The sequence below is a fragment of the Streptomyces sp. CB02923 genome (assembly GCF_001905005.1).
GTDB lineage: Bacteria > Actinomycetota > Actinomycetes > Streptomycetales > Streptomycetaceae > Streptomyces.
Map to the genome: position 1 here is coordinate 234,146 of NZ_LWKZ01000001.1, position 922,746 is coordinate 1,156,891.

Annotated in this window: 800 protein-coding genes, 4 tRNA genes, 6 pseudogenes, 1 CRISPR repeat array and 2 riboswitches (1 of these 813 running past the window's edge); of the genes and pseudogenes, 384 read left to right on the forward strand and 426 right to left on the reverse strand. The window is 71.8% G+C overall.

All coding sequences use genetic code 11. The features are described from left to right. The first annotated feature begins 76 nt into the window (after nt 1-76). From A6A06_RS00930 to A6A06_RS00940, 3 genes are all read left to right on the forward strand, one after another. The gene (locus A6A06_RS00930) at nt 77-1,312 is read left to right on the forward strand and encodes a sensor histidine kinase (protein ID WP_443333704.1); all 1,236 of its coding nucleotides are present in this window, start codon (nt 77-79) and stop codon (nt 1,310-1,312) included. Beyond that, nucleotides 1,309-2,004 carry a response regulator gene (locus tag A6A06_RS00935; RefSeq protein WP_073757801.1) on the forward strand — a complete coding sequence of 232 codons (696 nt, stop codon included), beginning with the start codon at nt 1,309-1,311 and terminating at the stop codon, nt 2,002-2,004. Before A6A06_RS00930 ends, A6A06_RS00935 begins: the two co-directional genes overlap by 4 nt. A 275-nt stretch (nt 2,005-2,279) precedes the next feature. Continuing rightward, on the forward strand, nt 2,280-4,316 hold the full coding sequence (locus A6A06_RS00940) for a glycoside hydrolase family 18 chitinase (protein ID WP_079193801.1): 2,037 nt from the start codon (nt 2,280-2,282) through the stop codon (nt 4,314-4,316). A gap of 157 nt (nt 4,317-4,473) precedes the next feature. On the opposite strand, the gene A6A06_RS00945 is transcribed toward A6A06_RS00940, so the two are convergent. From A6A06_RS00945 to A6A06_RS01070, 26 genes are all read right to left on the reverse strand, one after another. Continuing rightward, on the reverse strand, nt 4,474-4,806 hold the full coding sequence (locus A6A06_RS00945; protein WP_073757806.1) for a DUF6234 family protein: 333 nt from the start codon (nt 4,804-4,806) through the stop codon (nt 4,474-4,476). Between the two features lie 61 nt (nt 4,807-4,867). Next, nucleotides 4,868-5,317 carry a DUF2550 domain-containing protein gene (locus tag A6A06_RS00950; RefSeq protein WP_073757808.1) on the reverse strand — a complete coding sequence of 150 codons (450 nt, stop codon included), beginning with the start codon at nt 5,315-5,317 and terminating at the stop codon, nt 4,868-4,870. A 149-nt stretch (nt 5,318-5,466) separates the two neighbouring features. Beyond that, entirely contained in the window at nt 5,467-5,850 is a 384-nt protein-coding gene (locus tag A6A06_RS00955; RefSeq protein WP_073757810.1) for a F0F1 ATP synthase subunit epsilon, read from the reverse strand. Nucleotides 5,851-5,958: 108 nt separating this feature from the next. Then, nucleotides 5,959-7,401, reverse strand: a complete 1,443-nt coding sequence (atpD, locus tag A6A06_RS00960; protein ID WP_073757812.1) for a F0F1 ATP synthase subunit beta — start codon at nt 7,399-7,401, stop codon at nt 5,959-5,961. Nucleotides 7,402-7,406: 5 nt separating this feature from the next. After that, nucleotides 7,407-8,327, reverse strand: coding sequence for a F0F1 ATP synthase subunit gamma (locus tag A6A06_RS00965; RefSeq protein ID WP_073757814.1), 921 nt, complete (start codon nt 8,325-8,327; stop codon nt 7,407-7,409). A 20-nt stretch (nt 8,328-8,347) separates the two neighbouring features. Continuing rightward, nucleotides 8,348-9,940, reverse strand: a complete 1,593-nt coding sequence (atpA, locus tag A6A06_RS00970) for a F0F1 ATP synthase subunit alpha (RefSeq protein ID WP_073757816.1) — start codon at nt 9,938-9,940, stop codon at nt 8,348-8,350. A gap of 151 nt (nt 9,941-10,091) precedes the next feature. After that, nucleotides 10,092-10,907: a F0F1 ATP synthase subunit delta gene (locus A6A06_RS00975; protein ID WP_073757818.1), complete on the reverse strand. Its 816-nt coding sequence runs from the start codon at nt 10,905-10,907 to the stop codon at nt 10,092-10,094. Then, nucleotides 10,904-11,452: a F0F1 ATP synthase subunit B gene (locus tag A6A06_RS00980; RefSeq protein ID WP_443333712.1), complete on the reverse strand. Its 549-nt coding sequence runs from the start codon at nt 11,450-11,452 to the stop codon at nt 10,904-10,906. The genes A6A06_RS00975 and A6A06_RS00980 overlap by 4 nt, the downstream gene beginning before the upstream one ends. A gap of 62 nt (nt 11,453-11,514) precedes the next feature. Continuing rightward, complete coding sequence (gene atpE / locus A6A06_RS00985; RefSeq protein WP_030022192.1) at nt 11,515-11,754, reverse strand: ATP synthase F0 subunit C; 240 nt, start codon at nt 11,752-11,754, stop codon at nt 11,515-11,517. An 80-nt stretch (nt 11,755-11,834) separates the two neighbouring features. Next, nucleotides 11,835-12,632 carry a F0F1 ATP synthase subunit A gene (gene atpB, locus A6A06_RS00990; protein ID WP_073757822.1) on the reverse strand — a complete coding sequence of 266 codons (798 nt, stop codon included), beginning with the start codon at nt 12,630-12,632 and terminating at the stop codon, nt 11,835-11,837. A 279-nt stretch (nt 12,633-12,911) separates the two neighbouring features. Further along, nucleotides 12,912-13,349 (reverse strand): hypothetical protein, encoded by a 438-nt coding sequence (locus tag A6A06_RS00995; RefSeq protein ID WP_073757824.1) that lies wholly within the window; start codon nt 13,347-13,349, stop codon nt 12,912-12,914. 290 nt (nt 13,350-13,639) lie between these two features. Beyond that, on the reverse strand, nt 13,640-14,998 hold the full coding sequence (locus tag A6A06_RS01000; RefSeq protein ID WP_199930619.1) for an MraY family glycosyltransferase: 1,359 nt from the start codon (nt 14,996-14,998) through the stop codon (nt 13,640-13,642). A gap of 99 nt (nt 14,999-15,097) precedes the next feature. After that, on the reverse strand, nt 15,098-16,435 hold the full coding sequence (gene glyA, locus A6A06_RS01005; RefSeq protein ID WP_073757826.1) for a serine hydroxymethyltransferase: 1,338 nt from the start codon (nt 16,433-16,435) through the stop codon (nt 15,098-15,100). 674 nt (nt 16,436-17,109) lie between these two features. Then, nucleotides 17,110-17,772 (reverse strand): arsenate reductase/protein-tyrosine-phosphatase family protein, encoded by a 663-nt coding sequence (locus A6A06_RS01010; RefSeq protein WP_073757828.1) that lies wholly within the window; start codon nt 17,770-17,772, stop codon nt 17,110-17,112. Further along, nucleotides 17,769-18,416 (reverse strand): L-threonylcarbamoyladenylate synthase, encoded by a 648-nt coding sequence (locus A6A06_RS01015; RefSeq protein ID WP_073757830.1) that lies wholly within the window; start codon nt 18,414-18,416, stop codon nt 17,769-17,771. Before A6A06_RS01015 ends, A6A06_RS01010 begins: the two co-directional genes overlap by 4 nt. 53 nt (nt 18,417-18,469) lie before the next feature. Beyond that, nucleotides 18,470-19,309, reverse strand: coding sequence for a peptide chain release factor N(5)-glutamine methyltransferase (gene prmC / locus A6A06_RS01020; protein ID WP_073759599.1), 840 nt, complete (start codon nt 19,307-19,309; stop codon nt 18,470-18,472). A gap of 91 nt (nt 19,310-19,400) precedes the next feature. Next, on the reverse strand, nt 19,401-20,480 hold the full coding sequence (gene prfA, locus A6A06_RS01025) for a peptide chain release factor 1 (RefSeq protein WP_073757832.1): 1,080 nt from the start codon (nt 20,478-20,480) through the stop codon (nt 19,401-19,403). Between the two features lie 175 nt (nt 20,481-20,655). Beyond that, nucleotides 20,656-20,880 carry a 50S ribosomal protein L31 gene (rpmE, locus tag A6A06_RS01030; protein WP_073757834.1) on the reverse strand — a complete coding sequence of 75 codons (225 nt, stop codon included), beginning with the start codon at nt 20,878-20,880 and terminating at the stop codon, nt 20,656-20,658. A 173-nt stretch (nt 20,881-21,053) separates the two neighbouring features. Next, nucleotides 21,054-22,178, reverse strand: coding sequence for an LCP family protein (locus A6A06_RS01035; protein WP_073757836.1), 1,125 nt, complete (start codon nt 22,176-22,178; stop codon nt 21,054-21,056). A gap of 374 nt (nt 22,179-22,552) precedes the next feature. Further along, the gene (gene rho, locus A6A06_RS01040; protein WP_073757838.1) at nt 22,553-24,622 is read right to left on the reverse strand and encodes a transcription termination factor Rho; all 2,070 of its coding nucleotides are present in this window, start codon (nt 24,620-24,622) and stop codon (nt 22,553-22,555) included. A 360-nt stretch (nt 24,623-24,982) separates the two neighbouring features. Beyond that, nucleotides 24,983-25,900, reverse strand: coding sequence for a homoserine kinase (thrB, locus tag A6A06_RS01045; RefSeq protein WP_073757841.1), 918 nt, complete (start codon nt 25,898-25,900; stop codon nt 24,983-24,985). Nucleotides 25,901-26,279: 379 nt separating this feature from the next. Further along, a complete protein-coding gene (gene thrC, locus A6A06_RS01050; RefSeq protein WP_073757844.1) occupies nt 26,280-27,356 on the reverse strand; it encodes a threonine synthase in 1,077 nt (358 codons plus the stop codon). An 8-nt stretch (nt 27,357-27,364) separates the two neighbouring features. Further along, nucleotides 27,365-28,693, reverse strand: a complete 1,329-nt coding sequence (locus A6A06_RS01055) for a homoserine dehydrogenase (protein ID WP_073757846.1) — start codon at nt 28,691-28,693, stop codon at nt 27,365-27,367. A gap of 202 nt (nt 28,694-28,895) precedes the next feature. Further along, complete coding sequence (gene lysA / locus A6A06_RS01060) at nt 28,896-30,287, reverse strand: diaminopimelate decarboxylase (protein WP_073759601.1); 1,392 nt, start codon at nt 30,285-30,287, stop codon at nt 28,896-28,898. Between the two features lie 63 nt (nt 30,288-30,350). Then, the gene (gene nrtL, locus A6A06_RS01065) at nt 30,351-31,436 is read right to left on the reverse strand and encodes an ArgS-related anticodon-binding protein NrtL (RefSeq protein ID WP_073757848.1); all 1,086 of its coding nucleotides are present in this window, start codon (nt 31,434-31,436) and stop codon (nt 30,351-30,353) included. Between the two features lie 96 nt (nt 31,437-31,532). Then, a complete protein-coding gene (locus tag A6A06_RS01070) occupies nt 31,533-31,997 on the reverse strand; it encodes a response regulator (protein ID WP_242440510.1) in 465 nt (154 codons plus the stop codon). 189 nt (nt 31,998-32,186) lie between these two features. On the opposite strand from A6A06_RS01070, the gene A6A06_RS01075 reads away from it, so the two are divergent. Continuing rightward, nucleotides 32,187-32,258, forward strand: a tRNA-Arg gene (locus A6A06_RS01075). Between the two features lie 211 nt (nt 32,259-32,469). Here the strand turns inward: A6A06_RS01075 and A6A06_RS01080 are convergent. Together A6A06_RS01080 and A6A06_RS01085 are read right to left on the reverse strand one after the other, a co-directional pair. Further along, nucleotides 32,470-33,846 carry a tyrosine-type recombinase/integrase gene (locus A6A06_RS01080; RefSeq protein ID WP_073757852.1) on the reverse strand — a complete coding sequence of 459 codons (1,377 nt, stop codon included), beginning with the start codon at nt 33,844-33,846 and terminating at the stop codon, nt 32,470-32,472. Beyond that, nucleotides 33,843-34,016 (reverse strand): helix-turn-helix transcriptional regulator, encoded by a 174-nt coding sequence (locus tag A6A06_RS01085; RefSeq protein ID WP_073757854.1) that lies wholly within the window; start codon nt 34,014-34,016, stop codon nt 33,843-33,845. Before A6A06_RS01085 ends, A6A06_RS01080 begins: the two co-directional genes overlap by 4 nt. An 814-nt stretch (nt 34,017-34,830) precedes the next feature. Here A6A06_RS01085 and A6A06_RS01090 point away from each other — a divergent pair. Further along, complete coding sequence (locus A6A06_RS01090; RefSeq protein ID WP_073757856.1) at nt 34,831-35,103, forward strand: PqqD family protein; 273 nt, start codon at nt 34,831-34,833, stop codon at nt 35,101-35,103. Nucleotides 35,104-35,475: 372 nt separating this feature from the next. On the opposite strand, the gene A6A06_RS01095 is transcribed toward A6A06_RS01090, so the two are convergent. After that, nucleotides 35,476-36,873 (reverse strand): transcriptional regulator, encoded by a 1,398-nt coding sequence (locus A6A06_RS01095; protein ID WP_242440511.1) that lies wholly within the window; start codon nt 36,871-36,873, stop codon nt 35,476-35,478. A 260-nt stretch (nt 36,874-37,133) separates the two neighbouring features. Here A6A06_RS01095 and A6A06_RS01100 point away from each other — a divergent pair, with 260 nt between their 5' ends. From A6A06_RS01100 to A6A06_RS01125, 7 genes are all read left to right on the forward strand, one after another. Further along, the gene (locus A6A06_RS01100; protein ID WP_073757860.1) at nt 37,134-38,369 is read left to right on the forward strand and encodes a hypothetical protein; all 1,236 of its coding nucleotides are present in this window, start codon (nt 37,134-37,136) and stop codon (nt 38,367-38,369) included. 123 nt (nt 38,370-38,492) lie between these two features. Continuing rightward, nucleotides 38,493-39,815 carry a UDP-glucose dehydrogenase family protein gene (locus A6A06_RS01105; RefSeq protein WP_073757862.1) on the forward strand — a complete coding sequence of 441 codons (1,323 nt, stop codon included), beginning with the start codon at nt 38,493-38,495 and terminating at the stop codon, nt 39,813-39,815. A gap of 44 nt (nt 39,816-39,859) precedes the next feature. Continuing rightward, entirely contained in the window at nt 39,860-40,213 is a 354-nt protein-coding gene (locus tag A6A06_RS01110) for a hypothetical protein (RefSeq protein ID WP_242440512.1), read from the forward strand. Nucleotides 40,214-40,304: 91 nt separating this feature from the next. After that, complete coding sequence (locus A6A06_RS01115; protein ID WP_073757864.1) at nt 40,305-40,718, forward strand: NUDIX domain-containing protein; 414 nt, start codon at nt 40,305-40,307, stop codon at nt 40,716-40,718. A 145-nt stretch (nt 40,719-40,863) separates the two neighbouring features. Next, a complete protein-coding gene (locus A6A06_RS43435) occupies nt 40,864-40,995 on the forward strand; it encodes a hypothetical protein (protein ID WP_274535864.1) in 132 nt (43 codons plus the stop codon). Between the two features lie 58 nt (nt 40,996-41,053). Beyond that, the gene (locus A6A06_RS01120) at nt 41,054-41,497 is read left to right on the forward strand and encodes an NUDIX hydrolase (protein ID WP_073757866.1); all 444 of its coding nucleotides are present in this window, start codon (nt 41,054-41,056) and stop codon (nt 41,495-41,497) included. 278 nt (nt 41,498-41,775) lie between these two features. Beyond that, on the forward strand, nt 41,776-42,840 hold the full coding sequence (locus A6A06_RS01125; protein ID WP_073757868.1) for an NAD-dependent epimerase/dehydratase family protein: 1,065 nt from the start codon (nt 41,776-41,778) through the stop codon (nt 42,838-42,840). Here A6A06_RS01125 and A6A06_RS01130 read toward each other — a convergent pair. Continuing rightward, complete coding sequence (locus tag A6A06_RS01130) at nt 42,814-43,830, reverse strand: hypothetical protein (RefSeq protein WP_242440513.1); 1,017 nt, start codon at nt 43,828-43,830, stop codon at nt 42,814-42,816. The genes A6A06_RS01125 and A6A06_RS01130 overlap by 27 nt on opposite strands. 663 nt (nt 43,831-44,493) lie before the next feature. Here A6A06_RS01130 and A6A06_RS01135 point away from each other — a divergent pair. The 33 genes from A6A06_RS01135 to A6A06_RS01285 all read left to right on the forward strand — a co-directional run bounded on the left by A6A06_RS01135 (nt 44,494) and on the right by A6A06_RS01285 (nt 73,411). Next, nucleotides 44,494-45,282, forward strand: a complete 789-nt coding sequence (locus A6A06_RS01135) for a DUF6415 family natural product biosynthesis protein (protein ID WP_073757872.1) — start codon at nt 44,494-44,496, stop codon at nt 45,280-45,282. Beyond that, a complete protein-coding gene (locus A6A06_RS42485; RefSeq protein ID WP_242440514.1) occupies nt 45,279-45,851 on the forward strand; it encodes an ATP-binding protein in 573 nt (190 codons plus the stop codon). The genes A6A06_RS01135 and A6A06_RS42485 overlap by 4 nt, the downstream gene beginning before the upstream one ends. A gap of 170 nt (nt 45,852-46,021) precedes the next feature. Further along, the gene (locus A6A06_RS01145; RefSeq protein ID WP_199930620.1) at nt 46,022-46,507 is read left to right on the forward strand and encodes a DUF6302 family protein; all 486 of its coding nucleotides are present in this window, start codon (nt 46,022-46,024) and stop codon (nt 46,505-46,507) included. 197 nt (nt 46,508-46,704) lie between these two features. Next, a complete protein-coding gene (locus A6A06_RS01150) occupies nt 46,705-47,172 on the forward strand; it encodes an ATP-binding protein (protein WP_242440515.1) in 468 nt (155 codons plus the stop codon). After that, nucleotides 47,169-47,933, forward strand: coding sequence for a hypothetical protein (locus tag A6A06_RS01155; protein ID WP_073757876.1), 765 nt, complete (start codon nt 47,169-47,171; stop codon nt 47,931-47,933). The genes A6A06_RS01150 and A6A06_RS01155 overlap by 4 nt, the downstream gene beginning before the upstream one ends. Before the next feature lie 104 nt (nt 47,934-48,037). Beyond that, nucleotides 48,038-48,505 carry a hypothetical protein gene (locus A6A06_RS01160; protein ID WP_073757878.1) on the forward strand — a complete coding sequence of 156 codons (468 nt, stop codon included), beginning with the start codon at nt 48,038-48,040 and terminating at the stop codon, nt 48,503-48,505. Nucleotides 48,506-48,880: 375 nt separating this feature from the next. Further along, the gene (locus A6A06_RS01165) at nt 48,881-50,179 is read left to right on the forward strand and encodes an ATP-binding protein (RefSeq protein WP_338015848.1); all 1,299 of its coding nucleotides are present in this window, start codon (nt 48,881-48,883) and stop codon (nt 50,177-50,179) included. A 3-nt stretch (nt 50,180-50,182) separates the two neighbouring features. Beyond that, nucleotides 50,183-50,581, forward strand: coding sequence for a roadblock/LC7 domain-containing protein (locus tag A6A06_RS01170; protein WP_079193720.1), 399 nt, complete (start codon nt 50,183-50,185; stop codon nt 50,579-50,581). Next, nucleotides 50,578-50,967: a DUF742 domain-containing protein gene (locus A6A06_RS01175; RefSeq protein ID WP_073757884.1), complete on the forward strand. Its 390-nt coding sequence runs from the start codon at nt 50,578-50,580 to the stop codon at nt 50,965-50,967. The genes A6A06_RS01170 and A6A06_RS01175 overlap by 4 nt, the downstream gene beginning before the upstream one ends. Then, nucleotides 50,945-51,562 (forward strand): GTP-binding protein, encoded by a 618-nt coding sequence (locus A6A06_RS01180; RefSeq protein WP_242440516.1) that lies wholly within the window; start codon nt 50,945-50,947, stop codon nt 51,560-51,562. The genes A6A06_RS01175 and A6A06_RS01180 overlap by 23 nt, the downstream gene beginning before the upstream one ends. Next, complete coding sequence (locus A6A06_RS01185) at nt 51,555-52,844, forward strand: cytochrome P450 (protein WP_079193721.1); 1,290 nt, start codon at nt 51,555-51,557, stop codon at nt 52,842-52,844. The genes A6A06_RS01180 and A6A06_RS01185 overlap by 8 nt, the downstream gene beginning before the upstream one ends. Then, complete coding sequence (locus A6A06_RS01190) at nt 52,835-54,127, forward strand: cytochrome P450 (RefSeq protein WP_079193722.1); 1,293 nt, start codon at nt 52,835-52,837, stop codon at nt 54,125-54,127. Before A6A06_RS01185 ends, A6A06_RS01190 begins: the two co-directional genes overlap by 10 nt. 2 nt (nt 54,128-54,129) lie before the next feature. Next, nucleotides 54,130-54,747 carry a hypothetical protein gene (locus tag A6A06_RS01195; RefSeq protein WP_073757886.1) on the forward strand — a complete coding sequence of 206 codons (618 nt, stop codon included), beginning with the start codon at nt 54,130-54,132 and terminating at the stop codon, nt 54,745-54,747. Between the two features lie 877 nt (nt 54,748-55,624). Next, the gene (locus tag A6A06_RS01200; protein ID WP_073757888.1) at nt 55,625-56,185 is read left to right on the forward strand and encodes a hypothetical protein; all 561 of its coding nucleotides are present in this window, start codon (nt 55,625-55,627) and stop codon (nt 56,183-56,185) included. Next, nucleotides 56,182-56,352: a hypothetical protein gene (locus A6A06_RS41330; RefSeq protein WP_199930623.1), complete on the forward strand. Its 171-nt coding sequence runs from the start codon at nt 56,182-56,184 to the stop codon at nt 56,350-56,352. Before A6A06_RS01200 ends, A6A06_RS41330 begins: the two co-directional genes overlap by 4 nt. A 134-nt stretch (nt 56,353-56,486) precedes the next feature. Then, nucleotides 56,487-56,939 carry a hypothetical protein gene (locus tag A6A06_RS01205; protein ID WP_073757890.1) on the forward strand — a complete coding sequence of 151 codons (453 nt, stop codon included), beginning with the start codon at nt 56,487-56,489 and terminating at the stop codon, nt 56,937-56,939. A gap of 204 nt (nt 56,940-57,143) precedes the next feature. Continuing rightward, entirely contained in the window at nt 57,144-59,477 is a 2,334-nt protein-coding gene (locus A6A06_RS01210) for a DEAD/DEAH box helicase (RefSeq protein WP_079193723.1), read from the forward strand. Nucleotides 59,478-59,563: 86 nt separating this feature from the next. Then, the gene (locus tag A6A06_RS01215; RefSeq protein WP_073757893.1) at nt 59,564-60,526 is read left to right on the forward strand and encodes a hypothetical protein; all 963 of its coding nucleotides are present in this window, start codon (nt 59,564-59,566) and stop codon (nt 60,524-60,526) included. Nucleotides 60,527-60,668: 142 nt separating this feature from the next. Further along, a complete protein-coding gene (locus A6A06_RS01220; protein WP_073757894.1) occupies nt 60,669-60,911 on the forward strand; it encodes a hypothetical protein in 243 nt (80 codons plus the stop codon). Next, nucleotides 60,883-61,407, forward strand: coding sequence for a DUF6879 family protein (locus tag A6A06_RS01225; RefSeq protein ID WP_073757896.1), 525 nt, complete (start codon nt 60,883-60,885; stop codon nt 61,405-61,407). Before A6A06_RS01220 ends, A6A06_RS01225 begins: the two co-directional genes overlap by 29 nt. A gap of 25 nt (nt 61,408-61,432) precedes the next feature. After that, nucleotides 61,433-62,281, forward strand: coding sequence for a helix-turn-helix domain-containing protein (locus A6A06_RS01230; protein WP_073757898.1), 849 nt, complete (start codon nt 61,433-61,435; stop codon nt 62,279-62,281). Between the two features lie 62 nt (nt 62,282-62,343). Continuing rightward, nucleotides 62,344-62,745: a DUF6415 family natural product biosynthesis protein gene (locus A6A06_RS01235; RefSeq protein WP_073757900.1), complete on the forward strand. Its 402-nt coding sequence runs from the start codon at nt 62,344-62,346 to the stop codon at nt 62,743-62,745. Continuing rightward, the gene (locus tag A6A06_RS41335) at nt 62,742-62,912 is read left to right on the forward strand and encodes a hypothetical protein (protein WP_199930624.1); all 171 of its coding nucleotides are present in this window, start codon (nt 62,742-62,744) and stop codon (nt 62,910-62,912) included. Before A6A06_RS01235 ends, A6A06_RS41335 begins: the two co-directional genes overlap by 4 nt. Nucleotides 62,913-62,980: 68 nt before the next feature. Next, on the forward strand, nt 62,981-64,552 hold the full coding sequence (locus A6A06_RS01240) for an asparagine synthase (RefSeq protein WP_073757902.1): 1,572 nt from the start codon (nt 62,981-62,983) through the stop codon (nt 64,550-64,552). 33 nt (nt 64,553-64,585) lie between these two features. Further along, complete coding sequence (locus A6A06_RS01245; protein ID WP_242440580.1) at nt 64,586-65,140, forward strand: GNAT family N-acetyltransferase; 555 nt, start codon at nt 64,586-64,588, stop codon at nt 65,138-65,140. Next, nucleotides 65,137-65,445 (forward strand): DUF6087 family protein, encoded by a 309-nt coding sequence (locus tag A6A06_RS01250; RefSeq protein ID WP_079193724.1) that lies wholly within the window; start codon nt 65,137-65,139, stop codon nt 65,443-65,445. The genes A6A06_RS01245 and A6A06_RS01250 overlap by 4 nt, the downstream gene beginning before the upstream one ends. Before the next feature lie 48 nt (nt 65,446-65,493). Then, the gene (locus A6A06_RS01255) at nt 65,494-65,772 is read left to right on the forward strand and encodes a hypothetical protein (protein ID WP_073757906.1); all 279 of its coding nucleotides are present in this window, start codon (nt 65,494-65,496) and stop codon (nt 65,770-65,772) included. Continuing rightward, entirely contained in the window at nt 65,769-67,775 is a 2,007-nt protein-coding gene (locus A6A06_RS01260) for an ABC transporter ATP-binding protein (protein ID WP_079193725.1), read from the forward strand. The genes A6A06_RS01255 and A6A06_RS01260 overlap by 4 nt, the downstream gene beginning before the upstream one ends. A gap of 195 nt (nt 67,776-67,970) precedes the next feature. Then, entirely contained in the window at nt 67,971-68,510 is a 540-nt protein-coding gene (locus tag A6A06_RS43855; protein ID WP_199930625.1) for an endonuclease domain-containing protein, read from the forward strand. Between the two features lie 121 nt (nt 68,511-68,631). Beyond that, nucleotides 68,632-69,000 (forward strand): hypothetical protein, encoded by a 369-nt coding sequence (locus A6A06_RS01270; RefSeq protein ID WP_073757910.1) that lies wholly within the window; start codon nt 68,632-68,634, stop codon nt 68,998-69,000. A 309-nt stretch (nt 69,001-69,309) separates the two neighbouring features. Continuing rightward, nucleotides 69,310-71,325, forward strand: coding sequence for a hypothetical protein (locus A6A06_RS01275; protein WP_199930626.1), 2,016 nt, complete (start codon nt 69,310-69,312; stop codon nt 71,323-71,325). 84 nt (nt 71,326-71,409) lie between these two features. Next, nucleotides 71,410-72,012: a hypothetical protein gene (locus A6A06_RS01280; protein WP_073757914.1), complete on the forward strand. Its 603-nt coding sequence runs from the start codon at nt 71,410-71,412 to the stop codon at nt 72,010-72,012. Between the two features lie 277 nt (nt 72,013-72,289). After that, entirely contained in the window at nt 72,290-73,411 is a 1,122-nt protein-coding gene (locus tag A6A06_RS01285) for a hypothetical protein (protein ID WP_073757916.1), read from the forward strand. 71 nt (nt 73,412-73,482) lie between these two features. Here A6A06_RS01285 and A6A06_RS01290 read toward each other — a convergent pair whose 3' ends face one another. From A6A06_RS01290 to A6A06_RS01300, 3 genes are all read right to left on the reverse strand, one after another. Next, on the reverse strand, nt 73,483-75,231 hold the full coding sequence (locus tag A6A06_RS01290; protein WP_199930627.1) for a hypothetical protein: 1,749 nt from the start codon (nt 75,229-75,231) through the stop codon (nt 73,483-73,485). Nucleotides 75,232-75,343: 112 nt separating this feature from the next. Next, complete coding sequence (locus tag A6A06_RS01295; RefSeq protein ID WP_073759619.1) at nt 75,344-75,967, reverse strand: ScbR family autoregulator-binding transcription factor; 624 nt, start codon at nt 75,965-75,967, stop codon at nt 75,344-75,346. A gap of 286 nt (nt 75,968-76,253) precedes the next feature. Further along, on the reverse strand, nt 76,254-77,615 hold the full coding sequence (locus tag A6A06_RS01300; RefSeq protein WP_073757920.1) for a helix-turn-helix transcriptional regulator: 1,362 nt from the start codon (nt 77,613-77,615) through the stop codon (nt 76,254-76,256). 996 nt (nt 77,616-78,611) lie between these two features. Here A6A06_RS01300 and A6A06_RS01305 point away from each other — a divergent pair. From A6A06_RS01305 to A6A06_RS01350, 10 genes are all read left to right on the forward strand, one after another. Next, entirely contained in the window at nt 78,612-79,508 is an 897-nt protein-coding gene (locus A6A06_RS01305) for a helix-turn-helix domain-containing protein (protein ID WP_073757922.1), read from the forward strand. Between the two features lie 2 nt (nt 79,509-79,510). Continuing rightward, complete coding sequence (locus A6A06_RS01310; RefSeq protein ID WP_073757924.1) at nt 79,511-80,218, forward strand: zinc finger domain-containing protein; 708 nt, start codon at nt 79,511-79,513, stop codon at nt 80,216-80,218. A gap of 152 nt (nt 80,219-80,370) precedes the next feature. Further along, a complete protein-coding gene (locus A6A06_RS01315; RefSeq protein ID WP_073757926.1) occupies nt 80,371-81,018 on the forward strand; it encodes a WhiB family transcriptional regulator in 648 nt (215 codons plus the stop codon). Beyond that, the gene (locus A6A06_RS01320) at nt 81,015-82,574 is read left to right on the forward strand and encodes a hypothetical protein (RefSeq protein ID WP_073757928.1); all 1,560 of its coding nucleotides are present in this window, start codon (nt 81,015-81,017) and stop codon (nt 82,572-82,574) included. The genes A6A06_RS01315 and A6A06_RS01320 overlap by 4 nt, the downstream gene beginning before the upstream one ends. Beyond that, nucleotides 82,571-82,762: a hypothetical protein gene (locus A6A06_RS42490; RefSeq protein ID WP_073757930.1), complete on the forward strand. Its 192-nt coding sequence runs from the start codon at nt 82,571-82,573 to the stop codon at nt 82,760-82,762. The genes A6A06_RS01320 and A6A06_RS42490 overlap by 4 nt, the downstream gene beginning before the upstream one ends. 87 nt (nt 82,763-82,849) lie before the next feature. Continuing rightward, nucleotides 82,850-83,083 carry a hypothetical protein gene (locus tag A6A06_RS01330; RefSeq protein ID WP_073757932.1) on the forward strand — a complete coding sequence of 78 codons (234 nt, stop codon included), beginning with the start codon at nt 82,850-82,852 and terminating at the stop codon, nt 83,081-83,083. A 203-nt stretch (nt 83,084-83,286) separates the two neighbouring features. Continuing rightward, a complete protein-coding gene (locus tag A6A06_RS01335; RefSeq protein WP_242440517.1) occupies nt 83,287-83,712 on the forward strand; it encodes a plasmid mobilization protein in 426 nt (141 codons plus the stop codon). Nucleotides 83,713-84,068: 356 nt separating this feature from the next. Beyond that, nucleotides 84,069-85,787 (forward strand): relaxase/mobilization nuclease domain-containing protein, encoded by a 1,719-nt coding sequence (locus A6A06_RS01340; RefSeq protein ID WP_073757936.1) that lies wholly within the window; start codon nt 84,069-84,071, stop codon nt 85,785-85,787. Nucleotides 85,788-85,870: 83 nt separating this feature from the next. Next, nucleotides 85,871-86,317, forward strand: a complete 447-nt coding sequence (locus tag A6A06_RS01345; RefSeq protein ID WP_073757938.1) for a hypothetical protein — start codon at nt 85,871-85,873, stop codon at nt 86,315-86,317. Nucleotides 86,318-86,396: 79 nt separating this feature from the next. Beyond that, nucleotides 86,397-87,083: a hypothetical protein gene (locus A6A06_RS01350; RefSeq protein WP_073757940.1), complete on the forward strand. Its 687-nt coding sequence runs from the start codon at nt 86,397-86,399 to the stop codon at nt 87,081-87,083. A gap of 147 nt (nt 87,084-87,230) precedes the next feature. Here A6A06_RS01350 and A6A06_RS01355 read toward each other — a convergent pair whose 3' ends face one another. The 4 genes from A6A06_RS01355 to A6A06_RS01370 form a co-directional block, all read right to left on the reverse strand. Further along, entirely contained in the window at nt 87,231-87,599 is a 369-nt protein-coding gene (locus tag A6A06_RS01355; protein WP_073757942.1) for a hypothetical protein, read from the reverse strand. A gap of 571 nt (nt 87,600-88,170) precedes the next feature. After that, nucleotides 88,171-88,992: a DUF317 domain-containing protein gene (locus A6A06_RS01360; protein ID WP_073757944.1), complete on the reverse strand. Its 822-nt coding sequence runs from the start codon at nt 88,990-88,992 to the stop codon at nt 88,171-88,173. A 3-nt stretch (nt 88,993-88,995) separates the two neighbouring features. Then, nucleotides 88,996-89,298 carry a hypothetical protein gene (locus tag A6A06_RS01365; protein WP_073759622.1) on the reverse strand — a complete coding sequence of 101 codons (303 nt, stop codon included), beginning with the start codon at nt 89,296-89,298 and terminating at the stop codon, nt 88,996-88,998. 109 nt (nt 89,299-89,407) lie between these two features. Beyond that, nucleotides 89,408-89,779, reverse strand: a complete 372-nt coding sequence (locus A6A06_RS01370; RefSeq protein WP_073757946.1) for a DUF317 domain-containing protein — start codon at nt 89,777-89,779, stop codon at nt 89,408-89,410. A gap of 668 nt (nt 89,780-90,447) precedes the next feature. On the opposite strand from A6A06_RS01370, the gene A6A06_RS01375 reads away from it, so the two are divergent. From A6A06_RS01375 to A6A06_RS01385, 3 genes are all read left to right on the forward strand, one after another. Continuing rightward, on the forward strand, nt 90,448-90,852 hold the full coding sequence (locus A6A06_RS01375; RefSeq protein WP_073757948.1) for a hypothetical protein: 405 nt from the start codon (nt 90,448-90,450) through the stop codon (nt 90,850-90,852). Between the two features lie 404 nt (nt 90,853-91,256). Further along, on the forward strand, nt 91,257-97,544 hold the full coding sequence (locus tag A6A06_RS01380; protein ID WP_073757950.1) for a type I polyketide synthase: 6,288 nt from the start codon (nt 91,257-91,259) through the stop codon (nt 97,542-97,544). Nucleotides 97,545-97,576: 32 nt separating this feature from the next. After that, nucleotides 97,577-98,629, forward strand: a complete 1,053-nt coding sequence (locus tag A6A06_RS01385) for an NADP-dependent oxidoreductase (RefSeq protein ID WP_073757952.1) — start codon at nt 97,577-97,579, stop codon at nt 98,627-98,629. A 496-nt stretch (nt 98,630-99,125) separates the two neighbouring features. On the opposite strand, the gene A6A06_RS01390 is transcribed toward A6A06_RS01385, so the two are convergent. The 17 genes from A6A06_RS01390 to A6A06_RS01470 form a co-directional block, all read right to left on the reverse strand. After that, entirely contained in the window at nt 99,126-100,148 is a 1,023-nt protein-coding gene (locus A6A06_RS01390) for an MSCRAMM family protein (RefSeq protein WP_242440518.1), read from the reverse strand. A 134-nt stretch (nt 100,149-100,282) separates the two neighbouring features. Beyond that, nucleotides 100,283-100,774 carry a hypothetical protein gene (locus A6A06_RS01395; protein WP_199930628.1) on the reverse strand — a complete coding sequence of 164 codons (492 nt, stop codon included), beginning with the start codon at nt 100,772-100,774 and terminating at the stop codon, nt 100,283-100,285. Between the two features lie 32 nt (nt 100,775-100,806). Then, nucleotides 100,807-101,679 (reverse strand): DUF317 domain-containing protein, encoded by an 873-nt coding sequence (locus A6A06_RS01400; protein WP_073757954.1) that lies wholly within the window; start codon nt 101,677-101,679, stop codon nt 100,807-100,809. Continuing rightward, complete coding sequence (locus tag A6A06_RS01405; protein ID WP_079193727.1) at nt 101,676-102,905, reverse strand: ATP-grasp domain-containing protein; 1,230 nt, start codon at nt 102,903-102,905, stop codon at nt 101,676-101,678. The genes A6A06_RS01400 and A6A06_RS01405 overlap by 4 nt, the downstream gene beginning before the upstream one ends. A gap of 41 nt (nt 102,906-102,946) precedes the next feature. Next, nucleotides 102,947-103,249: a hypothetical protein gene (locus A6A06_RS01410; RefSeq protein ID WP_073757958.1), complete on the reverse strand. Its 303-nt coding sequence runs from the start codon at nt 103,247-103,249 to the stop codon at nt 102,947-102,949. A gap of 37 nt (nt 103,250-103,286) precedes the next feature. Then, nucleotides 103,287-104,522 (reverse strand): MFS transporter, encoded by a 1,236-nt coding sequence (locus A6A06_RS01415; protein WP_073757960.1) that lies wholly within the window; start codon nt 104,520-104,522, stop codon nt 103,287-103,289. Continuing rightward, a complete protein-coding gene (locus A6A06_RS01420; protein WP_079193728.1) occupies nt 104,519-105,031 on the reverse strand; it encodes a hypothetical protein in 513 nt (170 codons plus the stop codon). The genes A6A06_RS01415 and A6A06_RS01420 overlap by 4 nt, the downstream gene beginning before the upstream one ends. Further along, nucleotides 105,028-105,870, reverse strand: a complete 843-nt coding sequence (locus A6A06_RS01425) for a winged helix-turn-helix transcriptional regulator (RefSeq protein WP_073757962.1) — start codon at nt 105,868-105,870, stop codon at nt 105,028-105,030. Before A6A06_RS01425 ends, A6A06_RS01420 begins: the two co-directional genes overlap by 4 nt. Before the next feature lie 37 nt (nt 105,871-105,907). Then, the gene (locus A6A06_RS01430) at nt 105,908-106,327 is read right to left on the reverse strand and encodes a hypothetical protein (RefSeq protein ID WP_073757964.1); all 420 of its coding nucleotides are present in this window, start codon (nt 106,325-106,327) and stop codon (nt 105,908-105,910) included. 10 nt (nt 106,328-106,337) lie between these two features. Beyond that, the gene (locus A6A06_RS01435) at nt 106,338-106,781 is read right to left on the reverse strand and encodes a hypothetical protein (RefSeq protein ID WP_073757966.1); all 444 of its coding nucleotides are present in this window, start codon (nt 106,779-106,781) and stop codon (nt 106,338-106,340) included. Next, nucleotides 106,778-107,245 carry a hypothetical protein gene (locus A6A06_RS01440; RefSeq protein ID WP_199930629.1) on the reverse strand — a complete coding sequence of 156 codons (468 nt, stop codon included), beginning with the start codon at nt 107,243-107,245 and terminating at the stop codon, nt 106,778-106,780. Before A6A06_RS01440 ends, A6A06_RS01435 begins: the two co-directional genes overlap by 4 nt. 71 nt (nt 107,246-107,316) lie before the next feature. Beyond that, nucleotides 107,317-107,664 carry an SH3 domain-containing protein gene (locus A6A06_RS01445; protein WP_073757970.1) on the reverse strand — a complete coding sequence of 116 codons (348 nt, stop codon included), beginning with the start codon at nt 107,662-107,664 and terminating at the stop codon, nt 107,317-107,319. 310 nt (nt 107,665-107,974) lie between these two features. Continuing rightward, nucleotides 107,975-108,727, reverse strand: a complete 753-nt coding sequence (locus tag A6A06_RS01450) for a hypothetical protein (protein ID WP_443333713.1) — start codon at nt 108,725-108,727, stop codon at nt 107,975-107,977. Between the two features lie 16 nt (nt 108,728-108,743). Further along, a complete protein-coding gene (locus A6A06_RS01455) occupies nt 108,744-109,445 on the reverse strand; it encodes a hypothetical protein (protein WP_073757974.1) in 702 nt (233 codons plus the stop codon). Nucleotides 109,446-109,463: 18 nt separating this feature from the next. Next, a complete protein-coding gene (locus tag A6A06_RS01460; RefSeq protein WP_073757976.1) occupies nt 109,464-109,949 on the reverse strand; it encodes a hypothetical protein in 486 nt (161 codons plus the stop codon). After that, nucleotides 109,946-110,503 carry a DUF4913 domain-containing protein gene (locus A6A06_RS01465; RefSeq protein WP_073759631.1) on the reverse strand — a complete coding sequence of 186 codons (558 nt, stop codon included), beginning with the start codon at nt 110,501-110,503 and terminating at the stop codon, nt 109,946-109,948. Before A6A06_RS01465 ends, A6A06_RS01460 begins: the two co-directional genes overlap by 4 nt. A 248-nt stretch (nt 110,504-110,751) precedes the next feature. Further along, nucleotides 110,752-111,507 carry a DNA-methyltransferase gene (locus A6A06_RS01470; RefSeq protein ID WP_073757978.1) on the reverse strand — a complete coding sequence of 252 codons (756 nt, stop codon included), beginning with the start codon at nt 111,505-111,507 and terminating at the stop codon, nt 110,752-110,754. A 490-nt stretch (nt 111,508-111,997) separates the two neighbouring features. Between A6A06_RS01470 and A6A06_RS01475 the strand changes: the two genes are divergently transcribed. The 45 genes from A6A06_RS01475 to A6A06_RS01695 all read left to right on the forward strand — a co-directional run bounded on the left by A6A06_RS01475 (nt 111,998) and on the right by A6A06_RS01695 (nt 155,037). Beyond that, on the forward strand, nt 111,998-113,119 hold the full coding sequence (locus tag A6A06_RS01475; protein WP_073757980.1) for a C40 family peptidase: 1,122 nt from the start codon (nt 111,998-112,000) through the stop codon (nt 113,117-113,119). A 365-nt stretch (nt 113,120-113,484) separates the two neighbouring features. After that, on the forward strand, nt 113,485-113,802 hold the full coding sequence (locus tag A6A06_RS01480; protein ID WP_073759633.1) for a DUF6112 family protein: 318 nt from the start codon (nt 113,485-113,487) through the stop codon (nt 113,800-113,802). Continuing rightward, the gene (locus A6A06_RS01485) at nt 113,802-114,470 is read left to right on the forward strand and encodes a hypothetical protein (RefSeq protein WP_073757982.1); all 669 of its coding nucleotides are present in this window, start codon (nt 113,802-113,804) and stop codon (nt 114,468-114,470) included. The genes A6A06_RS01480 and A6A06_RS01485 overlap by 1 nt, the downstream gene beginning before the upstream one ends. A 19-nt stretch (nt 114,471-114,489) precedes the next feature. Continuing rightward, a complete protein-coding gene (locus A6A06_RS01490; protein ID WP_073757984.1) occupies nt 114,490-115,857 on the forward strand; it encodes an SCO6881 family protein in 1,368 nt (455 codons plus the stop codon). 71 nt (nt 115,858-115,928) lie between these two features. Then, the gene (locus A6A06_RS01495; protein ID WP_073759635.1) at nt 115,929-117,401 is read left to right on the forward strand and encodes an SCO6880 family protein; all 1,473 of its coding nucleotides are present in this window, start codon (nt 115,929-115,931) and stop codon (nt 117,399-117,401) included. A gap of 258 nt (nt 117,402-117,659) precedes the next feature. Continuing rightward, a complete protein-coding gene (locus tag A6A06_RS01500) occupies nt 117,660-117,974 on the forward strand; it encodes a hypothetical protein (protein WP_073757986.1) in 315 nt (104 codons plus the stop codon). Nucleotides 117,975-118,029: 55 nt separating this feature from the next. Next, nucleotides 118,030-118,482, forward strand: a complete 453-nt coding sequence (locus A6A06_RS01505; RefSeq protein WP_073757988.1) for a DUF6238 family protein — start codon at nt 118,030-118,032, stop codon at nt 118,480-118,482. Between the two features lie 22 nt (nt 118,483-118,504). Continuing rightward, nucleotides 118,505-120,085: a VirB4 family type IV secretion system protein gene (locus A6A06_RS01510; RefSeq protein WP_079193729.1), complete on the forward strand. Its 1,581-nt coding sequence runs from the start codon at nt 118,505-118,507 to the stop codon at nt 120,083-120,085. Between the two features lie 55 nt (nt 120,086-120,140). Then, a complete protein-coding gene (locus A6A06_RS01515; protein WP_073757990.1) occupies nt 120,141-120,593 on the forward strand; it encodes an XF1762 family protein in 453 nt (150 codons plus the stop codon). Between the two features lie 136 nt (nt 120,594-120,729). Beyond that, nucleotides 120,730-121,521 carry a hypothetical protein gene (locus A6A06_RS01520; protein ID WP_073757992.1) on the forward strand — a complete coding sequence of 264 codons (792 nt, stop codon included), beginning with the start codon at nt 120,730-120,732 and terminating at the stop codon, nt 121,519-121,521. A 189-nt stretch (nt 121,522-121,710) separates the two neighbouring features. Next, a complete protein-coding gene (locus tag A6A06_RS01525; protein WP_242440519.1) occupies nt 121,711-122,148 on the forward strand; it encodes a hypothetical protein in 438 nt (145 codons plus the stop codon). Nucleotides 122,149-122,191: 43 nt separating this feature from the next. Further along, nucleotides 122,192-122,932 (forward strand): glycosyltransferase family 2 protein, encoded by a 741-nt coding sequence (locus A6A06_RS01530; protein WP_073759637.1) that lies wholly within the window; start codon nt 122,192-122,194, stop codon nt 122,930-122,932. Then, entirely contained in the window at nt 122,925-124,043 is a 1,119-nt protein-coding gene (locus tag A6A06_RS01535) for a hypothetical protein (RefSeq protein WP_073757996.1), read from the forward strand. Before A6A06_RS01530 ends, A6A06_RS01535 begins: the two co-directional genes overlap by 8 nt. A gap of 32 nt (nt 124,044-124,075) precedes the next feature. Continuing rightward, the gene (locus A6A06_RS01540; protein ID WP_073757998.1) at nt 124,076-124,519 is read left to right on the forward strand and encodes a hypothetical protein; all 444 of its coding nucleotides are present in this window, start codon (nt 124,076-124,078) and stop codon (nt 124,517-124,519) included. Further along, on the forward strand, nt 124,516-124,860 hold the full coding sequence (locus A6A06_RS01545; RefSeq protein WP_073758000.1) for a hypothetical protein: 345 nt from the start codon (nt 124,516-124,518) through the stop codon (nt 124,858-124,860). Before A6A06_RS01540 ends, A6A06_RS01545 begins: the two co-directional genes overlap by 4 nt. A gap of 90 nt (nt 124,861-124,950) precedes the next feature. Continuing rightward, nucleotides 124,951-126,057, forward strand: a complete 1,107-nt coding sequence (locus A6A06_RS01550; protein ID WP_073758002.1) for a hypothetical protein — start codon at nt 124,951-124,953, stop codon at nt 126,055-126,057. A gap of 174 nt (nt 126,058-126,231) precedes the next feature. Further along, nucleotides 126,232-126,729 carry a hypothetical protein gene (locus A6A06_RS01555; protein WP_199930631.1) on the forward strand — a complete coding sequence of 166 codons (498 nt, stop codon included), beginning with the start codon at nt 126,232-126,234 and terminating at the stop codon, nt 126,727-126,729. Between the two features lie 101 nt (nt 126,730-126,830). Next, a complete protein-coding gene (locus A6A06_RS01560) occupies nt 126,831-127,268 on the forward strand; it encodes a hypothetical protein (RefSeq protein ID WP_073758004.1) in 438 nt (145 codons plus the stop codon). Next, complete coding sequence (locus A6A06_RS01565; RefSeq protein WP_073758006.1) at nt 127,265-128,050, forward strand: hypothetical protein; 786 nt, start codon at nt 127,265-127,267, stop codon at nt 128,048-128,050. Before A6A06_RS01560 ends, A6A06_RS01565 begins: the two co-directional genes overlap by 4 nt. Beyond that, on the forward strand, nt 128,047-128,904 hold the full coding sequence (locus A6A06_RS01570; RefSeq protein ID WP_073758008.1) for a relaxase/mobilization nuclease: 858 nt from the start codon (nt 128,047-128,049) through the stop codon (nt 128,902-128,904). The genes A6A06_RS01565 and A6A06_RS01570 overlap by 4 nt, the downstream gene beginning before the upstream one ends. A 13-nt stretch (nt 128,905-128,917) precedes the next feature. Beyond that, nucleotides 128,918-129,613, forward strand: coding sequence for a hypothetical protein (locus A6A06_RS01575; protein WP_073758010.1), 696 nt, complete (start codon nt 128,918-128,920; stop codon nt 129,611-129,613). 23 nt (nt 129,614-129,636) lie between these two features. Continuing rightward, a complete protein-coding gene (locus A6A06_RS01580; protein ID WP_073759641.1) occupies nt 129,637-130,395 on the forward strand; it encodes a hypothetical protein in 759 nt (252 codons plus the stop codon). Further along, a complete protein-coding gene (locus tag A6A06_RS01585) occupies nt 130,392-131,048 on the forward strand; it encodes a hypothetical protein (RefSeq protein ID WP_073758012.1) in 657 nt (218 codons plus the stop codon). Before A6A06_RS01580 ends, A6A06_RS01585 begins: the two co-directional genes overlap by 4 nt. A 14-nt stretch (nt 131,049-131,062) precedes the next feature. Continuing rightward, entirely contained in the window at nt 131,063-131,470 is a 408-nt protein-coding gene (locus A6A06_RS01590; RefSeq protein ID WP_073758014.1) for a hypothetical protein, read from the forward strand. A gap of 129 nt (nt 131,471-131,599) precedes the next feature. After that, on the forward strand, nt 131,600-131,725 hold the full coding sequence (locus tag A6A06_RS43440) for a hypothetical protein (RefSeq protein ID WP_274535865.1): 126 nt from the start codon (nt 131,600-131,602) through the stop codon (nt 131,723-131,725). A 21-nt stretch (nt 131,726-131,746) separates the two neighbouring features. Continuing rightward, nucleotides 131,747-132,130, forward strand: coding sequence for a hypothetical protein (locus A6A06_RS01595; protein ID WP_073758016.1), 384 nt, complete (start codon nt 131,747-131,749; stop codon nt 132,128-132,130). Further along, complete coding sequence (locus tag A6A06_RS01600; RefSeq protein ID WP_073758018.1) at nt 132,127-132,927, forward strand: DUF317 domain-containing protein; 801 nt, start codon at nt 132,127-132,129, stop codon at nt 132,925-132,927. The genes A6A06_RS01595 and A6A06_RS01600 overlap by 4 nt, the downstream gene beginning before the upstream one ends. A gap of 16 nt (nt 132,928-132,943) precedes the next feature. After that, a complete protein-coding gene (locus tag A6A06_RS01605) occupies nt 132,944-133,300 on the forward strand; it encodes a hypothetical protein (protein ID WP_073758020.1) in 357 nt (118 codons plus the stop codon). Continuing rightward, nucleotides 133,291-134,115 (forward strand): DUF317 domain-containing protein, encoded by an 825-nt coding sequence (locus A6A06_RS01610; RefSeq protein WP_073758022.1) that lies wholly within the window; start codon nt 133,291-133,293, stop codon nt 134,113-134,115. Before A6A06_RS01605 ends, A6A06_RS01610 begins: the two co-directional genes overlap by 10 nt. A gap of 262 nt (nt 134,116-134,377) precedes the next feature. After that, the gene (locus A6A06_RS41340) at nt 134,378-134,698 is read left to right on the forward strand and encodes a hypothetical protein (protein WP_199930632.1); all 321 of its coding nucleotides are present in this window, start codon (nt 134,378-134,380) and stop codon (nt 134,696-134,698) included. 749 nt (nt 134,699-135,447) lie between these two features. Continuing rightward, nucleotides 135,448-137,235 carry a type IV secretory system conjugative DNA transfer family protein gene (locus A6A06_RS01620; protein WP_073758026.1) on the forward strand — a complete coding sequence of 596 codons (1,788 nt, stop codon included), beginning with the start codon at nt 135,448-135,450 and terminating at the stop codon, nt 137,233-137,235. Nucleotides 137,236-137,305: 70 nt separating this feature from the next. Further along, nucleotides 137,306-137,917, forward strand: coding sequence for a hypothetical protein (locus A6A06_RS01625; protein WP_073758028.1), 612 nt, complete (start codon nt 137,306-137,308; stop codon nt 137,915-137,917). A gap of 80 nt (nt 137,918-137,997) precedes the next feature. Next, entirely contained in the window at nt 137,998-138,594 is a 597-nt protein-coding gene (locus A6A06_RS01630; RefSeq protein ID WP_073758030.1) for a hypothetical protein, read from the forward strand. Nucleotides 138,595-138,649: 55 nt separating this feature from the next. After that, nucleotides 138,650-139,450 carry a hypothetical protein gene (locus tag A6A06_RS01635; protein WP_073758032.1) on the forward strand — a complete coding sequence of 267 codons (801 nt, stop codon included), beginning with the start codon at nt 138,650-138,652 and terminating at the stop codon, nt 139,448-139,450. Nucleotides 139,451-139,570: 120 nt separating this feature from the next. Further along, a complete protein-coding gene (locus tag A6A06_RS41345; protein ID WP_073758034.1) occupies nt 139,571-140,437 on the forward strand; it encodes a hypothetical protein in 867 nt (288 codons plus the stop codon). A 103-nt stretch (nt 140,438-140,540) separates the two neighbouring features. Beyond that, nucleotides 140,541-140,987: a hypothetical protein gene (locus A6A06_RS01645; RefSeq protein ID WP_073758036.1), complete on the forward strand. Its 447-nt coding sequence runs from the start codon at nt 140,541-140,543 to the stop codon at nt 140,985-140,987. Nucleotides 140,988-141,104: 117 nt separating this feature from the next. After that, complete coding sequence (locus A6A06_RS01650) at nt 141,105-141,389, forward strand: hypothetical protein (RefSeq protein ID WP_242440521.1); 285 nt, start codon at nt 141,105-141,107, stop codon at nt 141,387-141,389. After that, nucleotides 141,386-142,603, forward strand: coding sequence for a DNA cytosine methyltransferase (locus tag A6A06_RS01655; protein ID WP_073758038.1), 1,218 nt, complete (start codon nt 141,386-141,388; stop codon nt 142,601-142,603). Before A6A06_RS01650 ends, A6A06_RS01655 begins: the two co-directional genes overlap by 4 nt. Next, the gene (locus tag A6A06_RS01660) at nt 142,603-143,715 is read left to right on the forward strand and encodes a DnaB-like helicase N-terminal domain-containing protein (protein ID WP_073758040.1); all 1,113 of its coding nucleotides are present in this window, start codon (nt 142,603-142,605) and stop codon (nt 143,713-143,715) included. The genes A6A06_RS01655 and A6A06_RS01660 overlap by 1 nt, the downstream gene beginning before the upstream one ends. Before the next feature lie 1,162 nt (nt 143,716-144,877). Beyond that, nucleotides 144,878-146,413, forward strand: coding sequence for a type I-E CRISPR-associated protein Cse1/CasA (gene casA / locus A6A06_RS01670; RefSeq protein WP_073758045.1), 1,536 nt, complete (start codon nt 144,878-144,880; stop codon nt 146,411-146,413). Between the two features lie 49 nt (nt 146,414-146,462). Further along, the gene (casB, locus tag A6A06_RS01675; RefSeq protein WP_073758047.1) at nt 146,463-147,077 is read left to right on the forward strand and encodes a type I-E CRISPR-associated protein Cse2/CasB; all 615 of its coding nucleotides are present in this window, start codon (nt 146,463-146,465) and stop codon (nt 147,075-147,077) included. Continuing rightward, complete coding sequence (gene cas7e, locus A6A06_RS01680; RefSeq protein WP_073758049.1) at nt 147,074-148,237, forward strand: type I-E CRISPR-associated protein Cas7/Cse4/CasC; 1,164 nt, start codon at nt 147,074-147,076, stop codon at nt 148,235-148,237. The genes casB and cas7e overlap by 4 nt, the downstream gene beginning before the upstream one ends. After that, a complete protein-coding gene (gene cas5e / locus A6A06_RS01685; RefSeq protein WP_073758051.1) occupies nt 148,234-148,968 on the forward strand; it encodes a type I-E CRISPR-associated protein Cas5/CasD in 735 nt (244 codons plus the stop codon). The genes cas7e and cas5e overlap by 4 nt, the downstream gene beginning before the upstream one ends. 38 nt (nt 148,969-149,006) lie before the next feature. After that, nucleotides 149,007-149,705 (forward strand): type I-E CRISPR-associated protein Cas6/Cse3/CasE, encoded by a 699-nt coding sequence (cas6e, locus tag A6A06_RS01690; protein ID WP_073758053.1) that lies wholly within the window; start codon nt 149,007-149,009, stop codon nt 149,703-149,705. A gap of 88 nt (nt 149,706-149,793) precedes the next feature. Beyond that, nucleotides 149,794-150,678: a CRISPR direct-repeat array (repeat unit 29 nt; unit sequence GTCCGACCCGCACGCGCAGGTATCGACCG). A 1,590-nt stretch (nt 150,679-152,268) separates the two neighbouring features. Beyond that, nucleotides 152,269-155,037, forward strand: coding sequence for a CRISPR-associated helicase/endonuclease Cas3 (locus A6A06_RS01695; RefSeq protein ID WP_073758055.1), 2,769 nt, complete (start codon nt 152,269-152,271; stop codon nt 155,035-155,037). Nucleotides 155,038-155,323: 286 nt separating this feature from the next. Here the strand turns inward: A6A06_RS01695 and A6A06_RS41350 are convergent, their stop codons facing one another. Next, on the reverse strand, nt 155,324-155,497 hold the full coding sequence (locus A6A06_RS41350) for a hypothetical protein (protein WP_199930633.1): 174 nt from the start codon (nt 155,495-155,497) through the stop codon (nt 155,324-155,326). A gap of 280 nt (nt 155,498-155,777) precedes the next feature. Continuing rightward, complete coding sequence (locus A6A06_RS01700; RefSeq protein ID WP_073758057.1) at nt 155,778-156,668, reverse strand: DUF5655 domain-containing protein; 891 nt, start codon at nt 156,666-156,668, stop codon at nt 155,778-155,780. A 195-nt stretch (nt 156,669-156,863) separates the two neighbouring features. Between A6A06_RS01700 and A6A06_RS41355 the strand changes: the two genes are divergently transcribed. Continuing rightward, nucleotides 156,864-156,927, forward strand: a tRNA-Arg gene (locus A6A06_RS41355). 137 nt (nt 156,928-157,064) lie between these two features. On the opposite strand, the gene A6A06_RS01705 is transcribed toward A6A06_RS41355, so the two are convergent. Next, entirely contained in the window at nt 157,065-158,087 is a 1,023-nt protein-coding gene (locus A6A06_RS01705; RefSeq protein WP_079193731.1) for a tyrosine-type recombinase/integrase, read from the reverse strand. Nucleotides 158,088-158,626: 539 nt separating this feature from the next. Between A6A06_RS01705 and A6A06_RS41360 the strand changes: the two are divergent. The 5 genes and pseudogenes from A6A06_RS41360 to A6A06_RS01740 all read left to right on the forward strand — a co-directional run. After that, a pseudogene (locus tag A6A06_RS41360) lies at nt 158,627-159,414 on the forward strand (IS5 family transposase); the annotation flags it as partial. A 410-nt stretch (nt 159,415-159,824) separates the two neighbouring features. Further along, nucleotides 159,825-160,439, forward strand: a complete 615-nt coding sequence (locus A6A06_RS41365; RefSeq protein ID WP_199930634.1) for a hypothetical protein — start codon at nt 159,825-159,827, stop codon at nt 160,437-160,439. Between the two features lie 908 nt (nt 160,440-161,347). Beyond that, a complete protein-coding gene (locus A6A06_RS01730; RefSeq protein WP_073758065.1) occupies nt 161,348-161,620 on the forward strand; it encodes a hypothetical protein in 273 nt (90 codons plus the stop codon). A gap of 727 nt (nt 161,621-162,347) precedes the next feature. Then, the gene (locus A6A06_RS01735; RefSeq protein WP_199930635.1) at nt 162,348-162,617 is read left to right on the forward strand and encodes a hypothetical protein; all 270 of its coding nucleotides are present in this window, start codon (nt 162,348-162,350) and stop codon (nt 162,615-162,617) included. Between the two features lie 393 nt (nt 162,618-163,010). Next, nucleotides 163,011-163,937 carry a hypothetical protein gene (locus A6A06_RS01740; RefSeq protein WP_073758069.1) on the forward strand — a complete coding sequence of 309 codons (927 nt, stop codon included), beginning with the start codon at nt 163,011-163,013 and terminating at the stop codon, nt 163,935-163,937. Nucleotides 163,938-163,962: 25 nt separating this feature from the next. Here the strand turns inward: A6A06_RS01740 and A6A06_RS01745 are convergent, their stop codons facing one another. The 9 genes from A6A06_RS01745 to A6A06_RS01785 are packed head-to-tail and all read right to left on the reverse strand — an operon-like array spanning nt 163,963 to nt 171,566. Beyond that, a complete protein-coding gene (locus tag A6A06_RS01745; RefSeq protein ID WP_073758071.1) occupies nt 163,963-164,391 on the reverse strand; it encodes an NUDIX hydrolase in 429 nt (142 codons plus the stop codon). Between the two features lie 12 nt (nt 164,392-164,403). Then, nucleotides 164,404-165,171, reverse strand: coding sequence for an ABC transporter permease (locus A6A06_RS01750; protein WP_073758073.1), 768 nt, complete (start codon nt 165,169-165,171; stop codon nt 164,404-164,406). Beyond that, nucleotides 165,168-166,079: an ABC transporter ATP-binding protein gene (locus tag A6A06_RS01755; RefSeq protein ID WP_073758075.1), complete on the reverse strand. Its 912-nt coding sequence runs from the start codon at nt 166,077-166,079 to the stop codon at nt 165,168-165,170. The genes A6A06_RS01750 and A6A06_RS01755 overlap by 4 nt, the downstream gene beginning before the upstream one ends. Then, nucleotides 166,079-166,528 carry a type II toxin-antitoxin system RatA family toxin gene (locus tag A6A06_RS41370; RefSeq protein WP_073758077.1) on the reverse strand — a complete coding sequence of 150 codons (450 nt, stop codon included), beginning with the start codon at nt 166,526-166,528 and terminating at the stop codon, nt 166,079-166,081. Before A6A06_RS41370 ends, A6A06_RS01755 begins: the two co-directional genes overlap by 1 nt. A gap of 17 nt (nt 166,529-166,545) precedes the next feature. Then, nucleotides 166,546-167,772, reverse strand: a complete 1,227-nt coding sequence (locus A6A06_RS01765; RefSeq protein WP_073758079.1) for an aspartate aminotransferase family protein — start codon at nt 167,770-167,772, stop codon at nt 166,546-166,548. Further along, nucleotides 167,772-169,004, reverse strand: coding sequence for an acyl-CoA dehydrogenase family protein (locus A6A06_RS01770; RefSeq protein WP_073758081.1), 1,233 nt, complete (start codon nt 169,002-169,004; stop codon nt 167,772-167,774). The genes A6A06_RS01765 and A6A06_RS01770 overlap by 1 nt, the downstream gene beginning before the upstream one ends. After that, nucleotides 169,001-170,026, reverse strand: coding sequence for an NAD-dependent epimerase/dehydratase family protein (locus A6A06_RS41375; RefSeq protein WP_199930636.1), 1,026 nt, complete (start codon nt 170,024-170,026; stop codon nt 169,001-169,003). The genes A6A06_RS01770 and A6A06_RS41375 overlap by 4 nt, the downstream gene beginning before the upstream one ends. After that, complete coding sequence (locus A6A06_RS41380) at nt 170,023-170,544, reverse strand: hypothetical protein (protein WP_199930637.1); 522 nt, start codon at nt 170,542-170,544, stop codon at nt 170,023-170,025. The genes A6A06_RS41375 and A6A06_RS41380 overlap by 4 nt, the downstream gene beginning before the upstream one ends. After that, nucleotides 170,541-171,566 carry a hypothetical protein gene (locus A6A06_RS01785; protein WP_073759644.1) on the reverse strand — a complete coding sequence of 342 codons (1,026 nt, stop codon included), beginning with the start codon at nt 171,564-171,566 and terminating at the stop codon, nt 170,541-170,543. Before A6A06_RS01785 ends, A6A06_RS41380 begins: the two co-directional genes overlap by 4 nt. 727 nt (nt 171,567-172,293) lie before the next feature. On the opposite strand from A6A06_RS01785, the gene idi reads away from it, so the two are divergent. The 9 genes from idi to A6A06_RS01830 are packed head-to-tail and all read left to right on the forward strand — an operon-like array spanning nt 172,294 to nt 179,065. Beyond that, a complete protein-coding gene (idi, locus tag A6A06_RS01790; RefSeq protein ID WP_073758085.1) occupies nt 172,294-172,860 on the forward strand; it encodes an isopentenyl-diphosphate Delta-isomerase in 567 nt (188 codons plus the stop codon). Between the two features lie 43 nt (nt 172,861-172,903). Then, nucleotides 172,904-173,602, forward strand: coding sequence for a hypothetical protein (locus A6A06_RS01795; RefSeq protein ID WP_242440522.1), 699 nt, complete (start codon nt 172,904-172,906; stop codon nt 173,600-173,602). A gap of 58 nt (nt 173,603-173,660) precedes the next feature. Continuing rightward, complete coding sequence (locus A6A06_RS01800; RefSeq protein WP_073759648.1) at nt 173,661-174,719, forward strand: polyprenyl synthetase family protein; 1,059 nt, start codon at nt 173,661-173,663, stop codon at nt 174,717-174,719. Then, the gene (uppS, locus tag A6A06_RS01805; protein WP_073758087.1) at nt 174,716-175,462 is read left to right on the forward strand and encodes a polyprenyl diphosphate synthase; all 747 of its coding nucleotides are present in this window, start codon (nt 174,716-174,718) and stop codon (nt 175,460-175,462) included. The genes A6A06_RS01800 and uppS (A6A06_RS01805) overlap by 4 nt, the downstream gene beginning before the upstream one ends. 22 nt (nt 175,463-175,484) lie before the next feature. After that, the gene (locus A6A06_RS01810; RefSeq protein WP_079193807.1) at nt 175,485-176,357 is read left to right on the forward strand and encodes a hypothetical protein; all 873 of its coding nucleotides are present in this window, start codon (nt 175,485-175,487) and stop codon (nt 176,355-176,357) included. Continuing rightward, the gene (locus A6A06_RS01815; protein WP_079193734.1) at nt 176,354-177,064 is read left to right on the forward strand and encodes a hypothetical protein; all 711 of its coding nucleotides are present in this window, start codon (nt 176,354-176,356) and stop codon (nt 177,062-177,064) included. The genes A6A06_RS01810 and A6A06_RS01815 overlap by 4 nt, the downstream gene beginning before the upstream one ends. Continuing rightward, nucleotides 177,061-177,762 (forward strand): polyprenyl diphosphate synthase, encoded by a 702-nt coding sequence (gene uppS, locus A6A06_RS01820; RefSeq protein ID WP_073758091.1) that lies wholly within the window; start codon nt 177,061-177,063, stop codon nt 177,760-177,762. Before A6A06_RS01815 ends, uppS (A6A06_RS01820) begins: the two co-directional genes overlap by 4 nt. 6 nt (nt 177,763-177,768) lie before the next feature. Then, entirely contained in the window at nt 177,769-178,476 is a 708-nt protein-coding gene (locus tag A6A06_RS01825) for a hypothetical protein (RefSeq protein ID WP_073758093.1), read from the forward strand. Further along, nucleotides 178,463-179,065, forward strand: coding sequence for a hypothetical protein (locus tag A6A06_RS01830; protein ID WP_073758095.1), 603 nt, complete (start codon nt 178,463-178,465; stop codon nt 179,063-179,065). Before A6A06_RS01825 ends, A6A06_RS01830 begins: the two co-directional genes overlap by 14 nt. Nucleotides 179,066-179,173: 108 nt before the next feature. Here A6A06_RS01830 and A6A06_RS01835 read toward each other — a convergent pair whose 3' ends face one another. The 11 genes from A6A06_RS01835 to A6A06_RS01880 form a co-directional block, all read right to left on the reverse strand. Then, nucleotides 179,174-179,656, reverse strand: a complete 483-nt coding sequence (locus A6A06_RS01835; protein ID WP_073758097.1) for a hypothetical protein — start codon at nt 179,654-179,656, stop codon at nt 179,174-179,176. Between the two features lie 125 nt (nt 179,657-179,781). After that, the gene (locus A6A06_RS01840) at nt 179,782-181,245 is read right to left on the reverse strand and encodes an FAD/NAD(P)-binding protein (protein WP_073758099.1); all 1,464 of its coding nucleotides are present in this window, start codon (nt 181,243-181,245) and stop codon (nt 179,782-179,784) included. After that, nucleotides 181,242-182,582: a sulfate adenylyltransferase subunit 1 gene (locus A6A06_RS01845; protein ID WP_073758101.1), complete on the reverse strand. Its 1,341-nt coding sequence runs from the start codon at nt 182,580-182,582 to the stop codon at nt 181,242-181,244. The genes A6A06_RS01840 and A6A06_RS01845 overlap by 4 nt, the downstream gene beginning before the upstream one ends. Beyond that, nucleotides 182,582-183,508, reverse strand: a complete 927-nt coding sequence (gene cysD, locus A6A06_RS01850) for a sulfate adenylyltransferase subunit CysD (protein WP_073758103.1) — start codon at nt 183,506-183,508, stop codon at nt 182,582-182,584. Before cysD ends, A6A06_RS01845 begins: the two co-directional genes overlap by 1 nt. Nucleotides 183,509-183,512: 4 nt before the next feature. Beyond that, the gene (locus A6A06_RS01855) at nt 183,513-184,583 is read right to left on the reverse strand and encodes a sulfotransferase family protein (protein WP_073758105.1); all 1,071 of its coding nucleotides are present in this window, start codon (nt 184,581-184,583) and stop codon (nt 183,513-183,515) included. Nucleotides 184,584-184,717: 134 nt separating this feature from the next. Beyond that, a complete protein-coding gene (locus A6A06_RS01860) occupies nt 184,718-185,668 on the reverse strand; it encodes a BTAD domain-containing putative transcriptional regulator (RefSeq protein ID WP_079193735.1) in 951 nt (316 codons plus the stop codon). A gap of 74 nt (nt 185,669-185,742) precedes the next feature. Then, nucleotides 185,743-188,985: a type 2 lanthipeptide synthetase LanM family protein gene (locus A6A06_RS01865; RefSeq protein ID WP_073758107.1), complete on the reverse strand. Its 3,243-nt coding sequence runs from the start codon at nt 188,983-188,985 to the stop codon at nt 185,743-185,745. A gap of 189 nt (nt 188,986-189,174) precedes the next feature. Then, nucleotides 189,175-189,339 (reverse strand): hypothetical protein, encoded by a 165-nt coding sequence (locus A6A06_RS41385; RefSeq protein WP_199930638.1) that lies wholly within the window; start codon nt 189,337-189,339, stop codon nt 189,175-189,177. Nucleotides 189,340-189,527: 188 nt separating this feature from the next. Then, nucleotides 189,528-192,050 carry an ABC transporter permease gene (locus tag A6A06_RS01870; RefSeq protein WP_073758109.1) on the reverse strand — a complete coding sequence of 841 codons (2,523 nt, stop codon included), beginning with the start codon at nt 192,048-192,050 and terminating at the stop codon, nt 189,528-189,530. 65 nt (nt 192,051-192,115) lie between these two features. After that, the gene (locus A6A06_RS01875) at nt 192,116-192,922 is read right to left on the reverse strand and encodes an ABC transporter ATP-binding protein (protein WP_073758111.1); all 807 of its coding nucleotides are present in this window, start codon (nt 192,920-192,922) and stop codon (nt 192,116-192,118) included. A gap of 283 nt (nt 192,923-193,205) precedes the next feature. Continuing rightward, entirely contained in the window at nt 193,206-193,982 is a 777-nt protein-coding gene (locus A6A06_RS01880; RefSeq protein WP_073759654.1) for an isoprenyl transferase, read from the reverse strand. A gap of 262 nt (nt 193,983-194,244) precedes the next feature. On the opposite strand from A6A06_RS01880, the gene A6A06_RS01885 reads away from it, so the two are divergent. The 5 genes from A6A06_RS01885 (at nt 194,245) to A6A06_RS01905 (ending at nt 198,998) form a co-directional block, all read left to right on the forward strand. Then, nucleotides 194,245-194,916 (forward strand): response regulator, encoded by a 672-nt coding sequence (locus A6A06_RS01885; RefSeq protein ID WP_443333714.1) that lies wholly within the window; start codon nt 194,245-194,247, stop codon nt 194,914-194,916. A gap of 92 nt (nt 194,917-195,008) precedes the next feature. After that, nucleotides 195,009-196,178 (forward strand): sensor histidine kinase, encoded by a 1,170-nt coding sequence (locus A6A06_RS01890; RefSeq protein ID WP_073758113.1) that lies wholly within the window; start codon nt 195,009-195,011, stop codon nt 196,176-196,178. Nucleotides 196,179-196,252: 74 nt separating this feature from the next. Next, nucleotides 196,253-196,450 (forward strand): hypothetical protein, encoded by a 198-nt coding sequence (locus A6A06_RS01895; RefSeq protein ID WP_206780359.1) that lies wholly within the window; start codon nt 196,253-196,255, stop codon nt 196,448-196,450. A 2-nt stretch (nt 196,451-196,452) separates the two neighbouring features. Continuing rightward, nucleotides 196,453-197,370, forward strand: coding sequence for an ABC transporter ATP-binding protein (locus A6A06_RS01900; protein ID WP_073758117.1), 918 nt, complete (start codon nt 196,453-196,455; stop codon nt 197,368-197,370). Continuing rightward, a complete protein-coding gene (locus A6A06_RS01905) occupies nt 197,367-198,998 on the forward strand; it encodes an ABC transporter permease (RefSeq protein WP_073758119.1) in 1,632 nt (543 codons plus the stop codon). The genes A6A06_RS01900 and A6A06_RS01905 overlap by 4 nt, the downstream gene beginning before the upstream one ends. A 28-nt stretch (nt 198,999-199,026) precedes the next feature. On the opposite strand, the gene A6A06_RS01910 is transcribed toward A6A06_RS01905, so the two are convergent. Both A6A06_RS01910 and A6A06_RS01915 read right to left on the reverse strand, forming a co-directional pair. After that, a complete protein-coding gene (locus tag A6A06_RS01910) occupies nt 199,027-199,506 on the reverse strand; it encodes an MSMEG_6728 family protein (protein WP_073758121.1) in 480 nt (159 codons plus the stop codon). A gap of 70 nt (nt 199,507-199,576) precedes the next feature. Then, nucleotides 199,577-210,271, reverse strand: coding sequence for a non-ribosomal peptide synthetase (locus tag A6A06_RS01915; RefSeq protein WP_073758123.1), 10,695 nt, complete (start codon nt 210,269-210,271; stop codon nt 199,577-199,579). 108 nt (nt 210,272-210,379) lie between these two features. On the opposite strand from A6A06_RS01915, the gene A6A06_RS01920 reads away from it, so the two are divergent. Next, a complete protein-coding gene (locus A6A06_RS01920) occupies nt 210,380-211,105 on the forward strand; it encodes a 4'-phosphopantetheinyl transferase family protein (protein WP_073758125.1) in 726 nt (241 codons plus the stop codon). A gap of 10 nt (nt 211,106-211,115) precedes the next feature. Here A6A06_RS01920 and A6A06_RS01925 read toward each other — a convergent pair whose 3' ends face one another. The 10 genes from A6A06_RS01925 to A6A06_RS01970 form a co-directional block, all read right to left on the reverse strand. After that, nucleotides 211,116-212,678 (reverse strand): amino acid adenylation domain-containing protein, encoded by a 1,563-nt coding sequence (locus tag A6A06_RS01925; protein ID WP_073759658.1) that lies wholly within the window; start codon nt 212,676-212,678, stop codon nt 211,116-211,118. Between the two features lie 79 nt (nt 212,679-212,757). Further along, on the reverse strand, nt 212,758-214,029 hold the full coding sequence (locus tag A6A06_RS01930) for an MFS transporter (RefSeq protein WP_073759663.1): 1,272 nt from the start codon (nt 214,027-214,029) through the stop codon (nt 212,758-212,760). After that, nucleotides 214,026-215,186, reverse strand: a complete 1,161-nt coding sequence (locus tag A6A06_RS01935) for an HAD-IIIC family phosphatase (protein WP_079193736.1) — start codon at nt 215,184-215,186, stop codon at nt 214,026-214,028. Before A6A06_RS01935 ends, A6A06_RS01930 begins: the two co-directional genes overlap by 4 nt. Then, the gene (locus tag A6A06_RS01940) at nt 215,183-216,187 is read right to left on the reverse strand and encodes a 3-oxoacyl-[acyl-carrier-protein] synthase III C-terminal domain-containing protein (RefSeq protein WP_073758127.1); all 1,005 of its coding nucleotides are present in this window, start codon (nt 216,185-216,187) and stop codon (nt 215,183-215,185) included. The genes A6A06_RS01935 and A6A06_RS01940 overlap by 4 nt, the downstream gene beginning before the upstream one ends. Further along, nucleotides 216,184-217,296: an acyl-CoA dehydrogenase family protein gene (locus A6A06_RS01945; RefSeq protein WP_073758129.1), complete on the reverse strand. Its 1,113-nt coding sequence runs from the start codon at nt 217,294-217,296 to the stop codon at nt 216,184-216,186. Before A6A06_RS01945 ends, A6A06_RS01940 begins: the two co-directional genes overlap by 4 nt. Further along, nucleotides 217,293-217,592, reverse strand: a complete 300-nt coding sequence (locus tag A6A06_RS01950; RefSeq protein WP_073758131.1) for an acyl carrier protein — start codon at nt 217,590-217,592, stop codon at nt 217,293-217,295. Before A6A06_RS01950 ends, A6A06_RS01945 begins: the two co-directional genes overlap by 4 nt. Further along, nucleotides 217,589-218,497, reverse strand: a complete 909-nt coding sequence (locus A6A06_RS01955) for a 3-hydroxyacyl-CoA dehydrogenase family protein (protein ID WP_242440524.1) — start codon at nt 218,495-218,497, stop codon at nt 217,589-217,591. The genes A6A06_RS01950 and A6A06_RS01955 overlap by 4 nt, the downstream gene beginning before the upstream one ends. A gap of 3 nt (nt 218,498-218,500) precedes the next feature. Next, entirely contained in the window at nt 218,501-222,013 is a 3,513-nt protein-coding gene (locus A6A06_RS01960) for a thioester reductase domain-containing protein (protein WP_073758133.1), read from the reverse strand. Continuing rightward, nucleotides 222,010-222,393 (reverse strand): acyl carrier protein, encoded by a 384-nt coding sequence (locus A6A06_RS01965; protein WP_073758135.1) that lies wholly within the window; start codon nt 222,391-222,393, stop codon nt 222,010-222,012. Before A6A06_RS01965 ends, A6A06_RS01960 begins: the two co-directional genes overlap by 4 nt. 25 nt (nt 222,394-222,418) lie before the next feature. Then, the gene (locus A6A06_RS01970; protein WP_073758137.1) at nt 222,419-223,252 is read right to left on the reverse strand and encodes a sugar phosphate isomerase/epimerase family protein; all 834 of its coding nucleotides are present in this window, start codon (nt 223,250-223,252) and stop codon (nt 222,419-222,421) included. A gap of 998 nt (nt 223,253-224,250) precedes the next feature. On the opposite strand from A6A06_RS01970, the gene A6A06_RS01975 reads away from it, so the two are divergent. Further along, nucleotides 224,251-225,063 (forward strand): phytanoyl-CoA dioxygenase family protein, encoded by an 813-nt coding sequence (locus A6A06_RS01975; RefSeq protein WP_073758139.1) that lies wholly within the window; start codon nt 224,251-224,253, stop codon nt 225,061-225,063. Between the two features lie 45 nt (nt 225,064-225,108). Here the strand turns inward: A6A06_RS01975 and A6A06_RS01980 are convergent, their stop codons facing one another. Both A6A06_RS01980 and A6A06_RS01985 read right to left on the reverse strand, forming a co-directional pair. Beyond that, nucleotides 225,109-226,410, reverse strand: a complete 1,302-nt coding sequence (locus tag A6A06_RS01980) for a condensation domain-containing protein (protein ID WP_073758141.1) — start codon at nt 226,408-226,410, stop codon at nt 225,109-225,111. After that, a complete protein-coding gene (locus A6A06_RS01985; RefSeq protein WP_073758143.1) occupies nt 226,407-226,661 on the reverse strand; it encodes an acyl carrier protein in 255 nt (84 codons plus the stop codon). The genes A6A06_RS01980 and A6A06_RS01985 overlap by 4 nt, the downstream gene beginning before the upstream one ends. A 176-nt stretch (nt 226,662-226,837) precedes the next feature. On the opposite strand from A6A06_RS01985, the gene A6A06_RS01990 reads away from it, so the two are divergent. Beyond that, nucleotides 226,838-228,364 (forward strand): amino acid adenylation domain-containing protein, encoded by a 1,527-nt coding sequence (locus A6A06_RS01990; protein WP_073758145.1) that lies wholly within the window; start codon nt 226,838-226,840, stop codon nt 228,362-228,364. Between the two features lie 40 nt (nt 228,365-228,404). On the opposite strand, the gene sbnA is transcribed toward A6A06_RS01990, so the two are convergent. From sbnA to A6A06_RS02025, 7 genes are all read right to left on the reverse strand, one after another. Next, nucleotides 228,405-229,466: a 2,3-diaminopropionate biosynthesis protein SbnA gene (sbnA, locus tag A6A06_RS01995; protein WP_079193809.1), complete on the reverse strand. Its 1,062-nt coding sequence runs from the start codon at nt 229,464-229,466 to the stop codon at nt 228,405-228,407. A gap of 15 nt (nt 229,467-229,481) precedes the next feature. After that, nucleotides 229,482-230,522: a 2,3-diaminopropionate biosynthesis protein SbnB gene (gene sbnB, locus A6A06_RS02000; RefSeq protein WP_073758149.1), complete on the reverse strand. Its 1,041-nt coding sequence runs from the start codon at nt 230,520-230,522 to the stop codon at nt 229,482-229,484. Nucleotides 230,523-230,587: 65 nt separating this feature from the next. Further along, the gene (locus A6A06_RS02005; RefSeq protein ID WP_073758151.1) at nt 230,588-231,655 is read right to left on the reverse strand and encodes a TauD/TfdA family dioxygenase; all 1,068 of its coding nucleotides are present in this window, start codon (nt 231,653-231,655) and stop codon (nt 230,588-230,590) included. Next, complete coding sequence (locus tag A6A06_RS02010) at nt 231,652-234,174, reverse strand: amino acid adenylation domain-containing protein (protein ID WP_073758153.1); 2,523 nt, start codon at nt 234,172-234,174, stop codon at nt 231,652-231,654. Before A6A06_RS02010 ends, A6A06_RS02005 begins: the two co-directional genes overlap by 4 nt. A gap of 88 nt (nt 234,175-234,262) precedes the next feature. Next, a complete protein-coding gene (locus tag A6A06_RS02015) occupies nt 234,263-234,481 on the reverse strand; it encodes an MbtH family protein (protein ID WP_073758155.1) in 219 nt (72 codons plus the stop codon). Between the two features lie 71 nt (nt 234,482-234,552). After that, a complete protein-coding gene (locus tag A6A06_RS02020; RefSeq protein WP_073758157.1) occupies nt 234,553-247,812 on the reverse strand; it encodes a non-ribosomal peptide synthetase in 13,260 nt (4,419 codons plus the stop codon). Nucleotides 247,813-248,563: 751 nt separating this feature from the next. Continuing rightward, on the reverse strand, nt 248,564-270,610 hold the full coding sequence (locus A6A06_RS02025; RefSeq protein WP_073758160.1) for a non-ribosomal peptide synthetase: 22,047 nt from the start codon (nt 270,608-270,610) through the stop codon (nt 248,564-248,566). 1,207 nt (nt 270,611-271,817) lie between these two features. On the opposite strand from A6A06_RS02025, the gene A6A06_RS02030 reads away from it, so the two are divergent. After that, a complete protein-coding gene (locus A6A06_RS02030) occupies nt 271,818-273,050 on the forward strand; it encodes a cytochrome P450 (protein ID WP_073758162.1) in 1,233 nt (410 codons plus the stop codon). Between the two features lie 34 nt (nt 273,051-273,084). On the opposite strand, the gene A6A06_RS02035 is transcribed toward A6A06_RS02030, so the two are convergent. The 4 genes from A6A06_RS02035 to A6A06_RS02050 form a co-directional block, all read right to left on the reverse strand. Next, on the reverse strand, nt 273,085-274,011 hold the full coding sequence (locus A6A06_RS02035; RefSeq protein WP_199930639.1) for a hypothetical protein: 927 nt from the start codon (nt 274,009-274,011) through the stop codon (nt 273,085-273,087). A gap of 32 nt (nt 274,012-274,043) precedes the next feature. After that, complete coding sequence (locus A6A06_RS02040; RefSeq protein WP_242440525.1) at nt 274,044-274,691, reverse strand: class F sortase; 648 nt, start codon at nt 274,689-274,691, stop codon at nt 274,044-274,046. Nucleotides 274,692-274,791: 100 nt separating this feature from the next. After that, nucleotides 274,792-275,487 (reverse strand): hypothetical protein, encoded by a 696-nt coding sequence (locus tag A6A06_RS02045; RefSeq protein ID WP_073758166.1) that lies wholly within the window; start codon nt 275,485-275,487, stop codon nt 274,792-274,794. Nucleotides 275,488-275,822: 335 nt separating this feature from the next. Next, nucleotides 275,823-277,061, reverse strand: coding sequence for a cytochrome P450 (locus tag A6A06_RS02050; protein ID WP_199930701.1), 1,239 nt, complete (start codon nt 277,059-277,061; stop codon nt 275,823-275,825). 819 nt (nt 277,062-277,880) lie between these two features. Between A6A06_RS02050 and A6A06_RS02055 the strand changes: the two genes are divergently transcribed. The 4 genes from A6A06_RS02055 to A6A06_RS02070 all read left to right on the forward strand — a co-directional run bounded on the left by A6A06_RS02055 (nt 277,881) and on the right by A6A06_RS02070 (nt 282,290). Continuing rightward, the gene (locus A6A06_RS02055; RefSeq protein ID WP_242440526.1) at nt 277,881-279,410 is read left to right on the forward strand and encodes an FtsW/RodA/SpoVE family cell cycle protein; all 1,530 of its coding nucleotides are present in this window, start codon (nt 277,881-277,883) and stop codon (nt 279,408-279,410) included. Further along, nucleotides 279,407-280,861 (forward strand): penicillin-binding transpeptidase domain-containing protein, encoded by a 1,455-nt coding sequence (locus A6A06_RS02060; RefSeq protein WP_073758170.1) that lies wholly within the window; start codon nt 279,407-279,409, stop codon nt 280,859-280,861. Before A6A06_RS02055 ends, A6A06_RS02060 begins: the two co-directional genes overlap by 4 nt. 37 nt (nt 280,862-280,898) lie before the next feature. Next, the gene (locus A6A06_RS02065; protein WP_242440527.1) at nt 280,899-281,378 is read left to right on the forward strand and encodes an HD domain-containing protein; all 480 of its coding nucleotides are present in this window, start codon (nt 280,899-280,901) and stop codon (nt 281,376-281,378) included. Nucleotides 281,379-281,453: 75 nt separating this feature from the next. Further along, nucleotides 281,454-282,290 carry an ABC transporter ATP-binding protein gene (locus A6A06_RS02070; protein ID WP_073758172.1) on the forward strand — a complete coding sequence of 279 codons (837 nt, stop codon included), beginning with the start codon at nt 281,454-281,456 and terminating at the stop codon, nt 282,288-282,290. A gap of 58 nt (nt 282,291-282,348) precedes the next feature. Here A6A06_RS02070 and A6A06_RS02075 read toward each other — a convergent pair whose 3' ends face one another. Further along, nucleotides 282,349-283,524: a ferritin-like domain-containing protein gene (locus A6A06_RS02075; protein WP_073758174.1), complete on the reverse strand. Its 1,176-nt coding sequence runs from the start codon at nt 283,522-283,524 to the stop codon at nt 282,349-282,351. A gap of 170 nt (nt 283,525-283,694) precedes the next feature. On the opposite strand from A6A06_RS02075, the gene A6A06_RS02080 reads away from it, so the two are divergent. The 6 genes and pseudogenes from A6A06_RS02080 (at nt 283,695) to A6A06_RS02105 (ending at nt 290,559) form a co-directional block, all read left to right on the forward strand. Next, on the forward strand, nt 283,695-284,642 hold the full coding sequence (locus tag A6A06_RS02080; RefSeq protein ID WP_073758176.1) for an AurF N-oxygenase family protein: 948 nt from the start codon (nt 283,695-283,697) through the stop codon (nt 284,640-284,642). Between the two features lie 177 nt (nt 284,643-284,819). After that, nucleotides 284,820-285,560: a TetR/AcrR family transcriptional regulator gene (locus A6A06_RS02085; RefSeq protein WP_073758178.1), complete on the forward strand. Its 741-nt coding sequence runs from the start codon at nt 284,820-284,822 to the stop codon at nt 285,558-285,560. A gap of 135 nt (nt 285,561-285,695) precedes the next feature. Continuing rightward, nucleotides 285,696-285,959, forward strand: coding sequence for a hypothetical protein (locus A6A06_RS02090; protein ID WP_073758180.1), 264 nt, complete (start codon nt 285,696-285,698; stop codon nt 285,957-285,959). Between the two features lie 380 nt (nt 285,960-286,339). Further along, nucleotides 286,340-287,356: pseudogene (locus A6A06_RS02095) on the forward strand (chitinase); the annotation flags it as partial. Nucleotides 287,357-287,547: 191 nt separating this feature from the next. Beyond that, nucleotides 287,548-288,897 (forward strand): C40 family peptidase, encoded by a 1,350-nt coding sequence (locus A6A06_RS02100; protein WP_079193737.1) that lies wholly within the window; start codon nt 287,548-287,550, stop codon nt 288,895-288,897. A 162-nt stretch (nt 288,898-289,059) separates the two neighbouring features. Continuing rightward, nucleotides 289,060-290,559 (forward strand): alpha/beta hydrolase, encoded by a 1,500-nt coding sequence (locus A6A06_RS02105; protein WP_079193811.1) that lies wholly within the window; start codon nt 289,060-289,062, stop codon nt 290,557-290,559. Here A6A06_RS02105 and A6A06_RS02110 read toward each other — a convergent pair. From A6A06_RS02110 to A6A06_RS02130, 5 genes are read right to left on the reverse strand one after another with little or no spacing between them, the layout of a single operon-like run. Then, nucleotides 290,556-291,806, reverse strand: a complete 1,251-nt coding sequence (locus A6A06_RS02110) for a styrene monooxygenase/indole monooxygenase family protein (protein WP_073758186.1) — start codon at nt 291,804-291,806, stop codon at nt 290,556-290,558. The two genes, A6A06_RS02105 and A6A06_RS02110, sit on opposite strands and share 4 nt — an antisense overlap. 40 nt (nt 291,807-291,846) lie before the next feature. Continuing rightward, the gene (locus A6A06_RS02115; protein WP_073758188.1) at nt 291,847-292,506 is read right to left on the reverse strand and encodes a GTP-binding protein; all 660 of its coding nucleotides are present in this window, start codon (nt 292,504-292,506) and stop codon (nt 291,847-291,849) included. 4 nt (nt 292,507-292,510) lie between these two features. Then, nucleotides 292,511-292,912 (reverse strand): DUF742 domain-containing protein, encoded by a 402-nt coding sequence (locus A6A06_RS02120; RefSeq protein WP_073758190.1) that lies wholly within the window; start codon nt 292,910-292,912, stop codon nt 292,511-292,513. Continuing rightward, on the reverse strand, nt 292,909-293,409 hold the full coding sequence (locus A6A06_RS02125) for a roadblock/LC7 domain-containing protein (protein WP_073758192.1): 501 nt from the start codon (nt 293,407-293,409) through the stop codon (nt 292,909-292,911). Before A6A06_RS02125 ends, A6A06_RS02120 begins: the two co-directional genes overlap by 4 nt. Continuing rightward, complete coding sequence (locus tag A6A06_RS02130) at nt 293,406-296,240, reverse strand: sensor histidine kinase (RefSeq protein WP_199930640.1); 2,835 nt, start codon at nt 296,238-296,240, stop codon at nt 293,406-293,408. Before A6A06_RS02130 ends, A6A06_RS02125 begins: the two co-directional genes overlap by 4 nt. A 461-nt stretch (nt 296,241-296,701) precedes the next feature. Between A6A06_RS02130 and A6A06_RS02135 the strand changes: the two genes are divergently transcribed. From A6A06_RS02135 to A6A06_RS02145, 3 genes are all read left to right on the forward strand, one after another. After that, nucleotides 296,702-297,547 (forward strand): protein phosphatase 2C domain-containing protein, encoded by an 846-nt coding sequence (locus tag A6A06_RS02135; protein WP_073758196.1) that lies wholly within the window; start codon nt 296,702-296,704, stop codon nt 297,545-297,547. Nucleotides 297,548-297,754: 207 nt separating this feature from the next. Next, on the forward strand, nt 297,755-298,465 hold the full coding sequence (locus A6A06_RS02140; RefSeq protein WP_073758198.1) for a TetR/AcrR family transcriptional regulator: 711 nt from the start codon (nt 297,755-297,757) through the stop codon (nt 298,463-298,465). Between the two features lie 37 nt (nt 298,466-298,502). Beyond that, the gene (locus A6A06_RS02145) at nt 298,503-299,879 is read left to right on the forward strand and encodes a cytochrome P450 family protein (protein WP_079193738.1); all 1,377 of its coding nucleotides are present in this window, start codon (nt 298,503-298,505) and stop codon (nt 299,877-299,879) included. A gap of 241 nt (nt 299,880-300,120) precedes the next feature. Here the strand turns inward: A6A06_RS02145 and A6A06_RS02150 are convergent, their stop codons facing one another. After that, entirely contained in the window at nt 300,121-300,612 is a 492-nt protein-coding gene (locus tag A6A06_RS02150) for a MarR family winged helix-turn-helix transcriptional regulator (protein ID WP_073759677.1), read from the reverse strand. A 363-nt stretch (nt 300,613-300,975) separates the two neighbouring features. On the opposite strand from A6A06_RS02150, the gene A6A06_RS02155 reads away from it, so the two are divergent. After that, nucleotides 300,976-301,830 carry a lysozyme gene (locus A6A06_RS02155; protein ID WP_073758200.1) on the forward strand — a complete coding sequence of 285 codons (855 nt, stop codon included), beginning with the start codon at nt 300,976-300,978 and terminating at the stop codon, nt 301,828-301,830. Nucleotides 301,831-301,885: 55 nt separating this feature from the next. Here the strand turns inward: A6A06_RS02155 and A6A06_RS02160 are convergent, their stop codons facing one another. The 4 genes from A6A06_RS02160 to A6A06_RS02175 all read right to left on the reverse strand — a co-directional run bounded on the left by A6A06_RS02160 (nt 301,886) and on the right by A6A06_RS02175 (nt 306,785). Continuing rightward, the gene (locus A6A06_RS02160; protein ID WP_073759679.1) at nt 301,886-302,440 is read right to left on the reverse strand and encodes a Uma2 family endonuclease; all 555 of its coding nucleotides are present in this window, start codon (nt 302,438-302,440) and stop codon (nt 301,886-301,888) included. 170 nt (nt 302,441-302,610) lie between these two features. Then, complete coding sequence (lon, locus tag A6A06_RS02165; protein ID WP_073758202.1) at nt 302,611-305,019, reverse strand: endopeptidase La; 2,409 nt, start codon at nt 305,017-305,019, stop codon at nt 302,611-302,613. Between the two features lie 400 nt (nt 305,020-305,419). Then, nucleotides 305,420-305,809 (reverse strand): VOC family protein, encoded by a 390-nt coding sequence (locus tag A6A06_RS02170; protein ID WP_073758204.1) that lies wholly within the window; start codon nt 305,807-305,809, stop codon nt 305,420-305,422. 100 nt (nt 305,810-305,909) lie between these two features. Continuing rightward, nucleotides 305,910-306,785 carry a rhomboid-like protein gene (locus A6A06_RS02175; RefSeq protein ID WP_242440528.1) on the reverse strand — a complete coding sequence of 292 codons (876 nt, stop codon included), beginning with the start codon at nt 306,783-306,785 and terminating at the stop codon, nt 305,910-305,912. Nucleotides 306,786-307,001: 216 nt separating this feature from the next. Here A6A06_RS02175 and A6A06_RS02180 point away from each other — a divergent pair, with 216 nt between their 5' ends. The 4 genes from A6A06_RS02180 to A6A06_RS02195 all read left to right on the forward strand — a co-directional run bounded on the left by A6A06_RS02180 (nt 307,002) and on the right by A6A06_RS02195 (nt 313,834). Then, nucleotides 307,002-307,736, forward strand: coding sequence for a spermidine synthase (locus tag A6A06_RS02180; RefSeq protein WP_073758206.1), 735 nt, complete (start codon nt 307,002-307,004; stop codon nt 307,734-307,736). Nucleotides 307,737-307,814: 78 nt separating this feature from the next. Then, nucleotides 307,815-308,555 (forward strand): response regulator transcription factor, encoded by a 741-nt coding sequence (locus A6A06_RS02185; protein ID WP_073758208.1) that lies wholly within the window; start codon nt 307,815-307,817, stop codon nt 308,553-308,555. Then, entirely contained in the window at nt 308,552-309,769 is a 1,218-nt protein-coding gene (locus tag A6A06_RS02190; RefSeq protein WP_242440529.1) for a HAMP domain-containing sensor histidine kinase, read from the forward strand. The genes A6A06_RS02185 and A6A06_RS02190 overlap by 4 nt, the downstream gene beginning before the upstream one ends. A gap of 237 nt (nt 309,770-310,006) precedes the next feature. Further along, complete coding sequence (locus A6A06_RS02195) at nt 310,007-313,834, forward strand: multifunctional oxoglutarate decarboxylase/oxoglutarate dehydrogenase thiamine pyrophosphate-binding subunit/dihydrolipoyllysine-residue succinyltransferase subunit (RefSeq protein ID WP_073758210.1); 3,828 nt, start codon at nt 310,007-310,009, stop codon at nt 313,832-313,834. Nucleotides 313,835-313,921: 87 nt separating this feature from the next. Here the strand turns inward: A6A06_RS02195 and fxsT are convergent, their stop codons facing one another. The 7 genes from fxsT to A6A06_RS02230 all read right to left on the reverse strand — a co-directional run bounded on the left by fxsT (nt 313,922) and on the right by A6A06_RS02230 (nt 325,903). Continuing rightward, nucleotides 313,922-316,927 (reverse strand): FxSxx-COOH system tetratricopeptide repeat protein, encoded by a 3,006-nt coding sequence (gene fxsT, locus A6A06_RS02200; protein ID WP_073758212.1) that lies wholly within the window; start codon nt 316,925-316,927, stop codon nt 313,922-313,924. A gap of 158 nt (nt 316,928-317,085) precedes the next feature. Continuing rightward, on the reverse strand, nt 317,086-318,240 hold the full coding sequence (locus tag A6A06_RS02205) for an FxsB family cyclophane-forming radical SAM/SPASM peptide maturase (RefSeq protein ID WP_242440530.1): 1,155 nt from the start codon (nt 318,238-318,240) through the stop codon (nt 317,086-317,088). A gap of 169 nt (nt 318,241-318,409) precedes the next feature. Beyond that, a complete protein-coding gene (locus A6A06_RS02210) occupies nt 318,410-318,655 on the reverse strand; it encodes a YxD-tail cyclophane-containing RiPP peptide (RefSeq protein WP_073758214.1) in 246 nt (81 codons plus the stop codon). An 81-nt stretch (nt 318,656-318,736) separates the two neighbouring features. Then, the gene (locus A6A06_RS02215) at nt 318,737-322,048 is read right to left on the reverse strand and encodes an SAV_2336 N-terminal domain-related protein (protein WP_079193740.1); all 3,312 of its coding nucleotides are present in this window, start codon (nt 322,046-322,048) and stop codon (nt 318,737-318,739) included. A gap of 6 nt (nt 322,049-322,054) precedes the next feature. Then, nucleotides 322,055-323,113, reverse strand: a complete 1,059-nt coding sequence (locus A6A06_RS02220) for an AAA family ATPase (protein WP_073758216.1) — start codon at nt 323,111-323,113, stop codon at nt 322,055-322,057. Nucleotides 323,114-323,300: 187 nt separating this feature from the next. Then, nucleotides 323,301-325,502, reverse strand: coding sequence for a VMAP-C domain-containing protein (locus A6A06_RS02225; RefSeq protein ID WP_073758218.1), 2,202 nt, complete (start codon nt 325,500-325,502; stop codon nt 323,301-323,303). Continuing rightward, nucleotides 325,502-325,903, reverse strand: coding sequence for a CU044_2847 family protein (locus tag A6A06_RS02230; protein WP_073758220.1), 402 nt, complete (start codon nt 325,901-325,903; stop codon nt 325,502-325,504). The genes A6A06_RS02225 and A6A06_RS02230 overlap by 1 nt, the downstream gene beginning before the upstream one ends. Nucleotides 325,904-326,054: 151 nt before the next feature. Between A6A06_RS02230 and A6A06_RS02235 the strand changes: the two genes are divergently transcribed. The 4 genes from A6A06_RS02235 (at nt 326,055) to A6A06_RS02250 (ending at nt 330,225) form a co-directional block, all read left to right on the forward strand. Next, nucleotides 326,055-326,234 (forward strand): DUF6104 family protein, encoded by a 180-nt coding sequence (locus tag A6A06_RS02235; RefSeq protein ID WP_030017204.1) that lies wholly within the window; start codon nt 326,055-326,057, stop codon nt 326,232-326,234. Between the two features lie 815 nt (nt 326,235-327,049). Continuing rightward, entirely contained in the window at nt 327,050-327,961 is a 912-nt protein-coding gene (locus A6A06_RS02240; protein WP_073758222.1) for a DUF4097 family beta strand repeat-containing protein, read from the forward strand. Nucleotides 327,962-327,966: 5 nt separating this feature from the next. Continuing rightward, nucleotides 327,967-329,136: a PadR family transcriptional regulator gene (locus tag A6A06_RS02245; RefSeq protein ID WP_073758224.1), complete on the forward strand. Its 1,170-nt coding sequence runs from the start codon at nt 327,967-327,969 to the stop codon at nt 329,134-329,136. A gap of 204 nt (nt 329,137-329,340) precedes the next feature. Continuing rightward, nucleotides 329,341-330,225 (forward strand): SCO6745 family protein, encoded by an 885-nt coding sequence (locus tag A6A06_RS02250; RefSeq protein WP_073758226.1) that lies wholly within the window; start codon nt 329,341-329,343, stop codon nt 330,223-330,225. An 81-nt stretch (nt 330,226-330,306) separates the two neighbouring features. Here the strand turns inward: A6A06_RS02250 and A6A06_RS02255 are convergent, their stop codons facing one another. The 3 genes from A6A06_RS02255 to A6A06_RS02265 all read right to left on the reverse strand — a co-directional run bounded on the left by A6A06_RS02255 (nt 330,307) and on the right by A6A06_RS02265 (nt 332,070). Further along, nucleotides 330,307-330,876, reverse strand: coding sequence for a Clp protease N-terminal domain-containing protein (locus A6A06_RS02255; protein WP_073758228.1), 570 nt, complete (start codon nt 330,874-330,876; stop codon nt 330,307-330,309). Next, a complete protein-coding gene (locus tag A6A06_RS02260; protein WP_003984558.1) occupies nt 330,876-331,085 on the reverse strand; it encodes a hypothetical protein in 210 nt (69 codons plus the stop codon). Before A6A06_RS02260 ends, A6A06_RS02255 begins: the two co-directional genes overlap by 1 nt. Before the next feature lie 226 nt (nt 331,086-331,311). Beyond that, nucleotides 331,312-332,070, reverse strand: coding sequence for a TetR/AcrR family transcriptional regulator (locus A6A06_RS02265; RefSeq protein WP_199930641.1), 759 nt, complete (start codon nt 332,068-332,070; stop codon nt 331,312-331,314). A 136-nt stretch (nt 332,071-332,206) separates the two neighbouring features. Here A6A06_RS02265 and A6A06_RS02270 point away from each other — a divergent pair, with 136 nt between their 5' ends. Then, nucleotides 332,207-332,488: a hypothetical protein gene (locus tag A6A06_RS02270; protein WP_073758230.1), complete on the forward strand. Its 282-nt coding sequence runs from the start codon at nt 332,207-332,209 to the stop codon at nt 332,486-332,488. 19 nt (nt 332,489-332,507) lie between these two features. Here A6A06_RS02270 and A6A06_RS02275 read toward each other — a convergent pair whose 3' ends face one another. Continuing rightward, entirely contained in the window at nt 332,508-333,119 is a 612-nt protein-coding gene (locus A6A06_RS02275) for a short chain dehydrogenase (protein WP_073758232.1), read from the reverse strand. A gap of 144 nt (nt 333,120-333,263) precedes the next feature. Here A6A06_RS02275 and A6A06_RS02280 point away from each other — a divergent pair, with 144 nt between their 5' ends. Next, nucleotides 333,264-334,271, forward strand: coding sequence for a LysR substrate-binding domain-containing protein (locus A6A06_RS02280; RefSeq protein ID WP_079193741.1), 1,008 nt, complete (start codon nt 333,264-333,266; stop codon nt 334,269-334,271). Here the strand turns inward: A6A06_RS02280 and A6A06_RS02285 are convergent. The 3 genes from A6A06_RS02285 to A6A06_RS02295 form a co-directional block, all read right to left on the reverse strand. Further along, entirely contained in the window at nt 334,231-334,860 is a 630-nt protein-coding gene (locus A6A06_RS02285) for a HutD/Ves family protein (protein WP_073758234.1), read from the reverse strand. The two genes, A6A06_RS02280 and A6A06_RS02285, sit on opposite strands and share 41 nt — an antisense overlap. Before the next feature lie 66 nt (nt 334,861-334,926). Further along, entirely contained in the window at nt 334,927-335,889 is a 963-nt protein-coding gene (locus A6A06_RS02290) for a zinc-binding dehydrogenase (protein WP_073758236.1), read from the reverse strand. Between the two features lie 125 nt (nt 335,890-336,014). Continuing rightward, nucleotides 336,015-337,274 carry an NAD(P)-dependent malic enzyme gene (locus tag A6A06_RS02295; RefSeq protein WP_073758238.1) on the reverse strand — a complete coding sequence of 420 codons (1,260 nt, stop codon included), beginning with the start codon at nt 337,272-337,274 and terminating at the stop codon, nt 336,015-336,017. Between the two features lie 526 nt (nt 337,275-337,800). Between A6A06_RS02295 and A6A06_RS02300 the strand changes: the two genes are divergently transcribed. From A6A06_RS02300 to A6A06_RS02310, 3 genes are all read left to right on the forward strand, one after another. After that, nucleotides 337,801-338,775: an ABC transporter substrate-binding protein gene (locus tag A6A06_RS02300; RefSeq protein WP_073758240.1), complete on the forward strand. Its 975-nt coding sequence runs from the start codon at nt 337,801-337,803 to the stop codon at nt 338,773-338,775. Nucleotides 338,776-338,861: 86 nt separating this feature from the next. After that, nucleotides 338,862-339,809: an amino acid ABC transporter permease gene (locus A6A06_RS02305; protein ID WP_073758242.1), complete on the forward strand. Its 948-nt coding sequence runs from the start codon at nt 338,862-338,864 to the stop codon at nt 339,807-339,809. Nucleotides 339,810-339,826: 17 nt separating this feature from the next. After that, the gene (locus A6A06_RS02310) at nt 339,827-340,579 is read left to right on the forward strand and encodes an amino acid ABC transporter ATP-binding protein (protein ID WP_079193814.1); all 753 of its coding nucleotides are present in this window, start codon (nt 339,827-339,829) and stop codon (nt 340,577-340,579) included. Between the two features lie 114 nt (nt 340,580-340,693). Here A6A06_RS02310 and A6A06_RS02315 read toward each other — a convergent pair whose 3' ends face one another. Beyond that, complete coding sequence (locus tag A6A06_RS02315; RefSeq protein ID WP_073758246.1) at nt 340,694-341,455, reverse strand: class I SAM-dependent methyltransferase; 762 nt, start codon at nt 341,453-341,455, stop codon at nt 340,694-340,696. A gap of 79 nt (nt 341,456-341,534) precedes the next feature. On the opposite strand from A6A06_RS02315, the gene A6A06_RS02320 reads away from it, so the two are divergent. Next, nucleotides 341,535-342,164 (forward strand): CGNR zinc finger domain-containing protein, encoded by a 630-nt coding sequence (locus A6A06_RS02320; RefSeq protein WP_073758248.1) that lies wholly within the window; start codon nt 341,535-341,537, stop codon nt 342,162-342,164. Here the strand turns inward: A6A06_RS02320 and sodX are convergent. Then, nucleotides 342,068-342,532 carry a nickel-type superoxide dismutase maturation protease gene (gene sodX, locus A6A06_RS02325; protein WP_073759691.1) on the reverse strand — a complete coding sequence of 155 codons (465 nt, stop codon included), beginning with the start codon at nt 342,530-342,532 and terminating at the stop codon, nt 342,068-342,070. The genes A6A06_RS02320 and sodX overlap by 97 nt on opposite strands. A 187-nt stretch (nt 342,533-342,719) precedes the next feature. On the opposite strand from sodX, the gene sodN reads away from it, so the two are divergent. From sodN to A6A06_RS02360, 7 genes are all read left to right on the forward strand, one after another. Further along, nucleotides 342,720-343,115 carry a superoxide dismutase, Ni gene (gene sodN, locus A6A06_RS02330; RefSeq protein ID WP_073758250.1) on the forward strand — a complete coding sequence of 132 codons (396 nt, stop codon included), beginning with the start codon at nt 342,720-342,722 and terminating at the stop codon, nt 343,113-343,115. 187 nt (nt 343,116-343,302) lie between these two features. Beyond that, nucleotides 343,303-343,902 carry a chemotaxis protein CheB gene (locus A6A06_RS02335; protein WP_073758252.1) on the forward strand — a complete coding sequence of 200 codons (600 nt, stop codon included), beginning with the start codon at nt 343,303-343,305 and terminating at the stop codon, nt 343,900-343,902. Beyond that, nucleotides 343,902-345,770: a CheR family methyltransferase gene (locus A6A06_RS02340; protein WP_073758254.1), complete on the forward strand. Its 1,869-nt coding sequence runs from the start codon at nt 343,902-343,904 to the stop codon at nt 345,768-345,770. Before A6A06_RS02335 ends, A6A06_RS02340 begins: the two co-directional genes overlap by 1 nt. 27 nt (nt 345,771-345,797) lie before the next feature. Then, nucleotides 345,798-346,655, forward strand: a complete 858-nt coding sequence (locus A6A06_RS02345) for a GAF domain-containing protein (protein WP_073758256.1) — start codon at nt 345,798-345,800, stop codon at nt 346,653-346,655. 23 nt (nt 346,656-346,678) lie between these two features. Further along, complete coding sequence (locus tag A6A06_RS02350; RefSeq protein WP_073758258.1) at nt 346,679-347,410, forward strand: GAF and ANTAR domain-containing protein; 732 nt, start codon at nt 346,679-346,681, stop codon at nt 347,408-347,410. Nucleotides 347,411-347,559: 149 nt separating this feature from the next. Then, nucleotides 347,560-348,909 (forward strand): hypothetical protein, encoded by a 1,350-nt coding sequence (locus A6A06_RS02355; protein ID WP_079193742.1) that lies wholly within the window; start codon nt 347,560-347,562, stop codon nt 348,907-348,909. Further along, entirely contained in the window at nt 348,906-349,493 is a 588-nt protein-coding gene (locus tag A6A06_RS02360) for a hypothetical protein (protein WP_073758260.1), read from the forward strand. The genes A6A06_RS02355 and A6A06_RS02360 overlap by 4 nt, the downstream gene beginning before the upstream one ends. On the opposite strand, the gene A6A06_RS02365 is transcribed toward A6A06_RS02360, so the two are convergent. Beyond that, nucleotides 349,412-351,838, reverse strand: a complete 2,427-nt coding sequence (locus A6A06_RS02365; RefSeq protein WP_242440531.1) for a tetratricopeptide repeat protein — start codon at nt 351,836-351,838, stop codon at nt 349,412-349,414. The two genes, A6A06_RS02360 and A6A06_RS02365, sit on opposite strands and share 82 nt — an antisense overlap. Nucleotides 351,839-352,064: 226 nt before the next feature. Between A6A06_RS02365 and A6A06_RS02370 the strand changes: the two genes are divergently transcribed. Further along, a complete protein-coding gene (locus A6A06_RS02370) occupies nt 352,065-355,250 on the forward strand; it encodes an AfsR/SARP family transcriptional regulator (protein ID WP_073758262.1) in 3,186 nt (1,061 codons plus the stop codon). A gap of 353 nt (nt 355,251-355,603) precedes the next feature. Here A6A06_RS02370 and A6A06_RS02375 read toward each other — a convergent pair whose 3' ends face one another. Beyond that, nucleotides 355,604-356,563, reverse strand: a complete 960-nt coding sequence (locus tag A6A06_RS02375; RefSeq protein ID WP_242440532.1) for a LysR family transcriptional regulator — start codon at nt 356,561-356,563, stop codon at nt 355,604-355,606. 220 nt (nt 356,564-356,783) lie between these two features. On the opposite strand from A6A06_RS02375, the gene snpA reads away from it, so the two are divergent. Continuing rightward, nucleotides 356,784-357,431: a snapalysin gene (gene snpA / locus A6A06_RS02380; RefSeq protein WP_073758264.1), complete on the forward strand. Its 648-nt coding sequence runs from the start codon at nt 356,784-356,786 to the stop codon at nt 357,429-357,431. A gap of 180 nt (nt 357,432-357,611) precedes the next feature. Here snpA and A6A06_RS02385 read toward each other — a convergent pair whose 3' ends face one another. The 5 genes from A6A06_RS02385 to A6A06_RS02405 all read right to left on the reverse strand — a co-directional run bounded on the left by A6A06_RS02385 (nt 357,612) and on the right by A6A06_RS02405 (nt 360,561). Beyond that, nucleotides 357,612-358,157 carry a hypothetical protein gene (locus A6A06_RS02385; RefSeq protein WP_242440533.1) on the reverse strand — a complete coding sequence of 182 codons (546 nt, stop codon included), beginning with the start codon at nt 358,155-358,157 and terminating at the stop codon, nt 357,612-357,614. A 23-nt stretch (nt 358,158-358,180) separates the two neighbouring features. Then, a complete protein-coding gene (locus tag A6A06_RS02390; RefSeq protein ID WP_073758266.1) occupies nt 358,181-358,927 on the reverse strand; it encodes a GAF and ANTAR domain-containing protein in 747 nt (248 codons plus the stop codon). 238 nt (nt 358,928-359,165) lie between these two features. Beyond that, entirely contained in the window at nt 359,166-359,525 is a 360-nt protein-coding gene (locus A6A06_RS02395) for an STAS domain-containing protein (protein WP_073758267.1), read from the reverse strand. Between the two features lie 212 nt (nt 359,526-359,737). After that, entirely contained in the window at nt 359,738-360,112 is a 375-nt protein-coding gene (crcB, locus tag A6A06_RS02400) for a fluoride efflux transporter CrcB (RefSeq protein WP_073758268.1), read from the reverse strand. Next, nucleotides 360,109-360,561, reverse strand: a complete 453-nt coding sequence (locus A6A06_RS02405) for a fluoride efflux transporter FluC (protein WP_073758270.1) — start codon at nt 360,559-360,561, stop codon at nt 360,109-360,111. Before A6A06_RS02405 ends, crcB begins: the two co-directional genes overlap by 4 nt. 217 nt (nt 360,562-360,778) lie before the next feature. Between A6A06_RS02405 and A6A06_RS02410 the strand changes: the two genes are divergently transcribed. The 3 genes from A6A06_RS02410 (at nt 360,779) to A6A06_RS02420 (ending at nt 364,095) form a co-directional block, all read left to right on the forward strand. Further along, the gene (locus A6A06_RS02410; RefSeq protein ID WP_073758272.1) at nt 360,779-361,546 is read left to right on the forward strand and encodes a FadR/GntR family transcriptional regulator; all 768 of its coding nucleotides are present in this window, start codon (nt 360,779-360,781) and stop codon (nt 361,544-361,546) included. Further along, complete coding sequence (locus A6A06_RS02415) at nt 361,539-362,828, forward strand: CynX/NimT family MFS transporter (RefSeq protein WP_079193745.1); 1,290 nt, start codon at nt 361,539-361,541, stop codon at nt 362,826-362,828. The genes A6A06_RS02410 and A6A06_RS02415 overlap by 8 nt, the downstream gene beginning before the upstream one ends. 136 nt (nt 362,829-362,964) lie before the next feature. Further along, on the forward strand, nt 362,965-364,095 hold the full coding sequence (locus tag A6A06_RS02420; protein WP_073759703.1) for a magnesium and cobalt transport protein CorA: 1,131 nt from the start codon (nt 362,965-362,967) through the stop codon (nt 364,093-364,095). 22 nt (nt 364,096-364,117) lie between these two features. Here A6A06_RS02420 and A6A06_RS02425 read toward each other — a convergent pair whose 3' ends face one another. Further along, complete coding sequence (locus A6A06_RS02425) at nt 364,118-365,491, reverse strand: FAD-dependent monooxygenase (protein ID WP_073758274.1); 1,374 nt, start codon at nt 365,489-365,491, stop codon at nt 364,118-364,120. Nucleotides 365,492-365,567: 76 nt separating this feature from the next. Between A6A06_RS02425 and A6A06_RS02430 the strand changes: the two genes are divergently transcribed. Beyond that, the gene (locus A6A06_RS02430) at nt 365,568-366,152 is read left to right on the forward strand and encodes a TetR/AcrR family transcriptional regulator (protein WP_073758276.1); all 585 of its coding nucleotides are present in this window, start codon (nt 365,568-365,570) and stop codon (nt 366,150-366,152) included. A 64-nt stretch (nt 366,153-366,216) separates the two neighbouring features. Here the strand turns inward: A6A06_RS02430 and A6A06_RS02435 are convergent, their stop codons facing one another. Beyond that, the gene (locus A6A06_RS02435) at nt 366,217-367,815 is read right to left on the reverse strand and encodes an MFS transporter (protein ID WP_073758278.1); all 1,599 of its coding nucleotides are present in this window, start codon (nt 367,813-367,815) and stop codon (nt 366,217-366,219) included. A 126-nt stretch (nt 367,816-367,941) separates the two neighbouring features. Here A6A06_RS02435 and A6A06_RS02440 point away from each other — a divergent pair, with 126 nt between their 5' ends. From A6A06_RS02440 to A6A06_RS02455, 4 genes are all read left to right on the forward strand, one after another. Next, the gene (locus tag A6A06_RS02440) at nt 367,942-369,018 is read left to right on the forward strand and encodes a helix-turn-helix transcriptional regulator (protein ID WP_079193747.1); all 1,077 of its coding nucleotides are present in this window, start codon (nt 367,942-367,944) and stop codon (nt 369,016-369,018) included. Between the two features lie 84 nt (nt 369,019-369,102). Next, entirely contained in the window at nt 369,103-371,379 is a 2,277-nt protein-coding gene (locus A6A06_RS02445; protein ID WP_073758280.1) for a heavy metal translocating P-type ATPase, read from the forward strand. 334 nt (nt 371,380-371,713) lie between these two features. Further along, complete coding sequence (locus tag A6A06_RS02450) at nt 371,714-372,652, forward strand: beta-ketoacyl-ACP synthase III (RefSeq protein ID WP_073758282.1); 939 nt, start codon at nt 371,714-371,716, stop codon at nt 372,650-372,652. 151 nt (nt 372,653-372,803) lie between these two features. Beyond that, entirely contained in the window at nt 372,804-373,232 is a 429-nt protein-coding gene (locus tag A6A06_RS02455; RefSeq protein WP_073758284.1) for a VOC family protein, read from the forward strand. Nucleotides 373,233-373,299: 67 nt separating this feature from the next. On the opposite strand, the gene A6A06_RS02460 is transcribed toward A6A06_RS02455, so the two are convergent. Then, the gene (locus A6A06_RS02460) at nt 373,300-374,211 is read right to left on the reverse strand and encodes a glutaminase (protein WP_073759705.1); all 912 of its coding nucleotides are present in this window, start codon (nt 374,209-374,211) and stop codon (nt 373,300-373,302) included. Between the two features lie 10 nt (nt 374,212-374,221). Then, complete coding sequence (locus A6A06_RS02465) at nt 374,222-374,947, reverse strand: helix-turn-helix domain-containing protein (protein ID WP_073759707.1); 726 nt, start codon at nt 374,945-374,947, stop codon at nt 374,222-374,224. A 171-nt stretch (nt 374,948-375,118) separates the two neighbouring features. On the opposite strand from A6A06_RS02465, the gene A6A06_RS02470 reads away from it, so the two are divergent. The 3 genes from A6A06_RS02470 to A6A06_RS02480 all read left to right on the forward strand — a co-directional run bounded on the left by A6A06_RS02470 (nt 375,119) and on the right by A6A06_RS02480 (nt 377,053). Then, nucleotides 375,119-375,352 (forward strand): hypothetical protein, encoded by a 234-nt coding sequence (locus tag A6A06_RS02470; RefSeq protein ID WP_073758286.1) that lies wholly within the window; start codon nt 375,119-375,121, stop codon nt 375,350-375,352. Nucleotides 375,353-375,494: 142 nt separating this feature from the next. Further along, complete coding sequence (locus tag A6A06_RS02475) at nt 375,495-376,088, forward strand: peptidoglycan recognition protein family protein (RefSeq protein WP_073758288.1); 594 nt, start codon at nt 375,495-375,497, stop codon at nt 376,086-376,088. A 41-nt stretch (nt 376,089-376,129) separates the two neighbouring features. Next, entirely contained in the window at nt 376,130-377,053 is a 924-nt protein-coding gene (locus tag A6A06_RS02480) for a 1-aminocyclopropane-1-carboxylate deaminase/D-cysteine desulfhydrase (RefSeq protein ID WP_073758290.1), read from the forward strand. A 101-nt stretch (nt 377,054-377,154) separates the two neighbouring features. Here A6A06_RS02480 and A6A06_RS02485 read toward each other — a convergent pair whose 3' ends face one another. Then, nucleotides 377,155-378,759 (reverse strand): Na+/H+ antiporter, encoded by a 1,605-nt coding sequence (locus A6A06_RS02485; protein ID WP_073758292.1) that lies wholly within the window; start codon nt 378,757-378,759, stop codon nt 377,155-377,157. Nucleotides 378,760-378,835: 76 nt separating this feature from the next. On the opposite strand from A6A06_RS02485, the gene A6A06_RS02490 reads away from it, so the two are divergent. From A6A06_RS02490 to A6A06_RS02505, 4 genes are all read left to right on the forward strand, one after another. Then, nucleotides 378,836-379,096, forward strand: a complete 261-nt coding sequence (locus A6A06_RS02490; protein WP_073758295.1) for a UBP-type zinc finger domain-containing protein — start codon at nt 378,836-378,838, stop codon at nt 379,094-379,096. Nucleotides 379,097-379,280: 184 nt separating this feature from the next. Then, nucleotides 379,281-379,769: a GNAT family N-acetyltransferase gene (locus A6A06_RS02495; protein ID WP_073758297.1), complete on the forward strand. Its 489-nt coding sequence runs from the start codon at nt 379,281-379,283 to the stop codon at nt 379,767-379,769. A 269-nt stretch (nt 379,770-380,038) separates the two neighbouring features. After that, nucleotides 380,039-380,452 (forward strand): anti-sigma factor, encoded by a 414-nt coding sequence (locus A6A06_RS02500; protein ID WP_003985353.1) that lies wholly within the window; start codon nt 380,039-380,041, stop codon nt 380,450-380,452. A 43-nt stretch (nt 380,453-380,495) separates the two neighbouring features. Then, nucleotides 380,496-381,428 (forward strand): RNA polymerase sigma factor SigF, encoded by a 933-nt coding sequence (locus A6A06_RS02505; RefSeq protein WP_073758299.1) that lies wholly within the window; start codon nt 380,496-380,498, stop codon nt 381,426-381,428. A gap of 247 nt (nt 381,429-381,675) precedes the next feature. Here the strand turns inward: A6A06_RS02505 and A6A06_RS02510 are convergent. Further along, nucleotides 381,676-382,098 (reverse strand): annotated as a pseudogene (locus A6A06_RS02510) (hypothetical protein); the annotation flags it as partial. A 298-nt stretch (nt 382,099-382,396) separates the two neighbouring features. On the opposite strand from A6A06_RS02510, the gene A6A06_RS02515 reads away from it, so the two are divergent. Together A6A06_RS02515 and A6A06_RS02520 are read left to right on the forward strand one after the other, a co-directional pair. Further along, a complete protein-coding gene (locus A6A06_RS02515) occupies nt 382,397-383,365 on the forward strand; it encodes a diacylglycerol/lipid kinase family protein (protein ID WP_073758301.1) in 969 nt (322 codons plus the stop codon). 321 nt (nt 383,366-383,686) lie between these two features. Next, a complete protein-coding gene (locus A6A06_RS02520) occupies nt 383,687-383,944 on the forward strand; it encodes a WhiB family transcriptional regulator (protein ID WP_003983230.1) in 258 nt (85 codons plus the stop codon). Nucleotides 383,945-384,335: 391 nt separating this feature from the next. On the opposite strand, the gene A6A06_RS02525 is transcribed toward A6A06_RS02520, so the two are convergent. Next, nucleotides 384,336-385,805 carry a sensor histidine kinase gene (locus A6A06_RS02525; RefSeq protein ID WP_073758303.1) on the reverse strand — a complete coding sequence of 490 codons (1,470 nt, stop codon included), beginning with the start codon at nt 385,803-385,805 and terminating at the stop codon, nt 384,336-384,338. 397 nt (nt 385,806-386,202) lie between these two features. Continuing rightward, complete coding sequence (locus tag A6A06_RS02530; RefSeq protein WP_073758305.1) at nt 386,203-387,312, reverse strand: SIS domain-containing protein; 1,110 nt, start codon at nt 387,310-387,312, stop codon at nt 386,203-386,205. Nucleotides 387,313-387,589: 277 nt separating this feature from the next. On the opposite strand from A6A06_RS02530, the gene nagB reads away from it, so the two are divergent. Then, nucleotides 387,590-388,372 (forward strand): glucosamine-6-phosphate deaminase, encoded by a 783-nt coding sequence (nagB, locus tag A6A06_RS02535; protein WP_073758307.1) that lies wholly within the window; start codon nt 387,590-387,592, stop codon nt 388,370-388,372. 173 nt (nt 388,373-388,545) lie between these two features. Here the strand turns inward: nagB and A6A06_RS02540 are convergent, their stop codons facing one another. From A6A06_RS02540 to A6A06_RS02555, 4 genes are all read right to left on the reverse strand, one after another. Then, nucleotides 388,546-390,072 carry a glycoside hydrolase family 3 protein gene (locus tag A6A06_RS02540; protein ID WP_073758309.1) on the reverse strand — a complete coding sequence of 509 codons (1,527 nt, stop codon included), beginning with the start codon at nt 390,070-390,072 and terminating at the stop codon, nt 388,546-388,548. A gap of 8 nt (nt 390,073-390,080) precedes the next feature. Then, entirely contained in the window at nt 390,081-390,911 is an 831-nt protein-coding gene (locus A6A06_RS02545; RefSeq protein ID WP_073758311.1) for a carbohydrate ABC transporter permease, read from the reverse strand. Then, nucleotides 390,908-391,891 carry a carbohydrate ABC transporter permease gene (locus tag A6A06_RS02550; RefSeq protein ID WP_073758313.1) on the reverse strand — a complete coding sequence of 328 codons (984 nt, stop codon included), beginning with the start codon at nt 391,889-391,891 and terminating at the stop codon, nt 390,908-390,910. Before A6A06_RS02550 ends, A6A06_RS02545 begins: the two co-directional genes overlap by 4 nt. A 146-nt stretch (nt 391,892-392,037) precedes the next feature. After that, entirely contained in the window at nt 392,038-393,309 is a 1,272-nt protein-coding gene (locus A6A06_RS02555; RefSeq protein ID WP_073758315.1) for an extracellular solute-binding protein, read from the reverse strand. 306 nt (nt 393,310-393,615) lie between these two features. On the opposite strand from A6A06_RS02555, the gene A6A06_RS02560 reads away from it, so the two are divergent. The 5 genes from A6A06_RS02560 to mctP all read left to right on the forward strand — a co-directional run bounded on the left by A6A06_RS02560 (nt 393,616) and on the right by mctP (nt 398,933). Then, the gene (locus A6A06_RS02560) at nt 393,616-394,374 is read left to right on the forward strand and encodes a GntR family transcriptional regulator (protein WP_073758317.1); all 759 of its coding nucleotides are present in this window, start codon (nt 393,616-393,618) and stop codon (nt 394,372-394,374) included. A 153-nt stretch (nt 394,375-394,527) separates the two neighbouring features. Next, the gene (locus A6A06_RS02565; protein ID WP_073758319.1) at nt 394,528-396,684 is read left to right on the forward strand and encodes a carbon starvation CstA family protein; all 2,157 of its coding nucleotides are present in this window, start codon (nt 394,528-394,530) and stop codon (nt 396,682-396,684) included. Continuing rightward, nucleotides 396,681-396,878: a CstA-like transporter-associated (seleno)protein gene (locus tag A6A06_RS02570; protein ID WP_073758321.1), complete on the forward strand. Its 198-nt coding sequence runs from the start codon at nt 396,681-396,683 to the stop codon at nt 396,876-396,878. The genes A6A06_RS02565 and A6A06_RS02570 overlap by 4 nt, the downstream gene beginning before the upstream one ends. 148 nt (nt 396,879-397,026) lie before the next feature. Beyond that, nucleotides 397,027-397,302: a DUF3311 domain-containing protein gene (locus tag A6A06_RS02575; RefSeq protein ID WP_073758323.1), complete on the forward strand. Its 276-nt coding sequence runs from the start codon at nt 397,027-397,029 to the stop codon at nt 397,300-397,302. Beyond that, nucleotides 397,299-398,933 carry a monocarboxylate uptake permease MctP gene (gene mctP, locus A6A06_RS02580; protein ID WP_073758325.1) on the forward strand — a complete coding sequence of 545 codons (1,635 nt, stop codon included), beginning with the start codon at nt 397,299-397,301 and terminating at the stop codon, nt 398,931-398,933. Before A6A06_RS02575 ends, mctP begins: the two co-directional genes overlap by 4 nt. A gap of 75 nt (nt 398,934-399,008) precedes the next feature. On the opposite strand, the gene A6A06_RS02585 is transcribed toward mctP, so the two are convergent. The 4 genes from A6A06_RS02585 to A6A06_RS02600 all read right to left on the reverse strand — a co-directional run bounded on the left by A6A06_RS02585 (nt 399,009) and on the right by A6A06_RS02600 (nt 402,514). Beyond that, nucleotides 399,009-399,428, reverse strand: a complete 420-nt coding sequence (locus A6A06_RS02585; protein WP_073758327.1) for a PIN domain nuclease — start codon at nt 399,426-399,428, stop codon at nt 399,009-399,011. Continuing rightward, a complete protein-coding gene (locus A6A06_RS02590; protein WP_073758329.1) occupies nt 399,419-399,625 on the reverse strand; it encodes a type II toxin-antitoxin system VapB family antitoxin in 207 nt (68 codons plus the stop codon). The genes A6A06_RS02585 and A6A06_RS02590 overlap by 10 nt, the downstream gene beginning before the upstream one ends. Before the next feature lie 95 nt (nt 399,626-399,720). Beyond that, on the reverse strand, nt 399,721-401,082 hold the full coding sequence (locus tag A6A06_RS02595) for a TolB family protein (protein ID WP_079193748.1): 1,362 nt from the start codon (nt 401,080-401,082) through the stop codon (nt 399,721-399,723). 85 nt (nt 401,083-401,167) lie between these two features. Beyond that, nucleotides 401,168-402,514, reverse strand: a complete 1,347-nt coding sequence (locus tag A6A06_RS02600; protein ID WP_199930642.1) for a TolB family protein — start codon at nt 402,512-402,514, stop codon at nt 401,168-401,170. Nucleotides 402,515-402,810: 296 nt separating this feature from the next. Then, nucleotides 402,811-402,975: riboswitch (cobalamin riboswitch) on the forward strand. Nucleotides 402,976-403,132: 157 nt separating this feature from the next. Here A6A06_RS02600 and A6A06_RS02605 point away from each other — a divergent pair. The 3 genes from A6A06_RS02605 (at nt 403,133) to A6A06_RS02615 (ending at nt 408,701) form a co-directional block, all read left to right on the forward strand. Next, a complete protein-coding gene (locus A6A06_RS02605) occupies nt 403,133-405,586 on the forward strand; it encodes a ribonucleoside-diphosphate reductase subunit alpha (protein WP_073758331.1) in 2,454 nt (817 codons plus the stop codon). Next, nucleotides 405,586-406,650, forward strand: coding sequence for a ribonucleotide-diphosphate reductase subunit beta (locus A6A06_RS02610; protein WP_073758333.1), 1,065 nt, complete (start codon nt 405,586-405,588; stop codon nt 406,648-406,650). The genes A6A06_RS02605 and A6A06_RS02610 overlap by 1 nt, the downstream gene beginning before the upstream one ends. 152 nt (nt 406,651-406,802) lie before the next feature. After that, entirely contained in the window at nt 406,803-408,701 is a 1,899-nt protein-coding gene (locus A6A06_RS02615; protein WP_073758335.1) for a transglycosylase domain-containing protein, read from the forward strand. Nucleotides 408,702-408,724: 23 nt separating this feature from the next. Here the strand turns inward: A6A06_RS02615 and def are convergent, their stop codons facing one another. The 4 genes from def to A6A06_RS02635 form a co-directional block, all read right to left on the reverse strand. Then, complete coding sequence (gene def / locus A6A06_RS02620; RefSeq protein WP_073758337.1) at nt 408,725-409,366, reverse strand: peptide deformylase; 642 nt, start codon at nt 409,364-409,366, stop codon at nt 408,725-408,727. Nucleotides 409,367-409,555: 189 nt separating this feature from the next. Then, nucleotides 409,556-410,542, reverse strand: a complete 987-nt coding sequence (locus tag A6A06_RS02625) for a tetratricopeptide repeat protein (protein WP_031001132.1) — start codon at nt 410,540-410,542, stop codon at nt 409,556-409,558. A 524-nt stretch (nt 410,543-411,066) separates the two neighbouring features. Then, nucleotides 411,067-411,474, reverse strand: coding sequence for a mycothiol system anti-sigma-R factor (gene rsrA / locus A6A06_RS02630; protein ID WP_073758339.1), 408 nt, complete (start codon nt 411,472-411,474; stop codon nt 411,067-411,069). Further along, nucleotides 411,471-412,169, reverse strand: a complete 699-nt coding sequence (locus tag A6A06_RS02635; RefSeq protein WP_199930704.1) for a sigma-70 family RNA polymerase sigma factor — start codon at nt 412,167-412,169, stop codon at nt 411,471-411,473. Before A6A06_RS02635 ends, rsrA begins: the two co-directional genes overlap by 4 nt. A gap of 345 nt (nt 412,170-412,514) precedes the next feature. Here A6A06_RS02635 and A6A06_RS02640 point away from each other — a divergent pair, with 345 nt between their 5' ends. Continuing rightward, nucleotides 412,515-413,108, forward strand: coding sequence for a helix-turn-helix domain-containing protein (locus tag A6A06_RS02640; protein ID WP_073758343.1), 594 nt, complete (start codon nt 412,515-412,517; stop codon nt 413,106-413,108). Nucleotides 413,109-413,284: 176 nt separating this feature from the next. On the opposite strand, the gene A6A06_RS02645 is transcribed toward A6A06_RS02640, so the two are convergent. The 8 genes from A6A06_RS02645 to A6A06_RS02680 all read right to left on the reverse strand — a co-directional run bounded on the left by A6A06_RS02645 (nt 413,285) and on the right by A6A06_RS02680 (nt 417,791). After that, nucleotides 413,285-413,911: an alpha/beta hydrolase family protein gene (locus A6A06_RS02645; RefSeq protein WP_199930643.1), complete on the reverse strand. Its 627-nt coding sequence runs from the start codon at nt 413,909-413,911 to the stop codon at nt 413,285-413,287. Nucleotides 413,912-414,032: 121 nt separating this feature from the next. Then, nucleotides 414,033-414,851 (reverse strand): SOS response-associated peptidase, encoded by an 819-nt coding sequence (locus A6A06_RS02650; protein ID WP_073758347.1) that lies wholly within the window; start codon nt 414,849-414,851, stop codon nt 414,033-414,035. A gap of 35 nt (nt 414,852-414,886) precedes the next feature. Next, complete coding sequence (locus A6A06_RS41390) at nt 414,887-415,036, reverse strand: hypothetical protein (protein ID WP_199930644.1); 150 nt, start codon at nt 415,034-415,036, stop codon at nt 414,887-414,889. Nucleotides 415,037-415,265: 229 nt separating this feature from the next. Continuing rightward, nucleotides 415,266-415,751 (reverse strand): hypothetical protein, encoded by a 486-nt coding sequence (locus tag A6A06_RS02660; protein ID WP_073758351.1) that lies wholly within the window; start codon nt 415,749-415,751, stop codon nt 415,266-415,268. Between the two features lie 79 nt (nt 415,752-415,830). Continuing rightward, on the reverse strand, nt 415,831-416,061 hold the full coding sequence (locus A6A06_RS02665; protein WP_073758353.1) for a DUF397 domain-containing protein: 231 nt from the start codon (nt 416,059-416,061) through the stop codon (nt 415,831-415,833). A 37-nt stretch (nt 416,062-416,098) separates the two neighbouring features. Next, nucleotides 416,099-416,275, reverse strand: coding sequence for a hypothetical protein (locus tag A6A06_RS41395; RefSeq protein WP_199930645.1), 177 nt, complete (start codon nt 416,273-416,275; stop codon nt 416,099-416,101). A gap of 170 nt (nt 416,276-416,445) precedes the next feature. After that, nucleotides 416,446-417,276, reverse strand: coding sequence for a helix-turn-helix domain-containing protein (locus A6A06_RS02675; protein WP_073758357.1), 831 nt, complete (start codon nt 417,274-417,276; stop codon nt 416,446-416,448). Further along, nucleotides 417,273-417,791: a DUF6879 family protein gene (locus A6A06_RS02680; RefSeq protein WP_073758359.1), complete on the reverse strand. Its 519-nt coding sequence runs from the start codon at nt 417,789-417,791 to the stop codon at nt 417,273-417,275. The genes A6A06_RS02675 and A6A06_RS02680 overlap by 4 nt, the downstream gene beginning before the upstream one ends. 516 nt (nt 417,792-418,307) lie before the next feature. Here A6A06_RS02680 and A6A06_RS02690 point away from each other — a divergent pair. The 4 genes from A6A06_RS02690 (at nt 418,308) to A6A06_RS02705 (ending at nt 422,093) form a co-directional block, all read left to right on the forward strand. Then, complete coding sequence (locus A6A06_RS02690; protein ID WP_073758363.1) at nt 418,308-419,021, forward strand: M50 family metallopeptidase; 714 nt, start codon at nt 418,308-418,310, stop codon at nt 419,019-419,021. A 269-nt stretch (nt 419,022-419,290) separates the two neighbouring features. Next, nucleotides 419,291-420,658, forward strand: a complete 1,368-nt coding sequence (aroA, locus tag A6A06_RS02695; protein WP_073758365.1) for a 3-phosphoshikimate 1-carboxyvinyltransferase — start codon at nt 419,291-419,293, stop codon at nt 420,656-420,658. Between the two features lie 13 nt (nt 420,659-420,671). Then, on the forward strand, nt 420,672-421,679 hold the full coding sequence (rsgA, locus tag A6A06_RS02700) for a ribosome small subunit-dependent GTPase A (protein WP_073758367.1): 1,008 nt from the start codon (nt 420,672-420,674) through the stop codon (nt 421,677-421,679). A gap of 90 nt (nt 421,680-421,769) precedes the next feature. Next, nucleotides 421,770-422,093 carry a DMT family transporter gene (locus A6A06_RS02705; RefSeq protein WP_073759713.1) on the forward strand — a complete coding sequence of 108 codons (324 nt, stop codon included), beginning with the start codon at nt 421,770-421,772 and terminating at the stop codon, nt 422,091-422,093. Nucleotides 422,094-422,146: 53 nt separating this feature from the next. On the opposite strand, the gene A6A06_RS02710 is transcribed toward A6A06_RS02705, so the two are convergent. Beyond that, entirely contained in the window at nt 422,147-422,797 is a 651-nt protein-coding gene (locus A6A06_RS02710; RefSeq protein ID WP_073758369.1) for a TetR/AcrR family transcriptional regulator, read from the reverse strand. 141 nt (nt 422,798-422,938) lie between these two features. Here A6A06_RS02710 and hisN point away from each other — a divergent pair, with 141 nt between their 5' ends. Both hisN and A6A06_RS02720 read left to right on the forward strand, forming a co-directional pair. Beyond that, nucleotides 422,939-423,742, forward strand: coding sequence for a histidinol-phosphatase (hisN, locus tag A6A06_RS02715; RefSeq protein WP_073758371.1), 804 nt, complete (start codon nt 422,939-422,941; stop codon nt 423,740-423,742). Between the two features lie 188 nt (nt 423,743-423,930). Next, the gene (locus A6A06_RS02720) at nt 423,931-424,341 is read left to right on the forward strand and encodes a CBS domain-containing protein (protein WP_073758373.1); all 411 of its coding nucleotides are present in this window, start codon (nt 423,931-423,933) and stop codon (nt 424,339-424,341) included. A gap of 233 nt (nt 424,342-424,574) precedes the next feature. On the opposite strand, the gene A6A06_RS02725 is transcribed toward A6A06_RS02720, so the two are convergent. Beyond that, complete coding sequence (locus A6A06_RS02725; RefSeq protein ID WP_073758375.1) at nt 424,575-426,038, reverse strand: catalase; 1,464 nt, start codon at nt 426,036-426,038, stop codon at nt 424,575-424,577. 157 nt (nt 426,039-426,195) lie between these two features. On the opposite strand from A6A06_RS02725, the gene A6A06_RS02730 reads away from it, so the two are divergent. After that, nucleotides 426,196-426,615, forward strand: a complete 420-nt coding sequence (locus A6A06_RS02730; protein ID WP_073758377.1) for a Fur family transcriptional regulator — start codon at nt 426,196-426,198, stop codon at nt 426,613-426,615. Between the two features lie 146 nt (nt 426,616-426,761). Here A6A06_RS02730 and A6A06_RS02735 read toward each other — a convergent pair. The 4 genes from A6A06_RS02735 to A6A06_RS02750 form a co-directional block, all read right to left on the reverse strand. Beyond that, nucleotides 426,762-426,835 (reverse strand) — tRNA-Met (locus tag A6A06_RS02735). 221 nt (nt 426,836-427,056) lie between these two features. Further along, nucleotides 427,057-428,919: a tetratricopeptide repeat protein gene (locus tag A6A06_RS02740; protein WP_199930647.1), complete on the reverse strand. Its 1,863-nt coding sequence runs from the start codon at nt 428,917-428,919 to the stop codon at nt 427,057-427,059. A 206-nt stretch (nt 428,920-429,125) separates the two neighbouring features. Continuing rightward, nucleotides 429,126-429,199 (reverse strand) — tRNA-Met (locus A6A06_RS02745). Between the two features lie 67 nt (nt 429,200-429,266). After that, nucleotides 429,267-432,191, reverse strand: a complete 2,925-nt coding sequence (locus A6A06_RS02750; RefSeq protein ID WP_079193816.1) for a UPF0182 family membrane protein — start codon at nt 432,189-432,191, stop codon at nt 429,267-429,269. Between the two features lie 136 nt (nt 432,192-432,327). Here A6A06_RS02750 and A6A06_RS02755 point away from each other — a divergent pair, with 136 nt between their 5' ends. Next, nucleotides 432,328-432,882: a PPA1309 family protein gene (locus A6A06_RS02755; protein WP_073758381.1), complete on the forward strand. Its 555-nt coding sequence runs from the start codon at nt 432,328-432,330 to the stop codon at nt 432,880-432,882. Nucleotides 432,883-433,020: 138 nt separating this feature from the next. Here A6A06_RS02755 and A6A06_RS02760 read toward each other — a convergent pair whose 3' ends face one another. From A6A06_RS02760 to A6A06_RS02775, 4 genes are all read right to left on the reverse strand, one after another. Further along, nucleotides 433,021-434,115, reverse strand: coding sequence for a YlbL family protein (locus A6A06_RS02760; RefSeq protein WP_073759717.1), 1,095 nt, complete (start codon nt 434,113-434,115; stop codon nt 433,021-433,023). A 152-nt stretch (nt 434,116-434,267) separates the two neighbouring features. Continuing rightward, nucleotides 434,268-434,447, reverse strand: a complete 180-nt coding sequence (locus A6A06_RS02765; RefSeq protein WP_030662384.1) for a hypothetical protein — start codon at nt 434,445-434,447, stop codon at nt 434,268-434,270. A gap of 161 nt (nt 434,448-434,608) precedes the next feature. Continuing rightward, nucleotides 434,609-435,070, reverse strand: a complete 462-nt coding sequence (locus A6A06_RS02770) for a molybdenum cofactor biosynthesis protein MoaE (RefSeq protein ID WP_073758383.1) — start codon at nt 435,068-435,070, stop codon at nt 434,609-434,611. Between the two features lie 208 nt (nt 435,071-435,278). After that, on the reverse strand, nt 435,279-436,430 hold the full coding sequence (locus A6A06_RS02775; RefSeq protein ID WP_073758385.1) for an SDR family oxidoreductase: 1,152 nt from the start codon (nt 436,428-436,430) through the stop codon (nt 435,279-435,281). Between the two features lie 192 nt (nt 436,431-436,622). Between A6A06_RS02775 and A6A06_RS02780 the strand changes: the two genes are divergently transcribed. Together A6A06_RS02780 and A6A06_RS02785 are read left to right on the forward strand one after the other, a co-directional pair. Continuing rightward, complete coding sequence (locus A6A06_RS02780; protein WP_073758387.1) at nt 436,623-438,128, forward strand: zinc-dependent metalloprotease; 1,506 nt, start codon at nt 436,623-436,625, stop codon at nt 438,126-438,128. Beyond that, nucleotides 438,125-438,652: an NUDIX hydrolase gene (locus A6A06_RS02785; RefSeq protein WP_073758389.1), complete on the forward strand. Its 528-nt coding sequence runs from the start codon at nt 438,125-438,127 to the stop codon at nt 438,650-438,652. The genes A6A06_RS02780 and A6A06_RS02785 overlap by 4 nt, the downstream gene beginning before the upstream one ends. Before the next feature lie 149 nt (nt 438,653-438,801). On the opposite strand, the gene A6A06_RS02790 is transcribed toward A6A06_RS02785, so the two are convergent. The 4 genes from A6A06_RS02790 to A6A06_RS02805 all read right to left on the reverse strand — a co-directional run bounded on the left by A6A06_RS02790 (nt 438,802) and on the right by A6A06_RS02805 (nt 442,749). Next, nucleotides 438,802-439,560 carry an AIM24 family protein gene (locus tag A6A06_RS02790; RefSeq protein WP_073758391.1) on the reverse strand — a complete coding sequence of 253 codons (759 nt, stop codon included), beginning with the start codon at nt 439,558-439,560 and terminating at the stop codon, nt 438,802-438,804. A gap of 21 nt (nt 439,561-439,581) precedes the next feature. Continuing rightward, nucleotides 439,582-440,265: an AIM24 family protein gene (locus A6A06_RS02795; protein WP_073758393.1), complete on the reverse strand. Its 684-nt coding sequence runs from the start codon at nt 440,263-440,265 to the stop codon at nt 439,582-439,584. Nucleotides 440,266-440,276: 11 nt separating this feature from the next. Then, nucleotides 440,277-442,034 carry a TerD family protein gene (locus A6A06_RS02800; RefSeq protein WP_073758395.1) on the reverse strand — a complete coding sequence of 586 codons (1,758 nt, stop codon included), beginning with the start codon at nt 442,032-442,034 and terminating at the stop codon, nt 440,277-440,279. 115 nt (nt 442,035-442,149) lie between these two features. Next, nucleotides 442,150-442,749 (reverse strand): M48 metallopeptidase family protein, encoded by a 600-nt coding sequence (locus A6A06_RS02805; RefSeq protein WP_073758397.1) that lies wholly within the window; start codon nt 442,747-442,749, stop codon nt 442,150-442,152. 189 nt (nt 442,750-442,938) lie between these two features. Between A6A06_RS02805 and A6A06_RS02810 the strand changes: the two genes are divergently transcribed. Together A6A06_RS02810 and A6A06_RS02815 are read left to right on the forward strand one after the other, a co-directional pair. Then, nucleotides 442,939-444,084 carry a TOMM precursor leader peptide-binding protein gene (locus A6A06_RS02810; RefSeq protein ID WP_199930648.1) on the forward strand — a complete coding sequence of 382 codons (1,146 nt, stop codon included), beginning with the start codon at nt 442,939-442,941 and terminating at the stop codon, nt 444,082-444,084. A 34-nt stretch (nt 444,085-444,118) separates the two neighbouring features. Further along, nucleotides 444,119-445,519: an ABC1 kinase family protein gene (locus A6A06_RS02815; protein WP_073758399.1), complete on the forward strand. Its 1,401-nt coding sequence runs from the start codon at nt 444,119-444,121 to the stop codon at nt 445,517-445,519. A gap of 207 nt (nt 445,520-445,726) precedes the next feature. Here the strand turns inward: A6A06_RS02815 and A6A06_RS02820 are convergent, their stop codons facing one another. The 5 genes from A6A06_RS02820 to A6A06_RS02840 all read right to left on the reverse strand — a co-directional run bounded on the left by A6A06_RS02820 (nt 445,727) and on the right by A6A06_RS02840 (nt 449,643). After that, nucleotides 445,727-445,927 carry a hypothetical protein gene (locus A6A06_RS02820; RefSeq protein WP_073758401.1) on the reverse strand — a complete coding sequence of 67 codons (201 nt, stop codon included), beginning with the start codon at nt 445,925-445,927 and terminating at the stop codon, nt 445,727-445,729. A gap of 161 nt (nt 445,928-446,088) precedes the next feature. Further along, a complete protein-coding gene (locus tag A6A06_RS02825; RefSeq protein WP_073758403.1) occupies nt 446,089-446,421 on the reverse strand; it encodes a hypothetical protein in 333 nt (110 codons plus the stop codon). Continuing rightward, nucleotides 446,418-446,771, reverse strand: a complete 354-nt coding sequence (locus A6A06_RS02830) for a WhiB family transcriptional regulator (RefSeq protein ID WP_003984433.1) — start codon at nt 446,769-446,771, stop codon at nt 446,418-446,420. The genes A6A06_RS02825 and A6A06_RS02830 overlap by 4 nt, the downstream gene beginning before the upstream one ends. Nucleotides 446,772-446,891: 120 nt before the next feature. Then, a complete protein-coding gene (locus A6A06_RS02835; RefSeq protein WP_073758405.1) occupies nt 446,892-447,224 on the reverse strand; it encodes a hypothetical protein in 333 nt (110 codons plus the stop codon). 142 nt (nt 447,225-447,366) lie between these two features. After that, on the reverse strand, nt 447,367-449,643 hold the full coding sequence (locus A6A06_RS02840) for an ATP-dependent DNA helicase UvrD2 (protein ID WP_079193750.1): 2,277 nt from the start codon (nt 449,641-449,643) through the stop codon (nt 447,367-447,369). A gap of 231 nt (nt 449,644-449,874) precedes the next feature. Here A6A06_RS02840 and A6A06_RS02845 point away from each other — a divergent pair, with 231 nt between their 5' ends. Beyond that, nucleotides 449,875-450,129, forward strand: coding sequence for a mycoredoxin (locus A6A06_RS02845; RefSeq protein ID WP_073758409.1), 255 nt, complete (start codon nt 449,875-449,877; stop codon nt 450,127-450,129). Between the two features lie 82 nt (nt 450,130-450,211). Here A6A06_RS02845 and A6A06_RS02850 read toward each other — a convergent pair whose 3' ends face one another. After that, nucleotides 450,212-451,315 carry a helix-turn-helix domain-containing protein gene (locus tag A6A06_RS02850; protein ID WP_073758411.1) on the reverse strand — a complete coding sequence of 368 codons (1,104 nt, stop codon included), beginning with the start codon at nt 451,313-451,315 and terminating at the stop codon, nt 450,212-450,214. Nucleotides 451,316-451,429: 114 nt separating this feature from the next. Next, a complete protein-coding gene (locus A6A06_RS02855; RefSeq protein ID WP_073758413.1) occupies nt 451,430-452,212 on the reverse strand; it encodes a helix-turn-helix domain-containing protein in 783 nt (260 codons plus the stop codon). A 130-nt stretch (nt 452,213-452,342) separates the two neighbouring features. On the opposite strand from A6A06_RS02855, the gene A6A06_RS02860 reads away from it, so the two are divergent. Next, the gene (locus tag A6A06_RS02860; RefSeq protein ID WP_199930649.1) at nt 452,343-452,516 is read left to right on the forward strand and encodes a hypothetical protein; all 174 of its coding nucleotides are present in this window, start codon (nt 452,343-452,345) and stop codon (nt 452,514-452,516) included. Nucleotides 452,517-452,648: 132 nt separating this feature from the next. On the opposite strand, the gene nudC is transcribed toward A6A06_RS02860, so the two are convergent. The 5 genes from nudC to A6A06_RS02885 form a co-directional block, all read right to left on the reverse strand. Next, nucleotides 452,649-453,584, reverse strand: a complete 936-nt coding sequence (gene nudC / locus A6A06_RS02865; RefSeq protein WP_073758417.1) for an NAD(+) diphosphatase — start codon at nt 453,582-453,584, stop codon at nt 452,649-452,651. Between the two features lie 457 nt (nt 453,585-454,041). Next, a complete protein-coding gene (locus A6A06_RS02870; protein WP_073758419.1) occupies nt 454,042-455,442 on the reverse strand; it encodes a dipeptidase in 1,401 nt (466 codons plus the stop codon). Between the two features lie 56 nt (nt 455,443-455,498). Further along, nucleotides 455,499-459,380 carry an ATP-dependent DNA helicase gene (locus A6A06_RS02875; protein ID WP_073758421.1) on the reverse strand — a complete coding sequence of 1,294 codons (3,882 nt, stop codon included), beginning with the start codon at nt 459,378-459,380 and terminating at the stop codon, nt 455,499-455,501. 102 nt (nt 459,381-459,482) lie between these two features. Beyond that, the gene (locus tag A6A06_RS02880) at nt 459,483-463,085 is read right to left on the reverse strand and encodes an ATP-dependent helicase (protein WP_199930706.1); all 3,603 of its coding nucleotides are present in this window, start codon (nt 463,083-463,085) and stop codon (nt 459,483-459,485) included. A gap of 561 nt (nt 463,086-463,646) precedes the next feature. Beyond that, nucleotides 463,647-464,141: an MGMT family protein gene (locus A6A06_RS02885; RefSeq protein ID WP_079193751.1), complete on the reverse strand. Its 495-nt coding sequence runs from the start codon at nt 464,139-464,141 to the stop codon at nt 463,647-463,649. Nucleotides 464,142-464,824: 683 nt separating this feature from the next. Here A6A06_RS02885 and A6A06_RS02890 point away from each other — a divergent pair. Then, nucleotides 464,825-467,359: a lysylphosphatidylglycerol synthase transmembrane domain-containing protein gene (locus A6A06_RS02890; protein ID WP_242440582.1), complete on the forward strand. Its 2,535-nt coding sequence runs from the start codon at nt 464,825-464,827 to the stop codon at nt 467,357-467,359. Nucleotides 467,360-467,491: 132 nt separating this feature from the next. Here A6A06_RS02890 and moeZ read toward each other — a convergent pair whose 3' ends face one another. The 12 genes from moeZ to A6A06_RS02960 form a co-directional block, all read right to left on the reverse strand. Continuing rightward, entirely contained in the window at nt 467,492-468,670 is a 1,179-nt protein-coding gene (moeZ, locus tag A6A06_RS02895) for an adenylyltransferase/sulfurtransferase MoeZ (protein ID WP_073758427.1), read from the reverse strand. Nucleotides 468,671-468,769: 99 nt separating this feature from the next. Further along, nucleotides 468,770-469,576 carry a spherulation-specific family 4 protein gene (locus tag A6A06_RS02900; protein WP_073758429.1) on the reverse strand — a complete coding sequence of 269 codons (807 nt, stop codon included), beginning with the start codon at nt 469,574-469,576 and terminating at the stop codon, nt 468,770-468,772. Then, on the reverse strand, nt 469,564-470,541 hold the full coding sequence (locus tag A6A06_RS02905; RefSeq protein WP_073758431.1) for an NAD-dependent epimerase/dehydratase family protein: 978 nt from the start codon (nt 470,539-470,541) through the stop codon (nt 469,564-469,566). Before A6A06_RS02905 ends, A6A06_RS02900 begins: the two co-directional genes overlap by 13 nt. Before the next feature lie 327 nt (nt 470,542-470,868). Next, a complete protein-coding gene (locus A6A06_RS02915; RefSeq protein ID WP_242440537.1) occupies nt 470,869-471,996 on the reverse strand; it encodes a hypothetical protein in 1,128 nt (375 codons plus the stop codon). A 314-nt stretch (nt 471,997-472,310) separates the two neighbouring features. Next, nucleotides 472,311-474,287 carry a glycosyltransferase gene (locus tag A6A06_RS02925; protein WP_079193818.1) on the reverse strand — a complete coding sequence of 659 codons (1,977 nt, stop codon included), beginning with the start codon at nt 474,285-474,287 and terminating at the stop codon, nt 472,311-472,313. Between the two features lie 189 nt (nt 474,288-474,476). Beyond that, nucleotides 474,477-476,072: a dipeptide ABC transporter ATP-binding protein gene (locus A6A06_RS02930; protein WP_242440538.1), complete on the reverse strand. Its 1,596-nt coding sequence runs from the start codon at nt 476,070-476,072 to the stop codon at nt 474,477-474,479. Between the two features lie 215 nt (nt 476,073-476,287). Continuing rightward, on the reverse strand, nt 476,288-477,277 hold the full coding sequence (locus A6A06_RS02940) for an ABC transporter permease (RefSeq protein ID WP_073758435.1): 990 nt from the start codon (nt 477,275-477,277) through the stop codon (nt 476,288-476,290). After that, nucleotides 477,274-478,272: an ABC transporter permease gene (locus A6A06_RS02945; RefSeq protein ID WP_073758437.1), complete on the reverse strand. Its 999-nt coding sequence runs from the start codon at nt 478,270-478,272 to the stop codon at nt 477,274-477,276. The genes A6A06_RS02940 and A6A06_RS02945 overlap by 4 nt, the downstream gene beginning before the upstream one ends. Continuing rightward, the gene (locus A6A06_RS02950; protein WP_073758439.1) at nt 478,269-480,005 is read right to left on the reverse strand and encodes an ABC transporter substrate-binding protein; all 1,737 of its coding nucleotides are present in this window, start codon (nt 480,003-480,005) and stop codon (nt 478,269-478,271) included. Before A6A06_RS02950 ends, A6A06_RS02945 begins: the two co-directional genes overlap by 4 nt. 211 nt (nt 480,006-480,216) lie before the next feature. Further along, nucleotides 480,217-480,312 (reverse strand): Ms4533A family Cys-rich leader peptide, encoded by a 96-nt coding sequence (locus tag A6A06_RS43685; protein ID WP_338015837.1) that lies wholly within the window; start codon nt 480,310-480,312, stop codon nt 480,217-480,219. 253 nt (nt 480,313-480,565) lie between these two features. Further along, nucleotides 480,566-481,855 (reverse strand): DUF3152 domain-containing protein, encoded by a 1,290-nt coding sequence (locus tag A6A06_RS02955; RefSeq protein ID WP_073759727.1) that lies wholly within the window; start codon nt 481,853-481,855, stop codon nt 480,566-480,568. 527 nt (nt 481,856-482,382) lie between these two features. Continuing rightward, a complete protein-coding gene (locus A6A06_RS02960) occupies nt 482,383-483,435 on the reverse strand; it encodes an alpha/beta fold hydrolase (RefSeq protein ID WP_073758441.1) in 1,053 nt (350 codons plus the stop codon). Between the two features lie 175 nt (nt 483,436-483,610). Here A6A06_RS02960 and A6A06_RS02965 point away from each other — a divergent pair, with 175 nt between their 5' ends. From A6A06_RS02965 to A6A06_RS02980, 4 genes are all read left to right on the forward strand, one after another. After that, a complete protein-coding gene (locus A6A06_RS02965) occupies nt 483,611-483,829 on the forward strand; it encodes a hypothetical protein (protein ID WP_073758443.1) in 219 nt (72 codons plus the stop codon). Nucleotides 483,830-483,977: 148 nt separating this feature from the next. Further along, complete coding sequence (locus A6A06_RS02970) at nt 483,978-484,619, forward strand: TetR/AcrR family transcriptional regulator (protein ID WP_073758445.1); 642 nt, start codon at nt 483,978-483,980, stop codon at nt 484,617-484,619. 188 nt (nt 484,620-484,807) lie between these two features. Continuing rightward, on the forward strand, nt 484,808-485,035 hold the full coding sequence (locus tag A6A06_RS02975) for a DUF3107 domain-containing protein (protein WP_199930650.1): 228 nt from the start codon (nt 484,808-484,810) through the stop codon (nt 485,033-485,035). 202 nt (nt 485,036-485,237) lie between these two features. Continuing rightward, a complete protein-coding gene (locus tag A6A06_RS02980; RefSeq protein ID WP_073758447.1) occupies nt 485,238-485,510 on the forward strand; it encodes a hypothetical protein in 273 nt (90 codons plus the stop codon). 263 nt (nt 485,511-485,773) lie between these two features. On the opposite strand, the gene A6A06_RS02985 is transcribed toward A6A06_RS02980, so the two are convergent. Next, nucleotides 485,774-486,529 (reverse strand): ferritin-like fold-containing protein, encoded by a 756-nt coding sequence (locus tag A6A06_RS02985; protein ID WP_073758449.1) that lies wholly within the window; start codon nt 486,527-486,529, stop codon nt 485,774-485,776. Nucleotides 486,530-486,993: 464 nt separating this feature from the next. On the opposite strand from A6A06_RS02985, the gene A6A06_RS02990 reads away from it, so the two are divergent. Then, on the forward strand, nt 486,994-489,540 hold the full coding sequence (locus A6A06_RS02990; RefSeq protein ID WP_073758451.1) for a DEAD/DEAH box helicase: 2,547 nt from the start codon (nt 486,994-486,996) through the stop codon (nt 489,538-489,540). A gap of 103 nt (nt 489,541-489,643) precedes the next feature. Beyond that, on the forward strand, nt 489,644-490,501 hold the full coding sequence (locus tag A6A06_RS02995) for an alpha/beta fold hydrolase (RefSeq protein ID WP_073758453.1): 858 nt from the start codon (nt 489,644-489,646) through the stop codon (nt 490,499-490,501). Nucleotides 490,502-490,610: 109 nt separating this feature from the next. On the opposite strand, the gene A6A06_RS03000 is transcribed toward A6A06_RS02995, so the two are convergent. Then, the gene (locus A6A06_RS03000) at nt 490,611-491,552 is read right to left on the reverse strand and encodes an NYN domain-containing protein (RefSeq protein ID WP_073758455.1); all 942 of its coding nucleotides are present in this window, start codon (nt 491,550-491,552) and stop codon (nt 490,611-490,613) included. A 212-nt stretch (nt 491,553-491,764) separates the two neighbouring features. Between A6A06_RS03000 and A6A06_RS41400 the strand changes: the two genes are divergently transcribed. Next, on the forward strand, nt 491,765-491,917 hold the full coding sequence (locus A6A06_RS41400; RefSeq protein WP_003985759.1) for a hypothetical protein: 153 nt from the start codon (nt 491,765-491,767) through the stop codon (nt 491,915-491,917). A gap of 219 nt (nt 491,918-492,136) precedes the next feature. Here A6A06_RS41400 and A6A06_RS03005 read toward each other — a convergent pair whose 3' ends face one another. The 3 genes from A6A06_RS03005 to A6A06_RS03015 all read right to left on the reverse strand — a co-directional run bounded on the left by A6A06_RS03005 (nt 492,137) and on the right by A6A06_RS03015 (nt 494,659). Beyond that, the gene (locus A6A06_RS03005; protein ID WP_073758457.1) at nt 492,137-492,742 is read right to left on the reverse strand and encodes a MarC family protein; all 606 of its coding nucleotides are present in this window, start codon (nt 492,740-492,742) and stop codon (nt 492,137-492,139) included. 241 nt (nt 492,743-492,983) lie between these two features. After that, nucleotides 492,984-493,838, reverse strand: coding sequence for a PHP domain-containing protein (locus A6A06_RS03010; protein WP_073758459.1), 855 nt, complete (start codon nt 493,836-493,838; stop codon nt 492,984-492,986). A gap of 182 nt (nt 493,839-494,020) precedes the next feature. After that, entirely contained in the window at nt 494,021-494,659 is a 639-nt protein-coding gene (locus A6A06_RS03015) for a DUF6758 family protein (protein ID WP_073758461.1), read from the reverse strand. A gap of 180 nt (nt 494,660-494,839) precedes the next feature. Here A6A06_RS03015 and A6A06_RS03020 point away from each other — a divergent pair, with 180 nt between their 5' ends. After that, nucleotides 494,840-496,102 carry an MFS transporter gene (locus tag A6A06_RS03020; protein ID WP_073758463.1) on the forward strand — a complete coding sequence of 421 codons (1,263 nt, stop codon included), beginning with the start codon at nt 494,840-494,842 and terminating at the stop codon, nt 496,100-496,102. Between the two features lie 59 nt (nt 496,103-496,161). Here A6A06_RS03020 and A6A06_RS03025 read toward each other — a convergent pair whose 3' ends face one another. Further along, the gene (locus A6A06_RS03025; RefSeq protein ID WP_073758465.1) at nt 496,162-496,758 is read right to left on the reverse strand and encodes a suppressor of fused domain protein; all 597 of its coding nucleotides are present in this window, start codon (nt 496,756-496,758) and stop codon (nt 496,162-496,164) included. Between the two features lie 519 nt (nt 496,759-497,277). Here A6A06_RS03025 and A6A06_RS03030 point away from each other — a divergent pair. Further along, complete coding sequence (locus A6A06_RS03030; RefSeq protein WP_073758467.1) at nt 497,278-498,411, forward strand: magnesium and cobalt transport protein CorA; 1,134 nt, start codon at nt 497,278-497,280, stop codon at nt 498,409-498,411. A gap of 74 nt (nt 498,412-498,485) precedes the next feature. Then, nucleotides 498,486-499,055, forward strand: a complete 570-nt coding sequence (locus A6A06_RS03035; protein WP_073758469.1) for a hypothetical protein — start codon at nt 498,486-498,488, stop codon at nt 499,053-499,055. 109 nt (nt 499,056-499,164) lie between these two features. On the opposite strand, the gene A6A06_RS03040 is transcribed toward A6A06_RS03035, so the two are convergent. Beyond that, nucleotides 499,165-499,959, reverse strand: coding sequence for a hypothetical protein (locus A6A06_RS03040; protein ID WP_073758471.1), 795 nt, complete (start codon nt 499,957-499,959; stop codon nt 499,165-499,167). A 280-nt stretch (nt 499,960-500,239) separates the two neighbouring features. On the opposite strand from A6A06_RS03040, the gene A6A06_RS03045 reads away from it, so the two are divergent. The 3 genes from A6A06_RS03045 (at nt 500,240) to A6A06_RS03055 (ending at nt 503,410) form a co-directional block, all read left to right on the forward strand. Further along, entirely contained in the window at nt 500,240-501,538 is a 1,299-nt protein-coding gene (locus A6A06_RS03045) for a magnesium transporter MgtE N-terminal domain-containing protein (protein ID WP_073758473.1), read from the forward strand. Continuing rightward, nucleotides 501,528-502,118: a DUF1003 domain-containing protein gene (locus tag A6A06_RS03050; RefSeq protein WP_073758475.1), complete on the forward strand. Its 591-nt coding sequence runs from the start codon at nt 501,528-501,530 to the stop codon at nt 502,116-502,118. Before A6A06_RS03045 ends, A6A06_RS03050 begins: the two co-directional genes overlap by 11 nt. Before the next feature lie 131 nt (nt 502,119-502,249). Further along, nucleotides 502,250-503,410 carry an Mrp/NBP35 family ATP-binding protein gene (locus A6A06_RS03055; protein ID WP_073758477.1) on the forward strand — a complete coding sequence of 387 codons (1,161 nt, stop codon included), beginning with the start codon at nt 502,250-502,252 and terminating at the stop codon, nt 503,408-503,410. A 116-nt stretch (nt 503,411-503,526) separates the two neighbouring features. On the opposite strand, the gene A6A06_RS03060 is transcribed toward A6A06_RS03055, so the two are convergent. From A6A06_RS03060 to sigE, 5 genes are all read right to left on the reverse strand, one after another. Continuing rightward, nucleotides 503,527-504,264: a hypothetical protein gene (locus A6A06_RS03060; RefSeq protein ID WP_073758479.1), complete on the reverse strand. Its 738-nt coding sequence runs from the start codon at nt 504,262-504,264 to the stop codon at nt 503,527-503,529. A gap of 127 nt (nt 504,265-504,391) precedes the next feature. Continuing rightward, nucleotides 504,392-504,901, reverse strand: a complete 510-nt coding sequence (locus tag A6A06_RS03065) for a sec-independent translocase (RefSeq protein WP_073758481.1) — start codon at nt 504,899-504,901, stop codon at nt 504,392-504,394. Between the two features lie 145 nt (nt 504,902-505,046). Further along, nucleotides 505,047-507,179 carry a trypsin-like peptidase domain-containing protein gene (locus tag A6A06_RS03070; protein ID WP_073758483.1) on the reverse strand — a complete coding sequence of 711 codons (2,133 nt, stop codon included), beginning with the start codon at nt 507,177-507,179 and terminating at the stop codon, nt 505,047-505,049. Between the two features lie 125 nt (nt 507,180-507,304). Beyond that, nucleotides 507,305-508,324, reverse strand: coding sequence for an anti-sigma factor family protein (locus A6A06_RS03075; RefSeq protein ID WP_073758485.1), 1,020 nt, complete (start codon nt 508,322-508,324; stop codon nt 507,305-507,307). Beyond that, the gene (sigE, locus tag A6A06_RS03080; RefSeq protein WP_073758488.1) at nt 508,321-509,010 is read right to left on the reverse strand and encodes an RNA polymerase sigma factor SigE; all 690 of its coding nucleotides are present in this window, start codon (nt 509,008-509,010) and stop codon (nt 508,321-508,323) included. Before sigE ends, A6A06_RS03075 begins: the two co-directional genes overlap by 4 nt. 276 nt (nt 509,011-509,286) lie before the next feature. On the opposite strand from sigE, the gene A6A06_RS03085 reads away from it, so the two are divergent. After that, on the forward strand, nt 509,287-509,970 hold the full coding sequence (locus A6A06_RS03085; RefSeq protein ID WP_073758491.1) for an O-methyltransferase: 684 nt from the start codon (nt 509,287-509,289) through the stop codon (nt 509,968-509,970). A gap of 190 nt (nt 509,971-510,160) precedes the next feature. Here the strand turns inward: A6A06_RS03085 and A6A06_RS03090 are convergent, their stop codons facing one another. Beyond that, a complete protein-coding gene (locus tag A6A06_RS03090) occupies nt 510,161-510,328 on the reverse strand; it encodes a DUF3117 domain-containing protein (RefSeq protein WP_003985072.1) in 168 nt (55 codons plus the stop codon). A 314-nt stretch (nt 510,329-510,642) separates the two neighbouring features. Here A6A06_RS03090 and A6A06_RS03095 point away from each other — a divergent pair, with 314 nt between their 5' ends. Beyond that, on the forward strand, nt 510,643-511,443 hold the full coding sequence (locus tag A6A06_RS03095) for an enoyl-CoA hydratase/isomerase family protein (RefSeq protein WP_073759731.1): 801 nt from the start codon (nt 510,643-510,645) through the stop codon (nt 511,441-511,443). Between the two features lie 46 nt (nt 511,444-511,489). On the opposite strand, the gene A6A06_RS03100 is transcribed toward A6A06_RS03095, so the two are convergent. Then, nucleotides 511,490-512,098, reverse strand: coding sequence for a DNA-3-methyladenine glycosylase I (locus A6A06_RS03100; RefSeq protein WP_073758496.1), 609 nt, complete (start codon nt 512,096-512,098; stop codon nt 511,490-511,492). Beyond that, nucleotides 512,095-512,544: a DivIVA domain-containing protein gene (locus A6A06_RS03105; RefSeq protein WP_073759733.1), complete on the reverse strand. Its 450-nt coding sequence runs from the start codon at nt 512,542-512,544 to the stop codon at nt 512,095-512,097. The genes A6A06_RS03100 and A6A06_RS03105 overlap by 4 nt, the downstream gene beginning before the upstream one ends. 90 nt (nt 512,545-512,634) lie before the next feature. Between A6A06_RS03105 and folP the strand changes: the two genes are divergently transcribed. Further along, nucleotides 512,635-513,495, forward strand: a complete 861-nt coding sequence (gene folP, locus A6A06_RS03110; protein ID WP_073758498.1) for a dihydropteroate synthase — start codon at nt 512,635-512,637, stop codon at nt 513,493-513,495. 19 nt (nt 513,496-513,514) lie between these two features. Here folP and A6A06_RS03115 read toward each other — a convergent pair whose 3' ends face one another. Both A6A06_RS03115 and dapE read right to left on the reverse strand, forming a co-directional pair. Further along, nucleotides 513,515-514,267 (reverse strand): TIGR00730 family Rossman fold protein, encoded by a 753-nt coding sequence (locus A6A06_RS03115; RefSeq protein ID WP_073758500.1) that lies wholly within the window; start codon nt 514,265-514,267, stop codon nt 513,515-513,517. A 113-nt stretch (nt 514,268-514,380) separates the two neighbouring features. Continuing rightward, a complete protein-coding gene (gene dapE / locus A6A06_RS03120; protein WP_073758502.1) occupies nt 514,381-515,472 on the reverse strand; it encodes a succinyl-diaminopimelate desuccinylase in 1,092 nt (363 codons plus the stop codon). A 41-nt stretch (nt 515,473-515,513) separates the two neighbouring features. Here dapE and A6A06_RS03125 point away from each other — a divergent pair, with 41 nt between their 5' ends. After that, the gene (locus tag A6A06_RS03125) at nt 515,514-516,533 is read left to right on the forward strand and encodes a heavy metal transporter (protein WP_073758504.1); all 1,020 of its coding nucleotides are present in this window, start codon (nt 515,514-515,516) and stop codon (nt 516,531-516,533) included. Between the two features lie 471 nt (nt 516,534-517,004). Continuing rightward, on the forward strand, nt 517,005-517,574 hold the full coding sequence (locus tag A6A06_RS03130) for a hypothetical protein (RefSeq protein WP_073758506.1): 570 nt from the start codon (nt 517,005-517,007) through the stop codon (nt 517,572-517,574). A 94-nt stretch (nt 517,575-517,668) separates the two neighbouring features. On the opposite strand, the gene dapC is transcribed toward A6A06_RS03130, so the two are convergent. After that, nucleotides 517,669-518,766: a succinyldiaminopimelate transaminase gene (gene dapC / locus A6A06_RS03135; protein WP_073758508.1), complete on the reverse strand. Its 1,098-nt coding sequence runs from the start codon at nt 518,764-518,766 to the stop codon at nt 517,669-517,671. Between the two features lie 132 nt (nt 518,767-518,898). Then, nucleotides 518,899-519,219 (reverse strand): ferredoxin, encoded by a 321-nt coding sequence (gene fdxA, locus A6A06_RS03140; protein ID WP_030573070.1) that lies wholly within the window; start codon nt 519,217-519,219, stop codon nt 518,899-518,901. A 139-nt stretch (nt 519,220-519,358) separates the two neighbouring features. On the opposite strand from fdxA, the gene A6A06_RS03145 reads away from it, so the two are divergent. Together A6A06_RS03145 and A6A06_RS03150 are read left to right on the forward strand one after the other, a co-directional pair. Next, nucleotides 519,359-520,369, forward strand: coding sequence for a GNAT family N-acetyltransferase (locus A6A06_RS03145; RefSeq protein ID WP_073758510.1), 1,011 nt, complete (start codon nt 519,359-519,361; stop codon nt 520,367-520,369). Nucleotides 520,370-520,386: 17 nt separating this feature from the next. Then, the gene (locus A6A06_RS03150; protein ID WP_073758512.1) at nt 520,387-521,247 is read left to right on the forward strand and encodes a transglutaminase-like domain-containing protein; all 861 of its coding nucleotides are present in this window, start codon (nt 520,387-520,389) and stop codon (nt 521,245-521,247) included. Here the strand turns inward: A6A06_RS03150 and A6A06_RS03155 are convergent. From A6A06_RS03155 to A6A06_RS03185, 7 genes are all read right to left on the reverse strand, one after another. After that, entirely contained in the window at nt 521,214-522,398 is a 1,185-nt protein-coding gene (locus tag A6A06_RS03155; protein WP_242440539.1) for a PP2C family protein-serine/threonine phosphatase, read from the reverse strand. The genes A6A06_RS03150 and A6A06_RS03155 overlap by 34 nt on opposite strands. A 106-nt stretch (nt 522,399-522,504) precedes the next feature. Continuing rightward, nucleotides 522,505-523,116, reverse strand: a complete 612-nt coding sequence (locus tag A6A06_RS03160; RefSeq protein ID WP_073759735.1) for a response regulator transcription factor — start codon at nt 523,114-523,116, stop codon at nt 522,505-522,507. Between the two features lie 151 nt (nt 523,117-523,267). Beyond that, complete coding sequence (locus A6A06_RS03165; protein ID WP_073759737.1) at nt 523,268-523,459, reverse strand: hypothetical protein; 192 nt, start codon at nt 523,457-523,459, stop codon at nt 523,268-523,270. 197 nt (nt 523,460-523,656) lie between these two features. Further along, entirely contained in the window at nt 523,657-524,892 is a 1,236-nt protein-coding gene (locus tag A6A06_RS03170; protein ID WP_073758516.1) for a sensor histidine kinase, read from the reverse strand. Further along, on the reverse strand, nt 524,889-525,626 hold the full coding sequence (locus tag A6A06_RS03175; protein ID WP_073758518.1) for an ABC transporter permease: 738 nt from the start codon (nt 525,624-525,626) through the stop codon (nt 524,889-524,891). Before A6A06_RS03175 ends, A6A06_RS03170 begins: the two co-directional genes overlap by 4 nt. Next, entirely contained in the window at nt 525,623-526,582 is a 960-nt protein-coding gene (locus tag A6A06_RS03180) for an ABC transporter ATP-binding protein (RefSeq protein ID WP_073758520.1), read from the reverse strand. Before A6A06_RS03180 ends, A6A06_RS03175 begins: the two co-directional genes overlap by 4 nt. Before the next feature lie 187 nt (nt 526,583-526,769). Further along, on the reverse strand, nt 526,770-527,630 hold the full coding sequence (locus A6A06_RS03185; protein WP_073758522.1) for a helix-turn-helix transcriptional regulator: 861 nt from the start codon (nt 527,628-527,630) through the stop codon (nt 526,770-526,772). Nucleotides 527,631-527,717: 87 nt separating this feature from the next. Between A6A06_RS03185 and A6A06_RS03190 the strand changes: the two genes are divergently transcribed. Beyond that, nucleotides 527,718-528,509, forward strand: a complete 792-nt coding sequence (locus A6A06_RS03190; RefSeq protein ID WP_242440540.1) for an SDR family NAD(P)-dependent oxidoreductase — start codon at nt 527,718-527,720, stop codon at nt 528,507-528,509. Between the two features lie 49 nt (nt 528,510-528,558). On the opposite strand, the gene A6A06_RS03195 is transcribed toward A6A06_RS03190, so the two are convergent. The 5 genes from A6A06_RS03195 to A6A06_RS03215 all read right to left on the reverse strand — a co-directional run bounded on the left by A6A06_RS03195 (nt 528,559) and on the right by A6A06_RS03215 (nt 534,301). Then, nucleotides 528,559-529,824 (reverse strand): serine hydrolase domain-containing protein, encoded by a 1,266-nt coding sequence (locus A6A06_RS03195; RefSeq protein WP_079193754.1) that lies wholly within the window; start codon nt 529,822-529,824, stop codon nt 528,559-528,561. Between the two features lie 277 nt (nt 529,825-530,101). Then, nucleotides 530,102-532,294, reverse strand: a complete 2,193-nt coding sequence (locus A6A06_RS03200; RefSeq protein ID WP_073758526.1) for a hypothetical protein — start codon at nt 532,292-532,294, stop codon at nt 530,102-530,104. Nucleotides 532,295-532,458: 164 nt separating this feature from the next. Then, the gene (locus A6A06_RS03205; RefSeq protein ID WP_073758528.1) at nt 532,459-533,019 is read right to left on the reverse strand and encodes a DUF6113 family protein; all 561 of its coding nucleotides are present in this window, start codon (nt 533,017-533,019) and stop codon (nt 532,459-532,461) included. After that, complete coding sequence (mshB, locus tag A6A06_RS03210) at nt 533,016-533,954, reverse strand: N-acetyl-1-D-myo-inositol-2-amino-2-deoxy-alpha-D-glucopyranoside deacetylase (RefSeq protein WP_073758530.1); 939 nt, start codon at nt 533,952-533,954, stop codon at nt 533,016-533,018. The genes A6A06_RS03205 and mshB overlap by 4 nt, the downstream gene beginning before the upstream one ends. A gap of 152 nt (nt 533,955-534,106) precedes the next feature. Then, nucleotides 534,107-534,301 (reverse strand): hypothetical protein, encoded by a 195-nt coding sequence (locus A6A06_RS03215; RefSeq protein WP_030020272.1) that lies wholly within the window; start codon nt 534,299-534,301, stop codon nt 534,107-534,109. A gap of 233 nt (nt 534,302-534,534) precedes the next feature. Between A6A06_RS03215 and A6A06_RS03220 the strand changes: the two genes are divergently transcribed. After that, on the forward strand, nt 534,535-536,712 hold the full coding sequence (locus A6A06_RS03220) for a S9 family peptidase (RefSeq protein ID WP_073758532.1): 2,178 nt from the start codon (nt 534,535-534,537) through the stop codon (nt 536,710-536,712). A gap of 16 nt (nt 536,713-536,728) precedes the next feature. Here A6A06_RS03220 and A6A06_RS03225 read toward each other — a convergent pair whose 3' ends face one another. After that, on the reverse strand, nt 536,729-537,718 hold the full coding sequence (locus A6A06_RS03225; protein ID WP_073759741.1) for a hypothetical protein: 990 nt from the start codon (nt 537,716-537,718) through the stop codon (nt 536,729-536,731). A gap of 445 nt (nt 537,719-538,163) precedes the next feature. On the opposite strand from A6A06_RS03225, the gene A6A06_RS03230 reads away from it, so the two are divergent. The 6 genes from A6A06_RS03230 to A6A06_RS03255 all read left to right on the forward strand — a co-directional run bounded on the left by A6A06_RS03230 (nt 538,164) and on the right by A6A06_RS03255 (nt 545,514). Further along, complete coding sequence (locus A6A06_RS03230) at nt 538,164-539,195, forward strand: ABC transporter permease (protein WP_073758534.1); 1,032 nt, start codon at nt 538,164-538,166, stop codon at nt 539,193-539,195. Nucleotides 539,196-539,284: 89 nt separating this feature from the next. Continuing rightward, nucleotides 539,285-541,087 carry an ABC transporter substrate-binding protein gene (locus A6A06_RS03235; RefSeq protein WP_073758536.1) on the forward strand — a complete coding sequence of 601 codons (1,803 nt, stop codon included), beginning with the start codon at nt 539,285-539,287 and terminating at the stop codon, nt 541,085-541,087. A gap of 129 nt (nt 541,088-541,216) precedes the next feature. Continuing rightward, nucleotides 541,217-542,194: an ABC transporter permease gene (locus A6A06_RS03240; protein WP_073758538.1), complete on the forward strand. Its 978-nt coding sequence runs from the start codon at nt 541,217-541,219 to the stop codon at nt 542,192-542,194. Between the two features lie 8 nt (nt 542,195-542,202). Beyond that, a complete protein-coding gene (locus tag A6A06_RS03245; RefSeq protein WP_073758540.1) occupies nt 542,203-543,264 on the forward strand; it encodes an ABC transporter ATP-binding protein in 1,062 nt (353 codons plus the stop codon). Nucleotides 543,265-543,274: 10 nt separating this feature from the next. Further along, complete coding sequence (locus A6A06_RS03250; RefSeq protein WP_073758542.1) at nt 543,275-544,429, forward strand: ABC transporter ATP-binding protein; 1,155 nt, start codon at nt 543,275-543,277, stop codon at nt 544,427-544,429. A gap of 95 nt (nt 544,430-544,524) precedes the next feature. Continuing rightward, nucleotides 544,525-545,514 (forward strand): phospholipase, encoded by a 990-nt coding sequence (locus A6A06_RS03255; RefSeq protein WP_079193756.1) that lies wholly within the window; start codon nt 544,525-544,527, stop codon nt 545,512-545,514. Between the two features lie 61 nt (nt 545,515-545,575). Here A6A06_RS03255 and A6A06_RS03260 read toward each other — a convergent pair whose 3' ends face one another. The 6 genes from A6A06_RS03260 to A6A06_RS03285 form a co-directional block, all read right to left on the reverse strand. Continuing rightward, nucleotides 545,576-546,628, reverse strand: a complete 1,053-nt coding sequence (locus A6A06_RS03260; RefSeq protein WP_199930652.1) for an ABC transporter ATP-binding protein — start codon at nt 546,626-546,628, stop codon at nt 545,576-545,578. Next, nucleotides 546,625-547,659: an ABC transporter ATP-binding protein gene (locus A6A06_RS03265; protein ID WP_073758546.1), complete on the reverse strand. Its 1,035-nt coding sequence runs from the start codon at nt 547,657-547,659 to the stop codon at nt 546,625-546,627. The genes A6A06_RS03260 and A6A06_RS03265 overlap by 4 nt, the downstream gene beginning before the upstream one ends. Nucleotides 547,660-547,670: 11 nt before the next feature. Continuing rightward, nucleotides 547,671-548,678 carry an ABC transporter permease gene (locus A6A06_RS03270; RefSeq protein ID WP_073758548.1) on the reverse strand — a complete coding sequence of 336 codons (1,008 nt, stop codon included), beginning with the start codon at nt 548,676-548,678 and terminating at the stop codon, nt 547,671-547,673. Then, nucleotides 548,671-549,594, reverse strand: coding sequence for an ABC transporter permease (locus tag A6A06_RS03275; protein WP_073758550.1), 924 nt, complete (start codon nt 549,592-549,594; stop codon nt 548,671-548,673). Before A6A06_RS03275 ends, A6A06_RS03270 begins: the two co-directional genes overlap by 8 nt. Nucleotides 549,595-549,611: 17 nt before the next feature. Further along, nucleotides 549,612-551,234: a peptide ABC transporter substrate-binding protein gene (locus A6A06_RS03280; RefSeq protein ID WP_073758552.1), complete on the reverse strand. Its 1,623-nt coding sequence runs from the start codon at nt 551,232-551,234 to the stop codon at nt 549,612-549,614. 334 nt (nt 551,235-551,568) lie between these two features. Further along, nucleotides 551,569-552,882, reverse strand: coding sequence for an MDR family MFS transporter (locus tag A6A06_RS03285; RefSeq protein ID WP_073758554.1), 1,314 nt, complete (start codon nt 552,880-552,882; stop codon nt 551,569-551,571). 290 nt (nt 552,883-553,172) lie between these two features. Between A6A06_RS03285 and A6A06_RS03290 the strand changes: the two genes are divergently transcribed. From A6A06_RS03290 to A6A06_RS03310, 5 genes are all read left to right on the forward strand, one after another. Continuing rightward, a complete protein-coding gene (locus A6A06_RS03290) occupies nt 553,173-553,973 on the forward strand; it encodes a phytanoyl-CoA dioxygenase family protein (protein WP_079193757.1) in 801 nt (266 codons plus the stop codon). Between the two features lie 52 nt (nt 553,974-554,025). Further along, nucleotides 554,026-555,087 carry a PLP-dependent cysteine synthase family protein gene (locus tag A6A06_RS03295; protein ID WP_073758556.1) on the forward strand — a complete coding sequence of 354 codons (1,062 nt, stop codon included), beginning with the start codon at nt 554,026-554,028 and terminating at the stop codon, nt 555,085-555,087. 99 nt (nt 555,088-555,186) lie between these two features. Next, the gene (locus A6A06_RS03300; protein ID WP_073758558.1) at nt 555,187-556,407 is read left to right on the forward strand and encodes an ATP-grasp domain-containing protein; all 1,221 of its coding nucleotides are present in this window, start codon (nt 555,187-555,189) and stop codon (nt 556,405-556,407) included. 30 nt (nt 556,408-556,437) lie between these two features. Continuing rightward, nucleotides 556,438-557,457, forward strand: a complete 1,020-nt coding sequence (locus A6A06_RS03305) for an ATP-grasp domain-containing protein (RefSeq protein WP_073758560.1) — start codon at nt 556,438-556,440, stop codon at nt 557,455-557,457. Continuing rightward, nucleotides 557,454-558,818 (forward strand): hypothetical protein, encoded by a 1,365-nt coding sequence (locus A6A06_RS03310; protein ID WP_073758562.1) that lies wholly within the window; start codon nt 557,454-557,456, stop codon nt 558,816-558,818. The genes A6A06_RS03305 and A6A06_RS03310 overlap by 4 nt, the downstream gene beginning before the upstream one ends. Before the next feature lie 131 nt (nt 558,819-558,949). Here A6A06_RS03310 and A6A06_RS42505 read toward each other — a convergent pair whose 3' ends face one another. The 3 genes from A6A06_RS42505 to A6A06_RS03325 all read right to left on the reverse strand — a co-directional run bounded on the left by A6A06_RS42505 (nt 558,950) and on the right by A6A06_RS03325 (nt 560,774). Then, nucleotides 558,950-559,627, reverse strand: a complete 678-nt coding sequence (locus A6A06_RS42505; RefSeq protein ID WP_073758564.1) for a hypothetical protein — start codon at nt 559,625-559,627, stop codon at nt 558,950-558,952. 72 nt (nt 559,628-559,699) lie between these two features. Further along, entirely contained in the window at nt 559,700-559,900 is a 201-nt protein-coding gene (locus A6A06_RS03320) for a DUF397 domain-containing protein (RefSeq protein WP_073758566.1), read from the reverse strand. Between the two features lie 10 nt (nt 559,901-559,910). Beyond that, complete coding sequence (locus A6A06_RS03325) at nt 559,911-560,774, reverse strand: helix-turn-helix domain-containing protein (RefSeq protein WP_073758568.1); 864 nt, start codon at nt 560,772-560,774, stop codon at nt 559,911-559,913. Between the two features lie 134 nt (nt 560,775-560,908). On the opposite strand from A6A06_RS03325, the gene A6A06_RS03330 reads away from it, so the two are divergent. Continuing rightward, nucleotides 560,909-561,310 (forward strand): ATP-binding protein, encoded by a 402-nt coding sequence (locus A6A06_RS03330; protein ID WP_073758570.1) that lies wholly within the window; start codon nt 560,909-560,911, stop codon nt 561,308-561,310. A 100-nt stretch (nt 561,311-561,410) separates the two neighbouring features. Here A6A06_RS03330 and A6A06_RS03335 read toward each other — a convergent pair whose 3' ends face one another. The 7 genes from A6A06_RS03335 to A6A06_RS03365 all read right to left on the reverse strand — a co-directional run bounded on the left by A6A06_RS03335 (nt 561,411) and on the right by A6A06_RS03365 (nt 572,299). Next, on the reverse strand, nt 561,411-562,463 hold the full coding sequence (locus tag A6A06_RS03335) for an ABC transporter ATP-binding protein (RefSeq protein ID WP_073758572.1): 1,053 nt from the start codon (nt 562,461-562,463) through the stop codon (nt 561,411-561,413). Beyond that, complete coding sequence (locus tag A6A06_RS03340) at nt 562,456-563,493, reverse strand: ABC transporter ATP-binding protein (protein WP_073758574.1); 1,038 nt, start codon at nt 563,491-563,493, stop codon at nt 562,456-562,458. Before A6A06_RS03340 ends, A6A06_RS03335 begins: the two co-directional genes overlap by 8 nt. A gap of 11 nt (nt 563,494-563,504) precedes the next feature. Further along, complete coding sequence (locus A6A06_RS03345; protein WP_073758576.1) at nt 563,505-564,497, reverse strand: ABC transporter permease; 993 nt, start codon at nt 564,495-564,497, stop codon at nt 563,505-563,507. After that, nucleotides 564,490-565,416 (reverse strand): ABC transporter permease, encoded by a 927-nt coding sequence (locus A6A06_RS03350; RefSeq protein ID WP_073758578.1) that lies wholly within the window; start codon nt 565,414-565,416, stop codon nt 564,490-564,492. The genes A6A06_RS03345 and A6A06_RS03350 overlap by 8 nt, the downstream gene beginning before the upstream one ends. 95 nt (nt 565,417-565,511) lie before the next feature. Beyond that, on the reverse strand, nt 565,512-567,137 hold the full coding sequence (locus A6A06_RS03355; protein WP_073758580.1) for a peptide ABC transporter substrate-binding protein: 1,626 nt from the start codon (nt 567,135-567,137) through the stop codon (nt 565,512-565,514). Between the two features lie 491 nt (nt 567,138-567,628). Beyond that, nucleotides 567,629-569,533 (reverse strand): translational GTPase TypA, encoded by a 1,905-nt coding sequence (typA, locus tag A6A06_RS03360; protein WP_073758582.1) that lies wholly within the window; start codon nt 569,531-569,533, stop codon nt 567,629-567,631. A gap of 324 nt (nt 569,534-569,857) precedes the next feature. Continuing rightward, nucleotides 569,858-572,299 (reverse strand): ABC transporter substrate-binding protein, encoded by a 2,442-nt coding sequence (locus tag A6A06_RS03365; RefSeq protein WP_073758584.1) that lies wholly within the window; start codon nt 572,297-572,299, stop codon nt 569,858-569,860. Nucleotides 572,300-572,799: 500 nt separating this feature from the next. Between A6A06_RS03365 and A6A06_RS03370 the strand changes: the two genes are divergently transcribed. From A6A06_RS03370 to A6A06_RS03390, 5 genes are all read left to right on the forward strand, one after another. Further along, nucleotides 572,800-573,132 carry a hypothetical protein gene (locus A6A06_RS03370; protein WP_073758586.1) on the forward strand — a complete coding sequence of 111 codons (333 nt, stop codon included), beginning with the start codon at nt 572,800-572,802 and terminating at the stop codon, nt 573,130-573,132. 69 nt (nt 573,133-573,201) lie between these two features. After that, entirely contained in the window at nt 573,202-574,062 is an 861-nt protein-coding gene (locus A6A06_RS03375) for a hypothetical protein (protein ID WP_073758588.1), read from the forward strand. Between the two features lie 15 nt (nt 574,063-574,077). Beyond that, the gene (locus A6A06_RS03380) at nt 574,078-576,072 is read left to right on the forward strand and encodes a fumarate reductase/succinate dehydrogenase flavoprotein subunit (RefSeq protein WP_073758590.1); all 1,995 of its coding nucleotides are present in this window, start codon (nt 574,078-574,080) and stop codon (nt 576,070-576,072) included. After that, a complete protein-coding gene (locus A6A06_RS03385) occupies nt 576,069-576,851 on the forward strand; it encodes a succinate dehydrogenase/fumarate reductase iron-sulfur subunit (protein ID WP_073758592.1) in 783 nt (260 codons plus the stop codon). Before A6A06_RS03380 ends, A6A06_RS03385 begins: the two co-directional genes overlap by 4 nt. A gap of 205 nt (nt 576,852-577,056) precedes the next feature. Next, entirely contained in the window at nt 577,057-577,593 is a 537-nt protein-coding gene (locus A6A06_RS03390; protein ID WP_079193758.1) for an excalibur calcium-binding domain-containing protein, read from the forward strand. Nucleotides 577,594-577,618: 25 nt separating this feature from the next. Here the strand turns inward: A6A06_RS03390 and A6A06_RS03395 are convergent, their stop codons facing one another. From A6A06_RS03395 to A6A06_RS03420, 6 genes are all read right to left on the reverse strand, one after another. After that, nucleotides 577,619-580,360 carry a SpoIIE family protein phosphatase gene (locus tag A6A06_RS03395; protein ID WP_242440585.1) on the reverse strand — a complete coding sequence of 914 codons (2,742 nt, stop codon included), beginning with the start codon at nt 580,358-580,360 and terminating at the stop codon, nt 577,619-577,621. Nucleotides 580,361-580,638: 278 nt separating this feature from the next. Then, nucleotides 580,639-581,028, reverse strand: coding sequence for an ATP-binding protein (locus A6A06_RS03400; RefSeq protein WP_079193759.1), 390 nt, complete (start codon nt 581,026-581,028; stop codon nt 580,639-580,641). A 380-nt stretch (nt 581,029-581,408) separates the two neighbouring features. After that, entirely contained in the window at nt 581,409-581,822 is a 414-nt protein-coding gene (locus A6A06_RS03405; protein ID WP_199930654.1) for a (deoxy)nucleoside triphosphate pyrophosphohydrolase, read from the reverse strand. 38 nt (nt 581,823-581,860) lie between these two features. Next, nucleotides 581,861-582,040, reverse strand: coding sequence for an SPOR domain-containing protein (locus A6A06_RS03410; protein ID WP_073758598.1), 180 nt, complete (start codon nt 582,038-582,040; stop codon nt 581,861-581,863). A 286-nt stretch (nt 582,041-582,326) separates the two neighbouring features. Beyond that, the gene (locus A6A06_RS03415) at nt 582,327-584,021 is read right to left on the reverse strand and encodes an APC family permease (protein ID WP_073758600.1); all 1,695 of its coding nucleotides are present in this window, start codon (nt 584,019-584,021) and stop codon (nt 582,327-582,329) included. Between the two features lie 619 nt (nt 584,022-584,640). After that, nucleotides 584,641-585,393: a GntR family transcriptional regulator gene (locus A6A06_RS03420; RefSeq protein ID WP_073758602.1), complete on the reverse strand. Its 753-nt coding sequence runs from the start codon at nt 585,391-585,393 to the stop codon at nt 584,641-584,643. Nucleotides 585,394-585,704: 311 nt separating this feature from the next. On the opposite strand from A6A06_RS03420, the gene A6A06_RS03425 reads away from it, so the two are divergent. Beyond that, entirely contained in the window at nt 585,705-586,427 is a 723-nt protein-coding gene (locus A6A06_RS03425) for a PIG-L deacetylase family protein (protein WP_073759751.1), read from the forward strand. Nucleotides 586,428-586,438: 11 nt separating this feature from the next. Here the strand turns inward: A6A06_RS03425 and A6A06_RS03430 are convergent, their stop codons facing one another. Together A6A06_RS03430 and A6A06_RS03435 are read right to left on the reverse strand one after the other, a co-directional pair. Continuing rightward, nucleotides 586,439-587,404, reverse strand: a complete 966-nt coding sequence (locus A6A06_RS03430; protein WP_073758604.1) for an alpha/beta fold hydrolase — start codon at nt 587,402-587,404, stop codon at nt 586,439-586,441. Nucleotides 587,405-587,566: 162 nt separating this feature from the next. Continuing rightward, nucleotides 587,567-588,028 carry a hypothetical protein gene (locus A6A06_RS03435; protein ID WP_199930655.1) on the reverse strand — a complete coding sequence of 154 codons (462 nt, stop codon included), beginning with the start codon at nt 588,026-588,028 and terminating at the stop codon, nt 587,567-587,569. Nucleotides 588,029-588,199: 171 nt separating this feature from the next. On the opposite strand from A6A06_RS03435, the gene A6A06_RS03440 reads away from it, so the two are divergent. Beyond that, nucleotides 588,200-588,781, forward strand: coding sequence for a Uma2 family endonuclease (locus A6A06_RS03440; RefSeq protein WP_073758605.1), 582 nt, complete (start codon nt 588,200-588,202; stop codon nt 588,779-588,781). A gap of 238 nt (nt 588,782-589,019) precedes the next feature. Here the strand turns inward: A6A06_RS03440 and A6A06_RS41415 are convergent, their stop codons facing one another. The 8 genes from A6A06_RS41415 to A6A06_RS03480 form a co-directional block, all read right to left on the reverse strand. Further along, nucleotides 589,020-589,424 (reverse strand): hypothetical protein, encoded by a 405-nt coding sequence (locus tag A6A06_RS41415; RefSeq protein WP_199930729.1) that lies wholly within the window; start codon nt 589,422-589,424, stop codon nt 589,020-589,022. Between the two features lie 1,314 nt (nt 589,425-590,738). Next, nucleotides 590,739-591,077, reverse strand: a complete 339-nt coding sequence (locus tag A6A06_RS03450) for a hypothetical protein (protein ID WP_073759755.1) — start codon at nt 591,075-591,077, stop codon at nt 590,739-590,741. 835 nt (nt 591,078-591,912) lie between these two features. Next, entirely contained in the window at nt 591,913-593,334 is a 1,422-nt protein-coding gene (locus A6A06_RS03455; RefSeq protein ID WP_242440541.1) for an N-6 DNA methylase, read from the reverse strand. Beyond that, nucleotides 593,316-593,501 carry a hypothetical protein gene (locus A6A06_RS03460; protein WP_052577077.1) on the reverse strand — a complete coding sequence of 62 codons (186 nt, stop codon included), beginning with the start codon at nt 593,499-593,501 and terminating at the stop codon, nt 593,316-593,318. Before A6A06_RS03460 ends, A6A06_RS03455 begins: the two co-directional genes overlap by 19 nt. Before the next feature lie 219 nt (nt 593,502-593,720). Continuing rightward, nucleotides 593,721-597,041, reverse strand: a complete 3,321-nt coding sequence (locus tag A6A06_RS03465; protein ID WP_073758609.1) for a type I restriction endonuclease subunit R — start codon at nt 597,039-597,041, stop codon at nt 593,721-593,723. After that, complete coding sequence (locus tag A6A06_RS03470) at nt 597,038-598,240, reverse strand: restriction endonuclease subunit S (protein ID WP_073758611.1); 1,203 nt, start codon at nt 598,238-598,240, stop codon at nt 597,038-597,040. The genes A6A06_RS03465 and A6A06_RS03470 overlap by 4 nt, the downstream gene beginning before the upstream one ends. Further along, nucleotides 598,237-599,868, reverse strand: coding sequence for a class I SAM-dependent DNA methyltransferase (locus A6A06_RS03475; RefSeq protein ID WP_073758613.1), 1,632 nt, complete (start codon nt 599,866-599,868; stop codon nt 598,237-598,239). Before A6A06_RS03475 ends, A6A06_RS03470 begins: the two co-directional genes overlap by 4 nt. Nucleotides 599,869-599,885: 17 nt before the next feature. Next, the gene (locus A6A06_RS03480; RefSeq protein ID WP_073758615.1) at nt 599,886-602,051 is read right to left on the reverse strand and encodes a hypothetical protein; all 2,166 of its coding nucleotides are present in this window, start codon (nt 602,049-602,051) and stop codon (nt 599,886-599,888) included. Nucleotides 602,052-602,402: 351 nt separating this feature from the next. On the opposite strand from A6A06_RS03480, the gene A6A06_RS03485 reads away from it, so the two are divergent. Together A6A06_RS03485 and A6A06_RS42510 are read left to right on the forward strand one after the other, a co-directional pair. Beyond that, complete coding sequence (locus A6A06_RS03485; protein WP_073758617.1) at nt 602,403-604,151, forward strand: DUF6119 family protein; 1,749 nt, start codon at nt 602,403-602,405, stop codon at nt 604,149-604,151. A gap of 655 nt (nt 604,152-604,806) precedes the next feature. Next, nucleotides 604,807-606,198, forward strand: a complete 1,392-nt coding sequence (locus A6A06_RS42510; RefSeq protein ID WP_242440542.1) for a hypothetical protein — start codon at nt 604,807-604,809, stop codon at nt 606,196-606,198. 163 nt (nt 606,199-606,361) lie between these two features. On the opposite strand, the gene A6A06_RS03495 is transcribed toward A6A06_RS42510, so the two are convergent. The 3 genes from A6A06_RS03495 to ychF all read right to left on the reverse strand — a co-directional run bounded on the left by A6A06_RS03495 (nt 606,362) and on the right by ychF (nt 608,459). Continuing rightward, entirely contained in the window at nt 606,362-606,775 is a 414-nt protein-coding gene (locus tag A6A06_RS03495) for a PIN domain-containing protein (protein ID WP_037661709.1), read from the reverse strand. Then, the gene (locus A6A06_RS03500) at nt 606,757-607,041 is read right to left on the reverse strand and encodes a hypothetical protein (protein WP_073758619.1); all 285 of its coding nucleotides are present in this window, start codon (nt 607,039-607,041) and stop codon (nt 606,757-606,759) included. The genes A6A06_RS03495 and A6A06_RS03500 overlap by 19 nt, the downstream gene beginning before the upstream one ends. 329 nt (nt 607,042-607,370) lie before the next feature. Beyond that, the gene (gene ychF / locus A6A06_RS03505) at nt 607,371-608,459 is read right to left on the reverse strand and encodes a redox-regulated ATPase YchF (protein WP_073758621.1); all 1,089 of its coding nucleotides are present in this window, start codon (nt 608,457-608,459) and stop codon (nt 607,371-607,373) included. 269 nt (nt 608,460-608,728) lie between these two features. Between ychF and A6A06_RS41420 the strand changes: the two genes are divergently transcribed. Continuing rightward, nucleotides 608,729-609,664, forward strand: a complete 936-nt coding sequence (locus A6A06_RS41420; RefSeq protein ID WP_199930657.1) for a DUF6542 domain-containing protein — start codon at nt 608,729-608,731, stop codon at nt 609,662-609,664. On the opposite strand, the gene ppgK is transcribed toward A6A06_RS41420, so the two are convergent. Beyond that, nucleotides 609,630-610,499 carry a polyphosphate--glucose phosphotransferase gene (ppgK, locus tag A6A06_RS03515; protein ID WP_073758625.1) on the reverse strand — a complete coding sequence of 290 codons (870 nt, stop codon included), beginning with the start codon at nt 610,497-610,499 and terminating at the stop codon, nt 609,630-609,632. The genes A6A06_RS41420 and ppgK overlap by 35 nt on opposite strands. A gap of 127 nt (nt 610,500-610,626) precedes the next feature. Next, entirely contained in the window at nt 610,627-611,670 is a 1,044-nt protein-coding gene (locus tag A6A06_RS03520; RefSeq protein ID WP_073758627.1) for a 4-hydroxy-3-methylbut-2-enyl diphosphate reductase, read from the reverse strand. 234 nt (nt 611,671-611,904) lie between these two features. Between A6A06_RS03520 and A6A06_RS03525 the strand changes: the two genes are divergently transcribed. The 4 genes from A6A06_RS03525 (at nt 611,905) to A6A06_RS03540 (ending at nt 615,963) form a co-directional block, all read left to right on the forward strand. Next, nucleotides 611,905-613,335, forward strand: coding sequence for an APC family permease (locus A6A06_RS03525; protein WP_199930658.1), 1,431 nt, complete (start codon nt 611,905-611,907; stop codon nt 613,333-613,335). Between the two features lie 248 nt (nt 613,336-613,583). Then, the gene (gene xseA, locus A6A06_RS03530; protein ID WP_073758629.1) at nt 613,584-614,873 is read left to right on the forward strand and encodes an exodeoxyribonuclease VII large subunit; all 1,290 of its coding nucleotides are present in this window, start codon (nt 613,584-613,586) and stop codon (nt 614,871-614,873) included. A 10-nt stretch (nt 614,874-614,883) separates the two neighbouring features. Next, nucleotides 614,884-615,168 (forward strand): exodeoxyribonuclease VII small subunit, encoded by a 285-nt coding sequence (locus A6A06_RS03535; protein WP_242440543.1) that lies wholly within the window; start codon nt 614,884-614,886, stop codon nt 615,166-615,168. Between the two features lie 201 nt (nt 615,169-615,369). Continuing rightward, nucleotides 615,370-615,963: a malonic semialdehyde reductase gene (locus tag A6A06_RS03540; protein WP_073758631.1), complete on the forward strand. Its 594-nt coding sequence runs from the start codon at nt 615,370-615,372 to the stop codon at nt 615,961-615,963. 277 nt (nt 615,964-616,240) lie between these two features. On the opposite strand, the gene A6A06_RS03545 is transcribed toward A6A06_RS03540, so the two are convergent. Continuing rightward, nucleotides 616,241-616,777 (reverse strand): DUF4245 domain-containing protein, encoded by a 537-nt coding sequence (locus A6A06_RS03545; protein ID WP_073758633.1) that lies wholly within the window; start codon nt 616,775-616,777, stop codon nt 616,241-616,243. A 210-nt stretch (nt 616,778-616,987) separates the two neighbouring features. Here A6A06_RS03545 and glpX point away from each other — a divergent pair, with 210 nt between their 5' ends. Then, nucleotides 616,988-618,019 (forward strand): class II fructose-bisphosphatase, encoded by a 1,032-nt coding sequence (gene glpX / locus A6A06_RS03550; RefSeq protein ID WP_073758635.1) that lies wholly within the window; start codon nt 616,988-616,990, stop codon nt 618,017-618,019. 118 nt (nt 618,020-618,137) lie between these two features. On the opposite strand, the gene A6A06_RS03555 is transcribed toward glpX, so the two are convergent. Both A6A06_RS03555 and A6A06_RS03560 read right to left on the reverse strand, forming a co-directional pair. Continuing rightward, on the reverse strand, nt 618,138-618,497 hold the full coding sequence (locus tag A6A06_RS03555) for a WhiB family transcriptional regulator (protein WP_073758637.1): 360 nt from the start codon (nt 618,495-618,497) through the stop codon (nt 618,138-618,140). A gap of 288 nt (nt 618,498-618,785) precedes the next feature. Further along, nucleotides 618,786-619,571, reverse strand: a complete 786-nt coding sequence (locus A6A06_RS03560; protein ID WP_199930659.1) for a DUF1707 SHOCT-like domain-containing protein — start codon at nt 619,569-619,571, stop codon at nt 618,786-618,788. Between the two features lie 170 nt (nt 619,572-619,741). Here A6A06_RS03560 and A6A06_RS03565 point away from each other — a divergent pair, with 170 nt between their 5' ends. The 6 genes from A6A06_RS03565 (at nt 619,742) to A6A06_RS03590 (ending at nt 628,673) form a co-directional block, all read left to right on the forward strand. Next, complete coding sequence (locus tag A6A06_RS03565) at nt 619,742-621,436, forward strand: fumarate hydratase (RefSeq protein ID WP_073758639.1); 1,695 nt, start codon at nt 619,742-619,744, stop codon at nt 621,434-621,436. Between the two features lie 128 nt (nt 621,437-621,564). After that, the gene (locus A6A06_RS03570) at nt 621,565-622,977 is read left to right on the forward strand and encodes a class II fumarate hydratase (RefSeq protein WP_073758641.1); all 1,413 of its coding nucleotides are present in this window, start codon (nt 621,565-621,567) and stop codon (nt 622,975-622,977) included. A gap of 56 nt (nt 622,978-623,033) precedes the next feature. Further along, a complete protein-coding gene (fomD, locus tag A6A06_RS03575) occupies nt 623,034-623,753 on the forward strand; it encodes a cytidylyl-2-hydroxypropylphosphonate hydrolase (protein ID WP_073758644.1) in 720 nt (239 codons plus the stop codon). Nucleotides 623,754-624,031: 278 nt separating this feature from the next. Further along, on the forward strand, nt 624,032-624,715 hold the full coding sequence (locus A6A06_RS03580; protein ID WP_073758646.1) for a class I SAM-dependent DNA methyltransferase: 684 nt from the start codon (nt 624,032-624,034) through the stop codon (nt 624,713-624,715). 47 nt (nt 624,716-624,762) lie between these two features. Then, the gene (locus tag A6A06_RS03585) at nt 624,763-627,036 is read left to right on the forward strand and encodes a SpoIIE family protein phosphatase (protein WP_073758648.1); all 2,274 of its coding nucleotides are present in this window, start codon (nt 624,763-624,765) and stop codon (nt 627,034-627,036) included. A 173-nt stretch (nt 627,037-627,209) separates the two neighbouring features. Next, nucleotides 627,210-628,673, forward strand: coding sequence for a catalase (locus A6A06_RS03590; RefSeq protein ID WP_073758650.1), 1,464 nt, complete (start codon nt 627,210-627,212; stop codon nt 628,671-628,673). Nucleotides 628,674-628,751: 78 nt separating this feature from the next. On the opposite strand, the gene A6A06_RS03595 is transcribed toward A6A06_RS03590, so the two are convergent. Continuing rightward, a complete protein-coding gene (locus A6A06_RS03595; RefSeq protein ID WP_073758652.1) occupies nt 628,752-631,001 on the reverse strand; it encodes a transglycosylase domain-containing protein in 2,250 nt (749 codons plus the stop codon). Between the two features lie 290 nt (nt 631,002-631,291). Here A6A06_RS03595 and A6A06_RS03600 point away from each other — a divergent pair, with 290 nt between their 5' ends. The 8 genes from A6A06_RS03600 (at nt 631,292) to A6A06_RS03635 (ending at nt 642,194) form a co-directional block, all read left to right on the forward strand. Further along, nucleotides 631,292-632,269: an SPFH domain-containing protein gene (locus A6A06_RS03600; RefSeq protein ID WP_073758654.1), complete on the forward strand. Its 978-nt coding sequence runs from the start codon at nt 631,292-631,294 to the stop codon at nt 632,267-632,269. Next, a complete protein-coding gene (locus A6A06_RS03605; protein ID WP_073758656.1) occupies nt 632,266-632,604 on the forward strand; it encodes a hypothetical protein in 339 nt (112 codons plus the stop codon). Before A6A06_RS03600 ends, A6A06_RS03605 begins: the two co-directional genes overlap by 4 nt. A gap of 218 nt (nt 632,605-632,822) precedes the next feature. Further along, on the forward strand, nt 632,823-633,509 hold the full coding sequence (locus A6A06_RS03610) for an ABC transporter ATP-binding protein (protein ID WP_073758658.1): 687 nt from the start codon (nt 632,823-632,825) through the stop codon (nt 633,507-633,509). Then, nucleotides 633,506-635,926, forward strand: coding sequence for an ABC transporter permease (locus A6A06_RS03615; protein ID WP_079193761.1), 2,421 nt, complete (start codon nt 633,506-633,508; stop codon nt 635,924-635,926). Before A6A06_RS03610 ends, A6A06_RS03615 begins: the two co-directional genes overlap by 4 nt. A 106-nt stretch (nt 635,927-636,032) precedes the next feature. Then, nucleotides 636,033-636,557 carry a PadR family transcriptional regulator gene (locus A6A06_RS03620; RefSeq protein ID WP_073758660.1) on the forward strand — a complete coding sequence of 175 codons (525 nt, stop codon included), beginning with the start codon at nt 636,033-636,035 and terminating at the stop codon, nt 636,555-636,557. Beyond that, complete coding sequence (locus A6A06_RS03625) at nt 636,554-637,243, forward strand: ABC transporter ATP-binding protein (RefSeq protein WP_073758662.1); 690 nt, start codon at nt 636,554-636,556, stop codon at nt 637,241-637,243. Before A6A06_RS03620 ends, A6A06_RS03625 begins: the two co-directional genes overlap by 4 nt. A gap of 64 nt (nt 637,244-637,307) precedes the next feature. After that, a complete protein-coding gene (locus A6A06_RS03630) occupies nt 637,308-639,749 on the forward strand; it encodes an ABC transporter permease (RefSeq protein ID WP_079193762.1) in 2,442 nt (813 codons plus the stop codon). A 60-nt stretch (nt 639,750-639,809) separates the two neighbouring features. Beyond that, complete coding sequence (locus tag A6A06_RS03635) at nt 639,810-642,194, forward strand: FtsX-like permease family protein (protein WP_073759771.1); 2,385 nt, start codon at nt 639,810-639,812, stop codon at nt 642,192-642,194. A gap of 101 nt (nt 642,195-642,295) precedes the next feature. Here A6A06_RS03635 and A6A06_RS03640 read toward each other — a convergent pair whose 3' ends face one another. Continuing rightward, nucleotides 642,296-643,252, reverse strand: coding sequence for a LysR substrate-binding domain-containing protein (locus tag A6A06_RS03640; protein WP_073758664.1), 957 nt, complete (start codon nt 643,250-643,252; stop codon nt 642,296-642,298). 582 nt (nt 643,253-643,834) lie between these two features. Beyond that, a complete protein-coding gene (locus A6A06_RS03645) occupies nt 643,835-644,188 on the reverse strand; it encodes a histone-like nucleoid-structuring protein Lsr2 (protein WP_073758666.1) in 354 nt (117 codons plus the stop codon). 336 nt (nt 644,189-644,524) lie between these two features. On the opposite strand from A6A06_RS03645, the gene A6A06_RS03650 reads away from it, so the two are divergent. From A6A06_RS03650 to A6A06_RS03660, 3 genes are all read left to right on the forward strand, one after another. Further along, the gene (locus A6A06_RS03650; protein WP_073758668.1) at nt 644,525-645,079 is read left to right on the forward strand and encodes a peroxiredoxin; all 555 of its coding nucleotides are present in this window, start codon (nt 644,525-644,527) and stop codon (nt 645,077-645,079) included. A gap of 32 nt (nt 645,080-645,111) precedes the next feature. After that, complete coding sequence (locus A6A06_RS03655; protein WP_073758671.1) at nt 645,112-645,645, forward strand: alkyl hydroperoxide reductase; 534 nt, start codon at nt 645,112-645,114, stop codon at nt 645,643-645,645. 91 nt (nt 645,646-645,736) lie between these two features. Beyond that, on the forward strand, nt 645,737-647,452 hold the full coding sequence (locus tag A6A06_RS03660) for an alpha/beta hydrolase (protein WP_073758673.1): 1,716 nt from the start codon (nt 645,737-645,739) through the stop codon (nt 647,450-647,452). A gap of 139 nt (nt 647,453-647,591) precedes the next feature. On the opposite strand, the gene A6A06_RS03665 is transcribed toward A6A06_RS03660, so the two are convergent. The 4 genes from A6A06_RS03665 to A6A06_RS03680 form a co-directional block, all read right to left on the reverse strand. Then, a complete protein-coding gene (locus A6A06_RS03665) occupies nt 647,592-649,115 on the reverse strand; it encodes an AI-2E family transporter (protein WP_073758675.1) in 1,524 nt (507 codons plus the stop codon). Between the two features lie 150 nt (nt 649,116-649,265). Further along, complete coding sequence (locus A6A06_RS03670) at nt 649,266-649,967, reverse strand: transglycosylase SLT domain-containing protein (protein WP_079193763.1); 702 nt, start codon at nt 649,965-649,967, stop codon at nt 649,266-649,268. 404 nt (nt 649,968-650,371) lie between these two features. Then, nucleotides 650,372-651,694, reverse strand: coding sequence for a PhoH family protein (locus A6A06_RS03675; protein ID WP_073758679.1), 1,323 nt, complete (start codon nt 651,692-651,694; stop codon nt 650,372-650,374). A 370-nt stretch (nt 651,695-652,064) separates the two neighbouring features. Beyond that, entirely contained in the window at nt 652,065-652,862 is a 798-nt protein-coding gene (locus A6A06_RS03680) for an isoprenyl transferase (protein WP_073758681.1), read from the reverse strand. Between the two features lie 123 nt (nt 652,863-652,985). On the opposite strand from A6A06_RS03680, the gene mgrA reads away from it, so the two are divergent. After that, complete coding sequence (gene mgrA, locus A6A06_RS03685) at nt 652,986-654,023, forward strand: L-glyceraldehyde 3-phosphate reductase (protein ID WP_073758683.1); 1,038 nt, start codon at nt 652,986-652,988, stop codon at nt 654,021-654,023. Nucleotides 654,024-654,261: 238 nt separating this feature from the next. Here the strand turns inward: mgrA and A6A06_RS03690 are convergent, their stop codons facing one another. Beyond that, nucleotides 654,262-655,017 carry a prepilin peptidase gene (locus tag A6A06_RS03690; RefSeq protein WP_199930660.1) on the reverse strand — a complete coding sequence of 252 codons (756 nt, stop codon included), beginning with the start codon at nt 655,015-655,017 and terminating at the stop codon, nt 654,262-654,264. A 32-nt stretch (nt 655,018-655,049) separates the two neighbouring features. Here A6A06_RS03690 and A6A06_RS03695 point away from each other — a divergent pair, with 32 nt between their 5' ends. Continuing rightward, nucleotides 655,050-655,460: a DUF192 domain-containing protein gene (locus A6A06_RS03695; RefSeq protein ID WP_073758685.1), complete on the forward strand. Its 411-nt coding sequence runs from the start codon at nt 655,050-655,052 to the stop codon at nt 655,458-655,460. Between the two features lie 393 nt (nt 655,461-655,853). Here the strand turns inward: A6A06_RS03695 and A6A06_RS03700 are convergent, their stop codons facing one another. The 18 genes from A6A06_RS03700 to A6A06_RS03775 all read right to left on the reverse strand — a co-directional run bounded on the left by A6A06_RS03700 (nt 655,854) and on the right by A6A06_RS03775 (nt 670,043). After that, nucleotides 655,854-656,042: a DUF397 domain-containing protein gene (locus A6A06_RS03700; protein WP_073758687.1), complete on the reverse strand. Its 189-nt coding sequence runs from the start codon at nt 656,040-656,042 to the stop codon at nt 655,854-655,856. Between the two features lie 4 nt (nt 656,043-656,046). After that, nucleotides 656,047-656,235 carry a DUF397 domain-containing protein gene (locus A6A06_RS03705; RefSeq protein WP_073758689.1) on the reverse strand — a complete coding sequence of 63 codons (189 nt, stop codon included), beginning with the start codon at nt 656,233-656,235 and terminating at the stop codon, nt 656,047-656,049. An 86-nt stretch (nt 656,236-656,321) separates the two neighbouring features. Continuing rightward, nucleotides 656,322-656,495 (reverse strand): Scr1 family TA system antitoxin-like transcriptional regulator, encoded by a 174-nt coding sequence (locus A6A06_RS43860; protein WP_443333705.1) that lies wholly within the window; start codon nt 656,493-656,495, stop codon nt 656,322-656,324. A 28-nt stretch (nt 656,496-656,523) separates the two neighbouring features. Continuing rightward, entirely contained in the window at nt 656,524-657,774 is a 1,251-nt protein-coding gene (locus A6A06_RS03710; RefSeq protein ID WP_073758691.1) for a Cmx/CmrA family chloramphenicol efflux MFS transporter, read from the reverse strand. A gap of 166 nt (nt 657,775-657,940) precedes the next feature. Next, on the reverse strand, nt 657,941-658,522 hold the full coding sequence (locus A6A06_RS03715) for a TetR/AcrR family transcriptional regulator (RefSeq protein WP_073758693.1): 582 nt from the start codon (nt 658,520-658,522) through the stop codon (nt 657,941-657,943). A gap of 49 nt (nt 658,523-658,571) precedes the next feature. Next, a complete protein-coding gene (locus A6A06_RS03720; protein WP_199930661.1) occupies nt 658,572-659,759 on the reverse strand; it encodes a HoxN/HupN/NixA family nickel/cobalt transporter in 1,188 nt (395 codons plus the stop codon). 190 nt (nt 659,760-659,949) lie between these two features. After that, nucleotides 659,950-660,579, reverse strand: a complete 630-nt coding sequence (locus A6A06_RS03725; protein ID WP_073758695.1) for an OmpA family protein — start codon at nt 660,577-660,579, stop codon at nt 659,950-659,952. 3 nt (nt 660,580-660,582) lie between these two features. Continuing rightward, a complete protein-coding gene (locus tag A6A06_RS03730) occupies nt 660,583-661,155 on the reverse strand; it encodes a hypothetical protein (protein WP_073758697.1) in 573 nt (190 codons plus the stop codon). A gap of 32 nt (nt 661,156-661,187) precedes the next feature. Continuing rightward, nucleotides 661,188-661,907, reverse strand: a complete 720-nt coding sequence (locus tag A6A06_RS03735; RefSeq protein ID WP_073759774.1) for a pilus assembly protein TadG-related protein — start codon at nt 661,905-661,907, stop codon at nt 661,188-661,190. Beyond that, nucleotides 661,904-662,068, reverse strand: coding sequence for a Flp family type IVb pilin (locus A6A06_RS41425; RefSeq protein ID WP_199930713.1), 165 nt, complete (start codon nt 662,066-662,068; stop codon nt 661,904-661,906). Before A6A06_RS41425 ends, A6A06_RS03735 begins: the two co-directional genes overlap by 4 nt. Before the next feature lie 576 nt (nt 662,069-662,644). Continuing rightward, the gene (locus A6A06_RS03745; RefSeq protein WP_073758701.1) at nt 662,645-663,547 is read right to left on the reverse strand and encodes a DUF5936 domain-containing protein; all 903 of its coding nucleotides are present in this window, start codon (nt 663,545-663,547) and stop codon (nt 662,645-662,647) included. Between the two features lie 54 nt (nt 663,548-663,601). Beyond that, nucleotides 663,602-664,543, reverse strand: a complete 942-nt coding sequence (locus A6A06_RS03750) for a type II secretion system F family protein (protein ID WP_073758703.1) — start codon at nt 664,541-664,543, stop codon at nt 663,602-663,604. Nucleotides 664,544-664,574: 31 nt separating this feature from the next. Next, the gene (locus tag A6A06_RS03755; protein ID WP_073758705.1) at nt 664,575-665,912 is read right to left on the reverse strand and encodes a CpaF family protein; all 1,338 of its coding nucleotides are present in this window, start codon (nt 665,910-665,912) and stop codon (nt 664,575-664,577) included. Further along, on the reverse strand, nt 665,909-666,370 hold the full coding sequence (locus tag A6A06_RS03760) for a TadE family protein (protein ID WP_242440545.1): 462 nt from the start codon (nt 666,368-666,370) through the stop codon (nt 665,909-665,911). Before A6A06_RS03760 ends, A6A06_RS03755 begins: the two co-directional genes overlap by 4 nt. After that, nucleotides 666,367-666,747, reverse strand: a complete 381-nt coding sequence (locus A6A06_RS42515; RefSeq protein WP_079193764.1) for a TadE/TadG family type IV pilus assembly protein — start codon at nt 666,745-666,747, stop codon at nt 666,367-666,369. Before A6A06_RS42515 ends, A6A06_RS03760 begins: the two co-directional genes overlap by 4 nt. Nucleotides 666,748-666,750: 3 nt before the next feature. Then, entirely contained in the window at nt 666,751-668,103 is a 1,353-nt protein-coding gene (locus A6A06_RS03765; protein ID WP_079193765.1) for an AAA family ATPase, read from the reverse strand. Between the two features lie 13 nt (nt 668,104-668,116). Further along, on the reverse strand, nt 668,117-668,839 hold the full coding sequence (cpaB, locus tag A6A06_RS03770; protein ID WP_199930662.1) for a Flp pilus assembly protein CpaB: 723 nt from the start codon (nt 668,837-668,839) through the stop codon (nt 668,117-668,119). Nucleotides 668,840-669,017: 178 nt separating this feature from the next. Next, nucleotides 669,018-670,043: a hypothetical protein gene (locus A6A06_RS03775; protein WP_073758709.1), complete on the reverse strand. Its 1,026-nt coding sequence runs from the start codon at nt 670,041-670,043 to the stop codon at nt 669,018-669,020. 346 nt (nt 670,044-670,389) lie between these two features. Between A6A06_RS03775 and A6A06_RS03780 the strand changes: the two genes are divergently transcribed. Beyond that, entirely contained in the window at nt 670,390-671,475 is a 1,086-nt protein-coding gene (locus A6A06_RS03780) for a chitinase (RefSeq protein WP_073758710.1), read from the forward strand. 113 nt (nt 671,476-671,588) lie between these two features. On the opposite strand, the gene A6A06_RS03785 is transcribed toward A6A06_RS03780, so the two are convergent. Then, nucleotides 671,589-672,491 (reverse strand): S1 family peptidase, encoded by a 903-nt coding sequence (locus A6A06_RS03785; RefSeq protein ID WP_073758711.1) that lies wholly within the window; start codon nt 672,489-672,491, stop codon nt 671,589-671,591. Between the two features lie 203 nt (nt 672,492-672,694). On the opposite strand from A6A06_RS03785, the gene A6A06_RS03790 reads away from it, so the two are divergent. The 6 genes from A6A06_RS03790 to A6A06_RS03815 all read left to right on the forward strand — a co-directional run bounded on the left by A6A06_RS03790 (nt 672,695) and on the right by A6A06_RS03815 (nt 678,313). Then, complete coding sequence (locus tag A6A06_RS03790; protein ID WP_199930663.1) at nt 672,695-674,047, forward strand: M14 family metallopeptidase; 1,353 nt, start codon at nt 672,695-672,697, stop codon at nt 674,045-674,047. Between the two features lie 181 nt (nt 674,048-674,228). Next, nucleotides 674,229-674,903 (forward strand): hypothetical protein, encoded by a 675-nt coding sequence (locus tag A6A06_RS03795; protein WP_073758714.1) that lies wholly within the window; start codon nt 674,229-674,231, stop codon nt 674,901-674,903. Between the two features lie 136 nt (nt 674,904-675,039). Beyond that, nucleotides 675,040-675,942: a LysR family transcriptional regulator gene (locus A6A06_RS03800; protein WP_073758716.1), complete on the forward strand. Its 903-nt coding sequence runs from the start codon at nt 675,040-675,042 to the stop codon at nt 675,940-675,942. A 133-nt stretch (nt 675,943-676,075) separates the two neighbouring features. Next, nucleotides 676,076-676,573, forward strand: coding sequence for a SigE family RNA polymerase sigma factor (locus A6A06_RS03805; protein ID WP_073759776.1), 498 nt, complete (start codon nt 676,076-676,078; stop codon nt 676,571-676,573). Beyond that, nucleotides 676,566-676,979 carry a hypothetical protein gene (locus tag A6A06_RS03810; RefSeq protein WP_073758718.1) on the forward strand — a complete coding sequence of 138 codons (414 nt, stop codon included), beginning with the start codon at nt 676,566-676,568 and terminating at the stop codon, nt 676,977-676,979. The genes A6A06_RS03805 and A6A06_RS03810 overlap by 8 nt, the downstream gene beginning before the upstream one ends. Before the next feature lie 74 nt (nt 676,980-677,053). After that, nucleotides 677,054-678,313: a mannosyltransferase family protein gene (locus tag A6A06_RS03815; protein WP_073758720.1), complete on the forward strand. Its 1,260-nt coding sequence runs from the start codon at nt 677,054-677,056 to the stop codon at nt 678,311-678,313. Between the two features lie 20 nt (nt 678,314-678,333). Here the strand turns inward: A6A06_RS03815 and A6A06_RS03820 are convergent, their stop codons facing one another. The 4 genes from A6A06_RS03820 to A6A06_RS03835 all read right to left on the reverse strand — a co-directional run bounded on the left by A6A06_RS03820 (nt 678,334) and on the right by A6A06_RS03835 (nt 682,188). Next, complete coding sequence (locus tag A6A06_RS03820) at nt 678,334-679,812, reverse strand: GntP family permease (protein ID WP_073758722.1); 1,479 nt, start codon at nt 679,810-679,812, stop codon at nt 678,334-678,336. Between the two features lie 125 nt (nt 679,813-679,937). Then, on the reverse strand, nt 679,938-680,348 hold the full coding sequence (locus A6A06_RS03825) for a RidA family protein (protein WP_073758724.1): 411 nt from the start codon (nt 680,346-680,348) through the stop codon (nt 679,938-679,940). Further along, entirely contained in the window at nt 680,345-681,127 is a 783-nt protein-coding gene (locus tag A6A06_RS03830) for an IclR family transcriptional regulator (protein ID WP_073758726.1), read from the reverse strand. Before A6A06_RS03830 ends, A6A06_RS03825 begins: the two co-directional genes overlap by 4 nt. Next, complete coding sequence (locus A6A06_RS03835) at nt 681,124-682,188, reverse strand: sugar kinase (protein WP_242440591.1); 1,065 nt, start codon at nt 682,186-682,188, stop codon at nt 681,124-681,126. Before A6A06_RS03835 ends, A6A06_RS03830 begins: the two co-directional genes overlap by 4 nt. 285 nt (nt 682,189-682,473) lie before the next feature. On the opposite strand from A6A06_RS03835, the gene A6A06_RS03840 reads away from it, so the two are divergent. Both A6A06_RS03840 and A6A06_RS03845 read left to right on the forward strand, forming a co-directional pair. After that, the gene (locus A6A06_RS03840; RefSeq protein ID WP_073758728.1) at nt 682,474-683,814 is read left to right on the forward strand and encodes an amino acid deaminase; all 1,341 of its coding nucleotides are present in this window, start codon (nt 682,474-682,476) and stop codon (nt 683,812-683,814) included. 353 nt (nt 683,815-684,167) lie between these two features. Further along, on the forward strand, nt 684,168-685,784 hold the full coding sequence (locus tag A6A06_RS03845; protein WP_073758730.1) for an N-acyl-D-amino-acid deacylase family protein: 1,617 nt from the start codon (nt 684,168-684,170) through the stop codon (nt 685,782-685,784). On the opposite strand, the gene A6A06_RS03850 is transcribed toward A6A06_RS03845, so the two are convergent. Next, on the reverse strand, nt 685,720-687,537 hold the full coding sequence (locus A6A06_RS03850; protein ID WP_073758732.1) for a P-loop NTPase fold protein: 1,818 nt from the start codon (nt 687,535-687,537) through the stop codon (nt 685,720-685,722). The two genes, A6A06_RS03845 and A6A06_RS03850, sit on opposite strands and share 65 nt — an antisense overlap. A 198-nt stretch (nt 687,538-687,735) precedes the next feature. On the opposite strand from A6A06_RS03850, the gene A6A06_RS03855 reads away from it, so the two are divergent. Further along, the gene (locus A6A06_RS03855) at nt 687,736-688,947 is read left to right on the forward strand and encodes a pyridoxal phosphate-dependent aminotransferase (protein ID WP_073758734.1); all 1,212 of its coding nucleotides are present in this window, start codon (nt 687,736-687,738) and stop codon (nt 688,945-688,947) included. Between the two features lie 102 nt (nt 688,948-689,049). Then, nucleotides 689,050-689,481 (forward strand): SCO4983 family protein, encoded by a 432-nt coding sequence (locus A6A06_RS03860; protein WP_073758736.1) that lies wholly within the window; start codon nt 689,050-689,052, stop codon nt 689,479-689,481. Between the two features lie 126 nt (nt 689,482-689,607). Here A6A06_RS03860 and A6A06_RS03865 read toward each other — a convergent pair whose 3' ends face one another. Then, entirely contained in the window at nt 689,608-691,431 is a 1,824-nt protein-coding gene (locus tag A6A06_RS03865; RefSeq protein ID WP_073758738.1) for a phosphoenolpyruvate carboxykinase (GTP), read from the reverse strand. A 243-nt stretch (nt 691,432-691,674) separates the two neighbouring features. On the opposite strand from A6A06_RS03865, the gene trhA reads away from it, so the two are divergent. Next, nucleotides 691,675-692,403, forward strand: a complete 729-nt coding sequence (trhA, locus tag A6A06_RS03870; protein ID WP_073758740.1) for a PAQR family membrane homeostasis protein TrhA — start codon at nt 691,675-691,677, stop codon at nt 692,401-692,403. Between the two features lie 407 nt (nt 692,404-692,810). After that, on the forward strand, nt 692,811-693,443 hold the full coding sequence (locus tag A6A06_RS03875; protein ID WP_073758742.1) for a TetR/AcrR family transcriptional regulator: 633 nt from the start codon (nt 692,811-692,813) through the stop codon (nt 693,441-693,443). 14 nt (nt 693,444-693,457) lie between these two features. On the opposite strand, the gene A6A06_RS03880 is transcribed toward A6A06_RS03875, so the two are convergent. The 3 genes from A6A06_RS03880 to A6A06_RS03890 all read right to left on the reverse strand — a co-directional run bounded on the left by A6A06_RS03880 (nt 693,458) and on the right by A6A06_RS03890 (nt 697,282). Continuing rightward, the gene (locus A6A06_RS03880) at nt 693,458-693,910 is read right to left on the reverse strand and encodes a MerR family transcriptional regulator (protein ID WP_073758744.1); all 453 of its coding nucleotides are present in this window, start codon (nt 693,908-693,910) and stop codon (nt 693,458-693,460) included. A gap of 120 nt (nt 693,911-694,030) precedes the next feature. Next, the gene (locus tag A6A06_RS03885; RefSeq protein WP_073758746.1) at nt 694,031-695,065 is read right to left on the reverse strand and encodes an MDR family NADP-dependent oxidoreductase; all 1,035 of its coding nucleotides are present in this window, start codon (nt 695,063-695,065) and stop codon (nt 694,031-694,033) included. 177 nt (nt 695,066-695,242) lie between these two features. Continuing rightward, on the reverse strand, nt 695,243-697,282 hold the full coding sequence (locus tag A6A06_RS03890) for a thioredoxin domain-containing protein (protein ID WP_073758748.1): 2,040 nt from the start codon (nt 697,280-697,282) through the stop codon (nt 695,243-695,245). Between the two features lie 368 nt (nt 697,283-697,650). Here A6A06_RS03890 and A6A06_RS03895 point away from each other — a divergent pair, with 368 nt between their 5' ends. After that, nucleotides 697,651-698,187 carry a Uma2 family endonuclease gene (locus tag A6A06_RS03895; protein ID WP_242440546.1) on the forward strand — a complete coding sequence of 179 codons (537 nt, stop codon included), beginning with the start codon at nt 697,651-697,653 and terminating at the stop codon, nt 698,185-698,187. A gap of 108 nt (nt 698,188-698,295) precedes the next feature. On the opposite strand, the gene A6A06_RS03900 is transcribed toward A6A06_RS03895, so the two are convergent. Both A6A06_RS03900 and A6A06_RS03905 read right to left on the reverse strand, forming a co-directional pair. Further along, nucleotides 698,296-698,613, reverse strand: coding sequence for a helix-turn-helix domain-containing protein (locus A6A06_RS03900; protein ID WP_073758750.1), 318 nt, complete (start codon nt 698,611-698,613; stop codon nt 698,296-698,298). Continuing rightward, nucleotides 698,610-698,972 carry a type II toxin-antitoxin system RelE/ParE family toxin gene (locus A6A06_RS03905; RefSeq protein WP_073759778.1) on the reverse strand — a complete coding sequence of 121 codons (363 nt, stop codon included), beginning with the start codon at nt 698,970-698,972 and terminating at the stop codon, nt 698,610-698,612. The genes A6A06_RS03900 and A6A06_RS03905 overlap by 4 nt, the downstream gene beginning before the upstream one ends. Nucleotides 698,973-699,381: 409 nt before the next feature. Between A6A06_RS03905 and A6A06_RS03910 the strand changes: the two genes are divergently transcribed. Continuing rightward, nucleotides 699,382-702,669, forward strand: coding sequence for a tetratricopeptide repeat protein (locus tag A6A06_RS03910; protein WP_073759779.1), 3,288 nt, complete (start codon nt 699,382-699,384; stop codon nt 702,667-702,669). Between the two features lie 347 nt (nt 702,670-703,016). On the opposite strand, the gene A6A06_RS03915 is transcribed toward A6A06_RS03910, so the two are convergent. Next, on the reverse strand, nt 703,017-703,301 hold the full coding sequence (locus A6A06_RS03915) for a hypothetical protein (RefSeq protein WP_443333715.1): 285 nt from the start codon (nt 703,299-703,301) through the stop codon (nt 703,017-703,019). A gap of 7 nt (nt 703,302-703,308) precedes the next feature. Next, complete coding sequence (gene mca, locus A6A06_RS03920; RefSeq protein ID WP_073758754.1) at nt 703,309-704,181, reverse strand: mycothiol conjugate amidase Mca; 873 nt, start codon at nt 704,179-704,181, stop codon at nt 703,309-703,311. A gap of 95 nt (nt 704,182-704,276) precedes the next feature. Here mca and A6A06_RS03925 point away from each other — a divergent pair, with 95 nt between their 5' ends. Together A6A06_RS03925 and greA are read left to right on the forward strand one after the other, a co-directional pair. Continuing rightward, nucleotides 704,277-704,681, forward strand: coding sequence for a DUF4307 domain-containing protein (locus A6A06_RS03925; protein ID WP_073758756.1), 405 nt, complete (start codon nt 704,277-704,279; stop codon nt 704,679-704,681). A 365-nt stretch (nt 704,682-705,046) separates the two neighbouring features. After that, a complete protein-coding gene (greA, locus tag A6A06_RS03930; RefSeq protein ID WP_073758758.1) occupies nt 705,047-705,544 on the forward strand; it encodes a transcription elongation factor GreA in 498 nt (165 codons plus the stop codon). 221 nt (nt 705,545-705,765) lie between these two features. Here the strand turns inward: greA and A6A06_RS03935 are convergent, their stop codons facing one another. From A6A06_RS03935 to ilvA, 3 genes are all read right to left on the reverse strand, one after another. Next, complete coding sequence (locus A6A06_RS03935) at nt 705,766-706,626, reverse strand: ABC transporter permease (protein ID WP_073758760.1); 861 nt, start codon at nt 706,624-706,626, stop codon at nt 705,766-705,768. After that, the gene (locus A6A06_RS03940) at nt 706,623-707,678 is read right to left on the reverse strand and encodes an ATP-binding cassette domain-containing protein (protein WP_073758762.1); all 1,056 of its coding nucleotides are present in this window, start codon (nt 707,676-707,678) and stop codon (nt 706,623-706,625) included. Before A6A06_RS03940 ends, A6A06_RS03935 begins: the two co-directional genes overlap by 4 nt. Before the next feature lie 317 nt (nt 707,679-707,995). Beyond that, entirely contained in the window at nt 707,996-709,213 is a 1,218-nt protein-coding gene (ilvA, locus tag A6A06_RS03945; protein WP_073758764.1) for a threonine ammonia-lyase, read from the reverse strand. Between the two features lie 345 nt (nt 709,214-709,558). Between ilvA and A6A06_RS03950 the strand changes: the two genes are divergently transcribed. The 3 genes and pseudogenes from A6A06_RS03950 to A6A06_RS03960 all read left to right on the forward strand — a co-directional run bounded on the left by A6A06_RS03950 (nt 709,559) and on the right by A6A06_RS03960 (nt 711,164). Next, nucleotides 709,559-710,059, forward strand: a complete 501-nt coding sequence (locus A6A06_RS03950) for a MarR family winged helix-turn-helix transcriptional regulator (RefSeq protein WP_073758766.1) — start codon at nt 709,559-709,561, stop codon at nt 710,057-710,059. A gap of 191 nt (nt 710,060-710,250) precedes the next feature. Next, nucleotides 710,251-710,742 (forward strand): annotated as a pseudogene (locus tag A6A06_RS03955) (sigma factor-like helix-turn-helix DNA-binding protein); the annotation flags it as partial. 170 nt (nt 710,743-710,912) lie between these two features. After that, nucleotides 710,913-711,164 carry a hypothetical protein gene (locus A6A06_RS03960; RefSeq protein WP_073758769.1) on the forward strand — a complete coding sequence of 84 codons (252 nt, stop codon included), beginning with the start codon at nt 710,913-710,915 and terminating at the stop codon, nt 711,162-711,164. Nucleotides 711,165-711,192: 28 nt separating this feature from the next. On the opposite strand, the gene A6A06_RS03965 is transcribed toward A6A06_RS03960, so the two are convergent. Continuing rightward, the gene (locus A6A06_RS03965; protein ID WP_073758771.1) at nt 711,193-712,353 is read right to left on the reverse strand and encodes a cystathionine gamma-synthase; all 1,161 of its coding nucleotides are present in this window, start codon (nt 712,351-712,353) and stop codon (nt 711,193-711,195) included. Nucleotides 712,354-712,529: 176 nt separating this feature from the next. On the opposite strand from A6A06_RS03965, the gene A6A06_RS03970 reads away from it, so the two are divergent. The 5 genes from A6A06_RS03970 (at nt 712,530) to A6A06_RS03990 (ending at nt 716,852) form a co-directional block, all read left to right on the forward strand. Continuing rightward, nucleotides 712,530-713,636, forward strand: a complete 1,107-nt coding sequence (locus tag A6A06_RS03970) for a hypothetical protein (protein WP_073758773.1) — start codon at nt 712,530-712,532, stop codon at nt 713,634-713,636. Between the two features lie 106 nt (nt 713,637-713,742). Further along, entirely contained in the window at nt 713,743-714,408 is a 666-nt protein-coding gene (msrA, locus tag A6A06_RS03975) for a peptide-methionine (S)-S-oxide reductase MsrA (RefSeq protein WP_073758775.1), read from the forward strand. Nucleotides 714,409-714,515: 107 nt separating this feature from the next. Beyond that, a complete protein-coding gene (gene mgt / locus A6A06_RS03980; RefSeq protein ID WP_073758777.1) occupies nt 714,516-715,745 on the forward strand; it encodes a macrolide-inactivating glycosyltransferase in 1,230 nt (409 codons plus the stop codon). A gap of 108 nt (nt 715,746-715,853) precedes the next feature. Beyond that, nucleotides 715,854-716,270 (forward strand): hypothetical protein, encoded by a 417-nt coding sequence (locus tag A6A06_RS03985; RefSeq protein ID WP_073758779.1) that lies wholly within the window; start codon nt 715,854-715,856, stop codon nt 716,268-716,270. Between the two features lie 147 nt (nt 716,271-716,417). Beyond that, entirely contained in the window at nt 716,418-716,852 is a 435-nt protein-coding gene (locus A6A06_RS03990; RefSeq protein WP_073758781.1) for an acyl-CoA thioesterase, read from the forward strand. A gap of 32 nt (nt 716,853-716,884) precedes the next feature. Here the strand turns inward: A6A06_RS03990 and A6A06_RS03995 are convergent, their stop codons facing one another. From A6A06_RS03995 to A6A06_RS04005, 3 genes are all read right to left on the reverse strand, one after another. Further along, nucleotides 716,885-718,150, reverse strand: coding sequence for a DUF2786 domain-containing protein (locus tag A6A06_RS03995; RefSeq protein WP_079193767.1), 1,266 nt, complete (start codon nt 718,148-718,150; stop codon nt 716,885-716,887). A gap of 95 nt (nt 718,151-718,245) precedes the next feature. Then, nucleotides 718,246-719,490: a L,D-transpeptidase gene (locus A6A06_RS04000; protein WP_079193768.1), complete on the reverse strand. Its 1,245-nt coding sequence runs from the start codon at nt 719,488-719,490 to the stop codon at nt 718,246-718,248. 271 nt (nt 719,491-719,761) lie between these two features. Beyond that, on the reverse strand, nt 719,762-720,154 hold the full coding sequence (locus tag A6A06_RS04005) for a hypothetical protein (protein ID WP_073759782.1): 393 nt from the start codon (nt 720,152-720,154) through the stop codon (nt 719,762-719,764). 115 nt (nt 720,155-720,269) lie between these two features. Between A6A06_RS04005 and A6A06_RS04010 the strand changes: the two genes are divergently transcribed. Continuing rightward, on the forward strand, nt 720,270-720,599 hold the full coding sequence (locus A6A06_RS04010) for a hypothetical protein (protein WP_073759781.1): 330 nt from the start codon (nt 720,270-720,272) through the stop codon (nt 720,597-720,599). 228 nt (nt 720,600-720,827) lie between these two features. Here A6A06_RS04010 and hutH read toward each other — a convergent pair whose 3' ends face one another. The 5 genes from hutH to A6A06_RS04035 all read right to left on the reverse strand — a co-directional run bounded on the left by hutH (nt 720,828) and on the right by A6A06_RS04035 (nt 727,303). Beyond that, nucleotides 720,828-722,366 carry a histidine ammonia-lyase gene (gene hutH / locus A6A06_RS04015; protein WP_073758785.1) on the reverse strand — a complete coding sequence of 513 codons (1,539 nt, stop codon included), beginning with the start codon at nt 722,364-722,366 and terminating at the stop codon, nt 720,828-720,830. Between the two features lie 129 nt (nt 722,367-722,495). Then, complete coding sequence (locus tag A6A06_RS04020) at nt 722,496-723,584, reverse strand: GGDEF domain-containing protein (RefSeq protein WP_073759783.1); 1,089 nt, start codon at nt 723,582-723,584, stop codon at nt 722,496-722,498. 206 nt (nt 723,585-723,790) lie between these two features. Continuing rightward, nucleotides 723,791-724,585: an enoyl-CoA hydratase/isomerase family protein gene (locus tag A6A06_RS04025; protein WP_073758787.1), complete on the reverse strand. Its 795-nt coding sequence runs from the start codon at nt 724,583-724,585 to the stop codon at nt 723,791-723,793. Between the two features lie 72 nt (nt 724,586-724,657). Continuing rightward, a complete protein-coding gene (locus tag A6A06_RS04030) occupies nt 724,658-725,839 on the reverse strand; it encodes an adenylate/guanylate cyclase domain-containing protein (protein WP_073758789.1) in 1,182 nt (393 codons plus the stop codon). A gap of 450 nt (nt 725,840-726,289) precedes the next feature. Further along, the gene (locus A6A06_RS04035; RefSeq protein WP_242440547.1) at nt 726,290-727,303 is read right to left on the reverse strand and encodes a biotin--[acetyl-CoA-carboxylase] ligase; all 1,014 of its coding nucleotides are present in this window, start codon (nt 727,301-727,303) and stop codon (nt 726,290-726,292) included. Between the two features lie 163 nt (nt 727,304-727,466). Here A6A06_RS04035 and A6A06_RS04040 point away from each other — a divergent pair, with 163 nt between their 5' ends. From A6A06_RS04040 to A6A06_RS04085, 11 genes are all read left to right on the forward strand, one after another. Beyond that, nucleotides 727,467-729,056, forward strand: coding sequence for an acyl-CoA carboxylase subunit beta (locus A6A06_RS04040; RefSeq protein ID WP_073758791.1), 1,590 nt, complete (start codon nt 727,467-727,469; stop codon nt 729,054-729,056). Between the two features lie 70 nt (nt 729,057-729,126). Beyond that, nucleotides 729,127-729,342, forward strand: a complete 216-nt coding sequence (locus A6A06_RS04045) for an acyl-CoA carboxylase subunit epsilon (protein WP_073759785.1) — start codon at nt 729,127-729,129, stop codon at nt 729,340-729,342. Nucleotides 729,343-729,435: 93 nt separating this feature from the next. Continuing rightward, complete coding sequence (gene mmpB, locus A6A06_RS43445) at nt 729,436-729,567, forward strand: morphogenic membrane protein MmpB (protein ID WP_003981923.1); 132 nt, start codon at nt 729,436-729,438, stop codon at nt 729,565-729,567. Between the two features lie 238 nt (nt 729,568-729,805). Continuing rightward, the gene (locus tag A6A06_RS04050) at nt 729,806-731,275 is read left to right on the forward strand and encodes a peptidoglycan D,D-transpeptidase FtsI family protein (RefSeq protein ID WP_073758793.1); all 1,470 of its coding nucleotides are present in this window, start codon (nt 729,806-729,808) and stop codon (nt 731,273-731,275) included. Nucleotides 731,276-731,362: 87 nt separating this feature from the next. Then, nucleotides 731,363-731,980, forward strand: coding sequence for a Maf family protein (locus A6A06_RS04055; protein ID WP_073759786.1), 618 nt, complete (start codon nt 731,363-731,365; stop codon nt 731,978-731,980). A gap of 306 nt (nt 731,981-732,286) precedes the next feature. Further along, complete coding sequence (locus A6A06_RS04060) at nt 732,287-732,784, forward strand: hypothetical protein (protein ID WP_242440548.1); 498 nt, start codon at nt 732,287-732,289, stop codon at nt 732,782-732,784. 191 nt (nt 732,785-732,975) lie between these two features. Continuing rightward, a complete protein-coding gene (locus tag A6A06_RS04065; RefSeq protein ID WP_073759788.1) occupies nt 732,976-734,595 on the forward strand; it encodes a hypothetical protein in 1,620 nt (539 codons plus the stop codon). Continuing rightward, entirely contained in the window at nt 734,592-735,341 is a 750-nt protein-coding gene (locus A6A06_RS04070) for an ABC transporter ATP-binding protein (RefSeq protein WP_242440549.1), read from the forward strand. The genes A6A06_RS04065 and A6A06_RS04070 overlap by 4 nt, the downstream gene beginning before the upstream one ends. After that, nucleotides 735,338-736,555: an ABC transporter permease gene (locus A6A06_RS04075; RefSeq protein WP_073758797.1), complete on the forward strand. Its 1,218-nt coding sequence runs from the start codon at nt 735,338-735,340 to the stop codon at nt 736,553-736,555. The genes A6A06_RS04070 and A6A06_RS04075 overlap by 4 nt, the downstream gene beginning before the upstream one ends. Beyond that, entirely contained in the window at nt 736,552-737,649 is a 1,098-nt protein-coding gene (locus A6A06_RS04080; protein ID WP_199930665.1) for a hypothetical protein, read from the forward strand. Before A6A06_RS04075 ends, A6A06_RS04080 begins: the two co-directional genes overlap by 4 nt. 191 nt (nt 737,650-737,840) lie before the next feature. Further along, nucleotides 737,841-738,128 carry an antibiotic biosynthesis monooxygenase gene (locus tag A6A06_RS04085; RefSeq protein ID WP_073758800.1) on the forward strand — a complete coding sequence of 96 codons (288 nt, stop codon included), beginning with the start codon at nt 737,841-737,843 and terminating at the stop codon, nt 738,126-738,128. A gap of 19 nt (nt 738,129-738,147) precedes the next feature. Here A6A06_RS04085 and A6A06_RS04090 read toward each other — a convergent pair whose 3' ends face one another. Further along, nucleotides 738,148-738,357, reverse strand: coding sequence for a DUF2180 family protein (locus tag A6A06_RS04090; RefSeq protein ID WP_073758802.1), 210 nt, complete (start codon nt 738,355-738,357; stop codon nt 738,148-738,150). Between the two features lie 218 nt (nt 738,358-738,575). Beyond that, nucleotides 738,576-739,430, reverse strand: coding sequence for a helix-turn-helix domain-containing protein (locus A6A06_RS04095; protein WP_073758804.1), 855 nt, complete (start codon nt 739,428-739,430; stop codon nt 738,576-738,578). Nucleotides 739,431-739,694: 264 nt separating this feature from the next. Here A6A06_RS04095 and A6A06_RS04100 point away from each other — a divergent pair, with 264 nt between their 5' ends. After that, the gene (locus A6A06_RS04100; protein WP_073758806.1) at nt 739,695-740,423 is read left to right on the forward strand and encodes an IclR family transcriptional regulator; all 729 of its coding nucleotides are present in this window, start codon (nt 739,695-739,697) and stop codon (nt 740,421-740,423) included. Between the two features lie 108 nt (nt 740,424-740,531). Next, entirely contained in the window at nt 740,532-741,368 is an 837-nt protein-coding gene (locus tag A6A06_RS04105) for an MOSC domain-containing protein (protein WP_073758808.1), read from the forward strand. Here the strand turns inward: A6A06_RS04105 and A6A06_RS04110 are convergent. Beyond that, nucleotides 741,340-741,792, reverse strand: a complete 453-nt coding sequence (locus tag A6A06_RS04110; RefSeq protein WP_443333706.1) for a hypothetical protein — start codon at nt 741,790-741,792, stop codon at nt 741,340-741,342. The two genes, A6A06_RS04105 and A6A06_RS04110, sit on opposite strands and share 29 nt — an antisense overlap. A gap of 494 nt (nt 741,793-742,286) precedes the next feature. Between A6A06_RS04110 and A6A06_RS04115 the strand changes: the two genes are divergently transcribed. The 4 genes from A6A06_RS04115 to A6A06_RS04130 all read left to right on the forward strand — a co-directional run bounded on the left by A6A06_RS04115 (nt 742,287) and on the right by A6A06_RS04130 (nt 747,292). After that, nucleotides 742,287-744,056, forward strand: coding sequence for an acetyl/propionyl/methylcrotonyl-CoA carboxylase subunit alpha (locus tag A6A06_RS04115; RefSeq protein ID WP_073758812.1), 1,770 nt, complete (start codon nt 742,287-742,289; stop codon nt 744,054-744,056). Between the two features lie 108 nt (nt 744,057-744,164). After that, entirely contained in the window at nt 744,165-744,503 is a 339-nt protein-coding gene (locus A6A06_RS04120; protein WP_073758875.1) for a hypothetical protein, read from the forward strand. A 117-nt stretch (nt 744,504-744,620) separates the two neighbouring features. Continuing rightward, nucleotides 744,621-745,493, forward strand: a complete 873-nt coding sequence (locus tag A6A06_RS04125; protein ID WP_073758877.1) for an NmrA family NAD(P)-binding protein — start codon at nt 744,621-744,623, stop codon at nt 745,491-745,493. A gap of 122 nt (nt 745,494-745,615) precedes the next feature. Beyond that, nucleotides 745,616-747,292 carry a carbamoyltransferase N-terminal domain-containing protein gene (locus A6A06_RS04130; protein WP_073758879.1) on the forward strand — a complete coding sequence of 559 codons (1,677 nt, stop codon included), beginning with the start codon at nt 745,616-745,618 and terminating at the stop codon, nt 747,290-747,292. 41 nt (nt 747,293-747,333) lie between these two features. Here A6A06_RS04130 and A6A06_RS04135 read toward each other — a convergent pair whose 3' ends face one another. Then, nucleotides 747,334-748,515, reverse strand: a complete 1,182-nt coding sequence (locus A6A06_RS04135; RefSeq protein WP_073758881.1) for an alpha/beta hydrolase — start codon at nt 748,513-748,515, stop codon at nt 747,334-747,336. Nucleotides 748,516-748,849: 334 nt separating this feature from the next. Between A6A06_RS04135 and A6A06_RS04140 the strand changes: the two genes are divergently transcribed. Further along, nucleotides 748,850-749,404, forward strand: a complete 555-nt coding sequence (locus A6A06_RS04140) for a TetR/AcrR family transcriptional regulator (RefSeq protein ID WP_199930666.1) — start codon at nt 748,850-748,852, stop codon at nt 749,402-749,404. A 100-nt stretch (nt 749,405-749,504) separates the two neighbouring features. Here the strand turns inward: A6A06_RS04140 and A6A06_RS04145 are convergent, their stop codons facing one another. Continuing rightward, entirely contained in the window at nt 749,505-750,485 is a 981-nt protein-coding gene (locus A6A06_RS04145) for a DeoR/GlpR family DNA-binding transcription regulator (RefSeq protein WP_073758885.1), read from the reverse strand. Nucleotides 750,486-750,768: 283 nt separating this feature from the next. Next, a complete protein-coding gene (locus A6A06_RS04150; protein ID WP_073758887.1) occupies nt 750,769-752,214 on the reverse strand; it encodes an NAD(P)H-quinone dehydrogenase in 1,446 nt (481 codons plus the stop codon). 96 nt (nt 752,215-752,310) lie between these two features. On the opposite strand from A6A06_RS04150, the gene A6A06_RS04155 reads away from it, so the two are divergent. The 4 genes from A6A06_RS04155 (at nt 752,311) to A6A06_RS04170 (ending at nt 757,093) form a co-directional block, all read left to right on the forward strand. Continuing rightward, entirely contained in the window at nt 752,311-752,748 is a 438-nt protein-coding gene (locus A6A06_RS04155; RefSeq protein WP_030017478.1) for a gamma-glutamylcyclotransferase, read from the forward strand. Nucleotides 752,749-752,872: 124 nt separating this feature from the next. Next, the gene (locus A6A06_RS04160; protein ID WP_073758889.1) at nt 752,873-753,694 is read left to right on the forward strand and encodes a purine-nucleoside phosphorylase; all 822 of its coding nucleotides are present in this window, start codon (nt 752,873-752,875) and stop codon (nt 753,692-753,694) included. 189 nt (nt 753,695-753,883) lie between these two features. Continuing rightward, a complete protein-coding gene (locus A6A06_RS04165; RefSeq protein WP_073758891.1) occupies nt 753,884-755,557 on the forward strand; it encodes a phospho-sugar mutase in 1,674 nt (557 codons plus the stop codon). Nucleotides 755,558-755,758: 201 nt separating this feature from the next. After that, the gene (locus A6A06_RS04170; RefSeq protein ID WP_073758893.1) at nt 755,759-757,093 is read left to right on the forward strand and encodes a hypothetical protein; all 1,335 of its coding nucleotides are present in this window, start codon (nt 755,759-755,761) and stop codon (nt 757,091-757,093) included. Nucleotides 757,094-757,161: 68 nt separating this feature from the next. On the opposite strand, the gene A6A06_RS04175 is transcribed toward A6A06_RS04170, so the two are convergent. From A6A06_RS04175 to A6A06_RS04190, 4 genes are all read right to left on the reverse strand, one after another. After that, nucleotides 757,162-757,797 (reverse strand): PH domain-containing protein, encoded by a 636-nt coding sequence (locus A6A06_RS04175; protein ID WP_073758895.1) that lies wholly within the window; start codon nt 757,795-757,797, stop codon nt 757,162-757,164. Nucleotides 757,798-757,878: 81 nt separating this feature from the next. Continuing rightward, on the reverse strand, nt 757,879-758,526 hold the full coding sequence (locus tag A6A06_RS04180) for a class F sortase (RefSeq protein ID WP_073759790.1): 648 nt from the start codon (nt 758,524-758,526) through the stop codon (nt 757,879-757,881). Next, nucleotides 758,523-759,644 (reverse strand): hypothetical protein, encoded by a 1,122-nt coding sequence (locus A6A06_RS04185; protein WP_073758897.1) that lies wholly within the window; start codon nt 759,642-759,644, stop codon nt 758,523-758,525. The genes A6A06_RS04180 and A6A06_RS04185 overlap by 4 nt, the downstream gene beginning before the upstream one ends. Nucleotides 759,645-759,950: 306 nt before the next feature. Then, complete coding sequence (locus A6A06_RS04190; RefSeq protein ID WP_073758899.1) at nt 759,951-760,598, reverse strand: hypothetical protein; 648 nt, start codon at nt 760,596-760,598, stop codon at nt 759,951-759,953. A 286-nt stretch (nt 760,599-760,884) separates the two neighbouring features. Between A6A06_RS04190 and deoC the strand changes: the two genes are divergently transcribed. From deoC to A6A06_RS04205, 3 genes are read left to right on the forward strand one after another with little or no spacing between them, the layout of a single operon-like run. Next, on the forward strand, nt 760,885-761,880 hold the full coding sequence (deoC, locus tag A6A06_RS04195; protein WP_199930715.1) for a deoxyribose-phosphate aldolase: 996 nt from the start codon (nt 760,885-760,887) through the stop codon (nt 761,878-761,880). A 4-nt stretch (nt 761,881-761,884) separates the two neighbouring features. Continuing rightward, nucleotides 761,885-763,321: an aldehyde dehydrogenase family protein gene (locus A6A06_RS04200; RefSeq protein WP_073758903.1), complete on the forward strand. Its 1,437-nt coding sequence runs from the start codon at nt 761,885-761,887 to the stop codon at nt 763,319-763,321. Continuing rightward, the gene (locus tag A6A06_RS04205; RefSeq protein WP_073758905.1) at nt 763,314-764,216 is read left to right on the forward strand and encodes an aldehyde dehydrogenase family protein; all 903 of its coding nucleotides are present in this window, start codon (nt 763,314-763,316) and stop codon (nt 764,214-764,216) included. The genes A6A06_RS04200 and A6A06_RS04205 overlap by 8 nt, the downstream gene beginning before the upstream one ends. 103 nt (nt 764,217-764,319) lie before the next feature. Here A6A06_RS04205 and A6A06_RS04210 read toward each other — a convergent pair whose 3' ends face one another. Beyond that, nucleotides 764,320-764,718, reverse strand: a complete 399-nt coding sequence (locus A6A06_RS04210; RefSeq protein WP_073758908.1) for a hypothetical protein — start codon at nt 764,716-764,718, stop codon at nt 764,320-764,322. A gap of 139 nt (nt 764,719-764,857) precedes the next feature. On the opposite strand from A6A06_RS04210, the gene A6A06_RS04215 reads away from it, so the two are divergent. Further along, nucleotides 764,858-765,550: a uridine kinase family protein gene (locus A6A06_RS04215; RefSeq protein WP_073758910.1), complete on the forward strand. Its 693-nt coding sequence runs from the start codon at nt 764,858-764,860 to the stop codon at nt 765,548-765,550. 206 nt (nt 765,551-765,756) lie between these two features. Here A6A06_RS04215 and A6A06_RS04220 read toward each other — a convergent pair whose 3' ends face one another. Then, nucleotides 765,757-766,557: a SigE family RNA polymerase sigma factor gene (locus A6A06_RS04220; RefSeq protein WP_073758912.1), complete on the reverse strand. Its 801-nt coding sequence runs from the start codon at nt 766,555-766,557 to the stop codon at nt 765,757-765,759. 181 nt (nt 766,558-766,738) lie between these two features. On the opposite strand from A6A06_RS04220, the gene afsQ1 reads away from it, so the two are divergent. Genes afsQ1 through A6A06_RS04235 form a run of 3 tightly spaced genes read left to right on the forward strand, consistent with a single transcriptional unit; the run spans nt 766,739 to nt 769,802 of the window. Next, the gene (afsQ1, locus tag A6A06_RS04225) at nt 766,739-767,416 is read left to right on the forward strand and encodes a two-component system response regulator AfsQ1 (RefSeq protein ID WP_004571966.1); all 678 of its coding nucleotides are present in this window, start codon (nt 766,739-766,741) and stop codon (nt 767,414-767,416) included. Then, nucleotides 767,314-769,146 carry an ATP-binding protein gene (locus A6A06_RS04230; protein ID WP_443333707.1) on the forward strand — a complete coding sequence of 611 codons (1,833 nt, stop codon included), beginning with the start codon at nt 767,314-767,316 and terminating at the stop codon, nt 769,144-769,146. Before afsQ1 ends, A6A06_RS04230 begins: the two co-directional genes overlap by 103 nt. Continuing rightward, complete coding sequence (locus tag A6A06_RS04235) at nt 769,143-769,802, forward strand: hypothetical protein (protein WP_242440551.1); 660 nt, start codon at nt 769,143-769,145, stop codon at nt 769,800-769,802. Before A6A06_RS04230 ends, A6A06_RS04235 begins: the two co-directional genes overlap by 4 nt. 65 nt (nt 769,803-769,867) lie before the next feature. Here A6A06_RS04235 and A6A06_RS04240 read toward each other — a convergent pair whose 3' ends face one another. Further along, complete coding sequence (locus A6A06_RS04240) at nt 769,868-770,212, reverse strand: DUF4333 domain-containing protein (RefSeq protein WP_073758914.1); 345 nt, start codon at nt 770,210-770,212, stop codon at nt 769,868-769,870. Nucleotides 770,213-770,577: 365 nt separating this feature from the next. On the opposite strand from A6A06_RS04240, the gene A6A06_RS04245 reads away from it, so the two are divergent. Beyond that, nucleotides 770,578-771,063, forward strand: coding sequence for a VanZ family protein (locus tag A6A06_RS04245; protein ID WP_073758916.1), 486 nt, complete (start codon nt 770,578-770,580; stop codon nt 771,061-771,063). 49 nt (nt 771,064-771,112) lie between these two features. Continuing rightward, nucleotides 771,113-771,319 (forward strand): PspC domain-containing protein, encoded by a 207-nt coding sequence (locus tag A6A06_RS04250; protein ID WP_073758918.1) that lies wholly within the window; start codon nt 771,113-771,115, stop codon nt 771,317-771,319. Nucleotides 771,320-771,469: 150 nt separating this feature from the next. Here A6A06_RS04250 and A6A06_RS04255 read toward each other — a convergent pair whose 3' ends face one another. Together A6A06_RS04255 and A6A06_RS04260 are read right to left on the reverse strand one after the other, a co-directional pair. Then, entirely contained in the window at nt 771,470-771,739 is a 270-nt protein-coding gene (locus A6A06_RS04255; protein WP_073758920.1) for a hypothetical protein, read from the reverse strand. Nucleotides 771,740-771,877: 138 nt separating this feature from the next. Further along, on the reverse strand, nt 771,878-773,038 hold the full coding sequence (locus A6A06_RS04260; RefSeq protein ID WP_073758922.1) for an adenosine deaminase: 1,161 nt from the start codon (nt 773,036-773,038) through the stop codon (nt 771,878-771,880). A 103-nt stretch (nt 773,039-773,141) separates the two neighbouring features. Between A6A06_RS04260 and A6A06_RS04265 the strand changes: the two genes are divergently transcribed. Next, nucleotides 773,142-773,909: an alpha/beta hydrolase gene (locus A6A06_RS04265; RefSeq protein WP_073758924.1), complete on the forward strand. Its 768-nt coding sequence runs from the start codon at nt 773,142-773,144 to the stop codon at nt 773,907-773,909. A 65-nt stretch (nt 773,910-773,974) separates the two neighbouring features. Beyond that, entirely contained in the window at nt 773,975-774,385 is a 411-nt protein-coding gene (locus A6A06_RS04270; protein ID WP_073758927.1) for a VOC family protein, read from the forward strand. A 29-nt stretch (nt 774,386-774,414) separates the two neighbouring features. Here the strand turns inward: A6A06_RS04270 and A6A06_RS04275 are convergent, their stop codons facing one another. Beyond that, nucleotides 774,415-775,365 (reverse strand): LysR family transcriptional regulator, encoded by a 951-nt coding sequence (locus A6A06_RS04275; protein WP_199930717.1) that lies wholly within the window; start codon nt 775,363-775,365, stop codon nt 774,415-774,417. A 119-nt stretch (nt 775,366-775,484) separates the two neighbouring features. On the opposite strand from A6A06_RS04275, the gene A6A06_RS04280 reads away from it, so the two are divergent. Further along, complete coding sequence (locus tag A6A06_RS04280; protein WP_073758931.1) at nt 775,485-776,819, forward strand: MFS transporter; 1,335 nt, start codon at nt 775,485-775,487, stop codon at nt 776,817-776,819. Between the two features lie 78 nt (nt 776,820-776,897). Here the strand turns inward: A6A06_RS04280 and A6A06_RS04285 are convergent, their stop codons facing one another. The 14 genes from A6A06_RS04285 to A6A06_RS04350 form a co-directional block, all read right to left on the reverse strand. Further along, a complete protein-coding gene (locus tag A6A06_RS04285) occupies nt 776,898-777,485 on the reverse strand; it encodes a Uma2 family endonuclease (protein ID WP_073758933.1) in 588 nt (195 codons plus the stop codon). A 93-nt stretch (nt 777,486-777,578) separates the two neighbouring features. Further along, nucleotides 777,579-777,920 (reverse strand): DUF3140 domain-containing protein, encoded by a 342-nt coding sequence (locus A6A06_RS04290; RefSeq protein ID WP_073758935.1) that lies wholly within the window; start codon nt 777,918-777,920, stop codon nt 777,579-777,581. A 4-nt stretch (nt 777,921-777,924) separates the two neighbouring features. Further along, nucleotides 777,925-778,149, reverse strand: coding sequence for a DUF2945 domain-containing protein (locus A6A06_RS04295; protein WP_073758937.1), 225 nt, complete (start codon nt 778,147-778,149; stop codon nt 777,925-777,927). Between the two features lie 112 nt (nt 778,150-778,261). Then, on the reverse strand, nt 778,262-779,539 hold the full coding sequence (locus tag A6A06_RS04300; protein ID WP_073758939.1) for a thymidine phosphorylase: 1,278 nt from the start codon (nt 779,537-779,539) through the stop codon (nt 778,262-778,264). A 167-nt stretch (nt 779,540-779,706) separates the two neighbouring features. Beyond that, entirely contained in the window at nt 779,707-780,114 is a 408-nt protein-coding gene (locus A6A06_RS04305) for a cytidine deaminase (RefSeq protein ID WP_073758941.1), read from the reverse strand. A gap of 14 nt (nt 780,115-780,128) precedes the next feature. Beyond that, on the reverse strand, nt 780,129-781,412 hold the full coding sequence (locus A6A06_RS04310) for an ABC transporter permease (RefSeq protein WP_073758943.1): 1,284 nt from the start codon (nt 781,410-781,412) through the stop codon (nt 780,129-780,131). Further along, a complete protein-coding gene (locus A6A06_RS04315; protein WP_073758945.1) occupies nt 781,409-782,539 on the reverse strand; it encodes an ABC transporter permease in 1,131 nt (376 codons plus the stop codon). The genes A6A06_RS04310 and A6A06_RS04315 overlap by 4 nt, the downstream gene beginning before the upstream one ends. Further along, nucleotides 782,536-784,137: an ABC transporter ATP-binding protein gene (locus A6A06_RS04320; protein WP_079193825.1), complete on the reverse strand. Its 1,602-nt coding sequence runs from the start codon at nt 784,135-784,137 to the stop codon at nt 782,536-782,538. Before A6A06_RS04320 ends, A6A06_RS04315 begins: the two co-directional genes overlap by 4 nt. Nucleotides 784,138-784,359: 222 nt before the next feature. Then, nucleotides 784,360-785,391 (reverse strand): BMP family lipoprotein, encoded by a 1,032-nt coding sequence (locus A6A06_RS04325; protein ID WP_073758947.1) that lies wholly within the window; start codon nt 785,389-785,391, stop codon nt 784,360-784,362. Nucleotides 785,392-786,234: 843 nt separating this feature from the next. Further along, nucleotides 786,235-787,458, reverse strand: coding sequence for an amidohydrolase (locus A6A06_RS04330; RefSeq protein ID WP_073758949.1), 1,224 nt, complete (start codon nt 787,456-787,458; stop codon nt 786,235-786,237). Nucleotides 787,459-787,631: 173 nt separating this feature from the next. After that, a complete protein-coding gene (locus tag A6A06_RS04335) occupies nt 787,632-788,795 on the reverse strand; it encodes a hypothetical protein (protein WP_443333716.1) in 1,164 nt (387 codons plus the stop codon). Between the two features lie 141 nt (nt 788,796-788,936). Further along, nucleotides 788,937-789,869 (reverse strand): N-acetylneuraminate synthase family protein, encoded by a 933-nt coding sequence (locus A6A06_RS04340; RefSeq protein WP_073758953.1) that lies wholly within the window; start codon nt 789,867-789,869, stop codon nt 788,937-788,939. A gap of 21 nt (nt 789,870-789,890) precedes the next feature. Then, nucleotides 789,891-791,132 (reverse strand): acylneuraminate cytidylyltransferase, encoded by a 1,242-nt coding sequence (locus tag A6A06_RS04345; RefSeq protein WP_073758955.1) that lies wholly within the window; start codon nt 791,130-791,132, stop codon nt 789,891-789,893. Between the two features lie 53 nt (nt 791,133-791,185). Further along, entirely contained in the window at nt 791,186-792,514 is a 1,329-nt protein-coding gene (locus A6A06_RS04350) for a DUF6716 putative glycosyltransferase (RefSeq protein WP_073758957.1), read from the reverse strand. Between the two features lie 187 nt (nt 792,515-792,701). Between A6A06_RS04350 and A6A06_RS04355 the strand changes: the two genes are divergently transcribed. Genes A6A06_RS04355 through A6A06_RS04365 form a run of 3 tightly spaced genes read left to right on the forward strand, consistent with a single transcriptional unit; the run spans nt 792,702 to nt 796,272 of the window. Then, the gene (locus tag A6A06_RS04355; RefSeq protein ID WP_073758959.1) at nt 792,702-793,679 is read left to right on the forward strand and encodes a glycosyltransferase family 2 protein; all 978 of its coding nucleotides are present in this window, start codon (nt 792,702-792,704) and stop codon (nt 793,677-793,679) included. Then, nucleotides 793,679-795,061 carry a polysialyltransferase family glycosyltransferase gene (locus A6A06_RS04360; RefSeq protein ID WP_073758961.1) on the forward strand — a complete coding sequence of 461 codons (1,383 nt, stop codon included), beginning with the start codon at nt 793,679-793,681 and terminating at the stop codon, nt 795,059-795,061. The genes A6A06_RS04355 and A6A06_RS04360 overlap by 1 nt, the downstream gene beginning before the upstream one ends. Then, nucleotides 795,058-796,272, forward strand: coding sequence for an acyltransferase family protein (locus tag A6A06_RS04365; RefSeq protein WP_073758963.1), 1,215 nt, complete (start codon nt 795,058-795,060; stop codon nt 796,270-796,272). Before A6A06_RS04360 ends, A6A06_RS04365 begins: the two co-directional genes overlap by 4 nt. Before the next feature lie 78 nt (nt 796,273-796,350). Here the strand turns inward: A6A06_RS04365 and A6A06_RS04370 are convergent, their stop codons facing one another. Next, nucleotides 796,351-797,013 (reverse strand): TetR/AcrR family transcriptional regulator C-terminal domain-containing protein, encoded by a 663-nt coding sequence (locus A6A06_RS04370; protein WP_073758965.1) that lies wholly within the window; start codon nt 797,011-797,013, stop codon nt 796,351-796,353. A 67-nt stretch (nt 797,014-797,080) separates the two neighbouring features. On the opposite strand from A6A06_RS04370, the gene A6A06_RS04375 reads away from it, so the two are divergent. Continuing rightward, complete coding sequence (locus A6A06_RS04375; protein WP_073758967.1) at nt 797,081-798,598, forward strand: FAD-dependent monooxygenase; 1,518 nt, start codon at nt 797,081-797,083, stop codon at nt 798,596-798,598. On the opposite strand, the gene A6A06_RS04380 is transcribed toward A6A06_RS04375, so the two are convergent. Continuing rightward, nucleotides 798,579-799,790 carry an MFS transporter gene (locus A6A06_RS04380; RefSeq protein WP_073758969.1) on the reverse strand — a complete coding sequence of 404 codons (1,212 nt, stop codon included), beginning with the start codon at nt 799,788-799,790 and terminating at the stop codon, nt 798,579-798,581. The two genes, A6A06_RS04375 and A6A06_RS04380, sit on opposite strands and share 20 nt — an antisense overlap. A 54-nt stretch (nt 799,791-799,844) precedes the next feature. Between A6A06_RS04380 and A6A06_RS04385 the strand changes: the two genes are divergently transcribed. Next, nucleotides 799,845-800,672, forward strand: coding sequence for an AraC family transcriptional regulator (locus A6A06_RS04385; RefSeq protein ID WP_073758971.1), 828 nt, complete (start codon nt 799,845-799,847; stop codon nt 800,670-800,672). Here A6A06_RS04385 and A6A06_RS04390 read toward each other — a convergent pair. Both A6A06_RS04390 and A6A06_RS04395 read right to left on the reverse strand, forming a co-directional pair. Then, nucleotides 800,608-802,005, reverse strand: a complete 1,398-nt coding sequence (locus A6A06_RS04390) for a GntT/GntP/DsdX family permease (RefSeq protein WP_073758973.1) — start codon at nt 802,003-802,005, stop codon at nt 800,608-800,610. The genes A6A06_RS04385 and A6A06_RS04390 overlap by 65 nt on opposite strands. 84 nt (nt 802,006-802,089) lie before the next feature. Next, on the reverse strand, nt 802,090-802,617 hold the full coding sequence (locus A6A06_RS04395) for a gluconokinase (RefSeq protein WP_073758975.1): 528 nt from the start codon (nt 802,615-802,617) through the stop codon (nt 802,090-802,092). Between the two features lie 135 nt (nt 802,618-802,752). Here A6A06_RS04395 and A6A06_RS04400 point away from each other — a divergent pair, with 135 nt between their 5' ends. Next, nucleotides 802,753-803,460, forward strand: coding sequence for a FadR/GntR family transcriptional regulator (locus tag A6A06_RS04400; protein WP_073758977.1), 708 nt, complete (start codon nt 802,753-802,755; stop codon nt 803,458-803,460). 125 nt (nt 803,461-803,585) lie between these two features. On the opposite strand, the gene A6A06_RS04405 is transcribed toward A6A06_RS04400, so the two are convergent. Further along, on the reverse strand, nt 803,586-805,322 hold the full coding sequence (locus tag A6A06_RS04405) for an alpha-keto acid decarboxylase family protein (RefSeq protein WP_073758979.1): 1,737 nt from the start codon (nt 805,320-805,322) through the stop codon (nt 803,586-803,588). A 94-nt stretch (nt 805,323-805,416) separates the two neighbouring features. On the opposite strand from A6A06_RS04405, the gene A6A06_RS04410 reads away from it, so the two are divergent. After that, entirely contained in the window at nt 805,417-805,908 is a 492-nt protein-coding gene (locus A6A06_RS04410) for a MarR family winged helix-turn-helix transcriptional regulator (protein ID WP_073758981.1), read from the forward strand. 16 nt (nt 805,909-805,924) lie between these two features. Here the strand turns inward: A6A06_RS04410 and A6A06_RS04415 are convergent, their stop codons facing one another. Next, a complete protein-coding gene (locus A6A06_RS04415; RefSeq protein ID WP_073758983.1) occupies nt 805,925-806,134 on the reverse strand; it encodes a hypothetical protein in 210 nt (69 codons plus the stop codon). Nucleotides 806,135-806,397: 263 nt separating this feature from the next. Between A6A06_RS04415 and A6A06_RS04420 the strand changes: the two genes are divergently transcribed. After that, on the forward strand, nt 806,398-807,273 hold the full coding sequence (locus A6A06_RS04420) for a L,D-transpeptidase family protein (RefSeq protein WP_242440553.1): 876 nt from the start codon (nt 806,398-806,400) through the stop codon (nt 807,271-807,273). A 265-nt stretch (nt 807,274-807,538) separates the two neighbouring features. Here the strand turns inward: A6A06_RS04420 and A6A06_RS04425 are convergent, their stop codons facing one another. The 3 genes from A6A06_RS04425 to A6A06_RS04435 all read right to left on the reverse strand — a co-directional run bounded on the left by A6A06_RS04425 (nt 807,539) and on the right by A6A06_RS04435 (nt 811,429). Continuing rightward, a complete protein-coding gene (locus A6A06_RS04425) occupies nt 807,539-808,666 on the reverse strand; it encodes a hypothetical protein (RefSeq protein ID WP_073758987.1) in 1,128 nt (375 codons plus the stop codon). Further along, nucleotides 808,666-809,361, reverse strand: coding sequence for an RNA polymerase sigma factor (locus A6A06_RS04430; protein WP_079193773.1), 696 nt, complete (start codon nt 809,359-809,361; stop codon nt 808,666-808,668). The genes A6A06_RS04425 and A6A06_RS04430 overlap by 1 nt, the downstream gene beginning before the upstream one ends. A gap of 442 nt (nt 809,362-809,803) precedes the next feature. Next, nucleotides 809,804-811,429: a beta-N-acetylhexosaminidase gene (locus tag A6A06_RS04435; RefSeq protein WP_073758991.1), complete on the reverse strand. Its 1,626-nt coding sequence runs from the start codon at nt 811,427-811,429 to the stop codon at nt 809,804-809,806. 246 nt (nt 811,430-811,675) lie between these two features. Between A6A06_RS04435 and A6A06_RS04440 the strand changes: the two genes are divergently transcribed. The 5 genes from A6A06_RS04440 to A6A06_RS04460 all read left to right on the forward strand — a co-directional run bounded on the left by A6A06_RS04440 (nt 811,676) and on the right by A6A06_RS04460 (nt 815,986). Further along, complete coding sequence (locus A6A06_RS04440) at nt 811,676-812,278, forward strand: 2-oxo-4-hydroxy-4-carboxy-5-ureidoimidazoline decarboxylase (RefSeq protein ID WP_079193774.1); 603 nt, start codon at nt 811,676-811,678, stop codon at nt 812,276-812,278. A gap of 282 nt (nt 812,279-812,560) precedes the next feature. Further along, on the forward strand, nt 812,561-812,941 hold the full coding sequence (gene sdhC / locus A6A06_RS04445; RefSeq protein WP_003985924.1) for a succinate dehydrogenase, cytochrome b556 subunit: 381 nt from the start codon (nt 812,561-812,563) through the stop codon (nt 812,939-812,941). 9 nt (nt 812,942-812,950) lie between these two features. Continuing rightward, on the forward strand, nt 812,951-813,433 hold the full coding sequence (locus tag A6A06_RS04450; RefSeq protein ID WP_031002750.1) for a succinate dehydrogenase hydrophobic membrane anchor subunit: 483 nt from the start codon (nt 812,951-812,953) through the stop codon (nt 813,431-813,433). A 25-nt stretch (nt 813,434-813,458) separates the two neighbouring features. Then, nucleotides 813,459-815,213, forward strand: coding sequence for a succinate dehydrogenase flavoprotein subunit (gene sdhA, locus A6A06_RS04455; protein WP_073758993.1), 1,755 nt, complete (start codon nt 813,459-813,461; stop codon nt 815,211-815,213). Further along, nucleotides 815,213-815,986, forward strand: a complete 774-nt coding sequence (locus A6A06_RS04460) for a succinate dehydrogenase iron-sulfur subunit (protein WP_073758995.1) — start codon at nt 815,213-815,215, stop codon at nt 815,984-815,986. Before sdhA ends, A6A06_RS04460 begins: the two co-directional genes overlap by 1 nt. A gap of 38 nt (nt 815,987-816,024) precedes the next feature. Here the strand turns inward: A6A06_RS04460 and A6A06_RS04465 are convergent, their stop codons facing one another. After that, nucleotides 816,025-816,879, reverse strand: coding sequence for a hypothetical protein (locus A6A06_RS04465; RefSeq protein ID WP_073758997.1), 855 nt, complete (start codon nt 816,877-816,879; stop codon nt 816,025-816,027). Between the two features lie 188 nt (nt 816,880-817,067). Further along, nucleotides 817,068-817,493 carry a MerR family DNA-binding transcriptional regulator gene (locus A6A06_RS04470; RefSeq protein ID WP_073758999.1) on the reverse strand — a complete coding sequence of 142 codons (426 nt, stop codon included), beginning with the start codon at nt 817,491-817,493 and terminating at the stop codon, nt 817,068-817,070. Nucleotides 817,494-817,592: 99 nt separating this feature from the next. Between A6A06_RS04470 and A6A06_RS04475 the strand changes: the two genes are divergently transcribed. Together A6A06_RS04475 and A6A06_RS04480 are read left to right on the forward strand one after the other, a co-directional pair. Next, entirely contained in the window at nt 817,593-818,429 is an 837-nt protein-coding gene (locus tag A6A06_RS04475) for an alpha/beta fold hydrolase (protein WP_079193826.1), read from the forward strand. Between the two features lie 267 nt (nt 818,430-818,696). After that, complete coding sequence (locus A6A06_RS04480; RefSeq protein ID WP_073759001.1) at nt 818,697-819,512, forward strand: TetR/AcrR family transcriptional regulator; 816 nt, start codon at nt 818,697-818,699, stop codon at nt 819,510-819,512. Nucleotides 819,513-819,552: 40 nt separating this feature from the next. Here the strand turns inward: A6A06_RS04480 and A6A06_RS04485 are convergent, their stop codons facing one another. The 4 genes from A6A06_RS04485 to A6A06_RS04500 all read right to left on the reverse strand — a co-directional run bounded on the left by A6A06_RS04485 (nt 819,553) and on the right by A6A06_RS04500 (nt 823,311). Beyond that, nucleotides 819,553-820,056, reverse strand: coding sequence for an FBP domain-containing protein (locus A6A06_RS04485; protein WP_073759003.1), 504 nt, complete (start codon nt 820,054-820,056; stop codon nt 819,553-819,555). Nucleotides 820,057-820,122: 66 nt separating this feature from the next. Next, nucleotides 820,123-821,310 carry a S8 family serine peptidase gene (locus A6A06_RS04490; RefSeq protein WP_073759005.1) on the reverse strand — a complete coding sequence of 396 codons (1,188 nt, stop codon included), beginning with the start codon at nt 821,308-821,310 and terminating at the stop codon, nt 820,123-820,125. 167 nt (nt 821,311-821,477) lie between these two features. Next, complete coding sequence (locus A6A06_RS04495; protein WP_073759008.1) at nt 821,478-822,950, reverse strand: WXG100 family type VII secretion target; 1,473 nt, start codon at nt 822,948-822,950, stop codon at nt 821,478-821,480. A gap of 49 nt (nt 822,951-822,999) precedes the next feature. After that, nucleotides 823,000-823,311 carry a hypothetical protein gene (locus A6A06_RS04500; RefSeq protein ID WP_073759010.1) on the reverse strand — a complete coding sequence of 104 codons (312 nt, stop codon included), beginning with the start codon at nt 823,309-823,311 and terminating at the stop codon, nt 823,000-823,002. Between the two features lie 911 nt (nt 823,312-824,222). Here A6A06_RS04500 and A6A06_RS41430 point away from each other — a divergent pair. After that, nucleotides 824,223-824,399, forward strand: a complete 177-nt coding sequence (locus A6A06_RS41430) for a hypothetical protein (RefSeq protein ID WP_199930667.1) — start codon at nt 824,223-824,225, stop codon at nt 824,397-824,399. 147 nt (nt 824,400-824,546) lie between these two features. Here the strand turns inward: A6A06_RS41430 and A6A06_RS04510 are convergent, their stop codons facing one another. Then, nucleotides 824,547-824,813 (reverse strand): SCO4848 family membrane protein, encoded by a 267-nt coding sequence (locus tag A6A06_RS04510; protein WP_073759798.1) that lies wholly within the window; start codon nt 824,811-824,813, stop codon nt 824,547-824,549. On the opposite strand from A6A06_RS04510, the gene A6A06_RS04515 reads away from it, so the two are divergent. After that, the gene (locus A6A06_RS04515) at nt 824,812-826,251 is read left to right on the forward strand and encodes a D-alanyl-D-alanine carboxypeptidase family protein (protein ID WP_242440555.1); all 1,440 of its coding nucleotides are present in this window, start codon (nt 824,812-824,814) and stop codon (nt 826,249-826,251) included. The two genes, A6A06_RS04510 and A6A06_RS04515, sit on opposite strands and share 2 nt — an antisense overlap. A gap of 390 nt (nt 826,252-826,641) precedes the next feature. On the opposite strand, the gene A6A06_RS04520 is transcribed toward A6A06_RS04515, so the two are convergent. The 4 genes and pseudogenes from A6A06_RS04520 to A6A06_RS04535 all read right to left on the reverse strand — a co-directional run. After that, nucleotides 826,642-827,685 carry a YihY/virulence factor BrkB family protein gene (locus A6A06_RS04520; RefSeq protein WP_073759014.1) on the reverse strand — a complete coding sequence of 348 codons (1,044 nt, stop codon included), beginning with the start codon at nt 827,683-827,685 and terminating at the stop codon, nt 826,642-826,644. 9 nt (nt 827,686-827,694) lie between these two features. Continuing rightward, the gene (locus A6A06_RS04525; protein WP_242440595.1) at nt 827,695-828,189 is read right to left on the reverse strand and encodes a GtrA family protein; all 495 of its coding nucleotides are present in this window, start codon (nt 828,187-828,189) and stop codon (nt 827,695-827,697) included. A gap of 167 nt (nt 828,190-828,356) precedes the next feature. Then, nucleotides 828,357-829,286, reverse strand: coding sequence for a decaprenyl-phosphate phosphoribosyltransferase (locus tag A6A06_RS04530; RefSeq protein ID WP_073759800.1), 930 nt, complete (start codon nt 829,284-829,286; stop codon nt 828,357-828,359). Between the two features lie 233 nt (nt 829,287-829,519). After that, a pseudogene (locus A6A06_RS04535) lies at nt 829,520-830,008 on the reverse strand (phosphatase PAP2 family protein); the annotation flags it as partial. Between the two features lie 254 nt (nt 830,009-830,262). Here A6A06_RS04535 and A6A06_RS04540 point away from each other — a divergent pair. Beyond that, nucleotides 830,263-831,633 carry an FAD-binding oxidoreductase gene (locus tag A6A06_RS04540; protein WP_073759018.1) on the forward strand — a complete coding sequence of 457 codons (1,371 nt, stop codon included), beginning with the start codon at nt 830,263-830,265 and terminating at the stop codon, nt 831,631-831,633. A 49-nt stretch (nt 831,634-831,682) separates the two neighbouring features. Beyond that, nucleotides 831,683-832,438, forward strand: a complete 756-nt coding sequence (locus A6A06_RS04545; RefSeq protein ID WP_073759020.1) for a decaprenylphospho-beta-D-erythro-pentofuranosid-2-ulose 2-reductase — start codon at nt 831,683-831,685, stop codon at nt 832,436-832,438. A gap of 93 nt (nt 832,439-832,531) precedes the next feature. On the opposite strand, the gene A6A06_RS04550 is transcribed toward A6A06_RS04545, so the two are convergent. Both A6A06_RS04550 and trpS read right to left on the reverse strand, forming a co-directional pair. Then, the gene (locus tag A6A06_RS04550) at nt 832,532-833,113 is read right to left on the reverse strand and encodes a 2'-5' RNA ligase family protein (protein ID WP_073759022.1); all 582 of its coding nucleotides are present in this window, start codon (nt 833,111-833,113) and stop codon (nt 832,532-832,534) included. A 151-nt stretch (nt 833,114-833,264) separates the two neighbouring features. Next, the gene (trpS, locus tag A6A06_RS04555) at nt 833,265-834,275 is read right to left on the reverse strand and encodes a tryptophan--tRNA ligase (protein ID WP_073759803.1); all 1,011 of its coding nucleotides are present in this window, start codon (nt 834,273-834,275) and stop codon (nt 833,265-833,267) included. 248 nt (nt 834,276-834,523) lie between these two features. Here trpS and A6A06_RS04560 point away from each other — a divergent pair, with 248 nt between their 5' ends. After that, nucleotides 834,524-835,936: a cytochrome P450 family protein gene (locus tag A6A06_RS04560; RefSeq protein WP_242440556.1), complete on the forward strand. Its 1,413-nt coding sequence runs from the start codon at nt 834,524-834,526 to the stop codon at nt 835,934-835,936. On the opposite strand, the gene glyA (A6A06_RS04565) is transcribed toward A6A06_RS04560, so the two are convergent. Further along, complete coding sequence (gene glyA, locus A6A06_RS04565; protein ID WP_073759024.1) at nt 835,900-837,177, reverse strand: serine hydroxymethyltransferase; 1,278 nt, start codon at nt 837,175-837,177, stop codon at nt 835,900-835,902. The two genes, A6A06_RS04560 and glyA (A6A06_RS04565), sit on opposite strands and share 37 nt — an antisense overlap. Nucleotides 837,178-837,457: 280 nt before the next feature. Between glyA (A6A06_RS04565) and rocD the strand changes: the two genes are divergently transcribed. After that, a complete protein-coding gene (rocD, locus tag A6A06_RS04570; protein ID WP_073759026.1) occupies nt 837,458-838,675 on the forward strand; it encodes an ornithine--oxo-acid transaminase in 1,218 nt (405 codons plus the stop codon). A gap of 76 nt (nt 838,676-838,751) precedes the next feature. Here rocD and A6A06_RS04575 read toward each other — a convergent pair whose 3' ends face one another. Then, nucleotides 838,752-839,936, reverse strand: coding sequence for a glutathionylspermidine synthase family protein (locus A6A06_RS04575; RefSeq protein WP_073759806.1), 1,185 nt, complete (start codon nt 839,934-839,936; stop codon nt 838,752-838,754). A gap of 106 nt (nt 839,937-840,042) precedes the next feature. Then, nucleotides 840,043-840,444: a hypothetical protein gene (locus A6A06_RS04580; RefSeq protein ID WP_073759029.1), complete on the reverse strand. Its 402-nt coding sequence runs from the start codon at nt 840,442-840,444 to the stop codon at nt 840,043-840,045. A 126-nt stretch (nt 840,445-840,570) separates the two neighbouring features. Between A6A06_RS04580 and A6A06_RS04585 the strand changes: the two are divergent. Continuing rightward, nucleotides 840,571-841,416: pseudogene (locus A6A06_RS04585) on the forward strand (hypothetical protein); the annotation flags it as partial. Nucleotides 841,417-841,557: 141 nt separating this feature from the next. Here A6A06_RS04585 and pdxR read toward each other — a convergent pair. Further along, nucleotides 841,558-842,991: a MocR-like pyridoxine biosynthesis transcription factor PdxR gene (gene pdxR / locus A6A06_RS04590; RefSeq protein WP_073759031.1), complete on the reverse strand. Its 1,434-nt coding sequence runs from the start codon at nt 842,989-842,991 to the stop codon at nt 841,558-841,560. 47 nt (nt 842,992-843,038) lie between these two features. On the opposite strand from pdxR, the gene A6A06_RS04595 reads away from it, so the two are divergent. From A6A06_RS04595 to A6A06_RS04605, 3 genes are read left to right on the forward strand one after another with little or no spacing between them, the layout of a single operon-like run. Continuing rightward, on the forward strand, nt 843,039-843,509 hold the full coding sequence (locus A6A06_RS04595; RefSeq protein WP_073759033.1) for a carboxymuconolactone decarboxylase family protein: 471 nt from the start codon (nt 843,039-843,041) through the stop codon (nt 843,507-843,509). Further along, entirely contained in the window at nt 843,509-843,973 is a 465-nt protein-coding gene (locus A6A06_RS04600) for a carboxymuconolactone decarboxylase family protein (RefSeq protein WP_073759035.1), read from the forward strand. The genes A6A06_RS04595 and A6A06_RS04600 overlap by 1 nt, the downstream gene beginning before the upstream one ends. Continuing rightward, nucleotides 843,970-844,713 (forward strand): isocitrate lyase/PEP mutase family protein, encoded by a 744-nt coding sequence (locus A6A06_RS04605; protein WP_073759037.1) that lies wholly within the window; start codon nt 843,970-843,972, stop codon nt 844,711-844,713. Before A6A06_RS04600 ends, A6A06_RS04605 begins: the two co-directional genes overlap by 4 nt. 96 nt (nt 844,714-844,809) lie before the next feature. On the opposite strand, the gene A6A06_RS04610 is transcribed toward A6A06_RS04605, so the two are convergent. After that, nucleotides 844,810-845,562 carry a Clp protease N-terminal domain-containing protein gene (locus tag A6A06_RS04610; RefSeq protein ID WP_073759039.1) on the reverse strand — a complete coding sequence of 251 codons (753 nt, stop codon included), beginning with the start codon at nt 845,560-845,562 and terminating at the stop codon, nt 844,810-844,812. An 87-nt stretch (nt 845,563-845,649) separates the two neighbouring features. On the opposite strand from A6A06_RS04610, the gene A6A06_RS04615 reads away from it, so the two are divergent. Both A6A06_RS04615 and A6A06_RS04620 read left to right on the forward strand, forming a co-directional pair. Then, a complete protein-coding gene (locus A6A06_RS04615) occupies nt 845,650-846,285 on the forward strand; it encodes a TetR/AcrR family transcriptional regulator (RefSeq protein WP_073759041.1) in 636 nt (211 codons plus the stop codon). Nucleotides 846,286-846,371: 86 nt separating this feature from the next. Beyond that, complete coding sequence (locus A6A06_RS04620) at nt 846,372-847,205, forward strand: YqeB family protein (protein WP_199930669.1); 834 nt, start codon at nt 846,372-846,374, stop codon at nt 847,203-847,205. A gap of 42 nt (nt 847,206-847,247) precedes the next feature. On the opposite strand, the gene A6A06_RS04625 is transcribed toward A6A06_RS04620, so the two are convergent. Then, complete coding sequence (locus tag A6A06_RS04625) at nt 847,248-847,550, reverse strand: helix-turn-helix transcriptional regulator (RefSeq protein WP_073759043.1); 303 nt, start codon at nt 847,548-847,550, stop codon at nt 847,248-847,250. Between the two features lie 66 nt (nt 847,551-847,616). Between A6A06_RS04625 and map the strand changes: the two genes are divergently transcribed. Further along, entirely contained in the window at nt 847,617-848,387 is a 771-nt protein-coding gene (gene map, locus A6A06_RS04630) for a type I methionyl aminopeptidase (RefSeq protein ID WP_073759045.1), read from the forward strand. Nucleotides 848,388-848,877: 490 nt separating this feature from the next. On the opposite strand, the gene A6A06_RS04640 is transcribed toward map, so the two are convergent. Next, nucleotides 848,878-849,255, reverse strand: coding sequence for a hypothetical protein (locus tag A6A06_RS04640; RefSeq protein WP_242440558.1), 378 nt, complete (start codon nt 849,253-849,255; stop codon nt 848,878-848,880). Nucleotides 849,256-849,363: 108 nt separating this feature from the next. Here A6A06_RS04640 and A6A06_RS04645 point away from each other — a divergent pair, with 108 nt between their 5' ends. The 5 genes from A6A06_RS04645 (at nt 849,364) to A6A06_RS04665 (ending at nt 851,208) form a co-directional block, all read left to right on the forward strand. Further along, nucleotides 849,364-850,191, forward strand: a complete 828-nt coding sequence (locus tag A6A06_RS04645; RefSeq protein WP_242440559.1) for a helix-turn-helix domain-containing protein — start codon at nt 849,364-849,366, stop codon at nt 850,189-850,191. Beyond that, the gene (locus A6A06_RS04650; RefSeq protein WP_073759051.1) at nt 850,188-850,388 is read left to right on the forward strand and encodes a DUF397 domain-containing protein; all 201 of its coding nucleotides are present in this window, start codon (nt 850,188-850,190) and stop codon (nt 850,386-850,388) included. The genes A6A06_RS04645 and A6A06_RS04650 overlap by 4 nt, the downstream gene beginning before the upstream one ends. Before the next feature lie 41 nt (nt 850,389-850,429). Beyond that, entirely contained in the window at nt 850,430-850,630 is a 201-nt protein-coding gene (locus tag A6A06_RS04655; RefSeq protein WP_073759053.1) for a DUF397 domain-containing protein, read from the forward strand. Nucleotides 850,631-850,769: 139 nt separating this feature from the next. Then, nucleotides 850,770-850,970, forward strand: a complete 201-nt coding sequence (locus A6A06_RS04660) for a DUF397 domain-containing protein (protein WP_073759055.1) — start codon at nt 850,770-850,772, stop codon at nt 850,968-850,970. Nucleotides 850,971-851,007: 37 nt separating this feature from the next. Further along, on the forward strand, nt 851,008-851,208 hold the full coding sequence (locus A6A06_RS04665) for a DUF397 domain-containing protein (protein WP_073759057.1): 201 nt from the start codon (nt 851,008-851,010) through the stop codon (nt 851,206-851,208). Between the two features lie 51 nt (nt 851,209-851,259). Here the strand turns inward: A6A06_RS04665 and A6A06_RS04670 are convergent, their stop codons facing one another. Together A6A06_RS04670 and A6A06_RS04675 are read right to left on the reverse strand one after the other, a co-directional pair. Then, nucleotides 851,260-852,423: a trypsin-like serine peptidase gene (locus A6A06_RS04670; protein WP_199930670.1), complete on the reverse strand. Its 1,164-nt coding sequence runs from the start codon at nt 852,421-852,423 to the stop codon at nt 851,260-851,262. Between the two features lie 265 nt (nt 852,424-852,688). Further along, entirely contained in the window at nt 852,689-853,387 is a 699-nt protein-coding gene (locus A6A06_RS04675; RefSeq protein WP_073759061.1) for a response regulator, read from the reverse strand. 199 nt (nt 853,388-853,586) lie between these two features. On the opposite strand from A6A06_RS04675, the gene A6A06_RS04680 reads away from it, so the two are divergent. Beyond that, complete coding sequence (locus A6A06_RS04680; RefSeq protein ID WP_073759063.1) at nt 853,587-854,378, forward strand: MerR family transcriptional regulator; 792 nt, start codon at nt 853,587-853,589, stop codon at nt 854,376-854,378. Between the two features lie 67 nt (nt 854,379-854,445). On the opposite strand, the gene A6A06_RS04685 is transcribed toward A6A06_RS04680, so the two are convergent. From A6A06_RS04685 to A6A06_RS04720, 8 genes are all read right to left on the reverse strand, one after another. Beyond that, complete coding sequence (locus A6A06_RS04685) at nt 854,446-856,116, reverse strand: sensor histidine kinase (protein WP_073759065.1); 1,671 nt, start codon at nt 856,114-856,116, stop codon at nt 854,446-854,448. Between the two features lie 112 nt (nt 856,117-856,228). Beyond that, complete coding sequence (locus A6A06_RS04690; protein ID WP_073759067.1) at nt 856,229-857,215, reverse strand: ABC transporter substrate-binding protein; 987 nt, start codon at nt 857,213-857,215, stop codon at nt 856,229-856,231. A gap of 2 nt (nt 857,216-857,217) precedes the next feature. Further along, entirely contained in the window at nt 857,218-859,209 is a 1,992-nt protein-coding gene (locus A6A06_RS04695; protein WP_073759069.1) for an ABC transporter permease, read from the reverse strand. Continuing rightward, entirely contained in the window at nt 859,206-859,460 is a 255-nt protein-coding gene (locus A6A06_RS04700) for a hypothetical protein (protein WP_073759071.1), read from the reverse strand. Before A6A06_RS04700 ends, A6A06_RS04695 begins: the two co-directional genes overlap by 4 nt. Further along, nucleotides 859,460-860,584 (reverse strand): quaternary amine ABC transporter ATP-binding protein, encoded by a 1,125-nt coding sequence (locus tag A6A06_RS04705; RefSeq protein ID WP_073759073.1) that lies wholly within the window; start codon nt 860,582-860,584, stop codon nt 859,460-859,462. The genes A6A06_RS04700 and A6A06_RS04705 overlap by 1 nt, the downstream gene beginning before the upstream one ends. Then, nucleotides 860,584-862,125: a GMC family oxidoreductase gene (locus A6A06_RS04710; RefSeq protein WP_073759075.1), complete on the reverse strand. Its 1,542-nt coding sequence runs from the start codon at nt 862,123-862,125 to the stop codon at nt 860,584-860,586. Before A6A06_RS04710 ends, A6A06_RS04705 begins: the two co-directional genes overlap by 1 nt. A 58-nt stretch (nt 862,126-862,183) precedes the next feature. Continuing rightward, nucleotides 862,184-863,692 carry an aldehyde dehydrogenase family protein gene (locus tag A6A06_RS04715; RefSeq protein ID WP_073759077.1) on the reverse strand — a complete coding sequence of 503 codons (1,509 nt, stop codon included), beginning with the start codon at nt 863,690-863,692 and terminating at the stop codon, nt 862,184-862,186. Between the two features lie 249 nt (nt 863,693-863,941). Continuing rightward, nucleotides 863,942-864,907, reverse strand: a complete 966-nt coding sequence (locus A6A06_RS04720; RefSeq protein ID WP_073759079.1) for an AraC family transcriptional regulator — start codon at nt 864,905-864,907, stop codon at nt 863,942-863,944. A 140-nt stretch (nt 864,908-865,047) separates the two neighbouring features. On the opposite strand from A6A06_RS04720, the gene A6A06_RS04725 reads away from it, so the two are divergent. Continuing rightward, nucleotides 865,048-865,566: an anthrone oxygenase family protein gene (locus A6A06_RS04725; RefSeq protein ID WP_073759081.1), complete on the forward strand. Its 519-nt coding sequence runs from the start codon at nt 865,048-865,050 to the stop codon at nt 865,564-865,566. A gap of 17 nt (nt 865,567-865,583) precedes the next feature. Here the strand turns inward: A6A06_RS04725 and A6A06_RS04730 are convergent, their stop codons facing one another. The 8 genes from A6A06_RS04730 to A6A06_RS04765 form a co-directional block, all read right to left on the reverse strand. Further along, entirely contained in the window at nt 865,584-866,558 is a 975-nt protein-coding gene (locus A6A06_RS04730) for a hypothetical protein (RefSeq protein WP_073759083.1), read from the reverse strand. Nucleotides 866,559-866,560: 2 nt separating this feature from the next. Continuing rightward, nucleotides 866,561-866,938, reverse strand: coding sequence for a hypothetical protein (locus A6A06_RS04735; RefSeq protein ID WP_073759085.1), 378 nt, complete (start codon nt 866,936-866,938; stop codon nt 866,561-866,563). Nucleotides 866,939-867,025: 87 nt separating this feature from the next. Further along, a complete protein-coding gene (locus A6A06_RS04740) occupies nt 867,026-868,879 on the reverse strand; it encodes a hypothetical protein (RefSeq protein WP_073759087.1) in 1,854 nt (617 codons plus the stop codon). A 217-nt stretch (nt 868,880-869,096) separates the two neighbouring features. Further along, nucleotides 869,097-870,086: a malate dehydrogenase gene (locus tag A6A06_RS04745; RefSeq protein WP_073759089.1), complete on the reverse strand. Its 990-nt coding sequence runs from the start codon at nt 870,084-870,086 to the stop codon at nt 869,097-869,099. A 411-nt stretch (nt 870,087-870,497) separates the two neighbouring features. Further along, nucleotides 870,498-871,946 carry a helix-turn-helix domain-containing protein gene (locus A6A06_RS04750; RefSeq protein ID WP_073759091.1) on the reverse strand — a complete coding sequence of 483 codons (1,449 nt, stop codon included), beginning with the start codon at nt 871,944-871,946 and terminating at the stop codon, nt 870,498-870,500. Between the two features lie 273 nt (nt 871,947-872,219). Further along, the gene (locus A6A06_RS04755; protein ID WP_073759093.1) at nt 872,220-873,440 is read right to left on the reverse strand and encodes an NADP-dependent isocitrate dehydrogenase; all 1,221 of its coding nucleotides are present in this window, start codon (nt 873,438-873,440) and stop codon (nt 872,220-872,222) included. Nucleotides 873,441-873,720: 280 nt separating this feature from the next. Beyond that, entirely contained in the window at nt 873,721-874,149 is a 429-nt protein-coding gene (locus A6A06_RS04760) for a DUF3017 domain-containing protein (protein ID WP_073759095.1), read from the reverse strand. 50 nt (nt 874,150-874,199) lie between these two features. Next, on the reverse strand, nt 874,200-875,054 hold the full coding sequence (locus A6A06_RS04765; RefSeq protein ID WP_073759097.1) for a bifunctional methylenetetrahydrofolate dehydrogenase/methenyltetrahydrofolate cyclohydrolase: 855 nt from the start codon (nt 875,052-875,054) through the stop codon (nt 874,200-874,202). 278 nt (nt 875,055-875,332) lie between these two features. Here A6A06_RS04765 and A6A06_RS04770 point away from each other — a divergent pair, with 278 nt between their 5' ends. Together A6A06_RS04770 and A6A06_RS04775 are read left to right on the forward strand one after the other, a co-directional pair. Beyond that, nucleotides 875,333-876,139: an RDD family protein gene (locus tag A6A06_RS04770; protein ID WP_073759099.1), complete on the forward strand. Its 807-nt coding sequence runs from the start codon at nt 875,333-875,335 to the stop codon at nt 876,137-876,139. Nucleotides 876,140-876,296: 157 nt separating this feature from the next. Further along, the gene (locus tag A6A06_RS04775; RefSeq protein WP_073759101.1) at nt 876,297-876,917 is read left to right on the forward strand and encodes a hypothetical protein; all 621 of its coding nucleotides are present in this window, start codon (nt 876,297-876,299) and stop codon (nt 876,915-876,917) included. Nucleotides 876,918-877,141: 224 nt separating this feature from the next. Here A6A06_RS04775 and purH read toward each other — a convergent pair whose 3' ends face one another. Beyond that, nucleotides 877,142-878,725, reverse strand: coding sequence for a bifunctional phosphoribosylaminoimidazolecarboxamide formyltransferase/IMP cyclohydrolase (purH, locus tag A6A06_RS04780; RefSeq protein WP_073759103.1), 1,584 nt, complete (start codon nt 878,723-878,725; stop codon nt 877,142-877,144). Next, nucleotides 878,722-879,375: a phosphoribosylglycinamide formyltransferase gene (purN, locus tag A6A06_RS04785; protein WP_073759105.1), complete on the reverse strand. Its 654-nt coding sequence runs from the start codon at nt 879,373-879,375 to the stop codon at nt 878,722-878,724. The genes purH and purN overlap by 4 nt, the downstream gene beginning before the upstream one ends. Before the next feature lie 269 nt (nt 879,376-879,644). On the opposite strand from purN, the gene A6A06_RS04790 reads away from it, so the two are divergent. Next, nucleotides 879,645-880,763: a hypothetical protein gene (locus tag A6A06_RS04790; protein ID WP_242440560.1), complete on the forward strand. Its 1,119-nt coding sequence runs from the start codon at nt 879,645-879,647 to the stop codon at nt 880,761-880,763. Nucleotides 880,764-880,828: 65 nt separating this feature from the next. Here A6A06_RS04790 and A6A06_RS04795 read toward each other — a convergent pair whose 3' ends face one another. Then, complete coding sequence (locus A6A06_RS04795; protein ID WP_199930671.1) at nt 880,829-882,745, reverse strand: cell division protein PerM; 1,917 nt, start codon at nt 882,743-882,745, stop codon at nt 880,829-880,831. A 185-nt stretch (nt 882,746-882,930) separates the two neighbouring features. On the opposite strand from A6A06_RS04795, the gene A6A06_RS40655 reads away from it, so the two are divergent. After that, the gene (locus tag A6A06_RS40655; RefSeq protein ID WP_079193777.1) at nt 882,931-883,950 is read left to right on the forward strand and encodes a hypothetical protein; all 1,020 of its coding nucleotides are present in this window, start codon (nt 882,931-882,933) and stop codon (nt 883,948-883,950) included. A 189-nt stretch (nt 883,951-884,139) separates the two neighbouring features. Here A6A06_RS40655 and sucD read toward each other — a convergent pair whose 3' ends face one another. The 7 genes from sucD to A6A06_RS04835 form a co-directional block, all read right to left on the reverse strand. Next, entirely contained in the window at nt 884,140-885,024 is an 885-nt protein-coding gene (sucD, locus tag A6A06_RS04805; protein WP_073759111.1) for a succinate--CoA ligase subunit alpha, read from the reverse strand. Between the two features lie 23 nt (nt 885,025-885,047). Continuing rightward, a complete protein-coding gene (gene sucC, locus A6A06_RS04810; protein WP_073759113.1) occupies nt 885,048-886,229 on the reverse strand; it encodes an ADP-forming succinate--CoA ligase subunit beta in 1,182 nt (393 codons plus the stop codon). A 418-nt stretch (nt 886,230-886,647) separates the two neighbouring features. After that, entirely contained in the window at nt 886,648-887,229 is a 582-nt protein-coding gene (locus A6A06_RS04815; RefSeq protein ID WP_073759115.1) for a hypothetical protein, read from the reverse strand. A 140-nt stretch (nt 887,230-887,369) separates the two neighbouring features. Continuing rightward, entirely contained in the window at nt 887,370-888,260 is an 891-nt protein-coding gene (locus A6A06_RS41435; RefSeq protein WP_199930672.1) for a hypothetical protein, read from the reverse strand. A gap of 350 nt (nt 888,261-888,610) precedes the next feature. Further along, on the reverse strand, nt 888,611-889,771 hold the full coding sequence (locus tag A6A06_RS04825; protein ID WP_073759119.1) for a VWA domain-containing protein: 1,161 nt from the start codon (nt 889,769-889,771) through the stop codon (nt 888,611-888,613). Continuing rightward, nucleotides 889,768-892,614, reverse strand: a complete 2,847-nt coding sequence (locus tag A6A06_RS04830; protein WP_242440561.1) for a DUF5682 family protein — start codon at nt 892,612-892,614, stop codon at nt 889,768-889,770. Before A6A06_RS04830 ends, A6A06_RS04825 begins: the two co-directional genes overlap by 4 nt. Next, nucleotides 892,611-893,816: an ATP-binding protein gene (locus A6A06_RS04835; RefSeq protein WP_242440562.1), complete on the reverse strand. Its 1,206-nt coding sequence runs from the start codon at nt 893,814-893,816 to the stop codon at nt 892,611-892,613. Before A6A06_RS04835 ends, A6A06_RS04830 begins: the two co-directional genes overlap by 4 nt. 201 nt (nt 893,817-894,017) lie before the next feature. Here A6A06_RS04835 and A6A06_RS04840 point away from each other — a divergent pair, with 201 nt between their 5' ends. Continuing rightward, nucleotides 894,018-895,391, forward strand: a complete 1,374-nt coding sequence (locus A6A06_RS04840) for an SWIM zinc finger family protein (protein WP_073759121.1) — start codon at nt 894,018-894,020, stop codon at nt 895,389-895,391. A gap of 172 nt (nt 895,392-895,563) precedes the next feature. Next, the gene (locus A6A06_RS04845; RefSeq protein ID WP_073759123.1) at nt 895,564-897,381 is read left to right on the forward strand and encodes a DUF5691 domain-containing protein; all 1,818 of its coding nucleotides are present in this window, start codon (nt 895,564-895,566) and stop codon (nt 897,379-897,381) included. A gap of 119 nt (nt 897,382-897,500) precedes the next feature. On the opposite strand, the gene A6A06_RS04850 is transcribed toward A6A06_RS04845, so the two are convergent. Continuing rightward, nucleotides 897,501-897,911: a cobalamin B12-binding domain-containing protein gene (locus A6A06_RS04850; RefSeq protein ID WP_073759125.1), complete on the reverse strand. Its 411-nt coding sequence runs from the start codon at nt 897,909-897,911 to the stop codon at nt 897,501-897,503. Between the two features lie 426 nt (nt 897,912-898,337). On the opposite strand from A6A06_RS04850, the gene A6A06_RS04855 reads away from it, so the two are divergent. After that, nucleotides 898,338-899,315 (forward strand): esterase/lipase family protein, encoded by a 978-nt coding sequence (locus A6A06_RS04855; protein WP_073759127.1) that lies wholly within the window; start codon nt 898,338-898,340, stop codon nt 899,313-899,315. Between the two features lie 266 nt (nt 899,316-899,581). Next, complete coding sequence (locus A6A06_RS04860) at nt 899,582-901,387, forward strand: M23 family metallopeptidase (RefSeq protein WP_073759816.1); 1,806 nt, start codon at nt 899,582-899,584, stop codon at nt 901,385-901,387. Between the two features lie 163 nt (nt 901,388-901,550). On the opposite strand, the gene pcrA is transcribed toward A6A06_RS04860, so the two are convergent. Then, the gene (pcrA, locus tag A6A06_RS04865; RefSeq protein WP_073759129.1) at nt 901,551-904,028 is read right to left on the reverse strand and encodes a DNA helicase PcrA; all 2,478 of its coding nucleotides are present in this window, start codon (nt 904,026-904,028) and stop codon (nt 901,551-901,553) included. A gap of 320 nt (nt 904,029-904,348) precedes the next feature. Beyond that, nucleotides 904,349-904,548, forward strand: a riboswitch (cyclic di-AMP (ydaO/yuaA leader). 8 nt (nt 904,549-904,556) lie between these two features. Between pcrA and A6A06_RS04870 the strand changes: the two genes are divergently transcribed. Then, a complete protein-coding gene (locus A6A06_RS04870) occupies nt 904,557-905,741 on the forward strand; it encodes a C40 family peptidase (RefSeq protein WP_073759131.1) in 1,185 nt (394 codons plus the stop codon). A 134-nt stretch (nt 905,742-905,875) separates the two neighbouring features. Here A6A06_RS04870 and A6A06_RS04875 read toward each other — a convergent pair whose 3' ends face one another. Next, entirely contained in the window at nt 905,876-906,229 is a 354-nt protein-coding gene (locus tag A6A06_RS04875; RefSeq protein WP_073759133.1) for a hypothetical protein, read from the reverse strand. Between the two features lie 416 nt (nt 906,230-906,645). On the opposite strand from A6A06_RS04875, the gene A6A06_RS43450 reads away from it, so the two are divergent. Then, complete coding sequence (locus A6A06_RS43450) at nt 906,646-907,494, forward strand: GNAT family N-acetyltransferase (RefSeq protein ID WP_199930673.1); 849 nt, start codon at nt 906,646-906,648, stop codon at nt 907,492-907,494. 39 nt (nt 907,495-907,533) lie between these two features. Here the strand turns inward: A6A06_RS43450 and A6A06_RS04885 are convergent, their stop codons facing one another. Next, nucleotides 907,534-908,658 carry an alpha/beta hydrolase gene (locus A6A06_RS04885; protein WP_073759137.1) on the reverse strand — a complete coding sequence of 375 codons (1,125 nt, stop codon included), beginning with the start codon at nt 908,656-908,658 and terminating at the stop codon, nt 907,534-907,536. Between the two features lie 438 nt (nt 908,659-909,096). Here A6A06_RS04885 and A6A06_RS04890 point away from each other — a divergent pair, with 438 nt between their 5' ends. Continuing rightward, nucleotides 909,097-910,386, forward strand: coding sequence for a serine hydrolase domain-containing protein (locus A6A06_RS04890; RefSeq protein ID WP_073759139.1), 1,290 nt, complete (start codon nt 909,097-909,099; stop codon nt 910,384-910,386). Nucleotides 910,387-910,466: 80 nt separating this feature from the next. Here the strand turns inward: A6A06_RS04890 and A6A06_RS41440 are convergent, their stop codons facing one another. The 4 genes from A6A06_RS41440 to A6A06_RS04905 form a co-directional block, all read right to left on the reverse strand. Beyond that, a complete protein-coding gene (locus tag A6A06_RS41440) occupies nt 910,467-910,640 on the reverse strand; it encodes a hypothetical protein (RefSeq protein ID WP_199930674.1) in 174 nt (57 codons plus the stop codon). Nucleotides 910,641-910,757: 117 nt separating this feature from the next. Then, complete coding sequence (locus A6A06_RS04895; RefSeq protein WP_073759141.1) at nt 910,758-911,087, reverse strand: hypothetical protein; 330 nt, start codon at nt 911,085-911,087, stop codon at nt 910,758-910,760. Between the two features lie 51 nt (nt 911,088-911,138). Next, nucleotides 911,139-912,263: a hypothetical protein gene (locus tag A6A06_RS04900; protein ID WP_073759143.1), complete on the reverse strand. Its 1,125-nt coding sequence runs from the start codon at nt 912,261-912,263 to the stop codon at nt 911,139-911,141. 307 nt (nt 912,264-912,570) lie between these two features. Then, on the reverse strand, nt 912,571-913,359 hold the full coding sequence (locus A6A06_RS04905) for a helix-turn-helix domain-containing protein (RefSeq protein ID WP_073759145.1): 789 nt from the start codon (nt 913,357-913,359) through the stop codon (nt 912,571-912,573). A 119-nt stretch (nt 913,360-913,478) separates the two neighbouring features. Here A6A06_RS04905 and A6A06_RS04910 point away from each other — a divergent pair, with 119 nt between their 5' ends. The 3 genes from A6A06_RS04910 (at nt 913,479) to A6A06_RS04920 (ending at nt 915,906) form a co-directional block, all read left to right on the forward strand. After that, entirely contained in the window at nt 913,479-913,898 is a 420-nt protein-coding gene (locus tag A6A06_RS04910) for an ATP-binding protein (RefSeq protein WP_073759147.1), read from the forward strand. A gap of 42 nt (nt 913,899-913,940) precedes the next feature. Then, nucleotides 913,941-914,519 carry a TetR/AcrR family transcriptional regulator gene (locus A6A06_RS04915; RefSeq protein ID WP_073759149.1) on the forward strand — a complete coding sequence of 193 codons (579 nt, stop codon included), beginning with the start codon at nt 913,941-913,943 and terminating at the stop codon, nt 914,517-914,519. Between the two features lie 100 nt (nt 914,520-914,619). Next, the gene (locus A6A06_RS04920; protein WP_073759151.1) at nt 914,620-915,906 is read left to right on the forward strand and encodes an MFS transporter; all 1,287 of its coding nucleotides are present in this window, start codon (nt 914,620-914,622) and stop codon (nt 915,904-915,906) included. Here the strand turns inward: A6A06_RS04920 and A6A06_RS04925 are convergent. From A6A06_RS04925 to A6A06_RS04945, 5 genes are all read right to left on the reverse strand, one after another. Beyond that, nucleotides 915,884-916,588, reverse strand: coding sequence for a LuxR C-terminal-related transcriptional regulator (locus A6A06_RS04925; protein WP_073759153.1), 705 nt, complete (start codon nt 916,586-916,588; stop codon nt 915,884-915,886). The genes A6A06_RS04920 and A6A06_RS04925 overlap by 23 nt on opposite strands. A gap of 66 nt (nt 916,589-916,654) precedes the next feature. Continuing rightward, nucleotides 916,655-917,977, reverse strand: coding sequence for an ATP-binding protein (locus tag A6A06_RS04930; RefSeq protein ID WP_073759155.1), 1,323 nt, complete (start codon nt 917,975-917,977; stop codon nt 916,655-916,657). Between the two features lie 185 nt (nt 917,978-918,162). Then, complete coding sequence (locus tag A6A06_RS04935) at nt 918,163-920,025, reverse strand: serine/threonine-protein kinase (protein ID WP_242440597.1); 1,863 nt, start codon at nt 920,023-920,025, stop codon at nt 918,163-918,165. A 354-nt stretch (nt 920,026-920,379) separates the two neighbouring features. Beyond that, the gene (locus A6A06_RS04940; protein ID WP_073759157.1) at nt 920,380-921,600 is read right to left on the reverse strand and encodes a winged helix DNA-binding domain-containing protein; all 1,221 of its coding nucleotides are present in this window, start codon (nt 921,598-921,600) and stop codon (nt 920,380-920,382) included. A 74-nt stretch (nt 921,601-921,674) separates the two neighbouring features. Then, nucleotides 921,675-922,100, reverse strand: coding sequence for a VOC family protein (locus A6A06_RS04945; RefSeq protein ID WP_073759159.1), 426 nt, complete (start codon nt 922,098-922,100; stop codon nt 921,675-921,677). A 111-nt stretch (nt 922,101-922,211) separates the two neighbouring features. On the opposite strand from A6A06_RS04945, the gene A6A06_RS04950 reads away from it, so the two are divergent. Then, nucleotides 922,212-922,746 carry the start of a helix-turn-helix transcriptional regulator gene (locus A6A06_RS04950; protein WP_073759161.1) on the forward strand. Its footprint extends 647 nt past the window's final position, so only the first 535 of its 1,182 coding nucleotides appear in the window; the start codon lies at nt 922,212-922,214; its stop codon lies beyond the right edge, outside the window.

Consider the following 922,746-nt stretch of genomic DNA (forward strand, 5'->3'; position numbering starts at 1 on the left):
TCGATGTAGCGCGCGACGGAACGGGTTCGTCCGGGGCGTGGAGGCAGCGGGCCGCGCCGCCGTGTTTGATGGAGGAGTGACCGCGAGACCCTTCGCCGCCCCGGGACGCCCGCACCGCCACGACGTGTACATGGCGGTCGGCGGGCTGCTCGGCGGTCTGCTGCTGTCGGGGCTCGGGCTGCACAGCAGCCCGCCGCTGCTGGGCCTGCCCCCCTGGCTCGGCCTGGTGGCGCTGACCGTCATGTCCGGCACCGAGCTGCTGCGCCGGACCGCCCCGCGGGCCGCGCTGGGCCTGGCGACCGTCGCACTCGCGCTGGACGTGTGCAGCGGCGGGCTGATCGCCACGATCGTGATGTTCACCGACATCGTCTACGCCGCGGTACTGTACGGACCCCCGGGCACCGCCCGGCGCGTGCCGGTCATCAGCGTCCTGCTCACCGTCGTCGCCACCATCGTCCCGGTGGCGATCCTGCACGACCCGCAGGCCCTGCTGCTCGGCGTCGGCGTCGGCGTGATCACCGTCAGTCCCGCCTGGACCGGAATCATCATCCGCGAACACCGCAACGCCACCCGGGCCGCCCGGCTGGAGGCCGAACAGACCGCGCTGCTGGCCGAGATGGACCGTACGCAGGCCATCATCGCCGAACGCGCCCGGATGGCCCGCGAACTGCACGACATGGTCGCCAACCACCTCTCGGCCATCGCGATCCACTCCACGGCCGCGCAGGCCATAGACGACCCCGGCGCCACCCGGGAGGCGCTCGGCGTCATCCGCGAGAACAGCGTCCAGGGCCTCGCCGAGATGCGGCGCCTGATCGGACTGCTGCGGGACGCCAAGGACCCCGGCGGGACGGCGGAGGCCCAGGCCACACCGACCCTGGACGGGCTCGACGCCCTCCTCTCGCAGGCCCGCGCCAACGGGGCGAGCAGCGGGCTGACGTTCGTCCTGGAGGACACCCGGGCGGACGGCGGGGGCGCGCGGCTGCCCGCGCCGGTGGAGCTGGCCGCGTACCGCATCGTGCAGGAGTCCCTGACCAACGCCCTCAAGCACGCCGCGCCCGGCGAGGTCGAGGTCCGTATCGGCCACGACCGCGGCGGCCCGCTCGCCGTCCGCGTCACCAGCCCCTTCGGCGACCGGCCCGGCCCGCGCGCGCCCGGCTCCGGAGCGGGCCTGATCGGCATGCGGGAGCGGATCGAACTGCTCGGCGGCCGGTTCGAGGCCGGGCCCGAGGACGGCGGCGAGCACGCCGACGGCAAGGTATGGCGGGTGCGGGCCTCCCTGCCCGCCCGCGAGGAGGAAGAACGACGATGACAGCTGCCACCGGCCGCCCGGTCCGGGTGCTGATCGCCGAGGACCAGTCCGCCGTACGGGCCGGACTCGTGCTGATCCTGCGCTCCGCCCCCGACATCGAGGTGGCCGGGGAGGCGGCGGACGGCGAGGAGGCGGTCCGGCTGGCCCGCGAACTCCGCCCCGACGTGGTCCTCATGGACATACAGATGCCCAAGCTGGACGGCGTCTCGGCGACCCGCGCGGTCGTCGCCGAAGAGCTGGCCGACGTCCTGGTGCTGACCACCTTCGACCTCGACGAGTACGTCTTCGGGGCGCTGCGCGCAGGCGCCGCGGGCTTCCTGCTCAAGGACAGCGAGGCGGCGGCGCTGCTGGACGCGGTGCGCACGGTGGCCGCCGGGGAGGGGCTGATCGCCCCGGCGGTGACCCGGCGGCTGATCGCGGAGTTCGCCAACCCCCGTACCGTACGGCGGCCCGCCGGTGCCGCGGCCCCGGACCCGGCCGTGCTGGACGTGCTGACCCGCCGCGAACGCGAGGTGCTGGGCTGTCTGGGCCGGGGCCTGTCGAACGCCGGCATCGCGGACCATCTGGAGATGGCGGAGGCGACCGTGAAGACGCACGTCAGCCGGCTGCTGGGGAAACTGGAACTGCGCAGCCGGGTACAAGCGGCGGTACTGGCGCAGGAATTGGGTGTCAACGGCGGCCCGGAAGGGTAACGGCCGTCGCGGTCCCGCCGGATGCGGCGGAGGATGCCACCCACTTTGGTCCAGACCTCTTGACCGCAGGTCTGGACCTTTTTACGCTCCCTTCACATCTTTGCGGTGAGCGCGCCCCACAGCGCTCACCGGGCGGCGCAGGTTCTCCCCCACCTCCACCCCCTTACCTGGGAGCATCCGTGACACCCGGAACCTTGACACGCACCACCCACGCCCGACGAAGAGCCCTAGCGGCCCTCACCGCACTCCTCCTGCCCGTGGCCGCGCTGATCGGCCTGGCCGGCGCCTCCCCCGCGCACGCCGCCGAGTCGGCGACCGCCGCGTACACCAAGGTCTCCGACTGGGGTACCGGCTTCCAGGGGCAGTGGACGGTGAAGAACACCGGCACCACCACCATCAACGGCTGGACCGTCGAGTGGGACTTCCCCTCCGGCACCACCGTCGGCTCCGCCTGGGACGCGCAGGTCAGCGGCTCGGCCGGGCACTACACCGCCAAGAACCTCAGCTGGAACGGCACCATCTCCCCCGGCGCCTCGGTCAGCTTCGGCTTCATCGGCACCGGCTCCGGCGGCGGCGACGTGACCGGCTGCAAGCTCAACGGCGGCCCCTGCGACGGGGCCCAGCCCGGCGACACCCCGCCGTCCGCGCCCGGCAAGCCGGTGGCCGGTGACATCACCGACACCTCCGTACGGCTGACCTGGACCGCCGCCACCGACGACAAGGGCGTCAAGAACTACGACATCCTCCGCGACGGCACCAAGGTCGCCACCGTCGAGAAGCTCGCCTACACCGACACCGGCCTGACCAAGGACACCTCGTACTCCTACACGGTCGTCGCCCGCGACACCGCCGACCAGACCGGCCCGGCCAGCGAAGCCACCACCGTCCGCACCACCGGCGGCGGACAGCCCGGTGACAACCCGCCGTCCGCGCCCGGCAAGCCGGCGGCCGGCGACATCACCGACACCTCCGTACGGCTGACCTGGACCGCCGCCACCGACGACAAGGGCGTCAAGAACTACGACGTGCTGCGTGACGGCACGAAGGTCGCCACGGTCGAGAAGCTGGCCTACACCGACACCGGTCTCACCAAGGGCACCGACTACACCTACACCGTCGTCGCCCGCGACACCGCCGACCAGACCGGCCCCGCCAGCGCAGCCACCACCGTCCGCACCACCGGCGGCGGCGGACAGCCCGTGGACGCGGTCAAGCTGGGCTACTTCACCGAGTGGGGCGTCTACGACCGCAACTACCACGTGAAGAACCTGGTCAGCTCCGGCTCCGCGAGCAAGCTGACGCACATCAACTACGCGTTCGGCAACGTCCAGGGCGGCCGCTGCACCGTCGGCGACGCCTACGCGGCCACCGACAAGGCGTACACCGCCGACCAGAGCGTGGACGGCGTCGCCGACACCTGGGACCAGCCGCTGCGCGGCAACTTCAACCAGCTCAAGAAGCTCAAGGCGAAGTACCCGAACATCAAGATCCTGTGGTCCTTCGGCGGCTGGACCTGGTCCGGCGGCTTCACCGACGCCGTCAAGAACCCGGCGGCCTTCGCCGACTCCTGCTACCAGCTGGTCAACGACGCGCGCTGGGCCGGTCTCTTCGACGGCATCGACCTGGACTGGGAGTACCCCAACGCCTGCGGCCTGACCTGCGACACCAGCGGCCCGGCAGTCTTCAGCACCATGATGAAGGCGTTCCGCGACAAGTTCGGCAAGCAGCTGGTCACCGCCGCGATCACCGCCGACGGCTCGGACGGCGGCAAGATCGACGCGGCCGACTACGGCGGCGGCGCTCAGTCCGCCGACTGGTACAACGTCATGACGTACGACTTCTTCGGCGGCTGGGACAAGACCGGCCCCACCGCTCCCCACTCGCCCCTGACGTCCTGGGCCGGCATTCCGAAGCAGGGCTTCAACACCGACGCGGCCCTGCAGAAGCTCAAGGGCAAGGGCGTGCCCGCGAAGAAGCTGCTGATCGGCATCGGCTTCTACGGGCGCGGCTGGACCGGCGTCACCCAGGACGCCCCCGGCGGCACCGCCACCGGCCCGGCCCCCGGCCGGTACGAGGCGGGCATCGAGGACTACAAGAACCTCAAGACGAGCTGCCCGTCCACCGGCACCGTCGCCGGCACCGCCTACGCCCGCTGCGGCACCAACTGGTGGAGCTACGACACCCCGGCGACCATCGCCGGAAAGATGAACTACGCCAAGCAGCAGGGGCTGGGCGGCGCGTTCTTCTGGGAGTTCAGCGGTGACACGACCAACGGCGAACTGATGACCGCCATCGACAGCGGCCTGAAGTAACCCCCGGCACTTCCCCCGGACCGGCCGGGGAGGCGGCGTCGCCCCCGCCTCCCCGGCCTACGGCCGGTTCAGCCGGAAAACCACCGCACCCCGATCGGGCCGGTGGCCCGCTGCACACCCGGCCCCGGCCACGGTTTCGCGAGCCGCACCGGCAGCCTCAGCAGTTCGCGGCATGGCGGACGCACCCGGGCGGAGTGTGGCTCCGCTCCCACTCATGCTGTCCGATCATCAGTACCCCGCCGGCCAGAAGAGCCACCAGCAGATGGGCGACCGCCGTCCAGCGGGCCCGGAAGACACCGGTGAGAGCCGTCATGACCAGCGCGGCGACCAGCAGCACCGTCACCCGCCCGCTGTGCGCGAGGGCAGCCGCGTCGACCCGGTCCTGCCTGCCCTGGGCCGCCCATACCTCCAGACCGAGGCCGAACATCCAGTCCAGCACGAGCCACGCGGTCTCCAGCACAAACAGCGGAATCGCCAGAGCGAGATCCACCCGCAGGCTCGCCGGCCGCGACCAGGGGCGCCGGGGCTTCGTTCGTCCGGGCCTCTCCTGCCTAAGCCACATTCACTCTCTGGCCCGGAGGCGCCGCCTCCAGCCACGCCAGGAAGCCCGTCAGGGCGTCCTCGCTCATCGCCAGCTCCAGCCTCGTACCGCGGTGGCGGCAGGCGAGCACGACGGAGTCGGAGAGCAGGGCCAGTTCTTCCTCGCCCTGGGGGGTACGGCGTTCCCGTACCTCGATGGCGAAGCGTTCCAGTTGACGGCGGGGGCGGGGCGCGTAGGAGAAGACGCGGAACCACTCCACCCGGTCGCCGTTGTAGCGGGCGACGCCGTAGATCCAGCCTTTGCCGCTGGGCTCGGCCTCGTCGTCGGGCACGTTCCAGCGCAGGCTGCAGTCGAACGTGCCGCCGGAGCGCTGGATGAGCCGTCGCCGTAGTCCGAAGACGAAGAGCCCCAGCAGCACCAGTACGACGACCGCGCCGCTCACAAGCAGAGCGAGGACCATCCGAACCGACCTCCTCGCCTCGATGGGGGGACCCACGCGCCGGTTCGGGCGCGAGGGGGAAAACGCACCTGCATTGCCTCAGCCGCGGACCGCCCTGGAGGATTCCAGCGCAGCCCGCGGCTGAGGGACGAACTCGTCGGTGGTGGGCTTCAGTGGACGCCCGTCACCGCACGCAGCCGGACATCGGCGCGGCGCTCGGCGGCCGCGTCGGCCTCCGACTTCGCCCGCTCCAAGGCCCGCTCCGCGCGCTGGACATCGATCTCGTCGGACAGCTCGGCGATCTCCGCGAGCAGAGACAGCTTGTTGTCGGCGAACGAGATGAAGCCGCCGTGCACGGCGGCGACGACGGTGCCGTCCCCGTCCTCGCCGGTCGTACGAATCGTCACCGGACCGGACTCCAGCACGCCGAGCAGCGGCTGGTGCCCCGGCATGACGCCGATGTCGCCCGACGAGGTGCGCGCGACGACCAGGCTGGCCTCGCCCGACCAGACCTGACGGTCGGCGGCGACCAACTCGACGTGCAGCTCAGCCACGATGGCTCCTCGGGTCTCCACCTGCCGGGTACGGCAGATGTTGGGTCAAATACTAGTGGTCGTACGGACCGGGGGCGGCCAGGGCCGCCCCCGGGGCGCGGCCGGGCCTCAGGAGACGCCCAGCTCCTTGGCGTTCGCCTTCAGGTCCTCAAGGCCACCGCACATGAAGAACGCCTGCTCGGGGAAGTGGTCGTACTCACCGTCGGCGATGGCGTTGAACGCCGCGATGGACTCGTCCAGCGGCACGTCCGAGCCGTCGACACCGGTGAACTGCTTCGCCACGTGGGTGTTCTGCGACAGGAAGCGCTCGATGCGGCGGGCGCGGTGGACGGTGAGCTTGTCCTCCTCGCCCAGCTCGTCGATACCGAGGATCGCGATGATGTCCTGCAGGTCCTTGTACTTCTGCAGGATCGTCTTGACCCGCGAAGCACAGCTGTAGTGGTCCTGCGAGATGTAACGCGGGTCCAGGATGCGGGACGTCGAGTCCAGCGGGTCCACCGCCGGGTAGATGCCCTTCTCCGAGATCGGACGCGACAGAACGGTCGTCGCGTCCAGGTGGGCGAAGGTGGTGGCCGGCGCCGGGTCGGTCAGGTCGTCCGCGGGGACGTAGATCGCCTGCATCGAGGTGATCGAGTGACCACGGGTCGAGGTGATGCGCTCCTGGAGGAGGCCCATCTCGTCCGCCAGGTTCGGCTGGTAACCCACCGCGGACGGCATGCGGCCGAGCAGGGTGGACACCTCGGAACCCGCCTGGGTGTACCGGAAGATGTTGTCGATGAAGAAGAGGACGTCCTGCTTCTGGACGTCACGGAAGTACTCCGCCATCGTCAGACCGGCCAGCGCGACCCGCAGACGGGTGCCCGGGGGCTCGTCCATCTGGCCGAAGACCAGCGCGGTCTTGTCGATGACGCCGGAGTCCGACATCTCCTCGATGAGGTCGTTGCCCTCACGGGTGCGCTCGCCGACACCGGCGAACACCGACACACCGTCGTGGTTGTTGGCCACGCGGTAGATCATTTCCTGGATGAGGACGGTCTTGCCGACGCCCGCACCGCCGAACAGACCGATCTTGCCGCCCTTGACGTACGGGGTCAGCAGGTCGATGACCTTGACGCCGGTCTCGAACATCTCGGTCTTGGACTCCAGCTGGTCGAAGCTGGGGGCCTTGCGGTGGATCGGCCAGCGCTCGTTGACCTCGACCGTGGACGGGTCCACGTTCAGGACCTCGCCGAGGGTGTTGAACACCTTGCCCTTGGTGACGTCACCGACGGGCACGGTGATGCCCGCGCCGGTGTCGGTCACCGAGGCCTGGCGGACCAGGCCGTCGGTGGGCTGCATCGAGATCGCGCGGACCACGCCGTCACCCAGGTGCTGGGCGACCTCGAGGGTCAGCGTCTTGAGCTTGCCCTCTTCGGCCGGGTCGGCGACCTCGACGTGCAGAGCGTTGTAGATGTCCGGCATCGCGTCGACGGGGAACTCCACGTCGACGACCGGGCCGATGACCCGCGCGACGCGGCCCGTCGCCGTGGCCGTCTCAACAGTGGTGGTCATAGTTGTCAGTCACTCCCCGCGGTCGCGTCGGCCAGTGCGCTCGCGCCACCGACGATCTCGCTGATTTCCTGGGTGATTTCGGCCTGGCGGGCCGCGTTGGCAAGCCGCGAGAGCGACTTGATGAGTTCTTCCGCGTTGTCGGTCGCCGACTTCATCGCGCGCCGCGTGGCGGCGTGCTTGGAGGCGGCGGCCTGCAGCAGCGCGTTGTAGATGCGCGACTCGACGTACCGCGGCAGCAGGGCGTCCAGGACGTCCTCCGCCGACGGCTCGAAGTCGAACAGCGGCAGGATCTCGCCCTTGGACGACGCCTGCGCCTCCTCGGCCGTCTCTTCGAGGCTGAGCGGCAGCAGCCGGTTGCCCACCGGCGTCTGCGTCATCATCGAGACGAACTCGGTGTAGACGATGTGCAGCTCGTCCACGCCGCCCTCGGCCGTGTCCTGCTGGACGGCGGCGATCAGCGGCCCGGCGACGGCCTTGGCGTCCGCGTACGTCGGGCTGTCGGTGAAGCCGGTCCACGAGTCCGTGACCTTGCGCTCACGGAACCCGTAGTACGAGACACCCTTGCGGCCGACGATGTAGGTGTCGACCTCCTTGCCCTCGGCCTTGAGCCGCTCGGTGAGCTGCTCGGCGGCCTTGATGGCGTTGGAGGAGTAGCCGCCGGCCAGACCGCGGTCGCTCGTGATGAGCAGCACCGCGGCCCGCGTGGGGCTGTCCGCCTCGGTCGTCAGGGCGTGCTTGGTGTTCGATCCGGTGGCAACCGCCGTCACCGCACGGGTCAGCTCACTCGCGTACGGCGTCGATGCCGCCACCTGGCGCTGCGCCTTGACGATGCGCGAGGCGGCGATCATCTCCATCGCCTTGGTGATCTTCTTGGTCGCGGTGACGGAGCGGATGCGACGCTTGTAGACCCGGAGCTTGGCTCCCATGGATCAGGTCCCTTCCGTCGTCACTTGCTGGTGCTGACCGGAGCGTCCTCACCGAGAAGCTTGCCGTCCGAGGTCTCGAACTGCTGCTTGAAGGTGGCGACGGTGTCGGTGAGTGCCTGGATGGTGTCGTCGGACATCTTGCCGCCCTCGACGATGCTGGTGAGCAGCTCCTTCTTCTCGCGGCCCATCCAGTCCAGCAGCTCGCGCTCGAAGCGGCGGATGTCCTCCACCGGGACGTCGTCCATCTTGCCGGTGGTACCGGCCCAGACGGAGACGACCTGCTCCTCGACGGGCATCGGCTGGTACTGGCCCTGCTTGAGCAGCTCGGTCATGCGCTGACCACGGGCGAGCTGGGCCTTGGAGGCCGCGTCCAGGTCGGAACCGAAGGCGGCGAACGCCTCCAGCTCACGGAACTGGGCGAGGTCCACGCGGAGCCGGCCGGAGACCTGCTTCATGGCCTTGTGCTGGGCGGAGCCACCGACGCGGGAGACGGAGATACCGACGTTCAGCGCCGGGCGCTGGCCCGCGTTGAACAGGTCGGACTCCAGGAAGCACTGGCCGTCGGTGATGGAGATGACGTTGGTCGGGATGAACGCCGACACGTCGTTCGCCTTGGTCTCGACGATCGGCAGACCGGTCATCGAACCGGCACCGAGCTCGTCGGAGAGCTTCGCGCAGCGCTCCAGCAGGCGGGAGTGCAGGTAGAAGACGTCACCCGGGTACGCCTCACGGCCCGGCGGGCGGCGCAGCAGCAGGGACACGGCACGGTAGGCGTCGGCCTGCTTCGAGAGGTCGTCGAAGATGATCAGGACGTGCTTGCCCTGGTACATCCAGTGCTGACCGATGGCCGAGCCGGTGTAGGGCGCCAGGTACTTGAAGCCGGCCGGGTCGGACGCCGGGGCGGCGACGATGGTCGTGTACTCCAGGGCACCGGCCTCCTCCAGCGCGCCGCGCACGGACGCGATGGTGGAGCCCTTCTGGCCGATGGCGACGTAGATGCAGCGGACCTGCTTCTTCGGGTCGCCGGAGCGCCAGTTGTCACGCTGGTTGATGATCGTGTCGACGGCCAGGGCGGTCTTGCCCGTCTGGCGGTCGCCGATGATCAGCTGACGCTGGCCGCGGCCGATCGGGACCATCGAGTCGACGGCCTTGTAGCCGGTCTGCATCGGCTCGTGGACCGACTTGCGGACCATGACGCCCGGAGCCTGGAGCTCCAGGGCGCGGCGGCCCTCGGACTCGATCTCGCCGAGGCCGTCGACCGGGTTGCCCAGCGGGTCGACGACGCGGCCGAGGTAGCCCTCGCCCACGGCGACCGAGAGCACCTCACCGGTGCGGCGCACCGGCTGGCCCTCCTCGATACCGCTGAACTCGCCGAGGACAACCGCACCGATCTCGCGCTCTTCCAGGTTCAGCGCAAGACCGAGCGTGCCGTCCTCGAACTTCAGCAGCTCGTTCGCCATCGCCGAGGGAAGACCCTCGACCTTCGCGATGCCGTCTCCGGCCTCGCTGACCGTCCCGACCTCCTCGCGCGAGGCCGCGTCCGGCTTGTACGCCTGGACGAAGTTCTCCAGCGCGTCCCGGATCTCCTCCGGCCGGATCGTGAGCTCCGCCATCTGGGTTCCCTGCTCTCCTTGTTGGGCCCGTCGTCGTTTACGGGGGTCGTGTACGCCCCCCGCCGCAGGCAGGGGCGGTTGCCCCCGTGATGTCACTGCGTCCACGGCCCAACTCGGGCCGCCGTACTACTTCTTGAGTTGGTGGGGTGGGTCAGCCGGCCATCCGCCGGGACGCCTCTTCGAGGCGTGCGGCGATGCTGCCGTTGATGACCTCGTCGCCGATCCGGACCTGCACTCCGCCGAGGACCTCCGGGTCCACGTCGAGGTTCAGGTGGACCTGCCGTCCGTACACCGACGCCAGGGCCGCGCCGAGGCGCTGCCGCTGGGTGTCGCTGAGCGGCACCGCGGAGGTGACCACCGCGACCATCCGGTCCCGGCGCGCCGCGGCCAGCTTGGACAGGGCGTCCAGCCCTGCTTCCAGGCTACGGCCCCGCGGCTGTGCGACAAGCCGGACCACGATCCGCTCGGTGACCGGGTTGACCCGGCCGCCCAGCAGCGAGCGCAGCAGCTCGGCCTTGGCCGGGCCCTGCGCGGTGCGGTCGGTCAGCGCGGCCCGCAGGCCGGTCGACGAGGCGACGATCCGGCCGAACCGGAACAGCTCGTCCTCGACGTCGTCGAGGGCGCCCGCCCGCTGGGCCGCGATGAGGTCGGCGCCGTACGCCAGCTCCTCCGCCGCGTCCGCCAGGTCACGCGAGCGCGACCAGCGGGAGCGGACCATGCCGGAGAGCAGGTCGACGGTCTCGCCGCCGACCTGACCGCCGAGCAGACGCCCGGCCAGCTCGGCCTTGGCCTCGCCGGCCTGCGCCGGGTCGGTGAGGACCCGACGCAGCGACACCTCGCGGTCGAGCAGAGCGGTGACGGCAGCAAGCTCCTCGGCGAGCTTCGCGGCGTCGACGGCGGTGTTGTCCGTCAGCGCGTCGAGCTGCTCGCGTGCGGAGGCGAGTGCCTCGCGGCTCGCTCCATTCATCGGCCGGCCTCTGCCTTCGTCGGGTCCGACGCCGCCTTGGCCTCGAGCTCGTCGAGGAAGCGGTCGATGGTCCGGCTCTGGCGGGCGTGGTCCTCAAGGGACTCACCGACCAGCTTGCCCGCCAGCTCCGTGGCCAGCTTGCCCACGTCCTGGCGCAGCGACTGCGCGGCCTGCTTGCGGTCCGCCTCGATCTGCGCGTGGCCGGCCGCGATGATCTCCTCGCGCTGCCGCTGGCCCTCGGCACGCATCTCGGCGATCAGCGTCGCTCCCTGCTCCTGCGCCTCCTGGCGCAGCCGGGCGGCCTCGTGGCGCGCGTCGGCGAGCTGGGACCGGTAGTCCTCCAGGACCTGCTGGGCTTCGGCCTGGGCGGCCTCCGCCTTCTCGATACCGCCTTCGATCTTCGCGTGGCGCTCGTCCAGAACCTTGTTGATGTTCGGGAGGAGCTTCTTCGCGAGGAAGCCGAAGACGATGAAGAAAGCGACCAGGCCGATGACCAGCTCTGGAATCGGCGGGACGAGGGGGTTCTCAGGAACCTCCGCCGCCATGTTCACCAGGGCGCTCACATCAATGCCTTCCGTCTAAGTGGCGTCGTCTGTGCGTTCCGTGATTAGGACGGGTACGCGTAGCCCATGACGATGCCGATGAGGGCGAGCGCCTCGCAGAAGGCGAAGCCCATGATCTGGTTGGTGCGGATCAGGCCGGCGGCCTCGGGCTGACGGGCCAGGGCCTGGGTGCCGTTACCGAAGATGATGCCGACGCCGACGCCGGGGCCGATGGCGGCGAGGCCGTAGCCGATCGAAGCGACGTTGCCAGTGAGGCCGGCGGCGAGTTCGAGAGTCGCGGACATGCCGTGTCTTCCTTCTCTTTCATGGACCGGTGGGGGTTGGCCACCGGACGTCTGGTGGGACTGCTGGGGTACCTGGGGGCTCAGTGGTGCTCGGCGAGCGCGCCCTGGATGTAGTTACAGGCCAGGAGCACGAAGATGTACGCCTGGATGGCCTGGATGAAGAGCTCGAAAGCCGTCATCACGATGGTCATGACGAACGAGACGCCCGCGTAGGCGATGCCGATGCCGTTCAGCAGGTACCAGCTGGCGACGGTGAACATCAGGATGAGCATGTGGCCCGCGAACATGTTCGCGAACAGTCGGACCGCATGCGTGAACGGCCGGATGATCAGGTGCTGCAGCAGTTCCAGGAACATGATCAGCGGGAGGACCCAGCCGAGCGACTTGTCGTAGCCGGAGAGGTTCTTCAGACCGCCGACGAAGCCCTGACGCTTGAAGGTCAGCACGAGCCAGGTGATGTAGACCACCAGGGCCAGACCCATGGGGAACGCGATGACCGACGTCACCGGGAACTGGGCGACCGGGATGATCGACCACAAGTTCATGATCCACACGAAGAAGAACAGCGCGACCATGAAGGGGACGAACTTCTCGCCCTCCTTCTTCCCGAGCGCGTCGTAGACGAGCCCGCGGCGCACGAAGTCGTAACCCGCCTCACCGATCATCTGCAGCTTGCCGGGCACCACCTTGGCGCGGCCGAAGGCGGCCCAGAAGAACGCCACGATGATCACCGTGCTGACCAGGGCCAGCAGCATCGGCTTGTTGAACTCGTAGCCACCGATGGTGAAAAGGGGCTCGAAGACGAACGAATGAAGGCCCGGGGCCTCGAAGCCACACCCCGGGATGAAGAGGTGGCACTCCGTGTCGAGGGCGAGCATCGTTTCAGCACTCACCGCGAGCTCCTTCAGCGTGGCGCATGGGTACGGCAACCTCGTTGTGTCGGCGCGGCATTGAGCCACGGTGCGGCACTGGACTGGTCTTACGGATTGGGGGGCGGCTGATCGGCGCGGGGCCGGATCGGGTCACAGGCATCGGCCGGACGCGCAACCGGTTCCCTGACTCGGGACCGGGAAGCTCGGCCGCCTGCGCCGACTGCGCCGCAGTTGGCACCGGACGATAGCAGGCTCTCGCGTGGGCTTTTATTCCGGCCCTACGGCTCACGTCCGCGACCCCGTGGTTTCCGCCTTCTTGGACTCGGCGGATTCGGGATTCACGTAGAGAACCTTTGCCTTCATATAGCTGCGGGCCTGGAAGGAGATCCACACCAGGACCGTGGCGAGCAGGGTGAAGGCGAACGCCCTGACGTTGAAGAGCGTGGTGTCCTTGAAGACGATCATGAAGACCGCGACCGCCAGGATCTGCACGGCGTACAGCAGCAGTCCCATCATCTGGAACAGATCCGGGAGGCGCTTCGCGGTCTGCTGGAGGACCACCAGGCCCGACCCCATCAGCAGCAACACCAGCACCGTACCGATGAGCGCACCGACCGCCCCCTGCCCGCCCGCGACCACAGCACTGATCACGACGCCCACGGCGCCGGTGGCAAGCGAGGGCACGGAGACATTGGCAAGTAGGCGGGCGTCAGTGGACTGCATGGCGGCGCTCCGGCAAGAAAATGGGGGTGGTGTCGTCAGGGACGAGCGTAGACCCGGCCTGAGGGAGAACCTGAGGCCGAAAGACCGTCGCACTACGGCCCTTCGGCTCTGTCGCCGGGTTTCGTGAACGGTATCACAAACTATTTGATGAGGTCTTTACCTGCTCGGTGTGCTACCCGTCACACGTGAGCAGTAATCCGCGCGTTGGAGCGCGACACGATGGCACTCTGTCTGCTATGTGACCCATTGGGCGTATTTTCGAGTGCCGCTCGTACGAGCGAAAACTCGCCTCAGCGATGACTTCCGGCCTTCCGGCGGTCCGTGAACCGCGACCGGTCACCGATCGCGGTGGCCCCGTTGATGCCCGCCGGCACCGGCTGCCGCGCCGGGTCCCCCTCGCCGTCCAACGGCCCGGCCTCCCCGACCGCCGCGCTCTCCTCGGCGGCCGCCGCCACGGCCGCGGCCTGCACACTGCGCCGGTACCGCGGCGGAACCATCCACTCCATCCAGCGCGGTGCCCGCGGCGTGAAGCGCGGCAGCAGCAGGAGGACCAGCCCGATCGCGCTCAGCAGCACGATGCCCATCACGACCCACACGCTCGCGTTGTTGACCGAATACGCCACGGCGCCGAACGCGATCAGCGCGGACCAGAAGTACATGATCAGGACAGCCCGGCTGTGCGAGTGGCCGATTTCCAGCAGCCGGTGGTGCAGGTGGCCGCGGTCGGCGGCGAACGGCGACTGGCCGTTCCACGTACGGCGCACGATGGCCAGCACCAGGTCGGCGACCGGCACCGCGATGATCGTCAGCGGCAGCAGCAGCGGGATGTAGACCGGCACCATCGCGTGGGTGGCCTCGCGGACGCTGCCCGCCTTCAGGTTGAGCAGGTCCGGGTCGACCTGGCCGGTCACCGAGACCGCGCCGGCCGCCATGACCAGCCCGATCAGCATCGAACCCGAGTCGCCCATGAAGATCCGCGCCGGGTGCATGTTGTGCGGCAGGAAGCCCAGGCACATGCCCATCAGGACGACCGAGAACAGCGTCGCCGGGGCGGCCGCCTCGATGCCGTACCCGAACCACATGCGGTACGCGTACATGAAGAAGGCCGCGGCGGCGATGCACACCATGCCGGAGGCCAACCCGTCCAGGCCGTCCACGAAGTTGACGGCGTTGATGGTGATGACGACCAGAGCGACCGTCAGAAGCGTGCCCTGCCAGGGGCTCAGCGAGACGGTCCCGATGCCCGGCACCGGGATCCACAGGATCGTCAGGCCCTGAAGGACCATCACGCCCGCGGCGATCATCTGGCCGCCCAGCTTGACGAGCGCGTCCACGCCCCACTTGTCGTCCAGTACGCCCAGCACCCAGATCAGCGCGGCGCCCGACAGCAGCGCGCGCGGCTCGTTGGAGTGCTCGAAGACGGACTCCAGGTTGGTGAGGTGGGCGGCGACCAGCAGACCCGCGCACAGCCCGCCGAACATGGCGATGCCGCCGAGGCGCGGAGTGGGTTCGCGGTGCACGTCGCGCGCGCGGATCTCCGGCATCGCGCCGGCCGCGATGGCGAATTTCCTTACCGGCCCGGTCAGGAGGTAAGTGACCGCGGCCGTGACGCACAGCGTCAGCAGGTATTCACGCACGGGCTGCCCCATTGGTATCGCTGGCCATCACAGCCACACACCATATGCGTGTCCGCCCCCTATCCGTGAACGTAAGGGAAGACAGCCCCGCCCCGCGAACGGTTCCCGGACTCAGGCCGGATCGGGATATGGGGGAAAGCGCCGTACCAATGCCGCGGTCGCCGCGCGGGTCCCCGGCTCCTCCCGGACGGCCGCCGCGATCAGCGCGCCGACGCGCACCGCCTCGTCCTCGCCCATGCCCTGGGTGGTCAGCGCGGCGGCCCCCAGCCGCAGCCCGGGACGCCGCCCGGACGGGTCCTCGGCGCACGGCAGGGCACAGGTGTCCAGCACGATGCCCGCCGCCGCGCAACGCCCCCGCGCCGTACGGGCGTCCGCGCCGAGCGGCGCCGGGTCGGCGGTGATCAGGTGGGTGTCCGTGCCGCCGGTGGTGACCGGCAGGCCCTCCGCGGCCAGCGAGGCGGCCAGCGCCCGCGCGTTGGCGACGACCTGCCGGGCGTAGGCGGCGAAGGCGTCGGTGGCGGCCTCGCCGAAGGCGACGGCCTTGGCGGCGACCGCGTTCATCTGGGCGCCGCCCTGCGTGAAGGGGAAGACGGCCCGGTCGACGCGCTCGGCCAGCTCGGCCCCGCACAGGATCATGCCGCCGCGGGGGCCGCGCAGCACCTTGTGGGTGGTGGCGCACACCACGTCCGCGTACGGGACCGGGCTGGGCGCCAGGCCCGCGGCGACCAGCCCGATGGGGTGCGCGGCGTCCGCGATGAGATACGCGCCCACCTCGTCGGCGATCTCCCGGAAGACGGCGTAGTCCAGATGCCGCGGATAGCAGATCGAGCCGCAGACGATGGCCTTGGGCCGGTGGTGGCGGGCCAGCTCGCGCACCTCGTCGTAGTCCAGCAGCCCGGTGTGCGGATCGACGCCGTAGCCCGCGAAGTCGAACCAGCGGCCGGAGAAGTTGGCCGGGGAGCCGTGGGTCAGGTGCCCGCCGTGCGGCAGCGCCATGGCCAGGACGGTGTCACCCGGGCGCAGCAGGGCGGCGTAGGCGGCCAGTACGGCCGAGGAGCCGGAGTGCGGCTGGACGTTGGCGTGCTCGGCGCCGAACAGGGCCTTGGCGCGCTCCACGGCGAGCCGCTCGGCGAGGTCCACGACCTCGCACCCGCCGTGGTGCCGGGCGCCCGGGTATCCCTCGGCGTACTTGTTGGCCAGGGGGGAGCCGAGGGCGGCCAGCACGGCCCGGGAGGAGAAGTTCTCGGCGGCGACGAGCTGCAGCCCGTCGCCCTGCCGGGCCGCCTCGGCGAGCAGCACCCCGGCGATCTCGGGGTCTTCCCGCAGCAACCCGGCGAAGTCGGGCGACCAGGCGGGCGGCCGGTACCGGCCCTCCCCCGCCCGCTGCCCGGCCGCCTCCCCCCGGGCAGCCGTGATGTCGCTCCGGGATGACGCGGTGGTGGCGGGCATGGCTGGCTCCGGGCCTCGTACGGGAACGTGGTCCCAATGTAGGCGCGGTACGGCAATCGAGCGCGGCGGATGTGCCGGGCGGGGGTCGGGGGCGGGCGAGAGCCGAGCCGGGGGCGGGGCGAGGACCAGGCCGAGGCGGGGCGAGAGCCAAGGCAGGGGGCGGGGCGAGGGCCAGGCCGAGGCGGGGCGAGAGCCGAGCCGGGGGCGGGGCTGGGCCGGGCCGGGCTGGGCTGGGCTGAGCTGAGCTGAGCCAAGGTCAGCCCAAGCCGACCCGGGCCCCGCTGCGCGCCTACAGGGCGAATCGAACGTGATCGTCCCCCCGGCGGGGGCTTACCCAGGGGCGGCCGGAGCGAAGCGTCCGGGCCGGTGGCACGGCGGGCCTCCGCGGCCCTTCAGAACGGCGTTCGCGGAGCCCGCCGCCCAGAGGTCAAGCGCGGGCCGGGGGCCAGGCGAAGGCCGGGGCCAAGACCGGCCCACGCCGAGCCGACCCCCGCTGCGCGCCTACAGGGCGAATCGAACGTGATCGTCCCCCCGGCGGGGGCTTACCCAGGGGTGGCGGGGGCGAAGCGTGCGGGCCGGTGGCACGGCGGGCCTCCGCGGCCCTTCAGAGCGGCGCACGGCGGGGCTCCGCGGCCCTTCTGAGCGGCGTTCGCGGGGCCCGCCGCCCCAGGGGGTCAGGCGCGGGCCGGAACTCCCGTCAGCGCCGTCACGACGGGGTCCAGCGCCTGGTTGATCTCGTCGCCGATGGAGCGGAAGAACGTGATGGGCGCGCCGTACGGGTCGTAGACCTCGTCCGCCTCCGGAGTCGGCGCCAGCAGCCAGCCGCGCAGCGCGGCGGCGGCGCCGACCAGGGCGCGGGCGCGCTCGACCAGCCCGCCGCCGGGCAGCGCCGGGTCGGGCTCGGGCAGCGTCGCCGGGTCTATGGCCCGTACCAGCCGGTTGAACTCCTTCAGCGTGAAGGTGCGCAGTCCCGCCGAGTGGCCCATGGAGATGACCTGGGCCCGGTGGTCGCGGGTGGCGGTCAGGACGAGGTCGGCCCGGATGACGTGCTCGTCCAGCAGTTCCCGGCCGGTGAAGTCGGCCGGATCGGCCCCGTAGTCGGCCAGGACCGTGGCGGCGTGGGTCTCCATGGGCGCGCCTTCGTGGCCCCAGGTGCCGGCGCTCTCCACGACCAGGCCGCCGCGGTCCTCGCCCAGCCGCAGGTCGAGGGCGTGCCGGTGCAGCCGCTCGGTGATGGGCGAGCGGCAGACGTTGCCGGTGCTGACGTGGAGGATGCGGAACGTGCGGTAGCTGTCCTCGCCGGGTCCCGCTATGCCACGCCCGAGGGGCGCAATCAATTCGCCACCTCGAGCCCGGGTACCACCTTGCGCAGCTCCTCCGCGCTGATCGCGCCCGCGCGCAGCAGCACCGGCACCTCGCGGGTGACGTCCACGATGGAGGACGGTACGGCGGCGGGGGTCGGGCCGCCGTCCAGGTAGACGGAGACGGAGTCGCCGAGCATCTCCTGGGCCGCGTCGCAGTCCTGCGGCGACGGGTGCCCGGTGAGGTTGGCGCTGGAGACGGCCATCGGGCCGAACTCGGTGAGCAGCTCGATGGCGACCGGGTGCAGCGGCATGCGGACCGCGACCGTGCCGCGGGTCTCCCCCAGGTCCCAGGTCAGCGACGGCTGGTGGGTGGCGACCAGGGTCAGCGCGCCGGGCCAGAAGGCGTCGACCAGCTCCCAGGCCTGCTCGGAGAAGTCCGTGACGAGCCCGTGGAGGGTGTTCGGGGAGCCGACGAGCACCGGGGAGGGCATGCCTCGTCCGCGGCCCTTGGCCTCCAGCAGGTCTCCGACGGCCTCGGCACTGAACGCGTCCGCGCCGATGCCGTAGACGGTGTCGGTCGGCAGCACGACCAGCTCGCCGCGGCGGACGGCCGATGCGGCTTCGCGCAGACCGGTCGCGCGGTCGGTCGCGTCGCTGCAGTCGTATCGCCGTGCCATTTAACGGACCTCCTCGTGCGGAACGTACAGATGACTCGTGGGGGCCGGGCTCGTCATGGCGTCGCCCTGCGCGCGGTGGCGAATCGGGGCCGGTTGTTCAGGTCGGGGTGGTCGGCCGCGTCGGCCCAGCCCCGCTCCTCGGTGAAGATCCACGGAACCTGGCCGCCCTGGGTGTCGGCGTGCTCGATGACCACGACGCCGCCGGGCCGCAGCAGGCGGTGCGCGGTCCGCTCGATGCCGCGGATGGTGTCCAGGCCGTCCTGGCCCGAGAACAGCGCGAGTTCGGGGTCGTGGTCGCGCGCCTCGGGTGCGACGTACTCCCACTCGGTCAGCGGGATGTACGGCGGGTTGGAGATGACCAGGTCGACCTGGCCGTCCAGTTCGGGGAGCGCGGTCAGCGCGTCGCCCTGCTGGAGAACGACGCGGGACCCCTCGACGTTCTTGCGTGCCCACTGCATGGCCTCGTCCGACAGCTCCACGGCGTGCACCCGGGAGCGCGGCACCTCCTGGGCCAGGGCGAGCGCGATGGCTCCGGAGCCCGAGCACAGGTCGACGATGAGCGGTTCGACGACGTCCATGGCCCGTACGGCGTCTATCGCCCAGCCGACGACCGATTCGGTCTCCGGGCGGGGTACGAAGACGCCGGGCCCGACGTGCAGCTCCAGGTACCGGAAGAAGGCGCGCCCGGTGATGTGCTGGAGCGGCTCGCGGGCCTCCCGGCGGGCGACGGCCTCCCAGTAGCGGGCGTCGAAGTCCGCGTCGGGGACCCGGTGCAGTTCGCCGCGCTTGACGCCGTGGACGTGCGCGGCGAGTTCCTCGGCGTCGAAACGCGGTGAGGGTACGCCGGCGTCGGCCAGCCGCTGGGTGGCCTGGGCCACCTCGGCGAGCAGCACGGTGCGGGGGTTGGGCCCGCGGCGGGGCCGCTGGGGGTCGTGACCCCCGGAAGGCGACGGCACGCTGTTCCTCCGGCTCGGTTCTACGGGCTTACTGGGCGGCCGCGAGCTTGGCGGCCGAGTCGGCGTCCACACACGCCTGGATGACCGGGTCGAGCTCGCCGTCGAGGACCTGGTCCAGGTTGTACGCCTTGAAGCCGACCCGGTGGTCCGAGATGCGGTTCTCCGGGAAGTTGTACGTCCGGATGCGCTCGGAGCGGTCGACGGTGCGGACCTGGCTGCGCCGGGCGTCCGACGCCTCCTTCTCGGCTTCTTCCTGGGCGGCGGCCAGCAGCCGCGAGCGCAGGATGCGCAGGGCCTGCTCCTTGTTCTGGAGCTGGCTCTTCTCGTTCTGGCAGGAGACGACGATGCCGGTGGGCAGGTGGGTGATGCGTACGGCGGAGTCGGTGGTGTTGACCGACTGGCCGCCGGGGCCCGACGAGCGGTAGACGTCGATGCGCAGGTCGTTCGGGCCGATCTCGACCTCGACCTCCTCGGCCTCGGGCGTGACGAGCACACCGGCCGCCGAGGTGTGGATGCGGCCCTGGGACTCGGTGGCGGGCACCCGCTGGACGCGGTGCACGCCGCCCTCGTACTTCAGGCGGGCCCACACGCCCTGGCCGGGCTCGGTGGCACCGTTGCCGCCCTTGGTCTTCACGGCGACCTGGACGTCCTTGTAGCCGCCGAGGTCGGACTCGTTGGCGTCGAGGATCTCGGTCTTCCAGCCGACGCGCTCGGCGTAGCGCAGGTACATGCGCAGCAGGTCGCCGGCGAACAGCGCGGACTCCTCGCCGCCCTCGCCCGCCTTGACCTCCAGGATGACGTCTTTGTCGTCGCTGGGGTCGCGCGGGACGAGCAGCAGCCGCAGTTTCTCGGTCAGCTCCTCGCGGCGTGCTTCGAGGTCCTTGACCTCGTCGGCGAAGTCCGGGTCGTCGGCGGCCAGTTCGCGGGCCGTGTCGATGTCGTCGCCGGTCTGCTTCCAGGAGCGGTAGGCCGTGATGATCGGGGTCAGTTCGAAATAGCGCTTGTTGAGCCGCTTGGCCTCGCGCTGGTCGGCGTGGACCGCGGGGTCGGCCAGTCGCTTCTCAAGGTCGGCGTGCTCGCCGATCAGTTCCTCGACCGCCTCGAACATCGTGGGGGTTCCTCACCTGGCTGAGTCTTCCGAGATCCGGGGGTTCCCGGTTGCCGGCACCTGTGCGGCGTGGGCCGCGGCCCCGGGACCTCCGGCGGGGTCCTTGGCCTGGACGACAAAACGCCGGTCCGCCGCCCCTTCGCGGGGCGGGACGGAACCGGCGCCTTGCTGGTCGCTACTTCTTGGCCGAGGCAGCGGCCTTGCCGAAGCGGGCCTCGAAGCGGGCCACGCGGCCACCGGTGTCGAGGATCTTCTGCTTGCCCGTGTAGAACGGGTGGCACTCGGAGCAGATGTCGGCACGGATGGTGCCGCCGGCCACGGTGCTACGGGTGGTGAACGACGCGCCACAGGTGCAGCTGACCTGGGTCTCGACGTACTCCGGGTGGATGTCGCGCTTCAAGGGATTCTCCTAGGTTCGGGAGGGCTCCGGGTCGTTCCGCGGATTGCGTCACGTGAACCGGGGCCGACGGTCCAGTCTGCCAGGACTGACCTCATCTCCCCAAACCGGGGTGGTCCGGAAAGTATTCCCGGGGGTTCCGCGGCCGTGGGAAACGAGCTGAGGGAACGGTTCGGCTACTTTACGTAGCTGTCGGTTCCGCCCTTGTCACCTGCGGAATCCTTGATCGCTTCCTTCGGGATGTCCTGGTCCTGGCGCAGCGCGTCCCAGACCTGCCGGGACTGCTTCTCCAGCGGCAGCACGCGGGAAGGATTCTTCGGGTCGTAGGTGACCGGCAGGGTGACCATGTCGATCTGGTCCGACCCGATACCGCCCATCTCCTTGGCGAGCCCCATCAGCGCGTTGACCGAGTTCAGGTCGCTGTCGGTGGTGATGGCCTTGGTGGCGGTGTCGGCGATGCCGTAGAGCTTCGTCGGGTCGGACAGCAGCCCGATGCTCTTGACCTGCTTCATCAGTGCCTTGACGAACGTCTGCTGGAGCTGGATGCGGCCCAGGTCGCTGCCGTCGCCGCCGGGCACGCCGTGCCGGGTCCGTACGAGGCCGAGGGCGTCCTCACCGTTGAGGGTGTGCTTGCCGGGCTCCAGGTTCAGGTGGCTCTTGTTGTCGTTGATGGCCTTGGTGGTGGTGATGTCCACGCCGCCGAGGGCGTCGATGAGCTTCTTGAAGCCGGTGAAGTCGACCTCGACGAAGTGGTCCATGCGGATGCCGCTCATCGACTCGACGGTCTTGACCGCGCAGGCCGGACCGCCGACCTCGAAGGCGGTGTTGAACATGGCCTTGCGCTGGCCCGGTATCTCCTTGCCGTCCTTGGTGCAGTCGGGGCGCTGGACCAGCGTGTCGCGCGGAATGCTGACCACGCTGGCCTTCTTGTGGCCCTTGAAGACGTGCACGATCATCGCGGTGTCGGAGCGGGCGCCGCCCTCGTCGGTGCCGTACGCGCCGTTCTTGCCCGCCCGGGAGTCCGAGCCCATGACGAGGATGTCCATCGACCCGTCGTCGTTGTTCTTGGGCCGGTCGTTGCCCAGGGCGGCGTTGATGTCGACGCCCTTCAGGTTGCCGTTGAGTTTGAAGTAGACGTAGCCGAGTCCCGCGCCACCGAGCAGTACGCAGCTGACCAGCGCGCACACGGTGATCGTCAGGGCGCGGCGGCGCCGGGTCGGGCCCTTGCGCCGGCGGCCCGTGGCACGTATGCCGCGGGAACGGCTCTTGGCCGCGTTCGCGGCGCTGCTGTCGTCCGCCATCTGCTCCTCAGTCCTCGTTCTCTCGGCTGCCCCTCGCCGCCACCGTTCAGCCACGGTTTGTTGCGCCTTGAAAGACGGAGGGCAGACCGGAAGGGTTGCACAACGGGATTGAGAGCCATTCTTAGAAACCGGCCCCTCGCGGCTCCGGCACACGTCGGCTTACGCCCCGGTGACCAGGACTTTCGTCCGGAGTCAGAAAGCGGAGTGATGACCTCCGTGGACCGGGTGCGTGTGCGCAAGGCAACAATCTGCGGGTTTCTGCGGGCAGCGAGAAGCCCTCCCGGTCACCGAAGTGACCGGAAGGGCTCTGCCGTGCGGCTACGGCCGTGTCCTGCGCCGGTACGAGCGCGGGCGACCGCTACGGGGTACGGGCGTCAGTCGTTGCCGTTGCCGTTGCCCATGCCGGGGGTCGTCTTCTGGATCTGGAGCAGGAACTCCGCGTTGGACTTCGTCTGCTTCATCTTGTCCAGCAGCAGCTCGATGGCCTGCTGCTGGTCCAGGGCGTGCAGCACCCGGCGCAGCTTCCAGACGACGGCCAGCTCGTCGCTGCCCATCAGGATCTCTTCCTTGCGGGTGCTGGACGCGTCCACGTCCACCGCCGGGAAGATGCGCTTGTCCGAGAGCTTCCGGTCGAGCTTGAGCTCCATGTTGCCGGTGCCCTTGAACTCCTCGAAGATCACCTCGTCCATCCGCGAGCCGGTCTCGACCAGCGCGGTGGCCAGGATGGTCAGCGAGCCGCCGTCCTCGATGTTGCGCGCGGCACCGAAGAACTTCTTCGGCGGGTACAGCGCGGTCGAGTCGACACCACCGGACAGGATGCGGCCCGACGCCGGGGCGGCGAGGTTGTACGCACGGCCCAGACGCGTGATGGAGTCCAGCAGGACGACCACGTCGTGACCCAGCTCCACCAGGCGCTTGGCACGCTCGATGGCGAGTTCGGCGACGGTGGTGTGGTCCTCGGCCGGGCGGTCGAAGGTCGAGGAGATGACCTCGCCCTTGACCGACCGCTGCATGTCGGTGACCTCTTCGGGACGCTCGTCGACCAGGACGACCATCAGGTGGCACTCGGGGCTGTTGCGGGTGATCGAGTTGGCGATCGCCTGCATGATCATGGTCTTGCCGGTCTTCGGCGGGGCCACGATCAGACCGCGCTGGCCCTTGCCGATCGGCGCGACCAGGTCGATGATCCGCGGCGTCAGCGCGCCCGGCTCGCCTTCCAGGCGCAGTCGCTCCTGCGGGTAAAGGGGCGTCAGCTTGCCGAACTCGGCGCGGCCGCGGCCCTGTTCGGGCGAGACGCTGTTGACGGTGTCCAAGCGCACCAGCGCGTTGAACTTCTCGCGCCGCTCGCCCTCGCGGGGCTGGCGGACCGCGCCGGTGACGTGGTCGCCCTTGCGCAGGCCGTTCTTGCGGACCTGGGCGAGCGAGACGTACACGTCGTTCGGGCCGGGCAGGTAGCCGGAGGTCCGGATGAACGCGTAGTTGTCGAGGATGTCGAGGATGCCCGCGACGGGGATCAGCACGTCGTCGTCGGAGACCTGCGGCTCGTTGCCGAAGTCCTCACGGCCGCGGCGGCCGCGGCGGTCCCGGTAACGGCCGCGGCGCCCGCGGCGCCCGCCCTCGAAGTCGTCCCCGTCCTCGTCGGCCCGGCGGTTGTCACGGTTGTCGCGGTTGTCGCGCTGCTGGCGGTTGCCGCCCTGCTGGTTGCCGTCACCGCCGTCGTTGTTCTTGTTGCGGCGGTCGCGCTGGCCGCGCTCACCGCGCTCGCCACGGCCCTGGCGGTCGCCCCCCTGGCGGTCGCCCTTCTGGCCGCGGTCCTGGCGGTCCCCGCGGTCCTGGCGGTCGCCCTTGCCCTGGCGGCCCTCGGCGTTGTCCGCCGCGGCCTCGGCCTTGGCGTCCTCGCGCGGTGCCGTACGGGTGTCGGCCTTCGCCTCGGCCTTGCCCTCGGACTTCGCCTCACCGGCGCCGTCGGGGCTGCCCGCGGCGGCGGTGGCGCGGCGCCGGCGGCGCTCGCCGGCCGGCTGCTCGTCGCTGGGCTGGCCCGGGATGTCGATCTGCTGCTGGGCGGCGCCCTTGTCGGCGGCGGCCTTGCCGTCCGCCTTGCCCGCGGCCTTGGCGTCGCCGTCCTCGCCCGTACGGGCCTTGGAGGTCGCCCGGCGCTTGGGCTTGGTCTCGGTCTCTGCGGGCGCGTCGCCCTTGGCAGCGGCGCCGGAACCGGAGCCGGCGGCCTGCTTCTCCTTGATGACCTCGATCAGCTGGCTCTTGCGCATCCGCGCGGTGCCCTTGATACCGAGGCTGGAGGCGACCTGCTGCAGCTCTGCCAGGACCATGCCGTCCAGGCCGGTGCCGGAACGGCGGCGCCGCGCAGGCGCGGCGGGAGCGTCCGTGGCGGGCGCGGTGGCACTGCCATCGGTGCGTACGCCCATCAGATCGGTGGTGTCGCTCACGAAGGGTCCTTCCCTGGAGCGGGCGTCGGCCTGTCTGGCTCGGCGACCGGTTGTGCTGTCCGGCTGCGGTCCCGTCGTGCGGACCTGGCCGGGGCGGTGGTCCCGCCGGAAATGGCGGAAAGATCAGTGCATGGTTCCGGCGCGAAGAGATGTCTGTGACTCATGTCCGTCACGCCGATTCCGGAGCGTGCTCGCTTCTGCTCAGGCAACTGCTCCAAGCAGTTTGGGAGGCTCCCGGAAGAAAAGTGGTCCCGATGGGGGACACGGAGTACCGCGCCGCTGAGGCGTCACGTACTCACTTGAGGTTAACACTACCGGATCCAACAAACATTCCCCCTCTCGAAGACCGGCAATCGTCGATCACCCGGCGAGCGGCAGCACCGAGGTACCCGCCGCGTCGAGGGCCAGCCGGTTGGCTGCCCACCCCTCGCCCGCGAGGCCGGCGACCTTGTCGGCCGCGTCCTCCTGGACCAGCGCGAGCACCGTGGGGCCCGCGCCGGAGATGACCGCGGGGACGCCGTCCGCCCGCAGTCGGTTCACCAGGGCCACGCTCCCGGGCATCGCGGGAGCACGGTACTCCTGGTGAAGTCGGTCCTCGGTCGCGGCCAGCAGCAGCTCGGGGCGCCTGGTCAGGGCCTCGACGAGCAGTGCGGCGCGGCCGGCGTTGGCCGCGGCGTCCACGTGCGGGACGGTCCGCGGCAGCAGGCCCCGCGCGGTCTCGGTGAGCACCGGCTTGCCCGGTACGAAGACCACCGGAACGATGGAATCGGCGGGATCCAGCCGGATCGCGCGCGCCGATCCGGTATCGGTCCAGGCCAGGGTGAAGCCGCCGAGCAGACAGGCGGCGACGTTGTCCGGATGGCCCTCGATCTCGGTGGCCAGTTCCAGCAGTGCCGCGTCGTCCAGCTTCTGTTCGGCGCCTATGGTCACCGCGCGGGCGGCCATGATGCCGGCACAGATCGCGGCGGAGGAGGAGCCCATGCCGCGGCCGTGCGGGATGCGGTTGGCGCACACGATCTCCAGGCCGCGCGGCTGCCCGCCGAGCAGGTCGAAGGCGGCGCGCAGGGACCGTACGAGCAGGTGGCTCTCGTCGCGCGGCAGGGTCTCGGCGCCCTCGCCCGCGATGTCGACGTGCAGGCCGGAATCGGCCACCCGCACCACGACGTCGTCGTACAGGCCCAGGGACAGCCCGAAGGCGTCGAAGCCGGGACCGAGATTGGCGCTGGTCGCGGGGGTGCGCACCCGGACGGCGGCGGCGCGGAACGCTGGACCGGCCATCGCTCGATGACTCTCCTTGATGTGATGCTGCGGCACTGCCCCGGAGCGCCGCGGCACCAGGGTGCCCGGCCGGCTCATGGGGACCGTTCTGACCTGCCCTGCACACCACTGCGACATGCCGTGGGGAGGGGAGTTGGCTGCCAGCCTATCGAAGGAAGGTTCTGTGGCGACATAGGGCGCACAGGAGGCGCACGATGCGTGTCGCGCGCTGCCCGCGGCTCTCGGCCGCCTTTGCAGCCTTTGCAGGGTTTGCTCCATCCGAGGTTACGGGGTTCCTGCGGTCCCGGTAACCCCTATTTCGGGGGATGTCGCGCGCCGGTGCGGGCGGTGCGCCCGGCCGTTCCGCACGGCCGGGCGCACCTCCCTTCCGGAAGGCGGGTTACGCCAGGCCGAGGCGCTCGGCCGCGGCGTCCGCGTCGACCGGGACGGTGACCGGCTGCGGGGCGCCCGCGACGGCCCAGTCCGGGTCCTTCAGGCCGTTGCCGGTGACCGTGCAGACGATGCGCTGGCCCGGGTCGACCTTGCCCTCGTCGGCCGCCTTGAGCAGTCCGGCCACCGAGGCGGCCGAGGCGGGCTCCACGAAGACGCCCTCCTGGGAGGCCAGCAGCCGGTAGGCGGCCAGGATCTGACGGTCCGTCACCTCGTCGATGGCGCCGCCGGACTCGTCCCGGGCACGCTCCGCGAACTGCCAGGAGGCGGGGTTGCCGATACGGATGGCCGTCGCGATCGTGTGCGGATCCTTGACAACTTCGCCACGTACGATCGGCGCGCTGCCGGACGCCTGGAAGCCCCACATGCGCGGGGTGCGCGAGGCGAGGCCGTCGGCCGCGTACTCCTGGTACCCCTTCCAGTACGCGGTGATGTTGCCCGCGTTGCCGACCGGCAGCACATGGATGTCCGGCGCGTCGTCCAGCATGTCGACGATCTCGAAGGCGGCGGTCTTCTGCCCCTCGATCCGTACCGGGTTGACGGAGTTCACAAGTGCGACGGGGTACTTCTCGGAGAGGCCGCGGGCCAGCGTCAGACAGTCGTCGAAATTCCCGTCGACCTGGAGGATCTTCGCGCCGTGCACCAGCGCCTGGCCCATCTTGCCCAGCGCGATCTTGCCCTGCGGGACGAGGACGGCGCAGACCATCCCGGCCCGTACGGCGTAGGCGGCGGCCGAGGCCGAGGTGTTGCCGGTGGAGGCGCAGATGACCGCCTTGGCGCCCTCCTCCTTGGCCCGGGTGATGGCCATCGTCATCCCCCGGTCCTTGAAGGAGCCGGTGGGGTTGGCGCCCTCTACCTTGAGATGCACCTCACAGCCCGTGCGCTCGGAGAGCACCTGGGCGGGCACCAGCGGCGTACCGCCCTCGCGCAGCGTGACGACCTCGGTCGACGCGCCGACCGGCAGCCGGTCGCGGTACTCCTCGATGATTCCGCGCCACTGACGGCTCGCGGTGGAAATGGCAGACATGGGTTCCTTTACTCCCCTTCGACCCGCATGATGCTGGCGACGCCCCGGACCGTGTCCAGGTCGCGCAGCGCGCCGACGGTCGACGACAGGGCGGCGTCGGCCGCCCGGTGCGTGACGACGACGAGGGACGCCTCTCCCCCGTTCTCGGCTTCACCGGAGCGGGCGGCACCCCCGTCCTTGCTCTGCTGGCGGACCGTGTCGATGGACACACCGTGTTCGGCGAAGACCATGGCGACCTGGGCGAGGACACCGGGCTTGTCGGCCACGTCCAGGCTGATGTGGTAGCGGGTGACGACGTCACCCATGGGGCCGACCGGCAGCTGTGTGTAGGCCGACTCGCCGGGGCCGGTGGTTCCGGCCAGCTTGTTGCGGCAGACCGCCACCAGGTCGCCGAGGACCGCGGAGGCGGTCGGCGAGCCGCCGGCGCCGGGGCCGTAGAACATCAGCTGGCCGGCGGCCTCGGACTCGACGAAGACCGCGTTGTACGCCTCGCGCACGGAGGCCAGCGGGTGCGTCAGCGGAATCATCGCGGGGTGCACGCGCGCGGTGACCGAAGCGCCGTCGGCCGCCCGCTCGCAGATCGCGAGCAGCTTGACCGTGCAGCCCATGCGCTTGGCGGAGGCGATGTCGGAGGCGGTGACCTCGGTCAGCCCCTCGCGGTGCACGTCGTCGATGGTCACCCGGGTGTGGAAGGCGATTCCGGCCAGGATCGCGGCCTTGGCGGCGGCGTCGAAGCCCTCCACGTCCGCGGTCGGGTCGGCCTCCGCGTACCCCAGGGCCGTCGCCTCGTCCAGCGCCTCGGAGTAGCCCGCCCCGGTGCTGTCCATCTTGTCCAGGATGAAGTTCGTCGTGCCGTTGACGATGCCGAGCACCCGGTTGACCTTGTCACCGGCCAGCGACTCGCGCAGCGGCCGGACCAGCGGGATCGCGCCGGCCACGGCGGCCTCGTAGTACAGGTCGGCGCCGTTGGCCTCGGCGGCGGCGTGCAGCGCGGCACCGTCCGCCGCCACGAGCGCCTTGTTGGCCGAAACGACGCTCGCGCCGTGCTCGAACGCGGTGGTGATCAGCGTACGGGCGGGCTCGATGCCGCCGATGACCTCGACGACCACGTCGACGTCATCGCGTTTGACCAGCTCCGTGGCGTCGGTGGTGATCAGCTCGGCGGGCACCCCCGCGCGCACCCGGTCCGGGCGGCGTACGGCGATTCCGGCCAGCTCGACCGGCGCGCCGATGCGGGCCGTGAGGTCGTCGGCGTGCGTCGTCATGATGCGCGCCACCTCTGAGCCGACCACTCCACAGCCCAGCAGCGCCACCTTCAGCGGACGCGTACGCATCATTCGACCTCTTTCGCTTTCCTTCTCGGTCTGCACCAGTCTCACGCACCGGACCGGGAATTCCGGCCCCGGTCCGGATGCCGAGACATCTGTTCCACCATTGTCGGTCACCCGGCGGGTTCCCCTGTCACCGGCCGCCCGCGCGGGGCCGGCCCGGTCCTCCGGCCCTGCGGTCCCGCTGAGCCCTGCGGTGCTGCGCCCGTCGTCACCCGACGTCGAGACGCAGCAGGTCCTCCTCCGTCTCGCGCCGGACGATGACCCGGCCCGCTCCCGCGCGCACCGCGACCACCGGCGGGCGCAGCGCGTGGTTGTAGTTGCTCGCCATCGACCGGCAGTACGCGCCGGTCGCGGGCACGGCGAGCAGGTCACCGGGGGCCACGTCGGCGGGCAGGAACGCGTCCCGCACGACGATGTCGCCGCTCTCGCAGTGCTTGCCGACCACCCGCGAGAGCATCGGCGGGGCGTCCGAGGCCCGCGAGACCAGCGCCACGCTGTACTCGGCGTCGTACAGCGCCGTACGGATGTTGTCCGACATACCGCCGTCGACGGAGACGTACGTACGCAGGCCGTCCAGCTCCTTGACCGTGCCGACCTCGTAAAGGGTAAAGGCGGTCGGCCCGACGATGGCGCGGCCCGGCTCCACGGACAGGCGCGGCACGGCCAGCCCCGCCGCCGCGCACTCCCGGGTCACGATGTCGCCCAGCGCCTTGGCGATCTCGTGCGGCTCGCGCGGGTCGTCGTCGGAGGTGTACGCGATGCCGAGCCCGCCGCCGAGGTCGATCTCCGGCAGCTCGACGCCGTGCTCGTCACGTACCTCGGTGAGCAGCTGCACCACGCGCCGCGCGGACACCTCGAAGCCCGCCATGTCGAAGATCTGCGAACCGATGTGCGAGTGGATTCCGGTCAGCTCCAGGCCGTCCAGCTTCAGCACCCGCCGCACGGCCTCGGCGGCCTGCCCGCCGGCCAGCGCGATGCCGAACTTCTGGTCCTCGTGCGCGGTGGCGATGAACTCGTGCGTATGGGCCTCCACGCCCACCGTCACCCGGATCTGCACCCGCTGCCGCTTGCCCAGCCGGTCCGCGATGTGCGCCACCCGCACGATCTCCTGGAAGGAGTCCAGGACGATCCGCCCGACGCCCGCCTCGACGGCCCGGGTGATCTCCTCGGTGCTCTTGTTGTTGCCGTGCAGCGCGATCCGCTCGGCCGGCATCCCCGCCGCGAGCGCGGTGGCCAGCTCGCCCCCGCTGCACACGTCCAGGTTCAGGCCCTCCTCCGCCAGCCAGCGCACGACCGCCCGCGACAGGAAGGCCTTGCCCGCGTAGAAGACGTCCGCCTCCTCGCCGAACGCCTCCTTCCAGGCCCGGCACCGGCTCCGGAAGTCGTCCTCGTCCAGGAAGTACGCGGGCGTCCCGAACTCTTCGGCGAGCGCGGACACATCGATCCCGCCGACGGTGACCACCCCGTCGGCGTTGCGCTCGACCGTACGGGCCCACACCCGCGGGTCGAGGCTGTTCAGATCGGCGGGCGGCGCGGCGTAGTGCCCCTCGGGCAGCACGTCACCGTGACGGGGGCCTGCGGGGTGGGCGGAGCGGCTCATGGCGTGGAGGTTCCCCTCGGGTACGGGTACGGCGTCGCCGTGCACAGGGCGCCGCCGGATGGATCACAGACGTTCGGGCGTGGAGATGCCGAGCAGGTGCAGGCCGTTGGCGAGCACCGTTCCGGCGGCTTCGGCGAGTGCCAGCCGGGCGCGGTGCACGGCCGAGGGTTTCTCCTCCCCGACCGGCAGCGGCGGACACACGTCATGACATCGCAGCCAGGCGTCGGCGGTCACTTCCAGATGCCGGGCGACCCGGTCGGGCGCCCGGTGCCGCGCGGCGGCCTCGACCACACCGGGATACTCGGCGACCGCGGCCCAGACCTCCCGGACCGCACGCCCGTCCCCCATGTCCCCCGGTTCCGCCGCGAACCCCAGGTCCCGGGCATTGCGCGTCATCGCACACGTACGCGCATACGCGTACTGCACCCGGAACCGCCCGTTGCTCTCCCGCTGCACGGGCCGCTCGGGCAGCCGCACGGCATCCTGCTGAGCCACCCGGAGCAGAACCCAGCGGGCCTCGTCGGGGCCCAGGCGGGCGGTCAGGGTGCGCCAGTCTTGATGGGGGGAGTGGGGGTGGGATTCCACCGGGTGGGGGGCGACCTCCTCGGTACGGCCCCGGGCCACCGCCGAGTGCGGAGAGCTCCCCTCTCCCCTCGGCTCGGCCTTTGCCGTGATTCCCCCCGCGGGCAGAATCCGCTCCAACGCCTCCGCCACGACCGCAGCCCGCACCCCGGCCGCAGCCCGCAGCCCCACCGGCCCGCAGCCCCGCCCCGGTTCCTGCCCGTCGCCGCGCCCGGCGGTGTTTCCGTACTCCCGCCCCTGCGCCAGCACACTCCATACGAGCCCGGCGCGGGCGGCGCCCGTCAACGTCACATTCAGGAAACCGGCCCCGGCGATCTCCACACCGGCGATCCCGGACACACCCGCCAACCGCTCACGCAGCATCGCGGCCACCTCACGCGAAGGGCGGCCGGCCTCCTTGGCGACCTGCAACGCGACACTGCACGCCAGATCGGCCGCTCCGCCGCCCCCGCCTCGCGCGGGCACCCGCACGACAACCCGCTCCGGAACGGTCACGGAGAGTTCTCCGTCCTCCACAGCGCCGCGCACGGAGCGCAGGACGGCGCGGGAGAGCTCAGCGGGGGTCACGCCCCCAGCGTATGGGAGGAACGGTCCCTCACCGCCACCAGGTTTCACCCATCGGACACCCCGGCGGCCGCTCACCCTCCGCCACGGCCCGGCCCCTCACCCCGCAGGACGGACGACGGACTCCGCATCCCCTTCGGCGTCGGCATCGGCGTCCGCATCGGCCAGCCCCTCGCCGCCCGGCTCCCCGCCACGGCTCATCAGCCGCCGCACCATACGCACAAGATCCATGGGCTCGAACGGCTTCGCCAGGAACGCGTCCACCCCCAGCGCCTGACCGCTCTCCACCTCCACGTGGGTGCAGGCGGAGACGACGGCGAGAGGAATCCCCCGCGTCCGCGGATCGGCCCGGAGCCGGGCCGCCGTCTGCAGCCCGTCGAGCCGGGGCATCACCACATCGAGCGTCACCACGTCCGGCGCGACCCGATGCACGATGTCCAGGCACTCGGCACCATCGGCCGCGGTCACGACCTCGAAGCCCTCAAGCTCGAGGTTGACCCTGATCAACTGCCGGATGACCTTGTTGTCGTCGACCACAAGGACCCGGCCGGACAAGCCAGGCACACCTTGAGACTAGGCGCGCGCCTCCGGCTGCGTCCGGGTTTTCCCCACTTCCGCCCCGTGCGAGGGACCTTTCCCCGACCCCCCTGCCCCCCACCCCCACATGCGCTACACCCCCCTCCTCCAACCCGTTCATGAACACCCCGTCAGAGCTGGTAGTGTTCTACCCGTCGCCGCGAGAGCAGCCGACACGCCCCCGTAGCTCAGGGGATAGAGCAACGGCCTCCGGAGCCGTGTGCGCAGGTTCGAATCCTGCCGGGGGCACCGCAGTTCAGGTGCCTAGAAGGCCCCTTGATCAGGCGTTACGTCAGGTCAAGGGGCCTGCAGCTATCTGCAGCCAAGTGCCAGCGAATGCACCCGTAGGACAACCCTTGCGGGACATACGCGGGATCGGACATTGACCGACCATTGGGACTAGTCGGCACAACAGAAGCACCCCGAGGTGTTCACCTCGGGGTGCTTAGTGTGATGATCGTCACGCGTATTCGAGCAACAACTTCTCGATCCGCTGGTTCGCGACGAGGTGCCTGCCGTGGAGGCACTTGGCGTAGCGGGCGAGCAAAACCTCGACCGTGTTTCCTGCCCGCTCCGCAACTTCGGTCGGGTCCACACCGGCGTTGAGCCATGTTGAGAGCGCCGAATGGCGGAGGTCGTACGGGCAGTCGGCCAGAGGACTGTTCACGAGGTCCGGTGGGAGCGCGAACTCCCTGGCCTCGCCCCACACGCGTGAGTAGGTCGAAGATCCGACCAGTCCGCCACGCTCATTGAAGAACAGCCGACCGTCGTCTGCAGTACCGAAGGTGTCGATACTGTCCCGCCACATGGCCACCAGGACGGGAGGCAGTGGAGTAGGCCGGACCTCCCCCTGAGCCCGATTCTTCAGCCCGCGGTCGTCGTGCACCTCACCGCTCTTCGTCCACTTCTTCCCCGCCGTGGGCCGCGTTCGGTGCAGGTTCGCCAGCCCCCACCCCTCCGCCGGCAGGTGGCAATCCTGAATGGCGACGCCAACCGCTTCCGCCGGCCGCATCCCCGCGTAGTACATGCCGCCGAACATTCCGACGAGGCGACGCCCTCGGGCCCGGTTATAGCCGCCCACATACGAGACAGCTCCCAGCAGATTGGACGCCTGCTGCGGATTCGCGACCACGCGAGGGTCGACGGGAATGACTCTGGGTGGCCTCTTAACGGAAACGGCGTGAACGGGGTTCTCCTCGAACTCTCCCAGTTCGGTCGCGTAATTGAGCGCGTTAACGAGCACCTTACGCTTCCGCTTGAACGTTTCGCTGCCCGCAGCCTCCCCGTTGAGTTTGAGCTTGAGAGCCTCAAGCACTCCCCGCATCACGGCGGGCTTATTCAGATCGGCGAGCGGTGGCGAATGCTTCACCAGCCAGTCGATCACAGACCTGGCCTCGGGCGGGATGCTGCGCTCGTCCGGGCCGGGCAGCACGAATGCCCAGTCGCGCAGCGCCCTCTGCATGGCCGCATCCGACGGCCGACCGGCATGCATTGGGGCGAGCGCCTTGGTGACCCCGCTCAGCGCCTCATTGATCTCATCGCGGTAATTTGGCGCAGAGTGCGGCCACTTCATGCGCAGGTACTTCAACGCGAAGGCATACCAGGTAAGAAGAGGCCCCTGTTCCTCCATTGAAGGAGGAAGACCAGAGACGGTATCGAACTGCTCCCCGTTGTCCTGCGCCATGAGGAGCTGAGCACGCAGCTTGTCAGCGAGTCCTTTAGTACGGCGCGACCGCGAGATCTCGCGCCCCGCTACCGTCCAACGGACCTCGTAGGTATCCCTTCCTTGCCGGGACTTCGGCCTGACGCCCCATATTCGAACGTCGGTCGTCTTCAAGCTGCCGCTTCCTCTCTCTCCTCCAGCCAACGCGTAAGAGCACTTCGCCATACGCGCAGCTCGCCATTCGGGAGCTTGAGAACAGTGGGACCGGTTCCCAGCTCCCGCCATCGGTAGAAGGTCCGGCGAGAAACACCATTCAGTTCCGCCAGCACTTCCGGCACCGTCATAAGCCTGTCATTCTTGTCTGCCCTCTGCACGAGTTACGCACCAGAAGGCATGGCACACGCACACCAGCCGCTAAGGTGCGGATCAGTCACGAACACACCCGTCCGGCGCGCGCGACTAATTCGGGCTTTGTGTGGCATATGCGGGTTCCTTGCAGAGTGACTGTCGCCGCACGACGGAGCCGTCTGGCGCTTACCGTTCACGCCATGTGCGGGCTAGGTATACGTGTCCGGGCCTCACTGAAGGAGACGCCGCACACAGACCTATCCGCACCGAAGCCACCGCCAAGTGTCGGCGCGAACAGCATCAATACTCCGCACGATCGCCGGTTTGGCTAACCGGCGATCGTCGGCTATGTTGCGTTCCTCCCGTTCCGGAACGCATCCTCTTTCTCTGTCAGTCAGTACGCGTTCGAGCACCCGAGCGGGCTGAGACAGTCACCCGAACAAACCGGAGAGCGCGGGTCGACAGAACAGACTCCTCACATGTCGCCCGGCGAGCTGCTGGCAAGCCCTGTATCTCCGGGGGTGTTGTACGTTCGCTTAGCGCCGGGAGAAGTTCCAGTCCTTTGCGGTTCTTCCTCGTCTGCCGTGAGCGAAGGCCGGATGACGGCTCACTCGATGCGGCCGGGAAGCGAGAATGTAGGACGCCGGAGCCCCAACTGTCGCGTTGTCGTCAGCCGTCACCCCATCGTGGGGGCGGACCACCACAGCGACGTCGCACGACCACCGTCGAAGACGAGGTGTGGCTGCGGCAGCATGTCGCCCGGGCGGCATCGTGGCAGGAGGTGGGCGGCTGTGTGAGGGCGCCCACCCCGTGCTCACCGATGAGGGCGGCGCGATCCTCGGCGAGCGGACCGGCCGCTGGGCCTACCTGACGCCGACCGCGTCGGCCACGGTGATGCTGCTGCTCGCCTCGACCAGCCAGGAGGAGGCCGCCGGCCAGTACGCCGAGCGGTACGGCACCGGCGTGCAGCAGGCCGCCGCCGACGTCCGTACGGTCGCCGATACGCTGGCCGCGCGGGGCCTTGCCCACACCGGCCAGGAACCGGTCCGGACGCACCGCCGCTGGTGGGGGTGGCGGCCGTGACCAGTGTGGAGGCGTACTCCACCGTCCGCACCGGCACCCTGCCCGAGCGCCTGGCCGCCACAGCCGGGCTCACACTCGCCCTGGTTCTGCTGCGGCTGCCGTTCCGGTACACCGCCCGCGCCCGGCACCGCGGACGCCTGCCCGGGCTCGCCGCGCTGCCCACTGCGGCGGGTCGCCCCCCGCCCCGTTCGTCCTGTCCATCCGTCCTCCCGTGTGGGGCTTCAGTGCCACTGCCGACGGTAGCGAAGCCGCGCCGACCCACACACCGCACACGGAAGCTGGCCAGCGATGCAGCTCCAAGGCGGGCGGGGCGCCGGCATACGGCTCCGAAAAGCGATCGGTCCTCGTGTCCGGGCCGCACCCTTGTCCCGTTCAGCGCGCGGTGGTGACCGCGTCTTCCAGGCGCTCGCGCAGGGCGCTGATGTCGCTGCTGCTCGCGTGTGGCTCGGTTTCCTCGTGGAGTTCGCTGAGCCGGTCGGCGATACGGGTACTGTGCAGGCCCTCGGCGATGGTGAGGGCGGTGGCGGCCTCCTGGCAGGCTCCGGCCAGTTCTCCGACGGCCAGGTGGGTACGAGCGAGGCCGATGTGGTCGAACGCTCGGCTGCGTACGCGGCCGGCGGGCCGCAGCCGCAGGGCGTTTGTCAGCAGGGTCAGAGACTGCTCGGCGCGGTGGGTGCGCTGGTGACCGGAGGTCTGCTTGGCGGCGATCTGGTGGGCGATGCCGAGGGTGGCCGACAGTTCCGCCTCGTCGAAGAAGGCGGTGTGCGGCGGCTCGTCACCGGGGCGGATGCGGGTGAAGGCGTCCTCGGCCTCCTGGGCCGCCCGCTGGCTCTCCTCCAGATCGCCGCACATGGCGCTGAAGCGGGAGTGCAGCGCAGCGAGGACCGCGCGGGTGCCGGGGCTGGCGTGCCGGCGTGCTCCGTACTGGGCCAGGGCGATGAGTTCGAGGGCGTCCTCGACGTGCCCCAGGTGGGACATCTGGCGGGCCATGCACTGGAGGATGTGCGCGCCGAGCTGCCGGTCTCCGCCTTCGCTGGCGGCGTGCACTGCGGTGACGAAGAGCCGCTGTGCGCTGACGTGTGCTCCGGCGTCGAAGGACATCCATCCGGCGACACTGCCCAGGTCGGCGACGGCCCGGAAGAGGCGGCGCCCGGTGGCTTCGGTGTAGGAGGCGGTGGCGAGCAGGTCGTTGATCTCGCTCATCTGTGCCACGACGGCCCGGCGGGAGAGCACCCCGCCGTGCCGGTTGTCCGCGTCCCGGAAGGCGGCGGTCAGCGCCTCGATCGATGCGATCTGCGCGGTGCCCAGCGTGCCGGTGCGCGGCGCATTCGGCAGGGCGGCGGGTTTCGCGGACGGCCAGCGCCGAAGCGGCTCCAGGAGGGCGTCGGCGGCCTGGATCTGTGTGGCGTCGTGGCTGGTGCGGGTGTGCGGCAGCATCAGGTCACTCCGGGTCAGGTGAGCGATGGCGGCGATGGTGGCGGTGTGCTGCCACGGCAGGTCGGTGCCGAGGCCGGTCGGCGGTAGCGGTCCCGGCAGCCCCACGTCCGCCGGGGTGAGCGGCAGGGCCAGACGGGCACCGAGCACCTGGGCGATGAGCTGCGGCACGGGCTGGCGCGGGCACTCCCCGCCGCGCCAGCGCCGTACCCGGCTCTCGTCCGGATTGATGTCCCGGTGCCCTGTGGCTCGCGCCCCCGCGGTCACCGCCTGTGCGAGCTGGGCGTTGGTGAGCTGGGCCCGTTCCATGAAGTGGCTCAAGAGTGTGTTGGGCAAGTTCCCGGCCATCCTCGGGCCCTTCCGTGGGGTTACCGCCGAACCTTCCGAGCGTAAGGGGTGCGGCCCCCAGCAGGAACAACGCCGGTTCATTCGCCGGTCCTTCGCCGATTCTCTCGCCGGGGCGGCGCCGCGGCATCAGCCTGCGTTCGCCGCGCTTCACCGGCTTCGCCCGGCCAGGTGGCTGTGGTGCCGTGGTGATGATGCCCCGGAGCCGCGGCCCCGGAGCCTGGCGTACGGATCACAGCGAGAGGCCCCCCATGGAACTTCCGTTCATCGTGGTCGATCAGCTCACCCCGCAGCAGGAACGCGACTGGCACGCCTACTTCGGCACCCCCGGCGCCGACCGGCCCCGCGACATCGAAGAAGGCATCTGGCGGCGCACCCAGGAGTCGGCCACAGCCCCGCAATCCGGCTGGCAGCCCGGCGACGCACGGCGCCGCATGGTGCACTACCGCTACCGCTACGGCCTCGCCACCACCACCGGCGCCCCGGCCCTGGCACTGCGGCAGCTGTACCTGTACCACCACGCCGCCGCCCCGGCCGAGGAGATCGGCGCGCACTGGGAGGCGGTCCGTGCCGCCCTGCGCGAAGGCGGCTGGAAGCCTGAAGGCGGCGCGTGGGTGCGCGGCGATCTGCACGTCACCCCGACCCTGCACTCTGCCCCGCACCCCGAAGACCTGCGCGCCGGCCGCACCCTGCCGCACGGATACGCCTGTCTGGACGTACAGGTCACCTCGTCCGGGTACGTGCCGCCCCCGGCGACCCGCCGTCGTCCCTGGGACGTCCTGGCCAGCGGCGTCCGCCGGAAAGCGGCCCCCGGCACCTTCCGGCGCATCCCGGACCTCGCCCCGCTCGCCGACTACCTGCCCTTCCAGGTGGAAATCGGCTGCGGCACCAGCTGGGAGGCCGGCATCCCCGCGCTGCACCGGCTGCACGAGGTCTACCGGGTCACCACCCGCGAGGACGACGCCCCCGGCACCCGGGACTTCGTGCTGCGCCCCCAGAATGACCCGCTGCTGCGCGAAATCCTCACCGCGCCGGAAGAGAAGGTCGAGGAATGCGTGGAGCTGTACCGCGCGTGCTTCCTGGCCCGCCCCACTCCGGCGCTGTACGCGCTCAAGGAGCTGCACGACGCGGGGCTGATGGCGGGCCCGGTGATCACGAACAATTTCGATGTGCTGCCCGCCCGCGTCGGACTGCGCGAGTGCTTCATGCGCCGCTACGACCAGACCGTCCCCGACGTGGAGTTCGTGGACGGCGCCAAGGCGCTGCTGGTGGTCGGCCTGCACGCCGACCGGCGCCAGGTCGCCGCCCGCGCCCGCGAGCGGGGTATGCAGGTGGTCCACTGCGATCCCGAGGGCTTCTGGCACGACGGGGTCTTCCACCCCTACCCCCTGGAGGGTCCGCAGGACGGCGACCTGGTGTGCACCGCACCGGCAGGTGAGGCACTGCCCGACCTCGCCCAGCACCTGCTGGAGAAGATCGCGGCCTGAGGTCACGTCAACGGCGCGACCTGCGGAATGTCCGCCCGGCCGGTCAACGGCGCTAGCGTGCGAGCCCGTTGACCGGCCCGGCCCCGCACCGGGGCCGGACGGACTTTCGAAGGAGCACCCCGAATGCGCGTATCCGTCATCGGCTGCGGCCACCTGGGCATCCCGCACGCCGCAGGCATGGCAGAGATCGGCCACGAGGTGATCGGCGTGGACACCGACCAGGCAAAGATCGACACCCTCAACCGCGGCGAAAGCCCCATCTACGAGGCGGAGCTGCCCGAACTGCTCACGCGGCACACCGCCAGCGGACGGCTGCGCTTCACCACCAGCCTCGCCGAGGCCGCTCAGGCCGCCGACGTGCACTTCCTCGCCGTCGGCACGCCCATCGACGCGGACGGCCGCGGCTACGACATGGGCCAGGTCTTCGGCGCCGCCCGTGCTCTCGCCCCGCACCTGACCCGGCCCACGGTCATCATCGGCAAGTCGACCGTCACCCCCGGCACCACCGCCAAGCTCGCCGGCCTGCTGGCCCGGCACGCGCCCGCCGGCCGCGACGTCGAGGTGGTGTGGAACCCGGAGTTCCTGCGCGAGGGCCACGCGGTCGCCGACACCCTGCGCCCCGACCGGATCGTCGCCGGTGTCCCCTCCCACCGCGCCGAGGACGTCATCCGCGAACTCTACGCACCCATCGACGCGCCGCTGGTGGTGTGCGACCCGCCCACCGCCGAAATGATCAAAGGGGCGGCCAACACCTTCCTCGGCCTGAAGATCTCCTTCATCAACGCCGTGGCCGACATGTGCGCCGCCTCCGGCGCGGACGTGGCCACCGTCGCCGCCACCATCGGCATGGACCCGCGCATCGGGGTCGGCGGTATGAGCCCCGGCATCGGCTACGGCGGCGGCTGCCTGCCCAAGGATATCCGCGCCTTCACCGCCGCGGCCCGCCAGCTCGGCGCCGATGATGCCGCCGGCCTGCTGCGCGCCGCCGAGATCATCAACGAGCACCGCCCCGCCGCAGCCCTCGACCTGATCGCCCAGGCCCTCGACGGGCGTCTGGCCGGCCGTGACGTCACCGTCTGGGGTGCCGCCTTCAAGCCCGGCACCAACGACGTCCGAGAATCCCCCGCCCTGGCCGTCGCCCGGCTGCTCCAGGACCGCGGCGCCCGCATCACCGTGCACGACCCGCATGCCGTCCCCACCGCCCTGGCCCGCCACCCTGAGCTGGAGTACACCAACGATCTCGCCGCCTCCGTCAAGGGCGCCGACGCCGTCGTCCTGGCGACCGAGTGGCCCCACTACCGCGACGCCGACCCGGCCGCACTGCGCGACCTGCCCGCCGAACCCTTGATCGTCGACCTGCGCACCGCCCTCGACCCCCACCGCTGGACGGCCGCCGGCTGGTGCGTACACCAGCTCGGCCGCCCCGCGGTGCGCACACCCCACTAGATCGCCGGGCACCGGACGGCCGCCCGCCTTCCCGAAGGAGTCTCATGACCACGCACAAGCTCCTGGACGTCCTCGACCTCGACACCATCGAACGTCTCGCGGCCGTGTGCCGGCAGGCAGGCAGCGACCTGCCCGACGGGGAGCTGAAGGCCCTCCAGGTCGGCAAGGTCGGCGAAGAAGGCGGCGAGGCCATGCACCAGCTGCACGGCCTCAAAGGGCTCACCACCTGCGACTGCAAGCAGCACTCCTGGGACGGCGTGATGAACGACCTCGGCGGCGCCGTTCTCGCCTCGCTCATCGCCATGGTCTACATCGAACCCGACAGCTGGCGCACCACCCTGACAGAGGTCCTGCACCGCCGCACCCGGCGCGGCCGAGAACACACCGCCACCGCATAACACCGCGACACCTGGGGCGTGGCAGCCGCATTGCCGGGCGCCCGCGCCCCAGGCGCCTACCGTGGACCCACCGGCGAGCCAAGGAGTGCCCATGGGTGTGGCGGCAGCGATCCGCAACAGCGACGGCGCCTACCTGCTGCACCTGCGCGACGACATCCCCGGCATCTGCTGGCCCGGCCACTGGAGCTTCCTCGGCGGCCAGATGGAGGCCGACGAGACCCCTCACGAGGCCATCACGCGCGAGCTTCAGGAAGAAGCCGGCCTCAACCTCCCCGACCTGCATTCTCTGGCCACGGTGCAACAGGGCAACGGCCGACCCGACATCGAGGTCTTCACCGCCTCCTGGAACGGAGACGCCACCCGCATCGAGGTGACCGAGGGCATCATGCTCGCCTGGTTCCACCCCCGGATACTGCCGCGTCTGCGCGTCCCACCCTGGTGCGTCGAAGCCATCCACCTCCACCACGCCACCCCACAGCAGACAAACCCACCCGTTCCTCCATGAACCAGGCAGACGGCGGTCCGACCGGCGTTGCCTCCGTGGTCGTCGCCCAGGACGCAGCAGGCCGCGTCGCCCTGCTCGGCGCCCGCCGCAGGGGCGGCGAGGCCCCGAGGCTGGCGCCCACCACCGCTTCGAGACGGACCCCGAGGTGCCCGCATGCGAGGTGGCGCTCTACCGGAGTGCCACCTCCACCCTCGAACGCCTGGGCGTACAGGTCCTCACCATCGACACCAACGTCCTCACCCCCAGGAGGCAGCCGCCCGGATCGCCAGCGCCCTAGCCCCGCCAGCCGCTAGCGTCGAGACGACCACAACGGCCCCGACGAGCACGGTGACCCCATGCCCACAGCAACCCCCGTCATCGACACCCACGTGATCCTGCGCGACGGCGACAAGATCCTCCTGTCCCAACGCGGCAGCCCCTACGGCTACGGCCGCTGGCACCTGCCCTCGGGCAAGCTCGACACCGGCGAATCCCTCCCCGTCGGCGCAGCCCGCGAGGCGCACGAGGGAACCGGCATCACCGTCGACCCGGCCCACCTGCGGCACGTCCACACCGTCCACCACCAGCAGAGTCCCGGCGACGAGCGCATCGGCTTCTTCTTCCTGGCAACCCGATGGGAGGGCGAACCCACCAACCGCGAACCCGACAAGTGCCTCGACCTGCGCTTCTTCGACGTACACGACCTGCCCGAAGACATCATCGAATACCCCGCCGCCGGCCTGTACGGCTACCTGACGAACCCCACTCCACTCACCCTGCACGGCTGGCCGCAGCACTGAACCACACAGACGACGGGCCGACTCGCGATGCCTGCGTAGTAGCCGTCCAGAACCCGGCAGGCTGCGCCCCTGCTGAGCGCCAACTCCCCCGGCACGGCGCTGGATACCTCTTCCTGTCCTCCGGGCACCGCGGGGACGCGGCGAGCCCCGAGGCGTGCGCCCGCCGAGAGCTACAGGCAGAAGCCGCAGCCGGCCTGCACCTGATTGTCACCCCTTTCTTCGACGAGCTGGCCTTCGGAAGTTGGCGAGCCTGACCGTCGGTCGGGCACGATCCGTCCATGAGGATTCTCGTTATGGGCGGCACGTGGTTTCTGGGCCGGGCAGTTGTCGAGGAGGCGTTGCGGCGCGGTTGGGAAGTGAGCACATTCAACCGCGGGCGTTCGGGGCAGGACGTGCCGGGCGTACGGCCGGTACGCGGGGATCGCACCGCGGCAGAGGACTTGGCCGAGCTGGCCTCGCACGGCCCTTGGGACGCGGTGGTGGACACGTCGTCGGCGGCACTGCCTCCCAAAGACGTGCTGACCGGGGCGCGGGCACTGAAGGCGGCGGCGGAGCGGTACGTGTACGTGTCGACCGTCAATGCCTACCGGGGCTGGCCCGGTGATCCGCTGACTGAGGCGTCGGAGCTGCTGGACGGACCGCCCGACGCAGATGCAGATTACGGCCGCTTGCCGGAGGACTGGACCGGCCCTGACTGGTACTACGGGCGGCAGAAAGCGGGGGCCGAGCGCGCGGTGCTGGAGGCGTTCGGCGAGAAGTGTTCGGTGCTGCTGCGGCCCGGCGTCATCCTGGGGCCAGGAGAGTATGTGGGGCGCCTGCCGTGGTGGCTGCGCCGGGCCGAGCGGGGCGGCCGTGTCCTTGCGCCCGGCCTGCCAGGCAAGTCGATCCAGCCGGTGGACGTGCGGGATGTCGCCGTATTCGCCCTGGATCAAGCCGCGGCGCCGGTGGGCGGGGCGTACAACGTCGTCGCCCCGATCGGCCGGGAGACGATGGGCGGCTTCCTCAACGCGTGTCTGGAGGTGACGGGCCACCGGGGCGAGCTGTCGTGGGTGCCGGATGCCTTCCTCGTCAAGGCCGGTGTCGAGCAGTGGACGGAGCTGCCGCTTTGGCGTACGCACGCGGGGGTGTGGAACATCGCCTCCGACGGGGCGCAGGCGGCCGGTCTGGTGTGCCGGCCGCTGGCTGAGACGGTCGAGGCGACGTGGCGGTGGCTGCGTGACGGCGGTCTGCCGGTGGCCCACCCGCGGGCGGACGAGCACGGTATCGCGGCGCGGAAGGAAGAGCGTCTTCTTGAGGAGTTCGCCGAGCGCGTCGCGTCAGGGTTCGAGGGCGAGAGGCTCTGATCCGCGGAAGTTGCGGGAGACGGAGCTGGCGGAGAATTCCTCGATGCGCTCGCCGAGTTCGGTGGCCTTGGCGGCAGTGCGGAACACCGGGCGGGTGAGCTGGGCGCGGGCTGCGGCCAGGCGTTCCAGAACGCCTGCGCCGCGCCAGTCGCGGGGCACATCGAAGACCGGGGCCAGAGCGTCACAGGCGCCGTCGAGTTCTTGGCGCAGGAGGCGGGCGCGGGCCAGGTCGGTGGCGGCCTGTGAGGAGATGAGCAGCGGTCGGGAGCCGGCGTCACGCTGATCGAGGAGGTGCAGGGCCTGGGTGGCGGCTTCTTCGGCTCCGGTGGCGTCGCCGATGAGCAGGTAGGTGGTGGCGTTGCTCATGGCCAGGCGTTCGGAGCTGAAGCCGAATTCTCCGCCGATGTCGTCGTGCAGGTCGTCGCGGTTGCTGTGGGGGATGTCGAGGGAGTCGCGTATGGCCTGGACGGCTTGTTCGTGATCGCCGAGGTGGGCGTGGGTGCGGGCTTCGATGACGGCGAGGCGGGAGCAAGCGGTGGCGCCCAGCCCTCCGAAGCCTTGGGCAGTACGTACCAGGGTGAGGGCGGCGGCGGGGCGTCCACTCCAGTAGGCGAGGAAGGCGAGGGCTCCGTGGGCGTACGCCTGGAGCGGCCCGTGTTCGATGACCTGTCCGTAGAGGATCGCTGTCCGGGAGTGCTGGACGGCCGGCTGCAGGGCGCCGAGGTCGAAGCAGACAGCGGAGAGCATGGCCGCGGCCTGGCCGGCGGTGAGGTAGAGGTGTTCACGCTGGCGGGGGACCTGGGTGCGGTCGAGCTTTTCCTGGGTGTCGAGGAGGAGTTCCTTGGCCGTGCGGTATACCTCGGGCGGAGAGGTGCTGTTGTAGGTGCGGGCGATATCGAGGATGGTGTCGCGCAGCCGGTCGAGGGTTATGTCGGGCACCGTGAGGGAGGCGGCGTCCTCCGCGTGGGCGGCAGCGTCGCGAGCAGTCATGGTCAGTTCGCTTTCGTCGATCGCGGGTAAAGCCCGCGTGGTGTCGTCCGGGGCGGGCTGGAATAAGGCGTGTGCCGGGCACCCGTACATGTGCTCCAAGATCCACGGAGCGGGTTGCTGCGGCAGCGTTTGGACCTTTCCCGACGTCCAGCGTCGGAAGGTGATTTCCGAGACGGTCGCCGTAGCGATGCTGCGGTCGCCTCGCGTGTCGGCGACCTTCCGTGCGGCCTTTTGGTAGTCCTGCACGAAGGTCCCGTAGGTCTGGTGGGCCTCATCCACCAGACGCTTGAGCAAAGTCGGGGCGGGTTGAGGGGCCACGCAAGCTCCTTTCAACGTCGACGGGCTCTGAGGTGCAGGCCCGCCGCCTCCGTCACTTTTCCCTACTGCGGCGTACGCGCAACCGTTTTGCGCGTGGTGATACCCGAGTGACACGCCCGTGTCACTACGGCCCGCTGGCGATCGGCGAAGTGACACCTCCGCGAGATGGCGGTGTCGCCTCCCTGGCGAGATTCTGTCTACCCGCTCTCCGATCTTCAGCGGCGGGCGGCTGGCGTGCACCGACCACCGACCTGTGCCTGCGAGCGCTCGGCCTGACCCACTTCGCCGTGCCCGCGGGCCTCGTCCTACTCGTGATCCGTAAGCACCTGACCTTGGAGACCACCGATGGCACCCCCTTCGTCCGCACTCGCGCCGGTCTCTCCGCTGCCGTTCGCCCCGGAGCAGCAGGGCCGTTACTTCCTCGGTGCCGGCAACCCGGCGCGCCTGGCTCCGGATCATCCCGCCGACATGGTGCTCGGTACGTCACACCTGGTCGACACCGTGCTGAGCGAGCAAAACCCGCTGCCGGAGGGCGAACAGGTCACGTACCTGACCGCGCGGCTGCACGAGTACCTGCCGCATCTCGCTCAGGTACTGGCCGACGCGCCTACTCCGGGCGCGGGCCCGGCAACACACCAACGGCTGCGAGCCATCGACCGGGCCCGCGCTCAGGCAGGTGCCGAGATCGTCGCCGATCCGCTCGGGGTTCGCATCCAACTGGTACGCCTGGCCCAGGTTGGTCAGGAGGTACTGTCCCTTCTGCTCGGCGACGGTGACGTGGACGGCGCACCCGCCGGGTTTTCCTCGCGCCTGGTCCACGAGAGCGTGAAAGTCACACGTGAGTGGCGCATTCCTGGGACCTACCCCCACCCGGAATCGCTCGTCATGGTCACCGCCGCCCTGACGGACTCGATCCGCGGCATGTGTTCCTGCATCACAGGGCTGCTGTCTCATCCGGAACGCGATGGAGCCGCACACACCGGTGTCCGAGGGGCGGCCGTGGCCGCCATCGAAGCCACTCGCGCGGACCCCGGGTGCGGGCTGGTCAGCGCCACTGCCCATGCGGTCTGCCTCGCATCTTGTGCGCAGCCGCTCCTGGAGTACATCGAACGTACGCACCAGGACAGCAGGTGACCCAGGTGATTTCCGCGAGAGCACTCAAGAAGTTCCGGCATCTGCCTTGTACCAGCCTGCAAACCGGGCGGCGCCGTCGTTGGGAACACGTGGAGCGGATCTACCGGCGTCTGGACCACCTGCCAGTGGTGCGCCGCGCTACCCGCCACGAGACCCTGCTGAAGGCCGAGTTCACCATCCAGACGCGGATGCCTGACGTGCCTCCTTCCCACAAGGACAGCAAGCAGGTCAGCGCCATGAGGCACCGAACCCGCGAGGCGCTCGTCGGCCGCGGCCTGCCCTACATCGCAGACGATGCTGAGCTGGTCGTCTCGGAATTGGTCACCAACGCGGTGATGCACAGCGGGGGGCGCAAGATCACAGTGGCCCTCACCCTCCGTGATGGCTGTCTGCGGATCACCGTGGGCGACGGCACCCCGGGGAACACGGCACTTCCAACGCCGCCTGAGGACGCCGACGAACACGGCCGCGGCCTCTTCCTCGTCCAATCCATCGCCGCCGGACAAAAGGGCGCGTGGGGCATCAGCGGCAACGGCGCCACCACCTGGTGCGACTTGGCGGTGGGCTGATGATGAGGCTCATATCGAGGCGTCGAGGCCCGTGGCCGCGAGCCCTGCGAACGAACCGCGCAGCGCCTCGCCCTCGGCTGGGCCGAGCCCGCCGCCCGCTTCCTGGGGCACTGCGGAGCGCACGGCGCCGGATGGGGCGAAACGGGCCCCCGCGGGTGATGGTCGTACCGGTGACACAGGCTCTGGACTACACCTATTTCCGGGACAGGCTGGCCGACCCGGCGCTTCTGCGCCGCAGCCTGGCCTTGCACGTCCACACGGGTGCGACGCTGGCAGTCCCAGTCGGCGGTGCCCGCCGCGGCGGCTACACCTCCTCCTGCTGCCTGCGCTGCGGCCTGCTGATCCGCGATGTCCTCAAGGGCCGTCCGGGCTTCCCCAACGCACGGCTGAACTGGTCCCTGTATCCGAACACCCGCCACGTCGTGCGGTGGGGTGCCGATCCGCCGCCCCAAGAGGACGACACCATGCACGGCCGCCACTACGGCTACAGCGAGGCCGCCATCGCCGCCTATGTGGCCGGGCCGCCGGATGAACCCGGCGCCGGCGACATCGCCGGATCGCTCTGTGCCAGCCGCGGCAGTACGCCGGCGGGGGAAGACGCGTTGGGGACGGCACAGCCTCGTCTCGGGGCCGGTCGTCAGAACGCGACGCCGTAGCGCTCGGCGTGTCGATTCCGGCGCGCCCTTTCGACCGGTCCCTCGTCGAAGTGTGCTCCCTCTCCCCCGACGGCGAGCGGATCCTTCGCGAGCAGGATGGTTTCTGCAGCCCGAGCGGCCGTCCGAGCCCCCCAGAGGACGTGATGACAACGACTGCCACACGGCGGCGTCGCGCCCCCCATCGTGACGCCGAACTAATGAAGGAGCAGTTCACCATCCAGCAGCGGCTTCCCCACGAGAAGCCCTCCACTGAGGACAGCGCGCAGGTCAGCGCCATGAGGCGCCGGGCCCGCGAATGCCTGATCGGTCGCGGTCTGAGGCACCTCGCAGACGAAGCCGAGTTGGTCGTTTCCGAACTGGTCACCAACGCCGTCGTGCACAGCGGAGGCTGCGAGATCACAGTGATCCTCGCCCTTCGCGGTGGCTTCTTGCGGATTGTCGTGCGCGACGGAGTCCCGGGATACAAGCCGGTTCCCGCTTCGTCCGGTGACGCCGACGAGCACGGCCTCGGCCTGGCCCTCGTGCAGTCGATCGCCCACGGGCGAGGCGGCTCGTGGGGCACCAGCGATGTCGGCGCCGCGACCTGGTGCGAACTGGCGGGCGCCGATGCCTGTTCTAGATCCGCACCCCACCTCCCCCTTCTATCCAGGAAGCCGACCACATGACCACGGACATCCCCGCGCCGCCCGGTGTGGCGAGCCCGGCACACATGCTCGCGCGCCAGACCGTCGTCAGGGCACTGGAGGCTGCCGGCGCCACGGTGGAGCCCCACGTCACCGGGGCACCTGCCCTGGAGGTAACGGCGCATCTGAGGTACTCGGCGCTGCCCTTCGCCAGCGTGAATCTGGTGGCTCTCCGCAAGGAGCAGGCCGCCGAGATTCTGCGTCAGGCGCTGCTGCGGCGCGGCGTCGTCGCGCACATCATCGCCCTGGACGGCCCGGACGGTGCCTGGCGCACCGCGGTCCGTCCGAGCAGCGTGGAGGACGCCGATCGCCTGGCCGCCGTCGTCGTGGAGCAACTGCCGCCGGTGTACGCCGCCGCGCACCGTCTGCGCACCGCACTTCGCGCCGCCGGCCTGCAGCAGCCCAGTGTGACGGTCGACGGCTTGCAGGTCTTGCGCGGCGATCAGTGGGTCGAGGTCCCGGCCGGACGGGTGGTGCTGGGCCGTATCCAGACAGACCCGGCCCGTCGGCTGCTGGCACACCTGGAAAGGGGGTCCAAAGCCGCTTCGGGGGACGAAGACCAGCTCGACCTGCCGCAGCGCTTCTTGCGGGTCGCGGACTTCGCGACGGGGGTTCGGCTCAGCGTGACGCTGGACGCGCCGTGCGGGCACTGCGGCCAGGCGACCGGGCTGGATCTCGGCGATCTGGAACCTGCTCAGGCTCTGCGGCTCGCTGATGCTGTGGCCGCGCACCTGCCCCGATGAGCGGGCCCCACGGCCTGCCAGCGATAAACCGCCTTTCTCACACCACTCACCTTGCCCGCGGCCCGGCTGGCCGGCCCGCGGCCCCCTGTACCGGAGAGACCTTCATGTCAGCCTCAGCCACGACTCGGCCCTGGTTCGTCCGCTTCGACGAGCGGGTCGCGGCAGCGCACCGCAAGCCGGAGTTACCCCCCGCCACGGTCCAGCTCGGCCTCGGTATAGGGCTGCAGGCGCTTGAGGATCTGCTCGCCGGCCATCACCGTGTCGGGCCCGTACTGTGCTGCGTCACCCACCAGCAGGTGCTGGTGCCCGTTTTGGCGCAGACCGCGGACCGGTGGCACGCGCCGCAGTCGGTATGCAGCCGGCTGATGCGCTGCGCGAATGCTGCCGCCGGATCCCGCTGCCACCGGCTGTGGCTGTCCCCCGACCGGGACAGCGGCCCCACCACCGACAGCGGAGCCTTGCACCACGCCTACCTCTCCCGGCGCCAGCGTCCTGCCGGGCGGGCCCGGGTGCCGTGGGGCTCGCCCCGGCCGCTGGAGACCCCGGCGGCGGGTGGCTCCTATGCCTGCTGACGCCCACCGTGTGCCGAGGATGCGGCTTCATGAGCGCGGTGCCGACCGTCTGCGGCGCGCACGGCCCGCCGGCCGGCCGCCGGGGCGGAAGGGGAGGCCCCGGGCCCTGCGGCCGCCCCTGTTGTCGCCGGTCCGGGGCGGGTTCGCCCCGGTGGCCTTCGCTGCACCCGCCCGCCCGACTTTCGCCGTGAGGAACCGATGACGATCCACGTCCCTTCCCCGCAGTCCCATGGGCATGTCCCGCGTCACCAGTGGCCGTCGAGTCCGCTGTTTCGGGTGGGGCTCGCCGTGGCGCTGGCTTTGCTGGTGGTGGGTGGAGCTGCGCTGCTGGTCTTGAAGACGGGCGATGCGGTCAGTGGGATGTGGTGCTTGAGCGTGGTCCTCGTGGTGGTGACTGCGACAGGAGAGGCCCGGGTCGGCCGGGCTCACCACTGCCGCCAGGTGACTGCCGAGCGGGACCAGCTGCGGGCCCAGGCGCAGCGGTTGACGGTGGAGGTGCTGCCGCTGGTCCAGCAGCAGTTCGACAAGGACGCATCGGCCACCACCGTCCTGGCACAGCTCGACGACCTGAACGGGCTGCCGGGCGATCCGGCGCTGCGGGAGCTGACCGGAGCCGTGGTCCATGCCCTCTACGAGGAGCGGCGCCGGCGCAAGGCGTTCAACTCGGTGATGCGCACGTACGCGCAGCGTCTGCACGCCGCGGTCACCGACCAGCTCGCGGACATCGACAGGCGCAAGGGCCCGTACTGGGTATCGGACGGCCCGTCGGTGTCGCGGGAGGCGGTCCGGGCTGATCTCGACGCGCTGGACATGCGGGCCTCGGCCATGGGGCGGCTGTCCCAGAGCGTGCTCGTGCTCACCGGGGCTCGTCTCATCGGACGGCCGTACGAGCAGCCGATCCAGGTGATGCAGGTCCTGCGCGCCGCCGTGGGACAGACCCCCGACTTCCAGCGGGTGAATCTGCAGGTGCCGGACAACGTGGGCAAGGTCAGCAGCCAGACGGTCAACACGGTCATCCTCGTGATGTCGCAACTCATCCACAACGGGCTGCGGTTCAGTCCGCCGCCCTCCCCGGTCGTGGTCGGCGTCGAGCAGGTCCAGATGGGGCTGGTGCTTCTCGTCGTCGACAGCGGTCTGGGAATGGACCCGGAGATGCTGGAGCGGGCACGGCGCACGGTCGACTGGACGTGCCCGCTGGACTTCGCGGACCTGTCCGGCAACCGGCTGGGCCTGGCTGTGGCACGCATCTGCGCCGAGCGCTACCGGCTCACGATCTCGCTGGGACTGTCGGATAGCGGTGGCATCCGCGCCAGCGTGTTCCTTCCCTGGCAGCTGCTCGCCGCCCCTGTCGCGGACACGCCGCCGCGCGCGCCCCGGCAGCCTGCCGCGCCACCGCCCGCTGCGCCGGCCCGGGCGCCGCACACGCCGGCCGGTGCGCTTCCCGCAGCCGATCCCCGCCCCGCTGCTCATCCCTCACCTGCGTCGTCACAGCATCCGCTGCCCACCCGCGTTCCCCGGGCGACACTGCCGCGGCCTGCCGCACCGTCCGCCCCGGGTGCCGCGCCCGTGCCGCCGGACCTGGCTCTCGCCCGGCACATGGGGTCCTTCCACCGCGCCACCCGTCCCACGCCGCCTTCCCCGCCCGCCCCTTCGACCGACGCTTCGGAGCGCTGAATCGTGAGCAAAGACCTGACCTGGCTGATGACGAGCCTGATCGAGCAGACCCCGGGTGTCGTGGAGGCGCTGCTGCTGTCCGCCGACGGCCTCAAGGTGACCTGCGACGGACAGCTGGACACCGATGCCGCGGACCAGATGGCGGCGGTCTGCAGCGGCCTGGTTGCTCTGGGGGAGGGCTTTGAAGCTCACTGCGCCGCCGGCCGCCTGCGCTCTTTGACCGTCGCCCTGAGCGACCGGCAGGTGGTGGTCATGGAGGCGGGTGACGGCACGATCCTGGCGGTCCTGGCGGACGCCGAAGCCGACACCGGGGCGATCGGGGCCGCGATGGTGCAGCTGATCGAACGGGTCAGGAGGCACCTGAACATCCCCGTCCGCACCGCACCGACGCCGACGCCATGAGCCAGGCCCCCGACCCACGGGACGTGCCGGACCGTTCGTTCGTGGCCCTGGCCGGACGAACCAGCAGCGACCACGCCCTCGATGCGTCCTCGCTCATCCGCACCGAGCACAGGGACGTGGCCGGCCTGCAGATCGAAGACGCCCAGATCATCAAGCTGTGCTGGGACCAGGCGCTGGCGGTCGTGGAGATCGCCGCGCTCCTGCGCCGCCCGCTGGGCTTCGCCACGGTCGTCCTCTCGCGCCTGATCGACCAGCACCGGGTCTCCGTACACCATTCCCCCGCCTCTCCTCCCGCACAAAGCAGCACCGCCCCCGACTTCTTCGACAGTTCGCAGGGGCAGGAACTGCTGGAAAGGGTCCTTGGTGGTCTCCAACGACTCCGCTAACACCCCCATAGGCCGGGCCGAGCCCACCGCGGTCAAACTGGCAGTCGCCGGCAGCTTCGGCGTCGGCAAGACCACCTTCATCGGGTCGGTCAGCGAGATCACGCCGCTGTCCACCGAAGCGGAAATGACCCGCGCCAGCATCGGCGTGGACGACCTGAGCGCCACCCCGCACAAGCGCACCACCACCGTGGCCTTCGACTACGGCCGCCGCACGCTGGATACGGACACGGTCCTGCACCTGTTCGGCGTGCCCGGACAGCAGCGCTTCGAGGAGTTGTGGAGCCGTTTGTTCCGCGGCGCGCTGGGCGCGGTGGTCCTGGTGGACACCCGCCGCTTCGATGCCTCCTTTCCCGCCCTGGACCGCGTGGAGGAGGCCCAGATGCCGTTCGTCGTGGCCCACAACGTGTGGCACGACGAAGACGCCCGCCACAGCCCGGAGAAGATCCGCCAGCACCTGACGCTGCAGGAGCAGGTGCCGGTGATGGCGTGTGACGCCCGGCAGCGCGACTCCGTACGCCAGGTCCTGATCACCCTGGTCCGCTACGCCGGCCGCCACTACGCGGCCCGCGGCCGTCAGGAGGCGGGCCGTGCCTGACACCTTCGCAGCCATTGCCGCAATCACCGTCCCGGCCAGCCACGAGCGCGCGCCGCTGCTGGGCGACGGCCGCTACCAGCACGATGCCGGCGGCGTCTTCCGTGAGCTGTATAAGGCGCACGGGCCGGTCGCCCCCGTCCTGCTGCCCGGCCGCGTCCCCGCCTGGCTCACCCTGGACCACCAGACCCTGCGGCGCGTCACCGAGGACACAGCGACCTTCGCCCGCAACACGCTGCGCTGGCGGCTCGGCCCGCTGCTGCCCCCCGACTGGCCCCTGTGGCCGATGCTCGGCGGCGGGCAGGCCCACGACTGCCTCCTGTACGCCGAGGGCGAGGCGCACCGGCAGCGCGCCGGCGCCCTGAGCGCGGCGCTGGACGCGGTGGACCGCGACGAGTTCGCCGCGCGCTGCCAGCACATCAGCGAGCACCTGCTGGCCCACGTCGCTCCCACGGGCGCCGCCGAGCTGATGGCCGACTACGCCCTCAAGGTGCCGGTCCTGGCGATGAGCGGGGCCCTGGGCGTGCCGGACGAGGACAGCCGCGATCTGCCCGCGGACTTCGCCGCGATGCTCTCCAGCGGCCCGGAGGCGATCGGCGGGCGGCAGCGGGCACGGAAGGTGGTCGAACGGCTGATCGCCCGGGTCCGCCGCCGGCCGGGCGCGGACGTCGCCTCCCGGCTGGCAGAACACCCCCTCGCGCTGAACGACCAGCAGCTCGCCGAGGACCTGCTCGTCACCTACATCGCAGGCCACATCACCACCGCCTACCTGATCGGTAACACGGCGCGGCTGATGCTGACCGGCGACCGCTTCACCGACACCCTGCGCCGCGGACGCCTGTCGGTCAGCGACGCGATGCACGAGGTCCGGTGGTCCGACACCCCCACCCAGGTCTTCGCCGGCCGGATCACCAGCCGCGTCACCGAGCTGGGCAACTACCGCATCCCGGCGGGCGACCTGGTGCTGCTCGGCCTGGCCGCCGCCAACACCGACCCCACCCTCCATGCGGACCCGGCCGCGGGAGTACGCGACTGCCGCGCCTACCTGTCCTACTCCCACGGGCCCCACAGCTGCCCCCGGCCCGCCCGCGACCTGTCCGAGGTAATGGCCAGCACCGCCATCGAGGTGCTGCTCGACGCCCTGCCCGGCCTGTCCCTGGCCTGCCACGACAGCGAGCTGCGCTGGGCCCCCACCATCTGGATGCGCGGCCTGCTGGCCCTGCCCGTCCAGTTCACCCCCACCTCCCTCAGCCTCGGCCACCCGAAAGGTCTCCCATGGATGTGAACACCCGCCTGCCGCGCACGCACGATGTCCCGCTGAGCCTGGACCGGCCGGTGCACCGCCTCTCCCCCGACAGCGCCGACATCCACCACGACGCCACCGTCATGCGTGACGCCGGGCCCGTCGTCCCGGTCACCCTGCCCGGGGACGTCCCGGTCTGGGCCGTCACCCAGGACGCCGTCGCCCGTACCGTCCTGCGGGCACCCGACGTCTTCAGCTCCGACCGCCGCAACTGGCGGGCACTGCGGGCAGGGGGCATACCGGCCGACTGGCCGCTGATGGGCCTGGCCGCCCCCCAGGGCCGCAGCCTGATCACCGTCGACCGGCCCGACCACAGCTACCTGCGCGGCCCGCTGGCCACGGTCTTCACCGAAAAACGCGTCCGCGCCCTGACACCGCTCATCGAGGAAGTCACCGACCGGCTCCTGGACCAACTGGCCACCGCCGCGCACGCATCCGCCGACGGCACGGCCGACTTCCGCAAGCAGGTGGCCTGGCCCCTGCCGATGACCATCATCTGCCACCTGCTGGGCGTCCCGGAAGCCGATCACGCCATGCTGCGCGAGCGGTTCGAGGTGCTCTTCGACGACACCCAGGACCCCACGGACGCCGTGGCCGGCCTCAGCGCCTACCTCCACCGCCACCTGGAGCGGATGCGGCACACGCCGGGGGACGATCTGACCAGCGCGCTGCTCAACCTGTCCGGCGGCAAGCGGCTCACCGACCCGGAGTTGGTCGCCGCGCTCCAGGTCCTCATCGTCGCCGGACACGAGACCACGGTCCATCTGCTGGTCAATGCCGTGCGCGCGCTCACCGCCCACCGCGAGCAGCTCGCCCTCCTGCGCACCGGCGAGGTCCCCTGGTCGCGCGCGGTGGAGGAGGTGCTGCGCTGGGATCCGCCGACCGCAAATTTTCTGCTGCGCTTCGCCACCCGCCCGGCGACGCTCGGCGATACCGCCATCCAGGCCGGTGATCCGGTGATGATCTCCTACATCGCCATGGGCCGCGACCCCGAACGCTACGGCCCCACCGCCGCCCAGTTCGACGTCCGCAATGTCCGCGGCCACACCTCGTTCGGGCACGGCATCCACGTCTGCCTCGGCGCCCCGCTCGCCCGCCTGGAAGGCCGCATCGTCCTGCAGCGCCTGTTCAAACGGTGGCCCGACCTCACCGTGACCGGCTCACCCCGCCGCTCCCCCACCGTGCTCATGAACTCCTACGCCAACCTGTCCGTCCGTCTGGCACCGGCCGACGACCGGCCGGCCGACACCCGCACGGAGGCGTGACGATGCCCCGCACCTTCCCCGGCACCGCAGCAGCGGCGACCAGCCGGCCCCGGCGGCCGGAGTACGTCATCCGTCCGGCGGAGTACGCCGATCACCGGGCCGTGGCGCAGGTCGTCGCACGTGCAACGCACTGGATGGACCACCGGCCCCGAGCCGCCACGCCCGGCGACTGCCCGCTGCTGTCGATGCTCGGCACGGTCGACCGGGGACACCCGCTGACCTGGCTGCTGCTGGACGGCACCACCATCCGCAGCTGCGCCCTGGTGATCAAGAGTCCGATGCGCGATGAGCGCGGGCGGGACATGCCGGGCAGGGCGCTGTGGATCGACGACCTGTACGAGGACCGCGACGGACCGGACTGCGACGGGTACGGGCCGCGTCTGGCGGGCTGGCTCGTCGACTACGGCGCACACGAGCGCGAGCACGTGCAGTGGCTAGCCACAGACACCGCCGATCAGGCAGTGGCCGAAGACCTCGGCGACCGCTACGGCCTCGAAGTCCTGCGCAGCACCCCCATGTCGGCCTTCCTGCTGCGCCGCCGCACCCGGCGGCTGCCCCGAATGACCGACACCGTCCACGCCCAGCTTCCGCCGTGCGTCCGAAGACGAAGACGGCCCTGACGAAACGACTTCCGCAGGCGGTGAGGCCAACCACCGTCGCGCGGGCGGGCACGGCTCCGTGCCCCGGCGGCCGTCCCCCCGTGACGGCCGCCACCCTCCCGATGGCCGCCTGCTCCCGAGCCGGGCGTGCCCTTCGGGAGGCAGCGGCCCTGCCCCGCCTCGTGTGGGCGATGGCGGGCAGGGCCGCGCCGCAGCCTTCCCGGCCGACGACGCCCGGGAAGGCACCCGGCCGCTCCGCCGTGGGGACGGGCTGGCCGGGTCGGCGCCGGGCCCGGGTGGGGCTTCCCGGCGCTGCGGCACACGAGCCGGCCCCGACAGGGCTGACAAGGGGCACCCCTGACCGGGGCCGGCTCTCCCCTCTTCCCTTTCCGCTTTTGAGGAGTACGCGATGCCGGGCCACCTCACCACCAGCGTCACCGGCACCGGCCAGCGCACCCTCCCCAGCTTCCTGGGCGAGCGAGAGCAGCGTCCCAGGACGGGCGCGGGCCGCGTGCACCCGCGCCGGGTACGGCCGGCGTGCCGACCGTACCCACCGCCGATCCTGGTTCGTGCCGTCCCCGCCTGTGCTGAACGACGGGGAAGAGCCGGAAAAGGCGCCGTGCGGCTGCTACCTGAACACAGCCGGGAGCAGCCAGGCCGAGAAGGGCACGCTCGGCCCGTCGGCTCACCAGGGCTCATCACCCTGGCGAGCCACCACGGCCCCCACAACTTCTCCCGATGGCCGCTGCCCACCGGCGCCCCGCCGTCCGGGAGACACAGTGACGCGGCACAACACCGTCCCTGGGCCCCCACCGTCCCGGGGAGCGGGATCGCGCGGCCCCTGCCCCACCGCCTTCAACAGCCATCCACACCCTCGTTGCCGAAACGGACTGCCACGATGAAACTGCGCGAAGCGCCCCCGTCGGAGCGCCGGACCCGCGTCACCGCGCCGGACGGCGCGCGGAGCCCGTGGCGGTTCAGCCCGGGCCCGGCGGCCGTCGCCCCAGACCGGCAGGCCCTGGACCTGCTGGCCAACGGCGCCGGAGACGAGGGCCTTGTCGCGCAGGGGCTGTGTCCCAACAAGCAGGTGGCCCGGTTCACCATCTCGGCCCTGGGCGTGGCGCTGTCCGGCGGGCAGCACATATCGCGCCCGCGCCTGATCCACCTGGCGGTTGTACGGGAGCTGTGCACCGTCCCTCCGGCCGTGGCCGCCACCATCCCGCTCGCACAGCGCTGCCTGCTCACGGCTCTGGCCGCGGGGTTGGCGCTCCGGCAGTTCGCGGTCGCCTCCGCCCTCACCATGGCCGAGGCGCAGGAGCTGCGGGTGCTGATGCGCGCCTCGCTGCGCGCCCGCAGCGACGAGCACGCCGTCTTCCGCGGCCACCAGGTCCGCGTACTGCCCCGCCAGGAGGACCTGATCGTGGAGCCCTTCCCGGCGCAGGCGGGGCAGGCGGCATGACCACCCGCCTCCCGGACCCCACACCGCAGGCCCTGCGGGCGGCGCAGCGGCTGCGGACGCTGCTGGGCCCGCCGCCGGCTTCGTCACCGGCCGTGGCGGCTGCCGTCCGTCCAGGCCAGGACAGCGCTCCCGACAGCCCCCACCCGCGTAACGGCCGCCCCGCCTGAGCCTCCGCCCCTTGCCCGTACCACCTGCACCACCTCTGGAGAACGCCCGTGATGTCCCGAACCGCCGAGCACGCCCTGAGCAAGAACAAGACCGTCTGCCTGCCCGTCCGGCCGGAATGAAGGAGGAGCCTGCCATGCCCGCAGCGGTGCTCCCCGAACCGCCCGTGCCCGCTCCGGACGGCTCCGGCCTGTCCGCCGACTCCCGCGCCCTGTACGCCTGGCGCACCCGCATCAACCAAGCCGCCCGAGCCCGGCACCCCACCGTTTTCCGCGTGGCCCTCTACGCCCTGACCCGCCCGGGCGGTGACCCCGCGCACGACCTGGCCGCCGCGCAGAACCTGGCCGCACAGTTCCACTTCGACGTCGCCGACCGGGTCTTCGACGACCAGGGAGACAGTGCCCCGCGGCTGCGGCCCGGCTGGTTCCGGCTGCGCACCATGCTGGCCGATCCCGCTGGCGGGGTGCACGGCATCGTCGCCGCCTCCCGCACGGCCGTCAGCCGCGACCGGCTCTACCTCACCGAGCTGGCCTGGCTCGCCGACCACGGGTCCGGATTGTGGCTCGTCCGTAAAGAGACCGACCTGTAGCGAGCGCCGTATACCTCCGAGCGAACCGCGCCGGGGCAGTCAGCGAGCAGCCACCCCGATCGCCGGGTGCCCTGCCCAGCCGTCGCCGCCTCCCGTGCGTACAACCGGCGTCGAGTCCGTCGCGAAACCTCTCCTCTCTCCGCGTTTGCGCCGCCCGGCCGGTGGCGGCTTCACCCCCTCATCAATGACGTAAGGAACAGCTGCATGGCGTCTTCTTCTCACCTGCCCGTGCCCGCGCTGTGGCCTCATCAGCGCGAAGCCGTCACCGCGGTCACGGACACGCTGTCCCGGGCCGAGCGCACCACCGCGGTGATGGCCTGCGGAACGGGCAAGACCCGGGTGGGCATCGAGGCCGCGCAGGACATCGCGCCTGCCGGCCGGGTGCTGACGGTGGTGCCCAGCATCGAGCTGGTCGGGCAGACCCTCCACGCGTGGCGTCAAGCCTACGGCGACGGGCTGGGCCGCACCGTGGCCCTGTGCTCCGACCCGGGCGTGATGGACCAGCGCGGCCAGGACCTGCGCGCCGAACACGCCGCCGTGACCACCAGCCCAGCGGACCTCGCACACCTGGCCGCGGGGCCGGGCCGGGTGACGGTGGTCAGCACCTACGCCGGTATGCGCGTCCTGCAGGAGGCGCACGCTTCCTACGACTTGAGCCCCTGGAGCCTGGGGATCGTGGACGAGGCGCACCGCACCGCGGGAGCGGCCGGTAAAGCCTGGGGGCAGGTCCACGACGACGTGGCGCTGCCCGCCGGCCGGCGGCTGTACCTGACGGCCACTCCCCGGATCGTCGGCACCCGCGGAGGATCCGGCCTCGGCGACTTCGCTGTGAGCATGGACGACCCCAAAATCTATGGGCCCCGGAGCTACACGCTGTCCTTCGCCCGCGCCTCGGCGCTGGGGCTGCTGGCGAAGTACCAGGTCGTCGTCGCCGTCATCACCAGTGACGAGGTCCGTGCCCTGGCCGCCTCACAGCAGCACTACCAGGTGGGGCGCTCCGCCGTCGCGGTGGACATGCTGGCCCGCCAGATCGCCGTGCTGCGGGCGGCCGAGCAGCACGGCATCCGCCGGCTGATCACCTACCACGGCCGGGTCGCGGACGCCGACTGGTTCGCCAAGACGCTGCCCGCCGTGGCCCCCCTGCTGGCGGCGGACGGCGCCGCGGCCCCTTCGGTGTGGGCGGGGCACGTGCGCGGCGGCCAGAGCGTGGCGGACCGCCGCAAGGTCCTCGACCGGCTGCGCGGGGACGAGGAGGGCCTGGTCGTCGTGTCCAACGCGCGGGTACTGACGGAGGGCGTCGACGCGCCGGCGGTCGACGGGATCGCCTTCCTCGACCCCCGCGAATCGACGATCGACATCATCCAGGCGCTGGGCCGGGCCATGCGCCTGGGAGGCCGCAAGGACAAGGTCGCCTCCATCATCGTCCCCGTCCTGCTCGGCCCCGACGAGGACCCGGTGGAGGCTCTGGAGTCGTCGGCCTACCACCAGGTGTGGCGTATCGCCCGGGCGCTTCGCGCGCACGACGAGGCCCTCGGTGACCAGCTCGACAGCGCCCGCCTGCAACTCGGTGCCGGTGCCGGCCCCGAGCGCGGAAGCGCCGCTTCCGTGACTCACCTGCCGGACTGGCTGCGGATCACCGGAGTTGAAGTGCCGGCGCACTTCGCCACCGCCATCACCACCCACGCCGTGCGCGGCAGCACTCAGTCGTGGGAGGAGTTCTACGGTGCCGCCACCGCCTACCGGCAGCAGCACGGTGACCTGCGGGTCGCCCTGCCCTACACCACCACCCCCGGCGGACTGAAGCTCGGCGAGTGGATCGCGCGGCAGCGCGCGACCGAGAGCAAGGGCAACCTGCTGCCCGGCCGCAAGGAGCGCCTCGATGCCCTCGGCATGGCCTGGTCCCCCAAGGCCGAAGACTGGCAGCACGCCTTCACCGCGGCCGAGACCTATTACCGGGAGCACGGCCACCTGCTCGTCCCGAGGGGGCATGTCGTGCCCAGCGCGGACGGAGACGCGCCGGTGAAACTCGGAGCCTTCATCAGGGCCCTGCGGACGGGGCTCGTCCACCTCGACGACGAGCGCCTGGCCGCCCTGGAGGGCATCGGCATGGTGTGGAGCGTGCACGACGACTCCTGGCAGCGGCACATGGCTGCCGCGCGCGCCTACCGCGAGCGGCACGGCGACCTGCTCGTCCCCATTGACTTCACCGCCGACGGCAATCCCCCTCTGCCGCTGGGCCAGTGGCTCCGCGTGCTGCGCAACTCCAAAGACAAGCAGTCTCCCGCGCGGATCCGCGAGCTGGACGCCCTCGGCATGGTCTGGTCCGTCCACGACTACAAGTGGCAGCGCGGCTTCGAAGCCGCCCGCGAGTACTACGAGACCCACGGCGACCTGCGCGTACCGGCCAAGTACACGGCGAAGGGCCCTGACCCGGTCAGCCTCGGCAGGTGGATCCACAAGCAGCGCCAGAACCTGCGGGACGCCAAGCTCAGCCGCGAGCGCGTCACCGCGCTGACCAACATCGGCATGCGCTGGTGACCGTCGGCCCGACACACCCGGCACGTCGCAGGCACACCGCCCGCTCGCACACCTCATGGCCAGCTCCCTACATTTCAGGAGGACCAATGGCAGCAGAGTTCCGGTTCGGCACCTATAACCTTTTCAACCTGGGCATTCCCCGCACAGCCGAAGCAAAGGAGCGGTATGGTCGACTCGTCGAGACGGTGAGCGAAGCTTTCCGCGACCGCCGGGGGGCGTTGGCGGTCCAGGAGATCACCGGAGACAGGCGGATTGACGCCAGCCAAGTCCTTCGTATGTTCGCCGACGACACCGGCTTGGTGGCGCAAGCGTCCCGGCCGCGGGGGCGCCGCATCATCCCCGCCTTGGCCAGCCAGCATCCGGGCACGTGCGACAGTGTCCGCTTCCACGTTGCCCTGCTGTGGACCCCTGATGTGGAAGCCGTACCCCGCACGCTGCGCCGCTACGACGGCGGAGTGGATCTTTGGCACGGCATGGTGACGGTGATGCTTGATGCCGGCGGACCGAGGCCCACCAAGTGGGGCGCGTATCACGCGAATCCCTTTTCCCCGGTCCGTCGACTCGAAGAGGCGCGTCGCGTCCTGTCCGCCTTCCAGAACGAAGACGAGCAGGGAGCGATCGGGGCCGACTGGAACAGTCTGGACGCCTCCCGGCGAGCCGACGGTTCCCGCTACGACGAAGACCGATACGCCGGCCAGCGGCACCGCAAACTGCGGTTCCAGGTCGACTTCGACCCGGCACACCCTGATGCACCACCGGTGGCGAACCGGGATGCGGCCGTCTTCCTCAGCCAGGAACCCGGCGGTCTGCACGATATTGCTCCGCTGCTGGACGTCCCCTGGGAGGCAACCTGCGGCCACTGGCCCGACGAGCAGGGTCGCCTCGACCCGTTCGGCCCCGGCCGCATCGATACCGTCCGCGCCACGCTCCGCCTGGCCCGTACCGCCTATGCTCACACCACTCACCACGGGCCGGATGCAGAAGCCGCCAGCGATCACTTGCTTGTCACCACCGACTACGACCTCAGCCTTCTGCCAGCGACTCAGTGATGGAGAGCGAAGTACTCTCCCTGGAGGAGGCGTCCTTAAGGCCCAGGAGGCGCCCCGTCGTCGGACCGCCTCGTGGCGCAGCTCCCGCCAATTCCCCTGATCAGAGCAGGGCATATAGCGCGCAAGGGCATGGGAGGCAGTAATGGCACTACGGTTCATCGGTATCGACCCCGACACAGGCGGCGGGAACTGCCCAGCGCTGTGGGTGGACGCGGAACGGCGGGAGATCATCGTGCAGGGCTGGGTCGCCGACGAGGCGACGCTCCAGGAGTGCGCGCAACGCAGCCCCCGGCCCGAGGACGAGGCCGTGGTCCGTATCCCCGCCCGTATGGCGGCCCAGCTCAGAAAGGCGTGCGATGTCGCAGACGGTACCGAGCTTCGCTGAACTGCTCGACTCCGCCCGGCACTCGGCCGTGCACCTGGAGATGCGCGATGTGTACGCCGTCGAGGAGGAGAAGACGGCGGTGGACGCCTGGCGGCGTGACGGCACGGTGCCGGCGGCCGATTCGGAGTTCTGGCGGGAGTGGGTGGAGCTGGTGACGCGGACCGTTAAGCGCGGGGTCACGATGCGCCGGGCCCGCATCGTCTCGGAGCCGGTGAGCGAGTACATCCGCTTCGAGCACGCGATCACCCCGGTCAATGTGGCGGCCGGCGAACAGGTGCGGTGGCTGCCCCGCGCGCACGCCTGCGGCCTCGCGCTGCCGGGCAGTGACTTCTGGCTCATCGACGAGAAGGCCGTGGGCTTCAACGTGTTCTCCGGCGACGGCCAGGCCACCGACCCCCAGTACACCGAGGACACCTCGGTGGCCCGGCTGTGCGCGCAGGCGTTCGCTGCCGTGTGGGAACGGGCGGTGCCGCACGACCAGTACCAACTGACCTGACCGCTGAGCGACTGGAACGCCGCACGTGTCCGCTTCCCCGTCCCCGGCCGCGCAGGAGGCCCGGCGCGCGCTGGGGCTGCGCCTGCGGGAGGTGCGGCGTGCCGGCGGCCTGACCGCCAGTGAGGTGGCGGCGCGGTGCGGCTGGCACAAGTCGAAGGCGTCGCGGCTGGAGAATGCCCGGACGCCGCCATCGGACGCGGACATCCGGGCCTGGTGCGCGGTGTGCGGGGCGCCGGACCAGGCGGAGGACCTGATCGCGGCGGCGCGTACGGCGGAGTCGATGTACGTGGAGTGGCGCCGGCTGCACCGCGGCGGCATCCGGCCCTACCAGGAGGCGGCCGTGCCTCTGTATGAGCGCACCCGGCTGTTTCGGGTGTACTGCTCGAACGTGGTCCCCGGCCTGCTGCAGACCCGCGCGTACGCCGCCGCGCTGCTCTCGGCGATCAACCGGTTCCAGGGCACCCCCGACGACGCCGGCGAGGCCGCCGCCGCGCGGCTGGCCCGCTCCCGCGTCATCCGCGAAGGCCGCCACCGCTTCCTGCTCCTGGTCGAGGAAGCTGCCCTGCGCTACCGCCTCACCGGCCCGGGGCCGATGCTCGACCAGCTCGATTTCCTGCTCGAAGCCATGTCGTATCCGGCCGTCTCCCTGGGTGTGATCCCCGTGAGCGGACGGCGCGCGTTGTGGCCGGTCGAAACGTTCATGATCTTCGATGAGGAGCGGGCCCAGGTCGAGACCCTCTCCGCCGAAATCAACATCACCTCCCCCAGCGAGGTCGGCGTGTATCTCAAGGCGTTCGACGCACTGCAACGGATGGCCCTCTACGGGGACCCGGCCCGCCGCCTGGTGATCTCCGCGCGTGCCACGTTCGAGTGAAGGCGTGCAACTTCGTAGAACTTCCTTGAGGCTCAACCCGGGCCGCTCGTAGCGTCGTTGGCATGAACGAGGTTGCCGCGCCGCCCGCGCAGCAGATCCCGGCCGAGGAAGCCGATGCCCTGCCGGTCGACGTGGTCTGCATCGAGGCGACCTGCGCTCGCGCCTTTCGCCCTCGGCGGCTGTCGGCCGGCCCCGGCCTGGCGGAACCGGCGCGGGCGCTGCGCGGCCACCTCGCGCTGCTCCTCCCGGCCGATCCGGACTCGCTGCCGCCGCTGGCCCGAGGCGCCGCCCGGGACGCCGCCGAGCTGCTGGCCCTGCCCGAGAGCACCGATGCGCTGACGGCCCGCTCCCGGACCCGGGCGCTGGCGCAGTTGTGCCTGATCCTCCTCGAACCGCACCGCCCTCCGGCCGATCCTGCTACGGATACGGACCGGTGTTCTCACCTTGACCAGGGAGGTTCATGAACGACTTCATCCCGCCTTCGCGGAAGCTGCACCGCATGTCGCGGGCGGACAAGCTGTTCACCACCAAGGCCGTGCGCCGGGTCCAGGCGCCGTGGGAGTGCCACGAGTACAAGAAGGTGGCGGGCTCCTCCGACGCGGCGAAGACCTACGACACGACCGCCCAATGACCCTTCTCTCGCCGGGGCCCGGCCCGCGTGGCCGCGCCCCGGCCCTGTGGACCTTTCCGGGAGACTGCATGATCAAGCTGCGGCTGGCCCCGTACTCCGGCGGGGACTGGCAGTGGGACGGCGCCCGCTACACCACCGCCGGCGGGGAGAGCGAGGTGGCGCCCGTCCTCCACCCGCTCGTGGAGCAGGCCGCCGTCAGCGACGGCCGCCGCACGCTGATCATGGTCCGGGAAAAGATCGCGGGGCACCCGGCGCCGGAGGCCGCGGTGCGGCAGGTACCGGAGGCCGGGTACGACCAGGCGCGCCGGGCGGCCGGGCGGTGGCCGGCGGACTGGGTGCTGACCGAGTGGACGCAGGACGAGCCGGTGCAGGTCACCGCGGGCCCCTGTCGCACCACCCCGCTCTACCTGGCCGCCGACGGCGCCACGTTGCACGGCTCGTGGGAGATGGGCGACCTCGCCAGATGGGCGGGCGGGCTGAACCCGCGGGAGACGGCCCGGCTGCTGCTCTACCGCCCCCGCTACAGCTCCGAGACCGCCTTCACCGGCATTCACCGCCTGACCGAGCGGGCCACCGCCCACTTCGGCGGCGCCCTGTTCCTGCGCTACCCCGAGCCCGCCCTGCACAGCGGACCGCGGGAACTCGCCGAGGACGCCGACGTACTGGGGGCGTTCGTCGAGGCGATGGACGGTGCCTGGGACCTGCGGCCCCTCGGCGCAGTGACCACGGCCCTGCATCTGACCGGCGGCGTCGACAGCGGCGTCCTTGCGACCCGCGCCGCCGAACGCTTCCCGGGCCGCTTTCCCACCGCGGCCCTGCTCATCGGCGGGCCCGGCCGCGCCCAGCAGATCCGCCGCCGCCAGCAGATACGCGAAGCGGTCCGTTTCGCCGACCCGGACCTGCTGCGGGACGCGATGGTCGCGGCACCGCTGCACCGCGACTGCGCCCGCGTCAACGCAGAACTCGTCAGCCCCTACGACGAACCCCTGTACCACCCGTTCCGCAAGCTCACCGAGGCCCTGGCCGCCGCGGGCACCCACGCCGTCGTCACGGGGCTTGGCGGGGACGAGATGGTGGCCCTCTCCCAGGAGGAGTACCCCCACCGGCCCATGGGCGAGCTGACCGACGCCGCCCGTCTTCCCTGGGTCGGTGAACACGCCCGCAGCGCGGCCGAGTTCGCCGACATCGGGATCGCCCCACCGGCCATGGTCAACAGCATGACGCTGCTGTCCCTGGAGACCACCGCACCGCTGCTGCTGCGGGCCGGCATCTGGCCGGTGCACCCGTTCGCCGATCCCGTCATGGTCCAGCTCGGCGAGTGGCTGCCGCTCAACTGGCGCCGGCTCAAGCAGCTCCAGCGCCGCCGCCTGGCCGCCCTCGACCTGGGCCGGGAGGTGGTCCAGCCGAAACTGCGGGAGTCCTTCGCCGAAGTCGTCCAGCACACCCTGACCGTCCACGCCCGTCCCCTGTTCGCCCGGATGCTGCGCGACGGCTCCCCGCTGTTCGACAACAAGCTCGTCAACCCCGACGGGCTGCGCCGCGCCGTCGACCGGCTCCGCGACGGTGCCTACCGCGAGGACGGCGACGCGCAACTGCTGGAAGTGACCACCTTGCACCTGGCCGCCGAAGCCTTCCTCTGACCCGCCCTGCCCGCTGGAGAGTTTGTGTTCGCCATGCGCCCGGCCACCGCCGCCGACGCCCCCGCCCTCACCACCATGATCCTCAACCGCTCCCGGTGGCTGGAGGAACGCGGCCTGCCGACCTGGCGCGAGTCCGCCGACACCATCGCCCAGCAGGCCGGGGACGGTGACATGTGGGTGCTGGAACACGCGCAGGCCGCCCGCCTGGCCGGCTGCACCACCGTGCAGACCGCCGCCCCGCCGTGGGGCTGGACGCCACAGGAACTGGCCGAACCGGCCCACTACCTGTACACCACGTGCACGGACCCGGCCTACCGCGCCCACCGGCCCGGCACCCTCATCGCCTGGTGGGCCGTCCAGCACGCCGCCACAGCGGACCAGCGGTGGGTGCGGCGCGGCTGCTTCTACCCGGCCCTGGTGCGCTACTACCAGCAGCAGCACTTCCAGCTCGTCCACGAAGTGCAGCGCACCACGAAACGGGTCTACCTCCTGGCCCACCCCGCCGTCCCGATCCACCCCGAAGCGATCCCCGAACCGCTGCTGCGCACCGACTTCCAGCACCTCCTGACCGCGGGACGCACCCGGTGAGCGACGCCCGTGAACCGCCGGAAGAATCCCTGGAACAGCTCGCCGCCCGCCAGGCGAAGGCCCACCGGGACCTGGCGGGCCAACTGCGCGTCCTCGTGCTCGCGCCGGGCCCGCAGCGGGCCGCGCACCTGCACCCGAAGGCGCCACGGCTGGTCCTGCGCCACGACGGCTACCAGTGGACGCCACTCATGACCGCCACCGACTACGCCGCCGCGCAGCAGCTCCTCCACGGCCCGCCGCCCATCCCGCCTCCCGCCGGCCCGGCCCGCACGGGCAGCCGGGGAAGACACCGCAAACCCGACTGAGCGGCACAGCCCCGCGTCTTGTCCCGGACCTTGACAAGAAGGACCACCGTGGAATACACCACCCGCGACCAGTGGCACCGCCGCTACGCCGACGGCCGCGGCTTCCGTCCGCTGGCCGAGCCGAAGCGTCGCTTCCGCGCCGACCACTTACCCACCCAGCCCGGCCCCCGAGCCCTGGCCGACCGCGAAGTCAAGGCAGTGTCCGGCGCCTGGGGCGAGGTGGAGGAATACGAAACCGACCGCATGACCGTGCTGGTGCTGCGCCACCCGCGACCGGCCCGTGCACGCGAGACCAGCAGGGTTCAGCCGCAGGAGGGCACCGCATGAAGTGGCCACGCCTGCATGCACCGAAGGCCCAGTCGGCCGACGACACCGACATGGGGGTAACGGAGTCCGAGCGGCTGCTGTTCGGCGGCCGGCTGCGCCTGGACCTGGCCTGGCTGCGGCACGAAGACGCCTTACTCGACCTGACCCTGCGCGGCATGGTCGTACGCCTGCCCCACCTCCTGGCCCTGACCGCCCGCCTGGCCCGCCAGGCCAACGCCCGCGCCCTGCGCCAGGTCCTCGGGGCGGAGGTGGGCCGCGGTGCCGTCCAGGCCGCCAGCATGATCGCCATCAACCACGTCCTCGCCGCGCTCCTGTCCCCCGGCCCGACGACGCAGCGGCTCAGCGCCGCGCTGCCCGCGCTGGTGGCGGTCGCGGTGTGCAGCGTGATCGGCGCCGGCCTGCACGCGGTGTCCACCGCCGGCACCGGACGGCTGGAGCCCGCGGTGGAACGCGTGGCCACCGAGATCTACCTGACCGCCGCCGCCAAGGTGGAGATGGCCGCCTTCGAAGACCCCGACTACCACCGCCGCGCGGAATCCGCCCGCTTCGGCGCCTCCTCCGCCCGCCGCATGATCCAGTACAGCACCTCGGTGATCCACGCCCTGATGTCGCTGCTCGCCTCCATCGGCGTGCTGACCGTGCTGCACCCGGCACTGCTGCCGATGATCGTGATGATGACGCTGCCCTCCGCCTGGGCCACCCTCGTCATCGCCCGGCGCCGCTACACGTCCTTCAAGGTCTGGACACAGCACGCCCGCGCCGGCCGCCTGATCTCCGAGCTGCTGACCTCCACCCACGCCGCGGCCGAGATCCGGCTGCACGGCATCGCCGCCTTCCTGCTGCACCACTTCCGCAGCATGTCCGAGACCGCCGAAGAGGAGCAGGCACGCCTCGCCCGCCTCGCCGCCCGCACCGGGATCCTCGCCTCGGTCCTGACCGGCATCGCGTACGCGGCGACGTTTAGCATCCTGGGCCTGCTGCTGTGGACCGGCGCCATGCCGCTCGCGGTGGGCGGCACCGCCATCATCGCCATCCGCACCGCCACCAGCTCCCTGTCCGGCCTCGTCCACCAGATCAACTACTTGAACGAGGAGAGCTTGTTCGTGGGCGACCTGGAGCACATCCAGGACGAGGCCGGCCGGCGCGCCATCCCCGCCACCGGCCGTCCCGTACCCGAGCACGTCGACGGGGTCCGCTTCGAGAAGGTGTCCTTCACCTACCCGGGCAAGGACAACAAGCCCGCCCTCGACGGCGTGGACCTGCACATTCCCGCCGGGGCGACCGTGGCGCTGGTCGGGGAGAACGGCTCCGGCAAGACCACCGCCGCCAAGCTCCTCGCCGGCCTCTACCTTCCCGACGAGGGCCAGGTCCTGGTCGCCGGCGTACCCACGAGCGAGATCGACCGGCACGCCTGGTTCTCCCGCATCGCCAACGTCAGCCAGGACTTCTACCACTGGCCGCTGACCGCCCGCATGAACGTCGCGATCGGCCGCACCGACGCGGACCCGACCGAAGAGCGGCTCACCGCCGGGGCCCGGCACGCAGACTCCGAGGACCTGATCGAGGACCTGCCGCGCGGCTGGGGCACCCTGCTGGCCCGCGGCTACCAGGACGGCCACAGCCTCTCCGGCGGCCAGTGGCAAAAACTCGGGATCGCCCGCGCCCACTTCCGGGCCGGGCAGCTCCTCGTGGTGGACGAGCCGACCGCCGCGCTCGACGCCAAGGCCGAACAACGAACTTTCGCCAACATCCGGGCCCTCGCCGCCGGCGGGCAGACCGTCGTGCTCATCACCCACCGCCTGCACTCCGTACGCTCCGCCGACCTCATCTACCTCATGGAAGACGGCCGGGTCGCCGAGTCCGGCACGTTCACCGAGCTGATGAACCCGGCCACGGCCCCGGACGGCAGGTTCCGGATCATGTACGGGGTCCAGCGCGCGCAGTTCGTCACCGACGATGATGAGCAGCCTTGGCCCCTTCAGAAGGGGCCAACGGTCACATGAGGTGCCGGCCAAACCGTCTGCGTCCGGTGAAAGGGGCAGCCCCGCCCGGAGGCCGGGCGGGGCTGGGACCGAGAGCAGCCAGCAGCTCGGATGGATGGATACCGCTCACGCTACGGCAGCCAAGGTAGCGGGGCCGTCGTGCCTGCAGCCCTCTGGATCGACAGGGCTGTCAGTGCTCCGCGCTACGTTCTGTCTATGGCACGTAAACGGAAGTTATGTGAAGTCGACGCTGACTTCTGGTGTGAGCTATGCCCCGGCCCTATCGACTTCGACGAACCTGGCAGCACGAAGAGACACTGCTCTGGCTGTGCTCCTGCCCACCGGCAAGCCAGAAGTAAGGGACTTACCGTCGAACAAGTCAACGCGATCCTTCGGGTCCAGGAGGACATGTGCCCCATATGCGGCGAAGGTCCTGGGGACGACGGTGCCGAAGGCGTGTCCTGGTGGCAGATCGATCACGACCACAAGTGCAAGTGCTGTACTACTGGTTGCCGACGGTGTGTACGTGGCCTTCTGTGCAAGCCATGCAACCTGCACCGCGTTGCTTGGTACGAAAGGCTGGGTGAAGACCGGCAGACGTGGCCGCTTCTGAACGCGTACTTGTCTGACCCGCCTGCTCGGCAACCGGCTGCGCGCCAGATCGAGCCGGGTGACGTCGGTTACGTACGGGCGAGGGAAGGCGGCTTCGCAGGCAGCACCTACGCTTTCCGCACGAAGCTGATGGATCTTCTGTAATCCCGACTCTGCACGCTCTGTTCGGCGATGGCTGGTGTCAGTACCGCTCCGGCGCTGGAGGTTTCCTCCGCGGCACCAGTACGGAGGCAAGGCACTCCCTTCGCGCACCTAGCTCCACATTATGAGCACGTCCGATCAGCACCACCGCGTCCGTATATCCGCCGCACCCGAGCAGCCCGCCGTCATCGAGATCGACGGCCACGGTGTCGCCTCCTCGGTGGAGGCGTACCGGATCACGCAGACCGTGGACGAGGGGCTCGAAGTCGCGCTGTACGTGGCCACGGACTGGAACGGCGTGCGGTTCGAGAGCCTGGCGGATGTGGTGGTCGAGCCGGCGGACGTGCGGCCCGTCGTGGCCGGATTCCTGGACGCGGTGGACTGGCGCAAGCTCGACGAGGCCGTACTCGACCGTGATGATCTCGGCGGCGCGCCGGGGGAGCTGACGTGCGGGATGCTGGCACAGCTTCGGGAGTGGGCGCTGAGTGCTTGATCTGCGCGGCCTCGCCCGGTTCGCCGAGCGGCACCCGGTGCCGGACAAGAGGTGCTAGTGCTCCGCCCAAGTGCACTTGTTGGAAAGCGGGGAAGCACCGTCGACTCTTTTAGAGACTTCACGCCGCAACCGTGGCTAAACGTGCCAAGGGTCACGTCCGGTATACCAACTTCGGGTCAGATTGCCCCAATTCACAGCCTTGAGCAGAGCCTGACGCCCCCATAGATGTTGGTCGCGCGATATCCCGACCACCGTCGCCTGGCTCAAGGGGAACGCGGATGAGCCCGGCGGCCAGAAGGAGAAACACTCTTGTCTGGTTTATCAAGAAGAAAGCGCATTCTGCCCAAGCTCGCCGTCGCCACGGTGGCCGTCATGCTCCTCGGGGGAGGCGGCATCGCCGCCGCCGACAGCAGCGGTGCAACACTCGGGTGGGATTATTCGCCGGCCTCCCGCCCCGCGGCAGGCCCCGAGGCCCTGGCCAAGGCCAACAACCACCGGCCCGAGTCCGGGAAGAACCTCAAGGCCGCACCGGGCGTCAAGGGCGCGAACGGGATGTGGCAGGTCAACAGCACCGCGCCCACTCTGTCCAACACCGTCACGGATGGTGATGGCGACACCGCAAACCTGACCTTCGAGGTCTACTCCACCGACGCCAACGGCAACCCCAAGGAACAAGTCAAGCTCACCAACCCCGACACCGGTAAGCCCGCCGCCTACGGCGTCGTGGTGTCCAGCTTCGTCACCTCCGGCGGCACCGCGAAGGTCACCCTGCACTACGGCGACCTGAAGGCGAACACCACCTACGCCTTCCGCACCTCTGCCTACGACGGCGGCCTGTACGAGACCAACTGGTCAGCATGGGCGAAGTTCAAAACCCGCGGCCGGACCGTGGACATCAAGCTCCCGGAGCCGAACAAGAGCGCCCCGGCGGTGGACCTGGACAAGTACCAGGAGCCGCAGATCGGGAGACGTAACCGGCCCGAGGAGGTCGCACGCGCCGCGAAGGTCGCCGGCAAGGGCAGCGAGACCTGCACCGACCACGGCCAGAAGATCACCTGCATCAAAGTTGGGAAACCGTCCGACTTGAGCGCCAAGGAGAAGCAGGACGTCGCGGACAAGCTCCGTGCGGGCAGTGGCGATCTGGTGCCGTGGTGCAACGGCACAGGCGTCTCGGTGGGCAAGGACTACCTCAAGCGGGACAGCGCCTGTCTGAAGTGGGCCACGCCGATCGTGTTCAAGTACTTGGTCAAGGGTCCGGACGGAAAGATCTACAACCCGGCGGACGCGCACTTTGCCTCGGCCATCGAGATCAAGCTCAACCCAGTGTCCCGGAAATTCACCCAGCGGTTCGCGCTGGTGCCGATGGACCCGTTCATCGTGCAGCGCGGCACCATCGGTATGCCGGGACCGTTCACCATGATCCCGACGTTCAAGTGCTCTGCGGAGTGCACCACCGCCGCCCCGGTGTGGGACGGGTCCCCTACGTGGCAGCCGAAGGGCGACATCCACGCCGCGTACGCCACCTTCAACCACGAGTGGACCGGCGGCACCGCCACCAAGGTCTCCAGCCTTCAGCTGGACTGGACCATCGCTGGGACCGTCCAGGGTGGCGGCCAAGAGATCGAGAACGACCCGCAGTGGCTGGGCAACTCCACCCCAGACTTCGATATCCGCTGCGACGCCGTCGCCTCTGCCACCAGCCCGGGCTGCGTGTTCTCGGCCTATAAGCCGACCTGGGTGATGAACTTCGCCAAGACGCCGGCCGCCGTCGCGCACGCCTGGCTGATCCAGTCGAAGCTTCCCAGCCACCCCGGCTCCAAGGCAGCGGACAAACCGATCAAGTACCTGCCTGCGTCCGTGCGGGATTCGAACCTGAACCGGGAGGTCATCTGCCCGAGCGGCTGGGCCAAGAACTACGGCAGTCCAGACACCACCCCGATCGACACGAGCGACACCGTCAGCTGTGACGAGTTCGCCTACGCCGCCTCCTACAACTCGGGCGGTATGCCGGCCACCCTGGGCGGCATGAACGAGGTCGACACCGGAAACGACTGCGTGCAGACCTACGCCTCACGCGTCGCGCCGGGCGACTGGAGGCTGTACGACGACACCCGTACCGCCGCTCCGACGTGGAAGGAAGTCTGCGGACGCTCGTCGATGTCGAACTACCAGAACACCCAGTCGATGCAGCCGTTCTCCGGAACGTTCTCCTCGCCATCGAAGTACCGTCTGCTGGACAAGGACCCGTACTGGGTGGCCTTCCCTGAGTTCGCGCACTGTGACGCGTCCAAGGCGGCGGTGTCGTGCACCGTTCCGAAACCGTGAACGGCTGGTAGGACACGGCACAGGCTGGGGCGGGGCGGCTACACTCTCCCGCCCCAGTCGCACCCTTAAAACCAGGAGAAGACATTGAGCGACGGCATCACGTGGCTGGCCGACGCCTGGCGCGGAGAAGCCCCCATCCTCTTCGTCACCTTCGCACGCGGCATCAGCCCACACGACCTCGTTGTCCGGCTCGGTGCCCGCCCCGGAGACGTACTCGACCCGATCACCTTCGCCGAGGCCGAGCGGCTGACGTTCAACGACCGCGAATCAGCCCGCGTAGCCCGCTTCGGTGAAAGCGCGGGCTGGTCATACGCGGTGGAACAGGGATGGCCCTCCAAGGCTTGGTGGGCTCACCCCGAGGTCTCCGCAGGCGGGATAGAAGTCCTGCATCTGACCCCGAAGCCGGACGACCCGCCCCGGGAATGCTGGTACTACCGCGACGGCCAGACCGTCGGCCGCTTCGACATCGGCGACACCCCAGACGAGGGCCTGGCGTTCCTGCTGCCGGCGTTCGAGGAAGCCGGACTCCTCGATGAGGACGCGAGCGAGGAGTTCGACTCGTTGCGCGCGACCCTGACCGCCTTGCAACAGCAGTTCGGGCTGTCACTGCCACGCCAGGCAATCCTCAACGGCCAGCTGCCCGCAGCGGTGACAGCGACCGTGCCGCCAGAAAATCTGGGGGACTGACGAGCGCGCCATGAGCAGAAGGTGCCAGGTGCGTCCGCTGGCAACCCCGGATGTACGGAGCTGCCCTGCTACAGCTGGTCGCGCAGCAGGCCGCCAAACGTCTGCTCAGCCACCCCGCGCACTGCCCGAGGCCGGAGCGCATCGTGACGCTACGTTCGCGCACCTAAGCACCGGATTGCGAGCACGTTCGAAGAGCACCGTCGCGTCCGCATCAGAGAGGCGAGTCGGTGCGGCATGATGCGATGGCCAGGTGGGTCAACGAGTATCGGAGCGGTAGATGGGCGGCTGCGAGGCAGGCTCCACCGACGCGTGGGGTGACGCCATAGCCCGCGCCAACGACGTGGTGGCTCCACATCACTTCGGGGGGCATGAGGAGAACTGGGATTTCGTTGCGATCCGCGACATCGTCGCGATGGTTCTCTACGCCCTGCACGCCGGTGACGAGCGACCGGTGCCGCACGTGCCGTGGGATGCGGTGCTGTGGCATTTGGGCAACGACGGCCGCGTGGTCACCTTGGTCGAGGGGGCGCTGCCCCACCTGGCTCCCGGATCGCTGGCTGTTCCAGCTGATGAGCGCATCGCCAAATGCTGGCAGTGGCTGAACAAGACCTGGGATCCGCAAGCGCCGATTCGGTCCCAGTTGCAAGGGGGCGTCGAAACCGGGCCGCGCTGGGATGGCCTGAGTCGGGGAATCGGCAGAACCCTCCCGGACCCGGCCGTCGAGGTCTGTACCAGCTGGGCCGCCACAGCGGTGGAGACCGCTCTTAACGCGGAGCGCGGCGGATACCGCCTCTTCCAACGCGTGCGTGTTGCCGAGGGCGCCTTCAGGAACCAGTACGGATACGTACGACAGCTAGGCTGGGTGTTCGACGACGATGCGCAGCGGGCCGCCGACGGCCCCCCGGCCTGGTACCTCGTGGACCTTGACGAGGCCGACGCCCCGCAGCGCTTCGAGGCCCGATGCCTGACCCCTGGCACCGACGTCAGGCGGTGGCCCGAGCGAGTCCCTGGCCCCCAGAAATCCAGTCCGCCGACGCGCCGGGGTGAGGACGAGGCGACCCGAGCCAGCTCTTGCGCCGAGCACCTCGCCGAAGTACTGGGCCGCGCCAGCAACCCGGAAGCCGTTCCCGACCGCCTGCGACAGGCGATCGCCAGCGCGCACAGCCATCACCACCAGGAAGAAGATCACCAGGCCCGACCACGGCCCCACCGCGTCACCTGGCAGGTGATCTCGCACTGGTACCAGGTGACGGAGACCTACTCCCCCACCGCCGTACTGCGCCTGTGGGAGGTCGTCACCAAGACCCACCTGCACGACGACGGGCCCGTCCACCACCTCGCCGCGGACGAGGCAGCCGCGCAAGCCCTGATCGCCCGCTACGCTTCCGCGCCTCGCTGATGTCCTTTACGGGCCCTGCTGCTGAGCTGCGAGCCCCGACGTCGCCAGCCAGCAGCACTGGCCGGGCCGCGTCACTCGGCATCGGCAGGCTGCTCCGCCACAGGTGAGATCCACATGGTCATGTGCGGCGCCCAGCCGACGGACGGCGGGCCGCGTCGAACCGGCCGACGCTGCAGCACCCCGGCCACGTCACGCAGCGGCGAGACGGGCGCGGGCGCGGCCAGCAGGTTCAGCGCCGGCAGGTAGGGCGCGAAGACGCTGCTGATCTCGCTGGCCACCTCGGCATCGGTCATCGGCCGCCCGTCTTCCCCAAGGGGGTGCAGCGCGATGCGCGCCGTCGCAGCGGCGGCCTCCTGGGCGGTATCGCCGCTGAGCACCAACTGCCAGTCGTGACAGGTGCGTAGGTGGGGGCCACGGGTGTGGTAGTCGAGGAGCCGGAGTTCCGGCCGGTGTTCGGGGCCGGCCTCCAGGAACGCCAGCAGGCCGCCGCTATAGCTCAGGTCGGCGTTGAGGTGGATCAGCGTGGCGGCCGGCACGGGCAACCGGTGCGGCAGCTCGCACGGGGGTGCGGGGAGGTCGGCCATGGGAATGTGGGTCATCGCCAGGGCGTGCCTGCCGCCGGAGCGCCAGGCGCCCAGCGCCGCGATGACGGTGGCATCCGCGACCGCCTCCACCGACGTGGGGACGCGGAACTTGGTGACCAGCTCGGCCGCGACCCGGGCCACCGGCATCCAGCACCACTGGGGCCAGCTCCCGAACGTGCGCGCCCGCAGTTCCTCCAACGCGTCGAAGACGCCGGGGTAGGCATCCTCACAGGACGCCTCCAGTTGCTGCAGTGGCTGCGCGGCAGAGCGATACAGCCGCGGCAGCCAGCGCGATGCGGCCGGCAGCTCGGTGTCCCGGTCGGGGGCGAACGCCTCGTCCAGGCCCGGCAGCGTGGTGGTGCGGGTCAGGCTGGACAGCTCTCCCACCACCTCGGGGTGGTCTTCGCGCGCCTTCGCCTCGACCTTCGCGGCGGCCTGTACGACAGCGTCGGCAACAGCTCGCGCATCGGTGGCCGTGCCGTACCGCACACCCCGGTGTCGCACCTTCTCCGCGGCCAGCGCCCGGCCGGTGACCGGATCGGCACGCAGCTCGCGTGTGGGCACGATGTTCTCGGACAAGGCGTACCAGGCGGCGACGATGGCGCGCAGGGCCGGCGCGTGCGCCGTCCCGGTCACGCCACCCGGCCCGCTCGCGTACAGGCGCTGGTCGATCACCGGTACGAAGTGCACGGCAAGGCCGTACTCGTGCAGCAGCGGGATCGCCCGCAGCAGGTCCTCCGCCCCAGGCTCACTCCCTGTGCTGGTGGCGGATCCCGCCCGTTGCGCCGCCGCACGGTGGTCGGACCACCACGTCAGGTGTACGCCTTCGGCGGAGTCCCCCGGCAGCGGTCCCCAGGTTGCAGCCGTGACGACTGCCCCGGGCTGCGTGACCGACACGGGCTGCGCGAACACGATCATGCCGCTGGGTGCCGGCAGGACAGCGGGCAGCAGCGGCAGCGCGACCGGTTGGTCAGCCACCGTGCGCACCGCCTCGACGACGGGCGCCTCCAGGGCGAACAGCCGGGCATCGGATACCCGCCGAGCCTCCGCGCCGACCAAGCGCTCGGCCTGCTCCTCCACACGAAGCCCACGCCACTGTGCCGGCATCGCGAACTGCTCGCCCTCGCGCAGCATGGCCATCGTCATCGTGTACGCGTACGGCCCTCGGAGATAGCGCAGCAGCCCCAACCGCAACTCCGCAGCCCGGGCCACCAGCTCAGGTCCTGTTGTTCCCACGGACCGGACCTTAGTCGACCCGATCCAAATCTGGCCGATACCCTGATCTGGCCACGAGACGCAAGTCGTTGGGAGAGCGGGGCCCGTGGTCCCTTCAGGAGGCGCCCTGTTCTCAGGCAGCTTGGTCGCAGCGCGCGGTGAAGATCAGACGCGGCTTGACGGCTGGAGTCGCGATCCCTGGCAGGAGGTAGCGCCAAAGGGTGGTCACTCGATAGTGCAAGTCGGCTCGGCCAACGGATATGTCGGAGACAAGCTGCGCGCCGGAGTAGGAACTGACCAGCAGCCAGGCCAATTCCTTCTCGTCCACCCCTGGCAGTAGTTGCCCACCTATTTTGGCGGCCCGCAGTTGCTCGGCGAACGTGTCTATCCAGTAACGGTAAGCGGAGTCGTCTTGAACCCCCCAGGCTCCTTGTTCGATGGCGAGACGGACCCCCGCGCGTAGTTGCGAGTTGCTCTGCAGCTCGCTCGCGAGGTACAGGGTGATGTCGATGAGTCGTTGCAAGCCGTCTTCGCCCGGCGGCATTTCCAGTCCATCGCCCTGCTCAATCATCACAGCGTGAGCGAGGTCACTCTTAGACGCGAAGTGGAAGTACATCGCTCCCGCCGTGACCTCCGCACGCCTCATGATCTTGCTGATACTCGCTCCAGAGTAACCGTACTCGTCGAATAGCTCGGATGCTGCCCGGAGTATGGCTTCCCGTGTCTTGACCGCCCGTTCCTGCACTGTGCCGCTCATCCCTTCGACGAATACGTGGTGGTACGAAAATGCCGAACCCGCGCCGCGCCGGAGAGGCAGAGAAAAGTTGATCACCGCAAGGTCTCTTTCCCGCTGCCGTACAGATCGCGGTCGCGCTCCGAGCCCATGCGAGCTATGGCGAGGTAAGCCAGCGGTTCAAGAAGGCACGTAGCGGAAGGCTGCGCCGGGACGGATCGCAGCGACATGCCGGGCCGCTCTCCGGTTCGATGGGCCGCTAGGCGACCTCCTCGTCGAACCGGAGGCCGCAGCCACTGGTTGGTCATGTTCAGGCATACGGCAGCAAATTGTCCTGCTCGTACAGGTCGCGCCACACCTCACGCAGCAGGAGGATCCGCTGCTGCAGTTGTGGGAGCAGTTTCTGGATTTGCTCGATGGCTGCGTCCGGGGTGGCTGGCAGGGCGCAGCGCGTGAGCAGTTTCACTTCGTCACGCGCCTCGGGAAGGAGGGCTGCCTGCGGCATGCGGGCGATCACCGCATTCGCATCAACCTCGGTCACCGCCCATTCGCCCGACGCCTCTTCGATCGCCCAGATGACCGAGTGGTTGCTCGGCGACAGCGTCAGACGATTGCCCGGACCTATCAGGCTGCTGAGGACAGGCAGCGAAATCCCCTCCTCTCCCGCCAGGGCCGCTGCCTCCTCTGCTGTATGCAAGATGAGACGAGCAGTGAGCGAATGTGCGTGGCGCTGACGTGCTGCATCGGCCCGCCCCTCATTCGTCCGAGCCCGGGGCGGTGCAGCTTGGGTTCTTTCCGCAACTGAGGTCGCGGCCCAGGCGTTTCGGGCGCCTCCGAGGGCGTCGTGCTCGTCGTCAGCGCGGTCGTTCTCGACCCAGGTGATCACGACGAACCGGCAGTTGGGCATGCTCGCTGGGTACACCACGTGGCTGACGACCTCGACAGTCTCCCAACCCAGGGCCGGCACGTTCATGCGGAAGACGTGGCCGTCGCGGGTCTCGCCCAGCTCGTTCTCGGTCTCCCAGATGTGCCGCACATCAGGGTCCTTTTTGACGTCCTCGATCAGCTGGCGAAGCTCGGCGTCATTCTCGTTGGTGGCTTCCGCGAACTTCAGCATTTTCACGTAGGCCGCGGCATGCTGATGCCAGTCATGATATTGGGCCCGGGCTTCGGAGCGGGTCAGTGCCCAGCGTATGAGGTTGGCGCCGGGCTCCATGACCCACGGCCACCACTCTGCCATGGCCGTGTTGAAGCTGATGATGTTCCAGTAGCGGTCGCAGAGGTACGTCGGGCTGGGCATCTGCTGGTCGATAAGCAACCGCAGTGCACGCCGCAACTCGGGGCGGCCCTCGGCGCTCGACGTGGTGAGGGACGTGCCGACGTTATACAACAACAATGCGTGGCGTTCGTCACGGTCCATTGCGAACAAAGTAGCCAGCGAGTCGCACTGGGGTTGGGTGAATCGTGGCGGAGTGGCACCTCGTTCGATCTTCCGGTATGTGCGCACCCCCATTCCCAGGGACTTAGCGGCCAGCGCTTGCGTGACGCCAGCGGCCTTACGCCACCTTCGCAGTAGGGCGCCGAATCCCATGAACTGTCCGGCAAGCTGCCCGGCGCCCTGTTCCGAAGATGCCTGGGTGGCGCCGTCGGGGTCCGGTTCCTTCGCGGCCATGACCCTTCCTCATTCCTTCGTCTTGCCTCTGGAGACGCCTGCTTTCGGGCATGAAAAAAGAGGGTCAGCTCACAATGGCCAGCCCCCGCCCTGTCATCTCCGCCCTAGACCATACGCAATATTGAGGCGATCTTGGACATCTGTGCGACGGACCACAGGCAGGCAAGAACAACCTGCATATCCGCGAACAATCCTTGGAGATCTGGTGCGTTCGCGCGCGAAACGGACACCCTTGTCCCGCATTTCAAGATCAAATCGAGTAAGCGGCAAATGTGTGCCGCTTTTCGATCCCACTCGGGTTGCCGGTCCAGACCACGCTCACCAGCGTTCACCGGAAGGTCACCGGAATATCCGATTCCCCTTACGCTGCGGGCGACTTGCGCCCCGACGGGCCACCGGCAACCTCGCAGCACACGGAGAGCTTATACGGGCAAAATCGGGCAAACGATCTCCGTTGACGACTCCTCGCCGCTTGGCTTGAATCATTGCGATCGTTCGTTTTCTACGGAACGAAGCATCGGACTCGGGAGGGCGTGGTGAAGACCATCTTCGACGGCTCGGCGCAGCTCTGCGGCTGCCCGCGTCTTACTGGTCACCCTCTGCAACCAGTACAGAGATTAAGAACCAACTCTGGATCTTGACGCGGGTGCGTGCGTATGTTCGTCGTCGTCCGGGCCGCTGCCCGGGCAGGACGAACGCGAGGAGCGCGGCAGGCACCAGCCAAACGTACAGATCCGTATACAGCGGCGGCGCCCGAGAGCGGGAACTCCCGGACGCCGAACGCCGAACGGCACAACCCGCCCCGGGAAGGGCGGAGATTGCCCACCTTCACCACGCTGATCCCTTACCACCGGGCGCTTCAGCGTGGGAATACTGCAGAGGAGATTGTCGCATGCCCCCTGCCCTGCGCGAAAGGCCCGACGGCCTGGCCTGCGCGGCAGCCACCTACGCCTCGGCGGCGAACCGCCAGTCACGCCTCGTGGGCGGGAGCGGCCCATGAGCAGCGATGCCCGCGAGTGGGTGTGGGAGCACAGCTCCAGCCGGGGAACCGCGCGCCTGGTCCTGCTGTCGATCGCGGACCGGGTGGCCGACGAGCAGTGCATCGCCTGGGCCTCCTTGACCAGCCTGGCGGAGCGCACGAACGCCTCCCGGTCCACAGTGCGCGACGCTCTCGATCGGCTGCTCGACGGCGGCGAGCTGGAGCAGCTCGACGATCTGACCGGTCCGCAGCGCAGCACGGTCTACCGCCTACCTCTGGCCGCGATGGCTGTGGCACAGGTCGCGAGGGAGCAAGAAGCCGACGACGGCAGCGCCTCGACGGACGAGCCCGAGCTCGGCATGACGCTGCGGCTCTCGACCCTACGGCGGTACGGCATCCGCCCACGTGAGGTACCGGATTTCTCCGGCACGGTCCGGAATCCGGCCCATCCGGAATCCGGTACCTCCCGGCGGAAACCGGCACACCGGCGTACCGGGAACCGGCACAGCGGGGTAGCGGAATCCGGCCCCCAGAACCGTAGTGAACCGAAGGTGAACCGTAGGTACAGCAGCAGTGGTACCGGCGTCACCCCGGCCAGCGAGTGGCAGGTCGACCCCGCCACCCACACCTGGGCCCGCCAGCAAGGGCACCTCGACCGCCTGGGCGAGGAGGGCCTCGCCGCCGCCGATGCGAAGTGGCGGGTGCACCGCGCCGCCTGGAAGCCCCGGTCGGCAGGGGCCTGGGCTGCCGACTGGCGCTCCTGGGTCGCCCGGGAGCACCCCCCGGGCCGCCCGAATCTCTACGCCCTGCCCGGCAACGGCCCTGGCCCGGCCAAGCCGGGCGGCATGACCCGCGCCGAAGCCCACACCGCAGCCCTGCTCGCCGCCCTCGGCGAGCCGACCGGAACGGAGTAGCCATGGACCGCCGCGAGATCGCCGCCCTGCTGGCCTACATCGGCCGGCTCGACCCCCGCACCATCCGCGTCGAGGGCGAGGCCCGCGACCAGCTCGCCCAGTGGCACGACCTGCTCGGCGACGTGCCGATGGTCACGCCGCACGGCTGGGACGCCCGCGTCGCCGCCCGGCAGCACATCCGGATCTCGCCGTACCCAATCCTGCCTGCGGACATCGCCCGTCCCTGGGAGAGCTACCGGCGCGACCGCCTGGTCCGGCACACCGATCCGACCCCGTCCGTCGACCCGGACGACCAGGCGGCCTGGACCGCCGAGCTGGCCGGCACCCGGCGTGCCGTGGCCGCCGGCAGCGCGCAACCCGCGCAGTACCGGGCCATCGCCGGCGGCCGGAGCGACCCGGAACTGCAGGTGCGGCTGCGGAGGGTCGGCTCCTGTATACCGCCGGAGGCCCGGGCCGCCCTCGTGCCCTTCCGGCCCGCCCGCGCAGCGCGCGAGGCGGCCGTCGCCCAGGGCCAGCCCGACGCCCTCGATGTCCGCTGCGAGTGGTGTCTGGCCCAGGCCGGCGAGCCGTGCCGCCGCCGAAGGGTCGGCCCCGACGGCGGAGCACGCGGAACCGCCCCGCGTGCCACCCCCCACCCGGGCCGCCTCGACCTCGCCGCCGCCCGGCAGGCTCAGGAGACCGAGCAGGTCCAGCAGCCCGCTACCGCCTGAACGGCCCGCCCCGTCGATATACCCGTCGGTGTCCCCACCCCCGTCCCGCCCCGGCGGCGGCGCCTGCCCCGCGCCGCCGCCGGCACCCCGACGCCGCGTCCGTCCGCCGCCAGGCCCCGCCCGGCCGACGCGGCAGCACACCGGAGACCGTCTTGCGCCACATCACCACCCACAACGCCCCGGCCACCGGCCTGCGCAGCATCGGCGACACCAGCTGGCACACCCGCGGGGTGTGCCACGGCATGGACCCCGAGGACGCCGACGCCACCTTCTTCCCGCTGCCCCGGGACCACGAGGCCATCGCCGAGGCGAAAGAGCTGTGCGGCCTGTGCCCGGTGCGCCGCGACTGCCTCAACTACGCCCTGGAGAACGTCCTCAAGGAGGGCATCTGGGGCGGACTGACCGAGGCCGAGCGGCGCCCCTGGCACGACGGACTGCCCCGGCGCCTCGACTACAGCCGCGTGATCGCGGTCTTCAACGGACGCGACGTGCACCTGACCGAGGCCGAACGCCAGGTCGTCATCGACCACGCCTACGTCCGGGGCTGGCGCCCCGACCGGCTCGCCGCCGCCCTGAAGATCAGCCCCAAGCACGCCCGGGACCTGCTGCGGCAGGCCGCCAACAAGGTCTTCGACCGCGACCGGACCCTCGGAGTGCCCCGGCGCAAGAAGAACAAGAAGAAGCGGACACAGACCGCCCCGGCAACCAGCCGGCCGCCCGCCAAGCCCGGCACGGAGCAGACGATCTCCCGCCCGGTGACGTCGGCCACGGCGCACGCCCCTCTCGGAAAGGCCGCATGACCCTCCTGTCCCTCGATGCCGCACCGGCCCAGTCCCTCCTCCTCACCGTCGGCACTCCCCTTGCCGCCACCGTCCTGGTCCTGGCCGGCTGGGCGATCCGGCGCCGAGAAGCACGTCCGCAGCAACGTTTCGGCAGCCCCGCAGTGAAGATCGCCGCCCTCGCCGCGCTCGGCTGCACCGCCTACAGCGCCGACACCAGCTGGGCCTTCGCCGCCGACTACCTCGGCATGGACGGTACCGCCGAGCGTGCCGCGCTGTTCGGCGTCGCCGAACTCGCCCTCTTCGCCACCGCGCTGATGGCCCGGCAGAACCTGACTGTCCAGGGGGCGCCGGGGCTGCCGGGCACCCTGGTCTGGGTCATCACCGGTGTACAGGTGATCCCCGCCTTTGCCGAGAGCGGCCCTGTGGGCGGCACGGTCCGCGCCATCGTCGGCCCGGTCATGGCCGCTGTCCTGTGGCACCAGGCCATGGGTATCGAACTGCGCCTGCGGACTCCGGGCGCCGCCTCCCACGGCCTGATCGCCATCCTGGGACGGGAGGCGCGCGAGCGGCTGCTGTCCCGCCTCGGCATCGCCGCACGGGACCGGGATGCCGCACAGATCACCCGCGACCGGGCCACCGCCCGCGCTGTCGCCCTCGCCGCCTGCCTCGCCGAGCGCACCCCAGAGCAGCAGCAAGGCTGGCGCAGCAGGCGACTCGCACGACGGCTATCGAAGGCGGTCGGCCGGGCCGCGGTCGGCACCGACCCCGTCCGGCGAGGCGAACTGCTCGACCAGCTCGCCGCGCGCCGGCACGCCCTCGCGCTCGCCACGGTCCCCCTGCCCTCCCCTTGGCCTCCGTACCAGGGCAGCGTTGCAACCGCCACGGTCCCCTCGCCGAAGGCCCAGAGCACCGCGGTCCCCACCGACAATCCGCACGCGGACACCGCACCGACAGGGGACCGGGGACCGCGCGAGAAGGAGGGTCCGGTCCCCGGGGCCGGGGACCATGATGCGGGGACCGAGGCCGTCAAGCCGGAGTCCAACGAGGGGCCTGACGGCTGCGCGGGGACCGACCACCTTGTGGTTGAAGTGCCTGCTCAGCCCCATGAAACGCACCGGGGACCGAGAGACCCCGAATCGGGGACCGAGCCCACCGGGGACCGGGGACCGAACGACACCGACACGGGGACCGAGCCCACCGGGGACCGGGGACCGAACGACACCGACACGGGGACCGAGCCCACCGGGGACCGGGGACACAAGGTCCCCCTGAGGCGGAAGCCGACCGCGAAGGCTAAGGGCAAGGGCAAGCGTGGCGGCCGGTCCCGCAGCCCGCAGCCGCAGCGTCCGCCGCGCGAGCCGGAGCAGTCCGTGGAGCAGCTCGTCCAGCAGGTCCGCCCCCACGTCCCGGCCGTACTCGAACGAGACGGCAACGAGGCCGTCACCCGGGTCCAGCTGCGGGAGATCCTCCGGCGCGAGGGCCTCAAAGGCGGCCGAAACGACCGGCTGAGCCTCGTCCTGCAGCAGCTGCGGAACGAAGCGAGCACCACCGACACAAGGAGCACCGCCCGATGAAGACCTGCCCGCGATTCGCGACCCTCCGTGCGGAGTACGAGCGGGAGATCGGCTTCCTGACCGCGCACTCCGAGCGCCATGCCGGAAGACCGGCCGCGAGGTCCAGCGCGAAACACGCCGCATCGACGAAGACACGGATGGCCCGGGCACTCAGCAGCCACGTCGGACGCTGCCCCGTGTGCGGCTGAACCCGCAAAGCCGCAGCTCAAAGCCCTGACCTGCGAGTGGCCTGGCTCCACGCCGGGCCACCGCCCCTGACAACGAAGGGGATCGCCATGCCGCACGCACCCGCCCCCGACCAGTTCGAGAACTCCCTGGTCTGGGCATTCCTGCACACCTTCCTTCAGTACAGGCTGCTCCATTCAGCGGTCGACGGCCCCGAGGGGCAGTGGTTCGTCCAGATCACCGCCGGTGAGCAGGTCCATCACCTGACCGACGCCGAGGATGCCTTCGAATTCGTCCTCGACATCCTGGAGATCATCCGCCAGGGGCAGGACGGTGGACGGTGACGAACCCGAGCGAGCCCTCCTCCACCCCGCAACCTTGCGCCGCTCCCAACTCGGTCTCACGGCGAGCAAGTTATCGGCCAAGCTACTCTTCCCCGTCGGGGAAGGCAGCTTGTCCATCTCCCGCCCCAGGGGTGGCGGGAGCCGTCCAGCACCGGGGGGCGCTGGACCGTCGGGCAGCGACCGAGGTCGGATCGCAGCCAGGGGTGGAAGAGCCGCCGCGAAGCCACGCGAGCGCCGCTCCGGCAACCACCGCGCGTAAGCGCTCCCCCCAGAAGAAGAAGCGTGCCCGCGTCTGCAACATCCGTCTCAACGACGATGAGTGGAGTCGGCTGACCACCGCAGCACGTACCTCACACAAGAGTCTGCCCGCCTATCTCGTGCGCGCCGGTCTCGCGGCCGCCGACGACTCCCGGAACACCGCTGCGGTCATCGCAGGCCACCGAGATCTGATAGCCGAGCTGTTCGCCGCGCGCCGTCATCTCGGGCAGGTCGGCAACAACTTGAACCAGGTCGCCCGTGCCATCAACTCCGGGGGCCAGCCAGCGGAGATCGACGCAGTCGTCACCGCGGTCCAGCGCGCCGTGACCCGCGTGCAGGCGGCCACCGACCACCTGCTGGAGCAGCAGTGATCGCGCAGCTCACGTGCGCCGCGATGTCTTGGAACTTGTCGCGCAGCTTCCCGGCCTCGCCCTTCAGGAGGCGCAGACCTGAGTACCCCGCTGGCCCGCGGTGGGCGCGTCATCGCGTACCCGCCCCAGGCCGCGAAACGCCGTCGAGGCCAGGACGTGTACTCGCTGCCGGGTACCGCCGAGGCTGGCACACTCCGCTGCGGCGGACCCGGCACGCTCTTCGGCCGCGCCAGTTCTCATCACATGCAGAAGGCGGGCAGTGACACCCACCGTCCACGGAGCTTCTCGCCCCGAAAACTTGGAACGCGCCCTTCCCGCTGACCACCCCAGTTGATCGATCGGTTCAGGACAGCAGCATGATCCCCCGGATCCAGAAGCGCGGTCAGCGCACCATCGGCCTCCTCTATTACCTCTACGGGCCGGGCAAGTTCGAGGAGCACACCGACCCGCACCTGGTCGCCTCCTGGGACCACAACGCTCCCGACCCCGGCCGCGATGCCGCCGCCACCCTCAAGCAGCTCCAGCAACTCCTGGACCAGCCCGTCGAGAACATCGACCAAGCAGGGCGGCCGAGGAAGCACGTGTGGCACCTGTCCGTGCGCAACGGCGCCGAGGACCGGGTCCTGACGGACGAGGAGTGGGGTGACGTCGCCCGCCGTATGGTCGCCGCCGCCGGCATCGACGACCCCGAGCAAGGGGCGGGGTGCCGGTGGGCAGCGGTCCGGCACGCTGACGACCACATCCACATCGTCGCCACCCTCGTCCGCGAGAACGGCTACAAGCCCGACCTCGACAACGACGCCACCCGCGTCCAGACCCAGGCCCGCGCCCTCGAAGTAGAACTGGGCCTGCGCCGCCTGAACAAGGGCGACGGCACCGCCGCGAAGCGCCCGACCAGCGCCGAGCGCCACAAAGCCGAGCGCCAGGGCCGCGAGCGCACCGCGCGGGAAGAACTGCGCGAGACCGTACGCCAGGCGGCGGCCGGCGCGCAGAGCGAGGGCGAGTTCTTCGGCCGGCTGGCCGCCGCCGGCCTCCTGATCCGCAAGCGCGCGGCCCCCTCGGGCGACCTGCTCGGCTACAAGGTCGCCCTGCCCGACGACCGCAACAAGGACAACGAGCCCGTGTTCTACCCCGGCGCGCGCCTCGCCCCGGACCTGTCGTTGCCCAGGGTCCGGGAGCGCTGGTCCGCCGGTATCCACGAGCAGGACCGTTCGGCGGATCCCCCCAGCCGCACCGCACCGGCCAGCCCCTCCGGCGCCCGTCGGCGGACCGCATCGGCCGCCTGGACCGCGGTCATGCTCATCGGGCACGGCGACGACGCTGTTGCCGCCGCTCACGTCGCGGCGGCCGGCGAGGTCCTGGACGCACTCGCGAAGACCTCCCCTGCCAGCACCCGCCGCGACCTGCGCGATGCCGCCTTCGCGTTCGAACGCGCCTGCCGCTCCCACATCCGCGCGGAGCGCGGGCACGGCCGGGCCCTGCGGCAGGCCGCCCGCGACCTCATCCACAGCGGACCGGCGCTCGGACGCGGCGAAGACGGCGCGACGACCGCGATGGCGATCGACATGCTCTTCTTCATCATCACCGCCTCCGTGCACTGGCACGCGAAGAAGGGGCACGCGCAGCAGGCAGCCGCTGCCCGCCAGGCCGCCGAACACCTGCGCTCCGCCTACCAGGCAGCCGCTGCCCAACCCCTCGGCGTGCTCTACCAGCGTGGCCGGCGCCTGGGCCGCCCCGTGGTCCAGCGGCAGACGGCGGGGCTGCGCGCAGCCGTTCCGGAGCTGGCCGAACGGGTCCTCGCCGAGCCTGGCTGGTACGCGCTCGCCGCGACCCTCGCCGACGCCGAGGCCGCCGGCCACGACCCGGCATCGCTCCTCGCGCACACCGCCGGGCGACGGGAACTCGACACGGCGGAGGCCCTCAGCGATGTCCTGGTGTGGCGGCTGCGGCGGGCTGCGGGCCTGCCCGCCGACACCAGCGACAAGGTGACCGAGGCGAACGCGGCGGAGCGCTCGGCGCACCAGGCGGGACAGCCGGCGCCGGGACGCGCCGGGCCCCGGCGCGGGCGACCGTGACTGTCGGCTTCGTGAATTGAAGCAGGCCGGGAAACTAGGGCACGATCATGACGCGTGCACGACGAGGTGAGGGAGGACCCGAGGTGTTCGAACGGATACGCCGCCGCCGGGCGGCGGAGCACAGCGAGATGCAGCGCCGGCACTACGAGATGTGGGCGTGGCTGGAGGGCCAGGAGCCGCCCGATGCCCAGCGGATGCAGCCCGGACCGCAGGCCGCCGAGCCGGCCGCGCTGGTGGACGACTTCCTCCCGCCGGAGCTGCGCATCCCCAGCCGTGACCAGCTCGCCGGCCGGATGATGCCCTGGCAGCAGCCGATCGTCCTGGACGGCCAGATGGTCGCCTGCGCCGGGTGCGGCGCCTACCGGGACTGGCTCGTGCTGTCCACCCGCGACCAGATCTGGCTGCGCTGCCGCACGGGCCACCAGCAGCACGAGCCCCGTCTCGACACGGCCTGGTACAACCGGCACGCCGCCCCCGCGGACGCGACGCACGCGACGTTCGAGGACTGCCTGCGCCACCTCGGCCACTGACCCCCACTCCTACGACCCCACCGGGCCCGCGGGCCCGTACTGACCACCCGTCGCCTAGCACCAAGGGGTCAGTTCCACCATGCGCGTACGCGTCGCCACCGCCCTCGGCCTCACCGCCCTCACCGTCCTCGCCCTGCCCGCCTGCTCCACCGAGGCCGAGCCCGCCTCCACGTCCTCCACGCACAGCAGGAAGCAGCCGGGCACCGCCGACCAGCACGGTGCTCCGCTGCCCTCGGCCGCTCTGGACAAGCGCCTGCTCGACGTGAGCGACCTCGGCACCGGATATACCCGCAAGCCCGAGCGGCCCGCCCAGCACGACGACGTCACCGTCCTCGGTTGCCCCGCCCTCAACGGCCTCGGTGGTGACGCGGCCACGGGAGGTTCACTCGACTTCCCCCGCCGAGCGAAGGCCACCTTCACCTACGGACATGGCGGTTCGGAGGTCTCCGAGGAGCTGTACAGCGACACCTCTGGCAAGCTGTCCGGCGGCACCAACCGGATCTTCGAGGCCATCACGAGCTGCCCGCAGTACCAGCTTCTCGCAGGCGGCATCGCTGTCGACACGACCACGCAGAAGCTGCCCCCGCCCCAGGCCGGCGAAGAGCGGTGGAGCCAGTTGATGACCTTCTCTGCCGGCGGGCGCGACACCGTGGTCAAGCAGACCGCGGTCCGTGACGGCAACGTGCTGGTGGTCGTCTCTGGCTCGCCGGCCCTCGTCGACCAGCACCTCACCAAGGCCCTCACCAAGGCAACAGCCGCCCGATGACCTGGAGAGGCCCCTGCGCCCCGGCCGCCACCGTCTCCCGTTCCAGCGGCCGTCGCAGCACCCCGGATTGAAGGGCCTGCGCAGTGCCTGACCGCCGTGAAGCCTCGGTCTCGCTCGCCCTACCCTGCCGAAGCGGCAGGGCAGGAGCTAGCGGGTGTAGCGGAGATATGTCTTCCAGGCGCTCGCCTTGAAGTGGTGCCGGTCGCCTGGCGTCAGGGAGAAGCTGGTCCACCGGCCCTGCCCGCACACCCTTGCGGACAGGTCGGTGTCACGCAGTTGGCCGTTCTTATACCAGCGAATCATGATCTGGACGCACCACCCGTCATTGGCGTTGTCCTTGACCCAGCCCCTGGCTCCGTATCCGTTGATCTGGCTGAGGTGATAGATCGCGCTCGGCCGCTTGGCGCGCTCCGCGTTGCCGGTGGCTGGTGAAGCAGCGGCAGTTCCGGCTCCCGTTGCAACCACCATGGTGCTTGCCAGCGCCATTCCCCGGACGGCCTTCTTCCACGCATTCATGAGGTGGGCTCCTTCGTGCGCCGTATGCCCCCGACGGGTCATAGCATCGCTCCTTCCACGAACTTGGGAGCGTGATCGACCGTAAGGGGCAAAGCAACTTGTATGTAGGGCTGTTGACCGGCGTGAAGGTTCACCTAGGGGCGCACGGTAGGCGTGCAGAAGGATGAAACACGAGCCACGCCGGGTCTCCGTTCCTAACTGACCCGCAGAACAACGTAGGGAGCGTTTCGTCCTGGCGGGTGTGTCTGGCCCCGTTGGTTTAGGTGTCGCACGCAAGCAAGTGCGAAGCCCGGCCTCCCTTGTTCGGGGAGGCCGGGCTTCGCCGGTTTCGGACGGGCGCAGGGCCTGTCTACGTCGGGCTTGCGGAATTCTGCGAGGCGAGCGGCCACCGGGTCCGGGCTGTCAGCGTAGACAACTCGTGTCTCCCCGAGGACGGCTCCGGAGCGGTCGAGAACAGCGACGTCCAGCCACCGATCCGACCAGTCGCACCCCGCAAATAGCAACTACCCACCTCCATATGGCAGAAGGAAAACGGACGTGACTGAGACAGGGACGGTACGCCGCCCCCGTCTCAGCCGGCGGGGGCGCGCAGGAGCCGCTCCCGCGTGCTCTCGGGCAGCACCCGGCGCAGCACCGGTGCGGTGGAGCCGAGTGCGGTGGCGAAGCCCGCCACGAGGTCGTGCGGCGTGCTGGGGCCGAAGGACGCGGCCCACAGGCACGGTGCCCCCAGGGCCGGCTCGGCCCACGCCTGCCACCCGGCCGGGCCCGCCTCATCGGCCTCGGCCGTCAGGGTGCGCGGGTCGGTGTCCTGGATGAGGGGCGGCACCTCGCCGAGGCTGATGTGCGTGGCGAAGGTCGGGTCCATCGCTCCCGCGCGGGGCTGGTCGATGTCGCGGAACCAGCCGTGCGCGGTCACCGCGTCGAGGACCAGCTCGGGGCCGCCCAGCGGGGCACCGGGCTGGTCGCGGGCGTCGAGCGCGACGAGGAAGTCGGCCAGGGCCTCCCCCGGGGTGTCGGGGGTGAAGTAGGCGGACCACTGCGCGAGCGGGCTGCTGGTGTCCGAGCGAGCCGAGACCTGCCAGGCGATGGGCAGTTCCCCCAGGTGGAATGGCTCGTCCGCCAGGACCCATTGGGCCCAGCGGAGGGTGTCGGGGCTGATGTGCAGGACGGTACTGCGCAGGACCTGGCGGTCCTGCGGTGCTTCGTCCGGCTCCTGCCGTCCGCGGACGATCGTCAGGCTCGTCCAGCCCAGGCCGGCGAGCGTGTCGGCGACGGTGTCGTAGAGACGTCCGTCGTCACCGGCCAGGTGCCGGGGGCCGACCCAGTACGCGGGCTGGGCGCCGTGCGGGGTGGGCGGGTCGGGCGGGAACTCGGGATGCAGGGGCGCCTCCAAAGGCTAGATGCGGTTCTGGTTGCCGCCGGCCCTGCGGCGCGGCCGGCGCGGGGGCGCCTGGACGGGAGACTGCCAGGCCAGCTCGACGGCGACCTCAGGCGGCAGGTGTCCGAGCTGGGTGTCCGCGTCCCGCCCCTCGGCGAGGTAGACGACACGCCGGCCGGTCTCGTCGGTGGCCTGGACGGCCTGCTCCACGCGGTGCGCCATCGGGAAGAACGGGTTCACCGCCAGCCGCACCGGAAGGCCCCGGCCGCAGGCGGACAACAGGTCGATGAGATCGCCGACGGTCAACTCCGTATGAGGCACGGACAATCATCCTCCTTGCATGAGGGAACGCGATGAGTGGCAGCCTGCGCTGCCGCCGGACGCAAAAAAGGCTTTCTTCGGCGAAGAACTCCCGGCTCAAGCCGGAGCGTTACTGGCGCCGGGAAGTCTCCAGCACGCGCGCCGCGGCGGCGGCGACGATATCGGCCGGTGTCTCGGTCCCGAAGGACATCTTGTAGCCAGGAGCACTCGCCGTGCCGGTGACGGCGATCACCCATCCTTCGTCCTTCACCCAGCCCTCGTCGGCTCCGCCGGGTCGGCCGTTGGGGAACCAACCGAGGTAGAACCGGCCATCACGGCTGTTGATGTGGACATCGGCACGGTCATCCACGACGTGCGTGAACTCGGCGTCTGCGAACTGGTCGAGCACCCGCATCGGCTGGCCGGGTCCGAGCCTCCAGGAGCGGAGCCGAAGGGCCGCGACGGTCGTGGCGAATCCAGGTTGCAGGGCATCCACTGCCACGGCATCACCTCTCTGACCTGGGGATTTCGGGGAAGGTCGTCTACGTTGACATGTCCCTGCGGCTTCCACCAGTCCTTTGGCGATCTTTCTTGTCTGCTCCCGGCGAACTATGGCAGCAGAGAGGGTGGGTGACGCAACGGGCTTCTTCTCTGACCCTGCCCCATGACCGATCATGCGTTATCCCGTGCCCGGGCGCCGCGACCCCTGAAGTAGGGATCACGTGCATCCGGCAGCAAGTAGGCACCCCCGACTGAATAACTGCCAAGCCAGAGGGCGTCACTCAATCACCCGAGCCGGCTGATTGAGTGCATATCTAAGCAATTAAGAACTTCGGATGCATTGAAGAGGGAAATGCCTAATTGTTTACAAGGGGGCGACGGCGGGGACATGTGAACGTGGCGAAATCAGCCACCGGCAACGCCGTCGAGGCACCTTGTTAATGAGCGGGATTTAGAAAACTCGCTTACATCAGCCCCCTCGCGAAAAACTCCAGCACCAGATGCATCTGTTTAGCGTTCAGGCAGTGCCGGTCGGGCGTATGCGCCTGACGGTTCTGCCTGGCGTGGGCACTTTCGCACATCCAACGATGTGGCTGTAAAGCACCTTATGTAATCAGATTCTCGGATTATTCTGGTTATGAAGTCAGCCTCTAGGTGAAGGGGAGTGTCATGTCAGACGAGGTGATTGGCGAACTCCGTAACACCGTCAACGCGACGCGTGTGGTGAGCGTCGAGAATGACACTGTCGTGCTCGAACTGTCGGCGGCTGGCACGGGGCAGTTTCTGGGACAGGCCGTGACAGACTTTGGGACCCACGTCTCGACGCGATACCTCGACGGGACCGAGTCGGCCAGTGCGCAAATCGTGATCACGTCGGAATCCGGGCAAGGCCAGCTCGTTCTCGTAGGCTCCGCCACAGGTGAGGTGGGGGCTGGCGGCACAGTGACCTTCAAGGGCATGGTGACGGCGCGCGCACCCGAAGGGCCTTTCGCGGAACTGAACGGAAAGGCCCTCCTGGGAGAGTCCGTGGTGGATCCTGATGGAATAGCCGTGCACCACTACCGCCGGTACTGAGGTCACCTGTTATCCAGGCGTGCGGCAGGGGCGGCGGCCGGGGCGGCTGAGCACTCTGGTCCCCGGCGGGCGTTATCCGACGCCTTGCGCCCCTGCCTGGGGTGAATGTTCCACGAACCCCGACGCCTGGGTCAGATCATTGAGGCCGAATGAGGCCGCGGATGCGCCTCTGCAGGGAGTCGGCAGGGTCAGTTCAGCGCCTTCGGAATTCCCCGTATGGTTGAGCAGGTAACGCTGTCAGGCGGCGTGACGTCCGGTGAATTACGCAACAGCGTTTCCGGCGAGGCCGTTTTGCCGTGCAACGGCCGCTCCCTTTGCGGCATTGCTTTCAGAGCCGCGGTGCTCGGCCAGGGCGATCTCAGGCCGCGCTGTTTGCCGGGCCGGGGAACGAGGGAGGCAATTGCATGAGCAGCATTCGGGGCGATGGCTGTGACGTCCTGCCGGCTCCCTGGGACGAGCCGGTGGCCGTGGTCGGTGCCGCGTGCCGGGCGCCGGGGGGCGTGGATTCCCTCGCGGCGTTGTGGCGGTTGCTGGCTGAGGGACGCGAGACCGTGGGGCCCGTGCCCAAGGAACGGTGGGACGCCGACGCGATCGCCGCCGGCCTGCCGGAGCGTGTGGCCTGCCGGATCAGGCGGGGAGGGTTCCTCGAAGGGGACCTCGGAGCCTTCGATGCGCAGGCGTTCGGCATTTCGGGGGCGGAAGCCACGTGGATGGATCCGCAGCACAGGCTGCTGCTCATGACCGCTTGGGAGGCGTGCGAACACGCCGGCATCCCGGTTGATGCGCTGCGCGGTTCGCAGACGGGCGTGTTCGCGGGCATGTACTGGATGGACAACTATCTGCGGGGCCATCGGGGGCCGCAAGAGACCGAGGGGTACTGGTTCTCCGGCGGTGTGCACGGGGTGGGCGTCGGCAGGGTCGCGTACCTGCTGGACCTGCACGGCCCCAGCTTGTCGGTGGATACGGCCTGCTCGTCCTCGCTGGTTGCCGTCCACCTGGCCTGCCAGTCGCTGCGCGCGGGCGAGTGCGGGATGGCCCTGGCCGGCGGGGTGGCGGCCGGTCTCGGGCCGGAGGTCACGGTCGCTTCGTCGCGGTGGGAGATGTTCTCGCCCACCGGCCGCTGCCATGCCTTCGACAAGAAGGCCGACGGTTACCTGCGGGCCGAGGGCTGCGGCGTGGTGGTGCTCAAGCTGCTGAAGGATGCTCGCCGGGACGGTGACCGTGTCCTGGCGGTGCTGCGTGGTTCGGCGGTCAACCAGGACGGCCGATCGGTGCGTCTGACCGCGCCGTCGGCCCAGGCGCAGGCCGCGGTGTTCGCCGCCGCGTTGCGCCGGGCGGGGGTGCGGGGCGAGCAGGTCGGCATGATCGAGGCGCACGGCACCGGGACCACGATCGGCGATCCGCTGGAGTTCTCGGCGATCAAAGAGGTCTACGGAGCGGGCGACTACCCGTGCGCAGTCGGATCGATCAAGACGAACATCGGCCACACGGAAGCCGCCTCCGGGGTTCTGGGGCTGCTGAAGGCGATCGTGAGCCTGCGGCACGGCCGTGTTCCGGCGACGCTGCACTTCACCGAGTTCCATCCGCAGATCGACGCGGGAGAGTGCCGCCTCTACGTTCCGACCTCGATGGAGCCCTGGCCGGTGCCGCAGGGGCCGCGGCTGGCGGCTGTTTCCTCCTACGGGGTGGGAGGGACCAATGCCCACGTCATCGTCGAGGCCGCCGGGGACGACGCCGCAACACGTGGGGGGCTGGAGAGCGTCGTGGAGGAGGGGCGTCGGGCGGTGTACCTGCTGAGCGGGAGTTCTCAGGCGGCCGTACGCCGTTACGCGGCCCGGCTGGCCGACTGGCTCGACAGCGATGACGGACAGGGCGTTGAGCTGCCGGATATCGCGCACACCCTCGCTGTACGCCGCTCTCACGGTGCCCGGCGTGCCGCGGTGGTGGCAGCGTCCCGCGACGAGTTGGTGAGCCGTCTGCGGCACCTCGGCGCGCAGGAGGAGACCGGGGGGACGGCGGCGGGAAGCGTGCGGCCCAGCGGTCCGGGGCCGGTCTTCGTCTACTCCGGGCACGGGTCGCAGTGGGCGGGCATGTGCCGGGGGCTCCTGGACACCGATGAGGCGTTCACGGCCGTCATCGACGAGCTGGAGCCGCTGTTGCGGCAGGAGGCCGGTTTCTCCCTGCGCGGGGTACTCGGCCGCGAGGACACCGTTACCGGGGTGGCGCGGGTGCAACCTACGTTGTTCGCCGTGCAGGTGGCTCTGACGGCGATGTGGCGGGCGCGCGGAGTGCAGCCGGCCGCTGTCATCGGCCACTCGATGGGCGAGGTGGCCGCAGCGGTCGCGTGCGGGGCCTTGAGCATCCGGGACGGTGTGCGGGTGATCTGCCGCCGCGCCCGGCTGCTCACCCGCGTGACCGGAGGCGCGATGGCGGCCGTTCATCTGTCCGCCGACCACGTGCGGCGCGCGCTGGTGGAGCGTCGGGCGGCGGAGGTGGAGGTTGCCGTGCTCGCCGCCCCCGAAAGCACGGTCATCTCCGGCGACGCCGCCGCCGTCGAGCGGCTCGTCGGCCTGTGGGAGAGGGAGGGGGTCGGCGTCGCCCGGATCCAGGTCGAGGTCGCCTCGCACTCGGCCCAGATGGACCCGGTCCTCGATGACCTGCGCAAGCGCCTGGCGGAACTCGCCCCGGGCAGGCCCCGCTGCCGCTTCTACACCACGGTCGCCGACGACCCCCGAGCGGAATTGCCATTGGACGCGGACTACTGGGTGGCCAACCAGCGGCGCCCCGTGCGATTCGCAGCAGCCGTCGAAGCCGCAGCAGGCGACGGACACTGCGCCTTCGTCGAGATCAATGTCCACTCGATGCTGGCGCGTGCGATCACCGCGACGCTTGCCGACTGCGATGCCTTCGTGACGCCGACCCTGCTGCGCCATGGTGACGAAGTGCTGGACTTCGAAACCCACGTCGCCGCCCTCCACTGCCACGGGGTGCCCGTTGCCTGGCGACGGCAGTACGGCCGGGGCCGGCTGGCAGAGGTACCGGCCACGTGCTGGGACCCCGGACATCACTGGATCGAGCCGAGCGCACTGACCCGCGGTGGCACCGTGGCCGACGCTGGTGGTCAGCCGCCGCATCCGCTGCTGGGGACCAGGATTCGCGACCCCCGCGAGCCGGGTCGTCACCTGTGGCAGTGCGACCTCGCACCGCACGTGACGGCATGGCTGAGGGACCACCACGCCGCGGGCGCCCCCGCGATGCCGGGCGCTGCGTGGGCGGAGATGGCGCTGAGCGCCGCCCGGACCATCGCCCCCGGCGGGCTGTGCCCACGCGTACGGGACCTCACGTTCGATGCCTTCCTTCCTCTGGGGGCGGCAGGCATACGCCTGACCTCGCAAAGTGAAGTGCGCACGGATCGCGAGGCGGCGTGGCAGGTGTTCTCCCCTACCGAGGGGGGAAGTTTCGAGCGGCACAGTCACGCGACCCTGACCGCTGTCCCCCAGGCGGGCGGCCCGCCGCCCGCACGGCTTGACTCGCTGCGCGCCGCCTGCCCGCAGTCCATCGACGTCACGGCGGTTCGCGAGCGGTGGAGGACCAGCTGCGGCATCTCCTACGGCCCGGCCTTTGATGTCATGGCCACCCTCCAGGTCTCCCCAAGCGGTCACGGCCCGGCGGCCCTCGCCGCTGTGGCCATCCCCGACGCCACCCGGTCGCTGACCGCGCGCTTTCAATGGCACCCGGCCCTGCTGGACGGCTGCCTGCAAAGTCTCCTGGCGCTGTGGACCACCCGCGTCGACCTCCCGCCAGGAAGCGCCTATCCGCTCGGCATCGGCGAACTACAGGTGCATGGCGCTACCGCCGACGGAGTGTGGTGCCACGTGCGTGCCACCTCCCTCGACACCCACCAGATCACCGGATCGCTGTGCCTGCTGAACGCCGACGGCGCCGTCCTCGCCCACGCCGATGGCATCCGCTTTGTCCACCAGCCCACCCGCGCAGCCCGGCGCCTCCAGCCCTACCTCCACCAGCTCCACTGGCAGCAGCAGGACCTGATCGCGCCCGCCCGCACCGAGACGGGCAGCTGGCTCGCGGTGACCGAAGGCGAGCCCCAGGGCTGGCAGAAACAGCTCCTGGCCGAACTCGCCGCCCGGGCGCCCCTCACCCGGCTGCCCGTACCGGCCGACGCCGACGAGGCAACGCTGGGCGAGCGACTCGAGGCCGCGCTCCCCCAGACCGGTCCGGCCGTCACCGACCTGCTGCTGATCGCCCGCCAGGACGACGCCACCGACGACCAAGCCGTCGAACAGGCCCACCGGCGGATCGCACACATCATCACCACCGTCCAGCACCTGGACCGCATCCGGCCCGCGACCCGCCTCCACCTCATCACCCACCACGCCCACAGCCTGCCCTGCGACCAGCACGTGGCCCTGGCCCACGCAGGCATCCGCGGATTACACCGCGTCCTGACCTACGAACACCCCGCCCTGCGCCCCGTCCTGCTGGACACCGACACCCTCACCAGCCCCGGCAAGATCGCCGCCCAACTCCTCGCCGACGACCCCGAGGACGAAGTCGCCTGGCGGTCCGACCAGCGATACGTCCTACGCATCGTCCCCGCGCCCCTGACCCCTCACGAACGCCGAACCATCTCATGCACGCCACACACAACATCACTGCAAGCTGACACCGACGGAACCACGCTCACCTACACGGTCCAGCCGAACGTGGACGCCCCGCCGGACGAGACCGCCATCACCGTGACGGCCACCTGCTCGACCGACCTGGGGTATGACCTGCCCCTGATGCCCTGTGCCGGAATCACCGACCACGGCACGGTGGCCGCCCTCGTCCCGACGACAGCGCCCACCAGCCGCACCACCGCCGCCGCGCACTGGACCGTCCCCGTTCCTGCCACCAGCAACGCCGCGCAGGTCGCCTGCTCCCTCCTGCCCTACCTGGCTGCCCACTACGCCCTGCACCACCTCGCCCGCCTGGCCGCCGGCGAACGCGTCCTGCTCCACGGCGCCACGGGCACCCTCGCAGCCGCGGCTCGGCACACCGCCACCGCCGCAGGCGCCGACATCAGCGTCTCGGCCCCCGACAACGAGCCCGGCCTTCGCCTCCCCCACACACCAGGCACCATCCGCGCAGATCAGCTCGCCGGCGTCAACCGGCGCTTCGACGTCATCCTCGACACCGACGGCCGCGCCGCCCCGGACTTCGGATCCCTCCTCGCCCCCGGAGGCCGTCTCGTCACCTGCCGGGCCGGCAGCCGCCGCCCACCCACCGTCACGAACCACAACACGCTCACGTGCACCCTGAATCTGGCCGGCCTCCTCAGAGACGACGCGGACACCGCCAGCGCCCTGCTGGCCGAGATCGGCCAGGCACTGGTCCAGGAAACCCTCCCCCCGCTCCCCTACACAGACCACCCCCTGGCCGACCTCGCCCTGACGCCCGGCGCCACACCGCCCGACACCCGCCCTGCCGCATACCGCTGGCCGCACGGCCCCCTTACCGCTCACATCCCCCCGCAACAGATCCCCCTCATACGCCCGGACGGCGGCTACGTCATCACCGGCGGCCTGGGCGGCCTCGGCCTCGTGCTGTGCCGCTGGCTCACCGACCACGGAGCCGGCACCATCATCCTCAGCAGCCGCTCCAGCCCGACCCCCGAAGCCACTACCGCGATCGAGCGCCTACGCACCGCCGGCACCCGGATCGACATCATCAACGCCGACATCGCCGAACCCGGCACCGCCGAACGCTTGCTGCACGCCGCCCAACGCCACGGCCACCGGCTGCGCGGCATCATCCACGCCGCAGCCGTCGTCGACGACGCCGCCGTCACCCGCATCACCCCCGGCCTCCTGGACCGCGTCTGGCAGCCCAAGGCCAACGGCGCCTGGCTGCTGCACCAGGCCAGCACCCGCTACGACCTGGACTGGTGGGTCGCCTTCTCCTCCTTCGTCCCCATCATCGGATCCCCCGGACAGGCCGCCTACGCCGCCGCCTCCGCCTGGCTCGACGAACTCATCACCCACCGCCGAGCCGCCGGCCTGCCCGCGCTCGGCATCAACTGGGGAGCCTGGGCCGAAGTCGGGATCGGCGCACGCACCATCGGCGACCGCGGCTTCGCGACCATCCCCCTCACCGATGCCCTCGACGGCCTGGAACTCCTGCTCACCCACGACCGCACCCACAGCAGCTTCGTCAACATCGACTTCGACAAGTGGCTGGCCCCCTACCCACAAGCCGCAGCGGCCCCGTTCTTCTCCCACCTGCTCCGGCAGAGCACCGCCGCCCTCACCACGTCACGCCACGAGGACCCGCTGGCGGCCCTTCGCTCCGCGGACAGCTCACGGCGCCCCGCCCTGCTGGCCCGATTCATCACCGCACAAGCCGCCGAACTCCTGTACTGCGACCCCGACCGCATCGCCCCCCACACTTCTCTGCTCACCGTCGGCGTGGACTCCATGATCGCCACCCAACTGCTCAACCGGCTTCAGCAGAGCGTGGGCCTGACCATCCCCCAAAACGTCCTGTGGGCCAACCCCACCGTCACTGCCCTCACCGACTACACCCTCAACCACCTGCCACACCAGAGCCCGCCTACCGCACCGGACCCGATCCCGCCGAACGCACCTAGTCTCCCGCCCCACGCCCCGGCAAAGCCCGCCCCGCCGCCCTGACAGCACGCCCCCGCAAGCAGGAGGAGGCACCCGTGTCCGTGCTCCCCACCCAGACCCGCACCTGGATACTTACCCGGCGCCCCACCCACCGCACCGACACCGGACATCTACGCCTCGAAAGCCGACACCTGCCGGAACCAGGCCCGGGACAGATCCTCGTACGCAACACCCACATGTCCGTACACTCGGCGATGCTCGGCCGCATGCTGCCCACCCCGGCAGCCCAATACTGCGGCGTCCAGGGACCGCTTAACCCCCGCTCCGCGTATACGCCCTACACCACCGGCGAGCCGCTGACCGGACCGGCCGTCGGCGAGGTGATCGCCTCCCGTCACGCAAGCATCGCGGAGGGCGACCTGGTCCGGCACGACCTCGCCTGGCGTCAGCACGCCCTCCTGCCCAGCACCAAAGCCGAGAAACTCCCGGACAGCGGACTGCCACCCACCGCCTACCTCGGCGCGCTGGGCCTGAACGGCCTCACCGCGTACGGCGCCCTCCTGAGCCCCGGCGGCATCACCCCGGGCGACACCGTCTTCGTCTCCGGCGCCGCCGGGGCGGTCGGCTGCCTCGCCGGGCAGATCGCCCGCATCAAAGGCGCCGGCACCCTCATCGGCTCTACCCGCAGCGCCGCCAAGTCCCGCACACTCACCGACGAACTCGGCTTCGACGCCGCCATCAACCCCACCACCGGCGGACTCGCCGAACAACTGCACAAGGCAGCACCGGACGGCATCGACCTCTACTTCGACACCGTCGGGGGCGACCACCTGGCGGTGGCCCTCGACCACCTGCGTCCCCACGGGCGCGTCCTGCTGTGCGGAATGAGCTCCCAATACACCCAACCGGCCGTTCACTGGCCCGACAACCTTCTGCTCGTCATCGGCAAAGCACTCCACATCACCGGCGTGCACGACTTCAACTACGCCGTGCGCTTCCCGGACTTCACCGACGAGATGACCAGTTGGCTCCTCTCAGGACAGATCACCTGCCCGACCACCATCACCACCGGCATCGAGCACGCCTACGACGCCGTCCTCGGCCTCCTCAGCGGCGCGAACACCGGCCAGATGCTCGTCAAGCTGTAGGAAAAATCAAGCCGAAAGCCTTCCAAGGTGCCTTTCTGCCAGCGGCCGCGGTGGGCGCGCCGGTGCCAGCGGAGTGTCGGCTGACGTAGCTGCTGGCCGGAGAGGCAAGCCATTGCTGCCGGCACTTCCAGCACCTGACGTGCTTCTTCGCCGCGGCGCCTGGTGTAACCAGGGCGGTATGCCCACCCTGGCGGGGCGCGGCCGGCGTGCCGGGCCTGCCGACCGGCGCAAGGCTCCGGCGCTGCCCAGCCCTAAGAGGTCTCCGTGTACGAAGGCCCACGCAGGGTTGTTCGAAAGCGGATCACTGTACGTGCCGCTCCCACGCCAACCGAAGCTACGTACGCGCGGATGGACACCATCGCCCGCTCAGACCAGCGCGCATGGCGCAGGGTGGCACCTCGAAGCGCGCATCAAGGCCCCGGAGAACGGAAGTTCTCCGGGGCCTTGATGCGCTGCTGTTCATGGCTTCCGGCTGCGGGGCTGAGGGTCTCGGGGCTTACCTGCCATCGGTGGGTACGGCGTCCTGCGAACGCCGTCGTCGGGCTGCGATGACGACGGCTGCGCCACCGGCGAGCAGAACCCCGGCGGCCCCCAGGAGCCAGGGGGTGGAATCGGCTCCGGTGTGGGCGAGCGATCCAGTTGCCTGTTGAGGGGCGGGGGGTGCGGAGGAGTGCGTCGGCGCCGCCGCGCCGGAAGCGCTCGCCTCGGGATGCGGCGTGGCCTGGTTCTGCTTCCCGGGCGTCCGCTCCGGCGCAGGCTTGGCCGGTGCAGTCGGCGTCGGGGCAGTCTCGGTCGGCGAGGGGGTCGGGGGGCGCTTCGGGGTGTCGGCGAACGTGACCGTTTCCGGCGCCCCAGGCTTAGCGGTGATCTTGGCGGGGGCGCTGTCCAGCTCGTATCCCGAGGGAGCCTTGGATTCGGTGATCTTGTAAGGGGTGCCGGTTCGGGTGGTAACGGGCAGTTGAACCGTGGCGGTGCCGTCCTTGCCCGTGGCCACCGTGACAGTCTTACCGCTGCTGTCGACCGGAGTGACGTTGACGATGGCTCCGGGAAGGGGTTTGCCGCTGCTCTTGTCGGTCTTCTTCACGGTCAGGTTCGCCGGCTTGAACGGGTCGGTGACCGTCAGCGGCACGGCGGGGCCGGGGGTGGCGATGACGTCCTGGTCGGCGGCGACGGTGTGCAGCGGGCTGCCGCTGCTGGTCTCCTTGAGCCGGTAGACGCCGGTGGCAAGGTCTTCGAAGGCCAGTCGTCCCTCGGCGTTCGTACGGCCGCTAGCGGCTTCCTTGCCGGCATCGTCGAGCAGGATGAACGCGGCCCCCGGCATCCGGTGCCCGTCAGGGTCCTTCTTGAGGATCTGCACGCCGCCGGTCTCGGGCAGGTGACGTACGGCGGGTGCGGAGGCGGACGAGGTCGGCTCGGGAGCGTGGGCCGCGGCGGCCGGGGTCCAGGCCAGGGGCCCGGCAACAGCAGCGGCGACGGTGATGGCTGCCGCCGTGGTACGGCGGGGTGAATGGATGCGCAAGAACGAACTCCTGGAACGGGCGATCCGGCGATGGTGGGCGGACGGAGTTGCTCGGAGATTTCAGCGAGTGCGGCCGAGCCCGGTACTGGGCGGCGGTCACCGGCCGCTGCCGGGTGTGACGGTGCGGACGGGGCTCAGCGGGAGCGGCCTCCTCTGTGGGTGGTCAGCGGGGCGGGCGTCTGGTGAGCCGTACGGCCCGCCGCTCGACGCGGTGCGGATGTCGTCCACGCGCCGGGGAACCAGACGGCGGTGTACTGCTCAATGGCATCGCGCAGCCCGGTGGTGACGGCGCCCTCCCACGGTGGCTGGCCTGGGCGGTGGTGCTTGTCGAATGTGCCGTACCGCTTGGTATTCGCGGGCGTGCCGTGGGTTTCGTCGCGGCGGCGGAAGGTGCCGTGGTCCGCGAAGCTGAGGGCTACCGCGTCGATCTCGCCCTGGTCTGCGTGGAGGGCTGTCAGGCGCAGGCCGCCGTAGGTATCCGCGTGGATGGTGCGGGTGAATTCGATCCGCAGTCGCAGCGGTGTACCGGGGGCGGGGGTGGCGTAGTAGGTGTTGCCCACGACGGTGCTGTCGGTGAACGGGAGGGACAGTTCGGCGAAGAACTCGGGGGCGTACAGGGAGGGCAATTAGGGGCTTTCCGGTCGAGGTCGCGTCGGCGTTATCGGCGTGGGCCGGGCAGGGCCGGTCGGCTGGTGGTGCTCCAGCGCGGGACGCTGGGTGCGGGGAGCGCGGCCGGGCGGCGGGAGGCAGCGGCCCGTTGGACGTCGAGCGGGGTGGGGGCCGGTGGTTGCGGCGGGAGGATGGGGGTGAGCTGGGCCATGCCCTTGAGGTAGCTGTAGGTGTCCTGTCGCCACCGGGGCAGCGGGGCCGGGTCGGCGACGCACTGGGTGACGGCGGTGAGCAGGGCGACGGGGGTGTCGGTGCTGGCAGTCGCGTACCAGGTGGGCCGGTCGACGGACTTCCCGGCCCACAGCTGCCAGCGGGCGTTGCGCGTGCTCAGTTCGGCTTCCGGATCGACGTCGCCGGCGGTGAACTCCAGTGCGGCATGGCCGTCCGGCGCCTGGGCCGCGAAGACGCCCCAGCGGGGGCGGTCTATCTGCCAGCCCTGTTGGAGGAGGGGGACGACGGCGAGAAAGGGCTCGTGTTCGTCCGTCCCGGAGACCGGCCGGGCGAGGTAGGCGTCCGGCCCCTGTTCGTACGCCGCAGCGAGAGCGGTGGTGAAGGCTTGGACGAACTCGGTGGGACAGCGGTCGTTGAAGCAGACGCCCCAGGCCGGCTGCCCGAACGGGTCGTTGTAGGCGTTGACGCGCCAGAGTCCGTCGTCCTCGCCTTCGGGGAGGTAGCCAAGACGCACCCGCTGGTCGGGGGCGTGGACGAAGACGTTGGCCAGGTCGTCGTACTGAAGGTCCCAGCCGAGATCGAGAAGCGGGGCGAGGGCGGGGTCGCCGGTCCCGGTGGTGCTGGCGAGGTGGCGCGGGGAGACGTAGACGTCCCCGTCGATGTCGTGGCGCGGGTCGGGCTGAGGGCTCATCGGGCCGCCTGGGTGGTCAGGGTGATCTCCTCGGCGGCCGTGTCGAGGCGTTCGTTGACCTCGGCGGTGTCGCGGCCGGTGACGATGTAGAACCCGGCTCTGGCGGTGAACAGGTCACCGTCGGGCGGCAGGAGGAGGGAATCGCCGACCTGGCGGGTCCACTGGACCTGCTGCAGCCAAGGGGTGCGGGCGGCGAACGGCTGGTTGACCTGCCGTTCGGTGAGGGTGCCGGAGGCGGCCGGGTAGAGCAACCGGATGCCTGCGGCGCCTCGGCGGGTCGGGGTGAGGTCCGGGCTGTGGCCGCAGGCGAGGGCGGCGGCGGCCTTCGGCAGGTCGATGCCGGTGGCGAGGCGGACGAGGTGGCCGATCATGTCGCCGGCGATGCGCGCGTTGACTTCGATCAGCCGGGGGCGGCCGTCGACCAGGCGCATTTCGACGTGCTGGATGCCATCGGTGATGCCCAAGGCCCTGATCGCGGTGGAGGCGACCGGACTGACCAGGGCAAGGAGTGGGTCGTCGGCGTCGACGGTGTGCCCCGTCTCGTAGAAGTGCGGTGCCGGGCCCAGGCTCTTGCGGGTGACGGCGACGGCGGTGGTCACACCGTGGTGGGTGACGCACTCGGCCGAGACCTCCGGGCCGTCGAGGTACTGCTCGACCAGAACGGCGGTGTCCTCCCGGCTCCGGCTCGCGCCGGCCGAGGCGAACGCGAAGGCGCCGGGCAGTTCTTCGGGCCGGTCGACACGGACCACGCCGATACTTCCGGCGAAGGCCGTGGGCTTCAGCACGGCGGGGTAGCCGACGGCCATCGCCGCCAGCTCGGCCTCCGGAACGGACCGGGCCGTCACCGCGGCGGCCGACGGTACCCCGTGGCGGGCGAACAGGCTGCGGGCGGTGGCCTTGTTGCGGCACGCCCGCATCACCTCGGAGGAGTGCGCGGGCAGACCGAGCACCCGGGCGAGGCAAGCGGTGGCAACCAGGTGCCACTCCGACCAGGTGACAACACCGGCAAGGTCGTGCCGTGCCGCCAGGGTCCGCCCGGCGGCGAGCAGGGCGGTGCTGTCGCGGAGATCGGCGACGGCGTGGTCGACGATGTACGGCGTTTCCCACGACGGTTCGGTGCCGGTCAGCAGGACCACGTCGTAGGCGGCGGCGACCTGCTCCAGACAGTAGCCGCGGAAGGTCTGGTCGCCGGGGTCGACGAGGAGCACCTGGGGGCGAGCGGACAAGAAGGGATTCTCCGAATCAACGGCGGGCAGGGCAAGGGCTGTCAGGCGGCGCGGCGGCGGCGCAGTTCGAAGGCGGTGGCCCACTCGGGGTGCGCGGTGAGCAGCCGCCTGGCGTAGAGGGCGGTGAAGTTGTTGTTCAGTCCGTCCACGCCGTACGGGAGGTGTCGGCGCAGGTCTTCGAAGAGGTTTTTGAGGCCGATGCGGGTGGCGCCGGTGGCGAGCCGGCGGGCGGTCATGCGTTCCAGCTCGCGGTACACGTGGGGGTTTTGGGCGTCGAAGGCGTGGAACTGCTCGGTGATGGTGCGACCGCTCGCACGGATCGCCCCGGGGCTGGCAGGGGGCATGGGGGGTTTCTCCACAGGCTGGGGAAAGAGCGTCGGGTCAGGTGCGCAGGGCGGGGTCGGTGCGCAGGTGGGCGAAGGCGCAAAGCAGGCCGGTGGCCTGGAGTGCGGCGCAGCCGGTGAGAACGTGCGCGAGGGCGTCGGGCGGGGTCAGGGCGGTGAGCACGCCAGCGACGGGAAAGGGCAGCAGGAGGATGAGGATGGTCGCCGACAAGGTGCTGCCGAACCGGTCCGTGGGGATCAGGCGGGAGCGCAGCGTGCGCAAGACCACGGTCATGCCGCCGTCGGCGGCCATCAGGACCGCGACCAGGACCAGGTAGGAGAGGTAGTCGGGGGCCTGGGCGGCGGCCAGACCGGTGAGCGCGGCAACAGCGGCGCAGGCGGCGCCGACCGGCCACAGGCCGAGCCGGTCGATCGCGAACCGGCAGACGGTGACGGTGAGAAGTGTGGCCGCTGCGGCGGCGGACCAGACCAGGCCGACGGCGGTGGTGGACTGCCCGTAGTGGTGGACGACGATCACGGGGCCGGCGGCTTGGAGGAAGCCGACGGCGAGGTTGGAGAACGTCAGGCCGGCGACCAGCCAGCCCAGCGCGGGAAGGGAGCGGATGGTGCGCCAGCCGGTGAGCAGCCCGGCGCCCGGGCTGCGCTTCGGGGCGCGGGCCGCAGCGAGGGGCGACGGCGGGGTGCGCAGCGCGAGCAGCGCGGCGAGCAGCGAGAGCACCGTCATCACGGCAAGCATCCAGGGCGGGCCGGCGAGCAGCAGCACTCCTGCGAGCGCCGGGCCGGCCAGGGTCGCGGTCTGGTCGATCCCCAGCAGGGCGGCCTGGACATGGTGGGCCTGCGTCCCTGCCCTGCGGCCGGCGGCGGCGCCAGCGGTCTCGGCCGCGATGTAGCTGAATTGGGTGAGCACCCCGGTGATGGCCGCGAGGGCCATCACCGTCACGCCCGCCCCGGTGCCGGACGGCCAGAGGAGCAGGATGACCGCTCCGGCGGCGACGGCCAGTGCGCGGCCGAGGGAGGCCAGGAAGAAGACGACCGCGGCCCCGCGCCGGTCGACGATCGCGCCGGCCCATCCGAACGCCGCCAGCCTCGGTATCCACTCCAATGCGAACGCCAGTCCCGTGAGCGCGGCGGAGGCGGTGGTGGCCAGGACCAGGAGCGGAATGCCGTAGGTGGCCATGGCGAACGCGAGGGCATCGGCCGTGCGCGGCAGGTAGATGCCGCGCAGCGGTCCTGCGGTGTGGCGGGCGTGCCGGGCAGTGGTGTGACCGCTCACGCGGCCGGCTCGGGCGCGGCGAGCCGGGCGGCCTGCGGGTACGCGGTCAGCCACTGCCGCAGCAGGTCGTGCGGTCGCACCAGGTCGGCGGCGGCCTGCGCCCCGGGCGGTTGGACGCCTCGCCGGAGCCTGTCGAGCGTGACGGGGTGGAGCGTGTTGGACATGAGGCTGAGGGTGTGCTGGACGCGGCTGGTGAAGTCCGAACTTTCGGTCGGGCAGGCGTGGCGCCGGGCCCACCGGGCGCACGCGTCGTAGACGTCGGCCAGTTCCACGCCTGCCGCGGTCAGGCCCAGCCCGGCGCCGGGACGGCCGCGGACGAGATTGAGGGCGCGGGCCGCGTCGGTGGACTGGCGCAGCTGGTGCACCGGGAGGTCGGCGAACGTGCGGGCCATCCCCCGCGGCGGGATCGGACCGTTGTCGTCGATCTCGGTGACCAGACGGATCAAGGCAGGCGAGGACAGCATGGTGACGGTGTCCCGGAGTTCGGCCGTGGTGAAGGAGGAAGTCACCGGCGCGGACCTCCCGCCGTGAGTGCGGTCTTCGGGTGGGCCGGCGTGGCGTGGGAGAACAGGTCACGGCCCTGCCAGGCGGTCTGCCCTGCTCGCACCGGCGCCGGCGCTGCCGCCGGGGCGGGCAGACGCGTCTGGTTGCTGAGCCATCGCTTCGGAGCGGGTACGGCGTCCGCGCGCCCCCAGATCGGGTGCCGGGCGGCCTGGGCGAGGGGGTGTCCGGCGGACCAGGCGGACAGGGCCCCGAAGACGGGCGCCAGGCTCTCCCCCGCCTCGGACAGGCGATAGGGCTGCCCGGTGCCGTCGGTGTCGACCAGACCGTCGCTCACGAGCTGGCGCAGCGGCGGGTAGATGTTGGTCCAGTCGCTGCCGGGCATGACGATGCGGGCCAGGGCCCGGCCGCTGGCCTCTTCGCGGGACTTGAGCACCCACAGGAGGGCGGCGGCGTGCCGGCGGGTGAGCAGGGTGAGGCTGTCCTCGATCTGCTCGATGGCGGGCAGCTGCCGGTCCGTCTTTTCCAGGTGCTCCTCGGCCCAGGTGACGATCAGCGGGAGTACCGGCAGCAGGGCGGCCCCGCGGTCGGTGTGGCCGTAGGTGACGTGCCGCGAGGTGTGCTCGGTGCGCTGGACCAGGCCGGCATCGCACAGGGCCCGCAGCTTGGGGTGGAGCTGGCCGTTCTGCAGCCAGGACAGCTTGCCCGCTATCTGGCTGTAGCGCAGCGGCGGGCCGGACAGGGCCAGCATGATCCGTACGTTCCATCGCGGAGTGATCATGGCGAGGGACTCGGTGACCCGGGCAACGTCAGCGGCGGTGTCGGGAGGCAGACCGGTGGTGGCCAAGGGGGGAACTCCTGGGTGGGGAAAGGGGCCGCGGAGGTCAGCGGCTGCGGGCAGTGCTCGCCGCCGGGGCCGGAGCAGCAGGCACGGCAGGTACGGTCGGCGCGGGGGCGGGGGACGGCGCGGGCGCGGCGACGCGGCCGAGGCTCTGGAGGACGGCGGGAACCGCCTTGGCCTGGACGTCACGGACGGTGACCGCTTCGGCGAGCTGACGGGCGCAGTCCAGGACATGCGATGCCTCGTGTGCGCTGATCTGCCGCTCGGGGTGGACAAGTTGGGTGAGGCGGTCGCGGTGGAAGGCGATCCTCTGCTCGGCGTACGCGAGGTCGTGGTGCATGGCGAGCAGGGCGGAGAGCATGCCGGGCGGCCGGCTCTGGGCGTGGGCTTGGAGTTCGGCCAGCGGCGCGCCGTACAGGTCCTGGATCCGGGCGGCTATCTCGGTGGAGGTGGGGTGCGGCAATCGGGGGCTTTCACGGTCGGCGGGCCCGGGCCGCCCCGGCACGCTGCGGTGCCGGGGCGGCCGGAGGCAGCGGGGCGGTGACCGCCGGCTGCGCCGTAGGGGCGGGGCGAGGCTGCCGGCCGGGAGGCGGCATGGTGCGCAACAGGCCATCGAGCGCGCCCCGATAGCCGTCGCGGGCATCGAGCGCGGCCTGCAGCCACTGCGCGTCCATGCGCAGCGCATCGGCGGACAGGTCATCCATGTCGCGCCCGGCCGCCATGGCGTCGTGCACGCGATCCCGCACGCGGAGGATCTGCTCCTCGGCCAGGGCGAGGAACGAACGCAGTTCCACGGCGCGGATCAACGCGGCGGAGGCGTCCGGACCCGTTGCCCTCGCGTACAGCTCGGCGGCCGGGGCGGCGAAGGACTCCTGCAGCCGGCCGTCCAGGGTGCTGGGCTTGAGCCGGACGCTCACCGGCGGACGCCTCGCGCGGCTCCCGGGCCCGGGGCAGGCGCCGTCCGGGCGGGTGCGCTGGTCTGCACGGCCGGGCCCTGGCGCGCCCCGCGGCTGAGGCGGGCCAGCCGCTCGGCGGCCAGGCCCTGCTTCCCGACGGCTGCCGGGTCGAGGAGCCACCGCACGACCATGGCCCGCCCGTCCCGCGCGGTCACGGCCGCATTGACTCGGTGCGCCCGTTCCATGGCCTGATCGTCGAGTTCGTCCGGCTGCGATTCGAGTTCGGCGACGAGTTGGTCCTCGGCCCTTTCCAGTATGTGCTGGGACTCGGCGAGCATGCCGTGCCAGTGCACGATCTCGGTGGCCTCACGGTTGGCCTGCGGAGCCGCCGTGACGGCTTCCTGCAGTTCGGCGAAACTCATATCGAAGCGGGTCTCGATCTGCCCGGTGATGACGCCCATGACGTCGTCAGCATCATCAAGCACAGCGAATTCCTTTCGTTTGCAGACGTCCTGTGAGGCTTCGCCGGCAGTCGCGAAGGGCCGGGCATTCCCTGTTAGTGGAGGCAGGTGTAGACGTCCGGGTAGACGTAGGTGCCGGAAACCCAGCCCGTGACGCCGGTCTTCTTGTCCGTGAGGTAGACCCATGAGCCGGTCTTGGTCGTCTGGTGGACGGTGAAAGCGTGGCTCTTGTAAAGCGTGCCGAGCGCCGTGGACTTCGCCGTCGCCTTCGAGCGGATGGTGACGGCGCTGGCGTCGTGGATCTCGTACGGCCCGGTCTTGTTGCACGGGTCGGAGGCGGAGACAGCGGCCGGGGCCGCGGCGTTGGCCGTCGCAGCGGTGACGACGGGCAGCGCGAGGGCTGCGGTCACGGCAGCGGCGGCGGCAATGCGGGGAATTCGCAAGGAAGTGTTCCTAACAGGTGAAGTGAAGCGGCGTGAAGGTTTTGAGGCGAGCGTTGGCTCAGTCACGGCGCGTGGAGGCATCCCGGCAGACGCAGTTGCGAAGACCGAGCCCGTAAGCGCGCCGCGCTTCGCGGTGAATGTTGCGACCGGGCTGAGCGCATGCGAAAGAGACCTCCTTGAGGAAAGGGGGAACGTCTGGAGGAGCAGCCTGGGTTGTCGTCCCGGCGGCCATATAAGAGTCCGGAGAATCGCCGGTTTGGCCAACCGGCGATCGTCGGCTATGTTTCGCGGCGCCCGACTGCGGTGTTGCTCAGCGCGATCGGCCCGGCGGGCGCGGAGCAGGCGTCTTCGGCGTACTGGCCGGGCGGGTGGACGACGCGGCAGGCCGGACGGGCGGAAGAGGGCCGGCCGTTCCTGCGAGCCGGTCGCGGCACCACTGCAGGGCTTCTTGGACCGTGGCGAAGCCGCCTTCGCGCAGGGTGTGGGTCCACGCTTCGGTGTCGACCTCCTCGGCCACGACGCGGAACGGAGCGGGGGCTCGTTCGTCGAGGGCGCGCAGGGCCACCACGGTGACCCAGTCGTTCGGGCCGTCGCGGGTGTAGGAGTAGCCCATCGCGAAGTGGTCTCCGTCGCCCGCGAGGCGCCGTTCCAGTGCCCGCGTCGGCTCGTCCGCCGGCGCATGGCCCAGCTCGGGATCGAGGCTGATGGCGTCGGGAGGGCAGCCGCGGTGGATGAGCCAGGACTGTGCCATCGCAGGCAGTGGCAGCTCAGCACGCTCATAGTCGAACGACTGCTTTTCGTGGTCCCGTTTCAGGTGGAGGGCCACGTACTGGGGAACACCTGGGTGGTCGAAGGTGGCTGAGCGGTCGAACAGGACGTAGAAGCTGTGCACGCCGTCGGCGGTGTGGTGCTCGGCGAACGGAACGAGCATGTCGGCTTGTATCTCGATCTGGAGCCAGAATGCCTCGGCGGTCTGCTCGTCGGCATCAAAGCCGTCCAGCCGGAGGTCGAGTTCGGGCGGGTGCTGGTCGGGCGAGGGCGTCGATTCGGGAGAGGGCAACAGGGCCTTTCGATCGAGGTCAGCGTCGGCGCGCTGGGGTGGAGGGCCATGCCCCGGGCCGGGCCGTCGTCTTTGGCGCCTGGTTCGCGGTCGTCCGGTGCACGGTGGTCAGCGCGGCGCGTCCGGCCTCGGTCAGGGCGACCGGCTGGCCGGCGTGGACGGGGTGGCTGGTGTCCCGGGAGACCAGGCCGGCGCTTTCCAGCCGCTGCAGCTCGGCGTGCGGGATGCGGGTGCCGGAGGCAGCCGTCACCGACATCCGGCCGGTCAGGAGGTGCTCGTAGAGCTTGGCTCCGCCGGCGATGGCGAGCAGCGCCGCCTGGTCGGCGGCCGAAAGCGGTTCTTTCCCGGCTGCTGGTGGCGTGGCGGTGGCGGTCTCGATCGGCTCCAGGGCCGCGATCACCTGCTGGGCGGCGGCGTCGCGGACGTCGGCGGCTTCCTTCAGCTGGCCCACGGTGCGGCCGATGCGCCCGAACAGGGCGCCGTCGACCGGGAATGCGCCGCTGGTCAGGCGGTGGAGGAGGGTTCTGTAGAAGGTCACCCCGGTCTCGGCCTGGGCCAGCTGGCGGTGCTGGTCGGCCAGTCGGGCATACGGCTCGTCGAGGACGCCGCGGTCCCGGTGGGCCCGCAGGGTGTCGATGTCGTGGCCGAGGGCGGCCTCGATGCGGTGGTCGAGCGGGGAAGCGGCACGACGGGCCGCTGCCGGGGCGGGATCAGGGGACATGGGCAAGGCTCCAGGTGCTCAGCGGGAGCGGTGGTGCGCGGGGTTCTGCGCGGGTCGCAGGAGGCCCGGCATGGCGGAGGGCAGCGGTCCCGGCCTCGGCGCCGCATCGCGGGTCGTGAGCTGTGGGGAGCGGGAGCGGGCCGCGTGGGTGCGGGCGCTGAGCGGCCGGCGGTTCATTCCCAGGCGGCGTCCGACCTCGTCGTAGACGTCGTTGCCGGCCCGCGGCCGGATCGCGACGACATGGATCTCCCGCCGGTGCACGGACGTCTCCGGTGCCGGACGCACGCCGTAGACGACGCGCCAGTCCTTGCGGGAATCCACGAACAGCTTGCGGTAGCCCTCCAGGTCGCCGGTCAGCCGCAGCCCGAAGCGCTCGGCGTTCACCACTTCCTGCAGGTAAGCGAGGGTGAGATCGCGGACATCGCCGGGAGCCTGGAGGAGATCAGTCAGCGCGCGGGGGTCGAAACTCAGGCCGAAGGCCGCCCGCTGCTGCCCCCCGTTCATGCCGCCTGCTCGTACGGCTTACCGCTCCCGGAAGGCTCCGCCTGGCTCGCCGTCGTCTTCTCCGCGCGGGCGGAGGGCGGCGGGCCGGGCAGGATGCGGTGGGCAGGCCGCTCCGGGGACGTCATACAGGCCGACAGCGGCCCGCCGGGCGAGCGGATCGCCGCGATGGCGTGTGTGAGGAAGTCCCGGTGCCACACGAACAGGCCGGACAGGCCCGCCTCGGGGTCCTTGTGCTGCTGGTAGGCCAGCCACAGGGCGTGCAGCCACGCCACGACGTCGTCGTGCTCCTGCCACTGCAGGCACCAGGGCGCCGCCGTGGTGACCTCCGCCCCGTAGACCGGCAGAAGGAAGTCGTCGACCCAGTCCGAGAGGGCGTCGAGTTCGTCCTCGCGCTCCTCACCGTTCAGTTCCAGGATCGGGCGCGGCTCGGGCGGCGCTGCCGGAGGCGGTCCGCCGGGCCCCGGCATGCCGAACGCCGCGAACGGCGATGCGCCGGGGGCCGGTGCGGAGGCCAGGTGGTCCAGCTGCTGCGCCTGCTGCGCCGACTGGTCCATCAGCCGCCGGACGCTGGCCTCTATCCCCTCCAGCTGGGGGTCCGGGATCCTGACCGGATCCAACTCTCCATCAGCCGGGGGGTCTACGGGTTCAGACATAAACGGATGGCCTCCTAGAAGGCATGGAAATGGGGAAGCAGAAGCGGTGCCGGACAGCCCTCCCGTCCGCCACGACATATTCGCCGCCAGGTGCTTTCCTGGAGACTGAGGCGGTATCGAAGGCCGCGGCAGGCAGTGCAGTTAGGGCATCAGGCGCTCAAGCCCACGTCGTCCTGGGTGAGGGTTTCGCGCACCGTCTCCGTGAGGCGGTCGGCCGCAATAGACGCGTAGTGCTCGGTCTTCTCCACACCGATGAAGTCCCTGCCTTCGAGCAGGGCAGCCACCCCCGTGGAGCCCGAGCCGGCGCAGAAGTCGAGCACCGTGCCGCCTTCGGGGCTGATCTTGACCAGCTCTCGCATCACCTCGACGGGCTTTTGCGTGATGTGCTGGCGGGCCTTGCCGCTGGGCTGCGACGCCGTGTAGAGGCCCGGCAGGTAGACCGGATTGCGTGCCCCGTCGATCGACCCCTTGCTGGCCCAGACGATAAATTCGCACGACTGCTTGAACCTGCCCTTTTGCGGCCGGACCTGCGGCTTGTTCCACGCCAGCACCCCTCGCCACAGCCAGCCGGCCGCCTGGATCGCGTCCGTGGTGACGGGAAGCTGACGCCAGTCGGTGAACAGCAGCGCGGTACCACCGGGGCGGGTGAGCCGGTGGGCTTCGGTCATGATCTGCGTCAGCCAGAACGCATAACTTCGCTGGTCCATGTTCTCGCCGGTGAAGTCACCAAGGGCGTGCTGGGCGTCGGCGGAGGTGTACTTCTGCTTCGCCGAGCGGCTGGTGCGCTCCTTCGCGGTCCTCCCGCCCGAGTTGTACGGCGGGTCGGTGATCACGGAGTCGGTGCAGCCGTCCGGGAGGCCGGCGAGAACGCTGAGGGCATCGCCCTGGTGCAGGGAAAAAGGCAAAGAGGAACCCCAATTCGGGTGTGGAGGCACAGAGGAACTACTCGTCTCGCATGTGGAACCCCGCGGGCCGGAATGGGGCATACAGAAGCCCGGGGCCGCAGACCGAGGAGGCGAGGGGAGTTCCAAAACTGTAGGGCCGAGTCCGCCGACGACCAAAAAGTCCATTGCCGAGGTGCCGGATTCCGGCACCTCACGCCGACTTTTTGGTCAACCGCCGATCCGGTCCTACTGTTTTTGAACCGCCCGGCGCACACCGCCGCTGGCTACCCCACCCCCTGCCTCGCGGGGCTCCCCTGCCCCGGCACACCTGCAAGCGAGCGGCAACCCGCCCACGCCGACCAACACCCTCGCTCACCCATCCCGGCCGCCGTGCCCCACCACCACGCCACGCGCACACGGCGCGCCGGACACCGCACTTCAAGGACACCTGCATGACCTCTCGTTACCCACCCCTGCCCGAAAGCCGTGACCGGCCGGTGGGCACCCCGGGTTGAAGGCGCTCGCCGCCGGCCTCGGCGTCGTCGTCCTCTGCCCGTTTCTCCTCGGCGGCGCGGCCATGGTGATGGCCGGCTCCAGTCAAGCCGCCACCAACACCAGCGCCACCAGTCCGTGCCTTCCGAGCCTGGACACCGGCAAGGTCACCGAGCAGGTGACCAAGATCCTGGACGGCGCCAACGCCTCCGACATCCGGATCAAGGGCCTGGACCTGCCCGGTGAGCAGGTCCCGAACGCCCAGACCATCGTCGCCACCGGCATCAGCCTCAAGGTGCCCCGGCGCGGCCAGATCGTCGCGCTGGCCACCGCGATGCAGGAGAGCCGGCTGCGCAACCTCGCCAGCGGCGACCGCGACTCGATCGGACTGTTCCAGCAGCGGCCCAGCCAGGACTGGGGTACCCCCGAGCAGATCCGCGACCCCGTGTACGCGAGCGAGCGCTTCTACAAGGCGCTGCTCAAGGTCAAAGGCTGGCAGCAGATGACCGTCCCGCAGGCTGCGCAGGCGGTGCAGAAGTCCGGCTACCCGCACGCCTATGCCCAGTGGGAGCAGCTGACCACCGCGCTGCAGAAGGCCATCGCCACGACCTTCCCCGGCGGCGGCAAGGACGGCGCAGGCTCCGATGCCAAGCCGCCGCCCACGGCGTCCGGCTGCGGCAGCGCGAGCGACGGCTCGTCGTTCGGGAACATCCCCGAGGGAAAGGTCCCGAAGGGCTACACGATTCCGAAGGGCACCGACCCGCGGGCCCGCAAGGCGATCGTCTGGGCGATGCAGCAACTCGGGACGATGTACCAGTGGGGCGGCCATTGCACCGCCCCCCGGGGCCCGGACCCGATGGGCCGCTGCGACTGCAGCTCGCTGATGCAGCAGGCGTACCAGCACGTCGGTGTCACTCTCGACCGTGTGACCCAGGACCAGGTCCGCAACGGCAAAGCCGTATCCACGACGGCGCTCAAGCCGGGTGACCTGGTCTTCAGCCACGGCAGCGCCGCTGCCCCCGAGCACGTCGCGATGCACCTCGGCGACGGCCTGGTCATCGAAGCCCCGCGCACCGGCAAGCCCGTCCGGATCGTGCCGATCAAGACCATGGACGTCCTCGCCGCCCGCCGCGTCCTCTGAGCCGGACCTCCTCTTACAGATTCTGATCCAGGCTGCCCCGTCTTCTTCGGCAGGTTAACCCTGGCCGGAGGCCGGCGCACCACCTTCCGGCCGGTTGTCCCTCTTTCGTGCCAACGCAGCCTGACCGGACGGTTTGTCCGGCCATTGCTCTCGGCCAGGGGCGGTGCGCAGGAAGCGACGGATCGGCTGGACGTCTCCGCCGACAAGGTGCCCGGACGCTCACCCAAGGCCGCTGGCCAACGCCGCGCCGAACGGCGAATCCAGCCGGAACCTCCACCCCTTTCGCGCCGCTCGCGCGCCCCTCCCGCCCTTCTGACCTTCCCGTGCGCCGGGCCCTGTTGCCCCGGGCACGCAAGGAGCCCGCCATCCCCGTGTCACCACTCGCCGACCACGTCATCCAGCTCGCCTACGACCCGGGCATCTCCCCCAAGGGCGGCGGCCTGCCCGGCCTGGCCGTCCTGAAGAACATCGTCAACTCGATCAATCTGTTCGGCATCATCGCCGCCGTCGGCGCCCTGGCCGTCAGCCTCGCGGTCTGGGCCTGGGGCCACCACACCGGTGGCCACCAGGCCGAAGCCACCGGCAAGAAAGGCGCCACCGTTGCCGCCGGTGCCGCCCTCGGCCTCGGCGCCGCCAACGGCGCCGTGGCCTTCTTCTCGGCCCTGGGCGCGCAGGTCCACTGATGCAGAATCGATTCTTCCGATACGGCGCCAGCCTGCCGCCCAACCGCCGCATCGCCCTGGTGGCGATCGGTCTGGCGTGCCTGCTGGCCGTCGCTGCCGCGACCGCCTTGTTCACCGGCCGGGGCGAGGAGCGCAGCGCCCCCTCCAGTACGCCGTCGCCGACGCAGAGTTCGCCTCCCCCCGCGAAGGGCCCGGACAGCGGGAGCGGACCGGTGGCCCGCCCGCCGCGGATCTCCGATCCGGTCCAGTTCGCCAAGGCCGCCGCCGAGATGCTCTGGACATACGACACCCGCACCACCAGCCACGGCCAGCAGTCCGCCGGCATGCAGGCGTGGATGACGAAGGAGGGCCAGTACAACGACTGGGCCTCGGTCTCCGCGCAGCTGCCCGACCCGCTCCTGTGGTCGCGGATGGCCGACCAGCAGCAGCACGCCGGCGCCACCGTCGCCGAGGCCCACTACCCGGCCGCCTTCAAACAGGCCCTGGCGGAGAACCCCTCGGAGATCGCCAAGGCGTATATCTACGCCGTCACCGTCACCGGCAAGCAGACCATCACCTGGGCCAAGGGCGGCGGCGGAGCCGAAGACCGCTCTATCACCCTGGCCGTGCAGTGCCGCCCGTCCAACGACTGCTCGCTGGTCGCCATCGCCCCGCGCGTCGCGCCCTGACCGAAAGGAGTGAGTTCCCATGGGGTTTTGTGACCTCCCCCTCGCGGACAAGGTCTGCGCCGTCGGCGAGGCCGTGGACTTCGCCTCCGACCCGGGCAAGGCCATCGGCGACTGGCTCGCGAAGTCCGCGGGTGAACTCGCCGCTGCCGCCGCGGACCTGGCGGCCAAGGCCGTCGACAGCACCACCCGCGTCGACCTCAACGCGAGCTGGTTCCGCGACAACTACGAGACGATCCTGCCCATCGGCCTCGTGCTGCTGGTCGCCACGTTCTGCGCCCAGCTCATCCGCGCCGCGGTCCGGCGCGACGGACAGGCCCTGGGCCAGGCGCTCACCGGCACCGTCTCCGGCGTGATCTTCGCCTTCGCCGCCGTCGCCCTGACCACCGTCGCCATCGAAGTGGTCGACGCCCTGTCCGCCGGGCTGCTCAAAGCCGCAAACCTGAACATCGAGTCCGCGGTGCGCCGCATCGTCAAGGTCGGCCAGCTCACCTCCCTGTCGGGCCTCGGGTGGCTCGTGATGGTCTTCGCCGGGCTCGGCGTCGCCATCGGCGCCATCCTGTACTGGTGCGTCATGATGGTCAGGAAGGTGGGCATTCTGGTCATGGTCACCCTGGCGGTCTTCGCCGGGGCCGGAGGCGGCTGGGAGGCCGCCCGCCGCTGGCGCAAGGGCTGGATCGAAGCCACCGCCACCCTGGTCGTCAGCAAACTCCTGATGACGATCATCTTCGTGCTCGGCATCTCCGCGATGGGCAAGACCGAAGCCAAGGACGGCCTGGCCGCACTCGCCGACGTCCTCGCCGGCATCGTGATCATGGCCTTGATCCTGCTGTGCCCGTACATGACGTTTAAGTTCGTCCACTGGGCCGCCGAGAGCAGCGACGGGGAGACGCTGCACCGCGCCGGCGGAGCCGGTGCCCAGCTCGCCAAGCAGCACACCGGGCGCGCCGGCAAGAAGGCCGCCTCCGCCGCGGCGAGCGCCGGGACGGGCGGTGCGGCCGCCGGAGCCGGTGCGGGAGCGGGCGCCGCTCCGCAGGGCCCGGACGGAGGCTTCCCCGGGGACGTTGCCCCCGCCTCCTCCGGAGGCCAGAACAGTTCGCAGAGCGCAGCCTCCGGCCTCTCGCCCGGTGGTGACGCGGCCAAGACCAGCCTGGACAAGGCCGTCCAGCCGCCGCCGACCAGCGTCAGGGACGACACCAGCGGCCAGGCGGGCGGCAGCCCGGGACCGGGTGGTTCCGGACAGGGCGCCGCACAAGGCCAGGCCGGCGGATGGCAGTCCGGCCCGCCGACCACGTCCCCGCCGCCGCAGGGCGCCCCGCCGTCCACCGGCACGCAGGGCTCCGGAACGAACGGGCCCGCCTCGCCTCCGCCTCCCCCGGCCGGCCTCTGACCACCTGCCCGCTCCCCGGGGGCGGGAGCTCCTCACCTCCCGCCCCCGGCCCCCGCCTCCAGGACCACCTCTTGTCCGCTCCAGCCATCGCCCCCGCCACGGTGAAATTCCCGCACCGGAGCCGCCGCGGCATCCTCCTGGGGCTCACCCTTCCTCAACTCGTCCTCGTCTCCGCGGCCCTGGCACTGCTGCTGCTGACGGTCGTCTCCACCGGGCTGCTCGGCGCCCTCGCCCTGGCCCCGCTGTGGGCCGCGGTCGCCGCCCTGGTAGCGGTCCGCCGGCACGGCCGGTCCCTGATCGACTGGGCACCGGTCGTCGCCCGCTACGCACACCGCCGCCGCACCGGGCAGACCCTGTGGCTCGCCCGGCCCGTCACCCGCCCCCGCCAGGACGGCGTCCTGCACCTGCCCGGCACCGCCGCCTCCCTCAAGGTGGTCACCCCCGGCGACTCCGCCACGGACGCCGCGGCCGTCCACGACCCGCACCAGCAGACGCTCACCGCCATCGCCCGCGTCTCCTCCCGGGCCTTCGTCCTGCTCGATGCGGCCACCCAGAACCACAACGTCAACGGCTGGGGCCGGGCGCTCGCCGGCCTCGCCCGCACCGGACAGGTGGCCACCGTGCAGGTCCTGGAGCGCACCGTGCCCGACTCCGGCGACACCCTCGCCCGGCACTGGTCCCAGCACGGCCGGCCGGAAACACCGGTCGCCGGGCAGGTCTACTCCGAACTGGTCGCCGCCGCCGGACCCGCCGCGGCCCCCCACGAGACGTACCTCGCGATCTCCCTGGACCTCAAAGCCGCCCGGCGCCTGATAGCGCAGGCGGGCGGGGGACTGCCCGGAGCGTTCACCGTCATGCAGCAGACCACGGCCAGCGTCGCCCAGGCCGCCCGCAACGCCGGGCTGACGGTCACCGGGTGGCTCAGCGCCCGGGAGGTCGCCGCCGTCATCCGTACCGCCTACGACCCCAAAGCCCTCTCCGCACTGCAGCAGTGGTCCGAGACCGGGCGGGCGGAAGCCGACCCGGCCGCCGCCGGGCCCGTCGTCCAGGTTGAAGAGTACGACCGCCTCGCCACCGACAGCGCGCGGCACGCGACCTACTGGGTGGAGAACTGGCCGCGGACCGAGATGGGCGCCGGGTTCCTGCACGGGCTGATGTTCACAGCCGGGGTCCGCCGCAGCCTTTCCCTCATCTACGTACCACAGGCGCTGGAGTCCGCGCTGCGCGACGTCCAGCGAAAGAAGGCACAGATCGTCGCGGACGCCAGCGAACGCGCCCGGCGCGGCCAGGTCGACAACGAAGCGGACTCCGTCGAGTACGCCGACGTCAAGCAGCGCGAGCGGCAGCTCATCGCCGGGCACGCCGACGTCGCCCTGACCGGCCTGGTCACCGTCACCGCCGAAACCGACGCCCTCCTGGACGCCGCCTGCGCGCAGATCGAGACCGCCGCCGTCACCGCCGGCGTCGATCTGCGCCGCCTGAACTACCAGCAGCCCGACGCCTTCGCCGTCGCCGCGCTGCCCCTCGCCCGAACCACCCTGTGACCGGAGGCCGACCTGCCCCCCTCCCCGCACCCGACCGACGACCTGAACGAGCTGCTGGCCGACCTCAAAGAACTGCAGCTGCGCCACCAACAGCGCCTTGACGCCTACCGCGACGCCCAAGGCGAGGTCATCGAGGCCCAGCGCGCCGCGTACGAAGAGGAACGCGAGAACACCGCCATCGAGGCCAGCGACCGGCTCGACAGCGTCATCCACCGGCTGGAACAGCTCGTCGCCGTTCCGGCCCGCCGGGCCTTCACCGTGGCGCTGACCGGTCCCGGCCACGCCGAAGGCGCACGCCCCTGGCTGTTCGTCGTCAACGCCACCGACCGCGACACCGCCTACCGCACACTGACGCGCCTGCCCACCTACCACCAGTGGCTGCGCGACATCCGCACCCCCGACGCCTGCCCCGGCGACGCGGAGCTGGTGGCCGACGAATGCCACCCCGGCACCAGCGCCCCGGGCACGTACATAGATCTGCGTGACGAGCAGGCCCGCGCCCTGGCCGAGCCCGCTGCCCCGGGCCGCCTCCCCGCTCCGACAGCCGCTCCCGCACCGCGCCGCTCCCGCTGACACGGCGCCCCAGTGCCACCAGCGCACCGGCCGCCCCACGGCAGCAAGGACCCTCTTGACCTCTTCGAACACCACCGGCGACGCGCACCCCTATCTCCGCGCCGCTACCGCCGGCATCCGCCACCACGCTCGTGCTCTGGACCGGACCGTGCCGCCGCGGCCGGTGGACCGCCGCCACCTCGACGTCCTCCACGCGCATCTCACCGCGCTCCACCGGCTCCTCGACCAGCTTGCCGAGGCAGCCCGTCCGGCGCATCCCGGCGCCGGACGGCACCTGGCCGCCGCGCACACCCGGCTGTGGCAGGCAACCGCCGAGGCCCACTCGGCCTTCCATCTGCTGCCCTCCTCGGCCACGGACTCCGCCGAGTGCCGCCCCGAGCGGCTCCCGGAAGGACCGCCACTCCTCACCATCTGCCAGCGCCACCTCGCCGCCGGGCACAGCGTCCGCCGCAAGACCACCCCCACCGACCTGAACGGTGCACCGCACACCACCGCATGCGTGCGCTGAGGACCACGAAACGAGGGCCCCGATGAGCCACCGGCCCGCCCGCCGCGCACGCCGCGCCTCCGCATCCCCCCTGTTCACCCCGCACGGCACCGACCGGGCCAGCCGCAAGGCCGCCCGCCGCCAGCTCGCCGAAGCCTCGGCCAAAGCCCGCGCCGAAGCAACCGCCCACCCGGCGGGCACCGCTCCCGTCGAACACGAGGCGTCCGCGCCTGTGTATCCGCCCGGCGGACGCCCCGGGCGCGGCTCCGCCCGCGGCAACCGCCTCAAGCTCCCCGCCCACCGCATGACGACCGCCGTCGCGGCCGGCGCCTACCCCTTCCTGGCCGAAGGCGGCCTCGGCGCCGAGGGCATCTACATCGGCCGTGACGTCCACGCCGAAGCCTCGTTCGTCTTCGACCCCTTCGCCCTGTACGGCAAGATCGAGGGCTTCACCAACCCGAACATCCTGCTGGCCGGGGTGATCGGGCAGGGCAAGTCCGCGCTCGCAAAATCCTTCGCGCTGCGTTCGGTGGCCTTCGGCTACCGCATCTACGTCCCGTGCGACCCCAAGGGCGAGTGGACTCCCGTGGCCCAGGCGCTGGGCGGCATGTCCGTGGCCCTCGGCCCCGGACTGCCCGGCCGCCTCAACCCCCTGGACGCCGCGCCCCGGCCCGAGAGCATCGCCGAGGCCGACTGGGACAGCGAGATCCGCAAGCGCCGTCTGCTGCTGCTCGGCTCCCTGGCCCGCACCGTCCTCGGCCGGGACCTGATGCCCATGGAGCACACCGCGCTGGACGTCGCCCTCGACGCGGCCGTCACCCGCGCCGCCGACTCCGGCCGGGCGCCGCTGCTCGGCCACGTCGCCGCCATCCTCAACAACACCGAACAGCTCGACGAGGCCGCCGGGATGATGTCCGGGCGCCTCGGCGAGGCGGCCCGCGACCTCGCGCACGCGATGCGGCGGCTCATCCACGGTGACTTGGCCGGCATGTTCGACGCGCCCTCCACCGTGCGCTTCGACCCCGGCTCCCCGATGCTCACCATCGACCTCTCCCGGCTCGGCGGCTCCGGCGACGACACCGCCCTCGTCCTCGCCATGACCTGCGCCTCCGCCTGGATGGAATCCGCCCTCACCGACCCCCGCGGCGGCCGGCGGTGGATCGTCTACGACGAGGCATGGCGGCTGATGCGCCACCCCGGCCTGCTGCAACGCATGCAGTCCCAGTGGAAGCTGAGCCGCGGCCTGGGCATCGCCAACCTCATGGTGATCCACCGGCTCTCCGACCTGCTCACCGCCGGCGATGCCGGATCCCGCGGACGCGCCCTCGCCGAGGGACTCCTCGCAGACTGCTCCACCCGCATCATCTACCGCCAGGAAACCGACCAGCTCCCGCCCGCCGCAGCCCTGCTGGGACTGACCTCGGTGGAGACAGACGCCGTCTCCCACCTCAACCGCGGCAGAGGGCTCTGGAAGGTGGCGGGCCGGTCTTTCGTCGTGCAGCACCATCTCCATCCGCACGAATTGGCACTGTTCGACACAGATGCCCGTATGCATTGCGAGATCCGCGAGTTGCCGGTTTCTGCGCCCGTCATTCCGATGCACTCAGAGGTGGTGGCCCGATGAAGAGGCCACCCCGGGTAGCGGGTCTCCTGATCATAGGTGGGCCCGGTGATGGCACATGAGCCTGCACCTGGTCCCGGTCCGATCCCGCGAGGCCGCGGCGTTCGTTCGGGACTGGCACCGCCATCACCCGCCACCCACCGGGCAGATTTTCGCCGTGGGCGCCGCCGACGAGGACGGCATCCTCCGGGCCGTCGCCATTGTCGGCCGGCCTGTCGCTCGCCCCCTGGACGACAAAGCCACCCTCGAAGTCACCCGCACCTGCAGCGACGGCACTCGAAATGCGAACTCGCTGCTGTACGGCGCCGCCTGGCGGGCCGCGAAAGCTTTGGGTTACACCCGCTTGATCACCTACACCCAGGCCGGGGAGAGCGGCGCGAGCCTTCGGGGCGCCAACTGGCGAATCGTGGCGCAGCGACGCCCCCGCCCCGGGTGGCACACCCCGGCCCGTCCACGGGTTTCGCACAGCGCTGAGTACGTCGCCCGCACATTGTGGGAGGCGGCGGGGTGACGCGACGGCCCCCTGCGAACCCAGGAACCACCCGCCCGTAGAGACATCACGCAAGGCCCGACCAGGGCCGCCGCCCGCGCCGCGCCCCACCACGCACGCTGACGCCCCCGTTCCAGACCAGTGCCCCCAGGAGCCCATGCCCACGCCACGCACCGATCTGTCCGCCTTCGCCACCGATCTGGCCGCCCGCCTGCCCGGCGCCTGGACCAGCACCTATCACCGCCACGCCTCGTACAAAGATCAGTTCCCCACCGCCGAACAGCTCTGGGACCTCGGCCACATCGACCACATCGTGAGCCAGTACGTCCTCACCCACGACGCCGTCCTCCACGGCCCCGAGGACCAGCGGCTCTACGTCTCCGACCGGCCCCTGTATTCCCGCCAGTTCGTCGTCGCCCCGCTCGAACCCGCCAGCGACGGTATCCAGCCGCACCACTTCGCCGGCGTCCTGGAACCGAACGGCATTGCCGTTCCCAACGAGCCCGCCCGGGCTGCTTTCCAGGTCACCCGCCGGGTACTGCCCCGCTACGAGCAGGCCCTGCACAGGGTGCTCCGCAATGCGGCGGACGAGCCCGAGCCCCCGCACCGGCCCGCACCGCCACAGGTCTCCCAGACCCTCACCTTGGCCTACTACAGCGACGGGGCCCTGGGCGTGCCGTACGAGAGCGTGCCTGCGGAGGCCCGCCTGGCGCTGTACGCCCACGGCTTCCAGTACCACCCGCACCAGGCCGCTTTCCTCCTGCCTGCCGCGTACGGCGAGGACGGCCGCGCACTGCGCGTCCAAGCCGTGGCACAGAAGCTCGCCGCCCAGGGCATCGGCGTAAACCTCCGCGCCACACCGCAGGGAGCAACGGCACCCCCCACCACAACCGCGCGGCCGTCCGTCCCTTCACCCGCCGGCGTTCCCGTGACTGCCCGCCACCGGTAGACCGACCGCGTTCCGCGAACCGGCACCCGCGTATCTCTGGAGAGCCTCCTGTCCACCCGTTCCTTCATTGCCCGGCCCACCCAGACCGGCTACGACGGCATTTACGTCCATCTCGACGGCCAGCCGAGCGAGAAGCTGCCGCTGCTCCTAGCCGCCTTCCAGCACAAGTTCGGGCGGGACGTCGAGGTCATGGCGCAGCACCTCGTGGACGGCGTCGCTGTCGGCTGGGACGAGCTGGGCACCGACCTCCTCGACGGCGCCCCGCACGAGATCATCTGCGCCCTGACCGGCGGGCAGCAGTGGTTCAGCAGCACCCTGGACCACCTGATCACCCCTGACGGCTCGCCACCGGTCCGTATGACGGTCACCGAACAGACCGCCGCCGACCAGGATGTGCAGTGGGGCTACATCCTTCGCCCGCACGGCATCGAAGTGCTCCCCGTACCCCACGCCGAAGCCGGTCCCGTCATCGGCTGGGACACCGATCCGCGCACGGCATTCAGCAACCACCCGGGCCGTTGGTCCTCCCCCGTCCTCACACCGGGCCTGTCCGCCCGCGCCGTACGGCCGCCCCGGTCCGCTCCCGCGGCAGCGCCCGCAGAGTCCCGCCCGGCCGTCCGCCGCTGACCCCGTCTGTCCCCGCTTCCCGGAGATCGCCCTGCCCACGCCCCTGATCACGGTCGTCATCGCCACCCGCCTGCGCGAGGACCGCCTCGGCTACCTGACCGCCATGCACGCCAGCCTGACCCGGCAGTCCGTTCCCTGGGAGGCGGTGATCGCGATCGACGGAGCCGACCCTGCCCGTCTGCCAGCGCCGCTCGCAGCCGACCCGCGCATCCGCACCCTCGCCGTCCCCCGGCCCGTAGGTGCCGCCTGTGCCCGCAACCTGGCTCTCAACGATGTCCGCACCCCCTACGTGAACTGGGCCGACGATGACGATCTGTTCACCGATGACGCCATGTCCGCGCGACTGGGCACGCTGGAGACGACCGGTGTGGGCTGGTGCGCCGGATGGAGTGAGGATCTTCACCGCGACGGCTCGACCACCCTGTGGCGCTGCCCGGCACCGCCCGGCCGGCATGAGGCCGGTGACGTGTGGACGTACTGGAAGTCCCCGGCCGACACCATCCCGGTCGGGCCGACCACCCTCCTCGCCCGCACCGACCTGGTCCGCGCGGCCCCGATGGGGGGCCTGGTCCAAGGGGAGGACTACTGCGCGGCCGTAGGCGTCACCTGCCTGGCCCCCGGGATCCTGCTGCCCCTGCCGGTCTATCGCTACCGCAAACACGCAGGTCAGATGACCCAGACCCCGTTGTACGACCAGTTGGAGGCGGCGGCCAGAGAGCACGCCTGGCACTACGGGCGCAGCCTGCGCGCCGCCGTCCGCCATGGGGAGCCCCGCCATGGCTGACGCGCAGATCACCCTCTCCCACAGCCGGGGCCGGGGCATCGTCGCCCTTGCATCCGGCGAAAAGTACGAGTCCGCCGGCAAGGCGCTGGTCGAATCCGGCTTCCAGCGGGGTGAGGCCGGGGTGTACCGCCTGCCGGCCGAGGATCCGGACGTCTCCCGCACCACCGTGGCCGGCCTGGTCCGCCGCGCCGAGGCACACGGCGCCACGGTGACGACCAGCAGCCGGCGCTTCATCGGCGACACCGCCGAAGACCTCGCCCGCCTGCTGCCCGGTCAGTGGGAGGCGCAGGTGGAGCTCTACTCCCACCCCCTCTGGCAGGAGGATCTCGTGCCCTGGCTGTGGGACAGCGGAGAACTCGCCCGCGCGGTCCAAAGCGAGCGCATCCCGTACGCCGCCACCCTCACCCTCACCGACGGGGCGTCCGAGACCACGCTGCTGCTGGCGGAGCGCCCAGGCCACCAACTCGACTACCTGGTAGGCGCGTTCTCCCCGGTCCCGTTCGAGGAGAGTTACGGCGATCCGTACGCTCCGGCCAGCATCGTCCTGTCGTCCTTTCCCGGCCGGGCGGCCCGGGCCATCACGGAGCGGTACCTGCCAGCCTTCGACCGGGCCCTCCACGCCCGCCGGACCACGGCCGTCGCCGATGCTCTCGATCGAATTCGCACCGAGCACCGCGCCTGGACCGCGATGGTGGCCTCCGGCCGCTACAGCGACGCCACTCCGCTCAGCTTCGACGCGCTCGGCACCGCCACCGCACAGTTCCTGGACACCACCTGGCGCGAGTTCCTCACCGTTGTCGACCACGCCCCCGCCGTGCTCGCCCGGTGCCTCCCCACCGCCACCCCCTGGCCCGAGGACGCTGAGACGCTCGCGCAGCTCACCCATGCCCTCACCGATGCCGAACCCGTGCACGAGGACCTGGCCCGCGGTACCTCACTCACCTCCGCAGAGCGCAACGCCCGGATGTGGCCGGCCGTCGAAACCTGGCTGGCTTGCGGCGAATCGTTCCTCCGGCAGGCACGAGCCGCCACACCGCACCCGCGGCCCGTCCTCACGGCCACGGCGACGCCGCGCGCCCTCCCATCGGCCCGGCCCGCACCCCGCCGCTGACTGCGGCCATGAACGCTAGGAGCCCCCTCTCTTTGGACCCCGGCACCCACTTCGCCTTCGGCACCCATCCGCACCACGGCTTCGTCGCCTCCGCCACCTCCCACATGTCCTCGCGCTGGGCTCACTGGCTCCTCGTGAGGGAGCAGTTCGAGCCCGTAGACGGTCAGCCGGGCCTGTTCCGGCTGGCCGAGCCTGAACGCGACGGCCCGCGCCGCACCCGGCAGGCCGTTCACGACCTGCGCCGCCACGGGTACGCCGTGCACGCCGACGTCGCCCTCGATCCCGCTGCATCGGCCGACCCACCGCGTCCCGTCAGGCCCCACGGGCTCTCGGAGCAGCGCAGCCGGATCGCACAGGCCGCCGGCCGTTCATCGCAGCGCCGTTCGGCGCCCACCACCGCACGGCCGGTCCCTCCGAAGCCTGCCTACGCGCCCACCGTCCACCTGCCCGCCGCCGCCACCGGGCGGTCGCGGTGACGCCCGACGCCGAGGCGATCAGCATCACCCGCGGGCAGGGCGGCCAGGTCGAAGCCGAAGGCGCCCTCGATCCCCTGGCCCGAGACGTCCTGAGCCGGGCGGGCTTCCTCTTCGAGCCGTCTCTGCGTGGCCCATGGGTCCGCCTCCCCTTCGACATGGGACGCGGCTGGGAGAACGAACACGCCAGCTGGGCGGCTGAGATGCTCAGCGCCGCCCGTTACCCCGTGCGCCTCGACCCGGACCTGCGCCACGACGCCCCCGCGCCGGTTGTTGCGTCCGGGCCGAGGCGTCCGGCGGCCATGACCGCGCAGCCCCCGCCCGGCCGCGCGCCGCGCCGCTGATGCCGACACCAGCAGGAGAAACTGATCCCCGACCCTGACACGACCGATATCGCCGCCCTGGCCTCCCGGGTACGCGACTTCCGGCTGCGCATGGCTGCCCTGGACCGCGAGACCGAGGCCGCCCTCGACACCGCGCGTGACCGCTACGGGCACACGGTCCACCACCAGGTCGCCGCGGCAGCCCGCGCCCGCCGCAACCACACGGCCGTCGATGCGTACACGACGCACCTGGCCCCGCACGCCGGCCCCCTGCTGGACGCGGCCCGCAGCGCCGTCGACGGGCTGCCGCCCGCCAAGCACACACGTGCGTGGCGCGACCTGCTCGACTCGCTCGCCGCCTCACACATGGAGATCGCCCGCATCCTCGACCGGCCCGCCCATCCCGGCTCGAGCGCCGAGCGCGAGCAGCACACCCTGGTGTGGCCCCACCTCGCCGCCTGGGCAGATTACGGCTCCATCGCCGCCGACCTCGCCGAACAGCATCACCAGCCCGAGCCCGAGCTGACCGCCGAGGAACGGCAGATGTGGACCGAAATGGCCCAGGCCGCGCGGCGGCGAGGCGCGCTGGACCTGACCGAGTCGTGGTACGCGGCCGATGGCCGCCACATCACGCTCGCCCACCTCGTCGAGGACGACGACTCCGTCGTGGTCGCGCTCGCCGGAGACCCGGGCGCGCCGGGCTGGGAGGTCATCGGGCACTACGCCCACGAGTACGCCGCCGGGCAGGCGCTGCCGCGCGCGGTCCCGCCCGGAGTCCTGCGCCCCGATGCCGCGTCCCGGTTCAACCGTCCGGAGCCCGCCCCCGAGCGGTCCTTGCAGGAGCTGGTCCAGGAGGTGGTCGAGGCCCGCGCCGCCGGCGATGTCTGCGAGACCCTGCTCAGTGCCACACAACAGGGCTACGACGCAGGCCCGATGGTCCGTCTGCAGCATGTCCTGTCCACCGCCGCGAAGTTCTCCCACGCCCTGGAGACCGCACAGGGCCGGCAGATCGGCGCCCGGCTCGACGCCCTTGAAAGGCAACTCGCCTTCCTGGCGCAGGAGGTTCACGACGCGGCGGAGGACCTCGGGGCCACCGTCGCCGTTCTGCCGCCGCACCGCGCCCCGAAACCGCCGCGGATCCGCCCGCGCCCCGCTCTGGAGACGACGCCTCCGCCCGCGCCGCCCCAGCGCACCACGACGACTGCGCGCCACCCATAACGGCCCGTACCCGCGGGGAACTCCCGATTCCCCCGACCGCTTCGTCAGCCCCGGTCCACGCATCACCTAAGCGCGGCGCCGGCGGCACTCTTCCCGTCCTGCTCCTCGCCTGCCGCTAACACGCCCGAGCAGGCACCCCGACTCCCCTGTACACGTCTTCAAGGAGATACGTCTATGGCTGTCCACACCCAGTTCCCCGTCGAGCACCGCTGCGGTCATTCGATCACCCATGACCTGTCCGACCGTCCCGCCGACCGCCGGGCCGGCTTCGCCCGCTGGCTGGCGGGAAAGGACTGCAGCGACTGCTGGAAGGCGGCGCGCGACGCCGACACCGGCTCCAAGGAAGAATGGCTCGCCGCCAAGCGCGCCCAGGAGCAGCAGGCCGCCGCCGAGTGGGCCGAGAAGTTCGACATGCCGCCGCTGGAGGGCCCCGAGCGGGCCCTGGACTGGGGCGAGCGGTCCCGCCACCGGCTGATGACGGCCGCGCACACCGCACTGGTCGTCGAGGACACCTGGGACGAGGCGGACTGGACAGAACTGGAGGAGAAGGCGCGCGTGGTCACCAGCGCCGGATGGTGGCTCGACCAGAGGGACGCGGAGGGATCTGACCTGCTCGAACTCCTCGATGCCGCCACCGAGGCCGACCGCGGGACGGAGAACCCGTTCCGCTGAGTGCGGCCGGAACATAGCCGGGGATCGCCGGTTAGCCAAACCGGCGATCGTCCGGACTATTGATCCTCCCGCCGCCACCCGCTCCGCGTGGAAGGATCTGCATGACCCCGCCGTCCCGGACGCCTCCGCCGACCCCGGCCTTCGCCCCGACGCACGACCCGCTGACCCCCGCGCGGGACATCACCCACCAGCACTTCCAGGCGGGCGACCAGGTCGTCGTCCTCAAAGGGGTCGCCGGCGGGGAGCTGTGGGGGGATGCGATGCGCGTCGTCGCCCCGTCCTGGCACACCCCGACCGACGAGGACGGATGGCGCCTGCGCGACGCCACCGGAGGCGCCCAGACCTACGTCACCGCCCACCCCCGCTACCTCGTACACCTCTCGCGCCGCTGCCCGGACTGCCTGATCCACCTCCGCGCCATGGAGGACCACCTGCTGACGAAGTACCCCGCGCCCAACACGCTGACCGACTGCGGCTGGTACACCACCACGGCGCTCGGCCAGCTCGTGCACATCGCCGACGCCCGGAGCGGCCGGTGACCCTCCCCGTCCGCCACCCCGGCCACGCTCTCACCCTCCTGAAGGCGAAGGCCCGGGCCACCGCCGATCCCAGTGCCGCCTCCTGGCCGGACCGCCTGGCCCAGGACCTGCGCGACCTCGATGCCGACTGGCGGGAGTCGGCGGCGGTGTGCGCGGATGCCGCCTGGACGGCACGCGCCGCGGGGCACAGCGTCCTCGGCCTGCTGAGCCCGGCCCAGGTCACCGCCGCCGGCCCTGACCCGGTCACCACCCGCACCTTCCGGCACCTGTACCTGAGCGCCCTGCGGTTCGATTTCCGCTGCCCCACCCTCCAAGCCGTCGTCGAACAGCTCCCGGAGACCGCGCTGCGCTCTCTGGACTGTTACAGCCGCGCCCTGTACGCCTTCGCGCTGCTGGGCCAGTCCCGCCCCGAGGGCCTGGCCGTCATGGACGAGGTCCTTGCGGAGGCCGGGGAGCACACCAAGACCTTGCACGTTCTGCTGCACGGGCTGTGGCTCGGCCAGGACCTGGACCAGGGCGCCGAGCGGCTCCTGGCCTTCAGTGCCCGGCCGGCCTTCGCCACCGGCACCGATCCGCTCGTGCTCTTCCGCAGGGCCGGCGCCCTGCGCCGCCTCGGCCGCTACGCCGAAGGGCTCGCCGCCATCGACCGGGCCCTGGACCGTCTGCCGCCCGGTGACCTCGCGGTGCACGCCGATCTGGTGCGCGAGCGCTCCCTGATCTGCACCGCCCGTGACCTCCACCAGCACCTGCCCGCCCGCGCTTTCGGAGGCACACCGACGTGATCCCCCGTATCAACGAACGCACCCACAACCCGTTCGACCCGCTCAGCGAGGCGCTGGGGCACGCGGTGCCCATCGAGGGCGGCCTGACCGAGCACGCCGTCGTTGCCTACTGGCCGGGCCTGGACTCCTACACCCTGGACGACGAGCAGGCGACGTGGACCTCCACCCAGTGGGCCGAACACCTCGAAGACCCTCTGCTGGAGCATCCGTTCGCCGCCAGCCCCCACGGCGACCGGCGGGCCATCTTCCACCTCCATGCCCGGCTGCACCCCAACGACGGGGACCTGCGCGGTGCGGAGTGGGCCGAGGCAGCCCACCGCCTCGCCCGCGCCGCCGGCATCGAGACGCCGGGCGACCGCAGCGGCTGCCACTGGATCGCCGTCCACGGCAAACCCGGACGCCTCGATGTGATCGCCAACCTCATCCGTCTCGACGGCACCTGGCAGCGCCGGCCCGTCGACCAGATGCGACGGCTCTCGGAGGAGGCCCGCCGCATCGAAGCGGACCTGCACCTCACCCCCGCCCCAGCCGTCGCCCCACAGCGGGGCAGCCAGCGGGCCGTGCCGAGCGCTTCGGTGCAGTTCGCCGCGGTTCTCGCCCAACTGGCCGACGAACAGGGCGGTCCGCTGGCCACGGTGCGCGGCCTGGTCGAACACACCGCCCACCGCCTCGCCGACCAGCCCGGCGCTGCCGGTTCCGAGACCGCGCACGGCGTGGAGCTGATCGCCCGCCGCCTCTACGGCATCCAGCACGACCTCCACACCACCGCCACCCGCCTGGCCCCTCCAACCCGTTCACACACGGCCGTCCCGACACCGCCCGCCGCCGCGGCGGCTGCGCGCCGCTCACCGTAGGAGAAACGTTTCTTTGCCCCGTGTTGACCGCTTCCTGACCGTGCGCCGCGATCCGGACTCCGAGGAGGTCATCGCCCGCGGCGGCGATCCGGAGGCGCACAGCCTCCTCCAGCGAACCGGGCTCGTACCCGTCGTCCGCGTCCACGAGACCTACCATCGCGCCCCGGCCGGCCTCGCCCGCGACGAGGAATGCCGCATCGCCACCGAAGCCGTCGCCCGGCTGCGAAGTGCCGGATACCACGTCGGCTGCGACGAGGGCTTCGACACCGAGGCCCGCCCACTCGGCTACCTCCCGCTGGGCGCCTCCGTCTCCCACCTCGCCGAGCGCATCCACCAGGCCACCACGACGGACGAAGCGGCCGAGGTACTCACCGAGCTGACCGCCGCCCACGACGGCATCCTCGCCGCTCTCGGCGAAGTCCTGGCCGTCACCGCCGAGTTCCACGAGGGTCTCGGCGGTGCGGCCGACCCGCACATCGCCCGGCGGCTGCGCTACCTCGCCGACGAGCGCCTCGGCATCATCCGCACCGACCTGTGCGATACCCGCAACGCTCTCGCCGACCGGCACGCCCCGCACCCCGGCCGCAGTACCTGCGCCGAAGAGGTCCCCGCCACCGAACGCGAGCGCTCTGCCGTGTGCGCCTGCCCGCCCCCGCCGCGCACGGTTGCGGCCCCGCCGCCTGCCGTGGCCGCCGGGCTGCGCCACTGATCCCCACCTCGCCCAAGGACACCATGCACGACCACGAACACTCCGAGCGCCTGGCCTCGTACGCCGACGTCCTCGCCGGTGAACTGCCCGACCCCTGGACCAGCACCTACCACCCGCCCGACGCCAAGGACGCCCTCGCCGAACTGACCGACCGGATCTGGGACCTGGACCTGGTCGCCGAGTCCCTCGCCGAGCATCCGCTGCAGCACGCAGCCGTCCTGAGCCGCCCGGACGGCGCCCAGCTCGCCGTCCTTGACCGGCACGGTGAACGCGACGGCTTCCTCATCGCCGCCGTCGCCCCCCGCGCCCTGCCCGACGAGGCATACCGCTCGGTACCCGAGCCGAACGGCATCGCGCTGACCGACGACCCCTTCCTGAGCGCCGAGCAGGTCGCCGGCGATCTGCTCGCCCGCTACGACACCGCGCTCGCCCAGGCCCGCCACAACGCGGCCGCCGACGTCCAGCCGTCCCAGCCGGACCGGGTGGTCCTGACCTGGCAGCCGGACGGCAGCCTGGCTGCCGCACCCGTCGGCGAGACGGCCGCCGCCGTCCTGGCGGACAACGGCTTCGTCCCGGACCAGCACAGCGGCATCTACCGCCTCACCGGAGACGACACCACCGTGCAGGCCCGCGCCGTGCGCGAGACCGGCCGCCAACTCGGCGCGCGCGGAATCGCCACCGCGCTCCAGCACCCCTCGGGCCGGATCCCGCCCACCGCCACACCGGCCGCCGTGCCGCCGTCCCCGGCTGCGTCCCGTATCCCGGGCGCCAGGGCCCGATGAAGCAAAGGGAGCCCGACTTCCTGGTCCTGGAGTACGTCACCATCACCAAGGACCCCCGCAGCGGGCTGATCGTCGCCCTCGGCGGGACCGAGCGGGCGGCAGACATCCTCCAGCGAACCGGCGGATTCCTCGACGCTCCCGGGCCCCGCGGGGGCTACCACCGTCTTCCCCACGGCCTGCCCGTCGAGCAGCAGCGCCTGAAGGCAACCGCCGCCGCGCACGCCCTGCTCGCCGCCGGCCACAGCGTCCACCTCGACCCCGCTCTGAACGCGCTGGCCACGCCGGACAGCGAACGCGAAACAGCTCTGTGCTATCTCGCCCAGCTGTCCGAGCGGGCCTCCCGCGCCGAGAGCAGCACTGAGATCGCCGAGGTCCTGACCGAGATCGCCGGGCCGGCCGAGGGCCTGCTGCCCCTCACCCGGGAGGCTGTCGTCAGTGCCTGGATCTCCTGGTCCCATCACTTGGACGCCGTCGGCGAAGACCCCGAACCGGTCTCCCAGCTGGGGAAGACGGCAGACGTCCTGTCGCGCGCCGCCCACCACATCCTTCTCGCCCGCAATCACGCCGCGCGCACCCTGGAGGCTTCGGCACCCACGACATTGCCGCCGAGTCCCGCGCGGCAGCCGTCCGCCCCCACGTCCCACCGCCGCTGAGCTGGAGGCCGACCGTGGCCAATCTGGCCGACGAATGCGGCACCGACGTCGAGATCTACGTCAAGCCGCCGACCGCCACCATCCACGCCGACACCCCCACCGGCGCCCCCGAAAAGCTCCACGACCTGCTCGACCAGCTCGGCCTGGAACGCCAGGAGATCCGCACCGCCGGCCCCGTCTACATCTGGCACACGGTGCCCGAACATCTCGCCGCCGACGAGCAAAAGCGCGTGGCGACCCGGGCTATCCCCGCCCTCCTGCAGGCCGGGTACAAGGTCAACTGCACCTCCGCCGTCTTCGACGAGGCCGCCTACCAGCAGGCCGTGCGCGAAATCCGCGCCGCCCAGCCTCACCCCGCGGCGCAGCGCCCGGCTCCGGCCGCCACCCCCTCGCGATCCACGCCGTCCCGGCGCACCCCATGAGGCCCGGCGGGCGGCCCGGCCCTCCGCCGGGGCCGCCCGCCGGCACCGCCCGACCCTTCGGAGAAACCCGTAGCACCCCGCACGCCCCCACCTACCACCCTTCGTCTCAAGCCCCGCCTGGCCACCGCCTTGTTCCGCCGCTACCTGCGTGCCTGCATCCCCACCGGGCCGGACCACGGCTCCCCGCTGGCCGGTGCCCGCCCGGAGGCCGTCCTCGCCGAGTCGCAGCGGACCGGACACCGCCAGCGCCACTGACCGTCCCCGACCTGGAGGAGCATGTCCCATCCGACCCCGTACGCAGGGCAGCTGGCCGATGAGATCACCCGCCAGCTCGGCCAGCTCGCCGACCACCTCGCTCAACTGCCCCCGCATGAAGCCCCGCAGGCCATCGCCCGCATCCTCGATCCCGACGACGGGGTCCTCGGCGGCGTCACCCACCTCGTCGCCACGGGCAGCGTGTTCGCCAAGACCGAGGCCGAGCGGGGAGCGCTGCCGGCGGAGGTGTGGCTCGCCCTCGGCCGGGCCTCGAACGAACTCAACGACATCGCGCTGGACCTGGACGAGCACTGCGAGGCCCTCCGACGCATCAGCGCACGCCCCACCACCGCAACCGCGAAGCCGCCGGTCCCCGCTCCGCTCGTCGTCCGGCGGCGCCGGTGAAGAAGAAGCAGTGGCAGAACTGGGGGCCGGGCGAGCAGGCCCAACAGCACTACCTCGTCGAGCCTCGTCACCTCGCCGGCAGCGGTGACCTGCGCCATATCACCGAGTTCCTGCGCGCCTCGGGCTGGAAGGACAAATCCAAGAGCGGCGGGCCGACCGTCTTCGACAGCCCGGACAAGTCCGTGCGCATCGGATACGACCCGTTCACCCAGCCCGGCGGCTGGACCATCAGCGGGAAACGGACCGCTGCGCAGGTGGCATGGCACGCGACCTTCTCCCGCCAGGTGCCCGTCGAGATCGTGGCGGGAGTCACCGACGCGCTGACCCAGCCGCGCTCCGCGCACGCCCCCAACGTGTGGGAACCACTTGCGGCACACCGCTGGGAAACCGAGCAGGGCCGGCACGTCACCGCGCGCAGCCCGGACGGCACCGCCTTCGTCCGGTTCCACCAGAACGGCCCCGGGCAGGCGCACTGGTGGGCCGGTGCCCGCAACGAACACGGCCGCGTGTGGCAGGCGGTGTTCACGCCCACCACGCCGATGCATCTCGTGCAGGCATTCAGCACGGCGCTGTCCGACCCGCAGCCGGTGATGCGCCAGCTCGGCCACGTCCCGCCCTCCCAGCAGATCCGCACCACCTCAGTGTCCGTGCTGCCGTCCCAGCTCAGCGCCTGGCAGCAGGCCCGCATCACTGCCGCCCGCGCCGCCACCTGGGCCCGCAACACCGCCCGCAGCCCCCGTCCGCGCACCGCGGCCCACCCCCACGCTCACGCGGGCGCCCCCCGCGCCCGCCGCTGACCTCCCAAGGAGCCCCGTGCCCGCACTCACCCCGGATGCCGTCCGCACCGCGACCGAGACCCTGTCCCGCCTCACCGACTACCTGCGCGACACCCCCGAGCCGAAGCAGGCGCTCGCCCTGGCCGAGCCGCTGCTGGACGAGTACACGGGGCTTCCCGTCCAGCTCGCCGACGCCCTGCGCGCCCTGGCCCGCGCCGTACAGGAACACCCGGACATCCCGCACAGCCTCGAAACCGACCTGCTGGTCACGGAGTTGCGCACCGCCGCATGGGAACAGGCCGACCAGCACACCCTCCACTACGTCCTCGACGACCTGCGCGCGCTGCACGCCAGCGCCTCCGGCACCGAAGCGGAGCACGGCCCGTGCCGGTGAGCGAACAGCAGCTCGCCGCCTTCGCCGACCAGCTCCCCCGGCACATCCCCCTCGACACCAGCCCCCGCCACCTCGCCGGCGCCGGCGATGCCCGGCACGTCACCCACGCACTCGCCGCGGCCGGATGGGCCCGCACCTCCGACCCGTTCAGCCCCGAGATCATCCTGCGCAGCCCGCAGGGCCGGTGCACCCTGCACTTCGACCCGCAGTCCGTCACCTCCGCATGGTGGCGGCTGCGGGCCGAGTCCACCGACACCGAGCCGGGCTGGTACGCCGAGTTCGGTGAACTCGTGCCCGCCGAAATCCTCGGCCGCCTCACCGACGCTCTCACCACCCCGCCGCCGCCCCGGCCGCCGGACCCGTTCCAGGCCCTGAAGTCGGCGGGATGGCTGTTGAGCGACGCGAGGACGGCCCACTCCCCTGACCGCATGTGCCACGTAGAACGCTGTCCTGATCAGGAGGACCTCCGGGGGTTCTGGCACGTCGAAACCTGCGAGCCGGGACACGGCACGCTGCTGGGCCCCCGCATCTGGCACGCCCGGTTCGACGGCCAGGTCCCCGACCACCTCGTGGGCGCCTTCATCACCGGGCTCGCCGATCCCGCCCCGCTCCAGCGCGGCATGTTCGACCGCACCGCCCACCACAGCGTCGTGCAGGAACCCAGCCCGCACACCCCCGAACAGGTCGTCGCCGCACACGCCAACCGGCTCGCCGCCATCCGCACACAGGCCCGCGCCGCCCGCCGACAGCAACCGCCCCACCCCGCCACGGCCGGCGCGCCCCGCCTGTCCGGCCGCCCGCCGCTGCCCCGTTAGGACCCCCGCCGTCTCTCCCGACCCCACCACTCACCGCGAATTCCTGCAGCACCTCGACGACTACGTCCGCGACAGCAAGACGATCCTCGACGCCTGGGACGCCTACTCCGACGAGCACACCGACCTCGACGGCTGGCCGCACGACGACCACACCTACGGGCTGCGCCAGAGCCAGCGCGACGCCGACACCGCCGAAGCATTCGACAACATCCGGGCAGGAGCCCGCCACCTGCTGGCCACCGCCGACACACAGCTGCGGAGCATGCCGACCGGTGCGGTGCAGAGCCACTGGATATACCGGCTCGGCGTCCTGCACACAGCGCTCGACCGCCTCGATGCCCTGCACGAACAATGGCTGCTCACGCGCGACAGCCTGCCCGCCGACGCCCAACCCGGCACCCCCCTTTTCAACGACGCCCTCGCCGAGCACCACGCCGAATCCTGGAGCTACCTGGACGACTGGGCCACCCACGGCCACGTCCTTAAGGACATCAACTCCGCAGCCCGGTGCGCCTCCACGCCCCTGGCCCCACCCCCGACCGCCGTCGCCGCGCCCGGCCGGTCCCCCTCGGTACGGAGGTGACCGTGCCCGCGGCACCCGAGACCTTCGAGGCCGGCTCCATCGCCCCGCGCCGCCTGCCCGGCGGGCGAAGACCACCCGCTGCCGCCTACTCGTCCTGGACGAATCGGGATGCTGGCGTCCGGCCCGGCCGCCGCTGAAGCGTTCTGCCCGGTGACCGTTGCCGCCTCCGAGCGCAAGGCCGTCATCGTGGCTGCCACCGGCGCCCACCGGGCTTCGGCTCGATCGGGCCCAAGAGGCGCGCCACGACGACCGTCGTCCGGCTGCTGCACCACGTGCATCTCGTGCTGCCCTCCGGCAGCAGTCTCCGGCTCACCAGGCAGCCGCTGGCAAAGGCGGCAAGCCACGGCACTGATTCTCCGTCTGTTCCGCCGCCTGTGCACAGCCCTGCCGGGTGGCGCGGCACGAGGCAAGTGGGCACCTGCTCGGCGCCGCCCGGCCGGAAGACCTGCTTGCATCAGCGCGACGGCGCGCAACAAGGGCGCCCGGGCACCGGAACACGCGGGGCCACCGCGCTCACCGATCTGAGTCTTGCCGTGCACCGGCAGTCCGCTCAGCACCGCGACCAGCAGCCCGCATCTCGTGCCCCACACGCATCGGGACGTCCCCGTACAGGTCGCCGCCGCCCTGGAGGACCACGTCCGCGCCCCGTCATGTGCCGCGACGACCCGCAGGCGGGCCGAGCGCTCCGCCACGGCCACCGACCGGGAACAGCCGCCCCCTTCATCCCCGCCCGGAAGCACGTAGCCCCTTTGCCTCCCTCCTCCAACAGCTCCGACGGGTACGACATCGCCTTCCGGCTCCTCCTCGGAGTCCTCGCCGTCGTCGTCCCCCTCTCGAACCTCGCCTGGCTGTCCGGCAACATCACCGCCCACCTCACCGGCCTCCCGTGGGCGCCCTACCAGCCGACCGCAGCCCTGCTCCACCCTGACCAGCTCTGGCCCCACGCCACAGAAACGTCCCTGCTCGTCGGCGCCCGCGTCATTCCCGTCGCGGTCCTCCTCGCCCTCGGCGCCGCAGCCGGTGTCCTGTGGTCCCGCCACAAGAACCGCGGCAGCAGCCGGAAGAAGAAGATCACCGGCATGGCCAAGGCGCGGGATATCGAGCCGCTGATGGCCAAGGCGATCGAGTCCAAGGCGCGGTCCCTGCGCCCGAGTCTGAAGGACACCAAGCACATCGCCGCCAGGGACACCGGCATCCTTCTCGGCAATCTCCAAGGCACCCCGCACGAGGTGCGGATGGGTTACGAGGACGTCGCCGTTGCGATCATGGCTCCGCGATCGGGGAAGACCACGTCGCTGGCGATCCCCTCCATCCTGTCCGCCCCCGGCCCCGTCCTGCTGACCTCGAACAAGGCGGCGGGCGATGCCTACACCACGACGCTCGACGCCCGGGCGCAGGTAGGACGGGTGTGGTCGATGGACCCGCAGCAGATCGCCCACGCCGCCCGCGCCATGTGGTGGAACCCCCTCGCCACCGCGAAGACCCTGGACGGTGCCAACAGGCTGGCCGGCCACTTCGTCTCCGCCTCCGTGGACGCCTCGCAGCAGGGCGACTTCTGGTCGAAGGCCGGTTCCAACATCCTCTCGCAGTTGCTGCTGGCCGCGGCCCTCGACGAGCGGCCGATCACCGACATCATGGCCTGGCTGGCCTTCCCCGCCGACCGTACCCCGCTGGACATCCTGCGCGATCACGGCTTCGCCGCCGTCGCCGCCCAGCTCAAGGGCACTGTCGAGGGTCCGCCCGAGACCAGGGACGGCATCTTCGAGACGGCCCGCCAGTACGCCGCGGCCCTGCTCAACGCAGAGATCTCGGAATGGGTGACGCCACAGAAGGACGTCGCCGAGTTCCGGCCGTCGCAGTTCGTCACCTCCACCGACACCCTCTACCTGCTCAGCAAGGACGGGGGCGGCGGCGCTTCGGCACTGATCGCGGCGTGTGCGGACGCGGTGATGCGGGCGGCAACCGCCGAGGCCGAACGCGCCGGCGGACGCCTGGACCCCCCGGCCCTCGCGATCCTCGACGAGGCGGCCAACGTGTGCAAGATCAGCGACTTGCCGGACCTGTACTCCCACCTCGGCAGCCGTGGAATCATCCCCCTCACCATCCTTCAGTCCTACCGGCAGGGCCAGAAGGTCTGGGGGGACGCGGGCATGGACGCCATGTGGTCCGCCTCGACCGTGAAGGTCATCGGCAGCGGGATCGACGATCCGGACTTCGCGGACAAGCTGAGCCGCATGATCGGCGACCACGACGTGGAGACCACCTCCACCTCGCACTCGGAGTCCGGGAAGTCGACCTCCATCTCGATGCGCCAGGAGCGGATCCTGCCCGCCGATGCGATCCGCGCCCTGGCCAAGGGCACCGCCCTGTGCTTCGCCACCGGTATGCGCGCCGCCATGCTCGACCTGCGCCCCTGGTATGCCGAGCCCGGCGCCCAGGAGCTGTCCGCCGCCTCCGCCCTCGCCTCGAAGGCCATCACCGAGCGCGCCGTCGCCAAGGCCGCCCCGGCAAAGTCCGACTTCACCACGGCCGTCTGAACCCCGGCGCTGCCACCGCCAACGGCGGCAACTCCCCGCACGCGACCACCGCTTTGCCCCTTCGGAGACCATGGCCTTTATCGACCACAACGACGTCGTCATCGGATCCACCGACGACGGCCACACCTTCGTCCTGCTCAACCGGGCCCTCCCCGCGGCCCAGCGCATCCTGACCGACCACGGCTTCACCTCCCATCAGCCCAGCGGTCCGGGCCGCCCGCTGTACCTGCTGCCGCCCGCCTACGCCGGCGAGCAGGCCCACACCCGCACCGGCGAAGCCATGCATTTCCTCTTCCAGCACACCTGGGACGTGTCCGACCTGAGCTGGACCACCCGCTGGAGCCCGAGCGAGCCGCTGCCCGAACCGGACGTCCACTTCGACGTCTCCGGCGACCGCGTCACCGCCACCGCCCGCACCGACGCCGCGCGCCGCATACTGGCCCGCCACGGCTTCACCGCCAGCCAGGACGGATACGCCCTGCCCGCCGACGCGGAGGAAACGCGACAGCTCGGCGCGGTCGTCCAAGCGGAGATCGCCCTGTACATGGAGAACCTGGGCGGCCGCATCGGGCTCGGCTTCCGCACTCCCGCCGACATCCCCGCCGCCCCCGCCCGCACGAGCGGCCACACGACCACACCGCCCGCAGCCCCGGCTCCTGACCGGCCGCGCCGTACCCGCTGACAGCTCAGGCGACGTGCCGAGCAGACCTCCAGCCCCGCCCCGCCTCTCCGCGGCGACACCCCGACCACTGAGAACCTCGCTTGCGCATCTCCACTCCACCTGCCGGTGCCGCGCACCGGCTGTATCTGAGCCAGCTTTCCGACTACCTGCACAACAGCGAGCAGATCCAGACCGCCTGGGAACACTATTGCGCCGAGCACAGCGATCCGGAGACTCACCAGCCGTTCGACGACGACGCCTACGGCCGCAGGCAAAGCCAGCGGGCCGAAGCCACCCTGGCCGCCTTCGGCCGTGTGTACTACCACGCCGACGAGCTGGTGTCTCTCGCGGAGCAACAGCTCCTCCAACTGCCTGCCTCCGACCGCACGCGGCACTACGCCTGGCGGCTTGTTCTCCTCAACGTCAGCACGCAGCGCCTGTACGAGGCCCGCGATGCCTGGCTCGACGACCGCCACAAGCTGCCGGAGGCCGCCGTGCCGGGAAACGCGGCGTACGAGGAGCCGCTCGCTGAGTTCCATGCCAAAGCCTGGCTCTACCTCCACCAGTGGACCTTTCACGGCCGGTCCCTCATCGAGATCAACCAGCTGGCGCAGAAGGAGCCGCACGCATCCCCCGCTCCCGCCAAGGCGCCGCCAGTGCCCGAGCCGACCGCGAAGCCGTCCGCGCCGCGCCGGTGACCATCGTGAACGCCCCGCCGCAGCCCCCGCATCGAACGGAACCGCCCCGCCGCAGATGACCACACCCACCGCCCCGGCCGAACAGCTCCTGCTCCTGGGAGGCGACTTCGCCCGCCACAACGATTATCTGTCCCGCCTGCGGCTCGACAGCCTCAGTCCCGCGAGCGCCCTCACGCAGCAGGCCACCTCCACCCAGCACCTGGCCCGATCGGCGCTGGACATCATCGATGGCCTCAACACCCAGCAGATGCACCACAGCCCGCAAATCCGCACCGTGTACGCGCGGGTCCGGCGGCTCGCCCACCTGGCCACCGACGCAGCCGACCATCTCCTGGACGCCGAGGACATCCTCGACGACACCTACGCCGGCGTGCCCGTCAAGGGCGACGGCCCCCTGCTGACCTACCGGCAGGCCCTGCAGATGGCCAACAGCCGCCTCGTCCTGGTCCGGAAACTGACCGCACCGGCCCCCCATGACACGCTGACAGCCGCCGAACTCTTCGTCACCGAACAGCGCCGCCAGGGCGACATCCCCCCGCGGCAGCCCCCCGCCTTCTCCCCCGCGCAGCACGCCGCGCTGCGTGCGGTGGCGCGCGGCGAGGTGACGATCGCCGATGACAAGCCGTACCGGCGCCGCGATGACCGGCGCATCACCATCAGCACCCTGCGCTCGCTGGAAGCCCGCGGTCTCGTCGCCCGCGAGAGGTGCCCGCTGTGGCTCCACGACGAGCGGGTGCACCTGAGCACCGACGGCCGCCGCGACCTGGCCGCCACTTTCGGAAGGCCCCCGGCCCCCGCGCGCACCGCCACCCGCCCGGCACCGGCGCCCAAAGCCACCACCAGCCGCTCTCGCTGACCCCTGCTTCCCAGGAGATCCCACGCCCACCGACGACGCACCCACACCGCACGCCCCCACCGCCACACCCCTTCCGCCGCCGGTACCCAACGTCACTGAGAAGTCATCTGCGGTGCGCCGATGACGCACGCGAACGGCCGCCAGGAGAGCACCGTGGTCTTCATCGACCTGGCCGAGCAGACTCGCTTCCTCGGTCAAGTGGCTCCCACCCTGGAATCGCTGCGGTCAAAGGTGGAACAGGTCCGTGCCGGAAAGATCGCCAAACCGGTTCGCGAGCTGGCCCCGGTCGCCGTCCGGGCACAGGAGCTGGCGACGCGGTGCACGCAGCACCTCGCGGATTTGTCGACCAGCCAGTACGCGCTCATGAAGGACGGGCACGAGAACCTCGCCGAACTCGCCGAGGTCTCGGCCCAGGTATCGCTCGCCGCCGCCATGTGCACCCTCGCCATCCACACCCGCACCGAAGTGCTGCTGTACGAGGACGCCGATGAGACCCCGCAGGCGAGCCGACGCATCCTCAACGACGCCGCCGAGCGGATGAATGCCTCTGCCAAGGCATACCGCACGCTGGCGCAACGGCTCTCCCGCCGCCTGGCCTCCACCGCCGCCCAGCGCGAGGACCAACAGCTCATCGACCGCGCCCTCGCCAACCCCCCGGCCACCACCACGCCAGCCACAGCAGCACGTACAGCGGCCAACGGCCCATGTCCGACCCCCCCCCACCCCGCACAGCCGCGCCAAGAACACACTGACCGCGACCGGCACCCCGAACGCGATAACACCCGCCGGAGTGTCCGTCACCGAACGGCGCCGTCAGGGCATCGCCAGCCGCCGGCCCTTTCCGCTGCGCAAGAGGCCGCGCTGCGCGCCGCCGAACGGAGCGAGATGACGATCACCGGCGGCAAACCGTACGACCGCATCCAGCCACAGGCTCCAGCGCTCACCGCCGCCACCAGCGCCCATAACCACCGCCCCCGGTCCCACTGACCCCGCCCCAGGAGACCTCACGCCCACCGACGACGCACCCACCCCGCACGACATCGCCCTCGCCCTCGCCGCCCAGCTCGACCCAAACGCCGCGCCCCGCGACGTGATCGCCAGTTTCAGCGCGCGCCGCCTTGCCGACCCCCGCTTCCGCTACAGGGGCTCCGGCGGCCCGGTCACCGTCGTGGCCCGCTCCCTGCACGCCCGGCTATACGGCCTGCCGACCGCACCTACGCCGCTGCCCACAGCCCTCGACGAACTCCTCCAGGCCCTCGGGACCGTGCACAACGGCGATCAGCAGCAGGCGGTACTGGCCCAGCTCGCCGAACAGCTCCGCAACGCCGCCCAGATCCTCGAACGGGCCCGGGACAACGCGCGCCAACTGCCCACCCCCACCTGGGAATGGCTGCGCGACGCCACCGACACCACCCGCCACCTGGCCGACGGCCTCGACGCCGTACGCCCCTCCTTCACCACACCGCACGCCCCCACCGCCACACCCCTTCCGCCGCCGGTACCCGCCCCGCCCCGCGCTGCCCCCGCCCGGCGCTGACCCCCGCCCCTCCTGCGGGCGCCCCGTTCACCGCAAGGACACCCGATTTCCGCCACCCTCGCCTTCAGATCCATCCCGCTCGGCGCCGGAACTCAATCCAGCGCATTGCATCTCGCCTTGTCGGACGTGGCCATCCGCGCCGGCAACGCCCGCGCCAACGCCGCCGGCAACCGACTGCTCGGCCAGGCGTTCCTGCACCGCTCCCGCGTCCCGCTCGACCAGGCCCCCATCGACCACGTCACCGCCGCCGAACGGGCAACGCGCCAGGCCGAACCCGGCGACCCGGACCCGGACCCCGACGCCCTCGTCGCGCTGGAGGACGACGGCGTGGCCGACGGCTGCTCGCCCTGGGCCTGCCGCGGCGAGCAGCCGACACGGGACGGCCTCGGGCTGGCCGCGTGATCGTGGACCTGTTCGCCGGGCCCGGCGGCTGGTCACACGCCCTGTCGCTGCTCGGCGTCCGGGACGTGGGCCTGGAATGGGACGAGTGGGCCTGCCGGACCCGGGCGGCGGCAGGCCAGCTGACGCTGCGCACCGATGTCGCCCGCTACCCGGTGCGGCCGTTCGTCGGCCGCACCACCGGGGTGATCGCCTCGCCGCCCTGCCAGGCATGGTCCATGGCCGGCAAACGCCTGGGCCTCCTCGACCAGCCCCTCGTTCACCAGGCCGTCACCGACCTCGCCGCCGGACGCGACACCCGCGAAGCGCTGCTCGCCCGCTGCCGGGACGAGCGCTCGCTGCTGGCCGCCGAGCCCATGCGCTACCTCCACGCCCTGAACCCAGTCGGCCAGCCGGAATGGGTCGTGATGGAGGAGGTCCCCGACGTCTTGCCCCTGTGGAAGCAGTACGCGGCCATCCTGCGCTCGTGGGGGTTCTCCGTGTGGGCCGGGATCCTCAACGCGGCCGACTTCGGCGTGCCCCAGACGCGGCGGCGGGCCATCCTGCTCGCCTCCCGCACCCGCCCGGCCGTACCGCCGGAGCCCACGCACGCCCGCGTTCCGGAACCGCCCACGCTCTTCGGCCCGGGCCGAGCACGCTGGGTGTCCATGGCCGAGGCCCTCGGCTGGGGCGCCACCGACCGCCCCGTGCCCACCCTGTGCGCCGGAGGCGGACCCGGCGGCGGCCCCGAGCCCTTTCCTTCCGGCTCGCGCAAGACCCTCGCCGACGCCCGCGACCGCGGCACCTGGCAGCACCCACCCCCCGCCGCCGGCGCCCGGCGCCCGCGGCGCAGCACACGGACCGGCGCACCGGCCGGCACCTCGCCTGGCTGGGCGTGGGCGCTGCGCACCAACAGCCAGACCAACGCCACCGTGCGCCGCGCCGACGAGCCCGCCGGCACCCTGTTCTTCGGGCACCGCGCCAACGAGTGCATCTGGGTCGCCGAACCCGCCACCAGCGAGGCGGACGAACAGGGCACGGCCCCGGAGACGATCCGCATAACCGCCCCGGAGGCGGGTGTGCTGCAGACCTTCCCCGCCGACTACCCCTGGGCCGGGAACAAGGGCCAGATTTTCTCCCAGATCGGCAACGCCGTCCCGCCCCGGCTGGCCGCCCACCTGCTGTCCCCGCACCTCGGCCGCACCCTGGGCCCCGACGACTTCTCCCTGGCCGCCTGATGCCCCGCACTCCCGACCCCGTCGAGGACGACCTCGACACCATCCCGCCGCCGCACCCGGTGTTCCATGTCGAACAGGCCCTCCTTGGCGCGCTCCTCCTCGAACCGCAGCGACTCGCCAGCGTGACCGGGATCTGCCCCGACTCGTTCTCCACCGCTGCGCACGCCGCCCTGTTCGCCGCGATCGGATCCCTGCCGGCCCCCGACCCGGCCGAGCACGCGAAGAACACCAAGTGGCTCGACCAGGTGCTCGCCGCCGCCCACCACCAGGCGTGCGGGCTGTCCGCCACCTATCTGCACGCCCTGGTCCAGGTCTGTCCGTGGCCCCGGCACGCGCCCGCGTACGCGCGGATGATCGAAGCAGAGCACGCACGGCGCCGCTTGAAAGCCGCAGCCCAGCGCATCACGTACACCGCGCGGAACACCTCGCTCCCTCAACGAGTGGCCACGACCCTCGTCGAAGCCGATGCCCTCGCCGCCGTGGTGGACGACATCGCCGCCCGCTTTCCGCCGCACTCCGGATCGCTTCCCCGCACCCCCGCACCGCCGCTCGCCGCAAACCACGACGAACAGGCGGGCGACGAGGAACGACTGCTGCTCGCGACCGCCACCGCCTGCCCGAGCAGCGTCGCTCAGATGCGGTGGCTGGCCCCCGGCGACTTCACGCATCCGCTGCACGCCGGGCTGTGGCAGTGCCTGACCGCCCTGACCCGGCGCGGCACTCCCGTCGACCCCGTGACGGTCCTGTGGGAGGCGCAGCACCGCGGCCTTCTGGACGCCGGGGCCGAGCCGAGGGGGCTGCTGGTTCTGCTCGCCGGACCGGTCGGCTCGCCGGAGCACTGGGGCGAGCGCATCCTCCAGCGGTCCGTCCTCGGGGCCGCCCACCACATCGGCAGGCGCATCGAGGCGTTCACCAACGATTCGGCCACCACCCCGTACCAGCTCGTCATCGGCAGCCGCCGCGCTCTTGCCGACCTTTCCGCCGTACGTACCCGGTGGCAGCACGCCACCTCACCTGAGCCGTCGAGGAAGCCGGCGCACACCCGGTCCAAAGCTGCGCCCCGGGCCGGTCCGCCGACCACAGCTCCACCCGCCGCACGCATCTCCCGCTGACCCCGAGCCCGCCGGTGGCGCCCTCGTAGTCCAGCCACCGCCCGAAAAGAGCGGTAATAGGCGGCCGGGAGCTGGGCCATCGTTGAGGGACAGGTTGCCCACCCGGCGGCCGACAGCTCGCCGGAGCGGTCTCGGTCGGCGGAGAACGCCAGAGTGCCGACGGCCCGCAGCCGGTTGCCGATTACAGGCATGAGCCGGGCGGAGGTTGGGGGATCACAGGGCACCGTCCGGCAGCGGCGTAAAGGTACCCATGTCCGGCGGGCCACCGTTGCTCCAGACCAGCGCAGACCGCTGCCCGCCCACCTGGACTATTCGGGCCTCAACACCCAGCGGAAGGCCAGTACGCAGACCCGTCCGAATGCCGTCAGGAAGCCGACCGTCGAAAGGCCCCACCGTACCCAGGCAAGCCACTGATCAGTGAGGGCGGCAAGTGCGACACCGCCCAACAGCGTCAGCACGACCAGGCGGAAGGCGAAGACGGCAATGCGGGCTCCCCGTGTCAGGGGGGCATCCAACAGCGACGGGCGGTGGGCGGCTCCGCTGCGCTTATCGTGACGCTCCCTTCCGCCAAGCGACGACGACAGGAAAGGTGCCCGGGTCCGGGCACCTTTCCTGTGCTTTCTAGCAGTGAATACCCAGTTAGCCAACCTGGGGAGTCCCGCACCATGAAGGACCACCGTCGCTTCTGCCCACACCGTCAGGGCGCTTCCCTGTGCGCAATCCCACACGTCCCGGCAGCCAGGCGTGGTGCCACCGGTCCGGCGAAGCGCCAACGGCAAGGGGTGAGCAAGGTGCGCGTCGTACAACCTGCTGCACCGAAGCGGAACGCAGTGGACTACGCCGAACCTCAATACTGACGCATCCGCGCCGCTGATTCGCCATCATTTCCTGTTTCGGATAGCCATTTGATGAGGCATCACAAGCTCTCTCCGCCGCCCGAGCCCGTGCGTTCCCATAGCCGTCGCGACGACTTCGCCCCTTTGGTCGCGAGGTGGTTGCGCAATGGCGCGCGGACCCTAATGGCTGCCGCTGACAACGCCTCAATCGCCGCCTGAAGATCATTTTGCGTGCTCCAATCGGCCCTGCTTGCATGTCGGTCACCTCGCCGCCCCTGTGACGCCGGCGGGCCCCTTTGTCTGTCCATTCAATAAGAGAAGGCGGCATGTCCTACCCGTTTTCCGTGGCCGATGATGGCTGGATTCCCGTGCGGGTCCGTTGTGACCTGGACGCCGGCGAGACCGAGGAACTGCGGTCCCTGGTGCCGGAGGCCAGCCCCGGAGGATGCGTCCGGGTGGGTCTGCGCTGTCTCTTCCAGGGCGCCCATCTGTTCACCGACCTCGACTTCACGGTCCCTCCGGTCGAGGCTGTCGCGCGTCGCCTGCTCGCCGCGGTGACCGCACGGGTGTCGGGCCTGGACACCGGCACCTCCCGCCAGTGGCCTGACGCACGTGACGACCTCCTGGCCACCGGGCGGTTCGACGCGGATCGCGTGGACAAGTACCTGACGACCCACGCGCACCGCCTGAACCTGTACGACGGCACGCAGCCGTTCCTCCAGGACATCCGGCTCGCGCAGGAGTGCGGCAAGGGGCAGGCGCCCGGCCGGCTGGTGATGGACCGCCCCTCGGGGAACAACGCGGTGTGGACCACGCACCTCGCCCAGGACGTGCCGGTGCCCGGGCCGGATGCGGTGCAGTGGCTCCTGGCCTGGTACGGATACGGCCCGTCCGGCACCGCCACGCCCCGCACCCACGCCTCCCGCAGCAGCGGTTCCTGTAAGGCCGGACCGTACCGCTCGCTCGTCTCCTACTTCCCGCACGCGCCAGAGCGGCTGTTCCTGTCGCTGGTGGCGTCCGTGCCCGGCCCGTCGGCCTGGCCCACCGGTCCGGGCCCGGACCTGGCGCCGTGGGAGAGCGATGAGCTGCCCGACCCGCTGGCCCCGGCCCCGGCGTGCGGGCCGGTGTCGCTGCTGACCGGCCGCACCGCCCACGCGCTGCTGCTCACCGGCGACGACGCCGGGCAGACCACCGGCTGCAAGATCACCTGGAACACCGCGGTCGACCTGCCGGCCGCCGTCGACCCCTACGTCATCGAGCGCACCAAGGGCGGGCCACTGCGGGCCGACCGGGCCCGCTCGGCCTGGCGCGACCTGGACGCCCTGCTGCTGAAGACCCAGCCCGGCTCGAAGACCACGCTGCGGCGCCCCACGGTCTTCGACGCCGTAGCCGAGCTTGCCCCGGCCGTCCAGCGGCAGCTGGGGGTGCGGGTCCTGGCCTGGGACCAGCACCGCCAGGAGAAGGACAACCAGTGGTACGCCGCCACCACACCCCCCGTCCTGCAGCACATCGAAGAGTCTGACGCGCAGGGCGCAGCGGCCATCGCCGCCGCCCGGCGCAGCGCCGAGGCCACCGCCGGCGACTTGGCCCGCGCCCTGTCGGCTGCCTGGCTCGGCATCCACGCCAAGCGGGATCCCCAGCAGCGGCACGGCTTCGTGGAGGCGGCGCGCACCCAGTTCTGGGAACGCGCCGAGGAGGAGTTCTGGCAGGCCGTCCGTGCCCCGGCCCCGGGCCGGCGGCCCGCCTTCCGGCGCCTGGCCCTCGAACGGTTCGACCAGGCCACCGCGACGCTGAAGACCACCGTGCACGGGATGAGCGCGGTCGCCAAGGCCCGAGCCCGGCTGACCCGGCCCCGCACATGACCCCGTTCCTCCGTACCCACGCACCCCGTTCGACCAGGAAGAGGACGCGATGAGCACCACGGCCGCCACCGCTGATACCGACAGCGCGCCCGTGCCTCCGACATGGCTCGCCCGCCACGTTGCCTTCATGGAACACGTGGCCGAGGTGTGCAGCAGCCCCGGGGGACGCAGTGATCTGCGCACCGGGCAGACCCGCCGGGGGCTGGCCGAGCCGTGGCTCATGCTCCCGCACCTGCAGTCCCGCCTCCCGCGCGGCCTGCCAGAGCGCAAGACGGCCTATCTGGCGGCGGCGGCCATGTTCGCCGCCCACGCCCCCAGCCCGGCCAGCACCACCGCGCAGGCGGCCAGCGTGTATGACGCCCGGCGCGGCAACCTCGGCTGGTCGCTGGCCCGGGCGGTGCGCAGCGGGCTGCTGAGCCAGGACACCGCCACCGAACTGCTGCAGCTGATGGCCCGCCAGCGCCGCCTGACGGGTCTGCTGCACCACTTGCAGCCCCTGGTCGACCGGCTCGCCGCCGAGCAGGTCCCGCTGTCGTGGCCGCACCTGCTGCGCGACCTGACCCGCTGGACGCGCTACCGCACCGAGGTGGCGGACCAGTGGATGTCCAGCCACTACGACCCCGCCGACACCACCGAAGACACTGCCGAGGAGCACACCGCGTGAGCATCTTCATCGACATCCACATCGTCCACAGCTTCCCGCTGTCCAACCTCAACCGCGACTACTACGGATCGCCGAAGGTGGCGGTCTACGGAGGTGTGGAGCGGGGCCGCATCTCCTCGGCCGCCCTCAAGCGCGGCTCACGCACCGAGATCGAGAAGTTCCTCGGGGACAAGGCGCTGCGCACCCGCCGGGTGCCCGGCCAGGTCGCGGCCGAGCTGGAAACGCGCGGCTGGACGGCCGAGGAGGCCGCCGAGGCCGGACGCAACGTCGCGCTGGCCGCGGACGTCGGCGGGCTGGGCATCGAGGAGGCCGGCACCACCAACGTCATGCTCTACCTGCCGGCCGCGGCCATCGGCGCCCTGGCCGACCTGGTGGAAGACCAGCGGACGCAGATCGACGCCGCCGCCAAGGGCGCCCTCGCGGAAGCCAAGGCCGGCAAGAGCAAGAAGTCCAGGACGAAGGCGGACCGGGAAATCGCCAAGCGGATCCAGGAGGTGCTGGCCACCCGCAACGCCTCCATCGCCGCCTTCGGCCGGATGCTCGCCAACGCGCCCGAGGTCACCGTCGACGGCGCCATCTCGGTCGCGCACGCCATCACCACCCATGCCACCGAAGAACAGAGCGACTTCTTCACCGCCGTCGATGACGTCCCCGGTGACGACAACGGCTCCGCCCACATGGGCCACGGCGCCTACACCTCCGGCAGCTTCTACAAGTACAGCTCCATCAGTCTCGACGGCCTGGTCACCAACCTGGGCCACGACCGCGATGCCGCCCGGGAGCTGGTGCGCGCCTACCTCGCCGAATTCGCCGTCCATGTGCCCCGGGCCAAGAAGAACAGCACCGCGCCCTTCACGCCGCCGGCCCTGGCTTACGTCACCGTCCGCAGTGACCGGCCCGTCAGCCTGGCCGGTGCCTTCGAGGCGCCCGTCGTCGCCGACGAGAGCACCGGCTGGACCTCGCCCAGCATCAAGCAGCTCGACGAGCACGCCCAGGCCGTCAACGCCTTCTTCGGTCCCGAGCCCGTCATCGCCGCCGCCTACACCGGTACCGCCGCGGGTCTCGCCTCCCTGACCTCGCTGGGCCGGCACATACCCCAGCTGTCCGACCTGGCCGAGACCATCACCACCGCGGCCTTCGACGCGGAGGAGCCGAAGTGAGTGCCGGTCTCCTGCTGCACCTGTCCGCGCCGCAGCAGTGCTGGGGCGGCGGCCAGGGCGGGCGGGTACGCGACACCCACGCCCACCCCACCCGCAGCGGCCTGACCGGGCTGATCGCCGCCGCCCAGGGACGCCCCCGCGGCAGCGACCTGAGTGACCTGGCCTGCCTCGGCTTCACCGTGCGCGTCGACCGGCCCGGACAGCGCCTGCTGGACTTCCACACCGTCGGAGGCGGCTACCCCGCCGAGCACACCGTCATGAACGCCAATGGCGGACGGCGCGGCACCGCCCTCATCTTCGAGGACTGGTACCTCAACGACGCGGCCTTCAGCGTCGCCGTCACCGGACCCGCCAGCCTCATCACACAGGCCGCCGCCGCCCTGCGCCACCCCGTCTACCCGCCGCACCTGGGCCGCCGGGCCTGCCCGCCGGACACCCCGGTGCTCATCGAACAGACCCAGGACGCCGAGCACGCCCTGCATCACCTGCCGCTGCACCGCGAGGCGCCCCAGCGCGCCGACTGCGTCGAGACCGTCTTCCTCAGCGAAGCCCCGCCCGAAGACGAGCCGTCCCTGCCGGCCACCCGGACCGTGCGCGACGTGCCCCTGCCCGACCGGGCCTTCGGCTCCCGCAACCTCTGGGAAACCCGCCGCCACCTGCCCAGCACCCTGTGCGCCGGCACCGGCACCGCCTACCTGCGCCGCCTGACCCAGTACCGCCAGGGCCGCTGACCACCGAGCCCGCCGTCCGCACCGCAACGGAACCCGACATGACCACCACCCTCGCACCGCCCGCGACCGCACATCTCACCAAGATCCAGATCAACCCCCGATCCGACGATGCGGGCCCGGACCTGACCAACGCCCAACGTCTCCACCACCGGGTCCTCAGCCTCACCCCCGACCCGTCCGGCACCGAAACACGGCAGGCGGCAGGGGTCCTCTACCGCCTCGAACGCGACCGCACCAAACACACCCTCCTCATCCAGTCCACCGCGCCCCTGGACCTGACCCAGCTGCCAGCGGACTACGCCACCGCCACCGACCACCGCGACATCACCCCCCTGCTCACCTGGTGCCAAGAAGGCCATGCCATCCGCTACCGGCTCGACGCAGCCCCCCAACGCTCCCGGCCCTCCACCACAACCGACGCCAAAGGCCGCCGCCACCGCGGCAAGCTCTTCCCCCTGTACGGCGAGGAGGCCACCGCCTGGTGGCACCACAAAGCCACCGAAGCTGGCCTCACCCTCGACCCCGACACCCTCCTCGCCGCGAGCCAGCCCGCGATCTTCGGCCGCAAAAAACACCCGCACGAGCCCGGCCGGATGCGCTTCCACATGCCGGTATCGCGCTTCGAAGGCCACGCCACCATCACCGACCCCGACGCCCTCCGCACAGCCATCACCACCGGAATAGGCCGAGCCCGCGCCTACGGAGCAGGACTCCTGTCCATCGCCCCCTCCCGGTAACCCCGACGACCACGCCCCCGCACCAACCCCCGACACGAACCTTGATAACGAAACAGCAAAGCCACCCAAGCACCGCAGGTCGCGAAGGGTCCGACCCGCACGCGCAGGTATCGACCGCCGGCTTTGCCCATGACCTCCATGAGGGTGTTGTCCGACCCGCACGCGCAGGTATCGACCGCCGTCCGTTTCCGCGATTAGGACGAGACCGTCGTCCGACCCGCACGCGCAGGTATCGACCTCAACACCGCCTACTCAGGCGACGAGTCCCTGAGTCCGACCCGCACGCGCAGGTATCGACCGAGATGCCACGTCTCCCCCAGTGTGAAGCGCTCGTCCGACCCGCACGCGCAGGTATCGACCGCCGACGCCCAGCCGCTCATGTAGCGGCCCGACGTCCGACCCGCACGCGCAGGTATCGACCGCAGGTGCAGGTGCCGTCGACGGGCTGGGGCGTGTCCGACCCGCACGCGCAGGTATCGACCGGTATCCCTCCGCGCGGGTCGCCCCGACATCGGGGTCCGACCCGCACGCGCAGGTATCGACCGGCCGGCGAGGTAGCCGCCGCCCTCGCCGAGCGGTCCGACCCGCACGCGCAGGTATCGACCGATCGCGTCCATGAACCTGGGCTCGGTACGGGTGTCCGACCCGCACGCGCAGGTATCGACCGTTCGACGCCGCCGAGACCGGCGCGCGGGCCGAGTCCGACCCGCACGCGCAGGTATCGACCGTCCGCTACCGCATCGGCCACGATCGCCGCCGTGTCCGACCCGCACGCGCAGGTATCAACCGGCGGGGTTCTCCATCCCCGCACTGCCACACGTGTCCGACCCGCACGCGCAGGCATCAACCGACGGCCGCGGACCAGCGGCCGCCCGCGTCGGCGCCCGATCCGCACGCGCAGGTATCGACCGCCCCGGGCGGCCATCCCCACGCCGAACCGCAGGTCCGACCCGCACGCGCAGGTATCGACCGCACACCCCGGGCAGTTGGCTGGTGGACCTCTCGTCTGACCCGCACGCGCAGATATCAGCTACCGCTGAGGAGCCCGGTCGATGCGCGGCCGAGGACCGACCTGCACGTGTAGGTATCGACCGCCGACGGTGCCCTTGGCGAGGTCAGTTTCGACGCGTCCGACCTGCACGCGCAGGTATCAGCCGGACGCCGCTCCGGTGATCGCCCGTATCGACACGGCCGACCCGCACGCGCAGGTATCAACCGAGCGGATCGGCCTGCGGGGCCGGCGGCGGGGTGTCCGACCCGCACACGCAGGTTTCAGTCGGAGATCGCCAAATGAGCACGACGTTCCACGAGGTCCGCCCCGCACATGCAGGTATCAGTCGGCCGAGCTGGAGGCCGTGGGCATCCCCTGACGTCCGACTCGCACGCACCGGTTTCGACCCCAAGCTGACCGACTCCTGGGTGAGGCACTCGTGACCGACCCACACGCGCAGGTATCAACCGGCCCCTACGTTTGACCAGGATGTCGGGGTGCGGTCCGACCCGCACGGCGCAGGTATCAACCGCGGGCGGCCACCTGCTGCGCCGCGGCTTCGGGGTCCGACCCGCACGCGCAGGTATCAACCGACGGTGCCGCCGCGCTCGTCACGGAACTGATCGTCCGACCCGCACGCAGGTATCAACAACCGGGCGTCGAGTTGGGCAGCCTCCGGCGGGCGAGGTCCGACCCGCACCCGCAGGTATCAACCGTCGACCGGCTCGGCCTGCGACAGGTCCGGCTCGTCCGACCCGCACCCGCAGGTATCAACCGGTGGCCACCAGCGCCATGACGAGGGCGAGGGCGTCCGACCCGCACGCGCAGGTATCAGCCGCGCGCCGGATGCTCCACCGCGACCGCTGGCCGGTCCGACCCGCACGCGCAGGTATCAATCGGCTTTCTGCTCGGCCGAGATCGGCACGGTGACGTCCGACCCGCACGCGCAGGTATCAACCGGAAGGCCACGTCTTCCTGCTGCGGACCGCGTCGTCCGACCCGCACGCGCAGGTATCGACCGCCTAGGACCATGGGCGGTACGACCAACACCGGGTCCGACCCGCTCACGCAGGTATCAACCGGCATACGCCGAGCTGGGGCGCTCGGGCTTTGCGTCCGACCCGCACGTGCAGGTATCGACCGTCGGCGGCCCGCAGGTCATGGCGGAGCAGATCGTCCGACCCGCACGCGCAGGTATCAACCGGTCATCGAGCACCTGCGGGCATTCAGTGACGAGTCCGACCTGCACGCGCAGGTATCAACCGGCTCCTGCGGCGGCGTCCTGCCACTTCGCGAAGTCCGGCCCGCACACGCAGGTGTTAACCGAGGCCCATTTGCGTTCATCCAGCTAGAGCCTGGCCCGACCCGCACGTGCAGGTATCAACTGGCCGACGAGGTGATGCGGTGACGACCCCAGCGTCCGACCCGCACGCGCGGGTGCCGTCCGCCCTCTTCGACGCCGACGTAGCGGCTCCTGACCGCACGCATAGGCGTCTGCTTATACCAATTGAAATATTCACCGTCGATACCCCTGCCGTTCGCCAGAACGGTTTGGCTTCACTTGGAGGTTTTATGCCTGACAATTTCAACCCTGACCAAGACGTGTGGGGAAAGTGGGACGGCCTCCTCTTCCCTTACCCCTTGGGCTGCCACTTCCTCGATACTGCCGCAATAGCAGGGGAACTTTGGGACGCCTATCTCACGGAGCAACAACGTGCCGCTGTCGCCGACGCATTCGGTGTACCGGTGGCGGATGCTCGCGGGATGGTCTGTTTCTGGGCCGGGTTGCACGACTTGGGCAAGTGCTGCCCCGCGTTTCAGGGACAGCCGTCGGGCCCCAATCCGGCATTCCTCGCAACACCGGATTTCGCTGCTCCTCCCGGTTGGATGTTTGAGGGGGCGGTGCGGCACGAGCGGGTGACGCATTTGGTGTTGCCTTCGCTTCTGGCACCATACGGGTATGACGCGGAGTCGCGTCCGGGCAGGTCGGTGGCGCACCAGGTGGCGCAGATGCTTGGTGGGCATCACGGGGTGTACGGGGCGATGCTCGACCGGGTGTTGATGGCCGGCCCGGAGCAGGGTGAGCCGCGCGTGGGGGCCGCCGCGGGCTGGGCGCGGGAGCGGGCAGCGTTGGTGGGGATGCTCTACGAAGCGACCGGACGGCCGGTGGCTCCGGTACAGGTGGCGCCGGCCGGTGCGGCTGTCATGGTCACCGCTCTGGTGGTGCTGGCCGACTGGCTGGCTTCCAAAGCCGGCTGGGTACGTGCCCGGCTCGCCGAATGGAGGGCTGCCGACGGGAATTGGCAGGCGCACTACCGGCGGGCGGTTGGCCATGCGGCCCAGGCGGTGGCGGATGCCCAGTTGGCTGCGCCCCTGTGGAACCCGGCGGAATCCTTCGGCGAGGTCTTCCCTGCCGTTCGTCAGCCCTATCCGCTGCAGAGCGACGTCGGAGTGCGGTTGCCGAAGGTCGTATCGAAGGGGGCGGGGTTGTTGCTGGTGACGGCTCCCACCGGGGACGGCAAGACCGAGGTCGGTCTCTACGGGGCCCGGGTGCTGGGGGCCGCCTCGGGCCGGGCGGGCCTGGCCGTGCTGCTGCCGACCATGGCCACCACCGAGGCGATGTGGCGGCGTGTACGCGATTACGTCGCGGGCAGCACCCAGGCGGACACACCGGTCACGCTGCTGCACGGCCTGGCGTGGCTGAATGAGGAATACGCCGAGGACGGCAGCGACGCCGTGCTCGGGGAGGGCTGTGTCTCCACCACGGCCGGGGAGTTCGTGCGCGGGCGTCACCTCGGGCTTGTCGCCGGCGTCGCGGTGGGTACGTGGGATCAGGCGGCGACGGCGAGTCTGCCGGTGCGGTTCAATGTGCTGCGCTGGCTCGGCCTGTCCGGCAAGACGTTGATCATTGATGAGGCCCATGCGTATGACGCGTACGGGCATGCGCTGACCGTGCGTCTGCTGGAGTGGCTGGGGCACCTGGGGGTGCCGGTGGTCCTGCTGTCGGCCACCTTGGCCGGATCGCTGGCGCGCCGTCTGGTCGACGCCTACCTGCGCGGGGCCGGGCACCCGGGCGCCACTGAGGTCGCCCCCGCGTATCCGGGGTGGCTGTTCGCCGATGCCTCATCCGGCACCGTGACCGCCTCGCCGGTGATCGAAAGCCGCCGGCAGCGCTCGCTCGTCATCGACCTGCACGAGGCACGGCATACGCACGATCCGGACCGGCGTGACGGCCGGGCGCGGCGCCTGGCCGAGGAGATCGCTCCGCTCTACGAGGCCGGGCAGGATCCCGGGGCGGTCCTGGTGGTGTGCAACACCGTGCCGGATGCCCAGCAGACGTACCTCGCCCTGACAGAACGCCGGGGATCGCGCCAGCCGCGGCTGTTGCTGCTGCACGCCCGTATGCCGGTGTGGCAGCGCGACGCCACCACCCAGATGCTGCTGGGCCTGCTGGGGCCCACAGCGCCGCGTCCGGACGAGCCGCTGATCGTCGTCGCGACGCAGGTGGCTGAGCAGTCCCTGGACGTGGACTTCGACCTGGTGGTCAGTGACCTGGCGCCGCTGGCCCAGCTGCTGCAGCGGGCCGGTCGCGGACACCGCCACCAGCTCGGCGAACGCGGCGCGCGCCCCTCCTGGGCCGGTGCACCCCGCCTGGTGGTCTGCTCCCCCAGCGGATCGCTGCCGCCGCCGGCCTGGGGGGAGGTCTACGACGCGGCGCTGCTGCGCCGCACGCGCGAACTGCTCGCCGACCGGGCCGGACGGCCCCTGGAGGTGCCCGGCGAGGTGGCCGAGGCGATCGAAACGGTCTACGCCGACCTCAACGACCTGGCCGACCAGGCGCTGTCCGACGACCGGCAGCGAGCGGTGCGCGAGACGGCCCAGGCCGCCGCGGCCGATGCCGTCGCCATCCCCGCCCCGCACCAGGTCACGGACCTCTACCCGCTGACCGACCGCGAGATCGATCCCGCAGCGGTCACCACGCGGCTGGGCGCCGACTCCGAACGGCTCCTGCCCATCTACACCACCGCCGACGGCCGCCGCTGGCTTGACCCGGCATGCTCCCAGCCACTGCCGGCGCCCCCAGCACCGCAGCAGCGCCTGGACCGCGACACCGTCGCCCGCCTGGTGCGCCTGACCGTCCAAGCCCCCGGCAGCTACCTGCCCCACGACGACCAGCACACCTTCCCGCCGAAGGAATGGCAACGCACCCCCACCGCCCGCGACCTGCGGCTGCTGCCCCACCCCGTCGCTCAGGACGGCTCCATCGGAGCATACGAAGCCTCCCAGCACGTCCTTCGTCTGGATCCCGAGCTGGGGCTCGTCCGCCGCCTCAGTCGCTGACACCTCCCGCGGCGGCCACAGCTGGCCCCGGCAGTCAGCCGCACACGCTGATCGCGAGCACGTCAGAGCGGGGCAACATAGTGCGGGATCGCCGGTTAGCCAAACCGGCGATCCCACGCATCATTGATAGTCCACCGCCACCACCTGCTCGTACGTCGAGAGGCACCCCCAGACGACCACAGACAAGCGCCAAACGCACGGCCTGGGCGCGCTCCACAGGACACGAGCTGCGGATGACGCCCCGAGCCGATCGCGGACCAGGGCCCGTCCGCCTCCAGCGCAGGGGTTAACCGGGCCTCAGCCAACGGATGACCAGGGCGCAGGCGATCCCGAAGACCGTGAGGATGGCGGCCGTCTCCAGGCCCCACCGGACCCAGGCGAGCCACTGATCGGTGAGGGCGACGAGCAGGAGGCCGCCCGTCAGCGCCAGCACGGCCATGATGAAGGCGAAGACGGCCACCCGGGCCCCCTGCGACAGGGGACAATCCCACCAAGACGGTGGAGGGTCGGAATGCATACCGTGACGCTCCCCTCGAATAGGCGACAGCCGGGTAGGCACTCGACGTCACCGAGCACCTACCCGGCGTTTTGTATCAGCGGCCTCCCGGTGAGCCAAACCGGGAAATCGCCGCATCATTGGAAGTCCACCGCCACCTCTGCCCCGCCATCGAGAGGCAGCCGACACCAGACCTGCCCACGACTTCACCCCCGGGTAGGAAGAGGCCCCGCAGCGTCTCGCGCTACGCCGCGGCGTAGCTGAGGCGGAACAGGTCCCGGGCCCGCTCCAGGTCCCGCTCCGAGCGCAGCTGGACCTCCAGGTCGCCGGTGCCGTGGTGGCCCAGCCTCGTCACGTCCCGGGTGAAGCCGGGCACTAGGCCGGCCTCCTGCGGGTCGGCCTTGAGGTAGACGAGCAGCTTGGTCTTCTGTGGCGGGCACACGCAGGCGAAGTTCCGCAGCCGCCGGTATGCCCGGTAGAGGCGGTTCTCGGTCTTGGTGATGTCCTGCCCCAAGCCCAGCAGTGTCTCGTCGACCGCGGCGGCCAGCTCCGCCGTCGCCCCCTGCGTCAGGTGCCCGCGCGTCGTTTCGGCCGCGCGCCGGCGACGGGCCGTCCCGGTTGTCACCGTCTGCCCTGTGGCGGAGGCCACCGTCTCCAGGCCGACGAGCTGCTCGCCGTAGAAGCGGTAGCGGACCAGGTCGATGCTGCGCCGGTGCTCGCGTACGGCGTGTGCGTCGTAGCGGGTGAAGTCGCCCGCCACGCAGATCAGCCGCGGCGCGCTCCACCGCACCCGGGAGGCGGCTGCCGCCCCCAGGCGCTCGCGGACCAGGTGCCCGAATTCGGCGCGGTGATCCATCAGCCATGCCAGGTAGAACAGGCCCTGGTTGATCACGCCCGCATCCGTGCCGCGCTTGTACTCGACGACCACCGGTGCGTCGTTCTCGTCCAGGCCCAGCGAGTCGATCCGTCCGCCGTGCACCGGCCCGGTGCTGTACTCGCTCGCCAGGAACCGCACGCCCAGCATCGTCTCCATGTGTGCCTCGATCAGATGCTGCACATCGGCTTCGACCTCAGCAAGACGCGGCGTGACCTCAATCACGCCGCCCTCCGTGCTGTAGAGCTTCAGGGTCGACACCGCCTCTCCGTGCGTCCAGTGTGGCCAGAGCTCAACAGCGGATGCAGTCGAATTTATTTCCGAAGGATCCGAGCTTGAGTCCGGGGCCACTCGGGACCGCCCAATCTTTGCAATAGCATCAAAAGGGGCATTTCCAAATCGCGGGACATGCGCGGGATCGCTCACCTAACGTGGCGTCAGGTAAGGCGCTGACCAGCGAAAACGTCTGGGAATCGAACGGCCTCCGGAGCCGTGTGCGCAGGTTCGAATCCTGCCGGGGGCACTTCGCTTCAACCAGCACAATCAAGCGGTTGACCAGCGTAGATGCCAGGTACAGAAAGCGGGAGTCAGTCTCACTGACTCCCGCTTTCTCTCATTCTCTCTCACTGATCGCGACACATACGCGACACACTCCGGCTACACCGTGTCGCCCTCCTCTTCCAGCGCTTTTGCGATCTTCGCGTTGGCCGCTTCCTCGTGACCGTCGATGCAGCCGTGGTACCGGCGGTGGATCACCTCCGGCGAGTTGCCGACCCGTCGTGCGATCTCAGCAATGGGCACCCCGGCGTTCAGCCACCGCGTGATACAGGCGTGCCGAAGGTCGTACGGTCGCCCGGCCAGCGGTGACGCCACCCGGTCCGGGGGCAGTGCGAACTCCCGCGCGTCCTCCCATACCCGCCAATACGTGGATGATCCGACAACCCCGCCACGCTCGTTGCCGAACACCCGCCCGTCCTTGGCCGTGCCGAACTCCGACAGGTGGTTCCGAAGCAGGGCGACCAGCACGGGCGGAATGGGCACCGGACGGTCCGTGTCCGCCTCCCGCGCCTTCAGCCCCCGCCGGTCGTGCCGCTCCCCGGAGTCGGTCCACTGCTTGCCGGACACCGGCCGCGTCTCCCGGGGCGTCAAGGTCCCCCATCCCGCGTCCGGCAAGTGGCAGTCGGCCCGGCGCAGTCCGACCACTTCCGCCGGCCGGAGAGCCGCGAAGTAGATGACCGCGAAGAACGCCACCAGCCGCCGCCCGCGGGCCCGGTGCCATGACCCGACGTAGGACACGGCCGCCAACAGTTGCCGCCCCTGATTGGCGTTGACCAGTACGCGTGGATCTACCGCGTCATTGGCGGTCAGCCGCGCCATGTGCACCCGATGAAGGGGGTCCTCTGAGAGGACACCGGCCGCCACGGCGTACTCCAGGGCGGCGTTCAGGGCCCGGCGGCGGCGCCGGAAGGTCTCTCCGCCGGAAGGCTTCCCGTCCAGCCGGAAGCTGAGCCGGTACTGCACGTCCCGGAACACCTCTGGCTTGTCCAGGTCCGTCACGGCCCGCGCTTCCGTCTCAAGCCAGTCGTAGGCGGCTTTCAGTTCCGCCGGCGGCTCCTGGCCGTGGTGGGCGGGCACCAGCGCCCAGCGCATCGCGAGCCGCAGTTCCCGGTCGGGCGGCATCTCCTCCTAACGAGCGGCCTTCGGCCGCACGACCCCTGGCAGGCTCGCTCCGCTCGCGCGCGACGGCCACCGTACGAGCCGGGCGCCGACGCGCAGCACGGGTACTCCCATGGGAGTTGAGTTTTTCGAATTTGCCCGGCTCATCCGGCTCAAGCCGTCTCAACGCAGGTCAGAGGTTTGATCAAGGATCTCTGCCATGGCTCAGACCCGGCTCAGCATCCGGCTCACCCGGCTCACCCGGCTCACCCGGCTCACCCGGCTCACCCGGCTCACCCGGCTCAGAGTAGCCACAGACCGATGAAGACAGCTGGTGGAGGCCACCCGCGCCCGCGACGACTGCGCCGCGCGCCGCCCGCGGTGCGGGAGCACCTGGGCCTGGTCAGCATCTCAGCGGGGGGCACGGCGACCCAACGGAACGTCGTCACCTGACGGCCGGTCCGTGGACCAGGACGACCCACGGCCGCACCGCCGCGGCTGGCAACCCGCCACACCAAGCTCTTAGACGGTGTCCTATGTGGTGAGGCGGGTATCCCCTGTGTATGGGGCGGGGTACGTGGAGTTGGATTGTTCCGGATGGCCTGTGGGAGATTGCCGGACCGCTGATCCCACCGGGCCGGGTGCGGCCGCAAGGCGGCGGGACGCCGAACACGCCTGACGAGACCCTCTTCGCGGCAATCGTCTATGTGCTGGTCAGCGGTTGTGCCTGGCGGCATCTGCCGCCGTGCTTCGGCATCTCGAAATCGACGGCCCACCGTCGGTTCCTGATCTGGTCGAGGGCCGGTGTCTGGGGCCGGCTGCACGAGGCAGTCCTGCATCAGCTCGACGACGCGGGCCTGGTCGACCTCTCCCGCGTGGTCCTCGACTCCGCGCACATGCGCGCGAAAAGGGGGGCGACCTCACCGGCCCGAGCCCCGTGGACCGGGGCAAGCCGGGTTCCAAGATGCACATCCTGTCGGACGCGAACGGACTGCCCCTGGTCGTCGGCGTATCGGCCGCCAACACCCACGACGCCCAGGCACTGAAACCGATGGTCCTGGGCCTCCAGACGCGGCACGACCCACCCCGCGGCCGGTGGTTCAAGCCCCGCCGCCTGCACGCCGACAAGGCATACGACATCCCCCACCTGCGGAAATGGCTGTGGGGCCAGCACATCGGAGTGCGTATCGCCCGCAAGGGCATCGAATCCAGCCAGCGACTGGGACGACGCCGCTGGGTCATCGAACGAACCCTCTCCTGGCTGTCCGGCTACCACAGACTCAGCCTCCGCTACGAGCGAGAAGCCCGCAACTACCTGGCCTTCCTCGGCCTCGCCACAGCCCTGCCCTGCCCTGCCCTGCCCTGCCCTGCCCTGCCCTGCCCTGCCCTGCTACAAGCGTCTCCAACACCTCACCACATAGGACACCGTCTTAGTTGGGGGATGGCGGGTGAGGCACCGCTTTGGCCGTCTCACCGGCTGCCGTCGAACAGCAAGAAGAGCACCCCGCGCCACGCCCCGGGTGCTCCTCTTGCGTTCGACGGCAGCCGGTGAGACGGCCAGGGGGCCGGTGACTTTCCACCAGCCGCCACACCAAGGCATCCCACCGCGTTTGACCTGAGCAAACGCCCCTTTGGTGAGGGGGTGAGGCAGTCTCGACGCAGCCTCCAGGGCCAGCCCTCCGGCCCGAAGTCGGCCACAGTGAGCGACAACAAAGCGATCACACAGCACACAAGAGGCTCTGGTTATCGAATCATGTCTTCATGGAAGCCCAGTACATGGTGCAGATCCTCACAACCGCGATCGGTGTCGGCGGCACGCTGACCGCAGCTCTCCTGACTCAGCGCCATGCCCGTAAGGCTGAGCGGGAACGACAGGTGCGTGAGGACCGAGCCAGATGGCTCACTGAACGACAACGCGTCGGGGCCAAATTCCTCGCCGGCGCGCTCTCCCTGGAACGCAGTCTCTGGTCGAGCTGCGCGCACCTCGACCGGCAGTCCCGCGCGGAACGACTCCCGGGATACACCTCGATAGTCGGCACGCCGGAGGAGGGGGTACCTGGCGTCCTCGCTCCTCTGACTAGGACCATCTTGATCGAAGACCTACACGCGGCCACGGAGAGAGCCAACGAACTGGAAGAGCTGGTCGCAGAAATCACTTTGATTGGGGCTTCAGCGGAGGCGCGCGCCGCCGCTGACCTCCATCAAGCGCTCTGGGAGGTGATCTCTCTCATCGAGGGTTTCGCCCCGTTCGACGATGCCGCTGACGCAGTTGAGGAGTGCCTCAGTTTCCGCGATGCATTCGCGGCAGAAGCTCGCGAAAGTCTGCAAGTAGAAGGCGACTTCATGCCGCACGACCCGCATCGACCACGGAGATAGTCTGTGACCTTGGCCTTTGGTCTCACGCCCACTCAACTCACACGGTGCCCAGGATCGGTGTGGCGGTTGGCCGGCGGCGGTGCGGCCGGGCGTGGTCCCCCGTCTTGGAAGGCCGTCCTGGTCCACGGTCCGGCCGCCAGGTGGCGACGTGCCGCTGGGCCGCCGTGCCCCCTCTGAAATGCCGACCCTGGTGCGGGAGCTCCCGCACCGCGCGGCGGCCTCTTCGAGCACCGGCAGAAGGTCTGCGGCGACCGGACGGCCGCCCTCCTTAAGAGCCGTTTTTCGGGCTTGAGCCGGGTGCTGAGCCGGGTGTGAGCCGGATGGCGGAGATCCTTGACCATGCCTCTGACCTGCATTGAGACGACTTGAGCCGGATGAACCGGGCAAATTCGAAAAACTCCCAGAGGAGTACACGCACCTCGCGGCGGCGCCCGGCCCGTACGGCGGCCCGCCGCGCGCGAGCGCAGCGAGCCTGCCAAAGGTCGTGCGGCCGAAGGCCGCCCGTTCTCGTCCTTCCCGCCCTGACCCGCACCCGGCGCGGGGAGGGAGGCGGGCAGGGTCCGAAGACGCCTCCTGGGGGCCCTTTCGTGTGGCCGTGGAGCCCTGCCTCCCTGAACGGCCTTGACGCAGGCCAGACCCAGGGAGGTGCGCCAGGGAGGTGGTTAAGGAGAACTCCCTGTCTCCCTCGCCGCCTCCCCCTGTTCCGTCGTCACTCTGTGTTGCTTGTTGCCGCTTGTAGCGACAACAAGCGACACCGCCCAAAACGGCCCTTGAGGGCCGTTCGGGGCCCCCTCAGCTTGTTGTCGCTACAAGCCACAAGCAACGGAGCGTGACCCTCTGAGCGTTGAACGACCGTCCGCCGGGCGGGACCATGAAGGGAAGGAGACGGGCGTGCGGAGGCGAACGGTATGGGCGTGATCGATCCACAATGGATTCCGGCACTGCGGGAGGACGGTCGGTACGGGCGGTTGCTGAACCTGGTGCAGCGCCTCGCGGAGGAACGCGAACGACAGCGGGAGCGCACGGTGCCCATCTACGGAAGCTGCCAGGGCGGCCAGGTGACCGTGCAGGACACCGACGGCAGCGAGTACACGATCCAGTGCGAGCGGTGCGACGGAACCGGCACCGTCCCCGAACCTGCCGACAACGAGGACAACGGCCAGGCCGCAGGCGGCCGGTGACCCGACCGCGCGCCGACAGAACGCACCATCGCTGCGCGGTGCGCGCGGTTGGGTCGTGCAACAGGGAAGAGGGGCGCCTCACAAGGAGGCGCCCCACGCGACGGTGCCGTTGGGCGGCGGTGCCGCTAACCTCTTTGCCGCGCGAGGGTTGCTCGCTACCGAGGTTGACTCACGTATCCCGCTAGGGAAGTGCCTGTTCATTGCTGAACAGGGATGCCCACGAGGGGCTTCACGCTTCCAGGTGTCGCGGGCAAGTGCGAACCCTCCACGTGCGTTTTTTGACTCCCAGATAGCCTAGGCGTCATTGATCAGAGAAAGTGTCATAGGGCACCACCTCCATGTGCGGCACCATAGCCTGGCGGTTAGCCGAAGCGCATCACCCCGGCCGCCCAGACTCACGGCTGCCGCGCGTCCTCGGGATCGCATGGGGCTGCCCGGAACGCGTCCGCGCCCGGAGGGCAGCAGGCAGCCCGTAGAGGCGACAGATGGTCGCACAGCCGCACACCGGCAGGCCGATAGCAGCTGCGCCGAGGGGACCAGGGTCCCGTGTTTCGGGGTGTTTCTGGGGTGCGGCGGACCCGGCCGCTAGCTGCTAATACCCTGGCCACGCCCCGAAAGGGGTGATAGAGCTGCCGCTATCGATAGCGGCTGCTGAGGGGTGCTCTCCTTCGCGTGACGCGCCTAACCTCTGGGGTTCCGGATGCCGGTGCACCAGGAGGTGAACACGGTGAGGAACGAACGGCAAGCGCTGGCCGTGACACTCGGGTTACTGCTGCTGGTCGGCTGCACGCTCCTGCTCCGGGAACTGGCCGGAGTCTGGCTCGCGTTCGCGGTGTCCTGCGGCGTGATCCTGGGCGGGTACGCAACCCCTGGCCTGGCCCGCGAACTCACCGTGCGGCGCTACGCCGGCGACTCCGCCGGGCCCCGTGAACAGCCGGGTGGCGACGGGCGGCCTCTAACGTCTAACGGCCTGATCAGGAGCCGTTCAGGGCGATAGCGAAGGGTCTAGCGCTAGAGAGGCACCCCTCTAGCGCTAGAGGGGTGCGGCCGGGTCCCGTGACCGCCTTTCGGGCGCCTTACGACACATGCCCGACACATCCGGACGCGAACGGCGGCCACGACCGACTCCGGCGCAGGTCAGAGGCTTGTGCGCGCGCAACGGCGAATGCTCTCCGGAGCCGTGTGCGCAGGTTCGAATCCTGCCGGGGGCACTTCGCTTCAGTCAGCCGGATCGTGCGGTTGAGCAGCGCAGTGCCGAGCATGAAGAGCGGGAATCAGTCTCACTGGTTCCCGCTCTTTGTCGTTGGCTCGCGCTGATCGCGGCAGACCCGCGCCTCGCGTGGGGGCCGCCCCTACGATGTGGCCCTCACGGAGACGAGGGAGTGAGCTCATGACGACGCTGCAACTCGCAGCCGGCCAGGGCCTTTCGGATCTGCAGCAGAAGTTCGTCGTCGCCTTGGTCAGTGCGATCATCGGAGCGGGCGCAACGCTTCTTGTTCATTTCCTCAAAGCCAGGTCCGAGCCGCGAAAGAGAATTTCCTGGGACTCCAGTACCGATCCGGGATTCGCGGCGATCGATGATCCGGAGATCCGGGACAAGTTGAGCATCACGTACGGGCACGTGGCCGTGAAGAACATCTTCTCCATCAGATACAGAATCTCGAATACAGGCAACCGGGTTGTCAAGGGTCAGCAGATCCGGTTCTCCTTCCCGGAAGACACTCAGGTACTCGAAGCGTATCTGTCGCCGACCCCGGAGCCGGAACTCAGAGTCGAGCGCACGTCTGCACCGAGCCCTCGCGACGTGATCTACAAAATCGGTCACCTCGAACGCAACCAGGACGTGCAGTTCAGGTTCGTGACAGCCGGGGAAGCAGCGAACAGGTGGGAGGCCGTGCCCTCGAATGAAGAGGGTGACGTGGATGTACAGAAACGTGGGGCCGCCGAGAAGAAAGAGGACCGGGCGCACGTCAAGCCGTTTTTGATTTCTGTTTTCCTCTTCTTGGCCGTTCCCTACACTCTCAGCTCGTCATTGATTGACGTGCCGATCTCGGAGTCCCTTGCGACGATTACGCGAGTCACCTTTCTTGCCTACTCGCTCTTCCATCTCTCGCCTGTGGCGCGGACGGTTCGAGACCTGCTGAACAAGGCGGACGTGTCTCCGGGGCAGAACACGTTCAACGCCTCGGCTCACGACACGGGGACCCTCGTCCTGGTCGGCACAGGGGACATCAACGGCGGTGTCGTCGACTTCTACCGTCAGCCCAAGCCGTCGCACAAGAAGCAGGGCGTGAGCGAGGAGTGGGCAGAGGAATGACCAGCTGACAGTCGCCGCGTGACCGTCAGCGGGATTCGGGAAGCAGACGCCCGAGCATCTCCCGGATCGGGGGCAGGATGGGGAGGGTGGTGAGGGTTGGGGTGGGGTGCCAGGTGCACGTGTCCACGCTGCCGTGGCCGGTGGGGGTGAGGGTGCCGCCGGTTATTTCGACCTCGTAGAGGGCGAATACTGCGTGGAGGTCGGTGCCGTTGGTGAGGAGGCGGTGTTCGGCGTCGAAGTCGAGGAGGGGGCCGACGGTGATGTCGTAGCCTGTTTCTTCCTTGAATTCGCGGATGACGGTGGCGCGCGGGTGTTCGCCGTGTTCGACTTTTCCTCCCGGGAGCATCCATTTTCCGTGGTCGTCCTTGGAGGACGGTCCGATGCGGGCCATCAGGATGTTTCCGTCGCGGCAGGCCAGTCCGTACGACGCGAGTCGTTGGAGCTGCTCGTTCACGCTTGCCCGTCCTTACGTCCAGTGCCGTCGGTCGGTGTTGAAGTTGAGTCGCCAGAGGGCCAGTGCGAGGAATATTCCGGTGAATGCGGACAGTGCTCCTATGTGCGGCAGGACGTCGCCGAGGCCGGCTCCGTCCAGTACGACCGCGCGGAATCCGCGGACGACCCAGTACACCGGTGTGATCCGGGCGACCCAGCCGATCCAGTCGGCCATCAGCTCGGTCGGTACCAGGGCGCCGCCGAAGACCGTCCAGGTGAGGGTGGCCATCCGCTCGTAGGCGAACGCCTGGCGGCGGGTCGGCGAGATGCCGCACAGCACCAGGGCGAAGGAGACCACGCACGCGGCGAGCGCGACGGTGACCGCCAGGAGGGCCGGCAGGCTTCCCTTGACGTGCAGGCCGATGACGAGGCCGCCCAGGAGGAACAGCACCGCGCACTGCGTGAGCACCAGCAGGACGCACAGCATCGACTTGCCGACGATCAGCTCCCAGTCGCGCAGTTGCGAGATGCGCAGGCGTTCCCAGGTGCGCAGGCCGTGTTCGCGGTAGTAGGACTCGGTGAGGATGCCCGTCATGAAGAACGAGAACATCGCGGTGATGCCCGGGACGGCCAGGTCGGCGCCGTTGACGTGGTCGTAGCCGAGCTGGCCGAGGGCGCCCGTGTACAGGGGCTTGATGAACAGCATGAGCAGGCACGGGGTGAGGAACAGGGTCACCAGGGGGGCCGGTTCGCGGCGGAGCCAGGTGATGTCGTGGCGGACCAGGGTGAGGACGCGGGTCATGAGACGCCCTCGCTCGCCAGGATGTTCACGTAGGCGCGTTCCAGGTCGGCCTGGTTGACCTCCACCGCCCGCAGCCGGTCCTGGTGGTCCCCCAGTGACCGCAGTGCTTCGATGATGTCGACCGCCGGGCGGGACGTGGGGAGGTACAGCGCGTCGTCGGAGGTCCGTGCTTCCTGCCAGTCGACTTCCGGTACCCCGCCCTCGAACCGCAGGGCCACCTCGCTGCGCGCATGGCGCGTGATGAGGTCGTCGACGCTGCCCCGGGCCAGGATGCGGCCGGCGCCGAGCACCGCCACCGTGGCCTTGAGCTCCTCGACCTCGGGCAGGTAGTGGGTGGTGTAGAGCACCGTCGCTCCCCTGGTGGCGAGTTCGCGTACCGTTTCCAGCAGGCGTGAGCGGGTCTGCGGGTCGGCTCCCGCGGTCGGTTCGTCCAGCAGGATGAGGTCGGGGCGGTGCACCAGTGCGCAGCCGGCGTGCAGGCGTCGCTGCTGGCCGCCGGAGAGTTCGCCGGCCATCTGGTCGCGCTGGCCGGTGAGTTCCAGCATGCTCAGCACTTCGTCCACGGAGGCCGTCAGGGCGCGGCCGCGGAGGCCGCCCACGGCTCCGAAGAAGCGGAGGTTCTCCAGGGCGGTGTGCGCCGGGTAGAACGCGATGTTCTGGCCGGCCAGGCCCAGTCGGCCGCGGAGGGCCCGTGGCGAGGCGAGCGCGTCGGCGCCCAGTGCCCGTACGGAGCCCGCGTCCGGGCGCAGCAGGCCCGCGACGATGGACATCAGTGTGGTCTTCCCGGCTCCGTTGGGTCCGAGTACGGCGAGGATCTCACCGCGGTGTGCGGTGAGGTCGACGCCGTCCAGGACCTTCCGTGGGCCGAAGGCTTTGACCAGGCCCCGGACTTCCAGGTCGGTCTGCATCAGGCGGCGCGCTTGCCCAGGGAGAGCAGCATGTCCGAGGAGTTGCGCTGGATCGCGCGGATCGCGACCGGTTCGAGCATCGGCCGCAGCATCGCGATGCCGATCTCGAAGTCCACCTCCAGGGTGGCCTCGGTGAGCCCGTCGGCCAACGGGGTCACCTGCCAGTAGCCCTCGAAGCGTTCGAGGTCGCCGGCGACCTGCTCGTAGGTGAGGCGCCGGTTGGCGGCGTCGCGGTGTTCCCGCTCGCTCCATTTGAGCACCGATCCCTTGAGCAGCACCTCCCATTCGGTGACCGCTTCGACGATGCCGTCGTCGTGTTCGTGGTGGGAGAGCACTTTCGTACGGATGACCGAGTCCATGAAGTCGGGGTAGGACTCGATGTCGCAGATGCGGGCCCAGACTTCGTCGGGCGTGGCCGTCAGGCGTTCGCTCACGGTCACTTTCGGCACGTCGCCACCTCCATGTGTCAGTCCAGTTCGCGCTGGGTCCGTGCGGCGGCGGCCCGCAGGCCGCGCCGCGTGAACGCGAGGTCGTCGGGGGCGATGAACGCCGAGGGTGTGAAGCGCAGGGCCGAGGGGGCCGTCAGGCAGGGCGTGAGCAGCAGTCGGTCGGCGAGTGCGGCCCGCATCATCTCGGCTGTCACGTCGGGCCGGGTGCCGTGCAGTCCGAGCAGGGCGCCCCGCCCGGTCACCCGCTCGAACAGCCGGGGCCACTCCTGGGCCAGTTCGTCGAGGATGCCGCGCAGTTCGGCGCCGGTGTCCCGGGCGCGCGCGGGCACGTTCTCGGTGGCGATCACGTCGAGGGTCGCCAGTACGGCGGCCGCCGCGAGCGGGTTGCCGCCGAAGGTCGAGGTGTGCAGCAGCGGGTCGCGGTCGTAGGGCTGGTAGGCATCGTGTGTCGCGATCAGCGCCGAGACGGGGACGACGCCGCCGCCGAGCGCTTTTCCGGAGAGCAGGATGTCCGGCACCACGCCGAGTGTGTCGTGTGCCCACAGGGTGCCGCATCTGCCGAGTCCGCACTGGATCTCGTCGAAGACGAGGAGCGTTCCGGTTTCGGTGCAGGCTTCGCGCAGTGCTGCCGCGTAGCCGGGGGTGAGGGGGTGGACACCGCCTTCGCCCTGTACGGGTTCGGCGAAGACGGCCGCCGGGCGGTGTGCGCGTACCGCCTCGGCGGCGGCGTCGGCGTCGTCGCGGGGCAGCCGCACGACATCGGCGAGCAGCGGGCCGAGGCCGTCGCGGAAGGGTGCCGCGTCGGTCAGGCTCAGCGCGCCCACGGTCTTGCCGTGGAAGGAGCCGGTGAGGTGGGCGAGTGTGGCGCGGCCGGTCGTGGCCCTGGCGAGTTTGATCGCGGCTTCCACCGCTTCGGCGCCGGAGTTGAGCAGGAGCACCTTGTCCAGCCCCGGCGGTGCCGTCGCGGCGACGGCCGCGGCGGCGCGGGCGGCGGGCTCGTTGGGCAGTGTCCTGGTCGAACCGGCCAGCCGGGCCAGCTGGTCGCCGACGGCCCGGACCACGCGGGGGTGGCCGTGGCCGAGGAGGAACACCGCGAAGGATCCGAGGTCGAGGTAGCGCGCGCCGGACGCGGTGGTGACCCAGGAGTCCCGGCCGTGGACCTCGGGGTCGGTGGCGCCCATCATGCGGAACAGCATCGCCCGCCCCGCGGACTGGTGTTCCCGTACGAGATCGAGCAGGTCCATCAGGCGTCCCCCTCGGCCGGGCGCTCCCGTAGCTCGAAGCCCCACGGCAGGTCGAGTGCCCAGCGGCCGAGCAGCTGCCGCGTGGCGAAGCGGGTCGGCGGGTGGAAGCGGGCCGCGTGCACGTCCCGCAGGAGGCGCGCGGCGGTGCCGTCGGCGGCGTACGAGGCGACGCCGACCAGTTCGGCGGCCGTCTCGACCGCCCGTACCGCGGTCTCGGCCGCCTGGTGCTTGAGGGCCAGCAGCGCCGGGGTGAGGCTGCGCGGATCGGTGATGCGTTCGTCCAGCCGGCGGGCCAGGCCGGCGCAGGCCGCTTCCATCGGCAGGACGGCGGAGAGGATCTCGCCCAGGGCGGACTGGAAGGACGGCAGGTCGGCCCGTGACGCGTTCAGGTGGCTGATGGAGGCGCGTCCGAGGGCGGTACGGGCTTCTTCCACCGCGGCCGACACGACGCCGAGGTAGCAGGCGGTGGCCGTGGTGCAGAACCAGCCGAGGCCGGCGGCGAACACCTCGTCGCCGGTCTCTCCGGGCGGGCTGCGGTGGAAGACCACGTCGTCCGGTATCCGGCAGTCCGTGAACCGTACGGTGTCGGACTCCGAGGCCCGCATTCCCAGGGTGTTCCAGGTCCGTTCGACCTCGATGCCCGGACTGTCGGTCACGACCAGCGCCACCAGGAGGCTCTCCGGCCCGCCGGCCTCGTCGATCATCTGGAGGCAGAGCAGGTCGCTGCGCTCGGCCAGCGAGCACGGGACCTTGACGCCGTTGACGATCCAGTCGTTGCCGTCCTTGCGGGCGCGGCAGTTGGAACGGGTCAGGCTGCCGCCCAGGCCCGGTTCGGCGAACGCGGAGCCGACGATGCGGTTCTGGCTGGCGATGGCCTCCAGCAGGAACCACGAGTCGTCGCGCTCGCGGTGCCAGTTCTCGACCACGACGCCGACGGAGAACAGGTGCATGTTGACGGCGACGGCCAGCGCGGGGTCCGCCGCGCCGATCCTGCGCTGGAGCGCGCAGCACTCGGTCAGGGACGCGCCGCCGCCTTCGAAGGCGCGGGGTACGGGGGCGCCGAAGTACCCGCAGTCGCGCAGCACGTCGATGCTGCGGTCGGCCAGCCTGCCGCGCCGGTCGTTCTCCGCCGCGAGGGCGGTCAGCTCCTTGATCGCCGTGTCCGGTACGAGGTGCTGGGTGTCCGGCCAGAGTGCGGCCGTGCCGTTCCGGTAGTCGTACGCCGTGCTCACGCGTCCTCCTCCCCCGCCCCTGTTCCCGTCCACGGCCGCGGCGTTCCCTTGGCCAGGTGCGGGCGCTGCTGCGCCCATCGCTCGATGGCCGTTTCCACGGCGGGGGCGGTGGGGGCGACTTTCCAGTTCACGCCTACGGGGTCGGCGACCGACATGTACGGGATGAACTCGCCGAGCAGGTCGATCTGGCGCAGTTGGCGCGCGGTGAGGTGGGGCCGGGCGAAGGGGAGGTAGAAGCGGTACCACTGCTCCGGGGTGATGAACTCCGGCACGTCGAGGGCCGGGTGGCCGCCGCGGGCGCGCCACCGGTTCACGGCCAGGTACATCGCTTCGATCACCTCCTTGAGCCGTAGCGCCTCTTCCCCGCGGCCCAGCACCAGTGGTTCGGCCGCGGGTCCGGTACGTGCCGTCTCCAGGACGCAGTGGGCGATGTCGCAGGTGGACACGATCTCGACGGGGGCGTCCACCTCGCCGATGAAGACGGGCAGGATGCCGGTCACGCCGGACTGCATGACGGAGTACAGGCCGGTGAAGCGGCTGACCGCGCCGTCGGACCGCCGGCCGACCACCAGCGGTGGCCGGATGATGGTGGCCTGGTAGCGGGTGGTCGCTTCCCGTTCGGCCGCGGCCTTGGACCATTCGTAGGTGTTGCGGTAGTCGGCCGGGTCCCGCGACGCGACGCTGCCCTTGAGCCCGATCGCGTACGCGGTGGAGATGTGGATGACCTGCGTGCCGGGGCGGACGAGGGGAGCCAGCTCCGCCACGGGGGCGACGTTGGAGGCCATCGCGTCCTCGGCGGGCAGGTTCCAGCGCGGCCGGGCGGCCGCGTGCACGATCACGTCCCACGGGCGGCGCAGCGTGTCCGGCACCGGTTCCGCGCCGATGCGCCAGGCCACGGTACGCGGGCCGCCCCGCGCGGAGCAGCCGGTGACCGACCAGCCTGCCGCGCCGGCCCGCTCGACGATCTCCGCTCCGACGACTCCGGTGGCTCCTGTGACCAGCATGGTCTGTCGCGCGCTCACAGGGGTTTGGTCCATTCCCTCGGCAGCAGGGAGGGCAGGGCGAGTTCCTCGATGAGGTCGTTCCAGCCGCGCACCAGGCGCAGGGCCGCGAACATGCCGCCCGAGGAGCGCAGTTGCGGGAGCGGGGCGTCGAGGCCCAGGGACGCTTCGGCGGCGTCGACCCAGGTGTGCAGTTCGTCGAGCCAGCGCGGCGCGCGGTCGGGGTGTGCGGCCAGCTCGGCGGCTCCGTACAGCAGCCTGACGGCTTCGTCCCACTCCTTGGCGGGTGTGTCGGTGTACGGGTCGATGGCGGCGCCGTCCTCCGCGACGTAGGGCTCGGCCCCGGACGCCAGGCCGTGTACCTGGCAGCAGATCATCACCAGGGTGCGGGTCTGGGCCAGCACCAGCTGCCACTGGCCGGCGCGCACGCCGCCTTCGATGTCGTCCAGCGCCGACTGGGCGCCGACCATCATGAGCAGGGCTCCGTGGCTGGCGTGGGTGACGTGCCGGCGCAGGTCGCCGGTCGGCCGGCCGCTCATGACGCGCTCCGCAGTCCGAGCCACAGCATGTCCTCGGCGAACAGCTTCTCGACATCGGGCGGCCAGGGTTCGTCCAGCGCGTAGTCCCAGGAGGTCTCGTGGGCCGCCGGGCCGCCCGCGTCCACGGCGGCCACGCGCAGGCCCCACCGGGACACGAGCGCGGTGGTTCCGAAGCCGGACCAGGCCGTACCGGCGGCGGGCTTCAGGTGGGCCCGCCACGGTGCCGTGCCGATGTCGCGGAGGTAGTCGTCCAGCAGGTCGCCGACGCGTGCGAGGTACGACGGGACCGCTTCGGCGGTGGGCGGGGGGCACATGGCGAGCCGGAACGCCGCGAGGCCCCGGTCGTCGCCGAGCCGGCGCAGCTTCTCGCCCAGCCACTTGCCTTTGAAGTAGCGTTCCCCCTGGTCGACGGCGTGCCGTTCCAGGGCGGCTGTCAGCGCTTCCCCGGCGCGGAGCGCGGCGAGCACCGGTTTGCGTCCGGCGAGCGCGCGGGCGGCCGTGCGCTTGCGTACCGCTTCGACGGCGTACCACGTGCGCAGCCAGCCGGTCAGCTGGCCGTCCAGCAGGGCCTGCCAGTCGCACCACTTCGGCACTCCGGACAAGGGCAGTCCCATGCCGAAGCGGCTCAGGCTGTCCAGGAGCTGGCGGCGCGATCCCAGGTCGCCGGGGCCGATGTCCGGGGGCGGCCACTGGCCCGTGACGACGGTCCGGTGCCGTTCGCCGAGCCGGTCGGCGCCGTGCAGCACCACATCGATGCGGGCGTCTTCCGCATAGGACATGAGCGGCAGGGTGCTGGCCACCTCGCCGGGGACGACCGCATAGATGTCGAGGTCACTGGTGGAATTCCCGAATCCGGCGAGGACCGAGCCGGCCGCCACCACCAGGAGTGGTTCTCCGAAGGCGTCGTCGACCTGTTCGAGTACCCGTTCGCGAGCGAGACCGTGCCTTTTCAGATAGGCGTCGAACCGGTCGGCCGGTGTCTCGGCGGGTAATACCTCCGGGCTGCCTGCTTCGGCCCGCATCATACAGCACCCCCTGTGCGCTGATTTCGGCATTCCGGAGAAGGCTCAACGCCCCCTGGGAGTGCACTTTCCATGATCACGCAATGAGTTGTCAATCTCCCCGTCCACACCCAGTTTGATCATTTCAGCTTGCCGCGGTCCGCTTCATTCAACCACTCCACCTGCGCCGTGGTCGCGATATTCGCAGCACCGGCTATTTCACGATCACCGGCCGCCGCGGGTTCCCCCGCCGGACCGGCGCAGCGGAATGCCCGCGGCGAAAGAGTAGCCCCCGGGAGCCGGGGGTGAGATCAACTTCCGGCGGGGGTCACGCGTCCCGAGTGCCGCCGCGGCACCAGTGGGGCCAGGGCGATGTCATTCGATCTAGCTCCTGTGGCCGGTGGGGCGCCAGGGACGGCCGGACCACGCCGAAGGAGGAGCGGAACATTCCGCCGTCCCCCACCTGCCGAAGCCCTGAATTCCGGCACCGAACCGCCCGCCGATTACGCGAGGGCGTGGCGATCTCTTGGATGAACAAGGGGTTGACAGGAAAAGGTCGACACACAGAGCATACGTCTCAACCCACCGGCCACCGGAGTTCGGCACTGCCGGCTCCCCAGGGGGCCCGGAAAGCGGAACTCGGCCGACCGGAATTACCTTTTCCCGGTCAGAGTCCTGAAGTGATGCCGTGGGGAACAACGGGGGGTATCGAGTGACACTCAAGTCCGGCGTACCGGAAAACCGACCGGTGAAGACGTTTTCTCCCGGCGCCGAGGAGACCATTCTGCTGGAGCTGGTGGACCCGTCGGGCACCACCACCGGAATCGCGGAGAAGATGTCCGCGCACGAGCCTCCGGGGCAGCTCCACCGGGCGTTCTCGGTTTTCCTGTTCGACTCCGACGGCCGCATGCTGCTGCAACGCCGCGCCCTGTCGAAATACCATTCGCCCGGCGTCTGGTCGAATGCGTGCTGCGGTCACCCCTATCCGGACGAGGCACCGTTCCACGCGGCCGTACGGCGCACCGGGCAGGAACTGGGAGTCGCCCCGGCGCTGCTGGCCGAGGCCGGGACCGTGACCTACCGGCATCCGGACGCGCTGTCCGGGCTGGTCGAGCACGAGTTCAACCACCTCTTCGTCGGACTGCTGGAGGCCCGCCCGGCCCCCGACCCGGCGGAAGTCGCGGACACCGCCTTCGTCACCGCCGGACAGCTCGACGACCGGCTCGCCTCGGCGCCCTTCTCCCGCTGGTTCGACGACGTCCTCCGGGCGGCCCGGCCGACGATCCGGCGGCTGAACCCGACCGGCGGCTGGTAGGCCGCGTTCCGCGCGTCACCGCAGCCCCTTCGAAAGGAGCGGAATGCCGACGGACACACCTGTGGACCACTGGCTCCGGGCCGAGACCGTCGACTGGCGCGACCTGCGCTCGGCACACGTCCGGTGCAGGTCGGTCCTGCGCCGGCTGGCCGCGGACCGCACCCTGCTCACCTGGCTGGTCGACCGGCCGGCCCACGACCGGGAACTGCTCGCCGACGCCGACCACCACCCGGTGATGGACCGGCTGACGCTGTGGCGCGACCCCGAACGCGGCGTCTACCTGCGGCTGCACGTGTCCCCGGGCACCAACGAACTCATCCCGCACGACCACAAGTACGCGTTCACCACCTACATACTGCGCGGCTCCTACACCCACGTGTGGCGGCGCCGACAGGCCCCCTACAGCGGGGAGTTCACGTCCGACCAGGCTCCCCTGGGACTGGTGAGCGTCGAGCGTACGGGCTCCTGCTACACCCTGGGGCACACGCTGATCCACCAGACGGTGATGGAGGCCGACACCGTCACCCTGTTCATGCGCGGGCCGCGCGAGCAGGCGAGGTCCTACGCCGCGACGGACATGCTCGGCCGGCTGGCGCCCCTCGTGGCGCCGGACCCCTCCGACGAGCCGGTCAAGCGCCACACCGACGGCGCGCGAGGGCTCACGTTCGACGAGTACACCGGCCTGCGCCGGCGGCTGGCCTCCCTGGGCGTCGTAGCGCCGCCCAGGGAGTTGACCAGCTGAGATCCGACCGGACCGAAAGGCGACCCCCTTGGACACCGAAGACAGCGTGACGCGGGAGATGCAGAAACGCATCGCCCACTACCAGGAACACTTCGGCACCCTGTTCGCGGACTACTTCGCCGCGTTACGGAAGGATTTCGACGGCCCGCCGCTCAGCAGGTTCACCCCGCGCTGCCTGGACCTGCTGCAGGAACTGTCCCTGCGGGGCGGCAAGCGGCAGCGGGTGGCCTTCATGTACGAGGCCGCCCGGCTCGTCACCCCCGACCACGTACCGGGGCTCGACGAAGCGGCGCTGAGCATCGAACTCCTCCAGAGCCACCTGCTGGTGCACGACGACATCATCGACGACGCGCCCACCCGCCGCGGCGGGCCGTCCACCTATTACGCCTATCGCGCGGAGTTCCCCGACCACCCGCAGACCGCTCTCGGGCTCGCCCTGCTGGCCGGTGACCTGGCGGCGTTCCTGTCCCTCCAGGTGCTGCTCGACGCCGATCTGCCCGTCGGGCTGCGCGCCGCCATGGTGGACGTGCAGACCCGCGCGGCGGCGGCCACGTTCGTGGGCCAGGTCTTCGACCTGGAACGGGACTTCCCGGGACCGGTGACCGAGGACCTGCTGAACTCGGTGTCCGAGTACAAGGCGTCCCGCTCGTCCGCGCTGGCCCCCCTCCAGCTCGGCCTCCTGGCAGCCGGGGAGGACCCGGCCGCCCACGACGCGACCTTGCGCCGCTACGCCCTGCTGTTCGGCATCTCCGGGCAGATGTGTGACGACTACCTGAGCCTGTTCGGCGACGAGGCGGTCACCGGCAAGCCGGCCACCGCCGACGTACGCGACGGGCGGCGCACCTACGCCGTCCGCGCGATCCTGGCCGCCGCGACGGCGTCCGAACGCACCGAGGTGGAGCGGGCCCTGGGCAACCCCGGCTGCACGGACGCGGACGTCGACACCATCCGCTCCATCGCGCAGCGGCACGGAGTCGACCGGCAGCTGCGCACGCGGATGCACCACTACGCCGAGCAGGCGTGCACCGAGGCGGCCGGCTGGCGGCCCCGCTGGCGCGAGGAGGCCGTGGCCTTCTTCGAGCAGGTGCCGGTCTGGGGCGTGGAGCGGTCGCTTTGACCGCGCCGGCCGACTCCGGGACGGCGACCGGCGGCGCGGCGGTGCCGCAGCACCTCGGCATCATCCTCGACGGCAACCGCCGCTGGGCCGGTGCGCGCGGGCTGTCCCCCGTGGACGGTCACCGGGCGGGCTTCGCACGCATTCCCGAAGTGCTGGGCTGGTGCGAGGACGCCGGCATCGGGACCGTCACGCTGTGGATGCTGTCCACGGAGAACATGCGCCGCGCCCCGGCGGAGGTGGCGGCCCTGGAGAGCATCATCTACGCCACCGTCGAGGACCTCCGTGCGCGCGGGCGGTGGCGTCTGAACCGGGTGGGGGTGCCGGGCCACCCGTGGCGGCGCTTCCTCGACCCGCTGGACCGCATGATCGCGGCCACGGCCGGCGTCGACGGCCCGCTGGCCAACCTCGCCGTGTGCTACGGCGGCAAACAGGAGATCGTCGACGCCTGCCGCACCCTGCTGAGCACCTACGCCTCGGCGCGGTGCTCACCGGCCGACGCCGCCCGGCGGCTCACGGCGGGGGCCGTCTCGGAGGTCATCAGCAACGGCGTACCGGCCCCCGACCTGGTCATCCGTACCTCCGGGGAGCAGCGCACCTCCGGCTTCCTGCTGTGGTCCGGCATGCACACCGAGTACGCGTTCACCTCCGTGTACTGGCCGGACTTCTCCCGACGCGAGCTGTCGGAGGCACTCGCGCAGTACAGGACGTCGTCCGCCGGGCACGTGCGGGCGACGGCCGCGTGACATGGAACAGGACGGGTGCGACATGCCCTTCGGATCGACCGTGCCGGGCTGTGCCGTGGCACTCATCGGTATTGACGGCGCCGGCAAGAGCACGTTGGCGGGCGCGCTGCGGGACCGGCTGGCGGCGCGGGACGAGCCGGCCGTCCTCCTCTCGCGACGGCACTACCTCAAGACGCGTCCGGAGGGCTTCGTCGGAGACACCATGGCGGCGCTCTACGGTGCGTCGCTGCGTACCCTCTACGGCTTCGCGGATGTCGCGGGCGGCGGGCAGCTCGGCCGGAGCTTCCCGCCGCCCGCCGGGGACCTGCTGGCCCCGGAGTTCGAGCGGACGCTGAACGACGCGGCCATCACGGGCAACAGTCCGCACGCGCTGATGGCTTCCATGCTGTGCGAGGTCGCCGGGCACCTGATGTTCCGCCGGGCGGTGGTGGAGCCCGCCGTGGCGGCGGGCCGGACCGTCGTCGAGGACACGCACGGGATCAAGATGGTGGTGAAGCAGTACCTGCTGGCGCGTTCCCTGCTGGATCCGCTGGACGAGGCGCGTGTGTCGCTGGACGCGGTGCTGGAACTGGCGATGACGCTGTTGCAGCCGCCCGCACAAACGTCTCTTCCCGTGCTGGTGCGGGTCGCCCCGGAGGTCGCCTACGCGCGCCGGGTGGCGCAGCACGGCCGGGTGGGCGGGATGGAGCACTTCGGGCCGACGGGACGGCCGGCCGGACGCGAGTCGTACCTGGAGCTGCAACGCGACAGCCAGACGGTCTTCGAGGACATCGGCAAGCGCTGGCAGTGCCTGGACCTGGATCTTTCCCCCAGCGGCGAGGAGGACGGCGTACGAGCCGGAGTCGAGCGGATCCTCGCCGCCAAGGACACCCTGACGAAAGGGCCCGCCTCGTGACCTCCGCCTGTGTCCCGTACGCCGGTCCGCACTGGATCGACGAGCTGCCGCCCTTCGACTGGGACGACCTGCGCGACGCGCACCGCCGGTGCCGCTCGGTGCTGGACCGCCTGGCCGGTGACCGGGGGCTGCTGAGCCGGCTGGTCGCCGAGATCGAGCACGATCCCGTACGGCTGGCGACCAGCGAGATCCATCCGCTGATCAACCGGCTCATCCTGTACCAGGACGACGCCCGGCACTTCCAGGTCCGGCTCCACATGTCGCCCGGCTCGCGGGAGCTGGTGCCCCACGACCACAAGTACAGCTTCACGGCGTATGTGCTGGCCGGGGCGTACGTCCATGTGTGGCGGCGGCGTACCGGCACCGCCGAGGGGGAGTTCACCAGCCAGGACATCCGGCCCGGCATCGTGTCGGTCGAACGGCCGGGGACGTGTTACACGTTCGGCAGCCCGCTCATCCACCAGACGATCATGCTGCCCGGTACGGTCACGCTCTTCATGCGGGGCCCGCGGACGAAGCAGCGGTCCCACGCCGCCATGGACATGCTGCCGCAGGCCGACGACTGGCCCCTCCCGTCGGAGCTGGGCAAGCCCAAGCACGCCAACGGCCAGCGGCCGGTGACCATCGAGGAGTACCGGGGCATGTGCGCGCAGCTCGTCCGGCAGGGACTGATCGACGCGGTTCCGCGAGAGCGGGAGCCGCGATGACTCCGCAGCACATCGCGGTCGTCCTGGACGGGTACGGGCCGTGGGCCGCGGCGCACGGCGAGCCGGAGAGCGAGGCGTACCGGCGCAGTTTCACCAAGCAGGTCGACGTGGCCGCCTGGTGCCACGCCGAGGGCGTCGCGGAGGTCACCCTGTACGTGCCCGCGCCGCCGGGCCCCGGGCTCGACGAGGAGTGGACCGCCTCGTTGTGGCGCCGGGTCATCGACGGCATCCGGCATCCCCGGTCCGGCACGGGTGAGGTCACACTGCGGCACGTCGGCGACTTGTCGCGGCTGCCCGACCGGCTGGCCAAGGAGTTGTCGGAGTCCCGGTTCGACACGCGGAGCGTCCCCGGCCGGTTCGGGGTCAACCTCGTACTGGGCTACGAGGGCCGGGCGGAGATCGTGCAGGCCGTACGGGCGATGCTGCACACGGCGCAGGAGGAAGGAGAGGACCTCGGGAAGATCGCCTCGCGGCTGGACAGCGAGCGGCTCGGCGCCCACCTGCCGAGCGCGGCGCTGCCCCCCGTGGACCTGGTGATCCGCACCTCCGGCAGCCGGCGCCCGGCGGGCGTGCTGCCCTGGCACGCCGCGTACGCGGAGTTCCACTTCGCCGGTGTTCCGGCGCCCGACTTCACCCGCGAACACCTCCTGGCGGCGCTGGGAGCGTACGCCCACCGACACCGCAGATTCGGAAAGTGAGGGGGAATGACGAACAGTCCAGGACCGGCTGTCCGCCACCTGACCGAGGAGATCTCCCGGATCGACTGGGACGATCCGCGCAAGAGCGCCCGCCAGTGCCGCGGTCTGCTCGGCCGGCTGGCCGCGGACCGTGGACTGCTGACGGAGCTGGTGCGCGGGACCGAGCGGGACCCCCGGCGGTTCGGGCGCTCGGAAAGCCACCCGCTGATGAGCAAACTCTGCCTCTACGAGGACCCGGAGCGCCGCTGCCAGCTGCGGCTGCACGCCTTCACCGGACGCGAGCGCGACCTGGTGCCGCACGACCACAAATACCCTTTCAGCGCTTACGTTCTGGCCGGCGGGTACGTCCACGTGTGGAACCGGCGGACGGACGCGACCTGTTCGGGCGAGTTCACCTCGCGGGACCTGGCAGCGGGGGTCGTCGCGCTGGAACGTCCGGGCAGCTGTTACACGTTCCAGCATTCCCTGGTGCACCAGACCATCGTCATGCCGGACACGGTCTCCCTCTTCCTGCGGGGCCCGAAGCGCCAGAGCCGGTGGCACGCGGCCGGTGACATGCTGCACCTCCTCGACGGATACGAGGCACCGCGGCCCGGGGGCCGGAGCCACCAGGGTTCGGTACCGCTCTCGCCCGACCAGTTCCACGCGGTACGGGCCGATCTCGAACAGCGCGGAATCATTGCCAAGGAGAGGCCACCCCATGCCGTCGCCTGAATTCCACATCCAGCCGGTCGTCCAATTGCTGGGGCAGACCTCGTCCCCTTACGACGTACCCGCCGATCCGGAGATATTCAACGGGAACTGGCTGGAGCCCGCACTGGCACACGCCCGGTCCCTGCTGCAGAGCGCCGACCGGGAAACGCATGCGCTGGAGTCGACCACCGGTCATGGCCTCACTCATGTGTTTCTCGCGTCCGACCAGGCGGAGAATTACTCCGTCCATCTGAGAATGCGGGGTGAAGGGGACGCCGTGCCGCGCGATCCCGCGGAGAAGGCGGTCGTCCTCACCCTCGGCGGGACCATGGAGCTGGAGGCGTTCCGCCACGCCGGCGACGTGGACGAGGACACGCCCTGGTACGTGCGGCAGTTCTCCCCCGAGAGCGTCTACGCGTGCCACCCCGGGACCCTGCATTCCGTGCAGCAGTCGGACGACGCGGTGCAGTTGGTCATCACGCAGGGCGCCGCCGGGGCCCCGGGCCGCCGGCTGACCGCGGCCGAGTACCGGGAGGCGGCCGACCGGGCCCGGAACCTGCTCGGCCGGGCCATCGAAGCCCGGCGGGAGTCCCTGCCGTCCGGTGCCTGAGCACCGGGCAGCCGCTACTGCCCGGCGTACGGCGGGCCGTCGCGGCGCGTGAAGGGGGCCCACCAGCAGCGCGGCTGGTGGGCCCTCTTCCGTCCGTGGGGGCGTGGGTCAGGAGACGGTCGTGGTCGCGGCCGGGGCCACGGCTCCGACCGGTGAGCAGGTGGCGGCGGCCCCGTTGAAGGCGACCTGGAGGCCCGCGGGTGTGAAGGTCACGTCTCCGGCGGTGGACAGCGTGGCGCTCGTGCTGCCGCTGAGCACCACCGCGCCGCCCTTCGGCACGGCCTGGAGGTTCGTCAGCCCGGCGGCCTGGACGGAACCCGTTCCGGCGCCGCCCAGGCCGATCGTCAGCTGACCGGTGATGGCGTGTGCGGGGATGTCCTGGGCGGCATGGGGTTCACGTTCCAGGTCGACCTGGAGCGTGACGACGTCACCGGCCTTGGCGGTGGCAGGGGCGGTGATGGTGACCGCTCCCGGGTAGGCGACGGTGGTGCCGCCGACGCTGCAGGAATAGGTGAGGGAAACGGTTCCGGCAGCCGCGGGACCGGCCGCGGCCACCATGGTCAGCCCCGCGGCTGCGAGGGTGAATCCCATACCGGCGGCAATTCTCGTCAGTTTTCGCATCGTACACCTCTCCGACTGAAGATGTAGCGAACACAAGGCGATGAGGCATTCCCTCCATCGCCGTTGTGCAGCCTAGGGAAAACGCACATGAATAGCTAGCCGCGATGTGGCCAACCGCCTCGGGCAAAGCTGATTCCGCGCCATTGCGGAATTCCGTCCCCGGGGCGCCGGGAACGTGGCACGGCGGTGATCGCACCGGCAATCTCGTCCGCCTGTACGCGTATCTCCGGAATGGCCGTACTCTCCAGGAGCTCGCCCCGGCGGAGCGCTCCGATGGTCCATATCGAAGCGGCCGTGTCCGTCCGCCCGTCGCGCAGCCGACCGTCGTCCAGGATGTCGAATCCCAGCCCGGTGGGGTGCGGCCGGGCCCGCCCCGACTCCAGCAGGTCCCGCAGGAGCGGATCGTCGACGGCGCTCGGATCGGGCTGCGACCCGGTGCAGTTCACCACGGCGCCGACCTCGACGGCCGTACCGTCCGTCAGGCTCACCCGGACGCCGTCCCGCGTCACGAGCGCGTCGGCCACCTCGCCGGCGCGCATCCGCAGCCGGCCGCGGTCCCGTGCCCGGTCCAGTGCGGCGGCGGTCGGCGGCGCCATGCGGTGCCGGTGGACTTCCCACAGCCGCAGGTGATCGGTGAGGAACCGCCTGCGGTCGGCCGTGGACAGCTGTCGCCACAGGGACGACGTGAGCGGCCGCAGACTGTCGAAACCCGGCCGCCAGTCGCCGTGCCGATGCCTGCTGCGGGAGACCTGCGCCAGCACCTCACGGCGGAGCGCGCCGAGTCCGGCACGGCCGGTGACGGCGGGCGGCGGCACCGGTGGCAGGGGCGCCGGGGCGTGCGGGTGCGGGAGGAGGCCGCTGCGGGACACCGCCGTCAGCAGCCGGCCGGGCCGCTCCAGGCTGAGGGCCGCGTCGACCATGGTCAGCCCCGTCCCGACGAGCAGCACATCGGCGTCGTGCGGTACGGAGGCGAGCGCCCCCGGTGCCCAGGGGGACAGCACGAAGCGGTCCGACGTCCGCAGCGCGCGGGGAACCCAGTCGCATCCGGGTGCCGGGCTCCCCACGGCCAGGACGACGGCGTCCGCCCGGACGGTGCGCCCCGAATCCAGGCGGCACACCACGGACGTTCCGCGTCTCTGCGCACCGACGGCCCGCTCGTGCACGCGGCGCAGCCGCGCGGATGTGCCGCGTACGGCGGCGTCCTCCAGGACCTCCGCCAGGTAACTGCCGTACAGGGCACGGGGAACGAAGGCGTCGGGATCGGCGTACCGGGGGTGCCGGCCGGTGAGCCAGCGGACGAAGTGGTCACGGTCTTCGGCGAACGCGCTCATCCGCCCCGCGGGCACGTTGAGCAGATGCCGGAGGTCATCCGTCCGGTACGCGGTCCCGCGGCCGCTGTCATGGGCCGGATCGATGAGCCACAGGTCCAGCCGGGTGCCACGGCGCCCGGCGTGCTGGATCAGCCGGGCCGCCACCAGGCAGCCCGCGGCCCCCGCGCCGATGACCGCGACGGCGAGGTGCGGCGCGGTCGCGTCGCCGCTCATGCCGCCGCCGCTCATGCCGCCGTCCTGCCGCCGCGCGCCGGGCCCCGGGCGCTGGCCGGGAAGGCCGTTCCGGCCATTCCTGCGGTCAGCGTGGTGCCGTCGGCGGGGTCGATGAGCAGGAACGATCCGGTACGCCGGGAGTCGGCGTAGGGGTCCAGGGCGAGGGGTTCGGCGGTGCGCAGCACGATGCGGCCGATGTCGTTGGCGGCCAGTTCGCCGGGCGCCGGGTGCTGGGAGAGGTCGTCGAGGGTCAGCCGGGAGGGGATGGTTTTGACGAGGGCTTTGACGGTGCGGGTGGTGTGTTTGAGCAGGACCCGCTGGCCGGCCCTCAGGGGCTGGTCGGCGACGTGGCAGACGGTGGCCTCGATGTCGCGGGTGACGGCGGGCGGCGCGGCGGCCGGGGCGATCAGGTCGCCGCGGGAGATGTCCAGGTCGTCGGCGAGGCGGACGGTCACCGACTGCGGCGCCCAGGCCACGTCCACCGCCTGGCCCAGCACGTCCAGCGCCGCCACGGTGCTGGTCCGGCCCGACGGCAGGACGGTCACCGCGTCGCCGGTGCGCAGCACACCCGAGGCGATCTGCCCCGCGTAGCCGCGGTAGTCGGGCAGTTCGGGAGTCTGCGGGCGGATGACGTACTGCACCGGGAAGCGCGCCGGGTCCTCGGAAGGGTCGGCCACCACCGGCACGCTCTCCAGGTGCTCCAGCACGGTCGGCCCGCCGTACCAGTCCATGTTGGTGGACGGGGTCACGACGTTGTCGCCGGCCAGCGCGGAGATCGGGATGGCGGTGATCTCCGGTACGCCCAGCGAGGCGGCGTACGTGGTGAACTCCGCGGCGATGGCCGCGAAGACCGGCTCGGCGTAGGCGGCCAGGTCCATCTTGTTGACGGCCAGGACGACGTGGGGGACGCGCAGCAGGGCGGCGACGGCGGCGTGGCGGCGGGTCTGCTCGACGACGCCGTGGCGGGCGTCGACCAGCACCACGGCCAGCTCGGCGGTGGAGGCGCCGGTGACCATGTTGCGGGTGTACTGCACATGGCCGGGGGTGTCGGCGAGGATGAAGCGGCGCCGGGGCGTGGCGAAGTAGCGGTAGGCGACATCGATGGTGATGCCCTGCTCCCGCTCGGCCCGCAGCCCGTCGGTCAAAAGGGCCAGGTCGGGCGCCTCCTGGCCGCGGCCCAGCGAGGCCCGCTCGACCGCTTCGAGCTGGTCGGCCAGCACCGACTTCGAATCGTGCAGCAGCCGCCCCACCAGCGTGGACTTGCCGTCGTCCACCGAGCCGGCGGTGGCGAAGCGCAGCAGCGAGGTGGCGGCCGTACCGGCCACGTCGACCGGATCGACAATCGTGCTCATTAGAAGTACCCCTCGCGCTTGCGGTCCTCCATGGCGGCCTCGGACAGTTTGTCGTCGGCCCGGGTGGCGCCCCGCTCGGTCAGGCGGGAGGCGGCGATCTCGGCGATGACGGCCTCGATGGTGGCCGCGTCGGAGTCGACGGCGCCGGTGCAGGACATGTCGCCGACGGTGCGGTAGCGCACCTGCCGCGTCTCGACCCGCTCGCCGTCCCTGGGGCCGCCCCAGGCGCCGGGCGCCAGCCACATGCCGCCGCGGGCGAAGACCTGGCGCTGGTGGGCGTAGTAGATGGCGGGCAGTTCGATTTTTTCGCGGGCGATGTACTGCCACACGTCCAGTTCGGTCCAGTTCGACAGGGGGAAGACGCGCACGTGTTCGCCGGGTGAGTGGCGGCCGTTGTAGAGCTGCCACAGTTCGGGGCGCTGGCGGCGCGGGTCCCAGCCGCCGAACTCGTCACGCAGGGAGAAGACGCGTTCCTTGGCGCGGGCTTTTTCCTCGTCCCGGCGTCCGCCGCCGAAGACGGCGTCGAAGCGGTTCGCTTCGATGGCGTGCAGCAGCGGCACGGTCTGCAGCGGGTTGCGGGTGCCGTCGGGGCGCTCGCGCAGCTCGCCGCGGTCGATGAAGTCCTGGACGGAGGCGACGTGCAGGCGCAGGCCATGCCGGGCCACCGTGCGGTCGCGGTAGTCGAGGACTTCGGGGAAGTTGTGGCCGGTGTCGACGTGCAGCAGCGCGAACGGCACCGGCGCGGGGGCGAAGGCCTTCAGGGCCAGGTGCAGCATCAGGATGGAGTCCTTGCCGCCGGAGAAGAGGATCACCGGCCGCTCGAACTCCCCCGCCACCTCACGGAAGATGTGCACCGCCTCCGACTCCAGCGCATCCAGATGACTCAGCGCATACGGGGTGCCGACGTCCCTCTCGATGACTTTCACGCCTTCACCGGGAAGCGGACGAGTTCACGGCGGCATCGGCACGTGGCTCACTGTGCCGGAGGGCGAGCGTGCCCGGTCGGCAGCTCTCGCGGAGTGCGGTGAGTTCCTCCGCGGGAAGGCGCAGAGCGCTGCCCCGCCTGCCGCCGTCGAGCAGCGCCTGCCCGGCGGCCAGCCAGTCGGGCAGCGGTGCGACCCCGATGAAGGCGGCCAGGCGGGTCAGTTCCCGTTCCGGGTCGTCCAGGAGCGCCTCGTAGCCGAGCGACGTACGGTGGTCCGCCGGTACCTGTTCCAGGTGCCGCACGCCGTCCACGACACTGCGCGACCACAGGCGCCCGAGCCTGGCGGGTGAGATCTCGTGCTCGACCACCCAGCGGGGGTCGAATCGGCGGGTCATGAGTTCCCTCAGATCGGGCGGCAACGCGTCGACCTGGCTTCCGGTCAGCTCGGCGACCGACGCGGCGCCGGTCAGGCCGAGTATCTCCGCCGTCAGTGCGATCATCCGGAAGCCGGGGTGGCGGCTCATGGAAACGGCGCAGTCGGGGCCGTCGCGGAACAGGTGAACGAACTTCGCCCCGGGAAACGCCGCGCGCAACTGCGGGACCCAGTGCAGTGAATAACCGGAACGTTCGACGGCCACCGTCCTGTCCCGCCATTCGCAGAGCGTGTCGAAGAACGCTTCGAAATGCTGTCCGGCCGGCCTGCGTGGCCATGCGCATATTTCGTGGGCAAGTGCGTCGAAGAGGCCGTCGGGGTCGTCCGTCAGATGTGGCAGCACCATCATGGACAGTGCGGGAATTCCGGTGCCCTCGACCGTGAATCGTCCCGGGCGCCGGAGGTAGAGGAACTCGGCGATCTGTGCGCCGTTGCGGACGAGTGCGTCGTGCCCGGGGCTGGGGCGGGCCAGAAGTTCCCAGAACTCCTCCCCCGTGATGTCTTTCCGCGGTACCGCTTCGGCTCGCCCCAATGAGGTGAACAGTTCGTTGATGCTGAGGACGTCCGGATGGAGATTGATGATCCGGGACAGCGCGGTCGAACCGCTCCGGCCCGTTCCGACGATGAAGGTCAATGGCCGCATGCTTGCTCCAGTCCGATGTAAGGGTCCGTCCTCCGTCGGCGGCGGCCCGGTGGCCGCGACCGGTACCCGTCACACCTTCTTCCGCGCCCGGACCGCTTCGCGGGCGGTCCGCGGGGAAGCGGCACCCGGCCGGGTCAGGCGCCGCCGCCCGCCGACAGGCACGGAGAGGTCGCGGCGGCGGCGAGGTTCAGTGTCAGCGCGGGGTCGGACCTGAGAATGGCCTGCTCCAGCTCCCGCAGCGGGGCGGTCGGTTCGATGCCGAGTTCGTCGACCATCCGCTCCCGCGTCGCCCTGAAGGCGGCCAGCGCCTCGGCCGTGCGCCCGCAGCGGTACAGCGCCGTCATGAGCTGATACGTCAGCCGTTCCCGCGCGTAATGCCCGCGGGCCATCACCATGATCTCGTCCACGATCTTCTCGTGGTCGCCCAGGTCGAGACCGAGGGCGAAGCGCTCCTCCACCGCGGTGAGGTAGATGTCCTCCAGCCTGGGCTGCTCGAACACGCGCAACGGGCTGTCGACGAGGTCGGTGAGCGGTGTGCCGCGCCACAGCACCAGTGCCTCGTCCAGGGTGTCCGCTGCCTCGCGCAGCGCTTCCCGGCTCAGTTTCCGGGAGAGTAACAACATCCTGCGGAATCTCTCCACGTCTATCTCGTAGAGTTCGGCGGCCAGGCGATATCCGCCGGACTCGGTGTGAATGCGCCCGGCCGGAAGTATTTTCCTGAGACGCTTTATGTGATTACGCAGAGTAACCCGTGCGGTAGCGGGCGTCTTGACGCCCCACAGCTGATCGGCGAGCTCCTCCGTGGGGACGACGCGGCCGGCCCTGAGTGCCAGTGCGGCCAAAGTCGTACGCAGCATCGGAGCCTGTATCGGAAGGATCCCCCCGTCGTCGCCCAGAACCTCCACGGTTCCCAAGAGCCGTATCTCCACGGTTTCCCTCCACTTACGCAGAGGCAGGCAAACGGAACTCTGCATACCGCGCCCCCGCTGCACGATCGTTTCCGTTATCGCCGCATCATATATCAACTCCTCCGAATATTGCATGTATATTTCAGGCGGTGGCCCGCGGTCATTACGGCCGCACATCAGGCGGCTACGGGCCCGCGAAAAGCCGCAGGACAACAAGGGGCGAAACCCCGAAAGCCCGGCACCCGGAACTTTCAGGTCCGGTGCCCGGACGTGGTCTCCTGTGTCAGCCGGTCCGGCGACTCCAGCCACAGCACACCGGGGACCTGGCGGGGAGCGGCCAGCCGCATCAGCCCCAGGCACACCCCGGCCGTGCCGATCATCAGGCCCGGTACGTCGATCTCCCCGGCCGGCACACCGGAGATCGCCCCCGCCGACTTCACCTGGGCCAGTACGCCGTGCGCGATCTCCTCCCTGGCCCGTCGCCACGGCTCCGGCGACGCGGCATCCGCGAGGACATCGCCCGCCAGGGTGAACAGCTCCAGGTTCCCGAGGTCCCCGTGGCACAGGCTGTGGTTGCGGCCGAACTCACCGGCGTAGGTCTCCGCCAGCGCCGTACCGGCTTCCGCCCGGAGTACGGCGTCCTCCCGGGCGCGCAGCATCAGGAGCCGGGACATGCCGACCCCCACGCCTCCGTTGCACCACCAGTTGGACGCGGTCAGCGACGCCTTCGTGCCGACGTCCAGGTCCTGCCGGAGGTCCCGCCACCGGCGCTGCTCCGGAAGGTACAGCCGCCGGTCGAACTCCGCCGCCCGGTCGGCCAGTTCGGCCAGTTCGGCGGATCCGAGGAAGGCGGACAGCTCGGACAGTGCCCAGGCGATGCCCGCGGAGCCGTGCGAGAAGCCGCCCAGCGGGTCGGACTTCTCGGCCGGGCGCCACCCCGCGGTCCCCTCGACGTCCACCTGGGTCTCCACCAGGCGCTGGGCGCACAGCGCGGCGATGTCGCGCAACTGCCGGTGCCCGTAGCGGCGGTGCAGGTTGACGGCGACGACGGCGCAGCCGGCCAGCCCTCCGATGACGTCCGGCGACTGCTCCTCCTCGGCTGCCCGGCGCAGTACGGGCACGAAGCTCTCGATGTGCTCCGCGAAGTCCGGCTCCCCGGTGACGTGCGCCATGTGGTCGAGCGCGTACAGCAGGCCCGCGATGCCGTCGAAGGCACCGGCGGTGTCGGCGATCCCGTTGTCCCGGATGTCCCTGAGGTGGTCCAGCATCGGTACCGTGCAGCGGCGCGCCAGGTCCAGGTAGCGGTCGTCCTGGAAGAGGGAAGCCGCGTAGCCGAACGTCACGGCGAAGCCGGCGAGTCCGTCGTACAGCGTGGTGCCGACCGGCCGGTAGGTGAGCGAGTCCTCACGGCCGCCGTCCAGGCTCACGCCGAGCCAGCTGCAGTCCTCCGTGCCGAGCAGGGCACGGTCGGCCAGTTGGGTGGCCAGGCCCCGGGCCAGGGATGCCGCGTCCTGGGTGCCGATTTCCGGCGCGTCCGGCGCGGGACGCCACTGCGGACGCCGCTGTCCTTTGAGGAGGGTGCTCAGCGTCTCGCGGATGATGCGTTCCTGGCCCTGCCGGTGGGCCTCCCCGAAGCCGTCCAGCTTCGTGCGGACACCGGCGAGGCTCGGCTCCTCGAAGAACGCGCCCAGGGGTCCGTAGCCCGGCGCGTGGATCTCCGTGGCGGCCGGCCGGGTGCGGAAGCACGGCACGTCACCGCTGATCAGCTGGCGCTTCTCGCTGTCCACGAGAGGGATCAGGTCCGGGCGGGTCTCGGCGGTCGCCCACAGCTTGTCCAGCAGGCGCTCCCGGTCCAGCGCGTTGCGCAGGTAGTCGGGGTGGTAGCTCTCGGTCAGGAAGAGGCTGTAGCGGCGGGTGAGCCGGGCGAGGTGCCGGATCTCGATGTCCGCCGAGTCGTCGAGCAGGTGGCGGAACCGGTCGCGGTGCCGCTCGATGATCTCGTACGTGTCGTGGAACCCGGCGACGACCCGCTCCCGGTGGTCTTCGGGCCGGACCTCCAGCCCTTCGCCGAACGGGCGGTTCTTGGCTCCGCTCATCTGCGCGAGGCGGGCCTCCAGGCGCATGGTGTCCTGGTAGGAGTCCACGAGGGTGGGGACCGGGCGGGTGGTGCGCGTGATCGCTCCGCCGCCTATGGCGCTGAGGTCCACGCCCTCCACCCGTCGGTCGCCGAAGACGCGCGCCGGGAGGACTCCCGTGGCGAGTACGCCCTGGAACAGGGTGTTCATCGCCTTGTGGTGCGCGGTGACCACCTCGCCCTCCGGCTGGGCGGTCTGCTGGAAGATGGTCTCCAGGTCGATGGGCACGGGAAACGGCCCGGCGGCGATGATGTTCTCCAGGTGGAAGTCGATGGCTCCCACGGTCATCAGGATGGCCAGCGTGCTGCCCGTCCGCCAGTAGAAGTCCTCGATGTCCCGGCGGGTGGCGCAGGGGGTGTGGTCGATGTACTCGCACCAGCCGTAGTCGTCCCGCTCCAGGACCCGCATGCCCGTGTTCTCCAGGGGCGGGCCGTACGCGTTGACGGTGTCCACCAGGGCGCGGTAGGCCGCTTCCGTCGCCACGGACCGGGGTTTGTACACCAGTCGGGTGCCGTCGTCGAACGTGAGGAGGGCGACGGAGCGGCCGCGGTGGTGGCTGTCGCCGAGATCCAGGCCGAGGCCGGCCAGGCTGTCGGCCGAGGTGGTGGTCAGACCCGCGTCCCGCAGCAGCCGTTCGTCCGCCACCAGGCGCCGCAGCAGTTCGGCGATGTGCGCGGTCCACTGGTTCCCGGCCTCGATCATGGAGCGTCCCAGTACGGGGTATTCCGTGAAGAGCCGCTGCCGGTAGGAGGTGGCGGGCAGGATCTGCCCGGCGTACCAGTCGTAGCGCTCGTGCGGGGTGCCGCCTTCGAGGACGCCTTCGGTCCGGGCGACGTTCAGTTCGAGGACGAGAGTGCGGGCGCTCACCCGCAGCAGGCGGTTGGCCAGCGCGCCCAGCAGGTCCGCGCGCAGCCGCCCGGCCAGCTTGGTCAGGACGTCCGGGCCGTCCGCCAGCTCGGCCAGCAACCGCTCCTCGAAGTACCCGAGGAAGCTGCCGAGCAGGCCCTCGAACGGGAGCCGGGGGAACACCTCGGCGAACATCTTCGTCGTGAACCGCGGAGTGTCCTCCGCCTCCGCGGGGCGCGCGAGCACCTCGGACAGCTCCGCGGTCCAGGACATGGCCTCCGGCAGCACGGCGAAGTCCGTTGCCGTGATCGCCACGGCGAACTCTTCCGCCGTCGTTCCGGAACGGGCCAAGCGCTGCCGGAAGGCACTTTCGGACATGAACGCCGATTCGCGCCACCGCACCACGGCGGCTTTCGCCTCGTCCGATGGTGTGGTGCCGCTCGGCGGAAGGCGCTCGTAGCTGTAGGCCGCGTTGTCCGTACCGGTGAGGTGTACCGTGCGCTTGACTGTCATGGTGGCTCGTGCACTCCGTCTTGAGCAGTCGACATCGAATCCGGCGAAATCGCGTGGTGGGCGGTCACAGGACCGCCCACCACGGATTACCGCTCCTCGGGGCCGGGCTGTCGGCACCGGCCCGGAGGAACATCAAGGAGAAGAAGTCAGTTCACCGGGCGTGCCGTGGAACTGTTTTCCTCAACCGGTTCAGCAGAAGCACTCGGTGGTGATGGTGCAGAAGTAGCCACTGCTGATCATGTGGGCGGACTGGTCCTCACGCAGATCCGCCAGGGAAAGCTCGCCGAAGTTGGCGCCCGCCGGGTTGGTGACGTCCTGGGCACCGGTCTTCCAGGCAGCTGCTTCCGTGCTCATGGTTACCTCCGTTGTTGTAGAGCCGGGATGCACCGGAACTGAACCAGCGAGGTGCATCCGCTTCCTGATGATTCTGCAACGGAGGGCGTAGCAGATCGGTAGCCGGTCAGTAGCCTCGCAGGTGAATGGAGTTGCGGGAGAGGGGAATTGCGGATTCCCCTCTCCCGGCCCGGTCCGCGCCCCGGCGGCTACTCGGTCTTGATGGCCACCAATGAATTGATCTTTGTGGCGCTTCGGGCCGGCCACAGCGCGGCCACCACTCCGACCAGCAGGGCCAGGAGGAAGAAGAGCCCGATCCGGTCCCACGGCAGGGAGAACCGGTACGCGTCCATGCGCTCCGCGATCAATGCGCCGCCGAGCCCGCTCAGCAGCACGCCGAGCACGATGCCGAGCACGGCGCCGAACAGTGAGATGGCCAGTGATTCGAGCCGTACCATGCGCCGGATGTCCCGGCTCTCCATGCCGACGGCGCCGAGCATGCCGATCTCCTGGGTCCGCTCGAACACCGACAGGGCAAGGGTGTTGATGACGCCCAGCACGGCGACGATCACCGCCATTCCGAGCAGTGCGTAGAGCACGTTCAGCAGGAGGGTGGCCGTCTGGGAGATGGAATCCGTCATCTCCTGCTTGCTGCGGATCTTTACCGCCGGATTGTCTCCCAGTGCCTTGGCCAGAACGGCCTTTGTCCTCTCGGAGACGCCCGGTGCGGTTTTCACCATGAGCAGCGAGTCGTCGATGTGGAGCTGATGCCGGGAGAGCGTCGCCGTATCGATGAGAATTCCGCTGATCAGGTTGTTTCCGGTGAAGATGCCGGACACCTTCAGGGTGCCTTTCGTGCCGTCTTCGTACGTCAGGGAGAACGAGTCCCCGGCTTTCCAGCCGAACAGGCCGGCGGTTTTCTTGTCCACCACCGCGTGGTCGCCGCCGAGTTTCCGGAACGATCCCGTGGAGAATTCCAGATTGGTCAGCCCGTCCATCGCCCGGCCGTGCACACCGCCGATGGCCCGGCGCTGTCCCTCGATCCGCGCGGGAGAGGTGCGCAGCGGGCTGGTGGCGGTGACGTCGGGCAGTTGGGCCAGGGTGCGTTCCACCGAAGGGGCCAGCGGTTTCTTGGTGACCATGGAGACGACGTAGTCGGCTCTGATGCCGTCCGCGGCCATGGCCTTCAGACCGTTCTGCATGCCGGTGCCGATCACCGTCAGGCTCGTGATCACGGTCAGGCCGATCATCAGCGCGGAGGCGGTGGCGGCGGTACGGCGCGGGTTGCGGACCGCGTTCCGCTGGGCGATCTTCCCGGGCAGGCCGAAGGCGCGCAGCCCCGGGCCCAGCAGCCGGATGAACGGCCGGGACAGCGCCGGGGTCAGGACGATGACGCCGACCAGCAGGAGCAGCCCGCCCAGGCCCAGCAGCCCCATCGGTACCGGTTTCCTGGCGTCGGCGAACAGCATCAACGCCGTGCCCAGTACGGCCAGGATTCCGCCGACGGCGTTCCGCAGCAGCATCGAGCGGGGCGCGGCCGGTGCGTGGACGCTGTGCATCGCGGCCACCGGCGGGACGTTGGCGGCCCGTCGGCTCGGCAGCCAGGCCGCCAGCATCGTCACTCCCACGCCGATGCCCAGCGCCACCAGCACGACGGCCGGGGAGACGACGAGCGGCCCGTCCGGGAGGAGCGCTCCGGTGGCGCGCATCAGCGGGAGCAGCAGGGCACCGATGCCGATGCCGGCCGCCAGTCCCGCCGCGGCGGCGACCGCGCCGACGGCGCATGCCTCGGCCAGCACCATGCCCGTCACCTGGCCGCTGCTGGCGCCCACCGCCCGCAGCAGGGCGATCTCCTTGGTGCGCTGGGCGACGAGCATGGTGAAGGTGTTGGCGATGATGAAGACGCCGACGAACAGGGAGATCGCGGCGAAGGCCAGCAGTCCGGTACGGATGTTCTCCATGCTGGACCGGATCGAGCGGGCCTGTTCGCGGGCGAGTTCGGCGCCGGAGGCCGCTTCGGTCCCGGTCGGCAGGATCTTGGTGACCTCCGCCGTCAGCGCGGCTTCGGGCGTTCCGGGCCGGGCGGCGAGGTGGATCTCGTTGAACCGGCCGGGGGCGGTCAGCAGTTTCTGTGCCGTGGCCGTGTCGAACAGGACGAGTGTGCCGCCCGCCGCCACGTTGCCGTCGTCGGTGTCGAAGATCCCGACGACCTTGCGGTTCAGCACCGGCCCGTCGACCGACATGCGCACGCTGTCCCCGACGGTGAACCGCGCGCCCTCCGCCGTTCTGGCGTCGACCGCGACCTCGCCCTGCGTGTGGGGCGGGCGTCCTTCCTTCATCGGGTAGCGGGCGTCCTTGCCGTCCGCGCCGGGAGCGTAGTTGCCGCCCTGGGTGGAGAAGCCGCTGCCGATCAGCTGTCCCTGCTTGTCGGCCACGGCGACCGTGCCGGAGACGATGCCGACGGCCGATTCGACTCCGGGCAGGGCGGCGGTCCGGGCGAGGAGGCGCTGGTCGAGGCGGCGGACAGCGGCCGTGCCGGTGTCCGTACCGGGCCGGATCGCCACGGTGACGCCGTCGAGGCTCTTCTCGGAGCCCTTCTCGTACGCCTCCGAGATGGTCGAGGCGAAGACCAGCGTGCCGGAGACGAAGGCCACTCCGAGCATGACCGCGAGGCCGGTCATCAACAGGCGTGCCCGGTGCGCGAGGACGTTGCGTAATGCTGCTCGTAACATGGGGAATGAGGTTCTTCCTTGAGCGGGGCGGGGAGGCGGGGGCGGTACGCGTCCGGGTGCCGGTGTCACCGGGCGCCGCCCGGGAGTCCCGGGCCCGCGGGCAGCGGGCTCTCCGAGAAGGCCAGCATCCGGTTCAGTACGGCGTGGGCCGTCGGCTCGCGCAGTTCGTCGACGATCCGCCCGTCGGCCAGGAAGACCACCCGGTCCGCGAACGAGGCGGCCCCGGGGTCGTGCGTGACCATGACGACGGTCTGCCCGAACTCCCGGACGGAGTTGCGCAGGAAGCCCAGGATCTCGGCACCGGCGCGGGAGTCGAGGTTGCCGGTCGGCTCGTCCGCGAAGACGATCTCCGGCCGGCCGGCCAGGGCCCTGGCCACCGCCACCCGCTGCTGCTGCCCGCCGGAGAGCTGCGAGGGGCGGTGGGTGAGCCGCCCGGCCAGGCCGACCATGCCGACGACGAGGTCCAGCCACGCCTGATCGGGGCGGCGCCCCGCGATGTCGAGCGGCAGGGTGATGTTCTCCAGCGCGGTCAGCGTCGGGAGCAGGTTGAACGCCTGGAAGACGAACCCGATCCGGTCGCGGCGTAATCTCGTCAGGTCCCGGGCGCTCAGCGTGGTCAGTTCCACGTCACCGATGCGGGACGAGCCCCCCGAGGCGGCGTCGAGCCCCGCCATGCAGTGCATGAGCGTCGACTTCCCCGAGCCGGACGGGCCCATGATCGCGGTGAACTCGCCCGCGGGGAAGGCCACCGACACGGCGTCCAGCGCGACCACCCTGCTCTCACCGTCCCCGTAGATCTTGGTGAGCTTCTCGGCCCGCGCTGCGTCGGCGCCCGGGATCCTGGCCTGCGTCGCGTGCTGGCGTGTGGTCATAGAGGAGGACTCCTGTTCGACTTGCGTCGTACGGCGAAACACCCCATGCTCCCGTCACACCGAGTTCCCGGGCATCAGCCCGGGGCGGTCCGTCCCCTCCCTCTTCCGGCGTACGGCCGGGTCACGGGATACGTCGCTGGTATGACGTGAGGCACGTGAACACAGCATGGACCAGAGGGACTTGCCACCCCGCAAACACGTGTGCCGCCTGCGCGGATGCGCAGACGGCACAGAGAACCACGAACGACGGGGCGGCTTCCGGACCACCGGTCACCGCGCCGCTTCACCGCCCGTAACGGCGCTCGCGTTCGCAGTAGGAACGCAGGGCCCGCAGGAAGTCGAGCTCACGGAAGTCGGGCCAGTAGCACTCGCAGAAGTGCACTTCCGCGTAGGCCGACTGCCAGAGCAGGAAACCGGAGAGGCGCTGCTCGCCCGAAGTACGGATGATCAGGTCCGTCTCCGACCTGACCTTCGAATAGAGGTGCTTCGAGATGTGGTCCACGTCGAAGGTGTCGATGAGGCCCTCGATGTCGCCGCCCTGGGTGACGTGCTCACTCATCGCGGAACGGACGGCGTCGACGATCTCGCGCCGCCCGCCGTACCCCACGGCCACGTCGACGCGGGTGCCGTCGCGGCGGTCCGACGTCCGTGACGCCGCCTGCTTCAGCCGGGTCGCCGACTCCTGCGGCAGGAGGTCCAGCGACCCTATGACCTCCACCGGCCAGGGGTTGTCCGGGGCCGCCAGCCGCTCGACGACGTCCTCGATGATGCCGATGAGCGGCACCAGCTCGGCCTGGGGGCGGTGCAGGTTGTCGTCCGAGAGCATGAAGAGGGTGACGTGCTCGATGCCCGCGGAACCGCACCAGTTCAGGAAGTCGACCACTTTCGCGCCGCCGACCTTGTAGCCCTCGCTGGGGTCGTCGTGCCCGGCCATCCGCGCCCAGCGGCGGTTTCCGTCGAGCATGATGCCGATGTGCCGGGGGCGCGGCCGGCCTGCGAGCTTCGCGGAGAGCCTTTTCACGTACAGCGCATTCGCGGCGGCCCTTAGCCTCGCTCGCATCATCGGTCCCTTCAGCTCCCGCAGCGGTGGTAATCGTCCGGGCGGCATCCGGGCTCCCGCCCACGCCATGCCCCTTCCGCGGCCGCGCGGAGCGCCTTTTCCGCCGCAGGCGCGTAACCATACCAAGCGTCACCCGCCCGTCCTGCCACAGGAGTTACGCATCAGCGTGAAACGATTTTCCGCTCACCTTTCCTGCGCTCACCGGACGTTGTGACGGTGTGACACCGTGCCGCGGCGGGGGTGCGCGGACCCGTACGGCAAGATGTCCGCCGTGACCATTCGCTTGTTGATTGCCGACGACCAGGAGATGGTCCGCCGCGGAATGCGGCGCATAGTGGAGAGCCAGCCGGACATGGAAGTGGTCGGCGAGGCTGCGGACGGGGTTGACGCGGTGGAAATGGCGCGCGCCCTGGAACCGGATGTCGCGCTGGTGGACATCCGGATGCCGCGGATGGACGGCCTGGAGGTGACCCGGCTGCTCGCCGGCTCCCCGGCGGGGCATCCGACCAAGGTGGTCGTGGTGACCACCTTCGACCTGGACGCATATGTGTATCCCGCACTGCGGTACGGGGCTTCGGGGTTCCTGCTGAAGCGGTCGGGGCCGACGCTGCTGGTGGAGGCGGTACGGGCGGCGGTGTCGGGGGACAGTCTGATCAGCCCGGAGATCACTGTGCGGCTGCTCCGGCACGTCCGGGGCGCCGACTCGCGCCGCAAGAAGGGGAATTCCCCGCTGACCGGGCGGGAGATCGAGGTGGCCGCGCTGGTCGCCGAGGGCAAGACCAATGCCGACATCGCGGATGAGCTGTTCATCTCGGCCGGCACGGTCAAGACGCACGTGGCGAGCATTCAGCGGAAGTTCGCGGTGCGCAATCGCGTCGGAGTGGCCGTGCGCGCCTGGGAGCTGGGGTACGCGGACGGCCGCGGTCCGCGCTGACGCGCGCCGGATATCCGCCGTACGGCAGATGCGGGAAACCGGCAACGGTGCTGCCCGTGCCGCCGGATGCGGCATCTGCGTAGCCTCGGCGCATGGGCGACGATGTGAAACCGGCGGGCGGGAAGCGCCGTGCTGGGTGCGTGGTGCTGGTGGCGATGATTCTTCTGCCCGCGCTGGGGGCCTCGCCCGGTGCCTTTCCCCTGGCGCTCTGCGCGGCCGTGGCAGCGGCGGCGGCGATGCCGGGCCTGCGGCTGCGGCGTGTCCCGCTCGTGCGGGGCGCGGTTTTCACCGCGAGTGCGTCCCTCGTGCTCGACTTCGCCTATTCCGGCGATCCGAAGCCGATCGGCTTCTGGCTCCCCTTCGAGGGCGTCGCCCTGCTGGTCCTCCTCTACCGGGTGACGCGACGGGAGCCCGTTCCCCGGGCCGCCTGGGCCGGGGGCCTGGTGGGTGCCGCGACGGTCTGCCTGCTGCTGCGGATCACGCTGCACATGCCGCAGCAGGGGTGGCGCGAATCGGTCTTCGTGGTGTTCCTGGGATTCTTCCCCGCCGCGTGTGTGACCGGCGTCGGGCTCTACCTCCGGTCGCTGGACGCCCGGCGGGCCCGTGCGGTCACCCGTGCGCTGCGCGACCAGCGCCTGGAGGTCGCCCGTGACCTGCACGACTTCGTCGCCCACGAGGTGACCGGCATCGTGCTGGAGGCGCAGGCGGCCCAGCTGGACCGGGACGCTCCGCAGCAGACCCGCGAGCTGTTCGAACGCGTCGAAGCGGCGGGCCTGCGGGCGCTGGACTCCATGGACCAGACGGTGCGGGCGCTGCGCCAGGCGGACGGCGGGGCGTGGGAGGAGGCGCCCGCCACCCGGGTGTACGGCCTGGCCGACCTCGCCGGGCTGCTGGACAGGTTCTCCTCCATGACGCGTGCGCAGACGCGGCTGTCCCAGGAAGAGGGCCTGGCGGGTGCGCTGTCGCGGGAGGCCGGGGACGCCGCGTACCGCGTGGTCCTGGAGTCGCTGACCAACGTCCGCCGGCATGCCGCGCAGGCCACCCGGGTCGTGGTGGCGGCCCGCCGTACCGCCGGGGGTTCGGTCGAGGTGACGGTCACCGACGACGGCGGCGGAACGCCGGGAGGCACCCGGCACGGAGGCGGCACCGGCCTGGCCGGGCTGTCCGAGCGGGTCGACGCGCTGGGCGGAACGCTGCGGGCGGGCCCGCACGGCGGGGGCTGGCGGGTCGGCTGCGTACTCCCCGCACCCGCGGTCCGCTGAGCCGTCGGCCGCTCCGCGATATCTGCCGTTCGGGAGATGTGCCCGCTGCCCCGGGTTGGAAAGCTCGGCGGCAGTTGCGGAACGTGGACCTGGAGGGGCAGATGCTCAACGGTGTGATGGCGGAACGGGGCGGTACGGGTGCGGTGGTGGTGCCGTCCGCCGAGGCGGCGCCGGGCCCGGCAGGCCGTCCGGCCGACTGCCCGGTCGAGGTGCCCCAGGGCGTCACCGTGCCGCGGACCGGCCGGACGTCCGGTCTGCGGGGCGAGGGCTGACCATGCTCCAGCTCTCCGAGATCACCAAGGTCTACAAGGGCGGCAAGCGCGCCGTCGACTCCGTGACCCTGCACATGGAGCCCGGGATGCTGGGGCTGCTGGGCCCCAACGGCGCCGGGAAGTCCTCCCTGATGCGGATCGCCTCCACCGTTACCCGCCCCACCGGCGGCAGGGTCCTCTTCCACGGCGAGGACGTCGTGGCCAGGCCCGACGTCCTGCGCCGGGCCCTCGGTTACCTGCCGCAGGACTTCGGTGTCTACCCGAACCTCACCTCGCGCGAGTTCCTGCGGTACCTGGCCGCCGCCAAGGGCGTGTCGGCCCGGTCGGCCCGGACCCGTATCGACGAGCTGCTGGAGCTGGTCAACCTCACCGAGGCGGTCAGGCGGCCGCTGGGCACGTACTCCGGCGGCATGCTGCGCCGGGTGGGCATCGCCCAGGTCCTGCTCGGCGACCCGCAGGTCATCGTCGTGGACGAGCCGACGGCGGGGCTGGACCCCGAGGAGCGGGTGCGGTTTCGCAACCTGCTCAGCGAGCTGGCCTCGGACAAGGTCGTGATGCTGTCCACCCACATCGTCTCCGACGTGGAGTCGGTGGCCTCCGACATCGCGGTGGTGGCGAACGGTCGGCTGCGGCGCCGCGGCACGCCGGAGGCGCTGCTGGACGAGGTGGAAGGGCAGGTGTGGGAGGCCCTCGTCGACCCCGCCGCCGTTCCCCGGGTGCAGGAGCGGTACGTCGTCAGCCGCATGGTGCGCACGAGGCAGGGCGTGAAGGTGCGCCTGCTGTCCCCGTCCCAGCCGTACGAGGGCGCGGTGCGGCTCACCCCCGACCTTGAGGACGCCTACCTCCACGTCATCAACAGCGCCCCTGACCAGGGTGGTTACGCAACCGCCGGGCAGCGGGCGGGGCGGTGGGACCGGTGACGCGGGTGCTCTCCGGTCTGGCGGTCGCCGACTTCAAGGACCGGGTACGGCGGCCCGCCTACGTGGTGACGCTGGCCGCGGCCGTGGCCCTGGGGTACGTGGCGGTGCCGGACGCGGGCGCCGCGTGGGTCATCATGCAGCTCGGTGACCACCGCGGCGTCTACAACAGCGCGTACGTCGGCACGGCGACCGCGCTGGCCTGCGGCCTGTGGATCTCGCTCGGCGGCTTCTACGTCGTACGCAACTCCATCGAGCGGGACCGCCGCACCCGGGTGGGGCAGCTGCTCGCCGCGACCCCCGTGCGGACCTGGGCGTATCTGGCCGGGAAGTTCCTGAGCAACCTGATGGTGCTCACCTCCATGGTGGGCGTGCTCGCCGTCACCGCGCTGGTGATGCAGCTCGTCCGCGGCGAGTCCACGGCTGTCGACCCGATCGCGCTGTGGCAGCCGTTCCTGCTGCTCGCGGTGCCGCTGGTGACGCTGACCGCCGCTTGCGCCCTGCTCTTCGAGGCGCTGCCGCTGCTGCGCGGCGGGCTGGGCAACATCGTCTGGTTCTGCCTCTGGGCGGTGCTCGTCACGGGCGGCCAGGGGCCCGGCCTGCCGCTGGGCGGCATCGGTGTGCACAGCGTCGCCCTGTCGATGTACCGCGACCTGTCGGCCCAGGGGATCACGGTGGACGGCGATTTCAGCCTGGGTCTGACCTACCTGGAAAAGCCGCTGCGGGTGTTCGACTGGCACGGCTTCACGCCGACCGCCGGTTATGTCCTGGCCCGGCTGACGTTCCTGGGGATCGCGGTGGTCGTCGCCCTGCTGCCCGCCCTGTGGTTCCGCCGCTTCGACCCGGCCCGCGCCACGCAGCCGACCGAGCCTCCCCGGCAGAACGGCCGGGCGGCGGACGCGGTCCCCGCCGTGTACGTGGACGAGGCGTACGTGGAAGAGGCGTACGTGGACGGGGTGCCGCGTTCCGCGGGCGGGCGGGGTGCCGCCGCGGCCCTGCTGCGGACACCGCCGCGGCCGGGCCGCGTCCTGCTGCGCCTGTGGGCCGGTGAGCTGCGCATCCTGCTTCAGGGGGTGTCCAAGTGGTGGTGGTGGGGTGCCGGGTTGTGGCTGGTCCTCGGCGTCTCCTCGCCGGTGCCCGGCACGACGCGGCTGATGCTGCCGGTGTCCTGGCTCTGGCCGGTCCTGGTCTGGTCGCGGCTGGGCACCCAGCGCCATGAGCACGCGGTCGAGGGCATCCTCGGCGCGTACCCCTCGGCGCACCGCCGGGTGGCGGCCGAGTGGGCGGCGGGCGTCACGCTCACCGCGGCGGTGGGCCTGGGCCCGCTGGTCCGGCTGGTCGTCGCGGGTGACGTCGCGGGGGTGGCGTGCTGGGCGGGAGGCGCGCTGTTCGTCCCGTCGCTGGCGCTGGCCCTGGGCACTCTCGGCCGTACCCACCGCCTCTTCCAGGCGGTCTACCTCCCCCTGTGGTACACGGTCGCCAACGGTCTGCCGCTCTTCGACTACATGGGCGCCATCCGGGTCGGTGGGCATCCTGCGGGCCTGCCTCCGGCGCTGGTGTTCACGGTGTCGGCCGTGCTGGTCGCGGTGGTCTTCCTGACCGGTCCGCTGCGGCGGCTCGGCCGGGGCTGACGCCCGGCGCGCCTGCCGCGTCCGGGTGTCAGCCCTTCCGGGCGGCTCCCCGGTCGGACGACGGCCACACGTACGGCAGGCCCTCCGGGACCCCGGGGAAGAGTGCGCGGTAGTGCTCCGGAGCCTTGCTCACCAGGGCCGACTGGTGGCTGCGGTGGAACGCCGGGTCGCCCAGCCAGTTCGGGAGCTCACCGGCCCCGGCCAGTTCGGCGTAGGAGCGGACGGGGGTGCGGGGGCGGTGTGCGGTGAAGTCCCGGCCGAGGGTCGTGGCGCAGGTGTCCTGGCGGCCGGCGTCGGTCCATTCGCGGCACATTTCGAGGCCGTACCGGACGAGGGCCTCCTCGTAGCCCGCCCACATGCGTACGGCCGGGTGGTGCCGCCAGCCGTAGCCGGGGACGGTGAGGCCGCGCAGGACCTGGAGGGTCTCCACCCGCTGTTTTCCGAGGCGGCGCGCGTCGAGGACGGCGGCGGAGGCCGCGAAGTCGGGGTACGGGAGGAAGGTCTGCATGGGACAGGTGTAGCCCCTGCACGGAGACCGTGCAGGGGCGGTTGCTTCCTTCGGCCCAGCGGGCCGGGCGCTACGGCAGCAGTTCGGACAGCGGTGCGTCCGGGGTGGCGACGGCCGCGGTCAGCAGCGTGATCAGGGACGCCGCCATCCCTTCGACCGTCTCCCGCTCGAAGAGGTCCGTGTTGTATTCCACGAAGCCGGTGAGGCCCTCGGGCGTGCCCTGCGCGGTCCGCTGTTCGGTGAGGCCGATGGAGAGGTCGAAGTGGGCCACGTGCAGGTCCACCGGTTCGGGGCGGGCGTGGTTGCCGCCGAGGGTGAAGTGGCGTTCGGGGGCGTTGTCGAGGGTGAGGAGGGTCTGGAAGAGGGGGTGGCGGGAGGTGGAACGGGCCGGGTTGAGGGCCTCCACGAGCTGTTCGAAGGGGAGGTCCTGGTGGGCCCAGGCCGCGAGGTCGGTGTCGCGGACGCGGGCGAGGAGGTCGCGGAAGGCGGGGTCGCCGGAGGTGTCCGTACGCAGTACGAGGGTGTTGACGAAGAAGCCGACGAGGTCGTCCAGGGCCTGGTCGGTGCGGCCGGCGATGGGGCTGCCGACGGGGATGTCGGTACCGGCGCCGAGGTGGGTGAGCAGAGCGGACAGGCCGGCCTGGACGACCATGTAGAGGCTGGTGCCGGTGTCGCCGGCCAGGGCGTGCAGGCCCTGGTGGAGGCCGGCGGGGAGGTGCAGGGGGAACATGTCGCCGCGGTAGGTGGTGACCTCCGGGCGGGGGCGGTCGAGGGGCAGGGGGATTTCGGCGGGGAGGCCCGCCAGCTGGGCGCGCCAGAAGTCCAGTTGGCGGTTGTAGGTGCTGTCGGGGTCGGCCGGGTCGCCGAGGAAGTCCTGCTGCCACAGGGTGTGGTCGGCGTACTGGACGGGCAGCGGCGACCACTGCGGGTCCTCCCCCGCGCCGCGGGCGTCGTAGGCGGCGGCGAGGTCGCGGGAGAGCGGGGCCATGGACCAGCCGTCGCCCGCGATGTGGTGCAGGAGCAGCAGCAGGACGTGCTCGTCCGGGCCCAGCGGGAAGAGCGTGGCGCGCAGGGGGTGTTCGGTGGTGATGTCGAAGGAGTGGGTGGCGGCCTCGTGGAGGTCGGCGGCCAGGTCTCCGGGGGTGGTCTCGACGACCGTCAGCAGGTCGCGGCCGGAGTCCGGAGGCAGGATGATCTGCTGGGCGGCCCTGGCCCTGCGGGGGAAGACCGTGCGCAGGCTCTCGTGCCGGGCGACGAGGTCGCCGATGGCGGCCCGCAGCGCCTCGTGGTCGAGTTTGCCGGAGAAGCGCAGGGCGAGCGGGATGTTGTAGGTGGGGCTGGGGCCTTCGAGGCGGTGCAGGAACCAGAGGCGGCGCTGGGCGTAGGAGAGGGGTACGGCCTCGGGGCGTACGGCGGGCTTCACCGGCGGGCGGGCCTGGGCGGTGGCGGAGTCGATGCGCTGGACGAGGGCCGCGACGGTGGGGGCCTCGAAGAGGGCGCCGATGGGCAGTTCGACGTTCAGGGCGGTGCGGATACGGCTGATCAGGCGGGTCGCCATCAGGGAGTGGCCGCCGAGGACGAAGAAGCTGTCGTCGATGCCGACGCGGGGGACGCGCAGCACGTCGGCGTACAGCTCGCAGAGGATCTCTTCCTTCGGGGAGCGGGGTCCGCGTCCGCCGAGTTCGGAGCGGGGGTCGGGGGCGGGCAGGGCCTTGCGGTCCACCTTGCCGTTCGGGGTGAGCGGCATGGTGTCGAGGGCCACGATGGCGGACGGCACCATGTAGGCGGGCAGCCGGTCGCGCAGGTGGCGGCGCAGGGCGGTGGAGTCGAAGGCTTCCCTGGAGACGGGGACGAGGTGGGCGACCAGGCGTGCGTCGCCCGGGGTGATCTCGCGCAGGCTGACGGTGGCCTGGGCGACGGCGGGGTGGGCGTCCAGGACGGTCTCGATCTCGCCGAGTTCGATGCGGAAGCCGCGCATCTTGACCTGGGAGTCGGCGCGGCCGGCGTACTCCAGCCGGCCTTCGGGGGTCCAGCGGACCAGGTCGCCGGTGCGGTACATCCGGGCGCCGGGCGCGCCGAAGGGGTCGGCGACGAAGCGTTCGGCGGTGAGGCCGGGGCGGTTCAGGTAGCCGCGGGCGGGTCCGGTGCCGCCCACGTACAGTTCGCCGGTCACCGAGGGGGCGACGGGGCGCAGGGCGCTGTCGAGGACGTAGACGCGCATGTTGTCCATGGGGCGGCCGATGGGGACCGTTCCGGCGATCCGCTGGGGTGCCCGCATGGCGTGGTACGTCGCGGACATGGTGACCTCGGTGGGCCCGTAGACGTTGAACACCCTGGTGTCGGGGCAGGCGTTGAGGATCTTCTGCACGGCGGACGGGGAGGCCGCCTCGCCGCCCGTCCAGACCTGCCGTACGCCCGCGAGCGCGCCGGGGCACTCCTCGGCGAGCAGGTTGAACAGGGCGGTGGTGAGCAGGACCGCGGTGATGCGGTGGGTGGTGAGCAGGTCGCGGTAGTCGTCGGGGGTGAGGTCGCCGGGCGGGGCCATGACCAGGTGGCCGCCGTTGAGGAGCGGGACCCACAGGTCGAAGGTGGAGGCGTCGAAGGCGGTGGAGGCGTGGCCGAGGACGGTGTGCCGGGCGCCGTCCGGTTCGTCCGCGCCCCAGCAGTGGTCGGCGGCCAGGGCCACCACGTCGCCCTGGGTGACGGCGATGCCCTTGGGGGTGCCGGTCGAGCCGGAGGTGTACATGACGTACGCGACGGAGTCGGCGTACGCCGTCGGCCCGGCGAGGTCCGTACCCGGCAGGTCCGCCAGCGCCTCCGGGCAGGCGTCGACGGCCAGGGCCGGGACGCCGGGGAGGTAGGCGGAGGCCGGCAGGTCCTGCCGGGTGAGGACGACGACGGCTTCGGTCTCGGCCGCGATCAGCCGCATCCGGGCGGCCGGGTAGCGCCGGTCGAGCGGTACGTACACGCCGCCCGCCTTGAGGACGGCGAGGATCGCGACGACCAGGTCGGCGGAGCGGTCCAGGAGGACGGCGACGCGGCTCTCGGCGCCGACGCCGTGGGCCGTGGCCAGGTGCCGGGCGAGGCGGTTGGCGCGGGCGTTCAGCCCGGCGTAGGTGAGGGTCTCGCCGTCGGCGGTGAGAGCCGGCGCGTCCGGGGTTTCGGCCGCCCTGGCCTGGAACGCCTCCGCGAGGGAGGTGCGCCGCAGGGGCCGGTCGGTGGCGTTGACCTCGCCGAGCAGCAGGGCCCGCTCGTCGGCGGTCAGCACGTCGAGGTGGGCGAGCGACTGGTCGGGGTCGGCGGTCACCGCGTCGAGCAGGGCGACGAGCCGGGCGGCCAGCGCCTCGACCGTACGCCGGTCGAAGAGGTCGGTGCTGTACTCGATCGCGCCGTCCATGCCGGGCCGTTCGCCGTGTGCGCCGCGCCGTTCGGTCAGGAAGACGGACAGGTCGAAGCGGGAGGCGTCGACGTGCACGGGCTCGGTGTGGGCGGCGTGGCCGCCGAGGGTGAACTCGCCTTCGGGCGCGTTGTCGAGGGTGAGCATGGTCTGGAAGAGGGAGTTGCGGGCCGCCGAGCGGACCGGGTTGAGGGCCTCGACGAGCTGCTCGAAGGGCAGGTCCTGGTGGGCCCAGCCGGTGAGGGCGGTGCTGCGGACGCGCTGGAGCAGTGCGCGGAAGGTGGGGTCGCCGGAGGTGTCCGTACGCAGCACGAGGGTGTTGACGAAGAAGCCGATGTGGTCGTCGAGGGCCTGGTCGGTGCGGCCCGCGACGGGGCTGCCGAGCGGGATGTCGGTCCCGGCGCCGAGCCGGGTGAAGAGCGTGGCCAGGCCCGCCTGGAGCACCATGTAGAGGCTGGTGCCGGTCTCGCCCGCGAGGGTGTGCAGGCGCTGGTGGAGTGCGGCGGGGATCTCCCAGGTGATCGAGTCGCCGCGGAAGGAGGCGCGCTGCGGCCGCGGGCGGTCGAAGGGCAGGGCGATCTCTTCCGGGATGCCCTTCAGCTGTTCGCGCCAGTAGGCGGTCTGGCGTCCGTAGACGCTGTCGGGGTCCTCGGGGTCGCCGAGGAAGTCCCGCTGCCAGAGGGTGTAGTCGGCGTACTGGACGGGCAGCGGCGTCCACTGCGGGGCCCGCCCGGCGCGGCGCGCGTCGTACGCCGTCGCCACGTCGCGGGACAGCGGTGCCATCGACCAGCCGTCACCGGCGACGTGGTGGAGCAGCAGGAGCAGGACGTTCTCGTCCGGTCCGGCGCGGAAGAGTTTGACCCGCAGCGGCAGGTCGGCGGTCAGGTCGAAGCGGTGCCGGGCGCCTTCCTTGAGGAGTGCGCGGAACGCCTCCGGGTCGTCGGGGACGTCCTCGGTGACGCTGAGGATGTCGAAGGCGTCCGGGTCGGTGGCCGGGTCGAGGACGACCTGCTGCGGGGTGCCGCCGGTCTCGCGGAAGACCGTGCGCAGGCTCTCGTGCCGGGCGAGCAGGTCGCCGAGGGCCGCGCGGAGCGCGTCCTCGTCCACGGGTCCGGCGATGCGCAGCATGAGGGGGATGTTGTAGGTGGGGCTGGGGCCTTCGAGGCGGTACTGGAACCACAGGCGCCGCTGGGCGTACGACAGCGGCAGGATCTCGGGGCGCGGCACGGGCCGCAGGGCACCGCGGGTGCGCGCGGTGGACAGACCGAGGCGTTCCACCAGGGCTTCGACGGTGGGGGCCTCGAAGAGGGCGGCGACGGGCAGTTCCACGCCGAGTACGGCGCGGATGCGGCTGACCAGGCGGGTGGCGAGCAGCGAGTGGCCGCCGAGGGCGAAGAAGCTGTCGTCGATGCCGACGTTCGTGACGCCGAGGAGGTCGGCGTACAGCTCGCACAGGATCTCCTCCTGCGGCGAGCGCGGTGCCCGGCCGCCCGCGTCGGCGCCGGTGCGGGCCGGGTCGGGGGCGGGCAGCGCCTTGCGGTCGACCTTGCCGTTGGGTGTCAGCGGCAGGGCGTCGAGCACCGTGATGACGGACGGCACCAGGTATTCGGGCAGCCGGGCGAGCAGGTCGCGCCGGAGGTCGGCGGCGAGGGTCTGCCGGGCGGCGTCCTCGGCGGGCACGACGTAGCCGGTCAGGCGGAGGTCGCCGGTGCGGTCCGGGCGGGCCGCCACGGCGGCCTGCCGCACCGCCGGGTGGGCGCCGAGCGCCTGCTCGACCTCGCCCGGTTCGATGCGGTGGCCGCGTACCTTGACCTGGTCGTCGACGCGGCCGACGAACTCCATCTCGCCGTCGCTCCGGCGCCGTACGAGGTCGCCGGTGCGGTACATCCGCGCGCCCGCCGGGCCGAACGGGCAGGCCACGAAGCGCTCCGCGGTCAGCCCGGAGCGCCCGAGGTAGCCGCGGGCCAGGCCGGAGCCCGCGAGGTAGAGCTCTCCCGCGCCGCCGTCCGGCACCGGCCGCAGCAGCGCGTCGAGCACGAACAGCCGTACGTCGCCGATCGGCGCGCCCAGAGCGGGCAGCGTCCGGCCGGACAGCGGCTCGCCGGCCGTGGCGCACACGGTGGCTTCGGTCGGGCCGTACGCGTTGACCATGCGGCGGCCCGGCGACCAACGTTCGACCAGGTCGGCGGGGCACGCCTCGCCCGCCACCACCAGCGAGACGACGCCGGGCAGCGTCGACTGCGGCGGCAGGGCGGCCAGGACCGACGGCGGCAGGGTGACGTGGGTGACGCGCTGCGCGGCGAGCAGTTCCTCCAGTCCAGCGCCGGGCAGCAGCCGCTCCCCCGGTGCCATGACCAGGGTGGCGCCCGCCAGCCACGTCACGCACATCTCGGAGACCGACGCGTCGAAGCTGGGCGAGGCGAACTGCAGGACGCGGCTGTCCCCCGTCACCGCGAACCGTCCGGCCTGTGCGGCCGCCAGCGCGGCGAGGCCGGTGTGGGACACCACGACGCCCTTCGGCATGCCCGTCGAGCCGGAGGTGTGGATCACGTACGCCGGGTGGGCCGGACGCAGCGCGGTCGCGGGGTCGGTGTCCGGGTACGCGGACAGGTCCCGGCGCATCGCCGCGTCGTCCAGGACGAGGACGGGCGCGGTGTCGGCCAGGACGAAGGCGCGCCGTTCGGCGGGGTAGTCCGGGTCGACGGGTACGTAAGCGCCGCCCGCCTTCACGACGGCGAGCAGCGCCACCGCCAGCTCCGCCGAGCGCGGCAGCGCCACGGCCACCAGCGCCTCCGGGCCCACGCCCTGGCCGGTGAGCCAGTGCGCCAGGCGGTTGGCGCGCGCGTTCAGCTCGCCGTACGACAGTGACTCGTCCTCGAAGACCAGCGCCGTGGCGTCGGGAGTACGCGCCACCTGCTCGGCGAACAGCGCGGGCAGCGTGCTGTGCGGCACCGCCGGGCGGTCGGCCGCCGCGTCCCGCCGCAGCCGCGCGTGCTCCTCGGTGGTCAGCACGTCGAGGTGGGCGAGGGGCACGTCCGGGGTGGCGACGGCCGTCCGCAGTACGCGGACCAGCCGGCCGGCGAGCGTCGCGACCGTGGAGCGGTCGAACAGGTCGGTGCTGAACTCGACGAAGCCGTCCAGGCCGCGCGGTTCGCCCTGCGGGCCCTGGCGCTCCCAGAGGCTGAAGAAGAGGTCGTACTTCGCGGTGCCGGTGCTGATCAGTTCGGGGCGGGTGCGGACGCCGAGCCGGTCGAAGCCGCCCTCGGGGGCGTTCTGGACGGCGGCGACCACCTGGAACAGGGGCTGGCGGCCCGCGGACCGCACCGGGTTGAGGGCCTCGACGAGCTGCTCGAAGGGCAGGTCCTGGTGGGACCAGGCGGCCAGGTCGGTGTCGCGGACGCGGCGCAGCAGGTCGCGGAAGGTCGGGTTGCCGGAGGTGTCCGTCCGCAGGACGAGGGTGTTGACGAAGAAGCCCACCAGGTCGTCCAGGGCCTGGTCGGTGCGGCCCGCGACGGGGCTGCCGAGGGGGATGTCGGTACCGGCACCGAGGCGGGTGAGCAGGGCCGCCAGGCCCGCCTGCACGATCATGAACAGGCTGGTGCCGGTGTCGCGTGCCAGGGCGTGCAGGCTCGCGTGCAGACCGGCGGGCAGCTCCAGTTCGAGCGCGTCGCCCCGGTAGGTCGCGCGGCGCGGGCGCGGGCGGTCGTAAGGGAGCGCGATCTCCTCGGGGATGCCGGTCAGCTGCCGCGTCCAATAGGCGAGTTCCCGCGCTTGGACACTGGCCGCGTCGTGCGGGTCGCCGAGGACGTCGCGCTGCCAGAGGGTGTAGTCGGCGTACTGGACGGGCAGCGGGGCCCACTGCGGCGCCATACCCTGGCGCCGCGCGTCGTACGCCGCCGCCAGGTCGCGCGAGAGCGGCGCCGACGACCAGCCGTCCCCCGCGATGTGGTGCAGCACCAGCAGCAGTACGTGCTCGTCGGGGCCGGTCTCGAACAGCGTCGCGCGCAGCGGCAGTTCGGCGGCGATGTCGAAGGCGTGCCGGGTGGCCTCGCGGACCAGCCGCCGTACATCGCCGGGGCCCGTCCGGACCACGGAGAACACGGACGGCAGGCCGGACAGCTCGCCGGGGCCGAGGACGACCTGGCGCGGAGTGCCGGTGGCGGTCTCGTGGAAGACCGTGCGCAGGCTCTCGTGCCGGGCGAGCAGGTCGTCCAGCGCGGCGCGCAGCGCGTCGTGGTCCAGTGCGCCGGACAGGTGCAGCGCGAGCGGGACGTTGTAGGTGGCGCTCGGGCCCTCCAGCCGGTGCAGGAACCACAGGCGGTGCTGGGCGTACGACAGCGGCAGCGCGTCGGGGCGCGGGAGCGGGCGCAGGGCCGGGCGGCCCCCGGAGGCGGCGGCGTCGACGTGCCCGGCGAGCGCGGCGACCGTGGGCGCCTCGAACACGGCGGTGATCGGCAGTTCGACGTCCAGAGCGGTGCGGATGCGGCCGATCAGGCGGGTGGCGAGCAGCGAGTGGCCGCCCAGGGTGAAGAAGTTGTCGTCGATGCCGACCTGCGGCACGCCGAGGATGTCGGCGTACAGCTCGCACAGCACGCCCTCGCGCGGGGTGCGCGGCGCCCGGCCCCCGGCCTCGGCGCCGAGGTGGGCCAGGTCGGGCGCGGGCAGCGCGGCGCGGTCGACCTTGCCGTTGGGCGTCAGGGGCAGGGTGTCCAGCGCGACGAGGGCGGACGGGACGAGGTGGGCGGGCAGCCGGTCGCGCAGGTGCCGGTGGAGGGCGGTGACCAGGGCGGCGGTGGTCAGGGCGGCGCCGGGGTCGGTGGTGTGGTCCGCGAGGGGGCCGGTGAGGTCGCCGGCCGGGCGGCAGAGGCCGACGGGGACCGCTGACGCCAGGTCCGCCTCCGGTGCGAACAGCACGTCGTACTGCCCTTCGGGGCTGTCGGGCGCCCAGGTGACGGCCGTCCACAGGCCGAGGCGGGCGCCCAGTCCGGTGAGCTGCTCCGGTTCGGCTCCGGCGTCGGTGCCGGTGGCGGCGTCGGTGGCGGCCAGCCGGGAGCGGGCTTCGGTGACCGGCAGACCCGCCGTGACGGCGGCCTCCGCCGCCGCCTCGCCCGCCAGGCGCGGGTTGGGCACTCCGGTCAGGCGCAGCCGCTGTCCGGGCCGGGCGCGCAGGGCCTGTTCGAGGGTGGTCTCGTCGGTGACGTCCCGGCCCCAGGCCAGACTCGGTACGTCGGCGAAGGAGACCGTACGGGCGGGCCGCTTGTGCAGGACGGCGTCGTAGCGGTGGCGGGTCAGCTCGTTGTGGTGGCGGGTGCCCTTGAGCTGGAGGGCGGTGCCCGTCACGTCCGGCAGCACGGCGGGCAGTGCGGCGAAGAAGTCCGGGTCGACCAGGAGTTCCTTCTCCAGCCGCACGCTCTGGTCGATCGCCGCGCCGAGGGCGTCCGGCCCGGTGTCCGTTCCGGTGCGGTGCAGTTCGACGGCCGTACGGAAGAGCCGCAGCAGGCGCCGGTTGCGGAGGTCGCCGACGAAGACCCGGCCGCCGGGGGCCAGCAGGTCCACGGCGCGGCGCAGGACGCGCAGGAAGTAGGCGGCGTTGGGGAAGTACTGGGTGACCGAGTTGATCACGATGGTGTCGAAGTGGCCGGCGGGCAGGCCGTCGGTCACGTCGGCGGGCCGGCAGCTCAGTTCGACCTTGCCGGCCAGCTCCGGCACGGCGGCGACCTGGCGGCGCAGCCGTTCGACGGCCGGGGCCGAGAAGTCCGCTCCCCAGTACGCCTCGCAGGCGGGCGCCACCTGCGACAGCAGCAGGCCGCTGCCGACACCCATCTCCAGCACGCGGCGCGGCTTCAGCGCGAGGATGCGCCGTACGGTCTCGGCGCGCCAGTCGCGCATCTCCCCGACGGGGATCGGGCTGCCGTCGTAGCTGCTGTTCCAGCCGCTGAAGTCCTCGCCGAACGGCGGCTCGTCGGCCTGTGCCTTGGCCTCGTCCGCGTAGACCAGGTCGTGCATCTCCTGCCACTCGCCGACCTGGTGCGCGTCGGCCCCGGCGTCCGGCACGGGGCCGTCGGAGGGGACGACGTAGCCGACCAGGCGTACGTCGCCGGGCCGGTCCTCGCGGGCGGCGACCACGGCCTGGCCGACCGCCGGGTGCGCGCCGAGCACCTGCTCGACCTCGCCGGGTTCGACGCGGTGGCCGCGCACCTTGACCTGGTCGTCGGCGCGGCCGACGAACTCCGGCTCGCCGTCGCCGCGGCGGCGCACCAGGTCGCCCGTGCGGTACATGCGCGTGCCCGCCGGTCCGAAGGGGCAGGCCACGAAGCGCTCCGCGGTCAGCGCGGCGCGTCCGAGGTAACCGCGGGCCAGCCCGGTGCCGGTGACGTACAGCTCGCCGGTGCCGCCGTCCGGCACGGGCCGCAGCGACGCGTCGAGCACGTACAGGCACACGTCGGCGATCGGTGTGCCGAGCGACGGCGCCACTCGGCCGGACAGCGGTGCGCCGACCGACGCGCACACCGTGGTCTCCGTCGGGCCGTACGCGTTGACCAGGCGACGGCCGGCCGACCAGCGTTCGACGACGTCCGGCGGGCAGGCTTCGCCCGCCACCGTCAGCGCGGTGATCTGCGGCAGGGTGGTGTGCGGCGGGAGGGCGGCCAGCACGGACGGCGGCAGGGTGGCGTGGGTGACGCGCTGCTCGGCGACCAGTTCCGCCAGGCCCGCGCCGGGCAGCAGGCGCGCGGCGGGCGCCATGACGAGGGCGGCGCCGGTCAGCCAGGCGACGCCGATCTCCGCGACGGACGCGTCGAAGCTGGGCGAGGCGAACTGCAGGATGCGGCTCTCCCCCGTCACCGCGAACCGCTCGGCGTGCGCGGCCGCCAGCCCGGCGAGGCCCGCGTGGGAGACGACGACGCCCTTGGGCACGCCGGTCGAGCCGGAGGTGTGGATGACGTAGGCGGCGTGGCCGGGGGTGAGGCTCACCGCGGGGGCGGCCGCGGGGTGGCCGGACAGGTCGCGGGGCAGCGTGTCCTCGTCCAGGACGAGGACGGGGGACGTGTCGTCGAGGAGGAAGGCGCGGCGTGTCTGCGGGTACTCCGGGTCGACGGGTACGTACGCGCCGCCCGCCTTGAGGACGGCGAGCAGCGCCACGGCCAGCTCCACCGAGCGCGGCAGGACCAGCGCCACGCGGGCCTCCGGGCCCACGCCCTGCCCGGTGAGCCAGTGCGCCAGGCGGTTGGCCCGCGCGTCCAGTTCGCGGTACGAGAGGGACTCGTCCTCGAAGACCAGTGCCGTGGCGTCGGGGGTGCGTGCCACCTGCCGGGCGAAGAGTTCTGGGAAGGGCGCGGCGGAAACCGCCGCCTGCGTCATGTCGTTCACTGGTCCTCCACTCGTCGGCCGACGCCTGGAGCGGGCCGTTCAAAAGGTGCGAAAGCGCTGATGGGGGCGGCTTGCCCGGGGCGTGGCCGCACTGGAAAGGTGATCTCCATGACGGGGACGGGCGGACCGCCGCTGGCGGTGGTGGCGGGTACGGACGAGGTGCTCGGCCGTGTTCCGGCGTACGAGCGGCTGCTCACCGGCGTGGAGCGGCGGCGCGCGGACGCGTTCCTGGCCCCGGCTCCGCGGGCCGACTTCATCGCCGCGCACGTACTGGTGCGGCTCTGTGCCGCCCGGCTGCTGGACCGGCCGGCGGACTCCCTCGTACTGGAGCAGCGCTGCCCCGGCTGCGGCTCCGACGAGCACGGCAGGCCGGGCCTCGCCGGGCTGCCGCAGGTGTACGTGAGCCTGTCGCACACGACGGGCGTGGTGGCCGCCGTGGCGGGCCACGGGCCGGTCGGCGTGGACGTGGAGCGGCGGACGCTGCCGGACAGCGTGCGGGGCGCGGCGGGCCGGGTACTGAGCGCGGCCGAGCGGTCGGCGATGCGCGAACACGCCGACCCGGACGCGTACTTCCTGCGCCAGTGGGTCCGCAAGGAGTGCTTCGTCAAGCTGGGCAGGACCACACTGGGCGGGCTGGCCGCCCTGGACCTCGCGGGCCTGCCCGACAGGAGCGACGGCCCGGCCCGCCACGGCGACCTGTACGTGCTCGACCGCACGGACGCGCGCCGGGACGCCGTCGCGGCCGTGGTGAGCACGGTGCGTCCCCGCATCGGCGCGGCGGTCCCGCACACCGATCCGGAGCACCGTGCCGACCTGGAGGGCCGGAGCACCTGACCGCCGCCCCTCACGCCAGCAGCTCGGCGAGCCGCTGACGGTTCAGCTTGCCGTTGTCGTTGTGCGGCAGTTCCTCCAGCCGCCGGATGCGGCGCGGCACCATGTGCAGCGGGACGTGCTGGCGCAGCCAGTGGCTGAACTCGTGCGCGCGCATCTCCTTGCCCAGGTAGGCGGCCAGCAGGCGCACCTCGTCCTTGACCTTGACGACGACCACGGCCGCCTCGCTCACCTCGGGGTGGCGCCGCATCGCGGCCTCCACCTCGCCCAGCTCCACCCGGTGCCCCATGATCTTGACCTGGTTGTCCAGCCGGCCGCGGTGCACCAGCCGGCCGTCCTCCCGGCGGACCCGGTCACCGGTGCGGTACCAGTGGCCGCGGGTGAGCGGTCCGGTGCCGTCGTACGGGACGGCGGGCGCGCCGGGCTCGTACCGGACGAACCGTCCGGCGTTGTCGGCCGGGTCCAGGTAGCCGTCGAAGCGCTGGGCGCCGCGCACGCACAGTTCCCCGTCGTCGCAGGGCTGCCCCTCCTCGTCGAGGAGGACCGCTTCCATGTGCGGGTAGGGCTGCCCGATGGGCACCGTGCCGTTGGCGCTGCCCGGGGCGGCCCCGCCGTCGGCGATCTCGTGGTCAGTGCAGGTGATGGTCAGTTCGGTCGGCCCGTACAGGTTGTGGATACGGCTGCCGGGCGCGACCTCGTGCCAGCGCGCGGTCAGCTGCGCGGTGACCGGCTCCGCGCTGAAGCAGCTGTGGCGCAGGGTGGTGACCTGCCCGAGCGGCAGGTTGCCGTAGCGCTCGGCGGTGGTGACCAGCGACGGTACGGAGAACCAGTGGGTGAGGCGGCGGCGCACCACGTAGTCCACGGGCCGGTACAGCTCGTCCTTGTCCGGTACGACGACGGTGGCGCCGGCCCCCCACGCGACGAACAGGTCGTACACGGACGGGTCGAAGGTCAGGCCGAAGGTCTGCGACATCCGGCAGCCGGGGCCCGCCTCGTAGCGGGCGATGTTGTACGCCACGTACGGGGAGACGTTGCGGTGCCGGATCGGCACCCCCTTGGGGCGGCCGGTCGAGCCGGACGTGAAGAGCAGGTACGCCTCGCCCTCCGGGTCGCCGGGGTGCGCGGGCAGGGCGTCGGCGGAGGGCTCCGGGAAGCCGTCCCCGTCCGCCGGTACGACGGTCACCACCGGCCGGAAGTCCCCGGGCAGCCCGGTGAACGTGTCGCGGTGCTCCTCGCCGACGAGGACGGCACCGACCCCGGCGCGGCGCGCGATGTCGAGGTTGCGGGGCAGCGGGTGGTCGGCGTTGAGGGGGACGGCGGAGGAGCCGAGGCGCTGTACGGCGAGGTACGCCACGTACGCGGCGACCGTCCGGGAGGCGACCAGCGCGATCCGGGCGGGCGGGCGCGCGGGGCCGTCACCGGCGGGCTGCTCTTCGAGGACGCGGGCCGCCAGGGCCAGCGTCCTGCGGTGCAGTTCGCCGTAGGTCAGGGTCTGTTCGCCCAGTTCGAGGGCCGGGGCGTTTGGCCACCGGCGGGCGGAATCGGCGAACCACTGGTAGAGGGTGCGGTCTTTCAAGACGGGCTCCACGGGGACGGGCTCGGCGGGAGGAGGAGAGAGGGTCGGTGCGGGGTGCCGCTCGCGGCGGGCGGGCGGCTCACGGGGCGGCTTCCGCCGGGGCGTCGTCCGGGGCCGCGGCACGCTGCTGCTGCGCCGCGCCCATCCGCACCACCGGGCGGGCGACCAGCGCGAACAGCAGCAGCACAGCGGCTCCGGCGGCCAGGTACGGGACGTTGACCTCGACCAGCTTGGCGAGCGCGCCGCCCGCCAGCGCGCCCAGCGGGATGGTGCCGGTGCCGATCAGCCGGTAGACGCCGTTGAGTCGGCCCAGCTGATCGGGCGGGGTGGTGGCCTGGCGGAAGGAGACGGTCAGCGCCTGGTACACGGCGGCGCCGAGCGCCATGACGGCGAAGCCCGTGGCCGCGACGGCCGCGTGCCGCACCAGGCCGGTCAGCAGCATCGCGGCGCCCATCAGGACCATCCCGCCGAGCGCGGCGGGGAACGTCCCGAAGCGGGCGGCCAGCCGCGCGTTGAGCAGTCCGCCGACGATGCCGCCGAGCGCGCCGACGGCCAGGAACACGCCGAAGGCGGCTTCCGACAGGCCCAGCCAGCGCACGACGTAGAGGACTTCGAGCGTTCCGGTGACGCCCATGAAGAAGTTCAGCGCGCCGAGCATGCCCGCGAGGGTGGCCAGCAGCCGGTCGGTACGGAGCAGGCGTACGCCGTCCAGGATCATGGTGCGCCAGCGCGGCGCGGCGCCCGGCGCCACGGGTCCGGCGGACGGGGCGGGAAAGCGCGGGAGGGTGACCAGCAGGGCCACGCCGAGCAGGAACGACACCCCGTCGATCAGGAACGGCAGGCCCGCACCGGCGACGAAGGCGAGGCTGCCGAGCGGCTGCCCGGCGGAGTCGCGGAAGATCAGCTGGGCCACGTGGAGGCGCCCGTTGGCGGCGGCGAGCCGGGAGGTGTCCACCACCATCGGCAGGTACGACTGGGACGCGACGATGTGCACCGTCTCGCCCAGCCCGAGCACCGCCGCCACCGCGCAGACCACCGGCAGGCTCACCACGCCGGTGGCCACCGTCAGCGTGAGGACCAGGACGGCGGCGGCGCGCAGCAGGTCGACGCCGATGAGCAGCGCGCGCCGGTCGGCCAGGTCCGCCCAGACGCCGGCCAGCGGCGACAGGAGCAGCGGCAGCCAGTTGGCGACCGTCACCAGGGAGATCAGCAGCGGGTCGGTGGTGAGCGAGAGGGCGAGCAGCGGCAGGGCGGTCAGCCGTACGCCGTCGCCCAGCGCGGAGACGGCGGTGGACGCCCACAGCCGCCCGAAGGCGCCCCGGCCGGGGCGCGCCGCGGCCCCGCCGGTCATGCCCACGGTCGGTCGGCGCCGTCGCCGGACCACAGGGCGGGTCCGGACGCGGTCAGGGTCGTGGGGGCGGCCTGCCGCTGCGGGACCAGGTGCAGGCGCTGGACGTCCGCCGGGGCTCCGGCGGCGGGCTCACTGCCGTCCTGGCAGGCGCAGGGCTTGGAGCCGAAGCCCGCGAACCGGTACGCGACCTCCATGATCCGGTTGCGTTCGGTGCGCCGGAAGTCGGCCTCCAGGTGCACCCCGGCCCGGGTGGCCTGGTCGGCGATCCAGCGCAGCACCTGCGTACCGATGCCGAAGTTGACCACCCGGCAGGAGGTGGCGAGCAGCTTCAGGCGCCAGCGGCCCGGCTGCCGCTCCAGCAGGGCCACGCCGACCGCGCCGTGTGAGCCGAAGCGGTCCTCGACGGTCGTGATCAGCACCTCGTGGTCCGGGTCGGTGAGCAGGGCGCGCAGGTCGGCGTCCGAGTAGTGCACGCCGGTGGCGTTCATCTGGCTGGTGCGCAGGGTCAGTTCCTCGACGCGCGCGAGGTCGTCCTCGTGGGCGCGGGCGATGCGCATCCGCATGTCCAGGGTGCGCAGGAAGTCCTCGTCCGGGCCGTTGAAGTCGCTCTGGGCGGCCTCCCGCCGGAACTTCTCCTGGTACATGGCCCGGCGGCGGCGGGCGTCGGTGGTGACGGTGGGCGCGAAGTCGGGCAGGTCCGGCAGGCCGGCCGCCTCCGGGGCGTCGTAGCAGCGTACGTCCGGCAGGTGGTAGGCGACCTCGGCGCGCTCGGTGTGCTGATCGTCGATGAACGCGAGGGTGTCCTGCGCGAAGTTCAGCTGCTCGGCGACGGCGCGTACGGCGTCGGACTTGCGGCCCCAGCCGATGTGCGGCAGGACGAAGTACCCGGCGACGCCGAGGCTCTCCAGCCGGGGCCAGGCGTCGTCGTACTCGTTGCGGCTGGCCACCGACTGGAGGATGCCGCGCTCGTCGAGGGCCTTCAGCGTCTCCAGGACGCCGGGGCGCAGGGCCAGTTCGTCGTTCTCCAGCAGGGTGCCCTGCCACAGGGTGTTGTCCAGGTCCCAGACCAGGCACTTCACCGCGGGACGTACGGCTGCCTGCGCCGCGTCCGTGGAAGTCCCGGTCTCCGCCGTCTCGGTGCCCGCCATGCCGGTCATACCTCCCAGAGGGTCACGGCCCAGGCCGCGACGGGGCTGTTGTTCAGGACGAGGACGAGGTCGCCGGGCGCCAGTTCGCCGCGGGCCAGCAGCCGGTCCAGGTTGAGCACCACGTCCATGGCGCCGGTGTGCCCGTACGCCTGGAGGTGCTCGGCGCACACGGGGTGGACGGGCAGGCCGAGCAGGGTCTCGTAGAACTGGAAGGCCGGCGCGGTGACGTTCTGCATGAGGGTGGCGGCGACCTGCTGCCGTCTTACGCCCGCGTCATCCAGCACCTGACCGACCATGCGCTTGAGATGCTGCTGGCTGTGCAGGGCCAGTTCGAAGCGGTAGCGGTCGGCGGAGCTGACCTCCTCGTGCCACTCGTACCAGGGGGCGCTTTTGTAGTCGACCTGGAGGAGGTCGTGGAACCTGCCGTCGGTGTGCTGGCGGTGGGCGCGCAGCACCGGGCGGCCGCCGCGCACCAGGGTCATGGCGAAGGCGCCGTCGCCGACGACGGTGACCGGGTGGCGTACCCGGTCCAGCGCGACCGGGCGGCTGGCGTGCGCGATCATGACGGACTGCCGGGACGGGTCGGCGACGAGCAGGTCCCTGGCCAGGGCCCAGGCCGAGCTGGAGCCCGTACAGCCCAGGCCGTCCAGGACGAAGGAGAACGACGGGGTGAGCCCGGCCTCGTGCGCGACGTGGCCGGAGCCGGAGCCGAGCAGCACTTCGGGGGCGCGGGCGCCGACCACCACCAGGACGTCGGGGTCCGGGGCCGCCGGGTCCTTCTCGCGCAGTTCGCGTACGGCTCGGGCGGCGAGTCCGGCGGCCGTCGCCCCGTCGTCGAACCGGCCGACCGTGCGGATACCGCAGTCGCGGGCGAACTCGGCTTCCTCGCGCGGCAGTTGGCCGAATTCGTCCAGCTTCTCGACGGGTGTCAGCTCGTCGGGAAGGAGGCAGTGCACGGCCCCCACCCCGACGGCCGTGTCCGTGCTGCCGCCCGTGTCCGTCGTCGTCATCCCCGGCCCGTCCGTACGTGGTCCGCGAGGAGCAGCTGGCTGATCTCAGTGCTGCCCTCGATGATCTCCATGAGTTTGGCGTCGCGGTAGGCCCGCGCCACCGGGTGGCCGTCGCGTGCCCCGTGGGAGGCCAGCACCTGGACGGCCGTGGCGGCGCCCTTGGTGGCTTCCCTGGAGGCGACGTACTTGGCGACGACGGCCTGGGTGCCCAGCTCCGGCCGGTTGCCGTCCCAGCAGGCGCTGGCGTGCTCGCAGCACCGCAGGGCGATCTGCTCGGAGACGGCCAGTTCGGCCAGGTGCCGGGCGACCAGCTGGTGGTCGGCGAGCGGCTTGCCGAACTGCTCCCGGGTCCGCGTGTGCGCCGCCGTGCTGTCCAGGCAGGCGCGCAGGATTCCGGCGCAGCCCCAGGCGACCGAGAGCCGGCCGTAGGTCAGCGCGGCGGTGGCGAGCAGGGCGACCGGCAGGCCGGCGCCGGACAGCAGGTGCCCGGCCGGTACGCGGACGTCGTCGAGGTGCACGTCGGCGTGGCCGGCGGCCCGGCAGCCCATCGGGTCCGGCACCCGCTCGATCCGGACGCCCGGGGCGTCGGCGGGTACGACCACCACGGCCGCGCCGGAACCGTACGTCCCGAAGACCACGAGCAGGCCCGCGTAGGCGGCGCCGGTCACCCAGACCTTCGCGCCGCTGACGTGCACGGTGTCGCCGCCGCGGCGGATCTCCGTGCGCATCGCGGACAGGTCGCTGCCCGCGCCGCTCTCGGAGAACGCGACACCGGCCGTCTCTCCCCCGGTGAGCCGGGGCAGGAACGTATCGCGCTGTGCCGCGGTGCCGAAGCGCTGCACGGTCCAGGCGGCCATGCCCTGCGAGGTCATCAGCGACCGCAGGGAGCCGCACAGGGACCCGGCGTGTGCGGTCAGTTCGCCGTTGGCCCGGCTGTCCAGGCCCAGGCCGCCGTGTTCCGTGGCGACCTGCGCGCACAGCAGTCCGCGCCGGGACGCCTCCCGTACCGTCTCCGCGGGAATCCGCCCGGCCAGGTCCCACTCCTCGGCGCGGTCGCCGACGAGTTCACCGAGCGCGGTGGCGGCGTCCGAGGTCGCCTGCGCCGTCACCGCCCTGCCGCTCCTTCGCCGCGCAGCCGCCGGACCAGCGCGGTGATGGCGGGCACGGTACGGAAGTTGTCCAGGGTGAGGTCGTCGCCCTCGACGGTGATCTGGAACTCCTGCTCGACGTGCTGGAGCAGTTCCAGGGAGAACAGTGAGGAGAACGCCCCGGAGGCGAACAGGTCCTGGTCCACGGCCCAGTCGCCGCCGGTGCGGGAACCCAGGAACGCCACCAGGCGCTGCTGTACGTCGTCCCCGGCGCCGGGTCCGGTCGCCGCGTCGGCCTGGTTGTCGACGGTGGTCATGCGCGCGTTCCTCCGTAGGAGTAGAAGCCGTTACCGGTCTTGTGGCCGAAGTCGCCGGCCCGCACCTTGTCCAGGAGCAGGCCGCAGGCGACGTATCCCTCGTCGCCGGTGCGGTCGTGCAGCACCTTGAGGGTGTCGACGATGTTGTCCAGGCCGATCAGGTCCGCGGTGGCCAGCGGCCCCGTACGGTGCCCGAAGCAGCCGGTGAAGACGCGGTCCACGGACTCGGCGGAGGCGCGTCCCTCGGCGACCAGCCGGGCCGCGTCGTTGATCACCCGCATCAGGATGCGGTTGGAGACGAAGCCGGGGCCGTCGCCGACGACGATCGCCTCCCGGTCCAGGGCGCCCAGCAGCCGGTCCAGCGCCGCCATCGCCGCGTCGCCGGTGCGCGGGCCGCGGATCACCTCGACCGCCCTGATCAGGTAGGGCGGGTTCATGAAGTGGGTGCCGACGACGTCGTGCGGGTGCTGGGTGTAGCCCGCCAGCTCGTCGACCGGTACGGCCGAGGTGTTGGAGGCGATCAGCGTGCCGGGGCGGACCGCGGCGGAGATGGCGCCGAGCGCCTCGGCCTTGGCGTCGGTGGTCTCGGTGACCGCCTCGATGACGGCCGCCGCGGTGCCGAGCTGCTCGTACGAGGTGCTCAGGGTCAGCTCGCCGTCCGGGCCCTTGGGCAGCTTGCCCAGCAGCCGGGCGTGCCGCAGCTGCTGGCGCACCGCGCCGCGGGCGCGCTCCAGCTGCGCCTCGGACACGTCGGTCAGCAGCACCGGAAGGCCGCGGCCCACGGCGAGCGTGGCCAGCGCGGTGCCCATGACCCCGGCGCCGACGACGGCCAGCCGGCCGTCGCCCCATCCGTCGTCCATCGTCGTCCCGTCTGTCGTCACATCGGTGGTCCCGTCGGTGGTCACTGGTCAGGCGCCTTCCGTCACATCGGTCAACAAGGGCGCGAAGGCGGGGTGTCCGGCGAGGTGGCGCAGGGCCAGCAGGGCCCGTCCGCCGTCCAGGCGGGGGTCCAGGCCGCGCTCGCGCAGCCACTCCCCCCACAGCCGGCCTTCCACGTCCACGCGCGGCGTGTCCAGGTCGTGGGTCTCGTACAGGGCCATGGTCGACAGCACCGGGTCGCCGGTCTCCAGCGCCCGGCGGCCCGCGAGGCGTGCCCACTCGGCGACCGGTACGGCGCGGGTCGGTGCGCCCAGCGCACCCAGTTCCGCGAAGAGCGCGGAGAAGGTGGTGGCCTCCTCGCCGACCAGGTGGTAGGCGCGGCCCGCCGAGCCGGGTTCCCGGCCGAGCTGGACGACGGCGCGGGCCACCAGGTCGATGGGCGCGACCGGCAGCGGCATGTCGTCCGCCGGGTGGGCGCCGACGGCCAGGCACGCGGCCACCAGCCGCCAGAGCATGTCCAGGTCGTTGCAGGCGCCGGTGGTGGTGTCGCCGCCGATCAGGCCGGGGCGGAAGACCCGTACCCGCATGCCGTCCCGTTCGGCCTTGTCCAGGAGGCGTTCGCTGACCCACTTGGAGATGCCGTAGCCGCCGGCCTCGGGGTCCAGGGGCTGTTCCCGGCGCTCCAGCATCCGGCCTTCGGAGCCGAGGGCCTGGCCGCAGGCGGCGAGGGTGGAGATGTAGCTGATGTCGGTGATGCCGTGGCGGCGCATCCAGCCGAGGAGGTGGTACGTGGCCAGGGTGTTGGCCGGGCGCAGGACCTCGTACGGCTCGGTGAAGACCACGTGGGCGCCGCAGTGCACGACGTGGCCGGTGCGGCGGGCCAGTTCGCCGTCGCGGAAGGTCTCGCACACCTCGGCGATGTCCCGCAGGTCGCCGGGGACGACGTGGACGCGCGCCGGGTCGGGCTCGGGGAGCCGGAAGCGTACGGCGGCCTCGCGCAGGCGACGGCGGCCGTGGTCCTCGTCGTCGGCGCGGACCAGGCAGTAGACGCGGCTGTCGCGGTAGCCGGGGTCCTGGAGGAGTTCGTGCAGCAGGAAGGCGCCGACGAAGCCGGTGGCGCCGGTGAGCAGCACGTCCGTGCCGGGCGGGGTGTCGCGCGGGGTCAGGGGCGGGAGTTCGAGGGCCAGGTCGGCGTCGATGAGGGCGGCGTCGGAGGGGTGCGTGGCGGCGGCCTGCCCGGCCGCGGGGCCGGTGGCCGCTGCCTCCGTACGGACGAGCGCCTCCGTACGGCCGGACGCCTCCGTACGGCCGGTCGCGCCGCGGATCGCCTCGGCGACGCGGGCGACGGTGGCCCGGCTGCCGCCGGTGCGGTGGAGGTTGAGCAGCGTGCCGTACCGCTCCTGCACTTCGAGCGTCATCCGCAGGCCGAGGAGGGACGTGCCGCCGAGGGCGCCGAACTCGTCGTGCAGGCCGATGCCGTCGATGCCGAACAGTTCCTCCCAGAGGGCGGCCAGCTCGCCTTCGAGGCCGGTGGGGCCGTCGGCGGGGGTGCTCGCCACGGCGCGCGGTGCGGGCTCCTGGGCGGCGGCGCCCGGCACCGTGAACACCGAGTCGTCCAGCGCCGAGCAGCGGCGCCGGGTGAACGGGTACGTGGGCAGCGTGACGCGCCGGCCGGTGCCGTCGTCGAGCGCGCGGGTGTCCACCGGGACGCCGTGCAGCCAGGCGTCCGCGAGCGCCGCGGCGATCCGCTCGTCCAGGGCGGTGCGGTCCTCGTCCGGGGCGACCGGCAGGACGTGCCGGTCCGGGCCGCTCTCGCCGTCGCCGACGATCAGCAGGTAGGCGTCGGCGGGCAGCGCGTCGGGCACGGTGCCGTGCTGCTCGGTACGGCGTCCGAGGGCCGCCAGCAGCACGGTGCGTATCCGCTCGGCCTGCTCGCCGGCCGCCGTGACGGCCAGGACGGGGCGGCGCGTACCGGCGCGGACCGTGCGGGCGGCGGGCGGGCGGGGCAGGCGCAGGGCGGCGGCCAGCCGGTCGGGGGCCGCGGTGACCACCCGGCGCTCGGCGAAGTCCTGCCGTCCGACGCGCAGGGTGTGGGCGATGTCCCCGGCCGTGGCGCGGTCCTGGTCGAGCTCGTCGGCCAGGCCGCGGGAGAGCGCGTCGAGTTCGGTGCGGGTCCGGGCGGAGAGCTGGAGCCGTACGACGGGCCGGGCGGGCGCGGAGGGGCGTACCGGCTCCGGCGGCGGGGCGAGGACGACGGAGGCGTTGGCGCCGCCCAGGCCCATCGAGTTCACCAGCACCCGGCGGCCGGTGTCGGTGCACCGCTCCAGCTCGGTGGGGACGCGGAAGGGGCTGTCGGCGAGGACGCCGGGGTCCCGGGCGTGCTCGAACATCGGGTGCGGCACCAGGTGGCCGGTGCGGGCGATGTGGACCGCCTTGATCAGGCCGGCGATGCCGGCGGCCGATCCGGCGTGCCCGATGTTCGCCTTGACCGTGCCGAGCGCGCAGTGGTTGCGGTCGGACGCGCGCCCGCCCGCCGCACGCAGGCCGTCGATGAGGCCGCGCAGTTCGACCTGGTCGCCCAGCGGTGTGCCGGAGCCGTGTGCCTCCACGTACCGCAGGTCCGCCGGGTCGGTCCCGGCGACCGTGAGCGCGGCGGAGACGACCGAGGCCAGGCCGTCCGGGCTGGGCGCGGTGAAGCCGGGCCGGCGGGCGCCGTCGTTGCCGACGGCGCTGCCGCCGATCACCGCGAGGACCGGGTCGCCGTCGGCGAGCGCGTCGGCGAGGCGGCGCAGCACGACGACGCCGATGCCGGAGCCCGCGCCGGTGCCGGTGGAGCGGATGTCGAAGGCGCGGCAGTAGCCGTCCTCGGAGAGCACGCCGCCGGGCTGGTACTGATAGCCGACGGACGGGTACGACAGTCCGCTGCCGCCCGCCAGGGCGATGTCGCACTCCTCCGACAGCAGGCTGAGGACCGCGTAGTGCACGGCGGTCAGCGAGGAGGAGCAGGCGGTCTGCACGGCCAGGGACGGCCCGCGCAGGCCCAGCTTGTAGGAGACGCGGGGGGCCATGAAGTCGATGCCGCCGCCGAGCTGGGTGGCCAGGTCGTCGAAGGCGGCGGGGCCCTCCGTGCGGGCGCGGGCGTACTGGAGGAGTGTGTTGTACGTGCTGTTGCTCGCCCCGGCGAAGACGCCGATCTGCGGGCCGTGGTCGCCGTCCGGCAGGTGGCCGGCCCGCTCCAGGCCCTCCCGGCACGCTTCCAGGAAGAGGCGCTGCTGCGGGTCGATCAGCTCGGCCTCGACGGGCGTGTAGCCGAAGAACTCGGCAGCGAACAGCTCCGGGTCCCCGATCCAGCCGGACCGGGTCACGAAGCCCGGCGCGGCGGCCGTCCGCGCGGACACACCGCAGCGGCGGAGGTCCTCGTCGGGGATGTCCCGGAGCGAGACCACGCCCTTGTCGAGGTTGCTCCAGAACTCCTCCGGGGTCGCGGCTTCCGGGAACCGGCAGCCGACGCCCACCACCGCTACGGCGGTCTCGCTGTTCATCGCGCGGCGGACCCTTCCGGCTGCTGCGGTCCGGCGGCGTCCGTACGGCCGCGCCGGGCGCTGCCGAGCAGGCGGCCGCGGCCTGCCTGGGCGGCCGCGGGGGCCGGGGCCTCGGTCTCGTACGAGGGGTCCAGCAGGCGGGCCTGGGCGCGCACCGTGTCGTGCCGGAACAGCTCGGCGACCTCCAGCTCGCGGCCCGTCCGGTCGGACAGCTCGTCGCTGAGCATGACCAGCAGCATCGAGTTGCCGCCCGCTTCGAAGAAGCCGGTGTCCAGGGGCACCTCGTCGGTGGCCAGGACGTCCTGCCACGCCTGGCGGACGAGCGCGAGCGGGTCCGCGGGTATGGACGCGGTGTCTTCGGGGTCTGCGGGGTTCGCCACGGGGGCCTCCGGGAGGGTTTCGGTTTCAGACACGCCGCGCCGCCGCGGTGTCGAAGAAGTCGCGGGACCGGGCCATCGCCCGGCCGACCTTGTCGTAGGCGTTCTCCGGGTCGGAGAACGGGCCGACCTCGACGCCGACCCAGCCGGCGTCGACGGCGAGCAGCTGTTCGGTGAAGGCGGCCATGTCCGCGACGCCCTCACCCGGCACCAGGTGCTCGTGGTACGTGCCGTTGGAGTCGGAGTAGTCCACGCTGTTGACCCGGCCGGACAGCCGGCCCACCTCGGAGGCGGCCACCCCGGCGACGACCAGGTGGGAGACGTCGACGTTCGCCTGGAGGGCCGGGGAGCCGACGTCGTCCAGCAGCCGTACGAGGTCGTCGACGTCGGTGACGAGGGAGGTCTGCATCGGCTCGGGCTTGACGCTGAGCGCGATGCCGCGCGCCTCGGCGTAGTCGGCGAGGCGGCGGACCGACGCGGCCAGCAGTTGCCGCTGCGCCTCCTCGGGCCACATGGCGCGCCAGAACCAGTCGCCGAGGAGCATTTTCATGACCTCGCCGCCGAGTTCCCGGGTGAGGTCGATGTGCGCTTCGGCGCGCTTGAGGTGGAACTCCCGTACGACGTCGCGGAAATCACTGAGGCCGAAGGCGTGACAGGCCGTCAGGCTGATGGGAAGGCCCACCGCGTCCGCGTCGTTGCGGAATTGCAGCAGCCGTTCCTGTTCCAGTTCCATCGCCTCTTCGACGATGCAGATCCATTCGGCGCCCAGTTCCGCAGCGGCCCGCCACGCGTCCTTGCCCTGATACGGGGAACCGTAGAACGCCTGGTCCACCAGCAGCCCGAGGCTTACTTGACTGGTCATGGATTGTTCCGCTCCTAGTCGGTGCGCGTCCCGGCCGCGGGCCGGGAGAGCTTCGGTCTTCTCCCGTGGAAAGGACCCGGCGCGAAATTCCGTTGTCCGTGGTGGTGGTCGTGCCGGAGCGGACGCACTGTGCCGGTGTGACGACGGCGTCAGGTGCCGCGCCACGCACCGGTGCGCGTCCGGGCCATGGCCGTTTCCGGCAGGGCGCGGACCGCTCGCGGAGATGGACGACTGTCGGTGATCCGGCGGAAACGCCGGACCGGGCCCGCTACGAGGCGGCGGCCGGGTGGCGTGGTGGTGCGGTGCGGCGGCCGGCGGCACACCGGATCGCGCCGTCGGAGCGGTCGTCGGTACTCGCCACCGCGTCCGCTCTCTCGTCGATTGTCATCATTCGCGCCCCCGTCGGCCAATGATCCTGACGACCTGTTCCGGCCCTGTCGAACACCGGGATGCTAGCACGCGCCCCGGTGCGCGCTCTATGGCGAAATGTCACCCGATGCCGTCGCGTCCGGCGACGTAGGCCCAGCTCAGAGGGGGTAGTTGGACGAAGCAACCGAAAGCGGGAGGGGGCGGTCCGAACGGGTCCCACGGGCCTGCGGCGGCGGCTTGGACACATCGGCGGCGCACGCCCGGCAGGCACGGCGCGGACGGCGCGCGTCCGCGGGCGGCGCCCGCGCACGAGGCCGGTGACCTGCGCGGGGCACACGCCGCGCCACCCTTCGCGCGCGCCCCCGCCGAAGCGTGCGTTCCGTTTGTGCGGCGGGGGGCCCGGGGACGGTTGCGCGGCAGATCACAGCTGGAGTTAACTGGTCGTGCTGAACGGGGGCTGGAAAAGGGGGCCGGCTGCCATGCCCGGCCCACCGTCTCACCGGTGCGGGCGCATTACGCGGCCCGGCACCGCCATTCCTCTCTTCGCGGCCGTCCGCCGCATTTCACGCCGCTGACCCGAAGTCCACGGACCGGCACGGGAGCGGTACATCACGGAGGAGAAGTCATTCATGTCACGGGGAACCGCTGTGCCGCTCCACGCACGCGAGGAATACGAACGCAGCGGATGGCTGGCCGTACCCGGCCGGCTCGGTTCGGACGCCCTGGAAAAGGTGCGGGAAAGCGTCGCGGCGATTTGCCGCACCGACCGGCCGGAAGTGGTGCGCGAAGCGGGCAGTGACACGGTACGGGCCCTGCACGGCTGCCACGGCTACGACGCCGTGTGCGCGCAGCTCGTACGGCATCCCCTGCTGCTGGATCTGGCCGAGGAACTGGTCGGCGACCGGGTGTACGTGTACCAGTTCAAGGTGAACATCAAAAGCCCACGCGAAGGCCAGGAATGGCCCTGGCACCAGGATTTCGCTTTCTGGGCGCACGAGGACGGCATGCCGTCGGCGGACGCGGTGAACATCGCCGTCAACCTGGACGAGGTGCACGAGCACAACGGCCCGCTGACGGTGCTCACCGGCTCGCACCGCCTCGGCCTGGTGGAGGCGCCGGAGACGGCGCGGGCCGTGACCGGACGCGACTGGCACGAGCACGTGTCGGCCCGGCTGACGCACACCGTGCCCGACGAGCGGGTGCACGAACTCGCGGCCGATTTCCCACCGGAGAGGATGACCGGCCCGGCGGGCACGGTCACCGCCTTCCACCCGAGCATCGTGCACTCGTCCACCGACAACCTCTCGGCCGACCGGCGCGCGGTGCTGCTGGTCACCTACAACTCGGTGCGCAACGCGCCGGTCCGGCCGAGCCGTCCGGAGTTCCTGGTCGGCCGCGACACCACTCCGGTGGAACGCCTCGACGGCGCCCTCGCGTCGTAGGCGCGCGAAGGCCCGCACCCTGCGCGGTGCGGGCCTCCGTCCGGTTCACCGCGCGGCGGCCGGGCCCAGGGCCCGTCCCTCCAGCAGGTCCGGCACCGAGCGCAGCAGGCCGAGGAAGGCGTCGAGGTGCCCGGCCAGGTCCGTACGGTCGTAGAGCCCGTCGTTGCCGTCGAAGGAGACCTGGAGCCCCTGGCCGTCCAGCCGGTCGTACACGTTGACGGTCAGGTCCTCGACGGGGCCCGCGGCCAGGTTGTGGACGGTGGCGGGGTGGCCCGCGTAACCGGAGCCGAAGCCGAAGGACATGATGTTGACGTCGGGGCCGAACTGCTTGCGGCCGTCGGGCAGTCCGGGCAGCTCCCGCACCAGGCGCTCCTGCGGGTAGCGCTGGTGGGTGACGGCTTCCTCCAGCCGCACCGAGAGGTCGGCGACGACCTCGGCGAACGTGCGGTCCGGCGTCACCGTGACCCGCAGCGGCACGGTGTTCGTCAGCATGGCCGGTACGCGGCGCAGCATCGGGCCGGTGCGTCCGGTGACCGGCAGGCCCAGGACGACTTCGCGGACGCCCGTCGCCCGGTGCAGCTGCACGGCGACGGCGGCCAGTACGACCTCGGGCCAGGTCACCTCCAGGCGCCGGGCCGCGGCGCGCAGGGCGTCCACGTCGCCGGGGCCGAGGTGTCCCGCGTGCCGCACGAAGGTGCGGGTGGGCGGCGGCTGCCGGTCCGCGAGGCTCGCGACCTCGGTGTGGCCGGCCATCCGTGCGAGCCAGTACCGGCGGTCCGCCTCGAACTCCGGCGACTCCTGGTAGGCGCTGTCCGCTGCGACGGCCTCGGCGAGGGTGCCGGGCGGGCGGGGGCGGCGCGGGCGTCCGGTGGCCAGGGCCGTGTAGACGTCGGCGACGTGCGCGGCGACGAGGGACAGCCCGAAGCCGTCCACGACGGCGTGGTGGGCGGCGCGGTACCAGAAGTACCGCGCGGGGCCCGCCTTGAACAGCGCCCAGGTGAACAGCGGTCCGGCGGCGAGGTCGTACGCCCTGGTCAGGTCCAGGCGCATGCGGCGCTCGGCGGCGGCGCGCGGGTCCGGTTCGGCGCTGACGTCCTCGTACAGCAGCGGTACGTCCACCGTGTCGTCGATGTCCTGGCAGAGCCCTTCCTCGCCGAGGCCGAAGCGGGCGCGCAGGGCCGGGGTCGCGGCCACCACCTCGCGCAGCGCGGTCTCGAAGAGCGCGCGGTCGACGGGGCCTTCGATGTCGCAGTACTCGGCGATGTTGAAGGACCGGTCGTCCGGGTCGAGTTGCTGGGCGACCCAGACGCCGGTCTGGGCCGAGGACAGTGCCAGCCGTACGGTCATCCGGCGACCCGCAGCTCGCCGACGAACGTCACGACGCTGTCCAGGCTGTGGAACTTCTCGGCGAGCGGGGCGTCGCCGGGCATGACGACGCCGTACCGCTTCTCGATAAAGGCGCCGAGCCTGGCGACGGAGAGCGAGTCGAGAATCCCCCATTCCAGCAGCGGGGTGTCGGACTCGACCGCGCCCTGGCCTTTGAGGACGTTCTCCTCGATGAATCCCTTGACAGCGTCAAAGGTCTCGCTATCCTTCATTTATCTCCCCCAGAGTTGATGTCAGGTTTCCGTCGGCATTCTCGCCGCATTCTCCCACCGGGCGGCTCCGCGCGCTGCACCTGACGGTAAATCACGCTACTGTTCTGCCGGGTTGACTGTCAAGGAACTTGATGCTTTCCGGGCGGGCTGGGCAAGAGAGACATGGAGACCCGACTGTGAAACTGCACCACCTCGTCCGGACGGCCGCCCGGCGCACTCCCGAAGCCCTGGCGGTCACCGGTCCGGACGGGTCCGCGAATTACGCACAACTGGACGCCTGGGCGGACGGACTCGCCCGCGAACTCGCCGCCCGGGGCGTGCGCGCGGGCGACCGGATCGGCATCTGGCTCGACAAGTCGGTGGCGGCCGTCGCCCTCATGGAGGCCGCGCTGCGGCTGGGCGCCGCGTATGTGCCGCTCGACCCGCAGGCGCCGCCGGCGCGGGTGGCCAGACTGGTCGGGAACTTCGCTCCGGCCCTGGTCGCGGCCCCTGCGCAGCGGGCCGCCGCACTGGCCGGACACGGCGTCACCGCCCCGGTGCTGACCGGCTGGCCCGACGGCAGCGGCTGGAACGTACTGCCGTCCGGGCCGGTGCGGCCCGGCCCGGACGTGCCGGAGCCGGACATCACCGGCGACGACCTCGCCTTCATTCTCTACACGTCCGGCTCCACCGGTGAGCCCAAAGGCGTGTGCCACAGCCACAACAGCGCGTGGGCATGGGTCGAGTGGGCCGCACACGTACAGGGCGCCACGGCCGCCGACCGCCATTCCAATCACGCTCCTTTCCATTTCGACATGACGGTGATCGACGTTTACGTCCCGTTCTCCGTCGGCGGTTCCGTGCATCTCGTACCGCCGGAGACGGCGTACCACGCGAAGGCGCTGGTGCGATTCCTCACCGACCACGGAATCACCGTCTGGTATTCGGTTCCCGCGGCTCTGATGCTGATGATGCGGCATGGCGGTCTGCTGGAAACCGAGGTGCCTTCGCTGCGCTGTCTGCTGTTCGCCGGAGAGCCCTTTCCGATCGTCCCGCTGCGGCAGCTCCGGCGGCATTTTCCGGACATTCGGTTCATGAATCTCTACGGCCCGACGGAGACCACCGTCTGCACGGCCCACGAGGTCGGTGACATTCCCGACGACCGCCTCCTGCCGGTACCGATCGGCGGCCCGGTCTGCGGGGACACGGTCGTCGCGGTACGGCCCGACGGGCAGCCCGCCGGGCCCGGCGAGGAGGGCGAGCTGATCGTCACCGGGCCGAGTGTGATGCTCGGCTACTGGGGCCGCCCGCCGGTCGCCGGCCGGACCTACGCCACCGGGGACATCGTGCTCGTCCTGGACGACGGCACCTTCCAGTTCGTCGGCCGCCGCGACGCGATGGTCAAGGTCCGCGGCAACCGGGTGGAGCTGGGCGAGGTGGAGGCCGTCCTGCAGAGCCACGAGGGGGTCGCCGAGGCCGCCGCCGTGGTGCGCGGCACCGGCATCGACGCCGCCGTGGTGGCGTACGTGGTCGCCGCGGACGGTCACGATCCCTCGCTCATCGACCTCAAGCGGCACTGCGCCCGGCAGCTGCCCCGGTACGCGATCGTCGAGACCGCGTACCGGCTGCCCGCGCTGCCGCGCAACGCCAACGGCAAGGTCGACCGCCGGGCCCTGACCGAACGCGCCGCCGCGGAGGCGGACGCCTCGCCCTCCCCCGCGTAGGGACCGGCGGCGGACGCGGTGGCCGGGCGGCGGCGCCCGGTCACCGCGCCGCCGACGTCGCGACCGGCGGACACGGCTCCACCGCCGGGCAGCCGCCCTCCGCCGTACCGTCCGGGCCGCCCACGCCATCCGTACCGTCCGTACCCACCCCGTACACGGCGTCGCCGTAGACGCTCCGCACCCACGACTCCTGGTAGACCGTGTCCAGGTAGCGTTCGCCCAGGTCGGGCGCGATGGCCACGGCCGTGACGGGAGTGCCGGAGCGGTGGGCGGCCAGCCAGCGCCGCGCCCCGGCGACGACCGTCCCGGTGGACCCGCCGAACAGGAACCCGGCCGCGGCCAGCCGGTGGCAGGTCCGCACCGTCTCCGGCTCCGGCACGATCACCACGTCGTCCACCAGGGAGTGGTCGAGCTGCGGCGGCCGGACGCCCGCGCCGAGCCCCGGGATCATGCGGGTGCGCGGCGGGCCGCCGAAGGTCACCGAACCGGCCGCGTCGACCGCCACCACGGTCACCGGCCGCGTCCACTGCCGGAACCAGCGGGCGCACCCCATCAGCGTGCCGGTGGTGCCCGCGCCGACGAAGAGCACGTCCAGGTCCGGGAACTGCCGGGCTATCGCGGGGGCGGTGGTGTGCTGGTGGGCGAGGGCGTTGTACGGGTTGGTGTACTGGTTCAGCCACACGTACCGGCTGTCGGCGGCGCACAGTTCACGGACGTGCCGCAGTCGGGCGCCGAGGTGGCCGCCGTCCTCGTCGGGCCGGTCGACCGAGTGCACCTCGGCGCCCATGGCCTCCATCAGCCGCCGGGTCCCGAGGTTGCAGCGCGCGTCGGTGACGCACAGGAACCGGTAGCCCTTGTCCGCCGCGATCATGGCGAGGGCCACGCCCAGGTTCCCGGACGACGACTCGACCAGGACCGACCCCTCGCGCAGCGCGCCGGAGCGCTCGGCCGCCTCCACCATGGCGGCGGCGGCCTTGAGCTTGACGGAGCCCGCGAAGTTGAAGCCCTCGCACTTCAGGTGGAGTGCGGTGCCCAGCACCCGGCGCAGGTCGACGTACAGGTCGTCGGTGTTGAACTCCTGGGGAGAGGTGATCACCGGCAACGCGGCCACCCCGCCTCACGCATGGCCGTCGCCGTAGCGGCTGGTGTCGTGGAAGAAGTCGTCGACGACCTTCAGGGTGCCCTCCGCGGCGACCCGGTCGTACACGTACTTGCTCACCGCGAGGTCCAGAACGCCCAGCCCGAACGGCGAGAACACCACCGTCCGGTCGGTGGGCAGGGTGACCCGGCCCGCCATCACGTCGTACAGCGTGCCGTCGATGAAGTCCCGGCTGCCCGACCGCTGTTCGGCCAGGTGCGGTGAGGTGTCGGCCTTCAGGCAGTGCTCGATGTCGTCGACGACGTTGGCCGACTCCAGGATGATGCCGGGCGCGAGGTCGCGCAGCGACACGTGCAGCACGACGGGGTGGTGGCCGAACCACGCGGTGTCGGTGACGTGCGGGGTGCCCGCGACGGTCGCGAACACCACCAGGTCGCTGGATCTGATCAGGTCCTCGGCCCGCTCGTGCACGGTGACCTGTCCGGCGGCGCCGCTGCGCTCCAGGTACGAGCGGAAGCCGCCCGCGTGGTCCAGGTCGAGGTCGTGCACGCCGACCTCGTCGAAGGTCCAGCCCGCCGCGTGCAGGTAGGTGTGGATGTAGCGGGCGATGAATCCGGTGCCGAAGAAGCCGATACGGCGCGGTCGGCCGTGCTCCTTCGTCAGCACGTCGGCCGCGAGGGCGGCGGAGGCCGCGGTGCGCGCGGCGCTGATGATGGAGCTCTCCATGCAGGCGATCGGGTAGCCGGTGGCCTGGTCGTTGAGCACGACGACGGCGGAGGCGCGCGGGATGCCCGCTTCGATGTTCGCCGGGAAGCTGGAGATCCATTTGATGCCGTCGACCTTGCTCTGCCCGCCGATGGAGGCGGGGAGCGCGATGATGCGCGAGGCGGGGCGGTCGGGGAAGCGCAGGAAGTACGACGGCGGGTTGACCGTGTCGCCCCGGCCGTGGACGCGGTAGGCCTCTTCGATCAGTGCGATGACGCGTTCCTCCTGCCCGGAGAGCACCTGGTGCACCTGGGAGCCGGGGACGACGGCGAAGGGGGGAATCCGAACGGTCATGAGGGAGCGTGGCTCCGTTTCTCGGTAGACGCGGTGAAGGCGGTCGGGCAGGGGCGGTGGGGCGGTCAGGAGTGGGCGGGCGAGCAGTCGGCGAGCCGTACCGGGGTGCCGAGGACCATGCCCGTCTCGCGCGGCCCGGTGAAGGGCTCGCGGCTGTGCGCCATGCGGATGTTGTCGACGAGCAGCACGTCACCGGCCTGCCACGGTTCGCGCAGGGTGGCGGCCTCGTAGACCTCGTTGACGGTCGCGACGGTGTCCGGTTCGAGCGGCGTGCCGTCGCCGTACCGGGTGTTGAACGCCAGTCCGTCCCGGCCGAGTTGGCGGACCAGGTAGTCGCGGATGGCCGGTTCCATGGTCCACTCGCTGAGGAACGCGATCTGGTTGAACCAGACCCGGTCGCCGGTCAGCGGATGGCTGATCACCGCGGAGCGGCGCTGGCGGGTGCGCAGGCTGCCGTCCGGCTGCCACGCGAAGTCGATGCCGTTGGCCGCGCAGTACGCCTCCGCCTCGGCGCGGTCCTCGGTGCCGAACGCCTCCGTCCAGCCCACGCCGACCACACTGTTGTACGAGCGGGTCAGCTCCCAGCCCTGTGCCGTGAACCGCTCGACGACGGACGCGGGCAGGTCCGCGAGGACCTGGCGGGCGTCGGCGAGGCCGGTGACGCCGCCGGTGGCGGGCGGGGTGAAGCAGCCGATGGCCAGCAGCCGGGGGAACTCCAGCGCGTAGCTCAGCTCGTGGTGCATGCACATGGGCTGGTCCGGCGGCCACTCCAGGGAGGAGAACACCGGGCCGCCGAGCGGGCGGCGGCGGGCGAACGCCTCGCGCTCCGGCACGGTGGGCCCGGTGAACCGCCCGGCCAGCCGGCCGAGCGCGGTGGCGTCGCGCACGCCCAGGCCGCGTACGAGGACGGCGCCGTGGCGCAGCAGCAGGGACTCCAGCGCGGGGCCGTGCTCGGCGGCCCAGCCATCGAGTTCGGCGGCGGCGACCGCCTGGTCCACGTACAGGACCGGCGGCTTGCCGGGGGCGAGTTCCAGGGCGCTCTCGAAAGCACTGTCGAGGTCCGGGGCCGGGGTGCCGGTGCGGCGCGGCGCGGCTTCGCTGGCGGCGGTGGCGGTGGCGGGCTGCTGGGTCATGCGTTCGTGTCCTTCTGCTGGTCGTTCGCGTCCATGGCAGCGGCGAGTTCGGACAGGACCGGGAGCCGGACGATGTCCGCCAGCGCCACCTCGTCCCCGATGGCCACGCCCAGCCGCACGGCGGCCAGCGAGGTGCCGCCGGATGCGAAGAAGTGCTGGTCGCGGCCGATGCTCTCGACGGGTATCCGCAGCACGTCCGCCCATATCCGGGCCAGTCGGCGCTCCGTGCCGGTCAGCGGCGCCGCGGTGTCCGTTCCGGCGCCGGACGCGGAGCGAGCCGCGGCCAGTTCACGGGCGTGCCGGACCAGGGCCTTGCGGTCGGTCTTGCCGTTGCCGGTCAGCGGCAGGGCCGGCAGGTGGTGGAGGTACTGGGGGACCATGTACGCGGGCAGGGCCTCGCCCAGGGACCGCCGGAGCGCCGCCTCGTCGAGCGGGGCGTCGGCGGCGTAGCAGGCGACGAGGTGCTTGCCGTGGTCCGGGCTCTCCAGCACCACGACCGCGGCGTCCCGCACGCCGGGCACCCGCAGCAGCCGGTTCTCGATCTCGCCGGTCTCGATGCGGAATCCGCGGATCTTGGTCTGGGTGTCCCGCCGGCCGAGGAACTCCAGGCTGCCGTGCGGGAGCCACCGGCCGATGTCGCCGGAGCGGTAGAGCCGCTCCCCCGGCCGGTGCGGGTCGGTGCCGAACGCGGCGGCGGTGCGCTCGGGGTCGTTGATGTAGCCGCGCCCGACGCAGACGCCGGAGACGACGATCTCGCCGGGCGCGCCGAGCGGTACGGGGTTGAGCCACTCGTCCACGACGTACACCCGGACGTTGTTGACCGCCGGGCCGAGCGGCACCCGCTCCTGCTCCGGTACCCGGTCCATCACCTCGTGGTTGGTGTCGTCGGAGGTCTCGGTGAGGCCGTAGGCATTGACCAGCCTGATGCCGGGGTACGCCGCGAACCAGCGCTCGGCCAGTTCCTTCTTCAGGGCCTCGCCGGTCGCCGAGACGCTGCGCAGCCGCCCCAGGGGCCGCGGCCGCTCCTCCAGGTAGGTGAGCATCACCTCCAGGTAGGAAGGCACCACTTGGAGGACCTCCACGTCCCCTTCGACGACGCTGTCCACGTAGCGCCGCACGTCGAGGACGTCCCGCTGCCCGATGATCCGCGTCCGGCCGCCGACGAGCAGGGCGCCGACCAGCTGCCACAGCGAGATGTCGAAGCACTGCGGCGCGGTCTGCGCGACGGTCTGCTCCGGGCCGATCTCCAGGTCGTCGATCTTCGCGAAGAGGTGGTTGACCAGGCCCGCGTGCTCGCACATCGCGCCCTTGGGCTCACCGGTCGAGCCGGAGGTGAAGTAGATGTACGCGAGCTGTCCGGCGGTGACGGGCACGCCGGGGTCGGTGTCGTCCGCGCCGTCCGCCGCCGCGTCGGCCCCCTCGGCGACCAGCAGGCGCGCGATGACGTCGTGGCCCGTCAGTGCCTCGTCGAGGGTGGCGGTGGCGCCGGGTTCGGTCAGTACGAAGCGGCAGGCGCTGCGGGTGAGCATGGCGGCGATGCGGGCGGCCGGGAAGTGCGGCTCGACGGGCAGATAGACGCCGCCCGCCTTGAAGACGCCGAGGACCGCGGCCAGCCAGTCGAGGGTGCGTTCGGTGACGACGGCCACCACGTCCTCGGCCTGCACACCGCGGCGCAGCAGCGCGTGGGCGACGCGGTTGGCCCGGCGGTTGAGCTCGTCGTACGTCCACGCCGTGCCGTCGTGCTCGGCGGCGGTCCGGCCGGGGTGGAGCCGTACCCGCTCCTCGAACAGTTCGTGTACGCGCCGGTCGGGCACCGGGCGCTCCGGGCCCGCGAGGCCGTCGGTCTGGTGGGCCAGTTCGTCCGGGGACAGCAGGCTCTGCCGGTGGTGCGCGGCCCGCGCGTCGGCGGCCAGATGCTCCAGGGCGGCCAGGTGGTACCCGGCGATCCGCTCCGCGTACGGCAGGTCGACGACGTCGCCGCGGCCGTCCAGCCGCAGGTGCAGTCCGTCCTCCGGCGTCCCGCCGAAGGCGACGCGCAGTACGAGGTGCGCGCCCGCGTCGGCCAGGTCCTTGAGTTCGGGGCCGGACGGCCCGACGGCGGTGCCGAGCGTGGACAGGTCGCACACCACCTCGTACCGCTGCGCCGGGTCCCCGGTGCCCGCCGTTTCGTCCGCCGCGTGGTGGGCCGCCCGTACCAGCTGCTCCCAGTCGCCGTCCGCCACCGGCACCCGGCACGGCCGGTGCGCGCCGTCGCCGCCGGGCGCGGTCCGGCCCGTCAGCACGTCCGTCTCGCCGGTGAGCGCCGACAGCACCTTGGCGTGCGCCGCGAGCAGGACGGCGCCGGCCGGCACACCGAGCCGCACGGCGAGCCCGGCGAGCGCCGTGGCCGGGCCGTCGGGGACCCGGCACGTGTACACGGTGGCGGGCCCAGCGTCCCGCCGTGCCCCGGTGAGCCATCGCGGGATGGCGGAAACGGTCCCGGGCCCGCTGAGGGAGCCGGTGTCTGTCGGTGTGCCCATGGTCTCTGTGCCTTCGCCGGAGGGGTGGTGACCGGGGGCGCCGCGCGCGGCGGGCGCCCCCGTGGCTGCTGCGCCGCGCGGGCGCGGGTCAGGATCCGGCGGCCGCCATGGCTTCGACGAGGCTGGCGGGCCGCATGTCGGTCCAGTGCTCCTCGACGTACGCGAGGCAGGCGTCCCGGGTGTCCGCGGTCTTGGCGACGGTCCAGCCGTCGGGGACCTCGATGAACGCGGGCCACAGGGAGTGCTGCTGCTCGTCGTTGACGAGGACGAGGTAGGTGGTGTCCGGGTTCTCGAACGGGTTGGTCATGTCGGTCCTCACTCTTTCTCGGTGGTCGTGCGGCGCCCGGACGGGCGCCGCACGGTGGTGCGTTCGGGGCATCAGGTCCGGTCGGCGGGCCGCGGCATGCGGCGCAGGGCGGGCCGCTTGGCCGCCGGTTTCGGCGCCGCCGCCAGACGCTCGGCCAGCCCCGCGACGGTCGGTGTCTCGAAGACGGTGCCGATGGCGACCTCCGTGCCCATCGCGGCGCGGATGCGGCTGACGAGGCGGGTGGCGAGCAGCGAATGCCCGCCGAGGTCGAAGAAACTGTCGTCGATACCGACCCGGTCCACACCCAGCACCTCGGCGAACAGGCCGCACAAGGTGGCTTCCTGGTCGGTACGCGGCTTACGGCCGCTCGTGGTGGTGACGTACTCGGGCGCCGGGAGGGCCTTGCGGTCCAGCTTGCCGTTCGGGGTCAGCGGCAGCCGGTCCAGGACCATCACCGCTGACGGGACCATGTACTCCGGCAAACGCTCGGCGAGACGTGCGCGGGCCGCCTTCACGACGGCGCCGATACCGCGCGCCGCGACCGGGTTGTTGGTCCACGGGCCGCCGGTGGCAGCAGGCACGTACACACCCGACAGGGCCGCGCCGTCCGCCTCCGCGTCGGCCGGGAGGATCACCGCGTCGAACAGCGCCACCGACCGCGACGACCAAGTAGGAACAATCCGGAGCCCGTGCTCACGGCCCAGCGCGACCAGGTCGTCCGGATCGATGGCTGGGCCGCCGAACTCCTCGGCATCCAGCCCGTCCAGCGCCCGCTCCGCCGCCACCTCGGCAACCAGCCGCGCACTGGGAATCCCGGTGACACGCAGCGGCACACCGTCGAAGCGAGCCAGCACCGCGCCCAGATCCAGCTCAGCCGTCCATCCCACCTGCCGCGCCCCGGCCACGTCCACGATCCGCTCGGGGGCCTTGTGCAGCACGACCTCGTAGCGGTGCCGCGTCAGCTCGTTGTGGTACGCACCCGGCTTGAGGCGGATGTCCAGCGCACCCACCCGTTCGTCCCGCGCCGCCAGCTCCGCGAAGAACTCCGGCGCCGTGACCAGCTCCTTCTCCAACAGCACCGCCCGGTCCACCACCGCCCGCGCCGACGCACCGCGCCCCGACTGGACGGCCGCGTGCAGCGCCCGCAGCGAACCGGCGTGCCGCACATCACCGATCACCAGACGGCCGCCGGGCGCGAGCAGCCCCAGCGCCCGGTCGACGACCCGGGCCAGGTACGCGTCGTCGGGGAAGTACTGGATCACCGAGTTGATCAGTACGGTGTCGAACGTGCCGGCCGGCAGCCCGTCCGTCACGTCGGCGGCCTGGCGGCGCAGGTGCACCCGGCCGTCCAGGCCCGCGGCCCGCACCTGGCCGGTCAGCCGCTCGATGACCGCGCCGGACAGGTCGGTGCCCCAGTACGCGTCCACGTGCCCGGCCAAGTGCCCCATGAGCAGGCCCGATCCGACGCCGATCTCCATGACGCGCCGGCCGCCGAAGCCGCGTACCCGCGCCACGACCGCGTCGCGCCAGGCCCGCATCTCGTCCAGCGGGATCGGCTCACCCGTGTACGAGCTGTCCCAGCCGGAGAAGTCCTCGCCGAACGCGAAGCTCCCGGTGCCCGGACCGGAGTACACCGAGTCGTAGATCTCCCGCCACTCCCCCACCTGCGCGTCGATGCCGGACGCGGTCTCCTCGGCGGCTCCCGCCGCCACGGCGGCGGCCGGGTCGGGCACGACGTAGGCGGCGAGGCGCTGGTCGCCGGGCGTGTCCTCGCGCGCGATGACCACGGCCTGCCGCACGCCTTCCGAAGCGGTCAGCAGCGATTCGATCTCGCCCGGCTCGATACGGAAGCCACGCACCTTGACCTGCTCATCGGCCCGGCCCAGGTACTCCAGCTGCCCGTCCGCACGCCACCGCGCCAGGTCACCCGTCCGGTACATCCGCACGCCCGCCTCGAACGGCGACGCCACGAAACGCTCCGCCGTCAGCCCGGCACGGCCCGCATAGCCGCGCGCCAGCCCCGCACCCGCCGCGTACAGCTCACCGGCCACACCCACCGGCACCGGACGCAGCCCGGCATCCAGCACGTATGCCTTGGTGTTGGTCACCGGGCGGCCGATCGGCACCACGCCGCCGGTGAACGTGTCGCTCATGGACACACAGACCGTGGACTCCGTGGGGCCGTACGCGTTGACGACCTTGCGGCCGCCCGCCGACCAGTGGGCCACCAGCTCGGGCGGCGCCGCCTCGGCGCCCACGACCAGGCAGGCGAAGTCCGTCAGTGCGGCACTCGCCCCCGTGGGCAGGGTGGCCGCCACCGACGGCGGGATCAGCGCGTGGGTGATGCGCCGGGCGGCGAGGACGCTCCGCAGCGGCTCGCCGACGAGGCGTCCGCCCTCCGGCACGACCAGCGTGGCGCCCGCCGCGAAGGCGACGGCCAGTTCCCACACGGCGGCGTCGAAGCTGGGCGAGGCGAACTGGAGCACCCGGCTGTCCGCCGTCACGGCCAGCCGCTCCAGCTGGGTGTGCGCCAGGCTCGCCACACCCCGGTGGGAGACGACGACGCCCTTGGGCAGGCCGGTCGAGCCGGAGGTGTAGATGACGTACGCCGGGTTCTCCGGTGCGACGCGCACGCCCGGGTCGGTGTCCGGGAGGCCGGACAGGTCCTGCCGCAGCGCCGCCTCGTCCAGGACGAGGACGGGCGCGGCGTCCGCCAGCATGTAAAGGCGGCGCTCCTCGGGGTAGTCCGGGTCCACCGGCACGTACGCGCCGCCTGCCTTCAGCACGGCGAGGACCGCGACCACCATGTCGGCGGACCGTGGCAGGAGCACCCCGACCAGCTTCTCCGGGCCCACACCCTGCGCCCGCAGCCAGTGCGCCAGCCGGTTCACCCGCGCGTCCAGCTGCCCGTAGGAGAGGGAGAGGTCACCGGCGGCCAGGGCCGCCTTGTCCGGGTCCCGGCGGGCGTGCCCGGCGACGAACCCGGCGAGGGTGGTGCCGGGTACGTCGGCGGCCGTCCGGTTCCAGCCGGACAGCACCTGGCCGCGTTCGGTGCCGGAGAGCAGTTCCACCTGCCCGACGGACAGCGACGGGTCGGCCGTCACCTGCTCCAGCAGCCGGACCCAGCGGGCCAGCAGCCCCTCGACCGTCGCGCGGTCGAAGAGGTCGGTGGAGTATTCGACGGTGGCGCTGATGCCCTGTTCGCCGCTGCTCTCGTCCAGGCTGAGCAGCATGTCGAAGCGCGACCTGCCGATGCCGACCGCTTCCGGGGCGACGTGCAGGCCGGGCAGTTCGAAGCCGCCGCGGGGCGTGTTCTGGAGGACCAGGGCGACCTGGAAGAGCGGGTGGTGGGCGGTGGACCGCTGCGGGTTGAGCAGCTCCACCAAATGCTCGAACGGGACGTCCTGGTGCGCGTACGCCGCAAGACTCGACTCCCGTACGCGACCCAGCAGTTCCTCGAAGCTCGGGTCACCGGACGTGTCCGTCCGCAGCACGAACGTGTTCACGAACAACCCCACCAGGTCGTCCAACGCCTCATCCGTACGCCCCGCCACACCACTGCCCAGCGCGATGTCCGTCCCCGCACCCAACCGCGTCAGCAACGCCGCCATACCGGCCTGGAGGACCATGAACACCGTCGCGTTCGAGCGGCGGGCCAGCGCCACCAGACGCTGGTGCAGCTCCGCGGACAGCTCGTGGTCAAGGTGGGTGCCCTCGTACGAGGCGACCGCCGGGCGCGGCCGGTCGGCCGGGAACGTCACCTGCTCCGGTACGCCCGCCAGCTGCCGCCGCCAGTAGGCGACCTGCTGGGTGTAGATGCTCTCCGGGTCGCTGTCGTCGCCGAGGAGTTCGCGCTGCCACAGGGTGTAGTCCGCGTACTGCACCGGCAGCTCCGGCCACTGCGGGGCCGCATCCCGGACGCGAGCGGTATAGGCGGTCACGAGGTCGCGTGAGACCGGGCCCATCGACCAGCCGTCGCCCGCGATGTGGTGGACGAGCAGCAGCAGGACGCCGGCCCGGGGGCCGGTGCGGAAGAGCCAGGCGCGTACCGGTATCTCGCCGGCGAGGTCGAATCCGTAGGTGGCCGCCGCGCCGAGGGCGGCCGGCAGCTCCGCCTCGGTGACGGTACGGCTCTCCCAGGTGAAGTCCGCCTCGGCCGGGTCCAGCACCCGCTGGTACGGCTCGCCGTCGCGCTCCGGGAAGACCGTGCGCAGCGTCTCGTGGCGCCCGATCACGTCCCGCAGGGCGGCCCGGAGCGCGTCCGCGTCCACGTCGCCGGTCAGGCGCAGCGCCAGCGGCATGTTGTACGTCGCGGAGCGGCCCTCCAGCTGGTGCAGGAACCACAGGCGGCGCTGCGCGAAGGACAGCGGCACCGCGTCGGGGCGGAACATCGGGACCAGGGCCGTACGCGTACGGCCGTGGCCGGTGAGGCGCGCCGCCAGTCCGGCGACGGTGGGTGCCTCGAAGACCGTGGCGATCGGCACCTCCACACCCAGGCTGCTGCGGATGCGGCTGACGAGGCGGGTGGTGAGCAGGGAGTGCCCGCCGAGGTCGAAGAAACCGTCGTCGACACCGACCCGGCCCACGCCCAGCACCTCGGCGAACAGGCCGCACAGGACCTCTTCCTGCGGGGTGCGCGGGGCACGCCCGCCCGGGGTGGCGGCGTACTCGGGTACGGGCAGCGCCTTGCGGTCCAGCTTGCCGTTCGGGGTCAGCGGCAGCCGGTCCAGGACCATCACCGCCGACGGCACCATGTACTCGGGCAGCCGCTCCGCCAGGTGTGCGCGGGCCGCTTCGGCGATGGTGCCGATGCCCTTGGCGGCCACCGGGTTGTTCGTCCAGGGGCCGTCCGAGGCGGCGGGTACGTACAGGCCCGACAGGGCGCGCTCGTCCGCGCCGCCGGGGAGGACCACGGCGTCGAAGAGGTCCGCCGACCGTGCCGACCAGGTGGGGATCACCCGCAGGCCGTGCTCCCGGCCCCGTGCGGCCAGGCCGTCCGGGTCGACCGCGGTGCCGTCCGCGAAACCGGTGGTGCCCGGCCCGTCCAGAGCACGCTCGGCCGCCACCTCGGCCACCAGGCGCGCGTTGGGAATCCCGGTGAGGCGCAGCGGCCCGTCCTGGACCGGGAGTGCGCCCAGGTCCAGGCCCGCGGTCCACGGCACCTGCCGCGCCGCGGCCACGTCCAGGACCCGCTCGGGGGTCTTGTGCAGCACGACCTCGTAGCGGTGCCGCGTCAGCTCGTTGTGGTACGCGCCCGGCTTGAGGCGGATGTCCAGCGCGCCGACCCGGTCGTCGTCCGCCGCCAGGCCCGCGAAGAACTCGGGCGCCACGACCAGTTCCTTCTCCAGCAGAACGGCCCGGTCGACCACGGTCCGCGCCGCCGCGCCCCGCCCGGACTGCACCGCGGCTCTCAGGGCCCGCAGCGAACCGGCGTGCCGTACGTCGCCGATGACCAGGCGCCCGCCGGGCGCGAGCAGGTCCAGCGCCCGGCCGACCACGCGGGCCAGGTACGCGCCGTCCGGGAAGTACTGCACAACGGAGTTGATCAGTACGGTGTCGAAGGAGCCCGCGGGCAGGCCGTGCACGTCGTCCGCCGCCTGGGCCCGCAACCGCACCCGGTCGCTCAGCCCCGCCTCCGCCACCTGCGCCGTCAGCCGCTCGATGACGGCGGCGGACAGGTCCGTACCCCAGTACTCGTCCACGCCACCGGCCAGGTGCGCCATCAGCAGACCGGACCCCACACCGATCTCCAGCACCCGTCGGCCCCCGAAGTCCCGCACCCGGTCCACGACCGCGTCGCGCCAGGCGCGCATCTCCCCCAGCGGGATCGGCTCCCCCGTATACGAGCTGTCCCAGCCGGAGAAGTCCTCACCAAAACCGAGACCCTTGGCACCCGTCTCGGCATACACCGAGTCGTAGATCTCGCGCCACTCCTCGACCTGCGCCCGCGCGGCCACGCCCGTACCGGCCCGCGCGGCCACGGCCAGGTCCGGTACGACGTACGCGGCCAGCCGCTGGTCGCCGGGAGTGTCCTCACGGGCCACCACCACGGCCTGCCGCACGCCCTCCGCAGCGGTCAGCAGCGACTCGATCTCGCCGGGCTCGATGCGGTAGCCGCGCAGCTTGACCTGTTCATCGGCGCGGCCCGCGAACTCCAGCTGTCCGTCCGCGCGACGGCGCACCAGGTCACCGGTGCGGTACATCCGCGCGCCCGGTACGAACGGGCAGGCGACGAACCGTTCCGCGGTCAGTGCGGCGCGCCCCACGTACCCGCGCGCCACCTGCACGCCGGAGACGTACAGCTCGCCGACGACCCCCACCGGCACCGGCCGCAGGCCCGCGTCGAGGACGAAGACCTGCGTGTTCCAGGTGGGCCGGCCGATCGGTACGGCGTGGCCGCCGTCGTCCTCGCCCGTCCAGACGGCGGAGGCGACCTGAATGGTCATCTCGGTGGGGCCGTACAGGTTGGACAGTTCACTGTTCCACGCCGTGCTGATGTGCGCGGCCAGGCCGGGGCGCAGCGCCTCGCCGCTGGACCAGATGCGGGTGACGGCGTGCGCGGCGGGCGGCGCGGGCAGGCTGGCCAGCAGGGACGGCGGGAACTGGGCGACGGTGACGCCGTTCTCCGCGATGTGCGAGACCAGCCGCTGCGGGTCGCGGATCACGTCGGCGGGCGCCACGCTGATCGCCGCGCCGGACAGCAGCGGGAACCAGATCTCCAGACCGACCGAGTCGAACCGCACCGACGTGCGGAACAGCAGCACGTCGCCGGGGCCCACCGGGTGGGCCGCCTGCATCCACTGGAGGTTGTTGGCCAGGCCACGGTGCTCGACGAGCACGCCCTTGGGGCGGCCCGTGGAGCCGGAGGTGTAGATGACGTACAGGGGACTGGCGGGGGTCAGCGGTGTGCTGCGCTCGCTGTCCGCCAGGTTGCCGTCGGCGTGCCGCGTGACGGCCGCGGCGGTCTCCGCGTCGTCGAGGACGAGGGCGGGGACGCCCGCGGCAGCGGTGTCCAGGCCGCTGTCCCGGGTGACGAGCGCCAGCTCGGGCCGGGCGTCGCGGAGGGTGGACAGCAGCCGCTCGGCCGGGTCGTCGGGGTCGAGCGGCAGGTAGGCGCCGCCCGCCTTGAGAACGCCGAGGAGGGCCACGACGGTCTCCGCCGAGCGGGGCAGGGCGACCGCCACCAGCCGCTCGGGGCCGACGCCGAGGCCGACGAGGTGGCGGGCGAGCCGGTTGGCGCGGGCGTTCAGTTCGGCGTACGTGAGCGTGGTGTCGCCGAAGAGCACGGCGGCGGCCCCGGGCGAGCGCTCCACCTGTGCTTCGACCAGGTCCACCAGGGTGCCCTGGGCGACGTCGGCCGCGGTGTCGTTCCAGTCCGTCAGCAGCTGCCGCCGCTCCGGCCCGGTGAGCAGGTCCGCCTGGCTGAGCAGCCGTTCCGGCGCGGTCAGCGCCTGCTCCAGCAGCCGGACCCAGCGGGCGACGACGCTGTCGACGGTGGGCCGGTCGAAGAGGTCGGTGGCGTACTCGACGAGCGTCTCGATGCCGGCCGGGTTCCCCGCCGCGTCGTACCGCTCGGTGAGCGAGAGCAGCATGTCGAAGCGGGAGGTGCCCGCGTCCACCTCCTCCATCCGGACCCGCAGGCCGGGCAGGGTGAAGTCCCCCTGGTCGGTGTTCTGGAGGACGAGGGCGACCTGGAAGAGCGGGTGGTGGGCGGTGGACCGCTGCGGATTGAGCAGCTCCACCAGATGCTCGAACGGAACGTCCTGGTGCGCGTACGCCGCGAGACTCGACTCCCGTACCCGGCCGAGCAGTTCCTCGAAGCTCGGGTCACCGGACGTGTCCGTCCGCAGCACAAAGGTGTTCACGAACAACCCCACCAGGTCGTCCAGCGCCTCATCCGTACGCCCCGCCACACCACTGCCCAGCGCGATGTCCGTCCCCGCACCCAACCGCGTCAGCAACGCCGCCATACCGGCCTGGAGCGTCATGAACACCGTCGCGCCCGCGGCGCGGGACAGGTCCGCCAGGCGTTGGTGCAGCGAGGCGTCAAGGGTGAACTCCGCGTACGCGCCCTCGTACGAGGCGACCGCCGGGCGCGGCCGGTCGGCCGGGAACGTCACCTGCTCGGGCAGGCCGGACAGCTGGGTGCGCCAGTAGGCGACCTGGCGGCTGAACAGGCTCTCCGGGTCGGCCTCGTCGCCGAGGAGTTCGCGCTGCCACAGGGTGTAGTCCGCGTACTGCACCGGCAGCTCCGGCCACTGCGGGGCCGCGTCCCGGACGCGGGCGGTGTAGGCGGCGACCACGTCACGGGCCAGCGGGCCCATGGACCAGCCGTCGCCCGCGATGTGGTGCAGCAGGAGCAGCAGCACGCTGTCCTGCGCCCCGGCTTCGAAGAGCCAGGCCCGCACGGGCGGCTCACCGGCCAGGTCGAAGCCGTACCGGGCGGCTTCCTCCATCGCCGACGGCAGGTCCGCCCCGGTGACCGAGCGGCGCTCCCACGCGAAGTCCGCCTCGGCCGGGTCCAGCACCCGCTGGTACGGCTCGCCGTCGGTCTCCGGGAAGACCGTACGCAGCGACTCGTGCCGCCCGATCACGTCCCGCAGGGCCGCGTGCAGCGCCTCCGTGTCCACGGTGCCGGTCAGGCGCAGCGCCAGCGGCATGTTGTACGTCGCGGACGGCCCCTCCAGCTTGTGCAGGAACCACAGGCGGCGCTGAGCGGACGACAGCGGGACGCGCTCAGGGCGCACCACCCGGGTCAGCGCCGTACGGGTCCGCCCGCCGGGCGCCAGCCGTGCCACCAGTTCGGCGACGGTCGGCGCCTCGAACACGTCCTTGATCGGCAGCTCGGTGCCGAGGACGCTGCGGATGCGGCTGACGAGGCGGGTGGCGAGCAGGGAGTGCCCGCCGAGGTCGAAGAAACCGTCGTCGATACCGACCCGGTCCACGCCCAGCACCTCGGCATAGAGGCCGCACAGGACCTCTTCCTGCGGGGTGCGCGGCTTGCGGCCGTCCGCGGTGGCGGCGTACTCGGGTACGGGCAGCGCCGTGCGGTCCAGCTTGCCGTTGGGCGTCAGCGGCAGCCGGTCCAGGACCATCACCGCCGACGGCACCATGTACTCCGGCAGCCGCTCCGCGAGACGCACGCGAGCCGCCTTCACGACGGCGCCGATGCCACGGGCGGCAACCGGGGTGTTGGTCCAGGGGCCACCGGCGGTGGCGGGCACGTACACGCCGGAGAGCGCGGCGGCGTCCGCGCCGCCCGGCAGCACCACGGCGTCGAACAGCGCCACCGACCGCGACGACCAGGTGGGCACGATCCGGAGCCCGTGCTCACGGCCCCGCGCGATCAGGTCGTCCGGGTCGACGGCCGGGCCGCCGAACTCCTCGGCGTCCAGGCCGTCCAGCGCCCGCTCCATGGCCGCCTCGGCCACCAGGCGCGCATTGGGAATGCCGGTGAGGCGCAACGGCCCGTCAGGGAGCTGCCCCAGGTCGAGACCGTCGCTCCAGGCCATCTGCCGGGCCCCGGACACGTCCACGATCCGCTCGGGGGCCTTGTGCAGCACCACCTCGTAGCGGTGCCGCGTCAGCTCGTTGTGGTACGCACCCGGCTTGAGGCGGATGTCCAGCGCACCGACCCGGTCATCGTCCGCCGCGAGGCCCGCGAAGAACTCGGGGGCAGCGACAAGTTCCTTCTCCAGCAGCACCGCGCGGTCCACCACGGCCCGCGCCGACGCGCCCCGGCCGGAGTGGACAGCCGCGTGCAGCGCCCGCAGCGAACCGGCGTGCCGCACATCACCGATCACCAGACGGCCGCCGGGAGCCAGGAGGTCGAGCAGTTGTCCGACGACCTGCGCGAGGTAGGCCCCGTCCGGGAAGTACTGCACCACCGAGTTGATCAATACGGTGTCGAAGTGACCGGACGGCAGACCGCCCACGTCATCCGCCGCCTGAGCCCGCAGCCGCACACGGTCGCTCAGCCCCGCCTCCGCCACCTGCACCGACAGCCGCTCGATCACCGCACCGGACAGGTCCGTACCCCAGTACTCGACGACATCGCGAGCCAGGTGCGCCATCAGCAGACCGGCACCCACACCAATCTCCAGCACCCGCGCACCGCCGAAGTCCCGCACCCGCTCCACGACCGCATCGCGCCACGCGCGCATCTCCCCCAGCGGGATCGGCTCCCCCGTATACGAGCTGTCCCAGCCCGCGAAATCCTCACCAAAACCGAGACCCTTGGTGCCCGTATCGGCGTACACCGAGTCGTAGATCTCCCGCCACTCCTCCACCTGCGCGTCCGTGTCCACGTCGGCACCGGCCCGCGCAGCCGCGTCCAAGTCGGGTACGACGTAGGCGGCGAGGCGCTGGTCGCCGGGGGTGTCCTCGCGGGCCACCACCACGGCCTGCCGCACGCCTTCCGCAGCGGTCAGCAGCGACTCGATCTCGCCCGGCTCGATACGGAAGCCACGCACCTTGACCTGCTCATCGGCCCGGCCCGCGTACTCCAGCTGCCCGTCCGCACGCCACCGCGCCAGGTCACCGGTGCGATACATCCGCACGCCCGGCTCGAACGGCGACGCCACGAAACGCTCCGCCGTCAGCCCCGGACGGCCCGCATACCCACGCGCCAGACCCGCACCCGCCGCATACAACTCCCCCACCACACCCACCGGCACCGGACGCAACTCCCCATCAAGCACGTACGCCCGCGTGTTGATGACGGGGTGGCCGATCGGCGCCACCGTCTCGTCCGTGGTCCCGCTCATCGAGACGCACACCGTCGACTCCGTCGGCCCGTACGCGTTGACGACCACCCGGCCGCCCACCGACCACCGGGCCACCAGCTCCGGCGGCACCGCCTCACCCGCCAACGCCACCGCCCGCAGCCCCACCAGCCCGGACTCCGCACCCGACGGCAACGCCCCCAGCACCGACGGCGGCAGCGTCACGTGAGAAATCCGCTGCTGCTCCAGGACCGTGTACAGGGCCTCACCAACCAGACGACCCTCCTCCGGCACCACCAGCGCGGCACCCGACGAGAACGCCATCACCAACTCCCACCACGCCGCATCAAAACTCGGCGACGCGAACTGAAGCACCCGGCTGTCCGCCGTCACCCCCAGCCGCTCGATCTGCGCGTGCGCCAGGCTCGCCGTGCCCCGGTGCGGGACGACGACGCCCTTGGGCAGGCCGGTGGAGCCGGAGGTGTAGATCACGTATGCCGGGTGGTCCGGCGTGACGGATACGCCGGGGTCGGTGTCCGGGAAGCCGGACAGGTCCTGCCGCAGCGCCGCCTCGTCCAGGACGAGGACGGGCGCGGCGTCGGACAGCATGTAGAGGCGGCGCTCCTCGGGGTAGTCCGGGTCCACCGGCACGTACGCACCGCCCGCCTTGTGGACGGCGAGAATCGCCACGACCATCTCCACCGAGCGCGGCAACACCACCCCCACCAGCTTCTCCGGGCCCACACCCTGCCCCCGCAGCCAGTGCGCCAGCCGGTTCGCCTGCGCGTCCAACTCCGCGTAGGTGAGGGGCAGGTCCCCCGTCACGAGGGCCACCGCGTCCGGGGTGCGGCGGGCGTGGGCGGTGAACTCTTCGGCCAGCGTCACGTCGGGCACCTCGACGGCGGTGCCGCTCCAGCCGGTCAGCAGGGTTTCGCGCTCGGCGCCGGAGAGCAGTTCCACCTGGCCGAGACGGAGCGACGGGTCGGCCGTCACCTGCTCCAGCAGCCGGACCCAGCGTGCCAGCAGGCCCTCGACCGTCGTGCGGTCGAACAGTTCCGTGGCGTACTCGACGACGGTCTCGATGCCGGAGGTGCCGTGCACGTCCTCGTGGCGTTCGAACATCTCGACGAGCATGTCGAACCGGGAGGTCGCCGTGGAGACGAACTCGCTGCGTACGTCGAGGTCCGGCAGTCGGAAGGACTCCTCCGGCGTGTTCTGGAGGACCATCGCCACCTGGAACAGGGGGTGGTGGGAGCCGGAGCGGTGCGGGTTGAGCAGTTCCACCAGGTGCTCGAACGGGACGTCCTGGTGCTCGTACGCGGCGAGGCTCGACTCCCGGACGCGGCCGAGGAGTTCCTCGAAGGTCGGATCGCCCGCGGTGTCCGTCCGCAGCACGAACGTGTTCACGAAGAGGCCGACGAGGTCTTCGAGGGCTTCGTCGGCACGGCCCGCGACGCCGTTGCCGAGCGGGATGTCGGTGCCCGCGCCGAGGCGGGTCAGCAGGGCCGCCATACCGGCCTGGAGCACCATGAAGACGGTCGTGTTGGACTGCCGGGCCAGGGCGGCCAGGCGTTGGTGCAGGGCGCCGTCGAGTGTGAACTCCAGGTGTGCGCCGTCGTAGGAGGCCGCGGCGGGGCGCGGGCGGTCGGTGGGGAAGCTCACCAGGTCGGGCAGGCCGTCCAACTGGTCGCGCCAGTAGCCCACCTGGCGGCTGACGAGGCTGTCCGGGTCGGTCTCGTCGCCGAGCAGTTCGCGCTGCCACAGGGTGTAGTCGGCGTACTGGACGGGCAGCGGGGCCCAGTGCGGCGCGGCGCCGTCGGCGCGGGCGGTGTAGGCGGCCAGGATGTCCCGGGCCAGGGGCGCCAGCGACCAGCCGTCGCCCGCGATGTGGTGCAGCAGCAGTTGCAGCACGCTCTCGTCCTCGGACAGCTCGAAGAGCCAGGCGCGCACGGGGATCTCGGCGGCGAGGTCGAAGCCGTACCGGGCCGACTCGTCGAGGGCGGCGGGCAGTCCGGCCGCTGTGACCTGGCGGTGTTCCCAGGCGAAGTCCGCTTCGGCGGCGTCGAGCACCACCTGCCGCGGCTCGCCGTCCACCTCGGAAAAGATCGTACGCAGCGTCTCGTGCCGGGCCGTCACGTCGCGCAGCGCGGAGAGCAGGGACTCCCCGTCCACCTTGCCCTTCAGCCGCAGCGTCAGCGGCATGTTGTACGTCGCGGACGGGCCTTCCAGCTGGTGCAGGAACCAGAGTCGGCGCTGCGCGAACGAGAGCGGCAGCCGCTCGGGGCGCGCCGTCGGGGTCAGCGCCGCGCGCTGCTCGGTCTCACCGGCCTGCGCGCCGATGCGCCGGGCCAGCGCGGCGGGGGTCGGGTGCTCGAACACGTCCTTGATCGGCGGCTCGGCGCCCAGCACGCCGCGGATGCGGACCAGCAGCCGGATCGCGGACAGCGAGTGGCCGCCGAGTGCGAAGAAGTCGTCGTGCGGGCCGGCCTGCGGAACGCCCAGCACCTCGGCGAAGAGCGCGCACAGTGTCTCCTCGCGCGACCCGGCCGGCCCGCCGGCCGCTCCGGGGGCGGTCGGGTCCGGTGTCGACGATGGCGTGGCGTCCAACTTCTCGCTCGCTTTCCTGGCGGTGATGTCCGTACGGCGGCCGGGCGGTTGGGCACGGCGGCTCGGCCGACGGAGGGCAGGTCGTTCGGTGGTCGGTGGGCGGGGGCCGTCGTGCGGACGGCAGGGCCGGACGGCCCGCCGTCCGGGGAGCGGTGAGTGGCCCGCGAAGGGCCGGAGGTCCGGTCCGCCGGGCAGGGCGCCGCGGAACACCGGTTCATGGTGCGTACGGTTCAGGATGGTGCGTACGGTTCAGGTACGGATGCGGAACAGCCGTACGGCGATGGGAAAGACGCGAACACACCCGGATGGGCTCGCGGAAAGGTGGTGTCGCGTCAGCGTCCTCGTACGGACGCGTGCGGGCGCCTGGCCGGTGTCACCCGGGACGGTTCGCCGAACGCGGCGCCGTACTGAATTCCCGCTGCGCAAAGGCCGGTGGTCGCGGCCCTCTCCGCTTGACTCGTGCCATATCGAAATCCCCCGTAGACATGCACACCGTCGCTATCCGATCCGGCCGGCCGACCGGCTGCCTGGATCTCACTTGAGTCAACCAGCCGCCCGGGGCGGCGTCAAGGTCGCAGATCTCCGCGCGCGGACAAATCCCGTGCGCCGTCCGGCCGTCGGGCGACCGTCTTTTCCGCGGGCGCGGGCAATTGCGCCCACGCCGCGCCGAAAACCGCGGGAACGGTCGCCGCGGTGCGGACGTCCGGGCCCTTGTCGCCGCCTGCTGGTACGGCAGTTCGCCGTTGTCAGGTCACTCCGCCGTCCCCTCCCGGGAGGTGTTCCGCAGCTTCTCGGAGACGATGGCCCCGATGAGCTCCAGCGGCCCGGGATTCATCATGTGGGTGTGCTTGCAGGGAATCTCCCGGAAATCGACGCCGCCTTCGAAATACGGGTCCCACATGCCCGGCCGGAGCCGGTGCCCGGTCTCTTCCGCGGCGGCCAGGACCAGTGCGGGCGCGGCGACCGGGCGGTGCACCACGTCCAGTCCGATGCGCGCGTTGTTGACCGTGACCTCCGTCATCGCCCTGACCTCGGTCTCGGAGAGGCCGGCCAGCGCGGTGTTCTCCGAGCGGAGCAGGTCCACGGTGGTCTCGTGGGTGAGCCGCGCCGCCGCGTCGTCGTCGAGTTCGATGTCGAAGAGCGCCAGCATGGCGCGGTACACGTCGGCCGTGCCGACCTTCGCCAGCGACTCCTCGACCTCCTCCCGGGCGACCGTGCTCGCCGGGTGGCAGTCGAGCAGGGTGAGCAGTCCGACGCGCTTGCCGCGCTTCTCCAGCAGGTCCGCCATCCGGTGCGCGACGATTCCGCCGAACGACCAGCCGAGCAGGTGGTACGGGCCGTCCGGCTGCAGCTCAGTGATGCGGTCGGCGTAATGCGCGGCCATTTCCTCGACGGAATGGGGAAGGTTTCCCGACCCGTCGAGTCCGGCCGCTTGTACGGCGTACACGGGTACGTCCGGGTCGAGGTGCCGCAGGAGTCCCGAATACGACCAGCCGAGGCCGCTTCCGGCGTGGACGCAGAAGACCGGCGGCTTGCTGCCGTGTGTCCGCAGCGGCAGCAGCACATCGAGTGCGCCGTCCTCGGTGTCCGCGTCCAGGCGCCGGGCCAGTCCGGCCACCGTCGGTGTTTCCAGAATGGCCTTCACCGGGAATTCCACGCCCAGTACCGCCTGGATGCGGACGAGCAGCCGTACCGCCGAGAGGGAATGTCCGCCGAGTTCGAAGAAATTGTCGTCCACGTTCACCTGCGGGGTGCCGAGGATTTCCGCGAACAGGCCGCACAGCAGTTCTTCCCGGGGCGTGCGCGGCGGGCGTCCGGAACCGTCCGGCGCGGTCTGCGGCAGCGGCAGTGCCGCCCGGTCGAGCGTGCCGTGGACGGTCAGCGGAAGCCGGTCGAGCAGGACCACGGCGGCCGGGACGAGGTGTTCCGACAGCCGCTCGGCCAGGTGTGCGCGGAGCGCGGCGGGCTCGGGGGCGGCGGCGGTGGCGCGCGCGGGCACCGCGTACGCCGTCAGGACTTCCTCCCCGTCACCGTCGTCGTGGACGGCCACCGCGGCCGCGGCGACCGCCGGATGGGAGGTCAGCACGTCCTCGACGGCGCGCGGTTCGATCCGCAGGCCGCGCAGGGTGGTGCGCTCCCCCGGCTGTGCGACGGGCGCCGGGGCGGGCCCGTCCGCGCCGGTGCGGTGGCGCGCGAGCTCGCCCGTGCGGTACATCCACGCGCCCGGACGGAACGGGTCGGGCACCAGCTGCTCCCCGGTGAGCACGGCCGCGCCCGCGTACGCCGCGTGCCGCTGCGGGACATGGACGTACAGCTCACCCGTCACCCCCGGCGGCACCGGCCGCAGACCGGCGTCCAGGACGTACGCCCCGGTACCGGCCGACGGGTTGCCGAGGGTGGGTGCCGCCGAATCCGCCACGCGGCACGGCAGCGCGGCCGCCGCGCACCCGGAGGGGCGGTGCACGGCGTACGCCCGCGTCGTCGGCAGCGCCCGCAGCCGGTGCCACAGCGCCGTTCCGGCGGGCTCGCCGGACAGCACCAGGCCGAGGGGGGCGGGACGGTCGCCGTCCGGCGTGCAGAGGCCCGCGTCCAGCAGCTGTTCGGCCTGCCGTGGCGTGGTGGCGACCAGGTGGGCACCGGCCGCGCGGAGCTGCGCGGCGGTGTCCTCCGGCGTCGGCAGTCCGAGGTCCGGCCGGGTGTCGTGCAGGTGCAGCTCGTGCCCGGCGAGCAGGGCCGCCAGAGCGTCCCAGGCGCCGGGTGCGGAGAGCGGCACGGTCAGGGCGACGCGCAGCCGCTCCCGCCCCGCCGCGCTCACGGCGTCGGCGAACAGGTGCTCCTGGTGGTGGGCGAACAGCTCGGTGAGCGCCGCATGCGGTACGGGGAGGTGGGCTGGGCGGTGCGCGGCGCGCGCCGGGTGGTCCGGCAGCAGCGGGGCGGTCCGCTCGGCGTCGGTGAGGTCGGCTTCAGCCGGGGCGTCCGCGTGCGTCTCGTCCAGCGGGACGACGGTCCGTCCGCCCGCGGCCGCGGCGTCGAAGCCCGGCCCGGCGACGACCAGCAGCGCACCGGCCGCGTCGAGGGCGTCCCGGTGGGGCGCGGGCTCGTCCGGGCCGTCGAGTGCCACGTACGCCGCGCCCGCCTTGAGGACGGCCAGCAGCGCGACGACCGCCCGCGCGGACGGCGGCGCCGCGAGCGCCACCACCTGCCCGGGTCCGGCGCCGAGCCCGGCCAGCCGCCGGGCGAGCCGGTTGGCGCGGCCGTTGAGCTGCCCGTACGTCAGCGTGCCGTCGGCCGCGGTCACGGCGGGCGCCCCGGGTGTGGCCGCCGCCTGCCGCTCGAAGAGGCGGACCACGGTGTCCGGTGCGGCGGTGCGCTGCTGGCTCCGGGCCGTCTGCTCCGCCATGAGCCGGCGCTCGCCGGCGGTCCGCACGTCGAGCCGGGACACCTTCTGGCGCGGGTCGGCCACCAGCGCGCCGACCAGGTCCACCAGCCGTTCCGCGAGGGTGGTGACCGTCGCGTGGTCGAACAGTTCGGTGGCGTAGCGCAGGGTGCCCAGGACGCCGCCGGGCGTGCCGTCGTCCGCGACGCGTTCGTTGAAGGTGAAATCCAGGTCGAACTTGGCCGCACCGGCCTCCAGTTCGACCGCTTCGACGTCCAGTCCGGGCAGGCCGGGGCCTTCGGTGCCCTGCACCCCGAAGTCGACCATGACCTGGAAGAGCGGGTGCCGGGCCGTCGACCGGTACGGGTTGACGATCTCCACCAGCCGCTCGAACGGCAGGTCCTGGTGGGCGTACGCCTCCAGGCCGGCCTGCCGCACCCGGTCGATCAGCTCGCCGAACGACGGGTCGCCGGACAGGTCGGCGCGCAGCACCAGCGTGTTGACGAAGAAACCGACCAGGTCGTCCAGCGCCTCGTCGGTCCGTCCGGCGACGGGGGTGCCGAGCACGATGTCCGTACCGGCGCCGTGCTTGGCCAGCAGAGCGGCCACCGCGGCCTGGATCACCATGGCGGGGCTCGCGCCGGAGGCGGTGCCCAGCGACGCGAGGCCGCGGTGGGTGCGGGCCGGCAGTGCGAAGGTGACGGCGCCGCCCGCGTAGCTCGGCTCGGCCGGGCGCGGCCGGTCGGCGGGCAGGGCCAGTTCCTCCGGTGCGCCGTCCAGCAGCTTCCGCCAGTAGGCGATCTGCCGGGAGATGGCGCTGTCGGGGTCGTCCTCGTCGCCGAGCACGTCGCGCTGCCACAGCGCGTAGTCGATGTACTGGACCGGCAGGGCGGGCCAGCGGGGTGTGCCGCCGTCGCGCCGCGCGGTGTAGGCGGCGGCCAGGTCGCGGACCAGGCGGCCCGCGGACCAGGCGTCGCCCGCGATGTGGTGCAGCAGGATCAGCAGGACGTGGCCGGGGCCGCCGTCGGCGTCGCTCTCCTCGAACAGCTCGGCGCGTACGGGCGGTTCGGCGGCCAGGTCGAACGGGTGGGCCGCCGCGTCCCGCAGCGCGCCGGGCAGCTCCGCCGCCGTGACGCCGCGTACCCGCCATCCGAAGCCGGCGGCCGCGGTCTCCAGGACCACCTGGCGCGGCTCGCCGTCGGCCTCGGGGAAGACGGTGCGCAGCGACTCGTGCCGGGCGGTCACGTCGTGCAGGGCGCCGCGCAGCGCCTCCTGGTCGAGCGGGCCCTTCAGGCGCAGCGCCAGCGGCATGTTGTACGTCGCGGACGGGCCCTCCAGCTTGTGCAGGAACCACAGGCGGCGCTGCGCGTACGACAGCGGTACGGCGTCCGGGCGCGCTCCGGCCACCGGGGCTGTACGGGCCCGGCCGCCCGCGTCCAGCCGCCCGGCGAGTCCGGCCACCGTGGGCGCTTCGAACACCGCGGCGATCGGCACCTCGGTGCCCAGCGCCTTGCGGATGCGGCTGACCAGGCGCGTGGCGAGCAGGGAGTGGCCGCCCAGTTCGAAGAAGCTGTCGTCGATGCCGACCCGTTCCAGTCCGAGCACCTCGGCGAACAGGCCGCACAGGGCTTCCTCGCGGGGTGTGCGGGGCGCCCGGCCGCCGCTGAGCAGCCCGTAGTCGGGGGCGGGCAGGGCCTTGCGGTCCAGCTTGCCGATCGGGGAGAGCGGCAGCCGGTCCAGCACGACGAACGCGGACGGGATCATGTACTCGGGCAGCCACCGGCGCAGCCCGGCCCGCAGGCCGCGGCTGAGTTCGGCGGTCCGGTCGGTGCGGGCCGGACTGTTGGCGTACTCCGCCGGTGTCCGGTCGCCGGGGGTGGTGCCGCGGTAGGCCGCCACGAGCGTGCCGGGCACGTCGGGGCCCGGCAGCACGACGGCGTCGAAGCGGTCGTCGTGCCGGGCCGACCAGGTCGCGACGGCGTGGAAACCGAGCCGTTCGACGTACTGGTGCACGGCTTCCGGGTCGGTTCCGGTGCCCGGCCCGGTGCCGCCGTCGATGCGGCGCAGTACGGCCCTGTCGGCGTCCAGGCGACTGTTGGGCACGTCCGTCAGCCGCAGGCCGCCGGGGTGCTCGCGCAGCGGTCCGGCCAGGCCGTCGAGGTCCGCGCCCAGTTGCTGCCAGGTGACGGCGGGCAGGTCGTCGGCCGGGTCGGGTGCGGCCGGGGCCCGGGTGATGACCACGTCGTAGCGGTAGCGGGACAGTTCGTTGGCGGAGGTGCCGCGCTTGAGGCGGATGTCGACGCCGCCGGCGTCCGGGAGGTCCGCCGCCAGCGTGGTGAAGAAGCCGGGTGCGAGGAGCAGTTCCTCCTCGGCCGCGGTGCGCTGGCCGACCTGGGCGCGCAGGGCGGCCGGGTCCGCGTCGGCGCCGAGGGCCTGTGCGGCGACCCCGGCCTGGAGGGTGCGCAGCAGGCGCAGGTTGCGGATGTCGCCGAGGAAGAGCGAGCCGCCCGGGACGAGCAGGGCCAGGGCCTTGGTGATGACGTCGGTCAGGTAGCGGGCGTCGGGGAAGTACTGGGCGACGGAGTTGACGACGACGGTGTCGAAGAATCCTTCGGGCAGCCCGGTCGTGTCGTCGGCGGGCTGGGCCCGCAGTTCGACGCGGCCGCGCAGGTCGTCGCGTTCCGCCACCCGGGCCCGCAGGGTCTCGACGGCCGCGGCGGAGAAGTCGGTGCCCCAGTAGGCCGCGCAGTGCGGGGCGGCCCGGGACAGGATCAGGCCGTTGCCGACGCCGAGTTCGAGGACGTTGCGGGGCGCGAGGCGCCGGATGCCCCCGACCGCCGCGGCGCGCCACTCGTGCATCTCGGTGAGCGGGAGGGGCGAGCCGTCGTAGCTGCTCGTCCAGATGCCGAAGTCCTCCCAGAAGCCGCCGCTGCCCGCCTGGCCGCGGTAGACCTCCTCGTACACCTCCTGCCAGGAGGCGACCCGGCGGCCGTCCTCGCCGTCCGCCGTCGCGTCCTGGTCGGGTACGACGTAGCCGACCAGGCGCGGGGTGCCGTCGTGGTCCTCGCGTACCTGCACGGTGGCGGCGGCGATGCCGTCCTGGCGGGTGAGGGCGGCCTCGATCTCGCCCGGCTCGATGCGGAAGCCGCGGACCTTGACCTGGTCGTCGGTCCGTCCCGCGAATTCCAGGCCGTGCTGTCCGCGCCACTTGACGAGGTCGCCGGTGCGGTACATCCGCGTGCCGGGGCCGCCGTACGGGTCGGCGACGAAGCGTTCGGCGCTCAGGCCGGGGCGGTTCAGGTAGCCGCGGGCGAGGAACGGCCCGGCCACGTACAGCTCACCGGCGACGCCGTCCGGCACCGGCCGCAGCTTCTCGTCCAGGACGTACACCCGCACGTTCGGGAGCGGCCGGCCGATCATCGGCGGCCGTTCGGGTCCGGTGACGTCGCCGGTGGTGACCCAGACGGTGGCTTCCGTCGGCCCGTAGAGGTTGACGGCTCCGCCGCCCTGGGCGTGCAGCCGCTCGGCCAGGGCGGCGGGCAGCGCCTCGCCGCCGACCAGCAGCCGTACGCCCGCGAGGTCCGCGGCGGCCTCGTCGGGGCCGTCGCCGGAGCCGCCCAGCATCGACCGGTAGACGGACGGGGTGGCCTGGAAGAGGGTCGCGCCGCTCTCCGCGACCAGGCGGCGCAGGGCGAGCGGGTCCTTGGCGGTCCCGGACGGGGCGAGCACCACGCTCGCGCCGGACAGCAGCGGGGCGTGGATCTCCACGGCCGCGATGTCGAAGGTGATCGTGGTGGCGGCGACCATGCGGTCGTCGGGCGTCATCGGTACGCGGGTCAGCACCGCGTCCAGGAAGTGCGCGATGCTCGCGTGGGAGATCACCACGCCCTTCGGGCGGCCGGTGGATCCCGAGGTGTAGATGACGTACGCGGCGTCCGCCGGGTGGGCCGGTGTGCCGCGTTCGGCGTCGGTCACGTCGTCGTCCCGGCGGGCGAGGAGCTGTTCCTCGGTGTCCGGGTCGCCGAGGCGTACGCACGGTTCGGGCAGCGGGCCGGGCAGAGCGCCGTGCAGTGCCGCGGTGGTGATCACGGCGGCCGGGGCCGCGTCCTGGAGGACGTACGCGAGCCGGTCGGCCGGGTTGGCCGGGTCGAGCGGCAGGTAGGCCGCGCCGGTCTTCCAGACGGCCAGCAGCGCGACGACCAGGTCCGCCGTGCGGGGCAGCGCCAGCGCCACCACGCTGTCCCGGCGGATGCCGCTGTCCAGCAGGTGGCGCGCGAGCCGGTTGGCGCGGCGGTTCAGGTCCGCGTAGGCCGTCTCCTGGTCGCCCGCGCGCACGGCGAGGGCGCCGGGGGTGCGGGCCGCCTGCCGCTCGAACCGTTCGTGCGGCAGCCCGGCGGGCGTGCCGCCGCCGGTCGCGTTGCGCGTCCGGAGCAGTTCGGTGTGCTCCGCGTCGGAGAGCAGCCGGGCGTCGGCGAGGCGGACGGACGGGTCGCGGACCACTGCGCGCAGGAAGCCGGTGTACCAGGCGGCGATCTTCTCGGCGGTGCTCCGGTCGAACAGTTCGGTGGCGTACTCCAGCGTGGCGCCGATGCCGTCGGGGGTGCCCGCTTCCGTCAGGGCCTCGCCCATGCTCAGGAACAGGTCGAACTTGGAGTTCTCGCTGTCCAGCGGGTACGGCTCGGCCTCGGCGCCGGCCATGGTCAGCGTCGGCGCCTCGGTGTTCTGGAGCGCGAACATGACCTGGAACAGCGCGTTGCCGGAGAGCGACCGCACCGGGTTGACCGCCTCGACCAGGTACTCGAACGGCAGGTCCTGGTGGGCGTAGGCGGCCAGGGAGCGGTCCCGTGCGCGGGCGAGGAGGTCGCCGAACCGGGGGTCGCCGGAGGTGTCCGTACGGAGCACCAGCGTGTTGACGAAGAAGCCCACCAGGCCGGACAGGGCCTCGTCGGTGCGGCCCGCGATCGGGACGCCGACGGGGATGTCGTGGCCGGCGCCGAGCCGGGACAGCAGCGCGGCGAAACCGGTCTGGAGCACCATGAACAGAGTGGTGCGGGTGTCCGCGGCGAGCTGCCGCAGCCCGGCGTGCAGTTCCGCGTCCAGGGTGAAGGGCAGCAGGCCGCCGCGGTAGTCGGCGACGGCGGGGCGCGGCCGGTCGGTGGGCAGTTCCAGCTGGGCCGGGATGCCGTCGAGGGCGTCCTTCCAGTACGCGAGCTGGCGCGCGGCCATGCTGTCCGGCTCGTCGGCCCGGCCGAGGAGTTCCTGCTGCCAGATCGCGTAGTCCGCGTACTGGACGGGCAGCGGGCTCCAGTCCGGGGCCGTACCCGCGAGGCGGGCCTCGTAGGCGGTCCTGAGGTCGCGCATCAGCGGGGCGCGGGAGGCGCCGTCACCGATGATGTGGTGCATGACGAGCACGAGGACCGGCGCGCCGCCATCCGGGCGCTCGAACAGCCAGGCCCGTACGGGCGGTTCGCTGTCCAGCCCGAAGCGGTGTCCGGCCGCCTCCTGCACGGCCCGGTGCAGCCGCTCCGCCGTCACCTCCTCGGCCCTCAGGTCCAGTACGGCGTCGGCCGGTTCGAGCACCACCTGCCGCGGTTCGCCGTCCACGTCCGGGAAGACGGTGCGCAGCGACTCGTGCCGCCCGGCCAGGTCGTTCAGCGCCGCGCGCAGCGCCTGCCGGTCCACGGTGCCGGTGAGCCGGAGCGCGAGCGGCCAGTTGTAGGCGGCCGAGGGGCCCTCCAGCTGGTGCAGGAACCACAGGCGGCGCTGCGCGAAGGACAGCGGTACGGCCTGCGGGCGGGGCATGGGCACGAGTGCCGTACGGGCCTGTCCCCCGGCGGCGTCCAGCCGGGCGGCCAGCCCGGCGACGGTCGGTGCCTCGAAGACCGCGCCGAGCGGCAGCTCGATGCCGAGGGCCGCGCGGACGCGGCCGACCAGCCGGGTAGCGAGCAGGGAGTGGCCGCCCAGGTCGAAGAAGCTGTCGTCGACGGTGACCCGTGCGACGCCGAGCACGTCGGCGTACAGGGCGCACAGCAGCTCTTCCCGCGGGGTGCGCGGTGCGCGCCCTTCGCTGAGGGCGCCGAAGTCGGGGGCGGGCAGCGCGCGGTGGTCCAGCTTGCCGTTGGGCGTCAGCGGTACGGCGTCGAGGGCCACCACCGCGGCCGGGACCATGTACTCCGGCAGCTGTCCGGCGGCGTGCGCGCGCAGCGCGGCGGCGTCGAACGCCGCCTGCCCTTCGGGCACCACGTAGCCGACCAGGCGGGTGTCGCCCTGCCCGGCGTCGCGGGCCACGACGACGGCCTGTCGCACGTCAGGGTGGTCCAGCAGGGCCGAGGCGACCTCGCCGGGCTCGACGCGGAAGCCGCGGATCTTGATCTGTTCGTCGGCCCGGCCCGCGTACTCCAGCTGGCCGTCCGGGCGCCACCGCGCCAGGTCACCGGTGCGGTACATCCGTACGCCCGGCTCGAACGGGCAGGCCACGAAGCGCTCCGCGGTCAGTCCCGCGCGGCCGAGGTAGCCGCGGGCCAGCTGGGCGCCCGACACGTACAGCTCGCCCGCCGTGCCGGTCGGCACCGGTTCCAGGCGCGCGTCGAGGACGTACGCCCGCATGTTCCAGAACGGGCGGCCGATGGGCACCGGCCCGGCGGGCAGCTTCTGCTTCGGGCCGATGCGGAATTCGGTGCAGTTGACGGTCGTCTCGGTCGGCCCGTAGGCGTTGACGACGGTCACCCGGCGGTGGCCGGCGCGCCACTGCGCGAGGGCCGCGGAGGTCAGTGGCTCGCCGCCGAGGATCAACATCTCCCCGGGCGACCAGCGCTCGGGCAGGTCGCCGAGGAGCGGCAGGTGCGACGGCGTGGCCTTCAGCAGGGCCACCGGCACCGCGTTGTCCTGCCCGGCGACGTCGTCCAGGCTGCCCAGGCAGACCCGGCCGCCGACGGTCAGCGTCGTGTAGAGGCCGGTGACGGTGAGGTCGAAGGCGATGGAGGTGGGCACCAGGGTGGCGCCGCGGGCCGCCGGGTAGTGGTGGGCGGCCCAGTTGAGGTAGTTGACGAGGGCGCGGTGTTCGGTGACCACGCCCTTGGGGGTGCCGGTGGAGCCGGAGGTGTAGATGACGTACGCCGGGTGCTCCATCGCGACGTCGGTCTCGGGGTCGTCGTCCGGGTAGCCGGACAGGTCCCGGTCCAGTGCCGCCGCGTCGAGGACGAGCAGCGGCGCCGCGTCGGCGAGGACGAACGCCCGCCGCTCCCGCGGGTACTCCGGGTCGACGGGTACGTACGCGCCGCCCGCCTTCAGTACGGCCAGCAGCGCCACCACCAGGCCGACGGACCGCGGCAGCACGACCGCCACCCGCGTCTCCGGCCGGACGCCCTGCCCGATCAGCCGGTGCGCCAGCCGGTTGGCCCGCGCGTTCAGCTCCCCGTACGTGACGGATTCCGTGCCACACACCACCGCGACCGCGTCCGGGGCGCGCCGCACCTGGATCTCGAACTGCTCGGCGACGGTGAACTCCGGCACCTCGACCGCCGTGTCGTTCCAGGCGGTGAGCAGCTGTCCGCGCTCCCGCTCGTCGAGCAGCCGGACCCGGCCGAGCGGCAGCGACGGGTCGGCCGTCATCTGCTCCAGCAGCCGCTTCCAGCGCGCCAGCAGCCCTTCGACCGTGGACCGGTCGAACAGGTCGGCCGCGTACTTCACCGAGCCCGCGATCCCGGCCGGCGCGCCGTCGGCGCCGTGCCGCTCCAGCACGTTGACCGACAGGTCCGCCTTGGCGGTCCCGATGTCCACCGTCTCGCCGCTGACGTCCAGGCCGGGCAGCGTGAAGCCGCCGGACGGGTCGTCCTGGAGGACCAGCATCACCTGGAAGAGGGGGTGGTGGGAGGTGGAGCGCCGGGGGTTGAGCAGTTCGACGAGGTGGTCGAACGGCACGTCCTGGTGGGCGTAGGCGGCCAGGTTGGTGTCGCGTACGCGGCCGAGCAGCTCCTCGAAGCCGGGGTCGCCGGACGTGTCCGTGCGCAGCACCAGCGTGTTGACGAAGAAGCCGACCAGGTCGTTGAGCGCGTCGTCCATGCGCCCGGCGACCGGGGAGCCCACCGGGATGTCGGTCCCGGCGCCGAGCCGCGTCAGCAGCCCGGCCAGGGCGGCCTGGAGGGCCATGAAGACCGTGCCGCCGGAGGCGCGGGCCAGGTCCGCCAGCCGCGCGTGCACCGCCGCGTCCAGCTCGAAGGGCACCGAGGCGCCGGTGTACGAGGCCACGGCGGGACGGGGGCGGTCGGCGGGCAGGCTGATCTGCTCGGGCAGCCCGGCCAGCGCCTCGCGCCAGTAGGCGACCTGCTGTCCGTACATGCTCTCCGGGTCGTCCTCGTCGCCGAGCAGTTCGCGCTGCCACAGCGTGTAGTCGATGTACTGCACCGGCAGGGCCTCCCAGCGCGGCGCCGCACCGCGCTTGCGCGCCTCGTACGCCGTCACCACGTCGCGGGCCAGCGGCCCCATGGACCAGCCGTCACCGGTGATGTGGTGCAGGAGCAGCAGCAGGACGCAGTCATCCGGCCCCAGCTCGAACAGCCGTGCCCGGAAGGGAAGTTCGGCAGCCAGGTCGAAGGTGTACCGGGCCGCCTCGTCGAGGGCGGCGGGCAGCTCGGCCTCCGTGACCGTACGGCGCTCCCAGCCGAAACCGGCGTCGGCGGCGTCCAGCACCACCTGGTGGGGCTCGCCGTCGGTGACGCGGAAGACCGTACGCAGCGCGTCGTGCCGGCCGACCGCGTCGAGCAGCGCGGCCCGCAGCGCCTCGTGGTCCACCGTGCCTTTCAGCCGCAGCGGCAGCGGCATGTTGTACGTCGCCGACGGGCCCTCCAGCTGGTGCAGGAACCACAGGCGGCGCTGCGCGAAGGACAGCGGGATCAGGTCCGGGCGCGGCATGGGGCCCAGCGCGGTGCGCGTCGGGCCGCCGAGGCCGAGCTGTTCGACCAGTCCGGCCACCGTCGGCGCCTCGAACAGCACCCTGAAGGGGAGTTCCACATCGAGTTCGGCGCGCACCCGGCTGACGAGCCGGGTGGCGAGCAGGGAATGCCCGCCGAGGTCGAAGAAGCTGTCGTCGAGACCGACCCGGTCCACGTCCAGCACCTCGCGGTACAGACGGCACAGCGTCTCTTCCTGCGGGGTGCGCGGGGCACGCCCTCCGTCGGCCGCCGCACCGGCCGCGTAGTCCGGTACGGGCAGGGCCCTGCGGTCCAGCTTGTCGTTCGGGGTCAGCGGGAGCCGGTCCAGCAGCAGCACGGCGGCCGGTACCAGGTACTCCGGCAGCCGCTCCGCCAGGCGCGCGAGGAGCGCCGCCGGGTCGGCGGGCGCGGAGCCGCCCGTGGCGTCCGGCACGGCGTAGGCGACGAGCCGCTGGTCACCGGGCGTGTCCTCACGCACGATGACGACGGCCTGCCGTACACCGTCGAAGCCGGTCAGCACGGACTCGATCTCGCCGGGCTCGATACGGAAGCCACGCAGCTTGACCTGTTCGTCGGCCCGGCCCAGGTACTCCAACTGGCCATCGGCGCGCCACCGCGCCAGGTCACCGGTGCGGTACATCCGCGCGCCCGGCTCGAACGGCGACGCCACGAAGCGCTCCGCCGTAAGCCCCGGACGGTTCGCGTAACCGCGCGCCAGGCCCGCACCCGACGCGTACAGCTCACCGGTCACGCCCACCGGCACCGGACGCAGACCAGCATCCAGCACGTACGTACGCGTGTTGGCGATCGGGTGCCCGATCGGCGCGGCCGTCTCGTCCGTGGTCCCGCTCATCGAGACACAGACCGTCGACTCCGTGGGGCCGTACGCGTTGACGACCTCCCGGCCGCCCGCCGACCAGCGGGCGATCAGCTCCGGCGGCGCGGCCTCGCCCGCCAGCACCACCATCGCGAGCGCGTCCAGCGCCGTCTCGGCACCCGCCGGGACCGCGCCCAGCACCGACGGCGGCAGCGTCAGGTGCGTCACCCGCTGTCCGGCCAGCACCTCCCGCAGGGCCTCGCCGACCAACCGCCCACCCTCGGGAACCACCAGCGTGGCACCGGAGCCGAACGCCATCACCAGCTCCCACCAGGCGGCGTCGAAGCTGGGCGAGGCGAACTGGAGCACCCGGCTGCCCGCCGCCACACCGAGCCGCTGGGCCTGCGCGTGCGCCAGGCTCGCCACGCCACGGTGGGAGACGACGACGCCCTTGGGTGTGCCGGTGGAACCGGAGGTGTAGATGACGTAGGCGGGGTGCTCCGGTGCGACGCGCACGTCCGGGGCGGTGTCCGGGAACCCGGACAGGTCCCGGCGCAGCGCTGCCTCGTCCAGGACGAGGACCGGCGCGGAATCACCGAGAATGAACTCCCGCCGCTCCTGCGGGTATTCAGGATCGACAGGTACGTACGCGCCACCGGCCTTGAGGATGCCGAGGACCGCGACCACCATCTCGACCGAGCGCGGCAGCACCACCCCCACCAGCTTCTCCGGACCCACACCCTGACCGCGCAGCCAGTGCGCCAGCCGGTTCGCCCGCGCCTCCAGCTCCCCGTACGACAACGACTCGCCACCGCAGACGACCGCGACAGCGCCCGCGTCCCGGCGCGCGTGAGCGGCGAACAGCCCGGCGAGCGTGGCGGCGGGCACCTCGGCGGCCGTCCGGTTCCACTCGGAGACGATCTGCCTACGCTCATCGCCCGACAGCAGCTCGACCCTGCCGATCCGCACCGACGGATCGGCCGTCACCTGCTCCAGCAGCCGCTTCCACCGGACCAGCAGCCCCTCGACCGTCGGCCCGTCGAACAGCTCGGTGGAGTACTGGACGGCAGCGGCGACGCCCTGCGGCCCGCCGTCCGTGCCGTGCCGCTCCACCACGTTCAGTTCGAGGTCGGCCTTGGAGATGCCGAGGTCGACGCCCTCGATGTCCACCTGGATGCCCGGCAGGTCGAAGCCTGCCTCCTGGGCGTTCTGGAGGCCGAGGATCACCTGGAAGAGCGGGTGGTGGGAGGTGGAACGCTCCGGGTTCAGCAGCTCCACCAAGTGCTCGAACGGGACGTCCTGGTGCGCGTACGCAGCCAGGTTGGTGTCACGTACGCGCCCGAGCAACTCCTCGAAGCTCGGATCACCGGACGTGTCCGTCCGCAGCACCAGCGTGTTGACGAAGAAACCCACCAGGTCATCGAGAGCGTCGTCCATACGCCCCGCGATCGGCGACCCCAGCGGAATGTCCGTCCCCGCACCGAGACGCGTCATCAGCGCGGCCATGCCGGCCTGGAGCACCATGAACACCGTCGTGTTCGACCGGCGCGCCAGCTCCACCAGCCGCCCGTGCAGACCGGCGTCCAGTTCGAAGAGGAGGGACGCGCCCTCGTAGGAGGCGACGGCCGGGCGCGGCCGGTCGGCGGGGAGGGACACCTGTTCCGGCAGGCCCGCCAGCTGCGTACGCCAGTAGTCGACCTGCTTCGCGTAGACGCTGTCCGCGTCGGCCTCGTCGCCCAGCAGCTCGCGCTGCCACAGGGAGTAGTCCGCGTACTGCACCGGCAGCCCGGTCCACTGCGGGGCATCGCCCTGGACGCGGGCCGTGTAGGCGGCGACCACGTCACGGGCCAGGGGGCCCATGGACCAGCCGTCCCCCGCGATGTGGTGCAGCAGGAGCAGCAGCACGCTCTCCCGCGCGCCGGACTCGAAGAGCAGCGCGCGCACGGGAACGTCGGTGGCCAGCTCGAAGGCGTACCGGGCCGCCTCGTCGAGGGCGGCGGGCAGCTCCGCCTCCGTGACGGTACGGCGCTCCCAGCCGAAGCCCGCTCCGGCCGGGTCCAGCACCCGCTGGTACGGCTCGCCGTCACGCTCCGGGAAGACCGTACGCAGCGACTCGTGCCGCCCGACCACGTCCCGCAGGGCCACGTGCAGCGCCTCCGTGTCCACCCCGCCCACGAGCCGCAGGGCCAGCGGGATGTTGTACGTGGCGGACGGCCCCTCCAGCTTGTGCAGGAACCACAGGCGGCGCTGCGCGAACGACAGGGGCACGGCCGCCGGACGCGGCATGGGCGCCAGTGCCGTACGCAGCCGGCCGCCGGACGCGCCCAGGCGTGTGGCCAGACCGGCGACCGTGGGCGTGCCGAACACGTCCTTGATCGGCAGTTCCGTACCGAGGACGCTGCGGACCCGGCTGACCAGGCGGGTGGCGAGCAGCGAATGCCCGCCGAGGTCGAAGAAACTGTCGTCGATACCGACCCGGTCCACGCCCAGCACCTCGGCGAACAGGCCGCACAGGACCTCTTCCTGCGGGGTGCGCGGGGCACGGCCGTCGGCCGGGGCCGCATACTCGGGGGCGGGCAGGGATCTGCGGTCCAGCTTGCCGTTCGGGGTCAGCGGCAGCCGGTCCAGGATCACGACGGCCGACGGGACCAGGTGGGCGGGCAGCCGCTCCGCAAGATACGAGGTGAGCCCGGCGGGCCCGGTCGTCGCGGCCGTACCGTCCGGCACGACGTACGCGACGAGACGCCGGTCACCGGGAACGTCCTCCCGCGCGACGACGGCAGCCTGCCGTACGCCTTCCACGGCGGCCAGCCGCGACGCGATCTCGCCGGGCTCGATACGGAAGCCGCGGATCTTGACCTGTTCGTCGGCGCGGCCCAGGTACTCCAGCTGCCCGTCGGCGCGCCACCGCGCCAGGTCACCGGTGCGGTACATCCGCACGCCCGGATCGAACGGCGACGCCACGAAGCGCTCCGCCGTAAGCCCCGGGCGGTTCGCGTAACCACGCGCCAGCCCCGCACCCGACGCGTACAGCTCACCGGTCACACCCACCGGCACCGGACGCAGCCCGGCATCCAGCACGTACGTACGCGTGTTGGGGACCGGGCGGCCGATCGGCGCGGCCGACACGTCCGTGGTGCCCACCGGGTCGCTCATCGAGACACAGACGGTGGACTCCGTCGGGCCGTACGCGTTCACGACCTCCCGCCCGTCCGCCGACCAGCGGGCCACCAGCTCCGGCGGCACCGCCTCACCGGCCACCAGCACGGTCCGCAGCGCGGGCAGACGCGACTCCGTGCCGGGCGGCAGCGCGCCCAGTACGGACGGCGGCAGCGTCACATGCGTCACGCCGTGCTCCGCGAGCACCCGCGCGAGGGCTTCGCCGACCAGACGGCCGCTCTCCGGGACCACGAGCGCGGCGCCCGACGAGAACGCCATCACCAGTTCCGCCCAGGCGGCGTCGAAGCTGGGCGACGCGAACTGGAGCACCCGGCTGTCCGTGCCGACCCCCATGGGGCGGCCCTGCGCACGGGCCAGGCTCGCCACGCCACGGTGGGAGACGACGACGCCCTTGGGCGTGCCGGTGGAACCGGAGGTGTAGATGACGTAGGCGGGGTGCTCCGGTGCGACGCGCACGTCCGGGGCGGTGTCCGGGAACCCGGACAGGTCCCGGCGCAGCGCTGCCTCGTCCAGGACGAGGACCGGCGCGGAGTCGCTGAGAATGAACTCCCGGCGCTCCTGCGGGTACTCGGGGTCTACGGGTACGTACGCGCCACCGGCCTTGAGGATGCCGAGGACCGCGACCACCATCTCGACCGAGCGCGGCAGCACCACCCCCACCAGCTTCTCCGGACCCACACCCTGCCCGCACAGCCAGTGCGCCAGCCGGTTCGCCCGCGCCTCCAGCTCCCCGTACGACACGGTCAGGGGGCCGGACAGCACGGCGGGGGCCTGCGGGGCGCGGCGCACCTCGTCCTCGAACAGTCCGGCCAGTGTCTTCGCGGGCACGTCGGCGCCTGTGGCGTTCCACTCGGCCAGCAGACGGGTGCGCTCCGCCGCCGTCAGCAGTTCCGCCCGGCCGATCCGCATCGACGGGTCGGCCGTCACCTGCTCCAGCAGGCGCAGCCAGCGCGCGGCGAAGCCTTCGACGGTGGCACGGTCGTACAGCGCCGTGGCGTACTCGGCCAGCGCCTCGATGCCGGTCGGCTCACCGGCCCCGTCGTACCCCTCGGCCACATTGAAGACCAGGTCGGCCCTGGCCACGCTGAGGCCGACACCCTCCACCTCGACCCGGAGGCCGGGGAGACGGAAGGCGGCTTCCTGACCGCTCTGGAGGCCGAGGATCACCTGGAAGAGCGGGTGGTGGGAGGTGGAACGCTCCGGGTTCAGCAGCTCCACCAGGTGCTCGAACGGGACGTCCTGGTGCGCGTACGCGGCCAGGTTGGTGTCACGTACGCGGCCGAGCAACTCCTCGAAGCTCGGATCACCGGACGTGTCCGTCCGCAGCACCAGCGTGTTGACGAAGAAACCCACCAGGTCATCGAGGGCGTCGTCCATACGCCCCGCGATCGGCGACCCCAGCGGAATGTCCGTCCCCGCACCGAGACGCGTCATCAACGCCGCCATACCCGCCTGCAACACCATGAACACCGTCGTGTTCGACCGCCGCGCCAGCTCCACCAGCCGCCCGTGCAGACCGGCGTCGATGGTGAAGGCGAGGTGGCCGCCCTCGTGGGACGTGACGGCCGGGCGGGGCCGGTCGGCGGGGAACGTCACCTGGTCGGGGAGGCCCGTCAGCTGACCGGTCCAGTAGCCCACCTGTTCCGCGTAGACGCTGTCCGGGTCGGCCGCGTCGCCCAGCAGTTGCCGTTGCCACAGGGTGTAGTCCGCGTACTGCACCGGCAGCTCCGCCCACTGCGGAGCACCGCCCTGGACGCGGGCGCCGTACGCCGCCATGACGTCGCGCGCCAGCGGGCCCATGGACCAGCCGTCCCCCGCGATGTGGTGCATCAGGAGCAGCAGCACGCCGGTGTCGTCGTCGATGTCGTGCAGCCAGGCCCGGAGCGGAACCTCGGCGGCCAGGTCGAAGCCGTACCGCGCCGCCTCGTCGAGGGCGGCGGGCAGCTCCGCCTCCGTGACCGTACGGCGCTCCCAGCCGAAGTCCGCCTCGGCGGCGTCCAGTACCAGCTGGTACGGCTCCCCCTCGCGGCTCTCCCGGATGACGGTACGCAGCGACTCGTGCCGCGCCACCACGTCGCCCAGCGCCGCCCGCAGGACGTCCGCGTCGGCACCGCCCGTCAGGCGCAGCACCAGCGGCATGTTGTACGTCGCGGACGGCCCCTCCAGCTTGTGCAGGAACCACAGGCGGCGCTGCGCGAACGACAGCGGCAGCCGCTCGGGGCGCGGCAGCCGCACCAGCGCCGTACGGGCCCGCTCCCCCGCCGCCGCAAGACGGCCGGCCAACGCGGCGACCGTCGGCGCGCCGAAGACATCCTTGATCGGGATCTCGACGTCGAGAGCGCTGCGGATGCGGCTGACGAGGCGGGTGGCGAGCAGGGAGTGCCCGCCGAGGTCGAAGAAACTGTCGTCGATACCGACCCGGTCCACACCCAGCACCTCGGCGAACAGGGCGCACAGGGTGGCTTCCTGGTCGGTGCGGGGCATGCGGCCACTTGTGGTGGTGACGTATTCGGGTGCCGGGAGGGCCTTGCGGTCCAGCTTGCCGTTGGGCGTCAGCGGCAGCCGGTCCAGGACCATCACCACCGACGGGACCATGTATTCCGGCAGCCGCTCGGCGAGACGTGCGCGGGCCGCCTTCACGACGGCGCCGATGCCACGGGCCGCGACGGGGTTGTTGGTCCACGGGCCGCCGGTGGCAGCAGGCACGTAGACGCCCGACAGTGCCACGTCCTCCGCGTCGGCCGGGAGGATCACCGCGTCGAACAGCGCCACCGACCGCGACGACCAGGTAGGAACAATCCGGAGCCCGTGCTCACGGCCCCGCACGATCAGGTCATCCGGATCGATGGCCGTACTGCCGAACTCCTCGGCGTCCAGTCCGTCCAGCGCCCGCTCCGCCGCCACCTCGGCAACCAGCCGCGCACTGGGAATCCCGGTGACACGCAGCGGCACACCGTCGAAGCGAGCCAGCACCGCGCCCAGATCCAGGTCAGCCGTCCATCCCAGCTGACGCGCACTGGCTACGTCCACGATCTGTTCGGGGGCCTTGTGCAGCACCACCTCGTAGCGGTGCCGCGTCAGCTCGTTGTGGTACGCACCCGGCTTGAGGCGGATGTCCAGCGCGCCGACCCGGTCGTCGTCCGCCGCCAGCTCCGCGAAGAACTCCGGCGCCGTGACCAGCTCCTTCTCCAGCAGCACCGCCCGGTCCACCACGGCCCGTGCGGATGCGCTCCGGCCGGAGTGGACAGCCGCGTGCAGCGCCCGCAGCGAACCGGCGTGCCGCACATCACCGATCACCAGACGGCCGCCGGGAGCCAGGAGGTCGAGCAGTTGTCCGACGACCGTGGCCAGGTAAGCCCCGTCCGGGAAGTACTGCACCACCGAGTTGATCAGTACGGTGTCGAAATGACCGGACGGCAGACCGTCCACGTCATCCGCCGCCTGGGCGCACAACCGCACCCGATCGCTCAGCCCCGCCTCCGCCACCTGCACCGACAGCCGCTCGATCACCGCACCGGACAGGTCCGTACCCCAGTACTCGTCGACATCGCGAGCCAGGTGCGCCATCAGCAGACCGGCACCCACACCGACCTCCAGCACCCGCGCACCACCAAAGCCCCGCACCCGCTCCACGACCGCATCGCGCCACGCGCGCATCTCCCCCAGCGGGATCGGCTCCCCCGTATACGAGCTGTCCCAGCCCGCGAAGTCCTCACCAAAACCGAGGCCCTTGGCACCCGTCTCGGCATACACCGAGTCGTAGATCTCCCGCCACTCCTCCACCTGCGCGTCCCCGTCGGCCTCCGCCCCGGCGCGCATCGCCGCGTCGAGGTCCGGCACCACGTACGCGGCCAGCCGCTGGTCGCCGGGCGTGTCCTCGCGCGCGATGACCACGGCCTGCCGTACGCCCTCCGAGGCCGTCAGCGCAAACTCGATCTCGCCGGGCTCGATGCGGAAGCCCCGGACCTTGACCTGTTCGTCAGCCCGGCCCGCGTACTCCAGCTGCCCGTCCGCGCGCCAGCGCGCCAGGTCGCCCGTCCGGTACATCCGCACGCCCGCCTCGAACGGCGACGCCACGAAACGCTCCGCCGTCAGCCCCGGCCGGTTCGCGTAACCACGCGCCAGACCCGCGCCCGACGCGTACAGCTCACCCACCACACCCACCGGCACCGGACGCAACTCCGCATCCAGCACGTACGCCTTGGTGTTGGTCACCGGACGGCCGATCGGCGCGACCAACTCGTCTGTCGTGGCGCTCATCGAGACGCACACCGTCGACTCCGTCGGCCCGTACGCGTTGACGACCACCCGGCCGCCCACCGACCACCGGGCCACCAGCTCCGGCGGCACCGCCTCCCCCGCCAGCGCCACCGCCTTTAGCCCCGACAGCCCGGACTCCGCACCCGACGGCAACGCCCCCAGCACCGACGGCGGCAGCGTGACGTGAGAAATCCGCTGCTGCTCCAGGACCGCGTACAGGGCCTCACCGACCAGACGGCCCTCCTCCGGCACCACCAGCGCGGCACCCGACGAGAACGCCATCACCAGCTCCCACCAGGCCGCATCAAAACTGGGCGACGCGAACTGAAGCACCCGACTGTCAGCCGTCACCCCCAGCCGCTCGGCCTGCGCGTGCGCCAGGCTCGCCACACCCCGGTGGGAGACCACGACGCCCTTGGGGCGCCCTGTGGAGCCGGAGGTGTAGATGACATAGGCCGGGTGGTCGAGCTCCACCGCACCCGGCGGGGCCGTGTCGGGGAACCCGGACAGGTCCCGGCTCAGCGCCGCCTCGTCCAGCACCAGCACCGGAGCCGCGTCACCGAGGATGAACTCCCGGCGCTCCTGCGGGTACTCGGGGTCGACAGGTACGTACGCGCCACCGGCCTTCAGTACGCCAAGGACGGCCACCACCATCTCCACCGACCGCGGCAACACCACCCCCACCAGCGACTCCGGACCCACACCCTGCCCCCGCAGCCAGTGCGCCAGCCGGTTCGCCCGCGCGTCCAGCTCCCCGTACGACAGCGACTCGCCACCGCGAACAATCGCACTAGCGTCCGCGTCCCGGCGCACATGGGCGGCGAACAGCCCGGCGAGCGTGGCGGCCGGTACCCCGACGGCCGTCCGGTTCCACTCCGCCACCACCTGGTCCCGCTCGGCACCCGACAGCAGCTCGACCTCACCGATCCGCACCGACGGGTCGGCCGTCACCTGCTCCAGTACCCGGACCCAGCGGGCCAGCAGACCCTCGACCGTGGCGCGGTCGAACAGCTCGGTCGCGTACTCGACGACGGTCTCGATGCCCGTCGGGCCGTGCGCGGCGTCGTGGCCCTCGGTGAGGGAGATGAGCATGTCGAAGCGGGAGGTCCCGGCGCTCACCACGTCGGCCTGCACCTGGAGGCCGGGCAGCTGGAAGTCCTCGCTCGGCGCGTTCTGGAGGACCAGGGCGACCTGGAAGAGGGGGTGGTGGGCGGTGGAGCGCCGCGGGTTGAGGCGTTCCACCAGGTGCTCGAACGGTACGTCCTGGTGCTCGTACGCGGCGAGGCTCGTCCGCCGTACGCGGCCGAGCAGCTCCTCGAACGCCGGGTCGCCGGAGGTGTCCGTCCGCAGCACGAACGTGTTGACGAAGAAGCCGATGAGGTCGTCCAGGCCCTCGTCGGTGCGGCCGGCCACGCCGCTGCCCAGGGGAATGTCGTGGCCGCCGCCGAGGCGGGTGAGCAGCGCGGCCATCGCGGCCTGGAGCACCATGAAGACGGTCGTGTTCGACTGCCGGGCCAGCTCCACCAGCCGCCGGTGCAGGGCGGGGTCCAGGTCGAAGGTGAGGCGCTCGCCTTCGTAGGAGGCCACCGCGGGCCGCGGGCGGTCGGTGGGGAAGCTCACCAGGTCGGGCAGGCCGCCCAACTGGTCGCGCCAGTAAGCGACCTGTCGCGCGAAGACGCTGTCCGGGTCGGCCTCGTCGCCGAGCAGTTCACGCTGCCACAGGGTGTAGTCCACGTACTGCACCGGCAGTTCGGGCCAGTCCGGGTCGCGCTGCTCGGTCCGTGCGGTGTACGCCTCGACGACGTCGCGGGCGAGCGGCCCCATGGACCAGCCGTCGCCCGCGATGTGATGGATCAACAGCAGCAGGACGTGGTCCTGCGGGCCGGTCTCGTACAGCCACAGGCGGACCGGGACCTCGGTGGCCAGGTCGAAGTGGTGCCGGGCCGCCCGTTCCAGCGCCGCCCGGAGCCCCGCCTCCGGTATCTGCCGGTGCTCCCAGCCGAAGTCCGCTGCTGCCGCGTCCAGCACCACCTGCCGCGGCTCGCCGTCCACCTCGGGGAAGACCGTACGCAGCGTCTCGTGCCGGGCCATCACGTCGCGCAGCGCGGACCGCAGGGACTCGCCGTCCACCGCACCCTTCAGCCGCAGCGTCAGCGGCATGTTGTACGTCGCCGACGGGCCCTCCAGCTGGTGCAGGAACCACAGCCGGCGCTGCGCAAAGGACAACGGGATCATGAGCTGGTTCCTTCTTCCTGCCCCGCACAGGGCAATGCGGCACTGGTCGGTCGTCGGCCGGGTGGGATGAGCAGCGTCGGAGGGACGGCGTCGGGGAATGGGGCGAGGACGGCGTCGGGGGGCGGCGCCCGGCGCGCGGCATGGCGGACGCACCGCGCACGGCGGCCCGGAGGCAGGACGGTGACGCCCGGCGAAAAGGCGGCGCCGAGTGGGAGAGAACGGAAAGAGAGCCGGAGGCGGTCAGCGACGGTGCCGGGCCCGCCCCACAGGGAGAAGTCCGGTGATTTCCGGTGCTTTCCGCTCCGGTGGTCGGTCCGGACGGGAAATCGGCGGGGAAAGGGACAGGAATCCGGCCGGGCCGGGTTCTGATGCCGTGTTCTCACACACCCGGGACGAAGGTCAAGGGTGAACAGATTTTCCCCTGGGCACCCTGCCGGTCACCCGTTCGGCGAACTGCCGTGCCGGGCGTGGTCGTTACCGTTGACGCAGGGAATTGCCGAGGTCCGCAGCCGGTGCGCGGTCCGTCACGGTTCCGTGGGACGGCGCTCCGGTGGAGCCGTTCGGGAAATCAGGGCGATGGCAGTGGGTACGGCCGGACGGAAACCTCGCGCCACACTGCCGCGACCTCATGGGCGTGGCCGGGCCACGGTCTCGCTCGTACGCCTTGTGGCATGGATACACAACCCCCGAAAGTGCACACCATCCGGACCCGCTCCGGGCCCATCGATCAAGCCATCGCGAGTTAATCAGCAGTCCTGCGAAAGCGTCAAGGCGATGCCTCCGCCGCCCCGGCGGCCGTCGAACTGGTCCGCCGCGTCGCGGATATGCGCTGGTCAGACCGGCAGCCCCGGCACCGCGCGCCCCCGGCCGACCTTCGCCCTGGGCAACCTCCGCCGGGCTCCGGCCCGGTGGCGATGCCGGGCGCCCTGGCCGAAACGGACCCGAACCGGAACGCGGTCTTCGCTTTCCGGCTGCCGTCGGCCGCGCGGCGGAAATCGCCCCTGGACACCGGGCACGACCTCCTCCGATACACGCCGAGTTGCTACTGTGAAAATGCGGAGCGGCCGCATGGGCGACTCCGGCCACAGGGCGACCGGGGGACCATGGCCGGCTGCCGGCGGACGAACGCCGGGGCCGCAGATTCGAAAGCGGCGATCACGGCGACACCGCCGGCGCCTGCCAAGGAGCCTAAGGAGCAGTTGAATCCATGCCCAGCCGCATCATGCTGAGTCCGGGTGACATAGCGACACTCGACCTGACGGACCCGCGCACCCACGCCGAGTACGACCTGAGCGAGGTCTGGCGCCATCTGCGGAAAACACAGCCGTTCTACTGGCACCCCTCCGTCGGCGGGTCCCCCGGTTTCTGGGTCGTTTCCCGGCACGCGGACGTATCCGAAATCTACCGCGACAACAAACGGTTCACGTCGGAGAAGGGAAATGTTCTCACCACGCTGCTCATGGGCGGGGATTCCGCCGCGGGCATGATGGCCGCCGTGACGGACGGGCCGCGGCACTCCGACATCCGCAAGATCCTGCTCAAGGCGTTCTCGCCGCGCGCACTGGAAGGCGTGGTGGACAACATCCGGCAGTCCACCCGCGCGCTGCTCCTCGACGCGGTCGCCCGCGAGGAGTGCGACTTCGCCCGCGACGTGGCGGCGGACATCCCCCTCACCGCGATCTGCGACCTGATGGGCGTACCGGCGGCGGACCGCGCGAAGGTGCTGGAGCTGACCGCGACGGCCCTCGGCAACGACGGCGCCGCCCAGTCGCCCGCCGCCGCGTGGCAGGCGCGCAACGACATCCTCGCGTACTTCGGCACCCTGGCCGAGGAACGGCGCGGGAACCCGGGCGACGACGCGGTCAGCGTGCTGGCCACCGGCACCATCGAGGGCCGGCCGCTGACCATGGACGAGATCGTGGTCAACTGCTACAGCCTGATCATCGGTGGTGACGAGACCAGCCGGATGTCGATGACCGGCGGGGTGCTCGCCCTCGTCGAACACCCCGCGCAGTGGCAGGCGCTGAAGAGCGGCGAGGCGGACATCGCCACCGCCGTCGACGAGATCCTGCGGTGGACGACGCCCGCGCTGCACTTCGGCCGTACGGCGCTGGAGGACGTCCCGGTCGGCGAGCAGGGCCAGGTGATCAAGGCGGGGGACATCGTCACGCTGTGGAACGACTCGGCCAACATGGACGAGGAGGTCTTCGAGGCCCCGGAGCGTTTCCTGCTCGGCCGCACCCCCAACAAGCACCTGTCCTTCGGCTACGGCCCGCACTTCTGCCTCGGCGCCTACCTGGGCCGGGCGGAGATCGCCGCGATGCTGACCGGGCTGCGCGAGGTCGTCGCCTCGGTGGAACTGCGCGGGGACACCCGCCGCAACTACTCCAACCTGCTGAGCGGCGTCACCAGCCTCCCGGTCGCACTGCGGGCGGAGTGAGGCGGCGCCGGGCCCGGACGTACGGCGGCGTGCGTCACGGCCGGGCCCGGCGGATCTCCTCACGGTGCGGTGTCATCGCGCGGAGCCCCGCATCCCACGCGTACACCGAGCGGTTCTCGTAGCCGGGCAGCCCGGCGGGCTCGCGCACGATGACCTCACGCCCCGCCACCCCGACGGACAGCGGGCGCACATGGGTGGACAGGATGCGGACGAGGACGCCGTGGTCGAGGGTGTATGCGCGGAGGCCCAGGAGTGCTTCGTCCGGCGTGTCCGCCCGTGCGCCGTCGCCGGAGCCGGCCGGGGAGCCGTTCCCGGCCGCTGAGCCGTTCCCGTCGCCATCGTTTCCGGGGCGGCCGTTCCCGGAGGCGGCGTTCCCATGGCCGCCGTCGCCGGGGCCGCCGTCGCCGGGGCCGTCCTCGAAGCCGATGATCATTTCGTCCTTGCCGTTGCCGGTCAGGTCGTGGAAGCGGGGCTCGCGCAGCGGGCAGCCCGGCGCGCCGATCCGCGTGCACGCCGCGATCCGGCGGGCGGTGTCCTCGTACATCCCGTCCACGCCCGTGACCGCACCCGGGTGCGCGGCGACCTCGGCCTGGACGACGGCCAGCGCCGAGAAGGCGCGGATGTCGCCGCCGGGCACCTCGGGCATGCCGGGCACCCGGTCCGGCGGCACCGGAGCGGGTTCGCCCGTGGAACGCCCGGGTGCCGGACGGTCCGGCCACACGCGGACCGGGGCCGAGGCGGCGGCCGCCGGGCCCGCGGCACGGGCTTCGCCCGGGGCGCCGCAGCCGCAGAGCAGCAGCGCCAGACCGGCGGCCGGCGCGGCGGCGGGCAGCAGGTACCGCGGGCGCCACGGCCGGGACCGGCCCGCCCACCCGGACCGCCCGGACGGGGAGGGGGCACGGGGCACCTCACCGGGGCGGGGCGCTTCGCCGGGGCGGGTCACCTCACCGGGGCGGGTCACTTCACCGGGGCGGTTCACTTCACCGGCGCGGGTCACTTCACCAGGTCCGCGTAGAAGACGATGTTGTCCGAGCGGTGGCCGTCCACGATCGGGCCGCCGCAGGTGAGCAGGCGCAGCTCGGGACGGTCGGTGTCGCCGTACACCCGGTCCGTCGGGAAGTGCTCCTTGCCGACCTGCTGGACCTCGCGGATCTTGAAGGTGGCGGTGGTGCCGTCCGCGCGGCCGACCTTGATGACGTCGCCGGTCTTCATCCTGGCGACGTTCTTCATCAGCGCCGGGCCCCGGGCCGTGTCGTAGTGCGCGACGAGGACGGCCGGCCCCTTCTCCCCCGGGGTGACGCCCTTGGTGAACCAGCCCGCCCGGTCCGCCCGGTCCACGGGAGGTACGTCCAGTTCACCGTCGCCGGTGAGCCCGAGCGGGAGGACCGGGCGGCTGTCGACCCCGGCCGACGGGATCTGCAGACGGGTGGGCTCGGACCGCTTCATCGGCGCGGCGGCCGGTCCGGTCCGGCCGGCGGCGGCGCTGTCCATCCGTACGTCCGGGCCGGGGCCGGGGCCGCCGCCGCAGGCGGTCAGGGCCCCGCTGACGGCGAGCGCGAGGACGCTCAGTGCGGCGGTGCGTCCGGTGCGTCCGTTGCGTCCAATGCGGCGGCCGTGTCGGTTCGTGGTGGGCGGGGTCACGGTGGCTCCTGGTGCGTACGGGGGCAGCGGTGGGGCTGCGGGGCGGGGCGGCGCCGCTCCGGTGAGGGGGAGCGGCCCGCCCCCGGGGCGGCGCCGCGGCTCAGGCGCCCTCGCCGGACTTGCGGCGGTGCAGCAGCGCGAAGCCGAGGCCCCCGGCGGCCGCCGCGGCCCCGCCGCCGGCGAGCAGCACGGCCGGGGTGTCCGGCGCCTCGCTGACACCCTCCGCACCGGCCTTCACACCGCCCTTGGGAGTGACCTGGGTCTGCCGGCCGCCCTGCTGGGCGTGCTTCTTCCCCTCCTCGCGCTTCCCGTTCTCCTTTCCGCCCTTCTCCTTTTCACCGTTCTTCTTGTCGCTCTTCTTGTCGTTCTTCTTGTCACCGTCCTGGACCCACGAAGTCATGGAGCCGTCGGACCGCAGAACGAAGTGCGCGCCATTGTGCTGCCCGCGAGCGGGCTTGCCGTCCTTGGTCTCCAGCGTGTCCATCGCGACGAGCTTGCCGGTGGCCGGGTCCTTGGCGAACATGTCGGCCCGGAAATGGTGCGGGCCCACTTTGTAGATCTTGGCGGTGAACCCGCCGGACAGGCGCTGCGTACCGATCAGCTCTTCCGAAGGCTTCTCCGTCGAAGGCTTCTCAGTGGACTTCTCCGTGGACTTCTCTGCGGAATTCTCCGACGACCTGCCGGTCGGCTGCGGGCTGTCGGCGAAGGCGGCAGCGGCGGGCAGCAGCAGCGCGGAGCCGGTGACGGCCGCGACGGCGGCGCTACGGACGAGGGTGCGGCGGCGGGTGAGGGCCATCAGGAGTTCCTTTGCGGTTTTCCGGAGTGGGGATCGCTGTCCGCCCGGTGCGGCGGCGACACCGATGAAGCTATTCATCCCGCATCACGAAATTTCTCCGGACAGGTAACAGCCTGCCGAAGATGAAGGTACGGGAACGCAACTCCCGCACACTCCGGGACTTTGGTCCCGGAAGAATTCTGCACGCCTCGTCCATAAGGAGGAAAGGAAACGACCGGACACTCGGCCTTTCGGCCAGGTGCCCGGTCGTCGAAAAGGAATCGATTCCTCGGCCCTTCCGGCAGAACGGCCGCATTCCGCCCCGCCGCCGGGAGCGGGGGCGGGAGGAATCCGGCTCAGCCGTCGAGACGGACCGGCAGCGACTCGATCCCGTACACGATCGACAGCTTGCGGAACGCCAGGTCCTCGGGCTGCACCGCGAGCCGCATGTTGGGGAACCGCCGCACCAGCGCGGGGTAGGCGGCGCGCAGCTCCATCTTGGCCAGCTCGGCGCCGACGCAGCGGTGGATGCCGTAGCCGAAGGCGAGGTGCGAGGGCACGTTGCGGGACGGGTCGAAGCGCTCCATGTCGGGCCCCAGCTTGCCGTCCCGGTCGGCGCCGCTCAGCGAGCACAGCACCACGTCGCCCTTGGTGATCGGCACACCGGCGATCTCCAGGTCCTCCCGCGCGAACCGGGGGAAGGCCACCTGCACGACGGTGAGGTAGCGCAGCAGCTCCTCCACGTAGCGGTCGGCCGCCTCGTCGCCGTCCTGGAGGGCCGCGAAGTGCGAGGAGTCCTGGAGGAGCACCAGGGCGCCGAGCGCCAGCATGCTCGCGGTCGTCTCGAAGCCGCCGGTCAGTACGCCGTCGGCCAGGCCCGCCAGCTCCTCGTCGCTGACCGAGTCGCCGTGCTCCTTCACGATCATGCCGAGCAGGCCGTCGCCGGGGTTCCGGCGCTGCTTCTTGACCACCTCGCGGAAATAGGAGAGCGATTCCGATATGGCGCCGAAGGACGCGTTGGCGCCGCTGAAAAGGTCGAAGCGCGCGGCGCTCAGCCGCTCGAAGTCCGCGCGGTCCTCGTACGGCACTCCGAGGAGTTCGCAGATGACCAGCGACGGAATCGGCAGGGCGAAGTGCTCCACGATGTCGACCGGGTCGCCGGAGCAGCCGGCCTTCTCCATGGCGTCCAGCCGCTCCTCCACGATCTCGTGGATACGGGGCGTGAGCCTGCCGAGGCGGCGCATGGTGAATTCGGGTGTCAGCAGGCGGCGCAGCCGGGTGTGCACCGGCGGGTCGGCGAAGCCGAGGCCGCCGGGGTTCTGGTCGGTGCTGGCGCCGGCCTGCCCGATGAGGTTGGTGAAGTCGGAGCTGAAGGCGTTGCCCTTGCCCAGGACGGCCTTGACCTCGTCGTAACCGGTGACCAGCCAGACGTTGGCGGCGATGGGCACCGGCAGCTTGCTGATGGGCTCCTTCTCACGCACCGTAGCCAGCTCGCCCACCGGGTCGAGCCCGTCCCGCCGCAGAGGCATCAGCACAGACTCGGGCAAGAAAGACATCCGAGACAGGTCGAAGCCCTTCTTCCTCGTCCTTGCCATATACAGGCGGCCGGCCCAGGCGATGATCCGGGAACGGAGAGTCGTCATGACGCTAATACTGCCTTTCGTCGAGGGGGACGGTCACCCGCCCTCGGCGGACCCCGGTAAGGGCTGCCGAACGCCGGGACATCCGCTCGGCGTTCGCGGATGTGACGTGCGCCATGGACCGGTCGGCCGCATCCAGCGTGACGAGCTCAGCCTTGCTTATGTGTGCGCGTGGTCTGAGGGCGAGTTTACAAACTGCCATTGCGCCCAATCACGGAACAACCCCTGTTCCTCCCCTAGGGGCCCTCCCGGAGGCGGCCGGAGCGCCGCGCCGCCCGCGGCGAACTGGCCCGGCCCGTGGGCCAGTAGGCCGCCACCGCGGGGCGCGCCGCCAGAGCTGTGGAGGTACCGGCCGTCATGGGCGAAAGCCAACCGTACGCCGGGTATGCGGCCCCCCGTTTCCGTCATGGGCGAACGAGGCAACCCACACACCGTTTCCGGCGTCCGCCCCCCGCCGGACCCCCGTCCGACCCACCCGTCCAGGGCCCGCCGGGGCACCACCGGACCCCCGCACGCACCTCGCCGACCCGGAAACCGTGCCCACCCAGCCCCGGAACCGTGCCCACCCGACCCCCGGGGCCGGAGCGGCCCGTACCCCACCCGCCCGGCGACCACCCCCGCACGCCCCTTGCACACACACCTCCCGGACCCCCACCCCCGACCGACCACCGACCACCGGCCACCGGCCGCACACTCCGCACCCCCCACACCACACACACCCCACCCTTCACGACATAAAGGACATATGCCCCCGCACTTGCTACGTTGCCTGGCATGACCGCAACCACGGCGGACGCTCCCCCGCCGGGCCTGAGAATGCCCGGTCGGCGGGGCACCGAACTGGCCCTCCTCGTCGGCGCCGTCCTCATCAGCGTCTACGGGTACATCGACGTCGGGCTCGCCCGGCAGAACGCCGTCCCGGGCGACGCGGCGGCCTACGGGGCGGGCCTGGCGGCCCTGGCCCTCCTCGGCCACCTCGCCGTCAGGTTCCGCGCCCCCTACGCCGACCCCCTGCTGCTGCCCATCGCCATCCTCCTCAACGGGCTCGGACTGGTGCTGATCTTCCGGCTCGACCTGGAGACGCCCCGGGACCAGGCGGCACCCACCCAGCTGGTCTGGTCCGCCCTCGGCGTCGCCTTCTTCGCCGCGGTCGTCCTGCTGCTGCACGACCACCGCACCCTCCAGCGCTACGCCTACGTGTCGGTCGCCGCCGGCCTCGCCCTGATGGTCGTCCCGATCTTCTTCCCCGCCGTGAACGGGGCCAAGATCTGGATCCGGGTGGCGGGATTTTCCTTCCAGCCCGGCGAGTTCGCGAAGATCCTGATCACCGTCTTCTTCGCCGCGTACCTGGCGGCCAACCACAAGGCCCTCGCCCACACGGGCAAGCGGATGTGGAAGCTCCAGTTCCCCACCGGCCGGGTGCTCGGCCCGGTCGCAGCCATCTGGCTGGTCAGCGTCGGCGTCCTGGTCCTGGAGCGCGACCTGGGCACCTCGCTCCTCTTCTTCGGGGTCTTCGTCGTCCTGCTGTACGTGGCCACCGGCCGCACCGGCTGGATCGCGATGGGCCTGCTGCTCGCCGCCGCGGGCGCCGCCGCCGTCGGCTTCCTCGAACCGCACGTGCACAGCCGGGTCGCGGACTGGCTGCACCCGTTCGCGAGCATCACGGCGGGCCGGGGCGCGAGCCAGCTCGCCCAGTCGCTGTTCGCCTTCGCCGCCGGCGGCCTGCTCGGCACCGGCCTGGGCGAGGGCCACTCCGCCCTGATCGGCTTCGCCATGAAGTCGGACTTCATCCTGGCCACCTACGGCGAGGAACTGGGCCTGGTCGGCCTCACCGCGCTCTTCCTCCTGTACGCGCTCCTGGTCGCCCGCGGCTACCGGGCGGGCCTGGCGCTGCGCGACCCCTTCGGCCGACTGCTGGCCGTGGGCCTCGCCTCCCTCCTGGCCGTCCAGGTCTTCGTCATCGCGGGCGGCGTGATGGGGCTGATCCCGCTGACCGGCATGGCGATGCCGTTCCTCGCGCAGGGCGGCTCGTCCGTCGTCACCAACTGGATCATCGTCGCGCTGCTCATCCGGATCAGCGACAGTGCCCGCAGACCCCACCCGGACGCCGCGGAGCCCGGGATCGTCGCGGCGGGGGCCACCGCCGCGCCCGCCCCCGGCACCGACCGGGACCACGACAGGGACCACGACAGGGACGACGGCAGGAGCGGGGACCGGGACGACGACCGGAACGACGGCATGGGCAGGGGCCGGGACGACGACCGGGACAACGACCGGAACGACGACAGGAGCGAAGACCGGTGAACCGCTACATCCGCCGCGCCAGCGCCTTCTGCCTGGTCCTGCTCGTCGCGCTGCTCCTGAACGCCGCCCGCGTCCAGGTCTTCGAGGCCGACGCCTACGACGGGAACCAGGCCAACCGGCGCACCGTGCTGGCCCGTTACGGCCAGCCGCGCGGCGGCATCCTCGTCGACGGCGATCCGGTCACCGGCTCGCGCGACAGCGGCGGGCGGCTGCGGTACGAGCGGACGTACGCCGAGGGGCCGCTGTACGCCCCCGTCACCGGCTACGCCTCCCAGATCTACGGCACCTCGCTCCTGGAGAACGCCGAGGACGACGTGCTGTCCGGGACCGACCCCCGGCTCGCCCCGGTGCCGCTGTGGACCGACATCAGCCGCGAGCAGCAGCCGGGCGGTGACGTGGTCACCACCGTCGACGCGGCGACGCAGCAGGCCGCGTTCGAGGGGCTGGGCGGCAAGAAGGGCGCGGTGGCCGCCGTGGAGCCGCGCACCGGCAAGATCCTCGCGCTGGTCAGCACGCCGTCGTACGACCCGAACGAGCTCGCCGGCACCGAGCAGTCCGTGGCCGACACCTGGGCCCGGCTCAACCGGAGCGCCGACCAGCCGATGATCAACCGGGCCCTGAAGCAGACCTACCCGCCGGGCTCCACCTTCAAGGTGGTCACGGCCGCGGCGGCGCTGGACCACCGCAAGGTCACGGACATCGACGCGGCCACCGACACCCCGAGCCCGTACACCCTTCCGGGGACGTCCACGCAGCTCACCAACGAGGCGGGCGGCTGCGCGAACGCGTCCCTGCGGCACGCCTTCGAGGTCTCCTGCAACACCGTCTTCGCTCACCTGGGCGTGGACGTCGGCCTGGACGGCATGGCCGGGACCGCGCGGAACTTCGGCTTCAACGACGACGACCTGAAGATCCCCTCCACCGCCGCCCGCAGCGTCTTCGACACCGACATGGACGACGCGCAGGTCGCCCTCTCGTCCATCGGCCAGTACGACACCACGGCCACCCCGCTCCAGATGGCGATGGTCGCCGCCGCCGTGGCCGACGACGGCGAGGTCAGATCCCCCTATCTGGTGGACAAGGTGACCGACGCGCACGGCAAGACGGTCTCCACCACGCGGCAGAAGACCCTGCACCGGGCCATGAGCCGCGGCACGGCGAAGCGCCTCCAGGAGATGATGACCGGCGTCGTCACCCGGGGGACGGGCACCGGCGCGGCGATCGACGGCGCCACCGTCGGCGGCAAGACCGGCACCGCGCAGCACGGGGTGGACAACAAGGGCACGCCGTACGCCTGGTTCGTCTCCTGGGCGAAGAAGGACGGCGCGGCCGACCCGGCGGTGGCCGTGGCGGTGGTCGTCGAGGACGCGGCGGCCGACCGCGCGGACATCAGCGGCGGCGGCAGCGCCGCACCGATCGCCCGCGCGGTGATGCGGGCCGCGCTACGGTGACGTACGGGACACAGGGCCACGATGCGCAGGGGGACGCGTGGGACAGCCGGGCGACGCACACCGGACGGGCGACCGGGCACTTCTGTCCCTCGCCGAGGTCGAGGCACTGGCCCGGCGGGCCCACGAGGGGCAGACGGACAAGGCCGGCCGCCCCTATGCGGAGCACCTCGCCGCGGTCGCCGAGGGCGTGCGGGCGCACGGCGGCAGCGACGAACAGATCGCCGCCGCCTGGCTGCACGACGCCGTCGAGGACGACGCGCTGCCGCCCGCGTGGCTGGAGGGTGCCGCGCTCACCGTGCGCACCAAGGCGATGATCCGCGCGGTGACCAAGCGGCGGGGCGAACCGGTCGAGGCGTACACGGCCCGCATCCTGGCCACGCCGGGCGCCCTGCTGATCAAGGAAGCGGATCTGGCGCACAACGCCGACCCGGTGCGGCTCTCGGTGCTGGACGCGGCGACGCGGGAGCGGCTGACCGTGAAGTACCGCCGGGTCCGGAGCCTGCTGGGGCTGGCGTAGGGCGCGGCCGGCGCCCCCGGTCCACACCCCGGACACCACCCCACAAAGCTGCCCTGTACAGCTAACCTGCCCGCCATGACGACCTCGGAGCCTTCGGACCCCACCGCCCCCTCGGCCCCTGGAAACCGTGTGATCGCGGCCCTCCACGACGCGAGTGTCCGCCGTTTCACCACCGGGCAGGTCATCCTCGACAGCATCGACTGGACCGTACGCACCGGTGAGCACTGGGCTCTCCTCGGCGCCAACGGCGCGGGCAAGACCACCGTGCTGCGGTTGATCGGCGCGCTGATGTTTCCCACGACCGGCACGGTCGAGGTGCTCGGCCACCGCCTCGGCAGCGTGGACGTGCGCGAGCTGCGTGCCGCGATCGGCCTGGTCTCCAGCGCGCAGAAGGTCCCCCAGGACGCCACCGGCCACACGGTGGTGCTGACCGGGGCGACCGGCACCGTGCAGCCGCTGTGGAAGAAGTACGACGACGCCACCCGCGAGCGCGCGCACGAACTGCTGGGCGAGCTGGACTGCAAGGATCTGGCGGACCGCCCGTACGGCGTGTGCTCCGGCGGCCAGCGGGCCCGTCTCCTCATCGCCCGCGCGCTGATGGCCGACCCGTCACTGCTCCTCCTGGACGAGCCGTTCAACGCGCTCGACCTGCCGTCCAGGGAGGACCTGATCGACACCATGTACCGCCTGGCCGAGGGCCGCCCCGGCCTGTCGACGGTCACCGTCACCCACCACCTGGAAGAGCTGTCCCCCGCCATCGGCCACGCGCTGCTGCTGCGCGAGGGCCGCGTACAGGCGCTGGGCCCGGTGGCGGACGTCCTCACCGGTGAGCGCATGACGGCCTGCTTCGGGCGGCCCATCGAGGTGACCCGCCACGACGGCCGCTGGCTCGCGCGCTCCGGGCACCGCTGACCGTCCAACCGGCCGGTCTTGACAACGCGGCGCGGTACGCGACCGGCCGCCCGCGCTGTCAGTCCGTCCCCCGGCCCGCCGCCCCTGCCGCGTCCTCCGCCCCTCTCGCAATCGCCTCCGCCTCTGCCGCGTCCTCCGCCCCCCTCGCAATCGCCTCCGCCACTTCCCCGGTCCGTTCGCGCTCCTCCTTCGCGAAGCGCTCCGCGTCGAGCTGTTCGGCCAGCTCCTCGTCCTGGGCCATCAGCTGGTCCAGGCTGGAGTCGCCGAGGTCGAAGACGCCCATGTCCACGTACGCGCGCTGGAGGCGTTCGCCCCACAGGCCGATGTCCTTCACGCACGGGACGATGCGGCTGAAGAGCAGTTTGCGGAAGAGGTGCAGGAATTCGGAGTTCTCGGTGATGTCGGCGGCCTCCTGGCGGGGGACGCCGAAGTTCTCCAGGACCTCCAGGCCGCGCAACCGGTCGCGCATCAGGTAGCAGCCCTCGATGACGAACTCCTCGCGTTCGCGCAGTTCGGCGTCGGAGAGCTGCTTGTAGTAGTCGCGCAGCGCCAGCCGCCCGAAGGCGACGTGGCGGGCCTCGTCCTGCATGACGTAGGCGAGGATCTGCTTGGGCAGCGGCTGGGTGGTGGTGTCGCGGATCATGCCGAAGGCGGCGAGTGCCAGGCCCTCGATCAGGACCTGCATCCCGAGGTAGGGCATGTCCCAGCGGGAGTCCCGGAGGGTGTCGCCCAGGAGCGCCTGGAGGTTGTCGTTGACCGGGTAGAGCATCCCGATCTTGTCCTTGAGGAAGCGGCTGTAGATCTCGGCGTGCCGGGCCTCGTCCATGCTCTGGGTCGCGGAGTAGAACTTCGCGTCGAGGTCGGGGACGGTCTCCACGATCCGCGCCGCGCACACCATCGCGCCCTGCTCGCCGTGCAGGAACTGGCTGAACTGCCACGCGGCGAAGTGCTGCCGCAGTTCACCGCGCTCCTTGTCCGACATCCGGTCCCAGTACGGGGTGCCGTACAGGGAGACCGATTCGTCCGGGGTGCCGAGCGGGTCGTACGGGTCCACCTCCTGCGCCCAGTCGATGCGCAGGTTCGCGTCCCACTGCTTGTCCTTGCCCTTCTGGTAGAGGGCCAGCAGCCGTTCCCGGCCGTCGTCGTACTCCCAGCTGAAGCGGGCCGCGCTGCCCGCCGGTACGGTCCACAGATACGCGCCCGGGTCCTGTGTGTACAGCTCGCGGCTCGACACCCGTGCCTCCTCGCTCGCGCCTGACCCCCGTACCGGAGGCGGTCGTTGGCAGGCTCACACGGGACTTACCGGCGGGTCAATAAGTCGTGCACAGGGGATTGACGAGCTTGCTGACAAGCAGTCTCATAAGACGTGACCGCGGGTAACCCACGAGCGAGGTAACCACAGCCATGACGACCGTGACGACAGCAACCACCGTGACGGAGCCGGAAGTCCTCCGGGACGCCCTCGGGCTGCTCAAGGACCGCGAGCAGGTGGCGGAACGACTGCTCGACTCCTCCGCCAAGCACTCCTTCGACCCGGACACCGAACTCGACTGGGACGCACCCCTGGAAGAGGGCAAGTGGTTCTGGCCGCCGGAGCTGGTGTCCCTCTACGACACCCCGATGTGGAAGAAGATGTCCGAGGAGCAGCGGATGGAGCTGTCCCGGCACGAGGCCGCCTCCCTGGCCTCGCTGGGCATCTGGTTCGAGATCATCCTGATGCAGCTGCTGGTGCGGCACATCTACGACAAGTCCGTCACCAGCGCGCACGTCCGCTACGCCCTCACCGAGATAGCCGACGAGTGCCGGCACTCGAAGATGTTCGCGCGCATGATCCAGAAGGGCGGGGCGCCCTCGTACCCCGTCTCGCGCCTCAACCACAACCTGGCCCGCATCCTCAAGACCGTCTCCACGACGCCCGGTTCGTTCGCCTGCACGCTGCTCGGCGAGGAGATCCTGGACTGGATGCAGCGGCTGACCTTCCCGGACGAGCGGGTCCAGACGATCGTGCGCGGCGTCACCCGCATCCACGTCGTCGAGGAGGCCCGGCACGTCCGGTACGCCCGCGAGGAGCTGCGCCGCCAGATGGTCACGGCACCGCGCTGGGAGCAGGAACTGACCCGGGTCAGCTGCGGCGAGGCGGCCCGCGTCTTCTCGATCGCCTTCGTCAACCCGCAGGTGTACACGAACGTCGGACTGGACCGGCGGGAGGCGGTCGCCCAGGTGAAGGCCAGCGGCCACCGCCGCGAGGTGATGCAGTCCGGCGCGGGCCGCCTGACGGACTTCCTCGACGACATCGGCGTCCTGCGCGGCGTGGGCCGCAAGCTCTGGAAGAGCTCGGGCCTGCTGGCCTGACCACCGGAACGCGGATACCCGGAACGCGCATGCGGTCCGGGTCCGGGGCAGCCGGCGCAGCGCCGGTGCGCCCCGGACCCGGACGCACCGGCGCTGCGCGGGTCCGTGCACGCGAACGCGCTCCGAGCCCCCGAACCCGCCCCGGCGCATCCACGGCAGGCCGGTTACGCTGCTGGGATGAACGGCAGCGGCACCGCCCCAGCAGTACCCCGACCCGCCTATCGCAGGCTCAGCGTCGAGCAGCGCCGCTCCCAACTCCTCTCCGCGGCCCTGGGCCTGTTCGCCCAGCGCGCCCCCGAAGACGTCTCACTGGACGACGTGGCGGCAGCCGCCCAGGTGTCCCGGCCGCTCGTCTACCGCTACTTCCCCGGCGGCAAGCAGCAGCTGTACGAGGCCGCCCTGCGCAGCGCGGCCGACATACTGGAGGGCTGCTTCGACGAGCCGGAGGACGGTCCGCTGACGCAGCGCCTCGGCCGGGCGCTCGACCGCTACCTGGCGTTCGTCGACGGGCACGACGCGGGGTTCAGCGCTCTGCTCCAGGGCGGCAGCGTCGTCGAGACGGCCCGGACGTCCGCGATCGTCGACGAGGTGCGGCGCACCGCCGCGGAGCAGATCCTGCACCACCTCGGCGCCGACGCCCCGTCCCCCCGGCTGCGGATGGCGGTCCGTACGTGGATCACGGCCGTCGAGGCCGCCTCCCTGATCTGGCTGGACGAGGACAAGCAGCCGCCGCTGGACGAACTGCGGGACTGGCTGGTCGACCACTTCGTCGCCCTGCTGACCGCGACGGCGGCGACCGACGAGCAGGCCGCGCGGGCGGCGCGGGCGGCACTGGAGAGGGAGACCGCCGAGGGCCCGGTCGGTGTACTGGCCCGGCGCATCCTGCCGATCGTGGCCGACGCGGCCCACCTCCTGTGAGCGGACCGCCCTCGCGGTCCTCCCGGCCCTCACCCCTCCCGCCCCCGCCCTTCCCCGTCTTCCCGGACTCGGCTCCCTTTCGAGCAGCCTGACCTGCGCTTTCACCGTCCCGCCCATCGATGTGAGACTGGTGGGGTGAGAAGCGAGAACACCCCGTTCCTCGGCGGTCCGCTCGACGGGCGCATCCTGCCGGTCCTCGTCGGAGCGACCGGCCAGCCGCCGAAGACGTACGAGATCCCGGTGCCGAACGACGACGGCAGCCCGCCGACGGTGCACCTGTACCGGCGGGCACCGGGCCGCGTGGGGCGCCTGGGGCTGCCCCGGGGGTGGAAGTACGAGTACGACCCGGCGGGCAGGCCGCAGGGCGGGCCGAAGTGGCCGTGGTCGAAGCGGCGTTGACGGGCCGCCCCCACCCCACCGGACTTGGTCCGGACCATTGACAGTACTGGTCTAGTCCTGTTTGCTGCCTGCCCAGAGGGAGCCGTGCCTGCGCCTCTCTGGCGAGGCCCCACTCCCGCAGGGGCGGCCCCCTCCCACACCTTCGGCACCCGCGTACGTCCCCTCCGTACCGCCGTCGACAAGGAGCACCCCCCATGCGCCACAGCCGCAGTCGCAGTCGCAGTCGCAGTCGCAGTCTGTCCAAGAGACCCCTGGTCTCCGCCCTGGCCGCCGCGGCCGCCGGCCTCCTCGGCGCCACGGCCCTGCTCGTCTCCCCCGCCCAGGCCGGTCCGCCGCCCACCGCGGCCGCCCACTCCGCACCGGCCGCCCGCACCCAGGCGCTCCCCGAGCACGCCCTCGTCGGCTATCTCCACGCCAGCTTCGCCAACGGCTCCGGCTACACCCGCCTGGCCGACGTCCCCGACAGCTGGGACATCATCGACCTCGCCTTCGGCGAGCCGACCTCCGTCACCTCCGGCGACATCCGCTTCTCGCTCTGCCCCAAGGCCGAGTGTCCCGGCGTCGAGACCGAGGCGGAGTTCAAGGCCGCGGTCAAGGCGAAGCAGGCCGCGGGCAAGAAGGTGCTCATCTCGATCGGCGGGCAGAACGGACAGGTGCAGCTGACCACCACCGCCGCCCGCGACCGGTTCGTGCAGTCGGTCGGCGCGATCATCGACCGGTACGGCCTGGACGGCCTGGACATCGATTTCGAGGGCCACTCCCTCTCGCTGGCCACCGGCGACACCGACTTCAAGAACCCGAAGACACCGTCGATCGTCAACCTGATCTCCGCGGTGAAGACCCTCAAGGCCCGGTACGGCGCCGGGTTCACCCTGACGATGGCGCCGGAGACGTTCTTCGTCCAGCTCGGCTACCAGTTCTACGGTTCGGGCCAATGGGGCGGCCAGGACCCGCGTGCCGGCGCGTACCTGCCCGTCATCCACGCGCTGCGCGACGACCTGACCCTGCTGCACGTACAGGACTACAACTCCGGCCCGATCATGGGCCTGGACAACCAGTACCACACCATGGGCGGCGCGGACTTCCACATCGCCATGACCGACATGCTGCTGACCGGCTTCCCGGTCGCCGGCAAGCAGAACAACGTCTTCCCGGCCCTCAAGCCGTCCCAGGTCGCCATCGGCCTGCCCGCCTCCCCGTACGCGGGCAACGGGCACACCCCGACCCGCGAGGTCACCAAGGCACTCAACTGCCTCACCCGGGGCTCCGACTGCGGCAGCTACCGCACCCACGGCCGCTGGCCCGACCTGCGCGGCCTGATGACCTGGTCCGTCAACTGGGACCGGTTCGGCAACTGGGAGTTCCAAAAGAACTTCGACGCCTACTACGGGAGCTGACACCGCCTCAGCAGCACGCCGGGGCCGCCGCCGGGCGCCGGGACACGCCACCGGCCGCCGATCGGGTGACCGTACCGCTCCGGTGGCCCCACCCCCACGGCGAAGATACGACCACCGTGGCACGATCCGAACGAACCGGGCGGCGGACCGCGGGTCCGCCGGACCGCAGCCGTCCGTTCGGAGGTGGGTTCGTGTCGCAGCGGAGCACGCCGGGCCGGTCCCGGCCGGGGCGGATCGTACGGTCGGTCTGCGCGACGGCGCTGGCGGGCGCGGTCACCCTGACGCTGCCCGCCACCCCCGTACACGCCGTCCCGGAACCGGACCCGGCCGCGACCGGGGCACGGGAACTGCCCGCCGACGACGCGACGGGCCCCGACGGCTCGACGGATCCGGGCGACGCCACCGGCTCCGGTGCCGCGTCCGAATCCGGTGCCGAGACGGACTCCGGTGATGGGACGGACCCCGGTGACGGGACGGGCTCCGGTTCCGCGACGGACTCCGGCGACGGCTCCGTGCGCCGTCTGCTGACCCGGCTCCAGGAGCTCTACCGGCGGACCGAGCAGGCCACCGAGGCGTACAACGCCACCGAGGAGGACCTGAAGGCGCAGCGCAAGGAGTCGCAGGACCTCGGCCTCCGGCTGGCCCGTGCCCGTACGCGGCTCGCCGACGGGCAGGCCGACGCGGGGCGGCTGGCCCGCCAGCAGTACCAGGGCAGCGGCGCCGCCGGACTGTCCGCGTATCTGCGCATGCTGCTCTCCGCCGACCCGCAGGAGGTCCTGGAGGAGGGCCACCTCCTCCAGGAGGCGGCCGGCAGCCAGGCCGCCACCGTCGCCCGCCTCACCGGCAACGAGAAGCGCGCGAACGAGCTGGCGAAGGCGGCGCGGGCCGCGCTGGACGGACAGCAGGTGCTCACCGAGCGGCGCCGGCAGCAGCGGGACGCGGTCGAGGGCCGCCTCAAGGAGGTCGAGGAACTGCTCTCCGGCCTCTCCGAGGACCAGCTCGGCGAACTGGGCCGGATGGAACAGCAGGGCATGGACGACGCGCAGCGCGGCCTGCTGTCCTCCGGCGAGCTGAGCGGGTCCCGGGCGCCGTCGGCGAACGGGGACCGGGCCGTCCGGTACGGCCTCCGGCAGGTCGGCAAGCCGTACGTGTGGGGCGCGCAGGGCCCCGGCTCCTTCGACTGCTCCGGCCTCACCTCGCAGGCGTGGTCGCACGCCGGACGGGCCATTCCGCGCACCAGTCAGGAGCAGTGGCGGCGGCTGCCGCACGTACCGCTGCGGGCGCTGCGCCCCGGTGACCTGGTGATCTACTTCCCCGGCGCCACGCACGTCGCGATGTACCTCGGTGACGGCAGGGTGGTGCAGGCGCCGCGCCCCGGCGCCCGGGTCAAGGTCTCCCCCATCGCGGCGAACCCCCTCCTGGGAGCCGTCCGCCCGGACCGGGACGCCGCGGCGCTGCGCGCCTACGTCCCGCCGCCGCTGCCGGCCGACGCGACGGCGGGCGCCGACACGGGTTACGGCTCGGCGGCGGGCCCGGCCTGAACCGGGGGTGGTACTGGTGCCACCCGCACAAGTGAAACCTGGGTGATCGATACCGTCCGCCCCGCACCGCAGCATCTTCCCTGTACGGCAGCACGGCCGTACGCGTGTCCAGGGGAGGAACGTATGCGGATGTTCGGAAAGCGCCGGTGGCGAAGGGCCCCCGTGGCAGGACTGGTGACCGTGGCGACGGCCGCTCTGCTGCCGACGGCCACCGGGTCCGCCGCGGCTGCGGGCGACGGGCACGTTCCCGCGCGCTATACGGAGCAGCGGCTCGACTGGCACACCTGTGACGGCGCACCGTCGCTGGACTGCGCGACGATGACCGTGCCGCGCGACTGGCACCACCCCGCGAGCGGCCCGGACATCGGCGTTTCCGTGTCCCGGCACCGGGCGACCGGTCCGGCCGCCAGGCGGGGCGTCCTGATGATGGCGGCGGGCGGGCCGGGCGGGCAGGGCCTGCACAGACCGGCGGGCTTCGCCGGGAAGTCGCCCGCGGTGGCCGCCGCGTACGACATCGTGAGTTTCAACCAGCGCGGGCTGCCGCTCAGCACGCCCGTCACCTGCCAGACCAGGTCGGAGTTCGACGCGTTCTTCGGCGACGACTCCCGGGACCGCTCGCCCGCGGCGGTACGCGGCACCGTGCGGCGCTCTCGTCAGCTGGCCCGTGCCTGCCAGGAGCGCGGCGGCGGTCTGGCGCCGTACGTCACCACCGGCCAGACCGTCCGCGACATGGATCTGTTCCGCGCGCTGCTCGGCGCCCGCACGATCGCGTATTACGGGCCCTCGTACGCGGCCATGATCGGTGCTTACTACGCGACGGAGTTCCCGCACCGCGTCGAACGGCTCGTCCTCGACAGCAGCGTCGCCTTCGACGGCACCTGGGAGTCCTTCCTGGTGGACCAGCCGCGCAGCTTCCAGCGCCGGTTCGAGCGGGACTTCCTGCCCTGGCTGGCCGCGCGCGACGCCACGTACCACTACGGGCGTACGGCCGCCGCGGTGAAGGCGATGTGGGAAGCGCGGCGCCGGGCCCTGCGCGACCACCCGGCCGTCCTGGACGACGGGCGGCCGGTGACCCCCAACCGCCTGGACTTCGGCACCGGCCAGGCCCTCTACAACGCGGCCCAGGGCTTCGCCCCGCTGGCCACCGCGCTCGCCGCCCTCGACCACTGGGACACCGCCGCACCGGCCGGGCGCGGCATGGCCAAGACGGTCTTCGGCGACTACCTCAGCCCGGAGTTCCTCGCCGAGTACACCGCGGTGACGTGCAACGACACACCGTGGAGCCACGACATGGACGGCTGGGTGCGCCGTACCGCCACCTACACCGCGAAGTACCCGCTGGTCGGGGCGCGGGCCCTGGCCTTCGCGGCGACCTGCGCCGCCTGGCCCGCCTCCCGCGCTCCGCACGTCCGCGTCACCGGCAAGGGCCTGCCGCCGACGCTCATGCTCGCCTCCCGGCACGACCCGGCCGCTCACTACGAAGGCGTCCAGCGGTCCCACCGCGCCCTGCGCGGCTCCCGCCTGGTCACCGTCGGCGGCGGCGACCACGGCCAGTACGGGAACGGCAACCGATGCGTGGACACCCTCGTGAACCGTTACCTGATGACGGGCGGGGCGCCCGCGCGGGACACCACGTGCCCGGCACCGGCGGCCACCGGCTAACCGAGCGAAGCGAGATACGCCTGCGTCTTCTCCGGCTCGAAGAAGAAGTTGTCGAAGTCCGCCGGGTCGTCGAACCCGTTCGCGAACCGGTCGGCGGCCGGCTGGAGCTGTCCCGCCGCCCCGATCAGGTTCAGTACGTGCTCGGGCGGCGGCGCCAGCATCGCGTTGGTCCACCTCGTGACGTGCTGGGCGGTCAGCCAGTAGCGGTCGAAGGCGGACTGCATCCACTCCGCGTCGAAGGGCCGCTCGCCGTGCTCGACGATGGAAGCCAGGTAGGAGGCGGCGCATTTGGCCGCCGAGTTGGAGCCCTGGCCGGTGACCGGGTCGTTGGCGACGACGACGTCCGCGACGCCGAGCACCAGCCCGCCGGAGGGGAGCCGGCCGACGGGGTTGCGCACGGTCGGCGCGTACCGGCCGGCCAGGGTGCCGTTGGCGTCGGTCAGCTCGACCTTCGTGGCGCGCGCGTACTCCCAGGGGGTGAAGCGCTCCATCAGCTCCAGGGTCGTCGCGAGGTGCTCGCCGGGGTCCCGCATGCCCGCGAAGACGTCCAGCGGGCCGCCGGGTATCCCCTCCCAGAAGAGGATGTCGGCACGGCCGGAGTTGGTCAGCGTCGGCATGATGAACAGCTCGCCGACGCCCGGTACGAGGTTGCAGCGCACCGCGTCGAAGTCGGGGTGCTCGGGGCGCGGGCCCAGGCCGTGCACGTACGCGACGGACAGGGCGCGCTGCGGGGCGTCGTACGGGGAGCGGGAGGTGTCCCGGCCGAACATCGACACCAGTTCGCCCTTGCCGGCGGAGACCAGCGTCAGGTCGTAGCGGCTCGCGAAGAAGTCGAGGTCGGAGACGGCGGCGCCGTGGATGACGAGCTGCCCGCCGCGCTGCGCGAAGGTCTCCATCCAGCCGGCCATCTTCAGGCGCTGGTCGACGGACTGGGCGTAGCCGTCCAGCGCGCCGACCCAGTCGATGGCGCGCTGCGTCCCGCCGGGCTCCGCGTGGCTGCCGGGGGCGGCCACGGAGACGCCGAGGCCCTCGATGCGCGGGGCCTGGCTCTCCCAGAAGTTCAGGGCCAGGTCCCGCTCGTGCTGGAGCGCGGTGTGGAACATGCACTGCGTGGACATCACCCGGCCGGAGCGGATCTCGTCGGCGGTGCGGTTGGACATGAGGGTGACCTCATAGCCCTGGGACTGGAGGCCGAGGGCGAGCTGGAGACCGGACTGGCCGGCTCCGACGATGAGTATCTTCCGCATGGTGGTGCTCTCTTCCCAGGTACGGGGGGGCGGCTCGGGGCTATTCGGGAGTGTCTTCGAGGGCGTGGGCGACGAGCGCGAGCAGCGACTCGATGACCGTGAACCGCCGCCGCGCGTCCATGATCACGACCGGCACGTGCGGCGGCACGGTCAGGGCCTCGCGTACGTCCTCGACGGCGTACTCGGCCGTCCCCTCGAAGTGGTTGACCGCGACGATGTACGGCAGGCCGCAGCTCTCGAAGTAGTCCAGCGCGGGGAAGCAGTCGTCCAGGCGGCGGGTGTCGGCCATGACGACGGCGCCGATCGCGCCGCGCACCAGGTCGTCCCACATGAACCAGAAACGTTGCTGCCCCGGCGTACCGAACAGATACAGCACCAGGTCGGAGTCGAGAGTGATCCGCCCGAAGTCCATCGCGACCGTGGTCGTCGTCTTCTCCGGGGTGGCGGACAGGTCGTCGGTGCCCTCGCTGGCCTGCGTCATCACCGCCTCGGTCTGCAACGGGGTGATCTCGGAGACCGAGCCGACGAAGGTCGTCTTGCCCACGCCGAAGCCGCCCGCCACCACGATCTTGGTCGCGATGGGGGCGCGGGAACGATCCGTCTGCCAGCTCTGCAGCCCCGCCTCCTCGGCGGCCGCCGGCCCCCCGGCGTCGGCGGACACGTGCGGCGCTCCGGCCGCCCCGGCCGCGGTGGCCGTCATCGTGTCAGAGCCTGCGAAGTCCACCCAACACCCTCTCCAGCAGCGCGCGGTCGGGCCGGCCGGTGCCGTGCCCGGTGCCGTAGACGCGGATCTTTCCTTGGTCGGCGAGGTCGCTGAGCAGGACGCGGACCACGCCCAGCGGCATCTTGAGCAGCGCGGAGATCTCCGCCACCGAACGCATCCGGCGGCACAGCTCCACGATCGCCCGCATCTCCGGCATCACCCGGTCGCCCCAGCCCCCGGAGGTCAGCTCCCGCCGCTCCTCGGGGGCGTCCAGCGCGGCCACGAACGTCTCCACGAGCAGCACATGGCCGAAGCGGGTGCGCCCGCCGGTGAGCGAGTAGGGGCGCACGCGCGAAGGTTTCTTGTCCCCGCCGCGCACGGGGAGCTCGGGTGCGGTGCTCACTGGGCGTTCTCCATCGACTTGCGCAGCTCGCTGCGGAGTTCGGGCGTCAGGACATGGCCGGCCCGGCCGACGAACAGCGCCATGTGGTAGGCGATCACGTTCATGTCGCAGTCCGGGGCGGCGTGCACCCCGAGCAGCGAGCCGTCACTGACCGCCATGACGAAGAGGCTGCCCTCGTCCATCGCGACCATCGTCTGCTTGACCGCCCCGCCGTCCATCAGCTTGGCGGCCCCCGTGGTGAGACTGCCCAGCCCGGAGACGATGGTCGCGAGGTCCGCGCTGGACCCGCGGGGTCCCGCCGGCGCACCGGGCCGCTGCCCGGCCGGCGAGGCCGCGGCGGCGGCCTCCGGGTCGGAGGAGAGCAGCAGCAGTCCGTCGGAGGAGACCACGGCCACCGAGCGGATGCCCGGTACCTCATCGACCAGATCGGTCAGCAACCAGTGCAGATTCCGTGCCTCACTGCTCAGTCCGTAAGCAGTGGGCGCTTGCGCCTTCAATCGCGTGCCTCCTCGACAACGTGGCTCTGTCCCGGGGCCCCCGCTCCGTCGGTGTCCGTCTGTGGGATGGTCTGCTCCGCTGTACGTTCCGCGATCTCGGCCTCGACGTCGCGGCGGCCGTCCCGCGCCCCCTGCTGGAAGCCGCCGAGCCGGGCCCGCAGGGTCTCGGCGGTGGCCGCCGCACTGCCCGTACGGGGTGTGGCGGGCGGCTTCTGCGCCACGATCCGGGGCGTGCGCTTGGGCAGGCCCTGGTCGGTCAGCCGGGGCCGCTCGTGCTCACCGGTCCCGGCGGCGTACGGGCCTGCCGCGTCGCCGGTCCCGCTGGTCGTGTCCGCGTCCGGGGCACCGGGGGACGCCGGGCGCGCGGGTTCCTGGGCGGCCCTGGCGTGCTCGTCGGCGTCGGCGCCGTCGCCGTCTCTGGTGTCCTCGGTGTCCGTGCCGGTGTCCGTCGTGGCCTTGGCTTCGGCGGCCTTGGCTTCCGCGGCCTTGGTTTCCGTCGCCTTGGCGTACGGGCCGGGCGACGCGGGTCCGTACGGGCTCGCGTCGGCCGCCTCGTCCGTACCGGTGGGAGCCTGCGCCTCCGGGGCCGCGTCGGGCACCGCGGCGTCCGGCTCCGTACGATCGGCCGTCCCGCTCTGCTCCAGGCGCGGCAGCCGCGTCTGGAGCGTGTTGGAGTTGGCCTCGGCGACCGAGCCGGGCAGGTTCTGTACGACGCCCTCGCCGGGCAGCGGCGGCGCGACGGAGCCCGGCGCCGGACGGGTGGGCAGGATGGCGGCGGGCAGCACGACGACGGCCGTGATCCCGCCCTGCTTCTGGTCCCGCAGCTGTACGCGCACACCGTGCCGCGCGGCGAGCCGTACGACGACGTACAGACCGAGCCCGAAGGTCTCGTCCGCCGTGTCCAGGCTGTCGTCGTTCCCGGACGCGTCCGCCAGCCGGCCGTTGAGCTCCGCCAGCCGGTCCGCGGTCATCCCTATGCCCTCGTCCTGCACCGAGAGCATCACCTCGCCGCTCTCCAGCAGCCAGCCCGACAGCTCGACATGGGCGTCCGGCGGCGAGAACGCGGTGGCGTTCTCCAGGAGTTCCGCGACGAGGTGGCTGACGTCGTCGGCGGCGAACCCGGCGACCTGGGAGTGCGGCGGCAGCGACTGGACGCGGACCCGCTCGTACCGCTCGATCTCGCTGATCGAGGCGCGCAGCACGTCCAGCAGCGGCACCGGCCCGGGGTGCCCGGTGCCGTGCTCGTTCCCGGCCAGCACGAGCAGGTTCTCGCTGTTGCGCCGCATCCGGGCGGCGAAGTGGTCCAGCTTGAAGAGGGTCTCCAGCCGGTCCGGGTCCTGTTCCTTCTGCTCCAGCGACTCGATGACGGTCAGTTGGCGCTCCACCAGGTTCAGGGTGCGCAGCGCCAGGTTGACGTACCGGCCGTGCACGCCGGTACGCAGCTCCGCCATCCGTGCGGTGAGGTCCGCGACCTCCTGGCGCAGCGACTCCCGCTCCTCCTGGAGCACCTCGCGTTCGGCGGCCAGCCGTCGGCGCCCGCCGGCCAGCCGGGTGCGCTCGCCCTCCAGTTCGGCGACCCGGTGCGCGGCCTCGCCCACCTGGGTGTGCAGGGCGTTGACGGACCGGACGGCGTCGGCGAACTCGTCGTTGCGGCCCTTGAACGCGACCGGCGGTTCGCCCGCCGGGTCGGCCGCCACCCGCTTGGCGCCCAGCCGCAGCGCCGCGAGCGGCCGGGTCACCGAACGCCACGCGGAGACGCTGGCGCCGACCGCCAGCAGCAGGCAGACGCCGACCAGGGCGATACGGATCTCCATCGCCGTCACGTCGTCGTCGCGCAGCGCGCCCAGCCGGTCGATGTCGGCGGTGGCCATCGACGCCTCGACGCCGCGCATCAGACCGATCCGCGCGGTGAGCGCGGTCTTCACACGCGCGCTGCTCAGCTTCTGGTCGTCGGAGTCCAGACGCGGCTGGTCGGTGAGCTTGGCGAGGTAGCCCTCGGCGGTGTTCACGTCACCGCCGTTGACGGTGCGGTCGTAGGAGTCCCGGGCCTGGGGGCTCGCGGACTGCTTGAAGGCGGCCAGCGCGGCCTGTTCGCGTACGGAGGCCTGCTGCGCGGCGGCGGTCAGCCGGGCCTGCGGGCCCCCGGCGGCGAGCGCCGGGACGAGCAGGGCGCGCGCCGCGGCCGCCTGGTCGGTGGCGCGGCCGAGCTGCGGCAGGGCCCGTACGTCCGGGGCGACGCCGCTCGCGCGCGCGGGCAGGTCGCGGGCGATGGCGTCGGAAAGCGCGCCGAGCGCCTGCACGGCGGCGGTGTAGGCGTCGAAGGTCTCGGTGACCTGGCCCGGACCGGACAGCGCCGTCTGGCGGATCTGCGGCAGCGCGCCGAGGAACTTTTCGGCCGCCCGGTACGCCTCGGTGGCACCGGCGGCGCCGTGCGACTCGGCGCGCAGTTCCCGGATCTGCCGGTCCACCAGGGCCCGCTGGGACTCCGAGACCCCGGCGCCGCCGGACTTGGCGGAGCGCCCGCCCGCGACGTGCTCGGTCATCGCGTCGCGCTCGTCGGCGAGGGAGTGCGCGAGGGTGACCGCGTGCGCGTTCAGTCCGGCCAGGTCGACCAGCCGCTGGGAGTCGTGGGCGTCGTCCACGGCCGAGACGACGGCGGGCGCGCCGGCCCCGAGCACGGCGAGCGCGGCGACGGCCACGGCACCGACCAGCCGGTTCCGCACCCGCGCGGGGCGGCCCGCGCCCGGAGCCGTACCCGAAAACGAACCGGCCGGTGATCCCGGCCCGACCGCACCGTCCCGAAGCCGCTTCTTGCGCACCGCTGCTCGCATTCCTGTCTCGCCTGCCCACACCGTGTGGTCCCGCGGACCCGGTTCGCTCTCGCTCGCGGCGCGTACCTGCGCGGAGACCGCAGCAATTCACACGTCCGCGAGGGAAGCAGCCCGGCTCTGCGCGTCGCGACGAGCGTTCTGGCGCCTCCCAAGATCCGGGCCACGACCATTCCACCGGCATCGCGCAGCGGCCCGGCAACGTACACCCGGCCACTCGAATGAGTGAACATCAATCGGAAGTTGACCATCAACTTGCGATCAAGAGCGTTCCGGGATGCAACCTCGCGCAACCCCCGAGCGGGTTTGGAGAACCGTGCGGCTCCTGGAAAGATGCCCGCCCGCATCCCGGGCGACCGCGGTTTCCGGCCCCGCATCACGCCCCTGACCTGCTGATACGTCCCGGAGCCCGGCGAAGTCCGCACACCGCGGGAAACCGGGCGGGCTGCGGCAGACTTGTTCCCATGCGCATCGAACTGGCCACCGGTCCGGGAGCTCCCCAACACCCGAACGAGGACTACGCGTCCGTCGCCCTGCCCGCCTCCGGCCAGGGCGGAGTCCTGGTCCTGCTGGACGGCGTGACCCCGCCGCCGGACGACGTCGGCTGCACACACGGCGTGCCGTGGTACACCGCGCGCCTCGGGGGCGCGATGCTCGAACTGTCCGGTTCGTTCCGGGATATGACGCTCACTGAGACACTTTCGGCCGCCATCTCCCGGACGGCCGAAGTTCACCGCTCCACCTGTGACCTTTCTCACCCCCGCACGCCACAGGCAACCGCGGTGGCCGTCCGGTGGTCGCCGGACACCGTCGAGTATCTGGTCCTGTCCGATTCCGTACTGCTCGTCGGCCACCCGGACGGCACGGTACGCCCCATTCTGGACACCCGCCTGGACGAACTTCCGCCCCCCGTGCAGGGCCTGCGCGACGCGGTACGGGCCCTGCCGCGCGGCTCCGCCGAACGCGCCGCCGCCGGCCGCGAGTACGGAGCGGCGGTCGAGGCACTGCGCAACGCCGAGGGCGGCTTCTTCACCGCCGCGGCCGACCCGTCGGTGGCCGCACGCGCGGTCACCGGGTCCCTCCCGCGCTCCGAAGTGCGGTCGCTCACCGCCCTCAGTGACGGCGCGTCACGGTGGGTCGAGGTCTTTCGCGAGGGCTCGTGGGCGGACTGCCTCGCGGTGGTGCGCAAGGAGGGGCCGCAGGCCCTGCTCGACCGGGTGCGGGACCTGGAGGCCGCCGACCCGGAGGGGGCGCGGTTCCCGCGCGGCAAGTCCCGGGACGACGCGACGGTGGTGCTGGTCGAGCCGTAACTCCAGCTGACGGAGCGGTGGTTGGCTGCTGGGAGGGGTGACGGTTGGTTGCCGGGCGGGGCGGCGGTCGACTGCCGGGCGGGGCTGCGGTCGGCTGCCGCTGAACCGGCCGTACGGCTGGAAACAGCCTTACCCGTCGGGCACCGCCCCGCCTAGCTTTGACCACGTGACCAGATTCGATATCTGGTCACGCAGTCAGGAGGGGTCGTGGAAGCCGACGAGCGTACGGAGCGGGGCGAACGCATCCTGGACGCCGCGTGCGAGCTGCTGCTCGCCTGGGGCTACCGCCGCGTGACCGCGGACGAGATCGCCCGCCGGGCGGACGTCGGCAAGGGCACGGTCTACCTGCACTGGAAGAACAAGGACGCGCTGCTGCTCGCCGTGGTGCTGCGCGCCAAGGCAGCCGACCACCGCAGACAGGTGGAACGGATGCGGGCCGACAGCCGGAACATCCTGCCCAGCCGGGGCCTGCGCGCCTCGCTCCTGGACTTCATGGACGACCCGGTGCTGCGCGCCCTCTACCTCGACGACTCCGACATCCTCGGACGCCTGAACGACGTCGCCAAGAAGGAGATGGCGGAGCTGGTGGCGATGAGCACCGAGACGCTTCGCTCGCAGCTCGTCGACCTGCGCGCCCACGGCCTGGTGCGCGAGGACCTGAGCGTCGACCAGCAGATGTACGTCTGCATGGCGACGGCCACCGGCTACTTCCAGGCCGAGGTGCTGTTCCCCGAACGCGCACCGGCCCCGCCGGAGGAGCGGGCCGACCTGTTCTGCCACTCGATCCGCACGGCGCTGGAGTTCCACGGCGAGCCCGACCCACGGGCCACCGCCGCGGCGGCGCCCGGCATCATCACGCGCTACGCGCGTCTTGAGGAGCTGAGCCGGCAGGAAGTGCGGCGCCGGCTCCGCGAGTGACTTCCGGTCACACCCCTGATCAGGAGGAGTACGCACGATGACCACATCGCCCACCGAGTCCACGGCGGTCACCCCGCCCGACTCCACCGCCTCCCCCTCGACCACTACCGGGTCCACCCCCGCGCCCGGCTCACTGCCCGACTACGTCGGCCTGCACCCGGGCGAGCCGAACGTGATGGAACCGGAGCTGCTCGACAACCCGTACACCGGCTACGGCAAGCTGCGCGAGCAGGCCCCGCTCGTCCGCGCCCGCTTCCTCGACGACTCGCCGGTCTGGCTGGTCACCCGCTTCGACGTGGTACGCGAGGTGATGCGCGACCCGCGGTTCGTCAACAACCCGAGCCTGGTGTCCGGCGGCGGCGACCAGGACCCGCGGGCCCGGCTGATAGAGCTGTTCGGCATCCCCGAGCACCTGGTGCCCTACCTCACGGACACCATCCTCACCTGCGACCCGCCCGACCACACCCGGCTGCGCCGCCTGGTCTCCCGCGCCTTCACCGCCCGCCGCATCCAGGACCTGCGGCCGCGCGTCGAGCGGATCACCGACGAACTGCTGGACCGGCTGCCCGGCCACGCCGAGGACGGCGTCGTCGACCTCATCGAGCACTACGCGTACCCGCTGCCCATCACGGTCATATGCGAGCTGGTCGGCATCGACGAGGACGACCGGGCCCTGTGGCGGCGGTTCGGTGCCGACCTCGCCTCCCTGAACCCCAAGCGCATCGGCGCCACCATGCCCGCCATGATCGAGCACATCCACGCAGTGATCGGCGAGCGGCGCGAAGCCCTGCGGGACGATCTGCTCAGCGGCCTCATCCGGGCCCAGGACGACGACGGCAGCCGGCTCAGCGACACCGAGATGGTCACCATGGTCCTGACGCTGGTGCTGGCCGGCCACGAGACCACCGCCCACCTCATCAGCAACGGCACGCTCGCCCTGCTCACCCACCCCGACCAGCGGCGCCTGCTCGACGAGGACCCGGACCTGCTGCCGCGCGCGGTCCATGAGCTGATGCGCTGGTGCGGGCCGATCCAGGCCACCCAGCTGCGGTACGCGTCCGAGGACACCGAGGTGGCCGGTGTCCAGGTCCGTCGGGGCGACGCCCTGATGTTCAGCCTCGTCGCGGCCAACCACGACCCGCGGCACTACACCGAGCCGGAGCGGCTCGACCTGACGCGGCAGCCGGCCGGCCGCGCGGAGGACCACGTCGGCTTCGGTCACGGCATGCACTACTGCCTGGGGGCGACACTCGCCCGGCAGGAGGCCGAGGTCGCCTACGGCAAGCTGCTCGCGCGCTACCCGGACCTGGCGCTCGCCCTCCCGCCGGAACAACTGGAGGAGCAGGAACGCATGCGGCAGCCGGGCGCCTGGCGGCTGCGCCGCCTCCCACTGAGGCTGCAACCGGAGGCGTAGACCGCACCGGGGGCCGGGTCCGTGTCCGGGGCCCGTGTCCGAGCGTGTCCGGGGCCCGGTGGTGTGGCCCGTGCCGGGGCCTGCGTCCGGGGTCTGCGTCCGGGGCCCGGTGGCGTGATCCGTACCGGAGAGGGGCCGGCCGTCCGCGGAGGAGGCGGCCGTCTCCCACCGGGGACCGGCGGGCCGCCCACACCCCCGCCCGGACCCGCACCCGCACCTCCACCCGCACCCGGCCCCTCGGTCAGGCCTTCTCGCAGCCCTTCCCGCAGCCCTCTTCCGCGTCCTGCTCGGCATTCAACCGGTGGAGCAGCCGGGCCAGTTCCGCGACCTCGCGGCGGTCCCAGGAGGCGAGCCGGCGCGCGTACTGGGCGCGCCGGCTGTTGCGTACGCGGCCGAACCGGGCGCGCCCCTCGTCGGTGAGGCGGACCAGCACGGCCCGCCCGTCGGCCGGGTCCGGCTCGCGGGCGATCAGGCCGAGCTCCTCCAGGGCGCGCAGCTGCCGGCTCATCGTCGCCTTGCCCACGCCGAAGTAGCCGGCGAGTTCGGTGGCCCGCTGCTGTCCCGCGTCGGCGAGGCCGACGAGCAGGCCGTACGCGGCCGCCTCCAGCTCCGGGTGGACCTCCCGTGCCAGCTCGCCGGACGTGGCACGGGCGCGGCGCAGAAAGACCGCCAACTCCCGCTCCAGGGCGAGGAACACCTGGTCCACACCACTGGGTTCGTCCGTCCCGGCCATCCCGTCGGCTCCGGTGTTGTGCACGTCAGCGCCCTCTCCGCTTTCCGGACCGTGAAAGTTTCTTCCAGCGTCGGCCGAAGCCGCAGCTTGACCAGTATTTCGCAGGATTAGACCAACGGAAGCCCGGCTCCCCTCTTTGCCGCATGCATCTACGCGCGTACCGTCGTTGACGCGCTTCTGGCATGACCACGCCACGCCGCTCGACAGCTCGGCCACACGACCGCTCGGCACGACCCACTCCACGCCCTCCGGCGTGGCCACCTGTCCCGCTCCGCTCCGCGCCCTCCGCAGTATCCCGCGGTGCGCCGCGGCCTGCCCCGCCGGTCCCCCTCAGGTCAGTCACCGAGATCCCCGGAGGCACGAATGCCCGTGCACAGATCCGGTCCCGCCACCCGCCGCCCGCGCTCCTCCGCGGCCCTGGCCGGGACGTTCCTCGCCGCCGCGGCCCTCCTCGCCGGGCTGCCGGGCACCGCCGACGCCGCCCCGTACGGCCCGGCCCCCGAACCCACCCACCCCGGCCAGGACTGGACCGGCTCCCAGATCGCCCGGCACGAGGGCGACGCGCCGGGCGAGGCGCCGCCGCCCACCCGGGCTTCCGTCGAAGGCGTCGACGTCAGCAGCCACAACGGCAACGTCGCGTGGCAGACCCTGTGGAACAGCGGAGTCCGCTTCGCCTACGTCAAAGCCACCGAGTCCACCAGCTACACCAACCCGTACTTCGCGCAGCAGTACGACGGCTCCTACGACGTCGGCATGATCCGCGGCGCCTACCACTTCGCCACGCCGGACACCTCCAGCGGCGCGGCCCAGGCCAACTACTTCGTGGACCACGGCGGCGGCTGGTCCAAGGACGGCCGGACCCTGCCCGGCGCCCTCGACATGGAGTACAACCCGTACGGCTCGACCTGCTACGGCAAGAGCCCGTCCGGCCTGGTCAGCTGGATGAAGGACTTCTTCGCCACCTACAAGGCGCGCACCGGCAGGGACGCCCCCGTCTACACCTCCACCAACTGGTGGAAGCAGTGCACCGGCAACTACACCGGCTTCGGCTCCGTCAACCCCCTGTGGATCCCCCGCTACGGCACCTCGGCCGGCGAACTCCCGGCGGGCTGGGACTTCCACACCATCTGGCAGTACACGTCGTCGGGCACCACGGTCGGCGACCGGAACCGGTTCAACGGGGCGTATGAGCGGTTGAAGGCATTCGCCAACGGGTGAGCCACGCGACGGGCCCCGGCGCGGGGCGCGCCGGGGCCCGGGTCGGCGTACGCCGTCACCCGCGGTCGAACTCCGCCGTGTCCAGAGTCAGGCCGACGACCGTTTCGGTCAGATCGACCGGCTCACCGAAGTCGAGGGTCAGGTAGTGGTGGTACTTCCCGTCCTTGGGCAGCGTGTAACGACGCCACGTGCCCGAATAGGGGTCGACGATGAGGTAGACCGGGACTTCGGCCACCGCGTAGGCCTTCAGCTTGAGGCCGTAGTCGTTGCGCGAGGTACCCCTGGAGATGACTTCGGCAACGAATTCGATGTCCTGGTACTGCCAGAGCCCCTTCTCCTTCTCCGCGCCCTCCCGTAGCGCGACCACGTCGCAAGCGAAACCGTTGAGGCGGCCGGGGAAGTCGATGCGGACATCGGACTTGACCCGCTTCCTCGGATAGCGGGTCCGCAACTGATCGTAGATCGCGGCGATGATGTCCCAGTGGTTGTCCCGCTGCGGCGACATGACGACGGCCCCCTCGACGATCTCTGCTTTAAAGCCCTCGGGGACGGGCATCCGCTCCAGCCAGTCGAACATCGCGTCCAGGCTGAACTCGTCGCTCTCGGCCATCTCGATCTCGATCCCGTTGTCGGTCAGCTCGATGGTCACCGTGCGCTCCTCCCCACCGCCGCGAAGTGCGGGCAGTCGCGCAGTACAACGATACGCACGGTGACCGGGACACGCGCGGCCCGGAGCCCCCGTGTCAGGGAACCCCGGGCCACCGTGGCCGGCCGCGTCCGTCACGCCGCGACCGGGACCTCCGGGGCGGCCGGGGCCGAGGCCGGGGTCAGGGCCAGGTCGAGGACCTGGCGGACGTCGGAGACCGGGTGGACGTCCAGCCTCTCCAGGATCTCGGCGGGGACGTCGTCCAGGTCCGGCTCGTTGCGCTTGGGTATGACCACGGTCGTGATGCCCGCCCGGTGCGCCGCGAGCAGCTTCTGCTTGACGCCGCCGATCGGCAGCACCCGGCCGGTCAGCGAGACCTCGCCGGTCATCGCCACGTCCGGGCGCACCTGCCGCCCGGAGAGCAGCGAGGCCAGCGCCGTCGTCATCGTCACGCCCGCGCTCGGCCCGTCCTTCGGGACCGCGCCCGCCGGTACGTGCAGGTGGACGCCGCGCTCCTTCAAGTCACCGACCGGCAGCTCCAGTTCCGCGCCGTGCGAGCGCAGGAAGGACAGCGCGATGTGCGCGGACTCCTTCATCACGTCGCCCAGCTGGCCGGTGAGCTGGAGACCGGACGCGCCGGTCTCCGGGTCGGCGAGCGAGGCCTCCACGTACAGCACGTCGCCGCCCGCGCCGGTGACCGCGAGGCCGGTGACCACGCCCGGTACGGACGTCCGCCGCTCGGCCGGGTCCTGTGCCGACTCCGGGGTGTGGTGCGGCCGCCCGATCAGCGGGCGCAGTTCGTCCACGCCGACCGTGAAGGGCAGGTCGCGCTCGCCCAGTTCGCTCTGGGCCGCGGCCTTGCGCAGCAGCCGCCCGACGGCCCGCTCCAGATTCCGTACGCCCGCCTCGCGGGTGTACTCACCGGCCAGCTTGTGCAGCGCGTCGTCCGTGAGCGTGACCTCGCCGGACTCCAGGCCGGCCCGCTCCAGCTGGCGCGGCAGCAGGTGGTCCCGGGCGATGACCACCTTCTCGTCCTGGGTGTAGCCGTCCAGCCGGACCAGCTCCATGCGGTCGAGCAGCGGCTCCGGTATGGCCTCCAGGACGTTGGCGGTGGCCAGGAAGACCACGTCGCTCAGGTCCAGCTCGACCTCCAGGTAGTGGTCCCTGAAGGTGTGGTTCTGCGCCGGGTCGAGGACTTCGAGGAGGGCGGCGGCGGGGTCGCCCCGGAAGTCCGAGCCGACCTTGTCGATCTCGTCGAGGAGGACGACCGGGTTCATCGACCCCGCCTCCTTGATGGCGCGCACGATGCGGCCGGGCAGCGCGCCGACGTACGTACGCCGGTGGCCGCGGATCTCCGCCTCGTCCCGTACGCCGCCGAGCGCGACCCGTACGAACTTGCGGCCCATGGAGCGGGCCACGGACTCCCCCAGCGAGGTCTTGCCGACGCCGGGCGGGCCGACCAGGGCCAGCACGGCGCCGCCGCGGCGCCCGCCGACCAGACCGAGGCCGCGGTCCGCGCGCCGCTTGCGCACGGCCAGGTACTCGGTGATGCGCTCCTTGACGTCCTCCAGGCCGGCGTGGTCGGCGTCCAGGATCTCCTTGGCGCCGGGGATGTCGTACGCGTCCTCCGTGCGCTCGTTCCACGGCAGCTCCAGCACCGTGTCCAGCCAGGTCCTGATCCAGCTGCCCTCGGGGCTCTGGTCGCTGGACCGCTCCAGCTTGTCGACCTCCTTGAGGGCCGCCTTGCGGACGTCGTCGGGCAGCTGGGCGGCCTCGACGCGGGCGCGGTAGTCCTCGCCCTCGTCCTCCGGGTCGCCGTTCAGCTCGGCCAGCTCCTTGCGGACGGCCTCCATCTGGCGGCGCAGCAGGAACTCGCGCTGCTGCTTGTCGACGCCCTCCTGGACGTCCTTGGCGATGGACTCCGCCACGTCCTGCTCGGCGAGGTGCTCGCGCAGCGCTTCGGTGGCCTGCTTCAGCCGCGCCACCGGGTCGGTGGTCTCCAGCAGCCGCACCTTCTGCTCGGTGCTCAGGAACGGCGAGTAGCCGGAGTTGTCCGCGAGCTGCGAGACGTCCTCGATCTGCTGGACGCGGTCCACGACCTGCCAGGCGCCGCGCTTCTTGAGCCAGTCGGTGGCGAGCGCCTTGTACTCCTTGACCAGCTCGGTGACGGCACCGGGCAGGGGTTCGGGCACCGTCTCCTCGACGGTGGCGCCCTCCACCCACAGTGCGGCGCCGGGGCCGGTGGTGCCCGCGCCGATCTGCACGCGGCCGAGACCGCGGATCAGCGCGCCGGGGTCGCCGTCGGAGAGGCGGCCGACCTGCTCGACGCGGCCGAGCACGCCGATGGCCGCGTATGCGCCGTCGACGCGGGGCACAAGCAGCACTCGCGGTTTGTTGCCCGGTGAGGCGGCGGACTGCGCGGCCTCCACCGCGGCTCGTACGTCCGCTTCGGAAAGGTCCAGGGGCACCACCATGCCGGGCAGCACGACCTCGTCGTCCAGGGGCAGCACGGGCAGGGTGAGCGGGGTGGGCGTCGAAGCCATGATCTTCCCTCCGGCAGGCAAGTTGAGCAGTACTCACTCAATGCTTGTGAGTCGTGGGATGTTCCCCTGGGAGTGTTCGCTGTGAGCGATCATTCGCGGGCTGGGTTGGGCGGGGCTCGCCCGACGCCTACGGCCCGGCGGGGGTGGGCGTTGTTGCGCGCGGGGTCCGGTGGTGGGGGCTCGGGCCCACGCAGGGGTCACTCTCCCCCAGCCTTCGGCCGGGGGACTCCCCACGACACCGTGTACGGCAACGGGGAATGTAGGTGTGAACCCAGATACCCGGCTGCTCTGCGGGGAGGCCCCTGCGTGGACCCAAGCCCGGCCGGATTGCGGCTACCCCGCCGCTATGGCTGGGCGCTTCACAGACTTCAGGCGCCGGCCCGGCCGGTATTCAGCTGTGTCAGCCCTGCGCCATGTGCATCAGTTCCCACACGTGGCCGTCGGGGTCCTGGAAGCTGACGCCGTACATGGGGCCTGCTTCCATGGCGGGCTTCCAGGGGGTGGCGCCGGCGGCCAGGGCCTTGGACAGGAGGGTGTCGGCTTCCTCGCGGCTGTCGCAGGACAGGCAGGTGAGGACTTCCTTGGTCTTGGCGGCGTCGCTGATGTCACCGTTGATGAACTCCTGGAAGCGGGCTTCCTGGAGGAGCATCACGCAGATGTTGTCCTCGACGACCACGCACAGCGTCTGCTCGTCGGAGAACTGCGGGTTGAACTCGAAGCCGAGGCGGGTGAAGAAGTCGCGGGACACGGCGACATCCTTGACCGGCAGGTTGACGAAGATCATTCGCATGGTGTGCCTCTTCCTGACGGAGCGGGGCCCCGGCCTTCGCGGCCGGGTGCGACCCTCGCTCCACCTCCCCGTCGTGCGGTGGAGAAGCGTGTTCAGGAAGCTAGCAACGGGCACTGACAATCGGCTTCGGGCGCGGGGCGCGGGGGCGTCGCAGGAGGGGCCAGGCGAGCGTTCCGAGGATGAGGGCGAGGAAGTGGCCGGAGTCGCTGACGGGGTCGCCGGACACCAGCAGGTTGCTGACGGCGAACCAGGTCACGCCCGCCAGGAGCGGCCACCGGGCCCAGGCGGGCAGCAGGCCCGCCAGTGCGCCCGTACAGGTCATCACGCCGAAGCTGATGCCGTAGTCGAGGCGTCGCAGGGAGTCGGCGGGGAGGTGGCCCAGGGCGACCGCGGCGCCGACCGGGAGTTCGGTGGCGAGCGTCGCGACGGCGTGGCCGCCGAAGAAGACCGCGGCCGTCCGCAGGGCACCGGCCCGGCGTTCCAGGGCCGTCAGAACAAGCAGGAAGGCGATGGCGTACGCGGAGGTCATGCCGCCGGCGATCCACAGGGCGCTGGCGACGAGTACCGCCAGGGGCGCCTGCGCCAGGTGCTCGACGTCCGTGCTGGAGCTCTGGAGCAGGGCGTGGACCAGTTCGGGGTCGGCGTGCTCGGCGAAGAGTGAGGTCGCGACGAGGAGGAGGGTGTAGACGAAGGTGAAGGGGGTGCTGCGGGGGCCGGGGAGCAGGCGCCAGGGGCGGATCCGTGCGGGCTGGAAGAGCCGTATGGCGGCGGAGGCCGGGGCCGGGGCGGCCGCGGAGGCCGGGGCGGCGGCCGGAGTGGCCGCGGCCGCCGGTGGCTCTGCGCGCTGTCTGGGTACTCCGTCGAGAGGTGCCGCCTCTCTCGTCGCCGTTCCCGCGAAAGAGGCTGTTTGCCCGGTGGGGGCTCCCCCGAAGGGTGTCGTCTCCTCGGAGGCGTCTGCCGTGTCTGCCCGGCTCACTGGTGCCCGGCCCCTTCCGTTCCTGGCGCTGACGCTTCCCGCGGGCGTGCGTCCTTGTGTGGGCCCCCGTCCACTGAAGATCTACGTGAGGGACAGCCTGCACGCTCAATCCATGAGCGAGCTGTGTCCGTGATGTGTGTCACGCGTGAAGGGTGCGCGGCGCGCGGCTGTTAACCCGTTGGACCCGTGCCGCTTCGGTTGGCCAGGATGGCCGCCATGTCTCACCCCGCGCACGCCCTGCACGTACCCGGTCCGCCCTCGCCCGGCAGCGGGCCGCGGGTCCTCGACCGGCGGGAGGGCCCGTACGGCGAGGTCGTCCTGCGGCAGCGGGGCGAGCACTTCGAGATCATCGCCAACGGGTGCTTTCTGATGGACACCTCGGACGGGCGGTCGGAGCGGCTTCTGGTGGATGCGGCGCTTGCGGAACTGGCGGGTCGGGCGGATGACGCGCGGCCGTTGCCCCATGTGCTGATCGGTGGGCTGGGGGTCGGGTTTTCGCTGGTCAGGGCGGTGGAGGGGGCTCGGTGGGGGCGGATCACGGTGGTGGAGAGGGAGCCGGCGGTCATCGACTGGCACCGTGACGGGCCGCTGTCCGCCCTGTCCGGGGCGGCGCTGGCCGATGTCCGTACCGAGATCGTCGCCGCCGATCTGGTCGGGTACGTGCGGGCGGGCGCCGGGCCGCGCACGTTCGACGCGCTGTGCCTGGACATCGACAACGGGCCGGAGTGGACCGTCACGGAGGACAACGGCGGCCTCTACTCCCCCGCCGGTCTCGCGGCCTGCCGGGAGCGGCTGACGCCCGGCGGTGTGCTCGCCGTGTGGTCGGCGCAGCCGTCGTCCGCGTTCGAGGACGCGCTGCGTTATGCCGGGTTCACCGGTGTACGTACCGAAGAGATCCCCGTTGTCCGAGGCGTCCCGGACGTGGTGCACCTCGCGCGCAAGGGCGCGTAGCCGACGGTCACACCCTGCCCTTACGCTGCTGCCCAGCAGTACGCGACCATGCAGCACGGGGACACGCAGGGGCGGGCGATGGATCAGACGCAGACCACCCAGGGCGGCACCGCCGCGGCCATGCCCGGCGCCCAGCGCCGGATCCTCGTCGTGGAGGACGACCCGACCATCGTGGACGCCATCGCGGCCCGGCTGCGCGCCGAGGGTTTCCAGGTGCAGACCGCCACCGACGGTCCGTCCGCGGTGGACACCGCCGAGGCGTGGCAGCCGGACCTGCTGGTCCTGGACGTGATGCTGCCGGGCTTCGACGGGCTGGAGGTGTGCCGCCGGGTGCAGGCGCGGCGGCCGGTGCCCGTCATGATGCTCACCGCGCGTGACGACGAGACGGACATGCTGGTCGGCCTGGGCGTCGGCGCGGACGACTACATGACCAAACCGTTCTCCATGCGGGAGCTGGCGGCCCGGGTGCATGTGCTGCTGCGGCGCGTGGAGCGCGCGGCGCTGGCCGCGCACACGCCGCGCAGCGGCATCCTGCGCCTGGGTGAGCTGGAGATCGACCACGCGCAGCGCCGGGTGCGGGTGCGCGGCACCGACGTACACCTGACGCCGACGGAGTTCGACCTGCTGGTGTGCCTGGCCAACACGCCGCGCGCGGTGCTCTCCCGCGAGCAGCTGCTGGCCGAGGTCTGGGACTGGGCGGACGCCTCCGGCACCCGTACGGTCGACAGCCACATCAAGGCGCTGCGCCGCAAGATCGGCGCGGAGCGCATCCGTACGGTCCACGGCGTCGGGTACGCGCTGGAGACCCCGCCGGTATGACGGCACCCACCCGCCGCCGGCCGGCCGCCGAGAAGGAGCGGGCCGGACACCGGGCCCGCAAGCGCGCCCGGGAGCGTCCCTGGGACGGGCTGGACAGCCTGCGGGACCGGGTCTGGATCCCGCTGTGGCGGCGCATCTGGGAGGGTCTGCGTCCGCTGGACCCGTACCGCTCGGTCAAGGCGGCGCTCGGCGCGCTGGTCATCGTCTCGGTGATCCTCACGACGCTGCTGGTGTTCGTCGCCGTCCACTCCGAGACCGAGCTGCGGGTCATCACGGTCTTCTCGATCATCGCCTCGCTGCTGGTCACCCAGTTCGTCGCGCAGGGCCTGACCGCGCCGCTGGACGACATGACGGACGTGACGCGGGCGATGGCGGACGGCGACTACACCCGCCGGGTGCGCGGCGGGCGGCGCGACGAGTTCGGTGACCTGGCCGACGCCTTCAACCGGATGGCCGCCGACCTGGAGGCGGTGGACACCCACCGCAAGGAGCTGGTCGCCAACGTCTCGCACGAGCTGCGTACCCCGATAGCGGCCCTGCGCGCCGTCCTGGAGAACGTGGTGGACGGTGTCTGCGAGCCCGATCCGGAGACGATGCGCACGGCCCTGAAGCAGACGGAGCGGCTGGGGCGGCTGGTCGAGCACCTCCTCGACCTGTCCCGGCTGGACAACGGCGTGGTGCCGCTGCACTCCCGCCGCTTCGAGGTGTGGCCGTACCTCTCCGGGGTGCTCAAGGAGGCCAACATGAGCCGCGGCGCCTCCACGCTCTCGGGGCTCGCCGGTTCCGGCACGCACACCCGTACGGACGTGCATCTGCATCTGGACGTCTCGCCGCCGGAGCTGACCGCGTACGCGGACGCCGAGCGGCTCCACCAGGTCGTCGCGAACCTGATCGACAACGCCATCAAGCACAGCCCGCGGCACGGCCGGGTCACGGTGCTGGCGCGGCACGGCGAAACGCCCGGGGGCCTGGAGCTGGAGGTGCAGGACGAGGGGCCGGGCATCCCGGAGGCCGAGCGGCACCACGTCTTCGAGCGCTTCAATCGGGGCGACCCGGCGGCGCCGGGGCCGGGCAGCGACGGCGGTACGGGGCTGGGTCTGGCCATCGCGCGCTGGGCGGTGGATCTGCACGGCGGGCGGATCCGGGTGGCGGAATCGCCTCGCGGCTGCCGCATCCGCGTCACTCTTCCGGGAAGCGACGCCATCCGAGGTTGACGTCGGGTGACGTAGGGTCGGTGGCGGAAACACACCGTGCCGGGCGCGGCGGCGATGCCGCCTACCCGCACGCAGGTGAACCTGGTGTGTTTCCCATCCCGTCATGCCCCGAAACCCGCTGCCGAATGTGACGTGCACGACGACTGACGGCCCCGGACTGCACCAAAGGTCCGGAGAGGCGTAGCCTTTATTCCCGCTGTCCACCACCTTAGGAAGCGGAAGAGGGCGGTTGCCGCCGTGTCGCCACAGTCCCCCAACAGCTCGAGCACTTCGACTGACCAAGAGGGGCAGGGTAAGAACCCTGCTGCCGCGTTCGGTCCGAATGAGTGGCTCGTCGATGAGATCTACCAGCAGTACCTCCAGGACCCGAACTCGGTAGACCGAGCCTGGTGGGACTTCTTCGCCGACTACAAGCCGGGAGCGGGCGCCACGACGCCGGCCCCGGCGAGTGAAGGCAGCCCCGCCACTCCGGCCTCCGGAACGACCCAGGCCGCCGCTCCGGCGGCGCCGAGCGCGCCCGCGGCACCCGCCGCACCACAGCCCGCGCCGCAGGCAGCCGCGCCCGCCGCGGCGCAGCCCGCCGCTCCGGCCAAGCCGGCCGCGAGCGCCCCGGCTCCCGCCAAGGCCGCTCCGGCGAAGACCGCACCCGCCAAGCCCGCTGCCAAGAAGGACGACGTGAAGGCCGACGAGGCGCCCGCGGGCCCGGAACTGGTCACCCTGCGTGGCCCCTCCGCGGCCGTCGCGAAGAACATGAACGCCTCTCTGGAGCTGCCCACGGCCACGTCCGTGCGCGCCGTCCCGGTGAAGCTGCTGTTCGACAACCGCATCGTCATCAACAACCACCTCAAGCGCGCCCGCGGTGGGAAGGTCTCCTTCACCCACCTGATCGGGTACGCGATGGTGCAGGCCCTCAAGGCCATGCCGTCGATGAACCACTCCTTCCAGGAGAAGGACGGCAAGCCGACGCTGGTCAAGCCCGAGCACATCAACCTCGGCCTGGCCATCGACCTGGTGAAGCCCAACGGTGACCGCCAGCTCGTCGTCGCGGCGATCAAGAAGGCGGAGACGCTCAGCTTCTTCGAGTTCTGGCAGGCGTACGAGGACATCGTCCGCCGCGCCCGCAACAACAAGCTGACGATGGACGACTTCACCGGGGTCACCGCGTCGCTGACGAACCCGGGCGGCATCGGCACCGTCCACTCCGTGCCCCGTCTGATGCCCGGCCAGGGCCTCATCGTCGGTGTGGGCGCGATGGACTACCCGGCGGAGTTCCAGGGCACCTCGCAGGACACCCTGAACAAGCTGGGCATCGCCAAGGTCATGACGCTGACCAGCACGTACGACCACCGCGTGATCCAGGGCGCCGCCTCCGGCGAGTTCCTGCGCGTGATGAACCAGCTGCTGCTCGGCGAGAACGGCTTCTTCGACGACATCTTCAAGTCGCTGCGCATCCCCTACGAGCCGGTGCGCTGGCTGCGCGACATCGACGTCAGCCACGACGACGACGTCACCAAGGCGGCCCGGGTCTTCGACCTGATCCACGCCTACCGGGTGCGCGGCCACGTCATGGCCGACACCGACCCGCTGGAGTACGAGCAGCGCAAGCACCCCGACCTCGACATCATCGAGCACGGGCTGACGCTGTGGGACCTGGAGCGCGAGTTCGCCGTCGGCGGCTTCGCCGGCAAGACCATGATGAAGCTGCGCGACATCCTGGGCGTGCTGCGCGACTCGTACTGCCGCACCACCGGCATCGAGTTCATGCACATCCAGGACCCGAAGCAGCGCAAGTGGATCCAGGACCGGGTCGAGCGCGGGCACTCCAAGCCGGAGCGCGAGGAGCAGCTGCGCATCCTGCGCCGGCTGAACTCCGCCGAGGCGTTCGAGACGTTCCTGCAGACGAAGTACGTCGGCCAGAAGCGGTTCTCCCTGGAGGGCGGCGAGTCCGTCATCCCGCTGCTGGACGCGGTCATCGACTCGGCCGCCGAGTCGCGCCTGGACGAGGTCGTCATCGGCATGGCCCACCGCGGCCGGCTGAACGTCCTCGCCAACATCGTCGGCAAGTCGTACGCGCAGATCTTCCGCGAGTTCGAGGGCAACCTCGACCCGAAGTCGATGCACGGCTCCGGCGACGTGAAGTACCACCTGGGCGCCGAGGGCACCTTCACCGGCCTGGACGGCGAGCAGATCACGGTCTCGCTGGCCGCCAACCCCTCGCACCTCGAAGCGGTCGACCCGATCGTCGAGGGCATCTCCCGCGCCAAGCAGGACATCATCGGCAAGGGCGGCACGGACTTCACCGTCCTGCCCGTCCAGCTGCACGGTGACGCGGCGTTCGCGGGCCAGGGCGTGGTCGCCGAGACGCTGAACATGTCGCAGCTGCGCGGCTACCGCACCGGCGGCACCGTGCACATCGTCATCAACAACCAGGTCGGCTTCACCGCCGCGCCGGAGTCGGCCCGCTCCTCCATGTACGCCACGGACGTGGCCCGCATGATCGAGGCGCCGATCTTCCACGTGAACGGTGACGACCCGGAGGCCGTGGTGCGGGTCGCGCGCCTCGCCTTCGAGTTCCGCCAGGCGTTCAACAAGGACGTCGTCATCGACCTGATCTGCTACCGGCGCCGCGGTCACAACGAGACCGACAACCCGGGCTTCACGCAGCCGCTGATGTACGACCTGATCGACAAGAAGCGCTCGGTGCGCAAGCTCTACACCGAGTCGCTGATCGGCCGTGGCGACATCACGCTGGAGGAGGCCGAGCAGGCCCTCCAGGACTTCCAGGGCCAGCTGGAGAAGGTCTTCACGGAGGTCCGCGAGGCCACCACCGCGCCGGCCGCCCCCGAGGTGCCGGAGCCGCAGGCCGAGTTCCCGGTCACGGTGGAGACCGCGATCTCCCAGGAGGTCGTCAAGCGGATCGCCGAGTCCCAGGTCAACATCCCCGAGCGGGTCACCGTCCACCCGCGCCTGCTGCCGCAGCTGCAGCGCCGCGCGGCCCAGGTGGAGGACGACACGATCGACTGGGGTACGGGCGAGACCCTCGCCTTCGGCTCCCTGCTGATGGAGGGCACCCCGGTCCGCCTGTCGGGCCAGGACTCCCGCCGCGGCACCTTCGGCCAGCGCCACGCGGTGCTGGTGGACCGGGAGACCGGCGAGGACTACACCCCGCTGCTCTACCTGTCCGAGGACCAGGCGCGCTTCAACGTCTACGACTCGCTGCTGAGCGAGTACGCGGCGATGGGCTTCGAGTACGGCTACTCGCTCGCCCGCCCCGAGGCGCTGGTCATGTGGGAGGCGCAGTTCGGTGACTTCGTCAACGGCGCGCAGACCGTCGTCGACGAGTTCATCTCCTCGGCCGAGCAGAAGTGGGGCCAGACCTCCGGCGTCACGCTGCTGCTGCCGCACGGCTACGAGGGCCAGGGCCCGGACCACTCCTCGGCCCGGATCGAGCGCTTCCTCCAGCTGTGCGCGCAGAACAACATGACCGTCGCCATGCCGACGCTCCCGTCGAACTACTTCCACCTGCTGCGCTGGCAGGTGCACAACCCGCACCACAAGCCGCTGGTCGTCTTCACCCCGAAGTCGATGCTGCGTCTGAAGGCCGCGGCGTCGAAGACGGCGGAGTTCACCACGGGCGGCTTCCGGCCGGTGATCTCGGACGACGCGGCGAAGGCCGAGGACGTCACGAAGGTCGTCTTCTGCTCCGGCAAGGTCTACTACGACCTGGAGGCGGAGCGGGTCAAGCGCGGTGCGTTCGACACGGCGCTGGTCCGTATCGAGCGGCTGTACCCGCTGCCCGGCAAGGAGCTCCAGGCGGAGATCGCCAAGTACCCGAACGCGGGCAAGTACCTGTGGATGCAGGAGGAGCCGGCGAACCAGGGTGCGTGGCCGTTCCTGGGTCTGAACCTGATCGACCACCTGGACCTGTCCGTCGGTGCCGATGTGCCGCACGGCGAGCGTCTGCGCCGCATCTCGCGGCCGCACTCCTCGTCGCCGGCCGTGGGCTCGGCCAAGCGCCACCAGGCCGAGCAGGCCGCGCTGATCGCCGAGACGTTCGACGCGTAAAGCCGGTACCACCGGTGTGAAAGCCCGGGGCCCCGCCGCGAACGACCGACGTTCGCTGCGGGGCCCCGGGCCGTTCTGTGCGCGGGGTCAGACCGGCTGGGGCTCGAAGTCCCAGTACGGGCGGCGCCGGCGGCGTGCGGAGAGGGTGTGCGGGTGTTCGGCGCCGAGGGTCTCGGTGAGCTGCTGTACGGCCTGCTGCTCCAGCTTGGACGCCTCCTGGCCGCGCCGCAGTGCCCGCAGGTCGTCGGCGAGTGCCGTCCGGACGGAGAGCGTCAGCGGGTGGGTGTCGCCGAGCACCCGCTTGGCGCGCTCCAGCGTGTCCCGGCTCAGCTGCGCGGCGCTCTCCTCGTCGTCGACGCGGTTGCGGGCGCCGGCGGCGTTCAGGGCGCAGCCCAGCGTCCAGGGGTGGTCGGGGCCCACCGCCCGGGTCATGCCGCGGAGGGCCTGTTCGGCGATGGCCAGCGCGTTGTCCCGCTCGCCGAACTCCCAGCACACCAGGCCGGTGTTGCCGAGCGCGCCGACCGTGAACGGGTGGGCCTCGCCGACCAGGGTGCGGTAGCGGGCGGCGGCCTCCTCGCCCAGTTCCCTGGCCTTGCCGAGGTCGCCGTGCTCCCGCAGGAACGTGGCGTAGTTGGTCTGCATCATGAGCGTCTCCGGGTGCCGGGGGCCGTGCACCCGGCGGGAGCGGTCCACGACGTCGCCCATCAGTCCGTCGGCCTGGGTCACGGCGCCGGAGCGGCGCAGGCACAGCGCGAGGTTGTGCTCGGCGCGCAGGGTGAGCGGCGTGTGCTTACCCATGACCTGGTGGTAGAGACGTACGTTCAGCTCCTGGCGGGACAGTGCGTCGGTGTAGCGGCCGAGCAGGCGCAGCATCCGGGCGTAGGAGTAGGCGGCGCCGAGGGTGAGGTGGTGCCGGGCGCGCAGTTCGCGCTCCCAGACGAGCAGCACCTCGCCGAAGAGTTCCAGGGCGTCCTGGTAGCGGCCCACGGCGCTGAGCGCCGAGGCGAGGTTGCTGCGTGAGGAGAGCGTGAGCGGGGCTTCGGCGCCGAGGAGTTCCGTACGGCCGCGGACGACCGAATCGAAGATCTCCAGCGCCTGTCCGTAGGAGCCGAGCGCCATCAGGGTGCCGGCGAGGCCGTCCTGTGCGCGCAGCAGCGCGCCGTCGCCCGGCTCCCGTTCGGCGGTCAGCTCTTCGACGATGGCGCTGCCGACGGCTTCGGCCTCCCGGTAGCGGCCCAGCCTGCGCAGCATGTTGGCGTGCTGGTGGGTGACCACGAGCATGGTGCGCTGGGTGGGGGCGATGCGGGTACGCCAGCGGGACAGGAACTGCTCGCACAGCCGCAGGCCGATGCGGTACTCGCCGCGGACCCGGAGGTACTCGACGCAGTTCAGCAGCAGTTCCTGGACGGAGGTCTCCGGGCTGTCCAGGACGCCGGCCGGCTCCAGGTGCGGGATGAGGGCGGCGTACTGCTCCCAGGTCCGGGTGTCGGACGGGCTCTGCGGGTCGGCGGTGGCCAGCACCCGGCAGGCCGTGGCGGACATGCCGTCCCGCTCGTCCTCGGCCATGTCGCTGCGCAGGAACCGGTGGTAGAGCCGGTGCATCTGCGCGGTCTCGACGGCGGGGTCCGAGGTGGTCTGGGCGACCTGGTAGTCCAGGCGTACGGCGGTGGACTCGGTCAGCCGGCGCAGGGCGGTGTTCCAGGCGATGGGCTCGGCCGCCAGGTCGGCGAGGTATTCGGGCAGGTCGCCGCGCCGGGCGCGGGCGAGCATGGGCACGGGGATCGCGTCGGGTGCGAAGAACGCGAACAGTTTGAGCAGTTCGACGGCGGCGGGGCTGCGCTCGCGCAGGGTGTTCAGCGTTATGGCCCAGCTGGTCTGGAAGGCCATCGGGTAGTCGGTGGAGATGCGGATGCCGACCAGGCTCGGTTCGCCGCGGCGGATCAGCTCGATGTACTCCTTGGGCGCCATCGGGTTGGCGTCCAGCCAGGCCGCGGTCTGGGCGAGCAGCAGCGGCAGGTCCTGCACGGCGTCGGCGAGCAGGTCGGCTTCCATGTTGGTCAGGCGCGGGGCGCGCCGCCGCGCGTAGGCGACGGACTCGATACGGGTGAAGGGCAGCACCTCGATCTCCTGGGCGCTGCCGGATCCGGACCAGTCGCGGGTGAGGGTGGTGATCAGGACGTGCCCGCGGCCGTCCGGTACCAGGTCCTCGATCTGCTCCATGTCGTCGGCGCTGTCGAAGATCAGCAGCCAGCGGCGGTACGGGCGGCCGACGCGCAGCGCCTCGTGGACGGCGCGGATCCGGTCGCCCAGCTCCTGGCCGACGGGCAGGCCGAGGCGGGTGGCCAGCTCGGCGAGCTGTTCGCGGGCCGCGCCCCGGTTGGTGGCGCTGATCCACCAGACGACGTCGTAGTCGTTGCCGAAGCGGTGGGCGTACTCGGCGGCGATCTGGCTCTTGCCGACGCCGGAGATGCCGTACAGGGCGATCCGGGTCTCCAGCGGCTGGCCGAGGCCGGGCACCGGGCCCGCCAGCTTGCCGTGCAGCTCCTCCAGCGCGGTGTCGCGGCCGGTGAAGCGGTTGTTGCGGCGGGGGATGTTCCAGATCTCGGGCGGGTCGTTGGGGAAGCGCGGCGCGTTGGCGGCGGGGTCGGCGGGGCGCCGGCCGGCGGTGGGGACGCCGAGGCGGTTCAGGACGCGGCGGTTGGCCTCGACGGCGTCCAGGTCGCGCAGGTCGGCGGGGCGCAGTACGGAGGCGGTGGCGGGCAGCCGCTGGGTGGCGACGCTGACGGCGGCGAACCGGTCGGCGTGGTCCGGTACGACCTCCTGGAGGGCGGTCGTCCACTCGTCGTGCGTCTTGGGGCCCAGCTTGAAGTACCAGTCGTCGAGCACCATCAGCAGGCGGCCCTCGGCCGCGAGCAGCCCGGCCAGTTCCTCGGTGAGGGGGCTGTCGGCCGGGGGGTCCCAGCGGAGCATGGTGGTGCCGTGCCCGAGCTGTTCCAGCTGGTGCGAAATCCATGCCGCCCACGGCCGGTTGAACCCCGCATAGCTGATGGTGATGTGTTCTGCGGAGCCGGTGGTACCGGACTGATCGGCCATGCGACCGTCTCCTCGGTATGCGGTGGTTCGCGCGTGCGCGAGCTGGCTGTTCGGCACGATAGCCCAAGTATCATCCCCCGCGGCGATGCCACGTCAGGTCGTGTTTGCGGTACGCCAGTTGACGTATGCACCGGCCGCGGCGGGGTGTGGCCGCGTGGTCAGTCCACGCGGACCTCGGCGTCGAGCCGGGCGGCGATGTGCCGGATCACCCGTTCCAGGTCGGCGCAGTACACGGACGGGTTACGGAAGCCGCTGCCGCCTGCCCGGTAGCGATGGGCGTAGTTGCCGCCGCCGCAGACCGTCATCAGCGCGCAGGCGCGGCACCGGTCGCACAGGCCGTCGGCGCCGAGCCGCCGGGCGGTCATTCCGGGGTGTCCGAGCGCCTCGTCGAAGCTGTTGCGGAAGACGTCCAGACCGGTGGCGGCGGCTCCCTCGTACGCCGATTTGAGGGAGTCGACCTGCTCGATCGCGCCGTCGGTGTCGACCACGACGGCCACGACGGGTGACAGGCCGACCGCTTCGCTGGTGCTGGGGCGGCCCAGCAGCAGGCCGATGATCTCGGTGAAGAGGCGGACCCGGGGTGCGGGGTCCCGCTCGGCCCACCACAGGTCGAAGACGGTGCACAGCCAGTCGCCGTACGGGGTGCGGCCCGCCGGGCCCGGCGGCAGCGGCGGGCGGATCGTCCAGTTGGCGTGCGGGAGGAGGAAGTCGAGCATCGGGGGGCCGAGTGCGCGCAGCGAGCGGTAGACCCGGGCGGGGTCGGAGGTGAGGTCGATGGTGCACAGGATGCCCGCGAAGACGCCGGGGCGGCCGGCCAGCAGCCGGGCGGCGCGGGACGCCGCGGGCCAGGAGGGGCGGCCCGCGTGGTCGATGCGGCGGCGGTTGAGGCCCGGGGTGCCGCCGTCCAGGCTGAGGCCGATGCGGAAGCCCGCGCCGGCCAGCGTGTCGAGCACCGGCGGGGTGAGCAGGGTGCCGTTGGTCTGTACGCCCAGGTGCGCGCGGCAGCCGGCGGGCAGGGCGGCGCGCAGGGCGGCCGCCTGGGCGAGGAGCGGTCCGGGGCCGGTGAGCAGGGGTTCGCCGCCGTGCAGGTCGATGCGTATCGCGTCGAGGCCGTGGGCGCGTACGTGCTCCGCGATGCGCCGCGCGGTCTGGCGTACGGTGCCGGGCGGGGCGTGCGTCGGGCGGTCGCGCCAGCTGCGGTCGGGGCCCGCGTAGATGTAGCAGTAGGTGCAGGCGAGGTTGCAGCGGCTGTGGGTCTTCAGGACGAACTGCCGGAAGGGCACCGCGGTCCGGTGCAGGCTCTGGCACACCACGACGCCGCCCCCCTTGCCCGCGTCCGACGTCCGGGCACCCCGGAGACGGCCCGCTGTCGCCATACATGGCTCGGCCGCCGGGAGACATGCACAGGGCATCGACAACTGGCCGGATACGCGGCCTGGTTGTCCGGATACCGCTGCCCCGGGCCCGGTCGGCGTACGGCTCTCAGCGGTCGGGGTCGGGGTTGGGGTCGGGGTCCCCCGGGCCGTCGTCGTAGTAGGCCACCGCTTCCGCGGCGGATGCCCAGTTGCGCAGCAGGAGGGCCGTCACCTCCCCCAGCACCGGATGGCCCGTCCGTGCGGCCAGCGCAGCCACATCGACACCGCCGAAGTCCGGCAGCGGCTCGGCCGGCGGGCCGGATGGCTCGGCCGGTGCGGCCGGGGCCGTACCGATGACGGGGACTGTCGCCACGCTGTTCTCCTCTGGGCCTGGTGGACGGGTGTCTGCCCGCGCGTCCGAGCACGGAAACACCCGGCCGGCCGGGTCAGCCGTTCATACGGACGGATCCAGGGCGCGCATCCGCTCCCTCGTGCGCCGGGCCTCGGGACCGCTCTCCTCGGACGCGCGCTGCCACTGCTCCCAGCTCTCCCGGTAGGCCACCAGCGCCGCCTGCGGTCCCGCCGTGTCCTCCAGGACGCCGGCCCGCCGGTGGTGGGCCCGCGCCGCCAGCAGGGGGCTGCCCGCGCGGTCGGCGTCGGCCGCGGCCCGGCGGTAGCACGCGGCGGCGCGGTCGTGCCGCTCCCGGGAGCCGAAGCGCCGGTCGAGCGCGAGCTGGACGTCGCCGACCTCCAGCCAGGCTTCCGCGCCGACGGCCGGGTCGTGCGAGCTGCGCGCCGCCAGCTCCAGGACCCAGTCGGCCTCGTGCAGGTCGGCCAGGGAGGGCTGGCGGTCGTGGCGCAGCCGCAGGGCGCGTCCGAACAGGAGGCGGTGGGAGCCCAGTTCGGGGTCGTGCGGCGCGACGCGGCCGAGTGCTTCGCGCAGGACGTGCACGGCCTCGTTCGCCAGTCGTTTGCCCTGCTCGCCGGGGGGCTCCAGCCGGGCGCGCAGCAGCAGGGCCGCGCCGCGTTCGGCGAGCAGGGAGCTGTGCTCGGGCGAGTCGGGGGTGGTCAGGCGCAGTGCGGCGGCCAGCGCGTCGATCGCGGAGTCCAGGGCGCCGGGGTCGCCGGTGCGGGTGTGCACGGTCCGGTATGCCGTGGCCGTACGGCTCAGGCTCTCCGCCTCCAGGGCGGGGTCGCGCAGTTCGCGGGCGAGGGCGCGGGCGCGCTGGAGGACGGGCAGTACGGTGTCCGGGCCGGTGCCGGGGCCGAGCAGCGAGCGGGCCTGGGCCAGCTCCAGCAGCGTTTCGCAGATCTTGCGGTCGGCGGAGCCGCCCCGGCGGCGCAGCAGGACCGTGGCGGTGTCCAGGTCGGCGGTGGCGCGCAGGGCGAGCGCCCCGGTGTGCGTCTCGGTGCCCGTGTCCTCCCCGGCGGCGCGGCGCGCCTGGTCCAGCAGGACGCCGCCGCGCGCGGCGTAGATCTCGCCGGGCACCTGTTCGCCGCTGGGCCACTGTTCGAGGAGGGTGGTCAGGGCGTGCTCGGCGTCGCCGAGCGGGTCGCCGGGCCGGCCGGTTCCGGTTCCGGTCCGGGCGGCCGGGGGCAGCGCGGCCAGCCGTCGCAGCACTTCGGTACGCAGCACCATGCTCTCCAATACGCGGGGGTCGAGCAGGCTCATCAGCCCGCACGCGGTGTCGAGGTGGCGCGCGGCGTCCTCCAGCGCGCCCCGTTCACCGTCCGGGTACCCCGCGGCGCCGCGTTCCTGCGCACCGGCGTAGCGCACCCGGGCGAGCACGATCAGGGCTCTGATGCGTGCCTCGCCGTCCCCGTCCGGCGTCTGCGCCGGATCCCCGCCGACGGCTTCCGCTGCCGCCCGTACCGCCCGTTCGGCCTCCTCCAGGGCGTCCGGCTGCCGCCACTCGGCCCAGGCGTGCAGCAGCGCGCGGGCGAGGTCGGTGCCCGCGGCGGGCAGCTGGCGGGCCGCGGCGCGCAGCAGGCGCACCGCTTCGATCAAGTCGCGTACCGTGGCGTCCTGTTCGTAGCGCTCCAGCAGTGCGGCGCCCTCGGCGGCGGGCCCGTCGGGTGCGTACGGCAGCTGGACGGGTGTCCTGAGGGCCGGTTCGAAGCGGCGCAGGACCCGTTCGGATATCCGCGCGAACGGCTCGGGCACCGCGCGCTGCCCGGTCGTCGGTTCCCGGCCGCTTCCGGAGAGCATGGCGACCGCCACGGCGGGGAAGTTGCGGGCACTGCGGCCGAACGTGCGCTCGATGTACAGGGAGCAGTGCTTGAGGACCAGGGCGGCCTCGCCGGCGCTCAGGCGGCTCAGCAGCTCGTCCCGCACGCCGGGCACGAACTCGTACCAGGGACCACCTGCCACGCTCTCCCGGCCGGGCGCGGCGGCCGGGTCGGGAAGCTGCTCGATCAGGCCGCTGAGCAGCACTTCCGCGAGCTCGGCGGGGCCCGTCTGGGGCAGCATGGCGCGCTGGACGAGCTGGATGACGGGCAGCGCGAGCGGTACGGCCGACAGGTGGACGGCCAGGTGCCGGGCGTCCGGTGAGGCGCTCTGCTCGAACTCGGCGACCAGCCGGTGCGGTTCGGGGCGCTCCGGTCGGCGCGTGAGGTCCGTGCCGAGGCCGTGGTCGCAGCGTACGACGGCGGCGGCGCCACGCAGCGAGAGACCCGACTCCGCCGCGGCCAGCCGGGCCCAGGAGCCGAGGGCGGCGGGCGCGGCCGACAGGACCGGTACGGCGCGCTCACGGATGCCGTCCTGCGGGCGCCCGGCTGCGGAGGGGGCGCGGCGGCGCCGGGCGGGCCTGAAGTCCAGGGCACGGTAGGGGCCCTGGCGCCGTACGAGGGTGCCCGCGACGGCCGGGAGCAGTGAGCGCGCCCACATCCGCTGCGGCAGCGGCTGCACCACGGCGAGCGGCGCGTCGGCCGCCCACCGGTACAGCAGCCGCTGGATGCGCCCGTCGCGCCACAGCGGGCCCGCGCAGTCGCTGACGACGAGGGTGAGGTGGTGGCCCGTGGGGTCGTGCAGCTGGTCGGCGGGGCGCAGCGGGGCGCTCCGGTCGGGGCCCGCCGCGACGCCGACCTCGTCGCCGTGCGGGTGGAGGTAGTGGACCGTGACGTCGCGGAAGGCGCCGACCCGTTCGCAGACCTGCCGCAGGTCGTGCAGCATCTGCTCCCATACGGCCATGGAGGACGAGCCGTCCATCAGCAGGCGCAGGCTCGCCGCGCGGCGGCGGATGCCGCGCAGCACGGGAATGATCAGTTCGGCGTGCGCGGAGAGGTCGGCGGTGGCGTCCTCGTCGAGCTCCTGGCGGGCCGGGGCGACCGGCGGGTGGTAGCGCTGGACCGGGCGCAGGGCGCGCTGGAGCGGCAGCAGCCCGGGGAAGGCGGAGGCGACGGGGATGCCGACCTCGCCCAGCCGGCCCTGGCCGGGGCCGAGGGGGCGGTCGTCCGGCGCGGGCAGCAGCTCCACCTCCGGGCGGCGGGGGCGGTCGCGCGCGGCGGGTTCCGTACGGGACGGGGCGTCCTGGGACGGCTCGCGGCTGCGGGGGTCCACGGAGAAAGTGGCCGGTTTTGGCCTCTGCGTGGCGGACGGAACGGCCCCTTCGGCGGGTTCCCCGTCGTCGCGGGGCGGCGCGGGGGTGATCCACCGGGCCAGCCACAGCGCGTCCGCCATGGCGCGGGCGTCGGCGGGCAGCCCGGCCGCGCGCAGCCGCGCGACGATCTCACCGAGAGGGCCGAAGCCCGGTCCGCCGGCCGGCACCGCGGATCACCTGGTCCGATCCAGGGGCCGCAGCAGTTCGGCCGTCAGGCGCCGCCGCGTCTCCTCCTCGTCCTCGTCCGCCCAGCCGGCCTTCTGCGTCAGGTGGATGGCGTTGAGCAGCTGGTCGACGGCGCGTACGTCGCCGGGCTCGCGGTCCAGGAAGCGGTCGATCAGCGACTCGTAGTCGGCGGCGGCGCTCTCGCCGAAGTGCGCCCGGACCATGTCCGCGAGCCGCTCCTTGTCGGGCGTGGGGATGTTCAGATGGATGCAGCGGCGCAGCAGCGGGGCGGGGAAGTCCCGCTCGCCGTTGCTGGTCAGCACGATGAACGGGAAGGCGCGGCAGCGCACCCGGCCGTCCCGCACGGTGACATGGCCGCCGTCGTCACCGAGCACCGGCACCTCGGGGGCGGATCCGGCCAGCCGCTCCAGCTCCGGAATCCGGAACTCCCCTTCCTCCAGCACGTTGAGCAGGTCGTTCGGCAGGTCGATGTCGCTCTTGTCCAGCTCGTCGACGAGCAGGACACGCGGTTTCGCGGCGGGCAGCAGGGCCGTGCCCAGCGGGCCGAGGCGGATGTAGCGGCCGATGCCGCCGCCCGGCTCGTCCTGCGGCTCCGGGCTCCCCCCGCCCGGGACCGGACCGGCCTGCGGCCGGGCCGCGCGGGCGATCTGGAGGTCCTGGAGGCGGCCGATGGCGTCGTACTCGTACAGCCCGTCGCGCAGCGAACTGCGGCTGACGATCGACCAGTTCAGCACCCGGCCCAGGCCCAGCTCGTAGGCGACCGAATGCGCGAGGGTGGACTTGCCGCTGCCCGGCGCACCGGTGACCAGCAGCGGGCGGCGCAGGTAGAGCGCGGCGTTGACCAGCTCACGCTCGGTCTCCCCCGGCCGGTGGTAGCTGGCCTCGCGGCGCTGTACGCCGAGCCTGCGCTCGGAGGCGTGGTCGAGGGCGGCGGGCGGCGCCACCGGCGGACCGCCGTCGAAATCCCGCCACGGAGGGGGCGGCGGTAACTGCTCGATGCCGTCGTGCGGAGCCCCCGCGCCACGGTAGATGAGCCAGTCGCTCACGTCGGAACTCCTCGTCGCCGGCCGGCCATCGGGCAGAGGCGAAGGGGCCGCGGAAGAGCAACCCCGGCAAGCGTCGGCATCCGCTTCCCGCCCTCCCCGGACCCGTCCCCCTAGCAATCTCTCACGACGCTAGGACAGTAGCCAGCCGGACGGAAGGATACGGGGCGTTTTCCGGTCTCCAGGGACGTCATTGGGGCGACAATTGCGCGGCCTGGGAGAAGAGTTGGGGGATCGGGTTGCCCGGGTCGTCGTAGAGGAGCACGAGGTCGCGGGCCCAGGAGACGCCGCCCTCCGCCGCCTTGGCCCGCAGCTCACGCACCAGTTCGGGCAGCTCGGCGACCGACTTCGGCGCCCCCAGCAGCTGCCGCACCTCCCGGTGGAACTCGTCGCACACCCGGTCGCAGTCCCGCTCGTCGTGCCCCTCCGCCAGCCACAGCGCGACCGGGTGGCCGGTGTCCAGCGCCCAGCCGACAGCCTCCAGCCCGGTCCCGCCCGCCACCGACCGGCACAGGGCCGGCACCGCGCCCTCCCCCGCCTCCTCCAGCAGCCGCGACAGACCCGACGTCGAGGCGCGGGTACCGGCCGGCACCCGCAGCCCGGTCAGCCGCCCCGCCGCGGCCAGGCCCTGCCAGCGCCGCAGCCACGCCGGGTCCACCTCCTGGCGCCGCCCCTGGTCGCGCAGCACCACCGCGCGCGCCGGGCCCAGCGGGCGCAGGCGCGCGGCACGGCGCGTCGAGGCCGGTACGCGCCAGCGGTCCGCCGGTGTGTGCCAGCGCTCCTCCGGCACCGCGACCTCCAGGCGCACCCGGGCGCCGCCCGCCGCGTCGTCGGCCCGCAGCAGACGCGGACCGAGCCGCCGGAGCACCTGGTCAACGGCCTGCTCGAAGCTCATCCCGTCCCGCGACTCCTGGATCTCCACGCGCTGCCACCGGCCCTGCCCGTACCCCTCGCTGACCGACCAGTTGAACAGCTGCCGGCCGCCCATGCCGTCGTAGAACAGCGGCTCGAACTCCACCAGCAGCGCGTCGGGACGGCGCCGTACCGGCCCGATCCGCTCCCGATCCCTGGGCAGCAGCACGACCGCCTTGGCCGTCACGAACAGTTCCAGCCGCTCCGCCGCCGCGCGCATCACCGCACCCGCGTCGCCGGGGGCCTCACGCGCCTCGTCCGCCGTCCGCTGCGCGACGATGCGCAGGTAGTGCACGAAGGCACACAGCTCCGTGTACGGGTCGCTGCCCTGGTACAGCGCGCCGTGCCCGTCCCGCCAGGTACGCAGCGTCCACGGCCCGGCCCGCCCCGTACGGCCCTCCGGGTCCGCGCGGCCCAGCGCCTCGGCGACCGCGGCGGCCACCACGAGCGGGTCGCACGGCGCGGGCAGCGACGCCAGCAGGTCGAGCGCCTGGAGCCGCTCCTGCACGCCCCACAGCCGGCCGCGGCCCGACATGATCGCGTGCTGGGCGTCGAACCACGTGGGCTCGCCCGGCCCGCCGAGGTCCTGCCCCGCCCAGTGCCAGCGGTCGTGCAAACCCATCAGCGCGTGGTACGGGTCGTCGCCGAGCCCGGTGGCGCCCGGCACGAGATGGTGCGGCGCCAGCCCGCGCAACTCGGTGACCGGCACCGCGAGGCCGAGCCGGTCCTCACGGTGACTGCCCTTGACGATGCCGACGACCTCGCCGCGGTCGCAGTCCAGCAGCGGCCCGCCGGACGCGCCCGGGGTCACCCGGACATCGCTGCCGAACTGGAGGCCGCGGGCGTCGCGGGCACCGAAGCGGACGGCGATGAAGGGGTGGACATCGGCGGCGGTGTCCGGACCGCCCTCGCCGTACGCCGCTTCCGCCGCGCCGGGCCGGTCCTGATCGTGACCGCGGAAGATGAACGCGTCCTCCAGGAGCGCGGCCGGCTGGTCACTGAGCCAGGCACACGGGTGCGGCGTCTCCGGGTCGAGAAGCCGCAGGAGCGCGAGGTCGACGCGCGGGGTGGGGGCGGCGGGCCCAGAGGTGTGCCCGGCGTCGCCGAGGGCAGTGGCCGAGCCCGGTCTCTCATCCACAGCCGCCCCGTACGGCGGCGCGGCCTCCCCCGCGGGCGCCGGGCGGCTCAGGTCGTACTCCAGGCGCGCGGCGACCACCCGGCCGCCGAACGCCACGCCCACCTCCCCGGCCGGGCCCGTCGGACGGCGCCGGCCGTCCCCGCTCGCGAGCACATGCGCGCAGGTCAGCACCCACCCGGGAGCGACGAACACCCCACTGCCCCACAACGGAGCCGGCCGGACACCGGGCGCCGGGCGGATGGCGACGGTGGCCCGGCCCGCATGGCCCAGGAGGCGCGCGTACCTCTCGCGGTCCGCGCGCTCACCGCGTACGGACCCCTGACCGCCTTCCGGGGCCGCCATCACGCACCCGAATCGTGCGGCCCTCGGCCGTCGCCCCGGCCGCCATCCGGAATACGGCCCTCACCCGGCGCCTCCTTGCGCCGCCACGTGAGCGTCACCGACAGGTTCGCCTTGGCCTCACCGTCGGCCAGCAGCGCCACCGCCCGGCCCGGCTTGGCCGCCACCTCCACGCCGAAGCTCACACTGGTCTCGTCCGGCGCCACCCGCTCCGTCGCGGCGCGCAGGCTCGCCGCGACCCCGCCGACCAGCTCCCGCAGGCCCTCCACGCGGGCTCCGAGCGCTTCCCACGCCCCCACGTCGTCGTATTCCCCGTCCGGCTCCCCCGCGACGTCCAGCCGGGACACCCGGGCCCAGACCTCCGTCCCGTCGGGCAGCTCGATGAGATGTGCGCGATCACGCATCACGGCCTCCTGCTCCCCCTGAGCGGCAATGTCGCACTGCCCCAGGGCCGTTGACAGGTGATCAGGTTAGCCCCAGGGTGCGAGTGACGCGAGGGGTCGCGACGCCTGCCTATCCTGGCCGGGAACGTCCCGAAAACCTGGTGGAGAGCACGTGTATTTCACGGATCGCGGTATCGAGGAGCTGGAGAGCCGGCGCGGCGAGGAAGAGGTCACCCTAGGCTGGGTGGCCGAACAGCTGCGCACCTTCGTCGACCTCAACCCTGACTTCGAGGTCCCCGTCGAACGCCTGGCCACGTGGCTGGCCCGCCTGGACGACGAGGACGACGACTGACGCGCAGCGGCCCGGTGGGAGTGCGGGTTGTGCGCGGTCTGGCCGGTGGTGGGGTGGGCTCGGGCCCACGCAGGGGTCACTCCTCGACACCGTGTACGTCAACGGTGACTACATAGTGAACCCAGATACCCGGCTGCTCTGCGGGGAGACCCCTGCGTGGACCCGAGCCCGGCCGGATTGCGGCTCTCCCGCCATCGTGGCTGCAATACCCCTGCGCGCAGCGCAGGGGCCGGTGCCCGCCGCGCGCAGCGCGGTGGCTGGGTCAGGCACGCCGTGGGTGCGCACCCGCCGCCGGGTGACGCCATGGCCGCGCTTGCCCCCGCGACCGTGAGCTTCACCGCTAGGTGGGCGCCGATCAGGTTGGCGTGGGTGCGCACCTGCCGCCGGGTGACGCCATAGCCGCCCCCCGCCTCCCCCCCGTGAGCCTCACCGCCAGGTGGGCGGGCACGGCGGTGATCGAAGAATTCCCCCCAGCTGGCCGCAGTCGCCAAACAACGTGAGGGGGTGCGTAGGGGGCCATCCCCGCAGAGCAGCCGGGTATCTGGGTTCACGACTACATCACCGTTGCCGTACACGGTGTCGAGGAGTTGGCCCCCTGCGCGCCCCCGCCCCACAGCGAAAGCCATACGACCCCGCGCGCCAGCGAACCCCCTCGCGCGAAGCCCGAAGCGCAATGCGCCCACCCCGCACAAGGTGAACCACAAACCGAAAACCGCGCGCGCAGCGCGCCGCACACTTGGAACCCCCCGCAGCGCGATATATCGTGTTGGCAGATACGCGATATGTTGCGTTGTTACACCAGGGGAGGCCAGGACATGCCGGACCGAACAGAGTGGTCGGTCTCCGATCCACGCACGCTGGAGATCGAGAACTCCGTAACCGCGCTCGAAGTGCGCATCGTCGGCGGCACCGTCAACGTCGTGGGCACGGCAGACGCCGGCCCGGCCCGCGTCGAGGTCGGCGAACTGTCCGGCCCGCCGCTGACCATCCGCCGGGAGGCCGGCACGCTCACGGTCACATACGACGATCTGCCCTGGAAGGGTTCGCTGAAGAGGATCAGCCGCGCGGCCTGGAACCGCAGCGCGGTCGTCTCGGTCACCGTGCCCGCCGCCACCCGGGTGGCGATCGGCACGGTCGGCGCGAGCGCGGTGGTCTCGGGGATCTCGGGACGTACGGAGCTGCGCGGCGTCTCCGGCGACAGCACCCTCGTTCGTCTGACCGGCCCGGTGCGGGCCGAGACGGTCTCCGGCCGGGTCGAGGGCCAGGCCGTCACCGGCGACCTGAGTTTCCAGTCGATTTCCGGGGATCTGACGCTCGTCGACGGCTCCGGTGGCACCGTGAAGGCCGATTCGGTCAGCGGCGACATGGTCCTGGATCTCGATCCGGCAGCCGAGGGCGCGTTCGTCCGGCTGGCCACGGTCTCCGGCGAGGTCGCCATCCGGCTGCCCGCGCCGGGCGACACCGAGGTGGAGGCGAACACCACCAGCGGCATGGTCACGAACGCCTTCGAGGATCTGCGCGTCAGCGGCCGGTGGGGGGCCACGCGGATCACGGGCCGCCTCGGCTCGGGCAGCGGCACGCTGAAGGTCACCACGGTCTCCGGGGCCTTGGCCCTGCTGCGCCGCCCGCCGTCCGAGGAGCGGGCCACCGGGCCGCACGCGGAGGCCGGGGCCGCGCGCAACGGCACCGGCGAAACCCCCTCCCCCGCCGACAAGAAGGTGCTCTGACAACCATGCCTCCCGTCTTCGCCCATGGCCGCCTCCGCCTCTACCTGCTCAAACTGCTGGACGAGGCCCCGCGGCACGGCTACGAGATCATCCGACTCCTGGAAGAGCGCTTCCAGGGGCTGTACGCGCCGTCCGCCGGCACGGTCTACCCGCGGCTGGCCAAGCTGGAGGCCGAGGGCCTGGTCACCCACACCACCGAGGGTGGCCGCAAGGTCTACGCGATCACCGGGGCGGGCCGCGCCGAACTGGCGAACCGGGGCGGCGAGCTGGCCGACCTGGAGATGGAGATCCGGGAGTCGGTGGCGGCGCTGGCCTCGGACATCCGGGAGGACGTGAGCGGCTCGGCGCGGAATCTGCGCCGTGAGATGCGCGAGGCGGCCCAGCAGGCGCGCGACAGCCGGTCGGGCGGGCGTGGCGCGGCCGAGGGGAACGGCGGCGAGGAGCACGGGTTCCCGGAGGCCGCCGACTACTTCGAGGGCCGCTTCGGCGACAAGGAGGCCTGGCGGCAGGCGAAGGAGGAGTTCCGCCGCGCCAAGGAGGAGTGGAAGGAGCAGGCCCGGCGGGCCAAGGAGGAGAGCCGGCGGGCGAAGCAGGACGCGCAGCGGGCCCGTAAACAGGCCCGGGACACGCAGCTGTTCGTGCGCGACGAGGTGCAGCAGGCCATCAAGCGCGTACAGGAACAGGCCCAGGAGCATGTACGTACCGGGGACTGGGCGGGGGCGCTGCGCGAGGCGCTGTCGGAGGTCTCGCGCGAGATGGGCCGTTTCGGCGCCGGGGCGGAGCCGGCCGGGGGCGGGCAGGCGGACGCGGACCGTTCCGGCGGTCCGGGCGGGCGGGAGCCGTCGGGCGCGGTACGGGTGGGCCTCACCAAGGAGGACGCCGCGGCGGGGGCCGGCGGGGCGGACGGCTCCGGGGCGGTGCGGCCGGAGGGCGGTGACCGTGCGCTGCCCGAGCCCGCGTGGGCGTCGGAGCCCGGTTCCGGCGACCCGGTGCGGGACTTCGACCGGCTGCTGGACCGCTTCCGCGACGACCTGCGGGACGCGGCCCGCGACCACGGGGTCAGCGGCGAACAGTTGAAGGACGTACGCCGCCGTCTGTCTTCGACTGCTGCGCACGTCGGAGCGCTGTTGCGTGACCCGGAGGCATATGCGGCCCGGCAGGAGCCCCCGAACTGACCTCTTCGGCAGCTCACCCGTCGGTCACGCACAGTTGTCAGCGGGGGTCTGGGTTCACCGCACGTAATCGGGGAACTCAGTCCCTCGCACGGCTTTTTGCCCGACGACGGGATCTGCCGCGAGAAATCGCAGACCTGTGGCCGTGTCCGCCTTTACAGTCAACTCTCCTTGTCTGAACGGATCTTGAAGGCCAAGAGGTAAGCGATGTCGGAATACCCTGCCGTGGCCCGCCGGATGTGGCGCCAGCTGGAGCCCGTCCACGCCATTCTCTACTTCGCACCCGAGGCGTTCGAGGAGGCGGCAGCTCTCGGCTACGACACCGATTCCCGCTGGCCCAGTTATTTCGCCTGGCGTTCGGCCCCGCTCGGCGCCGCCGGTCCCGAGCTGGTGGCCGCGACGTTCTACAGCTTCAGCCCGCGGATGATCGCCCGGTACGTGCCGGAGATCTGGTCGACGGCGGCGCCCGGCAAGATACTCGACGCCCGGTTGCAGGCCGTCGACCGCATACTGACGGGCCTGATGAGATCCGGCCGACTGCCTGCCGCGCAGATCGCCGAGGCGGCCCAACTGGCCCGCCAGGCCGCCGAGAACGCCTCCACGGCCGCCCGCCCACTGGCCGCCGCCAACCGCGACCTGCCCTGGCCGGACGCTCCGCACCTGGAGCTCTGGCAGGCCATCACGGTGCTGCGCGAGCACCGCGGGGACGGCCACCTGGCGGCCTTGCTGACCTGTGACCTCGAACCGTGCGAGGCGCTGGTGTCGTTCGCCGCCATCGGTGCCGCTCCGAAGGCCAATTTCAAGGGGCGTGGCTGGACGTCGCAGGAGTGGAGCGCCGCGCACGACCGGCTCGCCGCGCGCGGCTGGATCGACCCGGCCGGCCGGCCCACGGACCGGGCCCGCGAGGGGCGTGACGAGGTCGAGCGGATGACGGACCGGCTGGCCGCCGCCCCGTGGCGGGCGCTGGGCCGGTCCCGTGCCGAGCGGCTCGCCCAGTTGCTCAACCCGCTGCTCGGGGCGATTGCGGAGGCCGGACTGCTGCCACGGCACGGGACGCTGGGGATCGGGGCGGTTCAGGTCGCGTATCCGTAGGGCGCGTTCCGTAGGCGGCGCGCCCCGCCGCCCTCGCCGACGCGCCCCGCCGCCCTCGCCAGTTCGTCCCCGCCGCCCTCGTCAGCGCGCTCCGGCCTGTTTCTGCCGGTCCAGGGCCTGTACGACGTCGGCGTGCGTGACGCCGTGTTCGGCCAGCACGGACGCGGCGAGGCCCGGCTTGGCCACCATGGCGAGCAGCAGGTGTTCGTCACCGATGTGCTTGTCCCCGCGGCCGAGCGCGACGCGCAGCGACCGTTCCAGTACGGCTTTGGCCTCCGGGCCGAACGGCCCGCGGAGTGAGCGCCCGCGTCGCGCGGGCTGCCGGGAGGCGGTGTCGAAGGCGCCGGGGCCGTGTTCGCGCTCCACCCGCGAGACGATTTCCGCCACGTCGATGCCGAGCCCGGCGAGCGCTTCCGCGTCCGAGTTCGTCAGGCCGCCCCGGCGGCGTGCCTGGCGCAGCGCGTCCTCGACGGACGCCCGGCGCTCGCGCACCCCGAGGGCGCCGAGCGCCTCGGCGCCCGGGGAGCCGTTGCCGTCCAGCAGGGCGAGCAGCAGTTCCCCTTCGCCGACGGTGCCGGGGCCCGGCCGGGCCGCGTAGGCGGGTGCGCCGCGCACCACGTCGCGGGCGCTCGCCGTGAACCGTTCGAACATCAACGCCTCCCGTGCTTCTTGTGGACCGCCTGCCTGCTGACTCCCAGCTCGGCGGCGATGTCCTGCCATGACCAGCCCTTCATGCGGGCACTGCGCACCTGTACGGCTTCGAGCTGTTCCAGCAGCCGGCGGAGCGCGGCGACGGCCCGCAGGCCGATCCGGGGGTCCTGGTCGCCCGCCCGTTCGGCGAGCTTCGTTGCTTCGCTCATGGTGTCAATTTTGGTTGACGTGCGGGCTGGTGTCAATGCTGGTTGACATCGGCACGCGCACCGGGCCGGTTACGTCATCGGCGGTCCGCCGCCGTCAGCCGTATCGACGAATCGATTCCCGGCATCCGGCAGCCCGGAGCGCCCCGGCACGCGCTACCGCAGCTACGCCCCCCGGGGGACCCCCGGGCGACGCCCGGCAGGCATCGCGCTCGCCGCGCGGGTGCGGTCAGGCGAAGATCCGGTCGAGGTGGTAGTCGATGGTGGCCCGGACGCCGGCCATCGTGCGGCGGCCGTACAGGACGTCGAGACCCAGCCCGGTGACGCCCGAGACCAGCAGGTCCGCTTCCCGCACCGGATCGACGCCCGGCCGGACCGCGCCCGCCCCACGGATCAGGGTGGCGACCAGGGATTCCATCTCCTGCTCGCCGTGCAGGAAGACCTCGGCCACCGCGGGGTCGGTCAGACTGCGGACGAAGTAGGCGGTGAACACGCGGAGCGCCACGGCACGTTGCTCGTCCAGCGGCAGGAACTCGACGAGCACGGCGCGCAGTACGGCACGCAGGTCCCCGGCGTCGTGCAGGTGCGCCATCCGCGCGCGGGCGCGGCGGTCGTTCTCCTCGTGGAGCATCCGCAGCGCTTCGACCAGCAGGCGGTGCTTGCTGCCGAAGTAGTACTGGACCACCCGCAGCGAGACCCCCGCTTCCGCCGCGACCTCGCGCATGCTCGCGGACTCCAGGCCGCGGCCGGCCGCGATCCGCCAGACAGCCTCGGCGACTTCGCGCCTGCGCCGCTCCCGCGCGCCGCCGGGCGGCGGGAGTGGCGGCTGCCGAGAGCGGCTCTCCGCTGCTGTGCGGGCTGTCTTCCTGCGTTGCCGGTACGCCTTCGCCTGGCAGCTCCGCGAGCAGTACGCGGGCGGGCGGCCGCGTACCGCCGCGGGCAGCCCCGTACCGCAGACCCGGCATCCGTTCGTCTTTTCGTCACGCACACAGTGAGGGTACCGCGCCACGTGAAGCGTGACGAATATCAGAATCAGCGAGCGCAGTCAAGGATTCGGGTGAGAATCTTTGATACGGTCGTATCCACACGCTCGACGAGCGGCCGACACGAACGGGGAGAAGATCATGAACGAAGGCTGGTACCGGCTGCTGTCCATCCTGGTGTTCACCGCGGGCTTCTGGGAGGGCCCGGCGGCCGTCCTCTACCGCGTCTTCGGCGACGACCACGGCACCCCCATGCGGGCCGTCAACTACCTGGACAGTCCGTGGAACTACGTCGCCTCGGGCGTGATCGCCCTGCTCGCGTTCGCCCTGCTCGCCGTGCTGGACAAGGGGCGCGAGAAGGCGCTCGCCCGCGCACGGGACGCCGGGGCCGCCCGCGCCCACGCGGGCACGCACACGGGCTGAGCGCGGCCCCGGCCGTCCGTCACACCGGCTCGTAGATCCGGCCGGTCTGCCCGCCCTCGACCGACCGCACGTACGCCGCGGCCACCTGCGCCAGGTCAACGGACTTGATGCCGGGGAAGAAGCCGCCGTAGTCCGCGAGCGATTCGGTGACCACGGTCGGGCTCACCGCGTTCACGCGCTGCGGCGCGATGTCGATCGCGGCGGCCCGTACGAACGACTCCACCGCGCCGTTGGCCATCGCCGCCGCGCTGCCGGTGGGTATGGGGTCACGGGAGAGCACTCCGGTGATCAGGGTGAAGGAGCCGCGCCCGGCGATGCGGGCGGTGCCCTGGCGCACCAGCTCGATCTGGCTGAGCACCTTGCCGCGGAAGCCCGCCGCGTAGTCCTCGGCGGTCATCCCGGCGACCGGCTTGAACGGGGTGTCGCCGGCCGCGCTCACCACGGCGTCCAGGGTTCCGGCCCGCTCGGCGGCCCGGTCGTACGCCTCGGTGACCTGCGCGGGGTCGGAGATGTCCAGCCGCAGGTCGCCGCCGCTGCGGCCGACGGTGATGATCTCGTGGCCGCGTCCGGCCAGCGTCTCGTGTACGGCGGTGCCCAGTTTCCCGGTCGCGCCGATCAGCAGAATCTTCATGCCGCCGACGCTAGGCCGGGGCGTTCGGGGGAGGGAAATACCTTCCGTACGGGATCTATGCTCGGGAGTTATGACTGTCGGACGGTGCGGAATCGGGCGGCGCGGAATCGGGCGGGCGGCTGCGGGGCCGGGCGGAGGTACGCGGTGAACGTCGAACTGCGGCACCTGCGTGCCCTGGCCGCCATCGGGGACGAGGGCACGATCACCGGCGCGGCGGCGGCCCTGCGCGTCAGCCAGCCGGCGCTCTCGCGCACGCTGGACCAGCTGGAGAGGCGGCTGGGCACCTCGCTGGTCGAACGCACCACCCGCCGGCTGCGGCTCACCCCGGCGGGGCAGCGGCTGTACGAGCACGCCCACCGCATCCTCGCCCAGCTCGGCGACGCGCTGGCCGAGGCGGCGGCCGGGCCGCGCCCGCTGCGCGTCGGCTTCGCCTGGGCCGCGCTCGGCCGGCACACGGTGCCGCTGCTGCGGGACTGGCGGCACGAGCACCCCGGCGAGCCCGTCGAGGTGCACCGGCTCGGCGACGCCGAGGCCGCGCTGCGCCGCGGCACCGTCGATCTCGCCTTCCTGCGGACGGTCCCGGCGGACGACGGGGTGCTGGACACCGTGGCGATGTACAGCGAACGCCGGATCGCCGCCGTGTGCGAGAGCGACCCGCTGGCCGGGGAGGCGGCCGTCACGCTGGCCGACCTGGCACACCACGCCATCGCGCTGTGCGCCACCGCGTGCACCACCAGCGCCGAACTGTGGCCCGCCGGGCGGCGTCCGCGCCGTACCTTCGAGGTCGCCAACGTCGACGAGTGGCTGACGGTGATCGCGACCGGGGAGGCGGCCGGGGTGACCGCCGAGGCGACCGTGCACAGCCATCCGCACCCGGGAGTCCGCTACCTGCCGATCACCGACGCCGGGCCGGTCACGGTCCTGCTGGCCCGGCCCCGTACGGCCACGCACCCCGCCACCGCCGCCTTCACCGCCCACGCGCGGCACACCCTGCGCCGCGGCGGCGCCACCGGAGCGCAGGTCACGGATGGTGTGCCGGTCACGGACGGCGCCCCGGTGACGGACGGCGTGCCCGCTCCCCCGGCCGCCGGACGCGGTGGTGACGGGCGGTTCAGTCCGGCCGGGCTCCGGTCGGCGCCGTCCGTACGGTGAGGGTGACGACGGCCGCGACACCGTCGGTGCGCAGCGAGATGCCCGCGTCCGCCGGTATCAGCGCCGCGTCGTGGTGTTCCAGCGTCAGCGCGGAGTCGGAGCCGGGCCCGTACCCGTCCAGTGCCGTACGGCCGGACAGCGCGACGACCAGCCGTGACCGCCGCTCCCCCGGCGGCTGAGCGGCGGCCGTCGGCCGTGGCTCGGCGGTGTACCGGCCGCGTGCCATCTCCACGGCCGCCGTCGAACGCCCGCGCCGCAGCATCACGTTGAAGTTGACCACGGGGCCGTCCAAGAGGCGGCAGCCGGTCGCGGCGTCGCCGGGGAAGGCGAACGGGCGGTACGGGCCGGGCAGTACGTGGCGGGCCCCGTCGACGGTCAGTTCCAGCCCGGCGCCCTCGGCCACCGTCAGGACGCGGTCCACGCCGGGCAGGGCGGAGTACGGGCCGTCCCGGCCCACCTCGGCCAGGCTCACCCGCCAGTCGAAGGCGTCCCAGCCCGCTCCGGGCGGCGCGGCGGCGATCTCCCGCGTCACCCCGCCGCCGTTGCTCCAGGCCGTCGCCGTACGTCCGGCCGCGCGCAGCACCCGCACGTGTGCCCTCTCTTCCGTACTCGCGTGCCCGGGTCCTCGTCCGTGCACAGGGCCGTCTCCCGCGCCTCAGACCGTCAGGACGACCTTGCCGAACATCTCGCCCTCGGCCAGCTTCGCGAACCCCTCACGCGCCCGGTCCAGCGGCAGCGTGGTGTCGATGACGGGCCGGACGCCCTTGGCCGCGCAGAAGTTCAGCAGCGAGGCGAGTTCGTCCTTGCTGCCCATGGTCGAGCCGACGACCTTCAGCTCCAGGAAGAAGATGCGGTTGAGTTCCGTGCGTTCGGGGTTGAATCCCGAGGTGGCGCCGGAGATGACGAGCGTGCCGCCGGGCTTGAGCGATTTCACCGAGTGCGACCAGGTGGCGGCGCCGACCGTCTCGATCACGGCGTCCACCCGCTGCGGCAGCCGCTCGCCGGTGGGCAGGGCGGCCTCGGCGCCCAGTTCGACGGCGCGCTTGCGCTTGTCCTCGCTGCGGCTGGTGGCGAAGACCCGCAGACCGGCCGCGGCGCCCAGCACGATGGCCGCGGTGGCCACGCCGCCGCCCGCGCCCTGGACGAGCACGCTGTCCCCGGGCCGTACCCCGGCGTTGGTGAACAGCATCCGGTACGCGGTCAGCCAGGCCGTCGGCAGGCACGCGGCCTCGGCGAAGGACAGCTCCTCCGGCTTGGGCAGCACGTTCCAGGCGGGGACGGTGACCTGTTCGGCGAAGGTGCCCTGGTAGCGCTCGGTGAGGATGGAGCGCGGCTCGTCCGGGCCGACGCCGTGGCCGCTCTGGCCGATCACCGAGTGCAGGACGACCTCGTTGCCGTCCTCGTCGGTGCCGGCCGCGTCACAGCCGAGGATCATGGGCAGCGCCTCCTCGCCCAGGCCCACGCCGCGCAGCGACCACAGGTCGTGGTGGTTGAGGGAGGCGGCCTTGACGTTGACGGTCGTCCAGCCGGGGCGGGTGCCGGGGGCGGGACGCTCCCCCAGTTCGAGGCCGTTCAGCGGCTGGTCGCGGTCGATGCGGGCGGCGTAGGCAGCAAACATGATCCCAACGTAGGGCGCACGGGGTCCGGGCGGTACCGCGCCGCGGTGTGAAACGCGCCGCGCCGCCGCTTCGGCGCACACGCGAAGGCCCCGCCGCGGAGGGCGGGGCCTTCGTGGTCCTCGGGTCAGCGGCGCGCGACGCCCTCCGCGCGGGCGGCGGCGGCGACCGCCGAGGTGACCGCCGGGGCGACCCGCTCGTCGAACGGCGACGGGATGACGCACTCGGCGCTCAGGTCGTCGGCGACCACCGAGGCCAGGGCCTCGGCGGCGGCCAGCTTCATGCCCTCGGTGATGCGGCTGGCGCGCACCTGGAGCGCGCCGGCGAAGATGCCGGGGAACGCCAGCACGTTGTTGATCTGGTTCGGGTAGTCGCTGCGGCCGGTGGCGACCACCGCCGCGTACTTGTGCGCGACGTCCGGGTGGATCTCCGGGTTCGGATTGGCCATGGCGAAGATCATCGCGTCCTTCGCCATCTTGGAGACCGCTTCCTCCGGCACCGTGCCGCCGGAGACGCCGATGAAGACGTCCGCGCCGTCCATGGCCGACTCCAGGGAGCCGGACAGCCCGGCCTTGTTGGTGAAGGAGGCCAGCTCGCGCTTGACGTCGGTCAGGTGCTCGTCGCGGTCGGCGGTGACGATGCCCTTGCGGTCGCACACCGCGACGTCGCCGATGCCCGCCTCGACGAGGATCTTGGCGATGGCGACCCCGGCCGCGCCGGCGCCGGAGATGACGGCGCGCAGCTGTCCGAGCGAACGGTTCGTCAGCTGGGCGGCGTTGCGCAGCGCGGCCAGTGTGACCACGGCGGTGCCGTGCTGGTCGTCGTGGAAGACCGGGATGTCCAGGCGCTCCTGGAGCTTGCGCTCGATCTCGAAGCAGCGGGGCGCCGAGATGTCCTCCAGGTTGACGCCGCCGAAGGACGGCGCCATCCGCACGACGGTCTCGACGATCTCGTCGGCGTCGGTCGTCGCGAGGGCGATCGGCATCGCGTCCACGCCGCCGAACTGCTTGAAGAGGATGGCCTTGCCCTCCATCACGGGCAGGGACGCCTCCGGGCCGATGTCGCCGAGGCCCAGCACCGCGGTGCCGTCCGTGACGACGGCCACGACCTGGGACTTCCAGGTGTAGTCGTGCACCAGCTCGGGTTCTTCGGCGATGGCGCTGCACACCTTGGCGACGCCGGGGGTGTAGGCGAGGGAGAGGTCCTCGCGGTCACGCACCGGAACGGTCGCCTGGATCGCCATCTTGCCGCCGCGGTGCAGGAGGAAGGCGGGGTCCTGGCACTGCTCCCCGCTGCCGGGGCCGGCCGCGCCCTTGGCGGCCGTGTCCGCTCCCGCGTTCGCCTGCGTGTTCCCGCCGTCGTGGGCCTGGGCGGTCTTGGCTGTCACTGGTTCAACCCCTTCGTTCGTCAAACAGTTGAGGGTGACCACTCCCTGGTCAAGGGGTGGGCGGGCACCGCGTCCGTGCCCTGCGTGACGGATGGCCGTCCCACGGGGGGAGGTACGGACGCCGGGCGCGCCGCACGCGCGCCCTGAGCCCCGGATGAGGGGTGTAACGCACCTTTCTACCGGACGGGTGTGGGCGCCGACGAGTCGGATTCGTTACCCACCGGTTCGTAACTCCGACAATATGCCCGAACAGCGCTAATCATAGGAAGTGCCCTGCGAGTTGTCCGTACTGCGAGACGCGGACCCGCGCCACCGGCCTCTCCGGGCACCGTCGGGCGCACGTTCCCCAAGGGACACCTGGGATGTACGGCTTCGTCCACGTCCGTTATCCGATTTTGACCTGTACGACAGTCCGGATAGCGGTGTCCGGATGGCAAGATTCCGTCACCAAACGAGGTCGCGACGCCCGAAGGTGTGTGCACGGCCCCTGCCAGTCGGCTTCTCCCTCATCCGCAGGAGGATCAGCATGACCGCAAGCCCCACCCGTCGCCCGGCCCCCGGCAGGTCTCGTTCAGCCGTGGCCGCCGCGACCGCGGTCGCGGCCTCGCTGCTGCTGCTCACCGCCTGCGGCGACCAGACCGACGCGGCCGTCGCCAAGCGCGAGGCGGCCAAGAACCGCAACCCCGACGCCCCGCTGTTCAAGCTGCTGCCCAAGGAGATCCAGGACAAGGCGATGATCCAGGTCGGCTCGGACATCACGTACAAGCCGGTGGAGTTCCGCACCAACGGCGAGGTCACCGGCATCGACCCGGACCTCGCGGCGGCCCTGGGCAAGGAGTTGGGCGTCAAGCTCAACTTCAACAACGCCACCTTCGACACCCTCATGGGCGGCATGAAGTCCAAGCGCTACGACATCGCCATGTCGGCGATGACCGACACCAAGGACCGCCAGCAGGGCGTGGACAGCACCACCGGCAAGAAGGTCAGCGACGGCGTCGACTTCATCGACTACCTCGACGTCGGCGTCTCGATCTACACGCAGAAGGGCAAGACCCAGGGCATCGACGGCTGGGACGCCCTGTGCGGCAAGAAGATCGCGGTGCAGCGCGGCACCGTCTCGCACGACCTGGCCAAGGACCAGTCGAAGAAGTGCGAGGAGGCCGGTACGGACGCGATCTCCATCGAGGCCTTCGACAACGACACCGAGGCCCAGACCCGGCTGCGCACCGGCGGTGTGGACGCGGTCTCCAGCGACTACCCGGTCGCCGCGTGGGCGGTCAAGAGCTCCGGCGGCGGCAACGACTTCCAGATGGTCGGCGGCGCGCCGGTCAAGGCCGCCCCGTACGGCATCGCGGTGCCCAAGGACAGCCCGAAGCTGCGCGACGCCCTCAAGGCGGCCATGGAGGCCATCGTCAAGAAGGGCGGCTACGCCCAGGTGCTCAAGAAGTGGAACGTCACGGACGCCGCGGTCAAGGAAGTCAAGCTCAACGGCGGCGGCTGAGCGCCTGCCCGAGCCCGTCCGGCCGCGTGCCCCGCTTGGCGCGCGCACGGCCCGTCCCTCCCGCCGAACGCTGAAAGGCAACACCCGTGTCAGTTGACGTCGACAAGCCGGCCCAGCCGCCGGCGGACCCCCCGCCGCCCGCTCCCGAGCCGATCAAGGCCATCCCCGTCCGCCACTACGGACGCTGGGTCGCGGCGCTGGTCGTCATCGGGCTGCTCGCCCTGCTCGTGCGGGCCTTCGCCTCCGGGAAGGTCAACTGGGGCGCGATACCCGACTACATGTTCAACCCGGACATCCTCCGGGGCCTGCGCAACACCCTGCTGATCACGGTGCTGTCGATGGTGATCGGCATCGTCCTCGGCGTGGTCCTGGCCGTGATGCGGCAGTCGAAGAACCCGGTGACCTCGACGGTCGCGTGGTTCTACGTCTGGTTCTTCCGCGGTACGCCGGTCTACGTCCAGCTGTTCCTGTGGTTCAACCTGGGCCTGGTCTTCCAGTACATCGACATCATGCCGATCTACAAGGACGAGTGGTCGGACTTCATGACCCCGTTCCTGTGCGCGCTGCTGGGCCTCGGGCTCAACGAGGCCGCGTACATGGCGGAGATCTGCCGCGGCGGTCTGCTCGCCGTCGACGAGGGCCAGACCGAGGCGGCGCACGCGCTGGGCATGAGCCACGGCAAGACGCTGCGGCGGATCATCGTGCCGCAGGCGATGCGGGTGATCGTGCCGCCGACCGGCAACGAGGTCATCAACATGCTCAAGACCTCCTCGCTGGTCATCGCCGTGCAGTACTACGACCTGCTGCAGTCGGCGCAGAACGTGGGCCGCGACGCCGGCCCCGTGGTGGAGATGCTCATCCTCGCCGCGGCCTGGTACCTGATCGCGACCACGGTGCTCAGCATCGGCCAGTACTACCTTGAGCGTCACTACGCCCGCGGCGCCAGCCGCCAGCTGCCGCCCACCCCGGTCCAGCGGATACGGGCCCGGCTGTCCGGCGGCGCCAACCGTTCGTCGGCCGGAGGTGCCGCATGACCAGCAAGTCCACCCCCATGGTCAGGGCCGAGGGCGTGCACAAGTCCTTCGGCGCGGCCCACGTCCTCAAGGGCATCGACCTGGAGGTCGCGCCCCGTGAGGTGTTCTGCCTGATCGGCCCCTCCGGTTCCGGCAAGTCGACGTTCCTGCGCTGCATCAACCACCTGGAGAAGATCAACGCCGGCCGGCTGTCGGTCGACGGCGAGCTGGTCGGCTACCGGGAGGCCAACGGCAAGCTGTACGAGCTGCGCGACCGCGAGGTGGCCGCGCGCCGCCGCGACATCGGCATGGTCTTCCAGCGCTTCAACCTCTTCCCGCACATGACGGCGCTGGAGAACATCATGGAGGCGCCGGTCCAGGTCAAGGGCGAGTCCAAGGCGACCGCCCGGGAGCGCGCGGGCAAGCTGCTGGACCGGGTCGGCCTGGCCGGCAAGGCGGGCAACTACCCCTCGCAGCTCTCCGGCGGGCAGCAGCAGCGCGTGGCCATCGCCCGCGCGCTGGCCATGGAACCGAAGCTGATGCTCTTCGACGAGCCGACCTCGGCGCTCGACCCGGAGCTGGTCGGCGACGTGCTGGACGTGATGAAGGACCTGGCGGCGGACGGCATGACGATGGTCGTCGTGACGCACGAGATGGGCTTCGCGCGGGAGGTCGGCGATTCGCTGGTCTTCATGGACGACGGTGTGGTGGTCGAGTCCGGGCACCCGCGCGACGTACTGGGCAAGCCGCGGCACGAGCGCACCAAGTCCTTCCTGTCCAAGGTGCTCTGACAGCGCCGGGGAAGCCGCGGGACACACATGACGGGCGGTACGTACGGGCGCGGCAGCCGCCTTCGTACGTACCGCCCGTCATGGGCGCGGCCCCGCTCGGAGGGCCGTCCGGACCTACTTCAGTCCGAGGACCAGCGCGTCGTTGGGCGAGCGCCACACGGCGCGCGCCTCGCCGAACCCGGACTCGCGCAGCACTTCGCAGTGCCATGCCACGGAGGGGGTGTCGCCGTCGGCGTGCTCGCCGTAGATCTCGAAGCGCTCGGCGGTCGGGGCGGCGAGCACCGGGTCGGCGGCGGCCCGCTCCCACCAGTCGCGCCAGTCGAGTGCGCCCGCCTCCTTGGCCGCGTCCTGCCGCGCGTGCCGGAAGGCGCGCTCGGCGGCGTCGATGCGCGGGGTGCCCCCGTCGGGCATGTGGTCGGCGTTCATGAAGACGCCGCCGTCCCGGACCAGTCCGCCGAGCTGCGCGTACAGTCCGCGCAGCGGTCCGGTGTGCATCCAGTGCAGGGCGGTGGCGGTCAGTACGGCGTCGTAGGAGTCGTGGGGCAGGGCGTCGGTCCAGCGGGGGTCCTTGAGGTCCGCGCGGACGAACGTCACCCGGTCGTCCCCCGCGAAGTACCCTCCGGCTATGGCCAGCAGTGCGGGGTCGAGGTCGACGCCCACGCTGACGGCCTTGGGGAAACGCTTGAGCAGCCGGTCGGAGATACTGCCGGTGCCGCACGCGAGGTCCAGTACCCGGGGCTCGGTGCCCACCAGCGCCTCGACCATGTCCAGCATCACGCGGAACCGCTCCTCGCGGTCCGGCATGTACCACTCCTGCTGGCGGTCCCAACTGTTCTGCCATCCCTGCCAGTCAGCACCGACGACGGTCTCGGTCATACCGTTACCTCCAAGCCGTAATACCCTCGTAGCAACAACACCTATTACGAACCCTAGACCGCGCCCGTAAGGACTACAAGTGGAACTGGCCTATTACTCGGACTACGCCGTTCGCCTGGTCAACACCGAGCAGCCCGAGCGCGGTGGCGACACCCTCACCTCGGTCGAGGCCGTGCGCGAGCTGTTCGGCCCGGCCCAGCAGATGGCCCGCCGGGCGAACGAGAGCGACGTGACGCGCCTGCGCGGGGTACGCGCCCGGCTGCGCGCCGTCTTCGAGGCCGCGGACGAGGGCGACGAGGTACGGGCCGTCGACCTGCTCAACGCGCTGATGATGGAGTTCCCGGTCAGCCCGCAGGTCTCCGGGCACGAGTTCCGCGACGAGGACGGGCGCCCCAAGTGGCACCTGCACATCGCCGACCACGCGGCCAACGCCACCGCCGGCTACACCGCCACCGCCTCCATGGGCCTGGCCTTCCAGCTCACCGACCTGGGCGTGGACCGGCTCGGCATCTGCCAGGCACGCCCGTGCCGCAACGCCTACCTCGACACCTCGACCAACCGCTCCCGGCGCTACTGCTCGGACCGCTGCGCGACCCGCGCCAACGTCGCCGCCTACCGGGCCCGCAAGCGCCTGGACAGCGAACGGTCGGCCCGTACCGGCCGGACCGCCGAGACCACCCAGGACAGCGCGCCCGACAGCGAGCGCTGAACATCACGCGGCGGGCGCACCCGCACCCAGGCCCGCGCGACCACCAGCTCGTCGGGCACCACCCCGAACTCGCGGCTGTCGTTCTCCACGAACGGGTTGTCCCCCTGGACCCACCAGCCGCCGCCGCGCCGCTCCACGGCCCGCTTGACGATCAGCAGGTCCTGCCGGAACGGGTGCCGCAGGACGACCACGTCACCCGGCCGTACCACCGCCGCGTACTGGACCACCAGCTGGTCGCCGGGCCGCAGCGTCGGCACCATCGACGGGTTGTAGACCTCGGCGAGGCCGAAGGCCCGCAGCAGTCCTCTGCGCTCCCGCCCGTGCTCCTCACCCTGCTCCGGCCCGCGTTCTTCCACCCGCTCCGGCATCCCCGTCACACCTCCCGGTTCCGGCCCGGTGACCGCCGTGCCCCGGCCGCCCGTCACCGGTCCCATCCTCCATCAGTCCCGGCCCGGAACCGGCCTTTTGCCCTAAGACCCCCGGGCCACCCGAGAAAAGCCTTCCCCCGGCGAGTAATCTCGCACCTGAGAAGACGATCACGAGGAAGGACTGAACATGCTTTCCCGCCTGTTCGCCCCCAAGGTGAAGGTCAGCGCCCACTGCGACCTGCCGTGCGGCGTGTACGACCCGGCCCAGGCCCGTATCGAGGCCGAGTCGGTCAAGGCCGTCCAGGAGAAGTACCAGGCCAACGAGGACGCGGACTACCGTACCCGCGCCGTCCTCATCAAGGAGCAGCGCGCGGAGCTGGCCAAGCACCACGTCTCGGTGCTGTGGAGCGACTACTTCAAGCCCCCGCACTTCGAGAAGTACCCGGAGCTGCACCAGCTGGTCAACGACACCCTCAAGGCGCTGAGCGCCGCCAAGGGCTCCAACGACCCGGCCACCGGTCAGCAGGCCCTGGACTACATCGCCCAGATCGACAAGATCTTCTGGGAGACCAAGAAGGGCTGACCCGCCCGCCGCCGGGCCGGCCGCGCGTCCCCCACCAGGGACCGCGCCCGTCCCGGCCCCGTTCCACCACCGGACCCGGTCCGCGCGGCACCGCCCTGGGCGCCCGCGCGGGCCGGGTCCGGCTGTTTCCGCACGTTGGCACGTCCGCGTACCCGCCGGTGGGCCCGGCTTTCGATAGGCTCGGAACGTGACGACAGACCGCAGTGCAGCGGACCACTACGAGGTTGTGGCCGTCGCTTCGTCCGCGGGCGGCATCTCGGCCCTGACCGCGGTCCTCGACTCCCTCGGTCCGGACCTGCCGGTTCCGGTCCTGGTGGTCCAGCATCTCGACCCGCGCCACCGCACCATCATCGCCGAGGTGCTCGCCCGGCGCACCGAGCTGCGGGTCAAGCTGGCCGAGGCCGACGAGCGGGCCCGGCCCGGCACGGTCTACATCGCGCCCCCCGACCGGCACCTGCTGGTGGGCCCCGGGGGTACGCTGACGCTCTCCGGGAGCGAACTGGTGCACTTCCTGCGTCCCTCCGCCGACCTGCTCTTCGAGTCGGTCGCCGGGGCCTACGGGGCGCAGGCGATCGGCTGTGTGCTGACCGGGACCGGCAGTGATGGCGCCATGGGCGTGGACGCCATCAAGTCACGCGGCGGCACGGTGATCTCCGAGGATCCCCGTACGGCTGAATTCAAGGGAATGCCGGAGGCGGCGGTGGGCACGGGATCGGTGGACTTCGTGCTGCCTCTGGAAGAGATCGCCGCGGTCATCCGCGGTCTTGTCGAGACCAAGAGGCAGTAATGGGGCAAGCTCGGGATGTCGAGGCGGATGAGGAACTGGAGCAGCTGCTCGGTTTTCTGAGGGACGCCCGCGGATTCGATTTCACCGGTTACAAACGTTCGTCACTGGGCCGGCGGATCCGCAAGCGGATGTCCGACGTCGAGATCGAGACCTACGCGGACTACCGGGACCGTCTGGAGACGAACGCCGACGAGTTCAACGCGCTCTTCAACACGATCCTGATCAACGTGACGTCGTTCTTCCGCGACCCGGACGCCTGGACGTTCCTCCAGCGCGAGGTGGTGCCCGAACTGCTCGCGGACAGCGGTTCCGACGAGGAGATCCGGGTGTGGAGCGCGGGCTGCTCCAGCGGCGAGGAGGCCTACTCGCTGGCCATCATGTTCGCCGAGGCGATGGGCATCGAGGAGGCCCTGAACCGGGTCAAGATCTACGCCACCGACGTGGACGAGGAGGCGCTGCGCGACGCCCGCTCCGGCCTGTACACGGCGAAGGCCCTGGAGCCGCTCTCCCCTGAGCTGCGCGACACCTACTTCGAGCAGAACGGCACCCGCTTCAACTTCCGTACCGACCTGCGCCGCCGGGTCATCTTCGGCCGGCACGACATCACCCGCGACGCCCCGATCTCCCGGCTGGACCTGCTGGTCTGCCGCAACGCCCTGATGTACTTCAACGTCGAGGCGCAGCGGCAGATCATCGACCGGTTCCACTTCGCCCTGCGCGAGCGCGGCTTCCTCTTCCTCGGCAAGGCCGAGATGCTGCTCAACGACGCCGACCGGTTCGAGGTGCTGAGCATGCGCCAGCGCGCCTTCCGGCGGCGCCCCGGGGAGTCCGGTCCGCCCTACCACTCGGCACCCGCGAAGATCCGGGTGGGCGCCGGCACCGAGAAGCTGACCACCGCCGCCCGCAGCAGGCAGCTGCGCGACCTGATCCTCGACGCCGCCCCGTCCCCGGCCATCTCGGTCGACGGTGAGGGCACCGCCGTTCTGATCAACAGTCAGGCGCGGACGCAGTTCGGCCTGACCTCCAACGACATCGGCCGGCCCTTCCAGGATCTGGAGATCTCCTACCGCCCGGTGGAGCTGCGCTCGCTGATCGAGCAGGCCACGCACGAGCGGCGTACCCTGCGGGTCAACGGCGCCGAGCGGCGGGTCGGCGAGGAGATCCAGTACTTCGACATCCTCATCCAGCCGCTGATGGGCTCCAACGGCCTGCTGGCCGCCACCAACATCACCTTCACCGACGTCACGGTCTCCACCCAGCTCAAGGCCGAGAACAAGCGCGTGCGCGAAGACCTGGAAACGGCATACGAAGAGCTCCAGTCCACCAACGAGGAACTGGAGACCACCAACGAAGAGCTCCAGTCGAGCATCGAGGAACTGGAGACCACCAACGAGGAACTCCAGTCGACCAACGAGGAACTGGAAACGACCAACGAGGAACTCCAGTCGGGCAACGAGGAACTGGAGACGATGAACGAGGAGATGCGCACCCGCACGGAGGAGCTCGACGAGGCCCGTGCGTTTCTCGAAGGGGTCGTCACCTCCATCGCCGCCGGTGTGGTGGTCCTCGACAAGGAGCTGAAGGTCAAGAGCTGGAACCGCGGCGCGGTGGACATGTGGGGCCTGCGCCCGGACGAGGTGATCGACGAGCCGTTCTTCTCGCTGGACTTCGGGCTGCCCACCGAGATGCTGCGCCCGGCCGTGGAGAAGTGCCTGGAATCCGGCAAGCGTACGGCTCCCTCACGGGTCTCGGCCGTCAACCGGATCGGACGGCCCATCACCTGCAACGTGCTCTGTTCCCCGTTCGACCGGCACAACGGCGGCGTCGTCCTGCTGCTGGAGGCGGACCGCAGCGATAACAGCGACTGAGCGCCACCATGGGCGTACGCTGAGAGCATGGTTTGGGGCTCACGCAGGGACGTCCAGGCACAGCTGGCGCGTCGCCGTGCGGCCAGGGCGCGCCAGCGCGCCGAGCACGCCACCGCCTGCGCCGAACAGCAGGAGATCCTGGCCGCCTCGACCGGCGGGGACCTGCATCTGCACATGGCGCAGGCTTACCGGCGATCCGCGCAGTGCCATCTGTCCTCCGCGCGCCTCCAGGAGGCGTACGCCGACCGGATGACGGCGTGGGGCGGGGAAGAGATCAACCGGCCGCGCTTCATGACGGGCGTCGCGGAGGCGTGCGGGACCTCCAGCGCGGCGCTCACGCTGATGGGCACCGACCACGGCCAGCTCTCCGTGGCCTCGTCGGACCAGCCCTCCCGGGCCGCGCAGGACCTGGAGTTCATGCTCGGCGAGGGGCCGGCGCACGACGCTTCGGCGGGCGGCCGCCTGGTCTCGGCGGCCGGGCGGGCCATCGAGAGCCGCTGGCCCGCCTACGGACCCGCGCTGGCCTCCCTGGGCATCCGCGAGGTGATCACCGCTCCGCTGCGCACCGAAGGCAGTTGTATCGGCGCGCTCGCGGTCTTCGATCCCGGCGACGGCCTGGGGGCCTCCGACACGCTCGTGGTGATCGCCGACGCGCTGACCCGTACGGTCCTCCTCGGCCCCGACGCCGACCCCGAACTGTACGAAGGTGCCGACCACCGGGACCGCGTCCAGCAGGCCGCCGGCGTGCTCTCCGTGCAGGCGGGCTGCCGGGTGCAGGACGCGCTCGCCATGATCAAAGCGCGGGCCTTCACCGACGGGCAGACACCGGACGCCATCGCCGAGCAGGTCGTACGCGGCACGCTGAAACTCGCCCAGGGCATCTGAACCCATCGAGGGGATCTCAACCCATGACCACCGCCCCGCATCATCTCGCGTCCGTGTTCGTGGAGCTGGCGGGCGGCGGGGGACAAGGGCCGCCCGGTGTCCCCACGCTGCTGACCCGGCTCGCCGGGCGCAGCAAGGAACTGCTCACGGTCCACGCGACAGCGGTCGCCTTCGCCGCCGGGGCGCGCGACGCCCCTCAAGTGGCGGCCTCCGACGCCGACGTGCGCCGCCTCGAAGAGGAAGCGGTGGCCTGGGGCGAAGGCCCCGGACCCGACTGCCGCCGTACCGGTACGGCGCTGGGCGGTACGGCCCTGACCGGTTCGGTGGCCCGGCAGCGCTGGCCGCGCTACGCGCCCCGCGCGCTCGCGCTGGGCTGCACCCACGCCGCGGCCCTGCCGATAAGGGGTCACACCGGGCCGGTCGGCGCCCTGGTGCTGCTCGCCACCCGCCGGACCCCGCTGACCGAGGACCTGATGGCGCTGGGCCAGTCGCTGGCGGACTTCGCCGCGGTGACGCTGCTGCGTGAGCACGAGGTCGAGGCGGGCCGCGCCCTCGCCGCCCAGCTGGAGCACGCGCTGGCCACCCGGGTCGTCATCGAGCAGGCCAAGGGCGCCATGACCGCCCGGCACTCGCTGTCCCCCGACGCCGCCTTCACCGTGCTGCGCGGCTACGCCCGCTCCCACCAGCGGCTGCTGACCGAGGTGGCCCGCGAGGTGGTCGAGGGCCGGCTCGACCCGGGGCAGCCGCGCCCGTGACGCCGCGCGGGGCCGCGCACCGCGGTCCCGCGTGACCTGGCGTGCAAGGGTTCGTCAAGGCCGGCGCAAGGAGTCCGCCGCGACGGCCGGGCAGCTTGCCCGCGTACGGGATCCGACCGAGGATTCCGACGCGACATGGGGGAGTTGAGATGTCCGTCACGGACCTCACGGCCACGACCGGCCGGTCACCGCACCCGCGGGACCGCGACACCGCGGACCGGCACCGTCCGGCGCGCTCCGGCCCGGCGCGGCAGCACGCGGTACGACGCGACCCGGGGCAGTGGCTGACGGTCACCGACGCCAAGAGGGTGCTGGTGATCGTGCACACCGAGGTGTACGGCAAGCGGCTGCTGGACCTGCTGCCGCTGCTGGAGTCCGACCTGCGGGTCGAGGTGGTCTTCACCGTCCCGCCGCACGCCTTCAACGCGGGCGCGGAACGCCTGCTGCGCGCCCTGGGCGCCACCGTCGTCCCGTGGGACACGGCCGTACGGACCGGCTTCGACCTGGCGCTGGCCGCCGGGTCGCAGGGCATGGAACAGGTGAAGGCGCCGCTGATCCGCATCTCGCACGGCGCCGGGCACCTGTCCCTGGCCCGGGTGGCCGACGGGGTGCGGCCCGGGGAGCGGCGCGGCCCCGGCGGCATCACGGGGCGGCGGTATCTGATGTGGGGCGGTCAGGTGGTGCCCAGGGCGGTGGCGCTGGCCCACCGCGACGACCTGGCGGAGCTGGCGCGCTGGTGCCCGGAGGCGCTGCCGGCCGCCGAGGTGGTGGGCGACCCCTGCCACGACCGGATCCGTGCGAGCCTGCCGCTGCGCCGCCGTTACCGGGCGGCGCTGGGCCTGCCGCGCGGCCGGAAGCTGGTGCTGGTGACCTCCACCTGGGGGGAGCGCTCGGCCTTCAACCGGCTGGACGCCCTGCTGCCCCGGCTGCTGGCCGAACTGCCGCGCCACACCTACCGTACGGCGCTGCTGGTGCACCCCAACGTCTGGTCGCGGTACGGGCACTGGCAGCTGCGCGCCTGGCTGGCCGGATGCCGTCGGGCGGGTCTGCACGTCCTGCCGCCGGAGGCCGACTGGCGGCCGCCGCTGATCGCCGCCGACTGGATCATCGGGGACTACGGGTCGGTGACGCTGTACGGGGCGATGACCGGCGCGCCCATCCTGCTGAACCGCTTTCCGCACCGGGACGCCAATCCGGCCTCGCCCGGCGTCGAGCTGGCGCTGACCGCTCCGGCGGTGTCCCCGGCCCATCCGCTGGAGGCCCAGCTGCGGTACGCGGCGGACGAGTACCGGCCCGCGGACTATGCGCGGATCGCGGCGCGCATCACCTCCGAACCCGGCCGCTGCCACCGCAACTTCCGCCGTCTGATGTACCGGATCCTGGGCCTCGGCCAGCCGGCCTGCCCGCCGGTGACTCCGCCGCTGCCGCTGCCCGCGCCGCTGGACCCGGCGGCCCTGGCCGGGCGCCCCGGCCGGGGGGACGCGGAGGTGTCCGCGTGACGGCGGAGCGCCCGCCGGGGGCCGCGCCGGCCGCCGTCGCGGTGCTCGCGGGCCCGGTGGCGCATCCGGCGGTGGTGGCGCTGGCGGAGACGCCGCAGCGTACGTACGTGGTGCTGATCGGCGAGGCGGCGGAGACCGGCGTGCTGCCCGGTTTCCCGTACGGCGGCTCCGGGGAGCTGCTGACCGTCGACCTGGACCGCTGTGCGGACGAGCGGCAGCGCGCGTGCGCCGACGCGTTGCACAGCAGTGGCTCCGAGCCGGCCGTGCTGACGCTGCGGCGGCATCCGGGCGCGCTCGTCGTCGTCCGGCGGCGTACCGCCCGTACGGCGGAGGCGGTGGTCCGTGACGGCACCCGGCTGGCCGTGACCGCGGCCGGGCCCGCACCGGCCGGGCGCCGGGAACTGCGGCTGCTGGCCTCGCTGCTGCACGGCTGGCTGGCGGAGGGGCTGCCCGTGGAGGCGCTGCGGTCGGTACGGTTCCTCGGCGCGCGGCACGGGCCCGGTCAGGGCTCTCCGGCCGGGGACGCCAGGTTCCGGATACGTTCCTTCAGGCGCCGCGCGTCGCTCGGGCTGAGCGAGGCGTAGCGGGACAGGGAGGCGTCGTAGCGGTCGCGGGCCGCTGCGGCGTCGCCCCGGTCCTCGGCGGTCTGGCCCAGCATCTCCAGGACCCGGGCCTGCCAGTGGAGCGACCCGGTCCCGCGGAACTCCTCCAGCGCCTCCCCCAGCAGGCGTTCGGCGGTGGGGTGGTCCCCTATCCCCTCGTGTGCGTGGGCCCGGCCGAGGTAGGCCAGCGCCCGCGCCGCGTCGTACGGGTCGGGGACCGCCAGCAGGTCGGCGCGCGCCCGTGCGAGCAGGCTGCGGGCCTGCAGCGGGCGGCCGGTGGCGAGGGCGACGTCGCCCAGGCAGAGGCGGGAGAGCGCCGCGCCGCGGTCGTGGCCGATGGCTTCCCGTAACCGCAGGGCCTCGGCGAACAGCGATTCGGCCTGCGGCAGCCGACCGGCCAGCCGGTGGGCCTGGCCCAGGCCGTGCAGTGCCTGGGCCTCGGCCCGCCGGTCCGCCGCGCCCCGCGCGTCCGTGAGGGCCTCGTCGAACCAGGTGATCGATTCGTCCAGCTGCCCGGCGTTGTACAGGCCGCTGCCGCCGGTGGTGAGCATCCGGCTCACGCCCTCCGGTTGCCCGGAGCGCCGGGCGGCGTCGAGGCCGGTCCGGTGGGCCTCGATCCACAGGTCGTACGGGCGCAGCCGCAGGAACAGCGGCTGGAGGGAGTCGACGAGCTGCCAGGTGAGGGCGTGCCAGGCGTGGCCGGCGGCGGTGCGTACGGCGGCCATCAGCGGTCCGCGGCCGGTGTCGAGCCAGCGCAGCGCGGCGTCCGCGTCGGCGAAGGCGAGGGGCGTGACGGGTTCTTCGTAGTCGCGGCGGAGTACGCGGTGGGCCGGGGACAGGAGCGCGCGGGCGGCCGTGGCGGTGGCCAGGTACCACTCCACGACCCGCCGCGCGGCCCGTTCCCGTACGGCCGCGGTCTCCTCCCGCTCCGCGCACTGGGCGGCGTGCAGCCGTACGAGGTCGTGGAAGCGGAAGCGGCCGGCGCCCGTGGGGTCGTCGGGGTCCAGGTCCTCCAGCAGGTGGGCCTCGGCCAGTTCGTCCAGCAGGCGTTCGGCCTCGGGCGGCGGGACCGCGCAGGCCGCCGCCGCGACCGGGCCGGTCAGGACGGTCAGCGGGGGCAGCGCGAGCAGGCGGTAGGCGCGGGCGGTGGCGGGCGGCAGGCAGCGGTAGGACTCTTCCAGCGCCGAGCGCACCGCGTGCTCGCCGCCCAGGTGCAGCGCCTCCAGCCGCCCGGTCTCCTGGGTCATCGCCCCGGCGAGGGCGGCGACGGTCTGCCGGGGCCGGGCGGCCATCCGGGCCGCCGCCACACACACCGCCAGCGGCAGCCCGGCGCACAGGGCGACCAGTTCGCGGGCGGCCACCGGCTCCCGGGCGACGCGGCCGCCGCCGACCCGGCGGCCGAAGAGTTCGACGGCGGCGCTCGCGTCGAGGGTGCCGAGCTGGTGGAAGGCCGCGCCGTCCACGCCCAGGCCGGTCAGCCTGCTGCGGCCGGCCGCCACCACCAGGCTGTCGGCCGCGCCGGGCAGCAGCGTGCGGACCTGGGCGGCGCTGACCGCGTTGTCGAGCATGACCGCGATGCGCAGCCCGGCCGTGAGGGTGCGCCACAGCGCCGCCTGCTCGGCGGTCTCCGCCGGGACCTGCGCGACGCCGAAGGCGCGGATGAACTGCCCGAGGACCTCGCCCGGCCGCACCGGTCCGCCGGGCGCGTGGCCGCCGAGGTCCGCGTACAGCTGGCCGTCGGGGTAGTGCTCGCTCAGGCCGCGCAGCCAGCGGGAGACGAGGGTGGTCTTGCCCACCCCGGCGGGTCCGGTGACGGCGATGAGCAGCGGCCCGGCCGGGAGGTGCCCGGCGCGCAGGGCGTCGAGCGCGGCGAGGTCGGCGGTCCGGTCGGTGAAGTGGGGCGGCGTGCCGAGGAGTTGCCGGGGTACGGGACGCGGTCCGGCGACCGGCTGGAGGTGGATGCCGCCGTGGATCGTGCCCGCCTGGATGACGTGGCCGGTGACGGCGGAGGAGCCCTGGATGACGTTGGTCCGGTGCCTGGCATCCGGTGCCTCTTCCGCGGGGCCGGGCATCCGGTGCCGTAATGCCGCCAGGAACTCTGCGAGCGCCGGGGCCTCCCGGGCGCGGGCGGTGGCCAGGGCCGCCAGTTCCCGGAGGAATACCGGGTCGTCCGGTGCCGTTCCGGCGGGTGCCAGGGGGTCCGTGGCGGCGTTTTCCGGTGCCGGGAGCGCCGCGCGGAGTCCGGCGGTCACCGCCCGCCATTCGGCCGGCCGGCGCGCCGCCCAGGCCAGCACCGCGGTCAGTTCCTCGACCGTCATCGGCACCATTCCCGCCGCCTCCCCCGTCCATTTTCCCGAACCCTCGTCCCCGGGAACCGGTGAACGACCGGTGCGGAAGGTCTACCCGCGTCACGAGGAAACAGGCCCGGGGCTCACCCGACCGGCATATTCCGGCCACCCCGCAGGATCAAGAAACGGTCTCTGGTGGCGTCAGGTGACGCCGTGTCATTCTTTACCGCAAGTGAGCGGGGCGTACCGGAGAGAAGGTTCGCTCGTGCACGTCGACATCCGGGTACTGGGCCCTGTGGACATCCGGCTGAACGGCCGCCCCGACCCGCTGGGATCACTCAAGGAACGGGCCCTGCTCGCCGCGCTGTCGGTGGACGCGGGCCGGCCGGTGCCGCTCGACACGCTCATCGCCCGCCTGTGGGACGACCACCCGCCCGCGAAGGCCCGCGCCGGGCTCCACTCGTACGCCGCGCGGCTGCGCGGGCGGCTGCGCACCGGCAATCAGAGCGCCGCCCTCACCCAGCAGGCCCACGCCTACACCCTCGACGTCGAGCCCCGCCAGGTCGACTGCCACCACTTCCGGGAGCTGGCCGCACGGGCCCGCACGCTGGCGGACGCGGGCGACGACCCCGGCGCACTCGCCGTGTTCGAGGAGGCGGAGGCGCTGTGGCGGGGCGAGCCGCTCTGCGGCCTGCACGGGCTGTGGGCCGAGGGGGTACGGGCCCGGCTGGCCGGACACCGCCTGGCCGCCACGCTGTGCCGGATCGCCATCGAGCTGCACCGGGGCCGGTTCGCGGAACTCACCGCCGAACTCGCCGCGCTGTGGGAGCAGCACCCCACGGACGAGGACCTGGTGGCCCATCTGATGATCGCGAACTACGGCTGCGGGCGGCAGGCGGACGCCCTTCGCGCGTACGAGGCGACCCGCCGCCGGCTCGGTGAGGAACTGGGCACCGACCCCGGCGAGGCGCTGGCCCGCATCCACCGGCACATCCTCGACGGCGCCCCGGTCGCCCGGCTGCTCGCCCGCCGCGAACCGCCGAGCACCGCCGGGCCAGCACCGGGCGCCGGGCCCGCACCGGGCCCCATGGCGGCTCCGGTGCCCGACAACCTGCCCAGTCACGGCGAACTCGTCGGCCGCGAGGACGAACTGCGCCTCCTGACCGCCCCCGTGCGGGACGGCGCGGTCATCGCCCTCCAGGCCATCTCCGGCATGGGCGGCATCGGCAAGTCGCTGCTGGCCGTACACCTCGCCCACCGGCTCCAGCAGCGCTACCCCGACGGCCGGATCTACCTCGACCTGTGCGCCCACGCACCCGGCCGCCCGCCGCTCACCCCGCAGGCGGCCCTGGCCGCGCTGCTGCGCGTGCTGGGCGTCCCGGCCGAGGGCCTCCCGCGCGGGCTGGACGAGCTGACGTCCCTGTGGCGCTCCCTGCTGAGCGCCCGGCGCGCCGTGATCGTGCTGGACGACGCGGCCGGGCCCGAGCAGGTGCGGCCGCTGCTCCCGGTCGGTTCCCGCTCGCTGACGGTCGTCACGAGCCGCCGCCGGATGGCGGGCGTCCCGGGGCTGCGTCCGGTCTTCCTGGACGTGCTGCCGCCCGCGGACGCCGCCACGCTCTTCGTGCGGCTGGTCGGGCCCGAGCGGGCGGGCGGCCCCGGCGAGGTGGCCACCGTCGTACGGCTGTGCGGGCGCCTGCCGCTGGCGGTCGAACTCGCGGCGGGGCGGCTGGTCTCCCGGCCGTCCTGGACCACGGGCCACCTCATCCAGCGGCTGTCCCGCGGGCACGGCCGCCTCGGCGAGATCCGCAGCGTCCACCGGGACATCGCCCGCGTCTTCGAGATGTCGTACCACACGCTGGACGACGACCAGCGCACCGTCTTCCGGCTGCTGGCCCTGCACCCCGGCCCGCAGTTCGGCCCGCACGCCGCCGCCGCGCTGACCGGGCTGCCGCTGCCCGCGGCCGAGCGGATCGTCGAGACGCTGCTGGACGCGCACCTCGTCCAGGAGCCGGAGGCGGACCGCTACCAGTACCACGACCTGATCGCGGAGTACGCGCTCACGCTGGCCGCCGAGGACCCGCCGGAGGAGCGCGAGGCCGCGCTGCACCGGCTGTCCGTGTTCCACCTCTGCGCGGCGGACCGGGCGGACCGGCTCGTCAACCCGCGCCGCTCGCGCCTGGACGTGCCGTACACCGTCGATCCCGAACTGCTGCCCCGCTGGAGCGGGCCCCAGGAGGCCAGGGACTGGCTGGCGGCGGAGCACCAGGCGCTGTTCGCCGCCGAGCAGCACGCCCGTACGCACGGGGCGCCGCGCCGCGCGGCCTGGTTCGGCCACGTCCTCGCCGTCTTCCTGGACACCGAGGGCCACTGGGCCGAGGCCGAGCACATCCACCGGCACGCGGCGCTGTACTGGCAGCAGTGCCGCGACCGGCGCGCGGAGGCCAGGGCGCAGACCGAGCTCAGCACCACGCACGCGCACGCCGCCCGGTACGCGCAGGCCGAGGCGGCCGGGCGGCGGGCGCTGGAGCTGGCCCGCGCGGTGCACGACACGGAGACCGAGGCGGAGGCGCTCCAGCAGCTGGGCGTGCTCCACTGGCACCGGGGCGAGTACCGCCCGATGCTCGCGGTGCAGCGCGCGGCGCTGGAACTGCGGATCGCGTCCGGGGATCGCTGGCACCAGGCGCGCAGCACCAACAACCTCGGCATCGCCCAGCTGCATCTGGGCGACCCCGCCACCGCGATGCGGCATTTCCGGCAGGCCATGGCCATGTTCCGGGAGACCGGCGACAAGCGGGGCGAGACCCAGTCGCTGAACAACTTGGGAGATACACAGCTGCACACGGGGGAGAAGGAAGCCGCCCGAGCGTCCTTCGCGCAGGCACTCGCCATCGCAGCGGAATTCGGTAGCCGCTCGGAGCAGGCCATGGCACGCATCAATCTCGCGTCCACGTTCCGCATGCCTCAGGAACTCGGCGAAGCTCTTGGTCTCTACTCGGAAGCACTGCTGTCCTTCCAGCAACTGGGCGACCGCAGGAACGAGACCATCACTCTCGTGAACATGGGTAATGCGCTGCGCGATTCCGAGGAATTGACGGCAGCAGGACGGCATTACGAAAATGCGCTGGAACTCGCCCGGACCATCGGTGCGGGCCTGGAGGAGGCACAGGCGCTGCGCGGCCTGGGGGTCATCGGGCGCCGGCTGGGACTGCTGGAGCTGTCCGCCGGGCACCTGGAGATGGCACTGAGTGTCGCCCGCCGGATCGGCTCCCCCGAGGAGGAGGCCCGCGCCTGCGACGCGCTCGCCGAACTCCACCTGGCGAACGGGAACCGGGAAAAGGCGGGCACGCTGTGGCGGATCGCGCTGGACACGTTCGAACGCCTCGATCTGTTCGAATTCCGCCGCCTGGAGGCGCGGGTGGCCGAAGCGGGATGCATCGATCTACGCGAATAGATGACCCGAACAGCCTGAATGGGCACGGGATTTGACACTGATCACTTCTTCGGCTTTCCTGGCCGCGTCCTAACGATCACGTACGCGGATTGCCAGGAGATTGAAGCAAGTTGATAGGTCCTGAACATTCTCAGGTCGCCGTGGTGGCCGATCCGGCGCCACCGCAGGCCGAGCTTCGCGAGACTCCGGTCGTCGAACCGACACCGACCACGGTCGGAACACGGTCAATAGTCGTCATGACCAGTAGCGAGACCTCTCGCTTGTTCTCGAAAGAAGCCAAACCTGTGTGCATGCCCTCCTGACGGAGACGGCGACAGGGCCGGCCGGGCGCCACCCCGCCCCGCCGGCCCTTCTCACGTGGCGATCGGCAGTGGCCCGTCGTGCCGTACGAGCCACTCGCGGTACGCCGTGCTCTCCCAGGCCACTTCCATGTACGAGGCGGTCAGGTCGGCGAAGAGGGCGTCGGCGGGCGCGGCCGGGGCGGCGCCGGGGCGGTGGGCCATGAAGAGGCGGACGGCCAGCGGGTCGCCGCTCAGCGGGCGGATGGCCATACCGTGCCGGGGCCGGGAGGTCGGCTGGCAGGGCGCGACGACCTCGCCGGCCGCGACCAGGTCGGCCGCGGTCAGGTAGTCCCCGTGCACCACCCGGGGGTCCAGGCCCGCCGCCGCGAAGACCCGGCGCAGCCCCGTCCACTCGCCGTCCACCGACGGGTCGACCATCCACTGGTCACCGGCCAGCTCGGCGAGGGAGACCACCGGGTTGCGGACCGCCGGATGATTGACCGGAAGCGCGACGAACTGCGGTTCGCGGGCGATGAGTTCACGCTCGACCAGCCCGTCGGGCCGCCGCAGCGGCGCCCCCTCCACCTCGTGGACGAAGGCGACGTCGAGCTGGCCCATCGCCACCATCTGGAGCAGCGCGTTGGCGGACACGTCGATCCGGATGGCGGTGTCCGTGTCGGGCAGCCTGGCCCGCAGCCGCCGCAGCCAGCCCGCCACGGCCCGGCTGCTGGTGCTGCCGATGCGCAGCCGGGAGACGCCGGACCGCAGGGAGGCGGAGGCGATCTCGTCGACCAGCGCCCGCATGTCGGCCACGATCGGCCGGGCCCGGCTCAGCACCGAATGCCCCAGCGGCGTCGGCCGGCTGCCGGTCCGCTCGCGGAAGAACAGCTGGCCGCCGAGCGCGTTCTCGATGCGGCGGAGCTGGGTCGTCAGGGAAGGCTGGGTCATGCCCAGCTGCCGCGCGGCCTTGCGTACGCTGCCCGCGTCGGCTATCGCGCACAGCGCACGAAGGTGCCTCACTTCGAGCTCCACGACCGGAGCATAACGACGTTTGCGCACGTCACACCAGACTCTTCGGGCACGCAGGGGCCTCTTTCCCCGCGGGGGTATCACCTGGTGCTATCGCCACCTGGCATCTCCGCGCCCGGGATCTTCTCGAACAGACTCTCCGGCACCAAGAGTTCATCCGCACGGCCCCGGCCGCCGCCCCACACGGCGGCCGTACGGCCGACGGACGATAAGGAGTCCCCCCATGAGATCTCCCAAGACGGCACTGTCGGCAGTGCTCGGCCTGGGCCTCGTCGCCACGCTGGCCGCCGCGGCCCCCGCGACGGCGACCTCCGTCTCCTCCGCCCCCCAGACCCACCGGGTCACGGCCGCCGCGTACGTCGGCTCGGCCGCCGAGAAGGCCGACACCAAGGCGTTCTTCGAGGCCGTCATGAAGTCGGTCAAGGCCAAGCAGGCGGCGCACCCGGGCCTGAAGGCCGTCACCGTCACCTACGACGCGAGCGCGGCACCGACGTTCAAGAGCCAGATATCCCAGAGCGCCCAGATCTGGAACGGCGCGGTGGAGAACGTCAAGCTGCAGGAAGGCAGCGGCGGCGACTTCCAGTACCGCGAGGGCAACGACGCTCGCGGCTCGTACGCCAGCACCGACGGCCACGGCCAGGGCTTCGTCTTCCTGGACTACAAGCAGAACAAGGAATACGACTCGACCCGCGTGACCACGCACGAGACCGGCCACGTGCTGGGTCTGCCGGACCACTACGAGGGCCCGTGCAGCGAGCTGATGTCCGGCGGCGGCCCCGGCCCGTCCTGCACGAACTCCCAGCCGGACCAGACCGAGCGGTCCAAGGTGAACCAGCTCTGGGCCAACGGCCTCAAGGGCGTACGCCTCTGACGGGCCCCTCCCCCGGCAGGTCCCGTAAGGCGTGACCACGCCGCGGCCCCGGGAAACTACGGTGCGCGAGCACCGCGGTCCGACAGCGTCTACGCGCGCGGCGGGCTCTCCGGAGCCCTGCCGCGCGCGTACGCGTTCCGCGCCGCGCGCCCGGCACTCTTCGTACCGATGCGCCGTGCCTCAGTGCGCCAGCGCCCGGCTCCACGCCTCCAGTTCCGGTTCCCCGTCGTCGGACCGGCGCAGCCGGCCGGTGGGCTGCCACCCCCATGCCCGTACCGCGGAGCGCGCCGCGCCGTTCGCCGTCTCGACGAGGGTGACCACCATCGTGGCGTTGCTGCGGATGAGCAGTGTCTCCTGGAGGCGGGTGGCGACGTGGCCGCGCCGGTGCGCGGGCAGCACCATCAGCTCGGCGACGACGAACACCCGGCCGGAGGCCGTCAGTTCCTCCAGGTCACGCGGTACCTGACCGTTGAATCCCTGCCACCACCGGCCGTCGCGTTCGGCGGGGAAGCCGTAGCCGCAGCCGACCAGCGCCGGGTCGCTGGCGATGACCATCTCGAAGCCCGGGCGCTGGATGTGCTCGGCGAACCGCTGCAGGAAGGCCCCGCGTCCGCGGAACTCCTCGCCCGAGGGGCCGCGGTACGCCTCGACGTACAGGTCGGCGACGGCCTCGCGCTGTGCCTCGGCCTGCCACCTGCTCAGGCGCCGCAAGAAGACTTCTGCCATCCGGTCCTCCACAGGTCCAGGATTCACCTTCGGTTGAGGAAGTACTCCTTGACGAGGCCGCTGTCGAGCGTGCCGTCGACGACCTGGCGGGCCAGGTCGGGCAGTCTGCGGCGGTGGGCGCGCGCGTAGGCCCGGACGACCGTGAACGCTTCGTCCACGGTCGTCCCCCAGCGTTCCGCGAGCATCCCCTTGGCCTGTTCGATGACGACGCGGGAGTCGAGCGCGCGCTGCAACTGCCTCCGCTCGATGTTGCTGCGCTCCAGGCTCCGGTGCTGTACGGCGGTGACGGCCAGCAGGTCGGCCAGCGACCGGGCGAACACGCCGTCCCGCTCGGCGCGCGGTGCGGTGGCGCCGGAGAAGAGGGCCAGGACGCCGACGACTTGGGAGCACAGGCGCATCGGTACGGCGTGCGCCGCCAGGTGTCCCTGTTCCCGCGCGAGGCCGGTGAACCGCGGCCACCGTGCGGCGGTGTGCGGGTCGGACAGGGCGATGTCCGTCTCGCCCGTACCGCTGCGGTAGCAGTCGGCGAACGGGCCCCAGGCGTCCGGTGCGCCGTCCGGGCCGAGCAGGCGGGCGGCGTCGCCGTACTCCGCGATCACCTGGAGCCGGTGGTAGGCGTCGGCGAGCAGGACGACGGCCGCGTCCGCGCCGAGCAGCCCGGCGCAGTGCGCGACCGCGCGGCGCAGCAACTCCCCGCAGTCGGCGTCGCCGATGAGCCCCGCGGGCACGTCCGCCCATGGTGTCTGCGCCGGAGATTCTTCACGGGCCATGGAAACCATCCCTTCCGCCGTCGGCCGTTCGTGGCCCGTGTCCATCGTCTCTCGGATCGACGCCGCACGGCTACTATGCCTGCGGCAAGGCGCAGGCGGGAGACCGCCGACGCCGCGCGCCGGGGACCCGCCCAGGACCCCGGAACCCGTTCCTGCGGCCTACGCGTTCATACTGTGCTGATCTTGACCGTCAACTCGCCGGGGATCTCCGCATGGAGCGGTTCCCGGAACGACGCGCCTAGGGCGAGCAGTTGGCCATCTGGTCGCAGCGCGCGTCCCGCACGCTCGCGTAGCGGGGGAAGCGGCTGGTCAGCCGCGTCGCCCTGAGCAGTGTGGTGATGCCGCGCTGGGCGTGGACGACCCGCAGCCAGCCGCCCTGCTCCACGGCCCAGTTCTGCGCGGCGCACAGTTCGCGCAGTGCGGAGCAGTCCATGAAGGTCACCGCGCCGAGGTCGACGATCACCCGTGGAGGGCCGGTGGCGCGGCCGTGGCCCCTGCGCAGCAGATCCCGGAAGCGTGGCGCCGTCATGAGGTCGAGCTCTCCCTCGGGCCGCACTACGTTGATCTGGTTCACGCCGATCCGGCGGTGGAGGTCCATAGCGATCCCGCCCCTGAAGTCACTCGTGCACGCACTGACTGTCTTTCGTGCGAACCGGGGTCCGGGGCACCGCGCCATCAGCGTATTCCGGCAGGCCGTCGGGTGGCGGTGAAGAAAGGTTCCGTTCGAAAGTCGGCCCCAATCGTTCACCCGTGCGGGGGTTTTGTCGCACGGGTGAGCCCACCAGCCGCTCCCGGTCCCGTCCGTACGCCTCAGGCCCACAGCGCCTGGGCGAGGGCCACACCGGCGAACACCGCGCCCAGACCGGCGGCCACGCTCGCCACCGCGTTCGCGGCGGCGTACCACCGCGCCCCGCCGGCGGCCAGCCGCAGCGTCTCGTACGAGAAGGTCGAGTACGTCGTCAGCGCCCCGCACAGCCCCGTCCCGAGCAGGAGGTACAGGTGCGAGGAAGCGGCGCCCGCCGCCACCGCGCCGGTGACCAGGCCCAGCACCAGCGAGCCCGCGACGTTGACCGCGAACGTCCCCCAGGGGAAGGCGGAGGCGTGCCGGGCCTGCACGAAGCGGTCCGTCAGGAAGCGCAGGGGCGCACCGGCCATCGCGCCGGCCACCACGAGCAGCCAGTTCACCGTGCGCCTCCCCCCTCCGAGGTACCGAGGCGAGCGGCTCGCCGCCCCCGTCCGTGCCGGGTCAGTACGTGCCGGGTGCCCGCGGAGGCGGCACCCACCGCCGCCAGCGCGCCGAGCAGGGTGGCGGCCAGGTAGGCCAGGCCGAGGGCGAGCTGCCCGGTGTCCATGAGGTGCCCGATGTCCACGGTGTACGTGGAGAAGGTGGTGAACCCGCCGAGGACCCCGGTGCCGAGGAACGGGCGCAGCAGCGGATGCGGCGATCCGCGCTCGGTGATCAGCGCCATCAGGACGCCCATGAGCGCACAGCCGACGACGTTGACCAGGAAGGTGGTCACGGGGAAGGTCCCGGGGGCGGTGGGCCACAGCAGGGCGGCGCCGTAGCGGGCTGCCCCTCCGATGCCGCCGCCGAGCGCCACCACTCCGATGACCGCTCCGGTGCGCGTGCGCATACGTCTCCCTACTCGCGCGGTGCGTGCGTCTCTGCATTCCGCTCTGCAAGCAGGGACCGTTGGCGGCCTCCGACGGCCGCGGTTGTGGTCCGGCGGGCCCCACCGCCGTGCCGTGATCCGAAGATCACCGGTACGTCCAGGCTAACCCCGGCTGTTTGACACCGCCAAACATGGGATGTTCCCATCACCGGTGGAATCGAGAGGGAGGACGGCGTCCATGCCCCTGCGCAGCACCGCCCGCACCAGCCTGGTGGACCTGGTCATCGAGCAGATGGAACGGCTCATCACCGACGGCGAGTGGGAGATCGGCGGAAAGATCCCCGCCGAACCCGTCCTCGTCGAGACGCTCGACGTGGGCCGCAACACCGTCCGCGAGGCGGTCCGCGCCCTCGTGCACACCGGGATGCTGGAGCCCCGGCAGGGCGACGGCACGTACGTACGGGCCAACAGCGACTTCGGCGCGGCGGTGCAGCGCAGGCTGCGCAGGGCCGCCGACCTGGAGGCGTACGAGGTCCGCGCGTCGCTGGAGCGCGACGCGGCCCGCTACGCGGCACTGCGCCGCACCGGCGAGGACCTGACGGCGCTGCGGGCCGCGCTGGCCGAGCGGGACCGGGCCTGGGAGAACAGCGACGTCACCGCGTTCATCGACGCGGACATGCACTTCCACCGGACCGTCGCGGCAGCCGCGCACAACAGCGTCCTCGCGGACCTGTACGAGCACTTCAGCGACGCGCTGCGCGCCACCCTCCAGGCCGTCATCCGCAGGCCGCTGCCCGATTCCGTACGCCACCAGTTCGACGCGCACACCGCCATCGCCGACGCCATCGAGGCCCGGGACCCGGACGCCGCCGAGCAGGCCGCGCTGGCCCACCTGACCGAAGCCATGGACGCGCTGCGCGCGGCGCGACCGGACGATGACGGCGGCGGCCCGGCGGCGGACACCCGCGCCCGCGAAGCAAGCCCAGGAGAAGAAGACCATGCATGACGACGGACCGGCCGCCACCCTGAGCGCCCCCGGCACCGGCGGCGCCGCACGGCCGGACGCGCCCGCCGGGGACGCCGCCCAGCCCGCCCCGCCCGCGGGTGCCACCGGGCGCCGCGCCCTCTACCTGGGCGCCGGTGTCATCCTCCTCGCCCTCAACCTGCGCCCGGCCCTCGTCGCCGTGTCCCCGATGGCCGGGACCATCCGCGACGAGAGCGGCATGTCGGCCGCGGCCACCAGCCTGCTGACCGCGCTGCCGCTGCTCTGCTTCGGCCTGCTCGCCCCGATCGCGCCGCGGCTCGGCCGCCGCTTCGGCATGGAGCGCTCGCTGCTCGGCACCATGGTGCTGATCTGCGCGGGTACGGCGCTGCGGCTGCTGGACTCGGTGGCCGCGCTGTTCGCCGGGACGATCGTCATCGGCGCGGGCATAGCCGTGGCCAATGTGCTGCTGCCCGGTCTGATCAAGCGCGACTTCGCCGCCAGGTCCGGGCTGATGACCGGCCTGTACTCGATGTCGCTGTTCGGCGGCGCGGCGCTGGCGGCCGGTGTGACCGTGCCGGTGCAGCGCGCGGCCGGGCTGAGCTGGCAGGCCACGCTGGCGTGCTGGGGCTCGCTGGCGGTCGTCGCGCTGGTGGTGTGGCTGCCGCAGACCCGCAGCCGTACGCGTACCTCCGCGGCCGCGGCCCGGGAGGCGGCCCACCCCGTGCGCGGCCTGTGGCGCTCCCCGCTGGCCTGGCAGGTCACCGCGTACATGGGCCTGCAGTCGCTCAGCTACTACGCGGCGGCCGCCTGGCTGCCGACCATGCTCACCGACGCCGGGATGAGCGCGGGCGACGCGGGCTGGATGCTGTCGTTCTCCTCGCTGCTGGGCATCGTGGGCTCCTTCCTCGCGCCGGTGATCGTCGGGCGGCGGCTCCCGGCGGGCGCGCTGGCCACGCTCGGCGCGGTGCTCTGCGCGGCCGGGTTCGCCGGGATGCTGGCCGCGCCGGCCGGTGGCGCGTACGTGTGGATGACGCTGCTGGGCCTCGGGCAGGGCGCGGCCATCAGCCTGGCCCTGCTGTTCATCGTCCAGCGCGCCCCGGACATCCGGCACACCGCGCAGCTCTCCAGCATGGCCCAGTGCTTCGGCTACATCCTGGCGGCCACCGGGCCCGCGGTGCTGGGTGCCGTGCACGACGCCTCGGGCGGCTGGGCGGTGCCGGTGGTCGTGCTGCTGGTCCTGCTCGTCCCGCAGGTGGCGATGGGCCTCGGTGCCGCGCGTCCGCGGCACGTCGCGGGGCGCTGACTCCGGTACGTACGGGGGCGCCGACTCCGGTTACGTACGGGGCGGAGCGGGGCGATCCGTACGGGCGGGAGGTGTGCGGAGCTGCCGCGACGCCTCCCGCCCTGCCGCACGTCCGGGCCATACTGGTGCCGTGTCGGTGATCAGCAACCTCCGTAGAGCGGTCCGTCTGCCGCAGCAGCGCCGCCGTGGCGTCGACCTCAGCCACCCCGCGCGCTCGCCGCTCGGCACCGCCGTGGTGAACTGCGCCGTCTACGAGAACGGGGTCCGCCAGCCCGGCGACCACCCGGCCGAGGACGCCGTCCGCCGGGTCCGCGACTCGGGCGACGGCTTCGTGTGGATCGGTCTGCACGAGCCGTCGGAGAAGGAGTTCGCCGGCATCGTCGAGCTGTTCGGGCTGCACCCGCTCGCCGTCGAGGACGCGGTGCACGCGCATCAGCGGCCGAAGCTGGAGCGCTACGACGGCTCGCTGTTCACGGTGTTCAAGACGGTCTGTTACGTGGACCACGACCGGCTCACCGAGACCAGCGAGGTGGTGAACACCGGCGAGATCATGGTCTTCACCGGCGCCGACTTCGTCATCACCGTCCGGCACGGCGGCCACGGCTCGCTCGGCCCGCTGCGCGAGCAGCTGGAGGCGGACCCGGACCAGCTGGCCATCGGCCCGTCGGCCGTGCTGCACGCCATCGCGGACCTGGTCGTGGACGACTACCTGGACGTCGCCGCGGCCGTGCAGGACGACATCGACGACGTCGAGAGCGAGGTCTTCGCCGAGAACCCGCGCCGTACCTCCGGCGAGGAACGGCCCGGCGGCGCCAAGGGCTCCGGCACCGACGCGGGCCGGATCTACCAGCTCAAGCGCGAACTGCTGGAGCTGAAGCGGGCGGTGGCGCCGCTGGCCCGCCCCCTGGACGCGCTGGCCACCCGGCCGATGGCGCTGGTGGACCCGGACATCACCACGTACTTCCGTGACGTGTCGGACCACCTGGAGCGGGTGACCGAGCAGATCAACGCCTTCGACGAACTGCTCAACTCCATACTCCAGGCGCACCTCGCGCAGGTCACCGTGGCGCAGAACGAGGACATGCGGCGGATCAGCGCCTGGGTCGCGATCCTCGCCGTACCGACGATGGTGTGCGGCATCTACGGCATGAACTTCGAGTACATGCCGGAGAAGCACTGGAGCTTCGGCTATCCCCTGGTCATGGCCGTCACGCTCACGCTCTGCTACCTCATCCGCCGCGGGTTCAAGCGGAACGGGTGGCTGTAGGGCGTCCTCGGCCCGGGGCCGTTCAGGCCAGGTAGCCGTCCGGGCGGATCAGGACGGTGTCGCCCGGCGCTGCCGCGTAGGCCGTGAAGGCGTGGCCCTCGGCGTCGACGGCGTACCGTCCGCGGCCGGGCTCCTCGCCGGGGCGCAGTACGGCGTAGGCGTGCTCCTCGTCCGGGGCGGGCGCACCGAAGACCAGCCGGGTGAAGTGCGGGCCGCGGAAGAGGTCGAAGAGGCGGATGTGCTTGCCGTCCGCGTCGAGCAGCGGGGCGTCCGGGGCGCGGTCGCCGGTGACGAGGGGGCCGGTGGCGTCCGGCGCCCGGTAGGTGATGGCGAGGCCGAAGCCCTCCTCGCCGCGCCGGTGGGCATCCGCCGCACCCCCGGCGTACTTGTCCAGCAGTTCGGTGCTCACGCCGAGGACGTCGGCCGCGACCGGCCGCCGCTCGGCCTCGTAGCTGTCGAGTGCGGTCTGCGCGGCCAGCTTCCAGCCCAGGTTGTAGGCGTCCTGCACGCCCGTGTTCAGGCCCTGGCCGCCGGTCGGCGGGTGGACGTGGGCGGCGTCGCCGGCCAGGAAGACCCGTCCCGACCGGTAGCGTCCGGCGAGCCGCGCGTTGGGCCGCCACACCGTCGACCAGCCGTGTCCGGTCAGGCGCACACCGGCCGAGAAGCGGTCGAGGGCGGCCTGCATCGTCTCCAGGGAGGCGTCGTCGCCCTCGCCCAGGGGCGAGATGAACTGGAACCGCCCGGTACCGGGCAGCGGGGTCAGCGCGGTGCCGAACGCCGGGCTGTCCGCATCGGCGAACCAGTGCCCGACCGTGGGGTCGAGGTCCGGCGCAGACACGTCGCCGACCAGCACCCGGAAGGTCTCGTCGGTGGTGCCGGGGAAGTCCACGCCGATCGCCTTGCGGACGAGGCTGGCACCGCCGTCGGCGCCGACCAGGTAGTCGAACCGGTCCGCCGCACCGGTGGCGAACCGCGCCGTCACGCCGTCCGCGTCCTGCTCCAGGCCGGTCAGCCCGGTGCCCAGCTCGACGCGTACGCCGAACTCCAGCAGCCGCGCCCGCAGGATCCCCTCGGTCTGCGACTGGCCCAGCACCCACGGGTTCGGGTACGGGACGCCGGGGCCGGGCTCGCGCGGCTCGGCCATCCACTGCTCGCCCGCGTACCGGCCGTCGAGGTGTACGCGGAGCGGCGCCAGGGGTGCCCCGGCGGCCCGTACGGCGTCCAGCACGCCGAGGTCGTCGAAGACCTCCAGGGTGCGCGGCTGGATGCTGTCGCCGCGGGAGCCGTCGAAGTACGCGGTCGACTTGTCGACGACCCGTACCCCGACGCCGCGCCGGGCCAGTTCGATCCCCAGTGTCAGTCCGGTCGGCCCGCCGCCCACCACAAGCACTCGCATGATGAATCTCCATTCACTGAATTCAGATTCATCATGTGGCCTGCTAGCGTGCGCCGTCAAGGGAGCTGGAGGAAACGTGAAGCGCGCGGAGCAGGCGGTCGAGACGAGGGCGGCGCTGATCGAGGCGGCCAAGCGCCAGTTCGCCGCCCGCGGCTACCTGAACACCAAGATCACCGACATCACGGCGGAGGCCGGCCGGGCCGCGGGCTCCTTCTACCGCCACTTCGCGAGCAAGGAAGAGCTGCTCCAGGCGCTGCTGGCCGAGCTGGCCGCGGCGAGCGACACCTACGCCGACGCCGAGGGGCACAAGTCCGACTTCACCGACCCGGACGCGATCCGCTACCACGTGACCGCGTGCTGGCGCGTGTACCGGGACCACGCGCCGACCATGCTCGCGCTGCGCCAGGCGGCGCTCGTCAGCGAGGACTTCGCCCGCACCTTCGACCAATTCCGCCGCGCGCAGCTCGCCGACCTGGCCGATCACCTGGAACACGTACAGAACCTGCCGGCCTCCCCCGGGACCACCCTGACGCTGATGAGCGCGCTGCTGGAAGCGCCCGCGCAGCTGGGGCCCGGGATGCCCGAGGAGGAGGCCGTCGAGGTGACCACCCGGTTCCTCTACCGGGCGCTGAACGGCAAGGACTACGCGCCGGGGGCGTAGGCGCGCCGCGGGCGTAGGGCGCTTCCCACGGATCTCCGCGGCGCGCGGTCCGGCCGGGACGGCGTCAGTGCGACAGGATCCGGTCCGCGTCCGGAGTCCGGTCTTCCCCTTCGGTGGCCGCGGGCCGGTCCGCGTCCCCGCCCTTACGCGGCTTGCCCGGCAGCGCGAACAGCAGCAGGAAGATGACCACCAGACCGGCCGCCACCCACCACAGCGAGGTGACCGTCGCCTCGACGATCGCCGCCCGCGGGTCCCGGCCGGCCGCCCCGTCGAGGACGCCGAAGAAGGCCACCGACGCCAGTCCGAGGCCGAACGCCATGCCCAGCTGGCTGGTGGTGTGGAAGACCCCGGACGCCGAGCCGGAGTGTTCGGCCGGCACCTCGGAGAGGGCCGCGTCGGTGATCGGGGCGACGATCAGCCCCATGCCGCCGCCCATCAGCAGCAGGGCGGGGGCCAGCTGCCAGGACGTCAGCTCCGTGCCGTACCGGTCGGCCTCCACGATGTAGAGCAGCGCGCCGAGCAGCATGATCAGTGCGCCGGCCTGCATCACCTTGCGCCCGAAGCGCGGCACCAGCTGCTCCACGGAGACGCCGCCCGCCGCCGCACAGGCAACCGAGAACGGCACCCCGGTCAGTCCGGCACGCAGCGGGCTCCACCCCAGGCCGAGCTGCATGCACAGGGTCCAGACGAGGAAGAACAGGCCGGAGAGCGCACCGAAGGTGAGCTGGACACCGGCGCCCGCGACGAACGTCCTGAGCTTGAACAGGGAGAGTTCGACGAGCGGCGAGCCGTCCTTGCGGGCCTTGGCCTGCTCGTACCGTACGAAGACGGCGAGGACGAGCGGGCTCGCGGCCATCGAGACGAACCCCCATACCGGCCAGCCCATTTCGCGGCCCTGGGTGAGCGGGTAGAGCACCATCAGGAGCCCGAGCGCGGCCAGCACCATGCCGACGAGGTCCAGGCGCAGCGCCCGGGAAGCGCGGGACTCGGAGATGAAGCGGCGCCCGAGGAGGACACCGGCGACACCGACCGGCAGGTTGATCAGGAAGATCGGCCGCCACTGGAGGCCGAGGATGTCCCACTGCGTCAGCAGCGCGCCGATCAGCGGACCGCAGACCGCGCCCAGCCCGATGACGACGCCGAACAGGCCGAAGACCTTGCCGCGTTCGTGCGCGGGGAAGGTGACGTGGATGATCGCCAGCACCTGCGGGACCATCAGGGCGGCCATCGCGCCCTGGAGGACGCGGGCGGCGATCAGCATCCCCGGGTCGGCGGCGACGCCGCACAGCACGGAGGCGACGGTGAACCCGGCTATGCCGAGCAGGAAGATCCGGCGGCGGCCGTGGATGTCGCCGAGCCGGCCGCCGGTGATCAGGCCGATGGCGAAGGCCAGCGCGTACCCCGCAGTGATCCACTGGATGGCGTTGAACGAGGCGCCGGTGTCCCGCTGGATGCTGGGCACGGCGATGTTGACGATGGTCGCGTCCACCAGGTCCATGAAGGCGGCGGTCAGCACGACGACGAGCGCGAACCAGCGTCTGCGGTCGACCGCGCCGGTCGGACCGGTCGGGCTGGTCTCTCCGGTCGGGCCGGTCGCGCCGGTCTCTCCGGTCGGGCCTGGGACGCCGGTCGGGCCGGTAGCGGTCGTGGGCGGGGTGGGCATGGCGCGGTCTCCTGGTCGGTGTGCGGGGCTCGAAAGGTCTCAAGTGCTCCGGGAGGTCGGTGTGGTTCGACATTAGTGTCCGTGTAGGACGGCTCCAGTCCTATACGTCCGGGCATCATCGGCACCATGAGCGAGACTTCGGCACGCCTGCTGAACCTGCTGTCCCTCCTCCAGACCCCCCGCGAATGGCCCGGCAGCGAGCTGGCCGGCCGCCTGCGGGTCACCACCCGCACCATCCGCCGCGACATCGAGCGGCTGCGCGACCTCGGCTACCCGGTGCACGCCACGATGGGCGCGGAGGGCGGCTACCGGCTCGCGGCGGGCACCGCGATGCCCCCGCTGCTCCTGGACGACGAGGAGGCGGTGGCCATCGCCGTCGGGCTGCGTTCGACGGCCGGGCACACCGTCGACGGCGTCGAGGAGGCGTCCGTACGGGCCCTCGCCAAGCTCGAACAGGTGCTGCCGTCCCGGCTGCGGCGGCGGGTGGGCGCGCTGGGCACCGCCACCGTCCCGATGCCCGCCGGGGACGGGCCGACCGTCGACCCGGCACACCTGACCACCCTGGCCGCGGCCGTCGCCAACCAGGAGCGGGTGCGCTTCACGTACCGGTCGGGCGACGGTGTCGGCTCCAAGCGCCTGGTGGAGCCGCACCGGCTGGTCGCGGCAGGGCGCCGCTGGTACCTGGTGGCGTACGACGAGGAGCGCGCGGACTGGCGGATCTTCCGGGTGGACCGGCTGAGCTCGCCGTACCCCACGGGGGTACGCATGACGCCGCGCGAGCTGCCCGCCGAGGACGCCGCCGCGTTCGTCGCGGAGCGGATGCAGGGCATGGGCCCCGGCTGCTCCGCGGTGGTCACGGTGCAGGCGCCCGCCGTCGAGGTGTGCGACCGGCTCGGGCGCGCGGCGGCCGTGGTGGAGCCCCTCGGCGAACGGTCGTGCCGGGTGCGCACCCGGCCCGATTCCCTGGAGTGGACGGCGTTCCGGCTGGCGATGCTGGGCAGCGAGTTCACGGTGCACGAGCCCCCGGAGCTGGCGGAGTGCCTGCGGCGGCTGGGCGGGCGGGTACTGCGGGCGGCGGACGGGACCGTCGGCCCCACCGGCCCCACTGGCCCTACCGACCCCACCGGCCCTACCCGTCCCACCGGTCCCACCGGCGCCGACGGGACCGCCGCGGGCGCGTCACCGGATACCCAGGAGGGGTAGCATCCATACCCCTAGGGGGTATACAGTCCAGACAGTGGACGCCGGCGGTCCCCACCGCCACCCCCGCCTCCGAAGGAGCAAGTCATGACCACCACCGTCGACGGGCACCGCATCGAGCTGGAGATCGGCGGCATGACGTGCGCCTCCTGCGCCGCCCGGGTCGAGAAGAAGCTCAACCGGATGGACGGCGTCACCGCCACCGTCAACTACGCCACGGAGAAAGCGGAGGTCACCTACGCGGACGACGCCGGCATCGGCGTCGCGGAGCTGATCGCCACCGTCGAGAAGACCGGCTACACGGCCGCCGTACCGGAGCCCCCGGCACCCGCCCCGCCGCCACCGGATCCCGACGCCGCCCCGGCGCCCGCGCCGGGCACCGACCCCCTCGCCGCACTGCGGCAGCGCCTGACCGTCTCCGTGCTCCTGGCCGTGCCGGTCATCCTGATGGCGATGGTCCCGGCACTGCAGTTCACCAACTGGCAGTGGCTGTCGCTGACCCTGGCCGCACCGGTCGTGGCGTACGGCGCCTGGCCCTTCCACCGGGCCGCCTGGACCAACCTGCGGCACGGCACGGCGACCATGGACACCCTGGTCTCCCTGGGCACGCTCGCCGCGCTCGGCTGGTCGTTGTGGGCCCTGTTCTTCGGGCACGCCGGGATGCCCGGCATGACCCACCCGTTCACGCTGACCATCGAACGCGGCGACGGCGGCAGCAACATCTACCTGGAGGCCGCGGCCGGAGTCACCGCCTTCATCCTGGCCGGGCGCTACTTCGAGGCCCGTTCCAAGCGCCGGGCCGGGGCCGCGCTGAAGGCCCTGATGGAGCTGGGCGCCAAGGACGTCGCGGTGCTGCGGGACGGGCGCGAGGTGCGCGTCCCGGTGGGTGAGCTGGCGGTCGGCGACCGGTTCGTGGTCCGGCCCGGCGAGAAGATCGCCACCGACGGCACGGTCGTGGACGGGTCGTCCGCCGTGGACGCCTCGATGCTCACCGGCGAGTCCGTACCCGTCGAGGTCTCCCCCGGCGACCCGGTCACCGGCGCCACCGTCAACGCGGGCGGCCGGATCGTCGTCGAGGCGTCCCGGATCGGCGCGGACACCCGGCTGGCCCGGATGGCGCGGCTGGTCGAGGACGCGCAGAACGGCAAGGCCGCCGCCCAGCGCCTGGCCGACCGGATCTCCGCCGTCTTCGTCCCGGTCGTCATCGCACTGGCCCTCGCCACCCTCGGCTGCTGGCTCGTCACGGGCGGGGGCGCGGTCGCCGCGTTCACCGCCGCGGTCGCCGTTCTGATCATCGCCTGCCCGTGCGCCCTGGGCCTGGCCACGCCGACCGCGCTCATGGTCGGCACCGGCCGCGGCGCGCAGCTCGGCATCCTGATCAAGGGGCCCGAGGTCCTGGAGACCACCCGCCGCGTCGACACCGTCGTCCTGGACAAGACCGGCACCGTCACCACCGGCGCGATGACCCTCACCGCCGTCCACCTCGCCGACGGCGTCTCCGAGACCGAGGCGCTGCGCCTGGCCGGGGCGCTGGAGCACTCCTCCGAGCACCCCATCGCCCGCGCCGTCGCCACCGCGGCAGCCGAGCGCACGGGCGGGCTGCCCGCCCCGGAGGACTTCGCGAACGTCCCCGGCCGCGGTGTCCAGGGCGTCGTCGAGGGCCACGCCGTCCTCGTCGGCCGTACCTCGCTCCTCGCCGAGTGGGCCATCGAGCTGCCCGCCGCCCTCGCGGACGCCAAGGCCGCCGCCGAGGAGGCCGGGCACACCGCGGTCGCCGTCGCCTGGGACGGCGCGGCGCGCGCCGTGCTCGTCGTCGCCGACGCGGTCAAGCCCACCAGTGCCGAGGCGGTCCGGCGGCTGCGCGCCCTCGGCCTCACCCCGGTCCTGCTCACCGGCGACAACGCGGCCGTCGCCCGCTCGGTCGCCGCCGAGGTCGGCATCGACGCGGACCACGTCATCGCCGACGTGCTGCCCGAGGACAAGGTCTCGGTCGTCAAGGACCTCCAGGCGCGGGGGAAGTCGGTGGCCATGGTCGGCGACGGCGTCAACGACGCGGCCGCGCTCGCCCAGGCCGACCTGGGCCTGGCGATGGGCACCGGCACGGACGCCGCCATCGAGGCCGGTGACCTGACGCTGGTACGGGGCGACCTGCGCGCCGCGGCGGACGCCATCCGCCTCGCCCGCCGCACCCTCGGCACCATCAAGGCCAACCTCTTCTGGGCCTTCGGCTACAACGTCGCCGCGCTCCCGCTGGCCGCCGCCGGGCTGCTCAACCCGATGATCGCCGGGGCCGCGATGGCCTTCTCCTCGGTCTTCGTGGTGGCCAACAGCCTCCGGCTGCGCCGCTTCAAGCCGCTCACCTGAGCGGCGCAGGCCCGCCCGGGAAGCCCGCCTCGGGAAGCCCGCCCGCCGGCCCGGTTCCGACAGCGACCCGCTGTACGGGCCGGGCCGTGGCGTGTGCGGCGCCTCACCGGCCGTGGCGTGTGGGGCACCTCACCGGCCGTGGCGTGTGCGGCACCTCATGCCCCTCACCGGCCGCGGCGCCCGGAGGCCGGGGGCCACCGCACGCGCCCGCCCCCGGCCGTACGTGGGGTTCCCTCCAGAACTCGCTCCGGAAGATTGGCGTATCGCGCAATGCTCCCGGGAGCCGCACCCCTAACACTGAACAGGTACCGTCCGCACACGCACAGGGGTTCCCATGTCGGGTTCACGTGTCCTGGCTCTCGGCCACTACCAGCCTTCCGAGGTGCTCACCAACGACGACCTCGCGAAGATCGTCGACACCGACGACGCCTGGATCAGCAGCCGCGTCGGCATCCGCACCCGGCACGTCGCGGCCCCCGACGAGACGGTGGACGCGATGGCCGCGGCCGCGGCGGCCAAGGCGCTGGCGGCGAGCGGCCTGACGGCGCAGGACATCGACCTCATACTGGTGGCCACCTGCACGGCCGTCGACCGCAGCCCCAACACCGCGGCCCGGGTCGCCGCCCGGCTCGGCCTGCCGGCCCCCGCCGCCATGGACCTCAACGTCGTCTGCGCGGGCTTCACCCACGCCCTGGCCACCGCCGACCACGCCATCCGGGCCGGGTCGGCCGTCAACGCGCTGGTCGTCGGCGCCGAGAAGTTCACCGACGTGGTGGACTGGACGGACCGCTCGACCTGCGTGCTCGTCGGGGACGGCGCGGGCGCCGCGGTCGTCACGGCGTCGGCCGAGGCGGAGATCGGCCCGGTGCTGTGGGGTTCGGTCCCGGAGATGGGCGGCGCCGTCCGCATCGAGGGCAACCCGGCCCGCTTCTCCCAGGAGGGCCAGGCCGTCTACCGCTGGGCCACCACCCGGCTGCCCGCCATCGCCCGCCAGGTGTGCGAGCGGTCCGGGATCCGGCCGGCGGACCTGGCCGGGGTCGTGCTGCACCAGGCCAACCTGCGGCTGATCGAGCCGCTGGCGGAGCGCATCGGCGCGGTCAACGCCGTGATCGCGCGCGATGTCGTCGAGTCCGGCAACACCTCGGCCGCTTCCGTGCCGCTGGCCCTGTCCAAGATGGTGGAGCGGCGGGAGATCCCGTCCGGCGCCCCGGTGCTGCTCTTCGGCTTCGGCGGCAATCTGTCGTACGCGGGGCAGGTCATCCGCTGCCCGTGAGACGGAGAGCGGTACGGGCCTGCCCGCCCTCCTCGTAAGCGGTACGGGTCTGCCCCGGCTCCCCGTAAGCGGTACGGGCCTGCCCCGCCTCCCCGTAACGGTGTCCGATTCGTTCAAGCCCCGGCCGCCCGGTGCTTCCTACGCTCCTCACATGAGCAACGCATCGCACCACCCCGCCTCCACCCCCGCGACTCCCCGCCTGGCGGCGATCGGCATGGTCGTCGCCGACATGGCGGCCTCGCTCGCCTTCTACCGCCGTCTGGGCCTGACGGTCCCGGCGGAGGCCGACTCCGCCCCGCACGCCGAGGCGACGCTGCCCGGCGGCCTGCGCCTGATGTGGGACACGTACGCCGTCGCGCGCTCCATCGATCCCGAGTGGACGCCGCCGGCCGACGGCGCTCCGACGGGCCTGGCGTTCGAGTGCGCGGACCCGGCCGAGGTCGACAAGGTCTACGCAGCGCTGACGGGCTCCGGGTATCCGGGCGGGAAGGAGCCGTGGGACGCGCCCTGGGGGCAGCGGTACGCGGTGGTCCAGGACCCGGACGGGCACGGGGTCGACCTGTTCGCGGCGCTGCCGTAGACGCACGGGCCGGTACGTCCGTCCCGTACGGCCATTCCGTACCGCCGTCCCGTACCGCCGTCCCGCTCTAGAACACCGACCAGCCGGTCAGCGTCGTGAAGTGGTCCAGCGCCGCCGCCCCCGCGACCGAGTTGCCGCGGCTGTCCAGGCCGGGGCTCCACACGCACAGCGTGCAGCGTCCCGGCACCACGGCGACGATCCCGCCGCCGACGCCGCTCTTGGCGGGCAGGCCCACCCGGTACGCGAACTCCCCGGCCGCGTCGTACGTGCCGCAGGTCAGCATCACCGCGTTGATCCGCTTGGCCTCGCGGGCCTCCAGCAGGCGGCTGCCGTCCGCGCGCAGTCCGTGCCGGGCCAGGAATCCGCCGGCCGCCGCCAGGTCGCGGCAGCTCATCTCGATCGAGCACTGCCAGAAGTAGTGCTCGATGACGCTGGGGACGGGGTTCTCCAGGTTGCCGAAGCTGGCCATGAAGTGGGCGAGCGCGGCGTTGCGGTCGCCGTGGTCGGCCTCGGAGTCCGCCACGGCCTGGTCGAAGGCGAGGTCCGGGTTGCCGCTCTCCTCGCGCAGGAAGTGCAGCATCGTGGTGCTGGCGTCGCCGGTCAGCGTCTGGAGGCGGTCGGTGATCACGAGCGCGCCCGCGTTGATGAAGGGGTTGCGCGGTACGCCGTTCTCCCACTCCAGTTGCACCAGCGAATTGAACGGGGTCCCGGACGGCTCACGGCCGACCCGCTTCCAGATGTCCTCGTTGTCGCTGGCCATGACGAGCGCCAGCGAGAAGGTCTTCGATATGGACTGCACGGAGAACGGGACCTCCCAGTCCCCCACCCCGTACACCTCGCCGTTGATGTCGGCCACCGCCATCCCGAAGCGGTCACCCGGCACGTTCTCCAGCGCCGGTATGTAATCGGCAACCTGCCCATGTCCGACATACGGCCTCGCATAGGCCGCTACCTCCTCAAGAACGGCCTGGTAGTCCATGACGGACAAGCTACCCCGGCGCCACGATCACCCCCAGCGGGGCCCCCGCCAGCGCCTTCACCTCGCGCGCCAGGTGCGCCTGGTCCGCGTATCCGGCCCGTGCCGCCACGTCCGCGTACGGCATCCCGCCGCGGGCCAGCTCCAGCGCGCGGACGAGCCGCAGCACCCTGGCCAGCGTCTTGGGCCCGTACCCGAAGGCATCCAGGCACCGGCGGTGCAGCTGCCGCTCGCCGACGCCCACGGTGCGGGCGACCTCCGCCACGGACCGGCCGCCGCCCAGGGCCCCGGCGATCACCTTCCGCGCCGGGTCGGCCGGGCCCGCCGCCTCCCGGAGGCGACGTACGGCGATCTCCTCCAGCACCCGTCCGGGTGAACCGGTCCCGGCCACCATCGCGCTCAGCCGGTCCACCAGGCCGCGGGGCCACAGCTCCTCCAGGGGCACCCGCAGGTCGCGCAGCACGTGTGCCGGTACGCCGAAAACGGCAGGCCCCTGACCAGGGGCGAAGCGCAGCCCGACGACGGTGGCGCCCGGCCGCGCCACGGGGGTGTACGCGGTGGTGTCCGGCCCGGCCACGGTCAGCCGGCCGCCCCACCACAGCAGGTCCGTGCAGCCGTCGGGCAGCACCCGCTGCGGCGCCCGCACCGCGCCGCCGGGCTCCCGCTTCGCCCAGACGACCGCGCCGGCCAGCCGCGAGGCCCGTTCGCGGTACCCGTCCGGGCGGCCGTCCGTGCCCAGGCCCTCCCCCGCGCCGGTGTCGCCGCCCGCGCCCGTCGCCCCGTCCACGGCACTGTCCACATCCCCAGACTGGCACGGGAACGCGGGTAACGTCCGGACCGTTGATCCGGTACGGCACCGCCACCGCAGCGGGGCCGTCCGCCCCTCCCCCCAACCTCACCGGAGGCAGCAATGGCAGGCTTTCTCGACCGCGCCAAGGAGCAGGCCCAGAGCGCGCTGAACCAGGGCAAGCAGAAGGTCGACGAGGTCCAGCAGCAGCGGGCGGGCAACGACCTGCTGAAGAAGCTGGGCGCGGCCTACTACGCGGAGCGCCGTGGCAACGGTTCGGAACAGGCCACCCAGGAGGCACTGAGCGCGCTGGAGGCCCACATCGCCACCCACGGGGACGGTTTTCTGCGCGGCTGAAAGCGGTGGAAAGCGGCTGAAACCGCTCGCTCATCCGCTCGTACACGCGACGAACGGCTGGTCTGAGACCTGACGTTCCAGTACAAGCGTTTTATGAGGCGGTGCGCGGTCAGCGGCCGCCGCGCACCGAACGGAGTCGGCCATGGCCCCACCCATGTCCGCGAACACCTTCCTCAAAGCGCTCAGAGACGAAGGCCTGGAGGTCGTCGAGGTCCGCGAGTGGCGCACGCACAACCGCGCCGGTCACGGTGACTGGGGCCCGGTGCACGGCGTGGTGATCCACCACACCGTGACGTCCGGGACCGAGAGCACGGTACGCCTGTGTTACGACGGCACCCCGGCGCTGCCGGGTCCGCTGTGCCACGGCGTGATCACCAAGGACGGCCGGGTCCACCTGGTCGGCTGCGGGCGCTCCAACCACGCGGGCAGCGGCGACCGGGACGTCCTGAAAGCCGTGGTCGCCGAGAAGAAGCAGCTGCCCCCCACCAACCAGTACAACGCCGACGGCAACGTCCACTTCTACGGCTTCGAGTGCGAGAACCTGGGCGACGGCAAGGACCCCTGGCCCGAGGCCCAGCTGGAGGCCATCGAGAAGGCCGCGGCGGCGCTGTGCCGGGTCCATGGCTGGAACGAGTACTCGGTCGTCGGCCACCTGGAATGGCGCGCGGACAAAATAGACCCCAAGGGCTTCACGATGAAGGACATGCGCGCGCGCATCGGTGCCCGGCTGAAGTAGGCGCCGGTGTCCAGGAGCCGCCGTCACGCGACAATGGCCGTGTGACCTCCCCCGCCCCCGGCCTCGCCGCACTGCGGCCGCGCCTGCCGTCCCCCCTCCAGCACATCGAGGACGGACGGTTCGCGCGCCGCGGTGTGCGGCTGCTGCTCAAACGGGACGACCTGATCCATCCCGAGCTGCCCGGCAACAAGTGGCGCAAGCTGGAGCCCAACCTGCGGGCGGCGGCCGAGGCCGGGGCCCACACACTGCTCACGTTCGGGGGCGCGTACTCCAACCACCTGCGGGCCACCGCGGCGGCCGGCCGCCTCCTGGGGTTCGCGACGGTGGGCGTCATACGCGGCGCCGAACTGGCGGACAAGCCCCTGAACCCGTCCCTGGCGCGCTGCGCCGCCGACGGCATGCGGCTGCACTTCGTCGACCGCGCCACCTACCGCCGCAAGGCCGAACCGGAGGTCGCCGCCGCGCTCCGGGAACGTTTCGGCCCGCACTACGCCGTCCCGGAGGGCGGCAGCAACTCCCTCGCCGTCCAGGGCTGCACGGCCCTCGGCCGGGAACTGCGCGGCGCGTCGGACGTGGTCGCCGTCGCCTGCGGCACCGGCGGCACCCTGGCCGGCCTCGCCGCCGGGCTGGCACCGGACCAGCGGGCCCTCGGCTTCCCGGTCCTCAAGGGCGGCACCCCGCACTTCCTCGCCGCGGAGACCGAGCGCCTCCAGTACGCGGCCTTCGGCGGCCGGCGCGGCACGTGGGACCTGGATGCCCGCTTCCACTGCGGCGGATACGCCCGCCGCACCCCCGAGTTGGAAGCCTTCGCCGCCGACTTCGAGGAGCGGCACGGCATACCCCTGGAGCGCCTCTACGTGGCCAAGCTCCTCCTGGGCCTGACCACGTCGGCCGAGGAGGGCGCCTTCCCCTCCGGCACCACCCTCACCGCGGTCGTCACGGGGGCACCGTCGGAGGTCTCGTGAGGCGGCCTTGAACCCCCGGCGGCCTGAACCCCCGGCGGCCTGAACCCCCGGCGGCCTGAACCCTCGGCGGTCTTGAGCCCTGGGCGCCCCAAGCCCGCCGCCTAATCGGCCCCCTCCCGGTACGCCGCGGCCTCCTCCAGGTCCAGCCGCTTCAGCAGCACCTGCATCATCTCGTCGTCGATCCGCCGCTCGTCCCGCAGCCGCACGAACACCTTCCGCTCCGCGTCGATCATCTCCCGCGCCAGCCGCCGGTACGTGTCGTCCGCCGACTCGCCCGTCACCTCGTCGACCGTGCCCAGCCGCTCCCACACCGCGTTGCGCCGCCGTTCCATGACCGTGCGCAGCCGGTCGGCCAGCGGTCCCGGCAGCGCGTTGCGCTCGTCCTCCAGCAGTTCGGACAGGCGCTGCTCCGCGGCCCGCGACGCCTCGTTCTGCGCCTGCGCCTCGGCGAGCGTCTCGCCCCGTACGTCCCGCGCGGGCAGCCGCAGCGCGCGGATCAGCGGCGGCAGCGTCAGCCCCTGGACGGCGAGCGTGCCGATGACGGTCGTGAAGGTCAGGAAGAGCACCAGGTTGCGGGCCGGGAAGCCGTCGCCGGAGTCCTGGACGGTCACCGGGATCGAGAAGGCGATGGCCAGCGACACCACACCGCGCATCCCGGCCCACCCGACGATCACCGGTGCCTTCCAGTTCGTACCGGGTTCGCGGGTGCGGATACGTTCCGACAGCACCCGCGGCAGGAACGTCGCGGGGAAGACCCACACGAAGCGCGTGAGCACCACCACCACGAAGACCACGACGGCGTACCAGGCGGCCTGCGCGCCGCTGAACTCCCCGAGCCCGCGCAGGACGACCGGCAGCTGCAGGCCGATCAGCGCGAACACCGACGACTCCAGCACGAAGGAGACCATCTTCCACACGGCCTCCTCCTGGAGCCGCGTCTCGAAGTCGACCTGCCAGGAGCGGTGCCCCAGATAGAGCGCGACCACGACGACCGCCAGCACACCGGACGCCCCGAACTCCTCGGCGACCTGGTAGGCCACGAACGGGATGAGCAGCGACAGGGTGTTCTCCAGCAGCGGCGCGTCCCGCAGCCGGCAGCGCAGCCAGTGCAGCGGGATCATCAGCACCAGCCCGACCCCGATGCCGCCGAGCGCCGCGACCGCGAACTCGCGGATGCCGTCGGTCCAGGTCGCGCCCACCCCCGCCGCCGCGGCCACCGCCACCTTGTACGCGGTGATCGCGGTGGCGTCGTTGACCAGTGACTCGCCCTGGAGGATCGTCGTGATCCGGTTCGGCAGCCGCAGCCTGCGGGCGATGGCGGTGGCCGCCACGGCGTCCGGCGGCGCGACCACCGCGCCGAGGACGAGCGCCGCCGCCAGCGGCAGGTCCGGTACGACGAGGTACGCGACGTACCCGACGGCGACCGTCGCGAACAGCACGTACCCGACCGACAGCAGTGCCACCGGCCGCAGGTTGGCCCGCAGGTCGAGGTAGGAGCTCTCCAGCGCCGCGGTGTGCAGCAGCGGGGGCAGCAGCAGCGGCAGCACGATGTGCGGGTCGAGCGTGTAGTCCGGTACGCCGGGGATGTACGCCGCCGCCAGCCCCGTGGCGACGAGCAGCAGCGGCCCCGGCACGGGCGTGCGCCGGGCCGCCCCGGCGACCGCCGCGCTCCCCGCGACCAGCAGCAGTAGTGGCATCACGTCCATCGGCCTCGCCCGTCCTGTCCCGTTTCACCGTGGCCGGCCCGTGCCGCGCCCGCTCCCGCGATCTAACCTGGCAATCATGAGCGAGTGCCCGCATGTTCCCGAACTGCCGCGCCCCGAGCCCGCCGCGCTGAGCGACACCTGCCCCGAGTGCCGGGCCGTCGGCAGCCACCCCGTGCAGCTGCGGCTGTGCCTGGTGTGCGGGCACGTCGGCTGCTGCGACTCCTCGCCGTACCGGCACGCGACGAGCCACTACGCGACGACCGGCCACGCGGTCATGCGGTCGTACGAAGCGGGCGAGAGCTGGCGGTGGTGCTTCGTCGACGAGACGATCGTCTGAGCGGCGACCGCCCGCCCGGCCCTCCCGGGTGCGACCGCCGCTCCCGGCGGCCACCGCCCGCCCGGGTGCGGCGGTCCCGCCCGTCTCGGCGCCTTCCGTCCCCTTTTTGCAGCTCCGGGGCCCGGTCCGGCGGGTTTCCCGGACCCCGGGGCCGGATGTCAGTGCGGCCCGCTAGCCTTCAGGCATGATCCGCACCGCGACGGTCGACGACGTACCCGTCATCCACACGATGATCCGTGAGCTGGCCGCGTACGAGCGCGCCCCGGAATCCGCGAAGGCCACCGAGGCGCAGCTGCGCGAGGCCCTCTTCGGTGCGCATCCGGCGGCGTTCGCGCTCATGGCACAGGACGCGGAAGGACCCGTCGGCTTCGCCCTGTGGTTCCGCAACTTCTCGACGTGGACGGGCACGCACGGTGTCTATCTGGAGGATCTCTACGTCCGCCCCGAGGCCCGCGGCGGCGGCCACGGCAAGGCGCTCCTCACGGCCCTCGCGGAGATATGCACGGAGCGCGGCTACGAGCGTTTCGAGTGGTCAGTCCTGGATTGGAATGAACCGTCCATCGGTTTTTACCGGTCGATCGGCGCCGAACCCATGGACGGATGGACCGTCTTCCGGCTCACTGGAGATGCACTGCACAACCTCGCGGGCGTCTCGAACGTCAACGCAGCGTAATCAGTTCCGATTTGGCAGTGCAGACCCCTAGCCACTGTCCGTACCCGTAGGCTTACAATGAGTGACAGTCGTGGGACTGCGGGACACTGCGAGACCGACCGTCGTGCCGGAAGCCGGCCCTGCCTCTTCCGGGCGACACCGCCCCGCAGATCGCGATAGCGTCGCAGGCGAACCATGTGCCGCGCCGGATCGTTGCCCTCTTGTCACGACAGGGGCCGCGACCGGCGCGAATATCAGCTCAACCAGCTTGTGTCACCTTGGAGGTGAGGGTGTCCCAGATCGCAGGCGAGCCCGGGACCCAGGACTTCGTGGAAGTCCGGCTGCCCGCTGCGGGTGCCTACCTGTCGGTGCTGCGTACGGCCACGGCCGGCCTCGCAGCCCGCTTGGACTTCACCCTCGATGAGATCGAGGATCTGCGCATCGCCGTGGACGAGGCGTGCGCGATTCTTCTGCAACAGGCCGTGCCGGGCTCCGTACTGAGCTGCGTCTTCCGCCTGATCGACGACGCGCTGCAGGTGACCGTCTCGGCCCCGACGACCGACGGCCGCGCCCCCGAGCGCGACACCTTCGCCTGGACGGTGCTCTCCGCGCTGGCCGGCAAGGTCGACTCCACCGTCGCGGAGGACCGTACGGTCACGATCAGCCTGTACAAGGAGCGCGGCGCCGGTCCCGGACCGTCATGACCGAACAGGGGGCCCCGTGAAGGATCTTGAAAGCGGCACGCGGATGGCGCCCGGCGTGGCCATCCCCGAGCAGCATCATGCCCGGCCGCAACCGGTGGGCGCGGATGGCCACGGCGGCCGGTTGGACGCGGCGGAGCAGGCAGAGCGGGCGGACCACATGGACCAGAGCGAGAACCAGCGGAACGAGCGCGATCCGCACACCCCGCACCACCCTCACGACCCCCATGACCGCAGCGGCGCGCGGGCGATGTTCTACGAGCTCCGCAAGCTGCCCGACGGCTCGGCGGAGCGCGCCGAGCTGCGCAACACGCTCGTACGGATGCACCTGCCGCTCGTCGAGCATCTGGCCCGGCGCTTCCGCAACCGCGGCGAGCCGCTCGACGACCTGACCCAGGTCGCCACCATCGGCCTGATCAAGTCCGTGGACCGCTTCGACCCGGACCGGGGCGTGGAGTTCTCCACGTACGCCACGCCCACGGTCGTCGGCGAGATCAAGCGGCACTTCCGCGACAAGGGCTGGGCGGTCCGGGTGCCGCGCCGCCTCCAGGAACTGCGGCTGTCGCTGACCACCGCGACCGCCGAGCTCTCACAGCGCCACGGCCGCTCCCCCACGGTCCACGAGCTGGCCGAGCACCTCGCGATCTCCGAGGAGGAGGTCCTGGAGGGCCTGGAGTCGGCGAACGCGTACAGCACGCTGTCCCTGGACGTCCCGGACACGGACGACGAGTCGCCGGCCGTCGCCGACACCCTGGGCGCCGAGGACGAGGCGCTGGAGGGCGTCGAGTACCGCGAATCGCTCAAACCGCTGCTGGAGGACCTGCCGCCGCGGGAGAAGAAGATCCTGCTGCTGCGCTTCTTCGGCAACATGACCCAGTCACAGATCGCCCAGGAGGTCGGCATCTCCCAGATGCACGTCTCCCGCCTGCTGGCCCGCACCCTGGCCCAGCTCCGCGACAAGCTCCTGGTGGAGGAGTAGCCCCGAAGCGGCCTCCGCCTTCATCTTCGCCACCGCCCCGGCCTCGGCATCCGAGCCCGGGGCGCCGTGCGTCGACTCCGGGCCGGGGGCGCCGTGCGTCCGTTCCGGGCCGGGGGCGCCATGCGTCGCCCAGGGCCGGATGCGCCGTGCGTCCGCTCCGGGCCCGGGGCACCGTCCGGCGGCCTCGTGGGCCGCGCAGGGCGCCCGGTCCACCCGGTCCGCCCGCTCCGGGCCCGCAGCCGCCCGCTCAGTCCCGGGGTGTGATCCCCAGCGCCTCGGTGGCCGTCGGGTTCACCAGCAGCCCGAGTACCGCGAGGGCGGCCATCGCCAGGCCGATACCGGCCGCGATCAGCGCGCCGCCGCCGTTGATCAGCGTCCAGGCGACCGGGAACGCCACGATCTGGGTGATCAGCGAGGGTCCGCGGCTCCAGCGGCGCCGCAGCCACAGTCCGCGCGCCGCGACCAGGGGCAGCACCGCCAGCGCGATCACGGTCAGGCCGCCCGTCTCCGCCTGGCGGGGGCTGTCGGGTGAACCGGTCAGCCCTTCGACGAGCATGTAGACGCCGAGAGCGGCCAGCGCCACACCTTCGACGGCGGCGAGCACAGCGGCGGCGCTGAGCCGGGCCGGCCGCGGACCGCTCGGCCCGGGGGCGGCGGTGCCGGCGGCCTTGCCGCCCTTCCCCGGCCCGGCGGCCTTGCCGCTCCCGTCCGCCCGGGTGCCCTGCGGGGCGCCGCGCGAACCACTCTTTCCGGGCTTCCCGCCCGAACCGGCCTTCGCGCCTCCGGCCCGTACGTGTTCCCCGTCCGCCTTGCCGCCCTGCGTCGCCTCGGCCGGACGGGTGGGTCCGGCCACCTTGCCCGCGGGCCGCTTCTGCTTACTGCTCACCCCAGCAGGGTAGCCCCGGGGCCCCCTTTCCACGGCGGGCAGGGAGTGGGGCGGGTACCGGCAGGTAGGTACGCTGCTCACCATGCGCGCACTTCTCGTGGTCAATCCCGCAGCTACCACCACCAGTGCGCGTACGCGTGAAGTGCTCACCCACGCGCTGGCCAGCGATCTGAAGCTGGAGGTCGCCGAAACCCGCTACCGGGGGCACGCCCGCGACCTGGCCCGGCAGGCGGCGGAGGGCGGCCAGATCGAGCTGGTCGTCGCGCTCGGCGGCGACGGCACGGTGAACGAGGTCGTCAACGGTCTGCTGACGCACGGCCCCGACCCCGACTCCCTCCCGCGCCTGGCCGTCGTCCCCGGCGGCTCCACCAACGTCTTCGCCCGCGCCCTCGGTCTGCCCAACGACGTGGTCGAGGCGACCGGCGCCCTTCTGGACGCGCTGCGTGACGGCAGCGAACGCACGGTGGGCCTGGGGCTGGCCGCCGGCACTCCGGGCACGGAGGACGAGGGCGTACCGGCCCGCTGGTTCACCTTCTGCGCGGGCTTCGGCTTCGACGCGGGCGTGGTCGGCCGGGTCGAACAGCAGCGGGAGCGCGGCAAGCGTTCGACGCACTCCCTCTACATGCGGCAGGTGCTGCGTCAGTACGTCGGCGAGTCGAACCGCCGGCACGGCACCATCACGCTGGAGCGGCCGGGCGAGGACCCGGTGGAACAGCTGGTCATGTCGATAATCTGCAACACCGCTCCCTGGACCTACCTGGGCAATCGCCCGGTCTACCCGGCTCCGGCGGCGTCCTTCGACGCGGCGCTGGACGTGTTCGCCCTGTCCAAACTGTCCGCATCTGCGGTGACCCGCTACGCAACCCAGCTCCTGGCGTCAACACCGGAGCGCGGCCCCCGGGGCAAGCATGTGGTCTCGCTCCATGACTTGACGGACTTCACCTTGCATTCGCAGGCTCCACTGCCCTTCCAGATGGACGGTGACCACCTGGGGCTCCGTACGAGCGTGACGTTCACAGGCGTTCGCCGTGCACTGCGTGTGATTGTGTGAGCAGTAGGGCCTAAAGTCCTTTCAGTCGAACGTTTAGACTGACTTCCACCCCCTAGAAGTACGGCTGTGACCTAGGCGACACCAAGGAATCAAAAAAAAGTTTCCGGAAGGGGTTGTATCCGTCGCCGAGGTTTGCGAGTCTCTTCATGGCGATCGGGACGGCCGTTTCTACCGGCCCCCTTGAGAGCCCGAATCCTCCTCCTCATTCTTCAGGACCGCACCAGTTCTCAACTGGGGTTCGGCCCTTCCCTTGTGGAGGGATTCGTGAAAGCGTTCACATTCACAAGCAACGATCCCGTCATACGAGGAGATGGAGCAGCCATGGACTGGCGTCACCGCGCCGTTTGCCGCGAGGAAGACCCCGAGCTCTTCTTCCCCATCGGCAACACCGGTCCTGCGCTGCTGCAGATCGAGGAAGCCAAGGCCGTCTGCCGCCGCTGCCCCGTCATGGAGCAGTGCCTGCAGTGGGCGCTTGAGTCCGGCCAGGACTCCGGCGTCTGGGGTGGTCTCAGCGAAGACGAGCGCCGCGCCATGAAGCGCCGTGCAGCTCGCAACCGGGCGCGCAACGCCAGCGCCTGACCGCCAGACGCCCCCGTGGCCCCCGAGCCGCAGCGCGCAGTACCCCCGATGCTCCCCCAGCGCCCCGCGCACCTGGGAGCTCCCCACGCAATGTGAGCTTTGAGCCCCGGACCGGATGGGTCCGGGGCTTACTGCTGTCCGGGGTCCGCCGCCGGCCGGGGCGGCCGGAGCGCCCGGAGGCGCCCCGCGTAAAGGTACGGACCTTCATCTCCCGGGCGGCACCGGCGACTTGCCCCGCCCCACCGTTGTCCATTCGCCGCCTCCGCCGTCACTCTTCCGTTACGCCGATCTGCTGTACGGCTATTCGGCGGACCCGGTACTCCGTGCGGACTTTCCTCCCGGTTTCACGAATTCCGCACGTTCACCGCTCACTTGATGAGCGATGTCTTCATCAGTGCTTCTCCGCTCGTACGGGAATGTCGAGAATCACCTGAGTGCCCCGGTCGGCGCCGGGCACCATGTCGAACTTTCCGCCCAACTCGCCCTCCACCAGCGTCCGTACGATCTGCAGTCCGAGGTTTCCGGCCCGGTGCGGATCGAACCCGTCCGGCAGGCCACGGCCGTTGTCCTGGACCGTGACCAGCAGGCGGGGCTCCGTACGGCTGCCGCCGCGTACCGCGCCCACCTCGACGGAGCCCTGGTCACCCGGCACGAAGGCGTGTTCGAGGGCGTTCTGCAGGACCTCCGTGAGGACCATGGAGAGCGGGGTGGCGACCTCGGCGTCGAGTATGCCGAAGCGGCCCGTACGGCGCGTGGTGACCGCGCCCGGCGCGATCTCGGCGACCATCGCCAGCACCCGGTCGGCGATCTCGTCGAACTCGACGCGCTCGTCGAGGTTCTGGGACAGCGTCTCGTGCACGATCGCGATCGAACCGACCCTGCGTACCGCCTCGTTGAGCGCCTCGCGGCCCTGCTCGGAGTCCATCCGGCGGGACTGCAGGCGCAGCAGGGCGGCCACGGTCTGCAAGTTGTTCTTCACCCGGTGGTGGATCTCCCGGATGGTGGCGTCCTTGGTGATCAGCTCCCGTTCGCGGCGGCGGAGTTCGGTGACGTCGCGCAGCAGGACCAGCGAACCGATGTGCGTGCCCTTGGGTTTGAGCGGGATGGCGCGCAGCTGGATGACCCCGTCCTCGCCCTCCACCTCGAACTCCCGCGGCGCCCAGCCGCTGGCCAGCTTGACCAGGGCCTCGTCGACGGGGCCGCGGGCGGGTGCCAGCTCGGCGGTGGCCTGGCCGAGGTGGTGTCCGACGAGGTCGGCGGCGAGGCCCAGGCGGTGGTAGGCCGACAGCGCGTTCGGGCTGGCGTACTGGACGACGCCGTCCGCGTCGAGCCGGATCAGCCCGTCGCCGGCCCGCGGCGAGGCGTCCATGTCGACCTGCTGGCCGGGGAAGGGAAAGGATCCTGCAGCGATCATCTGGGCGAGGTCCGAGGCGCTCTGCAGGTAGGTGAGCTCCAGCCGGCTCGGCGTCCGCACCGTCAGCAGGTTCGTGTTCCGGGCGATCACGCCCAGGACCCGGCCCTCGCGGCGGACCGGAATCGACTCGACCCGTACCGGCACCTCCTCGCGCCACTCGGGGTCGCCCTCACGTACGATCCGTCCCTCGTCCAGGGCGGAGTCGAGCATCGGGCGGCGGCCGCGCGGAACGAGGTGGCCGACCATGTCGTCCTGGTAGGAGGTCGGCCCGGTGTTGGGCCGCATCTGGGCGACGGACACGTACCGCGTGCCGTCGAGGGTGGGGACCCACAGCACCAGATCGGCGAAGGACAGGTCGGAGAGCAGCTGCCACTCCGACACCAGCAGGTGCAGCCACTCCAGGTCGGAGTCGCTGAGGGCGGTGTGCTGGCGTACGAGATCGTTCATGGAGGGCACGCCCTGGAGCCTACCGGCGTACGGTGTAGGTGTTGTGCCCGCAAGGGCATGGACAGATCTAAATGGTCTAGTCCACAATGAATGGGTATCGCACCCCGCTCAGGGCGGCCTCCGGGCCCCGCGGTACCGGCACCAAGTCTTCGAGAACCTCCAGATACCTCCGCTCTCCCCGCACAGGAGAGTGGATAGAGGCCCAAGCGCTCTCTGCCCTGACTGCGCGGCGGCCTCCGGTCGACCGGCCTCTGGGCGGGTGCGTGTTCCTGCCGCACGTGGGGCGCCTCCCGCCGCCGGGCCGGCCGATGAAGCTCCGGGCTGCGGTGCCGGACAGGTTGAGGGTCCTGTCCCGGCGCCGCGGCCCGCGGGTGTTTCCGGGCCCGTCCGGCCCCCGTCAGTGGGTTTCCGTGACCTTCGCGAGGGAGCGGGGCGCGTCAGGGTCCTGGCCGCGGGCGAGGGTCACCTCGTAGGCCAGCATCTGGAGAGGAAGGATCTCCAGGACGGGCTGCAGTTCCTCGGCCACCCCGTCGGTCGGCAGCGCGAAGCCCGCCGCGGCCCGGCCGACCTCGGCGTGGCTGCCGATGACCACCAGGTCGGCGCCCCGGTCACGCAGCCGCTCCAGTACGGGCCGCAGCGCCTCGCCCCCCTTGCCGTCGGTGACGATCGCGATCACCGGGGAGATGTTGTCGACCATGGCGAGCGGGCCGTGCAGGAGGTCGGCGCCGGAGTAGGAGAGGGCCGGGATGTAGCTGGTCTCCATGAGCTTCAGGGCCGCTTCCTTGGCGGTCGGATAGCCGTAGCCCCGTGAGGTGAGCACCATCCGCTCCGCGAAGCGGTAGCGGGCGGCGAGGGCCTTGACCTCGTCGTGGCGGGCGAGGACGGACTCGGCGAGGTCCGGCAGCGCCTTCGCGGCCAGGTCGCCGGCGGCCCGCGGGCCGGGGTGGCCCCAGCTGTCGCGCAGGCCGTCGACGAAGAGGTAGAGGGCGAGGAGTTCGGCGGTGTACGTCTTCGTGGCGGGCAGGGCGCGCTCCGGGCCGGCCAGTACGTCGAGGTGGAACTCGCTGACACCGGCCAGCGCCGACCCGGCGTTGTTGGTCACCGCGAGGGTGATCGCGCCGGCCTCGCGGGCGGCCCTGGTGGACGCGACGAGGTCGGGTGATCCACCGGACTGGCTGACCGTGACGACGAGGCAGTCCCTGAGGTCGGGCCGCGCGCCGTAGGCGGTGGTGGTGGACATGGAGGTGAGGCCGCAGGGTTTGCCGAGCCGTATTTCGAACAGGTACTTGGCGTACAGCGCCGCGTTGTCCGACGTACCGCGCGCGGTGAACAGGACGAACCGCGGCCGGCGGGCGGCGACCTGCTCGGCGACGGCGCGGATGCGCGATGCGCCCTCGTCGAGGATGCGGCGCAGGACGTCGGGCTGTTCGGCCATCTCGGCGGCCATGTGGCGGCCGGGCCGTTCGTCGGACGTGTCGTTCGGTGTGCGGTTCTCCGTGCCGGACATCCTGACCGCCTCCCGCGGGCCGACCGTGCCCGCGTACCGATGCCGCGGCGCCCGGTGCCCCCCAGTCGACCACGCGGCTCCCCGCCCCCGCCACCGCGCCCCTCCGGCCACGTCCCCGGCGAGCCGCCCCCGGCTCCCCCGCCCGCGCCCTCCCCGGCCCCCGGGATTCGCCGTCTGTTCAGGTGCGGGCCGCCTGATGTCACCGGGGGCGGTGGGGCGGCCTCTGGTAGATTGGTCTATACCACACGAGTCCATTCTCCAGATCGGCAGGCACAGCGTGGAAGTTGTCATCGTCCCGGACGCCAAGGCAGGCGGCGAGCTGATCGCGGAGGCCATCGCCACCCTGGTGCGCCGCAAGCCCGAGGCTCTGTTGGGTGTGGCCACTGGATCGACTCCGCTGCCCGTCTACGAAGCGCTGGCGCGCACGGTCCGCGGCGGTGGCGTGGACGTCTCGCGTGCCCGTATCTGCCAGCTCGACGAGTACGTCGGGCTGCCGGCCGGGCACCCCGAGTCGTACCGCTCCGTGGTGCTGCGCGAGGTCGTCGAGCCGCTGGGCCTCGGCGAGGACGCCTTCATGGGGCCGGACGGCAGCGCCGAGGACGTGCAGGCGGCCTGCGAGGCGTACGACCGTGCGCTGAGCGAGGCCGGCGGCGTGGACCTCCAGCTGCTGGGCATCGGCACCGACGGGCACATCGGCTTCAACGAGCCGTGCTCCTCGCTCGCGTCCCGTACCCGCATCAAGACGCTGACGCAGCAGACCCGGGAGGACAACGCCCGGTTCTTCGACAGCCTGGAGGAGGTGCCGCACCACGTCATCACGCAGGGCATCGGCACCATCCTGGAGGCCCGTCACCTGGTGCTGCTCGCCACCGGCGAGGGCAAGGCGGACGCCGTCGCACAGTCCGTCGAGGGCCCGGTCTCGGCGCTGGTGCCGGCCTCCGCGCTCCAGCTGCACCCGCACGCCACGGTCGTGGTCGACGAGGCCGCCGCGTCCAAGCTCAAGCTGGCCGACTACTTCCGCGCCACGTACGCCGCCAAGCCGGAGTGGCAGGGCCTGTAGGACCGGGGTGGCAGGGCCCGCGGGAAGCCGGGCCGCACACCACCGCACACGACCCGGCCGGGGCGCCCCCGTGAAGGCGCCCCGGCCGGGTCGGGTCATATCCGCCCGGACCTCTGCCGGGCCGTGTGTCCCCTGCCGGGCCGCGGCTCCCCTTCCGCGGCCCGGCAGGGGTGTCACCCACCCGCGATGACCTCGGCGGCGGCGCGGCCGCAGACGCGGGCCGCGCCATGGGTGGCGATGTGCAGGGCCCCGCGCGGGGGCGCCTGCGGGAGACCCATCTCGACGACCACCGTGTCCGGGCGGGCGACGAGCAGGGCGTCCAGGGCACCCGCCATCCAGGCGTGCCGGTGCACGTCGCGGACGACGGCGACGATCCGCCGCTCCCCCGCCGCCCGCAGGATCTCCTCGGTCCAGGCGGGCGTGCCGGACTCGGCGGCGAGGGCGTCCCCGTACGTACCGGTCTCGGTGCCGGGGACGAGGCGGGCCAGTTCGGCGGCGACGCCCCAGGGGGTCTCGTCGCCGACGGCGATGTTGGCGACGGGCGTGAAGGCCGCGACGTAGGCGGGCGAGGTGACCGGCTCGAACGGGCCGTCGCGGGTGATGCGCAGCGCACGGCGGGCCGCGACGAGACCGGCCTCGGGTGCGGGCGCGACCCCTCCCTGGGGAGCGCCCGCACTCCGGGTCCACCGCGCCAGGGCGCGGACCCGTGCTGCCGCGTCGGCGAGCCGCTTCTCCGACAGCTCGCCGTCGCGCACCGCCCTCACCAGGGCGTCGCGCAGCCGCAGCACGGTGGCTTCGTCGGCCAGTCCCCCGCCGACGCAGATGGCGTCCGCTCCGGCGGCGATGGCCAGGACACTGCCCCGCTCGATGCCGTACGTCGCGGAGATGGCCTGCATCTCCATGCCGTCGGTGACGATCAGGCCGTCGAAGCCGAGGCCGCCTTCGGAGGCGGGGGCGCGCAGCAGGCCGGTGAGCACGTTGCGGCTGAGGGTGGCGGGCAGCGTGCCGTCCAGGGCCGGGAGCAGGATGTGCGCGCTCATCACGGCCTTGGTGCCGGCGGCGATGGCGGCCCGGAAGGGCACCAGCTCGCGTTCCTGGAGGGTGCGCAGCTCGGCGGCGATGTGCGGCACGTCGTGGTGGGAGTCGACGGCGGTGTCCCCGTGGCCGGGGAAGTGCTTGGCGCAGGCGGCGACGCCGGCGGACTGGAGTCCTTCGACGTAGGCGGCGGTGTGCCGGGCGACCAGGCCGGGGTCGGCGCCGAACGAGCGGACGCCGATGACCGGGTTGGACGGGTTGGAGTTGACGTCGGCGGACGGCGCCCAGTTCAGGTTGACGCCGCACTCGGCCAGGCGGCGGCCGAGTTCGCGGGCGACGTCGTGGGTGAGCCGGGTGTCGTCGACCGCGCCGAGGGCGAGGTTGCCGGGGAAGGAGGAGCCGCCGCGTACTTCGAGGCGGGTGACGTCGCCGCCCTCCTCGTCGATGGCGACGAGGATGTCCTCGCGTTCGGCCCGCAGCTGGGCGGTGAGCGCGGCGAGCTGTTCGGGTGAGTCGACGTTGCGGCCGAACAGGCCCACCGAGGCGAGGCCCTCGCCGAGGCGGCGCAGCAGCCAGTCGGGTGCCGAGGTGCCGGTGAAGCCGGGCTGGAGGACGGTGAGGGCGTCCCGGGTGAGGGTGTCGGCCGGGTGCAGGAGTGTCGTCATGGCGCGCGTCATCCCTTCACTGCGCCGGCGGTCAGTCCGCTGACGGCCTTGCGCTGGAGGAACAGGAACAGGACCAGGATCGGTACGGCGAAGATGGAGGCCGCTGCCATGGTGGCGCCCCAGTCGTCGCCGAACTGGCTCTGGAACTGCGAGAGCCACAGCGGCAGTGTGCCCTTGTCCGGCTCCTTGTTGAGTACCAGCACCATCGGGAATTCGTTCCACGCGGTGATGAAGCCGAACAGCGAGGTGGCCATCAGGCCGGGCGCCAGCAGCGGGAAGATCACCTTCACGAACGCCTGCCGGCGGGTGCAGCCGTCCACCATCGCGGACTCCTCCAGCTCCTTGGGCACGGCGGCGACGTAGCCGCGCAGCGTCAGGAGGGTGAAGGGCAGCACCATGAGCATGTAGAAGAAGGTCAGCGGCACCAGGCTGTTCAGCATGTCGGCGTCGCGCACGATCATGTAGATCGAGATGACCAGGACCTCCCAGGGCGCCATCTGGGCGATCATGAAGGTCAGGATGATGCCCTTGCGGCCCTTGAAGCGCATCCGGGCGATGGCGAAGGACCCGCACAGGGCGATCAGCAGCGAGAGGCCGACCGCCAGCACGGTGACGGTGACGGAGTTGCCGACGAGGGTCCAGAAGTTCGGGGCGTTCACGGCGGTCGTGAAGTGTTCGAAGGTGCCGTGGAACGGGAACCACACCGGGTCCTCGGTGATGATGTCGCGGTTCGGCTTGAAGGCCGTGGTGAACATCCAGTACACGGGGAAGACGAAGCCGATGGCGAGCACGATCGCCGTCGCGTTGGGCCAGATGCGGCCGAGCAGTGAGCGGTTCACAGCTCGTCCTCCTCTTGCTTCAGGGTCAGCCGCAGGTAGTACGCGGTCATGGCGAGCAGTACGACGATCGTCAGGAGCGAGATGGCCGCGCCCATGCCGAAGTGGAGGTTGCCGACGCCTTCGGTGAAGGCGTAGATCGGCAGGGTCTCGGTGAGCCGGTCCGGGCCGCCCTCGTTGATGGCGAAGATCTGCGGGAACGCCTTGAAGACCCAGATGATCTCCAGGAACGTGGTCGCCATGAAGAACGGCTTGAGGAACGGGAAGGTGACGTTGGTGAAGACCTTCCAGGTGCCGGCGCCGTCCATCCGGGCCGCCTCGTACAGCTCCTTGGGGATGGTCGTGGTCGCGGCGTAGAGGTTCAGGGCCACGAACGGCAGCGACTGCCACACGATCAGTACGGTGATCACGAAGAAGGTGGACAGCTGGCTGCCGACCCAGTCGTAGTGGGCCATCGCGTGCCAGCCCAGCTTGTCCAGCACCCAGTTGACGATGCCGTAGCGGGCGTCGAACAGCCACTGGAAGACGGTGGTGGCGGCGATCACGGGCATCGCCCAGGTCAGGACGAGCGCGACGGACAGCGTCAGGCGCATCCGCTTGCCGAGCCGGGCCAGCAGGAGGCCGATCAGCACGCCCAGCACCATGATCAGGGTGACGTTGACGGCGGTGAAGACGATGGTGCGGAGGGTGACCCGCCAGAACTGCTCGCCGCCCAGGACCTCCTGGAAGTTGCCGAATCCGCGCCACTCGGTGAGGTGCTGGATCAGCTGCTTCATGTTCAGGTTCTGGAACGAGATGATCAGGTTCCGCACCATGGGCCAGCCCAGGAAGACCGCGGTGGCGGCCAGGGCCGGGATCAGCAGCAGGTAGGGGGCGCTTCTGGCCGCCCTGCCGGACCCGCGGCCGCGCCGGGGCGGCGGGGCGCCGCCCTTGCCGATCCGCGGCGCGGAGTCTCGAACCGCGTCCTCGATCTGCACTGACATGTCCCGCTTCTCCCCATCACCTGGTCGTGCTCACGCTGGTGGTTCCGTACGGGGGCCGGGACGGCCGGCTCCCGTACGGAACCCGTACGGTGGCGGTCCCCGCGGCTGGCGCCGCCGCGGGGACCGCGTTCAGTGCTGCCGCCCGACTACTGCTTCTGCGACAGCCGCTTGTTGATCTCGCCCTCGACGTCCTTGGCCGCGTCGGCGGGCGCCTTCCCGTTGAGCACCGCGGTCATGTAGTTCTTGATCGGGTTCGGGGTGTTCTCGACCTGGGCCCATTCGGGGATCAGCGGGGTGGTGCCGCTGGACTTGGCGGCGCCGGGCGCGGCGGCCTCGGCGGCCGGGTTGCCCTTGGTGGCGGGCTGGAGGTCGGGGGACTTCGGGCTCCAGCCGACCTCCTTGACCATCTGCCCGTCGTTCTTCTTGGACAGGGCGACCTTCAGGAACTCCTTGGCCAGCTCCTGGTTCTGGCCGCCGCCGGCGACGGCGAAGTTGGAGCCGCCGAGGAAGACGCCCTCGGGCTTGTCGGCGGTCTCACCCGGGATGGGGAAGAAGCCGATGTCGTCCTTGATGGCCGGGTTGGCCTTGACGGCGGTGGGGCCCTCGTAGCCCATGGCGATGATGGCGCCGGTCTTGCCCTTGGAGAAGATCTCGGCCTGCTGCGGGGTGGCCTCGTCCTTGTTCTTGGGGGCGGTGCTGAAGGCCTGGTACTGCTTGTAGATGTCCATGGCCTTGGAGACCTTGGGGTCACTGAAGTTGGAGACCCACTTGCTGCCCTGCTTCTTCACCAGTTCGGCGCCGGTGCCGATGGTCAGGCCGTCGAAGAAGTACCAGTTCTGGCCGGGGAGGTAGAGCGGCTCGGCGTCGGTCTTCTGCTTGATGGTGTCGAACGCCTTGAAGAGCTCGGTGCGGGTCTTGGGCAGTTCCTTGATGCCCGCCGCGGCCCAGATCTTCTTGTTGTACATCACCACGCGGTTGCCCGCGTACCAGGGGAGGGCGTACTGCTTGCCGTCGGCCATGGCCGCCTTGTTGAAGGAGTCGTTCCAGTCGGAGCCGATCTCCTTCTTCAGGTCGCCCAGCTCCGCGAGCGCGCCGGCCTTGGCGTACGCGGCGGTCTGGGTGTTGCCGATCTCGACGACGTCGGGCGGGCTGTCCTCGGACAGGGCGGTGGTCAGCTTCTGCTGGATGCCGTTCCACTGCTGGACGCGGAACTCGACCGTGGCACCGGTCTTCTTCTTGAAGTCCTCGGAGACCTGCTTGGTCCACTGTGCCGGGTTGGAGCCGTCCATCACCCAGACGATCAGCTTCTTGCCCTTGTAGCCGTCGGCCCCCGCCGACTTGCTGTCGCTGGACCCACAGGCAGCGACACTGACCAACATTCCCGCGACTGCCGTCGCCGCTATGAGTCCACGCTTCATTGCGCTCTCCCCTAAAGGCCGTGAGTGGTCTTTAATGGTTTAGACCAGTGCCCGCAGCTTGGCCTAGACCTTTTGGGGTGTCAAGGGTGTATAAGAGTCGCTGTCGGGTCCGTTACCGGACCGACATCTGGGGTCTGCAGCCGCCGTGGCGGCGTCCGTCCGCACGGCAGACGCTACGTTGGCGTCAGGCCCCGCGAGCGGGCACGGACCAGCAAGGGAGCATCGGGACCCCACCCGTGCCACGATGAGCCGCTACGTACGGAGGAGCCGGTGACGGCAGCGCGACAGGAGTCGGAGAGGCGGGTCATGGAGACCGACGGGGGCAGCGCGGACAACGGCGGCGGCGCACGCACCGCCCGCGTGCCCAAGTACTACCGCCTCAAGCGCCACTTGCTGGAGATCACCGAGACCCTTCCGCCGGGCACACCCGTCCCGCCGGAACGGACTCTCGCCGCGGAGTTCGACACATCCCGTACGACAGTACGCCAGGCCCTCCAGGAACTGGTCGTCGAAGGACGGCTGGAACGCATCCAGGGCAAGGGCACCTTCGTCGCCAAACCCAAGGTCTCCCAGGCCCTGCAACTGACCTCCTACACCGAGGACATGCGGGCCCAGGGCCTGGAGCCGGCCTCGCAGCTGCTGGACATCGGCTACGTCACCGCCGACGACCGGCTGGCCGGGCTGCTGGACATAGCGGCCGGCGGCCGGGTGCTGCGCATCGAGCGGCTGCGGCTGGCCAGCGGCGAGCCGATGGCCATCGAGACCACCCATCTGTCCGCGAAGCGCTTCCCCGCGCTGCGCCGCAACCTCGTCAAGTACACCTCGCTCTACACGGCGCTGTCCGAGGTCTACGACGTCCGGCTGGCCGAGGCCGAGGAGACCATCGAGACGTCACTGGCCACGCCCCGCGAGGCCGGGCTGCTCGGTACGGACGTGGGCCTGCCGATGCTGATGCTCTCCCGGCACTCCCTGGACGCCGCGGGCGCGCCGGTGGAGTGGGTGCGCTCGGTCTACCGCGGCGACCGCTACAAGTTCGTGGCCCGGCTGCGGCGCCCGGCCGACTGACGGGTCCGCCGGGCCCCGCGGCCGTACGCCCGGGGCCCGGCGCGCCCCGTCTCCCGGCGTCCCGCCGCCCCGCCGCACGTCCGGGGGTATGGCGCGATCCGCCCTCCAGCCTCTACGGTCCTTCCGTCGTCGCGTCGACGGGAGGACGTACAGGTGCGCCCAGCAGGCCGGACCCGAACCGCCGCCAATCCCCGGAAGATCGCTCTGTGGACCGCCGTGGCGCTGGTCGGCGCCACCGGCTGGACGCTGCTCGCGCTGGCCCGCGGCGAGCGGGTCTCGGCCGCCTGGATGGTCGCCGCCGCCCTCGGCTCGTACGCCATCGGCTACCGCTTCTACGCGCGCTTCATCGCCACCCGCGTCCTGAGGTTCGACCGGACCCGGGCCACCCCCGCCGAGCGGCTGAACGACGGCGTCGACTTCCACCCCACCGACCGCCGGGTGCTGCTCGGCCACCACTTCGCGGCCATCGCGGGCGCCGGGCCGCTCGTCGGGCCGGTGCTCGCCGCCCAGATGGGCTACCTCCCCGGCACCATCTGGATCATCGTCGGTGTCGTCTTCGCGGGCGCGGTCCAGGACATGGTCGTGCTGTTCTTCTCCACCCGGCGCGACGGCCGGTCGCTGGGGCAGATGGCGCGCGAGGAGATCGGCGTGCTCGGCGGGGCCGCCGCGCTGCTCGCCGCCTTCGCCATCATGATCATTCTGCTGGGCGTGCTGGCGCTGATCATCGTCAACGCGCTCGCCCAGTCCCCCTGGGGCACCTTCTCCATCGGCATGACGATCCCCATCGCCCTGCTGATGGGCTTCTACCTGCGGGTGCTGCGCCCCGGCCGGGTCACCGAGGTCTCCCTGATCGGCGTCGCGCTGCTGCTGCTCGCGCTGATCGCGGGCCGCTGGGTCGCGGACTCGTCCTGGGCCGACACGTTCACGCTGGAGCCGAAGACGCTGGTGATCTGGCTGGTGGCGTACGGGTTCATCGCCTCCGTGCTGCCGGTGTGGACGCTGCTGGCGCCCCGCGACTACCTCTCCACCTTCATGAAGATCGGCACGATCGGGCTGCTGGCGGTCGGCGTGCTGGTCACGCTGCCCGACCTGAAGATGGACGCGGTCACGCACTTCGCCGGGCGCGGTGACGGACCGGTCTTCGCCGGTTCGCTCTTCCCGTTCGTCTTCATCACCATCGCCTGCGGCGCGCTCTCCGGCTTCCACGCCCTGATCTCCTCCGGCACCACGCCCAAGATGGTGCAGAAGGAGACGCAGATCCGCATGATCGGCTACGGCTCGATGCTCATGGAGTCGTTCGTCGCCGTGATGGCGCTGGTGGCCGCGTCGATCATCGACCCGGGCCTGTACTTCGCGATGAACGCGCCGGCCGGCGTCATCGGCGACACCGTCCAGTCGACCTCCCAGGCCGTCGCGCACCTCGGATACAGCATCTCCCCCGACCAGTTGGCGGCCGCGGCCAAGGCCGTGGAGGAGCACACCCTGCTGTCCCGTACGGGCGGCGCGCCCACCCTCGCCGTCGGGGTCGCGGACATCTTCTCGCAGGTCTTCGGCGGTGCCGGGATGAAGGCGTTCTGGTACCACTTCGCCATCATGTTCGAGGCGCTGTTCATCCTCACGGCGCTGGACGCGGGCACCCGCGTGGGCCGCTTCATGCTCCAGGACATGCTGGGCAACGTCTTCAAGCCGTTCCGGCGGGTGAGCTGGAAGCCCGGACTGCTGCTGTGCAGCGCGGCCGTCGTCGCGCTGTGGGGCTACTTCCTGTGGGTCGGCGTGCACGAGCCGCTCGGCGGCATCAACCAGCTCTTCCCGGTCTTCGGGATCGCCAACCAGCTCCTGGCGGCGGTCGCCCTGACCGTCTGCACGACCCTGCTGGTCAAGTCCGGCCGCCTCAAGTGGGCCTGGATCACGGGCGTCCCGCTCGCCTGGGACGCCACCGTGACCCTCACCGCGAGCTGGCAGAAGGTCTTCTCCGGCGACCCCAAGGTCGGTTTCTTCACGCAGCGTTCGCTCTACCAGGACGCCATCGACGCCGGGAAGGTGCTGCCGCCCGCCAAGAACATGGGCGACATGCACACGGTGGTCACCAACTCGACGGTGGACGGCGTGCTGTCGGCGGTGCTCGCCCTGCTGATCGTGGTGGTGATCGCGGACGCCGCCCGGGTCTGCGTACGGCATGTCCGCAACCCCGCGGCGACCCGGCTCAGCGAGGCACCGTACAAGGAGTCGGCGATCGTCGCGCCCGCCGGGCTGCTGGCCTCCAAGGAGGAGAAGGCCGAGCTGGCGGCGGCGGAACGGAGCGGGCCGTGAGCGGGGCGCGGCGGGCACTGCGCCACATCCGCTGGTACGTACGGGAATTGACCGGCGAGAGCGCTTACGAGCGGTACGTCGCACATGCCCGACAGCACGCGCCCGGCGCGCAGGTGCTCAGCCGCCGCGAATTCGAGCGGCGGCGGGCCGCGGCGCGCGAGGACGATCCCCGCTCCGGGTTCCGCTGCTGCTGAGGCGGCGGGCGTCGGGCACCGGAGCCGGCCGGCTTCGTTGCCGTACCGATATGCGGACAGGTAGTGACGCGTACAACTTCCCTGGCTTAGATTTCCTGCCCACTGCACACGTGATCACAAGGGACCGCCAGGGAACGGAGCCACGGCCATGCCAGAGCCGTCCGAATCAGCCGGAACACCAGCGGGCAGAGCCGCCCCGGTCGTCACGCCCACGCGCGTGATCGCCGGGCTCTGCCTGGTCGCGCCCTTCGTGGCGATGCTGTGGGTGAGCTCGTACGCCAAGGTGGAGCCGACGCTCGTCGGCGTCCCGTTCTTCTACTGGTACCAGATGCTGTGGGTGCTGATCTCGACCGCGCTCACGATGACCGCCTACAAGCTGGTCCAGCGTGAGCAGCGCCTGCGCAAGGGGGGTGCGTCGCGGTGAAGGACGGCGTGAACGGCGTCGCGCTCGCCGTCTTCATCTTCTTCTTCGTGGCCGTCACGGTCATGGGCTTCCTGGCGGCGCGCTGGCGCAAGGCCGAGCAGTCCGACAACCTCGACGAATGGGGCCTGGGCGGCCGCAGCTTCGGCACCTGGGTGACCTGGTTCCTGCTGGGCGGCGACCTCTACACCGCGTACACCTTCGTCGCCGTGCCCGCGGCGGTCTACGCGGCGGGCGCGGCCGGGTTCTTCGCGGTCCCGTACACGATCCTCGTCTACCCGCTGATCTTCACCTTCCTGCCGCGCCTGTGGTCGGTCTCGCACAAGCACGGGTACGTGACCACCTCCGACTTCGTGCGCGGCCGGTTCGGGTCCAAGGGCCTGTCGCTGGCCGTGGCGATCACCGGCATCCTCGCCACGATGCCGTACATCGCGCTGCAACTCGTCGGCATCCAGGCCGTCCTGGACGTGATGGGCGTCGGCGGCGGCGAGAACACCCACTGGTTCGTCAAGGATCTGCCGCTGCTGATCGCCTTCGGCGTGCTGGCGGCGTACACCTACTCCTCCGGGCTGCGGGCGCCCGCGCTGATCGCGTTCGTCAAGGACGGGCTGATCTACCTGGTCATCGTCGTCGCGATCATCTACATCCCGATCAAGCTGGGCGGCTTCGACCACATCTTCGCGGTCGCCAAGGACACCTTCGCGCAGCCGAATCCGGCGACCGGAAAGCCGCGCGGCGAACTGGCCAGCGGGCCGAACGCGCAGTGGGCGTACGCGACGCTGGCCCTCGGCTCGGCGCTCGCGCTGTTCATGTACCCGCACTCGATCACCGCGACGCTGTCCTCCCGCAGCCGCAACGTGATCCGCCGCAACACCACCATCCTGCCGCTGTACTCCCTGATGCTGGGGCTGCTCGCGCTGCTCGGCTTCATGGCGGTGGCGGCCGGGATCAAGGTGCAGAACGGGCAGCTGGCGATCCCGCAGCTGTTCGAGGACATGTTCCCCGACTGGTTCACGGGCGTGGCGTTCGCCGCGATCGGCATCGGCGCGCTGGTACCGGCGGCGATCATGTCCATCGCCGCGGCGAACCTCTTCACCCGCAACATCTACAAGGACTTCCTCAAACCCGGCGCCACACCGGCGCAGGAACACAAGGTCGCCAAGCTGGTGTCGCTGCTGGTCAAGGTGGGAGCGCTGGTCTTCGTCCTGACGATGGACAAGACCGTCGCCATCAACTTCCAGCTGCTGGGCGGCATCTGGATCCTCCAGACGATGCCGGCCCTGGTCGGCGGCCTGTTCACCCGCTGGTTCCACCGGTGGGCGCTGCTGGCCGGCTGGGCGGTCGGCATGGTCTACGGCACGCTCGCGGCGTACGGGGTGGCCAGCCCCACGCAGGAGCACTTCGGCGGCTCCAGCGCGGAGATTCCCGGCATCGGCGAGATCGGCTACATCGGCCTGACCGCGTTCGTCCTGAACGTCCTGGTCACGGTCGTCCTGACGGTGATCCTGCGCGCCACGAAGGCCCCGGACGGCATCGACGAGACGTCCCCGGAGGACTACACGGCGGACGTCGGCGACAAGGGCGTCCAGGTCGACCTGCCGCCGACGACGGCGGGGGTGCCGGCGGGGCGCTGAGACGTCGGAGCGGAGTGTGCGGGTGAGCCGCCGTACCCGTGGGGTACGGCGGCTCTCCACGTGCGAGACGGCCGGTCAGTCGGCCGTTCCCGCAGGTACCACCCACTCGACGGGCTGGCCCGTGGCTTTGGCGATCAGATCGAAGTCGCCGTCGTAGTGCAGGACGGTGAGACCGTGACGCTCCGCCGTGGCCGCGATGAGCAGGTCGGGGAGCGAGACAGCACGGTGTTCGTTGCGGTGCGCCAGAGCGTTCTGGACCTCGATCGCCCGCCCGATGATGTCGTCGTTCGTCGCGAACCACTCGAACGCCCGGCGCCGGTCCTGGAGCAGGTCGTGCTCCGCGCCATTGCGTGCGCTGTAGAGCATCTCCAGATCGATCACGCCCGTCGTGCCGACGAGCCCCCGGATGATCAGGGGCTCCAGCGCCGCGCGCACAGCGGGCTTGGCCACACGCGCCCAGACACTCTTGTCGACCAGGTACCTCGCTACCGCCACGCTTCGGCCATCACTTCCGGGTCACCGAGGTCGGGCAGCGCACCGGAAGCCAGTTCGTCGAGGTGACGGAGCTGCGTATCGGTCGCCACCAGACGTCGCAGCGCCTCGTTGACGGTCGCGCGCTTGGTCGTGGTGCCCAGTATTTTCGCTGCCTGGCGCACCAGCGAGTCGTCGAGGTCGATTTGCGTCGCAGTCATGACCCACTCCGTTTGTATGCACCTTGAAAGGCAGCCGATACATCCAGGTTCCTTTCAAGAATACAAAGAAACCGGCGACCGGCCAATCCCGCGCCCTACGGCGCCACCCTCGACACGAACACGTCCGGCGCCCCGTTCGTGTCGCCCACGACCAGGTTCGGCGCGTCGGAGTCGAAGGCGACGAGGCGGCCGGTGGCGTCGGTGGAGGCGCTGGAGGAGTAGCCCAGGGCCAGTGTGCCGTCGGCGGCCCGGCTGACCTGCTCGATCACGCCGGTCCGCATGTCCCGGACGAAGATGTCCTCCGTGCCGTTGGTGTCGCCCCGCACCAGGTCCGGAACCGAGGACTCGAAGAACAGGCGGCGGTTGTCCGCGGACAGGACGCCGTGGTTGGAGCGGCCCTCCTGCGTCTGTTTGCCGTCGTAGGTGTACGTCACCTTCTCCGTCGTGCCCTTGACGAGGTCGCGTACGAACAGGTCCGCGCGGCCCGTCGGATGGCCGGGCACCACGTCCCCGTACTGGCTGGAGAAGACCGCGTAGCGGCCGTCGGGGCTGAGGGAGGCGTTCCAGGCGCCGACCGTCTCACCGGTCGAACTGAGGCTCGCCACGCTCGTGCGGCCGGTGTCCAGGTCGTGCAGGAAGAACGGGTAGCTGTGCGGTCTGCGCGGGTCGGCCTCGTCGCGGAGGGCCGGGGCGGACTGCGGGGGCAGGTTCCGTGCCTTGGAGGTGAAGCCGACCCTGCGGCCGTCGTAGCTGATCACCGGGTTGGCGGAGGGGCCGGCGGCCTGCTCGCCGCCGGTGACGGAGACGCTGACCCGGGTCACGGTGCCGGTCCGCCGGTCGCGGACGAAGATGTCCTGGGCACCGTTGGTGTCGCCGGGCACCAGGTCCTCGCGGCTGGAGGCGAACGCCACATACCGGCCGTTGGCGCTGATCACCGGCATCTGGGCGCCCTGCTTGCCCTGCGGGGGACGTCCGTCGAGGGTCACGCTCTCGGTCCGTCCGGTCCGGCGGTCGTGGACGAAGATGTCGGTGTCGGCGTTGGTGTCGCCCGGCACGAGGTTGGCCGCGCCGGACCCGAAGGCGACGTACCGGCCGTCGGCACTGAGGGAGGGCGAGAACGAGTAGGAGTCGGCCTGCGTTCCGTCGCTCGCCACGTTGACGCGCTGGACGGCGCCCGTCTTCAGGTCCTTCACGAAGATGTCGGACTGCCCGTTGGTGTCACCGGGCACAAGGTCGGTGGCGGCGGAGACGAAGGTGACGAAGCGGCCGTCGGCGCTGATCGCCGAGCCGGACGAGCCGTCGTTGGCCTGGGCGCCGTGGGCGGCGACGCTGACGCGTTCGGTGCCGTGCTGCGGCGCGGGCTGGGCGCCGGCCGTCGTGGCGGGCAGCAGCGCGGCGAGCGCGCACGCGCCCGTCACGGCGGCGAGTCTTCGTGCGGTGGTGCGGGTGGTCCTCATGGTCGGTTCCCCTCCTGGTCGGTGCGCCGGTGTCCGGGTGGTGCCGGTGCGCGCCGGTTCTGTCCGCGCGCCCGGCACCGGTACGTCAGTGCTGGAGCCGACGGACGAAGACGTCGCCCGTCCCGTTCGTGTCACCGGGCACCAGCCCGTCGTCGCGCGAGTCGAAGGCCGCCAGTTGTCCGGTGGCGTCGGGTGCCGCGATGTTCGTCCAGGACGCCGACTGGCCGCCGTCCGCGCCGACGTTGATCCGCTCGACCCGCCCGGTCCGCAGGTCGCGGACGAAGCCGTCCACCTGGCCGTTGGTGTCGCCGGGCACCAGGTTGGCGGCCGCGGAGGTGAAGAAGAGCCGCCGGTTGTCGGCGCTGAGCCGCCCGTCGGAGGACCAGCCGTCGCCCTGGGAGCCGTCGTGGGCGCGGGACAGCAGTCGGGTGGTGCCCTGTTCCAGGTCGCGGGCGAAGAGGTCGTACGTGCCGTTGGTGTCGCCCGGCACCACGTCCGCGGCCACGGCGGAGAAGACCGCGTACCGCCCGTCGGGGCTGAGCCGGGGGAACGGCGACACGCCGACGACGGCGTCCGTGGTGCTCAGGCTCGCCGCCCGGGTCCGCCCGGTGGCCAGGTCGTGGACGTACATGGGGTCCTGCGGCGGCGGGCGGCGGAGGCCGGGCCCGGCGGGAGTGAGATTCGTCGCCTTCGAGGTGAACGCCACCCGGCGGCCGTCGGCGCTGATCGACGGGAAGGCGGACGCGGCGTCCGTCTGGGTGCCGTCACCCGCCACGCTGACCCGCCGCGTCGTTCCCTTCTGCACATCGTGGACGAAGATGTCCAGGCGCTCGTTGGTGTCGCCGGGTACCAGGTCCGGGCGGTAGGAGCCGAAGGCGAGGCGCTGGCCGTCGCCGCTGATCGCGAAGTTCTGGACGCCGTATCCGTACGGGGACTTCCCGGGGCCCGCCGTGGGGCTCACGGTGCGCCCGGTGCGGCGGTCGTGGACGAAGACGTCGCCCTCGCCGTTGGTGTCGCCGGGCACCAGGTTCGCCGCGCCGGAGTAGAAGGCCACATACCGGCCGTCGGCGCTGATCTCGGGCGAGCCGGAGAGGCCGTCGCCGAGGGTGCCGTCACTGCCGACGCTGACCAGGTCGACCTTTCCCGTCCGTAAATCCTTGACGTAGACGTCCTGGTGGCCGTTGGTGTCGGCGGGTCCCAGATTGGTGGCTTCCGAGCTGAATGCCACGAACCGCCCGTTCGCGCTGAGCTTCGGATCGCCTGAAAAACCGTTTCCCTGCGTGCCGTCCGCGGCAACGCTCACCCGCTCGGTGGCCGGAGCCGCCGGGTTCGCGGCAACGGCCGCCGCGGGCAGCACCCCCGCCACGACGCACGCCCCCGCCAGCAGACCCACGACGCGCACGGCGCCACGCCCCGCACCGCTTCTTCGCATGTCTCCCCCCTCACACTTGTCCCCCACCCGCCCCGCCGGCCGACGGAGCAGACAAGGAGCCAATACGCTTCAGGAGTCCCGGTCAACGCATCAGGGACATTCCGCGCCACCAATACGCCCCCTGCATCAGCCCCCGTCCAGGCCGCCCCGAACGGCCCGGGAACGGCCTCGGAACACCCCGGGAACGGCCTGCCGGCCGCCTCATGACACCCTCTTCGAGGCCCCCGAACACCCCCGGGAACACGCCCGGAACGCCCGCCGAATACCACGGCTCCGGACAACCCCTCGCCAACGCGACACAAGATATGGGGGTGGGTGCACGAGGCGGCACAAGATGTATGCTCGTGCTCGCTGTCGTCGCAGGGGAATCCGGTGCGAATCCGGAACTGTCCCGCAACGGTGTACGAAGTGCGCAAACCGCACCCGTGAGTCCGAAGACCTGCCCACAGCACGCCCGCGCCAGGACCGGCGCGGTCGTCGATACGTCCGGGTCTCGCGGGTTGGACCGGTGGACGCTGCGCGGTGTGCCCGCGCGCCCCTTGCCGTGCCGGGGGTGCCGCACGCCCGCACGCGGCCTCCGCTCCCCCTGGGCCCCCGCCGAGTGAGGGAGAGCAGCACGTGACCATCGCGCCAACGGAGCCCGCAGCAGCCGAGCAGGTCGTGCAGCCCGCGAAGGACACGCAGCCCCGGCAGGGCACCGGCGGCCAGGCCGCGGACGGCCCCGGCGCCGCCCTGCTGCGCACGCTGACCGACCTCACCGCCGACCTGCCCGCCACCGACCCGGGCAAGATCGCCGCCGCCGCGCTGCGCGGCCGCCACCCCGGCTCCGACGAGGCCGAGCTGCGCTCGCTGGCCATGGAGGCCGCGGCGGGCCTGATCGGCGACGAGCCGCAGTACTCCAAGCTGGCCGCCCGCCTGCTGACCCGCGCCATCGCGGAGGAGGCGGCCGCGGAGGGGGCCGTCGCCTTCTCGGCCTCCGTCGCCACCGGGCACCGCGAGGGCCTGATCGCCGACGCCACGGCGGAGTTCGTACGGACCCACGCGGCCCGCCTGGACGAGCTGGTCGAGCGCGCCCTGGCGGACGGCGCCGACGACCGGTTCGGCTACTTCGGCCTGCGCACCCTGCACTCCCGCTACCTGCTGCGCCACCCGATCACCCGCCAGGTCGTCGAGACCCCGCAGCACTTCCTGCTGCGCGTGGCCTGCGGCCTGGCCGAGGACCACAGCGAGCGGGCCCTGGACGACGTCGCCGAGCTGTACCGCCTGACCAGCTCGCTGTCGTACCTGCCCTCCTCGCCCACCCTGTTCAACTCCGGCACCCGGCACCCGCAGATGTCCTCCTGCTACCTGCTGGACTCCCCGCTGGACGAGCTGGACTCGATCTACGACCGCTACCACCAGGTGGCGCGCCTGTCGAAGCACGCCGGCGGCATCGGGCTGTCGTACTCCCGGGTCCGCGCCCGCGGCTCGCTGATCCGCGGCACCAACGGCCACTCCAACGGCATCGTGCCGTTCCTGCGCACGCTGGACGCCTCGGTCGCGGCCGTGAACCAGGGCGGCCGGCGCAAGGGCGCCGCCTGCGTCTACCTGGAGACCTGGCACGCGGACCTGGAGGAGTTCCTGGAGCTGCGCGACAACACGGGCGAGGAGGCCCGGCGCACCCACAACCTGAACATCGCGCACTGGATCCCCGACGAGTTCATGCGCCGCGTCGAGGCCGACGCCGACTGGTCGCTGTTCTCCCCCAGCGACGCGCCCGAGCTGGTCGACCTGTACGGCGACGAGTTCGACGCCGCGTACCGCAAGGCGGAGGCCGAGGGCCGCGCCGCCAAGCAGGTCCCGGCCCGCGTCCTGTACTCGCGGATGATGCGCACCCTCGCGCAGACCGGCAACGGCTGGATGACCTTCAAGGACGCCGCCAACCGCACCGCGAACCAGACCGCCGAGCCCGGCAAGGTCGTGCACTCCTCGAACCTGTGCACCGAGATCCTGGAGGTCACCGACGACGGCGAGACCGCCGTCTGCAACCTCGGCTCGGTCAACCTCGCCGCCCACCTGGGCAACGAGGCCGACGGCTGGGAGGAGGCCATGGACTGGGAGCGGCTGGACGCCACCGTCCGTACGGCGGTGGCCTTCCTGGACCGCGTGGTGGACATCAACTTCTACCCGACCGAGCAGGCCGGCACCTCCAACTCCCGCTGGCGCCCGGTGGGCCTGGGCCTGATGGGCCTGCAGGACGTCTTCTTCCGGCTGCGGCTGGGCTTCGACTCGCCCGAGGCGCGGGAGCTGTCCACCCGCATCTCCGAGCGGATCATGCTCGCGGCGTACGAGGCGTCCGCCGACCTCGCCGAGCGGCACGGCCCGCACCCGGCCTGGTCCGCGACCCGTACGGCCCGGGGCGTGCTGCACCCCGACCACTACCCGAACGCCGAGCCGCGCTGGGCGGACCGCTGGACGGCGCTGCGTGCCCGTATCGCGGCGACCGGTATGCGCAACTCGCTGCTGCTGGCCATCGCGCCGACCGCCACCATCGCCTCCATCGCGGGCGTGTACGAGTGCATCGAGCCGCAGGTCTCGAACCTGTTCAAGCGCGAGACGCTGTCGGGCGAGTTCCTCCAGGTCAACGCGTACCTGATCGAGGAGCTGAAGGCGCTGGGCCTGTGGGACGCCCGCACCCGTGACGCACTGCGCGAGGCCAACGGCTCGGTGCAGGAGCTGGACTGGATTCCCGCCGAGACGCGCGCGCTGTACCGCACGGCGTGGGAGATCCCGCAGCGCGCGCTGATCGACATGGCGGCGGACCGTACGCCCTACCTCGACCAGAGCCAGTCGCTGAACCTGTTCATGGCGTCGCCGACCATCGGCAAGCTCAGCTCGATGTACGCGTACGCCTGGAAGCGCGGCATCAAGACCACGTACTACCTCCGCTCGCGTCCGGCGACCCGTATCGCCCAGTCCGCGCGCGGCACGGGCGGAAGCGCGCAGACCGCTCCCGTCCCCGCTCAGGCGGCCGATCCCGAGGCCGTCGCCTGCTCCCTGGAAAACCCCGAGTCCTGCGAGGCATGCCAGTAATGACTACCGCACCTGAAAAGAACGAGACGTCCGCGGCCGCCTCGCACACCGCCACCACCGGCAGCAAGAACCTGCTCGACCCGGGCTTCGAGCTGACCCTGCGCCCGATGCGCTACCCGGACTTCTACGACCGCTACCGGGACGCGATCAAGAACACCTGGACCGTGGAGGAGGTCGACCTCCACTCCGACGTGGCCGACCTCGCCAAGCTGTCGCCCGGCGAGCAGCACATGATCGGCCGGCTCGTCGCGTTCTTCGCGACCGGCGACTCGATCGTGGCGAACAACCTCGTCCTGACGCTCTACAAGCACATCAACTCCCCCGAGGCGCGGCTGTACCTGAGCCGGCAGCTGTTCGAGGAGGCCGTGCACGTCCAGTTCTATCTGACGCTGCTGGACACCTACCTGCCCGACCCGGACGACCGCGCGGCCGCGTTCGCCGCGGTGGAGAACATCCCCTCCATCCGCGAGAAGGCCGAGTTCTGCTTCAAGTGGATGGACTCGGTCGAGTCCATCGACCGCCTGGAGTCGAAGGCCGACCGCCGCCGCTTCCTGCTGAACCTGATCTGCTTCGCGGCCTGCATCGAGGGCCTCTTCTTCTACGGCGCCTTCGCGTACGTGTACTGGTTCCGCTCGCGCGGTCTGCTGCACGGCCTGGCGACCGGCACCAACTGGGTCTTCCGCGACGAGACCATGCACATGGACTTCGCGTTCTCGGTCGTGGACACGGTGCGCGCGGAGGAGCCGGAGCTCTTCGACGACGAGCTGGAGGGCCAGGTCACCGCCATGCTGAAGGAGGCCGTCGAGGCGGAGCTCCAGTTCGGCCGTGACCTGTGCGGCGACGGCCTGCCGGGCATGAACACCGAGTCGATGCGCGAGTACCTCCAGTGCGTCGCCGACCAGCGTCTGCAGCGCCTCGGCTTCGCGCCGGTGTACGGCTCGGAGAACCCGTTCTCCTTCATGGAGCTGCAGAACGTCCAGGAGCTGACCAACTTCTTCGAGCGGCGCGCCTCGGCCTACCAGGTCGCCGTCGAGGGCTCGGTCTCCTTCGACGACGAGTTCTGATCGGTTCGACCGAGCCGGACGGGGCCGGGCCGCGGGTGCGGACCGGCCCCGTCCGTTTCTTTATGTCCGACGAATCCGGACCGGATTTGATGAGTCGGTGACAACGGGCGGGCGGCGGCAACCCTGCCCCCACCCGCCCGCTCTCCCCTTGCATGAAGGGCAGCGAGCAACCGAAGAAACGGTTCATCGACTATCCCCGCCGGGGCCGCGGCGGCTGGCGCCGCTGGCTGCCGTCCTGGAGACAGCAGCTCGGCGCCACCGCCGTCGGCGCGGCCGGACTCACCGGGCTCTTCGTCTTCGTGTACGCACAGGTCGACATCCCGGACGAGAACGCCGCCGCGCGCCAGGAAGCCACCGTCTACTACTGGGCGGACGGCAGCCAGATGGTGAGCGAGGGCGACGTCAACCGGCAGAACATCGCCCTCTCCCAGGTGCCCGACTCCGTCCGGCACGCCGTGATCGCCGCCGAGAACGCGAGTTTCTACTCCGACTCCGGCGTCTCGCTCTCCGGAATCGCGCGGGCCGCGGTGAACATGGTCAAGGGCCAGGACGCCCAGGGCGGTTCCACCATCACCCAGCAGTACGTGAAGAACACGTACCTCTCCCAGGACCGGACGCTCAAGCGCAAGGCGAAGGAATTCTTCATCGCGCTGAAGCTGGACAACCGCAAGTCCAAGGACGAGATCCTCCAGGGATACCTCAACACCAGTTATTTCGGGCGGCATTCGTTCGGCATCCAGGCCGCCGCGAACGCCTACTACGGCATTCCGGCCAAGAACCTGGACCCCAGCCGGGCAGCGGCGCTGGCCGCGCTGCTCAAGGGCGCCGAACAGTACGATCCGGCACTGAGCGACGCCAACCACGAGCGGGCCGTGGAGCGTTGGAAGTGGATTCTGGACCGCGAGGTCGAGACCGGAATGCTGAGCCGGGAGGAACGCGCCCGCTACACACAGTTCCCGGAACCCCGCGAACCCGTCACCCCGACCAGCCAGAAGGGCCAGACCGGCTATCTCGTCGACGCCGCGAAGAAATACCTCAGGAGCCGTACCGACCTCACCGACCGCGATCTCGCCCGCGGCGGCTACCGCATCCACACCACATTCGAGAAGGACAAGGTGGCGCGGCTGACGAAAGCGGTGGAGGACGAGCGGCGCCGCAGCATCGATCCGAAGAAGCGCCCCGCCGACGCGTACGCGGAATTCGGCGCCGCGTCGGTACGGCCCCGGGACGGCGCGGTCGTCGCGCTCTACGGCGGCCCGGACGCCACGAAGCACTTCTCGAACAACGCCGACACCGCGGGCGTGCCGGCCGGCTCGGCCTTCAAGCCGTTCGTGCTGGCCGCCGCCGTCCGCGACGGCAGCGACGCGCCTGCGGAGGCCGCCCCCGGCCGCCGGCTGCCCACCACGGGGGAGGCTGCCGTCGCGCTGCCGTCCGCCCTGTACGAGGGCCTGGTGACCTCCGCCCATCCGCCGTTCGTCAGTGCGGGCAAGCGCCTCGGCCTGGACCGGATCCGGGACCTGGCCGTCGAGGCGGGCCTGCGCAAGGAGAGCCTCGCCCGCCTGGAGCCCACGTTCCCGCTCGGCACCTCCACGCCCAGCGCGATCCGGCTGGCCGGCGCGTACTCGCTGTTCGGCAACGAAGGCAACCGGACCGAGCCGTACTCGGTCACCAAGGTGGTGCACGACGGCGAGACACTGCCGGGCCTGGAGCCGCCGGCGCCGCGCCGCGTGCTGACCCCGGAGGCGGCACGCGGCGTCAGCTTCGCCCTGCGGGCCTTCGCCTGGAAGTCGCTGCCCCAGGAGATCATCGCCAAGCTGCCGCGCGGTGTCGCCGCGGGCGGCACCGGCCCGGACGACCGTATGCGGTCGGCGTGGTTCATCGGCAACGACGGCGCGTCCGGCGGCGGGCTGACCACCGCCGTCACCGTCTTCCGCGCCAAGCCGGGGGCGCCGCGGCTGCTGCCCATGGAGGGCGTGGGCGGCGACGCCCGGTTCGGCAACGGGATACCGCCCCGGATCTGGGGCGCGTACGCCACGGGCACGGCGACGTGAGCGCGGTCCGGCCGGGCCGCGGGTCAGTCGTTGGCGACGACCGGGTAGCGCGGCTCGCGCTCGGCCATCTGCTTCAGCGCGTCCTTGCGGTCGCGCTTGGACAGCCGGTCGATGTACAGGTACCCGTACAGGTGGTCGGTCTCGTGCTGGAGGCAGCGCGCGAAGTAGCCGGTGCCCGCGAGGGTGACCGGGTTGCCCTCGGCGTCCTGGCCGCGGACGACCGCGTAGTCCGGACGGGCCAGCTCCGCGTAGGCGCCGGGCACCGACAGGCAGCCCTCGTTGGAGTCGTCCAGCACCCGGCGCTCGACCGGCAGGTCGACCAGGACCGGGTTGCAGACCGCGCCGACGTGCCGTACGCCCTCGTCGTCCATGCAGTCGTAGACGAAGACCTTCAGGTCCACGCCGATCTGGTTGGCGGCCAGGCCCACGCCCTCGGCGGTGCGCTGGCTGGCGAACATGTCGTCGATGAGCTGGGCGAGCTTGTCGTCGAACTCGGTGACGTCCTTGCACTCCTTGTGCAGCACCGGGTTGCCGACGACGGTGATCGGGCGGGACGTGCCGCGCTCGCGGTGCGCCTCCTCCCGCTCCGCCGCGCCGGTGACGTCGTCGACGAAGCCCTCCGCCGCCCGCTCCTCGTTGTGGTCAAAAACAGGCTGTTGCGCCATGTCCGCCGTACGCCTTCCTGGAAACCCGAAATATTCGCCCTCCAGCCTACGCGGGGCGCCCTGCGGCTTCGCGGGGACCGCGTCCTGTTCCGGCCGCGCTCCGGGAGCACGCCGGGCCCGCTCCGGGAGCGCGCAGGGCTCGCTCCGAGGGCGCACAGGACGTCGTGCGCCGGGGCCCGGCGCCGGGCCTCAGCAGACCTCTTCGAGGTCCCGCCACTCGCGGGTGTCCGGGCTGTCCGCGACCCAGCCGTCCAGCAGGCCGCGCACCAGCCCGGCGGGGGCCGCGATGCCGCACTCGCGCTCCGGCACCCACAGCGAGCCGGAGCCCGCCGTACGGTGGCCCAGCGGGCCCGGGTGGCCCGGCTCGCTGTGGTCGTGCGGGTCCAGGTGCTCGCCCTCGCCCTCGTCGCTGGGCATCCGGCTCTCCGAGCACGTACGGCACAGCAGGCGTACGGACGACGACCAGTCCTCGGCGGCGAAGCCCGCGTCGGCGGCCAGCCGCTCCAGGGCGTCCCGGTCGGCCTCCGTGGCGGCCTCCAGGAGCACCACCCAGGTCGGCACCGGGGAGGGCGCCCACAGCTCGATCTCGTCGAACACCGGGAAGGACGGTCCTGCGGCGGTCGTGCGCTCGCCGTTCGGCACGCCGTCGTGCAGCACCACCTCGCCCCAGCGCCGCCCGGAGGACGGCAGCGGGATGGACAGCACCTCGATACGGGCCGGGTCCAGCCGGCGGCCCCAGACCACCTCGGCCTCGCCCTCCGGGGACAGGCGCACGGCGGCGCTGCCCAGCTCCATGCCGACCGGTTCCGCTGACGGCGAACCCTCGCCGGGGACCTTCAGACCGTAGGCCTGCCAGGCCCGCCGGGCCAGCGGCCAGTCCTGGAGGGCGGTGGCCGCGATGCCCACGTTCCACCAGTCGGGGGCCCCGGCCTCGCGGTCCAGGAGGGCGACCGCGCGCAGTCCGGCGGCGCGCGCCTGCTCCCAGTCGTGCCGGAACTTGTGCAGCAGCGCGAGGTTGAACCAGGACTCCGACAGCCACGGCTCCATGTCGGCCGCCCGCGTCAGCAGTGCGCCCGCGTCCTCGTAACGGCCGTCACCGATCAGCGTGAAAGCGCGGTCGGTCGCCTGCCGCCACGAGGCGGAGGGCCGGTGCCGTACCTTGCCGAAGATCTTCACGATTCCCGCCTGCTGGTTGCTTCCTGGATGCCGCCCCGGACGGTCTCCCGGGCGGAGGCCGGGGGACGCTCGGGGGCCCACTCGACAACCTGCCACAGATTGCCGCCGGGCTCAGCCCGGTTGCCGCGGCGCCCGCGGCCCGCCACCGACCCCCTCATCGGCTCCTTGCCTTTCGCCGACCCCCTGAATCCCCGTTCGTGGGGGTTCCTTCGCATCCAACCATGCCCATCTCCGGGGCCGCTCATTACCCATCGGTTCCATGACCTTGCGCGGGCCTTTGTGTGGATCCGGGAGGAGTGCCCCGGCGCCGGGGCGCGCCGGGCGGGCAGCGGTACGTACGGGAACGGGTGTCCGTTGTACGGAAGTTGGGGTCCGGCGGGCGGGAAGGCCGCACGGACCGGGGCTCGCGGGAACGGCGTCCGCGGCTCACGGGACGCGGCGCGGACGCGGCACACACCGCCGCGATCAGTGGATCGGGCGGGACGAACCGTCCCGCCCCTCACCCCTTGGGGTGATACGCCGCCCTATTCGGCCCGCGCGGTCTCACCACGCGCGTCGAGCGTGCTGTCCGGGCCGGGCCCGGACGCCTGCTCGGGGGCCTTGGCGGCCTGGGCGGCACGGGCCGCCGCCTGCTCCTGCTTGGCCTGTTCGAGCACGCTCTGCTCGGGCACCGCCTCGCCCGCCCGGATCAGGTCGATCCGGCCCATGACCTTCGACCGCAGGTCGACCGGCACGTCGTCGTGGCCGCAGCAGCGCTTGACCAGCTTCTTGACGGCCTGCTCCAGCCCGTACTTCTCCAGGCAGGGCGAGCACTCGTCGAAGTGCTCCTGGAACTTCTCGCACTCACCGGCCGGCATCTCGCGGTCGAGGTACTCGTACAGATGGTCGAGGACCTCTGAGCAGTCCTTGTCGTGCGGCTCTCCGCAGCTCATGATCCCGAGCCTTTCCGATCGTGCGGCTGCGACGACTGCGCCGTCGCGGCGCCTGCCCCGGCGGGGACCAGCCCACGCTCACGGGCGTAATCCTCCAGCATGCCGCGCAGTTGGCGCCGGCCGCGGTGCAGACGGGACATCACCGTGCCGATGGGCGTACCCATGATGTCGGCGATCTCCTTGTACGCAAAGCCCTCGACGTCCGCGAGGTAGACCGCGATGCGAAATTCCTCCGGAATGGCCTGAAGGGCCGCCTTCACGTCGGAATCGGGCAGGTGGTCGAGCGCCTGGGACTCGGCGGAACGCAGACCCGTGGACATGTGCGACTCGGCGCGCGCCAGCTGCCAGTCCTCGATCTCCTCGGCGGCGCTGCGCTGGGGTTCGCGCTGCTTCTTGCGGTAGGAGTTGATGAAGGTGTTCGTGAGGATGCGGTACAGCCACGCCTTGAGGTTCGTCCCCTCGCGGAACTGGTGGAAGGACGCGTACGCCTTCGCATACGTCTCCTGAACCAGGTCCTCCGCATCGGCCGGGTTGCGCGTCATGCGCAGCGCGGCCGAATACATCTGGTCCAGGAAGGTGAGCGCGTCCCGCTCGAAGCGCGCGTTGCGCTCGGCGTCCGTCTCCCGCTTCCCGTTGCCGACGTGCTCCTCTGCCGTACCGTCGGTCCCTGCGTCGGTACCGGTGACCGGACCCACCTCCTCCAACACCGTGACGGATCCGGTCGCGGACCCGCTCGATTCGGAGAATAGACGACGATCCGGTATCGCCGCCGCTCCAGCCATGGCGGCCTGGGCGCCCCTCAGCTGTGACCACTGCAGGTCAGCGGCCTGCGGGCGGGCTGGGCAAGCGATTCCCATGCGGCGGACTCCACTTCTTCGAAGATTCCCTCGGCGTTCCTACAACCGGCACAACAGCCGCGCCCCGCACGTCATTCCCGCACCGCGGGCCCGCCCCGTGAGCATGGTCACGCCGGCCTGCGGAATCGGCCGGGCAGCCGGCCGGGCCTTGACAAATGCGCTTGCCGCTTCAGCAATGAAGAGATGGACGACAAGGCGTACGAACGGGTGCTGGCGGACGTGGGGCCGCGGCTGCGGCGGCTGCGGCAGGACAAGGGGGTGACACTCACCGCCCTGTCGGAGACGACGGGCATCTCGGTGAGCACCCTCTCCCGACTCGAATCGGGCGGCCGCAGAGCCACCCTCGAACTGCTGCTGCCGCTCGCCCAGGCCCATCAGGTGCCGCTGGACGAGCTGGTCGGCGCGCCGGAGGTGGGTGATCCCCGGGTGCGCGCGGTGCCGCAGCGCAGGGAGCACATGACCGTCGTGCCGCTGACCCGGCAGCCCGGCGGACTCCAGGCGTACAAGATGGTCATCGACCCGGTCACCAGCCCGCCCGACCTGCGCACCCACGAGGGCTACGAGTGGCTGTACGTGCTCTCCGGGCGGCTGCGGCTGCTGCTCGCGGACCGGGACGTGCTGCTGCGGTCCGGCGAGGCCGCGGAGTTCGACACCCGGCTGCCGCACTGGTTCGGCCCGGCGGGCGACGAACCGGTGGAGGTGCTCAGCCTCTTCGGGCGGCAGGGCGAGCGGATGCACGTACGCGCCCGGCCGCGGGGGAAGGGGGAGGGCGACTGAGAGGCGTATGGGGAGCCTGGGAGCCGGGTGGGGCGGGGTCGGGGCGGCCGTAACGGGCTGCGGCCGTAACGGGCTGCGGCCGGAGCGGGCTGCGGCCGGAGCAGCCGGGTCCGGGGCGGGGCGCGGTCGGGTCGGGGCGCGGCCGGAGCCGGGCGCGGCCGGGGCGGGCGCAGCGGTCAGGTGAAGAGGCCGTCCAGCCACTCCCCCGCCGCGTCGGTGATCACGGCCATCGCCGCCGGTTCGTCGAGGTCCGCCTTCTTCGGCACGGCGAAACCGTGGTCCCCGTAGGGCACCTCGACGATACGGGTCCCCTCCGGGAACTCCGGCGGCCGCCCGAACGGGTCACGGGCGCCCTGCACCACCAGCGTCGGCACCCCGGCCCCGGTCAGCTCGTCCGCGCGCGACTTCTCCGGCTTGCCCGGCGGGTGCAGCGGGAAGCTCAACGCCAGTACGCCGTGCGCGCCCAGGCCGCGCGCCGTACGGCAGGCCACCCGCGCCCCCGCGCTGCGGCCGCCCGCGACGACCGGCAGGCCCGGCTTCTCCAGCGCCGGCCACAGCGCGGTCCAGGCGGTGTCCAGTGTCTTGGGGGCCGGCGCCAGCTTCTTGCCGGCCACCCGCCACGGCTGCTCGACCAGCGCCACGGTGTACCCGCGCGCGGGCAGCTCCGCCGCCAGCGCGCGCAGGTCACGCGCTTCGATGCCGCCACCGGCGCCGTGGCTGACGGCGAGGACGGCCCGCGCGTCCTCCGCCGGGTGCCAGGTGATGCGCGCCTCGCCCACAGGAGTCTCAACTGTTTCGCTCACGCCTTCATCCTGCCGTCCCGCCCGCCCGGAGCGGCGCCGGGGCACGCGGCGGCCCGGCGCCGGACGCACGGCGGCCCGGCGACCCAGCGACCCGGCGACCCGGCGACCCGGCGACCCGGCGTCAGAACAGCGTGCCCGCCTCCGGCGCCGCCAGCTCCTTGACCAGCTCCGGGCCGTTGTTGCGGACGTTGCTCACCTCGGACGGGACCGGGTACGCGCGCATCAGCCCGGCGGGCGGCGGCGCGAGCAGCGGCAGCAGGTCGTCCACGTCGGTACGGGCCGGGTCGAGCCAGGCGTCCCACTTGTCGGGCGTCATGACCAGCGGCATCCGCGGGTGGATGTCGGCGAGCGCCTGCGGGCCCTCGCCGCCGTCCGCGTTCGCCAGCGGGGTGGTCTCGGCCTCGGTAGTGACGACCGTGCAGGTCACCCACCATGCCTGCGGATGGTCGTCGGGCAGCGTGCGGTCGCGCCAGAACTCGTACAGCCCGGCCAGCGCCATCACCTGGCCGTCCGCCGGGGTGACGAAGTACGGCTGCTTGCGGGGGCGCTTCTTCCTCCCCTGCTCCTCCAGCTGCCGTTCGGCCGCCGCCGTGACCCACTCGTAGTAGCCGTCGCCGGGCAGCAGGCAGCGGCGGGCCGCGAACGGCCGCCGGAACGAGGGCTTCTCGTGCACCGTCTCCGACCGCGCATTGATCATCTTCACCCCGACATCAGGCGATTTCGCCCAGGACGGGACCAGCCCCCAGGTCAGTCTCCGCAGCTGGCGAACCGGACGGCGTTCTTCCGCGTCTTTAAGGGGACGTTCGAGCACCGCGTGGACGTGCTTCGTCGGGGCGATGTTCCAGTCGGGCGCCAGGGTCTCCTCCGGCTCCCACTTCTCGACCTCGAAAAGCCCCGCCAGATCCTCGGGGCTGCGACTCGCTGCATACCGTCCGCACATCGTGAACCACCCCTCCGACCTGCGGATTCCCCGAGTCAGGCCGCCGTAGTCAGCACCAAGTCGGCACGGTGCTGGGTAATCGCCACATCCATGACCGTGATGGCTCGCCCGGTCGAGTCCGGCGTGAGGTGGCCGTACGTGTCGGCCGTCTCGTTGATGGACTTGCGTCCGAGCCACCCGGACACGTCCAACAATGGCAGACCGCTGCTGAGCGCCGTCGAGGCGAACCGGTGCGTGACGTGTGCCGGGCGACGGGTCCAGCAGGTACCCACTTCCCTTGCCCCGCCGCCCGGCAGGTCAGCAGGCCCTATGGCGGGCGGATGGACGCTTGGCCGTTCCGCCAAGCAATCCCGGAGTCCCGAAGCGAAGCGACAGCCCCGGCCCGAGATAGGCCGAGGCATCTTTACCGAGGACCTACCGCAACGGACACTCTGGTTCCGGCCCGGCCTGGTTCGGAGAACAGCACACCAGAGCCAGAGACAGGAACGAGGGCCGTTCGAGGTAGAAGCCATGCGACACGTCGCCACCCCGCTCCAGGCGTTCGGTGGCGGAGCTGACGAGTATCGCCAGTCGCGTCGTGTCGCGGTCCGTCTCGGACGCGAACCGGGGCGCGTAAGCGGCGAGCTGTTCCCCGAGCCATTGCGCGGCTTCCTTCGGCTCGTCCCAGGTGCCCCGTACCAGCCTGCCGGGCTTGACGAGCCAATAGGCCGTCTCCAGCGGCGGCAGGTCCACGACGGGGAACTCTGTCCGCACCTCTCGATAGCGTTCAACCAGCCGCTTCCCTGCGGTGTCGTCGTCACCCGCCGGAGCCGGGGGCGGATCAGGCTGGGGAGGCCGCCGCAATGCCTCCTCGTCGAACCGCTTTTTGGAGCCGGTCCACAGATAGCCGTGGTAGTGCAACTGATGATCCTCGCCAGAGCAGTTGAAGACGGCCCCCGCCTCCCCAGAGAACAGAGGCCGCCAGCCAGGGAGCGGCCATTCAGGCCGAGAGGCCGAAGCGGGCCGGGTCGATACCGGCCGCGGCCAGCTCGGCGGTGGTGAACCTCAGCGGCTCCGCACCGGGCCGCTTGCCGTCACCCAGCGCCCACGCGTCGGGGCCGATCTTCGCGAGGGTCGCGCAGGACTCGCCGTCCGGGTGCGTGTTGCCTCCGCACGCCTTGAGGAACGTGACTCCGTCGATGGGCAGGCTGTAAAGGTCGGTTCGGGACATGGGTGCGCCTTCCTGCGAGATCAGTGAAGGGGCAGGCTCAGAACGGGTACTGCTCCGGCTTCCGCACGTACACAACCCCAGGGGCAAGAGCCGTCGCGGACTCCCGGAAGAGTTCGTCCAGCATCGGCCTGGGACCGTCCCGCATGGCATTCGTCAGACTCTCGGCCAATAGAGTGGCCTCGGACGGAAGCAGGACCATTTCTGTGTCTGCCATGTGCCGACCGTTCTTCGTCAACCACATCGGGACACGAATGTTCCCATCATCATCCCGGTACGCCTGACGGCTCGGAATCGGGTCCATCCGCCAACCCTGCGGGACTCCCTGCCTGTGGCTCTTCGGTTCGGTCGGCATGAGTACATCCTCGGGCCACCACGGCGAATCCTCTAGTCCGTTTCCTGTTGCCTCAAGAAGTCACCACGGATGCCTGCCACGAGGTCCCGCATGTCGTCGCCGGTAACAGCCACTCGCTCGAATTTCTGGAACTTGCGCAGGTACAGGTCGATATCTGGAAGCTCGGTAGTGGTGATCTCCGCGTGCGGTACTTCGACAGTGGCCAGCCGAGCATCGAAGAGGACGAATGCCGATGTAGGCAATCCTGGCTTGCCTCCTCGTTGCGGAATCACACCGATGGCGATGTTAGGGAATCTCGACATGCTGATGATTTTGTCTAACTGCATTGCCATCGACCGCGCCCCGATGATCTCCCAGCGGAGCACTGATTCTGTGATAAGAAAACGGAAACTTCGCCCCTCTTGGTGCAGCACATCGTGCCGCTTGAGCCGAGCGCCGACCATCTTCTCTAGTGCATCTTCGGTAAGATCCCAGTCTTTGAGGATTCCCCTCACATATTCGGGAGTCTGAAGCAGCCCGGGGATGCATGACGGCTGAAACAGCCTGAGCAGCGTTGTACTGGCCTCAATGGCCCTGATCTCTTCCTGATGCTTGTGGAGTCCCGAGCGCCGGTAGATGCGCCACGCGGTAGCCTCCGTGGCTACCTGCCGGGCAACCTCCATGAGCCGAACCTTCGCCTCCCCCGAGACTTCCAAGACCGTCAGAATGCGTTCTACGTCGATGATGCTGGGGGCCAGTACCCCGTTTTCAAGCTTGCTGAGTTTGCTCGGCGACATGGCAGCGCCACGGGCCACGACTTTGGCCTGCTTTCCGCCGGCCTCTCGCAGTTCCCGCAGCGACTGCCCGATATCAACGCTGTTCACTCGCCGTGCTGCGCCCACCAGTCGGAGAACGGCACAGCTTGTCGCATCGCGACATTCCGAATTTCGATCCATTCGGACGCTTCGGGCTGTAGCTCAGCTCCGAGGAACCTTCCATTCTCGACGTAGTTCATCGAGGCTACCTGGGATTCGTCGAACATCCAGAAATCCGGTACGCCGTAAACCGGGTTGCCCTGGTCGGTGGTGTCGAGAATGAAGAACTCTTCCCCCGCCTTCTGATTTTTGACGTAGCCCCATCCGAGTTCGAATCGAAGGTAATCCGTAAGCGGTCGCGAGACCACGTGGACGCGATACATGCGCTTACCCGCTTCGATGTTTGCGCGTACGTCGTCCACCCACTGCTGGTTGTACTCGGCAGGCTGAGATTCACCGGCCAGGAAAGCACGGATCATTTCCGGGTTGGATGAACCGCTGTAATCGTCCAGCGCTTCCAGCCGAAACGCTTCCCGCTCGAAGGTGGTGAAGAGTTTCCCGAACTCATCCGTTGAGATATTCACGGGCGTACCTCTCGATGATGTGGGCGGGGATGCGGACTACGGACTCCCCCGCCGGAACGTCGATTCCAGCCGTCTCCGCTTCGCTGGTGTTGTACCCCTGGACAAGTAAGTCACCGGTGCCGTCAACGGCGTACAGGGTGGCGCAGGTGCCGCCCTCGCATTCACCGACGAGTCGCCTGGCGGGCATGTCTTCCCCCTGATGTGAGGTTGTGTGTCCGATGCTCCCGAGCGCGTGACAGGGGGTCAAGGTGTGCCAGTTGAGAGAACAGGAAACCGCGCTCCCCGGCAGAGCGTCTTGGTCAGCACGACACCATCGCAGTGCCCCCGACCACTCCGAAACGGACTCCACCAAACCCAGCACGGAGTCAGCACGGGTACGCAAAGAGCCCCGTAACGAACCGGGGCTCTGAGCCTGTGACCTGCGGGGCTGGAGTCACAGGGGAGTCGTGTTAGCTGGACGGCTTCCATACCGTCCGCACATGTATGCCACAGTGCCACGCCACACCAAGGGGAGAGATGGACACCGGTCATATCACCGACGTATGGGACAGGGTTTTCGGCATCCAGCCCGACCCGCCGCCCTGGCTCGTCGTCGTCACCGCGGTGCTCGCCCTCGGCGCCATCGCGCCGTACCGCGCCTGGCGGCTGTCCCGTAACGCCATCACCATCGCCCACGAGGGCGGGCACGGGCTCATCGCCCTGCTCAGCGGGCGCCGGCTGTCCGGCATCCGGCTGCACTCGGACACCTCGGGGCTGACGGTCTCGCGCGGCAAGCCGACCGGCCTCGGCATGATCCTCACCGCGGCCGCCGGATACATCACCCCGTCCCTGCTCGGACTCCTGGGCGCCTGGCTGCTGGCCTCCGGGCACATCACGGCGCTGCTGTGGGGCGCCACCGCGCTGCTCGCCGCGATGCTGCTGATGATCCGCAACGCGTACGGCGTGCTGACCGTCGTGCTCGCCGGGGCCGCCTTCTTCCTCGTCTCCTGGCTGACCGCCCCCGACGTGCAGGCGGCGTTCGCGTACGCGGTGGTGTGGTTCCTGCTGCTGGGCGGCGTGCGGCCGCCCTTCGAACTCCAGGGCAAGCGGCGCCGCGGCCGGGCCGGGGACTCCGACCCCGACCAGCTGGCCCGGCTCACCCGCCTACCGGCGGCCGTCTGGCTGGGGCTCTTCCACCTGGTGACGCTCTGCTCGCTGGCCGGCGGCGGGCGCTGGCTGCTCAACCTCTGAGCCGGTTCCGGCCGCGCGCCGGAGCCCGCGCGAGCCGGTGCGGGCCGCAGGTCGGCCCCCATTCCGATCCGATGCGGACCGCAGACCGGTGCCCGCTCCGAGGCCCCGAGGGCCGTGCGCCGGAGCCCGCCGGACGCGCCCCGGAGCGCGAGGCCGGGAGCGCGGCGCCGGACAGTGACCCGGCCTGCACTATCAGTGCCGTGTTTCCTGCAGGTTGCGCCACTTTTGATCAAGATCTGCACCCCGTCTCAGCCATTAAAGTGAGGGACATGACCGAGAGCCCCGTGCATCCCGCCCTCTGGCCCGCCCCCGTCGCTGCCGGAGCGGTCGACGCCACCGTCACCGTGCCCGGCTCCAAATCGGTCACCAACCGTGGCCTCGTCCTCGCCGCCCTGTCCTCCGAACCCGGCTGGCTGCGCCGCCCGCTGCGCTCGCGCGACACCCTGCTGATGGCCGAGGCGCTGCGCACCATGGGCGTCGGCATCGAGGAGACCGCCCCCTCCAGCGACGCCTCGACGGCCGGCGCGGACGGCGGCGGCGGTGAGGCGTGGCGGGTGATCCCGGCCGGACTGCACGGCCCGGCCACCGTCGACGTCGGCAACGCCGGTACGGTCATGCGCTTCCTGCCCCCGGTCGCGGCCCTCGCCGACGGCCCCATCCGTTTCGACGGCGACCCGCGCTCCTACGAGCGCCCGCTCGACGGCGTGATCAACGCGCTGCGCTCGCTCGGCGCCCGTATCGACGACGACGGCCGCGGCGCGCTGCCCATGACGGTCCACGGCGGCGGGGCCCTGGACGGCGGCGCCGTGGAGATCGACGCCTCGTCCTCGTCCCAGTTCGTCAGCGCGCTGCTGCTGTCCGCGCCGCGCTTCAACCAGGGCGTCGAGGTACGGCACGTCGGCTCGGCGCTGCCCTCGATGCCGCACATCCGGATGACCGTCGACATGCTGCGCAGCGTCGGCGCCCAGGTGGACACCCCCGAGTCGGGCGGCGAGCCGAACGTCTGGCGGGTCACCCCCGGCGCGCTGCTGGGCCGTGACCTGATCGTCGAACCGGACCTGTCCAACGCCCAGCCGTTCCTGGCCGCGGCGCTGGTCACCGGCGGCCGGGTCACCATCCCCGACTGGCCCGAGCGCACCACCCAGCCCGGTGACGCGCTGCGCGAGATCTTCACCGCCATGGGAGGGTCCTGCGAGCTGACCGAGCGCGGGCTGACCTTCACCGGCACCGGCCGCGTCCAGGGCATCGACGTGGACCTGAGCGAGGTCGGCGAGCTGACCCCGGGCATCGCAGCGGTCGCCGCCCTCGCCGACTCCCCCTCCACCCTGCGCGGCGTCGCCCATCTGCGCCTCCACGAGACCGACCGGCTGGCCGCGCTCACCAAGGAGATCAACGAGCTGGGCGGCGACGTCACGGAGACCGAGGACGGCCTGCACATCCGGCCGCGCGCGCTGCACGGCGGCATCTTCCACACGTACGAGGACCACCGGCTGGCCACCGCCGCCGCGATCATCGGCCTGGCCGTACCGGGCGTACAGGTCGAGAACGTGGCGACGACCGCCAAGACGCTCCCCGACTTCCCCGCCCTGTGGACCGGGATGCTGGGCGAAGCGGCGGCCCCCGCCCGGAGAGGCTGAGGCTCCTTCGACCATGCGCCGCTACGGCAAGAACCCCGACGAGGACGACATCCGCGTCCGCCCCAACCGCAAGGGCAACCGCCCCCGTACCAACATCCGGCCCAAGCACGAGGACGCCAGCGAGGGCCTGGTCCTGACCGTCGACCGCGGCCGGACCACCTGTCTCATCGAGGACCGCACGGTCATCGCGATGAAGGCCCGCGAACTGGGCCGCAAGTCCGTCGTCGTCGGCGACCTGGTCGCGGTCGTCGGTGACCTGTCCGGCGCGAAGGACACCCTCGCGCGGATCGTCCGGGTCGAGCCGCGCAGTTCCACGCTGCGGCGTACGGCGGACGACGACGACCCGTTCGAGCGCGTCGTCGTCGCCAACGCCGACCAGCTCGCGATCGTCACCGCGCTCGCCGACCCGGAGCCGCGGCCGCGGCTGATCGACCGCTGCCTGGTCGCCGCGTACGACGCGGGCCTGGACCCGCTGCTGGTGCTGACCAAGTCCGACCTCGCCTCTCCCGACTCCCTCCTGGAGTCCTACGGCACGCTCGGCGTCCCGTACATCGTCACCAACCGCGACGAACTCACCGACGGCACCGCCGCCGACCGGGTACGCGAGCGGCTGCGCGGACACATGACCGCCTTCGTCGGGCACTCCGGCGTCGGCAAGACCACGCTCGTCAACGCGCTGGTGCCGGACCGCAAGCGGGCCACCGGCCACGTCAACGCGGTCACCGGCCGCGGCCGGCACACGACCACCTCCGCCCTCGCGCTCCCCCTGCCCGACGACTCCGGCTGGGTCATCGACACGCCCGGCGTCCGCTCCTTCGGCCTCCACCACGTGGACCCGGCCCGGGTCGTCCTCGCCTTCCCCGACCTGGTGCCCGGCACCGCCGACTGCCCTCGCGCGTGCAGCCACGACGAGCCGGACTGCGCCCTGGACCAGTGGGTGGCCGACGGCCACGCGGATCCGGCGCGTCTGTACTCGCTACGCCGTCTGCTGGCCACACGGGAGCGACGCGAAGGGGACTGACCGCCCGGGTTTGCTGCCCTGCGGCCGAGGTAAATGCATAATCACACCAAGGCTGGCGAAGCGGTCACGGACCGTACGGAGGCAATGGACATGGCGTGGCTGCTCGTCGTGGTGGCAGGGCTCCTGGAGACCGGTTTCGCGGTCTGTCTCAAGCTCTCCCACGGCTTCACCCGGCTCTGGCCCACCGTCGCCTTCGCGTGCTTCGCCCTCGGCAGCTTCGGCCTGCTCACCCTCTCGCTGAAGAAGCTGGACGTGGGCCCGGCCTACGCGGTGTGGACCGGCATCGGCGCCGCCGGCACCGCCATCTACGGCATGATCTTCCTCGGCGACCTCGTCTCCACCCTCAAGCTGGTGTCCATCTCCTTCGTCATCGTCGGCGTCATCGGCCTCCAGTTGTCGGGCTCCGCGCACTAGGAGCTGTCGGGCTCCGCGCCGGGCCCGTGGTGGTCAGGGGCGGTGGACGGCGGTCACGGGCGGTGGGCGGCGTGGGCGAAGGCCCGGTGCAGCTGGCGGGCGAGGTCCTCCGGTTCGGCGGGGGCCACCACGTACGACAGGGTCAGGCGGGCCGCCGTGGCGCAGGCGGTACCCAGTTCGGGGAGGTCCTCCTTGGGCCAGTCGGCCTCCAGCGCGGCCACCGCGCAGTCGCAGAACCGGACCACCAGATCGGTCGGCCCCGGCGGGGGCCCGTCGGCGCGCGCCCCCGGCTGGGTGCTCACGCCCCCGGGATACACCGCGCGCTGGCCCGGCACTCCGCCCGCCGGTGTCGGCAGACGCTCGCTCCAGCAGCCCGTCAGCGCCGCCCGCACCAGCGGATTGGTCCGCGCCGCCCGTACGGTCCACGCGGCCGCCGCCACGACCCGGGACTCCACGTCGCCGCCCGGCGCGCCGGGGCCCGGCCCCGGCTCCGCCAGGGCCCGGGTCACCCCGGCGATATAGCCCTCCGTCTCCCGCCGCACCAAGGCCCTGGCCAGGCCCTCCTTGCTGCCGAACTCGTTGTAGAGGGTCTGCCGGGACACCCCGGCCTCGGCCGCGACATCGACCATCCGGACACCCGCCCACGGCCTGGCCGCGAGCGCCGCGTAGGCGGCGTCCAGCAGGGATTCACGCGCTGTAGGCATCGTCGCCTCCCAGGCCGCCGGCCCAGATGGCCGGTGTGCCGCACAGAATTGACTCGCCGCCAGGGGCTGTCAAGGGTCCGTACGCGCCGGGGAATCGCGGGCATGTGGCTCGTGCCGTATACCAATCGATACTGTTCGCACATGCCCGACTATCACGATGACCTCCGCCTCGGCCACGTCCTGGCGGACGCCGCCGACGCCGCGACCATGGAGCGGTTCAAGGCACTCGACCTCAAGGTCGAGACCAAACCGGACATGACTCCGGTGAGCGAGGCCGACAAGGCGGCCGAGGAACTGATCCGTGGTCATCTGCAGCGCGCCCGTCCGCGCGACGCCGTCCTGGGCGAGGAGTTCGGCAACGAGGGCTCGGGCCCGCGCCGCTGGATCATCGATCCCATCGACGGCACGAAGAACTACGTACGCGGGGTTCCGGTCTGGGCCACGCTCATCGCCCTGATGGAACGCGGCGCGGGCGGCGACCGCCCGGTGGTCGGCGTCGTGTCCGCGCCCGCGCTCAACCGCCGCTGGTGGGCGGCGGAGGGCCTCGGCGCGTACACGGGCCGCAGCCTGACGTCCGCCAGCCGCCTCCAGGCCTCGCAGGTGGGCCGCATCCAGGACGCGTCCTTCGCGTACTCCTCCCTCACCGGCTGGGAGGAGCAGGGCCGCCTCCCCGGGTTCCTCGAACTGTCCCGGGACTGCTGGCGCACCCGCGGCTACGGCGACTTCTGGCCGTACATGATGGTCGCCGAGGGCTCGGTGGACATCTGCGCGGAGCCGGAGCTGTCGCTGTGGGACATGGCGGCCTGCGCCGTCGTCGTGCAGGAGTCGGGCGGCCGGTTCACCGGACTGGACGGCGTACCGGGTCCGAACAGCGGAAACGCCGCGGCCTCCAACGGTCTGCTGCACGAGGAACTGCTCAACTACGTCGGTGACGGGCGCCGCTGAGCGCCCACTCGCCTCGAACTCGTATACGAAGCGACCCTCGGGGGCGTGCGAACGGCAACCTTCCGTTCCGCGCCCCTTGTTGCGCCCACGGACCCATGTGAACATGAGAACACCCAGGCTTGTGAACTTGTGAATCGATTCGCAAGGTGCACCCGCAAGCGCCAAGGAGGTGGCTCCATTCCATGCCCATGTACGTGCGCAACGCCATGAGCACGGTGGTCCTCACCATCGGGCCCGCCCACACGCTGCGTCAGGCAGCCCACCTGATGGCGGCGCGCCGCGTCGGCGCGGCCGTCGTCCTCGACACCGACACCAGCGGGCTCGGCATCCTCACCGAGCGCGACATCCTCAACTCCCTCGGCGCGGGAGAGGACCCGGACCGGGAGACCGCGCAGGCCCACACGACCTCGGACGTGGTCTTCGCCGCGCCCGGCTGGACGCTCGACGAGGCCGCCAACGCCATGGTGCACGGCGGCTTCCGGCACCTCATCGTGCTCGACGACCGGGAGCCGGTGGGGATCGTGTCGGTCCGCGACATCATTCGGTGCCGGGCCGCGGTCCCGGAACGGCGCGAGCCGGTCGGCGCCGTACCGGCGTGACGGCACACGCACGGGAGTGACGGCACCCCGGGCGCGGGGGTGCGGCCGTGTGGCCATGCGGTCGTGTGGTCGTGTGGCCGTGTCCGTGTGGCCGTGTCCGTGTGGCCGTGTCCGTGTGGCCGTGTGGCCGCCGAGCGCGGCGGCCCGGGGCGGCCGTACGGCGCCCTGCGCGCACGCGAAGAGGCCGGAGCCCACTGGCGTCCGGCCTCTTCGGTGTTACGGCAAGGGAGGGGTCAGCCGCGCAGGGCCTGGACCGCGGCCTCCAGCCGCTTGCCGTAGTCGGGGTCCGCCTTGCGGAAGTTCTCGATCGCGCGCTCGGCGATGTCGTCGCGCGAGACCTTCGAGATGAAGCCGGCCAGGTTGCCGACCAGGCGCTCCTTCTCCTCTTCCGTCATCAGGCGGTACAGGTTGCCGGCCTGCACGAAGTCGTTGTCCTCGGCGTGCGAGGGCGCCTCGGACTCACCGGTCGTGCCGCTCACCGCGATCGGCTGCCACATCGGCCGGCCGGTCTCCACCGGGCCGCCGAAGCTGTTCGGCTCGTAGTTCTTCGCGCCGCCGTGCCGGCCGTCGTAGAGCGCGCCGTCGCGGCCGTGCGAGCGGGCCTCGGTGGCGTGCGGACGGTTGACCGGCAGGTGGTCGGCGTTGATGCCGACGCGGTAGCGGTGGGCGTCGCCGTACGCGAACAGGCGGCCCTGGAGCATCTTGTCGGGCGAGGGGCCGATGCCCGGCACGAAGTGGTGCGGGGAGAAGATCGACTGCTCGACCTCGGCGAAGACGTTCTCCGGGTTGCGGTTGAGCTCCAGCTTGCCGATCTCGATCGGCGGGTAGTCCGCGTGCGGCCAGACCTTGGTCAGGTCGAACGGGTTGAAGCGGTACGTCGCCGCGTCGGCCGCCGGCATGATCTGCACCTGGACGGTCCAGCTCGGGAAGTCGCCGCGCTCGATGGACTCGCGCAGGTCGCGCTGGTGGCTGTCCGGGTCCTCACCGGCGAGCTTGTCGGCCTCGGGCTGGGTCAGGCTCTTGACGCCCTGGTCGGTCTTGAAGTGGTACTTGACCCAGAAGACCTCGCCGGCCTCGTTGTTCCACTGGTAGGTGTGCGAGCCGAAGCCGTCCATGTGGCGGTAGGACGCCGGGATGCCGCGGTCGCCGAACAGCCAGGTCACCTGGTGGGTGGACTCGGGCGACAGGCCCCAGAAGTCCCAGACGTTGTCCGCTTCCTGGGAGCCCGTGTACGGGTCGCGCTTCTGGGTGTGGATGAAGTCGGGGAACTTGATGGCGTCCTTGATGAAGAACACCGGGGTGTTGTTGCCGACGAGGTCGTAGTTGCCCTCTTCGGTGTAGAACTTCAGCGCGAATCCGCGCGGGTCGCGCACCGCGTCGGCGGAACCGAGGTTGCCGGCGACCGTGGAGAACCGCAGGAACGTCTCGGTCTGCTTGCCGACCTCGGAGAGGAAGCCGGCGCGGGTGTACCGCGAGACGTCCGCGGTCAGCGTGAACGTGCCGTAGGCACCGGCGCCGCGGGCGTGCACCACACGCTCCGGGATGCGCTCGCGGTTGAAGTGCGCGAGCTTCTCCATCAGGAGCTGGTCCTGGACGAGTCCGGGGCCGCCGATGCCGGCCGTCTCGCTGTTCTGGTTGTCCGCGACCGGAGCCCCGGCCTCCGTGGTCAGCGGTCCGGTGCTGCTCTGTACCGACACGTGCGCCTCCTGAGTCGTGAACCTGCCCTTGGCTTGCGCCGCAACCGATCCTACATTGGACAATGTCTAAGTCAAGAAGAACTGGAAACTCGTACCGAATCCGGTGATGGACGAGCCACTGCTACCCTGGCCCTTATCTGACTGATAGGTGATTGGCATGAGTGACCTGCTGGAACGACTCCGGGGACGCGGCTGGCGGCTGACCGCCCAGCGACGCGTCGTCGCCGAGGTCCTCAACGGGGACCACGTCCACTACACCGCCGACGAAGTGCACGCGCGGGCGATCGAGCGCCTGCCGGAGATCTCGCGCGCGACCGTGTACAACACGCTCGGCGAGCTGGTCTCGCTCGGCGAGGTGCTGGAGGTCAGCACGGACGGCCGCGCCAAGCGGTACGACCCCAACGCCCACCACGACCACCAGCACCTGGTGTGCTCGCGGTGCGGGACGATAAGGGACGTGCACGTGGACGGCGACCCGCTGGACGCGCTGCCGGTGCCGGAGCGCTTCGGCTTCCAGGTCTCCGAGGTGTCGGTGACCTACCGGGGTATCTGCCCGAACTGCCACTCGCACAGCTGATCGCCGACTCCGGCCGCACGGAGGAGTGAGCCCGCCCCGACCGGCGCGGGCTCTTCGGCGTGCGCGCACCTTTTCTCGCGCGTACCCATCGCCGACCCAAACGACGAAGGTCCGGATCCCTTAAGGATCCGGACCTTCGTCTTCAGTAGCGGGGACAGGATTTGAACCTGCGACCTCTGGGTTATGAGCCCAGCGAGCTACCGAGCTGCTCCACCCCGCGCCGTTGTGTGTCTACTGTAACCGCACCGCGACGACCAGCGCAAATCACTGTCCGTCGCCCCGGGGCCAGCGGCATGCGCGGGGCCGGCCAGAGGTCGGCGGCGCGCGCGGGACCGGCCGCGAGGGCACGCCGTACGGGGCCGGACGGGAGGTCGCGCCGTACCGGCCGGCGGGAGGGGGAGCGCCGTACAGGGCCCCCCGCGTCGCCCCGTACGGCGTGCCCTAAGCGGTCAGCTCCTCCTGGAGCGCCTCGCGCAGCCGCGCCGCGCGCTCCGCCACCTCGGGCGGCCCCAGTTCCACCGCCCGGCGGCACCACTGGTGGCCCTCGGCGAGGGCGCCGCGCCGGGCGGCGAGCAGGGCCAGGCGCAGGGCGGCGCGCCCGTGCCCGTCCTCGGCCGCGCGCGTCCACCACAGCGCGGCCTCGGGCAGGCTGCCTTCGCGGGCCAGGAGCAGGCCGAGGTTGAAGGCGCCGTTGCGGCTGCCCGCCTCGGCCGCGGCGCGGTACCAGCGCGCGGCCTCGACCACATCGCCCCGCGCCGCCGCGAACATGCCAACCCGGACCTGGGCGCGCCGGTGCCCCTGCTGGGCGGCGTGCTCGTACCAGCGGGTGCACTCGTCGCCCTGGCGCCCCCCGGCCGCGCCGCCGTCGCGGCGGTCCAGCAGGTCGGCGAGGCGGAACGCCGCCTCGGCGCTGCCACCCTCCGCCGCGCAGCGCAGGTTCCGTTCGGCGGCCGACGTGTGGCCGTCGCGCAGTTGGACGATGGCGACCTGGAGTGCGGCTTCGGTGTGCCCTGCCGCCGCGGCACGCTCGTACCACTCGTGCGCCATCCGTTCCGCGCCACGCTCGGCGTACAGGATGCCGAGGTTGAAGGCGGCGTCCACGCTGCCCGCCTCGGCGGCCTTGGAGAACCACGGCTCGGCGCCGGCCGAGTCGCCGCGCTGGAGCAGCATGATGGCGAGCGCGTTGGCGGCCTCGCGGTGCCCGGCGTAGGCGGCGCGGCGATACCACTGCTCGCCGCGGCCCTCCCGGCCCTGCTCGGCGCAGAGCAGGCCGATGTTGTACGCGCCGTTCACGTCGCCCGCGTCCAGCGCGGCGCGGTACCAGCGCTCGGCGGTCTGGGTCTCGCCGCGGTCGGCGTGCAGCGCGCCGAGCGCGTTGGCGGCGTTGCCGTCGCCGTCCTGGGCGGCGCGGCGCCACCACTCGGCGGCGCTCTCCTCGTCGCCCGCGTCGCGCAGCAGGAAGCCGAGGGCGCAGGCGGCCCGCGCTTCGCCGCCCTTGGCGGCGCTCAGGTACCAGCGTCCGGCCTCCTGGCTTTCGCCGCGCTCCTCCAGGAGCGTGCCCAGGTGCAGGGCGGCGCGGCGGTGCCCGCGGGCGGCGGCCTGGCGGTACCACTGTTCGGCCTCGGCGTCCGGGGCACCGCCGCCGCCCAGGGCGTTGGCACGGTCGTCCAGCAGGCGGGCGAGGCGGTACGCGGCTTCGCGGTGCCCGCGCTCGGCGGCGGTACGGAACCAGCGCTCGGCGCCCACGTCGCCGCGGTGCTCCAGGAGGTCGGCGAGGGCGTAGGCGCCCAGGCAGTGGCCCGACTCGGCGGACTGGCGCAGCCAGTACTCGGCGGCGGGCTCGTCGCCGCGCTCGCGGTAGTAGCGGCCGAGCGCGTGGGCGGCCGCGGCGGATCCGGCGACGGCGGCGACACGCCACCAGCCCGCCGCCTCGTCCGCGTAGCCGCGCTGGTGCAGGAGGACGCCCAGGTTGTTGGCGGCCGCGCGGTCGCCCGCCGCGGTGGCGGAGCGCAGGTACGGTTCGGCGCCGTCCAGGTCGCCGCGGCGCAGCAGCAGTGCGCCCAGCACGCTCATGGCTCCGGTGTCGCCGGCTTCGGCGGCCCGGCGGTGGCCCGCTTCGGTGACGGCCTCGGACGCCTCGGCGGCGGCGTCGGCCTCGATCACGTCCAGCGGCATGTCGGCATCACGCTGGTCCGGAAGCACGGTGTCCCGTCCGTCCGGAGTCCTGGATTCGCGCCCGTTGTCGGGCGCACGCACAAACCTGCCTGTCTCCAACAACCTTGCCTTGTCCCCCATGAGGGCCATCGTCGCACCACCCGCAACCCGCGTACACCTGGTATACCGCAGCCAGTGAGGTCACTACAGCGTTTTGTCGACTTCCCGATACAGAGACATGCCAAACTCCGTTCTCCCCACTCCCGTTCACATCTGGAAAAGACACACGCACCCGGGCGTGTCGCGCCACGCATGAAGAAGGCCCGGATCCCAAGGATCCGGGCCTTCTTCTTCAGTAGCGGGGACAGGATTTGAACCTGCGACCTCTGGGTTATGAGCCCAGCGAGCTACCGAGCTGCTCCACCCCGCGCCGTTGTGTAACCAAGGTACCACGGCACAGAGGTGGTGCCCGACCCACGAGGGGCCGGGCCGCGGTGTCAGCCTCCGCCGGTGCCGCCGTTCTTGCCGGCGTCACCCTTCTGTGCGGACTTCTTCTCCGCCTCGGCCGCCCGGTCCAGGGCCGCCTTCAGCTTCTTCTGCGCCTCGCCGTAGCCGCCCCAGTCGCCGTCCCTGCGGGCCTTCTCGCCCTCCTCGTACGCCTTCACGGCGTCGTCGAGGGCCTGCTGGACCGTCTGGTCGGCCGGCGGCTGCTTGCCCGTGTCGCCGTCACCGGACGGCGGTTGCTCCGTACCGGAGCCCGGCGGCTTCTTGCCGAACACGACGTCGAGCGCCTCGGCCAGGTTGTTGCCCAGGACGGGATCGTTCTCGCCGTAACTGACCAGCACCTTCTTCAGCAGCGGGTAGTTGGTGCCCGCGCCGCGCAGATAGACCGGCTCCACGTACAGCAGGCCGCCGTTCATCGGGACCGTCAGCAGGTTGCCGTACTCGATCTCGGAGTCGCCGAGTTTCTTCAGGATGTTCAGCTCGTTGGCGATCTTCGGATCGGAGTTGAACTTCGACTGGACCTGCTGTGGCCCCGGCACCGGTGTCTGCGACGGCAGTTTCAGCACTCTGATCCTGCCGTAGTCACCGCTGGTGGCGTTGGCGTCGACCGACATGAACGCGCCCAGGTTGTCGCGCTTGTTGGGGGTGAACGTCGTCGTGAGCGCGAAGGTCTGGGCCTTCTGGTCCGGCATCTTCAGGCTCTGGTAGTACGGCGGCACCGAGTTGCCCGATTTGTTCGTCGGGTCGTTCGGCACCTGCCAGCGCTCGCTGCCGGTGTAGAAGGTGTTCGGGTCGGTGACGTGGTACGTCGTCAGCAGCTGACGCTGCACCTTGAAGAGGTCCTGCGGGTAGCGCATGTGCTCCATCAGGTCCTTGCTGATGGAACTCTTCTTCTCGACCGTCCCCGGGAACGACTTCATCCAGGTCTTCAGGACCGGGTCCTTGGTGTCCCACTGGTAGAGCTTGACCGAGCCGTCATAGGCGTCGACCGTGGCCTTGACCGAGTTGCGGATGTAGTTGACCTGGTTCTGCTGGGCGACGACCGCCCGCTGACCGTCGGTGAGCGAGTCGGCCGTGGTGTCACCGAGCGTGGTGCGCGAGGCGTACGGATAGCCGTTGCTCGTCGTGTAGGCGTCGACGATCCACTGGATGCGCCCGCCGACGACCGCCGGGTAGGCGTCGCCGTCGATGGTCAGCCAGGGGGCGACCGCCTCCACGCGCTCCTTGGGCGTGCGGTTGTACAGAATCCGCGAGCCCTCGCCGATGGCGCCCGAGTAGAGGATCTGCGGCTCGCCGAACGCCACCGCGTAGGCGGCGCGGTTGATCGGGTTGGCGAGATTCACCCCGCTCTTGCCCGTGTAGCTGTAACTCTTCTCGCCGCTCTTGTCGGAGGAGTAGTCCAGCTCCTTCTGCGGGCCGCCCACGATCGAGTACTGCGTGGTCTTCTCGCCGTAGTACACACGCTGCTCATACGGGCCGAACTGGCCCTTCGAGGGCAGCTCGCTCTCGGTGTAGGCCGGCTCGCCGCCCTCGGCGAACGTGGTGCCCTTGGCCGCCACCGCGCCGAACCCGTGGGTGTACTTGAAGTGGTCGTTGATCCAGTTCCGCTCGGAGACACCCGCGAGGTTCAGCTCGCGCAGGCCGATGACGGTGTCCTGGTCCTTGCCGTCCTTGTCCTTGTAGCGGTCGACGTCGAGGGTGGACGGGAACTGGTAGTAGCTGCGGACCTGCTGGCGCTGCTGGAAGGCCGGGGAGACCACGTTCGGGTCGAGCAGACGCACGCTCGCGGTGGTGTCGGCCGCGTCCCGCAGCTTCTGCCGGTCCGTGTCGTCCTTCGGCTTGTAGTTGCCGTTGTAGCTCTGCACGTCGACACCGTTGATGTCGTACGCGTCACGGGTCGCCTTGATGTTCTGCTTGATGTACGGCGCTTCCTTGGCCTGCTCGTTCGGCTGGACCTGGAACTTCTGCACGATGGCCGGGTACAGGCCGCCGATCAGGACCGCGGAGAGCACCATCAGGCCGAAGCCGATGACCGGCAGCTGCCAGGTGCGGCGCCACAGCGTCGCGAAGAAGAGCACCGCGCAGATCGCCGCGATGAAGAACAGGATCGTCTTGGCCGGCAGATAGGCGTTGGCGTCCACATAGCGCAGACCGGTCCAGCCGTCGGCGGACTTCAGCCCGCTGGACTTCACCGCCAGGCCGTACCGGTCGAGCCAGTACGCGATGGCCTTGAGCGACACGAAGATGCCCAGCACCACGGACAGGTGTCCGGTGGCGGCGGCCGTCGCGCGCGAGCCGGGGCTCGTGACACGCAGCCCGCCGTACAGGTAGTGCGTGAGCGCCGCGGCGATCAGGCACAGCACCGCGCACGCGAAGCCGAAGCTCAGCAGGAAGCGGAACCAGGGCAGGTCGAAGGCGTAGAACGAGACGTCCTTGCCGAACTGCGGGTCCTTCTGATCGAACGGCACCCCGTTCACCCACTGGAGCCACGTACGCCACTGGCCGGAGGCCGAGGCACCGGCGATCAGCCCCACCACCGCGGTGACCGCGATCAGCGCCCACTTCTTGTACGGCGCGATGCCCATCCGGTAGCGGTCCAGGCTCTGCTGCTCCATGGACATCGCGCTCAGCGGCGGCCGCAGGCGGTGCGCCAGCCAGATGTTGACTCCGACCGCGGCGGCCATCAGGACGCCGAAGGCGAAAAACAGTCCGATCTTGGTCCACAACGTGGTGGTGAAGACCGAGGAGAATTTGACCGACCGGTACCAGAGCCAGTCGGTCCAGAACCCGGAGAACATGACGAAGAGCATGGCCAGCACGGCCAGCACGCCCAATGTCATGAGCAGGGTCCGGACCCGCCGGGACGGTCGGCCGACTCTGATCCGTGGCCCTGTCGAGCCTCCGCCGCGGTCCGGCATCTGGAAAGCCAAGGTGCGCACCTCGAAGTTCGCTGTCGTGTTGAGCAGGCCCGGCGATAGTAGGACCCACTGTTGCAACTTACTAAGGCTTTACTCGGTTCCCGTTTTCCGGGGTCCGCAGGGCACGATATTGGGCATGAACAACCTTCCCGTCGACGGCACCCCCCTCGCCGCCAGCCCGCTGACCCGCGCCGTACTCGAAATCGACGAGTACGCCGCCGGGCTCGGCTGGGACCAGCCCGCCCGCCTCTTCGCCCTCGTGGACACCGCCCAGCTCCGTGAGCAGGAACCTTCGCTCGCCGAGCAGCTCGGTATCGACGACTCCACCACCGCCTCGCTGACCCCCGTCGAGCAGGACGAGATCCCCGCCGGCGCCCCGCTGGACGAGTTCCTGGCCACCATCGGCTGGCCGGACGCGGTGGCCGGCTGCGCGATGACCGTGGAGCGGCTGATGCTGCCGCCGTCCGCCGAGGACTCCGTACCGGCGGGCATGGACGATGCCCAGCTCGCGAAGTGGGTCGCCGACCACCCGGACCGCCAGGAGGTGCGGATGACGGTGGCGGTGCTGCGGGACGGCACCCGGGAGTCGGCGCTGCGGCTGCGCGAGAAGGACTCCACGTCCGAGGTGCTGACCGGCTCGGAGCTCGTACCGGGGCTGGCGGACGCGCTGGCCGCCACCTTCGAGAGCTGACGGAGCGGCCTGTCCGGGGCCGGGGCGGCCTGCCCCGGCCCGGCCCGCCGTGGCCTCCCGGGGATTCTGGGAGACGCCCGGCCGCCGCGTCCCTGTACGGCAGGGGTGTACGGCAGGGTCCGGGCTCCTACGGGCCGCCTACTTGTTCGCGGGACAGCTCGGCAGGCCGGCCGTGTCACCCTTGCGGATCTTCTCCAGGGACTTCAGCGCGTCCTTGATGGTGTCCACCTTGACCAGGCGCAGGCCCTCGGGGTGGTCGTCGACGACCGTCGCGCAGTTGTCCTTGGGGGTCAGGAAGTACTCCGCGCCCTTGTTGCGCGCGCCGACGACCTTCATCGCGATGCCGCCGATCGGGCCGACCTTGCCCTCGGCGTCGATCGTGCCCGTACCGGCCACGAACTTCCCGCCGGTCAGGTCGTCGGGCGTGAGCTTGTCGATGATTCCGAGGGCGAACATCAGCCCGGCGCTGGGGCCGCTGACGTCGGCCAGCTTGATGTCGACGTTGAACGGGAACGTGTAGTCGATGCCGGCCTGGATGCCGACCATGGCCCGCCCGCCGTTCTTCGCCTTCGCGGTCGTGACGGCGACGTCCTTGGTGGGGCCCTCGGGCCGCTTGCCCTTCTTCTGGGCCGCGGCCGCCTCCTTGGCCGGGATGACCGTGAAGACGGCCTGCTCACCGGGCTTGTGCCGGGTGACCAGTTCGGCGACGTCCGTGTTGGCCTTGATCTCCGTACCGTCCACGGCCTTGATCACGTCACCGGCGTGCAGCTTGCCGTCCGCGGGTGCGTCCTTGACGACGGATGCCACCACCGTCTGGGAACCGACCGGGAGGTTCAGCTGCTTGAACGCCGCGACCTTGGCGCTCTCCAGGGACTGCGAGAACTCCTCGGCGTTCTGCTGGTCGGACTGCTCGGCCGTCTGGCCCTCCGGGTAGAGGGTCTTGTGGGGCACCACGATGCTGTCGTGCTCCAGCCAGCCGACGACCGCCTCGAAGAGGTTCATCCGGTACTCGGCGCCGGTGACCCGGACCGTGACCATGTTCAGGTTGCCGGAGGTCGGGTACGTCTTGTGGCCGGATATCTGCAGCACCGGCTCGCCCTTGTGCTCACCCAGCGTGTTGGTGGTGGGCCCCGGATACATCTTCGAATACGGAACGGGAATCACCATCCCGGCGCAGATCAGCGCAATCAGCATCACGAGAGAGGCGAGCAGCGTCGCGGTGCGGCGTGGCATGGAACGACAGTACGGGACGGCGGTGTCACCCGGTCCCCGGGGCCGTCCGTCCGGGGACGGGCACAGCCCGGCGGGGACGGCGGCCGACCGGAGCCACGGCGGCCGCTTGCGACCGCGTACGGCGGCCACGGTCCCGGCTCAATCTGCCATGCTCATGCCGCGTCGGAACCGGAGTGCGCCTTCTCGGGCTTCTCCATCGCCTCCCGGAAGCGCGCGTAGCCCGCCAGTTCCGCGACATCGCCGGTCCTGCGGTTGCGTGATGCCCAACTGCTCCACACGACGGCGGCGATGGCGGCGAGAACCGGAATCAGCAACCAGAGGAGCGCTCCCATAGCGGCCTCCCGACCCCTTGTAACAACCGCAACGACGAATAAGCAGATTAACCATCTGCCGGGTCAACGCTTACGCCAGGGGCCGGGTTACGCAACTGGAGCGCGCGTAAAGGCTTTACCGAAGCCCGCCCGGAACGGTCACCACCGCCCGGAACCGGCCGTCAGCAGGCGCCGACCCACTCCTCCGTACCGTCCGAAAAACGCTGGTGCTTCCAGATCGGCACCTCGTGCTTGAGGTCGTCGATCAGCTGTCGGCAGGCCGCGAACGCCTCCGCCCGGTGCGGGCAGGAGACCGCCACGACGACGGCCAGGTCTCCCACGGCCAGCTCGCCCACGCGGTGCACCGCGGCCATCGCGCGTACGGGGTGGTCGGCGGCCACCTTCTCCGCGACGCGGCGCAGTTCGGCCTCGGCGCTCGGGTGCGCCGAATAGCCGAGGGCGTCGACGTCGGCGCCGCTGTCGTGGGAGCGGACCGTACCGACGAACAGGGCCGTACCGCCGGCGGCCGGATCGCCGACGGCCGCGAAGACCTCGTCCAAGGACAGCGGGGTGTCACGGACCGCGAGGAGGCGGATCGCGTCCGCGGCTCCCTGCTCGCCCGGGTGGTCATTCGTGCCTGGCATGGCTCCATCGTGCCGTACGCGGAGGCGGCGCGGGGAACGGCCTTTCCACCGGCTCTGCGCGAGCCCGTATGGAGGCTCCTACAGACGGACGGCCGTACGGGCTCCCCACGACCGTACGAAAGCCCTCCCAGAGCCGCACGGTGCCTCTGCACGGCCGTGCAGAGGCACCTCCGCGGCCCGACGCAGGCCACCGGCCATCGATCGGGGCTCAGATGCGGCGGCGGGCCTTGCGGGCGCGGCGTACCAGGGCGGCGGTGCCCAGGAGGGCGACCGTCGCGCCGGCCGCGCCGGCCGCGGTGGCGTCCTTGCGGCCCAGGCGGCGGCCCGCGACCGTGTGCCGGCCCGCGACCTCCTCCAGCAGCTCGGCCAGCACCTCCTCGTTCGTCCACCGGGGGCGCCAGCCCGCCTCGTGCAGCCGGCTGCCGCTGACGACCCACGGGTGCATCGTGTACGCCAGGTCCCCCGCGGGCGACGGGGTGAGGCCGATACGGTGCAGCCGGGCGGCGGCGCCGAGCGCCACCGAGGACGGCAGCTCCATGCGCCGGATGCCGGTGAGCTCCTCGACCTCCTCCTGCTCCAGCCACCCGTCGCAGCCCACCGCCAGCTCGCCCTCGACCTTCTCCAGCGCGGCGTACTCCAGGGCGCTGACCAGGTCTTCCACATGGCAGAACTGCCAGGCGGGGCGGGAACCGGCGACGACCAGCAGCCGTGGCGACTCGAAGTAGCGGGTCAGCGCGGTGTCCGTGCCGCCCACCAGGACGGTGGGGCGCAGGACGGTGACGTTCAGGCCGGGGTGCGCGCGGGGCGCGCGGTGTGCCAGGCGCTCGATCTCCAGGAGGTCGCCGACCCCGGTGGCGTCGGCGGTGGCCCGCAGCTCGGCGTCCTCGGCCAACGGTACGTCGTTGTCCGGGAGCGCGCCGTAGACCATGGCGGAGGTGCAGAGCACGACCCGGTGCACGCCGGCGGCCGCGGCGGCGGTGAGGACCGTCTGCGTACCGCGCACGTTGTACGCCGTACGGGCCGCGGCGTCGGTCTCCAGGTCGAGGTCGACGGCCAGGTGCACGACGACGTCGGCGCCGCGCAGCTTGTCGGCGATGGCCGGGTCCCGGACGTCCAGGACGTGCCAGTGCGCCTCGGCGGCCTCGCCGCGCCGCTCGTCGATGGCCACCACCCGCTTGACCTCGTCGGACTCGGTCAGCGCCTGGGTCAGCAGGGCGCCCACCCCGGAGGCGGCGCCGGTGACCGCGACGACGGGGCGGCGCAGCGGCCGGCCGGGCGCGCCGCCCGCCTGTTTTCCTGCGTTCTCGGTCTCGGCCGCAGCGTTTCGCGCTGCGCGAACGGTCGGATCTGGGGAACTCACCGGGCGTCTCCAGCGGTTGTCTTCAGTGCGTAGGCGTGCTGACGCGTACGTACCAGGTGGCGTCCATCCTGCCGCAGGCGCCGGGACGGCGGAGCACCGAGCCCCGAAGCGGGGCGGGTGTCTAGGCTGGAAGAGAATGTCGGGCAGCCGCCGCCGGCCCCGGGCCGGCGGCCCTACGAGCCGAGGAAACCCGTGAGTGACACCCCATTTGGATTCGGCCTTCCGCCGGAGGAGCCGGAGGACGGCGACAACGGCAAGAAGAAGGGCGGCCAGGGAGGTAGCCAGGGCCCCGCGAACCCGTTCGGATTCGGCGGCGGGAGCGGCGGCGCGGACAACCCGTTCGCGGCGCTCTTCGGCGGCATGGGCGGTCCTGGTGGCGAGATGAACCCTGGCGACCTTGGCGCCGCCTTCCAGAAGCTGGGCCAGATGCTCTCGTACGAGGGCGGTCCGGTGAACTGGGACATGGCCAAGGACATCGCGCGGCAGACCGTCGCGCAGGGCGCCGAGGACGGCAGCAAGGACGCGAGCGTCTCCCCCGGAGAGCGGGCGGCCGTCGAGGAGGCCGTGCGCCTCGCCGACCTGTGGCTGGACGGCGTGACGTCACTGCCGTCGGGCTCGAACACCGTCCTGTCGTGGAGCCGCGCCGAGTGGGTCGAGGAGACCCTGCCGGTGTGGAAGGACCTGGTGGACCCGGTCGCGGAGCGCGTCGGCGCGGCCATGGGCGACGTCCTGCCCGAGGAGATGCAGGCCATGGCGGGCCCGCTGCTCGGCATGATGCGCTCCATGGGCGGCGCCATGTTCGGTACGCAGATCGGGCAGGCGCTGGGCGTCCTGGCCGGCGAGGTCGTCGGCTCCACGGACGTCGGGCTGCCCCTGGGGCCGGCCGGTAAGGCCGCGCTGCTGCCGGGCAACATCGCCAACTTCGGCTCCGGCCTCGGCGTGCCCGAGGAGGAGGTGCGGCTCTACCTGGCCCTGCGCGAGGCCGCCCACCAGCGGCTCTTCGCCCACGTGCCGTGGCTGCGTTCGCACCTGTTCGGCGCGGTCGAGGGCTACGCCCGCGGGATCAAGGTCGACACGACCAAGCTGGAGGACGTGGTCGGCCAGCTCGACCCGCAGCACCCCGAGGAGTTGCAGAACGCCCTTCAGCAGGGCATGTTCCAGCCCGAGGACACCCCGGAGCAGAAGGCCGCGCTGGCCCGCCTGGAGACGGCACTGGCCCTCGTCGAGGGCTGGGTGGACGCGGTGGTGCACGCCGCCGCCTCCCCGCACCTGCCGTCGGCCGACGCGCTGCGGGAGACGCTGCGGCGGCGCCGGGCCACCGGCGGCCCGGCCGAGCAGACCTTCGCCACGCTCATCGGCCTGGAGCTGCGTCCGCGGCGCCTGCGGGACGCCTCGCGGCTGTGGGCCCTGCTGACGGACGCGCGGGGCCTGGACGGCCGCGACGCGCTGTGGGAGCACCCGGACATGCTGCCGACGGCCGGCGACCTGGACGACCCGGACGGCTTTGTCCACCACGAGCAGCCGGACTTCTCCGAGCTGGACAAGATGCTCGGTGAGGCGGCGGGCGGCGGTGCCTCGAAGCCCGACCTGACGAAGGAGACCGGTGAAGGCGCCGGTCAGGGCGGCTCCGCCGAGGGCGGCAAGCCCGAGGGCGAAGACGGCAAGGGCAACAGCGACAAGGGCGACAGCGACAAGTGACCCTTCACGACGACGCGGCGCGGGTCCTCAAGGAGTGGCCCGCGCCGTCCCCTGAGCAGGAGCGGCTGCGGCTCGCCTACCTGGACCACCTGGCAGCCCACCCCGACGGCATGGGCAAGCCCTGCAAGGACGGGCACATCACGGCCAGCGCCCTGGTCATCGACCCGGCGCACGGCCGGGTCCTGCTGACGCTGCACCGCAAGCTCAAGATGTGGCTCCAGATGGGCGGGCACTGCGAGCCGGAGGACGCCACGCTCGCGGACGCGGCGCTACGCGAGGCGCGCGAGGAGTCCGGGATCGCGTCCGGGCTGACGCTGCTGGGCGGGCCGGTGCGCCTGGACCGGCATGCGACGCCGTGCGCGTGGCACCTGGACGTGCAGTACGCGGCGCTGGCGCCCGCCGGGGCCGAGGCGGTGATCAGCGACGAGTCGCTGGATCTTCGCTGGTTCCCGTACGACGAGGTGGCGGGCGTGGCGGACGACTCGGTCGTCCGCCTCGTGGAGCGCACGCGCGCGCTTCTCTAGGACGCGTCTCCAGGACCCGCTGCGGCCGCCCGCGCACTCTCGTACGGAGGATGCGGGCGGCCGGTACACGGTGCCGGCGGCCGGTACGCGCGGCCGGTGCGCGGTGCGGGCGGCCGACGCGCCGGTACGCGCCCGGCGGCCGGCACGCCTCAGTTGGTGAAGATGTTGCCCTGGTTCTGCCCGTGGGCGCCCTGCTGCCCCATGCCGAACTGGGCGGCCAGACCGGAGCCGATGACGGCGTTCTGCGGCGGCAGCAGCTCGCTGGGCTGGACGAGCGCGTAGCCCTGTCCCAAGAAGCTCAGCTCCCAGCCCTCGCCCGTGCTGCCGCGCCGCCGCCACACGCCCGAGGAGTGCGTCTGCGCCTGCATCTGCACCCGGAGCGAGGCGGACCAGGCGACCACCGCGTCCGCGTCGGCGTTGACGTACTTGTCCGGGGTGACCTGCATCATCAGCGGCTGGCCCGAGGTCATCAGCACGACCTTGCCCCGGCCGGAGATGTTGAGCTGGTACTTGCCGGTGCCGGAGATCCCGTACTGGCTGTCCACCGAGATCACCTCCCAGTGGAGGCCGGAGTCCAGCGCCAGCACGTAGTTGCTGTCCACGGTCAGGCCGTCGTGGTCGACGTCCATGACGTGCACGTACTGCGCGAGGTTGGCCAGGTAGACGGTGCCCTGCCCGGAGACGCGCATCAGGTCCAGGCCCTCGCCGGAGGCCGCGCGGGCGCGCTGCTGCCCCGGCGTCTGATAGTTCCCGTCGAATTCCAGCAGGCCCTGGTAGGCGACCATGCTGCCCTTACGGGCGAGCAGGTCCTCGTGGCCCTGGAGGGCGACCCGCAGCAGCTGCGGGTTCTGCAGCGCGTACCGGTCCTGGGTCTGCGCCTCGGTGTAGGCGAAAAGCGGACTCTGCATGATGGCTTGACGTCCTCCCCCTCAGCCCCGGGCCCGGAGCCGGTCGGTGCTGTCCTCACTGGGCTGTACGACGACGAAGCCCTGCCCGGAGAAACCGAGCTGGTACGCCTCGCCGCTGCCGCGCCCGATCATCGAGGACGCCTTGAAGCTGCGCTTGCCCTTCATCTTCAGGTTCGTCGACCAGGCGACGAGCGCGTCCGGGTCGACGTACGTCTCGTCGTCGCCGCGGCCGCAGTCCACCACGATCGGGGTGCCACGGGAGGTCAGCGCCACCCAACCGGTGCCCGAGATGCCCACGTTGAAGAGCCCCTGGCCGGCGAACTTCGCCATGCCCTTGACGCGCTGCACGCCCCACTGGAGATGGGCGTCGAAGGCCAGCAGGCTGGTGCCGTTGACGGAGATCGAGTCACCGTCGAGGTTGACGCAGACGACGTCCGCGCCGTAGTCGGCGAGGTAGAGCAGGCCGTCTCCGGTGCACTTCATCAGGGGCGCGCCCTCGCCGGTCAGCCACTGGGAGGCCATCTGGCGCACGGCGGGCGGGTTGGGCTCGTACTGGACGAAGCCCTCGTAGGCGACCATCGAGCCGGTGCGGGCGAACACGTCCTGGCCGCTCTGCATGGCGATCTTCACCATCGCGCTGCCGTGGTTCTCCATACGGGCGGCGGGTGCGGTCGGGGCGTGGCCCGGAACTTGCTGTTCGTACATGGCGGGCTCCCTCAGACCTCGTAGGGCTGGACGACGACGAAGTTTCCGGGCGCGCCGCGGAACTGGAGGTTCACGGTCTCGCCGGAGTGTCCCGGATACGCGCTGCGGCGCAGGCTCACCTGGCTGGAGATGATCACCTGGGAAGCGGCCGACCAGGCGACGATGGCGTTGGCGTCCGCGAAGGTCGTCGGGGTGACCGGGAGGACGACCGGGGTGCCCTGGGTCTTGACGACGACCGTGCCGCTGCCCTGGAACTGCATGGTGAACAGCGCGCCGCCCGGAATGCCGTGCCCTTCGATACGGCGGGTCTCGTACTGGAGCGACCCGTCGAAGGCGAGCACGCTCTCGGCCGACACGCAGATCGCGTCGCCCTGGAGCTCGATGGGGTGCACGTGGGCGCTGTTGTCCGCGAAGAACACCTGGCCCTGACCCGTGCAGCGCATCAGCTGCATCTCCTGGCCGGTGGCGTTGCCCACGATGCGGCCCCGGATGCCGGCGCCCTTGTAGTTGAAGTCGACCTTGCCCTGGTAGAGGACCATGCTGCCCTGGCGGGCGAGCACCGGCTGGCCGTCGACGCCGAGGTCGGCACGGATCAGCTTCTCGTTCTGCGGGGTCCAGCGCTGCCCCGTAGGAGCTTCGCGGTACTTCTCCAGGACGACGCTGAGGCCGGGGCCCCCGCTCTGGGGCTGACCGTGCGGGGTGGGCTGGCCGTACGGGGCGGGCTGCCCCTGGGGCGCGCCATACGGGGCCGGGATGGGCTGGCCGGGGAACTGCTGGCCCTGCTGGCCGTACGGGAGCTGGGGCGGAGCTTGGGGCGCCTGAGGCGGCTGCCCCGGCTGGCCGTACGGCGGCGGTGCCTGCTGGTACGGGTCCTGGCCGTACGGCGGCTGCTGCACGGGGAACTGGCCGGGCGGTGCGATCGGAGCCGCGATGGTCGGGGCTGAGTGCACCTGCGGCGCCGACTGCTGAGGCGGCTGGGCCTGCGGTGGCGGCTGAGGCGGCTGCGCCTGGGCCGGAACCTGCGGCTGGGGAGGGGGCGGGGGCTGCTGGCCCTGGGGACCGCCTAGAGGCGCGCTCGGAGGCGCGCCGAAGGCCGGGGCGGGCTGCTGCGGTACGGCGGGAGCCGGGGCGGGCTGCCCCTGTGCCGCCGGAGGGGCGAAGCCCGGCGGCGGCTCGGAAGCCTTGGGCGGCGCGAAGCCCGGCACGTCACCCTGCGGCGCGGGCTCGGCCGCGGGCTCTTCCTCCGCGACCTCGCCGCCGAAGTTCTTCAGCAGCGCCTCCAGGCCGCCGTCGAAGCCCTGCCCGACTGCGGCGAAGCGCCACACGTCCTTCAGGTAGAAGTCGCCGAGCATCACGGCGCGCTCGGTGCTGAACTCGGCGCCGTTGAACGCGTAGCGGGCGACTTCCTCGCCGCCGGCGACGATGCGCAGGTAGCCGGGGCCGACCTGGGACATCTGGCCCGCGCCGTCGAGCGTGGCGGTGAAGGAGAGCTTCTGGATGTGCTGCGGAATCCGGTCGAGCGTGACCCGGAAGGACTCGGTGTCGCCTGCCTGGGCGCCCAGCAGCTGGACCGACCCCTCGGGCGACGCGGGCTGGTTGAAGAAGACGAAATACCGGTCGTCGGAGAGCTGCTCGTTCGCGTCGAGACCGAAGCAGCTGATGTCGAAGGTCAGCCCGGGACCCGCGATCTGCACACCCACGTACAGATCCGTCCCGGCCGTCAGGTCACTGATCTTGGCCTTGTGGCCCCGCTGGAATTCCCTGGCCATACGTAACGACCGTCCCCCGCTCCCGCTCCGCGCTCTGATGACGTCGCGCCAGGCTAACCGCTGCCGCCGACAGCGGGCGATGCCGGGCAGCGGCGCGAACCGGGCGGAATGGGCCCTATTCCGTACGGGCCGCGGGCAACTGCGGCAGCCGCTCCGCCGCGACCACCCCTTCGAGATAGCCGCGCGCACGCTCCGTACGCGGGTATGACTCCAGGAGCTGCCAGAAACGCTGTCCGTGACCGGGGACGAGCAGATGCGCCAGTTCGTGGAGGAGTACGTAGTCGACGACGTACTCCGGCATGCCCTGGAGCCGGTGCGAGAGGCGGATGCTGCCCTCGGCGGGCGTGCAGGAGCCCCAGCGGGTGTTCTGGTTGGTGACCCAGCGCACCGTGCCGGGCCGCGCGCGGCCGCCCAGGTACTGCTCCGACAGGCGCTCGGCGCGCTCGGCCAGCTCGCCGTCGCCGAGCTTGCGCCTGCTCTCCTGCGCGGCGAGCTTGTCCAGCATCACCGTCACCCAGCGCCGCTCCTCGGTCTCGGACATCCGGGCCGGGATCAGCACGATGGTGCGGTCGCCCTCGCGGTAGGCGGAGACCGTACGGCGCCGCCGCGAGCTTCTGCGGACCTCGACCGCGCTCGCCACGGAGCCCTCGGTCGCGGGGCGCGCGGCGGTCCTGCGTTGGGGATCTGCGGCTCGGCGCAAAGGGTCGGCGGGCACGCCCCGACGTTACCCGCTGCCCGCACGGGAAGTCCCGCCCTCGGGTTCTGCCATGCGCCCGAAACACTCAGAGGCAGGTACGGCTTGTACGACTATTGCCTGCCGGCTGTGGATAACTTCCGATGCCCGCGCGGCGGCCGGGGGATGCTGAAGGCCGCTGGACGGAATGCGATCGACGGGGGGCGGCTCATGTATCCGATGCTCAAGCCCGCGCTGCGGCGCGGATGGCGGAACCGGGAAACGGTGCGGTTCGGCGTGGCGCCGGCACACGCGGTGGAACTGGGCCCGGTGGACACGGCCACCGGGAGTTTTCTGGCCTTGATCGACGGCACACGCAGTCTGGAGCAGCTGGGGGACGCCGCCGAATCACTGGGGCTGCCGGCCGAGAGCGCGCGGCGGGTGGTGGACCGGCTGGGGCGGGCCGGCCTGCTCGACGCCCCGTCGGCGGGCGGACCGGCGGCGGACACGGTGCGCGCGGACTCCGCTGCCTTCGGCCGGCTCCGGGCGGATCTCGCGTCGCTGTCCGTGCGGCATCCCGAGGTCGCGGGCGGACTGGAGCGGATGGGGGCGCGCCACGCCATACGAGCGCGGGTGCGCGGCGCGGGCCGGGTGGGTGCCTCGGTCGCGGCCCTGCTGTCGGCGGCGGGCATCGGGCGGGTGGAGGTGCAGGACGGCGGGAAGGTCGAGCCCTGGGACGTCGTGCCGGGCGGGGTGCGGGCGGAGCAGATCGGTGTGCGCCGGGACACCGCCGCCCGCAGTCTGGTCCACCGTGCCTCGCCCTGGTCGCGTGGGCCCCGCCCCGGCGGCGGGTCTTCGGAAGCGGGCGAGCCGGGCCTCGGGCTCGTCGTGATCGCACCGCGCGACGGCCTCGCCGCCTATGCCCCCGATCCGGCCCTGTGCGAGCCCTTCCTGGCGGCGGGCATCCCCCATCTGTTCGCCGGGGTGGTCGAAGGGACCGCGGTGGTGGGTCCCTTGGTCCTGCCGGGCGGCTCGTCCTGCGCGGGCTGCCTGGAGCTGCGGCGTACGGACGCGGAGCCGGCCTGGCCGCGGCTGCTGGCCCAGTGGCGGTCGGGGCGCGGCGCGCCGGCCGTTCCGGCCTGCGACGCGGCTCTGGCGACGACGGTGGCGGGGCTGGCTGCCGTACAGGCGCTGGCGTTTCTGGACGGTCAGTTGCCACCCTGCACGGGTGCCCGGATGGAGGCCGCGCTGCCCTGTGCGGACTGGCGGACGACGCGGATCGCGCCGCATCCGGAGTGCGGCTGCGGCGCGGCGGGACCGTCCGGCACCACGGGCGCCTCGGATCCGCGTCGGCGACACGTAACAATGGCGGAGTAACCCCGGTTGGGGACAGTGTGAGTTGGAGGGGCGAATGTCAGATCTTCCCCGCAAGGCGGTCACCCGTACCGCCAAGCTGGCCGCGCTGCCACTGGGATTCGCCGGCCGCGCCACCTGGGGGCTGGGCAAGCGGATCGGCGGCAGATCGGCCGACATCGTCGGCCGTGAGCTCCAACAGCGGACCGCCGAACAGCTCTTCCGGGTGCTCGGCGAGCTGAAGGGCGGAGCCATGAAGTTCGGGCAGGCACTGTCCGTCTTCGAGTCGGCGCTGCCGGAGGAGATCGCCGGTCCGTACCGCGCCGCGCTCACCAAACTTCAGGAAGCCGCGCCGCCCATGCCGACCGATTCGGTGCACGCCGTACTGGCGGAGCGGCTGGGCGAGGACTGGCGCGAGCTGTTCACGGAGTTCGACGACAAGCCGTCGGCCGCCGCGTCGATCGGGCAGGTGCACCGCGCGGTCTGGCACGACGGCCGCGCGGTGGCCGTCAAGGTGCAGTACCCGGGAGCGGGCGCGGCGCTGCTGTCCGATCTGTCGCAGCTGAGCCGGTTCGCCCGGCTGCTCGGTCCGCTGATCCCCGGCATGGACATCAAGCCGCTGATCTCCGAGCTGCGCGACCGGGTCTCCGAGGAGCTGGACTACTCCTTGGAGGCGGAGGCCCAGCAGGCCCACGCCGAGGAGTTCGCCGACGATCCCGACGTGCTGGTGCCCGCGGTGGTCCATCAGAGTGACCAGGTGCTGGTGACCGAGTGGATGGGCGGCGTCCCCCTCTCGGAGATCATCGCCAACGGCACCCGGGAGGAGCGCGACCGGGCCGGGCAGCTCCTCGCCCGCTTCCTCTTCTCCGGCACCGCTCGCACGGGCCTGCTGCACGCCGACCCCCACCCGGGCAACTTCCGGCTGCTGACCGGCGACGCCCCCGACGGCCCGGCGGAGACATGGCGGCTGGGCGTCCTGGACTTCGGCACGGTCGACCGGCTGCCGGACGGTCTGCCGTCGACGATCGGCGCCTCACTGCGCATGACCCTCGACGGCGAGGCCGAAGCGGTCTACGAGCTGCTGTGCGAGGAGGGCTTCGTGAAGGAGTCCATCGAGCTGGACCCCGACGCGGTGCTGGACTACCTGCTCCCGATCATCGAACCGGCGCAGGTGGACGACTTCACCTTCACCCGCTCCTGGATGCGCACCCAGGCCGCGCGCATCGCCGACCCCCGCTCCCCCGCCCACCAACTGGGCCGACAGCTCAACCTGCCCCCCTCCTACCTGCTCATACACCGCGTGACGCTGAGCACGATCGGCGTCCTGTGCCAGCTGGGAGCCACCGTCCGCCTGCGCGACGAGCTGGAGGCCTGGCTCCCGGGCTTCCGCCCCGCCGACGCCTCCGGCCCGTCCGTTCCCGAACAGCACCACCCCACGGCGGAGGAGAAACCGGCCTGACGCGTACGGAGGATCGACTCCCCCCACGCGGCGCCCCCACATGACGGCCCGCCGCGTGGCGGTCCACTGCATGGCGATCCACCGCGTGGCGATCCACCGCATATCGGTCCGCCGCATGGCGATCCACCACATGGCGATCCACCGCGTGGCGATCCACCGCGCGTGGCCCGCTGCGGGGCGTACTGCGGGGCGTACTGCGGACCGCCTTCACCGTGTCGGGATCGGGTCCAAGTGGGACTCGATGACGCGGAGGTTGGCGCGGGTGCAGGTGTCGCAGAGGTGCTGGCGGGTGCCGTGGGCGATGGTGCAGGTCCAGGTGGGCGGAGTGCCCTCGGCGGTGGTGCCGCACTGGGCGCACACCGCGTTGCCGGTGGTCAACTCCGCCTGTTCATACGTCTTCTGGTTCATCAGCCGACAATATCCCCGTCACTGCCGGGAAAGGGGGCACAACGCCTCAGAGGCCGCCCAGTTGGACAGCCCCTGAGGTACGTGGTGTTGCGTGGTCGCGTGATGCGGCGAAGGCACCGCCGGGCAGCCCGGCACCGTACGGATGCCGGGCTGCCGGTGGGTCACTGCATGACGGCCATGGCCAGAGCGCGCCGGGCGCGCAGCGACGCCCGCTCGGCGCGGCGCTGCATGCGCCGGGCCGTGGCGAGGTGCTGGGCCCTGCGTTCGGACTCGGCCTCCCGCAAGCGCTCTTGCATATGTGCGCGAGCCAGGGCTTCTGGGATGAGTTGCATTTCACGGGTCCTGTTCTGGCGCGACTCGATCACGCCGGAGTTCGCGGGTGCGGTGCTGTCGGTCAGGCTGGGGTTGTTCATCGGGTCCTGCTTCTGGGGGTCCCGCTGGGCGGGACGGTCGATCGTTCCGGTGCCGCTGGTGTAGGTGCCGCTGAGATTCATGCCGCGACCGGGTTCTTGCGCGGACGGCCACGCGGACGCTTGCGGGGCACCACGACGCCCTGGACGAACAGTTCGCCGCCCCAGACGCCCCAAGGCTCACGACGGTCCTTGGCGCCGGCGAGACACGCCTCGCGCACCGGACAGGTCTGGCACAGGGACTTGGCGTACTCCACGTCGGCCGGGGTCTCGGCGAAGAAGACCTCCGGGTCGTAGGTACGGCACGGCACGGCGGCGCCGAGTCGGTCGATCTCGTCGTCGAGCTCGGTGAGGGGCAGCAAGGGGGTCTCCTGGGAGTCGGGCGGGGGAATCAGGTCGGTGGCGACGGACGGGGTGTGCGTCTGGAGTTGCACGGTGGTGTGTTCCTCGTCTGTTCGGCCCGGCTGGTGGCTGGGCGCGTGGGCAAAGCAAAAGGGCCGCGGATCCCGGTGTGGGTTCCGCGGCCCTGGAAGGTGCCGACCTGATCATGCCAATCAGGCTGGATCTCTCCAGGGTTCGTGCCCGCGGTGGGCCCACATGTCCTGCTGCGTCTCGTACTGCTCCCGGGATTCGGCACCGTTGGCCGCCGCGTGGGCAAAGGCATGCGTATTCGCTGCCTGTGCCGTCGCTGCTACTGCGGGTGCCTGGGTCGGTCGCTCGTCGCACTTGGCCTCGGGCAGGAACACCGAGGAAGCGGCACGGGAGACCTGAAGACCGGACAGTCGACCGGAGCCGGACAGACCGGTACCCAGAAGCGAGGCACCGAGCGGGCAGGTGGCGACGACCGAACGATCGGTCATTTTCTGGGTCTCGATGAAGCTGATCACTGGTCTCGCCTCCTCTCGGCGTCTCGAAGGACCGGGAAACCCGGTCCGGGCTTGTTCAGTACAACACGAATCCAGCGGATCCCGGAAGGCCCGTTGTTCTCGTGCCTGTGAAGGCTATGGGGATGCGCTCCGCGCGCGCAAACTATTTTTCTGACGACTTTCCGGAGCTTCTTGCAGTGCCCTCCGGGAGATCGTCCGGCGACGGCTCGTCCGCTGCCGTGACGAGCTCCTCACCTGCGCACAGTGCGAGGACGTCGGCACCGAATCGGCCCAGCTTGCGTCCCCCCACACCGGGGATGCCGGCCAGCTCCCCTTCGGTTCCCGGGACGGCTTCGGCAATGGCCATCAGGGTCTTGTCGGTGAAGACGCAGTACGCCGGCTGACCCAGCTGCCGTGCCTGCTCGGCCCGCCAGTCGCGCAGCCGCCCGTACAACGCCTCGTCGAGCTCGCAGGGGCAGTCGTCGCAGCGCATGAGCTTCATCTCGCCCGCGTCGGTGAGCGTCTTGCCGCAGACCCGGCAGCGGGCGGGCGACCGGCTCCGCCGCTTGCCGGCGCCCTTGGCACCCCCGGCGCCCCGCTCGATACCGCCCGCGGTGCCTGCCGCCGCACGGCGCCCCGCGCCTGCCGATCCGGGCCGCAGACCGTCCAGGAAGCGGCTGGGGCGGCGGACCGCCCGGCCCCCCGGAGAGCGCGACAGGGACCACGACAGGCCCAGATGCAGGCGGGCGCGGGTCACGCCGACGTACAGCAGACGGCGCTCCTCCTCGACCTGCTCGTCGGTCTTGGCGTAGGTGATCGGCATCATGCCCTCGGTGAGGCCGACCAGGAAGACGGCGTCCCACTCCAGGCCCTTCGCCGCGTGGAACGAGGCGAGCGTCACACCTTCGACGGTCGGCGCGTGCTGGGCGTTGGCCCGCTCGTCCAGCTCGGCGACCAGGTCGGCGAGGGTGGCCGCCGGCCGGGCCTTGGCGAAGTCCTCGGCGAGGCGGACCAGCGCGGCCAGCGACTCCCAGCGGTCGCGCACGGCACCGGACCCGGCCGGGGGCACGCTCGTCCACCCCATGTCGCTCAGTACAGCCCGCACCTCGGACGGGAGGTCCACGGCGTCGTCCAGGAGGGCGTCGTTGGCGCCGAAGCGGGCGGCGCCGCGCAGCTTGACGCCCGCCTCGCGCACCTCGGGCCGCTCGAAGAACCGCTCGGCGCCGCGGAGCTGATACGGCACGCCGAGGTCGGCGAGGGCCTGCTCGTAGACCTCGGACTGCGCGTTGATACGGAAGAGGACCGCTATCGCGCTCGCCGGCACGCCGGACGCGATCAGCTCGCGGATACGCCGGGCGGTGCCCTCCGCCTCCGCGGGCTCGTCCCCGTACTCCACATACGCGGGCTCGGGTCCGGCGTCCCGTTGCGAGATCAGCTCCAGACGGTGCTCGGCGGCACGGCCGCGCGCCTGGGAGAGCAAGCCGTTGGCGAGGTGCACGACCTGGGGGGTGGAGCGGTAGTCGCGGACCAGCTTGACGACTGTCGCCTGCGGATGGCGGGTGCGGAAGTTCAGCAGGTGGTCGGGGGTGGCGCCGGTGAAGCTGTAGATCGTCTGGCTGGCGTCGCCGACGACGCAGAGGTTGTCCCGGTCACCGAGCCACAGGTCCAGCAGCCGCTGCTGGAGCGGGCTGACGTCCTGGTACTCGTCCACGACGAAGTGCTGGTACTGGGCACGGACCTGCTCGGCGATGTCGTGCCGGTCCTGGAGAACACCGACCGTGAGCAACAGCACGTCCTCGAAGTCGATGGTCCCCCGATCGCGCTTGAGCTGCTCGTACGTCCCGTAGATCTGCCCGATCTCGGCCGGGTCGCGGGGGGCCTCGCGGCCGGCCTTGTGGAGGGCGGCCGGGTAGTCGGCGGGCACGGTCTGGGTGACCTTGGACCACTCGATCTCGCCCGTGACGTCACGCAGCTCATTGCGGTCCAGGCGGATACGGCAGCGGGCGGCGGCCTCCGCGACCAGCTGGACCTTGCGCTCCACCAGCCTCGGCACCTCGCCGCCGACCGCCTTGGGCCAGAAGTACTGGAGCTGCCGCAGAGCGGCGGAGTGGAACGTCCGGGCCTGCACCCCGGCCGCCCCGAGCTGCCGCAGCCGCCCGCGCATCTCCCCCGCCGCGCGGGCGGTGAAGGTGACGGCGAGCACCGTGGAGGGCTGCAGAATGCCCGCCCGCACCCCGTACGCGATGCGGTGGGTGATCGCGCGGGTCTTGCCGGTCCCGGCACCGGCCAGGACGCACACGGGCCCGTGCAGAGCCGTGGCGACCTCGCGCTGCTCGGGGTCGAGGCCGTCGAGCACCGCGTCGGCACCCTCAGGCGTGGCCGGGAACTGGGTCGCGGCCGCAACCTGCGGGAAGAGAGTGGAGTCCGATGCTGCTGTCACCCCGCCATGCTGCCAGGTCGACCGGGGCAGCCGGGAAAGTTGTCCACAGCCGCCACCCCGCGGTCATACGAATGCCCGCACCCACAGGACGCGGAACCGCGGATGCGGAATCACGGACGCGGGACCGCGCGCAGCCGTTCGCGCACGGGACCGGTCCGGCCGGGAATGGTCCGGGGCAGGCAGACGTTCCCGTACTGCAAACGAGCCGAGCTTGAAGGAGCGCGAGGACCCATGGCGGGCACTGTGACGATGTACAGCACCACGTGGTGCGGCTACTGCCGTCGGCTGAAGGGCCAGATGGACCGCGAGGGAATCGCGTACACCGAGATCAACATCGAGCACGACCCCGAGTCCGCAGCCTTCGTCGAAAAGGCCAACGGCGGCAACCAGACCGTACCGACCGTCCTGGTCGTCCCCGCCTCCGGCGAGGAATCGGTCATGACGAACCCGTCCCTGGCCCAGGTCAAGCAGGCTCTCGGCGTCTGATCCCGGGTCTTCGCGGGTTTTCGCGGGCGAACCCCCGGTCGTGGTGACCGGGGGTTCCGTCGTGTCCGGACTGCGGGGCTCGTCATGCCCTGACCTCGTCCATGAGCATCCGCAGCGTGAGCGAGTGCTTCTCGGGCGGCAGCCGGTCCAGCGCCGCCTGCGCGAAGGACACCCCTCCGGCGCGGTCACCGGACCGGGCCAGCATCAGCCCCCGGTGCATCTCCAGGTGCGTGGCGAACCTCGGCAGACTCCCCGGAAGCTCGCGGCGCGCCCGCTCCTGGGCCTCGACCGCTCCCTTCTCGTCCCCCACCCGCGCCAGCAGCAGGGACAGGAAGACGTTCATACGCCACCAGGGGACCGCGTAATCCGACGTCTGCTCATGGCTACCGACACGGTCGAAGAGGCGACGGCCGTGATCGGCGAGACGTACGGCGGTCGCTCGGTCGCCTCGGACGGCTGCCGCGTGCGCTTTGCCCATCACGGCGTTCACGAGCCCGAGGGACGGCTTCTCAGAGATGGCCATGGCCTGGTCCGCCAGTACGTCGGCGACTCCCAGTGAAGCGCCCTCGTATCCGAGGGCAATCGCGGCACGGCCGCGGACCCATACACGGGCCTGTTCGTTCCCGGACCGGTCGGCGGCCCGGGCAGCGGTGCGGTACCAGGAGACGGCCTTGGAGCCGTCCGAGCCGGGGAACGTCTTGGCGTACAGGGTCATGAGCCGTGCGGCCACCGACCACAGGCGGGGATCGTCGAGCTGCTGCTGCACCACGACGAGTTCGCCCGCCACGCGACGCTGGATGTCAGCGGCCCCCATCGACATGTAGTCGGTGCCGTACGTGGCCAGGGTGGCTTCCCAGCGTTCCGCCGACGGGCCGCCGCGCAAGCGGGCGGCGAACCCCACACTGAGCAGGTCCGAAGCCACCACAGGAGCTATCGCGGTGGCGGCGACATCGCTGATGAAGGTACGCCGGTCCACTTCGCCCTCAAGGGTGACCAGAGGAACGTCCAGAACGGCCGACAGGTGCCGCAGGTGGTAGGCCCCCGGCGCCACCTTGGAACACTCCCACCGGCTCACGTACTCCCGCGTCAGCCCGGTGCCGAATGCCTTGTTGACCTCCGCCGCCAGACGTCCCTGGCTCCAGCCGCGAGCCGTGCGCAGGCTTCTGATCAGATCCCCGATGGGCATGGGTCCATGAAAGCCGATGTCAGCGAGTTGAGGTCCCCGCCGTACGAGGCTCCGGCGCCGGATGAGGGTGACCAGGTAAAGCAGGAGACGGCGACGTACAGGGACCGTCTCCGGTCACTCCGGACGGCGGCTGTAGCGCTCCACCGTCTCCTTCGATGTGGACGCTTCCTTGAAGATCAGTTCCCACGGTCCGGTGTTCACGTCGAAGTCCTTGCCGAATCCGACCCACTTCCCGGCCATACGCCTACCGGTCGGTTCGGCCAGCAGTTGGACGGCGCCGTGGTAGCGGGCCCCGGCGTAGTAGCCGTCCGTCGCGGTCTGCTCCACCCAGGTGCCCGTGATGACGTTGCCGTCCACGGTGAGGTCCAGGGACAGCGCGGAGTCGGGGCGGGAAGACGCTCCGGGGAGTGACTGGCCGGTGAGCCGATTATCGTTCTGCACCAGTACGACGTAGTGGGCACCGGCGAAGGTCTGTCCCCTCCCGGACGAGTAGAACTCGTATCGACTGAGCCACACGCCCGCGTAGTGCGCGCGACCGGCTGTCCGGGCTGCCGTTTCGGCATCGGCGGAGGCGGGGGCGACGCCGTCCGCCCCAGGGGCCAGGTCGTGCCCTCCGGCACCATCGTCGCGGAGCCGGATCATGACCGGCAGCGCGAACCCGAGGGACTCGATGGGCAGCCCGGTGACCTTCTCCAGGGCGCGTACGTATACGGGCCGAGGCACCCGGGTCGTACCGCCCTCCCAGCGCTGTACGAGCCGCTTGTTGGCGTCGTTCGGTTCGCCCGCCTCGACGCCCGCCTTCCGCAGCGCACGGGCCATGTCGTCCTGACTCATCCGAAGCGAGAGGCGAACAGCCCGTAGGGCTTCGTTCGCCGTGAGGTCCGGCGCGATCGTCATAGATCCAAGCTAGACCCAACTCGGGCGTTATGACACCGGTTTGACGTCTTGCGTGTGACGCCACTTGGACACTTGACGGACGTCCTGGCGCCGTCGCAGTGGCACGCGACCGCCCGGAAACATGAGCGCCATGACCGAAAACCCGACGGACAGGTACAAGGCGTGCGAGGCATGCGAACTGCTGAAAGCGCTCGAAGTCGAGGGGCGGGAGGGTCGGGATCAGTCGATGGAGGTGGACGCCCGGGTGCGGTACCGGCGGCATATGAGGGAGGCGCATCGGCGGGAGATTCCGCTTCCGCTGTGAGGGGGGAGGGCGGGGTGGTTCCGCCGTGTCCGTTTCCTTGTGGGATCTGTGTGGCCAGGGGCAGGCAGTGGACGGCGGCCGGGGCGGAGACGGGTGGGGCCGGGGCCTGATGCGGCCCCGGCCGGGGTGGTGTTACGGCTTGGGCAGGGGCTTGCCGTACCAGAGTTCGATGAGGCGGGCGGCGATGGAGATGCCGTACGGGGGCAGGACCTCGCCGGATTCGAAGGCGGCGCGGAGGTCCTCGCGGGAGAACCAGCGGGCCTCTTCGATCTCCTCGCCGTCCACCTGGATCTCGGAGGACGTGGCGCGGGCCATGAAGCCGAGCATGAGGCTGGAGGGGAAGGGCCACGGCTGGCTGGCGACGTATTCGACGTCGCCGACGACCACGCCCGCCTCCTCGAAGACCTCGCGGGCCACCGACTGCTCGATGGACTCGCCGGGCTCGACGAAACCGGCGAGGGTGGAGAAGCGGCCCTCCGGCCAGTGCACCTGGCGGCCGAGCAGCGCGCGGTCCTCCTCGTCCGTGACGAGCATGATCACGGCCGGGTCGGTGCGCGGGTAGTGCTCGGCGCCGCAGGCGGGGCAGCGGCGGATGTGGCCGGCGGCCGCGATGACGGTGCGTTCGCCGCAGCGGGAGCAGAAGCGGTGCAGGCGCTGCCAGTTCTCCAGGGCGACGGCGTGGACGAGCAGCCCGGCGTCGCGCGGGGAGAGCAGGAGGCCCGCCTCGCGCAGACCGGCGGGGCGCGCGGACTGGTCCATGCGCCCCGGCAGCGAGTCCTTCTGGAGTGCGAAGTAGCGCACGCCGTCCTCGTCGGTGCCGAGGAAGTAGCGGTGCGTCTCGGTGAGCGGCGCCTCGAAGGAGGGCGTCATGACCAGTTCGGTGCGGCCGTCGGGGGTGTCGTCGACCAGCGCCTGGCCTCCGGAGACCACGAAGACGCGCGTCGTCGGGTGACTCCAGGCCGCCGCGAGCCAGGCCTCGTCGAGACGGTGGCCGGCGGCTCTGTCGATGCCGCTCGGCGCGCTGAAGGTGATCGGCCGGTCGGCGCTGTGGTCGGTCCAGGTGGTCACTGCGGTTTCCAACTCCCCCTATGGGCGTGGGTGATTGCTGCCCGCGGGCTCGGCCGCCGGACGGGTGGCGGTACGGGCCGCACGGCCGCCGGGCGGGTAGCGGTACGAGGCGCACGGGTGGCGGTACGAGCTGTACAGACGGCGGTACAGACGGCGTGAGTGGTGCGGCGGTGGCGATGGTGAGGGCGGTAGTGGCGGTGGTGTGTGGACGGATTCCCGTCCGGTGCGCCGGGGTTCGGCGCGCCTGGGGCACCGGGCTTCGGCGCGCCTGGGGCACCGGCCACGGGCACGGCCCCGCCCGTCACCTGCACTGCCGTGCCGATCACCGGCACAGCCCTCCCGCTCGCCGGTCGCGAGCAGGGCGCGGCCTCCGGCCGGGGACGGGCCCCGGGCGTGGCCCCGGAGTGGGCCGTCGGCCCGGTCGCGGACGCGGACGCCGGTACGGCTCGGTCACCGCTCAAGCGACGCGCCAGTTCTCCGCCAGGTCGCCCCAGAGGTGCGCGGCGGTTTCGACGCCCTTCGTCAGCAGGTCCAGTTCGACCTTCTCGTTCGGTGCGTGCCAGCCGTCCGAGGGGACGGATATCCCGAGGAAGAGGACCGGTACGCCGAGGACGTCCTGGAGGTCGGCGGCCGGGCCCGAGCCGCCCTCGCGGGTGAAGCGGATCTTCTGGTCGAAGGCGCGGCCCATGGCCCGTACGACGGACTGCAGGGCGGGGTGGTCGAGCGGGGTCAGGCAGGGGCGGGTGGCGCCCCAGAAGGTGATCTCGTGGCGGATGCCGTCGGGCAGGCGGGCGGCGACCCAGTCCCGTACGGACTGCTGGACGGCGGCCGCGTCCTGGCCCGCCACCAGGCGGAAGGACAGCTTCACCTGTGCCGAGGACGGCACGATGGTCTTGCCGCCGGGGCCCTGGTAGCCGCCGCCGATGCCGTTGACCTCGGCGGTGGGGCGGGCCCAGATGCGCTCCAGGGTACTGTGGCCGGTCTCGCCGAGCGCGGCGTGGGAGTGGGCCGTACGCAGCCACTCGGCCTCGTCGAAGGGCAGCTCGGCGAAGAGCTCGCGTTCGCGGTCGGTCAGCTCGACGATGCCGTCGTAGAAGCCGGGGACGGCGACGCGGCGGTCCTCGTCGTGGAGGGCGGCGGCCAGGCGGGCGGCCTCGGTGGCGGGGTTGGGCACCGCGCCGCCGAAGGACCCGGAGTGGATGTCCTGCCCGGGGCCGTACAGGTCGATCTGGCAGTCGGTGAGGCCGCGCATCCCCGTGCACACGGTGGGGGTGTCCTTGGACCACATGCCCGTGTCGGAGACGATGACCGTGTCGCAGGCCAGGCGGTCCGCGTGCTTGGCGATCAGCGCCGGGAAGTTCGGGGAGCCGGACTCCTCCTCGCCCTCGATGAGGAGCTTGAGGTTGACGGCCGGGGCGGTGCGGCCGGTCGCGGCGAGGTGGGCGCGTACGCCGAGGGTGTGGAAGAACACCTGGCCCTTGTCGTCGGCGGCGCCGCGGGCGTACAGCTTGCCGTCGACGGTCTGCGGCTCGAAGGGGTCCGTGTGCCAGCCGTCCTCGCGGGCGGCGGGCTGCACGTCGTGGTGGCCGTAGACGAGGACGGTGGGGGCCGACGGGTCCCCGGAGGGCCACTCGGCGAAGACCGCGGGGGCTCCGTCCGTCTCCCAGATCTCGGCGGTGGGGAAGCCGGTCGCGGTGAGCCGTTCTGCCAGCCATTCGGCGCTGCGGCGCACGTCGGCGGCGCGCTCCGGGTCCGCGGACACCGAGGGGATGCGCAGCCAGGCGGCCAGGTCGTCGAGGAACTCTTCGCGGTGGACGTCGATGTACGCGCGGACGGCGCTGTCCGAGGTGGTGCTCATGTGTCCGAGCCTATCCGGCCGCGGGGCGCGGTCCGCTGCCGGTCTCCTGGATCTTGTCACCTCTGCCCTCCCCCGGCGGTGTCCGCTTCGCCGGCGGCCCGTGCGGGCTCGCCGAGCAGGATGCTTTCGAGTCCGGCCCGGTCGGGCAGCCGCTGGGGCCGGACCGTCTCGCCGCTGCGTACGTACAGGAACGCGGCGTCGACGGCGGACAGGGGCAGGCCGTGCTGCTCGGCCCAGGCCACCCGGTAGAGGGCCAGCTGCAGCGGGTCGGCGGTCTGCGCGTGGTGGGTCTTCCAGTCGATGATCTCGTAGGTGTCCCCGTGCGGACCGCGGCTGCGGTAGACGGCGTCGATACGGCCGCGGATCACCCGGCCCGCGAGGGTGAGCTGCACCGGCACCTCGATGCGGTACGGGGTGCGCCGGGCGTACGGGGTGCGGGCGAAGGCCTCCTTGAGAGCCTCCAGGTCGTCCTCGTCCGTGATCGGGGCCGCTTCCCCGGCCGCTTCCTGGGCGCGCGCTTCGTGGCCGTACGCCCCGCCCGGCAGTTCGTCGGGGCCGAGCAGGGGCAGCGTCAGTTCCTCGAAGCGCGATTCCACCCAGGCGTGGAAGCGCGTACCGCGGCGGGCGGCGGGCCGGGGCGGGTGCGGCATGGGGCGGGCCAGCTCCCGGGTGAAGCCGTCCGGGTCGGACGCGAGCCACAGCAGCTGCGAGGCGCTGAGCGAGGACGGCAGAGGGACCTCACGGACGGTCGCGCGGGCCCGGCGCAGCTCGTCGGCGAGGGCGTCGAGGTCGCGGTCCCAGGAGGCGACGGTACGGCGCTCCTCGGGGAGGAAGGGGGTGGGGCCGGGGTCCGGGGCGGCTTCGGTGGCGGGGGCTTGTGCCGGTACGTGGGCGAGCGCGGCGTCAGCTCGTACGGCGGCGTCCGGGCCTGCCTCGCCCCCCGCCCCCGGATGCGTGGGCCGCTCGCCGCTCCAGGCGTCCCAGTCGGCCAGGTCGTGTTCGGGGGCGGGGCTGGGGCTGGGGCTGGGGCTGGGGCTGGGGCTGGGTACGGAACCGGGTACGGGGCCAGGCCCAGGACTCTGGGGATCGTCGACGGCGTACCCATCGGAGTACGGGTCGGAGTACGGGTCGGAGTACGGGTCTTCGTGCGGAGCGGCGTACGGGTCTCCGTACCCGCCCTCGAACGGGTCGTCCTCGGGCGGCGGCGGCCAATCCGGGTCGTGGACCGGCCCGGCCTGCGCGGGTACGGAGGCGGCGCCCCCCGCCGCGGGATGCGGGGCGTCATGAGCGACGGCGGCCTCGGGGCCGTCGGCGGCTGCGGTGTGCGGCGGTGCGGTGGCATCGCCCGGGGCGTTCGCCAGAAGCTCGTCCAGGTACGTCCGGACCGTCGCGGCAGCCGCGCGGCGGCGCTCCCGCGCCGTCGTGTCCAGCGGCAGCGGCCACTCCAGCTCGGCCTCCGCCTCCTTCAGCGACGGGTTCTCCGCGCCCTCCTCCGGGGCCTCGGCCCACTCCTCGATCTCGCCGTGGCCCGCCTCGCAGTGTGCGCGCAGCGCCTCCAGGAAGGCGGAAGGGCCGCGTGGCCGCTTCTGGTCGGGGCCCCACCAGTGGCCGGAGCCGAGCAGCAGGGAACGCGGGCGGGTGAAGGTGACGTAGCCGAGGCGCAGCTCCTCGACCGACTGGTGGTCCTTCATCGCCTCCTTGAAGGACTTCAGGCCGCGGCTGCTCCAGTCGGCCACGTCCGGCAGTGTCGCGGCGTCGCCGCGCAGGGCGTGCGGCAGCACCTTGGACTGGGTGAGCCAGGAGTCGCGGGCCTGCTCGCTGGGGAACTGCTTGCCGACGAGGCCGGGGACGGCGACCACGTCCCACTCCAGGCCCTTGGATTTGTGGGCGGTGAGCACCTTGACCGTGTTCTCACCGCCGGGCAGGGAGCTGTCCAGGCCCTTCTCGTGCTGGACGGCGGTGCGCAGGAAGCCCAGGAAGGCGAGGAGCGTCGCGTCGCCGTCCAGGGCCGCGCCGCCCTGCTTGGCGGCGAAGCCCGCGGCGATGTCCAGGAAGGTGCTCAGGGTCTCCCGGCGGCGGGCCGCCAGAGCGCGCGGGGAGGCGGACAGCTCGACCTCCAGGCCGGTGACGGTCAGCACCCGGTGCAGTACGTCCATCAGGGGGTCGGCCGATGAGCGCCGCAGGTCGCGCAGTTCGCGTGCCAGGTAGGCGAAGCGGACGCGCGCCTCCGGGGAGAACGGCAGGCCGTCGTCGGGGCGGCCGTCCGCCTCCAGGAACGTGTCGAGCGCGTCGGCGAGCGAGATCGTCTCGGCCGGGTCGACGCCCTCCACGGCTTCGGCCAGCCGCCGTTCGGGGTCCTCGGACTGACCGTCCCGGTGGACCAGCAGCCGCGCCCGGCGGCCCAGGAGGGCCAGGTCACGGGGGCCGATCCGCCAGCGCGGGCCGATCAGCAGCCGCACCAGGGCGGCGTTGGCCGTGGGGTCCTGGAGGACCTCGCACACCGCCACCAGGTCGGCGATCTCCGGCAGGTGCAGCAGCCCGGACAGGCCGACGACCTCCACCGGGACCTCCCGTGCGACCAGCTCACCCTGGATACGGGCGAAATCTCCGGCGGTCCGGCACAGCACCGCGATCTCGCCGGGCGGGGTGCCCGTGCGCACCAGGTGGGCGATGCTCTCGGCGAGCCAGGTCATCTCCTCCGCGTGGGTGGGCAGCAGCGCGCAGCGCACCACGCCGTCGCGCTCCGCGCCGGGGGCCGGGCGCAGCGCCTCGACGCCCGCGTGCATGGCGCGGAGCGGCGCGGCGAGCCCGTTGGCCAGGTCGAGCAGCCGGCCGCCGCTGCGGCGGTTCTGGCTGAGGGCGGAGCGCCGGGCCGGGCTGCCGTCCTCGAAGGGGAAGTGGTCGGGGAAGTCGTCCAGGTTGGCGACGGAGGCGCCGCGCCATCCGTAGATGGCCTGGCAGGGGTCGCCGACGGCGGTCACGGCATGGCCCGTACCGCCGCCGAACAGGCCGGACAGCATGATCCGCTGGGCCACGGAGGTGTCCTGGTACTCGTCCAGGAGGACGACCTTGAACTCCTCGCGCAGCAGCGCGCCCACCTCGGCGCGGGTGGTCGCGAGGGTCGCCGACAGGGCGATCTGGTCACCGAAGTCCAGCAGCTCGCGGCGCTGCTTCTCGCCGCGGTACGCCCGGACCAGCTCCAGCAGCTCCAGGCGCCCGCGGGCCGTCTCGGGCACCTTGCGCAGGTCGGCGTTGGAGAGCTTCACCCGGTCGAGGGCGGCGAGCAGCTCGGTGTCGTACGCCCGCAGCCGGTCCGGCTCCACGAGGTGCTCGGCCAGCTCGCCGTCGAGCGCGAGCAGGTCCTCCACTAGGGCGGGCAGCGACTTCGTCAGCGCCGGATACGGGCCGGGGGCGGTGCGCAGCACGCGGGCGGCGAGCTGGAAACGGGTGGCGTCGGCGAGCAGGCGGGCGCTGGGCTCCAGGCCGATGCGCAGGCCGTGGTCCTTGAGGAGCCGGCCCGCGAAGGAGTGGTACGTCGAGATCCGGGGCTCGCCGGGGACGCCGTCCGCGTCGGCCGGGGCACCGGGGCCGGGGGCGGGCGCGCCGGCCTGGACGCCGGGCGGCCCGGGGGCGGCCGCGCCGAACGGGTCGGCCGGTTCCGTCACCCCGGCCGCCGCCAGGGCCTTGCGGACGCGCTCGGCCAGCTCGCCCGCCGCCTTGTTCGTGAACGTCAGGCCGAGGACCTGCTCCGGGGCGACCTGGCCCGTACCGACCAGCCACACCACGCGCGCGGCCATGACCGTGGTCTTGCCGGAACCGGCGCCGGCCACGACGACCTGCGGGGCGGGCGGTGCGGTGATGCAGGCCGTCTGCTCCGGGGTGAACGGGATGCCGAGGAGCTCTTTGAGCTGCTCGGGGTCGGTGATACGAGCTGACACATCCGAGACCGTATCGGCCCCCACTGACAATCGCGGCAAACCCCAGCTGAGGGCGCCGGAGGCGGGTACGGCGCGGTGATCACCGGGCCCGGGACGCGTCCGTCACTCCACCACGTGCCGACCCTCGGGCTGCGCCGAGCAGGCCCTGCGGAACGCGCAGTGGGTGCAGTGCTGCCCCGTGGTGGGGGTGAAGCGCTCCTCCAGTACGCGGCCGGCGGCCGTGGCGAGCAGTTCGCCCGCCCACTCCCCGCCCGGCTGCGCCGGGGGCTCCCCCACGTCGATCGGCCCCTGTGCCTGGACGGCGGGGAGCGCGTCCCCGCCCTCCTTCTGCGGGGCGCCCAGCCGCAGGTGGACGAGTTCCGCGCCGCCCGTCGCGGGGCGCTGCCCTTCGAAGGCGGCGTCCACCGCGCCCGCGCGCACCGCCAGCTGGTACACGGCGAGCTGCGGGTGCCGGGCGACCTCCGGGCCGGTCGGCTTCTGCTTGCCGGTCTTGAAGTCGACGACGTACGCCCGGCCCTCCGCGTCCCGCTCGACGCGGTCCATGCTCCCCCGGATACGGACGGCGTATTCGCCCGCCTCAAGGGTGACGTCGAAGCCGTGCTCGGTCGCGACGGTCTCGCGGCCCAGCGTGCCGCGCTCCATCACGTGCCAGCGCAGGAAGCGCTCCAGCGCGGCGCGCGCGTTGTCCTTCTCCTGCCGTGACTTCCAGGGGGCGTCGAACGCGAGCGCGTCCCATACGGAGTCCAGGCGTTCCATCAGGACGGACAGGTCGGCGGGGGTACGGCCCGAGGCGACCTCGTCGGCGAGTACGTGGACGACGTTGCCGAAGCCCTGGGCGGCGGTCGCGGGCGCGTCCGCCTTCACCTCGCGCCCCAGGAACCACTGGAGTGCGCAGGTGTTGGCGAGCTGGTCCAGGGCGCTGCCGGACAGCGTCACGGGACGGTCGCGGTCGCGCAGCGGCACGGCGCTGTGCGTCGGCTCGTACAGGCCCCACCACTGGTCGGGGTGGGCGGCCGGCACCAGCGGCTGGCCCTCGTCGTCGCGCAGCGCCGCCAGCTTCGCCAGCCGTTGCGCGGCGGCCGCCCGCAGCGCCGGGGTGGCGTCCGGGTCGACGGTGGTGGCGCGCAGTTCCGCGACCAGCGCGGCGACCGACAGCGGGCGGCGGGGGCGCCCGGTGACGTCCTGCGGCTCGACGCCCAGCTCGGTCAGAAAACGGGACGGCTGGTCGCCGTCGTCCGACGCGGCCTTGACGGCGGTGACCACCAGGCGCTCGCGGGCCCGGGTCGCCGCCACGTAGAACAGCCGGCGCTCCTCGGTGAGCAGCGCGCCCGGGGGCAGCGGTTCGGCCAGTCCGTCACGGCCGATCCGGTCCGCCTCCAGGAGCGAGCCCCGACGGCGCAGGTCGGGCCAGAGCCCTTCCTGCACACCGGCCACGACGACGAGCCGCCACTCCAGCCCCTTGGAACGGTGGGCCGTCATCAGGCGCACCGCGTCCGGGCGGACGGTCCGGCGGGTCAGGGTGTCGGCGGCGATGTCCTGGGCGTCCAGTTCCTCCAGGAAGTTCAGCGCGCCCCGGCCGCCGGTACGGGCCTCCGCGCGGGCGGCGGTCTCGAACAGCGCCACGACGGCGTCCAGGTCGCGGTCGGCGTTGCGGGCCGCCGCGCCGCCGCGCCGGGCGGTCCGCTCCAGCCGCTGCGACCAGGTGGGTGTGCCGTCCCAGAGCGTCCACAGGGCCTCTTCGGCGGTGCCGCCGCGCGCCAGCAGGACGCGGGTGGTGCGCAGCAGCTCGCCGAGCTGCCGTGCGCCCCGCGCGTACGCCGGATCGTGCGCGACCAGGCGCTCCGGTTCGGCGAGCGCCCGCGCGATCAGCTCGTCGGAGGGCCTCGGTACGTCCTGTCCGGCGGCCCGCTCCTCCTCCCGCAACGCCCGGCCGAGCCGGCGCAGGTCGGCGGCGTCCATACCGCCGAGGGGGGAAGTCAGCAGCTCTATGGCGGTTTCGGCGGAGAGCCCGGGGATGCCGGAGGACCCGGGGATGCCGGAGGGCCCGGAGAGTTCGGAGATCTCGGAGGGTCCGTGCGCCGCCTCGGGGGGCTGATCCCCCGATACGGCGGCGTCATCGGCAGCGTCATCGGCAGCGGTTTCGTCGGCGGAGGCCTCGTGGGCGGAGGCCTCGTCGTCGAGGGCCTCGTCGTCGGGGGCACCATCGGCAAGAGCCTCGTCGGCGAGGACGTCAACAGCGACAGCATCATCGACCGAGGCGCCATCAGCCGGGACACCCGCAGCCGGAGCACCAGCCGCAGTCACCCCCGCAGTCCCCCCGGCAGTCACCGCCGAAGCCGCCACCCGCAGGGCCGTCAGCAGCGGTGCCACCGCGGGTTCCTGCCGCAGCGGCAGCTCGTCGCCGTCGATCTCCAGGGGCACACCGGCCGAGGTCAGGGCCCGGCGCACGCCGGGGAGGGACCGGCCGCCGGCGCGTACCAGGACGGCCATGTCGCGCCACGGCACGCCGTCCTCCAGGTGCGCGCGCCGCAGGATGTCCGCGACGTTGTCCAGCTCGGCACCCGGTGTCGGGTACGTGTAGACCTCGACGCGGCCCCCGTCCCGTACCGCCGCGAGGTCGCGGTGCGCCCGCACCGCGCGGGCCGGCAGGCGGGTCAGCGGCATACGGGCGGTGAGCCGGCGTGTGGCCGCCAGGAGGGCCGCGCCCGAGCGGCGGGAGGTGCCGAGCACCTCGACCGGGGCCGGTGTGCCGTCCCTGTGCGGGAACGCCGCCGGGAAGTCGAGGATGCCGTTGACGTCGGCGCCGCGGAAGGCGTAGATCGACTGGTCGGGGTCGCCGAAGGCGACGAGCGTACGGCCGCCTCCGGCCAGCGCGGCGAGCAGCCGTGCCTGTGAGGCGTCCGTGTCCTGGTACTCGTCGACGAACACCGCGTCGTAGCGCGCGGCCAGCTGAGCCGCGACCTCGTCGCGCTCCGCCAGGAGTACCGCGCGGTGCACGAGTTCGGCGTAGTCCAGCATGCCCTGGGCGTCCAGTACGTCCAGGTACTCGGTGAGGAATCCGGCCGCCGCTCCCCAGTCGGGCCGCCCCGTACGGCGCGCGAAGTCGGCGAGCGCGTCCGGGCCCAGCCCCAGCTCGCGGCTGCGCGCAAGCACCGCGCGGACCTCGTCGGCGAAGCCGCGCGTCGTCAGGCAGGCCCGCAGTTCGTCCGGCCAGCGCACCCTGGCCCGCCCGGCGGCCGCCAGTCCGGCCTGCCCTTCGAGCAGCTCGCGCACGACGAGGTCCTGCTCGGGGCCCGACAGCAGCCGCAGCGGGTCGGCGAACAGGTCGGCGTCCTGGTGGGCCCGTACGAGCGCGTAGCAGTACGAGTGGAAGGTGGTGGCCTGCGGGGCGGCGGAGCTGCCCAGGCGGGCGGCGATCCGGTCCCGCAGTTCGACGGCGGCCTTGCGGCTGAAGGTCAGCACGAGGAGCCGTTCGGGGTCGGCACCGTCCCGTACCCGGCGGGCGACCGCCTCCACGAGTGTCGTGGTCTTGCCCGTACCGGGACCGGCGAGCACCAGCAGCGGCCCGGTGCCATGGTCAACCACAGCGCGCTGGCGTGCGTCCAAAGCAGGAGGGTCCGTCGGTCCCGGCCGGGTACGCACCAGTCGGTACGCGCCGGTGGCATCCCGCCGCGCCGACCGCCGGCGCGGCTGCGCGGACGGCACGGCCGAGGCCGAGGCCGAGAAGGAGGAACTCACGTGGTTCGCCGGTCCTGGGAGGAGGTGCTGGTCGTGGTGCGCACCGCGGTGCGGGGCGTGCCGGTGCGGCCACCGCGCCGGTCGCCGGGCGGCGGGGCGGTGGTGCGGGCCGTGCCCGACGCTACGCCAGGTGGCGCACGAGCCGCAGTCCGTCCCACGACGGTACGACGGATGCGTACGTCCGTGTCGGATACGCCGGACGGGTCAGGTGTACCGGAGGGGTCAGGTGCGCCGAACGGGACAGATGTACCGGACGGGTCAAGTGCGCCGAACGGGACAGGCGCGCCAGGTGCGCCGAACGGGTCAAGCCCGCCGGACAGGTCAGCAGCGCCCTACAGGCCGGATGCACCGAACCTCCCGGGACCACCGCGCGCCGGCCCCACGTCCCCCGAACGGCCGCCCCACGGAGTCACGCGCTCCCCTCCGGCACCCCACCGAACCCCGCGCGCCGCCCCCGCCACCCCCGGCCTCCCGCAGTCCCGGCCCCTCCCACGCTCACGTCCCCGGAATGCCGCGGCAACGGCGCCCTCAGCCGCCCGCCCCCGGATCGCTCCCGTCCCAGCGGGCCCGCCGCATGTCGAGGCGCGGGACGTGGCCCTCGGCGGACCGGGCGGCCTCGCGCAGCGGAGTGCCTTCCTCCCGGTAGTGCGCCATCGCGCGCAGCTCACTGCCCGGCAGGAACTGCCCGTCGGCGCGCACGACGCGCCACCACGGCACGGCGCCCCCGTACAGGGCCATCACCCGCCCGACCTGGCGCGGTCCGCCCACGGTCCGCCGGCCGCCGGTCCCCGGAGGGTCTTCGCCGGAGGGCGGCTCCTCCCCCGCGAGCCACTCGGCGACGTCGCCGTAGGTCATCACCCGCCCGGACGGAATCAGCTCCGCGACGCCGAGGACCCGTTCCGCGTATTCGGGGATCTCCTCGGCGCCGGGGCCGGGCGAGCCCTCCCCGGCGCCGGAGGCCCCGGCCGGGTCCCCGTCGCGCTCGCCGCCGCACTCGGGAATGTCTCCCGCTGTCCCACTCATTCGGCCCATCCTGCACCACACCACCGACAGTCCCGCCCCGCCCGCGCCGTGGCCCGCCGACGGCGTGCGCGGGCGGGCACGGGGGCGTATGTTCCGTTTCCCGGCCCTTCGAAATGCACCCTGATGCCCCCCACCGCCTCGCGGCCATGCCACCATCTTCCGGGCGGTGACTGGTGATACGAGATCAAAAAGAGACGGCCGAACAGCAGGGTGCGGTGCCTCCATGGGAGGCCGGCACCCCTGAGGCGCTGTCCTCCGCCACCCCCGCCCGGGGGGACGGAAAACCACGGGGGAAGCCGTCACAGGCTTCCGAGACCGAAAAGGCGAGCACGATCGAGAAGGCCGGAAGAGCCGACGAGTCCGCGACCCCGCAGGGGCCGGACCAGCCCCGCCGGGCCGACACGGCGACCGCTTCCACCGGAGCGGGGGACGCGGCAGAAGAGGAACGCACCGCCGACGGAGCGGCCGGCACCGACGTAGCGGAACGCGCCGCCGACGGAGCAGCCGGCACCGACGTATCCGGCACGACCGGCAAAGCCGCCAAATCTGCCAGACCCGCCCGCTCCGACAGGTCCGAACGGCCCGCCCCATCCCACGACCACGTGGGCAGCGAGTTCCACGTCGACCAGGTCTCCGGGGACGAGCCGCTGCTGCCGGCCCGTGTGCACCGCCCGTCCGACCTGATGCGCCTGCTCCTCGGCATCGTCGGCATCGCGCTGGTGCTGCTGCTGGCCACCTTCGCGCACGGCACGACCCAGGGTCTCCAGCGCGACATCGGCGAGGGCGCCGGGATGGCGCCGCGGCTGCTGATCAACTTCGCCGGGCTGGCGTCGAGCGTGGCCGTACTGATCGTGCCGGTGGCCTTCGCCGTCGAACGGCTGATCAAACGGGACGGGCTGCGGATCGCGGACGGTGTGCTGGCCGCGGTCCTCGCGCACGGCGTCTCGCTCGCCACCGATCTGTGGGTCGCCGAGGCCGCCCCGAAGTCCATCCAGGTCGCGCTGACGCAGCCGCTGGCCAACGGCGGGCTGACCCCGCCGGTGCACAGTTATCTCGCGCCGGTCATCGCGTACATGACCGCGGTGGGGATGTCGCGGCGCCCGCGCTGGCGGGTGGCGATGTGGTGCGTGCTGCTGCTCGACGCCTTCGCCGTGCTCGTGGGCCGCTACACGACGCCGTTCGCCATCGTCACCACCATCCTCATCGGCTGGACGGTGGCCTTCGGGACGCTCTACGCGGTGGGCTCGCCCAATGTGCGGCCCACCGGCCAGAACCTCCTCGCCGGCCTGCGCCGGGTCGGTTTCCACCCGGTCAGCGCGGTGCGCGCCGAGGACATCGGCAACCCCGAGCACCCGGAGCACGCCGACCGCGGCCGCCGCTACATCGTCACCCTGGAGGACGGCCCGCCCATCGACGTGACCGTCGTGGACCGCGAGCGGCAGGCCCAGGGCTTCTTCTACCGCGTCTGGCGGCGGCTGTCGCTGCGCGGCATCAATCAGCGCCGCAGCCTGCAGTCCCTGCGCCAGGCGCTGGAGCAGGAGGCGCTGCTGGCGTACGCGGCCATCGCGGCCGGTGCCAACGCGCCGAAGCTGATCGCCACCTCCGAGCTGGGCCCGGACGCCGTGATGCTCGTATACGAGCACATCGACGGCCGGCCGATGGACTCGCTGCCGGACGAGGAGATCACCGGCGAGCTGATGCGCAACGCCTGGCGGCAGGTGGCGGCGCTCCAGTCGCGGCGGATCGCGCACCGGCGCCTGGTGGGTGACGCCCTCCTGGTGGATCGTTCCGGCAGGATTTTCCTGACCGATCTGCGCGGCGGTGAGATCGCGGCGGGCGACCTGGTGCTGCGGATGGACATCGCGCAGCTGCTGACCACGTTCGCGCTGCGGGTCGGCGCCGAGCGGGCGGTGGCCGCCGCCCTCGACGCGCTCGGCCCGGACGCGGTCGCCGACAGCCTGCCGCTGCTCCAGCCGATCGCCCTCAGCCGCACCACCCGGTCCACGCTGCGTCAGCTGGCGCGCGAACGCTCCGCGCGGGAGCGCGAGGCGGTCCTGGAGGCGTCGCGCGCCGCCAAGGAACGCAAGGCCGCCGAGGCGGCCCGGCGGGAGGGCGCGCACGCCGAGGCGGGGCCGGGCAACCGCAAGGCGCAGCGCGCCGAGAAGCACGCCGAGCGGCGGGCGGTCGACGAGGCGCTGGAGGAGGCCCGCGAGGAGGACCTGCTGTCGCAGATCCGCCAGCAGGTGCTGCTGATCCGGCCGACGGCGCCGGTCGAGCCGGCCCGCCTGGAACGGGTCCGGCCGCGCACCCTCGTCAGCTGGATCGCCGGTGTCTTCGCCGCGTACTTCCTGCTCTCGCAGATCACCCACGCCAACTTCGGCCAGGTCGTCGGCGAGGCCCAGTGGCTGTGGGTGGTGGCGGCGATGGCCTTCTCGGCGCTGACCTACCCGGCGGCGGCGATGAGCCTGCTCGGCTTCGTACCGGAGAAGGTGTCCTTCCTGCGGGCGGCCATCGCGCAGGTGGCGGGCAACTTCGTCAAGCTGGTCGCGCCCGCCGCGGTGGGCGGCGTGGCGCTCAACACCCGCTTCCTGCAACGCTCCGGCATCCGGCCCGGTCTGGCGGTGGCGAGCGTCGGCGCGTCCCAGCTGTTCGGCCTCGGCTGCCACATCGTGCTGCTGCTGACCTTCGGCTATCTGACCGGCACCGAGCGCACGCCGTCGCTGTCGCCGTCCCGCGCGGTCATCGCGGGCCTGCTGACGGCCGCCGTGCTGGTGCTGGTGGTCACCGCCGTGCCGGTGCTGCGCAAGTTCATCGCCACGCGCGTACGGTCGCTGTTCGCGGGCGTGGTGCCGCGGATACTCGACGTCCTCCAGCGCCCGAAGAAGCTGGCGGTCGGCATCAGCGGCACGCTGCTGCTCACGGCGGCGAACGTGATGTGCCTGGACGCCTCGATCCGCGCGTTCGGCGGTGGCGGGCAGCTGAGTTACGCGGCCATCGCGGTGGTGTTCCTCGCGGGCAACGCGGTGGGGTCGGCGGCGCCCACCCCCGGCGGTGTGGCGGCCATCGAGACGGCGCTGACCGGCACCCTGACGCTGGCCGGGCTCACCCCGGACATCGCCTTCCCCGCGGTGCTGCTCTTCCGGCTGATGACGTTCTGGCTGCCGGTGCTGCCGGGCTGGATCTCCTTCACGCACCTGACCCGCAAGGGCCAGATCTGAACCGAGGGTCCGAGCCGGACACCCCGTACGAGCCGGACACCCCGTACGGCGAAGGGGCCGCGGCCCGTACGGCAAAGGGTCCGCACACCACCTGGTGTGCGGACCCTTGTGCGCGGTGCGGCCGGGAGCCGGTCAGTAGACCGGCTTCTCCGGCTCGACCGTGTTGACCCAGCCGATGACGCCGCCGCCGACGTGCACCGCGTCCGCGAAGCCCGCGGACTTCAGGACGGCGAGCACCTCGGCGGAGCGGACGCCCGTCTTGCAGTGCAGGACGATCTTCTTGTCCTGCGGGAGGTCCTGGAGGGCGCTGCCCATCAGGAACTCGTTCTTCGGGATCAGCTTGGCGCCGGGGATCGAGACGATCTCGTACTCGTTCGGCTCGCGGACGTCGATGATCTCGATCTTCTCGTCCGTGTCGATCCACTCCTTGAGCTGCCGGGGAGTGATCGTGGAGCCGGCCGCCGCCTCCTGGGCCTCTTCGGACACGACGCCGCAGAAGGCCTCGTAGTCGATGAGTTCGGTGACGGTCGGGTTCTCGCCGCAGATCGCGCAGTCGGGGTCCTTGCGGACCTTGACCTGGCGGTACGTCATCTCCAGCGCGTCGTAGATCATCAGGCGGCCGACCAGCGGGTCACCGATGCCGGCTAGCAGCTTGATCGCCTCGTTGACCTGGATGGAGCCGATGGACGCGCACAGGACGCCCAGCACGCCGCCCTCGGCGCAGGAGGGGACCATGCCGGGGGGCGGGGGCTCCGGGTACAGGCAGCGGTAACAGGGGCCGTGCTCGCTCCAGAAGACCGAGGCCTGGCCGTCGAAACGGTAGATCGAGCCCCAGACGTACGGCTTGTTCAGCAGCACGCAGGCGTCGTTGACCAGGTAACGGGTGGCGAAGTTGTCCGTGCCGTCGACGATCAGGTCGTACTGGGCGAAGAGGTCCATGACATTGGTGGAGTCGAGGCGCTCTTCGTGCAGGTTGACCGTGACGTACGGGTTGATGCCCAGCACCGTGTCCTTGGCGGACGCGGCCTTGGAGCGGCCGATGTCCGCCTGGCTGTGGATGATCTGGCGCTGGAGGTTGGACTCGTCGACCTCGTCGAACTCCACGATGCCGAGGGTGCCGACGCCCGCCGCGGCCAGGTACATCAGCGCGGGCGAGCCCAGTCCGCCGGCGCCGACGCACAGCACCTTGGCGTTCTTCAGCCGCTTCTGCCCGTCCATCCCGACATCCGGGATGATCAGGTGGCGGGAGTACCTGCGGACCTCGTCGACGGTGAGCTCCGATGCGGGCTCGACCAGGGGTGGCAGCGACACGGGGACTCCGTTTGTCGGTATCTCGATGGGCGACCCCCCGCCCCGGGGCACCCCGGAGCAAGGGACGGTGGTCTTCCCGTAACACTGCCACGCCCTTCTTCATTCCGAGACACCAGGTCCGATACGCGAGACGAATGTGTCCCAGTAGCCGGGCAGCGACTCCCAGGCGCTCCCTCCGTGGTCGATGCGGTCGGTGAAGTAGACCGTTCCGGCGCCCTGCCAGCGGGCGATGCGCAGGGCTTCTTCCAGGTGGGTGCCGGGGACGCCGTGCACGAGGTGGCAGAAGCGCTCCGCCGGGTGTTCGGCGGTCCACTCCGCCACCTGTGACCAGCGGTAGTCGGACCAGCGCCCGGCGAAGGTGACGAGCTGGTCGGCGACCTCCGCGTAACCGGGGTACGGGTGGCGGCCGTGCCCGGTGACGAGGTGCGCGCCGTCCCGGAGGGCCCGCAGGGTGGTGGTCAGCCGCCGGGTCCCGGGCAGCAGTGTCCGGTCCGTGGGACAGCGGTCCAGATAGAAACCGTCGACCTTGTACCAGTCCAGGAAGCGGTGCGCGTCGGAGACCAGCTCGCCGAACGGACGGGCGCCGTGCCCCATATCGAGGTGGCCCAGCAGCCGGGCCCCCGCGTCCCGCAACTGGGCGGCGGCGGGCAGGCAGTACGGATCGGGCCGCACCCCCGGCCCGCGTGCGACGTCGAGCACCACCCAGTGCAGCGCCGCCGCGCCGCCGCGCGCCCCCGGGGCCCGGCGTGCGGGCCCGGTGCAGGCCGCCCCCCGGGACAGGCGCAGCACCTCGGCCCACTCGGCGGGCGCCAGCAGCGGGTGGGCGAACCCCGGGACGCCGACGCCGAGCGGCGCGGCTCCGGTCACGGTGGGCCCGGCGCCCACGGACGTCGTCAGATACGACATGCGGCCTCCATCCAGATGTCGGCGAGGGACTCCTCCAGCCCGATCCGCGGCCGCCATCCCAGTCGGTCGCGGGCGGTGCGCACGTCCGCCTGCTGCCAGCTCCCGCACCCGTCCGGATAGGGATACGCAGGGGGCACGGTCCCGTGTTCAGAGGCCGGGCCGGGGATGGCGAGACGTGCCGCGGCGGGGCCGCCGCCCGCGTAGCCGGGCGGGGTGTCCAGTTCGTGGAGCGACCCGCCGAACCCGGCGACTCGTGCGAGCAGGGCGGCGGCCTCGCGCAGCCGTACGGCGTGCCCCGTACCGATGTTGACCACACCCTGCGCGGCGGAGAGCGAGGCGGCGTGCACGGCCCGCGCCACGTCCCGTACGTCCACGAAGTCACGCTGCACGCCCAGGCCGCCCAGCTTCAGCTCGTTGTCCCCGGCCTGCATCGCGCGCCGCATCGCCTCGGCGAGGCGGCCGAGCGGCGAGCCCGCCGGGGTGCCCGGACCGACCGGGGAGAAGACCCGCAGCACGACGGCGTCCAGGCCGGAGCCGAGGACGAGTTCGGTGGCGGCCAGCTTGCTGACGCCGTACGGGCCGCCGGGCCGCGGGACGGCGTCCTCGGCGGTCGAGGAGCCGGGCTGCGAGGGCCCGTACTCGGAGGCGCAGCCCAGGTGCACGAGCCGGGCGCCGCAGCTGCTGCGCCGCAGCGACTCGCAGACGGTGGCGACCGCGACGGTGTTGTGCCGGGTCAGGTCGCGGGCACCGCCGCGGGTGGTGCCCGCGCAGTTGACGACCACGCCGGGGTGGACGGCGTCCAGGAAGCGGGTCAGCGCGCCCGGACTGCCGGAGGCCAGGTCGAAGCGGACGTCCGCGTCGTCGCCGCGCCCGAGGGCGGTCAGCTGGACGGCGGGGTCGGCGAGCAGCCGGTCGGCGACATAGCGCCCGAGGTACCCGTTGGCACCGATGAGCAGCACCCTCATCGCGCGACCCCCCGGTCCCGGTGTGCTTCGGTGGGATGGACGTTCATGATGTCGTTCTCCTCATGCGGTGGGTTGCGGACGGGATGCGGCACCGGCAGCGATGACCGCCGCCGCGGGGGCCGGGCGGTGGCGGTGTACGCCGCGTGAACGGTGGCGGGCGTCCGGACGGTGAGGGCCGGCGCCATGGGAGCGCCGGCCCTGCGGAGGCCTGCGCGCCCGCCGGGGGTGATGGCGTGCGCGCAGGCGGCGATGGCACGCGCGCCGGGAGTGGTGGCGTGCGTGCCGGGAGAAGCTGCGTGCGTATCGCGGGTGGCGACGTGTGCGGGGTCACGGCCGGTCCGCCTCCGCCGGTACGGCGGCGGGGGCCGCGGCGGGGGCCGGTGCGTGCGCCGAGGCGCCGGTGAGGGCGCGCAGCGCGTACAGCAGCAGGCCGAGGGCGGGCAGAGCGCAGGCGACGGCCGGTACGGCGGCCGGGCCGAGGTGGGTGACGGCGGCCTCGACGGGCCTGCCCAGCGGCGCCAGGCCCGGCAGCCGGGCGGCCAGGACGCAGGCCAGGGCGGCGGCTTCCAGCGCGACGGCTGCGGCCGGGCCCGCTGTGGCGGCGGCCGGGAAGCCGTGCCGGGCGAGCAGCCGCGCCAGGAAGAGCAGGGCGCCGAGGGCCGATGCGGCGGCCACCGGGCCCGCTCCCCCACCGCCGCCGACCGCATCCACGGTGGCCGCCAGGGCGAGCAGCGCCGCGAGCTGCATCGTGGCCGCGGCCAGCAGCAACGGCCGTACGCCGGAGGCGAATGCGGTCAGGCACCGGCTGTCCGCCAGCCTGCGGCGCGCGCGGGCCGCGAACCAGTGCGCGCACCAGGCGGCGGGCACGACGGCGCACGTAAGGGCCAGGGCGGTGGTGGTGGCGAACTGAGGCTGTACGTAAGGGAAGTCCGGTCCCCCGGCGAGGATCTGGCGCAGCAGCCAGTCGCCGCACAGCGCGTATCCGGCCAGCCAGCACGTCCACAGTGCGGCTGCGCGGGCGGACGGATACCGCGCGCGCAGCGGGCCGTGGCGGACACACAGGCGCAGGGCGAGGGCGACCAGGCCCGTTCCGGTCAGTGCGACGGCCTTTTGTACGAGTCCGGTTGACGGACCGTCAATCAGTCGGCCCGGTACGGGCGTGGACGCGTCACCCGCGGCGGTGACGGCGGCCACGGTCGCGGCGCACACCGCGCCGGGCAGCAGATGCAGCACCGCACGGACGCCTCTGCCCCGTCGTACGGGGCCGGGGGCGGGCACGGTGGGTGGGGGGGCCTCGGCGCGCGGGACCCGGGCGTACAGCTCCTCGGCCAGCGAGAAGACGTCGCGGTGCCGGAAGCGGGCGGCCGTGCGGTCGGTGACGCCGTGCGCCTCCAGCCCGGCGGCGATCTCCATCGGGTCGACGGCCCGTTCGCACAGCGTCCGGTGCTGATGCATCAGCGTCTTCACGGGGTCGGCCGGGCCGCGCCGGGACGGCCGGACGGGCGTGTCGCGTAGGGGCAGGGGGGTTGGGGCGGCGGTGGGCCGGGGGCGAGGGGGCGTCCTCGGGTCCGGGGTGGCGGATGGCTGCGGGTCCGGCCCTGGTTCCGGCCCCGGTTCCGAAGCGGTGGAGGGCTGCGGGTCCGTGCCCGGTTCCGGCCCCGGTTCCGAAGCGGTGGAGGGCCGGACGTCCGTGCCCGGCTCCGGGACGGCGGTGGGCCGGAGGCCCGTTCCCGCTTCCGGGGCCGCGCCGGTACCGGTCTCGGCTGTCGTCACGGTCGGGCTCCTCTCTGGCGGTCGGTACCGGCGGAGACTCCGGCGGTGGTTCCGGCTCCGGCTCCGGCCCCAGCTCCGGCCCCAGCCCCAGCTCCGGCCCCGGCTCCGGCGGCGGCTCGTTCGGTGGCCGGGGGGCGCGCGCTCTTCTCGACCGCGGGGCGTGCGCTTCCGGTGGCATGCGCGGTCGTGTGCCGCGCGCCGTCCCCGGCCGGGTCCGGAGCCGCCCAGCTCGGTGCGCGGCCCGTCGGCGGCGCGGCCTGTGCGGCGCCGCGCGCCACGGCCCAGCGGCCCGGGACGCGGGACTCGGCGGGCCGGGTGAAGAGGCGGGGCGCACCGTCCCCGCCCGGCCCTGCGGCAGCGGCGGGGCGGCGCGGCGCGTGGGACATCAGCTCCAGGTAGATGCCACGAAATGCCGCGATGTTCTGCTCCACCGTGAACAGTTCGAGTGCGCGGGCGCGTGCGGCGGCGCCCAGCCGGGCGCGGCGGCCGGGGTCGCGGAGCAGCGCCAGGCACGCGTCGGCCAGCGCGCGCGGGTTGCGGGGCGGCACGACCAGGCCCGTACCGCCGATGACTTCGCAGACCGCTCCGGCGTCGGTGGAGACCGAGGCGCGACCGCTGAGCATCGCCTCCACCAGGGAGCGCGGGAACCCTTCGGACACGCTGGAGAGGACCACCACCGAACCGGCCGCGTAGGCGTCCTGCGGGCGTGGCATGTCGGGGCCGCCGATCTCGTCGAAGGAGACCGGGTTGTCACCGTCGCTCTGCGCGTCGGCGGCTTCGTCGGGGAAGAGCTGGGCGGCCAGCGCCCGGCAGTGCGCCAGGTAGGCGGGGTCCTCCGGGCCGGGCCCGGCGGCGCCGACGATGCGGAGCGTGGCGTCGGGTGCGGCCCGGTGGACGCGCGCGAAGGCGTGCAGCAGCGAGACGAGGTCCTTGGCGGGTTCGACGGTGCCGGTCCACACCAGCGTGGTGGAGCGGTCGGCCGCGGCGTCCGGGACGGCGGCGAAGCCGGTCGCGTCCATGCCCGGGTACACCGTGCGCAGGCGCTCCCGGTCCGCGCCGCAGCGCTCCTGCCAGTGCCGGGTGTGGGCGTTGCCGGGGGTGACGAGTGCGGCCTGGGCGTACGTCTCGGTGGCCAGCGCGGTGTCGAAGGCGCCCAGCAGAGCGCGGACGGGGGCGCTCAGGTGCGCGCCGGAGCGCGCGAGGTAATGCTCGCGCAGGCGCACGCCGTACTCGGTGAGCAGGAAGGGCGTACCGAAGAAGCGTTTGGCCAGCAGACCGGGGAGGGCGGCGGCTCCGCCGGCCGTGGCGTGGCAGAGGTCGGCCGCGGCGAGCCCGCCGGAGTCGCTTCCGGAGGGGTGCGCGGCGTCGCCGTACCAGTCCAGGGAGAGGGGCCGCAGGGCGCGTTCCAGCTCTTCGGTCACGGTCAGCAGGTCGCCCACGCGGGCGCCGTGCGCGGCACGCAGCGCGCCGGGGGTGCGGCAGGCGCTCTCCAGGATGCGTACGGCCTGTTCGGAGCGGAGGAGTTCGGGCAGACCGCCGTGGTCACGGGCGAGTTGCGCGAGTCCGTAGAGCCCGGCGGCGAAACGGTCCGCCTGGGCTGCGCCGTCCCCGTCACCGGCCGCCGACGTCGCGCACGGACAGGCCGGGCCGCCGGGTGCCTCCGCCGCGGTGAACCCCGCCGCGAGAGCGCCGAAGCACTCCGCGAACCGCCCCCGCGCACGCCGTCCGCGCGCCCCGGCGCGCCGCCCCGCGGGCCGCCATCGCAGCGCGCCGGGCAGCTCCCCGTACAGCGGCGCGGTCCGCGGCTCGCGGGCCCGGCCCGGCCCGCTCCCGCGAGCGTCCGCGGGGCCGCTGTCGAGGGTGTAGACCTCGAATACGTGGCCGGGGAGCCCGCGCACGAGCCGGTCGCGCCACGGACGCGTCTCACCGGACGCATCCGGGCCGCCACTCTCGGTGAGCAGAGCGATCCGCACGAGCGCACCCCGTTCTTCCTGATCGGCGTCCAACGACGGCGGCCGCCCCGGGAGGCCCGCCGCTACCTGCAGGAAGAAGCTACGCAGAGATTCCGGTGACACGGCGGACGGTTGTCCGTCGCGCCACCGGAAGGGGTGAAGAGACGTAACTTTCCACCCCGGTGGGCGTTCTGGCGCGCTATGTGACCGTCACGCCGCGGCGCGCAGCGCCCGCCGCCCGGCCGACACCTCCGGGTCGAGTACGGGCACCGCCGCCAGCAGGCCCTTCGTGTACGGGTGCCGGGGGCGTTCGTACACCTCGCCGGTGGCGCCCTCCTCCACGATGCGTCCGTCGCGCATCACCGCGACCCGGTCGCTCACCGCCCGTACCACCGCCAGGTCGTGCGCGATGAAGACCAGCGCGAGGCCCAGTTCCCGCCGCAGTTCGCCGAGGAGGTCGATGACCTGCGCCTGCGTGGTGACGTCCAGTGCCGAGACCGGCTCGTCGCAGACCAGCAGCCGGGGGCCGGGGGCGAGCGCCCGCGCGATGCCGACGCGCTGCCGCTGTCCGCCGCTGAACTCGTGCGGATAGCGGTGGTACCAGGCCGGGTCCAGGCCGACCCGCTCCAGCAGCTCGCACGCCCGGCGCACGACGCGCGCGTCGTCCCGGTCGCCGGCCGCGCGCAGCGGGTCGGCGACCGATTCTCCGATGCTGCGCCGCGGGTTGAGCGAGGAGACCGGGTCCTGGAAGACCATCTGCAGTTCGCTGCGGAACGGGCGCAGTTGACGGTCGCCGAGGGTCCCGATGTCGCGGCCCTGGTAGCGCAGCGTCCCGGCGGTCGGGTCCAGCAGCCGTACGAGCATCCGCCCGAGCGTCGTCTTGCCGCTGCCGGATTCCCCCACGAGGCCGACGGTCTCCCCTTCCCGTACGGTCAGGGAGACCTCGTCGACCGCGGTCGTACGGTGCCTCCGTCCGCCGAACTCGCGCCGCAGCCCGACGGCTTCGAGCAGCACGCCGTCGCCGCTGCCCGTGCCGCGCACGGCACGCGCGGCCGGCTGCTCCGCTTCCACCCTCGGCACCGCCGCCAGCAGCTCCTTCGTGTACGGCTCGCGCGGCGTGCGCAGCACCTCGCCGACCGGGCCGTGTTCCACGGCCCGGCCCCCGCGCATCACGAGCACCTCGTCCACGCTTCCGGCGACCACGCCGAGGTCGTGGGTGACCAGGAGCAGCCCCATGCCGGTCTCCGCCCGCAGGTCGTGCAGCAGGTCGAGGATCTGCGCCTGGACCGTGACGTCCAGCGCGGTGGTGGGCTCGTCAGCGATCAGCAGGCGCGGTTCGCAGGCGAGCGCCATGGCGAGCAACGCGCGCTGGCGCATGCCCCCGCTGAACTCGTGGGGCCGCGAGCGGGCTCGCCGGGGGGCGTCCGCGATGCCCACGCGCTCCAGCACCTCGACGGCGCGGGCGCGTGCCGCGCGCCGCGAGACGTCCGGCCGGTGCACCCGGTGCACCTCGGCGATCTGGTCGCCGATCGCGTAGTACGGGTCGAGCGAGGACAGCGGGTCCTGGAACACCATGGCGGCCCGGCCGCCGCGCAGGCGCCGCAGCTCGCGCTCGTCCGCCGCCCGTACGTCCGTACCGGCGACGCGGACCGTGCCGCGGACCCGCGCCCCGGTCCCCCGGTGCAGATCCAGCAGCGCCGCCGCGACGGTGGACTTGCCGGATCCGGACTCGCCGACGATGCCCAGGGCCCGGCCCGCGGCCAGCGAGAAGGAGAGGCCGTCCACGGCCTGCACGACAGACGACATGGCAGCGGGCACGGCAGAGGGCATGGCAGCCGACTCGGCAGAGGGCTCGGCACCGGGCACTGCGGCCACGTCGCCCCCGGCGCCGGGTCCCCCTCCCCCGGCCCGGCCACCCCCGGCCCGGCCGCCCCCGCCCCCGCCCCCGCCGGGAAAGGCCACCGACAGATCCCGGACCTCCACCAGGAGGTCCGGCGCCGCTCCGGATGTGTGCTCGGAGGTCATGTCAGGGCCACCCTTCGGTCGGCGAGTGCGTAGAGGATGTCCGCCACGACGTTGGCGACGACGACGGCCGCGCCGGTGCCCAGCACGACGCCGACGACCACGGGCAGGTCGACGACGCGCACCGAGTGGACCAGGAGCTGTCCGATGCCGGGCAGTCCGAAGAGTTCCTCGGTGAGCATCGCGCCGCCGAACATCGTGCCCAGGTCGAGCGCGGTGAGCGCGATGACGGGCGGCAGCGCGCCGCGCAGCGCGTGCCGGGTCACGACGGAACGTTCCCGCACGCCGTACGCGCGGAAGGTGCGGATGTGGTCCTCGGCCAGCGTCTCCAGCGTCGAGGAGCGGGTCAGCCGGGCGTACTTGGCGGATTCCAGCAGCGCCAGCGCCGTCCAGGGCAGCAGCAGATTCCAGGCCCACTGCTCGGGGTCCTCGGACAGCGGGACGTAGGAGGGGAACGGCAGCCACCGCAGGTACGCGCAGAAGACCATCAGCAGCAGAAGCCCGGTGATGAAGACCGGGGTGGCCGTGCCGACGAGGGTCAGGCCGGTCAGGACGCGTTCCGTCGTACCGCCGCGGCGCAGCGCGGACAGCAGGCCGGTGCCGACGCCCAGCAGCAGCCAGAGCACCATCGAGCCGAGGGCGAGGGACGCGGTGACCGGCAGCCGCTCGTTGAGCAGCTCGGTGACGGGGGTGCTGTTCTGGTACGAGAGGCCGAGGCAGGGCGCGTCGCAGTGCAGTACGGCGGTGCCGGACGAGAAGTCGCGGCCGGCCACCAGCCCCTGGAGGAAGTGCAGGTACTGGGTCAGGACGGGCGCGTCCAGCTCCAGCCGTTCGCGGACCTGCTGGATCTGGGCGGGGTTGCAGCGCGGGCCGCAGGCCAGTTTGGCCGGGTCGCCGGGCGCGACGTAGAAGAGCGCGTAGACGGCGACGGTCAGCAGGAAGAGGACCAGGATCGCGCCGCCGAGACGGCGCAGTGCGTAGCCGGTCATACGGCCGCCTCCTTCTCGCGCTGTTCATGGGCGGCGTCCGCGGAGGGGCCCTTGCGGCCCGCCCGGGTGCCGACCCGCAGCCGGGACCGCTCGCGCGGGTCCAGCGCCGTACGGACCGCGTCGCCCAGCACCGTGAACGCGAGCACGGTCACCAGCAGGCAGGCCGCCGGGAGCAGGACGTACGTCGGGTCGGCCCGGAACCAGGTCGTCGCGGACGACAGCATCTGCCCCCAGGACGCGGTGGGCGGCCGGACGCCGATGCCGAGGAAGGACAGTGACGCCTCGACGACGATGTTGCCGGGCACCAGGACCGCCGCGTAGGTGATCACCGGCGCGGCGAGCGACGGCAGCAGTTCGCGCCGTGCCACGCGCAACGGCCCGGAGCCGCCGAGCCGGGCCGCCGCCACGTGGTCCAGCTTCTTCAGGGCCAGCGTGCGGGCGCGCACGATCCGGGAGGTGCCGAACCAGTTGAGCAGCCCGATGACCAGCACCAGCAGCAGCGGGCGCGGGAAGTCGGCGGGCACGATCGCGGTCAGCGAGATCGCGATGACGAGCATGGGCAGCGCGGTCAGCACCTCGGTGAACCGCGAGAGCACCTGGTCGGCGAGCCGGTTGCCCAGCCCGGCCGCGAGGCCGACCACCAGGCCGATCAGGACCTGTACGGCCGTGGCGCCGAGGGCGATGAGCAGCGAGACGCGGGCCCCGTACAGCAGCCGGGCGAACATGTCCCGGCCGGTGCCGGGCTCGACACCCAGCCAGTGGTCGCCGCTGATGCCGCCGTACGACCCGAGGGGGACGCCGCCGCGCGCCGAGTCGATCAGGCCGTCGTGGTACGTGGTGGGGTCCTGGCCCTCCAGCGCCGCCAGCAGCGGGGCGCCGAGGGCGAGCAGGACGAGGGCGAGCAGGACGGCGGCGGAGGCCACGGCCGCGGGACGCCGCCGCAGCCTCCGCCACACCGTGCTGTTCCGAGGGAGTGTCGGGCCGGTCGTCGTCACTTGACCGCTACCTGGGAGATGTCCAGCACGCCGTCCCAGTCACTGATGACGATGTTCTTGACGTCCTTGCCGTACAGGCGCTTGTAGACGGGGTGGAAGAGCGGCACGGACAGGGCCTGCGCGCCGATCTTCTTGTCCAGCGCGCCCCACCGGGTGGCTGCCGCACCCAGGTCGGTCAGCTTGTTGATCTCGTCGATCTCGTGGTTGACCGCCGGGTCGTCGAGCTGCGCGTGGTTGAAGTTGAAGGCGTCGCGGACGATCTGCCGACCGTCGAAGATGGGCGCGAGGAAAGGGCCGCCGGACGGCCAGTCGGCGCCCCAGCCGCCGATGAACAGGCCCGGCTCGTCGTCGACGCTGTGCACCTTCTCCTTGTAGTCGTTGTCCTCCAGGCCCTGGAGGCGGACGGTTATCCCGGCCTTCTTGAGGGCTTCCTGGACGGCGGTGGCGATGTCCGGGCTGGTCTCGAAGTTCTTGGCGGTGGAGTGGGTGAGGGTGATGTTCAGCCCGTTCCCGTATCCGGCTTCCTTGAGCAGTTCCTTCGCCTTCGCGGGATTTCCGGTACGGCCCGCCGGGAACGGGTCGTACGGAGTGTGACCGAAGGATTTTCCGTTCGGCAGGAAAGTGGTGGCGGGTTCGGCGAGCGCGGAGCCGCCCGCGGCGTTCACCACGCTCTGCCGGTTGACGGCGTAGGCGACGGCCTGGCGCACCTTCGGATTGTCGAAGGGCTTCACCTTCGGGTTGAAGGCGAGGTAGTTGGTGTAGCCGAAGTGGCCGGTGCCGACCCGCTTGCCGAGTCCCTCGTCGCCGCTGATCTGGGCGAGTTCGGCCGGGCCGAGGTTGGTGTCGGTGGTCACCGCGGCGGCGTCCGGACCGGCGCCGGTGGCCAGCCGCTGGTTGACGACCGCGGAATCCAGGCCGGATTTCACGTCGATGGTGTCGGGATAGGCGTGCCGTTCGGAGTCGGTCTTCGCGGACCAGTGCGGATTGCGTTCCAGGACGAGGTGTTCGCCGTCCCCGGTGTTCTTGACGACCTTGTACGGGCCCGAGGAGACCGGGTGTTCCTCGTATTTCGTCCCGGTGTCCTTCGCGCGGGGCACCGGCGCGAACTGTGTCTGCGTGGCGAGCAGCGGGAATTCGCCTTCGGGCTTCTTCAGGTGGAAGACGAGGGTCTTCTCGTCCGGGGTCTCGATGGACTTGAGCCCGTCCTTGCTCTTGTCCTTGTACGGGCCCTGGTAGCTTTCGCCGCCCACCAGCCAGTCCCGCAGATACGGGGCGCCGCCGGAGAGTTCGGCGGCGAAGGAACGCTCGATGCCGTATTTGACGTCGGCGCTGGTGATCGGCGAGCCGTCCTCGAACTTCAGCCCGTCCTTGAGCGTGTAGGTCCACACCGTGGCGTTCTCGCTGGGCCGTCCGGTGTCGGTGGCGAGGTCCGGTACGGCCTTGGCGCCGGCCGCGCCGTTCTCCCGGTTGCGGGTGGTCAGCGTACGGAAGACGAGGGTCGGTACCTTGCCGCCGCCGGAGGTGTAGAGGCGCGCCGGGTCGAAGTCGGTCTGGGGTTTGGAGTTCAGCACGGTGAGCGTGCCGCCCTTGGCGGGCGCGGCGCCCGCGCCGTCACCCGCCGCGGTGTCCTTGGGGCCGCAGGCGGTGGCGCCGGCGGCCAGCGCGACGGTCACCGCGGCGGCGGCCACGCGTCTGGCGGTGGGAAGGCGGCGGTCACGGGACGGCTCGGCCATGGCAGTTGGGTGCCTTTCGCAGCAGGACGTACCCGCGGGGAAGGCGGCAGCAGGAGCGCGACGAGGCGCGGGACCGCCCCTGCGGACACGTTCGGGTGAGATACGTGGATACGCGGGGGATGCCCCGGCCCGAGGTCACATGGCGCCGCGTTTCACGGCCCCGGGGTACGCGGGCCGTCGCGGCGCGCTTCCGCGCGGCCGGGGACGGGCCTCAGCGACAGCGGATGTCGGCCACGGACTGCGCGGACACACCGATCAGCGCCAGCTCGAAAGCGGCGTGTTCGAAGGCGGTGGCAGGGCGCGGCATGTCCCGAAGACTCCACGAATGTGCGCTCGCTGGCAAAGGTGTCCCATGATGAGAGACGGAGCGTTCCACATCGCGGACCAGCGCTCTCGCGTCACGGGCCGCCACGACCGGGTCGCGGTCCGGCACGACCGCGTCGCGGTCCGGCCCGGCGCTCCCGACCGCTGCTCCGGCCCGGCGGCGCGCCCGCTCCGTACCCCGGTTCCGGCGCGCCCCTCCCGGCGCACCCGTCCCGTACCCGGCCGGGCATCCCGGATCAGTGCCCGTCGGGGTACGGCCAGGCGTTGGGACGGCAGGTCGCGTCGCCGGTCGTCAGGAACTTGGTCTGCTGCATCATCACCGGCGCCAGGGCGCCCTGGCGCGCACAGCTCTCGTGGTTGTGGCCGAGCCGGTGGCCCACCTCGTGGTTGATGAGCATCTGCCGGTACGCGTGCATCTTCTCCGGCCCGTAGGTCTTGGCGCCCTGCGCCCACCGGTACGCGTTGATCATGACGCGCTCGGTCGCCGCCGAGTCGCACGACACGTTGTCCTCGGTCGTGTCGAGCCCGGACTTGGCGCACCACTTGGCGGTGAGCGCCGGACCGGCCAGGGTGATGACGAAGTCGGCGTCGCCGGACCCCACCCGCTCGAAGGTGCGTTGCCCTCCGTGCGCCCAGCTCCGCTCATCGTTGAGGGTCTTCTGCACCGCGTCGGCGAACAGCTGCCCGTCGAGGCCCGTGCCCTCCTCGACGTCCACCCGGTAGCGCCACACCTTGCCGTGGCCGGGCGCCTTGGCGTCCCCGCCGGCCGGCTTGAGCCGCCCCACGGCCGTCGACTTCTCGTCCAGCGGGTAGGCCTTCGCCATCTTCTCGTCGTACGAGAGGGGGGCCGCTTGCTGCGTCGGCCGCGCGTTCGAGCGTGAGGCCGCGTCGCCGCCCGCGGCCCGGCTCTTCTCGCCCAGCGCCCGCGGTGCGCCGTCGTCCTGCTGGTCGGCGACCTGCCCGGCCACCACGACCGCGAGCACGGTCGTCACGGCCGCCGCGGCCACACCGGTGAAGGTACGGCCCTTGGAGATCTTCTTGCGGGAGGTGAACTGGGGTCCCTGGGCGCCGAGTTCACCGGCGTCCCGGTCGTCCTCCGCCTGCGCGCCGGCTGCGCCCTCGCCCTCCCGGGGGAAGACCACCGACCGGCCGGTGGAACGCCCCGCTCCGGACTGGCCGCGCTCCGGAGCACCGGCCGCGGACACATCGCCACCCGCGTCTTCGAGGCCGTCGGGGCGGTGCCCCCCGGGCGCCGTTCCGAAGGCGTCGACATACTCCTGGCGCGGCGTCGGCACCCGGTCCTGCGGGAGGAACGGCGATCCGGCCGATCCCGTACCCGTCGAGGTCGGGCCGAGGACGGACGGGCCGTCGGCCGCGGGGGCGGGCCTGGCCGCGCCTTCGCTGCCGTCCCCGAACGGGGCGAATCCGTGCGCCGGTGCGGACGGCGGCGCCTGCGGGCCGCCTTCGGGGCGCCGGCCGTCCGGCTGCCCGTCGCGCGGGCGCGGTACGCGGGGGGTGCCCTGCACGGGCGGGCTCTGGGGTGCGTCCTGCGCAGGCGCGTTCCGGGGTGCGTCCTGCGCAGGCGCGTTCCGGGGTGCGTCCTGCGCGGGCGCGTTCTGCGGCGCGGGGCGTGCGGGTGCCTGCCATGGTGCGCCCTGCGCGGGTCCGTGCTCGGGCGTGCGACGCCCGGTCCCGTGCCGGACCGCGCCTTGCGCGGGCTCGTACCCGGGCGTGCGCTGCTGCGGAGCGTGCCCGGTCGTGCGCTGCCGCGGCTCCTGCCGGAGCGTGCCGTACGCGGTCGTGTCCCGGGGAGCGCCCTCGGCGCCGCCCGTCTCCGGGGCGGCTGCCTCGCGGCCGCCCGTCCCCGCGGCTTCCCCGCCGCCTTCTGCGCCGGGCTCCGCGCGGCGGCGCCTGCGGCCCGTGCCCGGCCCGGGAGCGGTTCCGGCGCCGCCTGAAGCGCCGGCTCCGTCCCCCTCGCCCACCTCAGCTATTCCGGAGGTGCCACCGGCGGTTGCGGCCGGGCCCCGGCGGCTGTGACGTCCCACTCGGCCTGTCAGCTCCTACCCACGTCGATGGACGCGTCGTCGGCTGCGGGACGTCCCGCACCGGCGCTCCCGCCCGCCCCGGCAGCGCCCCGCACCGCCGCCTCGTCGTCCAACAGCTCGCGGAAGGCCCGCGCCACCGTTTCCGGGCACTCCATCATCGCCACGTGCCCCGCCTCCGGCAGCGTCAGCAGCCGGGAGCCGCGGAAAGCGGCGGCCGCCCGGCGTGCCATACGGAAGGAGACCAGGCGGTCGCGCCCACCGTAGACGAGAAGCGTGGGCGCGAGCACCCGCTCCGCCTGACGCCACAGGTTGTGCTGCCCGCCGAGCGTGTACGCGTTGACGATGCCGCGCGCGGAGCGGGTCATGACCTCCCAGAAGTACGGGAGTTCGAGGCGCCGCGCGTACTCCTCCGCGGCGGCGGTGAAGCCGTCCGGGGTCACCAGGGCGGGATCGCCGTAGCACAGGGCCAGCACCTCGCGGGTGCGCCGCTCCGGCGTCCAGTCCCGCGTCAGGCGGCTGAACAGCCGGGTCACGCCCGGAACCGCGAGCAGCCCGGTCGGCACGGCGGTCAGCTGCGGCGGCAGTTCGGGCAGTGCGGGCGAGATCAGTGTCAGGGTCCGCACCAGGTCGGGCCGGGCCGCCGCCACCCGCGTGACCGCCGCGCCGCCCATCGAGTTCCCGAACAGGTGCACCGGGCCGCGGCCGGCCGCGTCCAGGTGCCGGATGACCGCCCGCGCCTGCGCGCAGACCGAGTAGTCCCCGTCGTCCGGCGGCGGTGAATCACCGAAACCGGGGAGGTCCAGTGCCTCGCCGTCGACCCGTCCGGCGAGCAGCTGCATCAGCGCGGACCAGTTCTGGGAGGAGCCGCCGAGGCCGTGGACGTACAGCGCGGGCGGCAGTCCGGCGCGCTCGCCCGGCACCCCCCGCACGCTCAGCGTCAGGCCCGGCAGACTCACGGAACGCACCGTCTCCCCGGCACCGACGCGCGAGGGACGGCCCGCCGGGGGCACCGGGAGGACGGCGCGGGTGTCCGGCGATCCGGTCGACTCCGTCGAAGGCATGAAGTCGATGTTACGAGACGATCACGCCGCCGATCGTGTGTTCGCGCTCACACACTGCGTCGCGTTTCGGAACCCGCTCTCTTAGGCTCGGTCAGGAAGGGCACCCGTGTGATGAGCGCTCGCGTGCGGACGCTCGCCCTGGCCTCCGGAAGTACGTGAGAGAAAGGGAGCCACCATGCCCGTCGACCCGACCGACCCGGACACCTTCGAGGACGATGCGGACCCCGCGGAATTCGATGTCGAGGCGCCCGAAGCCGACGCCGCGGAGCAGCAGGCGGACCTCGCGCCGCACCACGACGAGCCGCTGACCGGCATCGATCCGTCCGCCGCGAACGAGGCGGACGTCGCCGAGCAGGCCCGCGTCGTGGATCTCGACGAAGACGATTACCGATGACCTGGGGCCATATGTCGGCTTCCCACAGCGTTCGGCGGCAGATTTTCTCGCCCGTGACCACGCACAGCCGGGTTACCCAAAAGTACGATGGCGGGCGCGGCGTACGGCTGTACGTACGCCGCGTACGGAACGACACCTGGGAGGCAGCGTGAGCGCCATCGAGCAGACCGAGGCGGCACGCCCGCGGGGCACACGCCTGCCACGCCGAGCCCGGCGCAATCAGCTTCTGGGCGCGGCCCAGGAGGTCTTCGTGGCGCAGGGCTACCACGCGGCCGCGATGGACGACATCGCCGAGCGCGCCGGCGTCAGCAAGCCCGTGCTCTACCAGCACTTCCCGGGCAAGCTGGATCTCTACCTCGCGCTGCTGGACCAGCACTGCGAGGCACTGCTGCAGTCGGTGCGCACCGCGCTCGCCTCGACCACCGACAACAAGCAGCGCGTCGCCGCGACGATGGACGCCTACTTCGCGTACGTCGAGGACCCGGGCGGCGCCTTCCGGCTGGTCTTCGAGTCCGACCTGACCAACGAGCCCGCCGTGCGCGAGCGGGTGGACAAGGTCTCCCTGGAGTGCGCCGAGGCGATCAGTGAGGTCATCGCCGAGGACACCGGCCTCTCCAAGGACGAGTCGATGCTGCTGGCCGTCGGGCTGGGTGGCGTCTCGCAGGTCGTGGCGCGCTACTGGCTCTCCTCGCAGAGCACCGTGCCGCGCGAGACGGCCGTACAGCTGCTGACCTCGCTCGCCTGGAAGGGCATCGCGGGCTTCCCGCTGCACGGCACCGAGGGCCAGTGAGCCCTGCCGCGGGCCGGTGAGGCGGGCCACGTCCCGCACTCGTACCCCTTCTGTTCGCTGCGGGCGTGCTCCGCGGCGTCCTGTCCGTCCGCTCACCGGGCTAATGTGTGCTGCGTACGGCGCGGATTGCCGCGCACCTGCCCCGTGGCCGTGCCAGGGGGCACCGAGACCGTCGGAGGGACAAAGCCGTGGAGGTCAAGATCGGCGTGCAGCACGCACCCCGCGAGATCGTTCTGGAGAGCGGGCAGACCGCCGAGGACGTCGAGCGGGCGGTGGCGGACGCACTGGGCGGCAAGTCGCAGCTGCTGAGCCTCGTGGACGATCACGGCCGCAAGGTCCTGGTCCCGGCGGACCGGCTGGCCTATGTGGAGATCGGCGAGCAGACCGCCCGCAAGGTCGGCTTCGGCGCGCTGTAGCCGGCCGCGGGCCCCTGGGCGGGCCCGTGCGCACCCGTCACGAGCGGCGGCCCGGAGAGATCGTCTCCGGGCCGCCGCTCCGTGTCGTGGCATCCCGCCGACTCCGTGCGCCGGCGAGGGTTGCCACGCATTCCCGCTGGGTACGACGGCCTACGACCGATTTGTGTCGTCCAACCGGTCGTAACCGCGGGAGGGATACACCATGATCTGGGAAGCTCTCGGCTCCGTGATCGTCGGACTCGCCATCACACTGGCCGCCACCCGACGGCTGCCGGGCCGGTTCCCCTCACGCCCGCTGACCCTGGCGACGGGCCCCGCAGCGGCCCTCCTGGGCGCCTTCCTGGCCCACTCCATCCTGGGCCCGGACCACTTCTTCAAGACGCTGCTGGCCGCCGCCGCCCTGAGTGTGGCGATGCTCTCGCTGCTGGTCCGGCCGCGCGGCGGGCTGGTGCCGATCCGGGAGATGGCGCGGTAGAGGGCCGGGGCCGGGCGCCGCCGGCCCTGCCGGAAAAGCCGAAAAAATACTTCGAAAAAATACTTCGGACGGGCTGGACCAAGGTCCAGCCCGTCCGCATGTGTCCGCATGTGGGGGCGCAGCCATCGGGGCACCCACCGGCCCGTGAGCCGGTCGGCGCCCCCGAGCCGGTCGGCGCGCCCCTGATCCGGTCGGCGCATCTTGGAGCCGGTCGGCGCACCCTTGAGCCGGTCGGCGCGCCCCCGATCCGGCCCGCCCGGCCGTTACGCGGCCAGGCCCAGCGCGGCCATCCGCTTGGTGTGCGCCTCGGTGATCCGCGAGAACATCCGCCCCACCTCCGCCAGGTCGAAGCCGTCCGCGACACCGCCCACCAGCATCGTCGACAGCGAGTCCCGGTCGGCCACGACCCGCTGCGCCTGGGACAGCGCCTCGCCCATCAGGCGCCGCGCCCACAGCGCGAGCCGCCCGCCGACCCGGGGGTCGGCCTCGATCGCGGCCCGTACCTTCTCGACGGCGAACGTCGCGTGCCCGGTGTCGTCGAGGACGCCGAGGACCAGGTTCCGGGTGTCGGAATCCAGCCGGGCCGCCACCTCGCGGTAGAAGTCACTGGCGATCGAGTCGCCGACGTACGCCTTGACCAGGCCCTCCAGCCAGTCCGACGGCGCGGTCTGCCGGTGGAACTCGTCCAGCGCCGCCGCGAACGGCTCCATTGCCTCGTTCGGCTCGGCCTCGATCTCCGCGAGCCGGTCCCGCAGCCGCTCGAAGTGATGGAATTCGGCTGACGCCATCTTGGCCAGCTCCGCCTTGTCGTCCATCGTCGGCGCCAGCTTCGCGTCCTCCGCGAGGCGCTCGAAGGCGGACAGCTCCCCGTAGGCGAGGGCACCCAGCAGGTCGATCACCGCGGCCCGGTACTGCGGTTCCGCGGAGGCCGCGGCCCAGTCCTGGGCTGCGATCCCGGTGTGTTCTTGAGCGTCGGCGGCGGTCTGCGCTGCGTTGTCAGGCGTCTCCATGAAGCGCACAATAGCCCGCTGCGCAACCGGGGTAAGTGGCTGGTCAGCCACTCCCGTCCCACCCGACCGAACGATTGCCCGGACACACGTGTGGCTATCCGGGGTATGGTGGTAATGCGCCCGCCGAGTATCGGTGGGTCGTTCCACGCATGCGGATGCCCGGTCGGTGGCCCGATCGGCTCCAACCCGACCGCCCTCTCGCGCGGCGCGTACGCGACGTACGCACAGCGGGAGGGACACCGCTCGCGGTTCGAGTGCTTGAGCGAAGGCAGTGGTCCCACGCCCGTCCGGCCGATCGAGGCCGGCCCGTACGAAACCGTACAAGGGCGCGGTACGACCCCCTTGGCCGCCTCTCGCCGCGTCTTCACAGAAGAGGCAAGATTCTGTCTACGTTCCGAGACCTCGGGATCCTCCCCGAGACCGCCGAGGCCCTTGAAGCCGTCGGCATCACGTCCCCCTTCCCCATCCAGGAGATGACGCTCCCCGTGGCCCTGTCGGGCTCCGACGTCATCGGCCAGGCCAAGACCGGCACCGGCAAGACCCTGGGTTTCGGCCTCCCCCTGCTGGAGCGCGTCACCGTCCCCGCGGACGTCGAGGCGGGCCGGGCCAAGGCCGAGCAGCTGACGGAGGCCCCGCAGGCCCTCGTGGTGGTCCCCACCCGCGAGCTGTGCCAGCAGGTCACCAACGACCTTCTGACCGCCGGCAAGGTCCGTAACGTGCGGGTGCTGTCGATCTACGGCGGCCGTGCGTACGAGCCGCAGGTCGAGGCCCTGAAGAAGGGCGTCGACGTGGTCGTCGGCACCCCGGGCCGCCTGCTGGACCTGGCGGGCCAGAAGAAGCTCAACCTCTCGCACGTCAAGGCGCTCGTCCTGGACGAGGCCGACGAGATGCTGGACCTCGGCTTCCTGCCCGACGTCGAGCGCATCATCAACATGCTGCCGGCCCGCCGCCAGACCATGCTGTTCTCCGCGACCATGCCGGGCGCGGTCATCGGCCTGGCCCGCCGCTACATGTCGCAGCCCACGCACATCCGCGCCGCCGCGCCGGACGACGAGGGCCAGACCGTCGCCAACATCAAGCAGCACGTCTTCCGTGCCCACTCGATGGACAAGCCGGAGATGGTCACCCGCATCCTCCAGGCGAACGGCCGCGGCCTCGCGATGATCTTCTGCCGTACGAAGCGGACCGCGGCCGACATCGCCGATCAACTCGCGCGCCGCGGCTTCGCCTCCGGAGCGGTCCACGGCGACCTCGGCCAGGGCGCGCGCGAGCAGGCGCTGCGCGCGTTCCGCAACGGCAAGGTCGACGTGCTGGTCTGCACCGACGTCGCCGCCCGCGGCATCGACGTCGAGGGTGTGACACATGTCATCAACTACCAGTCCCCCGAGGACGAGAAGACCTACCTGCACCGCATCGGCCGGACCGGCCGCGCGGGCGCCAAGGGCACCGCGGTCACGCTGGTCGACTGGGACGACATCCCGCGCTGGAAGCTGATCAACAAGGCGCTGGACCTGCCCTTCGACGAGCCGGAGGAGACGTACTCCACCTCCCCGCACCTCTACGAGCTGCTGGAGATCCCGGAGGGCACCACCGGTGTCCTGCCGCGCGCGGCACGTACGCGGGCCGGGCTGGCGGCGGAAGAGGTCGAGGACCTCGGCGAGACGGGCGGCCGCGGCCGCGGCGGTCCGCGCCGGGGCGCCGCGCCCGTCGTCGAGGAGGAGCGTCCGCGCCGCACCCGTACGCCGCGCCAGCGCCGGCGCACGCGCAACGGCGCGCCGGTGGACGGGGCGGGCGCTCCCGAGGCGTCCGGTACGGCCGAGGGCGGCAGCGCCGCCACGGACGGGCCGCGCCAGCCGCGCCGCCGTCGCCGTACGCGCGGCGGTTCCGGCAGCGCGCCGGCCGCCGTGACGCCGGTCCGTGACGAGGCCGCGCCGGCCGCGCGGGCCGCCGAGAGCATCGCGCCGGAGGCCGGGCAGGCCACCGACGCCGCCGAGGCCCCGGCCAAGCCGCGCCGCCGCCGTACGCGGGGCGCCGCGAACGCCGCCGCCAGGACGGAGACGGCCGGGACGGCAACCACCACCGTGGACACGGCCGAGGCCCCCGCCGAGACCGTCAAGGTTCCGGCGCAGGCCACCGGCGAGGCTCCGGCCGCCGCGGAAGCACCGGCCGCCGACGAGGCAGCGGCGCCCGCCAAGCCGCGTCGCCGTACGCGCAGCGCCAAGCCCGCGACGGAGGCCGTCGTGGAGACGGTGGAGAGCGCCGAGCCGGTCGCGGACGAGGCTCCGGCCAAGCCGCGCCGTACGCGCAAGACCGCCGCCACCAAGAAGGCCGAAGCCGCCGTGGAGACGGTGGAGAGCGCGGAGCCGGTCGCGGACGCGGCTCCGGCCGCGCCGAGCCGTGCGCGCAAGACGGCCGCCAAGAAGGCAACGGCCGCCGTGGACACCGCGGAGGGCGCAGAGGCCGCCGCGGACGAGGCTCCGGCCAAGCCCCGTCGCACCCGCAAGACCGCCGCCACCAAGAAGGCCGAAACCGCGGTCGAGACGGCCGAGGGCACCGAGCCCGCCGCCGACGAGGCCCCGGCCAAGCCCCGCCGTACGCGCAAGACCGCCGCCACCAAGAAGGCGGAGGACGCTGCCGAGGCCGCCGAGCCCGCGGTGGAGGAGGCTGCTGCCAAGCCGCGCCGTACGCGCAAGACGGCTGCCGCCAAGAAGGCCGAAGCCGCCGTGGACACGGCGGAGGGCGCGGAGACGGCCACGGACGAGGCTCCGGCCAAGCCCCGCCGTACCCGCAAGACCGCCGCCAAGAAGACCGAGACGGCTCCCGCCGCCGAGGCCGACACCGCGGCGGACGAGGCTCCGGCCAAGCCCCGTCGCACCCGCAAGACGGCTGCCGCCAAGAAGGCCGAGACGGCTCCCGCCGCCGAGGCCGACACCGCGGCGGACGAGGCGCCCGCCAAGCCGCGCGGCACCCGCAAGACGGCCGCCAAGAAGGCCACGGCGGAGGCCCCGGCCGAGGGCTGATCCGACCGCACCGACGGCCCGGTTCCCGCGCGAGCGGGGGCCGGGCCGTCGGCGTGTGCGCCCGCTCGCGCCAGGGTCCCGCGCCCCCGGATACCCTCGTCCCATGAGCAGGCCGCCCACCCTCACCTTGCCCTCGTGCGCCCGCGCGCGCCGACTCGTCACCGAGCGCGGCGAGTTCGCCGTCCACGAGGCCCGCCCTGACGGGGCTCCGGCCGGGACCGCGCTGCTCGTACCGGGGTTCACCGGCAGCAAGGAGGACTTCATCGCCCTCCTGGAGCCGCTGGCCGCCGCGGGTTTCCAGGTGGTGGCCGTGGACGGCCGGGGCCAGCACGAGACACCCGGCCCGTATGACGAATCCGCCTACGCCAAGGGCGAGTTGACGCAGGACGTGCTCGCCCAGGCGCGCGCCCTGGACACCGGCCCCGTACACCTTCTGGGGCACTCCCTCGGCGGTCTCATCGCCCGTGCCGCGGTGCTGCGCGACCCCGCGGCCTTCCGCTCCCTGACCGTCATGAGTTCGGGCCCGGCCGCCATCTGCGCGGCCCAGCAGGCCCGCGTGCGGATGCTCATCGACGCCCTCGGGAAGCTGGACATGCAGGCGGTGTGGCTGGCCATGCGCGAGCTCGACCCACCGGAGGCCGAGGACGCGTCCACCGCCCCGGAGATCGGCGCGTTCCTCCACCGCCGCTGGATGAACACCGTTCCGCAGCAGCTGACCGCCACCGGGCGGCAGATGTCGACGGAACCGGACGAGGTGGGGGAGCTGGCCGCCGTGCCGCTGCCCAAGCACGTCGTGTCGGGCGTCGTCGACTACGTCTGGCCGGTACGGGAAATGGACACGATGGCCGAGCGGCTGGGGGCCCGGCGTACGGTCGTCGACGGCACGGAGCACTCCCCCAACGCCGAGCGCCCGGAGGAGACGGCGGCGGCACTCGTGGATTTCTGGCGCAGCACGCGTTAAGGGCGCGCCCTGAGCGCAGCAAGCTCTGAACGCAGCACGCACCGAGCGGGGCCCGCACCGAGCCAGGCGCGCACCGAGCGGGGCCCGCCCTGAGCGGGGCGCGCGCCCGCTAGCACTGCGCCTGTACGTGCTCCCAGAAGCCGTCCCGCAGCGCCCTGCGCAGGTCCGCGTGCCCGCGCAGCGAGTGGTGCAGCAGTGCCTCGGCGGCCGTCAGCAGCTCCTGGTCGACCGTGCCCGGCAGGTACGGGTGGCCGGGCAGCAGCTCGGCGATCCAGGGGACGCCGCGTTCGGCCAGCCATTGCGCGGCGATCCGCGCGCCGACGAAGCGCACCTCGTAGCGGGTGGGCGCCGTGCCGCCGTTGCCGTCGGCCGCCGGGTCCACGTGGTCGTGGGCGACGGCCCGGCGGGTCACGTACGGCTTGCAGAACTCCAGGTCGAAGGTGCGCTGACTGTCGACCTCCCACAGCAGCGGCTCGGCCTGGTTGCGCCCGCCGACGGCCTCGATGCCCCACAGGTGGACCCGGGCGCCGTAGCCCTGCGCGGCCTCCACCGCCGAGACCAGGTCCTCGTCGCCGCCGATCAGGACCGCGTCGCTGATCGCGCGGTGCCGGGCCAGCGACTCCAGGTCGGAGCGGATCAGGGAGTCGACGCCCTTCTGCTGGTTGTTGGCGTTCAGGTTGCCGAGCCGGACCTTGACGTCGGGCAGCTCGGCGACGCGCTGCTGTTCCGTGGTGTGGATGCGGCGCCGGGCACCGTCGTACCAGTACACCCGCAGCAGCCGGCTGTCCGGGAAGATCATGCGGGCCTTGTCGATGAAGGCCTCGATGAGGCCCTCGGCGTCCAGCTCGAAGGCCCTGCGGTCCTCGGTCCCGGCGACCAGCCGTCCGGCGGCCGCGTACACGTACCCCGCGTCGACGAAGGCGGCGTGGGTCGACGGAGTGGTGGCGACCTCGGCGAGCACCCGTGTGAGCAGCTCGTTGGTGCGGTCGATACCAGCGAGGACCGCGGCGAGGTCGGGTGAGGGGCCGGTGGGCCGGGCGTCGTCGTTCATACGGGCCCATTGTCCGGCCGGTCACTCAGCGCGCACAACCGCTCTCACTACCCGCCAGTACTTAGACGGCCGAAAAATTTCTTTAGCGTAGGGAATGATTGCAGGGAGCATGTCGTTGTACCCACTGGGAACGCAGGGCACCGACGCCCCGCGCGCACCCCGTACAACATCAAAGTTCTCCGCAGGAGGATCAGACGAAGGGAGAAGCCGCTATGCGCTTCGAGATCATGCGTTTGGACGACGTCGACGGCACCGCCGTGGACAGCACCGTCGTGGACGCCGCCTCCGTCAACCGGATCGTGCAGCAGGCCGCCGCAGTCGGCCAGCGCATCTACATCCGCCCAGCCGATACCGCCGCCCGATGACTCACCGAGCGTCACTCATGCGCGCCTGAAGCGCCATGTCCGGCGCACGGAGCGCCCCGCACGAAACCTTTCGCGCGGGGCGCTTCGCGCGTGCGGGCCCGGACAGCACGCAGGCCCCCGGGACAGCGCGCCGCCCCGGCCAGTACGCCGACCCGGCCAGTACACCGTCCCCGCCAGCGCGCCGACCCGGACGGCATACACGGCCGACAGCCGTACGGGTCAGCCGCCGCGCACCACCTGCATGACACCGTTGATGATCTGCTGCACCGCGAGCGCGGACAGCATCATGCCGGCCAGCCGGGTCACCAGCACCACCCCGCCGTCCTTGATCACCCGGATGATGACCAGCGAGAAGCGCATCACGAGGTAGAGCACCACGTGGATGGCGGCAATCGCCGCCCACACCGACAGCTCGCCGCTGATCCCGTCGGCGTGCTGCACCGCGAGGATCACCGAGACGATCGCGCCCGGCCCCGCCAGCAGCGGCATGCCCAGGGGCACCAGCGCCACGTTGACGTCCTTGGTCTGCGTCGGCTGTTCCGACTTGCCGGTGAGCAGGCTGAGCGCGACGAGCAGGAGCAGCAGCCCGCCCGCGATCATCAGCGCGGGCGGTGTGATGTGCAGCCGGCCGAGGATCTGCTCGCCGAAGAGACCGAAGACGGCGATGACGCAGAACGCGACGGTGGCCGCCTGCCAGGCCATCTTCCGCTGCACCTTGGCGGGGCGGCCGGAGCTGAGGGCGAGGAAGATCGGGATGATCCCGGGGGGATCCATGATCACGAACAGGGTGACGAAGAGCGTACTGAAGACAGCGAAGTCGAACACAGTGATGGCCTTGCCGGAGGTGGTACGAGAGAGCGGAGGTAGGTAGGGGAAGCGGTCGGAAGGATGGGGAGGAGAAAGGTGGGGAGGAGAGGGAGAGCGCACGGGCTTACGCGCGCGGGCGCGTGAGCGGGCGGCAGTGGCCCGGACAGGGCTCGGCGGGGCGGACGCCCGCCGGCCGGAGCACGGTCGTGCCCACCCGGCCGGGACGGGGCACTGCCCGCCGGCCGGAGCGCGGTACGGGTCAGCCGCCCGCGCCGGGAACGGGGAAGGCGCCGGTCGCGCGGCGCACGATCTCGCCGTATATCTCGGGGTCGGTGGTGTACTCGCCGAGCGCGACGGTCTTGCGGCTGCCGTGGTAGTCACTGGAGCCGGTGGTCAGCAGGCCGAGGTCGGCGGCGAGGCCGCGCAGCCGGGCCCGGGTGGCGTCGTCGTGGTCCATGTGGTCCACCTCGATGCCGTCCAGCCCCGCCGTGGCCAGCTCGGCCAGGACGCTCTCGGGGACGACCTGTCCGCGTTTGACCGCCATCGGGTGCGCGAAGACGGTCACTCCGCCCGCGGCCTTGACCAGCCGGATCGCGTCGAACGGGTCCAGTTCGTGCTTGTCGACGTGGGCCCGGCCGCCGTTGGCGAGCCACTGCGCCGTGAAGGCGTCGGAGACGGTCTCGACGACGCCCAGTTCGACCATCGCGGCGGCGACGTGCGGCCGTCCCACGGCGCCGTCCCCGGCGATCCGCGCGACCTGTTCCCAGGTGACGGGGACGCCCAGCTCGCGCAGCTTGGCCACCATGCCCCGGGCCCGCGGCACCCGGTCGTCGCGGACCAGTTCCCGCTCGCGGGCCAGCTCGGGCTCGTCGGGGTCGAAGAGGTACGCCAGCATGTGCATGCTCACGCCGCCGATACGGCAGGACAGCTCGGCGCCGGTGACCAGCGTGAGCCCCCCGGGCAGCGCGGCCCTGGCCTCGGCGTGGCCGCCGACGGAGTCGTGGTCGGTCAGCGCGACGACGTCCAGCCCGGCTGCCGCGGCGTTGCGCACCAGCTCAGCAGGGGTGTCCGTACCGTCGGAAGCAGTGGAGTGGGTGTGCAGATCGATGCGCACGACGCTGAACTCCAGACTGCTGCGGGGCCGGCCAGGGGGACATCAGAAGGATACCGGCCGCCCACCGGCCCCTCGAACACGCGCCCGCGCGGCCCCCGTCACACAGCCGGCCGCGCACCGGCCCGGCCACCAGGCCCGGTTTCCCGGCCCCCGCCCGTACGACGCCGCCCCTGCGCCGTCCCTCACGTGAGCAGCCGGGGCGACAGCGCCCCGCACGGCAGCAGATCGACCTCGGCGCCCGCGTCCCGCAGGTCGGTCAGCACCAGTTCGTCGTAGAGCAGCAGTCCGGACTCGGCGGGCCAGACCACGGCCCACAGCCACAGTCCGCGCGCCTCCCCGGCGAAGACCGCGCGGTCTTCGGGGGCCCCTTCGACGTGCCACAGCGGGGTCGGGCGCCCGGCCGCCAGCACCTTGACGTGCGGCGGCTTGTTCACGCACATGTGCGGGCCGGGGTCGGGGCCGTCGATGCCCGCGTACCGCGCGCCCAGGCCGACGCCCAGTTCCTCCGCGATCAGCAGCAGTTCGCCGGGCCCGCCGAGCGGTCCGGGTCCCGAGCAGGCCACCGCGGTGGCGCGTCCGCCGCTGCGGTCGTCGCCCGCGCAGGCCACGCCGGTGAACAGCCAGCCGACGGGCAGCGGCCACGGCATCCACACCGGCACCTGGGCGCGGCGTACGACCACGGCCAGCGCTTCGACGCTCGGCGGGACGACCGGTTGCAGAGGATGCACGGTGCCGTGCACGCCGCACTGCCAGGAGTCGGCAAAGAGACCGGGCGCCCGCACCCGGCCACCGCACTTCGGGCAACTGGGTTCGCCCCTCATAGAGCCCCACGGTCCTCCCGGCCGGGCGCCGCGTCAAGGACGATCACCCATCCGGCGTCCCGGCCCGGCAGCTCCCCCGCCCCACCCATGTAGTTGTAGCTTGCATTCATTAGAGCGGCTAACTTATTATGTGTAGACAGCAACGTTTCAGTGGCACCGGAGCAGGAAGGGGACAACGGCATGTCGGCAAGCGGCAAGAGCGGCCACGGCGGCGCCGGAGACGATCCGTTCGACGAGGGCGGCACCAGCATCCTGCGCCAGCCGATGGCCGTCTGGGCCACGGCGGGCGCCTCGGTCGTCGCCTTCATGGGCATCGGCCTCGTCGACCCGATCCTCCCCTCGATCGCCAAGGGCCTGCACGCCTCGAACAGCCAGGTCTCCCTGCTGTTCACCTCCTACTTCCTGATCACCGCGGTCGCGATGCTGGTCACCGGCTTCGTCTCCAGCCGGATCGGCGGCCGCAAGACCCTGCTCGCCGGGCTGGCGCTCGTGGTGGTCTTCGCGGCGCTGTCCGGCACGTCCTCCTCGGTGGGCGAACTGGTCGGCTTCCGGGCCGGCTGGGGCCTGGGCAACGCGCTGTTCGTCTCCACCTCGCTCGCCGTGATCGTCGGCGCTGCGGCCGGCGGGAGCGCCGCGGCGATCCTGCTGTACGAGTCGGCGCTCGGTCTCGGCATGGCCTGCGGGCCGCTGCTCGGCGCGGTCCTCGGCGACATGAAGTGGCGCTACCCCTTCTTCGGCACCGCCGTCCTGATGGCCGTCGGCTTCGTCGCGATCACGGTGTTCCTGAAGGAACAGCCCCGGCCGGCCCGCAAGACCTCCTTGCTGGACCCGATCAAGGCCCTCGGCCACGGCGGCCTGGCCTCCGCCGCCGTCTCCGCGTTCTTCTACAACTACGCGTTCTTCACGGTGCTGGCCTTCACGCCCTTCGTGCTGAACATGAGCCCGTACAAGTCCGGCGGCGTCTTCTTCGCCTGGGGCGTGCTGCTCGCCGTCTTCTCCGTGCTGGTGGCGCCGCGCCTCCAGGAGCGCTTCGGGTCGCTGAAGGTCCTGGGCGGCTCACTGGTGCTGCTCGCCGCGGACCTCCTGGTCCTCGGGTACGGCAGCCACACCACCGCCGTCGTCTGCACGGTCCTGTCCGGCGCCTTCATCGGCCTGAACAACACCGTCTTCACGGAGCTGGCGCTCGGCGTCTCCGACGCGCCGCGTCCGGTGGCGAGCGCGGGCTACAACTTCGTGCGCTGGTTCGCCGCCGCGGCCGCGCCGTTCCTGGCGCCGAAGATCGAGGAGTGGACCGACATCCACATCCCGTTCGTGGTCGCGGCCCTGGCGGCACTCGCCGGCGCGGGCGTCGTGGCCGTACGGCGCCGGGCGCTGACCCTGCGGGCGCACGAGCTGGAGCCGCAGCACGCCACCGAGGACGGCGTCTCCGCCTTCGCCGGCTGACAGGCCCTCGGTACCGCGGTACGGCGCGCCGCCCACCCGGGCCGGCGCGCCGTACTCCGCTATGCCAGCGCCACTCCCGTACGCAGCGGATCCCGCACGTCCGTACCGGCCTTGAGCCACCGCTCCTGGAGGGCCTCGGCGCCGTGCACCCGCTTCCAGGCCGCCTCGTTGGGCGTCATCGGCAGCAGCGGCAGGAAGCGGACCGGGTCCAGCGGCTCGTCCAGCTCCAGGTCCGCCACCAGGCCGCCGGGCTCCGCGACCAGTACGGAGGTGAACGGCGCGCCCGGCCACAGCGGCTCCCCCACGTCCAGCGACGCCCCCGGCGCCACGACCACGCCCTCGACCTGCGGGGAGGCGGCGAGGACGGCGAGCGGCCGCAGCACCTTGTCGGTACCGGCGCGGCCCGCCTTCACCGACAGGACCAGTTCCGCGCGCGGGCCGCGCAGCGGGTCGGCCAGCACGGCCGTGGGGTCGGTCATCGGGTGGTCCGACATTCCGAGGGTGACGTAGCGCACCAGGTCGCCGTCCGGGCCGCCGCCGGTGAAGCGCAGGACCTCGATGCGGTCGGTCCCGAGGAAGGTGACGGCGGCGCGCGCGTCCGGCTCGCCCAGAGTCGTGCGCAGACGGGCTTCGACCAGCTCAAGAACGTCAGACATGCCGCGAGCATAGGCCCGGCCCGACGCCCGGCCGCCGCCGCCCGGCGGATGGCCTCGGGGCACCGGTGACGGCCGTTCGTATGGAACGGGCAAAGGCGCACCGGATCGGTTCTGACGGCTGATAGCCTTGCCGTCTGGTCAGGGAATGACGTCGTCCCCCAGCGGGGACCGGCCGGAGGAGGTGGGGCTGCGGTGGATCCAAGTCGACCGTGCAGTACCGACAGTTCTCCTGTCATCCCCCAGCGCGCCCAGCGGCTTTCTTGATCCAGGGGCTTCCGTACCCCCGCCGCTCGCGGTCAAACCCGTGAAGTGCCTTCGCGCCGGAAGTAGATGACGGAAGAGCGCCTTCGACTCTCGTTTCCGTGTTTTCTGCGTTTTCTGCGAACTGCCGTCAGACCTGCGCACGGAGCGCCGCCCGCTTTGCGGACGTACGGACAGCGCCGTCGCGTACGCCCACGTTCCGGGCAGCGTTACGCCGCGCGCCCGCGGCTGGCGGCCGGCCCGTGAAGGAGCCTGCCCATGTCGATGATCCGCGACCTGCGTGCCGCCGTCCGCCCCTCCAAGCGGCGCGAGGACTCCCCGTACAAGTACGAGACCGACCGCCGCGCGGCCCGCACCAACAGCGCCATCGTGGACTGCGGCGTCTACCGCGACGGCCGGCGTGTCAGCGACCACGTCACGCCGTCCGAGGCGATGGCGGGCGTACGCGGCGGCGGGGGCTTCGCCTGGATCGGGCTGCACGAGCCCACCGAGGCGGAATTCGCGGAGATCGCACGGGAGTTCGGGCTGCACCCGCTGGCCGTCGAGGACGCGGTCCACGCCCACCAGCGGCCCAAGCTGGAGCGCTACGACGACACCCTCTTCACCGTCTTCAAGACGGTCCACTACGTCGAGCACGCGGAGCTGACCGCCACCAGCGAGGTGGTCGAGACCGGCGAGGTGATGTGCTTCACCGGCCGGGACTTCATCGTGACCGTGCGGCACGGCGGCCAGGGCTCGCTGCGCGCGCTGCGCCACCGCCTCCAGGACGACCCGGAGCTGCTGGGCAAGGGCCCGTCCGCGGTGCTGCACGCCATCGCCGACCAGGTCGTGGACGGCTACATCGCGGTGGCCGGCGCGATGCAGGACGACATCGACGAGGTGGAGATCGACGTCTTCAGCTCCGGCTCGGACGGCAAGAAGGCGCACTCCGGCAAGGGCTCGGCGAAGGGCGGCGACGCCGGGCGGATCTACCAACTCAAGCGTGAGGTGCTGGAGTTCAAGCGGGCGGTGTCGCCGCTGCTGCGCCCGATGCAGGTACTGAGCGAGCGGCCGATGCGGCTGGTCGACTGCGACATCCAGAAGTACTTCCGGGACGTGGCCGACCACCTGGCCCGGGTCAACGAGCAGGTGCTCTCCTTCGACGACCTGCTCAACTCGATCCTCCAGGCCAATCTGGCGCAGGCGACGGTGGCCCAGAACGAGGACATGCGCAGGATCACCTCATGGGCGGCGATCTTCGCCGTACCGACGATGATCGCCGGGATCTACGGCATGAACTTCGAGTACATGCCCGAACTGAAGTGGAAGTACGGCTATCCGCTCGTCCTGGTCGTCACGGTCGGCATCTGCTTCGGCATCCACCGCGGCTTCAAGCGCAACGGCTGGCTGTGACCCGACCCGACCCGGCCCCGAACGGTCCGGGGAGCGGTCCGGGCGCCCCGCCCGCCGCCCATTAGGCTGAGTCCATGACGGACACCGTGTCGCAGGCGCTGCTGGACCGCGCGCTCATCGAAGAGGCCACCAAGAAGTCCGGCCTCATCTGGGTACGGGGCACCACCGGCCCGGCACGGGCCCTGTGGCACGTCTGGCACGACGGCGCCGCGTGCCTCGTCGGAGCGGGCTCCGGCGCCGCGGACCGGGCGGCCGGACCGGCGGACGAGCAGCCGCTGCACGACCTCGGCCTCGTCGACGGCGGCACCGCGACCGTCACCCTGCGCAGCAAGGACAAGGGCGGCCGCCTGGTCGCCTGGCAGGCCCGGGTCACCGAGCTGGTGCCGGACAGCGAGGCGTGGCAGGCCGCCGTGGAAGACCTCAAGGGCAAGCGGCTCAACGCGCCGGACGCGGAGACGATGCCGCGGCGCTGGGCCCGTGAGTGCCGCGTCCTGCGCCTGGAGCCGGTCACGGACGCGGCGGCCCGCACCGACTTCGACGAGACCTCGCAGGCCGCCCGCCCGCTGCCCACACCGGCCACCACGCGCGAGCCCGTTCCGGCGGCCCTGCCCAAGCTGCTGCGGGGGAAGCGGCGCGGGCGCTGAGGGGGGCGTCCTCCTCAGAACGGCGTCTCAGGCCTCTCCGGCGGCAACTCACGGATCCCGCCGGAACCGTCGGCGAGCGGCGCCGGGTCGAACAGCGGCAGCTCCTGCTTCAGTCGCCGATCGTGATCGACTTTCCGTAGTCGATGATCTGGCTGTCCGCCGGTGCCTGGAGCTGCACCGGCTGTCCCCAGTCGGTGAGCCGTACCTCGCCCGCCCCGCCCGCGCGCCGGAGCCGGAGCGGGTAGGGCTTGCCCTCCAGGGAGACGTCGAGGGTGCCGCCCGCGCCCTGAGCGGCGGCGATACGGATGGTGCGGGTGCCGTCGAGGGTGCCGCGGTCGCCGGTGGCGAGTTTGCCGTGCAGTCCGAGGAGGCTGCCGAGCAGGACGTCCTTGTCCGTGAAGCCGCTGAAACGCTTGTACACGGGGTCCTTGGACGGCACCTTCACGTACTTGCCGACCAGCTTGGCGGCGGCCGCCTCGTCGTTCTTCGAGGGGTTGGCGTTCTTCTCGCGGGCCCAGAAACCGGCGTCCGCCTTGAGGTAGAGCGCGTCGCCGACGCGCAGCAGCTGGAAGGTGGCCGCCTTGGTGGAGAGTTCGCCCCGGGCGCCCTCGGGGCCGAGCCGCATGTCCAGCTTGTAGGTGCGGCCCTGGCTGACGAGGTTGCCGGAGAGGCGTACCGTCCCGGCGCCGCGGGCGGCCGTCTGCGCCTTGGTCTGGATCGCGTCGGCGGGCAGCTTGCCGACCCCGTTGGTCCCGGCGTCCGGGTCCTCCGTCGCGCATCCCGTCAGCGCCCCGGCGAGCACCGCGCTCACCGCCGCCGTCAGCGCCGCACCGCGTCCGCGGTGGGGTACGGCCGGGCGGCGGGAGCAGGCCCCGGCGGGGCCTGCCGAGGGGAAAGCGGTCACGACGGTTCTGCCTCCTGATGCGGATGACCTCGACGGCAGTACGGCAGCGTACCCGGGCCCGTGCACGTCGTACGGCGGAGTGCGCGGTGGACACCGTACGGCCCTTCCCCCCGGGGCGGCACCGGGTGGCGCACGTTAGCCTGATTTCGGATCAAGCCCGTTTGAGGGGCTTCACCTGCGAAGAAGCGGCAACACGTAACGCCAGGGTCCAGGGGGCGCGGCCGCGGAGCGACGCGGCGGCCCGGTACGGCGCAGCGGAACGGAAGCGGAGGCACTCGGCATGGCGGTGGTCACCCCCCGGGTATTCGTCTCCCACCTCGCGGGCATCGCCGTCTTCGACCCCAACGGCGACCAGGTCGGCCGGGTCCGGGACCTGGTCGCGATGCTGCGGGTCGGCGGGCGGCCGCCCCGGCTGCTGGGCCTGGTCGTCGAGGTCATCAGCCGCCGCCGGATCTTCCTGCCGATGACCCGGGTGACGGGCGTGGAGTCCGGCCAGGTCATCACCACCGGCGTGGTGAACATGCGGCGCTTCGAGCAGCGCGCGTCGGAGACCCTGGTCCTCGGTGAGCTGCTGGACCGCCGGGTGAGCCTGGTCGAGACGGGCGAGGAGGCCACCGTCCTGGACATCGGCATCATCCAGCTGCCGGCCCGCCGCGACTGGGAGATCGACAAGGTCTTCGTACGGAAGGGGAAGGGCGGGGCGCTGCGCCGCAAGGGAGAGACCTTGACGCTGGACTGGTCGGGGGTGACCGGGTTCTCGCTGGAGGAGCACGGGCAGGGCGCGGAGAACCTGCTCGCCACCTTCGAGCAGCTGCGCCCGGCGGACCTGGCCAGCGCGCTCCACCATCTGACGCCGAAGCGGCGCGGCGAGGTGGCCGCGGCGCTGGCCGACGACCGGCTGGCGGACGTCCTGGAGGAGCTGCCGGAGGACGACCGGGTCGAGATCATGGGCAAGCTCCAGGAGGAGCGGGCCGCCGACGTCCTGGAGGCGATGGACCCGGACGACGCCGCCGACCTGCTCTCCGAGCTGCCGGAGGAGGAGAAGGAGCGGCTGCTGGGGCTGATGCGGCCGGACGACGCGGCGGACGTACGGCGCCTGCTGGCGTACGAGGAGCGCACCGCGGGCGGTCTGATGACGACCGAGCCGATCGTGCTGCGGCCGGACGCGACGATCGCGGACGCGCTGGCCCGGGTGCGCGACCCGGACCTCTCGCCGTCGCTGGCGGCGCAGGTGTACGTGTGCCGGCCGCCGGACGAGACGCCGACCGGCAAGTACCTGGGCCTGGTGCACTTCCAGCGGCTGCTGCGCGATCCGCCGTTCACGCTCGTCAGCTCCGTCGCGGACACCGATCTGCCGCCGCTGCCGCCGGGCACCCCGCTGAACGAGGTGACCAGCTATCTGGCGACGTACAACATGGTGGCGGCGCCGGTCGTGGACGAGAGCGGCTCCCTGCTGGGCGCGGTGACCGTCGACGACGTACTGGACCACCTGCTGCCCGACGACTGGCGTGAGGCGGAGATGCACGGCCCGCCGGGCGCGGCGGCGGACCGGGAAGGAGAGCCGGACGATGGGCGCTGAGGAACGGGACGGTGTCAAGGAGCGTGCGCGGGCGCTGAGCGCCACGCCGGGGCCCGGAGCGGGCGGCGGGCGCCCCCGGGTGCGCCTGGACCAGCCCCGCGCGCGGCGGCGGAGTCTGCTGCCGGAGTACGACCCGGAGGCGTTCGGGCGGCTGTCGGAGAAGATCGCCCGTTTCCTGGGGACCGGCCGGTTCATCGTCTGGATGACGGTGATCATCGTGCTGTGGATCATCTGGAACATCGCCGCGCCCGGTCATCTGCGCTTCGACCATTACCCGTTCATCTTCCTGACCCTGATGCTCTCGCTCCAGGCGTCCTACGCGGCCCCGCTGATCCTGCTCGCGCAGAACCGGCAGGACGACCGGGACCGGGTCACCCGCGAACAGGACCGCAAGCAGAACGAGCGCGCCATCGCCGACACCGAGTACCTGACGCGGGAGATCGCGGCGCTGCGGCTGGGCCTGGGCGAGGTGGCCACCCGCGACTGGATCCGCTCCGAACTCCAGGACATGATGAAGGAGCTGGAGCTGCGTCAGATGGTGGACGCCGAGGGCGAGCAGGAGTACCGGCGCCGGGAGTAGCGCGGACGCCGGGAGTGACGAACACGACCGTCACCGGGCCTTTCCGGAGGCCGCCACCGGCCCCGTGGGCCCGCCCGTCGCCCGACCACCACCCCTTTGGGACGCGCTTCGCGCGGCCGTAGTATTTCGGCATGGCTACCGACACACCCCCCAGCGCAGCGCCCAGCGAGGACGCGGTCCGCGCCGCGCTCGCCACGGTGAACGACCCCGAGATCCACCGCCCCATCACCGAACTGGGCATGGTCAAGTCGGTGGAGATCGCGGCGGACGGCGCGGTGGCGGTGGCGGTCTACCTGACGGTCGCGGGCTGCCCGATGCGCGAGACGATCACCTCGAACGTGCGGGACGCCGTGGCGCGCGTCGAGGGCGTCACCGGGGTCTCGGTCGAGCTGGACGTGATGAGCGACGAGCAGCGCAAGGAGCTGGCGTCCTCGCTGCGCGGCGGCACCGCCGAGCGCGAGGTGCCGTTCGCCAAGCCGGGCTCGCTGACCCGGGTGTACGCGGTCGCCTCCGGCAAGGGCGGTGTCGGCAAGTCCTCGGTGACCGTCAACCTGGCCGCGGCGATGGCGGCCGACGGCCTGAAGGTCGGCGTGGTGGACGCCGACATCTACGGGCACTCGGTGCCCCGGATGCTGGGCGCGGAGGGCCGTCCCACCCAGGTCGAAAACATGATCATGCCGCCGTCGGCCAACGGCGTGAAGGTGATCTCCATCGGCATGTTCACCCCGGGCAACGCCCCGGTGGTCTGGCGCGGGCCGATGCTGCACCGCGCGCTCCAGCAGTTCCTGGCCGACGTGTACTGGGGCGACCTGGACGTGCTGCTGCTCGACCTGCCCCCGGGCACCGGCGACATCGCCATCTCGGTGGCGCAGCTGGTCCCCAACGCCGAGATCCTGGTCGTCACGACCCCGCAGCAGGCCGCGGCGGAGGTCGCCGAGCGGGCCGGCTCGATCGCCGTACAGACCCATCAGAAGATCGTCGGCGTGGTGGAGAACATGTCCGGGCTGCCCTGCCCGCACTGCGACGAGATGGTGGACGTGTTCGGCACCGGCGGCGGCGAGCGGGTCGCCGAGGGCCTGACGAAGACGACCGGCACGCAGGTGCCGGTGCTGGGCGCCATCCCGATCGACGTACGGCTGCGCGAGGGCGGCGACGAGGGCAAGCCGATCGTGCTGACCGACCCGGAGTCCCCCGCGGGCGCGGCGATCCGCGCCATCGCGGGCAAGCTGGGCGGCCGGCAGCGCGGCCTGTCGGGCCTGTCGCTGGGGATCACGCCGCGCAACAAGTTCTGAGAGGTCCGGCGGCCGGGGACGGCGGCCGGGACGTGCGGAGGGGCGGGCCCGTCGGGCTCGCCCCTTCGTCGTCGCACGGTCCGGGCCGCGGGACCCCGGTCACGCGGCCGGCGCGTTCAGTCCGCCGTCGCGCTCTCCGCGGGCACCTCGTCCGCCCGCGCGTCGCCGGTGTCCTGCGCCCTCGCCCGCGCCGGTGCGCCGCCGACGCCGTTCTCGTACGCGGCGATGTCCTTGACCACCGCGAAGCCCAGCCCGTAGGCGCTCATCCCGCGCCCGTACGCCCCGATGTGCACGCCTTCGGGAGCGTCGCCCGCCGAGCCGGCCAGCACCCAGCCGTACTCCGACTCCCGGTAGCGGAACGGCGTCGGCACGCCGTCCACCGGCAGCGTCAGCGCGCTCCAGCCCTCGCCGCCGAGGTCGTCCGCCAGCTCCCAGGCGAGCATCGTCTGCTGGTCGAGCCAGTCCTGGCGGAGCGTGCGGTCCATCTGCGTCGGCCAGGTGCGCGAGAGCAGGCCCGACCCGGCGAGCCAGGCCGCCGTGGCGGTGGACGTGGCGTCCAGGACCCCCGTGCCGTCGGCGCTGCGCCGGACGGGCCGGCTGGCCACCGTCACCACGACCGCGAAGCGCTCCGAGTCCGGGGTGCTCTCCACCTTTATGCTGGGCTCCTGGCCGTGGCCGGTCGCGCCGTGCTCGACCGTGCCGTCCGCGGCCGCGCCGACCTGCAGCAGCCAGCGGGGACCGGTGAACGCGTCGTCGAGTCCGTACCACGGGAAAGCGGCCGACAGGTACCCGTCGACCTTCCGCCCGGCGTCGGCGGTGACCGCCTGAACTCCTGCCCGACTCGTCGTCTCCATCTGCGCGGAGCCTCCTAGTTGCCCTGCGTCGTGGGCGGCCCGCCCCCCTCAGGCGACCTCACCCCGGACACGGGGAGCATAGTCAACCCGGTCGGCACCAGCGGGCATAAGGCTTGCATAAGACGAGTCAGGTGGCATCGGGGTCGAACGGCGGGCGCTCGCCCTGCGACGGCTTCGCGCCCTTCTTGAACATGTCCGGTGCGGCGGACCCGCCGCCGGAGCCCGCCGCGGCATCCGGGGAACCCTTGGTGAAGCTCACCCGGGGCGCGGACACCCGGTCGGCGGAGGCGGAGGCGGCGCTGTCGGTGCCGTCGGAGCCGTGCACCGCGTCCGTGAGCTCGGCCATCTCCTTCTTCAGGTCGAAGCCGTTGCGGATCTCCTGAAGGCCGTACTCGTCGTTCTCCAGCACGTGCTTGCGCACGAAGTTCTTCGGCTTGAGGTCCTCGAACTCGAAGTCCTTGAACTCCGGGCCCAGCTCGCTGCGGATGTCCTCCTTGGCGTTGTCCGAGAACGCCCGCACCTTGCGCACGAAACTCATGACATCCGAGATCACCTTGGGCAACTTGTCCGGCCCGAAGATCAGTACCGCAAGGATCACGAGCGCGATCAGCTCTAGGGGTCCTATGTCGAAGAACACCTTGCAGCTCCTTGGGTAATCCGTGGCCTACCCGGTCCCAGGGGGGCCAGGGGGGACGTGTCGGGCCTATGGGCCAGGCCGCCTATCACGGTACCTGGCCCATGGCGTCCGGTGGGAGGCGCCTGCCCCAACACCGCGCAAACGCTCATTCGGCGCCGAGCGTGAGCGGGGTGGTCAGCTCCTTGTCGTCGCGTCGCAGGGTCAGGGTGAGGCGGTCCCCGGGCCGGTGGCTGCGGATCTTGATGATCAGCTCCTGGCCGCTGTGCACGGGCTGCCCGTCCACCTTGGTGATCACGTCCCGCGGCTTGACGCCCGCCTTGGCCCCCGGGCCGCCGGGCGTGACGGGGGCACCGCCGTCCTTGCTCTTGGAGCTGACCCGCGCGCCGTCGCCCGCGTACTCCATCTCCAGCGTGACGCCGATCACCGGGTGCAGGACCTTGCCCTTGTTGATCAACTGCTCGGCCACCCACTTGCCCTGGTTGATCGGTATGGCGAAGCCCAGGCCGATGCTGCCGCCCTGGCCGCCGCCCTCCAGGCCGCCGCCGGAGCTGTCGGCCGCGCGGATGGCGCTGTTGATGCCGATCACGCGCGCCCGGGAGTCGACGAGCGGGCCTCCGGAGTTGCCCGGGTTGATCGGGGCGTCGGTCTGCAGGGCGTCCACGTACGAGACGTCGCTGCCGTCGCCCTTCTTGCCGCCCGCCGTGATGGGCCGCTGCTTGGCGCTGATGATGCCGGCGGTGACGGTGTTGGCGAGGTCGTACGGGGCGCCGATCGCGACGACGGGGTCGCCGACCCGTACGGAGTCGGAGTCGCCGAGCGCCAGCGGACGCAGCCCGGAGACGCCCTGGACCTGCACGACGGCCAGGTCGTAGCTGCCGTCCCGGCCGATGACCTTGGCCTTGGCCGTCTGGCCGCCGCTGAAGGAGACCGATATCTCACCGCCGGTGCCGGCCGGCTCGACGACGTGGTTGTTGGTGAGGATGTGGCCCTGCTTGTCGAGGACGAAGCCGGTGCCGGTGCCCTGCTCGCTGTTGCCGCGTACGTGCAGGGTGACCACGCTGGGCAGGGCCGCCTGCGCGATGCCGGCGACGCTGTCCGGCTTGCGGCCGCCCTGGTCGCCGGTGTCCTGCGGCAGTTCGATACCGCCGAGGCCGCCGTTGCGTTCGATGTACGCGCCGACGCCGCCGCCGATTCCGCCGGCCAGCAGCGCCAGGGCCACCGCGCCCGCGGCCAGTGTGCCGCGGCGGTTGCGGCGGGGGCCCGGCGGCGGGGGCGGGGGCAGCGTGCCCAGGGGCATCGCCGCGCCGTGCTGCGGCGTCCGCCAGGGGTCGTACTGCTGCCAGTGGCCCTGCTGCCCGCCCTGCTGGTGGCCTGCGGCTCCGGCCGGGTACGGCTCCGCGCCGCCCGGCAGGGGCTGCGGGACGTGCGGCTGGGGCTGGTGGTGCGGCAGGCCCGGGGGCGGCGCTCCGTGCGCCTCGGGCGGGAGCGGGGCGCCTCCTGACGCGTCGTGCGATACGGCGGGGAGCCGGGCGCCGTCCGCGGCGGCGGGCAGGGCGGTGTCGGTGCCGGACGGCGGTGTCGTCGCGGTCCGGTGGTCCGGCGCGGACGGGGCGTGCGGCGGCTGGGCGTGCGCCGACGGCGGCTCGGGCTGCGGCATCGGCGTACGGGCCGTGACCTCGTGCGGCTGCGGGCCGGCGGGCGGCTGCGGCTGGGCGGGGAACGGCTGCTGGGGCGGCGGTACGGGCGCGCCGGTGCCGTACGCGGACTGCTGCCCGGCGTAGGCGGACTGCTGCCCGGGAGGCGGCGGCACAGGGCTCTGCGGGGCGGCGCCCATGGCACCCGTGGCGCCCGTGCTCTGCGGCGGGATGCCCGTGCCGTGTGCCGGGGTGGCCGTGCCGTGTGCCGGGGTGGCCGTGCCGTGTGCCGGGGCGGACGTGCCGTGTGCCGGGGCGGACGTGCCGTGTGCCGGGGTGGCCGTCGGGCGCTGTACGGGCGGTGCGGGGGCCCAGGGGCCCGGATCGCCGTACGGAGGCGTGCCGTACGGGTCCTGGGGGTGCAGCGGCTGCTGCCGCGGCGGAGCGGCCGCTTCCTGCCCGGCGGGCGCGGCACCGGCCGCCTCGGCAGGCGGGGCCGCGAATTCCCGGGTTATGGCGGTCTGTTCGGTTTCGAGCGCCGCGGTCTCGGCCGCGGCGGGCGCCTGCGCCGCCGGCTCGGGGGGCCGCTGCCCCGACCGGCTCCACCAGTTCCGCTTCGGCCCGGCGGCCGTCCCCTCGTCCATGTTCTCCCCACCGATTCGCCCGCTGTGTCAGGCGGGCACCACCACCTCGTGGCGGCATGCCCCGGCAGGGGGCGCCGCCCAGGCAGCGATTCAACCAGGTCCGTGGGGCCGCGCGCAGAGCCCGGTCAGCGCGGGGCGGGCCACCGGGCGGCCATCGTCTCCCGGGAGGCGGGGCCGGACGGTACGGCGGTCCCGCCCTGGGGGCGCCCGGCGTCTTCGGACGGCACGTACGGCCCCACGATGCGCGCGCCGGACTGCGGGACCGGCGCGGTGCCTCGTGCGGGGTGGTGCGGCATGAGCTGACCGGTCTGGAGCGTCAGCGCGGGCAGGGCGGAGCGGCCTTCGGACGGCAGCGCGACCCGGGACAGGGACAGGGGCAGCGACGGCGAGGGGCGCGCGGCCGACGGCATCGACGGGCCGGTCATGCCGAGCGAGCTCGGTGCCGGTTCCGGGGTGACGTCCGCGCCGGGGAGCGACCGCGTCCAGGGGTGTCCCGTCGCGAAGAGCAGGGCTTCGCCGCGGGACAGGCCCGGCCGGGTGGCCGGGCCCTGGGTGGCGCTGAGCGGTGTCATCTGGCTGCCCGTGCCGTCGGCGCGGCCGCTGGGAGTGTCGACCGCCGCCTCCAGGGGCAGGGCGCCGCCGAGCGCGAACGCCGCCAGCGAGACCGCCCCGGCCGCCGCGAAGGCGAACCGGCGGCGCTGCGGCGCGGGCCGGTCCGGCTCGTGGATACGGAAGCCGCGCGGGCGCGGCTGCTGGGGCACGCCGCTGACGGCATGACTGCCGGACGGGACATACCGGAAGGAACCGCCGCGCGCTTCGAACTCGGCGCCCTCGGCGAAGTCGCCGCCGAACGCGCCCCTGCCGAAGCTCCCGGGGCCCAGCCGACTTCCGGAGCCGTCGGCATCACCTCCGGGCAGCTGCTGGAGGCGCGCCAGCAGCCCCTCGGAGGGACCGGGGGGCGCCGTTTCCGCGAAGACGTTCTTCAGCTGGCGCTGGTCGTCGGCCTCCGCCTTGCACTTTCCACACGTAGCGAGATGCGCGAGCACCCGCTCGCGCGCGTCATGCCCCAACTCCCCGTCGACCAGAGCCGCGAGGCGGTCGCCGAGATGATGCTCGGCGGGGGACGGACCGCCTGTACCGCTCACGCGATTCCGACCTCCCCTGTGGTGACCGAGGTGAGCGTCCGCTGCTCGCGCTCGCGCTCCTCGGCGCGCGCCGCCGGGGAGCGGTGCTTGAGCGCCTTGCGCAGGTGGGAGCGGCCGCGGTGGATGCGGCTGCGGACCGTGCCCAGCTTCACGCCGAGGGTGGCGGCGATCTCCTCGTACGACAGGCCCTCGATGTCGCAGAGCACCACGGCGGCGCGGAACTCGGGCGCGAGGGTGTCCAGCGCCTGCTGGACGTCGGCGTCGAAGTGGGTGTCGTTGAAATGCTGCTGCGGGGAGGGCTCGCGGCTGGGGAGCCGCTCGGCCGCGTCGTCACCGAGCGCGTCGAAGCGGATGCGCTGGCGGCGGCGGACCATGTCCAGGAAGAGGTTGGTCGTGATGCGGTGCAGCCAGCCCTCGAAGGTGCCGGGGGTGTACGTCGACAGCGAACGGAAGACGCGGACGAACACCTCCTGCGTCAGGTCCTCGGCGTCGTGCTGGTTGCCCGTGAGGCGGTAGGCGAGACGGTAGACCCGCGCGCTGTGCGTGCTGACGATCTCCTCCCAGCTGGGCGGGGTCCAGGCCTGCGCATCCGCTTCGGCGGCGAACGTCGCTGTCGTAGCGGTGTCAAAGGCCCCTCCCCTACCCTTGAGGCCGTGGGAGCGGGAACGGTCAGCAGTGTCTGTCACGGATTTCGGCTCGGCGGCCGACCGCCTGAAGCGCCTTCGCGCCCATCGGTCACCCGTCGCAGCCGCACCTCCCCTGGTGGCTCTGGTGGTGTCCAGTAGAGCCCCTACCATATCCACCTCGCCCGTTAGCTCCGGATAAGCAGATTTGACCTGCTTTTGGCCTGGCTTCGCGTCATGCCACACGTCTCGTTGGGTCTTCACCGATGCATCCCCCCTGCTGTGCTTCAACGCCCGGTCCCATCTGCGGGTTCCCGCACGCAGCGGATACAGTCACGGTTGCGTCAACTACGGGGACAGGAGAGGGCCATTACCGGCAACCGGCAGACGAGCTTGGCATTCGCCGAGGCGTACGGCGCCGGGACCATCGACGACAAGGCCGACGCCGCCCTGCACTGGTCCCGGGACCGGGCGCGGGAAGCGGGCATCCGCGCGGTGTCCACGGGCACCGGCACCGCGCTGCGGCTGCTCGCGGCGACGGCGGACGCCAAGGCGGTCGCCGAGATAGGCACCGGCACGGGAGTGTCGGGCATCTACCTCCTGCACGGTATGCGGCCGGACGGCGTCCTGACGACGGTCGACCTGGAACCGGAGCGGCAGCAGTTCGCGAAGCAGGCGTTCCGCGAGGCGGGCTTCGCCGGCAACCGCGCGCGCTTCATCCCCGGCCGCGCCCTGGACGTCCTGCCCCGGCTCGCCGACGGCGGCTACGACCTGGTCTTCTGCGACGGCGACCGCATGGAGTGCCTGGACTATCTCGCTGAATCGTTGCGGCTGCTGCGCCCCGGTGGCCTGGTCTGTTTCGAGGGCGTCTTCGCCGACGGCCGTACGGTCGACTCGGCGGCCCAGCCCGCGGAGGTGCTGCGCCTGCGGGAGCTGCTGCGGACGCTCCGCGAGACGGACGCGCTGATCTCGTCCCTGCTGCCGGTGGGCGACGGCCTGCTGTGCGCCGTCAAGCGCGGCTGAGCGGGGACCCGGGCACGTACGCGTGTACCGCGTAGGTGTACAGCGCGTACGGCGCCCACGGGGGCACCGAGGAACGGACGCGGCCCCGGTGGGCGGCGCGCTCTCGCGCGCCGCCCACCGGGGCCCGGGTATTCGGCTGGGGGTCCAGGGGTCAGCCCCGGGAAACCGCAGCATCAGGGCGACTGCCCTGTCAGACGGTGACCTTCTCGAGGGCCTCGCCCAAAGCCTTGGCCTCGTCGGGAGTCAGCTCGACGACGAGTCGACCGCCGCCTTCGAGCGGAACGCGCATGACGATGCCCCGCCCCTCCTTGGTCACCTCGAGCGGGCCGTCGCCCGTCCGCGGCTTCATGGCCGCCATGCTCGTTCCCCTTCCTGAAACCAGCTCACGCAGCCGACAACCCAGGTGTCACCGGCATCGAACACATTGCTTCCAGGCCATTATCCCGCATCGCACGACCCGATGACCAACATCGGGGAGCATCCCTTCGGCAACGCGCTCTCGCAAAACCACCCAATTCGGGGAGTGGGCTGCGATACTTCGCCATCGTCCGGCGTCCGGTCCTCGCCGTTTGTTTGACGTACGTCACATGACGGGCGCCGATGATCTCCGGCATTCTGAGCGACGGCTGCCACTTCCGGGCAGCGCGAGCCGCGACGGAGGGACCCCTCACCATGGCCGACACCGTGCTCTACGACGTGACCGACGGCGTCGGGACGATCACGATCAACCGTCCCGACGCGATGAACGCGATGAACACGGAAGCCAAGGCCGCCCTGCGGGACATCCTGCGCGAGGTCGCCGCCGATCCGGCCGTACGGGCCGTCCTGCTGACCGCCACCGGGCGCGCCTTCTGCGTGGGCCAGGACCTCAAGGAACACATCGGGCTGCTGGCCCGGGACCGCGAGACCGGGTCCGGGCAGACCATGAGCACGGTGCGCGAGCACTACAACCCCATCGTCACGGCGCTCGCCGGCATGCCCAAGCCGGTGGTGGCGGGCGTCAACGGCGTGGCCGCGGGCGCCGGTGCCGGTTTCGCGCTGGCCGCGGACTACCGGGTGGTCGCCGACACCGCGTCCTTCAACACCTCCTTCGCGGGCGTCGCGCTCACCGCCGACTCCGGGATCTCCTGGACGCTGCCCCGCCTGATCGGCCACGGCCGCGCCGCCGACCTGCTGCTCTTCCCGCGCAGCGTCACCGCGCAGGAGGCGTACGAGCTGGGCATCGCCAACAAGATCGTCCCGGCGGCGGAGCTGGCGGCGGAGGCGGCCGCGGTGGCGCGCGCGCTGGCCGAGGGGCCGACCGCCGCATACGCCGCGATCAAGGAGTCCCTCGCGTACGGGGCCGGGCACACGCTCACCGAGACGCTCACCAAGGAGGAGGAACTGCAGACGCGGGCAGGCGCCTCGGAGGACCACCACATCGCGGTCGAGGCGTTCATGAAGAAGGAGAAGCCGCGGTTCCTGGGGCGCTAGGCAATTCGGAAGGTGAAGGCCCGGCCGGAGACGGCCGGGCATCCCCTCAGGCCTGTGCCGCCGCCTCCACCGCGTCCCGTACGTGACAGTCCGCCAGATGGTCGTTGACCAGGCCGCAGGCCTGCATCGTCGCGTACGCCGTGGTGGGGCCGACGAAGCGGAAGCCGCGCTTCTTGAGGTCCTTGGCCAGTGCCGTGGACTCCGGTGTGACGGGCGCCACGTCGGCCAGGGTGCGCGGTGCCTTCCGGTCGGCGCGCTCGGGTGCGTACGACCAGATCAGCCGGTCCAGCTCGCCCGGGGCCAGCTCGGCCGCGATCCGGGCGTTGTTGATCGCCGCGCCGATCTTCGCGCGGTTGCGGATGATGCGGGCGTCGGTGAGCAGCCGCTCGGCGTCCGCGTCGGTGAACCGGGCGACCGCCTCGATGCGGAAGTCCGCGAACGCGGCCCGGAAGCCCTCGCGGCGGCGCAGGATCGTGATCCAGGACAGCCCGGACTGGAACGCCTCCAGGCACATCCGCTCGAAGAGCGCGTCGTCACCGTGGACCGGCAGGCCCCATTCGGTGTCGTGGTAGGCGCGATAGTCGGCCATTTTCTCCGACTCCATGCCCCAGGGGCACCGCGGCACCCCGTCCGGAGCCGTGCTCACTGCCGTCATGAGGCGCTCTTCCCGTCGTCCTCGCCCCCGGAGGCCAGGGGCTCCTCTCCGGCCGGTGCGGCCGGCCGGTCCCCGGTCCGCGTCCCGGCCCGGTCCCCGGAGCCGTCCTCCGGGGCGTCCTTGATCAGGCCGGGCGGGCCCATCGCCGCGGCGTGCTCGCCCGCGAGGGCCGCCTCCAGCTCGGCGATCCGGGCGTCCCGTTCAGCGAGCTCGGCGCCGAGCCGGTCCAGCACGTCGTCGACGTCGTTCATCCGGTAGCCGCGCACGCCGACCGGCAGGCGCACCGCCTCCACGTCGGCGCGGGAGGCGGGCCGGTCGGCGGGCAGCGGTTCGTACAGCCGGTCCGGCGCGGCCTCGCCGAGCCCGCCCTCGTCACCGCCGCCGACCACGGCGAGCGTGACCGCGGCGACCACCGCGACCATCGCGATCAGCAGGAACCAGAACACGACCATCTCCCCGAGCTATGCGTTGGCACTGATCGTGCCATGCGGGTGTGACCGTTAGGGTCGCTGGCGGACCACGAAGAGGGAGAAGCAATGCTGCGGCTGGGGAATCGAGAGTTCACTGCGCACGAGCCGGTGATCATGGCCATCGTGAACAGGACCCCGGACTCCTTCTACGACCGGGGGGCCACCTTCACCGACGAGCCCGCTCTCGCCCGGGTGGAGCAGGCGGTGGCCGAGGGCGCCGCGATCATCGACATCGGCGGCGTCAAGGCGGGCCCCGGCGAGGAGGTCACCGCCGAGGAGGAGGCCCGGCGCACGGTCGGGTTCGTGGCCGAGGTGCGCAGGCGGTACCCGGACGTGGTCATCAGCGTGGACACCTGGCGCCACGAGGTCGGCGAGGCGGTCTGCGAGGCCGGCGCGGACGTGCTCAACGACGCGTGGGGCGGGGTGGACCCGAAGCTGGCCGAGGTCGCGGCCCGTTACGACGCCGGGCTGGTCTGCACCCACGCGGGCGGCGTCGAGCCGCGTACCCGGCCGCACCGGGTGGCGTACGAGGATGTGCTGGCGGACATCCTGCGGGTGACGCTGGGGCTGGCCGAACGGGCGCTGGAGCTGGGCGTACGGCGCGACGCGATCATGATCGACCCGGGGCACGACTTCGGGAAGAACACCCGGCACAGCCTGGAGGCGACCCGCCGGCTCGGCGAGATGGCGGACACCGGGTGGCCGGTGCTGGTCTCGCTGTCGAACAAGGACTTCGTCGGCGAGACGCTGGACAAGCCGGTCAAGGAACGGCTGCTCGGCACGCTGGCGACGACCGCGGTCTCGGCGTGGCTGGGCGCGCAGGTCTACCGCGTCCACGAGGTCGCCGAGACCAAACAGGTCCTGGACATGGTGGCCTCGATCGCGGGCCACCGGCCCCCGGCGGTGGCCCGCCGGGGACTCGCCTAGGCCCTGTCGGCGCCTGTCGCTACTTCCCGGTCTCCTTGGAGACCAGCGCGACCGCCTCGTCCACGTCGTCGGTGACGTGGAAGAGCAGCAGGTCGTGCTCCGACGCCTTGCCCTGCGCGACGACCGTGTCGCGCAGCCAGCCGACCAGGCCGTTCCAGTACTCCGTACCGAAGAGCACGATCGGGAAGCGGGTCACCTTCCGCGTCTGGACCAGGGTCAGCGCCTCGAACAGCTCGTCGAGGGTGCCCATGCCGCCGGGCAGTACGACGAAGCCCTGCGCGTACTTCACGAACATCGTCTTCCGGACGAAGAAGTAACGGAAGTTGACGCCGATGTCGACGTGCGGGTTCATGCCCTGTTCGAAGGGCAGCTCGATGCCCAGGCCGACGGAGACGCCCTTGGCCTCCCGGGCGCCCCGGTTCGCGGCCTCCATCACGCCGGGCCCGCCGCCGGTGATCACCGCGAAGCCGGCCTCCACCAGTGCCCGGCCGAGCGCGACGCCCGTCTCGTACTCGGGCGAGCCGACGGGTGTACGGGCCGAGCCGAAGACGCTGATGGCGCTCGGCAGTTCGGCGAGCGCGCCGAAGCCCTCCACGAACTCCGACTGGATGCGCATGACCCGCCACGGGTCGGTGTGCACCCAGTCGGTGTCGCCCTCGGCGGTGTCCAGCAGCCGCTGGTCCGTGGTGCCCTTCTGCACCTGCTCGCGTCGGCGCACCACGGGTCCCAGACGCTGTTCCTCCCACGCCCGCTCTTCCTCGGGGCTGGCCATATCGTGCTCCCTCCGCTGCCGGTCAGTGTCCGGCAAGGGTAGATCGGCGCAGGTGGCGGGCAGGGCAATTCCGGATTCCGGGACACCGCGGGGGCGCGTGTGCCGGGCGTGCCCTACGCGGTGAGCCAGGACCGCAGGCGCTCCTCGCAGTGCAGGATCTGCTCGGTGGCGACGCGTTCGTCCTTCTTGTGTGCCAGCAGGGGGTCGCCGGGGCCGTAGTTGACGGCGGGCACGCCCAGGGCGCTGAAGCGCGAGACGTCCGTCCAGCCGAACTTGGGCTTGGCGATGCCGCCGACCGCCTTCATGAAGGCGGCGGCCGCGGGGTGCGACAGGCCGGGCAGCGCGCCCGGCGAGTGGTCGTCGACGGTCGTCGCGGCGACGCCGCAGTCCGCGAAGACCTCGCGGACGTGGTCGAGTGCTTCCTGCTCGCTGCGGTCGGGCGCGTAACGGAAGTTGACGGCGACGGTGCAGGCGTCGGGGATGACGTTGCCCGCCACGCCGCCCTCGATGCGGACCGCGTTCAGGCCCTCGCGGTATTCGAGGCCGTCGATGACGGCCCGCCGCGGCTCGTAGGACGCCAGGCGCGCGAGGATCGGCGCCGCGGAGTGGATGGCGTTGCTGCCCATCCAGCTGCGCGCGGAGTGGGCCCGTTCGCCCTCGGTGTGCAGCAGCACCCGCAGCGTGCCCTGACAGCCGCCCTCGACCTCGGCGTTGGAGGGCTCCAGCAGGATGGCGAAGTCGCCCGCCAGCCACTCCGGGTGCTCCTCGGCCAGCCGCCCGAGACCGTTGAACTCGGCGGCGATCTCCTCCATGTCGTAGAAGATGAAGGTCAGGTCGCGGTTGGGCGCGGGGACGGTGGCGGCGATGCGCAGCTGGACGGCGACGCCGGACTTCATGTCGGTGGTGCCGCAGCCCCACAGGACGCCGTTCTCGTCGAGCCGGGAGGGCACGTTGTCCGCGATCGGCACGGTGTCCAGGTGGCCGGCCAGGACGACCCGCTCGGCGTGGCCCAGTTCCGTACGCGCGACGACGCAGTTGCCGTCCCGCTCCACCGTCAGATGCGGGAGCGCACGCAGCGCGTTCTCCACGGCGTCCGCGATGGCCTTCTCGTCCCGGCTGACGGACGGGATGTCGATGAGCTGAGCGGTGAGCCCGGCCGCGTCGAGGGAGAGGTCCAGTGCGGGGGTCTGCGTAACGGTCTCCATGGGGCCGACCCTACCGGCGCCCCTCCAGTACCGTTGGCGGTGTGTCCCCCCAGCCCACCGCTCCCGCCCGCAGCAAGCGCCTCCTGCGTACCGGCGCGGCCTTCGCCGTGCTCGTCGGACTGGCCGTGTACCTCGTCGTGCAGTACGTCACGGGCGGGCCGGGGGCACCGCGCTGTTCGGTGCGGACCGCGGACGGCGGCGCGCCGTACGAGATCTCGCCGGAGCAGGCCGCGAACGCCGCGACCATCTCGGCCGTCGGCTCCTCGCGCGGGCTGCCGGAGCGGGCCGTGACGATCGCCCTGGCGACCGCCATGCAGGAGTCGGGGCTGCGCAACATCGGCTTCGGCGACCGGGATTCGGTCGGGCTCTTCCAGCAGCGGCCGTCCCAGGACTGGGGCACCGTGCAGCAGATCATGGACCCGGTCTACTCCGCCGGGGAGTTCTACACGCATCTGGCCAAGGTGCCGGGCTACTCGCGGCTGCCGCTGACGGTGGCCGCGCAGAAGGTGCAGCGCAGCGGCTACCCGCAGGCGTACGCCAAGCACGAGCCGGACGCCGCGCTGCTGACCGGTGCCCTCACCGGGCGCGACGGGGCCGCGATGACGTGCTCGGTGAACCGTCCGGCGGACCGGAAGCACCCGGGCGGCACGGACGGGGTGCGCAAGCAGCTGGTGCGCGAGTTCGGCGCCGACGTGCTGCCGCACACGGACGGGACCGCTCCTGACAAGGACGGCGGCAAGGACGGCGGCCGGGTCCTGACGGTCCCCGCGCGGCCGGTCTCCTCCGGGGACGCCGGTGACGAGGCCGCGGCGGGCGGCCGGGCCCCGGGTGCGGGGCAGGCCGGCGGCACGTCGGCGGACGGGGACGGCTCCGGGTCCCAGCGGCGCGGCTGGGAGCTGGCCACCTGGGCGATGGCGCAGTCCGGTGCCTTGGGCATCGAGCAGATTTCCTACGCCGGGAAGATGTGGTCCGCGGCCGACTCCGGGAAGGGCTGGCAGAAGGCGACCGGTGCGGCGGCGCGCGCTCCCGGTGCGGACGTACGGATCGTCACCGCCAAGTGAGCCTCGGGGCGCCTCTCGTGGCGGGTCGGGCCGGGCGTCTTCGACGGGTCCGGGAGCGCGGCTGTGCGGCCGCCGCGGGAGGCGGTCCGGCGGCGCTCCGTACCCCGGACGGCCGTCACGCCGTCAGCCTTGCGGTCACCGCGCAGCCGTCCGGCGGGTCCCTCGGCCGAGTTAACGTCGTCAACCCCGGGCAGCGGTGCCGAGTCACCGTCCACGGGGTCACCCGAACGGCATGGAGCCCCTGCGGGCACTGAGGCGTGACGTTTCAGCGCCGTACTGCGCCCGGCGCAGTTTGCCCGGTTTCCTCCGGAGCAGATTATGTGACCCCCCACTGATTCTTTACCGGCCGTGCCGCAACCTTCCCGGGCCTGACGCGGTAGTCACGCTGTGCGCCCGGCAGCCTCCGCGCCCCGCCCGGCGCACACGGCACGTCTGTCAGAAGAACCAGTCCCTCTCCGTAAAAGGAGCACCATGTCCCTCCCCCTCTCGCGTCGGATCGCCCGAGCCGCGCTGCTGGTCGCAGCCGGCGCAGCCCCCGTGGTCGGTGCGGCAGGCTCCGCGAGCGCCGTGGAACTGCCGAAGTCCTCCGACCTGGGCGGACTGACCGCAGTGGACACCGCGAGCCTCGCCGACACCGCCGACGGCGCGGTACAGGGTGCCGGCGACCTCGCCGGTGAGACCGGCGCGAACGCCGCCGAGGCGGGCGGCAAGGTCGTCCGCAAGGCCGTTCCGGCGGTGAGCAGGACCGCCGGCAAGACCGCGGGCAAGACGCTCCGGGAGACCGCGCCGGCCGCGAAGCATGCCGCGGGCAACGCCGCCGGCGACACCGCGGACAGCGCGGGGGACATCCTCACCGACACCCTGCACACCGCCACCGAGGACGGCCTGCCGACCGACGGCCTGACCGACTCCCTGCCGGGTGACGGGCTGTCCACCGACGGGCTGACCGACTCGCTGTCCACCGACGGCCTGGCCCAGGCGATCGGCGGCAGCGGCCTGGCCTCGGACCTGCTGCCGACGAACGGGCTGCCGGTCAGCTGACCGAGCACCGCACGCTGACCGGGCACCGGACAGCGAAGCCCGGAGCGGACGCCGTATCCCAGGCGCCCGCTCCGGGCTTCTTCGCGTGTGCGGGCTACTGCGCCAGGCGCCGTACCGCCTCGTCCACCCGCTCGTCGGTGGCCGTGAAGGCGACCCGGACGAACCGGTCCCCCGCGCTCCCGTAGAAGTCGCCCGGCGCGACCAGGACGCCGCGCTTGGCGAGGTCGGCCACGGTGTCCCAGCACGACTCGTCCCGCGTCGCCCACAGGTAGAGCGACGCCTCGCTGTGCTCGACGCGGAAGCCGGCGGCCTCCAGGGCCTCGCGCAGGGCCGTACGGCGGCGGGCGTAGCGCTCGCGCTGCTCGCCGACGTGCTCGGTGTCGCCGAGCGCCGCGACCGTCGCGGCCTGTACGGGCGCGGGGATCATCATGCCGCCGTGCTTGCGGATCAGCAGCAGCTCGCCGAGGACCGCGGCGTCGCCGACGAGGAAGGCGGCGCGGTAGCCGGCCAGGTTGGAGCGCTTGGACAGCGAGTGGACGGCCACGATGCCGTCGTACGAGCCGCCGCAGACGTCCGGGTGCAGGACGGAGACCGGGTCGGCCTCCCAGCCCAGTTCGATGTAGCACTCGTCGCTGAAGAGCAGGACGCCGTGCTCGCGTGCCCAGGCGACCGTACGGCGCAGTTCGGCGGTGCTCAGGACGCGGCCGGTCGGGTTGGACGGCGAGTTCAGCCACAGCAGCTTGAGGCCGGCGGGGTCCAGCTCCCAGGGGTCGTCGTAGACGACCGGCTCGGCGCCCGCCAGGCGCGCGCCGACCTCGTAGGTGGGGTACGCCAGACGCGGGTAGGCGACGCGGTCGCCGGTGCCCAGGCCGAGCTGGGTCGGCAGCCAGGCCACCAGTTCCTTGGAGCCGACGACCGGCAGCACGTTGGCGTGGTCCAGGCCGGTGGCGCCCAGGCGCTCCCCGGCCCAGCCGGTGATCGCGTCGCGCAGGGCGGCGGTGCCCCACACCGTCGGGTAGCCGGGGCTGTCGGCGGCGTCCGTGAGGGCTTTGCGGACCAGCGCGGGCACGGGGTCGACCGGAGTGCCGACGGACAGGTCCACGATGCCGTCGGCATACGCGGCCGCCGTGGTCTTGTACGGCTCCAGCCGGTCCCAGGGGAAGACCGGAAGACGGGACGAAACGGTGCCCACGTTGCTCTCTTTCCTCACGTTCCTCGGGCGGCACAGGGCTGGAAACGCCTCGGCCCCGTGCGGCGTCGGCGTCCCGGTCTCAGGTGACGGGGAGGCCGGCCGTACGGGACCGGGGCGGCGCCATGCGGCCGCTTACTGGTTCTGCGGCGGCAGCGCTGCGATGAAGGCGTGGTCGCGCTCGATCAGGCCCAGCTTGCTGGCACCACCGGGCGAACCGAGCTCGTCGAAGAACTCGACGTTCGCCTTGTAGTAGTCCTTCCACTCCTCCGGAGTGTCGTCCTCGTAGAAGATCGCCTCGACCGGGCAGACCGGCTCGCACGCGCCGCAGTCGACGCATTCGTCCGGGTGGATGTACAAGGACCGGGAGCCCTCGTAGATGCAGTCGACGGGGCACTCCTCGATGCACGCCTTGTCCTTGACGTCGACACAAGGCTGCGCGATGACGTAGGTCACGCTGTCGTTCCTCCTCGGTAGGGCTGGCGGACCGATTGGCAGTTCCGCCGCTGGGCGCGCGGGAGCGCGGCGTCGTCGATGCCCGCACCTAGTATCTCCGTTCCCGGGCAGGAGACGAACAAGAGGGGCGGGTAGACCCGTGGAATTCACTACCGGCGGACGGCTGGAGGTCCACATCACCCGTGCTGACGTGGGCAAAAGGGTATCTGTCCGACGCTTGAGCGGCGTCGGAGAGGGGCCTGAGAGGTTCACTGACACGGTCGGCGTTCTCACATCCTGGGACAATGGTGTGCTGAGCGTCACACGCAGGACTGGGGAGATCATTCGGATCACGGAGGCCGCTCTGGTCGCCGGGAAGACGGTGCCCGCTGCGCCCGCCCGCCGCCGCTCCCCCGCCACGAGCGCACCCGAGCTCGACCGGGTGGCCGCCCGGGGCTGGCCGCCGGTGGAGAGCGAGTGGCTGGGCGGGTGGCAGCTGCGGGCCAGCGCCGGCTTCACCCGGCGGGCCAACTCGGTGGCGCCCCTGGGCGATCCCGGGCTGCCGCTGGACACCGCACTGGAACAGGTCCGCTCCTGGTACGCGCAGCGCTCGCTGCCCGCGTACATCCAGGTCAGTACGGGCGCCCAGGGCACCCAGGAGGACCTGGCGGCCGGGCTGGACCGGCGCGGCTGGACGCGTGAGGTGACGGCGGAGACCCGGACCGCCGCACTGGCCCCCGTAGGCGACCTGGACGCGGACGTGTCCCGGGTGGCGCTCACGCGGGAGACCGACGCGCAGTGGCTGGCCCGCTACCGGCGGTCCGGTGAGCCGGGGCCCGAGGTGGTCGCGGTCCTGCACGGCGGCCCGTCGGTGTGGTTCGCGAGCGTGCCGGACGAGGCGGGCGGAGCGGCCGCGATCGGGCGGTGCGTGGTGGACGGGCGCTGGGCCGGGTTCGCGGCCGTCGAGGTCGGCCCGGAGCACCGGCGGCGCGGCCTGGCGACGGCCGTGATGGCGGCGCTCGCCCGCAAGGCCCTGGACGAGGGCGCCTCGGCCGCGTACCTCCAAGTGGAGACGGACAACCACGACGCCCGCGCGCTGTACGACCGGCTGGGCTTCGTCACCCACCACCACTACCACCACTGGCGCGCCCCCCAGGGAGGCCCGAGCTGAACGGGTACGAACCTCGTATGCATCCGGACCCGGACCCGGACGGGGACGACGCGTCCGCCGAGCGGCGCCGACAGTTCGCCGAGGCCGCGCGCGACGAACGGCCGGACCTCGCCCGGCTGTGCCTGCTGATCGCGGCGGAGGCCGATCCCGCGCTGGACGAGGCGGGCGTGGACGCGGCGCAGATCGAACTGGACGCGCTGGCCGGGCGGCTGCCGTACGCCCCCTCCGGCGGGCCGCGCCCCTGGGCCCGCAACACCGCCGAACTCCTCGGCACGCGCCTCGGCTTCCGCGGGACGCCCACCGACTACCGGCGGCTGGAGTCGTCGCTGCTGCACGAGGTGCTGCGGCGCCGCCGGGGCCTGCCGATCCTGCTGTCGGTGGTCTGGATGGAGGTCGCGCGGCGGGCGGGCGCGCCGGTGTACGGGGTGGCGCTGCCGGGCCACTTCGTCGTCGGATTCGGGGACCCGTACGGCGCGCACGTCCTCGTCGACCCCTTCGACGGCGGGCGGCTGCTGACCGACGAGGACGCGGGCGTGCTGGTCGCGGGCGCGACCGGGGCGCCGCTGACCGAGCAGATGCTGGCGCCGGCCGACCCGCTGGAGATCGTGCTGCGCATCCTGAACAACGTCCGGGCGTGGGCGGCGGCCCGGCCGGAGCGCAGCGACGTGCAGCTGTGGGCGGTCGAGCTGTCCCTGCTGCTGCCCAGCCACCCGGCGCGGCTGCGCCACGACCACGCGCAACTGCTGGTGCAGCGCGGGGACTTCCTGGGCGGCGCGGCCGGGCTGGAGGAGTACGCGAAGGTGGTGGAGGCGGTCGATCCGGCCGCCGCGGCGGCGGTGCGCCGTCAGGCGGCGGCGGCCCGCGCCATGCTCAACTGATCCTGCGGGGCCTGCTTCCCGGCCGCGTCTGCCACGTCTGCCACGTCCGTCGTCCCCTGCCGGGCGGCCTGCGGGCTGCGGCGCACGACCAGTACGGTCGCGTCGTCCTTGAGGTCGCCGCCGGTGAACCGCTCCAGATCGGCGCGGAGCGTGTGCGCCAGTTCGTCCGGCTCCAGGTGCGTCCAGCGGGCCAGGCGGTCGGCCAGCGGGTAGAACTCGCCGTCCGCGCCGCGGGCCTCGGTGACGCCGTCGGTGCACAGCACGATCCAGTCGTCCGCCACCGGTTCGACGGCCACGCTCTGCCGCCCCTCCCCCGTCAGCCACCCGAGGCCGAGCGGCAGCCCGCCCTCGCCGTCGTTGCGTTCGGTGACGTGGCCGTCCCGTACGAGGTAGTACGGGATGTGGCCGCAGGACAGGACCCTGGCGTCGTCCTCCCCGCGCACCTCCAGCAGCAGCGCGGTGACGAACCGCTCCTGCCCGCCGCGCTCGGCGGAACGGACGTTGTAGCGGGACAGTGCCTGCTCCATGCGCTCGGCGACGGCTTCGAGGCTGTCCTTGTAGTACGCCGCCTCCCGGAAGGAAGCCAGCACCTCGTGCCCGGCGCCGATCGCGGGCATCCCCTTGCCCTGGACGTCGCCGATCACCAGCCGCAGCCCGTGCGGTGTCTCCACGGCCTCGTAGATGTCTCCCCCGACCCGGGCGCCCTCCTGGGCGGAGACGTAGAACCCGTACGCCTCCAGCGGCCCGGCGGTCAGCGGCAGCTCGCGCAGCATCTCACGCTGCACGGCGTCGGCGACCATGCTCGTACGGGCGAACAGGGCCTCCCGCTCCAGCCGCGTCCGGCACAGCACCAGCGCGAACACGGCGACGAGCAGCGACCCGAAGACGCCGACGACCTTGCTGGCCACGGACCAGTCCGGCACGAGCCGCACCTGGATGAAGACCTGGCACAGGACGTACTCGGCGGCCACCACCGCGGTCCAGCGGTAGGTGCAGCGCAGCGCGGCGATCAGCGGCGCGATGCCCATGAACAGGGCGAAGTGCAGCTGCGGGCCGGTCATCGCGTCCACCAGCGTGATGGCCAGGGTCACGACGACCAGCAGCGCCGCCACACCGCGGTCGCGCGCCGGGGATCGCTGGAGAGTCTTCACCCTTCCAGCCTGCGTCCGCCGTACCGGCCCGCCCAGAGTCGAAGGTCCTGGTGGGGGCGGGTCGCGGGTGAGACTCCTTACAGCGGCCCGGCCGCCCGCGTACGGGCTACAGCCAGCCCTTGTCGCCTGCCGTGTGGACGGCTTCGGCCCGGTTGCGGGCGCCGGTCTTCTGGATGGCGGTGGACAGGTAGTTGCGCACCGTGCCGTGGGAGAGGTGGAGGGCGGCGGCGATCTCGGCGTTGGTGGAGCCGTCCGCCGCCGCGCGCAGCACGTCGCACTCCCGGTCGGTGAGGGGGTTCGCCCCGCCGGACAGCGCGGCGGCCGCGAGGGCCGGGTCGATGACCTGTTCCCCGCGCAGCACCCGTCGTACGGCGTCCGCCAGCTGGGCGGCCGGTGCGTCCTTGACCAGGAACCCGTCGGCGCCGGACTCCATCGCGCGGCGCAGGTAGCCGGGCCGCCCGAAGGTGGTGAGGATGACGACCTTCAGCGCCGGGAACGCGTCGCGCAGCAGCGCGGCGGCGTCCAGCCCGCTGAGGCCGGGCATCTCGATGTCGAGCAGCGCCACGTCCACCGGCTGCTCCCGCGCCGCGCCGACGACCTCGTCGCCCCGCGCGGCCTGGGCCACGACCTCCATGTCCGGCTCCAGCCCCAGCAGCGCGGCCAGCGCTTCACGGACCATGGACTGGTCCTCGGCGAGGAGGAGTCGCACTTTCTTCATGGGCTGCTCGCCGTGCGGGTCGGTCATGCGGACACCCTAGCCAGGCGGGCGAAAGCGCAGGTCAGCGGGCGGCGAAGGAGGAGGCGGAGGGGGCGGAGGAGACAGGGGCGGCGGCAGCGGCGGGCCGGACGGGTCGGACGGGTCGGACAGGTCAGACGTAGAAGCGTTTGTGCTGCGGTGTCGGCTCGAAGGTCTGCAGGCAGCCGGAGCACCACCAGTGCCAGGTCTCCTGCCCCCGGCCCGAGTCGCTGGTGTCCTTCCACAGGCGGCGCCGGTCGCGGCAGGCCGGGCAGCCGGGCGTGGCGAGGGGACGGACGACGGCCCGCGGGTCGATGGGTGGCATGGCGCCAGCGTGCACCGCCCGGAGCGCCGGGGCGCCGGATTCCGCGCCGGGCCACTCCATCGGGGGGAGCGGGGGCGGGTACGCCCGTGCGCCGGAGCCGAGGGGCGCACGGACACGGCGCACGGCCTCCCACTTCACGCCTCGCGCCGTACGCCTCCCACCTCACGCCGTACGCCTCCAGCCGCATGCCTCCCACCTCACGCCTCCGACGGGCTGTGCTCCGCGGGCCGGGCGGCGGCCCCGGACACCGGCGGGCTGCCGAGGGGGACGTACGCGCGCAGGGCGAAGCCGCGGCCGCGCGGCGCGGTGCCGGTCTCCAGGCGCCCGTCGGCGAGGGCGAGGCGTTCGCGCAGGCCGCTCAGGCCGTTCCCGTCGTGCCCGCCGCGCGGGGGCCCGGTGCCGTCGTCGATGACGGACAGGCACAGCAGCCGCCGCTCGTCGGCCTCCCACTCCTCGGTGAGCAGCACCTCGCAGCGGCCGGCCGCGCTGTGCCGTACGACGTTGGTGACGGCCTCCCGCAGCGCCCAGGCCAGCGCGCTCTCCCCGTCCTCCGTGAGGCCCCGGTGCTCCTGTTCCAGGGCCGGGTCGATGTCGGCCGTGATCGCCGCGGTGCGCAGCGCGGCGCGCATCCCGGCCAGTTCGACGACCAGGCGCGGGCGCCGGTAGCCGGTGACCGCCTCACGGACGTCCACCAGCGCCTGGCGGCTGACCCGTTCGATGTCGGCGACCTGCTTGGCCGCGCCGTCCGGTTCGGCGGGCAGCATCCGTCCGGCCAGTTCGCTCTTGAGCGTGATCAGGGAGAGCGAGTGGCCCAGGAGGTCGTGCAGGTCCCGGGCGAGCCGCAGCCGCTCCTCGTTGGCGGCGAGCCGCGCGACCTCTTCCCGCGCCTCGCGCAGCTCCTTCGTCGTACGGATCAGATGCTGCACGCCGACCATCGCGAACCCGCTGAGCAGGCAGGGCAGCGCGTAGGCGAAGAGGTAGACCCGCACTTCGCCGTAGCGCAGGCCGATCAGCACGAGGGTGGCGGTCAGTGCGGGGACGGCCCACCGGGCGGTGCTCCAGGGCCGCGAGACGGCCACCGCGACGCACACGAACGTGAAGAGCACCAGCCAGTTCGGCCCGAGGACGGAGGACAGCAGGACGGCGATCGCCGCGATGAAGGTCACGGCCGCCCGGATCGCCCAGTCCGGCCAGGACCGGTGCACCATGTGCCGGAAGAGCAGGGCGAAGTAGACGCCGACGAACAGCAGGAGACCGGCGCAGCCCAGCACCTCGCGCGCCGGGGACATGTCCCCGTCGATCAGGTCCCCGATCGGACCCGTCAGGTACAGGAACCAGATGACGATCCAGACGCTCTTCACCAGCGCCTGCCGGCGGGTGCGGGGCGGCGTTCCGATCAGCACCGGGCTGCGCTCGGTCTCCGTTTCCTTCATGCCGTACGCGTGTCCTTCCGGTAGAGCCAGCCCGCGGCGCCGGCGAAGACGATCAGGTAGCCGGCGAGGAGGGCCAGGTCCTTGACGTCCGGGGCGTGGCCGCCTTCGATGGCCGTGCCGAGCGCGGCGTACGCGTGGGTCGGCAGCCACTCGGCGATGTTCTGCGCCCACTGTGGCAGGAGCGTCAGCGGCATCCACAGCCCGCCGAGGAACGCCAGCACGAAGTAGATCATCATCGAGATGGGGCGGACCGCGTCACCGCTGGCCAGGTAGCCGATGGCCACGCCGAGCGCGGCGAAGACGAAGCTGCCGAGCCAGGTCGCGACGAGGATGGCCACCCACTGCCAGGCTTCCAGCCGTACGCCCTTGACCGTGGCGGCGACCAGCATGACGAGCACGATGGACGGCAGGCTGACCGTCGCGGCGGCGCCCATCTTCGCGGCGACGTAGCCGCGTCCGGGCAGCGCCGTCAGCCGCAGCTGCCGTACCCAGCCCTTCTCGCGCTCCTTGGCGATGGCCTCGCTGTTGCCGATCAGTACGGCGGTCATCGCGCCGAAGGCGGCCATGGCGACCATGAAGTACAGGGGCATGCTCAGGGACATGCCCAGGACCGGCTTGTTGCTCGCGCCGCCCGCGATGATCAGGTAGAGCACCGGCGGGTAGATCACCGAGAAGAACATGAACTTCTTGTTCCGCAGGGCGCGGACGATCTCCAGCTTGATCAGGGTGGTCATCGTGCCGCCTCCTCGGCGGTCGCCGCGTCGGTGATGGCGATGAACGCCTGCTCCAGGCCGAGTCCGGCCACTTCCAGGTTGTACGGGTACAGGCCCAGCCCGTAGACGGCGTGCGTGGTCGCGTCGGCGTCCTCGGACTGGATGCGTACGGTGCGCCCGGAGACCTCCAGGGAGGTCAGGAACGGCAGGCGGCGCAGCGCCTCGTGGTCGACCGGCCCCTCCAGGTCGAAGGCGATCCGGCGGGCGCCGGCCCTCGCCTTGATCTCGGCGGCGGTGCCGTCGGCCAGCACCCGGCCGCGGTGCAGCACGATCACGCGGTCGGCGACCTCGTCGGCCTCTTCGAGGTAGTGGGTGGCGAACAGCACCGTACGGCCCTGGCGGGCCTGGGCGCGCATGGTGCCCCAGAAGGTCTGCCGCGAGGTGACGTCCATGCCGGTGGTCGGCTCGTCCAGCACGATCAGGTCGTTGGCCCCGGCCGTGGCGAGCGCGAAGCGCACCCGCTGCTCCTGGCCGCCGGAGAGCTTGTCGACCATCCGGTCGGCGATCTCGGTGATCCCGGCGGCTTCCATGATCTGCTCGACCGGAAAGCCGCCGGGGTGCAGATCACTGGCGAGCCGGACCAGCTCACGGACCTTCACGCCGGTCATCAGCCCGCCGCTCTGCAGCATGGCGCCGACCTTGCCCTGCTCGATGGCGCGCTGCGGGCTGGTGCCGAAGAGCGACACCTCGCCCGCGTCGGCGTTGCGCAGGCCCAGGAGCAGGTCGAGGGCGGAGGACTTGCCGGCACCGTTGGGGCCGAGGAGGGCGACGGTCTCGCCCGGGTACAGATCGAGATCGAGGTCGGCCACCGCCCGTACGGTGCCGTAGTTCTTGCTGACCTTCCGGAAGCTGACCACGGGCGCCGGGCCCGCCCGGCGCCCGGCGGCGCGGTCTGTGCTGGTGGCTGTGCTCGTCATGTGTTCCAGCTTCACAGCGGGGCGGTCGCCCGCGGCAGTGTCGGCTGTCGCATCTCCGGGATGACAGATGTCATGGGGGGTGTCCCCTAGGGCCCACGTCCGGTGGCTCCGGCCGCGGCTGGAGGGCGGTCGGCGGCTCCGGCCACGGCCGGGGAGGGCGGTCAGCCGGGCACGGCGGGGAGGGCGGTCAGCCGGGCACGCTCATGCGCTGTGTGCCGATCACCGACAGCAGCCGCAGTGCCTCTGCCGACGGCGAGCCGGGAGCGGCGGTGTAGAGGAAGACGCGCTGGTCCCGGTCGGCGACGTCCAGGACGTCGCAGCTGACGCTGACGGGGCCGACGAGGGGGTGCGCGAAGGTCTTGCAGAGGGTGGGCCGGGACGTCACGTCGTGGGCGGCCCAGAGCCGGGCGAACTCCGCGCTGCCGTCGAGGAGCTCGTCGACCAGGGCGGTCACTTCCGGGTCCCGGGGGTAGCGGGCCGCGGCGGCGTGCAGCTGCCGGGCCATGGTCCGGGCGAACTCGTCCGCGTCCGAGACGCCGTACAGCCGCCGGCCGTCCCGGTACGGGCCGAGGAAGGCTCGCCGGACGAGGTTCCGGTCCCGGCGCGGGAGGGCGGAGAAGTCCTCCATGAGGGCGGCGGCCAGCTCGTTCCAGGCGATGACCTCGTACGTCGCCGACACCACGACCGCCGCGGCCTCGGGCAGCCGCCGCAGCAGGTCGACGAGGCTCTGGCGCACCTCCCGCGACGGGCCGGGCGGGGGTCCGGGCGGGGCACCGGCGAGGTGGTGGAGGTGTGCGCGCTCGGCGTCCGGCATCCGCAGGGCGCGGGCGAGCTGGGCCAGCACCTCGCGGGAGGGGCGGGGGCCGCGGGCCTGCTCCAGCCGCGTGTAGTACTCGGTCGAGATGAACGCCAGCTGCGCCACTTCCTCGCGGCGCAGCCCCGGGGTGCGGCGGCGCGTACCGGCGGGCAGCCCCACGTCGGCGGGGGTGATGCGCTCGCGCCTGCTGCGCAGGAAGTCGCCGAGTTCTCGTCGTACGTGTCGGTCCACCTCCCCAGTGTGCGCGGGCGGCGCGGCGCTCAGCCAGGTACTGCCGGTGCCTGGATGCGCGGGACGGCCGGGCACAGGCTCGTCGGCATGAACAACACACCGACCCCGTCCACCACGACCGCGGGCCTGCTCACCGGCAAGGTCGCCTTCATCACGGGTGCCGGCCGCGGCATCGGCGCCGCGGCGGCGCGGCTGTTCGCCCGGGAGGGCGCCCGGGTGCTCCTCGCCGCACGCACGGAGACGCAGCTCAAGGCGGTGACCGAGGAGATCCGCGCGGCCGGCGGCACCGCCGGTCACGTGGTGTGCGACCTGGCCGACGCGGCGAGTGTCCGGGCCGCCGTCGACCGGTGCGTGGAGCTGTACGGCCGGCTCGACGTGGCCTTCAACAACGGCGCTACGGGGCAGCCGCCCGGCCCGATGGACCAGCTGCCGGAAGCGGATTTCGACGTCGTCAGCGCCGTCGACTTCAAGGGCCCGTGGCTGGCCATGACCGCCGAGGTCGCCGCCATCCGCGCCACCGCCGGACGCGGGGCCATCGTCAACACCTCCAGCGTCGGCAGCCTGACGGGCAACCCGCAGCTGCCCGTGTACGGCGCGGCGAAGCGGGCGGTCAACAGCCTCACCGAGTCGGCGGCCGTCACGTACGGCCCGGAAGGCATCCGCGTCAACGCCGTCGCGCCCGGCACCACGCTCACCGAGATGCTGCACGCGTGGGACGAGGAGGTGCCCGGCACCATCGAGCAGCTCAACCTCCGGACCCCGCTGGGCCGTGCCGCCGAGCCGAAGGAGATCGCCGAGGCCGCCGCCTGGCTCCTCAGCGACCGCGCCTCCTACGTCACCGGCACGGTCCTCCGGGTCGACGGCGGCCTGTTCGCCTGAGCCGGAGGGACGTTCCCGCGGTGCGCCGGGCCGGGGCCCTGGCCGCTGTCTAGCGCTTCCGCGGGCCGCAGAACTCGGCCTCGACGACTCCCGCGTACGCGGAGGCGTCGCCCATCCAGTCACCGTTGATGTTGAACGTCAGCTGGTGGCTGCCGTCCCTGGTGCCGACGACCCCGGACACGGAGCCGTTGGCGCGGCCGGTCTTGCCCACCACGGTCACCCCGCAGGAGAGGGTGATCGACTCGATGCCGAGTCCGTAGCGGTAGCCCTGGGTGTCCGCGGGCACGGTGGTGAACATCGCGCGCGTGGCGGCCGGGCTCAGCAGCCGGCCCTGCGTCAGGGCCCGGAAGAAGGTGTTGAGGTCGCCGGTGGTGGAGATGATGTCGCCCGACGCGCCGAGCCACGACATGTTCTGTTCGGTGGCGTCCACGACCGGCGCGCCGGGCTCCTTCTGCCGCAGCCGTGAGTAGGCGGTGGGGTGCGGCAGCGGCAGCCGGGGGTCCAGGCCGGGGAACGAGGTCTCGCGCAGCTTGAGCGGGGTGAGGATGCGCCGCTGCACCTCGTGGGCGTACGAGTGGCCGGTCGCCTTCTCGATGATCATTCCGACGAGTACGTAGTTGGTGTTGCTGTACAGGGCCGTGCCCAAGGTGCCGGGCGGGGTCTGCCGCAGTGCGAGGGCCACCAGGTCCGCCGGACGGTAGGTGTCGTAGCGGTGTTCGAGGAAGCCGGGGCCGGAGGCGCGGTGGGCGAACCCGGGGTCGGCGGTGTGGTTGCGGATGCCGCTGGTGTGGTTCAGCAGCCGCCACAGCGGGATGGCGCGGCCGTCGTTGCCGTCTTTTGCGTCGCTTCCGCTGGTGTCGCTGGTGTCGCTGTTGTGGACGACGCCCGGGAGCCACTTCTCGACGGTGTCGTCCAGGCTGAGCCTGCCCTCCTCCGCGAGCTGGAGGAGGACGGTGGCCAGGAAGGTCTTCGTGACGCTGGCGGCGCGGAAGTGCTCCGCGCTGGTCCGTTCGCGGTGCGTGGAGGTGTCCGCCTCCCCGGCCGAGCCGGACCACCGGCCGCGTGCGTCCCTGGCTTCGGCGACGACGCCGGGGAGTCCGGCCTTCTCCACCACGGCCCGGAGCGCTTCCTGGGTCGCCTGGTGGCCGTCCGGGCGGCGGTCGGGGGACGCGGCGTCGGCGGCCGGGCCGGTGGCGAGGACCGCGGTCAGGGCAAGGGCCAGGGCCGTGGCGCGGGTGGTGGCGGAGCGGAACGTGGAGGTGCGGGCCGCGGTGCTTCCGGCGGTACCGCCGGGGCGGTCGGTTACGGAGATCATGGCGGGGACGCTACGGCGGGCCGGGGGCCGCGCAGTATCGACGAAAGTAAGGGTCAGGGCCCGACGTTGGTCGGGTTTTCCGGCCGTTCCGGGCTCCGGGTGCGGCGCCCGGACGACGTCGAGCCGGTCCCGTACGGACGGTACGGGACCGGCTCGACGTACCGGCACCGGCTCGACGTACCAGGTCCGGCTCGACGTACCGACACCGACTCGACGCACCGACACCGACTCGACGCACCGGCACCGGCTCGACGCACCGGCACCGGAGCGGGGCGGGTCAGCCCGTGGAGGCGCCCTCGACCTTGGCGACGCGCTTCTGCGGTGCGGGCGGCGCGGACTTCCTGAGCGCCTGCTGCATCGCCGCGGCGGCGTGCGTCGGGGTCATCTTCACCTTGCCGGCGCCGCCGTCGATCGTCACGTTGTCGAAGGCGTGGCCGTACTTGTCCTCCAGCTTGGCCAGGTTGATGACCGGCTGGAGCTTGCCGTCGGGAGCGACGGTGAAGGTGAGCAGTTCGCCGATGGAGCGCTGGCTGAACGGCACTTCGACGCCGCCCGCCGACAGGTAGACCCACCCGGAGACGGCCGGCTCGGCCATCTCCTTCATGGCCCGGTCGACCTCCGCCTTGTCCGCCTTCGGCTGCTGCTCGACGGCGGCCAGCACCACCGGGGTGTTCTTGCCGGTGGCGGCCCGGTCCAGATACGCCTTCTCGATCTTGCTCTTGGACGCCTTGACGTCGACCGCCTTGTAGGGCGCGCCGTAGTGCGGGACGGCCTTGCCGTTCTCGAAGGTGATGCCGCCGTCCTTGGCGGAGCCGGCCGGACCGGCCACCGCCTTGAGCGCGATGTCCAGCTTCTCGTCGTCGGTGATCATCGCGGGCTCGGCGGTCCGGGTGCCGCCGAACAGCGAGCTGATGACGGAGACGGGGTTGTAGTCGCGGCCGGAGGCGTCGCGGACGGTGGCCTGGGTGTCGATGTTCAGCCCGGCCTTGGCGGGCACGAGCGTCTGCTCCTGGCCGTCCACGGTCAGCTTCAGCGGCTCGGTACGGAACTTCCCGACGGCCGCGTCCAGCTTCTTGACGGCCTCTTCCTTGGTGGCGCCGCCGATGTCCACGCCCAGCGCGGTGGTGCCGTTGGGCACGTCCGCGTGGTCGAGCAGCAGCCCCGCGCCGTACGCGACACCGGCCAGCACGACGACCGCGACGCCCAGCAGGACGACCTTGTTGCGGCCCTTCTTCTTCGGGTTGATCGGTTCGGGGATCTTGGCGCGCGGCGGGGCCGGGGCGTCCTGGCCCGCGCCGGGGCCGGGCGGGAAGGCCGCGGCGGCCTTCTTCGGCACGGCGTCGGCGGGCACCGTCGGGATGCCGCCGACCAGGGTGTCGCTGGAGAGCTGGTCGCCGCCGCCGGACTGTCCCGGGCCGGTGGGCCCGCCGCCGGGGAACCCGCTGCCGGGTCCGGCGGGCGCGCCGCCGGGGAACCCGCTGCCGGGTCCGGCGGGCGCGCCACCGTTGCCGCCGGCCGGCACGCCGCCCGCGATGCCGCCGGTGACGCCGATGCCGCTGCCGGGTCCGGCGGGCGGGGCGGGGGGCTGCGGGGTGAGCACCGCCGTGTCGTCGGACATGCCCGGAGCGCCGTCCGCGCCCGGGGTGCCCGGGGCTCCCGGGGAGTGGAAGCCGGCGGGCAGGCCGAAGGCCGCGTCGCCGGTGGCCGGGCCGGACGTCGGTCCGCTCGGTCCGCTCGGTCCGTGGCCGGTGCGGCCGGTGTCCCGGCCGCCGGGCGTGTCGAACGGGCTCGTCCCGCCCTGCGCCGCAGGCCCGTCGAACGGACCGGCGGGCGCGTCGAACGGCGACGGGGCCGGGTCGAACGGCGAGCCGCCGCCCTGCGCGGGCCCGTCGGAGAAGTACGGCAGGTCCGGGCGCGACGATCCGCCGTCGGCCGGGTTCTGCGGCGCGGCGGGGGCCGGGTCGGGCGTGGCCGCCTGCGAGGGGGGCGGGGCGGCCGGGGAACCGGCGGAGGCCGCCGAAGGCTTGCGGGGCGCGAACCAGTCGCTGGTCTTCTCGGCCGGAGCGCTCCTGGCGCCGTCGGCACCCGGCGCGTCGGGCTTGCGCGTGCTGCCGGTGCGCTCGCCGGTGCGGTCGGCTCCCGTGGCGGGCCTTCCGCCGGACGCACCCTGGCCGGACGTACCGGATGTACCGGACGGACCGGCACCGGTGGATCCGTTCATCCCGGACTCCTCACCGACGGGCTTGCGCACGACGACCGGCGGAATGGGGCGGGACCCCGGAATGTTGATCTTGATCCGCGTGGTCAGCGTGGTCTCGGTCTTCGGCTCCTCCGGCTTCGCTGCGGCGTCGGCCGCCACCGCCTCGTCCGCCTCGGTGCGAGGCGTTCCGTACGGCGGTGTCCCCGACGGGTACGCGGCACCGCCGCGCCCCGGGGCGCCGGAGGACGAACTGTCAGATTCACGACTCAAAGCAGGTTCTCCCGGTTGGCTCCGCCGCTCGTCAGTACGGTGCTTGGGCGGCTCGGCGGCGCGCACCACCATACTGGCCGCTGTCGGCGGACACCCCGGGAGCAGGACAACACCCCGCTCCCGAACCGCCGTGCGGTTCTGAAAATGATCACTCGGTCCGGTACTTACTTGCCAAGTCGGGCCGCTTGCGCACCGTTGGCCCGCATCTGCGAACCGGTGGCACAGATCACAGCCAGGACGATGCCGCCGACGAGGAAGACATACGTGCCCAGCCCGGCGCCGAAGAGGAAGTCGCCCTCGGGACGGGAGTCACTGAGCAGGATCACGCTCACCAGCCAGCCCGCGCCCGGCGCCAGCACGCCACCCGTCCGGCCGAGCGCCAGCGCGCCCCCGTAGAAGAGGGCGCCGGCCGCCGCCAGCGCGAGCAGCAGCCCGCCGGGGAACCACGCCGCCTGGACGAGCCCGCCCGCGGTCGCCACGACCGCGCCGAGCACGAACAGCAGGACGTACGCGCCCACCCGGCCGGGGCTCAGCGGCGCGGCGAGGCCGGTGGCGGCCGCCGTGCCGCCGGTGCCCGCCTTCCCGGCTACGGCCTTCCCGGTGCCCGCCTTCCCCGCACCGGCCCCGGCCGCCGCTCCCCGGCCGCCCTTGGGGACGGCCGACGCGCCCGTCTTCGGCCCCTTGCCGCCCGTCGTGGCCCTGGTGCGCTTCTTCGCGCCGCTCATACCGCCGTCTCCTTCTCTTCCTCGTCGCGCTCCCCGTCTCCCTCGTCGTCCGCCACACCCGCGAAGAGATCGTCCTCACGTTCCCCTTCCGCGGCGCCGGACCTGCCCCGTACGAGCTGGTAGTGCTCGGTGGCGAACAGCGGCTGCCCCAGGTCGTTGGAGAGCGCGAAGAAGGGGCCCTCGACGGCGATCTGGGTGGCGTGCGCGCGCATCGCCGCGGCCTTCGCGGCCCCGTGGCGCCCGCCGCCCGCGACCGAAGCGGTCACCACGGCGTCGTCCACGACCCCCGGCACGTCGTCCACCCCGGCGACACCGGGGAACGACATGCCTGCCGCGCGCAGCCGCGCGAAGCCCTCCTCGACCACCGAGCGCGGGTTGCGGTTCCAGTAGATCTTCCCGATCCGGTGCGGCGCGCCCAGTTCCGGGCGGAAGGCGGGGTCGGCGGCGAGGTCCGCGGCGCGCATGGCGACGCGGTGCGCCTGGATGTGGTCGGGGTGGCCGTATCCGCCGTTGTCGTCGTAGGAGACCAGCACCTGCGGCCGCACCTCGCGGACGACGGCGACCAGGTGTCCGGCGGCCTCGTCCAGGTCGGCCTGCCAGAAGGCTTCCGGCCGGTCGTTCTGCGGGGCGCCCATCATCCCGGAGTCGCGGTAGCGGCCCGCGCCGCCCAGGAAGCGGTGGTCGGTGACACCGAGCGCCTCCATGGCGGCGGCCAGCTCGCCGACGCGGTACGGGCCCAGGGCGTCGTCGCGGTCCGGCGCGAGGTGGGCCAGGTCCGGCGGGATGACCTCGCCCTCTTCGCCGAGGGTGCAGGTCACGAGCGTGACCAGGGCTCCTTCGCCCGCATACCTGGCCATCGTGGCGCCATTGTTGATGGACTCGTCGTCCGGATGCGCGTGCACGAGCAGCAGCCGGCGGGCGGGAAGGTCGGTCATGGAGACAGCGTACGAGCCGGGCGGCCGGGACCCTGCATCCCGATCCGGCCCGCCCGGCCCGTCCCCCGCTCAGGGGGCTTGCGCCACCGCTCCGGCGCACGGGCCCCGGCAGGCACCCGGCACCGCGCGGGCACGCCCCGGGAACTGCGTGTCTAGAACTTGATGCCCCCCAGCATCCCGGCGACGTTCGTCGTCAGCTGCTTGATGGTCGGGCCGATCGACGAACTGGCCAGATAGAAGCCGAGCAGCATGCACACCAGCGCATGTCCCGTCTTCAGCCCGGACTTCTTGACGAGCAGGAAGACGATGATCGCCAGCAGCACCACCGCCGAAATCGTCAGTGCCACGGCAGCTCACCTCCAAGTACGCACGGTCCGGACAGCGTTGGAACGGCGCGGGGCCGCCGGCTGACGGCCCCGCGGGCACGGGGATGTCACGCTCCACTCCCATACCCACTCCGCGGAGGGGATCATAACTTTCCGCGCTCGCGCATATGTCGGAGCACGGGAGCAGAACGGGGGCGCACGCGATCATCGCGACTACGGTCACGGCCGGGGCGCCGCCACGTAGGCTCGTCCGCATGACCGCACCGCTCTCCTTTCCCCGGCAACACGCCCGTACCCAGCGCTTCTCGCTGGGCGCGCCGCGCGGCTTCGCGGTGGCGCCGGACGGCTCACGCGTCGCCTTCCTCCGCTCCCGTACGGGCACCGATCGAGCGAATCTGCTCTGGGTGCTGGACCTTGACGAGGGGCGGGAGTACGCCGCCGCCGACCCGGCGGCGCTCCTCTCCGGCGCGGACGAGGAGCTGCCCCCCGAAGAGCGGGCGCGCCGCGAACGTACGCGCGAGGGATCGTCCGGCGTGGTGGGGTACGCCGTGGACGCCGCGGTGGAGATCGCCGCTTTCGCCCTCTCGGGCCGGCTGTTCGCCGCCGAACTGCGCGCCGGAACGGCCCGTGAACTGCCCGTGCCGGGCCCGGTGGTGGACCCCCGGCCGTCGCCCGACGGGCGGCACATCGCGTACGTGTCGCAGGGCCGGCTCCGCGTCGTGCCGGCCGATGCCGCACCGGGGGCCGGGACGGACGCGGCCGGCACGCCGGGCGACCGCTCCCTGGCCGAGCCGGACGGGCCGGACGTCACCTGGGGCCTCGCGGAGTTCATCGCGGCCGAGGAGATGGGCCGCTACCGCGGCTTCTGGTGGTCCCCGGACAGCGACCGCGTGCTGGCCGCGCGCGCCGACGACTCGCCCGTACAGCGCTGGTGGATCGCCGATCCCGCCCACCCGGACCGCGAACCGGCCGAGGTCGCCTATCCGGCGGCCGGTACGCCCAACGCCTCCGTGGGCCTGGCCCTGCTCGGTCTGGACGGCTCGCGCACGGACGTGACGTGGGACCACGAGCGCTACCCGTACCTGGCGCGCGTGCACTGGTCGGCGGCGGGCCCGCCGCTCCTGCTCGTCCAGAGCCGCGACCAGCGCGCCCAGCGCTACCTCACGGTCGACACGAAGACCGGCGCGACCAGCACCCTGCACGCCGACGAGGACGCCCGCTGGGTCGAGCTGGCCACCGGGTCGCCCGCCTGGACCCCGGACGGGCGGCTGGTCCGGGTCGCCGACGAGGGCGGCGCGCGCCGGCTCTTCGTCGGCGACCGGGCACTGACGGAGGCGCCGCTGCACGTACGGGCCGTCCTGGACATCGGCGAGGACGACGTGCTGTTCTCGGCGAGCGGCGAGGACCTGCACGACATCGGCGTCTACCGCGCCTGGTACCGGGGCAGCGGCGACCAGGGGGGCTGGGAGCGGGTCGGGCAGCGCCCGTACCCGTCGGTGTCCTCCGCGGTGCGCGGCGGCGCCGTGACGGTGCTCTCGCACGCCTGTCTGGAGCGGCCGGGGGCGCAGACGGAGGTGGTGCGCCTGGAGGCGGACGGCGGCGAGACGTGGCTGGCCGCGGTCGGCTCGTACGCGGCGACTCCGGTGCTCGCCACCAGCCCGCGGCTGGCCCTCTCCGGTGAGCGGCGGATTCCCTGCGCGGTGCTGCTGCCCAACGGCTACCAGGAGGGCGACGGGCCGCTGCCGGTCCTCATGGACCCGTACGGCGGGCCGCACGGGCAGCGGGTGGTGGCCGCGCACAACGCCCACCTGACCGGGCAGTGGTTCGCCGACCAGGGCTTCGCGGTGATCACCGCGGACGGCCGGGGCACCCCGGGCCGCTCCCCGGACTGGGAGAAGGCCATCCACCGGGACCTGGCCGCGGTGGTCCTCCAGGACCAGGTCGACGCGCTCCAGGGGCTCGCCGGACGCTTCCCGCTGGACCTGGACCGGGTCGCGATCCGGGGCTGGTCCTTCGGCGGCTACCTGGCCGGGCTGGCGGTGCTGCGCCGCCCCGACGTCTTCCACGCCGCCGTCGTGGGCGCCCCGGTCACCGACCAGCGGCTGTACGACACCCACTACACGGAACGCTATCTGGGGCACCCGGGCGAGGACCCGGCCCTCTATGCCGCCAATTCCCTGGTCGGCGACGGGGGCCTGGTGGGCGCGGCGGAGCAGCACCGGCCGATGATGATCGTGCACGGCCTGGCGGACGACAACGTGGCCGTCGCGCACACCCTGCGGCTCTCCTCCGCCCTGCTGGCGGCCGGCCGGCCGCACGAGGTGCTGCCGCTGTCGGGCGTCACGCACATGACGCCGCAGGAGCAGGTGGCCGAGAACCTGCTGCTGCTGCAAGTCGACTTCTTGAAGAGGTCGTTGGGGATGCGGGGCTGAGTCCGCAGGCCCGGCTTCACCAGTTGGGCGGCAGGTTCGAGGGCGGGGGCGGCGGCGCGTAACCCGGCGGCAGCTGCCCGCCCGCGGGCCTGCGGGCCCCCGCCGCGTCCGCCGGGCGGGCCAGCGCCAGGAGCGCCACGAGGCCCGCCAGCGCGGCGAAGGCGCCGGTGGCGACGTCCAGTTGCGTACGTACGGCCAGTGCGCGGAAGTGGCCGAGCAGCCCCGCGTGCTGCTCGGAGGCCAGCGCCAGAGCGCCGTGCACCGCCAGCAACGTCGCGGCCAGCAGGGCCAAAGGCCGTATCGACGAGGCCCGTTGGGCTGCTCCGGCAGCCGACAGCAGGGACAGCAGGGCGAGCGACAGTAGATACCAGTCACCCGGAGGCTCCAGCAGCGCGCGGTGCGCTTCGCCGTCACCGATGACGCTGTCCCCGTAGGCGCTCCAGCCCACCTCCCGTACGGTGTGGATCTGCCAGGCCACCAGCACCAGCCCCGCGGCGCCCAGCACCAGCGCCGCCACCGCCGCGGGCGCGCGGCGCAGGCGCTTCGTCCGGCGGTCCGCGCCGCCGCGGCCCGCCGACGCGGCGATCAGCAGGAGCACGCTCACCACAAGGGCGGTGCCCGCCGTGGCCAGCGCCCACGCCCTGACCCCCGGGCCCGCCCCGGGCAGCCCGCCCGTACCGAGGCTCCACAGGGGCGGTGCCCGGAACAGCAGCGTCACCACGGCCACCGCGGTCAGCGCGCCCGGGGCGGACGGCGAGCGGCGCAGCACCGCCACCGCGGCGAGCAGGCAGCCGAGTCCCAGCATCGGGTCGAGTGGCGTGGTGGCCCGGACCGCCGGGCCTCCCGGCCGCGCCGGCTCGCCCGTCCACGACCACCAGACGTCCGCCGGGTGTGCGGCCACGGCGAGGTCACGGGCGATCCATCCGGCGCTCAGCAGCGCGAGCAGCAGGCACAACAGCGCGCCGAACCCGCCGACACCGCGCGCGCGAGCCCTTCTCCGCCCCATGACGTGGCCCACCCCCTGCCCCCGCACGGACAGGTCTACTCCAGCCGCCGCACCGGGACAACCGTGTGTCAGCAGACGGCGGGCGGTGGCCGGGCGGCAGCCGGCCGGGGCGGTCGCAGGGCCGCCCCGGCCGGTTCACGGCACCCGCACGGCCGTACGCTGTCGAGTATGGCGCGTCCGTATATCGGCGTGACGACAGTCAAGTTGCCCCGGCGTTACGGATGTTGGGTACGAAATGTCGCCCATGCCGTGCGGCGCGCACCGCTGTCAAGCACGCCATGGCGTCAATCTGCGCAATCTTCGCTCAAGAAGCGGAAACCGCCCAAGTGAGCGTTCACCGTCCTCTTGACTGGGCCATAAATCACTTGCCAAAGTCCGCTCAACCAGCGGTGCGAATCAGTGCCGCTTCCTGCTGCAAGTGAACTCGGTGCGGGGGAACTTCGCGATGACCAGTCCGTCCCAGACCGCGTTAACGCAGACCGACCCCTCCGGACTCGGACCCGAAGGGCTGCGGAAAGTCAAGGGCCGTAAGGACGGGGAACTGGTCGGCCGTTCCCCCGGCCAATTGATGTGGATCAGGTTCAAGCGCGACCGGACCGGGGTGATCAGTGGCTGCGTCGTCATCGCGTTCTTTCTGATCGGCCTGCTCGCGCCGCTGATCTCGAAGCTGTACGGCAAGGATCCGTACACCCGGTACGGGCAGATCACCCCGGGTCTGCTGATCAACGGATATCCCGCCCAGCCCAACGGAGGCATCTCCTCGGAATTCTGGTTCGGGATCGAGCCGACCCTCGGTCGTGACGTGTTCATGCAACTCGTCTACGGCATCCGGACGACCCTTTACCTCTCGGTCGCCATCACCCTGGTATCGGTACTCACGGCCATCGTGCTGGGGGTGGCCGCCGGATACTTCGGCGGCCGGGTCGACTACTTCATCGGCCGCGTCATCGACCTGCTGATGGCCTTTCCCAACCAGCTCTTCTTCGTCGCGTTCGTCCCCGTGGTCGGCGCGATCTTCGTGGCCCCCGAGGACGCGATGGAGACCTGGATGCGCTGTCTCATCCTGATCCTGGTGCTGTGGTTCCTGGGCTGGATGAGCCTGGCCCGGCTGCTGCGCGGCACCGTCCTGTCGCTGCGCGAACGCGAGTTCATCGACGCCGCCAAGGTCAGCGGGGCCTCCCCGGCCCGCATCATCCGGCGCGAGCTGCTGCCCAACGTCATGACGCCGATCCTGGTGCAGACGACGTACATGCTCCCCAACTTCGTCACCTCGATCGCGGGCCTGTCCTTCCTCGGCGTCGGCCTGGTCGAACCCACCCCCGACTGGGGCCGGATGTTCGCCAACGCGGCCGACTACTACCGGAACGACATCACGTACTTGTTCTTCCCCGGCATCGCGATGGTGGTCTTCATCGTCGCGTTCAACCTCCTCGGGGATTCCGTCCGGGACGCCTTCGACCCGAAGCGCGCCCGGTGAACCGTGTTCCACGGGGGGTGCTGCCACCCCAGCACCGCACACGTCAGGCAGCGGCCACGGAACTACGACAGGCAGGTGCATCCACCACCATGAAGACAGTCCGTACGCACAGAGCGCGCGCCACGGTCGTGGCGCTGTCCGCGGGGGCCCTGGTCCTGACCGCCTGCAGCAGCGGGGCCGGCCAGGGGGCGGAGGACGACCAGGGCCGCGAGAAGGCCGAGAGCCAGCGCGCCCAGATCGCCTTCGGCGACGCCAAGGCGTCCACGGGACCGGCCGAGGCGGTGCCCGGGGCGACCCCCGGCGGCACCATCAAGGTCTACCAGCGGGACACCTACGACCACCTGGACCCGGCGCAGATCTACGTCAGCGACGAGGGCACCCTCTCGACGCTGCTCTTCCGCCGACTGACCTCCTACCACCTGGACAACGCGGGGAAGTACACGGTCGTCGGCGACCTGGCGACGGACAGCGGCAAGTCCACCGACGGCGGCCGGACCTGGACGTACACCCTGAAGAAGGGCCTGAAGTTCGAGAACGGCTCGCCGATCACCTCGAAGGACATCCGGCACACCTTCGAGCGGACCTTCGCGGACTACATCTCCAACGGCCCGACGTACATCCAGCGCTGGCTGGCCGACGCGGAGGGCAACGAGTACCGCAAGCTGCTGCCGGGCGGCCCGTACGGCGGCAAGCACCTGCCCGACAGCGTGCTGGAGACGCCGGACGAGAGCACCGTCCGCTTCCACTTCAAGAAGCCGGTGGGCGACCTCCCCTACGCGCTGGCCATGCACGGCTACGCCGTCGTACCGGAGAAGGGCGACACCAAGGAGCGGTACGACAAGGCTCCGGTCTCCTCCGGGCCGTACAAGATCCAGGCCGGGTCGTTCAAGTCCGGCAAGGGCATGTCCCTGATCAAGAATCCCAACTGGGACCCGAACACGGACATCACCCGGCACCAGTACGTCGACAGGTTCGACATCCAGTTCGGCGTCTCCTTCCCGGACTCGACGCAGCGGCTGATGTCCGACAGCGCCGACAACAAGACGGCCGTCAGCTTCAACAACCAGGTCGACGCGGCCAGCCTCCAGCAGGTGGCCGGCGAGCCGGACGTCAAGAAGCGCTCCACCACCGGCTACCAGCCCTACGTCGGCGTCATCAACTTCAACATGAGCCGCCTGAAGGACAAGAAGGTCCGCGAGGCCATCGCCCAGGCGATCCCCATCCAGGCCGTCCTGGACGCGTACGGCACACCGGGCGGCGGTGAACTGGCGGGCAGCTACATCAGCCCGACGCTCACCGGCCACAAGGACATCGACCCGTACGGCAAGCTCAAGAAGCCGATGGGCGACATCGAGAAGGCCAAGAAGCTGCTCAAGGAGGCCGGCAAGGTCGGCATGAAGCTGACCTTCGCGTACACCAACGCGCCCGAGCCGCAGAAGTACTCGGTCGCGGTCGCCGACAACCTGCGCAAGGCCGGCTTCGACGTGCAGAACAAGGACCTGCCGTCGGACACGTACTACGACATCATCGGCAAGGTCAACAACCAGTTCGACATCTACCCCTCCGCGTGGGGCGCCGACTGGCCCAGCTCGCTGACCGTGATCCCGCCGGTCTACGACGGCCGGCAGATCCAGGACAACGCGCCGAACTACTCGCACTACAACAACCCCACGACCAACAAGGAGATCGACCGGATTTCCCAGCTGACCGACCAGAAGCAGGCCGCGCACGACTGGTTCTCGCTCGGCGAGAAGATCCTCAAGAACGACCTGCCGGCGCTGCCGACCTTCTACTACAAGCAGGTCCAGCTGCACGGTTCCAAGGTCGGCGGGGTCGTCAACAACGACATCATCAGCTCCGTCGACCCGACCAAGATGTTCGTGAAGAAGTAGCGAAGCCGGCGCTCCGGCGCCCTCGTGCCGTGCGCCGCCCGCGCCCGGTGTGCCCGCCGTCCCGGGCGGGCGCACCGGCCGCCCGGCGCACTCCCGCCCCTCTGGCTGCCCAAGAGAGCTGCGACTGCCATGCTGCGTTTTCTCTTCCGCCGGTCCCTCGGCGCGATCGTGATCCTGCTGATCATCAGCGCGTTCACGTTCTTCCTCTTCTTCGCCGCCCCCCGGGATCCCGCGCTGCTGGCCTGCGGAAAGAACTGCACGCCCGACGCCATCGCAGTGATCCACAAGAATCTCGGGCTCGACAAGCCCGTCCCGGTCCAGTACTGGGAATTCATGTCCGGCATCGTCACCGGCCGGGATTTCGCCGTGGGCCACTGCTCGGCCCCCTGCTTCGGCTATTCGTTCGCCAACGGCGACCCCGTCTGGGACACGATCGTGGACCGCTTCCCCACCACGATCTCGCTGACCATCGGCGCCGCCGCGGTGTTCCTGGGCGTGGGCGTCGGCACCGGAATGATCGCCGCCTGGAAGCAGGGCCGGCTCGTCGACAAGATCTTCAGCTCGTCGTCGCTGGTGCTCTCCTCGATGCAGATCTATTTCATCGGGCCGATCGTGCTCGCCCTGCTGGTCTACAACCTCGGCTGGTTCGGCCAGCCGAAATACGTGCCGATCACGGAGGATCCGCTGGGCTGGTTCCTGGGGCTGATCATTCCCTGGTGCGTGCTGTCCGTCATCTTCACCGCGCAGTACACGCGTATGGCCCGCTCGTCGATGATCGAACAGTTGCAGGAGGACCACGTACGGACCGCCAAGGCCAAGGGAATGGCCTCCCGTACGGTCTTCTTCCGCTACGCCTGGCGCGGCTCGCTCATTCCCATCGTCACCATTTTCGGCATCGACCTCGGCTCGCTCTTCGGCGGCGCGATGATCACCGAATACACCTTCGCACTGCCCGGCCTGGGCACCCTCGCCGTGAAGTCGGTGCAGAACACCGACCTGCCCATGACCATGGGCGTGATGCTGTTCGCCGCGACCTTCATCATCCTCTTCAACATCGTGGTGGACGCCTGCTACGCGTTCATCGACCCGCGCGTGCGGCTGTCCTAGGAGACCCCGTGTCCACACTCACCCAGCCCGCGGGCGCGCCGGTCCCGGCCACCTCCGACCCGTTTTTGTCCGTACGCGACCTGTACGTGCGGTTCGCCACCGAGGACGGCGTCGTCAAGGCGGTCGACGACCTCTCCTTCGACCTGGAGCGCGGCCGCACCCTCGGTATCGTCGGCGAGTCCGGCTCCGGCAAGTCGGTCACCAACCTCGCCATCCTGGGCCTGCACAGCCCCAACTACACGACGATCACCGGCGAGATCATGCTGGACGGCGACGAGCTGACCGGCGCCCGGGAGCGGGACCTGGAGAAGCTGCGCGGCAACAAGATGGCGATGATCTTCCAGGACCCGCTGACGGCGCTGTCGCCGTACTACACGGTGGGCCGCCAGATCGCCGAGCCGTTCGTCAAGCACACCGGCGCGAGCAAGCGCGAGGGCCGGCGGCGCGCGGTCGAGATGCTGGACAAGGTGGGCATCCCGCAGCCGACGCTGCGGGTGGACGACTATCCGCACCAGTTCTCCGGCGGGATGCGGCAGCGCGCGATGATCGCGATGGCGCTGGTGTGCAACCCGTCCCTGCTGATCGCCGACGAGCCGACGACCGCGCTGGACGTGACCGTGCAGGCGCAGATCCTGGACCTGCTCAAGGACCTCCAGCAGGAGTTCGGCTCCGCGATCATCCTGATCACCCACGACCTGGGCGTGGTCGCCAACACCGCCGACGAGCTGCTGGTGATGTACGCCGGGCGGGCCGTCGAACGCGGCACCGTCAAAGAGATCCTCACCGCACCGCAACACCCGTACACCTGGGGCCTGCTGGGCTCGATGCCGCGGCTGTCGGCGAGCGTGGACGAGCCGCTGACGCCGATCCCCGGCGCGCCGCCGAGCCTGCTCGCCCCGCCGCCGGGCTGCCCGTTCCACCCGCGCTGCGGCTTCGTCTCCGAGGTCGGCGGCACCCGCTGCCAGGACGAGCGCCCGCCCCTGGCCCCCGGCCGGGCCGCGGCCTGCCACCTGGACCCCGAGCAGAAACACACCCTCTTCACCGAGCAGATCAAGCCCCGGCTGGGCTAGGAGCGACGCCATGAACGCACCGGAAGACGTCATCGCCCCCGCTCCCCGGCCGGCCGCCACCGGACCCGGCGAGGTGCTGCTGGCCACCGAGGGCCTGATCAAACACTTCCCGATCATGGCCGGGTTCCCGTTCAAGCGCCGGATCGGCGCGGTGCAGGCGGTCGACGGCATCGACCTGACCGTGCACAGCGGCGAGACCTTCGGGCTGGTCGGCGAGTCGGGCTGCGGCAAGTCCACCACCGGGCGGCTGCTGACCCGGCTGCTGGAGCCGACCGCCGGTTCGATCACGTACCGGGGCCGGGACATCACCCACGCCGGGCGCAGGGAGCTGGCGCCGGTCCGCTCCGAGATCCAGATGATCTTCCAGGACCCGTACTCGTCGCTCAACCCGCGGCAGACGGTCGGCACCATCATCGGCGGGCCGATGGAGATCAACGGCATCGCCCCGGAGGGCGGCCGGGAGAAGCGGGTCCGCGAACTCCTGGAGATCGTCGGCCTCAACCCGGAGCACTACAACCGCTTCCCGCACGAGTTCTCCGGCGGCCAGCGCCAGCGCATCGGCGTCGCCCGCGCGCTCGCCCTGGAGCCGAGGCTGATCGTCGCGGACGAGCCGGTCTCCGCGCTGGACGTCTCCATCCAAGCCCAAGTGGTCAACCTGCTCCAGGAGTTGCAGCGGGAACTGAACATCGCGTTCCTGTTCATCGCGCACGACCTGGCGATCGTACGGCACTTCAGCCAGCGCGTCGCGGTGATGTACCTGGGCAAGATCGTCGAGATCGGCGACCGGGACTCGATCTACGGCCGGCCGCGCCACCCGTACACCCACGCACTGCTCTCCGCCGTCCCGGAGGCCAGGCTGCTGGACGCGCAGGAGGAGGCGGACGACCGCGAGCGCATCCGGCTGGCCGGCGATGTACCCTCGCCGATCAACCCGCCGTCCGGCTGCCGGTTCCGCACCCGCTGCTGGAAGGCGCGCGACAAGTGCGCCTCCGAGGAGCCTCCGCTGGTGCAGATCACCGGCAACGCCACCGGCCACCTGACGGCCTGCCACTTCCCGGAGGAGCCCACGACGGCGGCGCGGGACGAGGACATCGTGCTGGACCCGGCTCTGGCGGCGATCGAGGACGCGGCACCCGGGCCGGAGGCGGCCGACGCGGGTTCCTGAGCGGCCGGGGCCCCGCCCGCGTCCCCGGTGTCGGATCAGCCGTCCGGGGCATGTGCCGAGGAGGCAATGGATCCACACAAGGACAGATGACACACATGGCTCACCGCTCTCCGGCCCGGATACGCACCCGTGTCCCCCTCCTGGCCACCACCGGAGTCCTGACGCTCCTCTGCACGAGCGCCCCGGCCGCGACCGCCGCCACCGGTCCCCACCGGACCGCACCGCGCCCCACCTACGCCATCGCCCACCGGGTGCTGACCGCCGACGGCGTGGACACGGCGCTGCGGCACGGGGCCAACGCCGTCGAGATCGACGCCACCGCCTGGAAGAAGGGGTGGTGGGCGGACCACGACGGCACCCCGACCAGCGCCGGTGACACCTTGGAAGCCATGCTCAAGCGCATCGCCCAGCGGCGCGGCGAGGGCCGGACCGTCAACTTCGTATGGCTCGACATCAAGAACCCGGACCACTGCCACAGCGACGACCCCGCGCGGCGGCACTGCTCGGTGGCGGCACTGCGCGACCTGGCCCGCCGCACCGTCGAGAAGCAGGGCGTACGCGTGCTCTACGGGTTCTACGGCACCGAGGGAGGCACCGGCTGGAAGGATGTCTCGACCGGCCTGCGCCCGCTCGAAGGGGTCGACGTCAGCGGCGACGCCGAGGACGTGGCGAAGACCTTCGCGGCCCACGGCCCGCACATCCCCGGGAACCAGCGCACGATGGACAAGGGCCTCTTCAGCATCCCGCTCGACGCCCGCAGGATCGCGTCCGAACTCCGGGCCGCCTCGCAGGCCCGGGACAGGAAGGAACTCGCCTGGACGGCCGGCTGGACGGTCGGTACGGGTGACGGAAAGCACGTCGGCAAGCTGCTGGCACCGTATGCGGCAGGCGGCGCCGACGCCGACGGCCTCATCTACGGGTCGCGGGCCGCCTGCTACCCGGACGGCACGTCCAAGTGGCGCGGCGGCTGCGGCACCGGCGAGTCCTCCGTGAAGAAGGCGCTGTCCGCCATCACCGGCTATGTCGCCGGGCACCCGGCCGACCGGCGCATGGCCACGAACGCCGACGTGCCGTTCGGCAGCTGACGCCCCGCAGCAGACGCCCCGGTAGGCGGCCGGTCCCGGGGGCCTGAAGCCGCACTGCCCCTCACCCGCCCGGCACGACCTGCCGTTCCTCCGCGAAGTGGCACGCCGAGGCGTGCCGGGCCGGGCCCGTCGCCTCCTCGAACCCCTCCGGCACCGCCAGCGCGGGCACCTCCAGCGCGCAGCGTTCCCGCGCCTTCCAGCAGCGGGTGCGAAAGCGGCAGCCGGACGGCGGGTCGGCCGGTGAGGGGACGTCGCCGGTCAGCAGGATGCGGTCGCGCCGGGCGCGCGCCTCCGGGTCCGGTACGGGCACGGCGGAGAGCAGGGCCTGGGTGTACGGGTGGGTCGGGTGGCGGTAGATCTCGTCCTCCGTGCCGACTTCGGCGAAGCGGCCGAGGTACATCACCGCGACCCGGTCGGAGATGTGCCGGACGACCGACAGATCGTGCGCGATGAAGACGTACGACAGGTCGAACTCGTCCTGGAGGCGCTCCAGCAGGTTGACGACCTGCGCCTGGACGGACACGTCCAGCGCCGACACCGGCTCGTCCGCCACGATCACCTCCGGGCGCAGCGCCAGGCCGCGCGCGATGCCGATGCGCTGGCGCTGGCCGCCGGAGAACTGGTGCGGATAGCGGTTGATGTACTCCGGGTTGAGGCCGACGACGTCCAGCAGGTCCTGGACCTTTCTGCGCCGGTCACCCTTCGGCGCCACCTCCGGGTGGATCTCGTACGGTTCGCCGATGATGTCGCCGACCGTCATCCGCGGGTTCAGCGAGGTGTACGGGTCCTGGAACACCATCTGGATGTTGCGGCGCACGGCCTTCAGCGCGCGCCCCGACAGCCTGGTGACGTCCTCGCCCCGGTACAGGATCTGTCCGCCCGTCGGCTTCTCCAGCCCGACGAGCAGCTTGGCGACCGTCGACTTGCCGCAGCCGGACTCCCCCACGATCCCCAGCGTCTCCCCCTTGCGCAGCGCGAAGGAGACGGTGTCCACGGCCCGGACCGAGCCGATCTGCTTGCGCAGCACGATGCCGCGCGTGAGCGGGTAGTGCTTGGCCAGGTCCCGTACGTCGAGGACCGGCTCCCCGGCGCGGGCGTGCGTCGCGGCGCTCACCGGCGGTCTCCTTGCTCGCTGACGGTCTCCTGCCAGAAGTGGCAGGCGCTGGCCCGGCCCGGTGCCACGTCGAAGAGCGGCGGCCGGTCCGTACGGCAGACGTCCTGCGCCCTGGGGCAGCGGGGGTGGAAGGGGCAGCCCGGCGGGACGGCGGTCAGGCTGGGCGGCAGGCCCTTGATCGCGTACAGTTCGCGGCCCTTCCGGTCCAGGCGCGGGATGGAGTCGAGCAGGCCGCGCGTGTACGGGTGCGCGGGTGCCCGGTAGAGGTCGTGCACGGGGGCGGTCTCCACGATGCGGCCCGCGTACATCACGGCGATCCGGTCGGCCACGTCCGCGACCACGCCCAGGTCGTGCGTGATCAGGACCAGGCCCATGGCGTACTCCCGCCGCAGCTCCGCCAGCAGGTCCATGACCTGCGCCTGGACCGTCACGTCGAGCGCGGTCGTGGGCTCGTCCGCGATGATCAGGTCCGGCTCCAGGGCCAGCGCCATCGCGATCATGATGCGCTGGCGCATCCCGCCGCTGAACTGGTGCGGGTAGTCGCCCACCCGGCTCCCGGCGGCCGGGATGCGCACCCGGTCCATCAGCTCGACCGCACGGGCGCGCGCCGCCTTGCGGGACGCGCCCCGGTGCACCTCGAACATCTCCCCGAGCTGCGCCCCGACGCTCAGGACGGGGTTGAGCGCCGACAGCGCGTCCTGGAAGATCATCGCCAGTTCGGTGCCGCGGGTCCTGCGCCGCTCCTCGGCGCCCATCCGCAGCAGGTCACGCCCGTGGAAGAGGATCTCGCCGCCCGTGACACGGCCCGGCGGCGTGTCCAGGATGCCCATGACGGCCTGCGCGGTCACCGACTTGCCCGAGCCCGACTCGCCCAGCACGGCCAGCGTCTCGCCCGCGCCCACCCGGTAGCTGACCCCGTTGACCGCGTGCGCCACGCCGTCCCGCGTACGGAACTCCACCTTCAGGTCACGGACGTCCAGCAGAGCGCCGCCGTCACCCCTGACCTCCTGCCGCGTCCCCTCAGTCGTCATCCACCGTCTCCTCAGCGCAGCTTGGGGTCGAGGGCGTCGCGGACCGCGTCGCCGAGCATGATGAACGCGAGCACCGTCAGGCTGAGCGCGCCGGCGGGCCACAGCAGCATGTGCGGCGCGTTGCGGATCTGTTTGGACGCCTCGGAGATGTCGATGCCCCAGGAGACCGTCGGCGGTTTCAGGCCCACGCCCAGGTAGGACAGCGTCGCCTCCAGCGCGATGTACGTGCCGAGGGCGATGGTGGCCACCACGATCACCGGCGCGACCGCGTTGGGCGCCAGGTGCCGCAGCAGCAGGCGGGTGTTGCCCGCCCCCAGCGCCCGCGCGGCCTGCACGAAGTCGGCCTGTTTGACGGTCAGTACGGAGCCGCGGGCGATCCGCGCGAGCTGCGGCCAGCCCAGCAGCACGATGAACCCGACGACCGGCCACACCGAACCGGACGGCACGACGGACAGGAACACCAGGCCGCCCAGCAGCATCGGGATGGCGAAGAACATGTCGGCGATGCGCGAGAGCAGCGCGTCCCACCAGCCGCCGAAGAACCCGGCGAGGCCGCCCAGCACGCCGCCGAGGAGGGCGGCCCCGGCCGTGGCGCACACGCCGACCGTGACGGAGGCGCGAGCCCCGTACACCGTCCGTGCGAAGACGTCGCAGCCCTGCGTGTCGAAACCGAAGGGGTGTCCGGCGCGCGCGCCCTCCTGCGACAGGGTGATGTCGCAGTCCAGCGGGTCGGTGCCGGTCAGCAGGGACGGCCATACGGCGACCAGCAGGAAGAAGAGGATCAGCAGGCCGGAGACGAGGAAGACCGGGTTGCGGCGCAGGTCGTGCCAGGCGTCCGACCACAGGCTGCGGGCCCGGCCGCTGCCCGGCTGTACGCCGGCCCCCTGCGGTGATCCGGGGGCGCCCGGCACCTCCGGTGTTCCGGCGCTCCCGCCCACGGCCTCCGCCTCCACGGCGGGCAGCGGCGTCCCGACGCCCGACGGCTGGAACGGCTCCGGGCGCTCGTGCGGTTCAGGCATAGCGGATCCTCGGGTCGAGCACGGCGTACAGGAGGTCGACGATCAGGTTCGCCAGCAGGAAGACGATGACCAGGACGGTCACGAAACCGACGACGGTCGGGGAGTTCTGGCGGACGATGCCCTGGTACAGCTCGTAGCCGACGCCGTGCACGTTGAAGATCCGCTCGGTGACCACCGCCCCGCCCATCAGGGTGCCGACGTCGGCACCGATGAAGGTGACCACCGGGATCAGCGAGTTGCGCAGCAGGTGCCGTACGACGATCCGGCGCCGGGGCAGCCCCTTGGCGACGGCCGTACGGACGTAGTCGGCGCGGGCGTTCTCCGCGATCGACGTCCGGGTGAGCCGGGTGACGTACGCCAGGGACACCAGCGCCAGCACACAGCCCGGCAGCAGCAGTTCGTCCAGGGGCGCGCCCAGCGCGACGGCCGGGCTCACCCAGGCCCACTTCACGCCCAGCAGGTACTGGAGCACGTACCCGCTGACGAACGTCGGTACGGACACCACGATCAGCGTGAGCACCAGCACGCCGGAGTCCAGCAGCCGCCCCCGCCGCAGCCCGCTGAGGACGCCGAGCGTCACTCCGACGACGATCTCCGCGACGACGGCGACGGCGGTCAGCCGCAGGGTGACGGGGAAGGCGGTGCCCATCTTGTCCAGGACCTGCTGGCCGTCGAAGGTGGTGCCGAAGTCGCCGCTGAAGATCTGGCCCATGTAATGCAGGTACTGCTGCCACAGCGGCCGGTCCAGATGGAGTTCGCGGCGGATCTGCGCGGCGGTCGCGGGGTCGGGGGCGCGGTCGCCGGAAAGGGCGGCGACCGGGTCGCCGAGCGCGTACACCATCACGAAGATGAGAAAGGTGGCACCGATGAAGACCGGCACCATCTGCAGCAGCCGCCGGATCACATAACGCCCCATGGCCGTCCGCCCGTCCCTCAGTCCTTGATCGTGATCTGGCCGTACACCGGAACGCTGAAGGGGTTCAGGGCGACGTTCTCGACCCGGTCCGCGTAGCCGCCGCTGCCGTTCTGGTACCAGAGCGGAATCGCGGGCATTTCCCGTACGAGCAGTTTCTCGGCCCGGTGATACGTGGAATTGACCTGCCGCTGCTCGCTCTCCCCGTTCGCCCGGCTCACCAGCCGGTCGAATTCCTTGTTGCTCCAGCCCGAGTCGTTGGACGACGCGCCGGTGAAGTACTGGCTCTGCAGGAAGGTCTGGATCAGCGGATAATCCATCTGCCAGCCGGCGCGGTACGGGCCGCTCATCTTCTTCTTGGTGACCTTGGTCCGGTAGTCGGCGAAGGTGCCCATCGGGTTTCCGTCGCACACATGCCGGCCCAGCGCCTTGTTGACGCTGTTGCACAGGGCGTCCACCCACAGTTTGTGGGAGCCGGTGTCCGCGTTGTACGTCACCTTCATCGAGCCGCCGGGAATCCCGCCCCCTTCGGCCACCAGCTTCCGGGCCGCGGCGGGGTCGTACGTGCAGGCCGTACCGCACAGTCCCGCCTGGTAGCCGCCGTGCTCGCCGAGGGCCATCGCGGACCAGTCGGTGGCGGGCGTACGCGTACCGCGGAAGATCTGCCGGGTGATCGCGGGCCGGTTGACGGCCATGGAAATGCCCCGCCGGACCTTCTCCACTCCCGGCTTCGACCACTTCTCGTCGTACATCGGGAACGACAGCGTCTGGATGATCCCGGCGGGCTGGTTGATGTACCGCCCCTGCAGGTCTTTCTGCACATGCTTCAGCTGCGGAGCCGGCACGTCGTCGACGAGATCGAGGTTCCCCGCCATCAGGTCGGTATAGGCGGTGTCGTTGTCCGTATAGACCTGGAGGTCGACCCCGCCGTTCTTCGCCCGGTCCGGTCCCGGATATTTCTTCCAGGTCCGCAGCCGCATGATCCCGCCCTTGGCGTACGACTGCACGGCGTACGGACCGTTGCCGACCGGCTTTGCCAGCCACGCGTCGTGGTCGGTGAAGAACGAGCGGGGCAGCGGCAGAAAGGCGTTGTAGCCGAGCATGTCCGGCCACAGCCCGAATTTCTGGTTCAGCCGCACCGTGAAGGTCAGCTCGTCCCGCACCCGCAGGCCGCGCATCGTCTCGGCGGCCGGTTTTGCCCCGGCCCCTTCGGGGTGCACCTCCTCATACCCCTCCACATAACTGAAGAAAGGCGCACCCTGCTGCCGGTTGGTGACCAGCGCCCCGTAATTCCAGGCGTCGACGAAGGAATGGGCGGTCACCTTCTCGCCGTTGGTGAACGTCCACCCCGGCTTGATCTTCACGGTGAAGTTCCGCGCGTCCGGTGACCGGACCGATTCCGCGACCATGTTCTCCGCGACGGCGGTCCGCGGGTTGTACCGCTTCAGCCCCCGGAAGGCGAGGTCGAGCACCTTGCCGCCCTGCACGTCGGTGGTGTTGGCCGGCTCCACCGGGTTCTGCGGGTCGCCCCAGGACGCCCGTACGACACTGGGGTCCTGGCCGCCCCCGCCGCACCCGGCGGCCGCCAGGGCGACCGCGGCGGCCACGAAGCACGCCGGACCGGCGCGCAGGGCTCCGCGCAACGAGCTGCCTCCTCAGAGCTGCGACCCCGGGCACCCACCCGCCCGGCCTACCGGCCCCAACCTGGCACCTCGTACACCCCACCGCCCGTCAGCCGGGCGCAACACGGGCCAGAACCCCCCTTACGAGCGATCTTCCGGTGCGTGCGCCGGACGGCCGCCGCCCGGCCGCGGCCCTCCCGCCCGGTGGTGGGGGTCCGGGGGCCGCAGGCCCCGGGAGAGGATGACGACGCACGCGGGGCAGCACACCTCGGCCACCAGGGCGGTGCGCCACCTCTTCAGCAGAGCGGGCGGCTTCACGGTGTCGGCCGCCCCTTCCGCGGCCGGGGTGCCCGCATCAGACCGGTTCGCTCGCCGTCGTCGGCTCGGCCTGGGGCCGGGCCTTCGGGGCCGGGACGGCCTGCGGGGTGACCACGTGACGGGAGAGGATCCAGTACCCGGCCGCGGCGATGGTGCCGACGCCCGCGCAGCCCAGCCACAGGGCGTCGTCGCCGAACGCGTCGATCACCATGCCGCCGAGCAGCGGCCCCGTGAAGGTGGCGGCGGAGAACGCCATGGCGTAGACCCCCTGGTAGCGCCCGCGCGCGTTCACCGGCGACAGCGCGGCCACCAGGGCCATGCTCGTCGGCGAGTTGATGATCTCGCCGAGCGTCCACACCACGACGGTCAGCATGTAGACGGGCACGGTCTCGGCCCAGGTCGTCATGCCGAAGCCGAAACCGGCCAGCAGGCAGGCGAGGACGAGCACCTTGGCGGGCTGCTGGTTCTGCACGGCCCTGGTGAGCGGGAGCGTGGCGACCACGACCATCAGGCCGTTGACGCTGATGACCGCACCGTATTCGGCGCTGGAGAGTCCGGCCTGACCCATGCTCACCGGCAGCGAGGTGGTGTACTGCATGAGGACCATCGAGATCAGGAACGACAGGCCGACCACGCTGAGGAACTTCGCGTCCCGTACGACCACTCCGAGGCCGACGCGGACCGGTTCCGGGGCGGTGCCGGTGGACTGCTTCCCGGCGTCGGCACTGGCGTCGGCGGTCAGGTCCGGCCGGGTCTCCGGGACCCGGCAGTAGATGACCACCGCGCAGACCAGCACGGACAGGGCGTTGCCGAAGAACAGCAACAGGTAGCCGTGCTCGGCGATGAGGCCGGCGGACACCGATGCGACGGCGAAACCGATGTTCACCGCCCAGTAGTTGAGGGAGAAGGCCCGGACCTGGTCCTTGGCCGGAACCAGGTCGGCGATGATGGCCTGGATGCAGGGCCGCGCGGCGTTCGCGGTGATGCCCAGGACGGTGGCCATCGCGGCGATGGTCCAGCCCTCCTGCAGCAGGCCCAGGCAGGCCATGGCCCCCGCCGTGGCGAGCTGGGAGACCAGAAGCGTGGGCCGTCGGCCGAACCGGTCGGCCAGTACCCCCGCGACCACGGAAGATATCGTTCCGCCCAGCCCGTACAGGGCGGCGACCATTCCGGCGAAAGTAGCCGAATAGCCCCGGTCCGCGGTCAGGTACAACGCGAGGAATGTGGTGACGAACCCACCGAGCCGGTTGATCAAAGTGCTCGTCCAAAGCCACCAGAACTCGCGAGGGAGGCCCGAAACGGCCTTCCTCAGCGCTTGGCTCCCCGAGCGTGGGGTGGGCAGAGCGCGCACCCGGTCCTCCTCGTTTCGACGACGGGCACCCCGCGAGTCGGTAAGTACCGCCACCCGGGTGCGTAAGTTACACGGAGCTTAGCTCCCGGCCAGGAAGCGCGACCAGCAACTTGGCCGGACTCCACTCGTTCACCGGCCGTATCCTCGCCATTCGGAATCGAATTCCAGCCAAGTGCGTGACTCAAAGAAATCCTGATCAATCAACAACGCTCATGGTAGCCTCGCTGTGATCCACGAGAGATGTCAGAGTCATATGACCTAGATGATCTAATTGGCTGGGGGGCCATTTCATGCTCGTGTCGACCGACTCCATCCGGAATGCCAAGGCCGAGTACGATGCCTCCGGTTGGCATAAATTGTCCGAATCCTTCGACGATTCCGACATCAAGAAAATGCGTGAGAGCGTCGAAGAGATCAGCCGGCAGCGCAGGCCGGAAGTCGTCCACGAAAAGGACGACGTCACCGTTCGCGCGATTCACGGATGCCACCTTTTCGACGAGACCTGCGCCCGCCTGGTGCGCCTTCCGTCCCTGGTGCGCCTGGCCGAGACTCTCATCGGCGAGCCGGTGTACGTCTACCAGTTCAAGGTGAACCTCAAGCAGCCGCACGAGGGCAAGCCGTGGCCGTGGCACCAGGACTTCGCCTTCTGGCGCAACGAGGACGCCATGACCGAGCCCAAGGCCGTGAACATCGCGGTCTTCCTCGACGACACCCACGAGGAGAACGGGCCGCTCCAGGTCGTGCCCGGCAGCCACACGCTCGGACTCCTGGGCGACGCGGCCTCCGGCGGCCAGGGGGACTGGCGCCGGCACGTCTCGACCGACCTCACCTACACCGTGCCCCTGGAGCAGGTGCACGAGCTGGAGAAGGAGAATCCCCGGCAGCAGGCCCTGGGGCCGGCCGGCACGGTGTACGCCTTCCACCCGAGCATCGTCCACTCCTCCTCGGACAACCGCTCACCCGACCGCCGGGGACTCCTGCTGATCACCTACAACGCGGTGAGCAACGCCCCGGCCCCCTCCCCCCGCCCCGAGTTCCTGGTGAGCCGGGACACCACGCCGATCACGCCCGTCGACGAGGACGAACTGTAATCAGCACCCGCACCCTTCACGTTCCGGACAACTCATCATTGCGGGGGAAAAGGTGCTGTACAGAACCATTACCGAAGCAATCGGTGGCACGCCCATGGTCCGATTGCGAAAGCTCAAAACGGACTGTGACAGTGAAATCCTGATCAAGCTGGAGTCGTTCAACCCCGGCGGCAGCATAAAAGACCGGGCCGCGCTCGCGATGATCTCTCAGGCCGAGCGCAACGGCTTGCTCAAGCCGCATGGCACGATCATCGAATCGACCTCCGGAAACCTGGGGAAATCGCTGGCGCTCATCGGCGCCGCAAAGGGATACCGGGTCATCCTGGTGATCGACCCGAAAGCTCCCAGGAGCATGGTCGATTTCGTCACCGCACTGGGCGCCGAAATCATCATGGTGGACACACCGGGTGTGGACGGCGGATTCCAGCGGGCCCGCATCGAACGGGTCCAGCAGATGCTCACCGTATTACCGGGAGCCTTCTGGCCCGACCAGTACAACAACCCGGAAAATCCCGGAATCCATGCCGAGGTGACGGCCCGGGAAATCCTGGAAGACGTACCGGATTTTGACACCCTGATCGCCGCGGTGAGCACCGGCGGCCATCTGAGCGGCATCTCGACGACGGTGAAGCGCGTCCTGCCGCATGTCCGGACCATCGGCGTGGACGCCCTCGGATCGGCGGTCTTCGGCCACCCGTTCACCGGATACGCGATGCGCGGCATGGGCCTCGCCTGGCGCCCCGGCAACCTGGACCTGTCCGTCGTGGACCGCTATCACATGGTCAGCGACCACGAGGGCATCATGACCGCGCACATGGTGGCCGCGCACGAGGGCCTGCTGATCGGCGAGTCGGCGGGAGCGGCGGTCTTCGCGGCGCTGCACGAGGCGCACCGCCGGCCGGGCAGCAGGATCGTCGTGATGGCCGCCGACGGCGGCCACAACTACCTCAGCGAATCCTTCGACCCCGAATGGCTGAGCACCCGGGGCATCGTCCCCCGTGACGGGGCCGCTCCGATCACCACTCCGCAGGAACTGCTGGCGGCGGCGGCCGCCCCCAGCCACCCGCAGGAGTCGGTGGAGCAACCGCTGGAGAACACCCTCGTCACGAGCTGACCGCAGGCGGCCGGCCGGACCGGCGGCGGGGTGTTCCGCCATGCCCCGCCGCCGGTCGCGCAATCCGCATGTCACCTACCGAGCAGCAAGGTTTCCCGCATGGCGATCGTATTCCTCGAAGCGAACAACACCGGCACCACCTCCGATGCCATCAGGCAGGCGCAAGAGCGCGGCTACGACACCGTGTTCGTCACGATGCAGCAGGACTTCTACGAGGGGCTCGCCGACAATCCCCTGGAACTGTGCAGCAACGTGATCACGTGCGATACGTACAACGTGGCCGAGATCCTGCGCGCCGTCCGGTCGGTCGACGTCGAGGCCGTCATCTCCTTCGACGACTACCACCTGGTGGTCGCCGCCCTGTGCGCCATGGCGCTGGGGCTGCCGCACGCCGACGTCCGGGGGCTGACCGCCGCCCGGTACAAGGACGTCGCCCGTGAGCGGACCCGCGAGCTGCGCGGCGGCATCTGGTCCCGGGTGATCGCGGAGGACACCGTCGACCAGGCCGACCTCGACACGTTCCCCTACCCGGTGATCGCCAAGCCCGTCGACGAGAGCAGCAGCGTGTCGGTCCGGCTCTGCCACGGCCCGGCCGACGCGCTCGCGGTCATGAAGGACTACCGCGCCCACACGGTGAACGTCCGGGGCTACCGGCCGACCAGGGCCATGCTCTTCGAGGAGTACGTCGAGGGGGACGAGTACAGCTGCGAGCTCTTCTGGGACGGCGCGGACGGATGGCGCGTCGCCGGTGTCACCCAGAAGGCCCTCGGTGCCCCGCCGCACTTCGTGGAGTGCGGACACGTCTTCCCCGCCCCGCTCACGGCGGAACTCCGCACGGAGGTCGAGCGGCAGGCCCTCTCCTGGGTCCGTGCCGTGGGCCTGCGCTGCGGGGCGGCGCACGTCGAACTGCGGATCAAGGAGGGCACCGCCCACCTGATCGAGATCAATCCGCGGCTGCCCGGCGGTCACATCACCCAACTGGTCCAGTGGTGCACGGGCATCGACCTGGTCGGCCGCTATCTGGACTTCCATCTGGGAGCCGGTACGCCGGCACCGGACCCGGCACCGGAGTTCGCCGCGGCCTGCTCCCGGTTCCTGCTCCCCGACGAGGTACCCGCCTCCTGGACGTCGCAGGACCTCTCCGCGGTCCTGGAGCGGCTGCCGTCCTTCCGGCGCGGGCGGGTGCCGCAGTTCACCCGGGCCTCCGACGGACACGCACGCACCAACTACGACCGTGTCGGCTACGCCCTCCTGGCCGCGTCCGGGCCGGACGGCATCACCGACGACCTCGACCAGCTCGCCCGCCAACTGCGCAACTGACGCACCCGCGACAACCTGGAGTTCCTCACCATGGGCCACAAGATCCTCGTCTTCGTCTCCCGCATGGACGAGTACCGTCTCGACAACCACCTGCTCATTCCGAACGGCCTCGTGCGCACCGGGCACGAGGTGCATGTCGCGGACATCGAGACGCTGGGCGTCCAGGCGGGCACCGTCATGTGCGACATGTTCGCGTTCGACCGCGAGTACGCGTCGGGCGAACCGTTCCCGCACAAGCTGCTCAGGCGGCGCAGCGCCGAATCCTTCGACCTGGTCTGGCTGCTCACCAGCCCGCACCCCACCCTGTTCCTGGAGACCTACCAGCTGCTCTGGGTGCTCAACCAGCGGGTTCCGTTCGTCAACGACGCGGCGTCGGTTCTCTTCCTCAACAGCAAGATCGCCCTGCCGGCCGGCATCGACCGGGACCACCTTCCGGAGTCGTACGTCTCCAGCCAGTTCGACGACCTCCACGGTGTCGTCACCTCGGACCCGGAGCGCTCCTGGATCATCAAGCCGGGCAACGAGGGCTGCGGAGCCGACATCTACTTCCTCAACGCCCGCGAGAAGAACCACCGCGCCCTGCTGCAGTCGGCGACCGGCAACGAGGTCTCCCGGTACGAGAACTACGGGCGTTCGAACATCGGCCTGTCCCGGAAGTACGTCACCATGCAGGAGTACGTACCGACCGTCAAGGAGAACGAGAAGCGCGTCCTCCTGGCGGGCGGCGAGCCCATCTGCGGTTTCCGCCGGTTCCACAACGACGACGACCACCGCGCCAACGCCACCCTCGGCAACAAGTTCGCGGAGCTGGTCCTGACCGACGACGAGGAGGCCTACTGCCGCGAGCTCGGTGCCTCCCTGATGAAGCAGGGCATCTACTTCGCCGGCATCGACCTGGCCTTCCCCTACGTCCTGGAACTGAACCTGGAGAACCCGGGCGCCATTAACTGGACGATCCGTTCGACCGGAGTGGACAAGGCGCCGGACGTCATCAAGCACCTGCTGGCGGCCCTGGAGCGCGACGGCCGTGTGAAGCCGGTCTCCGCGTGACGCGCGACGCGGGGGAGCGCGCCCCGCTCAGCCGCGCGGCCGCCGGGAGCTGGGACCGGTATCTGGCGGAGAACGGCCCCGCGGCGCTGGAGGACGTCGACCGGTTCAAGGCGGCCGTCCACCGGAAGGCGTGGCCGTACTTCTTCCCGCCCCCGCTCTTCTCCGAGGAGTTCGTGGCCGAGGTGGCCGACGCCTCCCGGGAGATCCTGCGCCTGCTGTACTCGATACCGGAGCGGGTCTACGGCTCGGACGTCGGGGCGTGGATGGAGTTCCTGGACCTGGCGCCCGAGGACGCGGCGCTGATCCGGCACGCGCTGTCGGCACGCGGCATGCGGGTGGCCCGGCAGTTCGCCCGGCCGGACTTCGTGATGACCGCCGACGGCCCGAAGCTGGTCGAGATCAACGTCTCGTCCAACCTCGGCGGGCTGAACACCCTCGATCCGTACGCCCGCCACTTCCGCGACTCGGACTTCCACCGCTACCTGCACAGCCAGGGCATCGACGCGGTGGCCCCCGACATGTCGCGCGTCTGGGGCGCGGCGTTCCGGAAGCTGGTCCGGGCCTCGGCGCAGGGAGACCGCCGGCCGGTGATCTACGAGGCCATCGCCGACAGCGCGGACATCAACGCGGGACGCACGGCCTTCGAACGGCTCGTGCGCTCGCACGGGTTCGACTACGCCAACGGGCTCGTGCACGATCTCGACGTCCGCGCCGAGGGCGTCTTCTCGGCCGGCCGGCGGATCGACGTCGTCTTCGCCATGTACACCTGGTCGGAGACCCGGAGGTTCGTGCCGCGGGACGTCACCACCGCGCTCGTCGACGCGGACGCCGACGGCCGGATCGACTTCTTCGCGCCGCTGGTCAGCGTCCTGTTCGACAACAAGCAGAACCTGGAGGTGCTGACCTCGCCCGCGTTCGGGAAGTACTTCACCGACAGCGAGCTGGCCCTGATCCGCGCCTACGTCCCCAGGACGTTCCGGGTCACCCCGGAGACGTACCAGGAGGCGCTGGAGGGCAAGGACGGCCTGGTCCTCAAACCCGCGTCCGAGTACGGCGGACGGGGCATCCACTTCGGCGACCGGCTGTCCGACGCGGAGTGGCGGACGCTGCTGGACACCGCGGCAGCGTCCGGCGACGGGTGGATCTGCCAGGCGCGGCTGGCGGACCTGTGGCGGTACCGCTCCTTCGACGGCGCCCATGAGCGTGAGCACCACATGTCCCTCGGCCCCCTGGTGTTCGACGACGAGTACGCCGGTGCGCTGCTGCGCCAGGCCGACGTGAACAGCGGGAACCTGGTGCTCAACATGTCGAGGGGAGCGGAGGCCGGCGTAATGTTCGCCGCACGCCCGCTACCGGGCTGAGGCAGCCACGCCGCATCCGCCCCCGGCGGTTCTCCACCGCTCCCCGCAGGCCCCGCCCGTCCACCGACGGCCGGGGCCGCATGGCGTCCCGACGCGGCAGCCCCGACGAGGCATTCCGGCCGGCCCTGCGGTCACTCCTCGTCCGGCTCGCACCCGTCCCCGTCGTGGTCCCGGTCCAGACGGTGCGGATCGTCGGGCCCGACATGCACGGGCCCGCCAAGATCCGAACAGTCGACATCCGGCACACCGGCCGGCGGCCCGGGAGGGTACGCGCCCCGGCTCCCGCCCCCGTCATCCGGCGTCGGACTCGCCACCGCCCGGATGTCGGCGGCGACGACGCCCCCGTCGCGAACCGTGTACGTACCGGCGAAGGACCGCACGGAACCGTCCCGCTGCCCGGCTTCGAGCGTCACGGTCACCACGTCACCGCTCACACCGACGATGTGCACGGTGTCGCGGACGGTGTCCGCGAAGCCCGCCACGAAGGCGGAGTAGGAGCCGCCGAGGCGCTTGCCCCCGAGGTCCCAGGCGCGGCGGAAGTCGCGGGCGTTGACGGCCGCGTAGTAGTCCTCGACGACGGATGCGGCGTCCCGCACGGTGGTCGTCGGCCCCGGCTCCGGTGACGCGGGGGTCCCGGCCGTCCCCGTGCCCGAGGGCGTGGGCGTCGGCTCCCCGGTGACCGTACGGGTGCTGGTGACCGTGGCTTCCCCGCCGTCCGGCGCGCTCCCGCCGGAGGAGCCGCAGCCCGCCAGCACGGTCGCGGCCGCCGCGAGAACGGCGGCGGACGTCGTGATGCCATGGCGGCGCATGGGCCTCACCCCACCCGGTGGAACGAACCTACGCCTCCAGTCTGCGCCGACCGCCCCGGACTCGCCTGTGGATCATCCGGAGGGCCGGTCGGGCATTCCTGCTTTCAGCGTGCGGAGCAGTCCGGCCAGAGCTTCCGCGGACACTCCCAGCACCGTTTCGGGTCCGGTGCTTTCGCGCACCCGACGGCTTCCGCCGGGGCCGGCCGCCACCTCGACGCAGGCCTCGGTGTGCCCTTCGCTGAAGCTGGACTTCTGCCACTCGAACCGGGACATGTACACCTTCTCAGAGCAGGGGGTACAGGAGTCGCTCGATGAGCCTGACCGTGTCCTTGGCATGCCGCGCCGCGGGCGGAAGTGCCGCCTCCGCCAGCTTAGCGAACGTCTGTGCATACCGGTGGACGGCGTCAACTTCCCCCAGGTACAGGGAATTCTCGACGTGCGGGACCACCACCGTCGACAGTTCCCGCACGGGCGGCATCATCACGGTGAAGGGAGCGCCGAAGGGCACCGGCCCGTCGAAGGGCAGCACCTGGAGTGTCACGTTCGGCAGGTGGCACGCCTCGACCAGGCGCAGCAGCTGGTCCCGCATGAGCTGGCGGCCTCCGAGGGAAACGTGCAGCGCGGCCTCGTGCACGACCACATGCAGCCTCGGCGCCCCCTCCGCCGAGAGGACCCGCTGCCTCTCCAGCCGGAATTCCACCGCGGCCGTCTCCGCGCTGCGGGGCACCTCCACGTATCCGCCGCGGTGTACGGCGGTGGCGTACGCCCTCGTCTGCAGCAGGCCGGGGACGAACATCGGCTCGTAGCAGGAGATGGTCTCGGCTCCCGCCTCCAGCTCGGCGAAGTCGAGCAGCGGCGCCCGGACGCTGTGGCGGTACAGGCTCCACCAGCCCTTTCCGGACTGCTGTCCGAGGTCGGTCAGGGCGTCGACGTACGCGGCGTCGATGTCCCCCGCCTCGTCGGCGAGCCGGCGCAGCCGCTCGGCGGACAGGCTCGTGCGCCCGCTCTCGACATTGCTGATGTGCGATTGGTGCATCCCCATCACGGCGGCGCTCTCCCCCACCGACAGCTTCGCGCGCTCGCGCAGCTTCCGGACTTCCGCCCCGAAGCGTCGCTGTCGGTACGTGGGGTTGGCGCGCAGGCCCATCGGTCCCTCCCTCGATGCTCGCGGGCAGTATTCCGCAACTCCACATGACAGCAATGGGGTTGTGAATAGACAACCCTAGTCGCTACCGTACGTGTGGCACCAGTTACAGACTGCATTCACCTGGAGGCTGCCTCATGCGCACGCCCAGCGAGACCTGGTCCTACGGCTTGTTCATTCCGCATGATCCCCGGGCGGTGGGTGTCGTCCGGGCCGCGTTGCGGCACATTCTGGACGGGGCCGGGCTGAGCTGCCTGGTGGAGACGGCGGAGCTGATGGTGTCGGAGCTGGTGACCAACTCGTACCAGTATGCGAAGACCGATGCCTATGTGAGTGTGGACCGCTCGCCGTTCGACCTCACGATCGCCGTGTGGGACACCGGGCCGGGCGTCCCGGAGCGGCAGAAGGCGGCGGCCGACGAGGAGTACGGGCGGGGGCTCGGGATCGTGGAGGCCTGTGCCGACAGCTGGGGGGTGCGGGACTGTCCGAACGGCAAAGCGGTGTGGTTCACCGTGGTGCCCAAAGGGGAGAGGTCGTAGCGCCGCGGTGGCCGGCGGGAGGTCTGCGGCCGGGAACGCGTACGGGGGCGCGCGGAGCACGAAGCTCCGGGCGCCCCCACGTACACGCGTACGGGCCGGCTCAGGCCGCGCCGACCACGTCCTTCTCCTCGGCGAAGTGGCAGGCCGAGTCGTGTGCCGCCAGGCTGTCCGTGGAGGCGAAGCGCTCCGGTACGGCGAGCAGGGGCACCTCCTCGGCGCACTTGTCCTGGGCCTTCCAGCAGCGGGTGCGGAAGCGGCAGCCCGACGGCGGGTTGGCCGGGGACGGCACGTCGCCGGAGAGGATGATGCGTTCGCGGCCGTTGCGCGCCTCCGGGTCCGGGACCGGGACGGCGGAGAGCAGGGCCTGGGTGTACGGGTGGGTCGGGTGGTCGTAGATCTGCCCGTCGGTGCCGATCTCCGCCATCTTGCCGAGGTACATGACCCCGACCCGGTCGGAGATGTGCCGGACGATGGACAGGTCGTGGGCGATGAAGAGGTAGGAGAGGTTGAACTCGTCCTGGAGCTTCTCCATCAGGTTGATGACCTGCGCCTGGACGGACACGTCCAGCGCCGACACCGGCTCGTCGCAGATGATGATCTCGGGGTTGAGCGCCAGGCCGCGCGCGATGCCGATGCGCTGGCGCTGACCGCCGGAGAACTGGTGCGGATAGCGGTTGATGTACTCCGGGTTGAGGCCGACGACGTCCAGCAGGTCCTGGACCTTCTTGCGCCGGTCACCCTTCGGCGCCACCTCCGGGTGGATGTCGAAGGGCTCGCCGATGATGTCGCCGACCGTCATCCGCGGGTTCAGCGAGGTGTACGGGTCCTGGAACACCATCTGGATGTTGCGGCGCACGGCCTTCAGCGCGCGCCCCGACAGCCTGGAGATGTCCTCGCCCTTGTAGAAGACCTCGCCGGACGTCGCCCGCTCCAGGTTCATCAGCAGCTTGGCGACCGTGGACTTGCCGCAGCCGGACTCGCCGACGATGCCGAGGGTCTCGCCCTCGTACAGGGAGAAGGAGATGCCGTCGACGGCCTTGACGGCGCCGACCTGCTTCTTGAACAGGATGCCCTGGGTGAGCGGGAAGTGCTTGACCAGGTCGCGGACTTCGAGGATGGGCTCGCGCCGCGTGTCCTTCTTCGGCTCAGCCATTGATCGTCTCCTCCCAGAAGTGGCACGCGCTGCCGCGGCCGTCGGCGACGGTGTGCAGCGGCGGCACCTCCGTACGGCAGACGTCCTGCGCCTTGGGGCAGCGCGGGTTGAACGCGCAACCCGTGGGGATGTTCAGCAGGTTGGGCGGCAGGCCCTTGATCGCGTACAGCTCCTGGCCCTTCTGGTCCAGGCGCGGGATGGAGTCGAGCAGGCCGCGCGTGTACGGGTGCGCGGGGTTCTTGTACAGCTCGTGCACGGGAGCGTTCTCGACGATCCGGCCCGCGTACATCACCGCGATCTTGTCGGCGACGTCGGCGACCACACCCAGGTCGTGGGTGATCAGGATCAGGCCCATGTTGTACTCGCGCTGGAGGTCCGCCAGCAGGTCCATGACCTGCGCCTGGACCGTCACGTCGAGCGCCGTGGTGGGCTCGTCCGCGATGATCAGGTCCGGCTCCAGGGCCAGCGCCATGGCGATCATGATGCGCTGGCGCATACCGCCGGAGAACTGGTGCGGGTAGTCCGAGACCCGGGCCGCCGCGGCCGGGATCTTCACCCGGTCCATCAGCTCGACGGCCTTGGCCTTGGCGTCCTTCTTGGACATGCCCTGGTGGACCCGGAACATCTCGCCGAGCTGGTAGCCGACGGTCAGTACCGGGTTCAGCGACGACAGCGCGTCCTGGAAGATCATCGCGATCTTGGCGCCGCGGACCCGGCGGCGCTCCTCCGGCGACATCTTCAGCATGTCCTGGCCGCGGAAGAGGATCTCGCCCTGCGGGATCCTCGCCGGCGGCATGTCCAGGATGCCCATCACGGCCTGCGCCGTGACGGACTTGCCGGAGCCGGACTCGCCGAGCACGGCGAGCGTCTCGCCGGCGCTGACGTTGTAGTTGACACCGTTGACGGCCTTGACGACGCCGTCCCGGGTGTGGAATTCGACATGCAGGTCACGGACGTCGAGCAGCGGACCGCTGTCCTCGGCGTCCGTCCCCTGTGCGGGAACGTCCGCGGTCTTGGTAGTGGTGGTCACGTACGCCTCCCTCAGCGCAGCTTGGGGTCGAGGGCGTCGCGCACCGCGTCGCCGAGGAGGATGAACGCCAGCACGGTGATGCTCAGGAACGCCGAAGGTATGAGCAGGACGTGCGGGGCGTCGCGCAGCACGTCCTTGGCCGCGGAGATGTCCACGCCCCAGGAGATGGCCGGCGGCTGGAGGCCGATGCCCAGGTAGGACAGCGTGGCCTCGGCGGAGATGTAGCCGGCCAGCGCGATGGTGGCGACGACGATGACCGGCCCGATGGCGTTCGGCAGGATGTGCTTGAACAGGATGCGGCTGTGTCCGGCGCCGAGCGCCTTGGCCGCCGTAACGAAGTCCGACTGCTTCTGGGTGATGACCGCGCCGCGCATGACGCGGGCGAGCTGCATCCAGCCGAAGACGGACAGGCCCAGGGTCACGGTCCACACGGTGCGGTTGGTGAACGCCTGGAGGAGTACGAGCGCGCCGAGCAGCAGCGGAATGCCGAAGAACACGTCGGTGATGCGCGACAGGAGGGCGTCGGCCCAGCCGCCGAAGTAGCCGGCGAGCATGCCGAGCAGGCCGCCGAAGACGGTGACCGCGAAGGTCACGCAGACACCGACGATGATCGAGGCGCGGGCGCCGTACACCGTACGGGCCCACACGCTCTGGCCCTGCTTGTTGTAGCCGAACCAGTCCACCTGGAACAGGTGCGACCACTGGGGCTCGCCGAGGTAGTGGTTGCGCAGGTCGGCGTGGGCGGGGTCGGCGCCCGTGAACAGCGACGGCACGATCGCCATGAGGATCAGCAGGACGAGCAGCACGCCGGCGATCCAGAACATCGGCCGGGCGCGCAGCTCGCGCCACGCGTCCTGGCCGAGGCTGCGGGGCTTGTTGGGGCCACCGCCGGCGGCCTCGGCCGCGGCAGCGCCGACGCCGGGTGCCGCCAGGTCCACGGTGTCGCCGGTGGTGCCCGGACCCGCGACGCTGCCGGGGTTCACGGTTGTTGTCTTCTCAGGCATAGCGGATCCTCGGGTCCAGAACGGCGTACAGCAGGTCCACGACCAGGCTGCTCACGAGGTAGATGAGGACGAGCACCGTCACGATGCCGACCACGGTGGGGCCTTCGCTGGTCTGGATCGCCCGGTACAGCGTGTTGCCGATGCCCTGGACGTTGAAGATGCCCTCGGTGACGATGGCGCCGCCCATCAGCATGCCGAGGTCGGTGCCGAGGAAGGTGACCACCGGGATCAGGGAGTTGCGCATCAGGTGCACGCCCAGGCGCCGGCTCTTCGGCAGGCCCTTGGCGAGGGCGGTGCGCATGTAGTCGGCGCGGAGGTTCTCCGCGACGGTGGTACGGGTGAGCCGGGTGACGTACGCGAGCGACAGGGCGCCGAGCACGATCGCCGGTACGGTCAGCTGCCCCAGGTTCATGGAGTCCTGAACCGTCGGTGTGATCAGCTGCCACTTCAGGCCCAGGAAGAACTGGGCGAGGAAGCCGAGCACGAACACCGGGACCGAGATCACGACGAGGGTGAGCACCAGGACCAGCTGGTCGATGAACTTGCCGCGCTTGAGGCCGGTGAGCATGCCGAGCGCGATACCGACGACGACCTCGATGGCGAACGCGTAGAGCGCCAGCCGGATGGTCACCGGGAAGGCTTCGCCGATCAGGTCGGCGACCGGACGGCCGGTGAAGCTCTGACCGAAGTCGCCCTTGAACAGGCCGGTCAGGTAGTTCCAGTACTGGGTCAGCATGGGCTGGTCCAGCCCGAACTGGTGCCGCAGTCTGGCGACCGTGGCCGGGTCGGCGGCCTTGTCGCCGAAAAGTGCCTTGATGGGGTCGCCCGGCAGCGAATACACCATCAAGAAAATGAGCAGAGTGGTCCCGATGAAGACCGGGATCATCTGGAGCAGTCGCCTCGCGACGTAGCGCCCCATGGTTCCTCCTGTCGCTGACGGGCCCAGCGGCCGCCACGCCCCGGGGGTGGGTGGGGCGGGCGGCTACTGGGCCTGCGTCACATGCAGCGTCCCGATTACTTCTTCTTGACCTCGACGTCGGTCCAGATCGCCTGGCGGAAGGTGTCGAACTTCACGTTCTGCACGTTGTTCGAGTAACCGCCCAGGGTGTGGTCGAAGAAGAGCGGAATGGAGGGCATCTGCTCCGCCAGCTTGGCCTCGGCCTGACCGTAGATCTTGTTGGACTCCTCGATGGTCTTGGCGCTGTTGGCCTCGTCCATCAGCTTGTCCAGCGCGGGGTCGGAGAAGCCCATGTCATTGGCGCCGGCTCCGGTGCGGTACTGCTCGGAGACGAAGTTGGAGATGTTCGGGAAGTCGTGGACCCAGGCCATACGGAAGGCGCTGTCCAGCTTCTTGCCGGTGATCTCGTTACGGACCTGCTGGAAGGTCGGACGCGGCTGGGCGGAGCAGTTCACACCGGTGTTCTGCTTGATGTCGTTGCAGACCGCCTCGGCCCAGTCACGGTGGCCGCCGTCGTTGTTGAAGGCAATGGTCATCTTGTTGCCGGGGACGCCACCGCCTGCCTTGATCAGTTCCTTGGCCTTGGCCGGGTTGAACTTGCAGAACTCGCCGCAGGCGTCCTTCTTGTAGCCCTCGACGACCTTCGGCACCCAGCCGTCGGCCGCGTCGTAGGCGTCCTTCAGCACGGTCTTGACGATGGTCTCGCGGTCGATGGCCATGGACAGGCCCTGGCGGACCTTGGCCTTCTCCGGCTTCGACCATTCCTTGTCGTACATCGGGAAACCGATGGTGGTGTTGCCGCCGTAGGGCTCGTTCACCGCGCGGTCGCCGAGGTCGGCCTTGAACTTGCTGGTCGCCGAGTTCGGGACCTTGTACATGATGTCGACCTTGTCGGAGACCAGGTCGTTGTAGGCGCTGTCGTCGGTGTTGTAGAACTTGAAGGTCACGCCGCCGTTCTTGGGCTTGTCCGTGCCCTTGTAGTCGGCGTACTTCTTCGTCTTGAACTGGACCTTGTGCTCCCAGTTCCCGTCCTGCTGGTACGGACCGTTGCCGACCGGGTGCTCACCGAACCCCTTGGGGTCCTTGAAGAACGTCTTGGGCAGCGGCAGGAAGGCGTCGTAGAACAGACGCTCCTTGAAGGTGGAGACCGGCTTCGACAGCTCGATGGTGAACTCGTTGTCGTTGACGACCTTCAGGCCCGACATCTTGTCGGTCTCGGGGTCGCCCTTCGCCGGGTGGATCTCCTCGAAGCCCTTGATGGGCTCGAACCAGGAGGAGTTCAGCTGCGCGTTCTTCGCGTTCGCGCCCCAGTTCCATGCGTCCACGTAGGAGGCGGCGGTCACCGGCTCGCCGTTGTGGAACTTCCAGCCCTTCTTCAGCTTGACCGTGAAGTGCTGGTTGTCCGAGGACTCGACACTCTCCGCGTTCTGCAGGCGCAGCTTGCCGTTGGCGTCGTAGTCCACCAGGCCGCGGAAGAGGTTGGTGAGGATGTAGTGGCCACCGACCTCGTTCGTGTTGGTCGGGATCAGCGGGTTCTGCGGCTCGGTGTTGTAGTAGGTGTAGGTGCCGTTGGGGTCAACGGCCGCCTTTCCTCCGCTACCGCTGCCGCCTCCACAGGCCGTGGCGGTCATCGCCACCGCTATGGCACCTGCCACCCAAGTGGCGCTCTTGGCACCGCGCATGGGACTGCCTCCTCATGAGTCCATTCACTACATGGAAAGGAGCTGCCCGCAGCTGACACCCCTGACAGCCAGCGACCAGCTCCTGCTGCTCGTGAGTCGGCGCTCCCCACAGCGCGTGACCCATTGACCCGAGCTCAATGCACCCCAGTCTTAGTCACCTTCGCCCCATAAACCACGTGTAAGGGGTCTCGGTTTGGTCACATCCGTTTTCCAGGAGTTCGGAATCCGGACAAACCAAACCATCCAGACGGTAACGAAACGGACCGCCGACGCGTCGCATGATGATCTTCGTCCGCAATTCGGACTCACCATGGCCGGATCGCAACCGGAATCCCGTTGACACCGTAAGCATGAAGGGGCTAATAGCCGAGCCGCGCCCGCAAACGGAAAGCGCCCCACCGGATCAGAAATCCGATGGGGCGCTCTCGGAGCGTAATCGCCGGTCACCCGCAGGGAATTACCCAGCGTGATTTCCCGGTGCCGCGGCGGTGTTACCGCTTGGCGCGCGAAGCGGTGCGGCCGCGCTCCTTCTGGTCCAGGACGACCTTGCGGATACGGACCGCCTCCGGGGTGACCTCGACGCACTCGTCGTCGCGGCAGAACTCCAGCGACTGCTCCAGCGAGAGCTTGCGCGGCGGCACGATCGCCTCGAACGAGTCGGCCGAGGAGGAGCGCATGTTGGTGAGCTTCTTCTCCTTGGTGATGTTCACGTCCATGTCGTCGGCGCGCGAGTTCTCGCCGACGATCATGCCCTCGTACACCTCGGTGCCGGGGTCGGTGAACAGCACGCCGCGCTCCTGGAGGTTGGTCATCGCGAAGGCGGTGACCGCGCCGGACCGGTCGGCGACCAGCGAACCGTTGTTACGGGTGCTCAGCGTGCCGAACCAGGGCTCGTGGCCCTCGTGGATGGAGTGCGCGATGCCGGTGCCGCGGGTGTTGGTCAGGAACTCCGTACGGAAGCCGATCAGGCCGCGGGACGGCACGACGAACTCCATGCGGACCCAGCCGGAGCCGTGGTTGGACATGTTGTCCATCCGGCCCTTGCGGACGCCCATGAGCTGCGTGACGGCGCCCATGTGCTCCTCGGGCACGTCGATGGTCATGCGCTCGACGGGCTCGAAGGTCTTGCCCTCGACCTCCTTGGTGACCACCTGCGGCTTGCCGATGGTCATCTCGAAGCCCTCGCGGCGCATCTGCTCGACCAGGATGGCCAGCGCCAGCTCACCGCGGCCCTGCACCTCCCAGGCGTCGGGGCGCTCGGTCTCCAGGACGCGCAGCGAGACGTTACCGATCAGCTCGCGCTCCAGGCGGTCCTTGACCTGGCGGGCGGTGACCTTGCGGTCCTTGGTCGCGGCCTTGGCGTCCGCGCCCTTGCCGGTGCCGCCACGGCCGACCAGCGGCGAGGTGTTGGTACCGATGGTCATCGAGATGGCGGGCTCGTCGACCGTGATCAGCGGCAGCGCGACCGGGTTCTCCGGGTCGGCCAGCGTCTCGCCGATCATGATGTCGGGGATGCCGGCGACGGCGCAGATGTCACCGGGGCCCGCGACCTCGGCGGGCTTGCGGGTGAGCGCCTCGGTCATCATCAGCTCGGTGATGCGCACGCTCTGGACCGACCCGTCGCGCTTCATCCACGCGACGGTCTGGCCCTTGCGCAGCTCGCCCTGCTCGACACGGAGCAGCGCGATACGGCCGAGGAAGTTGTCCGCGTCGAGGTTGGTGACGTGGGCCTGGAGGGGCGCCGACTCGTCGTACTCGGGGGCCGGGACGGTGTCCAGCAGGGTGCTGAAGAACGGCTCCAGGTTGGTGCTGTCCTGCGGGACCGTGCCGTCCTCCGGCTTGGTCAGCGAGGCGACGCCGTCACGGGCGCAGGCGTAGACGATCGGGAACTCGATCTGGTCCTCGTCCGCGTCCAGGTCCAGGAACAGGTCGTAGGTCTCGTCGATGACCTCGGCGATCCGGGAGTCCGGGCGGTCGGTCTTGTTGATGCACAGGATGACCGGCATCTTCGCGTCCAGCGCCTTGCGCAGCACGAAGCGGGTCTGCGGCAGCGGGCCCTCGGAGGCGTCCACCAGGAGCACGACCGCGTCCACCATCGACAGGCCGCGCTCGACCTCGCCACCGAAGTCGGCGTGGCCGGGGGTGTCGATGATGTTGATGGTGATGACGTCGCCGCCATCCTTGGGGTGGTACTTCACCGCCGTGTTCTTGGCCAGGATCGTGATGCCCTTCTCACGCTCCAGGTCGTTCGAGTCCATCATGCGGTCGTCGAGCGACTCGGCTGCGTGCGCGGCGAAGGAGCCGGCCTGCTTGAGCATGGCGTCGACCAGCGTGGTCTTGCCGTGGTCGACGTGAGCGACGATGGCGACGTTACGAATGTCGTGGCGCGTGGGCATACTGCGGCGCTTCTCCCGGATCGTGGGTGGCGGCACGTACGGTCCGGTACGTGTACCTGCCGGGCATGAAGACGCCACGGCCTCACCCCATGGTACGGGGCTGCCGCGGTGTCGGCCGCCCCAGGGCGTCCGAACCGGCTCTGACCTGCGGCGATACGTGTTCGAACGACCACTGTACGCCGAGGGATCACGCCCTCTTCGCCCGGGTGTCACCTTCCGTGACCGGGCCGTACGCCCCGCCGGGCGGCCCGGGACGCACGGCGGCCGGCCGGGCGGTCACCCGCTCCGGTCGGCCGCCACACCCGGTCCGTTACGCCCGGTCCGTCACTTCTTGTAACCGATGTTCTGGAAACGGGGCGTCGCGAAGCCGAAGGCACCCGCGTTGACCAGGTCCTTCCGCGCCGCGACGACCTCGGGCCGCTGGTAGAGCGGTACGGACCCGGCCGCCGCCCAGATCCGCGCGTCGGCGCGCTCGATCAGCTCGCGGGAGGCGTCCTCGTCCAGTTCGGCGGCCGCCTGGTCGAAGAGCTGGTCGATGTGGTCGGTGCCGACCCGGGTGTAGTTCTGCTCGACGGTGAGGCTGCCGTCGGCCGCGGGCTGCGGCTTGGCGTGGATCGGGCGGCCGTCGGTGGCCGGGTAGGCGGAGCCCGGCCAGGTGTAGAGCGCCAGGTCGAAGTCGCCGGCCGCGATGTGGTCCTCGAAGTAGCTCTTGTCCGGCACCTTCTGCACGGCGGTCTGCACGCCGATCCTGGCGAGCATCCCGGAGATCCGGTCGGCCACCGTCCGCAGCCGCTCGGAGCCCGGTCCGTCGGGGAGCACGAAGCGCAGGACGAGCGGCTTGCCGTCCTTCTTCAGGGCGGGGACCGGCCCGCGCGCCGCGGGGTCGGCGGCCCGGTACGCGTCCGCCGGAGCGGCCAGGCCGCCCTCGACCGGCTTGCCGTCGGCCGCCCTGACCCCGTCCGCCTGCTCGGCGCCCCGGCCGCCGGGCGCGGGAGCCACCTCGATCATCTCGGCGATGCTCAGCGCGTCGGCCGCGAGCATCTCGTAGCGCCGGTAGTCCGCGTACGCCGAGGCGGTCGTGTCCCCCGCGGCCGCCGCACGCCGGTTCGCGGCCACGTCCTTGTAGAGGCCGGCGCTCTGCCGCAGCAGCGCGGACCGCTGGAGGTCGGCAGACCGCACACCGGCCGAGGACAGCGGCGCCGCCGGTGCGGCCGCCGCGCGCTCCGGGTCGCCCGCCTTGCCGTCGTCGGAGCCGCCCCGGTCGGCGTCCACCCTCTTCTCCGGCTCCTGGCCGGGCTTCTGCGGCTGTGCGGACGAACCGCCCGGCGCCCGCCAGCCCGCGTCCGCCAGCATCGCCCGCGCGGCCGTGGTGTCCGGGCCGCCGAGGGCGCCGCTGTGGTCCGCGTAGCCGGGCTGGCCCGCCATCAGCAGATGGCTGCCCAGCGGCCGGTTCGGCAGGCCGAGCGGCTTGAGCACGGAGTCGGCCAGCTTCTGCCGGTCGACGGCGCGGGCCACCGCACGGCGCACCCGGTCGTCGTTGAGCGGATGCGCGCTGCCGTTGAGGGCGAGCTGCGTGTAGGCGGGCTCCAGGGCCTTGCGGACGGTGTAGCGGCGCAGGGCGTCCCGCTCTGCGGCGGACGCGCCGCGCGGCGGTGCGTCGTCGCCGCCCGCGGCCGGGGAATGCCCGGCTTCGTGCTCGGCGCCTTCGACGCGCCCGGCCTCCGAGGCCCCGTCCGGCGCCCCGGCGCCGGGCGAACCGGCACCCGGCGAACCCGCGCTTGGTGATCCGGCGCCCGGCGAGCCCGCGCCCGGTGACCCGGCGCTCGCCGATCCCGATGCCGCGGGCCGACCCGCCGCGGTGATCTTCCGGGCGTCGGCCGGATCCACCTCGGCCAGGTCGGCCTTCCCGGCGGCCAGCGCCGCGGCCCGCTCCTCGCGCGGCAGCGCCGTCAGCACGATCGAGTCCAGCTTGGCGGGCGCGCCCCACCACTTCGGGTTGCGTACGAGGGTGAGGGTGCCGCCCCCACCGTCCCCGCCATCTCCGCCGTCCCCACCGTCCCGCCCCCGCACCGTGAACGGCCCGGCCGTCTCCGCGAGCCGTTCGCGGGCGCCGTCGTTGAAGGCCCGCGCGTCGCCCATCACGCTCTTCGGGTACAGCGGCGTGAACAGCGACGTCCAGTCCGCGTACGGCTTCGCGAAGGTGACCTCGACCTCGTGCGCGCTGCCGCCCTGCTCGACCTTCTCGATACGGTCGTAGCCCGCGTTGCGCGCGCTCCAGTACGCGTTGTCCTTGCCGCGCAGCGCCTTCCACTGTGCGGCGAAGTCCTCCGGCCCGACCGCGCGCCCGTCACTCCACCGCGCCTTCGGGTTGATCTTGTACACGACGGTCTGCCGGGGCTCGCGGTCGGTGACGTCGGCGGCGGTCAGGTAGTCCGGGTTGCGCTGCGGCCTGCCGCGCTCGTCCAGGGTGAACAGCCGGGGCAGTACCGCGTCGGTGACGCGCCGCGTGGCCGCGTCCGCGCGCGCCTGGAAGGCGTTCAGGGTGCCGGGCACGGCGTCCACGGCCCAGCGCAGCGTGCCGCCCCGGCGTACCCGGTCGCGGGCGGTGACGGCGATGTCCTGGGCGCCGGGACCGGCCTCCTCGGCGTCGTCGCCTCCGCCGCAGCCGGTCAGGACCGGCAGCGGCAGCAGCACTCCGGCAGCGAGGAGCGCGGCGCAGCGGCGCCTGCGGCAGGCCGCGCCGCCTGAGCTGACGGGGTGGGTCATCACGGTTACCTCCGGGGCTCGCCCGCGCCGCGCCGCCGCGGCGGTCCGCGGGGCCACGGATCACGTTCGGCCGACTTTGCGGCTCATCACATCTATGGCTCCACCACTGAAGGGGACCGGCCGCCGCGGGGGCGGGCGACACGTCGGCCGCCCCCGCGAAGGCCACCCGCCCGGCCCAACCGGTCCCGGTTCCTGGCGGGCGTCCCGGTGCGGCGGGCAGCACGAGGTCCGGGGCGGGCCGCCCGCGCGTTCCCGCATCCGGAGGGCGTACGGGGCGGCGCCCGCGGGCGTACGCGCCGCCGTACAAAAGGACACCCGCCGGCCCGGCCCGACGGCGCACACGTGCCGAAACATGCCGGTCCGGTTCCGCAATCACGACAGATCCCTTCCCAATCGCGACTGTGACGCGCGACACTCGCAGGCGCGCGCCGCTGCTCCCGGACCGGGTCCGGGTGCGGCGGTGAGGGCACGCCGACCACATCGCGGAGGTGAGGCACGTCATGTCCCTGAAGGACGATCTGACGGCAGCTCAACGCAGCCTGGACGCCCTGGAACAGTCGGTCGGCCGCCTGGAGGCACAGGTCGGCGGAAGTCTGGAGATCCGGCGCGTGCGCAGCGACACGGACCACTTGCGGGAGAGCCTGCAACTGCTGCGGGACGGCACGTCTGGCGCGCCCGGCGGGCGTTCCGCGTACGGCCTGGGCGCGCGCACCGCCCGCCCGCCGGTCCCCGCCCCCGAGATGGTGACCATCCCGGACGCGCCGTACGACACCGCCCTGTGGACCGACGCGGAGGACGAGGGTCTCGGCGCGCGCGACCGCCGGGCGCCGTAAGCCGCACCTCCGTACCGCCGCTGAGCGCCACCCGTCCCACCCCCGGACAGCCGTCTACGGAGACCGACGTTGGCCACTGGCACCGAACCCCAACCGCATACCGACACCAGCGGCGCGAAGGGCGCGGCCGGCCCCCCGGGCACCGGCGTCCACGCCCCCTCGCGCGCCGCGATCCCCGCCCGCCACCTGCGCACCGACCGCTGGTGGCTGTACCCGGCCACGACCGCGGCGGGCCTGTTCGCCTTCGTCGTCTACTCGACGTGGCGGGCGTTCGCGAACGCGGACTACTACGCCGCGCCGTACGTCTCACCGTTCTACTCGCCGTGCCTGGCGGAGAACTGCCACCCCATGCGCGGCGGGCCCAACTGGGACGTGATCGGCAGCTGGTGGGGCCTGTCCCCCGCCCTGCTGATCCTCATCTTCCCGCTGGGTTTCCGGCTGACCTGCTACTACTACCGCAAGGCGTACTACCGCGGATTCTGGGCCTCGCCACCGGCCTGCGCGGTTGCCGAGCCGCACAAGAAGTACACCGGCGAGACGCGCTTCCCGCTGATCCTGCAGAACGTCCACCGCTACTTCTTCTACTTCGCGGTGGCCGTCGCGGGCATCCTCACCTACGACACCGTCCTCACCTTCCGGGACGCGCACTACGAGTGGGGCCACATGGGCCTCGGCACCCTCGTCTTCCTCGTCAACATCACCCTCATCTGGGCATACACGCTCTCCTGCCACTCCTGCCGGCACATCATCGGCGGCCGGCTGCGGCACTTCTCCCGACACCCGGTGCGCTACCGCCTGTGGGGCTGGGTCGGCAAGCTCAACGCCCGCCACGCGGCGCTGGCCTGGGCCTCGCTGATCAGCGTGGCCGCCGCCGACTTCTACGTCTTCCTGCTCGCCACCGGGGCCTTCGACGATCCGCGCTTCTTCTAGGAAGGGTGCCTTGTGATGACGCAGCTGGACCGGCAGGAGTGGGACGTGGTCGTGGTGGGCGCGGGCGGCGCCGGACTGCGCGCCGCCATCGGGGCCCGTGAGCAGGGCATGCGTACGGCCGTGATCTGCAAGTCGCTGTTCGGCAAGGCCCATACGGTGATGGCCGAGGGCGGCATCGCGGCCAGCATGGGCAACGTCAACGAGGGCGACAACTGGCAGGTGCACTTCCGCGACACGATGCGCGGCGGCAAGTTCCTCAACCACTGGCGGATGGCCGAACTGCACGCCCGCGAGGCGCCGCAGCGGGTCTGGGAGCTGGAGACCTGGGGCGCGCTCTTCGACCGCACCCCGGACGGCCGGATCTCGCAGCGCAACTTCGGCGGCCACGAGTACCCGCGCCTCGCGCACGTCGGCGACCGTACGGGCCTGGAGCTGATCCGCACCCTCCAGCAGAAGATCGTCTCCCTCCAGCAGGAGGACGAGCGCGAACACGGCTCGTACGAGGCCCGGTTGAAGGTGTTCCAGGAGTGCACCGTCACCCGCGTCCTCAAGGACGAGGACCGGGTCGCCGGCGCGTTCTGCTACGAACGCGAGTCCGGCCGCTTCTTCGTCCTCCAGGCGCCGGCCGTGGTGCTGGCCACCGGAGGCATCGGCAAGTCCTTCAAGGTGACGTCCAACTCCTGGGAGTACACCGGCGACGGGCACGCGCTCGCGCTGCTCGCCGGGGCGCCCCTGATCAACATGGAGTTCGTGCAGTTCCACCCGACGGGCATGGTCTGGCCGCCCTCCGTCAAGGGCATCCTCGTCACCGAATCCGTCCGCGGCGACGGCGGCGTCCTGCGCAACAGCGACGACAAGCGCTTCATGTTCGACTACATCCCGGACGTCTTCAAGGAGAAGTACGCCCAGTCCGAGGCCGAGGGCGACCGCTGGTACGACGACCCGGACCACAACCGCCGCCCGCCCGAACTGCTGCCCCGCGACGAGGTCGCCCGCGCCATCAACGCCGAGGTCAAGGCGGGCCGCGGCTCCCCGCACGGCGGCGTCTTCCTCGACGTCTCCACCCGGATGCCGGCCGAGGTCATCCGGCGGCGGCTGCCCTCCATGCACCACCAGTTCAAGGAGCTGGCGGACGTGGACATCACCGCCGAAGCGATGGAGGTCGGACCGACCTGCCACTACGTGATGGGCGGCGTGGAGGTCGACCCGGACACCGCGGCGGCCACCGGCGTCCCCGGCCTCTTCGCCGCCGGCGAGGTGGCCGGCGGGATGCACGGCTCCAACCGGCTCGGCGGCAACTCCCTGTCCGACCTGCTGGTCTTCGGCCGCCGCGCGGGGCTGTACGCGGCCGAGTACGCGCGGGCCCGCGCCGTCCGGCCGGCCGCCGACCCGCTCCAGCTCGACGCCGCCGAGGCCGAGGCGCTGCGCCCGTTCAGCGCCGAGGGACCCGACGCGCACCACGCCGGGCGCCCCGCCGAGAACCCGTACACCCTCCACCAGGAACTCCAGCAGTCGATGAACGACCTGGTCGGCATCATCCGCAGGCAGGGCGAGATGGAAGAGGCCCTGGAGCGCCTCGCCGACCTGCGGGTACGGGCCCGCCGGGCCGGTGTCGAGGGCCACCGGCAGTACAACCCCGGCTGGCACCTGGCCATCGACCTGCGCAACATGCTGCTGGTCAGCGAGTGCGTGGCCCGTGCGGCGCTGGAGCGCACGGAGTCCCGCGGCGGGCACACCCGCGACGACTACCCGGAGATGGACCGGCGCTGGCGCCGGGTCAACCTGGTCTGCGAACTGGCCGAGGACGGCACGGAACTCCCCCCGCGGGACCCGGCCGTCGGCCAGATCCGCCTGACCCGCCGCGAGACCCCGCCCGTCCGGCCCGACCTCCTGGACCTCTTCGAACGGGACGAACTGGCGAAGTACCTGACGGACGCCGAACTGACGGCGGACACCGGACCGGCGGCACCCGTCACCGGAGCAGCGGACGACGAGGGGGCGGGCCGGTGAGCGCGCAGTCCGACGCCTACAAGGCGCACTTCAGGATCTGGCGGGGCGACGCGGACGGCGGCGGCCTGGCGGACTTCCGCGTGGAGGTCAACGAGGGCGAGGTGGTCCTCGACATCATCCACCGCCTCCAGGCCACCCAGGCCCCCGACCTCGCGGTGCGCTGGAACTGCAAGGCGGGCAAGTGCGGCTCGTGCAGTGCGGAGATCAACGGCAGGCCCCGGCTGATGTGCATGACGCGGATGTCCGTCTTCGAGCGCGAGGAGACGGTCACCGTCACCCCGATGCGGGCCTTCCCGGTCGTCCGCGACCTGGTCACGGACGTCTCCTTCAACTACGCCAAGGCCCGCGAGATCCCCAGCTTCGTACCGCCGCCGGACCTGGAACCGGGCGCGTACCGGATGCGGCAGGAGGACGTCGGCCGCTCCCAGGAGTTCCGCAAGTGCATCGAGTGCTTCCTGTGCCAGGACACCTGCCATGTCGTACGCGACCACGAGGAGAACAAGACCGCCTTCGCCGGGCCCCGCTTCCTCATGCGCGTCGCGGAACTCGACATGCACCCCCTGGACGCCGCCTCCGAGACCGGCCTCGACCGCAAGCGCACCGCGCAGGAGGACCACGGCCTCGGCCACTGCAACATCACCAAGTGCTGCACCGAGGTCTGCCCCGAGCACATCCGCATCACGGACAACGCCCTGATCCCGTTGAAGGAACGCGCGGCCGACCGGAAGTACGACCCGCTGGTATGGCTGGGGAACAAGATCCGGAGGCGGAAGGAATGAGCTGACGGGCGGTACCCGCGCGGCGCGTGGTGCGGGAGCCAACTCCCGTGTGCACAGGGGATGACGGGCCGCCGCCGGACCGCTACCTTCATGGAACCCGGTAACCGGTGGCCCGCTCCGATGACGGGCTGTACAGACCGCTCCGCCGCCCTCCCCCCACCGGCTGGGCACCCGACCGGCTACCCGCGCACACGGGGGTACCGCCATGGCCAATCCGTACGACCGTTCGCCGTCCTCTTCGCCCTCCCCCTCTCCTTCCCCCTCCGCCGTCGCTCGGCCGCCGTGGTTCCGCCGCGGCCGGGTCTGGGGGCTGCTCGCCCTGGGCTTCCTGTTCGGCGGCTGCACCGGGGCCCTGACCGCCGGTGGACAGGACGCACCGGAGCGTACGTCCGTGCAGGCCGCCGACCGGATCATGCCGAGGGCCACGGTGACGGTCACCGCGCCGCCCGCGAAGGCCGCCCCCGCACCCACCGTGACGGTGACGGCGACGGTGACGGCGACCGCGCGGGTGACGGTGACCGCCGCGCCGCCGCCGGCGGATGACGCGCCGTCCGGCGGCTCGGACGGGTCCGGCGACTCTGGCGGCTCCGGCGGCGGGGCGGCCTCCGGCGGATCGGCGGACGTCGAGTACGCCAACTGCGCGGCCGTGCGGGCAGCGGGCGCCGCTCCCATCCACGCGGGAGACCCCGGCTACAGCAGGCGCCTGGACCGGGACGGAGACGGCGTCGGCTGCGAGAGGTGACCGGCGGGCGGGGCGGGCCCCCGGGTCAGAACAGGCTCAGCAGGGCGTCCGCCGGGTCCGGCAGGGCGGTGTCGCCGTCCGGGAGGGGCAGTTCGAACCAGACGGTCTTGCCGCGGGGGGTACGGCGGCTGCCCCAGCCGGCGCTGAGGAGCCCGACGAGCTGGAGGCCGCGGCCCCCCTCGTCGGTGTCCCGGGCCCTCCTGCGGCGGGGCTGGGCCAGGTCCGCGTCCCAGACCTCGCACACCAGGGTGCGGTCCAGCAGCAGGCGCAGCCGGATCTCGCCGTGACCGTGCCGCAGCGCGTTGGTGACCAGTTCGCTGACGAGCAGCTCGGTGGTGTCGACCAGGACCTCCAGGCCCCAGTCCGTGAGCTGGTCGCGGGCCAGCTCACGGGCCCGGGAGACCGAGCGGGCCTCGGGGGCCAGGTTCCAGTCGCCGACGGAGTCCTTGGGCAGGCCGTGCACCCGGGCCATCAGCAGCGCGATGTCGTCCTCGCCGTGCCGGGTGTCCAGCGCGTTCAGCACGTGGTCGCAGACGTCCTCCAGCGGGCGCCCGGCCTCCGACAGGGCCGTCTGGAAGGCGCGCAGGCCCTCGTCGAGCGGGTGGTCGCGGGATTCGACCAGTCCGTCCGTGTAAAGGGCGAGCAGCGCGCCGTCGGGCAGTTCGACCTCGGTCTCCTCGAACGGCTCGCCGCCGACGCCCAGCGGCATACCCGGCGGTACGTCCAGCAGCAGGGCATCCTCGCCCTCCTCGACCATGACGGGCGGCAGGTGCCCGGCGTTGGCGAAGGTGCAGCGCCGGGTGACCGGGTCGTACACGGCGTAGACGCAGGTGGCGAGGTAGACCTCGGAGAGGTCGGCGGTCCCGGAGCCGGAGCGCGGCGCTTCCGCCGTGCGCCCCGCCTGCGCGCCGGGGGCCGCGGACCGGCTGCGCGGGGCGCGCGCGGTCGTACGGGCGCCGCCGCCAGTCGCGCCGAGCCCGCGCGCGATCTCGTCGAGCGCGGAGAGCACCTCGGCCGGTTCCATGTCGAGCAGGGCCAGGGTCCGTACGGCCGTACGCAGTTCGCCCATCGCGACGGCGGCGCGCAGCCCGCGCCCCATCACGTCGCCGACGACGAGGGCGGTGCGGTGGCCGGGCAGCTCGATGACGTCGAACCAGTCGCCGCCGACCTCGGTGGCGGTGGTGCCCGGCAGGTAGCGGCACGCGATGTCCAGGCCGGCCGCCTCGGGGTCGCCCGGGGGCAGCAGGCTGCGCTGGAGGATCAGGGCGCGTTCGTGCTCCCTGCGGTACAGCCGGGCGTTGTCGATACAGACCGCGGCGCGCGCGGCCAGGTCCACGGCGAGGGCGGTGTCCCGCTCCCCGAACGGCTCGCTGCCCTTAGTACGGGAGAACTGCACCAGCCCGACCACCGTGTCACGGGCGACCATCGGCACGGCGAGCGTGGAGTGCACCACGGCGCCCAGCTCGGCCCGCTCCTCGTTCTCCCGGCCCGGGATGATCTGCGCCTGCGCCGTGCGCAGCGCGCCCGCGCACGGGGAGTTGAACGGGTAGCGGTGGACGGCGCCGACCGCGACCGGGCCGTTCTCGCCCTCGGGCACGCCGCAGGTCATGGTGGCCAGCGGCGCGTCCGACACGGCGCTGGAGAAGGCGACCCGGCGCAGCTCGGCGCTGCCGTCGGCCATCCCCGGCGGAGCCTCGTCACCGGCCAGCAGGCCTTGGTAGAGGTCCACGGAGGCCAGGTCGCAGAACTGCGGTACGGCCACGTCGAGCAGCGTACGGGCGGTGGTCTCCAGGTCGAGGGAGTTGCCGATGCGGGCACCGGCCTCGTTGAGCAGCGCCAGGTTGCGGCGGGCGCTGGCGGCTTCCCGTTCGGCCCGGCGGCGGCCCGTGACGTCGGCGGCCAGCGCGGCGACCCCGATGGGGCGGCCGCTGGCGCCGTGCAGGCGGTACAGGGACACGGACCAGCGGCGGCGGTCGGCGTCCCCGGGCGGGGCGGGAGGGGACGCCGTACCGGAGGGGGGCATACCGGAGGGGGCCGAGGGAGGCGCCGTGCCGGAAGGGGCTGAGGACGCGGGAGCCGTGGGGGCCGGGATGGCCGCGGACGGCGCCTGCGCGGGCGCGGGGACCGTACCGACGAGCTGCATTTCCGCGACCGGCTCGCCGGACTCCAGCACCCGCCGCAGCGCCCCCTGCAGCCGCTCGGCCTCGGACCGCGGCAGGAAGTCGTGCGGCCCGCCACCTCGGTACTTGGCCGCGGGGCCGCCGAAAACGGTCGCGAAGCGCTCGTTGACGCGCCGGATCCGCAGGTCCGTACCGAAGAGCAGGAAACCCATGGGAGATTGTCCGAAAACGGCCTGAGAGGCGGCGAGGTCGGTCTCGATGCCGCGCAGCGCGCGGACGTCGACGACGAGACAGACCGCGGCCCGCTCGCCGTCCGCCGTCTCGGACGGCATCACATAGATCTCCGCGAGCCGGCTCCCCCCGGCGTCCGGCGCACCGTCGCGCTCCGTCTCCCGGGTGCGGTACGGGACCAGGCCGGTCCACTCGCGGCCGTCCAGGATCTTCGACACCGTGCGGTGGGCCCGTTCGTGCAGCTCGTCCGGAACGAAGGCGGCCACCGGGTCCTTGCCCACCGCGTCGGCGGCGGGGATGCCGAGCATCTCGGCGGCGCGCTCGCTCCACCGGTCGATGCGTCCGTCGGGGCCGAGGGAGAAGGACGCGACGCGGATGTAGTCATAGATGGAGCCGGGTGGGCTGCTCTGCCATATCGGCGGGCCTTCCGGGCCGTCCGGCCCCGACGGCCGCTCCGGATTGGCCGGACCGTCCGTACCACCCGGCCCGGCCGGCTGCGCGGGTCCTGCCCCGCCAGATGACTTCTCGCTCACGAGCCCCGTCCCCTCCAGCTCATCGTGCCCGGACCGGACGAGCCGAGTATCCAGCACCGCGGCTATCCGGAACACGGTCTTCACGATCACAGCACAGTCTCGATCGCAGGCCGTCCACAGAATGTCAATGAAACGGCAACGATCAGGCCGCCACCAGACTCCTAACCCGCCACAGACAGCTCGAACCACACTGTTTTACCTGTCCTGCCGTGCCGGGTGCCCCAGCACCTCGACGTGCACGCCACCAGCTGCAGCCCCCGGCCCCCCTCGTCCTCGGGACTCGCGGTGCGCTCCCGAGGCGGATCGGGCAGCGGATCGGACACCTCGACGAGCAGATCACCCCCGCTCTTGAGGACCATACGCACGCCGATGGGCCCGCTGGCATAGCGCAGCGAATTGGTCACCAGCTCGCTGACGAGCAGAACGGCCAGGTCGACGGCGGTGTCCAGCCCCCAGTCCTGGAGCGTCTCGCGGACCGCGGCGCGGGCGGTACGGGCGGACCCGGGCTCGGCCGGAAGGCTCCATTCGGCGATGGGGGAGCCGGGGATCATGCCGCGCCGGGGTGCGCAGGGGGCGGATTCGGGGACCCCTGCCGCTGCACTGTCGCTCACGCCGATCACTTCCCAGCCCGATGCGAACGCCCTCCGGATTGTCCATGTTGAAGGGGTAAACAGCACATACCCGGTATCAGCGCATCAATATCGCCCTCAATGGCGCACTGTGGCACAAACGGCGTACTGGGACGGGCGGTATCACGGCGCGTACGCCGCGTGAGCCGCGCGGGCACTCCGGCGCGCCGCCACCGCGGCGGCAGCCCCGTACGGGGGACTCCCCCGATCCGATGATCGGCCCGTACGGGGGAAGGGTGAGGTGACAAGATGACCGGCCTGCCGGGCCCGGCAGGTCAGGCAGGTCAGGCAGGTCAGGCAGGTCAGGCGCCGGCAGCGTACGAGGATCCGAGGCGGCGCATCGCCTCGGCGACCGCCGGGCGGTCCTGGTCCAGCCAGTCGACCTCGTGCTCCTGGTCCGGCGCCAGCCAGCGCAGCGCGTCGTGGTCCTGGAGCGGCCGGGGCTGGCCGGACACCAGCCGGGCCGTCCACACCCGCAGGACGAGACCGGGGCGCAGCGCCCACTCCCCTGGAATCCGTTCCAGCGGCTCGGCCTCGATGCCCAGCTCCTCGCACAGTTCGCGCGTCAGCGCCTCCTCGGGCGTCTCACCGGGCTCGACCTTGCCGCCGGGCAGCTCCCAGCGGCCGGCCAGCGCGGCCGGAGCACTGCGCCGCGCGGCCAGCAGCCTCCCCCCGTCGAGCACCGCTCCGCCCACCACCACACGCACGTCCGTCATGCGCCGCAGCCTACGTCCCGCGCTGCCGCGCCTCCCTCTCAGGTGGCGGCGTGCCCCACCCGCTCCACGACATAGAGCCGCCCGTGCCTGCGGGTGTCGAGCCGGTCGGCCACCTGCTCCGCTTCCGCGCGCGTGGCGTAGCGGCCGACGCGATAACGGTTGCCGCCCTCGTCCTGACGAATGACGAGCCAGGGCAGCACCGCGCCACTGTCGGTCATTGCGCCCCTCCGTCCGCCGTCCAGCGCGCCGTCGCGCGCCCCTCCTGTACTGATGCCGAAACCGCATTCCGCATATGCCCGAGCCTACGCCCGACCTTCACGCACCGGATACGGCTTTGCACAAAGAGATACCGAACCGGCCATCGCACAATGCACGAAGGGCGCGCGGTCATGCCCGCGCGCCCTTCGCGGACGCCCCCACGGACGCGCCGGGCGCGAATACGGACGGGCGCCTCCGGTGGCTCCTGCCACCGACGGCGCCCGTCGCGTTCTGCCCGAAGAAGCGTTAAACCTTGCCCGCCTCGCGCGCCGCGCCGGACGTGCCGCCGGCCGCGGACCGCTCCTCGGCCGCCTCGGCCTCGGCCGCCGCCAGCGACTCCGCCTCGGCCTCGATCAGCGACGGGTTGCGCCAGGAACTGCGCACACCCCATACGTAGAAGACCAGGCCGATCACGGCCACGACGAGGATGTCCCAGCCCTCCGGCAGGTACCCCTTGCCGCCGAAGTCCTCGCCGCCCATGTACGAGACGCACGCCATGACCAGCAGGTACGCCACCATCCAGGCGCCCGCCTTCAGGTGCGGCTTCAGCTCGGCCCAGGGCTTGCGCAGCTCGTACCAGGCCCAGACCGGCAGGCCGACCGCCATGATCAGGATGACCTTGCCGGTGAGCGGCCAGCGGCCCCAGTACAGGACGAGCGAGCCGAAGACCATCGCGACCGGCGCGATGAACGGCATCACGCGCAGCTTCACCGGGCGCTTGAGGTCGGGTGCGAGGCGGCGCAGCGACATCACCGCGACCGGCCCGGTGATGTACGAGATCACGGTCGCCACCGAGACGATCTCGGCGAGCGAGCCCCAGCCGCGGAAGACCGCGAGGAACAGGAAGGCGATGAAGAGGTTGAGGACCAGCGCCGGGCGCGGCACACCGGTCTTCTTGTCGACCCGGCCGAAGATCTTCGGCAGGTGGCCGTTCTCCTGCACGCCGTGGATCATGCGCGAGGTGGTCGCGGCGTAGATCATGCCGGTGCCGGACGGGGAGACGAAGGCGTCCGCGTACAGCAGCATCGCCAGCCAGTTCAGGCCCCAGGCGATGGCGAGGTCGGCGAGCGGCGAGTTGTAGCCGAGGTGGGCCCAGCCGCCGGCGGACTCCAGCTTGCCGCCGGGGACGGCCATCAGGAAGGCGACCTGGAGCGCGACGTAGATGACGAGCGCGATCAGGATCGAGTAGATGACGGCCTTGGGGAGCGACTTGCCCGGGTTACGGGCCTCGCCGGCCATGTTCAGCGGCGACTGGAAACCGTTGTAGGCCCAGACGATGCCGGAGACGGCGACGGCGGTGAAGACCGCGCTCCAGCCGTTCGGCGTGAAACCGCCGTGGTCCTTGATGTTGCTGGTGTCGAAGTGCGCCATGATCAGGGCGCTCGCCGTCAGGATCGGGACGACGACCTTGAAGACCGTGATCGCGGTGTTGGTCTTCGCGAAGAGCGAGATCGCGAACCAGTTCAGGAAGAAGTAGAAGATCAGCAGGAGGCTGGCCAGGGCGACGCCGCTGCCGGTCAGCTCCTTGCCGTCATAGAGCCCCTTGGTCCACTCGAAGTTCCAGGAGCTCATGTACTGGACGGAGGCGGTGGCCTCCCCGGGTATGACGGAGACGATCGCGATCCAGTTGGCCCAGGCGGCGAGGTAGCCGGCGAGCGAGCCGTGCGAGTACTGGCCGTAGCGGACCATGCCGCCCGCCTTGGGGAACATCGAGCCGAGCTCGGTGTAGGTCAGGGCGATCGTGAGCGCGACGACCGCGCCGATGACCCAGGCGAGGATGGCGGCGGGACCGGCGATGGCGGCGGCCCGCTCGGCCCCGAAGAGCCAGCCGGAGCCGATGATCGACCCAAGACCCGTGGCGGTCAGGGCAATGGTCCCGAGGGACCGTCGGTAATTCGAGTGGGAGCCCTGCTCCGCGCTCTGGGTCTGCGTCGTGCTCAACGTGCTTGGTCTCCTGATCTTCCCCCGTGCCGTGCACAAACTTCGCCATCGTAAGAGCGAATTGGAAGATCGGATTCCCAAGCGGGGTCAAAACTCGGGTCTGGCTGAAGGTGTGTGAGGTTTCCAACACGCCAATTGGCCACCCAAATACCGACATACACGCACTTAAGGGGTGGCTACTGGCGGGTTACGCGTCAGTACACAACGTGCGATCTTGGTGAGAGCACCAAGGAAATTGGTAGGTGGGGACGGGTTTCGGCCAACGCGGGAAGGGGAAAAGGGACAGATCGAGCGGCAGGACAGACGCGAGGGCACGACGCCGGGGCGCAGCCGCCGCCCCCGCTCCAGCGGCGACGCCTCAGATACGCAGCTACGCGGCCCCGGAGCCGACCACCGGATATCGGCAATCGGCAATCGATGACCGGCAACCGGCCCGATGTGAAGCTCGGATACCGTGCCGCCCCCGTGCGCGGCCCCGCACCCGTGCGCGCCTGCGCACTCAGCCTTGCTCCGGTGCGCGGACTGATACCGACGGACTGCTGCCGTGCGCGGACTGACACCGACGGCCAGCCCCCGTGCGCGGACTGATACCGACGGCCAGCAACCAGCGGCCAGCGGCCTAATGCACCGGCAAGTGATACGCCACCCGATGGCGGTCGGCGAGCGTCACGACGTCCGCCGTCTCCACGGGGCGGCCGCCCGCGAAGTACGTACGCGAGATGACCAGCACCGCATGGCCCGGCACCCCGCCCAGCGCCATGGCCTCCTCCGCCAGCCCGGGGCGCGCCCCGACCTCCTCGACCACGTTGTCCACGATCACGTCGATGGCCGCCATCCGCTCGACCACCCCGCGCCCGGCCAGCGGCCCCTCCTCCGGCAGCATCACCGGCGTGCGTCCCGTGAGGTCGAGCGGCTCCCAGGAGGTGGAGAGCATGGCCGGCTCCCCCTCCGCCCGGAAGAGATAGCGCGTACGCATCACGCGGTCGCCCACCTGGATGCGCAGCCGCGACGCGACGGCCGGGTTGGCCTCTTCCCGCTCGCTGCTGGACTCCCAGGTCCCCTTGACCCGCTCGTCGGCCTGCTCCTGCCGGAAGGGCGTGGCACCGACGCCGGTGCGGTAACCGGCGCGGGCGATACGGCGGGGGACGGGCTGCTCACGTACATACGTCCCCGACCCGGAGCGGCCCTCGACCAGCCCCTCGGCCATCAGAACCTTGCGGGCCTCCAGGGCGACCGTGTCGGAGACGCCGTACTCCTCGCGGATGCGGGCCTGGGAGGGGAGGCGGGTGTGCGGGGGCAGCACACCTTCGACGATCTTCTGGCGCAGGTCGCCGGCGACGCGGAGGTACGCGGGCTGCTCACCGAAAGGCACATGCCCCTCCCAACAGCTTGACAGTCAGCAACAGCGTGGCAACCGCTCGTTGTTGACCGCAAGCCTGGGCCAGAAATTCACTCGATGTGATGAAGCCCAGCTCAACCGGCGTGCTGATCATGGAAGTTGACCACTCGCGGACACGCGTTCCCGGCCGCCCGGCACGGCCACCCCATTCGTGCGAAAGTCGGTACGACACGCCGCCCGCGCGGTACGGGAAGGAGCCCACCGTGCCCGACACCCCCACCCCCGGCACCAGCGAACCCACCACGTCCACCTCCCCCTCTTCCCCCTCCCCCGCCCTCTCCCCCATGCCGGAGGACTGGCAGCGGGCCCTGGCTGTCGTCGCCCACCCCGACGACCTCGAATACGGCGCGGCCGCCGCCGTCGCCGAGTGGACCGCCGCCGGGCGCCAGGTCACCTACCTCCTGGTCACGCGCGGCGAAGCGGGCATCGACGGCCTCGGCCCCGAGGAGTGCGCCGCAATCCGCGAGGCGGAGCAGCGGGCGAGCGCCGGCGCCGTCGGCGTAGGGACGGTGGAGTTCCTGGACCGCCACCACGACGGCGTGATCGAGGCCGGGCTTCCCCTGCGCCGTGACCTGGCGGCCGCCATCCGCCGGCACCGCCCGGAACTGCTGATCACCCTCAACCACCACGACACCTGGGGCGGAGTGTCCTGGAACACCCCCGACCACCGAGTCGTCGGCCGCGCCACCCTCGACGCGGCGGGCGACGCGGGCAACCGCTGGATCTTCCCCGACCTGACGACCGAACTCGGCCTCGCTCCCTGGAACGGCGTCCGCTGGGTAGCCGTGGCCGGCTCCCCCTACCCCACCCACGCGAAAGAAGTCGGCCCCGGCATCGACCGAGCCATCGCCTCCCTGGCCGAACACCACGCGTACATCACCGGCCTGGAAGGCGCGGGCCAGGACCCAGCCGCCTACGCCCGCAACTTCCTCGAACCCATGCTCCACGCATCCGGCAACCAATACCGCGGCACCCCCGCCACCCTCTTCCAGCTCTACCCCCGCTGACCCGCATCCCTTCACGAAGCCCGCGACGCCCCCGCTTTCCCCTCCGCCACCCGGGCCACGAACCCCAGCACCAGGTCAGCCACCTCCCGCGGCCGCTCCAGCAGCATGGCGTGCGTCGCGTCCACACCCGCCACCTCGACCCACGGCTGCGTACGCGCCAGCTCGTCCAGATCGGCGTGCAGCCCCTTCACATAAGCCGCCATCATTTCATCCACCCACGGCATACCGGGCGTTGACGGATTCGGACGCAGCGCCCGGCCGATCAGCAACGGCCGCCGCAACCGCCGGTAAAGCCCGAACAAATCAATCTCCGCCATCGCCTCCTGCATCCCGAGCCCCGCCACCCGCTCAGGCCGCAGGTAGACCTGCCCATCAGGGGTCTCCCCGATTCCACGCCGCACTCCCGCCTCCATCAGCTCTCGCTCGATCCCCAACTCCTCCGCCATGAGAGCGTGATACGCCAACACCCCGTCCAACCCGCCTTCCGGCAGAGGCCTCCCCATGGCCGCCTCGGCGAACTCCCGTACCTCCTCCAATCGCCGCACCACATAACCCCGTTCCATCCCCACGTACTGCTCAGGCCGCCCCATCCCGTGCCCGTCCAGATTCACCGCACCCGGCGTGCCCTCCAACTCCTCGGCGCAGCACGCCGCGACCATCCCGCCCAACGAATGCCCCACCACAAAAGCCCCGGCGATCCCACATTCCTCCACCACAGCCGCCACATCCGCAACCACCCCCGCGAACGTCCACGCCCCGTCCCCGCCCCCCGACTTCCCATGCGCCCGCAGATCCATCGCCACCACCCGATGCCGCCCGACGAGCAACGGAGCAACGGCCTCCCAATCCGCCAACGTCCGCCCGGCCCCATGCAGAAGCAGCAGCGGCGTCCCCTCCCCACCGTGATCCCGCACGGCAATCTCCACACCGCCCGGCACAACGACACGGACATCCCCAACCCCATGCACAACAGTCATGCGCCCACGCTAGACCGCCCGCTTCCCCCCAAAATCCTCCTCCAGAACGTAGAACTCCCACCCCCACGCACCCCATACTGGACTTACCCCACCCCGCACTCCCCACAACCCACACCCCCAGCTCACCGCGACACCAAACACCCCCGCCCCTCCACGCGGACGTCAGTACCTTGCGATGACTTGACGCAGGTCCGTGCCGAGGACGCCTCCGAGAGCCCGCACATCAGCCGAAGCCAGCGGCAGCTCACGCTCCGGATCAGTGACCACCAGGCCGTACCTGGCGAACCCCGCAGCCTCGACGTAATCGAGAGCGTTCAGATCGGTCGACGCAGAACAGCACGGCGTCATCACGGCAAGCGAGCCGAAAAACCCATCCGCCCCAGCCGCCCGCTCCATCGCCCCGACCCACCAGTCTTCAACGTCGGAGGCACACTCGGGGCAGCGGACCCCACTCCAATTCCCGCCCGGATCGATAAACGCCACACCGGCAAATTCCCGCACCTCATGCCCACCCGACGCCCCAGGCACAAGCCGCCGCAACAACGCGAACGCAGCCTCGCTCACAGCGGGCAAAGGCGAGAAATACGGGTCTTCGGAGACGAGATGAAGCAGGGTGGCACTCACTATGATCATGCTAGTCGGGAGCCCTGACTGAATTCCGGGCTCGCACTGAACCTGAACCACCTCTCAGCACCCCTGCTCCGGCCAGCCCCTCCCCCGGAAGCCCGTCGGCACAGTTGTATGGATCAGCAGCGCTGCAGCCCCTGCGGCGGTCACAATCGCTAGGGTTGGCTCATGACCGCACTGCCCGACTGGATGCGCCCGCCACGCGCGGAAGGCTGGTTCGCGGAGGATCTGGACCGTCTCCCCGAGGCGCCGCGCCACACTGAGCTGATCGATGGAGCACTCGTCTTCATGATGTTCCCGCAGCGGTCGTGGCACGGTCGCCTCGTCACCGGTCTCACGGTGGCGCTCATGGCCCAAGCCCCCGACGGCTTCGAAGTCGAACGGGAAATGACCATTCGCCTCGACGCCCGTAACCGCCCAGAGCCGGACCTGCTTCTGACCACTGCGTCGTACGACGCAGACCGCACCTGGTTCGCCCCGGAAGACGTCCAGCTCGTCATCGAGGTCGTCTCACCCGAGTCCGCCCACCGTGACCGGACGGTGAAGCTGCGCAAGTACGCCGAGGCGGGAATCCGGCACTACTGGTGCATCGAGGACGAGAACACCACCCCCGCCGTGCACGTGTACGAGCTCGACGAGCCGACCGGCTCGTACGCGCCGGCAGGAATCTTCCGTCACGCACTCCAGCGGCCCCTCCCATTCAAGATCGACCTCAATCTCGACAAGCTGACACCGAGGCAGTCGGGCTGACATGCGCTTGCACATCGCCACCACGTCGCCCGCTCCACCACGAAGGACATGCATGAAAGGACGGAGTCAGCCCCCGCCGGCATGAGCCGCCCCGTTTTCCACGTCATCGGGATGAACGACGACGTCCGCAATGGGCAGCGAGTGCATCAGATCCCTGGTGAGCACCTGATAACTGCGCCCCATGCATGTGGCCGGACAGGGAAAAGACCCTGCTCTCATCATCCGGTAAGCAGTGGATTCAGCGATTCCCAGCGCTTCGGTAGCAGCCGGAAGGCCAACCGATACGCTCACCTCGAATCTGTTCGACGACAGCCGGATCTCTCGGATCGGCGTCGTGAATAATCGAAGATGCCTTGAGTGTGGAATCAGGAACGGCCCCTTCGGAAGCCAACAGGGTTTCTATGCCACTGGTCAAACTTTCATTTTCATGAACCTTCGCACGTCGATAAGCGGCTTTGATAGCTTCCGATATCATCAATCTCGGAACCTCCCGAGGGGGAACGCCCACAGCTGCCCCCTCCCAAGCATCGAGGGCGACTTCGAACATGTCTGATCGCACATCTCTCAGATCGCAGTAGAAATCCCGGAAGATCTTCCAAGAATGCGCTCGGAGGGCGGGGGTGAGACAGTCCACGACGATCATCCGCCACTTGTTATCGCCGCACATATCGGCCATACGCCCCATGGCGACCATGGATTCCAGAGCCGAGATGGCCTCTGCGCGGCTCGTGCGACTACAGCCCGGGAGCGGAATTTCGCATAGTTCAGGTGCTGCCTGATCCGGCACTCTTGCGCATCATCCACGTGGACACAGATCGGCTCTTCACCGCAGACGCGACGGACGTAAGCTGCCACGCATTCGAAGACGTCAGGCCCCATCTATCTGTCCTCCGAATTTCGCTCTCCGAGGCCTGACAAGGTATGGCGCGCCACCTCGCCACTCATCCCGGGAACAGATGATTTCTAAATTTGCCCGCCATCGACACTTATGGGTGATGATTGCGACGGGCCGACCGCGTCAAGTGATCCACGACCGTCCGATGCGGTCCGTGGCCACGCCACCCCGAGCACGCTCGATGAGTGGCATCGTGCGCGCCTGAAAGGCCCGCCGAACCGTTGATACGGGTTCAGTGATCCGGCAGCACTTGTTCTCATGGTCGGCAGCGGGAAGAGCGTGCCGGGCGGCAGCGTTTTCACGCAGATCGAGTGTGGGGGTGGGCATGGAGGGCAAGGTTGCGTGGGGCCAGCGACCTCTTCGGCGAGGGCCACCGTTTTCTGAAACTCGGCACGGGACACAACAAGGGGCCGACCCCGGAGGAGTCGGCCCCTTGAAATGAATGCTTGGCGCGTATGAAGTGGTGCTACGTCACCCACTACACATTGAAGCGGAACTCCACCACAAGGCTGTGACCTGCGGAAATGCGGGCGCATCCCAGCACCATCCCAGCACGGGATGCGCAACAAAGTACAAGAAGACCGAAGATCGCCAACGCTACCCGGAAGCGCCCGCACATGCCTGAAGTCTGCGGAACCTCTACGAGCGCCACATCAGGCTCGTGCCACCGCACCGAACCTCGCAGAGCAGCACAGCCCTCGCACTCACTCGCGGTCTCCCCGGACGCCAGCGGCCAGCTCCGATGCCTGGCCGCCGCCCAGAATGCACGTCCAGACCTCGGGGCCGGCGCGAGCGTTACAGGTCCCGTATACCCCCGGTTTGGCGGGGCATAGTCAGAAGCTTCCGCGCTGTCGCAGGTCAGCCTGCATAGCTCAGCGGGTGGAGCAGGTGCCTTCCAAGCGCTTGGCCGCAGGTTCGAGTCCTGCCGGGGGCGCCCCAAACATGGCTGGTCAGGGCGCTCTCGGACCGCCAGCGGAGAAACGGTGCGCGCGATACTGCGCCGTTCGTTCAAAGCGTTGGATTCCGTGCTCCAGAGAGGGGCAACGTGGATCAGCTCGGCATTCAGCTGGCCGAAGCGAGACGCGCCAGGCCCCCCTTCTCCAGCTCGTGCACCACCAGCTCCTCCATCACGTGTCGCTCCCTGGCGGAGGCGTAGGCGAGGTCGTGCAGGGCAGTAGCACGCCTGGCGAAGTCCCGCCTCACCGCATCGGTCGGCCAGGGGATCTTGTAACGGGAAAAGTCCTTGCGCCTCATCGCGCGGGCCTGCTCGCCCTGCGTAACGGCCGTCAACTCCCGCCTCCGGTAACGCAGCGAGTGCAACAACCACATCCGATCGACCTCTGACTCCGTGTAAATCGCGAGCATCCGCCGACCTGGCACTGCCGGGGTAGTGGTGAGCACGGTCCGCACCTCCCCGGGACGGGGCGCGATCAAGAGGCTGCCGGACGGGCATACAACCTCCGCTTGCGCCACGGTGCGTGAAGACACTGCACCCAGATGTACTGTCCTGCAGTTCAGTACTTCACGGGGAGACACCCACGGCATAGCCGACTGCTCGCTGTCCGGCAGAGACTGTGCCACACCAGCCGTAACCTGACACACTTCGCCCACTGCACGTTCGGCAGCCGGACCTTGCCCGCACGTCTGCAGCGCTTCCACAAAATGCGCATCCGCTAGTTCCGTCGCGCAAGACACAATCCGGGTGTTCAACGCATTCTTGTGCTCAGCAAGCGAGATCAGCGAAAGCAGCCTCTCCCGCGCCGGCGCTGGAGGCACTGGCACGGGAAGTCGGTTGAGTGCCTGCAGAGGCAAGGTCATGTGCTCGGCGTTCGACGAGGACAGCGTGAGGTAGCTGTGGCTCTGCGAGGTCTTCAGCCACCATCGAAGCCACAGATCCCATTGTTGGGCGCGGCCCTCTGGTGTCCAGCGGACGACTGCGAGCGACCTGGCGACATTCCATCCTGCGTGCTCCTCCCCTGCAACTGCTGCCTCCCCCACACGCCCCACGAGCACGACAAGGAGGTCTCCAGACCTCAGCGTGCTGCGTGGGTGGCGTCTGGCCACATCGGGAGGCACAAATGTGAACTCCTGGACGTGCACACCTCCCTCGACAATCTCTGTGGCGCGGATCATAGGGATTCCGCCGGATGCCTTCTGCTGTCGCGCAATTCCGTAGGCGGCGTACTCGACCCCAGGGAACTCACGCAACTCAACGACGGGCCACGGAGTGGGGACATCATCCGACTCTGTAGTCATGCCTGCTCTCCAGGGCATCACGGACTCGGTTCCTGGCCGCGGCGCTACGATCCATGCACTCATACAGCTCGGCCTTCCGGTTCCGGTCTCCGTCGCTTGAATGCAACTGCGCGGTGCCCCCGTTCCGTACGTAGCGTGCGGGAGTCAGGTCGAAGCCCGCATCAGCGATTTCCTCAAGACTCGCCGCACGGCACCATGGCGCGGATTCAGGAGCGCCCTCGTCCTCACAGCGTCGGAGGCCCTGCCACTCACCGAAGATCTGCAGAAGGCGCTCGACCGAGTCCTGGTCGAAAATGCGCCGTGACCCGTCCCTCGCTGTCGGCAGTTTTCCTGCATCCGCGAACAGGGCCCGATGGGTGTTCCGCCGCTCCCCTTTGGCGAGCAGCCACAGCGCCATGCTCGTGCTGGTGTGGGGAAAGAGCCATGCCGGCAAAGCCACGACGCCTACAACCAGACCGTTTTCGAGCAACCTGCGACGGATCAGTCCGTCGGTGCTATTGCTGCTGTGGGCTGCTCCGGGGGAGAGCAGGACAACGGCCCGCCCTTGCGGCGTCAGGTCGGCAAGAATGTGCTGGACCCAGGCGAAGTTCGCATTGCCCGACCGTGGTACCTCCAGGGTCCACCGTCTGTCGTCCTTGAGTTCGCCATGCCCCCAATCTCGCAGGTTCACAGGAGGGTTGGCGACGATCACGTCGGCCGGTTCCGGCGACGTCCCAGCCCGGAGGCTGTCAGCTTCTCCCTTGCCGAGGTCGGCATGGAATCCGTGCAGGGCAAGGTTGACGGCCGCGGCATAGCGTGCAGTCGGATTGAGATCCGCTCCGGACAAGCGCACCTCGCCACCTTGGGTTCGAGCCCGGTAGGCGGCGGCTCGCAGTAGTCGCCCGCTTCCGCACACCGGGTCCCGAACCACCTCGCCTCCTCGGGGAGCGGCCAGTCCTGCGAAGAGGTACGCCAGATCATTCGGCGTGAAGTAGTCATCGCCGCGCGAATAGCGCGTCGAGTACATGTCGAGCAACACATCGAAGAGCCCCACGTCGGGCTCCAGCCGCCGAACCTCCACGATCAGCTCGTGGAGAGCCGGATCGATGAGCTCGAAGGGACGGCTCACGCCTTCGTCGCGGCACGCGGGCAGGTTGTAGGTACGAGCGACGGGCGTACGCGGCCAGATCGCATTCAGCATCGCGCCCGCGGACCCCGAGCCGGGTCGCCACAGGCGCCCGGGCTCCACTGCTGCTCCGTGGCTGGACCAGCAGTGGAGGTAGACCACTTGAAAGGCGAGTCGGTACGTCGTCTCGGCATCAGTCGTGCTGCGCAGCTTCTCAACGGCCAGTAGCACTCGCCGGTACTTCAGGCGCCCCAGCTCGCTCCCTCGCTCCTTCGAGATCACGACGACATCAGCCACGTAACAGTGGCCAGTCCGATGAGCATGGCGACTCCACAGGCACCACCGCCGTACTTGACAGCTGTGACAATCTTCCCCGCGCCCGCAAACTCGAGAATGCCTGCCACGAGCCCCACCACCACAGACGCCAGGACGACCACCATCAACAGCAGCGCTCTCTGCGACATGCCCTAACTCCCCAGACTGCTCTACCGTTCTGCGGACCGTTCCGCGGACTCGAAAGTAGCGGCCGGGCGCTCTCCGCGTCGCGCAGCACTGGAATTTGCTTTTGAGCAAGGGGAGCGGGCACGTCCGATGCCGGTCTCAACACGGGGCATCCAACCGGGCAGAGAACCGCCGCGCCAAGCAAGCGCTGTGCCGGGGCAAGGAGCCAATACGGACGAGGGCTATGCGTCGGCGGCCGAGCCGTCCTGGGACCACCGGTCGGCGAAGTGCTCCATCTGACGGATCACCAGCTTGATCGCGTCCTCCGACTGCTCCGGCGGGTAGCCGTGGCGAGCCAGAAGGCGCTTGATGGTGGCCCGGAGCTTGGCGCGGACGGGTTCGCGGGCGATCCAGTCCTTCTTGAGATTTTTGCGGACCTGGACGACTAGGTCCCGGGCGATTCCAGAGAGGATCTCGTCGCCCATGAGGTCGCGAGCGCTGCCGAGGTCGGCGACCGCGTCGTAGAAGGCGAGTTCGTCATTACCCAGCGGCGGGGTGAACTTCTCGCCACGCCGGGCGTCCTCGGCGACTGTCCTGGCCAGTTCCACCAGCTGGGCGATGATCTCGGCGCTGGTGAGCTGCTGCCGCATGTAGCGGGCCATCAGATCCTGGAGGCGTTCCGAGAACGCGGTCTGGCGGACGATGTTGTGCCGGGTCTGCTCTCGCATCTTCTGCTCGACGAGGCGGCGCAGGGCTTCGGCGGCCAGGTGCGGGGTTTCGCTGTTCTGCAGGCGGCCGACGAGTGCGTCGTTGAGGTGGGTGAGGTCGGCCTTGTCCAGTCCGGCCTCGGAGAAGAGGTCGGTGACGCCGCCGGTCTCCACGACGGCTGAGGTGAGCTGCGAGAGGTAGAGGGCGACGTCGCGGGCGACGGGCAGGCCCTGGGCTTCGCGGTCCATGGCGTCGAGCTTCGCCATGTACGTACGGACCTCGACGAGGAACTGGATGTCGCGCTTCCAGCAGGGCTGGTCGGGGAAACGGGAACCGACGTCGGCGGAGGAGCCAGCGAGGGCGAAGAAGCGTTCCAGGCGATAGCCGTGCTCACGGAAACGGCGGCTGAGCGTCTGGTTCGGGTCGTCGAGCTGGTCGGGGTTGTTGCCCGGGGTGGCGGGGCTGCGCAGGTACTCGGCCGTGGTGTAGGCCGCTTTGATGAAGGACTTCGGGTCGGGACGGGAGAGGCGTTCGCGCCAGTTCCAGCCGAGGAGCATCCGGTCGAGGATGTCGTACTCGTTGCGGAGTTCGTCCAGGGCTCGGTCGATGTCCTGGCCGAGGGTCTGGTCCGCCTGATCGTCGGCGGAGTACTCGGCGATGGCCTTCTGGAGGTTCTCGGTGAGGGGGGCGTAGCCGACAAGGAGGCCGTCCTCCTTCTTGCGGAAGCGGCGGTTGACGCGGGCGAGGGCCTGCATCAGGCCGGCGCCGCGCAGCGGCCGGTCCAGGTACATGGTGTGGATGGACGGTGCGTCGAAGCCGGTCAGGAGCATGTTGTTGACGATGAGGAGCTGGAGTTCGTCCTCGGGGTCCTTGGCACGGTTGATGACGGCCTTGCGCTGAGAGTCGCGCAGGGCGTGGGCGCGCAGTTCCTTGGAGTCCTTGCGGGAGTCCGAGGAGTAGACGATCTTCATGGCGCCGGTGGTCGGGTCGTCCGTGTGCCAGTCGGGGCGCAGGATCTTCAGGGCGTCGTAGACGCGGACGCAGATCTCACGGGTGGCGCAGACGAGCATCGCCTTGCCAGGGGCTCCGCCGGGTGCGTCGTCGGCGTCCGCGACGAACGGCAGCATCGCCGCACGGCGCGCTTCCCAGTGTTCGACCAGGTCCTGGGTCAGGTCGCGTATCCGGGCGGGGGCGCCGTACATGGCGTTCATGGTGGCGACGGCCTGCTCGACGCGGGTGCGCTCGGTGTCGTCCAGGCCGTCGGTGATGCGGTCGGCCTCGGTGTCGATGGTGGTGGGGTCGACGTCGTGGTCGAGGACGAGCTGGACGACGCGGCTCTCGTGGTAGACCTTCACGGTCGCACCGTCGTCGGCGGCCCGCTTGAGGTCGTAGGTGTCGATGTAGTCGCCGAAGACCTCGCGGGTGTTGCGGTCGGCCTCGGAGATCGGGGTGCCGGTGAAGGCGAGGAGCGTGGCGTGCGGGAGCGCGTCGCGCAGGTGGCGGGCGTAGCCGTCGAGGTGGTCGTAGTGGCTGCGGTGGGCCTCGTCGACCACGACGACGATGTTGCGCCGCTCGGAGAGGAGCGGGTGGTCGGTCCCGGATTCCTTCTCCTGCTTGGTGCGGCCGAACTTCTGCAGGGTGGTGAAGAGGATGCCGCCAGTGCGCTTGGCTGCGAGCTCTTCGCGGAGTTCGGAGCGGTTGAGGAACTGGTGGGGCTGTTCCGGGAGGACCTCGCTCTCCTTGAACGTGTCGAAGAGCTGGTCGTCGAGGTCGGTGCGGTCGGTGACGACCACCACGGTGGGGTTGTGCAGGGCGGGGTCGCGCATCACGAGGTTGGTGGTCAGCACCATCTCCTCGGACTTGCCCGAGCCCTGGGTGTGCCAGACCACGCCGGCCTTGCCGTCGGTCGCGGCGGCCCGGCGCACGGCGTCCGCGGCGCGGGCGACCGCGAAGTACTGGTGGGGCTTCGCGATGCGCTTCATGCGCTTGGCGGGCACGAAGTTGATGAAGGACCGGACGAGGGCGAGGAAGCGGGGCTGGGTGAACAGGCCGTGCAGGGCGAGGTCCTGGCCGGTCAGGATGTCGTCACCGTCCGCGCCCGCGATGGCGCTGAAGTCACCCGGGGCGTCCACGCGGGCACCGAACTCGTCGGTGTTCCACGGGGCGAAGTGCTCGTACGGGGTGAAGGGGGTGCCGTACTTCGCGGTTATCCCGTCGGAGAGCAGCACGACCGCGTTATAGCGGAAGGCGGTCGGGAACTCCTCGACGTAGTGCTGGATCTGGGTGTGTGCGGCGGCAAGGGTGGCGTTCGGATCGCCAGCCCGCTTGAGCTCGATGACGGCGAGCGGGAGGCCATTGACGTACAGGACGAGGTCGAAGCGGCGGTTCTTCTCACCGCTAATCACGGTCACCTGGCGGACGGCGCGGTACGTGTTCGCGTCCTCGTTCTCCAGGTCGACGATCCGGACGGTCGGTGTGTGCTCGGCACCGAGCGCGTCGGTGTACGTGACGGAGTGGACGCCGTCGGTCAGGTAGCCGTGCGCGGTCCGGTTCTCCTCGTACGTGTCCTGCGAGGTGGGGGTCGCGGCGGTCGCGAGGGCCTCGCGGACGGCCTCCGGGGGGAGGTCGGGGTTGAGCCTCTCGATGGCCTCGCGGAGATCGGAGTAGAGGACCAGGTCGTCCCAGGAACGGCGGTGACCGGAACCGGGGGCGAGCTCGTTGCCCTCGGCCTTGGGCCAGTCGAGTTCCACGAGCTCTTCGAGGGCGAGGAGCTCCCAGTCAATTTCGAAGGGGCGGAAGTTGTCGGGGGTGGGGGTGTCGGGGGTGTCGCTGCCGCTGTTGCCGTGTGTGGTCATACGTGGTCCTCGACAATCTTCTCGGCGTCCTTGACGCGGAGGCGGCCGGACATGAGTTGGGGGAGGAGGGTGTCGCGGAGGGTGGCGAGGGCAATGGACTCGATCAGCGCTTGGTCGGCACGGTCTTCAAGTGAGTCAAGCTTGACTCGGAGTTCGCGCTGCCGCGAAGGGCTGGGCAAGGTGATTTCTAGCCCCCCTACCTGGGCCCGTCGGAGTTCCGTCTGGCCCGTACTACCTTCGCCCATAGCCTCGATATCCGGCTGAGCTCTCAACATTGCGAACCCTGCACAGACGGGATCGACCTGCTGAGCGTCGAATCGCACGATGGTTACATGCGAGTCCACCGTCGCTTCGCTATCGGAAGTCCAGCGAGCCACCCTCCCGAGCGTTCCGACTCCGGTCGAGTTCACCAGCACATCATTTCGGTGCAGCACCTTCGGGGCTTTAACCTTCTCACTCAGAGTCCTACGAGCCGGAGACAGGTTCACTCGCCCATCGCGAATACACTTCTGATTCAGGACGATAAGTTCATCAGGGGCGTCCGAGTACTTCGGAGCGACGCCGCGCGTCAAGGCATTCGCTACCGAATTAACCTCAACATCTACCGCTCCATCACCCTGGGCACCCTGAGCGAAAAGAGCCATTCCCAAGGCGCGTGCGGTGGCCGCGATGCGCTCATTGACGGAGATCTTGTCGTCCAGCGCCCCGAGCACGGCACCGATTCGTCGCTGGGTGAAAGCGTCGGGAACCTCAGGGAGCTTCAGTTCGCGAACTTGAGCCACTCGCAGATGCGCAACCGTCGAACCAGAGGCCTGACCATGAAGGAGATCTTGGACTACAGGACTCAGCAGGAGGTAGTGAAGGAAGCGTGAGTCCGATCGCACCGCACTGGGCCGCAGCAACATAGTCCGCTGCCCTAGACAGATATCCATCCCGGCCTCAACACGGCCAACCCGTCCGACTGGAGCTTCGCGGGTAAGTACAACATCCCCTTCTCTAGGGATCGCTCGGGAGGTCCAAGTATTGAATGTTTCTTGGTCTACCGGCTTAGCCTCAGCAATTCGAATTCGCCCATCGATGATATTGGGCGTTCCAATAGCGAATCCTGCCACCAACGTGCCTGGCCGGGCCTCTGGAGGCGTGCGGTTCTTGCAGTCGACGATGAGCTCGCATAGATCCTCCAGCAACAGGTGACTCATCGAAGTCCTCCCAGCTGCTCACGCACCGTCTTGGCCAGCTCGTCCGACCTGTCGAACAGCTCGTACAGCTCCCCCGTCAGCCGCGCGATCTTCTCTGCAACTGCCTCGGCATCCTCTTCCTCCGCTTCAGCCGCCCCGACGTACCGCCCGGGCGTCAGCACATACCCGTGCTCCTGCACCGTCTTCAGGTCCGCGCTCGCGCAGAACCCCGGCACGTCCGCATACGACTCCCCCGCGTCCTTCGCGCTCGCCGTCCCCCGCCACGCGTGGTAAGCCCCCGCGATCTTCGCGAGGTCGGCCTCCCTCAGGATGCGCTCGGTGCGGTCGGCCATCTCGCCCATGTCCCGGGCGTCGATGAACAGGATCTCGCCCCGGCGGTCCGCAGCCGCGACCTTCTGCCCCTTCACGCCCCCCGGCGACTTGTCCTTCGCCAGGAACCACAGACAGGCCGGAATCGCCGTCGTCCGGAACAGCTGCGCCGGCAGCGCGACCATGCACGCCACCATGTCTCCGTCCACCAACGCCTGCCGGATCTCACCCTCGCCGCTCTGCTGACTGCTCATCGAGCCGTTGGCGAGGACGACGCCAGCTGTCCCCCGCTCCCCCAACTTGCTGATCATGTGCTGGAGCCAGGCGTAGTTGGCGTTACCCCTCGGTGGAACGCCGTACTTCCACCGCGCATCCGACTCGTTGCGCGCCCAGTCCTTGATGTTGAAGGGCGGGTTGGCCATGACGTAGTCGGCCTTGAGATCCGGGTGCTTGTCGTCGGCGAAGGTATCGCCCCAGCGTGCGGCGAGGTTGCCGTCGATGCCGTGGATGGCGAGGTTCATCTTGGCCAGGCGCCAGGTGCGTTCGTTGAGCTCCTGGCCGTAGACGGAGATGTCAGCCTTGTGGCCGCGGCCGCGGTGGGCCTCGATGAACTTGGCGGCCTGGACGAACATGCCGCCCGAGCCGCAGGCCGGGTCGTACACGCGGCCCTCGTACGGCTCTAGGACCTCCACCAGCAGGCGGACGACGCTGCTCGGGGTGTAGAACTCGCCGCCCCGCTTGCCCTCCGCACGGGCGAAGTTGCCGAGGAAGTACTCGTAGACCTCGCCGAGGACGTCCTGGGCGGGCTTGTCATCACTGCCGCCGAAGCGGGCGTCGGTGATGAGGTCGACGAGTTCGACCAGGCGCTTCTTGTCGACGTTGTCCTTGTTGAAGATCTTGGGGAGGACGCCGATCAGCGACGGGTTGGCCTTCATGATGGCGTCCATTGCCTGGTCGAGGACCTCGCCGACGTTGCCGCTCTTGGCGTTGGCGGAGATCGAGGACCAGCGTGCGCTCTCGGGGACCCAGAAGACGTGGTGCCCGGTGTACTCGTCCTGGTCCTCCAGGAACTCCTCCAGGCGGTCCTCGGCGATGCCTTCCTCCGCGAGCTCCTTGGCGAGCTGTTCGCGGCGCTCCTCGAAGGCGTCGGAGACGTACTTGAGGAAGATCAGGCCGAGGACGAACTCCTTGTATTGGTTGGCGTCCATGGAGCCGCGCAGCTTGTCGGCAGCCTTCCAGAGGATGGCCTGGATCTCCTTGGACGTGGAAGCGGTGAACAGCTCCGCCTGGTCGGCGGGCTTCTTCTTCCGAGGCGGCATGGGCGCTCAGGTCTCCTTCAAGAGTCGGACGGGGGTCGGACTAGAGGGGGTTCGGTGAGGGTCAGCGTGCCGTCGACGAGGCCGGCGGCGGTCAGGGAGGTCAGGTCGTCGAGGGCCGCCGCGTGCTGGCGCAGCAGGGCCGTGCGGCGGGCGATGTCGGCCAGGAGGGCGTCGTAACGCTCGGCCTCGTCGCCGGGGAGGTCGGGGATGAGGAGATCCTCTATGCGGCGGGCGGAGCGGACCGCGCCGTTCACCCGCCGGTGTTCGGTGGCCGCCGACCGCAGGAGCGCTGCCAGGACGCGGGGCCGTACGGGATGCTCGGCGTCGGACCGTGCGCGCAGGACGCGGGCGGGGAAGGCGACCACCGACAGGCCCTCGTCGTCGACGTACGCGCCGAAACTCGGGGTGGCGGTGACGACGATGTCACCAGGTTCGGTGAAGTAGGCGTGCTCGTAGGCGTTGAGGAGTACGGCGCGGTCGATGCGGTGGCTGTCGACCGGCGCGCTGCCGGTGATCTCGGCCGGGGTGAGGACGGTGTAGTGGCCTGCGCCGCCGGTGAGGAGGTGTTCGCCGGCGATGCGGTGGCCGGGCAGTCGGCGCAGGCGGCGATCCTTGAGCAGGCGAGCCACGGTGGTACGGCTGGCCGGTCGGTCGTCGGGGCGCAGGACGGCGTTGCTGCGGATCGTGGGCGCGTGGTCAAGGGCGCTACGGGTGGCATCGATCAGCTGCTGGAGTCGGAGTTCGGTCTCGGAGATTCGGGCCGGGCGTTCGACGACGGCGCGGGTGTAACGGTCGGCGTGCGGGCGGTGCTGCGGGGTGAACGCGGCACCGGGTGCGCCGGTCAGCGCGGTGGCCCGGACGACGGCAGCATTGCGCGGTTCGTGACGGCTGTCTGCCCGCCAACCGGCATCGCGGAAGATGTCGATGTCCTCGGCCAGCGCGTCCAGGGCCTGCGGGGTGAGGCTGCGTGAGGAGAGGTCGGCGAGGAGGACCTGGCCGGTGCGCTTGTCTTCAGGGGTGCGGTGCAGGATCCAGATCGCGGTGCGGTGGGCCGGGCGGAAAGGAAGTACGCCTTCGGGGAGGCCGATCGCGACCTTGAGGAGGTGCTGTTCCAGGAAATCCCGGCGGAGGCGGTCCGCTTCCCCGCGTGCGGGCAGGGGCCGGACGAGCGCGTCGGCAGGGCCCAGGACGACGGCCGTGCGGTCCTCGGCGAGGAGGTCGGTGAGGTCTTGCAGGCTCTGCAGGACGGCGAGCGGGCTGCGGGTCTCGGCCGCCTCGTAGGGGAGGCAGCAGGCGATGACGTGCGGGTTTCCCCAGTCGTCCGTGTCCAGTTCCTCGCCGTCCGCAAGGTCCATCTCGAATTCCTGGACGCCCTGCGCCATCAGGCGGCGGCGGGCGAGCCGGGCCAGGTCCGGCATCGGGTCCGCGGAGAGGAAGAAGGGTGAATCCTCGGCGTCGGCCACGGAATCGCGCAGGGCGACCAGCAGATCGCCGCTCCGGGGATGCAGGACGGCGGCCGTTGCTCCTTCCTCGCGCTCGTTCAGTCGCGCGAGGCCGGTCAGGCGGGCCATCGTCCGGCCCACCAGCGGAATCGGTTCCTCAGCGGCGAGGTCGTCGCAGCCCAGGCGGCGGCGTGCGTCCATGACCCGTTCAAGCGCTTCGGCCGGGGTGTAGGCGGCCTCGGTGAGCTGGTCGGCGAGCACGGCGAGCAGAGGACCCTGCCGTTCGGCGTCCGGCAGTTCGCTCAGCTCTCTTCGGAGGAAGGTGTCGTCGAAGTCGGTCTCGGCGGCACGCTCCAGGATCGCCTGCCAGGGCAGGTCGGAGAGCGGTTCGTCGAGGAGCTGACGCAGGCAGAGTAGCGCGGTCACCGTGTCGACCAGCGTGCGAGCGGGGATCACGCGCCGCCAGGCAGACAGGGTGTGCAGCACAAGTTCCGCCCGGATCTGGTCGGCGTCGGCATTGCCGCGGCCGGTGGACAGAAGCCATTCGGCGACTTCCCCGCCATCGAAAAGCGGACTGGCCCCCTCGTACGCGACGGGCTCAGGGAAATCCGCGTGTCGGCGGGCCCAGGTGGTGACGACGGGACGTTGGACCTGCGCCAAGGCCCCAATTTCGGCGTAACTGATCCGCCAGGAGATCTCCTCGGGCAGGATGGGAGCGGTTGTTTCACGTGCGCTAGCCATGCTGGTTCCGCTCCCTTCGTGACGACTGCCGCGCCCTCGGTCAAGGGCGCTTCTCCCAGTGCACCTCACACGCTACAGGCGGTCGGGTCTCGCGCTCCTCTTGCGGCTGATAACGAGGGTTATCAGGTTCTCGAATCATTCCCTTACCTGCTTTCTGGCACTTTGGTCACCGTCACCCCGGCACCACCCGCCAGGACGCCAGCCCCATACGAGTCCGACCGCACCGGCGTCCTCATCGCCGCACCTCTGCTCCCTTGCCGGGCACTCACCCCTGTCCGCCTCGACATCACCCGTCCCGTAAGGCCGCTCGTGTTACCGAACCGCACCGCAACCTCGCCCCAGGAGACCTCTGTGTCCAGCACCGCGTCGAAGCGCACCCTGTACCGCCTGACCCGCGTCGGGGCGACCCCTGAGTCGATGCTCGAAGCCCTCGGCGTCGGCGCCCTCGACACCCTGGACGCGGTCGTGCGCAACGTCAGCGATCACATGGGAGTTCCCGCCCTCGCGGTGTCCTTCGCCGTAGCGAAGGAGGAAGCCGCCTGGGGCAAGGATGTCCTCCGGCTCGCCGCCGAATCGGACCTGCTGCAGAGCGAGCAGCGCACCGGCGCACTGCTCGTGCTCGCCGTCGACGACGTGGTGTACGCGATCGGCTTCGACCAGGGCTACCGGCTTCTCCCCGCCCAGCTCAAGGACGCGCACTTCGGTCTGTCCTTCGGTATCCGCGCCATCAACCCGCGTCAGGTGCGGGACTTCACCGCCAGCGTCCTCGGCCAGGCGCGCATCGACAGTTCCCTGATCCATGCCGGCGCCTCCGTACCGGCACTCGGACTCCGGGACCACGGGCGGATCATCCGCCACCTCGGCGGCTACCTCGACGAAGTCGACCTCACCGCAGGGAGCGGCACCAGGAACGGGGCCATGACCGCGGAGGGCGGCATCGGTCTCCGTATCAAACTCGGCACCACCCCCGCCACACTGATCAAGGACATCCGCGCCATCGCCGCGATCTGCGAGCACGTCGTTCCTCACCCCGACCTGGCCTTCGTCGAGCACATCACCGCGGTCAAGGACCCTTCCCTCATCGACGCGCTCGACGCGGAACTGGACGCCACGCTCGGCCGTCCCGCAGACGGCCGGATCATCGCCGCCGTCCCCTTCTCCCAGAGCACCGACCTGCCCCGGTCCACCGCCTGCACCATCAAGATCGGGTCATGCCCGCCCCACCTCCGGGACGAGTTCAGTCTCGACTACGTCCTGGAGCGAGCCCGTGTGATCCAGGCAGGCGCCCGCGTCACGGCGCTCCGGCAGGGCACCGTCGAACTGTTTCGTGACACGCTCTCCGCACGGACCGCGCTCGCCCCGCGCACCGCCTCCCTGGAAGCCCTGTCCAAGGAAACCGCCATGAAGTGGATCGAGGCCACCTTCTCCCTCAGCTCCCGCACGTTCTGTCTGCTCGACGGTGAGTGGTACGAGCTCGGGGCGGGCTACCTGCGCAACGTCAACGAGACCCTGGCTCCCCTGTTCCCCGACGCGCCCTCCGTCGATCTCCCCCGCTGGCCGCTCGCCGAGAAGCTCAACAGGAAGGGTATGCGCGTGATGCGTCCCGTAGACGAAGGCGACTACAACAAGCTGGCCGCCCAGGCCCGTCGCGGCTGGGTCTGCCTGGACAAGAAGAATGTCCACAACCCCTTTCGGGCAAGCAACTCCGTCGAGATCTGCGACCTGTTCACCGAGGACGACGCTCTTGTCCTCGTGAAGCCCGCGCACTCCTCGAGCCCGCTGAGTCACCTGTTCAGCCAGGCACGCGTCTCCGTTGAGCTCCTCTTCGAGAACGCGGCCGTACGCGCGGAGTTCGCCCGGTCCGTACAGGTCAACAGCGATCCGGCCCGCAGCATCCCCGAGGACTTCACTCCGCGCCGCGTCGTCTTCGCGATCCTTCTGAAGGACGGAGCCAAGCTCACGCCGGACTCCCTCTTCCCGTTCTCCGCCATCACCCTGGCCCAGACCGCGAAGGCCCTCGCTGCTCGCGGCGTGACCGTCGAAGTCATCGGCGTCGAAAGTGAGTCGGCCCCGTCCGCCATGCTCGACGAGGCTGCATAGCCGCCCGGGCCCGCTCACCACGTGCAGCGTTCCCGAAGCCTGGCCGAATCCGCTTTCCCTTGAGCGCACCCCTACCTGCGAGCGGCCGACGCTCCCACCGGCACCACCCGCGCCCGCACCTCCACCCACACCGTCGCACAAACTCGCAGGTCAGCCCGCAACCTGTTCGTCTCCAACACGGGAGCATCGAGCGTGGTCAAGTACCTGTCCGCCCGCAAGCCCGGATACGAGCGGGAGGTCGTACCGGCCAACGTCAACACCGTCGGCTAACACGCGGCCAGATCCGCGAGGCGTTCAAGATCTACCTCGGCAAGACGGCTCCGTCCACGGTGATCTGATTCAGACGCGCACCGCGGCGACCGTCGACAACGTCCACGTACGCCCGATCTCAGGCTCAGCTGCGTGCACCACGATGTCGGCCCACTGCCCTTCCCGGACGTCCACCCGGCACCCCAAGCCAGTTCAGCCAGATCCCTATGAACGACTCTGAACCCAAGCCGTTTCGCATCAATACCAGGAATAACTACTCTCGCCGTAAACACGCCCTCTATATCTCTCACCCGAACGAGGAGTCCTTTCAACAGCCCAGAATTCCCGCAAGGGCAGCGGGCATCGTCTCCGAGGGCAGGGCACCCAGGGAACGGCGGGAGGCTATATGGAACAGGCCCTCAACAAGCGGCAGCAGGCCGTGCTCGGCTGGGTGGGCCAGGGGTGTCCCGACGGAGTCTGGCCAGACAGCACGTACAAGACCAGCGGACAAGCCCTGCATAACCGAGGGCTCATCAAGGTCACCAAACGCCGCGGGCATTGGAGCGCCCACCTCACCGAGAAGGGGCGGCAGCATCTCATCGAACGCGGCATCCGCCCCGTGGAGCAGAGCACCCGACCGCCGGAGCGCCCCGCCCGAAAACCGGCACCGCCGCACCCCCGAGCCGTGCCGAAGGCCCTTGCGAACTACGCGGACCAGCTACTCGATGAACTGGCCGTTGCGAACGACGGCTGTCTCATCAAGCCCATCGAATCCGGCCCGCACGCGGTGAATTGGGCGTCACGGGTCAACGCCGCCCGCAAGTCCGGCAAGATCCCCCACACGCAGGAAATCCACGGATACCGCACCCACCGCGGCTACGAGATCAAGCTGGTCGAAATCCCTGCCTGGCGCCTCGCGGAACTCACCCCGCTCCCTGTGCCGGCCAGGCTCACCAAACCCCATGCCGTCGTGGCCGCCCTCCAAAAGCAACCGCAGCCCATGGGCCTGACCAAACCCCTCCAGGGCCGAGCCCTGCGCATCATCCAAACCCTTATCACCGCCACCACAGCCCAAGGCCACAAGGCATCGCTCGGAACCACACAAGGCGCGCCCCCGCCCCATCGGCGCCGCAAGGCACCACCGCACTTCTCCATCACCGCCCAAGGCGAAAGTGTCGGATTCCTCGTCCTCCAAGAACAGGACCGCAGCGAACACGTCCCCACAGACAAGGAACTCGCCGACGCCAAGAAGTACTCATGGATGCGTATCCCCCGCTTCGACTACACCCCCTCCAGCCGCCTACGCTTCATACTCCGCGGCGGCAGCCCGCACCGTGCAAGCGAATGGGCAGATCTCCCCGACCGGCCTTTGGAAGAACAACTCGCCGAGATCGTGCAAGAGGTCGGCCTCCGCGGCGAAGCCGCGGAGCGCAAACGCCTTGCAGACCAGAAAGCCAGAGAGGAAGAGCGGAAGCGCTGGGAAGCCGCCATGCAGGAAGCCCGCGCCGCCTACGCCCACGCCTACCGCGTCAAACACCTTGGAGAACAGGCAGCCGCCTGGTACCAGGCCAGTCGTCTGACCGAATACATTGCAGCAGTAAGCGACCACGCCACATCACTGCCGCCCGGGCAGGAGCGGGCCGAGATCGAGGCGTGGCTCGAGTTCGCAGACGCGCACCTCCAACACCTCACCGAATCGGTCTCCGCACCGAAACTGCCCACACCGCCGAAGCCCAGCGGCGACGATCTCAAGCCCTTCCTCGGCCACTGGAGCCCCTACGGGCCCCGCTCATACTGAGCCTTGGCTACGCCAGCGACCTACGGAATTCACCAAGGTGCGGAAGAGCAGCAACATAGCGGTGGACCGCCGGTTACCGAAACCGGTGATCCACCGAATACTGGTAGCTCCACCGCCACTCACTGACGCAGCCGCCGAAAGGCAGGAAGCGGACCAGGGGAAATCACACCGCCACGAGCCGGACCCGCTCGCCGCACAGCTTGGCCATGTCGTCAATATCGGAAGTCAGCATGACCACGGGACGGTGCTGTCGCAGCGCCGCCTCGGCGACCGCCGCATCGATCGCGTACTTGTGCCCGTGCAACCCGGCATTCATCAGCAACTTCGAGGCCGCCCTCGCCTCCTCGTCACCTACCGGGACGACCCGCAGCCCGGAAAGCACCCAGTTCAGGCGTGACTTGTTCGTACGCGCGTGGACGGCCTCGATGATGGTGAGCGCACTGATCACGACCTCCATGCCGCGCGACCGCGCCTCAGCGATCAGGGCCACCACCTGCTCTTCGTCAGCGAGCAGCTTCGAGAGCCCCTCGCTGTCGAGGACCAGCGTCCCCTCGTGACTCAGCCTGCGGCGGGCCACTCGGCCTCCTCGGCGAACACCTCGTCGAAGACCTGCCGCGCCCGATGACGAGCCGGCTCAGAGACCGGCCCCTTGCGGCTCTCGTAGTCCGCCAGGTACTCGTCCAGGACCTGCCCCCGCAACTCACGCTCAACCGCCTCGGCGATGAACGCGGAGAACTCCCGCTTCCCCACCCGCGCACGGATCGCCTCCGCGGTCCCCTCCGGCAGCGACAGGCTCACCCGCGTCGCCGGCCCTTCCCCGATGCTGTACGTCGTCTCAGCCATGCCTCCGATTGTGTCAAACGAGTAGGAAAACTGCCACGGCCGGAATTCACGCGCCTCCCAGGGGCGTGAAGAAGGCGTGTGGGTGAAGCCACTCCCACCCACCCTCATATCGGGCAGATCGCTGCCCGAATCCCAGCACGGGCACCCTCATCCCACCCCAGCACCATCCCAGCACGGTACGGATGACCAGGGATGACGACAGATCACGAGGGGTCAGCTATCCCAGCACCATCCCAGCACGTGAAAAAACCAAGGGCCCGACCCCGAAGAGCCGGGCCCTCTCTGACCTGCATGTTTGCCAGATCAGCGACGTGGCGATACGTCACCCACTACACATTGAAGCGGAACTCCACCACATCCCCGTCCTGCATCACATAATCCTTGCCCTCCATGCGTGCCTTGCCGGCTGCGCGTGCGTCCGCTACCGAGCCGGTTTCGACCAGGTCTTCGAAGGAGATGACCTCGGCCTTGATGAAGCCCTTTTGGAAGTCGGTGTGGATGACGCCGGCTGCTTCGGGGGCCGTGGCGCCCTTCTTGATGGTCCAGGCGCGGGTTTCCTTGGGGCCGGCGGTGAGGTAGGTCTGCAGGCCCAGGGTGTTGAAGCCGACGTGGGCGAGGGTGGCGAGGCCGGGTTCTTCCTGGCCTACGGACTGGAGGAGTTCGAGGGCCTCGTCCTCGTCGAGTTCGGCGAGGTCGGCTTCCAGTTTGGCGTTGAGGAAGATGGCCTCGGCGGGGGCGACCAGGGCGCGCTGTTCGGCCTTGAAGTCGTCGTCGGTCAGCTCGTCCTCGTCGACGTTGAAGACGTAGAGGAAGGGCTTGGTGGTGAGGAGGTGCAGGTCGTGCAGGAGTTCCTCGTTGCCGGAGCCCTGGACGATGCCTGCCGAGAAGAGGGTGTCGCCCTTCTCCAGGATCGCCTTGGCCTCCTCGACCGCCTTGACCTTCGGTGCGATGTCCTTCTTGATGCGCGACTCCTTCTGGAGGCGCGGGAGGACCTTCTCGATGGTCTGGAGGTCGGCGAGGATCAGCTCGGTGTTGATGGTCTCGATGTCGTTCTTGGGCGAGACCTTGCCGTCGACGTGGACGACGTTCTCGTCCTTGAAGGCGCGGATGACCTGGCAGATCGCGTCGGACTCGCGGATGTTCGCCAGGAACTTGTTGCCCAGGCCCTCGCCCTCGGAGGCGCCGCGGACGATGCCCGCGATGTCGACGAAGTCGACGGTGGCCGGGAGGATCTTCTGGGAGTCGAAGATCTCGGCCAGCTTGGCGAGGCGGGTGTCGGGGACACCGACGACGCCGACGTTGGGCTCGATGGTGGCGAACGGGTAGTTGGCCGCCAGCACGTCGTTCTTGGTCAGGGCGTTGAACATGGTCGACTTGCCGACATTCGGCAGACCGACGATTCCGATCGTGAGCGACACGGTGGCGACTTCCCGGAGAGTGGACTGGGCGGCGGTATGTACGAGCGGGCCCGCGGGGGACCGGTCGTCCAGTCTACGGGGAGGGGCGAGGGGAGGGAGAAGGGGAGACGGCAGGGCGGCCGCGGAGGGGGTTCGCAGGGCACGAGGGTGGGTATGCGTACGCTGCGTTACGGCCGTGGGGTGATTTGTACGCCGAATGGTCCGGTCAGGTCAGTCAAAACGCGTGTCCTGTAACCGATTAATCCCACTTAGCGGCCTACCGTTGCCGAGTGGAGCAACACAGAGCGCGCAGCCCCCAGCACAGTCCGCCCCGGGCCGGCCGTCCGGCAGCGGGCCAGGACGCACGGCTCCCCCGCCCCGCGGAGGCCGTGCCGCCGAACGCTCCGGGTGCCCGGGACGCCCGGGATGCCCTGAACGCGGCGGGCACCCCGGGAGCCCCGCGGGCCCCAGGCGCCCCGCGCGGTCCGGGCAGTCCGGGCGGTCCGGGCGGATTCGGTGAGGAGAGTTCGACCGTCTACCGGGTCCGCGCGCGCCGGCGCGGGCCGCTGGCGCCACTGGCGGCGGCGGCCGAGCGGCTGCCCGCGCCCCGGCTCACCGGCCTGGGCTGCGGCCTGTTCGGCACCCTCGCCCTCTTCGTCTTCGCCTTCCTCGACCGGCTGCTGTTCGGCGGGGCGCCGGCGGTCTACGGGGGCTTCTTCGTCCTGGTGAGCGTGTGCGCCGGCCTGTGGGTACGGCCGTACGACCTGATCACGGCCCCGGTCGCGCTGCCCATCGCGTACACCCTCGGAACCGTGCCGATCAGCCACAACACGGGCGGGTTCGCCGGGCTGCTGATGGGCGTCTTCACGGTGATGGCGACGCAGGCGGGCTGGCTGTACGCGGGGACGCTGGCGTGCGCGCTGATCGTCGCCGTACGCAAGGCGGCGGCTTTCGCGCGGCGGCAGGCCGAGCGGCACGCGCAGCGGCAGGCGGCGCGTGCGTCGGGCCGGGCGCCCTCCCGGGGGCAGGCCGCGGGCAAGGCGCCTGCGCCGGGCGCGGCGCAGGAGCGCGTGCGCCGGCGGGTGGAGCAGGGGCCGGGTCCGGGGCCGGGGCAGCGTCCGGGACTGGGTCAGGGCGCGCATCACCCCGGCCGCGGTCTGGGACAGCCCGCCGGTCAGCGGGCGGGTCAGGTCAGGGATCGGCCGGCCAGCCGACCTGCGACGTAGCGGCGTCGGTTTCGGCAGCGGGGCCGGTGGACACCGGGCCCGCCGACGCGCCTGCGCCGGCGGGGGCCGCCGCACCGTCCCGGGACGCGGCCCGTGCGGCCATCGCGGCGCCCACGATGCCCGCGTTGTTCTGCAGCTGGGCGGGCACGATCTCCGCCCGGATCCCTTCGATCAGCGGCAGGAACTTCGCCGCCTTGCGGCTGACGCCGCCGCCGATCACGAACAACTGGGGTGTGAAGAGCATCTCCACGTGGGCGAGGTACTTCTGCACGCGGTGCGCCCACTGCTGCCAGCTCAGGTCCTCGTCGTCCTTGACCTTGGTGGACGCGCGCTTCTCGGCGTCGTGACCGTGCAACTCCAGGTGGCCCAGCTCGGTGTTGGGCACCAGTGCGCCGTCGGAGAAGACGGCGCTGCCGATGCCGGTGCCGAAGGTGAGCACGATGACCGTGCCCCGGCGTCCCTTGCCCGCGCCGAAGTGCATTTCGGCCAGGCCCGCGGCGTCGGCGTCGTTGAGGACCGTGACCGGGCAGCCGCCGGTCCCGCCGCCGAGGCGGCCGGCCAGCAGCGCGGCGGCGTTCCGGTCGACCCACGCCTTGTCGACATTGGCTGCCGTACGGGTGACGCCGTCGGTCACCACGCCGGGGTACGTCGCGCCGACCGGGCCCGACCAGCCGAAGTGCTCCACGACCTGCTGGACGCAGTCCGCGACCGCGTCCGGGGTCGACGGCTGCGGGGTCAGCACCTTGTAGCGCTCGTCGGCCAGGTCACCGCGCTCCAGGTCCACCGGAGCGCCCTTGATGCCCGACCCGCCGATGTCCACACCAAAGACCTTCATGCCTAGAGGCTAGGCGTGGACGGGCCGGTTCACCCCTCGACTTCGCCCTTTGGCTGTGCTGTGGGGGCTTCGCCCCGGTCCGGACCCAGGGCCCGGCCCCGGGCTCGGCCCCGGGCGGCCCCCGGGCTCAGCCCTCGGTGGCGGACTTCGCCTCGGAGCGCAGGTCGCGGCGGAGTTCCTTCGGCAGGGAGAAGGTGATGGACTCCTCGGCGGCCTTGACCGTCTCCACGTCCTCGTATCCGCGCTGGGCGAGCCAGTCCAGTACGCCGTGCACCAGGACCTCGGGGACGGAGGCACCGGAGGTGAGGCCGACGGTGGTCACGCCCTCCAGCCAGCTCTCGTCGATCTCCTCCGCGCCGTCGACCAGGTGGGCGGCGCGGGCACCGGCGCCGAGGGCGACCTCGACGAGGCGGACGGAGTTCGAGGAGTTCTTCGAGCCGACGACGATGACGAGGTCGGCCTCGGCGCCCATCTGCTTGACGGCGATCTGGCGGTTCTGCGTGGCGTAGCAGATGTCGTCGCTGGGCGGGGAGAGGAGGTTGGGGTAGCGGCCCTTGATGGCGTCGACCGTCTCCATGGTCTCGTCGACCGAGAGGGTGGTCTGGGAGAGCCAGACGACCTTGTCCGGGTCGCGGACCTCGATGTTCGCCACGTCTTCGGGGCCGTCGACGAGGGTGATGTGGTCGGGGGCCTCGCCGCTGGTGCCGATGACCTCTTCGTGGCCCTCGTGACCGATCAGGAGGATGTCGAAGTCCTCCTTGGCGTAGCGGACGGCTTCCTTGTGGACCTTGGTGACGAGCGGGCAGGTGGCGTCGATGGTGGCCAGCTTGCCCTGCTTGGCCTCGTCGTGGACGGCGGGGGCGACGCCGTGCGCGGAGAAGATGACGATGTTGCCCTCGGGCACCTCCGCCGTCTCCTCGACGAAGATCGCGCCCTTCCTCTCCAGCGTCTTGACGACGTACTTGTTGTGGACGATCTCGTGGCGCACGTAGACGGGCGCGCCGTACTGCTCCAGGGCTTTCTCGACGGCGATCACGGCACGGTCCACGCCCGCGCAATAGCCGCGGGGGGCGGCGAGCAGCACCCGGCGGCGGTCCTCACGCGGTGCGGCGTCTCCTTCCGGAGCGGCGGCGGGCGACGGGCTGGGCGTAGCAGCAGTCATACGATCCATCGTACGGGGCCGACTTCACGGTTCGTGATGCCGCCGGGAGCGGACGGGGCGCGCGTCGCGACGGGGGCGCGCGGATGGCGCGTCACGCGGGCGCGGGCGTGGCTCCGCGCTCCGTACCCCACACCCCCGTCCCCCTCTTGGCGCGTCCACACCGTCCGGGACGCGGCCTTGCCCGAAGCTGGGAGACAGCCGACGATCATCGTCGGCCGTTCGTCCCCCGCTGGAGTGACCGTCATGAGCGCACCGTCCGAGCCGCCGCCGCCCTCCCCGCCGTCCCCGCCGTCCCCCGGCACCGCCGCGGGGAGCGGCGCGTCCGCCGCGCCCGGCGGCGGCGGGCTCCGGCGCACACTGTCCTTCCGGGACCTGGTCGTCTACGGGCTGCTGTTCATCGCCCCGATGGCGCCGGTCGGGATCTTCGGCACACTCCAGGCCAAATCGCACGGCGCGATCACCCTCGTCTACGTGGTGGCCACCGTCGCGATGGCCTTCACCGCGTACTCGTACGCGCAGATGGTGCGGGTCGCGCCGCAGGCCGGGTCGGTGTTCACCTATGCGCGGGCCGGGCTCGGCGACGGGGCGGGCTTCGTCGCGGGGTGGATGGCGATGCTCGACTATCTGCTGATCCCGGCGGTGGCGTACCTCTTCTCCGGCATCGCCATGCACGCGCTGGTGCCGTCCGTGCACCAGTGGGTGTGGACGGCGCTCGCGGTGGTCGTCACCACGCTGCTGAACCTCCTGGGGGTACGCACGGCGGCGGTGGCCGGCTTCGTGGTGCTGGCGATGGAGCTCGTGGTGCTGGTGGTCTTCGTGGTGGCGGCGGTGTGGGTGCTGGTCACGGACGGGGCGCAGCGCGGCTGGTCGGCGCCGCTGACCGGCGAAGGGGCGTTCTCCATGAGCGCGGTGCTGGCCGCGGTGTCGGTCGCGGTGCTGTCGTACCTGGGGTTCGACGCCATCGCGTCGTTCGTGGAGGAGGCGACGGGGGGTGGGGTGCGCGTGGCGCGGGCCGTGCTGGCCTGTCTGGTTGTGGCGGGGGTGCTGTTCGCCGTGCAGACGTACCTGGCGGCGCTGCTGGCGCCGATGTCGGCGGCGGAGCTGGCGGACAAGCCCGCCGAGCAGGGCGACGCCTTCTATACGACGGCGAACGCGGCCGCCGGGGAGTGGCTGCAGAAGCTGGTGGCGGCGAGCAAGGCCGTCGGGGCGGCGTTCGCGGCGCTGGCGGGTCAGGCGGCGGCCGGGCGGCTGCTGTTCGCGATGGCGCGGGACCGGCGGCTGCCGGGTGCGATGTCGAAGGTGGACGCGGGCAGCGGGGTGCCGCGGCGGGCACTGCTGGGGGCCGCGGTGGTGACGCTGGTCGCGGCGGTGTGGGCGGCCCGCCGCGACGACGGGCTGGACCACCTGTCCTCGATCGTCAACGTGGGCGCGCTGACCGCCTTCGGGCTGCTGCACGCTTCGGTGATCGGCTGGTTCTGGGTACGCAAGCGGGCCGAGCGGCCGAGCGTCCTCAAGCACGTGCTGGTGCCGGTGCTGGGGCTGGGGGTGGTGGCCGCGGTCGTGGTGGAAGCCTCCGCGACCGCGCAGACCGTCGGCGCGGTCTGGCTGGCGGTGGGGCTGGTGGTGCTGGGGGTGCAGTACGGGCGCCGACGGGGCGGGGCGGCGGGGAGCTGAACCCCGGCTGAACCCGGCTGACCTCGACCGCTCCCGGCTGACCCCAACTGACCCCGGCCGGCCCCGGCCGCTCCCAGCTGACCCCGGCTGCCCCGGCTGACCCCGGCCGCTCCCAGCTCACCCCGGCCGATCCCGCCTGCCCCCGACTGCCCCCGGCTCCCGGTTTTCTCTCTTCCCCCTCCCGCGTCCGACCCCGGCTCTTCTCCGCTCCGCCGGGCGTTGTCAGTGCCGGGCTATACGCTCGTGGCATGAGTGTGAGGACGTCTGCGGAGGCGCCGATCCCCGTCGGCGAGGTGTCGCGGCTCATCGGGGGGTGGATCGACCGGCTGGGGGCCGTCTGGGTCGAGGGGCAGATCACCCAGCTGTCCCGGCGGCCGGGCGCCGGGGTGGTCTTCCTGACGCTGCGCGATCCGTCGTACGACATCTCGGTGAGCGTGACGTGTTACCGCCAGGTCTTCGACAAGATCGCGGACGTGGTGAGCGAGGGCGCGCGCGTCGTCGTGCACGCCAAGCCGGAGTGGTACGCCCCGCGCGGCCAGCTCTCGCTGCGGGCCGCCGAGATCAAGCCGGTGGGCGTCGGGGAGCTGCTGGCGCGGCTGGAGCAGCTGAAGAAGTCCCTCGCCGCCGAGGGGCTGTTCCGGGCGGAGCGCAAGCGCGGGTTGCCGTTCCTGCCGCAGCTGATCGGTCTCGTGTGCGGCCGGGCCAGCGCCGCCGAGCGGGACGTCCTGGAGAACGCCCGGCTGCGCTGGCCGGCGGTCCGCTTCGAGGTGCGCAACGTACCGGTGCAGGGGGTGCACGCGGTGCCGCAGGTGATCGAGGCGGTCAAGGAGCTGGACGCGCTGCCCGAGGTCGACGTGATCATCGTGGCGCGCGGCGGCGGCAGCGTCGAGGATCTGCTGCCGTTCTCGGACGAGCAGCTGGTACGGGCCGTGGGCGCGGCCCGTACGCCCGTCGTCTCCGCGATCGGCCACGAACCGGACTCGCCGCTGCTGGACCTGGTCGCCGACCTGCGCGCCTCGACCCCGACGGACGCGGCGAAGAAGGTCGTACCGGACGTCGGCGAGGAGTCCGCACGCATCCAGCAGCTGCGGGAGCGGGCGCTGCGCGCGGTCAGCGGCAGCCTGGACCGCGAGGAGCGGGGCCTGGCGGCGGCCCTGAGCAGGCCCTCGATGGAGCGGCCCCACCGGATGGTCGAGGAGCGCGAGGACCAGGTCACGGCCATGCTGGAGCGCGGCCGGCGCACCCTGGGGCATCTGCTCGACCGCGCCGACTCGGAGCTGTCGCACACCCTGGCGCGGGTCGTCGCGCTCTCCCCCAAGGCCACCCTGGAGCGCGGCTACGCGGTGCTCCAGAAGCCGGACGGGTCGGCCGTGCGCTCCCCCGGCGAGGTCGCGCCGGACGACGAGCTGCGGGCCCGGGTCGCCGAGGGCGAGTTCCGGGTACGGGTGTCCGGCACGGCAGCCGATGGACGGGAGCCCGGCACAGTGTCCGACGGACGGGCGTCCGGCACGGCGTCCGATGTCACACCCCCGGATTAGGCTGGGAGCCATGGCTAAGGCGAAGACGGACGACACGGTGGCGGACGGCGCGGCGGACGCGGCGCAGCCGGAAGGTTCCGCGCTCGGGTACGAGCAGGCCCGTGATGAGCTGATCGAGGTCGTCCGCAGCCTGGAGGCCGGCGGGACCACGCTGGAGGAGTCCCTCGCGCTCTGGGAGCGCGGCGAGCAGCTGGCGAAGGTCTGCCGCCGCTGGCTGGACGGAGCGCGGGCGCGGCTGGACGCGGCGCTGGCGGAGGAGGAAGAGCCCGGGGAGGGCGGGGAGGCGGCCGGATAGCGGTCGCCTCGCGTACGTCGGCACCTCACACCCCGGCCCTCCGGACCGCCCCACGCCCCTGCCCGCGGACCGCCCCACGACCCCGTCCGCGAACCGCCCCTTGTGAATCGGGTCACGATTCCCCCGCATTAGTTGAAACTTAATCTACCTTGGTTACAGTTGATGACGAACACGGAAAATCACCGACCCATGAGGTGCCCTATGTCTCTCGCTCTCGACGCCGCCGCTCAGGACCTCCTCTTCCGCGAGGCCCAGACCGCCAACACGTTCACGGACGAGCCGGTGACCGACGAGCAGGTGCAGGCCATCTACGACCTGGTGAAGTTCGCTCCCACCGCCTTCAACCAGTCGCCGCTGCGCATCACGATGGTCCGTTCCGAGGACGCCCGTGAGCGCCTGGTCAAGCACGCGATGGGCGCCAACGGCCCGAAGACGCTGAGCGCGCCGCTGACCGTGGTCCTCTCCACGGACCTCGACTTCCACGAGAAGCTGCCGACCCTGTTCCCGCACGCCCCGGGCATCAAGGACGCCTACTTCTCCGAGCTGGCCGCCCGCGAGGTCGCCGGCGTCCAGAACGCGACGCTGCAGGCCGGCTACTTCATCGTCGGCGTCCGCGCGGCGGGCCTGGCCGCCGGCCCGATGACCGGCTTCGACTTCGCCGGCATCGACAAGGAGTTCTTCGGCGACGGCAAGCAGAAGTCCTTCATGGTCATCAACCTCGGCAAGCCCGGCACCGACGCGTTCTTCCCGCGCTCGCCGCGCCTGGGCTTCGACGAGGCCGTCACCACCGTCTGATCCGGCCGGGGGTCCGGGGGTCGCCCCCGGACAGACACAGCCCGCGCTCGCCGCGCCTGGGCTTCGACGAGGCCGTCACCACCGTCTGATCCGGCCGGGGGTCCGGGGGTCGCCCCCGGACAGACACAGCCCGCGCTCGCCGCGGCTGGGCTTCGACGAGGCCGTCACCACCGTCTGAGCCTGCGCGCCCACACACGACGAGGCCGCCGCACCCACCCCGGGTGCGGCGGCCTCGTCGTACACGTCCGGCGCGGCCGGCGCACCGACCGGCGGCCGGTCAGTCCTTCTTCGACTCCAGGGACGCCGCCAGCTCCGCGAGCCGTCCGTACGGCGCGGTGCCGGTGAGGACGGTCGTGACGCCCTCCTCCTCGCGCACCAGCGCGCGGTACTTCTCGCCCTTGTAGCGGTCCCACTTCACGCCGCCGACGGCCTGCTTGCCCGCGGCCTTCTCCGCGCCCAGCGTGACGTCCTGGACGAACTTCTTCGCGGGCGCGTCGCTCTGCTCCAGCGCCGCGTACTCCTGCTCCGGGTCGAGGAAGCCCAGGTGCCAGGCGCCGCCCTTGCCGGCGTTGCTCGCCTTGTACGCGACGGAGGTGGCGCGCCAGCCCTCGGGCAGCCCCTTGGGCGCGGCGACCGGGTACGGCGCGGCGCGCCGGGCGGTCGCGACCTCCACGCGGTAGTCGACCGTCTTGACCGCGTTCACCTCGGCGGACCTGCTGTCGTTGTGCGGGATGAAGACATAGATGCCCGCGACGAGGGCGCCGATCACCGCCATCGACAGGACCATGTCCCGAACCGTCTGCTTGCCTCGCATACCTGCCACGCCTCTATGGTCCCCCATCCCCGGCTCCGCGCGGACGCGGCCCCTGCCGTGCGCCGGCCCGCCCGCGCCGTACGGGGACACGCCCATACCGCACCTTGACGCCGCTCATGCGTAGGGCCCACTGCTCATTTTGGCGGCCTAACGATAAAGTCATACCCACCCTCACCATTCCGGCCGTCGCCGTACAGAAAGGTGCGCTCGATGACCGAGCATCATCTGCCGTCCCAACTCGAGGTCAGCCCCGAGGCTCCCGACCGCAACCTCGCCCTGGAACTGGTCCGGGTGACCGAGGCCGGGGCCATGGCTTCGGGCCGCTGGGTCGGGCGCGGCGACAAGAACGGCGCCGACGGCGCCGCCGTCAAGGCCATGCGCGCCTTGATCCACACCGTCTCCATGAACGGCGTCGTGGTCATCGGGGAGGGCGAGAAGGACAACGCCCCGATGCTCTACAACGGCGAGCGGGTCGGTGACGGCACCGGCGCCGAGTGCGATGTGGCCGTGGACCCGGTCGACGGCACCACCCTGACCGCCAAGGGCATGGCCAACGCCGTCTCCGTGATGGCCGTCGCCGAGCGCGGCGCCATGTTCGACCCGTCCGCGGTCTTCTACATGGACAAGCTGGCGACCGGCCCCGAGGCCGCCGACTTCGTCGACATCACCGCGCCGGTCGGCGTGAACATCCGCCGGATCGCCAAGGCCAAGAAGTCCGCCGTCGAGGACGTCACCGTCGTCATCCTGGACCGGCCGCGCCACGAGGGCCTGGTCAAGGAGGTGCGGGAGGCCGGCGCCCGGATCAAGTTCATCTCCGACGGCGACGTGGCCGGCGCCATCATGGCGGCCCGCGAGGGCACCGGCGTGGACCTGCTGCTGGGCATCGGCGGTACGCCGGAGGGCATCATCGCCGCGTGCGCCCTCAAGTGCCTGGGCGGCACCCTTCAGGCCAGGCTGTGGCCGAAGGACGACGACGAGCGGCAGCGCGCGATCGACGCGGGGCACGACCTGGACAAGGTGCTGCAGACCGACGACCTGGTCCGCGGCGACAACGTCTTCTTCGTCGCCACCGGCATCACCGACGGCGACCTGCTGCGCGGGGTGCGCTACCGCGCCGAGACCGCCACCACCTCGTCGCTGGTGATGCGCTCCAAGTCCGGCACGATCCGCCGGGTCGACTCCGAGCACCGGCTCTCCAAGCTGCGCGCGTACAGCTCGGTCGACTTCGAGCGCCCCAGGTAGCCGACGGCGGCTCCGGGCGCCCCGGCCGACGGCGGCGCACACCAACGCGCGGGCCGGGACTCCGCCGTCTTCCTCGGCGGGGTCCCGGCCCGTCACGCGTGCCGGACGCACCGGCCGCTCAACCGGTGGCCTGCATACGGGCCGAGCGCTGCAGCTCGGTCTCCCGGCGCCGGCGGCGGGCCAGTACGACCCGGCGTTCGGCGGCGGTCAGGCCGCCCCACACTCCGTAGGGCTCCGGCTGCACGAGGGCGTGCTCCCGGCATTCGATCATCACCGGGCAGCGGGCACAGACCCGCTTGGCGGCTTCCTCCCTCGCCAGGCGCGCGGCGGTCGGCTCCTTGGACGGTGCGAAGAACAGGCCCGCCTCGTCACGGCGGCACACCGCCTCCGCGTGCCAGGGACCGGCCTCTTCGCGAGAGGGAACCCGCTGGGGCGGAACAACTGCGGTGTCCTGCAGAGGCTGATGCGGTAGCAGCACGGTCTACTCCTGACGACGGCTTCGGCGAAGAGTCACCCTTGCCCGTCTCGCTGCGCACGACTTTTCGCACCCCGCAGCCGTACGAGAGACGATGCACCAGCCCTACCCGCTGTACGCGTGCTTATGCACACGGTTGCGAACGGTCCCCGAGCAGTGCGGATCCAGGGCCGGACCGGACCGGAGGGTCGCCGTCCGGTCGCGTCGGCCATGGCGGTCCCCCGCCCCTTCACAGCTCCATTGCAGCCACTGTGTGCCCCTCCGTCACCCCCGTCACGTCTGTCGGCCCGGTCAGTCGCGACGGCCGCCGTGCAGCCGCCCGTGCCGCTCGCGGCGCTCGTCCCGGTGGTGTTCGTGCGCCGACCGGCGCTCGTCGCGCCGCTGCTCCTGCCATGCGCGCCGTACGTCGCGCAGGTCGTCACGCAGGTCGCGGAGCCACTTGCCGCGCTTGGGCTTCGCCTCGACGCTGCCGAGGACCGCGTACCCGTTGACGTGGACGACCGGCGCGTCGGCTTCCAGCGACTCGTTCGTCTCGACCTCGAAGGAGCCGAGCACACCGGAACCGCTGCTGCGCAGCGTGACGTTCTCCGGCACCCGGATCTCCACGCTGCCGAAGATCGAGGTGGCGTTGATCCGGACCTGCTGCTGCTGGAAGATCCCCTCGGTCAGGTCGATCTCCACGCTGCCGAAGACGGCGACCGCGTTGATCCGGCCGGGCACCCGCCAGCGGCCCTTGCGGGTCGAGGCGCTGAAGATCGCGACCAGGTTCTGGTCCGGCAGCGCGCCGCCGGGCTCCGGCCCATACGCGGCGGCCGCGGGCCGGGGCCCGGGGGCGCCGGCCTCCGCGGGCAGATCCCGTACCAGCGGCTCCAGTTCACCCATGGTCTTGGCGCGGTAGACCAGGTCGATGCGCTCGGAGTGCTCCTCGGCGTCCAGCCGTCCCACCGCCAGCGCCTCGCGCAGGATCTCCGCGATCCGGTCCCGGTCGGCGTCGGAGGCCCTCAGCTCGGCCTCGGCCACGGGTTTGGTCAGGTTCACCGGCTGCTGGGCTCGCTTGGCGAGCGACGATTCGTCCACGGGAGGCAGACTACCGAAACGCGATAGATCGCGACTAGGGGACGCGCGACCCCGGCGGCATTCCAGGTGAGCCTTACCTCACAGCGGCGACCGGGAGCAGGGGTTCTACGCTGGTCGGGCGCTGCCGCAGATGTCAGCCGATAACCACCGCCCAGTGAGGAATGGCCCTGATGTCCCCCGTCTCCCACCCAGACCGCCCGGCATTCGCCTATACCGACCTGCTCCCCGTAGGCGAGGACAACACCCCCTACCGCCTGGTCACTTCCGAGGGTGTGAGCACCTTCGAGGCCGACGGGCGCACGTTCCTCAAGGTCGAGCCGGAGGCGCTGCGCAAGCTGGCCGCCGAGGCGATGCACGACATCTCGCACTATCTGCGACCGGCCCACCTCGCCCAGCTGCGCCGCATCCTGGACGACCCCGAGGCCTCCGCCAACGACCGCTTCGTGGCGCTGGACCTGCTGAAGAACGCGAACATCGCGGCGGCGGGCGTGCTGCCGATGTGCCAGGACACCGGCACCGCGATCGTCATGGGCAAGCGCGGCCAGAACGTGCTGACCCCGGGCGGTGACGAGGAAGCGCTCTCCCGCGGCATCTACGACGCGTACACCGAGCTGAACCTGCGGTACTCGCAGATGGCCCCGCTGACCATGTGGGACGAGAAGAACACCGGCTCCAACCTGCCGGCCCAGATCGAGCTGTACGCCACCGACGGAGGCGCGTACAAGTTCCTGTTCATGGCCAAGGGCGGCGGCAGCGCCAACAAGTCCTTCCTCTACCAGGAGACGAAGGCCGTCCTCAACGAGGCGAGCATGATGAAGTTCCTGGAGGAGAAGATCCGCTCGCTGGGCACGGCCGCCTGCCCGCCGTACCACCTGGCGATCGTCGTCGGCGGCACCAGCGCCGAGTACGCGATGAAGACCGCGAAGTACGCCTCCGCGCACTACCTGGACGAGCTGCCCGCCGAGGGCTCCCCCACCGGCCACGGCTTCCGGGACAAGGAGCTGGAGGAGAAGGTCTTCGAGCTGACGCAGAAGATCGGCATCGGCGCGCAGTTCGGCGGCAAGTACTTCTGCCACGACGTACGCGTGGTCCGCCTGCCCCGGCACGGCGCGTCCTGCCCGGTCGCCATCGCCGTCTCCTGCTCGGCGGACCGCCAGGCCGTGGCCAAGATCACCGCCGAGGGCGTCTTCCTGGAGCAGCTGGAGAAGGACCCGGCACGCTTCCTGCCGGAGACGACCGAGGCGGAGCTGACCGAAGGCGCGGGCCCGGACCTCGACGCCGTACGCATCGACCTGAACCACCCGATGGACGACATCCTGGCCGAGCTGACCAAGCACCCGGTCAAGACGCGGCTGTCGCTGACCGGCACGCTGGTCGTCGCCCGTGACATCGCACACGCGAAGATCAAGGAGCGGCTGGACGCGGGCGAGGAGATGCCCGAGTACCTCAAGAACCACCCGGTGTACTACGCGGGCCCGGCGAAGACCCCCGAGGGCTACGCGTCCGGCTCCTTCGGCCCGACCACGGCCGGCCGCATGGACGCCTACGTCGAGCAGTTCCAGGCGGCGGGCGGCTCGAAGGTCATGCTGGCCAAGGGCAACCGCTCCCAGCAGGTCACCGCCGCGTGCAACGCGCACGGCGGCTTCTACCTGGGCTCGATCGGCGGCCCGGCGGCGCGCCTGGCGCAGGACTGCATCAAGAAGGTCGAGGTCCTCGAATACGAGGAGCTGGGCATGGAGGCGGTCTGGCGGATCGAGGTCGAGGACTTCCCGGCGTTCATCGTCGTGGACGACAAGGGCAACGACTTCTTCCAGGACCCGGCGCCCGCTCCGACCTTCACCAGCATTCCGGTGCGGACCGCCTGACGTCCGTACGGCCTCGTCAGGGGGTACGCCCGTCCCGTACCGCCTGACGGACGAAACGTGCCGGTCCGACGGACGAAAGCTGCCGGTGCCCGGGAACAGAATCACCGTTCCCGGGCACTGACACAGGTATGAGCGACAACGGCCTGAGCGGCGACAACGGCGAGTACCGGACCGAGCACGACTCGATGGGCGAGGTGAAGGTCCCCGCCCGCGCGAAGTGGCGGGCGCAGACGCAGCGCGCGGTGGAGAACTTCCCGGTCTCCGGGCAGCGGCTGGAGCGGGCGCACATCGAGGCGCTGGCCCGTATCAAGGCCGCGGCGGCCAAGGCCAACGCCGGGCTGGGCGTGCTGGACGAGGACGTCGCGGCGGCGATCCAGGAGGCCGCGGCGGAGGTCGCCGACGGCAGGTGGGACGAGCACTTCCCCGTCGACGTGTTCCAGACCGGCTCCGGCACGTCGTCCAACATGAACACCAACGAGGTGCTCGCGACCCTCGCCACCGAGCGGCTGGGCCGCGACGTGCACCCCAACGACCACGTCAACGCCTCCCAGTCGTCCAACGACGTCTTCCCGTCCTCGATCCACATCGCGGCGACCGCGGCCGTCACCCACGACCTGATCCCGGCGCTGGAACACCTGGCGGCGGCGCTGGAGCGCAAGGAGTCGGAGTTCGCCGAGGTCGTCAAGGCGGGCCGGACGCACCTGATGGACGCCACGCCCGTCACCCTCGGCCAGGAGTTCGGCGGCTTCGCGGCACAGGTCCGCTACGGCGTCGAGCGGCTGCGGTCCGCGCTGCCGCGGCTGGCCGAACTGCCGCTGGGCGGTACGGCGGTGGGCACCGGCATCAACACCCCGCCCGGCTTCCCCGCCGCGGTGATCGCCGAGGTGGCGCGGACGACGGGGCTGCCGCTGACCGAGGCGCGCAACCACTTCGAGGCGCAGGGCGCGCGCGACGCGGTCGTGGAGACCAGCGGGCAGCTGCGGACCATCGGCGTCGGCCTGACGAAGATCGCCAACGATCTGCGGTGGATGGCCTCGGGGCCGCGCACCGGCCTCGCCGAGATCAACCTGCCCGACCTCCAGCCCGGTTCGTCCATCATGCCGGGCAAGGTCAACCCGGTGATCCCGGAGGCGGTGCTGATGGTGGCCGCGCAGGTCACCGGCAACGACGCGACGGTGGCCGCGGCGGGCGCCGCGGGCAACTTCGAGCTGAACGTGATGCTGCCGGTCATCGCGAAGAACGTGCTGGAGTCGGTACGGCTGCTGGCCAACGTCACCCGGCTGCTGGCGGACCGCACGGTCGACGGGATCACCGCCAACGCCGAACGGGCCCGGGAGTACGCGGAGTCGTCCCCGTCGGTGGTCACCCCGCTCAACAAGTACATCGGGTACGAGGAGGCCGCCAAGGTCGCCAAGAAGTCGCTCGCCGAGCGCAGGACGATCCGCGAGGTGGTCATCGCGTCCGGGTACGTCGACCAGGGCCTGCTGACGGAGCAGCAGTTGGACGAGGCGCTGGATGTACTGGGTATGACACATCCGTGACGGTCCGTGCGGCTTCCGTCACAGCACGGGCAGCGGCGCCCCTCTAGGATCTGCTCATGACAGCGGACATGGTGGAGACGAGGAAGGGCGCCGCCGGGGCGAAGGGCATGCGGGCCGCCGTGGACGGACCGGGACGCTGGGCGCCCGGGGACCACATCCTGTGGCGCTACCGCGACAACGCCGGCGACGGTATCCACATCTGCCGTCCGATGACCGTCGTACAGGACACCGACGAGCTGCTCGCGGTGTGGATGGCCCCCGGCACGCCCTGCGTCAAGCCGGTGCTGGCCGACGGGACGCCCGTCCACCGCGAGCCGCTCACCAGCCGCTACACCAAGCCGCGCCGCACCAGCCGCGACCAGTGGTTCGGCACCGGCGTGCTGAAGCTGGCCCGGCCGGGCGACCCCTGGTCGGTGTGGCTGTTCTGGGAGCCCGGCTGGCACTTCAAGAACTGGTACGTGAACCTGGAGGAGCCGCGTCGCCGTTGGGCGGGCGGCCTCGACTCCCAGGACCACTTCCTGGACATCTGCGTGTACCCGGACCGGCATTGGGAGTGGCGGGACGAGGACGAGTTCGCGCAGGCCCAGCGGGACGGGCTGATGCCGCCCGCGCTGGCGGCGGACGTACGGGCGGCGGGCCGCGCGGCGGTCGAGCACATCGCCGCGTGGGGGGTGCCGTTCGACTCCGGCTGGGAGGACTGGCGGCCCGATCCGGCGTGGGCCGTGCCGGGTCTGCCGGAGGACTGGGGCCGGGCGCTGCCCGGCCCACGGGAGTGACCGGACGCCCGCGGGCAGGGGCCCGCGGGCGTCCGGTGTGCCCGCGCGCTGGCCGCCGCTGCCGCCCAGCCGGGGGCGGGCCGGCTCCGGGCGTACCGGTGAGCAGGTACGGGCGTGACGTGGCGTGCGAGTGAGCCCCCTTGATGCGCCCCTGGGGATCAACCGTAGGATCGTCCTCCACAAGACTGCACAGGCGTAACTCAAGACTGCACGGAACTGCACGGACGTGGCTCCGAAGGAGCCCCGAACTTGACCGCGGTCGCAGGAGAGGCGAGGTCGTGAGCGCTGAAGGCTACGACGGATACGAGGGCCTGAACGGGTTAGTCCTGGACCGGGCGGGGCAGGCGGAGGCGTTCGACGCGATCGGCGACCGCTACGACGAGGCCTTCCCGCACAAGGACGGCCAGCTCGCGGCCGGCGCCCGGCTCGCGGCCGCGCTGCCGCCCGGGTCGCGGGTACTGGACGTCGGCTGCGGCACGGGCGTGCCGACGGCGCGTCAGCTGGCCGACGCGGGACACACGGTCGTGGGTGTGGACCTCTCCCCCTCGATGGTCGGACTGGCCCGGGACAACGTCCCCGCGGCCCAATTCCACCGGCTGGACATCGCCGACCTGCGCGACGGCCGGCTCGGCGGCCCTGGCTCCTTCGACGGGGCCGCCGCCTTCTTCTCGCTGCTGATGCTGCCCCGCGCGGAGATCCCGTACACCCTGCGGATGCTGCACGCCCTGCTGCGGCCCGGCGGGCTGCTCGCCCTGTCCATGGTCGAAGCCGATCTGGACGACTGCGCGATTCCGTTCCTGGGCAGCGCGATCCGGGTATCCGGTTACCTGCGGGACGACTTGCGCCAGGTCGTGCACGACGCGGGCTTCGAAGTCACCGGGGAGGAATCGTATGCGTATGCCCCGGCCAGTACGGACACCCCACCCGAGATCCAGCTCTTCCTGCACCTGCGACGCGCTTGAGACGCGGCGCGCCACGCGCGCAGCCCCGGACGGATGGAATCCCACGCGTGACGGAGCACCCGACCTCCCACGAACCGCGGCAGGCCGCCCCGCCTGCCGCGTCCTCGGCGACCCCGCACGGGGGCCTGCCCGAGCCGGCGCCGTCCGGCACGGCCGCCGATCCCCGCGGCCTCGCGGGGCAGTCCACGCCGCCCGGCTCCGGCCGGGCGGCCCGCAGACCGGCCGAGGTGGCTGACATGGCTCCAGCGGCGCCGCGCGGTGACGATTCTGCGTACGCCGCGGACAACCGCCGCGAGGAGCCGGGCGCCGGGGCCGCACCCCGGCAGGGCCCCGGCGACAGCGACCCCGCCGGCGCCACCGGCGGCATCGGCCGGCCGCGGGACGGCAGCCGTACGGGCGGCGACGGCGCCGGCCGGCCGCGCCCCGAGGAGACGCCCGGGGTCCCGCCGCACGCCGCACCGCACGGCGTCCCGGTGGACTCCGGCGCGCGCGGCGAGACGGCCGGACGGGCCCCCGACCAGGCGGGCGGCCCGGACGCGCCGCCCGCCCGCTCCGCGCACCCCGCGCAGCCCGCCGAGAGCGTCGAGCTGCTGGCGGCGCGTCAGGCGGGCGGCGACCGGCTGCGGTTCATCGGCGCGGCGACCCGGCGGATCGCCCGCGGCATAGACCTCGACGAGATCGTGCTGGGGCTGTGCCGGGCGACGGTGCCGACGTTCGCCGACGCCATCCTGGTCTATCTGCGCGACCCGCTGCCGGTGGGCGACGAGCGGCCGACCGGGCCGGTGGTGCTGCGGCTGCGCCGTACCGACCGGATTCCCGAGGAGCCGGACACCAACGGCGGGCGGCTGCCGATGCTGCCCGCGCAGCCGGACCTGAGCCCGGCGATGGGCGGCAGCGCGGCGGAGCTGTCCGAGGTGCTGCCGGGCGGGCCGCTGGCGGAGGTGCTGCGCGGCGTGCGGCCGCTGTTCGGCGAGGTGCAGGCGGCGCGTGCGGCGCTGCCGGAGCTGCTCGGCCCGCTCACCCACCTGCCCGCCGGGCACCGGGTGATCCTGGCGCCGCTGCGCGGCCGCCGCCGGGTGATCGGCGCGGCGGTGTTCCTGCGCCGCCCGGACCGTCCGGCCTTCGAGGCGGACGACCTGCTGGTGGCGGCGCAGCTGGCGACGCACACGGCGCTGGGCGTCGACAAGGCGGTGCTGTACGGGCGCGAGGCGTACATCGCCGACGCGTTGCAGCGCACGATGCTGCCGGACTCGCTGCCGCAGCCCACCGGCGTGCGGCTGGCCAGCCGCTATCTGCCCGCCGCGGAGACGGCGCGGGTGGGCGGCGACTGGTACGACGCGATCCCGCTGCCCGGCAGCCGGGTGGCGCTGGTCGTCGGTGACGTCATGGGCCACTCCATGACCTCCGCGGCGATCATGGGCCAGCTGCGCACCACCGCGCAGACCCTCGCGGGTCTGGACCTGCCGCCGCAGGAGGTGCTGCACCATCTCGACGAGCAGGCGCAGCGGCTCGGTTCGGACCGGATGGCGACGTGTCTGTACGCGGTCTACGACCCGGTGGCGCACCGCATCATGGTCGCCAACGCCGGGCACCCGCCGCCCGTGATGCTGCACCGCGGCGGGCGCGCGGAGGTGCTGCGGGTACCGCCGGGCGCGCCGATCGGCGTCGGCGGGGTGGACTTCGAGGCGGTCGAGCTGGACGCGCCCGCGGGCGCCACGCTGGTGCTGTACACGGACGGCCTGGTGGAGTCCCGTATCCGGGACGTGTGGACCGGCATCGAGCAGTTGCGCGAGCGGCTGACGGAGACGGCCCGGCTGACCGGGCCCAACCCGCCGCCGCTGGAGCCGCTGTGCGACGAGGTGCTGGACATGCTCGGTCCCGGTGACCGGGACGACGACATCGCGCTGCTCGCGGCCCGGTTCGACGGGATCGCGCCGAGCGACGTCGCGTACTGGTACCTGGACCCGAAGGCGCAGACGGCCGGGCAGGCGCGCCGGCTGGCCCGCCGGGCGCTGTCCCGGTGGGGCCTGGAGGAGCTGACCGACCAGCTGGAGCTGCTGGTCAGCGAGGTCGTGACGAACGCGGTGCGGTACGCGGAGCGGCCGATCACGCTGCGGCTGCTGCGTACCGACGTGCTGCGCTGCGAGGTCGGCGACGACGTCCCGCAGCTGCCCCGGCTGCGCCAGGCCCGGCCGTCGGACGAGGGCGGGCGCGGTCTGTACCTGGTCAACCGGATGGCCCGGCGCTGGGGCGCGACGCGGCTGAGCACGGGCAAGGTGGTGTGGTTCGAGCTGTCCATGCCGTTCGGGGACGCCCCGTAGGCGGGGTGTTCCGGGCGTCGGTGTACGGGGCCGCCGGGCCGCCGCAGGGCGTACCGGCGGCCGGACTTCGTCTCGAACCGGACGGCGTCCAACGGTTGCCGACACCGCGTCGGCGGAGTTGACTGCTGGGGTGGACATAAGGGACTGACGACCCCACCGGGAGGCGCTCCGCCATGACCAGCTCCGCGCACGACGTCCCGCGTACGACGACCAACGCCGGTGTCCCGGTCGAGAGTGACGAGCATTCGCTCTCCGTGGGGCCGGACGGACCAGTGCTGCTCCAGGACCACTACCTCATCGAGAAGATGGCCCAGTTCAACCGCGAACGGGTGCCCGAGCGGGTGGTGCACGCCAAGGGCAGCGGGGCGTACGGGTTCTTCGAGGTGACGAACGATGTCAGCCAGTTCACCAAGGCGGACCTCTTCCAGCCGGGCCGGCGCACGGAGATGCTGGCCCGCTTCTCGACGGTCGCGGGCGAGCAGGGCTCGCCGGACACCTGGCGCGACCCGCGCGGCTTCGCGCTGAAGTTCTACACCGAGTACGGCAACTACGACCTGGTCGGGAACAACACGCCGGTCTTCTTCGTGCGGGACGCGAGCAAGTTCCAGGACTTCATCCGGTCGCAGAAGCGCCGCCCGGACAGCGGGCTGCGCGACCACGACATGCAGTGGGACTTCTGGACGCTGTCGCCCGAGTCGGCGCACATGGTCACCTGGCTGATGGGCGACCGCGGCATCCCGAAGACGTACCGGCACATGAACGGCTACGGCTCGCACACGTACATGTGGGTCAACGGCGGCGGCGAGCGGTTCTGGATCAAATACCACATCAAGACCGACCAGGGCATCGACTTCCTGACGCAGGAGGAGGCGGACCGGCTCGCGGGCGAGGACGGCGACCTGCACCGCCGCGACCTGTACGCATCGATCGCGGCCGGCGACGCGCCCACGTGGACGATGTACGTCCAGGTGATGCCGTTCGACGACGCGCCGGACTACCGCTTCAACCCGTTCGACCTGACCAAGGTGTGGCCGCACGGCGACTACCCGCTGGTCGAGGTCGGCCGGATGACGCTGGACCGCAACCCCGAGGACTTCTTCGTCCACATCGAGCAGGCCGCGTTCGAGCCGTCCAACATGGTGCCGGGCATCGGCCCGTCGCCGGACAAGATGCTGCTGGGCCGGCTCTTCTCCTACCCGGACACCCACCGCTACCGCATCGGCCCGAACTACATGCAGCTGCCGCCCAACCGCCCGCACTCGGCGGTCAACTCGTACGCGAAGGACGGCCCGATGCGCTACGAGCCGTCCAACGCGGCCCGCCCGTACGCGCCGAACTCGTACGGCGGTCCGGCGGCCGACACGCAGAACTTCGGCGACCCGGCCGGGTGGTACGCGGCGGGCGAGATGGTGCGCGAGGCGTACAAGCTGCGCCGCGATGACGACGACTGGGGGCAGGCGGGCACCCAGGTGCGGCACGTACTGGACGACGCGGCGCGCGGGCGGCTGGTGGACAACGTCGCCGGGCACCTGTCGAAGGGCGTGAGCCGTCCGGTGCTTCAGCGGGCCCTGCAGTACTGGCGCAACGTGGACAAGGCGGTCGGCGACCGGATCGCCGCGCGGTTCAACGGCGGCTGACCAGCGGCGGAAGAGCGGAACGGCCGTGGCCCCCCGCCAGGAGGCGGGGGGCCACGGCGTTGCGGCGCAGGCCGTCCGTCAGTCGAAGTCCTCGAATCCGTCCGGCCGTCCGTTGCTGCCGCCCGCACCGGACGACGGGGAGACGGGAGGCGACTCCGGAGTCTGCGTGGGCGTCCGCGACGGCGTGTGGGACGGCAGCTTCGAGGGCGTCTGCGACGGCGACTTCGAAGGCGTCTGCGACGGGGTCTGCGACGGCGTCTGGGACGGGGTCTGGGACGGCGTCTGCGAGGGAGGGTTGCTCGGCGGCGGGGTGTTGGTCGGGGGCACCCCGGCGCCGAGGTCCGTGTCGAGGTCGAACTTCTCCCCGGTGTTCTCACCGATCGCGGCGGCCGTGTACGTGGCCCAGACCTCGGCCGGGTAGCCGCCGCCGTTGACGCGCCCGCCGCCGCCGGTGCCCTTGAGCGTGACCTGCTTGCCGCCCTTGGCCTCCTCGCCGAACATGCCGACCGCGGTGACCAGCTTCGGCGTGTAGCCGACGAACCACGCCGACTTGTTGTCGTCGGAGGTGCCGGTCTTGCCCGCCGCCTGGTAGTCGGTGCTGCCGATCGCGGACTTGGCCGTACCGTCGTTGACCACGCCGCGCAGGACGGAGGTGACGGTGTCGGCGGTTTCGCGGGTCAGCACCTGGGAGCCGACGGGGTCGGGCAGCTCGGTCTCCTGCGCGCCGTGCTGGGCCTTGACGACCAGGGCCGGGTCGACCTTCTTGCCGTGGTTGTCGAGGGTGGCGTAGGCGCCGGCCATCTGGAGCGGGCTGGCGCCCATGGTGCCGAGCGTCATGGCGGGCCGGACCGGGAACTTGTCGTTCAGGCCCATGCCGACGGCCGTCTTCTTGACCTCGTCCAGGCCCGCGTCCACGCCCATCTGCGCGAAGACGGCGTTGACGGAGTTGTTCGTGGCCTGCTGGACGCTGATCTTGCCGTACGGGTGCTCGTCCTCGTTGGGCGGGGCGAACCCGACGGGGCCGTTCTTGCCCACGACCGGACGGCGGTTGCGCCCGTCGTAGATGGTGTCGGGCGTGATCGGCAGGCCGGCCTGGGTCTTGGCGTGGTTCTCCAGGGCGGAGGCGAAGACCAGGGGCTTGAACGTGGAGGCGGGCTGGAAGTCGGCCCGCGTGGCGTTGTTCATGTAGTGCTTGGTGTAGCCCGCGCCGCCGTACATCGCCAGGACGTGGCCGGTCGCGGGGTCGACCGAGACGGCGCCGAGCTGGGCGTCCCGGTCCGCCTTGCGGCGGGTCGGGTCGAGGCGGTCGGTGAGCTTGTTCTTGACCGCCTTCTCCAGCTCCTGCTGCTTCTTCTTGTCGATGCCCAGGGTGATGGTCCAGCCGCCGGCGTACAGTTCCTTCTCGTCGACGCCCTTGGCGATCAGTTCCCGGTTGGCGGCGTCGATGAAGTAGCCGACCTGTCCGGCCACTCCGGGCATCGGCTTCGGCTTGATGGGCTTCTGGAACGTCTGCTTCTGCCGGTCGGCGGCGTCGAGCCACGTCATCTCGACCATGTTGTCGAGCGTGTACGCCCAGCGCTCCTGCACCCGCTTCTGGCCCGCGGGGGAGGCGATGGCCCAGTCGTACTGGCTGGGCGCCTGGAGCAGGGAGGCCAGGTAGGCGCCCTGGCTGACGGTCAGCTTGTCGACGTCGACGCCGTAGTACGCCTGCGCCGCGGCCTGGATGCCGTACGCGCCGCGGCCGTAGTAGCTGGTGTTCATGTAGCCGGCGAGGATGTCGTCCTTGCTCAGCTTGTTGTCCACCTTGAGGGAGATGACGATCTCCTGGAGCTTGCGGCTGACCGTCTGCTCCTGGCTCAGGTAGTAGTTCTTGACGTACTGCTGGGTGATCGTGGAGCCGCCCTGCTTGCCCTGGCCCCTGACGGTGTTGAGGACGCCGCGCAGGGTGCCCTTCAGGTCGACGCCGGAGTCCTGGTAGAAGGTCTTGTTCTCGGCCGCGACGAAGGCGTGCTGGACGTGCTTGGGGATCTGGTCGATCTTCACGGTCTCGCGGTTCACCGCGTTCTCCGCGCCCTTGCGGGCCATGATCGTGCCGTCGGCGTACTTGTAGACGTTGCTCTGGCTCGTGGCCTGGAAGTTGCCCTCGTCGGGCACGTCCACGTACAGGTACAGCCCGACGAAGCCGAGGATGCCCAGCAGGCACACGCCGAGGAAGGCCCCGAGGAGCTTCTTCCAGGTGAAGAAGCGGCGTATGCCCCCCTTCTTGCCCTTCGGCTTCGCCCGGCGCTTACGCCCCTGAGCCGCTCGCCTCGCGTCCGCTCGCCCCATCGCTCCCGCAACTCCAGTCGTTCCGCCCCCAATAACTCAGCTCACGAAGCTAACACCGCATCTGTCAACAAATGCTCATCGATCAAGGCTTTTCCTGACGTGACAAAGAGCACCCGAACCGGGGGAACCGTCCGGTGAGGATGCCGTATCCGTCTGAGAGCCCTCTTAAAGTGCTATCACTTTGCTAAGCTGGCGTAAGCACAGTCGATCCGCACGGATCCGGCCACGGCACAGCCGTGCGGCGACCCGGCGCGGATCACGGGGATTCTCACGAGGAACGGGGAGAAAACATGACCGACCAGACTCCGGCCGGCGGCACCGACGGGACCGGCGGCGGGACGCAGCTCGCGGCGGACGCCCCCGACATGCCCCGCCCGCAGGTCCGCGAGACGGTGGCGCACAGCATCCCGGGCGGCCTGGGCCTGCTGCTCACCGTCCTCGGCGTGTTCGCCGGGCTCGGCATGATCATCGGTGGCGGCGTGCTCGCCTCGGGCGGCAACCAGCCGGTGGGCGTGCCGATGATCATCGTCGGTGTCCTTCTGCTGGTGGGCTCGCTGTTCTGCATGACGGGCGTGAAGATGGTCGCCCCCGGCGAGGCCCGGGTCATCCAGCTCTTCGGCCGCTACGTCGGCACCATCCACGAGGACGGCCTGCGCTGGGTGAACCCGCTGACCGCCGACCGCAAGATCTCCACCCGCGTCCGCAACCACGAGACCGCGGTCCTGAAGGTCAACGACGCGTACGGCAACCCGATCGAGCTGGCCTCCATCGTGGTGTGGCAGGTCGAGGACACCGCGCAGGCGCTGTTCGAGGTCGACGACTTCCTGGAGTTCGTCGCCACCCAGACCGAGGCGGCGGTGCGGCACATCGCCATCGAGTACCCGTACGACGCGCACGACGAGGACGCGCTGTCGCTGCGCGGCAACGCCGAGGAGATCACCGAGAAGCTGGCCGTCGAACTGACCGCGCGGGTGCAGGCCGCGGGCGTACGGATCATCGAGTCCCGCTTCAGCCACCTCGCGTACGCCCCTGAGATCGCCTCGGCGATGCTCCAGCGGCAGCAGGCCGGCGCGGTCGTGGCGGCCCGCCAGCAGATCGTCGAGGGTGCGGTCGGCATGGTCGAGCAGGCGCTGGCCCGCATCAACGAGCAGGGCATCGTGGAACTGGACGAGGAGCGGAAGGCTGCCATGGTCAGCAACCTGATGGTGGTGCTGTGCGGTGACCGGGCCGCCCAGCCCGTACTGAACACCGGCTCCCTCTACCAGTGAGCGAGGGCGGCTCCCGGGACGCGCCCCGGGACGCCCCCGGGGCCGCCGGGCCCGCGGACGGCGGCCAGGCGGCGCAGCGGCGGGCGCAGCGGCGCAAGCAGATGCTGCTGCGGCTCGATCCGCTGGTGCACGACGCGCTCGCCCGCTGGGCCGACGACGAGCTGCGCAGCGCCAACGCCCAGGTCGAGTTCCTGCTGCGCAAGGCCCTGGCGGACGCGGGGCGGCTGCCGAAGGGCGCGGGCGGGATGCCCCGCCGGGGGCGGCCGCCGAAGGCCGTGGAGCCGGCGGCCGACGGGGAGCCGGAGCCTCCGGAGGGGGCCGGTCCGGGCGGGTGACGACGGAAGCAGCCGGAGGTCCGGCCCGTTCGCGGGCGGGGCCTCCGGCTGCTTACGGCCCGGGTATACACCACAGGTATACACACCATGTAGAGTGCTCCGCATGTCCTACCGGGGCAGTCTCGGGCGCCCTGCGCGGCCCCAGGGCGCGCCCCGGCCGGCGGAGCCCCGGCCCCGCCGCCCGGACCGCCCCTGTCCGCACTTCCGGAGGCCCTCTTATGACCCCGGCCGGTTCCCTCCTCAAGGCCAGCGCCCTGCACAAGGCGTACGGCTCGACCCACGCGCTCGACGGCGCCGAGTTCTCCATCCACCCCGGCGAGGTCGTCGCCGTCATGGGCCCCTCCGGCTCCGGCAAGTCGACCCTGCTGCACTGCCTCGCCGGCATCGTCCGCCCGGACTCCGGCAGCGTGCTCTACGGCTCCCGCGACCTGACGCAGATGAGCGACGCGCAGCGCAGCGCCCTGCGCCGCGCCGACTTCGGCTTCGTCTTCCAGTTCGGGCAGCTCGTCCCCGAACTGACCTGCGTGGAGAACGTGGCCCTGCCGCTGCGCCTGAACGGCGTCAAGCGCAAGGAGGCCGAGGAGCGCTCCCTGGAGTGGCTGGAGCGGCTGGAGGTCGGCGCGGTACGGGACAAGCGGCCCGGCGAGGTCTCCGGCGGCCAGGGCCAGCGCGTCGCGGTGGCCCGCGCCCTCGCCGCCCGGCCCCGCGTGATCTTCGCCGACGAACCCACCGGCGCCCTGGACTCCCTCAACGGCGAACGCGTCATGACCCTGCTGACCGAAGCGGCCCGCGACACCAGCGCCGCCGTCGTCCTGGTCACCCACGAGGCCCGGGTCGCCGCCTACTCCGACCGCGAGATCGTCGTCCGCGACGGCCAGGCCCGGGAAATGGCGGGCACCTCATGACCGCCGTCGACCACCGCCCCGCGGACCACGACGAGCAGCAGGGCAAGGCCCCGGCCGGCCTCGCCGTCTGGTTCCGCGACCTCGTCATGGGCATGCGCTTCGCCGTCGCCAGCGGCCGCGAGGGCTGGGCCCGTACGGCACTGACCGCCATCGGCGTCGGCCTCGGCGCGGCCCTGCTGCTGGGCGCCGCCTCCGTACCGACCCTGCTGCAACACCGCAGCGACCGCGGCACCGCACGCCAGATCGTCATGTCGGAACACGAGGCGAAGCGCTCCGACAGCACCGTCCTCTACGAGAACCTGGGCTCCAAGTTCCGCGGCACCGACGTGGACGGCGTCCTGCTGCGCCCGGAAGGCGGCAGCCCGGCGCTGCCGCCCGGCGTGGACCGGATGCCGGGTCCCGGCGAGATGGTGGTCTCGCCCGTCCTGAAGAAGCTCCTGGAGTCCCCGGACGGCGAACTGCTGCGCGACCGGCTCCCGTGGCGCGTGGTGGGCACCATCGGCGACGAGGGCCTGGTCGGGCCCGCCGAGCACCGCTACTACGCGGGCAGCGCCAGTCTCACCCTCGATCCGGGGAGCGGCGGCGGCGTCGCCCGCACCACCGGGTTCGGCGACAGCCTCCAGTCGCGGCCCATGGACCCGGTCCTGCTCGTCCTGATCCTCGTGGGCTGCGTCGTCCTGCTGATGCCGGTGGCCATCTTCATCGCCACCGCCGTCCGCTTCGGCGGTGAGCGCCGCGACCGGCGGCTGGCCGCGCTGCGCCTGGTGGGCGCCGACAACCGCATGACGCGCCGGATCGCCGCGGGCGAGGCGCTGCTCGGCTCGCTCTTCGGGCTGGCCGTGGGCGTCGGGCTGTTCCTCTTCGGGCGGCAGTTCATCGACAAGCTGGACATCAGCAGCCTCAACGCCTTCCCCGCCGACCTGACGCCGGTCCCCGCGCTGGCCGTCCTGATCGCGCTGGCCGTCCCGGCGTCGGCCGTCGCGGTCTCGCTCTTCGCGCTGCGCGGCGTCGCCATCGAGCCGCTGGGCGTCGTCCGCAACGCCGTCCCGCGCCGGCGCCGGCTGTGGTGGCGGCTGCCGATCCCGCTCATCGGGCTGGCGCTGCTGGCGATGTACGGCACGGTCGACAAGGACACGAAGTCCATCAACCCGTACCAGATCGGCGGCGGCGCGGTCCTGACGCTGCTGGGCCTGACCATGCTGCTGCCCTGGCTGGTGGAAGCGGTCGTGACGCGGCTCAACGGCGGCCGGGTCCCGTGGCAGCTGGCCACCCGCCGGCTCCAGCTGAGCAGCAGCAGTGCGGCCCGCGCGGTCAGCGGCATCACCGTCGCCGTGGCCGGTGCCATCGCGCTGCAGATGCTGTTCGCGGCCGTCGGCAGCGACTACCGGGAGAGAACCGGGCAGGACTCCTCCCGGGCGCAGCTCCAGGTCATGCTGCCGGCCCGGGACGGCGCCGCCACGGAGAAGATGATCGACGAGTTCAAGCACACCAAGGGCGTCAGCGGTGTCATCGCCACCGTCAGCTCGCAGATCCTGTCCGCCAAGGGAGAGCGCAACGAAGGCGGCTACCCGCTGAGCACCTCCGTCTCGGTCGGCTCCTGCGCGACCCTGCAGGAGATCGCCCGGCCGGGCGGCACGTGCAAGGACGGCGACGTCTTCGTGATCAAGGGCGGGGCCGGCTCCTTCACCGACGAGGACCTGCCCAAGGTCGTGCACCCCGGCGGCACGGTGCTCCTCAACGACTTCGACGAGGACGGCAAGCGGGTGGGCAAGCCCAGGCCCTGGACCCTGCCCCGGACGATCCGCACGGTCGACGCCCGGCCGGACCCGAGCGGCGAGCAGGTCACCGGCCTGTACGCCACCCTGGGAGCGGTCGACATGGCGAAGCTGGCCCGTCCCACGGCCAGGGCCATGATCCGGCTGGACCCGGCCGTCCCGGACGCCGCCGAGTACGCCCGCAACACCGCGGCCCGCACCGACCTGGCATCCACCGTCTTCCAGCTGTCGGACAGCAAGGAGGACCCGCGCTACGTGACCGTGCGCCGGGGCCTGATGATCGCGTCCATCGCGACCATGACGCTGATCGCCGCCAGCATGCTGGTCACCACCCTGGAGCAGCTGCGCGAACGCCGCCGCCTGCTGTCGGTCCTGGTGGCCTTCGGCACCCGGCGCGGCACGCTCGCCTGGTCGGTGCTGTGGCAGACCGCCATCCCCATGGCCCTGGGCCTGGTGCTCGCGGTGGCCGGTGGTCTCGGACTCGGCCGGGTGCTGCTGATGCTGGCGGACAAGAGCGGCGTCGCCTGGTCGGCGGTGTGGCCGCTGCCCCTGGTCGGAGGCGGCCTGGTGGTACTCGTGACGCTGCTGAGCATGCCGCCGCTGTGGCGCATGATGCGTGCGGACGGGCTGCGTACGGAGTGACCCGGCGCCGGTGCCCCGGGGTCCGTACCACGGGCCCCGGGGCACCGGCGGTGCTATGCACGACGCGTATACACCACGGCTGTAGCGACGAAGTAAGGTGGTCGGCATGTCAATCGGTCATACGCTTCTTGGCCTCCTGGAGTCCGGGCCCCGCCATGGCTACGACCTCAAGCGGGCGTTCGACGAGCACTTCGGCCACGATCGCCCCCTGCATTACGGACAGGTCTACTCGACCATGTCCCGCCTGCTGAAGAACGGCCTCGTCGAGGTGGACGGCGTCGAGGCGGGCGCCGGCCCGGAGCGCAAGCGCTACGCCATCACGGACGCCGGCGTCACCGACGTCGCCCAGTGGCTGGCCCGGCCCGAGAAGCCCGAGCCGTACCTCCAGTCGACGCTGTACACGAAGGTCGTGATGGCCCTGCTCACCGGCCGGGACGCCGCCGAACTGCTGGACTCCCAGCGCGCCGAGCACCTGCGCCTGATGCGCGGCCTGACCGAGCGCAAGCGCAGGGGCGACCTCGCCGACCAGCTCATCTGCGACCACGCGCTGTTCCACCTGGAGGCCGACCTGCGCTGGCTCGAACTGACCGCCGCCCGCCTGGACAAGCTGGCCGCGGTGATCCGCCCGTGACGCCCGCGGGATCGCTGCTGGCCGCCGAGGGCCTGCACAAGGCGTTCGGCCAGACCGCCGCGCTGGACGGGGTGGACTTCTCCATCCACCCCGGTGAGGTCGTCGCCGTCATGGGCCCCTCCGGCTCCGGCAAGTCGACCCTGCTGCACTGCCTGGCGGGCATCGTCCTGCCGGACTCCGGCAGTGTCCGCTACGGCGACCACGACGTGACGCAGCTCAGCGACGCGCAGCGCAGCGCCCTGCGCCGCGCCGACTTCGGCTTCGTCTTCCAGTTCGGGCAGCTCGTCCCGGAACTGACCTGCCTGGAGAACGTCGCCCTGCCGCTGCGCCTGAACGGCGTCAAGCGCAAGGAGGCGCAGCGGCACGCCCGCGAGTGGCTGGAGCGCCTGGAGGTCGAGGACACCGAAGGCAAGCGGCCCGGCGAGGTCTCCGGCGGCCAGGGCCAGCGCGTCGCGGTGGCCCGCGCCCTCGCCGCCCGGCCCCGCGTGATCTTCGCCGACGAACCCACCGGCGCCCTGGACTCCCTCAACGGCGAACGCGTCATGACCCTCCTGACCGACGCCGCCCGCGACACCAATGCCGCCGTCGTCCTGGTCACCCACGAATCCCGGGTCGCCGCCTACTCCGACCGCGAGATCGTCGTCCGCGACGGCAAGGTGAAGGACATGCTGGCGGGCCTGATATGAGCCTGCCCGACCCTTCGGCCCGGTCCGGCGCGGGAGGGGCCCGCGCCCCGATCGGCACCGCCGGATGACCTTGCTCGGCCCCCGTACGAAGGGCGGGTCCGCCGGTCCTGGCAAAAGCGGCACCCGGCGTCCCGCGCACCCGGCCCCGCCCGGCCCGCCTCCCGCCGGCCCGGTCGCCTGGGCCCGCGACCTGGCCACCGGGCTGCGCTTCGCCGCGGGCGGCGGCCGCGAAGGCTGGATCCGTACGGCGCTGACCGCCGTCGGCGTCGGCCTCGGCGTCGCCGTCCTGCTGCTCGGCGCGTCCGCACCGTCCCTGCTCGATTCCTGGCACGGCCGGGAGAAGGCCCGCGAGAACCTGGGGCAGGCGAACGAGCCGCGCCCCGCCGACGACACGCTGCTGTACGCCCACGCCGACACCCGCTACCACCACCAGAACATCCGCGGCCGGCTCGTCAAGCCCGACGGGACGCGTCCGCCGGCTCCGCCGGGCGTCGCCGCCCTGCCGGGCCCGGGGACCATGCTGGCCTCCCCCGCCCTCAAGGAGCTGCTGGACTCGCCCGGCGGCACGGCCCTGCGCGAACGGCTCCCGTACCGCGTGGTGGGCACCATCGGCGACGACGGACTGCAAGGCCCCGCCGAACTGACGTATCTCGCGGGCAGCTCCGCGCTGACCGAACGGCTCGGGGCCGGCCGCATCGACCACTTCGGGTCGGCATTCGAACGGCGCCCGATGCGGGCCCCCGCGGTGGTGCTGGTGATCATGACGTGTGTGGCGCTGCTGACGCCGGTCATGGTCTTCATCGGCACCTCCGTACGGTTCGGCAACGAGCGCCGCGAACTCCGGCTCGCCGCGCTGCGCCTGGTCGGCGCCGACATCCGCACGACCCGGCGGATCGCCGCCGGGGAGGCGCTGCTCGGCTCGCTGGCGGGCCTGGTGCTGGGCGCCGCATTCTTCCTCGGGGGGCGGCAGTTCGCCTCGGTGGTGACCCTGTGGGACATCAACGTCTTCCCGTCGGACATCACCCCGGACCCGCTGCTGGCCACGCTGGTCGCGGTGCTGGTGCCGTCCGCCGCCGTGCTGGTGACGCTGTTCGCGCAGCGCGGTGTGACGGTCGAGCCGCTGGGCGTCGTCCGCAACCGGCCGCCCGTACGGCGCCGCCTGTGGTGGCGGCCGCTGGTACCGCTGGCCGGGGCCGGGCTGCTGGTGACCGTCTCGCGGGACGTCGACCGGGTGGACAGCCCGTTGAACACGGCCCGCCTCGCCATCGGCGCGACCCTGCTGCTGCTCGGCGTCACGGCGTTGCTGCCGTGGCTGGCCGACGCGGTGGTGCGGCGGCTGCGCGGCGGCCCGGTGCCCTGGCAGCTGGCCACCCGGCGGCTCCAGCTGAACAGCGGGGCGGCCACCCGCGCGGTCGGCGGCATCACCGTCGCGGTCGCCGGGGCCATCGCCGTCCACATGACCTTCACCGGGATGCAGGCCGGGTTCGCCGAGAGCTACACCCGCACCGGCCGCCCGGTGGTCGAGATCACCGGGGGCACCAGCGGCTGGGAGCAGACCCGGAGCGCGCTCGCGGCGCTGCGCGGCGCCGAGGGGGTGGGCCGGGCGGACGGCACCATCGAGTCCTCGGTGGCGGCCGCGGGCGACCGGGGCCGGCTGATGGACGGCAGCGACTTCCGCGTGACGGACAGCGTGTTCGCCACGGTCGGTGACTGCGCCGCGCTGGCCCGGCTGGCCGAGGTCGGCCCCTGCCGGGACGGCGACGTCTTCCTCACCGACAACCTGCGGGACCGCGCCGTCGCGAAACCGGGTGCCCGGCTCAACCTCGACCCGCCCGAGGGCTCCGGCCCCGGCCGCCCGCCGCAGCTGTGGACGCTGCCCGCCACGGCCCGCACCGTGCTCGCGCGCACGGACAGCGACGACCTGCCGGTCCACGGCATCCTGATCACCCCGTCCGCGGTCGACGTGCACCGGATGTACCGGCCCCTGATGCACCTGACGGTCCGCTACGACCCCGCCGTACCGGACGCGGTGGAACACATCCGTACCGCCGCGGCGCGCGTCAACCCGTCGATGGGCGTGGTCCCGCTGGCCGAGAACCGGCACGACGGGCAGTACGACAGCCTGCGCACCGGGCTGTTCATCGGCGCGGTGATCACCCTGCTGCTGATCGGCGCGGGCCTGGTGATCTCCACCGTGGAGCAGCTCCACGAGCACCGGCGGCTGCTGTCGGTGCTGGACGCGTTCGGCACCCGGCGCGCGACGCTGGGCTGGTCGGTCCTGTGGCAGACCGCGATCCCCGTCGCCCTGGGCCTGGTGCTCGCCGTCGGTGGCGGGCTGGCGCTGGGCACGCTGCTGCTGTGGATGATCGACAGCGCGGTGTTCGTGGACTGGCCGGTGGTGGCGGGGATGGCGGGCGCCGGTGCCGCGGTGATCCTGCTGGTGACGGTGCTCAGCCTGCCGCCGCTGTGGCGGATGATGCGGCCGGACGGCCTACGGACGGAGTGAACACACGTGGTGGACGAGCCCCGACGGCACCTGGTCGGGCGCTGGTGCCGCGACCTCGCCATGGGCGTACGGTTCGCGGTCGGCGGCGGCCGGGAGGGCTGGATCCGTACGTCGCTGACCGCGCTCGGCGTGGGGCTGGGCGTCGCGGTCCTGCTGATCGCCGCCGCCGTCCCGCAGGCCGTCGGCACCGCCGTCGCCCGCGACCAGGCCCGCTCCGACACGTTCGGCGTGGTCACCGCCGCCACGGCCCGCACCCTGCTGGTCTCCGACACCGACACGGCCTACCGCGGACAGTCCGTCCGCGGGCGCCTGGTGCGGCCCGACGGGGACCGGCCCGCCACCCCGCCCGGCGTGCCGCGGCTCCCGGGACCCGGCGAGATGGTCGTCTCGCCCGCCCTCGCGGACCTGCTGTCCTCCTCGGACGGCGCGGACCTGCGCGACCGCTTCAAGGGCGTCCGTACGGTGGGGCGGATCGGCACGGACGGGCTGACCGGGCCGGACGAACTGGCGTACTACCAAGGGTCGGACCGGCTCACCGGCCCCCATGGAGGCACCACGCGGATCGCCGCCTTCGGACAGGTCCCCGACGGCGCCCTGCCCGTCACCAATCCCCAGCTGCTGCTGGCGATCCTCGTCGGCAGCGTGGCACTGCTCGCCCCCGTGGCCGTGTTCATCGCCGCCGCGGTGCGCTTCGGCGGGGAACGCCGGGACCGACGGCTGGCGGCGCTGCGCCTGGTGGGCACCGACCGCGCCACGACCCGGCGGATCGCGGCCGGCGAGGCGCTGGCCGGGGCGCTGCTGGGCCTGCTCACCGGCGCCGTCGTCTTCCTGGCCGCCCGCTACCCGCTGTCGGGGATACGGGTGCTGGACTTCGGGGTCTTCCCCTCCGACGTCGTACCGGACCCGCTGCTGGCCGCCCTCGTGGCGCTGGCCGTCCCGGCCTGCTCGGTCGGCGTCGCGCTGCTGACGATGCGCCGGATCACCGTCGAACCGCTCGGCGTGACCCGGTCGGCGCCGCCGGTGCGGCGCCGTCTGTGGTGGCGGCTGCTGCTGCCCGCGGCGGGCGTCGCGCTGCTGTGGCCCATGGCGGCCGGCCACACGGCGATCGTGGGCGACGCGGCCGGGGCCCAGGTGGTCGCGGGCACCTCGCTGCTCCTGCTGGGCGTCGCGGCGCTGCTGCCGTGGCTGCTGGACGCCGTCGTCTCCCGGACCGGCGCGGGCGGCAGCCCGTCCTGGCAGCTGGCGGTGCGGCGGCTCCAGTTGAGCACCACCGCGGCGGCCCGCTCGGTCAGCGGTATCACCGTGGCGGTCGCCGGAGTCGTCGCGGTGCAGCTGCTGCTGGCCGGTATCCAGACCAACGACCTGCCGGACCAGCTCCGGCCGTCCGACAGGCACCAGATGATGGTCGCCGCCCGGCAGGGAGAGCTGCCGTCGGCCGGCGCTCACGAGATGTACCGGAAGCTGCGGGAGACGCCGGGCGTGCGGAGCGCGTACGGCGCACTGCTCAGCAGCGCGGGCCCGCTGCCGTCCGGCAGCCGCCGGGCCGCCGCGGAATCCGGCCCTGACGCGGTGCCCGACCCGCCTCCCTACCGGCTGACCGTGGCCGACTGCGACACCCTTCGCCGCATGGTCCGCGCCGACCGGTGCGCCGACGGCGACGTGTTCTACACCCCTCCCACGGCTGTACGGGAGGACGGCACGGAAACCGGCCTGCCCGCCCCCGACGCACCCCCGGCCCCCCACTCCGGCACCCGGCTGGCCGTCTCCCCGGACGCCGGGGGCCGCCCCGCCGCCTGGACGGTCCCGCGCACCGCGCACACCGTCGGCACGCTCCCCAACTACTTCTCCCTGCACGACGCCAACATCCTCGCCACCCCGGGCGCTCTGGACCCCGCGCTGCTGCGGGACCCCACCGCCGAGGCCGAGATCCACCTCGACCCGGACCGGCCGGAAGCCGTCGAATACGTACGCAACACCGCGGCGCAGATCGACCCGCGACTGGCCGTCATGGCGCTGGGCGAGGGCCTGAACGGCCGGAGCGAGGCCGGGCTGTTCGACATCGTCGGTGCGGCGCTCCAGGCCGGCGGGATGGCGGTGCTGTGCCTCATCGGGGCGGGCCTGCTCATCTCCGTACTGGAGCAACTGCGCGAACGCAGGCTGCTGTTGTCGGCCCTCGACGCCTTCGGGACGCCACGCCGCACACTCGGCCGGTCGGTGCTGTGGCAGACCGCCATCCCCGTCGTCCTCGGCCTGGCCCTCGCCGTCGGCTGCGGACTGGGCGTCGGCCTCCTGCTGCTGCGCCTGGTGAACAAGCCGGCGCTGCCGGACTGGACCGGCATCGCGGCCCTCACCGGCACGGCCGGCGCGGTGATCCTCGCGGTGACCGCGCTCAGCCTGCCGCTGCTGTGGCGGCTGATGCGGCCGGAGGGACTGCGGACGGAGTAGCAGGGGCAGGGCCGTCAAGGACGCGTGCGCGCGGCCCGGTCACGTCCGGGTGCGTGGTCGTACGGATGTGCCGTCGGGCGGTGGCAGCCGTACGGCCGGGTTCACCCGGCGATCCGTACCGGAAGGTCCTTCATCGCCTCGCGCAGCGCGGCCGCGAACTCCTCGAACTCGCCCTGGCGTGCCGCCCCCGACCGCATGGCCAGCGCGATGCGCCGGGACGGCGCCGGGTCGGCGAAGTACCCGGTCGTCAGCTGGTCGTTGCGGGCCGTCTCGACGCGCAGCGCGGTGCGCGGCAGCAGGGTGACACCCAGGCCGCCCGCGACCAGCTGCACCAGCGTCGACAGGCCCGCCGCGCTGGTTGTCACCGGCGCGCCTTCCACGCGGCCCGCCTCCCGGCAGATGTCCAGCGCCTGGTCGCGCAGGCAGTGCCCCTCGTCAAGCAGCAGCAGGTCCATCTCCTTGAGCGCCTCGCGCGGGATGTCCCCGCGCCCGCCCAGCCAGTGGTCCTTCGGCGCGACCAGCACGAAGTCCTCGTCGAACAGCGGGATTTCGGTGACCGTCGGAGCGCCGAGCGGCACGGCGAGCAGCAGCAGGTCCAGCCGCCCCTGCTGGAGGCCGTCCAGCAGCGAGCCGGTCTGCTCCTCGTGGACCTGGAGCTCCAGGTCGGGGTAGGTGTCGTGCACCAGCCGCAGGACGGTCGGCAGCAGGTACGGGGCGACGGTCGGGATCACCCCGAGCCGCAGCACGCCGGTGAACGGCGCACGGGCCGCCTCGGCCTCCTCCATGAGGTCACCCACCGCTTCCAGGACGGTACGGGCGCGGGCGGCGATCCGCTCCCCGGCGGGCGAGAGCAGGACCTTGCGCGTCGTGCGCTCCAGCAGCTGCACCCCGAGGGCTTCCTCCAGCGCGGATACGGCGCCGGACAGCGCGGGCTGGCTCATGCCGATCTCCGCCGCGGCCTCCCGGAAGTGCAGGTGTTCGGCCACGGCGGCAAAGGCCCGCAGCTGCGCCAGACTGGGCTGCCGCGGCCGGGTCCCGGGATTCGTGGGGGATGCCACCGATAGCCACCTCCGATCAGAGTGATCCAGTCTAATGGCGTGGAGGCGCCTGCCGCGGGGGAGGACTTTTCGGGGGTCCGGGGCCGACGGCGGGCCGGACAATTGCCGCACGGCGTTACCGGCCGGTTTGGGTGTGGTGGCACGGCGGCGGGTTTCGGGGTGGATGTCCGAGGGAGCCTGCCGTGCGGCGTCACGCGGCGCATTCCACGGGCGGGGATTCCCCGTCCCCTCATTTCGGCGTTCACCACGGGATTGCGGACCGGCCGACCGGTCGGGATTCCCCGGACACGGCACCGCATTTCGACCGCGGAGCGCGGCCCGCCGCGCGCGGCCATGCCGTCGGCGACGCCGCCGCGGATAGGGCGTCGCGCGGATACGGACCGTCCCCGAAACCCGCGCCGCCGGCTTTCCGGCGACTGCAATCAACCACGATCCGGACGGCGGCAGCCGGCGCCGATTTTCCGGCGCACCGGCTGCCACCAGCACCGTTCATCAGGCCCTGGGCCTGGACCGGCCGAAATCCGCCCGCTGTCGCGGTGTCCCCGGCCGGTGGGGCGACGCTTACTTCCCGGCGTTCCGGTCTTACTTTCCGGCGTTCTGGTACGCCTCACGGATATCGGCCGACACACGGCCGCGCTCGTTCACCTCGTAACCGTTGTCCTTGGCCCAGGCGCGGATCTTCGCGGTCTCGCCCGAACCCGAACCCGAACCCGAAGCGGAGCCCGCCTTGCGCGACCCGGCACCCGTCTTCATACGCCCGGTGCGGCGGCCGGCCTTCAGGAAGGGGCCGATCGCCTCCAGCAGCTTGTCGTAGCTGTCCGGGGCGAGGTCGACCTCGTATGCAATACCGTCGACCGCGAGGGAGTGCGTGGCGACCTCCGCGGATTCTTCGCCGGTGAGGTCATCCGTGTAAATAGTGACGATCTTCTGTGCCATGCGGGTGATTGTACGTCTCACGGCTCGCCATGGGGCGAATCTTTGGCGAGGTGCACGAACCGGGGAACATCGTTTCGGAGATAGCCGGTGGATTCCCTAGATTCCCGCCCCTTTTCGACCGATCCGGCATTGTTGTGCACGAGCGTCCGTACATCACGACGGCCGGGACCGCCCGCGGAGCGCGCCACCCCCGCTCCGGCGACTGATAGCCAGCACCGATCAACGCGGCATGATCTGGCTATTTCCCCGATCAATGACCCCTGTGGCACTGTAGGGAACCGTCCAACCCCTCGCGTAAGCCCCTCAACAGGACTTACGGCACACGAAGGAGAGCACGTGCTCACTGTCGGTGACAAGTTCCCCGAGTTCGATCTGACCGCCTGCGTGTCGCTGGAGAGCGGCAAGGAGTTCGACCAGATCAACCACAAGACCTACGAAGGCAAGTGGAAGATCGTCTTCGCGTGGCCCAAGGACTTCACCTTCGTGTGCCCGACGGAGATCGCCGCCTTCGGCAAGCTGAACGACGAGTTCGCCGACCGCGACGCCCAGGTCCTCGGCTTCTCCGGTGACTCCGAGTTCGTGCACCACGCCTGGCGCAAGGACCACCCGGACCTGACCGACCTGCCCTTCCCGATGCTCGCCGACTCCAAGCACGAGCTCATGCGCGCGCTCGGCATCGAGGGCGAGGACGGCTTCGCGCAGCGTGCCGTCTTCATCGTGGACCAGAACAACGAGATCCAGTTCACCATGGTGACCGCCGGTTCCGTCGGCCGTAACCCCAAGGAGGTCCTGCGGGTCCTCGACGCGCTGCAGACCGACGAGCTGTGCCCCTGCAACTGGAGCAAGGGCGACGAGACCCTCGACCCGGTCGCGCTGCTCTCGGGCGAGTGAACTGCGGCTAGCGAAGCGGAAGGAGATCCGACATGGCTCTCGACGAACTGAAGTCCGCCGTTCCGGACTTCGCCAAGGACCTGAAGCTGAACCTCGGTTCGGTGATCGGCAACAGCGAGCTGCCCAAGCAGCAGCTCTGGGGCACCGTCCTGGCCTGCGCGATCGCCTCGCGCTCGCCGAAGGTGCTGCGTGAGCTGGAGCCGGAGGCCAAGGCCAACCTCTCCGACGAGGCCTACGCCGCGGCCAAGTCCGCCGCCGCCATCATGGCGATGAACAACGTGTTCTACCGGACCCGGCACCTGCTGTCGGACCCGGAGTACGGCACGATGCGCGCCGGCCTGCGGATGAACGTCATCGGCAACCCGGGCGTGGAGAAGGTCGACTTCGAGCTGTGGTCGCTGGCCGTCTCGGCCATCAACGGCTGCGGCATGTGCCTGGACTCGCACGAGCAGGTGCTGCGCAAGGCGGGCGTGGACCGCGAGACGATCCTTGAGGCCATCAAGATCGCTTCCGTCCTCCAGGCCGTCGGCGCCACCCTCGACTCCGAGGCCGTCCTCGCCGAGTAGGTGAACCGGAGGCGCCCTTATAGGCGCCCGGCCGGTACAGCAGAGCCCCGCGGACCACGTGTCCGCGGGGCTCTGCGCATAATGAAAGCAAATGTCCGTCCTGTACTTCGTCGCCCGGTGGCTCAGACGCCCGTACTGGGACGCCCCCGACCCCGCCTGGATCGTCCGCCGCTGGCCCGACCTCACCGCCTGCTGCGTCGCGGCGCTCTTCTTCTGGCTCTCCCTCACGCCGTCGCTGCTCCCCCGCCCCTGGTACCTCCAGGGCCTGGTCGGCGGCATCACGGCCGCCATCGGCTACGCCGCCGGAGCCACGGCGGGCAGCCTCTTCCGCGCGCTGTTCCGGTACCGCCCCGCCGAACGCACCCGCGCCCGCTGCTGGCTGGCCTTCCACGTCCTGGGCATCGCACTGTCCACGACGGCCGTCTCCTGGAGCGCCCAGGCGCAGCGCCGCCTCCGCCGCCTCCAGGAGGTCGAACCCTCGCTGGTCTGGCACACACCGATGATCATCCTGATCGCGGTGGCGGTCTGCGCGCTGTTCGTGCTCCTCGCCCGGTGCGTACGCCTGGTGGCCCGCCGGCTCGCCCGGCTCTTCGGCCGCTGGGTGCCGCGCCCCGCCGCGTACGCGATCGGGGTGGCGCTGACCGCCCTCCTGGTCACCGTCGGCTCCAAGGACGTCCTGTACGAGCGCGGCTTCATCGACATCGTCGACCGGATCTCCAAGGCCGCGAACCTGAGCACCGCCGACGGCATCACCCAGCCCGCCTCCGCGTACGTCTCCGGCGGCCCCACCTCCGTCGTCGACTGGGAGGAACTGGGCGCCGAGGGCCGCAACTTCATCGGCTCGGTCCCCCGCAGGCAGGACATCGCCGCCTTCACCGGCCGGCCCGCCGAGGACCCGGTACGGGTGTACGTCGGCGAACAGGACGGCGGCGACGCCCACTTCCGGCGCACCGCCGACCTCGCCGTACAGGAGCTGGAGCGCACCGGCGGCTTCGACCGGAAGGTGCTGGCGCTGCTGGGCACCACGGGCAGCGGCTGGGTGGACCCGCGGATGCCGGAGCCGCTGGAGTACATGTACGGCGGTGACTCCGCGATCGTCGCGACCCAGTACTCGTACCTGCCGTCGTGGATCTCCTTCCTCGTCGACAAGGAGAAGGCGGCGCGGGACGCCCGCGCGGTGTTCGACGCCGTGTACGCCAAGTGGTCCGCGCTGCCCGCCGACGACCGGCCCAAGCTGGTCGTCGGCGGCGAGAGCCTCGGCACGTACGCCACCGAGGCGGGCTTCGACGGCCTGGACGACATGCTCGGCAAGGTGGACGGCGCGCTGCTGGCCGGGCCGCCGAACGTCAGCCCCGTCTGGAACGAGGTGACCGCCGGGCGCGATCCCGGCAGCCCGGTGTGGCGGCCGGTGTATGACCACGGGCGGCACGTGCGCTTCGCCCAGTACCCGGAGCGGGACCTCGCGCGCCCTGACGGCCCGTGGGAGCACCCCCGGGTGGTCTACCTCCAGAACGCCTCGGACCCCGTGGTGTGGTGGTCACCCGGCCTGCTCCTGCACCGGCCGGCCTGGCTGGGCCGGCCGCTCGGCCCGGACGTCACCGACGAGATGCGCTTCTGGCCGGTCATCACCTTCTGGCAGACCACCGTCGACCTGGCGGTGTCCTTCGGCGCGCCGCCGCCGCACGGACACCGCTACGGCACCGGGGCGGTGGACGGCTGGGCGGCGGTCGTCCCGCCGCCGGGCTGGACCGACCGGGACACGGCCCGGCTGCGGGCGTACGAAGGCGCCAAGGACGCCCCGTACTGAGCGCCCGGCCCCGGCTCGCGGGCCTGGCGCCCGACCAGAGGCACCCGGCCTCGGCGCCCGGTCCCGGCATCCGGTCCTGGCATCCGGTCCTGGCATCCGGTCCTGGCATCCGGTCCTGGCGCCCGGTCCTGGCGTCCGGTCAGTCCTGCGGGCCGCCGGTGCCCTTCGACCGGGTCGGCGCGACGTCCAGTGCCGTGGCTCCGTGCGGGGGCGGCGTCATCCTGAGGGCCTGCTCCTTGGAGTAGGAGCGCAGGTAGCCGACGACGGTGTTGGTGACCGCGACCAGCGGGACCGCGACCACCGCGCCGCCGATGCCGGCGACCAGGCCGCCCGCGGCCACCGACAGGATGACGGCGAGCGGATGGACCCGTACCGCGCGGCCCAGGATGAAGGGCTGGAGGATGTGGCCCTCGATCTGCTGCACCGCCAGCACCACCGCGAGCACCATCAGCGCCGCGAACACGCCCTGCGTCACCAGCGCGACCACGCACGCCAGCGCGCCCGAGACCACCGCGCCCACCAGCGGGATGAAGGCGAACAGGAAGATGAAGACGGCGAGCGGCACGGCCAGCGGCACGTCGAGGAAGTAGATGCCGATACCGATGAAGATGGCGTCGATCAGGGCCACTATCACCGTCCCGCGCACATAGGCCGTCAGCGTGCGCCAGGCGCGCGGCCCGGCGCCCGCCACGCCTTCGCGCGCCGCGCTCGGCACCAGCTTGAGCACCCAGTTCCAGATGCGCCGGCCGTCGTACAGCAGGAAGAGCGTGGTGAACATCGCCAGCAGGATGCCGGTGAGCACCTCCAGGACGACCGTGACGCCTTCCAGGCCGGCCGAGGTGATCGCCTCCGTGTTGGCGCCGACGGCGTCCTGGAGGTTCTTGGCGATGTTGTTGATCTGGTCCTCGGTGACGTGGAAGGGGCTGTTGAGGAGCCAGCCCTTGAGCTCGGTGATGCCTTCCTGGATACGGCTGGAGACCGAGTCGATGTTGTCCTGGACCTGCCACACAACGAACCAGCCGACCAGGCCCATGATGACGAACCCGGCGATGAACGTCAGGGCCGTGGCCAGCCCGCGCGGCAGCCCCCGGCGCTTGAGCCAGGCGACGGTCGGCTGGAGCAGCGCGGTGATCAGCAGCGCGGCGACGAACGCCAGCACCACGAGCTGGATGGAGGTGATGATCTTGGCCAGCACCCAGATCGTCCCGGCCAGGACCAGCAGCCGCCAGCTCGCCTCCGCGGCGACCCGCACCCCCCACGGCACGGCGGCCACCGGGTCGGGCCGGGGCGCGACGGCGGGAGCGTAGGTCGGCGGGGCCGGGACCGAGTCCGGCTGCCGGTGCGCGTCCTCCGAGGCGTCCTCAGCGGTGTCCTCCGAGGTGTCCTTCGCGGCATCCGGCGCGCGGCCCGGTCCGCCGTCGCTTCGCGCGGGGACGTACGGGCCGGGGTCCGGACCGTCCGGCGGGGCCGCGGGCCGGGCCGTACCGGCGTACGCGGCGTCGTGCGGCGTCCGGGAACCGGCCGTGTGCCCGGCGCGCCTCAGTTCTTCCGGGTCATTCTCCTCCGCCGCGGCCTCCGCGCGCCGGCGCTGGTCCTCCAGCCGCTGCGCGAACCGCGTCAGACCGGCGCCGAGGCCGCCGACCCACTGAGGCAATCTGGACATGTCGCTTCCTCTTCCCCTCCCGCCCCCCGGTGCTGTCAGGACGACGTTACCGGTGCGGGACGCGCGAAACCCCCGACGCCGTCGCGGCCGGGGGTTTCGCGTACGAAGCGGAGAGGCGGACCACCTTACGCGGTGCTCCGCCCACCGGTTCTAGTACCAGTGGTTGGACTGCCAGAAGGACCAGGCGCCACACGGGCTGTTGTAGCGGCTGTTCATGTAGTTCAGCCCCCACTTGATCTGGGTCGCCGGGTTGTCGCGCCAGTCGGAGCCCGCGGAGGACATCTTGGTGCCGGGCAGTGCCTGGACGAGGCCGTAGGCGCCGGAGGAGGCGTTGGTGGCGCGGTAGTTCCAGCCGGACTCGTGGTCCACGATGTTGCTGAAGCACTGGAACTGGTCGCCCGGCAGCATCTGCCGCGCGATGGACTGCGTCTCGGCGATCGAGTAGGAGCCCTTGGCCGTGAAGCTGCTCGCGTCACGCGCGGCGGAGCGGGAGGCTTCCTTCTCCTTCTCGCGCTCCTTGGCGTCCTTCTCGGCCTTCGCCTTCTTGTCCGCGGCGTCCTTCTTGTCCTGCGCGTCCTGGGCGGCGGCCTTGCGGGCCGACTCCTGCGCGGACTTCAGCGCCGCGGCATCCGCCTGGGTGGAGGCTTCGTCCGCCTGCTGCGTCAGGGAGGCCGTCTGCACCTGGGCCTGGAGGCCCGCAGGTATGTCGGCGATCGTCGCGTCGGCCGCGGCGGCCTCGGTGTTGGCGACCGAGCCCTGCTCCTGGCCTGACGCGACACCGACAACGGCGCCGACGGTGGTGACCGCGGTGGCGGAGGCCACGGCGAATCCCCGGACCGAAATCCGGCTCACACGCTTTCCTTCCAGCATCGTCCGCATAGGTGACCTCGCGGACGCAATCGTGCCCCTGGCGCTGGTCTCCCCTTGTTCCGGCCCCGATTGAGCGGCGGGGACGGCTGGTCACGGGAGGCACGGGCCCGGTACGTCCCCCTCGGGGTCCGCGTGGTGCTCGGGCGGCATACGGCGACGCTATGCAGTTCTGGGGTTCCGCACCGCTGGGGGTGCTGGTGTGCCGTATGCGGGGCCTGACAGGACCCAGACTCTGCCCGAACCGGACGCGCGGAATCAATTCATCGTTGCGTGGGAAAGCTCACACCCCGTTTGCCACAGGTGATTTGCGGAAACGCCCGCGCAGCGCAGCGCCGCCCGGCTAAGCTCCTGCGCCCCTGCCGGACGGCGCCGTACTCCACAAAGGGTCAGATCCTGCCGTCCTCCAGCATTTCGGTCACCAGCGCCGCGATCGGCGACCGCTCCGAGCGGGTGAGGGTGACGTGCGCGAACAGCGGATGGCCCTTGAGCTTCTCGACGACCGCCACCACGCCGTCGTACCGGCCGACCCGCAGGTTGTCGCGCTGCGCGACGTCATGGGTGAGCACGACGCGCGAGTTGGCGCCGATCCTGGACAGCACCGTCAGCAGCACGTTGCGCTCCAGCGACTGCGCCTCGTCGACGATGACGAACGCGTCGTGCAGCGACCGGCCGCGGATGTGGGTCAGCGGCATCACCTCCAGCATGCCGCGGCCCACCACCTCTTCGATGACGTCCGAAGTGGTCACCGCCGACAGCGTGTCGAAGACGGCCTGGGCCCACGGGCTCATCTTCTCCGCCTCGGTGCCCGGCAGATACCCCAGCTCCTGCCCGCCGACCGCGTACAGCGGCCGGAAGACCATCACCTTCCGGTGCTGCTGCCGCTCCAGCACCGCCTCCAGGCCCGCGCACAGCGCCAGCGCCGACTTGCCCGTACCGGCCCGGCCGCCCATCGAGACGATGCCGACCTCCGGGTCGAGCAGCAGGTCGAGCGCGATCCGCTGCTCGGCGCTGCGCCCGTGGATGCCGAACGCCTCCCGGTCGCCGCGCACCAGCCGTACGCTGCCGTCCGCCGTGACCCGGCCGAGCGCCTTGCCCCGCTCGGACTGGAGCACGAGCCCGGTGTGCACGGGCAGCTCCTCGGCTTCGGGCAGACGCGTGGTCTCTTCGGCGAAGAGGTCGTCGATCTGCCCGGCGGTCGCGGTCAGCTCCGCCATGCCCGTCCAGCCGGAGTCCGTGATGGCCAGTTCGGCGCGGTACTCCTCCGCCAGCAGGCCGACCGCCGACGCCTTGATGCGCAGGGGCAGGTCCTTGGAGACGACCGTGACGTCGTAGCCCTCCGCCTGGAGGTTGCGGGCCACCGCGAGGATCCGCGAGTCGTTGTCGCCAAGGCGGAAGCCGGCCGGCAGCACCCCGGGGTCGGCGTGGTTCAGCTCGACCCTGAGCGTTCCGCCCAGGTCCCCGATGGGGATCGGGGCGTCCAGCCGCCCGCACCGTACCCGGTGCTCGTCGAGCAGACGCAGGGCCTGCCGGGCGAAATAGCCGAGTTCCGGATGATGCCTCTTCGCCTCCAGTTCGGTGACCACGACGACCGGCAGCACGACCTCGTGCTCGTCGAAGCGGGACATGGAGCCTGGATCCGCCAGCAGCACGCTGGTGTCGAGGACATAGGTTCGCCGGCCGTTCTCACGGCGCTGCTTGCTGTTCACCACGGGTGGACGTACCCCCTCGGATGAGGTCGGGGTGCGACGGCGTCGCGGAAGTGGAGCCGCCGCGCCGTCAGGCGGCGGGCGACGGGACCGGGCTCGGGCCACGCTGCACGGGCCGAGCGCCGGCCCTCCGCGTCGTCCGTGCGGTCCGCACGGTCGTCCGTGATGTGCAAAGGGCCTCCCGGGCGGACGGCCCCGTGCCGTCCGCTGAGATACGGCATCCGATGACTGGTCCTGCCGGATACCGACCTGGAAGGGATATTCCCGCGAACGTGCGCACCCATGCAATGGCATATGACGCACGGTCGGTGAACGCTTGGTTACGGATTTGGCCCGGGAGTGCCCACGCGCCGGAAGGGGCGGCCCGGGTGGCCTAAAACCCGTAACGCCGGTGGCGGGCGGCGTAGTCGCGCAGGGCGCGCAGGAAGTCCACCTTGCGGAAGGCCGGCCAGAAGACCTCGCAGAAGTAGTACTCCGAGTGGGCGCTCTGCCAGAGCATGAAGCCCGACAGCCGTTGCTCGCCGCTGGTGCGGATCACCAGGTCCGGGTCCGGCTGGCCGCGGGTGTAGAGGTGTTCAGAGATCAGGTCGATGTCGACGATGTCGGCCAGCTTCTCGTAGGACGTGCCGCGCTCGGCGTGGTCCAGGAGCAGCGAGCGCACCGCGTCCGCGATCTCCTGCCGGCCTCCGTAGCCGACGGCGACGTTCACCAGGACGCCGGTGTGGTCGGCGGTGGCCTGCTCGGCGTCCTTGAGCACCTGCTGGGTGCCGGCGGGCAGCAGATCGCGGTTGCCGACGTGGTGGACCCGCCAGCGGCCGTGCGCGGCCAGGCCCCGCACGGTGTTCTCGATGATCCCCAGCAGCGGGTTCAGTTCCTTCTCGGGCCGGTCGAGGTTGTCCGTCGACAGCAGCCACAGCGTGACCACCTCGACGTCGGTCTCCTCGCACCAGCCCAGCAGCTCGGCGATCTTGTCGGCGCCGGCCTGGTGGCCCTGCACGGTGGTCCGGCCGTCGGCCCGCGCCCAGCGGCGGTTGCCGTCGAGGATGACGCCGATGTGCTTGGGGACCTGGTCGTGATCGAGGCGGCCTTCGACCCGGCGGGCGTAGAGCCTGTAGACGAGGTTGCGCAACGCGGGCGGGTACGGGATGCGCACCCCGGAAGATCGCAGCATGTGTGGTCAAGCCCCTCCGTGCAAATGGCGGTCGCCCCCGTCGCCTCGAGTCGGCAACTTTACGTCCCGCACGTCCCGGCAGCCCAATCAGGTGTGTCACAACTCCGTGATAAGGAGATGACCATGACTGACACCTCCGTCCACATTGCCGCGAAAACGCGCTACGACTCCATGGAGTACCGCCGCACCGGCCGCAGTGGTCTGAAACTCCCCGCCGTCTCCCTGGGCCTGTGGCACAACTTCGGCGACGACCGCGCCCTGGAGTCCCAGCGGGCGATCCTGCGCCGCGCCTTCGACCTGGGTGTGACCCACTTCGACCTGGCGAACAACTACGGCCCGCCGCCCGGCTCGGCCGAGCTGAACTTCGGAAAGATCTTTGCGCAGGACTTCCGGCCCTACCGCGACGAGATCGTCCTCTCCACGAAGGCCGGATATTTCATGCACCCCGGCCCGTACGGCGAATGGGGTTCGCGCAAATATCTCCTCTCGTCGCTGGATGCCTCACTGAAGCGGATGGGTGTCGATTACGTCGACATCTTCTATTCGCACCGTTTCGACCCTCAGACCCCGCTGGAGGAGACGATGGGCGCCCTGGCGTCCGCCGTCCAGCAGGGCAAGGCGCTGTACGTCGGCGTCTCGTCCTACTCCGCCGAGCAGACCCGCGAAGCCGCCCGCATCCTGCGGGAGATGGGCGTACGGCCGCTGATCCACCAGCCCTCGTACTCGATGATCAACCGGTGGACCGAGGAGGACGCCCTCCTGGACACCCTGGAGACGGAGGGCATGGGCTGCATCTCGTTCGCGCCCCTCGCACAGGGCCTGCTGACGGACAAGTACCTGGACGGCATCCCGGAGGGCTCGCGCGCGTCGCAGGGCAAGTCGCTCGATCCGGGTCTGCTGTCGGAGGACGTACGGCGGCGGCTGCGCGGGCTGAACGAGATCGCCGGGCGGCGCGGCCAGTCGCTCGCCCAGCTGGCGCTGTCCTGGGTCCTGCGGGACGAGCGGATGACCTCGGCGCTGATCGGGGCCAGCAGCGTGGCGCAGCTGGAGGCGAACATCGCGGCGGTGGGCGCACCGAAGATCACGGATGAGGAATTGTCCGAGATCGAGGAGTTCGCGAAGTCGACCGACGGTGTGAACATCTGGGCGAAGCGCGGCTGATTCTGTTCGGTCCGTGACCTCTTTACGGGGCGCCGCCTACGCCCCGTAGAGACGTTCGCACGATCCGTGTACGAAACCTGTACTGGCGTGATCATGGCGAGATCCGTACCCGGGCACAAAAAAGCGGGCCGGTCCGTGGGGGGGGATACGGACCGGCCCGAGGGGGGGTTTCCACCATAACCCCACCGAGGGGGTGCTCCGTGCAACTTCGGCCGGAACGGCGCGCCCGGATTTTGGATCAAAGCGCCGCCGCGGCTCCCAGAAGGACTCCGAGCAGCGCCCCGATGATCATGAAAGGGCCGTACGGCATGGCCTGTTTGAGCCCATCATTGCGGCGATCCGCGCCCCTGGCGCGGCTCAGCAGCAGGCCGCATCCGTAGAGCGCGCCGAGCAGCAGCCCCGCGAATGCGCCAGTGATCAGAATTGCCCAGCCGTACCACCCAAGAGTGACCCCCAGCCCGATCGCCAACTTGACGTCACCGAGCCCCATCCCTGCCGGATTGACCAAATATAGGACGAAATAGAACCCTCCGAGGGCGAGCCCTCCGAGCAGCGCGCCGCCCCACGCCCCCGCCTCTCCCCCACCCAGCGCGACAAGCCCCAGCAGAAGCACGGCACCGGCCGCCAGCGGCAGGGTCAGCACGTCGGGCAGCCGCCGCACCCGCCAGTCGACGACGGCGAGCAGCGCCGCCACGGGAACCGCCGCCAGCCAGACCGCCAGCTCGGGCCGCGCGCCGGTGGCGGCGGCGAGCAGCGCACAGACCAGACCCGTGACCAGGGCGGTCACCACCGCCCCGGGTCCGTACGGACCGCAGTCGGCGCAGCGCCCCGGCCCCACCCACCCCCGCGCCGGACCGGCGACCGGCCGCCCGCAAGGACAGTGGCCGCGCCACGCCTCCCCCGGCTCCACGGCCAGCCGGTACGCGGGACGCGGCACGAGCAGACCGGCCGCCGCGCCGTACCCCGCGGCGAGAACCATCAGCATCACAGGCACACGGCCGACCCTAGGCTGATAAAACGCTTCCCATGTCCCGCTGGCAGAACGGATCAGGAACGCTCCGCTTCGAACAGACCGTTGACGCAGAAACGACGCCCGCACCGGCGGGGGCCGCCGGCGCACGGGCGTACCACCCGCCCATCCCCCTGGAGATCGCCGCCTCCTACGCCGCCCGCACCCGCGGCCTGCTGGGGCGCGACGGCATCGACGGTGCCTTGCTGCTCACCCCGGCGAGCGCGGTACACACCTTCCGCATGCGCTTCCCCATCGACGTCGCCTACCTCACCCGCGACCTCACCGTCCTGGCCGTACGCACCATGCGGCCGGGGCGGCTCGGACTCCCCCGCCTCCGCGCCCGGCACGTGCTGGAGGCGGAAGCCGGGGCGATGGCCCGCTGGGACCTGCGCCCCGGCACCCGCCTCACGATCGACACCCCCTGACCCTCCGGTCCGGCCTCCGCCCGCCCGACAGCTCGGCACCGCCGGCACGCCGCATCAGCTGGTGGCTCGTCTCCCTGCGGCGGACCGGCCTCTCCCAGGGCAGGAGCAAGCAGGCAGGCCCGCGCGATGCGCTTCCAGCTGATCGCGTGTGAGCGGTGCGAAACCGACCATAGGGCACATACCCGCATATGTACTATCTTCCAGCACCAACTCACCTCCCTTCGCGACGCAATTACCCCTTCCAGTCGGCACCCGGACCCGGCGGCCCCAAGGAACACGCCTCCAGTCCGTCAACCCAGGCATGACCGGGCAGCGGCGGCGCGTCACCCGCCCCGAAGGCGGCGGACGCGCGACCGACTCGGTCACGGCCCGCCGCCGAAGCGATTGGTGTACTCAGCGTTCGATCACACCGCTTCGGGCAGCCCGCACCAGACCTTCCATCACCACAGGGCTGGTACTGACGACCACGGACGGGACGTCACTCTCCCGGAGGAACACCGCACCTTCGGCGTCCGCCGCGATCTCCAGGCAATTGTTGCCTTCGCTGCTGTAGGTCGACTTCTGCCAGTCGAGCACGGTCACGACCTCACTCCCCCTTCTCATCAGTCCGCACGAAGCGAAGGAATCGCATCAACGCGGCCGAAGTGGCGGCGAAGCGCACCGCCGGCTCATCACTCTCACGAATGAGCACCAATTCACCTGGTGCCGCCGCGAGTTCGACGCAGTTGCTCGCGTTACCACTGTAAGAAGACTTCTGCCAGTCGGGTATGGACACGGCCGATCCCTCTCAGAGGTAGGTGATGATGTCGTTAATGAAGTCTGGCGAAGCGGGCTCTCCGAGCGCCATGGCTTCGAAGCACCTCATGAACGTGCGGTACCTGTCCAGTTGGGAATCCGCTGGCTCGAATACCGCCCTGTGCCGAGTTGCACCGTGTCCGCGATCTGTTCCCGCTCACTCATGGCCACGATGTGCTCAAGCTGTTTCCGCGTAAGAGAGTGCCCGCCGAACTCCACGCGCAGCGCGGCCTCGTGCATGATGGCCGTGTCGATCCGAACCGATTGTTCACTCGGCCGCTGTCAAAGCGTCCGGCCTGGCGGTGGGAGTGGTGGCGGTGTCGACGGCGGCCGCCGGGGCGGGGGCGTGGCTCGTCGTCGTACGGCCCTTCGTTCGGCGTGCGATTGCGGCAGCCCACACGGCGGCAAGCAGTGCCGCCGCGCCGACTGCCGCGCCGACCCAGGCCACCGACGTGAAGCCGAGGCCCGCGTCGATGGTCAGGCCGCCCAGCATCGGTGTGAGGGTGATGCCGACGTTGAAGGCGGAGGTGTTGACCGACGGGGCCAGTGTCGGCGCGTCCGGGGCGAGGGTGAACACCCGGGACTGGAGTACCGGGTTGGTGACGTAGCCGGTCAGGCCGAGGACGAAGGCCAGCACGATCGTCACGGCCGGGTTGCCCGCCGTCAGGGCCAGCAGGGCCGATGCGACGGTCAGCCCGCCGACGCCGAGGAAGAGCGTGCGCAGCGGGCTGCGGTCGGCGGTGCGTCCGCCGAGTGTCATCCCGATGAGGCCGCCGACGCCGTAGAGCGAGAGCACGGCCGGCACCAGGCCCGCCGGCAGTCCGCTCACCTCGGTCAGCAGGGGCGTGAGATAGCTGAAGGTGACGATGGCGGCGCCGAAGGTCAGCGTGGTGACGAGGTAGGACACCCAGAGCGCGGGCCGGGCCATGCCGCGCACTTCGCGCCGTACGGAGGGGAGTTCGGCTTCCGGGGCACGCCCGGCGGGGAGCGCGGCGAGGAGCGTCGCCAGGCTGATCACGGTGAGGGCCACCACGCCCCAGAAGGCCGCTCGCCAGCCGATGTACTGGCCCACGACCGTGCCGGCCGGTACGCCCACGATCGTGGCGAGCGTGAGGCCGGCGCCGACGAGCGACAGGGCCTTGCCCTTGACGTCGGCGGGCACCAGGCTCACCGCCGTCGCGACGGCCATCGACCAGAATCCCGCGTACGCGAACGCGCTGACGACCCGCGTCGCGAACAGCACGCCGTACCCCGGAGCCAGCGCTCCGACCACGTGCCCGGCCACGAACACCAGTTGGAACGCGACCAAGGTCGTCCGGCGCGGCAGCCGCAGCGTGGCGACGGCGAGCACGGGCGCGCCCACGACCATGCCGATGGCGAACGCGGAGACCAGGAGCCCGGCGTCGGGGATGGAAACCCCCAGGTCGGCAGCGATATTGGGCAGCAGCCCCGCGAGCATGAACTCGGAGGTCCCCTGGGCGAAGATCCCCAGTCCGAGGAGATAGACGGCTATGGGCATGGGTTGCGTACTTCCGTTCATGTTATGTATCGAGCAGTGTTATGTATCGAGCAGTCCAAAATGAAGCCAAAAGAAAAGGCGACCCGGTCGGGCCGCGAGTGAGGTGTCCGACAGGCGGGGTGCACCGCGACACCCGCCCACCCCTCGGAACGCCCTCGGAACGCCCTCAGAACGCCGCCATGAAACCCTCCACGATCCCCTCCAGCTCCGCGCGGCCGACCCCGCAGCGCGCCGAGACCCGCAGGCCGCCGACAGCCGCGATGACCAGGTGGGCGAGGGTGCGCGCGTCCTTGCCCGCGTCGATGTCGCCGTCCCGCTGCCCGGCCTCGACGGCGGCGCGGATCGCCTCCAGCCGCAGCCGGTAATCCCGCGCCAGCTCGCCCGCGACCTCCTCGTCACGGGCCGCCACCTCGACGGCGGTGTTCACGACCAGGCACCCGCGCCGGGCATCCTCGCCGCCGCACTCCTCGTCGACGATCCGCCGGAGGTGCACGCGGATCTTCTCCCGCACCGGCAGATCGCTCTCCAGCAGCGCGAACAGTTCGCCGTTCCGCTCCGCCATGTAGCGGTCCAGCGCCCGCCCGAAGAGTTCGTGCTTGCTCTTGAACGTGTTGTAGATGCTGCTGCGCCCGAGGCCGGTCGCCTCGCACAGGTCCTGCGTGGACGTGGCTTCGTAACCGGCGGCCCAGAACGCGGACACCGCCGCGTCGACCGCCCGCTCCTCGTCGAACTTCCTGGGCCGGGCCATACGGGCGACACTACACGTATTGGATCGGTCGGTCTAATACCTGGGCCGATCAGTCGGGCGGGGCACAGCCGTCCGCAGGGGCGGTGGACGGGCGCAGTTCCCCCGTCCACTTCTCCTCGATGCGGGCGAATTTCCAGACCGCCAGCGCGATCACCCACGTGGCGAAGAACAGCCCCACGATGACGAAGCCGACGGTGTTGAGGTCGAGGCCGGCGATCCAGTCCCAGAAGGGGCCGTGGAGGGAGAGTTTGTCGGCCAGGAGGGACAGGAGTTCCACGGTGCCGATGACGAGGGCGACGGCAACCGACAGACCGGTGACGGTGAGGTTGTAGTAGACCTTGCGGACCGGCTTGGAGAAGGCCCATCCGTACGCGAAGTTCATGAACGAACCGTCGATGGTGTCGAGCAGGCTCATGCCGGCGGCGAAGAGCACGGGCAGGCAGAGGATGGCGTACCAGGGCAGGCCGGAGGCGGCGCCGGTGCCGGCCAGGACCAGCAGGGCGATCTCGGTGGCGGTGTCGAAGCCGAGACCGAAGAGCAGGCCGAGCGGGTACATCTGCCACGGCTTGGTGACCGACTTCATCGGGCGGCCGAGGAGGCGGTTCAGCAGGCCGCGGTTGTCGAGCTGTTCCTCCAGTGCCGCCTCGTCGTAGTGGCCGGAGCGCATCCGGCGGAAGACCTTCCAGATCCCGGCGAGGATGAGGAGGTTGACGGCGGCGATGACGTACAGGAAGACGCCGGAGACGGTGGTCCCGATGAGGCCGGTGATGTTGTGCAGTTGTGAACCGTCGTCGCGTACGGGGTCGGCCAGCGCCCGGACACCGAGGGAGAGGAGGAAGGCCAGGCCGAAGACGACGCTGGAGTGGCCGAGGGAGAACCAGAAGCCGACGGAGAGCGGGCGCTGCCCGTCGCCCATCAGTTTGCGGGTGGTGTTGTCGATGGCGGCGATGTGGTCGGCGTCGAAGGCGTGCCGCATGCCGAGGGTGTACGCGGTGACGCCGATGCCGATGCCGAAGGACTTCGTACCGAGGCTGTAGTGCGCGGGCGCGACGATCACCACGAGCGTGAACCAGCCGATGACGTGCAGTGCGAGGATGAACGCCGCCATGCCGCCGAGCCGCGTCCACTCCTGTCGCGACATGGAGCCCCGCAGCCCCCGCAGACCGCGCCGTCCTCGCCGTCCCGGTCCGGCTCCCGTGGCGGACGGCGCGGAGGCGGGGGTGGGGGTGGTGCTCATGGGGCGCGCGGTTCCTTGGCTGGGCGGCGGCAGGCCGTACGGCGAGCCGGTGCCAGCGTCACGCCGGGCCGTGTGCACCTGCAACCAAGGTGCAGCAAAAGCCGGGTCATGATGTCGACAGGGCCGGCCCGCTCCAACCGGCCTCGGTCCGCCTCACCCTCGGCCCTGCCCGGTCCGCCCCGCCTCGCCCCTACGACCCCGTACGGGGAAAGCTCACCTCGACCCGCCGGTTCTTCTTGCGGCCTTCCTCGGTGGCGTTGTCGGAGATCGGGTACTGCTCGCCGTACCCCCGGATCTGGAACGTGGTCGTCGAGCCGAGGCCCTTGGCCAGTTCGCGCTGGACGGCGTTGGCGCGGTCCTTGGACAGCACCAGGCCGTGCGCGGCCGTGCCCAGATTGTCGGTGAAGCCGAAGACCCGCAGGCTGGTGGCGTTCTGCTTCTTGATCTCGGCCGCGATGGTGCCGATGCGGGACAGCGCGTCGGGGGACAGTTCGGCGCTGTCCTTGGCGAAGAGGACCTCGGCCTGGAGGGCGAAGGTCACATTGGAGTTGGTGTCCTGCCGCCGCTCGGCGCCGTCGTCGGTCTCCACGATGGACTTGATGTTGAGCACCTTGGCGGGGGCGAGGGTCGCGCCCTGGACCATCCGTAGGTCGGGGTCGCGCGGGTCGATCCTGACCGGCGCGGTGGTGTCCTCGGAGACGCCGGGCGGGTCCTCGGCGTGGGCGGCCGGCGGGGCCGGGGGGAGGGTGAACAGGAGGGCGGCGGCCGTGGTGACGGCGGCCCGTGCCGCGCGGGTCCTGGTCCCGGACGTGGTGGTCATGGGTCAGTCCGAGATCGAGACGGTGGCGGGCGGCATGGTCGGCAGCTGGAAATCGACCTCGGTGACCTTCGCCGGCGGGGCCGGGAACTGCGCGAAGACGGGCCGGCTCTCCCCGGGTTTCAGGCCGCTCAGCCCGGTGGTGCACAGGCATTCGCCCTCGGTGTCCCGCAGGACCAGGTAGCGCTTCTTGCCGGCCTTGTCGACCAGGGTGGCGCCGGAGACGGAGGAGCGCGAGCGCATACCGGTCTCGTTGGAGCGCCAGTTGATCGCGTTGAAGATCTTGGAGCCGTGGTTGGTGACGGTGCCGGTGACCGTGACGAAGCCGCCGGTGTCGCGGACCGCGGAGTGCAGGGTGACGGACACCCCGTCCGGCCCCTTCACCTCGCCGATGGCCTGCTGGGAGTCGGCGGCGGGGGTTCCGCGACCGGTGTCCTTGGGGGCGGCGGCCCGCGCCGACGGTTTGCCGTCCGCGCCTCCGCCGTCCCCGCCGCAGCCGCTCACGACGAGAGCGAGGCCGGCGGCGACAGCCGCGGCGGCCACTCTCCTGGTGGCCTTCGAAGGGCGCCCAGTATCCATGGATGCGATTCCCTCTGCTCGTCGTCGGCTGGTCATTCGGCAAGGCGTACGGAGAACAGGTCGGCGGCGCCGGGCAGGTCGCGGAGGTCGGCCGGGTCGACGCTCCAGTCCTTGCCGTCCTCGCAGGCGAGGTTGACGGCGGAGGGTGTGGCGGGCGGGTCGCCGCCCTCGTCCTGGCCCGCGCCGGAGCTGTCGCCTTGGCCATCTCCCTGCCCCTGGCCCTGCCCTTGCCCAGGCCCAGGCTCGCCGCCCTCCCCCGGCTTCGGCTCAGGCTCCGGCCCCGGGCCGCACCGCGGCTCGACCACCGCCCTGGCCCGCGCCGAGGCGTGCGTGCTCTCGGTTCCGGGGATCACCGAACGGCCCACGGTCTTACGGGTGTCGGCCCGGACGGCGAACGAGGTGGGGTACGAGTCGGCCGTGCACGTCACATCGGCGTCGTTGCGGCCCGCGAACCACTGGGCGCTGGCGCACGCCTCGCCGCCCGGGACGCCGCGGCCGCCGAGGAGGTCCTCCCAGGGCGCGCCCGTACGGATCGCGTCGAGGAGCTTCGCGGTCAGCTGGTCCCGGTACTTCTGCCCGGCGGCCAGCGCGGCCGCGTCCGCCGCGGTCTGCGCGGAGTTGCGCGTCGCGGCGGCCTGCCCGACCGCGAAGAACGCGAAGGCGAGGAAGAGCAGGCCCGCCACGGCCACGATGTACAGGGGAAACGCCTGGCCGGCGTCCCGCTGCCGGCGGTGGGACGCCGCTCGGGTCAGATGCCCACGACCTCGGAGATCTTGTTGGAGATGGCCGTCGCGATCTGACTGCCGAAGTCCGTGGTCGACAGAACGAGCACGATCGCCACGACCACGGCGATGATGCCCAGGTACTCGATCGAGGTCTGCCCCCGGTCGTCTGACAACAACCGCTTCGCCATCGTGTTCCCCTCCATGGGCGGCCGGGCCGCTGCGGTCCGGATGGTCTGCCCCCGTGGTGTCGCCCCGTACGCACGCGTCGAACGGCCGGTCGCCGTACGGCCGGACGCCGTACAGGCGCACACCGAACACGCGTACACCGGACGTGAGCACGCTGCGCACCCGCACGCTCGCGACACGAGAAAAGTACGCCGGAACACCGGTCCCGGAACAGGGCGTCCGCCCGCATTCCTTTCCATCGGGCGCGCGTTGAAGCCTCGGCCGGTGATTTCGGGAGCGGGGCCCGACCACATCACCCTGTTCGCCCGATAAGCCAGGACTCTCCGGTGCGCCCGGTTCATCCGGTGCGCTCGTCCCGTCCGACGGCATCCTTCCCACCCCCGCCCGTCCTCGTCGGCGGCGCCGTTGCCACCCGTCCCGGTGTGCCCGGCGGTGCGGCCGGGGCCGGGGAACACACGGATGCAGACTGTGCCATATACCGTTGCGTACGCGAAGGGTGTTTGCCCAACAGGAGCCGATTCGAGACGCGGAAGACGCCACCGGGGCACGCGGGACGGACCGCCCCCGCCCGCACCCCGTCATTCACCCATCAGTGACCCGAAGTTGGTGCCCGAGCCGAGGAAGAAGCCCGCGACGAGCAGGATCATCGTGGCGGGGACCATGAACGTGGTGACGACCATGGTCGCCTTGGGCACCGCGCGGGCGGCGCGGCGCCGGGCGTTCTGCGCGTCGGTGCGGCGCATGTCGTCGGCGATCTGGATGAGCGTGTCGACGATCGGGGAGCCGAGTTCCTCGCCCTGCTGGAGGGCCGTGACGAACTGGGCCACCTGTTCGGAGTCGTTGCGTCTGCGCAGTTCCTCGAACGCCTCGCGGCGGCTGACGCCCATGTCCATCTGCCGCAGCGTGATGCGCAGTTCGTCCGCCCAGGGCCCTTCGTACTTGTCGGCCACCCGGTCCAGGGCCTGGCGGAAGCCGAGCCCGGCGCTGACCACGACGGCCAGTACGTCGAGGAAGTCGGGCAGGGTGCGTTCGATGGTGTCCTTGCGTTGGCGAATCGCGGCCCAGATCCCGACCTCGTTCCAGAAGAGGCCGAAGGCGACCAGAAGGAGGGCGAGCAGGAACTGGGAGCGCAGCAGCATGACGAACGCGCCGCCGAAGCCCAGGAAGCCGTAGACCGCCCGGCGGGCGGCGTAGCGGTCCACGGTCAGGCCCCCGGGGTTGCCCGCCAGATCGATGCGCCTGCGCACCCGGGCCACCCGCTTCTCCCCCATCAGGCGTAGGACGAGTGGCGCGTAGCGCATACCCGCCCGGTCCACGGCAGAGCCGACGACGGTGGTCCGGGACGAGCCGACCTCCAGGGCGACGGCGATGTCCGGGGGCAGCCTGGCCTCGCGGCGGTAGAGGGCGACGCCGTGGCAGATGCCCGCCACGGAGAGGGCCAGGGCGAGGGCGAGGAGCAGTCCGGTCGTTCCGATTCCCATGGGTGGGTGCCTTCGAGGTGGGGTGTGGGGCCGGGCGGGGTGCGGCCGGAGCCGTCAGACGTCGATCTTGGAGATGCGGCGGATCACGAAGAAGCCGACGGCGTACAGGACGCAGGCCACGACCACCGCGGCCTGGCCCGGGAACGTGGCCGTCATCCGGTCGATGGCCCCGGGCGCGATGCGGTTCATCAGCAGCAGGGTGCCCAGGCCGAGGAACGGCACGACGTACGCCGTGACGACGACCTGGGAGAGCTGGGTGCGCACCTCGCGCCGGGTCTCCTTGCGTTCCTCCAGGGTCTTGGTGAGGTTGCGCAGCGAGCCGACGACCGTGCCGCCCGCACGGTTGGCCAGCACCAGGGTGGTGACGAGGACGACGAGTTCGCGCGAGGGCAGGCGGGCGGCGAGTTCGTCGAGGGCCTCGTCGAGGGAGTGGCCGACGGCCAGTTTGTCGGAGACCTTGGCCAGTTCCTCCCCGGCCGGCGCCTCCAGTTCCTCGGCCGCCATGCCCAGGGCCGTGCGCAGGGCCAGCCCGGCCTGGGTGGCATTGGCGAGGATGCGGGACAGTTCGGGCAGTTGGTTGATGAACTTCTCGATACGTTTCTGCCGCTGCCAGTTGACGAAGGCGTACGCCGACCAGACGGCCGCCACGGCCGCGATGGGGCCGAAGAAGGGCGCCAGGACCGCCTGCGCGACGATCCAGACCCCGGCGACCACGGCGAGCAGCCCGACGAAGAACTCTCCGGGGGTCACGTCCAGGCCGGTGGCGGCCAGCCGCAGTTCCAGGCCGCGCCCGAACCGGGTGGCGCGCAGCCGCCGGTCGACGGCCGAGAAGCGGCGGCCGTGGCCCGGCGGCAGGCCGCGGTCGTCGGAGAGCCGGTCGACGAGGGCCCGGTGCCGCTCGCGTCCGGTCGCGTACAGCCGCAGGCCCACGACGGCCAGCACCGCGCAGAGCAGGGCGGTGCCGAGGGTGAGCAGGGCGATGCTGTCCAGGGACATGGGCGCGGGTCCGTCCTCCGATGGTGAGCTGTCACGAGGCTTCGCGGGTGGCGAGCCGGTCGGCGGTGGCCGCCACGCCGAAGGCCGGGGGTACGGGTTCGTCGGCGAGGTGGAGGCGTTCGGCGACGCGGCGCGGCAGCGGGAAGTAGCGGAAGCGGCCGCGTACGGTGCGGTCGGCGCCGCTCGGCTCGGCCTCGAAGCGGCAGACGGTGGCGAGGCGGTAGCCGGTGTGGCCGCGCGAGTCGAGGAGGGCGATCTCGCCGATGCGGCGGGAGCCGTCGGCGTGCCGGGTGATCTGGACGAGGCAGTCGACGGCGCTGTTGATCTGGTCCCGCAGCGCCTCGAAGGGCACCTTGACGTCGGACATGGACGCGAGTGTCTGGAGGCGCATCAGGGCGTCCTCGGCGCTGTTGGCGTGCACGGTGGCGAGCGAGCCGTCGTGGCCGGTGGACATCGCCTGGAGCATGTCGAGGGTCTCGCCGCCGCGGACCTCGCCGACGATGATGCGGTCGGGGCGCATGCGCAGGGAGTTGCGCACCAGGTCGCGGATGGTGATGCGGCCCTTGCCCTCCACGTTGGGCGGCCGGGACTCCAGGCGGATGACGTGGGTCTGCTGGAGCTGGAGTTCGGCGGCGTCCTCGACGGTGATGATGCGCTCTCCCTCGGGGATGAGGCCGGAGAGGGCGTTGAGCAGGGTGGTCTTGCCGGCGCCGGTGGGCCCGGAGACGACGACGTTGAACTTGGCCCGCACCAGCCCGGCGAGCAGCATCACCATCTGGTCGTCGAGCGTGCCCATGCCGATCAGTTCGGGCAGCGTGTACGCGCGGGGGAAGCGGCGGATGGTGAGGGTGGCGCCGTTCAGGGCGAGCGGCGGGATGATGACGTTGACGCGCTCGCCGGAGGGCAGCCGGGCGTCGACCATCGGGTTGGACTCGTCCACCCGGCGGTTGACGGTGGAGACGATGCGTTCGATGGTCTGCATGAGCTGCTCGTGGGAGGCGAAGCGGACGGGTACGAGTTCCACCCGGCCGTGCCGCTCGACGTACACCTGGTCGGGCCCGTTGACCATGATCTCGGTGACGGAGGCGTCTTCGAGGAGCGGTTCCAGGACGCCGAGACCGAGCGCCTCGTCCACCACGCGGCGGATGAGCTGGGCGCGTTCGGCGGTGGACAGGACCGGGCCCTCGCGGCTGATGATGTGGCCGAGGACGCGCTCCAGGCGGGTACGGCGCTCGGCGGCGGCCAGCGCCGACATCTCGGCGAGGTCGATCTCCTCCAGCAGTTTGGCGCGGTAGACGGCGACGAGGTGGCCGTCCTCGCGGCCCGCCGGGGGAGCCTCCGGCGCGGCGATGCGGGCTTTGAGGCTCATGGGGTGGTGCCTCCGGGTTCGGCGGGCAGGGCCATGGTGGCGCTGCGGGTGGCGTGCCAGGGGCCGGCGCCGGGGATGACGGACGGGATCTCGACGGTCGCGGTCGCCTCGACCTCGCCGCCGCCCTCGGACGCCTGGACGCTGGCGTCCGCGCCGACCCAGTCGCTCATGGCCGCCTTGCCCGCCGCCTCCGGCGTCGTCTTCCGGTCGGCCTCGTCGAGGATGGCCGTACGGGCGGCGGCGCGCGCTCCCGTACCGGCCTGCTGGACGGCGTACGCGGCCAGGCCGAGCTGGATCACGGCGAGGGCGATGAGCAGCAGGACCGGCAGGAAGCCGAGGAATTCGACGGAGACCTGGCCGCGGTCGTCGCGCCGCGGGGGCGGCCTCCGGCCCCGTACCGTCCCCGTGTCCCGCTCGCTCCCGCCCCGCCGGGCGCGTATCCGCCCCGTACCCCTCACGATCCCTCCTCCGCCGCGCCCGCCGTGCCGGTGACGGTCCACGGGAAGGTCCCGGCGCCGGGGAAGAGCACCGGCACCTTGAGCCCGACCGTCGCCTTCCACAGGCCGCCCTCGGCGCCGCAGCCGACCGTGGCGCTCCCCGCCCACGCGCCGGGCAGGTCCTCCTTGGCCGCCGCCGCGCACGCGCCCGCGCCGCCGGTCTCAGTGGCGGTGCCCGCCCGCGCGCCCTTGTCGGCGGAGTGGGCGGCGAGGGTGTACGTGTAGCCGACCAGCACGAACTGCCAGAGCAGGACGAGAACGGCCAGGATCAGCGGCGTCAGACCGAGGAATTCGACGGATACCTGGCCGCGGTCGTCGCCCAGCGGTGGGCGGCGCATCCCTCAGCCCTCCTCGTACGGGCCGGCCGGGCCGAAAGCCCCAGGCTCCCCGGCGGCGGGCCCGGCCGTCAGCGCCCTGCGCCGCCGCCCGGTCAGCGGCGTACGGGCGCGGTGGCTGCCCCGCCCCTGCCGTGCCGCGGCCGGCGCGTCGATCAGGCCCAGCTCCCCCGCCAGCGCCCAGAGCGCCTGCCGGACCGCGGACCGGGCGTCCAGGTCCTGCATCCGGCCGGCGTCGACGTACGGCTGGAGCTCCTTGAAGCCGGCCGGTACGGGGGTCCGGGCGACCTGGGTGCCGGTGGCCTTGCCGACGAGCGGCGGCTGGATCTCGGTGTTGCGGGTGAGGCGGTTGACGACGGTCGTGGTGTCCTCCGCCTTGCGGATCTGGAGCCGGTCCCACAGCCGTACGAGACGCTTGGCGGCCCGTACGCACACCACGTCCGGTGTGGTCACGAGCAGGGCCACATCGGAGAGTTCGACTGCGGCGGCACCGGCGGACTGCATCTGGGACCCGCAGTCCACCACCACCAGCTCGTAGCGCGAGCGCAGCGCCGCCAGGACGGTACGGGCGGCCCGGTCGTCCACCTCTTCGCCCCGCTCGCCCTCCTCCGGCGCCAGCAGCAGGCCGAGGCCGGTGTGGTGGGCGTGCACGGCGTCCTGGAGGACGCGTACGGAGATGTCCTGGATGCCCGCCAGGTCGACGATCGAGCGGCGGAACTGTACGTCCAGGTAGGAGGCCACGTCGCCGGACTGGAGGTCCATGTCGACCAGTGCGACGCTGCGCCCGGCGGCGCGCGCGGCGAGCGCGAGCTGTACGGCGGTGACTGTCGTGCCGACGCCGCCCTTGGCGCCGGTGACGGTGACGAGCGTGCCGGCCGGTCCGGACGCCGTCTCGTGCCCGCCGCCCAGGTGGACCCGTACGCCAGAAGCCCACTGGGCCGCGGCCTGCACCCTGGCCGCCAGTTCGTCGTAGCCGAGCGGCAGTCCGACGATGCCGCGCGCGCCCGCGTCCATGGCGGCGGCGAACAGGGCCGGGCCCGCGTCGGTGGTGATCAGCACGACGCCGACGGCGGGGAAGCGCAGCGCGATGTCGCGGATCAGCTCCAGCGCGGGCACCGGGCCGATGCGCTCGTGGACGAGGACGACTTCGGGCAGTTCGTCCACGGCGGCGGGTGGCGGCCCCGGCAGGTCCGCCGAGCCCGCCGCGGCACGGGACGCGGCCCGGTCGAGGGCGTCGGCCAGGGCGGTGGAGTCGGCGACCGGGGGCGCGGGCTCGGCGCCCGGCAACTGGCTGAGCAGCGATGACACGGCGCGGGCGGCGTCGGGGTCACCGACGGCCGGGAGGATGCGGATGGTCACCAGTGCCTCCGGGTCATTTGTCGCCGTCGAGGGTGTAGGTGCGCTCGGCGGGCGGGATGCCGGCCTCGGTGCCGGGGGCGACGAGGGCGAGCCGTACGTGGGTGGCGAAGGACTCCGCGTAGGCGACGCGCTGGGCGTCCTGGGTGCTCAGCGCGAAGGTGATCGGTACGGCGTCGGCGGCGCGGCGGGTGCTGGAGGGGCGGGTGTCGCCGGGGTCCTTGCTCTCCAGCGGCGTCAGCTTGCCCCGGTCGATGACCTGGGCGTTCGCCACGATCACCTTGGAGACGGGCCGGTCCTCGGCGCGCTTGCCGTCGAAGGTGGCGTAGATGTTCACCCGGGCACCGGGGTTGATCTTCCCGGCCACGCCGGTGGCCGCGTCGATCATGATGGCGATCTCCTGCTGCCCCGGCTTGAGCGCCGGGCGGTCGACGGCCATGTCGTCCTGGAGGAGCGAGCCCTTGTGCAGCGGAGTGACGGCGATCTTCCCGCGGACCCGGGCCAGGTCGGTGACGGCAGTGGACGGCAGCCAGCGCTCGGGTATGTCCACCTTCTCGAACTGGGCGGGTTCGAGGGCCTGGTAGGCGGCCACGTCCGCTTTCAGCCGGTACGCGGTGCGCTCCGGGCCGACCTTGGACTCCACGTTGCGGATCACCGACAGCACGCCGACGAACGCGCCGAGCGCACAGAGGACCGACAGGAGCAGCAGGATCACTCCACGGCGCTGGCGTGAATTCATGAGTGCGGGACCTCGTCGGGATCGGTGCGGGCGGGGGCGGTGACGGCGGCCGGGGCCGGGCGGGTCGGCCGGTGGCGCCGTCGGTGCGGGCCGGGCCGCGGCGGCCGGGCCCGGCGGGCTCCGTGCCGGTCCGGCGCGGGCGGCCCGGCAGGCCCGTACGGCCGTCTTACGGGTGGGATCACCGCGCCCGTACGGCCGCCCGCCTTCCCGGCTCGGGACCGGGGACGCCGCCCGGAGCCACCGGAGCCAGGCCACGGCGCCGCAGCAGGGAGGAGACGGGCGAGGCGGTGGCCGCCGGTGCCGCGCCCGGCCCCGTGCGGGATGCCGCGGTCCCGCCCGTACGGCGCCCGGCGTCCGTGCCCGCAGACGGTGCGGTGGTCGGCGCCGAGCAGAACGCACACCGGTCGCCGATGAGTTCGAGACCGCACCAGCGGCACTCCTCTCTCCGTACGGACGCCACGAGCTGGTAGAGCACCGAGAGATCCGGGATGGCCGCCGCGAACTCGGTCACCTTGTGCGTGCCCCACCACGCCGCCGACTCGGCGGGCAGCGGGACCTCGTACGTCCCCTGCACCTGCCAGGACCGCGCCAGGACGCCGTCGACCCACTCGCCGGACAGCTGGCCGCGCGCGTAGACGAGGCGGGTGGCGAAGCCGGGCGGGCGCAGGCCCGCTTCGGTGGCGCGCTCGGCGTGCCGGTCGAGGTGGACGAGGTGCGGCTCCGGGTTCGCGAGCACCGCGAAGTGCGTGCCGGGCACCCAGGAGCGCAGGTGGGAACGCAGGTCCGTCGCGACCCTGTCGAGGCGTGCGACGCTGCCCAGCAGCGCGCCCGCGTGCACGTAGTGGGCCAGCAGGCGGGCGGCGCAGGCCAGCAGTCCGGGGCTGAAGTCGCACAGGGACAACTGCCGCAGCTGGTGGGCCAGTACGGCCAGGCCGAGCGGCGGCAGGTCCAGCGGCACGATCGCGAACCGGTCGCTCTCCAGGACCGCGCGCAGCGTGTGCAGCCGCCGGACGTGATCCGGCGGGCAGGCGGTGGAGCAGAGGGCGACGAGGTGGCCGTGGTGCTCCAGTACCGCGCCGGCCTCGGCCAGCGCCTCGTCCAACGGCTGGGCGTGCGGGGGCCGGACGACCACGGCGGCCGGGGTCTGCCGGTCGGTGGCGGGCAGCGCGAGATCGGCGCTGGTGACTGCAATCGCGGTCGGCACGTCGCGTCCCCCACTGCGCTGCTGGCGCTGTCGGCACTGTTGGCGCTGTCGGCACTGCTGTTGGCTCAGCACCTTATCGACGAGTTCCGCCCCGGAGAACACGTTCCGGGTTACTGGACACCCGCCTTGGCATCTCCCACCCTCCTTTCGCCGCGCCGGGCCGCCGTCACCCCGCGTCCGGCCGCGGGGAATCCCGAATTCCGCGCCACCTCTTGACATGCACATTGGTCTGGACCACCTTGTACGCCAGTAGTCGCACCACGCACCACATCAACACCACAGCAGCTCAGGGGCCCCTGAACGCGCAGCAGCACCACCCTGCCCAACTCCCCCCACGGAGGCACCAGTGGTACGCGCACGATCAGGAAGAGCAGCACACCCGGGACGTCCGGCACGGCACGCCGCACGGGCCCTCGCGGGACTCGCCGCCGCGGCACTGACCACGGCCGGTCTCGTCGCGGCCGGCACCGCGGGCGCGGCCGAGGCGGCCCCGGCGTCCGGCACGGCCAAGGCCCCGGCGGCGCACGCCCCCACCGCGGCGCACGCAGCGGCCGTACCGAAGCACGCCGTCACCGGCTACTGGCAGAACTTCGACAACGGCGCCACGGTCCAGAAGCTCAAGGACGTCCCGGACGCCTACGACATCATCGCGGTCTCCTTCGCCGAGGCGACCACGACGCCCGGCGGGCTCGACTTCCACCTCGACCCGGCGGTCGGCTACGGCTCCGCCGACGCGTTCAAGGCGGACATCAAGGCCAAGCAGGCGGCCGGCAAGTCGGTGATCATCTCGGTCGGCGGCGAGAAGGGCGCGGTGTCCGTCAGCGACGACGCCTCCGCGAAGAACTTCGCCGACTCCCTCGGCAAGCTCATGGACGAGTACGGCTTCAACGGCGTCGACATCGACCTGGAGAACGGCCTCAACTCGACCTATATGACCAAGGCGCTCAAGGCCGTGCACGACCGGCACAGCGACGTCGTGGTCACCATGGCACCGCAGACGGTCGACATGCAGTCGCCGCAGAACGAGTACTTCAAGACGGCCCTGAACATCAAGGACTTCCTCACGGTCGTCAACATGCAGTACTACAACAGCGGCTCGATGAACGGCTGCGACGGCAAGGTGTACTCCCAGGGCACGGTGGACTTCCTCACCTCGCTCGCCTGCGTCCAGCTGGAGGGCGGACTCGCCCCGTCGCAAGTGGGCATCGGCGTCCCGGCGTCGTCCCGCGCGGCGGGCGGCGGCTACGCGGAGCCGTCCGTGGTGAACGCGGCGCTGGACTGTCTGACGCAGGGCAAGAACTGCGGCTCGTTCAAGCCGTCGAAGACGTACCCGGGACTGCGGGGCGCGATGGCCTGGTCCACGAACTGGGACGCGGCCGACGGCAACGCGTTCGCGAACCAGGTGGGGGCGCACGTCCACAAGCTGCCGTAACCGTACGCACGGCAGCCGGCCGGCCCCTCGGCCGGCGACCGGCCGCGCGGCGCTTCGAGCGGCGCGCGGCCGGTCATTCACGTTCTACGGCCTAGCGGCAGTCCTCCCGCGCCTCACGGCTTGGGCAGGACACACCCCTGCCGTCCCAGGTCCAGCTTGTTGCCGGTGCCGAAGCACTTGGGGATGGTGTAGATCTGCTGGGCGTAGTTGATGCCCTTGCGCACCGTGACCTTGCCGTTCTCGTCGACCTCGCACGGGTTGTTCATCGTGCAGCGGCCACCGCTCTCGTTGCCCGTGTTGTTGATGGCGGTGACCTTGCCGGAGGCGGTGTCGATGACGGGCGACCCGGACGTACCGCCGACGGTCTTGCACGCGGCGGTGTAGCGGGCCGAGTCCTTCCACACGTATCCCCCCTCCTTCAACTGCGGCACGAAGCCGTCGATGTTGCAGGAGTAGGTCTTCTTCCAGTACCCGGACACGACGGTGATGCCGGCGCCCTTGGCGGGGTGGGTGGTGGCGATGTCCAGCGCCTTGATGCCGTAGCGCTGCTTTATCTGGGCGTAGGTGGAGGAGAGTTCGTAGAACGACACGTCGGTGTCGGTCATCGTGCCGTAGACGATCTTGGTGGCGCGGACCGTGCCGAGGTTGCCCGCCGAGGCGTTCAGCACGGTGAAGGAGCGGTTGGAGGGCTGGTCGACGATGACCTCGCCCGGGTCGGGCATGCCGCTCTCCAGGCAGTGGCCGTTGGACATGACCAGGGCCGGATCGTTGTCGGTCGAGGTGGGCATTCGGACGATCGAACCCGAGCAGTTGTTGAGCGCGACCGTACCGGCGAAGGTGACGGCCTTCGCCTTCGGCGCCGCGGCCTCGGCAACGCTCTGGAGCTGCGGCGCCGCCGCGGTCCGGGCTGTCGCCGCGTCCGACGTCGTGACGGCACTGGCCGTGCCGGTGGCGCCGAGAAGCGCCGTGGCGCCCAGGACTGCCGTGGCCAGGGCGCCGACGAGAGGTCTGTTCATGTGGGGGTCCTCTCACGCTGGTGCGTCCGGCGTTGCGCCGGACTTGTCGTGCGCATTGTTGGTGCGGCAGAGATCCCTGGCAACAATCCGCCGGAAACACGAGGGAAGTTGGCGGATTTGTGTCAACGCGAGGCATTGACCGAGCCATGCCAAGGCAAAACACTGGCGCCGTCGCCCGCCTCACACCCCACGGAGGACTCGCCATGCGACCACGCTCACGCGGCAGACGGACCACCGTCCTCACCGCGCTCGTCTCCCTCGCTCTGGCCGCACCCCTCGCCGCCCGCGCGGAGGACTCCCCCAGGCAGGACACGTCCACCCGCGCCGCTGCCGCCGGCACCGCGGTGGCGGACACCGCGACACCCCGTCAGTACGAGATCACCGGCCTCGCCACCGCCGCCCAGCGCAGCGCCCTCGCCTCGACGGGCGTGTCCATCGACGAGGTGCACGGCCGCACCGTCGTCATCACCGCGGACGCCGCGCAGGCCGCCCTCGTACGCAGCCTGGGCCACCGGCTGCGGGCCCTGCCCGCGCCCCCGGCGGGCACCGGCGACCGCATCAAGGACTTCCCCTCCGGCTACGGCAATTACCACAACTACGCCGAGGCCACCTCCGAGATCAACGCGCTCGTCGCCAAGTACCCGGCGATCCTCAGCAAGCGCGTCATCGGCAAGACCTACCAGGGCCGCGACGTCCTCGCCCTGAAGCTCAGCAAGAACGTCGCCCAGGACGAGAACGAACCCGAGGTCCTCTTCACCGCGCACCAGCACGCGCGCGAGCACCTCACCGTCGAAATGGCCCTCTACCTGCTCAACGACTACACGTCCAAGTACGGCAGCGACCCGCGCGTCACCAAGATGCTCGACTCCCGCGAGATCTGGGTCGTCCCGGACGTGAACCCGGACGGCGGCGCGTACGACATCGCCTCCGGCTCCTTCCGCAGCTGGCGCAAGAACCGCCAGCCCAACGCCGGCTCCTCGAACGTCGGCACCGACCTGAACCGCAACTGGGACTTCAAGTGGGGCTGCTGCGGCGGCTCGTCGGGCAGCACCGGCTCCGAGACCTACCGCGGCCCGTCCGCCGCCTCCGCGCCCGAGGTGAAGGTCGTCGCCGACTTCGTCCGCAGCCGGATCGTCGGCGGCGTCCAGCAGATCAAGACCGCCATCGACTTCCACACGTACAGCGAACTGGTCCTGTGGCCCTACGGCTACACCTACAACGACACCGCCCCCGGCCTGACCCAGGACGACCGCGACGCGTTCGCCGCCGTCGGCAAGTCCATGGCCGCCAGCAACGGCTACACCCCCGAGCAGTCCAGCGACCTCTACATCACCGACGGCTCCATCGACGACTGGCTCTGGGGCAACCAGAAGATCTTCGGCTACACCTTCGAGATGTACCCGTCCTCGGCGGGCCAGGGCGGCTTCTACCCCCGCGACTCGGTGATCCAGCGCGAGACCTCCCGCAACCGCGACGCCGTCCTCCAGCTCCTGGAGAACAGCGACTGCATGTACCGCTCGATCGGCAAGGAGGCGCAGTACTGCAAGACGGGGTGAGGTGACACATCGCTCACGGCCGGGGCCTGCCCATGGGGGCGGGCCCCGGTCGCGTGTGCCGGAGCGGTTCCGGCAGCGTCGCCGCTCCGTATTAGCGGTCTGTTAGTGGAACACCAACCCGGTCTTCGACGCTGGATCCCGTCCGGAAGCGAACCGAGAGAACAGAGCAACGGAGAAAACGATGAACACCGCCATCAGCCGCCGCTTCCGCGGCCGCGCCGGCCGCCGCATCGCCACCACCGTCGTCGCCGCCGCGGCGCTGGGCCTGGGGGCCACGGCCTGCGGGCAGGACTCCGGGACGGCGGGCGCCACCGGCCCCGCGAGCTCTTCGAGCGCGTCCGGCTCGCAGCACGCCCCGGCCACGGACCAGCCCTCCGGCGACTCCGCTGCCCACGACTCCGCCCCGCAGGGCCGGAACGGCGGCCAGTCCGCCCCGCAGGCCCAGGACGGCGGCACGTCCTCCTCCCAGGGCCGCAACGGCGGCCAGTCCGCCCCGGCGCGGGCCACCGGCAGCAAGTCCGCCCCCGACGGAAGCGGCGTCGCCCACGCGGGCAACCACCGCACGCTCGTCGGCAAGCTGGAATACCTCGCCCCCGGCAAGCTCATCGTCAAGCCCGCGGACGGCGGCATGGACCAGGCCTTCTTCGTCGCCAACGCCACGAAGATCCTCGGCGCGGCCGCGATCTGCTCCGACGACCCCGGCAGCGTCTCCATCGGCGACGACGGCTACGGCACGTCCAAGTGCACCGTCGACCAGCTGGAGAAGGCCGCGAAGTCGGGCAGCGTGACCGTCCGCGTCACCATGAGCACCAAGTCCGGCGCCGGTGAGACGGTCGAGGAGAAGTACCACCCGTAAGCCCCCGCACCCCGCCCCCCGGGCCCGCCGCCGGGCTCCGGGGATCGGCGCGCTGCGCGACGTCGTCCGCGGGGGGACCGTGGGCGGCCAGTTGATTAACAGCAAGTGCATGCTTGCGACACGTAACATTACCCGCATGCAACTGGACCTGAATCTGCTCACCGCGCTGGACGCGCTCCTGGAAGAAGGCAGCGTGGCCGGCGCGGCCGCCCGGCTGCATGTCACGTCCCCGGCGATGAGCCGCACCCTGGGGCGGATCCGCCGGGTCACCGGTGACCAGATCCTGGTCCGCACCGGCCGGACGATGGTCCCCACCCCGCACGCCCTGGAGATGCGCGCACAGGTTCACGACCTCGTCCACCAGGCGGGTCAGCTCCTCAGCCGGGACCGGGAACTGGACCTGGCCACCCTGCGCCGCACCTTCACCGTCCGCTGGCACGACGCCCTGGCCTCGGCCTGCGGCCCCGCCCTGCTCGCCGCGGTCCACCGCCAGGCCCCCGGCGTACGGCTGCGCCTGGTGGCCGAGGCGACCTCCGGCACCCCGGAACCACGGCGCGGGGAGGCCGACCTCGAATCGAGTTCCGCCGAGCCCTCGGTGCCCGGCATCCGCCACCGGCTCATCGGCGCGGACCGCCTCGTCGCGGCGGTCCGCCCCGGCCACCCCCTGGCCGACGGACCCCTCACTCCCGAGCGCTACGCCGCGGCCGGACACGTCACCATCTCCCGGCGCGGACGGCTGCGCGACCCCGTCGACGACGCGCTCACCGCCCTCGGACTGGAACGCCGGGTCGTCGCCGCGGCACCGAACACGGCCGCGGCCCTCCCCCTCGTCCTCGACACCGACCTCGTCGTCACCGTCCCGCAGGCCGTCACCGGCTCCGCCCTGCGCGGCCTCGGCCTGCGGGCCCTTCCCCTGCCCTTCACGATGCCGCCGGTCCCCTTGCATATGGTCTGGCACCGGCGCCACGACAACGACCGCGCCCACGCATGGCTGCGCGACCAGGCAGGCTCGGCCCTGCGGGGCGTGTTCGAGAGCTGATCCGGCCGGCGGTGAGGCGCGCCGCGGCGATCCGTTCCGTGACGAGCGTCACGGTGTTTTTCCGCCGTGCGTGTCGACCGAACACCGCCCGGCGGGCGTATGGCAGGTGAAGCGAAAGATCCGGGAGTGGCTGTTGACCGTCGAGGAGTTCGAAGAGTTCTACGCCCAGACGGTCGCGCGGCTCACGGGACAGCTGTTCGTGATGCTCGGCGACCTGCACGAGGCGCAGGACGTGGTGCAGGAGGCGTTCGTCCGGGGCTGGAACCGGCGTCGGCAGCTCGACCGGAACGGGCAGCCCGAGGCGTGGATCCGCACGGTCGCCTGGCGGCTGGCGGTCAGCCGGTGGCGGCACCTGCGCCGCAGCGCCGACGCGTGGAAGCGCAGCGGTGCCCCACCTCACGTCGAAGGTCCGGAGCCGGCGCAGGTCGTGCTGGTCGAGGCGCTGCGTGACCTGCCCGCCCAGCAGCGCCGCACGCTCACCCTGCACTACCTGTGTGATCTGTCCGTCGAACAGATCACGGGTGAGACGGGGCTGTCGGCGAGCACCGTCAAGACCCATCTGAGCCGTGGCCGCACGGCGCTCGCCGACCGTTTGCACGACCTGCGCATCGAGGAGGCGCCCGGTGTCTGAGCCCCAGGACCCGCTGCGGTCCCTGTTCCAGCAAGCTGCCGGTGCCGGGCAGTCCCGCGCCGCGGCGGCGCCGGTCGCGGAGATCGCCGCGCGCGGGCGGCGGAGGCGCCGACGGCGCGTCAGCGCCCTGGTGGCGGCGGCGTGTCTGGTCGTCGGCGGTGGCGGCGCCACCGCTGCCGCGCTGCTTTCCCGGGCGCCGGTCCCGGTGGGCCCGGCGGGCCCGCCGTCGCCCGGCAGGCCGTCCCCGGAGCGGCTGCCGTCCCCCGCGCTCACCTCGCCGAGCCCCACCGACTCCCCCACCCTGCCCCCCTCTCCGGAGTTCACGATCGGTTCTTCCCCTCCGGGGACCATGGCCGGCTCTTCCCCTCCGGAGGCCGGTCGAGGGTCGGCCACGTCACCGCCCTGAGCCGGTTCGCTCCGTGACCCGGCGGACCGCCACCGGGCGGTCCGGCCTGCCTCCCCCCACCCAAGGAACCCGTAATGCCCCCTTCATCCACCGATGTACGCGAGCCCTCCCGCCTCCCGGAAACGCCCCGGCGCCCGCTGGGCGACCCGGGGCCCGACGTGCGGACCGGCCGTGTGCGCTGGGGCATGCGGGGCCGTGCGACCTGGCGTCTCGGCTCCGCGGACCGGGACGTCCTGTGGCTGTACCTGTCGACGCGAATAGGCATCTGGGTGACGGCCTACTGCGCCCGGTGGCTGTTCCCCTCCGACTCCGCGTCCCAGGACCCCGGCCCGCTCCTCGCGCCGTTCCAGCACTGGGACTGGGACCACTTCCAGCACATCGCCCAGCAGGGCTACTTCCCCGGGCAGGCCGGGCCGTGGCTGGACGACTGGGACAACCGGGAAGCCTTCTTCCCCGGCTTCCCCCTCGTGCTGCGCGCGGTCCACTTCCTCGTGCCGGACTGGGCGCTGGCCGGGCTGTCGGTCTCCCTCGTCTCCGGGGCCGTCGCCGTACTGGCCCTGGCCCGCATCGCCCGGCACCACCTGCACGACACCGCGGGGGGACAGCGCGCCGTCCTGTTCTTCCTGCTCTCCCCGTGCGCCGTCTTCCTGGCCGTCGGCTACACCGAGTCCCTCTTCCTGGCCCTGGCGCTGCCCGCCTGGCTCGCCGCCCGACGCCGCAACTGGCCCCTGGCCATGGCGCTGACCGCCGCGGCCACCGCCGTACGCGTCAGCGGCCTCTTCCTGGCGGCGGCCCTCGCCGTCCACTTCCTGCTCGGTCTGCGCCGCACCCGCGACCTGCGCCCGCTGCCCTGGCTGGCCCTGCCCGCGCTGCCCCTGGTCCTCTACAGCTGGTACCTCCAGGCCCACACCGGTGACTGGATGTCCTGGAAGCACGCCCAGGAACGCGGCTGGTACCGCGTCTTCCACACGCCTTGGGAGGCCTGGGCCAACACCTGGAACAACGCCTTCGACCACGTCCAGAGCACCAATTACGCCTTCATGTTCCAGGCCGAGATCGTCGCCATGCTCCTCGGTGTGGCGCTGCTCGTCGTGCTGGCGCGCAGGCGCCGCTGGCCCGAGGCCGTCTACGTCGCCCTCAGCCTGTGCGCGCTGGGGACGTCGTACTGGTACGTCTCCGTCCCCCGCGCCGTCCTCCTGTGGTGGCCCCTGTGGATCATCCTGGCCGGCTGGAGTCTGCGCAGCCCCCGGTTCAAGACCGCGTACCTCTGCGTGGTCGCGCCCCTGAGCACCGTGTTCGCCCTGACCTTTTTCACCGGACGGTGGACCGGCTGACGCGGCCCGCGGGGCGGTTCTCAGACGGCCAGGCTCACCAGCGCCGCCACCGCGAACCCCACGACGGACAGGACCGTTTCGAGGACGGTCCACGACTTCAGCGTGTCGCGTTCGGAGATGCCGAAGTACTTGGCGACCATCCAGAAGCCGCCGTCGTTGACGTGCGACGCGAAGATCGAGCCGGCCGAGATGGCCATGATGACCAGGGCCAGGTGGGGCTGGGAGAGGTGCTGGCCGTCGACCAGCGGGAGGACGATGCCCGCCGTGGTGACGATGGCGACCGTGGCCGAGCCCTGGGCGACGCGCAGGACGACGGAGACCAGCCAGGCGAGCACGATGACGGGCAGTCCGACGTTGTGGAAGGTGTCGGAGAGGGCGTCGGCGACGCCGCTGCCCTTGAGGACCGCGCCGAAGATGCCGCCCGCGCCGACCACCAGCAGGATGTTGCCGACCGGCTTGAGGGACGCGGTGGAGACGGTCTCCAGGGACTTGCGGGACCAGCCGCGGCGGATGCCGAGGAGGTAGTACGCGAGCAGGAGGGCGATCGTCAGCGCGACGAAGGGATTGCCGAAGAACTCGACGACGGAGCGGAGGGTGGAGGGGGCCAGGGCGATCGAGGAGAAGGTGGCGAGGAGGATCAGGACCAGGGGGGTGCCGATGATGGTGAGGACGGTGCCCAGGGCCACCGGCTTCTCGCGGGGTGCGACACCCGCCGCGTTCTGTTCGGCGGTCACCGCGGCGCGGGCCTCCTCCGCGGCCTCGACCATGTCCTGCGGTACGGGGACGAAGATCCGCTTGCCGATCCACGCGGCGTAGGCCCAGGCGGCCAGGACCGCGGGAATGCCGCAGACGATGCCCATGAGGATGATCCAGCCGAGGTCCACCTTGAACAGGCCGGCGGCGGCGACCGGTCCGGGGTGCGGCGGGAGGAAGGCGTGGGTCATGGAGAGGCCGGCGAGCAGCGGCATGCAGTAGAGGAGGACGGATTTGCCGCTTCGTTTCGCCGCTGCGTAGACGATGGGGGCGAGGACGAAGATGCCCACGTCGAAGAAGACCGGGATGCCGAAGATGAGGCCGGTCAGGCCCATCGCGAGGGGTGCGCGGCGTTCGCCGAACAGGCCGAGCAGACGCGTGCTCAGGACTTCCGCGCCGCCGGAGACTTCGAGGATCGCGCCGAGCATGGTGCCCAGGCCGATGATGATGGCGACGTGTCCGAGGATGCCGCCCATGCCGCTCTCGATGAGGGAGGGGAGGCTGGATTTCTGGACCGTACCGAAGAGTTCGGTCACGGAGAGACCGGCGGCGAGGCCGACGGCTATGGAGACGCCCAGCAGCGCCACGAAGGGCTGGAGGCGGACTTTGATGATGAGGAAGAGCAGGAGAAGGATGCCGAGGGCGGCCACGGTGAGGAGGCCGGGCGTTCCCGGTATCAGGGCGAGCAGGCCGCCGGTGTGGGGTGGCGTGGCGGGGGCCGCGGCAGCGAGGACAGCGTGGACCATGTGATGACTCCGTTGTCAGACAGGGAAGTTCCAGGCAGGGGGGACCGCGGCACGGCGCCCCGGGCGGACGGGGCGCCGTACCGTGCGGCGGGTTCAGCGGCGGTAACGGCAAGGGGGTGTCCCGGTCAGCTCAGCACCGCGAGCGCGTCGATCTCGATGAGCAGGCCCTTGGGGAGGCCGACGTACACGGTGGTACGGGCGGCCGGTGCCTCCTTGAGGCCCTCGGCCTCGAAGTAGGCGTTGTAGATCTCGTTCATCTCGGCGAAGTGGTCGGTGTCGGTGAGGTAGACGCGCATCATCATGACGTCGTCCCAGCTCGCGCCGCCCTCTTCGAGGATCGCCTTGACGTTGGCGAAGGTCTGCAGGGTCTGCTCACGCAGGGTGGGCCCGGCCGGGGTGGGTGCCTGGCCCTCGACGGCGGGCAGGAAGCCGACCTGGCCGGCGACCTGGAGGATGTTGCCCTTCTTCACGCCGTGCGAGAACTTGGCGGGCGGGGTGGTGTGGGTGGCCGGGGTGAGGGCGGTCTTCTCGGTCATGGTCGGGCTTCCTTCATGTCTTGCGTGTCGGATACGGGGGTGTTTCCGGAGTACTCCCGGCTGATGGCGTCCGCGGTGCGGCGTACCAGCGGGAGCAGGGTGAGGAGTTCCTCGGCGGTGACGACGACATTCGGCGCGGAGACCGACATGGCGGCGACGAGCCGGCCGTCCGCGCCGCGGATGGGGGCCCCGACGCAGTTGATGGACTCCTCGTGGCCACCGAGGTCGGTGGCCCAGCCCTGTTCGCGCACCTTGGCCAGCTCGGCCAGGAAGGCCGGAGCGCTGGGTGTCGAACGGGACGTGTAGAGGGGGTAGTCGAGCTTCTCGGCGAGCGCGCGGCGCTCGGGCTCGGGCAGGTCGGCGAGGAGCAGCTTGGCGACGGCCGCGACGGTGATGGCGACGGGCTTGCCGATACGGGAGTACATCCGTACCGGGTAGCGGCTCTCGACCTTGTCGATGTAGAGGACCTCGTTCTCCTCGTACACGGCGAGGTGCACCGTGTGCCCGCACTGCTCGTTCAGTCCGACGAGGTGCGGGTGGGCGATCTCGCGCACGTCGAGGTTCTCCACGGCCTGCTGGGCGAGGGCGAAGAGCCGGGCGCCGAGGCGGTAGCGCTGGTCGCTCTGCCGGTAGACCATGCCGTGCTCGTGGAGCGTGCGCAGCAGCCGCAGGGCGGTGGACTTGTGCACGCCGAGGCGGCCCGCCACCTGTTCCAGGTTGGCCGGGCCTTCCGCCAGCAGGGGCAGGATGCTCAGTGCGCGGTCGACTGTCTGACTCATGGGGTACGGACCTCCACCCGTGGGTTGTGCACCCCGTGGCTGGTGGTGCCGCTGCTGCGGTCAGTGGGTGCGTCACCGTCGGTGGTCCAGCCGGGGCCGAGTCGCAGTCTCCCCCAGTCGGCGGGGTCGAGGCCCGCAAGGCGGTCGGCGAGGTCGCGGGCGGGCGGGGTGCCGAGGTCGCCGGGGACGGTGAGGGAGGCGGCGGCCATGAGGTGGCCGTGCCGGATGCGGGCGAAGACGGGCAGGTCGCGGAGGGTGGCGGAGAGGAATCCGGCGGCGAAGGCGTCTCCGGCGCCGACGGGGGCGACGACGTCGACGGTGAGGGCGGGGGCGGTGGTGACCGTGTCGGTGCCGTCGGCCTGGCGGGCGTGCACGGTGGCGCCGTCGGCGCCCTGTTTGACGACGAGGACGGCGGGTTCGGGCAGGGCGGCGCGTACGGCGTCGGGGCCGTGCAGGTCCCAGGCGGCCGCGGCCTCGTCCTCGCCGACGAAGACCAGGTCGCAGCGGCGGGCGAGGTCGAGGAGGACTTCGGGGCCGCGTACGGTGCGGTCGCGCCAGAGTGCGACGCGGTAGTTCACGTCGAAGGAGACGAGGGGGCGGCCGGGGGCCGGTGCGGTGAGGGTGCGCAGCACGTCGAGGCAGGTGTCGGACAGGGCCGCGGTGATGCCGGTGAGGTGCAGGACGCGGGTGTCGCGCAGGGCGTCGTCGTCGAGCAGTCCGGGGGACATGGCGGAGGCGGCGGACCCGGCGCGGTAGTACGCCACCTCGGCGGCGCCGGCTTGCGTCTCCGTACCCGTGGCGCGTTCGCCGGCGGTGCGGAAGTAGACGCCGGTGGGGCGGGCCGGGTCGCGCTGGACGTGGGTGACGTCCACGCCGCAGGCGGCGACGGCGTCGCGGACGTGGTCGCCGAAGGCGTCGGCGCCGACGCGGGAGACCCAGCGGGTGCGGTGGCCGGTGCGGGCGAGGGCGCAGGCGACGTTGGACTCGGCGCCGCCGATTCCGCGCTCGAAGGTGGGCACGTCGGCGAGTCGTCCGGGCCCGGTGGGCATGAAGGTGACCATGGTTTCGCCGAGGCAGACGACATCGGCGCCCGGACGGGCGGGCGCGGTGCCGTCCGTCGCGTCGTTCCGGGCGGGCGCGGTGCCGTCCGTGGCGTCGTTGCCGTCGGCGCTGACGTTCTGGGACGTGGTCACGATCTGCTGCACTCCTTTGCGTACGGGCCCGTTGGGCCGTTCCGCGACGTGTTACGCACCATTGACCCGGCGATGGCTCGGATGTTAGACAGCAGTAAGCGATATGCGCAATGGGTGTTGCACACGGTGCAACAAGATCTTGAGGAGGCCCCCATGGCCGCCGCGCCCCACGCCGACCGCAGCGCCACCGGCGCCGCTCCCGGCGCCGACGCAGCCACCGCCGAGCGCCGCGCGAGGACCCTCGCGGACGAGCGGGTCGACCACCGCTTCAAGGGGCTTCCCCCGGACGCCGACGGCCGTACCGTCGGCGAGCTGGCGGCCGAACGCCGGAACCTGTTCACCGGCGGCTTCACCACACCGGTCCTCGCCCTGTCCGCCGAGTCGCTGGATCACAACCTGGCGCTGATGGAGACCTACGCCGAGCGGCACGGCCTGGCCTTCGCCCCGCACGGCAAGACCTCGATGGCCCCGCAGCTCTTCGCCCGCCAGCTCGCACGCGGCGCCTGGGGCATCACCGCCGCCGTCCCCCACCAGGTCCGCGTCTACCGCGCCTACGGAATCCAGCGGATCTTCCTCGCCAACGAGGTCGTCGACGCCCCCGCGCTGCGCTGGCTCGCCGCCGAGCTGGACGCCGACCCCGGCTTCCACTGCGTCTGCTACGTCGACTCGCTGCGCGGCATCGAGCTGATGGACGCCGCCCTGCGCGAGGCCGGTGCCACCCGCCCGGTGGACGTGGTCATCGAGCTGGCCGCCGGCGAGGGCGCCCGCACCGGTGTCCGTACCGATGCCGAATGCGTCGAACTGGCCGACGCGCTGGCCGGTGTGGACACGCTGCGCCTGGTCGGCGTCGCCGGTTACGAGGGCGAGGTGCCCGACGCGACCCACGAACGGGTGACCGCCTGGCTGCGCCGGCTGCTCGCGCTCACCGTCGCCTTCGACGCGTCCGGGCGCTTCGCCGACCTGGACGAGATCGTGCTGAGCGCGGGCGGCAGCGCCTGGTTCGACGCGGTGGCCGAGGTCTTCGACGAGGCGCCCGCGCTGTCCCGGCCGCTGCTGAAGCTGCTGCGCTCCGGCGCGTACGTCTCCCACGACGACGGCCACTACCGCCGTCTGACCCCGTTCAACCGCGTCCCGGACGAGGGCGCCCTGCGGCCCGCCTTCCGGCTCTGGTCCCAGGTCGTCTCCCGCCCGACCCCGGAGCAGGCGTTCCTGAACGCGGGCAAGCGCGACGCGGCGTACGACCTCGACCTGCCGCAGGCCCAGGCCGTACGGTCCGGCCGGGACGGCACCGAGCGGCCCGCGGACGGCGTCACCGTGACCAAGCTGTCCGACCAGCACGCCTGGGTCAGCACGGAACGGGCCGGTGACCTGGAGGTCGGCGACTGGGTCGGGCTGGGGCTGTCGCACCCGTGCACGTCCTTCGACAAGTGGCAGCTGATCCCGGTGGCCGAGGCGGACGGTACGGTCGTCGACTACGTCCGTACGTTCTTCTGACGGACCCGCGGCGGCCCCCTCACCCGGGGCCGCAGGACTTCGGTGCGGGGCACCACCCCCGAGTCCCGCGCCGAATGCCGGGGGCACCCCCGCCCCCGGCCGGCGCGCCCACCCCCGGGCGCGCCCGGGTCCCGCTCCGGTGCGTCCCCCCGTCACCGGAGCGGGCCCCGCACCCCATGGCCGCCGGCGCGGCCCCTCCCGGACCGGCGCCCGGCCCGGATGCTCCTCCCGGACCGGCCCGCAGCCCGGATCGGCTCCGGGCCCGGACCGGCGCCCGGCCCGGCTCGGCGCCCGGCCCGGTTCAGCCCGGTTCAGCCCGGCTCGGCTCGGCTCACAGGAAAGGCAGTTCGGTCATGGACACCGTGGTCCGCGACGTACGCGTCATCGACGGCACCGGCACCCCCTCCTACCGGGCGGACGTCGCCCTCGACGGCGGCCGGATCGCCGAGATCCGCCGGGAGACGGACTCCGGGCCGCGCCCCGGCGCCCCCCGTGTGGTGGACGGCGCGGGACTGGCCCTCTCCCCCGGCTTCATCGACATGCACGCGCACAGCGACCTGGCGCTGCTGCGCGACCCGTCGCACGAGGCGAAGGCGGCGCAGGGCGTCACCCTCGAAGTCATCGGGCAGGACGGCCTGTCGTACGCGCCGGTCGACGACCGGACGCTCGCCGAGGTCCGCGCGCAGATCACCGGCTGGAACGGGGACGGCTCGGACATCGACTTCAGCTGGCGCACGGTCGGCGGATACCTGGACCGCCTCGACCACGGCTTCGACGGGCAGGGCATCGCCGTCAACGCGGCGTACCTCATTCCGCAGGGCACGGTCCGGATGCTCGCCCTCGGCTGGGACGACCGCGCGGCCACGCCCGCCGAGATCGCCCGGATGCAGCGGCTTGTAGCCGAAGGGCTGGAGCAGGGCGCCGTCGGCCTGTCCTCCGGCCTCACCTACACCCCCGGCATGTACGCGGATGACGCCGAACTCACCGAGCTGTGCCGGGTGGTGGCCCGCTACGGCGGCTACTACTGCCCGCACCACCGCTCGTACGGCGCGGGCGCCCTCGGCGCGTACGAGGAGATGGTCGGCCTGACCCGCCAGGCGGGCTGCGCCCTGCACCTCGCCCACGCCACCATGAACTTCGGCGTGAACAAGGGCCGCGCACCCGAACTCCTCGCCCTCCTGGACCGCGCCCTGGAGTCCGGCGCCGACATCACCCTCGACACCTACCCGTACACGCCCGGCTGCACGACCCTGGTCGCCATGCTGCCGAGCTGGGCGAGCGAGGGCGGGCCCGCCGCGATCCTGGACCGGCTGCGGGACGACGCGGCGGCCGAGCGCATCCGGCACGTCATGGAGGTGGAGGGGGCGGACGGCTGCCACGGCGTGCCGATGGAGTGGGACGCCATCGAGATCTCCGGCGTCTCGGACCCGGCGCTGGAGGGGTACGTCGGCAAGACGGTCGCCCGCTCGGCGCGGGAGCGCGGCGAGGAGCCCTGGACGACGGCCCGCCGCCTCCTGCTGGAGGACCGGCTCGGCTCGACGATCCTCCAGCACGTCGGCCACGAGGAGAACGTCCGCGCGATCATGCGCCACCGGGTGCACACCGGCGGCAGCGACGGCATCCTCCAGGGCAACAAGCCGCATCCGCGGGCGTACGGCACGTTCCCGAAGTACCTGGGCACGTACGTACGGGAGCTGGGCGTGCTGCCGCTGGAGGAGTGCGTGGCGCATCTGACCTCGCGCCCCGCGGCCCGGCTGCGGCTGCCCGACCGCGGCCTGGTCCGCGAGGGGTACCGCGCCGACCTGGTCCTCTTCGACCCGGACACGGTCGCCGCCGGGTCCACCTTCGATACGCCGCGCACCCTGCCGACCGGCATCCCGCACGTCCTGATCGACGGCCGCTTCGTCATCGAGGACGGTCGGCGGACGGATGTACTGGCGGGGCGCTCGGTCCGGCGAACGCGCTCCTGACCAGCCGTACCAGTTCGTCGCCGTCGGCTGCCACGCCCAGCGCGCCCAGGGCGCGGGCGGTTTCCTGGCGGGCGGGGGTGACCCGGCCCGCGTAGAAGACGACCGGGCCGGTGAAACGCTCCTCCCGGCGCAGCGCCTCCACCTGCCGGAAGCCGGCCCGGTCGTCCGTTCCGCGGGCGATGTCGGAGATGATCAGGGACGGCGTCTGGACGGCGATGGCGGCGTCGGCCGCCCAGGAGTCCACGGCGATCTGCACGGCCGCCCCTTCCCTGCGGAACCAGGCGGCCAGGGTGGCGTTGTTCTCGGGATGGTCGTCGACCCAGAGGAGCGTGCGGCCCGCGAGCGATACGCGGACGGGCGGGAGCGATCCCTCCCCGGCCCCCGGCTGCGCCGTCCCGGGGTCCGGTTCCCGCTGCGGCAGGGTCACCAGCGCCGGGGCCCCCTCGCGCAGCCTGCGGACCAGTTCGGCGGAGCGCGGCAGGCCGAGCAGCCCGTCGAGCAGCGAGTTGAACCCGGCGTCGGTGACCATGTCGGGGAAGACGGTGGGGAGTTCGCGCTCCAGCTGCTCCAGCTCGGCGTACGGGTCGGCCGGGTTCCGCGGTACGTCCCGCTGCGCCAGGAAGGCGTCGACCACCGGCCGTTCCTCGTCGGGCACGGTCGCCGACGTCCGCAGCAGCGTCCGCACCCGCCGGTACGTGCGGAAGTCCGCGATGACGTCGCCGCTGTCGGCCCCCGGCGGGCTGGTCATCATCCGGTAGAAGTCGGCGTAGAAGTACTGGATCAGTAACGTGCGGAGGACGGCCTCCGGCGGGTGGTCGGCCCACATCGGGTTGAGGGTCGCCTCCAGGACGAAGCCGTTGACCAGCCGTTTGATGCGGCGCGGGTTGCGGGCCGACCGCTCGGCGAGCAGGTCGACCAGGGGCGTATCGAGCAGCCGCTCGATACCGGCGGTGCGCGCGCACCACGTGATGTACTCCCGTACGCCCTGGCCGCCGGCCACCGGGATGCGGTAGCTGGTCTGGAAGATCTTCTCCATGAACGTGGCGCCGGCCGGCGACAGATCGCGCAGCAGCCCGCTCGGCCCCATCGCCGACCGGTCGCAGCCGATGACGAACGCCAGCCCCGGCACGTCCAGGTAGACCTTGACCGCCTCGCACACCGCCAGCACCGTCTCCTCGGAGCAGCGGTCCAGGTCGTCGATGAACACGACGAGCATCCGCCGCGGCGAGTACGTCGCGTTCTCGGCCCACTCCTGGGCCAGGTCACGGATCGCCTCGCGCATCTCGTTACGGGCCTGGGAGTTGACGGACAGGTTGTCCCACAGCTCGTTGACCAGCCCGGCGGCACCCAGCGGGCCGGCCGCGAGGGTGGCGAGCGCCCGCAGCACGCGCAGCAGCGCCCGTTGCTCGGAGGCCCGGTGCAGCGCCCTCCGCAGCAGCCTGCGGTCGAAGCGCATCAGCACCGACTTGATCAGCCCTTCCAGGGCGTCCGCGCCGGACGAGGTCCAGGCGTTGTACCAGACGGTGTGCACCTCGGGCACCGTCCCCAGTTCCGCGTCCACCAGGCGCATCAGGCTGCTCTTGCCCATCCCCCACCCGGCGTCGACGGCCAGGGTGAACGGGGTGGAGGACCGGGAGGCGATCAGCAGGTCGGCGAGCCGGCGGGCGGCGTGGCCCGCGCCCAGCAGGTCGGTGCCGGCCGAGTCCACCGGCTCGTCGTTGAGCAGCGCGAGCCGTCGCTCCGATGACACCATGCCGCCCCCGTGGTCGTCCGCTCACCGCCCCGGAGCGTACCGCCGGTGCGCCGGGCGCGGGAGCCGTTCGCGCACGCCCCCGCACCGATGCGGGGCACCCGGTCCGTCACGGCGGGTGAGCAAGCCCACACCGCCGGGGTGTCCAGGGTGAAGAAAAACACCAGGCGAGGCGTGTTACGCGCCCGTATGGTGGCTGGCATGCAGGTGATCCAGTCAACGAAGCTCGCCAACGTCTGCTACGAGATCCGGGGCCCGGTCCTTGAGGAGGCGATGCGGCTCGAAGCAGCGGGACACCGCATCCTCAAGCTCAACACCGGCAATCCGGCGGCCTTCGGGTTCGAGTGCCCGCCGGAGATCCTGGAGGACATCCTCCGCACGGTCGGCACCGCCCACGGCTACGGCGACGCGAAGGGCCTGCTCTCCGCCCGGCGCGCGGTGATGCAGCACTACCAGACCAAGGGCATCGAGCTCTCGGTCGACGACGTCTACCTCGGCAACGGCGTCTCCGAGCTGATCCAGATGTCGATGCAGGCGCTGCTGGACGACGGCGACGAGGTGCTCGTACCGGCGCCCGACTACCCGCTGTGGACGGCCTCGGTCTCGCTGTCCGGCGGTACGGCGGTGCACTACCGGTGCGACGAGCAGGCGGACTGGATGCCCGACCTCGCCGACATCGAGCGCAAGGTCACCGACCGCACCAAGGCCATCGTCGTCATCAACCCGAACAACCCGACGGGCGCCGTGTACGACGACGAGCTGCTGCGCGGCATCGCCGAGATCGCCCGCCGGCACAACCTGATCGTCTGCGCCGACGAGATCTACGACAAGATCCTCTACGACGGCGTCACCCACACCCCGTTCGCCTCGCTCGCCCCCGACCTGCTGACCCTGACCTTCAACGGGCTCTCCAAGTCCTACCGGGTGGCGGGCTACCGCAGCGGCTGGATGGCGGTCTGCGGCCCGAAGGCGCACGCGGCCTCGTACATCGAGGGCCTGACGATCCTCGCCAACATGCGGCTGTGCGCGAACATGCCCGCGCAGCACGCCGTGGCCACCGCCCTCGGCGGACACCAGTCGATCAACGACCTGGTGCTCCCGGGCGGCCGCCTGGTGGAGCAGCGGGACACCGCGTACGACCTGCTCACGCAGATCCCGGGCATCACCTGCACCAAACCGAAGGGCGCGCTGTACGCCTTCCCGCGGCTGGACCCGAAGGTCTACAAGATCAAGGACGACCGGCAGATGGTGCTGGACCTGCTGCGCGCCGAGAAGATCATGATCGTGCACGGTACGGGCTTCAACTGGCCGGAGCCGGACCACTTCCGCCTGGTCACCCTGCCGAACAAGGACGACCTGACGGACGCGGTGACCCGCATCGGCCGGTTCCTGGACGGCTACGGGCAGTACTGAGCGCGACCCGGGACGACGCCGCACCTATACGGTTCTCAACTTTAGACTCTGTCTAAGCTAGGATGGTCTCCTAGCCGTTCCGCGTTGCCAGGAGGCCGTCCCGTGTACGAACCGATCCGCACCCCGTCGGTCCACTCCATGGCCGCCGACCAGGACGTCCCGCACCGCTCCCGCACGGAGGAACTGGACATCCGGCTCGCCGGCCACCTGACCGCGCTGCTCACCGTCACCGACGAGCTGCGCGCCACCGTCCGCGACCCCGCGCTCGACGACGCCGCCGAGCGCATCGCCGCGCAGGTGGCGCGGCTGCGCGGCGGGGCCTACCCGCTGCGGGCCGCGCCGACCGGCGGCGGCGACCCGGCCCGCGCGCCCCGGCTGCACGGGCGGGCCCGGATGCTGGCCGGCAGCGCCCTGGCCGTCGCCACCTCACGGGCCGACGCCGCGGCCGCCGCGCTGGCGGCGGAGCGGATGGAAGCACACGCGGCGGCATATACGGAGGCACCCGCGCCGGTACACGAGCTGGCCACGGCCTGAGTACTGACCCACCGCGTATCCGCCGAGCACCCGGGGCATGACGCAACGGCCGGAGCCCCGCACATGGTGTGCGGGGCTCCGGCCGCTGACGGCTGACGCCCCGGTCCGCGCCGGGGCGTTCCGTCCCTAGCCCAGTCGGCGTACGAGCGCGTGGTACTCGTCCCACAGCTCCTTCGGCGTGTGGTCACCGAAGGTGTTCAGGTGGTCGGGGACGAGCGCCGCCTCGTCGCGCCACACGTCCTTGTCGACGGTGAGCAGGAAGTCCAGCGCGGCGTCGTCCAGGCCGAGGCCCTCGGTGTCCAGCGCCTCCTTCGTCGGCAGGATGCCGATGGGCGTCTCGACGCCCTCGGCCTTGCCGTCCAGGCGCTCGACGATCCACTTGAGCACCCGGCTGTTCTCGCCGAAGCCCGGCCACACGAAGCGGCCCGACCCGTCCTTGCGGAACCAGTTGACGTAGTAGATCTTCGGCAGCTTCGCCTGGTCCTTGTCGGCGCCGACCTTGACCCAGTGGCCCATGTAGTCGCCCATGTTGTAGCCGCAGAACGGCAGCATGGCGAACGGATCGCGGCGCAGCTCGCCGACCTTGCCCTCGGCCGCCGCGGTCTTCTCGCTCGCCACGTTCGCGCCGAGGAAGACACCGTGCTGCCAGGTCAGCGACTCGGTCACCAGCGGTACGGCGCTGGCGCGGCGGCCGCCGAAGAGAATGGCCGAGATCGGCACACCCTTGGGGTCCTCCCACTCGGGCGCGATGATCGGGCACTGGCCGGCCGGGACGGTGAAGCGGGCGTTGGGGTGGGCCGCCGGGGTGCCGGACTCCGGGGTCCAGTCGTTGCCCTTCCAGTCGGTCAGGTGCGCGGGGAGCTCCTCGGTCATGCCCTCCCACCACACGTCGCCGTCGTCGGTCAGCGCGACGTTGGTGAAGACCGAGTTGCCCCACATGGTCTTCATGGCGTTGGCGTTGGTGTGCTCGCCGGTGCCGGGCGCGACACCGAAGAACCCGGCCTCGGGGTTGATCGCGTACAGACGGCCGTCCTCGCCGAAGCGCATCCAGGCGATGTCGTCACCGATGGTCTCGACGGTCCAGCCGGAGATCGTGGGCTCCAGCATCGCGAGGTTGGTCTTGCCGCAGGCGCTCGGGAACGCGGCGGCGACGTACTTCGGCTCGCCCTGCGGCGGGGTGAGCTTGAGGATGAGCATGTGCTCGGCGAGCCAGCCCTCGTCGCGTGCCATGACGGAGGCGATGCGCAGCGCGTAACACTTCTTGCCCAGCAGGGCGTTGCCGCCGTAGCCGGAGCCGAACGACCAGATCTCACGGTCCTCGGGGAAGTGCGAGATGTACTTCGTGGAGTTGCACGGCCACGGCACGTCCGCCTCGCCCTCGGCCAGCGGAGCGCCGAGGGTGTGCACGGCCTTGACGAAGAAGCCGTCCTCGCCCAGTTCGTCCAGGACCGCCTGCCCCATCCGGGTCATGGTGCGCATCGAGACGGCGACGTACGCCGAGTCGGTGATCTCCACGCCGGGCGCGGAGAGCGGGGAGCCGAGCGGGCCCATGCAGAACGGGACGACGTACATCGTCCGGCCGCGCATCGCGCCGCGGAAGACGCCCTGCTCGCCGGTGAAGATGTCGCGCATCTCCGCCGGGGCCTTCCAGTGGTTGGTCGGGCCCGCGTCCTCCTCCTTCTCGGAGCAGATGAAGGTGCGGTCCTCGACCCGGGCGACGTCCGAGGGGTCCGACGCGGCGTAGTACGAGTTGGGGCGCTTGATCGGGTCCAGCTTCTTGAACGTGCCCTTCGCCACGAGCTCCTCGCACAGGCGCTCGTACTCCGCCTCCGAGCCGTCGCACCACACGACGCGGTCCGGCTCGGTGATGGCTGCGATCTCGTCGACCCAGGAGATCAGTTCCTGGTGGTTGGTCGGTACGGGGGAGGGAGCCGCGTTGTCGCGCGCCACGATCGCTCCTAGATGAGGGTTCGGGGCGGACCACTGCCCGTGCACATGCCTGCAGAGCCCGCTTCGGAAGATGTCTGCCCCTTGGGGGCTGCGACCCGGATGCTTCGCGACCGCTCATCCGGTGCCGACCGCACTCATTTGATCATCCGATCCCGATCCCCATCTGTCCAGAGGAGGTTCTCGTGACCGTCACCACTTCCGGACCAATCCGTAACTTACGGTCGCGTAGGTAGCATTGCGGCCATGACTTCCGCGCCTGACGCCGCCGAAAGCCACACGTCCCCCGTGACCAGCGCGGCCGCCGACGCAGTATCCGCGGTCGCCGCGGTGGCCGCGCCGCTCAAGCCCAAGCTGCGGGGCTGGCTGCACGCGGGGATGTTCCCCGCCGCCCTCTTCTCCGGCGTGGTGCTCACGGCACTCGCCGACAGCACCCGAGGCCGCATCGCCTGCGCCGTCTACACCCTCTCGGCCTGCCTGCTCTTCGGGGTCAGCGCCCTTTACCACCGCGGCAATTGGGGCCCGCGCACCGGAGCCCTGCTACGACGGCTGGATCACGCCAATATTTTCCTGATCATCGCGGGCACCTACACCCCGCTGACCATGCTGCTGGTCCCCGGCACCCGCGGGCAGATACTCCTGTGGGCCGTGTGGGCGGCCGCCCTCGCCGGCATCGCCTTCCGCGTCTTCTGGGTGGGCGCGCCACGCTGGCTCTACACACCCTGCTACATCGCGATGGGCTGGGCGGCCGTCTTCTTCCTGCCCGACTTCCTCCAGAAGGGCGGCATCGCCGTACTCGTCCTCGTCGTCGTCGGCGGCGTCCTCTACAGCGCGGGCGGCATCATCTACGGCATCAAGCGCCCCAACCCCTCACCGCGCTGGTTCGGTTTCCACGAGGTCTTCCACTCCCTGACACTGGCGGCGTTCGTGGTGCACTACGTCGGCATCTCACTGGTGGCCTATTCGCACTCCTGAGGCACCCGGAGCGGCACCCGCACCGCCCGGAACGCCCTTCCCGCCGCGCGAACCGGCACCCCCGCCCCGCCGGCGCGCACACCCGGCGCCCGCACGTGGCCGTGGCCTTGAGGCCGCGGCCACCTGCCATGTCAGGGCAGCCACCCCGGCCAGGACCAGCGCGACCACCGCGGCCGTGCCGCCGACGAGGAACCCGCCGACGCACAGCGCCGCCGCGAACACGGCGAACCCATCGATCGCAGGACGCATACCCGCAACACCCCCTCCAAGCATCACTGACGGTGACCATTCCCTGTCTAGAGCGTTACACACCCCACTGACAGACAAGGAGACATCAAGGAACACCGCAGGCCCCGGCCCCGCCCCCGCCCCTCTCGCCACGCACCCGGCCCGCGCGATGCCCGACAATGACGCCCATGCCCTCTGCACAGAAGTCCGCGACGCGGCCCGGCGCCCCCAAGGCCGGGCTGCGGGAACGGAAGAAGATCCAGACCCGGCAGGCGATCCGCCGGGCCGCCTACCGGCTCTTCGAGGAGCAGGGGTACGACGCGACTCCCGTCGACCGGATCGCCGAGGCCGCCGACGTCTCCCCCAGTACGGTCTTGCGCTACTTCCCCGCCAAGGAAGACATCGTGCTCACCGACGAGTACGACGCGCTCCTGGAGGCGGGGCTGCGGGCCGGGCCCGCCGGTGAACCGATGACCGAGTCCGTACGGCACGTGGCCGTCGAGGCACTGCGGCGGCTCACGGCCGAGGAGCGCGGCGACCTGGTCCAGCGCATCCGCCTCGTCCGGGAGGTGCCCGCGATCCGCGGCCGTACGGCCGAGAACACCGCGCGGGACAGCGCGATGATCAGCGCCGTACTGGCGGAGCGGACCGGCCGTTCCCCCGACGACCTGGAGGTCCGGGTGATCGCCACGGCGGTCCTGGCGGGCCTCCAGGAAGCGCTGATGCACTGGGTCGCGGACGGCGCGCGGGACGACCTCGGGCCCCACGTCGACCGGGCGATGCACGTACTCGCCCGGGGCCTGACCTGGTGAACGCGCGCCCCGCCTCACTCCCGTAGGGCCCTCCCGTACGGAGCCACCCGCCCCGGCACCCTGGCCGGCTCCCCCAGCCGCTGGGCCAGACGCCCGCGCAGCCGCGTCAGCCGCTCGATCCGGGCGTCCAGGTCGGCCAGCCGGCGGCGGGCCACCTCCTCCGCCGTACGGCAGCACTCCGGCCCGCCGCCCACCGCGGCGCCACGGCCGCCGTCCCCCGCGAAGAGGAGCCGCGGCAGGCCGTCGGGCGGCAGCGCGTCGAGGAGCGGCGCGAAGGACCGGATGTCGCCCACCGTCAGCCCGGCGTCGAGCAGTTCACGCACCGTGCGCAGCCGCCGTACGTCCTCCGGCCCGTACACCCGGTGCCCCGACGGCGTACGCCGGGCGATCACCAGTCCCTGCTCCTCGTAGTAGCGCAGTGCCCTGGCCGTCATGCCCGCCGCGGCCGCGGCGTCCCCGATGCGCATCCGGTCCTCCCCCGCCGGGGCCCGGCCGGTCGGTGGCACCCCGCTGCGTACGTCGACTCACTCAGACCGTACGTCGTCGGCCGGAGGCACACCGACGGGCCCGCGCCACGGGGAGGCTGCTCACAACTCCACGAGCACGGCCCCCAGGTGCCGCCCCTCGATCAGCTCCCGCAGGGCGCGCGGCGCCTCGTGGATGCCGTGCAGCCGCGCGTGCGGGAAGGTGAGCGTGCCGTCCCGCAGCCCGCGCCCGAACTGCTCGTTCCACTCGGCGATCAGGTCGAGGTGGTCGTAGAGCGCGACGCCGCGCAGGGTGATGCTGCGCGCCAGCAGGGACAGCGTGTCGATCTCGGTGGTGTGCGTGCCGGAGTCGGAGAGCTGGCTGGAGAGCGCGCCGACGAGCGCGATACGGGCACCCCGGTTGGCGAGCGCGATGGCGGCCTGCAACTGCTCGCCGCCCACGTTGTCGAAGACCGCGTCGACGCCGTCCGGAGCGGCCTTGCGCAGCTGCTCCTCGATCGGGCCGGCCCCGCGGATCACCGCCGCGTCGTAGCCCAGCTCCTTGACCAGGTGGTCGGCCTTGCGCTGCGATCCCGTACTGCCGATGATCCGTACGGCGCCCCGCAGCCGGGCGATCTGCCCGGCCAGCGACCCGACCCCGCCGGCCGCCCCGGACACGAACACCGTGTCGCCCGCGCGGACCTCGGCCCCTCGGACGATGCCCATGTAGGCGGTCGGGCCCTGGGAGAGGTAAGCGGCCGGGTCGGTCAGCAGGTCCCGGTCCCGGCGCTGCACCGCGGCGGCGTCCACCAGGGCGTACTCCCGCCAGCCGAAGTGGTGTTCCACCAGGTCACCGGGGGCGAAGTCGGTGCCGGGCGCGTCGACCACCTCGCCGACGGCCGACCCGTACAGCGCCTCGCCGGGCACGAAGGACGGCATCGGGACGGAGGTGTCCTCGTCCATGAGCGTCCGCATCACGGCGGCCACGGCCATGGTGGTGTTGCGTACGAGGACCTGCCCGGACTCCGGCTCGGGCACCGGCACCTCGACGACCTCGAACAGGTCGTCGGTGAGCGGGCCCTGCGGGCGGCCGGTCAGGCGGACTTCGTGGTGGGTGGCGGGGAGGCCGCCACCGGTGTGGTGCGTGCGGTTCGTCATGCCGTCACGCTAAAAGTTGACGCCCGCGTGAAGTTCAACCCCGCTTTGCGGCCTAGGACTTCGGACGGAGGGGGTGGCGGGACGGTGGGGCGGGGGCGGGACCGGGAACATGCCCGCGCCCGGCCATGCTCACACCCGTATACCCCTGCCCCCTCACCCCGTCTCCCCCCTGCCCTGTCATCCGTCGCGGAGCTTCTCCCCCAGCTCCTCGGGGTCGGTCGTCGGGCGCTCGCACGTGAAGTGGCGGCAGACGTACGCGGCGGGCCGGCCGTCGGCCAGCGGGCGGTCCTTCAGCAGCGGCACCTCCTCCGAACCGGGCTCCCCAAGGGCGACCACCGCGCCGGGCGCGGTCCCCAGGAGGGCGGCGCGGTGCAGCGCCCGGGTGGCCGGGTCACCGTCCGGGCCGACGACCGCCACCTCGCGCGGCCCGTCCAGCGCCGCCTCGGCGGCGGCCAGCCCCCACCCGATGAAGCGCGGCGCCCGGCCGCCCAGCGTCTTGACGACGCCCAGGGCGCGTTCGGCGGCGTCCCGGTGCGGGCCGCTGCCGGTCAGTGCCGCGTACGACAGGAGCGCGCCGGCGGCCGCGGTCCAGCCGGACGGCGTGGCGTTGTCGGTGGGGTCCTGCGGGCGGCGGATCAGCTGCTCGGCGTCGTCGGCGGTGTCGTAGAGCGAGCCGTCCTCGGCGGTGAAGTGCACGAGCACCGTGTCCAGGAAGAGGCCGGCGAAGTCCACCCAGACGCCCTCCCCGGTGACCGAGGAGAGCGCGACGAAGCCTTCGGCGACGTCCGCGTAGTCCTCCAGGACGCCCGTGTTGTCGCCCGCCACGCCGTCCCGCGAGGTGCGGTGCAGCCGCGCCTGCCAGTCCATGTGGACGCGTACGAGCAGGTCGGCGGCGTCCGTGGCGGCCTGCACCAGGTCCGGGCGGTCGAAGTAGGCACCGGTCTCGGCGAGGGCCGCGACGGCCAGGCCGTTCCAGGCGGCGACGACCTTGTCGTCCCGGCCGGGGCGGGGCCGGGCGTCGCGGGCCGCGCGCAGCCGCTCCTTGATGCCCGCGATCCGCTCCGCGTCCACCAGGTCGTCGGTGTCGGGGAGTTGCAGGACGGAGGCGCCCTCCTCGAAGGTGCCCTCCTGCGTCACGCCGAAGTAGTGCGCGGCAATCGCGGCGTCCTTCTCCCCCAGGACATCGCGCAGCTGACCGGGCGTCCATACGTAGTACGCGCCCTCGACGTGCTTGCCGCTGCCGTCGTCGGAGTCGGCGTCCAGCGCGGAAGCGAATCCGCCCTGTTCGGTACGGAGTTCGCGCACCATGAACTCGGCGGTCTCGACGGCGACGCGGCGGGCCAGGTCCGATCCGGTGGCGCGCCACAGGTGTGCGTACGTACGGCACAGCAGCGCGTTGTCGTACAGCATCTTCTCGAAGTGCGGCACCGTCCACGACGCGTCCACCGCGTAGCGCGCGAAACCGCCGCCGAGCTGGTCGTAGATCCCGCCGCGGGCCATCGCCTCCGTGGTCGCCTGCACCATCTGCAGGGCCGCCTCGGACTGCGTACGGGCGTGGTGGCGCAGCAGGAACTCCAGCGCCATGGACGGCGGGAACTTGGGCGCCCCGCCGAATCCGCCGTGCACGGCGTCGAAGTCGCGGGTCAGCGTCAGCAGCGCGGACGCCAGGTCCTCCGGGCCCGGCGGCACCGGATCACCCTTGGCCGGCGACGCGGAGACCGACCGTGCGGACAGGTCGGCGACGATCCGCCCGGCGACCTCGCCCACCTCGTCGCGGCGGTCCGCCCAGGCGCTCCGTACGCCCTGAAGGACCTGCGGGAACGAGGGCAGCCCGTGGCGCGGCGCGGGCGGGAAGTACGTACCGAAGTAGAACGGTTCGGCCCCGGGCGTCAGGAAGACGGTCATCGGCCAGCCACCCTGCCCGGTGGCGGCCTGCACGGCCTCCATGTAGACGGCATCCACATCGGGCCGCTCCTCGCGGTCCACCTTCACGGGCACGAAGTGCTCGTTGATCAGCGCGGCGACACCCTCGTCCTCGAAACTCTCGTGCGCCATCACGTGACACCAGTGACACGCGGAGTAACCGACCGACAGGAGGACGGGCACATCACGCCGCCGAGCTTCCTCGAAAGCCTCCGGCGTCCAGGGCCACCAGTCGACCGGATTGTCAGCGTGCTGAAGCAGATACGGCGAGGTCACACCAGCTAGCCGGTTCATGCGATCCAGCCTCTCACAGCGCCCGGTCCCGTCGGTGAGGCCCGCACAGGGGCTGCCTCGCTTGGCCGAACTGCGCTCACGTGCCATCACGCGGGGGCAACCGCCTCCCCACCCGCCACAACTCGCTTGGGGCAAGCATTCAATTGGGGTGGCTCGCCGGGGGCTTCGACGGGTCCGGCAAGGATCCCACCGGCCTCGGGATCGTCGGTCTGCCGAACCGGAGAAGAGACAGAGAGGGGCAATCGCGCCCTACCGGCATCGCGCGCCTCCGCGTCACAGGACAGTAGGCTGGGCACAGCAGCGATGGGTCTGCTGAGGCTCCTCGAAGGAGGCACGCCATGACCGCCGAGATGGTGGCGCCCGCGTAGATGCACACCCGGATCAGCGCGGCGCAGTACGACTCCTGGCCCGAGGCACAGTGCGCCGGCATCGAGATCGTGGACGGCATGGCCGTCGTGAGGCCGAGCGAGTCCAAGCGGCACAACCGGCTGGCCCGAGTCCTGGCCAATGCCCTGGACGCCGCCGCAGGGCCGGACTGGAACGCCGACACGGACTTCGACGTCCGCCTGCAGGACGTTCCGCTCACCAACCGGCGTCCGGACGTCATCGTCTACCGGGCGGAGACCATCGACCTCACGCCCACCCGCCCCGAACACGTACTCCTGGTCGTCGAGGTCGTATCGCCCGGCTCGGAGACCACCGACCGCATCGTGAAGGTGGACCAGTACGCCAAGGCCGGCATCCCCTTCTACTGGCGTATCGAACAGGCCGCAACCGGTGTCCCCATCATCTACACCTACGTTCTCGACCCCGCCACCAAGGCCTACCGGGACGGCGAAATGTTCACCGGCGTGATCAAGACCGCCGCCCCCTTCCCCGTCACCGTGGACCTGCAGGCCACCTGACGACCGAGGCCACGCACACCCGGCAGGCGAGCACAACGACGCCCACCGCCGGGTCGGGCTGTGGCCCTTCTCGCCGATCAGCGGTGCCGGAACGGGCGTGTCGTGCACTCAGGCAATCGCCGCGATGTCCCCGTCGTCGAAGTAGATGGCCTGGTGCAGCCGACCGCCGAGCGCAACGGCGAAGCGGGCGAGGACGTCCTGGCCGGAGATGCGGCCCCGCTCGATCTGCGACACCCGCCCCTTCGTGACGCCCATCCGGTCGGCCACGTCCTGCTGAGTCAGCCCGCGGGCCTTCCGCAGTTCCGCGAGGCGGCGCCCCGTCGTCTCGGCGAGGAGTTCCTCCTTGCCCGCCCGTACGGCGTCCTCGCCACCGGCGCGAGCGACGTGCCCAGCGCGGATGTCCTGCCAACGCGTGTATCCACTCACGATCGTCCACCTTCTTCCCGAGCCCGGTCTCCCACATAGGTCTTGTAGCGCTGCTCGGCCAGCGGAATCGCTTCGTCGTACCACTCGGACCATCGGCCCGACTTGTCGCCTGCGATCAGCAAGATGCTGCTGCGCCACGGGTCGAAAGCGAAGAGGATGCGCACCGTACCCGGGCGCAGTTCCTTCAGGTTCGCCATCGACGAGCCGTGGATGGTGTCCACCAGCGGGCGTCCCAGCCCAGGGCCTCCCTCGGCCAGCGCGTCCAAGGACTGGACCACCCGGGCAAATGCCGCTTCGTCGAGGCCCTCGATCCACTCACGGACCTCGTCGACGAGGAAGATCTCCCACTCAGCGCTCACCGGATGAGTATAGCGATAGCTATACAGCGCGACCACTGCCCCGCCCGAGCAGCCTCGCCTCCCTGCGCCGAGGCGCAACACCGCCGGCGGAACCCCGCCCCACCGATCCGCCCCTCCCCGGCGTGCCGGGGCCGATACGGGGAAGCCTCCTGAGCCAGGCGGTTCGGGCGGTTCGGTGTGGGGTGTCTTTCCCGACGGCGGCCCGCGGTGGGTGGCGGAGGGGGTGGGCGGGGAGTTATCCAGAGGCCTGCCGGATTCGGCGCGGAAGCGGAACACTGTGGGTACGGGAACCGATCACCGCGGGCCGGGCGGGGGCGCTGCCCCGGCCGCCGGGAAGCGCTGGGAGGCCGGAGGATTCCGGGAGCACCGGAACCTGCCGGGACGCTGGGAACTGCAGGAGGGGGAAGGCATGGCGAGCTCACCGGCTGTGCTGCGGGACAGCCACCGGGCGGATGCCGAGGGGCTGCTGTCGCGGGCCGTCGAGGAAGAGGTCCGGCGCTCGGAAGGGACCCTTGACCGGGGCGTCCTGCTGTCCCGGGCACGCGCGGTGCTGGACGATCTGGCCGGCACCGCGTCCGAGGAGTACGGCGCGTACGTGCACGCGCTGGACGAGGCGGCGGCCGGACACCGCCCGCTGGCCGAGCGGCTGACGCGCAAGGAGCTGAGCACGCCCGCGGTGGCCACCCTGGTCGCGGCGGTCGCCGCCTTCGGCACGGACCTCGCGTACGGGACGGGCCCCGGCGCGGCCCTCGGCGTCGGAGTCTCGGTGGTGGCCGCGGGCGCCGCGGCGACGGTCGTGAAGCTGACGGCGGGGCACTGGCCCGCCGCCCACCGGCAGGCGGGGATGCGCGGACAGCCGGGCGGCCCCGAGCAGTTGCGGCTCCAGTGGCTCACGGCGCTGGAGGTGCGCGGCATCCGGCCGTTCCTGGACCAGCAGCGGATGCTGACGGCGGCGACGCGCGGCGGTTCCTCCGGCGCGCCCGCGGCCTCCCGCGGCACCCGGGTGCCGCAGCTGCGCGGCGCGGACCGCAGCGCGGCGGCCCGCCAGCGGTCCGTGCTGGAGCAGTCCTTCTCCCATCTGCCGCAGCCGGAGCAGCCGTTCGCGGGGCGGCGGGCGCATCTGACGCAGATCGCGCAGTGGGTGCACGCGGCCCGCGCGAGCACGGAGACCCGGCCCACGGTCGTGGTGCTGCACGGCGAGCCGGGCGCGGGGCGTACGGCGCTGGCGGTGCGGGCCACGCACCAGCTCCGTGACCAGTTCCGCGGCGCGTGCGTGGTGGACCTGCGCGGGGACACACCGGGCGAGACGCCGCTGCCGACGCGGGACGCGCTGCTGCACCTGCTCAACCGGCTCGGCGCGCCGCGCGAGCAGCTCCTGTTCCGGGAGCGCCCCTCCCAGGAGCAGCACGTCAAGCGGCTCACCGAGCTGTACCACAAGCATCTGACGGGCCTGCCCGTGACGGTCCTGCTGGACGACGCCTCGGACCCGGAGCAGGTGCGCCTGCTGGTGCCGGACCGCTCCGACAGCCTGGTGCTGGTGACCACTCGCGAGCCCATGGAGCTGCCCGGCGACCTCCAGGCGTGGGTGCACCAGCTGCCGGTGGGCGCGCTGGACTCGGCGGGCACCGAGGAGCTGCTGCGGGCCGCGGCCGACGAGTCCGAGGGCGAGACCGGCCCGTACGACCACCAGTCCGTCGAGCGGATAGCGCAGCTGTGCGCGGGGCTGCCGCTGGCGCTGCGGGTGGCCGGCTCCTCGCTGGGCCCCCGGTCGCCCGCCACGCTGGCGGCGGATCTTGAGGAGAGCGCCGCGCGCCACCCGGCCTCCGGGAGCCGGGCGACCCCGGCCGAGGCGGCGCTGTGGCTGCGCTACGGGGACCAGTCCGAGACGGCCCGGCGGCTGCTGCGCCGGCTCGCCCTGGTGGGGCGGGCCAGCCTGGGGGCGGCCGCCGCGGCGGCGCTGCTGGGCGTGGACGCGGCGGAGGCCGAGCGGCAGCTGTCCGCGCTGGCCGACGCGGGCCTGATCGAGCACGTGCGCAGCGACCGCTACCGGCTGCATGCCCTCGTGCACCACTTCGCGCACGCGCGTCTGGTGGACGAGGAGGACCCGGCCGAGCGCAGCACGGCCCAGGAGCGGCTGATCCGCAGCTACGCGGAGCTGGCGGACTCGGTGATCCGCCTGGTGGACGGCCGTACGTCCACCCGCGCCGACCGCTTCGGCTCGCACGGCTTCACCTCCCTGGACGCGGCGCTCCAGTGGCTGGACGACGAGACCAGCTTCATCACCGCCGCGCTGCGCCACGCCGACCAGGACGTGGACCAGGCCACCGTCTCCCACCTGCTGGGCGCGCTGGCCGACTACTGCCTGCTGCGCGGCGACCTGTACCGCCTCGGTGAGCTGAGCGAGCTGACCAAGGCCGCCGACCGTGGGCTTCTCGTGCGCTCCGTGCAGTGGCGCACCGGCGTCGCGGCCCGTCAGCTCGGCGAGCTGGACAAGGCCCGTACGACGCTGGCCTCGGTGGTCGACCTGTATTTCGAGGCGCAGCACCCGGTCGGCGCCGCGCGCGCCCTGCGTGACCTGGGCATCACGCTCCAGCAGCAGGGCAATCTGACGGAGGCCGCGGCCAAGCTGCGCGAGGCCATGGAGATGCAGTCCGGCGCGGACGTGCGCGGTGACCGGGCGTGGACGCTGCACGCGCTGGCCGCGGTGGAGCGCGACCGGGCGCAGGTGGCGGAGGCGCTGGCGCTGCTGAGCGAGTCCCTGAAGCTGCACCGGGAGAGCGAGAGCCTGCACGGACAGGCGTGGGCGCACTTCCAGCTCGGCCAGGTGTATCTGCGGATGGGCGAGGTCCCGCGGGCGGAGAGCGCGTTCCACGCGGCCCTGGACCTGTACCGCCGTACGCACGACGACCGCGGCGAGGCCTGGGCGGTGACCCAGCTGGCGCGGGCCCGGCTGGTGGACGGCGACCCGAACCCGGCGGCGGACCAGCTGCGCCAGGCCCTGCCCCTGCACCGCCGCTACGAGGACGCCCGCGGCGAGGCCTGGACGCTGTACTACCTCGGCCAGTCGCTGGAGGAGCAGGGTGACCTGGACGCGGCGCTGCGGCACCTGGAGCGGTCCCGGACGATGTTCAGCCGGATGCAGGACGGCTACGGCCTCGCCTGTGCCCGGCACCATTCGGGGCGCGTCACCCGGGACCTGCGGGCCGCGCAGACCGGCTCGCTGCGCAACAGCGGCTTCGCCCGGCAGCTGCTCCAGGACGCCCGCAAGGACTTCCAGCGGATCGGCGTTCCGCACGGGGAGGCGTGGTCCTGCCTGGAGTTGGTGATCATCGACGCGGGCAACGGCCGGACGGCGCAGGCGCTGGAGCTGGCCGACGAGGCGGCACGGACGTTCGCCGGCTACGGCGACCGGCGCGGCGAGGACTGGGCCCGGTTCCTGCGCTGCACGCTGCTGCCGTTCGCCTCACCGGGCGGCTCGGTGGTCGGCGCGGCGGTCGCGCAGGAGGAGCTGGCCCAGCTCGCGCAGGACGGGCACGCGACTCGCGACTCGAAGGTGGAGGACTGCGCGGAGACGTTCGCGCTGCTGCTGGACCGCGGCGTCGAGCCGGAAACGGGGTGGGAGGCATGGCGGCTCGGCATGGTCCCGAACCGCCACGCGCGCGAGGTCATGGGGGTGTCCATACCCTCGTCGCAGTGACGCGGAGGAGGTGCGTCCCCTCGTCGCGGTGACGAAGGGGAGGTGCGTCCCCTCCTCGCAGTGACAAGGAGGGGGCTGGGTCACCTCGTCGCAGTGACAAGGAGGGGGTTGGGTCACCTCGTCGTCACTTCGGCGGCGAGAGGTCCCCTCGTCGTCGCGGTGAGGAGGGAGATCTGCTCGTCGCGGTGACGGGAGAGGCCCCTTCGTCACGGTGACGCGGGCGGCCCCTTCGTCGCGGTGACGCGGAGATCCCCTCGTCACCGTGGCGCGGGAGATCCACTCGTCGCTGTGACGCCGGGCGGGTCGGTGGACGGCGTGCCACCCCGCCCGGCGTCCGGGGGTGCCGCTCAGCCTGCCTTGGGCTGTGCCTTCCCCGAGGGCTGCCCCTTCGCCTGGCTCTTCGCCCGGCCCTTCGCCGCCTCCGTGCCGCCGGAGGCGGCGGGCGCCTCCGGGGTCTCCTCGAAGTCGACCTTCTTCATCTGCTTGTTCATGGACTTCATCAGCAGCCATACGGCGCCGCCGATGACCGCGAACACGATGAAGCCGAGGACGCCGGGGGTCACCTTGTCCTTGTCGAAGCTGTCGGCAAGGGTGACGAAGTGCGTCACGGCGAGGGTGCTAGTCGCGCTCATCATGGAGTCAATTGTTGCGGATGCCCGCGAAGAGGTCGTCCTCGGGGAGGGACGTGTCGACGAGGGACTTGGCGAGCTCGTACTCCTCCGTCGGCCAGACCTCCCGCTGGATGTCCATCGGCACCCGGAACCAGCCGCCGTCCGGATCGATCTGCGTCGCGTGCGCGATCAGCGCCTTGTCGCGGATTTCGAAGAAGTCGGCGCAGGGCACGTAGGTGGTCAGCGTGCGCTCGCGGCGCTCGAATTCCTTCCAGCGCTCCAGCCACTCCCCGTACGGGGAGTCCAGGCCGCGCTCCAGCAGCGCCTCGTGCAGCGCGACGGTGCGCGGACGGTTGAAGCCCTGGTTGTAGTAGAGCTTCTGCGGCTGCCAGGGCTCGCCCGCTTCCGGGTACTTCTCCGGGTCGCCGGCCGCCTCGAAGGCCACCATCGAGATCTTGTGGGTCATGATGTGGTCGGGGTGCGGGTAGCCGCCGTTCTCGTCGTAGGTCGTGATGACCTGCGGCTTGAACTCGCGGATCAGCTTCACCAGCGGTTCCGCCGCCGCGTCCACGTCCTGGAGGGCGAAGCAGCCGTCGGGCAGCGGCGGCAGCGGGTCGCCCTCGGGCAGCCCGGAGTCGACGAATCCCAGCCACTCCTGCCGGACGCCCAGGATCTCCCGGGCCTCGTCCATCTCCTTCTTCCGCACTTCGTGGATGTGTTCCTCGATGTACGGGTCGCCCTGGAGCTTGGGGTTGAGGATGGAGCCGCGCTCCCCGCCCGTGCAGGTGGCGACCAGCACGTCCACCCCCTCGGACACGTACTTGGCCATGGTGGCCGCGCCCTTGCTCGACTCGTCGTCGGGATGGGCGTGCACTGCCATCAGTCGCAGCTGCTCAGTCAAGACTCGATCCTCAGTGAAAGGCCGGAGAAGATGTTTCCTATAGTGACCGAAGCGCGGGGCGAATAATTCCGGAGCCCCCGGCAGGAGGAGCGATCATGACCGCGGTGCGCGAAGGGCTGCCCGACGGACGCTACGGCCGCTCCGCCGACCAGCGCGCCGACCGCAAGCTGAAGATCGTCGGCGCCGTGCTGGGCGTGGCGCTCCTCGGCGTGGTCGGTTGGTCCGGATTCTCCTACATCTCCGGGCAGGACCTCAGTGGCCGGGTGATCACCTGGAACCGCGTTTCGGACAGCGCCGTCAAGGTGCATCTGGAGGTCGTCAAGGGCAAGGACGACACCGGCGTGTGCACGCTGCGCTCGCAGTCCGACGACGGCGCCGAGGTCGGGCGCAAGGACGTCACCGTCGACGCCCCGAAGGAGCAGGTGGACGTCGAGGTCACGGTGCGTACGACGGCACGGGCGACCAACGCCGTACTGGTCGGCTGCACGTCCGGCAGCTGACCGGGGGCCGGTGACCGGCAGCCGACCCGGCGCGGCCTCGCCCCGCAGCCCAGCCTTCACAGCCCCACAGCCCCCACAGCCGCGCCGTCCGTCCCCGCAGCCCGCCCAAGCCGTACGCGCCCCTACGGCCCGCCCCGTCCCTCGGCCCCCGTACGACATCCCGGTGTACGACATCCCGGTGTGTCGCCGGGTCCGCCCGGGGCCGTCGCGCTGACCGGCCACGATCCGGGCCGATGACGTTCCCGGTGAAATCCCCTTCCCCGTTTTGTGCCGGAATTGTTAGGCTCGTGGTTTCGCCCACCCGAGAAGGCGCAGCCTTCCTGGTAGGGCGTTTGATTTATCCCCAGCACCGACGAGGAGCACCTGTGACCCAGACCAGCGACAACGTCACCTGGCTGACCCAGGAGGCGTATGACCAGCTCAAGGCCGAGCTGGAGTACCTGTCTGGTCCCGCACGCGCCGAGATCACCGAAAAGATCGCGGCGGCCCGCGAGGAAGGTGACCTGAAGGAGAACGCCGGGTACCACGCGGCCAAGGAAGAGCAGGGCAAGCAGGACCTTCGGATGCGCCAGCTCAAGCAGCTGCTGGAGACCGCGAAGGTCGGCGAGGCGCCCGCCGCCACTGGTGTCGTGGCCCCCGGCACGGTCGTCACCATCGCGTTCGACGGAGACCCGGACGACACCCTGACGTTCCTGCTGGCCTCGCGGGAGTACGCGAGCTCGGACATCGAGACCTACTCCCCGCAGTCCCCGCTGGGCTCCGGGGTGAACGGCAAGAAGATCGGCGAGACCGCCGAGTACGAACTCCCCAACGGCAAGAAGGCTTCGGTGAAGATCCTCGAAGCCAAGCCGTACACGGGCTGAGCGCCGCGCGGCGCCCGCCCGCAGCCTGACGACGACCGGCCCGGAGCCCCAGCGGCTCCGGGCCGGTCGCGTGTCGCGTACGGGACGGTCGCGTGTCGCATGTCGCGTACGGGGCGGCCGCGTACCGCTACCGCGTATACGGGGCGGCCGCGTACCGCTACCCCATATACGGGACGGCCGCCCGACGCGTACGGCCCGGTGGGCCCCGGCCTGCCTCCGCCTCAGGCCGTGGCCGACCGGTACTTGCGCACCGCGAGCGTACGGAAGACCACGATGATCACGACGGACCAGAGCAGCGACGCCAGCACCGGCTGCTGCATGGGCCAGGCGTCGGGCGCCTTGTAGTTCGGCGGCAGGTTGCCGAACAGCAGGCGGGCGGCCTGGACCGTGGCGCTGAAGGGGTTCCACTCCGCGATGTGCCGCAGGAACGTCGGCATGTTGTCCGACGGCACGAAGGCGTTCGAGATGAACGTCAGCGGGAAGAGCCAGATCAGCCCGCCCGAAGTGGCGGCCTCCGGCGTCCGTACGGACAGGCCGATCAGCGCACCGATCCAGGAGAACGCGTAGCCGAGCAGGAGCAGCAGGGCGAACCCGGCCACGACCTTGCCGATGTTCTCGTGGGAGCGCCAGCCGACCAGGAAGGCGACGACGGCGAGGACGACCAGCGTCAGCGCGGTCTGCACCAGGTCCGCGAGCGTGCGGCCCGTGAGGACGGCGCCGCGCGCCATCGGCAGCGAGCGGAACCGGTCGATCAGGCCCTTGTGCATGTCGTCGGCGATGCCGGCGCCCGCTCCGGCGGTGGCGAAGGTGACGGTCTGGGCGAAGATGCCGGCCATCAGGAACTCGCGGTAGGCCGCGGGCGAGGTGCTGCCGCCGACGGCTATGGACCCGCCGAAGACGTAACTGAACAGCACCACGAACATGATCGGCTGTATCAGGCCAAAAATGACCATCTCGGGGATGCGCAGCATGCGGATCAGATTGCGCTTGGCGACGACCAGGGAGTCCCGGACGGACTGGCTGACCGCGCCGCGCCGCTTCGGTACCCCGACCCGCGGCCCCGTCTGCGTAATGGCGCTCACTTGGCAGCCTCCTCGGTGTTCCGGTCCCGCTTCGGCGCCCGGCCCGCCCGCCGCCCGGCGGGTCCTCCCCCGGCGTCCTTGCCGTCCCCGTCGTCGCCGTTGCCCTCCGCCGTCTCGGCGGCGTGGCCGGTCAGCGAGATGAACACGTCGTCCAGGGTGGGCCGGCGCAGCCCGATGTCGTCGATCTCGACGCCGCGTACGTCGAGTTCGCGGATGACCTCGGCGAGCAGCTTCGCGCCGCCCGCCACCGGCACCGTGATCTTGCGCGTGTGCTGCTCGATCTTGCTCTCGCCCTTGCCGAAGCCGCGCAGCACCTCGTCGGCCGTCGCGATGTGTTCGGTGGCGTGCACGACGACCTCCACCCGCTCGCCGCCCGTACGGGCCTTGAGCTCGTCGGAGGTGCCGCGGGCGATGACCTTGCCGTGGTCGACCACGCAGATGTCGTGCGCGAGGTGGTCGGCCTCTTCCAGGTACTGGGTGGTGAGCAGCAAGGTCGTACCGCCGGCGACCAGTTCCTGGATGACCTCCCACAACTGCTGGCGGTTGCGCGGGTCCAGGCCGGTGGTGGGTTCGTCCATGAACATCACGGGCGGGCTGACGACCAGCGCGGCGGCCAGGTCGAGCCGGCGCCGCATACCGCCGGAGTAGGTCTTGGCGGGCCGGTCGCCGGCGTCGGCGAGATGGAAACGTTCCAGCAGGTCGGCGGCCCTGGTCTTCGCGTCGCGCCCGCTCATCTGGTAGAGCTGGCCGACCATCGTCAGGTTCTCGCGGCCCGTCAGATACTCGTCGACGGCGGCGAACTGGCCGGACAGGCCGATGGAGCGGCGCACCTCGTCGGGGTGCTTGAGGACATCGATACCGGCGACGACCGCGGTGCCGCGGTCCGGCCGGAGCAGCGTGGTCAGAACCCGTACGGCGGTGGTCTTACCCGCTCCGTTCGGGCCGAGCAGTCCGAGGACGGTTCCTTCGGGGACGTCGAGGTCGACGCCGTCCAGAGCCCTCACCTTGCCGAAGGTCTTGACCAGACCCTCGGCGTAAATGGCGCCTGGCATGTGGGTACTCCCAAGGTATGGGTTGACTCCAGGAAGAATTTTACTGTGACCGGACATCACCCGCTCTACGGGTACATGCCCGGTATCGGGCGGGCGCCGGACACACGTCGGCACCCCGCCTCGCCCCGGACCATAGCGCACACGCGATACATCGCGATATACGCCAGACGGCGTTTGCGTACGCGCCTCTCTCGGCCGCGCGCCTCTGCGCACGTCAGCCCACACCCCCGCCGGACGTCAGCCCATCCCGACGGACGGAAACCCGTACCGCCGGACGTAAGCCCACCCCGCCAGGCATCAGCCCATCCCGCCAGACATCAGCCCATAACGGTGTAACCCGCCGCGCGCAGCGCGATGCCGACCTCGGTGCAGTGCTCCGGGCCCTTGGTCTCCAGGTGCAGTTCCACCTCCGCTTCCGTGAGCCCGAGCCGCGGATCGGTCCGCACATGGCTCACGTCCAGGACGTTGGCGTCGACCTCCGACAGCACTCCGAGCAGCGTCGCGAGGGCCCCCGGCCGGTCCGTCAGCCGCAGGCGCAGCGACAGGTAGCGCCCCGCGGCGGCCATGCCGTGCCGCAGGATGCGCTGCATCAGCAGCGGATCGACGTTCCCCCCGGACAGCACCGCGACCACCGGCCCCTCGAAGGACGCGGGCCGCGACAGCAGTGCCGCCACCGGACTCGCCCCCGCCGGCTCCACGACCAGCTTGGCCCGCTCCAGGCAGAGCAGCAGAGCGCTGGAGAGTTCGTCCTCGGACACGGTACGGACCTCGTCGACGAGATCGCCGACTATTTTGAACGGCACATCGCCCGGCCGGCCGACCTTGATGCCGTCCGCCATCGTCACCGGCGCCTCGATCGAGACCGGCCGCCCGGCCGCCAGCGAGGGCGGATAGGCCGCCGCGCCCGCCGCCTGCACTCCGATGATCTTCACGTCCGGCCGCAGCGACTTGACCGCCAGCGCGACGCCCGCCGCGAGCCCGCCGCCGCCGATGCCCACGACGATCGTGCGCACTTCCGGGCACTGTTCGAGGATTTCCAGGCCGACCGTGCCCTGGCCCGCGATGATGTCCCGGTGGTCGAAGGGGTGGATGAAGACCGCGCCCGTGCGGCGCGCGTACTCCTGGGCGGCGGCCAGCGTCTCGTCCACGACCTGGCCGTGCAGCCGCACCTCGGCGCCGTACTCGCGGGTCGCGGCGACCTTCGGCAGCGGGGCGCCGACCGGCATGAACACCGTCGAGCGCACCCCGAGCAGCGAGGCCGCCAGCGCGACGCCCTGCGCGTGGTTGCCGGCGCTGGCGGCGACCACGCCGGCCGCCCGTTCCTCCGGGGAGAGGCCCGCGATCCGCACGTACGCGCCACGTATTTTGAAGGAGCCGGTGCGCTGCAGGTTCTCGCACTTCAGATGCACCGGCGCGCCCACCGAAGCGGACAGGTGCCGGCTCCCCTCCAGGGCGGTGGACCGGGCGACACCGGACAGGATCTTCTGCGCCTCGCGTATGTCCTCGACGGTGAGCGCGGCGGGGGCGGTGGCCACCGGGGGCGCACCCGGTCCGGAAACGGAGGCGGAACCGGAATCAGACGCCGGCGCCCCACCCGTACCGGGCGCCTCCGCACTTGCCGGGACTGATGCCGAACCGGGCCGCTGACCGGCGGCGGAACCGGAAGCGGAACCCGAAGGGGAACCGGAGGCGGAAGTGGACTCGTGCGGCGTGTGATCGTCCATGAAGCCCAGTCTTACAGTTCGGCCCGCGGCGGGTGCGCGGGGCCGCCGGACCGGTTCCGGAGGGGCACGTCTTTGGACAGCGCCGGTACGGGCCGCGCCGGGGCCGCGTACTCTGTCCCCCAATCCGTACGCATCCCATGAAGCGAGCTCCCGGCCATGCCCACCTCTTCGGACATGACGACCCACACCGACCCCGCTCTTCTCGACGCGCTGCAACACCAAGTCGCCGTTTTCGCCCGCCGCGCCGAACAGAGCCGGCTCGGCGGCGTCGGCCAGGCACGCAATTCCATGGACCGTGCCGCCTACCTGCTCCTCAACCGCCTGGACAACGAAGGCCCGATGGGTGTCAAGGCGCTGGCCGCCGGCATGGGCATCGACTCCTCCACCGTCACCCGGCAGGTCGCCCCGCTGGTCGACTCCGGTCTGGTCAACCGCGCCTCGCACCCCGAGGACGGGCGCGCGGTCGTACTCCAGCTCTCCGAGCGCGGCCGGTCCCGGCTGGAGGAGGTGCGGGCCTCCCGCCGCGCGCTGATGGCGCTGGTCACGGAGGAGTGGACGGAGGCGGAGCGGGACGCGTTCTGCACGCTGCTGACGCGCTTCAACGCCTCCCTGTCCACGGTCACCGCGACCCTGCCCCCGGTGCCGTCCAGCTCCTGAGCGGACGGCGGGAACCGGCCGCCGGGCCCTGAACAGGGCGTACCGGCAGGCGGCCGGACCCGCGGGCGCTCGCGGCGCCCGCGTCACGGCGCGTGCCCCGGTGTGCGCCCCGGAGTGTGCGCTCCGCACGGCCCCCCGGTTTTTCCCGGCCGCCTCTTGACCGCATGCCGGGCCTGCCGTGCCATGGAGCTGTGCGAGAGCGGCGGACAGCCCAGGAACGCCGTCGTGCCCGGGAGTTCGAGGCGTTCGTCGCGGGTGCGGCCGGACGTCTGCTGCGCGCCGCCACCCTCCTGACCGCCGAGCCGGAGGGCCGTCCGGCCCCCGCCGCCGAGCGGCTGCTCACGCTCGCGCTGGCCCGTACGTACGCCTCCTGGGACCGGCTGCGCGGCGAGGACCCGTACGACCGGACGCGCCAGGAGATGGCCGCCCGCTTCGCGCACTCCGCCTGGCGCGAACGCCTGCCCCGCGCCCTGTGGCACGGCAGACGTCCACCGCCCGGCGGCCTCCTGGGGCGGCTGTCCCCCCAGGAACGGCTGGTGCTCGTCCTGCGCCTGTACGAGGGCGTGGCCGAGGAGCAGACCGCGGCGCAGCTGGGCCTGCCCGCCGAACGCGTCCACACGCTGTGCCTGCGGGCCGTCGGGCACATGCGCAGCAATCCCCCCGGCGGATACACGGGAACGCCGGTGCCGGTCGGCGCGCGGGCACCGGAGCCGGACGGAGTACCGGAGCCCTATGGCATGCCGGAGCGGGACGGCGTACCGGGGCCCGACGGCGTGCCGGACCGACCGTGGCCGCAGGCTCCGCCCCCGCACCCTCCTGCGTCCCCGCCCCCACGCACGGAAGCGGCCGCGCCATGAGCCTGCCGGACCGCAAGGAGGCCGAGGTGCGGCGGATGCTGGACGGACCGCATCCGCCGGTCCCGCCCGACCTGGCACTGCGGGCCGCCGCGAACGGCCGCAGGCTGCTGGTCCACCGGCGGCTCGCGCGTCAGGCGCTCTGGCTGCTGGCCGTGCTGGCGCTGGCTGCGTTCCTGGTCTGGGCGGCCGTCGACCAGCCGTGGCTGCCGCCGCCGGCGCACACCACCCCTCCGCTGGAAGGGTGGTGAGCCGCGGCTCCGGGCTCGTGCGTGCCGCTCAGCCCAGCGCCTGGGTGAGGTCCGCGACCAGGTCGTCGATCGACTCGATGCCGACCGAGAGGCGTACGAGGTCGTCCGGGACCTCCAGCAGGGAGCCCGCCGTCGAGGCGTGCGTCATCCGGCCCGGGTGCTCGATCAGCGACTCCACGCCGCCCAGCGACTCACCGAGGGTGAACAGCCGGGCGCGGTTGCAGACCTCCACCGCGGCCTGTTCGCCGCCCACGACGCGGAAGGACACCATGCCGCCGAAGGAACGCATCTGCTTGGCCGCGATCTCGTGGCCGGGGTGCTCCTCCAGGCCCGGGTAGTAGACCTGCGTCACCTTGTCGTGCGAGGCGAGCAGCTCGGCGATGCGGGCCGCGTTGGCGCTGTGCCGGTCCATCCGTACGGCCAGCGTCTTCAGGCCGCGCATCACCAGCCACGAGTCGAACGGTCCGGCCACCGCGCCCATCGCGTTCTGGTGGTAGGCCAGTTCGTCACCGAGGTCGGTGTCGTTGACGACGAGCGCGCCGCCGACCACGTCGGAGTGGCCGCCCATGTACTTGGTCGTGGAGTAGACCACCACGTCCGCGCCGAGGGCCAGCGGCTGCTGGAGGTAGGGGCTGGCGAAGGTGTTGTCCACGACGAGACGGATTCCGGCGTCGCGCGCGACGGCCGCGAGGGCGGGGATGTCCGTGATGCCGAGGAGCGGGTTGCTGGGCGTCTCCACCCAGATCGCCTTCGTACGGGGGCGCAGGGCGTCCCGTACGGCCTGCGGGTCGGAGGTGTCGGCGACCGACCACTCCACGCCCCACCGCTCGACGACCTTCGAAATCAGGCGGAACGTGCCGCCGTACGCGTCATTGGGGATGACCACGTGGTCGCCGGGGACCAGGAGGGTGCGCAGCAGGCAGTCCTCGGCCGCGAGCCCGGAGGCGAAGGCCAGACCGCGGCTGCCGCCGTCGAGGGCGGCCAGGTTCTCCTCCAGCGCGGTACGGGTCGGGTTCGCGCTGCGGCTGTACTCGTAGCCGCCGCGCAGCCCGCCCACGCCGTCCTGCTTGTAGGTGGACACCTGGTAGATGGGCGGTACCACCGCGCCGGTCGCCTCGTCGGGCTCCTGACCTGCGTGAATGGCAAGGGTTTCGAAATTCTGGGGGCGCTGTTCGCGCTGATCGCTCATATCTGCCGAGGGTAGTCGTCCACACCCGCGAACTTTTCGGAACTTTCTGCTTCGCTGGATAGTGGATACATACAAGACACATCCGCGCCCCGCCCGAGCCCGCCCACGGCCCCACTCACCCCGTCCCACCCCGCCTCCCCGCCGCCCTCCTCCTACCGGAATCCGAGACTGACCACATGGACGCTCTGCTGGTTCTCTTCGCCGCCGCCGCTCTCGGCGGCCTCGTCCTGCTGCCCTGGCTGCGGCGCCGACAGGCCGCGCAGCAGGCCCGGCAGGGGCTGGCGGTGGCCACCGACCCCATGGCGGGCTACGGGTTCGTCCCGGCCCAGGAGCTCGACGTACGGCTGCCAGGGCCCGACCAGGAGCTGGAGGAGGCCCTCGACGAGATCCGGCGCACCCACGACTGGCGCCCGGCCGCGCAGCTGCTGAAGGCCACCGGCGAGGACTGGGAGCGCCGCTGGCAGCGCGTGCAGACGCTCGCCGGGGCCGCCGCGTTCGAACTGGCGGAGCGGCCCGGTCAGGGCGGCATCTGGCTGCGTACGTGGCGCTCCGAGGCCCCCAAGGATCCGGGCGGCGCGCAGACCCACGCCCAGTTCCTCGTCATCCAGGCGCTCCGCGACCCCTCCTCGCAAGACTTCCGCATGATCCTGGAGGAGGCCCGCACGGTCTGCCACGAGGCGGCCCTGCTGGCCCCCGGCAGCCCCGTCTCGTACATCACCGAGCTGGCCGTCGCCCGCGGCCTCGGCGACCGCCGCGCGGACTACGACGCACTGTGGTCGAAGATCACCCAGCGTGCCCCGCACCACATGGGCGCGCATCTCGCCGCGCTGCCCTACTGGTCGCAGAAGTGGCACGGCTCCAAGGAGGAGGCCGCCGCGTTCACCGAGAGCGCCGCAGCGGCCGCCCCGGCCAGGAGCCTGCTCCCCGCCCTTCCGCTCTTCGCCGTCTACGACCACCTGCCCGAGGCCAACATGGTTCGCGGCCTCTACCAGAGCGCCGTCGTCGAACGGGCCGTGGAGGGCGCGCACTTCGCGCTGCGCGAGGCCCCGGCGGACCACCCCATGGCCCCGCACGTCCGGCATCTGCTCATCTGGTTCCTCGTCCGCGCCGAGCGCTACGAGGAAGCCGTGGAACAGCTCCGCCTGGTCGACGGCCACGTCGGCGCCGTCCCGTGGTCGTACGGCAGCAGTCCCGCCGCCGAGTACGCCGCGTACCGCGCCCTGGCCGTGGCCGGCTGGGAGCGCGGCGGCGGCGCCTCCTCGGACTTCCGCCCGCAGCCGTGACCGGCGGCCCGGCGGCGGGCACCCGCCCCGGAATGCGTCTCCCCCTCCCGATGTTGTCCCGACAGGCCGCCACCGCCCTCCCACGCAACCCCTGGAGCGAGACGCCATGCTCTTCAACCGCTTCAAGAACGCCCTCCCCACCGCCGAGGAGGCCCTCAAGGGCCGCCCCGAGCGCGACTTCGCCGTCCCCGACCGGCACACGGTCCTCGGCACCCCGCTCCTCGGCCCCTACCCCGAGCACCTGCGGATCGCCGACTTCGGCCTGGGCTGCTTCTGGGGCGCCGAGCGCAAGTTCTGGCAGACCGAGGGCGTCTGGACGACCCTGGCCGGCTACCAGGGCGGCCACACCCCGAACCCTGCCTACGAAGAGGTGTGCAGCGGCCTGACGGGCCACACCGAAGCGGTCCGCGTCGTCTACGACCCCGCCAAGGTCTCGTACGACGCCCTCCTGAAGGTCTTCTGGGAGTCCCACGACCCCACCCAGGGCTTCCGCCAGGGCAACGACACCGGCACCCAGTACCGCTCCGCCGTCTACACCCACTCCCCCGCCGACCAGCAGACGGCCGAAGCCTCCCGCACCGCCTACCAGTCCGTCCTGGCCTCCTCCGGCTACGGCGACATCACCACCGAGATCCTCCCGTCCGCCGACCGGCCCTTCTATCCGGCCGAGGGCTACCACCAGCAGTACCTGGACAAGAACCCGGCGGGGTACTGCGGGATCGGCGGGACGGGCGTGTCGTGCCCGGTGGGCGTGGCGCCCGCCGACGGGTGAGCTGCCGGCGGATGAGCTCCGGTCTTGCGAGCCGGGGCCGATCCGGCTCCGGGCCGGGTCCGGAAAAGAAGTTGAACGAGACGTTTCGTCTCGCTTAGCTTGAGGACGTGCCGAACCAAGAGCAAGACAAACGTGCCCATATCGCCATGTTCTCCATCGCCGCCCACGGGCACGTGAACCCGAGCCTCGAAGTGATCCGGGAGCTCGTCGCCCGCGGGCACCGCGTCACGTACGCGATCCCTCCCCTCCTGGCGGAGAAGATCGCCGGGACCGGCGCCGAGCCGGTCCCGTACCGCACGACGCTGCCGTCACCCGACAGCGACCCGTCGGCGTGGGGCACCACGCTGCTCGACAACGTCGAGCCGTTCCTGGACGACGCGATCCAGGCGCTGCCGCAGCTCATCGAGGCGTACCGAGGGGACGAGCCGGACCTCGTACTGCACGACATCACCTCGTACCCGGCACGCGTCCTGGCCCACCGCTGGGGCGTGCCCGCGATCTCCCTCTCGCCGAACCTCGTCGCGTGGCAGGGGTACGAGGAGGAGGTCGCCGAGCCGATGTGGGCAGAGCCCAAGGCGACCGGGCGCGGCAGGGCGTACTACGAGAAGTTCACCAACTGGCTGGCGGAGAACGGGATCACGCAGCACCCCGACCCGTTCGTCGGCCGTCCGGGCCGGTCGATCGTGCTCATCCCCAAGGCGCTTCAGCCGAACGCCCACCGGGTCGACGAGAAGGTGCACACCTTCGTCGGCGCCTGCCAGGGCGATCAGGCCGCACAGGACGGCTGGGAGCGGCCCGCGGACGCCGAGCGTGTGCTGCTCGTCTCGCTCGGCTCGTCGTTCACCAAGCAGCCCGGGTTCTACCGCGAGTGCATCAAGGCGTTCGGCGACCTGCCGGGCTGGCACGTCGTACTCCAGGTGGGCAAGCACGTCACCGTCGACGAGCTGGGGGAGGTCCCCGCCAACGTCGACGTGCGCGACTGGGTACCGCAGTTGGCGATCCTGAGGAAGGCGGACGCCTTCATCACCCACGCCGGAGCCGGCGGCAGCCAGGAGGGACTGGCCACCGCGACGCCCATGGTGGCCGTCCCGCAGGCCGTCGACCAGTTCGGCAACGCGGACACGCTCCAGGAGCTGGGCGTGGCCCGCCACATCCCGATGGACCAGGCGGACGCCACCACCCTCCGCACAGCGGTGCTCGCCCTCCTCGACGACCCGGAAGTGGGACACCGCCTCGCCACCATCCAACGGCAGATGGCCACCGAGGGCGGCACCCGCCGGGCGGCTGACCTCATCGAGGCGGAATTGCCCGCCGGAACGGCCGGGATGGCTGAGTAGAGAGGCCGGCAGCACCTGGGCGGGAGCCCGGCGGAAGCCGCCGTCTCACATTGGGACGAATGACCGTTCCAGGGCGCCGTCGCTCCTCCGAGGCATCACCATTTCCTCATGGCTACTTCGGGGGCACGCGGCGGTCGTCTCGGCGGACTGGGGCAGTGGTGGGGTGTTCTGGCCGGCGCCTTACTGATCGCGGCATGGGTCAATTCCGCCGCGGGTCCGGCTGTAGTGATCACGCTGTCCGCCGTCGTGTTCCTGTGGAGCTTCTTCCAGGCGCCGGTGACGTGCAGGGCCCCGGTACGGGGGCATGCGGACGGCTGCCGCAACAATGCCTCCGGGCTCCTGCTGGGCTGCCACATCCGCCAACACCGTTGGCAGAAGCTGAAGATGCTGGTCGTCCGCCGACAGGTGCGCGCCTTCTGCGCCGGTCTCTTCTCGGACGGCAAGGCGACGGTCGTCACGCTGGCCGGGCTGGGGAGCTTCGTTTCCGGACTCGTCGCTCTCGTCCCCGGTGTTGTCGTTCACTGAGCCGACGTGAGGGACACAGGCGAGCCTGGGGCCCCGTAAGTGGCTTGTGAGGCTTGGTTGTTGTTGTCAGTGTGGTCGGGGAGAGGGCCGGAGGCGTTACCCCGGGGGTAACGGCTGAGGTCATGGCGGCAGGGTGGAGGAGGGCGCGTGGGCGCAGGTCGGGGCGGGTTCGCCGTGCGGGTTTCCGTGCGCGGGTACGAGACGGACTCCCAGGGGCACTTGAACAGCAGCGTGTACCTGCAGTACGCGGAGCACGCCAGGTGGTCGCTGTTGCAGGCGGCCGGTATCCAGCAGAGCGACTTGCTGGCCAAAGGAGTCGGGCCGGTCACGCTGGAGACCACCGTCCGGTATCTGCGGGAGCTGCGGGCCGGTGACGAGGCCGAGGTGACCTGCGCGTTCGTGTGGGGTGAGGGCAAGACGTTCCGGATGGAGCAGGAGATCCGGCGGGTGGACGACGGCGCGGTGGCGGCCCGGGTGACGGCGGTGGGCGGGCTGATGGACCTGACGGCGCGGAAGCTGGTCGGCGGTCCGGCGGAGTACTTCCGGGCGCTGGCGGGGGAGCCGGGGTTGTTGGGGGTGTAAAGGGAGATGGGGGGAGAGCTGGAGGGCTGGGGTCAGGGGTGGTGGTTCAGTCTTGCGCGGTCGGCGGCTGCGGCGCCCTGTTCCCAGCCCGCGGCGTCGCGTACGCCGCGCATGCGGACGGCGGCCGTGTCGGGGAACAGTTCGCCGGTGGTCTCGGCCACGGCGACCTCGCGGGCGGCCAGTACCGGCAGGAGGTCCGGCGCGCCGCCCGCGGCCTCGGCGGTCGCCTCGTCGGTGGCCGCCGCCAGGCGGGCGCGGATGCGGTCGGCGTACGCGACGAGGAAGGTCTGCCGGAAGTCGCGGGTGCGGCGGGACCGGCCGCGGCTGTGGTGCTCGTCGCCCGCGCGGTGCATGGCGGTGGTGGCCTGGAGGAGCAGCGAGGTGTAGAGCAGCTCGGCCGCCTCCAGGTCGGCCTCGAAGCCGACGAGGGTGGAGAAGCCGACGTCACCGGACCAGACGGCCTGGCAGCGGTTGGCGGCGGCGACGGCGTCGAGCAGCAGCGCCTTCGCCTGCTCGTACGGGCCCTCGATGCCGATACGGATGGCCGAGGGCGCGCCGGCCGGGCCGCCGCCGTGGCCACCGGCCGCTCCGGCGTGGTCGAGCAGCGCCTCGTCGATGCTGTGCCGCGCCATCAGCTCCTGGGCCTTGGCCGACAGCGCCTCGGCCTCCTCCGGGTAGTCCGTACCCTCGGCCTTGGCCAGCAGGCCCCGGATGCGGCCGAGGGCGCGTGACTCGGCGGGGGTGCCCGCGCGTACGGGCTGCGGGGCCGGCAGGGGCGTGATGCGGGGCAGCCGTCCCAGGACGCGCAGCGCTGCCAGCACGTCGTACGTCGTCTCGAAGCGCGAGCTGCGGCGGCGGTGCGCAAGCTCTTCCAGGTAACCGGTTTCCGACGCCCACCAGACCTCGGCGTCCAGGTCGCGCAGCTGCGCTGTCCAGCGGGGGCCGCGGGCGCGCTCCGCCGCCCGTCCCGCGCACTGCGCCTCGGCTGCCATCGCGTCCACGACGACGGCGGTGGGCGCGCCGCCGCCCGTCTCGCGCCGTACGATCCGCTCCAGGTCGGCGGGCTGCCAGCCGCCCTGCCAGCAACGGCGTACGCCGTCCTCCGCCGCGGCCAGCAGTGCGGCGCTGACGGCCGCCGGGCCTGCGGGCGCGGCTGCCAGCATCGAGGCGCCGGCCTCCAGCGCGTCTTCGGCGGGTGCCCCGTCCTCGGCGTACCGGACGCTGCCGACCACGGTGCCGATCAGTTCACCGGCCGCGGCCCGGCCCTGCTGCCGCTGTCCGTCCTTGCGCTTGCTCACCCGGCCACTTTACGGAGACGGGCGGCTCCCCCGGTCATCGAGGGAACCGCCCGTCGGCGCGTACGCGGGGGGGGGAGGCGTGGGGCCGGGAAGGGCTACTTCACGGCGCTGCCCGCCACCCACTCGTTCCAGTCCATGTTCCAGCCGTTGAGGCCGTTGTCGGGCTTGATGGTCTTGTCCGGGGAGTTGACCATGTGGACGACGTCGCCGACCAGCGAGTTCTGGTAGAACCAGGCGCCGTCCGTGCCCGGGTCGCCGGCGCCCTTCGCGTCCTCCAGGCCGATGCAGCCGTGGCTGGTGTTGGCGTTGCCGAAGATGCCCTTGCCCCAGTAGTTGCCGTGCAGGAACGTGCCGGAGTTGGACAGGCGCATGGCGTGCGGCACGTCGGGGATGTCGTACTCGCCCTTGCCGTCGTTGTTGGTGAAGCCGACCGTGGAGCCGTCCATCCGGGTCTGCTGGTACTTCTCCGAGACCACCATCTTGCCGTTGTACGTCGGGTGGTCCTTGCTGCCCGCGGAGATCGGGATGGTCTTGATCGTCTTGCCGTCGCGCACCACGGTCATCTGGTGGGTCTTGGCGTCGACGGTGCTGACCTGCGAGCGGCCGACCTGGAAGTTCACCGACTTGTTCTGGACGCCCTTGACGCCGGGCGCGGCCTCGACGCCGTCCAGCTTCAGGTCCACGCTGATCTTGGAGTTGGGCTTCCAGTAGTCCTTCGGGCGGAAGTCCAGGCGCTGGTCACCGAACCAGTGACCGACGACGTCCTGGTTGCTGCTGGACGCCACCTTGATCGCGGACTGGACGTCCTTCTTGTTCTTCACCGGCTTGTCGAAGGTGACCGACACCGGCATGCCGACGCCGACGGTCGAGCCGTCCTCCGGGGTGTAGTTCCCTATGAAGCTGTTCTTCGGGGACACCGTGGTGAAGGTGGAGTGCTCCACCGCCTTGCGGCCCTCGGAGTCGGCGGCGTGGGCGGTGATCGTGTACTTGGTCGAGCGCTCCAGCTGCTTCTTCGGCTTCCAGGAGCTGCCGTCGGCGGCGAGCGTGCCCTCGACGGGCTTCTTGTTCTCACCGGAGGTCATCTTGACGTCGGTGAGCTTGCCGCTGTCGACGGTGACCTTGGCGGCGCTGTTGATGCCCGCGTCGTCCGAGCCGTTCTTCGGCTCGATCTTGATCTTGGCTTCCGAGGCGTCCTTGGCCGCCGCCTCGTCGACCTTCTTCGTGTTGTCGTGGCCGCCCCCGTCACCGCCGTCGCCGCCACCGCATGCCCCGAGTGTCAGCACACCCCCGAGCAGCGCGGCAGTGGCTATCAGGCCCTTGCGACGCTTGCTGTCCGTCATCACACGATTCTCCATTGCCTTGCTGCCGAACCCGGAAACCCCCGAGCCGGGCGTCGCACCGCAGACTGCCGGTCCGACACCTCAGCAACGTCTGTTCCGTTTCGTCCGTTCCATACATGGCTCGGTTGTGGGAAACGCCACGCAACCCCCGTACGGCGACGGCCGTCGTACGGGGATCACGTGGCGTCCGCGGGGCCGGGTGCCCGCGAGGCGTGCGGCTGTGCGGCGGGCGGCCGCGGGGCGGATGTCCGTGGGGCGGGCCGTCCCGGCCTCAGAAGCGGACCCGCACCTCGTCCCCGGCCCTCCCGGCGCCCCCGGCCCCTTCGGAGTCCTCGTCCTCCGGGACGTCGTCGTCCTCCGCGTCGTGCCCGAGGACCCACTCCGCGTCGGCGTCGTAGTCGATCTCCTCGCTGCTCCACGACGCCTGCGTCAGCTCCACCCCCGGCACGCTCTCGACCAGGTCGAAGGGGTCCACGAGGTACGCCAGCGCCTCCGCCGGATCGGTCCGGACCGTTTCCTGCGCATGCCCGCGCTCCTCCGCGGGTAGAGAAGGGTCACCGTTGATGTGGTCGAGTGCCGCGCCGGTCAGCCGGTCCGAATCGGCGACCTCCATGACCAGTTCGACGTGGAGCCGGACAAACCGTGATGTCTCGTCATTGCTCATGTCTGGGAGCGTAAGCACCACCGGCTCCTGACTTCCCCACGACCCGCGGCTGTCACTAACATCTGTTGTCAACGGTCAATTTGCCGAGCCCACAAGGGGGATCGTTTCCGTGCCCGTGACCGCTCGTCGACCACTGCTGACCGCCGCAGCCGCGGGATCGGTACTGCTCGCCCTGTGGTTCGTACCGTCCGCGAACGCCACCGTCGAACACGGCGACCGGAAGACGCACGGCAATCCGGCCCAGCAGGCCGCCACCCCGCAGTCGAACGCCGCCGCGCAGCCCGGTCAGGCCCAGCAGGGCGCCGGGGACGAGCAGGACACGCTCCTCGCCGACACCGGCGCCTTCGACACCACGCCGTACGTCATCGGCGGTGCCGCCTTCCTCGGCCTCGGCGCCGGGCTGGTCGGGTTCTCCGTCCGCCGCACGCGCGGCGACGCGCTCTGAGCAACCCGACCTGGCAAAGAAGTACGGAAGAAGCACGGAATACGCGCGTCGGCGCGCGAAAACCCGCCAGGCCGCGTAAGGGCGCGACGGAGCGTGGATCTCCGGGGGCGGGGCAGCCCGGCGAAGCGGGCCACGCCCGCCCCGGACCGGCGCCGCCCGTCCCCAGGCCCTGTCCGCCCCTCCGGACCTATTCGCGCCGCCGGGTCCGCCCGCTCCCCGGCCCCGCCGTCAGGCCAGCTCGCCGGTGACCGCCTCGACCGCCTCGACCAGCCGGCCGCCTCGTACGAAGTCGTACGCGGCCTCCAGGTCCGGCGCGAGGAAGCGGTCCTCCCCCGGGCCCTGGACGCCCGCGGCCCGTACGGCGTCCAGTACCGCACGGGTGGCCGGCGCCGGGGTCAGGCCCTCGCGCATCTCCACCGCGCGGGTCGCCGCGTACAGCTCGACGGCGAGCACCCGGGTCAGGTTGTCCACGGCGGTACGCAGCTTGCGCGCCGCCGACCAGCCCATCGAGACGTGGTCCTCCTGCATCGCGGAGGACGGGATGGAGTCCACCGACGCGGGCGCGGCCAGCCGCTTCAGCTCGCTGACCAGGGCCGCCTGCGTGTACTGGGCGATCATCAGGCCCGAGTCGACACCCGGGTCGCCGGCCAGGAACGCGGGCAGGCCGTGCGAGCGGTTCTTGTCCAGCAGGCGGTCCGTACGGCGCTCCGCGATCGAGCCGAGGTCGGCGGCCGCGACCGCGAGGAAGTCCAGTACGTACGCGACCGGCGCGCCGTGGAAGTTGCCGTTCGACTCGACCCGGCCGTCCTCCAGCACCACCGGGTTGTCCACGGCGGCCGCCAGCTCGCGGCCCGCGACCAGGCGGGCGTGGTCCAGGGTGTCCCGGCCCGCGCCCGCGACCTGCGGGGCGCAGCGGATGGAGTACGCGTCCTGGACGCGCGGCGCGTCGTCCTGGTGGTGGCCGGTGAGTCCGGAGCCGGCCAGGACCTTGAGCATGTTGGCGGCCGAGGCGGCCTGCCCGGGGTGCGGGCGGATGGCGTGCAGCTCCGGCGCGAGCACCTTGTCCGTACCGAGCAGCGCCTCCAGGGAGAGCGCCGCGGTGATGTCCGCCGTGGTGAACAGGCGGGCCAGGTCGGCGCAGGCCATGACCAGCATGCCGAGCATTCCGTCGGTGCCGTTCAGGAGGGCCAGGCCCTCCTTCTCACGCAGCTCGACCGGCGCGATGCCGTGCTCGGCGAGCAGCTCGCCGGCGGGCCGTACGACGCCGTCGGGGCCCTCCGCCTCGCCCTCCCCCATGAGCGTCAGCGCGCAGTGCGACAGCGGTGCGAGGTCGCCGGAGCAGCCGAGCGAGCCGTACTCGTGGACGACCGGGGTGATCCCGGCGTTGAGGATCTCGGCCATGGTGCCGACGACGAGCGGCCGGACGCCCGTGCGTCCGGAGGCCAGGGTCTTCAGGCGCAGGAACATCAGCGCGCGCACCACCTCGCGCTCCACCCGCGGGCCCATGCCGGCGGCGTGCGAGCGCACGATGTTGCGCTGGAGCTGGGCCCGCAGCTCGGGGCTGATGTGGCGTACGGCCAGGGCGCCGAAGCCCGTGGAGACGCCGTACACCGGTTCCGGCTTGGCGGCGAGGTCGTCGATGACCGCGCGGGCGGCCGCGACGGCCGCCATGGCCTCCTCGGACAGCTCGATACGGGCGGCGCCGCGGGCGACGGCGATGACGTCCTGTGCGGTCGTGCCGGACGTCCCCAGCACCACAGTGTGCATATCCATATTCAGGCACCCTAGAGACTGAATCCCTGGATGTCACCACTGGATTTCCAGCAGGCCGGCCGCCGAGCGGCCGTTCCGCCGCCACTGCGCGGGAGACGGCTCACCCGGCGCCGAGCGGGCGGCTCACCGCCGGAAGCGGCGGCGCTCCGTCGACGGGGCGGGCTCCGGGGCATCCGCCAGGCGGACCACCGGGTCGCCCGTTCCGCCGTCCCGGCCCGCGACCACAGGGGCCCGCGAACCGGCCCCCTTCGCCCGGTACTGGGCGGCGTCCGCCAGCCGGAACAGCCGCCGGGCCGAGCGCACCGGGCCGATCGGGTCGCCGGTCGACGCGACGCCGACCGCCACCCCCTCGCCCAGCTCCAGCTCCGCCGCGCGGTCGCACAGCTCCCCGGCCACCTTGGCCACCTCGTCGGCCGACGGCCCCTCCGTGAGCAGGCAGAACTCGTCGCCGCCGAGCCGGGCGGCGAGGGTGCCCGGCAGTATGGCGCCGCACAGCGAGAGCACCGAGCCGAATCGTTCCAGCAGCCGGTCGCCGACGGCGTGCCCGCGCGAGTCGTTCACCCGCTTCAGCCCGTTCAGATCGCACACCACCAGGCTCACCACCGCGCCGTCCCGGCGGTGGCGCTCCAGGGCCTCGTCGAGCCGCATGTCGACCGCGCGCCGGTTGGCGAGACCGGTCAGCGCGTCCGTGAACGCCAGCCGGCGCGCCTCCGCCAGCCGCTCCGTCTGCGCGATCCCGGCAGCCGTCACCGCGGCCAGTACGGTGGCGAAATCCGCGTCGGCACGGGTGAAGACCGGCTCCCCGGCCGAGCGGGCCACGTACAGCTCGCCCCACGCGCGCCCGTGCAGCACGATCGGCGCGACCACGCAGCAGCCGCGGCCCCGGCGGCGCAGCGCGGCCACCCGCTGGTGGTTGTACGGGCCGTCGTCCGTCCCGTCCCCGGCGGTCTCGACCCAGGCGTTGGGCTGGCCGCCCCCGGCCCACTGCTCGTGCAGAAACCCGACGATCTCCGGGAACTCGTGCACCGGGTACGACTCGCGCTCCGGGTACTCCGTCTCCCCCTCGGCCAGTGCCCCGACGTTGACCAGCACTTTCAGCTGTCCCAGCTCCCGCTCCCAGGCCGAGATCGCCGCGAAGGAACCCCCCAGGGCCGCCCGCACCCCTTCCGCGGCGGCCCGCACCGACTCGCGCGGGGTGTGCGCCGCCGCCATGGCCTGCGCCAGTGCCACCACGGCCCGCAGCCTGTCATCGCCCTCGCCCGTCACCGGACCTCACATTCCGTCACCGTGAGCACTTCGTGTCACTACAGCGTAGGAACGATGGCGGGCGTCCGCCCTTTTCCGCCGGGCCGGGCCCGGAGGCGGCGTCCGGAGGCGATACCCGGCGGCGGTGCCCGCGCCCGGCGCGGACCGGGGGCCTACTCGCCCGGCCACTCCGGGCGCCGCTTCTCGTTGAAGGCGGAGACGCCCTCGGCCCGGTCCGCCGAGAAGGCGACGCTGCGCCACGCGCCGTCCTCCAGGTCCAGGCCGGTGCGCAGGTCGAGGCCGTGGCCGAGGCGCAGGGCGCGCTTGGCCGCGCGGAGGCCGACCGGGGAGTTGCGGGCGATGCGTCCGGCGAGGGCCAGGGCTTCCGGGGTGTCCTGGCTCTCGTCCACCAGCTGGTCGACGAGCCCCAGCTCCCGCGCCTCCGCCGCCTCCACCCGGCGTCCCGTGAAGATCAGCTCGGCCGCCCTGGCCGCCCCCACCCGCCGCGGCAGCAGCTGCGTGCCGCCGCCTCCGGGGATGACGCCGACCGACACCTCGGGCAGCCCGACCACGGCGGTGCGGTCCGCCACGATCAGGTCGCAGGACAGCGCCAGCTCGTACCCGCCGCCGAGCGCGAAACCGTGTACGGCCGCGATGGTCGGCATCGGCAGTTCCAGGACGCCGGTGTAGGCGGCACGGGCGCGCGGGCGCTGCCGCATCAGGTCGGCGTCGCTGAAGGAGTTCCGTTCCTTCAGGTCGGCGCCCACGCAGAAGGCCCGCTCGTGGGTGGAGGTCAGCACGGTGACGCGTACGTCCCGGTCGGCGGCGAGCGCGGCGCAGGCGGCGCCGATGCCGTCGGCCATGGCCGTGGACACGGCGTTCATCGCCTTCGGCCGGTCGAGCCGCAGTTCGGCCACGTGGCCGTGCCGGTGTACGCCGACGAAGTCCCCGAAGCGTTGCGTGTCCATGCAGCACCCTCCCTGGTTAACGATCGTTCCGTCACTTTAACCAGGGGGCGCGCCGGACCGGGGGCGTACCGTTCAGCCGCGACGGCTGAGCAGCCAGGGTTCGACGACCCCCAGCCCCCGCACCGGCCGCTGCCACATCGGCTGCAACGCGAACCGGTACTCGGGCAGCGGTCCCGCGCCGCCCTCGGCCGCCGCGGCGGCGGCCTTCGCGTCGGCCTCGGAGACCGGCGCCTCGCCCGTCCGCCCCAGCTCCTCCGCGAACGCCTCGTCCACCAGCACCGTGTCCTTCGGGGCTATCGACGTGAGGCGGCTGGCCAGGTTCACGGTCGTACCGAAGACATCGCCCATCCGCGTCGTGACCGTCCCGAACGCGATGCCGACGCGCAGCTCCGGCATCGTCTCGTCGTTGGCCATGGTCTCGATGAGGCGGAGGCCGATCTCGGCCGCCGTCCCCGCGTCGTCGGCCGCGAACAGCACCTCGTCGCCGAGCGTCTTGATGAGCCGGCCGCCGTGCGCGGCGACCAGGTCGGCGGCCGTGGTCTCGAACGCCTCGACCAGCTCGCCCAGTTCCTCCTCCTCCAGGCGGCGGGTCAGCCGGGTGAAGCCGACCAGGTCGGCGAAGCCCACGGCGAGGCGCCGGTCGACCATCTCCGCGTCGTCCTGGGCCTGCACGACGCGGCCGGTCGCGGCGGCGAGCTGGCGGCGCCAGACGTAGACGAGGAACTCCTCCAGCTCGGGCAGGAGGAGTTCGACGAGGGGGTAGGTGATTTCCGTACGGGTCAGGCCGGAGTCCTGGGGCTCGGTCAGGCCCTCCAGGAACGAGTCGATCTGCCAGTCGGCGAGCCGGGCCGTGGTCTGCCCGGTGGAGCGGGCCACCTGCACCGCCATCGCCTCGCTGAGCAGACCGGCCTCCACCAGGCCCGCCAGCCGCCGCAGCGCCAGCACGTCGGCCTCGGTCAGCGCCTTGACCTGGCCGATGTCCGCGAAGCCCATGGCGCGCCAGAAGCGGGAGGCCAGCTCCATGGAGACACCGGCGCTGCGGGCCGCCTGGAAGGGGGTGTAGCGGCGGTCGGAGCCGAGGATCAGCTGTTCCAGGCGGATGGCGATGGTGTCGTCGTCGGGTTCGCCCCCCGCGCCGTCGGCGCGTGCCGCGCCGTCCGCAGGCGCCGGGCCGTCCTCACGAGGAGCGGCCCCCGTCTCACGAGGGGCGATGTCCGCTTCGCGCGGGCCGGCTCCCGCGTCGTCGGCGGTCACCGCTCGCTCCCTGTCCGTTCCCTGCGCACTGCCCTTCCGATCACTGCTCGTTCGTTCGCCCGCTCCACGGCGGACGGCCTCAACGATACGGCAGGTGTGCTCTGGCTCACTCTCACGCCCCGTCGCTATCGCCCCGATCGACACATAAGTGCGATTGCTCCCGTGCCTTCTTGACCAGGATCTGATCATTTCTGACCGCCATGCGGACGCGGGGAGGAGCGAAGGCGCGCATCGGCGCCACCGGCCCGGCCGCCGCGGGAGAGCGCCCGGAACTCCGCCGCCGACGGTTGGACGGCAGTTGGACACCCCGGGAGGGGAGCAGGACTCCCGCCCCGGGGACAGCCCGTACCCTCGGCCCGCTTCTCTCAGCCCATTCCCTCGGCCATTCCCTCGGCCATTCCGTCGGCCGTTCCGTCGGCCGTTCCGCCGACCTGTTCCCCCGGCCGCTCGCTACGCCCCCGGCGCCGGCCGCAGATGCACGATGTCCCCCGCCGCGACCGGCCGCTGCATGCCCTCCTCCGTGGCGAGCACCAGCCGCCCGTCGCCGTCGATGGCCACCGCCTCGCCGAGCAGTTCCCGGTCCCCGGGCAGTTCGGCCCGTACGGCCCGGCCGAGCGTGGCGCACCCGGCCGCGTACGCGTCCTGGAGGCGGCAGGCCGCCGCGTCGCCGTCCGCCGCGGTCCACTGCCCGTACCAGTCCTCGACCGACCGCAGCACGGCCCGCAGCACCGGGTCCCGGTCGGTGACCCCGGCACCGGCCAGGGCCAGCGAACCGGCGCCGGGTACGGGCAGTTCCGAGGCGCGCAGCGACACGTTCAGGCCGATGCCGACGACCACGCCGTCACCGGCGCGCTCCGCGAGGATGCCGCCGGCCTTGCGCTCCTCCTCGCCGACGGTGACCAGCAGGTCGTTGGGCCACTTCAGGGCGGTGTCCACGCCCGCGGTGCGGGCCACCGCGCTGGCCGTCGCCACCCCGGCGAGCAGCGGCAGCCAGCCCCAGCGCTCCACGGGGACCCGCGGGGTGAGGTAGAAGGAGAAGAAGAGGCCCGAGCGCGGCGGCGCCGACCACCTGCGGTCCAGTCGGCCGCGCGCGGCCGACTGCTCCTCGGCGACGAGGACGGCCCCTTCGGCCAGGCCTCCGGCCGCCCGTGCGGCGAGGTCGCTGTTGGTCGAGCCGGTCAGGGGCACGACGTCGATGTCGGTCCACAGCGACCCGGGCCGCAGCAGGGCGCGCCGCAGCGCCGTCCGGTTCAGCGGCGGCCGCTCCAGGTCGGACCAGCGCCCCCCGGCCGCACCGCCGCCCGGCCCCGTCCCCGCACCCTGCCCGGCCCGCGCACCCGCTTCCGGACCCGCTCCCTGACCCGCTCCCGGCCCCGCCGCGGCGCCGCGCTCTTCGCGCGCCGCATCGCCGTCGCCGCCGCCCGAGCGGTCTTTGTCCTGGTTTTCCGGTGGTTGAGGCGTCATGGCCCCAGCCTAGGTGTGGTCAACGACGCAGTGCCGCTGAGCAGTCCCGCCGATACGCTACGAAGCGGTAGCCAACCCCGTTCAACCCCCGTACCCCCCTCGTACGAGCACCAGTCCAGCCTCGTACGAGCACCAGTCCAGGACGAGCAGGAGCCGCATCCCGATGTCCGAGCCGGAAGCACACATCACCACGACCGCGGGCAAGCTGGCCGACCTCCAGCGCAGGATCGAGGAGGCCACCCACGCCGGGTCGGCGCGGGCCGTGGAAAAGCAGCACGCGAAGGGCAAGCTGACGGCGCGTGAGCGCGTGGAGCTGCTGCTCGACGAGGGCTCGTTCGTCGAGCTGGACGAGTTCGCGCGGCACCGTTCGACCAACTTCGGGCTGGAGCAGAACCGGCCCTACGGCGACGGTGTCGTGACCGGTTACGGCACCGTCGACGGCCGCACGGTCTGCGTGTACTCGCAGGACTTCACCATCTTCGGCGGTTCGCTGGGCGAGGTCTACGGCGAGAAGATCGTCAAGGTGATGGACTTCGCGCTGAAGAACGGCTGTCCGGTCGTCGGCATCAACGACGGCGGCGGCGCCCGCATCCAGGAGGGCGTCGCGGCCCTCGGCCTGTTCGCGGAGATCTTCCGCCGCAATGTGCACGCCTCCGGCGTGGTCCCGCAGATCTCGCTGATCGTCGGCCCGTGCGCGGGCGGCGCGGTCTACTCCCCCGCCATCACCGACTTCACGGTCATGGTCGACCAGACCTCGCACATGTTCATCACCGGGCCCGACGTCATCAAGACCGTCACCGGTGAGGACGTGGGCTTCGAGGAGCTGGGCGGCGCCCGTACGCACAACAGCACCTCCGGCGTCGCGCACCACATGGCGGGCGACGAGAAGGACGCCATCGAGTACGTCAAGGCGCTGCTGTCCTACCTGCCGTCCAACAACCTCTCCGAGCCGCCCGCCTTCCCCGAGGAGGCGGACCTGGAGACCTCGGAGTACGACCGCGAGCTGGACACGCTGATCCCGGACTCGGCGAACCAGCCGTACGACATGCACACCGCCATCGAGCACGTCCTCGACGACGGCGAGTTCCTGGAGACGCAGGCGCTGTTCGCGCCGAACATGGTCACCGGCTTCGGCCGGGTGGAGGGGCACGCGGTCGGCGTGGTCGCCAACCAGCCGATGCAGTTCGCGGGCACCCTGGACATCAACGCGAGCGAGAAGGCCGCGCGGTTCGTGCGCACCTGCGACGCGTTCAACGTGCCCGTGCTGACGTTCGTGGACGTACCGGGCTTCCTGCCGGGTACGGACCAGGAATGGGACGGCATCATCCGGCGCGGCGCCAAGCTGATCTACGCCTACGCGGAAGCGACGGTTCCGCTGATCACGGTGATCACGCGCAAGGCGTTCGGCGGCGCGTACGACGTCATGGGCTCCAAGCACCTGGGCGCGGACCTGAACCTGGCCTGGCCGACCGCGCAGATCGCGGTCATGGGCGCGCAGGGCGCGGTCAACATCCTGCACCGCCGCACGCTGGCCGCCATCGAGGACCCGGCCGCGCAGGACACCCGCCGCCAGGAGCTGATCCAGGAGTACGAGGACGCCCTGCTCAACCCGTACGTGGCGGCCGAGCGCGGCTACGTGGACGCGGTGATCATGCCGTCGGAGACCCGTCGGCACATCGTCCGCGGGCTGCGCACGCTGCGCAACAAGCGCGAGGCGCTGCCCCCGAAGAAGCACGGCAACATTCCGCTGTAGGACCGCCCGTGCCCGCCACCGACGGCGCAGCCCGCCGCTCGCCGCAACCCCTCCAGGAGGTCGGTTGACCATGATCAAGGTCGTCCGGGGCAACCCCACACCCGAGGAGCTGGCCGCCGCACTGGCGGTGGTTCGCACCCGCGCGGCGGCGGCCGCTGCCGCCGCCTCCGCCGCGCCCGGCGCGGACCGTACGGACGAATGGGCCGACCCGGCGTCCACGGTCCCGCGCCGCCGGCTGCCGCACCCGGGCCCGCGGGCCTGGCGTACGAGCTACTGGCCCCGCTGAGGCCCGGCAGCCGCACGCCGTGGTATCGGCACCCGGCGGCGCTTGAGTACGCGTACTCAGGCGCCGTCGGCGTTCCGGGCGCAGGATCGAAGGATGCTGTGGTCCGATCCGCCCGACGAGCCTCCCGAGGAGCTCCGCCAGGTACAGGCGATGCTCCGGCGGATGGGCATCGTGCTGGCCGTCGCCGCGGTCGTGCTGATGGTGATGCTCGTGGGCGGGGCCTGAGCGCCGGAAAGCGAGCGGGGCCTGAGCGCCGGAAAGCGGCCTACGCGCGCGGACGGCACCCCGCACGACGGATTCAAGCCCCGCACGGCGAAAAACGGACGAAGAGCATCAGCTCACACACCCCGACTGCAACCGCCACGCCCGCTTGCGACATCCTTTACCGCTGAAGGCCGCAATTCGGGCGTCTGTACGGCCGGTCCGCGCGGCGCCGGGCCGTACGGCAAGGGAGTGGAGAGCGATGAACAGGCCTCTGAGACACATAGCCGTCTTCTGCGGGGTGCTGGTACTGGCTCTGCTGGTACGCGTCACCTGGGTCCAGTTCGTCCAGGCCGAGTCGCTGGCGAACGACGAGAACAACCGCCGGGTGAAGATCGAGGCGTTCTCCTACCCGCGCGGCAACATCATCGTCGGCGGCAAGCCGATCACCGGGTCGGTCGCGACGTCCGGCGACTTCAAGTACAAGCGGGTCTACAAGGACGGCCCGATGTACGCGCCGATCACCGGCTACGCCTCGCAGTCGCAGGGCAGCACGTTCCTGGAGGGTGTCTACAAGGACATCCTCAGCGGCAAGGACGACAAGCTCTTCCTCAAGCGCGCCAAGGACATCCTGACCGGGGAGAAGCCGCGCGGCGGCGACGTGCTGACGACCATCAGCGAGAAGGCGCAGCGGGTCGCGTACAAGAGCCTGACCGACCTCAAGGCCAAGGGCGCGGTGGTCGCCCTGGAGCCGGGCACCGGCAAGATCCTCGCCATGGCGAGCACGCCGTCCTACGACCCGTCCGTCTTCGCGGGCAGCTCCTTCAAGGAGGGCGACAAGTACACCGCCCTCATCAAGGACAAGACCAAGCCGATGAACAACCGGGCGTCGCTGGAGATCTACCCGCCCGGCTCCACGTTCAAGATCCTCACCGCCGCCGCGGCGCTGGAGCACGGCATGGTCCCGGACATCGACACCCCGGTGAAGTCCCCGGTGCCGTACACGCTGCCCCAGACGTCCACCAAGGTCGGCAACGACATCGCCACCGCGCCGTGCGAGAACGCGTCCCTCAAGGTCGGTATGCAGTGGTCCTGCAACAACACCTACCTGGAGGCGGCGAACCGGCTCGGCAAGGACAAGATGCGGGAGACGGCGGAGAAGTTCGGCTTCAACCAGAAGCTCTTCACCCCCGTGCGCACCGCCACCAGCGGCTACCCGCAGAAGCTGGACAAGCCGCAGACCGCGCTGACCGGCATGGGCCAGGGCAGCCTGACCAGCACGCCGCTCCAGATGGCCATGGTCGTCGCCGGACTCGCCAACAACGGCAAGGTGATGCAGCCGTACCTGGTCGAGGAGACGCGCGGCCCCGACCTGTCGACGATCGAGAAGTTCGAGCCCAAGGAGCTGAACCAGGCCGTCTCCGAGAGCACCGCGAAGAAGGTGCAGGAGATGATGGAGAACACCGCGGAGAACGGCACGGCGAAGAAGGCGCTGATCGACGGCGTCAAGGTCGGCGCCAAGACCGGTACCGCCCAGCACGGCGCGGACGTCCGCGACGAGCGCCCGTACGCCTGGTTCGTCTCGTACGCCAAGCAGGGCGACGGCTCGCCGGTCGCGGTCGCGGTCTTCGTCGACCCGTCGGACATGGACATCCCGCGTTCGGAGATCGCCGGCGGCAAGCTGGGCGGCCCGATCGCCAAGAAGGTCATGGAGGCCGTGCTCGGCAAGTGAGCCGGGGCGGGCCGTAGCGGCAGCGGAGCGGCAGCGGAGCGGGGCGGGCACCGGACGGTGTCCGCCCCGCTCCGTACGATGGCGGCCATGACCGTTCAGCCCGGCGCCGCCCGCCGTCTCGTCCTCGCCTCCCAGTCCCCCGCCCGGCTCGGCCTGCTGCGCCAGGCCGGGCTCGCGCCCGAGGTCGTCGTCAGCGGCGTGGACGAGGACGCGATCAGCGCGGCCTCCCCCGCCGAGCTGGCCCTGGTGCTCGCCGAGGCGAAGGCGGCCGCGGTGGCCGCGCGCCCCGAAGCCGCCGGTGCCCTGGTCATCGGCTGCGACTCGGTGCTGGAACTGGACGGGCGGGCCCTGGGCAAGCCCGCCGACGCCGAGGACGCGACCGCCCGCTGGAAGTCGATGCGCGGCCGCTCCGGCGTCCTGCAGACCGGCCACTGCGTGATCGACACGGCGGACGGGGGCCGCCGGGTGTCGGCCACCGCCTCCACCACCGTCCGCTTCGGCGAGCCGAGCGACGCGGAGATCGCCGCGTACGTGGCCTCCGGCGAGCCCCTGTACGTGGCGGGCGCCTTCACGCTCGACGGCCGGTCCGCGCCGTTCGTCGACGGCATCGACGGCGACCCCGGCAACGTCATCGGCCTGTCCCTGCCGCTGCTGCGGCGCCTGCTGGCGGACCTGGATGTCGCGATCACCGATCTCTGGGCTTGACCGGTCGGACACCCTTTCGCCGGTGCGTTCCCGGCCTGCCGGCCGGCCGGCGCGACAAAGGCGTATGTCCGGCTTCCATCGCATTTGAGCCGGGGCCAATAACCGGCCCGGCCGGGCCCCACCACAATCCGGCTCTATTCCCGGCGTGACCCAGGGCACTCTTTCCGATGTTCCGGCGGGTTGCACCGGGAATGCTGTGTCGTGTTGAATTCGGAACGACCGCCGCGCCCGGGGATAAGGGGCGCGGCACCTCTACGGCTCCTTATCTCGGGGCCGTTCGCGGTAACTCACGGGGAAGTTGAGTAAATGAATAAGGGTATACGTACGCGCCTGCTGTCCGGTGCCGCTGCCGCCTTCGCTGCCTCGGCGCTCGTACTGACCACGTCGCCGGCGCACGCCACTTCGGCCTCGACCTCGGTCGGCATCCCGGGTGGCAACAAGATCTCGATCAACGCCTGGCACTGCGGTTTCTACACCTCCGCCTGTGACTGGAAGGCCTCCACGAAGATGTCGGGGAAGAACCCCCGCAAGGCGAAGTGGATCCAGAACCGCGCCCAGCTGCAGGCCCACGGCGTCAGCGTCTCCATCAAGATCTCCAAGAACCCCGAGGCCACGCTCACGATGAAGAGCAAGTCCCTGGGCGAGGTCCGGTGGAAGAACACCAAGGCCAACATCTCGGACACCCACGGCCAGATGCGTCCGGGCGGCATGACCACCTACGTGTCGACCAAGAGCTGCGGCTCGGCGAAGATCACCAACTCGATCAACGTCAGCGAGAAGTGCGCCTACGCGGGCGCCGCCTGATCGCATTCAGCTTCGGCTGAGCCGAGGCGGTGCGTGGACTGAGTAAAGGTGTCACACCGTCAGGGCCCGACGGTGTGGCACTTTTTCGTGAGCTGGAGAGAAGACGCACGGGGGCGTTCGTGAAATTCCGTACGGCAATTGCCGGAAAACTGGCGACCCGCTTTGCCGGGGCCGCCGTGTGCGTCGCCCTCATGGCATCGTGCACCTCCACGCCGGAAGAGCCGGAGGCCCAAGACCCGGCCGCCGCCCGGCAATTCGACCTCTTGGTCAGCAAAGAGAACGGCTACTACTACCACCCGTTCCTGCGCCAGTCCCCGGCCGGCCCCCAGGCACAGTCCTACGCACTGCGGACCCTCACCGAACTGGGCAGCTCCCCCAAAACCAGCATGGACTCGGCCCAGGCCGAGTCATTCCGCCAGGGAGCGCTGGAGACCTCCTCGCTCTGGGGCCGCAACTGGATGATCGCGCTGCGCCAGGCCGGTGCCGGTGAGGTGCTGGGCGCGGGCGACGCCGAAGCGGTGAACAAGACGCGGAACAAGGGCGGTTGGTACGTCGACTCCGCCCTCGGTGACGAGGACGACGCGGCGCGCCTCGGCTCCACCTGGGCCGCCCTCGAAGTGCTCGACGCACTCGGGCGCCTGGACGCTCTCCCGTCGGCGGACCGGTCGGCCACCCTCGACTGGCTGCGGTCGCTGGCCGCCGAGCCCCGCCCCGTCGACCAGAGCAGTGCGCTGGCCCGCTGCCTCCAGCTGCTGAAGGAACCGGTCCCCGGCGCGCTCACACAGGCCGCCGCGCCGCGCACGGACGACTTCGCCCGGCTGACACCCGACGCGCGGGCGTCCCGGCTCGCCGACACCTACAGTTACGTGGTGGTGCAGGAAGCGGCCGGGAAGCGGCCCGCGCCGGACCGCAAGGTCTGGGAGCCGGTGCTCAGGGACGGCGCCGCGACGCTCCCCCACGAGCAGCTCTACAAGCTGGTCCACATCCTGAAGGCGGCCGGTTCGCCGAAGGCCGTGTTCGCGCCGGTGGAGAAGCGGCTCGACGGCGAACGGCTCGACGACGGGACGGTCCGCGACCCCGGTGCCTACCTCGGCAACCCGGACGCCTCCCTCTTCGTACAGCGGCTGCGGGCCCTGGCCGGCTGGTCGCGCGAGGACGCCGGGCTGCTGACGGCGCTGGAGCGCGAGGAGAAGTCCCACGACGTGAGCCAGGAGAGCGCCGAGCGGCTGAACCGGGCCGCCCTGCGCAAGGTCACCGCCGGAGGTGACGCCGGTGAACCGGCGCGGCAGCTGTGCGCCGACCCGCGGGTGCTGCCCGGCTCCGTCACCGAACAGAACGCCACCCAGTGGCAGCGCACCGCCCTGAACTGCGCCGACGCCGGTGCCCCGGTCGGCACCCCGAAGATCGGCAGCTGGCACCTGGACACCCCGGACCGGGTGGTGGCGGCGGCCACCGTCGCCGTGGGACTCGCCGACAGCGACCACCGCGACAGCATCCCGGCCTGGATCACCGCTGACGCCCTGGCGCAGTGGGCCCGCCATCCGGACCGGATCGACTCCGTGTACGGCTACGTCCTGGTCGTCCGGGCCTATGCGCTGCTCGGCGGCGAAACGGACGCGGCGCTGCGCGAAGCGCTCGGGCGCGGGGTCACGCAGCACAAGGGCTGCCCTGAGCTGCCCGACCTGTACCAGGTCGGCGGCGGCGACTCCGCCTGCGACCTGAAGACCACCTGGGGCGTGTGGACGCTGGACCGACAACTGCACGGCGCCATGGGATGGCTGCCTGCCACGAACCCGAGGGACAAGAAGTGAGCGAGAGTCCGGCACGCCCGTTGCTGCGGGCCGACGGCGTGGGCAAGTCGTACACCCTGCGCGGCAGGAGGGTCGACGTCCTGCGCGGCGTCTCCCTCGACGTACCGGGAGGGCAGATCACCGCCCTGGTCGGCCACTCGGGATCGGGGAAGACCACGCTCCTGCACATCCTCGGGCTGCTGACCCCGCCGGACAGCGGCCGGGTGCTCGTCGAGGGGGCCGACGGCACCGGGCCCGTCGACACGTCGGGCCTCTCGGACGGGGCGCTGGCGGATCTGCGCCGCAGGCGCCTGGGGTTCGTGTTCCAGTCGTACAACCTGCTGCCGCAGCACTCGGCGCTGCGCAACGTCGTCCTGCCCTTCCTGGGCAGCCGCGGCGAGGGCGAGACCCGCGCCAGGGAGCTGCTGGCCCGGGTCGGACTCGCGGAGCGCGCGGACCACCTGCCCGGTGAGCTGTCGGGCGGCGAACAGCAGCGGGTGGCCCTGGCGCGGGCGCTGATCAACGATCCGCCCGTCGTGCTGGCCGACGAGCCGACCGGCAACCTCGACACCGGCAGCGAGACCGTCCTGCTCGGACTGTTCCGGGAGCTGGCGGACGAAGGGCGGGCGGTGCTGCTGGTGACGCACAACCCGACGGTGACGGAGTTCGCGGATGTGGTGCACCGCCTGGAAGAGGGCACGTTCACCCCCACGGACACGCGGGACGCGCAGGACGAGCCGGTCACCAGGACGGAGAGTACGGAATGAACATCTTCAGTCTGGCGCTGGCCAACGTCCGTGCCCTGCGCCGACGGCTGTTCGGCCTGGTGGCGCTGGTCTCGGTCGCCGCCGCCGTCTGCATCGGCGCGCTCGGCATCGCCGACCGGGCGCAGAGCGCCACGGACACGGACGTCAAGGAGAGCAGCGCCAACCGCAGCGTCACCGTCGACCGCCCCGACCAGCGCCCCGACGCCCCCCAGCTGACGGAGCACGCCGCCGCCCGGCTCGCGAAGCTGCCGCACGTCGAATCCGTGCAGCACCGGGTGCAGGTGTCGTTCGGGGTCATGACCAAGGAGGGCGACACCGTACTGCTGTACGCGACGACCCACCGCCCGGCACTGCCCCCGCCGGTCACCAAGTCCGTACGTGACGACCTCTTCCCCCTGCGGCCGGGGGAGATCGTGGCCCCGGCCCTGTCGCAGGGCGTGGACCTGAGCAAGCTGGTGGGCCAGGACCTCGAAACCGAGACCACCCGCTTCGTCCGGCAGGGCGAGGGCACCGGGGTCACCGGCCACGCCCGCCTCGTCGGGGTGTACGACCCGACCTGGCAGATGGACAACCCGGACGCCGCGTACGCCGCCGACCCCACCGTGATCAAGTGGGCGGCGCAGCGCAGCGGGCAGCCGGAGAAGAGTTACCTGCGCACCACGGGGTACGACCAGTTGACCGTGGTCGCACGGACCGCGGCGGACGTGCCGGCCGTGACCGCCTCGGTGCAGAAGCTGGGCTATCCGGCCGTCACCCTCCAGCAGCAGCTCAGTGCCCTGCCCGGGGTACTGGAAATGATCAAAACAGTCGGCCGGGTGCTGCTCGGGGTGCTCGGGGTGCTGGCGTTCGTCGGCGCCGTCACCGTCACCGGCGCGCTGTCACGGCAGCGGGCGCAGGAGATCGGCATTCTCAAGGCGGTCGGTTTCCGGACCAGGTCGGTGCTGACGATGCTGGTCACGGAGATGGCGCTGGCCGGTGCCGTGGCCGCGCTGATCGGAACCGTGCTCGGCACGGCGCTCGGCAGCGGTGCCGCCGCGGTGCTGCGGCGCAGCACCGACCTGGCGCCCTACGTCGAGGGCTGGGTGCTGCTGCCGCCGGCCGGCACCCTGCTTCTGCTCTTCGGCCTGACGGTGCTGGTGGTGGCGGCGGGCTCGCTGGCACCGGCGCGCCGGGCCGCGAGGATGTCCCCCACAGACGCAATGAAGGACTGGTGAGTCAAGCCATGCCCTACCTCACGACACGCAAGCACCACCGGAGGCCGTCCGGTCCGGTCCGGGCGGCCCTCCTCCTGGCCGCACTGGGCTCGACGGCCGCGCTGACGACGGCCTGTTCCGCCGGTCCGGGCGGGGTGGAACTGGGCGACGACTGGGACGGCTCCCGTACCTTCGCGCTCGCCAAGGTCGACGGCCTGGTGACGGTCGTGGGGATCAACCCGGACCGGGCCCACGCACAGAGCCTGGTGGCCGTGCCCCAGCACTCCGACGACGAGGACGCGGTCAGCCCGCACATCGCCCGGCTGGCCGACGGCCGCTGGATGGTGACCGTGCCCCGCAAGGACGAACGGCCCGACCGGCGTTACCTGGTCAACCGCAAGGACCACACCCTGGACGGCGTGACGGCCGGGGACGAGCGGCTGCGCCGCATCCTGCCCGGCAAGACGCTGGTCGGCGAGGCCGCCGGGATGCCGGACGCGCGGACCGCGAGCGGCGGCCCGGCCTCCACCGTGCTGGCCCGCGACCCGGCGGACTGGTCCACCAAGCGCGAGCTGAAGGTCTCCGGCACCATCGGCTTCGCCGCCTCCGACCCGGCCTCGGACACCGTCTGCCTGGGCAGCGGCTCCGACGACCGCACCGAGGTCTCCGTCGCGAACCTGACCGACGGCAAGGTCACGCCCGTGGCCGTACCGGACGGCTTCGACGTCAAGGCCCTCGCGTGCAAGGCCGGGCGCCCGGTCGTCGCGGGCTCGGACGCGGACGGCAAGTCCGGGCAGGTGAAGGTCTCGGTCGACGGCGGCGCGGACGCCACGACGGTCTCGGTGAACGGCGGCCGGGTCGACGCGGTGCAGGCCGCGGGCTCGTCGATCGTGGTGGCGGCGGCCAAGGGCAAGGACACGGAACTGGTGGAGGTCGACGCGACCAGCGGCAAGGAGCTGCACCGTGCCCGGATCAAGGACCTCGCCGCGTCCTTGAACATCACCCCCACCAAGGCCGGCTGGCTCGTCTACGCCGAGAACACGGTGACCCGCGTGAACCTCGCCACGGGCGAGACCAAGCAGTTCGACCTGCCGGGAACCCTGCAGGACTCCTGACCCCGGCCCGTGGCCGGCCACGGCCGCGGAGCATGACGCAGGCCCCGTACGGGGGTGAGCCGCAGCGGACTGCGCCTCACCCCCGTACGATGCGTCTCTCGTGACCGGCGCGCTCGGGCTTCCGTACCGGCCCGGCGACCGCACGGACGCGCACCGCACCGCCCACCGCAGGCAACGTGGAGGAGAGCGTCATGAAGGTCGGCATGGTGGCCTACCACTACCCGCACGCCGAGCACCGCGCCGAGTTCGTCGCGCGCGTGGAGCGCGTGGCCGAGGAGTTCCGGCGGACGCCGGGGTGTCTGTCGGCGGACTGCTGGCTGGCCGCGGACGGTGACGCGGTCGTCTCGATCGTGCAGTGGGAGTCGGCGGAGGCGTCGGCCGCGTCGCTCGCCGCCGTACAGGCGACGCCCGGACTCGACGTCGCCTACGACGAGCGGGAGGCGCGGCCGCGCGAAACCGTGCGCCTCGTGGCGCCCTGACCTGCGCGGCCGCCCGGGGTCACGCCGCTGCCGTCGCGGTGTGCCGGCAGTGCGTGCACAGCAGGCGGCGGCCCGCCGAGTGGGCCGTGCTGCGGCCCAGACCCGCCGTACGGTGGACCGTACGCGGGACGGCGGCGGCGTGCGCGGCGCACGCCGCCGCTCCGCAGTCCGCGCAGACGGCCAGTGCGGCGGTCTCGCTGCCGAGTTCCGCACAGTCGAAGCACTGCATTCAACAACTCCTGGTGAGCTTGTTCCGTGATCCCCGGTGGGGCGACCGTTCTGAGTGAACGGCGACCGGCCCGCGCGCATTCCGAGAATTCGCGCGCGGTGACCACCGTCACGGTGCCGGAGAATTCGGCGGCTGCCCAGGCCCCTTTCCCTCCCAGGAACCGCATTCCTGGTAATGGCGCTGCCACCCGGGAATCCGAGGCGCCGACCGCCCGTGTTTCAGCCTTCGGCGGCCAGCCGGCGCAGTTCCCGGTCCGCCGCCGAACCCGGCTCGGCCAGGTAGACGACCACGGCCTGGTCCGGCTCGTCCGGCAGGCGCAGCGTCTCGAAGGACAGGTCCAGGGAGCCGGCGCGCGGGTGGTGCAGCGGCTTGCTGCCGTACGTCTTGTCCCGGACGTTGTGGTCGGACCACAGGCGGCGGAAGTCCTCGCTGTGCTCGGTGAGTTCGCCGATCAGCGCGGCCAGCTTCGGGTCGTCCGGGTGCCGCCCGGTGTCCAGCCGCAGGAACGCCACCGTGTCGTCGGCCTTCTGCTGCCAGTGGACGTACCGGCGGCGGGCCGACCGGTCCAGGAACGTCAGGCGGGCGAGGTTGCGCTCCGCGGGCGGGAGCGCGGGGAAGTCGGCGATCAGGATGCGGGCCAGCGCGTTCCAGGCCAGTACCTCCTGGCGGCGGCCGACCACGTAGGCGGGCGCGTGCTCGAACGTCTCCAGGAGCCGCAGCACCCCGGGCCGCACCTGCTGGTCCGGCCCCTCGGCCGGCTGCCGGGCGTCCTCGTGGCGGCTCTCCTCGCCGCGTACGAGGGCGTACAGGTGCGCCCGCTCGTGCGCGTCGAGCCGCAGGGCCTGCGCGATGGCGTCCAGCACCTCGGCCGAGGCGTGGCCGCCGCGGCCCTGCTCCAGGCGTACGTAGTAGTCGACGCTGACCCCGGAGAGCTGGGCGAGTTCCTCGCGGCGCAGGCCCGGCACCCGGCGGCGGCCGCTGAATCCGGTGCCCGGTGTGATGCCCGCGTCCTCGGGGCGCACCCGGGCCCGCCGCGATCGGAGGAATTCGCGCAGTTCGGCCCGCCGGTCCATCGTTTCCACCTTCGATACCGCGGGCCGCGGACTCTTCGCCGCGGGACCCGTACTTCCCTGCTTCTTCACTTCGCCGCCGTGCCGCTTCTTCGCGCCCCCGCATTCCCCATTCTCGCGCGGGCAATTCACGGGCGCGGATTGTCCAGGGTCCGCCCAGCGTACTTCCGAAAGACCGGTGGAGCTGTGCGACGCTGGAAGGCCGTACGCGCGCGGCGCCGCCCGCGTACCGGCACGCCCCGCACCCCGTCCCGGAGGGAGACCGCCATGCCGCAGTCCGTCGACCGTGCCCTGGACCTGCTCGACGCGGTCGCCGGGGCCGCGGAGCCGGTGACCGCGAAGGCCCTGGCCCGGCAGCTGGACTGCGCGCTGTCCACGGTCTACGACCTGCTCGGCGCGCTGACCGAACGCGGCCACCTGGCCCGTACGGCCGCCGGATACACCCTCGGCTACCGCGTACCGGCCCTGCACCAGGCCTTCCAGCGCCAGTTGCGGGTCGACGAACGGGTGCACGAGGTCCTGCTGCGGCTGCGCCGGTCCTCCGGCGCCGACGTCTTCTTCAGCACCTACCGGGACGGCGAGATCGCCGTGCTGGACGGCGCCGCCGGGCAGGGCTCCGCCTTCTCGGTCGGCCAGGACACCGCCGCCCACGCCACGGCGCACGGCCGCGCCCTGCTCGCCGCCCTCCCGGCCGCCACCCGGCGCCAGTACCTGACCGCCCGCGGGATGCGGGCCAGGACCGCGCGCACCATCACCGCCCCGGAGCGCCTGGAGCGCGAGCTGCGCCGGGTCCGCCGGGACGGGCTCGCCGTGGAGCGGGAGGAGGCCGCGTCGGGCATGGCGTGCGTCGCCGTGCCGGTGCCGGTACGGCCCGGCGGGCCCGGCACCCCGGCCACGCTGACCGCCGTGTCGGCCGCCCTGCCCCTGGAGGACTTCGCGCGGCTGCGCGCCCCGCTGACCGAGGCGCTGCGGCGCGAGGCGGCGGCGCTGGCCTGAGGAGCCGCCACGCCGGTGCGGGTGGTGGCCGGTCGTCGTGCCCGTTCCGGTGGCGCGGCGCTCCGGCGGTGCGACCATGGTGATCCGCGAAGAGCTGGGGGATCGCACATGACCGGTGGGGCCACCGTGGCCGAGTTGACGTACTACCCGCTCAAAGGGTGCGCCGGGGTGTCGGTGCGCGTGGCGGAGATCGGGCCCGCCGGGCTCGCGCACGACCGCAGTTTCATGGTCACCGGCCCCGACGGGGTCTTCCGCAGTCAGCGGCGCGATCCCGGGCTGGCGCTGATCCGCCCGGAGATCACCTCCGACGGCGGCCATCTGACGCTGCGTGCGCCGGGCGCCGGACCGTTGAGCCTGGAGGTGGACACCACGTCCGCCCGCCGGGACGTGCAGCTGTTCAAGACCGCCTATCGGGGCATCGACCAGGGCGACGCCGTCGCCGGGTGGCTGACGGAGGTGCTGGGCGTGCCGAGCAGGCTGGTGCGGGTGCCGCCGGAGCACGACCGGGTGACGGACGGCCGTACTCCGGGCACTTCCGGGTACGCCGACAGCTGCGCGCTGCACGTCCTGTCCCGGTCGTCCCTGGAGCTGCTGCACACACATCTGGCGGAGCAGGGCGCGGCGCCGCTGCCGATGGACCGGTTCCGCCCGAACATCGTGGTCGACGGCTGGGACGCGCCGCACACCGAGGACCGGGCGCGCCGGATCACCGTCGGGGACGCCGAGTTGGGGTACGCCAAGCTCGCCGTGCGGTGCGCCGTCACCACCATCGAGCAGGACTCGGGCGCGCGGACCGGTCCGGAGCCGCTGCGGACCCTGGCGCGGTACCGGCGCGCGGCCGCGGGCGGCGTCGTGTTCGGCGCGAAGTTCGCCGTGCTGCGGCCGGGCAAGCTGTCCGTGGGGGACGGAGTGGCCGTCAGGGCGTGGGGCGAGCCGGAGCGGTAGCCGGGGCCGTACGGCCGGTGTCCCCGCCGTACGACGCGCCGTACGCCGTCAGTGTCAGCACCAGCAGCGCGAGGACGGCCATCATCACCGCGAACGCCGCCCATCCGACCAGCCCGACCGCGAAGGCCCCCAGGACGGCGTGCACCACCGCGCAGCAGACGAGGGCGATGCGCCCGAACGTCCCCGGCGGGCGGTCGCGCACGCCGGTGCGTGCCAGGAGGGCGGCGCAGCACACCAGGTAGAGAGCGAAGGCGGCGCCGAGCACCCAGGCGCCGGTGGACATCGCGGCGGGGTCGACGCCCGCCATGGACATCTGCTGCTTGTCCACGACGATGCTCAGCACCCAGTTCAGGAAGAGGATGCCGCACGCCTCCAGCACCAGTACCACCGCCGTCAGCCACGCCACCGGCCTGCGTGCCGCCACCCCGCCCACCCACTTCCCCGTTGCGCTGTTACCGCGAGTACGAAAGAACACCGCGCACGCTACTCCTGAGTACCCCCCGCTCTACAAGGCCCCGGAGCCGGGTAAGACCCCGGAAAGCGGAGGCGGAGCGGGACCCGAGCAGGACCGGAGGGGAGCCGGCGCGGAACCGGACCGGGCCCGCGGCGGGGGCGGGCGGGACCCGGACCACAGACGTGGGCAAAGATTCCTTCGCCCATTCGTAGGGACTCCACAAAGAAACGGGGTTCCGGTGAACGAACGGGAAGCGAGACCTTGCCCACATCTTGATCACCCCACCGCCCCGGAAATACGGGCCTACCCTGGGACACCAGGGGACTTCGGTCCCGCATCCGCACCGGGCACACGCTCCGTGTGGGCAAGCTCACTACCGGGAACGGGTCGGCATGCAGTGTCGCCAGTCCCTAAACTCGCGACGTCCTAATTTGTTGCGGCGAAGCGCCAAGGAGGAACCGACCGTGCGCAAGGTGCTCATCGCCAACCGAGGCGAAATCGCTGTCCGCGTTGCCCGGGCGTGCCGGGATGCCGGAATCGGGAGCGTGGCCGTCTACGCCGACCCCGACCGGGATGCCCTGCACGTCCGCGCGGCAGACGAGGCCTATGCGCTGGGCGGTGACACTCCTGCCACCAGTTACCTGGACATCGCCAAGGTGCTTGCCGCCGCCGCGGATTCGGGTGCCGACGCCATCCACCCCGGCTACGGCTTCCTCTCCGAGAACGCGGAGTTCGCGCAGGCCGTCCTCGACGCCGGGCTGACCTGGATCGGCCCGCCCCCGCAGGCCATCCGCGACCTGGGCGACAAGGTGGCGGCCCGTCACATCGCGCAGCGCGCCGGGGCCCCGCTGGTCGCCGGCACCCCCGACCCGGTCTCCGGTGCGGACGAGGTCGTGGCCTTCGCCGAGGAGAACGGCCTGCCGATCGCCATCAAGGCGGCCTTCGGCGGTGGCGGGCGCGGCCTGAAGGTGGCCCGCACCCTGGAAGAGGTCCCGGAGCTGTACGACTCCGCCGTACGCGAGGCCGTGGCGGCCTTCGGGCGCGGCGAGTGCTTCGTCGAGCGCTACCTGGACCGCCCGCGGCACGTGGAGACCCAGTGCCTGGCCGACAAGCACGGCAACGTGGTCGTCGTCTCCACCCGTGACTGCTCGCTCCAGCGCCGCCACCAGAAGCTCGTCGAGGAGGCGCCCGCGCCGTTCCTGAGCGACGAGCAGAACGCCGAGCTGTACCGCGCGTCCAAGGCCATCCTCAAGGAGGCCGGCTACGAGGGCGCGGGCACCTGTGAGTTCCTGGTCGGCCAGGACGGCACCATCTCCTTCCTGGAGGTCAACACCCGCCTCCAGGTCGAGCACCCGGTCACCGAAGAGGTCACCGGCCTCGACCTGGTCCGCGAGATGTTCCGGATCGCCGACGGCGAGGAGCTGGGGTACGACGACCCGGCGGTGCGCGGCCACTCCTTCGAGTTCCGCATCAACGGCGAGGACCCGGGCCGCAACTTCCTGCCCGCGCCCGGCACGGTCACCACGTTCGAGGCCCCGGCCGGTCCGGGCGTGCGCCTGGACGCGGGCGTGGAGTCCGGCTCGGTCATCGGCCCGGCCTGGGACTCGCTGCTCGCCAAGCTGATCGTCACCGGCGCCACCCGTCAGCAGGCGCTGCAGCGCGCCGCCCGCGCGCTGAACGAGTTCACCGTCGAGGGCATGGCCACCGCCATCCCGTTCCACCGGGCGGTCGTCAAGGACGCGGCGTTCGCGCCCGAGCTGTCCGGCTCCGCCGAGCCCTTCCAGGTCCACACCCGCTGGATCGAGACCGAGTTCGTCAACGAGATCAAGCCGTTCGCCGCGCCCGGCACGGACGACGCCGAGGCGGACACCCGCGAGACGGTCGTCGTCGAGGTCGGCGGCAAGCGCCTGGAGGTCTCGCTGCCGTCCTCGCTGGGCATGCCGCTGGCCCGCGCCGCGGTCGCCGGGGGCGCCAAGCCCAAGCGCAAGGCGGGCAAGAAGTCCGGCTCGGCGGCCTCCGGCGACACGCTCGCCTCGCCGATGCAGGGCACCATCGTCAAGGTCGCCGTCGAGGAGGGCCAGGAGGTCGCCGAGGGTGACCTGGTCGTGGTCCTGGAGGCGATGAAGATGGAGCAGCCGCTGAACGCGCACCGCTCCGGCACGGTCAAGGGCCTGTCCGCCGAGGTCGGCGCCTCGCTCTCGTCCGGCGCCGTGATCTGCGAGATCAAGGACTGACGGACGGTACGGGACGGGCCGGTGCGCGCGCACCGGCCCGTCCCGTCCGTTCGCGCGGGGGCCCGCGGCACTTGAGTGCCGCGGGCCCCCGCGCTTTTCATGAGATGCATGGATGCGCATCTCGCGGCCCTCGCGGCAGCCGCCGCCCAGCAGCTGTTCGCACGGTCGCGTACCGACCGGTGGCACCGGTCGCGGGACGAACTGACCGGCCTGCTCGCCCGGTTCAGCCCTGGCGGCGTCGACCGCGAGGCGCTCACCGACGAACTGGAGGACTCCCGCGAGGAGTTCCTGACCGCCCGGCGGGAGGGCGACATCGCGGCGGCCGCCGACGTGGAGGCCGGCTGGCGGGCGCGCCTGCGCCGCCTGCTGCGCGCTTCGCCCGCCGTGGCGGGCCCGCTGCGGGACCTGCTGGCCCGCTGGAGCACGGCGGACGACGCGCCGCGCTGAGGCGGAGTGGCGGGTGGCGGGTGGCAGGGGACGGCCACGGGTTACGGGTGACGGGTGATCGAGCACCCCTGCCCCTTGCGGACAGAAGCTGTCCGCAAGGCTTCCTATGGTCATCCCATGACGCAGACACAGACGCAGAAGCAGCAGATCCTGGTCACCGGCGCCACCGGAACCGTCGGCCGTCAGGTCGTGGCCGAACTCCTCGCCCGCGGCCACGCGGTCCGCGCCCTCACCCGGGACGTGTCCCGGGCCGTCTTCCCGGCCGGCGTCGAGGCCGTCCAGGGCGACCTGAGCGACCCTGACAGCCTGATTCCGGCCCTGGAGGGCGTCACCGGCCTCCACCTGATCACCTTCGGCGGGGCCTACTTCGCCCCGCTGGAGACCGGCCCGCGCATCCTGGAGCTGGCCCGCGCGGCCGGTGTACGCCGGGTCACCGTGCTGCACGGCGGCGGCCCCTCCCTGCTGGAGGACGGGGTACGCGCCGACGAGGGCGTGGACTGGACGGTCGTGATGCCGGTCGAGTTCATGGCGAACGCCCTGGAGTGGGCACCGGGGATCGTGGCCTCGGACGAGGTCCGCGCGCCGTTCGTCTCCGGGCTCAGTGCCATGGTCCACGAGGGCGACATCGGCGCCGTCGCCGCGGTCGCGCTCACCGAGGAGGGTCACGGCGGCCAGGAGTACGTGATCACCGGACCCGAACTGCTGACCGTCGGGGACAAGGTGGCGGCGATCTCCGCCGCCCGCGGCCGGGAGACGGCCCTGGTCGAACTGACCGAGGAGGAGGCCGTCGCGCAGTGGCGGGCCGCCGGCCACTCGGAGGAGGTCATCGGCTTCCTGGTCGAGGCGTACGGGAACACCCCGGAGGTGGGCCGTACGGTCGTCGGCACCGTCGAGAAGGTCACCGGGCGCCCGGCCCGCACATTCGCCCAGTGGGCCGCGGAGCACGCGGACGCCTTCCGCGGGGACCGACGGGCCGCTCGCCACGAATGACGCCGTGCCACGGGCGTCCTGCGGCCGGCCGGTGCTTGACGGCGCCGAACGGGCGGCGGGACGCTCAAGCCGGCTCCGACGGGGTCCGGGCCGGCCCTGTTGCCACGAGAAAGGGCACCGCCGTGCTGATCTGTGGCATCAAACTCTCGCATGACGGCGGAATCGCGGTCATCGACGGAAACCGTCTGCTCTTCAGCGTCGAGGCAGAGAAGATCGGCAATTCCGCACGCCACAGCCCACTGGGGGATCTCCGCCGGGTGCCGGACCTCCTCAGGTCCGAGGGTCTGGAGCCCGCGGACATCGACCGCTTCGTCGTGGACGGCTGGAAATCGTCGGCCGAGAACCCGTGGTCCGTATCCACGTCCAAGGACGGAGAGCCCATTGCCCTGCCGGTGGCGCCCTATGAGGACGGATTCCTGTCGGCCGACCCGCTGCACCGCTATGCCTTCACCGCGCACGACTTCGGCAAGAGAACACCCGGTTACGTCAGCTATCACCATGTGACGAACCACCTGCTGGGCGCCTACTGTTCCAGCCCCTTCGCCGCGCGGGGCCAGGACGCGCTCGCCCTCGTATGGGACGGCGGCACCACGGCCAGGCTGTACGGGATCGCACCGGCGCAAGGGGCCGTCAGGCCCGTGGCCCGCCTGCTGCCGCTCCGCGGCAGGCTGTTCGCTCTCTTCAGTTCCCACCTGGGGCCCTTTCGTGAAATCGCCCCGAAGACCGGCATAGGAGCGGACTGGCGCTACCGCTCCATTCCCGGAAAGGCAATGGCCTACGCGGCACTGGGCCATGTCGAGCAGGACGCGTTCCCGGCTCTCGACGCTTTCCTCGGCGGCATGTCCGAGGCCGCCAGGGACAGCGGCCCCGCTCTGGGCAGAGAGCTGACCGCCCGGCGTGCGCATCTCTTTCCGGGTATGTCGGACGCCGACCTCATCGCGACCTTCCAGGAGTACCTCGGCCGCGCTCTCGTATCCGCCCTCGCAACCGTGGTGCGAGGCAGGCACAAAGGCCGGCGTCCGCGCCTGGTGACGGCCGGCGGCTGCGCTCTCAACATCAAATGGAATTCCGCTATCCGGGCCACCGGGCTCTTCGAGGAAATCTGGGTTCCGCCGTTTCCCAATGACTCCGGCGCCGCCCTCGGCACGGCCTGCTGCGAAATGGTGCACAGCACGCGACACCGCTCCCTCGCCTGGGACGTCTACAGCGGTCCACGCCTCCGCCGGGACCGGGCCCTGCCGGAGGGGTGGCGCTCGCGAGCCTGCGACGAGCGCCACCTGGCCGGACTGCTGCACACCGACGGCTCACCCGTCGTCGTCCTCTCCGGCCGGGCAGAAATCGGGCCGAGGGCGCTGGGGAACCGCAGCATCATCGCCCCCGCCACCGACGCCGGGACCAAGGACCTGCTCAACGCGGTGAAGGGGCGGGAGGCCTACCGCCCGGTCGCGCCGGTCTGTCTCGCGCACCGGGCCCGTGAGGTCTTCGATCCGGGCTGCGACGACCCGTTCATGCTCTTCGAACACCGGGTACGTCCGCCTTGGGTGAGCCGCATTCCGGCGGTCATCCACCTCGACGGCACCGCACGGCTCCAGACGGTCAGCCCCACGTCGCGCAGCGCCATCGCACGTGTCCTCACCGCTCACGAGGAACTGACCGGCGTCCCCGTGCTGTGCAACACCAGCGCCAACCTCGGCGGACGCGGCTTCTTCCCGGACGTCGCGTCCGCCGCCGAATGGGGCCGTGCCCGCTACATCTGGTCGGACGGCCGCCTCTTCACCCGCCCGGAGCAGGCCGTTTGACGTACGCGGCCACGAGATCCCCCGGTCACGGGATCACGCGGTCACGAGGTGCCCACCACGTCCTCCGGGAACGTCAGCTGCCGGCTCATCCACTGGAGCGCGGCGGGCAGTTCGCGCCGCCAGGTCGCGAAGTTGTGGCTGCCCTGGTCCAGGATGATCGACTCGGCCTTCATCGGCGGCTTGACCGCGCTCAGGAACTCCCTGGCCGCCGGGTAGTTCTTCTCGCCCTCCCGGCTGGTGCCGATCAGTACCGAGACCTGCGGCGCGGGCAGGTGCGCCAGCCGCCACATCAGGTCGTGTTCCCGCTTGCGCTGGGCGCGGTCCCTGCCGTCACCGAAGAGGTTGCCGGTGGTGGGGTCGCTGCTGACCTTATAGTCGGGCGACAGGGCCGCCGCCGAGGTGTACGTACGGGGATGCCGCATGGCCAGCTGGAGGGCGCAGCTGCCGCCGGACGAGTAGCCGAGCAGGCCCCAGCCGCTGGGGTCGTGCCCGACCCGGTAGTGCTCCTTCAGCGCGGTGGGCAGGTCGCTCGCGAAGAACGTCTCCGCCTGCGGGCCGCCCGGCACGTCCACGCACTGGGTGTCGCGCGGCGGCGCGATGGTCGGCCGCAGCATGACGACGACGGTGGGCTGCATCTTCCCCTTGCCGATGAGGTCGCCGCTGGTCTGCGGCACCCGCAGGTGCTGCCCCAGCAGGAAGTGGCCGCCGGGGTAGCCGCTGATGGCGACGATGACGGGGAAGCGCTGGCGCTCGTACTGCTTCTGGAAGTACTGCGGGGGCAGGTAGACGTACGCCGGGTCCACGGCCTTGGTGCGCTTGCCGACGATCCGTACGGACTCCACCCGGCCGACCTTGTCGGGCGCCCCCTTCGGCAGGCCGTGCACCTTGTCCAGGCCCTCGGTCCCGGCGGGCTGCACGAGCCCCTTCGACGGGTCGCCGGCCGGGCCCGCTCCCCCGTCGCCCCACTTGGCGACCGCGCCGGGGGCGTCGTCGTACAGGCCGAGCAGTTCGTGCCAGGATCCGTAGAACTGGAAGTTGGCGTTCACCACGAGGCCGAGCGCGGCGACGATGGACAGCTGGGTGGCGAGGATCGACCCGATGCGGCCCAGCCAGGCCAGCGGGCCGCGCTTGGCGAAGCGCGGCCACTGCCAGAGCGTGAGTCCCACACACACCACAGCGACCGCGATCATGGTGTACAGCAGTGATCGGCTGGTCAGTTCCATTGCTTCCCCAGGTGTTCCCGCACGCGTTCGGACGGTCTCCGAAGACCCCATTGCGCCAGGTTTGATGTCCCCTGGCCGCGCCGCGTTGCCACCTTGCCCACTTGTTCCCCAAGGCGCCCGCGCCGCCTTGCCTCCCCGTCACCTGCGGGCCGCCTGCCGTCCACCCCGCGCGCCGGGCGGCGCGGGACGGCCGGGGCGCCGCACCGGTCCGACGGCTGGTGCGGCGGGGGCAGTGGCATCCTGGGGGCACCGGTCCGCTGGAGGGCCACGCTCAGGGAGGACGGCGAGGACGGCGATGGTGACCGAGACGGCAGGGCAGGAATCCGTACGACCCATGCGTGCCGACGCGCGCCGCAACTACGAGCGGCTGCTGGCGGTGGCCCGTACGGCCTTCACGGACCACGGGACCGACACCTCGCTGGAGGACATCGCACGGCGCGCGGGCGTGGGGATCGGCACGCTCTACCGGCACTTCCCCAACCGGACGGCCCTGATGGGCGCCGTGTTCCAGGGCGAGGTGGACGCGCTGCTGGCGCACGCGCGCGAGCTGAGCGACGCGCCGCAGCCGTGCGCGGCGCTCGTGGAGTGGCTGCGGGCGATCATCACGCACGCCAGCACCTACCGCGGGCTGTCGCGGGCGCTGATGGCCGCGCCCGGCGACGCCAGTTCGGGACTGTCCCGGTGCAGCGTCCCGATGCGCGAGGCGGGCGGCGAACTGCTCAGCCGCGCGCAGGAAGCCGGTGCCGTACGGTCCGATGTGGGCATCAGCGATCTGATGCAGCTGACCAACGGCATCGCCCTGGCCGTGGAGGAGTCACCGGACGACCCTCACCTGGCCGACCGGCTGCTCACCCTGACCCTGACGGGGCTGCGCGCCGAGAAGGCTTAGGGGGGGTGCCGGCACCGGACCGTCGGACAGGACACCCCCTCGGAGGCCGGCGCGGCCGAAGCGATCGGAGGCCGGCGCGGCCGAAGCGCGCCGGCTCCCTTCAGCGGCGGCGCGGTGCCAGGTCGGCGACCCGGCCGCCCGGCGGCTCCGCCATCGGCGCGGCCGTGCGCAGCTGGGGCCCGGAACCGCCGCCGCCCGGTGCCAGGTTGCGCCGCTGGCCGGGCAGCGGCACGTCCCTGCGTGGACCGCGGCGGTCGGCCGCCACCACCTCCGGCGCCGGCTGGCCGGCTCCCGCTCCGGGGCCGCCGGCCACCGCGATCTGCACGCCCTGGTCGGCGAGGGCCTGCAGTTCGGTGGCGGCCCGGTCGTCGTGGCCCGGCGGCTCGTCGGTCACCAGCCGGGTGATCACGTCGGTGGGCACCGTCTGGAACATGGTGTCCGTACCCAGCTTGGTGTGGTCGGCGAGGACCACGACCTCCGCCGCCGCCTGCACCAGCGCCCGGTCCACGCTCGCGGAGAGCATGTTGGACGTGGACAGGCCGCGCTCGGCGGTCAGGCCGCTGCCCGAGAGGAAGGCGCGGGAGACCCGCAGCCCCTGGAGCGACTGCTCGGCCCCGCTGCCGACCAGTGCGTAGTTCGAGCCGCGCAGGGTGCCGCCGGTCATCACGACCTCGACACGGTTGGCGTGGGCCAACGCCTGGGCGACCAGGAGAGAGTTGGTGACCACGGTCAGACCGGGCACCCGCGCGAGCCGGCGGGCCAGCTCCTGCGTGGTGGTACCGGCGCCGACCACGATGGCCTCGCCTTCTTCGACGAAGCCGGCGGCGAGATCGGCGATGGCCGTCTTCTCCGCGGTCGATAGATGGGATTTCTGAGGGAAGCCGGACTCCCGGGCGAAACCGCCCGGCAAGACCGCACCGCCGTGCCGGCGGTCGAGCAGTCCTTCTGCCTCCAGCGCCCGCACGTCCCGCCGTACGGTTACTTCGGAGGTCTGGACGACGCGGGCGAGCTCACGGAGCGACACCGCTCCGTTCGCTCGCACCATTTCGAGGATCAGTTGGCGACGTTCTGCAGCGAACACGAAACTGACAGTAACGCCAACGACCGTCTGGTTTCAGCAGGTTGCACCAATTAACGGAAGTTGTTCGTTCCCGACCCTCGCACGTGGTATATGCCGCTGGCCGGTCACTCAGGGACACCACACTGCCACGAACCGGCGCCGGCCGCGCGCCTTCCGTCGCAGAACGGCCGCGGACGGCGCGGGAGGCGGTACGGAACCGGCCCGCCCGGCGAGCGGGCGCACCCCGTCCCGCGGGGGCGCCGCGCCGGCCGTGGCGGGCACCGTTCATCCGGCTGGCCGCGGTCTATTCGCTGGACATCTTGCGCGTGTGCAGCTGCCGCGCCACCTCGGCGATCGAACCGGAGAGCGACGGATAGACCGTGAACGCGCTGGCGATCTGCTCGACCGTCAGGTTGTTGTCGACCGCGATCGAAATCGGGTGGATCAGCTCACTGGCGCGCGGTGAGACCACCACACCGCCCACCACGATGCCCGTACCGGGACGGCAGAACAGCTTCACGAAACCGTCGCGGATGCCCTGCATCTTCGCGCGCGGGTTACGCAGCAGCGGCAGCTTGACGACCAGGGCGTCTATACGGCCCGCGTCCACGTCCGCCTGGCTGTAGCCGACGGTGGCGATCTCCGGGTCGGTGAAGACGTTCGCGGAGACGGTCTTGAGGTTCAGCGGCGTGACCGCGTCACCGAGGAAGTGGTACATCGCGATCCGGCCCTGCATCGCCGCGACGGAGGCCAGCGCGAAGACGCCGGTGCAGTCACCCGCCGCGTAGACGCCGGGGGCCGAGGTGCGCGAGACCTTGTCCGTCCAGATGTGGCCGGACTCCTTCATCCGTACGCCGGCCTCTTCGAGCCCGATGCCCTCGGTGTTCGGGATGGAGCCCACCGCCATCAGGCAGTGCGTACCGGTGATGACCCGGCCGTCCGACAGGGTGACCTCGACACGGTCCCCCACCCGCTTGGCGGAGGCGGCCCGCGAGCGCGCCATGACGTTCATGCCGCGGCGGCGGAAGACGTCCTCCAGGACCGCGGCGGCGTCCGGGTCCTCGCCCGGCAGCACGCGGTCGCGGGACGAGACGAGCGTGACGCGGGAACCGAGCGCCTGGTAGGCGCCCGCGAACTCGGCGCCGGTGACGCCGGAGCCGACCACGATCAGCTCTTCCGGCAGCTCGTCGAGGTCGTAGACCTGCGTCCAGTTCAGGATGCGCTCGCCGTCCGGCAGCGCGTCGGGGATCTCGCGCGGGTGCGCGCCGGTCGAGACGAGGACCGCGTCCGCGGTCAGCGTCTCCTCCGTACCGTCCGCCGCGGTCACCGTGACCGTGCGCGAGCCGTCCGGCGACTGCCCCGGCTCCAGACGGCCGCGGCCGCGCATCACCCGGCCACCCGCACGGGTGACGGAGGCGGTGATGTCATGCGACTGGGCGAGCGCGAGGCGCTTCACCCGGCGGTTGACCTTGCCGAGGTCCACCCCGACGACGCGCGCGGGGCGGTCGACCGGCGGGGTGTCGTCCTCGACGATGATGCCCAGCTCGTCGTACGACGAGTCGAAGGTGGTCATCACCTCGGCCGTCGCGATGAGGGTCTTGGACGGGACGCAGTCGGTCAGTACCGACGCCCCGCCCAGACCGTCGCAGTCGACGACGGTCACCTCCGCGCCGAGAGAGGCGCCCACCAGGGCCGCCTCGTATCCGCCGGGTCCGCCACCGATGATCACGATCCGAGTCACGTACTCCATTGTCCCGTACGCCCGCGCCGGGTCACCCCCCGGGGGCCGCCGTTCGAACCTCACGTACCACGAGCCCACCCCCTGACCTCCCGTACCCTCGGAACCATGTCGCTCTACGCCGCGTACGCCGGCAACCTCGACGCGCGGCTGATGACCCGCCGCGCTCCGCACTCGCCGCTGCGCGGCACCGGCTGGCTCAACGGCTGGCGGCTCACCTTCGGCGGGGAACAGATGGGCTGGGAGGGAGCGCTGCCGACGATCGTCGAGGCCCCCCGCTCACAGGTCTTCGTCGCGCTCTACGACATCGCGCCCATGGACGAGGAGTCCATGGACCGCTGGGAGGGCGTGGGCATGGACATCTACCGCCGGATGCGCGTACGGGTCCACACCCTCGACGGCGACGAGGCCGCCTGGCTGTACGTCCTCAACGGCTACGAGGGCGGCCTGCCCGCCGCCCGCTACCTCGGCGAGATCGCCGACGCGGCGGAGTCGGCGGGGGCCCCGCACGACTACGTCATGGAACTGCGCAAGCGTCCCTGCTGACGGAAACGGGCCCGGGACGCCACCCGGGCCCGCGCCGTCTCGTAGAGATCTACGAACAGATCCGCGTGATGCCGTCGGCGAGGACATCTACGCGCGTAGGCATTTACCGGCTACCCTCGTCCGCGTGAACGCATCTGTTACCCCGGACATCGCGAGCGACCCGCAGGGCGCCGCCGCCGACGCCGCCGCCCGCCTGCGCGAGCTGACCGGCGCCGAGACCCACGACGTCGCCCTGGTGATGGGCTCCGGCTGGGCCCCGGCCGCCGAGGCCCTGGGCGCGCCCGAGCACGAATTCCCGGTCACCGAGCTGCCCGGCTTCCCGGCGCCCGCCGTCGAGGGCCACGGCGGCAAGGTCCGCTCGTACAAGCTGGGCGAGAAGCGGGCCCTGGTCTTCCTCGGCCGTACGCACTACTACGAGGGCCGCGGCGTGGCCCCCGTCGTGCACGGCGTGCGGACCGCCGTCGCCGCCGGCTGCAAGACCGTGGTGCTCACCAACGGGTGCGGCGGCCTGCGCGACGGCATGAGCCCCGGCCAGCCGGTCCTCATCGGCGACCACCTGAACATGACCGCCACCTCCCCGATCGTCGGCGCCCGCTTCGTCGATCTGACCGACCTGTACTCGCAGCGGCTGCGCGCGCTGTGCAAGGAGGTCGACGCGTCGCTGGAGGAGGGCGTGTACGCCCAGCTCCCCGGCCCGCACTACGAGACCCCGGCCGAGATCAAGATGCTCCGCACCCTGGGCGCGGACCTGGTCGGCATGTCCACCGTCCTGGAGGCCATCGCCGCCCGCGAGGCCGGCGCCGAGGTGCTCGGACTGTCCCTGGTGACGAACCTCGCCGCGGGCATGACCGGCGAGCCGCTCAACCACGAAGAGGTCCTGCAGGCCGGGCGCGACTCCGCGACCCGCATGGGCAACCTGCTCGCCCAGGTGCTCGGCAAGCTCTGAGCAGCAGCAGGACAGCAGGAACACAGCAGGACACACGTACGGGGCGTTCGCGGACGCCCCGTACGTGTTCCCGGCGGGGCGCGCGCGGCCGGTGCCCGCGCGCCCGCCGGTCGAACAGTCGCGCGCAATGGGTAAGCGTTACGCGCCGAGCGCTTCCTCCACCACCGCAACCAGAGGCAGGAGCATCACGTGGCAACCGATCCCGCGGAGCTGATCAGCCGGGCGAAGACATGGCTGGCCGAGGACCCCGACCTCGAAACCCGCGAAGAGCTGGGCAAGCTCATCGACGCCGAGGACCTGGACGAGCTGTCGGCCCGGTTCGCGGGCACCCTGCAGTTCGGCACCGCCGGGCTCCGCGGTGAGCTGGGCGCCGGTCCGATGCGGATGAACCGCGCCGTCGTCATCCGGGCGGCTGCCGGGCTGGCCGCGTACCTGAAGGACCAGGGGCAGGAGGGCGGCCTGGTCGTCGTCGGGTACGACGCCCGCTACAAGAGCGCGGACTTCGCGCGGGACACCGCGGCCGTGATGGTCGGTGCGGGACTGCGCGCCGCGGTGCTGCCGCGCCCGCTGCCCACCCCCGTCCTCGCCTTCGCCATACGGCACCTGGGCGCCGTCGCGGGTGTCGAGGTCACCGCCAGCCACAACCCGCCGCGCGACAACGGCTACAAGGTCTACCTGGGCGACGGGTCGCAGATCGTGCCGCCCGCGGACGGCCTGATCGCCGACCGGATCGCGGCGGTGGGGTCGCTCGACGACGTGCCGCGGCCCGCGGAGGGCTGGGAGGTGCTGGGCGAGGACGTGCTCCAGGCGTACCTGGAGCGGACGGACGCGGTGCTCACCCCGGGCTCGCCGCGCGACACGCAGGTGGTCTACACGCCGATGCACGGCGTCGGCCGTGACGTGCTGGTGGCCGCGTTCGCGCGGGCCGGTTTCCCGGCGCCGACCGTGGTCGCCGAGCAGGCGGAGCCGGACCCGGACTTCCCGACCGTGGCCTTCCCCAACCCGGAGGAGCCCGGCGCGATGGACCTGTCCTTCGCGACCGCCCGCTCCGTCGGCCCGGACATCATCGTCGCCAACGACCCCGACGCGGACCGCTGCGCCGTCGCCGTACCGGCCCCCGGTACCAAGGACGGCTGGCGGATGCTGCGCGGTGACGAGGTGGGCGCGCTGCTGGCCGCGCACCTGGTCGGCAAGCAGGCGTCCGGCACCTTCGCCACCACGATCGTGTCGTCCTCGCTGATGTCGCGGATCGCCGCCGCGGCCGCGCTGCCGTACGAGGAGACGCTGACCGGCTTCAAGTGGCTGGCCCGCGTGGACGGCCTGCGGTACGCGTACGAGGAGGCGCTGGGCTACTGCGTCGACCCCGACGGCGTCCGGGACAAGGACGGCATCACCGCCGCCCTGCTGATCACCGAGCTGGCGGCCGAGCTGAAGCAGTCCGGCCGCACGCTGCCGGACCTGCTGGACGACCTGGCGCTGGAGTTCGGCCTGCACGCCACCGACCAGCTGTCGGTCCGCGTCGAGGACCTGTCGCTGATCGCCTCGGCGATGCGGCGGCTGCGCGAGCAGCCGCCCGCCACGCTGGCGGGGCTGGCCGTGTCGTCCTCCGACGACCTCTCCCAGGGGACGGAGACGCTGCCGCCCACCGACGGCCTGCGCTACTACCTCGCGGGCTCGGAGCAGGACGGCGTCGAGGGCGGCCGGGTGGTGGTCCGTCCGAGCGGTACCGAGCCCAAGCTGAAGTGCTACCTGGAGGTCGTGGTGCCGGTCGCGGACGCCCAGGGGCTGGGCGCGGCGCGCGCCAAGGCCGACGAGGTGCTCGGCGCGCTCAAGGCGGACCTGTCGGCGGCAGCCGGCATCTGATCCGGCCGCGCACACGGCTGTCACGTACGGCTGTCACGTACGACGGGCCCCGGAACCGCAGAGTTCCGGGGCCCGACCCTTTCCCCCCGTACGAGTGACAGCCGTACTGCACCTGCCGGAACGCGCCCCCACGGCCGCCCCCGCTCCGGGACACGCTGGTCTGGTCCGACAACCTGCCCGGCCCACCCCGGAGTTGCCGCAGTGTTCCCGACCGCGCCCAGCACGGCCGCCACCGCCGCACCGGCGGCGGACCCCGCCTCCCGCGGCTCCGCCGCACGAGCGGCCCGGAACCTGCTGCGCCGCGCCGGGCCGGCGCTGCTCGGCTACACCGCCGTACGGCTGCTGGGCATCCTCGTGCTGATGAAGTGGGCGCACCTCCAGCACCACGGTGTGTGGCCGCTGCTCGCCAACCAGTGGGATTCCCGCTGGTACCTGGGCATCGCGGACCACGGCTACGCCTACGCGTTCGACGAGCACGGCCTCAACGAGAGCAACCTCGCCTTCTTCCCGCTGTACCCGGTGCTGGTGAAGGCCGTCGCGTGGGTGACGCCGGGCTCCCGCGCGTCCGTCGGGCTGGTCGTCGCGGGCGGCTGTGCGCTGCTGGCCGCCTGGGGGATCTTCGCGGTGGGCGAGCGGCTGCACGGGGCGCGGACCGGCACCGTGCTGGCCGTGCTGTGGGGTGCCACGCCGGTCGCCGCCGTCCAGTGGATGGGCTATACGGAGTCGCTGTTCACGGCGCTGGTGGCCTGGTCCCTGTATGCCGTGCTCAGCGGCCGCTGGGTCTCGGCCGGCGCGCTCTGCCTGCTCGCCGGGCTCACCCGCCCCACCGGCCTCGCGCTCGTCGCCGCGGTCTGCGGCAGCGCCGCCGTCGCCCTGTGGCGCCTGCGCCGTGCCGCCGTCCCCGCGCCCGCTCCACTGCCCGCTCCGGCGTACGCGCCGGATCCCGCGCCAGGCACCGCGCCGGAGCTGCCCCCGGCCTCGCACGCGAACCCGGGTCCGGACCCGCACGCGAACCCGGACCCGGACCGCGCCCGGGTGCGCCGGATCGTCCTCGGCGCGCTGCTCGCGCCGCTCGGCTGGCTCGCGTACGTCGGATGGGTGGGCCTGCGCCTGGGGCGCGCCGACGGCTATTTCGCGGTCCAGCGGCAGTGGACGAATCAGTGGGACGGCGGCAAGGAGACGTTCCGTGCGCTGCGCGGCCTGTTCGTCTACCTGTCGAACCCGCCGCTCTTCATGGTCGTGGTGGCCCTGGTCCTGATCGCGTCGGTGGCGCTCTTCGTGCTGGGCGTGTGCGACCGGCAGCCCCTGCCGCTGCTCATCTTCAGCGGTGTCCTGCTGCTGATCGTCCTGGGCAGCGGCGGCGTCTTCTTCCCCCGGGCCCGCTTCCTGCTCCCCGGTTTCCCGCTGCTGCTCCCCCTGGCGCTGGCCGTCGCCCGCGCACACCGCCGCGTCGCCGTCCTGTCCCTGTCGGCGGCCGCGCTGGGATCGGCCTACTTCGGCGCGTACATGACGCTGGTGTACGGAGGGCCGCCGTGACGGACCGCCGCACGCCCCGCTCCCGGGCACGGACGCCACAGCGGGGACGGCCCTGGCGCCGACCGCGTCTACAGGGCGACGAGCACCACCAGTGCCACCGCGCCCACCACGCACGGCGCCATCACCTCGTACGCCCACTTCACCACCGGAGCGCCCTGCGCGCCCTCCCGCCCGGCGCCCCGCTCCTGGAGCTCCCGCAGTTCGTCGAGCGACCGGTCGGCGGTGGCCCGCGACACGGCCGGCTCCGTCCGGGACCCCGCCGAGGAGGTACGCGGCGCGCCGCCGCCGGCCGCGGCGCGCTGCGCCTGCCGGTTCGCCTTCTTGCGCTGCCGCAGCGACACCGGGATCGACCAGAGCTGGTACTTCGTACCGTCCGTCGTGAAGACCTCGCTGGAGAACGACGCCCGCAGGTCGGCGACCGCCGCCCAGGGCAGCGTGACCGTACGGAACGGGTTGCGCACCACCAGCCGGTCCGCGCCCGCCCGCACCAGCGGGCGCAGCGTGAAGGCGACCACCAGCGGCACCACGAACAGCAGCCCGGCCACCGCCGTCAGCCGGGTGTGGGCCGCGCCGCGCACCAGCGCGTCGCCGCCCAGCCAGGCGGCCAGCGCGAGGAGCAGCACCCCGCCGGCGAGGGCCGCGGGCGAGCGGTAGCTGCGGTCCGCGTACTGCTCCTGCGGCGTGGAGGGCTGTTCCGAAGTCATGCTGCCGATTCTGCCTGAGCGTCCGGAACCCGGACATTGCGTTACGGCATCATTCGCACACCCGGTCCCCGCGGCCCGGACTCAGGCCGCCACCAGGTCGGCGTAGACCACGATGTTGTCCGGCCGGTGGCCGTTCACCAGGCCGCCGCCGCAGGTCACCAGGCGCAGCTCGGGCCGGTCGGTGTCGCCGTAGACCCGCTGGGTGGGGAACGCCTTCTTGTCCACCTGCTGGAGCTCCCGGACGGCGAAGACCGCGGTCCGCCCGTCGGCCCGGTCGACGTAGATCCGGTCGCCGGGTCCGATGCGGCCGACGTCGCGGAGTACGGCGGGGCCGTCGACGGTGTCGTAGTGCCCGATGAGGACGGCGGGGCCGGTCTCGCCGGGGGTGACGCCCTGGTCGTACCAGCCGATCCGGTCGGCCTGCGCCACGGACGGCACCTGGACCGTGCCGTCGGAGGCGAGCCCCAGGCCGAGGACCGGGCCGGTGTCCACGCCCGCGGCCGGTATGCGTACGCGTACGGGCCTGGCGGCGGGCAGGGCGGCCGGGGCCTTCGCGCGGGGGCCCGCGGCGGGGGCTCCGGTGTTCGCGACGTGGACGGGCGGCGCCACGCCGGAGGCGCCGCTGTCCAGGACCCCTTGGGTGATCAGCACGCCGCCGCCCACGAGGAGGAGCAGACAGGCCGCCGTCAGCAGGCGGTCGCGCAGACGCCGGTGAGGGCGTCGGCTCAGCACCCCGCGCCCTCGGACTGCCGGCGGCGGCGCACCGCGAAGACGACGCCCGCGGCACCGGCCGCGGCGAACGCGCCGCCCGCGGTGAACAGCGGGGTGGTGTCCGGCTCCTCCGCGACGTCCGCGACGTCGTAACCGGCGGCCACGGCGCCCTTGGGCAGCACCTTGGTCTGGCTGCCGGTCGGTGCGGCCTGCGCGCCGACGCCGCCCGTGGTCCTGCTGCCCGCCGCCTTGGCACCGTGCGGGCCGTCGGCCGCGCCGCCCTTGCCGGGCTGCGCGGCGGGGGCGCAGCCCCGGGGCAGGGCGGGGAAGTTGGCGGTGCCGGGCGGGTAGCTGGCGCCCTGCATCGTGAAGCGGAGCTTGGGGCGGGCGCCGTACGGGTCGATGATCTTCGCGCCGAAGCGGGCGAGGGACGGGTGCGTACGGTCGAGGGAGGTGCCCGGCACCGCGTTGCCCGGACCGTCCTCGAACGACGCTCCGGGGCCCTGGGGGCCGCGGGTCAGTACGGCGAGGGTGCCGCCGCCGATGGCCACGCGGCGGGTGACGGTGCAGCTCTTGCGGCTGCCGGAGGCGGTGCCGTTGCCGGGGCGGTGCGCGGCCGTCTGCCCGGCCTGGTGTCTGCCGCCCGTGCCGGTCACCTTGCCGCCGGTGGCGGGCGCGGCCGCCTTCGGCAGCGCGTAGCTCTTCGCGCCACCGGTGCCACCGCTGACACGCAGCTTCGGCGACGTGCCCGAAACACCGGTCAGCCGCAGGGACAGACCCTTGAGGTGCGCGGTCGGGTGCTCGCGGTCGAGCAGGCCGAGCACCCGGACCAGGTACCAGTCGCCCGGCTTCCACTGGGGGCCGACGTAGCGGATCCACGCCTCCGGGCCGCCCGCGGAGGGCACGTTGCGCAGCACGGCCACCATGCCGTTGCCGATGGCGACCGGCTGTCCCTCGTAGCGGCCGGTGCCGTCGGCGGCGGGCCGCGCGGCGGCGGAGCTCGCGGCGGGAGCGGCCGCGCCGGGCGCGCCGGGCGTGGCGGCGAAGGCACCGGAGACGGGAGCGAGGACGGCGGCCCCCAGCGCGGCGGACGCGACGGCGGCGCGCAGCGTGCGGCGGGCGGACTGTGCGGTCATGGGGACCCCCGTGGGATGGTCGGTCGTTCGGCGACGAGACCACATCCGCCGCCCTTCGTTCGGAAGGCCGGAAAGTGCTGCGGTGCGGTGCGGCATTATCGAAGGTAGGGGACTGCCGTGACAGCCCGTCCGCCGTTGTGTAACGGCTGCAGCACAGAAGCTCATCACTCCCCCGCGCACCTGTTACAGAGCGCTTCCCCCGCACGTGGGGAGCGGGCCGCCGGAAACCGGCGACCCGCTCGAACTGCTCATCGGCCGGCGCGCCTTCGGCGTGTCGCTCCGAGCGGCGCGGGGGTGCCCGGAAACTCAGCGCGCCACGTGCGAGGTGATGCTGCCGTCGCCCTCCAGAACGGCCCACAGGGATCCGGTCTTGACCGCCGAGCGGACCGTCGCCCCGCCGGCCTCCATCGTGGCGAGGGTGTGCCCCATGCCGTCGACGAGGACCGCCCGGTAGCCGTCGCTGCCCGCCCGGGTCACCCGGGCGACGGTCTTCCCGTCGGCGAGCGTTTCGTTGTGCGGGCCACTGGGGCTGACCTTGACGATCCAGGAGACCAGTTCGCCCTTCGAGGACAGCGCGGTGATCATCCCGTTGAGGTTGCCGGCCGCGTAGGGCCGGGCCGGGGTCGCCTCGATGGAGCCGAACGAGTAGCCGTCGGCGAAGCCCTCGGCGCGGTAGTGGCCGGGGCCCACCCGGTAGATCTTGGCGACGGAGACGCCGTCCGCCAGCTTCACCGTACGGACGTAGGTGCCGCCGCCCGCGTCCCGGTGGACGGCGTGCGCGCCCTCGGCGGGGAGTGCCGACGGGATCGTCGTGGTGACCGTGTGCCGGGCGGTGCCTGCCGCCGGGCTCGCGGCGAACGCCCCGGAGGCCGCCCCGAGGACGACGGCGGTCACGGCGGCGCAGGCCGCCGCGGCGCGCAGGACCGTGCGGTGGTGAGGAACCAAAGCGGACATGCGGGAACTCCATCGCTGGCTGGTCGTGCCGGACTGGATGAGCGAAGACTTCGCATGCCGCCTCCCGGACGTGTGGGGCCGTGAGGTCTGGCGGTGGGACATACCGTACGGACGGCCTGTGACCGGCGGATCCCCGTCGTGTAACGGCTGCGGCGCGGGAAGGCGTACGCCCGGTATCGACCGGACGTCGCCAGAAAAACTGGAATTGTTCCCACCGTCGCCATCATCGCCCGCCCGCCGGGGGGTGACATGCAGCTACGCGCGTAGATATGCTCCCCTCGTGACCATGCCCACCACTGTTCCCGCATACGGCAAGGAAGCCGCGGGGCGTCTGGCGTCGATGGCGGACGTGACCGCTTCCGACGGTGCGCTGCGCCGCTTCCTGCACGGCCTCCCGGGCGTCGACGCGGTCGGCCTCCAGGCCCGCGCCGCGACCCTCGGCACCCGCTCGATCAAGACCACGGCGAAGGCGTACGCCATCGATCTCGCCATCTCGATGATCGACCTGACGACGCTCGAAGGAGCGGACACCCCGGGCAAGGTCCGGGCCCTGTGCGCCAAGGGGATCCACCCCGACCCCACCGACGGCGGCACCCCCAAGGTCGCCGCGATCTGCGTCTACCCCGACATGGTGGCGACGGCCAAGGAGGCCCTGACCGGCTCCGGCATCCACGTCGCCTCCGTCGCCACCGCCTTCCCGGCGGGGCGGGCCGCGCTGCCCGTCAAGCTGGCCGACACCCGTGACGCGGTCGCGGCCGGCGCCGACGAGATCGACATGGTGATCGACCGCGGCGCCTTCCTGTCCGGCCGTTACCTGTCCGTCTTCGAGGAGATCAAGCAGGTCAAGGAGGCGTGCCGCCGCGAGGACGGCTCGTCCGCCCACCTGAAGGTGATCTTCGAGACCGGCGAGCTCCAGACGTACGACAACGTGCGCCGGGTCTCCTGGCTCGCGATGCTCGCGGGCGCCGACTTCATCAAGACCTCGACGGGCAAGGTGGCCGTCAACGCCACCCCGCCGGTGACCCTGCTGATGCTGGAGGCCGTCCGCGACTTCCACGCCACGACCGGGGTACAGGTCGGTGTGAAGCCGGCCGGCGGCATCCGTACGACCAAGGACGCCATGAAGTACCTGGTCATGGTCAACGAGACGCTGGGCGAGGAGTGGCTGACCGCGGACTGGTTCCGCTTCGGCGCCTCCAGCCTGCTCAACGACCTGCTGATGCAGCGCCAGAAGCTCGGCACCGGCCGCTACTCCGGCCCCGACTACGTCACGGTGGACTGAACCGATGAGCTCAGCTTTTGCATACGCACCGGCGCCCGAGTCGCGCGCCGTCGTCGACATCGCGCCGTCCTACGGCCTGTTCATCGACGGCGAGTTCACCGAGGCCGCGGGCGGCAAGGCCTTCAAGACCGTCTCGCCCGCGAACGAGGAGGTCCTCTCCGAGGTCGCGCAGGCGGGCTCCGAGGACGTGGACCGCGCCGTCAAGGCCGCCCGCAAGGCGTTCGAGAAGTGGTCGGCACTGCCCGGCGCCGAGCGCGCCAAGTACCTCTTCCGTATCGCCCGGATCATCCAGGAGCGCTCCCGCGAGCTGGCCGTCCTGGAGTCGCTGGACAACGGCAAGCCGATCCGCGAGTCCCGCGACTCGGACCTGCCGCTGGTCGCCGCGCACTTCTTCTACTACGCCGGCTGGGCCGACAAGCTGGGCCACGCGGGCTACGGCGCCGACCCGAAGCCGCTCGGCGTGGCCGGCCAGGTCATCCCGTGGAACTTCCCGCTGCTGATGCTGGCGTGGAAGATCGCCCCGGCGCTGGCCTGCGGCAACACCGTCGTCCTCAAGCCCGCCGAGACCACGCCGCTGTCCGCGCTGTTCTTCGCGGACATCTGCCGCCAGGCGGGCCTGCCCAAGGGTGTCGTCAACATCCTGACCGGTGACGGCTCGACCGGCGCCGAGCTGGTCGCGCACCCCGACATCAACAAGGTCGCGTTCACCGGCTCGACCGAGGTCGGCAAGGCCATCGCCCGTACCGTCGCCGGTACGGACAAGAAGCTCACCCTGGAGCTGGGCGGCAAGGCCGCGAACATCGTCTTCGACGACGCGCCCATCGACCAGGCCGTCGAGGGCATCGTCAACGGCATCTTCTTCAACCAGGGCCACGTCTGCTGCGCGGGCTCGCGCCTGCTGGTGCAGGAGTCCGTGCAGGACGAGCTGCTGGACGCGCTCAAGCGCCGGATGGGCACGCTGCGCGTCGGCGACCCGCTCGACAAGAACACCGACATCGGCGCCATCAACTCCGCCGAGCAGCTGGCCCGCATCAAGGCGCTGGCCGACGCGGGCGAGGCCGAGGGCGCCGAGCGCTGGGCCCCGGCCTGCGAACTGCCCGACGCGGGCTACTGGTTCGCGCCGACGCTGTTCACCGGCGTCACCCAGGCCCACCGGATCGCCCAGGAGGAGATCTTCGGGCCGGTGCTGTCGGTGCTCACCTTCCGTACGCCGGAAGAGGCGGTCGCCAAGGCCAACAACACCCCCTACGGCCTGTCGGCGGGCGTCTGGTCGGAGAAGGGCTCGCGCATCCTGTGGATGGCGAGCAAGCTCCGGGCGGGCATCGTCTGGTCCAACACGTTCAACAAGTTCGACCCGGCCTCGCCGTTCGGCGGCTACAAGGAGTCGGGCTTCGGCCGCGAGGGCGGCCGGCACGGTCTGGAGGCGTACCTCAATGTCTGATCGCTTGAGCGTTCTCAAGACCTACAAGCTGTACGTCGGGGGCAAGTTCCCCCGGTCCGAGAGCGGACGGGTGTACGAGGTGACCACAGCGACATCAGCCGCTGCCGCGGCGGGCAAGGGCAAGTGGCTCGCCAACGCGCCCCTGTCGTCCCGCAAGGACGCCCGGGACGCGGTCGTCGCGGCCCGCAAGGCGTTCGGCGGCTGGTCCGGCGCGACCGCGTACAACCGCGGCCAGATCCTCTACCGCGTCGCCGAGATGCTGGAGGGCCGCCGCGAGCAGTTCGCCGCGGAGGTCGCCGACGCCGAGGGCCTGCCGAAGGCCAAGGCCGCGGCGCAGGTGGACGCGGCGATCGACCGCTGGGTCTGGTACGCGGGCTGGTCCGACAAGGTCGCCCAGATCGCGGGCTCCGCGAACCCGGTCGCCGGGCCGTACTTCAACCTGTCCTCCCCGGAGCCGACCGGCGTGGTCGCCGTGCTGGCGCCGCAGGAGTCGTCCTTCCTCGGCCTGGTCTCGGTGATCGCCCCGGCGATCGTCACCGGCAACACGGTCGTGGTCGTCACGAGCGAGAAGTCGCCGCTGCCCGCGCTGTCGCTGGGTGAGGTGCTGGCCACCTCCGACCTGCCGGGCGGTGTGGTCAACGTGCTGTCCGGCCGCGTCAACGAGCTGGGCGGACCGCTCGCCGCGCACCAGGACGTCAACGCGATCGACCTGGCGGGCGCCGCGGCCGACGCGGAGCTGGTCAAGGCGCTGGAGACGGCCGCGGCCGACAACCTCAAGCGCGTGCTGCGTCCACAGGCTGTGGACGGCGTCGCCGACTGGACCGCCGACCCCGGCACGGAACGGCTGCTGGCCTTCCTGGAGACGAAGACCGTCTGGCACCCGATGGGGGTCTGACCCCCCGGCCCGCGGGCGTCCGCGCCCGCGGTGACACGCCTCCGCCCGCCCTCGTCCGTCCACGAGGGCGGGCGGTCCGCTGTCCGCCCGGTGCCCGCCGCCCTCAACCGGGCAGCAGACCCACGACCTTGCCCACCAGCGGCAGGTCCTGCAGCGCGGCGCCGCCCGCGATCGGGTCCGTGACGATGCCCGTGGTCAGCGGCTTGAAGTCGGCGATCTGCGTGCCGATCTTGTTGGTCAGCGGGTCCGCCGCGGTCCCGGCCAGCGGATCCAGCTTGAGCTTCTTGACGGGGCCGATACTGCCCGCCAGGGCATGCCCCAGCGCATCGGTCAGGGCCTGGGCCGTCTGGGCCGCGCGGTTGTCGTGCTCGGGGGCGGTCGCGGCCGCCGGCGCCGTACCGGCCGCCGCGAGGGCGGCGCCGGCCGCCGAGAGCGCCAGCCCGACGCGCACCACCGAACGCGGTACGCGGCGCCGGTGCCGGAGATGAGCGTATGAGGCCATGTGCCACCTGCCTGTGTGTCGTGACGTGACGACATTTGAGTAATCGAACGATCGCTTAGCGTAGTTGAGTGGTGCCGGGGCATTCCAGTGCGGGCGCGCCGGGTAACCCTCTCGGCCCAATGCGCGACAATGGCTCCCCGTGAGCTCCCACACCGCCGCCCGGCCGCCCGCCGCCCGGGTCGTCCTGCTGACCGGCCCCTCCGGCTCCGGCAAGTCGTCCCTCGCCGCCCGCAGTGGCCTGCCCGTGCTCAACCTCGACGACTTCTACAAGGAGGCCACGGACCCGACGCTGCCGCCGCTTCCCGACGGCGGCGGCGCCGACTGGGACTCACCGCTGTCGTGGGACGCCACCGCCGCCGTCGCCGCGATCGAGGAACTGTGCCGTACGGGACGTACGGCCGTACCGGTGTACGACATCGCCGCGAGCGCACGGACCGGCGAAACGGTTCTGGAACGGGGCGAGGCGCCCCTGTTCGTCGCGGAGGGCATCTTCGCCGCGGACATCGTCGAGCAGTGCCGTACGGCGGGCCTGCTGGCCGACGCGCTGTGCCTGCGCGGCCGCCCCGCCACGACCTTCCGGCGGCGGCTGGCCCGCGACCTGCGCGAGGGCCGCAAGCCGGTCCCGTACCTGCTGCGGCGCGGTCTGCGCCTGCTGCGCGCCGAACGCGCGATCGTCGCCCGGCACGCCGCGCTGGGCGCCCATCCGTGCGCGAAGCCGGAGGCGCTGGCGCGGATCGCCGCGGCGCGGAACGCGGGTGCGCAGGCCGCTCAGGAAGTGCAGGGCACCGAGGGCGCACCGGCCTCGGCGACCCCCAGGGAAGTCTGCGCCTGAACGGCGCAGGTCCGTACGGTGCGGGCTCGCGCGTCGCGGGTCCGCACGACGAAGGAACGGCCCCGCACGGCGAAGGAGCGGGGCCGCACCGCGAAGGAACGGCCCCGCACGGCAAAGGAGCGGATTCGCGCCGTACCCCCCGGCCGGCCGAACCCGCTCCTCGTTTCCCCCGTGTCCCCCCTCGGTTCCCCCCGCTTTCCCCGCCCTCAGGCCACCAGCTCGCCGAAGGACTCCTGCTCGTCACGGCCGAAGCTGAGGACCTCGTCCTCGCGCAGCCGGCGCAGCGAGCGCCAGATGCTGGACTTCACCGTGCCGACACTGATGTCGAGGATGTCCGCGATCTCCGGGTCCGTGCGGCCCTCGTAGTACCGCAGCACCAGCATCGTGCGCTGCGTCTCGGGCAGCCGGGCCAGCGCCTGCCACAGCACCGCGCGCAGCTCCGTGCCGCGCATCGCGTCCGCGTCACCGACCGTCTCCGGCAGCTCCTCGGTCGGGTACTCGTTCAGCTTGCGGCGGCGCCACGCGCTGATGTGCAGGTTGGTCATCGTGCGGCGCAGGTAGCCGCCCAGCGCCGCCTTGTCGCTGATCCGGTCCCACGCCCGGTAGGTCGAGAACAGCGCGCTCTGCAGCAGGTCCTCGGCCTCGAAGCGGTCACCGGTCAGGTGGTAGGCGGTGGCGTACAGGGAAGCGCGGCGCTCCTGGACGTAGGCGGTGAACGCCGCGGCGGCGTCCCCCGTTTCTCCCGCCTGCGACGCGGTGCGCCGTTCCCCCGTGCCTTCCTTGTACGCCGGCCCCCCGGCGGAACCGCCGTTCCCCCCGTCGGTCCCCCCGTGTCCCCCGTCGTGCTGCGTCATCGCGTCGATCGCGACCATGTAAGGGATGCGATGACGTCCGGTGCCGCGAGCGCACCCCCGCCCGCCCACGGCACCGGACTTCTCGGCGGTCCGCCCGACATCGTGCAGACGCGTGATGACTGCGCTGGTAGTGGTGCTGTGCAGTGTGTTCATCGCGCGCCCCCGTTCGGTAGACCCTGCTTGGTTCGTGATGAGGAAAAGCCTGCCGGAGCAGTTTCATGACGCTGTCTGCCGTCTGTCACAGCCCTGTCACAGCGGGAGGGTCGGGGCGTGGACACCGCCCGGACACCGTGCAGGTCGAAGTCCTGGTCCCCCATGGGCCAGAATGGCCGGTGTGCCTTTCCTGTTGCTGATCGAGGACGACGACGCCATCCGCACGGCCCTCGAACTCTCCCTGTCGCGCCAAGGTCACCGTGTGGTGACCGCGGCGACGGGCGAGGACGGCCTGAAACTGCTGCGCGAGCAGCGCCCGGACCTGATCGTGCTGGACGTGATGCTGCCGGGCATCGACGGTTTCGAGGTGTGCCGGCGGATCAGGCGTACGGACCAGTTGCCCATCATCCTGCTGACCGCGCGCAACGACGACATCGACGTGGTGGTCGGGCTGGAGTCCGGCGCGGACGACTACGTGGTCAAGCCGGTGCAGGGGCGGGTGCTGGACGCCCGGATCAGGGCCGTGCTGCGGCGCGGGGAGCGCGAGTCCAACGACGCGGCGACATTCGGTTCCCTGGTCATCGACCGCTCGGCCATGACCGTCACCAAGAACGGCGAGGACCTGCAACTGACACCCACCGAGCTGCGCTTGCTGCTGGAGCTGAGCCGCCGCCCCGGGCAGGCGCTGTCCCGGCAGCAGCTGCTGCGGCTGGTGTGGGAGCACGACTACCTGGGTGACTCGCGCCTGGTGGACGCGTGTGTGCAGCGGCTGCGCGCGAAGGTGGAGGACGTGCCGTCCTCGCCGACCCTGATCCGTACGGTCCGCGGTGTCGGCTACCGGCTGGACACCCCGCAGTGACACAGGACGCGGCGGGCCGTACGGGCGCCGAAGCGGCCGGTGACGGCGAGGGCGCGCCGGAGCGGCCCTCCTCCTTCGCCCGGCGGTGCGTGCGGGCGCTCGGCCTGCTGCGCTGGACCAGTCTGCGGCTGCGGCTGGTCTTCGTCTTCGCGCTGGTCGCGCTGACCGCGGCGGTCTCCGCCTCCGGCATCGCGTACTGGCTCAACCGCAACACCGTGCTGGACCGCACCCAGAACTCCGCCCTCAACGACTTCCGCAAGTCGCTGGAGGACAGCACCCGTTCGCTGCCGCTGCGCCCGCGGTGCGCGGAGCTGGACGACGCTGCCCGGCAGATGGCGGGCGGGCCGCAGAACTACGCCGTCCTGCTGGTCACGCAGGGCAGCGAGGGCAAGCAGTGCGTCGCGTCCACCGACAAGGACCTCTTCACGCTCCCGATGGTGCCCCGGGCTCTTCAGACGGCGGTCAACGAGAAGCGGTCGCTGGACGAGGGCAACCGCGTCCCGTACCACATGTACTGGCAGCGCAAGGAGCTGCACGAGACCCCGTACCTCGTCGCCGGGGCCCGGATGAACGGCGGCGGCCCCACCGGCTACATGCTCAAGTCGCTCGCCACCGAGCGGCAGGACCTCAACTCGCTGGCCTGGTCGCTGGGGATCGCCACCGCGCTGGCGCTGGTCGGCTCGGCGCTGCTCGCGCAGGCCGCCGCGACCACCGTGCTGCGGCCCGTGCAGCGCCTGGGCCACGCGGCCCGGCAGCTGGGCGAGGGGCGGCTGGACACCCGGCTGCGGGTGACCGGCACCGACGAACTCGCCGACCTCTCGCGCACCTTCAACCGGACGGCCGAACGCCTGGAGCTGCGGGTCGAGGAGCTGAGCGGCCGCGAGGCGTCCTCGCGCCGCTTCGTCGCCGACATGTCGCACGAGCTGCGCACGCCGCTGACGGCGATCACGGCGGTCACCGAGGTGCTGGAGGAAGAGGAGGACTCCCTCGACCCGATGATCGCGCCCGCGGTGAAGCTCGTGGTCAGCGAGACCCGGCGGCTGAACGACCTGGTGGAGAACCTGATGGAGGTCACCCGCTTCGACGCCGGGACGGCGCGCCTGGTGCAGGACGAGGTGGACGTCGCGGACCAGGTGACCGCGTGCATCGACGCGCGGGCCTGGCTGGACGCGGTCGAGCTGGACGCCGAGCGCGGCATCGTGGCCCGCCTGGACCCGCGCCGCCTCGACGTCATCCTCGCCAACCTCATCGGCAACGCCCTCAAGCACGGCGGCTCGCCGGTCCGGGTGTCGGTCCGCACCGAGGCCACGCCGGACGGCGAGGACCTGCTCATCCGGGTACGCGACCACGGGCCCGGCATCCCGCAGGAGGTCCTGCCGCACGTCTTCGACCGCTTCTACAAGGCGAGCGCGTCCCGGCCGCGGTCGGAGGGCAGCGGCCTGGGCCTGTCGATCGCCCTGGAGAACGCGCACATCCACGGCGGTGAGATCACGGCCGCGAACTCGGCGGAGGGCGGCGCGGTCTTCACCCTGCGGCTGCCGGTGGGCACCTCGGGCACGGCGGAGGACGGGCCGGACGAGGAGCCCGGCGAGGACCGGGGCCGCGGCCACGGCGAGGCGCGGGGGGACGCGGGCACGGCCCCGGGCGCGGCGACGGACACCGGCACCGGCCGGGACAACGGCACCGGCAGGGATGCGGGCTCCGGCACGGAAGGCGGTGACGGCCGATGACGCGGCGCACCCGTACCCGGCCCACGCCCCGTACCCGTCCCCGTACGCTCACGCCCCGGCGCCGGGCCGCCGCGCTGGCGGCCGTGGCCCTGGGCGCCCTCGTGCCGGCCCTCGCGAGCTGCGGTATCCGCGGGACGTCCGTGCCGGTGGACGCCGGGGGCGCGCCCTCCCGGGTCAGCTGCAAGGTTCCTGCGGGCTCGGTGGCCCCGGCCCTGCCCGACGGCTCGCGGGTCACGGTCTACCTGGAGTGCAGCTCGGCGCTGGCGCCGGTGGAGCGGACCGCGACGTACCCGAAGCAGCAGCCCGCGGGCCGTCTCCAGACGGCCCGCGCCCTGCTGGACCAGCTCCAGCAGCAGCCGGGGCCCGTCGAGGAGCAGGCCGGTTTCAGTACGGCGGTCCCCGAGGACCTGGAGCTGTCCGGTCCGCGCGCGGGCGATCCCGCGGGCACGCTGCGGCTGAGTGCGCGGCCGGAGGACCTGCCGTCCTTCGCGCTGGCCCAGATCGTGTGCACGTTCGGCGAGAGCACGGCACTGGACCGTACGCACGCCGCGGTGCTCGGCGGGCCCGGCGACAGCCGCCCGCAGCGGTACCCCTGCTCGGCCGAGGTGCGCGCCCATCCGGACAGTGTGCTGAGCACCGGCTCGGACGTCCCGTAACGCCGGGCTGCCCGCCGCTCCGTAGGCACCGGCCCGGCGGTACGGGCTCCCGGCGGTACGGGCCGTTACTCGCTGTTTTCCAGCACGGCGAAGTCGACGGTCACCTCGTCGCCGTCCACTCCGGACACGGAGATCGTCATCGGCCTGCTCTTGCCCTTGTAGACGGCGGTGCACTGCACGCTCTCCCCGTTCTTCGCCTGCAGCCCGCCGGCGCAGCTCACCGAGTCCGGCTTCTCGTCGCGGTAGGGGTGGTCCTTGGCCTGCTTCTCCACCACCGCGCGCGAGACCGTGTGGTCCGCTCCGCTCGCGGTGAGGACCGCCCCGCCGTTGTCCGTGTTCATGACCACGGCGATCCCCGCCCCGGCCGCCAGTACGACGACCACGGCCAGGGCGATGATGATGCGCTTCATTCGGTGTTCCCCGATTCCCGTTCCGGCCGGTCCTTCCCGGCTGCTCTCCCTCTCCCGTTCGCCCTCACCCGCTCCTGCCGCCTCGTCCGGTGGGCGGCTGTGAGCCGGCCGGTGGCCTCGTCGGTGAAACGAGGGAGGCCCAAGGGCAATGAGGTGCATGAGGGATCAACGAGGTTGACGCAGGAACCGGTGGGACGGGTTCCGTTCCGGCGGCGGCAGTTGTGCGGCGGACGCCCGGCCGGGTTCCGGACGCGGGCTCTTACGGAACCACAGCCGCCGGTCGGCGCGTCCTGGCCTGTGTGCAGGGTCTTGGCCGCGGCGACAGCGCCGTCCTCCGTATACGCGCCGCGGGAGCCGTTCTCCTCGTGGCGCATCTGCTGATCGTCGGCTGGCTGACGCTGCGCCCCCGTACGGTTCCCTGGGTGCCCGCCGCGAACTTCCGGCCGCTGACGACGATCCGCGCGGAGCTGGCGCACGGTCCGTGGGAGGCCGTGCAGGGTCTCGGGGGCGGGGTGCTGCTGCTGGCGCCGCTGGGCATCCTGCTGCCGATGGCAGCCGGGCGCCTGAACGTTTCTCCGCTGGGTTCCCTGACGCGTACGGTCTTCACCGCCGCGATGATCTCGCTGGCCATCGAGCTGCTGCAGGCCGGGGTGCCCGGCCGGGTGCCCGATGTGGACATGGTGCTGCTGAACACGACCGGGGTCGTACTGGCGCACCTCCTGGTCGTACCAGGGTTGCGGTCCCGGCTCCGCCGCAGGGAGGACACTCCTGTGCGGCCGCCCCCCACCAGGGCCAGGGTTCACATCGCACCGCAGGCCGACGCCCTGTCGGGCTCCCGGACCTACCTTTGAGACATCGGGGCATTCAGCCCCGTACCCGGTCGAGAAGGAGTCGAGATCCATGGCCGCCGCACTGGTCCGCCCCCGCAACAACAGGATGATCGCCGGAGTGTGCGCGGGACTGGCGCGGCGCTTCGGCACCTCGCCCGCCACGATGCGCGTGATCTTCGTGCTCTCGTGTCTGCTGCCCGGCCCGCAGTTCCTGCTCTACCTGGGCCTGTGGCTGTTCATACCGTCGGAGGACAAGGCCCGCAGCACCAGCTGGTAGCCGCCGGAAGGCACCACGCCCCCGCGCCCGCACCCGGGCGTCCGCACACACGACATGGCCGTGCCCCGGTCCGTACTTCGTGTACGGACCGGGGCACGGCCATGTCCCGCTCCGGGACGGGTTCCGGCCGACGGGTCCGGCCGACGGGCCTCAGCCGATGGGCAGGGCCTTGGTGAGGCCGCCGGCGGGCAGGCCGCCGAGCAGGTTGCCCTTGTTGTTGGCCTTCAGACTGGGGCTGGCGCCGTGGTCGCCGGTGGCGCCCTCGGCGGTCGCCGTGTCGGGCAGGCTCTGCAGCGTCCCCGCGACGTCGACCGGCACGGTGTCGGCCGTCGCGGTGGCGGAGGCGGTACCGGCCGCCGAGGCGGCGAAGGCCACACCGAGCGCGGCGACACCGAGGGTCCTGATGGTTCCCTGCTTCATGGAAATACATCCTTGTGATGGGAGTTCGACCGGACCGGAATCTAGTGACGCCGCCGACACGCCGCAAACACCCGGCGGGAACGGAAAACGGCCGGCGCTTGACACACCGGCCGTTCCCTTTTCCCGCATCCGTTCCGATTACGCGGAGTGATACTCGCTGATCACCGCGGGCTCGGCGTCCACCTGCCGGAACAGCCACTCGGACCGCAGTTCGGCGTAGCCGGGCTTGAGGACATCGTTGATCATCGCCAGGCGTTCATCGAAAGGAATGAACGCGCTCTTCATCGCATTGACGGTGAACCACTGCATGTCGTCGAGCGTGTATCGGAATGTCGTGACCAGGTGCTCGAATTCCCGGGACATGCTCGTACCGCTCATCAGGCGGTTGTCGGTGTTGACCGTCAGCCGGAACTGGAGGCGGCGCAGCAGACCGATCGGGTGCTCCGCGTACGAGGTCGCGGCACCGGTCTGGAGGTTCGAGGTGGGGCACATCTCCAGCGGGATGCGCTTGTCCCGTACGTAGGAGGCGAGCCGGCCCAGCTTCACCGAGCCGTCGTCGGCCACCTCCATGTCGTCGGTGATGCGCACGCCGTGGCCGAGGCGGTCGGCGCCGCACCACTGGAGCGCCTGCCAGATCGACGGCAGGCCGAACGCCTCGCCCGCGTGGATCGTGAAGTGGTTGTTCTCCCGCTTGAGGTACTCGAACGCGTCGAGGTGGCGGGTGGGCGGGAAACCGGCCTCCGCGCCCGCGATGTCGAAGCCGACGACGCCCAGATCGCGGTAGCGGTTGGCCAGTTCGGCGATCTCCAGGGCGCGGGCCGCGTGCCGCATGGCGGTCAGCAGCGCGCCGACGCGGATGCGGTGGCCGGCCGCGCGGGCACGCCGTTCGCCTTCGCGGAAGCCCTCGTTGACCGCCTCGACGACCTCTTCGAGGCTCAGCCCCTTCTCCAGGTGCTGCTCGGGCGCGTACCGGATCTCGGCGTAGACGACGCCGTCGGCCGCCAGGTCCTCGGCGCACTCGGCCGCCACCCGCGTCAGGGCCTCGCGGGTCTGCATGACGGCACAGGTGTGCGCGAAGGTCTCCAGATAGCGTTCCAGCGAACCGGAGTCGGCGGCCTCGCGGAACCAGACGCCGAGCTTCTCGGGGTCGGTCTCGGGCAGGCCCTCGTAGCGGACCTCACGGGCCAGCTCGACGATGGTGGCGGGGCGCAGGCCACCGTCGAGGTGATCGTGCAGCAGCACCTTGGGCGCGCGGCGGATCTGGTCGACGGTCGGAAGGGTGGTGGTCTCGCTCGTCATCTCGGCACTCTAGCCCCTACGCGCGTAGATCTTCACGAACGATACGCAACGGTGACCCGTACGCGGGGTGGCCCGCGCGTCGCCTTCTGCCATCGTTTCCGTCATGGCTCAGCAAGCGTTGCCGGTGCGCGGTGCCCGGCTGGGGAAACCGCGGGGAGCGGCCGGAGCGGGACGGGCGGTGTGCGGCGTCGCGCTGTTACTGCCCGAGGGCGGCCCGTCGGGCACCAGACGGCCCTCCCCCCTGTCCGCCATGGCGGCCCGGCCGCTGGCCGCCCGGCTGGCCCGCGCGGGACGGACCGAGGGGCTGGTGACCCACGTCGTGCACTACCGCTGCCGCGGCTGGAACGGCGCGGCGGCCCTCCCCGCGGCGGACGCCGCCTGGGCGCTGGAGGAGGTGGTGCGGCGGTACGGCGACGTACCGGTCTGCCTGGTCGGTACGGGCATGGGCGCCCGCGCCGCGCTGCACGCAGCGGGCCACCCGGCGGTCAACTCCGTACTGGCACTGGCTCCTTGGATTCCCGACCTGGGCCCGGAAGGCGCCGACACCGTACCGGTGAAACAGCTCGCCGGCCGGCAGGTGCTGCTCGTCCACGGCACGAACGACGAGCGGACCGACCCGGACCTGTCCTACCGCTACGCGGAGCGCGCCAAGAAGATCAACCGCGACGTCTGCCGCTTCGAGGTCCACTCCGACGGCCACTCCCTGTACCAGCACCGCTCCGAAGTCCTGGCGCTGGCCGCCGACTTCATGCTCGGATCGCTCTTCGCGCACGGCTACGCCCGGCCGGTGGCGGACGCGCTGGCGGCACCGCCGCCGCTGGGCCTGCGGATGCCGCTGGCGTCCGGCTTCGGGGAGTCACTGAAGCACTGAGAGCCGCACAAGCACCGGGGGTACGCCGCTCCCGCGCGCTCACCGACCGACCAGAGGAGGCACGCATGCCGAACACGCTCGACCACATGATCGTCCACTGTCACGACCAGAAGGCCTCCGCGGCCTTCCTGAGCGAGCTGATGGACGGCCCCGCACCCGCCGACTGGGGCCCGTTCACCCAGGTGCAGACCGCCAACGGCGTCGGCATCGACTTCCTCGACAGCGCGGTGGAGCCGGACGCGATCAACGGCAGCCATCTTGCGTTCCTGGTCACCGACGACGAGTTCGACGCGGTGTTCGGCCGCATTCAGAAGCGGTCGCTGCGCTACTGGGCCGACCCGTACCGCCAGAAGGAGGGCGAGATCAACCACCACTGGGGCGGCCGCGGGCTCTACGTCCTCGACCCGGGCGGCACGATCGCCATCGAGTTCATGACCGTGACGTACGGCGACCCGGAGGACATGGGCGAGGCATGACCTACACGTGAGGGCGGCCGCCCCTCACCTCACCGCGGGATCAGCTGCCCCCGCCGCCCCAGCAGGAACTTCTTGAACGCCGCCACCGGAGGCGTGTCGGGATGGCCCTCCAGCCAGGCCAGCCCGATCTCACGGACCGCACGCGGGGCCGTGACCGTCAGCTCGGCGACACCCGGGCGCGGCACGGCCGGCGGCGGCAGCAGCGCCACCCCCAGCCCGGCGGCCACCAGCCCGCGCAGCGTCTCGGCCTCCTCCCCCTCGAACGCGATCTTCGGCGTGAACCCGGCCTCGGCGCACAGCGCGTCGGTGATGCGGCGCAGCCCGTACCCCGGCTCCAGGGTGACGAACAGCTCCCCCGCGGCCTCGGCCAGCCGGATCCGCCTGCGGGCCGCCAGCGGATGGTCGTCCGGCACCACCAGCCGCAGCTTCTGCTCGTCCAGACGGCGGGCGACCAGGTCCGGATAGTCCGGAACGGGCGAGGTCAGACACAGGTCCAGGTCACCGGCGCGCAGCCGCTCGATCATCGCCTCGCCGTAGTTCTGCACGAGTTGGAAGCGCACCCGCGGGTGGTCGGCGCGGAAGGTGCGGATCAGACCCGGTACGGTCTCCGAGCCCATGGTGTGCAGGAAGCCGAAGGCGACCTTGCCCGCGGTGGGGTCGGTGTCGGCCCGTACCGACTCGGTGGCCCGCTCGACGTCCAACAGGGCGCGCTCGGTGGAGGCGAGGAAGTTGCGGCCGGCGGGGGTCAGGGACAGCGTCCGGCCGTGCCGGGCGAAGAGCGCCACGCCGAGGTCGCTCTCCAGCCGGACGATGGCACGGCTCAGCGTGGACTGCGGCATCCCCAGCTCGTGCGCGGCACGCGTGACGTGCTCGTGGCGCGCCACGGCGGCGAACTGCGCGAGCCGCGGCGTCAGGGCCAGGGCCCAGGAATCCACCCCGAGATCGGCGGTCTCCACCGGTTCGCCCGCCTGCCCCCGGATGTCTTTTCTGTTTCCGGTGTACGACAGAGAAGGCCGTGAGCTGCTGTTATGTGCCACAGCATCGATTATGGCGTTTCTATGCATTGGACGCATGAAACCCGCGCGCTTACGTTCGGATCATGCCTCCCGCCGATACCGGGGCGTCGGCCGCCGCGCGCGCCGACGCCTCCGCGCAGTCGTCCCCCGCCACCTCCTCCGCGCCCGCCGCCGACGCGCGCCCGGCCACCGACCCGGAGGCCGCCAAACTGCACCCGGGCGGCCCCGGCTACCGCCGGATGAGCTTCGCCCTCTTCGCCGCGGGCGTCGCCACCTTCGCCCTCCTGTACTCGACGCAGGCGCTGCTCCCCGCGATCTCCACCGACCTCGCCGTCACGCCCGACCAGGCCAGCTGGACCGTGTCCGCCGCGACCTTCGGCCTGGCCCTGGCCGTCATCCCGCTGAGCGCGCTGTCGGAACGCTTCGGCCGCCGCACGATGATGACCGCCTCCCTGTCGGTGGCCGCGCTCATCGCGCTGCTGGTGCCGTTCGCCCCCGACCTGGGCTGGCTGATCGCGCTGCGCACCGTCCAGGGTGTCGCACTGGCCGGGCTGCCGGCCTCCGCGATGGCGTTCCTCGCCGAGGAGGTACGGGCCAAGGCGCTGGTCGCCGCGATCGGCCTGTTCGTGGCGGGCAACAGCATCGGCGGCATGTCGGGCCGGATCGTCACCGGCTGGGTGGCCCAGGCGTGGGGCTGGCGCGCCGCGCTCGGCGCCGTCGGCCTGATGGCCGTGGTGTGCGCCGTGGCCTTCCGCCTCCTGGTCCCCAGGGCCCGGCACTTCTCCCCCCGCAAGGTCGGCCCGCGCGCACTGGCCCGCACGCTCGGCGGCCACCTGTCCGACCCGCTGCTGCGCCGTCTGTACGGCATCGGCGCCCTGTTCATGATGGTCTTCGGCGCCGTCTACACCGTCATCGGCTACCGTCTGGTCGACGAGCCCTTCAACCTGCCCCAGGGCATCGTCGGCTCGATCTTCCTCATCTACCTCGTCGGTACGGTCTCCTCGGCCGCGGCGGGCCGCCTCGTCGGCCGCGTCGGCCGGCGCGGCGCGCTGTACCTCGCGGTCGGCACCACGGCGGCGGGCCTGCTGCTCACCCTCACCGCGTCGCTCGGCGCGGTGCTGCTCGGCCTGGTCCTGATCACCGCGGGCTTCTTCGCGGGCCACGCGGTGGCGTCCTCCTCGGTCAGCCGCGCCGCGAAGACCGCCCGCGCGCAGGCGTCCGCGCTGTACCAGTGCGCGTACTACATCGGCAGCAGCATCGGCGGAGCGCTCGGCGCGATGGCGTTCCACGCGGGCGGCTGGGAGGCCACCGTCGCGCTGGGCCTGGCGGCGATGGTCGGCGCCGCGTCGATCACGCTGTACGCGACGCGGAAGGCGGCGGCGGAGCGGCGCGTCCTGCACGTACAGAAGGCCGCGTAGGCGGCTTCGCCGCCCGGAACCCGAAAGGCCCGCTCTGCCACCTGTCCTGGCGGGGTGGGCCTTTCGTTCGCGAGCGATCTACTCTTTGCCCGGGAATCCGCTTGTCTCGATAACCATGTCGAACGGCTCCGGCAGATGAATGTCTTCACCGAACTTCACCGCTTGCAACACCTGGTACACGTCTCGCCTGGGCTCTCCGAACAAGGTGACCGTAGGTGCTTCCGGAGCCCAGACATCCACCAACAGGTACAGCGGCACACCGGCTCGCGCGTATCCGGCGGCCTTGCTGATCCGGTCTTGACAGGCGTTGGTCGGAGACGTGATCTCAACGACCAACTCGGCAGCAGCGCCGGGGATGGCGTTGCCCGGTTCATCCAGTGCAGCTTCAGGAGCTACTACCAGGTCGGGGATGTACAGGCCCCTGCGGGAGGGAACGGACACTCCGACCGTCTGGTACATCCCCCAGTCCTCGGGCAGAACGCCGGTCAAGGCGCGCTGCAGCTTCCACGCGATCTTGTTATGCCGGTTCGCGGGAGCAGGTGACACGGTGACGATCCCCTCGATGATCTCCACCTTGCTGCTCTCGGGTGCCTCCGTCTCCTGCCAGAGCCGGAGGAGTGTCTCCCAGCCGTTGTCCGGCTCGTGGTCGACGGTGAGTGCGCTCATGGCGGTCTCCTCTATCGGTACGTCACCGACTCCAGCATGCCGAACGTATAGCGGCCTGGTCCACCGACACCGTTCACCCGAACGAGAAGATCGCTACCCCTTCAACGGATCATGCCCCCAGTTCATCAACGAATACCGCCACGTCGTCTCCTTCTCGTCCCCCGACGGCCGCTGGGCGAGATGGCGGTGGACATAACCCGTGACCTTGCGCATGTGGGCGTAGTCGTCGTCCGAAAGATCGGCGCGTTTGGTGCGGAGCAGGGAGACGAGCCGGCGGCCCGACTCGTGGCCCACCGACTCGCCGCCGCCCTTGTGCTGCCCGGCTTCCCTGGACTCGTCCTTCTTCAGCCAGGACTCCAGCTCGGACGGGGACATGTTCACCGCGTCCTGGAAGTCGTGCCAGACGGTGTCCTGGTCGTCCTCCGCCTTCGCCATGCCCTCAGGACCGCTTCTTCTTCAGGGCGTCGGGCTTGTGCACGGCCGAGCCGCCCGACTTCTCGCTGCGGACCTTGTACTGCGGTTCGTCCGGCGACGCGTCCACCGTCCGCCCCGCCTCCTCCGTACGCCCCGTGATCTTCTTCTCCACCTCGCCGACGGCCTCACCGCCGTGGCTCTTCCAGGTGACCTTGTCGCCCTTGCGGAAGCCGTCCTTCTTCTTCGCCATCGCCGGTCTCCTCCCGGTCAGGTCCTTCCAGGACATCACCGGACGGGGCGCGGCGCGCGTCGGGCGCGCCCCCGGAGAGGAGCGCGCCCGACGGCAGCGGTGGGGTGCGGTGTCAGCCGATGCGGTCCAGCACGACCGGGTTCGGGGTGAAGTCCGTGCCCGGCGGGGCGACGAGGACGCCGCCGTCGAGGGCTTCGAGGGCGTACGGGAGCTTTTCGGGGGTGTCGGTGTGGAGGGTGAGCAGGGGCTGGCCCTCCTTGACCTCGTCGCCGGGCTTGGCGTGGAGTTCGATGCCCGCGCCGGCCTGGACCGGGTCCTCCTTGCGGGCGCGGCCGGCGCCCAGGCGCCAGGCGGAGACGCCCACCGCGTACGCGTCGAGGGTGGTGAGGACGCCGGAGGAGGAGGCGTTGACGGTGTGCTGTTCGCGGGCGACCGGGAGCGGGGCGTCCGGGTCGCCGCCCTGGGCCTGGATCATGCGGCGCCAGTGGTCCATGGCGGACCCGTCGGCGAGCGCCCTGGCGGGGTCGGCGTCCTTCAGGCCGGCCGCGTCGAGCATCTCGCGGGCCAGGGCGAGGGTGAGTTCGACGACGTCGGCCGGGCCGCCGCCCGCCAGGATCTCGACCGACTCGCGGACTTCGAGGGCGTTGCCGGCGGTCCGGCCCAGCGGGGTGGACATGTCGGTGAGCAGGGCGGAGGTGCGTACGCCGTGGTCGGTGCCCAGTTCGACCATGGTGGTGGCCAGTTCGCGGGCGTCCTCGATGTTCTTCATGAAGGCGCCGGAGCCGACCTTGACGTCCAGGACGAGCGAGCCGGTGCCCTCGGCGATCTTCTTGGACATGATCGAGGAGGCGATGAGCGGGATGGCCTCGACGGTGGCGGTGACGTCGCGCAGCGCGTAGAGCTTCTTGTCGGCGGGGGCCAGGCCGTCGCCCGCCGCGCAGATGACCGAGCCGGCCCGGTCCAGTACGTCCATCATCTCGGCGTTGGACAGCAGAGCGCGCCAGCCGGGGATGGCCTCCAGCTTGTCGAGGGTGCCGCCGGTGTGGCCGAGGCCGCGGCCGGAGAGCTGCGGTACGACCGCGCCGCAGGCGGCGACGAGGGGCGCGAGCGGCAGGGTGATCTTGTCGCCGACGCCGCCGGTGGAGTGCTTGTCGGCGGTCGGGCGGGCCAGGGCGGAGAAGTTCATCCGCTCGCCGGAGGCGATCATGGCGGCGGTCCAGCGGGCGATCTCCGTACGGTTCATGCCGTTGAGGAAGACGGCCATCGCCAGGGCCGACATCTGCTCGTCGGCGACCGCGCCGCGCGTATAGGCGTCGATGACCCAGTCGATCTGCTCGGGGGTCAGCTCCTGCTTGTCGCGCTTCGCGCGGATGACCGAGATGACGTCCATCTGGGCTTCCTTTCGTGGAACGGCCGGCTCAGCCCGTCCCTGTACCCGGGAACGACGCGGCGAGCGGGCCTGAACAGTTCTACACGCATAGAGCGCGGAGATCGAGAGGCTCCGGACGCGGAAAGGCCCCGCACCGCCCAGGAGCGGGGTGCGGGGCCTACGGGCCGCTAACGGCCCAGATGCTGGGGCCCGAACGCGTCGGGCAGCAGGTCGTCCAGGCGCCGGACGCCCGCCTCCCCGCCGTCGACCAGCAGGCCGGGGCCGCCGTGCTCGTACAGCAGCTGACGGCAGCGGCCGCACGGCACGAGCAGCTCGCCCTGCCCGTCCACGCAGGTGAACGCGGTCAGCCGGCCGCCGCCGGTCGCGGCCAGCGCGGAGACCAGGCCGCATTCGGCGCACAGGCCGAGTCCGTACGAGGCGTTCTCGACGTTGCAGCCGACGACCGTACGGCCGTCGTCCACCAGGGCCGCGGCACCGACCGGGTAGCCGGAGTACGGGGCGTACGCCCGGGACATCGCGTCCCGGGCCGCCGCGCGGAGCCGCTCCCAGTCGACCGGCGCCAGAACCTCGTTCATCCGGCCATCGTGCGTCATGTGCCCTGCCCCCGCCGGTACGGCTTGCCGTTGGCCTTCGGGGGCCGCAGCCGCTGGGCGAACAGCGCCAGCACCAGCAGCGTGGCGATGTACGGGCTGGCCTCGACCAGCTCCAGCGGCACCGTGTCGGCCAGGAAGTACCAGAGGACGAGGAGGACCGCCCCGACGCCCGCGACCGCCGCCTGGGCGCGCTTGGCGGCGCGCAGCCGGAAGAACGCGAGGACGGCGAGCAGCGCCGCCAGGCCGAGCAGCAGTGCGTGCACGGTCGGGCCGCCGCTGCGCAGCTGCATGGCGTCCATGAAGCCGAACAGTCCCGCGCCCATCGCGACCCCGCCGGGCCGCCAGTTGCCGAAGATCATCGTGGCCAGGCCGATGTAGCCGCGGCCGCCGGTCTGCCCGTCCTGGTAGAAGTGCGTGCTGATGGAGAGGAACGCGCCGCCGAGCCCGGCCAGCGCGCCGGAGACCAGCACGGCCGCGTACTTGTACGTGTACACGTTGACGCCCAGCGACTCGGCCGAGAGCGGCGCCTCGCCGCAGGAGCGCAGCCGCAGCCCGAAGGCCGTGCGCCACAGCAGGAAGAAGGTGCCGACGAAGAGCAGCACGGCCAGCACGGTGAGCCAGGAGACGTTGGTGACCAGGCCGCCGAGGACACCGGCGACGTCGGAGACCAGGAACCAGTGGTGGTTCTCCACGGACTGCAGCGCGTCCGCGAGCCCCGGGACGGTGAACGTCGGCATGTCGGCCATCGGCGGCGACTGCTTGTCGTTGCCGCCCGCCTGCATCGCCGCGCTGCCCTCCGCGCCGAACCACAGCGTGGCCAGGTACTGCGTCGCGCCCAGCGCCAGGATGTTGATCGCGACACCGGAGACGATGTGGTCGACGCCGAAGCTGACGGTGGCGATGGCGTGCACCAGTCCGCCGAGCGCGCCGCCGAGGATGCCGATGGCCGCGGCGGCCCACGGGCCGTGCTGCCAGCCGACCCAGCCGGCCGCGAACGAGCCGAGCATCATCATGCCTTCGAGGCCGATGTTGACCACGCCGGCCCGCTCGGCCCACAGGCCGCCGAGACCGGCCAGCCCGATCGAGGTGGCGGCGGCGAGCGCCGCGCTGAACTGGCCCGCCGAGGTCAGGTCGTCGGTACCGGTGACCGCGCGCAGCACGGACACCGCGACGATCGCCCCGGCGATGATGAGCAGGATGACCGGGTAGGTCAGCTTGCGGCGACCCCCGCCGGGCGCACCGGCGCCCGGCCGGGCCGCGGGCTTGAGTTCGGTACTCACGCGGTCGCCTCCGCCTTGTCGTTCTCACCTGGGTTCGTACGGGCCTGGGCGGCCAGTTCCTCGCCGACCTTGCGCTGCTGGGCGCGCAGCCCGTACCGGCGCACGATCTCGTACGCGATGACCACGCACAGCACGATCACGCCCTGGATCACGCCGACGATCTCCTGCGCGTACCCCTCGAACTCCAGGCGGGAGCCGGTGCGGTCGAGGAACGCCCACAGCAGCGCGCCGAAGGCCATGCCCACCGGGTGGTTGCGGCCCAGCAGGGCGATGGCGATACCGGTGAAGCCGATGCCGGCCGGGAAGTCGGTGCCGTAGTTGAAGGACTCGCCGAGCAGCGTCGGCATGCCCACCAGACCGGCCGCGGCGCCCGAGAGCACCATGGAGATGACGATCATCCGCTTGACGCTGACGCCGCTGGCCTCGGCGGCCGGCTCGGAGGCGCCCACCGCGCGCAGGTCGAAGCCGAAGCGGGTGCGGTTGATCACGAACCAGTAGACGAAACCGGCCAGCGCCGCGATCACCACGAAGCCGTACACCGGCTTGGGGTCGGTCGGGAAGCTGAAGAAGTGGCTGGACTCCGGCAGGAACTCGGTGTGCAGCAGGTTGCCGTCCTTGACGGCGAGGCGGCCGTCCTGGAGGAAGTAGCCGATCACGGAGGCGGCGATGGCGTTCAGCATGATCGTGGTGATCACCTCGCTGACGCCGCGCGAGGTCTTCAGTACGCCCGCGATGCCCGCCCACAGGGCACCCACCAGCATTGCGATGACGATGAGCAGGATGATCTGGAGGGCGCCGGGCAGGGCGACGGCGCCGCCGACCGCGGCGGCCGCGAAGGCCGCCAGCCGGTACTGCCCGTCCACGCCGATGTTGAACAGGTTCATCCGGAAGCCGATGGCGACCGCCAGTGCCGACAGGTAGTACGGCACCGCCTTGTTGATGATCCAGACCTGGCTGTCGCTGTAGTGGCCGTAGTCGGCCATGATCCCGTAGGCGCGCAGCGGGTTCTCGCCCGAGGCCAGGAAGACCAGCGAGCTGATGACGAACGCGGCGGCGATGGCCAGCAGCGGCGCGGCGAGCGCCAGCAGCACCTTGTCCTTGGTGAACGACCTGGTCAGCGTCTTCACTCCCGGTCACCACCCTCGCGCGTGTCAGCGTCTTCAGCGGTGAGGTGACCGCTGGCGGCACCGGTCATGGCCGAGCCCAACTCCTCCGGGGTGATGGTCGCGGGGTCGGCGTCCGCGACCAGCCGGCCCCGGTACATCACCCGCAGGGTGTCGGAGAGCCCGATCAGCTCGTCCAGGTCGGCAGAGATCAGCAGAACCGCCAGGCCCTCCCGGCGCGCGGCGCGGATCTGCTCCCAGATCTGCGCCTGCGCGCCGACGTCCACGCCCCGCGTGGGGTGGGCGGCGATCAGCAGCTTGGGCCGGTGGCTCATCTCCCGGCCGACGATCAGCTTCTGCTGATTGCCGCCGGACAGCGAGGCCGCCGTCACCTCGATACCGGGCGTCCGTACGTCGTACTCGGCGACGATCCGCTCGGTGTCCTTACGGGCCCCGGCCAGGTCCAGCAGCCGGCCCTTGCTGTTGGGCCGCTCCGTGACGTGACCGAGGATGCGGTTCTCCCACAGGGGCGCCTCCAGCAGCAGGCCGTGCCGGTGGCGGTCCTCGGGTACGTACCCGATGCCGCCCTCCCGCCGCGTGCGCGTACTGGCGCCGGACAGGTCCTGCCCGTCCAGCGTCACGGTGCCGTGGCTCAGGACCCGCGTACCCATGATCGCCTCGACCAGTTCGGCCTGGCCGTTGCCCTCCACACCGGCGACGCCGAGCACTTCGCCCTTGTGGATGGTGAAAGTGATCCCGTCCAGCACGGTCCGTACGACCCCGTCGGAGTCGGTGGCCGTCAGCCGCAGGCCCTCCACACCCAGCATCGGCGTGTCCGTCACCGTCGACTCCCGCGTCTCCGGCGACGGCAGCTCACTGCCCACCATCAGCTCGGCGAGCTGCTTGGGCGTGGTCTTCGCGGGCTCCACGGACGCGACCGTCGTCCCCCGCCGGATGACCGTGATGTCGTCCGCGACCGACAGGACCTCGCCCAGCTTGTGCGAGATGAAGATGACGGTCAGGCCCTCGGACTTCAGCTCCCGCAGGTTGTCGAAGAGCGCGTCGACCTCCTGCGGGACCAGGACCGCGGTCGGCTCGTCGAGGATGAGCGTACGGGCGCCGCGGTAGAGGACCTTCAGGATCTCCACCCGCTGGCGGTCCGCGACACCGAGGTCCTCTACGAGGACGTCGGGGCGGATGGCGAGCCCGTACGCGTCCGAGATCTCCATGATCTTCGTACGGGCCCGGTCGCCGATGCCGTGCAGCTTCTCCGCGCCGAGGACGACGTTCTCCAGGACGGTGAGGTTGTCGGCCAGCATGAAGTGCTGGTGCACCATGCCGATGCCGCGGGCGATGGCGTCCGCGGGCGTGCCGAGCGCCGCCTGCTCGCCGTCGAGCGTGATGGTGCCCTCGTCCGGCTTCTGCATACCGTAAAGGATCTTCATCAGCGTCGACTTGCCCGCGCCGTTCTCGCCGCACAGGGCGTGCACGGTGCCGCGGCGCACGGTCAGATCGATGTCGTGGTTGGCCACGACACCGGGGAAACGCTTGGTGATACCGCGCAGTTCTACGGCTGCGGGGCCCGGCTCGGCCGGGCGGCTGGTCGTGGGTGCTGCGTTGATGGCGCACTCCCCTCGGGGATTGTCCTGGGCGGACGTGTCCTGGGCGGACAGGTCCTGGGCGGACGGCGTGTTCTGGGCAGGTGGCGGGGGCGGATGCCGGCCGCTGTCAAGGGCATGGGGCGGTACGGCCCGGCCGTGGGTGGTTCGGCCGTGGTGCGAGCCGCGGCCGCGGTGGGGCACGGCGGTGCGGGTCCGCGCTGCGGGCCGGCACCTCCCACCCTGCTACGGCGTCTCCTTGACCTTCACCTTGCCCTCGACGATCTTCTGCCGGGCGGCGTCGATCTGCGGCTGGATATCCTTGATGAAGCCGCCCGACGTGGCGAGCGTGACGCCCTTCTTCTTCATGTCGTACGCGTGCACGCCCGTCAACGGCTTCTTGTCCTCGACGCTCTTGATCAGGTCGAAGACGGCCACGTCGACGTTCTTGACGACCGACGTCAGGATGCAGTCCTTGTACTTCGCCAGGCCGGGCTGGAGATACTGGTCGGAGTCCACGCCGATCGCCCAGGCGCCCTTGCGCTTGCTGATCGCCTCGATGGCGCCCGCGCCCGACTGGCCGGCCGCCGAATAGATCACGTCGATACCGCTGTCCAGCATGCCGCCCGCCTTGGCCTTGGCCGCGGCCGGGTCGTTGAACCCCTTGTCGTTGTTGGGGTACAGGTACTGCGACGTGACCTTGGTGTTCGGGTCGGTGTCGCGCACCCCCTGCTCGAACCCGGCCTGGAACTTCTGGATCAGCGCGTTGTTCACACCGCCGATGAAGCCGACCTTGTGGTTCTTGCTCTTGAGCGCGGCGGCGACGCCCGCCAGGTACGAGCCCTCGTGCTCCGCGAAGACCATCGCGTCCACGTTCTTGCCCTGCGGCACCGCGTCCACGACGCCGAACGTCGTCTCCGGGAAGTCCTTCGCGACGTTCTCGATCGAACGGCTGTAGGCGAAACCGACCCCTATGACCGGGTTGTACCCGGCCTCGGCGAACGACGTGAGCCGCTGCTCACGGTCCGCCTCCGTCTCGCCGTTCTTCGCGGTGAGCATCTTGACGTTGACGCCCAGCTTCTTCCTGGCATTCTCGGTGCCACGGGCGGCCGCCTCGTTGAAGGAGTGGTCGTCCCGCCCGCCGATGTCGAACGCGAGCCCGACACCGGCATGACTGGCCCGGTTCGCCTCGGCGAAGCTCTGACCGCAAGCGGTGGCGGTGACCGCGAGAAGCGCGGAGGCGCTGGCCGCGGCGGCAAACCTGGTGACCCGACGCAAGGGTCTTCCCTTCGCTCGAAGCGCCTACGCTGGCGCTGGCTTTACGGGAGATTAACGCGCGTAGACCTGGCGCAAAACCCTTCACTGCGTGGCCGTTATCTGATTGTTCCTCCCCGTGGTGGGGGTGGGCGTTTGCGCTGCGCGCGGGGTGCGCTGGCGGGCGGGTCGCATTGTGTGACTCGTGGGGCGGGGGCGCGCAGGGGGCCAACTCCTCGACACCGTGTACGGCAACGGTGACTACATCGTGAACCCAGATACCCGGCTGCTCTGCGGGGATGGCCCCCTACGCACCCCCTCACGTTGTTTGGCGACTGCGGCCAGCTGGGGGGAGTTTTTCGATCACCGCCGTGTCCGCCCACCACATGGTGAGGCTCACGGGATGGAGGGCGGGGACGGCCATGGCGTCACCCGGCGGCGGATGTGCACCCACGCCACCCTGATCGGCGCCCACCTAGCGGTGAAGCTCACGGTGGCGGGGCGGGGACGGCCATGGCGTCACCCGGCGGCGGGTGCGCACCCACGGCGTGCCTGACCCAGCCGCCACGCTGCGCGCGGCGGGCCCAGTCCACCGCGCTGCGCGCGGTGGACGCTGCCCCTGCGCTGCGCGCAGGGGTATTGCAGCCACGATGGCGGGAGAGCCGCAATCCGGCCGGGCTCGGGTCCACGCAGGGGTCTCCCCGCAGAGCAGCCGGGTATCTGGGTTCACTATGTAGTCACCGGTGACGTACACGGTGTCGTGGGGGTCCCCCCGGCCGAAGGCTGGGGGAGAGTGACCCCTGCGTGGGCCCGAGCCCCCCACCACCGGACCCCACGCGCACAACGCCCACCCCCACCGGGCAAGCGCTACCCCAACAGCGCCGCCGCCGTGAACAGCTCCACCCCCGCGCGCACACAGCTCTCGTCCACGTCGAAGTCTCCGCGGTGGAGGTCGTAGCGGACCGTGCTGCCCGGAGGGCGGACCCCCAGGCGTGCCATCGCCCCGGGCACCCGTTCCAGGTACCAGGAGAAGTCCTCGCCGCCGAGCGACTGCTCGGTGCCTTCCACCGAGTGCTGGCCGCGACGAGCGGCCATCGCGTCGCGGATGAGCTGGGTGGAGGCGGGTTCGTTCACCACCGGCGGTACCCCCCGCACGTAGTTGACCTGGCACTTCGCCCCGTAGAGCGCAGCGACCTCGTCGATCGCGGCGTGTACCAGGTCCGGCGCGTCGCGCCACGCGTCCAGGTCCAGGCAGCGCACCGTCCCGGCCAGTTCCGCGTGCTGGGGGATGACGTTGCAGGCGTGGCCCACGTCCAGGCGGCCCCAGGTCACGGCGAGGCCCGCCCGCGTGTCGACCCGCCGCGAGAGCAGCGCGGGCACGTCGACGACGATCCGGGCCGCGGCCGTGACCAGGTCGGTGGTCAGGTGGGGGCGGGCCGTGTGGCCGCCGGGACCGTCGAGGGTGACCTCCAGGCGGTCGCAGGCCGAGGTGATCGCGCCGGTGCGCAGTCCGATGCGCCCGGCGTCCACCCGCGGGTCGCAGTGCACGGCGAGGATGCGGCCGACCCCGTCCAGCGCCCCGGTGCCGATCACGTCGGTGGCGCCTCCGGGCAGGGCTTCCTCGGCGGGCTGGAAGAGCAGCCGTACGGGACGTGACAGCCGCCCTTCGCGGGCGAGCCGGGCGAGGACCAGGCCGGCGCCGAGGACGACGGTGGTGTGGACGTCGTGGCCGCACGCGTGGGCGCGGTTCGGGACGGTGGAACGGTACGGCACCGTCTTCACGTCGGGGATCGGCAGCGCGTCGATGTCGGCGCGCAGGGCGAGCAGGGGCTGCCCGCCGTCCCAGGGTGCGAGGCCGGGCGTGATGTCACAGATCAGGCCGGTGCCGATGGACAGGACGCGTGGTGTGAGGCCGGCCTGCTCCAGGCGCGTCTTGAGCGCGGCGGTGGTGCGGAACTCCTGGTTGCCGAGCTCGGGGTGCATGTGCAAGTCGCGGCGGAACGCGATCAGTTCGGCGCACAGCTCTTCCGGCAGCGCGCCGGGCAGTGGTTCGCCGGCGGGAGCGTCTTCGGTTTCGGCCTCGCGGGACATCAAGTGGTTCACCCGTTGAAGGGTACGGGGGCAGGTGGGGCAACTGTCCCTCGATCAACAAAAGTTCAGCCCGTTAGGGGAAGGAAATCTAGGCCGCCCGGCGCATGGAGCAGTCATCACGGGGGTATCACTACCCGTTCCGCTTGTTTCCGGAATCACGGCCGCCGGATGCCTCAGGGGTCACGCACCGGCGTCGCCGGGAGGCGTCGTACGCCCCTTGCCGACCCCGTCACGCCGGACAGAAAGCCCTCGGCGCGCGGTGACGCCTTGCTGGTCAGCCAGGTCGGGTCGATGTCGCAGACGGCGACACCGACGCCGGTGCCGGTGAGGGCGAGCGGCAGTGTGTGCACGACGGTGGACGGGAAGCTGATGATGAGGCGGCCGACGGGTCCCCGCCGGGCGATGAGTTCCAGGGGCAGGTCGGGGCGGACGACCTGGAGTCCGGTCTCGGTGGCGATCCGGTGGAGCTTGGCGGCGGTTTCGCGCCGGTGGGCGAAGTAGCGGGTGGCGCCGTGGACGCGGGCGAGCGCGGCGACGGCTCCCAGGTAGCGGTCGGGGTCGACGACGCCGGTCTCGACGAGGGAGGTGCCGACGATGTCCGTGCCGCGGGTCAGCCGCGGCGGCCCGAACCGCCGTCTGGTCCAGGCGAATTCGTTCGAGAGGACGCGGATGCCGGGTGGCGGTTCGACGGGCATGGAGGTGAAGAGGCCGACGGTGCGCCGCCCGCCTTCGGGGGCGGGGGCCAGCCGGCGGCGGGCGGCTGCCGAGAAGGGCGCGAAGAGCAGGTCGCGCGGCCCGCGGCCGCCGCCGTGGCGGTGCCACCGTACGAGGCGTTCGCCGTTGGCGAGTTGGGTGATGAACTCCATCGTGGCGGTGCCGTCGTCGACGACGACGAGGTCGCGGGCGCGGGTGAGGGTCAGCAGGAGCTGGACGTAGCGCGAGAAGGGGTCGCCGATGACGACCCGGCCGGCCCGCCGCAGGCGGGGGGTGAGGCCGCCGATGGTCCGCAGGGGTGCGGCCGCTCCGCCGCGCGCCTCCTCCCACCGTACGGAGAACCCTTCCTCGCGGGCGAGTTCGGCCATCCGGCGGAGCTGTCCGCGGGTCATCGGGTCGTGCGGGGCGAGGACGACGACGGTGAGGGACGTGGCCTGTGCGCCGTACGCCCATTCCAGGACGTTGAGCAGCTGTACCGGGCTCTCGACGAAGGCGAGGGTGCCGGCGGCCGCGCGCCGGGCTTCCCGTCTGGCCGCCCGCCCGGCGGCACGCGTGTCCTTGGCCGCGGCGGCGGTCCCGGTCCGGTTCGCGGCGGATCTGCGGCGCTGCCGGGGTACCCCCAGAAGGCGGCGGGCGGGAGTTCCCGCCGCCTCCTGGGGCGGGCCACAGGCCCCGTCTGGTGAGCTCACGGTGGGTACGTCCCGTTCGTCAGGCGTCAGGAGCTGTCGTGCGCGGGCGGGTGCGGCCCCGTGCGGGTGCGGGTGTCAGGCCGAGACCGGCTCGCGGTCGGCGGCCTCCGTCTCGGCGACGACGCCGGTCACCCGGCGCAGCTTCTTCATCGGGCCGAGCTCGCTCTCGTAGACCTTCTTGACGCCGTCGCCGAGGGAGTCCTCGATGGTGCGGATGTCGCGGACCAGGCGGGACAGGCCCTGCGGCTCGACGGAGGCGGCCTGGTCGGAGCCCCACATGGCGCGGTCGAGGGTGATGTGGCGCTCGACGAAGGCGGCGCCGAGGGCGACGGCGGCGAGGGTGGTCTGCAGGCCGGTCTCGTGGCCGCTGTAGCCGATCGGGACGTTGGGGTACTCGGCCTGGAGGGTGTGGATCATGCGCAGGTTCAGCTCTTCGGCCTTCGCGGGGTAGGTCGAAGTGGCGTGGCAGAGCACGATGTTGTCGCTGCCCAGGACCTCGACGGCGTGCCGGATCTGCTTGGGGGTGGACATGCCGGTGGAGAGGATGACCGTACGGCCGGTGGCGCGCATGGCGCGCAGCAGCTCGTCGTCGGTGAGGGAGGCGGAGGCGACCTTGTAGGCGGGGACGTCGAACTTCTCCAGGAAGGCGACGGACTCCACGTCCCAGGGGGAGGCGAACCAGGCGATGGAGCGCTTCTTGGCGTACTCGTCGATGGCGCGGTAGCCGTCCTCGTCGAACTCGACGCGGTGGCGGTAGTCGATGTAGGTCATCCGGCCCCAGGGGGTGTCGCGCTCGATGTCCCACTGGTCGCGCGGGGTGCAGATCTCGGGGGTGCGCTTCTGGAACTTCACGGCGTCGCAGCCGGCGTCCGCGGCGGCGTCGATCAGCGCGAAGGCGTTCTCCAGGTCGCCGTTGTGGTTGATGCCGATCTCACCGGTGACGTAGACGGGGCGGCCGGGGCCGACGAGGCGGTCGCCGAGGGTGCGGAGGCGGGAGTTGCTGGTCATCTGGGTGAGTTCCTTACCTGGTCAGAGGGTCGGGCCGAGGATCCACGAGGCGATCTCGCGGATCGCGCCGCTGCCTCCGGGGGTGGAGGTGACGGCGCGGGCGGCGCCGCGTACGACGTCGTGGGCGCCTGCGACCGCCACGGGCCAGCCGACGAGGCCGAAGCACGGGAGGTCGTTGACGTCGTTGCCGACGTAGAGCACGCGCTCGGGCGCGATGCCCTGTTCCTCGCACCACTGCTTGAGTGCGAGATCCTTGCGGTCGATGCCGTGGAGCACGGGCAGGCGCAGTTTCTTCGCCCGTGCGGCGACGACCGGGTTCACTTCCGTGGACAGGATGAGCAGCTTCAGCTCCGCCTTGCGCAGGGCGGCGATGCCGAGGCCGTCGCCGCGGTGCACGGCGACCATCTCCCGTCCGTCGGAGTCGACGAGCACCCGGTCGTCGGTCTGGGTGCCGTCGAAGTCGAGTACGACCGCGTCGATGTCGTCGCGGGTCGGCAGGGCGCCGGGGCGCGCGGTGTCCAGCAGGGGCGCGAGGGCGCGGGCGCGGGCGAGGTCGTGCGGGTCGTCGACCTCCAGCACGCGGGCCGGGTCGGTGCGGACGAGTTCCGTACGGCCGAAGAAGCGGTGTCCGGCGGCGCGGAAGCCGGTGGCGTCCATGGCGTAGGCGGCGCCGGTCTCCAGGAAGTCCTGGGGGCGGTCCTGGCGGCGGGGGCGGAAGGTCGTGTCGTGGTTGACGCCGGTGCCGCCGGGGGTGATGCCGGGGGGTGCGGGTACGGCCTCGACCGCCGCGTCGGCGCCCTCGCGCCATACGAAGCCGTGGAACGGCGCCACGGTCAGCGCGCTGTCCGCGCCGGTCTCGACGACCGCGGCGGCGACCGCGTCGATGTCCTCGCGGATCAGGAAGGGGCTGGTGCACTGGACGAGCAGGACGGCGTCGACGGGCTTGCCGTGCTCGGCCTCGTACGTGTCCATGGCGTGCAGGACCGCGGCTTCGCTGGTGGCGGTGTCGCCCGCGATGGCGCCGGGGCGGCGTACGACGACGGCGCCCGCGCCGCGTGCCGCGCCGGCGATGGCCGCGTCGTCGGTCGAGACCACGACGTCGGTGACCAGGCGGGCCGCGCGGCATTCGCGGACCGCGCGGACGATCAGCGGTACGCCGCCGACCGCGGCGAGGTTCTTGGCGGGGACGCCCTTGGAGCCGCCGCGTGCGGGGATGACGGCGACGACGGTGGGCGCGGCCGTGCGGCTGGGCGGGGTCGGCATTGCGGGCTCCTTCCGGGGGCCGTGCGGGCTCCGGGGGCGGATGGGTGAGGCGCTCACAGCTGTCCCCAGCGGCGGATGGCGGGGGCGACGCGCTGGACGCCGTGGCGGTACGCGCCGCGGGCGGCGTCGCGCACGGTGTCGCGGGCGAGGCGCCGCAGTCCGCCGGTCTCCGTGGGTTCGGCGGTCTGGCCGGGCAGCGGTTCGCCTTCGGGGCCGAGGCCGTAGCGGGCGAGGATGCCGGGGAGGTAGCCGGGGGCGGTGCGGGGTGTGTAGTACGGGGTGAGGGGCGGCAGGCGGTCGGCGGTGCGCAGGGCGGTGACGCGGGCGCGGGCCGCGTCGAAGGCGGTGGCGTACAGGGCCCCGGGGGCGACGCCTTGGCGGGCCAGCCAGTCCGGGTCGGGTTCGGGGCGGTGCCCGGCGTCCAGTTCGTCCCAGGAGGCGAGGCAGCCGGAGCCGAGGAAGTGGTGGTTGCCGAGGGCTTCGCGGATGCCGAGGTCGGTGAGGACGGCGGTGGGGATGCCGCGGTGCAGGGACTCCAGGGCGGCGGTGGAACTGACGGTCACCATGAGGTCGGTGCGGTCCAGGACCTCGCCCATGTTGCCGTAGGCCAGGCGGCAGTTGGGCGGCAGGCCGCCGGGGAGGCGGGCGGCCAGTTTCTGGTACGGGAGTTCCTCGATGTGCGTGGTGTGTTCGCCGGGCTTGCTGCGCAGCTTGACCAGGACCTCGCGGTCGGGATGCCGCCGGGCGTGTTCGGCGGCGCGGCGCAGGAGGTACGTCCGGTCGTCGCGGCGGTCCGGTACGGAGGGCTGGGCGGCGAAGACGACCGTGTAGGGGCGGTCGCCGAGGGCCGGGCCGTACGGGGCGCCGCCCAGGAAGGGCAGGGCGCACTCGACGACGCTGCCGCCGTCCGCGCCGACGCCTTCGTACACCGCGCGGAACCGGTCGGCGTCGTGCCGGGAGTTGGCGAGGACGACGTCCGCGCCGTGCCGCAGCAGCAGGCCGTCCGCCAGTTTCTCGTAGACGACGCCGACGTAGCCGGTGACGACGGCGGGCCGCCGCTCCGCGCCGTTCCAGGCGCGGGCGAGGCCGTGCAGCATCGCCTGGACGGCGCCGCCGACGCAGGCCAGGACGACCACGTCGTACCGCGTGGTGTCCTTCATCAGCTCCAGGAAGTCCGCGCCGCGGATCTCGCGCAGCGTCTCGGCACGGGCGCCGACCTCGTCGAGCTGGCGGACCGTGGGAGTGGCTCGGCCGCGGAGCAGATATCCGTCCAGACGAATGTCCGATTGAATGCGGTACGCTGTCAAAGCGCCCCATTTCCAGCGGGTATCCGAATCCGCGAGCACCGCGATGCGCGGCTGGGAAGTGGTACGAGTGGGCACGTCGAAAACGCTAGGAAGGCATTCCGTTCAGCGGGCCAACTGGGCCGCAACAGCGGGTTAACAGCACATCGCCGGACAGCGAACCGGCAGGCCGAATTGCCCGGTTAACCATCCCGCCATTCTTCGTTCACCCTGGGGCCCGCGTCCCGTCAAGACGAATGCCGGGACCGCGCCTAACGTCACCCGGGTGGTTAAGCTCTCCGTCGTCGTGCCGTTCTACAACGTGCAGACATATGCGCCCGACACCCTGCGAAGCCTGGCGGCCAACGCCCGCGAGGACTTCGAATTCCTGCTCGTGGACGACTGCTCGCGAGACGAGACGCCGCAGATCCTCGCGCGCGCCGAAGGCGAGCTGCCGGGCGCCCGGGTGCTGCGGCACGAGCAGAACGGCGGCCTGGCCACCGCCCGCAACACCGGCCTGGACGCGGCCAACGGCGAGTACGTGACGTTCCTGGACGGCGACGACTGGCTGGCTCCCGGGCACTACGAGCAACTCCTCGCCACCATCGAGGGGTTGGGGTGTGACTTCGTCCGTACGGACCACGTCCAGTGCACCGCGCGCGCCCGTTCCGTGCACCGTGTGCCGCACGGCCGCCGGAACACCGTGCTGGACCCGCGCGCGCTGATACTGCCCGCCGACCGCTCGACGTCCGTCGACTACGCCTTCGCCTGGGCCGGCATCTACCACCGGCGGCTGCTGGACGACGGGCTGCTGCACTTCCGGCACGGCCTGCGCACCGCGGAGGACCGGCCATGGATCTGGCGGCTGCACCGCGAGGCCGGGTCGATGGCGGTGTCCGGACTGCTCGGCGTCTTCTACCGGCGCGGAGTGGCGTCGTCGCTCACCCAGATCGGCGACGTACGCCAGCTCGATTTCATCCGCGCTTTTGATCAGGTCATCGAAGAAACGGCGCAGGACCGGGATGCGGAGCGGCTGCTGCCGAAAGCCGTACGCACCTATTGCGCCATCATTGCCCACCACCTCGGCTCGATCGAACGTTTCGAACCGCAGGTCGCCCGTAAATTGCGCGCGCTGAGCGCGGCGGCGATGAAGAGAATGCCGCAGGACGTACTGAAGGAAGCACTGGATTCGATGGATACGCAGCGCGCCTCCCGTCTGCGACGGCTGCGCCGGCGCCCGGTCGCGGCGGAGGTGGCCGTCTGATGGCCACCCGTACCGACGCCGCGCCCCGGCCGGACCGGCCGCGTACGCAGATCTTCCTGGCGTCGACCCTGTACGGCGCGGCGACGCTCGCCGCCGCGCTGGACGCGGACCGCTTCGCACCGGCCGGCCGCCGGCTGCTGCTGGTCAGCAACAACGCGGCGACCCCGGAGACCGCCACCCCCGTGGACCGGATGCCCGGCTTCGAGCGGCTGCGCGGCCGCTTCGACCGGGTCCTGTCGTGGAACGGGACCATCAGCCCGTTCCACCCGGGCGGCTGGTCGCCGCGCCAGGACGACGTCCCGCTCTGGGAGCGGTACCTGCGGCTGCTGTGGGACCTGGGCGAGGACGAGGTCGAGCTGGTCGTGGAGTCCATCCAGGTCCACCCGGCGCTCGCGCTGGCCCAGCTCTTCCCGGGCGCGCCGCTCGACGTGTACGCGGACGGGCTGATGAGCTACGGCCCGACCCGCAGCAAGCTGGACCCGCTGGTCGGCACCCGGGTACGCCGTCTGCTGCACCTGGATCTCGTGCCCGGCCTGAAGCCCCTGCTGCTCACCGAGTTCGGCGTGGGTGCGGAGGCCGTGCCGACCGACGCGTTCCGGGAGGTGCTCGCCGACCTGGCCGCGGACTTCGACGGCCCGGCGCTGCACGGCGTACCGGAGGGCGCCGCGCTGCTCCTCGGGCAGTACCTGTCGGCGCTGGGCATCCTCACGCCGGAGGAAGAGGAGGAGTTGCACGCCCGGATGCTGCGCGGCGCGGTGCGGCGCGGGCACCGCGAGGTGGTGTTCAAGCCGCATCCGTCGGCACCGGCCCGCTGGTCCCGCGCGCTGGAGCTGGAGGCGGAGCGGCTCGGTGCCGAGCTGACCGTGCTGGACACGCCGGTCCTGGCCGAGGTGCTCTACCAGCGCAGGCGGCCCGCGCTCGTCGTGGGCTGCTTCTCCACGGCGCTGCTGACGGCCTCCGCCTTCTACGGTCTGCCGACCGCCCGCGTCGGCACGGACCTGCTGCTGGAGCGCCTGACCCCGTACCAGAACAGCAACCGGGTGCCGGTCACCCTCGTCGACGCGCTGGTCCCGGATCTGGCGGACGAGCCGGGCACGGTGCCGGTCCCGGCGCACGTCAACGGGCTGCTCAGCGCGGTCGGTTACGCGATGCAGCACCAGATCTACCCGGATCTGCGCCCGGTCGCCGAGCGCTACCTCGCCGCGCATCTGGACGAGCGCACCTGGCGGTACTTCAAGCGCCGTCGGCTGACCGCGCTCGCGCTGCCCGGCGCGCTGCCGTCCCAGCTGTCGTTCATTCCGCGCAACGCGGCCGTGCGCAGGGTCGCGCGGCGCGCGCGGGCGATGCAGCGGCGTCTGAAGAAACGGGCCGCTTTCGGATGACCGCTCAGCTCCCGGCCGAGGCGCCGCCGCCCGCTGCGGCCCCCGGCTCTTCCTCTGCGTCCGTGTCCGCGCTGTTCACCCGGCCCGACCTCGCCGTGCCGGGTGTACGGAACGGCGCGGCGGCCCCGCCCGGCAAGAAGTCCCGTGGCGTACCGCGCCTGCGCGCCCTCGACGGGCTGCGGCTGTGCGCCGCCCTCATGGTCGCCGCGTACCATCTCGGCGGCCGGGGCGGCGAGATAGGCCAGGCGTGGGGCAGTTCTCCGGCACGCCAGTTCCCGTCGCTGCACAGCGTGTTCGCGTACGGCTGCCTCGGCGTCCAGATCTTCTTCGTCATCAGCGGGTTCGTCATCTGCATGAGCGGCTGGGGGCGTTCGCTGCGCTCCTTCATCGCCTCCCGCGTCTCGCGCCTGTATCCGGCGTACTGGGTGGCGGTTCTGCTGGTCACGGCCGTGTTCGCGCTGCCGTGGGTGGCGTTCAAGGCGCTGGGGCCCAGCGATGTGCTGACGAACCTGACGATGCTCCAGCAGCCGCTGGGTGCGAAGCGGGTGCTGGGTGTGTGCTGGACGCTGTGGGCGGAGATGCGGTTCTACGCGCTGTTCGCGCTGTGCGTGGTGCTGCCGGGCGCGACGCGCCGCCGGGTGGTGCTGTTCTGTGCGGGCTGGACGCTGGCGGCGGCGCTGGCGCAGGCCACGCACCTTCCGGCGCTGGATGTGGTCCTGATGCCGCAGTACGCGCCGTTCTTCATCGGCGGTATCGGCTGCTACCTGCTGCACCGCTACGGCGGGCGTGACCCGGTGGCGTGGGCGGTGGTGGGTGTCAGCTGGCTGTCCGGCCAGCACTTCGCGGTGGCCGGGCTGTGGCATCCGCCGTCCCCGGGTGCCTTCTCCTACCGCTCGTCGCTCGTCATCATCGCGATCGTCACGGTGGGTTTCGCGCTGGTGGCGGCCATCGCGCTGGGCCGGATGCGGTGGGCGAACTGGCGCTGGCTGACGGTGGCCGGGGCGCTGACGTACCCGTTCTACCTCGTCCACGAGCACCTGGGCTGGGTGGTCGTGCAGGGGCTGCACGGTGGCCTGCGGCTACCCGCGTACGCGACGTTCGTCCTGACGCTGGCGCTGATGCTGGCACTGGCGTGGGTGCTGCACCGGTGGGTGGAGCGCCCGCTGACGCCCGTACTGAGGCGGGCGATCGACCCGCGGCCGCGACGCTGAGGCCGGGGCGCTGAGGCCGGAGCGCTGAGGCCAGAGCGCTGAGGCCGGGGCGTGCGGGGCACGCCCGTACGCCCCGGTCTACCGGCCGTGCAGCAGCGTGGCCTCGATGCCCGCGATGACGGCGCGCAGGCCGTCGTCGAAGCCGTCGGCGATGTTGCCGAACATCTCCGCCCCGGCCGCGGCCGTGAGCGGGTAGTCGGCCCCTACGCTCCGCATCCGTTCCTCCTGGTCGTACGCCGGGTCGCGGCGCGGGTCGCCGGGCACCGGGAAGACGGACTGTTCCTCGATCACGTAGCCGATGGTGTAGGCGTACGTGGTGAACCAGGCGCGCGCGGCCCGCTCCGGCGTGAACCCGGCGTCTCCCATGGCGGCCAGCAGGGACTCCATCGGCCGCAGCAGCGACTGGTCGCCGAGCCGGGTACCGCCGAAGACCTTGCCGCCGTCGCGGTAGCCGAGCAGGGTGTGCCGGGTCTGCCGGCACGACTCGGTGAGCATGGCCCGCCAGTCGCCGCCCCCGTGGCCGTCACCGGCCTCGGCGGCCGGCTCGGTCATCCGCCGGAGCAGCGCGGTGGCCATCTCGTCCAGCAGTTCCTGCTTGTTCTTGAAGTGCCAGTAGAGCGCGGGCGCCTGGACGTCCAGCTCCTTGGCGATACGGCGCAGCGTGAGCCCTTCGAGGCCGACGTCGTTCAGCAGCCGCAGGGCGGTCTCCGCCACCAGTTTCCGGTCGAGTCTCGTAGCCACGTTGACAACTTAACACCGTTAAGCGCATGCTCGGAAGCAGCTGACTTAACGACGTTAAGGAGACATCATGGCCGGCACCGACGCCCTGCCCGGACACGTGGACGTACTGATCTCCGGCGCCGGGCCGACGGGCCTGGCCCTCGGCCTCGACCTCGCCCGGCGCGGCGTGCGCGCCCTCGTCCTGGAGCGCCAGGACCGGCTGGCGCCCGGCACCCGCGGCAGCGGCGTCCAGCCCCGCACCCAGGAGGTGTACGAGGACTTCGGCGTGCTCGACGCCGTCCGGGAGGCCGGCGGGACGTACCCGCCGCAGGGAATCTGGTCGGACGACCGCATGGTCGACGAGCGGGTGATGGTCGAGCCCGGCGAGCCGACGGCGGCCGCTCCGTACGCCACCATGCTGATGCTCCCGCAGTGGCGGAACCTGGAGATCCAGTACGCACGGCTGACCGGGCTGGGCGGCGAGGTGGCGTTCGGCGCGGACCTGGAGTCGTTCACCCAGGACGCGGACGGCGTCGAGGCCCGCGTCGTACACGCCGACGGCACCGCCCGTACGGTGCGCGCCTCCTACCTCGTCGCGGCCGACGGCGGGCGCAGCGCGATCCGCAAGGCGCTCGGCGTCACCATGACCGGCCAGTCCGTCGCGCCCTACCCGATGCTCCTCGCCGACATCCGCCTCGACGGGCTGGACCGGAACCACTGGCACATGTGGGGGGAGTTCCGGGCCACCGACTTCGTCTCGCTGCTCGCGCCGGCGAAGTACGACTACTTCCTGCTCATGGCGGGCTTCATGGACCCGGACACCGTGCCGGACACCTCGCCCGACGGCGTGCGCAAGCTCATAGCGGAGCGCACCCATCTCTCCCTCGACCAGCTGGGCGAGGTGCTGTGGTCCTCCTCCTTCCGGCCGAACGCCGCCCTGGCGGACCAGTTCCGGGTGGGCCGGGTCTTCCTCGCGGGCGACGCGGCGCACGTGCACTCCCCCGCGGGCGGCCAGGGTCTGAACACCAGCGTCCAGGACGCCTACAACCTCGGCTGGAAGCTGGGCCAGGTCATCCGCCACGGCGCGCCGGACTCCCTCCTCGACAGCTACGAGGCCGAGCGGCTGCCGGTCGCCGAGAGCATCCTGGACACCAGCACCCGGCTGCACCGTTCGGGCGACATGCGGCGCGGCAGCGACCTGCACCAGATGGGCGTCGGCTACCCGGACGGGCCGCTCGCCACCGAGCGGCGCACCGGCCTCGCCGACGGCGGGCTGCGCGCCGGCAACCGCGCCCCCGACGCGCCCTGCACCACCCCCGACGGCACCCCGCGCCGCCTCTTCGACGTCTTCCAGGGCCCGCACTTCACCGTCCTGGCCGTCGGGGACGTCGAGCTCCCGGCGATCGACGGCGAGATGATCCGTACGTGCCGCGTCGGCGGCCCGGCCCCCGACCTGCTCGACTCCGAGGGCCACGCCCGGGACGCGTACGGCGAGGGCCTGTTCCTCGTCCGCCCCGACGGCTACGTGGCGTACGCCGCCGACGACGCCTCCGGCCTGCCGGACGAGCTGGTCCGGTACGGCGTCCTCATGGCTGCGGCACGCTAGAGGCAGCCTGCCCGGCGCCCTTCTCCGAGGGGTGCCGGGCGCCCTCCCCCGGCTCGGTCAGTGTCCGCGCGACGAGCCACGCCACGACGCACAGCGCGACCAGCGGCAGCAGGGCCGTCCGCAGGCCCGTGGTGTCGGCGAGGGCGCCGATGGCCGGGGTGGCGATGCCGCCGACGCTGACGGCGAGGCCCAGGGTGACGCCGCTCGCGGTGCCCATGCGGTTCGGCAGCAGGTCCTGGCCGAGGGTGATGTGCAGGGAGAACGGTACGTACAGGGCCGTGGCCGTCAGGGCGGCGAAGACGTACAGCGCGGGGCCGGGGACCAGGACCAGCCCGGCGACGGCCGGGACGGTGGCCGCGTAGGCGATCCGTACGGTACGGACCCGGCCCCAGCGGGACGCCAGCCGCCCGCCGAGCACGGTGCCCACCGCGCCGCCCGCGAAGAGCACGAACAGGGCGGCCGTACCCGCGGCGGCGCCACCGCCCACCCGCTGCTCGGCGTAGACGGCGATGAAGGCGCTCAGGCCCACGAAGACGACGGAACGGCAGACGATGACGGCCGTCAGCCGCAGGAACTCCGGCCAGTTGTCGCGGCCCGGCCGCGCCGCGGCCCTGGCCACGGCCGACCGCGACGCCAGGCGGCGGATCACCGGAGCGGTGAGCAGGACACCGGCCACCGCGGGCACCGCCAGCCACGGCGACGCGCTCAGGGAGCCCGCGGAGAGCAGCGGGCCGACGGCGGCCGGGGCGAGGGCGAAGCCGATGTTGCCGCCGAGGGAGTACCAGCCCATGGCGACGTGGCTGCCGCCGCTCGCGACGCGGGCCAGCCGCGCGGACTCCGGGTGGTAGGCGGCCACGCCGGCCCCCGCGAGGGCGACGGCGACGCAGGTCGGGCCGTACGAGTCGCCGAGCCCCGACAGGGCGATGCCGAGACCGGCGCAGAGGGTGCTCACCGGGATCAGCCAGGGCATCGTCCAGCGGTCGGTGAGCGAGCCGAACAGGGGCTGCACGAGGGAGGAGAGGAGGGTGGCGGCCAGCACGATGCCGGAGGCGGCGGCGTAGCCGTAGTGGCGTTCGGCCACCAGGAAGGGCACCAGGGCCGGGACGGCACCCTGGTAGAAGTCCACCGCCGCGTGTCCCACGGACATCATCGCGACCGGCCGCCGGGGAGCGGTCACCTGCTTGGTTGTCATGTATCGATCGTGGTGACCGCACCCGGTGGCAGGCTTCCCATAAGCTGCCACGTCATGCCGGTTTTCCGCCAACACCCGCCGCACGTCACGACCGTCACCCGCTTCCTGCCGCAGGGCTCGGAGGTGACGGCCCACGCGCACGACGTCCACCAGATCGTCTACGCGGGGCGCGGCGTGCTCACCGTGACCACGGACGCCGGGAGCTGGGTGGCGCCGGCCACCCGCGCGATCTGGATCCCGGCCGGGACGGTGCACGAGCACCGGGCACACGGGGACACCGACCTGCACACCGTCGGCGTACCCCTGGACGCCGACCCGCTGGGGCTGGACCGGCCCGCCGTCCTGGCGGTCGGCCCGCTGCTGCGCGAGCTGATCATCACGTACAGCGGTACGGGCAGCCGCCGTACGGCGGAGGCGCGGCGCCTGCTGGCCGTACTCCTCGACCAGCTGCGCCACGCCCCGCTCCAGGCCCTGCACCTGCCCAGGGCCCGCGACCCGCGCCTGGCGGCGGTCTGCGCGGCGCTGCGCTCGGACCCGGCCGACCCGCGTCCGCTCGCCGCGCTGGGGGCGGCGGCCGGGGCGAGCGAGCGGACCCTGGCCCGCCTCTTCCGCGCCGAACTGGGCATGACCTTCCCCCAGTGGCGTACGCAGCTGCGCCTGCACCACGCGCTGGTGCTGCTGGCGCAGGACGGCCCGGCGCTGCCCGTGACCTCGATCGCGCACCGCTGCGGCTGGGCCTCGGCCAGCGCCTTCATCGACGCCTTCCGCCGGTCGTTCGGGCACACGCCGGGCGCCCACCGGGCCCTGGCCGGCCGCGCTACAACACCAGCGACAGCAGCAGCACGCACACGATCCCGACGACGGAGATCAGCGTCTCCATGAGCGACCAGGTCTTGAGCGTCTGGCCGACGTTCATGCCGAAGTACTCCTTCACCATCCAGAAGCCCGCGTCGTTGACGTGGCTGAAGAACAGCGAACCGGCGCCGACGGCGAGGACGAGCAGGGCGGTGTGGGTGGTGGACATGTCGGCGGCGAGCGGTGCCACCAGGCCCGCGGCGGAGATGGTGGCCACCGTCGCCGAACCGGTCGCGAGCCGGATCGCGACGGCGATCAGCCAGGCCAGCAGCAGCGTGGAGATGTTCCAGTCCTTGGAGAGCTCCAGGATCATCTGGCCGACGCCCGCGTCCACCAGGGTCTGCTTGAAGCCGCCGCCCGCGCCCACGATCAGCAGCACGCCCGCGATGGGGGCGAGGGACTTCTCGACGGTGGTGGCGATCCGGCCCTTGGTGAAGCCGGCCGACCGGCCCAGCGTGAACATGGCGACGATGACGGCGGTGAGCAGCGCGATCAGCGGGGAGCCCACCACGTCGAAGACGCGCTGGACGGTGGTCTCCTTGTCGTCCACGACGACGTCCACCAGGGCCTTGGCCAGCATCATCACGACGGGCAGCAGCACCGTGGCGACGGTGATGCCGAAGCCGGGGCGCTTGTCCAGCTCGCCGGAGGCCCGCTCGGGAATCATCTTCTCCGGCGGGCGGATGTCCACCCAGCGGGCGGCGTAGCGGGAGAACAGCGGCCCGGCGACGATCGCGGTGGGGATGGCGACGACCACGCCGAGCGCCAGGGTGACGCCCAGGTTGGCGTCGAGCGCGTCGATGGCGGCCAGCGGGCCGGGGTGCGGCGGGATCAGGCCGTGCATGACGGACAGGCCGGCCAGCGCCGGGATGCCGATGCGCATCAGGGAGAAGTTGCCGCGCTTGACGACCAGCAGCACCACCGGGATCAGCAGCACGATGCCGACCTCGAAGAAGATCGGCAGGCCGACGATGCCCGCGATCAGCACCATCGCCCAGGGCATGACGCGCCCGCTGGCCTTCGCCAGGATCGTGTCGACGATCTGGTCGGCGCCGCCGGAGTCGGCGAGCAGTTTGCCGAGGATCGCGCCGAGCGCGATCAGGATGCCGGTGCCCGCGACGGTGCTGCCGAGGCCGGACGAGAAGCTGGCGATGGCCTTGTCCAGCGGTGCGCCCGCCACGGCTCCCAGCACCAGCGAACCGATGATCAGGGACAGGAAGGCGTGCAGCTTGAACTTGGTGATGAGCAGGACGATGACGGCGATGCCCGCGAGGACGGCGATGCCGAGCTGCGCGTGACCGGCCGAGGTGATCGGCTCGGTCGCGTCCGCTGCCAGCATCTCGACGCTGAGATGTGTCACGGCTGTTCCCTAAGGGGTGCTGGTGCTGGTTGTGGTGGTGGCCCTGCGGTTACGCGGGGGCGGACCGGTCGTGGGGGCCCTGCGTTACGCGGGGGCGGACCGGCCCGTGTCGTAGCGGCGCAGCGCGGTCGCGGCGCGGTCGGCGATCTCCTGCGGGGTGCCGGACACGTCGACGGCGACGCCCGCCTCGTCCGCGCCGAGCGGCTCCAGGGTGGCGAACTGGGAGTCCAGCAGCGCGGTGGGCATGAAATGGCCCTTGCGCTCGGCCATCCGGGACTCGATCAGCGACCGGTCGCCCGTCAGGTGCAGGAAGACGACGCCGGGCGCGGCGGCCCGCAGGCGGTCGCGGTAGGCGCGCTTGAGCGCCGAGCTGCTGACGACGCCGCCCCGGCCCGCCCGGTCGTGGGCCCAGGCGCCGATGGCGTCGAGCCACGGCCACCGGTCGGCGTCCTGGAGCGGGGTGCCGGCCGACATCTTGGCGATGTTGGCCGGGGGGTGGAAGTCGTCGCCCTCCGCGTAGGGGACATCGAGGCCTGCGGCCACCAGCGGACCGATCGTGGTCTTGCCGGTGCCGGCCACGCCCATCACGACGATGACGTGGGGGGTGCTCATCCCGTGTACCTCGCTGTCCTCTTTGACATCGGTCTGTCGCCCCACTGAAACCCATGGGATACGACGTATTCAAGCCTCTGTGACGTAAAAGTCATACTTAAAAGCGGACCTCTCGAAGGAACGTAGGCTGATCCCATGGAGAACCAGGGGGCGGGGCAGGGGCTGCACGCGCGGGTACTGGAGTCCCTGGGACCCGCCATCACCGCGGGTGAGTACCCGCCGGGCACGGTCTTGCGCACCGACGCGCTCGAAGAACGTTTCGACGTGTCCCGAACGGTCATCCGCGAGGCGATACGGGTCCTGGAATCCATGCAGCTGGTCGCCTCCCGGCGCCGCGTCGGCGTGACCGTGCGCCCCACCGAGGAGTGGAACGTCTACGACCCGCGCGTCATCGGCTGGCGGCTGGCCGGTCCCGACCGCCCCCGGCAGCTGCGGTCCCTGACCGTGCTGCGCTCCGCCGTCGAACCGGCCGCCGCCGGTCTGGCCGCCCGGCACGCCACCCCCGCGCAGTGCGCCGAGCTGACCGGGCACGCCATGGGCATGGTCGCCACCTCGCGCGGCCAGCAGCTCGACGCGTACCTGGTGCACGACGTGTCCTTCCACCGCGTCGTGCTCACCGCGTCCGGCAACGAGATGTTCGCCCGGCTCGGCGACGTGGTGGCCGCGGTCCTCACCGGCCGCACCCACCACCACGTCATGTTCACCGACCCCGACCCGGCCGCGGTGACCCTGCACGTCCAGGTCGCCGAGGCGGTACGGGTCGGCGACGCGGAGCGCGCCGAAGCGCTGACCCGCGAGATCACCGCCGGCGCCATGGCCGAACTGGACGTCCTCGCACCGTAGTTGCGCGCGGCCACGGCACCGTGCCGTGGTCCCCCGTACGGGAATTCGTGGCCGACCGCTGAATTCCCGTCCCGTACGGCGGATGATCTCGTGGTGATCCCCTGCGTGCGGGAGGCGCGCCGCCGTCAGGCCCCGTAGGCGTTCTGCTCCGCGAACCGCCGCGCGAGGGCCGTCAGGAGTTCCGGGGCGTCGTCGCGCGGCAGCACCGCCTCGATCAGCACCAGCTCGTCCGGCGTACGGGCGGCCAGCGCGAGCGCGTCGGCCAGCTCGGCGGGGGTCTCCACCCGCACCGCGACCGTGCCGGGACCGGCGCCGAAAGCGGCGGGCAGGGCGGTGTAGTCCCAGGCGGCGATGTCGTTGTACGAGGCGGTGGCGCCGTGGATGGCGCGCTCGACGGTGTAGCCGTCGTTGTTGACGACCACGACCACCGGCGCCGCGCCGTACCGGGTCATGGTGCCCAGTTCCTGCGCGGTGAGCTGGAGGGAGCCGTCTCCGATCACCAGCACCGAACGCCGGTCCGGCGCGGCCAGCCCGGTGCCGAGGGTGGCGGGCAGGGTGTACCCGATCGACCCCCACAGCGGCTGGCCGACGAAGCGGCCGTCCGCGGGCAGCGGCACTTCCTGGGCGCCGTAGAACGCGGTGCCCTGCTCGGCGACGAGCACACTGCCGACGGGCAGGAACGCGCCGATGGCGGACCACAACTGACGCTGCGTCAGTCCACCTGTCCCCGCACCCGACCCCGTCGCGGCGTCCGCGGGGGCGGCGGGCTCGCCGTACCCGTCGGGCTCCGGCAGCTCCGCGCCCCGCAGCAGCCCGGCCAGCCCGGCGACGGCCTCGGCCATGGCGATCCCGCCGTACACCCCGCGTCCCGCCGCCGCCCGCCCCGGACGCAGCTCGATGGTCCGCTCCGGGGTGAAGTGATGGCTGAAGCCGCCGGTGACGCTGTCCGAGACCGGGGCTCCGGCCAGGATCAGGCAGTCCGCGTCCTCGACGGCCGCCCTGGCCCGCTTGTCGCTGATCTCTCCGGTGTAGGCGCCGACGAAGCCGGGCGCGGTCTCGTCCAGCACGCCCTTCCCGCTGGAGAACGCGGCGGCCCGGACCGGCGCGGCGGCGAGCAGGTCGCGCAGCGGCCCGCGCAGCCGGAACCGCTCGGCCTCGTGCCCCGCCAGCACGGTGACGCTGCGCGCCCCGTCCAGCATCCGCGCGCAGCTCGCGAGGAAGTCCCGCAGCAGCCCGGGATCGGCCGGTTCGTCCGGCACGACCAGCGGCCCGGCGGGCTCCGGAACCCGGGCCAGCACGACATCGGTGGGCAGATTCAGGTGAACCGGCTTGCTGTGCCGGTACATGGCCCGCAGTACGCGGTCGATCTCCGCCGGGGCGTTCTCCGCGGTCAGGTCGGCGCGGGCCACCGTCACCTCGGCGAACATCCGGCCGAAGTGCCCGTATTCGCCGTCCATCAGGGTGTGGTGCACGGGGCGGCCGGCCGCGGCGACCGCGGTGGCGGGCATACCGGTGACGGCGACGACCGGCACCGATTCGGCGTACGCGCCGGCGATGCCGTTGACGGCCGACAGTTCGCCGACGCCGAAGGTCGTGACGAGGGCGGCGGCGCCGCGCAGCCGGGCGTAGCCGTCGGCGGCGTAGGCGGCGTCGAGCTCGTTGCAGGTGCCGACCCAGGTGAGGCCGGGGAAGGCGGTCACCTGGTCGAGGAAGCCGAGGTTGTAGTCGCCGGGCACGCCGAAGAGGTGCTCGACGTCCAGCTCGCGCAGACGGCGGAGCAGGTAGTCGGCGACGGTGATACGGGGGGTCGCGGCCCGGGGGGTGGTGGCCTGCGGGCCGATGTCCGAGGGGGTGTCCGACATCGCGGTTACCGGCCTTTCTTCACGCGTAAACGTTTTAGGTCAAGTTGGTTGACCCAAGTCGCGAGCGTACGGAACCCCGGGATAAAATGTCAACATGCTTGACCCTAATCGTCCGGACACCTTCGACCGCGATTTCACCCTCTTCTACTTCGCCTACCGCGCCTTCACCGGAGCGGCCGACGAAGCCCTGACCGAACAGGGCATGGGCCGCGCCCACCACCGCGTCCTGACGTTCCTCGCGCACTCCCCCGGCATGAGCGTCGGCGAGCTGTGCCAGGCGCTCGCGCTCACCAAACAGGCCATCAACGGGCCGCTGCGCAAGCTGAGCGACGAACAGCTGGTGCGGGTGACACCGGGGGCGCGGGACCGCCGCCGTAAGGAACTCCACCTCACCGAGCGCGGCGCGGAGCTGGAACGCAAGCTCCACGAGCGTCAGCGCGCACTGTTCGCCGCCGCGCTGGAGGAGGCCGGACCGGAGGCGGCCGAGGGGTGGCGCCGCGTGCTCAGGCCCTTGGCCGGGCGGGAGTGGGAGGCGTTCGCGGCGTCCGCGGCGGAGCGTCGCGCGTCGCAGGCGGACCGGCCGTAACGGCGCGGCCTGCCGCTCAGAACAGGGGCTGCTGCCCCGGGAACGGAGGCTCCTCCGGGTCGAACAGCCGTTCCGCGGGAGCCATCATCGGCGCGATGCGGCGGGAGCCGGGACACGAGACGAGTTCCAGCACGGTGCGGCGGCCCGGCGGGTCGTGGCGGGCGTAGCGTCCGCCTACGACGGCGATCTCTCGGTTGCATACGGGGCACGGGCGACGCGGTGACATCTGGTCATTGTCCCCCGGAGCGGCCGGGCGTACCGCGCACGGGGGCATCGCACCCCGCGGGAGGAGTGCGCATCCCGCGCTGCGCACGGCGGGGGCCGGGCGGGGGCGTGCGCCGCGGGTGTGCGCCCTCTGACGGCGTCATGCCCCCTCACCCCCGGGTGTCCTTAGTTTCGTGTCGTCGCGGCACTGGGAATCCAGTTCCTGGAAGAGGCCGGTGTCACCACGGGGGTGACGCCATGACACGGATGCGGAAGGGACACGGCGTGCGCAAGGGACAGGCGGTGGCCACCGGGCTGCTGGTGCTGGCCGTGACGACCGGCTGCAAAACCATCACGATCACCCCGAACGGCGGACTCTCGCCATCGGCCCCCTCGGCCTCCGCGCCGGGGCGCGCGGAGGCGTTTCCCGCGCAGACGGCGGACAAGGCGCCCCCCAGACGCGCCCGCGCGACCAAAGCGCCGCGCCGGACGGCCAAGCCGGTCCTCGCCCGCGGCGCCCGCGGCCCGAAGGTGCGCGAACTACAGGCCCGCATGGCCCAGTTGTCACTCTTCCGCCGTAAGCCCACCGGTTTCTACGGACGGCAGACCGCCGCCTCCGTGTCGGCCTTCCAGCGCCGGCGGGGTCTGCGGCGTACGGGCACCGTGGACCGCGCGACCTGGAACGCCCTGGTCTCGCGCACACGCCCACCCACCCGCGCCCAGCTGCACCCGCCCGCCAAGAAGACCGCGAAGAAGCCGGTCGGGAAGCCCCCCAGGAAGCCGGCCGTCAGGCGTGACCGCCGCTGCATGACGGGGCGCGTCCTGTGCATCAGCAAGCGGAGCAACACGCTCGCGTGGATGGTGAACGGCAAGGTGCGCTCGGCGATGGACGTCCGTTTCGGCGCGCAGTACACGCCGACCCGGGAGGGCACGTTCCGGATCGCGTTCAAGAGCCGTCGCCATGTCTCGTCGATCTATCACACGCCGATGCCGTACGCGATGTTCTTCAGCGGCGGCCAGGCCGTCCACTACTCGGCCGACTTCGCCGCCCACGGCTACCGCGGCGCCTCCCACGGCTGCGTAAACGTCCGCGACAGAACCAAGGTGGCCACCCTCTTCCAAGAGGTAAAACCCGGCGACAAGGTAGTCATCTACAAATAACCCACCAAGCCCACTCAATCCCACGCCGCCCCCCACCCACCCCCGCAGTAACCCCAGCCATCAATTGCGCACCCCCCACCCACCGCAACCAGATCCGCGAGAGCGGCGCCGGCTTAGGCGCAAAGAGGGGCGCGGGCAGGGCCGGGGGAACGTGCCCCGCCCGCGCCAGGTGCGACGAGCCGTTGGTACGGGGGGAACCCCGGCTCGCGCGCAAGCCGATGACCAGTCGGCTTCACCACGTACTGCGCCGGGGGGCCGGAAAACGTCACACCGGTGCGATGAGGGGTGCTCCGGGGATGCGCAGCTCGTCGGGTGCGGCGGGGGTGGTGGTGACGGTGCCGGCGGGGTCGCGGGGGTAGGGGGCGGCGGTGCCTGCGGAGGGGGCGTATCCGTGGTGGTCGTCGTCCTCGTCGTCGCCCTTGCCGCCGTGGCCCTTGCCTCCGTGTCCGTGGCCGTGGCCGCCCTGGCCGTGGTTGCCGCGGCCGTCGCCGTCGTAGCGGCCGCCGCCCTGGGTGCCGTCCTGGGTGTGGGAGAGGTACTGGCGGCAGAAGGCGTGCACCTTTTCCGGGCCGCCTGCCGCGCGTTCCAGGCGGCGCAGTGTGTCCTGGTCGAGGACGGAGCGCTGGCCGGATTCGTAGGTGCGGCAGAACGCGACACCGAGCCGGCGCTTCTCCTTGTCGTCCGGCTTGCCCTTGGGGTCGTCGGGGCTGCTGTCGCCGTCTCCGGTGGTGCCGCCGCCGGTCGCGTCCTGGCCGGGGGTGTTCCGTCCGGCGCCGGGGGGCGGGGTGCCGCCGGTGCCGCCGTCGCTTCCGGTGTCGGTGATGAGGGGGTCGGGCCGGTCGGTGCCGGGGGCGGGGTCCGGCATCCGGGAGGCGCCGCCGGTGGCCGGGGCGGTGTCGTCGGTGGCGAGCGGGCCGGGGGTTTCGGCGGCGGAGACGCTGGTGGCGGGGGCCGGGCCGGTGGTGCTGCGGAAGGGGGTCGGCAGGACGCCCGTGCCGGCGGCCACGGCGACGCCGCCGAGCGCGCAGCCTGCCAGGGCGACCATGAATCCGCGGCGCAGCGGGCGTCCGAAGCGGCGGTGGGTGGCGGTTCCCGCGCCGCGGGGTGTGGGGGCGGCGTCCGCCGCGCGGGCGGCTGTGATGTCGGCGATGCCGGCCGCGGGGGCCGCGGCCGTCGCCGGGGCGGGGCCGCGTGCCTGTCTGAAGGCGGCGAGGGCGGCTTCCTCGCCGGGGAGCGGTGTGTCCCCGGCGGTGCTTCGGCCCGCCGTGGCGGCGGCGTGGAGCAGGGCGGTGAGTTCCGCGGCGCCGGTGCCGTCCGGGGAACCGGCCGGTTCGCCGCGCAGCAGTCGCTCCGCGGCCTCCTCGTCGAGCCAGTCGTACCGGTCGTCGGCCATCACATGTCCTTCTGCGTTCGTGCGGCCGTTTCCGTCACACCCGGTACGTACGATTCCGCCGCGCTCTCACCTCGTCCGGTGCCCTGTGCGGGCACTCCTTCCATGGGCGCTCCCACAGGCCCGTCGTCGCCGCCGGCTCCGAGGAGGTCGGCCAGCCGCCGCAGTCCGCGGTGTGCGGCGGTCCGTACGGCGCCGGGCCGTTTGCCCAGCACTCCCGCGGCGCTCTTGGCGTCCAGGCCCACCACCACGCGCAGTACGACGGCTTCGGCCTGGTCCTGCGGGAGCCGTGAGATGAGGCGGAAGGTGTGGCCGGTACCGAGGGCTTCCATGGCCTCGTCGGCGGTGTCCGAGGCGCCCGGCCGGTCGGTCAGCTCGGTCTCGTCGCCGCCGACGGCGGGGCGGCGGCCGCGCATCCGTATGTGATCCAGGGCCCGGTTGCGGGCTATGCGTGCGGCCCAGCCCCGGAACCGGTCGGCGTCGCCGCTGAAGCGGGGCAGGTCGCGGGTGATCTGGAGCCATGCTTCGGAGGCCACGTCCTCGGCATCCGCTTCGCCCACCAAGGTCCGTACATATCCGATAAGCCGGGGATGCACGGCACGGTAGACGGTACGGAACGCCGCCTCGTCGCCGCCCTGCGCCGCCTGTACGGCGACCGTCAGCCGGCTGTCGTCCGGCTGAGTGTCGTCCCCTCGCACGGGTCCATCCTGTCGCACGCGGAAAGTCCGCCGCCCGGTCCTCGCTGATTCGCTGTTCTCGGGCACCGCGGGTACTCCTGGTAACCCGTGTGTCCCCGCTGACGGTAACCCGGCCGCCCGCGCACCGGGCACCCGGGCTGCCTGCCGACCTGCCCCTCCGCACCGGCGGGAGGTGCGTACGGCCACCGCGCCGGGCGGCGCGGACCCGCACGCTACGGCCAGGGCGCACCCCGCGTCCAGAGCGCACCCGCACCGGGCCGGGCGCCGGGCGCGCGGCGTGTGCCGTGCCGCGGCCCGCACCCCGTGTGACGCTTTCGCGGCACATGGCGCTGTAAGGATCAGGGGCCCTTGACCGGGCTCCCCTGGAACGACGGCCGGGGCCTCTCCTGTGGGGGGTGGCGGCCCCGGTCGTCCCCTTCTCGCCGCGTCCGGCCCTGGCCGCTCAGACCTGGTTGGCCAGTTTTTTGAAGTCCGCCCAGGACAGGGCCGGATCGCGGCGGTCCCAGACCTTCTGCGCGAGCGCGCGCAGCGGCATCCGGATGCCGTCGGCCACCTGCTGCTGCGTCTGCTTGCCCGCCAGGTCGCACCACACCGCCAGACGCGCCCCGAGCACCCGGTCGGGGCCGGACAGCGACTCCGGCACGGCCTTGGTACCGCGCAGCACCCCGGGCGTCCACTGCGTGTAGATCCGTTCGCCGGTCGGGTACGGCATGTTGTTGGGCTCGCCGAGCACGTAGTAGAGGTACTCGTCGTTGAGGTTGACGACCGTGCGCTTCTCGCGCAGGTATTCGTCCGGTTCGCGGGCGCCGATCTCCTTGCCGGTCCAGTAGGCGACGGTGCGGCCGGAGTCCGGTGCGACGTCCGTGTCGCGGAAGTAGCCGTCGTTCCAGGCCTCGACCTGCTGGGCCCCGGCGGCCCGCACGGTCTTGTCCCGGTCGTTGAGCCAGCCGGTGGCCAGGTCCTCGATCGTGCCGCCGTCGCCGTACTTCTCCCGGGCGGCGCGGGCCAGCTGCGGGTAGTTCGCGGCGGGGTCCCGGTCGGCCAGCGCGCGGTACTCGTCGCCGCCCAGGTGCCAGTGCTTGCCGGGGAAGAGCGGGGCGTATTCGCGCAGCAGGTCGTCCACGATCTCGGCGGCGCCGGGCTGTGAGATGTCCATCGCGCCGCTCTGGGTCCGGCCGTCGGCGGAGCGCAGCTGGAGGTCGGGGTGGGCTTTCAGGACGGCGCCGAGGTGGCCGGGCGAGTCGATCTCCGGGATGACGGTGATGTGCAGGCCGCGGGCGACGTCGACGAGGTGACGCACCTGGTCCTTGGTGAGGTGGTCCTCGGAGACGATCTCCGGGTGCTTCTCGCTCTCGATGCGGAACGCCTGGTCGTCGGAGAAGTGCAGCTGGAGCTGGTTGAGCTTGAGGCCCGCCAGGTCGCGGATGCGGTCCTCGATCCACTGCACGTCGAAGTGCTTGCGCGCGATGTCCAGCATGAAGCCGCGCTGCGCACGGTCCGGGCGGTCCTCGACGGTTCCTTCGGGGACGCCGCCGGAGGCCCGTACGGACTGCAGAACGGTGCGGGTGCCGTTGAAGATGCCCGCGTCGGTGGGGGCGGTGAGGGTGAGGCGGGTGCCGCGGGCGGTGAGGGTGTACGCCTCCTCGGCGGTGTCGTAGACCGGTGCGTTGTCGGCGCGCCGGGCGGCGTCCTCGCCGCCGGACAGCCGCAGCTCGACGTCGCCGGGCCGGACGGGCTGCTTGCCCCAGACCGTGCGCAGGCCGCCCAGTTCCCGGGCGAACCGCCGGGCCTCGTCGGCGAGCGGACTCTTCTCGCCCGCGGGCACCACGACGCGGGCCTGTTTGGCGGGCCGCCAGCCGCGTCCGTCGGCGGCGCTGAATTTCTGTACGGCGGGCACGGTGCGGGGCGGGCCCTGCACCGGGTCCCAGGTGGGGGTGGGGGCGGCGGAGGCGCTGCCGCCGTCGCCCTTCGGCGGGGTGCGGCCGTCCGAGCAGCCCGCGACGGCCAGTGCCGTGAGGGCGGCCGTCACTCCTGCGGTGATGCTCGTGGCCAGTTTTCCGGTCCTCATATACGCAAAACCTCCCTTTCCGGGGCGAAGGTATTGCCAGGTGACAGACGTTCACGTCTAGTACGCGCGCGAAAGCTCTCTCATTCGGGTGAAATTCGTGCATCCATCGGACAGTGCTCGACAGACGTCGTTACGGTGGCGTCTCAACCCGTTCACCCCTCCCGGGGCCCACGGCCCCCCGCGCATCCGCCGCGACCCCGCCGCTCCGGCGCCGCCCTGATCAGCGTTCTCCGCCCCGAGGAGCCCATGCAGCCCAGCGATACCCCGGCCGCCCCGCCGACACCGCTGCGCACTCCCCGGCCCGCCACACCCTCCCAGAAGCTGCCGCCGCTGCCGCCACCGCCTCCCGGCAGCGCCGCCCCGGTCCGTACGACCGGCCTGGAACGCCTGAACGGCGCCGCCCCGGACACCGCCGAGGCGGCCCTGCTGACCTGCTGCGGCAGCCGCCGCTGGGCCCGCCGCCTGGCCGACCACCGCCCGTACCCGGATGTGGAGGCCCTGCTGGCCGCCGCCGACGAGGCCAGCTACGACCTGACCCCGGCCGACCTGGACGAGGCGCTGGCCGGGGAGACCGTCTCGCCGCAGCCGCTCGTCGGCGCGCGCGGGCCGGGCACGCTGGCGGCGCACACCGCGCTGCGCGCCGCGCACGCCGAGTACGAGCGCCAGTTCCGGCACGCCTTCGTCATCTGCCTGGACGGCTTCCGCGACACCGAACAGCTGAACGTGGTGCTCACCGCGATCCACGACCGGCTCGGCAACGCTTCCGAGGAGGAGCGGGCCATCGCCGCCGACGAGCTGCGCCGGATCGCGCGCGGACGGCTCGCCCAGCTCGTGGCGTCCCGCGCCTGAGCCCGGGGCCCGGGGCCGCCCGGCCCGGTCACCCGGCCGGGTGACCGGCCGGATCACCCCTCCGGAGCACCCGCCCCGTACCGCATCCGCCCCCGCCCGTACAGGGCCGACCCGCCCCCGGGGGATAGCCCGTACGTGCCTGTTTGATCACACCTGAGGACCCCGGCGGGAGGAACCGACAGTCCGTCGCTACGATGGCCAGGGCCGGTGGACCGTACCCGGCCGGGCCAGACCGACAGAGAAGCCGGCAGGCCCCAATCCCCGCTCCCGGAGGGTTTTTCCGTGCCGGCTGGAACGCTGTACCGCGGCCGGGAAGGCATGTGGTCCTGGGTGGCTCATCGAGTCACTGGCGTCCTCATTTTCTTCTTCCTGTTCGTGCACGTCCTCGACACCGCACTCGTCCGCGTCTCCCCCGAGGCCTATGACGACGTCGTTGCCACGTACAAGACGCCCCTTGTCAACGTGATGGAGTACGGCCTCGTGGCCGCCATCCTCTTCCACGCGCTCAACGGCCTCCGCGTGATCGCCGTCGACTTCTGGTCCAAGGGACCGAAGTACCAGAAGCAGCTGCTGTGGACCGTTGTCGGTGTGTGGGCCGTCCTGATGGCCGGCGCTTTCTACCCCGTGCTGCAGCACACGCTGCGCACGCTGTTCGGGAGCTGATGACGCGCGATGTCTGCTGAAACTCAATCCCCCGCAGGTCCCGCTGTGAACGACTCCGTGTCCTTGTACGACGTGGACAACCCGGCTCCCGTGATCGAGCCGCCCCGCAAGCGTACGAAGAAGACGCCCAAGACGACCCGTACGAACTTCGAGATGTACGGCTGGCTGTTCATGCGGCTGTCCGGCATCGTGCTGGTCGTCCTGGTCCTCGGCCACCTGCTGCTCCAGCTCGTGCTGGACGGCGGCGTCTCCAAGATCGGCTTCGCCTTCGTGGCCGGCCGCTGGGCCTCGCCGTTCTGGCAGGTCTGGGACCTGGTGATGCTGTGGCTGGCGATGCTGCACGGCGCCAACGGCCTGCGCACGGTCATCAACGACTACGCGCAGCGGGACAACACCCGCTTCTGGCTGAAGATGCTCCTGTACACCGCCACGGTGTTCACCGTCCTTCTGGGCACGCTGGTGATCTTCACCTTCGACCCGAACATCCGCTAGGCCCCGGGGCTGAGGTAACCGACTCATGAAGATCCACAAGTACGACACGGTCATCGTCGGCGCCGGTGGCGCGGGGATGCGCGCGGCCATCGAGTCGACCAAGCGCAGCCGCACCGCGGTACTGACGAAGCTGTACCCCACCCGCTCCCACACCGGCGCGGCGCAGGGCGGCATGGCCGCCGCCCTGGCCAATGTCGAGGAGGACAACTGGGAGTGGCACACCTTCGACACGATCAAGGGCGGCGACTACCTGGTCGACCAGGACGCCGCCGAGATCCTGGCGAAGGAGGCCATCGACTCGGTCCTCGACCTGGAGCGGATGGGCCTGCCGTTCAACCGCACCCCGAACGGCACCATCGACCAGCGCCGCTTCGGCGGCCACTCCCGTAACCACGGTGAGGCCCCGGTCCGCCGGTCCTGCTACGCCTCGGACCGCACCGGCCACATGATCCTCCAGACGCTGTACCAGAACTGCGTCAAGGAGGGCGTCGAGTTCTTCAACGAGTTCTACGTCCTGGACCTGCTGCTCCAGGACGTGGACGGCGTGCAGAAGTCCGCCGGTGTCGTCGCGTACGAGCTGGCGACCGGCGAGATCCACGTCTTCCAGGCGAAGGCCGTGATCTTCGCGTCCGGCGGCACCGGCAAGTTCTTCAAGGTGACCTCGAACGCGCACACCCTGACCGGTGACGGCCAGGCCGCCGCGTACCGCCGCGGGCTGCCGCTGGAGGACATGGAGTTCTTCCAGTTCCACCCGACCGGCATCTGGCGGATGGGCATCCTGCTGACGGAGGGCGCCCGTGGTGAGGGCGGCATCCTCCGCAACAAGGACGGCGAGCGCTTCATGGAGAAGTACGCGCCCGTCATGAAGGACCTCGCCTCGCGTGACGTCGTCTCGCGCTCCATCTACACGGAGATCCGCGAGGGCCGCGGCTGCGGTCCCGAGGGCGACCACGTCTACCTGGACCTGACCCACCTGCCGCCGGAGCAGCTGGACGCCAAGCTGCCGGACATCACCGAGTTCGCGCGTACGTACCTGGGCATCGAGCCCTACACGGACCCGATCCCGATCCAGCCGACCGCGCACTACGCGATGGGCGGCATCCCGACCAACGTCGAGGGCGAGGTGCTGGCCGACAACACCACCGTCGTGCCGGGCCTGTACGCCGCCGGCGAGGTCGCCTGCGTGTCCGTGCACGGCGCGAACCGCCTGGGCACCAACTCGCTGCTGGACATCAACGTCTTCGGGCGCCGGGCCGGCATCGCGGCGGCGGAGTACGCGGCGACCGCGGACTTCGTCGAGCTGCCGGAGGACCCGGCGCAGCTGGTCCAGGACCAGGTCGAGCGGCTGCGCTCGGCTTCGGGCAACGAGCGGGTCACCGAGATCCGCAAGGAGCTCCAGGAGACCATGGACGCCAACGTCATGGTGTTCCGCACCGAGCAGACGATCAAGACCGCGGTCGAGAAGATCGGCGAGCTGCGCGAGCGCTACCTGAACGTGTCCATCCAGGACAAGGGCAAGCGGTTCAACACCGACCTGCTGGAGGCCGTCGAGCTGGGCAACCTGCTCGACCTGGCCGAGGTGATGGCGGTGTCCGCGCTGGCCCGCAAGGAGTCCCGCGGCGGTCACTACCGCGAGGACTACCCCAACCGCGACGACGTCAACTTCATGCGGCACACCATGGCGTACCGCGAGGTGGCGGCAGACGGCGCCGAGTCGATCCGCCTCGACTACAAGCCGGTCGTCCAGACCCGCTACCAGCCGATGGAGCGTAAGTACTGATGAGCACCTCCACCCTCGAAAAGCACTCCAAGGCCCTGGACGCGGCCGAGGACGGCGCCTCGCACGCCATCACCATCACGCTGAGGGTCCGCCGGTTCAACCCGGAGGTCTCCGAGGACGCGAGCTGGCAGGACTTCCAGCTGGAGATGGACCCGAAGGAGCGCGTCCTGGACGCCCTCCACAAGGTCAAGTGGGAGCAGGACGGCACGCTGACCTTCCGCCGTTCCTGCGCGCACGGCATCTGCGGCTCCGACGCCATGCGGATCAACGGCAAGAACCGCCTGGCGTGCAAGACGCTGCTGAAGGACATCAACCCGGAGAAGCCCATCACGGTCGAGGCCATCAAGGGCCTGACGGTCCTCAAGGACCTCGTGGTGGACATGGAGCCGTTCTTCCAGGCGTACCGGGACGTGATGCCGTTCCTGATCACCAACGGCAACGAGCCGACGCGTGAGCGCCTGCAGACCGCCGAGGACCGCGAGCGCTTCGACGACACCACCAAGTGCATCCTGTGCGCCGCGTGCACGTCCTCGTGCCCGGTGTTCTGGAACGACGGCCAGTACTTCGGCCCGGCGGCGATCGTCAACGCGCACCGCTTCATCTTCGACAGCCGTGACGAGGGCGGCGAGCAGCGGCTCGAAATCCTCAACGACAAGGACGGCGTCTGGCGCTGCCGTACGACCTTCAACTGCACGGACGCCTGCCCGCGCGGTATCGAGGTCACCAAGGCGATCCAGGAGGTCAAGCGCGCGCTGATCACGCGTCGCTTCTGATCCCGGGGGCGCCGCCGGTTCTCCTGCGGCGCCCGTCCTCAGAACCTGGTTCCGGTCAGTGACCCGAACCGGGTCTGGAAGCCGCGAAGGGCTCCGCTCCCGTACGTACGGAGGCGGAGCCCTTCGGCATGTCCGGACCCGGCCCGCTTCGCCTCCGCCGCCCGCACCGGCGGGACCGCGGGGTAGACCAGGACCGGCGGCAGCGCGGTGTCGGCGAGGGCAACCGGGCGGGCGCAGAAGTACGACGGCACGAGCAGCAGGCCCCGCCCCTCCAGCCGCAGGTCACCGTCGCGCGGATAGGTCACCTCCAGGACGGGGCGCCGCCAGCGCATGGCCGGCCCGAAGGTCCGCAGCATGGTTTCTGCACCGTCCTGGCGCAGCGCGTGCAGCCGCAGCGTACGGTCGGCCACGACGCGCTGCCCGATGAGCGGCCAGCCGGGGCCGAGGGCCGTGTGGTGGTACGTGCGCAGGCTGCGGGCGAGGGCGCGCAGCGCGGCCGGCTCGCCGTCCGCCAGGGAGCGCATCCAGGAGGGCGGCGCGGCGTGCTGCCCGTGCCCCGGGCGGTGCGCCTGCCCGGCCAGCAGGCCGATCTCGGCGCGCAGCCGGCGCCGGGGCGTCGTCATCACGGCTTCCAGGCCCGGCTCCACACCGGCCGAGCCGGCCAGCGGTGTCAGGAAGTCGGGGAAGTAGCCGCGCGGCGGCACGAGCGGCAGCAGCATCCGCAGCGGGCCGGGGCCGTGCCGCGCGGCGTGCTGCCGCCACGCGGCCAGGGCCGGATCGTTACGGCTCTCGCGCAGCCGGTGCAGGCTCAGCACGGTCTCCCACAGGGGGTCGGCCCCCTCGGCGATCCGTGTACGGCGCAGGTCCTCCGTCGTGAAATGGACACGTAACACTTCGATCCCCCGATGCCGTGAACACACCCCTGTTCCCCCGAACAGCGGTGCACCCGAGGATCCGACCCGCGGGCCGCTTTCCGCAACCCGTACACACCGTCGACCCCAACTTTGTTCAATGAAAAACGAATGAGAGGGCATCGTCGCCGGTCACGACGGTGAGACCGGCCCGGCCCGACGGCACCGCGTCAACGCGAGCGGAGCGCCATGGCGGCCAACGCCCGGTCCTGGTCCCGCCGTTGACGCATCCGATGCGCATACACGGCCAACGCCTCCCGCTTCCGCGCGAGTTCAGCGATCTCCGCGTCCAGCTGCGCCATCTGCCGCTCCACCACGCCGCCGGAGAAGTCGCACAGGACCAGCCCGGGACCGCCCTGGGAACAGGGCAGCAGGTCACGGATCGATTCGGTACCCAGACCGGTGGCGAGCAGCTCGCGGATCCGCCCGACGGTCTCCGGCGCGTCGGGGCCGTAGCAGCGGTAGCCGTTGGCATCCCGGTCCGCGCACAGCAGGCCCTGCTGCTCGTAGTAGCGCAGCGACCGCGCGCTGACCCCCGAACGCTCGGCCAGCTCACCGATCCGCAGCGAGCCCCCTCGGCCGCCCCGCCCCCGCACTCCCCCACCGACCGTGCCATCAACTGCCTCCCTGGGCGACCGGACCCCCGAACCGGTGACTTGACCTTCACACCGGTGTCAGGCGTCAACCTGATCCACATGACGAAGATTCCCGCGGCCGCACCGCGCCTCCCCGCCCTGTCCACCTCCGTCACCCCCGCGGACCCGGACACCACCCCCGCCACCCCCACGCCCCACGGCATCCTGCTCGCACACGGCGCGACCGGCAGCATCGACGGCAACTACGGCGCGCTCATCCCCGCACTGGCGGCCACCGGCCACACCGTCGTCGCACCCGACTACCCCGGCTCCGGCCGCACCCCACGCGCCGACGGCCCCCTGGAACTCGACGCCCTCGCCGACGCCGTCGTGGCCGAGGCCGTCGCGGCAGGCGTCGAGACCTTCACCCTGATCGGCTTCTCCCTCGGCACGGCCGTATCCGTACGGGCCGCAGCACGCCACCCCGAACGCGTACGCGGCCTCGTACTGACCGCCGGGCTCGCCAGACCCGACCACCGGGCGGACATCTGGCTCGACCTGTGGCTGCGCCTGCTGGAGCGCGGCGACTACGCGGGCTTCGCACAGGCCCGCGCGCTCAGCGGCCTCTCCCCCCAAGCCCTGAACGCCCTGCCGCCCGCCGAACTAGCCGCCCTGCTCGACGACAGCCCCGACGGCCCGCCCGCCGGATCCGCGGAGCAGACCGCGCTGGTCAAGAACGTGGACACCACCGGCGACCTCGCCGGGATCACCGTACCGACGCTGGTCATCGCCACCACGCTGGACCAGCTGATCCACCCGTCCCACTCGCGCTACCTGGCCGACCACATCCCCGGCGCCGAGTACGCGGAGATAGCGACCGGCCACGTTCCGATGGCGGAGCGGCCGGAGGAGTGGGAAGGGCTGATCCTGAAGTTCCTGGATGAGCGGGGGCTGTAGGGGCGGTGCGTCGAAGCGGGGGCTGTAGGGGCGGCGCGTCGGGGGGAACCGCTGACGCTGTGGCGGACACGTGCCCGGCCCCGGCGGGGGTGCGGCCCGGGAGCGGAACCGGGCCGCATTAGGGTCGGTGACGTGGACGAAGCGGCAAAGGCGGATACGGATGCGGACGGGGCACCGGGCGCGGCGGGCGGCGAGGGCCGGGGCGTGACGGGCGAGAGCGGCGAGGCGCGGGGCGCGACGGACAGGGGCGGCGAGGGCCGGAGGCGGATGGAATCCCGCGAGCCCCAGGAAGACCGGGATCTCCGCGGCCCCGGTGAACCCCGCGAACCCCATGAACCAGCTGAACCCCGCGAACGGACCTCCCACGGCTCCCGGACCCGCACCCTCATTCTCGAAACCGCCCTCCGCCTCTTCCAGGAGCGCGGTTACGACAAGACCACCATGCGGGCCATCGCCCAGGAGGCCGGCGTCTCGGTCGGCAACGCGTACTACTACTTCGCCTCCAAGGAGCACCTGATCCAGGGCTTCTACGACCGCATCACCCAGGAGCACACAGCGGCCGTCGCGGACGTACTGGCGCGCGAGCGTGACCTGGCGGGACGGCTGCGCGGCGTGCTGCTCACCTGGCTCGACATCGCCGCCCCGTACCACCGGTTCGCCGCCCAGTTCTTCAAGAACGCCGCCGACCCGGACAGCCCGCTCAGCCCCTTCTCGGACGCCTCCGAGGGGCCGCGCGAGGTGGCCATCGCGCTGCACCGGCAGGTACTGGCCGGCGCGGACACCAAGGCCGACCCCGAACTGGCGCAGCTGCTGCCCCAATTGCTGTGGCTCCAGCAGATGGGCCTGATCCTGTACTGGGTGCACGACCGCTCGGAGAACTGCGAGCGCAGCCGCCGCCTGGCGGAGCGGACCTCCCCCCTGGTCGCGCGGGCGGTCGCCGCGTCACGCTTCCGGGTACTGCGCCCCCTGGTACGCGAAGTCACCGACGTAATTGCCGAGTTCGTCCTCCCGGCAGCGGCAGGCGCCACGGCCCGCCCGGCTTCCGGCAAAACCTCCGCCCCTCCCCCACCCGAACACGGCTGACCCCATTACCCCGGAATCACCCCGGAGCGCCCCTACACCCTCACTCCCCCTCGAACACCTTCTCCACAAACGCATCGAGGTTCCTCACCATCCGGGCAATACGGTCCTCCACCGGCAAGGTCTCCTCATGCCGCCCGGCAAGCTCGGACTTCTTCTTCCCGCGCACATAGAGCGAGCACGCCAGATCGGCGCAGACATACGTCCCGACGGTGTTCCCCTGCCGCCCCAGAGGCCCGGCCTTACGCGCGGCGAGCAGACTCACCCCGGAGCCGGGATGCCCGGTCAGACACAGCGAACACACGGTCGTCTTGGTGAAACTCCGCCGCACCCCCTGCGGCACCCGCAACGTCACCCCGACGATCCCGTCCCCCCGAGGCGCCACCAGATAACTCCGGTCCGGCGCCCCGGGATCCCGCCACCCGAGAAAGTCCAGTTCCCCCCACGACATCCCGGAAAGCCCCGCGGGCAGATTGATCCGGCTCGCCTCCCCCTTCGAGCAATTGACGAAGGAGGCACGTATCTCTTTTTCACCCAACGGATCCATGACTGGGGAAACTAACAGCCGGAGTCGCGGGGCGTCGCCCGAATTACGGGCGGACGGCGGCGGGCGTCAGCTCCAGGACTGCGGCCCGGAGTTGCCACGGCGGCGTACGAGGACGATGACCATCACGACGAGCCCGACCAGCAGCAGCCCGCCCACCGCCATGCCTCCGTACATCATCATCTTCTTCCCGCCGATCGGCGGGTCGGGGTCCTGCCCCTTGTCGGCACCCGCGACCACGGGATCCTTCGACGCCTTGCCCTGCGGCATGGGCAGCGGCCCCTCCGCGGGCCCGGCGGGAATGTCGCGGGTCAGCGCCGCCCAAGGCTGGATGTAGCCGTATCCGTAGTGCTCGTCGGGCAGCTTGAGGTTCTTCGCCTTCACCGACTTGGCCAGCCCCGCCGTCTTGACCATGCGGTTGGCGATCTGGCCGGGAGTGAGGTCGGGGTACTTCTCCAGCAGGAGGGCTGCTGTGGCGGAGGCGTAGGCGGTGGCCGCCGAGGTGCCGTCGCCGGTGGAGTAGCCCGTGTCGCTCTGGCCGTTCGGATACGGAATCTTCACGCCGGGCGCCAGGACGTCGACCGTCTTGTTGTAGTTGCCGCCCTCCCAGGCCTTGCCGAATTCGTCCACCGCGCCGACACCGATGGCACCGGGGCAGGCAGCCGGGAACCGGGTCTCGGACAAGCCGTCGTTGCCGACACCGGCGAGGACGACGACGCCTTTCTCGACCGCGTAGTGGATGGACGCGCACATGTCGGGGGTGTTGTCGTCCCCGACGAACGACAAGTTGATCACCTTGGCGCCGTGCTCCACCGCGTAGCGGATCGCCGCCGGAAATTTCTTGTCGGCCGTCAGCGGCAGGATCTTCGCGCCCGGCGCCAGCCCCTTGACGCCCTGGCTGCCGCCCGGACCGTGGCCGCCCCCCGCGATGAGCGCCGACATGCCGGTGCCATGGTCGCGGATGTCCGACCCCGGCGCCTCGGTCCTCCCCTTGTCGATGGAGGGGTTGGGGAAGTCCTCGCCGGGCAGGAAGGCTCCGGCCAGGTCCTGGTGAGTCTTGCGGAAACCGGTGTCGACGACGGCGACGGTGACGCCCTTGCCGGTCGCCTGCTTCCAGATGCCCTGTACGTCGAAAGCCTGGAACGGCCACAGCGCACTCCGCGTCTGGTCCGCCGAAGCCGTACCCGTCGCGGTGAGGAGCAGCGCTCCGGTCAGCGCGGCACCGGCGGCCGCGCGCAGGGTTCGGGTGACCTTCATGCTCTGATCCTCACTGCTTCCGTTCGGACGGACAGGGCCGGGCGGTGGCCACTGGGCGGGGCGCCCGGTCGAGCGAGCGTCCCGGCTTGCGGAAGTGCCCCGCACTGCGCGTGCGGGGCACTTCTTCGTACCACGTCATACAGCCGACGCCGACGGCACGTACATCCCTACTCGATCACGCGAGGGGACACGTTGCGCTGCGGAGTCCACGTCTCCTCGTCCTCGACAAGGTAGTCGGGGCGCTCCTTCTTGGTCCGCTCCTTGTCCTTGGCGCGACCGTTCGCCGCAGCGCCGCCCATCGCCTGGCTTCCGCCGGCGCTGCGGTGCAGTCCGGCGCCGCCCTGCTTGGCTCCGGCTCCCGGGCTGCCCGGGGCTCCGACGACTCCGCCGCGCGTACGGGCCTGGGCTCCACCGCGGCCCGCCGCACCACCACGTCCCGCGCCGCTGCCCACGGCACCGGCGCCACCGCCCATGCCGCCGGGCATGCCGGAGCGTCCGGCACCCGCGCCGCCGGACCGGCTGCCGCCCAGGACGCCACCACGGCCGCCGGGGACCGAGCGCGAGCCCCCGCCGGTGGTGCCGCCGGTCTTGCCGTACGGAAGGGGCGCGATGAATCCGCCCGACTGGCCACCGCCGGACGGGCCGCCACCCGTCCCGCCGCCGGTACCGCCGGGGCTTCCGCCGCCGGTGATCCCGGGGCCCACCGGGGCGACGGTGCCGCCCTGGAGGCCGTCCAGACCGGTCCGTACCGGCTGCTCGTGCGTCGGCTGGATGTTCACACCGCCGCCGAGGCCGTTGTAGCCGCTGCCTCCGTTCGACCCGTGCGGGGCAACGGAAGTGGGCTTGGGCCGGGTGCCACCGACGACCGGCATGCTGACGGGCGGCACCGGCGGATAGCTGCCCGGCTGGCTCGGCCATTCGTGTCCGGGGCCGGGCCGCTCGCCGACGTCCATGACCTTCCCGACCTGCTGCCGGTAGTGGTAGGCCAGCTGTTCCATGACGATGACCGCCTCGACCTGGCGCTCCTTGCTCAGGGAGAGCTTGTCGCGGTTGGCCTCCAGTGCCATCTTGGCGTCCATCTTCGGGTTCGCCATGTCCTTGTGGAACTGGGAGTCGTCGCCCGAGGAGTTGAACGCGCTCTCGACCTTGCCCGGGTCCTCGATCCCGGCCATGGTCTTCTTGGCCTGGCGCAGGTTGTGCGCGATACCGGACTCCGGACCCGAGGACCGGGTGCCGATCAGCATCGACTCGACGTTGCGGGCGTGCCCGTACGTTTTGTCGATCTTCTTGAGGACCTCTGCCGCCTCCCGCCGGAACGCGTCGGCGGCCTTGCCCTGCCAGTGGTTCGAGGCGTGCTCGACGGCGTCCATGAACGCCTTCCGGATGCCGCCGGCACCGTCCTGGCCGGCCAATCGGTCGGCGGACGCGCGCCAGTGGTCGCCGACCGTCTCCATCGCTTCCGGGTTGGCGTTCTCGACCATCGCTCGGAGCGCGTCGATTCCGTGATGGTGGAAGTCCGAGTCCGAGACCGGCACCGGATCGTAGTTCTTGAACTGCCCGAGGTTCTCTTTGCGGTGCTTCTCGTCGATCGACTTCGCGTACGCCTTGTTGCCCTCGGTGTCCATCGGGCCACCGGCCATGACCTTCCCCCTCGGTCGTCGTTCTGTTCGTTGTCGTGCGTCCGGGACCTCAGCCGTTCATCGACGAACGGGCGTCCTGCTCCCGGTCCTCGTACGCCCCACGGCTGCGCTCGGCCTTCTCACCGAAGTCCTTGATGAGGTCCTGGAGAGCGTCGACGACCTGCGACATGTATTCCTGCATCTTGTCGTGCTCCGCGGCAACCTTCGCAGCCTCGTTGAAGTTGGCCCCGAAGGCCGTCTTCGGAATGTTCGTGCTGTATTTGACCTTCTGGCTCGGCTCGTCCATGTCACCCTGCAAGCCCTTGAGCTTGCGCACGACGCTGTCCAGCTCGTGCAGATCGACCTTGTACTGCTCGCCCATCGAAGTCCTTCCCCGTTACTCCCTGCTGCCGCCGCGCGGACCCGTCACGACCGGCGCCGCAAGGCGATCCGGCCTGCGCGCGCAGGCAACGCAAAGAGTGTAAAAAATAGGGGTTCCAGAGGGCGAAACGCAAGATCAGAAGTCATGATTTGCCCGATTTCGCACCAAACATCACTGCACTTTGCAAGTGCGTCACTGCAACGCCCCACCCGCCCCGTCGCACACCACAACTCACCCTGCACGTCATGCCCGTTTGACACCCTCCCGACACCCCATGAGCGCCGCCCCTTTCGGGTTCCCCAGGACCGGCCAACCGTCGCATTGGCCCGTAATCAGGACGGACCGCCCTCCGCGGCCACCCCGTCCCGAGACCGGGCACAATGCCGTCCGCAGCCCTTTCGGCCGAGCGACCATGACGAGGTGGCACCCTGTCCAGGACCGTATTCAATATCTCGCGGGCGCAGGAATCCCGGCAGTTCGCCGCGCCTCCCGGATGTCAGGCCTGGGGCACCCTGACCTCCGGGAAGTTCACCAACGGGGAGGTATTGGCGCGGGTTCACCGCTCCGAGGGAGAAGTGTCCACGGGGCCGCTTTTCCTTCTCGCCTCCCCGTCCGGAGCTTTCCGGACGATCTGCACGATCAGTGCGCCGGCCGATGGCGCCGGGCAGCAGAAGGAAAAGGGATACACCGTCCACGGGCCCGCCGGTGACTACGCGGGGCGCATTGTCCACGGACGCTCGCCGCGTGGGATTCGCCAGGCGTGGCGGATGCATACCTCAGCGGACACTCAGGCCGCCGCCGGTTACAAGGGCAGTTTGCGCGGATGGTTCGCGTATTGGGCGACATTGCCCCTGTGGCCCCTGTTTGCCGTGATAGGGCTACTTCACGACGGCGGAGGTCCTTCGAGCTGGATGTGGGACAAGCCCAAGCGCATCACCTGGCGGTCCAGGCCGAGGGGGCTGGGCGGTGCCCTGCTGAGGTTCACCTCGGGCTACAGCTCGTTCGCCTGGGACACGGAACGGCTGGACGCATCACTGTCCCACGCGCAAGCGGTGCTGTACTTCGCCTCGTTGACGAAGGACAGCTGACGCATCAAGCCCGAGGGTTCGGCGTTCGGCCGATCCGGGAGTCGGCGTTCGGCTCAGCCGCCCGGCCCGCGCATACCGGCGGCCCCTACCGAGCATGTGTGAGATGGCGCACCGACAACGAGGCGCCGGGGTGTGCGGGGGCCGAAGTCAGAGGGCTGTGCCGGTGGTCTCGGCGGTGGACTTGCCGAGGGCTCGGACGCCGCGGAACCCGATCACTCCGATTGCCGTCCCCAAGAGAAAGGACGTCACCGCGAGTGCGAGGTGTACCCAGAAGTAGGCGGTCGGGTCACCCGCGCCGTCGAAGGCGAGGCCGCTCCCGTCCTTCCACAGGTTTTTGGCGAAAGTGATCCAGATGAACCAGCTCCATACCCCGAAGGCGAGCAGGAACCAGGAGACGGGGCGCGAGAGCTTCATGGAATCCAGTATGGGCAGCGGCTCCATCCGGCGGGCCGCGGGGGCACTCTTCCGTGGGGTGGTGTCCGGGCCGCAGGCACCGGCGGGTACGTTCACCGACGTGCCGACCACTTCTGCCGTTCATCCGACCGCCGTGGCGTCCGCGGCCGTGCCCGCCGCGCGGCGCGGTGCCGTCACCGCGCGGTCCGTGCTCACCCGTACGGGCGCCGCTCTGGCCGGTACCGCCGTACTGCTGCCGCCGCTCCTGCTCGCCGCTCCCGCCGCGCACGCCGACGAGAAGCCGAAGGACGGCAAGGACGGGCAGCACGCGCCGAAAGCGCCGGCGCCGCCCGCCGGGATGTCGAAGGTCGGGGGCGGCCTGCTGGGCCGGTCCGGTACGCAGGTGCAGCTCAAGCCGGGGGCGCCCAAGCTGCCGGAGGACCTCACGGCGCGTTCCTGGATCGTCTCGGACGCCGAGAGCGGCAAGGTGCTGGCCGCGCACAACGCGCACTGGCAGCTGCCGCCGGCCAGCACGCTGAAGATGCTGTTCGCCGACACGGTGATGCCGAAGTTCCCCAAGACGCAGAAGTACACGGTCAAGCCGGCCGACCTGGCGGGCATGGGAGTCGGCAGCAGCCTGGTGGGGATAAAGGAGAACCTGAGCTATACGGTCCACGATCTGTGGCTGGGGGTCTTCCTGCGCTCAGGCAACGACGCGGTGCACACGCTGTCCGCGATGAACGGCGGTACGGCCAAGACCGTCCAGGAGATGCAGAAGCAGGCCGAGGCGCTGAACGCGGCGGACACCCACGTCGTGACGCCGGACGGCTACGACGCTCCGGGGCAGGTCTCCAGCGCGTACGACCTGAGCCTGTTCGCCCGCGCGGGGCTGCAGAACGCGGACTTCCGGGAGTACTGCTCCACGGTGAGCACGCAGTTCCCGGGGGAGGTCAAGGACGGCAAGCGCGGGTCGTTCGGCATCCAGAACACCAACCGGCTGCTCAGCGGCGACTACGACCTCAAGCCGTACCCGGGCATCGCGGGCGTGAAGAACGGTTCCACCACCAACGCCGGCTCGACCTTCACCGGGGTCGCCCAGCGTGGCGAGCGCAAGCTGCTCGTCACGGTCATGAACCCGGAGAAGAAGGAGCACAACGAGGTCTACAAGGAGACGGCCAAGCTCTTCGACTGGGGCTTCGCGGCGGCGGACAAGGTCGAGCCGGTCGGCAGGCTGGTCGGCCCGAAGAGCGAGGAGGGCGACGCGCGGGCGGGCGGCGCCAAGCTGGACGGCGACAAGGCGCGCGCCGGGATGCAGGACACGTCCGGCAGTTCCGGCGGTGTGTGGACGGCACTGGCGATCACCGGCGGTGCGCTGGTGGTGCTGGGCGGCCTGGCCCTCGCGGTACACCGGCGCTGGCCGCTCCCGGAGCTGATGCGTCGCCGTGGGGGCAAGCACTAGGCAAGTGCCTCGGACGCGCGGGTGTCTCGGAGGGCGAGCGGGTGCCTCGAATGCGCGGGTGCCTCGGCGCGCGGGCCGAGGGGCTGACGGCCGGGAGCCGGGCGGTGGCCCGACGGCGTTGTCAGTCCCTCGTGTCATTCTGGCCTTGGTCGAGTCGGATCGGGCCGAGTCGGGTCGGCGCGGCGGGATTCGAGGGGGGGAGAGGTGCGATGACAGGTGCGATGACCGGCGCGACGCGGGCTCGTTATTGCAGCGCTGTCACCGGGCACAGCGCCGACCGGATAGCGGGCGACCTCACGGTCTGGGTGGCTGCCCGCGTCGTCCGGGCACGGCCGCCCCGGTAGGCCGGAGAGGTCCGGGGCGTGTCCCCGTAGGGCTACCGAAGCGCTCTTAGGTCTGGCGGGGAGGGGACGTGGTCTCCGTGGCGGTCGCCCCCGCGCCCGCGCTTTCGTCGGCCGTGGTGGTCTTCGGCTCGGCGTTCCTGACGCCCCGCGTCTCCGTCCCTTCAACCTCCTCATCCCTCTCATCCCCTTCATCCCTCTCATCCCCCTCGTCGCAGTCCAGTGACTTGCGGGTGGACTCCGGGTCGCAGCGTTGGGCCGCTGTCCAGGACGCGCAGAAGACCAGCAGTTTTGCGGTGAAGTTGATCCACAGGAGGAGGGCGATCGGGGTGCCGAAGGCGCCGTACATGCTCTTCGCGGCCACGCCCTGGAGGTAGCCGCTGAGGAGGAGTTTGAGGAGTTCGAAGCCGACGGCGCCGATGAAGCCGGCGATGACGACGGCGCGGCGCGGCGGGTGGACGCCGGGGAGTTTGGTCAGGACGTAGACGATCAGGAGGAAGTCGGCGAGTACGGCGATGCAGAAGCCGGCGGCGGACAGCAGGACGCTGCCCACGCCGCCTTCCGCGAGGCCGAGGGCCTTGGCCGCCTTGCCGACCGCGGCGCTGGCGAAGCCGGAGCAGGCCATGGAGGCCAGGGCGGTGCCGCCGAGGCCGAGGAGCAGCGCGCCGTCCTTGAGCTTGGCGACGAAGAAGTTGGTGTCCTCGTCGTCCTTCTCCCAGACGGCGCGCAGGCAGTCGCGCAGCGACTCGACCCAGCCGACGCCGGTGAAGAGCAGGGCGACGCCGGCGATGATGCCGACGGTGGCGGCGTTGTCGACGAGCGAGCCGAAGTCGAGCTGTCCGGAGATGCCGGGGATCTGTTCGGCGATCTTCGACTGGAGTTCGTGCAGCTGCTGCTCGCTGAGCAGGGCGGCGCCGATCGCGGCGGCCACCGTCAGGAGTGGGAAGATCGCCACGAAGCTGGTGAAGGTGATCGCCGCGGCCAGCCGCGTCCAGTGGACGCGCTGCATACGTTCGTACGCCCGCCAGAGGTGTGTGGTCATCAGCCAGGACACGGCCGGGCCGATGACCGGGAGCTTGCTCAACCATTCCATGGGCTCCGCCTACCCTTCATCAGCCTTTGACACCATCTGTACAGGTATGTTGCCCGCGTGGCGGAAGACCAGCGTCCGCGTACCCCAGAATCGCAGGCACGTCGCCAGGGCCATGCCGACCCCCGCGCCCGCGACGGTGTCCGCCGTGGCGGAGGTCAGGCCGAGGACGTGGTGCGAGAGGCCGAGGCAGGCGAGCTGCACCAGGGCACCGGCGAGGTTCACGGCGAGGAAGGCGGCGTAGCGGCGGATGCGTACGGGGGTGGGGGTGCGGGTGCGGGTGGCGCGCCCGGCGTACGGGGGTGGTGGGCGGGTGCGGGCGCGGTACGTGCCGATGGCGTTCCCGGCGTACGCGACGGTGCAGCCCGCCAGGAAGGACAGCGCCTTGGCGGTGAACGGGTCGAAGCCGGACGGGCCGCGCAGCCAGACGAACAGGGCCAGGTCCGCGGCGTACGCGAAGCTTCCGGCGACGGCGAAGCCGAGGAGTTCGGGGGCGAGGGCGCGCAGGCGGTGCCACGGCGGCCGACGGCCCCGGCTGCCCTGATCACCGCCCGATGGCCGCACCCGGCTGCCGTTACCCGGTGGCCGGCCCCGGCTGCCCCGACCGCCCGGCGACCGGTCCGGTGTGCTGTGGCGGGCGGGGTCCCGGGGCATCGTGGCGGCGCTCGTCCGGTTCATACGTCCGCGACGGCCATCGCGTACAGCCCGGTCCAGGCCACCCCGATGACGGCCAGCGCGCGGTCCCGCAGGACGACGTCCTCGGGGGCGCCCGCCGTGCCCCGGTCGGCGAAGACCGCGTAGCGCAGCACGGCGAGGATGAACGGGATCATGGAGAGCTGGCGCCACGGCAGGACGCTCGCGGACGTGCCGCCGCTCTCCAACGCCCACAGGCAGTACGCCAGGACGGCGCCGCCCGCCGCGAGCTGCCATACGAAGCGCAGGTAACCGTCGCTGTACTCGCGCAGCAGCGGCCGGGTCGCGCCCTTGTCCTCGCGGGTCTTCTCCGCCATCTGGAGCGCTTCGGAGTAGCGCTTGGCGGCGACCATGAACAGCGCGCCGAAGCCCGCGGTGATCAGGAACCAGCGGGACAGCGGGATGCCGAGCGCGGGGCCGCCGATCATAGCCCGCATCAGGAAGCCGGTGGTGACCACGACGAGGTCGATGACCAGGACGTTCTTGAGGCTGACGCAGTAGGCGAGCTGCATGAGGAGGTACGCGGTGAGCAGGGCGGCGGTGGCGGGGTTGCACAGCACGGCGGCGGCGACGGGGACGAGGACGGCGAGCAGGCCGCCGGCCGCGTAGGCGACGGGTACGGGGACCTCGCCCGCGGCGACCGGGCGGCGGCGCTTGTCGGGGTGGGCGCGGTCGGCCGCGGCGTCCCGCGCGTCGTTGACGAGGTAGACGGCGGACGCGGCGGCGGTGAAGAGGAGGAAGAGGACCGGCAGTTGGACGAGGGTACGGTGGAGGAAGAGATCGCCGGCCGCGGCCGGTGCGGTGGCCACCAGGACGTTCTTGACCCACTGACGGGGGCGGGCGGTGCGCAGCAGGCCCAGGGAGAGGGCGAGGGCGCGGGCCCGGGGGCTGGGCTGCGCGGCCGTGGCCACTCCGGGGCCAGGCGGCGGTTCCTCCAGGACGGCGGCGGAACGTTCGGTCACGATCGCCCCCAGCGCATGCTTCCCGGCGGCGCCCAACCCATGCTCCGCACCCGCGCCCCACGGCTCTGCACCCGCATCCCACGCACGCTCTGCACCCGCCTCCCGCGCACACGTTGCGGCCGCGCTCCGCGCACGCTCCACAGCCGCGCTCCGCGTACGCTCCGCGCATTCTTCCCGCTCACGCCCCGCGCACGCCCGCTCCCCACGCACGCCGTGAGCGCGCCCAGCGCCGCCCCCGCCGCCACGTCCGACGGGTAGTGCACGCCCACCACCAGCCGCGACAGGCACATCGCCACGGCCAGGAAGGTCAGGGGCGTGCCCACCGGCCGCAGCGCGCCCAGCGCCACCGCGGCGGCGGTGGCGGACGCGGCGTGGGCGCTGGGGAAGGAGTGCGGGCTCGCGGTCCGTACGAGGGGTGCGTGGCCGGGCAGCAGGGGGCGCCGGCGGCGCACGACGCGCTTGAGGCCCACGCTCATCAGGTGGGCGCCGCAGCTCAGGGCCGTGCCGCGGAGCCAGGCGGGGCGCCGGGGCCGGTCGGCCGCGGCGCCCGCCAGCCCGGCGGCGAGCCAGAGCGCTCCGTGTTCGCCGCCGTGCGAGAGGGCGCGGGCCACGGCGGCCACCCGCGGGTCGCAACCGCGGGCGCGCAGCGCCGCGAGCAGGCGGTGATCCATCTCTTCCGGGGACAGCGGGGTCACCTCGATCCGGTTCGTGCCGGCCCGCCGGGCGGACCGCCCGCTTCGTGCGGTCCGCCCGGCGCCTATCCCTCAAGCCCTTGGGGGCTCCGCATCCGACTCTCCGGCGGCGCCGAGCGCCGTGCCGTCGCGATTAGCCCATCCACCCCATTAATCACTCTTTTCGTGCGGGGAGAGGGAGGGAGCGGCGGAAATGCGCAAGAAGCCCGCTCACCACACTTACGGTCGCTGGCATGTCGTCGCCCGCCGGTCCGGCCGGCTCCCGTACCGCCTCCGTCACCGGCTGGGGCCGCACCGCCCCCACCACCGCCCGGCTGGTGCGGCTGGGCTCGTACGGCGAGGCCGTGGCGGCGGTGCGGGAGTGCGGGGCGCGGGGCGGCATCGCCCGTGGGCTCGGGCGCGCGTACGGGGACGCGGCGCAGAACGCGGGCGGCGCGGTCTGGGACATGACCGGCCTCGACCGCATCCGCGCCATCGACGCCGAGGCGGGGACCGTGGTGTGCGACGCGGGGGTCAGCCTGCACCGGCTGATGGAGGTGCTGCTGCCGCTGGGCTGGTTCGTGCCGGTCACGCCGGGCACGCGGTACGTGACGGTCGGCGGCGCCGTCGCCGCGGACATCCACGGCAAGAACCACCACGTCGCGGGCTCCTTCACCCGGCACGTACGGTCCTTCGAACTCCTCACGGCGGACGGCCGGGTGCGTACCGTGCGGCCGGGTACGGACCTCTTCGACGCGACCGCCGGCGGCATGGGCCTGACCGGGGTGATCCTCGCGGCGACGGTCGGCCTCGTGCCCGTACGGACGTCGTTGATGACGGTGGACACCGAACGCGCGACGGACCTGGACGACCTGCTGGCACGGCTGTCCGCGACCGACCACCGCTACCGCTACTCCGTCGCCTGGATCGACCTCCTCGCGCGCGGCGCGGCGACCGGCCGCGCGGTACTGACCCGCGGCGACCACGCGCCGCTGGCCGCGCTGCCGGCCCGCGCCCGCCACGCCCCGCTCGCGTTCCGCCCGGGGCGCCTGCCGCCCGCGCCGCGCGGCCTGCCGGAGGGGCTGCTCGGGCGCCGGTCCGTCGGCCTGTTCAACGCGTTCTGGTACCGCAAGGCGCCCCGGCGCCGGACCGGGGAGCTGCAGAAGATCCCGGCGTTCTTCCATCCGCTGGACGGGGTGCCGCACTGGAACCGCGTCTACGGGCGCGGCGGCTTCGTGCAGTACCAGTTCGCGGTCGGACACGGCGCCGAGGGGACGCTGCGGCGCATCGTGGAGCGGATCGCGGCCCGGGGCTGTCCGTCGTTCCTGGCGGTGCTCAAACGGTTCGGCGCGGGCGGCCCGGGGTGGCTGTCCTTCCCGTGCGAAGGCTGGACGCTGGCCCTGGACATCCCGGCCGGGCTGCCGGGCCTCGGCGCCTTCCTCGACGGGCTGGACGAGGCGGTGGCGGAGGCGGGCGGCCGCGTCTACCTGGCCAAGGACGCCCGGCTGCGGCCCGAACTGGTCGACGCCATGTATCCCCGCGCGGACGTGTTCCGCGACCTGCGCGCGCGCATCGACCCGCGCGGGGTCTTCACCTCGGACCTGTCCCGGCGCCTCGCGCTGTGATCAGCCCCCGGCCACTCGCGCGCACCCGCCCACTCCCCCAAGGACCCCCATGAAGGACGCCTTCGGCTCCCCCCAGTCCCTCCTGATCCTCGGCGGCACCTCCGAGATCGCCCTCGCCACCGCCCGCCGCCTGGTCGCCCGCCGCGCCCGTACGGTCTGGCTGGCGGGCCGCCCCTCCCCCGCCCTGGAGGACGCGGCCGGGCAGCTGCGCGCGCTGGGCGCCGAGGTCCGTACGGTGCCCTTCGACGCGCTGGACACCGGCGGCCACGAGGAGGCCCTCGGCAAGGTCTTCGCGGAGGGCGACATCGACGTGGTGCTGCTGGCCTTCGGTGTCCTGGGCGACCAGGCGCGCGCGGAGGCCGAACCGGCCGTGGCGGTGCGGATCGCGCAGACCAACTACACCGGCGCTGTCTCCGCGGCCCTCGTGTGTGCCCGGTCGCTGCGCGTCCAAGGGCACGGTTCGCTGGTCGTACTGTCCTCGGTCGCGGGCGAGCGGGCGCGGCGCTCGAACTTCGTCTACGGCTCCAGCAAGGCCGGTCTGGACACGTTCGCGCAGGGGCTGGGGGACGCGCTGTACGGGACGGGTGTGCACGTGATGGTGGTACGGCCCGGGTTCGTACGGACGCGGATGACGGCGGGCCTGGAGCCCGCGCCGCTGGCCACGACGCCGGAGGCGGTCGCGGAAGCGGTCGAGGCGGGGCTGCGGCGGCGCAGCGAGGTGGTGTGGGTGCCGAGGGCGCTGCGGCCGGTCATGGCCGTACTGCGGCATATGCCACGGGCAATCTTCCGGAGGCTGCCGGTGTGAGACCGCCGGTGTGAGACCACCGCCGGGACCGCCGGGACAACCAGGACAACCGGGACCGCGCAAGCCGCCCCCGGCATCCGGCGGGCCGGAGCGCTACCGGGTCGGCGTGGGCGGCCGGGAGAGATCCGCCTGCCGCGGCACACCGGAGGCGGGCGCCCCGAACGGGTACTCCCGCTCCAGCCGCCACACGCCGTCCTCCCCCTGCTCATAGAGCGCGAACCCGCCGATCGTCCAGGCGGCCTCGAAGTCCTTCAGCGCCACGAACGCCTGGTCCATGGCCTCTTCGGAGATCCCGTGCGCGACGGTCACATGCGGGTGGTACGGGAACTGCAGCTCACGGGCGCAGGGCCCGGACGCGGCACGGACCCGCTCCTGGAGCACGGCGCACTCCGCCTCGCCCTCGGCCAGCTTGACGAAGACCACCGGGGACAGGGGCCGGAAGGTGTCCGTGCCCTCCAGCCGGAGCCGGAAGGGGCCGAAACCCGCGGCGACCTCGGCGAGGTGCTCCTCGATGGCGGGCAGATCCTCCGCACGGGCCTCCGTGGGCGGCAGGAGGGTGATGTGCGTGGGGATGCCGTGTGCGTGAGGGTCCCCGAAGCCCGTGCGCTGCTCCTGGAGGAAGCTGCCGTACGGCTCCGGGACCGCGATCGAAACGCCGAGCGTTACGGTCCCCACTGCGTTCTCCCTCCTGAAGCTGTCGTCGGCCCCGGATGCCAGTGTGCCGGGTGGGCCGTCCCCGCGGCGACTGTCCTTGGTCCCGTCGTACCCGGGCCCGACGGCCCTGTACGGCGGCGGACCGGGGCGCGCCGGGCCCCGGTCCGGCCGGTCAGTGCTTGGCGGGCAGGAACCCGATCCGCTCGTACGCCGAGGCCAGGGTCTCGGCGGCGACCGCGCGGGCCTTCTCGGCACCCTTGGCCAGGATCGAGTCCAGCGTCTCGGGGTCGTCCAGATATTCCTGCGTACGGTCCCGGAAGGGTGTGACGAAGTCGACCATGATCTCGGCGAGGTCGGTCTTGAGGGCGCCGTACATCTTGCCCTCGTACTTCTTCTCCAGGTCGGCGACGGACTCGCCGGTGAGCGTGGAGTAGATCGTCAGCAGGTTGGAGACGCCCGGCTTCGCCTCGGCGTCGTAGCGGATCACCGTGTCGGTGTCCGTGACCGCGCTCTTGATCTTCTTGGCGGAGGACTTGGGCTCGTCCAGGAGGTTGATGATGCCCTTGGCCGACGAGGCCGACTTGCTCATCTTGACCGTCGGGTCCTGAAGGTCGTAGACCTTGCCGGTCTCCTTGAGGATGTACGGCGCCGGGACGGTGAAGGTGTCGCCGTAGCGCCCGTTGAAGCGCTCGGCGAGGTCGCGGGTCAGCTCGATGTGCTGGCGCTGGTCCTCGCCCACCGGGACCTGGTGGGCCTGGTAGAGCAGGATGTCGGCGATCTGCAGGATCGGGTACGTGAACAGGCCGACGCTGGTGCGGTCGGCGCCCTGCTTGGCGGACTTGTCCTTGAACTGCGTCATCCGGCTGGCCTCGCCGAAGCCGGTCAGGCAGTTCATGACCCAGGCGAGCTGGGCGTGCTCGGGGACGTGGCTCTGGACGAAGAGGGTGCAGTGCTCCGGGTCGAGGCCCGCGGCCAGCAGCTGCGCGGCGGCCAGGCGGGTGTTTGCGCGCAGCGCCACCGGGTCCTGCGGCACGGTGATCGCGTGCAGGTCCACCACCATGTAGAAGGCGTCGTGGGACTCCTGCAGGGCCACCCACTGGCGGACGGCGCCGAGGTAGTTGCCGAGGTGGAAGGAGCCGGCGGTGGGCTGAATCCCGGAGAGTACACGCGGCAAACGCTGCATGGCGGAGCCATCCCCCTGAGGGCGGTGGTGGGCGACGGACGGGCGGTCGAGAGCCATGGGCTCATTCTCTCAGGTCCGCGGACGGGACCGGCGCGGGGCCGGGCAGCGACGGGGGCACCGGGGGTGGCGGACCGGGCGCGCGGCGGCGCCCGGAGGGGCGCACGGGGTGCCCGACCGGGCCTCGTACGGCCGCCGCCGGGCGCGTCCGCCCTCTGTTCCCCGCACACCGGAGCTGGAACCGTGGGTCCATGACCGAAGCCGATGCCCCTTCGTCCGGTACGGCACCCGGATCAGCCATGAAATCGTCCCCGACGTCCCCACCGCCCCAGCCCACCCCACCCTCCTCATCGTCCCCATCGCCCTCACCGCCCCCGCCGTACCGCTTCGACCCCACCGGAGCCGGTCAGCGCGAGGCCGCCCGGGAGTTGCGGGCCCGCGGCCCCGCCGTGCCGGTGGTGCTCCCCGGCGATGTCCCCGGCCACGCGGTGACCCGCCATCACGCCCTGCGCGACTTCCTCACCCACCCGGAAGTGGCCAAGAGCGCCTGCCATTTCGCCGCGCTGCGCGAGGGCCGTATCCCGCCCGGCTGGCCGCTCACCACCTTCGCGACCGTGGACGGGATGACCACGGCCGACGGCGCGGACCACCGGCGGCTGCGGGAGCCGGCCGTCAAGGCCCTGTCGCCCCGGCGGGTGGCGGCGCTGCGGCCGCGGGTGGAGCGGCTGACCGCCGAGCTGCTCGACGGCCTGCCCGCCCTGGCCGCGCAGGGCGGCGGGACGGTCGATCTCCGGCAGGCCTTCGCCTACCCGCTGCCCATGCGGGTGATCTCCGAACTCATCGGCGTGGACGAGGAGTTCCGGGACCGGCTGCACGAGCTGTCCGGGCTGGTCGTGAACACCGACATCGACCCGGAGGCGGCGCTGACGGCCAACCGGGAGCTGGTCGCGGTCCTCGGGCAGGTCGTGGCGGCCCGCCGCGCGAAGCCGGGCGACGACCTGACCAGCGCGCTCATCGCGGCATGTGACGAGGCGGATGCCCGGCTGAGCGAGAAGGAGCTGATCGGCACCCTGCTGCTGATGATCGCCGCGGGGCACCAGACCACGCTCGACCTGATCACCAACGCCGTACGGGCCCTGTGCGCGGACCGCGACCAGCTGGACCTGGTCCGCTCCGGGCGGGCGGACTGGGCGGGCGTGGTCGAGGAGACGCTGCGCCACGACAGCCCGGTGGCCAACTTCCCGTTCCGCTATCCGACCCGGGATCTGGACGTCGGCGGCACGGTCGTCCCCAAGGGTGCGCCGGTGCTCGCCTCGTACGCGGCGGCCGGGCGCGATCCGGAGGTGTACGGGCCGGACGCGGACCGCTTCGACGTGACGCGGCGGCCCGCCGTCCGGCATCTGTCCTTCGGGTACGGGGCGCACGTCTGTCCGGGCGCGCCGCTGGCCCGGCTGGAGGCCGGTGTGGCGCTGCGGGCGCTGTTCGCCCGCTTCCCGGACCTGGCCCTGGCCGTACCGGAGGCGGACCTGTCGCCGCTGCCCACCTTCGTGGGCAACAGCGTCACGGAGCTTCCGGTACGGCTGGGCCGGGACCTCGGCGCGGCGGACCCGCCGCGGCCGGCGGCCGGTCAGGACGGGTCGGAGACCAGGCCCGGCGCCGGGTAGGCGCCCATCAGCTCGGCCACCTCGGACCGGATCGTGGCGAGCGCCGCCTCGTCACCCGTGCCCGCGGCCGTCACGCCCCGGGTGATCCAGTCGGCGACCTGCGGCATGTGCGCGGTGCCCAGGCCGCGTGAGGTCAGCGACGGGGTGCCGATGCGGATGCCGGACGGGTCGAACGGCTTGCGGGTGTCGTACGGGACGGTGTTGTGGTTGACGACGATGCCCGCCCGGTCCAGGGCCTTCGCGGCGATCTTGCCGGGGACCTCCTTGGGGGTGAGGTCCATCAGGATCAGGTGGTTGTCCGTGCCGCCGGAGACCAGGTCGAAGCCGCGGGCCAGCAGTTGTTCGGCGAGGGCCGCGGCGTTGGCGACGACGGCGTGCGCGTAGTCGCGGAAGGACGGCTGCGCGGCCTCGTGCAGGGCGACCGCGACGGCGGCGGTGGTGTGGTTGTGCGGGCCGCCCTGGAGACCGGGGAAGACGGCTTTGTCCAGGGGCTTCGCGTACTGCTCGCGGGACATCAGCATGGCGCCGCGCGGGCCGCGCAGCGTCTTGTGGGTGGTGGTGGAGATGACGTCGGCGTGCGGCACCGGTGAGGGGTGCGCGCCGCCCGCGACCAGTCCGGCGATGTGCGCGATGTCGGCGACCAGGACGGCGTCCACCTCGCGGGCGATCTCCGCGAAGGCGGCGAAGTCGATGGTGCGCGGCACGGCCGTACCGCCGCAGAAGATCAGCTTCGGGCGCTCCTTGAGGGCGAGGTCGCGCACCTCGTCGAAGTCGATACGGGCGGTGTCGGCCCGTACGCCGTACTGGACGCCGCGGAACCACTTGCCGGTGGCCGAGACGCCCCAGCCGTGCGTGAGGTGGCCGCCCATCGGGAGCGCCATGCCCATCACGGTGTCGCCGGGCTCGGCGAAGGCCAGGTAGACGGCGAGGTTGGCGGGTGATCCGGAGTACGGCTGGACGTTGGCGTGCTCGACGCCGAAGACGGCCTTGGCGCGGTCGGCGGCCAGGCGTTCGACAAGATCGATGTTCTGCTGGCCTTCGTAGTAGCGACGGCCCGCGTACCCCTCGCTGTACTTGTTCTGCAGGACCGTACCGGTGGCTTCGAGCACCGCGGTGGAGACGTAGTTCTCGGAGGGGATCAGGCGCAGCGTCTCGGCCTGGAGGCGCTCTTCGGCGCCGACCAGGGCGGCCAGTTCGGGGTCGGCGGCGGCGAGGGCGGGGTGGGGCAGGGGATGACTCATGAGGTCCTCCGGGGCGATCGGGTCGGCGGGCTTACCGGTCGTGCTCCCGGGGTGCCCAGGCGGGCGGCACCTCGTGGTGTGGCCGTCACCACCCACCGGCACCTCGCGGTGGGCCGGTGGTGAAGAGCCGCGCGCCGCTCCCTCGGGGTCGCTTCCCCGTGCGCCAGTCGCGGTGCGCGGAGCCAGTCTATCGGGGGGTGTCCGAAGCAACCTTTCTTCGCATACCGTCCGCCCAACGGGATTTTCTTGCCCGGGATCGCCCGCATACCGAACGGAGTCAATGGTGACCCCCACGACGTCCACGGAACGCAGCATCGCCGTCGCCGAAGCCCACAGCGCGCACAACTACCACCCGCTTCCCGTCGTCGTGGCCTCCGCCGAGGGGCCCTGGATGACGGATGTGGAAGGCAAGCGCTACCTGGACATGCTCGCCGGGTACTCGGCGCTCAACTTCGGCCACGGCAACCGCCGTCTGATCGAGGCGGCCAAGGCGCAGCTGGAGCGGGTGACGCTCACCTCGCGCGCCTTCCACCACGACCGGTTCGCCGACTTCTGCACGCAGCTCGCGGAGTTCTGCGGCATGGAGATGGTGCTGCCGATGAACACCGGGGCCGAGGCCGTCGAGACGGCGGTCAAGACCGCCCGCAAGTGGGGCTACCGGGTCAAGGGCGTCCCGGACGGCCGAGCGAAGATCATCGTGGCGGACAACAACTTCCACGGCCGGACGACCACCATCGTCTCCTTCTCCACCGACCCGGAGGCGCGCGCCGACTACGGCCCGTACACGCCGGGCTTCGAGATCGTGCCGTACGGCGATCTCGCGGCGCTGGAGGACGCCGTGGACGACGACACGGTGGCGGTGCTGATCGAACCGGTCCAGGGCGAGGCGGGCGTGCTGATGCCGCCGCCCGGATATCTGCCGGGCGTACGGCGGTTGACCCGCGAGCGCGGTGTGCTGTTCATCGCGGACGAGATCCAGTCGGGCCTGGGCCGCACCGGCCGGGACTTCGCCTGTCAGCACGAGGACGTCGTGCCGGACATGTACGTGCTCGGCAAGGCGCTGGGCGGCGGCATCGTGCCGGTGTCGGCGGTGGTCTCCTCGCGCGAGGTGCTGGGCCTGCTGCGGCCGGGCGAGCACGGTTCGACGTTCGGCGGGAACCCGCTCGCGTGCGCGGTGGCGCTGGAGGTCCTCGCGATGCTGCGGACCGGCGAGTACCAGCAGCGCGCCACGGAGCTGGGCGAGCACCTGCACCACGAGCTGGGCCTGCTGGTGGGCGGCGGCGCGGTGGACGCGGTGCGCGGGCGCGGGCTGTGGGCCGGCATCGACATCGACCCGGCCCTGGGTACGGGCCGGGAGATCTCGGAGCGGCTGATGGCGCGCGGTGTGCTGGTCAAGGACACCCACGGCAGCACGATCCGGCTGGCGCCCCCGCTGGTCATCACCAAGGAGGACCTGGACTGGGGGCTGGACCAGCTGCGGGCGGTGCTGGGCGGGTGACCGGCCGCCGTGCCCCCTACAGGCCGTAGGGGGCACGCCTCACGGGATCACCGAGGCAGGTCGCAGGGCGCACGCCTCACAGAATCACGTGCGGCAGGAAGCGCGCGTACTCGTCCGTGACCAGCCCCGCCGACTCCCGGATGCCGAGCCCCGCCGCCTCGTCCTCGACGACCCACGCGCCGAGCACCACCCGGTTGCCGCCGAAGTCGGGCAGCGGGGCCAGTTCCTGGTAGCAGCACGGCTCGTCGCGTACGTCGGGTGCCGCGCCCGGCCGGTGGACGGTGACGCCGGCGCCCTCGCGGCCGAGCAGCGGCTTGGCCACGTACCCGGGCCCGTCAGCCAGTTCGCGCGGCCCGTCGAGGTAGGCGGGCAGCAGGTTCGGGTGGCCCGGGTACAGCTCCCAGAGGACCGCGAGGAGGGCCTTGTTGGAGAGCAGCATCTTCCAGGCCGGTTCGATCCACAGGGTGGTGCCGGTGCCGCCGCCGTTGTCGAGGGTGTCCAGGACGTGCGGACCGAACGCGTCGGTCGCCAGCCACTCCCACGGGTAGAGCTTGAAGCAGGCCCGCATGAAGCGCAGCCGCTGGTCGACGAAGCGGCCCGTGAGGCTGTCCCAGCCGATGTCCTCGACGGGGATCGCCACCGTCTCCAGCCCGGCCTGGCGTGCCGTCTCCTCCAGGTAGGCGACGGTCATGAGGTCCTCGCCCAGTTCGTCGCCGGCCGAGTGCGCGAAGTGCACGGGGGCGCCCGGCGGCAGCAGTCCGGCCTGTTTGCGCCAGGCGTCGACGAGCCGTTCGTGCAGCGAGTTCCACTGGTCGGCGCCGGGGAACCGTTCCTCCATCCAGAACCACTGCGGGCCCGCCGCCTCGACCAGCGAGGTCGGCGTGTCCGCGTTGTACTCCAGCATCTTGGCGGGCCCGGTGCCGTCGTAGCGCAGGTCGAACCGGCCGTAGAGGCTGGGAAGTTCGGCGCGCCGGTGCCAGGACTCGGCGACGAGGTCCGCCAGCCGACCGTCCTCGATGCCGAGGTCGGCGAAGCGCCGGTGCTCGACGATGTGCGCGGCGGCGGCCAGGCACATGGTGTGCAGTTCCTCGACGGTCTCCTCCAGTGCCTCGACCTCGGGCAGCGAGAAGGAGTAGTAGGCGCTCTCGTCCCAGTACGGGCGCAGCGAGTCGTCCGGGTAGCGGGTCAGCGGGTAGATCAGGCCCTGCGCCTCGACGGTCTGCTGCCAGCCGGGACGCGGCTGCGTGGTGTGCCGTTTCACGTGGAACACCCCCCGAAAATCCCTGTCGTTCGCCCGGAGTCACCCGTCGTCAGCCCGACGCCCCTCGCCATCCCCCCGGCGCCTCTCGTCGTCCATGGCACCGCCGTCACCCGCCGCTGGAGCCGGAGCAGCCGAAGCCGCCGCGGTTGACGGCCGTGCTGTGGCTGAAGGTTCCGGAGTCGGCGTACCGGCCGCTGGTGTCGGAGCCGTAGTACCACTGGCCGTCGACCTTCTGGCCGCGCCCGGCGGTGCCCTTGTTCTTGCCGTACGACGACCCCGTGCCGCCCGTACTGCCCGTACCGCTCGACCCGCTGGAACCGCTCCCGCTCTTGCAGGACTTGGAGTCGATGACGCGGTAGCCCTTGACCGCGTCGTAGCTGTTCCGGTCGACGCAGCGCTTGTCGGGCTCCGAGCCGCAGGAGGTCAGCGCTGCCGCCAGCGCTCCCATGCCGCCCAGGATCACCGTGCTCGACCGCAGTCTCCGCCGGGCCTTCGTGTGCTCTGCCATCCCTTGCCTACCCCCGTACATCCGTGGCAACAGTTTTCAGCCACGCCAGCCTAAAGGCCACGGCCCGCGCCACCGCAACGGGCCCGCACGGAGCACCGGGCCTACAGTCGATGTGTGCTGCTTGGGATGATCTGTGCGCTCGGTTCGGCGGTCTGCTTCGGTACCGCGTCGGTTCTTCAGGCGGTGGCGGCCCGCGCCACCGCGCCCGGGACCGGTTCGGGGTCCGGTGTGGACCCCAGACTGCTGCTGCGCGTCCTCGGCCAGTGGCGCTATCTGCTCGGCCTCGCCCTGGACGGCTGCGGCTTCCTCCTCGAACTGGTGGCGCTGCGCTCGCTGCCGATCTACGCGGTGGGCGCGGCCCTCGCCGCCAGTCTCGCGGTGACCGCGGTCGTCGCCGTACCGCTGCTGCACGTGCGGCTCAGCCGCGCCGAGTGGGCGGCCGTGGCGGTGGTCTGCGGCGGGCTGGCCCTGCTCGGACTCGCCTCGGGGGCGGAGGGCGAGGGTACGGGCTCGACCGCCCTGCGCTTCGGCGTGCTGGCCGTCGCGCTGGCGGTCCTGGGCTGGGGCGCGCTGGCCGGACGGCTGCCCGGCCGGGCGCGGGCGGCGGCGCTGGGGCTCGGCGCCGGGTTCGGCTTCGGGGTCGTGGAGGTGGCCGTCCGCCTGGTCCCCGACCTGTCGCCAGGGGCGCTGGTGTCCAATCCCGCGACGTACGCCCTGCTCGTGGGCGGCGGCGCGGCCTTCCTGCTGCTGACGTCGGCCCTCCAGCGCGGCTCGGTGACGGCGGCCACGGCGGGCATGGTCATCGGCGAGACGCTGGGGCCCGCGCTGGTCGGCGTCGTCTGGCTCGGCGACCGTACCCGTGCCGGTCTGGCTCCCCTGGGTATCGCGGGATTCGCGCTGGCGGTGCTGGGCGCGCTCGCGCTGGCGCGCTTCGGCGAGGCCCCGGAGACGCCGGGGGCGGCAGAGGTGCCGGGGGCGGCAGAGGTGTCAGGTGCGGCGGAGGTGTCGGGTGCGGCAGAGGTGTCAGGTGCGGCGGAGGTGTCGGGTGCGGCAGAGGTGTCGGGTGCGGCGGAGTCTGCCGACGCGACGCCCGGGGAACCGGCCGCGAGCGGCCTACGGCGCGGGCGGCAGGACCCGTAGCAGCGCTTCCAGAGCCCCTGCGAAGGCGTGGTCGGGCGGCCTGCCGTACGTCACGACCAGCCCATCGCGCGGCGCCGCGCCCTCCGCTTCCGCGCGCGCGGGGTGCGCGAAGGAGGCCAGGCCCTCCAGGGCGAGGCCCTGCCAGAGGGCGGCCTGGACGACGGACTGCTCGGTGCCGGGCGGCAGTTCGAGTACGACGTGCAGGCCCGCCGCGATGCCGCTGACCCGGATGTGCGGCGCCTGTTCGGCCAGCGCGGCGACGAGCTGGTCGCGGCGGCGCCGGTAGCGCAGCCGCATGCCGCGTACGTGCCGGTCGTACGCGCCCGACGCGAGGAACTCGGCGAGGGTCAGCTGTTCCAGGGCGCCCGTCTGCCACTCCCCCGTGCTCTTGAGGGCGAGCACGGGGTCGACGAGGTGGTCGGGGAGCACCATCCAGGCCAGCCGCAGCGCGGGGGCGAGGCTCTTGCTCGCGGTGCCGAGGTAGGCGACGCGGTCGGGGTCCAGCCCCTGGAGGGCCCCCACGGGCTGCCGGTCGTACCTGAACTCGCCGTCGTAGTCGTCCTCCAGCACCAGGCCGCCGCTGGAGCGCGCCCAGTCGATGACGGCGGTGCGGCGGTCCGGGTGCAGCGGTACGCCGGTGGGGAACTGGTGCGCCGGGGTGAGGAGCGCCGCCCGTACGCCGGGCAGGTCCGTCAGCCGCTCCGGGTCGGCGCCGTGCCCGTCGACCGGGAGCGGGGCGGTGCGCAGGCCGGCGCGGGTCAGCACGTCGCGATGGAAGCGGAGGCCGTACGACTCGGTGCCGATCCCGCGGACGCCGGTGTCGCGCAGGACGCGGGCGAGCAGGCCGAGGCCCTGCATGAATCCGGTGCAGACGAGGACGTGTTCGGGGTCGGTCCGTACGCCGCGGGCGCGGGCCAGGTAGTCGGCGAGCACGGTGCGCAGTTCCGGGCGGCCGAGTGAGGGGCTGTAGCCGAACGCTTCGCTGGGGGCGGCGGTGAGGGCGCGGCGGGCGGCGGCGAGCCAGGCGGCGCGGGGGAAGCCGGAGACGTCCGGGGTGCCGGGCCGCAGGTCGTAGCGCGGGCGGTCGGGCAGCCGGGGCGGGGCGGCGCGCCGGGCGGGCGGTGCGGCGCGGGACGGTGCGGCGCGGCGGGCGACGCGGGTGCCGGAGCCCTGCCGGGCGCTGAGCCAGCCTTCGGCGACCAGCTCGGCGTACGCGTCGGCGACGGTGTTGCGGGCGATGCCGAGGTCGGCGGCGAACGTGCGGGAGGAGGGCAGCCGGGTGCCGGGCGCCAGGCGGCCCGTCCGGACGGCTTCGCGCAGGGACCGCATCAGAGAGGCCCGCAGCCCGCCGGGACCGGCGAGGTCCAGGTGCAGGTCACGGCCGAAAGTGGCCCAGGAATCGTCCATACGAATGGACCATACCGGTGCGCCAATGGGGGCGTAGCGTCACTGGCATGACGACGAACACACAGCACGGTCACCACCGGCCACGGATCGCCATCGCGCCGAACGCGCCCGAGGTCTACAAGGCGATGGTCGCCCTCGACGCGGCGGCCAAGAAGGGCCTGGACCCGGCGCTGGTCCACCTGGTGAAGATCCGCGCCTCGCAGATCAACCACTGCGCCTTCTGCATCGACATGCACATCAAGGAGGCCCGCAAGGAGGGCGAGACCGAGGAGCGCGTCTACCTCCTCAACGCCTGGGAGGAGGCCGCCGGGCACTACACCGCCAAGGAGCAGGCCGCCCTCGCCCTCACCGAGGCCGTCACCGTCCTCACCGACGGATTCGTGCTGGACGCGGTGTACGAGCGTGCCGCCGCGCACTTCGACGAGGCCGAACTGGCCCAGCTCATCGCACTGATCACCACCATCAACGCGTGGAACCGCTTCGGCGTGACCACCCGCATGACCCCCGGGCAGGCATGATGACGACCACCACCGGCACGGCCCGGCTCGATTTCTACAAGCGCGCCCCGGGGATCTACCAGCCCCTGCTGAACGCGCACCTCGCCGCGAAGAAGGGCCTGGGCGACGACGTCCTGGCCGAGCTGGTCCTGATCCGCGCCTCGCAGATCAACCACTGCGCGTTCTGCCTCGACATGCACGTCAAGGACGCGCAGAAGGCCGGCGTGTCCGAGGAGCGCATCCACCTCCTCAACGCCTGGGAGGAGGCCACCGGGCACTACACCCCCAAGGAGCAGGCCGCCCTCGCCCTCACCGAGGCCGTCACCGTCCTCACCGACGGATTCGTACCGGACGCGGTGTACGAGCGTGCCGCCGCGCACTTCGACGAGCGCGAACTCGCCCACCTGATCTCCCTGATCACCACCATCAACATGTGGAACCGCATCAACGTCGCGATCCGCCAGCCCATCGGAAGCCTGTCGTGAGCGGTGCGGCCCTGCGCGCCCTGCACCACGGCCGGGCGGCGGACGATCCGCTCGTCCTGCCCGGCCCATGGGACGCGGAGAGCGCGCGGATCTTCGCGGCGGCCGGCTTCCCGGCCCTGGCCACGCCGAGCGCCGGAATCGCGGCGTCGCTCGGGTACGCGGACGGCAGCACGCCGCCGGACGAGATGTTCGCGGCGGTCGCCCGGATCGTACGGGCCGTGGACGTACCGGTGACGGCGGACCTGGAGGCCGGGTACGGGCTGCCCGCGCGGGAGCTGGTGGAACGTATCGCCGCGACCGGCGCGGTGGGCTGCAACATCGAGGACAGCGACCACCGCACCGGGACGCTCACGGACACCGGGCGGCAGGCGGACCGGCTGGCGGAGATCCGGGCCGCGGCCGGGGGCGATCTGGTGATCAACGCCCGTACCGATGTGTTCCTGCGCGGTGCGGGCGGCGACACGGACCTGGCGGAGCAGGTGGCGGAGGCGGTGCGGCGCGGGCTGCGGTACGCCGCCGCGGGCGCCGACTGCGTCTATCCGATCCTCGCGCCGCCGCAGGTCCTGCGGGAACTGGCGGACCGGATCGGACTGCCGGTCAACGCCATCGCCGTACCGGGCGGTCCGGCCCCGCGCGAACTGGGTACGGCGGGCGCGTCCCGGGTCACCTTCGGGGGCGGGCTGCACCGGCGGGCGATGGACGGGGTACGGGCGGTGGCGGAGGCGCTCCGTAACGGCTGACGGGCTGAACCGGCTGAGCGGCCGACCGGCTGAGCGGCTGAGCGACTGAGCGACTCTGCGGGGGTGGTGGCGGCTTCCGTCACCACCCCCGCCCGGTCACTTCTGCTTCTTCTGCGCGGCGTCCTGCCCCGCGACGATCGCGGCCAGGGCCGCGACGACGTCGGCCTCGGACGCCTCCTTGGTGATGCCGAGGCCGTTCAGCACGCCCGTGCCGTCCTCCAGTTCCAGCAGGGCGAGCAGGATGTGCTCGGTGCCGACGTAGTTGTGGCCCAGGCGCAGGGCCTCGCGGAAGGTGAGTTCCAGCGCCTTCTTCGCCTGCGCGTCGAACGGGACCAGCGCGGGCATCTCCTCGGCCGTTCCGGGCAGCGCCTCGGCCACGCGCTGCCGGACGGCGTCCAGTTGTACGCCCTGCGCCACGATCGCCTGTGCGGCGAGGCCCTTCGGCTCGGCCAGCAGTCCGAGCACCAGGTGCAGGGTGCCGATCTCGGCGTTGCCCGCGGCGCGGGCCTCGTTCTGCGCCGTCACGACCACGTTCCGGGCGCGGTCGGTGTACCGGCTGAATCCCTGGCTGGGATCGAGGTCCGACGCCTCACCGGGCGTCTTGGGCACGAATCGTTTCTGGGCCGCCTGCTTGGTGACGCCCATGCTCGCGCCGATCTCCGTCCAGGAGGCGCCCGAGCGGCGGGCCTGGTCCACGAAGTGGCCGATCAGGTGGTCCGCGACCTCGCCGAGGTGTTCGGCGGCGAGCACCGCGTCGGTCAGCTGGTCCAGTGCGTCGGGGTGGACCTTCTTGATGGCTTCGATGAGGTCGTCGAGGCGGATCGGGGTGCTGCGGGTGGGTTCCGTCATGCGTCAACCGTAGGTTGACGAACGGGTCGCGTCAACCCTCGGTTGACGATCTCGCTTTACTAGAGCGCCTGCTCTACTATTACGGCGATGCGTACCGTCAATCCCGAAGAGCACGCCCGCAAACGGGCCCACATCCTCGCCGCCGCGGCCGGGGAATTCGCCGCGCACGGCGTCGAGGGCACCTCCACCGCGCGCATCTGCCGCGCCGCCGGCATCGGTTCGGGCACGCTCTTCCACTACTTCGCCACCAAGCGCGACATCTTCCACGCGCTGTTCAGCGACGACCTGCCGCGCAACGCCGCGGCCTGCGCCCGCGCGACGGCCGAGGACCGGCCCGACGACGGCATCCGCCTCCTCGTCGACCACCTGCTCACCGACCTCGCCGACCCGCTCGTACCGGGGCTCGCGGCAGCGGTCGTCTTCCAGGTCAACCGGGACGAGGAGTTCGCCCGGCTGATCATGACCGACACCGCTCAGGTACGGGCCGCCCTGGACACCTTGACGACGCGGCTCGCCGAGGAGGGGCGCCCCCTCCCCTTCCCTCCCGAACGGGTCGCCACCTGGATCCAGGGACTGCTGGACGCGGCCTACCTGTCCGCCGGGGAACCGGACTTCGACCCCGCCGCACACGCGGCCGAGCTGCGGCGGATCGTCACCTGGCTGACCGGCGGGGACACACCCGGCGCGCCCGCCGACGTACCACCGCCCCCACCCGGCACCTGAACCCGACCCGCACCACCCCGCCCCGCGCAGCACGACCCACACCGCTCCACACCGCATCAGCTCGCATCAGAGGGAGAACCGGCCCGATGTCCCACGACAACCCGGCACCCAAGGGCCCCGCACCCGCGCCCCCGGCGACCGAGCCCCCCGCCCCCAATACCCCTGCGTCCGACGCCCTCGCGGTTTCACTGTCGAAGCCCCAGCCGTCCGACGGCCGGACCACCGTCGGCCCCACCACCGGCGAACGGGCCGTGCTGTGGGCCGGGTTCCCTGTGCTGGGGGCGGTGGCGCTGTGGCTGCTCAGCAGGGCGGCGGGCTGGGTGGCGTCACTGCCCTGGGCTCCGCTCCAGGGGCCGTTCAAGCTGGTCGCGTCCGCGCCCGAACCGCTGCTGTCGATCGTCGCCCTGGTCCTCGGCGCGCTCCTCGGCCTGGGCCTCGCGTTCGTCGCCGACCTTGAGTACGTGACCGCCGACATCGGGCCCGACCAGGCCGTACTGACCGTCGACAAGGTCACCAGGACGGTGCCGCGCGCGTCGACCGCCGCGGTCTTCCAGGACGGCAAGCACCTGGTGCTGCTCGGCCACGACTCCTCCGAACTCGCTCGCCTGCGCGGCGACTTCGACGCGGATCGGTTCGCGGCCGCGTTCGAGCGGCACGCCTACCCGTGGCGGGCGGACGGTGATCCGTACGCCGCCGACTTCCGCCGCTGGGTCACGGGGCAGCCCGACCTGTCCAGCGGCGCCCACGCCCTGCTCAAAGCCCGTGCGCACGCCCTGAAGAAGAGCGAGAAGAAGGACGCCGAACAGCTCAGGACCGAGCTGGCCGAGCTGGGCGTCGTCGTCCGGGAGGGCAAGGACAAGGCCCAACAGTGGCGCCTCGTCCGGCCCACTCCGGGCGCCCCGGGCAACACCGGCGCCTGACCCGCCCCAGCACCCTTCGCCCTTCGCCCTTCGCCCTTCGCCCTACGAGGCCAACCGCTCGCGTGCGCGGTGACCGGAGCCGGTCGGCCCGGCATCCCGTTCGGGCCCGCTGATCTCGGTCCACACCGCATCGAGGGAGAGGCCGAGAACGTCGGCAATCGCCGCGATGGTCGGGAAGGCGGGGGTGGCCACCCGACCCGACTCGATCTTCCGGAGGGTCTCCGGCGAGACACGCGCGTCGAGTGCGACATCGAGCATCGAGCGTTCCCCCCTGGCCAGACGCAGGAGGGCGCCGAGGCGCTGTCCGCGTTCGATCTCTTCGGGGGTGAGCGGCAACCTGACCATGACCCCGATTCTAATACCGGTATAGTCATCCCGGTATAGTTATTGGAAGCGCGAGAAGGACGCCGCATGATCGAGATCCTGAACCCCACCCTGCTGTCCCGGGCGAAAGACACCGGCGCCCTGGTCGCCGACATCCTGCACACGCTGAAGAGCCGCAGCACGATCGGCACGAACCTGCTGGACATCGACCGGTGGGCCGAGAAGATGATCGTCGAGGCGGGAGCGCAGTCCTGCTACGTCGACTACGAGCCGTCCTTCGGACGCGGCCCGTTCGGCCACTACATCTGCACGGCCGTCAACGACGCGGTGCTCCACGGGCGGCCGTACGACTACACGCTGGCGGACGGCGACCTGCTGACACTCGACCTCGCCGTCTCCAAGGCCGGCATCGCCGCGGACGCCGCCATCAGCTTCATCGTCGGCGACACGCAGCCCCCGGAGAGCGTCGCGATGATCGCCGCGACCGAACGCGCACTGGCCGCGGGGATCGCCGCCGCCGGGCCCGGCGCCCGCATCGGCGACATCTCCCACGCCATCGGCACGGTTCTCAGCGAGGCGGGCTACCCGATCAACACCGAGTTCGGAGGCCACGGCATCGGCTCGACGATGCACCAGGACCCCCACATCTCGAACACCGGGCGCCCCGGCCGGGGTTACAAACTGCGCCCCGGCCTGCTGCTGGCCCTGGAACCGTGGGTCATGGCGGACACGGCGGAACTCGTCACCGACGCCGACGGCTGGACCCTCCGCAGCGCGACCGGCTGCCGGACGGCCCACAGCGAGCACACGATCGCCATCACCCCCGACGGCGCCGAAATCCTCACTTTGCCGAGGTAGGCGTGGCCGTGAGGTCGGAGCCCCCGTGCTCCGGTCCCGCCCTCGGCCGTGGACATCCGCTCGCGGCCCGTCACACCCCGGCACGGGGAGCGGCGCGTTGTCTGCCGGTGCAGGCGTGATCCACCTTCGCGGTCAGTGACTGGCCGCACTGCCCGCACGGGGCCCGCGTGACCCGGTAGAGCCTGCCTTTCGGGCCGTACTCGAAGATGTCGCGCACCACCCCCGGACATTGATGGGTCCGGCACGGCGCGGCCCCGACCGCCTGCCTTTCCGGCGGAGCCGGGTAGACGGCATTCTTGTCGCAGTGCAGACAAGGAAATGGGGTCAGTCCGTCTTCGTTGGCCACATAGGCGATCCCCTCAGCACGATTGCAGCGTGGGCAGATCCAAGCCATGAGCGCGCCCTCCGGTAGGTGAGGACGGAGTATTCCGCCCCTGTACCGCCGGTTTGGTCCTGTTACCCGGGCCATCACCTGTACGGGGGGCAGCCATCACTCTCCCTTCCCCCTGGTGGGCGCGGAGAAGATGCTGACGAGTTCTTCCGTGTGCCTGGTGAAACGCTTGTGGCCGGTCTCTGCCCCGTGTTCGCGAATCCACGTGTTCGGCTGCATGGGGTTGTCCCAACAGGAGGAGCGGGCGCCGCACTCTTCCCGGCTGACTTCGGTGACGCACTCGGCGAAGTGCTTCCGGATGCCGGTGATCTGGATTTCCAGACGCGTAGCTACGGGGGGCGTCGTCATGGCCATACCTTTCGGTCGGGGCAGGCTGAGTGCAGGATCACTGTCACCACTGGTGCGCACATGAAGCACGCCGTCATGGCCGCACATCTGCATGAGCTGAGTGAGGTGGTCCCGGTGGGGACTGGTCACACGTTCGCTCCTCTCCGTTACGGTTCCACTACCGGACGGAGTCAGCGTGGCCTACAGTCGGACCCTCTTCAACTTGCGGTTTCCGCACAGAGAGTTGGGTGGTGGCTGTTGAACCGAAAAGAGCTGGACCCTGACCGCTCACCGCAGGCACGCTTCGGAGAACGTTTACGCAAGCTGCGGGACGAGCGCGGCTGGACCCAGGACGAACTGGCGGAGCGCATGGGGTACTCCGCGACGCACATTTCCGCCGTGGAAACTGGTCGGCGCCCTCCGACTTCCCGATTCGCGGCAAGAGCGGACAAGGTGCTGGGAACCGGCGATCAGCTCGAACGTCAGGGGCGGTCCGTACGTCAGCCCGCGCTGTTGGACGGGTTCCCCGAGTACGTGGGGCACGAGGGGCGGGCAGCAGAAATCCGGCTCTATGAGGTAGGTGTCATCCCCGGCCTTCTTCAAACACCGGAGTACGCGACGGTTCTCGCAGAGGGCTTCGTAAAACGAGGCGCGATCACAGCTGAGCAGGCAGACGAGCGAGTGACGCTCGTTGCACAACGACAGGCCGCGCTAGTTCGAACGCCATCACCGACGGTCTTCGTAGTACTGGACGAAAGCTGTATTCGCCCGTCTATCGGTGGCCCCAGTGTCATGGACGCCCAGTGGGATCGCCTGGTCGAGTTTGCCGAGCTGCCGAACACGGTGCTCCAGATCGCCCCATTCACCATGGGCGAGCGCCGCCCGTTCGACCTGCCGGTGTACATCCTCACGCTGCCGGACCGCAAGCTCGTGTCGTACGCAGAGTCCGCCCAACGTGGGTATCTCGAACGAGACATGACGTCCGTGCTGCCTCTGTTGGCGGCCTACCATCAGCTACAGGCCGAAGCGCTCTCCCAAGCGTCATCCATGGCCATGCTCGAACAGTTACGAAAGGGCACCCCGTGACCACCGAAACCCCCCACTGGTTCAAGTCCTCGTACAGCAACAACGGCGGCGCTTGCATAGAGGCCGCCACCAACCTCATCGCCTCACGCGGTGTGGTCCCCGTCCGAGACTCCAAGAACCCGAACGGCCCGGTCCTGACGCTCACCCCCGACGCGTGGACCGACCTGGTCGAGTTCGCTCGGCAGGCCGCTGTCTGACCTCGGCCCACCGATCACAGCCCCGTACGGAAGGGCAGCCTGTGACCACCGAATCCCCTCGCTGGTTCAAGTCCTCGTACAGCGAAAATGGCGGCGTTTGCATAGAGGTCGCCACCAACCTCCTCACCACGCACGGCATGGTCCCCGTCCGAGACTCCAAGGTCCCGAACGGCCCGACCCTGACGCTGCGCCCCGACGCCTGGACCGAACTCGTCGAGTTCGCCCGGCAGGCCACCGTCTGATCTCGGCAGAGTGGCCCCGGCCCCGTCACTCCCTCACCGGAGCGGCGGGGCTCTCGCGTGTTCTCATGTTTCGCCCACGCGAGCCGCGGGATATGCCCGTTGACGGCCTAGCATCCGAGCAGTTACGAGAGGGCGCCCCATGTCCGCCGAATCCCCCCGCTGGTTCAAGTCCTCGTACAGCAACAACGGCGGCCAGTGCATAGAGGTCGCCACCAACCTCCTCACCACGCACGGCATGGTCCCCGTCCGCGACTCCAAGAACCCCCACGGCCCACACCTGACGCTCAGCGCGGACGCCTGGACCGACCTGGTCCAGTTCGCGCGGCAGGCATCCGTCTGACCCCGGCCCGCTACACCCCCGTACGGAAGGGCACCCCGTGACCACCGAAACCCCCCGCTGGTTCAAGTCCTCGTACAGCGAAAACGGCGGCGCTTGCATCGAGACCGCCACCAACCTCATCGCCACGCACGGCATGGTCCCCGTCCGCGACTCCAAGGTCCCGAACGGCCCGACCCTGACGCTGCTCCCAGACGCATGGACCGACCTGATCCAGTTCGCCCGGCAGAGCGCCATCTGACCCCGGCCCCGCCGCTCCCCATGAGTGGCGGGGCCCGCTGTCGGCTGTCCGCTACGCGAACTTGCGGCTGATGCCCGTGAAGACCCGCTTCGCTTCCGCGCCCAGGTGTGGGCCCGCCAGCCACGTGTGGTTGAGGGAGCCTATGGAGCTGTTGGAGACCAGGTACGTGCGGCCGCCGTAGTTCGTGAACCAGCCGCCGCCCGACGTGCCGCCGGTCATCGTGCAGCCGATGCGGTACATGGCGGGCGTGCCCTGGGACATCGTGAGGCGGCCGGGGCGCGCCGGGCAGTTCATCATCCGCGCGCCGTCGTACGGGGGCGCGGCCGGGTAGCCGAACGCCTGGAGTCCGCTGACGCGGTCGGCGGAGGGCGCGCCGAACCACACGGGCAGGGCCGCGCCGACGGTCTCCTGGAGCGACTTGCCGCCGCCCCGCTCCGGCTTCACGTGCAGGACGGCGAAGTCGTACGCGGAACCGGCGTTGCCGGACTTGGTGCTGCCCATGTCGATCCACTCGCCGGAGGTGGTGATCCAGTTCGCCCACCACACCCCGTACGGCGAGACCTCCTGTGCCGGGGCCCGGCCGACCTCGCTCATGGGCAGGCCCTGGTCGTTGTAGGACGGCACGAAGACGATGTTGCGCATCCAGCCGCCGCTCCGGCCGGCGTGCACGCAGTGGCCCGCGGTCCAGACCAGGTTCGACTTGCCGGGGTGCGCCGGGTCCTCGACGACGGTGCCGGAGCAGACCATCGGGCCCTGCGGGCTGTCGAACATGATCTTGCCTATGGGGGCCATGTGCTGGTGGTAGGGGCGGGCGACCTGCCGGGCCTGGACCGGGCGCGGTTCGGGGTCGCTGCCGCCGGCGTCACCGGTGCTCTGGGTGGTGACGTCCGGCGTGTTCCTGGCCTCGGCCATCCGGGACGGGTTCCACAGGTCCTTGATGACGGGGTTGGCGAACTCGGAGGCCTTGCGGGCCCACTGGTCCCAGTCCTTCCAGCCGCCCTTCTGCCACTTCTTGGTGTCGTCGGGGCCGGTGGGTGTCCCGTTCGGCTGGTCCGGGCCGCCCGCGTCCGCGCCCGCCTCGCCGCCCTGGCGGTCCGCGGCGGCCGAGCGTCCGGGGGCGGCGGCGTTGTCGTCGCCCGGCCCGCAGGCGGTGGCGGTCGCGAACAGTGTGACCGCCGCGGCGGCGGCCGCGGCGGTACGGCGTATGGCAGGCATGGAGCGGTTTCCCCCTGGTGCGTCCGGTGAGGTGTCATGCGCTTGGCATGCCCCCGGCCGGGGGCGTTTCTTACTATGCCTGTGCTCCACGCAGGGCCTGTGACGAGGGGTTGCGCTCGCCGAGGAGATTTTTGCGGACCGTGACCTGCGGACACGCCGGTTGCGGCTGCGGGGGCCGCGGTGGCTGACCGAGGCCGACGCGCCGCGTCCCATCGCGCTGCACGACGCCCCTCACGTCATGCGGTTTCCCCGGTGACGCCCCGGTTCAGCCCGCCAGCCCCGACTGGTGGGCCAGCAGCGCCGCCTGCACCCGGCTCTGTGTGCCGGTCTTGTCGAGGATGCGTCCCACGTGCGTCTTGACGGTGCCCAGGCCGATCTCCAGCCGACTGCCGATGTCCAGGTTCGACAGGCCCTGGCCGAGCATCGCCAGCACCTCCCGTTCCCGGTCGGTCAGCGCGGCGAGCCGCTGGTCGGGGCCGCCCGCGCCGGTGCCGCCGCCGATCCGGCCGCCGCCCTGGAGCATCCGCTTGACGACGTGGCCGGTGACGCCGGGCGAGAGCACCGCGTCGCCGGCCGCCGCGGCCCGTACGGCGCTGATCAGTTCCTGCGGCCCCTCGTCCTTGAGCAGGAAGCCGCTGGCACCGGCCTGGAGGGCGCGGGTGACGTTCTCCTCGTCGCCGAAGGTGGTGAGCATGACGACCTGCGGCTTGGGGTCGAGCCGTACGAGCTGCTCGATGGCGGCGAGGCCGTCCAGGACGGGCATCCGGATGTCGACGAGGGCGACGTCGACCTGGTTCCGGGCGGCCAGTTCGACCGCCTCGGCGCCGTTGGCGGCCTCCGCGACCACGTCGATGTCCTCGGCGTGCCGCAGGATGAGGCGGACGCCGTGCCGGATCATCTCCTCGTCGTCGGCGAGGAGGACTCTTACGGGCTGTGCGGCACGCGCGCCGTGGAGATCGCTCATGCGCCCAGGCTAACGGGGCGCCGCGGGAGCCGGGCCTGGTCCTCGGGGCGGGCCGGGACGGGACGGCGAAGGCAGCTGTCCCTCTCGCCCCGGACGAGCCCGCCCGCACCGCCGGTCCCGACTTGCGCTTTACGCTGCGTCAACTTCTACGTTCTTCTCCAGGGCCGGAGAGACCGGCCCGGCGATGGGAGGCAGGGCAATGGCCTGGTCGATTGCGGAGGTGGCGCGGATGTCCGGCGTGACGTCCCGGACGCTGCGGCACTACGACGACATCGGCCTGCTGCCGCCCGCGTGGATCGGCAGCAACGGGCACCGCCAGTACGAGGAGGCCGATCTGCTGCGGTTGCAGCAGATCCTGCTGATGCGGGAGCTGGGCGTGGGGCTGGGCGAGATCCGGGCGGTCCTGGAGAGCCAGGCCGACCGGGTGGCCGTGCTCCGCGAGCACCACCGGCGGCTGCTCACGGAACGGGACCGGCTGGAGACGCTGGCCCGCACGGTCGGCCGCACCATCGCCGAACTGGAGGAAGGCAAGGAGAACAACGACATGGTGAAGATCAACAAGCCGGAGAACCTGTTCGAGGGCTTCGAGTCCGCCGACTTCTCGGCCGCGGCCGAGACCGCCGAGGCCGAGGTGCGGGAGCGGTGGCCGCAGGCCTGGGAGGAGGCCCGGGAGTCCCGGCAGACCACGGGGGCGATGAGCGCCGAGGACGTGGAGCAGTGGCAGCGGGAGGTGACGGCGCAGATGATCCGCATGGCGGAGTTCATGGCGGCCGGCACTCCGGTGGCCGATCCCGCGGTGCAGGCCGAAGTGGACGCCCAGTACCGGTTCGTGTGCCGGACCTGGACCCCGGACGCGGCTGCTTACCAGGGGATGGGCCGGCACTTCGTCGAAGACCCGCAGATGCGCGCGAACTTCGACAAGATCGCTGAAGGGCTGGCCGAGTACCAGCGCGACGCGATGGTCCACTACGCCGAGACCCGGCTGAGCTGACCGCCGGATCATCCTGCCGGGGGGCTGCAGACCCCCGGCGGCATGCTGAACCCGTCCTCCGACGCGTTCAGCGGACGGCCGGTACCCAGAACGTGTCGATGTCGGTCAGCACGTCGGCGCGGAAGCAGTACCGGGTGAGTTTCAGGCGTCCGCCGACGGCCTCGTCGCCGGTATACGGGAACATGCAGTCGGTGCCGCCCGGCCGGCGCGGCTCGTGGCCGGCGGCGGCCGCGCGGGCGAGGTCGTTGTCGTACAGGTACGCGGACTCGACGTCGTGCCGGTCCATGCCGACGTGGATGCTGTCCTGGGTGAGGGGCTCCGGGACCGGCCGGGAGCTCTCCACCAGACTCAGCCCGAACGCCAGCATCGTCCCCACCCCCACGAGTCCGAGGACGCCGGTCGCCAGGCCGGGCAGGTGGCGCAGGAAGCCGGGCAGCGCGCCGGACTGCCGGTGTTCTTCGGCGGTCAGGAAGGCCGTGGCGGTCTCCGGGCGCTCGGTGGACGCCGCGGGCGTGGTGGGCCGGGCGGGGACCGTCGCCTCGACCAGGAAGCCGCCGACGCCGGTCGGCCCGGTCCGCAGTTCGCCGCCGAGCAGGCCGACCCGCTCGCGCAGGCCGGTCAGCCCGCGGCCGGTGCCGAGCCCGGTGGTGGCTTCGGGGGATGCCGGGGGCGCGCCGTTGCGGACGGTGACCCGTACGCGGTCGTCGGTGTGTTCCACAGTCAGTTCGACGGCGGCGCCGGTCGCGTAGCGGTGGACGTTGGTCAGCGACTCGCGGACCACGCGGTGCACCGCGCGCCGTACCCGCGGCTCCAGCCCGTCCAGGTCGGTGCCCTGCCAGCGGACGGTGACGGTGATGCCCGCGGCGCGGGACTCCTCGGCCAGCGCGTCGATGTCCGCGCGGGTGCCGGTGGCGTCGGTGAGGGCCTCGGTGCCGGTGTCGCGGCCGAGCGGGCCGAGGACGCCGAGGACCGCGCGCAGTTCGTTCATGGCGTCCCGGGTGGCCGCGCGGACCTGCGCGGCCTCGTCCTTCAGCTCGGGTGCCTTGGTGGCCAGCGCCATCTCCAGGCCGCCGCTGTGCAGGGAGATCAGGCTGAGGCGGTGGCCCACCAGGTCGTGCATCTCGGCGGCTATCCGGGAGCGCTCCTCGACGCGGGACGCGCTGTCGATCAGCCGCCGGGCCTCCTCCGCCGCGGCGGCGCGTTCCCGCAGGGCGACCACCAGGCGGTCCTGCTGCCCGCGCGAGCTGCCGACCAGGCCGGGGACGAGGATGCCGACGCCGCCGACGACGATGCCCTGGGCGAAGCCGTAGCGCCAGCTTCCGTACCCGGCGCAGACCGTGCCGACGATGGCGGTGAGCACGGGGATCACGGTGGCGGTGAAGAGGACGACGGTACGGCGGCGGGGGCCGTCGACGCGGCGGATCGCGTCGTAGGCGACGAGGGCGGTGAGCATCCCGCAGATCGGCAGGGCGCCCGCGAACGCGGCGAGGACCAGCAGGCAGGTGACGGGGAAGCGCCTGCGGAACGGCAGCAGCGCCGCCGCCCCGGCGCACAGGGCCAGTTTCACCTCGGTCGGCAGGAGCTCGAAATAGCCCATCGCGTACGGCCCCAGGGCGCCCAGGACGCCCAGGTAGCCGAAGGCCGTGCCGGTCTCCAGGAGGACGGCCAGGCGGCGCCGCTTGCGCCGTCGCGGCGGGGCGGCCTCGTACGGCCGGGGCGTCGGCGACGTGAAGGGCATGCTCTCGATTATCCGTACGGCGGTGGCGGAATCGCTGGACCTTGAGAAGGAGGCGGGGCCGGGCGGGTCTGTCCGAAGACGGACCCGCCCGGCCCCGGAGGGCTCCCCGCGGCTACTTCTCGGGCAGCCACTTCTTCCAGACCTCCGGGTGCTTCTCCACCCACCGCTTGCCCGCCTCGTCGGCGGACAGGCCGTCGGAGGCGATCATCTCGGAGACCTCGTTCTGGTTTTCCTTCGTCCAGTGGAAGTTCTTCAGGAACGCCGCGGCCTCGGAGCCGCCCTTGGCGAATTCGGTGTTGAAGAACTTCTGGAGTGGCGTCGTCGGATAGGCGCAGTCGACGGACGCGGGGTCCTTCGCGCCCTTTTCCGCGCAGGCGTCGGTGTATTCGGGGAGTTTGACCTCCACCATCGGCACCTGGTTGAACAGCCACTGCGGCTCGTACCAGTACGTCAGGAACGGCTTCCGCTGCTTGGCGAACTGCTGGATCTGGGTGATCTGCGCCGCCTCGGAACCCGCGAAGACGACCTCGTAGTCCAGCTTGAGGTTCTTCACCAGCGCCTTGTCGTTGGTGACGTAGGACGGCGAGCCGTCCATCAGCTGGCCCTTGCTGCCGCTCTCGGAGGTGCGGAGCTGGTCGGCGTACTTGTTGAGGTTCTTCCAGTCGGTCACGTCCGGGTGCTTGTCGGCCCAGTACTTGGGGACCCACCACCCGATGTGGCCGGTGACGCCGTTGCCGCCGCCCGCCGTGATCGTCTTCTTGTCCTTGATGTAACGCTGCTCCTGGTCCGGGTGGCCCCAGTCCTCCAGGATGGCGTCCACCCGGCCCTGGCTGAGCGCGTCCCAGGCCGGGATCTCGTCCACCTGGACCGTGTCGACGTGGTAGTCCAGCTCGTGTTCGAGCAGGTACTTGGCCACCGCGACGTTGGCCTGCGCGCCGACCCAGGTCTGGGTGGACAGGGTCACGGACTTGGAGCCGCCCGGCGCCTGGAAGGGCGAGCCCTGCTTGGTCATGTCGGCCCTGCCGCAGCCGGAGAGGGCGAGCAGCGTCGCCCCCGCCAGCACTGCGGCACCGGCGACTCGTATACGGGTACGGGACATGGTCAGGCTCCCTTCCCCGCGGTACGGCGCTGCGTCGGCTGGGTGACCCGGTCGAGCATCAGGCCGAGGCACACGATGGCCACACCCGCGACGAGGCCGAGGGCCAGGTCGCCGGTCGCCAGGCCGGTGACGACGTCGTAGCCGAGCGCGCCACCGCCCACCAGGCCGCCGATGATGACGACGGCGAGGACGAGGACGACGCCCTGGTTGACGGCCAGCAGCAGCGCGGGCCGGGCCAGCGGGAGCTGTACCTGCCGCAGGGTCTGCCAGCGGGTGGCGCCGAGCGAGCGGGCGGACTCCATCGCGGCCGGGTCGACCTGCCGCAGGCCCTGGGTGGTGATGCGGATGACCGCGGGCAGCGCGTACACGACGGCGGCGGCAGCGGCCGGGGCGCGGCCCACGGCGAACAGCGCGACCACCGGGATCAGGTACACGAACTGCGGCATGGTCTGCATGACGTCCAGGACCGGGCGCAGGATCGCCTCCAGGCGCTTGCTGCCCGCCGCGAGGATGCCGACGGCGAAGCCCAGCACCAGGGTCACCACGAGGGCGGCGAGGACCTGGGACAGGGTGTTCATGGACGGCTTCCAGACGCCGAGGACGCCGATGGCGGCCATCGCGAGCGTCGCGGTCAGCGCGGTGCGCCAAGTGCCGATCAGCCAGGCCAGCGCGGCGACGATCAGCAGCGCGCCCCACCAGGGCAGCGCCGTCAGGCCGTCGCGCAGCGGGTCCAGGACCCAGGAGGTGAAGTGCGCGGCCCAGTCGGCGGTGCCGCCGACGACCGGGACCCCGGAGTAGAGGTGGTCGACCATCCACTCCTTGAAGTCGTTGACCGGGCGGGCGATGGCCACCGTCCAGCCGGACGGCCAGACGGTCGAGCCCGCCAGCCGGCCCGCGACGGTCACCAGCGCGGTGAGGACGGCGATACCGGCCCAGGCGCGCCAGCCGCGGAGCAGCTTCGGGCCGCGGGTGGCCGGGTCGGCGCCCATCCGCTCACCGGCGGCGGCGGTCGTACGGTCCATGACGATGGCCAGCAGCACGATCGGTACGGCGGCGGCGAGCGCGGCGCCGACGTCCACCGAGGCGAGCGCCTGGTACACGCGGTCACCGAGACCGGCCGCGCCGATCATGGAGGCGATGACGGCCATGGACAGCGCCATCATGATCGTCTGGTTGAGGCCGAGCAGCAGTTCCTTGCGGGCCAGCGGCAGGCGGGCGGTCAGCAGCCGCTGCCGTCCGGTCGCGCCGAGGGAGGCGACGGCCTCCAGGACGCCCGGGTCGGCGCCGCGCAGGCCGAGCGCGGTCAGCCGGGCCATCGGCGGAGCCGCGTAGACGACGGTGGCCAGCAGCGCGGCGGGCACGCCGATGCCGAAGACCAGCACGACGGGCAGCAGGTACGCGAAGGCCGGCAGCACCTGCATGGTGTCCAGCACCGGCCGCAGGATCTTGAACAGCCGCTCCGAGAGGCCGCCCGCCAGTCCCAGCAGCGCGCCCACGACGACCGAGGCGATGACCGCCACGATCATCAGGGCGAGGGTCTGCATGGTCGGCAGCCACATGTCCAGGACGCCGCTGACGGCGAAGGAGATCAGCGCGGTCGCGGCGATGCGGACGCCCGCGACGCGCCAGGCGACGAGGGTGACGCCCGCGGTGACGCCGGTCCAGCCGAGCATCAGGAGCAGCTGGTAGACGGCGCGTACGGAGATGACGACGCCGTTGCTGAGGTGGCCGAGGAAGTACACGAACAGCGGGTGGCTGTCGCGGTTGTCGATGATCCAGTCGCTGGTCCGGCCGAGCGGGCCGGTCAGGTCGACGGTCAGGTCACCCGGCCAGGTGCCGCTGGACCACTTGGCGTGGGCGAGCGGGACGAGGACCGCCGCGGCGACGGCGAGCACGAGGATCTTGCGGAGGCCGCGGCTTCGCAGGGCGGCCTGGAGGGCGCCCTGCCGGTCGGGCGCCGCGGTGGTGTGTGCGGTGGGGGTGGCGGCCGTCATGCGCGCCCCCGCTTCACCGTGCCGGCCGGCGTGTGCATCGCCGCGGCGCGCTGGGCCTCGTGCCAGCGGTGCCGCACGGCGGCGCGGAGCCGGTCCGCCAGGGAGTGGGTGCCGGGGCTGCGCCGGGTACGGAACCGGGTCGGCGGATCGAAGGTCCGTACCTGGGCGGGGGCGACCCGCACGGGCCGCCGCGTCGGAGGCCAGCCGGCCGCCGCGAGGGCGGAGTCGGCGGTGCTGGTGTGCGCGGACATCAGGCAGCCACCTCGTCGGCGTCTATCCGGGCGACGATGTTGAGCAGGCAGGCGCTGTCCACGACGCCCAGGCAGCGCTTGCCGTCCATCACGCGGGCGGCGCCGCCGGAGCGGGCGACGGCCTCGATGGCGTCGGCGACGAGGGTGTCCGGCGCGAGCGCGGCGCCGGTCTCCGACTCGCCGTCCTCGGCGGGGCGCATGGCGCGCCGTACGGTCAGCACCTGTTCGCGCGGTACGTCCTGGACGAAGTCGCGGACGTACGCGTCGGCCGGGGAGCCCACGATCTCCTCGGGCGTGCCGAGCTGAACGATTTTTCCGTCGCGCATCAGGGCGATCCGGTCGCCGACGCGCAGCGCCTCGGCGAGGTCGTGCGTGATGAAGACCATGGTGCGGCCCTCGTCCTCGTGCAGCCGGACGACCTCTTCCTGCATGTCCCGCCGGATCAGCGGGTCGAGCGCGCTGAACGGCTCGTCGAACAGCAGGACTTCGGGGTCGACGGCGAGCGCGCGGGCGAGCCCGACGCGCTGCTGCTGACCGCCGGACAGCTGCCCGGGGCGGCGGTTCTCCAGCCCCGCGAGGCCGACCTTCTCCACCATCTCGGCGGCGCGCTCGCGGCGTTCGGCGCGCGGCATGCCCTGGATCTCCAGGCCGTACGCCACGTTGTCGAGCACCGAGCGGTGCGGCAGCAGGCCGAAGTGCTGGAAGACCATCGCGGCGCGGCGGCGGCGCAGTTCGCGCAGCTTGGTCCTGTCCATGGCGCGGACGTCCTCGCCGTCCATGTCCAGGCCGCCGCTGGTCGGCTCGATGAGCCGGGTCAGGCAGCGCACCAGGGTGGACTTGCCGGAGCCCGACAGGCCCATGACGACGAAGACCTCGCCCTTGTGGACGTCGAAGCTGACGTCGCGGACGGCGGCCGTGCAGCCGGTCCGCTCGCGCAGTTCCTGCGCGGACAGACCCGTCAGCTCGGCGTCCTCCGGAATGCGCTCGGCCTTCGGGCCGAAGACCTTCCACAGGTTGCGGACGGAGAAGACGACGTCCCGGGGGTCCCGGGGGTCCTGGGCCGGCGCGTTGTCGGCGGCCTCGCGGGGCTGGGGTATACCGGCTTCGGGGGCGGTGGCGGCCATCACGCACCACCTCCCTGGGCCGGGGACGCAACCAGCAGCTCAGCTGCCTTCTCCCCCACCATCAGGACGCCGAGCATCGGGTTGACGGCGGGCATCGTCGGGAAGACCGACGCGTCGGCGATACGGATGCCGGACAGGCCGCGGATCTTCAGCTCGGGGTCGACGACCGCCAGCTTGTCGTCCTTCGCGCCCATCTTGCAGGTGCCCGCCGGGTGGTAGACGGTGTGCGCGGCCTTGCGGACCAGCTCGCTGATCTCCGCGTCGTCGGTCACCTCCGGGCCGGGGAAGACCTCACGCTTGAGCCACTTCTTGAACGGCTCGGCCTCGGCGACCTTGCGGGCCAGCTTGATGCCGTCCACGAGGGTCTTGCCGTCGTAGTCGCCCTCGTCCTCGAAGTACTTGAAGTCCAGGGCGGGCTTGACCTCGGGGTCCTTGGACGTGAGGTAGAGGCGGCCGCGCGCCCGCGACTTGGGGATGTTCGGCGTCATCGACACGCCGTGCTCCGGGCGTTCGTAGCCGAGGCGCTCCGGGTTGTCGGTGAACGGGATCTGGTAGAAGTGGAACATCAGGTCCGGGCCCTTGTGGTCCGGGTCCCGCTTCACGAACAGGCCCGCGTCGGAGTCCATCGCGGAGTTCCCCGGGAGCGGCCCGTTGGTCTCCCAGACGATGACCGACTCCGGGTGGTCGATCAGGTTCTCGCCGACGCCCGGCAGGTCGGCCTTGCAGTCGATGCCCAGCGCTTCCAGGTCCTTCTTCGGCCCGATGCCCGAATGCATCAGCAGCCGCGGGGTGTCCACCGCGCCCGCGCACACCAGCACCTCGCGCGCGGCCTCGACGTAGACCTCCTCGCCGTCCTTGGTGCGGACGTGGACGCCCTTGGCGGTGGTGCCGTCCAGCTCCAGCTTCGTCGCCCAGGTCTCCAGCATCAGCGTGAGGTTGGGACGGTCACCCGCCTCCATGTGCGGGTGGAGGTAGGCGACGGAGGCGGAGGAGCGCTTGTTGTTCTCCGGGTGGTACGACAGGTCGAAGAACCCGACGCCCTCGTCGAACGGCTGGTCGTTGAAGCCGGCGACCTCGGGCACGCCGAGGGCGCTCTTGGTGGCCTCGATCCAGTCGGTGGCGATCTGGTTCTGGTCCTTCTTGGCCACCCGCACGATGTTGTTGCGGAGCTTGCCGAAGTAGGGGTCCATGGCCTTCGCGCCCCAGCCGGTGGCGCCCGCCGCCTCCCACTCGTCCCAGTCGGACGGCAGCGGCTTGAAGGAGATCAGGGTGTTGTGCGACGAGCAGCCGCCCAGCACCTTGGCGCGGCTGTGCAGGATGTGCGAGTTGCCGCGGGGCTGTTCGGTGGTGGTGTACTCGTAGTCCAGCTCGCCGCCGAGCAGGCCGAGCCACTTGCGCAGCGTCAGCACGTCCTCGCGGTCGACGTCGGACGGGCCGCCCTCGATGACGGCGACGCTGAGGTCCGGGTCCTCCGTGAGGCGGGAGGCGATCACCGATCCGGCGGTGCCACCGCCGACGATCACATAGTCGTACACGGGCATGAGGTGGTGCTCCTTCTGCAAAGTTCGTGCGAGCGTGGTGCGGTGAACAGACGGGGCCTCAGCCCGCGAACCAGCGAACCGGTTCCGGCCGGAGGTTCTCGTAAACGTGCTTGCTCTCGCGGTACTCATCCAGACCCGCGGGGCCCAGTTCCCGGCCGATGCCGGACTTTCCGAAGCCGCCCCACTCGGCCTGCGGCAGGTACGGGTGGTAGTCGTTGATCCAGATGGTGCCGTGCCGCAGCCGGGCGGCGACCCGGCGCGCGCGGGCGGTGTCGGCCGACCACACCGCGCCGGCCAGGCCGTATTCGGTGTCGTTGGCCAGCGCGACGGCCTCGTCCTCGGTCGTGAACGTCTCCACGGTCAGGATCGGGCCGAAGGTCTCCTCACGGATCACCTTCATGTCGCGGTGGCAGCCGTCCAGGATGGTCGGGCTGTAGAAGTAGCCGGTGGCCGGACGGACCTCGCTGGCCTCGGGGCGGCGTCCGCCGCACCGCAGCTGAGCGCCCTCCTGAAGGGCGGCTGCCACGTACGCCTCGACCTTGTCCAGCTGCTGCTGCGAGACGACCGGGCCGCACTCGACGCCCTCTTCGGTGCCGCGGCCCAGCTTGATCTTCTCGGCGCGGCGGGCGAGTTCGGCGACGAAACGGTCCCGCACCGACTCCTCGATGATCAGGCGGGCGCCGGCCGAGCAGACCTGGCCGCTGTGGATGAACGCGGCGTTCAGCGCCTGGTCGACGGCGGTGTCGAAGCCCTCCTCGGTGGCGCAGGAGTCGGCGAAGACCACGTTCGGGTTCTTGCCGCCCAGCTCCAGCGCGATCTTCTTGGCGCCCGCGACCGCCGCCGAACCGGCCTTCGTGCCGCTGACCAGGCCGCCGGTGAAGGAGAACAGGTCCACGTCCGGGTGCTCGGCCAGCCGCTGACCGACCGGCAGGCCCGCGCCGGTGACGATGTTGGCGACACCGGCCGGCAGTCCGGCCTCGGCGAGCAGCTTGACCAGGTGCACCGTCGAGAGCGGGGTGACCTCGCTGGGCTTGATGACGAAGGTGTTGCCCGCGGCGAGCGCCGGGGCGACCTTCCAACTCGCCTGGAGCAGCGGGTAGTTCCAGGGGGTGATCATCGCGCAGACGCCGACCGGCTCGTGCACGACGACGCTGTGCACGTCGGGGCTGCCCGCGTCCACGACCCGCCCGCCGCTCTCGTTGATCACCAGGTCCGCGAAGTAGCGGAAGGCGTTGGTGACGTCGTCGACGTCGACCCGGCCCTCTTCGAGGGTCTTGCCGGTGTCCCGGCTCTCCATGAGGGCGATGACCTCGCGGTCCCGCTGGAGCAGGTCGGCGACCCGCCGCAGCAGCGCGGCCCGTTCGGCGACGAGGGTACGGGGCCACTGGCCCGTCCCGCCGTCGAACGCCCGGCGCGCGGCCTCGACCGCCGCGTCGGCATCCTCGGCGCCGCCCTCGGCGACGACTTCGAGCGTCTTCGCATCGGCGGGGTCCAGGATCTCCCGGGTGGCGCCGGATACGGCGGAGCGCCACACCCCGTCTACGTGAATCGTCTCGCTTGCCGACACGTCTGTTCTGCCTTTCGACTTCCGGTTTGTTGCCACTGGTTCACACCAGCAACGAGGACCCCTCCCCGGAAGCCCTTTACCTATGCCGAAACGTCCACGGAAAGTGACCCGACTCACTCTTCCGGCCCCCGGAATGCAGGTTTGCCGGGTCCGATCCCGGTCAGTGGTCGGCCCTTACGGCCTACCGGCCAGGGCGGGCGAACGTCCGTTCGGCGGGACCTGGTGTCCCCACCGACGCTGCCCTTCTGCTCAGATCACCCGGCCGCCGCGCTGCCGGTGGTCGCGGGGGCTGATACCCCGTACCCGTTTGAAAGCGGCGCTCAGGGCGAACGGGCTGCCGTAGCCGACCCGGCGGGCGACCGCGCCAAGTGTGGCGTCCGGCTCGCGCAGAAGGTCGGCGGCGAGGGCCAGGCGCAGGCCGGTCAGGTACGTCATCGGGGGCTCGCCCACCAGCTCGGTGAAGCGGCGGCCCAGCGCCGCGCGGGAGACGCCACTCGCCGCCGCCAGCCCGGCGACAGTCCATGCCCGCGCCGGATCGTCGTGCAACAGCCGCAGCGCACGGCCCACCACGGGGTCACCGTACGCGCCGGGCCCGCCCGGGGCCGTCGCCTCCGGCCGCGCGAACCACGCCCGCAGCGCGGCGGTCAGCAGCAGGTCCAGCAGCCGGTCCAGGACCACTTCCTGGCCCGGCGCGTCCTTGCCCATCTCCGCTTCGAGGAGCGGCACGAGGGAGCAGTGCCAGGCGTCGGCGGGCAGCCGTACCAGCGGCGGCAGCGCGCGCAGCAGCCGCTGGTTGATCTCACCACGCATCCGGTACGTACCGCTGAGCAGGACCACCGGGCCGTCGGGGCCGTCACCCCAGCTCCGTACGCCGAGGTCCATCGCCTCGCACAGCCACTCGCCCTCCGGGGTCGCGGAGACCTGGCCCGGGTGGATGACGACGCGCGGCGCGGTGGCCGGGTCGTCGGCGACGGTGTACGGGTCGGGGCCGCGCAGCACCGCCACGTCACCGGGCAGCAACCGAATCGCGCCCGCCCCGCCCGCGGCCTCCGGCGCCGCGCCGGGGACCACCCACGCGCCGCCCCGCACCACCGACATCAGGGTCAGCGGCGCCTCGTCCTGGATGCGCAGCGCCCAGGGCGGGCTGAGGACCGAGCGCATGAGGAAGGCGCCGCGCGCTCGCGGCCCGTCCAGCAGTCCGGTCAGGGCGTCCATGGACGTGAGCGTAGTGGGACGGCTGGACGGACGGACATGGGAGCGAGCCGTCCGCCCATGGCCGGGCCGGGCGCCCGGCCCTTGACTGGACGGGAGCGCGCCGGACCCGCCGGACACCGCGAGCAGAGGACCGCCCGCCCATGTACGACTCGATCCGCACCACGACCCTGTTCGCCGCCACCGTGACCACGGGCCTGACCGCGGGGCTGTTCTTCGCGTTCTCCTGCGCCGTACTGCCGGGCCTGCACGCAGCCGGCGACCGGACCTTCGTCAGCACGATGCAGCACGTCAACACCGCCATTATGAACGGCTGGTTCGCCCTCGCCTTCATGGGCGCGCCGCTCCTCACGGCGGCGACCGCCGCTCTGCACCTGCGGGGCGACGCCCGCGCCGCGCTCCCCTGGATCGCCGCCGCCCTCGCTCTCTACGCGGTGACGCTCGCCGTCACCTTCGGTCTCAGCGTCCCTCTGAACAACGCCCTCGCGGCGGCCGGAGACCCGTCCCGTCTCACGGAAACCGCACTCGCCACGACACGCGCGCGCTTCGAGGCGTCCTGGACCCGCTGGAATCTCGTCCGCACCCTCACCACCACGGCCGCCCTCGGCTGCCTGATCCGCGGCGTGGTTCTGCACGGCCGCCTCACGGGCAAAAGCGTCTGAAACGCCGTAGCAGCAGGTCAGGACTGCCAAGGATCGAAGTACTTGAGCGCCGTCTGCTGGATGCGGCTCTGCGCGGGCCAGTCCGCGTCGGGGCCCAGGACCAGGACGGCGAACTGGCGGCCGTCGGGGACGGTGAAGGCGCGGTCGGTGACGCGGGCGCGGACGCCCAGTTTTTCGCTGTCGTAGCCGTAGACGAGTTCGGTGGTGCCCGAACTGAGCCCGATGTCCGTGACGGAACCCAGGCTCATCTCCACGTACCCCGGCTTGTCGGCGAGGCTGCGGGAGGTCGCCGCGAGGGCTTCGTGCGGGGTGATGTCGGGCTCGGTGATCTCGAAGATCTGGAGGAGGTACCGCTGGTCGGGGGCGGTGTAGAAGACACCGTCCGTGCGCTCGGTGCGCTGCCACTTCTCCGGTACGGCGAGGGAGAAACCCGCGCTGTCCCGCGCCAGGCGGTAGCCGGACGGGACCGCGCCCGGGGACGACCCGGACGCGCCGTCGGTCGCCGTACCGTCCGTGGCGGAGCCGGTCGGCACCTCGGCCGGCCCGGTGGCGCGGTGCGGGCCGGTCGACGAGACCGACGGTCCGGCGTCGGAGCGCACGGCGTCGTCGCCGCCCCACAGCAGCCACCCGCCGCCGAACCCCGCGGCGACCACGGCGACCGCCGCGCCGACGATGAGCGGCGTCGGCCAGGAGCGCGGGTGGGCGGCGGACAGCCCGGCGCCGGGCGCCGCCGCCGGGTCGTGGCCCGGCGGGCCGGACGGCGGACGGGCCGGGTGATGCGCCGGGTAGTGCGCCGGGTGGTGCGTCGCGTCGGCCGTGGCGTCGGTGAAGAAGTCCGGCCCCGGCACCGGCGCGGCGCCCGGACCCGGAACGTGGCCGGGCTTCGACGGCGGCGGGCTCGTATACGGCGCCGGGGCCGGGCCGCCGGTCTCCCAGCGCTGCTCCTCGTCGTTCCAGCGCGCCCCGGCCGCGCCGCCCCCCTGCTCGCTCATGTTCAGCCTCCCAGCAGCGCGGCCACGGCCTGCCCCACGGCGGCGCCCGACGCCAGCATTCCGGTGACCGTGCCCGCGTCCGACAGCGCGGCGCGCAGCCGGTCCAGTCGGCCGGGCGCGGTGCGGCCGGTGGTCTCGATCTCTTCCTGGGCATCGCCCAGTTCCGCGCTCAGCAGCGTGACCTGCGGGGTCTCGATGACCCTGGCCAGGTCCTGACGCAGCTGCCGTACGGCCGCGAGCAGCTCCTCGTGCGCGGGGTCGGCGCCGGGGCGGCCGGTCGCGTTCTCGTTGTGGGTGACCGTGTTGTGGTCGCCGATGGCGAAGGCGCCGTGCACCCCGCCGATGTGGATGCCGCGGTGGCGTCCGTCTTCCGTGGCCATGTCTGCCTCCCCCTTCGTCCGCTGTGCTGCCGTACGCCGGCCGTGGTCACGATTGTGCCCCGGCGGGTGCCGGTCCGTACCGGCCGTTCACCGGCTCGCGTCGGCGGGCTTGGCGGGGGCGGGCCCGGCGGGCTTGGCGGCCGTACCGGACGCCGTGCCTCCCGCGCCGCCCAGCCCGCCGTTGCTGCTGATCGTGTTGTGGTCGCCGATGCCGATGGCGCCCTGCGCGGACTCGATGAACACCCCGCCGTCGGTGACGTTGACGATCCGCTGCTCGAACTCGTCCGTCTGATAGCCCGCTTCGTACAGCGCGCTCCGTACGCCGCTCGCCACGCGGTCCTGGATGCTCTTCAAGTAGCGGGTGACGTCCATCTCCTGGAAGAGCGAGGCGTCACCGTCGGAGCCCAGTTCGCGGACCGAGGCCGCCGGGCCGTCGGGCAGCGCGCCGCCGTGCCCGCCCGTGAGCAGGCTCCAGGCGGAGACGAAGCCGCGCCACAGGGTCGTCACCGCGCGCCCGGCGGAGCGCGGTGTCTGCGCGAGGGCCCACACCGCCTTGCCGAAGGGGTTGTTGTGCCGGTAGCGGTGGGCGATCCGGTCGGCTTCCCGGTACAGCGCGCGCACCGGCCACAGGACGTGCGGGGCGACCTCCAGCATGAGCATCCCGCCCTGCGTGTGGACCCGTACGAAGACCGTCGTGACGATGCCCTCGCCCCAGCCGCCGACCCGCACGCGCAGGAAGTGCCGCCGGGTCTCGCCGCCTTCCTCGACCGCGCGGGCCCGGTGCGCGGCGAAGCCGTCGGGGCCGTACGGGGCGGCGGCCCGGGACGGCAGCCCGGCCACCGGCAGGAAGACGCACTCGTCGATCTCCAGCGCGCGCAGCCGGTCCCGTACCGCTGCGGCGGCCTGCGGGGAGCCGTGCGCGGAGGGTTCGCGGAGTGCCGCGACGAGCGGGATGATCCGCTGGAGGACCGCGTCGTTGTCCAGCGGCACCGGCCCGCCGTCGGCCGCCCCGGCCCCGTCCGGCACCGCGTCCTTGCGGGGCCGCAGTTCGACCGACAGCGACCAGGTCCGGTACGGCGTGCCCGCGCCGCAGAACGGGTCGGCCGCGCGGTACATGACCAGCGGGCCGTGCTGTTCGGTACGGATGCGGTGGCGCAGCCGCTGGAAGCGCCCGCCCTCGGCCCGTTCGGCGGGGTCGGCGGCGGCGTCCGGGAACCGGTCCCGGGACAGCTCGGTGGTCAGCACCTTGGCCACCTGTCCGTGCTGCGCGCCGACGGCCCAGGCCAGGACGAAGGGCAGCGCCAGGGCGATCCAGGCGTGCAGCGACTGCGCCGCGATCATGTTCTGCCCGAAGAGGTCGGTGGGCAGGAACAGCAGCAGCGGGTTGTCCGACAGGTCCGGTGAGCTGCCGGAGTAGCCGTACGACGACCCCGCGGACCCCCCTGAGCCGCCGCCTTCGAACACCGTCGCCAGCAGCATCACGGCCACGAGCACCGCGCTGAAGCGCCCGTACCAGCGCAGCAGCCAGCCCGCGAACCGCCGGTACCAGGGCGGCTGCGCGGCCCGGCCCCGTACGAAGGGCGCCAGCGAGAGCAGGGCGACCGGCAGCAGGTACAGCAGGGTCAGCCCGGAGGAGAGCGGGACGGACACGATCCACAGCAGCAGTACGGCGGCGGCCCAGGCCAGTTCGATGCGCCGGGCGCGCAGCGCGTGGGCCAGCACGCGGGCCGCGTCGAAGCCCGGGGACGGGGCCGCGAGGCGCTCTTCGTGGACGTACAGCTCGTCGATCACCGCGTCGCGGTAGGCGAGGTCGAGGTAGGTGCCCGCGCACAGCAGCCGCGTGGCCTCACTGGCACCGAGGTGCCGGGGCGCCTCGGCACCCGGGCCGGGCTGGGAGCCGGACTGCGGGCCGGACTGCCGCGGTACGTACGGATCTGTCACGTGATTCCCCCCGGGCACCAACCGCCCGCGCCGGCGGGCGGGTTGTGTGTCATGAACGCCGCAGCATAAGGGAGGCCGGGGAGCCGTGTCAGGCGCACGCCCGGAAGATCACGCCAAGGTGTGACACCAACGGCCGGAGCCGGTACGGAACCCCGCGGGGTTCCGTACCGGCTCCGGCCGTGCGGGGCGCGTCGGCGGACGCGCGTCCTGCCCGGTGTCAGAGGAGACCGAGACCGCGGACGGCCTCGCGCTCCTCCGACAGCTCCTGGACGGACGCGTCGATGCGCTCGCGCGAGAAGTCGTTGATCTCCAGACCCTGGACGATCTCGTACTTTCCGTCCTTGGTGGTGACCGGGAAGGAGGAGATCAGGCCCTCCGGGACGCCGTAGGAGCCGTCCGAGGGGATGCCCATGGAGGTCCAGTCGCCGTCCGCGGTGCCGTTGACCCAGGTGTGGACGTGGTCGATGGCGGCGTTGGCGGCGGAGGCGGCCGAGGAGGCGCCCCGGGCCTCGATGATCGCGGCGCCGCGCTTGGCGACGGTCGGGATGAAGGTGTCGGCCAGCCACGCCTGGTCGTTCACGGCCTCGGCGGCGTTCTTGCCGGCGACCTCGGCGTGGAAGATGTCCGGGTACTGGGTCGCGGAGTGGTTGCCCCAGATCGTCAGGCGGCGGATCTCGGAGACCGGGGTGCCGGTCTTCTGCGCGAGCTGCGAGACGGCGCGGTTGTGGTCCAGGCGGGTCATCGCGGTGAAGCGCTCGGCCGGTACGTCCGGGGCGGCGGCCTGGGCGATCAGGGCGTTGGTGTTGGCGGGGTTGCCGACGACCAGGACCTTGATGTCGTCCGCGGCGTGGTCGTTGATGGCCTTGCCCTGCGGCTTGAAGATGCCGCCGTTGGCCTCCAGCAGGTCGCCGCGCTCCATGCCCTTGGTGCGGGGGCGGGCGCCGACGAGCAGGGCCACGTTCGCGCCGTCGAAGGCCACGTTCGGGTCGTCGGAGATGTCGATGCCGCGCAGCAGCGGGAAGGCGCAGTCGTCGAGCTCCATGGCGGTGCCCTCGGCGGCCTTCAGGCCCTGGGGGATCTCCAGGAGGCGCAGCTTGACCGGCACGTCCGCGCCGAGCAGATGACCGGAGGCGATGCGGAAGAGGAGTGCGTAACCGATCTGGCCGGCCGCGCCGGTGACGGTGACATTGACGGGAGTGCGGGTCATGGCGATCTCCTGCGCGATATTTTCTGGGGTTCCTGGGGGCAAGCCCCCTCACCGCGTTGGTGGCGGCGGGAACCTCTGCCCGTTTACCGAGATCTCTTGGTATCGAGAGACCCGGCCGTCAGGCTATCGGACCGCCGCACCGCACCGCCCCCGGGCCGGTGTGGAACGCCTCACCGGCCCCCCGCGGAGGTCCGGCGGGCCCCCGCGGGCAGGCGGCGGGCGGCCGCCCGCTCAAGGAGGGGGAGCGCGGACGGCCGCCGGTTGGTGCCATACCCGTGGGGGGTCAGTTATGCCCCTGCCCCGGATTCGCGCGGGCAATCCCCTGCCGTACCCACCTTCCCGTAACAGGCGGTATGCGGATTTCGTCCGAGATGTACTGACCGGTGGCTGAATCTCCACCCCCGGCCCGCCTCACCCGGCGCTCCGCCCCGGCCCCGACGGCACCGGCTCCGCGCAGCCCTTCACGCCCGCCGCGGTCGTCCCGCACGCGGTGACCTTCGCCGGGTCCCCGGACACCGGGACCATCGCGGTGTACGCGTCGCCGTCCTGCCCGGCGGCCACCTTCTCGGTCCGGCCCGCCGAACTGATCGACGCCTGGTCGCCCGGCGCGGCCCCGGTGACACGGGCCCAGGCGGCGCCGCACACCTTGCTGTACCGCACCTCGATCAGGGAGCCCCCGGCGTACCCACGGGACGGGCTGCCGGCGTTCCGGCCGCCGCACCCCATCGCCTCGGGGTCCTTGCCCGCGCAGTCGGCTCCGGCGCACTTCACCCCGGCGGGCAGCACCGGCTTCTTGCTCGGGGACGCGGACGGCACGGGCGCCGCCTGCTTGTCCTCCTTGCCGCCCACGTCGAGCAGCAGCACCGCGGCGGCGATCACCAGCAGCGCGCCGACCACCCCCGCCAGGAACATGGTGACGCGGCGACGGCGCAGCTGCCGGTCGGCGTCGTCCGGGGAGCCCGCGGGCGGCACGGACGAGGCGGACGATGCGGACGGCGTGGACGAGGCGGATGACGCGGACGAGGCGGACGGCGTGGACGGCGCAGGGCGGTGCTCCGCGCCGGGGCCCTCCGCATGGCCCACGGGAGCGGCGTCCGGGGCCACCGGCACGGCGTCCGGATAGCCGGCCAGGCGGGGCCAGGACACCCGGTCCGGCCGGCCGTCGTCGGGGTCCGCCGCGGCGGGCTCCAGCGGCTTGCGGCCCGGGGCCGACGGCGGTGCTGCCGGGGCCGCGGACGGCGCGGCCATGCCGGGGAAGTCGGCGGTGGACGGCAGTTCGTCGCCGCGCTGCCGAGGTGCGGCGGGCGCCGTGGCGGCCTGCGCGGCGCCGCTGCCGCCGCGCCCCCGCGTCCCGGCCTGCCCCGCGTCCCGGCCGTCCCGGTCCCCGGCCGGGTTCTTCCCGGGGCCGCCGTCCGGCTCCTCGGCCCGCTCCCCCGCCCCGGCCTCGTCCTTGTCCTCGGGCTTCGCCTTTTCCTTGATCTTCTCTTTGGTACGGGACTTCGCCTTGCCCGGCGCCGGGCCGAACTCCCCCAGCGCGGCCCGCGCCTGCGCCACCCGGATGGCCTCCATGGTGACGTCGTGCCGCATCTCCGAACGGCTCCAGGCACGTTCGGCCAGCTCCCACATCGTGGTGAGGTGCCCGGTGTGCGCGCCGGTCGCCTCGGCCAGCGCCACCACCGCACGCTGCGGCGGCAGCAGTCTTCCGTTGAGGTAGCGCTCCCACGAGGTCTTGCTGTAGCCGGTCCGGTCCGCGACGGCGGCCACGCTCAGACCGCTGCGCTCAACGAGTCTGCGCAGCTGACTGGCGAACTCCTTGACCTGCGGATCGAGTTCTTCCGGTAGCGCCCTCCAGCGAGGCATTGCCTCCCCCTAACCCCCCATATGCGCCTGCTCGTGCCTGTCCCTTGCTCTTGCGTCCGCTCCTTCGCCGGGGCGCGACCCCCCGCAGCCCGCCCCGGTGGTTACTCACAGGGATGCTCAGAGCCAGGATGCCAGTTCCCATCTCCCGGGCGCATGGGAGCGTTCGGGCACCGGACATGCGGACGTGCACGCCCGTACACTTCCGCCCGCTTGCGCCGGGCGAGGTCACGGGCCCGTGCCCCGGTTGCCCTGCGCGGCCCGCGCGGCCCGCGCTCAGGCGCCGGCCATCCCCTTCTGCAATCCGGTGTCGAGCGCGTCGAGGAACTCCTCCGTGGTCAGGTACGGCTGGTTCTTCGAGACCAGCTGCGCCAGGTCCTTGGTCATCCGGCCGTCCTCGACCGTCTCGACGCAGACCCGCTCCAGCGTCCGGGCGAACGCGGTGACTTCGGGTGTGCCGTCCAGCCCGCCGCGGTGGGCCAGGCCGCGGGTCCAGGCGAAGACCGAGGCGATCGGGTTGGTCGAGGTGGCCTTGCCCTGCTGGTGGCGACGGTAGTGCCGGGTCACCGTGCCGTGGGCGGCCTCGGCCTCGACGGTCCGGCCGTCGGCGGACATCAGGACGGAGGTCATCAGGCCGAGCGAGCCGAAGCCCTGCGCCACGACGTCGGACTGGACGTCCCCGTCGTAGTTCTTGCAGGCCCAGACGTAACCGCCGGACCGCCGCAGGGACGCGGCGGCCATGTCGTCGATCAGCCGGTGTTCGTAGGTCAGGCCCCCGGCGTCGAAATCTGCCTTGAACTCGGCGTCGAAGACCTCCTGGAAGAGGTCCTTGAACCGGCCGTCGTACTTCTTGAGGACCGTGTTCTTGGTGGACAGGTACACCGGGTACGAACGGGCCAGGCCGTAGCGGAACGCGGCGCGCGCGAAGTCGCGTACCGACGCGTCGTGGTTGTACATGGCGAGCGCGACGCCGGGGCCGGGGAAGTCGTGGACCTCCAGCTCGACCGGGTCGCCGCCGTCCCGGGGCGTGTAGGCCAGGGTGAGGGTGCCGGGGCCCGGGATCTTCAGGTCGGTGGCGCGGTACTGGTCGCCAAAGGCGTGGCGGGCGACGACGACCGGCTCCGTCCAGCCCGGTACGGGCCGGGGCACGTTCCGCACGATGACCGGCTCGCGGAAGATCACACCGCCGAGGAGGTCGCGGATGGTGGCGTTGGGCGAGCGGTACATCGCCTTGAGGCCGAACTCCTCGACCCGCGCCTCGTCCGGGGTGATGGTGGCGCACTTGACGCCGACGCCGTACGTCCCGATCGCGTGGGCGGCGTCGACGGTGACCTGGTCGCCGGTGGCGTCGCGGTTCTCGATGCCCAGGTCGAAGTACTTCAGGTCGATGTCGAGATGGGGCAGGATCAGCGTGTTCCTGATGGCGGACCAGATGACGCGGGTCATCTCGTCGCCGTCGAGCTCGACGACGGGCTGGGCAACCTTGATCTTGGCCATGGGGCGGGGCGTCCCTCTCGCGCGACGACTGGGGCGGCGAGGCCGGCGGCGTCCCGGACACGTCGATGTGCCTCGGCCGCCAAGCTACTCGGCGGCGGGACGCGCCGGCCGCCCCTGAGAGCGCGCGGGGGCGCACGTCACGCGAATGGCGCGGGAGAGCCGCGTACGGCCCCGTACGGCCGGGGCCGTACAGCTCCCGTACGGCCGGGTCCGGGGAGGCCCGTAGCGCACCGGCCTCCCCGTACGGCCGGGAGCGTGGAGGGGCCCGTACGGCCCCGGCTCACCAGACCGTGAAGTGCACCAGGTCGTCCAGGAACGGAAGCTTCAGCCACGGCTTGGGCTGCGCCATCAGTGCCAGCAGGACGATGGCCAGGCCCAGCCCGCCGTAGGTCGCCATGTCCGTGAAGCGGGACCGTACGGCCAGCATGCCCACCTTCGGCAGCATCCGGCGCATCACCGCTCCGCCCAGCAGGGACAGGCCGATCAGCAGCGACCCGATACGGAAGCCGTCGAGGGCGACGACGAGCAGCCCGAGGGCCACCCCGCCCATGACGGCCAGCAGCGGCCACTGCCGGGCGGGCGGGGCGGCGCTGCCGGGGGCGGTACGGGCGCCGCCCTCCGGCCGCGCGGTGTCGGTGGTGATCCGCGGGAAGCGGCGCGAGGGCCGCTGCGGCTCGGAGGCGCCTTCCGCGTGCGCTTCGGCACTCATGGGTGGCAGTCCCTTTCCGTGTCCGTTCCGGTGCTGCGGGGAGTTCGGGTTCAGCCCGCGGCGCGCTCGGCCGCCTCGACGACGTTGACCAGCAGCTGGGCGCGGGTCATCGGGCCGACGCCGCCCGGGTTCGGGGAGATCCAGTCCGCGACCTCGGCGACGCCGGGGTGCACATCGCCGACGATCTTGCCGTTCTCGTCGCGGCTGACGCCGACGTCCAGGACGGCCGCGCCCGGCTTGACGTCCTCCGGCTTGATGATGTGCGGCACACCGGCGGCGGCCACCACGATGTCGGCCTGCTTGAGCTGCGCGGCCAGGTCGCGGGTGCCGGTGTGGCACTGGGTGACGGTGGCGTTCTCCGACTTGCGGGTCAGCAGCAGCGGGATCGAACGCCCGACGGTGATGCCGCGGCCGACCACGACCACGTGCGCCCCGTTGATCGCCACACCGTGGTGGCGCAGCAGCTGGATGATGCCGTACGGGGTGCAGGGCAGCGGCCCGTCGATGCCCAGCACCAGGCGGCCCAGGCTCACCGGGTGCAGGCCGTCGGCGTCCTTGGCCGGGTCCATCAGCTCCAGGACGCGGTTGGTGTCGATGCCCTTGGGGAGCGGAAGTTGGACGATGTAGCCGGTGCAGTCCGGGTCCTCGTTCAGCTCCCGTACGACGGCCTCGATCTCTTCCTGCGTGGCGGTGTCCGGCAGTTCCTTCTGGATGGAGGCGATGCCGACCTGGGCACAGTCGCGGTGCTTGCCGTTGACGTACCAGCGGCTTCCCGGGTCGTCACCGACCAGGAGGGTGCCGAGTCCGGGGGTGACGCCCCGGGCCTTCAGTGCCTCCACGCGGACGGCGAGTTCGGACTTGATCGCGGCGGCGGTGGCCTTGCCATCGAGAATCTGGGCGCTCATACCCCCCATCCTCCCGGATGAAGCCACTTCCGTTCCAATCAGGGCGCGCTATGGCCACTGACAAGAGCGATGACCGGAGATGACCGAAATGAATTTACGGAATCGATCATTGCACTTGCACAACACCTGAGCCTCTTGACTGGACAACGATATTGCGCAACTAGAAAGATTGCCGCTCAGTGCCGCAGGCATCATCGGGGGGCGGGGCACTGATCCCAGGCTTTCCTCCGAGCACGCCCTGCCGTCCCCCACTGAACAACAACGGAGGAAACCAGCCAATGAGCTTTGGCGACCCGAACAATCCCTACGGCCAGCCGCAGGGGCAGCCCGGCCCGTACGGCCAGCAGCCCCAGGCACCGTACGGCCAGCCGCCGCAGGCGCCGCAGGCCCAGCCGGGGTACGGCTATCCGCAGCAGGCCCCGCAGGCCCAGCCGGGGTACGGCTACCCCCAGCAGGCCCCGCCGCAGCCGCAGTCCCCGTACGGCCAGCCGCCGCAGGTGCCCCAGCAGCAGGCGTACGGCTACCCGCAGCAGGGCGCACCGTACGGCCAGCCCGGAATGCCGGGAATGGGCGGGCCGCCGGCCTTCGCGAGCTGGGGCGCGCGCGTCGGCGCGACCCTGCTCGACGGCCTGATCGTCGGTGTGGTCCCGACGATCCTGTATGTCGTCGGAATGATCGTGGCGGCCGCCAACACGACCGTCTCGGTCCCGGACACGGCCTACTGCGGCTCCGACTACCAGTGCATACAGGACGCCTACAACAACGCCAACGACGCGGCCGGCGCCCCCGCCTTCGCGATCATCCTCATCGTGCTCGGCGCCCTGCTCGGCCTCGCCGGCTGGCTCTTCCTGGTCGCCAAGGAAGGCTCCACCGGCCAGACCCCGGGCAAGAAGGCCCTGAACATCCGCGTCGTGCGCGAGGCGACCGGGCAGCAGCTCGGCTTCGGCCTGGCCTTCGGGCGCAAGCTCTGCCACGTGGTGGACGGTCCGCTGTGCGGTCTCGGCTACTGGTGGCCGCTGTGGGACGAGAAGTCGCAGACGTTCGCCGACAAGATCACCAGCACGGTGGTCGTCCGCACGCAGTAAGCCCTCCCCCGGCACGGCCCGAAGCCCCCTCGCACCGTCAGGGCGAGGGGGCTTCGCCGCCCCCGTAGGCTCTTACCGCTCTCTTACCTCACCCGGAACCGCCGGAACCGCGCAGCACCGGCTGACACCAGGTCACACCGCTCGAAGGACACCGCTCGTGAGCTACCCGAACCAGCACAACCCCTACGGGGCGCCGCAGGGCCAGCCCCAGGGCCCGCCGCCGCAGGGCCACCCCCAGGGCCCGCCCGCCCAGTACGGCTACCCGCAGCAGCAGCCGATGCAGCCGCAGCAGCCGTACGCGCCGTTCCCCGCGGGGCCGATGGGTCCGGGCGGAATGCCCGGCATACCCACGCCGCACCAGATGCCCGGCAACACCAAGGCCGCGCGCGTCATGCTCTTCGTCCTCGCCGCCACGGGCGTCTTCGGCATCATCGGTGTGACCGTCGTCCTGAACCAGCTGAGCAGCAACTCGGCCCGGTACGACGGTTTCGGCGGCGACACCCAGAGCATGCTCAACGCCGGCAAGGGCGTCCTGGTCGTCGTCATGATCCTCATGGCGGCCTACGCGGCCGCCGCGCTGGTACTGGCGCTCCAGTACTCCAAGGGCGGCAACGGCATCCGCATCGGCAGCATCATCTTCGGCGCGGTGTCGGTCCTGTGCAGCATTCCGTTCGCCCTCAGCCTCTACGGCATCCCCAACTTCGCGCTGTCCATCCTCGTCATCGTCTTCGCGGCGAAGCAGGAGAGCCAGGCGTGGTTCATGCGGCCGCGGTACTGAGGTCTTGACGCCGGGGCCCTGGTGCTGAGGCCCGGTCACCGAGGTTCCGCCCGGCCGGGGCAGGTCCTGGACGCACCCGGGGCACGTCCGGGGTGCGTCAGGAGCACGTCCGGGGCACGTCCGGCACGCGAAAAGGCCCGCCTTCCGCAGTACGCGGAAGACGGGCCTTTCGCCTGGGTACGGCTCGGTGGAACTTGGCGGAACTCGGTGGAACTCGGTGGAACTCAGTGGAAGAAGTGCCGGGTCCCGGTCAGGTACATCGTCACGCCCGCGGCCTTAGCCGCCTCGACCACCAGCTCGTCACGGACCGAACCGCCGGGCTGCGCGACGGCCTTGACGCCCGCCTCCAGCAGCACCTCCAGCCCGTCCGGGAAGGGGAAGAACGCGTCGGAGGCCGCGTAGGAGCCCCGTGCCCGCTCCTCGCCGGCCCGCTGCACGGCCAGCTTCGCCGAGTCCACGCGGTTGACCTGGCCCATGCCGACGCCGACCGTGGCGCCGTCCTTGGCGAGCAGGATCGCGTTGGACTTCACGGCGCGCGACGCACGCCAGGCGAAGGCCAGTTCGGCCAGTTCGCCCTCGGACAGCGCCTCGCCGGTCGCCAGCGTCCAGTTGGCCGGGTCGTCGCCCTCGGCCTGGAGGACGTCCTTGACCTGGGCCAGGCCGCCGCCGTCGATCGGCTTGAACTCGGCCGGCGGCTGCGGGCCCTCGGGGCAGCGCAGGACCCGGATGTTCTTCTTGCGGGACAGCACCTCGACCGCGCCGTCCTCGTAGTCCGGGGCGACGATGACCTCGGTGAAGATCTCCGCGACCTGCTCGGCCATCGCCACGGACACCGGGCGATTGACGGCGATGACGCCGCCGAAGGCCGACAGCGAGTCGCAGGTGTGCGCCTTGCGGTGCGCCTCGGCGACGTCGTCACCGATCGCGATGCCGCACGGGTTGGCGTGCTTGATGATGGCCACGCAGGGCTCGGTGTGGTCGTACGCGGCCCGGCGCGCGGCGTCGGTGTCCGTGTAGTTGTTGTACGACATCTCCTTGCCGTGCAGCTGCTCGGCCTCGGCCAGACCTCCGCAGCCGCCCCCCGCGGCGGAGCCGCCATGAGACACATAGAGCGCGGCCGCCTGGTGCGGGTTCTCGCCGTAGCGCAGTACGTTCTTACGCTCGTACGTCACGCCGAGGAAGCCGGGGAACTCGCCGCCGTCACCCGCGTAGTCGCCCGCGAACCAGGAGGCCACGGCCACGTCGTACTCGGCGGTGTGCCGGAACGCCTCCGCCGCCAGCCGCCTGCGCTCCTGAAGGTCGAAGCCGCCGTCCGCGACGCCCTTGAGCACGTCCGCGTAGCGGTCGGGGTTGACGACGACGGCGACCGACGGGTGGTTCTTGGCGGCGGCGCGCACCATCGAGGGCCCGCCGATGTCGATCTGCTCCACGCACGCGTCCGGCTCGGCGCCGGAGGCCACGGTGTCGCCGAACGGGTAGAGGTTGACGACCACCAGGTCGAACGGCTCCACACCCAGCTCGTCGAGCTGCCGCCGGTGGTCCTCCAGCCGCAGGTCGGCGAGGATGCCCGCGTGCACCTTGGGGTGCAGCGTCTTGACCCGGCCGTCCAGGCACTCGGGGAAGCCGGTCAGCTCCTCGACCTTGGTCACCGGCACACCGGCCGCCGCGATCTTCGCGGCCGTCGAGCCGGTCGAGACGAGCTGGACGCCCGCCGCGTGCAGCCCCTGGGCCAGTTCTTCGAGGCCCGTCTTGTCGTAGACGCTGACCAGCGCCCGGCGTACGGGCCGCTTCGTTGCTTCGGCGGTCACGGGATCAGTACCTTTCGTCCCTCAATGCGGTAGCCGTGCCGGGCCAGCAGCCCCACGACCTCGACGAGCAGCTTGCGCTCGACTTCCTTGATGCGCTCGTGCAGCGCGGATTCGTCGTCCGCGTCCCGGATCTCGACCACGCCCTGGGCGATGACCGGGCCGGTGTCGACGCCGTCGTCGACGAAGTGGACGGTGCACCCGGTGACCTTGGCGCCGTACGCGAGGGCCTCGCGGACGCCGTGGGCACCGGGAAAACTCGGCAGCAGGGCCGGATGCGTGTTGATGATCCGGCCGCCGTGGCGGGCGAGGAAGTCCTCGCCCAGGATCTTCATGAAACCGGCCGAGACGACGAGGTCGGGCTGGTACGCGGCGACGGCCCCGGCCAGCGCGCGGTCCCAGGCGGCCCGGTCGGCATGGTCCTTGACCCGGCACACGAAGACCGGCAGCCCGGCCCGCTCGGCCCGCTCCAGGCCGGCGATGCCGTCGCGGTCGGCGCCGACCGCGACGATCTCGGCCCCGTACGTACGGGCCCCCTGCTCGGCGATGGCGTCGAGCAGCGCCTGCAGGTTCGTACCGGAACCGGAGACGAGCACGACGATACGGGCCGGTGAAGCGGCGGGAACGGCGGATGAAGAGGAAGCGGAGGCCACGGCGGGGCTCTTTCTCGCGCGGTGCTGCTGTACGGCGGTGTGCGATGCGATGTTGTGCGGTCGTACAAAACCATGGGTAGCCGAAAACCGGGGAACCCTACGAAGGCGCCGACCGTCAGCAACGATACCGGCACACCGCGCGGCCCCCACGGGACGGGGGCGCACGCGAGAGGTAGCGTCGGGCGTGAGAACGCACGCTGTTCGTGGTATCCGCCCGCCCGGCCCACCTGTCGGACGTACGGACGAGACAAGGGGAAGACACACTCCAGATGCCGGACCGACGCCGCCGCGCGGCCCTCCTCCTCCCTCCCACAGCTACCGCTGGGGGGTGCCCCCAGCTCGCCGCCGCTCCCGGGGCGGTGCTGCTGCGTGAGCGCAAGCCGTCCTCCGATGCCGCGGGGGCTCCGGGTTCGTCGGGTTCATCGGGTTCATCGGGTCCTTCGGGTTCATCGGGTTCGCCGGACTCATCTGGTTCGTCGGATTCTTCTGGTTCGTCGGACTCTTCCGGGGCGTCGGGAACGTCCGGGTCATCGGGGACGTCCGGGACGACCGGTGGGCCGGCCAGGGAGCGGGCCCACTCCCGTCCCGCCGGTCAGGACCGGGGGCAAGAGCAGGGTCAGGGTCAGGGCCGCGGTGGTCAGGGCGGCGACAATCCGTTCGCGCCGCCGCCCGCCGACGCCCCCGACCAGCCGTGGCAGCCCCGCCGCGGGCAGGACCAGGACGGCGACCAGGACGGGTCGGGAGACCGGCAGCAGCCCGGCTGGGGGAACCAGTGGAGCAGCCGGCAGCCGGGCCGCCAGGGCGGCGGCTTCGGTACGCGGCAGGGCGGCCGCAACGGCCAGCAGGGACCGGGCGGCCCAGGCGGCCAGGGCGGTCCCGGCGGCTCCGGCGGGCTGCGCTGGGACCCGACCGACCCCGCACAGCGCCGCGCGCGCTACGCGCTGCTCGCCGGCATGTGGGGCTTCTTCTTCGTCCTGTTCAACCTGCCGGAGATCGCGCTCCTGCTGGCGGTCCTCGCCCTGTACTGGGGCATCAGCTCCCTGCGCGCCAAGACGGCACGTACGGGCAGCGGCGCACAGTCCGGAAGCGCGCGCGCCACGGCCGCCGACGTAGCGGGCCAGACCCCGTCCCGTACCGACTCCGGCGCTTCCGCCCCGGGCCACGCACCGACGCCCGTCTCCACCCGTCCTCAGACGACCGCAGCGGTGGCGGGCCTGGTCACCGCCTCGCTGGCGCTGGCCATGGTGGCGGCCACCTTCACACTCCAGCTCGTCTACCGCGACTACTTCACCTGCGTGAACGACGCCCTGACCCGGTCCGCCCAGCACTCCTGCGAGAAGCTGCTCCCCGAGCAGCTGCGTCCGCTGCTCAGCGCCCAGCAGGAGTAGGAGCCGCCGTCCAGCCCGGCAGCCCGCGCCTGCCGCCGGGCGCCGACCGCCATCCGCCGTCCGTCTCAGCCGCCGCCCTCAGGGCCGGCGGCTGAGGTGTTTCCGGGAGCTTCTCCGTACGGCGACGCGGTGGGTTCGAAGTCCGTCATCAGGCCGCCGGAGGAGGCGCGGAGTTCCGACCAGCGGGCCCGGCGGGTGCTGGCGTCGTGCCAGGGGGTGGGTGGGGGTGGGGGTGAGAGGGCTGGTGGTGGCGATGAATGTGAAGGGGGCGTGGGGGAGGTCGGGTGTGGATGTGGGTGGGGGTGGGGGTGAGAGTGCGGATAGGGGGTCGAAGGGGGCCTGGCGGGATGCCGGGCAAGGCGCTGGACGAATCGTCGGCGGGCACGGGTGGCCGTACGCCTCAGCGCCCGCATGCAGAAGCGGCAGGCAGCCCGCGTCCCTCGTCCGGCGGTACCGAGGACTGCCGGGGTGAGCCGTTTCACACCGCGCCACATTCGCGTACGGAGCTTCACGCGCGGCTTCCGTGCGGGTCTCGGCGGGCGCGGGACACCGCGCAGCCACCAGGCGCGCGCGACGAGAGCGCCCGGCATACCGATAAGCAGCGTCCAGCCCAGCGCCGCCAGTCCCGTCTGCCACCAGCTGGGACCGAATCGGGCCAGCGCGGAGCTGCCCAGCGCGCCCCCCGCGAGCCCCGCGAGCAGCGCCGCGACCGCCCCGCAGCCGAGTGCCGCGAGCCCGGCGGCCGCGGCCGTCTCGCGCGGGCCGGTCCACTCGGCGTCCGCCGGGGCCCCGGCAGGCGTGGCGTCGGCCCCGGTCCGGGCTCCGGCTCGCGCGGCGACCGCGTACGCCTTCGCAGGGAGCGCGGAGTACCGGGCCAGCGCCAGTCCGACGGCGAGCGGCACCGCGGCGGTCAGCCAGTGCAGCGTTCCGGTACCGCCCGCCTCCGGGACCATGCCGAACAGCGGGAAGTGCGGCAGGTCCGGGTACCCGGCGGCACCCAGCGGGCCGACCGTGCTGCCCGCGCCGAGCGTGAAGCCGGGGCCGAGCCCGTACGCCAGCCCCCACACGACGGTGTTCGGCAGCAGCACGAGGCTGAGCAGCAGCACGGTGCACCGGTCCGCCCAGTCGTGCGTGAGGGCCAGGAAGTCGGACCGGACCGCGGGGGCATGCCAGCCGAGCGCGAGGAGGACCAGCAGCGCTCCGCAGAGCAGCATCACCAGGACGGCAGCGGACCCCGCGCGCGCCGCGACGGCCGGCCAGCGGCCTCTCAGTGAGGTCCGCAGCCCGGCAGGCAGCCGGTCATGGGCCCGCCGGACCGGTCCTGGCAGCGGGACGAAGGCGGTACGGCCGAGGGTGCGCCAGGCCGCCACGGCCAAGGTCGCGAGAGCGGCCGCCGGTACGTACAGCAGAGCGCTGAGCGGCTCGACGTACAGCGGGCCCGCCGAGGCGTACAGGAGGGCGACGCCTGCGACGAGCAGATATCCGGCCAGCAGCCAGCCGAGGAGGAGGCGGGGGGCGGGCTCCGGGTCGATGTCCTCGGCGTGGAGGAGGCTGGGGGTGGAGGGGGAGGTGTCGCTGGGGCCAAGGGGGTCGCTGGGGCCGGGAGTGGGGGGTTTCGGGGGGTGGGTGGGTTCGAGGATGTGCCGGGCGGACCGGTAGAGCAGCCAGAGGGGCAGGGCCATCAGGAGCAGCGGCGTCACGGCGACGGGCGATGCGCCGCCGGAGGCCGCCACGACTCGTACGAGGTCGCTGCCGTGGGCGAGAAACCACAGGTCGGCGGCGAGGTGCAGGGCGCGGGACGGGTCGCTGTCCGGGTACGGGGCGGCCACCCAGAGCAGCAGTACCGCCACGGCGAAGGCCCCGAGTCCGAGCCCCGCCGCCAGCACTCCGCCGAGGAAGGCGGTGCCGAGCGCGGAGGACCGCTGGCTGGAGGCACGGCCGCGCGACGACAACGTCGGGCCGCGGTCGGTCAATTGGCTCACACCGCCATGCTGCCAACAACACACGTTTCCGCCATGGAGCAGGCGATTACCGGACGTGTCGCTCAATATATGTTTATGTACCTATTCATGTCGCCGAGTCGTCCGTACACCACCGGCCCCTCGGACGCGCACCCCAGCACCTCCGCCGCCCGCACCCGCGCCCCCGCCCGTACGGAGAGGTCGGCATGACCGGACGCACCGGACGCACCGGACGCACGAAGAAAGCCACCCCCTCAGCGATGGCCGACACCGAGCCCGACACGGCGTCAGGAACGCCCACCGCAAGCGCGCTTGACGAAACGTCAGCATCTGGCCGTACCCACATCACCCCCGCAGCCGCCTTCGACGCCCTCTACACCCGGCACGCTCCCGACCTGACCCGCCAGGCGATCGTGCTCACCGGCCATCCCCACCTCTCTCAGGAAGCCGTCGAACGGTCGTTCCAGATGGCCTGGCAGCGCTGGCCCGAGGTGGCGGTCGACCCCGACCCGGCGGGCCGGGTGCGGGCCATGGTGCACGAGTACGCGCTGTCGCCCTGGCACCGTATGCGCCCAGGTGGGCGGGCCGGGCGGCGGCCGTCGCCCAAGGTCCCCGCCCCGCCGCCCGCCACTCCCCCGCAGCGCGCGCTGCGGGACGCCGTACTCAGCCTGCCTACTGCCTACCGGCGGGCGCTGTTCCTGCACGACGGTCTCGGACTGGACCTTAGCGAGACGGCCGCCGAGGTCGAGGCCAGTACACCGGCGACGGCCGGACGGCTGCTGCACGCGCGCCGGGCCGTCGCCGACCGGGTTCCGGAGCTCGGCCTGGCGGACGAGTCACCGGTACGCCAAAGGGAGATCCTGCGCGAGCGGCTGGCCGGGCTCGCCGTCGCGCACCCGGTGGCGCCGTCGGCCGCCAGGACCGTACGCAGCGGCAGCGAGCGGACGGTCAGCCGGATGACGCAGGGCGCGTTCGGGCTCACCGCCGTGATCGCGGCAGCGACCGCCTTCACCCTCGTCAACGAGTCGGGCACCCTGCCCACCCGCCCCGAAGCCGGGCCCCCGGCCCTGTCCGCGTCCCCCACGCCCGGCACGGCGGCCAAGGGCCCCCGCACCCATACGGAGCAGGCCGAACACGGCCGCTCCCAGCACGCCAGGGCGAACGGTCCGGCACGCCGGAAGGTGGTCCGTTCCGGTCCCGGTCTCATCGCGCCGGAGGCCCGGTAGCCGGGAGTGCGGTAGCCCCCAGGCCGGGAGTGCGGTAGCCCCAGGCCGGGCGCGGTAGCCGGGAGTGCGGTCCCCTCGGGCCCTCGGCCCCTCGGCCCCTCGGGCGGGAACGCTCGCGTCGCCGCGCAAAAGGCGCGGGCCCGTACCCCCGTGAAGGAGTACGGGCCCGCGCCCGACGCTGTACCGCGATCAGCCGACGAGGATCTCGCGGGCCAGGCGCGCGGTCTCCGACGGGGTCTTGCCGACCTTGACGCCGGCGGCCTCAAGGGCCTCCTTCTTCGCCTGGGCGGTGCCGGAGGAGCCGGAGACGATGGCGCCGGCGTGGCCCATGGTCTTGCCCTCGGGCGCGGTGAAGCCCGCGACGTAGCCGACGACCGGCTTGGTGACGTTGGCCTTGATGAAGTCGGCCGCACGCTCCTCGGCGTCGCCGCCGATCTCACCGATCATGACGATCAGCTCGGTCTCCGGGTCGGCCTCGAAGGCCTCCAGAGCGTCGATGTGGGTGGTGCCGATGACCGGGTCGCCACCGATGCCGACGGCCGAGGTGAAGCCGATGTCGCGCAGCTCGTACATCATCTGGTAGGTCAGCGTGCCGGACTTCGACACCAGACCGATCCGGCCGGGCTTGGTGATGTCGCCCGGGATGATGCCGGCGTTGGACTGACCGGGGGTGATCAGGCCGGGGCAGTTCGGACCGATGATGCGGGTCTTGTTGCCCTTGCTCGACGCGTACGCCCAGAAGGCGGCGGAGTCGTGCACCGCGATGCCCTCGGTGATCACGACGGCCAGGCCGATCTCGGCGTCGATCGCCTCGACGACGGCGGCCTTGGCGAACTTCGGCGGCACGAAGATGACGGACACGTCGGCGCCGGTCTTCTCCATCGCCTCGGCGACCGAGCCGAAGACGGGTACGGAGGTCCCGTCGAAGTCGACCTCGGTGCCGGCCTTGCGCGGGTTCACGCCGCCGACGACGTTGGTGCCGTCGCCCAGCATGAGCTTGGTGTGCTTCATGCCCGTGGCACCGGTCATGCCCTGGACGATGACCTTGCTGTCCTTGGTGAGGAAGATAGCCATGGTGGTCTGGTTCCCTCTATCCCTTACTTCGCAGCCGCGGCGAGCTCGGCGGCCTTGTCGGCCGCGCCGTCCATGGTGTCCACGCGCTGGACCAGCGGGTGGTTGGCGTCGCTCAGGATCTTGCGACCCAGCTCCGCGTTGTTGCCGTCCAGGCGGACGACCAGCGGCTTGTTGACGTCCTCGCCCTTGGACTTGAGCAGCTCCAGGGCCTGGACGATGCCGTTGGCGACCTCGTCGCAGGCGGTGATGCCGCCGAAGACGTTGACGAAGACGGACTTGACGTCCGGGTCGCCGAGGATGATCTCCAGGCCGTTCGCCATGACCTCGGCGGAGGCGCCGCCACCGATGTCGAGGAAGTTGGCGGGCTTGACGTTGTCGTGCTGCTCACCGGCGTACGCGACGACGTCGAGGGTGCTCATGACGAGACCCGCGCCGTTGCCGATGATGCCGACCTCACCGTCGAGCTTGACGTAGTTGAGGTCCTTGGCCTTCGCGGCGGCCTCGAGCGGGTTGGCCGCCGCCTTGTCCTCAAGGGCCTCGTGCTCCGGCTGGCGGAAGGCGGCGTTCTCGTCGAGCGAGACCTTGCCGTCCAGGGCCAGGATGCGGCCGTCCTTGGTCTTCACCAGCGGGTTCACCTCGACGAGGAGCGCGTCCTCGGCGACGAAGGTGTTCCACAGGGTCACCATGGCCTCGGCGACACCCTCGGCCACCTCGGCCGGGAACTTCGCCTGGGCCACGATCTCGCGGGCCTTCTCGATGTCCACGCCTTCGACGGCGTTGACCGGGACCTTCGCGAGGGCCTCGGGGGTCTTCTCCGCGACCTCCTCGATGTCCATGCCGCCCTGCACCGAGGCCATGGCCAGGAAGGTGCGGTTGGTGCGGTCGAGGAGGTACGAGACGTAGTACTCCGCCTCGATCTCCGGGGACAGCTCGGCGATCATCACCTTGTGGACCGTGTGGCCCTTGATGTCCATGCCGAGGATGTCCGTCGCGCGGGCGACGGCCTCGTCCGGGGTCGCGGCCAGCTTCACGCCGCCGGCCTTGCCGCGGCCGCCGACCTTCACCTGCGCCTTGACGACGGACTTGCCGCCGAGGCGCTCGGTCGCCGCGCGTGCCCCCTCAGGCGTGTCGATGACTTCACCGGCCAGCACCGGTACACCGTGCTTGGCGAAGAGGTCCCTCGCCTGGTACTCGAACAGGTCCACGCGCGTCCGTCCCTTGTCTACTCAGAATCGCCGTAGTGATCGCGGTTCGTTGTCTGCATGGGCGTGCCGCGAAGGGCAACGTGACTGCGCTGTCACTGAGGGATGCGTACACGGTGACCGGTACGCGGCATGTCCGTCTCGCAGGTTATCCCCGCAGGACCGGGCTCCCTAAATCGCAGATCACACTGCGGCGGTGATAACAGTCACAGAGACGGTGGTCACACATCACACAGGGGTACCACCGGCGCCCGGCAGACGGCCCACGCCCCGCCCGCCCTCGGACACAGCGCGAAGCCGGGCGGCCCCTCCCACGGGAAGCCACCCGGCTGTCTCACTCACTGTCCGCCCGGCGGATGGCCGGCGTTACGGGCGTACGGACACCACCCTGCGCGTACGCCGCCGACCCCGCACGGAACGGTCAGACGCCCTGAACCGGCAGGGCCGGGAAGCCCTGGACGCCCGGGACGCCCGGGACGCCCAGGAGGACCGGCAGCGCCGGAATGTTGGCGGCGTTGGTCAGGTCGGTCGACACGGCGGGTACGGCGGGTACGGCGGGTACGGCGGGTACGGCCGGGTCGACGACCGGGCGGGTGGTGGCCAGGGCGCGCTGAGCAGTACCGGTCAGGCGGCCGGTGACCTTGCCGGGGTCTGCGGTCTTGCTGAGGTCGGTGACCTTACCCAGGTCGGCGACCTTGCCCAGGTCGGCCGTCTTGCCGAGGTCGGTGGCCGCAGGCGCCTCCGGGATGGTGGGCAGCTTCGGGGTAGCGGGCACCTCCGGGGTGGCGGGCAGCTTCGGGGTGGCGGGCAGGTCCTGGGTGTGTACGTCGCCACCGGTGACCCCGGCGACCTGACCGGCCACACCGTCCACGGTCTTCTTCGCGGCGGCGGGCAGGTCGGCGGTGCCGGGCAGGTCGGCCGCGTTGGCGGCGACGGAGCCGAGGGCCCACAGACCGGAAGCGGCGGCGGCTACGACGATGGAACGACGGATGTGCGTACGCATGATGATGAAACGTCCTTCGAATTCATGGGGTTCGACGGGCAGACCTGTTCCGCCCCCGCGCGGCAGGTCCTGAGCAGTCCTGCGCAGACGCGTCGTCTGCGGACGGGGATGTTCAGACGCCGGAGGTCTGAAGGTCTGCCCTAGCCCGGGAATTCGAGGATCTCGGCGGCACGCCGCCGCGTGGGCGGCTCGGCCGCCGCGAGGACGCCTCCGGGCACCAGCCCGAAGTGCGCGGATCCCGCCGGTACGGCAGCGAACTGGTCCCCGTTACGGGGGCCGTGGCCGTCACCGGCGGTATGCGAGGCCGACGATATAAGCCCCTGCGGGAACTGACCGGGGAGGGCCGGCAGGCTTCCATGGCCCTGACCCTGACCCTGACCCTGACCCGACTGATGTTCCGACGCCGAACCGGCGCTCTGTGCGCTCCGCGTCGACACGTCAAGGTGATCGCGCAAGCCCGTCGAACTGGGCTTGCCAAGCGTCGAGTTGAGGCCACCGACGACCATCTCGCCATCGGCACCGGCATGCTGCTGACCGGCACCGCGCTGCGGCCCGGAGCCCCGGCCCGGCTGCTCGCCGCGCCCGTCGCCGTGCCCGTTGTCGGCGTCGTCACCATCGTCCGTACCGGGAAGACGACCGGGAAGCTCTACGGGCAGCGCCCCCGCGTCCCCGGCCCGGCGCACGTCGCGCACCACATCCCGTACCGGTGCGGTGACCGGCTCGGTGACCGGCTCGGCGGCCTGCCCAGCGGCCGGTACGGTCCGCTCGGCAACGGGACGCACGGCCTTGCCGACGACCGGTGTCCCGGCCATCGTGTCCGCGTCCGGCCCTCCGCCGCGCTTCAGTTCCCGCCCGGCCCCGGCCGCTGATGCCTTGACGGACGTCTGCGGAACCGCCGATGACGACGCCCCGAGCTGCTGCTCCACGCCCACCGGGCCGTCCACCGCATGCGCACCGCCACCGAACGCGAACCCCAGCGCCACGAACCCCGCCAGGAACAGCCCCGCCAGCAGCACACGGCGCACCGCCACGGTGCGCGGAAGGCGCACAGCGACAGACGGGACCGGCACAGCGGACACGGGCAAACCCTTCGCAGCAGTGAAGGGGCGTGAAACCCCGACAGGAACAGATGGAGCGAAATGGATCAGACGGAACGGATGAGAACGGGTGGCAGACGCAGCCGACCGGAACGGTGACCGTGGCACGAAAGCACCGAGGCAAGCACCAAGGCACGAATCCGAGGGCCTTCCGGCCTCGGACACCGGCGTCACGCGCATCGCGGTGATCGATCGGTGATTGAGCGGTGATCGAGCGGTGATCGATCGGTGCGCTGATCCTTGCACGACAGGCCAGGGGCCACGCAAGCCCCCCGAGGCTCTCGTTACCGTTGCTCCGTCATGTCCGGTATCGGCAGCGGCCGCTTCTCGATCGCGGCCGCCATCACCTCCGGGAAGAGGTCCGGCGTACAGGCGAACGCCGGTGCGCCGAGGGCCGCGAGAGCCGCCGCGTGCTCCCGGTCGTAGGCGGGCGCCCCCTCGTCCGACAGCGCAAGCAGCGTCACGAACTGCACCCCGGCCGCCTTCATCGCCGCGACGCGTTTGAGCATCTCGTCGCGTATGCCGCCTTCGTAGAGGTCGCTGATCAGCACGACGACGGTGTCCGCCGGCCGGGTGATCTGCGACTGGCAGTAGGCGAGCGCACGGTTGATGTCCGTACCGCCGCCCAGCTGGGTGCCGAAGAGTACGTCCACCGGGTCGTCGAGCTCGTCCGTCAGGTCGACCACCGCGGTGTCGAAGACGACGAGCCGGGTCGCGATGGCCCGCATGGAGGCGAGCACCGCGCCGAACACGGAGGCGTAGACGACGGAGGCGGCCATCGACCCGGACTGGTCGATGCACAGCACCACGTCCTTCTTCACCGACTGTGCGGCCCGCCCGTAGCCGACCAGCCGCTCGGGGACGACCGTGCGGTGTTCCGGCAGGTAGTTCTTGAGGTTCGCGCGGATCGTACGGTCCCAGTCGATGTCCCGGTGCCGGGGGCGGCTGATGCGCGCCGAGCGGTCCAGGGCGCCGCTCAGCGTGGCGCGCGTGCGCGTCGACAGCCGTTTCTCCAGCTGCTCGACGACCTTGCGCACCACGGCCCGCGCGGTCTCCTTCGTCGTCTCCGGCATGACCTTGTTGAGCGAGAGGAGGGTCCCCACCAGGTGGACGTCGGCTTCGACGGCCTCCAGCATCTCCGGCTCCAGCAGCAGCGCGGACAGGCCGAGCCGTTCGATCGCGTCGCGCTGCATGACCTGGACGACGGAAGTGGGGAAGTACGTACGGATGTCGCCCAGCCAGCGGGCCACGTTCGGCGCCGAGGCGCCCAGACCTGCCGTGCGCGATCCCCCGCTGCCGGCCCCGTCCGGCCGGCGGCCGTAGAGCGAGCTGAGCGCCCCGTCCATGGCGGCGTCCTGCCCCCGCAGCTCGCAGCCGGTCCCGTCGGCACCGTCCCCTCCCAGCACCAGCCGCCACCGCCGCAGCCGTTCCTGCGCCTCACTCATCCGGCCACCCCCGTCATCCGTTCCCCCGGCCCCTCGCCACGCTGCCCTCCACCAAGCAGCTCCCCACCACGCTGTCCCGCATCGCTCACACCGTCCGTGCGGTCCATGTCACCCACGTCACCCATGCCACCCGTTCGGTCCATGCCACCCGTACGGTCCACGTCACCCATTCGGCCCATGTCACCCGAACGGTCCACCGGCATGCCCTCCGACATGCCTTCCTGGAGCCCCAGCAGAACGCGCAGGGTCGGCAGCACGGCCGCTGCCCGGTCACGGTCCAGGCCGGGCCCGAAGCCCGGTATCGCCGCTTCCTGGCCGCCGTGGCCCGCGCCCTGCCCCGCACCCTGCCCCGCGGCGGAACCGCCGGCCCCGGCCGTCGTACCGCGGCGTATCAACTCACCCAGCGTGCGCCGCACTCCGGCTTCGTACTCCGCGAAGGTCCGGCGCAGCAGCGGGAGTACGTCCGTGAACGCGTCCGCCGGTACATGTGCCAGCCATCCGTCCACCAGGGCGAGCAGCCTCTCGTCATGCACCAGCAGCAGTCCCCCGGAGTCACCACCGGCGAACCCCTCGATCCAGCCCGCCGCCTCGGCCGGCGGCGTCCCCGGGGACAGGGCCAGCCCCATCAGCCGTTCCGCGTCCCCCGCGGTCAGCCGCCCGTCGTCGAGCAGCAGCCGGACCGCACGCCCCCGCAGCAGACCGGGCACCGTCTCCCGTCCGGCCAGCTTCCGCAGCACCACCGCCCAGCGCTCCCGCAGCCCCCCGCCCCGGGCCGCGATGTCGGCCCCGACCACGCTTTCGGCCCCGGCCGCGATGTCGGGCCCGGCCGCGATGTCAGACCCGGCTGCGCTGTCGGGCCCGGCTGCCGGAGTGCTCGTCGGGCCCTCGTCCAGGAGGGCGACCGCGTGGTGGGCCGCGTCCAGGTGCTGGCGCATGTCCGCGGCGCCGTCCGCGTCCAGGCCCGTGCAGGCCGGCGGCAGGCCGACGAGGACGCGCTCGGCCAGTCCGGTGGCCACCTCGCCGAGTGCGGCGGCGTCCGTGCCGCGTACGTCGCCGTAACGGACCGAACGCACCAGCGCGGGCAGCGCCTGGGCGAGATGCCCCACGTCCGCGTCCAGTGCGGCCCGGTCCGTGAGCACCCGCATGACCACGGGCAGGGCGCCGGGGAGCCCGGCGAGCAGACAGCGCTCGGCCAGTGCCGTGACGTCCGCGAGGGCCGAGGTGCCCAGCGCGTCGGACTCCGCCTTGGCGGTCGCGGCCGCTTCGACCGTCGTGCCCCAGATGCCGGCTTCCGCGGCCCGCACGGACAGCTCGGGCTCCCACCGGAGCCGCCAGCTCTCCCGGAACGTGCCGGTGCTCGAACGTGTCCGTACGGGTTCGCCCCACGCCACACCGAGCAGCCGCAGCCGGTGCAGCAGCCGGCTGCGTCCGGCGTCCGTCTCCTTGCGGAGGTCGAGCTCCAGTTCGCGCTCCGCCGCCTCCGGTTTGAGGCGCAGGGACCGCTGGCTACGGGTGATGTCCCGCTGGAGCGGCACCGCCGGGGCGCTGTCCGGCACCTCCCCCAGTACGTCGCCCACCACCAGGCGGTCGTGGATCAGGGCGGACGGCGCGTCGGACCCGTCGCCGAGCACCGCGCGCACCGCGTCACCGGCCTCGGCCAGTCCGGCCAGCGGGCGGCCGCGCATCGCGGCCAGCGCCTCGGCGAGCCGTACGGCCTCGATGACGTGGGCGGAGGAGACGGCGTAGTCCTCCTCGCGCAGCAGCCCGGCGACCTTGGTCATCCAGCGTTCGACGGGGCGGTCGGGCGCGCTGAAGAGATGGCCGTACCAGCCGGGCGAGGAGATGCCAGCGCCGTATCCGCTGCGGCGCGAGAGCCTGCGGTGGGTCCATGGGACCCACGTCACCTCGGGCTTCACCTTCGGCAGGCCCTTGAGCAGCTGCCGGTCGGCGGTCACGGTCGTGCGCCGGGCCAGCGCCGGAACGTGCCACGCCCCGCACACCACGGCGATGCCGTCCCCGAACTCCCGGCGCGCCTCACGCAACCGGAGCCGCATATGGGCCTCGCGCACCAGGTCGCGGTCGTGCCCGCCGACGCCGTACGCCTCGCGCAGCGCCCCCATCGCCTCGGCCAGCGCCTCGAACGGCGCGAGCGGATCGGAGAGCGGGTCGGAGAGTGGTCCGACGAGCGGATCGACGCCCGCCGCACTCCCGCCCCCGTTCCCCCTCCCGTTCCCGGCCTCGCTGCCGTTTCCGCTCCCGGCCCCGCCCCCGTTCCCCCTTCCGTGGGCGCGGTGCTCGATCACGTCCTCCCACCAGCGCTCCGGATCGTCGTACCCGGCGGTTTCGGCGAGCACCGCCACGGGATCGATACGCACCTCCGCCGCCCGGTCGGCGCCGGGCGTACTGCCGGGAGCCGTTGGCCCGTCGGGAGCCGTCGTCCCTTCGGGAGCCGTTGGCCCGTCGGGAGCCGTCGTCCCTTCGGGAACCGCCGCGTCCTCACCCTCCCCGCCGAGTGCCAGGGAGTGCGCGGCGGGCAGGTCGATGAAGCGCACCGGTACGTCGCGGGCCAGCGCCCACCGGATCGCCACCCACTCCGGGGAGAACTCCGCCAGCGGCCAGAACGCGGCCCGCCCCGGGTCGGCGGGGACGTGGGCGAGCAGCGCGACCGGCGGCCGCATCGCCGCGTCGGCGGCCAGGGCCACCAACGCGTCCGCCTCCGGCGGCCCTTCGATCAGCAGGGCGCGCGGCTCGTGGTGCTCCAGGGCCGCCCGGACCGCCCGCGCCGAGCCCGGTCCGTGGTGCCGCACCCCCAGCAGCAGCGGCTGGTCCGCACGGGCGTTCATGCGCCGGCCTCACGGCAGGCGCGGTAGAAGTCCTTCCAGCCGTCGCGCTCGCGCACCACGGTTTCCAGGTACTCCTGCCATACGACCCGGTCGGCCGCCGGGTCGCGTATCACCGCGCCGAGGATGCCCGCGGCCACGTCCCCGGACCGGAGTACGCCGTCACCGAAGTGCGCGGCCAGCGCCAGGCCGCTGGTCACCACGGAGATGGCCTCGGCCGTGGACAGCGTGCCCGACGGGGACTTGACCTTGGTGCGGCCGTCGGTGGTGACGCCGTCCCGCAGCTCCCGGAAGACCGTGACGACACGGCGGATCTCGTCCGTGCCTTCCGGGGCGGGCGGCAGGTCCAGGGAGCGGCCGAGCTGGTCGACGCGCCGGGAGACGATGTCGACCTCCTCCTCGGGCGTCGCGGGCAGCGGCAGGACGACCGTGTTGAAGCGGCGGCGCAGGGCGCTGGAGAGTTCGTTGACGCCGCGGTCGCGGTCGTTGGCCGTGGCGATCAGGTTGAAGCCGCGCACCGCCTGGACCTCCTGGCCCAGCTCGGGGATGGGGAGCGTCTTTTCCGACAGTACGGTGATGAGCGTGTCCTGCACGTCGGCCGGGATGCGGGTCAGCTCCTCCACCCGCGCGGTCATGCCCTGGGCCATCGCCCGCATGACCGGGCTGGGCACCAGCGCGTCGCGGCTCGGGCCGTGGGCGAGCAGCTGCGCGTAGTTCCAGCCGTAGCGGATGGCTTCTTCCGGGGTGCCGGCCGTGCCCTGCACGAGCAGGGTCGAGTCGCCGCTGACGGCCGCCGCCAGGTGCTCCGACACCCAGGTCTTGGCCGTGCCGGGCACGCCGAGCAGCAGCAGCGCGCGGTCGGTCGCGAGGGTGGTCACCGCGACCTCGATGATGCGGCGCGGGCCCACGTACTTCGGCGTGATGAGCGTGCCGTCCGGCAGGCTGCCGCCGAGCAGATACGTCGCCACCGCCCAGGGCGACAGCTGCCAGCGCTCCGGCCGCGGCCGGTCGTCGGCCGCCGCCAGCGCCTTCAGCTCCTCGGCGAACGCGTCCTCCGCATGGGGACGCAGCACCTGCGCGGAATCGCCGGAGCCGGTGCTGGTAGCGGCGCCGGTATCGGTAGCAGTGTCGGTACCGGTGTCGGCGCCGGTTCCGGTTCCCGTACCGGTGCTGCCGGCGTCGCCTGCGGTGTTGTTCTCAGGCATGGTTTCCCCCTCGTCGCAAGGTCTGCGGCCGGTACCCCGCCTCCGCCGGCCGCTTGCGTGAACAACCCTGCACCACACCACTGACAATCACCGGAAAACCGGCCCTGACCTGCTAGTTCAGCAGCGAGGCCGATACCCGCCGGGTGGTTGCGGAGGCGGGCAGCGGGGCGATTGTCAGTGGGTGCTCGTAGCGTTTGGAGCATGAATCCGCAGGGGGAACGCTGGACGTCGGATCACGTGCTCGCGCTCGCGCCCGACGCACCGTCACGCAAGGCGGGCAGCAGGCTCGCGACGCCGGGCTCGTGGCCGGAGACCGGCACACAGGGGAGCGCGGTGTGGGGCCTGTGCAAGGGCAGCGGCAGCAAGCCGTACCAAACCGTCGTGGACACGGCCGGACCGGCCTTCAAGTGCAGTTGCCCGAGCCGCAAGTTCCCGTGCAAACACGCACTGGGCCTGCTGCTCATGTGGGCGGGTGAGGAAGCGGCCGTGACCAGCGGAGCGCCTCCCGCCTGGGTGGAGGAGTGGCTCACCGCCCGTCGGCAGCGCGAGCAGAAGAAGGCTCCGGGCGAAGCCGACGAGACGGCAGCACGGGCGGGTTCAGCGCCGGCCGCCGGTCCGGAGGCCGCGCGCCGGCGTGCGGCGCTGCGCGCCCGGCGGATCGCCGCCGGTGCCGGCGAGCTGGAGCAGCGGCTGGAGGACCTGCTGCGCTCCGGCCTGGCCACCGCCGACCGTGCGGGGTACGGCGCCTGGGACGAGACGGCGGCCCGTATGGTCGACGCCCAGGCGCCAGGCCTGGCCGCGCGCGTACGGGAGTTGGGCTCCGCCGCGGCCTCCGGGGCGGACTGGCCGTCCCGCCTCCTCGCCGAGTGCTCCCTGATCCACCTCCTCGACCAGGCGTTCCTGGGCATCGACCGCCTGCCGCCCGCACTGGCCTCGACGGTCCGCACCCGTGTCGGGCTGACCACCGACGCGGCGGATGTCCTCGCCGGTCCGGACACCGCCACCGTCCGCGACCGCTGGCTGGTCCTCGCCCAACAGGACACCGAAGAAGGGGTGCTGACCAGCCGCCGGGTGTGGCTGCGCGGCGAGCGGACCGGGCGCATGGCGCTGCATCTCTCCTTCAGCGGGCCCGACCGCGCCCTGGACCTCTCCCTGCCGTGCGGACTCGTCCTGGATGCCGACCTCGCCTACTACCCGGGCGCGCGTCCGCTGCGCGTCGTCCTGGGCGCGCGGCACGCCGACCCGGTCCCGGTCACCGGTCCACCGCCCGGTGGGGGCACCGACGCCGCCCTGGCCGCGTACGGCGACGCGCTGCGCGACGACCCCTGGCTGGACGCCTGGCCGGTGGTGCTGACGGACGTCGTACCGATACCGGGCCGCGGCGGCGAGCCGTGGCAACTGGCGGACGCCGACGGGGAGTCGGCGCTGCCCGTGGACCCGCGCTGCGCGGAGCGGGCGGGGCTGTGGCGCCTGGCCGCCATATCCGGCGGCGAACCGGTCACGGTCTTCGGCGAATGCGGGCACCGCGGCTTCGTACCCCTGACCACCTGGGACCCGGCCCCGGTAACGCTGTGACCACCGGCGGCCCCGGCGCCCCCGGCGACCCTGGCAGCCCAGACGGCGCCGAACCCATTCGCCCACACCCGCCCACGCCCACCCGCAAGGCCCCCGCCCACCCCCTCATCCATTCATCCATCCGCCCCCTCATCCACTCGCCCGATATCCGATCACCGTCCGGGGGAAGACCATGATCGAAAAGCACAGCACCGGAAGCCACCTCGGCTCGGCCGCCCTCGCCGAGCCCTCCTGGGAGGAGCTGGTGAGTTCGGCCCTCCTCGGTACGGAACGCCGCACGCCGCCCGTCACCGCCCGCGAGGGCAGAAGCACCCCGGCCGCCCTGCTGGACGCGGCCGCCGTGAGCACGGTCCGGCGCCGGGCCGCCCTGCGCCCCGCGCCCGCCCGCGAGCGGCCCGTACCGGCCCCGCCCGACTCGCGCCCACCGCTGCCGCCGGCCGCGCGGCGCCGGCTCGCGCTGCTGCTCGCCGACCGGAACGGCACCGGCAGCGGTCACCGCCGCGGCACGGCGCCCGACCTGACCGAGTTGCTGCCCCAGTGGCTCACCGCCGCCGCCCGGCACGGCTACCGCGCCCCCGAGGCGCTGCTGCCCGCGCTGCTCGACGCGGCCCGCGCGCGGACGGATCTGCGCGCGGCCGCCCTCGCTTTCGCCGGGCCCCGGGCGCTGTGGCTGGCGCGGCTCAACGACGAGTGGAAGTTCGCGCTGCGCGGCATCGGGAGCGCGGCCGCGCTGCCCGGCGCCGACGAGCCGGAGGCCGTACGGGCTCTGTGGGAGGAGGGACTGTTCGCGGAGCGGGTCTCCCTGCTGGCGGCGCTGCGCCGCCGTGACCCGGCCGCCGGGCTGGCCCTCCTGGCCACCACCTGGGCGACCGAGCGCGCCGAGGACCGGCTGATGTTCCTCGACTCGCTGCGGGAGGGTCTGTCGGTGGCCGACGAGCCGTTCCTGGAGGAGGCGCTGGCCGACCGCAGCCGCAACGTCCGGGGCACCGCCGCCGAATTGCTGTCGGCCCTGCCGGGCACCGCGCTGGCCGCGCGGATGGCGGACCGGGCCCGCGCCTGCATCACCCTCGCCCGTACGGAGGCCCACACGGAGGCCCATACGGAAATCCGTACGGACAAGAACAACGGGAAGGGTACGGAGAAGGGCACAGACGCACCCGGCGCGGAGGCTTCCGGCGGCTGGACGCTCGTCGTCGACGCTCCGCGCGAGTGTGACGCGGCGATGCAGCGCGACGGGGTGGTGCCGAAGCCGCCGACCGGCCGCGGCGAACGGGCCTGGTGGCTGAGCCAGCTGCTGGAGGCCGCCCCGCTGGAGTGCTGGAGCGGGTGGCTGGGCGGCCGGGAGCCGGCGGAGATCGTCGCCCTGCCGGTGGCCGACGGCTGGCACACCGAGCTGCACGACGCCTGGTGCCGTGCCGCCGTGCGCCAGCGGGACGTCGCGTGGACGCGTGCCCTGCTCGGCACCCCGGCTGCCGTCCCACAGGACTCCGGCACGTACGCCACCGGCACGTACGCCACCGGAGCGGCCGCCCCGTACGCCACCGGAGCGGCCGCCCCGAACAGCACCACGGCCCCCGGCGGCCCAGCCGGTTCGTCGCGTGATCTGGCCCGGCTTCTGACGGTGCTGCCCGAGGACGCCCGCGCGCGGTGGGTCGCGGAGTTCATAGCGGCCCACGGGCTGTCCGACGCGTTCCGGATGCTCGGTGTGTGCGCGGTGCCGTGGTCCGAGCCGCTGGGCCGTGCGGTGGTCGACGCACTGGACATCGCCCGGGACGCGGGCAGTTATCCGTGGAGCTTCAGCGGCGTGATGGGCCTGGCCGAGCGGTGTCTCGACCCGGACGCGGCGGACCGGCTCGCCATGCTCACGGCGACACCGGACGAGCCTGCGGACGGCTCGCCCGGCGCGGTCGGCTACTGGTCCGAAGCGTTCCAGCGCCTGGTGAGCACGCTACGGCTGCGCGCCACGATGCGGGCGGAGCTGGCCCCGTGAACCGTAACCACGGGCTGCTCCGCCCGGCTGCCGCGCCACCGCTCCGCATGGCCCCCACGCCACCGCTCCGCACGGCCGCCGGTCCAACCCGGCCGCCGTGCCGCCGTGCTGCCGTGTCCTCAGGCCGCCAGCTGGCGGACGTTGGCGCGGACCCACTCCACGATCGACGAGGTCGTCGCCCCGGGCGTGAAGATCTCCGCGACGCCCAGCTCCTTGAGGGGCGCGATGTCCGCCTCCGGGATGATGCCGCCGCCGAACACCTTGATGTCCGCCGCGTCCCGCTCCTTGAGCAGCTCTATGACCTTGGCGAACAAGGTGTTGTGCGCCCCGGACAGGATGGACAGGCCGATCGCGTCGGCGTCCTCCTGGATCGCGGTGTCCACGACCTGCTCCGGGGTCTGGTGCAGCCCCGTGTAGATGACCTCCATGCCGGCGTCGCGCAGCGCCCGCGCGATGACCTTGGCTCCCCGGTCGTGACCGTCGAGCCCCGGCTTGGCCACCACCACGCGGATCGGACCCTGCACACCCATCACTGCCTCCCAGCCCTGCACGGCACGACACGGCACCTGCACGGGGCAGGACCGCCGGACCGACATCAGAATGGCGGCCGCGGCGGCCGCCCCAAGCGTGAACGAACGTTATCGCCAGCATCCCGTACCCAGCCGTTTCGTAACACTGAGGGAGGGGGAAATCACACATTGGGACACGTTCGCTACGCGTTGCGTTCCGCGTCACTTCATGAGCGGGACGGACGCACGGGGAGCCGCAGTGAGGTCGCCGCACCTCCGCGCCGTCAGCCGCGCGGCACGGAGGTCCGGCCGTTGAACGCATCCGTCTTCGTATCCGTACGACCGGGCAGCAGCTCGTTCACGTACTTGTACGTTGCCGGAAACGGCTGCCCATGAGGGCACACGGGGGACAGAGTCGTCTCCCGCGTGCCATTCGGGAGGTCGGCCATGAAGGCCTTGCCCTTTCTCTGCTGTCTGGCCCGCCCCTCCGCGCTGCTGCGCGCGACGGTGATCGAGCTGGCCATCCTCGTCGGGCACCTTCTGCTGTACCCGACCGGCATCCAGCAGGAGCAGCCCAGAGCCCTTCCCGGCATTCCGGGCACAGGACAGGACGGCGGCCCGACGTCCGGCACCGGCCGCGGCGGCGACGCCGCCACCCCGGCCACCGACGCAGACACCGCCACCCCGAACACCGACGGCGACACCGTCACCACCGCCTCCGCCCCTTCCGCGCCCTCCGCGCCTTCCACACCCTCCACAAGGCCGACCTTGCTGCCCACGGAAGGCCGGGGCCACCCTCCGGTCCTCCTGCTGCACGGCTTCATCGACAACCGCTCCGTCTTCGTACTGCTGCGCCGCTCACTGCTGCGGCACGGCTGGCGGCACGTGGAAGCGCTCAACTACTCCCCCCTCACCTGCGACCTCCGCAAGGCCGCCGAGCTCCTGGGCCGCCATGTCGAGCAGATCTGCGAGCGCACCGGCCACAGCAGGGTCGACCTGGTGGGGCACAGCCTCGGCGGCCTGATCGCCCGCTACTACACCCAGTGTCTCGGCGGCGACCTCCGCGTGCGCACCCTGGTGACCCTCGGCACGCCGCACGGCGGCACCCGGGTGGCGCCGCTGATGTCGGCCCATCCGCTCGTACGGCAGATGCGCCCGCATTCCGACGTGATCGTGGAGTTGGCGCGGCCCGCCCCGAATTGCCGGACGCATTTCGTCTGCTTCTGGAGCGACTTGGACCAGCTGATGGTCCCGGTCGAGACCGCGCGTATCGATCACCGGGATTTGATCACCCGTAGCGTGCGGGTATCCGGGGTCGGTCATCTCGCTCTCCCGGTCAACGGCGCGGTCGCGGCCGGAATACGGGAGGCGCTCGGCGCCGAGGAGGAGACGCAGGGCAGCGCGAGCACGGCATCGGTGGCCTGACCTTTACGGGTTCCGTGACCTGAGCTCCGCCGTGCCCGCCATTCGATCTGCGCGTGCGCACTTCCGCTCGCGTGCGCACTTCCGCACCCCCGTTCACCTCGAACGCACATCGAACGCGGCGCCAAGAACGCGCATACTCTCCGCCGAAAGGCGGCCAAATGCCCGGTACCGAGAAGCCCGAAACCTGCCGAAGATTGTCGCCGTCGCGTACTGCCGGGTACAGTCGCCGCTAATTCTCCTGCTGCCGAGGCGAAAGAGAAGTGGTGGTGAACGACCGTCACTCGCCGGAGTCCCCCGCTCCGGCTGTCCCCTCTCCCGACGCCTCGTATGCGCACTATCCGGCCTACGAGTCCTACGGATACCAGGACACCCAGGTCGGCCACGCCGCATACGGTGGCGGCGATCCGTACTTCGGCGTGTTCCCCGGCCACCAGGCCACCGGCGCGCACGACGCCGCGCCGTACGACACCACCGCATACGGCACCACCCCGTACGGCACAGCCGCGTACGACACCACCGCATACGGAACCGACGCGTACGCCGCATATGCCACCGGTGCCTATGACGGCGGCTACGGCGACGGTGCGGGTACCCACTCCGCCGCGTACCCCGCTGCGCACCCCACGGCCTACGACCCGTACGCCCACACCGCGTACGACACCGGCGGCTACCAAACGGGGACTCCGGCCGGTCCGGATGCCTACGAGGCCACCGCGGTCTGGGGCGCCGTCGGGCAGGACCTGGTCACCGGCATCCCGGCCCAGGCGGGCCCGCCACCGCAGGCGGGCTACCCGTACGACGCCGACGCCAGTTCCCAGTGGGAGACCATGACTTGGGCGGGCGGCCCAGGGCTGGGGCAGTACGGGAGCGAGCCGCATAAAACCGGGCAACCCTACGCTTCCGGCCCATACCCGAACCCGACCGCAAACGATCAGTACGAGTCCGCTTACGGCGAGTACGAAGCGTTTCCTGGCACGGATACGGCGGACAACCGATTCGCCGCGGAGCCCGGCGCAACCGCCATCGCCGAGGCCCTCACCCAGACCACCCCGGCCATCGGCCCCGACTTCGACGGCGCCGACGGTTTCCACGGCCCCGAAGGCTTCGCCGGACCCGCCAGGCCCGGCGAGCCCGGCGGAATCGGCGAGCCCGGCGGCCCCGAAGGCTTCAACGGCTCCGAAGGCTTCGACGGTCCCGATGGCTTCGACGGCCTGGACGGCATCGCCCCGGACGCCGTCGACATCACGCCCGACGGCAGCTCCGCCGCCGGCTCCGCGCCCGCCGCACGCCCCTCCCGTTCACGCCGGGCGGCGCAGGGCGGCGGTTCGTCCGGCCGCGGCCGCCGCCGCACCGCGAAGCGCTCCGCGCTGCTGACCGTCGCGGTGCCCTCGGTCGCCGCGATGGGCGTGTGCGCCGTGGCCGCCGCCTCCGTCACCAGCGGTGCCGAGAACGGCGCCAAGGACAACACGACGACCCAGGCCGCGGGAGACCCCGGGACCGTGCAGCCGGCCGCGGCCAACAACAAGCTCGACACCCAGCTCGCCAGCCTGAGCGCGGGCGCCGACGACTTCGCCGACCGGGCCAGCCGTACACAGGAGCGCATCGACCTCAAGGCCCGGCAGATCGCCGAGAAGAAGCGCAAGATCGAGGAGGCGGCGCGCAAGGAGGCCCTGCGCCCCAAGTTCGCGCTGCCGGTCGCGCAGCACGGCCTGAGCGCGCTGTACGGGCAGGCGGGCGTCAACTGGATGTCCGTGCACACCGGCATCGACTTCCCGGTCGGCTACGGCACGCCCGTCATGGCGGCCACGGACGGCACCGTGCGCACCCAGTACAACTCCGCCTACGGCAACATGGCGATCGTGACCGCTTCCGACGGCACCGAGACCTGGTACTGCCATCTGAGCAGCACCAAAATCCGGTCAGGAACGGTCAAGGCCGGTGACCAGATCGCCTACTCGGGCAGCTCCGGCAACTCCACCGGACCGCATCTGCACTTCGAGGTACGCCCCGGCGGCAGCTCGGCCGTCGACCCGCTGCCGTGGCTGCGCGGCCACGGCCTCAACCCGAACTGACCGGCAACCCGAACTGACCGGCCCAGCGGCGCGCAAAGGCCGCACTCGCAGCACGCAAACCGAAGCCGTCCGGCGCTCCAGGCGCCGGACGGCTTCGGTGCGGCGCCGATCAGCGCCGATCAGCACCGTTCGGCGCCGATCAGCACCGTTCAGCGCCGCCCCGTCAGAGCTTCTCCACCGGCGCGTACCGCAGCAGCAGCCGCTTCGGCTTCTCGCCGCCGAAGTCGATCGTCGCCTCCGCGTTGTCCCCGCTGCCCTTGACCGCGACGACCGAGCCCAGCCCGAAGCTGTCGTGCGTGACACGGTCGCCGACCGCCAGCGCGACCACTTCGCGGTCCTTGGCGCGCCGGGTCGCGAAGCCGCTCGGCCCCGCCTTCGTACGCGACGAGGACAGTCCGGAGCCGAAGCCCCCGCCGCCCGAGCCCGACAGTGCGCCCATCGAGGCGGAGGGCGTCGCGGGGCCGGTGCGCCGCCAGTCCACGTACTGCTCCGGGATCTCCTCCAGGAAGCGGGACGGCGGGTTGTACGACGGCTGGCCCCAGGCGCTGCGCATCGTCGAGCGGGTGATGTAGAGCCGCTCGCGGGCGCGGGTGATGCCGACGTACGCCAGGCGCCGCTCCTCCTCCAGCTCCTTGGTCTGGCCGAGGGCGCGCATGTGCGGGAAGACGCCGTCCTCCATGCCGGTCAGGAAGACGGTGGGGAACTCCAGGCCCTTGGCGGTGTGCAGCGTCATGAGGGTGATGACGCCGGAGCCGTCCTCGTCCTCGTCGGGGATCTGGTCGGAGTCGGCGACCAGCGCGACCTGCTCCAGGAAGTCGGAGAGGGTGCCCGGGTTCTCCTCGCCGCGGTCCTGCTCGAATTCCAGGGCGACGGCGGCCAGTTCCTGGAGGTTCTCGATGCGGGTCTCGTCCTGCGGGTCGGTGGAGGCCTGCAGCTCGGCGAGGTAGCCCGTACGCTCCAGCACCGCTTCCAGGACGGTGGCGGGGCCCGCGCCGGACTCGACGATGGTGCGCAGCTCCTCCATGAGCGTGTTGAAGCGCTTGACGGCGTTGGCGGAGCGGGCAGCCATGCCGTACGCCTCGTCGACCCGGCGCAGCGCCTGCGGGAAGGTGATCTTCTCGCGGGCGGACAGCGCGTCGATCATGGCTTCGGCGCGGTCGCCGATGCCGCGCTTGGGCACGTTCAGAATGCGGCGCAGCGGGACGGTGTCCTCGGGGTTGCTGAGGACGCGCAGGTACGCGAGGACGTCGCGGACCTCCTTGCGCTCGTAGAAGCGCACGCCGCCGACGACCTTGTAGGGCAGGCCGACCCGGATGAAGATCTCTTCGAAGACGCGGGACTGCGCGTTGGTGCGGTAGAAGACCGCGACGTCGCCCGCCTTGGCGTCGCCCGCGTCCGTCAGCCGGTCGATCTCGTCGGCGACGAACTGGGCCTCGTCGTGCTCGGTGTCGGCGACGTAGCCGGTGATGCGGGGGCCTTCGCCGGCGTCCGTCCACAGGTTCTTGGGGCGGCGGTTCTCGTTGCGCTCGATGACGGCGTTGGCGGCGCTGAGGATCGTCTGGGAGGAGCGGTAGTTCTGCTCCAGCATGATCGTCGTGGCGTCCGGATAGTCCTCCTCGAACTGGAGGATGTTACGGATCGTGGCGCCGCGGAACGCGTAGATCGACTGGTCGGCGTCACCGACCACGCACAGCTCGCCGGCGGTCTCGGCCGGCCCCACCAGCTCCCGTACCAGCGTGTACTGGGCGTGGTTGGTGTCCTGGTACTCGTCCACGAGGACGTGCCGGAAGCGGCGGCGGTAGTGGTCGGCGACATCCGGGAACGCCTGGAGGAGGTTGACCGTGGTCATGATGATGTCGTCGAAGTCCAGGGCGTTGGCCTCGCGCAGCCGGGCCTGGTACATCCGGTACGCCTCTGCCACCGACTTCTCAAAGCCGTCGGCCGCCTGGTCGGCGAAGGTCTCCTCGTCGATGAGCTCGTTCTTGAGGTTGGAGACCTTGGCGCTGAAGGACTTGGGCGGGAAGCGCTTGGGGTCGAGGTCCAGGTCCCGGCAGACCAGGGCCATCAGGCGCTTGGAGTCGGCCGCGTCGTAGATCGAGAAGGACGACGTGAAGCCGAGCTTCTTGGACTCGCGGCGCAGGATGCGCACGCACGCGCTGTGGAAGGTGGAGACCCACATCGCGTTCGCCCGGGGGCCGACCAGCTCCTCGACGCGCTCCTTCATCTCGCCCGCGGCCTTGTTGGTGAAGGTGATCGCGAGGATTTCGCCCGGGTGCGCCCGGTGCGCGCCGAGCAGATGCGCGATGCGGTGCGTCAGGACGCGGGTCTTGCCGGAGCCGGCGCCCGCGACGATGAGCAGCGGGCCGCCCGTATGCGCCACGGCGGCCTTCTGTTGGTCGTTGAGTCCCTCCAGGAGGGCGGCCGGATCCACCGCGGGGCGGGCGGCGCCGTCGCGGTAGTACGGGTCGCGGCCCGGACCCACGGCGTGCGGGAGGCCGCCCGGCACGTCGAAGCGCCCGCCGAACAGGTCGGCCGGGATCTCCTCCTGTGCCGGACCGTTCTCGTCCTCGGGAGGCGGCGGGGGCCCCTCGCCGGTGGGTTCGAGGTCCGCCAGGAAGCTGTCGTCAAAGAGGCTGCTCATCGCCCACCGAGTCTAGGCCGCCGCACTGACAGCCCGGCCCGTACCGCGAAATCCGGCCGTGTGAGCTAGCACGCGTCCCGCGAGGCGGCACGAGGCGATCGCTACGGCCACACCTGTTCCCGCACGGACAGATACGGCCACACCTGTTCCCGTACGGACAGAAGTGAGCCAGGACACGCCCCGGACGCGACCAGATAACGAAAAGGTTTCGGGCAAATCGAACATCAGCCTTCACAGGGGCCACACGGGTTGGCTACCGTGCTCGCTCGGGCAGCCCGCGTCCCCGCGGCCGACAGCGTCCGCACGGGCCGCCCCCGCCGAGTCCGGCCCTGCCACCAGGCATCCGGAGCCGGGGACCCACACGTACCACCGGGGTGAATCGGCCGGTACGGCACACGGCGGGAGATGCCTCGGGGCAGGAGCCTCCAGGACCCCTCCCGCAGCCGCACTGGCCGTAGGGCAAGCCTTCCGTCATGCCCGAACCCGACAGCTAACCCGGTAGGCGGTCCACGGAAGGAGTCGCCGGCCTTGGCGTCGCACCGCAAGCCGCGCACCCGCATACTCACCTCCCCCGGAAGCCGCCGTACGGCCGCCGGGCTCACCACCGCCGCCCTCGCCTCCGTCACCCTGCTGTCGCAGACCGCTCAGGCAGCGCCGAGGCAGCCGCAGCAGAGCATCGAAGAGGTCAAGGAGAAGGTCGACGACCTCTACCGCCAGGCCGAAGTGGCCACGCAGCAGTACAACGGCGCCAAGGAGCAGGCCGACGAACAGCGCAGCACCGTCGACCGCCTCCTGGACGACACCGCCCGGCGCACCCAGGCGATGAACGACGCCCGGCGCGAGCTGGGCTCCCTGGCCTCGGCGCAGTACCGCAGCGGCGGCATGAACCCGACCGCGCAGCTGCTCCTGGCCCGGAACCCGCAGCAGTTCGTCGACCGGAGCCACCTCATGGACCGGCTGTCCGGCAAGCAGAAGCAGGCCGTCACCGACTACCAGGAGCAGCAGGCCACGGCCGTACGGCAGCGTGCCGAGGCGTCGCGGAGCCTGGAGCGGCTCACCGAGACGCAGGCGTCCCTGAAGGAGTCCAAGAGGTCCGTCCAGGGCAAGCTGGCCGAGGCCCGGCAGCTGCTGTCCCGGCTGACCGCCCAGGAGAAGGCGCGGCTGGCGGAGCTGGAGCGCAAGAAGGAGGCCGAGGCCAAGCGCAAGGCCGAGGAGCTGGCGCGCAAGCAGGCCGAGAAGGAGCGCAAGGAGCGGGAGGACGGCAAGCAGCACGACACCCCGGGCCAGGGCACCGGCTCCGGGTCACCGGACGGCGGCTCGGGCGGGGGTTCCGGCGGCGGGCAGGCCGACGACGGTTCGTACGCGACCAAGGCCGCCAAGGCCCTCGCGTTCGCCCGCGCGCAGATGGGCAAGCCGTACGTCTGGGGCGCGACCGGCCCGAACTCGTACGACTGCTCCGGCCTGACCCAGGCGGCCTGGAAGTCGGCGGGCGTCTCCCTGCCGCGCACCACCTGGGACCAGGTCAAAACCGGCGACCGGGTGGCGACCAAGGACCTGAAGCCGGGTGACCTGGTGTTCTTCTACGACGACATCAGCCATGTCGGTATGTACATCGGCGACGGCAAGATGATCCACGCCCCGAAGCCCGGCGCGAGCGTACGGATCGAGTCGATCTACTACATGCCGATCTACGGGAGCGTACGGCCCGCTTGATGCGGGCCTGAAGTGGGCCTGAAGCGATCAGATGTGGCTCTGATGCCGGCCACATGAGAGGAGGCCGCGGGGCAGGTGCCCCGCGGCCTCCTCTCGATGCGCCCTCGCGGCCTCGTCTCGATGCGTCCCGCCGCTCACGTCCACAGCAGGGCGATGAAGATGTTGACCACCGTCAGCACCCCGACGGCCAGGAAGAGCGGCTTCTCCACCTTCTCCTCGTCGCGCTTCACGTAGACCAGGCCCAGGATCACCACCAGTACGGCCAGCTTGACGCCCAGCTTGACGTTGTCGAGCGAGTGGTCCTGGGCCTGGTTGAGGCCGACCAGGGCGACGCCGGTCACCAGCATCGTCAGCGCGCCGTGCAGCATGGCCGGCGTGAAGCGGGCGGCGCCCGCGCTCATCGGCTTCATCTGGGTCAGGAAGCCACCGAGCAGCGAGGCGATGCCGATGATGTGCAGGCCCACGAAGACCTTGGTTACTACGTCCATAGTGGTGGATCGTAGCCCTCGCATATCAGCACTTCTCACTTAGGTATGCCTCTCCCGGAGCCCCGGTCAAAGTCCGTGCTCAGCACGTCGCCAAGGCGTTCGGGCTCGGACATCCGCATCCACCACCGGGCCGAAAACGCGCAATACCCGGCAACCGGCCGCCTTTCCGTGCCGCCGAGGTTTAGCGTCCTTCACCAGGCGGCCGACTCCCCACCCCCGCCGGATTCCGCCCCGGCGGCCGTCGGCCGTCCCCGCCGAGAGGAAAGGCGGCGGCCCGCTCCCCCTGTTACGGGCCGCCGCCGGACCCAGCGGGCCACCACCGGACCCCGCCAGGGCGCTGCCTGCCGGCCCCGGACGGACACCCCGGGACGTCGGCTGCCGCGCCGGGCACGGCGGCCCGCCTTAAGATCGATCCCATGAACCTCCCTATAGACAACCCACCTATAGACACGGCCGGTTCGCACACCTCCCCCCTTCCGGACCCTCTCCCGGCCCCTCCCCCGGGCGCCCTCCCGGACCTCCCCCCGGGCCTCGTCCGGACCTGGGTGCACGGCTGGGCGCGCTGCCGCGGCACCGCCGCCCCCGTCGCCGCGCACGGCGGCTTCCACATCGAGATCGGCCTCCCCGACCAGCCGGGCCGCTACGTCTTTCCCGCCGTCGACCCGGATGTCCTGCGCGGCCTCGCCGCCTCGATCACCGTCCCCAACCTGTGGATCAAGGTCTGCGCCCCGCGTACGGAGATCGCCCCCTTCCTGCCCTCCGGCTGGGAGTTCACCGAACCGCAGTTCCTGATGTCGACCGCACTGCCCGAGAAGCCGGGCCCTCCGGAGGCCCCGACCGGCTACACGGTCGAGACGGTGGACGAGGACGGCACCGGCGTCCTCGCCTGCCGCGTACGGGACGCCACGACCGGCGGGCTCGCCGCCCGGGGCCGGGCCGCGGTCACCGACGTCTCCACGCCCCACGCGGTGATCTACGACATGATCCACACCAGTGCGGGCCACCGCCGCCGCGGCCTGGGCAGCCTCGTCATGAACGCGCTCTCCGCCCGTGCCGTCGAACTGGGCGCCACCCGCGGCATCCTGGTGGCCAGCCCCGAGGGCCAGTCCCTCTACCGCTCCCTGGGCTGGGACCTGCACGCGCCGGTCACGGCCGCCCGCATCCCCCCACCCGCGGACAGCACCGTCACCACCGGGCCCCGGACTGCTACCGGCCCCCGGACCGCCACCGCTACCGGAACCGGCCCCACCCGCGACACCGGCTGACCGCCCCCTGCCCCACTCCCGCCCCCACCCCCGCGCCCCTCAGGGCGCGACCACACCGCTCAGCCACCGGAAGACCTCCGGGATCTGGTTCTTCCACACGGCCGTGCCGTGGCCGCCCGCACCCGCCGGGATCAGCTTCACCTTGACCGTGGTCGGCTTCTTGGCGAGCTGCTTGAGGGCGAGTCCGCCCTCGTAGCCGTCCCCGGCCGCCCCGGAGACGTAGAGCGCGGTACGCGGCGGTTTGCCCGCCTTGTTGGCGGACTTCAGGATGTTGATCGGGTTGCTCGCGACGCGCAGCTTGGGGTCCTTCCCGGCGAGCGACGCGGGCTCCAGCTTCGGGTCGTTGAAGCCGGAGAGGCTGATGGCGGCGCGATAGCGGTCCGGGTGGGCCAGCGCCAGCTTGGCGGCGCAGTGCGCGCCCGCCGAGTAGCCCGCCAGCGCCCAGGAGTCGGCCTTCTCCTCGGCGCGGAAGTTGTCGATCACCATCTGGCGTACGTCGACGCTCAGCCAGCTGTCGGCGTTCGCCTTGCCCGGGATGTTGACGCAGCCGGTGTCCACGCTGCCCAGGAGGGTGGTGCGCGGCGCGACGAGGATGAAGGGCTTGACCTTGCCCCGTTCCATCAGCGACTTCAGCTGTTCGGGCGCCTTCAGCGTGCCCATCCAGGACTTGGCCGAGCCGGGGAACCCGGGCAGCATCTGCACGACGGGGAACTTCTTGTCCGCGTACGCCGGGTCGTCGTACTGCGGCGGCAGCCACACGTACACCTCGCCGCTCACGCCCGAGATCCGCCCCTTGAACTCGCCCTCCTGGACGCCCGCCCCGACCACCGAGTCCTTCGCCGGCCCGAACTGCACCAGCTGCTTGGGCTCGTCCTTGATCTTCAGCCCGCCCAGGCCGTCCGGCCCGAGGTCCTTGGCGGCTTCGACGTGGTCGGACGTGCCGAGCAGGTCCTCCCAGTTGTCGTAGAGGCTGTTGGCGTTGTTGACGGCCACGAACACCAGCGTGATCGCGGTGGCCTGCGCGAACACCAGCATGCCCAGGCGCGCCAGCCCCCGCACCACTTGCGGGCCGCGGACGCGGCTCCACAGCGCGAACGGCAGCACGACGGCGACGATCAGCAGCAAAATCGCAGTGAGAAAGAAGGGCGTGCCCGTCAGGCTCATCGGGGATCTCGCTTCCAGGGCATGGTGCGGCGTGGGCATGGTTCTGGCCCTGCCGTCGGCAGCGAGCCTCTCCGCAAGATTAGATGGTCATCCGACAGGCCTCGGTTGCCCCCCTGAGCACCTTCTTCGCCCGGTCACTTCATCCCGTTCATCCAGTTCATCCACTCCACCCACTTCATCCAGTTCATCCACGTCATCGCGCACGGGTGGCGTGGCATGGGTCACAGAGCGGGCGGCGGACACTCGGGACGACAGGCGGCCGCGCTCGGTAAACCTGACAAACGTCAGCCGAACGTGTGCACGATCCCGTCCTGAAGGTTGATGCCCGGGAGCGGCGTGCTCGGCAAAGATCGCAGGCAAGCGAAGAGATCGCCCGGACCGGTAACCACCGCCGGCGGCTCGCGGGAGCCGCCGGTCACGACCTGACGGAGACGCCCTATGCCCCTGTCCCGCCCGAACCGCCGCCGTTTGAGACTGGCCGCCACTTCCTCCGCCGTCCTCCTGGCCCTGCTGGCACCAGCTCTCCCAGCCTCGGCCGCCGGGCTGCCCGCCGCGCCCGCCCCGTCGGCGGAGACGGCCTCGGCACAGCGCACCGGCCTCGATCGCGCGGCGCTGGACCGGACGTTGAAGAATCTGCACGACGCGGGCATGTACGGCGCCTACTCCGCCGCGCGGGACGGCGCCGCGTCCTGGCAGGGCGCGTCCGGCGTGGCCGACGTGAAGACCGGCCGCCCCATGACACCGCAGCTCGAACACCGGATAGGCAGCATCACCAAGACGTTCACCGCCACGGCCGTGCTCCAGCAGGTCGGCAAGGGCCGCATCGGCCTCAACGCGCCGATCGGCCGCTATCTGCCCGACCTCGTCCCGGGTGAGCGCGGCCAGGCGATCACCGTACGGATGCTGCTCGACCAGACCAGCGGGATCAACGACTACGACCACGTGATCTTCGCCAAGCCGGAGGACCTGGAGGCCAACCGCTACCGCCAGTACACCCCTCGCGAGGTGGCCCGGATCGGTCTGGCGGGCAAGCCGTTGGGCAAGCCCGGCGAGGCCCATCACTACGCCAACACCAATTACGTGATAGCCGGGTTGCTGCTCGGCAAGGTCACCGGTCAGGCGCCGGAGGAGTACATCGCCGAGCACGTCATACGCAAGGCCGGGCTGCGGCACACGTACTTCCCGCGCTCGGCCCGCCTGCCCGGACCGCACGCCAAGATCTACGAGGGCATGTACGGACTGTTCGACCCGCCGCGCGACTTCACCGACTACAACGTGTCCTGGGCCGGTACGGCCGGTGCGCTGGTCTCGACGATGGACGACCTCAACCGTTTCACCCGGGCCCTGCTGTCCGGCAAGCTCATCGGCCCGTCCGAACTGCGCCAGATGAAGACCACGGTGCCGACGGGAAGCCCCATCATGCGTTACGGCCTGGGCCTCTTCTCCCTGGACCTGCCCAACTGCGGCCGGTTCTGGGGCCACAACGGTCTCGTCTGGGGCTCCGAGACCATGGCCCTCTCCAGCGAGGACGGACAGCGCCAGGTATCCCTCGGCACGAACCTGACGAACTACTACGGGATCGAGGCGGACGGCCAGACCCCCAAGGAGGGCCCGATCGACTACGCCAAGTGGTTCCACATCCGCCAGGCCCTGTGCGACACCCCCGCCAAGGGAGCGAAGAGCACACCGGCCGTACCTCCGACCCCGCAACTGCACCCGACCCGATAATCCACTCCGACACGCCCGACACAACCGGCACAACCGGCACAACCGTCAAGTCGGCGTCACCACGCACCGGTTGACGAACGTCAGGAACGACGATCCCGGGGCCGGGTAACCCACAACCCGGCCCCCGCGGCAAGCACACCGACACCGCACGCCACGCTCAGCAGAACCTTCTGCAAACCGTCGTCGACCATCGCGCTGACGCACACATTCCCCAGCAGACAAACGCCGAGCACGAACCAGAGCAAAGCCTTCATGGGTCCCTCCGAAGCTGCAACGGGCCCAGGACCCGAGCGTGACGTGCGGTACGGCAACAACTCTTCAGGAAGGAGACAGCGAGGACGATGGGGCCAGCACCCGGGTGGGGGGTGCAGCTAGCCCGTGTACGGGGCGCCGTGGCCGTTGAGGAAGCGGAACAGGACGGCGGCTTCCGCGCGGAGCCGCCCGGCTCGGTCAGCGTGCGCGGGGTCGGTCAACTGAGCTGCAGCTTCGAGCCGTTCCGTGGCCTCGGCTCGCACGATGTCCGCCACGCTGTCTTCGCTCAGCTCACGCCGCTCCGCCTCGGTGGCGCCGGCACCGACCGGCGCCTGTTCGATGGCCTGGCCGCGCAGCTCGGCGCCGCTCACGGGCAACGCCTCCGCGTTGTCCAGTGCGGCGAGCGTTGCGCGGAGGGCGCTCACCGCGGCCTGGTCGCGGGCACGCATCGCTTCCGGGAGGGCTTGGCGCATACGAACACGTAGGGACATGCCGAGACCCTACGTGCTCGCGCAGACGGCTTTCGCGGATGGCGTGTTGCCGGAGCCGTCGGCGGGGGCGCCGCTGGTTCGGGTGCGGCAGAGGCGTGCGAAGTGATGGGTGCGTTCGGCGCGGTGGTGGTCGGTCGCCGGGTCCGGGGGTGGGGTGTCGCCTCGGCAGGGGCGGCAGAGGCCGCCGGGGAGAGCTTCGGGGCGGCCCGGCACGCCGCAGTCCGTGCATTCCATGATGCGGGTGGGGGTGAATTCTGCCGGTGAGCCAGTGGGTGCCGATGGGTTGGCTGGTGTCGGTGGGAGGGGTGGTGTCGGTGAAAGGGGTGGTACTGGTGGGAGTTTGTCGGTGAGGCGGGTACGGGTGAAGGCGGCCGGGGAGTGGACCTCGGGCGGCAGCCCGGAGGTGAGGGCCGCGACGAGGTACGCGCTCGTCACGCCACGGGCCAGCCACTCGGCGGCGAGGCCTTCGAGCGCGGCGCATTCGGCGGCGGAGAGGATCATGCGGGGGTCGGCGGTGCCGAGGGTGGCCAGCGCTGCGTACGCGGCCGAGGGGGCCGGTGGAGCCGGGCGGGGGTTGGCGTGCGCCACGTGGCGGGAGGACTGCGGCCGCTCGTCCGGTCGCTCGTCCGGTTGAACCTGCGGTTGGGGCTGCGGTTGGAGCTCCTGTTGGGTCTGCGGGTGAGACCGTGGCTGGGGCTCCGGATGGGGCTGCGGTTGAGGCCGTGGTTGGGCGTGTGGGGGCGTGTCGGCCGTCAGGAAGCGGTGCCACCAGGTGTCGTCGCGGGCGGTGCGGGTGAAATACGTCCGGTACACCCACTGGGAGCGGCCGTTGCCGACGGTTTCCTGGACGCGGCGCAGGTGCCCGGCAGCGGAGAGCCGGGTGAGCGCGGAACGGACGGCTTGCTGGCCGTAGCGGGGCTGCGCTGCGGAGAGTGTCTTCACGTCCATCGCGGCGCCGTCCGGAAGCCGGTCGATGAAGGCTCCGATGAACGCTTCGCGTTCGGGGAGGTGGGCGAAGGCGTCCGGGCGGGGGCGGGCTTGGTCCGGGGCGGACCGTTTGCCGTAGCCGGGGGCGGCGCGGGGGTGGGAGGCGGCGGGCGCGCAGGGCGCCGTAGTAAGTTTGGCGTCAGCCACGAGATCGCTCTTTTCGATCTTGGAGGTCAGACCCCGGTTCGGTGTTGGTAGCACCAGCCGGGGTCGTTTATTGCTCGCAACGCGCAACCGTTACGCACTGTCGCGAACGGTAGAGGGTGGCGACGGTCGGTGGCAAGCCGGTCACGAAAAGTCATGTGCGCTGGCCCGCGCGGGGGTCGGGAGGGCGGGTGGGTTGTGCCATCCCGCCCATTCCTTAGACAAGGGACTCGACACCCGCCACCCGGAGCCCGGGGCTCAAGCTCCGGCAATCAACGGGCGCGAGACCATCTCCAAGCAGCCGGGGCGCTCACAATTCCTTCGCCACCTGCCGGATGCGCTCGTCACTGTCCTCCACCCCCAGCGCTTGCATGCGCATCATGCCGTATGCGCGGCGCTGGCAGCTCACTTCACTCGGGTCCGATTGCAAAACGCTGACCCCTTGCCCAGGCAAATACGCAAGCGTCTCGTGCTCGGCGGTTTCGAGAAGCACGATCGGACCGGCGAGTGCGGTGTATGGGGCACGGTCGACCGGCAGAATCTGCACACATACGTTGCGCATCCGCTGAACCTCCAGCAGGCGTTCGAGTTGCCGCTTCATCACTTCGGCGCCACCCACCATCGTGCGCAACGCGGCCTCGTAGATGACGAAGTTGAACACCGTGCCCGGCCTGTCGCCCAGCACCTCCTGCCTCTTGAGTCGAAAGCCGATGCGCTCTTCCACCAACTCGTCACTCAACGGCGGAGGCCCGTGGGTCATCAGCTCGCATACATACTCCTCGGTCTGCAACAAGCCTGGGATGTAGAGAGGTTCATACCAGTCCAGCCCGATGGCGGTGCGTTCGAGGTCCATGTACTCGTCGGTGTGCCTGGGGCGCTTCTCCGGCTGCAGAAAATCGTGCGCCGCCTCCAACAACCCGTGCGCCCCGCACATTGGATCCGCGACCTGGAGAACACGCAACGTCGGGCGCCGACGGCCCTGTTCCATGGACTTGACGTACTCGACGTCGTAATTCGCTTCCTCCGCGAGTTCCTCGCGGGTGACACCCGCCCGGGTGCGCCACAGCTTGAGCTGGTTTCCGCAGTAGCGCCACGCCATCGGCGGCTGCGAGGGTTCGTTCGTCACCGTGCCCCCTTTTGTCGGCACGACTGGTACAGCCAGATGCGTACCCTTGTCGCGGCTGCTGACGGTACGCCCGGGGCGACACGCTCAGTGACGTGAACGACGGAAATTCCCCCCTCCAGAACGAATGGTGGCTGCCGCGCCACCCCCGTAGCGCGCGGCGGGCGCGTGGGTATCTGCGTGATCTCGCGGAGGTGTGGCAGTTGCAGGCCGAGGCGACCGAAACCGCCGTACTCATCCTCAGCGAGCTGACGGCCAACGCCTGTGTTCACGCGCGGGCTCCGCGGGGGCGGTACGTCAGGATGCGGTGCCTGCTCTACGAAGAGCGGCTGCGGGTCGAGGTGGCCGACGCCGGTTCCGGGATGCCCGTGCCCCGGGTGGCGGGCGTCGACGACGAGGGTGGGCGTGGGCTGGCGCTGGTGGCGGCGCTCGCGGACGAGTGGGGAGCGTACCCGCGCCCGTACGGCATCGGGAAGGTCGTGTGGTTCGAGCTGAAGAACTGTCTCGCACCCTGACGATTCTTGAATGGTCGGTCAACTATCCCCTAGGGTGCTCGCATGGGCAGAACCAAGGAGTTCGACCCGCGCGTCACCCTCCAGGCCGCCCTGGAGCTGTTCTGGCGCAAGGGGTACGAAGCCACGTCGATGCAGGACCTCGTCGAACACCTCGGCATCAACCGGGGCAGCATCTACGCGACGTACGGCAGCAAGCGCGAGCTGTACCTGCGCGCGCTCGACCGGTACTGCGAGAACGAAGGGGTGGTGGCGCTGGAACGGCTGAACCAGCCGGGTCCGGCGCTGCCTGCCGTGCGCGCGTTCGTGCGCGCGTTCGCCGACGAGTCGCTGGCGGACCAGGACCGCAAGGGATGCCTGGTGACGAACACCGCCGTGGAACTGCTGCCACAGGACGAGAAGGCGGAGCGGCGTATCGAGACGGCGCTGCACGAGGTGGAGTCGGCCATCGCCGGCGCCCTGATCCGGGCGAAGGCACAGGGCGAGCTGGACGAGGGGGCAGACGTCCGCGCCCAGGCCCGTTTCCTGGTCACCTTCATCCAGGGGATGCGCGTCGTCGGCAAGACGAGCGACGAGCGGCGGCTCAACGACGCCGTGGAGCAGGCGATGAAGGTTCTGGGATGACCGCGCTGCGGTGACGCGGCGCCTGGTGGCCCCCGCTTTGGCGAGCGGGGGTTTCACGCGCCCAATTACTGGAACGATCGGTTAGGAAAAGAGGAGGATCATGCGCGTACCGCGCGCCGTGTACGTCCTGGGCCTGGGCATCTTCGCCATGGTGACCAGCGAGTTCGTCGTCGCCGGGCTGATGCCGCAGATGGCGGAGGGGCTGGGCGCCACCGTCCCGCAGGTCGGGTATCTGATCACCGCGTTCGCGGTGGCGATGGCCGTCGGCGGGCCGTTCCTGACGGTCGGCGTCATGCGGCTGCGGCAGAAGCGGGCCCTTGCCGTGCTGTTCGGGGTGTTCCTCGTGGGCAACGTGCTGGCCGCCGTCGCGTCGGACTACTGGGTGATGCTGGCGGCGCGGGTCGTCACCGGTGTCGCCTCGCAGGCGTTCTTCGGGGTGGCGCTCTCCGTATGTGCCCAGCTCACGCCCCCGGAGGCGCGCGGCCGGGCCATCGCCGTGGCCATGAACGGGCTGATGCTCGGCACGCTGCTCGGTCTGCCGATGTCCACGCTGATCGGCGAACACCTGGGCTGGCGCGCGGCGTTCTGGGCGATTGCCGTGCTCACGGTGGGGGCGGCGGTGTGCACGGCCGTCGGCGTACCGAGGCTGGAGCGGGCCGACGCGGGCGGCGGCATACGGGCGGAGCTGGGCGTGTTCCGCAACCCGCGGCTGTGGCTGGCGCTGTCGACCAGCACGCTCATCATCGGGGCGACGTTCTCCGTCTTCAGCTACTTCAACCCGATCCTCACCGAGGTCACCGGGTTCGGTACCGGGACCGTACCGCTGCTGCTCGTGGCGTACGGGGCCGCGACCGTCGTCGGGAACACCGTCGTCGGGCGCCTCGCCGACCGGCACACCGTCGCCGTACTGCTCTGCGGGCTGGTCCTGAACCTCGGCTTCCTGGTGGGCTTCGCGCTCTGCACGCACCTCGCCGTCCCGGCCGTGGTGTTCATGATGGGGATCGGGCTGGTCGGCGTCACCATGAACCCGGCGATGGTCACCCGCGTCCAGCGCACCGGCAACGCGCGGGCGCTGGTGAACACCGTGCACTCGTCGTTCATCACGCTGGGCGTGATCGTGGGATCGCTGGTCGGCGGGATGGCCATCAGCACATACGGGCTGCGGGCGCCGATCTGGCTGGGGGCCGGGCTGGCGGCGCTGGGAATCGTCTCCCTCGCGCCGGAGCTCGGGCGCCGGAAGCGCCGCAGGGCCGGTACGGGCCGTTCGGAGCGCCGTACAGGCCGTTCGGAGCGCCGTACCGGCCGCGTCGTCGCGGGTGGTGGGGCCGGCGCGGACGTGGACGCGCCGGTCCCCGCCGCCTGTGTCAGACCAGCCGCCGGGCCGTAGCCCACCGCGTCAGCTCGTGCCGGTTGGAGAGCTGGAGCTTGCGCAGCACCGCCGAGACGTGCGACTCGACCGTCTTGACCGAGATGAACAGCTGCTTGGCGATCTCCTTGTACGCGTAGCCACGGGCTATCAGGCGCAGCACCTCACGCTCACGCTGGGTGAGGCGGTCCATGTCCTCGTCCACCGGGGGCGCGTCCGTGGAGGCGAAGGCGTCCAGTACGAAGCCGGCCAGGCGCGGGGAGAAGACCGCGTCGCCGTCGGAGACGCGGAAGACCGCGTCGACCAGGTCCGTACCGGTGATCGTCTTGGTGACGTAGCCACGGGCGCCGCCGCGGATGACACCGATGACGTCCTCGGCGGCGTCGGACACGGACAGCGCGAGGAAACGCACGGGACGCTCCGGATCGGCCATCATCGAAGCGGAGCGGCGCAGCACCTCGACACCGCCGCCGCCCGGCAGGTGCACGTCCAGCAGGACGACCTCGGGGCGGGTGGCGGCGATGACCGTGACGGCCTGGTCGACGTCGGCGGCCTCGCCGACCACCTCCACGCCGGTCTCGTCGGTGCGGCCGATCTCGGCCTGGACGCCCGTACGGAACATCCGGTGGTCGTCGACGAGGACGACCCGCACCGTGCGGGCGGGACCGCCGGTCTGGTCATCCTGTGCGGCGTCGCTGCTCATCTCGTCCGTCCGTCCGTCGTTGGCGTGTGGCGTCGGCCCGGCCCCGGCTCGGGGCGTCGCTCCTCATCATCCGTCATCCGGTATCCGCTCCGCCTCCAGCTCGACCACCGTCCCGCCGTCGGGCGCGGACCGCAGCCGGGCGGTGCCGCCGTTGCGCTGCATGCGGCCGATGATGGATTCCCGTACACCCATGCGGTCGTCGGGGACCGCGTCCAGGTCGAAGCCGGGGCCCCGGTCGCGTACCGAGATGAAGACCGTACGGCCCTCCACCTCCGCGAAGACCTGCACGGCGCCGCCCTCGCCGCCGTACTTGGCCGCGTTGACCATCGCTTCGCGCGCGGCCATCAGCTGCGCGCTCAGCCGCTCGTCCAACGGGCAGTCACCGACCACCACGACCTCGATCGGCACGCCGTGATGATCCTCGACCTCGGCGGCGGCCTTGCGCACCGCCTCGGCAAGGGTGTCCGGTTCCTGCTCCTCGTCCTTTCCGCGGCCCTCCGGCTTGTAGAGCCAGGCGCGCAGTTCGCGCTCCTGGGCGCGGGCGAGGCGGGCGACCTCGCGCGGGTCCTCCGCGTTGCGCTGGATCAGGGTGAGGGTGTGCAGGACCGAGTCGTGGACGTGCGCGGCGACTTCGGCACGCTCCTGCGCGCGGATACGCATCAGGCGCTCTTCGGACAGATCCTGCGTCATGCGTACGAGATAGGGGCCCGCGAGCAGCGCGATGCCGACCAGGACGGCGAGGGACGCCTGGAGCACCGAACCGAGGTGCCGGACCGATCCTTGCAGGACGACGATGCCGGTCACGCCGACGCCGACCAGGATCACGCCGGCCGCACCGCGCGCGACCGGCAGCACCCCCTTGCGGCGCCCTATCTCCAGCCACTGCGCGCGCCGCGCGTTGTCCGCCTGCCGCCAGACCAGCGCGACGCCCGCGCCGATCAGCAGGACCGGCCACACGTAGGCGTTGGCCCGGCCCAGCTGGAACCGGGACGCCACGACGGCCGCCCCGGCGAGCAGCGCGAGCAGCGCGAAGAACTGGCCCTTGTCGGGCTTGCGGCCACCCGCCGCACGGTTCTTACGGCCCCACGGCAGGTGACCGGTGGCGGAGGCGGACGCGTTCGCCCGCGCCGCGTCGACGCCGCCGACGCCCAGCGGGACGATGAACCAGAAAGCCGCGTACAGCAGCGCGCCCATGCCCTCGGCCATGAACAGCGCGACGAACACCACCCGCACCCAGGAAACCGGCAGCCCCAGGTGACCGGCCAGCCCGCGCGCCACACCGCCGAGCAGCCGTCCGTCGGCGCTGCGGTAGAGCTTGCGCAGGGGCGGATCGTCGGGGTCGGGCGCCGGGGCGTAGCTCGCCTCGGGCCGGGGCGGCGCGGTGGTCATAACACCGATCGTCACACGTGGGGCGGGTACGAGGCATCAGGGTCGACCCTGAGGGCACCCCTAGCCGTCCGTAACTTTCGGCACCCCTCTGCTGCTCGGCTGCTGCTCAGCGGCTGCTCGGCTGCTGCTCCGCTGCTGCTCGTCTACCGCTCGGCTGCTGCTCGGCTGCTGCTCGTTCTCCTCGGCTACTGCTCGTTCTCCTCGGAAGACCCGTCGGAGGAGCCGTCGGACGCGCCGTCGGAGGAGCCGTCGGACGCCCCCTCGGACTGCTCATCGGGCAGCTGGAGGCCGGCCAGGACGTTGTCGAAGACCTTCCTGTACCGGTCCCACTCGGCGGCCGGCGCCGAGAGGTACACCGCGTACTCCTTCTCGCCGGGCCGGCCGAAGCCCAGGTCGATGGCGCGGAAGTCCCGCTTGGTCCCCGAGAACTTGAACTCCCACAGCGCCGCGGGCCGGCCGCGGAAGACCGTGCTCTGCATCCGCAGCTGCTGGTAGCCGGGGAGCTTGCCCTCGCTGATGGAGGCGCGCTCGTTGTCCTTCCAATGCTGCAGCGGGTTCGCGCTCGCGAAGTCGAGCACCTCGATACGCAGGCCGACCAGCTGGTTCGGGTTGAGGTAGGTGTAACCGTTGGCCTGCTTCTGGCGGGTCCAGCTGTCCGGCAGCGGGAAGCGGGCGCCGGACGCGGGGTCCGTGACCCGGTGGTACCCGTCGGGGACCGGCCGGGGGGTGGGCTTCGCGCTGGGCTTCGACGCGGAGGGCGACGGCTCCTCGGTCTGCGGGGTGCCGCCGGACGCCTGCGCGTCCCCGCCGCGGCCGTACCCGAGGGCGTACAGGGTGCCGCCCGTGAGTGCCAGTACGGCGACCACGGCCACGGCGCTCAGCACCAGCGTGCGGCCGCGCTTCTTCTTGGGCGCGGCGGCCGGTCCGGCCGTCGTGTGCTGGACCGGGGAGGTGGGGCCGGTGGGGCCGTCGGCGGAGACCGCAGCGGCCGCGCCGCCTGTGGTGGCCATGCCGCCGGTGGCCGCGCCGCCCATGCCCATGCCGCCGGTGGCCATGCCGCCCATGGCCATTCCGCCGGTGGCGGCCGTACCGTCCCCGGTCGGGGGTGCGAGGTGGTACGAGCCGGAGGCGGAGGGCGGCATCGCGGCCGAAGGCGCGGGGCCCGTACCCGTACCCGTACCCGCACGCGGGTCCTGGAGCGGTGACGTCATGCCGCCCGTCGCCGCGGAACCGCCGTCCCCGGCAGTCCCCTGGCCGCCCGCCATGCCCAGCCACGCGGTGTCCGTGAACGCGGCCGGTGTGCGCAGCGCCTGTTCCACGGCCTCGGCCGTGGGGCGGTCCGCGGGTTCCTTCGCCAGCAGGGCTTCTATCAGCGCGGTCAGCGGACCGGCCTTGCGCGGCGGTTCCAGCGGGTCCACGGCGATGGAGTACGCCGTCTCGACCGCCGTGGCCTTACGGAACGGAGGCCGCCCCTCCATCGCCTGGTAGAGCGTCGCGCCGAGCGCCCACAGGTCGGAGGCCGGGCCGGGGGTGCCGCCGCGGACCCGTTCGGGGGCGAGGTAGTCGATGGAGCCGACCAGCTCGCCGGTCTTGGTGAGGGTGGAGGTGCCGGTGGCCACCGCGATGCCGAAGTCCGTCAGAACGACCCGGCCGTCCTCGCCGAGCAGCACGTTGCCGGGCTTCACGTCACGGTGCAGGACACCGGCGGAGTGCGCGGCCCGCAGCGCGGTGATCATGCCGCGGCCGATCCGGGCCGCCTCGCCCGGCGGCACCGAGCTGTACGAGAGCGTGGCCTCCTTGATGACGTCACCGAGCGTCACCGACGGCACGTACTCCATGACGATGCAGGGCAGACCGTCGTCGTCGACCACATCGTGGACGCTGACCACGTTGGGGTGGTTGATACGGGCGGCGGCCTGGGCCTCACGGCGGGTGCGCTCGTTGCGGCGGGCCAGATCGTCGGCGTCCAGTTCCGGGGAGACGTGCAGCCGCTTGACCGCGACCTGCCGGACGAGCAGCTCGTCATGGGCCCGCCAGACGGTGCCCATACCGCCCCGGCCTATCTCCTCCACCAGGCGGTACCGCCCGGCGACCAGTCGCCCGTCGTCCACCGCCGCCTCCGTCACCGCGCCGCGCCCCTTCGGTTCCCCCCGTACAGGTGTCCGGCGCAACGATAGTCGTCTTCCGGCCTCCGGCGGAGGGGCGGGGCGCGATCTTCGGACACTTGTACGGGCGTCTGCCGACGTTCCGGCACATTCACCCCGGCACCGGCGAACCAGCCGAAAACGGTAGCGGGGATTACGCTCCGTAATAACGTTCCGGCTCCGGCTCTGACTCCAGCTCCGGCTCCGTATCTACGTTTCGACTCCGATCCGCCTCCGTATGCACGTTCCGGCTCCGGCTCAGCCGGAAAGGGCGGCGACCTCTGCACGCCGACTCTCGCCGTCGGAGAGGAACGACGCCAGCGCCTCCCCTTCCTCCGCCACCGCCGTGCGCTCCCCCCGGGAGAAGCGGCGCAGCGGGGCGACCGCCACGGTGCCGTCCTTGGCCGCGGTCCAGGTCGCGGCGACCCGGCCGTCCACCAGAACGACGCGCTCCCCCGCGACGGAGAGGCCGCGGTGGGCGTCGTCGATGATCCGGCCGCGGTCGTGGTAGCCGAGGATCGCGTTGTCGAACGCGGGCAGGAAGCGCACCGGCGCGGGCGTGCCGGGGTCGGGGCGCGGCGCGCCGGGGAGGTCCAGGAGCTCCCGGCCACGCTCGTCGCGGAAGGTGACCAGTTCCTCCCGTACGGCGGCGACCGCGCGCGGCAGACCGGCGAGGCCGCACCAGGCGCGCAGGTCGGCCGAGGCGGCGGGCCCGAACGCGGCCAGGTAGCGCCGTACCAGCGCCTCACCGGCCGGATCGGAACCCTTGACCGGGCCGGAGCCGCTGACCGGACCGGAACCGTTGGCCGAGTCGGAAGCGTTCTCCGGACCCGCCCCCTTCTCCGGACCGGAACCCCTCTCCGGACCGGCCCCGTCGGAGGGCGACGGGCCAGGCCGGTCGATCTCGCGGCCCAGCCAGGCGGACAGCGGCACGTTCCGTACGCCGGCCTTCGTACGCCACAGTCCGCGCGGCGGCAGCTGCACCATCGGGATGAGCGCGGCGACCAGCATCTCCCCCAGCGGCCGCGGCCCCGCGTCGGGCCAGCGCCCGGCGACCGCCCGCGCCAGCTCGGACATCGAGCGGGGCTCGCCGTCGGCCATGACCGCGCGGCCCGCCGCGGCGAGTTCGTCGAGATCCACTCCGGCCAGTTCGCGGCGGTAGGTGCCCAGCACCCGCTGCCGCAGCATGGCGTCGTGGCGGGCGCGCCAGGCCAGGACGTCGTCGGCGGTGAGGAGGTGGACGGTGCGGCGCATGAGGTGGGTGCGCACCACGCTTCGTCCGGTCAGCAGCCCGGAGAGCTCCGCCGGGTCGAACGCGTGCAACCGCGACCAGAGACCGACGAACGGTTCCTGCGGCTCCTGCGCCTGGAGGCCGCACAGGTGCGCGACGGCGTCGAGGGCCGGTATCTCGGCCCGGTCGAGGAGCATCTGCCGGGCGAGCGTCGCGCGGTTGAGCGCACGGTTGTCGAGAACGGTCATCGGATCACCGTCGCGCACATCTTCACTGCCGTGCCCCTTGTATCCCTTACGCCCTTTACGTCTACGTCCGTGGGTCAGGACGCGTCGTACTGGCTGACGACGTCCACGACCCAGGTGACGCCGAATCGGTCCTTCAGCATTCCGTACAGGGGCGCCCACTGCGCGGGGCCCAGCGACTGTACGACGGTCGCGCCGTCGGAGAGCTTCTCCCAGTACGCGGTGACCTCCTCGGCCGTATCGCCGCGCAGCGAGAGGAAGAACGCGTTCTCGCCCTGGTTCCAGGGGAGGCGCGACGGCACGTCGTAAGCCATCACGCGGAACCCGCTCCCGGCGGTCACCTGGCCCCACATCACCTGGTCCGCCTCCGACGGTTCCTGCACGTTCCCGGCGTCCTTGTACGTGACCACGGCCAGGTCCCCGCCGAACACCGACCGGTAGAAGGTGAGCGCGGCGAGGGCGTCGCCCCGGAAGTTCAGGTGGGTCACGGCGTTGACGGACATGGTGGCTCCTTGCCTACGGCTACGGCCGCAGGGCCCGCTCGGCCCTGCGAGTCCCACGTTGCCGTAGCCAGAGGTCAGGATCTGTCCTCTACTCCGGGCAGGATGGAAGACATGCAGAAGACGTCGGCACGGCTGCTGGCCCTGCTCTCGCTGCTCCAGGCGCGCCGGGACTGGCCGGGGGCGCTGCTGGCCGAACGCCTGGACGTCAGCCCGCGCACCGTCCGCCGCGACGTCGACCGCCTGCGCGAACTCGGCTATCCGATCGCGTCGGCCAAGGGCCCCGACGGCGGGTACCGGCTCGGTGCCGGGTCGGAGCTGCCCCCGTTGCTGTTCGACGACGAGCAGGCGGTCGCCCTCGCCGTCGCGCTCCAGATCGCCACCACCGGTGTCGGCGTCGGCGTCGGCGTCGAGGAAGCCGCGGCGCGCGCGCTGCACACCGTCCGGCAGGTCATGCCCGCACGGCTGCGCCACCGGATCGATGCCCTCCGGTTCACCGCCGTCGAACGGCCCGCCACCCGACCGGACCCGCAGGTCGGCAGCGATGTGCTGATGGCGCTCAGCGCGGCCGTCCACGCCTGCGAGGTCCTCCGCTTCGACTACGTATCGGCCTCGGTATCGGCCTCCGTATCAGCCTCCATATCGGCCT

Excerpts from the sequence above, each read along its gene's own strand:
- A6A06_RS04580 (WP_073759029.1), bottom strand. The coding sequence starts at position 840,444 with ATGGCAGAGCACACGAAGGCCCGGCGGAGACTGCGGTCGAGCACGGTG.
- A6A06_RS40655 (WP_079193777.1), top strand. The coding sequence starts at position 882,931 with ATGACCGGACGCACCGGACGCACCGGACGCACGAAGAAAGCCACCCCC.
- A6A06_RS02260 (WP_003984558.1), bottom strand. The coding sequence starts at position 331,085 with ATGAGCGAAGCAACGAAGCTCGCCGAACGGGCGGGCGACCAGGACCCC.
- A6A06_RS03380 (WP_073758590.1), top strand. The coding sequence starts at position 574,078 with ATGACGCAGCTGGACCGGCAGGAGTGGGACGTGGTCGTGGTGGGCGCG.
- uppS (WP_073758091.1), top strand. The coding sequence starts at position 177,061 with ATGACTCCGCAGCACATCGCGGTCGTCCTGGACGGGTACGGGCCGTGG.
- A6A06_RS02720 (WP_073758373.1), top strand. The coding sequence starts at position 423,931 with ATGTACGTGCGCAACGCCATGAGCACGGTGGTCCTCACCATCGGGCCC.
- A6A06_RS04270 (WP_073758927.1), top strand. The coding sequence starts at position 773,975 with ATGCCGAACACGCTCGACCACATGATCGTCCACTGTCACGACCAGAAG.
- A6A06_RS02415 (WP_079193745.1), top strand. The coding sequence starts at position 361,539 with ATGCATGACGACGGACCGGCCGCCACCCTGAGCGCCCCCGGCACCGGC.
- A6A06_RS04380 (WP_073758969.1), bottom strand. The coding sequence starts at position 799,790 with ATGACAACCAAGCAGGTGACCGCTCCCCGGCGGCCGGTCGCGATGATG.
- A6A06_RS03710 (WP_073758691.1), bottom strand. The coding sequence starts at position 657,774 with ATGCCCATAGCCGTCTATCTCCTCGGACTGGGGATCTTCGCCCAGGGG.
- A6A06_RS03595 (WP_073758652.1), bottom strand. The coding sequence starts at position 631,001 with ATGGGGCGAGCGGACGCGAGGCGAGCGGCTCAGGGGCGTAAGCGCCGG.
- A6A06_RS04220 (WP_073758912.1), bottom strand. The coding sequence starts at position 766,557 with ATGAACACACTGCACAGCACCACTACCAGCGCAGTCATCACGCGTCTG.
- A6A06_RS02275 (WP_073758232.1), bottom strand. The coding sequence starts at position 333,119 with ATGAAGATTCTGCTGATCGGCGCGACCGGGAAACTGGGCACCGCCGTA.
- A6A06_RS01625 (WP_073758028.1), top strand. The coding sequence starts at position 137,306 with ATGGCCTTTATCGACCACAACGACGTCGTCATCGGATCCACCGACGAC.
- A6A06_RS03150 (WP_073758512.1), top strand. The coding sequence starts at position 520,387 with ATGCATCCGGACCCGGACCCGGACGGGGACGACGCGTCCGCCGAGCGG.
- A6A06_RS03025 (WP_073758465.1), bottom strand. The coding sequence starts at position 496,758 with ATGTCTGACGTTCTTGAGCTGGTCGAAGCCCGTCTGCGCACGACTCTG.
- A6A06_RS01635 (WP_073758032.1), top strand. The coding sequence starts at position 138,650 with ATGACCACACCCACCGCCCCGGCCGAACAGCTCCTGCTCCTGGGAGGC.
- A6A06_RS04680 (WP_073759063.1), top strand. The coding sequence starts at position 853,587 with ATGGCCTGGTCGATTGCGGAGGTGGCGCGGATGTCCGGCGTGACGTCC.
- A6A06_RS01410 (WP_073757958.1), bottom strand. The coding sequence starts at position 103,249 with ATGCCCCCTGCCAGCCCCGGGGCGATCCGTGCGAGCGGTCGCACCATC.
- A6A06_RS01660 (WP_073758040.1), top strand. The coding sequence starts at position 142,603 with ATGCCCCGCACTCCCGACCCCGTCGAGGACGACCTCGACACCATCCCG.
- A6A06_RS01835 (WP_073758097.1), bottom strand. The coding sequence starts at position 179,656 with ATGGGATTCACCCTCGCAGCCGCGGGGCTGACCATGGTGGCCGCGGCC.
- A6A06_RS03465 (WP_073758609.1), bottom strand. The coding sequence starts at position 597,041 with ATGACCACACACGGCAACAGCGGCAGCGACACCCCCGACACCCCCACC.
- A6A06_RS02160 (WP_073759679.1), bottom strand. The coding sequence starts at position 302,440 with ATGGCCGAGAGCGACGAGTTCAGCCTGGACGCGATGTTCGACTGGCTG.
- A6A06_RS04450 (WP_031002750.1), top strand. The coding sequence starts at position 812,951 with ATGTCTGCTGAAACTCAATCCCCCGCAGGTCCCGCTGTGAACGACTCC.
- A6A06_RS01880 (WP_073759654.1), bottom strand. The coding sequence starts at position 193,982 with ATGCGAGCGAGGCTAAGGGCCGCCGCGAATGCGCTGTACGTGAAAAGG.
- A6A06_RS01560 (WP_073758004.1), top strand. The coding sequence starts at position 126,831 with ATGACCCCGCCGTCCCGGACGCCTCCGCCGACCCCGGCCTTCGCCCCG.
- A6A06_RS02355 (WP_079193742.1), top strand. The coding sequence starts at position 347,560 with ATGTCCGTCACGGACCTCACGGCCACGACCGGCCGGTCACCGCACCCG.
- A6A06_RS41340 (WP_199930632.1), top strand. The coding sequence starts at position 134,378 with ATGCCGACCGGTGCGGTGCAGAGCCACTGGATATACCGGCTCGGCGTC.
- A6A06_RS01970 (WP_073758137.1), bottom strand. The coding sequence starts at position 223,252 with ATGACCAGTCAAGTAAGCCTCGGGCTGCTGGTGGACCAGGCGTTCTAC.
- A6A06_RS01730 (WP_073758065.1), top strand. The coding sequence starts at position 161,348 with ATGGGCGTGATCGATCCACAATGGATTCCGGCACTGCGGGAGGACGGT.
- A6A06_RS03335 (WP_073758572.1), bottom strand. The coding sequence starts at position 562,463 with ATGGCTGAGCCGAAGAAGGACACGCGGCGCGAGCCCATCCTCGAAGTC.
- A6A06_RS02765 (WP_030662384.1), bottom strand. The coding sequence starts at position 434,447 with ATGGGAGCGCTCCTCTGGTTGCTGATTCCGGTTCTCGCCGCCATCGCC.
- A6A06_RS02905 (WP_073758431.1), bottom strand. The coding sequence starts at position 470,541 with ATGAGGGTGCTGCTCATCGGTGCCAACGGGTACCTCGGGCGCTATGTC.
- A6A06_RS01985 (WP_073758143.1), bottom strand. The coding sequence starts at position 226,661 with ATGAAGGATAGCGAGACCTTTGACGCTGTCAAGGGATTCATCGAGGAG.
- A6A06_RS04875 (WP_073759133.1), bottom strand. The coding sequence starts at position 906,229 with ATGGACGTAGTAACCAAGGTCTTCGTGGGCCTGCACATCATCGGCATC.
- A6A06_RS03190 (WP_242440540.1), top strand. The coding sequence starts at position 527,718 with ATGAACAACACACCGACCCCGTCCACCACGACCGCGGGCCTGCTCACC.
- A6A06_RS03275 (WP_073758550.1), bottom strand. The coding sequence starts at position 549,594 with ATGGGGCGTTATGTGATCCGGCGGCTGCTGCAGATGGTGCCGGTCTTC.
- A6A06_RS04660 (WP_073759055.1), top strand. The coding sequence starts at position 850,770 with ATGTCCGCCGAATCCCCCCGCTGGTTCAAGTCCTCGTACAGCAACAAC.
- A6A06_RS00995 (WP_073757824.1), bottom strand. The coding sequence starts at position 13,349 with ATGCAGTCCACTGACGCCCGCCTACTTGCCAATGTCTCCGTGCCCTCG.
- A6A06_RS01240 (WP_073757902.1), top strand. The coding sequence starts at position 62,981 with ATGATCAAGCTGCGGCTGGCCCCGTACTCCGGCGGGGACTGGCAGTGG.
- A6A06_RS01225 (WP_073757896.1), top strand. The coding sequence starts at position 60,883 with ATGTCGCAGACGGTACCGAGCTTCGCTGAACTGCTCGACTCCGCCCGG.
- A6A06_RS02555 (WP_073758315.1), bottom strand. The coding sequence starts at position 393,309 with ATGAAGCGTGGACTCATAGCGGCGACGGCAGTCGCGGGAATGTTGGTC.
- A6A06_RS03480 (WP_073758615.1), bottom strand. The coding sequence starts at position 602,051 with ATGGCTAGCGCACGTGAAACAACCGCTCCCATCCTGCCCGAGGAGATC.
- A6A06_RS04885 (WP_073759137.1), bottom strand. The coding sequence starts at position 908,658 with ATGAGCCTGACGGGCACGCCCTTCTTTCTCACTGCGATTTTGCTGCTG.
- A6A06_RS41380 (WP_199930637.1), bottom strand. The coding sequence starts at position 170,544 with ATGAGCGGCCGGCCGACCGGCGACCTGCGCCGGCACGTCACCCACGCC.
- A6A06_RS04415 (WP_073758983.1), bottom strand. The coding sequence starts at position 806,134 with ATGTCACCGCGTCGCCCGTGCCCCGTATGCAACCGAGAGATCGCCGTC.
- A6A06_RS41385 (WP_199930638.1), bottom strand. The coding sequence starts at position 189,339 with ATGAGCACGGAAGCAGCTGCCTGGAAGACCGGTGCCCAGGACGTCACC.
- A6A06_RS01825 (WP_073758093.1), top strand. The coding sequence starts at position 177,769 with ATGACGAACAGTCCAGGACCGGCTGTCCGCCACCTGACCGAGGAGATC.
- A6A06_RS02650 (WP_073758347.1), bottom strand. The coding sequence starts at position 414,851 with ATGTGCGGACGGTATGCAGCGAGTCGCAGCCCCGAGGATCTGGCGGGG.
- A6A06_RS03895 (WP_242440546.1), top strand. The coding sequence starts at position 697,651 with ATGCACACCCGGATCAGCGCGGCGCAGTACGACTCCTGGCCCGAGGCA.
- A6A06_RS03265 (WP_073758546.1), bottom strand. The coding sequence starts at position 547,659 with ATGACGACTGAGGGGACGCGGCAGGAGGTCAGGGGTGACGGCGGCGCT.
- A6A06_RS03855 (WP_073758734.1), top strand. The coding sequence starts at position 687,736 with ATGCAGGTGATCCAGTCAACGAAGCTCGCCAACGTCTGCTACGAGATC.
- A6A06_RS04425 (WP_073758987.1), bottom strand. The coding sequence starts at position 808,666 with ATGGCCGACGACCGGTACGACTGGCTCGACGAGGAGGCCGCGGAGCGA.
- A6A06_RS03645 (WP_073758666.1), bottom strand. The coding sequence starts at position 644,188 with ATGGCACAGAAGATCGTCACTATTTACACGGATGACCTCACCGGCGAA.
- A6A06_RS04250 (WP_073758918.1), top strand. The coding sequence starts at position 771,113 with ATGGCCGCCGCACTGGTCCGCCCCCGCAACAACAGGATGATCGCCGGA.
- A6A06_RS01215 (WP_073757893.1), top strand. The coding sequence starts at position 59,564 with ATGGCAGCAGAGTTCCGGTTCGGCACCTATAACCTTTTCAACCTGGGC.
- A6A06_RS03020 (WP_073758463.1), top strand. The coding sequence starts at position 494,840 with ATGTCGGCAAGCGGCAAGAGCGGCCACGGCGGCGCCGGAGACGATCCG.
- A6A06_RS04305 (WP_073758941.1), bottom strand. The coding sequence starts at position 780,114 with ATGAACGAGGTTCTGGCGCCGGTCGACTGGGAGCGGCTCCGCGCGGCG.
- A6A06_RS01055 (WP_073757846.1), bottom strand. The coding sequence starts at position 28,693 with ATGATGCGTACGCGTCCGCTGAAGGTGGCGCTGCTGGGCTGTGGAGTG.
- A6A06_RS01150 (WP_242440515.1), top strand. The coding sequence starts at position 46,705 with ATGAAGGAGCAGTTCACCATCCAGCAGCGGCTTCCCCACGAGAAGCCC.
- A6A06_RS04725 (WP_073759081.1), top strand. The coding sequence starts at position 865,048 with ATGTACGACTCGATCCGCACCACGACCCTGTTCGCCGCCACCGTGACC.
- A6A06_RS04395 (WP_073758975.1), bottom strand. The coding sequence starts at position 802,617 with ATGAGCACCCCCCACGTCATCGTCGTGATGGGCGTGGCCGGCACCGGC.
- A6A06_RS03525 (WP_199930658.1), top strand. The coding sequence starts at position 611,905 with ATGAGCGCACCGTCCGAGCCGCCGCCGCCCTCCCCGCCGTCCCCGCCG.
- A6A06_RS04435 (WP_073758991.1), bottom strand. The coding sequence starts at position 811,429 with ATGAGGACCGGAAAACTGGCCACGAGCATCACCGCAGGAGTGACGGCC.
- A6A06_RS03400 (WP_079193759.1), bottom strand. The coding sequence starts at position 581,028 with ATGATCCCCGGCTCCCCCATCGCCGAATGGAGCCTTCCGGCCGAGCCC.
- A6A06_RS03300 (WP_073758558.1), top strand. The coding sequence starts at position 555,187 with ATGGCGATCGTATTCCTCGAAGCGAACAACACCGGCACCACCTCCGAT.
- A6A06_RS04475 (WP_079193826.1), top strand. The coding sequence starts at position 817,593 with ATGACGAAGATTCCCGCGGCCGCACCGCGCCTCCCCGCCCTGTCCACC.
- A6A06_RS02995 (WP_073758453.1), top strand. The coding sequence starts at position 489,644 with ATGAGCAGGCCGCCCACCCTCACCTTGCCCTCGTGCGCCCGCGCGCGC.
- A6A06_RS04365 (WP_073758963.1), top strand. The coding sequence starts at position 795,058 with ATGACCGCTCAGCTCCCGGCCGAGGCGCCGCCGCCCGCTGCGGCCCCC.
- A6A06_RS03820 (WP_073758722.1), bottom strand. The coding sequence starts at position 679,812 with ATGGTCCACGCTGTCCTCGCTGCCGCGGCCCCCGCCACGCCACCCCAC.
- deoC (WP_199930715.1), top strand. The coding sequence starts at position 760,885 with ATGCCCACCACTGTTCCCGCATACGGCAAGGAAGCCGCGGGGCGTCTG.
- sodN (WP_073758250.1), top strand. The coding sequence starts at position 342,720 with ATGCTTTCCCGCCTGTTCGCCCCCAAGGTGAAGGTCAGCGCCCACTGC.
- A6A06_RS03240 (WP_073758538.1), top strand. The coding sequence starts at position 541,217 with ATGCTGCGTTTTCTCTTCCGCCGGTCCCTCGGCGCGATCGTGATCCTG.
- A6A06_RS01535 (WP_073757996.1), top strand. The coding sequence starts at position 122,925 with ATGGCTGACGCGCAGATCACCCTCTCCCACAGCCGGGGCCGGGGCATC.
- A6A06_RS02290 (WP_073758236.1), bottom strand. The coding sequence starts at position 335,889 with ATGTTTGCTGCCTACGCCGCCCGCATCGACCGCGACCAGCCGCTGAAC.
- A6A06_RS03355 (WP_073758580.1), bottom strand. The coding sequence starts at position 567,137 with ATGCGCGGTGCCAAGAGCGCCACTTGGGTGGCAGGTGCCATAGCGGTG.
- sbnB (WP_073758149.1), bottom strand. The coding sequence starts at position 230,522 with ATGACCGTTCGGATTCCCCCCTTCGCCGTCGTCCCCGGCTCCCAGGTG.
- A6A06_RS01100 (WP_073757860.1), top strand. The coding sequence starts at position 37,134 with ATGGAACTTCCGTTCATCGTGGTCGATCAGCTCACCCCGCAGCAGGAA.
- A6A06_RS03305 (WP_073758560.1), top strand. The coding sequence starts at position 556,438 with ATGGGCCACAAGATCCTCGTCTTCGTCTCCCGCATGGACGAGTACCGT.
- glyA (WP_073757826.1), bottom strand. The coding sequence starts at position 16,435 with ATGCCCGCCACCACCGCGTCATCCCGGAGCGACATCACGGCTGCCCGG.
- A6A06_RS02485 (WP_073758292.1), bottom strand. The coding sequence starts at position 378,759 with ATGGACGTGATGCCACTACTGCTGCTGGTCGCGGGGAGCGCGGCGGTC.
- A6A06_RS01245 (WP_242440580.1), top strand. The coding sequence starts at position 64,586 with ATGCGCCCGGCCACCGCCGCCGACGCCCCCGCCCTCACCACCATGATC.
- A6A06_RS03540 (WP_073758631.1), top strand. The coding sequence starts at position 615,370 with ATGTCTCTCGCTCTCGACGCCGCCGCTCAGGACCTCCTCTTCCGCGAG.
- A6A06_RS02385 (WP_242440533.1), bottom strand. The coding sequence starts at position 358,157 with ATGGCAGAAGTCTTCTTGCGGCGCCTGAGCAGGTGGCAGGCCGAGGCA.
- A6A06_RS02595 (WP_079193748.1), bottom strand. The coding sequence starts at position 401,082 with ATGAGGACCACCCGCACCACCGCACGAAGACTCGCCGCCGTGACGGGC.
- A6A06_RS01380 (WP_073757950.1), top strand. The coding sequence starts at position 91,257 with ATGAGCAGCATTCGGGGCGATGGCTGTGACGTCCTGCCGGCTCCCTGG.
- A6A06_RS01920 (WP_073758125.1), top strand. The coding sequence starts at position 210,380 with ATGACGGGGACGGGCGGACCGCCGCTGGCGGTGGTGGCGGGTACGGAC.
- A6A06_RS03160 (WP_073759735.1), bottom strand. The coding sequence starts at position 523,116 with ATGAAGAAAGTGCGACTCCTCCTCGCCGAGGACCAGTCCATGGTCCGT.
- casA (WP_073758045.1), top strand. The coding sequence starts at position 144,878 with ATGTCCTACCCGTTTTCCGTGGCCGATGATGGCTGGATTCCCGTGCGG.
- A6A06_RS01845 (WP_073758101.1), bottom strand. The coding sequence starts at position 182,582 with ATGAGCACGATTGTCGATCCGGTCGACGTGGCCGGTACGGCCGCCACC.
- A6A06_RS03615 (WP_079193761.1), top strand. The coding sequence starts at position 633,506 with ATGACCGCCGTCGACCACCGCCCCGCGGACCACGACGAGCAGCAGGGC.
- A6A06_RS03230 (WP_073758534.1), top strand. The coding sequence starts at position 538,164 with ATGACCAGTCCGTCCCAGACCGCGTTAACGCAGACCGACCCCTCCGGA.
- A6A06_RS02915 (WP_242440537.1), bottom strand. The coding sequence starts at position 471,996 with ATGCATCAGCACCGGACGCTGTGCGAACGGGCCGTCGACCCGATGGAG.
- A6A06_RS04060 (WP_242440548.1), top strand. The coding sequence starts at position 732,287 with ATGAATAAGGGTATACGTACGCGCCTGCTGTCCGGTGCCGCTGCCGCC.
- A6A06_RS04790 (WP_242440560.1), top strand. The coding sequence starts at position 879,645 with ATGCCGGACCGACGCCGCCGCGCGGCCCTCCTCCTCCCTCCCACAGCT.
- A6A06_RS03590 (WP_073758650.1), top strand. The coding sequence starts at position 627,210 with ATGACCAGCTCCGCGCACGACGTCCCGCGTACGACGACCAACGCCGGT.
- thrC (WP_073757844.1), bottom strand. The coding sequence starts at position 27,356 with ATGTCTGCCATTTCCACCGCGAGCCGTCAGTGGCGCGGAATCATCGAG.
- A6A06_RS01190 (WP_079193722.1), top strand. The coding sequence starts at position 52,835 with ATGGATGTGAACACCCGCCTGCCGCGCACGCACGATGTCCCGCTGAGC.
- A6A06_RS04050 (WP_073758793.1), top strand. The coding sequence starts at position 729,806 with ATGAACAGGCCTCTGAGACACATAGCCGTCTTCTGCGGGGTGCTGGTA.
- A6A06_RS01520 (WP_073757992.1), top strand. The coding sequence starts at position 120,730 with ATGCCCACGCCACGCACCGATCTGTCCGCCTTCGCCACCGATCTGGCC.
- A6A06_RS03785 (WP_073758711.1), bottom strand. The coding sequence starts at position 672,491 with ATGAACAGACCTCTCGTCGGCGCCCTGGCCACGGCAGTCCTGGGCGCC.
- A6A06_RS02950 (WP_073758439.1), bottom strand. The coding sequence starts at position 480,005 with ATGGCCGAGCCGTCCCGTGACCGCCGCCTTCCCACCGCCAGACGCGTG.
- A6A06_RS01765 (WP_073758079.1), bottom strand. The coding sequence starts at position 167,772 with ATGGACCTGCTCGATCTCGTACGGGAACACCAGTCCGCGGGGCGGGCG.
- A6A06_RS02825 (WP_073758403.1), bottom strand. The coding sequence starts at position 446,421 with ATGAATCTCAGCGGCACCTACACCAGCGGCACCGGAACGATCGACCGT.
- A6A06_RS02845 (WP_073758409.1), top strand. The coding sequence starts at position 449,875 with ATGGCGGGCACTGTGACGATGTACAGCACCACGTGGTGCGGCTACTGC.
- A6A06_RS04095 (WP_073758804.1), bottom strand. The coding sequence starts at position 739,430 with ATGGACCGGCGGGCCGAACTGCGCGAATTCCTCCGATCGCGGCGGGCC.
- A6A06_RS03220 (WP_073758532.1), top strand. The coding sequence starts at position 534,535 with ATGACCGCACCGCTCTCCTTTCCCCGGCAACACGCCCGTACCCAGCGC.
- A6A06_RS03950 (WP_073758766.1), top strand. The coding sequence starts at position 709,559 with ATGCCCACCTCTTCGGACATGACGACCCACACCGACCCCGCTCTTCTC.
- A6A06_RS01930 (WP_073759663.1), bottom strand. The coding sequence starts at position 214,029 with ATGACCGGCGGGGCCGCGGCGCGCCCCGGCCGGGGCGCCTTCGGGCGG.
- A6A06_RS02610 (WP_073758333.1), top strand. The coding sequence starts at position 405,586 with ATGACTACCGCACCTGAAAAGAACGAGACGTCCGCGGCCGCCTCGCAC.
- A6A06_RS42515 (WP_079193764.1), bottom strand. The coding sequence starts at position 666,747 with ATGCGCCGCCCACCGCTGGGCGACGACCGCGGCCAGGTATCCGTCGAA.
- atpB (WP_073757822.1), bottom strand. The coding sequence starts at position 12,632 with ATGCTCGCCCTCGACACGGAGTGCCACCTCTTCATCCCGGGGTGTGGC.
- A6A06_RS00975 (WP_073757818.1), bottom strand. The coding sequence starts at position 10,907 with ATGAATGGAGCGAGCCGCGAGGCACTCGCCTCCGCACGCGAGCAGCTC.
- A6A06_RS03695 (WP_073758685.1), top strand. The coding sequence starts at position 655,050 with ATGTCCCGCTGGCAGAACGGATCAGGAACGCTCCGCTTCGAACAGACC.
- A6A06_RS04620 (WP_199930669.1), top strand. The coding sequence starts at position 846,372 with ATGTCCCACGACAACCCGGCACCCAAGGGCCCCGCACCCGCGCCCCCG.
- A6A06_RS03545 (WP_073758633.1), bottom strand. The coding sequence starts at position 616,777 with ATGCGAGGCAAGCAGACGGTTCGGGACATGGTCCTGTCGATGGCGGTG.
- A6A06_RS02990 (WP_073758451.1), top strand. The coding sequence starts at position 486,994 with ATGACGCTCCCCGTGGCCCTGTCGGGCTCCGACGTCATCGGCCAGGCC.
- A6A06_RS01350 (WP_073757940.1), top strand. The coding sequence starts at position 86,397 with ATGCGCGTACGCGTCGCCACCGCCCTCGGCCTCACCGCCCTCACCGTC.
- A6A06_RS02820 (WP_073758401.1), bottom strand. The coding sequence starts at position 445,927 with ATGAACCAGAAGACGTATGAACAGGCGGAGTTGACCACCGGCAACGCG.
- A6A06_RS02225 (WP_073758218.1), bottom strand. The coding sequence starts at position 325,502 with ATGGCGGCCCCGGAAGGCGGTCAGGGGTCCGTACGCGGTGAGCGCGCG.
- A6A06_RS04440 (WP_079193774.1), top strand. The coding sequence starts at position 811,676 with ATGCAGCCCAGCGATACCCCGGCCGCCCCGCCGACACCGCTGCGCACT.
- A6A06_RS03835 (WP_242440591.1), bottom strand. The coding sequence starts at position 682,188 with ATGGTCACCTTCATGCCCACCGGGCCCGGACGACTCGCCGACGTGCCC.
- A6A06_RS04280 (WP_073758931.1), top strand. The coding sequence starts at position 775,485 with ATGCCTCCCGCCGATACCGGGGCGTCGGCCGCCGCGCGCGCCGACGCC.
- A6A06_RS02850 (WP_073758411.1), bottom strand. The coding sequence starts at position 451,315 with ATGCCCATCGGGGATCTGATCAGAAGCCTGCGCACGGCTCGCGGCTGG.
- A6A06_RS04905 (WP_073759145.1), bottom strand. The coding sequence starts at position 913,359 with ATGGCGTGGCGCTACTGCGGAAACCAGCTCAAGCTGTGGCGCACCCGG.
- A6A06_RS04155 (WP_030017478.1), top strand. The coding sequence starts at position 752,311 with ATGTCGCTCTACGCCGCGTACGCCGGCAACCTCGACGCGCGGCTGATG.
- A6A06_RS03635 (WP_073759771.1), top strand. The coding sequence starts at position 639,810 with ATGGGCGTACGGTTCGCGGTCGGCGGCGGCCGGGAGGGCTGGATCCGT.
- A6A06_RS01110 (WP_242440512.1), top strand. The coding sequence starts at position 39,860 with ATGACCACGCACAAGCTCCTGGACGTCCTCGACCTCGACACCATCGAA.
- A6A06_RS03745 (WP_073758701.1), bottom strand. The coding sequence starts at position 663,547 with ATGGGAATCGGAACGACCGGACTGCTCCTCGCCCTCGCCCTGGCCCTC.
- A6A06_RS43450 (WP_199930673.1), top strand. The coding sequence starts at position 906,646 with ATGAACCTCCCTATAGACAACCCACCTATAGACACGGCCGGTTCGCAC.
- A6A06_RS03620 (WP_073758660.1), top strand. The coding sequence starts at position 636,033 with ATGTCAATCGGTCATACGCTTCTTGGCCTCCTGGAGTCCGGGCCCCGC.
- A6A06_RS03270 (WP_073758548.1), bottom strand. The coding sequence starts at position 548,678 with ATGCCTGAACCGCACGAGCGCCCGGAGCCGTTCCAGCCGTCGGGCGTC.
- A6A06_RS02450 (WP_073758282.1), top strand. The coding sequence starts at position 371,714 with ATGTCGGGTTCACGTGTCCTGGCTCTCGGCCACTACCAGCCTTCCGAG.
- A6A06_RS01950 (WP_073758131.1), bottom strand. The coding sequence starts at position 217,592 with ATGACCACCGTCGACAACCAGGCCGACGCGGCGACCGGACCCGGCGCC.
- A6A06_RS03235 (WP_073758536.1), top strand. The coding sequence starts at position 539,285 with ATGAAGACAGTCCGTACGCACAGAGCGCGCGCCACGGTCGTGGCGCTG.
- map (WP_073759045.1), top strand. The coding sequence starts at position 847,617 with ATGATCGAGATCCTGAACCCCACCCTGCTGTCCCGGGCGAAAGACACC.
- A6A06_RS01460 (WP_073757976.1), bottom strand. The coding sequence starts at position 109,949 with ATGAACGGGGGGCAGCAGCGGGCGGCCTTCGGCCTGAGTTTCGACCCC.
- A6A06_RS01130 (WP_242440513.1), bottom strand. The coding sequence starts at position 43,830 with ATGACTGCTCGCGACGCTGCCGCCCACGCGGAGGACGCCGCCTCCCTC.
- A6A06_RS03440 (WP_073758605.1), top strand. The coding sequence starts at position 588,200 with ATGACCGCACTGCCCGACTGGATGCGCCCGCCACGCGCGGAAGGCTGG.
- A6A06_RS42510 (WP_242440542.1), top strand. The coding sequence starts at position 604,807 with ATGGAACAGGCCCTCAACAAGCGGCAGCAGGCCGTGCTCGGCTGGGTG.
- A6A06_RS03985 (WP_073758779.1), top strand. The coding sequence starts at position 715,854 with ATGGCTACTTCGGGGGCACGCGGCGGTCGTCTCGGCGGACTGGGGCAG.
- A6A06_RS02250 (WP_073758226.1), top strand. The coding sequence starts at position 329,341 with ATGTCGGAATACCCTGCCGTGGCCCGCCGGATGTGGCGCCAGCTGGAG.
- A6A06_RS02755 (WP_073758381.1), top strand. The coding sequence starts at position 432,328 with ATGAACAACCTTCCCGTCGACGGCACCCCCCTCGCCGCCAGCCCGCTG.
- A6A06_RS01695 (WP_073758055.1), top strand. The coding sequence starts at position 152,269 with ATGCCTGACAATTTCAACCCTGACCAAGACGTGTGGGGAAAGTGGGAC.
- A6A06_RS03915 (WP_443333715.1), bottom strand. The coding sequence starts at position 703,301 with ATGAGCGCGACTAGCACCCTCGCCGTGACGCACTTCGTCACCCTTGCC.
- A6A06_RS01885 (WP_443333714.1), top strand. The coding sequence starts at position 194,245 with ATGTCCGCCGTGACCATTCGCTTGTTGATTGCCGACGACCAGGAGATG.
- A6A06_RS41400 (WP_003985759.1), top strand. The coding sequence starts at position 491,765 with ATGCGCTTCGAGATCATGCGTTTGGACGACGTCGACGGCACCGCCGTG.
- A6A06_RS01755 (WP_073758075.1), bottom strand. The coding sequence starts at position 166,079 with ATGCAGACCGACCTGGAAGTCCGGGGCCTGGTCAAAGCCTTCGGCCCA.
- A6A06_RS04695 (WP_073759069.1), bottom strand. The coding sequence starts at position 859,209 with ATGACGGCCGCCACCCCCACCGCACACACCACCGCGGCGCCCGACCGG.
- A6A06_RS02810 (WP_199930648.1), top strand. The coding sequence starts at position 442,939 with ATGTATCCGATGCTCAAGCCCGCGCTGCGGCGCGGATGGCGGAACCGG.
- hisN (WP_073758371.1), top strand. The coding sequence starts at position 422,939 with ATGCCCGACTATCACGATGACCTCCGCCTCGGCCACGTCCTGGCGGAC.
- A6A06_RS04360 (WP_073758961.1), top strand. The coding sequence starts at position 793,679 with ATGGCCACCCGTACCGACGCCGCGCCCCGGCCGGACCGGCCGCGTACG.
- sdhA (WP_073758993.1), top strand. The coding sequence starts at position 813,459 with ATGAAGATCCACAAGTACGACACGGTCATCGTCGGCGCCGGTGGCGCG.
- pdxR (WP_073759031.1), bottom strand. The coding sequence starts at position 842,991 with ATGGACGATTCCTGGGCCACTTTCGGCCGTGACCTGCACCTGGACCTC.
- A6A06_RS03850 (WP_073758732.1), bottom strand. The coding sequence starts at position 687,537 with ATGGTGTCATCGGAGCGACGGCTCGCGCTGCTCAACGACGAGCCGGTG.
- A6A06_RS04855 (WP_073759127.1), top strand. The coding sequence starts at position 898,338 with ATGAAGGCCTTGCCCTTTCTCTGCTGTCTGGCCCGCCCCTCCGCGCTG.
- trhA (WP_073758740.1), top strand. The coding sequence starts at position 691,675 with ATGACTTCCGCGCCTGACGCCGCCGAAAGCCACACGTCCCCCGTGACC.
- A6A06_RS00965 (WP_073757814.1), bottom strand. The coding sequence starts at position 8,327 with ATGGGAGCCAAGCTCCGGGTCTACAAGCGTCGCATCCGCTCCGTCACC.
- A6A06_RS03470 (WP_073758611.1), bottom strand. The coding sequence starts at position 598,240 with ATGAGTCACCTGTTGCTGGAGGATCTATGCGAGCTCATCGTCGACTGC.
- A6A06_RS01800 (WP_073759648.1), top strand. The coding sequence starts at position 173,661 with ATGCAGAAACGCATCGCCCACTACCAGGAACACTTCGGCACCCTGTTC.
- A6A06_RS04750 (WP_073759091.1), bottom strand. The coding sequence starts at position 871,946 with ATGCCTCGCTGGAGGGCGCTACCGGAAGAACTCGATCCGCAGGTCAAG.
- lon (WP_073758202.1), bottom strand. The coding sequence starts at position 305,019 with ATGGCTTCGACGCCCACCCCGCTCACCCTGCCCGTGCTGCCCCTGGAC.
- A6A06_RS03570 (WP_073758641.1), top strand. The coding sequence starts at position 621,565 with ATGAGCGACAACGGCCTGAGCGGCGACAACGGCGAGTACCGGACCGAG.
- A6A06_RS01400 (WP_073757954.1), bottom strand. The coding sequence starts at position 101,679 with ATGAGCCCTCAGCCCGACCCGCGCCACGACATCGACGGGGACGTCTAC.
- A6A06_RS04515 (WP_242440555.1), top strand. The coding sequence starts at position 824,812 with ATGGAATCCAGTATGGGCAGCGGCTCCATCCGGCGGGCCGCGGGGGCA.
- A6A06_RS01855 (WP_073758105.1), bottom strand. The coding sequence starts at position 184,583 with ATGCGGCCATTGACCTTCATCGTCGGAACGGGCCGGAGCGGTTCGACC.
- A6A06_RS02560 (WP_073758317.1), top strand. The coding sequence starts at position 393,616 with ATGGAGACCGACGGGGGCAGCGCGGACAACGGCGGCGGCGCACGCACC.
- A6A06_RS01085 (WP_073757854.1), bottom strand. The coding sequence starts at position 34,016 with ATGACGGTGCCGGAAGTGCTGGCGGAACTGAATGGTGTTTCTCGCCGG.
- A6A06_RS03320 (WP_073758566.1), bottom strand. The coding sequence starts at position 559,900 with ATGTCCCGGTTCGAGTGGCAGAAGTCCAGCTTCAGCGAAGGGCACACC.
- A6A06_RS04925 (WP_073759153.1), bottom strand. The coding sequence starts at position 916,588 with ATGAGCAGCGACGCCGCACAGGATGACCAGACCGGCGGTCCCGCCCGC.
- A6A06_RS01550 (WP_073758002.1), top strand. The coding sequence starts at position 124,951 with ATGGCTGCCCTGGACCGCGAGACCGAGGCCGCCCTCGACACCGCGCGT.
- A6A06_RS04735 (WP_073759085.1), bottom strand. The coding sequence starts at position 866,938 with ATGGCCACGGAAGACGGACGCCACCGCGGCATCCACATCGGCGGGGTG.
- A6A06_RS03815 (WP_073758720.1), top strand. The coding sequence starts at position 677,054 with ATGCCCCCTTCATCCACCGATGTACGCGAGCCCTCCCGCCTCCCGGAA.
- A6A06_RS03430 (WP_073758604.1), bottom strand. The coding sequence starts at position 587,404 with ATGACTGTTGTGCATGGGGTTGGGGATGTCCGTGTCGTTGTGCCGGGC.
- A6A06_RS01375 (WP_073757948.1), top strand. The coding sequence starts at position 90,448 with ATGTCAGACGAGGTGATTGGCGAACTCCGTAACACCGTCAACGCGACG.
- A6A06_RS00935 (WP_073757801.1), top strand. The coding sequence starts at position 1,309 with ATGACAGCTGCCACCGGCCGCCCGGTCCGGGTGCTGATCGCCGAGGAC.
- A6A06_RS02900 (WP_073758429.1), bottom strand. The coding sequence starts at position 469,576 with ATGTCGTATCTGACGACGTCCGTGGGCGCCGGGCCCACCGTGACCGGA.
- A6A06_RS00980 (WP_443333712.1), bottom strand. The coding sequence starts at position 11,452 with ATGGCGGCGGAGGTTCCTGAGAACCCCCTCGTCCCGCCGATTCCAGAG.
- A6A06_RS03940 (WP_073758762.1), bottom strand. The coding sequence starts at position 707,678 with ATGCCAGGCGCCATTTACGCCGAGGGTCTGGTCAAGACCTTCGGCAAG.
- A6A06_RS02885 (WP_079193751.1), bottom strand. The coding sequence starts at position 464,141 with ATGAGTGGGACAGCGGGAGACATTCCCGAGTGCGGCGGCGAGCGCGAC.
- A6A06_RS04045 (WP_073759785.1), top strand. The coding sequence starts at position 729,127 with ATGATCAAGGTCGTCCGGGGCAACCCCACACCCGAGGAGCTGGCCGCC.
- A6A06_RS04100 (WP_073758806.1), top strand. The coding sequence starts at position 739,695 with ATGCCGCAGTCCGTCGACCGTGCCCTGGACCTGCTCGACGCGGTCGCC.
- rsgA (WP_073758367.1), top strand. The coding sequence starts at position 420,672 with ATGCGCCGCTACGGCAAGAACCCCGACGAGGACGACATCCGCGTCCGC.
- A6A06_RS04385 (WP_073758971.1), top strand. The coding sequence starts at position 799,845 with ATGCCGGTTTTCCGCCAACACCCGCCGCACGTCACGACCGTCACCCGC.
- A6A06_RS01875 (WP_073758111.1), bottom strand. The coding sequence starts at position 192,922 with ATGACCACACGCCAGCACGCGACGCAGGCCAGGATCCCGGGCGCCGAC.
- A6A06_RS04020 (WP_073759783.1), bottom strand. The coding sequence starts at position 723,584 with ATGGCGGCGGCGCACACCCCGCGCGAGTCGGTGCGGGCCGCCGCGGAA.
- A6A06_RS01125 (WP_073757868.1), top strand. The coding sequence starts at position 41,776 with ATGAGGATTCTCGTTATGGGCGGCACGTGGTTTCTGGGCCGGGCAGTT.
- A6A06_RS03750 (WP_073758703.1), bottom strand. The coding sequence starts at position 664,543 with ATGTCCCTGGACAGCATCGCCCTGCTCACCCTCGGCACCGCCCTGCTC.
- A6A06_RS02540 (WP_073758309.1), bottom strand. The coding sequence starts at position 390,072 with ATGACGACACTCCTGCACCCGGCCGACACCCTCACCCGGGACGCCCTC.
- A6A06_RS01485 (WP_073757982.1), top strand. The coding sequence starts at position 113,802 with ATGCAGAATCGATTCTTCCGATACGGCGCCAGCCTGCCGCCCAACCGC.
- A6A06_RS01515 (WP_073757990.1), top strand. The coding sequence starts at position 120,141 with ATGAGCCTGCACCTGGTCCCGGTCCGATCCCGCGAGGCCGCGGCGTTC.
- A6A06_RS41440 (WP_199930674.1), bottom strand. The coding sequence starts at position 910,640 with ATGAAGGCTTTGCTCTGGTTCGTGCTCGGCGTTTGTCTGCTGGGGAAT.
- A6A06_RS04930 (WP_073759155.1), bottom strand. The coding sequence starts at position 917,977 with ATGACCACCGCGCCGCCCCGGCCCGAGGCGAGCTACGCCCCGGCGCCC.
- A6A06_RS03175 (WP_073758518.1), bottom strand. The coding sequence starts at position 525,626 with ATGACCACCCTGATCAAGCTGGAGATCGTCCGCGCCCTGCGGAACAAG.
- A6A06_RS04285 (WP_073758933.1), bottom strand. The coding sequence starts at position 777,485 with ATGAGCGCACTCACCGTCGACCACGAGCCGGACAACGGCTGGGAGACA.
- A6A06_RS04035 (WP_242440547.1), bottom strand. The coding sequence starts at position 727,303 with ATGACGCCTCAACCACCGGAAAACCAGGACAAAGACCGCTCGGGCGGC.
- A6A06_RS03830 (WP_073758726.1), bottom strand. The coding sequence starts at position 681,127 with ATGAGTCAGACAGTCGACCGCGCACTGAGCATCCTGCCCCTGCTGGCG.
- A6A06_RS02070 (WP_073758172.1), top strand. The coding sequence starts at position 281,454 with ATGACGACCTCGGAGCCTTCGGACCCCACCGCCCCCTCGGCCCCTGGA.
- A6A06_RS02770 (WP_073758383.1), bottom strand. The coding sequence starts at position 435,070 with ATGCCAGGCACGAATGACCACCCGGGCGAGCAGGGAGCCGCGGACGCG.
- A6A06_RS02470 (WP_073758286.1), top strand. The coding sequence starts at position 375,119 with ATGGCAGGCTTTCTCGACCGCGCCAAGGAGCAGGCCCAGAGCGCGCTG.
- A6A06_RS04175 (WP_073758895.1), bottom strand. The coding sequence starts at position 757,797 with ATGACTTCGGAACAGCCCTCCACGCCGCAGGAGCAGTACGCGGACCGC.
- A6A06_RS04265 (WP_073758924.1), top strand. The coding sequence starts at position 773,142 with ATGGCTCAGCAAGCGTTGCCGGTGCGCGGTGCCCGGCTGGGGAAACCG.
- A6A06_RS02705 (WP_073759713.1), top strand. The coding sequence starts at position 421,770 with ATGGCGTGGCTGCTCGTCGTGGTGGCAGGGCTCCTGGAGACCGGTTTC.
- A6A06_RS04560 (WP_242440556.1), top strand. The coding sequence starts at position 834,524 with ATGACCGAAGCCGATGCCCCTTCGTCCGGTACGGCACCCGGATCAGCC.
- A6A06_RS41415 (WP_199930729.1), bottom strand. The coding sequence starts at position 589,424 with ATGATCGTCGTGGACTGTCTCACCCCCGCCCTCCGAGCGCATTCTTGG.
- dapE (WP_073758502.1), bottom strand. The coding sequence starts at position 515,472 with ATGGAGACCGTTACGCAGACCCCCGCACTGGACCTCTCCCTCGACGCG.
- A6A06_RS02790 (WP_073758391.1), bottom strand. The coding sequence starts at position 439,560 with ATGCAGAGTCCGCTTTTCGCCTACACCGAGGCGCAGACCCAGGACCGG.
- A6A06_RS01510 (WP_079193729.1), top strand. The coding sequence starts at position 118,505 with ATGAGCCACCGGCCCGCCCGCCGCGCACGCCGCGCCTCCGCATCCCCC.
- A6A06_RS04670 (WP_199930670.1), bottom strand. The coding sequence starts at position 852,423 with ATGCCTGCCATACGCCGTACCGCCGCGGCCGCCGCCGCGGCGGTCACA.
- A6A06_RS03800 (WP_073758716.1), top strand. The coding sequence starts at position 675,040 with ATGCAACTGGACCTGAATCTGCTCACCGCGCTGGACGCGCTCCTGGAA.
- A6A06_RS03055 (WP_073758477.1), top strand. The coding sequence starts at position 502,250 with ATGGCTACCGACACACCCCCCAGCGCAGCGCCCAGCGAGGACGCGGTC.
- A6A06_RS03885 (WP_073758746.1), bottom strand. The coding sequence starts at position 695,065 with ATGACGAACCGCACGCACCACACCGGTGGCGGCCTCCCCGCCACCCAC.
- atpE (WP_030022192.1), bottom strand. The coding sequence starts at position 11,754 with ATGTCCGCGACTCTCGAACTCGCCGCCGGCCTCACTGGCAACGTCGCT.
- xseA (WP_073758629.1), top strand. The coding sequence starts at position 613,584 with ATGAGTGTGAGGACGTCTGCGGAGGCGCCGATCCCCGTCGGCGAGGTG.
- A6A06_RS02010 (WP_073758153.1), bottom strand. The coding sequence starts at position 234,174 with ATGGGCACACCGACAGACACCGGCTCCCTCAGCGGGCCCGGGACCGTT.
- A6A06_RS04720 (WP_073759079.1), bottom strand. The coding sequence starts at position 864,907 with ATGGACGCCCTGACCGGACTGCTGGACGGGCCGCGAGCGCGCGGCGCC.
- A6A06_RS04410 (WP_073758981.1), top strand. The coding sequence starts at position 805,417 with ATGCTTGACCCTAATCGTCCGGACACCTTCGACCGCGATTTCACCCTC.
- A6A06_RS04085 (WP_073758800.1), top strand. The coding sequence starts at position 737,841 with ATGAAGGTCGGCATGGTGGCCTACCACTACCCGCACGCCGAGCACCGC.
- A6A06_RS02115 (WP_073758188.1), bottom strand. The coding sequence starts at position 292,506 with ATGACGGCCACCGCGGCCGGGGCGGCCGGAGCGCCGCACGTGTCCGCC.
- A6A06_RS03925 (WP_073758756.1), top strand. The coding sequence starts at position 704,277 with ATGACCGCGGTGCGCGAAGGGCTGCCCGACGGACGCTACGGCCGCTCC.
- A6A06_RS03225 (WP_073759741.1), bottom strand. The coding sequence starts at position 537,718 with ATGGGGCGGAGAAGGGCTCGCGCGCGCGGTGTCGGCGGGTTCGGCGCG.
- A6A06_RS01490 (WP_073757984.1), top strand. The coding sequence starts at position 114,490 with ATGGGGTTTTGTGACCTCCCCCTCGCGGACAAGGTCTGCGCCGTCGGC.
- A6A06_RS04700 (WP_073759071.1), bottom strand. The coding sequence starts at position 859,460 with ATGTCCGCGCACACCAGCACCGCCGACTCCGCCCTCGCGGCGGCCGGC.
- A6A06_RS03255 (WP_079193756.1), top strand. The coding sequence starts at position 544,525 with ATGGCTCACCGCTCTCCGGCCCGGATACGCACCCGTGTCCCCCTCCTG.
- A6A06_RS02800 (WP_073758395.1), bottom strand. The coding sequence starts at position 442,034 with ATGGCCAGGGAATTCCAGCGGGGCCACAAGGCCAAGATCAGTGACCTG.
- A6A06_RS01455 (WP_073757974.1), bottom strand. The coding sequence starts at position 109,445 with ATGTCCCCTGATCCCGCCCCGGCAGCGGCCCGTCGTGCCGCTTCCCCG.
- A6A06_RS03960 (WP_073758769.1), top strand. The coding sequence starts at position 710,913 with ATGAGCCTGCCGGACCGCAAGGAGGCCGAGGTGCGGCGGATGCTGGAC.
- A6A06_RS02435 (WP_073758278.1), bottom strand. The coding sequence starts at position 367,815 with ATGCCCACCCCGCCCACGACCGCTACCGGCCCGACCGGCGTCCCAGGC.
- A6A06_RS04185 (WP_073758897.1), bottom strand. The coding sequence starts at position 759,644 with ATGACCGCACAGTCCGCCCGCCGCACGCTGCGCGCCGCCGTCGCGTCC.
- A6A06_RS04295 (WP_073758937.1), bottom strand. The coding sequence starts at position 778,149 with ATGGCGAAGAAGAAGGACGGCTTCCGCAAGGGCGACAAGGTCACCTGG.
- A6A06_RS03825 (WP_073758724.1), bottom strand. The coding sequence starts at position 680,348 with ATGACCGAGAAGACCGCCCTCACCCCGGCCACCCACACCACCCCGCCC.
- A6A06_RS03790 (WP_199930663.1), top strand. The coding sequence starts at position 672,695 with ATGCGACCACGCTCACGCGGCAGACGGACCACCGTCCTCACCGCGCTC.
- A6A06_RS04480 (WP_073759001.1), top strand. The coding sequence starts at position 818,697 with ATGGAATCCCGCGAGCCCCAGGAAGACCGGGATCTCCGCGGCCCCGGT.
- A6A06_RS01210 (WP_079193723.1), top strand. The coding sequence starts at position 57,144 with ATGGCGTCTTCTTCTCACCTGCCCGTGCCCGCGCTGTGGCCTCATCAG.
- A6A06_RS04510 (WP_073759798.1), bottom strand. The coding sequence starts at position 824,813 with ATGAAGCTCTCGCGCCCCGTCTCCTGGTTCCTGCTCGCCTTCGGGGTA.
- A6A06_RS04460 (WP_073758995.1), top strand. The coding sequence starts at position 815,213 with ATGAGCACCTCCACCCTCGAAAAGCACTCCAAGGCCCTGGACGCGGCC.
- A6A06_RS01960 (WP_073758133.1), bottom strand. The coding sequence starts at position 222,013 with ATGAACAGCGAGACCGCCGTAGCGGTGGTGGGCGTCGGCTGCCGGTTC.
- A6A06_RS04375 (WP_073758967.1), top strand. The coding sequence starts at position 797,081 with ATGGCCGGCACCGACGCCCTGCCCGGACACGTGGACGTACTGATCTCC.
- A6A06_RS02030 (WP_073758162.1), top strand. The coding sequence starts at position 271,818 with ATGCCCAGCCGCATCATGCTGAGTCCGGGTGACATAGCGACACTCGAC.
- A6A06_RS41395 (WP_199930645.1), bottom strand. The coding sequence starts at position 416,275 with ATGGCAGACACAGAAATGGTCCTGCTTCCGTCCGAGGCCACTCTATTG.
- A6A06_RS02145 (WP_079193738.1), top strand. The coding sequence starts at position 298,503 with ATGACCACATCGCCCACCGAGTCCACGGCGGTCACCCCGCCCGACTCC.
- A6A06_RS02690 (WP_073758363.1), top strand. The coding sequence starts at position 418,308 with ATGGACACCGGTCATATCACCGACGTATGGGACAGGGTTTTCGGCATC.
- A6A06_RS02615 (WP_073758335.1), top strand. The coding sequence starts at position 406,803 with ATGAAGGGCAGCGAGCAACCGAAGAAACGGTTCATCGACTATCCCCGC.
- A6A06_RS02890 (WP_242440582.1), top strand. The coding sequence starts at position 464,825 with ATGCGCCTGCTCCTCGGCATCGTCGGCATCGCGCTGGTGCTGCTGCTG.
- A6A06_RS04940 (WP_073759157.1), bottom strand. The coding sequence starts at position 921,600 with ATGACCGTTCTCGACAACCGTGCGCTCAACCGCGCGACGCTCGCCCGG.
- A6A06_RS03170 (WP_073758516.1), bottom strand. The coding sequence starts at position 524,892 with ATGAAGGAAACGGAGACCGAGCGCAGCCCGGTGCTGATCGGAACGCCG.
- A6A06_RS01300 (WP_073757920.1), bottom strand. The coding sequence starts at position 77,615 with ATGGCCGCGAAGGAACCGGACCCCGACGGCGCCACCCAGGCATCTTCG.
- A6A06_RS04850 (WP_073759125.1), bottom strand. The coding sequence starts at position 897,911 with ATGGGTGTGCAGGGTCCGATCCGCGTGGTGGTGGCCAAGCCGGGGCTC.
- A6A06_RS02180 (WP_073758206.1), top strand. The coding sequence starts at position 307,002 with ATGTCTCACCCCGCGCACGCCCTGCACGTACCCGGTCCGCCCTCGCCC.
- A6A06_RS04150 (WP_073758887.1), bottom strand. The coding sequence starts at position 752,214 with ATGGAGTACGTGACTCGGATCGTGATCATCGGTGGCGGACCCGGCGGA.
- A6A06_RS02080 (WP_073758176.1), top strand. The coding sequence starts at position 283,695 with ATGACGACCGTGACGACAGCAACCACCGTGACGGAGCCGGAAGTCCTC.
- A6A06_RS02940 (WP_073758435.1), bottom strand. The coding sequence starts at position 477,277 with ATGACCGGCTACGCACTGCGCCGTCTCGGCGGCGCGATCCTGGTCCTC.
- mmpB (WP_003981923.1), top strand. The coding sequence starts at position 729,436 with ATGCTGTGGTCCGATCCGCCCGACGAGCCTCCCGAGGAGCTCCGCCAG.
- A6A06_RS04500 (WP_073759010.1), bottom strand. The coding sequence starts at position 823,311 with ATGGGCGAGCAGTACAAGGTCGATCTGCACGAGCTGGACAGCGTCGTG.
- A6A06_RS02050 (WP_199930701.1), bottom strand. The coding sequence starts at position 277,061 with ATGGCAAGGACGAGGAAGAAGGGCTTCGACCTGTCTCGGATGTCTTTC.
- A6A06_RS02730 (WP_073758377.1), top strand. The coding sequence starts at position 426,196 with ATGAGTGACCTGCTGGAACGACTCCGGGGACGCGGCTGGCGGCTGACC.
- A6A06_RS02710 (WP_073758369.1), bottom strand. The coding sequence starts at position 422,797 with ATGCCTACAGCGCGTGAATCCCTGCTGGACGCCGCCTACGCGGCGCTC.
- A6A06_RS02795 (WP_073758393.1), bottom strand. The coding sequence starts at position 440,265 with ATGTACGAACAGCAAGTTCCGGGCCACGCCCCGACCGCACCCGCCGCC.
- A6A06_RS02135 (WP_073758196.1), top strand. The coding sequence starts at position 296,702 with ATGCGCATCGAACTGGCCACCGGTCCGGGAGCTCCCCAACACCCGAAC.
- A6A06_RS02815 (WP_073758399.1), top strand. The coding sequence starts at position 444,119 with ATGTCAGATCTTCCCCGCAAGGCGGTCACCCGTACCGCCAAGCTGGCC.
- A6A06_RS01810 (WP_079193807.1), top strand. The coding sequence starts at position 175,485 with ATGCCCTTCGGATCGACCGTGCCGGGCTGTGCCGTGGCACTCATCGGT.
- A6A06_RS04675 (WP_073759061.1), bottom strand. The coding sequence starts at position 853,387 with ATGAGCGATCTCCACGGCGCGCGTGCCGCACAGCCCGTAAGAGTCCTC.
- A6A06_RS03050 (WP_073758475.1), top strand. The coding sequence starts at position 501,528 with ATGGGCGCTGAGGAACGGGACGGTGTCAAGGAGCGTGCGCGGGCGCTG.
- A6A06_RS01750 (WP_073758073.1), bottom strand. The coding sequence starts at position 165,171 with ATGACCCGCGTCCTCACCCTGGTCCGCCACGACATCACCTGGCTCCGC.
- A6A06_RS04710 (WP_073759075.1), bottom strand. The coding sequence starts at position 862,125 with ATGCCCGTGTACGACTATGTGATCGTCGGCGGTGGCACCGCCGGATCG.
- A6A06_RS02490 (WP_073758295.1), top strand. The coding sequence starts at position 378,836 with ATGAGCGAGTGCCCGCATGTTCCCGAACTGCCGCGCCCCGAGCCCGCC.
- A6A06_RS01355 (WP_073757942.1), bottom strand. The coding sequence starts at position 87,599 with ATGAATGCGTGGAAGAAGGCCGTCCGGGGAATGGCGCTGGCAAGCACC.
- A6A06_RS03795 (WP_073758714.1), top strand. The coding sequence starts at position 674,229 with ATGAACACCGCCATCAGCCGCCGCTTCCGCGGCCGCGCCGGCCGCCGC.
- A6A06_RS04065 (WP_073759788.1), top strand. The coding sequence starts at position 732,976 with ATGGCATCGTGCACCTCCACGCCGGAAGAGCCGGAGGCCCAAGACCCG.
- A6A06_RS02190 (WP_242440529.1), top strand. The coding sequence starts at position 308,552 with ATGACGGCACCCACCCGCCGCCGGCCGGCCGCCGAGAAGGAGCGGGCC.
- A6A06_RS02740 (WP_199930647.1), bottom strand. The coding sequence starts at position 428,919 with ATGGCCCTCATGGGGGACAAGGCAAGGTTGTTGGAGACAGGCAGGTTT.
- A6A06_RS04520 (WP_073759014.1), bottom strand. The coding sequence starts at position 827,685 with ATGGAATGGTTGAGCAAGCTCCCGGTCATCGGCCCGGCCGTGTCCTGG.
- sodX (WP_073759691.1), bottom strand. The coding sequence starts at position 342,532 with ATGCCGGAGCGGGTGGAAGAACGCGGGCCGGAGCAGGGTGAGGAGCAC.
- A6A06_RS03660 (WP_073758673.1), top strand. The coding sequence starts at position 645,737 with ATGTCCGTCCTGTACTTCGTCGCCCGGTGGCTCAGACGCCCGTACTGG.
- A6A06_RS01980 (WP_073758141.1), bottom strand. The coding sequence starts at position 226,410 with ATGACCGTACGGCTGGCACTGTCCTCGGCCCAGACCGGCGTCTGGGTC.
- A6A06_RS04005 (WP_073759782.1), bottom strand. The coding sequence starts at position 720,154 with ATGAGCAATGACGAGACATCACGGTTTGTCCGGCTCCACGTCGAACTG.
- A6A06_RS02340 (WP_073758254.1), top strand. The coding sequence starts at position 343,902 with ATGGGGCAAGCTCGGGATGTCGAGGCGGATGAGGAACTGGAGCAGCTG.
- A6A06_RS02015 (WP_073758155.1), bottom strand. The coding sequence starts at position 234,481 with ATGACCAACCCGTTCGAGAACCCGGACACCACCTACCTCGTCCTCGTC.
- A6A06_RS03460 (WP_052577077.1), bottom strand. The coding sequence starts at position 593,501 with ATGTCGCAGAGAGCGCTGCTGTTGATGGTGGTCGTCCTGGCGTCTGTG.
- A6A06_RS02455 (WP_073758284.1), top strand. The coding sequence starts at position 372,804 with ATGAGCAACGCATCGCACCACCCCGCCTCCACCCCCGCGACTCCCCGC.
- fxsT (WP_073758212.1), bottom strand. The coding sequence starts at position 316,927 with ATGGCCGATCAGTCCGGTACCACCGGCTCCGCAGAACACATCACCATC.
- A6A06_RS04120 (WP_073758875.1), top strand. The coding sequence starts at position 744,165 with ATGGATGCGCATCTCGCGGCCCTCGCGGCAGCCGCCGCCCAGCAGCTG.
- A6A06_RS03060 (WP_073758479.1), bottom strand. The coding sequence starts at position 504,264 with ATGGAGACGACGAGTCGGGCAGGAGTTCAGGCGGTCACCGCCGACGCC.
- A6A06_RS03090 (WP_003985072.1), bottom strand. The coding sequence starts at position 510,328 with ATGGCGGCCATGAAGCCGCGGACGGGCGACGGCCCGCTCGAGGTGACC.
- A6A06_RS03290 (WP_079193757.1), top strand. The coding sequence starts at position 553,173 with ATGCTCGTGTCGACCGACTCCATCCGGAATGCCAAGGCCGAGTACGAT.
- A6A06_RS04235 (WP_242440551.1), top strand. The coding sequence starts at position 769,143 with ATGACGCGGCGCACCCGTACCCGGCCCACGCCCCGTACCCGTCCCCGT.
- A6A06_RS04290 (WP_073758935.1), bottom strand. The coding sequence starts at position 777,920 with ATGGCGAAGGCGGAGGACGACCAGGACACCGTCTGGCACGACTTCCAG.
- A6A06_RS01525 (WP_242440519.1), top strand. The coding sequence starts at position 121,711 with ATGGCGCAGCACCTCGTGGACGGCGTCGCTGTCGGCTGGGACGAGCTG.
- A6A06_RS02045 (WP_073758166.1), bottom strand. The coding sequence starts at position 275,487 with ATGGCCCTCACCCGCCGCCGCACCCTCGTCCGTAGCGCCGCCGTCGCG.
- A6A06_RS01295 (WP_073759619.1), bottom strand. The coding sequence starts at position 75,967 with ATGAGCGGCACAGTGCAGGAACGGGCGGTCAAGACACGGGAAGCCATA.
- A6A06_RS02930 (WP_242440538.1), bottom strand. The coding sequence starts at position 476,072 with ATGTCGTCTGTCGTGCAGGCCGTGGACGGCCTCTCCTTCTCGCTGGCC.
- A6A06_RS02170 (WP_073758204.1), bottom strand. The coding sequence starts at position 305,809 with ATGCGAATGATCTTCGTCAACCTGCCGGTCAAGGATGTCGCCGTGTCC.
- A6A06_RS02640 (WP_073758343.1), top strand. The coding sequence starts at position 412,515 with ATGGACGACAAGGCGTACGAACGGGTGCTGGCGGACGTGGGGCCGCGG.
- A6A06_RS01200 (WP_073757888.1), top strand. The coding sequence starts at position 55,625 with ATGAAACTGCGCGAAGCGCCCCCGTCGGAGCGCCGGACCCGCGTCACC.
- A6A06_RS01890 (WP_073758113.1), top strand. The coding sequence starts at position 195,009 with ATGGGCGACGATGTGAAACCGGCGGGCGGGAAGCGCCGTGCTGGGTGC.
- A6A06_RS01310 (WP_073757924.1), top strand. The coding sequence starts at position 79,511 with ATGGACCGCCGCGAGATCGCCGCCCTGCTGGCCTACATCGGCCGGCTC.
- A6A06_RS04485 (WP_073759003.1), bottom strand. The coding sequence starts at position 820,056 with ATGGATCCGTTGGGTGAAAAAGAGATACGTGCCTCCTTCGTCAATTGC.
- A6A06_RS03565 (WP_073758639.1), top strand. The coding sequence starts at position 619,742 with ATGTCCCCCGTCTCCCACCCAGACCGCCCGGCATTCGCCTATACCGAC.
- A6A06_RS02390 (WP_073758266.1), bottom strand. The coding sequence starts at position 358,927 with ATGGCCCGTGAAGAATCTCCGGCGCAGACACCATGGGCGGACGTGCCC.
- A6A06_RS04405 (WP_073758979.1), bottom strand. The coding sequence starts at position 805,322 with ATGTCGGACACCCCCTCGGACATCGGCCCGCAGGCCACCACCCCCCGG.
- def (WP_073758337.1), bottom strand. The coding sequence starts at position 409,366 with ATGGCGCAACAGCCTGTTTTTGACCACAACGAGGAGCGGGCGGCGGAG.
- A6A06_RS01465 (WP_073759631.1), bottom strand. The coding sequence starts at position 110,503 with ATGGACCAGTCGGCGCAGCAGGCGCAGCAGCTGGACCACCTGGCCTCC.
- A6A06_RS01870 (WP_073758109.1), bottom strand. The coding sequence starts at position 192,050 with ATGTTACGAGCAGCATTACGCAACGTCCTCGCGCACCGGGCACGCCTG.
- A6A06_RS01975 (WP_073758139.1), top strand. The coding sequence starts at position 224,251 with ATGTCACGGGGAACCGCTGTGCCGCTCCACGCACGCGAGGAATACGAA.
- cas6e (WP_073758053.1), top strand. The coding sequence starts at position 149,007 with ATGACCACCACCCTCGCACCGCCCGCGACCGCACATCTCACCAAGATC.
- msrA (WP_073758775.1), top strand. The coding sequence starts at position 713,743 with ATGCTCTTCAACCGCTTCAAGAACGCCCTCCCCACCGCCGAGGAGGCC.
- A6A06_RS03100 (WP_073758496.1), bottom strand. The coding sequence starts at position 512,098 with ATGACGGCAGTGAGCACGGCTCCGGACGGGGTGCCGCGGTGCCCCTGG.
- A6A06_RS02350 (WP_073758258.1), top strand. The coding sequence starts at position 346,679 with ATGACCACCGCCCCGCATCATCTCGCGTCCGTGTTCGTGGAGCTGGCG.
- A6A06_RS04075 (WP_073758797.1), top strand. The coding sequence starts at position 735,338 with ATGAACATCTTCAGTCTGGCGCTGGCCAACGTCCGTGCCCTGCGCCGA.
- A6A06_RS03890 (WP_073758748.1), bottom strand. The coding sequence starts at position 697,282 with ATGAACCGGCTAGCTGGTGTGACCTCGCCGTATCTGCTTCAGCACGCT.
- A6A06_RS04770 (WP_073759099.1), top strand. The coding sequence starts at position 875,333 with ATGAGCTTTGGCGACCCGAACAATCCCTACGGCCAGCCGCAGGGGCAG.
- A6A06_RS01340 (WP_073757936.1), top strand. The coding sequence starts at position 84,069 with ATGATCCCCCGGATCCAGAAGCGCGGTCAGCGCACCATCGGCCTCCTC.
- A6A06_RS41425 (WP_199930713.1), bottom strand. The coding sequence starts at position 662,068 with ATGGCGAAGCGGTTGTTGTCAGACGACCGGGGGCAGACCTCGATCGAG.
- A6A06_RS03405 (WP_199930654.1), bottom strand. The coding sequence starts at position 581,822 with ATGACGGACGTGCGTGTGGTGGTGGGCGGAGCGGTGCTCGACGGGGGG.
- A6A06_RS03610 (WP_073758658.1), top strand. The coding sequence starts at position 632,823 with ATGACCCCGGCCGGTTCCCTCCTCAAGGCCAGCGCCCTGCACAAGGCG.
- A6A06_RS01320 (WP_073757928.1), top strand. The coding sequence starts at position 81,015 with ATGACCCTCCTGTCCCTCGATGCCGCACCGGCCCAGTCCCTCCTCCTC.
- A6A06_RS02505 (WP_073758299.1), top strand. The coding sequence starts at position 380,496 with ATGGCGCCCGGCGTGGCCATCCCCGAGCAGCATCATGCCCGGCCGCAA.
- A6A06_RS03880 (WP_073758744.1), bottom strand. The coding sequence starts at position 693,910 with ATGCGCATCGGGGACGCCGCGGCCGCGGCGGGCATGACGGCCAGGGCA.
- A6A06_RS02270 (WP_073758230.1), top strand. The coding sequence starts at position 332,207 with ATGAACGAAGGCTGGTACCGGCTGCTGTCCATCCTGGTGTTCACCGCG.
- A6A06_RS04890 (WP_073759139.1), top strand. The coding sequence starts at position 909,097 with ATGCCCCTGTCCCGCCCGAACCGCCGCCGTTTGAGACTGGCCGCCACT.
- A6A06_RS01330 (WP_073757932.1), top strand. The coding sequence starts at position 82,850 with ATGCCGCACGCACCCGCCCCCGACCAGTTCGAGAACTCCCTGGTCTGG.
- A6A06_RS02870 (WP_073758419.1), bottom strand. The coding sequence starts at position 455,442 with ATGAGCACCACCTCGGACAGCGCCGTCCGCGCGTACATCGACGTCCAC.
- A6A06_RS04615 (WP_073759041.1), top strand. The coding sequence starts at position 845,650 with ATGCGTACCGTCAATCCCGAAGAGCACGCCCGCAAACGGGCCCACATC.
- ppgK (WP_073758625.1), bottom strand. The coding sequence starts at position 610,499 with ATGAAGGTCTTTGGTGTGGACATCGGCGGGTCGGGCATCAAGGGCGCT.
- A6A06_RS04540 (WP_073759018.1), top strand. The coding sequence starts at position 830,263 with ATGTCGTCGCCCGCCGGTCCGGCCGGCTCCCGTACCGCCTCCGTCACC.
- A6A06_RS01305 (WP_073757922.1), top strand. The coding sequence starts at position 78,612 with ATGAGCAGCGATGCCCGCGAGTGGGTGTGGGAGCACAGCTCCAGCCGG.
- A6A06_RS04765 (WP_073759097.1), bottom strand. The coding sequence starts at position 875,054 with ATGAGCGCCCAGATTCTCGATGGCAAGGCCACCGCCGCCGCGATCAAG.
- A6A06_RS01860 (WP_079193735.1), bottom strand. The coding sequence starts at position 185,668 with ATGTGCGGCCGTAATGACCGCGGGCCACCGCCTGAAATATACATGCAA.
- A6A06_RS03725 (WP_073758695.1), bottom strand. The coding sequence starts at position 660,579 with ATGACCACCACGTCCGGGACCAGGACCCGCGCGGCACGGGCCGCCGTC.
- A6A06_RS04685 (WP_073759065.1), bottom strand. The coding sequence starts at position 856,116 with ATGCCCTTCACGTCGCCGACGCCCCGGCCGTACGAGGCCGCCCCGCCG.
- A6A06_RS03180 (WP_073758520.1), bottom strand. The coding sequence starts at position 526,582 with ATGACGAGCACAGCCACCAGCACAGACCGCGCCGCCGGGCGCCGGGCG.
- A6A06_RS01580 (WP_073759641.1), top strand. The coding sequence starts at position 129,637 with ATGCACGACCACGAACACTCCGAGCGCCTGGCCTCGTACGCCGACGTC.
- A6A06_RS04340 (WP_073758953.1), bottom strand. The coding sequence starts at position 789,869 with ATGACCAGCAACTCCCGCCTCCGCACCCTCGGCGACCGCCTCGTCGGC.
- A6A06_RS03600 (WP_073758654.1), top strand. The coding sequence starts at position 631,292 with ATGACCGACCAGACTCCGGCCGGCGGCACCGACGGGACCGGCGGCGGG.
- A6A06_RS01795 (WP_242440522.1), top strand. The coding sequence starts at position 172,904 with ATGCCGACGGACACACCTGTGGACCACTGGCTCCGGGCCGAGACCGTC.
- A6A06_RS03910 (WP_073759779.1), top strand. The coding sequence starts at position 699,382 with ATGGCGAGCTCACCGGCTGTGCTGCGGGACAGCCACCGGGCGGATGCC.
- A6A06_RS03195 (WP_079193754.1), bottom strand. The coding sequence starts at position 529,824 with ATGATCTCCGTAACCGACCGCCCCGGCGGTACCGCCGGAAGCACCGCG.
- A6A06_RS04830 (WP_242440561.1), bottom strand. The coding sequence starts at position 892,614 with ATGAACGCCCGTGCGGACCAGCCGCTGCTGCTGGGGGTGCGGCACCAC.
- A6A06_RS04125 (WP_073758877.1), top strand. The coding sequence starts at position 744,621 with ATGACGCAGACACAGACGCAGAAGCAGCAGATCCTGGTCACCGGCGCC.
- A6A06_RS00950 (WP_073757808.1), bottom strand. The coding sequence starts at position 5,317 with ATGGTCCTCGCTCTGCTTGTGAGCGGCGCGGTCGTCGTACTGGTGCTG.
- A6A06_RS41330 (WP_199930623.1), top strand. The coding sequence starts at position 56,182 with ATGACCACCCGCCTCCCGGACCCCACACCGCAGGCCCTGCGGGCGGCG.
- A6A06_RS02520 (WP_003983230.1), top strand. The coding sequence starts at position 383,687 with ATGGACTGGCGTCACCGCGCCGTTTGCCGCGAGGAAGACCCCGAGCTC.
- A6A06_RS04240 (WP_073758914.1), bottom strand. The coding sequence starts at position 770,212 with ATGAAGCGCATCATCATCGCCCTGGCCGTGGTCGTCGTACTGGCGGCC.
- A6A06_RS42505 (WP_073758564.1), bottom strand. The coding sequence starts at position 559,627 with ATGCGCCGCCATGGCATCACGACGTCCGCCGCCGTTCTCGCGGCGGCC.
- A6A06_RS02405 (WP_073758270.1), bottom strand. The coding sequence starts at position 360,561 with ATGCGCACGCGCACCGGAGCGGTCATCGGAGTGGTGGCGCTCGGCGGC.
- A6A06_RS01160 (WP_073757878.1), top strand. The coding sequence starts at position 48,038 with ATGTCAGCCTCAGCCACGACTCGGCCCTGGTTCGTCCGCTTCGACGAG.
- A6A06_RS04600 (WP_073759035.1), top strand. The coding sequence starts at position 843,509 with ATGACGACCACCACCGGCACGGCCCGGCTCGATTTCTACAAGCGCGCC.
- A6A06_RS02365 (WP_242440531.1), bottom strand. The coding sequence starts at position 351,838 with ATGGTGCCGATGACGGTCGAGGAACTGACCGCGGTGCTGGCCTGGGCG.
- atpA (WP_073757816.1), bottom strand. The coding sequence starts at position 9,940 with ATGGCGGAGCTCACGATCCGGCCGGAGGAGATCCGGGACGCGCTGGAG.
- A6A06_RS04190 (WP_073758899.1), bottom strand. The coding sequence starts at position 760,598 with ATGTCCGCTTTGGTTCCTCACCACCGCACGGTCCTGCGCGCCGCGGCG.
- A6A06_RS04690 (WP_073759067.1), bottom strand. The coding sequence starts at position 857,215 with ATGTCCCGTACCCGTATACGAGTCGCCGGTGCCGCAGTGCTGGCGGGG.
- A6A06_RS01035 (WP_073757836.1), bottom strand. The coding sequence starts at position 22,178 with ATGGCGGACGACAGCAGCGCCGCGAACGCGGCCAAGAGCCGTTCCCGC.
- A6A06_RS04845 (WP_073759123.1), top strand. The coding sequence starts at position 895,564 with ATGATCGAAAAGCACAGCACCGGAAGCCACCTCGGCTCGGCCGCCCTC.
- A6A06_RS01830 (WP_073758095.1), top strand. The coding sequence starts at position 178,463 with ATGCCGTCGCCTGAATTCCACATCCAGCCGGTCGTCCAATTGCTGGGG.
- A6A06_RS03390 (WP_079193758.1), top strand. The coding sequence starts at position 577,057 with ATGGCCAATCCGTACGACCGTTCGCCGTCCTCTTCGCCCTCCCCCTCT.
- A6A06_RS03730 (WP_073758697.1), bottom strand. The coding sequence starts at position 661,155 with ATGGATACTGGGCGCCCTTCGAAGGCCACCAGGAGAGTGGCCGCCGCG.
- A6A06_RS01000 (WP_199930619.1), bottom strand. The coding sequence starts at position 14,998 with ATGGGGCAGCCCGTGCGTGAATACCTGCTGACGCTGTGCGTCACGGCC.
- A6A06_RS04935 (WP_242440597.1), bottom strand. The coding sequence starts at position 920,025 with ATGGGCACCGTCTGGCGGGCCCATGACGAGCTGCTCGTCCGGCAGGTC.
- A6A06_RS02515 (WP_073758301.1), top strand. The coding sequence starts at position 382,397 with ATGCGCGCACTTCTCGTGGTCAATCCCGCAGCTACCACCACCAGTGCG.
- A6A06_RS02750 (WP_079193816.1), bottom strand. The coding sequence starts at position 432,191 with ATGCCGGACCGCGGCGGAGGCTCGACAGGGCCACGGATCAGAGTCGGC.
- A6A06_RS01705 (WP_079193731.1), bottom strand. The coding sequence starts at position 158,087 with ATGCCGCCCGACCGGGAACTGCGGCTCGCGATGCGCTGGGCGCTGGTG.
- snpA (WP_073758264.1), top strand. The coding sequence starts at position 356,784 with ATGAGATCTCCCAAGACGGCACTGTCGGCAGTGCTCGGCCTGGGCCTC.
- A6A06_RS02445 (WP_073758280.1), top strand. The coding sequence starts at position 369,103 with ATGACCACCACCGTCGACGGGCACCGCATCGAGCTGGAGATCGGCGGC.
- A6A06_RS02460 (WP_073759705.1), bottom strand. The coding sequence starts at position 374,211 with ATGGACTACCAGGCCGTTCTTGAGGAGGTAGCGGCCTATGCGAGGCCG.
- A6A06_RS04705 (WP_073759073.1), bottom strand. The coding sequence starts at position 860,584 with ATGGCCGCCACCGCCCCCGAAGCCGGTATACCCCAGCCCCGCGAGGCC.
- A6A06_RS01935 (WP_079193736.1), bottom strand. The coding sequence starts at position 215,186 with ATGACCGGCATGGCGGGCACCGAGACGGCGGAGACCGGGACTTCCACG.
- casB (WP_073758047.1), top strand. The coding sequence starts at position 146,463 with ATGAGCACCACGGCCGCCACCGCTGATACCGACAGCGCGCCCGTGCCT.
- A6A06_RS04495 (WP_073759008.1), bottom strand. The coding sequence starts at position 822,950 with ATGGCCGGTGGCCCGATGGACACCGAGGGCAACAAGGCGTACGCGAAG.
- A6A06_RS04595 (WP_073759033.1), top strand. The coding sequence starts at position 843,039 with ATGACGACGAACACACAGCACGGTCACCACCGGCCACGGATCGCCATC.
- A6A06_RS04730 (WP_073759083.1), bottom strand. The coding sequence starts at position 866,558 with ATGAGCGAGCAGGGGGGCGGCGCGGCCGGGGCGCGCTGGAACGACGAG.
- A6A06_RS02240 (WP_073758222.1), top strand. The coding sequence starts at position 327,050 with ATGCCGGACCGAACAGAGTGGTCGGTCTCCGATCCACGCACGCTGGAG.
- A6A06_RS01220 (WP_073757894.1), top strand. The coding sequence starts at position 60,669 with ATGGCACTACGGTTCATCGGTATCGACCCCGACACAGGCGGCGGGAAC.
- A6A06_RS03840 (WP_073758728.1), top strand. The coding sequence starts at position 682,474 with ATGGCCGCCGCGCCCCACGCCGACCGCAGCGCCACCGGCGCCGCTCCC.
- A6A06_RS04545 (WP_073759020.1), top strand. The coding sequence starts at position 831,683 with ATGAAGGACGCCTTCGGCTCCCCCCAGTCCCTCCTGATCCTCGGCGGC.
- A6A06_RS04745 (WP_073759089.1), bottom strand. The coding sequence starts at position 870,086 with ATGACCCGCACTCCCGTCAATGTCACCGTCACCGGCGCGGCCGGCCAG.
- A6A06_RS01235 (WP_073757900.1), top strand. The coding sequence starts at position 62,344 with ATGAACGAGGTTGCCGCGCCGCCCGCGCAGCAGATCCCGGCCGAGGAA.
- A6A06_RS42490 (WP_073757930.1), top strand. The coding sequence starts at position 82,571 with ATGAAGACCTGCCCGCGATTCGCGACCCTCCGTGCGGAGTACGAGCGG.
- A6A06_RS02315 (WP_073758246.1), bottom strand. The coding sequence starts at position 341,455 with ATGACCGAGACCGTCGTCGGTGCTGACTGGCAGGGATGGCAGAACAGT.
- mshB (WP_073758530.1), bottom strand. The coding sequence starts at position 533,954 with ATGACCGACCTTCCCGCCCGCCGGCTGCTGCTCGTGCACGCGCATCCG.
- trpS (WP_073759803.1), bottom strand. The coding sequence starts at position 834,275 with ATGCAGCGTTTGCCGCGTGTACTCTCCGGGATTCAGCCCACCGCCGGC.
- A6A06_RS04260 (WP_073758922.1), bottom strand. The coding sequence starts at position 773,038 with ATGACGAGCGAGACCACCACCCTTCCGACCGTCGACCAGATCCGCCGC.
- A6A06_RS01555 (WP_199930631.1), top strand. The coding sequence starts at position 126,232 with ATGGCTGTCCACACCCAGTTCCCCGTCGAGCACCGCTGCGGTCATTCG.
- A6A06_RS02085 (WP_073758178.1), top strand. The coding sequence starts at position 284,820 with ATGAACGGCAGCGGCACCGCCCCAGCAGTACCCCGACCCGCCTATCGC.
- pcrA (WP_073759129.1), bottom strand. The coding sequence starts at position 904,028 with ATGAGCAGCCTCTTTGACGACAGCTTCCTGGCGGACCTCGAACCCACC.
- A6A06_RS02525 (WP_073758303.1), bottom strand. The coding sequence starts at position 385,805 with ATGAACGATCTCGTACGCCAGCACACCGCCCTCAGCGACTCCGACCTG.
- A6A06_RS02005 (WP_073758151.1), bottom strand. The coding sequence starts at position 231,655 with ATGACCCAGCAGCCCGCCACCGCCACCGCCGCCAGCGAAGCCGCGCCG.
- A6A06_RS04330 (WP_073758949.1), bottom strand. The coding sequence starts at position 787,458 with ATGTCCCGCGAGGCCGAAACCGAAGACGCTCCCGCCGGCGAACCACTG.
- A6A06_RS04610 (WP_073759039.1), bottom strand. The coding sequence starts at position 845,562 with ATGACGGAACCCACCCGCAGCACCCCGATCCGCCTCGACGACCTCATC.
- A6A06_RS01115 (WP_073757864.1), top strand. The coding sequence starts at position 40,305 with ATGGGTGTGGCGGCAGCGATCCGCAACAGCGACGGCGCCTACCTGCTG.
- A6A06_RS03070 (WP_073758483.1), bottom strand. The coding sequence starts at position 507,179 with ATGGACGAGGGGACGGCCGCCGGGCCGAAGCGGAACTGGTGGAGCCGG.
- A6A06_RS03095 (WP_073759731.1), top strand. The coding sequence starts at position 510,643 with ATGGCCGACACCGTGCTCTACGACGTGACCGACGGCGTCGGGACGATC.
- A6A06_RS04825 (WP_073759119.1), bottom strand. The coding sequence starts at position 889,771 with ATGAGTGAGGCGCAGGAACGGCTGCGGCGGTGGCGGCTGGTGCTGGGA.
- prfA (WP_073757832.1), bottom strand. The coding sequence starts at position 20,480 with ATGTTCGAGGCGGTCGAGGAACTGATCGGCGAGCACGCCGACCTTGAG.
- A6A06_RS02475 (WP_073758288.1), top strand. The coding sequence starts at position 375,495 with ATGGCCCCACCCATGTCCGCGAACACCTTCCTCAAAGCGCTCAGAGAC.
- A6A06_RS01910 (WP_073758121.1), bottom strand. The coding sequence starts at position 199,506 with ATGCAGACCTTCCTCCCGTACCCCGACTTCGCGGCCTCCGCCGCCGTC.
- A6A06_RS01840 (WP_073758099.1), bottom strand. The coding sequence starts at position 181,245 with ATGAGCGGCGGCGGCATGAGCGGCGACGCGACCGCGCCGCACCTCGCC.
- aroA (WP_073758365.1), top strand. The coding sequence starts at position 419,291 with ATGACCGAGAGCCCCGTGCATCCCGCCCTCTGGCCCGCCCCCGTCGCT.
- A6A06_RS02185 (WP_073758208.1), top strand. The coding sequence starts at position 307,815 with ATGGATCAGACGCAGACCACCCAGGGCGGCACCGCCGCGGCCATGCCC.
- A6A06_RS03030 (WP_073758467.1), top strand. The coding sequence starts at position 497,278 with ATGTCGATGATCCGCGACCTGCGTGCCGCCGTCCGCCCCTCCAAGCGG.
- fomD (WP_073758644.1), top strand. The coding sequence starts at position 623,034 with ATGACAGCGGACATGGTGGAGACGAGGAAGGGCGCCGCCGGGGCGAAG.
- A6A06_RS04760 (WP_073759095.1), bottom strand. The coding sequence starts at position 874,149 with ATGAGTGCCGAAGCGCACGCGGAAGGCGCCTCCGAGCCGCAGCGGCCC.
- A6A06_RS01865 (WP_073758107.1), bottom strand. The coding sequence starts at position 188,985 with ATGACAGTCAAGCGCACGGTACACCTCACCGGTACGGACAACGCGGCC.
- A6A06_RS02150 (WP_073759677.1), bottom strand. The coding sequence starts at position 300,612 with ATGGCCGGGACGGACGAACCCAGTGGTGTGGACCAGGTGTTCCTCGCC.
- A6A06_RS41365 (WP_199930634.1), top strand. The coding sequence starts at position 159,825 with ATGGAAGCCCAGTACATGGTGCAGATCCTCACAACCGCGATCGGTGTC.
- A6A06_RS03475 (WP_073758613.1), bottom strand. The coding sequence starts at position 599,868 with ATGCCGCCTCGGAAGAAGAAGCCCGCCGACCAGGCGGAGCTGTTCACC.
- A6A06_RS04840 (WP_073759121.1), top strand. The coding sequence starts at position 894,018 with ATGAATCCGCAGGGGGAACGCTGGACGTCGGATCACGTGCTCGCGCTC.
- A6A06_RS41335 (WP_199930624.1), top strand. The coding sequence starts at position 62,742 with ATGAACGACTTCATCCCGCCTTCGCGGAAGCTGCACCGCATGTCGCGG.
- A6A06_RS03425 (WP_073759751.1), top strand. The coding sequence starts at position 585,705 with ATGCCGGAGGACTGGCAGCGGGCCCTGGCTGTCGTCGCCCACCCCGAC.
- A6A06_RS02310 (WP_079193814.1), top strand. The coding sequence starts at position 339,827 with ATGGTCAGGGCCGAGGGCGTGCACAAGTCCTTCGGCGCGGCCCACGTC.
- A6A06_RS03410 (WP_073758598.1), bottom strand. The coding sequence starts at position 582,040 with ATGACCGACAGTGGCGCGGTGCTGCCCTGGCTCGTCATTCGTCAGGAC.
- mgrA (WP_073758683.1), top strand. The coding sequence starts at position 652,986 with ATGACTGACACCTCCGTCCACATTGCCGCGAAAACGCGCTACGACTCC.
- A6A06_RS01585 (WP_073758012.1), top strand. The coding sequence starts at position 130,392 with ATGAAGCAAAGGGAGCCCGACTTCCTGGTCCTGGAGTACGTCACCATC.
- A6A06_RS03015 (WP_073758461.1), bottom strand. The coding sequence starts at position 494,659 with ATGAGGGGCGAACCCAGTTGCCCGAAGTGCGGTGGCCGGGTGCGGGCG.
- A6A06_RS01205 (WP_073757890.1), top strand. The coding sequence starts at position 56,487 with ATGCCCGCAGCGGTGCTCCCCGAACCGCCCGTGCCCGCTCCGGACGGC.
- A6A06_RS02055 (WP_242440526.1), top strand. The coding sequence starts at position 277,881 with ATGACCGCAACCACGGCGGACGCTCCCCCGCCGGGCCTGAGAATGCCC.
- A6A06_RS43860 (WP_443333705.1), bottom strand. The coding sequence starts at position 656,495 with ATGCACGAGGCCGCGCTGCGCGTGGAGTTCGGCGGGCACTCTCTTACG.
- A6A06_RS02255 (WP_073758228.1), bottom strand. The coding sequence starts at position 330,876 with ATGTTCGAACGGTTCACGGCGAGCGCCCGCGACGTGGTGCGCGGCGCA.
- A6A06_RS03165 (WP_073759737.1), bottom strand. The coding sequence starts at position 523,459 with ATGCCACCCATCGACCCGCGGGCCGTCGTCCGTCCCCTCGCCACGCCC.
- A6A06_RS03655 (WP_073758671.1), top strand. The coding sequence starts at position 645,112 with ATGGCTCTCGACGAACTGAAGTCCGCCGTTCCGGACTTCGCCAAGGAC.
- A6A06_RS04025 (WP_073758787.1), bottom strand. The coding sequence starts at position 724,585 with ATGGACACGCAACGCTTCGGGGACTTCGTCGGCGTACACCGGCACGGC.
- A6A06_RS03845 (WP_073758730.1), top strand. The coding sequence starts at position 684,168 with ATGGACACCGTGGTCCGCGACGTACGCGTCATCGACGGCACCGGCACC.
- glyA (WP_073759024.1), bottom strand. The coding sequence starts at position 837,177 with ATGAGTCATCCCCTGCCCCACCCCGCCCTCGCCGCCGCCGACCCCGAA.
- A6A06_RS04345 (WP_073758955.1), bottom strand. The coding sequence starts at position 791,132 with ATGCCGACCCCGCCCAGCCGCACGGCCGCGCCCACCGTCGTCGCCGTC.
- A6A06_RS03720 (WP_199930661.1), bottom strand. The coding sequence starts at position 659,759 with ATGAGCACCACCCCCACCCCCGCCTCCGCGCCGTCCGCCACGGGAGCC.
- A6A06_RS02600 (WP_199930642.1), bottom strand. The coding sequence starts at position 402,514 with ATGCGAAGAAGCGGTGCGGGGCGTGGCGCCGTGCGCGTCGTGGGTCTG.
- A6A06_RS04205 (WP_073758905.1), top strand. The coding sequence starts at position 763,314 with ATGTCTGATCGCTTGAGCGTTCTCAAGACCTACAAGCTGTACGTCGGG.
- A6A06_RS04090 (WP_073758802.1), bottom strand. The coding sequence starts at position 738,357 with ATGCAGTGCTTCGACTGTGCGGAACTCGGCAGCGAGACCGCCGCACTG.
- A6A06_RS03035 (WP_073758469.1), top strand. The coding sequence starts at position 498,486 with ATGACGGACACCGTGTCGCAGGCGCTGCTGGACCGCGCGCTCATCGAA.
- A6A06_RS04835 (WP_242440562.1), bottom strand. The coding sequence starts at position 893,816 with ATGCCTGAGAACAACACCGCAGGCGACGCCGGCAGCACCGGTACGGGA.
- A6A06_RS01015 (WP_073757830.1), bottom strand. The coding sequence starts at position 18,416 with ATGGCACGGCGATACGACTGCAGCGACGCGACCGACCGCGCGACCGGT.
- A6A06_RS03325 (WP_073758568.1), bottom strand. The coding sequence starts at position 560,774 with ATGGGCCTGCGCGCCAACCCCACGTACCGACAGCGACGCTTCGGGGCG.
- A6A06_RS04815 (WP_073759115.1), bottom strand. The coding sequence starts at position 887,229 with ATGCGTACGCACATCCGTCGTTCCATCGTCGTAGCCGCCGCCGCTTCC.
- A6A06_RS02860 (WP_199930649.1), top strand. The coding sequence starts at position 452,343 with ATGACCGAAAACCCGACGGACAGGTACAAGGCGTGCGAGGCATGCGAA.
- A6A06_RS43855 (WP_199930625.1), top strand. The coding sequence starts at position 67,971 with ATGGCACGTAAACGGAAGTTATGTGAAGTCGACGCTGACTTCTGGTGT.
- A6A06_RS04200 (WP_073758903.1), top strand. The coding sequence starts at position 761,885 with ATGAGCTCAGCTTTTGCATACGCACCGGCGCCCGAGTCGCGCGCCGTC.
- A6A06_RS02395 (WP_073758267.1), bottom strand. The coding sequence starts at position 359,525 with ATGGACCTCCACCGCCGGATCGGCGTGAACCAGATCAACGTAGTGCGG.
- A6A06_RS03115 (WP_073758500.1), bottom strand. The coding sequence starts at position 514,267 with ATGGCCAGCCCCGAGGAAGAGCGGGCGTGGGAGGAACAGCGTCTGGGA.
- A6A06_RS04490 (WP_073759005.1), bottom strand. The coding sequence starts at position 821,310 with ATGAAGGTCACCCGAACCCTGCGCGCGGCCGCCGGTGCCGCGCTGACC.
- A6A06_RS02440 (WP_079193747.1), top strand. The coding sequence starts at position 367,942 with ATGAGCGAGACTTCGGCACGCCTGCTGAACCTGCTGTCCCTCCTCCAG.
- cpaB (WP_199930662.1), bottom strand. The coding sequence starts at position 668,839 with ATGAATTCACGCCAGCGCCGTGGAGTGATCCTGCTGCTCCTGTCGGTC.
- A6A06_RS03330 (WP_073758570.1), top strand. The coding sequence starts at position 560,909 with ATGCGCACGCCCAGCGAGACCTGGTCCTACGGCTTGTTCATTCCGCAT.
- A6A06_RS04915 (WP_073759149.1), top strand. The coding sequence starts at position 913,941 with ATGGGCAGAACCAAGGAGTTCGACCCGCGCGTCACCCTCCAGGCCGCC.
- A6A06_RS01135 (WP_073757872.1), top strand. The coding sequence starts at position 44,494 with ATGGCACCCCCTTCGTCCGCACTCGCGCCGGTCTCTCCGCTGCCGTTC.
- A6A06_RS02855 (WP_073758413.1), bottom strand. The coding sequence starts at position 452,212 with ATGACGATCGCGCCGGACCTCACGGCGAACGAAGCCCTACGGGCTGTT.
- atpD (WP_073757812.1), bottom strand. The coding sequence starts at position 7,401 with ATGACCACCACTGTTGAGACGGCCACGGCGACGGGCCGCGTCGCGCGG.
- A6A06_RS02960 (WP_073758441.1), bottom strand. The coding sequence starts at position 483,435 with ATGCCTTCGACGGAGTCGACCGGATCGCCGGACACCCGCGCCGTCCTC.
- A6A06_RS02665 (WP_073758353.1), bottom strand. The coding sequence starts at position 416,061 with ATGTCCCGAACCGACCTTTACAGCCTGCCCATCGACGGAGTCACGTTC.
- A6A06_RS03205 (WP_073758528.1), bottom strand. The coding sequence starts at position 533,019 with ATGAGCGGCGCGAAGAAGCGCACCAGGGCCACGACGGGCGGCAAGGGG.
- A6A06_RS03370 (WP_073758586.1), top strand. The coding sequence starts at position 572,800 with ATGTCCCTGAAGGACGATCTGACGGCAGCTCAACGCAGCCTGGACGCC.
- A6A06_RS04055 (WP_073759786.1), top strand. The coding sequence starts at position 731,363 with ATGACCGTTCAGCCCGGCGCCGCCCGCCGTCTCGTCCTCGCCTCCCAG.
- A6A06_RS01260 (WP_079193725.1), top strand. The coding sequence starts at position 65,769 with ATGAAGTGGCCACGCCTGCATGCACCGAAGGCCCAGTCGGCCGACGAC.
- A6A06_RS03345 (WP_073758576.1), bottom strand. The coding sequence starts at position 564,497 with ATGCCTGAGAAGACAACAACCGTGAACCCCGGCAGCGTCGCGGGTCCG.
- A6A06_RS02980 (WP_073758447.1), top strand. The coding sequence starts at position 485,238 with ATGATCTGGGAAGCTCTCGGCTCCGTGATCGTCGGACTCGCCATCACA.
- A6A06_RS02130 (WP_199930640.1), bottom strand. The coding sequence starts at position 296,240 with ATGCGAGCAGCGGTGCGCAAGAAGCGGCTTCGGGACGGTGCGGTCGGG.
- A6A06_RS01785 (WP_073759644.1), bottom strand. The coding sequence starts at position 171,566 with ATGCGGGCCGAAGCAGGCAGCCCGGAGGTATTACCCGCCGAGACACCG.
- A6A06_RS01270 (WP_073757910.1), top strand. The coding sequence starts at position 68,632 with ATGAGCACGTCCGATCAGCACCACCGCGTCCGTATATCCGCCGCACCC.
- A6A06_RS03350 (WP_073758578.1), bottom strand. The coding sequence starts at position 565,416 with ATGGGGCGCTACGTCGCGAGGCGACTGCTCCAGATGATCCCGGTCTTC.
- A6A06_RS03970 (WP_073758773.1), top strand. The coding sequence starts at position 712,530 with ATGGACGCTCTGCTGGTTCTCTTCGCCGCCGCCGCTCTCGGCGGCCTC.
- A6A06_RS02155 (WP_073758200.1), top strand. The coding sequence starts at position 300,976 with ATGCCCGTGCACAGATCCGGTCCCGCCACCCGCCGCCCGCGCTCCTCC.
- A6A06_RS04400 (WP_073758977.1), top strand. The coding sequence starts at position 802,753 with ATGGAGAACCAGGGGGCGGGGCAGGGGCTGCACGCGCGGGTACTGGAG.
- A6A06_RS01285 (WP_073757916.1), top strand. The coding sequence starts at position 72,290 with ATGGGCGGCTGCGAGGCAGGCTCCACCGACGCGTGGGGTGACGCCATA.
- A6A06_RS04300 (WP_073758939.1), bottom strand. The coding sequence starts at position 779,539 with ATGGACGTCATCTCGGTCATCCGCGCGAAGCGCGACAAGCAGGAGCTG.
- A6A06_RS02245 (WP_073758224.1), top strand. The coding sequence starts at position 327,967 with ATGCCTCCCGTCTTCGCCCATGGCCGCCTCCGCCTCTACCTGCTCAAA.
- glpX (WP_073758635.1), top strand. The coding sequence starts at position 616,988 with ATGACCGAGCATCATCTGCCGTCCCAACTCGAGGTCAGCCCCGAGGCT.
- folP (WP_073758498.1), top strand. The coding sequence starts at position 512,635 with ATGCTGCGGCTGGGGAATCGAGAGTTCACTGCGCACGAGCCGGTGATC.
- thrB (WP_073757841.1), bottom strand. The coding sequence starts at position 25,900 with ATGGCCGGTCCAGCGTTCCGCGCCGCCGCCGTCCGGGTGCGCACCCCC.
- A6A06_RS04255 (WP_073758920.1), bottom strand. The coding sequence starts at position 771,739 with ATGAAGCAGGGAACCATCAGGACCCTCGGTGTCGCCGCGCTCGGTGTG.
- lysA (WP_073759601.1), bottom strand. The coding sequence starts at position 30,287 with ATGAGCCGCTCCGCCCACCCCGCAGGCCCCCGTCACGGTGACGTGCTG.
- A6A06_RS43685 (WP_338015837.1), bottom strand. The coding sequence starts at position 480,312 with ATGCCGCGCCCTGCCACCGCCTTCGAACACGCCGCTTTCGAGCTGGCG.
- A6A06_RS02575 (WP_073758323.1), top strand. The coding sequence starts at position 397,027 with ATGCCAGAGCCGTCCGAATCAGCCGGAACACCAGCGGGCAGAGCCGCC.
- A6A06_RS02550 (WP_073758313.1), bottom strand. The coding sequence starts at position 391,891 with ATGTCAGTGCAGATCGAGGACGCGGTTCGAGACTCCGCGCCGCGGATC.
- typA (WP_073758582.1), bottom strand. The coding sequence starts at position 569,533 with ATGCCCACGCGCCACGACATTCGTAACGTCGCCATCGTCGCTCACGTC.
- A6A06_RS02495 (WP_073758297.1), top strand. The coding sequence starts at position 379,281 with ATGATCCGCACCGCGACGGTCGACGACGTACCCGTCATCCACACGATG.
- A6A06_RS04895 (WP_073759141.1), bottom strand. The coding sequence starts at position 911,087 with ATGCGTGCCCGCGACCAGGCCGCGGTGAGCGCCCTCCGCGCAACGCTC.
- A6A06_RS04945 (WP_073759159.1), bottom strand. The coding sequence starts at position 922,100 with ATGTCCGTCAACGCCGTGACCCACCTGAACTTCCGGGGCGACGCCCTC.
- A6A06_RS03250 (WP_073758542.1), top strand. The coding sequence starts at position 543,275 with ATGAACGCACCGGAAGACGTCATCGCCCCCGCTCCCCGGCCGGCCGCC.
- hutH (WP_073758785.1), bottom strand. The coding sequence starts at position 722,366 with ATGCACACTGTGGTGCTGGGGACGTCCGGCACGACCGCACAGGACGTC.
- A6A06_RS04920 (WP_073759151.1), top strand. The coding sequence starts at position 914,620 with ATGCGCGTACCGCGCGCCGTGTACGTCCTGGGCCTGGGCATCTTCGCC.
- A6A06_RS02425 (WP_073758274.1), bottom strand. The coding sequence starts at position 365,491 with ATGCGAGTGCTTGTGGTGGGCGGCGGGCCGACCGGACTGACACTGGGG.
- A6A06_RS04135 (WP_073758881.1), bottom strand. The coding sequence starts at position 748,515 with ATGGAACTGACCAGCCGATCACTGCTGTACACCATGATCGCGGTCGCT.
- A6A06_RS02590 (WP_073758329.1), bottom strand. The coding sequence starts at position 399,625 with ATGACTGCGACGCAAATCGACCTCGACGACTCGCTGGTGCGCCAGGCA.
- A6A06_RS02410 (WP_073758272.1), top strand. The coding sequence starts at position 360,779 with ATGCCCCTGCGCAGCACCGCCCGCACCAGCCTGGTGGACCTGGTCATC.
- sucD (WP_073759111.1), bottom strand. The coding sequence starts at position 885,024 with ATGGCTATCTTCCTCACCAAGGACAGCAAGGTCATCGTCCAGGGCATG.
- A6A06_RS02300 (WP_073758240.1), top strand. The coding sequence starts at position 337,801 with ATGACCGCAAGCCCCACCCGTCGCCCGGCCCCCGGCAGGTCTCGTTCA.
- A6A06_RS01595 (WP_073758016.1), top strand. The coding sequence starts at position 131,747 with ATGTCCCATCCGACCCCGTACGCAGGGCAGCTGGCCGATGAGATCACC.
- A6A06_RS03535 (WP_242440543.1), top strand. The coding sequence starts at position 614,884 with ATGGCTAAGGCGAAGACGGACGACACGGTGGCGGACGGCGCGGCGGAC.
- rsrA (WP_073758339.1), bottom strand. The coding sequence starts at position 411,474 with ATGAGCTGCGGAGAGCCGCACGACAAGGACTGCTCAGAGGTCCTCGAC.
- A6A06_RS01740 (WP_073758069.1), top strand. The coding sequence starts at position 163,011 with ATGACGACGCTGCAACTCGCAGCCGGCCAGGGCCTTTCGGATCTGCAG.
- A6A06_RS03500 (WP_073758619.1), bottom strand. The coding sequence starts at position 607,041 with ATGGCTGAGACGACGTACAGCATCGGGGAAGGGCCGGCGACGCGGGTG.
- A6A06_RS02025 (WP_073758160.1), bottom strand. The coding sequence starts at position 270,610 with ATGATCCCGTTGTCCTTTGCGCAGCGCCGGCTGTGGTTCCTGCACCAG.
- A6A06_RS04040 (WP_073758791.1), top strand. The coding sequence starts at position 727,467 with ATGTCCGAGCCGGAAGCACACATCACCACGACCGCGGGCAAGCTGGCC.
- A6A06_RS03000 (WP_073758455.1), bottom strand. The coding sequence starts at position 491,552 with ATGAACGACGACGCCCGGCCCACCGGCCCCTCACCCGACCTCGCCGCG.
- A6A06_RS04140 (WP_199930666.1), top strand. The coding sequence starts at position 748,850 with ATGCGTGCCGACGCGCGCCGCAACTACGAGCGGCTGCTGGCGGTGGCC.
- A6A06_RS03755 (WP_073758705.1), bottom strand. The coding sequence starts at position 665,912 with ATGAGCCTCAAAGCCCGCATCGCCGCGCCGGAGGCTCCCCCGGCGGGC.
- A6A06_RS03630 (WP_079193762.1), top strand. The coding sequence starts at position 637,308 with ATGACCTTGCTCGGCCCCCGTACGAAGGGCGGGTCCGCCGGTCCTGGC.
- A6A06_RS01120 (WP_073757866.1), top strand. The coding sequence starts at position 41,054 with ATGCCCACAGCAACCCCCGTCATCGACACCCACGTGATCCTGCGCGAC.
- A6A06_RS03875 (WP_073758742.1), top strand. The coding sequence starts at position 692,811 with ATGACGCCCATGCCCTCTGCACAGAAGTCCGCGACGCGGCCCGGCGCC.
- A6A06_RS01155 (WP_073757876.1), top strand. The coding sequence starts at position 47,169 with ATGACCACGGACATCCCCGCGCCGCCCGGTGTGGCGAGCCCGGCACAC.
- A6A06_RS01105 (WP_073757862.1), top strand. The coding sequence starts at position 38,493 with ATGCGCGTATCCGTCATCGGCTGCGGCCACCTGGGCATCCCGCACGCC.
- A6A06_RS03665 (WP_073758675.1), bottom strand. The coding sequence starts at position 649,115 with ATGTCCAGATTGCCTCAGTGGGTCGGCGGCCTCGGCGCCGGTCTGACG.
- A6A06_RS03965 (WP_073758771.1), bottom strand. The coding sequence starts at position 712,353 with ATGAGCGATCAGCGCGAACAGCGCCCCCAGAATTTCGAAACCCTTGCC.
- A6A06_RS02965 (WP_073758443.1), top strand. The coding sequence starts at position 483,611 with ATGCCCGTCGACCCGACCGACCCGGACACCTTCGAGGACGATGCGGAC.
- A6A06_RS01900 (WP_073758117.1), top strand. The coding sequence starts at position 196,453 with ATGCTCCAGCTCTCCGAGATCACCAAGGTCTACAAGGGCGGCAAGCGC.
- A6A06_RS01175 (WP_073757884.1), top strand. The coding sequence starts at position 50,578 with ATGAGCCAGGCCCCCGACCCACGGGACGTGCCGGACCGTTCGTTCGTG.
- A6A06_RS02110 (WP_073758186.1), bottom strand. The coding sequence starts at position 291,806 with ATGCGGAAGATACTCATCGTCGGAGCCGGCCAGTCCGGTCTCCAGCTC.
- A6A06_RS03130 (WP_073758506.1), top strand. The coding sequence starts at position 517,005 with ATGTCCCTCCCCCTCTCGCGTCGGATCGCCCGAGCCGCGCTGCTGGTC.
- A6A06_RS04105 (WP_073758808.1), top strand. The coding sequence starts at position 740,532 with ATGACCGGTGGGGCCACCGTGGCCGAGTTGACGTACTACCCGCTCAAA.
- A6A06_RS03365 (WP_073758584.1), bottom strand. The coding sequence starts at position 572,299 with ATGACCCACCCCGTCAGCTCAGGCGGCGCGGCCTGCCGCAGGCGCCGC.
- rocD (WP_073759026.1), top strand. The coding sequence starts at position 837,458 with ATGGTGACCCCCACGACGTCCACGGAACGCAGCATCGCCGTCGCCGAA.
- A6A06_RS04210 (WP_073758908.1), bottom strand. The coding sequence starts at position 764,718 with ATGGCCTCATACGCTCATCTCCGGCACCGGCGCCGCGTACCGCGTTCG.
- A6A06_RS02345 (WP_073758256.1), top strand. The coding sequence starts at position 345,798 with ATGGTTTGGGGCTCACGCAGGGACGTCCAGGCACAGCTGGCGCGTCGC.
- A6A06_RS04755 (WP_073759093.1), bottom strand. The coding sequence starts at position 873,440 with ATGGCCAAGATCAAGGTTGCCCAGCCCGTCGTCGAGCTCGACGGCGAC.
- A6A06_RS41345 (WP_073758034.1), top strand. The coding sequence starts at position 139,571 with ATGACGCACGCGAACGGCCGCCAGGAGAGCACCGTGGTCTTCATCGAC.
- A6A06_RS02760 (WP_073759717.1), bottom strand. The coding sequence starts at position 434,115 with ATGCCACGCCGCACCGCGACGCTGCTCGCCTCTCTCGTGATGCTGATT.
- A6A06_RS02530 (WP_073758305.1), bottom strand. The coding sequence starts at position 387,312 with ATGTCCGGCACGGAGAACCGCACACCGAACGACACGTCCGACGAACGG.
- A6A06_RS02230 (WP_073758220.1), bottom strand. The coding sequence starts at position 325,903 with ATGCGTGATCGCGCACATCTCATCGAGCTGCCCGACGGGACGGAGGTC.
- A6A06_RS03520 (WP_073758627.1), bottom strand. The coding sequence starts at position 611,670 with ATGGATCGTATGACTGCTGCTACGCCCAGCCCGTCGCCCGCCGCCGCT.
- A6A06_RS01195 (WP_073757886.1), top strand. The coding sequence starts at position 54,130 with ATGCCCCGCACCTTCCCCGGCACCGCAGCAGCGGCGACCAGCCGGCCC.
- A6A06_RS03045 (WP_073758473.1), top strand. The coding sequence starts at position 500,240 with ATGGCGGTGGTCACCCCCCGGGTATTCGTCTCCCACCTCGCGGGCATC.
- A6A06_RS41430 (WP_199930667.1), top strand. The coding sequence starts at position 824,223 with ATGTGGGACAAGCCCAAGCGCATCACCTGGCGGTCCAGGCCGAGGGGG.
- A6A06_RS01940 (WP_073758127.1), bottom strand. The coding sequence starts at position 216,187 with ATGACGACGACGGACACGGGCGGCAGCACGGACACGGCCGTCGGGGTG.
- A6A06_RS04000 (WP_079193768.1), bottom strand. The coding sequence starts at position 719,490 with ATGACGGACAGCAAGCGTCGCAAGGGCCTGATAGCCACTGCCGCGCTG.
- A6A06_RS03715 (WP_073758693.1), bottom strand. The coding sequence starts at position 658,522 with ATGGCCCGGCCCAGGAAGTTCGACGAGGAGCGGGCGGTCGACGCGGCG.
- A6A06_RS04625 (WP_073759043.1), bottom strand. The coding sequence starts at position 847,550 with ATGGTCAGGTTGCCGCTCACCCCCGAAGAGATCGAACGCGGACAGCGC.
- A6A06_RS03680 (WP_073758681.1), bottom strand. The coding sequence starts at position 652,862 with ATGCTGCGATCTTCCGGGGTGCGCATCCCGTACCCGCCCGCGTTGCGC.